Annotated in this window: 792 protein-coding genes, 9 tRNA genes, 10 rRNA genes, 3 other RNA genes, 6 pseudogenes and 2 riboswitches (2 of these 822 running past the window's edge); of the genes and pseudogenes, 473 read left to right on the top strand and 347 right to left on the bottom strand. The window is 46.1% G+C overall.

Going from position 1 to position 922,746, the window contains the following annotated elements; all coding sequences use genetic code 11:
• The 10 genes in view from fliD to HQQ92_RS19820 are tightly spaced (at most 34 nt apart) and all read left to right on the top strand, a layout consistent with a single transcriptional unit that may run on beyond the window.
• Nucleotides 1-828, top strand: the 3' portion of a protein-coding gene (gene fliD / locus HQQ92_RS19865) for a flagellar filament capping protein FliD (RefSeq protein WP_131523397.1). Its footprint begins 519 nt before the window's first position; 828 of the gene's 1,347 nt are visible here — the last part of the coding sequence; its start codon lies off the left edge, out of view; it ends in the stop codon at nt 826-828.
• A gap of 13 nt (nt 829-841) precedes the next feature.
• Nucleotides 842-1,222 (top strand): flagellar export chaperone FliS, encoded by a 381-nt coding sequence (gene fliS, locus HQQ92_RS19860; RefSeq protein WP_113940812.1) that lies wholly within the window; start codon nt 842-844, stop codon nt 1,220-1,222.
• The gene (locus HQQ92_RS19855; protein ID WP_113940811.1) at nt 1,191-1,517 is read left to right on the top strand and encodes a hypothetical protein; all 327 of its coding nucleotides are present in this window, start codon (nt 1,191-1,193) and stop codon (nt 1,515-1,517) included. The genes fliS and HQQ92_RS19855 overlap by 32 nt, the downstream gene beginning before the upstream one ends.
• A complete protein-coding gene (locus HQQ92_RS19850; protein ID WP_173247915.1) occupies nt 1,507-2,682 on the top strand; it encodes a flagellar hook-length control protein FliK in 1,176 nt (391 codons plus the stop codon). Before HQQ92_RS19855 ends, HQQ92_RS19850 begins: the two co-directional genes overlap by 11 nt.
• Before the next feature lie 16 nt (nt 2,683-2,698).
• A complete protein-coding gene (gene fliL, locus HQQ92_RS19845; protein ID WP_131523400.1) occupies nt 2,699-3,166 on the top strand; it encodes a flagellar basal body-associated protein FliL in 468 nt (155 codons plus the stop codon).
• Between the two features lie 11 nt (nt 3,167-3,177).
• Entirely contained in the window at nt 3,178-3,894 is a 717-nt protein-coding gene (locus HQQ92_RS19840; protein ID WP_173247912.1) for an RNA polymerase sigma factor FliA, read from the top strand.
• Nucleotides 3,895-3,917: 23 nt separating this feature from the next.
• Entirely contained in the window at nt 3,918-4,775 is an 858-nt protein-coding gene (motA, locus tag HQQ92_RS19835) for a flagellar motor stator protein MotA (protein ID WP_113940807.1), read from the top strand.
• Nucleotides 4,775-5,695: a flagellar motor protein MotB gene (locus HQQ92_RS19830; RefSeq protein WP_173247908.1), complete on the top strand. Its 921-nt coding sequence runs from the start codon at nt 4,775-4,777 to the stop codon at nt 5,693-5,695. Before motA ends, HQQ92_RS19830 begins: the two co-directional genes overlap by 1 nt.
• 34 nt (nt 5,696-5,729) lie before the next feature.
• Nucleotides 5,730-6,164 (top strand): pilus assembly protein PilZ, encoded by a 435-nt coding sequence (locus tag HQQ92_RS19825; protein ID WP_113940805.1) that lies wholly within the window; start codon nt 5,730-5,732, stop codon nt 6,162-6,164.
• Nucleotides 6,165-6,172: 8 nt separating this feature from the next.
• The gene (locus HQQ92_RS19820) at nt 6,173-6,460 is read left to right on the top strand and encodes a hypothetical protein (RefSeq protein ID WP_113940804.1); all 288 of its coding nucleotides are present in this window, start codon (nt 6,173-6,175) and stop codon (nt 6,458-6,460) included.
• Between the two features lie 64 nt (nt 6,461-6,524).
• On the opposite strand, the gene HQQ92_RS19815 is transcribed toward HQQ92_RS19820, so the two are convergent.
• From HQQ92_RS19815 to prmA, 4 genes are all read right to left on the bottom strand, one after another.
• A complete protein-coding gene (locus HQQ92_RS19815) occupies nt 6,525-9,539 on the bottom strand; it encodes a UvrD-helicase domain-containing protein (RefSeq protein WP_173247905.1) in 3,015 nt (1,004 codons plus the stop codon).
• A 313-nt stretch (nt 9,540-9,852) separates the two neighbouring features.
• A complete protein-coding gene (fis, locus tag HQQ92_RS19810) occupies nt 9,853-10,158 on the bottom strand; it encodes a DNA-binding transcriptional regulator Fis (protein WP_006083371.1) in 306 nt (101 codons plus the stop codon).
• 16 nt (nt 10,159-10,174) lie between these two features.
• The gene (dusB, locus tag HQQ92_RS19805) at nt 10,175-11,143 is read right to left on the bottom strand and encodes a tRNA dihydrouridine synthase DusB (protein ID WP_105250428.1); all 969 of its coding nucleotides are present in this window, start codon (nt 11,141-11,143) and stop codon (nt 10,175-10,177) included.
• A 174-nt stretch (nt 11,144-11,317) separates the two neighbouring features.
• Nucleotides 11,318-12,199: a 50S ribosomal protein L11 methyltransferase gene (prmA, locus tag HQQ92_RS19800; protein WP_105250427.1), complete on the bottom strand. Its 882-nt coding sequence runs from the start codon at nt 12,197-12,199 to the stop codon at nt 11,318-11,320.
• A 454-nt stretch (nt 12,200-12,653) separates the two neighbouring features.
• Between prmA and HQQ92_RS19795 the strand changes: the two genes are divergently transcribed.
• From HQQ92_RS19795 to HQQ92_RS19780, 4 genes are all read left to right on the top strand, one after another.
• Nucleotides 12,654-13,376 carry a fumarate reductase cytochrome b subunit gene (locus HQQ92_RS19795; RefSeq protein WP_173247902.1) on the top strand — a complete coding sequence of 241 codons (723 nt, stop codon included), beginning with the start codon at nt 12,654-12,656 and terminating at the stop codon, nt 13,374-13,376.
• Nucleotides 13,377-13,547: 171 nt separating this feature from the next.
• Nucleotides 13,548-14,219, top strand: a complete 672-nt coding sequence (locus HQQ92_RS19790; protein ID WP_173247897.1) for a fumarate reductase cytochrome b subunit — start codon at nt 13,548-13,550, stop codon at nt 14,217-14,219.
• A 93-nt stretch (nt 14,220-14,312) separates the two neighbouring features.
• Complete coding sequence (locus HQQ92_RS19785) at nt 14,313-16,319, top strand: fumarate reductase flavoprotein subunit (RefSeq protein ID WP_173247894.1); 2,007 nt, start codon at nt 14,313-14,315, stop codon at nt 16,317-16,319.
• On the top strand, nt 16,319-17,053 hold the full coding sequence (locus tag HQQ92_RS19780) for a fumarate reductase iron-sulfur subunit (protein ID WP_105250423.1): 735 nt from the start codon (nt 16,319-16,321) through the stop codon (nt 17,051-17,053). The genes HQQ92_RS19785 and HQQ92_RS19780 overlap by 1 nt, the downstream gene beginning before the upstream one ends.
• A gap of 47 nt (nt 17,054-17,100) precedes the next feature.
• On the opposite strand, the gene HQQ92_RS19775 is transcribed toward HQQ92_RS19780, so the two are convergent.
• Together HQQ92_RS19775 and HQQ92_RS19770 are read right to left on the bottom strand one after the other, a co-directional pair.
• Complete coding sequence (locus tag HQQ92_RS19775; RefSeq protein ID WP_168825853.1) at nt 17,101-17,385, bottom strand: putative quinol monooxygenase; 285 nt, start codon at nt 17,383-17,385, stop codon at nt 17,101-17,103.
• Entirely contained in the window at nt 17,382-18,404 is a 1,023-nt protein-coding gene (locus HQQ92_RS19770) for a zinc-binding alcohol dehydrogenase family protein (protein WP_173247891.1), read from the bottom strand. The genes HQQ92_RS19775 and HQQ92_RS19770 overlap by 4 nt, the downstream gene beginning before the upstream one ends.
• 134 nt (nt 18,405-18,538) lie before the next feature.
• Here HQQ92_RS19770 and HQQ92_RS19765 point away from each other — a divergent pair, with 134 nt between their 5' ends.
• The 4 genes from HQQ92_RS19765 to HQQ92_RS19750 all read left to right on the top strand — a co-directional run bounded on the left by HQQ92_RS19765 (nt 18,539) and on the right by HQQ92_RS19750 (nt 24,605).
• Entirely contained in the window at nt 18,539-19,468 is a 930-nt protein-coding gene (locus HQQ92_RS19765; RefSeq protein WP_173247888.1) for a LysR family transcriptional regulator, read from the top strand.
• 301 nt (nt 19,469-19,769) lie between these two features.
• Nucleotides 19,770-20,189, top strand: a complete 420-nt coding sequence (locus HQQ92_RS19760) for a hypothetical protein (RefSeq protein ID WP_173247885.1) — start codon at nt 19,770-19,772, stop codon at nt 20,187-20,189.
• Nucleotides 20,190-20,253: 64 nt separating this feature from the next.
• Nucleotides 20,254-21,123, top strand: a complete 870-nt coding sequence (locus HQQ92_RS19755; protein ID WP_173247881.1) for a hypothetical protein — start codon at nt 20,254-20,256, stop codon at nt 21,121-21,123.
• 23 nt (nt 21,124-21,146) lie between these two features.
• Nucleotides 21,147-24,605: a zinc-dependent metalloprotease gene (locus HQQ92_RS19750; RefSeq protein WP_173247877.1), complete on the top strand. Its 3,459-nt coding sequence runs from the start codon at nt 21,147-21,149 to the stop codon at nt 24,603-24,605.
• 100 nt (nt 24,606-24,705) lie between these two features.
• Here the strand turns inward: HQQ92_RS19750 and rho are convergent, their stop codons facing one another.
• Both rho and trxA read right to left on the bottom strand, forming a co-directional pair.
• Complete coding sequence (rho, locus tag HQQ92_RS19745; protein WP_105250416.1) at nt 24,706-25,971, bottom strand: transcription termination factor Rho; 1,266 nt, start codon at nt 25,969-25,971, stop codon at nt 24,706-24,708.
• 209 nt (nt 25,972-26,180) lie between these two features.
• Complete coding sequence (gene trxA, locus HQQ92_RS19740; protein WP_105250415.1) at nt 26,181-26,507, bottom strand: thioredoxin TrxA; 327 nt, start codon at nt 26,505-26,507, stop codon at nt 26,181-26,183.
• A gap of 152 nt (nt 26,508-26,659) precedes the next feature.
• Here trxA and rhlB point away from each other — a divergent pair, with 152 nt between their 5' ends.
• Both rhlB and HQQ92_RS19730 read left to right on the top strand, forming a co-directional pair.
• On the top strand, nt 26,660-27,976 hold the full coding sequence (gene rhlB / locus HQQ92_RS19735) for an ATP-dependent RNA helicase RhlB (protein WP_063884693.1): 1,317 nt from the start codon (nt 26,660-26,662) through the stop codon (nt 27,974-27,976).
• Nucleotides 27,977-28,903, top strand: coding sequence for an exopolyphosphatase (locus tag HQQ92_RS19730; protein ID WP_173247874.1), 927 nt, complete (start codon nt 27,977-27,979; stop codon nt 28,901-28,903).
• A 66-nt stretch (nt 28,904-28,969) separates the two neighbouring features.
• Here HQQ92_RS19730 and HQQ92_RS19725 read toward each other — a convergent pair whose 3' ends face one another.
• The 10 genes from HQQ92_RS19725 to nadC all read right to left on the bottom strand — a co-directional run bounded on the left by HQQ92_RS19725 (nt 28,970) and on the right by nadC (nt 38,005).
• Complete coding sequence (locus HQQ92_RS19725; protein WP_173247871.1) at nt 28,970-29,506, bottom strand: thioredoxin family protein; 537 nt, start codon at nt 29,504-29,506, stop codon at nt 28,970-28,972.
• Nucleotides 29,507-29,736: 230 nt separating this feature from the next.
• Complete coding sequence (mutT, locus tag HQQ92_RS19720) at nt 29,737-30,129, bottom strand: 8-oxo-dGTP diphosphatase MutT (RefSeq protein WP_131523409.1); 393 nt, start codon at nt 30,127-30,129, stop codon at nt 29,737-29,739.
• A gap of 78 nt (nt 30,130-30,207) precedes the next feature.
• On the bottom strand, nt 30,208-30,417 hold the full coding sequence (yacG, locus tag HQQ92_RS19715; protein ID WP_006083355.1) for a DNA gyrase inhibitor YacG: 210 nt from the start codon (nt 30,415-30,417) through the stop codon (nt 30,208-30,210).
• 73 nt (nt 30,418-30,490) lie between these two features.
• Entirely contained in the window at nt 30,491-31,225 is a 735-nt protein-coding gene (gene zapD / locus HQQ92_RS19710; RefSeq protein WP_173247868.1) for a cell division protein ZapD, read from the bottom strand.
• Nucleotides 31,218-31,835 carry a dephospho-CoA kinase gene (gene coaE, locus HQQ92_RS19705; protein ID WP_173247865.1) on the bottom strand — a complete coding sequence of 206 codons (618 nt, stop codon included), beginning with the start codon at nt 31,833-31,835 and terminating at the stop codon, nt 31,218-31,220. The genes zapD and coaE overlap by 8 nt, the downstream gene beginning before the upstream one ends.
• A gap of 39 nt (nt 31,836-31,874) precedes the next feature.
• Nucleotides 31,875-32,801: an A24 family peptidase gene (locus tag HQQ92_RS19700; RefSeq protein ID WP_173247862.1), complete on the bottom strand. Its 927-nt coding sequence runs from the start codon at nt 32,799-32,801 to the stop codon at nt 31,875-31,877.
• 32 nt (nt 32,802-32,833) lie between these two features.
• On the bottom strand, nt 32,834-34,102 hold the full coding sequence (locus HQQ92_RS19695; RefSeq protein ID WP_173247859.1) for a type II secretion system F family protein: 1,269 nt from the start codon (nt 34,100-34,102) through the stop codon (nt 32,834-32,836).
• A gap of 53 nt (nt 34,103-34,155) precedes the next feature.
• Nucleotides 34,156-35,865, bottom strand: coding sequence for a type IV-A pilus assembly ATPase PilB (pilB, locus tag HQQ92_RS19690; protein ID WP_173247857.1), 1,710 nt, complete (start codon nt 35,863-35,865; stop codon nt 34,156-34,158).
• Between the two features lie 81 nt (nt 35,866-35,946).
• Nucleotides 35,947-36,375 (bottom strand): prepilin-type N-terminal cleavage/methylation domain-containing protein, encoded by a 429-nt coding sequence (locus HQQ92_RS19685; RefSeq protein WP_173247855.1) that lies wholly within the window; start codon nt 36,373-36,375, stop codon nt 35,947-35,949.
• Between the two features lie 748 nt (nt 36,376-37,123).
• Nucleotides 37,124-38,005: a carboxylating nicotinate-nucleotide diphosphorylase gene (gene nadC / locus HQQ92_RS19680; protein ID WP_131523416.1), complete on the bottom strand. Its 882-nt coding sequence runs from the start codon at nt 38,003-38,005 to the stop codon at nt 37,124-37,126.
• Between the two features lie 258 nt (nt 38,006-38,263).
• Here nadC and ampD point away from each other — a divergent pair, with 258 nt between their 5' ends.
• The 9 genes from ampD (at nt 38,264) to HQQ92_RS19635 (ending at nt 56,535) form a co-directional block, all read left to right on the top strand.
• The gene (gene ampD, locus HQQ92_RS19675) at nt 38,264-38,812 is read left to right on the top strand and encodes a 1,6-anhydro-N-acetylmuramyl-L-alanine amidase AmpD (protein WP_173247850.1); all 549 of its coding nucleotides are present in this window, start codon (nt 38,264-38,266) and stop codon (nt 38,810-38,812) included.
• A 96-nt stretch (nt 38,813-38,908) separates the two neighbouring features.
• Nucleotides 38,909-39,760 (top strand): beta-lactamase regulator AmpE, encoded by an 852-nt coding sequence (gene ampE, locus HQQ92_RS19670; RefSeq protein WP_131523418.1) that lies wholly within the window; start codon nt 38,909-38,911, stop codon nt 39,758-39,760.
• Between the two features lie 317 nt (nt 39,761-40,077).
• Complete coding sequence (gene pdhR / locus HQQ92_RS19665; RefSeq protein WP_105250401.1) at nt 40,078-40,830, top strand: pyruvate dehydrogenase complex transcriptional repressor PdhR; 753 nt, start codon at nt 40,078-40,080, stop codon at nt 40,828-40,830.
• An 81-nt stretch (nt 40,831-40,911) separates the two neighbouring features.
• Complete coding sequence (aceE, locus tag HQQ92_RS19660; protein WP_105250400.1) at nt 40,912-43,578, top strand: pyruvate dehydrogenase (acetyl-transferring), homodimeric type; 2,667 nt, start codon at nt 40,912-40,914, stop codon at nt 43,576-43,578.
• A 12-nt stretch (nt 43,579-43,590) separates the two neighbouring features.
• On the top strand, nt 43,591-45,579 hold the full coding sequence (aceF, locus tag HQQ92_RS19655; RefSeq protein ID WP_173247848.1) for a dihydrolipoyllysine-residue acetyltransferase: 1,989 nt from the start codon (nt 43,591-43,593) through the stop codon (nt 45,577-45,579).
• 147 nt (nt 45,580-45,726) lie between these two features.
• Nucleotides 45,727-47,154, top strand: coding sequence for a dihydrolipoyl dehydrogenase (lpdA, locus tag HQQ92_RS19650; protein WP_105250398.1), 1,428 nt, complete (start codon nt 45,727-45,729; stop codon nt 47,152-47,154).
• A gap of 139 nt (nt 47,155-47,293) precedes the next feature.
• Nucleotides 47,294-51,766, top strand: coding sequence for an EAL domain-containing protein (locus tag HQQ92_RS19645; RefSeq protein WP_173247846.1), 4,473 nt, complete (start codon nt 47,294-47,296; stop codon nt 51,764-51,766).
• Between the two features lie 281 nt (nt 51,767-52,047).
• Nucleotides 52,048-54,264 carry a patatin-like phospholipase family protein gene (locus tag HQQ92_RS19640; RefSeq protein ID WP_173247844.1) on the top strand — a complete coding sequence of 739 codons (2,217 nt, stop codon included), beginning with the start codon at nt 52,048-52,050 and terminating at the stop codon, nt 54,262-54,264.
• Nucleotides 54,265-54,492: 228 nt separating this feature from the next.
• Nucleotides 54,493-56,535: a M13 family metallopeptidase gene (locus tag HQQ92_RS19635; RefSeq protein ID WP_173247842.1), complete on the top strand. Its 2,043-nt coding sequence runs from the start codon at nt 54,493-54,495 to the stop codon at nt 56,533-56,535.
• 81 nt (nt 56,536-56,616) lie between these two features.
• Here HQQ92_RS19635 and HQQ92_RS19630 read toward each other — a convergent pair whose 3' ends face one another.
• Nucleotides 56,617-56,958, bottom strand: coding sequence for a DUF2845 domain-containing protein (locus tag HQQ92_RS19630; protein ID WP_028759308.1), 342 nt, complete (start codon nt 56,956-56,958; stop codon nt 56,617-56,619).
• Nucleotides 56,959-57,053: 95 nt separating this feature from the next.
• On the bottom strand, nt 57,054-57,713 hold the full coding sequence (gene hxpB / locus HQQ92_RS19625; RefSeq protein ID WP_173247840.1) for a hexitol phosphatase HxpB: 660 nt from the start codon (nt 57,711-57,713) through the stop codon (nt 57,054-57,056).
• Between the two features lie 434 nt (nt 57,714-58,147).
• Here hxpB and acnB point away from each other — a divergent pair, with 434 nt between their 5' ends.
• From acnB to HQQ92_RS19600, 5 genes are all read left to right on the top strand, one after another.
• On the top strand, nt 58,148-60,745 hold the full coding sequence (acnB, locus tag HQQ92_RS19620; RefSeq protein ID WP_173247838.1) for a bifunctional aconitate hydratase 2/2-methylisocitrate dehydratase: 2,598 nt from the start codon (nt 58,148-58,150) through the stop codon (nt 60,743-60,745).
• Nucleotides 60,746-61,587: 842 nt separating this feature from the next.
• Nucleotides 61,588-63,128 (top strand): 16S ribosomal RNA (locus HQQ92_RS19615).
• A gap of 362 nt (nt 63,129-63,490) precedes the next feature.
• Nucleotides 63,491-66,400 (top strand): 23S ribosomal RNA (locus HQQ92_RS19610).
• Nucleotides 66,401-66,539: 139 nt separating this feature from the next.
• Nucleotides 66,540-66,655, top strand: a 5S ribosomal RNA gene (gene rrf / locus HQQ92_RS19605).
• Together the 16S, 23S and 5S rRNA genes with 1 tRNA gene alongside form the textbook arrangement of a ribosomal RNA operon.
• A gap of 36 nt (nt 66,656-66,691) precedes the next feature.
• Nucleotides 66,692-66,768 (top strand) — tRNA-Asp (locus HQQ92_RS19600).
• 495 nt (nt 66,769-67,263) lie between these two features.
• On the opposite strand, the gene rsd is transcribed toward HQQ92_RS19600, so the two are convergent.
• A complete protein-coding gene (gene rsd / locus HQQ92_RS19595) occupies nt 67,264-67,743 on the bottom strand; it encodes a sigma D regulator (RefSeq protein WP_105250394.1) in 480 nt (159 codons plus the stop codon).
• Nucleotides 67,744-68,200: 457 nt separating this feature from the next.
• Between rsd and hemE the strand changes: the two genes are divergently transcribed.
• From hemE to HQQ92_RS19580, 3 genes are all read left to right on the top strand, one after another.
• A complete protein-coding gene (gene hemE / locus HQQ92_RS19590) occupies nt 68,201-69,265 on the top strand; it encodes a uroporphyrinogen decarboxylase (protein ID WP_006079904.1) in 1,065 nt (354 codons plus the stop codon).
• Nucleotides 69,266-69,681: 416 nt separating this feature from the next.
• Complete coding sequence (locus tag HQQ92_RS19585; protein WP_105250392.1) at nt 69,682-72,261, top strand: bifunctional diguanylate cyclase/phosphodiesterase; 2,580 nt, start codon at nt 69,682-69,684, stop codon at nt 72,259-72,261.
• A gap of 75 nt (nt 72,262-72,336) precedes the next feature.
• The gene (locus HQQ92_RS19580; RefSeq protein WP_113941707.1) at nt 72,337-73,140 is read left to right on the top strand and encodes an SDR family oxidoreductase; all 804 of its coding nucleotides are present in this window, start codon (nt 72,337-72,339) and stop codon (nt 73,138-73,140) included.
• 18 nt (nt 73,141-73,158) lie between these two features.
• On the opposite strand, the gene HQQ92_RS19575 is transcribed toward HQQ92_RS19580, so the two are convergent.
• From HQQ92_RS19575 to purH, 4 genes are all read right to left on the bottom strand, one after another.
• Nucleotides 73,159-73,386 (bottom strand): hypothetical protein, encoded by a 228-nt coding sequence (locus HQQ92_RS19575; RefSeq protein ID WP_105250390.1) that lies wholly within the window; start codon nt 73,384-73,386, stop codon nt 73,159-73,161.
• Between the two features lie 170 nt (nt 73,387-73,556).
• Complete coding sequence (locus tag HQQ92_RS19570; protein WP_173247836.1) at nt 73,557-76,793, bottom strand: ImpA family metalloprotease; 3,237 nt, start codon at nt 76,791-76,793, stop codon at nt 73,557-73,559.
• A gap of 177 nt (nt 76,794-76,970) precedes the next feature.
• On the bottom strand, nt 76,971-78,269 hold the full coding sequence (purD, locus tag HQQ92_RS19565; protein ID WP_173247834.1) for a phosphoribosylamine--glycine ligase: 1,299 nt from the start codon (nt 78,267-78,269) through the stop codon (nt 76,971-76,973).
• A gap of 70 nt (nt 78,270-78,339) precedes the next feature.
• Nucleotides 78,340-79,938, bottom strand: a complete 1,599-nt coding sequence (gene purH / locus HQQ92_RS19560; protein ID WP_131524202.1) for a bifunctional phosphoribosylaminoimidazolecarboxamide formyltransferase/IMP cyclohydrolase — start codon at nt 79,936-79,938, stop codon at nt 78,340-78,342.
• A gap of 352 nt (nt 79,939-80,290) precedes the next feature.
• On the opposite strand from purH, the gene zntR reads away from it, so the two are divergent.
• Nucleotides 80,291-80,791 (top strand): Zn(2+)-responsive transcriptional regulator, encoded by a 501-nt coding sequence (zntR, locus tag HQQ92_RS19555; RefSeq protein ID WP_131524203.1) that lies wholly within the window; start codon nt 80,291-80,293, stop codon nt 80,789-80,791.
• Between the two features lie 2 nt (nt 80,792-80,793).
• Nucleotides 80,794-82,290: an SO_0444 family Cu/Zn efflux transporter gene (locus tag HQQ92_RS19550; RefSeq protein WP_173247832.1), complete on the top strand. Its 1,497-nt coding sequence runs from the start codon at nt 80,794-80,796 to the stop codon at nt 82,288-82,290.
• Between the two features lie 163 nt (nt 82,291-82,453).
• On the opposite strand, the gene HQQ92_RS19545 is transcribed toward HQQ92_RS19550, so the two are convergent.
• Both HQQ92_RS19545 and HQQ92_RS19540 read right to left on the bottom strand, forming a co-directional pair.
• Nucleotides 82,454-83,155 carry a pseudouridine synthase gene (locus tag HQQ92_RS19545; RefSeq protein WP_173247830.1) on the bottom strand — a complete coding sequence of 234 codons (702 nt, stop codon included), beginning with the start codon at nt 83,153-83,155 and terminating at the stop codon, nt 82,454-82,456.
• A 261-nt stretch (nt 83,156-83,416) separates the two neighbouring features.
• The gene (locus HQQ92_RS19540) at nt 83,417-84,574 is read right to left on the bottom strand and encodes an MFS transporter (protein WP_173248738.1); all 1,158 of its coding nucleotides are present in this window, start codon (nt 84,572-84,574) and stop codon (nt 83,417-83,419) included.
• 619 nt (nt 84,575-85,193) lie between these two features.
• On the opposite strand from HQQ92_RS19540, the gene HQQ92_RS19535 reads away from it, so the two are divergent.
• On the top strand, nt 85,194-86,594 hold the full coding sequence (locus HQQ92_RS19535) for a DASS family sodium-coupled anion symporter (protein ID WP_105250382.1): 1,401 nt from the start codon (nt 85,194-85,196) through the stop codon (nt 86,592-86,594).
• 176 nt (nt 86,595-86,770) lie between these two features.
• Here HQQ92_RS19535 and HQQ92_RS19530 read toward each other — a convergent pair whose 3' ends face one another.
• Nucleotides 86,771-87,205 (bottom strand): hypothetical protein, encoded by a 435-nt coding sequence (locus HQQ92_RS19530; RefSeq protein ID WP_173247827.1) that lies wholly within the window; start codon nt 87,203-87,205, stop codon nt 86,771-86,773.
• 57 nt (nt 87,206-87,262) lie between these two features.
• Complete coding sequence (gene trxC / locus HQQ92_RS19525; protein ID WP_173247825.1) at nt 87,263-87,685, bottom strand: thioredoxin TrxC; 423 nt, start codon at nt 87,683-87,685, stop codon at nt 87,263-87,265.
• Between the two features lie 234 nt (nt 87,686-87,919).
• On the opposite strand from trxC, the gene HQQ92_RS19520 reads away from it, so the two are divergent.
• Together HQQ92_RS19520 and HQQ92_RS19515 are read left to right on the top strand one after the other, a co-directional pair.
• On the top strand, nt 87,920-88,255 hold the full coding sequence (locus HQQ92_RS19520; protein ID WP_011845636.1) for an FKBP-type peptidyl-prolyl cis-trans isomerase: 336 nt from the start codon (nt 87,920-87,922) through the stop codon (nt 88,253-88,255).
• 142 nt (nt 88,256-88,397) lie between these two features.
• Nucleotides 88,398-89,366 carry a diguanylate cyclase domain-containing protein gene (locus HQQ92_RS19515; protein WP_173247823.1) on the top strand — a complete coding sequence of 323 codons (969 nt, stop codon included), beginning with the start codon at nt 88,398-88,400 and terminating at the stop codon, nt 89,364-89,366.
• A gap of 27 nt (nt 89,367-89,393) precedes the next feature.
• Here HQQ92_RS19515 and HQQ92_RS19510 read toward each other — a convergent pair whose 3' ends face one another.
• From HQQ92_RS19510 to HQQ92_RS19495, 5 genes are all read right to left on the bottom strand, one after another.
• Nucleotides 89,394-89,819, bottom strand: coding sequence for a DUF1850 domain-containing protein (locus HQQ92_RS19510; RefSeq protein ID WP_173247820.1), 426 nt, complete (start codon nt 89,817-89,819; stop codon nt 89,394-89,396).
• Nucleotides 89,820-89,864: 45 nt separating this feature from the next.
• The gene (locus HQQ92_RS19505) at nt 89,865-91,898 is read right to left on the bottom strand and encodes a TRAP transporter permease (protein ID WP_131524216.1); all 2,034 of its coding nucleotides are present in this window, start codon (nt 91,896-91,898) and stop codon (nt 89,865-89,867) included.
• 108 nt (nt 91,899-92,006) lie between these two features.
• On the bottom strand, nt 92,007-92,963 hold the full coding sequence (locus HQQ92_RS19500) for a TAXI family TRAP transporter solute-binding subunit (protein WP_105250372.1): 957 nt from the start codon (nt 92,961-92,963) through the stop codon (nt 92,007-92,009).
• 279 nt (nt 92,964-93,242) lie between these two features.
• Nucleotides 93,243-93,365: a hypothetical protein gene (locus HQQ92_RS23895; RefSeq protein WP_105250371.1), complete on the bottom strand. Its 123-nt coding sequence runs from the start codon at nt 93,363-93,365 to the stop codon at nt 93,243-93,245.
• 365 nt (nt 93,366-93,730) lie between these two features.
• Nucleotides 93,731-95,227, bottom strand: a complete 1,497-nt coding sequence (locus tag HQQ92_RS19495) for a helicase HerA-like domain-containing protein (protein ID WP_173247818.1) — start codon at nt 95,225-95,227, stop codon at nt 93,731-93,733.
• Nucleotides 95,228-95,595: 368 nt separating this feature from the next.
• On the opposite strand from HQQ92_RS19495, the gene HQQ92_RS23890 reads away from it, so the two are divergent.
• From HQQ92_RS23890 to HQQ92_RS19475, 4 genes are all read left to right on the top strand, one after another.
• The gene (locus HQQ92_RS23890; RefSeq protein ID WP_302051425.1) at nt 95,596-95,727 is read left to right on the top strand and encodes a hypothetical protein; all 132 of its coding nucleotides are present in this window, start codon (nt 95,596-95,598) and stop codon (nt 95,725-95,727) included.
• Nucleotides 95,728-95,738: 11 nt separating this feature from the next.
• Nucleotides 95,739-96,164: a hypothetical protein gene (locus tag HQQ92_RS19485; RefSeq protein WP_107949438.1), complete on the top strand. Its 426-nt coding sequence runs from the start codon at nt 95,739-95,741 to the stop codon at nt 96,162-96,164.
• A gap of 115 nt (nt 96,165-96,279) precedes the next feature.
• Complete coding sequence (locus HQQ92_RS19480) at nt 96,280-97,158, top strand: neutral zinc metallopeptidase (RefSeq protein ID WP_131524218.1); 879 nt, start codon at nt 96,280-96,282, stop codon at nt 97,156-97,158.
• A gap of 51 nt (nt 97,159-97,209) precedes the next feature.
• Nucleotides 97,210-97,656 (top strand): NUDIX hydrolase, encoded by a 447-nt coding sequence (locus HQQ92_RS19475; protein WP_173247816.1) that lies wholly within the window; start codon nt 97,210-97,212, stop codon nt 97,654-97,656.
• Between the two features lie 25 nt (nt 97,657-97,681).
• On the opposite strand, the gene HQQ92_RS19470 is transcribed toward HQQ92_RS19475, so the two are convergent.
• Together HQQ92_RS19470 and HQQ92_RS19465 are read right to left on the bottom strand one after the other, a co-directional pair.
• The gene (locus tag HQQ92_RS19470) at nt 97,682-98,881 is read right to left on the bottom strand and encodes an SAM-dependent methyltransferase (protein ID WP_173247814.1); all 1,200 of its coding nucleotides are present in this window, start codon (nt 98,879-98,881) and stop codon (nt 97,682-97,684) included.
• Nucleotides 98,882-99,186: 305 nt separating this feature from the next.
• Nucleotides 99,187-99,552 (bottom strand): hypothetical protein, encoded by a 366-nt coding sequence (locus HQQ92_RS19465; protein WP_173247812.1) that lies wholly within the window; start codon nt 99,550-99,552, stop codon nt 99,187-99,189.
• Nucleotides 99,553-99,668: 116 nt separating this feature from the next.
• On the opposite strand from HQQ92_RS19465, the gene HQQ92_RS23785 reads away from it, so the two are divergent.
• From HQQ92_RS23785 to ubiA, 3 genes are all read left to right on the top strand, one after another.
• The gene (locus HQQ92_RS23785; RefSeq protein ID WP_254306338.1) at nt 99,669-99,836 is read left to right on the top strand and encodes a hypothetical protein; all 168 of its coding nucleotides are present in this window, start codon (nt 99,669-99,671) and stop codon (nt 99,834-99,836) included.
• Between the two features lie 753 nt (nt 99,837-100,589).
• Entirely contained in the window at nt 100,590-102,758 is a 2,169-nt protein-coding gene (gene uvrD, locus HQQ92_RS19455) for a DNA helicase II (RefSeq protein ID WP_173247810.1), read from the top strand.
• Between the two features lie 138 nt (nt 102,759-102,896).
• The gene (ubiA, locus tag HQQ92_RS19450; RefSeq protein ID WP_168827752.1) at nt 102,897-103,757 is read left to right on the top strand and encodes a 4-hydroxybenzoate octaprenyltransferase; all 861 of its coding nucleotides are present in this window, start codon (nt 102,897-102,899) and stop codon (nt 103,755-103,757) included.
• Between the two features lie 6 nt (nt 103,758-103,763).
• On the opposite strand, the gene torT is transcribed toward ubiA, so the two are convergent.
• Nucleotides 103,764-104,837: a TMAO reductase system periplasmic protein TorT gene (torT, locus tag HQQ92_RS19445; protein ID WP_173247808.1), complete on the bottom strand. Its 1,074-nt coding sequence runs from the start codon at nt 104,835-104,837 to the stop codon at nt 103,764-103,766.
• Nucleotides 104,838-105,169: 332 nt separating this feature from the next.
• Between torT and HQQ92_RS19440 the strand changes: the two genes are divergently transcribed.
• The 4 genes from HQQ92_RS19440 to HQQ92_RS19425 all read left to right on the top strand — a co-directional run bounded on the left by HQQ92_RS19440 (nt 105,170) and on the right by HQQ92_RS19425 (nt 109,199).
• Entirely contained in the window at nt 105,170-105,565 is a 396-nt protein-coding gene (locus HQQ92_RS19440; RefSeq protein ID WP_173247806.1) for a VOC family protein, read from the top strand.
• Nucleotides 105,566-105,599: 34 nt separating this feature from the next.
• Complete coding sequence (locus tag HQQ92_RS19435) at nt 105,600-106,649, top strand: nitronate monooxygenase family protein (RefSeq protein WP_173247804.1); 1,050 nt, start codon at nt 105,600-105,602, stop codon at nt 106,647-106,649.
• A 132-nt stretch (nt 106,650-106,781) separates the two neighbouring features.
• Nucleotides 106,782-107,963, top strand: coding sequence for a hypothetical protein (locus HQQ92_RS19430; protein WP_173247801.1), 1,182 nt, complete (start codon nt 106,782-106,784; stop codon nt 107,961-107,963).
• A gap of 153 nt (nt 107,964-108,116) precedes the next feature.
• Nucleotides 108,117-109,199, top strand: a complete 1,083-nt coding sequence (locus HQQ92_RS19425) for an AI-2E family transporter (RefSeq protein WP_113939224.1) — start codon at nt 108,117-108,119, stop codon at nt 109,197-109,199.
• A gap of 11 nt (nt 109,200-109,210) precedes the next feature.
• Here HQQ92_RS19425 and HQQ92_RS19420 read toward each other — a convergent pair whose 3' ends face one another.
• On the bottom strand, nt 109,211-109,498 hold the full coding sequence (locus tag HQQ92_RS19420) for a helix-hairpin-helix domain-containing protein (RefSeq protein WP_113939223.1): 288 nt from the start codon (nt 109,496-109,498) through the stop codon (nt 109,211-109,213).
• A 129-nt stretch (nt 109,499-109,627) separates the two neighbouring features.
• Nucleotides 109,628-111,688, bottom strand: coding sequence for a prolyl oligopeptidase family serine peptidase (locus HQQ92_RS19415; RefSeq protein WP_173247798.1), 2,061 nt, complete (start codon nt 111,686-111,688; stop codon nt 109,628-109,630).
• 158 nt (nt 111,689-111,846) lie between these two features.
• Here HQQ92_RS19415 and HQQ92_RS19410 point away from each other — a divergent pair, with 158 nt between their 5' ends.
• Together HQQ92_RS19410 and HQQ92_RS19405 are read left to right on the top strand one after the other, a co-directional pair.
• Complete coding sequence (locus tag HQQ92_RS19410) at nt 111,847-112,365, top strand: DUF2975 domain-containing protein (protein WP_173247795.1); 519 nt, start codon at nt 111,847-111,849, stop codon at nt 112,363-112,365.
• Between the two features lie 2 nt (nt 112,366-112,367).
• On the top strand, nt 112,368-112,586 hold the full coding sequence (locus HQQ92_RS19405; RefSeq protein ID WP_063883682.1) for a helix-turn-helix transcriptional regulator: 219 nt from the start codon (nt 112,368-112,370) through the stop codon (nt 112,584-112,586).
• Between the two features lie 73 nt (nt 112,587-112,659).
• Here HQQ92_RS19405 and HQQ92_RS19400 read toward each other — a convergent pair whose 3' ends face one another.
• The 4 genes from HQQ92_RS19400 to HQQ92_RS19385 form a co-directional block, all read right to left on the bottom strand.
• Complete coding sequence (locus HQQ92_RS19400; protein WP_173247792.1) at nt 112,660-113,238, bottom strand: nucleoside triphosphate pyrophosphohydrolase family protein; 579 nt, start codon at nt 113,236-113,238, stop codon at nt 112,660-112,662.
• A gap of 174 nt (nt 113,239-113,412) precedes the next feature.
• Nucleotides 113,413-113,997 carry a TlpA disulfide reductase family protein gene (locus tag HQQ92_RS19395; protein ID WP_105250354.1) on the bottom strand — a complete coding sequence of 195 codons (585 nt, stop codon included), beginning with the start codon at nt 113,995-113,997 and terminating at the stop codon, nt 113,413-113,415.
• Nucleotides 113,998-114,014: 17 nt separating this feature from the next.
• The gene (locus tag HQQ92_RS19390) at nt 114,015-114,434 is read right to left on the bottom strand and encodes a cytochrome c-type biogenesis protein (RefSeq protein WP_028761784.1); all 420 of its coding nucleotides are present in this window, start codon (nt 114,432-114,434) and stop codon (nt 114,015-114,017) included.
• The gene (locus HQQ92_RS19385) at nt 114,434-116,563 is read right to left on the bottom strand and encodes a heme lyase CcmF/NrfE family subunit (RefSeq protein WP_173247789.1); all 2,130 of its coding nucleotides are present in this window, start codon (nt 116,561-116,563) and stop codon (nt 114,434-114,436) included. Before HQQ92_RS19385 ends, HQQ92_RS19390 begins: the two co-directional genes overlap by 1 nt.
• Nucleotides 116,564-117,114: 551 nt before the next feature.
• On the opposite strand from HQQ92_RS19385, the gene sirA reads away from it, so the two are divergent.
• From sirA to HQQ92_RS19335, 10 genes are all read left to right on the top strand, one after another.
• Nucleotides 117,115-119,178 carry a dissimilatory sulfite reductase SirA gene (gene sirA / locus HQQ92_RS19380; protein WP_173247786.1) on the top strand — a complete coding sequence of 688 codons (2,064 nt, stop codon included), beginning with the start codon at nt 117,115-117,117 and terminating at the stop codon, nt 119,176-119,178.
• 62 nt (nt 119,179-119,240) lie between these two features.
• Nucleotides 119,241-119,681: a rhodanese-like domain-containing protein gene (locus HQQ92_RS19375; RefSeq protein ID WP_028761786.1), complete on the top strand. Its 441-nt coding sequence runs from the start codon at nt 119,241-119,243 to the stop codon at nt 119,679-119,681.
• 85 nt (nt 119,682-119,766) lie between these two features.
• Nucleotides 119,767-120,549 carry an FKBP-type peptidyl-prolyl cis-trans isomerase gene (locus tag HQQ92_RS19370; RefSeq protein ID WP_105250349.1) on the top strand — a complete coding sequence of 261 codons (783 nt, stop codon included), beginning with the start codon at nt 119,767-119,769 and terminating at the stop codon, nt 120,547-120,549.
• Between the two features lie 34 nt (nt 120,550-120,583).
• The gene (locus tag HQQ92_RS19365; protein WP_131524234.1) at nt 120,584-121,264 is read left to right on the top strand and encodes a nitrite reductase; all 681 of its coding nucleotides are present in this window, start codon (nt 120,584-120,586) and stop codon (nt 121,262-121,264) included.
• An 87-nt stretch (nt 121,265-121,351) separates the two neighbouring features.
• Complete coding sequence (locus HQQ92_RS19360; RefSeq protein ID WP_173247783.1) at nt 121,352-121,843, top strand: nitrous oxide reductase accessory protein NosL; 492 nt, start codon at nt 121,352-121,354, stop codon at nt 121,841-121,843.
• Nucleotides 121,844-121,853: 10 nt separating this feature from the next.
• The gene (nosD, locus tag HQQ92_RS19355; protein ID WP_173248734.1) at nt 121,854-123,143 is read left to right on the top strand and encodes a nitrous oxide reductase family maturation protein NosD; all 1,290 of its coding nucleotides are present in this window, start codon (nt 121,854-121,856) and stop codon (nt 123,141-123,143) included.
• The gene (locus HQQ92_RS19350) at nt 123,140-124,180 is read left to right on the top strand and encodes an ABC transporter ATP-binding protein (RefSeq protein WP_173247780.1); all 1,041 of its coding nucleotides are present in this window, start codon (nt 123,140-123,142) and stop codon (nt 124,178-124,180) included. The genes nosD and HQQ92_RS19350 overlap by 4 nt, the downstream gene beginning before the upstream one ends.
• The gene (locus tag HQQ92_RS19345; RefSeq protein WP_173247777.1) at nt 124,177-125,049 is read left to right on the top strand and encodes an ABC transporter permease; all 873 of its coding nucleotides are present in this window, start codon (nt 124,177-124,179) and stop codon (nt 125,047-125,049) included. The genes HQQ92_RS19350 and HQQ92_RS19345 overlap by 4 nt, the downstream gene beginning before the upstream one ends.
• A gap of 221 nt (nt 125,050-125,270) precedes the next feature.
• The gene (locus HQQ92_RS19340) at nt 125,271-126,554 is read left to right on the top strand and encodes a winged helix-turn-helix domain-containing protein (protein WP_105250343.1); all 1,284 of its coding nucleotides are present in this window, start codon (nt 125,271-125,273) and stop codon (nt 126,552-126,554) included.
• Between the two features lie 235 nt (nt 126,555-126,789).
• A complete protein-coding gene (locus tag HQQ92_RS19335; protein WP_173247772.1) occupies nt 126,790-128,904 on the top strand; it encodes a M13 family metallopeptidase in 2,115 nt (704 codons plus the stop codon).
• Between the two features lie 51 nt (nt 128,905-128,955).
• Here the strand turns inward: HQQ92_RS19335 and HQQ92_RS19330 are convergent, their stop codons facing one another.
• Entirely contained in the window at nt 128,956-131,349 is a 2,394-nt protein-coding gene (locus tag HQQ92_RS19330) for a fatty acid cis/trans isomerase (protein ID WP_173247769.1), read from the bottom strand.
• Nucleotides 131,350-131,604: 255 nt separating this feature from the next.
• Between HQQ92_RS19330 and HQQ92_RS19325 the strand changes: the two genes are divergently transcribed.
• A complete protein-coding gene (locus tag HQQ92_RS19325) occupies nt 131,605-132,234 on the top strand; it encodes a flavin reductase family protein (protein ID WP_012588671.1) in 630 nt (209 codons plus the stop codon).
• A 544-nt stretch (nt 132,235-132,778) separates the two neighbouring features.
• Here the strand turns inward: HQQ92_RS19325 and HQQ92_RS19320 are convergent.
• On the bottom strand, nt 132,779-134,323 hold the full coding sequence (locus HQQ92_RS19320) for a DUF3644 domain-containing protein (RefSeq protein WP_251071120.1): 1,545 nt from the start codon (nt 134,321-134,323) through the stop codon (nt 132,779-132,781).
• Nucleotides 134,324-134,541: 218 nt separating this feature from the next.
• Here HQQ92_RS19320 and HQQ92_RS19315 point away from each other — a divergent pair, with 218 nt between their 5' ends.
• Nucleotides 134,542-134,934: an SMI1/KNR4 family protein gene (locus tag HQQ92_RS19315; RefSeq protein ID WP_173247766.1), complete on the top strand. Its 393-nt coding sequence runs from the start codon at nt 134,542-134,544 to the stop codon at nt 134,932-134,934.
• Nucleotides 134,935-135,491: 557 nt separating this feature from the next.
• Here the strand turns inward: HQQ92_RS19315 and HQQ92_RS19310 are convergent.
• From HQQ92_RS19310 to ubiD, 3 genes are all read right to left on the bottom strand, one after another.
• A complete protein-coding gene (locus HQQ92_RS19310) occupies nt 135,492-136,256 on the bottom strand; it encodes a putative adhesin (protein ID WP_173247763.1) in 765 nt (254 codons plus the stop codon).
• Nucleotides 136,257-137,032: 776 nt separating this feature from the next.
• The gene (gene fre / locus HQQ92_RS19305; protein ID WP_173247760.1) at nt 137,033-137,743 is read right to left on the bottom strand and encodes an NAD(P)H-flavin reductase; all 711 of its coding nucleotides are present in this window, start codon (nt 137,741-137,743) and stop codon (nt 137,033-137,035) included.
• A gap of 114 nt (nt 137,744-137,857) precedes the next feature.
• Entirely contained in the window at nt 137,858-139,339 is a 1,482-nt protein-coding gene (gene ubiD / locus HQQ92_RS19300; protein ID WP_173247757.1) for a 4-hydroxy-3-polyprenylbenzoate decarboxylase, read from the bottom strand.
• Between the two features lie 159 nt (nt 139,340-139,498).
• Between ubiD and HQQ92_RS19295 the strand changes: the two genes are divergently transcribed.
• On the top strand, nt 139,499-140,308 hold the full coding sequence (locus tag HQQ92_RS19295) for a hypothetical protein (RefSeq protein WP_173247754.1): 810 nt from the start codon (nt 139,499-139,501) through the stop codon (nt 140,306-140,308).
• A 119-nt stretch (nt 140,309-140,427) separates the two neighbouring features.
• Nucleotides 140,428-141,663 carry an MFS transporter gene (locus HQQ92_RS19290; protein ID WP_028759320.1) on the top strand — a complete coding sequence of 412 codons (1,236 nt, stop codon included), beginning with the start codon at nt 140,428-140,430 and terminating at the stop codon, nt 141,661-141,663.
• A 54-nt stretch (nt 141,664-141,717) separates the two neighbouring features.
• Here the strand turns inward: HQQ92_RS19290 and HQQ92_RS19285 are convergent, their stop codons facing one another.
• The 4 genes from HQQ92_RS19285 to arfB form a co-directional block, all read right to left on the bottom strand.
• On the bottom strand, nt 141,718-142,395 hold the full coding sequence (locus tag HQQ92_RS19285; RefSeq protein WP_113939203.1) for an SDR family NAD(P)-dependent oxidoreductase: 678 nt from the start codon (nt 142,393-142,395) through the stop codon (nt 141,718-141,720).
• 81 nt (nt 142,396-142,476) lie between these two features.
• On the bottom strand, nt 142,477-142,926 hold the full coding sequence (accB, locus tag HQQ92_RS19280) for an acetyl-CoA carboxylase biotin carboxyl carrier protein (protein WP_173247752.1): 450 nt from the start codon (nt 142,924-142,926) through the stop codon (nt 142,477-142,479).
• 35 nt (nt 142,927-142,961) lie between these two features.
• Entirely contained in the window at nt 142,962-143,402 is a 441-nt protein-coding gene (aroQ, locus tag HQQ92_RS19275) for a type II 3-dehydroquinate dehydratase (protein ID WP_028759381.1), read from the bottom strand.
• 288 nt (nt 143,403-143,690) lie between these two features.
• Complete coding sequence (gene arfB, locus HQQ92_RS19270; RefSeq protein WP_011787977.1) at nt 143,691-144,122, bottom strand: alternative ribosome rescue aminoacyl-tRNA hydrolase ArfB; 432 nt, start codon at nt 144,120-144,122, stop codon at nt 143,691-143,693.
• A 136-nt stretch (nt 144,123-144,258) separates the two neighbouring features.
• On the opposite strand from arfB, the gene HQQ92_RS19265 reads away from it, so the two are divergent.
• The 7 genes from HQQ92_RS19265 to HQQ92_RS19235 all read left to right on the top strand — a co-directional run bounded on the left by HQQ92_RS19265 (nt 144,259) and on the right by HQQ92_RS19235 (nt 152,333).
• The gene (locus HQQ92_RS19265) at nt 144,259-144,624 is read left to right on the top strand and encodes an STAS/SEC14 domain-containing protein (protein ID WP_105250333.1); all 366 of its coding nucleotides are present in this window, start codon (nt 144,259-144,261) and stop codon (nt 144,622-144,624) included.
• 36 nt (nt 144,625-144,660) lie between these two features.
• The gene (locus HQQ92_RS19260; RefSeq protein WP_028759383.1) at nt 144,661-144,870 is read left to right on the top strand and encodes a DUF3012 domain-containing protein; all 210 of its coding nucleotides are present in this window, start codon (nt 144,661-144,663) and stop codon (nt 144,868-144,870) included.
• Nucleotides 144,871-145,058: 188 nt separating this feature from the next.
• Nucleotides 145,059-145,502: a hypothetical protein gene (locus HQQ92_RS19255; RefSeq protein ID WP_173248730.1), complete on the top strand. Its 444-nt coding sequence runs from the start codon at nt 145,059-145,061 to the stop codon at nt 145,500-145,502.
• A gap of 328 nt (nt 145,503-145,830) precedes the next feature.
• The gene (locus tag HQQ92_RS19250) at nt 145,831-147,309 is read left to right on the top strand and encodes a TolC family protein (protein ID WP_173247749.1); all 1,479 of its coding nucleotides are present in this window, start codon (nt 145,831-145,833) and stop codon (nt 147,307-147,309) included.
• Nucleotides 147,310-147,319: 10 nt separating this feature from the next.
• Nucleotides 147,320-148,585 (top strand): efflux RND transporter periplasmic adaptor subunit, encoded by a 1,266-nt coding sequence (locus tag HQQ92_RS19245; protein ID WP_173247746.1) that lies wholly within the window; start codon nt 147,320-147,322, stop codon nt 148,583-148,585.
• 29 nt (nt 148,586-148,614) lie between these two features.
• Nucleotides 148,615-151,839, top strand: a complete 3,225-nt coding sequence (locus HQQ92_RS19240; protein ID WP_173247743.1) for an efflux RND transporter permease subunit — start codon at nt 148,615-148,617, stop codon at nt 151,837-151,839.
• Nucleotides 151,840-152,009: 170 nt separating this feature from the next.
• Nucleotides 152,010-152,333: an antibiotic biosynthesis monooxygenase gene (locus tag HQQ92_RS19235; RefSeq protein WP_025008611.1), complete on the top strand. Its 324-nt coding sequence runs from the start codon at nt 152,010-152,012 to the stop codon at nt 152,331-152,333.
• Between the two features lie 76 nt (nt 152,334-152,409).
• Here HQQ92_RS19235 and mscL read toward each other — a convergent pair whose 3' ends face one another.
• Both mscL and HQQ92_RS19225 read right to left on the bottom strand, forming a co-directional pair.
• Nucleotides 152,410-152,820 carry a large-conductance mechanosensitive channel protein MscL gene (gene mscL, locus HQQ92_RS19230; RefSeq protein WP_105250328.1) on the bottom strand — a complete coding sequence of 137 codons (411 nt, stop codon included), beginning with the start codon at nt 152,818-152,820 and terminating at the stop codon, nt 152,410-152,412.
• Between the two features lie 202 nt (nt 152,821-153,022).
• Nucleotides 153,023-153,967 (bottom strand): LysR family transcriptional regulator, encoded by a 945-nt coding sequence (locus tag HQQ92_RS19225; protein WP_173247741.1) that lies wholly within the window; start codon nt 153,965-153,967, stop codon nt 153,023-153,025.
• A 94-nt stretch (nt 153,968-154,061) separates the two neighbouring features.
• Between HQQ92_RS19225 and HQQ92_RS19220 the strand changes: the two genes are divergently transcribed.
• The 5 genes from HQQ92_RS19220 (at nt 154,062) to HQQ92_RS19200 (ending at nt 158,754) form a co-directional block, all read left to right on the top strand.
• Nucleotides 154,062-155,120: an HlyD family secretion protein gene (locus tag HQQ92_RS19220; protein ID WP_173247738.1), complete on the top strand. Its 1,059-nt coding sequence runs from the start codon at nt 154,062-154,064 to the stop codon at nt 155,118-155,120.
• A 1-nt stretch (nt 155,121) separates the two neighbouring features.
• Nucleotides 155,122-156,750 (top strand): DHA2 family efflux MFS transporter permease subunit, encoded by a 1,629-nt coding sequence (locus HQQ92_RS19215; protein ID WP_173247733.1) that lies wholly within the window; start codon nt 155,122-155,124, stop codon nt 156,748-156,750.
• A 162-nt stretch (nt 156,751-156,912) separates the two neighbouring features.
• Complete coding sequence (locus HQQ92_RS19210; protein WP_105250325.1) at nt 156,913-157,368, top strand: GNAT family N-acetyltransferase; 456 nt, start codon at nt 156,913-156,915, stop codon at nt 157,366-157,368.
• 99 nt (nt 157,369-157,467) lie between these two features.
• The gene (locus HQQ92_RS19205; RefSeq protein WP_173247731.1) at nt 157,468-157,794 is read left to right on the top strand and encodes a putative quinol monooxygenase; all 327 of its coding nucleotides are present in this window, start codon (nt 157,468-157,470) and stop codon (nt 157,792-157,794) included.
• 783 nt (nt 157,795-158,577) lie between these two features.
• The gene (locus HQQ92_RS19200; RefSeq protein ID WP_173247728.1) at nt 158,578-158,754 is read left to right on the top strand and encodes a hypothetical protein; all 177 of its coding nucleotides are present in this window, start codon (nt 158,578-158,580) and stop codon (nt 158,752-158,754) included.
• Nucleotides 158,755-158,782: 28 nt separating this feature from the next.
• Here the strand turns inward: HQQ92_RS19200 and HQQ92_RS19195 are convergent, their stop codons facing one another.
• From HQQ92_RS19195 to HQQ92_RS19120, 17 genes are all read right to left on the bottom strand, one after another.
• On the bottom strand, nt 158,783-159,004 hold the full coding sequence (locus HQQ92_RS19195; RefSeq protein WP_131523171.1) for a hypothetical protein: 222 nt from the start codon (nt 159,002-159,004) through the stop codon (nt 158,783-158,785).
• Nucleotides 159,001-159,519 carry a hypothetical protein gene (locus HQQ92_RS23775; RefSeq protein WP_254306337.1) on the bottom strand — a complete coding sequence of 173 codons (519 nt, stop codon included), beginning with the start codon at nt 159,517-159,519 and terminating at the stop codon, nt 159,001-159,003. Before HQQ92_RS23775 ends, HQQ92_RS19195 begins: the two co-directional genes overlap by 4 nt.
• The gene (locus HQQ92_RS19190) at nt 159,503-160,789 is read right to left on the bottom strand and encodes a hypothetical protein (protein ID WP_254306336.1); all 1,287 of its coding nucleotides are present in this window, start codon (nt 160,787-160,789) and stop codon (nt 159,503-159,505) included. The genes HQQ92_RS23775 and HQQ92_RS19190 overlap by 17 nt, the downstream gene beginning before the upstream one ends.
• A 2-nt stretch (nt 160,790-160,791) precedes the next feature.
• Nucleotides 160,792-161,091: a hypothetical protein gene (locus HQQ92_RS19185; RefSeq protein WP_173247725.1), complete on the bottom strand. Its 300-nt coding sequence runs from the start codon at nt 161,089-161,091 to the stop codon at nt 160,792-160,794.
• Nucleotides 161,084-162,109, bottom strand: coding sequence for a hypothetical protein (locus tag HQQ92_RS19180; protein ID WP_173247722.1), 1,026 nt, complete (start codon nt 162,107-162,109; stop codon nt 161,084-161,086). The genes HQQ92_RS19185 and HQQ92_RS19180 overlap by 8 nt, the downstream gene beginning before the upstream one ends.
• Nucleotides 162,110-162,133: 24 nt before the next feature.
• Nucleotides 162,134-164,629, bottom strand: coding sequence for a hypothetical protein (locus HQQ92_RS19175; protein WP_173247719.1), 2,496 nt, complete (start codon nt 164,627-164,629; stop codon nt 162,134-162,136).
• Between the two features lie 12 nt (nt 164,630-164,641).
• Nucleotides 164,642-165,007, bottom strand: a complete 366-nt coding sequence (locus HQQ92_RS19170) for a hypothetical protein (protein WP_131525971.1) — start codon at nt 165,005-165,007, stop codon at nt 164,642-164,644.
• Nucleotides 165,004-168,954 carry a tape measure protein gene (locus HQQ92_RS19165; protein ID WP_173247716.1) on the bottom strand — a complete coding sequence of 1,317 codons (3,951 nt, stop codon included), beginning with the start codon at nt 168,952-168,954 and terminating at the stop codon, nt 165,004-165,006. Before HQQ92_RS19165 ends, HQQ92_RS19170 begins: the two co-directional genes overlap by 4 nt.
• 119 nt (nt 168,955-169,073) lie before the next feature.
• Entirely contained in the window at nt 169,074-169,820 is a 747-nt protein-coding gene (locus tag HQQ92_RS19160) for a hypothetical protein (RefSeq protein WP_173247713.1), read from the bottom strand.
• 28 nt (nt 169,821-169,848) lie between these two features.
• Nucleotides 169,849-170,292, bottom strand: coding sequence for a hypothetical protein (locus HQQ92_RS19155; protein WP_173247710.1), 444 nt, complete (start codon nt 170,290-170,292; stop codon nt 169,849-169,851).
• Nucleotides 170,292-170,732 carry a gp436 family protein gene (locus tag HQQ92_RS19150; protein WP_081248464.1) on the bottom strand — a complete coding sequence of 147 codons (441 nt, stop codon included), beginning with the start codon at nt 170,730-170,732 and terminating at the stop codon, nt 170,292-170,294. Before HQQ92_RS19150 ends, HQQ92_RS19155 begins: the two co-directional genes overlap by 1 nt.
• A 2-nt stretch (nt 170,733-170,734) precedes the next feature.
• Nucleotides 170,735-171,232, bottom strand: a complete 498-nt coding sequence (locus tag HQQ92_RS19145) for an HI1506-related protein (protein ID WP_173247707.1) — start codon at nt 171,230-171,232, stop codon at nt 170,735-170,737.
• Nucleotides 171,233-171,314: 82 nt separating this feature from the next.
• Nucleotides 171,315-172,235, bottom strand: coding sequence for a Mu-like prophage major head subunit gpT family protein (locus HQQ92_RS19140; protein ID WP_063884385.1), 921 nt, complete (start codon nt 172,233-172,235; stop codon nt 171,315-171,317).
• Nucleotides 172,235-173,401, bottom strand: coding sequence for a phage protease (locus tag HQQ92_RS19135; protein WP_173247705.1), 1,167 nt, complete (start codon nt 173,399-173,401; stop codon nt 172,235-172,237). The genes HQQ92_RS19140 and HQQ92_RS19135 overlap by 1 nt, the downstream gene beginning before the upstream one ends.
• 80 nt (nt 173,402-173,481) lie before the next feature.
• Entirely contained in the window at nt 173,482-174,474 is a 993-nt protein-coding gene (locus tag HQQ92_RS19130) for an SH3 domain-containing protein (RefSeq protein WP_173247702.1), read from the bottom strand.
• Between the two features lie 2 nt (nt 174,475-174,476).
• Nucleotides 174,477-174,701 (bottom strand): hypothetical protein, encoded by a 225-nt coding sequence (locus HQQ92_RS19125; RefSeq protein WP_173247699.1) that lies wholly within the window; start codon nt 174,699-174,701, stop codon nt 174,477-174,479.
• Between the two features lie 543 nt (nt 174,702-175,244).
• Nucleotides 175,245-175,697 (bottom strand): phage virion morphogenesis protein, encoded by a 453-nt coding sequence (locus HQQ92_RS19120; protein WP_173247696.1) that lies wholly within the window; start codon nt 175,695-175,697, stop codon nt 175,245-175,247.
• A gap of 55 nt (nt 175,698-175,752) precedes the next feature.
• Between HQQ92_RS19120 and HQQ92_RS19115 the strand changes: the two genes are divergently transcribed.
• Nucleotides 175,753-175,827, top strand: a tRNA-OTHER gene (locus HQQ92_RS19115).
• 25 nt (nt 175,828-175,852) lie between these two features.
• On the opposite strand, the gene HQQ92_RS19110 is transcribed toward HQQ92_RS19115, so the two are convergent.
• The 29 genes from HQQ92_RS19110 to HQQ92_RS18970 form a co-directional block, all read right to left on the bottom strand.
• Complete coding sequence (locus HQQ92_RS19110; RefSeq protein ID WP_173247693.1) at nt 175,853-177,172, bottom strand: phage minor head protein; 1,320 nt, start codon at nt 177,170-177,172, stop codon at nt 175,853-175,855.
• Nucleotides 177,165-178,751 (bottom strand): DUF935 domain-containing protein, encoded by a 1,587-nt coding sequence (locus HQQ92_RS19105; protein ID WP_173247690.1) that lies wholly within the window; start codon nt 178,749-178,751, stop codon nt 177,165-177,167. The genes HQQ92_RS19110 and HQQ92_RS19105 overlap by 8 nt, the downstream gene beginning before the upstream one ends.
• Nucleotides 178,751-180,391, bottom strand: a complete 1,641-nt coding sequence (locus HQQ92_RS19100) for a hypothetical protein (RefSeq protein WP_173247688.1) — start codon at nt 180,389-180,391, stop codon at nt 178,751-178,753. Before HQQ92_RS19100 ends, HQQ92_RS19105 begins: the two co-directional genes overlap by 1 nt.
• A 144-nt stretch (nt 180,392-180,535) precedes the next feature.
• Nucleotides 180,536-181,105 (bottom strand): DUF3486 family protein, encoded by a 570-nt coding sequence (locus HQQ92_RS19095; RefSeq protein WP_012089151.1) that lies wholly within the window; start codon nt 181,103-181,105, stop codon nt 180,536-180,538.
• Nucleotides 181,095-181,349 (bottom strand): hypothetical protein, encoded by a 255-nt coding sequence (locus HQQ92_RS19090; protein WP_173247685.1) that lies wholly within the window; start codon nt 181,347-181,349, stop codon nt 181,095-181,097. Before HQQ92_RS19090 ends, HQQ92_RS19095 begins: the two co-directional genes overlap by 11 nt.
• Before the next feature lie 2 nt (nt 181,350-181,351).
• The gene (locus HQQ92_RS19085) at nt 181,352-181,648 is read right to left on the bottom strand and encodes a helix-turn-helix transcriptional regulator (protein ID WP_014611524.1); all 297 of its coding nucleotides are present in this window, start codon (nt 181,646-181,648) and stop codon (nt 181,352-181,354) included.
• Nucleotides 181,648-181,983: a DUF2730 domain-containing protein gene (locus HQQ92_RS19080; protein WP_173247682.1), complete on the bottom strand. Its 336-nt coding sequence runs from the start codon at nt 181,981-181,983 to the stop codon at nt 181,648-181,650. Before HQQ92_RS19080 ends, HQQ92_RS19085 begins: the two co-directional genes overlap by 1 nt.
• Complete coding sequence (locus tag HQQ92_RS19075) at nt 181,980-182,204, bottom strand: hypothetical protein (RefSeq protein WP_173247679.1); 225 nt, start codon at nt 182,202-182,204, stop codon at nt 181,980-181,982. Before HQQ92_RS19075 ends, HQQ92_RS19080 begins: the two co-directional genes overlap by 4 nt.
• An 84-nt stretch (nt 182,205-182,288) precedes the next feature.
• Nucleotides 182,289-182,858 carry a hypothetical protein gene (locus tag HQQ92_RS19070; protein WP_173247676.1) on the bottom strand — a complete coding sequence of 190 codons (570 nt, stop codon included), beginning with the start codon at nt 182,856-182,858 and terminating at the stop codon, nt 182,289-182,291.
• On the bottom strand, nt 182,855-183,424 hold the full coding sequence (locus HQQ92_RS19065; RefSeq protein ID WP_173247673.1) for a lysozyme: 570 nt from the start codon (nt 183,422-183,424) through the stop codon (nt 182,855-182,857). The genes HQQ92_RS19070 and HQQ92_RS19065 overlap by 4 nt, the downstream gene beginning before the upstream one ends.
• A complete protein-coding gene (locus HQQ92_RS19060; protein WP_173247670.1) occupies nt 183,414-183,710 on the bottom strand; it encodes a hypothetical protein in 297 nt (98 codons plus the stop codon). Before HQQ92_RS19060 ends, HQQ92_RS19065 begins: the two co-directional genes overlap by 11 nt.
• An 83-nt stretch (nt 183,711-183,793) precedes the next feature.
• Nucleotides 183,794-184,225, bottom strand: a complete 432-nt coding sequence (locus tag HQQ92_RS19055) for a hypothetical protein (protein WP_131525311.1) — start codon at nt 184,223-184,225, stop codon at nt 183,794-183,796.
• 29 nt (nt 184,226-184,254) lie between these two features.
• Entirely contained in the window at nt 184,255-184,812 is a 558-nt protein-coding gene (locus HQQ92_RS19050) for a hypothetical protein (protein WP_173247667.1), read from the bottom strand.
• Between the two features lie 72 nt (nt 184,813-184,884).
• Nucleotides 184,885-185,319, bottom strand: coding sequence for a Mor transcription activator family protein (locus HQQ92_RS19045; protein WP_173247664.1), 435 nt, complete (start codon nt 185,317-185,319; stop codon nt 184,885-184,887).
• Nucleotides 185,309-185,839, bottom strand: a complete 531-nt coding sequence (locus HQQ92_RS19040) for a hypothetical protein (protein WP_173247662.1) — start codon at nt 185,837-185,839, stop codon at nt 185,309-185,311. Before HQQ92_RS19040 ends, HQQ92_RS19045 begins: the two co-directional genes overlap by 11 nt.
• The gene (locus HQQ92_RS19035; protein ID WP_173247659.1) at nt 185,836-186,450 is read right to left on the bottom strand and encodes a gp16 family protein; all 615 of its coding nucleotides are present in this window, start codon (nt 186,448-186,450) and stop codon (nt 185,836-185,838) included. Before HQQ92_RS19035 ends, HQQ92_RS19040 begins: the two co-directional genes overlap by 4 nt.
• Nucleotides 186,444-186,665, bottom strand: a complete 222-nt coding sequence (locus tag HQQ92_RS19030; RefSeq protein WP_131524992.1) for a hypothetical protein — start codon at nt 186,663-186,665, stop codon at nt 186,444-186,446. The genes HQQ92_RS19035 and HQQ92_RS19030 overlap by 7 nt, the downstream gene beginning before the upstream one ends.
• Before the next feature lie 16 nt (nt 186,666-186,681).
• An RNA gene (locus HQQ92_RS19025) (hammerhead ribozyme type II) lies at nt 186,682-186,758 on the bottom strand.
• Nucleotides 186,759-186,772: 14 nt separating this feature from the next.
• On the bottom strand, nt 186,773-187,216 hold the full coding sequence (locus HQQ92_RS19020) for a hypothetical protein (RefSeq protein WP_173247656.1): 444 nt from the start codon (nt 187,214-187,216) through the stop codon (nt 186,773-186,775).
• 11 nt (nt 187,217-187,227) lie between these two features.
• Nucleotides 187,228-187,428: an ANR family transcriptional regulator gene (locus tag HQQ92_RS19015; RefSeq protein ID WP_173247653.1), complete on the bottom strand. Its 201-nt coding sequence runs from the start codon at nt 187,426-187,428 to the stop codon at nt 187,228-187,230.
• A gap of 15 nt (nt 187,429-187,443) precedes the next feature.
• Nucleotides 187,444-187,515, bottom strand: an RNA gene (locus HQQ92_RS19010) — hammerhead ribozyme type II.
• A gap of 3 nt (nt 187,516-187,518) precedes the next feature.
• Entirely contained in the window at nt 187,519-188,157 is a 639-nt protein-coding gene (locus tag HQQ92_RS19005; RefSeq protein ID WP_173247650.1) for a DUF3164 family protein, read from the bottom strand.
• 13 nt (nt 188,158-188,170) lie between these two features.
• Nucleotides 188,171-188,449, bottom strand: a complete 279-nt coding sequence (locus tag HQQ92_RS19000; protein ID WP_173247647.1) for a hypothetical protein — start codon at nt 188,447-188,449, stop codon at nt 188,171-188,173.
• 11 nt (nt 188,450-188,460) lie between these two features.
• Nucleotides 188,461-188,706: a hypothetical protein gene (locus HQQ92_RS18995; protein WP_173247644.1), complete on the bottom strand. Its 246-nt coding sequence runs from the start codon at nt 188,704-188,706 to the stop codon at nt 188,461-188,463.
• A gap of 2 nt (nt 188,707-188,708) precedes the next feature.
• Nucleotides 188,709-188,921: a hypothetical protein gene (locus tag HQQ92_RS18990; RefSeq protein ID WP_131525301.1), complete on the bottom strand. Its 213-nt coding sequence runs from the start codon at nt 188,919-188,921 to the stop codon at nt 188,709-188,711.
• A gap of 42 nt (nt 188,922-188,963) precedes the next feature.
• Nucleotides 188,964-189,932, bottom strand: a complete 969-nt coding sequence (locus HQQ92_RS18985; RefSeq protein WP_217272648.1) for an AAA family ATPase — start codon at nt 189,930-189,932, stop codon at nt 188,964-188,966.
• 55 nt (nt 189,933-189,987) lie between these two features.
• A complete protein-coding gene (locus tag HQQ92_RS18980) occupies nt 189,988-191,985 on the bottom strand; it encodes a transposase domain-containing protein (RefSeq protein WP_173247641.1) in 1,998 nt (665 codons plus the stop codon).
• A complete protein-coding gene (locus HQQ92_RS18975; RefSeq protein WP_131525295.1) occupies nt 191,982-192,467 on the bottom strand; it encodes a hypothetical protein in 486 nt (161 codons plus the stop codon). The genes HQQ92_RS18980 and HQQ92_RS18975 overlap by 4 nt, the downstream gene beginning before the upstream one ends.
• 120 nt (nt 192,468-192,587) lie before the next feature.
• On the bottom strand, nt 192,588-192,908 hold the full coding sequence (locus tag HQQ92_RS18970) for a helix-turn-helix transcriptional regulator (RefSeq protein ID WP_173247638.1): 321 nt from the start codon (nt 192,906-192,908) through the stop codon (nt 192,588-192,590).
• A 160-nt stretch (nt 192,909-193,068) separates the two neighbouring features.
• Here HQQ92_RS18970 and HQQ92_RS18965 point away from each other — a divergent pair, with 160 nt between their 5' ends.
• Nucleotides 193,069-193,830 carry a S24 family peptidase gene (locus HQQ92_RS18965; RefSeq protein WP_173247635.1) on the top strand — a complete coding sequence of 254 codons (762 nt, stop codon included), beginning with the start codon at nt 193,069-193,071 and terminating at the stop codon, nt 193,828-193,830.
• A gap of 242 nt (nt 193,831-194,072) precedes the next feature.
• On the opposite strand, the gene HQQ92_RS18960 is transcribed toward HQQ92_RS18965, so the two are convergent.
• Complete coding sequence (locus tag HQQ92_RS18960; RefSeq protein WP_173247632.1) at nt 194,073-195,668, bottom strand: lactate permease LctP family transporter; 1,596 nt, start codon at nt 195,666-195,668, stop codon at nt 194,073-194,075.
• A 565-nt stretch (nt 195,669-196,233) separates the two neighbouring features.
• Between HQQ92_RS18960 and HQQ92_RS18955 the strand changes: the two genes are divergently transcribed.
• From HQQ92_RS18955 to HQQ92_RS18945, 3 genes are all read left to right on the top strand, one after another.
• The gene (locus HQQ92_RS18955) at nt 196,234-196,470 is read left to right on the top strand and encodes a thioredoxin family protein (protein ID WP_028761824.1); all 237 of its coding nucleotides are present in this window, start codon (nt 196,234-196,236) and stop codon (nt 196,468-196,470) included.
• Between the two features lie 346 nt (nt 196,471-196,816).
• On the top strand, nt 196,817-197,686 hold the full coding sequence (locus HQQ92_RS18950) for a DUF2927 domain-containing protein (protein ID WP_173247629.1): 870 nt from the start codon (nt 196,817-196,819) through the stop codon (nt 197,684-197,686).
• Nucleotides 197,687-197,803: 117 nt separating this feature from the next.
• Nucleotides 197,804-199,243 carry an MBL fold metallo-hydrolase RNA specificity domain-containing protein gene (locus HQQ92_RS18945; RefSeq protein WP_173247626.1) on the top strand — a complete coding sequence of 480 codons (1,440 nt, stop codon included), beginning with the start codon at nt 197,804-197,806 and terminating at the stop codon, nt 199,241-199,243.
• Nucleotides 199,244-199,437: 194 nt separating this feature from the next.
• Here the strand turns inward: HQQ92_RS18945 and HQQ92_RS18940 are convergent, their stop codons facing one another.
• Both HQQ92_RS18940 and HQQ92_RS18935 read right to left on the bottom strand, forming a co-directional pair.
• On the bottom strand, nt 199,438-200,793 hold the full coding sequence (locus HQQ92_RS18940) for a flavohemoglobin expression-modulating QEGLA motif protein (RefSeq protein ID WP_105250320.1): 1,356 nt from the start codon (nt 200,791-200,793) through the stop codon (nt 199,438-199,440).
• A gap of 540 nt (nt 200,794-201,333) precedes the next feature.
• The gene (locus HQQ92_RS18935) at nt 201,334-201,510 is read right to left on the bottom strand and encodes a PA3496 family putative envelope integrity protein (RefSeq protein WP_006079984.1); all 177 of its coding nucleotides are present in this window, start codon (nt 201,508-201,510) and stop codon (nt 201,334-201,336) included.
• A 324-nt stretch (nt 201,511-201,834) separates the two neighbouring features.
• Between HQQ92_RS18935 and HQQ92_RS18930 the strand changes: the two genes are divergently transcribed.
• From HQQ92_RS18930 to rimK, 4 genes are all read left to right on the top strand, one after another.
• Entirely contained in the window at nt 201,835-203,988 is a 2,154-nt protein-coding gene (locus HQQ92_RS18930) for a CHASE domain-containing protein (protein WP_173247621.1), read from the top strand.
• Nucleotides 203,985-204,419 (top strand): response regulator, encoded by a 435-nt coding sequence (locus tag HQQ92_RS18925; RefSeq protein WP_105250317.1) that lies wholly within the window; start codon nt 203,985-203,987, stop codon nt 204,417-204,419. The genes HQQ92_RS18930 and HQQ92_RS18925 overlap by 4 nt, the downstream gene beginning before the upstream one ends.
• Before the next feature lie 9 nt (nt 204,420-204,428).
• Nucleotides 204,429-206,144: a bifunctional diguanylate cyclase/phosphodiesterase gene (locus HQQ92_RS18920; protein WP_131523939.1), complete on the top strand. Its 1,716-nt coding sequence runs from the start codon at nt 204,429-204,431 to the stop codon at nt 206,142-206,144.
• A 179-nt stretch (nt 206,145-206,323) separates the two neighbouring features.
• Nucleotides 206,324-207,229 carry a 30S ribosomal protein S6--L-glutamate ligase gene (gene rimK / locus HQQ92_RS18915; protein WP_113939182.1) on the top strand — a complete coding sequence of 302 codons (906 nt, stop codon included), beginning with the start codon at nt 206,324-206,326 and terminating at the stop codon, nt 207,227-207,229.
• A 58-nt stretch (nt 207,230-207,287) separates the two neighbouring features.
• On the opposite strand, the gene HQQ92_RS18910 is transcribed toward rimK, so the two are convergent.
• From HQQ92_RS18910 to HQQ92_RS18895, 4 genes are all read right to left on the bottom strand, one after another.
• On the bottom strand, nt 207,288-207,980 hold the full coding sequence (locus tag HQQ92_RS18910) for a TorF family putative porin (RefSeq protein ID WP_105250314.1): 693 nt from the start codon (nt 207,978-207,980) through the stop codon (nt 207,288-207,290).
• Between the two features lie 290 nt (nt 207,981-208,270).
• On the bottom strand, nt 208,271-208,543 hold the full coding sequence (locus HQQ92_RS18905; protein ID WP_006079990.1) for an HU family DNA-binding protein: 273 nt from the start codon (nt 208,541-208,543) through the stop codon (nt 208,271-208,273).
• Between the two features lie 159 nt (nt 208,544-208,702).
• Entirely contained in the window at nt 208,703-209,500 is a 798-nt protein-coding gene (locus HQQ92_RS18900; protein ID WP_105250312.1) for a response regulator, read from the bottom strand.
• A gap of 82 nt (nt 209,501-209,582) precedes the next feature.
• Nucleotides 209,583-209,963: a hypothetical protein gene (locus HQQ92_RS18895; RefSeq protein ID WP_105250311.1), complete on the bottom strand. Its 381-nt coding sequence runs from the start codon at nt 209,961-209,963 to the stop codon at nt 209,583-209,585.
• Nucleotides 209,964-210,090: 127 nt separating this feature from the next.
• On the opposite strand from HQQ92_RS18895, the gene HQQ92_RS18890 reads away from it, so the two are divergent.
• Nucleotides 210,091-210,600 carry a DUF4240 domain-containing protein gene (locus HQQ92_RS18890; protein ID WP_173247618.1) on the top strand — a complete coding sequence of 170 codons (510 nt, stop codon included), beginning with the start codon at nt 210,091-210,093 and terminating at the stop codon, nt 210,598-210,600.
• A gap of 13 nt (nt 210,601-210,613) precedes the next feature.
• On the opposite strand, the gene HQQ92_RS18885 is transcribed toward HQQ92_RS18890, so the two are convergent.
• Together HQQ92_RS18885 and HQQ92_RS18880 are read right to left on the bottom strand one after the other, a co-directional pair.
• Complete coding sequence (locus HQQ92_RS18885) at nt 210,614-210,928, bottom strand: hypothetical protein (RefSeq protein WP_173247615.1); 315 nt, start codon at nt 210,926-210,928, stop codon at nt 210,614-210,616.
• Between the two features lie 135 nt (nt 210,929-211,063).
• Complete coding sequence (locus tag HQQ92_RS18880; protein ID WP_105250308.1) at nt 211,064-211,372, bottom strand: hypothetical protein; 309 nt, start codon at nt 211,370-211,372, stop codon at nt 211,064-211,066.
• 278 nt (nt 211,373-211,650) lie between these two features.
• Here HQQ92_RS18880 and HQQ92_RS18875 point away from each other — a divergent pair, with 278 nt between their 5' ends.
• On the top strand, nt 211,651-212,175 hold the full coding sequence (locus tag HQQ92_RS18875; protein ID WP_173247611.1) for a DUF3016 domain-containing protein: 525 nt from the start codon (nt 211,651-211,653) through the stop codon (nt 212,173-212,175).
• A gap of 43 nt (nt 212,176-212,218) precedes the next feature.
• Here HQQ92_RS18875 and HQQ92_RS18870 read toward each other — a convergent pair whose 3' ends face one another.
• A complete protein-coding gene (locus HQQ92_RS18870; RefSeq protein WP_131523945.1) occupies nt 212,219-213,976 on the bottom strand; it encodes a GGDEF domain-containing protein in 1,758 nt (585 codons plus the stop codon).
• A gap of 165 nt (nt 213,977-214,141) precedes the next feature.
• Nucleotides 214,142-214,450: a prephenate dehydrogenase gene (locus HQQ92_RS18865; protein WP_105250305.1), complete on the bottom strand. Its 309-nt coding sequence runs from the start codon at nt 214,448-214,450 to the stop codon at nt 214,142-214,144.
• Between the two features lie 48 nt (nt 214,451-214,498).
• Between HQQ92_RS18865 and HQQ92_RS18860 the strand changes: the two genes are divergently transcribed.
• On the top strand, nt 214,499-215,401 hold the full coding sequence (locus tag HQQ92_RS18860; protein ID WP_173247609.1) for a TraB/GumN family protein: 903 nt from the start codon (nt 214,499-214,501) through the stop codon (nt 215,399-215,401).
• 33 nt (nt 215,402-215,434) lie between these two features.
• Here the strand turns inward: HQQ92_RS18860 and HQQ92_RS18855 are convergent, their stop codons facing one another.
• Nucleotides 215,435-216,208 (bottom strand): methyltransferase domain-containing protein, encoded by a 774-nt coding sequence (locus tag HQQ92_RS18855; RefSeq protein WP_173247606.1) that lies wholly within the window; start codon nt 216,206-216,208, stop codon nt 215,435-215,437.
• Nucleotides 216,209-216,886: 678 nt separating this feature from the next.
• Here HQQ92_RS18855 and HQQ92_RS18850 point away from each other — a divergent pair.
• Nucleotides 216,887-217,717 (top strand): MaoC/PaaZ C-terminal domain-containing protein, encoded by an 831-nt coding sequence (locus tag HQQ92_RS18850; RefSeq protein WP_081729006.1) that lies wholly within the window; start codon nt 216,887-216,889, stop codon nt 217,715-217,717.
• 80 nt (nt 217,718-217,797) lie between these two features.
• Here HQQ92_RS18850 and HQQ92_RS23950 read toward each other — a convergent pair.
• Nucleotides 217,798-217,896, bottom strand: a pseudogene (locus HQQ92_RS23950) (oxidoreductase); the annotation flags it as partial.
• A 167-nt stretch (nt 217,897-218,063) separates the two neighbouring features.
• On the opposite strand from HQQ92_RS23950, the gene HQQ92_RS18845 reads away from it, so the two are divergent.
• The gene (locus HQQ92_RS18845; RefSeq protein WP_173247604.1) at nt 218,064-219,776 is read left to right on the top strand and encodes a formate--tetrahydrofolate ligase; all 1,713 of its coding nucleotides are present in this window, start codon (nt 218,064-218,066) and stop codon (nt 219,774-219,776) included.
• Nucleotides 219,777-219,860: 84 nt separating this feature from the next.
• Here the strand turns inward: HQQ92_RS18845 and HQQ92_RS18840 are convergent, their stop codons facing one another.
• Entirely contained in the window at nt 219,861-221,519 is a 1,659-nt protein-coding gene (locus HQQ92_RS18840; RefSeq protein WP_173247601.1) for a mechanosensitive ion channel family protein, read from the bottom strand.
• Between the two features lie 233 nt (nt 221,520-221,752).
• Here HQQ92_RS18840 and HQQ92_RS18835 point away from each other — a divergent pair, with 233 nt between their 5' ends.
• Nucleotides 221,753-222,082: a hypothetical protein gene (locus HQQ92_RS18835; RefSeq protein WP_105250300.1), complete on the top strand. Its 330-nt coding sequence runs from the start codon at nt 221,753-221,755 to the stop codon at nt 222,080-222,082.
• 146 nt (nt 222,083-222,228) lie between these two features.
• Here HQQ92_RS18835 and HQQ92_RS23885 read toward each other — a convergent pair whose 3' ends face one another.
• Entirely contained in the window at nt 222,229-222,354 is a 126-nt protein-coding gene (locus HQQ92_RS23885; RefSeq protein WP_105250299.1) for a hypothetical protein, read from the bottom strand.
• 288 nt (nt 222,355-222,642) lie between these two features.
• On the opposite strand from HQQ92_RS23885, the gene HQQ92_RS18830 reads away from it, so the two are divergent.
• From HQQ92_RS18830 to rraB, 6 genes are all read left to right on the top strand, one after another.
• The gene (locus HQQ92_RS18830; protein ID WP_168827349.1) at nt 222,643-222,933 is read left to right on the top strand and encodes an ABC-type zinc uptake system zinc chaperone; all 291 of its coding nucleotides are present in this window, start codon (nt 222,643-222,645) and stop codon (nt 222,931-222,933) included.
• Nucleotides 222,934-223,014: 81 nt separating this feature from the next.
• Entirely contained in the window at nt 223,015-224,199 is a 1,185-nt protein-coding gene (locus HQQ92_RS18825) for a hypothetical protein (protein ID WP_105250297.1), read from the top strand.
• The gene (locus HQQ92_RS18820; protein ID WP_173247598.1) at nt 224,183-225,091 is read left to right on the top strand and encodes a metal ABC transporter solute-binding protein, Zn/Mn family; all 909 of its coding nucleotides are present in this window, start codon (nt 224,183-224,185) and stop codon (nt 225,089-225,091) included. Before HQQ92_RS18825 ends, HQQ92_RS18820 begins: the two co-directional genes overlap by 17 nt.
• Nucleotides 225,092-225,095: 4 nt before the next feature.
• On the top strand, nt 225,096-225,896 hold the full coding sequence (locus HQQ92_RS18815; RefSeq protein WP_173247595.1) for a metal ABC transporter permease: 801 nt from the start codon (nt 225,096-225,098) through the stop codon (nt 225,894-225,896).
• 161 nt (nt 225,897-226,057) lie between these two features.
• Nucleotides 226,058-226,801, top strand: coding sequence for a 1-acylglycerol-3-phosphate O-acyltransferase (locus tag HQQ92_RS18810; protein WP_105250295.1), 744 nt, complete (start codon nt 226,058-226,060; stop codon nt 226,799-226,801).
• A gap of 306 nt (nt 226,802-227,107) precedes the next feature.
• Complete coding sequence (gene rraB / locus HQQ92_RS18805; protein ID WP_113939164.1) at nt 227,108-227,515, top strand: ribonuclease E inhibitor RraB; 408 nt, start codon at nt 227,108-227,110, stop codon at nt 227,513-227,515.
• Between the two features lie 82 nt (nt 227,516-227,597).
• On the opposite strand, the gene HQQ92_RS18800 is transcribed toward rraB, so the two are convergent.
• Together HQQ92_RS18800 and HQQ92_RS18795 are read right to left on the bottom strand one after the other, a co-directional pair.
• Nucleotides 227,598-228,572 (bottom strand): sensor domain-containing diguanylate cyclase, encoded by a 975-nt coding sequence (locus tag HQQ92_RS18800; protein WP_131523954.1) that lies wholly within the window; start codon nt 228,570-228,572, stop codon nt 227,598-227,600.
• An 18-nt stretch (nt 228,573-228,590) separates the two neighbouring features.
• Entirely contained in the window at nt 228,591-229,586 is a 996-nt protein-coding gene (locus tag HQQ92_RS18795) for a response regulator (protein ID WP_028759518.1), read from the bottom strand.
• A 562-nt stretch (nt 229,587-230,148) separates the two neighbouring features.
• On the opposite strand from HQQ92_RS18795, the gene HQQ92_RS18790 reads away from it, so the two are divergent.
• Nucleotides 230,149-230,955 (top strand): crotonase/enoyl-CoA hydratase family protein, encoded by an 807-nt coding sequence (locus tag HQQ92_RS18790; RefSeq protein WP_173247591.1) that lies wholly within the window; start codon nt 230,149-230,151, stop codon nt 230,953-230,955.
• A gap of 35 nt (nt 230,956-230,990) precedes the next feature.
• Here the strand turns inward: HQQ92_RS18790 and HQQ92_RS18785 are convergent, their stop codons facing one another.
• Both HQQ92_RS18785 and rapA read right to left on the bottom strand, forming a co-directional pair.
• On the bottom strand, nt 230,991-231,893 hold the full coding sequence (locus HQQ92_RS18785) for a DUF3530 family protein (RefSeq protein WP_173247588.1): 903 nt from the start codon (nt 231,891-231,893) through the stop codon (nt 230,991-230,993).
• 206 nt (nt 231,894-232,099) lie between these two features.
• On the bottom strand, nt 232,100-235,006 hold the full coding sequence (gene rapA, locus HQQ92_RS18780) for an RNA polymerase-associated protein RapA (protein WP_173247585.1): 2,907 nt from the start codon (nt 235,004-235,006) through the stop codon (nt 232,100-232,102).
• A 406-nt stretch (nt 235,007-235,412) separates the two neighbouring features.
• On the opposite strand from rapA, the gene HQQ92_RS18775 reads away from it, so the two are divergent.
• From HQQ92_RS18775 to HQQ92_RS18765, 3 genes are all read left to right on the top strand, one after another.
• Nucleotides 235,413-236,807: a PhoH family protein gene (locus HQQ92_RS18775; RefSeq protein WP_105250289.1), complete on the top strand. Its 1,395-nt coding sequence runs from the start codon at nt 235,413-235,415 to the stop codon at nt 236,805-236,807.
• Between the two features lie 215 nt (nt 236,808-237,022).
• Nucleotides 237,023-240,739 (top strand): response regulator, encoded by a 3,717-nt coding sequence (locus HQQ92_RS18770; protein ID WP_113939159.1) that lies wholly within the window; start codon nt 237,023-237,025, stop codon nt 240,737-240,739.
• Between the two features lie 138 nt (nt 240,740-240,877).
• Nucleotides 240,878-243,286, top strand: coding sequence for a zinc-dependent metalloprotease (locus tag HQQ92_RS18765; RefSeq protein ID WP_173247582.1), 2,409 nt, complete (start codon nt 240,878-240,880; stop codon nt 243,284-243,286).
• A gap of 20 nt (nt 243,287-243,306) precedes the next feature.
• Here HQQ92_RS18765 and HQQ92_RS18760 read toward each other — a convergent pair whose 3' ends face one another.
• Nucleotides 243,307-245,115: a protein kinase gene (locus HQQ92_RS18760; protein ID WP_173247579.1), complete on the bottom strand. Its 1,809-nt coding sequence runs from the start codon at nt 245,113-245,115 to the stop codon at nt 243,307-243,309.
• 249 nt (nt 245,116-245,364) lie between these two features.
• Between HQQ92_RS18760 and HQQ92_RS18755 the strand changes: the two genes are divergently transcribed.
• Together HQQ92_RS18755 and HQQ92_RS18750 are read left to right on the top strand one after the other, a co-directional pair.
• On the top strand, nt 245,365-245,706 hold the full coding sequence (locus HQQ92_RS18755) for a hypothetical protein (protein WP_105250285.1): 342 nt from the start codon (nt 245,365-245,367) through the stop codon (nt 245,704-245,706).
• A gap of 102 nt (nt 245,707-245,808) precedes the next feature.
• Entirely contained in the window at nt 245,809-246,465 is a 657-nt protein-coding gene (locus HQQ92_RS18750) for a thiopurine S-methyltransferase (protein ID WP_173247576.1), read from the top strand.
• A 276-nt stretch (nt 246,466-246,741) separates the two neighbouring features.
• Here the strand turns inward: HQQ92_RS18750 and HQQ92_RS18745 are convergent, their stop codons facing one another.
• Nucleotides 246,742-246,933 carry a bacterioferritin-associated ferredoxin gene (locus tag HQQ92_RS18745; protein WP_076498521.1) on the bottom strand — a complete coding sequence of 64 codons (192 nt, stop codon included), beginning with the start codon at nt 246,931-246,933 and terminating at the stop codon, nt 246,742-246,744.
• 261 nt (nt 246,934-247,194) lie between these two features.
• On the opposite strand from HQQ92_RS18745, the gene HQQ92_RS18740 reads away from it, so the two are divergent.
• Nucleotides 247,195-248,769, top strand: coding sequence for a PAS domain-containing methyl-accepting chemotaxis protein (locus HQQ92_RS18740; RefSeq protein WP_173247573.1), 1,575 nt, complete (start codon nt 247,195-247,197; stop codon nt 248,767-248,769).
• An 85-nt stretch (nt 248,770-248,854) separates the two neighbouring features.
• Here HQQ92_RS18740 and HQQ92_RS18735 read toward each other — a convergent pair whose 3' ends face one another.
• Nucleotides 248,855-249,790 (bottom strand): D-2-hydroxyacid dehydrogenase, encoded by a 936-nt coding sequence (locus HQQ92_RS18735; protein WP_173247570.1) that lies wholly within the window; start codon nt 249,788-249,790, stop codon nt 248,855-248,857.
• Between the two features lie 92 nt (nt 249,791-249,882).
• Here HQQ92_RS18735 and HQQ92_RS18730 point away from each other — a divergent pair, with 92 nt between their 5' ends.
• Nucleotides 249,883-250,218 carry a DUF3392 domain-containing protein gene (locus tag HQQ92_RS18730; RefSeq protein WP_113939153.1) on the top strand — a complete coding sequence of 112 codons (336 nt, stop codon included), beginning with the start codon at nt 249,883-249,885 and terminating at the stop codon, nt 250,216-250,218.
• Nucleotides 250,219-250,238: 20 nt separating this feature from the next.
• Here the strand turns inward: HQQ92_RS18730 and HQQ92_RS18725 are convergent, their stop codons facing one another.
• The 5 genes from HQQ92_RS18725 to rsgA all read right to left on the bottom strand — a co-directional run bounded on the left by HQQ92_RS18725 (nt 250,239) and on the right by rsgA (nt 257,069).
• Entirely contained in the window at nt 250,239-250,961 is a 723-nt protein-coding gene (locus tag HQQ92_RS18725; protein WP_173247567.1) for a glycerophosphodiester phosphodiesterase family protein, read from the bottom strand.
• Nucleotides 250,962-250,975: 14 nt separating this feature from the next.
• On the bottom strand, nt 250,976-254,179 hold the full coding sequence (locus HQQ92_RS18720) for a mechanosensitive ion channel domain-containing protein (RefSeq protein WP_173248726.1): 3,204 nt from the start codon (nt 254,177-254,179) through the stop codon (nt 250,976-250,978).
• 68 nt (nt 254,180-254,247) lie between these two features.
• Nucleotides 254,248-255,057: a DMT family transporter gene (locus HQQ92_RS18715; RefSeq protein WP_173247564.1), complete on the bottom strand. Its 810-nt coding sequence runs from the start codon at nt 255,055-255,057 to the stop codon at nt 254,248-254,250.
• A gap of 6 nt (nt 255,058-255,063) precedes the next feature.
• Nucleotides 255,064-255,942 (bottom strand): archaetidylserine decarboxylase, encoded by an 879-nt coding sequence (gene asd / locus HQQ92_RS18710; RefSeq protein WP_028761759.1) that lies wholly within the window; start codon nt 255,940-255,942, stop codon nt 255,064-255,066.
• A 62-nt stretch (nt 255,943-256,004) separates the two neighbouring features.
• Nucleotides 256,005-257,069: a small ribosomal subunit biogenesis GTPase RsgA gene (gene rsgA, locus HQQ92_RS18705; protein WP_105250279.1), complete on the bottom strand. Its 1,065-nt coding sequence runs from the start codon at nt 257,067-257,069 to the stop codon at nt 256,005-256,007.
• Between the two features lie 112 nt (nt 257,070-257,181).
• On the opposite strand from rsgA, the gene orn reads away from it, so the two are divergent.
• The 27 genes from orn (at nt 257,182) to HQQ92_RS18570 (ending at nt 284,754) form a co-directional block, all read left to right on the top strand.
• Nucleotides 257,182-257,727, top strand: a complete 546-nt coding sequence (orn, locus tag HQQ92_RS18700; protein ID WP_006080044.1) for an oligoribonuclease — start codon at nt 257,182-257,184, stop codon at nt 257,725-257,727.
• 269 nt (nt 257,728-257,996) lie between these two features.
• Nucleotides 257,997-258,072 (top strand) — tRNA-Gly (locus tag HQQ92_RS18695).
• Nucleotides 258,073-258,114: 42 nt separating this feature from the next.
• A tRNA-Gly gene (locus HQQ92_RS18690) sits at nt 258,115-258,190 on the top strand.
• Between the two features lie 42 nt (nt 258,191-258,232).
• A tRNA-Gly gene (locus tag HQQ92_RS18685) sits at nt 258,233-258,308 on the top strand.
• Between the two features lie 662 nt (nt 258,309-258,970).
• The gene (locus HQQ92_RS18680) at nt 258,971-259,426 is read left to right on the top strand and encodes a hypothetical protein (protein ID WP_028761762.1); all 456 of its coding nucleotides are present in this window, start codon (nt 258,971-258,973) and stop codon (nt 259,424-259,426) included.
• A 268-nt stretch (nt 259,427-259,694) separates the two neighbouring features.
• Nucleotides 259,695-261,179 (top strand): NAD(P)H-hydrate dehydratase, encoded by a 1,485-nt coding sequence (locus HQQ92_RS18675; RefSeq protein ID WP_173247561.1) that lies wholly within the window; start codon nt 259,695-259,697, stop codon nt 261,177-261,179.
• Between the two features lie 102 nt (nt 261,180-261,281).
• Complete coding sequence (gene tsaE, locus HQQ92_RS18670) at nt 261,282-261,740, top strand: tRNA (adenosine(37)-N6)-threonylcarbamoyltransferase complex ATPase subunit type 1 TsaE (protein WP_028761764.1); 459 nt, start codon at nt 261,282-261,284, stop codon at nt 261,738-261,740.
• Between the two features lie 8 nt (nt 261,741-261,748).
• Complete coding sequence (locus HQQ92_RS18665; RefSeq protein ID WP_173247558.1) at nt 261,749-263,206, top strand: N-acetylmuramoyl-L-alanine amidase; 1,458 nt, start codon at nt 261,749-261,751, stop codon at nt 263,204-263,206.
• Nucleotides 263,207-263,219: 13 nt separating this feature from the next.
• The gene (gene mutL / locus HQQ92_RS18660) at nt 263,220-265,133 is read left to right on the top strand and encodes a DNA mismatch repair endonuclease MutL (protein WP_375539969.1); all 1,914 of its coding nucleotides are present in this window, start codon (nt 263,220-263,222) and stop codon (nt 265,131-265,133) included.
• On the top strand, nt 265,126-266,052 hold the full coding sequence (gene miaA / locus HQQ92_RS18655) for a tRNA (adenosine(37)-N6)-dimethylallyltransferase MiaA (RefSeq protein WP_131523973.1): 927 nt from the start codon (nt 265,126-265,128) through the stop codon (nt 266,050-266,052). Before mutL ends, miaA begins: the two co-directional genes overlap by 8 nt.
• 92 nt (nt 266,053-266,144) lie before the next feature.
• Complete coding sequence (gene hfq, locus HQQ92_RS18650) at nt 266,145-266,417, top strand: RNA chaperone Hfq (RefSeq protein ID WP_006084207.1); 273 nt, start codon at nt 266,145-266,147, stop codon at nt 266,415-266,417.
• Between the two features lie 23 nt (nt 266,418-266,440).
• Nucleotides 266,441-267,748 carry a ribosome rescue GTPase HflX gene (gene hflX, locus HQQ92_RS18645; RefSeq protein WP_028761769.1) on the top strand — a complete coding sequence of 436 codons (1,308 nt, stop codon included), beginning with the start codon at nt 266,441-266,443 and terminating at the stop codon, nt 267,746-267,748.
• A gap of 36 nt (nt 267,749-267,784) precedes the next feature.
• Entirely contained in the window at nt 267,785-268,924 is a 1,140-nt protein-coding gene (hflK, locus tag HQQ92_RS18640) for an FtsH protease activity modulator HflK (RefSeq protein WP_028761770.1), read from the top strand.
• Nucleotides 268,925-268,927: 3 nt separating this feature from the next.
• Nucleotides 268,928-269,821: a protease modulator HflC gene (gene hflC / locus HQQ92_RS18635; RefSeq protein ID WP_113939145.1), complete on the top strand. Its 894-nt coding sequence runs from the start codon at nt 268,928-268,930 to the stop codon at nt 269,819-269,821.
• A 370-nt stretch (nt 269,822-270,191) separates the two neighbouring features.
• The gene (gene petA, locus HQQ92_RS18630; protein WP_006080059.1) at nt 270,192-270,782 is read left to right on the top strand and encodes a ubiquinol-cytochrome c reductase iron-sulfur subunit; all 591 of its coding nucleotides are present in this window, start codon (nt 270,192-270,194) and stop codon (nt 270,780-270,782) included.
• Complete coding sequence (locus HQQ92_RS18625; RefSeq protein WP_105250274.1) at nt 270,782-271,996, top strand: cytochrome bc complex cytochrome b subunit; 1,215 nt, start codon at nt 270,782-270,784, stop codon at nt 271,994-271,996. Before petA ends, HQQ92_RS18625 begins: the two co-directional genes overlap by 1 nt.
• A complete protein-coding gene (locus HQQ92_RS18620; RefSeq protein ID WP_173247552.1) occupies nt 271,996-272,694 on the top strand; it encodes a cytochrome c1 in 699 nt (232 codons plus the stop codon). The genes HQQ92_RS18625 and HQQ92_RS18620 overlap by 1 nt, the downstream gene beginning before the upstream one ends.
• 96 nt (nt 272,695-272,790) lie before the next feature.
• The gene (sspA, locus tag HQQ92_RS18615; protein ID WP_006080065.1) at nt 272,791-273,420 is read left to right on the top strand and encodes a stringent starvation protein SspA; all 630 of its coding nucleotides are present in this window, start codon (nt 272,791-272,793) and stop codon (nt 273,418-273,420) included.
• Nucleotides 273,420-273,857, top strand: coding sequence for a ClpXP protease specificity-enhancing factor (locus HQQ92_RS18610; protein WP_105250272.1), 438 nt, complete (start codon nt 273,420-273,422; stop codon nt 273,855-273,857). The genes sspA and HQQ92_RS18610 overlap by 1 nt, the downstream gene beginning before the upstream one ends.
• A 179-nt stretch (nt 273,858-274,036) precedes the next feature.
• A complete protein-coding gene (locus tag HQQ92_RS18605) occupies nt 274,037-274,621 on the top strand; it encodes an aminodeoxychorismate/anthranilate synthase component II (RefSeq protein WP_173247549.1) in 585 nt (194 codons plus the stop codon).
• A 179-nt stretch (nt 274,622-274,800) separates the two neighbouring features.
• Entirely contained in the window at nt 274,801-277,281 is a 2,481-nt protein-coding gene (locus HQQ92_RS18600) for a prolyl oligopeptidase family serine peptidase (RefSeq protein WP_173247546.1), read from the top strand.
• 205 nt (nt 277,282-277,486) lie between these two features.
• Nucleotides 277,487-278,632 (top strand): HDOD domain-containing protein, encoded by a 1,146-nt coding sequence (locus tag HQQ92_RS18595; RefSeq protein ID WP_105250269.1) that lies wholly within the window; start codon nt 277,487-277,489, stop codon nt 278,630-278,632.
• Nucleotides 278,633-278,686: 54 nt separating this feature from the next.
• Nucleotides 278,687-279,559 (top strand): alpha/beta hydrolase, encoded by an 873-nt coding sequence (locus HQQ92_RS18590; RefSeq protein ID WP_173247543.1) that lies wholly within the window; start codon nt 278,687-278,689, stop codon nt 279,557-279,559.
• A gap of 347 nt (nt 279,560-279,906) precedes the next feature.
• Nucleotides 279,907-281,124 (top strand): aspartate aminotransferase family protein, encoded by a 1,218-nt coding sequence (locus tag HQQ92_RS18585; RefSeq protein ID WP_173247540.1) that lies wholly within the window; start codon nt 279,907-279,909, stop codon nt 281,122-281,124.
• Nucleotides 281,125-281,251: 127 nt separating this feature from the next.
• A complete protein-coding gene (gene astA / locus HQQ92_RS18580) occupies nt 281,252-282,271 on the top strand; it encodes an arginine N-succinyltransferase (RefSeq protein WP_105250266.1) in 1,020 nt (339 codons plus the stop codon).
• Nucleotides 282,272-282,280: 9 nt separating this feature from the next.
• Complete coding sequence (gene astD, locus HQQ92_RS18575; RefSeq protein ID WP_173247537.1) at nt 282,281-283,741, top strand: succinylglutamate-semialdehyde dehydrogenase; 1,461 nt, start codon at nt 282,281-282,283, stop codon at nt 283,739-283,741.
• Between the two features lie 209 nt (nt 283,742-283,950).
• On the top strand, nt 283,951-284,754 hold the full coding sequence (locus HQQ92_RS18570; protein ID WP_173247534.1) for a DUF1338 domain-containing protein: 804 nt from the start codon (nt 283,951-283,953) through the stop codon (nt 284,752-284,754).
• A gap of 103 nt (nt 284,755-284,857) precedes the next feature.
• On the opposite strand, the gene HQQ92_RS18565 is transcribed toward HQQ92_RS18570, so the two are convergent.
• The 4 genes from HQQ92_RS18565 to crp form a co-directional block, all read right to left on the bottom strand.
• Complete coding sequence (locus HQQ92_RS18565; RefSeq protein ID WP_131523982.1) at nt 284,858-286,186, bottom strand: ATP-binding protein; 1,329 nt, start codon at nt 286,184-286,186, stop codon at nt 284,858-284,860.
• A complete protein-coding gene (locus HQQ92_RS18560; protein WP_131523983.1) occupies nt 286,183-286,857 on the bottom strand; it encodes a response regulator transcription factor in 675 nt (224 codons plus the stop codon). The genes HQQ92_RS18565 and HQQ92_RS18560 overlap by 4 nt, the downstream gene beginning before the upstream one ends.
• Nucleotides 286,838-287,185 (bottom strand): PepSY domain-containing protein, encoded by a 348-nt coding sequence (locus HQQ92_RS18555; protein ID WP_105250261.1) that lies wholly within the window; start codon nt 287,183-287,185, stop codon nt 286,838-286,840. The genes HQQ92_RS18560 and HQQ92_RS18555 overlap by 20 nt, the downstream gene beginning before the upstream one ends.
• Nucleotides 287,186-287,267: 82 nt before the next feature.
• Nucleotides 287,268-287,903 carry a cAMP-activated global transcriptional regulator CRP gene (crp, locus tag HQQ92_RS18550; RefSeq protein ID WP_006080082.1) on the bottom strand — a complete coding sequence of 212 codons (636 nt, stop codon included), beginning with the start codon at nt 287,901-287,903 and terminating at the stop codon, nt 287,268-287,270.
• 431 nt (nt 287,904-288,334) lie between these two features.
• Between crp and HQQ92_RS18545 the strand changes: the two genes are divergently transcribed.
• A complete protein-coding gene (locus tag HQQ92_RS18545) occupies nt 288,335-289,114 on the top strand; it encodes a tetratricopeptide repeat protein (protein ID WP_105250260.1) in 780 nt (259 codons plus the stop codon).
• A 119-nt stretch (nt 289,115-289,233) separates the two neighbouring features.
• On the opposite strand, the gene thpR is transcribed toward HQQ92_RS18545, so the two are convergent.
• Nucleotides 289,234-289,785: an RNA 2',3'-cyclic phosphodiesterase gene (thpR, locus tag HQQ92_RS18540; protein ID WP_173247530.1), complete on the bottom strand. Its 552-nt coding sequence runs from the start codon at nt 289,783-289,785 to the stop codon at nt 289,234-289,236.
• A gap of 200 nt (nt 289,786-289,985) precedes the next feature.
• On the opposite strand from thpR, the gene HQQ92_RS18535 reads away from it, so the two are divergent.
• The 7 genes from HQQ92_RS18535 (at nt 289,986) to HQQ92_RS18505 (ending at nt 299,717) form a co-directional block, all read left to right on the top strand.
• On the top strand, nt 289,986-292,205 hold the full coding sequence (locus HQQ92_RS18535; protein ID WP_173247527.1) for a bifunctional diguanylate cyclase/phosphodiesterase: 2,220 nt from the start codon (nt 289,986-289,988) through the stop codon (nt 292,203-292,205).
• Nucleotides 292,206-292,332: 127 nt separating this feature from the next.
• Nucleotides 292,333-294,879 (top strand): ATP-dependent helicase HrpB, encoded by a 2,547-nt coding sequence (gene hrpB, locus HQQ92_RS18530; RefSeq protein ID WP_173247524.1) that lies wholly within the window; start codon nt 292,333-292,335, stop codon nt 294,877-294,879.
• 91 nt (nt 294,880-294,970) lie between these two features.
• On the top strand, nt 294,971-297,289 hold the full coding sequence (gene mrcB / locus HQQ92_RS18525) for a penicillin-binding protein 1B (RefSeq protein ID WP_173248724.1): 2,319 nt from the start codon (nt 294,971-294,973) through the stop codon (nt 297,287-297,289).
• A 158-nt stretch (nt 297,290-297,447) separates the two neighbouring features.
• The gene (locus HQQ92_RS18520; RefSeq protein WP_006084190.1) at nt 297,448-297,726 is read left to right on the top strand and encodes a peptidylprolyl isomerase; all 279 of its coding nucleotides are present in this window, start codon (nt 297,448-297,450) and stop codon (nt 297,724-297,726) included.
• A 79-nt stretch (nt 297,727-297,805) separates the two neighbouring features.
• A complete protein-coding gene (locus HQQ92_RS18515; RefSeq protein WP_105250257.1) occupies nt 297,806-298,201 on the top strand; it encodes a DUF2391 family protein in 396 nt (131 codons plus the stop codon).
• Between the two features lie 159 nt (nt 298,202-298,360).
• Complete coding sequence (locus HQQ92_RS18510; RefSeq protein ID WP_173247521.1) at nt 298,361-298,591, top strand: hypothetical protein; 231 nt, start codon at nt 298,361-298,363, stop codon at nt 298,589-298,591.
• 424 nt (nt 298,592-299,015) lie between these two features.
• The gene (locus tag HQQ92_RS18505) at nt 299,016-299,717 is read left to right on the top strand and encodes a DUF3581 domain-containing protein (RefSeq protein WP_131525486.1); all 702 of its coding nucleotides are present in this window, start codon (nt 299,016-299,018) and stop codon (nt 299,715-299,717) included.
• Between the two features lie 83 nt (nt 299,718-299,800).
• Here the strand turns inward: HQQ92_RS18505 and HQQ92_RS23880 are convergent, their stop codons facing one another.
• The 4 genes from HQQ92_RS23880 to dsrO all read right to left on the bottom strand — a co-directional run bounded on the left by HQQ92_RS23880 (nt 299,801) and on the right by dsrO (nt 306,406).
• Nucleotides 299,801-301,105: a PAS domain-containing methyl-accepting chemotaxis protein gene (locus tag HQQ92_RS23880; RefSeq protein ID WP_131525487.1), complete on the bottom strand. Its 1,305-nt coding sequence runs from the start codon at nt 301,103-301,105 to the stop codon at nt 299,801-299,803.
• A 303-nt stretch (nt 301,106-301,408) separates the two neighbouring features.
• A complete protein-coding gene (locus HQQ92_RS18495) occupies nt 301,409-304,516 on the bottom strand; it encodes a tetrathionate reductase subunit A (protein WP_173247518.1) in 3,108 nt (1,035 codons plus the stop codon).
• 35 nt (nt 304,517-304,551) lie between these two features.
• On the bottom strand, nt 304,552-305,634 hold the full coding sequence (nrfD, locus tag HQQ92_RS18490; protein ID WP_173247515.1) for an NrfD/PsrC family molybdoenzyme membrane anchor subunit: 1,083 nt from the start codon (nt 305,632-305,634) through the stop codon (nt 304,552-304,554).
• Nucleotides 305,624-306,406 carry a sulfate reduction electron transfer complex DsrMKJOP subunit DsrO gene (gene dsrO, locus HQQ92_RS18485; protein WP_105250251.1) on the bottom strand — a complete coding sequence of 261 codons (783 nt, stop codon included), beginning with the start codon at nt 306,404-306,406 and terminating at the stop codon, nt 305,624-305,626. Before dsrO ends, nrfD (HQQ92_RS18490) begins: the two co-directional genes overlap by 11 nt.
• 281 nt (nt 306,407-306,687) lie before the next feature.
• Here dsrO and HQQ92_RS18480 point away from each other — a divergent pair, with 281 nt between their 5' ends.
• From HQQ92_RS18480 to HQQ92_RS18450, 7 genes are all read left to right on the top strand, one after another.
• On the top strand, nt 306,688-308,706 hold the full coding sequence (locus tag HQQ92_RS18480) for a sensor histidine kinase (RefSeq protein ID WP_173247512.1): 2,019 nt from the start codon (nt 306,688-306,690) through the stop codon (nt 308,704-308,706).
• Nucleotides 308,706-309,317 carry a response regulator transcription factor gene (locus HQQ92_RS18475; protein ID WP_168827647.1) on the top strand — a complete coding sequence of 204 codons (612 nt, stop codon included), beginning with the start codon at nt 308,706-308,708 and terminating at the stop codon, nt 309,315-309,317. The genes HQQ92_RS18480 and HQQ92_RS18475 overlap by 1 nt, the downstream gene beginning before the upstream one ends.
• Nucleotides 309,318-309,686: 369 nt before the next feature.
• Nucleotides 309,687-313,361: an ATP-binding protein gene (locus HQQ92_RS18470; RefSeq protein ID WP_173247509.1), complete on the top strand. Its 3,675-nt coding sequence runs from the start codon at nt 309,687-309,689 to the stop codon at nt 313,359-313,361.
• The gene (locus HQQ92_RS18465) at nt 313,361-314,014 is read left to right on the top strand and encodes a hypothetical protein (RefSeq protein WP_011790751.1); all 654 of its coding nucleotides are present in this window, start codon (nt 313,361-313,363) and stop codon (nt 314,012-314,014) included. The genes HQQ92_RS18470 and HQQ92_RS18465 overlap by 1 nt, the downstream gene beginning before the upstream one ends.
• A gap of 48 nt (nt 314,015-314,062) precedes the next feature.
• Complete coding sequence (locus tag HQQ92_RS18460) at nt 314,063-315,283, top strand: phosphoenolpyruvate carboxylase (RefSeq protein WP_173248722.1); 1,221 nt, start codon at nt 314,063-314,065, stop codon at nt 315,281-315,283.
• Nucleotides 315,271-316,143: a hypothetical protein gene (locus HQQ92_RS18455; RefSeq protein ID WP_173247506.1), complete on the top strand. Its 873-nt coding sequence runs from the start codon at nt 315,271-315,273 to the stop codon at nt 316,141-316,143. The genes HQQ92_RS18460 and HQQ92_RS18455 overlap by 13 nt, the downstream gene beginning before the upstream one ends.
• Before the next feature lie 401 nt (nt 316,144-316,544).
• Nucleotides 316,545-317,789 carry a dicarboxylate/amino acid:cation symporter gene (locus tag HQQ92_RS18450; protein WP_173247503.1) on the top strand — a complete coding sequence of 415 codons (1,245 nt, stop codon included), beginning with the start codon at nt 316,545-316,547 and terminating at the stop codon, nt 317,787-317,789.
• 117 nt (nt 317,790-317,906) lie between these two features.
• Here HQQ92_RS18450 and HQQ92_RS18445 read toward each other — a convergent pair whose 3' ends face one another.
• Complete coding sequence (locus HQQ92_RS18445; protein WP_105250244.1) at nt 317,907-318,398, bottom strand: TIGR00645 family protein; 492 nt, start codon at nt 318,396-318,398, stop codon at nt 317,907-317,909.
• A 572-nt stretch (nt 318,399-318,970) separates the two neighbouring features.
• Between HQQ92_RS18445 and HQQ92_RS18440 the strand changes: the two genes are divergently transcribed.
• Both HQQ92_RS18440 and HQQ92_RS18435 read left to right on the top strand, forming a co-directional pair.
• The gene (locus HQQ92_RS18440) at nt 318,971-319,540 is read left to right on the top strand and encodes a DUF7010 family protein (protein ID WP_173247500.1); all 570 of its coding nucleotides are present in this window, start codon (nt 318,971-318,973) and stop codon (nt 319,538-319,540) included.
• A 245-nt stretch (nt 319,541-319,785) separates the two neighbouring features.
• Nucleotides 319,786-320,133: a BON domain-containing protein gene (locus HQQ92_RS18435; RefSeq protein WP_105250242.1), complete on the top strand. Its 348-nt coding sequence runs from the start codon at nt 319,786-319,788 to the stop codon at nt 320,131-320,133.
• A gap of 810 nt (nt 320,134-320,943) precedes the next feature.
• On the opposite strand, the gene HQQ92_RS18430 is transcribed toward HQQ92_RS18435, so the two are convergent.
• The 4 genes from HQQ92_RS18430 to HQQ92_RS18415 all read right to left on the bottom strand — a co-directional run bounded on the left by HQQ92_RS18430 (nt 320,944) and on the right by HQQ92_RS18415 (nt 325,941).
• Nucleotides 320,944-322,128 carry a hypothetical protein gene (locus HQQ92_RS18430; RefSeq protein WP_173247496.1) on the bottom strand — a complete coding sequence of 395 codons (1,185 nt, stop codon included), beginning with the start codon at nt 322,126-322,128 and terminating at the stop codon, nt 320,944-320,946.
• Nucleotides 322,109-323,155 carry a nucleoid-associated protein gene (locus tag HQQ92_RS18425; protein WP_173247493.1) on the bottom strand — a complete coding sequence of 349 codons (1,047 nt, stop codon included), beginning with the start codon at nt 323,153-323,155 and terminating at the stop codon, nt 322,109-322,111. The genes HQQ92_RS18430 and HQQ92_RS18425 overlap by 20 nt, the downstream gene beginning before the upstream one ends.
• A gap of 162 nt (nt 323,156-323,317) precedes the next feature.
• Entirely contained in the window at nt 323,318-324,307 is a 990-nt protein-coding gene (locus HQQ92_RS18420; protein ID WP_173247490.1) for a nuclease-related domain-containing protein, read from the bottom strand.
• 641 nt (nt 324,308-324,948) lie between these two features.
• Nucleotides 324,949-325,941 carry a class 1 fructose-bisphosphatase gene (locus HQQ92_RS18415; protein WP_173247487.1) on the bottom strand — a complete coding sequence of 331 codons (993 nt, stop codon included), beginning with the start codon at nt 325,939-325,941 and terminating at the stop codon, nt 324,949-324,951.
• 266 nt (nt 325,942-326,207) lie between these two features.
• Here HQQ92_RS18415 and HQQ92_RS18410 point away from each other — a divergent pair, with 266 nt between their 5' ends.
• Nucleotides 326,208-328,520, top strand: coding sequence for a S9 family peptidase (locus HQQ92_RS18410; protein ID WP_173247484.1), 2,313 nt, complete (start codon nt 326,208-326,210; stop codon nt 328,518-328,520).
• Nucleotides 328,521-328,609: 89 nt separating this feature from the next.
• Here the strand turns inward: HQQ92_RS18410 and arcA are convergent, their stop codons facing one another.
• On the bottom strand, nt 328,610-329,326 hold the full coding sequence (gene arcA / locus HQQ92_RS18405; RefSeq protein WP_006080127.1) for a two-component system response regulator ArcA: 717 nt from the start codon (nt 329,324-329,326) through the stop codon (nt 328,610-328,612).
• A 588-nt stretch (nt 329,327-329,914) separates the two neighbouring features.
• On the opposite strand from arcA, the gene HQQ92_RS18400 reads away from it, so the two are divergent.
• From HQQ92_RS18400 to HQQ92_RS18390, 3 genes are all read left to right on the top strand, one after another.
• Nucleotides 329,915-330,349, top strand: a complete 435-nt coding sequence (locus HQQ92_RS18400; protein WP_173247481.1) for a DUF3293 domain-containing protein — start codon at nt 329,915-329,917, stop codon at nt 330,347-330,349.
• 100 nt (nt 330,350-330,449) lie between these two features.
• Nucleotides 330,450-330,624: riboswitch (Lysine riboswitch) on the top strand.
• A gap of 150 nt (nt 330,625-330,774) precedes the next feature.
• The gene (gene lysC / locus HQQ92_RS18395; RefSeq protein WP_131525182.1) at nt 330,775-332,130 is read left to right on the top strand and encodes a lysine-sensitive aspartokinase 3; all 1,356 of its coding nucleotides are present in this window, start codon (nt 330,775-330,777) and stop codon (nt 332,128-332,130) included.
• A 1-nt stretch (nt 332,131) separates the two neighbouring features.
• Entirely contained in the window at nt 332,132-333,265 is a 1,134-nt protein-coding gene (locus tag HQQ92_RS18390) for a succinylglutamate desuccinylase/aspartoacylase family protein (RefSeq protein WP_173247478.1), read from the top strand.
• Between the two features lie 94 nt (nt 333,266-333,359).
• Here the strand turns inward: HQQ92_RS18390 and HQQ92_RS18385 are convergent, their stop codons facing one another.
• On the bottom strand, nt 333,360-334,325 hold the full coding sequence (locus tag HQQ92_RS18385) for a zinc transporter ZntB (protein WP_131525184.1): 966 nt from the start codon (nt 334,323-334,325) through the stop codon (nt 333,360-333,362).
• 196 nt (nt 334,326-334,521) lie between these two features.
• Between HQQ92_RS18385 and HQQ92_RS18380 the strand changes: the two genes are divergently transcribed.
• Nucleotides 334,522-334,896, top strand: coding sequence for a YacL family protein (locus HQQ92_RS18380; RefSeq protein ID WP_173247476.1), 375 nt, complete (start codon nt 334,522-334,524; stop codon nt 334,894-334,896).
• A 91-nt stretch (nt 334,897-334,987) separates the two neighbouring features.
• Here HQQ92_RS18380 and HQQ92_RS18375 read toward each other — a convergent pair whose 3' ends face one another.
• Entirely contained in the window at nt 334,988-335,617 is a 630-nt protein-coding gene (locus HQQ92_RS18375; RefSeq protein ID WP_173247473.1) for a response regulator, read from the bottom strand.
• The gene (gene narQ, locus HQQ92_RS18370; RefSeq protein WP_173247470.1) at nt 335,610-337,445 is read right to left on the bottom strand and encodes a nitrate/nitrite two-component system sensor histidine kinase NarQ; all 1,836 of its coding nucleotides are present in this window, start codon (nt 337,443-337,445) and stop codon (nt 335,610-335,612) included. Before narQ ends, HQQ92_RS18375 begins: the two co-directional genes overlap by 8 nt.
• Before the next feature lie 225 nt (nt 337,446-337,670).
• Here narQ and nrfA point away from each other — a divergent pair, with 225 nt between their 5' ends.
• Nucleotides 337,671-339,074, top strand: a complete 1,404-nt coding sequence (gene nrfA, locus HQQ92_RS18365; protein ID WP_173247467.1) for an ammonia-forming nitrite reductase cytochrome c552 subunit — start codon at nt 337,671-337,673, stop codon at nt 339,072-339,074.
• Between the two features lie 150 nt (nt 339,075-339,224).
• On the opposite strand, the gene HQQ92_RS18360 is transcribed toward nrfA, so the two are convergent.
• A complete protein-coding gene (locus HQQ92_RS18360; protein ID WP_028761799.1) occupies nt 339,225-339,767 on the bottom strand; it encodes a hydrolase in 543 nt (180 codons plus the stop codon).
• A 344-nt stretch (nt 339,768-340,111) separates the two neighbouring features.
• Here HQQ92_RS18360 and HQQ92_RS18355 point away from each other — a divergent pair, with 344 nt between their 5' ends.
• The 5 genes from HQQ92_RS18355 (at nt 340,112) to aroG (ending at nt 344,956) form a co-directional block, all read left to right on the top strand.
• Nucleotides 340,112-340,450, top strand: a complete 339-nt coding sequence (locus HQQ92_RS18355; protein ID WP_028761800.1) for a P-II family nitrogen regulator — start codon at nt 340,112-340,114, stop codon at nt 340,448-340,450.
• Between the two features lie 10 nt (nt 340,451-340,460).
• Nucleotides 340,461-341,711 carry an ammonium transporter gene (locus HQQ92_RS18350; RefSeq protein WP_028761801.1) on the top strand — a complete coding sequence of 417 codons (1,251 nt, stop codon included), beginning with the start codon at nt 340,461-340,463 and terminating at the stop codon, nt 341,709-341,711.
• A gap of 178 nt (nt 341,712-341,889) precedes the next feature.
• The gene (locus tag HQQ92_RS18345; RefSeq protein WP_028761802.1) at nt 341,890-342,228 is read left to right on the top strand and encodes a hypothetical protein; all 339 of its coding nucleotides are present in this window, start codon (nt 341,890-341,892) and stop codon (nt 342,226-342,228) included.
• Between the two features lie 127 nt (nt 342,229-342,355).
• A complete protein-coding gene (locus HQQ92_RS18340; RefSeq protein ID WP_173247462.1) occupies nt 342,356-343,549 on the top strand; it encodes a tetratricopeptide repeat protein in 1,194 nt (397 codons plus the stop codon).
• 351 nt (nt 343,550-343,900) lie between these two features.
• Entirely contained in the window at nt 343,901-344,956 is a 1,056-nt protein-coding gene (aroG, locus tag HQQ92_RS18335; RefSeq protein ID WP_105250228.1) for a 3-deoxy-7-phosphoheptulonate synthase AroG, read from the top strand.
• Nucleotides 344,957-345,059: 103 nt separating this feature from the next.
• On the opposite strand, the gene HQQ92_RS18330 is transcribed toward aroG, so the two are convergent.
• Nucleotides 345,060-345,236 carry a hypothetical protein gene (locus tag HQQ92_RS18330; protein WP_105250227.1) on the bottom strand — a complete coding sequence of 59 codons (177 nt, stop codon included), beginning with the start codon at nt 345,234-345,236 and terminating at the stop codon, nt 345,060-345,062.
• A gap of 472 nt (nt 345,237-345,708) precedes the next feature.
• Between HQQ92_RS18330 and HQQ92_RS18325 the strand changes: the two genes are divergently transcribed.
• Together HQQ92_RS18325 and HQQ92_RS18320 are read left to right on the top strand one after the other, a co-directional pair.
• Nucleotides 345,709-347,505, top strand: coding sequence for an ABC transporter ATP-binding protein/permease (locus HQQ92_RS18325; RefSeq protein WP_173247459.1), 1,797 nt, complete (start codon nt 345,709-345,711; stop codon nt 347,503-347,505).
• Nucleotides 347,506-347,584: 79 nt separating this feature from the next.
• A complete protein-coding gene (locus HQQ92_RS18320) occupies nt 347,585-347,842 on the top strand; it encodes a hypothetical protein (protein ID WP_105250225.1) in 258 nt (85 codons plus the stop codon).
• Nucleotides 347,843-347,951: 109 nt separating this feature from the next.
• Here HQQ92_RS18320 and HQQ92_RS18315 read toward each other — a convergent pair whose 3' ends face one another.
• The 3 genes from HQQ92_RS18315 to HQQ92_RS18305 all read right to left on the bottom strand — a co-directional run bounded on the left by HQQ92_RS18315 (nt 347,952) and on the right by HQQ92_RS18305 (nt 350,432).
• The gene (locus HQQ92_RS18315; RefSeq protein ID WP_105250224.1) at nt 347,952-348,161 is read right to left on the bottom strand and encodes a hypothetical protein; all 210 of its coding nucleotides are present in this window, start codon (nt 348,159-348,161) and stop codon (nt 347,952-347,954) included.
• A 151-nt stretch (nt 348,162-348,312) separates the two neighbouring features.
• Nucleotides 348,313-349,803, bottom strand: coding sequence for an FMN-binding glutamate synthase family protein (locus HQQ92_RS18310; protein ID WP_105250223.1), 1,491 nt, complete (start codon nt 349,801-349,803; stop codon nt 348,313-348,315).
• Between the two features lie 11 nt (nt 349,804-349,814).
• Nucleotides 349,815-350,432: a histidine phosphatase family protein gene (locus HQQ92_RS18305; protein WP_173247456.1), complete on the bottom strand. Its 618-nt coding sequence runs from the start codon at nt 350,430-350,432 to the stop codon at nt 349,815-349,817.
• Nucleotides 350,433-350,658: 226 nt separating this feature from the next.
• Between HQQ92_RS18305 and HQQ92_RS18300 the strand changes: the two genes are divergently transcribed.
• The 3 genes from HQQ92_RS18300 to HQQ92_RS18290 all read left to right on the top strand — a co-directional run bounded on the left by HQQ92_RS18300 (nt 350,659) and on the right by HQQ92_RS18290 (nt 352,848).
• Nucleotides 350,659-351,285: a DUF5610 domain-containing protein gene (locus tag HQQ92_RS18300; RefSeq protein ID WP_105250221.1), complete on the top strand. Its 627-nt coding sequence runs from the start codon at nt 350,659-350,661 to the stop codon at nt 351,283-351,285.
• 124 nt (nt 351,286-351,409) lie between these two features.
• Nucleotides 351,410-352,159 (top strand): ferredoxin--NADP reductase, encoded by a 750-nt coding sequence (locus HQQ92_RS18295; RefSeq protein ID WP_173247453.1) that lies wholly within the window; start codon nt 351,410-351,412, stop codon nt 352,157-352,159.
• A gap of 92 nt (nt 352,160-352,251) precedes the next feature.
• Nucleotides 352,252-352,848, top strand: coding sequence for a glutathione S-transferase N-terminal domain-containing protein (locus tag HQQ92_RS18290; RefSeq protein ID WP_131525196.1), 597 nt, complete (start codon nt 352,252-352,254; stop codon nt 352,846-352,848).
• Between the two features lie 14 nt (nt 352,849-352,862).
• Here the strand turns inward: HQQ92_RS18290 and HQQ92_RS18285 are convergent, their stop codons facing one another.
• Nucleotides 352,863-353,264, bottom strand: coding sequence for a hypothetical protein (locus HQQ92_RS18285; protein ID WP_173247449.1), 402 nt, complete (start codon nt 353,262-353,264; stop codon nt 352,863-352,865).
• Nucleotides 353,265-353,484: 220 nt separating this feature from the next.
• On the opposite strand from HQQ92_RS18285, the gene HQQ92_RS18280 reads away from it, so the two are divergent.
• From HQQ92_RS18280 to HQQ92_RS18260, 5 genes are all read left to right on the top strand, one after another.
• Nucleotides 353,485-354,492, top strand: a complete 1,008-nt coding sequence (locus tag HQQ92_RS18280) for a Fe(3+) ABC transporter substrate-binding protein (RefSeq protein ID WP_173247446.1) — start codon at nt 353,485-353,487, stop codon at nt 354,490-354,492.
• Between the two features lie 76 nt (nt 354,493-354,568).
• Nucleotides 354,569-356,200 carry an iron ABC transporter permease gene (locus HQQ92_RS18275; RefSeq protein ID WP_173247444.1) on the top strand — a complete coding sequence of 544 codons (1,632 nt, stop codon included), beginning with the start codon at nt 354,569-354,571 and terminating at the stop codon, nt 356,198-356,200.
• Complete coding sequence (locus HQQ92_RS18270; RefSeq protein ID WP_173247441.1) at nt 356,200-357,279, top strand: ABC transporter ATP-binding protein; 1,080 nt, start codon at nt 356,200-356,202, stop codon at nt 357,277-357,279. Before HQQ92_RS18275 ends, HQQ92_RS18270 begins: the two co-directional genes overlap by 1 nt.
• A gap of 145 nt (nt 357,280-357,424) precedes the next feature.
• Nucleotides 357,425-359,137, top strand: coding sequence for a gamma-glutamyltransferase (ggt, locus tag HQQ92_RS18265; protein ID WP_173247438.1), 1,713 nt, complete (start codon nt 357,425-357,427; stop codon nt 359,135-359,137).
• Nucleotides 359,138-359,385: 248 nt separating this feature from the next.
• The gene (locus HQQ92_RS18260; RefSeq protein WP_131525202.1) at nt 359,386-360,321 is read left to right on the top strand and encodes a Dyp-type peroxidase; all 936 of its coding nucleotides are present in this window, start codon (nt 359,386-359,388) and stop codon (nt 360,319-360,321) included.
• Between the two features lie 73 nt (nt 360,322-360,394).
• Here HQQ92_RS18260 and HQQ92_RS18255 read toward each other — a convergent pair whose 3' ends face one another.
• Nucleotides 360,395-361,297, bottom strand: a complete 903-nt coding sequence (locus HQQ92_RS18255; protein ID WP_173247435.1) for a LysR family transcriptional regulator — start codon at nt 361,295-361,297, stop codon at nt 360,395-360,397.
• A 106-nt stretch (nt 361,298-361,403) separates the two neighbouring features.
• Here HQQ92_RS18255 and HQQ92_RS18250 point away from each other — a divergent pair, with 106 nt between their 5' ends.
• Nucleotides 361,404-362,036 carry an NAD(P)-dependent oxidoreductase gene (locus HQQ92_RS18250; protein ID WP_173247433.1) on the top strand — a complete coding sequence of 211 codons (633 nt, stop codon included), beginning with the start codon at nt 361,404-361,406 and terminating at the stop codon, nt 362,034-362,036.
• A gap of 140 nt (nt 362,037-362,176) precedes the next feature.
• Here HQQ92_RS18250 and argR read toward each other — a convergent pair whose 3' ends face one another.
• Nucleotides 362,177-362,647, bottom strand: coding sequence for a transcriptional regulator ArgR (gene argR / locus HQQ92_RS18245; RefSeq protein WP_006080175.1), 471 nt, complete (start codon nt 362,645-362,647; stop codon nt 362,177-362,179).
• 294 nt (nt 362,648-362,941) lie between these two features.
• Here argR and mdh point away from each other — a divergent pair, with 294 nt between their 5' ends.
• Entirely contained in the window at nt 362,942-363,877 is a 936-nt protein-coding gene (gene mdh, locus HQQ92_RS18240) for a malate dehydrogenase (RefSeq protein ID WP_105250210.1), read from the top strand.
• A gap of 95 nt (nt 363,878-363,972) precedes the next feature.
• Here mdh and HQQ92_RS18235 read toward each other — a convergent pair whose 3' ends face one another.
• Nucleotides 363,973-364,371: a thiol-disulfide oxidoreductase DCC family protein gene (locus tag HQQ92_RS18235; protein ID WP_173247430.1), complete on the bottom strand. Its 399-nt coding sequence runs from the start codon at nt 364,369-364,371 to the stop codon at nt 363,973-363,975.
• A 266-nt stretch (nt 364,372-364,637) separates the two neighbouring features.
• Between HQQ92_RS18235 and folM the strand changes: the two genes are divergently transcribed.
• Complete coding sequence (gene folM, locus HQQ92_RS18230) at nt 364,638-365,384, top strand: dihydromonapterin reductase (RefSeq protein WP_173247427.1); 747 nt, start codon at nt 364,638-364,640, stop codon at nt 365,382-365,384.
• 58 nt (nt 365,385-365,442) lie between these two features.
• Here the strand turns inward: folM and HQQ92_RS18225 are convergent, their stop codons facing one another.
• The 3 genes from HQQ92_RS18225 to HQQ92_RS18215 form a co-directional block, all read right to left on the bottom strand.
• The gene (locus HQQ92_RS18225; RefSeq protein ID WP_173247424.1) at nt 365,443-366,141 is read right to left on the bottom strand and encodes a 5-formyltetrahydrofolate cyclo-ligase; all 699 of its coding nucleotides are present in this window, start codon (nt 366,139-366,141) and stop codon (nt 365,443-365,445) included.
• Between the two features lie 9 nt (nt 366,142-366,150).
• Nucleotides 366,151-366,331, bottom strand: a non-coding RNA gene (gene ssrS / locus HQQ92_RS18220) — 6S RNA.
• 117 nt (nt 366,332-366,448) lie between these two features.
• The gene (locus HQQ92_RS18215; protein WP_105250206.1) at nt 366,449-366,751 is read right to left on the bottom strand and encodes a cell division protein ZapA; all 303 of its coding nucleotides are present in this window, start codon (nt 366,749-366,751) and stop codon (nt 366,449-366,451) included.
• 235 nt (nt 366,752-366,986) lie between these two features.
• Between HQQ92_RS18215 and HQQ92_RS18210 the strand changes: the two genes are divergently transcribed.
• The 6 genes from HQQ92_RS18210 (at nt 366,987) to gcvP (ending at nt 375,023) form a co-directional block, all read left to right on the top strand.
• Nucleotides 366,987-367,562 (top strand): UPF0149 family protein, encoded by a 576-nt coding sequence (locus HQQ92_RS18210; protein WP_105252998.1) that lies wholly within the window; start codon nt 366,987-366,989, stop codon nt 367,560-367,562.
• Between the two features lie 179 nt (nt 367,563-367,741).
• A complete protein-coding gene (ubiH, locus tag HQQ92_RS18205; protein ID WP_173247421.1) occupies nt 367,742-368,983 on the top strand; it encodes a 2-octaprenyl-6-methoxyphenyl hydroxylase in 1,242 nt (413 codons plus the stop codon).
• Nucleotides 368,984-369,025: 42 nt separating this feature from the next.
• A complete protein-coding gene (locus HQQ92_RS18200; RefSeq protein WP_173247418.1) occupies nt 369,026-370,249 on the top strand; it encodes an FAD-dependent monooxygenase in 1,224 nt (407 codons plus the stop codon).
• Nucleotides 370,250-370,502: 253 nt separating this feature from the next.
• Nucleotides 370,503-371,597 carry a glycine cleavage system aminomethyltransferase GcvT gene (gcvT, locus tag HQQ92_RS18195; RefSeq protein ID WP_173247415.1) on the top strand — a complete coding sequence of 365 codons (1,095 nt, stop codon included), beginning with the start codon at nt 370,503-370,505 and terminating at the stop codon, nt 371,595-371,597.
• Nucleotides 371,598-371,622: 25 nt separating this feature from the next.
• Nucleotides 371,623-372,012 carry a glycine cleavage system protein GcvH gene (gene gcvH / locus HQQ92_RS18190; RefSeq protein WP_011845766.1) on the top strand — a complete coding sequence of 130 codons (390 nt, stop codon included), beginning with the start codon at nt 371,623-371,625 and terminating at the stop codon, nt 372,010-372,012.
• A 122-nt stretch (nt 372,013-372,134) separates the two neighbouring features.
• Entirely contained in the window at nt 372,135-375,023 is a 2,889-nt protein-coding gene (gene gcvP / locus HQQ92_RS18185) for an aminomethyl-transferring glycine dehydrogenase (protein WP_173247412.1), read from the top strand.
• 575 nt (nt 375,024-375,598) lie between these two features.
• On the opposite strand, the gene HQQ92_RS18180 is transcribed toward gcvP, so the two are convergent.
• The 5 genes from HQQ92_RS18180 to HQQ92_RS18160 form a co-directional block, all read right to left on the bottom strand.
• Entirely contained in the window at nt 375,599-376,615 is a 1,017-nt protein-coding gene (locus HQQ92_RS18180; protein ID WP_173247407.1) for an IS110 family transposase, read from the bottom strand.
• Between the two features lie 353 nt (nt 376,616-376,968).
• Nucleotides 376,969-377,652: a hypothetical protein gene (locus tag HQQ92_RS18175; RefSeq protein WP_217272647.1), complete on the bottom strand. Its 684-nt coding sequence runs from the start codon at nt 377,650-377,652 to the stop codon at nt 376,969-376,971.
• Nucleotides 377,653-377,654: 2 nt separating this feature from the next.
• The gene (locus HQQ92_RS18170) at nt 377,655-378,317 is read right to left on the bottom strand and encodes a hypothetical protein (RefSeq protein ID WP_173247404.1); all 663 of its coding nucleotides are present in this window, start codon (nt 378,315-378,317) and stop codon (nt 377,655-377,657) included.
• A complete protein-coding gene (locus HQQ92_RS18165; protein ID WP_173247401.1) occupies nt 378,311-378,799 on the bottom strand; it encodes a TIR domain-containing protein in 489 nt (162 codons plus the stop codon). Before HQQ92_RS18165 ends, HQQ92_RS18170 begins: the two co-directional genes overlap by 7 nt.
• 52 nt (nt 378,800-378,851) lie before the next feature.
• Nucleotides 378,852-379,223 (bottom strand): hypothetical protein, encoded by a 372-nt coding sequence (locus HQQ92_RS18160; protein WP_309247089.1) that lies wholly within the window; start codon nt 379,221-379,223, stop codon nt 378,852-378,854.
• A gap of 78 nt (nt 379,224-379,301) precedes the next feature.
• On the opposite strand from HQQ92_RS18160, the pseudogene HQQ92_RS18155 reads away from it, so the two are divergent.
• Nucleotides 379,302-380,332: pseudogene (locus HQQ92_RS18155) on the top strand (IS110 family transposase).
• A gap of 223 nt (nt 380,333-380,555) precedes the next feature.
• Here the strand turns inward: HQQ92_RS18155 and HQQ92_RS18150 are convergent.
• The 3 genes from HQQ92_RS18150 to HQQ92_RS18140 all read right to left on the bottom strand — a co-directional run bounded on the left by HQQ92_RS18150 (nt 380,556) and on the right by HQQ92_RS18140 (nt 382,833).
• Nucleotides 380,556-381,739 (bottom strand): IS3 family transposase gene (locus tag HQQ92_RS18150; protein WP_113941724.1). Its coding sequence is split into 2 segments (ribosomal slippage): nt 380,556-381,481 and nt 381,481-381,739, totalling 1,185 coding nucleotides; the frame shifts between segments, so codons are not numbered across the junction.
• Between the two features lie 387 nt (nt 381,740-382,126).
• Nucleotides 382,127-382,450: a hypothetical protein gene (locus HQQ92_RS18145; RefSeq protein ID WP_173247395.1), complete on the bottom strand. Its 324-nt coding sequence runs from the start codon at nt 382,448-382,450 to the stop codon at nt 382,127-382,129.
• A 191-nt stretch (nt 382,451-382,641) separates the two neighbouring features.
• Nucleotides 382,642-382,833 (bottom strand): hypothetical protein, encoded by a 192-nt coding sequence (locus tag HQQ92_RS18140; RefSeq protein ID WP_023268022.1) that lies wholly within the window; start codon nt 382,831-382,833, stop codon nt 382,642-382,644.
• 221 nt (nt 382,834-383,054) lie between these two features.
• On the opposite strand from HQQ92_RS18140, the gene HQQ92_RS18135 reads away from it, so the two are divergent.
• A complete protein-coding gene (locus HQQ92_RS18135) occupies nt 383,055-383,279 on the top strand; it encodes a helix-turn-helix transcriptional regulator (RefSeq protein ID WP_254306335.1) in 225 nt (74 codons plus the stop codon).
• Nucleotides 383,280-384,110: 831 nt separating this feature from the next.
• The gene (locus HQQ92_RS18130; protein ID WP_173247387.1) at nt 384,111-385,610 is read left to right on the top strand and encodes a reverse transcriptase domain-containing protein; all 1,500 of its coding nucleotides are present in this window, start codon (nt 384,111-384,113) and stop codon (nt 385,608-385,610) included.
• Between the two features lie 290 nt (nt 385,611-385,900).
• Here the strand turns inward: HQQ92_RS18130 and HQQ92_RS18125 are convergent, their stop codons facing one another.
• Both HQQ92_RS18125 and HQQ92_RS18120 read right to left on the bottom strand, forming a co-directional pair.
• Complete coding sequence (locus HQQ92_RS18125; RefSeq protein ID WP_173247384.1) at nt 385,901-387,130, bottom strand: site-specific integrase; 1,230 nt, start codon at nt 387,128-387,130, stop codon at nt 385,901-385,903.
• Nucleotides 387,131-387,340: 210 nt separating this feature from the next.
• Complete coding sequence (locus tag HQQ92_RS18120) at nt 387,341-388,204, bottom strand: YicC/YloC family endoribonuclease (protein WP_173247381.1); 864 nt, start codon at nt 388,202-388,204, stop codon at nt 387,341-387,343.
• A gap of 209 nt (nt 388,205-388,413) precedes the next feature.
• Between HQQ92_RS18120 and rph the strand changes: the two genes are divergently transcribed.
• Complete coding sequence (gene rph, locus HQQ92_RS18115; RefSeq protein WP_006079862.1) at nt 388,414-389,127, top strand: ribonuclease PH; 714 nt, start codon at nt 388,414-388,416, stop codon at nt 389,125-389,127.
• Nucleotides 389,128-389,290: 163 nt separating this feature from the next.
• Complete coding sequence (pyrE, locus tag HQQ92_RS18110; protein ID WP_006079863.1) at nt 389,291-389,932, top strand: orotate phosphoribosyltransferase; 642 nt, start codon at nt 389,291-389,293, stop codon at nt 389,930-389,932.
• Between the two features lie 226 nt (nt 389,933-390,158).
• On the opposite strand, the gene folE is transcribed toward pyrE, so the two are convergent.
• From folE to coaBC, 5 genes are all read right to left on the bottom strand, one after another.
• A complete protein-coding gene (gene folE, locus HQQ92_RS18105; RefSeq protein ID WP_006079864.1) occupies nt 390,159-390,809 on the bottom strand; it encodes a GTP cyclohydrolase I FolE in 651 nt (216 codons plus the stop codon).
• A gap of 270 nt (nt 390,810-391,079) precedes the next feature.
• Complete coding sequence (locus HQQ92_RS18100) at nt 391,080-393,068, bottom strand: S9 family peptidase (RefSeq protein ID WP_173247378.1); 1,989 nt, start codon at nt 393,066-393,068, stop codon at nt 391,080-391,082.
• A 135-nt stretch (nt 393,069-393,203) separates the two neighbouring features.
• Nucleotides 393,204-393,797, bottom strand: coding sequence for a nucleoid occlusion factor SlmA (gene slmA, locus HQQ92_RS18095; protein ID WP_113941097.1), 594 nt, complete (start codon nt 393,795-393,797; stop codon nt 393,204-393,206).
• A gap of 34 nt (nt 393,798-393,831) precedes the next feature.
• Nucleotides 393,832-394,290 (bottom strand): dUTP diphosphatase, encoded by a 459-nt coding sequence (dut, locus tag HQQ92_RS18090; protein ID WP_173247374.1) that lies wholly within the window; start codon nt 394,288-394,290, stop codon nt 393,832-393,834.
• Nucleotides 394,287-395,507, bottom strand: a complete 1,221-nt coding sequence (gene coaBC / locus HQQ92_RS18085) for a bifunctional phosphopantothenoylcysteine decarboxylase/phosphopantothenate--cysteine ligase CoaBC (protein ID WP_173248718.1) — start codon at nt 395,505-395,507, stop codon at nt 394,287-394,289. Before coaBC ends, dut begins: the two co-directional genes overlap by 4 nt.
• 122 nt (nt 395,508-395,629) lie before the next feature.
• Here coaBC and radC point away from each other — a divergent pair, with 122 nt between their 5' ends.
• The 5 genes from radC to HQQ92_RS18060 all read left to right on the top strand — a co-directional run bounded on the left by radC (nt 395,630) and on the right by HQQ92_RS18060 (nt 399,125).
• On the top strand, nt 395,630-396,307 hold the full coding sequence (gene radC / locus HQQ92_RS18080) for a DNA repair protein RadC (RefSeq protein WP_105251175.1): 678 nt from the start codon (nt 395,630-395,632) through the stop codon (nt 396,305-396,307).
• A gap of 121 nt (nt 396,308-396,428) precedes the next feature.
• Nucleotides 396,429-396,665 (top strand): 50S ribosomal protein L28, encoded by a 237-nt coding sequence (gene rpmB / locus HQQ92_RS18075; RefSeq protein ID WP_006079870.1) that lies wholly within the window; start codon nt 396,429-396,431, stop codon nt 396,663-396,665.
• Nucleotides 396,666-396,671: 6 nt separating this feature from the next.
• Nucleotides 396,672-396,845: a 50S ribosomal protein L33 gene (rpmG, locus tag HQQ92_RS18070; protein WP_006079871.1), complete on the top strand. Its 174-nt coding sequence runs from the start codon at nt 396,672-396,674 to the stop codon at nt 396,843-396,845.
• A gap of 322 nt (nt 396,846-397,167) precedes the next feature.
• Nucleotides 397,168-398,487 (top strand): amino-acid N-acetyltransferase, encoded by a 1,320-nt coding sequence (gene argA / locus HQQ92_RS18065; RefSeq protein ID WP_105251176.1) that lies wholly within the window; start codon nt 397,168-397,170, stop codon nt 398,485-398,487.
• A 119-nt stretch (nt 398,488-398,606) separates the two neighbouring features.
• Entirely contained in the window at nt 398,607-399,125 is a 519-nt protein-coding gene (locus HQQ92_RS18060) for a PH domain-containing protein (protein WP_173247371.1), read from the top strand.
• 49 nt (nt 399,126-399,174) lie between these two features.
• Here HQQ92_RS18060 and rarD read toward each other — a convergent pair whose 3' ends face one another.
• A complete protein-coding gene (rarD, locus tag HQQ92_RS18055; RefSeq protein ID WP_173247368.1) occupies nt 399,175-400,059 on the bottom strand; it encodes an EamA family transporter RarD in 885 nt (294 codons plus the stop codon).
• Between the two features lie 205 nt (nt 400,060-400,264).
• Nucleotides 400,265-400,729: a thioesterase family protein gene (locus tag HQQ92_RS18050; RefSeq protein WP_006079875.1), complete on the bottom strand. Its 465-nt coding sequence runs from the start codon at nt 400,727-400,729 to the stop codon at nt 400,265-400,267.
• A 327-nt stretch (nt 400,730-401,056) separates the two neighbouring features.
• Here HQQ92_RS18050 and recQ point away from each other — a divergent pair, with 327 nt between their 5' ends.
• Nucleotides 401,057-402,880 carry a DNA helicase RecQ gene (recQ, locus tag HQQ92_RS18045; RefSeq protein ID WP_173247365.1) on the top strand — a complete coding sequence of 608 codons (1,824 nt, stop codon included), beginning with the start codon at nt 401,057-401,059 and terminating at the stop codon, nt 402,878-402,880.
• On the opposite strand, the gene HQQ92_RS18040 is transcribed toward recQ, so the two are convergent.
• The gene (locus HQQ92_RS18040; RefSeq protein WP_173247361.1) at nt 402,862-404,643 is read right to left on the bottom strand and encodes a diguanylate cyclase domain-containing protein; all 1,782 of its coding nucleotides are present in this window, start codon (nt 404,641-404,643) and stop codon (nt 402,862-402,864) included. The two genes, recQ and HQQ92_RS18040, sit on opposite strands and share 19 nt — an antisense overlap.
• 509 nt (nt 404,644-405,152) lie before the next feature.
• Here HQQ92_RS18040 and leuA point away from each other — a divergent pair.
• From leuA to glpK, 6 genes are all read left to right on the top strand, one after another.
• Complete coding sequence (gene leuA / locus HQQ92_RS18035; RefSeq protein ID WP_113941087.1) at nt 405,153-406,721, top strand: 2-isopropylmalate synthase; 1,569 nt, start codon at nt 405,153-405,155, stop codon at nt 406,719-406,721.
• 70 nt (nt 406,722-406,791) lie between these two features.
• Nucleotides 406,792-407,886 carry a 3-isopropylmalate dehydrogenase gene (gene leuB, locus HQQ92_RS18030; protein WP_173247358.1) on the top strand — a complete coding sequence of 365 codons (1,095 nt, stop codon included), beginning with the start codon at nt 406,792-406,794 and terminating at the stop codon, nt 407,884-407,886.
• A gap of 23 nt (nt 407,887-407,909) precedes the next feature.
• Nucleotides 407,910-409,310 carry a 3-isopropylmalate dehydratase large subunit gene (gene leuC, locus HQQ92_RS18025; protein WP_173248716.1) on the top strand — a complete coding sequence of 467 codons (1,401 nt, stop codon included), beginning with the start codon at nt 407,910-407,912 and terminating at the stop codon, nt 409,308-409,310.
• 27 nt (nt 409,311-409,337) lie between these two features.
• Nucleotides 409,338-409,943, top strand: a complete 606-nt coding sequence (leuD, locus tag HQQ92_RS18020) for a 3-isopropylmalate dehydratase small subunit (RefSeq protein WP_173247355.1) — start codon at nt 409,338-409,340, stop codon at nt 409,941-409,943.
• Between the two features lie 526 nt (nt 409,944-410,469).
• On the top strand, nt 410,470-411,819 hold the full coding sequence (locus HQQ92_RS18015) for an outer membrane protein transport protein (RefSeq protein ID WP_173247354.1): 1,350 nt from the start codon (nt 410,470-410,472) through the stop codon (nt 411,817-411,819).
• 193 nt (nt 411,820-412,012) lie between these two features.
• A complete protein-coding gene (glpK, locus tag HQQ92_RS18010) occupies nt 412,013-413,497 on the top strand; it encodes a glycerol kinase GlpK (RefSeq protein WP_173247352.1) in 1,485 nt (494 codons plus the stop codon).
• A 170-nt stretch (nt 413,498-413,667) separates the two neighbouring features.
• On the opposite strand, the gene HQQ92_RS18005 is transcribed toward glpK, so the two are convergent.
• Nucleotides 413,668-414,003 (bottom strand): hypothetical protein, encoded by a 336-nt coding sequence (locus HQQ92_RS18005; RefSeq protein ID WP_173247350.1) that lies wholly within the window; start codon nt 414,001-414,003, stop codon nt 413,668-413,670.
• Nucleotides 414,004-414,666: 663 nt separating this feature from the next.
• On the opposite strand from HQQ92_RS18005, the gene mraZ reads away from it, so the two are divergent.
• The 15 genes from mraZ (at nt 414,667) to lpxC (ending at nt 431,837) form a co-directional block, all read left to right on the top strand.
• Nucleotides 414,667-415,125, top strand: a complete 459-nt coding sequence (gene mraZ / locus HQQ92_RS18000) for a division/cell wall cluster transcriptional repressor MraZ (RefSeq protein WP_105251188.1) — start codon at nt 414,667-414,669, stop codon at nt 415,123-415,125.
• Between the two features lie 31 nt (nt 415,126-415,156).
• Entirely contained in the window at nt 415,157-416,098 is a 942-nt protein-coding gene (gene rsmH / locus HQQ92_RS17995; RefSeq protein ID WP_105251189.1) for a 16S rRNA (cytosine(1402)-N(4))-methyltransferase RsmH, read from the top strand.
• Between the two features lie 10 nt (nt 416,099-416,108).
• On the top strand, nt 416,109-416,423 hold the full coding sequence (gene ftsL / locus HQQ92_RS17990) for a cell division protein FtsL (RefSeq protein ID WP_105251190.1): 315 nt from the start codon (nt 416,109-416,111) through the stop codon (nt 416,421-416,423).
• A gap of 13 nt (nt 416,424-416,436) precedes the next feature.
• Nucleotides 416,437-418,191 (top strand): penicillin-binding transpeptidase domain-containing protein, encoded by a 1,755-nt coding sequence (locus tag HQQ92_RS17985; protein ID WP_105251191.1) that lies wholly within the window; start codon nt 416,437-416,439, stop codon nt 418,189-418,191.
• Nucleotides 418,188-419,690 carry a UDP-N-acetylmuramoyl-L-alanyl-D-glutamate--2,6-diaminopimelate ligase gene (murE, locus tag HQQ92_RS17980; RefSeq protein WP_173247348.1) on the top strand — a complete coding sequence of 501 codons (1,503 nt, stop codon included), beginning with the start codon at nt 418,188-418,190 and terminating at the stop codon, nt 419,688-419,690. The genes HQQ92_RS17985 and murE overlap by 4 nt, the downstream gene beginning before the upstream one ends.
• A gap of 156 nt (nt 419,691-419,846) precedes the next feature.
• The gene (gene murF, locus HQQ92_RS17975) at nt 419,847-421,229 is read left to right on the top strand and encodes a UDP-N-acetylmuramoyl-tripeptide--D-alanyl-D-alanine ligase (protein WP_105251193.1); all 1,383 of its coding nucleotides are present in this window, start codon (nt 419,847-419,849) and stop codon (nt 421,227-421,229) included.
• Entirely contained in the window at nt 421,230-422,312 is a 1,083-nt protein-coding gene (mraY, locus tag HQQ92_RS17970) for a phospho-N-acetylmuramoyl-pentapeptide-transferase (RefSeq protein ID WP_006079891.1), read from the top strand. It begins immediately after the preceding gene.
• 6 nt (nt 422,313-422,318) lie between these two features.
• Entirely contained in the window at nt 422,319-423,638 is a 1,320-nt protein-coding gene (murD, locus tag HQQ92_RS17965; protein ID WP_173247345.1) for a UDP-N-acetylmuramoyl-L-alanine--D-glutamate ligase, read from the top strand.
• A complete protein-coding gene (gene ftsW / locus HQQ92_RS17960; RefSeq protein WP_113941076.1) occupies nt 423,628-424,839 on the top strand; it encodes a cell division protein FtsW in 1,212 nt (403 codons plus the stop codon). The genes murD and ftsW overlap by 11 nt, the downstream gene beginning before the upstream one ends.
• Nucleotides 424,839-425,927 (top strand): undecaprenyldiphospho-muramoylpentapeptide beta-N-acetylglucosaminyltransferase, encoded by a 1,089-nt coding sequence (gene murG / locus HQQ92_RS17955; RefSeq protein ID WP_173248714.1) that lies wholly within the window; start codon nt 424,839-424,841, stop codon nt 425,925-425,927. The genes ftsW and murG overlap by 1 nt, the downstream gene beginning before the upstream one ends.
• A 2-nt stretch (nt 425,928-425,929) precedes the next feature.
• A complete protein-coding gene (gene murC, locus HQQ92_RS17950; RefSeq protein WP_173247341.1) occupies nt 425,930-427,396 on the top strand; it encodes a UDP-N-acetylmuramate--L-alanine ligase in 1,467 nt (488 codons plus the stop codon).
• A gap of 151 nt (nt 427,397-427,547) precedes the next feature.
• Complete coding sequence (locus HQQ92_RS17945; RefSeq protein WP_168826587.1) at nt 427,548-428,297, top strand: cell division protein FtsQ/DivIB; 750 nt, start codon at nt 427,548-427,550, stop codon at nt 428,295-428,297.
• Nucleotides 428,278-429,513, top strand: coding sequence for a cell division protein FtsA (gene ftsA / locus HQQ92_RS17940; RefSeq protein ID WP_006079897.1), 1,236 nt, complete (start codon nt 428,278-428,280; stop codon nt 429,511-429,513). The genes HQQ92_RS17945 and ftsA overlap by 20 nt, the downstream gene beginning before the upstream one ends.
• A 33-nt stretch (nt 429,514-429,546) precedes the next feature.
• The gene (ftsZ, locus tag HQQ92_RS17935) at nt 429,547-430,734 is read left to right on the top strand and encodes a cell division protein FtsZ (RefSeq protein ID WP_106648312.1); all 1,188 of its coding nucleotides are present in this window, start codon (nt 429,547-429,549) and stop codon (nt 430,732-430,734) included.
• Nucleotides 430,735-430,916: 182 nt separating this feature from the next.
• A complete protein-coding gene (lpxC, locus tag HQQ92_RS17930) occupies nt 430,917-431,837 on the top strand; it encodes a UDP-3-O-acyl-N-acetylglucosamine deacetylase (protein WP_011845621.1) in 921 nt (306 codons plus the stop codon).
• A gap of 12 nt (nt 431,838-431,849) precedes the next feature.
• Here lpxC and HQQ92_RS17925 read toward each other — a convergent pair whose 3' ends face one another.
• Entirely contained in the window at nt 431,850-432,296 is a 447-nt protein-coding gene (locus HQQ92_RS17925; RefSeq protein WP_106648311.1) for a DUF721 domain-containing protein, read from the bottom strand.
• Between the two features lie 27 nt (nt 432,297-432,323).
• Here HQQ92_RS17925 and HQQ92_RS17920 point away from each other — a divergent pair, with 27 nt between their 5' ends.
• From HQQ92_RS17920 to rrf (HQQ92_RS17880), 9 genes are all read left to right on the top strand, one after another.
• Nucleotides 432,324-433,223 (top strand): M23 family metallopeptidase, encoded by a 900-nt coding sequence (locus HQQ92_RS17920; RefSeq protein WP_105251201.1) that lies wholly within the window; start codon nt 432,324-432,326, stop codon nt 433,221-433,223.
• Between the two features lie 60 nt (nt 433,224-433,283).
• Nucleotides 433,284-436,013, top strand: coding sequence for a preprotein translocase subunit SecA (secA, locus tag HQQ92_RS17915; RefSeq protein WP_173248712.1), 2,730 nt, complete (start codon nt 433,284-433,286; stop codon nt 436,011-436,013).
• Nucleotides 436,014-436,775: 762 nt separating this feature from the next.
• Nucleotides 436,776-438,318: ribosomal RNA gene (locus tag HQQ92_RS17910) — 16S ribosomal RNA — on the top strand.
• 99 nt (nt 438,319-438,417) lie between these two features.
• Nucleotides 438,418-438,494: transfer RNA gene (locus tag HQQ92_RS17905), tRNA-Ile, on the top strand.
• A gap of 137 nt (nt 438,495-438,631) precedes the next feature.
• Nucleotides 438,632-438,707: transfer RNA gene (locus HQQ92_RS17900), tRNA-Ala, on the top strand.
• A 363-nt stretch (nt 438,708-439,070) separates the two neighbouring features.
• Nucleotides 439,071-441,978 (top strand): 23S ribosomal RNA (locus HQQ92_RS17895).
• 189 nt (nt 441,979-442,167) lie between these two features.
• Nucleotides 442,168-442,283 (top strand): 5S ribosomal RNA (gene rrf / locus HQQ92_RS17890).
• Nucleotides 442,284-442,321: 38 nt separating this feature from the next.
• A tRNA-Thr gene (locus HQQ92_RS17885) sits at nt 442,322-442,397 on the top strand.
• Nucleotides 442,398-442,434: 37 nt separating this feature from the next.
• Nucleotides 442,435-442,550, top strand: a 5S ribosomal RNA gene (rrf, locus tag HQQ92_RS17880).
• A 237-nt stretch (nt 442,551-442,787) separates the two neighbouring features.
• Here the strand turns inward: rrf (HQQ92_RS17880) and hemB are convergent.
• The 12 genes from hemB to rraA form a co-directional block, all read right to left on the bottom strand.
• Entirely contained in the window at nt 442,788-443,795 is a 1,008-nt protein-coding gene (hemB, locus tag HQQ92_RS17875; protein ID WP_105251204.1) for a porphobilinogen synthase, read from the bottom strand.
• Nucleotides 443,796-443,804: 9 nt separating this feature from the next.
• The gene (locus HQQ92_RS17870) at nt 443,805-445,691 is read right to left on the bottom strand and encodes a diguanylate cyclase (RefSeq protein ID WP_173247338.1); all 1,887 of its coding nucleotides are present in this window, start codon (nt 445,689-445,691) and stop codon (nt 443,805-443,807) included.
• Nucleotides 445,684-446,487 (bottom strand): TatD family hydrolase, encoded by an 804-nt coding sequence (locus HQQ92_RS17865; protein ID WP_173247335.1) that lies wholly within the window; start codon nt 446,485-446,487, stop codon nt 445,684-445,686. The genes HQQ92_RS17870 and HQQ92_RS17865 overlap by 8 nt, the downstream gene beginning before the upstream one ends.
• Nucleotides 446,487-447,008 (bottom strand): hypothetical protein, encoded by a 522-nt coding sequence (locus HQQ92_RS17860; RefSeq protein ID WP_173247331.1) that lies wholly within the window; start codon nt 447,006-447,008, stop codon nt 446,487-446,489. The genes HQQ92_RS17865 and HQQ92_RS17860 overlap by 1 nt, the downstream gene beginning before the upstream one ends.
• A 45-nt stretch (nt 447,009-447,053) precedes the next feature.
• The gene (gene tatC / locus HQQ92_RS17855; protein WP_113940134.1) at nt 447,054-447,806 is read right to left on the bottom strand and encodes a twin-arginine translocase subunit TatC; all 753 of its coding nucleotides are present in this window, start codon (nt 447,804-447,806) and stop codon (nt 447,054-447,056) included.
• 3 nt (nt 447,807-447,809) lie between these two features.
• Complete coding sequence (gene tatB / locus HQQ92_RS17850; protein WP_173247326.1) at nt 447,810-448,298, bottom strand: Sec-independent protein translocase protein TatB; 489 nt, start codon at nt 448,296-448,298, stop codon at nt 447,810-447,812.
• A gap of 6 nt (nt 448,299-448,304) precedes the next feature.
• On the bottom strand, nt 448,305-448,544 hold the full coding sequence (gene tatA, locus HQQ92_RS17845) for a Sec-independent protein translocase subunit TatA (RefSeq protein WP_006083329.1): 240 nt from the start codon (nt 448,542-448,544) through the stop codon (nt 448,305-448,307).
• Nucleotides 448,545-448,603: 59 nt separating this feature from the next.
• Nucleotides 448,604-450,253, bottom strand: a complete 1,650-nt coding sequence (gene ubiB, locus HQQ92_RS17840) for a ubiquinone biosynthesis regulatory protein kinase UbiB (protein ID WP_173247322.1) — start codon at nt 450,251-450,253, stop codon at nt 448,604-448,606.
• Nucleotides 450,250-450,870, bottom strand: coding sequence for an SCP2 domain-containing protein (locus HQQ92_RS17835; protein WP_173247319.1), 621 nt, complete (start codon nt 450,868-450,870; stop codon nt 450,250-450,252). Before HQQ92_RS17835 ends, ubiB begins: the two co-directional genes overlap by 4 nt.
• Complete coding sequence (ubiE, locus tag HQQ92_RS17830) at nt 450,870-451,625, bottom strand: bifunctional demethylmenaquinone methyltransferase/2-methoxy-6-polyprenyl-1,4-benzoquinol methylase UbiE (protein WP_006083326.1); 756 nt, start codon at nt 451,623-451,625, stop codon at nt 450,870-450,872. The genes HQQ92_RS17835 and ubiE overlap by 1 nt, the downstream gene beginning before the upstream one ends.
• A 245-nt stretch (nt 451,626-451,870) precedes the next feature.
• Entirely contained in the window at nt 451,871-452,935 is a 1,065-nt protein-coding gene (locus HQQ92_RS17825) for a formimidoylglutamase (RefSeq protein WP_173247313.1), read from the bottom strand.
• A gap of 129 nt (nt 452,936-453,064) precedes the next feature.
• Nucleotides 453,065-453,550, bottom strand: a complete 486-nt coding sequence (gene rraA, locus HQQ92_RS17820; protein WP_105251214.1) for a ribonuclease E activity regulator RraA — start codon at nt 453,548-453,550, stop codon at nt 453,065-453,067.
• Between the two features lie 324 nt (nt 453,551-453,874).
• On the opposite strand from rraA, the gene HQQ92_RS17815 reads away from it, so the two are divergent.
• The 5 genes from HQQ92_RS17815 (at nt 453,875) to HQQ92_RS17795 (ending at nt 458,084) form a co-directional block, all read left to right on the top strand.
• Complete coding sequence (locus HQQ92_RS17815) at nt 453,875-454,123, top strand: YgjV family protein (protein WP_113940145.1); 249 nt, start codon at nt 453,875-453,877, stop codon at nt 454,121-454,123.
• Nucleotides 454,124-454,537: 414 nt separating this feature from the next.
• Complete coding sequence (locus tag HQQ92_RS17810; protein WP_105251216.1) at nt 454,538-455,050, top strand: phosphatase PAP2 family protein; 513 nt, start codon at nt 454,538-454,540, stop codon at nt 455,048-455,050.
• 70 nt (nt 455,051-455,120) lie between these two features.
• Nucleotides 455,121-456,161, top strand: a complete 1,041-nt coding sequence (locus HQQ92_RS17805) for an MJ1255/VC2487 family glycosyltransferase (RefSeq protein ID WP_173247308.1) — start codon at nt 455,121-455,123, stop codon at nt 456,159-456,161.
• Between the two features lie 141 nt (nt 456,162-456,302).
• Nucleotides 456,303-457,763 carry a thioesterase gene (locus HQQ92_RS17800; RefSeq protein WP_173247305.1) on the top strand — a complete coding sequence of 487 codons (1,461 nt, stop codon included), beginning with the start codon at nt 456,303-456,305 and terminating at the stop codon, nt 457,761-457,763.
• 96 nt (nt 457,764-457,859) lie between these two features.
• Nucleotides 457,860-458,084 carry a DUF6500 family protein gene (locus tag HQQ92_RS17795; RefSeq protein WP_173247302.1) on the top strand — a complete coding sequence of 75 codons (225 nt, stop codon included), beginning with the start codon at nt 457,860-457,862 and terminating at the stop codon, nt 458,082-458,084.
• Between the two features lie 12 nt (nt 458,085-458,096).
• On the opposite strand, the gene HQQ92_RS17790 is transcribed toward HQQ92_RS17795, so the two are convergent.
• The 4 genes from HQQ92_RS17790 to HQQ92_RS17775 form a co-directional block, all read right to left on the bottom strand.
• Nucleotides 458,097-458,711 carry a DedA family protein gene (locus HQQ92_RS17790; RefSeq protein WP_173247299.1) on the bottom strand — a complete coding sequence of 205 codons (615 nt, stop codon included), beginning with the start codon at nt 458,709-458,711 and terminating at the stop codon, nt 458,097-458,099.
• Nucleotides 458,712-458,931: 220 nt separating this feature from the next.
• Complete coding sequence (locus HQQ92_RS17785; protein WP_173247296.1) at nt 458,932-459,852, bottom strand: manganese-dependent inorganic pyrophosphatase; 921 nt, start codon at nt 459,850-459,852, stop codon at nt 458,932-458,934.
• Between the two features lie 143 nt (nt 459,853-459,995).
• The gene (locus HQQ92_RS17780; protein WP_173247291.1) at nt 459,996-460,457 is read right to left on the bottom strand and encodes a YhcH/YjgK/YiaL family protein; all 462 of its coding nucleotides are present in this window, start codon (nt 460,455-460,457) and stop codon (nt 459,996-459,998) included.
• 177 nt (nt 460,458-460,634) lie between these two features.
• Nucleotides 460,635-463,028, bottom strand: a complete 2,394-nt coding sequence (locus tag HQQ92_RS17775) for a TonB-dependent siderophore receptor (RefSeq protein ID WP_173247288.1) — start codon at nt 463,026-463,028, stop codon at nt 460,635-460,637.
• A 347-nt stretch (nt 463,029-463,375) separates the two neighbouring features.
• On the opposite strand from HQQ92_RS17775, the gene HQQ92_RS17770 reads away from it, so the two are divergent.
• From HQQ92_RS17770 to HQQ92_RS17755, 4 genes are all read left to right on the top strand, one after another.
• A complete protein-coding gene (locus HQQ92_RS17770; protein WP_173247286.1) occupies nt 463,376-464,425 on the top strand; it encodes an alpha/beta hydrolase in 1,050 nt (349 codons plus the stop codon).
• 197 nt (nt 464,426-464,622) lie between these two features.
• Complete coding sequence (locus HQQ92_RS17765; protein WP_105251225.1) at nt 464,623-465,198, top strand: LON peptidase substrate-binding domain-containing protein; 576 nt, start codon at nt 464,623-464,625, stop codon at nt 465,196-465,198.
• A 53-nt stretch (nt 465,199-465,251) separates the two neighbouring features.
• A complete protein-coding gene (locus HQQ92_RS17760; RefSeq protein WP_173247283.1) occupies nt 465,252-466,169 on the top strand; it encodes a pseudouridine synthase in 918 nt (305 codons plus the stop codon).
• A 147-nt stretch (nt 466,170-466,316) separates the two neighbouring features.
• Nucleotides 466,317-466,709 carry a hypothetical protein gene (locus HQQ92_RS17755; RefSeq protein WP_173247280.1) on the top strand — a complete coding sequence of 131 codons (393 nt, stop codon included), beginning with the start codon at nt 466,317-466,319 and terminating at the stop codon, nt 466,707-466,709.
• 4 nt (nt 466,710-466,713) lie between these two features.
• Here HQQ92_RS17755 and HQQ92_RS17750 read toward each other — a convergent pair whose 3' ends face one another.
• Nucleotides 466,714-468,564 carry an alkaline phosphatase D family protein gene (locus HQQ92_RS17750; protein WP_173248710.1) on the bottom strand — a complete coding sequence of 617 codons (1,851 nt, stop codon included), beginning with the start codon at nt 468,562-468,564 and terminating at the stop codon, nt 466,714-466,716.
• A gap of 178 nt (nt 468,565-468,742) precedes the next feature.
• Here HQQ92_RS17750 and HQQ92_RS17745 point away from each other — a divergent pair, with 178 nt between their 5' ends.
• The 3 genes from HQQ92_RS17745 to HQQ92_RS17735 are packed head-to-tail and all read left to right on the top strand — an operon-like array spanning nt 468,743 to nt 471,524.
• The gene (locus HQQ92_RS17745) at nt 468,743-469,657 is read left to right on the top strand and encodes an SDR family oxidoreductase (protein WP_173247277.1); all 915 of its coding nucleotides are present in this window, start codon (nt 468,743-468,745) and stop codon (nt 469,655-469,657) included.
• Nucleotides 469,658-469,665: 8 nt separating this feature from the next.
• Complete coding sequence (locus HQQ92_RS17740; protein ID WP_173247274.1) at nt 469,666-470,976, top strand: sensor histidine kinase KdpD; 1,311 nt, start codon at nt 469,666-469,668, stop codon at nt 470,974-470,976.
• Nucleotides 470,973-471,524, top strand: a complete 552-nt coding sequence (locus HQQ92_RS17735; protein WP_105251231.1) for a response regulator transcription factor — start codon at nt 470,973-470,975, stop codon at nt 471,522-471,524. Before HQQ92_RS17740 ends, HQQ92_RS17735 begins: the two co-directional genes overlap by 4 nt.
• Nucleotides 471,525-471,713: 189 nt before the next feature.
• On the opposite strand, the gene HQQ92_RS17730 is transcribed toward HQQ92_RS17735, so the two are convergent.
• From HQQ92_RS17730 to HQQ92_RS17715, 4 genes are all read right to left on the bottom strand, one after another.
• Nucleotides 471,714-474,047: a M4 family metallopeptidase gene (locus HQQ92_RS17730; protein ID WP_173247271.1), complete on the bottom strand. Its 2,334-nt coding sequence runs from the start codon at nt 474,045-474,047 to the stop codon at nt 471,714-471,716.
• Between the two features lie 520 nt (nt 474,048-474,567).
• On the bottom strand, nt 474,568-475,275 hold the full coding sequence (locus HQQ92_RS17725; RefSeq protein WP_173247268.1) for an SDR family oxidoreductase: 708 nt from the start codon (nt 475,273-475,275) through the stop codon (nt 474,568-474,570).
• A gap of 85 nt (nt 475,276-475,360) precedes the next feature.
• A complete protein-coding gene (locus HQQ92_RS17720; protein WP_173247265.1) occupies nt 475,361-476,926 on the bottom strand; it encodes a cryptochrome/photolyase family protein in 1,566 nt (521 codons plus the stop codon).
• Between the two features lie 710 nt (nt 476,927-477,636).
• Nucleotides 477,637-478,074: a hypothetical protein gene (locus HQQ92_RS17715; protein ID WP_173247262.1), complete on the bottom strand. Its 438-nt coding sequence runs from the start codon at nt 478,072-478,074 to the stop codon at nt 477,637-477,639.
• 218 nt (nt 478,075-478,292) lie between these two features.
• On the opposite strand from HQQ92_RS17715, the pseudogene HQQ92_RS17710 reads away from it, so the two are divergent.
• Together HQQ92_RS17710 and HQQ92_RS17705 are read left to right on the top strand one after the other, a co-directional pair.
• Nucleotides 478,293-478,796, top strand: a pseudogene (locus HQQ92_RS17710) (transposase); the annotation flags it as partial.
• A gap of 291 nt (nt 478,797-479,087) precedes the next feature.
• Complete coding sequence (locus tag HQQ92_RS17705) at nt 479,088-479,564, top strand: hypothetical protein (protein ID WP_173247259.1); 477 nt, start codon at nt 479,088-479,090, stop codon at nt 479,562-479,564.
• A 34-nt stretch (nt 479,565-479,598) separates the two neighbouring features.
• On the opposite strand, the gene HQQ92_RS17700 is transcribed toward HQQ92_RS17705, so the two are convergent.
• From HQQ92_RS17700 to HQQ92_RS17665, 8 genes are all read right to left on the bottom strand, one after another.
• On the bottom strand, nt 479,599-480,183 hold the full coding sequence (locus HQQ92_RS17700) for a DUF4375 domain-containing protein (RefSeq protein ID WP_173247255.1): 585 nt from the start codon (nt 480,181-480,183) through the stop codon (nt 479,599-479,601).
• Nucleotides 480,184-480,292: 109 nt separating this feature from the next.
• Nucleotides 480,293-480,679, bottom strand: a complete 387-nt coding sequence (locus HQQ92_RS17695; RefSeq protein ID WP_063883307.1) for a gamma-butyrobetaine hydroxylase-like domain-containing protein — start codon at nt 480,677-480,679, stop codon at nt 480,293-480,295.
• Between the two features lie 194 nt (nt 480,680-480,873).
• The gene (gene hslU / locus HQQ92_RS17690; protein WP_105251238.1) at nt 480,874-482,202 is read right to left on the bottom strand and encodes an HslU--HslV peptidase ATPase subunit; all 1,329 of its coding nucleotides are present in this window, start codon (nt 482,200-482,202) and stop codon (nt 480,874-480,876) included.
• 19 nt (nt 482,203-482,221) lie between these two features.
• Nucleotides 482,222-482,746: an ATP-dependent protease subunit HslV gene (hslV, locus tag HQQ92_RS17685; protein ID WP_006083300.1), complete on the bottom strand. Its 525-nt coding sequence runs from the start codon at nt 482,744-482,746 to the stop codon at nt 482,222-482,224.
• A gap of 144 nt (nt 482,747-482,890) precedes the next feature.
• Nucleotides 482,891-483,466, bottom strand: a complete 576-nt coding sequence (locus tag HQQ92_RS17680) for a type II secretion system protein (protein ID WP_105251239.1) — start codon at nt 483,464-483,466, stop codon at nt 482,891-482,893.
• A gap of 165 nt (nt 483,467-483,631) precedes the next feature.
• Nucleotides 483,632-484,183 (bottom strand): dihydrofolate reductase family protein, encoded by a 552-nt coding sequence (locus HQQ92_RS17675; RefSeq protein ID WP_173247252.1) that lies wholly within the window; start codon nt 484,181-484,183, stop codon nt 483,632-483,634.
• A gap of 15 nt (nt 484,184-484,198) precedes the next feature.
• Nucleotides 484,199-484,474, bottom strand: coding sequence for a hypothetical protein (locus tag HQQ92_RS17670; protein ID WP_173247249.1), 276 nt, complete (start codon nt 484,472-484,474; stop codon nt 484,199-484,201).
• Nucleotides 484,475-484,889: 415 nt separating this feature from the next.
• The gene (locus HQQ92_RS17665) at nt 484,890-485,492 is read right to left on the bottom strand and encodes a response regulator transcription factor (RefSeq protein WP_173247246.1); all 603 of its coding nucleotides are present in this window, start codon (nt 485,490-485,492) and stop codon (nt 484,890-484,892) included.
• Between the two features lie 212 nt (nt 485,493-485,704).
• Here HQQ92_RS17665 and HQQ92_RS17660 point away from each other — a divergent pair, with 212 nt between their 5' ends.
• A complete protein-coding gene (locus tag HQQ92_RS17660) occupies nt 485,705-487,516 on the top strand; it encodes a PhnD/SsuA/transferrin family substrate-binding protein (protein WP_173247243.1) in 1,812 nt (603 codons plus the stop codon).
• A 66-nt stretch (nt 487,517-487,582) separates the two neighbouring features.
• On the opposite strand, the gene HQQ92_RS17655 is transcribed toward HQQ92_RS17660, so the two are convergent.
• From HQQ92_RS17655 to HQQ92_RS17645, 3 genes are all read right to left on the bottom strand, one after another.
• Nucleotides 487,583-487,909 (bottom strand): hypothetical protein, encoded by a 327-nt coding sequence (locus HQQ92_RS17655; protein ID WP_173247240.1) that lies wholly within the window; start codon nt 487,907-487,909, stop codon nt 487,583-487,585.
• A 95-nt stretch (nt 487,910-488,004) separates the two neighbouring features.
• Nucleotides 488,005-488,832: a hypothetical protein gene (locus HQQ92_RS17650; protein ID WP_173247237.1), complete on the bottom strand. Its 828-nt coding sequence runs from the start codon at nt 488,830-488,832 to the stop codon at nt 488,005-488,007.
• Nucleotides 488,833-489,240: 408 nt separating this feature from the next.
• Nucleotides 489,241-490,152 carry a LysR family transcriptional regulator gene (locus tag HQQ92_RS17645; protein WP_071938732.1) on the bottom strand — a complete coding sequence of 304 codons (912 nt, stop codon included), beginning with the start codon at nt 490,150-490,152 and terminating at the stop codon, nt 489,241-489,243.
• A gap of 111 nt (nt 490,153-490,263) precedes the next feature.
• Here HQQ92_RS17645 and HQQ92_RS17640 point away from each other — a divergent pair, with 111 nt between their 5' ends.
• The 3 genes from HQQ92_RS17640 to HQQ92_RS17630 are packed head-to-tail and all read left to right on the top strand — an operon-like array spanning nt 490,264 to nt 493,027.
• A complete protein-coding gene (locus HQQ92_RS17640) occupies nt 490,264-491,400 on the top strand; it encodes an alkene reductase (protein WP_173247234.1) in 1,137 nt (378 codons plus the stop codon).
• Complete coding sequence (locus tag HQQ92_RS17635) at nt 491,400-492,038, top strand: ester cyclase (RefSeq protein WP_173247231.1); 639 nt, start codon at nt 491,400-491,402, stop codon at nt 492,036-492,038. Before HQQ92_RS17640 ends, HQQ92_RS17635 begins: the two co-directional genes overlap by 1 nt.
• Nucleotides 492,035-493,027 (top strand): polysaccharide deacetylase family protein, encoded by a 993-nt coding sequence (locus tag HQQ92_RS17630; protein ID WP_173247228.1) that lies wholly within the window; start codon nt 492,035-492,037, stop codon nt 493,025-493,027. Before HQQ92_RS17635 ends, HQQ92_RS17630 begins: the two co-directional genes overlap by 4 nt.
• A 104-nt stretch (nt 493,028-493,131) precedes the next feature.
• On the opposite strand, the gene HQQ92_RS17625 is transcribed toward HQQ92_RS17630, so the two are convergent.
• The 5 genes from HQQ92_RS17625 to HQQ92_RS17605 all read right to left on the bottom strand — a co-directional run bounded on the left by HQQ92_RS17625 (nt 493,132) and on the right by HQQ92_RS17605 (nt 499,509).
• Nucleotides 493,132-494,292 (bottom strand): putative sulfate/molybdate transporter, encoded by a 1,161-nt coding sequence (locus HQQ92_RS17625; protein WP_106649267.1) that lies wholly within the window; start codon nt 494,290-494,292, stop codon nt 493,132-493,134.
• A 314-nt stretch (nt 494,293-494,606) separates the two neighbouring features.
• Nucleotides 494,607-495,995: a tetrathionate reductase family octaheme c-type cytochrome gene (locus HQQ92_RS17620; RefSeq protein WP_173247225.1), complete on the bottom strand. Its 1,389-nt coding sequence runs from the start codon at nt 495,993-495,995 to the stop codon at nt 494,607-494,609.
• Nucleotides 495,996-496,050: 55 nt separating this feature from the next.
• A complete protein-coding gene (locus tag HQQ92_RS17615) occupies nt 496,051-497,775 on the bottom strand; it encodes a DUF3373 domain-containing protein (RefSeq protein ID WP_173247222.1) in 1,725 nt (574 codons plus the stop codon).
• Between the two features lie 191 nt (nt 497,776-497,966).
• On the bottom strand, nt 497,967-498,296 hold the full coding sequence (locus HQQ92_RS17610; RefSeq protein ID WP_173247219.1) for a cytochrome c: 330 nt from the start codon (nt 498,294-498,296) through the stop codon (nt 497,967-497,969).
• Between the two features lie 481 nt (nt 498,297-498,777).
• Nucleotides 498,778-499,509, bottom strand: a complete 732-nt coding sequence (locus HQQ92_RS17605) for an SDR family oxidoreductase (protein WP_173247217.1) — start codon at nt 499,507-499,509, stop codon at nt 498,778-498,780.
• 191 nt (nt 499,510-499,700) lie between these two features.
• Between HQQ92_RS17605 and HQQ92_RS17600 the strand changes: the two genes are divergently transcribed.
• The gene (locus HQQ92_RS17600) at nt 499,701-500,540 is read left to right on the top strand and encodes a LysR family transcriptional regulator (protein WP_173247214.1); all 840 of its coding nucleotides are present in this window, start codon (nt 499,701-499,703) and stop codon (nt 500,538-500,540) included.
• A gap of 33 nt (nt 500,541-500,573) precedes the next feature.
• Here HQQ92_RS17600 and HQQ92_RS17595 read toward each other — a convergent pair whose 3' ends face one another.
• From HQQ92_RS17595 to HQQ92_RS17585, 3 genes are all read right to left on the bottom strand, one after another.
• Entirely contained in the window at nt 500,574-501,350 is a 777-nt protein-coding gene (locus tag HQQ92_RS17595; protein ID WP_173247210.1) for an ABC transporter substrate-binding protein, read from the bottom strand.
• A 232-nt stretch (nt 501,351-501,582) separates the two neighbouring features.
• Nucleotides 501,583-503,121, bottom strand: coding sequence for a tetratricopeptide repeat protein (locus HQQ92_RS17590; RefSeq protein WP_173247207.1), 1,539 nt, complete (start codon nt 503,119-503,121; stop codon nt 501,583-501,585).
• A 118-nt stretch (nt 503,122-503,239) separates the two neighbouring features.
• Complete coding sequence (locus tag HQQ92_RS17585) at nt 503,240-504,076, bottom strand: mechanosensitive ion channel family protein (protein WP_105251254.1); 837 nt, start codon at nt 504,074-504,076, stop codon at nt 503,240-503,242.
• 169 nt (nt 504,077-504,245) lie between these two features.
• Here HQQ92_RS17585 and HQQ92_RS17580 point away from each other — a divergent pair, with 169 nt between their 5' ends.
• Together HQQ92_RS17580 and HQQ92_RS17575 are read left to right on the top strand one after the other, a co-directional pair.
• Entirely contained in the window at nt 504,246-504,725 is a 480-nt protein-coding gene (locus tag HQQ92_RS17580; RefSeq protein ID WP_105251255.1) for a hypothetical protein, read from the top strand.
• Between the two features lie 377 nt (nt 504,726-505,102).
• A complete protein-coding gene (locus tag HQQ92_RS17575) occupies nt 505,103-506,278 on the top strand; it encodes a type III PLP-dependent enzyme (protein ID WP_105251256.1) in 1,176 nt (391 codons plus the stop codon).
• A 65-nt stretch (nt 506,279-506,343) separates the two neighbouring features.
• Here HQQ92_RS17575 and HQQ92_RS17570 read toward each other — a convergent pair whose 3' ends face one another.
• Nucleotides 506,344-506,556 carry a YdcH family protein gene (locus tag HQQ92_RS17570; RefSeq protein ID WP_006083288.1) on the bottom strand — a complete coding sequence of 71 codons (213 nt, stop codon included), beginning with the start codon at nt 506,554-506,556 and terminating at the stop codon, nt 506,344-506,346.
• Between the two features lie 413 nt (nt 506,557-506,969).
• Here HQQ92_RS17570 and udp point away from each other — a divergent pair, with 413 nt between their 5' ends.
• Nucleotides 506,970-507,728: a uridine phosphorylase gene (gene udp, locus HQQ92_RS17565; RefSeq protein WP_105251257.1), complete on the top strand. Its 759-nt coding sequence runs from the start codon at nt 506,970-506,972 to the stop codon at nt 507,726-507,728.
• Between the two features lie 102 nt (nt 507,729-507,830).
• On the opposite strand, the gene HQQ92_RS17560 is transcribed toward udp, so the two are convergent.
• A complete protein-coding gene (locus tag HQQ92_RS17560; protein WP_173247204.1) occupies nt 507,831-508,583 on the bottom strand; it encodes an outer membrane protein OmpK in 753 nt (250 codons plus the stop codon).
• A 475-nt stretch (nt 508,584-509,058) separates the two neighbouring features.
• On the opposite strand from HQQ92_RS17560, the gene HQQ92_RS17555 reads away from it, so the two are divergent.
• The 3 genes from HQQ92_RS17555 to HQQ92_RS17545 are packed head-to-tail and all read left to right on the top strand — an operon-like array spanning nt 509,059 to nt 511,415.
• On the top strand, nt 509,059-509,529 hold the full coding sequence (locus HQQ92_RS17555) for an NfeD family protein (protein WP_113940097.1): 471 nt from the start codon (nt 509,059-509,061) through the stop codon (nt 509,527-509,529).
• Between the two features lie 12 nt (nt 509,530-509,541).
• On the top strand, nt 509,542-510,477 hold the full coding sequence (locus tag HQQ92_RS17550) for a slipin family protein (protein ID WP_105251260.1): 936 nt from the start codon (nt 509,542-509,544) through the stop codon (nt 510,475-510,477).
• Complete coding sequence (locus HQQ92_RS17545; protein ID WP_168825701.1) at nt 510,477-511,415, top strand: SPFH domain-containing protein; 939 nt, start codon at nt 510,477-510,479, stop codon at nt 511,413-511,415. Before HQQ92_RS17550 ends, HQQ92_RS17545 begins: the two co-directional genes overlap by 1 nt.
• A gap of 177 nt (nt 511,416-511,592) precedes the next feature.
• Here the strand turns inward: HQQ92_RS17545 and HQQ92_RS17540 are convergent, their stop codons facing one another.
• From HQQ92_RS17540 to priA, 4 genes are all read right to left on the bottom strand, one after another.
• On the bottom strand, nt 511,593-511,817 hold the full coding sequence (locus HQQ92_RS17540; RefSeq protein WP_006083282.1) for a hypothetical protein: 225 nt from the start codon (nt 511,815-511,817) through the stop codon (nt 511,593-511,595).
• A 315-nt stretch (nt 511,818-512,132) separates the two neighbouring features.
• A complete protein-coding gene (locus HQQ92_RS17535) occupies nt 512,133-512,849 on the bottom strand; it encodes an SPOR domain-containing protein (protein ID WP_173247200.1) in 717 nt (238 codons plus the stop codon).
• Between the two features lie 3 nt (nt 512,850-512,852).
• On the bottom strand, nt 512,853-514,598 hold the full coding sequence (gene argS, locus HQQ92_RS17530; protein WP_105251263.1) for an arginine--tRNA ligase: 1,746 nt from the start codon (nt 514,596-514,598) through the stop codon (nt 512,853-512,855).
• Nucleotides 514,599-514,732: 134 nt separating this feature from the next.
• The gene (gene priA, locus HQQ92_RS17525) at nt 514,733-516,928 is read right to left on the bottom strand and encodes a primosomal protein N' (RefSeq protein WP_113940093.1); all 2,196 of its coding nucleotides are present in this window, start codon (nt 516,926-516,928) and stop codon (nt 514,733-514,735) included.
• Nucleotides 516,929-517,030: 102 nt separating this feature from the next.
• Here priA and HQQ92_RS17520 point away from each other — a divergent pair, with 102 nt between their 5' ends.
• From HQQ92_RS17520 to HQQ92_RS17345, 36 genes are all read left to right on the top strand, one after another.
• The gene (locus HQQ92_RS17520) at nt 517,031-518,044 is read left to right on the top strand and encodes a FimV/HubP family polar landmark protein (RefSeq protein WP_173247196.1); all 1,014 of its coding nucleotides are present in this window, start codon (nt 517,031-517,033) and stop codon (nt 518,042-518,044) included.
• 181 nt (nt 518,045-518,225) lie between these two features.
• Nucleotides 518,226-518,438: a 50S ribosomal protein L31 gene (rpmE, locus tag HQQ92_RS17515; protein WP_063883331.1), complete on the top strand. Its 213-nt coding sequence runs from the start codon at nt 518,226-518,228 to the stop codon at nt 518,436-518,438.
• A gap of 522 nt (nt 518,439-518,960) precedes the next feature.
• The gene (locus tag HQQ92_RS17510) at nt 518,961-520,205 is read left to right on the top strand and encodes a malic enzyme-like NAD(P)-binding protein (protein WP_105251266.1); all 1,245 of its coding nucleotides are present in this window, start codon (nt 518,961-518,963) and stop codon (nt 520,203-520,205) included.
• A gap of 185 nt (nt 520,206-520,390) precedes the next feature.
• Nucleotides 520,391-522,334: an RNase E specificity factor CsrD gene (gene csrD / locus HQQ92_RS17505; RefSeq protein ID WP_173247194.1), complete on the top strand. Its 1,944-nt coding sequence runs from the start codon at nt 520,391-520,393 to the stop codon at nt 522,332-522,334.
• Nucleotides 522,335-522,579: 245 nt separating this feature from the next.
• Nucleotides 522,580-523,458, top strand: coding sequence for an MSHA biogenesis protein MshI (locus HQQ92_RS17500; RefSeq protein ID WP_105251268.1), 879 nt, complete (start codon nt 522,580-522,582; stop codon nt 523,456-523,458).
• A complete protein-coding gene (locus HQQ92_RS17495) occupies nt 523,455-524,057 on the top strand; it encodes a fimbrial assembly protein (protein ID WP_113940089.1) in 603 nt (200 codons plus the stop codon). Before HQQ92_RS17500 ends, HQQ92_RS17495 begins: the two co-directional genes overlap by 4 nt.
• On the top strand, nt 524,054-524,704 hold the full coding sequence (locus HQQ92_RS17490) for an MSHA biogenesis protein MshJ (protein ID WP_173247191.1): 651 nt from the start codon (nt 524,054-524,056) through the stop codon (nt 524,702-524,704). Before HQQ92_RS17495 ends, HQQ92_RS17490 begins: the two co-directional genes overlap by 4 nt.
• Nucleotides 524,691-525,011, top strand: a complete 321-nt coding sequence (locus HQQ92_RS17485) for an MSHA biogenesis protein MshK (RefSeq protein ID WP_105251271.1) — start codon at nt 524,691-524,693, stop codon at nt 525,009-525,011. The genes HQQ92_RS17490 and HQQ92_RS17485 overlap by 14 nt, the downstream gene beginning before the upstream one ends.
• A 14-nt stretch (nt 525,012-525,025) precedes the next feature.
• Nucleotides 525,026-526,708 carry a pilus (MSHA type) biogenesis protein MshL gene (mshL, locus tag HQQ92_RS17480; protein ID WP_173247189.1) on the top strand — a complete coding sequence of 561 codons (1,683 nt, stop codon included), beginning with the start codon at nt 525,026-525,028 and terminating at the stop codon, nt 526,706-526,708.
• A gap of 6 nt (nt 526,709-526,714) precedes the next feature.
• Entirely contained in the window at nt 526,715-527,623 is a 909-nt protein-coding gene (locus HQQ92_RS17475; protein WP_105251273.1) for an ExeA family protein, read from the top strand.
• A complete protein-coding gene (locus HQQ92_RS17470) occupies nt 527,620-528,927 on the top strand; it encodes a lipopolysaccharide assembly protein LapB (RefSeq protein ID WP_173247186.1) in 1,308 nt (435 codons plus the stop codon). The genes HQQ92_RS17475 and HQQ92_RS17470 overlap by 4 nt, the downstream gene beginning before the upstream one ends.
• Nucleotides 528,924-530,684 (top strand): GspE/PulE family protein, encoded by a 1,761-nt coding sequence (locus HQQ92_RS17465; RefSeq protein WP_173247182.1) that lies wholly within the window; start codon nt 528,924-528,926, stop codon nt 530,682-530,684. Before HQQ92_RS17470 ends, HQQ92_RS17465 begins: the two co-directional genes overlap by 4 nt.
• Before the next feature lie 2 nt (nt 530,685-530,686).
• Complete coding sequence (locus HQQ92_RS17460) at nt 530,687-531,907, top strand: type II secretion system F family protein (RefSeq protein ID WP_173247178.1); 1,221 nt, start codon at nt 530,687-530,689, stop codon at nt 531,905-531,907.
• Nucleotides 531,908-531,957: 50 nt separating this feature from the next.
• Nucleotides 531,958-532,452 carry an MSHA biogenesis protein MshF gene (locus HQQ92_RS17455; protein WP_173247175.1) on the top strand — a complete coding sequence of 165 codons (495 nt, stop codon included), beginning with the start codon at nt 531,958-531,960 and terminating at the stop codon, nt 532,450-532,452.
• A 76-nt stretch (nt 532,453-532,528) separates the two neighbouring features.
• On the top strand, nt 532,529-533,146 hold the full coding sequence (locus tag HQQ92_RS17450; protein WP_105251278.1) for a prepilin-type N-terminal cleavage/methylation domain-containing protein: 618 nt from the start codon (nt 532,529-532,531) through the stop codon (nt 533,144-533,146).
• 64 nt (nt 533,147-533,210) lie between these two features.
• On the top strand, nt 533,211-533,717 hold the full coding sequence (locus HQQ92_RS17445) for a type II secretion system protein (protein WP_113940083.1): 507 nt from the start codon (nt 533,211-533,213) through the stop codon (nt 533,715-533,717).
• A gap of 14 nt (nt 533,718-533,731) precedes the next feature.
• The gene (locus tag HQQ92_RS17440) at nt 533,732-534,250 is read left to right on the top strand and encodes a Tfp pilus assembly protein FimT/FimU (protein WP_113940082.1); all 519 of its coding nucleotides are present in this window, start codon (nt 533,732-533,734) and stop codon (nt 534,248-534,250) included.
• Between the two features lie 171 nt (nt 534,251-534,421).
• Nucleotides 534,422-534,910 carry a type II secretion system protein gene (locus HQQ92_RS17435; RefSeq protein ID WP_173248708.1) on the top strand — a complete coding sequence of 163 codons (489 nt, stop codon included), beginning with the start codon at nt 534,422-534,424 and terminating at the stop codon, nt 534,908-534,910.
• Nucleotides 534,900-535,454, top strand: a complete 555-nt coding sequence (locus tag HQQ92_RS17430; protein WP_173247172.1) for a type II secretion system protein — start codon at nt 534,900-534,902, stop codon at nt 535,452-535,454. Before HQQ92_RS17435 ends, HQQ92_RS17430 begins: the two co-directional genes overlap by 11 nt.
• A complete protein-coding gene (locus HQQ92_RS17425) occupies nt 535,454-536,326 on the top strand; it encodes a PilW family protein (protein WP_173247169.1) in 873 nt (290 codons plus the stop codon). Before HQQ92_RS17430 ends, HQQ92_RS17425 begins: the two co-directional genes overlap by 1 nt.
• Entirely contained in the window at nt 536,316-536,795 is a 480-nt protein-coding gene (locus tag HQQ92_RS17420; protein ID WP_173247166.1) for an MSHA biogenesis protein MshP, read from the top strand. The genes HQQ92_RS17425 and HQQ92_RS17420 overlap by 11 nt, the downstream gene beginning before the upstream one ends.
• A gap of 28 nt (nt 536,796-536,823) precedes the next feature.
• Nucleotides 536,824-540,567: a DUF6701 domain-containing protein gene (locus HQQ92_RS17415; RefSeq protein ID WP_173248706.1), complete on the top strand. Its 3,744-nt coding sequence runs from the start codon at nt 536,824-536,826 to the stop codon at nt 540,565-540,567.
• A gap of 340 nt (nt 540,568-540,907) precedes the next feature.
• Entirely contained in the window at nt 540,908-541,957 is a 1,050-nt protein-coding gene (locus HQQ92_RS17410; RefSeq protein WP_105251284.1) for a rod shape-determining protein, read from the top strand.
• Nucleotides 541,958-542,001: 44 nt separating this feature from the next.
• Complete coding sequence (gene mreC / locus HQQ92_RS17405) at nt 542,002-543,006, top strand: rod shape-determining protein MreC (protein WP_173247163.1); 1,005 nt, start codon at nt 542,002-542,004, stop codon at nt 543,004-543,006.
• Nucleotides 543,006-543,494 carry a rod shape-determining protein MreD gene (mreD, locus tag HQQ92_RS17400; RefSeq protein WP_173247160.1) on the top strand — a complete coding sequence of 163 codons (489 nt, stop codon included), beginning with the start codon at nt 543,006-543,008 and terminating at the stop codon, nt 543,492-543,494. Before mreC ends, mreD begins: the two co-directional genes overlap by 1 nt.
• A gap of 2 nt (nt 543,495-543,496) precedes the next feature.
• Nucleotides 543,497-544,102 carry a nucleoside triphosphate pyrophosphatase gene (locus tag HQQ92_RS17395; RefSeq protein ID WP_173247158.1) on the top strand — a complete coding sequence of 202 codons (606 nt, stop codon included), beginning with the start codon at nt 543,497-543,499 and terminating at the stop codon, nt 544,100-544,102.
• A 218-nt stretch (nt 544,103-544,320) separates the two neighbouring features.
• Nucleotides 544,321-545,787: a ribonuclease G gene (gene rng, locus HQQ92_RS17390; protein ID WP_168825804.1), complete on the top strand. Its 1,467-nt coding sequence runs from the start codon at nt 544,321-544,323 to the stop codon at nt 545,785-545,787.
• Nucleotides 545,787-550,133: a YhdP family protein gene (locus HQQ92_RS17385; protein WP_173247156.1), complete on the top strand. Its 4,347-nt coding sequence runs from the start codon at nt 545,787-545,789 to the stop codon at nt 550,131-550,133. The genes rng and HQQ92_RS17385 overlap by 1 nt, the downstream gene beginning before the upstream one ends.
• Nucleotides 550,057-550,887, top strand: coding sequence for a carbon-nitrogen hydrolase family protein (locus HQQ92_RS17380; RefSeq protein ID WP_173247154.1), 831 nt, complete (start codon nt 550,057-550,059; stop codon nt 550,885-550,887). The genes HQQ92_RS17385 and HQQ92_RS17380 overlap by 77 nt, the downstream gene beginning before the upstream one ends.
• A 133-nt stretch (nt 550,888-551,020) precedes the next feature.
• Nucleotides 551,021-552,469: a metalloprotease TldD gene (gene tldD, locus HQQ92_RS17375; protein ID WP_113940074.1), complete on the top strand. Its 1,449-nt coding sequence runs from the start codon at nt 551,021-551,023 to the stop codon at nt 552,467-552,469.
• 94 nt (nt 552,470-552,563) lie between these two features.
• On the top strand, nt 552,564-553,946 hold the full coding sequence (locus HQQ92_RS17370; protein WP_173247152.1) for a TolC family protein: 1,383 nt from the start codon (nt 552,564-552,566) through the stop codon (nt 553,944-553,946).
• Nucleotides 553,936-554,910, top strand: a complete 975-nt coding sequence (locus HQQ92_RS17365; RefSeq protein WP_173247150.1) for an HlyD family secretion protein — start codon at nt 553,936-553,938, stop codon at nt 554,908-554,910. Before HQQ92_RS17370 ends, HQQ92_RS17365 begins: the two co-directional genes overlap by 11 nt.
• Before the next feature lie 80 nt (nt 554,911-554,990).
• Nucleotides 554,991-556,208: an ABC transporter permease gene (locus tag HQQ92_RS17360; protein WP_173248704.1), complete on the top strand. Its 1,218-nt coding sequence runs from the start codon at nt 554,991-554,993 to the stop codon at nt 556,206-556,208.
• 1 nt (nt 556,209) lies between these two features.
• The gene (locus HQQ92_RS17355; protein ID WP_173247148.1) at nt 556,210-557,400 is read left to right on the top strand and encodes an ABC transporter permease; all 1,191 of its coding nucleotides are present in this window, start codon (nt 556,210-556,212) and stop codon (nt 557,398-557,400) included.
• Nucleotides 557,401-557,622: 222 nt separating this feature from the next.
• On the top strand, nt 557,623-558,510 hold the full coding sequence (locus tag HQQ92_RS17350) for an ion transporter (protein ID WP_173247146.1): 888 nt from the start codon (nt 557,623-557,625) through the stop codon (nt 558,508-558,510).
• 424 nt (nt 558,511-558,934) lie between these two features.
• A complete protein-coding gene (locus HQQ92_RS17345) occupies nt 558,935-560,266 on the top strand; it encodes an APC family permease (RefSeq protein WP_173247144.1) in 1,332 nt (443 codons plus the stop codon).
• 155 nt (nt 560,267-560,421) lie between these two features.
• On the opposite strand, the gene HQQ92_RS17340 is transcribed toward HQQ92_RS17345, so the two are convergent.
• Nucleotides 560,422-562,932, bottom strand: a complete 2,511-nt coding sequence (locus HQQ92_RS17340; RefSeq protein WP_173247141.1) for an Ig-like domain-containing protein — start codon at nt 562,930-562,932, stop codon at nt 560,422-560,424.
• A gap of 29 nt (nt 562,933-562,961) precedes the next feature.
• Nucleotides 562,962-563,498: a ribosome biogenesis factor YjgA gene (yjgA, locus tag HQQ92_RS17335; protein ID WP_105251298.1), complete on the bottom strand. Its 537-nt coding sequence runs from the start codon at nt 563,496-563,498 to the stop codon at nt 562,962-562,964.
• Between the two features lie 162 nt (nt 563,499-563,660).
• Between yjgA and pmbA the strand changes: the two genes are divergently transcribed.
• On the top strand, nt 563,661-565,004 hold the full coding sequence (gene pmbA / locus HQQ92_RS17330) for a metalloprotease PmbA (protein WP_105251299.1): 1,344 nt from the start codon (nt 563,661-563,663) through the stop codon (nt 565,002-565,004).
• Between the two features lie 251 nt (nt 565,005-565,255).
• On the opposite strand, the gene HQQ92_RS17325 is transcribed toward pmbA, so the two are convergent.
• Both HQQ92_RS17325 and HQQ92_RS17320 read right to left on the bottom strand, forming a co-directional pair.
• On the bottom strand, nt 565,256-567,382 hold the full coding sequence (locus tag HQQ92_RS17325) for a TonB-dependent receptor (RefSeq protein ID WP_173247138.1): 2,127 nt from the start codon (nt 567,380-567,382) through the stop codon (nt 565,256-565,258).
• Between the two features lie 245 nt (nt 567,383-567,627).
• Nucleotides 567,628-568,476, bottom strand: coding sequence for an ABC transporter substrate-binding protein (locus HQQ92_RS17320; protein WP_113940065.1), 849 nt, complete (start codon nt 568,474-568,476; stop codon nt 567,628-567,630).
• Between the two features lie 266 nt (nt 568,477-568,742).
• Here HQQ92_RS17320 and HQQ92_RS17315 point away from each other — a divergent pair, with 266 nt between their 5' ends.
• Entirely contained in the window at nt 568,743-568,967 is a 225-nt protein-coding gene (locus HQQ92_RS17315) for a ribosome alternative rescue factor ArfA (protein ID WP_131523432.1), read from the top strand.
• Between the two features lie 208 nt (nt 568,968-569,175).
• A complete protein-coding gene (fumC, locus tag HQQ92_RS17310; RefSeq protein ID WP_168825651.1) occupies nt 569,176-570,579 on the top strand; it encodes a class II fumarate hydratase in 1,404 nt (467 codons plus the stop codon).
• Between the two features lie 245 nt (nt 570,580-570,824).
• On the opposite strand, the gene rimO is transcribed toward fumC, so the two are convergent.
• The gene (gene rimO, locus HQQ92_RS17305) at nt 570,825-572,243 is read right to left on the bottom strand and encodes a 30S ribosomal protein S12 methylthiotransferase RimO (RefSeq protein ID WP_173247135.1); all 1,419 of its coding nucleotides are present in this window, start codon (nt 572,241-572,243) and stop codon (nt 570,825-570,827) included.
• Nucleotides 572,244-572,660: 417 nt separating this feature from the next.
• Between rimO and HQQ92_RS17300 the strand changes: the two genes are divergently transcribed.
• From HQQ92_RS17300 to HQQ92_RS17285, 4 genes are all read left to right on the top strand, one after another.
• Nucleotides 572,661-573,374: an oxidative stress defense protein gene (locus tag HQQ92_RS17300; RefSeq protein ID WP_173247132.1), complete on the top strand. Its 714-nt coding sequence runs from the start codon at nt 572,661-572,663 to the stop codon at nt 573,372-573,374.
• A gap of 206 nt (nt 573,375-573,580) precedes the next feature.
• Nucleotides 573,581-574,357, top strand: a complete 777-nt coding sequence (locus HQQ92_RS17295; protein WP_173247129.1) for an EAL domain-containing protein — start codon at nt 573,581-573,583, stop codon at nt 574,355-574,357.
• 140 nt (nt 574,358-574,497) lie between these two features.
• Entirely contained in the window at nt 574,498-575,349 is an 852-nt protein-coding gene (locus HQQ92_RS17290; RefSeq protein ID WP_173247126.1) for a class I SAM-dependent methyltransferase, read from the top strand.
• Nucleotides 575,350-575,967: 618 nt separating this feature from the next.
• Entirely contained in the window at nt 575,968-576,546 is a 579-nt protein-coding gene (locus tag HQQ92_RS17285; protein WP_105251308.1) for a porin family protein, read from the top strand.
• Nucleotides 576,547-577,081: 535 nt separating this feature from the next.
• On the opposite strand, the gene HQQ92_RS17280 is transcribed toward HQQ92_RS17285, so the two are convergent.
• The 4 genes from HQQ92_RS17280 to HQQ92_RS17265 all read right to left on the bottom strand — a co-directional run bounded on the left by HQQ92_RS17280 (nt 577,082) and on the right by HQQ92_RS17265 (nt 580,443).
• Entirely contained in the window at nt 577,082-577,501 is a 420-nt protein-coding gene (locus HQQ92_RS17280; RefSeq protein ID WP_173247124.1) for a hypothetical protein, read from the bottom strand.
• The gene (locus HQQ92_RS17275; RefSeq protein ID WP_173247122.1) at nt 577,488-578,372 is read right to left on the bottom strand and encodes a hypothetical protein; all 885 of its coding nucleotides are present in this window, start codon (nt 578,370-578,372) and stop codon (nt 577,488-577,490) included. The genes HQQ92_RS17280 and HQQ92_RS17275 overlap by 14 nt, the downstream gene beginning before the upstream one ends.
• Nucleotides 578,373-578,924: 552 nt before the next feature.
• On the bottom strand, nt 578,925-580,028 hold the full coding sequence (locus HQQ92_RS17270) for a phosphoribosylaminoimidazolesuccinocarboxamide synthase (protein ID WP_173247119.1): 1,104 nt from the start codon (nt 580,026-580,028) through the stop codon (nt 578,925-578,927).
• Nucleotides 580,015-580,443: a hypothetical protein gene (locus HQQ92_RS17265; protein WP_173247116.1), complete on the bottom strand. Its 429-nt coding sequence runs from the start codon at nt 580,441-580,443 to the stop codon at nt 580,015-580,017. Before HQQ92_RS17265 ends, HQQ92_RS17270 begins: the two co-directional genes overlap by 14 nt.
• A 235-nt stretch (nt 580,444-580,678) precedes the next feature.
• Between HQQ92_RS17265 and HQQ92_RS17260 the strand changes: the two genes are divergently transcribed.
• The 5 genes from HQQ92_RS17260 to nrfD (HQQ92_RS17240) all read left to right on the top strand — a co-directional run bounded on the left by HQQ92_RS17260 (nt 580,679) and on the right by nrfD (HQQ92_RS17240) (nt 586,169).
• Nucleotides 580,679-581,161, top strand: a complete 483-nt coding sequence (locus HQQ92_RS17260) for an SRPBCC family protein (protein WP_173247113.1) — start codon at nt 580,679-580,681, stop codon at nt 581,159-581,161.
• Nucleotides 581,162-581,265: 104 nt separating this feature from the next.
• Nucleotides 581,266-581,928, top strand: coding sequence for a pentapeptide repeat-containing protein (locus HQQ92_RS17255; RefSeq protein WP_173247110.1), 663 nt, complete (start codon nt 581,266-581,268; stop codon nt 581,926-581,928).
• A gap of 429 nt (nt 581,929-582,357) precedes the next feature.
• Nucleotides 582,358-584,640 (top strand): thiosulfate reductase PhsA, encoded by a 2,283-nt coding sequence (gene phsA / locus HQQ92_RS17250; RefSeq protein WP_105251315.1) that lies wholly within the window; start codon nt 582,358-582,360, stop codon nt 584,638-584,640.
• 12 nt (nt 584,641-584,652) lie between these two features.
• Nucleotides 584,653-585,219: a 4Fe-4S dicluster domain-containing protein gene (locus HQQ92_RS17245; protein WP_105251316.1), complete on the top strand. Its 567-nt coding sequence runs from the start codon at nt 584,653-584,655 to the stop codon at nt 585,217-585,219.
• Between the two features lie 2 nt (nt 585,220-585,221).
• A complete protein-coding gene (gene nrfD, locus HQQ92_RS17240; RefSeq protein WP_105251317.1) occupies nt 585,222-586,169 on the top strand; it encodes an NrfD/PsrC family molybdoenzyme membrane anchor subunit in 948 nt (315 codons plus the stop codon).
• A 106-nt stretch (nt 586,170-586,275) separates the two neighbouring features.
• Here the strand turns inward: nrfD (HQQ92_RS17240) and HQQ92_RS17235 are convergent, their stop codons facing one another.
• A complete protein-coding gene (locus HQQ92_RS17235) occupies nt 586,276-587,019 on the bottom strand; it encodes a sulfite exporter TauE/SafE family protein (RefSeq protein ID WP_173247107.1) in 744 nt (247 codons plus the stop codon).
• Nucleotides 587,020-587,153: 134 nt separating this feature from the next.
• Nucleotides 587,154-587,468 carry a met regulon transcriptional regulator MetJ gene (gene metJ / locus HQQ92_RS17230; protein WP_105251319.1) on the bottom strand — a complete coding sequence of 105 codons (315 nt, stop codon included), beginning with the start codon at nt 587,466-587,468 and terminating at the stop codon, nt 587,154-587,156.
• A gap of 212 nt (nt 587,469-587,680) precedes the next feature.
• On the opposite strand from metJ, the gene metB reads away from it, so the two are divergent.
• The 3 genes from metB (at nt 587,681) to metF (ending at nt 592,354) form a co-directional block, all read left to right on the top strand.
• The gene (gene metB / locus HQQ92_RS17225; RefSeq protein ID WP_105251320.1) at nt 587,681-588,844 is read left to right on the top strand and encodes a cystathionine gamma-synthase; all 1,164 of its coding nucleotides are present in this window, start codon (nt 587,681-587,683) and stop codon (nt 588,842-588,844) included.
• Nucleotides 588,845-588,855: 11 nt separating this feature from the next.
• A complete protein-coding gene (locus HQQ92_RS17220; RefSeq protein ID WP_105251321.1) occupies nt 588,856-591,249 on the top strand; it encodes a bifunctional aspartate kinase/homoserine dehydrogenase II in 2,394 nt (797 codons plus the stop codon).
• Between the two features lie 217 nt (nt 591,250-591,466).
• A complete protein-coding gene (gene metF, locus HQQ92_RS17215; protein ID WP_173247104.1) occupies nt 591,467-592,354 on the top strand; it encodes a methylenetetrahydrofolate reductase in 888 nt (295 codons plus the stop codon).
• Between the two features lie 56 nt (nt 592,355-592,410).
• Here the strand turns inward: metF and HQQ92_RS17210 are convergent, their stop codons facing one another.
• Nucleotides 592,411-594,312, bottom strand: coding sequence for a methyl-accepting chemotaxis protein (locus HQQ92_RS17210; RefSeq protein ID WP_173248703.1), 1,902 nt, complete (start codon nt 594,310-594,312; stop codon nt 592,411-592,413).
• A 223-nt stretch (nt 594,313-594,535) separates the two neighbouring features.
• On the opposite strand from HQQ92_RS17210, the gene slyA reads away from it, so the two are divergent.
• From slyA to HQQ92_RS17175, 7 genes are all read left to right on the top strand, one after another.
• Nucleotides 594,536-595,009 carry a transcriptional regulator SlyA gene (slyA, locus tag HQQ92_RS17205; protein WP_105251323.1) on the top strand — a complete coding sequence of 158 codons (474 nt, stop codon included), beginning with the start codon at nt 594,536-594,538 and terminating at the stop codon, nt 595,007-595,009.
• Between the two features lie 8 nt (nt 595,010-595,017).
• Complete coding sequence (locus tag HQQ92_RS17200) at nt 595,018-596,076, top strand: HlyD family secretion protein (RefSeq protein WP_173247093.1); 1,059 nt, start codon at nt 595,018-595,020, stop codon at nt 596,074-596,076.
• 225 nt (nt 596,077-596,301) lie between these two features.
• Nucleotides 596,302-597,330 (top strand): DUF2955 domain-containing protein, encoded by a 1,029-nt coding sequence (locus HQQ92_RS17195; protein ID WP_173247091.1) that lies wholly within the window; start codon nt 596,302-596,304, stop codon nt 597,328-597,330.
• Between the two features lie 225 nt (nt 597,331-597,555).
• Nucleotides 597,556-598,179 carry a c-type cytochrome gene (locus HQQ92_RS17190; RefSeq protein WP_173247089.1) on the top strand — a complete coding sequence of 208 codons (624 nt, stop codon included), beginning with the start codon at nt 597,556-597,558 and terminating at the stop codon, nt 598,177-598,179.
• Nucleotides 598,180-598,189: 10 nt separating this feature from the next.
• Complete coding sequence (locus HQQ92_RS17185) at nt 598,190-599,257, top strand: c-type cytochrome (protein ID WP_173247087.1); 1,068 nt, start codon at nt 598,190-598,192, stop codon at nt 599,255-599,257.
• Nucleotides 599,258-599,920: 663 nt separating this feature from the next.
• Complete coding sequence (locus HQQ92_RS17180) at nt 599,921-600,781, top strand: cell division protein (protein WP_173247084.1); 861 nt, start codon at nt 599,921-599,923, stop codon at nt 600,779-600,781.
• 552 nt (nt 600,782-601,333) lie between these two features.
• The gene (locus tag HQQ92_RS17175; RefSeq protein WP_173247081.1) at nt 601,334-601,663 is read left to right on the top strand and encodes a cysteine-rich CWC family protein; all 330 of its coding nucleotides are present in this window, start codon (nt 601,334-601,336) and stop codon (nt 601,661-601,663) included.
• A gap of 4 nt (nt 601,664-601,667) precedes the next feature.
• On the opposite strand, the gene HQQ92_RS17170 is transcribed toward HQQ92_RS17175, so the two are convergent.
• Nucleotides 601,668-602,780 carry an energy transducer TonB gene (locus tag HQQ92_RS17170; protein ID WP_173247079.1) on the bottom strand — a complete coding sequence of 371 codons (1,113 nt, stop codon included), beginning with the start codon at nt 602,778-602,780 and terminating at the stop codon, nt 601,668-601,670.
• 203 nt (nt 602,781-602,983) lie between these two features.
• The gene (locus HQQ92_RS17165; protein WP_173247077.1) at nt 602,984-603,805 is read right to left on the bottom strand and encodes a hydratase; all 822 of its coding nucleotides are present in this window, start codon (nt 603,803-603,805) and stop codon (nt 602,984-602,986) included.
• A 318-nt stretch (nt 603,806-604,123) separates the two neighbouring features.
• Between HQQ92_RS17165 and HQQ92_RS17160 the strand changes: the two genes are divergently transcribed.
• Together HQQ92_RS17160 and HQQ92_RS17155 are read left to right on the top strand one after the other, a co-directional pair.
• Nucleotides 604,124-605,098 carry a DMT family transporter gene (locus HQQ92_RS17160; protein ID WP_113940039.1) on the top strand — a complete coding sequence of 325 codons (975 nt, stop codon included), beginning with the start codon at nt 604,124-604,126 and terminating at the stop codon, nt 605,096-605,098.
• Nucleotides 605,099-605,127: 29 nt separating this feature from the next.
• Nucleotides 605,128-605,736, top strand: a complete 609-nt coding sequence (locus HQQ92_RS17155; RefSeq protein WP_173247075.1) for an HAD family hydrolase — start codon at nt 605,128-605,130, stop codon at nt 605,734-605,736.
• A 56-nt stretch (nt 605,737-605,792) separates the two neighbouring features.
• On the opposite strand, the gene HQQ92_RS17150 is transcribed toward HQQ92_RS17155, so the two are convergent.
• The 6 genes from HQQ92_RS17150 to uvrA all read right to left on the bottom strand — a co-directional run bounded on the left by HQQ92_RS17150 (nt 605,793) and on the right by uvrA (nt 613,542).
• Nucleotides 605,793-606,305: a hypothetical protein gene (locus tag HQQ92_RS17150; RefSeq protein WP_173247073.1), complete on the bottom strand. Its 513-nt coding sequence runs from the start codon at nt 606,303-606,305 to the stop codon at nt 605,793-605,795.
• 141 nt (nt 606,306-606,446) lie between these two features.
• The gene (locus tag HQQ92_RS17145; RefSeq protein ID WP_168825605.1) at nt 606,447-606,806 is read right to left on the bottom strand and encodes a hypothetical protein; all 360 of its coding nucleotides are present in this window, start codon (nt 606,804-606,806) and stop codon (nt 606,447-606,449) included.
• 67 nt (nt 606,807-606,873) lie between these two features.
• On the bottom strand, nt 606,874-607,029 hold the full coding sequence (locus HQQ92_RS17140) for a hypothetical protein (protein ID WP_173247071.1): 156 nt from the start codon (nt 607,027-607,029) through the stop codon (nt 606,874-606,876).
• 141 nt (nt 607,030-607,170) lie between these two features.
• Nucleotides 607,171-609,126: a DEAD/DEAH box helicase gene (locus HQQ92_RS17135; RefSeq protein ID WP_173247069.1), complete on the bottom strand. Its 1,956-nt coding sequence runs from the start codon at nt 609,124-609,126 to the stop codon at nt 607,171-607,173.
• Nucleotides 609,127-609,320: 194 nt separating this feature from the next.
• The gene (locus HQQ92_RS17130) at nt 609,321-610,475 is read right to left on the bottom strand and encodes a M20/M25/M40 family metallo-hydrolase (RefSeq protein WP_173247052.1); all 1,155 of its coding nucleotides are present in this window, start codon (nt 610,473-610,475) and stop codon (nt 609,321-609,323) included.
• Nucleotides 610,476-610,659: 184 nt separating this feature from the next.
• Entirely contained in the window at nt 610,660-613,542 is a 2,883-nt protein-coding gene (uvrA, locus tag HQQ92_RS17125) for an excinuclease ABC subunit UvrA (protein ID WP_131524377.1), read from the bottom strand.
• A 403-nt stretch (nt 613,543-613,945) separates the two neighbouring features.
• Here uvrA and HQQ92_RS17120 point away from each other — a divergent pair, with 403 nt between their 5' ends.
• Nucleotides 613,946-615,313 carry an MFS transporter gene (locus HQQ92_RS17120; protein WP_168825599.1) on the top strand — a complete coding sequence of 456 codons (1,368 nt, stop codon included), beginning with the start codon at nt 613,946-613,948 and terminating at the stop codon, nt 615,311-615,313.
• A 108-nt stretch (nt 615,314-615,421) separates the two neighbouring features.
• Entirely contained in the window at nt 615,422-616,138 is a 717-nt protein-coding gene (gene ssb / locus HQQ92_RS17115) for a single-stranded DNA-binding protein (RefSeq protein ID WP_173247049.1), read from the top strand.
• Nucleotides 616,139-616,321: 183 nt separating this feature from the next.
• On the opposite strand, the pseudogene HQQ92_RS17110 reads toward ssb, so the two are convergent.
• Nucleotides 616,322-616,597, bottom strand: a pseudogene (locus HQQ92_RS17110) (transposase); the annotation flags it as partial.
• A 170-nt stretch (nt 616,598-616,767) separates the two neighbouring features.
• Between HQQ92_RS17110 and HQQ92_RS17105 the strand changes: the two are divergent.
• The 7 genes and pseudogenes from HQQ92_RS17105 to cueR all read left to right on the top strand — a co-directional run bounded on the left by HQQ92_RS17105 (nt 616,768) and on the right by cueR (nt 627,393).
• The gene (locus HQQ92_RS17105; protein ID WP_173247046.1) at nt 616,768-617,016 is read left to right on the top strand and encodes a heavy-metal-associated domain-containing protein; all 249 of its coding nucleotides are present in this window, start codon (nt 616,768-616,770) and stop codon (nt 617,014-617,016) included.
• A 254-nt stretch (nt 617,017-617,270) separates the two neighbouring features.
• A pseudogene (locus HQQ92_RS17100) lies at nt 617,271-617,466 on the top strand (IS3 family transposase); the annotation flags it as partial.
• A 688-nt stretch (nt 617,467-618,154) separates the two neighbouring features.
• Nucleotides 618,155-619,324, top strand: a complete 1,170-nt coding sequence (locus HQQ92_RS17095) for an efflux RND transporter periplasmic adaptor subunit (RefSeq protein ID WP_302051424.1) — start codon at nt 618,155-618,157, stop codon at nt 619,322-619,324.
• Nucleotides 619,321-622,497: an efflux RND transporter permease subunit gene (locus HQQ92_RS17090; protein WP_173247044.1), complete on the top strand. Its 3,177-nt coding sequence runs from the start codon at nt 619,321-619,323 to the stop codon at nt 622,495-622,497. The genes HQQ92_RS17095 and HQQ92_RS17090 overlap by 4 nt, the downstream gene beginning before the upstream one ends.
• Nucleotides 622,494-623,960 (top strand): efflux transporter outer membrane subunit, encoded by a 1,467-nt coding sequence (locus tag HQQ92_RS17085; protein WP_173247041.1) that lies wholly within the window; start codon nt 622,494-622,496, stop codon nt 623,958-623,960. The genes HQQ92_RS17090 and HQQ92_RS17085 overlap by 4 nt, the downstream gene beginning before the upstream one ends.
• Before the next feature lie 76 nt (nt 623,961-624,036).
• Complete coding sequence (locus HQQ92_RS17080; RefSeq protein WP_173247038.1) at nt 624,037-626,544, top strand: heavy metal translocating P-type ATPase; 2,508 nt, start codon at nt 624,037-624,039, stop codon at nt 626,542-626,544.
• Nucleotides 626,545-626,907: 363 nt separating this feature from the next.
• Nucleotides 626,908-627,393, top strand: a complete 486-nt coding sequence (cueR, locus tag HQQ92_RS17075) for a Cu(I)-responsive transcriptional regulator (protein ID WP_317630086.1) — start codon at nt 626,908-626,910, stop codon at nt 627,391-627,393.
• 213 nt (nt 627,394-627,606) lie between these two features.
• Here the strand turns inward: cueR and HQQ92_RS17070 are convergent, their stop codons facing one another.
• From HQQ92_RS17070 to aspA, 6 genes are all read right to left on the bottom strand, one after another.
• Complete coding sequence (locus HQQ92_RS17070; RefSeq protein ID WP_173247035.1) at nt 627,607-628,662, bottom strand: porin; 1,056 nt, start codon at nt 628,660-628,662, stop codon at nt 627,607-627,609.
• 228 nt (nt 628,663-628,890) lie between these two features.
• Nucleotides 628,891-629,616: a fumarate reductase iron-sulfur subunit gene (locus HQQ92_RS17065; protein WP_105251338.1), complete on the bottom strand. Its 726-nt coding sequence runs from the start codon at nt 629,614-629,616 to the stop codon at nt 628,891-628,893.
• On the bottom strand, nt 629,613-631,622 hold the full coding sequence (locus tag HQQ92_RS17060) for a fumarate reductase flavoprotein subunit (RefSeq protein ID WP_173247032.1): 2,010 nt from the start codon (nt 631,620-631,622) through the stop codon (nt 629,613-629,615). Before HQQ92_RS17060 ends, HQQ92_RS17065 begins: the two co-directional genes overlap by 4 nt.
• 151 nt (nt 631,623-631,773) lie before the next feature.
• Nucleotides 631,774-632,499 (bottom strand): fumarate reductase cytochrome b subunit, encoded by a 726-nt coding sequence (locus HQQ92_RS17055; protein ID WP_113940029.1) that lies wholly within the window; start codon nt 632,497-632,499, stop codon nt 631,774-631,776.
• 139 nt (nt 632,500-632,638) lie between these two features.
• On the bottom strand, nt 632,639-633,940 hold the full coding sequence (locus tag HQQ92_RS17050) for an anaerobic C4-dicarboxylate transporter (RefSeq protein ID WP_105251341.1): 1,302 nt from the start codon (nt 633,938-633,940) through the stop codon (nt 632,639-632,641).
• Nucleotides 633,941-634,055: 115 nt separating this feature from the next.
• Nucleotides 634,056-635,498, bottom strand: coding sequence for an aspartate ammonia-lyase (gene aspA, locus HQQ92_RS17045; protein WP_131524382.1), 1,443 nt, complete (start codon nt 635,496-635,498; stop codon nt 634,056-634,058).
• Between the two features lie 556 nt (nt 635,499-636,054).
• Here aspA and ansB point away from each other — a divergent pair.
• The 4 genes from ansB to yidZ all read left to right on the top strand — a co-directional run bounded on the left by ansB (nt 636,055) and on the right by yidZ (nt 642,818).
• On the top strand, nt 636,055-637,113 hold the full coding sequence (ansB, locus tag HQQ92_RS17040) for an L-asparaginase 2 (RefSeq protein ID WP_105251343.1): 1,059 nt from the start codon (nt 636,055-636,057) through the stop codon (nt 637,111-637,113).
• 491 nt (nt 637,114-637,604) lie between these two features.
• Nucleotides 637,605-640,439, top strand: coding sequence for a pitrilysin family protein (locus HQQ92_RS17035; RefSeq protein ID WP_217272643.1), 2,835 nt, complete (start codon nt 637,605-637,607; stop codon nt 640,437-640,439).
• Between the two features lie 254 nt (nt 640,440-640,693).
• Complete coding sequence (locus tag HQQ92_RS17030) at nt 640,694-641,884, top strand: MFS transporter (protein ID WP_173247029.1); 1,191 nt, start codon at nt 640,694-640,696, stop codon at nt 641,882-641,884.
• The gene (gene yidZ / locus HQQ92_RS17025) at nt 641,859-642,818 is read left to right on the top strand and encodes an HTH-type transcriptional regulator YidZ (protein ID WP_173247026.1); all 960 of its coding nucleotides are present in this window, start codon (nt 641,859-641,861) and stop codon (nt 642,816-642,818) included. The genes HQQ92_RS17030 and yidZ overlap by 26 nt, the downstream gene beginning before the upstream one ends.
• A 17-nt stretch (nt 642,819-642,835) precedes the next feature.
• On the opposite strand, the gene HQQ92_RS17020 is transcribed toward yidZ, so the two are convergent.
• Entirely contained in the window at nt 642,836-645,553 is a 2,718-nt protein-coding gene (locus HQQ92_RS17020; protein WP_173247023.1) for a DEAD/DEAH box helicase, read from the bottom strand.
• A gap of 375 nt (nt 645,554-645,928) precedes the next feature.
• Between HQQ92_RS17020 and HQQ92_RS17015 the strand changes: the two genes are divergently transcribed.
• A complete protein-coding gene (locus HQQ92_RS17015; RefSeq protein WP_173247020.1) occupies nt 645,929-647,299 on the top strand; it encodes a DUF4397 domain-containing protein in 1,371 nt (456 codons plus the stop codon).
• Nucleotides 647,300-647,533: 234 nt separating this feature from the next.
• A complete protein-coding gene (locus HQQ92_RS17010) occupies nt 647,534-648,655 on the top strand; it encodes a sterol desaturase family protein (protein ID WP_173247017.1) in 1,122 nt (373 codons plus the stop codon).
• Nucleotides 648,656-648,830: 175 nt separating this feature from the next.
• Here HQQ92_RS17010 and HQQ92_RS17005 read toward each other — a convergent pair whose 3' ends face one another.
• Nucleotides 648,831-650,264, bottom strand: coding sequence for a LysM peptidoglycan-binding domain-containing protein (locus tag HQQ92_RS17005; protein WP_173247014.1), 1,434 nt, complete (start codon nt 650,262-650,264; stop codon nt 648,831-648,833).
• Between the two features lie 210 nt (nt 650,265-650,474).
• Between HQQ92_RS17005 and HQQ92_RS17000 the strand changes: the two genes are divergently transcribed.
• The 4 genes from HQQ92_RS17000 (at nt 650,475) to HQQ92_RS16985 (ending at nt 658,410) form a co-directional block, all read left to right on the top strand.
• A complete protein-coding gene (locus HQQ92_RS17000) occupies nt 650,475-651,830 on the top strand; it encodes a leucine-rich repeat-containing protein kinase family protein (RefSeq protein ID WP_173247011.1) in 1,356 nt (451 codons plus the stop codon).
• 296 nt (nt 651,831-652,126) lie between these two features.
• A complete protein-coding gene (locus HQQ92_RS16995) occupies nt 652,127-653,341 on the top strand; it encodes an efflux RND transporter periplasmic adaptor subunit (RefSeq protein WP_173247008.1) in 1,215 nt (404 codons plus the stop codon).
• Nucleotides 653,341-656,412 (top strand): efflux RND transporter permease subunit, encoded by a 3,072-nt coding sequence (locus HQQ92_RS16990; RefSeq protein ID WP_173247005.1) that lies wholly within the window; start codon nt 653,341-653,343, stop codon nt 656,410-656,412. Before HQQ92_RS16995 ends, HQQ92_RS16990 begins: the two co-directional genes overlap by 1 nt.
• Before the next feature lie 180 nt (nt 656,413-656,592).
• A complete protein-coding gene (locus HQQ92_RS16985) occupies nt 656,593-658,410 on the top strand; it encodes a sel1 repeat family protein (RefSeq protein ID WP_173247002.1) in 1,818 nt (605 codons plus the stop codon).
• A gap of 158 nt (nt 658,411-658,568) precedes the next feature.
• Here HQQ92_RS16985 and HQQ92_RS16980 read toward each other — a convergent pair whose 3' ends face one another.
• Entirely contained in the window at nt 658,569-661,685 is a 3,117-nt protein-coding gene (locus HQQ92_RS16980; protein WP_173246999.1) for a M9 family metallopeptidase, read from the bottom strand.
• A gap of 409 nt (nt 661,686-662,094) precedes the next feature.
• On the opposite strand from HQQ92_RS16980, the gene HQQ92_RS16975 reads away from it, so the two are divergent.
• Both HQQ92_RS16975 and HQQ92_RS16970 read left to right on the top strand, forming a co-directional pair.
• Nucleotides 662,095-663,096: an NAD(P)H-quinone oxidoreductase gene (locus HQQ92_RS16975; RefSeq protein WP_173246996.1), complete on the top strand. Its 1,002-nt coding sequence runs from the start codon at nt 662,095-662,097 to the stop codon at nt 663,094-663,096.
• A gap of 490 nt (nt 663,097-663,586) precedes the next feature.
• Complete coding sequence (locus HQQ92_RS16970; RefSeq protein ID WP_105251357.1) at nt 663,587-663,991, top strand: hypothetical protein; 405 nt, start codon at nt 663,587-663,589, stop codon at nt 663,989-663,991.
• Nucleotides 663,992-664,125: 134 nt separating this feature from the next.
• On the opposite strand, the gene HQQ92_RS16965 is transcribed toward HQQ92_RS16970, so the two are convergent.
• From HQQ92_RS16965 to cutA, 5 genes are all read right to left on the bottom strand, one after another.
• Nucleotides 664,126-665,160 (bottom strand): aldose epimerase family protein, encoded by a 1,035-nt coding sequence (locus HQQ92_RS16965; protein WP_173246993.1) that lies wholly within the window; start codon nt 665,158-665,160, stop codon nt 664,126-664,128.
• Between the two features lie 190 nt (nt 665,161-665,350).
• Nucleotides 665,351-666,496: a galactokinase gene (gene galK / locus HQQ92_RS16960; RefSeq protein ID WP_173246990.1), complete on the bottom strand. Its 1,146-nt coding sequence runs from the start codon at nt 666,494-666,496 to the stop codon at nt 665,351-665,353.
• A 294-nt stretch (nt 666,497-666,790) separates the two neighbouring features.
• Entirely contained in the window at nt 666,791-668,446 is a 1,656-nt protein-coding gene (locus HQQ92_RS16955; RefSeq protein WP_173246987.1) for a cation:proton antiporter family protein, read from the bottom strand.
• 181 nt (nt 668,447-668,627) lie between these two features.
• On the bottom strand, nt 668,628-670,463 hold the full coding sequence (locus HQQ92_RS16950) for a protein-disulfide reductase DsbD (RefSeq protein WP_173246984.1): 1,836 nt from the start codon (nt 670,461-670,463) through the stop codon (nt 668,628-668,630).
• A complete protein-coding gene (gene cutA, locus HQQ92_RS16945) occupies nt 670,460-670,783 on the bottom strand; it encodes a divalent-cation tolerance protein CutA (RefSeq protein WP_113940010.1) in 324 nt (107 codons plus the stop codon). Before cutA ends, HQQ92_RS16950 begins: the two co-directional genes overlap by 4 nt.
• A gap of 225 nt (nt 670,784-671,008) precedes the next feature.
• Between cutA and HQQ92_RS16940 the strand changes: the two genes are divergently transcribed.
• The gene (locus tag HQQ92_RS16940) at nt 671,009-671,605 is read left to right on the top strand and encodes an FxsA family protein (RefSeq protein WP_173246981.1); all 597 of its coding nucleotides are present in this window, start codon (nt 671,009-671,011) and stop codon (nt 671,603-671,605) included.
• Between the two features lie 335 nt (nt 671,606-671,940).
• Here the strand turns inward: HQQ92_RS16940 and HQQ92_RS16935 are convergent, their stop codons facing one another.
• The 3 genes from HQQ92_RS16935 to HQQ92_RS16925 all read right to left on the bottom strand — a co-directional run bounded on the left by HQQ92_RS16935 (nt 671,941) and on the right by HQQ92_RS16925 (nt 677,792).
• Nucleotides 671,941-672,927 (bottom strand): DUF3187 family protein, encoded by a 987-nt coding sequence (locus HQQ92_RS16935; RefSeq protein ID WP_217272641.1) that lies wholly within the window; start codon nt 672,925-672,927, stop codon nt 671,941-671,943.
• 692 nt (nt 672,928-673,619) lie between these two features.
• Nucleotides 673,620-676,706 carry an efflux RND transporter permease subunit gene (locus HQQ92_RS16930; protein WP_173246978.1) on the bottom strand — a complete coding sequence of 1,029 codons (3,087 nt, stop codon included), beginning with the start codon at nt 676,704-676,706 and terminating at the stop codon, nt 673,620-673,622.
• A gap of 3 nt (nt 676,707-676,709) precedes the next feature.
• Nucleotides 676,710-677,792, bottom strand: a complete 1,083-nt coding sequence (locus HQQ92_RS16925) for an efflux RND transporter periplasmic adaptor subunit (RefSeq protein WP_173246975.1) — start codon at nt 677,790-677,792, stop codon at nt 676,710-676,712.
• Between the two features lie 128 nt (nt 677,793-677,920).
• Here HQQ92_RS16925 and HQQ92_RS16920 point away from each other — a divergent pair, with 128 nt between their 5' ends.
• Nucleotides 677,921-678,910, top strand: coding sequence for a LysR family transcriptional regulator (locus HQQ92_RS16920; protein ID WP_006086115.1), 990 nt, complete (start codon nt 677,921-677,923; stop codon nt 678,908-678,910).
• Nucleotide 678,911: 1 nt separating this feature from the next.
• Here the strand turns inward: HQQ92_RS16920 and HQQ92_RS16915 are convergent, their stop codons facing one another.
• Nucleotides 678,912-680,279, bottom strand: coding sequence for an MATE family efflux transporter (locus HQQ92_RS16915; RefSeq protein ID WP_173246972.1), 1,368 nt, complete (start codon nt 680,277-680,279; stop codon nt 678,912-678,914).
• A 224-nt stretch (nt 680,280-680,503) separates the two neighbouring features.
• Between HQQ92_RS16915 and HQQ92_RS16910 the strand changes: the two genes are divergently transcribed.
• A complete protein-coding gene (locus HQQ92_RS16910; protein WP_006086113.1) occupies nt 680,504-680,794 on the top strand; it encodes a co-chaperone GroES in 291 nt (96 codons plus the stop codon).
• Between the two features lie 57 nt (nt 680,795-680,851).
• Nucleotides 680,852-682,489: a chaperonin GroEL gene (gene groL, locus HQQ92_RS16905; protein ID WP_011847850.1), complete on the top strand. Its 1,638-nt coding sequence runs from the start codon at nt 680,852-680,854 to the stop codon at nt 682,487-682,489.
• 1,052 nt (nt 682,490-683,541) lie between these two features.
• Here groL and HQQ92_RS16900 read toward each other — a convergent pair.
• Nucleotides 683,542-684,513 carry a hypothetical protein gene (locus HQQ92_RS16900; protein ID WP_173246969.1) on the bottom strand — a complete coding sequence of 324 codons (972 nt, stop codon included), beginning with the start codon at nt 684,511-684,513 and terminating at the stop codon, nt 683,542-683,544.
• 879 nt (nt 684,514-685,392) lie between these two features.
• Here HQQ92_RS16900 and HQQ92_RS16895 point away from each other — a divergent pair.
• Nucleotides 685,393-685,956 carry a hypothetical protein gene (locus HQQ92_RS16895; RefSeq protein ID WP_173246968.1) on the top strand — a complete coding sequence of 188 codons (564 nt, stop codon included), beginning with the start codon at nt 685,393-685,395 and terminating at the stop codon, nt 685,954-685,956.
• A 105-nt stretch (nt 685,957-686,061) separates the two neighbouring features.
• Entirely contained in the window at nt 686,062-686,448 is a 387-nt protein-coding gene (locus HQQ92_RS16890) for a carboxymuconolactone decarboxylase family protein (protein WP_173246966.1), read from the top strand.
• 159 nt (nt 686,449-686,607) lie between these two features.
• On the opposite strand, the gene HQQ92_RS16885 is transcribed toward HQQ92_RS16890, so the two are convergent.
• A complete protein-coding gene (locus HQQ92_RS16885; protein ID WP_006083102.1) occupies nt 686,608-686,859 on the bottom strand; it encodes a DUF2999 family protein in 252 nt (83 codons plus the stop codon).
• A gap of 342 nt (nt 686,860-687,201) precedes the next feature.
• Here HQQ92_RS16885 and HQQ92_RS16880 point away from each other — a divergent pair, with 342 nt between their 5' ends.
• From HQQ92_RS16880 to HQQ92_RS16870, 3 genes are all read left to right on the top strand, one after another.
• A complete protein-coding gene (locus HQQ92_RS16880; protein ID WP_173246964.1) occupies nt 687,202-688,716 on the top strand; it encodes an ATP-binding cassette domain-containing protein in 1,515 nt (504 codons plus the stop codon).
• 531 nt (nt 688,717-689,247) lie between these two features.
• The gene (locus HQQ92_RS16875) at nt 689,248-689,544 is read left to right on the top strand and encodes a DUF134 domain-containing protein (protein WP_012088215.1); all 297 of its coding nucleotides are present in this window, start codon (nt 689,248-689,250) and stop codon (nt 689,542-689,544) included.
• Nucleotides 689,541-690,059 carry a NifB/NifX family molybdenum-iron cluster-binding protein gene (locus tag HQQ92_RS16870; RefSeq protein WP_173246953.1) on the top strand — a complete coding sequence of 173 codons (519 nt, stop codon included), beginning with the start codon at nt 689,541-689,543 and terminating at the stop codon, nt 690,057-690,059. The genes HQQ92_RS16875 and HQQ92_RS16870 overlap by 4 nt, the downstream gene beginning before the upstream one ends.
• A 6-nt stretch (nt 690,060-690,065) precedes the next feature.
• On the opposite strand, the gene HQQ92_RS16865 is transcribed toward HQQ92_RS16870, so the two are convergent.
• The 3 genes from HQQ92_RS16865 to HQQ92_RS16855 all read right to left on the bottom strand — a co-directional run bounded on the left by HQQ92_RS16865 (nt 690,066) and on the right by HQQ92_RS16855 (nt 691,340).
• Nucleotides 690,066-690,413 (bottom strand): co-chaperone YbbN, encoded by a 348-nt coding sequence (locus tag HQQ92_RS16865; RefSeq protein WP_173246950.1) that lies wholly within the window; start codon nt 690,411-690,413, stop codon nt 690,066-690,068.
• Nucleotides 690,414-690,475: 62 nt separating this feature from the next.
• The gene (locus HQQ92_RS16860) at nt 690,476-690,625 is read right to left on the bottom strand and encodes a hypothetical protein (RefSeq protein WP_173246947.1); all 150 of its coding nucleotides are present in this window, start codon (nt 690,623-690,625) and stop codon (nt 690,476-690,478) included.
• A 55-nt stretch (nt 690,626-690,680) separates the two neighbouring features.
• Nucleotides 690,681-691,340, bottom strand: coding sequence for an excalibur calcium-binding domain-containing protein (locus tag HQQ92_RS16855; protein WP_173246944.1), 660 nt, complete (start codon nt 691,338-691,340; stop codon nt 690,681-690,683).
• Nucleotides 691,341-691,751: 411 nt separating this feature from the next.
• Between HQQ92_RS16855 and HQQ92_RS16850 the strand changes: the two genes are divergently transcribed.
• Together HQQ92_RS16850 and HQQ92_RS16845 are read left to right on the top strand one after the other, a co-directional pair.
• Complete coding sequence (locus HQQ92_RS16850; protein ID WP_105251375.1) at nt 691,752-692,138, top strand: PadR family transcriptional regulator; 387 nt, start codon at nt 691,752-691,754, stop codon at nt 692,136-692,138.
• Between the two features lies 1 nt (nt 692,139).
• Nucleotides 692,140-693,102 (top strand): hypothetical protein, encoded by a 963-nt coding sequence (locus tag HQQ92_RS16845; RefSeq protein ID WP_173246939.1) that lies wholly within the window; start codon nt 692,140-692,142, stop codon nt 693,100-693,102.
• Between the two features lie 147 nt (nt 693,103-693,249).
• Here the strand turns inward: HQQ92_RS16845 and HQQ92_RS16840 are convergent, their stop codons facing one another.
• Entirely contained in the window at nt 693,250-694,065 is an 816-nt protein-coding gene (locus tag HQQ92_RS16840) for a hypothetical protein (RefSeq protein WP_173246936.1), read from the bottom strand.
• A 327-nt stretch (nt 694,066-694,392) separates the two neighbouring features.
• Here HQQ92_RS16840 and HQQ92_RS16835 point away from each other — a divergent pair, with 327 nt between their 5' ends.
• From HQQ92_RS16835 to HQQ92_RS16800, 8 genes are all read left to right on the top strand, one after another.
• A complete protein-coding gene (locus HQQ92_RS16835; protein ID WP_375539968.1) occupies nt 694,393-696,450 on the top strand; it encodes a TonB-dependent receptor in 2,058 nt (685 codons plus the stop codon).
• 271 nt (nt 696,451-696,721) lie between these two features.
• A complete protein-coding gene (locus HQQ92_RS16830) occupies nt 696,722-697,564 on the top strand; it encodes an AraC family transcriptional regulator (RefSeq protein ID WP_173246930.1) in 843 nt (280 codons plus the stop codon).
• Between the two features lie 139 nt (nt 697,565-697,703).
• Complete coding sequence (locus tag HQQ92_RS16825; RefSeq protein ID WP_173246925.1) at nt 697,704-698,417, top strand: LysE family translocator; 714 nt, start codon at nt 697,704-697,706, stop codon at nt 698,415-698,417.
• A 97-nt stretch (nt 698,418-698,514) separates the two neighbouring features.
• Entirely contained in the window at nt 698,515-699,345 is an 831-nt protein-coding gene (locus HQQ92_RS16820; RefSeq protein WP_173246922.1) for a hypothetical protein, read from the top strand.
• A gap of 805 nt (nt 699,346-700,150) precedes the next feature.
• Nucleotides 700,151-701,092, top strand: coding sequence for a hypothetical protein (locus HQQ92_RS16815; protein ID WP_173246906.1), 942 nt, complete (start codon nt 700,151-700,153; stop codon nt 701,090-701,092).
• A gap of 52 nt (nt 701,093-701,144) precedes the next feature.
• Entirely contained in the window at nt 701,145-701,528 is a 384-nt protein-coding gene (locus HQQ92_RS16810; RefSeq protein WP_168825517.1) for a hypothetical protein, read from the top strand.
• A 101-nt stretch (nt 701,529-701,629) separates the two neighbouring features.
• Complete coding sequence (locus HQQ92_RS16805) at nt 701,630-702,043, top strand: hypothetical protein (RefSeq protein WP_168825515.1); 414 nt, start codon at nt 701,630-701,632, stop codon at nt 702,041-702,043.
• An 81-nt stretch (nt 702,044-702,124) separates the two neighbouring features.
• The gene (locus tag HQQ92_RS16800) at nt 702,125-702,520 is read left to right on the top strand and encodes a hypothetical protein (RefSeq protein ID WP_173246903.1); all 396 of its coding nucleotides are present in this window, start codon (nt 702,125-702,127) and stop codon (nt 702,518-702,520) included.
• Between the two features lie 188 nt (nt 702,521-702,708).
• On the opposite strand, the gene HQQ92_RS16795 is transcribed toward HQQ92_RS16800, so the two are convergent.
• Nucleotides 702,709-704,649, bottom strand: a complete 1,941-nt coding sequence (locus tag HQQ92_RS16795; RefSeq protein WP_168825511.1) for a GGDEF domain-containing protein — start codon at nt 704,647-704,649, stop codon at nt 702,709-702,711.
• Between the two features lie 224 nt (nt 704,650-704,873).
• Between HQQ92_RS16795 and HQQ92_RS16790 the strand changes: the two genes are divergently transcribed.
• On the top strand, nt 704,874-705,632 hold the full coding sequence (locus tag HQQ92_RS16790; RefSeq protein WP_173248693.1) for a phosphatase PAP2 family protein: 759 nt from the start codon (nt 704,874-704,876) through the stop codon (nt 705,630-705,632).
• A 55-nt stretch (nt 705,633-705,687) separates the two neighbouring features.
• Here HQQ92_RS16790 and HQQ92_RS16785 read toward each other — a convergent pair whose 3' ends face one another.
• Nucleotides 705,688-706,236 (bottom strand): DUF2799 domain-containing protein, encoded by a 549-nt coding sequence (locus HQQ92_RS16785; protein WP_113939984.1) that lies wholly within the window; start codon nt 706,234-706,236, stop codon nt 705,688-705,690.
• Between the two features lie 180 nt (nt 706,237-706,416).
• On the opposite strand from HQQ92_RS16785, the gene HQQ92_RS16780 reads away from it, so the two are divergent.
• The gene (locus HQQ92_RS16780) at nt 706,417-706,731 is read left to right on the top strand and encodes a hypothetical protein (protein ID WP_173246900.1); all 315 of its coding nucleotides are present in this window, start codon (nt 706,417-706,419) and stop codon (nt 706,729-706,731) included.
• 335 nt (nt 706,732-707,066) lie between these two features.
• On the top strand, nt 707,067-707,927 hold the full coding sequence (locus HQQ92_RS16775; RefSeq protein ID WP_028759534.1) for a PA4780 family RIO1-like protein kinase: 861 nt from the start codon (nt 707,067-707,069) through the stop codon (nt 707,925-707,927).
• A gap of 738 nt (nt 707,928-708,665) precedes the next feature.
• Here HQQ92_RS16775 and HQQ92_RS16770 read toward each other — a convergent pair.
• Nucleotides 708,666-708,899 (bottom strand): transposase, encoded by a 234-nt coding sequence (locus tag HQQ92_RS16770; protein ID WP_168825505.1) that lies wholly within the window; start codon nt 708,897-708,899, stop codon nt 708,666-708,668.
• A 673-nt stretch (nt 708,900-709,572) separates the two neighbouring features.
• Here HQQ92_RS16770 and HQQ92_RS16765 point away from each other — a divergent pair.
• Together HQQ92_RS16765 and HQQ92_RS16760 are read left to right on the top strand one after the other, a co-directional pair.
• Entirely contained in the window at nt 709,573-710,262 is a 690-nt protein-coding gene (locus tag HQQ92_RS16765) for an OmpA family protein (protein ID WP_168825788.1), read from the top strand.
• A gap of 265 nt (nt 710,263-710,527) precedes the next feature.
• Nucleotides 710,528-711,364, top strand: coding sequence for a molybdate ABC transporter substrate-binding protein (locus HQQ92_RS16760; protein WP_173246897.1), 837 nt, complete (start codon nt 710,528-710,530; stop codon nt 711,362-711,364).
• 79 nt (nt 711,365-711,443) lie between these two features.
• Here the strand turns inward: HQQ92_RS16760 and mgtE are convergent, their stop codons facing one another.
• The 11 genes from mgtE to HQQ92_RS16705 form a co-directional block, all read right to left on the bottom strand.
• Complete coding sequence (gene mgtE, locus HQQ92_RS16755) at nt 711,444-712,808, bottom strand: magnesium transporter (protein ID WP_113939980.1); 1,365 nt, start codon at nt 712,806-712,808, stop codon at nt 711,444-711,446.
• Nucleotides 712,809-713,058: 250 nt separating this feature from the next.
• A complete protein-coding gene (locus HQQ92_RS16750; RefSeq protein ID WP_006083073.1) occupies nt 713,059-713,334 on the bottom strand; it encodes an HPr family phosphocarrier protein in 276 nt (91 codons plus the stop codon).
• Complete coding sequence (gene rapZ / locus HQQ92_RS16745; protein ID WP_105251390.1) at nt 713,321-714,175, bottom strand: RNase adapter RapZ; 855 nt, start codon at nt 714,173-714,175, stop codon at nt 713,321-713,323. The genes HQQ92_RS16750 and rapZ overlap by 14 nt, the downstream gene beginning before the upstream one ends.
• Nucleotides 714,172-714,615, bottom strand: coding sequence for a PTS IIA-like nitrogen regulatory protein PtsN (gene ptsN, locus HQQ92_RS16740; protein ID WP_006083071.1), 444 nt, complete (start codon nt 714,613-714,615; stop codon nt 714,172-714,174). Before ptsN ends, rapZ begins: the two co-directional genes overlap by 4 nt.
• Before the next feature lie 2 nt (nt 714,616-714,617).
• Nucleotides 714,618-714,905: a ribosome hibernation promoting factor gene (gene hpf / locus HQQ92_RS16735; RefSeq protein ID WP_006083070.1), complete on the bottom strand. Its 288-nt coding sequence runs from the start codon at nt 714,903-714,905 to the stop codon at nt 714,618-714,620.
• 28 nt (nt 714,906-714,933) lie between these two features.
• On the bottom strand, nt 714,934-716,412 hold the full coding sequence (locus HQQ92_RS16730; protein ID WP_105251391.1) for an RNA polymerase factor sigma-54: 1,479 nt from the start codon (nt 716,410-716,412) through the stop codon (nt 714,934-714,936).
• A 107-nt stretch (nt 716,413-716,519) separates the two neighbouring features.
• Complete coding sequence (gene lptB, locus HQQ92_RS16725) at nt 716,520-717,251, bottom strand: LPS export ABC transporter ATP-binding protein (protein WP_105251392.1); 732 nt, start codon at nt 717,249-717,251, stop codon at nt 716,520-716,522.
• Nucleotides 717,248-717,802: a lipopolysaccharide transport periplasmic protein LptA gene (gene lptA, locus HQQ92_RS16720; RefSeq protein WP_105251393.1), complete on the bottom strand. Its 555-nt coding sequence runs from the start codon at nt 717,800-717,802 to the stop codon at nt 717,248-717,250. The genes lptB and lptA overlap by 4 nt, the downstream gene beginning before the upstream one ends.
• On the bottom strand, nt 717,789-718,349 hold the full coding sequence (lptC, locus tag HQQ92_RS16715; RefSeq protein ID WP_105251394.1) for an LPS export ABC transporter periplasmic protein LptC: 561 nt from the start codon (nt 718,347-718,349) through the stop codon (nt 717,789-717,791). Before lptC ends, lptA begins: the two co-directional genes overlap by 14 nt.
• A complete protein-coding gene (gene kdsC, locus HQQ92_RS16710; protein WP_028759542.1) occupies nt 718,346-718,897 on the bottom strand; it encodes a 3-deoxy-manno-octulosonate-8-phosphatase KdsC in 552 nt (183 codons plus the stop codon). Before kdsC ends, lptC begins: the two co-directional genes overlap by 4 nt.
• Nucleotides 718,897-719,874 carry a KpsF/GutQ family sugar-phosphate isomerase gene (locus tag HQQ92_RS16705; protein WP_173246895.1) on the bottom strand — a complete coding sequence of 326 codons (978 nt, stop codon included), beginning with the start codon at nt 719,872-719,874 and terminating at the stop codon, nt 718,897-718,899. Before HQQ92_RS16705 ends, kdsC begins: the two co-directional genes overlap by 1 nt.
• 643 nt (nt 719,875-720,517) lie before the next feature.
• Between HQQ92_RS16705 and mlaF the strand changes: the two genes are divergently transcribed.
• Genes mlaF through murA form a run of 7 tightly spaced genes read left to right on the top strand, consistent with a single transcriptional unit; the run spans nt 720,518 to nt 725,149 of the window.
• Entirely contained in the window at nt 720,518-721,336 is an 819-nt protein-coding gene (gene mlaF / locus HQQ92_RS16700; RefSeq protein ID WP_063882287.1) for a phospholipid ABC transporter ATP-binding protein MlaF, read from the top strand.
• The gene (mlaE, locus tag HQQ92_RS16695) at nt 721,333-722,118 is read left to right on the top strand and encodes a lipid asymmetry maintenance ABC transporter permease subunit MlaE (protein WP_105251396.1); all 786 of its coding nucleotides are present in this window, start codon (nt 721,333-721,335) and stop codon (nt 722,116-722,118) included. Before mlaF ends, mlaE begins: the two co-directional genes overlap by 4 nt.
• A 56-nt stretch (nt 722,119-722,174) precedes the next feature.
• Nucleotides 722,175-722,648, top strand: coding sequence for an outer membrane lipid asymmetry maintenance protein MlaD (gene mlaD, locus HQQ92_RS16690; protein WP_028759401.1), 474 nt, complete (start codon nt 722,175-722,177; stop codon nt 722,646-722,648).
• Nucleotides 722,649-722,659: 11 nt separating this feature from the next.
• A complete protein-coding gene (locus tag HQQ92_RS16685; RefSeq protein ID WP_105251397.1) occupies nt 722,660-723,322 on the top strand; it encodes a phospholipid-binding protein MlaC in 663 nt (220 codons plus the stop codon).
• Nucleotides 723,319-723,603: a lipid asymmetry maintenance protein MlaB gene (locus HQQ92_RS16680; RefSeq protein WP_105251398.1), complete on the top strand. Its 285-nt coding sequence runs from the start codon at nt 723,319-723,321 to the stop codon at nt 723,601-723,603. The genes HQQ92_RS16685 and HQQ92_RS16680 overlap by 4 nt, the downstream gene beginning before the upstream one ends.
• A gap of 19 nt (nt 723,604-723,622) precedes the next feature.
• Entirely contained in the window at nt 723,623-723,880 is a 258-nt protein-coding gene (locus HQQ92_RS16675; protein ID WP_006086065.1) for a BolA family protein, read from the top strand.
• Between the two features lie 9 nt (nt 723,881-723,889).
• Complete coding sequence (gene murA, locus HQQ92_RS16670; RefSeq protein ID WP_105251399.1) at nt 723,890-725,149, top strand: UDP-N-acetylglucosamine 1-carboxyvinyltransferase; 1,260 nt, start codon at nt 723,890-723,892, stop codon at nt 725,147-725,149.
• Nucleotides 725,150-725,246: 97 nt separating this feature from the next.
• Here the strand turns inward: murA and degS are convergent, their stop codons facing one another.
• On the bottom strand, nt 725,247-726,329 hold the full coding sequence (degS, locus tag HQQ92_RS16665; RefSeq protein WP_105251400.1) for an outer membrane-stress sensor serine endopeptidase DegS: 1,083 nt from the start codon (nt 726,327-726,329) through the stop codon (nt 725,247-725,249).
• 115 nt (nt 726,330-726,444) lie between these two features.
• Nucleotides 726,445-727,797 carry a Do family serine endopeptidase DegQ gene (degQ, locus tag HQQ92_RS16660; protein ID WP_173246892.1) on the bottom strand — a complete coding sequence of 451 codons (1,353 nt, stop codon included), beginning with the start codon at nt 727,795-727,797 and terminating at the stop codon, nt 726,445-726,447.
• A gap of 412 nt (nt 727,798-728,209) precedes the next feature.
• Here degQ and zapE point away from each other — a divergent pair, with 412 nt between their 5' ends.
• From zapE to rlmB, 8 genes are all read left to right on the top strand, one after another.
• Nucleotides 728,210-729,322: a cell division protein ZapE gene (gene zapE, locus HQQ92_RS16655; RefSeq protein WP_168825494.1), complete on the top strand. Its 1,113-nt coding sequence runs from the start codon at nt 728,210-728,212 to the stop codon at nt 729,320-729,322.
• Nucleotides 729,323-729,613: 291 nt separating this feature from the next.
• Nucleotides 729,614-730,042: a 50S ribosomal protein L13 gene (gene rplM, locus HQQ92_RS16650; protein ID WP_105251403.1), complete on the top strand. Its 429-nt coding sequence runs from the start codon at nt 729,614-729,616 to the stop codon at nt 730,040-730,042.
• 14 nt (nt 730,043-730,056) lie between these two features.
• Nucleotides 730,057-730,449, top strand: a complete 393-nt coding sequence (gene rpsI / locus HQQ92_RS16645; RefSeq protein WP_006083052.1) for a 30S ribosomal protein S9 — start codon at nt 730,057-730,059, stop codon at nt 730,447-730,449.
• Nucleotides 730,450-730,587: 138 nt separating this feature from the next.
• Entirely contained in the window at nt 730,588-730,776 is a 189-nt protein-coding gene (locus tag HQQ92_RS16640; protein WP_105251404.1) for a DUF2065 domain-containing protein, read from the top strand.
• Nucleotides 730,777-730,848: 72 nt separating this feature from the next.
• Complete coding sequence (locus tag HQQ92_RS16635; RefSeq protein ID WP_028759421.1) at nt 730,849-732,144, top strand: adenylosuccinate synthase; 1,296 nt, start codon at nt 730,849-730,851, stop codon at nt 732,142-732,144.
• 112 nt (nt 732,145-732,256) lie between these two features.
• Nucleotides 732,257-732,913, top strand: a complete 657-nt coding sequence (gene motX, locus HQQ92_RS16630; RefSeq protein ID WP_113939975.1) for a flagellar protein MotX — start codon at nt 732,257-732,259, stop codon at nt 732,911-732,913.
• Between the two features lie 39 nt (nt 732,914-732,952).
• Nucleotides 732,953-735,376: a ribonuclease R gene (gene rnr / locus HQQ92_RS16625; RefSeq protein WP_173246889.1), complete on the top strand. Its 2,424-nt coding sequence runs from the start codon at nt 732,953-732,955 to the stop codon at nt 735,374-735,376.
• A complete protein-coding gene (gene rlmB, locus HQQ92_RS16620; RefSeq protein WP_028759536.1) occupies nt 735,377-736,117 on the top strand; it encodes a 23S rRNA (guanosine(2251)-2'-O)-methyltransferase RlmB in 741 nt (246 codons plus the stop codon). It begins immediately after the preceding gene.
• A gap of 114 nt (nt 736,118-736,231) precedes the next feature.
• Here rlmB and HQQ92_RS16615 read toward each other — a convergent pair whose 3' ends face one another.
• Nucleotides 736,232-737,674 carry an MFS transporter gene (locus tag HQQ92_RS16615; protein ID WP_173246886.1) on the bottom strand — a complete coding sequence of 481 codons (1,443 nt, stop codon included), beginning with the start codon at nt 737,672-737,674 and terminating at the stop codon, nt 736,232-736,234.
• 241 nt (nt 737,675-737,915) lie between these two features.
• The gene (locus HQQ92_RS16610; protein ID WP_173246883.1) at nt 737,916-738,659 is read right to left on the bottom strand and encodes a YdiY family protein; all 744 of its coding nucleotides are present in this window, start codon (nt 738,657-738,659) and stop codon (nt 737,916-737,918) included.
• A 213-nt stretch (nt 738,660-738,872) separates the two neighbouring features.
• Here HQQ92_RS16610 and rpsF point away from each other — a divergent pair, with 213 nt between their 5' ends.
• Genes rpsF through rplI form a run of 4 tightly spaced genes read left to right on the top strand, consistent with a single transcriptional unit; the run spans nt 738,873 to nt 740,311 of the window.
• Complete coding sequence (rpsF, locus tag HQQ92_RS16605) at nt 738,873-739,268, top strand: 30S ribosomal protein S6 (protein ID WP_105251410.1); 396 nt, start codon at nt 738,873-738,875, stop codon at nt 739,266-739,268.
• Nucleotides 739,269-739,276: 8 nt separating this feature from the next.
• Complete coding sequence (gene priB, locus HQQ92_RS16600) at nt 739,277-739,582, top strand: primosomal replication protein N (RefSeq protein ID WP_105251411.1); 306 nt, start codon at nt 739,277-739,279, stop codon at nt 739,580-739,582.
• 12 nt (nt 739,583-739,594) lie between these two features.
• On the top strand, nt 739,595-739,822 hold the full coding sequence (gene rpsR, locus HQQ92_RS16595) for a 30S ribosomal protein S18 (RefSeq protein ID WP_006083042.1): 228 nt from the start codon (nt 739,595-739,597) through the stop codon (nt 739,820-739,822).
• Between the two features lie 36 nt (nt 739,823-739,858).
• On the top strand, nt 739,859-740,311 hold the full coding sequence (rplI, locus tag HQQ92_RS16590) for a 50S ribosomal protein L9 (protein WP_113939970.1): 453 nt from the start codon (nt 739,859-739,861) through the stop codon (nt 740,309-740,311).
• Between the two features lie 237 nt (nt 740,312-740,548).
• Here rplI and HQQ92_RS16585 read toward each other — a convergent pair whose 3' ends face one another.
• Nucleotides 740,549-742,747 carry a S46 family peptidase gene (locus HQQ92_RS16585; RefSeq protein ID WP_173246879.1) on the bottom strand — a complete coding sequence of 733 codons (2,199 nt, stop codon included), beginning with the start codon at nt 742,745-742,747 and terminating at the stop codon, nt 740,549-740,551.
• A gap of 125 nt (nt 742,748-742,872) precedes the next feature.
• Here HQQ92_RS16585 and dnaB point away from each other — a divergent pair, with 125 nt between their 5' ends.
• Both dnaB and alr read left to right on the top strand, forming a co-directional pair.
• Nucleotides 742,873-744,279, top strand: a complete 1,407-nt coding sequence (gene dnaB, locus HQQ92_RS16580) for a replicative DNA helicase (protein ID WP_105251415.1) — start codon at nt 742,873-742,875, stop codon at nt 744,277-744,279.
• A 102-nt stretch (nt 744,280-744,381) separates the two neighbouring features.
• A complete protein-coding gene (alr, locus tag HQQ92_RS16575; protein WP_173246876.1) occupies nt 744,382-745,458 on the top strand; it encodes an alanine racemase in 1,077 nt (358 codons plus the stop codon).
• A gap of 424 nt (nt 745,459-745,882) precedes the next feature.
• Here alr and HQQ92_RS16570 read toward each other — a convergent pair whose 3' ends face one another.
• Entirely contained in the window at nt 745,883-746,347 is a 465-nt protein-coding gene (locus tag HQQ92_RS16570; protein ID WP_105251417.1) for a chemotaxis protein CheX, read from the bottom strand.
• A 735-nt stretch (nt 746,348-747,082) separates the two neighbouring features.
• Here HQQ92_RS16570 and dusA point away from each other — a divergent pair.
• From dusA to HQQ92_RS16555, 3 genes are all read left to right on the top strand, one after another.
• Nucleotides 747,083-748,102, top strand: a complete 1,020-nt coding sequence (dusA, locus tag HQQ92_RS16565; protein WP_254306333.1) for a tRNA dihydrouridine(20/20a) synthase DusA — start codon at nt 747,083-747,085, stop codon at nt 748,100-748,102.
• Between the two features lie 208 nt (nt 748,103-748,310).
• The gene (locus HQQ92_RS16560) at nt 748,311-748,601 is read left to right on the top strand and encodes a hypothetical protein (RefSeq protein WP_173246873.1); all 291 of its coding nucleotides are present in this window, start codon (nt 748,311-748,313) and stop codon (nt 748,599-748,601) included.
• Between the two features lie 151 nt (nt 748,602-748,752).
• On the top strand, nt 748,753-748,953 hold the full coding sequence (locus tag HQQ92_RS16555) for a PspC domain-containing protein (protein ID WP_173246870.1): 201 nt from the start codon (nt 748,753-748,755) through the stop codon (nt 748,951-748,953).
• A 131-nt stretch (nt 748,954-749,084) separates the two neighbouring features.
• Here the strand turns inward: HQQ92_RS16555 and HQQ92_RS16550 are convergent, their stop codons facing one another.
• Nucleotides 749,085-749,822 (bottom strand): enoyl-CoA hydratase, encoded by a 738-nt coding sequence (locus HQQ92_RS16550; protein ID WP_028761866.1) that lies wholly within the window; start codon nt 749,820-749,822, stop codon nt 749,085-749,087.
• A 33-nt stretch (nt 749,823-749,855) separates the two neighbouring features.
• Here HQQ92_RS16550 and HQQ92_RS16545 point away from each other — a divergent pair, with 33 nt between their 5' ends.
• Genes HQQ92_RS16545 through HQQ92_RS16535 form a run of 3 tightly spaced genes read left to right on the top strand, consistent with a single transcriptional unit; the run spans nt 749,856 to nt 752,058 of the window.
• The gene (locus HQQ92_RS16545; protein ID WP_113941529.1) at nt 749,856-750,338 is read left to right on the top strand and encodes a copper chaperone PCu(A)C; all 483 of its coding nucleotides are present in this window, start codon (nt 749,856-749,858) and stop codon (nt 750,336-750,338) included.
• Nucleotides 750,339-750,349: 11 nt separating this feature from the next.
• Entirely contained in the window at nt 750,350-751,318 is a 969-nt protein-coding gene (locus HQQ92_RS16540; RefSeq protein ID WP_105251468.1) for a DUF2333 family protein, read from the top strand.
• Between the two features lie 2 nt (nt 751,319-751,320).
• Nucleotides 751,321-752,058, top strand: coding sequence for a TIGR04219 family outer membrane beta-barrel protein (locus HQQ92_RS16535; RefSeq protein WP_173246867.1), 738 nt, complete (start codon nt 751,321-751,323; stop codon nt 752,056-752,058).
• A gap of 77 nt (nt 752,059-752,135) precedes the next feature.
• Here HQQ92_RS16535 and tolC read toward each other — a convergent pair whose 3' ends face one another.
• Nucleotides 752,136-753,443: an outer membrane channel protein TolC gene (gene tolC, locus HQQ92_RS16530; protein WP_105251469.1), complete on the bottom strand. Its 1,308-nt coding sequence runs from the start codon at nt 753,441-753,443 to the stop codon at nt 752,136-752,138.
• 244 nt (nt 753,444-753,687) lie between these two features.
• Between tolC and nudF the strand changes: the two genes are divergently transcribed.
• Genes nudF through parC form a run of 7 tightly spaced genes read left to right on the top strand, consistent with a single transcriptional unit; the run spans nt 753,688 to nt 761,631 of the window.
• Complete coding sequence (gene nudF, locus HQQ92_RS16525; protein WP_028759445.1) at nt 753,688-754,290, top strand: ADP-ribose diphosphatase; 603 nt, start codon at nt 753,688-753,690, stop codon at nt 754,288-754,290.
• A gap of 6 nt (nt 754,291-754,296) precedes the next feature.
• Nucleotides 754,297-754,737 carry a DUF1249 domain-containing protein gene (locus HQQ92_RS16520; protein WP_105251470.1) on the top strand — a complete coding sequence of 147 codons (441 nt, stop codon included), beginning with the start codon at nt 754,297-754,299 and terminating at the stop codon, nt 754,735-754,737.
• Nucleotides 754,738-754,752: 15 nt separating this feature from the next.
• The gene (cpdA, locus tag HQQ92_RS16515) at nt 754,753-755,592 is read left to right on the top strand and encodes a 3',5'-cyclic-AMP phosphodiesterase (RefSeq protein ID WP_173246864.1); all 840 of its coding nucleotides are present in this window, start codon (nt 754,753-754,755) and stop codon (nt 755,590-755,592) included.
• Nucleotides 755,593-755,618: 26 nt separating this feature from the next.
• Nucleotides 755,619-756,194, top strand: a complete 576-nt coding sequence (locus HQQ92_RS16510; RefSeq protein ID WP_173246860.1) for a YqiA/YcfP family alpha/beta fold hydrolase — start codon at nt 755,619-755,621, stop codon at nt 756,192-756,194.
• 56 nt (nt 756,195-756,250) lie between these two features.
• Complete coding sequence (gene parE, locus HQQ92_RS16505; protein ID WP_105251473.1) at nt 756,251-758,137, top strand: DNA topoisomerase IV subunit B; 1,887 nt, start codon at nt 756,251-756,253, stop codon at nt 758,135-758,137.
• A gap of 52 nt (nt 758,138-758,189) precedes the next feature.
• The gene (locus HQQ92_RS16500; RefSeq protein WP_105251474.1) at nt 758,190-759,362 is read left to right on the top strand and encodes a sorbosone dehydrogenase family protein; all 1,173 of its coding nucleotides are present in this window, start codon (nt 758,190-758,192) and stop codon (nt 759,360-759,362) included.
• Complete coding sequence (gene parC / locus HQQ92_RS16495) at nt 759,355-761,631, top strand: DNA topoisomerase IV subunit A (protein ID WP_105251475.1); 2,277 nt, start codon at nt 759,355-759,357, stop codon at nt 761,629-761,631. Before HQQ92_RS16500 ends, parC begins: the two co-directional genes overlap by 8 nt.
• Before the next feature lie 166 nt (nt 761,632-761,797).
• Here parC and HQQ92_RS16490 read toward each other — a convergent pair whose 3' ends face one another.
• Nucleotides 761,798-762,856: a porin gene (locus HQQ92_RS16490; RefSeq protein WP_105251476.1), complete on the bottom strand. Its 1,059-nt coding sequence runs from the start codon at nt 762,854-762,856 to the stop codon at nt 761,798-761,800.
• Between the two features lie 435 nt (nt 762,857-763,291).
• The gene (locus HQQ92_RS16485) at nt 763,292-764,356 is read right to left on the bottom strand and encodes a porin (RefSeq protein ID WP_173246856.1); all 1,065 of its coding nucleotides are present in this window, start codon (nt 764,354-764,356) and stop codon (nt 763,292-763,294) included.
• Between the two features lie 426 nt (nt 764,357-764,782).
• On the opposite strand from HQQ92_RS16485, the gene tcdA reads away from it, so the two are divergent.
• Nucleotides 764,783-765,592, top strand: a complete 810-nt coding sequence (gene tcdA, locus HQQ92_RS16480; RefSeq protein WP_173246853.1) for a tRNA cyclic N6-threonylcarbamoyladenosine(37) synthase TcdA — start codon at nt 764,783-764,785, stop codon at nt 765,590-765,592.
• Between the two features lie 85 nt (nt 765,593-765,677).
• Here tcdA and HQQ92_RS16475 read toward each other — a convergent pair whose 3' ends face one another.
• Nucleotides 765,678-767,303, bottom strand: a complete 1,626-nt coding sequence (locus HQQ92_RS16475; RefSeq protein ID WP_173246850.1) for an ATP-binding protein — start codon at nt 767,301-767,303, stop codon at nt 765,678-765,680.
• Between the two features lie 168 nt (nt 767,304-767,471).
• Here HQQ92_RS16475 and HQQ92_RS16470 point away from each other — a divergent pair, with 168 nt between their 5' ends.
• Nucleotides 767,472-768,083: a superinfection exclusion B family protein gene (locus tag HQQ92_RS16470; protein ID WP_105251480.1), complete on the top strand. Its 612-nt coding sequence runs from the start codon at nt 767,472-767,474 to the stop codon at nt 768,081-768,083.
• A gap of 141 nt (nt 768,084-768,224) precedes the next feature.
• Here the strand turns inward: HQQ92_RS16470 and HQQ92_RS16465 are convergent, their stop codons facing one another.
• Nucleotides 768,225-768,356 (bottom strand): DUF3149 domain-containing protein, encoded by a 132-nt coding sequence (locus HQQ92_RS16465; protein ID WP_105251481.1) that lies wholly within the window; start codon nt 768,354-768,356, stop codon nt 768,225-768,227.
• A gap of 311 nt (nt 768,357-768,667) precedes the next feature.
• On the opposite strand from HQQ92_RS16465, the gene HQQ92_RS16460 reads away from it, so the two are divergent.
• Together HQQ92_RS16460 and HQQ92_RS16455 are read left to right on the top strand one after the other, a co-directional pair.
• Nucleotides 768,668-770,257, top strand: a complete 1,590-nt coding sequence (locus HQQ92_RS16460) for a bacteriohemerythrin (protein ID WP_131524106.1) — start codon at nt 768,668-768,670, stop codon at nt 770,255-770,257.
• A 146-nt stretch (nt 770,258-770,403) separates the two neighbouring features.
• Nucleotides 770,404-770,490 (top strand) — tRNA-Leu (locus HQQ92_RS16455).
• 87 nt (nt 770,491-770,577) lie between these two features.
• Here the strand turns inward: HQQ92_RS16455 and modC are convergent.
• Genes modC through modA form a run of 3 tightly spaced genes read right to left on the bottom strand, consistent with a single transcriptional unit; the run spans nt 770,578 to nt 773,157 of the window.
• Complete coding sequence (modC, locus tag HQQ92_RS16450) at nt 770,578-771,663, bottom strand: molybdenum ABC transporter ATP-binding protein ModC (RefSeq protein WP_173246847.1); 1,086 nt, start codon at nt 771,661-771,663, stop codon at nt 770,578-770,580.
• Nucleotides 771,657-772,370 carry a molybdate ABC transporter permease subunit gene (modB, locus tag HQQ92_RS16445; protein ID WP_107402628.1) on the bottom strand — a complete coding sequence of 238 codons (714 nt, stop codon included), beginning with the start codon at nt 772,368-772,370 and terminating at the stop codon, nt 771,657-771,659. Before modB ends, modC begins: the two co-directional genes overlap by 7 nt.
• Complete coding sequence (modA, locus tag HQQ92_RS16440) at nt 772,366-773,157, bottom strand: molybdate ABC transporter substrate-binding protein (protein WP_173246845.1); 792 nt, start codon at nt 773,155-773,157, stop codon at nt 772,366-772,368. Before modA ends, modB begins: the two co-directional genes overlap by 5 nt.
• Before the next feature lie 205 nt (nt 773,158-773,362).
• On the opposite strand from modA, the gene HQQ92_RS16435 reads away from it, so the two are divergent.
• From HQQ92_RS16435 to HQQ92_RS16425, 3 genes and pseudogenes are all read left to right on the top strand, one after another.
• Nucleotides 773,363-774,142 (top strand): TOBE domain-containing protein, encoded by a 780-nt coding sequence (locus HQQ92_RS16435; protein ID WP_173246843.1) that lies wholly within the window; start codon nt 773,363-773,365, stop codon nt 774,140-774,142.
• Nucleotides 774,143-774,458: 316 nt separating this feature from the next.
• A pseudogene (locus tag HQQ92_RS16430) lies at nt 774,459-774,680 on the top strand (IS4 family transposase); the annotation flags it as partial.
• Nucleotides 774,681-775,920: 1,240 nt separating this feature from the next.
• A complete protein-coding gene (locus HQQ92_RS16425) occupies nt 775,921-776,565 on the top strand; it encodes a two component system response regulator (RefSeq protein WP_131525039.1) in 645 nt (214 codons plus the stop codon).
• A 54-nt stretch (nt 776,566-776,619) separates the two neighbouring features.
• Here HQQ92_RS16425 and HQQ92_RS16420 read toward each other — a convergent pair whose 3' ends face one another.
• The gene (locus HQQ92_RS16420) at nt 776,620-779,394 is read right to left on the bottom strand and encodes a two component system sensor kinase (protein WP_173246838.1); all 2,775 of its coding nucleotides are present in this window, start codon (nt 779,392-779,394) and stop codon (nt 776,620-776,622) included.
• 254 nt (nt 779,395-779,648) lie between these two features.
• Here HQQ92_RS16420 and HQQ92_RS16415 point away from each other — a divergent pair, with 254 nt between their 5' ends.
• From HQQ92_RS16415 to HQQ92_RS16230, 38 genes are all read left to right on the top strand, one after another.
• The gene (locus tag HQQ92_RS16415) at nt 779,649-780,038 is read left to right on the top strand and encodes a hypothetical protein (protein WP_251069031.1); all 390 of its coding nucleotides are present in this window, start codon (nt 779,649-779,651) and stop codon (nt 780,036-780,038) included.
• Nucleotides 780,035-781,510: an EscC/YscC/HrcC family type III secretion system outer membrane ring protein gene (locus HQQ92_RS16410; protein WP_131525041.1), complete on the top strand. Its 1,476-nt coding sequence runs from the start codon at nt 780,035-780,037 to the stop codon at nt 781,508-781,510. The genes HQQ92_RS16415 and HQQ92_RS16410 overlap by 4 nt, the downstream gene beginning before the upstream one ends.
• 1 nt (nt 781,511) lies before the next feature.
• Nucleotides 781,512-782,717 (top strand): type III secretion system inner membrane ring subunit SctD, encoded by a 1,206-nt coding sequence (sctD, locus tag HQQ92_RS16405; protein WP_173246832.1) that lies wholly within the window; start codon nt 781,512-781,514, stop codon nt 782,715-782,717.
• 8 nt (nt 782,718-782,725) lie between these two features.
• A complete protein-coding gene (locus HQQ92_RS16400; RefSeq protein WP_131525043.1) occupies nt 782,726-782,917 on the top strand; it encodes a hypothetical protein in 192 nt (63 codons plus the stop codon).
• A gap of 104 nt (nt 782,918-783,021) precedes the next feature.
• Entirely contained in the window at nt 783,022-783,390 is a 369-nt protein-coding gene (locus HQQ92_RS16395; protein WP_173246829.1) for a hypothetical protein, read from the top strand.
• Between the two features lie 47 nt (nt 783,391-783,437).
• The gene (locus HQQ92_RS16390; RefSeq protein ID WP_006081435.1) at nt 783,438-784,013 is read left to right on the top strand and encodes a secretion protein EspA; all 576 of its coding nucleotides are present in this window, start codon (nt 783,438-783,440) and stop codon (nt 784,011-784,013) included.
• 37 nt (nt 784,014-784,050) lie between these two features.
• Nucleotides 784,051-784,851 carry a secretion protein EspA gene (locus HQQ92_RS16385; RefSeq protein ID WP_168826761.1) on the top strand — a complete coding sequence of 267 codons (801 nt, stop codon included), beginning with the start codon at nt 784,051-784,053 and terminating at the stop codon, nt 784,849-784,851.
• Nucleotides 784,852-784,861: 10 nt separating this feature from the next.
• Nucleotides 784,862-785,332, top strand: coding sequence for a SycD/LcrH family type III secretion system chaperone (locus HQQ92_RS16380; protein WP_028759293.1), 471 nt, complete (start codon nt 784,862-784,864; stop codon nt 785,330-785,332).
• Entirely contained in the window at nt 785,322-786,776 is a 1,455-nt protein-coding gene (locus HQQ92_RS16375; protein ID WP_168826763.1) for a type III secretion system translocon protein, read from the top strand. The genes HQQ92_RS16380 and HQQ92_RS16375 overlap by 11 nt, the downstream gene beginning before the upstream one ends.
• A gap of 12 nt (nt 786,777-786,788) precedes the next feature.
• Complete coding sequence (locus HQQ92_RS16370) at nt 786,789-787,391, top strand: pathogenicity island effector protein (protein WP_028759295.1); 603 nt, start codon at nt 786,789-786,791, stop codon at nt 787,389-787,391.
• A 63-nt stretch (nt 787,392-787,454) separates the two neighbouring features.
• Nucleotides 787,455-787,838 (top strand): secretion protein, encoded by a 384-nt coding sequence (locus HQQ92_RS16365; RefSeq protein WP_173246826.1) that lies wholly within the window; start codon nt 787,455-787,457, stop codon nt 787,836-787,838.
• Between the two features lie 48 nt (nt 787,839-787,886).
• Nucleotides 787,887-789,512: a hypothetical protein gene (locus HQQ92_RS16360; RefSeq protein ID WP_173246823.1), complete on the top strand. Its 1,626-nt coding sequence runs from the start codon at nt 787,887-787,889 to the stop codon at nt 789,510-789,512.
• Between the two features lie 207 nt (nt 789,513-789,719).
• Nucleotides 789,720-790,199: a SycD/LcrH family type III secretion system chaperone gene (locus tag HQQ92_RS16355; RefSeq protein WP_173246820.1), complete on the top strand. Its 480-nt coding sequence runs from the start codon at nt 789,720-789,722 to the stop codon at nt 790,197-790,199.
• Nucleotides 790,200-790,246: 47 nt separating this feature from the next.
• On the top strand, nt 790,247-791,374 hold the full coding sequence (locus HQQ92_RS16350; protein WP_173246817.1) for a hypothetical protein: 1,128 nt from the start codon (nt 790,247-790,249) through the stop codon (nt 791,372-791,374).
• A gap of 39 nt (nt 791,375-791,413) precedes the next feature.
• Nucleotides 791,414-792,115 carry a hypothetical protein gene (locus tag HQQ92_RS16345; RefSeq protein ID WP_173246814.1) on the top strand — a complete coding sequence of 234 codons (702 nt, stop codon included), beginning with the start codon at nt 791,414-791,416 and terminating at the stop codon, nt 792,113-792,115.
• A gap of 214 nt (nt 792,116-792,329) precedes the next feature.
• Nucleotides 792,330-793,028 carry a helix-turn-helix domain-containing protein gene (locus HQQ92_RS16340; protein WP_173246811.1) on the top strand — a complete coding sequence of 233 codons (699 nt, stop codon included), beginning with the start codon at nt 792,330-792,332 and terminating at the stop codon, nt 793,026-793,028.
• Nucleotides 793,029-793,037: 9 nt separating this feature from the next.
• Nucleotides 793,038-793,253 carry a type III secretion system needle filament subunit SctF gene (gene sctF / locus HQQ92_RS16335; RefSeq protein ID WP_012197145.1) on the top strand — a complete coding sequence of 72 codons (216 nt, stop codon included), beginning with the start codon at nt 793,038-793,040 and terminating at the stop codon, nt 793,251-793,253.
• Nucleotides 793,254-793,278: 25 nt separating this feature from the next.
• On the top strand, nt 793,279-793,593 hold the full coding sequence (locus HQQ92_RS16330) for an EscG/YscG/SsaH family type III secretion system needle protein co-chaperone (RefSeq protein WP_012197146.1): 315 nt from the start codon (nt 793,279-793,281) through the stop codon (nt 793,591-793,593).
• Complete coding sequence (gene sctI, locus HQQ92_RS16325; RefSeq protein ID WP_131525054.1) at nt 793,580-793,921, top strand: type III secretion system inner rod subunit SctI; 342 nt, start codon at nt 793,580-793,582, stop codon at nt 793,919-793,921. The genes HQQ92_RS16330 and sctI overlap by 14 nt, the downstream gene beginning before the upstream one ends.
• Nucleotides 793,918-794,637, top strand: a complete 720-nt coding sequence (gene sctJ / locus HQQ92_RS16320) for a type III secretion system inner membrane ring lipoprotein SctJ (RefSeq protein WP_173246808.1) — start codon at nt 793,918-793,920, stop codon at nt 794,635-794,637. The genes sctI and sctJ overlap by 4 nt, the downstream gene beginning before the upstream one ends.
• Nucleotides 794,638-794,666: 29 nt before the next feature.
• A complete protein-coding gene (locus HQQ92_RS16315; RefSeq protein WP_173246805.1) occupies nt 794,667-795,347 on the top strand; it encodes a type III secretion system domain-containing protein in 681 nt (226 codons plus the stop codon).
• A complete protein-coding gene (locus tag HQQ92_RS16310) occupies nt 795,344-795,997 on the top strand; it encodes a type III secretion protein (RefSeq protein WP_173246802.1) in 654 nt (217 codons plus the stop codon). The genes HQQ92_RS16315 and HQQ92_RS16310 overlap by 4 nt, the downstream gene beginning before the upstream one ends.
• Nucleotides 795,998-796,007: 10 nt before the next feature.
• Entirely contained in the window at nt 796,008-797,036 is a 1,029-nt protein-coding gene (locus tag HQQ92_RS16305) for a TyeA family type III secretion system gatekeeper subunit (protein WP_028761714.1), read from the top strand.
• A gap of 291 nt (nt 797,037-797,327) precedes the next feature.
• Nucleotides 797,328-797,765 carry a chaperone SicP gene (sicP, locus tag HQQ92_RS16300; protein ID WP_173246799.1) on the top strand — a complete coding sequence of 146 codons (438 nt, stop codon included), beginning with the start codon at nt 797,328-797,330 and terminating at the stop codon, nt 797,763-797,765.
• Between the two features lies 1 nt (nt 797,766).
• Complete coding sequence (locus HQQ92_RS16295; protein ID WP_173246795.1) at nt 797,767-801,810, top strand: type III secretion system effector BopA family protein; 4,044 nt, start codon at nt 797,767-797,769, stop codon at nt 801,808-801,810.
• A gap of 118 nt (nt 801,811-801,928) precedes the next feature.
• A complete protein-coding gene (locus HQQ92_RS16290) occupies nt 801,929-802,288 on the top strand; it encodes a type III secretion apparatus (protein ID WP_012197154.1) in 360 nt (119 codons plus the stop codon).
• Nucleotides 802,288-804,345 carry an EscV/YscV/HrcV family type III secretion system export apparatus protein gene (locus HQQ92_RS16285; RefSeq protein ID WP_028761717.1) on the top strand — a complete coding sequence of 686 codons (2,058 nt, stop codon included), beginning with the start codon at nt 802,288-802,290 and terminating at the stop codon, nt 804,343-804,345. Before HQQ92_RS16290 ends, HQQ92_RS16285 begins: the two co-directional genes overlap by 1 nt.
• Before the next feature lie 12 nt (nt 804,346-804,357).
• Nucleotides 804,358-805,689, top strand: a complete 1,332-nt coding sequence (locus HQQ92_RS16280; RefSeq protein WP_028761718.1) for an EscN/YscN/HrcN family type III secretion system ATPase — start codon at nt 804,358-804,360, stop codon at nt 805,687-805,689.
• 16 nt (nt 805,690-805,705) lie between these two features.
• Entirely contained in the window at nt 805,706-806,107 is a 402-nt protein-coding gene (locus HQQ92_RS16275; protein WP_173246793.1) for a hypothetical protein, read from the top strand.
• Nucleotides 806,100-806,546, top strand: a complete 447-nt coding sequence (locus HQQ92_RS16270; protein ID WP_131525059.1) for a hypothetical protein — start codon at nt 806,100-806,102, stop codon at nt 806,544-806,546. Before HQQ92_RS16275 ends, HQQ92_RS16270 begins: the two co-directional genes overlap by 8 nt.
• A gap of 4 nt (nt 806,547-806,550) precedes the next feature.
• A complete protein-coding gene (locus HQQ92_RS16265) occupies nt 806,551-807,471 on the top strand; it encodes a hypothetical protein (protein WP_173246790.1) in 921 nt (306 codons plus the stop codon).
• Between the two features lie 119 nt (nt 807,472-807,590).
• Nucleotides 807,591-808,241, top strand: coding sequence for a type III secretion system export apparatus subunit SctR (gene sctR, locus HQQ92_RS16260; RefSeq protein WP_012197160.1), 651 nt, complete (start codon nt 807,591-807,593; stop codon nt 808,239-808,241).
• Nucleotides 808,238-808,507: a type III secretion system export apparatus subunit SctS gene (gene sctS / locus HQQ92_RS16255; RefSeq protein WP_012197161.1), complete on the top strand. Its 270-nt coding sequence runs from the start codon at nt 808,238-808,240 to the stop codon at nt 808,505-808,507. Before sctR ends, sctS begins: the two co-directional genes overlap by 4 nt.
• Before the next feature lie 2 nt (nt 808,508-808,509).
• Nucleotides 808,510-809,310 (top strand): type III secretion system export apparatus subunit SctT, encoded by an 801-nt coding sequence (gene sctT, locus HQQ92_RS16250; RefSeq protein ID WP_028761721.1) that lies wholly within the window; start codon nt 808,510-808,512, stop codon nt 809,308-809,310.
• 21 nt (nt 809,311-809,331) lie between these two features.
• Nucleotides 809,332-810,381 carry an EscU/YscU/HrcU family type III secretion system export apparatus switch protein gene (locus HQQ92_RS16245; protein ID WP_131525061.1) on the top strand — a complete coding sequence of 350 codons (1,050 nt, stop codon included), beginning with the start codon at nt 809,332-809,334 and terminating at the stop codon, nt 810,379-810,381.
• A gap of 542 nt (nt 810,382-810,923) precedes the next feature.
• Nucleotides 810,924-812,156: an efflux RND transporter periplasmic adaptor subunit gene (locus tag HQQ92_RS16240; RefSeq protein WP_168826787.1), complete on the top strand. Its 1,233-nt coding sequence runs from the start codon at nt 810,924-810,926 to the stop codon at nt 812,154-812,156.
• A gap of 2 nt (nt 812,157-812,158) precedes the next feature.
• Nucleotides 812,159-814,192 carry a MacB family efflux pump subunit gene (locus tag HQQ92_RS16235; RefSeq protein ID WP_173246787.1) on the top strand — a complete coding sequence of 678 codons (2,034 nt, stop codon included), beginning with the start codon at nt 812,159-812,161 and terminating at the stop codon, nt 814,190-814,192.
• Nucleotides 814,193-814,199: 7 nt separating this feature from the next.
• A complete protein-coding gene (locus HQQ92_RS16230; protein ID WP_173246784.1) occupies nt 814,200-815,663 on the top strand; it encodes an efflux transporter outer membrane subunit in 1,464 nt (487 codons plus the stop codon).
• Between the two features lie 114 nt (nt 815,664-815,777).
• Here the strand turns inward: HQQ92_RS16230 and HQQ92_RS16225 are convergent, their stop codons facing one another.
• The 10 genes from HQQ92_RS16225 to HQQ92_RS16180 all read right to left on the bottom strand — a co-directional run bounded on the left by HQQ92_RS16225 (nt 815,778) and on the right by HQQ92_RS16180 (nt 827,257).
• Nucleotides 815,778-816,920 (bottom strand): site-2 protease family protein, encoded by a 1,143-nt coding sequence (locus tag HQQ92_RS16225; RefSeq protein WP_168826794.1) that lies wholly within the window; start codon nt 816,918-816,920, stop codon nt 815,778-815,780.
• A 231-nt stretch (nt 816,921-817,151) separates the two neighbouring features.
• Nucleotides 817,152-817,529, bottom strand: a complete 378-nt coding sequence (locus HQQ92_RS16220) for a DUF4144 family protein (protein ID WP_028759298.1) — start codon at nt 817,527-817,529, stop codon at nt 817,152-817,154.
• Nucleotides 817,530-817,762: 233 nt separating this feature from the next.
• Entirely contained in the window at nt 817,763-819,451 is a 1,689-nt protein-coding gene (locus tag HQQ92_RS16215; RefSeq protein WP_173246781.1) for a DUF342 domain-containing protein, read from the bottom strand.
• A gap of 479 nt (nt 819,452-819,930) precedes the next feature.
• Nucleotides 819,931-820,974 (bottom strand): methyltransferase, encoded by a 1,044-nt coding sequence (locus HQQ92_RS16210; RefSeq protein ID WP_173246778.1) that lies wholly within the window; start codon nt 820,972-820,974, stop codon nt 819,931-819,933.
• A 220-nt stretch (nt 820,975-821,194) separates the two neighbouring features.
• Complete coding sequence (locus tag HQQ92_RS16205; RefSeq protein WP_173246775.1) at nt 821,195-822,517, bottom strand: alkaline phosphatase; 1,323 nt, start codon at nt 822,515-822,517, stop codon at nt 821,195-821,197.
• A 74-nt stretch (nt 822,518-822,591) separates the two neighbouring features.
• On the bottom strand, nt 822,592-823,545 hold the full coding sequence (gene gshB / locus HQQ92_RS16200; RefSeq protein WP_173246772.1) for a glutathione synthase: 954 nt from the start codon (nt 823,543-823,545) through the stop codon (nt 822,592-822,594).
• A gap of 93 nt (nt 823,546-823,638) precedes the next feature.
• A complete protein-coding gene (gene rsmE, locus HQQ92_RS16195) occupies nt 823,639-824,370 on the bottom strand; it encodes a 16S rRNA (uracil(1498)-N(3))-methyltransferase (protein ID WP_173246769.1) in 732 nt (243 codons plus the stop codon).
• 8 nt (nt 824,371-824,378) lie between these two features.
• On the bottom strand, nt 824,379-825,155 hold the full coding sequence (gene endA / locus HQQ92_RS16190) for an endonuclease EndA (protein WP_173246767.1): 777 nt from the start codon (nt 825,153-825,155) through the stop codon (nt 824,379-824,381).
• A gap of 129 nt (nt 825,156-825,284) precedes the next feature.
• Nucleotides 825,285-825,944 (bottom strand): SprT family zinc-dependent metalloprotease, encoded by a 660-nt coding sequence (locus tag HQQ92_RS16185; RefSeq protein ID WP_173246764.1) that lies wholly within the window; start codon nt 825,942-825,944, stop codon nt 825,285-825,287.
• Nucleotides 825,945-826,102: 158 nt separating this feature from the next.
• Nucleotides 826,103-827,257: a hypothetical protein gene (locus tag HQQ92_RS16180; RefSeq protein ID WP_173246760.1), complete on the bottom strand. Its 1,155-nt coding sequence runs from the start codon at nt 827,255-827,257 to the stop codon at nt 826,103-826,105.
• A gap of 330 nt (nt 827,258-827,587) precedes the next feature.
• Here HQQ92_RS16180 and blaOXA point away from each other — a divergent pair, with 330 nt between their 5' ends.
• The gene (gene blaOXA, locus HQQ92_RS16175) at nt 827,588-828,412 is read left to right on the top strand and encodes a class D beta-lactamase (RefSeq protein WP_105251500.1); all 825 of its coding nucleotides are present in this window, start codon (nt 827,588-827,590) and stop codon (nt 828,410-828,412) included.
• A 163-nt stretch (nt 828,413-828,575) separates the two neighbouring features.
• On the opposite strand, the gene HQQ92_RS16170 is transcribed toward blaOXA, so the two are convergent.
• Nucleotides 828,576-829,487 (bottom strand): LysR family transcriptional regulator, encoded by a 912-nt coding sequence (locus HQQ92_RS16170; RefSeq protein ID WP_105251501.1) that lies wholly within the window; start codon nt 829,485-829,487, stop codon nt 828,576-828,578.
• 121 nt (nt 829,488-829,608) lie between these two features.
• On the opposite strand from HQQ92_RS16170, the gene HQQ92_RS16165 reads away from it, so the two are divergent.
• From HQQ92_RS16165 to fusA, 6 genes are all read left to right on the top strand, one after another.
• Entirely contained in the window at nt 829,609-834,162 is a 4,554-nt protein-coding gene (locus HQQ92_RS16165; RefSeq protein WP_105251502.1) for a biotin carboxylase N-terminal domain-containing protein, read from the top strand.
• Nucleotides 834,163-835,090: 928 nt separating this feature from the next.
• Nucleotides 835,091-836,638, top strand: a 16S ribosomal RNA gene (locus HQQ92_RS16160).
• A 362-nt stretch (nt 836,639-837,000) separates the two neighbouring features.
• Nucleotides 837,001-839,907, top strand: a 23S ribosomal RNA gene (locus HQQ92_RS16155).
• 189 nt (nt 839,908-840,096) lie between these two features.
• Nucleotides 840,097-840,212 (top strand): 5S ribosomal RNA (gene rrf / locus HQQ92_RS16150).
• A 707-nt stretch (nt 840,213-840,919) separates the two neighbouring features.
• Nucleotides 840,920-842,374 carry a diguanylate cyclase gene (locus HQQ92_RS16145; protein ID WP_173246758.1) on the top strand — a complete coding sequence of 485 codons (1,455 nt, stop codon included), beginning with the start codon at nt 840,920-840,922 and terminating at the stop codon, nt 842,372-842,374.
• A gap of 440 nt (nt 842,375-842,814) precedes the next feature.
• Complete coding sequence (fusA, locus tag HQQ92_RS16140) at nt 842,815-844,908, top strand: elongation factor G (protein WP_105251504.1); 2,094 nt, start codon at nt 842,815-842,817, stop codon at nt 844,906-844,908.
• A gap of 146 nt (nt 844,909-845,054) precedes the next feature.
• Here fusA and HQQ92_RS16135 read toward each other — a convergent pair whose 3' ends face one another.
• Nucleotides 845,055-845,942, bottom strand: coding sequence for a LysR family transcriptional regulator (locus HQQ92_RS16135; protein WP_173246755.1), 888 nt, complete (start codon nt 845,940-845,942; stop codon nt 845,055-845,057).
• Nucleotides 845,943-846,035: 93 nt separating this feature from the next.
• Here HQQ92_RS16135 and HQQ92_RS16130 point away from each other — a divergent pair, with 93 nt between their 5' ends.
• On the top strand, nt 846,036-846,188 hold the full coding sequence (locus HQQ92_RS16130) for a hypothetical protein (protein ID WP_081729124.1): 153 nt from the start codon (nt 846,036-846,038) through the stop codon (nt 846,186-846,188).
• Nucleotides 846,189-846,462: 274 nt separating this feature from the next.
• Here HQQ92_RS16130 and napB read toward each other — a convergent pair whose 3' ends face one another.
• The 6 genes from napB to HQQ92_RS16100 form a co-directional block, all read right to left on the bottom strand.
• Nucleotides 846,463-846,894 carry a nitrate reductase cytochrome c-type subunit NapB gene (napB, locus tag HQQ92_RS16125; RefSeq protein WP_173246752.1) on the bottom strand — a complete coding sequence of 144 codons (432 nt, stop codon included), beginning with the start codon at nt 846,892-846,894 and terminating at the stop codon, nt 846,463-846,465.
• Nucleotides 846,891-849,386, bottom strand: coding sequence for a nitrate reductase catalytic subunit NapA (gene napA, locus HQQ92_RS16120; protein WP_173246749.1), 2,496 nt, complete (start codon nt 849,384-849,386; stop codon nt 846,891-846,893). Before napA ends, napB begins: the two co-directional genes overlap by 4 nt.
• Complete coding sequence (locus HQQ92_RS16115; RefSeq protein WP_071940060.1) at nt 849,383-849,652, bottom strand: chaperone NapD; 270 nt, start codon at nt 849,650-849,652, stop codon at nt 849,383-849,385. Before HQQ92_RS16115 ends, napA begins: the two co-directional genes overlap by 4 nt.
• Nucleotides 849,653-850,090: 438 nt before the next feature.
• Nucleotides 850,091-851,305 carry a lipocalin-like domain-containing protein gene (locus HQQ92_RS16110; protein ID WP_173246746.1) on the bottom strand — a complete coding sequence of 405 codons (1,215 nt, stop codon included), beginning with the start codon at nt 851,303-851,305 and terminating at the stop codon, nt 850,091-850,093.
• Nucleotides 851,305-853,914, bottom strand: coding sequence for an ABC transporter permease (locus tag HQQ92_RS16105; RefSeq protein ID WP_173246743.1), 2,610 nt, complete (start codon nt 853,912-853,914; stop codon nt 851,305-851,307). The genes HQQ92_RS16110 and HQQ92_RS16105 overlap by 1 nt, the downstream gene beginning before the upstream one ends.
• Nucleotides 853,904-854,578: an ABC transporter ATP-binding protein gene (locus HQQ92_RS16100; RefSeq protein ID WP_173246740.1), complete on the bottom strand. Its 675-nt coding sequence runs from the start codon at nt 854,576-854,578 to the stop codon at nt 853,904-853,906. Before HQQ92_RS16100 ends, HQQ92_RS16105 begins: the two co-directional genes overlap by 11 nt.
• A gap of 447 nt (nt 854,579-855,025) precedes the next feature.
• Nucleotides 855,026-855,155: riboswitch (glycine riboswitch) on the top strand.
• A gap of 250 nt (nt 855,156-855,405) precedes the next feature.
• Between HQQ92_RS16100 and HQQ92_RS16095 the strand changes: the two genes are divergently transcribed.
• The 3 genes from HQQ92_RS16095 (at nt 855,406) to HQQ92_RS16085 (ending at nt 863,298) form a co-directional block, all read left to right on the top strand.
• Nucleotides 855,406-856,764, top strand: coding sequence for a sodium:alanine symporter family protein (locus HQQ92_RS16095; protein WP_173246737.1), 1,359 nt, complete (start codon nt 855,406-855,408; stop codon nt 856,762-856,764).
• A 144-nt stretch (nt 856,765-856,908) separates the two neighbouring features.
• Nucleotides 856,909-862,233 carry a PAS domain S-box protein gene (locus HQQ92_RS16090; protein ID WP_173246734.1) on the top strand — a complete coding sequence of 1,775 codons (5,325 nt, stop codon included), beginning with the start codon at nt 856,909-856,911 and terminating at the stop codon, nt 862,231-862,233.
• Nucleotides 862,234-862,281: 48 nt separating this feature from the next.
• A complete protein-coding gene (locus HQQ92_RS16085; RefSeq protein ID WP_028759378.1) occupies nt 862,282-863,298 on the top strand; it encodes a two-component system response regulator in 1,017 nt (338 codons plus the stop codon).
• An 88-nt stretch (nt 863,299-863,386) separates the two neighbouring features.
• Here HQQ92_RS16085 and ygfZ read toward each other — a convergent pair whose 3' ends face one another.
• Both ygfZ and serA read right to left on the bottom strand, forming a co-directional pair.
• A complete protein-coding gene (gene ygfZ, locus HQQ92_RS16080; RefSeq protein WP_173246731.1) occupies nt 863,387-864,349 on the bottom strand; it encodes a tRNA-modifying protein YgfZ in 963 nt (320 codons plus the stop codon).
• 154 nt (nt 864,350-864,503) lie between these two features.
• Nucleotides 864,504-865,733 (bottom strand): phosphoglycerate dehydrogenase, encoded by a 1,230-nt coding sequence (gene serA, locus HQQ92_RS16075; RefSeq protein ID WP_173246728.1) that lies wholly within the window; start codon nt 865,731-865,733, stop codon nt 864,504-864,506.
• 154 nt (nt 865,734-865,887) lie between these two features.
• Here serA and HQQ92_RS16070 point away from each other — a divergent pair, with 154 nt between their 5' ends.
• Together HQQ92_RS16070 and HQQ92_RS16065 are read left to right on the top strand one after the other, a co-directional pair.
• Nucleotides 865,888-866,496: a DUF2238 domain-containing protein gene (locus HQQ92_RS16070; protein ID WP_105251516.1), complete on the top strand. Its 609-nt coding sequence runs from the start codon at nt 865,888-865,890 to the stop codon at nt 866,494-866,496.
• A gap of 394 nt (nt 866,497-866,890) precedes the next feature.
• Nucleotides 866,891-867,556, top strand: coding sequence for a LuxR C-terminal-related transcriptional regulator (locus HQQ92_RS16065; protein WP_014611267.1), 666 nt, complete (start codon nt 866,891-866,893; stop codon nt 867,554-867,556).
• Nucleotides 867,557-867,730: 174 nt separating this feature from the next.
• Here HQQ92_RS16065 and HQQ92_RS16060 read toward each other — a convergent pair whose 3' ends face one another.
• From HQQ92_RS16060 to sfsA, 10 genes are all read right to left on the bottom strand, one after another.
• The gene (locus HQQ92_RS16060) at nt 867,731-869,236 is read right to left on the bottom strand and encodes a curlin (protein WP_173246725.1); all 1,506 of its coding nucleotides are present in this window, start codon (nt 869,234-869,236) and stop codon (nt 867,731-867,733) included.
• 14 nt (nt 869,237-869,250) lie between these two features.
• On the bottom strand, nt 869,251-869,670 hold the full coding sequence (locus tag HQQ92_RS16055; RefSeq protein WP_105251518.1) for a curlin: 420 nt from the start codon (nt 869,668-869,670) through the stop codon (nt 869,251-869,253).
• 550 nt (nt 869,671-870,220) lie between these two features.
• Entirely contained in the window at nt 870,221-870,748 is a 528-nt protein-coding gene (locus tag HQQ92_RS16050) for a DUF4124 domain-containing protein (RefSeq protein ID WP_131525367.1), read from the bottom strand.
• A 390-nt stretch (nt 870,749-871,138) separates the two neighbouring features.
• Nucleotides 871,139-871,984: a pantoate--beta-alanine ligase gene (panC, locus tag HQQ92_RS16045; RefSeq protein ID WP_173246722.1), complete on the bottom strand. Its 846-nt coding sequence runs from the start codon at nt 871,982-871,984 to the stop codon at nt 871,139-871,141.
• Between the two features lie 24 nt (nt 871,985-872,008).
• Nucleotides 872,009-872,806 (bottom strand): 3-methyl-2-oxobutanoate hydroxymethyltransferase, encoded by a 798-nt coding sequence (panB, locus tag HQQ92_RS16040; RefSeq protein ID WP_028761774.1) that lies wholly within the window; start codon nt 872,804-872,806, stop codon nt 872,009-872,011.
• Between the two features lie 56 nt (nt 872,807-872,862).
• The gene (folK, locus tag HQQ92_RS16035; RefSeq protein WP_173246719.1) at nt 872,863-873,345 is read right to left on the bottom strand and encodes a 2-amino-4-hydroxy-6-hydroxymethyldihydropteridine diphosphokinase; all 483 of its coding nucleotides are present in this window, start codon (nt 873,343-873,345) and stop codon (nt 872,863-872,865) included.
• A complete protein-coding gene (locus tag HQQ92_RS16030) occupies nt 873,345-874,868 on the bottom strand; it encodes a polynucleotide adenylyltransferase PcnB (RefSeq protein ID WP_173246716.1) in 1,524 nt (507 codons plus the stop codon). The genes folK and HQQ92_RS16030 overlap by 1 nt, the downstream gene beginning before the upstream one ends.
• Nucleotides 874,869-874,887: 19 nt before the next feature.
• Nucleotides 874,888-875,802, bottom strand: a complete 915-nt coding sequence (gluQRS, locus tag HQQ92_RS16025) for a tRNA glutamyl-Q(34) synthetase GluQRS (protein ID WP_173246713.1) — start codon at nt 875,800-875,802, stop codon at nt 874,888-874,890.
• 169 nt (nt 875,803-875,971) lie between these two features.
• A complete protein-coding gene (dksA, locus tag HQQ92_RS16020; protein ID WP_006082967.1) occupies nt 875,972-876,415 on the bottom strand; it encodes an RNA polymerase-binding protein DksA in 444 nt (147 codons plus the stop codon).
• A 163-nt stretch (nt 876,416-876,578) separates the two neighbouring features.
• The gene (gene sfsA, locus HQQ92_RS16015; RefSeq protein ID WP_105251524.1) at nt 876,579-877,283 is read right to left on the bottom strand and encodes a DNA/RNA nuclease SfsA; all 705 of its coding nucleotides are present in this window, start codon (nt 877,281-877,283) and stop codon (nt 876,579-876,581) included.
• A 201-nt stretch (nt 877,284-877,484) separates the two neighbouring features.
• On the opposite strand from sfsA, the gene pepB reads away from it, so the two are divergent.
• Nucleotides 877,485-878,777, top strand: a complete 1,293-nt coding sequence (gene pepB, locus HQQ92_RS16010; RefSeq protein WP_173246710.1) for an aminopeptidase PepB — start codon at nt 877,485-877,487, stop codon at nt 878,775-878,777.
• 206 nt (nt 878,778-878,983) lie between these two features.
• Nucleotides 878,984-879,493, top strand: coding sequence for a GNAT family N-acetyltransferase (locus HQQ92_RS16005; RefSeq protein WP_173248688.1), 510 nt, complete (start codon nt 878,984-878,986; stop codon nt 879,491-879,493).
• A 619-nt stretch (nt 879,494-880,112) separates the two neighbouring features.
• Here HQQ92_RS16005 and HQQ92_RS16000 read toward each other — a convergent pair.
• The 3 genes from HQQ92_RS16000 to HQQ92_RS15990 all read right to left on the bottom strand — a co-directional run bounded on the left by HQQ92_RS16000 (nt 880,113) and on the right by HQQ92_RS15990 (nt 882,363).
• Nucleotides 880,113-881,000 (bottom strand): phosphoribulokinase, encoded by an 888-nt coding sequence (locus HQQ92_RS16000; RefSeq protein ID WP_011847692.1) that lies wholly within the window; start codon nt 880,998-881,000, stop codon nt 880,113-880,115.
• Nucleotides 881,001-881,090: 90 nt separating this feature from the next.
• Complete coding sequence (locus tag HQQ92_RS15995) at nt 881,091-881,336, bottom strand: YheU family protein (protein WP_173246707.1); 246 nt, start codon at nt 881,334-881,336, stop codon at nt 881,091-881,093.
• A complete protein-coding gene (locus tag HQQ92_RS15990) occupies nt 881,320-882,363 on the bottom strand; it encodes a hydrolase (protein ID WP_173246705.1) in 1,044 nt (347 codons plus the stop codon). The genes HQQ92_RS15995 and HQQ92_RS15990 overlap by 17 nt, the downstream gene beginning before the upstream one ends.
• A 212-nt stretch (nt 882,364-882,575) precedes the next feature.
• Here HQQ92_RS15990 and HQQ92_RS15985 point away from each other — a divergent pair, with 212 nt between their 5' ends.
• From HQQ92_RS15985 to HQQ92_RS15975, 3 genes are all read left to right on the top strand, one after another.
• Nucleotides 882,576-883,082, top strand: a complete 507-nt coding sequence (locus HQQ92_RS15985; protein ID WP_173246702.1) for a TAT leader-containing periplasmic protein — start codon at nt 882,576-882,578, stop codon at nt 883,080-883,082.
• Nucleotides 883,083-883,151: 69 nt separating this feature from the next.
• On the top strand, nt 883,152-884,747 hold the full coding sequence (locus HQQ92_RS15980) for a GMC family oxidoreductase (protein ID WP_173246699.1): 1,596 nt from the start codon (nt 883,152-883,154) through the stop codon (nt 884,745-884,747).
• A gap of 51 nt (nt 884,748-884,798) precedes the next feature.
• Nucleotides 884,799-885,209 carry a GFA family protein gene (locus HQQ92_RS15975; RefSeq protein ID WP_173246696.1) on the top strand — a complete coding sequence of 137 codons (411 nt, stop codon included), beginning with the start codon at nt 884,799-884,801 and terminating at the stop codon, nt 885,207-885,209.
• A gap of 79 nt (nt 885,210-885,288) precedes the next feature.
• Here the strand turns inward: HQQ92_RS15975 and HQQ92_RS15970 are convergent, their stop codons facing one another.
• Both HQQ92_RS15970 and HQQ92_RS15965 read right to left on the bottom strand, forming a co-directional pair.
• Nucleotides 885,289-885,750, bottom strand: a complete 462-nt coding sequence (locus HQQ92_RS15970) for a TIGR02444 family protein (protein WP_113939753.1) — start codon at nt 885,748-885,750, stop codon at nt 885,289-885,291.
• 54 nt (nt 885,751-885,804) lie between these two features.
• Nucleotides 885,805-887,718, bottom strand: coding sequence for an ABC transporter ATP-binding protein (locus tag HQQ92_RS15965; protein WP_006082953.1), 1,914 nt, complete (start codon nt 887,716-887,718; stop codon nt 885,805-885,807).
• 253 nt (nt 887,719-887,971) lie between these two features.
• Between HQQ92_RS15965 and HQQ92_RS15960 the strand changes: the two genes are divergently transcribed.
• Nucleotides 887,972-888,175, top strand: coding sequence for a YheV family putative zinc ribbon protein (locus HQQ92_RS15960; RefSeq protein WP_012088350.1), 204 nt, complete (start codon nt 887,972-887,974; stop codon nt 888,173-888,175).
• 202 nt (nt 888,176-888,377) lie between these two features.
• Here HQQ92_RS15960 and HQQ92_RS15955 read toward each other — a convergent pair whose 3' ends face one another.
• Nucleotides 888,378-888,791 (bottom strand): GNAT family N-acetyltransferase, encoded by a 414-nt coding sequence (locus tag HQQ92_RS15955; RefSeq protein WP_173246693.1) that lies wholly within the window; start codon nt 888,789-888,791, stop codon nt 888,378-888,380.
• A 119-nt stretch (nt 888,792-888,910) separates the two neighbouring features.
• Here HQQ92_RS15955 and HQQ92_RS15950 point away from each other — a divergent pair, with 119 nt between their 5' ends.
• From HQQ92_RS15950 to HQQ92_RS15925, 6 genes are all read left to right on the top strand, one after another.
• Nucleotides 888,911-889,306: a SirB2 family protein gene (locus HQQ92_RS15950; protein ID WP_006080263.1), complete on the top strand. Its 396-nt coding sequence runs from the start codon at nt 888,911-888,913 to the stop codon at nt 889,304-889,306.
• Nucleotides 889,306-890,094 (top strand): SirB1 family protein, encoded by a 789-nt coding sequence (locus tag HQQ92_RS15945; RefSeq protein ID WP_105250146.1) that lies wholly within the window; start codon nt 889,306-889,308, stop codon nt 890,092-890,094. The genes HQQ92_RS15950 and HQQ92_RS15945 overlap by 1 nt, the downstream gene beginning before the upstream one ends.
• A 156-nt stretch (nt 890,095-890,250) precedes the next feature.
• The gene (locus HQQ92_RS15940) at nt 890,251-891,498 is read left to right on the top strand and encodes a DUF819 domain-containing protein (RefSeq protein WP_105250145.1); all 1,248 of its coding nucleotides are present in this window, start codon (nt 890,251-890,253) and stop codon (nt 891,496-891,498) included.
• Nucleotides 891,499-891,556: 58 nt separating this feature from the next.
• Nucleotides 891,557-892,405 carry a 3-deoxy-8-phosphooctulonate synthase gene (gene kdsA, locus HQQ92_RS15935; RefSeq protein ID WP_113939761.1) on the top strand — a complete coding sequence of 283 codons (849 nt, stop codon included), beginning with the start codon at nt 891,557-891,559 and terminating at the stop codon, nt 892,403-892,405.
• 188 nt (nt 892,406-892,593) lie between these two features.
• Nucleotides 892,594-893,466: a DMT family transporter gene (locus HQQ92_RS15930; protein ID WP_105250143.1), complete on the top strand. Its 873-nt coding sequence runs from the start codon at nt 892,594-892,596 to the stop codon at nt 893,464-893,466.
• A gap of 160 nt (nt 893,467-893,626) precedes the next feature.
• Nucleotides 893,627-895,147 (top strand): EAL domain-containing protein, encoded by a 1,521-nt coding sequence (locus HQQ92_RS15925; RefSeq protein WP_173246690.1) that lies wholly within the window; start codon nt 893,627-893,629, stop codon nt 895,145-895,147.
• A gap of 89 nt (nt 895,148-895,236) precedes the next feature.
• On the opposite strand, the gene HQQ92_RS15920 is transcribed toward HQQ92_RS15925, so the two are convergent.
• From HQQ92_RS15920 to HQQ92_RS15905, 4 genes are all read right to left on the bottom strand, one after another.
• Complete coding sequence (locus tag HQQ92_RS15920; protein ID WP_173246688.1) at nt 895,237-896,550, bottom strand: ammonium transporter; 1,314 nt, start codon at nt 896,548-896,550, stop codon at nt 895,237-895,239.
• Nucleotides 896,547-896,885 (bottom strand): P-II family nitrogen regulator, encoded by a 339-nt coding sequence (locus tag HQQ92_RS15915; RefSeq protein WP_105250140.1) that lies wholly within the window; start codon nt 896,883-896,885, stop codon nt 896,547-896,549. Before HQQ92_RS15915 ends, HQQ92_RS15920 begins: the two co-directional genes overlap by 4 nt.
• 350 nt (nt 896,886-897,235) lie before the next feature.
• The gene (locus HQQ92_RS15910) at nt 897,236-898,192 is read right to left on the bottom strand and encodes a ketopantoate reductase family protein (protein WP_105250139.1); all 957 of its coding nucleotides are present in this window, start codon (nt 898,190-898,192) and stop codon (nt 897,236-897,238) included.
• A gap of 50 nt (nt 898,193-898,242) precedes the next feature.
• Nucleotides 898,243-898,605 (bottom strand): VanZ family protein, encoded by a 363-nt coding sequence (locus tag HQQ92_RS15905; RefSeq protein ID WP_173246685.1) that lies wholly within the window; start codon nt 898,603-898,605, stop codon nt 898,243-898,245.
• A 155-nt stretch (nt 898,606-898,760) separates the two neighbouring features.
• On the opposite strand from HQQ92_RS15905, the gene HQQ92_RS15900 reads away from it, so the two are divergent.
• Nucleotides 898,761-899,246 (top strand): YajQ family cyclic di-GMP-binding protein, encoded by a 486-nt coding sequence (locus HQQ92_RS15900; protein WP_006080274.1) that lies wholly within the window; start codon nt 898,761-898,763, stop codon nt 899,244-899,246.
• A 121-nt stretch (nt 899,247-899,367) separates the two neighbouring features.
• Here the strand turns inward: HQQ92_RS15900 and HQQ92_RS15895 are convergent, their stop codons facing one another.
• The 4 genes from HQQ92_RS15895 to HQQ92_RS15880 all read right to left on the bottom strand — a co-directional run bounded on the left by HQQ92_RS15895 (nt 899,368) and on the right by HQQ92_RS15880 (nt 902,642).
• The gene (locus tag HQQ92_RS15895) at nt 899,368-900,783 is read right to left on the bottom strand and encodes an MFS transporter (RefSeq protein WP_105250137.1); all 1,416 of its coding nucleotides are present in this window, start codon (nt 900,781-900,783) and stop codon (nt 899,368-899,370) included.
• 284 nt (nt 900,784-901,067) lie between these two features.
• Complete coding sequence (locus HQQ92_RS15890) at nt 901,068-901,388, bottom strand: hypothetical protein (protein ID WP_028761869.1); 321 nt, start codon at nt 901,386-901,388, stop codon at nt 901,068-901,070.
• A 73-nt stretch (nt 901,389-901,461) separates the two neighbouring features.
• Complete coding sequence (locus HQQ92_RS15885; RefSeq protein WP_028761870.1) at nt 901,462-902,046, bottom strand: peptidylprolyl isomerase; 585 nt, start codon at nt 902,044-902,046, stop codon at nt 901,462-901,464.
• Nucleotides 902,047-902,075: 29 nt separating this feature from the next.
• On the bottom strand, nt 902,076-902,642 hold the full coding sequence (locus HQQ92_RS15880; protein WP_105250136.1) for a YajG family lipoprotein: 567 nt from the start codon (nt 902,640-902,642) through the stop codon (nt 902,076-902,078).
• Nucleotides 902,643-902,869: 227 nt separating this feature from the next.
• Between HQQ92_RS15880 and HQQ92_RS15875 the strand changes: the two genes are divergently transcribed.
• From HQQ92_RS15875 to HQQ92_RS15835, 9 genes are all read left to right on the top strand, one after another.
• Entirely contained in the window at nt 902,870-903,394 is a 525-nt protein-coding gene (locus tag HQQ92_RS15875; protein ID WP_372833719.1) for a porin family protein, read from the top strand.
• A 215-nt stretch (nt 903,395-903,609) separates the two neighbouring features.
• Nucleotides 903,610-904,641, top strand: coding sequence for a DUF2804 domain-containing protein (locus HQQ92_RS15870; protein WP_173246682.1), 1,032 nt, complete (start codon nt 903,610-903,612; stop codon nt 904,639-904,641).
• Nucleotides 904,642-904,772: 131 nt separating this feature from the next.
• Nucleotides 904,773-905,639, top strand: coding sequence for a sterol desaturase family protein (locus tag HQQ92_RS15865; RefSeq protein ID WP_131523721.1), 867 nt, complete (start codon nt 904,773-904,775; stop codon nt 905,637-905,639).
• Nucleotides 905,640-905,808: 169 nt separating this feature from the next.
• Nucleotides 905,809-906,432 (top strand): hypothetical protein, encoded by a 624-nt coding sequence (locus HQQ92_RS15860; protein WP_006080282.1) that lies wholly within the window; start codon nt 905,809-905,811, stop codon nt 906,430-906,432.
• A gap of 198 nt (nt 906,433-906,630) precedes the next feature.
• Nucleotides 906,631-908,025, top strand: coding sequence for a UDP-N-acetylmuramate:L-alanyl-gamma-D-glutamyl-meso-diaminopimelate ligase (mpl, locus tag HQQ92_RS15855; RefSeq protein ID WP_173246679.1), 1,395 nt, complete (start codon nt 906,631-906,633; stop codon nt 908,023-908,025).
• A 1-nt stretch (nt 908,026) separates the two neighbouring features.
• The gene (locus HQQ92_RS15850) at nt 908,027-908,686 is read left to right on the top strand and encodes a flavin prenyltransferase UbiX (protein WP_173246676.1); all 660 of its coding nucleotides are present in this window, start codon (nt 908,027-908,029) and stop codon (nt 908,684-908,686) included.
• Between the two features lie 7 nt (nt 908,687-908,693).
• Nucleotides 908,694-909,224: a hypoxanthine phosphoribosyltransferase gene (hpt, locus tag HQQ92_RS15845; RefSeq protein WP_028761726.1), complete on the top strand. Its 531-nt coding sequence runs from the start codon at nt 908,694-908,696 to the stop codon at nt 909,222-909,224.
• A gap of 203 nt (nt 909,225-909,427) precedes the next feature.
• Entirely contained in the window at nt 909,428-910,366 is a 939-nt protein-coding gene (locus HQQ92_RS15840; RefSeq protein ID WP_173246673.1) for an ABC transporter ATP-binding protein, read from the top strand.
• Entirely contained in the window at nt 910,363-911,133 is a 771-nt protein-coding gene (locus tag HQQ92_RS15835) for an ABC transporter permease (protein WP_006080287.1), read from the top strand. Before HQQ92_RS15840 ends, HQQ92_RS15835 begins: the two co-directional genes overlap by 4 nt.
• A gap of 68 nt (nt 911,134-911,201) precedes the next feature.
• On the opposite strand, the gene HQQ92_RS15830 is transcribed toward HQQ92_RS15835, so the two are convergent.
• From HQQ92_RS15830 to rluA, 3 genes are all read right to left on the bottom strand, one after another.
• Nucleotides 911,202-915,065 (bottom strand): S8 family serine peptidase, encoded by a 3,864-nt coding sequence (locus HQQ92_RS15830; protein WP_173248686.1) that lies wholly within the window; start codon nt 915,063-915,065, stop codon nt 911,202-911,204.
• 206 nt (nt 915,066-915,271) lie between these two features.
• Nucleotides 915,272-915,733: a transcriptional regulator AsnC gene (gene asnC / locus HQQ92_RS15825; RefSeq protein WP_006080290.1), complete on the bottom strand. Its 462-nt coding sequence runs from the start codon at nt 915,731-915,733 to the stop codon at nt 915,272-915,274.
• Between the two features lie 95 nt (nt 915,734-915,828).
• Nucleotides 915,829-916,506, bottom strand: coding sequence for a bifunctional tRNA pseudouridine(32) synthase/23S rRNA pseudouridine(746) synthase RluA (gene rluA / locus HQQ92_RS15820; protein WP_105250130.1), 678 nt, complete (start codon nt 916,504-916,506; stop codon nt 915,829-915,831).
• A 203-nt stretch (nt 916,507-916,709) separates the two neighbouring features.
• Here rluA and HQQ92_RS15815 point away from each other — a divergent pair, with 203 nt between their 5' ends.
• Nucleotides 916,710-918,626, top strand: a complete 1,917-nt coding sequence (locus tag HQQ92_RS15815) for a U32 family peptidase (protein ID WP_173246670.1) — start codon at nt 916,710-916,712, stop codon at nt 918,624-918,626.
• Nucleotides 918,627-918,827: 201 nt separating this feature from the next.
• Entirely contained in the window at nt 918,828-919,202 is a 375-nt protein-coding gene (locus HQQ92_RS15810; RefSeq protein ID WP_105250128.1) for a PH domain-containing protein, read from the top strand.
• Between the two features lie 179 nt (nt 919,203-919,381).
• Here the strand turns inward: HQQ92_RS15810 and HQQ92_RS15805 are convergent, their stop codons facing one another.
• On the bottom strand, nt 919,382-921,772 hold the full coding sequence (locus HQQ92_RS15805; protein ID WP_173246667.1) for a toxin-antitoxin system YwqK family antitoxin: 2,391 nt from the start codon (nt 921,770-921,772) through the stop codon (nt 919,382-919,384).
• Between the two features lie 180 nt (nt 921,773-921,952).
• On the opposite strand from HQQ92_RS15805, the gene HQQ92_RS15800 reads away from it, so the two are divergent.
• Nucleotides 921,953-922,081, top strand: a complete 129-nt coding sequence (locus tag HQQ92_RS15800; protein WP_173246664.1) for a cupin — start codon at nt 921,953-921,955, stop codon at nt 922,079-922,081.
• A 207-nt stretch (nt 922,082-922,288) separates the two neighbouring features.
• Nucleotides 922,289-922,531 carry a cupin domain-containing protein gene (locus HQQ92_RS15795; RefSeq protein ID WP_309247088.1) on the top strand — a complete coding sequence of 81 codons (243 nt, stop codon included), beginning with the start codon at nt 922,289-922,291 and terminating at the stop codon, nt 922,529-922,531.
• Nucleotides 922,532-922,544: 13 nt separating this feature from the next.
• Here the strand turns inward: HQQ92_RS15795 and HQQ92_RS15790 are convergent, their stop codons facing one another.
• Nucleotides 922,545-922,746: the final stretch of an AAA family ATPase gene (locus HQQ92_RS15790; RefSeq protein WP_173246661.1), read on the bottom strand. 971 nt of this gene lie beyond the right edge of the window; only the last 202 of its 1,173 coding nucleotides appear in the window; the start codon falls outside the window, past its right edge — the gene reads right to left on this strand; the stop codon is at nt 922,545-922,547.

Raw genomic sequence — 922,746 nt, 5'->3', positions numbered from 1 at the left:
ATGCTGTCTTCAAAGGAATCGGGTGTCGCGAATCAAGTGAAGGTTGAGTTTAACGGTGCCGATTGGGGCATGACAGAACGTCGTGCAGCACAAGATGCGGAACTTACATTAAACGGTATCAGTATTACCAGCAGTAGTAACTATCTAGAAAATGTTGTTGATGGTGTCAGCCTCGAATTAGTCAAGGTGCATGCGGCTGGTGAAAGCAGCATGATTAAAGTCACTGACGATTTTGAAGCGAATAAGAAAGCGGTTAAGGATTTTGTCGATTCATTTAATTCTTTAATGACGCAAATTAATCAATTAACTCGTTCTATGGGCGTTAAAACCTCTGACTCTGGCTCTTCCGATAAAGATAAGGAAGACAAAAGCACTGCAGTGAGTGAAGCGCAAATTGGTGTGTTGAAGGGGGATACCTCTATTCGCCTTCTCCAGTCTAAATTACGTGATTCTGTATTTGCAACGGCTGCTAATGGCATGCGTTTGTCTGATATCGGAATTGAGATTGGACGAGACGGAAAACTAAAAATTGATGATGCTAAGCTGACCGATAGCTTTAAAAGTGATCCAGAAAAAGTACAAGCCATGTTTACTGGTCCTGACAGTTATATCAAAAGCATAGAAAAGACCCTAAAACCTTTTACACAGTTCAATGGCTATATCGATCAAAAGCAGGAAGCGCTAAATAAGCAGATTAAAAGTGTGAATGACAGTATGGCGCGCCATGATTATCAAATGAATCAAAAGTATCAGATTTATTTAACCCAGTTTACGGCAATGGAATCCACCATTAATCAGTTTAATTCCGCAAGTCAGTTGTTTTCATAGGAAGCAGTAAAAAATGTTAAATGAGTACGATCCATTTAATGCCTACAAGCAAACCGCTTTAGATGCACAAGTAGCGGCAGCAACAACCCATGACATGGTGCGTATGTTACTTGATGGTTTATTGGAAGAACTAGAGCGGACCGCTGGCCATATGGAATACCAAAGGTTTGAGGCGAAAGGAATGAGTATCCATAAGTGCCTTAATATCGTGCATGGCTTGGACTCTATGCTTGACCTTGAAAATGGTGGTGAGGTTGCCGTGAGCTTACATCGTCTCTATGACTTTTGTAGCCGTCAGCTTGTCAGCGCCAGTGTCGAAAACAGTGCTGAAGCGCTAGTTCCAGTGACTCAGGTGATTACGAATGTCAGAGAAGGATGGACAAATCTCAATTAAGCAGTGGGCGCGTTTTGCGAATGCTTTACGCCAATATGCAGATGCTCAGGATTGGGAAAGCGTCCGAAAAGTGAACATCGCTTTGATCAAAGCACTGCAACAGGCTGGTGAGGCTCATGATATTGAGCAGAAATTAGCACGTGCAGAATTAAAGCGGGTTCATTCCCAAGTGCTACAAGAGTTGATCTTGGCTCGTGATGAATTAGCTGCTGAAATGGGCCGCTTTAAGGCGCAACAACCAGGTTTAGCCGCCTATCAATTAACACAAGTAAGTGGAGCTTTGGATGATCTCTGATCTTCTTTCAACTCGTCCTGTTGGCACAAATACCAGCTTGACGACTAAAGTGGCAAGTGCAGTTGATCAAGATAAATCAGAGTCATTTACCTTGTTGGGGTTGCCAGTCGGATTGTCTGCAGCACCTCTCCCGTTAGAGGGAGCTCTGTGGACTCAGAATGCCGAACATACTTTAGAAAGAGATGTTGATACTCTTTCAAATCAATATTTTAATAGCAATTTATCTGACTCAGTATCTTTTGTTCCTGTTGTACCAGTATTGTCTCAGCCACTGTTAAATACTGAGATCAACTCAGCGCCTATTATTCAAGATGGCTTAGCCGCCACGCCTCAGGCTAGTCTCGTTTCACCGACTGCTGTCGCGCCGTTTGTTCCTGTGATTTTTCCTGCGGAAACTGTTAAAGCGGATCCGATAGGTCGAACTCCTGCGTCTTTAATTGGGCTCTCAGTCACAGATCAAAGAGGAATCCTATTTAGCTCAGGGATGACCTCATCTATGGCTCTTGCAGGAAGTCGTACTCAGCCTGCGGGTATGAGTGGCGAATCCTTGAAAATGAGCGGCGTATTTACGCAGGATTCAACGCTGGCAACTTTCTCTGGGGATTTTGAGCATTTGAAATCTGACTCGTCAGTGTTTCAGCGTGTGTTGGCAGAACTTAGGGGGCATGAAGTTAAAGATATTAATGCGATAGGATCTCAGCAGGTTGCGGGTACGCAGGCTGCAAGTGCTACTCAATGGGGCCCTGTATCCCTCACTCCCATGGCTTCTTTAGCGCAGCACTCTCAGGAGATCCTTACTCCCTTAAGAGAGCATCTTCGTTTCCAAGTCGATCAATATATTAAGAAAGCCGAATTAAGGTTAGATCCGCCAGAGCTGGGCAAGATTGAGCTCAATATTCGTTTAGAGGGCGATCGTTTACAGGTGCAAATGCATGCAGTAAATCCGGCAATTCGAGATGCATTGCTCAATGGTTTAGAACGCTTGAGAGTGGATTTAGCAATGGATCATGGCGGTCAAATTGATGTTGATATTGGTCAAGGTGAATCGCAACAGCACCAGCAGGAAACTGCATTATTCTCCTCGTCGATAGCGGCTGAAACTGCAACGGACAATGTAGCCGATGTGATGACGAGAGAGAAATCTCAATTAGATTTATTGGCTTAAGTGCCGGAGTCGTTTAATGGCAATTTTAAAATCTCGTTTAGTAAAGATTATTTTAGCGTTACTTGTGCTCATTAGTTCGACCGCAGGTGCATTTTGGATTGGAACAAGTAGTGGAGATTGGAAGCTAGCAGAGCTTTTTGCATCGGAACCCGAAGTCGAACCTGTACCTGTGGCAAAGTTTTATCCATTAGAAAAGTTTGTAATATCGATTCCAGGGGATAAATATCCCCATTACATGCTGCTTGAAATGTCATTAAAAAGCCGTAATCCCAATATGAAAACGGTATTGCTGGAGTCAGATCCACTTATACGAAATGCTATGATGAAGATGTTCTCACGTAAAACATTTGAGCAGTTGAACCACTTAGATCAGCTTGACAGTTTACAATCAGAGGCGTTGATATTGATGGTTAAAGTGCTGTCAGATAACCAATTACCTTCAGATATTGATGAAGTACTCTTTACTCGCATGGTGATCCAGTAAGAGGCCTTATCATGACAGCAGCGGGCCAACTCGCATATCAACAAACCTGTGATTATCCAGTCGAAGAGCGTCAATCTGAACAACAGATTATTCGACAATACTTGCCATTAATCAAACGTATAGTCTCGCAAATGCGCAGTCACTGCGGCGTGATGTTATCACTCGAGGATATGGAGCAAATTGGCATGATGGCCTTGCTTGAGTCATCACGTCGGTATCCTGGCGAGCTGGATAATGGATTTATTTCCTTCGCTGGGCAACGTATTCGCGGTGCCATACTCGACGAGTTGAGGCGGCAGGATTGGCGTCCTAGACCTGTTAGACAGCAGGCCCATGAGCTTAATGATGTAGTTAGACGTTTGAGTCGAGAGATGGGACGTGAACCAAGCGATCTTGAAGTGGCCAGTGAGCTTGGGCTGAGCGCGGAGGATTATCGGGAACGTTTATACTCGACGCAAGCAGAGTCGATGAAAAGCTTAGATGAGTTGTTATTGGGCGGTGATCATCCAGTAGACAGAAGTAATGATGTTGAGCGGTTAATGCTGAAGCAAACTTTGATTAAAGTTATTTCAAAATTAAATGAAAGAGAACAGCTAATTCTGTCGCTTTACTATCATCATGAGCTGAATTTAAAAGAGATAGCTATGGCATTGGGATTGACTGAAACGCGTATTTGCCAGCTGCATAAATCAGCTATTTCACAGTTAAAAACAATATTGCAGCGCTAAAGTTTAAAAGTGAGAAGATCGTAATGAGTAAACTAGTTGGGCTGTTAATCATTTTAGCTTCTGTGTTTGGCGGATATGTTTGGGCTGGTGGAGCTTTGTCTGCATTGTGGCAGCCTGCTGAAATTTTAATCATTATGGGGGCCGGAGTAGGGGCTCTTATTATTGCTAACCCGCAATCAGTATTAAAAGAAATGCTTGAGCAGTTAAAAGAATTATTTAATAAGGGCAAAGAAGATCCTGAATTATATCCTCAGTTATTTCCTTTGATGGGCACTTTAATGGCTCAGATCCAATCTCAAGGCTTAAAAGTGCTCGATGAACATTTAGAAAATCCTCATCAGAGCTCTATTTTTCTAATGTACCCAGCCGTGCTCAATCACCCAAATGTTTTACAGTTTTTAATTGATAACTTACGAGTGCAGTCTATTGGGAAAATATCTCCCCATGACTTAGAGCATATCCTAGAAGAAGAAATTCATCGTATAGAAGAGGACAGATTACGGCCATCGGAAGCTTTTAGTAAGGTGGGAGAGGCTATGCCTGGCTTTGGTATTTTAGCTGCTGTACTCGGTATTATCATTACTATGTCTAATATTGATGGCCCAATTACTATGATTGGTGTCAAAGTTGCCGCGGCATTAGTCGGTACATTTATTGGTATTTTCGCGTGTTATTGTTTCTTCGACCCAATGTCAAAGGCATTAGAACATCTAGTTGATCGCAAATCGGCACAGCTTCGGTGCATAGCCGCTATTTTAGTGACCTTTTCAAAAGGTAAACCACCAATGATGGCTATTGATGCGGGACGGAAACAAATACAAAGTGAAAATCGTCCTTCATTTATCGAGTTAGAACGTTGGATGGAAGGGCAGAGAAGCTAATGCTCCATAAAAATGAGCCGATTATTATCAAACGGCGAAAGCGAGGAAAGCGTAATCATGGGCATGGTGGTGCGTGGAAAGTCGCTTTTGCCGATTTCACGCTTGCCATGATGGCGCTCTTTATGGTGCTGTGGATCATGCAAATCGCAGATCAAAAAGAGCGAACCATGATAGTGCAGTATTTACGTGGAGATATGAATCCCACTGGTCCAATGAATCCATTTGAGCTAAGTCAGTCATCTTCGATTATTGATTTAGAAGGAAATATGTCTATTGCTCCTCTAATCATACCTTCCAATTCTATGCCTAGAGGTTCGGAGTCAGAAGGATTAGAGGAGGGTGCGCTCATCCCCGGGCAATTTGATACTCAGGCGCAATTAACTGTGCTCGCCAGAGAATTGAATCGAGTCGTGCAAAGCTCGAGCATGGCTGAGAACATTTCTGTGACAATTGTGCCTCAAGGCATACGCATCTTAATTCACGATAATGTGAATCAATTTATGTTTACGCGGGGCAGTGCACAGATGCAGCCCTATTTTGAAGAATTACTTTTATCTTTAGGGCCTATTTTAAAAAATATAACTAATAGCATGGTTATTTCTGGTCATACGGATTCAACACCTTATGCGGGCAGTTTATTTACCAATTGGGAATTATCGAGTGAAAGAGCACTATTAGCACGAAGAGTGCTTGAGCGTGGCGGTGTTAAACGCGATCAGGTTATTCAGGTGACGGGTATGGCTGATCAGGTTCCTTACATCACTTCGGATACTGCTGCTGCGGCTAATCGTCGGATTGAGGCGCTTATTTTAACCTCCTCTGCTGAACAGTTATTAAGAGGCATGATTGGCGCTCCGATCGATACAGTCCCAAGTGGCGTTACAATCAACGAAATTAAGCGCCAAGCAAACACTCGCTAGTGTTAATACCTGCTCTCATTTGTTAGGGATGACTATGAATCTGTATGAAGAGTTTGTACATTCTGAGGATGAAGTTGAAGCGACCCCTGAGTATCAGATTATTGAATTTGATAATCGTCGAACTCATCAAAGATTTAGCCTGAGACGAAATAAAAGAGCGCCACTCGCATTTGCATGTGATGGCCTGACAGTGAATTTATCAACAACTCGCTGGTTTGTTATTACGCCGATTGGAACTGCAAATATAAAAGATATTAGCATTGGCGGTGTTGGGATTTTGTGCAATGAACCATTGCCAGTAGGGAGGAGATTCTATATTGAACTTGAGCAAACACGAGTTTTATGTGAGGTAACTCGAGAACACACGATTAAAGGTCGATTGAAGTTCTTAGGCGCTCGCTGGATTTATCGTGATAAAGCTGAAGTCCAGAACTTGATTGATGCAATTAGACTACGGGCGAAAATATAGGATATGCAATGGCTGCATCTTTTCATCGAAACGGCTCGGATAAATTACAGAAGGTCTTTCTGTATCTTATTCTGCTGAATTGGCTATTGCTTATTATTGTTGCACTCAATATGAATACATTACGCTTTAGCCATGGTGTTATGATTTCAATTATGATTTTTATCTATAATTATTTTCTGGCTCATTTATGTTTTATTCGTGCTGCCAGAGCGCAAGATGCTTATCTTATTTACCCAGTGGTTATTGGCGCACTCAGCTCCTTTTTCCTCGTTGTTTATTTCTTCTTTTTACTCTAAATCCCCTGCCTATAAAAATGAGTTGCGACTCATTGTTATAGGCTTTTGTTGAGCATTTTTGCATCTAGCTCACATGCTTTTTGGGTCGCTCGCTTGGGAGCGATAACTTGGCCTTGTTTAGAATATTCATGCAGCTGGGTAGGTTTTGCCCGCGGTAATTGCGACAAGCCCAAAAGGGGCCGAATCGCCCATCCTTTAACAGCATATCGCCACCACAGAGGCTACAAAGTGGTGCTATATGACCACAGTTCTCATTCAAACATACCTTAAAGCCAGCAAAGCGTGTGCGGGTCATTGGGCTATCACAGAGCTCACAACCTTCTTCCTTGTGATCGCAAAGGGGAAAATGTGAACAGGAATAAAACGATTTAAATTTTCCCGTTCTAGGCTTAAGCTTTCCCGTGCTACAACGCACGCATTTTATGTCTTCAAATAACCTTTGTACTAAAGAGGTGCTGAACTCATCTTGTTCAATTGCGTAGCCTTTTGTAAGCAGTTCGGTGACGAATGGGCTCACGTCTGTCATATCGGCAATCACATAGGCGCGGTGTTTTGCCCGCGTTAACGCGACATAAAACAGTCGACGTTCTTCTGCAAATTCAAACGCTTCCGTTTTTGGTAAAAATGCATCTAGTATCGGAGGAGTGACTTTCATTGAAGGGAAGCCATGCATTCCCGTCTTCATCCCCATGATCACCACATAATCGGCTTCTTTCCCTTTAGAAGCATGAAAAGATTGGCATTCAATTTTCAAGTTAGGGTACTTAGCCTTGAGTTGGTTTACTTGGGTTTTATCGGGTAGCTGAAACCAAAAACGTGCCAGTAAATAGACGCTTGCTACGCTGTTAAGTTTGTCACTTCTAGCGCTTATCCTTGCACTAATGGCCGTTAATGCTTGTTCCAGTGCATTTGGGCTTGGTTCATTTAGGTTTGACTGCTCGTTTTCTCCGCGGCGTAATATTGAGACTGCAGGGTAGGCGACCTGCATGAGGGAGCGAATGTCCTTCCTCAATTGCGTGGGATTCTGGGTGACAAACTGAGTGGCAACTTGCTCAATACTACTGTTAAACCTAAAAGTCAGATCCAAGTAGCTTTGGGCTGTTGGGCCAAAATATTGGCTAAATTGCGTGGTTAAACTTACATCTGCACCGCTAAAACGATAAATTGCCTGCCAGTCATCCCCGACACAAAATAAAGACGCCAACGCTTTAGAATGGGGCGCACAGGAATCCCTCAAGGCACGCACTAAGCGGGCACGTGGTTCTGAAATATCTTGGAACTCATCCACCATAATGAAACGCCACGGGCTAATAAATTGCCCGCGTTGCAGATACGTCAGCGCTTTGCCAATCATGTCCTCAAAATCAATGTCGCCATTTATCGTTAAATGCTGCTCATAGCGCGTGATTATGGGCTCAAGCAGTTCGAATGCCTTGCGGGTCTGCTGAGCATCGGCGGCGCGAGCAAATACACCCTCAAGCCCATGTTCATCAAGGCAAGCCGCTTTATACAGCCCTATCAGCTGACTAAACATTTTTGCTAATTCGGTCACGCGGCCAAGTTCATGTAGGGTTGCTAGTATGGCTTCATCGGGTAAGGGCGCATATTGTACTTTAAAGACCTGTAAAGCTTGCTCAAGCTTACTGATTAACAACCCTTTTTTATGTTGGTAATAAAATAGCTCAACACACTTAGTGCCATGCTGTTGATGTAGCTGGCGTTTCCATGCCATCGATTCCAAGTATTTCTGGTTATCGATATAAGGAGCGGTATGCTGGTGTTCATCAATACCATAGTATTCAAGATAAATTTGGTATTCAGGCAGATAGAAATCGGGTTGATACTGACGAAAATCAATACTGCGCACATCATGCTCATACTTAGCTTCATAGACATATTCGATGCCATTGCTAAATAGCCAGTTAGCAATGTAGAGCTCACCAAAGCTTTTGACTCGCTCACCTTTAAGACTGCGAATATCGTTATCATTCAAGTATTGAAAATACTCGCCTTCCATATCGAACTCGAATGGGCTTTTTTCAACATAATAGAAACGACTGAAGTACTCGAAAAGCTGTTTACGGTAAGCCTCATTTTCAATCAAAGTCTCAAGGGTATTGTGCACCCACAGCTCTTTGGCTTTGTCATCCTCCGCTAAAGGGGACAAACTCGGTTTTGCTCGCTCAACGTCGGCGATAATTTTTGAGCCTAAACTGTGGAAGGTGCTCGCCTTGATATCATCCGTACCGAGCCTGTTTTTAATCCGCTCATCCATCTCGTCAGCCGCTTTACGGCCATAGGCTAATAGCAATATTTCATCGGCTTTTGCTTGACCACTCTTAAGCAAATATCCTGCTCGACCAACCATCACACTGGTCTTTCCCGTGCCTGCGCCTGCTAATAACAAGTTATTGTTATCATCGATAATACAAGCTCGGCGCTGTTTTTCGGTTAAGGGATTAGATTCTACATGCTCAAAATAGTCAGCAAATTTAATGAGCTGCGACTGAATATAATCTTCACGCAGTTGCTTTATATCGGCACGAGTCCAGCGGTGGATTTGCTTAAGCCTCGCTAACACTGTGTGTAAATGTGCAGACAATGGCAGGTTTTCACACCAAGGGAACCAACGCTGATATTCGCGCGCGACTCTGGCTTGTATCATTTCCACCCGTGATTCACGTAAATAAGTGTGTGTCAGTGTCTTATCCACTTTCGCCATTAACTCAGCAACGCGCGGCCCATTGGCATTTGCCCAATACTGTGCGATTTGATAGCTAAATTGATGTTGTGCAAAATAGCTGAGAAACGGCAGTTGATAGGCTTTGCCTAATACCGTGAAACCGAGTAGATAACCTAGTGGACTTAAGGTAAAAAATGGTGGGGAATCGAGCTGTTGCCAGGTAAAACATTCGTCAGCTTCTACTTTGTTAGCGCTGCGAGAGTGAGCAAAAAAGCCGCCTTTAGTGCGATTAATGCTAATACCACTCGTGGTGAGTTTTACCGCATCAGCTTTGCCAATAAAGAAACGGCCAAACCAACTGTGTTTGATATCTTGTTCAGAGTGATTCAATGACAATGTAAAACCTACGGCTAAAAAGTTTTAGAATTAACAGACTGATTTATAAATGCATTATAACTTAAAACCCGATGGCTCGTGTTAAGGTTGTGCTATGGGCTGTATGGATTATTTATTGATTTTGGTCTCTAGATGGAGCAAAACTTAGGTATTCGTTAACTAGGTCTTAGTTTGAAGTGAGATGAATGATAAACCAAGCATGATTTTGACTGTGTGTAACTATGTATTAGAAAGGCGTGTATCAGAAAGCAAAAAAGCCTGAATCTCTTCAGGCCTTTTCTTTTTTTCAATACAACAGCTTAATCCTTGCGGATTAATTCATGCCGTATTTTTTCAATTTTTTACGCAGAGTACCACGGTTGATACCTAGCATGTTTGCTGCGCGGGTTTGGTTGCCACGAGTGTGTTGCATGATGATGTCAAGCAGAGGCGCTTCAACTTCGCTTAGCACCATTTCATAAACTTCTTGTGCTTCCTGACCGTCCAACTGTGCGAAGAAGTTAGTTACGGCACGCTTGACGGCGTCACGTAATAACTGGGGCTTGATAGTGCCGTTTGCGGTTTCGATTTTGCCAACGGTAAGCTGGTGAACTTCTGTGTTAGTTGTCTGATCAAACATTCTATTCTGCTCTTTATTAATTCTGTACTAATTCATCAAAATAACATTCCACGAGGGAATACTGTTCTGCAGCGGTTTCCAGCCGATTAAAGTCAGCCCTAAATTGGCGCTGAGCTTCTTGGTCTAGGTACCATCCCATATGTTTTCTGGCGAAGCGGATACCCTTGTATTCACCATATAAGTCATACAGTTTGGTGAGGTGTTCCAGCATCACTTGACGCTGTTCGGCAACCTCAATGGGCGCTAGCTTATTACCCGTTTCCAAGTAGTGCTGGATTTCTCTGAAAATCCAAGGCCGTCCTTGAGCACCCCGTCCTATCATCAAGGCATCGGCACCGGTGTATTCCAGCACAAAGCGGGCTTTCTCCGGACTGTCGATGTCCCCATTGGCGACAACAGGAATCGAGACATTCTGTTTGATTGCTTTGATCGTGTCGTACTCGGCGTTGCCTCTGTACATACATTGTCTCGTGCGGCCGTGAACGGCGAGCGAGGCTATGCCACAATCCTCTGCAATCTGGGCGATTTGAACACCATTCTTGTGCTCTGGCTCCCAGCCGGTGCGAATCTTTAACGTGACAGGCACGTTCACTGCGGCGACCACGGCTTGTAAAATCTCTTTTACCAGCGGTGGATTTTGCATTAGCGCCGAGCCTGCCAGCTTTTTATTCACTTTTTTCGCCGGGCAACCCATGTTGATATCAATGATGTGAGCACCTTGTTCGACATTGAACAAGGCGGCTTGCGCCATTAAATCAGGATCAGCCCCTGCAATTTGCACTGAGCGGATGCCTTCCTCGCCAGAATGCGTCATGCGCTGGCGGCTTTTATCTGTATCCCAAACCTCGGGATTGGATGAAAGCATCTCGGAAACCGCTAAGGCTGCGCCATAACGAAGACAAAGATTGCGGAAGGCTTGATCGGTGACACCTGCCATTGGTGCCACGATCAGCTGATTGTTCAGTTGATAGGGTCCAATCTGCATTTTATGTTTCACCTTAGCTCTTCAAAGGGGCGCTATAGTAGCCCTTTTTGTTGGCCGTGAAAAGGTCAATAAATGACCTAGAGGTAATTTTTTTTCTTGACTTTTAATTGACGAGAAGTCAGAGGCTAAATTGTTGGAAGCCAGCGGTGGCGCATGTTGCGCCACCCTTTAGCGCTATTTACGCTTACCTGTCAAGCGGCTCCAATCTTCTTTGTGAGCCGCTGCGTCCATATCGAACCATTGGCTATAAAAGTCAGAGATTTCTTGGGCTTGTTCTTTGAGGAGGCCGGAAAGGGCAAGTTTGCCACCGGTTTTTACGCGTTCTGCGATCAAAGGCGCTAATTCTCGCAGAGGGCCTGCAAGAATGTTAGCGACCAGTACGTCGGCTTTGAGATCGGCGGGTTGGTCTTCTGGTAAGTACAACGCCAGCTTGTCGGCGACATCATTGCGCTCGGCGTTGGCACGTGAGGCGTCTATGGCTTGATAGTCGATATCGATACCTGTGACTTTTTTCGCGCCCAGTTTCAGTGCAGCTACGGCTAAGATGCCTGAACCACAGCCAAAATCGATCACTTCTTCATCGCTTAAATCTAAGCTGTCTAGCCACTCTAAACACAGTGCTGTCGTGGGATGAGTGCCAGTACCGAAGGCAAGACCCGGATCTAAGATCACATTAACCGCGGTTGGATCAGGGATTTCGCGCCAGCTTGGGCAGATCCATAAGCGTGTGCCGAATTGGATTGGGTGGAAGTTATCCATCCATTCGCGTACCCAGTCTTTATCTTCAATTTGTTCGACTTTATGGCTGAAGTTCTCACCGAGGAAAGGCAAGGTTTTCAGCATGGCGATGGTCGGTGTCAGATCGGTTTCTGCATCGAATAAGGCCACTACCACGGTATCGCGCCACAGTGGGGTTTCGCCCAATTTAGGTTCAAAAATAGGGGTATCTTTACCGTCTTCGAAGGTGATAGAGACTGAACCTTCTTCCATGAGCAAGTCGCTGATGGTTTCAGCGTCATCGCTATTGGTGTTTATACGGAGTTGGATCCAAGGCATGGGGGCATCCTGTGACTGAGTGTTCATAAACTAAGGGTTCAAAATATCGCGGTATTGTATACCCAAACTATCCCAAAATGCAGGATGTAGCGGGAATTTAAAGCGCTTTAGGTAAGGTCGTTTGGTTATCACTAGGCTTTAGGTTCGACGACTGGCTATCCTGGTATTACGCTTTTGTCTATACAGACAAGGGGTTAGCTGGCGGGTATGGATTGGTGTTGAAAAGCGAATTGTCAGTTTTATTATTTGATATAACACTATGAAATATATTGGTTAATTGGTTTTACCTTTGTTTGGTTTTGATACGTTTTTTGTGATCATCTTCTAAGAGTTTAACTCCGTCAGGTGAGTTGGCTCACGCTTTAAATCTGTGACACTCAAGCCTGATTTGAGTTGCTGCTATGGTGTAGTTTGCCAAGAGGTGCCAACGATAAACGACATAGGTTAATTCAAGATGACAAGCATAACTCGAGTTCACAATAGGGTGAGTACACCGCTAGGTCATCCTTGGTCGGCTAAGGCTGATAGGCTGCAGAGTGCGACAGGGATTATGCTTGGCAGCTTTTTACTATTACACATGCATTTTGAATCGAGTATTTTGCTGGGTAAAGAGGCTTTTTATCGGGTCGTTCAGTTGCTTGAAGGTGGCATGTTTAGCAGCACAGGACATGGTTTTCCTATAGTCACTAAAGTGTTTTCAGTGTTTATGCTATTGGTGGTGATAGTACATGCCGCGGTGGCGCTGCGGCGTTTTCCGGCGCAGCTAGGGCAATGGCGAGCCCTGCGTTCGCACATGGGGAATATCAAGCATAAGGATACCCATGCGTGGTTTTGGCAATTGATCACCGGCTTTATCTTATTTTTCCTCGTTCCTGTTCACCTCTTCACTATGATTTTGAATCCCGAAATTGGCCCGCATTTATCGGCTGAGCGGGTTTATCACGATAATGCTTGGTTGCTGTATGCGCTGTTACTTCCCGCTGTAGTGGTACACGCCATGATTGGTCTCTATCGCGTGGCGGTAAAGTGGGGCATAACCACTAAACGTTCAGGTCTACGAAAAGTCGCTAAGGTGCTGATTATTTATTTGCTATGCCTTGGTACTGCGAGCCTTGTTTCATATCTATTTATCGGTAGCGAGCTCGGTATTCCTGTGCAGCCCTTCGTACCTGAGTAGGCTTTAAGCTAGCAGCAGGATTTTGTTTCACTGCTATTATTAAGCATTAGGTTAATTATTCAGCACTCAATTGATCTGGCTCACGTTTTCGTGTGGATGTGTGAGCGATATTAGTTTGCGATAAGACTTAATGAGATTGGCTCGATAAGGTCAACGGCGTGAGGCGATAGGATGGCGATCAAATTAAATATTAAAAAATGGAGTGCTTGGCTGGATTTAAGCCAGAGCTTGTCTGGGGTAATACTCGCAGTCTTTTTGTGGACCCACTTAGTGTTAGTGTCATCGATTTTATTGGGTGCGGATGCCATGAGTTGGGTGGCACGCACTATGGAGCTGAGTTTTCTGTCCGCTGATGGACACGGTTATCCTTGGGTAGTGACTTGTATTGCCATTGGTATTGCCATTTTGGCGTTAGTGCACGTGTTAGTGGCATTGCAAAAATTACCCATGAGTCTGCGTCAGCAAAGGGCTCTGCGCCAACAAATGCAAGTGATCAACCACAGCGATACTCGCTTGTGGCGCTGGCAAGCCATTACTGGTGTTGTGATTTTACTGCTGTTGCCTGTGCATTTGTGGCTTATTGGCTCGGCTCCCGAAACCATTGGCCCTCAGGGAAGCGCCGATCGTATTTGGAATCAAGGTGTCTGGATGGTTTATCTGCCTTTGCTGCTCACTGTGGAGTTACATGCAGCAATTGGTATTTACCGTGTGGCTTTGAAATGGGGCGCGGCGCGGGATCTCAACAACCGCAGTCGATTACGTAAGATCAAGACCATAGTGAGCGTGCTATTTGTCACAGTTGGCGTCGCCTCGCTCCTGGCATTTTTACCCTACGCGAGTTAATTCCGCTTTTAATCAATGATTAAGCTAATCAGTGAATAGAATGTCGAACATAAAAAAACAGCACAAAACAATAGACCCCATTAAGGAGCAGGCGTGAAACTGATTTATACCGATTCATTGGTGGTAGGAGCTGGGCTCGCGGGCTTAAGGGTCGCTATCGCTTCGAAAGAGCGTGGGCTTGACACTTTAGTTTTGTCACTCATTCCTGCAAAACGTTCCCACTCTGCTGCCGCTCAAGGAGGGATGCAGGCGAGTTTAGGCAATGCCGTTAAGGGAATGGGCGATGATGAGGATGTGCATTTTCAAGATACGGTAAAAGGTTCCGACTGGGGCTGCGATCAAGATGTCGCACGGATGTTTGCCCATTGTGCACCTAAGGCAGTACGTGAGCTGGCCAATTGGGGCGTGCCTTGGTCTCGGGTGACTGCTGGCCCGAGGGAAGTGATAGTCAATGCGCAAAAAGTCACGCTACATGAGGCCCAAGAAGCCCATGGTCTTATCAACGCCCGTGATTTTGGCGGGACTAAAAAATGGCGCACTTGTTATACCGCCGATGGTACAGGTCATTCGCTGTTATACGCTATGGATAACAAAGCGATTTCCATGGATATTCCCGTCCATGAACGTATCGAAGCCTTGGCACTTATTCACGATGGTAAGCGTTGCCATGGCGTGATTGCTCGTTGTTTGATTACGGGTGAACTTAGAGCCTATGTGGCTAAGTCCACTACGATAGCCACTGGTGGTTATGGCCGAATTTATGAAGTGTCGACCAATGCGATTATCTGCGAAGGCATTGGCCAAGCGTTGGTATTGGAAACGGGCGTGGCAAGGCTTGGCAATATGGAGGCGGTACAATTCCATCCCACTGCCATTGTTCCCGTAGGCATTTTAACAACGGAAGGGTGCCGTGGTGATGGCGGCTTATTGCGCGATAAAGACGGTTATCGCTTTATGCCTGACTATGAACCCGATAAAAAGGAGTTGGCATCGCGGGATGTCGTATCGCGTCGCATGACTGAACATATACGTAAAGGTAAGGGCGTCGATAGCCCTTATGGCCCGCATTTGTGGCTAGATATTACCCTTTTAGGTCGCAAGCATATTGAAACGAATCTTAGGGAAGTACAGGAAATTTGTGAGAATTTCCTTGGGATCGATCCCGCTAAAGATTGGATCCCTGTACGCCCAACTCAGCATTATTCTATGGGGGGTATTCGGACTAATGCCACAGGTGAAAGTCCGCAGCTTAAAGGCTTATTTAGCGTAGGTGAGGCGGCTTGTTGGGATATGCACGGCTTTAACCGTTTAGGCGGTAATTCGTTGGCCGAAACCGTGGTTGGCGGCATGATTATTGGTAAATATGTCGCCGATTTTTGTGAGAACAATAGCCTTGAGATCGACACTCAGCTTGCTGAACGGTTTATGCAGCAGGTGCAGAGTGAAATCGATGTGCTGGTCGAGGGTGATGGTCACGAAAGCGCCTTTGAACTCAAGCGCGAAATGCAGCGCATCATGATGGATTATGTGGGGATTTTCCGTAATGGCCCCGAGCTTGAAAAAGCGGTTGCCGAGCTAAAAGTGTTGCTCGAGCGTTCGCGTAAACTCGGACTTAAGTGTAAAAAGCGTCACGCCAATCCTGAGTTAGTTGAAGCCCTGCGGGTCAAGCGTATGCTAAAAGTGGCGCTAACCGTAGCCTGCGGCGCCGCAGCGCGAACAGAGAGTCGTGGTGCCCATGCTCGCGAGGATTATCCACAGCGAAATGATCGAGACTGGCTGAATCGCACCTTGGCCAGCTGGCCGGATCCCGATGCACTCGAACCTGTGCTTAACTACGAAGCACTCGATGTGATGAAGATGGAACTCCCGCCGGGTTATCGTGGTTATGGCATCAACAACGCCATAGTGCATCCCGATACCGAAAAGCGTGAACAGCAAATCGCCGAGATTTTAGCTGAGCTAGGTGATGATGCTGACCGCTATCAAAGGCAGCGGGCTCTTATGCCCTTTGAATTACCCGAGAGCTTGCAACCTAATAACGAACGTTTAAGTGATACTTTAAAAAGTCCATCTGCCAATGCGTTAGGAGAAAAATCATAATGAGCCAAGGTCGTCAGTTAACCTTTAATATCTTTCGTTATGATCCGCAGGAGCCAAACGATAAGCCGAAAATGGTGCGTTATCAGCTTACCGAAACGCCGGGGATGACGGTATTTATCGCCCTTAATAAACTCAGGGAAGAACAAGACACTTCATTGCAGTTCGACTTTGTCTGTCGTGCAGGTATCTGTGGTAGCTGCGCTATGGTGATCAACGGTTTCCCGACGCTAGCTTGCCGCACCTTAACGGCCAAATATCCTAAGGGCGAAATCACCTTAATGCCGCTGCCAGGTTTTGAGTTGATTGGTGATCTCTCGGTTAACACTGGTAAGTTTATGCGGGAACTGGCCGAACGCTTAAAGCTGTGGTTACACCCTAAGGCCAATGATATAAGCGTGCATCGGCTTGAAGATCCTATGGATCCAGATGAAGCTGCGCGTTTGTATGAGCTAGAGCGCTGCGTTGAATGTGGTGTATGTGTTTCCGCCTGTGCGACGAAACAAATGCGTGAAACTTTTGTCGGCGCTGTGGGCATGATGAAAATAGCTCGTTTTGAGATGGACAGCCGTGACGCTCGTACTGCCGAGGATTTTTACCATGTGATTGGCAATCAGGATGGCGTATTTGGTTGTATGACTTTACTCGGCTGCCAAGACAACTGTCCTAAGGATTTGCCACACATGCAGCAAATCGCGTATTTACGCCGCAAGATGGCCATGACTTTGATTCGATAAGTGATAAATGATGAAAAGCGCCAATGTGTTTGGCGCTTTTTTGTTGATTAGCAGGCGTAGCTTTTGTGAATGTCAGCTCGATTGATTATGTCTGCGGTTTGAGCGACGAATGCTTGAAAGTGCGTACTCGCCATATGTTCATCCAGTGCGGCTTGGGATTGCCAAATTTCGTACATCCAGAAGATATTTTCATCATCTAATGAGTGATGCAGTTTGTATTCGATGCAGCCTGCCTCGGTATGAGTGTCTGTCACGAGTTGCTTGAGTATCTTAAATAGCGTATCGCTTTGGCCTTGATTCGCTATGATTTGGGCAAATACTGTTATTTTCATTGGTTAAAACCTTCTAAAACAATTTTACCGATCGCTTTGCCAGACTCTATCTGAGCGTGAGCTTTGATTAAATTTTGGGCATTAATGGTGCCGTAGTGCTCACCGAACGTACTCTGTAACTCGCCTGTATCGATAAGGGCGCTTAAGCGGTTGAGTAAGTGGTGTTGCGCAATCATATCCTCGGTCTGATAAAGGCTGCGGGTAAACATCAGTTCCCAGTGTAAGGATAAGCTTTTACGCTTAAGTTTCATCACATCTAATGGCCCCTTAGGATCATCGATTAATGCTAGTTTTCCTTGTGGCTTAAGCACTTGTACTATTTCATCAAAATGTTGATCGGTTTGGGTTAAGCTAATCACATGGGTCACATCAGTAATGCCAATATTCGCAAGTTCCTGTGAAAGTGGCTTGGTGTGGTCGATGACAGCATCGGCACCAAGTTTGTGCACCCAAGCGGCGGATTCTGGACGAGATGCAGTGCCTATCACTTCTGCACCTGTGAGTTTTACTGCAAGCTGAGTGATGATTGAACCCACACCGCCGGCCGCACCGATAATTAAAATACGGGCGTCAGTTGCCGAACCATCTTGGGGTAAAGCTAAACGGTCGAATAAAATCTCCCATGCCGTAATCCCCGTTAAAGGTAATGCCGCGGCTTGGGTATAGGTTAAACTTTTAGGTTTATGGCCGACAATTCGCTCATCAACCAATTGATATTCTGCATAACTTCCGCTGCGACTGATATCGCCCGCATACCACACTTCATCGCCAACGTTGAAAAGACTGACTTTCTCACCAACGGCTTTGACGACACCGACCGCATCCCAGCCGATAATTTTGTATTCGCCTGCAGGTGCAGAGCTAGATGCACGGATTTTTGTATCAACCGGATTGACAGAAATGGCTTTGATTTCCACTAAAAGGTCAAAACCTGTCGCAGTTGGCTCGGCTAGCGTGATGTTTTCTAATGCATTGGGCGCTGTGATTGCACTTGCTGTCTGGTAACCAATGGCTTTCATGTTTATTCCTCTGGGTGTACTTGCTGGAGTCTACTTGTTTGAGTGTACTTGTATCGTGTAGCCATTGTGTGGAATATTAGCCAAGAGATAAACAGGATAAAGTTTGTAATTTTTTCAAAGGATTTTTGATAATCATGCTAATTAATGATTTAGCTTTGTTCGTGCGAGTCGCTGATTGCGGCAATATATCTGCCGCAGCAGCCGAGATGGATATCTCGGCTGCTTCTGCCAGTGCAGCAATAAAACGGCTTGAGAAACAGCTCGATACTAGTTTATTTATCCGCACGACACGCAGCTTACGTTTGACTGTGCAAGGTGAACGTTATCTTATTCATTGCCGACGTGCGCTAAGCGATTTAGCGCTTGGCGAACAAGCTATCGCCAGTGATAAAGGTAAAATATCTGGTACCTTAAGCCTTTCGGTTTCTTCAGACTTTGGCCGTAATCTGTTTGTGCCTTGGCTCGACGAGTTTTTGCTCGATTTTCCTCAACTACAAGTGCGCTTGCACCTTGGCGACAATATCAGCAGTTTTTACCACGATAAAATTGATGTCGCCGTGCGCTATGGAAAACCGCAGGATTCTAACCAAGTGGCTTTCCCTATCTGCAGTGTTGATCGTGTTTTGTGCGCCTCACCTGAATATCTCGCCAAGTTTGGTGCGCTTGATTCATTAGAACAATTAGTTGAGCATAATTGCTTGTTTTATAAGTTGGATGATCGCACCCACGATCAATGGCTATTTAGGCGTGATGGTCAAGAATTCAAAGTGCGTGTCACGGGCAATCGTAGTGCTAATGATGCCGAGATTGCCCGCCGTTGGGCTGTGGCTGGCAAAGGGTTGGTATTTAAGTCGAGTCTAGATCTGGCCGATGACTTAATCTCAGGGCGATTAGTACGTTTGTTGCCTGAGTATCAGGGGGAGCCAGTCGATTTATACTTAGTGTGCCCAGGACGCGAGCATGTCACTCCCGTGGTGTTACTGCTTCGCGAAATGTTACGCCAACGTTGTAAAGAGCTGCAAATGCAGTTGGCGGCTCGTCATATTCTCCCACAATACCCTTAAGCAATTGCATTATGGTGGTATATGTAAATAAGCGCACTGCATGTTGTTATTTATTTATAAATAAAGTTTTCTAAATTGTTTTGCTAGATAGGCTGGGTTGTTGCTCATTGTGTTTTTTATGTTTAATTTTGCTGGATTTTTCTGATCTAACTCATATTTATTTTAATTTAATATGAGTTAGCTCTTGTGTGAGTTGTAAATATTTTTTTTTCGTGCGTATGATGCAATAAATGTATCTTTTTATATCTTCAGCTGTGATGTCGCAGTGGAGATTATTTATAGCATGACGTATTGACGAGCAATGTTAACTAAATTAGCCATAAAAAAATATCCAAAAATACCAAAGCGTTTTCTTTTCGCTGTGGGTGAGTGGCTGATATTTGGAATATTATGGGTGAGATTACCTGTGAATATTGCCGCGTTGTCTGATTCTTGTGTTATTAAAAATAATTATTTATCAATGGCTTCAGTGTTGGCGTTTCACTGTGAATCTGTTAGCCATCAGTCAATAGTAATAGTTGGTGAATATAGCGCTCCCCTTTGGACTGGGTTTGCCCAAACGGATTTTGAAAGCATATTTTTGGGAGCGTCTTTTTTCATTTTTTTTGGTTTTATTTATTTCGTCTTAACCATATTTATACGTAGTTATATTACTAATATAGAAAACTATTATTCAGTTTTACTTAATTGGATGAAATCAATTCAAGCAAGTACATCCTAGCGTTAAATAGAGCGCATGCTCACTATCAAGATTTTTCATTAAAAATATAAATCAAGGTTTTATTATGCAACCAACGAATAATCAATATTATTCGTCGATTTCTCGTCGACGAAATAAATGGTCTGTGTTTTTCTGCGTGCAGGTGATGCTGGCCAGTTTCTCCTTTGTCGGCCAAGCATTGGCCGTCAATGAATTTGAGCTAGCAACGGATGCACAAGCAGCAAAATGGTCTGGCTACGTTAATGTGGGTTTTACGCGAAACATTTATGACTCGGAAAGTTATTACGCCTATCAAGCCTACAACATCGATAGCCGTATCGATTACAAGGCAAATTGGGGCAATGTGCTGTTTACCCTTGGGGGTGAAAAGCAAACATTACATGGCAAAGAGTCCAGTTTTTATGATCCTTTGCTGGAGTACCGCACGCCACTGTATGCCTTAACCGATACCGTCTCATTGAAAGGCAGTTTAGGTGTGTATTTACCCGCAGAACGTGAATCAAAACTAGATAGGTTGCGATATGCGCCGCGCATTGCCGCGTACTTATTTTGGAGCCCGCTAGATAACCTAAGTTTTTATTTTTCACCGCGCTATCGCTACAACGCTTACCAATACAAAACCGCTGGTGAACGCGTGTTAGTTGAACAGCAACTCGATGGATTACTCGATGCTTATTGGCAAATAACGGCCAATTGGTATTTGGATATGAGTGGTCGTTATCGGATTTCCAAAAACTATTACGGTCGTCGACTCGATGATCAATTTACCTTTGCCCAAGAACTCGGTTGGTCGTTTAAGCCTGATTGGGTGTTGGCTGTTGGTCACAACAATAGTGGTCGTTTCTATAACCCAGAAGTGGGGACATCTCAGGGATTTGAGATTTATGACAAAAAGAGTTCAACCTTTTATTTGTCAATTACTAAATATCTATAAAAAACAGTAGTTAAGAGGAATCTATGAAGAAGTCCATGCTATGTCTGGCGATCACCAGTGCACTGACCCTTGTGGGGTGTGGTGCCGGCGATGAGCCTTATAAAGAACTCCCGAAAGATGAAAAGCAAGTCACCACTGCCGACATCGATAAAGCAACTGAGCGGCAATATCTCTACATTCGCAGCGTGGGTAAGGCTCCGCGTTATGCTGCCGAGGTGCGAGGTTTTACCCAAGGTGATCCTAAGTTGGTGACCTTGCATAAAACAGAGAATGGTATCCAAGTACGTCAAATTGACCGAGATAATATCGGACTAGGTCATGACAGTCGTTATCCTAATGAGTATAACCAAGCGCCAGTGTTAACCATTCCTGGCGAATATATCGACTTTAAATGTACCGAAGATAAATGGCGTGAGTGCGTTAACGTTGAGCAAGTTAATACAGATGCTAATTTAACATGGCAGGATAAGCGCTATTTTGTCCCTGATTTTGCCAAAGCCAAAATTGCCGAGTTGAGCATTAATGACATTTTCACCTTTGGAGAATGCGTTACTGAAACAGAAGCCCCGCGTCTAGTGAATACTCAAGGCCAAAAAGGCTATGAGATGGATTTAGCTAAGGGCGTGGTTAACTTTGAAATTGAGCATACTTATCAAGCTTCACCAAGTTGCTTTAACCAATTTTACGGTGGCAACCTCGACAACCTATCCTTTACGACCACTGAGTTTATTTCGATTGTGGCGGTGGATCAATTAGCCAGTAAAGACTATCAAGCGATTCCCTATGCTGAAAATGAAAAGGGAGCATTTGGTTTCTTTACCTCCTCACATACCTATCGTGATGCGACTGACTCAGAGGGCGTTGACGGGTATGTGCGAACTTACTTAAATCGCTTCAATCCGGCCAAATCGGAACTGACTTATTACCTGAGTAATAATTTCTACGATGCGAAAAATAAACCCTTTTTGGATGCTGCCATTGAGTCTGTTACGGCAATTAACATTCAAAACAAGTTGTATAAAACTGGTTTTCCACAGATAAAGCTTGAGCAAGCAAACGATAAACGCCATGGCGATCTACGTTATAGCAACATCACTTTATTCGATGAGCCGCTAGATAATGGCTTGGCGGGTTATGGTCCATCAGCGGCAAACCCGCTAACAGGTGAAATTGTTAGTGCGCGAGTTAATCAATACAGCTCGAATCTAAAACAAGGCGCAGTACGTTACTATCGCCAAGTGCGTTTAGATTATAACAGAGGTAAATTGGACGCGAATTCAGTGACGTCGTTAACGGGTGAGCCATATGTCTCTCGTTTGGACAAGCCAGATGTCAGCCTAGACACCGCGCCAGTTGAGGCGGCTGCATTTGAGCAACCCACTCAGCAACTTATCGCTGCACCCAAATCGATGTTATTAACTCCCAAGGATAATAGTTTCGATGCCTTAGCGGATTTTGATAAAAAAACACAAGCGTTTTGGTCTGAAAACTCAATGATGCATGTGGATACCGTGTTTGCTACGGGTGGTAGTGATCGTGAATTACCTCGCGGCATCAAAGGTCATGAAATTGACTGGAAAAAAGCTGAAATGTGGGTTGATGGCAAAGTGGGCGGTAAGTTAGCGGCATTTGAAGATCTGCCCATAAGTTTACAAGACTCCTTAACGACAGCCCTAGCCGCGCAAGCATTTGCTGGCACCTTAACCCATGAGTTAGGACATACCTTTGGCTTAAGGCATAACTTTGCTGGGAGTCGCGACCACGACAATACCTTTAACCAAGCGCAACTGACGGAGTTAAAAGTCGCCTTTAGCGATGCGGGTTACCCAGAAATTACCGTTAATGCCGAGTTTTCCAGCCAAATGGATTACAACGTGAATCGGTTTGCGACCACGTTTGAACCCTATGACTTAGCCGCGTTACGTTTTGGTTATGCCCGTGAAGTAGAAACGAAGGCCAACGAATTTGTGTCGCTCAAAGCGGAAGATGTCAAACGCCGTGACGAACTCGCCAAAGGGGTTGTTAATGGAGATACTCGATTTGGTGTGCTCTATAACATTGAGCAAAACAATAGCCTACGTCAGTATTCTTACTGCACTGATGAACATGTGTCCCTTAACAGCAACTGTAATCGTGGTGATGCAGGTAAAAACTTAGATGATATTAATCAGTTCTATATCGAGAAGTATTTTGATAGCTACGAGACCATGAACTTACGCCATAATCGTCAATCTTTATTTGAAGATCATAGCCTAAGTTACGCCATTAATCGTAAAGCTCAGTTTGATGAAATACGTCAATTCATTGAAGATGTGAGCTTTTTAGAGCAATTATTTGGTCTATCTGAAAACTTTTTCGCTGGTGAATGCGAACGATTGGCGGCGGCAGGTAGCGAGGCTTGGTATTGCGCGAATCAGCGGGCGATGAATCAGTCGGCAGATTTCTTCCTTAAGCTGGTGGGAGAAAATGATGCGACCCTCGATGTGACATACAAGCAAGCCGATGGCAGCGTGGCCTTAAGACAGCAGTATAATTTTGGCAAAGTGCTTGAACAATATCGTTTTAAAAGCGGCGATATGAAGGCGAAGTTTGAGCCAGGTGAGGTGATAAGTCAGTTCTCTGATTCTCCTGAAGCCTTGAAAGAGCTGATCATTAAATCGCAAATTAATCCTAAATTTCAGGATTTATTAACGGCGGATGTCAGCTTTTCGGGTCGCTTACTCAACGGTATTAAAACGCCTGCATCCTCACCTAACCATCCCTATGTGAATGAGCGCGACGTCTTGGGGGTGTGGCCAGATAAATTGTTAGCCGTGAGAGCCTTAGTATCACGTACCACCCCACGTAGTACATCGAGTCTTGGTTATAAAGCATTGGTTGATTTACCTAATGTGGGTCCGGTGTTCAAAGATATGTTGTGTAAGATGACCATGGGCGAAGGCCCAGGGCTAACTCGTGGTAATGCACCCCTCTTTACCGAAAGCTGTGGTGTGAGTGGTAAGCTCGATAGCTATTTGCCTTATTACACTGATTTTGCGCAACAAAGTATTGAGCCATTACCTAATTACGACCGTTCGGTATCACGTTACTTCCAATTCGATACTGTTAACGGGCAGCCAAAAGGTAAGAGTAATTTACTGCAGATGATATTACGTCAAGTGGTGCTTGCATCCGTGGACAGTGACTATCAAGGCGAGCAAAAAGCCAGGCTATGGCGTGAATACGTTGGTATTCGTTTAGCTGGCCCAGCATTGGCGACTCAAGCAGAAGTGACGGTAAATGGCCGAGTGTACGCGGCAACCGCAGAAAACACCTTAGCACTTGCGCTGATCAACCGAATTAAAGAGATGGAAACCTTTAAGACGCAAGCCGGGGAGGCCACGCTTGCCATCAAGTTAAACAATGGCACAGTAGGGGAGATCATTGATAGCCAGCTAAGTCGAGATCAGTTAGTGCTCAGTTACTTACCTGTACTTGATTAAGTCACTTGAATCAAGATTAGCCGCACTCGCGGCTTTTTTTTATACATAAACAAAAGGCCGCTCAGTGAGCGGCCTTATTATTCATGCAATCTTGTATGGCTTAAGACTTAGTGCGTTTCATGGCGGTAAAGAACTCTTCGTTAGTCTTGGTCATCGCCAATTTATCGATTAAGAATTCCATTGCGCTGACTTCATCCATAGGATTGAGGATCTTACGCAGGATCCACATTTTTTGCAGTTCTTCTTGAGTCGTGAGTTTTTCTTCACGACGCGTACCGCTGCGGTTGAAGTCAATGGCTGGGAACACGCGCTTTTCTGCCGCTTTACGTGACAAATGTAGCTCTTGGTTACCTGTACCTTTAAATTCTTCGTAGATCACTTCGTCCATCTTAGAACCCGTATCAACCAAGGCTGTGGCGATAATGGTCAAGCTGCCGCCGTGTTCGATGTTACGTGCCGCACCGAAGAAGCGTTTTGGACGGTGCAGGGCGTTAGCATCCACACCACCCGTTAACACTTTGCCCGATGATGGGATAACAGTGTTATAGGCACGGGCTAAACGGGTAATCGAATCGAGTAAGATCACGACGTCTTTCTTGTGCTCAACCAAACGTTTTGCTTTTTCAATCACCATTTCGGCAACTTGAACGTGGCGGCTGGCTGGCTCATCGAAGGTTGATGCGATAACTTCGCCTTTAACGAGGCGCTGCATCTCTGTTACTTCTTCTGGGCGTTCGTCGATCAGCAATACCATCAACACCACTTCTGGGTTGTTGTAGCTGATGCTTTGAGCAATACCTTGAAGTAATAGCGTTTTACCTGCTTTTGGTGGTGCAACGATCAAACCACGTTGACCTTTACCAATTGGTGAGCATAAATCCAGAATACGCGCGGTAATATCTTCAGTTGAGCCGTTGCCGCGCTCCATACGCATACGTTCTTCTGCGTGGAGTGGGGTTAAGTTTTCAAAGAGGATTTTATTACGGGAGTTTTCTGGTTTATCGAAGTTAACTTCGTTGACTTTCAATAGGGCAAAATAACGCTCGCCTTCTTTTGGTGGGCGAATTTTACCAAAAATGGTATCACCCGTTCGCATGTTGAAGCGGCGAATTTGGCTTGGTGAGACATAGATGTCATCTGGACCAGCTAAATAAGAACCGTCTGAGCTGCGTAAGAAGCCGAAACCGTCTTGGAGTATTTCTAATACCCCACCACCGAAAATGTCTTCTCCACTTTTTGCGTGGGCTTTAAGGATTGAGAAAATAATGTCCTGCTTGCGAGCGCGGGCCATATTTTCGAGCTTCATATTTTCAGCTAGTAAGACTAGGTCAGAAATCGGCGTGTCTTTTAATTCAGTTAAGTTCATTTTGGGGGTCTTGTGTTACGCGACAAAGCTTACCGCGATCAATCAGTAAGGATGTAATTCAGGATAGTGATTGACGAGCGAGAAGAGGTTATTAGAAAGAATCTGGTTATTAAAGTAGCACTAACAAAGCGGGGCGTCCAGAAATTTAGGGAAATTCCGGCACAATTAATTTATAGCTTGTGCCGGAGGTCACTCATTACGACGTCAAATTAGATTTGAGCGTCGATAAACTCTTTCAATTGCGTTTTTGAGAGTGCGCCAACTTTAGTCGCGGCTAATTCGCCGTTCTTGAATAGCAGTAAAGTTGGGATGCCACGAACGCCATATTTCGCTGGAGAAACATTGTTTTGGTCAACGTTTAATTTAGCGATAGTCAAGCGACCTGCATATTCTTCAGACACATCGTCTAAAATTGGAGCGATCATTTTACAAGGACCACACCACTCGGCCCAGAAGTCTACCAATACTGGCAAATCAGACTTTAATACGTCGTTTTCGAAGCTGTCGTCACTCAGGTATATAATTTTATCGCTCATGATGTTCTCCAGTTTGGGTGCCATTGCTGGTTTGTTAATGGCTTACCATGTATATTGGGGCTGAAAAATAGCTTTTCAAGTTACCTTTTTACAATGTGGCTATTTCAAACGATCGAGTATCTTATTGCAACCTCAACAGGTAAGCTTGCGCTATGAGCGAAACACATCTATCTACCCAAAGGTTTGCCGACCTACCTCTACATCCTGAGGTTAAACAGGCCCTTGCCGAGAACGGCTTCGAATTTTGTACGCCGATTCAGGCGTTATCACTGCCTGTATTACTCCAATCAAAAGATATCGCAGGCCAAGCACAAACGGGCACTGGTAAGACAATGGCCTTTTTGGTCGCCACGTTTAATCATTTATTATCGACTCCCATACCTGAAGGTCGACTGATTAATCAGCCCCGCGCCATCATTATGGCCCCGACTCGCGAACTGGCGATTCAGATTGCCAAAGATGCGATTTTACTCGCCAAGCACACACACTTAAAGGTGGGTATTGTTTATGGCGGTGAAAGTTACGATGTGCAGCGTAAAGTATTAGATCAAGGTGTTGATATCTTGATTGGTACAACGGGTCGAATTATCGACTACGTTCGCCAAGGTATTATTGGCTTGAATTCAATTCAGGCTGTGGTACTTGATGAAGCCGATCGTATGTTTGATCTTGGTTTTATTAAAGATATTCGCTTCTTATTTAGACGTATGCCTGAGGCAAATCAACGTCTTAATATGTTATTTTCGGCAACCTTGTCCATGAAAGTACAAGAGCTGGCTTATGATCATATGAATGAGCCCGTTAAAGTTGAAATCGCCCCCGAAGAAAAAACCTCCAAAAACATCAAAGAAGAAATCTTCTATCCTTCCCAAGAAGAGAAGATGCGTTTGCTGTTGACCTTGATTGAAGAAGATTGGCCAGAAAAAGCCATTGTTTTCTCCAACACTAAGCACAGTTGTGAAACGCTTTGGTCTTGGCTTGAAGGTGACGGACATCGTGTGGGTTTATTAACGGGTGATGTGCCACAGAAAAAGCGTATTCGTATCCTTGAGCAATTTACCAGTGGCCAACTAGATATATTGGTTGCTACTGATGTTGCGGCTCGTGGTTTACATATTTCTGACGTTTCACACGTGTATAACTATGATTTACCTGATGATTGCGAAGACTATGTTCACCGAATCGGTCGTACGGGTCGTGCGGGTAATAAAGGCATGTCGATAAGCTTTGCCTGTGAAGAGTACGCATTGAACTTGCCTGCAATCGAAAGCTACATCAATCATTCGATTCCAGTAAGTAACTACGACAGTGAAGCTTTACTGGCCGATATTCCTACACCAGCGAAGATCCACCGTAAACACCCTAGCGGCACTCGAAACTTGCGTGATCGTTCAGGGGCAAGCCGCCCAGGTGCTCAACGCAGTGGTGCTCGCCCTCCTCGTCATGATAGGACACGTAGACATTCGTAAATGCCAACACCCGCTTATGCCGCTATAACATTAGGCTCAAATAGTTTTAATATGCTGATCGCCAAAACGCGTGGTGGTCAGCCGCATATTATTGCGAAATATAAACGCAAGGTGAGGCTCGCCGAAGGCATAGGCAACGATGGCAAATTAAGCCCCGATGTCATGCAGCGCGGCCTCGACTGTTTGAGTATGTTTGCCCAGATGTTGGTGCAACATAAGATTGAAGCAAACCATGTTGCTGTGATTGCAACTGCAACTCTTCGCAGTATTAGCAATGCTGATGAGTTTAATCAGCGTGCATTGCCACTCTTAGGTCATCCGATCGAAATTATCTCTGGTATGCGTGAAGCAGAGCTCATCTATCAAGGTATGGTGGCGACCACTTGTGGTCAAGGCCGTCGCTTGGTTATTGATATCGGTGGGGCGAGTACAGAGTTTATCATCGGCGATGGGCATCAAGTGTTGTTCAAAACCAGTTTGCCCTTTGGTAGTGTGACTTATAATCGCCAATTTTTCAGCAGTTTGCCGCTGCAGCAGTTAGATTTTGATGATGCTAAGCAGCAAGTGCTAACCGCATTAGCTGAGCATAGACAAACCCTACGTGATCTTGGTTGGCATTGTGTCGTTGGTGCCTCCGGGGCTGTACAGTCCGTGGTAGAAGTGCTACTTCACCGAGGGTTATCTGAAACTATCACACTCGATGTGCTTACTCAGTTGAAGGCTGAGATCCTCGCCCAAGAAGATATTAGCTTAATGGGGATTGCTGGACTTTGCAGTGAGCGAGCACCGACTTTTGCTGCGGGTGTCGCTATTTTATTGGCTTTGTTTGAGTTGCTGGGGATCGAGCATTTAGCCTTATCTGGCGGTGCATTACGTGAAGGTGTTTTAGTGATGTTAGCTCAGCGGATTATTGACGAAGTCAGCTAATATTTTATTGAAACATGATAAAAACCAAAGGCCGCGATGCGGCCTTTATTGTTTGTACTGTGGCGATTATTTCAATAAATCGGCGAGATCTTTTTCTAAGGAAACCGTTGGACGCTCTACGATGCGGCCAACTTCTTTACCTTGCTGCAGTACAATAAAGGTTGGAATGCGGGTAAAGTCGTATTTTGCGGCTAAGCCTTCGGGATCTTTTTTCGTGCGGTCGACACCAATATAGGTCACTTTAATATTGGGATTAGCGACTTTTTCCATAATACGGATAAAGCGCGGGGTTTCCCGGTGACAATCTGGGCACCAAGTACCAATGATCACTACAATTTCTGTAGGTTCAGTGATGCTTTTAAGCGGGGTGATTGCAGTGGTATCGACTTGATAGGTTTTATACCCTTCGGCAAACTCATTGAGATCCGTGACTAAATGTTGTGCTTCTATTATGCCAGTTAAAATCACTTCTTGTTTCTCCTCACTGCAGGTCGCAATTAAACCCTGTTGTTGTTCTTCAAATCCACAGCCACCATTGGCTAGTACCTGACAACTAAAAAATAAGGCAGTAGTGGCTAGGAATGCCTTAACGTTATTGTGCATGATGCGCCCTCGAAATCGAAGAGAAAGAATGAAATTCGATTCAAACATTATTCTGGATGCGATTAAAGCGATTAATTGATTTGCTGCAAGCAAGATCACGCATTGCTAATATCTATCAGCTTAACGATCACAGAATTGCTTAGTTTGTGGAGTTAAGGCATTGAAAAAGTTCATCCCCGAATCGTGATTCGGGGACAGAACACATTGAGAGGATAAGGTAAATTACTTGATTACTGAGCCAGAATTTTTTCTAAAATAGGCTTATTAGCTTCTGGGAAGTCGTAATTGGTTAAGTCGGTTTTAGTGACCCAAGCGATAAGCTGACCTTCAAGGCCTTGAGCTGTGCCGTTAAATTCTGTGACTGAATGGATATCGAGTAGCACTTGTTTATCGGGATAGTCGAAACTCAACGCCATAAATGGCTGACTATCAGTGACATTGAGCGCGACTTCCTCTTTGAGTTCACGGATCAATGCCTGAGTGACAGTTTCGCCTGTCTCAACTTTACCACCAGGAAATTCCCATTTCCCACCTTGATGTAAATGATCTGGGCGTTTTGCCAACAGAATTTCACCGGCCGAGTTAGTAATAATGCCGACGGCAACATGGATGCGTTTAGTCATAATATTTATCGATTAATGAGTGGGTAAAAGTAAGTGCATTAAAGGCTTGAGCTGAGTTATTCGTGTGTAAACCCAAAATTACTCTTTAAAAAAATCGCCTTCATCGAGATCAAATTCATCAAATGCTTCTGGATCAAATTCGGCTTTGACTGGGATGACGTGTTTTTCTGACGCCCAATCACCGAGGTCGATCAACTTACAGCGCTCGCTGCAAAAAGGTTTAAATGCAGATTGTGGCACCCACTCGACAGGGGCTTTGCAAATAGGGCAGTTAACGGTCAATGGCATAATTGTTCTCTTGGTTAACGGCGATAAAGCGGCCGCCAATACGAATGTCTTTCAGGCCATTAGTGTAAAGGCTTCATGCACAGGTAGCCAGTAAGAAATCAATTGAACGGTCGGAGTGGCGTTGTTGTTCAAACTGCACAAAATGGATAGCGAAACGGTTTTTATGGCCGCTAATCGTAGGATAACACCCGTGGGAAGCATCGACTTTAACCCTTACCAAAGCAAGTGCTTGGGCACTGTCACCTTGATAAAAGCCAGCATGGGCAACGGCATTGTCGTAATGGGCTGTACTGCGGGTGAGTTGGAGTAATAGTGTGATGGGGGTGAGCAAAGGTTCGAAATGCGCTATCCAAGAGCGATAATCGTGCTGTTTTTCTTCCCAAGGTTTAGATAGCCAATAATGCAGTTGCGGTAGGTCGAAGTTACAGCAAGCACCTGGCATGCCGAAGCGTTGTCGTAGCGCGGAAATAAATTTGTCTTGTTTTAATTGGCTGCCGAAGCGTTCAGGCTTTTGTAACGGTTCGCGGGCTTGGGTGAGGGCGTTGATATAGATATTGATTTGCTGGTGGTCGACGTGATCTAATTCTTGCCATTTGTTCAGTTGCAGCAAGTGCCGCTCAATATCTTTTAATACTTCATTGCGATAATCGCAGCGTTCGGACAATTCACAGAGGGAAAACAGCGGATAAAAACATCTATGTTGGTGGTCATTGCTTAGGTTACTTTGCAGCTGTTTATCGAGGTATTCGAGCCGCAAGTAGCTGCGAATTTTCTCGTTTAGGGGCTGTTCGTAAACTAATTCAGTCATGGGCGTTATGAGTACCAGATAGTTGTAAATAGTGTTGGTGCAATGCTAGCACCTCTCGTTTTAAGGCTGATATCTCTCCTTGATTATCAATAATGTCGTCGGCTCGGGCGAGTTTTTCGCTGCGGCTCAATTGGCTGTTAATGATGTTATTTACTTGAGATACATCAACATTGTCCCTTTTCACGGTGCGGCTGATTTGTAACTCAGGCGAAATATCCACCACTAAAGTCCGATTGACTAACCTATCTAACCCGTTCTCAAATAGCAAGGGCACGACCATAATTACATAGGCCGAGGTTGCTTTTTCTACCTGTGCTAGCATTTCTTGGCGGATCATCGGGTGCAATAGCTGGTTTAACCATTCACGTTCTTCAGGGTGGCTAAATATCCGTTGCCGCAGTTTGGCGCGATCGAGTTCACCTTCTGGCGTTAACATCTCAATGCCAAAATGGCTAACGATGGCCTCAAGCCCTTTTGAACCCTGAGCGACAACGTCGCGGGCAACGATATCGGCGTCGACTAAGGTAATGCCTTCTGCGGCGAATAAATTGGCAACAGTCGTTTTACCGCTACCTATGCCGCCAGTAAGGCCAACGATAAACTTTGACATAACATACTCCGGATAACTCAGTGCCTAGTTTGCTAGCTTTTACAGTGTTGATAGGTACCAATCAACAATCTGTTGTCCAAATAGCAAGGCTATCCAGCCTGCGGCAGCAATATAAGGCCCAAATGGGATGGGATGACCTTGCTTGAGGCGTTTACTGACAATCATAGTGATGCCGACGACTGCTCCGACTAAGGACGAAAGTAAAATGACCAGCGGCAGCATTTGCCAGCCGAGCCAAGCACCAAAAACGGCGAGCAGTTTAAAGTCCCCATAGCCCATGCCTTCCTTGCCTGTGAGGATTTTAAATAGCCAAAAAATGGACCACAAGCTTAAATAGCCTGCTGCCGCACCGATAATGGCATCGGTTGGGCTCGCAAAGGTATGATTTAGATTGATGATCAAGCCGAGCCAAAGTAACGGTAACGTCATTTGGTCAGGCAGCAGCATCTCATCAAGATCGATACCAGTAAGGGCGACAAGTATAAATGTCAGTATGCTCGCAAAGACAAATTGCCAGCTTGGACCAAAGTGCCACGCTAAAGTCGCGATAAGTAGCCCTGTGACGAATTCAATTATTGGGTAGCGGGCGGAAATGGGGGCGTGACAAGCAGCGCATTTTCCCTTGAGCATTAACCAGCCGAATACAGGTAAATTATGCCAAGGTTTAATCGCCGTTTTGCACTTAGGGCAAGCAGAGCCCGGCACCACGAGATTATATTTTTCGGGGAAGCTATCTATAGGTGTATTGAGTTTATCAATACCGATTTTTGTGACTATCTCAGCGTGGTATTCCTGCAAATACTGATTACATTCTTGCTGCCATTCCCGTTTCATCATCACAGGAAATCTGTGGATCACTACGTTTAAAAAACTGCCTATGGTGGCGGCAAAAATAAAGCTTAGCGTAATAAAGAGCCAAGGACTCTGATCAAAAGAGTGGCCCAAAAGAGAGATAAATTCTGACATTTAGTTTTCTTATTTTATTTGAATCGAATGAATTAACTGACGATTTTACCCATTTGGAAGATAGGAAGATACATAGCGACAATTAACCCGCCGACCACAGTACCTATGACTACCATCATAATAGGTTCAATTAGGCTTGATAAACCATCAACCGCATCGTCGACCTGCATTTCATAGATGGTTGAGACTTTATTGAGCATGTTATCCAGCGAGCCGGATTCTTCGCCAATCATCACCATCTGCACTAACATATCGGGGAAGAGCCCTGTGGTTTGCATCGCGACATTCATTTGCATCCCCGCCATTACCTCTTGGCGAATATTCAATATGGCTTTGCGATAAACTGCATTACCCGATGCGCCAGCGGCGGATTCTAAGCCATCAATTAACGGCACACCTGCAGCAAATGTGGTAGCTAAGGTGCGGGCGAAACGAGCCATGGCACCTTTGTGTAAAATCGGTCCAATGGCAGGGATTTTTAGCACGGCTTCGTCTACTCTATCTCGCACCATTTGCGAGTTTCGGTGTGCGCGTACAAACAAAAATACGCCGCCAACAATAGCGGCTAAAAAGATATACCAAGAGGATTGTAAGCCGCGGGAAATATGTAGAACCAGTTGCGTAAAGGCGGGCAATTCTGCACCAAAGCCCTTAAAAATTTCCTCGAATTGAGGTACGACAAAGAGTAATAACAATGTCGTGACTAAAAGCGCGACTATGACGACCGCTGCAGGATAGAACATGGCTTTCTTAATTTTTGATTTGAGCGCTTCCGTTTTTTCTCTATAGGTTGCGACGCGATCGAAAACCAAATCGAGTGAACCTGAGTGCTCACCCGCGGCGACTAAGTCAACATATAGTTCGTCGAAGTAACGTCTATGGGGGCGCATAGCATCGGATAAGGGAATACCCGATTGAATTTCGGTTAAAATAGTACCCAGTAATTCCCGCATTTTAGCTTTTTCATGACCACGGCCGAGTAATTCAAATGTCGTTACCAAAGGAACACCTGCAGCCAACATAGTCGCGACTTGACGTGTCATCATAGCAATATCCATAGGGGTGATGCTGGCTTCACCTAATTTAAATAGTGGGGATGACTGCTTACGAACGCTCTTAGGGTTTACTCCTTGGGATTTAAGCTGACTACGAATTTCGGCTGCGGTTGCACCTCTAAGCTCTCCTGCCGTTTTTTTGCCGTCGCGATTTACCCCTTTCCATTCGAAGGTATAGATTTTGGGCTGGCTTTTTTGCTCGTTTTTTTTGCCGCGAGACTTTCTTACAGTTGTTGCCGTAGCCATAAATAATCTCTGTTAGGTTGTAAAAGCAGGGCGCTATTTGTAGTGCTCTACTCTTAAAAACTCGTTACGCGATTGATTTCTGCAATGCTGGTAACACCATGAATTACTTTTAATAATCCTGACTGACGTAAATCACGCATCCCTTGCGCTTTAGCTTGGGAGGCGATTTGTAAGGAGTTACCCCCTTCCATGATAGTACGCGCTATTTCATCGGACATCTTCATCACTTCGTAAATACCAACCCGGCCTTTGTAGCCGCCGGAGCAATGCTCGCAGCCCACAGGTTTAAAGGTGGTAAAGCCTTGGGTAATTTGTGCTTGGGCAAAACCTAAACGTAATAGTTCATGCTCAGGGATGATTTCAGCTTGCTTACATTCGGGGCAAAGTCGACGTGCCAAACGCTGGGCAATAATCAGGTTAACTGAGCTGGCGATGTTATAACCTGGTACACCCATATTGATTAAACGAGTCAAGGTTTCGGCAGCCGAGTTTGTGTGCAAGGTTGATAGTACTAAGTGGCCTGTTTGTGCCGCTTTAATGGCAATTTCGGCGGTTTCAAGATCGCGAATTTCACCCACCATCACCACATCGGGATCTTGGCGTAGGAATGAACGTAAAGCGGAGGCAAAAGTGAGGCCGGCTTTTAAGTTAATGTGAACTTGGTTTACGCCCTCAAGGTTTATTTCTACCGGATCTTCGGCGGTAGAAATATTACGCTCTTCGGTATTAAGAATATTTAACCCTGTATAGAGGGAGACGGTTTTACCTGAGCCAGTAGGACCGGTCACTAAAATCATCCCTTGGGGTTTTGCCAACATCTCAAGATAGAGTTTTTCTTGGTCAGGCTCGTAGCCAAGCTTTTCAATGCCCAATTGTGCGGAGGATGAATCCAAAATCCGCATTACAATTTTTTCGCCCCACAGGGTCGGCAAAGTGCTTACCCGAAAGTCGATGGACTTAGTGCGGGAAAGTTTCATCTTGATTCGGCCGTCTTGCGGCACGCGGCGTTCGGCGATATCAAGTTTTGACATTACTTTTAACCGCGCCGATAAACGGTTTGCAAGGCTAATAGGGGGTTCGGAAACTTCGTGGAGAATACCGTCGATGCGAAAACGAATGCGGTAGCGCTTCTCATAGGGTTCAAAGTGTAAATCCGAGGCACCTTTACGGATAGCATCGGTTAGAATTTTATTGATATAGATAACAATAGGCGCATCATCACTACTTTCACCTGTTGACTCTTCATTGCGTCTGTCGGTATCCGTTATTTCAATATTGGCTAGAGCCGCTTCATCCATACCGCCTAAATCTAGGCCGCTAATATCTACTTCGAGAATTTTCTCCAGTGCTTTGGCGAGTTTATCTTCTTCAACGAGAATCGCTTCGGCGTGCAAGCCAGCACTAAATTGGAAATCTTCGAGGGCAGCAATATTGGTCGGGTCGGATGTGCCTATATAGAGGCGATTACCACGTTTAAATAGGGGTAAGCAGCGGTGTTTCTCAATGAGTTTTTTATTGAGGAAATCCTCAGGAATCGAGGCAAGATCAAATTCATTGAGATCGAGTAGTGGCGTGCCATATTCTTCATAGCAAAGTTCGGCTATTGCTCGGGCAGAGACAAGCTTGCTTTGAACTAAAGTGCTGACAAGGGCATGTTTATTCTGACGGGATTTAGTAATGGCATTAGCCATCTGCTCTTCATTTAGCAGACCTTTGCGGATAAATAGGGTGGATAAACCTAAATGAAGACCTGAAGTTGGCATTATTAAAACTCTAATGAGTTAACTACTAAATATAAAATGGCAGTAATATTACTGCCATTTTAATGAGTCGGGTGAACTCTGTTATAAGCCTGCGCCCTCTTGGCATTGTGTTGCTGTTGCCTTACCTGCACTGTTAGCCGATGCTGCATAAGATAAGCCACCATCAGCTGTTATGCTTGCCGTTACTATACAAGTACCATCGTCATATGCTAATGCTGTTAGTGCTGCTTCTGCTACATCAGGAGTCGCAGTAATTTTTGGATCAGCTGTAATTTCTGTACCAAGACTCGCACAACCTACTCCGGTTTGTATGCAGGCTTGTGCTTTGGATACGTATCCAGCAAGACCTTTCATTGCTGCGCCACCATGAGATGTTGCAACATATTCACGATAAGCTGGTAGTGCAACAGCTGCCAAAATGCCGATAATGGCAACTACAATCATTAGTTCGATCAGAGTAAAACCCTGAGCTTTTTTATTTAATGCTTTGTTTAAATTCATGGCCTTCATTTTTCTCTCCAGCTAACTATTTAGTGACTTACTGTGGTTGAATAGAGTGTTTAACCTAACCGCTGTTTTACTCTATAAATTGTGTTATCTCATCAAACTTTATTACTCATTTATGTCAATAAAATCATTTATATGATCTATGTAACATTAACAGTACACCGATGATCTTGAATGACCCATGTGTAATGACTCATGCTGATTTATCCAAGCTAGCTTTGCTAAATTAGCACTAAGTTAATGCTGGGTTAGCGCTTGTTTGAATAAATTGTTTCGGCAACCGCACCTTAGGCTAACGTTTTCAAAAATATGCCTCTCAAAAAACGTGAACTAGGCAATTTTAAAAAGAATCCCAGTGCTGACCTTAGGTGAGGTTGACCAAACGGCCATCTCGCCTTGGTAAAAGTTAGTACAAAGTTAGGTAAAAGGAAACAAAAATTAAGTATAAAGTACTAATAAAGTGTTGTTTTTGTATAAAAGGCTAACTTATCGACATATTAGGTTATAACAACTTTTTGACAATATCTGTTTAGCTGGCGTGTGTCTCTATGTTGTCAAATTGGTGACATGAAATGGTGACGGGGTGGGGGAATCGTGAGGGTGAATGCTGAGTATGATAGTGCTGGCACGATTTCACATTTGGTTTGGAGGAGTCCTACAAAAAAATGCATTTCGCCTTAATATTTTATGAGTGGAATGTGCTTACGGTACTTTGCGAGAACATTCCACTACCAGCTAACATCCAGCGGTTTTAAGCTTTTAATCTGAGTGATAAATCTAAGGCGCGAACATGCTTAGTGAGTGCGCCAACTGAGATATAGTCCACCCCTGTTTTGGCGAATTCGGCTAAGGTACCTAAGGTGACATTACCAGAGACTTCGAGCTTAGCGCCGGCGCCTTTAGCTTTATATTGATTGTTCATTTCAACCGCTTCGACCATCTTAGTGATGTCGAAGTTATCTAACATTATGATATCTGTGCCAGAGTCGAGTGCTAAGGCGAGCTCTTCGAGTGACTCCACTTCGACTTCAACGGGTTTATTCGGGTACAAGCTGCGGGCGGTATCTACGGCTTGGCGAATACCGCCACAGGCCATAATGTGGTTTTCTTTAATCAAAAAAGCATCATATAAACCAATACGATGGTTTTTTCCGCCACCGCAGGTGACGGCATATTTTTGTGCCGTGCGTAGGCCTGGAATTGTCTTGCGAGTATCTAACAAACGAGTGTGAGTCCCCGCCAATTTATCGACATAATGTTTGGTTAAGGTGGCAACACCAGAAAGTGTTTGAATAAAGTTCATTGCCGTGCGTTCGCCAGTGAGAATAGCGCGCGCAGGACCTGATAATTCACATAATAGCTGGTTGGGTAATACTAGATCGCCATCATCCACATGCCAATGCAGTGCGACTTCACCACCGAGTTGGTTAAAAACCTGCTCTGCCCATGCTTTACCACAAAAAACGCCTTCTTCACGGGTGATTAAAGTGGCTTCAGCGTACTTATCGGCGGGGATCAACATTGCTGTGATGTCGCCATAAGCGATGGCTTTGGTTTGATCGTTGATTTCGGTGCCACCTAAGTCTTCACTGAGGGCAGATTTTACTGATTGGCGGATATCGTTTTCTAACATAAGCGGAGTCCTTGCATTACGGCCTACTTGCATTTTAGGTTAAGATTACCACGGCCTTAGGTCTCACGGAACAGGTTGGAAGATTGAGCAAAAGGAGTAAGCTGCAGCCTTATTTAAATTGAGAGTGGATGGTTTACTCCATGATCTCAATGTTAAAAGATAGCTCTGTCAGTAAGTTCCGTGCGTAGGGTTTCTTCTTTGCTTGGAGAAATACTGTTAGAGTAAGCCAGTATATGTGGCATAGAGGATAAGCTCATCATGCGATTTGATTCGGGTTGGTGTGATAGTGCGAGGCGTTGTGAGTCGCCACATTTTAATCAACGTCCCTTGAATGAAGTGAGTTTGTTAGTGATCCACAATATTAGTCTGCCCGCAGGCTGCTTTGGATTACCTTACATTGATCAATTATTTCAAGGGTGTTTAGATACTAATGCCGATTCCAGCTTTGCACCGTTGCAGGGGTTGCAAGTGTCGGCGCACTTTTTGATCCGCCGCAATGGCGAGCGTGTCCAATATGTAAGCTGTAATGACAGGGCTTGGCATGCTGGGGTGTCTCGTTATGGTGAGAGAGAGAATTGTAATGATTTTTCCATTGGTATTGAACTGGAAGGCACAGATACTGAGCCTTACACTCCTGAGCAATATCAGTCACTCATCGAGTTAACACAAGCCCTACTGGTAGAATATCCATTGCTGAGTATTGAACGGATTGTGGGTCATTGTGATATTGCGCCAATGCGGAAAACGGACCCAGGGCAAAGCTTTGATTGGGAAGGATATTTAGGCAAGTTAAAGGAATATACTTAGGCGTTGCGCTCTTAGTTAATCACTTAACTTTTTGGATTTTAGACGTATTCCATATAAACCTAGACTATTTATGGACAAATTATAGAGGTACAGCCCATGGCATTATTTTCACTCTTGGTCGCCATTTTAGTGGAGCGACTTAAATTTCTTCCTTCATCATGGCAATTTGATCGTTTACTGCAATCCTATCAGACAACATTTTTCGGTGATAAAGCGTCACTGACAAGCGTGATGATGGCGTTGGCGTTAGTGCTGCCAGCCTTGTTGGTATATGTTTTATCTTGGTTAGTGGCGGGAATGTTTTGGGGCTTATTAAGTTTAGCCCTATGGATTGTTGTGGCAGTGGTTTGTTTTAACCATCAGAAACAGCGTGATATTTTCAAAAAATATATGCAAGCCGCTTGTCGCTCAGACGTCCAAGCTTGTTACCATTATGCCGCCGAACTCGATTGTAGCGAGTGTTTAGATGCTGTATCCGAGAAAGACCTAGGTGCCAAAGTGGGGCAAAGTGTTGCTTGGATTAACTATCGTTACTATGGTGCAGTGGCGCTGTTTTTCATTTTTTTAGGTCCAGTCGGTGCTGTACTGTATTGCACGGTACGTTTTTATGCCGAAGAGAATGCCCGTAAATCCCTAGAGCTACCCTTAGTCAACGAAGTGATTACGCTACTGGATTGGTTACCGAGCCGGATTTTCGCCTTTGGTTATGCCTTAAGTGGTCAATTTAGTGAAGGTTTAGCGGCGTGGCGCCGTAATGGGTTGACCTTAAATGCGAGCGCTCGCACTGTCGTTGCTGAAACGGCATTAGCGGCACAACCTTTACCTGAGGTCGCAAGTGCACCTATATGTGTACAATCAACCTTAGCATTATTAGTGCTCAGTAAACGTAACTTTACACTTATTGTTGCAATACTTTCATTACTGACCATTTTCGGATTGGTGAGTTAAAAGAAGGATGCTTCGCAGCTAGAATCGAGAACGCTTCGCTGCTAGGGCGTCGCTGTGCTCCTTCTAGTCTAGAATCTAGAGCCTAGAATTTATCCGCTGCGCTTTTTGCAGCGCCTAGTAGGGCGAAGCCCGTGCTTTTGTCAAATGGTCTGACCCCATAAACATTTTTTTCCGCTATGCTCTCTCTTCGTGAGTGCTTTTGATCGAGATCGCTTTTAAGGAGTGATCTTCAATCTGGACATCAAAACGCTGATTTGATAAAGTGCGCTCACTCAAAAAAATTGGTAAGACCAATTTACAACGGAGCTGAGCGCCTGATGGCCTATAGTAAAATTAATCAGCCAAAAATTTCTGACGTGATCATGGCGCAATTAGAGCAAATGATCTTAGAGGGGAGTTTACAGCCCGGTCAGAAGTTACCGCCTGAACGCGAACTGGCGATCCAGTTTGAAGTGTCTCGACCTTCTTTGCGTGAAGCTATTCAAAAGCTTGAGGCAAAAGGACTGTTAATGCGCCGCCAAGGCGGTGGTACTTATGTCAAAGAACAACTCTGGCAGACCCTTGCCGATCCTATTGTTGAACTGATGAATTCAGATCCAGAGAGTCAGTACGACTTACTGGAGTTCCGCCATGCCACCGAAGGCATGATGGCCTATTTTGCGGCCCTGCGTGGTACCGACGCCGATATGCAAAATATCAAGCGTATGATCCTCGAGGTGGAAGCCGCCACCGATATCGAACAAAAAGCTGCTGCGATTGTGCGTTTTTATCGTGCTGTGGCGGAAGCGTCACATAACGTGGCTATGTTACACCTCGTTCTTAGTTTAACCCCTGTGCTGCATCAAAATGTGGCGCAAAACCTGGAGCTTTTAAGCCGCCGCGAAGAAGCTTCTACTATGGCTAACGATCACAGACGGGCCTTGCTCGCTGCCATCGTTCGTCGTGATCCCGACGCCGCCAGAGAAGCCTCGAATGAACACTTAAGTTACATCGAAGAGGTGATGTTATCTGTGCGGGAAGAAGATAGCCGGTTGCAGCGAAGCTTGCGCCGTTTAAAGAGTGGCGCTTAAGTTCTGTGATTTAGCTGCCAGCTAAATCGGAATATGCCGCAAACACCATTCATTATCATGTATATAGAGAAGGACAGTGTCATGTCTGAAGATATGCTACAAGACGTAGATCCGTTAGAGACTCAGGAATGGGTTGATGCCCTGCAAGCCGTGTTGGAACAGGAAGGCCCAGAGCGCGCGCATTTTTTACTAGAAAAGCTGATCGATAAAGCGCGTCGTAATGGCACTCACTTGCCTTATAACGCCACAACGGCTTACCTGAACACTATCCCTGCGGGTCAAGAGCCGCACATGCCTGGCAACCAAGAGATGGAACGTCGCATTCGCGCCATCATCCGTTGGAACGCTTTAGCTATGGTGCTTCGTGGTTCTAAGAAAGATTTAGAATTAGGCGGCCATATTTCAAGCTTCGCCTCAAGCGCGACTATTTATGACGTATGTTTTAACCACTTCTTCCGCGCACCCAATGAAAAAGACGGTGGCGATTTAGTGTATTTCCAAGGCCATATTGCCCCTGGTATTTATGCGCGTTCATTCTTAGAAGGTCGTTTAAGCGAAGACCAACTGGCTAACTTCCGTCAAGAAGTGGATGGCAAGGGTCTGTCTTCATACCCACATCCAAAACTGATGCCGGATTACTGGCAATTCCCAACAGTTTCTATGGGCTTAGGTCCTATCCAAGCGATTTATCAGGCGCGTTTCCTGAAATATCTGACTGACCGTGGTCTGAAAGATTGTTCAGCACAAACCGTTTACTGTTTCTTAGGTGACGGTGAGTGTGACGAGCCAGAAGCCTTAGGTGCGATTGGTTTAGCGGCCCGTGAAGAATTAGATAACTTAGTCTTCATCGTTAACTGTAACTTACAGCGTCTTGATGGCCCTGTACGTGGTAACGGTAAGATCATCCAAGAACTTGAAGGCGAATTCCGCGGCGCAGGCTGGGAAGTCGTTAAAGTGATTTGGGGTCGTTACTGGGATCCATTATTAGCCCGTGATACAAGCGGTAAGTTACTGCAGTTAATGGAAGAAACCGTTGACGGTGAATACCAAAACTGTAAAGCCAAAGGTGGCGCTTATACACGCGAACACTTCTTTGGTAAGTACCCTGAAACGGCCGAAATGGTGGCTAACATGTCAGATGATGACATTTGGCGCTTAAACCGTGGCGGTCATGATCCAGTGAAAGTGTACGCTGCCTTAGATCACGCACAAAAAACCAAAGGTCGCCCAACGGTGATTTTAGCTAAAACCGTAAAAGGTTACGGTTTAGGTGATGCGGGTGAAGGTAAAAACATCGCTCACAACGTGAAGAAAATGGGTATTGAGTCTATCCGTTACTTCCGCGATCGTTTCAATATTCCGATCCCAGATGACCAGTTAGAAGATCTGCCTTTCTATCACCCAGGTCCAGATTCTGAAGAAGTGAAGTACATGATGAGCCGTCGTGAAGCGCTGCATGGTAGCGTGCCACAACGTCGTCAAAAGTTCACCGAAGAGATGGAAGTGCCGTCACTGAAGATTTTCGATTCGATTTTACAGGGCTCTAACGGCCGTGAAATTTCATCGACTATGGCATTCGTTCGTGTTCTGACAGCTCTGCTGAAAGACAAGAAAATTGGCAAAAATATTGTGCCAATTATTCCTGACGAAGCTCGTACTTTCGGTATGGAAGGTTTGTTCCGTCAAGTGGGTATTTATGCTCACGAAGGCCAAAAATATATTCCGCAGGATTCTGACCAAGTTGCTTACTACCGTGAAGATAAAACCGGCCAAGTATTGCAAGAAGGGATTAACGAACTCGGTGCTATGTCTTCATGGGTATCAGCAGCGACGAGCTACTCAGTCAACGATACACCTATGATCCCGTTCTACATCTACTACTCAATGTTCGGTTTCCAACGTATTGGCGACATGGCTTGGGCTGCGGGTGATATGCGTGCTCGTGGTTTCTTAGTCGGTGGCACTTCAGGTCGTACAACGCTTAACGGCGAAGGTTTACAGCATCAAGACGGTCACAGCCACGTATTGGCGAACACTATCCCTAACTGTATTACTTACGATCCAACATACGGCTACGAAATCGCCGTTGTGGTACAAGATGGTATCCGTCGTATGTACGGCGAAAATCAAGAAGATATCTTCTACTACTTGACCACAATGAACGAAAACTATGAGCAACCAGCCATGCCAGAAGGCGCGGAAGTAGGCATAGTGAAAGGTATCTACAAGTTAGAAACGGTTGCGGGTTCAGGTAAAGGCAAAGTTCAGTTAATGAGCTGTGGCACTATCCTTGAACAAACTCGTAAAGCGGCGCAAGCACTGGCGAAAGACTTTGGTATTACTGCCGACGTATTCAGTGTGACCAGCTTTAACGAATTGACTCGCGATGGTCAAGCCGCTGAACGTTGGAACATGCTGCACCCAACCGAAACGCCAAAACAAGCCTATATCAGCCAAGTGATTTCAAGTGATGCACCTGCAATCGTCGCGACTGACTATATGAAGATTTACGGCGAACAGTTACGTGCTTATATTCCTACCGATTACAAAGTGTTAGGTACTGACGGTTTCGGTCGTTCAGACAGCCGCGAGAATCTGCGTCACCACTTCGAAGTGGACGCTAAGTTTATCGTTATTGCGGCACTGAAATCACTGGTTGATCGCAAAGAGCTGCCTGTCGATGTGTTAGCAAAAGCCATTAAAGAATATGGTATCGACGCTGACAAGATCAATCCACAGTACGCGTAAGAGGCAATGAAAATGGCTGAATTAAAAGAAGTTTTTGTTCCTGATATCGGCGGCGATGAAGTGCAAGTGATCGAAATTTGTGTGGCTGTGGGTGATACCCTAGCGGCAGAAGAATCGATTCTTACCGTCGAAAGCGACAAGGCGACTATGGATATTCCAGCGCCTTTCGCCGGTGTTTTAGCCGAATTGAAAGTGGCTGTGGGCGATAAAGTATCTGAAGGTACTTTGATTGCTATGATGCAAGCGGCGGGCGCGGCAGCAGCCGCTCCGGCTCCAGTTGCAGCACCCGCTCAGGCGGCACCAGCATCTGCACCAGTTCAAGCGGCTCCTGCCCCTGTGGCTGCTGCTCCTGCGACGGGCGCAACCAAAGTGGTTGAAGTGACAGTACCAGATATCGGTGGCGACACAGATGTATCGGTTATCGAAGTCCTGGTTGCTGTCGGTGACAAGATTGAAGTTGATAGCGGTTTAATTACCCTAGAAACAGACAAAGCGACGATGGACGTGCCATCACCTTTCGCGGGTGTGGTTAAAGACGTTAAAGTTGCGGTTGGCGATAAAGTGTCGCAAGGCTCTTTAGTCATCATGCTTGAAGTGGGCGGCGCTGCACCTGCAGCCGCGCCAACTGTTGCTGCCCAAGCTGCTCCTGCCGCTACGGTAGCGCCAGTGGCCGCAGCACCAGCGGCAAGTGTGGTTGCGGTAAAAGAAATTCAAGTGCCGGATATTGGCGATGCCAGCAATGTCGATGTGATCGAAGTGCTCGTCTCTGTCGGTGATGAAATCACTGCCGACCAAGGTTTGATTACGCTTGAAACTGACAAAGCCACCATGGAAGTGCCTGCGCCATTCGCCGGTAAACTGCTGTCTTTGACTGTTAAAGTGGGTGACAAGGTTTCTCAAGGTAGCGTCATTGCGACGATTGAGACTACTTCTGTTGCAACAGCAAGTGCTCCAGCACCTGCTGCACAAGCGGCGGCACCTGCTCCAGTGAGCGCGGCGCCCGTTGCTGCACCTGCAAGCCGTCCACCAGTACCCCATCACCCAAGCGCAGGTACACCTGTGTCTACCGGTGCGGTACATGCGTCTCCTGCAGTACGCCGTTTAGCCCGTGAGTTTGGTGTCGACTTGACCCAAGTGACAGGTTCTGGCCGTAAAGGTCGCATCATGAAAGAAGATGTGCAGGCGTATGTGAAATACGAACTGTCGCGTCCGAAAGCGACTGCTGCAACGTCTGTTGGTTCAGGTAACGGCGGTGGTCTGCAAGTGATTGCAGCACCTAAAGTTGATTTCAGTAAGTTTGGTGAAGTGGAAGAGATTCCATTAAGCCGTATCCAGAAGATTTCTGGCCCTAACTTACACCGCAACTGGGTGACTATCCCTCACGTGACTCAGTTCGATGAAGCTGATATCACTGAAATGGAAGAGTTCCGCAAGCAGCAAAACGATGTAGCGGCGAAGAAAAAAGCCGATTACAAGATCACGCCTTTAGTGTTTATGCTGAAAGCTGTGGCTAAAACGTTGCAACAGTTCCCTGTGTTCAACTCGAGCTTAAGCTCTGATGGCGAATCACTGATCCAGAAAAAGTATTTCCACATCGGTGTGGCGGTTGATACGCCAAACGGTTTGGTTGTGCCAGTCGTGCGTGACGTGGATAAGAAAGGCATTATCGAGTTATCTCGTGAACTGGCTGATATCTCTATCCGTGCCCGTGATGGCAAGCTGAAATCTGCTGATATGCAAGGTAGCTGTTTCACCATTTCAAGTTTAGGTGGTATTGGCGGTACGGCGTTTACGCCTATCGTGAACTACCCAGATGTGGCAATTTTAGGTGTGTCTAAATCTGAAATTAAGCCTAAGTGGAATGGTAAAGAGTTCGAACCTAAATTGATGTTGCCGCTGTCACTGTCATACGATCACCGCGTGATCGATGGTGCCATGGCTGCACGTTTTAGTGTGACGCTGTCAGGAATTCTGTCCGATATTCGTACTTTGGTTCTGTAAGCATATAAGGCTGCTCATCTTGAGCAGCCTTTTGTTTATTGTGATCAGTATCAAACACAGGTTAAAATGCGCCCACCTTACGCGCTGGCGCATTTTCGGTTGGCAGGATAGCTCCTCCAACGGATTGAATGAGAATTAGAGGAAAACATGAGTAACGAAATCAAAACTCAGGTAGTGGTATTAGGTGCAGGTCCTGCAGGTTATTCTGCGGCTTTCCGTGCTGCTGACTTAGGTCTGGAAACCATCATAGTTGAACGTTTTAGCACTTTAGGTGGCGTGTGTCTTAACGTGGGTTGTATCCCATCTAAAGCCTTACTGCACGTTGCTAAAGTTATCGAAGAAGCCAAAGCAGTTGCCGCTCACGGTGTGGTCTTCGGCGAGCCAACTATCGATTTAGATAAGTTACGTGGCTTTAAAGAAAAAGTCATTGGCCAATTAACTGGCGGATTGGGCGGCATGTCCAAAATGCGTAAAGTTAACGTGGTTAACGGTTTTGGTAAATTCACTGGCCCTAACACGCTAGAAGTGACTGCTGAAGATGGCACTGTGACTAAAGTGACTTTCGAGCAAGCGATCATTGCAGCGGGTTCTCGCCCAATCAAACTGCCATTTATTCCGCATGAAGATCCACGTATTTGGGATTCGACTGACGCATTAGAACTGAAAGAAGTTCCAGGCAAGTTGTTAGTGATGGGCGGTGGTATTATCGGTCTAGAAATGGGTACTGTGTACGCTTCTTTAGGCAGCCAAATCGACGTGGTTGAGATGTTCGACCAAGTGATCCCTGCGGCTGATAAAGATGTGGTTCGCGTATTTACTAAGCAAATCAAGAAGAAATTCAACCTGATCCTTGAAACTAAAGTCACAGCGGTCGAAGCCCGTGAAGACGGTATCTATGTTTCTATGGAAGGTAAGAGCGCGCCAACTGAAGCCGTTCGTTACGATGCCGTATTAGTGGCTATTGGCCGTGCACCTAATGGTAAGTCGTTAGATGCTGAAAAAGCAGGTGTTAACGTTGATGAGCGTGGCTTTATCAAGGTTGATAAGCAACTGCGTACTAACGTACCGCACATCTATGCAATTGGTGACATCGTTGGTCAACCTATGTTGGCTCACAAAGGCGTGCACGAAGGCCACGTAGCGGCTGAAGTTATCGCTGGCATGAAGCACTACTTCGATCCAAAAGTCATCCCATCAATTGCTTATACTGACCCAGAAGTCGCTTGGGTTGGTTTGACTGAGAAAGAAGCGAAAGAGCAAGGTATTGCTTACGAAACCGCAACTTTCCCATGGGCTGCAAGTGGTCGTGCGATTGCGTCAGATTGTTCTGAAGGTATGACTAAGCTGATTTTCGACAAAGACACTCACCGCGTGATCGGTGGTGCTATTGTGGGTGTTAACGGCGGCGAGCTGTTAGGCGAAATCGGTCTAGCGATTGAAATGGGTTGTGATGCTGAAGATTTAGCATTAACCATTCACGCTCACCCAACACTGCACGAATCAGTCGGCTTAGCGGCTGAAATGTACGAAGGTTCTATTACTGATTTGCCAAACCCAAAGGCAAAGAAAAAGTAATTTAGCTGTCGATTAAAAAAGCGCTCACTTGAGCGCTTTTTTATTGCCTGTATTTTTTTGTAACTTTTATGTAAACAAGCGGATGAATTGAAGGGATTGAGCTGCTACAGTACAGTTATGGTATGCGGTAAGTTGTCACATGCAAACAAAAATAATTAGAACAATTCTGACATGTTTCATCCTTTCACTGATTAGCGTCCATTCGGCTTGGGCGGGCGGCTTTGTGCAGCGTGTTTTTACCGATAGAGACGGTTTAGCTGTCACTAGCATCCGAGGTTTAGCCTTAGATGACTATGGTTTTGTATGGGCAGCGACTGAGCAGGGCTTGTATCGGGTCAGTAATTCTAAGGTGCGGCGCATTGATAAAATTGGCACGGAATCACGGCTTGCGGATGACTTTTTAACGACAGTGGTGAACATCGACCGAGACAAGTTATTGGTCAGTACTAATGCCGCGATTTACCTTTACGATATAGTACAAAATCAATTTACCGCGTTTGGTTCTCCCTATCTATTCCCGCAGTTTCCAGGTGGTGCGCTGATATCGGCAGCCCGCAAGAATAGCAAAACATGGCGATTATTAATTGATAATGGTCAGATCTATGAGTTTTCCCCTTCAAAGTCAGAACTTCGCCTTATCACTCAATTAGCTGTTAATCGCGACCTTCCTTGGCGCAAGTTATTACTTATGCCCAATGGACACATGTTGGTTGCGGGGCAGTTGCAACTAGAGCTCCTCGATAACAAGGGCGAACGGCTGTTCCAATACCCTTGGACCGAATCTATGGGCAGTATTCTCGATATGTTGGAGGATACTCAACATAGGATCTGGATTGCGACAGGGCGTGGTGTTTATCAATTAGATCAAATCGCTCATCAAATTACACCTGTGCCAGAATTACCCGATTGGAGCACAGCGATCATTGAAGATGCTAAAGGGTATTTGTGGTTTGCCAGTCGTATTGGCTTGTTAAAATGGTCGCCTGAGACGCGGTTGATTGAGAATTATCAGCAAGAGTTGAAGGCTGAGGCCAACATGGAAACGCTGAAAGCCATGTTGTTTGATGATGCAGGCTTGATGTGGGTTGGAGGCTCTGGTGATGGATTGGCATTGTTAGCGTCACCGCCTGATTTCATTCTTGATACTTATGCGGCAGATGAACCCTATCAGCTGAGCGATGCCATGACTTGGTCTGTACATGCCAGTGATGAAGGGGTTTGGCTCGGTTCTTCCAGTGTAGATTTTGTTGCTAAGGGCAGTAAAAAAGCGATTAACATTCCGATTGAGGGGTTTAATCCCCACGAAAGTATTTATGATATTAGTGAGTTTGAGGACCATTATTTACTGATCTCAACAACCAGTGGTCTTTTTGTTATTGATAAAGAGACCTTGCAAGGCAGCAGTTTTTCTAAATGGACTCACGGTCAGGATGACTTTAAAAATAAGCTCATATATAAAACTTATCGGGATCCCAAACTGAAAGGACGCGTCTGGATTGCGACTACCACGGGACTCTATTTTTGGGAAATGGGACTCTATGAGCCCCAGCCATTTGATATTGATAAGTCATCGAACGAATTTGATGGCCCCAAGCGGCCAGTGATCCGCACGATTTATCGTACCTCAGACGGTCGTCTTTGGGTTGGCGGTAAAAAAGTCTTTGGTTACATAGACAGTCAAAACGAGTTTCATGATCAACGGCACTTATTTAATGCTTTTGCGGCACAACCAACGATTAGCCATATTGAAGAAATGTCCCCGGGAATTATCTGGTTTGGTTCCTATGAAAAAGGTTTGTTTGAATATCAGCAGCAGGCGGAATCGTTAGTTTCACTGACTTCCGAATGGCAATTAAATTGTAGTTCAGTGTTTTTTATTCAAAAGACCCCTAAGTCAAATCTTGTGGGTTGTGCTGATTCTTTGATTCGTCAGGATATTCAAACAGGCAATATCGCCATGTTTAATCAACTCGATGGTTTGATTTCCGATGAAATGAACGAGGGCGCTTATTTTTATTCGCCAAAAACAGGCTTTTACTTAGGAACACCTGAAGGTGTGATGCGACTCGATGTCAATAGGCTGGTTAATCGTATAACCGATGACCATGTGATGCTTGAATCTGTCTCTGTGTACTATAACAACACGACAGAAGTATCCTTGTTGCCGCGTAACCTGATGACCATCAAACCCGATGCGAATATGGTGAGTTTTCAAATCACTAACTTAGATTATCTCGATGATTCGCCAATTCAATTTAAATACCGATTACGTTATCAGGATGAAGATAGCCATTACGTCTTGTTGCAGGGGGAATCTCAGATCAACCTCGCAGGATTAGCTGCGGGTGGCTATGTGTTAGATATTTTGAGTCAAGTTAATGGGATATGGTCAGATAAGCCGTTCTCTTATCCTTTTTATGTTGAGCAGCATTGGTGGTTATCCCAAGGTTTTAAAGGTATTTTGCTGCTGTTATTTTCTATTATTGCTTTAAGTCTTGCTTGGTATCGACAACGACAGATCAATACATTTAAGCAGATGAATCTGGCATTAACGGAGAGTGAGGACAGGTTAAGGCAGTCTTTGCGCGGCAGTGACTCAGATCTCTGGGAGTGGCATAAAAATACTCAGGCATTTCACCTTGATAATCGCGGTTCGGTGCTTGGTACGCATGCCAATGAGATTGTGGTGAGCTTAGAGGATTTGCCTGTGCATCCGCAGGATAGGGAGAAAGCTCTCGCTCAGTGGGACAACATGATGGCGGGTGAGATTGACCGATTCGAGGCCGAATATCGCTATCAGCGTAAGGACGGTAATTGGGGATGGCTGAGGGTTAGAGGGCGGCCAGTTGCTCGCAATAAGCACTCAAATGAAATTGAACGGGTCGCGGGTATTTATAGCGATATTACTGTGCAACGCCAGCTAGAGGATGAAATTAATTTATTGGCGAAAGCGTTTGGCAATACCTCTGAAGGTGTGTTGATTTTAGATGTCGAAGGCGGTATTCGCGTTGCGAATTACGCTGCGCAACAAATTATTGGTATAGATTCTGACGACTTAGTCGGGCAACCATTTGCACAATTCGTACAGATGAATGACGGATTAGCATCGGAAATCAAGCAACTTCTCCGTGATAGTCAGTCTTGGACTGGAGAGCGGGAGTTAATCCGCGCCAATCAGCAACTTTGTCCTGTGTGGCTAAACGTTTCGGTGATGCAAAGCATTAACGGGAAAGTAACCCACTATGTGGTGGTATTTTCTGATATTACGGAGCGTAAACGTACTGAAGCCGATTTACGCCGTTTGGCTAATTACGATGTGCTTACTGGGTTGCCAAATCGCTCCTTATTTTCTAGCCGTCTATTACAGTCGATTCAAGCTGCGCAGCAAACAGGTGAGAAACTGGCGCTACTGTTTTTAGATCTCGATAGATTTAAGCATGTTAATGATTCCTATGGTCATAGCATGGGCGATGCTCTGTTGGTCGAAGCATCAAGCCGACTGCAATCTTGTATTTCCAGCGAGCATTTACTCTGTCGTTTTGGTGGCGATGAATTTGTGATTTTACTCCGCAATGCAAACAGCATTGACGATATTAACCATGTCGCCGAGCGCCTGTTGGAGCAAATTGTCGCGCCCTTTAAGTTGTATGGTCGGGAATTTTATATTTCGACCAGCATAGGCATCAGTATTTGGCCCGACGATGCGGTGCAGCCAGAGGCTTTTATCAAGAATGCCGATCTTGCTATGTACCATGCCAAAGAAGAAGGGCGAGGGAATTTCCAATATTATTCCTCGGAGCGTAATGCTCAAGCCCTCTATCATTTACGGCTTGAGGCCGATTTACGCAAAGCCATAGAACGACAAGAGTTCGAGCTTTATTACCAGCCGCAAATTGATATTTTGCGTAATGATAAGCTCATAGGAATGGAAGCATTAATTCGCTGGAAACATCCGCTGGACGGCTTTATTCGTCCCGATATTTTCATCAAAGTCGCCGAGGCCTGCGGTTTAATTGTTGATATTGACCGCTGGGTATTAAGACAAGCCTGTGTGCAGGGAGCCAATTGGACTAAGCGCTATGGCTCGGGCTTTAAGTTGTCGGTTAATATTTCGGCGGTGCATTTTAGGCAGCCAGATTTTATTGAAGATATCCAAAGAATTTTACAAGAAACCCAAATGCCAACAGCATCTTTAGGATTAGAAATCACCGAAGGCGTATTGATGAAGGAGTTGCATGTCGCTAAAGACCATCTTACTCGATTGAAATCTTTGGGGATCGAGGTTGCCATCGATGACTTTGGTACTGGGTATTCTTCACTGGCTTATTTGCGTAATTTTGAAGTCAATACCCTAAAAATTGATCGCTCCTTTTTGATTGATATCGCCACTAATACCGCAGATCAGGCGATTGTGAGCAGTATTATTGAATTAGCCCGTAACCTTAAATTAAATGTAGTTGCTGAAGGGATTGAGACGGTTGAGCAGTTAGAGCAAGTCTTTAGCCGTGGCTGTTATATTATTCAAGGGTATTATTTTGCTAAACCTATGTGCGTTGATGATTTTGAGCGCTATTTAGAGACAGATAACAAAATCGTCTCTATTGATCATTAAGCTAGAAACATAGTCTATTATTGGCTCGCGAATACTTAATATTTGTACAGCTGATGGGCAATCGTCTGCACGATATAAGCCAGTGAGCTTGAGATGTAAACGTTATCGTCTTCAGTGATGATGGATATTTTGTTTAGCAGTTTATTCAATTAAACTTCATCTGTTTGTATAAAGAGTACACAAACTTATCACTAGTCGGTCCAGATAAAATATGACTGACGGTTAAATCGATAAGTTTGTTAATATAACTCGGATTTTTATCCCATAAAAAGTAGCCTCACATGATGCGTCAACTACTCGCTTCTATTATTTTGTGTTTATGTGTTACCCCGTCTTTGGCTGCAGAGCGCCTTAAAATTGGTGTCGTACTCAGTGGTGGTGGTGCTAAAGGCGCCGCTCATGTGGGCGTGCTCAAAATATTAGAAGAACATAACATCCCCGTTGATTACATCGCGGGCACCAGCATAGGCGCCTATGTCGCTGGCATGTATTCACTGGGTTACAGTGCGAGTGAAGTGGAAGCTATCATGATGGGGGTCAACTGGGACAGTGGCTACTCGGACACCATACCGCGCAATATTTTGAGTTACAGGGATAAACAGTTACGCGACCGTTACAATATTCCGTTAAACATTGGCTATAACGAAGGCCAAGTGAGGGCTCCAAGTGGTCTGCTACGTGGACAGACTATGTCACAACTTTTACGTCAGTCGACAGATCTGGTACAGCAATTTGGTCATTTTGATGATTTAGCCATTCCCTACCGAGCGGTTGCAACCGACTTAGAAACTAGCTTACCTGTGGTGATTAGTCATGGCAGTATGGTTAAAGCTATGCAAGCGTCTGCAACTGTACCTGGTGCACTTCAGCCCGCACAAATTGAAGGCAAGTTATTGGTCGATGGTGGTATTGCCAACAACATGCCCGTCGATGTGGTTAAAGCCATGGGAGCCGATATTATTATCGCCGTCGATATTGGCTCGCCTCTGGTCAAAAAAGATAAATTAGACAGTACTATCGCAGTGCTCGATCAGCTCTCTAATTTTTTGACCAATGCCAGCACTGAAAAACAAAAACAATTACTGACAGATAAAGATGTATTGATCCGCCCCGCGATTGACGCCCTCAGCACCACTGATTTCACTATTATGCCGCTGGCATTAACCCTTGGAAAAGAAGCCGCTAATGGTCAGCTTTATAAGTTGAGCAGTATGAGCGTGAGCCCTGAGGAATATGCCGCCTACGTCGAGGCTAAAAAAGCCAAAGGTAAATTATTAATGGCGGATGTACGTCATCCCATTAATGAAATCGTATTTGATAACCAATCTAAGGTGAGTTTGAATCTCTTGACGGAAACCTTGGATATTAAACCTGGGCAAGCTGTATCTAAAGACGAGCTTAATGAGGCGTTAAAGCGTATTTACTCCCTCAATAAATTTGAACGTGTCGATGCTGAATTTGTAGAAGGTGAGGATGGCCGCATACTCACTGTCACTACTAAGGCTAAGTCTTGGGGGCCGAATTATTTCCAACTGGGCTTTAATTGGGAGGATGACTTTAATTCAGAATCTGCCATCAGTTTTGACATGGCTTATACCATGACCGATTTGACCTTTAATGGTGGAGAGTGGCGCAATGAGATCAAACTCGGCATTGAAAAGTTGTTTGCAACTGAGTTTTATCAGCCTTTAGACAGGGACCAACAGTTCTTTAGCCGTGCCCGCTATCAATACGATACCCGTGATTGGGACTTATACGATAATAACAGTCGTATCTTAACCTTCGACAAGAAAACCCATACGATTGAATTAGGCATAGGTTATAACTACACCTTACAAGGGATGATTGAGTTAGGCTTAGTCGCAGAGAAGGGGTCGATAGTCAATGATGTTTGGCTAACGCAGGACTTAGATTTTAGTTCCTATGGTGCTTACTTTAGGTTCGGTTACGATAGCTTAGATAGCATTAGCTTCCCGACATCGGGTAATCGTGTAACCTTAAACGTCTACGTGCGCAATGAAGATTTCAATGACAGTATCGACGATAATCAAAACCAATTTAGCGTGCAAATAGAGGCTGACTGGAAAGGTGCCTTGAGTGTTGGTAACCACGCTTTTGTTGGTAAGGCATCAATTGCTACTAACAATAATGATGGGGTCAATACGCTGCATTTATCTGAGCTGGGAGGATTCTTAAACCTATCTGGTTACCATAAAGACTCAATTATGGGCGCACATAAAGTGTTTGGGGCCTTTATTTATCAATATGATCTCGGGCGTGATGCGCTAGGTATGACTGATTATCCTCTATACCTAGGTTGGAGCTTAGAGGCGGGAAATGTCTGGGACGAGCGCACTGATGTCACTCTGACCGATCTGATTTATGCATCGAGTCTTTATATCGGTACTGATACTTCCATGGGACCCGCAGCACTTGGTTTTGGGATCACAGATCTTGGCGATAAGTCTTTCTATTTATTTGTGGGTAAAAACTTCTAGTTTGAGATTTGTGTAAAGGACTTAAGGGCATGACTGAGGTTGTGCCCTTACTTTTTGGTCGATGGAAAAACTATAAGCGTCATCCCTATGGAAGTTAGCTTGCCGAAATAGCTAAGAGTGTCGCTAAAGTGTCATATCCTTTTACAAAATCTTACTACTGTGAGGCGTGTCAAGATGCTAAGGTTTTGCGGGAAAAATAATAACTCTCAACGGAAGCTGGGGAAAACAATGAAGAAGATAAGCACACTGGCACTGAGTATCGCCTTGAGTTTAGGTTTAGCGGCTTGTAGTACTGAGCCTAAAACTGAAGCCGTCGCGGTGTCTGGCATTGAATTGCAAAACTTTGATGCCTCAGTTCGCCATCAAGATGATTTCTATTACAGCGTTAATGGAAAATGGTTGGCAAATACGCCTATTCCAGCTGACAAATCTAACTATGGCGCGTTTTCTGTGTTGTACGACCAAAGCCAAGATGCATTGAAGAAAATTATCGACGAAGCGGCCGCTAAAAAGAATCCTGCTGCAGGCTCTAATGAACAGAAAATCGGTGATTTCAATGCTAGCTTTATGAATACCGATTTGCTTGAAACATTAGGTGTTACTCCGCTTAAGCCATTGCTGGCCGATATCGCTGCCGCAAAAACGCACGCTGACTTACCCGCTGTGATGGGTAAATTACTGACGACGGGTTCTGGTATTCCTTTTGGTTTTTACGTCAATAATGACGCTAAAAACTCAACTCAGTATGCGGTGTATTTAAGCCAGTCGGGCCTTACGTTGCCTGACCGCGATTATTACCTAAAAGATGATCCTAAGTTTACCGCTAATCGCCAAGCCATGGCCAAGTATGTGACAGACATACTGACCGAAGCGGGTTACAAGGACGCTAAACGCGCGGCTAAAAACGTCGCCGACATCGAAATGATGATCGCCAAAAGTCAGTGGAGCCGAGTCGAATCCCGTGATGCCAACAAGGCATACAACAAGTTAGATCGTGCTGAACTGCAAAAGTTAACCGGTCAATTCGATTTTAATGCCTTTGCTGCGAGTGCGGGCTTAGGCGATAAAGTGACTGAAGTGATCGTGCGTCAGCCCTCTTATTTTGAAAAACTCGGCGCCAGTTTCGAGACATTCCCAGTATCGGCTTGGCAGGATTATCTTGCGTTCCACTTAGTGGATAGCTACGCCGAGTTACTGAGTAAAAACTTTGTTGATTTGAACTTCGCCTTTAAGAGCAAAACCTTAATGGGTATCGAAGAGCAGCAGCCACGCTGGAAAAAAGCGGTTGATGGCGCCGACCAAGTGATTGGTGAGTTAGTGGGTGAAGAGTACGTTAAGCAATACTTCAAGCCAGAAGCTAAAGCACGCATGGAAACCATGATCAAAAACTTGATCAAAGGTTTTGAAGTCAGCATTAATGAACTTGAGTGGATGACGCCAGAAACCAAAGTCGCCGCCCAAGAAAAACTGGCTAAATTTACCTACAAAATTGGCTATCCAGATAAATGGAAAGATTACTCAGGTTTAGATATCAAGGCTGATGAGTTAGTCGGTAACTACATGCGTTACGCTCAGTTTGAATATCAAGACATGATCAACAAGCTAGGCAAGCCAATTGATCGGACCGAATGGGGCATGACACCACAAACGGTGAATGCTTATTACAGTCCAGTTAAAAACGAAATTGTGTTCCCTGCTGCGATTCTGCAACCGCCATTCTTTAATATGGATGCCGATGATGCCGTTAACTACGGTGGTATAGGTGCCGTAATCGGCCATGAAATTAGCCATGGTTTTGATGACCAAGGCGCTAAATACGATGGTGATGGCAACCTGCGTGATTGGTGGTCAGATAAAGACAGAGAAGAGTTCCAAAAACGCGGTAAGCAGTTGTCTGCCCAATACTCAGGTTATGAGGCAATGCCCGGCAAGTTTGTTAATGGTGATTTGACCTTAGGGGAAAACATCGGCGACTTAGGTGGTTTAACCGTAGCGGCACGTTCGTATTTGATGAGCCTTAACGGCAAACCAGCGCCTGTGCTCGATGGTTTAACGGGCGAGCAACGCTTCTTTGTGGGTTGGTCGCAAGTATGGCGCCGTAATTACCGTGATGAAGAGCTGAGCCGTCGTTTGCTGACAGATCCGCATTCACCGAGCCATTATCGTGCCATGGGTACACCACGTAACGTGGAAGCCTTTTATAAGGCCTTCGAGATGAAAGAAGGCGATAAAATGTATTTAACACCAGATGAGCGTGTGAAAATTTGGTAATACATTCAGTAGATTGAAATAAGAAAAGCCAGACAATGTCTGGCTTTTCTTATTGATGACAATAATCAATGATGCTGCCGATTAATGTCCATAACCTAAGGATTCAATTTTTGTGACTTTATTATCAGTGGCATACAGGCGACGCATTAAGCGTGTTGGTCCAAAGTCATAGGTCCATTCTTGATACTCAGTTGGCAACTTGCTGGGATCGATCACCCTGTCTCCGTTAGCGTTGAGATAAGTCGCGGGCAGACTGTATTCTCGAATATCACTGGGCGAGCCGCATTTATCCTGCACAGTCGTTAAAGTATCGCCCGTATTGATCACTTGTTGTTTACAGTGCATGGTCTCACCTGCGCTAGCGGGTAAACAGGTGGACATGAGTATTAAGCCCATGGGCAGTATTAAGGACAGGTACTTCACATTGCATTCCTTCTGGTGCATACACCATTGTGCTATTTATCCGTAGGGCAAAGACTAAGCTTATCCGCCCAGCAGAAACTCGGTGTGTTGTGACGTTATTTTGCCAAAATTGTTGTTAATGCCAACAAACTCTCGGCCTGATGATGGGCGATAATCCACTTGGCATCGCCTCTTTGTTCTGGCGCAGGGATCGCGACCGTTTGCATGTTGGCTGCTCTGGCGGCAATTAAGCCGTTAAAGGAATCTTCGATGGCAAGACAACAACGGGGATCAACATCTAACGCCTTAGCGCAATTCAAATAAACTTCTGGGTGGGGTTTACCATAGATTAGGTGTTCAGCCGATTCTATCGCCATAAACTTTTCACTGAGATCTAACTTCGTTAATACTGCTTGGATAATGGTGTTTGGGGATGAAGTCGCTAAGCCGATTTTAAGGCCAAGCGCTTGGCAGTGATCAATCGCTTCGTGGACGCCCAGCATAGCTTCGCCGCTAACCAGAATTTCATTTGCAACTTTATCAACAATCGTTTGGCTGACCTTGGCATTATCATAGTGTGGCCAAGGTGCCTTGTGGTACCAATAATCGACGCATTGATCGATGCGTAAGCCTGTGGTTTGTTGAATCGTCTCTATCGTCACTGGCACGCCGAGTGCGGATAACACTTCATACTCGACTCGCTGCCATAGGGGTTCTGAATCGATTAAAACGCCATCCATATCAAAAATAACGGCTTGAATGCTAAGGGATGTCATTGGTACTCCGATGGACTAAGGAAATAACTGAGATATGCAGTAAATTAAGCCTGAGTGTAAGTTCTCGCACTGCATCTTAAAAGCCAAAATGCAGCAAGATGAGAAAAATTTATACCTATTTGCTCTGGGGCGCGGAAAATTGCTTGTTCGATTTAAAATTAATGAAACATTGTTAACTATTTGTAGTGTATGGTTTTTTGTCTGTTTTCAAACTATTGTCTAATTTCACTTGTTTTAATCTTCCCGTAAGTTGGCATTCGCCGCCGGATTTAGTCCTTATTTCGCTTTTTGCCGAGTGTGACCTGATTCATACTTTTGCAAAGCTGTAGTATACTGCAGGCCGGAAATACGGGTCGATCATGTCGGACTGTCAGCTTCAATTAAGAAGACGTGCAGTTTCGTTGTTAGAGCGCCAAACAAAGAGGAATGTTGCCGTGCTAGAAGCATATCGTAAACACGTCGCAGAACGTGCTGCAGAGGGCGTAGTCCCTAAGCCATTAGATGCACATCAAGTGGCTGAACTGGTTAAGTTAGTTCAAAATCCACCCGCAGGTGAAGAGGCTTTCGTTCTCGACCTGCTTGAAAATCGAATTCCCCCAGGTGTTGATGAAGCTGCTTATGTTAAAGCTGCTTTTTTAGATGCGGTTGCCAAAGGCACTGAAAAATCACCGATTCTGTCTGCTGAGCGTGCTACTGAGTTGTTAGGCACAATGCAAGGCGGCTACAACATCGAACCTCTGATCGCGCAGTTGGATAATCCAGCGTTAGCACCTTTAGCTGTTAAAGCGCTATCTCACACTCTGCTGATGTTTGATTCTTTCCACGATGTGGTTGAGAAGATGGAAGCGGGCAATGAGTTTGCGAAGCAAGTGGTTGAAGCGTGGGCAAATGCAGATTGGTATTTAAGCCGTCCAAAACTGGCCGACAAAGTCACTCTGACAGTATTTAAAGTTTCTGGTGAAACCAACACCGATGACTTGTCACCTGCACCAGATGCATGGTCACGTCCTGATATCCCATTGCACGCGTTAGCTATGCTGAAAAACGCCCGTGATGGTATTGAGCCTGATGTTGCTGGCGCCGTTGGCCCAGTGAAAAAAATTGAAGCATTAAAAGCACAAGGTCATCCATTAGTATATGTGGGTGACGTTGTGGGTACGGGTTCATCACGTAAATCTGCGACTAACTCAGTACTGTGGTTTATGGGCGATGATATTCCATTCGTACCCAACAAGCGCGCTGGTGGTTTCTGCCTTGGCGGTAAAATTGCACCGATTTTCTTCAACACTATGGAAGATGCGGGCGCACTGCCAATCGAGCTTGACGTAAACAAGATGGAAATGGGCGATGTGATTGACATCTACCCATACGCCGGTGTGGTTAAGCGTCACGATAGCGACGAAGTGATTTCAGAATTCAGCTTAAAAACTGAAGTCTTGTTAGACGAAGTTCGTGCTGGTGGTCGTATTCCATTGATCATCGGTCGTGGTTTAACTGACAAAGCCCGTGACGTATTAGGCTTAGGGTTATCGGACGTCTTTGTACGTTCTCAAGACGTAGCTGATACCGGTAAAGGTTATACGCTTGCGCAGAAGATGGTCGGTAAAGCCTGTGGCGTAGCGGGTGTACGTCCTGGTCAATACTGCGAACCTAAGATGACCTCTGTTGGTTCACAAGATACCACTGGTCCTATGACCCGTGATGAGCTGAAAGATTTAGCTTGTTTAGGTTTCAGTGCTGATTTGACTATGCAGTCATTCTGTCACACTGCGGCTTATCCAAAGCCAGTGGATGTGAACACACATCATACTCTGCCAGATTTCATCATGAATCGCGGCGGTGTATCACTGCGTCCAGGTGATGGTGTTATCCACTCATGGTTAAACCGTATGCTGCTACCAGATACCGTTGGTACGGGTGGTGACTCACATACGCGTTTCCCAATTGGTATTTCATTCCCAGCGGGTTCTGGCTTAGTAGCGTTTGCTGCTGCGACTGGCGTTATGCCACTCGACATGCCTGAATCCGTATTAGTGCGCTTCAAGGGCAAAATGCAACCGGGTATCACACTGCGTGATCTGGTTCATGCTATCCCATTAAAAGCCATTGAACTGGGCATGCTGACCGTTGAGAAGAAAGGTAAAGTAAACATCTTCTCTGGTCGCGTACTGGAAATCGAAGGCTTAGAATCACTGAAAGTTGAACAAGCTTTCGAACTGTCTGATGCTTCAGCTGAGCGCTCTGCTGCCGGTTGTACCATCAAGTTAGACAAAGAACCTATCATTGAATACCTGAACTCCAACATCATCATGCTCAAGTGGATGATCGCTGAAGGTTATGGCGATCGTCGTACGATTGAACGTCGTATCAAAGGCATGCAAGAGTGGTTAGCCAATCCTGAGCTGATGAGCGCCGATAAAGATGCTGAGTACGCTGCAGTAATCGAAATCGACCTAAATGACATCAAAGAGCCAATCCTGTGTGCGCCAAACGATCCTGATGATGCCGTTTTACTGTCATCTGTTGCGCAAACTAAGATTGATGAAGTGTTCGTAGGTTCTTGTATGACCAACATCGGTCACTTCCGCGCAACCGGTAAGATGCTAGACAAGTTTGCTAAAACCCTGCCAACACGTCTGTGGATTGCACCACCGACTAAGATGGATAGAGATCAGCTGACTGAAGAAGGCTACTACGCGATTTTTGGTCGTGTAGGCGCGCGCATCGAGATCCCAGGTTGTTCACTGTGTATGGGTAACCAAGCACGTGTAGCTGAAGGTTCAACTGTGGTATCGACTTCTACCCGTAACTTCCCTAACCGTTTAGGTACAGGTGCTAACGTTTACTTAGCCTCTGCTGAACTGGCTGCGGTTGCTGCACTGTTAGGTCGTCTGCCGTCACCTGAAGAATATCAAGAATACGCTAAAGAGTTAGATGCAACTGCAGCTGACACATACCGTTACTTGAACTTCGATCAAATCGAGTCTTACACAAAAAAAGCATCGGAAGTGATCTTCCAGACTGCCGTGTAATCGATTGCCGTTAAGGTAACTTGATGTAAAAAGCCAGCATAAGCTGGCTTTTTTGTGGGTTTGTTTTATTTCTACATCTATATGCATATATGCACCAATGAACCCTATCATAGTCATGCCTTTAGTTCTTACATCACAAACTTGCTACTTACTAATGGCCATGCGTTGTCGTCATTAAAAAATCCATTTAAGCCGATCCGTCGGTCAATCTCGCACTTAGCCCCGTTTCTTCTATTTTCATAACTATCAACAAATCATCTGATGGCTTTTGGCTATACATAATGCGAAACAGAGGCGAAGCCTTGACTGAATTGTGGGTAACTTTGGGGGTAAGTGGTGGGTATCTTGTGGCTAGATTAGATAATTAGAATTAACTGCAAATTTCCTTAAAATAGGGGTTGCACAAAATCTTCTGCTGCCTATAATGCGCATCCACTGACACGGCAGACATCGTTAAGCAGCCTGGTGTGACAGTTTATCGATGAGTTTACTGATTGATGAGTGTTGAGAAAGTTTGCAAAAACTCCTTGACGCGAAACGGGAAATGCGTAGAATACGCAGCCCTAGCCAACTGGAAGCGTTCAACGCTCAGTGTGGTACTCAAGTTCTCTTACGAATATTGAGTTGCTCTTTAACAAGATAAAACAAGAAATCTGTGTGGACACTCACAGGTGTTGAGTTAATCGAAACTGCTTAGCCTTCGGGTTGGCAGTCAAAAATTTAAATCAATGTAACAATGAGTGTTCATAGTAATATGTACAGTTTGTTTCTGCTTTAAAGTGGGAACAAAAAATCAGAATTCATTGAGCCGCTGAAGTCGCAAGACGGAAGCAACAAAACTTTAATTGAAGAGTTTGATCATGGCTCAGATTGAACGCTGGCGGCAGGCCTAACACATGCAAGTCGAGCGGCAGCACAAGGGAGTTTACTTCTGAGGTGGCGAGCGGCGGACGGGTGAGTAATGCCTAGGGATCTGCCCAGTCGAGGGGGATAACAGTTGGAAACGACTGCTAATACCGCATACGCCCTACGGGGGGAAAGGAGGGGACCTTCGGGCCTTCCGCGATTGGATGAACCTAGGTGGGATTAGCTAGTTGGTGAGGTAATGGCTCACCAAGGCGACGATCCCTAGCTGTTCTGAGAGGATGATCAGCCACACTGGGACTGAGACACGGCCCAGACTCCTACGGGAGGCAGCAGTGGGGAATATTGCACAATGGGGGAAACCCTGATGCAGCCATGCCGCGTGTGTGAAGAAGGCCTTCGGGTTGTAAAGCACTTTCAGTAGGGAGGAAAGGGTGTAGTTTAATACGCTATATCTGTGACGTTACCTACAGAAGAAGGACCGGCTAACTCCGTGCCAGCAGCCGCGGTAATACGGAGGGTCCGAGCGTTAATCGGAATTACTGGGCGTAAAGCGTGCGCAGGCGGTTTGTTAAGCGAGATGTGAAAGCCCTGGGCTCAACCTAGGAATAGCATTTCGAACTGGCGAACTAGAGTCTTGTAGAGGGGGGTAGAATTCCAGGTGTAGCGGTGAAATGCGTAGAGATCTGGAGGAATACCGGTGGCGAAGGCGGCCCCCTGGACAAAGACTGACGCTCATGCACGAAAGCGTGGGGAGCAAACAGGATTAGATACCCTGGTAGTCCACGCCGTAAACGATGTCTACTCGGAGTTTGGTGTCTTGAACACTGGGCTCTCAAGCTAACGCATTAAGTAGACCGCCTGGGGAGTACGGCCGCAAGGTTAAAACTCAAATGAATTGACGGGGGCCCGCACAAGCGGTGGAGCATGTGGTTTAATTCGATGCAACGCGAAGAACCTTACCTACTCTTGACATCCACGGAATTCGCTAGAGATAGCTTAGTGCCTTCGGGAACCGTGAGACAGGTGCTGCATGGCTGTCGTCAGCTCGTGTTGTGAAATGTTGGGTTAAGTCCCGCAACGAGCGCAACCCCTATCCTTATTTGCCAGCACGTAATGGTGGGAACTCTAGGGAGACTGCCGGTGATAAACCGGAGGAAGGTGGGGACGACGTCAAGTCATCATGGCCCTTACGAGTAGGGCTACACACGTGCTACAATGGCGAGTACAGAGGGTTGCAAAGCCGCGAGGTGGAGCTAATCTCACAAAGCTCGTCGTAGTCCGGATTGGAGTCTGCAACTCGACTCCATGAAGTCGGAATCGCTAGTAATCGTGGATCAGAATGCCACGGTGAATACGTTCCCGGGCCTTGTACACACCGCCCGTCACACCATGGGAGTGGGCTGCAAAAGAAGTGGGTAGCTTAACCTTCGGGGCGCTCACCACTTTGTGGTTCATGACTGGGGTGAAGTCGTAACAAGGTAGCCCTAGGGGAACCTGGGGCTGGATCACCTCCTTACCTATACGACTAACTTAATGTTTGTTGAGTGTTCACACAGATTGCTTGTTTAGCTTCTCTTAGGAGAAGTCAGAGCTAAATGCGCCGCGAGCCGGTACGCATTGTTCTTTAACAATTTGGAAAGCTGATAGTATTTAATTGCATGAGTCTGTCATGTGATTAATTACAAAACGTTTAATGCGAAAGCATTGAACATGAGTTCTCAAACACTTTATTAAGTGTCTTGAATATTCAAAAGTAAATTATTCTTTATTGAATAGTTTACGTCTAAGGCGCGTCCACTTCTTTGGTCAGAAGTGAGACAAGTAAAACCAAGCTGGTCGCAATGCGACTCAGGTGAGTGAAACTCATTTGGGTTGTATGGTTAAGCGACTAAGCGTATACGGTGGATGCCTTGGCAGTCAGAGGCGATGAAGGACGTAGTAACTTGCGAAAAGCGTTGGCGAGCTAGTAACAAGCATTTGAGCTAACGATGTCCGAATGGGGGAACCCAGCAGCATAAGCTGTTATCGCAACATGAATACATAGTGTTGCGAGGCGAACGAGGGGAACTGAAACATCTAAGTACCCTTAGGAAAAGAAATCAACCGAGATTCCCCTAGTAGCGGCGAGCGAACGGGGATTAGCCCTTAAGTCAGTGGGGTGTTAGTGGAATGCGTTGGAAAGCGCAGCGGCACAGGGTGATAGCCCCGTACATGAAAACTAACCATTGATGAAAACGAGTAAGGCGGGACACGTGACATCCTGTTTGAATATGGGGGGACCATCCTCCAAGGCTAAATACTCCTGACTGACCGATAGTGAACCAGTACCGTGAGGGAAAGGCGAAAAGAACCCCTGTGAGGGGAGTGAAATAGAACCTGAAACCGTATACGTACAAGCAGTGGGAGCGGTTCTTGAGACCGTGACTGCGTACCTTTTGTATAATGGGTCAGCGACTTACATTTTGTAGCGAGGTTAAGCGAATAGCGGAGCCGTAGGGAAACCGAGTGTTAACTGCGCGTTTAGTTGCAAGGTGTAGACCCGAAACCCGGTGATCTAGCCATGGGCAGGTTGAAGGTTGAGTAACATCAACTGGAGGACCGAACCGACTAATGTTGAAAAAATTAGCGGATGACTTGTGGCTGGGGGGTGAAAGGCCAATCAAACCGGGAGATATCTGGTTCTCCTCGAAAGCTATTTAGGTAGCGCCTCGAGCGAATACCATTGGGGGTAGAGCACTGTTAAGGCTAGGGGGTCATCCCGACTTACCAACCCTTTGCAAACTCCGAATACCAATGAGTACTACTCGGGAGACAGACGGCGGGTGCTAACGTCCGTCGTCAAAAGGGAAACAACCCAGACCGTCAGCTAAGGTCCCAAAGTACTAGCTAAGTGGGAAACGATGTGGGAAGGCTTAGACAGCTAGGATGTTGGCTTAGAAGCAGCCATCATTTAAAGAAAGCGTAATAGCTCACTAGTCGAGTCGGCCTGCGCGGAAGATGTAACGGGGCTAAGCTAGTCACCGAAGCTACGGGTGCACAGTTTACTGTGCGCGGTAGAGGAGCGTTCTGTAAGCCGTTGAAGGTGAAGGGGTAACCCACGCTGGAGGTATCAGAAGTGCGAATGCTGACATGAGTAACGATAAAGGGGGTGAAAAACCCCCCTCGCCGAAAGACCAAGGGTTCCTGTCCAACGTTAATCGGGGCAGGGTGAGTCGACCCCTAAGGTGAGGCCGAAAGGCGTAATCGATGGGAAACAGATTAATATTTCTGTACTTCCGCTAACTGCGATGGAGAGACGGAGAAGGCTAGGCTAGCGCGGCGTTGGTAGTCCGCGTTTAAGGTGGTAGGTGGTGTTCTTAGGCAAATCCGGGGGACACGTACTTTAATGTACACACTGAGAGCTGATGACGAGGTCCTAAGGGACTGAAGTAGTTGATGCCATGCTTCCAGGGAAAATCTTCTAAGCTTCAGGTTAGTGGGAATCGTACCCCCAAACCGACACAGGTGGTCGGGTAGAGAATACCAAGGCGCTTGAGAGAACTCGGCTGAAGGAACTAGGCAAAATGGTACCGTAACTTCGGGAGAAGGTACGCTCCTGTTGGTGATGAGACTTGCTCTCTAAGCTGACGGGAGTCGCAGATACCAGTGGCTGCAACTGTTTATCAAAAAACACAGCACTGTGCAAACTCGCAAGAGGAAGTATACGGTGTGACGCCTGCCCGGTGCCGGAAGGTTAATTGATTGGGTTATCGCAAGAGAAGCTCATGATCGAAGCCCCGGTAAACGGCGGCCGTAACTATAACGGTCCTAAGGTAGCGAAATTCCTTGTCGGGTAAGTTCCGACCTGCACGAATGGCGTAATGATGGCCACGCTGTCTCCAGCCGAGACTCAGTGAAGTTGAAATTGCGGTGAAGATGCCGTATACCCGCGGCTAGACGGAAAGACCCCGTGAACCTTTACTATAGCTTGGCACTGAACATTGAACCTACATGTGTAGGATAGGTGGGAGACTTTGAAGTTGTGACGCTAGTCATGATGGAGTCGTCCTTGAAATACCACCCTTGTAGTTTTGATGTTCTAACCTAGGTCCCTTATCGGGATTAGGGACAGTGCCTGGTGGGTAGTTTGACTGGGGCGGTCTCCTCCCAAAGAGTAACGGAGGAGCACGAAGGTTGGCTAAGTACGGTCGGACATCGTACGGTTAGTGCAATGGCATAAGCCAGCTTAACTGCGAGACATACACGTCGAGCAGGTACGAAAGTAGGTCATAGTGATCCGGTGGTTCTGAATGGAAGGGCCATCGCTCAACGGATAAAAGGTACTCCGGGGATAACAGGCTGATACCGCCCAAGAGTTCATATCGACGGCGGTGTTTGGCACCTCGATGTCGGCTCATCACATCCCCGGGGCTGAAGTCGGTCCCAAGGGTATGGCTGTTCGCCATTTAAAGTGGTACGCGAGCTGGGTTCAGAACGTCGTGAGACAGTTCGGTCCCTATCTGCCGTGGGCGTTGGATGATTGAAGGGAGCTGCTCCTAGTACGAGAGGACCGGAGTGGACGAACCGCTGGTGTTCGGGTTGTCATGCCAATGGCATTGCCCGGTAGCTACGTTCGGAATCGATAACCGCTGAAAGCATCTAAGCGGGAAGCGAGCCCTAAGATGAGTCATCCCTAGGAATTTAATTCCTCTAAAGAGCCGTTCGAGACTAGGACGTTGATAGGCATGGTGTGTAAGCGTTGTGAGGCGTTGAGCTAACATGTACTAATGACTCGAGAGGCTTAACCATACAACCCAGATGGGTTTTGCTAAGCGAACTTAGACAGAATATCGACACTTGATAAAGTTTGAACTCAAACAAAGCAAATCAGCTTTCCGAATTATTATTAACGTGAGCCAGAGATGGACACGGTAATAAACAGAATTTGCTTGGTGACAATAGCCTTGTGGAACCACCTGATCCCATCCCGAACTCAGAAGTGAAACGCAAACGCGCCGATGGTAGTGTGGGGTCTCCCCATGTGAGAGTAGGTCATCGCCAAGCGCCTAATTTAGGTTAACGTGTAGACGTTAAGCTAAAGGAGCGGTAGTTCAGTTGGTTAGAATACCGGCCTGTCACGCCGGGGGTCGCGGGTTCGAGTCCCGTCCGCTCCGCCAACATTAAGAGATAAGCCTCATCGAAAGATGAGGCTTTTTTCGTTATGGCGTCGCGGATAATTCGTGTCAGTGACGCTAATGCTTCGGGCTCGAAGCACATGGTTATCCTCATACTTGGGCATCATGTAGATGAAATCCTTACCAGAATATGAATTTTTTGTTTTAAAGCTAAACCTATTCTATTAATTAGCAAAGTTTATCCATTCCCGAAAGCCCAACTGAGTCATCTTCTGTGGCTCCTCAAGACATTAATGCTATCGAGCATTACATAACAATATCGCCATACCTATTGAAACAACGATTTGCCAATGCGTGCTGCCTCGGCCATGACTACATCTGCTCTATCGGATTTAATTTGATTCAAACGGTTGCTGTCTGATGGTACTAGGACGTGTTCCTGTAGTAGCCCAAAGCCATGCTACTTCATTTTCAAAACGATTGAGGGAAAGGATAGAAAAGCGCACAGATGCCGCAAGGTGCGCTTATGAAGGAGGACTACTGGTTGTGCTCAGAATGTTTGCGATGGAGAACTTCAAGTAGTTCATCTTCGAGTTCGAAGCGTGTTTCCATGTTATGGGCGAGCTCAGATAGGTCTTTATCGAGTTGATATAATACGAAATCGTCTTGTGTTTCCGCATATTTATCGTTGAAATCTAATGCTGCATTCGTGGTTGGCGTTATCTTGGGCAATACTTGTTGCGCGAGCGTTTTGCTTGATTCGCCATATTCACTGCAGGCATTAACGACTTTATCATAGACCTCGAAATGTCCTTCGGACACATAGTCAACTAATAAGTCACAGAAAGATTTAACATGTTCGAACGAGGGAAGCGATTTTTCTGATTTACCGTAAGGAGGAAGCCCAGCAATTTGGCAGTAATGCACTAACAGTTTTCGACGGTTTTTTAGCCATTGATCAATAAGCTTATTTGAACCGCCCCACTTCTGTTCTGCTTTTTCGAGTTCTCTCAGCATGATGCATTCCATTTAAGTGCCAGCACATAACTCTAATGTAGGGACAAGTTGCTAATCGATCAACTCTTTTCATGCGAATTTGCGAGAATGACGAAATGGACAAACCAGCTGTTTCGTATCGAAAAATGCAAATAAAAAGCCCAACGATAGAAACCTATCGTTGGGCGAGTAAAGTTTATAGCAGGCTCGATGCGACGAGCTTCTTGATTGTTCTTGCTAGCGCAGACTTTTTATACCAAAGGCGGGGAACCGGCGCAACTTTTTTCTGTCTGAGTGTGACTTCGTTACGAATAAATGAGCAGTATGTTAGCTGGATAACATTTTCCGGTTTATGCGGTCAAATCGACGCCAATGATGGGGAATAGCTCACATAAATTTGCACATAAAGGTTACATTATTCGCGTAAATGCTAAACTACCGACCCAGCGGATCTCAATAAGACTAGGAACCAAGCCCAATGGCAGAATTAAAGAATGATCGTTATTTACGCGCCCTACTAAAAGAGCCTGTCGATGTGACCCCTGTGTGGATGATGCGTCAAGCTGGCCGTTATCTTCCTGAATATAAAGCCACTCGCGCTCAAGCGGGTGACTTCATGTCTTTGTGTAAAAATCATGAGCTTGCCTGTGAAGTCACGCTGCAACCTTTACGTCGTTATGATCTCGATGCGGCGATTTTGTTTTCCGATATCCTAACAGTGCCCGATGCTATGGGTTTAGGTTTGTATTTTGAGGCGGGTGAAGGCCCACGTTTCGAGCGCCCAACAGACACTATCGATGCGATCAAAAAGCTATCAATTCCAGATCCAGAAGATGAGCTGGGTTATGTGATGAAAGCCGTTAGCACTATTCGCCGTGAACTGAATGGCGCAGTGCCGTTAATTGGCTTTTCTGGTTCACCTTGGACCTTAGCTACTTATATGGTTGAAGGTGGTTCGAGCAAAACCTTCGAAAAAATTAAGAAGATGGCTTACGCTGAGCCAATGGCATTACACATGCTGTTAGATAAATTAGCCGATTCAGTGATCTTATACCTGAATGCTCAAGTCGCGAATGGCGCACAATCTTTGATGATTTTTGACTCATGGGGCGGTGCGTTATCGCATTCTGCTTACCGTGAGTTTTCTTTGCGTTATATGCAGAAGATTATTGATGGTCTGACGCGTTTTGCCGATGGCCGTAAAGTGCCAGTGACTCTGTTCACTAAAGGCGGTGGTTTGTGGTTAGAAGCGATGGCAGAAACTGGCTGTGATGCGCTAGGTTTGGATTGGACGGTAGACATTGCCGATGCCCGTCGTCGTGTAGGCCATAAAGTTGCATTGCAAGGCAACATGGACCCATCTATGTTGTATGCGCCAATTCCACGTATCGAAGAGGAAGTTGGTCATATTTTAGCGGGTTATGGTGAAGGTACTGGCCATGTATTTAACCTAGGCCATGGTATTCACCAGCATGTCGATCCAGAACATGCTGGCGCCTTTATCAAGGCGGTTCATGCGCAATCAAAGCAATACCATAAATAATTTTTGGTTTGCGAAACAGGCCCGCTTGCGGGCCTGTTTTATATCCGACATTTGAATTTGATAGCGTTGGAGCTTCTGGCGAAGGTATCTTTATGGATTAGCGTATGCGGTGGTTTCTATCGTCTGCGAGCTTAATGAGTCTTACTTTTAAACAACGACTTGAATTCCCTATATTCACATACTGATTATGTGTGAATTATCTTGATAAAAAAGTAAAACTTATAATCGTTTAATTTATAAATTTTAATTTAAATCAAAGGTATAAAATTGCTTTAATTGCATGAAAATGTCTACTTTAGCAACGACTAAAGCGAAGTGATGTTTAATACTATTCGCAAATGAGATATGTTGCATGGCGCAGTGAAGGATTATGCAAGGCCATCAATCAATTTAGTCATAACAAGCCGTGGTAAGAGATGCACATTGGCAAGAAAATAATGGTATTTATTGCGGGCTTTTGTCTCCCTGCGGTGGTGATTGTCTCCTATTGTCTTGGTTATTGGTACGACCATCGCGTCGAGCTATTACGTCAAGATAGTGCTAACCGTGAGCTTGCCAATATCCAGCAGCAGTTTCAAATTGATGTAGATCGCTTAACCTTTCTCACTAATATTTATGCCTTACCTTTGTCTCAATTAGATGAAGACCAACTTAAAAAGCTTGAATCCTCGTGGCGCGATAGCTCAATGTCAGCCAATCTGAGTTGGTATATTCTACGACAGGGTGAATTGCACCCTTTTTTCCCCAATGAACGTCCCTTTGAGAATGATAAGTTACGAGAAATCGCCAATGCTATTGTCAGTGCCGATAAGCCCAGTGTTGCTGGCGCTTATTTGATGGGCAAGTATGCTTATGTCGTTACTTCCGTGGCTTCTGCGCCCAATGAATCTGTGCTGCTGGTACGCCAACTGACTGATAAAGACTTACTGGAATATGCTCAGGCCTTATTGGTGACTAAGGTGAGCATGAGCCATTCTCGCGAAGTTACGCCAACAGTTGATGGTGTGCACAGTGACGCGATTAACATTCCAAGTCTGTTAAAAGATAAGCCTGTCTACCTGCAAGTACTATTTTCCGATGGTCCCTTTAGAGAGGTTAAATTTCAACTTGATTGGGTATCGCTCGGATTTATTCTCTTTGGTGTGTTTATTGTTGGTCTTGGTTATATTTGGCTGCGTTCGGGCTTACTCAAACCCTTTAAAAATCTGATGCATCAATTGGCGCTGGTCGATCCTATGTCCAGTGTCTATCAACCCGTTACAAGCGAGGGTAATGAAGAATTAGAAGTGCTCGCCAGCCGTGTTAATAGCTTGCTGGCAAGAATTTATCAGCAAAAAGAACGCGCGAAAATCACCTTAGAATCCATTGCTGAAGCGGTGATTTTGACCGATGTCGATGCCAACGTGATTTATATGAATCCGCGGGCCGAGTTGCTTCTCGATGTTGCTAGTTGCTATGCCATAGGTCAGAGCCTTGCGAGTCTGTTAAAGGCTGGGGAGCAGTTGAATCAGGCGGTTTTTACCTGCATTCGTCTCGAAGAATCAGCGCCGCAGGTCGAGAAAATCAAGCTATTAACTGCTTCGCCTCGGATTATGGAGCGCAGTATCAGCAATCTGCGCAATCACGATAAAGAAATTGTTGGAACTGTCGTGGTATTGCGGGATATCACTCAAGAAGAGTTGCTTAAACACCAGCTACAAAAAAGGGCAAATTTCGATAGCATTACAGGGCTGCTAAACCGTCAGGCATTTGATGAGCAGTTACCCCAATTTGCCGCTTCAGCCAAAACTATCGCCGTTTGTTACCTCGATTTGGAGCAATTCAAGTTGATTAACGACAGCTGTGGCCATACTGCAGGCGATCGTATGCTTGCTATGGTGGCTAAGGCCATGCAGGCTTGTCTTGGGCCACAGGAGCTATTGGCGCGCCTTGGTGGCGATGAGTTTGGGTTAGTGATTTGTAATCGTAGTGCCTTATCTGTGGCGCAATTACTGAAGCAAATGATCGCGCAAGTCTCCATGCAAGTGTTGAACGATAAAAACTGTAATTATAAAGTTGGCCTCAGCATAGGTGTTGCCTTTGGCCGAGCCCCCTATATTGATGCACAAGAGTTATTAAAAGACGCTGATATCGCCTGCATTGCCGCTAAAGCTAAGGGGGCTAATCAAATTCATTTTTACGATGATAAAGATAAAGAGCTCACCTACCAAAGAAATGCGCCTAAATGGGCGGTACGTATTGCGCAAGCGATTGAAGAAAACGAGTTGATCCTGTATTACCAACCGATCCGCGGACTAGGCAGTGGTCCGCAGCGACAACGAATGGAAATTCTGTTACGAATTCAAGAGCCCTGTGGCCGCATTTTGGCGCCAGCGCAGTTTATAGCCGCCGCTGAACGTTTTAAGTTGATGCCAGATATCGATAAAGAAGTCATCCGCAAAGCTTTTTTATGGTTGTCTTTGAACCCCGTGCTTTGGCCTGATCATTGTATTTCGATCAACCTTTCGGGCAATAGTTTAGGCGCCGAAGGTATGGTGGAATATATCGCCCAGCAGCAACACATTTTTGATATTCCAAGCCAATGTATTTGTTTTGAAATTACTGAAACCACCGCGATCCAAAATCGCAATCGTGGTATGGAAATGTTGAAGCAGTTACGTAAACTCGGTTTCTCATTTGCACTGGATGATTTTGGCAGTGGTTTTGCCTCTTATGGTTATCTGCGTGAGCTGCCGGTGGATTATGTCAAAATCGACGGCTGTTTTATTAAGAACCTCGCCGTGAATGCTAAAGACTACGCCATCGTTAAATCGATTCAGGATGTTTGTCGGGTTATGGGAATCGAGACTGTTGCTGAATTTGTTGAGAATCAGGATATTATTGACAGGTTGTTGAGCATAGGCATTAATTATGCGCAAGGTTATGCGATAGGGCGCCCGCAACCCTTAGCTAATTATCGTGAGCAATATGAGATGAGGCTTGCACAACGCGCGTGAAGGATTGCGCTTTTAGCGTGATTATGCCAATTTAGCAAAAGGCGTAATTAACATAGCGATAACAAAGGAATGACTATGGATGGACTCACTGGCAAGGTCGTGATCATCACGGGTGCCTCAGAAGGTATTGGTCGGGCGCTCGCCGTGGCAATGGCGCGAATGGGCTGCCAACTAGTGCTCAGTGCGCGTAATGAAACACGTCTCGCCTCACTCGCTTTAGAAATCGCTAATTATGGTCCGCCTCCTTTTGTGTTTGCCGCCGATGTCTCCAGCCCAGAACAGTGTGAAGCCTTAGTTGAAGCTGCAGTTGCGCATTATGGCCATCTCGATATTTTGATTAACAATGCTGGCATGACTATGTGGTCACGTTTTGATGAACTGACTCAGCTCTCGGTGCTTGAAGACATAATGCGGGTGAATTATCTTGGTCCTGCGTATTTAACCCATGCCGCGTTACCGCACTTGAAAGCCAGTAAAGGCCAAGTGGTGGTTGTGGCGTCAGTCGCTGGATTAACGGGCGTTCCTACTCGCAGCGGTTATGCCGCTTCTAAACATGCTGTGATTGGCTTTTTCGATTCTTTGAGGATTGAATTAGTGGATGATAATGTGGCCGTAACTGTTATTTGCCCCGATTTTGTAGTGTCACAAATTCACAAACGTGCCCTCGATGGTGCTGGTAATCCTTTAGGCAAATCTCCGATGCAGGAAGCTAAGATACTGACTGCTGAGCAATGCGCTAATATGATGTTGCCAGTGATTGCAACTCGAGGCCGTCAACTGATTACTTCACTTCGCGGTCGTTTGGGGCGTTGGCTTAAGCTGATTGCGCCAGGCTTAATCGACAAAATTGCCCGTAGGGCGATCGCCTCCGGGCACTAAAATTTTTGCCACTACAAGCTATTTGCCACTCTTATTGAGATGCTTAATGATTGATTGTTCTGCCTCACTTTGGGTCGCTTTGTCCCCATCGATATCGATAGTCACAGTCGCGTTATGGCCCGTCATATCCTCTGCAATATGAAACCAATCTGGATGCCAGTAAAAGCTGGCTCCTTCTAGGGTTTGCCAGTTATGTACGCCTGATTTTTCACCTTGATAAATAAGATCTTTTATCGAATAACCCATATATTTACCCCATTAATTTCATGATTGTTAAAAATATAAGAAGCTAAATGGTGCACGTCATCTTAACCTAGGTGTGTGCTTTACATCACATTTTCAGGTAAACATAAACCCCGCCAGAGCGAGGTTTATGAATAGCGTTAGTATCTTAGCGAGATTAAGGTTTAGCACACTTATGGTTTGGTGCACTGGGTTGGCGAACCCACACCTTTCCACTGTGTAGTGCCATCAGTGAGTGACAGGGGCACAAAGGTTAAACCTTGGCTCATATTGGCGGGTGGCAAGTCGGTTTCTAACTCATACATGCCCATGGGGATAGCCCCTGATGTGGCATTGGCGGCTGTTTGTGCGGCCGCAAGGCTTGAGTAGTGCAGGCCTAACATATCGAAATGGCTGCGCCAATCTTTGCCTGTGAGCTGACTCAAAGACACCAGCATAAAGTCGTTGCCCGGAATATCTTTCACCGTTTTGCCACCGTAGACACTATTGCCTTCAAACGAAAATTGGCTAAAGCCCAGTTTGCTACGATTCGCTTCCCAATCACTGGCGTTATTCGCATATTTACCGAAAATACGACTGTGTTGATACAGCAAGGTAAAGAGATTAAAGCCATTGTTCAGAGTGGTGCCGTCACTGAGTGTCATGCCGTGAGCCTTAAGCGCCATTTGGATGTAAAACGCCATGCGATAACCGTTATGGACAGCATAAGCATTGCTGGCCCAAGGCGCAGTGTATCTGTCTTCACCAGCATCGAGCACCTTACAATTGGCGCCAAACACTACGCGTTTACCACGGGTGTTTGTTGTACCTGCGGCATCGGACATAAACACATAAAAGAGATCCTTGTGGTTCATGTGACCATCGGTCACTGTGCCTGTATTGCCGTCGCGCAGATAATGGGTTTTCCACTTCACCACATAGGGGAAGATATTGTTGGAGTTTTCCCCTGCGCGGCTGCCATAACCTGCCCAGTTATCACTCTCGCTTGCCGCAGCATATTGCACATTGAGACGGTTAGTTTGTAGATTGTGGCCTAACTCATGGTTATCACCCCAACCCGTTGTGTCGATATTCCATGCTGCGTCCCAAGGGTTACCGCTACAACCTCCACCGCACTGGGCATTTTGGTCATAATTCGCGTGTTGAATGATAGTGCGGGTATGCAGACTATTATCGATACAGTCGTCGCCAAACAGTCTTTTGCAGGCCGCTAGCACATCGGCGGGTAAGGATTCACTTAAGCTCTTGCCTTGGATCTTAAGTCCCGCAAGGGTGTAAACGCTGTTGATATGGTCATCGACAATACTTTTGAGTAGCGCGTTTACATCGGGCACATCCCCGCCGATGGCGTTTAAAAAGCGGTCGCGACGCAGATGTTGCTCTGCACCATCGGTGCGCAAGTCCACATGGGGTAATTCGGTATTTTGGATGCGATCGTTAAAGGTTGCTATTTCTGCAGGGTTTGAAAAATCCATAATGGTCGGATGTTTAGCCACATGCTCAGCGCTGACTTCGACACTTAACGCGCCGCCATCAGTACTCGAAGTATCACCACTGATATACAGATAAATCGGCCCGCCGTAGGGGGAAGAAAATTCAAGACTTTGTCCTTGAGCTAAGCGCAGGCGTTGCTGCGCCAACTCCAATGGACCGCGGTAGATTTTCTGCTCATAGGCACGGTTAGTATTGCGTCTGTGGTAGTTGAGTTTGATCTCCACATTTGCAGCGCTGCTATCGAGACGAGTCAGTTTAATGGTTTGTCCTGGCAGCGCATACCAGCCTGTGGTCGTCCATTGGCCTGCATAGGGCACGCTAATGGTTTTACGTTCAGTGACAGTCGCAGGATAAGCGTAGTGTGCATTGCTGCCCTTGCTGAGGTTAGCTCTGTCGGTAACATATTCACCTAAATCTGGCTGGGCTAAGTTATGGCTACGGGCATAGCTGACGGTCCAATCGGCAAACAGGGCCTGCTGCCACTGGGCGTATTCGCTGTAGGCTATGGGGTAGTCAATCTCGCTGCGATACTTATCGGCGAGCAGCAGTCCGGCCTTCATCAAGGGGAAGTCTGCTTTGGTAAACACATCGATAGCATGGTTATCTAAGGTTTCAGCATTGGCTCGATACCAATCGGCACCCGCCTTGAATGAGTCAACAAAGGCGGCAGCATTACAGCTCAAGTAATTACCGCCGCAGTCGTTGAGTACTGAGGTGTCGAAGCGGCCTTCGTTAAGCTTACCGAGCAAATTATTCACTTTGGTCAGGGCGGTGTCTTCGACCAAAATGTCGGTCACACTGAGGTTATTGGTATTGAGTTTTGACCAGTAATTGCCAGAGGTAGAAAGCCCCATCTCAAGGTAAAGTGGCGACAGTATTGGGCTTTCATTACGCCAGTAGTTAGAGAGTAACAAGGGAATTCCTGCCGCTTTGGCCTTAGCGATCGCGGCTTTTATGCCTGCAAAACCGAGTGACTGACGGTCTATGTCACTAATGATAATCAGATCCGGTTTCAGTGTGTTGATACAGTTGCTTAACTCGCTGTAGTCACAGGTATTTGCTGTATTAATGCTATGGGCTGCGGGGTAGTTGTTTGTGAGCCAAGTGCGGATCCCTTCATTATGGGGAAAGTACCAACTGTCAGCCTTGCTCGGCATTTGGGCGGTCACTATGCTGAGGCCGTCGGTTTTATCGGCACCTTTGGTCAGCCAGCCTAAAAGGTTTTTCAATAAAGTATCAGTTTGCGCCGAAGTGTTGACGGAAAATAGATTTCCTCCCATGGCCGCATATCTTTGCCCCTGTTGCTCGCCCGCCATCACTAACCCACGAACGGCGCTTGCCCCACTGCCATCGACATTTGATGGCAAGACTGTAAAAGTGTTCTCCGGCATAAAGCTCGAAAAGGTAATTGAGTCATGGGTTGGATGCCAAGAGATGCTGCTACCGACACCTTGATATAGCTGATTTATCTGGGCTTTACGTTTGATGTCGATATTAGCGAGTTCGGCGGTGCTGAAATCAATTAACTCACTCGCACTGGCAAGCCTGTGGTCTTGGTGTTTAATGGCATTTTCGGCATTACTGATAAATGTCGGCGTGATAGTGCAATCGGCCGTCATGGCCGCAGTGGTGTAAGTCAGCACATTGAGCGTGCCACCACAGCCAGTAATGCCCTCAAGCGTAAAGCCGGTATCGGCAGTAATGCTAAAAATAGCGCTTTTGCCAGACTCCACTTTTTGGCTGCTTGGGCTCAGTGCGCCACCTATTACCGATAGGCTGCTGGCGGTGTATTGTACCAGCGCGGGAGGTTGGACTGGCGGCTGAGTGGGTGGTGTGGTCGTTCCAGCATCTTCTGAGCCGCCACCGCATCCGCTAAGCAGTATGGCAATGTAGGCATAAAGTAGTCTAATCCTCATGGGGAGTCCTTGAACTTTGTGTATTTAACATTTGGTTGACATTGTATCTTGTTGCTCCTGTTTTCAATAGAATTAATTATATAATTTTATTGAAAATCATGATGTTATATTTGACGCTTGTCAAAAAACAGGCACAAAAAAACCGGCTTCTTGCCGGTTTTTTAATAGAGATATTAATTAATCTTGCTGTTCACGTGCGATTGCGCGATAACCAATATCGGTACGGAAATACACATCATCCCAGTGAATTTCATCAACCAATTTATAGGCGGCTTTTTGCGCTTCGGTGACGGTGTTACCCAGTGCCGTCGCACACAATACGCGACCGCCGTTGGTAACGACGTGGCCGTTTTTCATCTCAGTGCCCGCATGGAACACTTTGCCATTGTTATCGCCAAGGCTGAGACCGTCAATCACATCAAACTTGCGATACTCATCTGGGTAACCGCCAGCAGCCAATACCACACCCACGGCTGCGCGCTCGTCGTATTCAGCGGTCACTTTATCTAACTCGCCACGGGTGGCCGCTAAACAGAGTTCCACTAAGTCTGACTTTAAACGCATCATAATCGGCTGAGTTTCTGGATCGCCGAAGCGGCAGTTGTACTCGAGCACTTTGGCGCTGCCATCGGGTGATATCATCAAGCCAGCATACAAAAAGCCTGTGTAGATATTGCCTTCTGCCGCCATGCCATCAACCGTTGGGCGAATCACGTTTGTCACAGTCCAATCGTGTACCGCTTGGGTTACCACAGGTGCTGGCGAGTAAGCGCCCATGCCGCCCGTGTTTGGACCATAGTCGCCGTTATCACGGGCTTTATGATCTTGGCTGGTGGCCATTGGCAGAATGTTTTTACCATCGACCATCACGATAAAGCTGGCTTCTTCGCCCTTGAGAAACTCTTCAATCACTACGCGCGAACCCGCCTCGCCAAACTTGTTACCGGCGAGCATGTCATCAATTGCGGCATCGGCTTCGGCTTGGTTTTGGGCGATGATCACGCCTTTGCCCGCGGCTAAACCGTCAGCTTTGATGACCACTGGATAACCTGTTGTGGCCGTTAATTCACGCACGAAAGCTTTGGCATCGCTGATTTCAGTGCAGTTTTTATAACCCGCCGTAGGAATATTGTGGCGGGCTAAAAAGTCTTTAGTGAAGGCTTTTGAACCTTCGAGTTGGGCTGCGGCCTTAGTTGGGCCAAAAATCGCTAAACCTACGGCGTTGAATGCATCAACTACGCCCATCACTAATGGCGCTTCTGGGCCGACTATGGTCAGTTCAATCTTATTGGTTTTCGCAAAATCGAGCAGAGCAGGGATGTCGGTGGCGCTGATCGCCAGATTTTCAACATTAGGTTCTAGGGCTGTGCCCGCATTGCCGGGTGCTACATAAACGGTATCAACTTGAGCCGATTGAGCGGCTTTCCAAGCTAGGGCATGTTCGCGGCCGCCGCCACCAATGATTAACACTTTCATGGTTAAAACTCCCACACATCGCAAAGGAAAAGGCCCTAATCGCTAGGGCCAAGTTTGATTTAAGTTGTTATCAATGACGGAAGTGGCGCATGCCTGTCATCACCATGGCCATGCCGTGCTCGTCTGCTGCTGCGATGATTTCAGCATCGCGCATTGAGCCACCCGGTTGGATGATGCAGCTAATGCCCGCAGCCGCTGCGGCATCGATACCGTCACGGAAGGGGAAGAAAGCATCGGATGCCATGACAGAGTTCACCACTTCTAAACCTTCATCGGCAGCCTTGATGCCGGCGATTTTAGCGCTGTAAACGCGGCTCATTTGGCCAGCGCCGACACCGATAGTCATGCCGTCTTTGGCGTAAACGATGGCGTTAGATTTAACGAACTTCGCCACTTTCCAGCAGAACATTAAGTCTTTCAGCTCGCTTGCAGTAGGTTGACGTTTAGAAACAACTTTAATGTCTTCTAAACCGACCATACCTTGGTCGCGATCTTGCACCAGTAAGCCGCCGTTAACACGTTTGTAGTCTAAGGTTTGGGTCTTAGTATTCCACTGACCACATTCCAATAAACGCACGTTGGTTTTCTTGGCAACCACATCGCGCGCCGCTTGGCTGACGCTTGGGGCGATAATCACTTCAACGAATTGACGCTCAACGATCGCACTCGCCGTCGCCGCATCTAATTCGCCGTTGAAGGCGATAATGCCACCGAAGGCTGAGGTTGGGTCAGTTTGATAAGCGCGGTTATAGGCATCGAGCAAGTCTTTACCTAAGGCCACACCACAGGGGTTAGCGTGCTTAACGATAACACAGGCGGGTTCCAAGAATTCTTTTACACACTCAAGAGCGGCATCGGTATCGGCAATGTTGTTGTAAGACAAGGCTTTGCCTTGCAACTGAATCGCGGTAGCCACAGAAGCTTCATCAATTTTAGTGTCAACATAGAAAGCCGCCGCTTGATGGCTGTTTTCGCCATAGCGTAAGTCTTGTTTCTTCACTAATTGGGTGTTGAACGTGCGTGGGAACTTAGAATCAGCAAAGCATTCGTCCGTGCTGTGTGCAGGAACCATAGTACCGAAGTAGTTGGCGATCATGCCATCGTAACCCGCAGTGTGCTCAAAGGCCGCAATCGCTAAGTCGAAACGTGTCGCATGGGTCGTGCTGCCATTGTTAGCCGTCATTTCTGCAAGTACGCGATCGTAATCGGCCGCATTAACGACTATGGTAACGTCTTTGTGGTTTTTTGCCGCCGCGCGCACCATAGTTGGGCCGCCAATATCGATATTTTCGATAGCGTCTTCTAAGGTACAACCGGCTTTAGCCACAGTTTCAGCGAAGGGATAAAGGTTAACCGCAACTAGATCGATGGCATTGATATTGTTATCGGCCATCACGCTTTCATCAAGACCGCGGCGCGCCAAAATGCCGCCGTGCACTTTAGGGTGCAGCGTCTTAACGCGACCGTCCATGATCTCAGGGTGTCCTGTGTAATCAGATACTTCGATAACAGGCACGCCGTTATCCGCTAACAGGCGAGCAGTGCCGCCAGTTGATAACAGTTCCACACCTTGGGCGTGAAGTGCTTTGGCGAACTCGAGAATTCCGGTTTTATCTGAAACGCTTAACAGCGCGCGACGAATGGGTCTGGCATTATTTGCAGCAGTCATTTGGGTACAGGGTCCAGTTATTTTAGTTTCAAGGATCTTTCGGAAAACAGAACAGCCTTAACGCTGCACTGCTTTCCAAAAGTCCCTTGGTCCTATTTTTACTTTATTAGCTAACTTTTTATCCCTTCGTCACAGCGCGCGTATTCTAGCGTAAAACTCGATTTACGGGTGTTTTTTCTGCGTGATTTCACAATATTCATATCAGAACAAAGCGGCATTGCTGTGTTGGCTTTCAGTAAAGTTAAAATTACCTCTTGACCTTGGAGTAGGCTCCAAGGTTTATACTTGCATTATTGAGTTGTATGCTGGAAATGATCCCTGAGTTGTGGGCTATTTCGCAAAGGATGAAGACATGTATCGTATTGGTGAGCTGGCGGATTTGTGTGAAGTGAAAGCCGACACGTTAAGATTCTACGAGAAGCACGGCCTACTCGCGCCGTCGAGCCGTACTGAGTCTGGCTATCGAGTATATACCGAGGCCGATGCTGCGCGATTACGCTTTATTTTACGGGCGAAAGCTGTGGGGTTTACCCTCAATGAAATCAGTGAATTGCTGTCAATTGAACTCGATAAATCTAACCGAGTCTGTGCCGATGTAAAAGGCATGGTTGATTGTAAATTGGCTCAAGTACAGGCCAAAATTGCTGAGCTGAATCATTTTCAAGCGAGTTTACAAAGCTTGTCTGATGCCTGTTGTGGTGGGCCACGTAGCGCCGAACATTGCTCTATTTTAGAGGCGTTGGAGTCCAGCACTGAGCGGGTACGCGTTGAGCATCACTCTCATAATGTAAATCAGTACCAAGCGCATCAGAATCATCACGGCAAAGCCATTTATGAAGAGTCAGGGAATTAATTATGTTACTGAAGAATTTTATTGATCTGTTTTTAGACTCGGCGCCTTGGCTGTTACTAGGCCTGATTTTAGCTGGGCTATTAAAAGTATTCGTGCCAATGGCGTGGATGCAAAAGCAGCTCGGTGGTCACGGTTTTAAAACTGTAGTGAAAGCGGCGCTGCTTGGCGCACCTTTACCTTTGTGTTCTTGTGGCGTTATTCCCGCAGCAGTTGGACTGCGCCGTTCTGGTGCCTCTAAAGCAGCCACCACCTCCTTTTTAGTCTCAACCCCTGAAACGGGCGTCGATTCCATCGCGGTTTCTTATGTGTTACTTGGCCCCTTTATGGCGATCGTCAGACCGATTGCGGCGATTACCAGTGCGATTGTGGCGGGCTTACTCGTTGGCCGCGATGATGACGATGGTAAGTCAGTGGTTAAGGTAGAAACTCAATCAGATAAGCCATTAGAGGGTGAGGCGTCTTGCTGCGCCTCAAAATCAGTGGCTCAGCCAGAGATGGTAAAAGCCGAAGCGGTTAAAAGCTGCTGCTCATCGACTACGCCTACGATAACGCCCGTAAAGTCTTCCTGCTGTGGTAATGACAGTGTTGATGCACCTGCAGCCGAGCCAAAGCCGAAGATCAAAATGACGCCTATGGCGGCGCAGAGCTTAATGGCAGGTTCTTCAAGTGTTATGGCTGTTGGCGGTCAAACCATGGGATCTGCTCAAACTATGGGTTCTGTGGTTAAGGTTAACGCTGCTAAAGCAGAAAGCGTGGGGTCATGTTGTGGCAGCCAAACCACAGAGCCTGAAAAAATAGTGGTGGTGAAAAAAGGCGCTTGCTGTGGTGGCAGTGCTAAGGATGCAGAGCAGGTGAGTACTAACACTGCAGGCGATAGCTGCTGTGCCTCTACTCAAGATATGGCGACTGAATTTAAGTCGCAATCGGTACTCAGTCGTATCGGAATTGGCCTTAAATATGCGGCAACGGATTTAGTGCGTGATACTACGCTGTGGCTGCTGGTGGGCTTATTTTTCGCAGCTCTGGTACAAACCTATGTGCCGGCTGACTTTTTGGCTAAATGGGGCGATGGCATTCTGGCTATGCTAGTGATGGTGCTCGTTTCTGTGCCTATGTATATTTGCGCGACCGCATCGACACCGATTGCCGCTGGATTATTATTGGCGGGTGTGTCACCGGGTGCTGTACTCGTGTTTATGATGGCAGGTCCGGCAACCAATATCGCGACTTTAGGCATAGTGGCTAAAGAGCTAGGTAAACGTGCGCTGTGGGGCTACCTTGGCGGTGTGATTGGCGTGGCTTTAGTGGCCGGTATGTTGGTCAATTATCTGGTTAATACCTTTGGTTTTGTGGTGATGCCACAAATTGGTGAAGAGCACCAAATGTTACCTCAATGGTTAGTGGCAACCTCTGGCATATTGTTGGCGTTACTCATGGCAAAAGTGGTTTTTGAGAAGATCCCAAGAAGCTGGGTTCGCCGCAACGATTGCTGTTCTTAGTCGATTCATATTCCGCTAAGCAGTATCAAACAAATAAACATCCCAGTGTTGTTGCTAACACTGGGATTTTTTATGGGATTGATTTGCAAACCTATCAGTATTTGTTTGCTTTTTTAACGTCGATAAACGTAGGCGGCCTGTCGGCTTCAGCCTTGTTAATCAATTAGGATGTGAAGGAGCTTATCTCCGCCAAGGTTAAGTTGCGCCATTTCCCTACATCGATATCTAAGGCCACTGCGCCAATTTGCGCCCTGTGTAGGGCAACCACTTTATTGCCCACGGCGGCAAACATCCTTTTGACTTGATGAAACTTGCCTTCGGTGAGCGTGAGTAGCACGGTTTTTTCATCCACTTGCTGCAGTGTTGCTGGCAGAGTGAGGGCAGTTTCGCCCTGTAGATTTAGCCCAGCGGCAAACTTTGCGGCTATGGCTGCAGTCGCTTCGCTGTCGAGTGGATCTCGCAGTTGAACACGATAGATTTTTTCGCACTGATATTGAGGCGAGATAATATTAAACGACCAGCGGCCATCATCAGTCAGTAGCACTAAGCCTGTGGTATCAGCATCTAGGCGGCCAACGATGTGCAGGTCAAATGCGCGATCGATATTGAGCAGATGAAATAGCGAAGGGTAGGCTCCATCCACATTTGAGCACAAGGTATTAGCAGGTTTGTGCAACATGATATAGCGAGATGGGCGTGGCGCTAGCGGCTTTCCATTAAGGCTGACAGTATTATTTTCATGCACTTGCATCGCACAGTTTGTCGCGATAGCGCCATTGACTGTGATTGAGCCGCTAAGAATGGTGACTTTTGCGGCTTTGCGATCAAGATCTGTGCTTTTACAGAGGAATTTATCGAGGCGCATAGTTAAATCTCAGGAAAAACAATCAGCACAGGTGTTTAAGTAAGCTGCATTATCGCGACTTAGGGAGGATAAGCAACTGCCCTGTCTGAATGTTAAAACTAAGCGTACTGATTTTTAACGTTATGACCTTTGTGGAGCATTTTGCTGTTCGTTTTGTGTTGATTTGACCGCAGATGTTTTCTATTTGAGCCACTCGATGAGCATGTCGTTCATTAAGTGGCTGCTTATTGAGTCGCAGTGCAATGTATTTTATGGGACTTGTTAAGGCGAGGAAAAACTTGGCTTAGTATTAATAAGTAATTGAGCAAAAATGTAAATACTGCTCAGAATACAGCATATTCCTAAATAAATGAGTAAGCCGAACTCCGTTTGGCCAAAACTGCTGGCAACTAATGGGCCTATTACTGACCCCACCGAATAGCTCAGTAGCATCACTTGAGTCGCTGAAACAATTTGGCTAGCAGGCAAGTCGTCACAAGCTAAGCTGATTGCAATCGGGTAAAGGGCAAAAGCGCTGGCGCCAAGCAAGAGAAATCCAATAATCAGCGTCATATTTGAATGCTGAGTGAGCAGTAATAATGCTGCGACACCCAGTAGGCAAAAGCTTACTATCAAGCCACTTTTGTTAACTCGAGGAGATAAATAACTGACTAAAGGTTGTACCAGCATGCCACCCACTATGATGAGGGCCATAAATTGTCCTGTTTGCTGATCAAGCCCCATATCCAGTGCCACATAGATGGGAAGTAAACCATAGATAGGGCCAAGCAATAATCCAGAGACTAAACATCCCATAATGGCAGGCTGACTTAGGTTTTTTAGCGCAGACAATGACATTGATTGTTGTTCGCTTACCTGAGGTTGACCGCGTTTTACCAGTAGCGCGGGTAAACTTGCCGCGGCTAATAATCCCATGATCACTAGGTAAGGTAGATTGCCCTTTGTACCTAAATAATCAATGGCTAATTGTCCTAAGGCAGTGCCTCCATAAAGCGCTGTCATATAAAGTCCAAGCCGCTTAGCGCGTTGCTTTTGGGTATCGGCCATTAATAGCCATGATTCAACAACCACAAAAATCCCTGCAACCGCAAATCCCGCTATAAGTCGAGAGGCTAACCAGACTCCACTTTTGGGGATTAATATCATAGCGACAACGCTGCAAAGAAGGATATTCAAAAAAAGGATAAAGGCTTTACTGTGGCCGATACGGGCAACAACAGGAGCAATACAAGGCGCCCCCAGTAATAAACCTAAATAAAAAATACTGGCCAGTAATGGAGCAAGTGAGGTGCTGAGTTCGAAAAAAGTGAGCGACAGTGGGATTAAGCTCATCAAGTAGCCTGATGCCAAAGCAAACAAACTTAACCCTGCTACGGGGACGAAAAGGCTGGGCTTTTGAGCCGACTGAGTTAAGGCAATTTTTTTCCACGGGCGGTTCCGAAAACAGACAAATAATATACAGCGGGCGGGGTTGCGGTCGCGACTTTAGGCTGGATCGCTGACAGGGTAAAGTGAGTTAGATTGACTGTGGTGGTGAATAATATTTGTGTTTACGATTCATGTAGATATTGGGTTTTCTATGTTGCCTTGTTGCAATACGTTTGTGTTGGTCGCTTGCTGTTCACTGCGTCGCAGTTTTAGTGCACATTCAACGATATCTAGATTCGATTTAGCGCTACACATTCAATTTTGTGCCAAATTGGGGGAATAATATCTAATCCTACCAATGATCAGAAGGTATGATTAATTAGTTGATTATCACCTTGGTAAAAAGTGTGGCGTGATCTATATCTCAGTTTTAAACATTAATTAAATTACAACGTGGGCAAGGTTTTGTTCGATCTTTGTCCGTTTGAAATTTTAAAACAAAGGTGTCGATCAGAATTTGGTGATTATTGTCGCTAATCGGCCGTTTGTGCGTGCTAGCTCAGCAATAAATGTTGTTGCCAAGTGATAAAATTACAAAATAAACCGCTTTGCCAAGTGTGATCTATGCCCTAAATTTGCGTCAAAATAAAATGGTATTAAGGTTGTAACCATGTCTTTAACAGATTCAAGTACTGCTCCACCTAATCAAGCTCCCGTCAGCGAGGGGCTCGATAAGAAAAAAATGCTGATCCTAGTGGCTGATATTGTGCTGTTATTTGCACTTTATTACGGTTTACCTTTCGAACAAGGGGTGAATACTGGGCTGGCCATTTTGTTCTTCGCCGCGATTCTTTGGCTGACCGAAGCGATTCATATCAGTATCACTGCGATTCTCGTTCCTATACTCGCCGTATTCTTTGGGGTGTTTGAAACCAAGGAGGCGATGAGTAACTTTGCCAATCCCATCATTTACTTATTCTTTGGGGGTTTCGTCTTGGCTGCGGCCTTGCACCATCAAAAGATTGATACCCTCATAGCGCAAAAGCTGCTGCTAGCCTCTAAAGGCAAACTCAGTATCGCCTGTTTGATGCTGTTTGGAGTAACTGCGCTGCTATCGATGTGGATCAGCAATACCGCGACCACGGCGATGATGTTGCCATTGGCTCTCGGGATTTTGCAGCAGCTCGACCGCGAAAAATACCACAGCACCTATGTATTTCTACTGCTCGGGATTGCCTATTCGGCCAACATCGGCGGTATTGGTACTTTAGTGGGTAGCCCACCGAATGCGATTGCTGCGGCTCAAGTGGGCTTAAGTTTTAGTGATTGGCTGAAGTTTGGTATTCCAACCGTTATCCTCATGCTACCTATGATGTTGATTGCCTTGTATTGGTATTTTAAGCCTGATCTTTCTGCCAAATTCGATGTGGATGTTGAAGCTCAGAAGCTGACATTTCAGGGGAAATTTACTCTGCTTATCTTCCTGACTACCGTATGTTGCTGGATTTTCAGTGTGCCGTTAGCCAAGGCATTAGGTGGCATCACTCAGTTTGATACCATAGTCGCCTTAGGGGCCGTCGTTTTACTCTCGGGCTTAGGTTTGGTCGGCTGGAAGAAAATTGAATCGACCACAGATTGGGGTGTACTCATATTGTTTGGTGGTGGTTTAACACTGAGCGCAGTACTAAAAACGACTGGCACTAGCGTATTTTTAGCTCACTGGATGACAGATATTTTCGGTAGCACTCACATGTCGTTGTTCGTCTTTGCTGTGATTGCTTTTGTGGTGATGTTGACTGAATTTGCCAGTAACACCGCCAGCGCTGCACTGTTAGTGCCTGTATTTGCTGCGATTGCTGAGGCATTAGGCATATCGCCTGTGATGTTATCTGTGCTGATTGGTATTGCAGCTTCTTGCGCCTTTATGCTGCCGGTGGCGACACCGCCCAATGCTATCGTTTATGGTTCTGGCCATATCAAGCAATCGGAAATGGTGCGAGTGGGTATGATCATCAACTTTATCAGTATGATAGTCTTGGGTATTATCGCCCATACCTTCTGGGATATTTAACACTGATATAGTTCATGGCAACTTTGTGTTTTAACGTTGTCGCTAGAATAGTATTCGCCTTATGAAGAGCATAGGGCGGATACTGATTTTGTTTTTAGCTGAGTCGTCGTACCGAGTTTTTGGGCTTAGTGTCAGGCTTAGTGTTTCGAAGCTTACTCTATGCTTATGTTTTGCACTTAATTTGAGGTTAAGTTGCGACTAAAAGTATTTGCGCTATAAATTGCTTGATGTTGATAACGTAGATAAAAGATTTCTTTTACGTTGATGATATCAATCTGTTCAATGTCATTTTTATATAATACGGGAGCGGTATCGCCTTCAGTGACATTAACGGCTTGTAAAATAATAGGCTTATCTGTTGTGGCAAAAAACACTTCTGCTTGCTGTAAATTCTCGGAAAGATAAACATAAGCTGTCTGAGGCTCGGCAGAATTATGATCACTGCGAGTAAAGGCTATCCCTTGTTCGAATGGACGAATGCATTGCTTAGTGTCATCGTTCCAAGTCCCTCCCTTGTCGAGACAAGTATCAATTGTGAGATGTTGTTGTAAACCCCATCCTGTCACCACTAGCAAGAGTACTGCGCCCAGTAAGAACATTGCTTTTTTCAATTTTCGTTACCTTTACAAATTAGCTCGGCTGAGCGGTTGTATCTTAGCTCAATCCTCTTATTTATAGGCATTTAACCATTGGTTAAACGCTGAGGAGGGTAAAGCTCCGGCTTGCTGGGCGAGTATGTGGCCTTGTTTAAAAATCATTAAGGTTGGAATAGATCGAATATTAAATTGAGCCGCGAGGGCTTGCTGTTCTTCAGTATTGATTTTACCGAAGCGAAATTGAGGCTCCCATGTCTTAGCTGCTGCAGAAAATATGGGCGCAAAACTTTTACAGGGCCCACACCAGCTGGCCCAAAAGTCAACGACTAGGGGGAGCTCTGATTTATTGGCATGGTTGGCAAAGTTTGTGCTATTGAGTTCAATTGGCGCAGCCGTAAAGACACTGAGCTTACATTTACCGCAAGTGGGTTGTTGGTTTAAACGCTCATCGGGAACGCGGTTTAACGTATCGCAATGGGGGCAGGCAATAATCATGGCAAAGCTCCAAAATAAAACGTTTATACGACTTATATATTGGGCTAACCGACAGTAATTTAAAGGGCGAGTGATGATGTTATCGCCCATGATGACCTTATTATTAAGGATTAAGCAGTGAACCGAGCTGCAGAAATGTTTAGATTGCGCCGACAAGCCCGCTCGTCGGTGATAAAATCCTGCGCAAAGTTGAATATCACGCCCTAAGTGCGAACAAGAAAAGAGAATGAAGATATGACTGAATTAGAAGTAATCGATCTGCAAGTGGGCGAAGGAAAAGAAGCGGTAAAAGGTGCACTGATCACTACCCAATATCGTGGATTTTTGCAGGATGGTACCCAATTCGATTCATCCTATGATCGTGGTCAGGCGTTTCAATGTGTAATTGGTACTGGCCGTGTGATTAAAGGCTGGGATCAAGGTATTATGGGGATGAAAGTCGGTGGCAAACGTAAGTTGTTAGTCCCAGCTCACTTAGCCTATGGCGAGCGTCAAGTGGGTGCTCATATCAAACCAAATTCTGATCTCACCTTTGAGATCGAATTGCTCGAAGTGCTGACTCGCGACTAAGCGTGACAGGACTGCGAGAGTCTGTGTAAGCTCGATTGAGCCAATATGATTCTGGCTCATCTTGCACTCTTCACTATTTTGCTTCGGCATAGGGTGATTTACACTGGACTCAATTTTCCCACTTAATGGAAAGAGATTTGTCGTGGCTTCGGATACTGCAGCAGAGTTAATTGCGCAACTTCAGGCTGAGATCGCTCAGCTAAAAAGTGAAAACGCTCATTTAGCAGCGTTGAATTATCGTGCCGAAGAAAAACTCTTTGCGGCCCTCGATGGTAATGGTTTATGTCTATGGGAACAGCATATTCCAAGCGGAAATTTAACCATATTTAACATGCGCTGGGGCGAAATGCTCGGGTTTAGTCCTGAAGAGTTTGCTGCCCATGTTGATATCTGGAAAAGTAAATTACACCCAGAAGATAAAGAATGGGTGATAAAAGCCTTTGAAGATCATGTGAATGGTCAAGCCGATTACTATCAAGCAGTTCACAGAATGCTACACAAAGATGGCAGCATAACCTGGGTGTCCGATCGTGGGCGTATTGTCGAGCGCTTAGCTGATGGAACACCACTGCGAATGATGGGCAGCCATATCGATATTACTCAAGAAAAGCGCTACGAAATAGATTTAGCCCGCTTAGCCCACAGTGATCCACTCACCAACTTAATGAATCGCCAAGCTATTGCCAAAGTATTCGATGAATCCTCGCTACCAGGTATTCGCGGTGCGTTATTTTTTATCGACCTTGATGGTTTTAAAGCGTTAAATGACCGTCACGGCCATAAGTTTGGTGACAGCCTGTTGATGCACGTTGCGCATACTTTAGTATTTCACGCCGGTGAATTCGCGCAGATCGCACGGTTAGGGGGTGACGAGTTTGTGATATTACTGCCGTCATTTGATCGTGAATCATTAGGGGCACTCGCACAATCATTGCTCGATGTTTATCGAGATAAATTCCTGCTAGAAGGATGTGAAGTGGAGGTAGGCCTGAGTATCGGTATTGATATATTTGGCTATGGTGATAGTTTTGCCGAGAGTTGTGATCGCGCGGATGCCGCCATGTATCGCGTGAAACACCAAGGAAAGCATGGATATTGTTTTTATCAGTAAGCAGATGATTACTATCCCTTAACTTGCCTAGCGAACATCAATTGGCGTGATATTTGAAGAACCGCAACCCCAAAGTTCAACCGCGGCTGTTTGTTTGTTGGGTACGCCAATCCAATGACTCATGGCTTGGCATTGCAATTTTCCTGAAATTTGAGTGAAGCAAAGTTCAAAATCCCCTGCTTCGGGCGTGCGACTTAAGCGCAACACAGGCAAAATGGGCAGCTTGGGCTGATAATGCCAGCTGCCATTTTTAAGATAGGCATCATCTGGGATTTCCATTCCTGCACCCGTACCTTTCACTCTTGCTTCGACCAACACTAATCCTTGTGGCGTGACGTTATAGTCTTCCTCCCAGCGAATTTTTTCTATGCTGTGGTTCCATGCCAAGGTGAAGTTGTCTGTGGGCACTTGGGCCCACAGTGTGCCCGCTAGGCCTAAACACAGGCCTAGCATCTGTTTACCTTCAAAGACTGATTAACGACCAATAATCTCAAAAGCTTATCCTTGTTCTGCGAGACGTTTGAGTTTGCGTGCTCGCCAGCTGTGTTGCACGATAAATAGCAGCGCGAGCCCAAAGCCAATTTCATCACTCAACGGCGTAGCAAGAATTAAGCTCGCACCCGCAAGGAAGCCGATAACGCGTTCCCACCAGTAGAGTTTTTGTAATAGATATCCGGTAAAGATGACGCCCCAAATACCAATACCCACAGTTGCTTTTAGCAAGACAAACCCTGTAGCTAACCAGCTATCACCTTGAAGCATCAAAGCGGGATCGTAAACCGCCATAAAGGGGATCACAAAACCTGCAATGGCGATACGGATTGCCCAAAGGCTGATCTTAAGACCAGATTCCTTCGCGATTGGCGCTGCGGCAAAACAGGCTAAGGCAACGGGAGGCGTGAGATCGGCCATGATGCCGAAATAAAATACAAACATATGCGACACAATCAGTGGCACACCGAGATCGAGTAATGCGGGAGCGGCAATCGAGCTAGTAATTATGTAGTTAGGGATCGTGGGGATCCCCATGCCGAGCACTAGGCAAGTGACCATAGTTAACACGAGTGATAAGAACAAGTTATCTTGGCCAACGGCAAGAATATAGCTCGCGAAGGTCGAGGCAATTCCTGTCAGTGACACTATGCCGATAATCACACCGACTAAAGCACAGGCGATACCCACAGGCACGGCATGACGGGCGCCTTCTACCAGTGCATGCAAGCAGATGGTGAGAGTATCTCTGCCGCCTTTAATAAACCAACAAATGGCGACTAATAAGGCGATAACCCCAAATACGACCCCGATCCCGAGTTGGAAGAAGCCAGCGCATAGGATGCCAAGGGCAATCCAAAAGGCAATGCGCATTGCCATTGAGGAAAGCCGCAGTACTATGGCTGAGCCTAAAATTACTATCGATGTGAGGGCGAGTCCTACCATGCCTGAGAACAGCGGCGTTCTACCCGAAAACAGCAAGTAGACTAAAATAAACAAGGGGATAAGGAGATACCAACGCTCTTTAATTGCCGCCCATGGATTAGGGCACTGATCTTTAGGCAGGCCACAGAGATTGGCGCGTTTGGCTTCTAAATGCACCATCCAAAATACGGAGCAGAAATAAAGTAGCGCAGGGATCAATGCCGCTTTGGCTATCTCGATAAAGGGGACGTTAATGGTTTCGGCCATGATAAAGGCCACTGCGCCCATGATCGGCGGCATGATTTGGCTGCCCATACTCGATGTTGCCTCTACCCCGCCGGCGAAGGCTGGACGATAACCGAATCGTTTCATGAGTGGAATGGTAAATTGGCCCGTTGTGACCACGTTGGCAACACCTGATCCTGTAATCGTCCCCATCAATGCCGATGACACTACCGCAACTTTTGCTGGACCGCCGAGCTTGTGGCCAAATAATCCCATGGCAAAGTCGGTAAATAAACGGATCATTCCGGCTTGTTCTAAAAAGGAGCCGAAGAGAATAAACAGGAATATATATGTCGCCGACACATAGGTTGGTGTGCCGTATAACCCTTCGGTACCGAAGGCTAATTGATTGATGATCTGATCGAATCCATAGCCGCGGTGCATTAAGTCACCGGGTAAATATTGGCCAAATAAGCCATACATCAAAAAGATGCTACAGATGATAGGTAGTGCCCAGCCCATGACTCGGCGCGCTGCTTCAAACACTAATACGATCAAAGTGATACCTATCACTATATCCGCATCGGTCAGATCGCCCGAACGTTGAATTAAGTCGGCTTCGAAATACCACTGATAAGCCGCTGTGGCCATGCCAGCTAGACCGAGTAGCCAAGCGAGTGGCTGCCAAGGCTGAGATTTTCCTCTAGCGGGATAACTTAAAAAAACCACTAACAGTAAAAAGCCCACATGGGTGGCACGCAGTACTTGAGTCGAGACGGGATGAAAAGCGGCAGTGATGATTTGAAAAATAGAAAAAATTAAGGCTGTATAAAATAGAGCCTTGGGCCAATCGCCAGTATTTGCGCTGAGACCTTGTTGGGGATCACTCATATTATGCCTCACAGCATTAGACTACAGAGATGATATAAACGAGATGCCGTTATTTAACGGCATCTCAATTGCTTAGTTTGGAATAGGATGCACAGATATCAGTAAAACTTAGAGTGCACCAACTTCTTTGTAATAACGTTCTGCACCTGGGTGCAGTGGTATTGGCAGATTTTTCGTCGCTTTATCTACGCTGATGGTCTTCGCGGCGGAGTGCGCGTTACCTAGTCGGTCTAAGTGCTCGAACATGAGTTTTGTCATCTGATAGGCTAAATCATCCGATACACCGCTTTGAGTCACCAGTAAATTTTGAATGGCGACGGTAGAAACGTCGGTGGTTTGGCCTTCATAGGTCGATGCTGGGATCACGCCATGTTGATAGGCGGGATTGTTAATCTTAGCGATCACATCTTCTGGAATTTCAACAAAGTTGATTGCCATAGTCGCAGCTAAGTCACGGATAGCAGCCATGCCGAGACCGGAAGATTGTAACGTGGCGTCCAATTGACGATTTTTGATTAGCTCAACGGATTCGGCATAGGGTAAAAACTCGACTTTCCCCATGTCTTCGTAACTTAATCCCGCAGCCTTGAAAATCGATCTGGCATTGAGTTCTGTCCCTGATTTAGGGGCACCCACTGAGATGCGTTTTCCCTTTAAATCGGCCAAGGTTTTAATGCCAGACTCTTTATTGGCGACGATTTGAATGTAGTTAGGATAAGCCGAGGCAAGTACTCGGATTTTATCCAGCGGCGTTTTAAAGCCTGCATCAATATCACCTTGATATGCTGCTGCGACTGAATCACCTAAAGCGAACGCTAATTCACCACGACCCGCTTGCAATAAATTGAGGTTTTCTACTGAGGCTTTAGTTGCTTGAACTGAGGTTTTAGAACCTTCGATTCCTGTGCCGTAGAGTTGCGACAGCGCAACGCCAATAGGGTAATACACACCACTGGTGCCGCCTGTGAGAATGTTGATAAAGGCGGGGGCAGCAGCCATAGCGGCAGCACTGAGTGTGAGAGTCACTGCTGCGCCGACGGCGACAAAACGTTTTTTGATTTTCATTATGAAATATCCTTATTTTTTATAGTGTTATGTAGGGTCTTTCGAGCGGTAAATACCGTAATCAGCTCAATATAACTACATAAAACCTGGAAAAGGTCAATTAGGCTATAGTCGATAGCTGCTACTTTTGTATCACAAAACTGAGATCTGAGACTGTTTTGAGCAAGGTTGTATTGTGAGGTAAAACTTGGTTGGTTCAATGAAGCGGGCAATAAAAAGGGCTAACCTAAGTTAACCCTATTTGTGTTATTAGAGGACAAACCTCCTAATAACAAGACACTATTTAGTGTTATCTAAGAAACCTTTAGTTGCGTTTTTCGCATGTTTTGCTGCTCTTTTCTCTTTAGGAGACATCAGCGGTTGTTTCTTCGATTCTTTACGGTTTTTTTGCTCTTTACTCATATAAAACTCCATGTACTCTTTGGTTATTCATCAGGCTAATCATGTAAGCCGTACTTAATTGAACCTATTCCATGACGTCCTGATTGAAGCGAAATTTTTATCTCGAATTACAACATTTTAAATTACAAATATCTAAAATCATTGATAATTATCTGTGAATTTATTTGCCTCAATGAGCGATTACAGCAAAATAATCTTATCACCGAATTCCGTACCATGATCCATCTATCACTTAGAATAATTAATGCTAATGCTAGCGTTAACCTGTATAAGAAATATGCGAACAAGGACACATTACCTCTATTTTCGTCATTGTTTGTGGTTTTAGTGGGCCCTAATTGGAGGCTTAACTAAGTACCATATGCCTAACGTCGGCTCGATTTACCTAACATGCCACCTAATATACCGCGCAAAATTTGTTTACCTAATTGGCTTCCAACCGTGCGTGCCGCTTGTTTTGACAAGGTTTCAGCTAACCCTTGGCGGCGCTTATTACCAAAAATAAGTTCACTGAACCAACCTTGTTCCTCAGCTTTTTGGCCCGTTTGCACATCACTTGCTGTGGATGTGGTGTCGCTGGTGGCGTTACCAACTCGTCTTTGGTTAAGGCGTTCGTAGGCCGATTCGCGGTTGATTAACTGATCGTATTTACCTCCAATCGGGCTTTGGGCGCGGACTTGTTGTAACTCCTCACTTGTGGCGGGTCCCATGCGGCAACGTGGCGGTGCGATGAGCGCGCGCTCGACCATAGTTGGCACGCCTTTGTCGGCTAACATAGACACTAAGGCTTCACCTACAGCGAGCTGGGATATGACGTCGCTAACAACCAGTTTGGGGTTAGGCACAAAGGTTTCGGCGGCGGTTTTAACGGCCTTTTGATCCCTTGGCGTGTAAGCTCGCAGGGCATGTTGAATACGATTACCTAATTGTCCGAGAATTTCGCTTGGGACATCATCAGGAAATTGCGAGCAAAAATAAACGCCTACGCCTTTTGAGCGAATTAGGCGCATGATCTGTTCGACGCGTTTTAATAGACTCGGTGGGCAACCCTCAAAGAGTAAATGCGCCTCATCGATAAAAAACACTAGCTTAGGTTTTTCGGGATCGCCGACTTCGGGCAGATTCTCAAATAATTCTGAGAGTAGCCATAGTAAAAAACTTGAATATAAACGGGGAGTTAAAATCAGTTTGTTTGCTGCTAATAAATTAATAATGCCGCGTCCTTGCAAATTAGTGCGCATTAAATCTTCAAGCTGTAACGCGGGTTCACCAAAAAAGTCTTTGCCACCATCGCGCTCTAATCCTAGTACCGAGCGTTGAATTGCTGCGAGGGATTGGGCGCTGATTAAACCATATTTGGCGGAGATTTCTTTGCGTTCCTCGGCAACTAAGGCCAGCATGGCCCGCAGATCATCTAAGTCGAGCAGTAATAACCCTTGGTCGTCCGCTAGTTGAAAGACTATGTCTAAAATACCGCTCTGGGTGTCATTCAATTCTAAAATTCGGCCGAGTAAGGTTGGGCCCATTTCGCTGATGGTGGTACGCAGCGGGTGGCCTTGAACGCCCGCTAAATCCCATAACACCACAGGGTTGGCTTCGTTGTGATAATCCTCAATGCCAATTTGAGTTGCCCTTTGTAATAGCTTTTCACTTGGGGTACCCGCCATCGCTAGACCCGAGATATCGCCTTTAACGTCTGTGATAAAAACCGGCACGCCTTGGCGTGAAAAACCTTCGGCAATACTCATCAGCGACACGGTTTTGCCTGTCCCTGTGGCACCGGCAATTAACCCATGGCGATTGGCATACTTAAGATTTAAGTGAACCTGTTGTTCACCTTTTCCTATTAATAGCGTATTCAAAGGCATTCCTTAATGTTAACGGTAGGGCTTATATTGGAATCGTTGCAGCATCCTTATTTTAGCCACTGTGTATTTAATCCACTTTAGTGTCGTCGTTCATGCGTATAAAAATTCATCATTGAGTGTTGGCCTTCGCGTAATTTATGTCAACATGGGGCCTGAATAAGCTTGATATCACTTAGCAAAAATGTGTGATTGGCAATATGGGCGTTACCTATGAATAAGGTGTGTTATTTTTGTCATTCACTGAGGCGTGCTTGATGGTGAAATTCCCTTTGATTATGCTGCTCTTGTTCTTTACTGTGCAGACATCTGCATGCACCGAATGAGTCTGTGGTGCAAGAACCTGTGTTGAATCTTATGAGCCTATGCGAGATAAACAGCGCTGTGTTGCTGAGGCGGATAAAAGCCGTTATCAGTATGCAAAAGTAAAAGTAGTAGAAGAAAATCAACGGCTGAAAATGGCCATAGAACAAGCCACTCAAAAATCGTTAATGTAGAAAGGATATCTATGAAAGGTGCGGGCGGAACACAGGGCGGGACGGGACAATTTTTTATGGGTCTTGCCATGATGTGTGGCGGATTTTATTTATTGTTCAATGCAATACAGGTGAGCTCTAGTTTTGGACTGGGCTATGGCTTATATCGAGTGAATGCCTTTGGGCAAGGTATGTCGATTACCACAGGCATGGTGATGCTACCGTTTATTATCGGCATTGTGATGGTGTTTTTTGACGCTAAGAGTAAGTTAGCTTGGCTGTTGAGTTTAGGTTCGCTTACGGCCTTGGTTGTGGGCGTGATCAGCTCGATTCAATTCCACTTTAAATCCATGTCGGCCTTTGAACTTATCGTGATCCTCGTTTTGGCCTTTGGTGGTTTAGGGTTGTTTTTACGCTCACTAAAAGACGCGCCCACAAGCGATACACAAGCGAAATAATCACTAGACTCTTAATCACTAGGCGCTAGAGTGCAAATACGAAATCAGAGTTTTGCATCTAAGCGACTTTAATAGCGGTTTAATGAAAGTTTTAACTACAGAGTGAAGGAATGCGATGCGCTGGCGTGACACTGATAGAAGCTCCAATATCGAAGACAGACGCGGCCAGCAAATGGCATCTGCGGGTGTGCCGAGTGCCTTGTTACTCAGGTTCTTGCCCTTTTTGCTGAGAACTAAACTTGGTCGTGTGGTGTTGCTCATCGGCGGCATTTATATTGCTTTTCAGTATTTTACCGGTGGTCTGTCACTCGACCCGAATACTCAAGCTCATCTTAGCCAATCCCAATCTAGCTCAACGACCGCGGTACAGGATGAGAATGCCCAGTTTGTGGCGGCCATTTTAGGCACCACAGAAACCGTTTGGGGCCAGTTACTCAAAGGGCAATATCGAGAGCCGAAGTTAGTGCTTTATCGCAATATGACCTCCACTGGCTGCGGTATGGGACAGGCGCAGTCTGGGCCTTTCTATTGCCCCGCCGATAGCAAGGTGTATATCGATCTTAGCTTTCTTGATGAGCTTAAAACCTTAGGCGCGCCCGGTGATTTTGCCTTTGCCTATGTGATTGCCCACGAGGTAGGCCACCATGTGCAAAACCTGCTGGGCACTAGCACTAAGGTGCGCCAAGCCCAGCAATCTGGCAGTAAAGTGCAGGCGAATCAATTGAGTGTCGCGCTTGAATTACAAGCAGATTGCTACGCAGGTATTTGGGGGCATTATGTCAATCAACAACTTAACTTACTTGAAGCGGGCGATTTAGCGGAAGGTATTGCCGCCGCCAGTGCTGTGGGTGACGATCGTCTGCAAAAGATGGCGGGTCGCGCCGTACAGCCCGATGCTTTTACCCACGGCAGTTCGGCGCAGCGGGTGAAATGGTTTAAGACAGGGTTTGATTCGGGTAATCTCGCCAGTTGTAATACCTTTGCGGCGAAGTGATTTTGTGTGATATCTCAAATACGTACCGAACAGAAATGCAAGGATAACTGAGTGGCCTTTAACGATACCTTTAGATTGAGCAGCCACGCGGTTATCACTAATGCGCAGGGACAAGTGCTGTTGCTTAAGGCCAATTACGGTAACTTTGCTTGGGGCTTGCCCGGCGGCGCACTCGAGCCCGGTGAAACGATTCACGAGGCTTTAGTGCGCGAATGCCAAGAGGAATTGGGGTTAAGTGTGCGGGTTAACTATTTGAGCGGCGTGTATTATCACAGTGCCTATCAATCCCAAGCTTTTATCTTTCGTTGTGAACTGTTGTTGCCTGATGGGCCTGAGGTGGCAAAAAATGTGGCAGAAGGTGAGCCATTGCCGATCCACTTAAGCCACGAACATTCAGAGTTTGCCTTCCACGATATCGATACCCTTAGCGCGGTGCAGCAGCAAAGAATTAAAGATTGCCTCAATTTCAACGGGATTGTCATGAGCGCAAAGTTTTAATGCTTTACTGGCAAACCGCCGGCCGTTAATCGGCTTGGGTTTGCGCGAGCAAGGTTTCTAAGCAATGTTCCTTGATCCCGTAATAGGCTTTGATGTCAGCAATTTGCGCGAGGATTGCGGCGCTGTCTTTCTGATTATTTTGTGGCTTTTTAACGGCCAAAATCATCTTATTTTTATTGGTATGTTCTAGGCTGATAAATTCAAACACCTTAGTCGCATAACCGTTGGCTTCCAAAAATAGCGCACGTAATGAATCCGTCACCATTTCAGCCTGTTGGCCCATGTGCACCCCATATTGCAGCATAGGTTTAAACAATTCTGGGCTGTGCATCTGCGGTCGAATTTGTTTATGGCAGCAAGGCGAGCACATGATGATGTCGGCATTGGCGCGAATACCATAATGAATCGCATAGTCAGTGGCGATATCGCAGGCGTGCAGGGCGATCATCACATCGGTTTGCTTAGGCGCATGGGTTCTCACATCGCCGCAGACAAACGACAATCCTTGATGATCGAGCGTTGCCGCCGTTTCATTACATAAATCGGCCAAGGCTTGGCGTAATTCCACCCCAGTCACCTGCGCATCATTGTGAAGGCTATGGCGAAGGTAATCATGGATTGCAAAGGTGAGATAGCCTTTGCCAGACCCAAAATCGACCACATTGATCGGTTGGTCATTCTTGTGGGGTGAGGCTTCGAGCGCTTGGCTAAAAACCTCAATAAACTTATTGATTTGCTTCCATTTGCGCGACATCGCAGGGATAAGATTATGTTGGCTGTCCGTCACCCCTAGCTTGGCCAGGAAGGGACGTTCAATATCCACAAAACGCTTTTTCTCACGGTCATGTTCTAATGGCGCCGCGACAGCTTGTTTAACGTTATGTGTGCTGATTTGGACTTTGCCTTTTTTGCTGATCTCAAGCTGAACTTCTGCCTGCGCCGTAGCTAAGTGGGCACTCTTAAAATCGCTACCGAGTAACAGTTTTATGCTGGCTAAGCCTTCGTCATAACTCAGGTTTTTTGTGATGTGATTCGTCTGATGCTGATACACAAACGACAGCACAGGTTCATTTTGCAAACTAATCGGCCGAATCGTAATGCGCTGCAAGCTTTTATCTGCCCCTCGGTACTTACTCAACAATAGTTTGATCAGACTATTCTTCGCCAAGCTGTCAGCCAAAAGCTGGTAAAAATCATCAAAAGAATTAAGCGCTGAATGGGACATTATTGTTTCCGAAAAAGTAACCAAGAAAAACAGGGTGAGTATTCTAACCGCGATCCGCCGCTACCTAAAGTTATTCTCATCGAGAAGGGGTTTGGGGCAGAGCTCCGCTGCTGATCTATCTGTTGAAATTCGTAATCTCGTGTAGGTTTTTGGCAAGCGGGATTTTGTCCCAACTCTTGTTTGAATTATTTAATCAAAGTCAAAGTCGTGGGGCTTCACCCCCTGATGTTTTAATCAAAAGTCGACCAAGGAGGACTGCTCGTCCTATCCTCCTTCCTATTTATAAACAATCAGCCAAGACGCCCCTAACGGAGTTGAAAGCCCCTTGTGCTCATTGCCAAATTTGCTATCGCTTCCGAAGGATGCGTCCCTGCACCTGCGAAAGCTAGCTCGCCATCCATGCCGAGACTCACGCAATTTGTCATTTCGCCCTGCGGCAACTCCGAGGGTATGGCGTATTCCTTTGATTGTTGAGTTATCTGATTACCATTAACAGCAATAAAGAGTTGTGGATCTCCTGTTTCACCATGCTTCATAGTCGGTAAATAATGATTTGATTTTATACCGCCAAAATTTAGTGAGCCAAAGATAGAAACGGTAAACATCTTCTCGCTTTCTTGGTGTAACAATGTATTGAACGTGATGCGATAGCAGTGATAACTTACTGTCATATATTAATTTTGCCCTAAAAGTTTAAACCTACTCGTATCTTTGTTTGGGTTTAACTATAAGTACGGGGAAAACTCCCCTTAGGCATTAAAGTCAAAGGCGCAGTACAAGGAATATTATGAAACCGCGTATGTTCATTCTGTTAACAGCCATCCCTCTGACAATTGCTATTACTGGTTGCAGTGAAGAACTTGCAAACAAGAAAGCCGAGCAAGCAAAATTACTGCAGCAACATATAAGCTCAATTGTTTCTGCTTGTACAGGAACACTATCTTTATCAACTTAGATAACTGGCGACTTTGAAAATCCGGCCACAACAATAAGCTGTTCTGAAATGGATAAAAAAAGTGATTTTTTTCATGAAATGACCGAAAAGGACTTAGAGGTAATAAAAAACAATGTCAAAAAACTCAATTAGCCTTAATCAAGACGCTTAATGTTTACAAATTAAAGATTGGATAGGCATGTTTTCCATAATAGCAACTATATTGGTTACTTTTGGAATCCAAGCTTCAATAGATATGTCTGTTGAGATTGCCGCCCCAGTCTTGTTATTGCAATCCGCTATGATTTAGTTATACAAGCGGGAACAAAGATAAGGGTTAGTTGCTTTTTCGCCTTTTATCTTTGGCTGACAGAGATACTCAAAGGTTAATAGGATTAAGCACTGTCATGGAAGTGACCGTTGACGGCATGGATGCCGTCGTCGAGCCCTCAGGGATGAGTTAATGGCGTGTCACTGGAATGACAGTGCTTAATCGCTGAAACAGAATGATGAACACCCTCTTTATGAATAATTAATACAGCCTTGCATTTGCTCAATTCCTACCCTAAAAACAAAGATCTGTTACCGAAAAGCTGGATTCCCGCCCACAAGCATTGTGGGAATGACAGTGCTTAATCAATGTCGTCATTACAACACAAGCGCAAAGCAAGGTGCGGCAACTTGTCATTCGTCTTGTGGCCCTTGTCTAGTGGATCAAACGCGCAGGCGGGTTTTCTTCTGTTATAATGCCCCCTCGATTTTTTGGAGGCGAGAATGGACGTATCTTCTTTACTAGACGGCCTGAATGATAAGCAGCGCGAGGCTGTCGCGGCACCGCAATCTAGCATGTTAGTGTTGGCGGGCGCGGGCAGTGGTAAAACTCGGGTGTTGACCCACCGCATTGCGTGGCTGATGCAGGTTGAACAGCAGAGTCCTTACTCGATTCTTGCGGTGACGTTTACCAATAAAGCTGCGGCTGAGATGCGCGAGCGAGTTGAAAAAGTCGCTGGCACCAATATGGGCCGCATGTGGATTGGCACTTTCCACGGCTTGGCGCATCGCTTGTTGCGCACTCACTTCCAAGATGCGGGTTTACCGCAAAGTTTCCAAATCCTCGATTCTGACGATCAAGTGCGCTTGATCAAACGTATTCTTAAAAGCTTGAATTTGGATGAGAAACAATATCCTCCACGCCAAGCTCAGGGTTATATCAATGGTAAAAAAGACCAAGGATTACGCCCTAAACATATCGATGCGGGCGGTTTTCCGCTTGAGCAGAATCTGCTAAAAATCTATCAGGTTTACCAAGAGTCTTGTGACCGCGCTGGTTTAGTCGATTTTGCCGAAATCCTATTACGTGCCCATGAGTTATGGCTCAATAAGCCGCACTTGTTGGCCCATTATCAAGACAGATTCAAACATATTTTGGTGGACGAGTTCCAAGATACCAACGCGATCCAATATGCGTGGATCCGCGTGCTTGCCGGTCAAACTGCCAATGTGATGATAGTGGGTGATGACGACCAATCGATTTACGGTTGGCGCGGTGCTCAGGTTGAAAACCTACACCGATTCTTAAAAGATTTCCCGAGTGCGACCACGATTCGCCTCGAGCAAAACTATCGCTCGAAGGGCAATATCCTTAAAGCGTCCAACGCCTTAATCGCCAATAACCCAGAACGTATGGGCAAAGAGTTGTGGACGGATGAAGCCGATGGCGATCCGATTTCGCTCTATTGCGCCTTTAATGAAATGGACGAGGCGCGCTTTATTGTCGGTCGAATTAATGATTGGCACGAAAAGGGCGGCAACCTCAGTGATTGTGCGATTTTATATCGTTCTAACGCTCAGTCGCGGGTATTGGAAGAAGCCTTATTACACAAAGGGTTAGCCTATCGCATCTACGGCGGTTTACGCTTCTTCGAACGCCAAGAAATTAAAGATGCCATGGGTTACCTACGGCTGATTAATAACAAAGACGACGATGCGGCGTTTGAGCGTGTAGTGAATACGCCGCCCCGTGGCATTGGCGATCGCACTTTAGATATTTTGCGCTCCACGGCGCGCCAGCATGAGTTAACCCTGTGGCAGGCGAGTGTGCGTTTGCTCGACGAGAAAGTGCTTGCGGGTCGCGCAGCAAATTCTGTGCGTGGTTTCATGGACTTAATCATGACACTGCGTGAAGACACCCAAGATATGGTGCTGTATCGCATGGCCGATACAGTGATCCAAGCGTCGGGCCTTAAGGCCATGTATGAAGCCGAAAAGGGTGAAAAAGCCCACGCCAGAATCGAAAACTTAGAAGAACTCGTCACGGCGGCACGTACTTTTGAGCTGCCAGAAGAGCTGGAGGACATGGGCGAACTTAACGGTTTCCTATCCCACGCGGCGCTCGAAGCAGGTGAAGGCCAAGCCGATGCCTTTACCGATGCGGTGCAGCTAATGACACTGCATTCTGCCAAAGGGCTAGAGTTCACTATGGTGTTCATGGCGGGTGTCGAAGAAGGGATCTTCCCGAGTAAAATGGCGCTCGAAGAGGGCGATAGACTCGATGAAGAACGCCGTCTCTGCTATGTGGGCATGACCCGCGCCATGGAAAAACTCTACATTACCTATGCGGAATCGCGGCGCATTTATGGCCGCGAAGATTACGCTCGGCCGTCGCGTTTTATCAAAGAGATCCCGCCGCAATATGTGGATGAAATCCGTCTTAAGGCGCAGGTTTCAACGCCGATGGCGAATAATCGTTTTAGCGCCCCAAAATCGGCTGCCACAAACGATACCGGTTTTAACGTCGGCCAACGAGTCAATCACCCTAAATTTGGTGAAGGTAAAGTGACCAACTTTGAGGGCAGCGGCGCCCAAGGGCGCGTGCAAGTCAGCTTTACTGACTTTGGCAGCAAGTGGTTAGTGGTGGCTTACGCTCGGTTAGAGGCGCTTTAATACCTGCCCTGAACGCGATGAATGTCAGCTTTTTATGACACGCTTTTAGGGCGTAAATTCGCATCGGGAGAAGCATGGGTATATGATGCTAATCCTGAAACCGAGTGGAAACTTGAGGGTATTGGGAGTACCTAGTTAATGAATTTAAAGCAGAAGTGGGATGTGTATTCCCGTCTTACTCGAATCGACCGTCCCATAGGTACGCTATTGCTGATGTGGCCATGCTTGATGGCGCTGATGTTAGCAGCGGGTGGTATGCCCGATCTTAAGGTATTGATCATCTTTATTATTGGCGTGGTGATCATGCGTGCCTGTGGCTGCATTATTAACGACTATGCCGACCGCGATCTCGACTCTTTTGTGGAACGCACTAAATCTCGGCCGCTGGCCAGTGGCGAAATCAGCACGAAAGAAGCCTTGATACTGTTCGTCGTTTTAGGTTTATCTGCTTTTGGTTTAGTCTTATTACTCAATGGATTAGTGGTTAAATTATCCGTTGTTGGTATTATCCTCACTATCATTTATCCCTTCACTAAACGCATCACCAATATGCCGCAGATGTTTCTAGGCGTGGTGTGGAGTTGGTCTATCCCTATGGCTTACGCCGCGCAGACGGGTGAAGTACCCATCGAGGCTTGGTGGTTATTTGCGGCCAATTGGTTTTGGACTGTCGCCTACGATACCATGTATGCCATGGTCGATAGGGATGATGATTTAAAGGTGGGCATTAAATCCACTGCAATTTTGTTCGGTAAATATGACCGCCAAATCATAGGTTTATTTCAGCTTGCTGCGCTGGCTTGTTTTATCGCCGCCGGTTGGAGCGCCGATCGTGGTTTACTCTATGGCCTAGGTTTACTGACTTTTGTCGGCTTTAGTACTTACCAGCAAATGCTGATCTTTGATCGCGAACGAGCCCCTTGTTTTAAAGCGTTTCTCAATAACAATTGGGCTGGACTCGCATTATTTGTTGGGCTGGGCGCCGATTATTTAGTTTAGTGAGCATCATTTTTGTTGTGGAAGATCCTGATGGATCATCCACTGATTCTGTGGCGCTAATATTTGTTCTAAATCAATCTGGTGGATGTTGTCTTGGGAGATGACCTTGATAACTGGGCTCACTCTGTGGGGATAAGGCACACCTTCGAGTGCGCGTATTGCGAGATCGATGGCAATTCGAGCCTGCAATACTGGTGAGTCGCTGACCGTCGCGAGTAGCTGTTTTTTCTGCACTAATTCTATGGTCTGTGCATTCGAGTAGAATGCGATGACTTTTCCCGTTTTATTCCTACGCCCGTCTAAATAGCGCGCCGCGAAAGTGGCGGCAACTGCATTGGCGATCACATAATCTACACTTTGTTTAGTAAGCACTTTTCGCACTAAATCAGCTTGAATAAATAACTCCGTAGTGCCAAACCCTCCTTCAATTGTGTCGAACTCTTGTTTGGCTGCCGCCCGCCTAAATCCTTGTTCTGCTGCCATAACCCAAGAGGCGTCCTTAGGCCCTGGAAACCAAGCAACTTTAAGTTTCGCAGGCGCTTTATCGACAGGGTCTCGTTGCTGCGATGCAATATACTCAATCGCTGCCGCAGACATATCTTCAAAGCTGACTAAGGAGCGACTCGTGAGTTTGTCGGTCGCGATACCATTCACTAAATCAATAACAGGAATGCCCGCAGCAGAGAGTTGTTCGATATCCGCAATCAGTCCGTCAGCCGTATTTGCAGCAATAATATAGGCTTGAGCTTTGAGGGCTTGGCAATCATAGAGTTGTTGTTTTTGTTGCTCAATATTGTCATATCCTCCAGCATCATAAATGCCGAGAGTTACACCTTGGCGCTCGGCTTCCTGCGATAACCCAAAGGCGACGCCCCACCAATATTGGTCTTTACCATGGGGAAGTAAGGCGCAGATCCGCCATGCTTTTTTGGCTTGAGTGAGTGGTGTGTATGCCGTTTTTTTGCCATCAGCAACCACATCGGCGGGATACCAAGTTGCCTGCACTGCAAAGGCGAAAATATAGAGGATTAAGGTGAGGCAAATCCTGAGGGAGTAAGCGAAGAATGCAGTAAAGTGCATAGGATCATCATGTTAAGTTAACAATAGATTAAGCATAGATGAATGATCCATAGTTGCTAAGTCGATGCTAAATAAAGCTGATTTATTCTTAATAACCAGTGCCATGAAGTGTTATGGCACTTTTATGATGGGCAGCAGAGTGGTTGAAATTGTAGGGTCGTCTTACATTAGCAGGCTTTACGCTTTGACTTGTTCACTGAATGCTTAAGTTTACATTTCACGCTTAAGGCTTAATTGCCACAGCTGGTTTTTGCCATAGTGCTTAGTCTATAGTCATTGGCTTATAGTGGTTTTTTATGATCAATTTCATGCTTAGGTAACAAGGAATCGTTATGTTTATTCCGTCAGGATTTGCACGGGTTAGCCCGTATATGATGATCGCTGATGCCGATAGTTTAGTGGTTTTTTTACAGCAAGCCTTTGATGCTAAAGCGCTACATATTTCCCGTCGGGCTGATGGCAAAATAGCTAATGCACAGATGCAAATCGGCGACTGTTTATTTATGTTGAGTGAGGCGAGTGAAGCTTTTCCGCCTATGCCCGCATCCTATTATTTATATGTGGAAAATGCCGATAAAACGGTAGCTCAGGCACTCTCCGCTGCGGGTGAATTAGTGATGGAAGTGGCGAATATGCCCTATGGCGATCGCCAAGGTGGAGTGCGGGATCCCGTGGGCAATCTGTGGTGGATCTCCCAGCGTTTAGCCGCGGGGCCATATCAGGATTGAGCATCAAGTGATAACAAGTCAAAGGAGGTGATGTATGCCGTGCAAGTTAACCCGATTATTTGGAATCGAATTACCGATTATTCAAGCGCCGATGGCGGGTGTTCAGGGCAGTGCCTTAGCGATAGCTGTGTCGCAAGCGGGTGCGTTGGGATCTTTGCCCTGCGCCATGTTATCCCTCGAAGCCTTAGATACCGCCTTGGCACATATTCGCACCCAGACGACTAAGCCCATCAATGTAAACTTCTTTTGTCATCACGAACCTGAACCGCAAGCAGCGAAACAAGCCGCATGGCTTAATCAACTCGCGCCTTATTTTTCTGAGTTGGGTGTCAATTCTGATAGCCAAACCGTGGGGGCACAACGCGCGCCATATACCAGCACCCAGGCTGAAGTGTTAGCTAAATTTAAACCTGAGGTGGTGAGTTTTCATTTTGGCTTACCGAATGAAGATTTGTTGCTGGAGATAAAGTCTTGGGGTTCAAAAATCATTTCGACAGCGACAACTGTAGAAGAAGCCCTATGGCTTGAAGCGCGTGGTGCGGATGCCATTATTGCGCAGGGTTTAGAGGCCGGAGGTCACAGGGGGCATTTTTTATCCGATGATTTAACCGAGCAATTAGGCACTTTTAGTCTATTGCCGCAAATCATTGCCGCCGTTGATATTCCTGTTATTGCAGCGGGTGGCATAGTCGATGCCAAGACTGTGCGCGCCACTATGGCGATGGGCGCTTCGGCGGTGCAAGTGGGGACGGCATACTTACTCTGTCCCGAATGCACCACCAGTGATATTCACCGTGCCGCCCTGCAAAGTGAGGCAGCGCAGCATACGGCTCTGACTAACTTATTCACTGGTCGACCCGCCCGTGGAATTATGAATCGTTTTATGGCAGAGCTTGGCCCCATCAATAATGCAGCACCGGATTTTCCGCTCGCCTCCAATGCAGTCGCAGTATTGCGAAGCGCCGCTGAACAACAAGGATTTGGTGATTTTAGCCCACTTTGGTGCGGCCAAAATGCAACAGGTTGTCAGGCGATTCCCGCCGCAGAGCTGACGAGGCAATTGGCGTTAGGTTTGATGGTCTAATGCTCATTTTGAGCGTTTTTAAGCCAGCGTTGTATTCATGGTTTTATCCATTATGTTATTGATAAGCCAAGCTACTTTTTTGGGCTTTCACTATCGCATAGGCTTGGCTAGATCAACTGACAAGGATGTTAAATGCTAAAACTTCGACTAAGACGCCCAGCTAAATATCGAATTTATTTTCTCATTTTGATGATTATTGTGTATTGGCTTGGGTTTAATTTACTGCCAGAACAGTTAACGCAAACAAGGGAGCAGTTGTCCTTGGCACTCGTCAGTGCGCTATATTTTATGTTGTTACCTCTGCTCTATTGGTATTGGATTATCAAAATTGGTGCGCAAAAAAGCTGGAAAATATTAGTCATTCTAAGTTTGAGCAGCCTAATGGCTCGCCTCAGCTACCCTCCTCAAATTGCAGAGTATTTCGAGTTTATCGCTTGGCTGCGTTTCCCTATTATTGCGATATTGCTGCTCATCGAATTGTACTTGATGGTGAGTATTATTAAGGGATTGTGGCAGGCGAGGAAGGCTTCAGGCGATCCAAGATTAGCGATCATTGCTCAGTATGCTGAAACAGTGGAGCAAGAGAAGGGTGATGAGGCGAATGAACTTAGATCATTTAACATTAAGGGTGCATCAAACACTGATTTTTCAAAGAATCAAATGCTTGACGATAAAAAGCTGACCTTAGGTTTAATACTCGCCACTGAACCCGCGAGCTGGTATTACGCTATTCCTTATTTTTCCCGTCGCCACCCTTTATCCATCACGCCGCTTAAGTTGCTCAGTGCCCAGCCTTGGCATGCATTAGTCATCATAATGTGTTTAATCGCTGCTGCCACAGTGAGTTACACACTAGTCGATAATGTGAGTCATATTGCTGCCGTATTCGTTTCTGGTTTGATCTTGTATTCAGTGGTATTAATTGCTGCCAATTACCGTATCAGTCGTTATTACTCCCTGTATCAAAGGGAAGGTAAGCTCATTATCAATAATGGTATCTGGGGTTTTATGTCGATCGATTTAACCCAGATAAGTGAACTGAAATTGGGAACATTTTTGACTCATTTACAGCCACTGCAAATGGGGTGGGGGAAATCGGTAGGTGATTCAACTGCAATCAATGCACCAGAAATCTTGACGATAGGACGGGGTGATACCGCGAATGTGCAGCTGATTTTTAAGCTGCCCCAAACTTATTATGGTGGCATGGGACAATTGCCTGAGTCGTTGACAGTGATCAACTTAGTCGTGGATGAACCTCAAGTGTTAGCTGATGCATTGGGCATACTCCAAAATTACAAAAAAGTTTCTTAGAATAGATTTATAACCATGAAATTACATGCTAATTAGATGATTTATCGACCAATCTGAGTTAGTCTGCTTAGCGTTTATAAGAGTGTATTTGCGCGCTCAATGTGGCGTATAGCCGATTGTTTAATCATCTAAGTTTTTGGGAGCCGTACCACTATGACGCCGATTTTCAGTAATGCCGCTATTGGCCGTAGTTTGTTGGTTTTGCTCTTGTGTGCTGGCGTATTCTTTTTTATCGATTTTTTAGTGCCCGCCTTAGCTGCATTGATTGTGTGTTTTTCAAGTTGGCCTCTCTATCAAAAACTATTGGCAAAATGCGGTGGTCGCTCGGCGTTGGCGGCAACCATTGCCCTGTGTTGTATTGTGCTCGGGCTGATTATTCCGCTGGTGTTTGTATTTTCCTATGCGTTACAAGAGATTAGAACTTGGGTTGATTGGTTGGTGTTTACTAACCAACATGGTTCGCCCGTGCCCTTGTGGATCAAAGACTTGCCTTGGATGGGCGAATGGTTAACCCTGCAATGGCAGCAGTTTATTGGTGAACCCCATGAATTAGGCCAAATTATCAGTGCCATTAGTGGCCAGAATTTGAGTGGCATTTCCCGTTGGGTGCTGCAATTGGGTTGGAATACTTTAGGGTTGTTGTTGACCTTACTTTTTATGCTGATCACTTTGTTTTTCCTCTATAAAGATGGTCCGCAAGTGGCTAAACAGTTGGATATCGTGGGTGAGCGAGTGCTGCCTGCTCGCTGGCATAGTTTTTCCCGTGTGGTGCCTGCAACAGTCAGTTCTACCGTGATAGGTATGACGCTTATCGCAATTGGTGAGGGCATAGTGCTGGGGATTGCCTATTGGATTGCGGGAGTACCTTCGGCCGTGGCTTTTGGGGTGTTAACCGCCTTTATGGCCTTGGTTCCCGGGGGGGCGCCAACCATGTTTACCTTGATTTCACTCTATCTTGTCGGCACAGGCGATATGACGGCGGGTGTCGGTTTGTTTCTTTGGGGCAGCATAGAGTTGTTTATTGTTGATAAAACCCTGCGGCCCAATCTTGTCGGTGGGCCGATTAAATTGCCTTTCTTACCGACTTTTTTCGGTCTGATCGGCGGCGTAAAAACCATGGGTTTTGTCGGTTTGTTTGTTGGTCCAGTATTGATGGCCCTGCTGGTGGCCATTTGGCGTGAGTGGTTAAGGGAAGAGCCCGAAACGATACCATTGGATAAACAGGCAGATAGATAGTCGCTAAAGCTTCATTTCTCTAAGGTATTTTTGCGCTCATCGGTGTAAAACCACCAAGGTTTAGCATCTTCACCTGCCATAAAACGAGTGATGGAGATAAACACATCGAGCATGCAGGGGTCGTGTCTCTGGCCCGTTTTGTCGCACAGCGTTTGATACAGCTCGTAGGGGTTTCTATCTAACAACTGCTCAGGCTTATCTATGCCAAGCAAACGTAAATCCGCCGCACAGGCTTTGCCAATATTTGGTAAATCAGTCAATTGCTTAACCTCGGCACGCACGACTTTTGCTGGATTCATTTTTATCTCTTGGGGTGTAGTCATACTTGATAGATTAGCCTATTGGCCCACAGTTAACCGCGTTAGCCTGTTAAGATATTTCGCCTTCCTTGGCAAAATCTGTATTGCACTTCTAACGCTTTATTAAGGTTACAGTTTTTCTATATCAACATTTAAGCTATTAAGATGTTCAAGCAAAGCTGGATTGACATTATTATCCACTTTTCCGCCTAAGTACTTACCAAAGAAACGTTCAGTCGCAATTATCGAGGCGAGCTTGTTGGCACGTTTGATAAATCCATGACCTTCATCTTTGGCGAGTAAGTATTCAACGGGTAACGATTTTTGGTACATTTTTTTCGCAATATTATCTGATTCAACTTGAGTCACTCGCGGATCATTCGCTCCTTGGATAAGCATCAGCGGTGCTTTTATGTTATCGACAAAATTAATTGGGGAGCGGTTCTCCATATCTTGTTTTTGTTCAGGAATTAACGGGTCTCCCACTGATTCAAACCATTGACCTAAATAGGGGCGCCAGTAATCGGGGAAAGACGCCATTAGCGTGACTAAGCTTGACGGCCCCACATAGGCGATCACGGCTTGGTAAAGATCTGGGGTAAAAGTCGCGCCGGATAAAGCCGCATAACCACCGTAAGATGCGCCAAAGATCCCCAAGCGATTTTTATCCGCAATCCCTTGTTCGACCAAGTAATTTGCACCATCAGTCAGGTCATCTTGCATACTGCCAGTGCCCCAATTGTTATTGCCTAAGTTGAGGAAGTGTTTGCCAAATCCTGTCGATGCGCGAAAGTTTGGCTGTAACACGGCATAACCACGATTTGCATAGAACTGAGCAATCGCATGGAAGTAACCCGAGTCTAGCGCCCAGTAGTCCCGAGCCCAAGGGCCGCCATGGGGCAGAATGATGGTGGGTAAATTGCGCTGGTTTCCCTTTGGTAATGTCAAATAAGCCTGAATTTTTACACCATCCCTTGCGGTATAGACTAGGGATTGTCTTGGTGATAGCAGTTCTGGTTGTATACTTGGAGGAATATCCGCGAGTAAGTGGATATCACCATTAATGGCATTGTATTGGTAATCTAAGCTCGATGCCCTATCGCTCGCGACGTTGATCTGCCAGAGATTATTTTTCTCGTTACGTTCGGTAATGGTTATTTCAACATCTTGATTAAAATGCTTATTGATCACATCCCAGTGCTTAGCAAACTCAGTATCAAGTGGATAGGTTCTTAAGCGCCCGCCGTAATAGGAAATGGCTAAAGGTTCACCAGCATCGTTAAACAATACCTGATAAACATCCGCTTCATCGTTAGGATCTTTATGTAAGGTTTCATATTTTCCCGTCATAAGATCAACTTTGAGCAGTTGTTGTTTATCCCGCTCCCCAATGTTGGCACTGATATAGGCGAGTTTTTTCGCATCGTTTACTTTTAAGATATCAATGCTTTCACCCTTAGCTGTGTGGATTATTTTACGCCAAGTGCCATCAATGAGTGTGTAGAGGCTATAGCTGTTATCTAGATTAGTGCTACTGCCAATAACGGGATGCCCTTGTTTATTAAACTTCATTTGCACCAAGTTTAAGTGGTTTTCAAAAATAGGCGTTAGCTTGCCATCATGGGTGTTGAGCCAATAGATATCCATCCGACTCGATTCATCGTGGTTCGCCATCACAACCAGCTGATCAGGGTTATCCTTAGGCTGTTCCATGACGCTGTATTTCACCTTGTCATTGTGCGTCAGTTGCTGCTCTTTTGGCGCTATTTTGCCTTGGGGAGTTTCAAAGCTGAGTTTAAAAATTTGGGTGTTTTCATTCCCCCCTTTATCTTTCATAAAAAAGAGTTCGTTACTGTTTGATGACCATTCAAATTCTTTAATGGGTTCAATGGACTGCGTTAAGAGTGTCGCACTTGCAAGATCGCTTTTATCCGCCATTACATAAATATTGCTCGCACCTTGGTATTCCTTTGTGAAGGCTAACCATTTACCGTCGGCGGACATTTTTAAATGGTGAATATTTTGCTCATTGAAAAAATCTTCGATGGGAATGAGCGGCACTTGGGCTTGCTGGCTGTTAAGCCTATCCGTATTGGCTTTTTGCTCAGTGGTTGAGGCTGAACAGCTTGCGAGTAGCATAGCGGCAATAGCAGCACTGCATAACTGGCTTGTGAAGGAGGATAATCGCATTGTTGTAACCTTGAGTTGTTAGAAGTGACATCATGTTAATACGAAAATTAATTATCGTAAAACAATAAAATTATATTTCTTTGCAATATATTTTACCGAACGAGTATACTAGCCAAGGTTAGAGAGCGCTGGGATTGAATTAAATCTAGGATTGAGTGATGAATAAAAACATAGAAAAGTTAATAAAAATCAGTGCATTTTTCCGGTGGGTGATTTTGTTAGCCGCTACGATTGTGGTGGTGTATCTGGGTTATAGCTACTTAGTCCATGATGAGATACGTTTTGGATCGAATAATGGATTGTTACAAGCGCTATGGGTATCGCCTGATGCGAGTCAAACCCTGTTGCTGTTAATGTTAAGTCCATTGTTTATCACGTTTTTACTGGGTGTTTATTGGCTGCAAAAATTATTAGCCTACTATCAAGACGGCTTGTTTTTTAGCGACGAAAGTATGCATTGTTATCTGTGGTTGGTTTGGCTTAAGGTTGCCGCCTTAGTGATAGAGATACTGCAAACCTTAGGCGTAGGTTACTATCACAAGTCGCTTTTTGAGGATACCCGTATCGACTTGGCGCTCGATTTTGGCAATATCACTACGATTTTATTGATGTTGCTGATTGTTTATTTGCTTAAAGCTGCCCGAGATTTTGAGGCAGAAAACAAAGAGTTTGTGTAATTTTGGACATTATCGTTAATTTAGACGTCATGATGGCGATACGGAAGGTGAGTTCTAAGGAGCTTGCCAAAGCGGTTGGCATTACCGAAGCGAATTTATCCCTGCTAAAACGTGGCAAGGTGAAAGGCGTGCGTTTTGAAACACTGGCGAGTATTTGTGAGTACCTGTCGTGCCAGCCTGGGGATATTTTAGAATATCGTAAGAGTGATACATCGGACTGAGTTCTGCCGTTTTAGCCTTGTTCAACACATCCTAGGACGCACTTAGTTAAGTGCTATCCTAGGCCTGCCGTGGTTAGGCTTTAACCAGTGTGGTCAGATCCGCTGGGCGGTAGTAAACCGATTTTAGTACCTTACCTTGGCGAACCACTTTACCTGCCATTTCCACATCTTTAGCGCATTTGGCTATGATGAAATCACCTTGCTGACTACCGACAATTTCAACACCTTGCTTGGCATAGAAGGCAATGGTCTCGGCAAGTTCTTGCTCGTTACGGCACACTTTACTCATATTGCTCGAGTGGACTTCATCCCAGCAGCTAATAAAGTCGATTTCACGGTTTTGAGCCACGCAAAGCAACAAGTCAATCAGGTAACTGATTTCGAGTCTGTCCGTCATTGCTTGCGCGCCTAAGTGCACTAGACGGCCCATTAACACGTATACAGAATCGACTATGGCATCGGCCTGTTCGATACGGCTATCGGCTTCGGCAAGTTCAGTTAACTCCTCAATAATCAGTGAAGTATGTAAGGTGTCGGCCTTGTCATCTAAAGAATCAACATCATTAACGGGCAAGTCGAAGGTGCTACGAAACTCACTGATATCACGATATAAGTAGTCATAAATAGGTTGAGTTAAGCGGGTGAGTTTCATCTGATTTGCCTTGAAATAAAGAGTTTGGCGGCAATTTTAAAGAAATGCGTCGCAGAATACAAAGATGGGGCAGAGATAAAAATACCCGCAGCCAAATAGGCGGCAGCGGGTTTCGGTAAATTTTGGCGGATGACCGAATGGAGAAATATATTGTGAGTCTGTGTTACTTGGTGATTATTGGCCGTATTTTGCAATCAGTTGATCAAGATAAGGGCCAACGTCTTTATCAGCCCAATCGAGATATCCCCGCACAAAACCGACAAGATTACCTTTAGCATCAAAAATATAACTGGCGGGTACGACATTCGCGGGAATGATTTGTTCTATGTTTTGCTCCGGGTCAAGCCAAGTGGCATAGCCGCTAAAGCCATGTTGGTTAAGAAAAGGGCGTACATCTTTAGATTCTTCATCGATAGAGATTGGAATGATGGCGATATTTTTCCCTTGATACTGCTGCTTAAGCTTTTGGAGTTCTGGAATTTCCCTTAAACAGGGGGCGCACCAGGTTGCCCAAAGATTAACTAAAACCAATTTTCCTTGGTGCTGTTTTAGGGTTTGGGTTTGTCCTGATTCATCAATAAAGGGAACTTCTGGTACGCCGCGTGCGTGCTGCATTTCTATAAAACCAGTCATCACAAGGGGCTTAGGGAGGGGCTCTCCCGTACTGTAGAGTTTATTGTCTAGTGAGTGGGCTGAGCTGCTATTAGAAAACAGACCCAAACACACGAGTAGAACAAAGGGAAAATAGTGTAATTTCATCTGGTTATCCTTTACTTTTAAATAGTCGTTTGTGTTTTTCTACGGGTTACCAATGCGAGACACAACCCAACACCAAGCACTAATAACAGCAGTGGCCCAAACCAAAGTGCGAAGGTGGAGGCTTTAAATTCAGGTTGATAACGGATTTTTTGACCATAGCGTTGCACCATAAAATCGATAATCTCATCTTGGTTTTGCCCCTGTTCCAGCATCGAGAATATTTGTGCTTTGAGCTCGTGGGCGATTGGCGCCTGTGATTCAAATAGGCTTTGATTCGTCGCCATAGGGCAACGCAGCACTTTACTGATATCTATTGCCTGTTGCTGGTAGGAAAGGCTTGATATGGGCTGAGCTTGCGCAACGGATAAGCATGGGATCCCTATTCCACATAAGGTGATAGGGAGCAGTAAGACTAAAAAGCGCAATATTGGATTCATTAGGCAAGTGTCTCCTGTGGTTTGTGATGGGATAGGTTACCTAAGGTTGTTAAATCAGCTTGGTAGCTAAAATGGCGAGTAGGCCAAGCGGCAATCGCTCCACCTAGCATCATAAATAGGGCGCCCAGCCAGATCCAACTCGCAAGGGGTTTATAGCTGATGCGGATAAGGTATTCGCTGTCACTTAATTGCAGCCCCATAGACACATAAATATCCCGCCAGAATCCATGATCGATACCCGCGTGGGACATTTCCATCCCATTGCTTTTAAAGGTTTGGCGTTGCGGCCTAACGTAACCGAGGATCACTTCATCATTCGCACCATCGCGGATACTGATATTGGCCTGAATGGCGGTAAAGCTACTCGTTTCAACATTCTCAGTGCTTTCATAAACTAAGACATAACTCGCTAAAGGCTTACCTTGACCAGGCCCCATTCGCAGTAGGGCTTCCTGTTCAAAAAAGGAGACGGATGTTGCACCAATAATAGTGATAGCCACCCCAAAGTGGGCGAATAGCATGGCTATAAACCCTTGTTTTGATAATTTAACGGGAGGATTTAAGTCGTGCTCACTGCGGTTTTGGGTTAATTGACGGGTATATACTCGTCTACCCAATCCCGAGGCTGCCAATATTGTGAGCAATAAACACACCAGCAACCAAAGTGCTGCGGCAGTGCCAAGGAGTAAAAATAAGCTACTGCCCGAGGCGGCCTGTAAGCTTACCCAGCCTGCGACGGCTAATATCACTAGGCTAGGAATGAGCAGGAAAGTAATACGAGTCTTTGAGGCATTTTGCCATTGCACTATTTGCCATTGCGCTATTTGCCATTGCACTATTTGCCATTGCACTAAGGGCGCAATGCCCATTAACAGGACAAGCAAGAAAGTGAGGGGGACAAATATAGCGTTGAAATAAGGGGCACCCACTGAAAGTGTACCTAAATCGAGTAGCTCATAGATCAAAGGGTAAAATGTACCGAGTAATACGGAAAACGCTGCTACGACTAAGATAACGATCCCGAGCAGTAACAGTGTTTCCTTACTGAAAAGCGCGAAAGTCACATCCTGTTTTAAATGGTGGGCTTTGAGTGCAAAAATGAGTAACGCAGCCCCAACAAAAATCACTAATAAGCAGAGGATTGACATGCCACGGGTCGGATCGGCGGCAAAGGCATGTACCGATTGCACTATGCCGGAACGCACCAAAAAGCTGCCGAGTAAACTGAGTGAGAATGCCAATAAGCACAGCAGTAAAGTCGTGAGTTTAAAGCCATGAGTACGTTGAGTGAGAATGAGGGAATGCACTAATGCTGTTGCCACAAGCCAAGGAATAAAGGAGGCATTTTCTACCGGATCCCAAAACCACCAACCACCCCAACCCAGTTCGTTATAGGCCCACCAAGATCCAAAGGCATTTCCGCCCGTTAGAAACACCCACGCTAATAATACCCAAGGTCGTAAATAGTTAATTTGACGAGTATTAAAACCACCACCGAGCAGTGATGCTAACGCTGCGGCAAAGCAAACTGTGAGGCCAACATAACCAAGAAAGAGCATGGGCGGATGCAGTATGAGTCCTATGTCTTGCAAAATGGGGTTAAGATCTCGCCCTTCAATCGGAATGTTAGGTAATAAGCGGGCAAAGGGATTAGAGGTAAAGAGTAAAAATAAGTTAAAACCAAGGATCACTAATGCCAAAATGGCCAACAGCCTCGCAAAATATAGGGCGTCTTGGTATTTATCGCTGGCCTTATCTTGAGTGCAATCCGCCATCTTTATGCGATAACTGATGATCGCCCCCCAAAGGGCAATCGCAAATATCCAAAACAGCATTGACCCTTCGTGGCTGCCCCAAACTGCGGCCACTTTATAACCCAATGCTAATTGGCTATTCGAGTGGTTTGCGACATAAGCAACAGAAAAATCATCAGTCATAAAGCAATAAATTAAGCAAAGAAGTGAAACAAATACTGAGGTAAATATGGCTCTAAAGAGTGTAGGGCTTAATCCCACTAGATAAGCATTATTCTGCTTAACACCGATTAAGGTCAGTGCTGCAGAAAATAATGCCAATACGCTACTGATGATCAGTAATATATGTCCAATTTCTGGAAGCATAGTTGTCATTTATTATGCCTTAGAATAATGTGGTCGCGGTAATATAGTGTTTACAGTTGGCTATTTTACCCGTGTTATTTTCACATGCTGATTTTTATTAAATTCGCTCAGAAACTTGAGTTATTTTCTTGTGATTTTAAATTTAAATATAAGACCTTATTGGGAAAAGTCAGTTTAATCACAAGCTTTAATCACTGTTGATTTTAAGATTAGTCGAGTTTTGTATTTAATAATGTGATCTTATCCGTTATTAAATCATTCCTTTTTACGCTTGATGTTTTTTGAAAAGTAAAATGAATTTTTTAGTTTTTTTTATAACTGAAATGTGCTTTTTAACTTCTAAAAAAATAAATGACATTAATTTTGTAAGTTATTGTATTTAATTTGTTTTAATTGATTTTATTCATCTTGATTTATCAGCGGGAATTTAGTGTGCTCTAGCTCTGATTTTTAATGGTTTTTTGCCTCCACCATGCTGTAACTGGTCAATTGTTTATGTCGTTCAGTGAGCAGTTAGGTTCAGTAGAAAATAAAAAACTAATGATAATTAGGAGTGAATGATGAAACGATGGAAATCCAAAATAGCACTCAGCGTGCTGTTTTGTTTAGGTACTATCGTCAGTGTGGCCGGAATAGCATCCGATGCTAAACCGGGCGAGGTAAAGCCTGGCTATGGTAATAAACAACAGAGTGCGGAAGCTCAGGGAATTATGGCTAATCCCGATCTAACACTAGAATCCCGTGGTGTAAGAACACTGCAGGATTATATTGTTCAGGAAAAAGAGTTGTTTGATTTTCTTTTTGAAAATCATCCGGTATTTAAATATGCCGAGCAAGGTCGTTTAAAAGGAACCTATAAGGTCAGTGACCGTGGTGAAGAATACTTACACGGTGGTGATAGCCAAAAATATAGCCAACATCAAGAGGGCAATCGCCCTATGGCATTGCAATATCGACTCGGTGCCAAGTCGATTTTGGATTTCCCAAATAAGTTTGTTGGTCCTGAAAAATGTGGTGAGTGCCACGGTCCACAATATGAAAAGTGGAAACGTTCACGCCATTCAAAAACCTTACGTTTCCCGGGGAGTCATCCCGAAGTCGATAACGATTTAAACAAAACCATGTATGGCACTAAGGATACTTCTATCCTGCCAGACGGCATTACCCCTGATGCAATTTATGCGACGGTGGGAACACCAAGAACCAAATACGGCTTTATCGATAGCTACTTAGTACGCGGTACTTTCCATGTGAAAGACGGTTTACTCAAAGATGGTACTGGCACTATGGTCGCCGGTGGTAACCAATTCTCCCGTGGTTGGGCTGAATGGTTAACCCCTGAAATGGCGAAGAAAATTCAGAAAGTTATTCCTGAATTTCCAACTAAAATGGAAGATTTTGGCGCGAGTGGTTCACACCAGTGGGGTATGAGCTCCTATGGTGCTAAATACGAGAAGGAATTCTTATTCCAACCTGCGAGTTCCTATTGCGAAATGTGCCACACCTTTAAGTTTGATTTTAAAACTAAAGATGAGTTTTTTGCAGCCCTTGGTAATCCTAAAGAGCTACAAAAACATACAGTGTCACTCGGTATTACCTGTGAAGAGTGTCATGGCGCAGGTGGTCATTTAGACGGCGGTATCGGTGGTGGTATGCCTTCTAACTGTGAGCGTTGTCACCAGCGTTTTAACTTCGTAGAAGAACTTGCGCAAACCCCACAGGGTAAAGAAAAACTGGAATATGCCTTTAACGTGAAGATGAAATCTTCGTGCCCATCTTGTGGTACAGAAGGTTCGCAAATGTTTGCCTCATCTCACTACGATAAGGGTATGCGTTGTTCTACCTGTCATGATCCACACGAAGTGACTGATGGTGATTGGAAATCCGGTATTACTAAACCAAAACTCATCAAAGAATGTACCGATTGCCATACGGCACAGGCTGAAATTGCGAGTAATACCAAGACCCACAGTAAACAAACTTGTCAAAGCTGTCACATGCCAAACATGGGTAGTTGTGAAAACTTCACCGCGATCCAGTTCCCTGATATGGCCGGTTTCGACAACGTTCGTAAGTCGCACATGTGGAAAATCGATGTCGATCCATTGCGTAAGACGCTTAACCCACCTGAAGGTAAGTCTCGCGACTCATCCACTAAGGGCTGGACTGTGGCGAAGGACGAAAATGGCCATAACTACCTCGATCTCATGTGGACCTGTGCTCGTACTTCCGCTTCTGATCACGATGTAGTGGATAACAAAGGTTGCCATAGCCAATTCCAATCTAAGTTGGGTGAGGGTCTGCACTTTAAAGATCAACAGCAAATCTACGGCAAAGTTCAGAAGTGGCAAAAACCAGTGAAAGAAACCTATGCCAAAGTAGAAAAAGCCCTTATTAGCATCGATAAGTCGCCCAATATGGCGAAGTTATCGGTAGAAGATAAGACACAAGTGCTGTTGTTGACCGATAAAGCTCAAGATGTCCTCAAGCTGATTAAAGCCGATGGTTCATGGGGTGTTCATGGTGCGCGTTACTCACAAAAACGCTTAGATGCCGCCTTGACCTATGTGACCCAAGCCCAAGCCATTATTGATAGTAATGCGCTGAGTGCGAAGAAAATATAGTTTAACTTGAGTCCTAGTTATCCCCGACACCTTTGGGTGTCGGGGAATATGAGAGCCTAATTATGCATAACATGCTTCGTCAAAGTGTAAGCCGAATATTGATGGTGTTGGCCTTAGGCGTGACTGCGATGCCAGTCATCGCCGGTGGTGGCTCAGAAATGTCTGAAGTGCCCTATAACGAAATCCAATTAAATCCCATTTCGATGATGGAAGCGGAAACCTTAGTCGGCAAGCAAGGCGTTTATTTTTTCGACGTAAATACACTGGAGATATGGGCAGAAGGTTTTATCCCCGGAGCAGTTTTTTTCAATGTTCAGAATTGGAGAGAGTTACTTCCAAAGAATAAAGATGCAGTCATGGTGTTTTACTGCGCTAACCGCCTTTGCACTAGCAGCAATATGGCGGCGAGAGAAACCATGAAGCTAGGTTACACAGGTGTGCGTCATATGGCCGATGGTATTTATGGCTGGCGTATGTCAGGTCGAGTAACAGAAAAACCTTAGTAACACACAGGACCGATGTTTTATCGGTTTGGTTTGCAGGGCCAAAAGGCGAAACCCACAGGGTTAACATTGTAGAGAACATAAAATGAAAACACGTATGCCAACTTCTTTTATCCCCAAAAGCATCACAGTGGCGACCTGCGCCGCATTATTTGTTTCGGTAGCCAGTTTTGCTGGCACAAGTTTGAAAACCGATGCAGATAAAACCTCTTACAGCATTGGCGCTTCTATTGGTAATTACATTTCTGGTCAAGTCTACAACCAAGTTGAATTGGGTTCAGAGGTGAATGTCGACTTAGTCGTGCAAGGTTTTGTGGATGCGCTTAAAGATAAACAGCAATTAACCGACGAAGAAGTGCTGACCTACCTGAACCAAAGAGCAGAACAACTCAATGCCGCAAGAACTGTCGTTGCTGAAAAACAAATGGCAGAAACTAAAAAGGCAAGTGCGGCATATCTTGCTGAAAATCAAAAAAAGTCTGGCGTTAAAGTCACCGCCTCTGGTCTTCAATATGAAGTCTTAACCCAAGGTAAAGGTCATAAACCCAATCCAGAAGATGTGGTCACAGTGGAATATGTTGGCACTCTTATCGATGGGACTGAGTTTGAAAATACGGTTGGACGTAAAGAGCCCACTCGCTTTGCATTAATGTCGGTGATCCCCGCTTGGGAAGAGGGATTAAAGTTGATGCCTGTGGGGTCTAAATACCGTTTTGTGGTACCAGCAAGCCTTGCCTATGGCACTGAAGCCGTAGGTATTATCCCTCCAGAGTCAGCACTTATCTTTGAAATTGAACTGAAAAATATTGAGAAACCCAGCGAAATGAAAGAGATGAAAAATAAAAAGATGATGCCTGCACACGGTTAATCAGGCTCCTAAAACGAGTTGTTTGGAGAGTGAAATGGAGACTGGAATGGTGAGCTTAGGACTAGGCATTGGCATCAGTTTACTGTTGTTTATTGCTTACATTTACTGGCAGCACATGCGTCTAAACCTAGTCATGGGAATCGCACAGTTGCCAAACATGTCGAGCAAGGTGCCCTTTGCGATGGGAATCGTCCTAGTGCTGCTGACCCTTGCTATCTACAGTCAAACAGGCCGTTTTAGAGATTGGGATCAAGGTCGGATTGATGAAAATATTGATTATTTAGTGGTGGCTGAGATCACCAAAGCCAGTCGTTGGGCTCAGAGTGAGCCGCAAAACACCTTGGCACTTATGTCATTAGCTCAGGCTTACAATGCGGGAGGTTTGTACTCAGATGCGGTGCTGACCTTAGATAAATTACTCGAAATAGGGGGAGAAGATGCCGAAGTGTTAGGGGCAAAAGCTAACGCGCTTTATTACCGTGAGCTTCGGCAAATGACACCTGAAACCCAAGAGGTGATTGCCAAAGCATTAGCACTCTCTCCCTTTGAGCCTCAAACCCATATGTTACTCGCGGCAGATGCTTACTTGCATGCTCGTAACCAAAAGGCCATTGACCATTGGCAGCTCCTGCTCAAACACAATGGGGACAGTATCAACCGTGAAGCAATCGATAATGCGATTGCAAAAGCACAAAGCAAAATGAATGAAAGATGAAACCCGTTCTATCAACCCTCGCCGTAAAGATCTGTCCCTGCAAGGAATCTGGCGAGGCGTTGATATTTTAATAAAAGGATAAATAGGATGAAGAAATACTATGCATTGTTGCTGTTAGTGCCCTTGCTATTTGGCTGTAATAAAAGCGAGGCCACAGACCATGTTCATAAAGCCGAGATGATCCACGAGCATGACCGTTGTCATTTATGTGGCATGGTGATCACTAAATATCCCGGACCTAAAGGGCAAGTGCACCTCAAGGCTGAGAAATCGGTACCTAAGTTTTGTTCGGCTCGCGATATGTTCAACTTTGCATTACAGCCTGAAAATAAAAGACAAATTGATTACATGATGGTGCATGACGCGGGCACGACCGATTGGGAACAACCTGACGATGGCGCCTTTATTGATGCTCAAAATGCCTTCTATGTTTACGGTACGACTAAGAAAGCTGTGATGGGACCTGCCGTTGCCCCTTTTAGTACCAAAGCTGCCGCCGAAGCCTTTGCTAAGGAATACGGTGGCCGAGTGCTGAGATTTGATGACATCACCCTAGAACTGCTCGCGGGTGATAAATAAGGTTGTGATGATGAAGCTGCGTCTATTGCTGATTGGGCTGCTGTGTTTTGCCTCTTTTGCTAGTTGGGCAGCACTCATTCGGGTAACAGATACAGATTCACTCACCCTTGCCCTTAACAAAGCCCAAGTAGGTGACACCTTAGTGCTAGCCACTGGGGTGTATGAAGGCTCCTTTAAGGTGACGAAATCCATTTCGCTAAAGGGGGAAATGGGCGCGACATTAGATGCACTGCGCCAAGGCAGTGCGTTGGTCATTGAGGCGCCTCAGGTGAGTATTGAGGGGCTCAATATCCGCCACTGGGGACGGGATCTGTATTACCGTGATGCCGCCATTTTACTCAAAAAAGGGGCGGATAATGTGCTGATTAAGGGAAACCGCTTGGTGGGTGATGGTTTTGGTATTTATGGCGAACAGCTAAACTCGCCCACCATCACGGACAATAGTATTAGTGGCAACGGTGCCATTCATGTGCTTGATCGGGGTGATGGCATTTATCTTAAGCATGTTAATTCGCCACAAATTGACCGAAATCAGCTGATTTTTGTCCGTGATGGTGTGTATTTAGAGTCCGTGACCCACAGCCGCATTTATGAAAATCAATTCACTAAGCTGCAATATGGCATTCACTATATGTATACCCAAGCCGACGAAGCGTGGCAAAACCAAGCGATTGCCGTCGATGGCGGTTATGCCCTAATGAATTCAACCCATATTTACCTGCACCACAACCGTGTGACTCAGGCGCGGGACTTTGGCATTTTACTCAACATTACTGAGGCATCCCATGTGCAAGCCAATGTTGCGAGTCAAATCCATAACCCTAAGGGCACTGTGGAGCTTGGCAATGAGGGGAAAGGTATTTTTATTTACGCCGCTCAACATAACCGTATTCAAGATAACGAGTTTAGCCACAGCGATACCGGGATCAGTATGGCCATGGGCGGAGAGGAAAATCGCCTTTGGCATAATCGTATTATGGCCAATCAAACCCAAGTCAAATATGTCGGAGAAACTCAACTTGAATGGAGTTATCAGGGGCAGGGGAATTACTGGTCGGAATATCAAGGTTGGGATCTGAATGGCGATGGATTAGGGGATATTGTCCATAGGCCGAATGACAGTTTAGATAAACTGTTTTGGCTTTATCCTGAAGCCAAACTGTTGATGGAAAGCCCCGTTGTTTTACTACTACGTTGGGTGGAACGCCAATTTCAGCCCCAAGTGACGAGCGGTATAAGTGATAGTTTTCCACTAATGCAAAGTGGCGCGCACGTACTGATTGATGGAGGTTCGCGATGAATCATCAAACTTTGACCTGCTCAGTAAGTAAGCCTATAGCGAGTGCAGATGTGGTTGTTAAAGCGACAAATATCAGTAAATGCTATGGCAAGTTTAAGGCACTGGATGATGTGAGTTTTGAGGTATTAGCGGGTCAAGTGATCGCACTCCTTGGGCATAATGGTGCGGGTAAATCTACGTTACTCAAGCTTATTTTGGGATTACTTACCCCCACAAGTGGTCTGCTCCAAGTTCAAGGTCATAGTGTCGGAAGTATGAATGCCAGACAGAGTTTGTCCTTAGGCTATTTACCTGAAAATGTGAGTTTTTATGACAATATGACCGCCAATGAGCTGCTGCGATATTTTGCTAAGCTTAAGGGCATTGCCTTGCCTAAAGTGCATGAATTACTTTATGAATTTGGTTTAGAGGCTGCTAAAGATAAGCGTTTGAGTACTTTTTCTAAGGGGATGCGGCAACGTCTTGGGCTCGCGCAGGCGATATTGGCTGAGCCTAAGGTACTGTTACTCGATGAACCGACAGTTGGCTTAGATCCCTTGGCATCGGCTTTCCTGTATCAAAAAATCGCTCAGCTCAGGGCGCAGGGCTGCGCCATTATTATCAGTACCCATGAGTTGGGATTAGTACAAGATCAGATGGATCGCGCTTTGATCTTAGGTAGAGGACGAATGTTAGCTTCGGGAAGCTTAACCTCCCTGAGGGCAGCGACTCAGTTGCCAAATCATATCTTGTTGCATTTTCTATCTAATACTCAAAGGCAAGCATTGCTAGCAGATCCCATTTTAGCGGCATGTGTTAAGGCAAATGCGGGGCAGGGACTCATACTAGCCGTGCCACAGGAACAAAAGTCAGCCGTGTTAAATCACTTATTACAAAAAGTGCCCGCGGGGGATTTTTCTATTGAACCTCCTAGTTTGCAGAGTGTGTTTCATCATTACATGGAAAGTCTTTGCCCCCTTCAGTCGCCAACAATGCCCACAAAGACTATTAATATAACAGATATAAATCAGGCGATTAATTTGGAATCAGTCCTATGAACCGTTCCGAGGTTTTGCACCATAGTTTAAGTGCTCTGAGCATAGTGAGCACCATAGCCGCCAAAGAGTTTAAGGATAATTTACGTAATCGTTGGTTATGGATGATGGCGGGAATCTTGTTGCTGCTATCTCTGTGTGTGAGTTTTATGGGCAGCGCTGTGTCCGGCAACTTAGTGGTATTTGAGCCTGCCCAGATCCTCTCTGGGTTAGTCACTTTATCGGTATTTATGCTCCCTTTAGGTGCGATTTTATTGAGTTATGACAGCTTTGTTGGTGAAAAAGAATCCGGCACTCTGCTGTTACTGCTGACCTATCCATTAGCACGTTGGCATCTGGTGTGCGGCAAGTTTTTAGGCCATGCCTGCGTGATGACCATTGCCTGCATTTTGGGCTTTGGTTTAACAGGATTAATACTGATATCACTGGGCGATACTCAGGCCCAGTTATCCATAGCGATCGGGTTTAGCCATTTGATTATGAGCAGTATTTTGCTGTCATTAGTGTTCGTGCTCTTGGGTTATTGGATTAGTTTGTGTGTGCGAGAAAAAGCTAAGGCACTGGGGATATTACTCATTTTATGGTTTGTGCTTGTGCTGGTTTATGATCTGATTTTACTCAGTGCTGTGGTTGGAATGAGTGAGATGTTTAATCGTACTGTATTCAATCTACTGATTTTGTTGAACCCCACTGATCTGTTCCGTGCTTTAAATTTACTCGCGACTCCCTCGGATACACTCGCGGCTAAAAGTAGTCTCACTCTGCTTGCTCAAACTGGGCTGGGCTTACCCTTAATGTATGGTTTGCTGGGTGGCTGGATTGGTGCATTACTTTTGTGTTGTTCTTGGATCTTTAAATACCAAGAAATCTAGTTTAGCGACCTCTGTATTAGTCTAACTTTGTACTTATTAAACAATGACTAAACTGAGTATAGAGTCACACTCTTATATGTTGTTAAAAGGTAAAATTAACCATCTTGACTTGGTGATTGCATATCATCGTTTTCTTGGAAAGAAACAATGTCACATGATGATTGCATGTTGTTAGTGTAATCAAACTTTATCAGTATTGGCTGATCTTTCAGGCGTTTAACATGCATAAAATCACATCTTATTTAATGTTAGATGAACAGGCTAAGGAATTAGTCGATCATGTGAATGGGACAACCATCAGCCTGACTTTTTCCGAAACGGCCTTATTAGTGCTGCTGTTATCATCCACGAATGCCATTTTTACTAAGGAAGAATTGCTGCAGGTCGGCTGGCCTGAAAGGGTGGTTGCTCCTACCTCTTTAACACAATGCATCAGTACCTTACGTAAAAAGCTCGAACCCTATACCGAAGTGCAGCTTAAAACCGTGGCACGCCGCGGTTATCAATTGCATATCTCTGAACAATCCCATGTAAAGATGCTGGCGATCAATGATGCGAATGCAATTCGTGATGCCTTAGTGGGGGTGTCGGTTTGGACTAAAGTTGCTGGTATTGCCCTCTTGTGCGCTATCTTGGCAATCGTTTGGTATGTGAGCGACCATCATGCGGTGGTTAAACAGGTGGCTAAATGGCATGCCGATAAATATATCAGCCTCAATATTGGTGGCACGCTGGGGACGGCACGAACCTTCTATATTGGTGATGAGGATCGTTTACATCCTTCATGGTGGCAAAAACATTTAGCGCCAGAGGGAAATCACATCAATAACCTTAATTACTTCAGTGCGTTTACCTCAACAGATGGCAAAAATTATTCGATGGCGATTTGCCCTGAGCTGGACGCCGATGCCTGCAGTGGTCACGGCATCATCAATGTCACGGCGATAGATGCAAAACCCGCAGGATTAAATATGGCGGAGTTCATTCCGCTGAGCCAAATAATGGAGCAGCGCATTCGCTATAACCGTATTGTCCTCCCTGCGGATGATAAAGGAATGGGTGAGCTACTTGAGCATAATTACCATGCGGATATTTATTTTCCCGTCGCGGGCGAACTCTTAGTTCGTAACGATCTCAGTATGTCTCTGGTCTATGAAGGGCAAAATAAGGGTAAGTTTTATTCAACCTCCTGTATTACAGATCAAGATTGTTTAACGACGCCGATTAAATACACTATCCGCGGTGAGTTTGAGCAGTACCAGACCACAATTGATGACCTTAAAGTCGATGTTTTTCACGTTAAAGTGTTACAAAAAGAACTGACAAAACCGGATGAAGTCAGCCATTCTGCTATGCAGTTCTACCGTGAAATTCGTAAGCATGATATCCGTGATGAAGATTTATTTTATTATCGTGTTTATCAAAATGAGCACACGGCAGTATGGATCATTCCTCAGATGGGACAAGTACTTGCGTGGACTCAGTACACTCAGATCAAATTATAGAGCAGTCATTAGCCAGACTTGATTAAGCCGACATAGTGTCGGCTTTTTTGTGCCTGCAGTTGAGCGCGGTCGTGATGATACTAAGCTGCGTGTTTAAGCGTCTGGCTCAAATTGTTTGCATTAACTTTCTATCATAAAAATTGGCTTTGTTTTACTTCTTCATTCAGTGCCAGTTACACTGCCAAACCTAATCATCACAAGATAAATACAATAATAAAAAAGAGAGGAGTCATTCATGTCGGACCGTCTTATTCCCGTGCTATTACTATCAACTTCAGTACTGGCTGGGCTCACTGCTTGCAGTGATAACACCACAGAAAACACCGTAAAAACCAGCGAAAACGCGCTAAAAAGTCAAGACGTTGCGGCTCAAATGCCGATTGGCATTAATGTCGCGGCTATGACGCCAACGGTAAAACCAGGGGATGATTTTTATACCTACGCCAATGGCGAATGGATGAAAACGACGATGATCCCAGCCGATCGCTCCAGCACTGGCGCTTTCCTCGTTGCCTTTGAAGCAACCGAAAAGCATAAAACCAGTTTGATTGCCGATCTGGTGAAAGCGCAACATACGGCGGGAAGCGACGAAGCGCGTATCGCCGATTTCTACAAGGCTTACACAGATACCGCCGCTATTGATGCCGCAGGAATGAAGCCTGCCGAGGCGGATATTGCCCGTTATGAGGCCATTGCGAGCAAGCAGGATTTATCTGCGGCGTTAGGCGGAAATCTGCGCGCCGATGTCGACCCTCTCAACGCGACTGACTTTTATACCGAAAACCTATTTGGGATCTTCGTCACCCAAGGTTTAGCCACGCCGGGCGAAGTCTTACCTTACTTTTTACAGGGCGGTTTAGGCTTACCTGAGCGTGAATATTACCTGTCTGCCGATCCTAAAATGGTCGACATTCGCACCGCTTACCGCGCTTACATTGAAACCTTGCTCAAAGATGCGGGTGTGAGCGATGCCGCTGTCCGTGCCGATCGTATTTTCGCCCTTGAAAACAAGATTGCCGCAGCCCACGCCAGCCGTGAAGCAAGCGAAGATTTTACTCAGTCTTCGGGTGTATGGAGCCGTGCTGACTTTGATGCCAAAGCACCGGGCATCGATTGGACTGCCTTTCTAGCGGCGGCGCAACTGGGCAATCAGCCTAAATTTGCGGCCTACCATGCAACGGCGATTACGGGACTTTCTGCGCTTGTGGCCTCAGAGCCTTTAGAAGCATGGAAAGATTGGCTCGTGTTCCACCATATCAACAGCCATGCTGATGTGTTGCCATCGGCTATCGACAACGCTTCGTTTGCTTTTAATGGCACTAAGCTTTCTGGCACGCCAGAGCAGCGCAGCCGCGATAAACGTGCCTTAGCAGCACTCGACCAATATTTAGGTGATGCCGTAGGCCATGCCTATGCCGAGCAATATTTCCCTGCTTCGGCCAAAGCAGAAGTCAGCACTATGGTGGATAACATAGTGACCGCCTTCGGTCAGCGAGTGGAAAAACTCGATTGGATGGACCCTTCAACCAAGAAAGAAGCCCTAGCAAAAGTGGCAACGATGGCGGTGGGCGTGGGTTATCCCGACAAATGGCGCAATTACGACAGCTATGCAGTGACTGCGACCAATGCCTACGCCAATGCCATCAATGGCGAAAAAGTGGAGTACAGCCATCAGTTAGCCAAGATTGGCAAACCAATGGATAAAGGCGAGTGGTGGATGACGCCGCAAGTGGTGAATGCGGTGAATTTGCCCGTGCAGAATGCGCTTAACTTCCCAGCGGGTATTTTGCAACCGCCATTCTTCGATGCTAAGGCCGATGCCGCTTACAACTATGGCGCGATTGGCGCTGTGATTGGCCATGAAATCAGCCATAGTTTTGATAACAATGGTGCGGCCTTTGACTCGACTGGTGCTATGCGTAACTGGTGGACGCCCGCTGACTTTGCTCAATTTGATAAGCAAGGCGATGCGTTAGCGCAGCAGTTTGATGCCTATGCGCCTTTCCCTGATTTACACGTGAATGGTAAGTTGACCTTAGGTGAAAACATTGCCGACGTAGCAGGTTTAGCCGCCGCTTATGATGCTTACCACGCCTCGCTTAAAGGCAAAGATGCGCCAGTGATTGGAGGCTTTACGGGTGATCAACGCTTCTTTATCGGCTTTGTGCAAACCTGGGCCACTAAGATGCGTGACGAAGCCCTGCGTGCTCGGGTGGCAACCGATGGACATGCCCCCGGCATGTATCGCGCGCTGACCGTGCGTAACTTAGATGCTTGGTATACTGCATTCGATGTTAAGCCTAGCGACAAGCTGTATTTAGCCCCTGAAGATCGCGTTAAGATCTGGTAAGTTTACTGGGTTGATTTGAAAGGAAGGGGAACACTAACGTTCCCCTTTTTATTAACGATTTTGCAGTCGGTTGTAATCCAGCCACCCACTTTCTATCGGGTGATTGTCGAAAAAGATCTGATTGAGTTTGTCACTAAAGGCCCAAAACTTCGGATCAGTACGGCGTACACCCACCATATCTAACAGTGCTTCATAGTCTTTTTCAGTTTGCATTTTCTCTATTGTCGCCACGACGTTAGGCAAGTCTTGTTCTTTCACTCGCCAAAATGCCTCAGGATAACTACCCAATAAGCCATGCACTAAAGTGACATCATCTTTAGCGGGTTCGCGGTTACTCGCCTCATTAAACAGGCTCGAAATATTCCGATGGGCGCTATTGCGAACTAAGGTAAATATCTCAGCTTTACCCGCTTTTTCAGGTTCGACCATGATCATGGTTAGTTCAGGTAACAGGGTCGCTTGTGTGCCTTTTAATCGATCTAATGTGTGTAAAAGTGCTTTGCTATGTATTTGCAAGCTGCTGTTTTCTATGTAATATCGATTGGGTTGAACCTTAGCAACCTTCTGTCCGAGTTTTTGATACAGCTCGCCCTTTAGATCGTCGCTAAAGTAGAGTACGCCCGTAGGCTGATGAAAGGTGTTGATATCCCCTGCGATAAAGGCCGTGAGCTGAGTACCTGCCCCTTGATACCAATCACTCAACTGCTTGCGTCTTTCCTCCTGCGGCAATAGGGTCAGGAAATTCGATTCCCCCTCCATCCGTAAAAAATCCATGTATAAGCGAGTTAATAGCTGGTGGCCGTAGTTACCATAAACATCGAAACCCGCGACCAATAAATAGTGGATACGCTCCAGCAAGGCATAATCGATAATCCAAGCCGTTTTGGGCGGTTCGCCGACTAAGCCTTTGACCACTGTGGCATTGTCGAAGTGGCGTAGCACTGTCAGGCTGGCATTATCATTGGTGTCGTCGCCATCCCAGAGTCCGTCGATAGTGAGGTGCTGGCCGTTTTTGAATTTCTCGTTCAAGAACTGATTACGCGCCCGCATATATTTGCCTTGTTTGGCGGCATATTTCACCCAAGTTACGGCGAGTGCAGTGCTTTCTTCCTCCGCTGGCATACGTAGGTTTTCAAGTTGGGAATGGTAAAAGGCGCTAAAGTCAGTGTCGTCCATATAATCTGGAGTCACAAAGTACACCCAGAATCTATCGTTAATGACATTGAGCGCCACCTGACCACGGCACACTGGGCCTTTGATAAAGCCCATAATGGTATCTTGGGCGCGGGTCAGCATAAATCGATAGCGCGCACTGGCAGGAATTTGAATAAAAGCTTCAAAGGGATTGGCCGCAACGCTCGGCTTGTAGCTCGGCAGTTGAGTGACTGAGTAATCCGCATCGATAAACCATTGTTGCCAGTTATCCAGCAAGCCGGTATTCAAAGCGTAGGGGATATGGGTTTTATCGACTATGGTTGCCCGATAAGGCCGAAAGCGGTAATAGACTCGCTCCACCTTAGGATCATCGAAGGGACGACGGGAGGCGATAATATCCAGCGCTTGCCCCGGCGGCGTCCGAGAACGCACTAACTCGAAGAATAAAGGCTGGGTGTTCGGCTGATTCAAAGACTCAAAATATAAATGGAAGGCAAACAAATGCTCGTAGATGTAGCGTGCACTTAATTGGCTTTTTAAACTGTCGCCGTTTAAAAACTTCTCCCAGAGGGTTATTTCTGCAATAAATTCAGGTGTAAGCGCTTGTGCAAACGGCAGTGGCGCACCTTGCTCGAGCCAGTGCATCAACACTTGATGTTCATTCGCATTCAGTGCTGGCAAGCCATAAGGCATACCTGCAAGGGGCTGGCTTTGCTCGTATTTGTCCATTTCCTCTAGGCTGGCGCATTGCTGAACTCTGTCTAGGCTGAAATCAAAACGCTTATCTAAAATCTTGTCTTCGGGCAGGGGATGCATTTGCTTAAGCGTGAGCATTCTGGCTAATACCGAGGCTTGGGTATTGGCTTCTGGGGTTTGATCGCGCTCGTTTAGCATGGGGTAAAACCCGCGTTGACGCCAAGCTTCTGGGGTAAAGGCATCGACAAGTAAGCGATTAGGTGTGGCAGCGACTAAGCGTGTGCCTTGGTAAACCTTTTCCTTACTTGCCCCACGCTCTATACCTTCGCTTGAGGTCATTTTTAACTGACAGGGGGCATCGTAACAGGCATGACATACCACGCAGCGGCTATTGAGAATAGGCTCAACTTGTGTGTGCACAAACTCGGCTTGTTGAATAAATTGGTCGTTCAGCTGTGCATTTTCGACACGTTTTTGCGGTGAGCTAGTGCCAAACAGAGCATTAAAATCGATTTGCGCTACGCTGGCACAACCCGTCGCTAACAGCACTGTGACCAACAACAACCTCTTCCATCCCCCTTTTATCGCGCCCATTCACCGCTCCTTCATTTGCCGCATGCTATTTAGCAGAGTTAGGCTTTTTAGCCCACTGATAAGTATTACTTTAGCAGAAGAGTGTGTTGGATTTGAAATTTGCAGCCAGATGTTGTTCAAGGAGCTGACTTAAGCTGCCCTACAGACTTTTGGTCGCTGCTCGAAACTTGGGTAAGATAGCGGCTATAAAAGCGTACCTGTGATGGCTGTATTAATTGCTCCAGTATTGTTGTGGCAATAACAAAAGGATGAAGTATGACTGCTGATAACCGCTATTTTTACGAACCGAGCAAAGGCCATGGCCTTGCACACGATCCTTTAAATGCGATTGTGGGGCCTCGACCGATCGGCTGGATTTCATCACGGAATGCCGAGGGGCAACGCAATCTCGCACCTTACAGCTTTTTCAATTGTTTCAACTACAAACCGCCCATCATCGGCTTTGCCAGCACAGGCTGGAAAGACAGTGTCGCCAATATCGTCGAAACAGGGGAGTTTGTGTGGAACCTCACCACTCGCGGCTTAGCCGAGCAGATGAATCAAACCTCCGCCATGCTGCCACGCGGTCAAGATGAGTTTAGTTTTGCCGGACTCACGGCTAAAGCTGGCACCATTGTTAAGGCCGATTTAGTGGCTGAAAGCCCAGTGAATTTTGAATGTAAGTTGTCCCAATGCATCCAGTTAACTGCCGCTAATGGCGACAAGATCGATACTTGGTTAGTGTTAGGAGAAGTGGTGGCCGTGCATATTGCCAAGCATTTACTCAATGCCGAGGGGATTTATCAAACCGCACTCGCCGAGCCCGTATTACGTGCCGGCGGCCCATCGGCCTATTATGGGATCTGTGAAGATCTGCGTTTCGATCTACATAGACCACAAGTGTAGGGGGTTGCTCAGGTGCCGCAGGGCTTTGATTTTTTAAACTTCGTTTGAGTTTTGGGCATTAGTTTAACTGTTAACTTTTTAAATCTAAGTCAAAGTCGTGGGGCTTCACCCCACACCCGACCAAGGAGGACTGCTCGTCCTATCCTCCTTGGATTCTCCAAGACGCCCCTAACGGAGTTGAAAGCCCCTTGTGCTCATTGACAAATTTGCTATCGCTTCCGAAGGATGCATCCCTGCACCTGCGAAAGCTAGCTCGCCATCCATGTCGAGACTCACGCAATTTGTCTATTCGCCCTGCGGCAACTCCGAGGGTATGGTGTATCCCTTAAGTTTTAATGTTGTTAGTTAGCCCTGAAAGCCAAATAATTGTAAGTGTCTCAATTCTCCGCTGGGCTGAGACGCCGGATATATGTTGCAAAACCACCAATCATTAATAATCGATACTCTGTTGTAAAAGGTGATATATCAATTTAGCGTGAATGTAGTTTGAAAAGGAAAGTAGATTGGCCTTCTAAACCCGAAGTGACCATATATTCCTCATATTTTATTGATTTTCATGACTTTTTATTGTTGCGATCAAAGTTTTATTATTCATTACAGTCTTAAGGTGTTCGACCCACGTTTTTGTATAAAGATAATGATCAAAACCCTCTACGTAGCCTGCATATTCACCTTTAAAAGAGACCTCAATGCTCTGCGGTCTAGCCGTGAAGTATTTCCAACACTTTGTGTGCATTGCCATATTGAACTCAGAGAAATGGTCATTTAAAAGAGCGACCACCTTGCCTGGTTTTAACTTATATGGAGACTCAACTCCCTTAATAAAAGCTATACCACGTTCATAATTCATGAGCTGCTCAGCACTCAGTTTTTCTACATTAACAAACTCAATAGTCAAATCAGAGCTTTTTGCATGATTGCCTACTTTGGGGACCAAAAATGCTCTTAATCGGAAGTGTTGACTTTGAAACACATCTTCATCGAGGTCTTTTCTAAAAGTTTCCATGTATTCCCGAACAACACGGTAGTTTTCTCTTTGTAGCTGCTTCATTGCATCAATTTGAGCCTGCTCAGAAATTCTGGTTAACTGCATTGCAATGGCTAGATTTGCGCATAGCGTGTGCGTGTCTCCAAATTCCTTAATCAGAAGGTTCTCAAAATTAGAAAGAGCTGATTGGCATTCTCCTGCAACAGCAAGGTCCAAAGCAGGAAGACTTCGGTGTTCTATTCTGTTTCTTAGCCCAATCAAAAATTCAATATTAGCTACCTCAGCCGCTCCAGTATTTTGCCAGTAATACCGACAACATTTTGATAATTCCCAAGCTTTCGTATCCCCATCAATCATGACTGGATTACCAGAACCATCAAGATACCTATAATCCACCCCTTTTTTCTCGAAAATTGCGTGAAACAAGGAAGTGTAAGCAATCACAACATTCACTATAAACCCATAGGTTTTATAGTGAGTAAAAGGATTGTTATAGGTTGATACTGCTAGCAAGGCAAATTCCTTTGCTTTCTCAAGCAAAATACCTCGTGAAGATAGATCTGTAGTTTGTTGCAATTTTTGGCTGTGAACGGCCCTGAACTCTTCCAAACTCATGTAGGCAAAGCCCGAGCTGGAATAATCCATACCAATCTTCTCCACATACTGATGCCAACGCTTTGTTGGGTATGTTCTGCACGTTTCAACTGTCCAGTCTGTAGCTTCAGCAAGCTCTTTTATCGTGAAAGTTTCACCTGATCGTTCCTTACTAACAAGAAAGCTGAAAGCTCTGTCTACTTTTTGATATTTGCTGGTATGTGCTTTTGGCTGTACAAGTTGTTGCTCAGGCAGGTTAGAGATAAGCTCCAGAATTACTTCCAACGTAGCACTCGCCATTTGGTATTTTTGATAAAACGCTTTCTTAGTTCCGCACTCATCCAAAGCCGATTGAAGTTCAATTCGGGCTTTATTTTTACCTGCTAATTGCACCCAGTGTTCGATAGCGACATTTCTAGCCTTTCCAGAAAACTGACCTCCAGGCTTATAGTTACTGTTAATTTTTAAAATAGCTTCGGAGAATGACCAATCCTTATTTATTTGCATTATCTGATTCCTTTCTTAGTAGCTAGAGATTATTAACTAATCTGAACTAATGGCCCTCCTCGTGATCGATTTTTTTGACCACGAGAGCCCCATTACACTGGAGATCTTATGCATAAGTTAGTGGAAGCATTTTTCGATGTCGATGATTTTTTTGCTGTTTTCACACTCGAATAGTGATTTATAATGGGCGGCTAGATTTTCTATCTAAGGAGAGGTAAGTGCCCTTTGATTTATCGGAAGAACAACTAGTCCTAACTGAACTAGAGTTGGGTGCAACATTGCCACACGAATATCGTGAAGCAATGAAATTGGATAATGGTGGCGAGGCTGCTACGGCAGATGATGATTGGGAGTTGTACCCGATTAAAGATACTTCCGATAGAAAACGAATTTCCCGCACTTGTCATCACATCCTTTATGAAACTAGTTCCTGCAAAGGGTTCGGTCATTTCCCTGAGAATGCCATCACAATTGCGGGCAATGGGTTAGGTGACCAAATGGTTTTTATAAAAGAGTCAGGCAGGTTTTTGGACACGGTTTATTTGTGGCTTCATGAAACTGGCGAGCTTCAACAATTAGCCGCTTCTTTTAATGGAATTAAAAAGCTATAAATAGTGATAACAGTATGATTAAAATTAAATTTTTAACTCGTTAGCTACAGATAATACCTATCACCTGCGAAGTTGCTGAAGGGGTTGAAGAAAATCGCGTGAGCGATTTTCGAATAAGCACGAAGCCAGTCACTAATGCATGTAACTTCGCTAGGGTGAATGCTGCGCAGCAGCGTTATGAACGAGAGTCATGGATGACGAACTGGCAGTTAGATATGGAAGTTGTTCGTCTTGGAGAATCCAAGGGCGAAGGCCTACGGCCGCTTTGAGCGCGAGATATGGATATCGAGCTGGCTATTTAACATGGACGTTTTTGATAGGACGAGCAGTCCTCATTGGTCGGGTATGGGGTGAGTGACAATTGTCTAACGGTGAGCTGAGCGGCAACAGCGATCTTATCCACACGCCTCAGTGCTTCGACTCTAAATTCAGCGATTTTCTATGTCGCCATGATTCACCTTGCTAAGTGATTTAACTCACTTAGCAAGGTGTCTAAAGGTGTTGCTAGGTCTCAAATCGTCTACTGGTCAAATCCGTTGCGATTCTGACTGCTGAGATTATGCTAACTCAGGCACTGCAGAACCACTTCGTTCAACCCTACAAGCTCCAAAGTGAATAACCTGATATTCTGCTCCAGATTTTTTGATCGCTTCAAAAATATCAGAGAGATGTCGTTTATGCTTTTTATCCGTGACCAATGCAATATCAACATCTGGACTATATTTTCCATTTTGATGTTGCTGTATTAAGGCATGAGTATTTTCATGATGGTATAAGGCATAATCTTTCACTCTCCCGCCCTCAGTGACGCCATCTTTCTTATAAGTCGCCAAGTTCAGCATGTCATCTCTAATACTCTCAACCGACTTATTTCGACTATTCGCTAAGAGAACTAAATCGCTTTCACTGAGCCCTAGATGGGGCTCTAATCCTTTAAGCGCATCATTTGGTCGTTTATTCACTTCTGAAAGTACACTCGGCCCTTTAGTGAAGTTTTTATCCTCAGTATAGAAATCTATACGTAATCCAGTGGGTACATGTGTCCATCCATCACCGACCTGGCGGCGAAAGGCGGTTGACTTATTCTCAAGCTCTTTCCATCCGCCGTGAGTCAAAATAACTAATTGTTTAGCATGACCTGTTTGGCTTATCGCTATGCCATTATGATTGAAGACCCTTGGTGATATTTGTGCTGCTACATTTGGGATATTCCGAACACTTTTTACATTTTTGGAAAAATCATTTTCGCTTTTCCCTACAGTGCCAAATATTGATTGAGTGGAAGCTATGGGAATAATGGGTGATAAAATTGATTTTGGCATACAGACCTAAAAAGTTGAACTATAAGAGTTGGCATTCTTATCTTATATATCATTAATATCACTAGAAAATTTCCGAAGTATTCTGTAAAAATATTCCGTTAGTTCTTTTTACACTGAAAGAGATAAAAGAATAGAGACACCTAATCTTAATGGCGCGTAGTCAACTTCTGGCTATGTGATTCTCCGTGATGAGGATGCCGGGTTTATGAAAGCACCGGGATTACATTGGCAAGATGATCTTAGTCTTATAGTCACTAGACCGATAAGAGCGGACTGATAAGTGGTGAGCTGGCATTTAGCTTCTTCTGTCACGAGTGTTCTTCTCCTGAGGTTGAAGTCGTGATGATTGAAAGCCAGATTAATCTAAACTATAGGGTATGTGGGCTGTGAAGAGATTCACAGCTGATGTAGTTTACATCTTTACTATCTGTTAGTAATTTGATGACCCGCCCATTGTTAAACTTTCAGCAATCATGGCAGTAAAAAAGACTTTCAGGTTTCTGAGGAGTTTAAGGAGATTAAGCACTGGCATGTAAGTGACCGTTGGCGGCATGGATGCCGCCGTCGAGCCTATAGGGATATATTTACGGCGAGTCACTGGAATGACAGTGCTTAATAATTACATTATTCGCTGACTTGAAAATTTCTAGATCTTTAGAACACACCAATAAGTGAAATACGGCGTAATGTAAAAACAAAACCCCAGTAAAAACTGGGGTTTATTATTTAAGCCTTAGCTGGTAAAGGTTAGCCAGCTAAGCTAACCAATTATCGCGTTATTTGATAAACGCGAACGCATCACCGTAGAGATGTGCTTCTTCTACACCAATCTCGCGGAAGATTTCCCGTGCTGCACCCACCATGTCGAAACGGCCGGCGATATAGATGTCGTAGCCATTTAGGCTGACAAAATCTTGTTTGATTTGCGCTAACAGATTGGCGGTTTTGCCTTGCCAATTTGCGGGAGCTTCTTCGATGACTGGGACGAAGTGTAACCAAGGGTGAGCGTCGTGCCACTCGCGGGCGATGGTTTCAAAATACATGGCATCTTGGGTGCGACAACCCCAATACAGCATAGTTTCAACCTGTTGGCCGAGGGCGATTTGGTGCTCGATGATACTTTTAATGTAAGAGAAACCTGTGCCGCCGGCGATTAACAGGCGAGGGCGTTGGCTTTCGTGACGCAGGTGGGCTTCGCCGCCTGGGGCTTCGATGTCGATAGTGCTGCCATCAATGGCGCAGGCTTTCAGGCGCTCGACCACTTGCATTGGGTAGCTTTCGCTGACGGCTGCGCCAATGTGTAATTCGATCAGCTCGGCGTTTGGCGCTGATGCGATAGAGAAGGGGCGTTTATCTTTTTCACCCATGACAACACATAAGTATTGCCCCGCTTGGAAATCGAAGGCGGTTTCAGGCCTTAACAATACTTGATATACGGCATCGTTAAATGGGTTAACTTTCTCTATCTTACAACGTATGGTTTTCATCAAACTTCCTTTGCACCTTTCTTCAACAGTATGTGTCTAGGTGTCGCTTTAGAGGCCTGTTATTGGCCTATTCTCTTGGCTTAAGCCGATACTTGAGTAATGGCTTAAGCTGAATTATAGGGTTGGGCTGTCGTCTATGCCTAACTCATCCCAGATTGAGTCGATCTTTTGTTTTACTTTTGGATCCATCACGATTGGCGTGCCCCATTCGCGGTTGGTTTCACCTTCCCACTTATTGGTGGCATCGAGTCCCATTTTTGAGCCTAAGCCCGCAACGGGTGAAGCAAAATCGAGGTAGTCGATCGGGGTGTTTTCGATCATCACAGTATCGCGTTTAGGGTCCATGCGGGTGGTGATCGCCCAGATCACATCCTGCCAGTCACGGCAGTTCACATCTTCATCCACTATGACAATAAACTTAGTGTACATAAATTGGCGCAGGAAAGACCAAGCGCCCATCATCACCCGTTTGGCGTGTCCCGGATATTGTTTGCGAATCGAGATCACTGCCATGCGGTACGAACAACCCTCAGGCGGCAGATAAAAATCAACGATCTCAGGATATTGCTTACGCAAAATCGGCACAAACACTTCGTTTAATGCGACCCCCAGCATGGCGGGCTCATCCGGTGGACGGCCAGTGTAAGTGCTGTGGTAGATGGCATCTTTACGCTGAGTGATGTGAGTAACGGTAAATACTGGAAACTTATCGGTTTCGTTGTAGTAACCCGTGTGATCGCCGTAGGGGCCTTCTTCCGCCAGTTCCTCAGGATCGATATAGCCTTCGAGGATGATTTCACTGGTGGCGGGCACTTCTAAGTCACAGCTTAATGCCTTACAGACTTCGGTACGTTCACCGCGCAGTAAACCGGCAAAAGCGTATTCGCTCATGGAATCGGGGACTGGGGTGACGGCACCTAAAATGGTCACAGGATCGGCGCCGAGTGCGACCACAACCGGATAACGCTCACCGGGGAATTGTTGTTTAAAATCAGCAAAATCTAACGCGCCGCCACGGTGGGATAACCAGCGCATAATCAGCTTGTTTTTACCCAGTAATTGTTGGCGATAAATGCCTAAATTCTGACGACTCTTGCGCGGGCCTTTGGTGATGGTTAAGCCCCAGGTCACTAGTGGCGCGACATCGCCAGGCCAGCAATGCTGAATAGGCAATTGGGTTAAGTCGACCTCATCGCCGGTTTTGATGATTTGTTGGCAAGGCGGATTACGCACTGTCTTTGGCGGCATATTCAAGGCTTGCTTGAACATAGGGATCTTAGCGATCGCGTCTTTAAAACCGCGTGGTGGCTCAGGTTCCTTTAAAAAGGCTAACAGTTCGCCCACTTCGCGCAGGGCTAATGGGTCGTCTTTGCCGAGTGCCATGGCCACACGTTTTGGCGTACCGAACAGGTTTACCAACACGGGCATGTGATGATTTTTGGGATTTTCAAATAATAGCGCAGGGCCTTGAGCGCGTAATACGCGATCGGCGATCTCTGTCATTTCTAAATGAGGATCAACTGGGTAGCTAATGCGTTTGAGTTCGCCATTGGCTTCTAAGTGATCAATAAAGCTGCGTAAATCCTTAAAACTCATGTGGAAATAGCCTCTGCAGTGAAAATCCATGTGGCGCGCACTATAGCATTTTTCTGTTTTAGGGTTAACCAATTCAGTGATCTTCAAGCTTAGGAAGCGTAAAATGGTTACCAGTAAGTCGCGATAGATCTCGCTTACGCCCTTTATTTCGAGGTTTATATGAATATTCCTGTATGGTTTGCTCAAGAAAAGTGTGTTCAAAGTCAATCACATGGCGCGCATAAGCGGTCGCTAAAGTGCTTGGTTTTATCGCTTGCCGTGGGGATCTCACTTTTGGGGGCGCTCAGTGTGCCGACTGTGGCGGTGGCCGGAAATAGAGGCTATTCGGATCAAGACGAACGCCACGGTCATCGTGATAGCTACAGTCGTGGCGACAGTCATTACAACAATCGTCATGACAATTATTACGACAACCGCCATGTGCGTAAAGATAATCGCCATTATCGTCCCTATTATCGACCTTATTACCCTTGGGGTTTAGGACTGGGTTTAGGGCTCGCTACGGGGTGGGGATCGGGTTGGAATGTCGGTTACGGTGTGAACACCCATTGGAACAATGATTGGGGTTGGAATACGTCGCGTGATGCCTACGCTCGAAATTACTGGAACTCGCCCTATTCGGGCATAGGTTTGTCGATTCCTATGCGCTACGACGATGAACCTGTGGCCATTTCTGCACCTGTACGGGTAACAACCAGTATGCAGTATTCTGCGAGTGAAGGCCGTATGGTGTCGAGTATGCCTGTAAATATGGCCGGACAATCGACTGGGCAACTGGTGTCGAAAACTAGTAACGGCACAGGCAAAACAGCTGCGACTCCGCGTCCACGCGCACCGCACAGTGTGTCTAGCTTGCCGAGCAATGCTAGGGTTGTGCAGCAGGATGGTCGTACACTTTACGAGTGGCAAGGCACGCTTTATGCCTACGACTGGAACAGTCAAACCTATCAAGAACAGTTAGTCAGATAGATTTACATTACGTAAATGACTGAGAAATTGGAGCCCCTTAGTGGGCTCCAATTTATTTATCATCTTTTATTATTTAGTTATCAGCTAGTTGTCGTTTTATAGCATAGCGGAGAAAACGTTTGAAAACCGTTCAACATCAGGTTCAAAATCCATCTGTCCAAAATCAGCATAAGGGCGCCAGTACATTATGGGTGTTACTTGCCTTAGCACTCGGAACATTCGCTTTAGGCACCACAGAATTTGCTTCCATGACCTTAGTGCCTTATATCGCGAGCGATTTAGGGGTAGAGGTTGCCCATGTGAGTTATGCCATTAGTGCCTATGCGCTGGGGGTTGTGGTCGGTTCGCCGATTATCATGGTGCTGGCCGTTAGGGTCAGACGGCGAACACTCTTGATTGCCTTAGCCGGGTTAATGGCGGTGGCCAATGGCTTAAGTGCGTTAGCGCCATCATTGAATTGGTTAATCTTTTTTCGTTTTCTCAGCGGCTTGCCCCACGGCGCTTATTTCGGCGTGGCTATGTTGCTCGCCGCCTCTTTAGTGCCGCCAGAAATGAAGGCCCGCGCCGTATCGCGGGTGATTATTGGCCTTACGCTGGCGACGATTATCGGTGTGCCGTTTGCGACTTGGATGGGGCAAACTGTGGGCTGGCGCTCGGGCATTGGCATAGTGGCGATTCTGGCGACCATTACCGCGATAATGGTGTATTTTTTAGCACCTAATCAAGCCGTGCCCGCTGATGCGAGTCCCAAAAAAGAGCTACAAACCCTTAAAAATCGTGAAGTCTGGCTGACGCTCGGCATCGCGGCCATTGGCTTTGGCGGTATCTTCTGCGTGTATACCTATCTGGCTGAAACCTTAATCCAAGTGACACAAGTCGAGCCGTTTAAGATCCCAATCATGATGGCGGTATTTGGTATTGGCGCAACATTGGGCACGCTAGTGTGTGGCTGGGCGGCGGATAAGTCGGCCTTAGCGGCGGCGTTTTGGTCGTTAGTGTTAAGTACTGTGGTATTAGCGATTTACCCGAGTTTGACCGGACATTACTGGGCGCTGATGCCCGTGGTATTTTTTGTCGGTTGTGGGTTAGGGCTTGCCACTATTGTGCAAGCCAGATTGATGGATGTGGCACCCGATGGGCAAGCCATGACAGGCGCTTTAGTGCAATGCGCCTTTAATCTTGCCAATGCAATTGGGCCTTGGGTGGGCAGTTTAGTGATACTGTCTGGACAAGGCATTGCCGCGACAGGTTATGCGGCATCTTTGTTGTCATTGGGTGGACTGCTGATGTGGTGGCTGACCCACAGAGAAAGCCGTCGCGTCGTTACCCTAAACACAGCGAACTGCGCCGACTAGTGAGTGCTAAGGAAGAGACGCAGTGGTCATATTCTGTGTCTCGAATCCGCACATTTAGCCCCTTTGTATGGTGATATCGGCGATATAACCATGCTCTGTGGCAACTAAGGCTTGTTTAAGCATGCCAGCCGCTTCATCGGCGGACATAAAGCTTGAGGTATCTAAAGCCTTACCGCTACTGGGCCAAAAGCCTGTGTCCATGCCGCCGGGATACACGGCAATCAACTTCATTGGGCTTTGTTTAAGCTCTAATCGCACCGACTCGATAAATCCCCGCACCGCCCATTTTGCCGCGCAGTAAGTGGATTCTCCCGCCTTGGCGGCTAGTGCTGCGGTGGACATGACCACAACCACAGTGACCGCTTGATCTTTATAGCGTTTCACTAATTCCCGCACTAACAAAATCGTCGAGGTGACATTGTTATTGAGCAGGCTTTGGATATCGCTGGCGGTTTGGGTTTCAATCGCTCCAAAGTAGCCGCTGCCCGCACAGTGGATCACGGTTTTAGGGGCTTGCGTTAGGCCATCGAACAGGGCTTCGAGACTCGATTCACTGGCGAGATCGGCGGTGATCGCAGCGATAGTTTTGTTGGAGAAGGGCGTTAATGCATTGGCGACGGTTTGCAGACGCTCGGCATGGCGACCTGTGAGTGTCAGTGCTTCATTCTCTTTGGCGTAGAGCGATGCGAGCGCCGCGCCTAAACCACTGCTGGCGCCGGTAATTAATATCATAGTGACCTCGGTTAATGCTGTCTTGGTTTGAAAACCGCATCTTAAATCTAAGTGCGCTTCAATTCATGGGAAGGCGAGCGGTTAGATTAAGGTAAATAGCGGCTGATCGAATGCCACTTCATCGCCGTCTTTGGCCCAAATAGCGCTGACCACGCCATCGCGCTCGGCTTGGATGGGATTCATCATTCTCATCGCTTCGATAATGCAGATCACTTCACCTTGGCTCACATGTTGACCGACTTTAACCAGCGGCACCTCATCGAGTTCTGCCGCCGCGTAAAAAGTGCCGACCATAGGTGAGACTTGTACAAAACCTTCTGTACTTGGCAAAATGCCTGTTTGCTTTGCCTGTTCACTCAAAGGCGTGACGCGTGCTCTGGGTAGCGTTTGCTGTGATTGCACATTGGCTGGCATAGGGCTGTAACGGGTGATGCGAATTGATTCTTCACCTTCGGTGATCGCCAGTTCTGCTATGTCAGATTCTTGTACTAACTCAATGAGTTTTTTAATTTTACGAAGATCCATTGCCATTTATCTGCCCTTGCAAAGCACGCTATTGAATGGGATTACTGTGGCTGGTTGAGCCGTTTAATGGCCGCTGCCAGCGCAAACTCATAACCCTGTGAACCGAAACCGCAAATCACACCTATCGCCTTATCGGAAAAATAGGAATGGTGGCGAAAGGCTTCACGGGCGTGTACATTGGATAAATGCACTTCAAAGAACGGAATTGCCACGCCAAGCAAGGCATCACGCAGGGCGACGCTGGTGTGAGTAAAGGCGGCGGGATTGATAATAATCATCTGGGCATCGGTCGCATGAATCGCATTGATTAGCTCAAATTCGGCGTTGGACTGAATATGTTCGAGCTCAACTCCCGCCAACTTTGCCTGCTGATTTAACTCCGCCACTATGTCGGCTAAGGTTTGATGACCGTAAACGCTGGGCTCGCGGCGGCCTAAGAGGTTGAGATTGGGGCCATTGACGAGCAAAATTTTGTGACTCATTGCGCTTTCCTTTACGGCATGCCTTGGGATTAATGTTGGGATTAAAGTTGGAATAAATTTATTTCAGTTTTCGACATAGGCCACTAACTTAACCTGTTCAAATCGATTTTGCATTATCCGTTAGTCGATTGTGTGCGAGCTGAGCATGTACGAGCCAATTATACCTTTGACATTTTGTGCCATTGTTGGCTGGGTTCAATTGCGGTTATTTCTCTGGTACCGGGTTAGTAATTGTCTAAGTTGGCTGTCAGTTGAGTTAATTGCCACCTAAGTTAACTGTCACCTAAGTTAATAGTCACTCTTCTGTTGACGCATGGCCTTAGTGGCACCTTTTTGTTTCTTGGTTTCTAATCGCCGAGTTTGGCTGCCTTTAGTGGCGCGGGTGGGGATGCGTTTTTTCTGCACTTCACCGACACTGGCAACCAAGGCGATAAATTGCTCCAAAGCCGTTTGGCGGTTGGCATCTTGGCTGCGACTCGCTTGGCATTTGATAATGATTTTGCCGCTTTTAGTGATGCGGTGATCCGCCTTGTTGAGCAAGCGTTCTTGGTAAAACTCGGGTAATGATGAGCTTTTAATATCGAAAATCAGCTGCGCAGCGGTGGACACTTTATTTAAGTGCTGGCCGCCTGCACCACTCGAACGGATAAATTGCCACTCGATTTCATTTTCCTGAAGTTCCACACGGTTTGAGATTTTTATCATGGCAAACTTAGGCATTTTTCAGCATGGATTGAGAAGCCATCAATAATGACTTATGGCTTTCCAATAGATTTGTTATCATCGGGCGCATTCTTTGCCGCTGCATTGGCTAAAGCCATTGCCTGCAAAAGTGTTCTCGATTCGGAGTGCCTCTATGTTATGCCAAATCCCCGATATTGCTAAGGGTGTTATCAGTCTTTTTGCCAGTGGCCGACTATCCTCCACCGATTATCGGACCCGTTTACAGCCTGCGATTAAGAGTTATCGTAAGGATTGGGGCCAAGTTTGCCTGTATATTGAGGCAGATGTGTTACTCGAAGGCTGGGAATTTGAGTCACTCACAGGTAGTGGTGAAGTCCAGTTACCGAATTTTGAAGCCTTAGTGTTTGTGGGCGGCCCTGATTGGGTAGGAAATGCGGTACGCTTACTCGGGCCTTTTATGCAGGGCGAAGTGGCTTGGTTTCCACTCGAACAGAAAGCCAAAGCGATTGCTTGGATCACTAAGCGTTCGAATATTTAATGGTCTAATTTAGGCCATATTTACAAGGAATTAAGTATGTCATTATTGAAATCGGGCTCTTTTTCTTCACTGACAGTTTCTAAGGTCAGTGCGATTGCGTTAGTCTTGGCATTTACCGCTGGACTGAGTGCCTGCGCGCCAGAAGTGGGCAGTGATGCTTGGTGTAAGCAGATGAAAAATAAGCCGTCTGGCGATTGGACTGCTAACGAAGCCGCTGATTACGCTAAGCACTGTGTATTTAAATAAGCACTGGGTGTTTAAATAAGTGTTGCGTGTTTAAGTCAGCGTTAGCCTTTAGAGATCACAGCTTGAAAGACTTTGCTTGCGAGCTGTGAACTTATGTTTATCATACGGGTCAGATGTTCCGTTATCCGTTATCCGTTATTTGCTATAGGTGATATTTGAATTCTACCGCTAAGCCATTTTTTACTCGAATGGTGACCCTACTGATAGCCATTATCGTGCTGCAATTTGCTGGCGCTAATTTGGGTGCGCATCAGTTACATGCGGGCAATGGCGCGGAAGAAGCTGAGAATCATCCCCATCTGCAATTTAGCGCCCAAGTGACCACTTTGGCCCAATGTGTCGATTGCGTTTGTCCAAGCGAGCAAGCCTTAGGTTTTGCGGACTCCACGGGTGTCGCCAGTAATCACGCGGGTGAAAACCAAAGCAGCGGATTTCATTCCCACTTAGTTAAAACCACTGAAATACAAGATTTTGACCTATGCCTCGACTGCCAATGCCATGGCGGTCATGTGGCGCTGTTATCTCAGGCAGTGAGTCAGCCTGTACAGGCGTTAGAAAGCGTCTATCTGCCTACCGATGTATCCTATTTCCCGCCTGAAAATTTACCTAAATACCGCCCTCCTATCGCTTAATTCTCCAATATTCGGCTTATTTCTCGGCCTAGGACGATTGATTCATCTGATTGGATCTCATTCTATTTTGCCGTGTGATAAGCCCGTTATGTTCATCTCCCAAAAGATACGCTTGAACTGATGCTCGCAGCGTTAACTGTTGGAGCCGTCATTGGCTTTTTAGCCGTTACTGTATTGCTTGGCGGGATGATTCGATCGGCGCTTATTTGCCATGCCCAGAACGATATGATTGCTTTGCATTGAGCTATTTAAATGAAGCTCACATTTAGCCGTTTCGCTTTGGGCGCAAAAGTCAGCCGATCCACATTCGATATTGTTAGGATTTGCGATGAAAAAAACGATTCTCGCCCGTACTTTAGTTTGTCTATTTAGATCGGGCTTGTTTAGCTGTGGGTTAGTATTGGCCGCCGGATTGGTAGCCTTTGCCCTCGCGGCAGAAAATGACTCTCTTGAAGTCAACGTCCTTGAAACCAAAGCCTCTGAAGCTAATGCCCCTGAAATCAATGCCTCTGAAGTTGAGTCATTTAAGGCGCAATCACTGGGTTTACCCGCCAAAGAAACCGACACGGCACATGTCAACTTTGGCCAATGGTTGCCTGAGTTACTAACACAGTTCAATCAGTTACCTGAAGTTCAGGCGCAGCTTGTAAGGCAGCAACAGGCCAAACTGGCCATTCAGGCGGCAGATCGCGCTGTGTATAACCCAGAACTTGGGCTTAATTATCAAAATGCTGATACAGATGCCTACAGCTTAGGGCTCAGTCAAACCCTCGATTGGGGCGACAAGCGCGGCGTGGCGACACAGCGTGCCGAGCTTGAAGCGCAAATCCTGTTAGCGGACATAGGGTTAGAGCGTAGCCAAATGTTGGCCGAACGCTTACTGGCGTTGGCAGAACAGGCGCAAAGCCGTAAGGCGCTGACCTTTGCCGAGCAGCAATTAAGGTTCACTAAGGCGCAGCTCAATATTGCTGAGCAGCGATTGGCAGCGGGGGATTTGTCTAACGTCGAGCTGCAATTGATACAACTCGAAGTCGCCTCTAATACTGCCGACTACGCCTTAGCCGAGCAGGTGGCCTTAGTGGCCGATGGCAAAGTAATTGAATTACTTGGGGATAATAATTTCGCTTTTAGTGAGTTTATCAAGGAGATCCATTTCTTTGTGACTCAGGCTAAGCAAGCGCCAGCGGCCGAGTTGGGTACCTCTAAATCAGCCTTGCCAGCCTTGGCGAGTGCTTATCAGCAAGTGCTGCTCGCCAGAGTTAATGTCATGCAAGTCAAAGCGGAAGCTTCAGCTGACCCGACTATTAGCCTAGGCGCTGAAAAGGAGGGCACGGACAATAAGCTCGGTGTCGGCGTGTCGATTCCTCTACAAGTTCGCAATAACTACAGTGAGTTACAAGCCGTAGCCGATAAGGGCATCGCTATCGCGGAGCAAGGCTATCTTGCCCGTGAGCGAGTGCTTACCGCTAAGCAGAAACAATTCCTCTATGCGTTACCGCGTTTACTCGAACGTTACCAAGACTGGCGTGAGTTAGTGCAAGTGTCAGGTGCTAAAGCCGCTAAATCCTTAAGCCAACAATGGCAGGCGGGGGATGTGAGTACTAGCGAGTACTTGCAGAGCCGTCGTCAGTTAGCCGCCAGTTATTTGGTGGGCTTAAACCTAGAAACGGCTATCTATCAGAGTTGGTTAACTTGGATGGGCGAAAGTGGCCAGCTTATGCCTTTTATCGAAAAGCTCATTATAGAAAAGCTAAATGCAGTCCCTTCGATAACATCTAATACCGCCGTACGCACAGTAAACCCATGAGGTCACAATAATGAATTCAAATACTCACCATGAAAATGTCCTTCAACTGGATGCTGTAACGACGTCTGAAAAGCGTCGGTTTAACCTATCAAAAATCGCTCTCGCATTATTCGTGCTGAGCACGCTGGCATTTCTCGCTCAGCCTGTATTGGCTGGCGGTGATCACGCCCCCGTCGCTAAGGAAAGTGGCGATTCGGTAACGCAAATGGCGTCGACGGATGAACACGGCGAACAGGCGCTGAAATTGACCGAAGCGCAGCAAGCCTTGGCGGGGATTAGCTTATTACCTTTGTCGAGCGATAGCTTGAACCTAGCCAATTTGAATCTCGATATTAGGGCGACGGCGACCTTAGTGGTGGATCGCGATCGAACCGCGACCCTTGCGCCGCAGCTCGATGTGCGTGTGTTGGCGCGCCATGTAGTGCCGGGACAAGAAGTGAAAAAAGGTGAGCCTTTACTTACCTTGGGTGGCGCAGCCGTTGCGCAGGCACAGGCGGACTACATTAATGCCGCTGCCGAATGGAGTCGAGTCAAACGCATGAGTGAAGGTGCGGTTAGCGTCAGTCGGCGGATGCAGGCGCAGGTGGATGCCGAACTTAAACGGGCTATTTTAGAGGCAATTAAGATGACGCCCGCGCAAATTCGTGCACTGGAATCGACGCCCGAAGCCATAGGCAGTTATCAACTCTTAGCGCCAATTGACGGCCGAGTGCAGCAGGATATCGCCATGCTAGGTCAAGTTTTTAGCGCGGGCACGCCCTTAATGCAACTGACCGATGAATCCTATTTATGGGTTGAGGCGCAGTTAACCCCAACTCAAACTACGCATATCCAGGTTGGCAGTTCAGCTTTAGTGCAAGTAGGGGATAAGACGTTGGTAGGTAAGATTATCGGTCGCTCCCATGAACTCGACAGCGTAACGCGCACCGAGCAAGTGCTGGTGAGTATGCACAATCCTGATCATGTGTTGCATGCGGGGCAATTTGCTGAACTCTATTTTGCTGGCTCGACTACCGATCCAAACGGCAGTGGCATAGTGCTGCCCGATGCGGCGTTGACCCGTGGCGGCGATGGCGATTGGCAGATTTTTATTCAAGATGAGGATGGCTTCGAGTCCATTGAGGTAGAAGTGGTGCAGCGTCAACGCGGCTTGAGTCTAGTACGTGGACCTGAGCTTGAAAAAGCCCAACAGGCACAGCTCAAGGTTGTGGTGGCTGGCGCGTTCTTCTTGGCATCCGAGCAGGCGAAAGCGGGCTTTGATATTCACGCCCACTAATATGAGCGCCCTCATTTTGGAGATTTTCTATGTTGCAAAAGTTAATCGAAGCCGCGATTAAAAATCGGCTGTTAGTGGTATTGGCTCTGCTCGCTGTGATTGTGGGCTGTGTGGCCATGCTGCCTAAGTTGAATCTCGATGCCTTTCCTGATGTGACTAACGTGCAAGTTACCATCAATACAGCGGCCGAAGGCTTAGCCGCTGAAGAGGTGGAAAAACTTATCAGTTATCCGGTGGAATCGGCCATGTACGCCTTGCCAGCGGTGACTGAGGTGCGCTCGTTATCGCGTACTGGCTTGTCGATTGTGACTGTGGTATTTGCCGAGGGGACGGATATTTACTTCGCTCGTCAGCAAGTGTTTGAACAGTTGCAGGCGGCGCGGGAGATGATCCCAAGTGGCGTCGGAGTGCCTGAAATCGGCCCCAATACCTCGGGATTAGGGCAGATTTATCAGTATATTCTGCGTGCAGAACCTAACTCTGGCATTAATGCCGCCGAGCTGCGTAGCTTAAATGATTATCTGGTGAAGTTGATATTGATGCCCGTGGGCGGCGTGACAGAAGTCTTGTCTTTTGGTGGCGATGTGCGCCAATACCAAGTGCAGGTCGACCCGAATAAACTGCGTGCCTATGGCTTGTCTATGGCGCAGGTGACTGAAGCGCTAGAGAGCAATAACCGCAACGCTGGCGGTTGGTTTATGGACCAAGGCCAAGAGCAACTTGTGGTGCGCGGTTACGGCATGTTGCCCGCAGGAGACGCGGGATTGGCGGCGATCGCGCAGATCCCTCTGACTGAAGCCAGCGGTACGCCAGTGCGTATTGGCGATATCGCTCAGGTGGATTTCGGTAGCGAGATCCGTGTCGGGGCTGTGACTATGACGCGCCGCGATGAATCTGGCCAAGTGCAAAATCTCGGTGAAGTGGTGGCTGGTGTCGTGCTCAAACGCATGGGGGCAAACACTAAGGCGACGATTGACGATATTGGTGCGCGGGTGAGCCTTATTGAGCAGGCCTTGCCCGATGGAGTGTCCTTTGAGGTGTTTTACGACCAAGCGGAACTGGTCGATAAGGCTGTGACCACAGTGCGCGATGCGCTGCTAATGGCCTTTGTGTTTATCGTGGTGATCTTAGCGTTGTTCCTCGTCAATATCCGCGCGACCTTGTTGGTGTTGCTGTCGATTCCAGTGTCTATCGGGCTCGCGCTTATGGTGATGTCCTATTATGGTCTGTCGGCAAACCTGATGTCGCTCGGCGGTTTAGCTGTGGCGATTGGTATGTTAGTCGATGGCTCTGTGGTGATGGTAGAGAATATTTTCAAACACTTAACTCAACCTGATCGCCGCCATTTACCCGAGGCGAGGGCGCGTGCCGATGGTGAGGATGATCCCTATCACAGTGAGGAGGATGGTGCTAAAGCCTGTGGTGATGTCAGCGAATCGAATATGGTTATTCGGATCATGCTCGCGGCAAAAGAGGTGTGTAGTCCAATCTTCTTCGCCACCGCCATTATTATCGTCGTATTTGCACCGTTATTTGCCCTCGAAGGGGTTGAAGGCAAGCTGTTCCAGCCGATGGCGGTCAGTATTATTTTGGCAATGATGTCGGCCTTGCTGGTGGCGCTGATTGCCGTGCCAGCCCTTGCTGTGTATCTGTTTAAGCGCGGTGTGGTGCTCAAACAAAGTGTGGTTTTAGCACCGCTGGATGCCGCTTATCGCAAGCTACTCACGGCAACGCTTGCTAGGCCAAAGGTGGTGATGCTCAGCGCCTTGGTGATGTTCGGCTTGAGTCTATTATTGCTACCAAGGCTGGGTACCGAATTTGTGCCTGAACTGGAGGAAGGCACGATTAACTTGAGGGTGACGCTGGCACCAACGGCGAGTTTAGGCACTTCGCTCCAAGTCGCACCTAAGCTTGAGGCTATTTTGCTAGCATTTCCCGAGGTGGAATATGCCCTGAGCCGCATTGGTGCGCCTGAACTGGGCGGCGATCCTGAGCCTGTGAGTAATATTGAAGTCTATATTGGCTTGAAACCGATAGCAGAGTGGCAGTCGGCAAGCTCGCGCTTGGAACTGCAACGCTTGATGGAGGAAAAACTCAGCGTGTTCCCCGGACTCTTGCTGACCTTTTCGCAGCCGATTGCGACTCGGGTAGATGAATTACTTTCGGGGGTAAAAGCCCAGTTAGCGATTAAAATCTTCGGCCCTGATTTAGCGGTATTGTCACAGAAAGGCCAAGCGCTTACCGATCTCGTTGCGAAAATCCCCGGTGCCGTGGATGTGTCGCTTGAGCAAGTGAGCGGCGAGGCGCAATTGGTCGTGCGCCCCAAACGCGAGCTATTGGCACGCTACGGCATCAGTGTTGATCAAGTGATGAGCCTCGTCAGCCAAGGTATTGGTGGCGCGAGTGCAGGGCAAGTGATCGATGGCAATGCCAGATACGACATCAATGTGCGACTCGCGGCCGAGTTTCGCCAAAGCCCTGATGCGATTAAAGACTTATTACTTAGTGGCACAAATGGCGCCACAGTGCGCTTAGGGGAAGTCGCCAGCGTTGAAGTGGAAATGGCGCCGCCGAATATTCGCCGTGACGATGTGCAGCGCCGTGTTGTAGTGCAGGCAAACGTGGCAGGACGCGATATGGGCTCGGTCGTGAAAGATATTTATGCCCTAGTGCCAAAGGCGGATTTGCCTGCGGGATATACAGTGATCATTGGCGGCCAATATGAGAATCAGCAGCGGGCGCAGCAAAAGCTGATGCTAGTGGTGCCGATTTCTATCGCCTTGATAGCCTTGTTGTTGTACTTCTCCTTTGGTTCATTCAAGCAAGTGTTGCTCATCATGGCGAACGTGCCCTTAGCTTTGATTGGCGGCATAGTGGCCCTGTATGTCAGTGGCACTTATTTATCTGTGCCTAGCTCTATTGGCTTTATCACTCTATTTGGGGTAGCGGTGCTCAACGGTGTGGTGCTGGTGGATTCGATTAATCAGCGCAGGCAAAGCGGCGAAGCACTCTATGATTGTGTTTATGAGGGCACGGTTGGGCGTTTGCGCCCGGTATTGATGACGGCACTGACCTCGGCCTTAGGCTTGATCCCGATTTTATTATCATCGGGCGTCGGCAGTGAGATCCAAAAGCCGCTGGCAGTGGTGATTATCGGTGGCTTGTTTAGCTCGACGGCGCTGACCTTACTCGTCTTGCCGACCTTGTATCGCTGGCTATATCGCGGCGATAAGCGCATTGATGAGCTCGGTTAATCACAAGTAAGCCGTCATCGTGGGCAATAACTTGTTATGTTTCGGGTTATTGCCTTCGTTGTAGACAGGGTTATCACATTGACTAAAACTCTAAAAATCAGTGAGCTAAAGAGTGATAGATGGGCTAGTCTTAGAGTCGACATTAAGGACATTCATTTCTGGAGAACATTATGATTGCGGTAATTTTTGAAGTCATCCCGACAAAGGAAGGGAAGGAAGAGTATCTGCACGTGGCGGCTGAAATGCGCCAATATTTAGAAGGCCGCAAGGGATTGATTTCGATCGAACGTTTTCAGAGCTTAACCGACGATGGCAAAGTACTGAGCCTGTCGTTCTGGGAGGATCAAGCTTCTATCACCCAATGGCGTAATCAGATGGCCCACAGCATTGCCGAGCAAACGGGTATAGTGCCCTGTTTGTTTAACTCTTATCGCATTCGGGTGGCAGAAGTAGTGCAAGATTACAGTGAAACTGTGCATGTTGAAGCTGAGTAATCACTTATCTCGCTGATGTAAAAACAAAACCCATCTTTAGAGATGGGTTTTTTACGCGTGACACTTAAGTTTGAGATTATTTTTCTTGTTGAGCTTTCAATAGATCGCGGATTTCAGACAGCAACTCTTCTTCTTTGGTCGGTGCTGGTGGCGCTTTAGGCGCATCTTCTTCCTTGCGTTTTAGGGTGTTAATGGCTTTTAAACCCATAAAAATGGCGAAGGCGATAATCGTAAAGTCGATAATAGTCTGAATGAATTTGCCATAGGCAATGACCACAGAAGGCGCATCGCCTTGAGCTGCCTGTAGCACTATGCTCAAATCACTAAAATTCACGCCGCCTAGGATGATGCCAATTGGTGGCATGATGACATCGGCCACGAAGGACGAGACGATTTTGCCGAATGCGGCACCTATGATGATACCAACGGCCATGTCTATCACATTGCCACGGGACGCAAAAGCCTTGAACTCTTTAATTAAGCTCATTAGGTTTCCTCCAAAATTGAGATTAAATATTAAATTTTATTGTGCAAACTGTATCAGGAAAACCTAAGGTCTTTTGCAGCCTGTTACCTTGCCAAGCTTATAGGGGCTTATGGATTAAGGCAATTCTGACATAGAGGATTTTCCTCAAGGTAATGATTTACACTTTACAAAGTAACAATTGTTACTTTTTTGGGCATTCGATTTATTTATCTAGATCGGCATGGCCGATAAAATCAGGGACTTCTAAGACTTGCGATCCCCAACGTTTAAATAGGGAGCTATAGATGAATTCGATAAAGACGCGGTATTTTCGCGGTAGATATGCCCGCTGTGGATAGCTAAGCACTACCTTAGTTTGCACCATTGGATAGTCATCTAGTAGCGGGATTAAATCGCCTTTTTCTAATGCGACTTGGGCTATGATGGATGGCACCGCTGTGATCCCAAGCCCCGCTATGGCTGCCTCGCGAGCGAGGGTGACATTGTTTACCGTCAGTTGAGTCTTAGGCTCGGCGACAATCCAAGTTTTGCCATCGAATAATTTCCACGCACCTTCAATATGCGCCGACTGCAAGCGAATCGCTTTATGTTTGGCTAAGTCCTGTGGCACCTTGGGCGTTCCATGGGCAGCTAAATAAGCTGGGCTTGCCATAAGCGATTTATGGGCGTTGACTAAGGCATAGCTTTGCAGACGAGTGTCGCCAGAATCGGCAATTTGAAATAACAGATCTATGCCTTCTTCTATCACATCAACCTTTCGATTGGTGAGTTCAGCCTCTATGGTGATTTCGGGATAAAGCGTTAAAAACTGCGCGAAAATCGGCCCTAAAAACAATTGGCCTAATTCAATTGGGCAGACAATTTTTAGATTGCCTTTAATCAATTGCTGTTGGGCGCTGAGCTGATTTTCGGCGCTCTGCAGATCGCTGAGGATCTTATTGATCCTGTTGTAATAACTTGATCCTGCTTCGGTGAGTTTTAGGGCTCTCGTGGTGCGAAAAAGTAGTTGTGTGCCGGTATCGGCTTCGAGCTCGGCTATCTTGCGACTGACGGTTGCCTTAGTGAGCCCAAGGGCTTTGGCGGCACCCGTAAAGCTACCTTGCTCGACCACTTGAGCGAAAATTTGCACGCGATTGAGATCCATCATTGTTACACCTGTGAAACAGTGGGTTGATTTTTTACTGACTAATAAACTTAGTGAGACAGTAGTACACTAGATATCACTAATCAAGGAGTCATTCATGTCCAAAAGTAAACTCATTATCGCCGTTCCACTGTTACTCGCAGCAGTTGCGGGAGGCGGTTATTACTGGTGGACACAGGTACGTTTTATCGAAACCACGGATAACGCTTATGTTGAGGCCGATATTTCCCATATCAGCGTGAAAGTGCCCGGCTACGTTGTGTTAAGCGATGTAACTGATAACCAGCATGTGCAAAAGGGTGAGTTATTAGCTCAGCTGGAAGATAACCAATTTAGTGCCAAAGTGAGTCAAGCCGAAGCCTCACAGGCGAGTGCGAAGGCGGACTTGCAAACCTTAGCCGCAAAGGTGGAGTTGCAACGGGCGTTAATCACTCAAGCCAGCGCAGGCGTGGTGGCGGCAAAGGCCGATAAAATACGGGCACAACAACAATTGAGCCGCTCGAAAAAGCTTAAAGTCAGTAATTACAGCTCTCAAGATGATGTCGATCAACTGCAAGCGGGATTCGATTCTGCCGCCGCCCGCCTCGATGAAGCTCAAGCCGTGTTAGTGGCAAAGCAACGGGAGTTAGCGGTTTTTAATGCCCAATTAGATCAGGCGGGTTCAGTAGTAGAGCAGGCCGATGCGACTTTAGAGCTGGCGAAAATTCAATTAAATGATACCCGCGTGACCGCACCTTTTTCTGGGGTGATTGGTAAACGTGGCGCTATGGTGGGGCAGTATGTGCAACCCGGCCAAGCACTCTACAGTTTGGTTCCGGATGGGGCAGTGTGGATCACGGCGAACTTTAAAGAGACCCAGATCCAACATATGCAACCAGGACAGTCGGTGCAGGTCAGTCTCGATGCGTTTCCCGACAAAACCTTTATAGGTGTTATCGATAGTCTGTCACCGGCGTCCGGAGCCAAATTCAGTCTACTGCCAGCGGAAAACGCTACAGGTAATTTCACTAAAATCGTCCAGCGTATTCCCGTGCGTATTCGCTTAGATTTGTCTGAGGAAGAAGCACACATGCTACCGGGCTTAAGTGCAGTCGTGAAAGTGGATACGGCGTCGGGTACTGCAATATCGGCAATCGCTGCAAATACAGGTCGTTAGTATGAGCGCAACTGGCTCTATCACTGCGTCTGCCGATATGGAGGCGCAGGGCATCAGTGTACCTAGAAAGCCTACCGATTATGAACGTGGCAGTCGCCGTTCATGGATTGCGGTATTTGGTGGTTTGATCGGCGCCTTTATGGCGATCCTCGATATTCAAATCACCAATGCATCGATGAAGGAGATTCAAGGCAGCCTTGGGGCAACGCTCGAAGAAGGTAGCTGGATTTCAACCGCGTATCTGGTGGCTGAGATGATCGCGATCCCGCTTTCTGGCTGGCTCAGTACGGGATTGTCGGTCAGGCGTTATCTGTTATGGACCACGGCCGCCTTTATCTTTGCTTCCGTACTTTGTTCTATGGCGTGGAACTTAGAGGCCATGATCGCCTTTCGGGCGCTACAGGGCTTCTTTGGCGGTGCGCTTATTCCGCTGGCCTTTAGGCTTATCCTTGAGTTTTTACCCGATAACAAGCGTGCCGTCGGCATGGCGTTATTTGGCGTGACGGCGACCTTTGCGCCTTCAATCGGCCCGACCTTAGGCGGTTGGTTGACTGAGCAATTTAGCTGGCATTATCTGTTTTATATCAATGTGCCACCGGGTTTGTTGGTGATGGCCATGTTGGCCTACGGTTTAGAGAAGCAGTCGGTCGTTTGGGATAAGCTGAAGAATGTCGATCTGGCGGGCATAGTCACTATGGCGCTGGGGATGGGTTGCCTTGAAGTGGTGCTCGAAGAAGGTAACCGCAAGGACTGGTTTGGTTCAGAACTCATTCGTAATCTGGCCATTATTGCCGTCGTGAATCTGGTGTTATTTGTTTGGATCCAGTTAAGGCGTAAAGAGCCGTTAGTGAATTTGCGCCTGCTCGGTAAGCGTGATTTTGTGCTCTCTACCGTGGCGTATTTTTTACTGGGCATGGCATTATTCGGTGCTATTTATTTGATCCCGCTTTACCTATCACAAGTCCATGATTACACACCGTTAGAAATTGGTGGTGTGATTATGTGGATGGGATTTCCGCAGCTATTGGTCTTGCCCTTAGTGCCGAAATTGATGGAGCGCTTCGATAGTCGTTATCTCGCTGCCTTTGGCTTTTTAATGTTCGCTATTAGCTATTACATGAATAGCCAGATGACCGCAGATTATGCCGGACCGCAGATGATCGCCTCGCAAGTAGTGCGGGCATTAGGTCAGCCTTTTATTCTGGTGCCAATTGGAATGCTTGCGACCATGCATTTAAAACCCCATGAAAATGCCTCGGCATCGACGGTATTAAACGTGATGCGTAACTTAGGTGGTGCTTTTGGTATCGCGCTGGTGGCGACCCTGACTGACACTTTGTCGCGCGGGCATTTGGCTCATATTAAGGAATCTTTACCCGCAGTGAGCACACAAGCACAGGATTATTTAACCCAAAGCGCAAGCATGTTGCAGGCGGGAGGTTCAGATCCCTATACCGCTGCCGCGCAGGCGAAAGCTTTACTGGGCAAAACCATGAGTCAGCAAGCTTATATTCAGGCCTATAACGATGTGTTTTACATCATGGGCGCTCTGCTACTCATCGCCGTATTCGCTGTGCTGCTGATCCGTAAACCGACAGGGCCTGTGGCCCACGATGCCATGGTTGAGTAATAACGTTTTTCGTTATCCTGTTGTTGCCATAGATTTCCCCAGATCTATTGGTTTGCGCAACAGCTTTGTGCCTTAGTCCTCACGGATTAAGGCGCTTTTTTATGGTCTTTATGCTGTGGTAGACTCAAAGCTCTTTTTCGATGATTTGCAGAGGGATATCGTTTGCAGTGGCAAAATCTTACATTTAATCAATTAAATGCCAATAGGCTATACGACATATTGAAGCTAAGAGTCGATGTGTTTGTGGTAGAGCAGACCTGTGCGTATCCAGAGCTTGACGATAAGGATAGGCATCCAGAAACCCAGCATTTATTCGGCTTATCGTCAGACGGGGAACTGCTTGCCTACGCGCGTATTTTACCGCCGGGGTTGAGTTATCCAGAGGCGAGTATCGGCCGTGTGGTGGTATCGCCAGCGGGTCGAGGCAAAGGGCTAGCCATGCCTTTAATGCAGCACGCCATCGAATCTGCACTGACGACATGGCCCGACGCGGGGATCCAAATCGGGGCTCAAGATTACCTCAAAGCTTTCTATCAAAAACTCGGCTTTGTCGCCTGCTCTGAGATGTACTTAGAAGATGGTATTCCCCATTTAGATATGCGCTACCAATCAGCATAAGCGGCTATCAATATGAGTTATCTACATCAATTATCAACATAAACGATCAACAAAATCTTGGCACATAAACATTCAATATTAAGCCAATAAGGAACCGAGATGTCGATTTCAACGGACTATAGAATCAATCAACAACAAATTGCCTGCGTGGCGAGTTTTCTGGCTAAAGAGGGCAAAACCGAAGCGCTAATCGCTGCGCTCGCGAGCCTTATTCCTGATACGCGCCGTGAAGCGGGTTGTATTCGTTACGAACTCAATGTGAGCCGTGATGAACCACGTCGCGTGACGTTTGTAGAGAAGTTTGTCGATATTGCCGCCTTTGATGAGCACTGCGCTAAAGATGCAATTCAACACTATTTCCACCAAGTGATGCCCGAATTAGTCGAGTCATACCATGTGGAAACCTATCATCAAGTGATTGTTTAGCCATGAGATAAACGATTAGGAGCTTGCAGTGTTGATTAATGCTATCGAGCCAGTATTTAGATCTCTATCCGAATGGATCTCATTGATACTGCAAGTGACTAATGGCCGCAGCTGGAACCATTGCACTTTAACTCTTTAGTGCTAAAAGGCGTATTAGGTAAGGATAAGGCGAAATTGCTGGCTTAAGTTGCATTTGTCATCAATGTACCTGGTATTTATCTACGACAAGAATGACAAGCTGGACTTTGATTGTTTGACTTCACTGGGATTAATAAAGCTGCCTTGCTACTTTGCTTAATTGAACCCATTTTAACTTCATCGCAGAGTGAGTTTTATATCCATTCCAATCTAAAAAGCCGAGTGGTTTATCACTCGGCTTTTAATATATCTTAGATATCGCTTTATTTAGTGAAAAACACTAATGTCCAAGGGACTACGTATGCTTGGAGTACTGTTGTAGCGCGGCGCGAATTATGATCACACATCGCGCCAAACTTGATCACACTAGTTTACCGATTTCAGTAGGCATTTGCCTACTATGTTTAAATGCTTGTCAGTGGTCATGTAAACCTCATTTAAACACCCTTTATACATCCCCATCCCATACCACAATTTCACTATCCCGCACGGTTTTTCAACTCGTAGTTCGAAAGAAAAGCTGTGTGCATTTCTGTGGTTTAATTTTCTCAAACAATTTACTGGCTCAGGCGGGCATAAATTTGCGCGATTTTGAATCTGTTTTATTGTTTGTAAAAACTAGCATACTTATAAGAAGGAGATTTTATGCACACTGCTACCGCAGATTCGTTTCAAAGCTTAGAAAACAAAGTGAATTTGCTCATAGACTGCTTAGAGGGGAAACGTGTTGAGTTAGGTAAATCTAGCCATTTAGCTTGGTATGAACACCTAAATGGGATCTTAGTAGATGTTCAGCTATTGAAGTCTCATTATAACAGTTAGCAACTAAGCCCCTCGATGAGGGGCTTTTTTATATCTCTAATTCAACATAAGTCAGGTCGGCGGCTTGGCCTTGGATCTGGCCATCAACGATATACACTTTCCCACTGGTGACTGAGTCCCCCAAAACGGTCTGATAACTGCCATCGGCGTGCTGTACTGTCGTGGTGCCATTCGTCACGTTAATCACAGTGGCAACACTGCGCTGGGGCTTAGGGTTTAAGTTCGCTAAGCGTTGATAGATGTTGCTCATGCTGCCACCTCATTACGCAATAGCGTCACGGTCTGATTCACTGTAACCATCCCCGTTGACTCATTAACGCTCCCGCTTATACTGAAGCTTTCACACACAGACTTAAACACCTCGGCACCTTTACGAACTCCAATTAACATGCCTGGTCGCATGGGTGGCAAATCCGCCATGACCTTAGCGCGAATGCTGTTTTGCACCTTATTACCTGCGTTGGCTAACTCGGCTGTTGCACGCATTCTCGCAGCTTGATTATCAGTGATTAACTTATCCACTATATCAGCAGCAAAGTTGTCACCAGCGGTCCCGAAACGTTTCACTTTCGCCGCCACGCCTTGCTGTTCACCACGCACAAACACCGCATTAGCATCGGGGCGAATGTCGATACGCTCGTTAAATTCGAGGATCACTCCATCGTGCAAAATCACATCGGGAATTGCGCTTGCGGTATTCCAAGGTACGACTGGCCACTGAGGGATCACCGTTATAGTCTGAGTTTCATCATTCACATCGAGCATGGCCCCGAATGCTATTTGCCATCATGTTAATGGCTTCTGCGGGTGTTTTAGCGGCATAGCTAAAGGCGTTTGCGGGTACAGGGTAATCACTAATTTTACTGGCGACAGTCCACCCAGTATTAGCCACAATATCGGCCATCAAACCAATAAAGCTGCGGGCTACCACGTTCACATAGTTGATGGCCTTTCGGTTCGGGCTGGCGAGTGTGGCTAAGCGGCCTCGACCTGTCGCGCTATAACTGGTTTTGCCGAAGGCTTTAGATTCGCTGGCAGACTCACAAAGCAGGTAAAAGTCATAGCCGTTAATGCTTATTTTCAGTAATTCATTAGCGGCACGCTCGGCATCGATACGGGATGAAAACGCTAAGCTTCCGCTACTGGCCCATTGCGAACGGGACTGTGAAATAGATACAGATTTGAGCACCACAGCAACGCCGTCACTCACACGAACACAACTGATTTGAGGCTGCATGAGGTAACTCCTTCTAATTTGTGGTTCGATGGGGATCTTAAAATCAATGGTGGGTAAAGATGGATTTGTGCCTATCAGGCCGCCGCCATCGTCCCAGTAACAAACATTGGGTGAAGGGGTAAAATTGAGCACAATCGGGCTAGCTGCATTTACCCATGGATCGCTAAAGTTAATGGTGATCTTGCCTTTGGGTGGTCGATACTTACTCGAGCACACCCACCGCGCCGCATGTGGTCCCCATGCAATCCCCTTCATATCGCCTGCAGCGTGAATAGCAGAGTAAGCAAGCTTAACCTCAGTCCCGACTAGCGCCCTCTTTAGTAAACCCAGCGTGATAATCTGCGTGGTAGCCTCTGGTTGTCGCCATAGCATTTCAACCCGTGATGGCACTAAGTCAGGCAATAGCCATAGGCAAGAAGCTTGCACACTATGTAACTGCGGCACCAACCAAAGCAAATCAGCTTTACATGGCACTAGGTTATTCCAGCGCCAAACCACTGAGGCGGTAATACCCAGTAATGCTTTAGCTTGCCACTTGGCCGTCACGATTTGCGTCACATGCCCAACTTGCCATTGTGACGTTAATTGTGTGGCATGGCTTTGGGTGGCTTCTTTAATGGTTAGCTGCTGTGCAACACTCGGCGCAATCGAGATACCTATGCCGCACATTATACCAATGGTACCCGCGCTAATAGGTACCTCTGGTATCTCTGGCGTGGGTTCATCACCAAAATTAATGGTGAGTGGTGAATGAGCGTTTAGCCATTGGCCGCTAAAATTAATCGTGATAGCAGTCATAGCTATAGATTCACACGGTTAGCATCAACTAATTCATAGGTAACACCATCAACTATTTCAGCATTAAAGTTTTTGTCATCATCCATAATGACCACAATCACGCCGTCTGTAGCTTGAGTTGGTGGTAACAGTAACTTGACTACGCCACTAGGCGGAAAGTCGCCAAGTCTTAAGGGGTAAAAAGTCGATCTATCAATCACGGCGTATCGTTCAGCAAACTTATCTTGATTAGTTATCGAAAGTTGCCCAAGAAGGTATACACCTTTAGAGATTGTTGGTGATGGCAATATAACACTAGGCATACCATTCTCCCGTTGAAAGCCATACTCTTGAACCACCATAGTGGTATTGAGGCATTAGGTGCCACTCAATACCGTCTGCTATCCACTTATAAATATTGGGTTCAATTGCACAACCAAGAAAGGGTGATAAATGCAATCCCGGCAAAATGCCCCTTATAACAGGTTGTAGCATGCTCCGTAAGTGATTAACGCCTTGACTATCAACGTATGACGATAAGTTACTGGCTTCTGAAATCTGACTAGAATTCAATCCTATGACCACAGGCATGAATGTCATATTGAAACTTGGCGGAGGCGTGGCTGTTATTGCTGATGTTCCATAACCTGTCGTAAGGGGCAAATTGGTTTGTAGCAATACGCCCCTTTTAGGACTTACCAAGCTAGCTGTCTCATATAATTTTAAACAATCATTGTTAGAACTGTACGCATATAACAGGCTACCGCCTCCGTTACCCGTCAATGACACATCGGCTTGAATTGGTGATGATATTGTAATAAATGTATGAACATCACCTGGTACGAAACTTTGAAAATCACCGACAAACAACAACGGCATAGTGCTTGTTGTACCAGCAACATTTCCCCCTGTTTGTGCTGTGCTACCGAAAATTAAAATGTAAAAAGATTTTGGGGTTGCATATACCACCCATCGAGTATGAATGTTTGCACCAGTCATAAAATAATCACGATAGCTGGCACCTGCTACCGTTGACCAATCAGGATTTAACGAGCTAATGAATGGTGCATTTTGTGTAAACAATACATCATTACTAACATCACCGGAGGTCTTAGCCCATATTTTAACAAAACCGCCTGAACCATGTTCAGTCGAATTTCTAAACACAATACTGTTTGCTGCACCGTCCTGAAAAGGTATTGTCCACCCTGCTCCCTGCTTAGAGCCATATCCATCAACAAGACATTTCTTCAAAATATTGATAATTTCAGAAGGCTTTCGAGTTCCAATCGAAGGCGCACCCGCATCATCCCAGCGATATACTGTTGGTGTAAAACCCATAATAATGACTCCTTTAAATTTCGCTTACGACTCATTGCCAAACAATGACAATACGGCTTTATCTGTAGTTATTTGGCTGTGGCCAACCTGCACATTGCGCAGCAGCATGATGGGTTTTGATGACGCAAAAGTGGCAAAGCGCACCGCCTCACCCGTTTGCCAACCGCCACCCCATGCGCCTTTTCTGAGCACAAAATAAGGGGTATTGGTCACGGGGTTGATAGGGGCAAAATCATTGAGAGTATCACCAGTCGCAATTTGTCCGAGGCGGCGACCTACGCAGCGAAACGCGGTTTCACTGGTCATAATCATTACCCAATCTTCGTTTACTGCAGTGTTATTTTTAACCTCTACCGGATAGTCAACGGCATTGAAATTACCCGTGGCTTGAGCACCATCAACATCCCAGTTATTTGACCAGGCGGTCATATCCCGTACTTGGCCAACACGCGCCTGTAAATCACCTAAAATCTGCACACTGGCCACAGTGGCCCCTATGGGATATTCGCGGGATAAAGGTTTTGCCAGCACTATGCTGCTTGGGGTAAAGCTTGAAACTAACGCCAGTTCGCTAATGACATCGGTCAGCACAAAAGGCGCAGCAAAACCAGTAAAGGCGCTATTAATGGTGACAGTGCCTGCCGCTTTATTTACGGTGAAATGGGTGTTTTCGCTGGTCCATAGGCTGGCGCCATTCGCATCTGTAATGTCGCTAAATGCTGCGTTTTGACGAATGTTATACACGGTACCAGCCGTGGCGGTGACTTGCTGCAGTTGTGAGTGTGACAGCGCCACAGTGCCCCACTGGCGGAACATATTCACAATGCCATCATAAGGAATACGCAGCGGGTTAAGGCCATAAATCTCAGCGGGTGGTAGTTGGCGCACTTGGTCGCTAATGTCATAGCGCAATGTGGTTAAATCCACTGGGGCACTAAAGGTCAGTTCCACAATGCCACTGCTAATGCTGCCGTTAATGCCAGTGCCCGAAACCACCCCTTGAGCATTGGCTGAGGCACTAATCAGCGCTCGGTCAGAGATGCGTTCAACCTGCACATAAAAGCTTTCTAATAAGGGATTGGGTACAGCTAAGGTGAACTTAGCGACCGTATCACCTGCCGCAGCCGCCGCGCTTGATTCGACTAATCCGGCATAGGTAAACGTAAACTCGCCACGGCTAACAACTTGCTTAGTCACCGTGCCCGTTAAGTAATTAATAGTTGCGAGGTGTTCTGTTCCATCATATAGCTTGCCTGTAGTGCCCTCGGCGCTCACTCTCTCATACGCATCTTGGGCAGCATAGTTTGTATCCGCAAAGACAGCTCGACCTTTAATACTGCCCACTGTCAGTTGCTTGTTGGCGGGGAACGGGTTGGCGCTTGAATAGATGCTGTATTTATAGGATGAAACATAAAACAGGCTCACGGTTGACGCATCATTAAATCTTGTACTTGAGGTGAGCGTTACCGTGATATTACCTGAGCCAATCGTCACGGATTGAATGTAGCTGGTATAACCGCCGAACGTGGCCGTGGGTAACGTTGAAACGGCAACTAATCCGTTTTCATCGGTTAATAAATCCGTGGTGGTAAAAGTATAGCTATAGGTGCCTGCGCTTGAAGGTTGGGTGATCACTTTGCGGATCACTTGGCTTACAGTGGCATCCCCGTTTTCACTGCCGCCGACAATGGTATTGCCTGGCTTGGGTAACACAGTAGTAATGGATGGCAGTAACGACAACTGAGTCGCCCCCACGGCTAAATTAACGCCATTGGCCACAGCCGTTAATTTGGTTACGCCATGAAACTTAAGGGGTGATGCGGTATTAGATAAGCGCAGCTTAGTACACTTGCTTTGCCCATTAACAGCTAATGATGGCCATGGAGTGGCAAAAGGAATGGGTGGTTCGAAAGTGACGGTACCAACTTGGCCATTAACATTATTGGTCTTGGTTACTTTGCAAAAGTGAGTTTTGCGAGGCCAATCGGCATTTTCCACCCCAGTATATTCCACAGTAATACAAATCACTTGGCCCACGACCAAATAGGTCGTTTTCCAGTAATCGCGATCATTAAAGCGATAAGTCGATTGCAAGTAATCTGAGGAAAACGAGTTTTGATTTACAAGGAACCCTGGGCCACCTTCGCGGATTAATTCCCCTGCAGTGACAGACGACTCAATGATCTCCTTCATATCCGTCATGCGAGACTCATCATCCAGCGCTGGGGATTCAATCATAAACACATTCACCAGCAGATCGACTGGTGGCTCACTCACAAACACATGGGCTTGCTTAAGTTTGTTAGTGTCATTGGTGTAAAGCGTGGGGAAGCACTTAACGATATCGATACTCGATTGAGCATGATCAATATCAGAGATAGCATCAAACAGTTCATTTATCTGCCCTGATTGCACTACGTTGTTCGTGCGCTGGCCGCCAGCTTCATTGCTTGAACCTAATAGTTCAGGCTTGAAGATTTTTAAGCTATCGCGGGAAATTGGTGTCGGAGAAGTTGCCATATTAAACAGCCTTTAAACAGTGATTAACTTGAGGGTGATGGCATCGACAGCATCGGGGGCGCTATCGCTGTAGTTAATATCTGGTGCACCACTAATCGGTTGATCGCGGTAATCCCAAATCACGCTAAAAACCGTGCCGTTAATATCCAGATTGAAACTGGCCGCCCCTTTTGTATTAGCGTGGCTTTCAAGGGCTTCAAACAGACTTAAAGATTCGCCATCACTAAAGAGCATAATGGAACGCCCTGCTTGTTTAGCCGCTACTTCAACATGCTGCGAGCCATCGAGAGCAAACTCAGTGCTACTCACAAAGGGCGTATAACCAAAGCGGTTAAGCCAAATAAAATGCGGTAATTGAAGCGTGTCTAAGGTGATCATGAGGTGGCCTTAATCTGTTCTAGTTCGCGCAAAAACAGCTGCTTAAACTCATCAAGCAAATCGGCTTTCACCACGTTGCCCGATGGCATTGCCAGCTCTAACCGATAAATTTGTACACTGCCGCCTGTGTTCTGATTACTCACCGATGGCGAAGTGGTTTGGCTTGTAGTACTGCGAGTGGAATTCATCGCGGTGCTTGCACTGCTTGATGCACGCTCGATCGCCTGCGCGTTACGTTCTACCGCCTCTGCTTCGATTTGTTTTAGTTTGGTGGCGTAGATTTGCTGACTCAGTTGCAGTGCTTCTTGGGCACTGGCGATGGACTCTTTATCCTGAGCTGTGCGGGCAGCATCGAGCTGCGCCTTAAGCTCAGCCTGTTGCTGCTCATAGCGACGCTTCTCGATAGCGGCTTGGTTATTGTTGAGCTGATCCATCTCATCTTTAAGACTGTCCAAGGTCGCGTTGATATCGTCACGCAGGCCGAGAATACGATCGCGGGTAGCATCAATGGCCGCTTGCAGTGGCTTAAGCTCTTCGTCGCCTAGCTCGCGTATATTCCACTTAGCCTCGCGGCTAATTTGATTGACGCGATCGAGGCTAATGCTTGAGCTTTCGAGTTCTTCAGTCCATTTGCGGGTCAGTAAGGTTTCATTGATGATCTGCTTTTCGCGGATAAAAGCTTGGTTACTGAGCTGCGCCAGCACACCCCAAAAGCCAGTATTCACCCGCATATTGTTCATGATGCTTTTAGTCAGCTCATCGACGCGGGCGTTGAGTTTTTCGGTGCTATCTTCGTTAAAATTGAACTGTTTGTTTAAGTGGGCATAGGCACCCGCAAATAGGTTGACATACTCAGTGGCGCGGCCAGTGCTCTTCTCTAATTCCTCTAGTTCTTCGCGTTGCTCCATTAACGTTTTTGTCGTTCTGCCCGCCTCAATGCCAGCGTCTTTCTCGCTATCAGTTAAGTCGTCCATACCATCTGGAACATCGCCCATAAGCTCGCGCAGTACATTAAGGACTTCAATTAATCGATCCTTTTGTCGCTGATATTCTTCAGCCGACAGTGCACCAGATTGATAGCTTTTCTCTAGGCGCAGCATTTCCTCGTTTACTGCAGCATATTTGCCTTTTAGCTCTTGATAATTAGCAATTTCAAGAGCCTTAACTTGATTCAGCTTTTCTTGCTGTTCTTTAAGTTTTTCTGTGTTTTTATTTAGCTCTGTAACTGCGGCACTGTTACCTTTATTCGCATCGGTACTATTGTTTATCGCAGTACGGTTTTTGGTAATTTCTTTCGTCGTCTCTTTCATATCCTCAACGAGACGTTGATGTGCTGGGGTAACGCCATCTTTCAATCCTGCGCCGTAACTCTTCGATTTCTCAGTTAGCTTTTGATATTCGTCGCTTAACTGCAGGGCAGCGGCTTGCGCTTTAAGCCCTTCAGGGACTGTCTTGCCAGATGCTTCCGCCGCAACAATGGCCGCCTTAGCCCAGTTAATAAAGGCATCACGGACTTGATCAATAGGCTCTTTGTTGTCGCGGATAAGCTCAAACGCAGCTTTAGATTTATCAGCAGTATCCTGTAATGACTTGGCACTGGTCAGCCCTAAGTCCTTATAGGCTTGCTCTAGTGCGGCAGTACCTTTAGCCGTGGCATCAAGGTACTTTTGTTGCTCTTCGTACTTAGCTTTAAGGAGTTTAAGTGCTTCTACATGGCCCGCATACTCTTTACCTGCAGCTTGAAAAGTAACGATGGCGGAGTCCAGATGGCGAATAAAACCGCCCATACCACCTTTAAGATTTTCTAACGATGTCGCTTGTTCAGTTAGCTGCTGAGTCAGTTTGATGGCTTGGTCAATAGTCAGCTTAATCGGCTCAACGACTTCAACGGCGGCCTGTTTAACCTCTTCCATGGCTTTAGCGGCGTTCTTCCACTTACCCGTGGCGTCGTCATAAATCAGTTTGCCTTCATCAACCGCCTTGTTGAACTCGGCCATAGTGGTAAAGGCTACGCCCGTTTGCTCACTGAGATCCTTAAGTGAGTACTCCAACTGTTTGGCGCTAGACGCGGCAGCGCGTTTAGATTTTTCCAGTGCTTCTTCAGCAATCAATAACTCTTGGTATACCCGAGCAACCTCGATCAACTCGCTAATCAGCGCTAAGTACAAACCCGCTTTAGCCGCTGCTGCCAAGGCGGTTTTAAGTTTGCCAGCAGCTAAGGCCGCGCCCTCACTCGCCGCAGTGGTACCCATGATCGCGCCAGTGTAAAGACGCATCACGCCGATGGCGGCATTGGCTCCAGTGATCACATCACTAAAATAGCTACCGACTTTTAACGCGAGAAATGCCTTAGCCACAAAACCAATTTCATCACGGAAGTGGTACAGCATAGCCGCGCCATCTTGCACCGCTGAGCCTATGCTCACGATCGTGTCGCTGACTTGCTGCGCCCATTCCTTTAAACGGCCATCGGCGGCCATGGCGGCAAACTCAAGATTCAACTCACTGATCTGGCCCTTGAGCCAATCAAGTGCACCGGACTGAGCCACGAGATCATAGAAGGATGAAAGGTTGTCTTTGAGGTTTGATACTTGGCCACTGAGCAAAGCCATCTGCGCCGCTGCGCTGCCATTTGCGGCTCGGCCCATTTCATCAATCAAGCCTTGGATCACATCGCGGCCAAGCTTGCCTTGCTCACTGAGTTTTTGCAGCTCTAAGGTGTTCTTTCCCGTGACCTTAGCCAGCATGTCCCATACGGGCACGCCGCGCTCAATCAACTGCAGGATCTCCTCACCCTGTAGCTTTTGTTTTGCCCAGGCTTGGCCGAGTGCCAAGGTGATCCCCTCGACCTCTTGAAAACCGCCACCGAGTTTAAAGGCTTGATCCACAATCGCCTTCATGGTGCCGTTCATAGGATCGAGGCCAAAGGCTTTGGCCTTCACAAACGCTTGATTGACTTCGTTCAGTTGTAGCGGCACATCGATGGCGAATTGCTTTACCCAAGCGGTGGCTTGTTTGCCAGATTCAAAACCGCCCATCACGGCATTCATTTGCACGCCAAGACGTTCGAATTGATCGCCCGTGGCAAAGACATCCTTCACCGCTTGAGCCACGCGGTCAAAGCCCAAGTAAGCCCCTGCTAAGGCGGTCACTTGGCCGATCACACCACGCAGGGAACTGGCATGATCACGGGCGCTGGCATTGCCCTTATCTAACTGATTAGCAAACTTATCGACATTGCGGCCAGTGCCGTCAAATTCGGCACTTAACTTGCGCTGCGCTGTGGTCAGGTTGTTGTAATCAATGCCCGATTTTGACAGGGCATTTTGCAGTTTAGTGTGGCTGGATGATTGCTGCGCTAACTCGCGCTGCATTTGCTCCAGCTCTTTTTCGGCCACATCAATAGAGCGTGCCAGCTGCACAAAAGGCGCATCCGTTTGGCTGGCACGTTGCTTTAAGTCCTGCAGTGCTAAGGCGGCGGCAGTGACTGCAAGTTCTTGCTGTTCAAGCTCATTGCGTGACCGCTTAAAGGTGTTGATCAGGTCTTGCTGGTTAGCCAGTTCATCGAGCTTATTGGCTAAGGTATTGGCTTTTTGGCTGGTCGATTGGCTGCTATCGCCTACGTCATCAAGCCCTGTTGCTAAAGACTTGAGGTCATTAGTGAGCTGCTCTGTTTGGTTGCTGGTATTACGGCCGCTTTGGGCCACTTGGTCTAACTGGTTGCTTAACGGATCAAGGCTATTTTTGAGTTCATCAACTTGATTCGCACCCGCTTGGCTGGCATCACTCACGCCATCGAGTTCATCAGCGAGCGCCTGCGTCTTAGGATTCGCCGCATCCGACTCAGTGCCGATGCGCTTAAGCTCATCGACTAAAGCCGCAATGTGTTGCTTGCCCGTGGCTTCTGCCACGATCCGCAGGGCGAGTTCTAAGGTTTTATCAGCCATGGCTATCTCGTTAATACTCTCGTTAGTATCTAAACAATCGGTGTTTAAACGGCGGTTAAATGGGGATTAAAGGGCATGGCAATTGAGTACGGCCATGCCCTTGGGTTAAGCAAAACCGCTTACGCATCCAGCTCTAGGTACTCGAACGGATGATCCTTACCCGCGACTAACTGGGCTTTACCCGCAAGGGTGGCGCTCACAAACTCACTGGCGGCAAAATCGATCGCAGCCGTAGGCGATAAGCTGGCGTCGAAAACATCGAGCTTAATCGGCTTGCCTGTTTCTAAGTTGGTACCTTCTCCGAAGATCCGCGCACGGGTTTGGGCATTAATGCCACCGCGAATAAGGGTGCCGCTAATGGCATTATGTTGGCCTGTCACCTTCACCGCGCCACCCGCTTCAATAGCGCCGCCTTTTACGGCGCGCACTAGCCCTAGGGCATAGTTCACCTCATAGTCAGTGCCCAGCACTAAGGTGGCAGCGTCTTTCTTCACCACAAAACCGAGGGCAGCAAAGTTACTTTCAGATAGCTGTATCCAACGCTGATTATCAGGCAAGGTCACGGCCTCATCGGTTAAGTTGCCGCTGCCCGTGTTCAGCACTTGGGTATCACCCAGCAGTGCCATAGCAATCAGTTCGGCGGGTTGATCGTCAAACGACCATTCCACCTCAACAGGTTTTGCAATTTTCACCACGCTTAAAGCTTGGCCATAGCTGTCTTTCTTTTTACTGCCACGTACCTTTTCGTCGGCGTCGGTTTTAATGGCGAGCTTAGTGGTGTTGATGGGACCAATGATCCCCGTTGATTGCCCTTGGGCATTTAAGCGGTCAACAAAGAAGTTGCCTGCGACTAATAATCCATTCATAGGATTTTCCTCATCTTAAGTTGTTGGGTTAGCTGGGTTTGAATCTCAGTTGCACACTCACGGCCACGGGGTAATAACCGTGGCTTTTAGTGAAACGGGGTTTAACGGGGCTGTTCACTCGCACAAAGGGGCCAAGCATCTGACCATCCACCGCAATGGACTTACCCACAATCGCGTTTAACAGGCTGACTAATAGCTCACCAGCTTGGCCTTCGTGAATAGATAAACGGCAAGCCAATACCACAAGCCAAGTCTGCTTAATTTGGCTGGTGTTGCCGCCTTGTGCGGTATCCGCCAGCGTATCGCCCAGATACAACACATGGGCGGCGGGGGTGATTTGGCTGCGCTCATCCACTTCGCTTAGCTCATTGGCTTGATAGACCTTTTTCAGCTTCTGGCTCGCCACTAATGGCTCAAGCAGTTGAGTCAGCGCATCACCTGCAGTAAGGTAGTTATCTTTAATTTCAAACATCAGATAAACCCCTTAGACGATGCACGGCCAAACACGCTGCCTGCACTTTCGATACTGACCACTAACTCACTTTGGCTAGCGACTTCACCCGTATCAGCTAGCCCCAAACTGATATCGCCTTTGCTCACTGCGGTTAAAAACTTCACCACAGCGGTATAGCGTTTCTCGACTTGTTCAGGGGCTTTATCGCCATACAAGAAGTAACGGGCGATATCGCAGCAGTTACGCTCCAATACGGCGGGAACCGTGGTTAACGGCAAGGTGTAACGGCCCACGATATAGCCATCAATCTCGGCAGACGCATCGCGCAATGCTTGCTCAAGCAAGGCGAAATTGATTTCCCCTGGCACACTGTCTTCACGCTCGGTAAGCAGCATTAAGTCCTGTGCACCAAAGCGACTCAGCATGTTGTCAGGGGTGGCGTACATCAATTGGGCCATGGCTATTCACCTGCTTCGTTGGTGACGGTGCCCGATGGTTCAGTGCTTTCCGTTTCAGCGCTTGGATTAGCCGTTTCGTTTTCACCTGGCACAGTGACTTTTACTGCCTGAATCGCACTAACTAAGTCAGTTTTATTCATCGAGTTAACACCCGTGATCGCCAAGTCTTTTGCAAGTTCTTTCAGCTCTTTTACTGACAGTTCACCCAAGGCTTTCTCTTCACCATTGGGCTCTTTCACACCAGTGAGCGTGCCCGTGATATCGGTGCCTAATGTCTGATCACCGTCTGGAATGTCCACACTCCCCGACGCTGGTGCCATATCACGCACGGATACCTTAAGGCGCTGATCAGCTTCAAACGCTGCAACTTGCTCATCCGACAGCTCGGCCAGCGGTATAAGGTTTTCGCCTTTGTTAAGCGCCATGCCCGCACGGCGATAGCCAGTGTGCGCAAGACAGATAACCAACAGGACTTGAATGTTCTTAGAAGGATTCGCCATTTCATTGTTACCTCACTCGATGTTGGGGTGCAGGCGCATCCTTGTGCCTGCGATTCGCTACTCAAACTTAGGGGGTGAACACCTAGAGCTGTGGCACCACTAAGATTTCAAACTTGCCCTTAAGCTCGTTGTTCACTGTGGTACCGCCTTCATCAATCAGCTCACGCTCAAGTAGCTTGCGGGCAGCTTGTTCGAGTGATGCGGGCACCACCAACAAGTTCGGGCGAATTTTGAGTTTCTTACCGCCATCACGGGTGAAGGCCGTCATCTTCTCGTAGCTGTCCCACAGGTTGGTTGCGTTAAGGGCACGCTTGTTAGCAAAGGCCATCTGCCAGAAACCAAAGCCCGCTTCACAGCGCATATCGGTACCGAACTGGAACTCGTTATTGGTCCATACCGCTGGGTCGGTTGGATTAAACAGGGTGTTTAAATCCAGCTTGCGACGCTCTTGGAAGATGAGTGGCTTTAATGGGCGCGTGGTATCGAGCAAGAACCATGGCTCACCCGTATAGGCACCATCTGCCACCATGTTGGCCACAGAAACATCAGCACCCGTGCCATCGTGCTTGGCATTCACAGGGTGGTCGGTGTCGAAGAAGTTTTGGCTGTCATAACAGGCAGTGGTAAAACCATCAGCTAACAGAGCAAACACCAGATCATCGGGGAACTCTTCACCTTCCTGCGCCAATGCCTGCACCATAGGTTTGTAAGTGCCAATGGTGTCGTCTTCAACATCATCACGACTAATGCCAATCGTGGTTTCAAACGTCTTGTTGGTGATTGAGTAACCATGCTCTTTGATGGAGTTGATCACCCGCGCACCAATCCATTCGCGCATGGTCGGCATTGAACCTAACCAGCCGTAGGTATTGGACTTAGTATTGCTTGGCACGACGGAGGCAATTTTTAAATACAGTGGATCAGTCTTAGCTAAAGCATTTTGAAACTCGCTACGCACCATAGTGCGCAGGGCTTGTAATACTGGGGCGTTAATAGCAGCCATTATTTTTGCTCCTGATCAGCGGCGATAGCTTTAGCAAAGTCAGCGTGCGACATGCCCCAAGAATCGGCCATTTTGATTTGGTCGGCAGTCAGTGCCGCGACCTTAGATTTATCTACGGGCTTATCAACTGTGGTGGTTTGGGTGGTCGTTAACGCGCTAATAGGCTTACGGCCCGCTAAGTGCGCAGACAGCGCCGCAAAGCCTTGCTGTTTACCCAATTGCTCCAAGTAGTCCTTCTCACAAGCCAGCACGCTGCCTTCATCCAGCGCTTGCTTAACCGCTTGCTCAATCGTCAACTGACCGTTTTGTGCACTGAGCGCCACCAACTGCTCACGCATGGCGTTCACTGTGGCAACGGGCACATATTGAGTCAGATCAACTTGGCCAGCGGGTACGTTAGTTTGTGTTGTGACCTTAGCCGATAGGGCAGCCATGTCTTCCTTAAGCCCATCGACACTGCCAGCAGCTTTGACTAAATCATCTAAGCGCTTCATGGCCTCGGCTTGTTGCTCCTCGGTCAGTTGCGCACCTTCCGCCATCTCGATACCGAGCGCGGCTAATAGCTTTTTCAATAGTGGATTCACATGGAGTCCCTCCGGTTGGGTTGGATTAGATTCATTTGCAGATAATTGAGTGAGTGCCAATGCTGACAGCTGCGCTAATGGCAACATGCCATCGACACCAGGGCGGTTAGTTAACGCTGCTGAATGGATAAATTGCGGGCGGCCTGTGGCTTTGTCATAGCCAAACACCAACGAGAAATACTTATATTCCTTGGCGCTTAAAAAGGCGGTGGCGTTATCGGTAAAGCGCGGCTTAATGAACAAGCCGTGGCCCTCACGATATTGCACGTCAGTGATGTTGAACCAACCTGCAGCGGGCGCAGGTTGGCCGTTGACTTCTTTGTTTAAGGTTTGGTGTTCGTAGTCGATAACGAGATCACCGGCTTTATGGGGGGTATTTGCTTGCAGGGCCGCGAACGCAATGCTATCCATCAACCACTTGCCACCAGCTACATCATCAGGGCGACCATCTACGCTGGCAAAGTGACCATCAGGCAGTGCCTGAATGTAGCCATCTTCACCCACCACAAAGGCGGCTTCTGTATTGACATTTAACTGGCTGCTTAAGGCGGCAAAGCCCAAAGCGGTGGATGTTGCAGACATAAAAAAGGCACTCTCAATAACATTGGAGTGCCCATCATGATCGAGTGGAGCTAACTAGCGGATTGGAAAGGTTTCGGGATTTATTTATAGGATTTTAGATGTCTAGTTGCTACCCATCCGAATTTATAACCTTCTGTTTCTTGGTCATAGTATTGAATGTAAGTCCAAGTTCTCGCATCGTTTCGGTCAATTACGTATACCGCCAGCCCAAATGGGATGGTATCGATTATGAGAGATTTGCCATTATCATCTGACCTCACATTTAATTTGTCGTTACCTACAAACCTACAAACTTGAAGAACTTCTTGGCATTGTTCTTTATTAGCGGTCTCTTTCACCTCTTCGACAGTCTGCAAGGTTATATAAAACGTATTTTCTAAATGTACTTGTACAGGTTCTGTGGCGTTCATCTGTGCTGAAACCAAATTAATAATCATTGGAATCACAATAATGTTAATTATCCATAGCAAAATTGGATTTGACTTGATCTGATCTAGAAGATTTCTCCAGAAGTCATCATCTGTAAGAGCGTCGTTTTGAGCAGCTTCTAATGCTTGCGAAAGCTCACTTAAGCTTGATTCTGTTAGAGGGGGAATATCAGAAAAATTCTGGGCAGCCTCTTCCAATAAAGCTAAATGTTCACTTTTTAGTGCAGGTAGCTTTAGGATAATTAAATCTAAATTATCTGTCAGAAACTTAGAAATAAACACGCCAGTGGTAGTACTACTTAATTGAGTAAGTAATGGACTTAGTTGAGGATGCAACTTTGCCATGTCACCTAAAAGTGCTTTTTGAGGGGCTAACATTCGAGCAAGAAAACTGGGTGATTGTGATTGCGTAAATGCTGTTCCTGCAGTGGCCAAGCATAATGTTGGCTGAAGGGCTTTTATAGGGGGTGTTAAATTATCAATATCTTTCAACATTTGAGATATTGCATTAGGTAATTCAAAAGCCTTTTGTATTTCTCTAATTCTATTCTGCGTACTATAAAAACGAGCCAATTTAGCATTGGCCTTATCAAATTTTGCTAAGGGGTTATCAAAGCCTTTGGTCATTACCTTATTGATTGTCATCCTTAACACCTCATCCATTTAAGTAATACTACGGCTATCGAAATCAACACTATCCAAATATCTGCGCCAGCACCTTCTGATTCAGGCTGAGTAGTTCCACCACCTGTTGCTTGTTCGGTAAAGTGCTTTAGTAATGGAGGCTCTACACCATCACCATTAACCCAATTACTTAAGCCTAAGCTAAAGTGACTACCTCCACTCGGTACCAATGTATTAGTCAAGTTCATGCAACCTCCTGTAATGTTGTCCTTGTTGGGTTAATGAGTGCGAGCATAACCTAGTTTAAAACCCGTTTAAATCCTTGTTAAAGCGTTTAAGTGGTTTTTAGATAAGCCGTTGTACCAAGTTGATAGTTGATGTGCTTAAATCGTGTCTGAGGGTGTTAGCGGATAAATAACTTTATGATGCTTTTACTTTGAAAACTAACCTGAAGATCTTAATATAGGTGAAGGGCGGAATTGGCATCCATAATCAAACGAGTTACCTCATCCTACACCGCCAAAGGCCTTGCAGCCACATGCCAATTCCATTCGATTTGCATCTATCCTTCGTTCATTCCCCCGTGTGCGGCTCTCATGATGGTTAGAGGGAAATAAAAACACTCGACGAACATAAATACCTCCAATGTTAATAGATCCTCCTAAAAAAGGGGAACAATCAAGAATCTAGCAAGTAATACCCAATTGCACAATACTACTGTTCTATAAATTTCGTCACACTGAATAGTTCATTGTGTACGCTTGTTACCATTCCCCCCTGCCTTTATTTTTTTACAACAAATACCCACCCAAGAACCCTAACATAGACTGTTCATCCTCACGGCTTACGCCGAGGTATGGTCGTGCCGGAATACCCGCTGGGCCTGCGGGCATATCGTCGGTGCCACCAAACTGGTGAATGGCGGCATAGATTTTATTGCTACCAATGGCCGCCCAAAAGTCGCCGCTGTCGGCAGCTACGCTGGCAGCTAGCCCGCCAGCACTGGCTTGTAATATCTTACCGCCCTGGCGTTTAGGGTTGGCCTTAAGGTAGGCATCACTTAAAGATGCCCAGGCTTGACCTGTAACTGGATCGGCCTCGGCCTCAAAGGCACCCTCTGTAGCGGACTCCAGAACGGCAGCAATATCGTTCATCGGTTCGCTTAAGTCATCGAGCTTATCCAGCAAACTCCCCAACACTTGCAGCACTGGGGAGTCACTTAAGACGATCTCTACCTTGTTCATTTTTTATCCTTAGCACTGTCAACGAGGAGGAATGGTGATATGCTTGAACACAGGGTGGCGTGTACTCTTAACTGGTAAAGCAGACTCTGATCATTCAGGGTGTATGTGGGTTCGACTCCCACCACGCCACCACACTTCACTTATACCAAACTCACTTACAGACGACCTTCAATCACTTCATATTCTGGTTGCAGCAGGTTCGCTCGATCCGTCTTATAGACGTTGATCACTGCATCCATTGCCTGTTGGCGTTTCATCTTCCACGCACTGTTAATAATCACTTTGACCTTACTGCCTGCATCATCCGCAGCGGGATAGACATACAACAGATTCTGGTTCTTGCGATCCCAAAGCACGGCCTCGGGTTCTGCCAACATCTGCGGTAATTGCTGATACTCATCACGACTTAACGCAACACCCTCGGCAATGTGCCTTGCACTATCTGCATGCACTAATTGCTTTTCTCCTATGGCCAGTAAGGCCGTAGGTTCTCGCCCTAAACGCGCTGTCACTGCGGTTTGAATCGAGGGCGTCATAAAACCTAAAGCCTGTACGCCTAAGCCCGGTCGTCGCTTTTGTCCTGGATTGGCGGCAAGGACTTCATCCGTCCATTGGGCAAACTGGGCGTGGCGCAGTGGGCTATTATTGAGTGCTTGAATAAACTGCGCGCGGGTATCGAGGGATTGAATAGTGCCCAGCTTTTTAGCGACGGCCACGTCGGTACCAAAGGCGGCTTCGCCTGGACTATAGGCCCAGCCTAAATCGGGGCTCATGCTGCTACCGTCAGGCAGATCGATACGCGCATGGGGCACGGTTAACACTTCACCCGTTCCGCGCGCGACTGTCTCAGTGTCAAAGCGATGGATATAGCCTTCGCCATTTTCCACAGTGATCCCCATCGCCTTCACCTGCGCCTCGGTGAGCGCCCGAACGCGGCAACGACAGCCCCAGCCATTGGGAGGATAAATGATGTCCCATATTGGATCGTCAAAGCGGAAAACTTTACCCCTAAGCCGCGCATGGGCTGGCCGTGTTTGACCGTCATCTATCGCGACATACTGCCAATAGGGGTGAGTTTTGGTGCGCGACAACATGCGCCGATAGCGCCCAGCCATGTAGGCGGTTTGCAGGTTTTGACGATAGATAGTGTTTAAGCGGTAGGGACTTCCCAACTGTACCTCGCGGCCATCGACTTCCTTTTTGCCCCACCATCCGAGCTTTTCGAGTTGAGGTTTAAGGTTGGCCTGAAACTGCTTAGCGGTTAACCCTTGGCTTAGGGCTGCATCCACTTCATTACGGATCGCCGTGAGCACATCCATCTGTGCCGCCTTGGCCACCGTAAAGGCACGGGCGTGAGCGCGAGTCCACACGTCTTGCCAATCGTCACTGATGGCAAAGCCTTTGGCACGAAAATAGGCCACCGCATCGGCGGGTGCTTGGTTAATGGCAATGCTTAAATCAACGGTTTTAGGCATTGGCGATTCCCCATAGTTCGGCCACAAACATTAACCGCGCTAAGGTTTCGGTAAGCTGCTCGGTATCCATGGCGGGATAGTCCTTTTCCAGTTGCGCCCGCAGCTGCTCCGGCTCGCTCTGCAGTTGTGCCAGTAATGGCTCTACCATCGCCATATAGGCTTCGCTCATTTGACCTTGAGTGAGTGCATCCAAGGCTTTATCTAAGGCGGTTTGGCTCGGTTCACTCAACGGGGCACTAGACGGTTGAGCGGCTAAAGCCGCCAATGCTGTCTGGTTAGCAGCGCTGGCATTGGGGTCTTCTTGCTGGATCACCAGCACGGCTTCGCCATTCGCGGGCTTAGGGATACGGGTCTTTTCATGCAGCCAGTTTTGTGGGATCTGCATGCCCATGCTGACGAACGCACGCAGCGGATACGCTAAGGCCCGTAAGTCTTCGGCTTCTGTGGTATCAAAGACTAAACGTGGATGACGACGGTGGCTTTGATAACTCTTGCAGTTAAGCGCATATAAAGGGGCCACTAAGTCGCAGGTTAAGGTTTCGGCAATCAGGGTAAGGTCAGCATCACGCAGCTCTTGGCGCACTTCGTTATGCACGTTACCGAGCGCATTAGTTGAGCTTTTACCATCGGCTTGGCTGGTCAAGGTGCCGCCTAAAATCACCTTGCTCATGGTCTTTTCAGCCCAGCTAATCATCAAATCAAAGGGATCGGCTTGACCTGTGGCGGCACTCTCAAAATCCATCACCATGCCCTTGGGCATAATGCCACCCGCATTATGGCCAATGCTCATCACTGCATTTAACAGGGCGCGCTTTTCCTCATCGTTGGCACCTGCAGGATACTGACCAATACGCAGCGGCAAACCGTAGATCTCAAGGAACTCGGCTAAGTCGCGCACACTGTAGTTTTTAAAAATAAAGGGCCAGATTAACTGACGCACTAAACCACTGCGGCTAACATAGCCCGACTTGGCAGGATGAATATGTTTGATCCAACCAAAGGGCCACAGGTCAGCGCCATTGACCGTGGCATCACGCAGCCGCAGTTCGTTGCGCCGCTCAGGGTGAGTCATAAACCAAGACGGATCGCGATACTCTGGCACTTCAATAAACCATTCGCCTAGCTCACGCGTCCAGGCTAACTCGTGCATGCTAAAGCCCTTGAGAATGGCATCACTCATTGACTTAATGAGCGTCTTTATCCAGTTACCTTCCTCAAGCATTTCTTGCAGATATTCAGTGTCGGCCTTTTCCTGTGGCGTCGGGTTACGGGGCGGTATTAAATAGTAATCCACGCCGATCAGCGCCCGTTTGCGCTTGTCTAACTCGGCATATAGGTGGCCGTCTTTCTCTTCGATATCTTCGGCCAGTTCACATTGAGCAATGAGATCGCCTTGCTCGGCGGCCTGTAAAATATTGGCTGCACTGGCGGGCGTCAAGCCGCTACTTGGGTGCTGGCTAAAGGTACGTTGCAAGCCAATTAAACGCACATCGTCGGTCTGCAGTGCTTTGGCTTCACGCTGCTTAAACGGCCGACCACTGGCGTCCAAAATACGTGATTCAGTTGTTTTTTCTTGCATTACCAGCAACCTCGCTGCGTTTGATGATGATCATCCTCATGGGCACTTGCTGCGGCATTCGGATTACGGTGATCACTTCTAGGAATGGGGGTGAACTCTATGGGGGCACCGTCTAAGGTGGAGGCGTATACCATCAAGAACAGGCTGATCGCGGCATCACCATGGCGTTCTTTTTCTTGGCCTGTGCGCACATCGCCAAGGCATGGCGTACCTCGTCGGTTAATGCTTAAGGCCCGCAGGTCAGTACTGGTGTCGTCATCCCTTGGGATAGTGATAAGCCCGTCTTCAAAGTGGCTTTTAAAGCGTGGCATTTGCTCGCGGTAAAAGGACTCAGATAGCATCACGCAGGCAATCACTTCACTGCCGTATTTATCCTGGGTGTATTCCGCTAACGCTTGGCCATTCCCGCGCGCATCCATCGCGCCGCCCCTCAGCCGTGGTAAGCGGTCCACAATGTAAAACAGGATCTGCTCTTGCTGGCGAAAGGGAATGTTTTTAAGCTCAACCTGTAACTTGGTTTTAATGTGCAAGTCTTGGGCGATTTCCCCCACGTCAATCACAGTTAAGTCACCACTACGGGCAAAGTCTTCACCAAAGCAATGGGGGCGCGCAGGGTCTAAGCTATCGAGAACCGGCTTTAGTTCATCCTCACACCATTTAAGGATCTCCGCCGCCCGTAGACCCTCTGGCCATTGTCCAAAAGCATCGTCTTTTTTAAGGCGAACAACGGGGCCGCTATCTGTCACGCTGGCCATGCGGGCTTCGATTAACGCGCGGTTAAGATAGGCACCACCGCCCGATTTAGGCACGCAAAAGTATTCTTCTAATGCGTCCTCTTCGGTAGCTGTGGCTTTGAGTAATTTTGCTTTCCAGTCATCCTCGGCCGCTTGGCTCCATTCGATGCCGCGCACTTGGCAAATACGCTTATACAGCCCCTCATTACAGGCATCATCTAAGGTGACGCGGTGAATGGAGTAATCTTTTTTACCCGCACGGGAATCATTAATCAGCTCATTGAACTGGTTATCAATGCCATTATGGGTGGAGATCAAGCGTACCTTCGCGCCCCACATGGTTAGCGCCAATGCCGCTTTTAGCACTTCGGCCAAGCGCTCGTGGAACGCGGCCTCATCAATGGTCACATTGCCTTGCATACCGCGTAGGTTCGAGGGATTACTCGATAGCGCCTGCACCTTAAAACCTGAGGCAAAGTAAATGGCAAAGGTCAGGATCTCTTTACCGTCTTGGCCTTCATCAACAAACACTTCTTCTTGGATTTCGCCTGCGGCTTTATCAAATACTTTGGCCCACATGGCCGCAGCGTCGATAAATTCCCTTGCCATCTCCTTGTTACTGCCCACATAAAAATGGTTAGTACCGCCTTGGCCACGGGCAGCGCCTGCAGTTAAAGAAGCATCGGCAGCTTCGGCCCAAGTGAGTCCAGTTCGGCGCGACTTTTCGGCAATTTTCAGCGGTGACTCGTCGGCTATCCAGCGTTTCTGATAACCGAGCAGCACCTCTTTAGGATCAAAGCGACTTAGGCAACTTGCCTCATACGTGGGATCAAAGCTGCTTGCCGTTGGCGTGATGGCTAGCGCTACCGCAGTCGCGGCCGCTAACACCTTTTTCTTAATGGTCATCAGGCAATCCCCAGTATTCTTTTCTGATCCTTGGTAATTCAGATCTGATACCGTCCATCAATCCAAGCACTGCTGTGGAACACGGCGCAGTGATTAGTACCCAGTGGCATAAGTAGTGAATAGTGGCAATAGTGGTTACGCTCATCATGCAATCCCCAGTATTTCGCGCTTAAGCAAGGCCACGGCATCACTGGTTAAGCCTGCGGTTTTCGCGACCTTCTCGGCGGCATTAGCCGCTTCGGCCGCGAACGCGGTGCGGATCTCTTTCTCGCGCTTATGGCTGGCCATGGCAGCAGACTCCAAACGCTGCACCGCTAACATGGCGTCTTTAATCATGCCAACGTCGGCACCTTCGCCCGTTTCATCTTGGTTTAATAGGGCTTTAAACAGCTGCGAACGCGCCATTTCGAGAATGAGTTTAGTCACTTCACCCGTGGGCTTGTCACCCAGCTCTGCCGTCCACACTTGGGTGATCTCACGCATTTCCCGCAGGGATTTACCCACGGCTTCCATCTTGGTGGCATAGCGGTTAATGCCCGCGCGGGAAAGCTGGTTTTCCTCAGGTAAGCCTGCAGCTTTAATCAGCGCATTGATTTCATCGAGCAAATCAATCTGCTGAATCGAGCCATTACGCAGCCCCGCATCGAGCTTTTTGCGGATAGGATCAGGCAGTAAATCCACCTTAGATCGTCGGCCTCGGGTTTCACTCGCCATCGTCTAACCCCTCCCATTCTCGCAGCCACTGCGCACGAACTAAGTGGACTTGCTTCTGTAGTTCGGCTTCTGCCGCAAACACCTTGTGAACTGCCTTTTTAAGGCGCTGGTTTAGCGCTTTGATGTGCGGCTTAACGTGCTCGTTTTTAGCAAGCACGTTCTTTTCGAGTTCACGGATCACAAACAAATCCGCCACTAAGCGGATGCCTGCAAGCTCACCACGATTTAGGATTGCTCTTGCCATGGCTATTCTCCAGCCCGTGGACGCTTAACGCCTGGCACCGTTGCGCGGCCTGTGGCTACATCTTGGCCGCGACCAGTTAGCGTGGCCGTGGTCACTTTGCCCACTTGCTCAGTTTTAATCAGCCCTTGCTCGGCCAGCCACGCGAGCTGCACCTTTAACGAGTCTCGGCTAATATCGAGACCATAGGCAATCAAGCCATCTTGTAAGATGGACTCATTGAGTGCGAAGGCTCCCGCTTCTGTCAGTAATCGAAGCACCACTAGGCGTTGGTGCTCATTGATAATTTGCTGCATCGCCATTAATGGCCTCCTTTCAGTTCGTTTTCGAGAAGCATGTCGGTCTTTTTTTCGAGTCGGTTAATGCCCTGTTCCATTGATCCAAGCCGTTCAACTAAGCCCACTAGGTTTTTATCGAGATCATGGAACTCTGGACGGGTCGGTATGTACTCCAATACCAATTCGGTTTCGCTAAGGCGCTTGTCGATTCCGGCAACCATTTGGACCACCTTTTCGTGCTCAATGCGCGGGGTAAAGCGAGTGCTAAACCACGCCATCAGCAATGCGCATAAAACGCTAATCACGCTGCCAATAAATCCCCAATACTTAGCAAAAAATTCAAATAGCGATTCGATCATAAACGCTTCCCATAGCGCATCTTCTGGCGCTTATCTTCATCCTGTTGGCAACTAATACAGCGCAACTCGTTAAGCCGCTGTGGCTCATTTGGCTCTAAGCACTCAATACAGATGCCATTGCCAGTGCTGTGTTGTTTGTGCCTGGCGGCATCCCGAACTGCATCAACACAGGCAGCTCGCTCGCGGGTTTCCATATTGCTAGCCCAGTCGGTTTCGTCCATGGGGTTCCTTATTTTGTTTGGTCAGTTTGATGGCGTTGCCGCCAATCGTGCAGGGCTTGCCAGTCGAGGTTGCATTGCCCAAGGTCAGTGAGTAGCGAGAGCATTAGCCCCGCTGACTTTGGGTTGGATAGGCACTGTTCCTTCTGGGTTTGCAGGCACTGCAATACCTGTAGTGGAACCTGAGTGACGTTGCACTCGCGCATTAGTACTTCGGGCGGCAACACATATTGGGTCTTGTAAATAGGCACGTAACGCACAGCGGGCGGCGTTGTCGTACACGCGCACAACATCGTTAGGCACGCTAGCCACACGCCATGCTTGCGTTTGTTCATCCTGGGCGTCCTCAAGTAGCTGGGTCAGTTGGTGGTTAAGATCTTGATTACGGGTAGCTAACGCGGCCTTTTGCAGTTCGACGGTTTGCACCTGCAGAGCGAGGGTTTCGCCTTCGGCTTTTAGGGCAAAGCGTTCAACGTTGGCATCTTGCAGCCCTACCGCTAGGGTGTCGGCGCTCTGTTGCAGGGCAGCATTGTCAGTTAACGCTTGGGTGAGCTGGCTCTTAGTGCTCTGCTGTTGGTGGTACATCAGCCCGATGATGACTAATGCCAGTGACAAAAATATCCACTGCACAGTGCTGATGATTTGTGAGGGATTCATTGCGCGCCCCCAGCTGATTGCGAGAGGCCCAGTTCGCTTAGGCAAATGGTTTGCTCTTCTGCACGGCGCTTGATGAGGCCATTAAGGCGCACCTTGTTACCGAATAGGTCGGTGCCATACGTCCAGCCATTACAGACGCGCTCACCCGTTTGCTTATTGGTTGAACAGGCTTGGGTTAGCTCCTTGCACGCGCCCACACGATCCCCAGCTAAGAGCTTTTTACGTAGGGTTGAGCTGGCAAAGTTGCCGTATCCCGCCCAGTGCAAAAACGATAAATAGGCGGCGTGCTCGCTGTGGGTGAGCGTTACGGGCGCAGTGAGGCTGAGCAACTGCTTATCCTCCTTGGCGATATCCTTGGCAAAGATCTCCATGCATTGCTGCTCGGTGAAGATTTGATCAAGCTTTAAGTCTTTGCTCGTATGGCCACGACAGGCGGTAAGTACGCCCACCGCATCGACATAGACGCTCAGGCTATTGCCTTCCCATTTATCGGTAAGCTGTGCGCCAGTGATGGCTGCCGAACTTAAGCCAGCGGCTAGTAAAATCGCCTTGAGTTTACTGTTCATTAGGCACCGCCATAGCTTGTGCCTTGCGTTGCTCGCGGGCTTTTAAAATATGGAGGTGAGTGACGGCATACCAGCCTTGATAAAAGTAGCTTTGGCGGGTGAGGCTGTGGCTGTACAAGGGTACGGTGGCAGGCACATCGCCTGCTAACTCCGCCTTGATGCGGGCATTAAAACCGTCCTTAGCGCACTGGCGATAGACTCGGCTTTGAATGCGTTTGGGCTGCGCATTCGCAATCGGCATACTGTTAACGCCGCTGCGATAGTTGTTGTGGGTGACAAAGGCCATAAAAAAACCGAGACAGTGAACATGGGTTCATTGTCTCGGCTTAAGGGTTTGGAGCGGATTGGAAAGGTTTCGGGATTAGTTTGTTAGTGTGTTTGGATGCCAAAATGATCAAGGAGATTTTTTAGCACAACGAGTGTTATGTATAAATCCGTATCGTTGTCAGCTTCTATATTGGAAGCATAGATGAGCTCATTTTTTTCATTCAATTCCAAGCCAAAATCACCTTTAGAGTTGAGGTAAATCTGTAATAGCGTTTTCTTATTAAATGGTTTGTCTCGCCTATCAAGTATTAACTTAAATTCAACATTACCAATTATAAACTCAGATGCCATTGGAGTAATGGATACTTCCACTGTTTCACCAAGTACCTGAAACTGCTTAACCTTTGTGTTTACGGAACTATTACCAAATGAATTAACAGAGAGATACTCTTGGAATTTCTCCACTAAAGTATCAAAGTGCTTCAAGGTTTCTCTGTAACTTTTACATGCTGCAAATACGCTTACCGTTCTCATAATTAATCCTTGAAATTTGTTAGGAGCCACTAAAGCTGGATTGTTCTTACATCAATATCTTGCACTAAATTTTTATTATTAATTTCAATTTTCTGACTTAAGATGCCATCTCGAGGAACCACCCTTAACCATAGGTATTCTTCAGTTCCCAAGCCGACTTGTCGCTTTGATTCCGCAACTAATACGACACTATCAAGGCGCGAGCGCGTAAAATCAAATTTCCCGTCTTTATCGGTCAGAATGGTCTCATCCGCAGGAAATTTAATATCTTTCAACAAAGTAGCAGTTTCACAGGACACAATAAGTTCATAATTTTCCTTAGCATTATCTCGGTTAGGACCGCCATTAAGATAAGCTAATTCGACCTCATTTTTATCAGGCAGTCCCATACACTCTTTATTTGCATAACTTTGTTTATCGAACAGAGCTTTCTTGAATTCTTTGAGCGGGTAAACCTTGATCTGAGTGATAGGCATCGGCACTACATTGGCGGAGTTTGTTACGACATACAAAGTGCCACTAACGGAAACAGGCATCAACAAATAAGCAATGCCGATAACAATAATAATGAGTAAGAGTTTTTTCATATAAAGTCCTTTTTATCAAAATTGCCAATCATCCTATCACCAAGAATAGGATGACGCAGCAACAGCATAAATCTAAAACAACCGCCTTTGCTTTCTTGCGAAAAATGCCGCGCGCTGTTCGGCCACAATCTCGCTCACTCTTCGCTCGGTTAAGCCATAATCGCGGCTTAATTGCTCAAGGTTGTTGCCCTTAAACTCGCGCCAAATTCGGATATCGCGCAGGGCATTTTTAAGACGTTCTCCGTTGGGAATATATACGTCACGGCCACCTAAATAAGCACTCAAACTGGTCGCTAAGGCTTCGCTCACATTATCTGCATCGACAATATTATGTTGCTTAAGCGTCACTCGCATCACATCGCAAAGGCTTTGCAGGGTCGATGGCCAGCGGCGAATAAAATCTTCACGTTCATCTGGCTTGAGTGTGGCTAATGTCGCCAATGCTTGCTCAAGTTCAGCGGCACTGGTCGAAAGTAAATCCAGTTGTTCACCTTGTTCATTCAGCATTGGTGCCTCCTTGTTCTGTTGCCTTGGTCTTCTTAGCTTTTGCCTTAAATTGCGCCATCTGTGCATCAAACTTGGCTTTGGTTTCAGCCAAGCTTTCAGGACGGCCGTAGCTGGTGATCTCATAGCTTGGCTTTGCGTTTGCAGCGGGCGCAGCCACAGGGGTAATTGAGTGCTGGCTAATGCTTTCAAGCACTTTTTTTAAGTAATTGTGGTTGGTTAGTGGTCTTGCATTACCTTCAGTTCTGGCAGTGCGAAGTTTGATCACCGTCTCTTCTAACGCCGCACGTAACCAGTCTCGGTTTGAGGTTAGCGCCAGTGTGTCGTTCACCAGTGTGAGCGCACGGTTAAAACTCAAGTCGCTTTTTACGGGGCGGAATAAGCCGATGTAGTTCATTAGAATCCGCCCAGTGGCACCGTCCATCGGTGCAAGTGTGGCGAGCAGCTCGCGCGCCGCATCGTCATTCACTAAGGCATCTAAGTGGATATTACTGTGGCATACAGGGCAACGGCAGAGTTTCATAGGTGGCCCTCATACTGGGCAACAATCACCTCATAACTTGCAGGGCGAGTGCCGTTTTCATTCATTTTTAAACGCTCACCACGGGCAATAATGCGCTCGATAAGTACGCGCTTATGCCAGTTTTTCAGACTTTCAAGTACCTTGTAGGCTTGCGGTTCTGTCATCCATGGGGTGGCATCAACGCCCTCATTTTTACTGCGTAGCGTCATGCGACGCACATAGGCATCAAGCGCCGATTCACTGTTATCCTGGATAACTAAGTGGTGGCCCATGGAGATCCAAATGGCACGTATTTTATCTATGCTTGCCAATTTGCTTTTACCCGCAGCAGGACTTAAACGGCGTTTAACCGCTGTTTTATTGTTGGTTACAGTAGGTTTAAAGCCCTTTTGTTTAAACACTTCTAGCGCCTGTTCAAGCTCTGGCAGGCTCATTACCCGCAAGGAGTCTTTACCCGTGGCATTTTTCAGCATGGCACGATAGATAGCCTCATCGAGCTGCAATGATCCCTTAGCCACATTGATTAAGGTGATAAGGCGCTTCTTGTGTTGAGCGACTGGGTGCGCCTGCGCATTAGTCTGCACAGGGGCTTTTTGATTAGTTTCTAACATTCGTCATCCTCATCGGTTGTCGCACTGGATACTATCTTGATGGCTTTAGGCTGACTCTTAAGCTGCTGCCAATTCGGTGTTGCTGCATTTAAAAAGTTAACAGCCCAAAGCTCACGATCGGCGAGCAGTTCTGCCTTAGTTTTCCCTTTACGAACGGGCCTAACTGGGCAGTTCGCAATGGCATATTTGAGTAAGCGTTTAGCATAGGGTGTCATTCATCTTTGCTCTTTTTGTTAGCTGCTCATCAGTACCCAGCCACTACGCTGGATAGACAGGCAAGGCACCACAGCACCTTGCTCGTTTCGCATAATCAAATAAGTTCTTATTCCGGCTCGTCTAGTAAAAAAGCGTGAGTAAGCGCTAAGCCTTCAAGCTTTTTAAACTGGCGGCAGAGTACGGAGGCTTTCGAAAAAAATGGCATTAAAACACCAACCTTATGATGCAAATTTGGGAAGTATTCTTTAGCTTTACGCTTGCCAAATTTCTTTTCTAAATCAGCAATTTTCTTAGGTGAATAAGCGCTACGAGTTTTGGTATTCCAAACCTGCGGCAAAATCTTAGGTGTATCTTCTGGTTGATTCTCAGGTGAGCAAATCCAACCGCCTTTGATATAACCATCAATGTAAACCGCCAACTCTGTTGATGATTCGCTCTTACGCTCACGCTGAACACTGATCTCATGACCTTGATAGCTGAACTTAACATTGACAAAGCTACCCGCCATTTCCGTTTCAAGCTGTTGCCATTGTTCCTTTGTGATCGCCATTTTCTCTGTCCTTATTTACGTAGTTGGCGTACATGGCAGAAAGCCATACGAGAGTCGGCCCAATCGTAATTCGTTATTGAACTAGCCAGTTTTCGTGCTTGGCCCCAAAGCAAAGTGGCAATACCATAGTTGCCTGTACGCTCTTGCTCTGCGGCATCTGATGCGGTTCTGATATATTCGGTACTTTCGACTGTTTTCTTGGTTTTCATCATCTTCATCCTCGTATGTGTTAGCTGCTCATCAGTACCCAGCCACTACGCTGGATAGACCACGCCTCAAGATTGAGGCGGGTTTCGCTTATATCAAAGGGTGCTGATATCCAATGGGAGTTGGATGTATTTGCCGTTGGGTTGGCGCTCATATAGGCGCAGGTACTGGCTAGTGCCTGTGATTTGAATCGCGTCGGCTATGGCGTCCATGGCCTGTTTCCACTTGATGTCATCAATATCGAGTTGGCGTAAACGAAGCACTTGATTAACGTCTATGAGACCTTGCTTATTCACTCGAAAAGCATGCTCAATAATCGCAATCAGGCGAGTATCCGCACCACTACTCCAACTTTTAATACAATCATCAATCAGTGCCTTAGCGGTTTGACAACGCTCATCAAATACGCGGTGTTCTCCCACAGCGCGGATAATGCGATAACGGCCATCAAAGCTGGTTAGCGTCACGTTACCTTTGCTTCCTCCATATTTAACGCCGTATTCTTCTGCTGAGATATCAACAAAATCAGCAATCTTTGCCATGGTCGTTAATTTGAAATCGAGCATGGCTTGACGTAGTAATTTGGAGGCGCTCAATATTTCCGTGACAACTTCATCGCGCAGTTTATCCACGGCCTTAATACGGTCTTCATGTACCAAATCGCCTACCGCGTTTTTGCGATAGCCCTGCGGAATAGCGGCTTGGTTGTGGGTTGAAATATCTTGGGTGTTCATATTCATTCCTTAATTAATGTGCTTTTCTAGATGCGGTGTGTTCGTCTAGCATCTGAGATAAAGACTGGCCCTGAACCACTTCGGTACTCATTACTTTGCGACCAGCGTTTTGTTCAACTAATGCCTTGGTGATTTCTGGCAATATATTTTTCATTGTTTTTGCGAGAACTAAGACGGTGGCATCAGAAAGTTTTCGTTCACTTTCGGGTGCAGCTTCTATCTTCATGCTGCATTCGATGCCGCAAACGTCATCAATCGCCGCATCGTTAATTTCAATAATCAGCTTGGCCATGTGCTTATCCCTTATGAATTAATTGATATTACTGAACCGTCATTTGGTTCGATTAATTGGAACGAATCATCAACCTTTACTCGGCAATATCCATAGCGAGCGATGGTTCTAGCTATAGAGTTAATGGCGCGCCACTGCGCTCTATTGGTGAAGTAAAAGGTCATCTCATTCGGATCACTTGTATCACCCCACCAAAGGAACATCCCTGCTTGGCCGTCAAACTCTCTATCAACCTCTAAACAAATAAAGTCATCCATATCTACTCTTCCCAACGCACTGTCACGCCGTGAAATTGCACCGCCATACAACGGCGACGAATGCCTTTAATGTTCTCGATAATGTCCACAGCCATGCGGCGAAAATCAGCGGTTGGCTTGTCGATTTGCACGACTTTCACGCCACTGTGGATTACCTTCATACCGCGCAGTCTTAGGGCGCTAATCACATCGAATTTAGGGTTTTGGTGTCTCATGTCTTGCTCCTTGCTTATGCTTAAACGGGTTAGGTATCGGGGTTATTCCACGCCTTCGAGGTCTTTAAAGGCGGCGCGTAAATGGGTAACGCCAATAGAGCTATTGCTGCCGCTGGCCATCATGGCGGCAAGGCGTAGGGTTTGATTGAGCAGACGCAGCGCACCTGGGCGTTCTGATATTTGAGTCATCAGGGCGCGTTCGCTATCGCCGTGAATGCCCCAAGCAGTAGCGATAGCGGTCACATCGTTTTTCTTGGCTTTATGAATGCCGACTTTTTTGGCGATACGGCTAAACAAGCGGGCAAAATCTTCATTGCGGCGGCCACCTGTTAGCTGGGCATAAACGCGGTTATTACCAACCAGCACCATGCCGACTTGGGTTTGTTCCTGCAAAATGCGCAGTTCTTCGAGGGTGGCGTAATCCAAATGATCCGCCTCATCGATGATCACGAGTCCACCCGTACCCATGAGACGGCGCTTAATGGCGCGAGCCAATGGGCCTTTGCGGCGCGGCGCATCGTCCATACCGAGTTCTAATGCCAGTTCATACAAGCATTCGCTGAGGCTGGATGCGCTGGGTGAAGCGGTGATCATCCACACGTTAGGGTTATCGTTGGCGTAGTGTTTAGCCGCTGTGGTTTTACCCACGCCCGAGGCACCAAATACCACGCTGATACACTCAGCTGCATGGGCATAGGCTAGTGCGGTATGGATTTGGTTTGCAGTTTGAGTTTGTACAAACTTAGGTGCGACAGGGTTTGTGGCGCGGTTCGTCTGCAGGGCAAGCCATGCGCTGAGCTTTTCAGCCACACCCGCAGCATCGCCACCGACGCCATCATATTTACCGTTGAGGTACTGGCTGATCACGCTAGTGCTCATATCTATCTCTTTTGCCAGTTTCGTCTGGGTGACTTTTTTGCTATCGATCATCCCTTTAATGGTGTCGATAACCTGCTGCTGTTGGTCTGGTTTCACTTCTGATTGAGAAATACTGACAACCTTGTTCATCATATTTTTTCCTTTTCCATTTCGGGTAAGAGCTGATTAAGTTGGGTTTAAACGGGTGTTAAAGTCGGTTTTTATTTTTCTCGGCAAACAACGCCGATACGCCTAGTGCAAAGGCCTCTTCAAAGTTTTCAGCCTCTGGCTGGGCGGCGACAGTGCGCACGGTATTACCGTGTCGGATATGCACTATCTCGGTGGCTGCTGGTGTTAAAGGCGGCTCAGGTTCAACCCCGCGCATTAACTCAGCGGCTTCAAGGTTGCTCATGCGCTTATGTGCTTTGGCAGCTAACTTATTAGCCTTGGTGAATTGGGTACGGTGGCGAGTGTGTTCGCGGGCGGCATCGGTATCACCAAAGCCAGTCGCTTGAATACAGTTGGCCTCACAGATCAGCAGACCAGACAGCGTGTAACACACCACCATGCCGTGCAGATTATCGGGGTCAAAGCGGGCGACGATCTTCTGGCCGACATAGCTATATAAAGCCTCGTGGTGATAACGGTTTTTACGGCTGGCAACCGCGCCGCCCGCATCGAGCACTATCGTTGCTTGGCTGCTAACACGTACCGCTTCGGCGCTGAGTAACAGCATTCGTTTTTGTTCCGCATTAGCTTTACGCACCGTGGCGTTTTGATAACTGGCAACAAAGGCTTCGTCGAATGACATTACGCCGCGACACACTTCAGTTTCACGGTTTGGCCTTTGGTTAAAGGTCTGAACGCCTTCGGCTAATACCCGCATAAACACCTCGGCAGCAACGGCTGTACTGCCATAGTTATCGGGTTTTGCCATTGGGTTTGCGCCTGTGGATGCCCCATCAAAGGCAATGTTTTTATCTACAAATTCGCCTAAACCGCCCACGCCAAAAGCGCGTTCGATTGGCTTAGCTTGACCATGACCTTTACCTAAAATCACGCTCGACCAATGCAGGGTGATCCCAAGCAAGGGGATCAAACCTATAGGGTCGTCAGGCTTGACTTTAAAACGGAAACGATTCGGCACGCCGCCTGTCATCCACTTGTTGGCGGCTGCGCGGGTGTTATCGATAGTGATATGTTTGGGGATGCCATATTGATTGACCACATCCATTAGCGACAGGCGAATCGTGTCGGTGTTTTCAGACACACCAACGCGCCAAGCGAGGATCTTGCGGGTGCGAATATCTGCCCAAAACCACGTTTTTGGTCGTAGGATTTCACCGTTATGCCAGCGAACAAACACGTTATGTTGATAGCCGTCACCGTTGATCCACTCCATAGCCTCGATATCCAGCACGGTACGTTGCTGTGCTGGGTAGAGTTGCATCAATGCGTGTTCGCCTTGGCGTAACATCACTTGCTGTTCGTGTGGCACTTCTTTATCTAAGCGACGTTTTAAGCTATCAACCGAGGGTACTTCCCAGTTGTGTTTTTTGGCTGTGTCTAACAAGGCCCAATAGCTAGTGGCAAAGTTAGGTTGTTCTAACCGCAGGTAGTCGGTTTTAAACCATTCCCACGCTTCATCACTCACGGGGGCTAAACGGTTAGCGGCGTTGTTCATGGCCGCAATTTTGTTTTTGGTCAGCAACTGCGGTGCCCAATCGGCTTTATCAAAGCCAGCGACTTTTTTGCAATCTCGGCGCAGGGTTGGCACTGCAAGTTCAAACTCAGCGGCGATATGTTCATACGCCGCCATCTTGTTGGTACCGGATTCCACTAGTGCATAAAAGGCACTCACATAAGCCAGTTTGGCTTTGGCAACAGACTGGGCGTGTTCGCCCGCACGTTCCCACAATTGCCAAAGGCTAGCGGCATCGTAACGCTCACGCGCGGATTTAGGTTTTGGGGCATTCAGCACAGTACCGTTAAGCTCAATCTTGCCTTGCTGTGCAAGCAACTTGGCTTTAGCGGCAGGCGGTAAACTGTTGAGGTGATATTCAAAACCACCGCCACGGCCTTCACGTTTGCGGCATGTCCAACCTTCGCGCTTGGCTTTAGCGTTAATGTTTTGTGTCGTGCCAGGCATGTCAGGTAAACCGATTAATTCAGCAGCACTAAACCATTGTTTTTGTGATGTGCTCATTCATTTTCTCCATCGAACATCGCCAGCTCTGGTTCTTGGCTTTTACTGACGTTTTCGCTATGCCAGGCAATGCCACCCATCACATTGTTAAGTGCAGTGATGGTGTCTTCGGCTGCGCTTTGTCCTTGGTAAAAACGGATCAGCAATCCCATAGCTTCACTAAACGAGCCTTGTAGTTCGTTGACTTCGGTATTAGTGGCTTTACGGCCGCTGGGAATATCGATAACGAGGCGGTTGCTAGATGCAGCGATATACAAGGTCATGTAATCCGCACCACAGGCGTGCTCAAATGGGCGGATCAATACGGCAGGAATACGACCATTCTCAAGCCATTTATATAGCGTCCACTTGCTAGGCAAACCCATCAGATCGGCAACGCGGTCTACTGAAAGGTTTTGTTTTTCGCGGGCAAACTCTAAGCACAACTCCATTGAGTGGCGCAGATTATTTGCTCGTACCTTTTTCCAGTTGCGTCTACTCATTGGGTTATGCCTTTAAGGAGGTATTCCAAACAAAGCCAGATCTTGCCGCTATGAAAGCTGCGATCGCCTGACTACCATTGATCAAGTGCATATATGAAAGTGGAGCGAACACAAATGGACTCATGCGACTTCCTTTTGTGTGTTTTGTGTGTTTTGTGTGTTTTGTGCGTTTACACAATCATTTGTGCTAACATTGCATTTGTTAGGATGTAAATAGCGGCTTGGCCAAATTACGTTAGGTTCAACACCAATCGCAGTGGCGATAATGCGTTCGCCTTTAGGCCATTTTCTTGCTAATGCATTCCACAATGTACCCGCATTACTGTAACCAGCGGCCTTTGCAACTTGGGTTAAGTTGGTACCTTGTTTTTTCAGGGCGGCAATAATGTCAGCGTGATGCCAGTCAGTGATTTGGGTTGGGATAGGTTTTTGCTTATCCATTTTTTTGCCCTTTTATTTGTGAGATTTACTAAACAGTTAACACAAATATATTCATAAACACGTTTGATTTCAAGTTAAATCGAAACATTCATGTTTATTTTTGGCTGTAAAACTCAACATTTGAACACATTTGCTTTTAAATCAATGGTTTAATATAAACATGAACGAAGAAAACAAACATGAACGATTGCATTCAAGTTCACAGGTTGAACATGAACGTTTTTGCGATCGATTACGTCTGGTCATTGGTAATGAAAGTGTTCGTTCGTTCGCATTGAGAGCGAATCTGTCTCCGCCTGTAATAAAGAAGTATGTGGAGAATGATTCAACACCAAACGTAGAAAGGCTTATTGCGATAGCTGAGGCGGGCGGAGTCACTGTTGAATGGCTAGCAACAGGGAAAGGAGCAAAGTACCCCAATGAAGTTGAACAACAACACCATCAGCATCAAGTCACTGAAGGGGCTTGCGGTGGCTATGTAGCTAATAGAGACTTTCTATCTGAGTTCGCCTTGATACCAGGCTATAGCGTTCAGGTGTCTGCTGGTTGGGGGAGTGAAGGTTCGGATGAAGTTGAGCCTAGCCGTCATCTTGCATTTAGAAAGCGGTGGCTTAAATGGCGAGGCTTTGCTGAAAAGGACTTAGTAGTAGTATGGGCCAAGGGCGATAGCATGGAACCCATCATTAGCAATAACAATACCTTGCTAATTAATATGCAACGCACCGAGCTTACAGATGGCAATATCTATGTGATACGCAGTGATAACCAACTATGGGTTAAACGCGTTCAGGTTAAACCAAATGCTTGGCTTTTATTGAGTGATAACCCTTTATACCCGCCAATCGAAGTGCCTAAGACTGAACAGCATAACTTCCATGTTGTTGGGCAGGTTGTTCACATCTCGAAGGATATTGGGGATTAAAATTTAAACCTCTTTTAAACGTCACATAGGTTTAAATCACAGTGATCACTTTTTTAGCGGCATTTGCCTAAATTGGATCGCCATTGATCAAAATTGAGATCGCACCAATCAGATACAAAAACGGCGCGGTAGCCTGAACAACTCACCCAGCAAACCCGCGCCGTTCCTCAATCGATCTCATTTATTCAGGCCAAATTTTATCTAATCTCGGTTTAATTGGTTTCTGATCATTATTTAAGAGTCTATACAACTGTGATCACGCCAATGAAAGTACAGAAAAATAGACTGTGCTTTAGCGTAAAGCGGAAAAGATCTGATTCTTTACCCGCCAATCCCGTTGCAGCGCAAGCAACGGCAATAGATTGTGGCGAAATCATTTTGCCCGTTACTCCTCCCGTAGTGTTTGCGGCGACTAATAACTCCGGTGTTACACCTATTTGGTTTGCTGTATTGGCTTGCAGCGCACCAAATAGGGCATTTGATGAGGTGTCTGAACCTGTTAAAAACACCCCTAACCAACCTAAGAATGGTGAGAAGAAGGGGAATGCCACGCCAGTGCCTGCGAGCACGAGTGCTAAGGTTGAAGATAGACCTGAATAGTTTGCAACAAAGGCAAATGCTAATACTAATCCAATTGACAATATCGGGAATTTTAATTCAATTAAAGTGTCTTTAAAGGATGTCAGTGCATTACTTACTGACATTTTAAGGACCACAATTGAGATCATTGCTGCGATTAAAATGGCTGTTCCAACAGCGCCTAATAAATTAAGTTTATATATTGCTGCATAAGGGGTTTCCTTAGCGACAATAGGCGCACTTTTGATAACGAGATTATGTAAGTAAGGTACTTCAATACTGATAGTGGCAAAACTTAATGCCAGTTGTACATCTTTAAGACTCCACAGGGTTACAATCGCCGTGAGAATAATAAAGGGAGACCATGCTTTAAATATCTGGCTATTAGAAAAAGTAGACTTAGGGGTAGTAATTCTTTTTTTCATTCCTGAGAAATTGAATATTTCTTTTGGTTGCCAGACTTTTAAAAATAACGTTAAACAAATTAGACTGACTAACGCCGAAGTAATATCGGGTAATTCGGGGCCGATAAAGTTTGAGGTCAAAAATTGGGTGATCGCAAATGAAACGCCTGCTACTAATGTTGCGGGCCAAGTTTGACGTATTCCCCTGATGCCATCCATCATTGCGATGAGCCAGAAGGGGACAATAATCGATAATATTGGCAACTGACGGCCAGCGAGTTGTCCAATATGGAATGGGTCTAGTGATGAAACCTGGCCCGCTACGATAATTGGGATACCCATAGCTCCAAAGGCGACGGGTGCCGTATTTGCGATTAAGCAAAGTCCTGCTGCATACAATGGATTGAATCCAAGCCCGACAAGTAACGCAGCTGTAATAGCAACAGGTGCCCCAAAACCCGCAGCACCTTCGAGGAAGGCTCCAAATGAAAAGCCAACCAATAGCATTTGTAATCGTTGATCTTCCGTGACTGAGATGACTGACGAGCGAATAACCTCAAATTGACCTGTTTTAACGGTGATTTTATATAAAAATACTGCGGTAATAATAATCCAAGCAATCGGCCATAGCCCATAACTAAAACCATATATAGCAGAAGCAAGCGCGATACTAATAGGCATTTTGTAGGCGAGTATCGCGACTGCTAAGGCAATTAATAAGGTTAATGCCCCAGCGATATAGCCTTTAAGTTTTAACACAGTTAAGGCTAGGAAGAAAAACACAATAGGCAGTAAAGCAACCATTGCGGTTAGCCACAAGCTACCGAGTGGCGTGTATGTTTGGGTCCAGGTCATAGGGAGGTTTCCGTATTGTTATAATATGTTGATAAATCGTGTTGCAGCCGCAACATAGCAGATACTAGTGTTTAGTGATGTAGGATCAATCTTAAATGTTGCAATAAGTGATATGGGTCACGAGATGTGTTGATAAATGATGGCGGGGAAATACCTAAATAATAATCAAGTAAAATATTGACTGTTTTAGCTATATTCACCAAACATCTAATTTAGGTTGTATTAATATTTGTTGTGTTATCAAGATTATTTTTTGAGTCGTGAAATTAACTAGAGTATTGTGATTTTATGAAAAACTAGGCTGTACTTTTTTAGTTTTTTGGTAGTGTTTATAACAGATGGTTTATAAATATTTGTTTATATTTATATATAGAAATTAATAGCAATCAATGCAATGCAACTAATAATGCAGTTATCTTATTGTGGCATGAATTGAGCTATAGATGTTGCCATACTCTTGTCTATGAGTTTGCTTGGCTGGAAATTTACCTTGCTATATGTGGCTGTGAGTATGACAGTAGGTTGAAATTTTTAATTTTGCAGCACAGTTCGTTGAGGAAGTAACATGAAACAAGTCAAAGTATTAGGCAGTGGTTGCGCTAAATGTAGCAAAACCGCTGAGATGATTGCGGACATATCAGAAGAAATGGGTGTGGATGTGATTGTAAAAAAGGACACAGATCCTCAAAGCCTATTGAAATTTAAAGTGATGAAAACCCCTGCGGTAGTGATCGATGGTGAGCTCATACATAGCGGCTCAGTACCGACGCGCGATGAAGTTGAGGGGTGGTTAAGGGACTAGAGCTCGCTGACTCGCTGAATAGTTGCACGGAGTATGCTCGTTAGAAAGCGCTTAAGCTAAAAATGCACACCATTGTCATCCTGAATCCTTGGCAATGGTGGTGTAATATCATCAGTATACGATTAATGATATTAAATATAATGTGTTTAAAAACAATGCATTGATGCTTTGTGTAGTCATTTTATTATGGGGTTTTATTGGCTACTGTTTAGTCAGCATTGCATTATCTGGGCGAGTTTATTAAGTCTATGTTGTATGAGGTTGTTTGCAGATTTCGACTTCTTTTATCAGTATCACTGCTATGATTTTGATTCAGTGACCTCGTCAAGTTGCGGGATGAGTGCCAATGCAAAAGTGGCTTAGGGTATTAACACGTTTCTACAGTTGGTTATTTTTTACTGCACGTCTGTTTCGTTTAGGGCTTTTTCTAACGCTAAGTTTATTCGTTTTGCCTTTGTTTGCTGCTCAAACATCTCCCGGATTAACCCAAGTGTTAACGCCCGCTACGGATTGGAAAAACTCCGCTTATATCACCCAAGCATTTAGTGAAGTCGCCCTACAAAATGAGTATGACCTTGCTAAACATAGCGTGCGTAAGTGGCGCATACCGGTACGAGTGTTTATTGAGCATCAAGTGGGTGATAAGGCGCTGCACACTCAATTAGTGTTGATGCACTTAACACACTTAGGCAAGATCACCGGCCTCGATATTCAACGGGTAGATACGCTCTCAGAGGCGAATCTGCACTTAGTGTTTACCCGTCAATCCCTATGGGCAAGTGAGGTGATGCGCTTAATGGGACCGAGCTCGGCGAAAAATGTCCATGGCTCTGTGTGTATGGCAAAATTTGCTCTCAATTCACGGCAAGAGATTGAACGTGCTTGGATTATTATTCCTGTAGATCAAGCCAAAATGCACGGTAAGTTAGTGGCTTGCGTAGTGGAAGAGATAACCCAAGTGCTTGGTTTACCCAATGATTCAGAGAAAGTATTTCCCTCCATCTTTAACGACAAAACCCCGCAGGACTTACTCACTGGGCTCGATTTCATTTTGCTTAAATTACTCTATAGCCCAAGTATTAGCGCTGGAATGACGGCCGCAGAGGTCAAACAGCCTTTGCAGATTTTGCTCGAACAATGGCTGCGCGATGGCACTATTGCTAACGCTGGCAAAACGGTACGTCAAGGTCAGTTGTACCCATTGTTAGGTTATTGATGACTAAGCATTACAGCTAAAGTTGACATTGCTCGCACGTGACTAATTAATCCTTTTTGTTTTAGGAATAAGGGCATAGTCTATCTTTATATGAGATAAACACCTTGGAGGGACACCATGCGAATGACATTGCAGTTTTTAGGGGCGACAGAGGAAGTGACGGGTTCGTGTCATTTACTCTCGGTTGATCATGAACACTTATTGCTCGACTGTGGTTTGATCCAAGGCGGTAAGTCTGATGAGTTGCGTAATCATGATCCCTTCGCATTTGATCCTGAGTCTATTTCTGCTGTCGTGCTTAGCCATGCCCATATCGATCATTCTGGGCGTTTACCACTTTTAGTCAAAGCAGGTTTTGATGGGCCTATCTACACCCATAAAGCCACGGCAGAGCTGTGCGCCATCATGCTCAAAGATGCGGCTATGCTGCAGACCCGCGATACCGAAAGAGTCAATAAAAAGCGTGCTAAACATGATCTTGAACCCCTAGAACCGCTATTCACCGTTGAAGATGCTGAACTCGCGATAACTCAATTTGTACCATTGGAATATGGTCAAGTGACTCGGGTTATTCCCCATGTGGATATTTGCCTCTCAGATGCAGGGCATATTTTAGGTTCCGCCTTAGTCGAGTTGTGGTTAGGTGAGGGAAAATCACAGAAGAAAATCGTCTTCAGTGGCGATCTTGGCCGTGCAGGTATGCCGATTTTACGTAATCCTACCTTAGTGGATTCGGCAGATTTAGTCTTAATGGAAAGCACCTATGGCAATCGTTTTCACCGCAGTTGGACGGATACCTTAGCCGAGTTGAAAGCCATTTTTGCTAAGACAGTCAACGAGAGCCAAGGCAATATATTGCTCCCCGCTTTTTCGGTTGGACGAGCACAGGAGTTATTATATCTATTTCATTTATATGCTAAAGAATGGGATCTCGGCCGTTGGAAAATCTGCCTAGACAGCCCGATGGCAATTGAGGCGACACGCGTCTACGTTAATAATTATCCGCTGATGGATGAGGACTTTAAACGCTTTACCCGCCAACATCCTGGGCAGCATCCACTGTTGTCGAATGTCGAATTTATCCAAACGACCGAAGAGTCGATAGCGCTGAACGATGTGCATAAGGGATTGATCATTATCGCAGGGAGCGGCATGTGTAACGGTGGACGTATTCGTAGCCACTTAGAGCATAATCTATGGCGCCCAGAATGTGATGTGATTATTTGTGGTTATCAAGCGCTTGGAACACCGGGGCGCGCCCTCGTCGATGGCGCTGAGGAACTGTCTATTCATGGTAACAGCATTAAAGTAGCGGCTAAGTTACACACAGTGGGTGGACTTTCAGCCCATGCGGATCAAGCAGAGTTATTACGTTGGTATCACCATTTTGAAGGCCAGCCGCCGTTAATTTTAGTCCATGGAGAACCCGAGGCGCAGCATGGATTAGTCGATGTGATTAACCAAGATCCTCAGACTAAACCAAAGGCTATAGCAATCGCGACTCAGGGTGACCGATTGGATTTAAATGCGCTGCCGCAGTTAGTGTGGAAGCCTTAAAAGATTTGAAAGTGCAAGTTCAAAAGTTGGGTGGAAATGCCATTATCTTCTACACGTGTGGCAAAGCGAGCTCGCGATGAGTTGTATTTTGAATGTAATGGTGAAGGTTTTTCTATCGAGGATTAGCGTTTAGTTTTATAAAAAAGCTCACATAGTTGTGAGCTTTTTTATTTTAAATCAAGCAGGTTACTGTATTAGTCAGAGTTGTTGTCAAATTCAGTATCATCGAGTAACTCAAAGGTCGGGACGACATTCGGTACGTCTTTAAATAAGCGAGTGAAATGGCGCTGTACACCTTTCAAATCGATTCCTGCTAAACCTGATGCAAAACCAAACCAAGCATAAAGGCCACTAAAGTTATCAAACATAGGCGGTAGATATTTAGGCGTAGTCAGAATGCCCTCTTGGCAAGCTTGGTATAACACGGGGATATCTTCGATCGCCAATTTACCGAGGAATAGCATAGGGATGAGTTCAGGAAGGCCTGAGGTGATGGCGCTGCGGATAAAGTTAATGTTTTCCACATAACCACGCACATAGGAAATATCCTTAGTGAAGAAACTGCCGCCTTCCACCATGCCCCCACGGAAAACCCTTTGAGTGACACGGTAACTGTCTGTCGCACTTAGATTCAATCCTCTGAAATAATTGAATACCTCTATAAAGTCAGCACCATTTTCAGCCATATCGACCGCGGCAACACGGTCACTAATTCGCCGAGCCCGTCCTGGATTTGAGCTTAGCGTCAGCATTTCCAGTAAAACGGCTAGACCTTCTTGGGTTGCTGCTACGCGCGGAGAACCGACACTGAGCCAAGTGGCGTGGGGTTGAGCTCGGCCGTTTAGCGTTGTGCCGACATGCACCCAACCTTCGTGAACTTCATATACATTAAGATCCGATTCGCTGAACATTGCTTTGCTATTGAGCTTAACAGTGTCGCCACCGACTGCAGCGTCAGAGACGATACCGTCACTAAGGCGTACACGCATATCATCGCTATGAAAGTACTTTTCTAAACGTTGGCTGAGCACGTTAACCGCTTCTGGCGCGCTAATAATTTTAGGGTGGTGTTTATTCATGTGCCTCGCCGCGGGCAGCGAGAAAATGTAGCTGAGTTTATCGCCTAACTGGCGCAAGGTATGGCGATCGCCATGCAGTTTATGGCTAGCACTGCCGTACAATTCTTGGCTGAGCTTACCAAAGGTTGGCGTGCCTCTGTTCCCCAACATATCGATGACAAGGCGATACTGATCGACGTTTGCCACTAATATTTTGCCGAGTTTGTCTCGTTTACCCAAACGTCTATGGATGTCCTGCTTTAGGGAGGCTAGCTCAGCTTGGGTTTTAACAGGATCAAAAGGTAAAGCAATGTTTTGATAGAACTCTTGCTTGATAGCCGGAAGTACCGTGCCCTTATTGGATAGAAAACGCTCTTCCATTTCCCGCGGCCATTTAATGGCATCTAAGATTTTTATTGGCGTTTGAATGCGAATTAATTCATCGGAAAAACGGCGTAGATCTTGTTGATATTGGGCTAACGACTCAGACATTCCCGTATATCCTGCAGGTAATTTCAGCGAGAGAGATGTGGCTAATCATAGCCTTAAACCTCATTTATTCATATTGATTCGCAGGCTAGCTGAGAAATATACCGATTAAATAAATTAGCTGTTATCGATTTTGTGAATCATTTTGGTGCACTTGTTACAATTCTAGCGCTATGTCTATGGGACATAAATAAGTAACCATCTGTTTAATAATATTTTATTGATATGACATTAAAGCTGCTTTGTTCTTGATATAGAAATAGATTGATTGGAGCAAAGCATGACAGCGATGAGTTATTTGAGTGTGTTAAGGCTGAATGCTTGTTAATCAAAACTCAAGCCGACAAGAGTGGTAAAAATGACTGTGATGACGCGATTTTAAATCTGGAGGTTAGTGAGCTAAAGCAGAGTCACACCCAGCATTATTGGCTGGGTGAGATATTCGATTTTAGTGGGCCAAAACTCAGTGAGTTCGAAACAAATGATCACCGACTGAGATCATCATCCCATCATTTTGACCACTAGATAGCGAGATAGAATTGGCTAGAAAAAATCGTCATCTCCTAATGCACGTTTTAACTCCGCCCGCTCGAGGTAGTCTTCTAAACGCTTTTTGACTTCGCGTCTATGCTGCATTGCCTCGGCGGCTTTGCTGTTTCTTGGTGTGGTCATTGCCTCAAGTTCAGTATCGTTGGGCACGACTTCAGTAATATGAGCCATAACGAATTCCTCTTGTTGTTCCTAACGACTTTCTAACTAAAAAGAGTATGGTAGAAAAGCAAATAATTTTGTGAGTTAGGGTGAAAAATTCTTCCCGTGAGTCGGATGATTCAGCTTACCGCTGTTTTGCGTAGGCACTAGACTGCAATTGAATATTTGATTAATTTAGTTTTTGCTTATTTTGTGATTAAGAGCACGGTATCGTCATAGATATATTCGCGTTAATTCCGAGTTAAATAGTAGGATAAACTTGAATTTAGTCATAATTACAACAACACTTGTACCTGTGTTTGTTGTTAATCGTTTGCTAGGGAATTGGCTTACATGGACAAGGATCAGTTTTCTAAATCACTCCCCCCATCTAATAATATCTACTTTAGCGTGCTGAGCTCTAGCTGGCTGATGATAGTGGCTGCCTTACTTTTCATGGGGATCTCTTGGTATGTGCTTGAGCAATATCTTAGGGATAGAGGTGAAGAGCGTTTCGAAAATAGCGTTCAAGAATTAACAGAAGCCGTGAATCGCAGAATGCTTGCCTATGAGCAAGTCTTACGTGGTGGCGTTGGCTTATTATTATCCTCGAGTAATGTGACACGTCAGGAATGGCAAACTTATGTCATCAATGCTCATTTATCTGAGTATTACCCAGGTTTTCAAGGTTTTGGCTATGCTCAGTTACTTCAACCTGAAGCATTAAGTGCGCACATCCAACAAGTTCAAGCTGAAGGTTTTAAAGACTATAAAGTTTACCCAGAAGGAACGCGTGATCAGTATTGCGTGATTGTGTACTTAGAACCCTTTGATTGGCGTAATCAAAGAGCCTTGGGTTATGACATGTGCTCCGAGTCTAATCGATATAAAGCCATCACTCGCGCTATTACCACTGGACTGCCGACAGTTTCTGGCAAAGTCGTATTAGTTCAAGATACTTCTGATGATGCGAAAGCGGGCTTTTTAATGTATTTACCGCTTTATCAAGGCACCACAACAACAGAGGCTGAGCGTAAACAGCACGTGTTTGGACTTGTGTATGCAGCGTTTAGGATGGATGACCTCATGCAAGGGATTATGGGGGAGCGATTCTCAGGCTTGAAACTTGCCATTTATGAAAGTCCGCAGGCAAGCGCTGACAGTCTAATGTTTACCAGCAGCAAAGTGGCCCCGAATGAGCAGGATGTGTTTTATCACTCACAGACTGACTTAGTTGGAGGGCAGTTGTGGCGCTTAGACATTTCATCACAATCGCGTTTTATCTCGAGAGCGGAACAGACCCAAGGTATGTGGCTCCAATTTATCGGTTGTGGTTTTATTTTGGCATTGTTTTACTCAGTGTTAATTATGGCGCGTAATCGATATAAGGAGTCTTTACTGACTTCAGAGTTAATTGCTAACGAAAAACGCTTTAGATTAGTAATTGAAGCCTCTCCAAGTGCGCTATTTATGGTGGATAAATCTGGATTTATTACTTTAGTGAATACCCATGCTGAACGTTTGTTCGGCTATACCAGAGACGAGTTACTCGGTCGTTCCATCAATATGTTATTGCCCGAAACCCTAAGGGATGCTCATCAGCAGCACATGAGTAACTATTTAGTGCAGCCTATTGCGAAAAATATGTCGATGCGGGATGACCTGTTTGGCTGTTGTAAAGATGGCAGTCGACTCGCAATTGAAGTGGGGTTGACGCCTATTCATTTTAGTAATGGCATTTCTATTCTCGCGACAATTAATAATGTCTCTGAACGTAAACGCATTGAAGTTCAGCGTGCAGAACATATGCTTGAGCTTGAGCGTATCAATCAAGAATTAGACAGGTTCGCCTATATTGCTTCCCATGATTTGAAATCCCCCTTACGTGGTATCGAGCAGCTAACCTCTTGGTTATCAGAGGATTTAGTCGATAACACCAATGAAAATGTACAGAAATACCTAGGGCTTATCCAAAGTCGTATTCATCGAATGGTGTTATTACTCGATGGACTATTGATGTTTTCTCGGATTGGTCGTGTTGATACCGAAACTACTGAAGTGAAAAGTCGGCAACTGGTTGAAGACATGTTTGCGCTCGTCGCGCCGCCACAGGGATTTGAATTAGTCCTAAAAGGTGAATTTCCAAATTTTTATACCGTAAGACCATTGTTGGAATTAGTTATACGAAATTTAATCAGTAACGCCATAAAACATCATGACTTAGGTACAGGTGTGATTACGGTTTCATGTGAGGCGGTTGATCAGCAGTATCGATTCAGTGTGATAGATGATGGTCCGGGGATATCAAGCTCATATCATGAAAAAGTCTTCGAGATGTTTCAAACACTTAAACCAAGAGATGAAGTTGAAGGCAGTGGTTTAGGCTTATCACTTGTGAGGAAAACGGTTGAAAGTTTAGGTGGAGAGATTCAGCTCAAATCGCAGGGCCGAGGTTGTTGTTTTTGCTTTAGTTGGCCTAAGAAAATAGTGAAAAAGGAGCTTCTATGAGCGCAGCAAATCACTATCAACAGGTCACCATTTTATTGGTTGATGATGATGACGTGGATTACATGGCCGTGCAGCGGGCGATGAGACAATTGAGGTTACTCAATCCCTTAGTGCGTGCTCGGGATGGGATTGAAGCATTAACTATTCTAACTAGTTTAGACACGATCAAAGGTCCGTATCTTATTTTGCTCGATCTTAATATGCCAAGAATGAATGGGTTTGAGTTCCTTGAGCGAATACGCTCAGATCCTTCTCTTTCTTCGTCTGTCGTTTTTATGCTCACCACGTCGAGTACCGATGAAGATAGGATGAAAGCCTATAGCCATCATGTGGCTGGTTACATGGTTAAAACTGATATGAAAGACGGTTTTAACAATATTTTTAATATGCTTGAAGGTTATTGGCGAATAGTGGAGCTCCCATCCGCATAAGGTGAGTATATGGATTTACTACTGATCGATGATGATGAAGTTGATAGAACTGCGATCATCCGAGCACTCAGACAGTCAAAGTTGACTTTTAATGTGGTCGAAGCAAATTGTGCATTTGATGGTTTAAATCTCGCATTAGAACGTCATTTTGACGGTATTCTATTGGATTATTTATTACCCGATGCTAATGGCTTAGAAGTGTTGATCAAGCTCAATGCCATGACGCAAGACCAGACCGTAGTCGTTATGCTGAGTCGCTATGAAGATGAGAAACTGGCTCAACGCTGTATTGAACTAGGGGCACAGGACTTCTTGCTTAAAGATGAGGTTAACTCGCGGATACTAACCCGTGCAATTCGTTATGCGAAACAAAGATCTTCAATGGCGTTGGCGTTACGCAATAGTCACCAAAAACTAAAAGAGCTAGCTGAACACGATTCGTTGACTAAGCTGGTTAATCGCTATGGTTTTGAACTTTGTCTTAATCGAGCGATAGCAAGGGCCAAACGTTGTCACGACTATTTAGCCGTTATCTTACTCGATTTAGATGATTTTAAAGCGATCAATGACACTCTAGGCCATCAGACGGGGGATATTCTTTTAGTTAAAGTAGCCGCTCGATTAAGTGAAGTACTACGAGATGGCGACATTATTGCCCGTTTAGGTGGGGACGAATTTGTCGTGCTAGTCACTGATAATGATTATAAATATTTCCCTATGATTGTGGCTAATCGATTGTTAAAAGTGTTTGAGGACGTGTTTTGTCTCGGTGATAACGATGTGCTTATTGGTGCCAGTATCGGCGTGGCTTTTTATAATGAAGCGGCTTCGAACAGTTCTGAGCTGATGAAATGTGCCGATATCGCTATGTATCGCGCTAAAAAAATGGGCCGAAACCAGATTCAGTTTTACTCAGAAGCTTTAGATAAAGAGGTGCGTTACCGTAATCATATCGAGTCGAGTTTGCGTACTGCCTTAAAAAGAAATGAATTTAAGGTTCATTATCAAGCGCAAGTGAATGCGAAAACCCATCAGCTGGTGGGGATGGAAGCCCTTATCCGATGGCAGCATCCTGTAGACGGCATTATCACCCCAGATCAATTTTTACCCATAGCCGAAGAAATTGGATTAATGGAGGACATTGATGATTGGGTGCTTGAACAAGCCTGTATTCAGGCACAGGTTTGGTTAACCCAATTACAGCCAACAGGGAGAGAATTTACCATTGCCGTTAACCTGTCTGCATCGCAAATTGGAAATGAGAACCTGTTTGATAAAATAGCGAATACGCTGACTAAGACAGGACTTCCTGCTGTAGCATTAGAGCTTGAAATTACTGAGAATTGCCTTATTGAAGATCCCCATGAACATGCCAAAATGCTCGATAGAATCGCCGAGTTAGGGGTGCGTTTTGCCCTTGATGATTTTGGGACGGGTTTTTCGTCCTTAGAACATATCAAATTGTTTCCCATTAGCGTGCTGAAAATCGATAAAAGCTTTGTCGCTTCCTATGATAAGGATGATAAAGACACTCGTTTGCTCGCTGCATTACTTAACTTCGCCCATGGGTTTAATGTCATATCAGTAGCTGAGGGCGTTGAAACAATTGAGCAGGCTGAGTTTTGTACTTCTCGCCATTGTACTGTATTACAAGGTTATTTGTTTTCTCGTCCCTTAGATGCAACGGAGTTTGAGGCTAAGTATATTCTGCCGCTGTTAACTTAAACCGAGTTCCGAGTGTGATAGGTCTTGAAGTATTTCATTAGCATAATGATTTCGTCTGGTGAGGAATATTTTCTTGCTTTACACTGAGCAATAGACAAATATCAGCCCCTTTTTCTGTCGCTGTGCTTTTGGTGCCGCAGAACGGTTTATTCACTCATGCTTAAGTTGGTCACTCAGCAATGAAAATAGGTATTTTATCCCAATTCCCCCAGTTGTATTCAACACAACGTTTAGTCGCGGCTTGCCAAAGTCGTGGACATGAAGCGGTCGTGATCAATACGCTGAATTGCTATATGAATATTAATTCTATTAAACCTAGCATTCATTATGAAGGTACTGAATTAGTTGGGTTTGATGCCATCATTCCGCGTATTCATGCTAGCGTGACTTTTTATGGTTGTGCCGTTGTACGTCAGTTTGAAATGATGGGCGTATATGCCGCGAATGATTCAATCTCCATTGCGCGTTCGCGGGACAAATTGCGGGCACTGCAACTACTTTCCCGCAAAGGGATTGGCATGCCAGTGACGGGTTTTGCCAATAAGCCAAATGATATCCCAGATCTCATCAATATGGTGGGCGGCGCTCCGTTAGTCATTAAATTACTCGAAGGCACTCAAGGGATTGGTGTCGTACTCGCTGAAACTAAAACGGCTGCTGAGAGCGTGATTGAAGCATTCTTGGGGCTCAAAGCGAATATCTTAGTGCAGGAATACATTAAAGAATCCAATGGTAGTGATATTCGTTGTTTTGTTGTCGGTGACAAGGTTGTTGCTTCGATGAAGCGTCAAGGTCCCGAGGGCGATTTCCGCTCTAATCTGCATTTAGGTGGTTGTGGTGAGGTGGTAAAAATCACCTCTGTTGAGCGTAAAATGGCTATTGCTGCTGTGAAGGCGATGGGATTGGTTGTCGCGGGAGTCGATATTTTACGTTCTAACCGTGGCCCACTGATCCTTGAGGTTAATTCGGCGCCTGGCATTGAAGGGATTGAGCAAACAACAGGGATTTCAGTGACTGAGCCCATTGTTGAGTATATCGAGAAAATGGTTGCGGCCCGTAAAACAAACCGGTCAATTATTGCCTAGTAGGTGATGGTGATAAAACGACGCCACTTTTTAAGGTGGCGTTTTTTATGTTTAGAGCTTATAGATCAAAACTGTAGGAATATCCGAGTACTAGTTTGGCATCATCATCGGTGAGATCGGTATCTGAGACCATAAATGACACTGTGCCTATACTGGTATCTGCGCTGAGAGTCACGTTATAGTCGGCATAATTATCTTCGCCAAACCAAGATTGGACGACATCACCGTTTGAGTAACCATAGTGTACTGATAAACTCAGCTTTTCAGTGAGAGGTACGGATACCGTCGCGGCAAGATAACTGAGATCTTTATTATCTAAAGGATCGGCGGCCAGATCGTCACCGGCATTGATGACTTGGGAGTAAGCCAGTTCGAGCCATTTCCACGTGACAGCAGCATGGAGCTCACCAAAATCAATACTGCCCGGCGCGTCTGGATAAGCGTAGTAGAGATAGCCAAAGTCGTAGCTGATGTCTTCGGTAATACTGCCGCCATAACCTGCATATAGATCAAGCTCGTAGCTAGTATCATCACCAAAATCCACATTCGATGCCCAAGTTCCCGCATAAAATCCAGAATCGTGGCTGTAGTCAAGGCCACCTTGGATTGCGACTGCATCTTTAGTTTGGGTCGCACCGCGCCATAGGTAATTAGAGGTACCGCCAATGTTGCCTGATACGGCTGCAAAGGCGTTGCCTGCCAGTAACATTCCCGTCGATAAGGCCAAAACGCTGTACAGTGATTTCTTCATGCTCATCCCCTCGATTGACTTATTTATCGATTCACCATTGGCACACTCAAAGTCAGCTGTGTTCATTAGTGCATCTTGGTTTTTTCTAAGGAAGGATTTGCTAATCACATGCCACTATTACAATGCCATGTAAAACAAAGGATTAGAGCTTGCAATGTTAATGAAATGTTTTTATTTGCCAGTTTGTGGGGCAGAGGCGCACTTTTGTTGTGCAAAAAATATTCAGTGCTTCACTGGGATTGGGCAAAAAAAACGCCTCACAATGGAGGCGTTGTATTGAATTTTATAACTTAGTTTACGCTGTCACGTAGGGTTTTACCCGCTTTAAACTTAGGCACTGTCGCTTCAGCAATTTGAATTTCTTTACCAGTTTGTGGGTTACGGCCAGTGCGAGCGGCACGAGTCGCTGTTTCAAAAGAACCGAAACCTACGATGGAGATTTTGTCACCATTTTTCATTGATTCGGTAATAGCTGCTTCAAAAGACTTCAATGCGCGTGCTGCTTCTACTTTCGTTAGATCGGCATTTTCTGCAATTTTGGCGATTAGTTCAGTTTTGTTCATTTTTATTGTCTCTTCTTTCCGTAGATTTATTTGAAATAAGCGTGCCTAACATGCCATAAGGTTTAACACTTGGAAAGCCTTTTGCGTCTAGCGTGCAGCAGGATGTTCAGTAAAGCGCAGAATATTTACTCAGTTCGTGACTTAAGTTTTATTCTGGTTTTATTCTTCTAACAGTTGATAGAGTAATTTTTTAACAAGTTTGGGTTCAAAGGGTTTGTCACATAAGGCATTTACACCCGCTTGGGACACATTGCTGAGGTGGGTATCGTTGGCTTCGGAAGACACCATCAAGATGGGAATGTGCGATTGTTGGCTTTCATTGCGGATAAATTGTGTCAAAGCTAGCCCATCTACACTCGGCATATTGTAATCAGTGATCACTAAGTCGAACATATTGTGTTTCATTAACGCTATGGCTTGCGCGCCATCCTCGGCCTCGGTAATCAGCTTCATCCCTAAGTTACCAATCGTACGTTTAATGACGTTTCTTGCCATACGGCTATCATCGACCACTAATACACGCACATCTTGTACATCGAAATTACTGAGGTCGAGTTCATCGTGGCTGAGTAAATCAATCGTGGCATTCAATGCTGTACCTAAATGGTCGGCACTGAAGGGTTTAGGTAGAATCGCTACTACACCCGATTGGCGGAATATTTCAAGTTGTTCACGGCGGCACTCACTCGAGACCAGCATAAATTGGATATCTTTGCAGTCAGCGTTGGCCCTTAAGTAGCCCAAGAGATCGATGGCAGTGCCATCATCGAAATGCATGGCGCTCGCAATAAGGTCAGGTTTATGGCGAGCAATAATATCTTTAGCCGCTTCTATGTTTTCTGCGGTTTGAATGCTGAGAATGCCTTCTTGTTGTAAGCGCTGAATAATAATTCGACGCTGTGTCTCTGAAGGTTCTACTAAAAGAATGGAAAGTTCGCTGGGCGATAAATGGCTCATAGTCTACTTCAAGTTAAGAGTCGTAAGTATTTTACTGGGTCGCTAAGCTACGCTATTGATAACAGCTTAGCAACAAAGTCCATTACTGAGTTTGGCGGGTCAAATAGTGTCTCGTGACCTTAGAAAATGCGATCCAATACTGCACGAGTAAAATAACAATAATGCTCACTGTGAGTGGCAACATAGGAATGTTGTGGCCAGAAACAACCACTTTTACATCCTCAGGGGTAATGCGATAGGCAATAATTGCTGTAATCCCCAGTGCCGAGAATCCTAAGGTTTGCATGCCAATATAAATTTTCAACACTAAGCTAGACCACGGCGCGCGTATGAGTATGCCAACGAGCACGGGGAGGACACCTAGGGTGAATACATCAAGGGATTGAGTCATCACAGTACGCCAAAGTGCAGCAATGCTGAAGAGGCAATATAACGTGATCAGTAGTATAAGACGTTTAGGCATAAATGTATGTGTAGACAGGTAGCGTAGAAGATGAGCAAGTGTAGGAAATGCCCTAATCCGAGTCCAGTATAACCGTAATATCGTGTAGAATATGCCTTTTTGCTAGAGGCTCTAATAGGTGACGTTTATGACAGAAGTTGAGTTTTGGGGGTTAGTCACGCGAACGGAAGCTGCGCAATCACAGGAGTCTTTGACTCAAGCACTGAAGCAGAAACTTGCCGAATTGAGTAATGAAGAGTTAAAAGCTTTCGATAAAATCTTTGGTCAGCAGATGCGCCGTAGTTATTTGTGGTCTGTTTGGGGGGCGGCTTACATTATTACGGGCTGTGATTCTGAATATGCTTTTGCCGAGTTTAGGTGTTTTTTGATTTCACTTGGTAAAGAAATTTTCGAAGGTGTGGTTAATCAGCCTGACACCCTAGCACGTTTAGTCGCTTGGCCAGAGCGAGATGCCTATGCTTACCCTTTTGTAGATGAATACGACCTTATCGCAGGGCAATTATACGAAGATAGAACTGGTGAGGAACTGCCCTTTATGCCATCGGGCAAGGCGACGCCCGTGGGGAAAAAATTTAGCACTAAGCCCAAGGATTTAAAGCGGCAATACCCTGAGCTGAGTGCCCGTTTTCCATTTTAGTCTTGGCAATACCTTATGAGCGTAAGCAAGCGTTGGTAGTGACATCGAAGGTCATGCCGTATTTAGGGCAGATGTCGCTCATAAACTCATGTTCTTGCGCGGTTAATTGTTGACTAAAATCTTGCTTAAGCTGCTCTGTCATTTGATGTTCAGCCGCATTTTGCATCTGAGCCAATTTGCTCAAATGAGTGTTAACTGCCTGTTGCTGGCTGATGGTCAATGGCGCAGCTTGGCTTGAAATACTTACGCTAGTTCCGATTGTCAGCAGTGCCAATAAAGCGAGTTTTCGTGAATATGGGTTGAATAGATAAGCCGTTTTTAGGTTCATAGGTAAGCTCCAAGTTAAAAATTACGTTTAACACGTTAGTTCTAAATCGTGCATCCTTAGACGGTAAAGAAAACGAGTTGTACTGTGAGGAGCGGAGTTTATTGTATAAATATTGAACCTATGCTGAATGGTTAGTTAGTGCTCATTCTTCATTTCTTCGCATTGAAATCCTTGCTTACGAGTATCGAACTGGCACATAGATCCACATTCCCAAGGCACATTGTCGTAGAAGGCAGATTGTTCGCGTGCAAAATCGCGGCAAGTATTATAGCTGTCAAAGTTATCGGTTTTTTTATATTTTCCTGAATCATAGCCATGGTTGTAGATAAAGGCTGACCAAGTTTTAGGGCCAGTATTTTTGTCACTCGGGGAGATAAACCAAATCGCACTTACGACGCAGGTAAACAGGATAAGAATGAACACAGGTACAACAGGGAATTTCATTTTTTATTAAGTGGGCAATGTAAACAATAGCGGAAGGATAACGCTTTTTTTGTCGTTATGCGCGTGAAATGTTCACAAATTGATAACTATGCACTTACTTGGTGCAATTTCGATACAAAAAGATACGTATCGGTTGTGATGGTTAAATAATATTTACTTAATTATACAAAAGCTTACGACACATTTGCTGTACTTATATCAGTTTTGCGTTAAGCTCTAGTTCAGGTTAGATTTTGTACTGTGGTTCTCAGAAAGTTATCTAGGCCTTGGAGGCAAACATGAAAATTCAGTCCCTTTTACTCGCAGGTGTATTAAGTTGCAGTGCGGCTTGGGCGGCCGATGAAGCGCCTGTGGATCCCGTCACCGAAGATGGTGTGGTTAAAATTGTTTGGCAAAGTCCTAAAGATTATCGCGATATAAAATCATCAGGGGAGCTCCAATCCCGTTATGAGAAGCGCTTATTTGAAACCTTAACTGAAAACATCAATAAAGAAGCTGCAAAGATTTTAAAGCCAAATCAAAAGCTTGAAATGACCATTACCGATGTTGATCTGGCGGGTGATATGCGTCCAACATTTGGTGCGACCGCCAATGATTTACGCATTATCAAAGACATTTATCCGCCGCGTATGACTTTTTCTTATCAAGTCATGGAAAACGATAAAGTGATTATCGCGGGCGATGAAAAACTGTCGGATATGGGGTTTATGGGTGGGATCCAATCTTTAAATGATAAACCTTTTATTTACGAAACCAAAATGTTAACCGAGTGGTTAAAGAAGACGATTGCACCACAACTTTAATGACCCATATCGGTCGCTAATGCTGAGTATTAAAGCTGTTTAGCTATGCCGTTAGTGCCTGAGTGTCGATAATCAGATGATTTTCTAACAGGTAAAATCCGTTATTTGCGGATTTTGCCTGTTTTTTTGCCCTAGCGCTTAAGGTCGATAGACTATGTTCATGGGCGTTAAAGGTGAGTGCGGGTGGTAAAATGCCTACACACAGACTGATCAATTGATGGTAACAGGCTTCACCTTTTCTATCGTCGGCGAGCATTTCTTGGGCCAGCCAGTGCTCGGCGCTATAAAACAAATGCTTATGGGTTTCAAAATCCGCTAGAATTCGCTGGCAACGGCTGATCATATGCTCACAGGTGCTGATAATTACAAAGTCATCGCCGCCGACATGGCCAACAAAGCAATTGTCGCTTTTATACTTCAGTAACAGATTCGCCACTTCACAAATCACTTCATCGCCACGGCAAAATCCATAAATATCGTTATAGGGCTTAAAGTTACACAGATCAAAATAGGCTAGATAAAAATGTTTCTTTTGGATCTTAAGGCGTTTTAATTCCTCTTGAATGGGCACATTACCCGGCAAATCTGTAAGAGGATTCGCATGGCGCGCCATCTTAATTCTGTGCTCTGTGATCCTTTGTAGCAAATCCTTGGTATGGCCTATGCCGAGTAGTTTACCACGGCGAAGGATAATGAACTGTTGCGCTACCGTATTAGCACTCTCTGAGGTCAGTAATTGACTTACGGTGGATAACGGTTCGTTGGCCTCAATCTGGATGACTTGCGGGTCCATTACTTCACTCACAGCATGATTTTCATGTAAGGCGCGACCATAGGGTGTGCTGAAGAGTTCAAGTAAGGTCGCGCGGCTGATAATACCGAGTGGCAACTGGTTATCGACCACTACAACCGCCTGTAATGCAGGTTGCGAGATAAAGGTGTCACTTAAGAATTTGAGTTTAAGCGTGGGCACTACGGTTATGGCACTCGTGCACAGGCTCTCGGCCGATTCGCTGTATCTAGGTTGAATTTGAGTATTGCTCGGCACTAAGGTCGCTTTCATCGCGCGGCAGGGTAGTACTTCTGGACGGCCGAGTAAGTAGCCTTGGCAATAGACGATACCCAGTTGTTTGAGTACGGCTAATTCCTCTTGCGTTTCAATTCCTTCGGCTATCACTTTGCAGGTTAAACTTTGGCATAACTCCACAATCGAGCGGACAAATTCCTGTTTGACGGGAGTCGAATCAATCTGATGGATAAAGTGACGGTCGATTTTGACATAGTCGGGTGACAATTCTGACCAGAGTCTCAGACCCGAATAACCTGCACCTAAGTCATCGATCGCTGTTAAAAAACCTTGGCTACGATAGTGATTCAAGCAGGATTTGAGTAAATCGATATCATCGGCGGGATATTGCTCTGAAAGTTCAATCACAACCTGTGATGGCGCTATGCCAAGTTGTTGCAGCAGTTGTAAGGTCATGCCCTTGGGGTGGGCAGGATCTAATAATGCCTTGGGCGAGATATTGATAAACAGCTTGCCTTGAAACTGACGCAACTTAAATTGCTCGAGTGAAATACGGCGACAAAGGGTTTCTAGCTCGCTTAATTTACCTTGATGTTCGGCGGTCTGAAATAGCGGGACTGGGGAGTATAACGGGCTGTGTTCAGGGCCACGGCTTAACGCCTCAAAACCATGAATTTTATGTTCTAATATATTGAAAATTGGCTGAAATAAGGGACTGATTGCAGCTTTAGAGATTATTTTATCGAGCTCTTTAGCCAGATCTAAACTTGTCATTACGTCAGCCCCTTCGTCTATGTGAGCGGAGTCTATGACTTAGAAATGACAAAATGATGACAGTTTTGGGGAAGCTTAGTGCTATCTATCTGTGTTGGTGGGCTTGATTAGATATGCTATGGAAAGAGCTGAAATCTAAGGTGAGTTTCAGCTCCTAATCTCGGTTTAGCTTTGCTTCTTAAAGGCCTGCAATGTTTGCAGTAATGCGCCTAACTGACGCACATAGGTTTCGAGTTCTTTAGGATCGAGCGTTTGATGTTCTTCCATGCGAGTTAAGTCATCGACCAACTCTTGCACATAGGGCAGAAAGCGATTACTCGAAGCGATAAAACCTTGTTCTGCCGTGAATATGCTGGTGAAGTTTCCATGGCCAGCTTTCTTTAGCTCATCTAACTTAGCGTCGGCGTCTATGGCTTGGCGATAGGCGATTTGAAGATTTTCTTTCAGTTGCTCTATAACCTTGGTATGTGGCATAACAGCGTCTCATTGCAAAATTTGCAGGAATTATAAGGGGCAAAGGATATGGCAACAAGCCAATGGCGACTAATTGCATCAATCAGTTTTCTGGCGTTAGCGGGTTTGAGCACAAAAGTGGTGGGTGCAGAAACCGATAAACCACCATTTTATGAAGTGCAATGGCAAGGCAAGAGCGCGTATTTGCTGGGTTCGATTCATATTGGACGTGCCGACTTTTATCCTTTACCCACCCAAATTGAAACCGCGTTGGGTAAAGCTAAGGGCTTAGTTGTAGAAGTCGATATCAATAAAGTCGATAGCACAGCCTTACTGCAACAATACGGCCGCGCCGATAAAACTAAGGGTTTAGATTGGCAGAGCCGAGATAAGCAAACGGTCGAGAGCATGACGCCCTATTGCGCGGCCACGGCAAATGTTTGTCAGTCGATACAATCTTTCGCACCTTGGTTGCAGGCTACTCAAGTTAACTTATTGCGTTATAACGACTTAGGTTACAGCACGGATTATGGCGTTGATATGCAGTTGATGGCTCTATATGCGACTTTGCCTGTGTATCCGTTGGAAACCGCCGAGTCACAATTTCAATTGTTAGCGTCTTTTAATAGTCAAGAGCAGTGGTCTATGGTGCGTGAGGCGATTAGCGCATCGGATGCGGAGCTTTTATCGTTAATAACGGCTTGGCGTTCAGGTAATGAAACTGAGCTTGATTCCATAATGCAGGAGCAAATGGGCGGCGAGGGCGACACTAAAATGCTAGAGAAAATCCTCTGGCAGCGAAACCATGCGATGGCCGATGGCATTATAAAATTAATGGGCTCGACTGATGTGGCTTCACCTTTGTTTGTGGTGGTTGGTGCTGGCCATGTGGTGGGGGATAAAAGCGTGGTGCAATTGCTAGAGCAAGCAGGCGCCAAAGTGAGCGCCTGCTGGAAACAGACTTGTCAGTAATCGTTTAGGCAGCGCGTTTGTAACGACGCGCGTTCACACTGCAGAGCTTTGCCCTAAAAAGTGCACATATCGGCCGAGGGAAATATAGGGTTCGCGTTGCGAGTACTCCAGCTCCATTTGTAGCAGCTTGTGATAGTCGAAATCCGCAGGCTGACTCTTTTTCAAATAGTCGTGGATTACACGTACGCCAGACTGGCTGATGAGTGACATTTGCCATTCGCTAAACCAATCTTTAACTTCTTGAATATAAAGCGGATGAGTGGGAGTTAGTCGCACTTTCTTCTTCACTTTTAAATCAGCGGCGACGTAATCGAAATTGCCCGACACTAAAGCATGAAAGCGCATGGCTTCTTTGTTGTAAAACATCAAAGAGAATAATCCGCCGGGTTTTAGCATAGTAAGTAAACCTGCTACAGTTGGCTTAGCATCCGTTAACCATTCAACGACCGCATGACACAGTATGATATCGAAATAACCATGGTTATCGACCGATAATGCTTGGATAGGCGCATGGATAAGCTGGATAGCTAATGGTTCAGGGGAGGCATCAATTTGTTCTTTGGCTTGAGCCAGCATCTCAGCAGAGATATCGCAGAGTACAACTTCGTGGCCGAGGCGCGCTAATCTTTGGCTAAAGTAACCAAAACCACCGCCCGCATCTAATACTCTGAGTTTTTTATCCCCCAGTTTTGCCAGCGCGGGGACGAGGTCGCGCCATAGCACTGCGGCACGAATTTCGCCCTTGGGCGTACCATAGATGTTTTTCGCAAATTTTTGCGCGAGCTTATCAAAATTCTTATCTTGCACGTGATAACTAGGTTAAGGAGAGTGGAACGATAGTGTGGCACAGTCGTAAATTTTTCGCACTCTGGAGATGTTATTGCCGAGTTGAGATGGATAAATTTGCATCGTTAATTTTTAATCTATTGATTTTATTTGTAGTAATTATTCCTACTAAACTTAGGGATACACAGAACTCAGTGCTCTGGGTTATAATCACGCCGTTTTCGCCAAACCTGACTCTATATACCCAAGCGACCTGAAGATACGAGTTTCAGAGCGCCTAGGGTGCTTCAATTCAAGGCGCATCAATGACAGAATATCGGCCACCTTTTGAATTGATGCAACACGGAAGTGAAGTGCCCTAGGCGCTCCGTCCCGGCGGGTTTTAACGCACTTTATGCTGTGTTGGTTATTTTGAACTTAGTCCACTAGGTCCGCAAATAACCGCCTTGCCTAAAGTGCGTTAAATTCCCGCTGAATCCTGCATTTTCAGGTTGTTTGGGTATAGTTGTCCATTCGGAGAGTCAGCATCAGCCCTTATTAAGACGCAGCACTGCCTGTTTTACACTCGTTATCAGCTTGATTGATCAGACGTTACTCGTCTGTGCGGGGTAATTTATGGCAATGTATTTTTGTGCCAAGGGATAGTTAATTAAAAGGTACTCAGACTTGAATAATGCATATTGTGTTGAATTGAACGCGATGCCGTCGCTGTTTTCTCTTTATCGCAAGATCTTCTTTGGCCGTAAGCCTGGTTGGGATCAACAGCCGTTGCCCCAAATCAAGGTGACCGCGCCGCATGTGACTGTGTCTGAAGCTAAAGTAAGCCAATATGCGCAGGTGTGTGGTTTTCAATTTGACGGTAAAGTTTTACCGCCAACCTATCTCTACGTGATGGCATTTCGCCTGCATGCGGTGATCTTTACCCACGATGGGATCACTTTCCCACTGCTTGGGATGATCCACCTTAAGAACCGCATTCAAGTGTATCGGCCTGTGACGGTTGACGAGACTTTCTCCCTCGAGTGCGCCTTGACCACGAGCCGCGAGACGGATTCTGGCTTAGAGTTTGAATTTGTGTCTAAGGCGTTTGTCGGTGAAGAACTCGTCTGGGAATCGTTATCCACCTATTTATATCGTATCGATGTGGCTGGACGTCGCGTTCGCCCACCTAAAGCCATTGATATGGCATGGGAAACACCACAAAGCTGGAGTTTGAGTGAAGATTTAGGTCGTCGTTATGCTAAGGCATCTGGCGACTATAACTTGATCCATCTGCATCCCGTGCTTTCAAAGCGTTTTGGCTTTGATCGAGTGCTCGCCCATGGCATGTGGTCTAAGGCCCGTTGTTTAGCAGAGTTGATGCCAAGTATTGGCGATCGTCCATTCACTGTGGATGTGACCTTTAAGCTGCCACTTTTGATGCCTGCCGATGTTGGATTTGGCTATGAGCAGAATGCTAATAATATGGTATTTGAATTACGTGACAGCAAAGGCCGTCGCCCCCATTTAAGTGGCGATGTGCAGTTTTAAGCCGCACTCAATAATACATACAACAACGGCGCCTTCTGGCGCCGTGGTTGTTTATGGTTGTTGCTTTTGAGAAACAAAAATCAAGGTACGCTGTGACCCATAGATGCCTGCCAGATACTGAACCATTGCTGGCGATCGAGCTGGATCTCATTTGAGGCAACGGCACTCTTGAGCCGCTCGGACGCAGGGCAGATTATTTGATGCAGATTAAGGAATCGCTCATTAACCCTTTCGACGGCTATATATCTTAAAGCCAATCACCTAATATCCGCCCTATTCAATGAGTGTTGTGCTTAGCAACCCCTCATACTAAACCAAAGCGTATTTGAAAGGGAGAAATCGACGCATGTTGACAGATATGGATATTTCGAATCGCGCTAGCCTAAAAGACATTAATGAACTGGGCGCCGACTTAGGTCTATTACCCGAAGAGATGATGCAATTTGGTCACACTAAAGCCAAGGTCGAGCTCAGTGTGTTGCAGCGTTTGGCTGGGCAGCGCAAAGGCAAATTGATTATCGTCACCGCAGTTACGCCTACGCCACACGGCGAAGGTAAAACAGTGACGAGCATTGGCTTAACGCAATCGTTAAATGCCATAGGCAAAAAGGCCTGTGCCTGTATTCGCCAGCCCAGCATGGGGCCTGTATTTGGGGTGAAAGGTGGCGCTGCGGGTGGCGGTTATGCGCAAGTGGTACCCATGCAGGAGATGAATTTGCATCTCACGGGTGATATTCATGCCGTGAGCAGTGCCCACAATTTAGGGGCTGCGGCGATTGCGGCGCGGCTATTTCATGAAGCGCGCTTAGGTAAGGCGGAATTTGAGGCGCAATCTGGGCAAGCGTTTTTGGATATCGATCCCAGTGAGATCCGTTGGCACCGAGTGGTCGATCACAACGATCGCTGTCTTAGGCAAATCCAGGTGGGCTTAGGCGATAATAATGGCCCAGAGTACGCATCCAGTTTTGATATCACCGCCGCCTCTGAGTTAATGGCGATTTTAGCCTTAAGTCATAATTTGGCAGATATGCGGGCGCGGATCGGTCGTCTAGTGCTGGCGTTAAATACCCAAGGGCAAGTGATTACCGCCGAAGACTTAGGTGTCGCTGGTGCGATGACGGCCATCATGGCGGATGCGATAAAGCCGACGTTAATGCAGACTTTAAATGGTTCACCTTGCCTGATCCATGCGGGACCCTTTGCCAATATTGCCCACGGTAATTCATCCATTATTGCTGATGATATCGCCCTCAGACTGGCGGATTTTGTGGTGACTGAAGCTGGTTTTGGATCAGATATGGGCTTTGAAAAGTTCTGTAATATCAAAGTGCGTCAATCGGGTCAGGTGCCGGCTGCCGCTGTGCTGGTCACCACCTTAAAAGCGCTGAAGGCCAATAGTGGTTTGGTGTCTGAGTCAGATATCAATCTACCAGATCAGGCTCGACTCGAAGCAGGCTTTGCAAATTTAAACTGGCATATCAACAATGTGGCTCGCTATGGTATTCCGGTGGTGGTTGCCATTAACCGTTTCGCCACTGATACTGATGCCGAGTTGCAATGGCTAACAGCGGCTGTTAACGCGAGCAGCGCCTTTGGCTGTGAGGTCAGCGATGCTTTTAGCCAAGGGGAGGCGGGCGCTGTCGCCTTAGCGCAGACTGTGGTTCGCGCCGCTGAAACCGAGAGTCAGTTCAAGCTGTTATATTCAGATGAAGCCTCATTGGAGGCTAAGTTATCCACCTTAGCCGAGGTGGGGTATGGCGCAGCGGGCGTTAGCCTTTCTATCGAGGCCAAACAACAGGCGCAGCAGCTGACCGTATTAGGTTATGGACATTTGCCCCTGTGTATGGCCAAAACGCCGTTATCAATTAGTCACGATCCTAGCTTAAAGGGCGTTCCTCAGGACTTTGAGATCCCAGTGCGGGATTTAGTTTTGCATGCTGGTGCGGGGTTTATCACCGCCTTGGTGGGGAATGTGATGACTATGCCAGGACTTGGGCTGAAACCGGGTTACTTAAAAATTGATATTGATGCGCAAGGTGAGATAGTCGGCTTAGGCTAACACTTGATACAGAGATTGATAGGCCAGAGATAAAAATAAGGGCGAGCTCATTGCAACGCCCTTCTTCTCTCGTTTAACGCTGGTTTAAAGCGGTGATTTCGTAGTTTGATAGATATGCACATCACGCTGTGGGAAGGGAATACTGATCCCTTCGGCGTCAAAGCGCATTTTCACTTCGCGGGTAATGTCCCAATACACTTCCCAGTAATCTTCCGGTTTTGCCCAAGGGCGAACGATAAAGTCGACCGAAGATTCGCTCAATAGATGTAGTTTAATCGTCGGTTCTGGTAATGGTTGTACCTTAGGATGCGCTTCGACGATAGACTTGAGAATCGCTTCAGCCTGTTCGATGCTGTCGCTATAACTGATCCCAAAGGTCATATCGACTCGACGTTGATGCTCTGCTGTGATGTTGTTAATTGTGTCACCCCAAATCTTATTATTAGGAATAATAAGACGTTGGTTATCCATGGTTTTAATCGTGGTGGAGACAAGGCTCATGTGACTGACGCGTCCAGTGACGCCAGCGGCGTTGATCAAATCGCCCACATCATAGGGACGGTAAATTAAGATCATCATGCCTGAGGCGAAATTCGACAGGGTATCTTGCAGGGCAAAACCAATAATAACACCCGCGATACCAAAGCCTGCGAGCAAGGGACCAAGTTCGATCCCAAGCTGTGAAAGGGCGATTAACAGCCCGATAGTAAAGACGGCTTTACCTGATAGCGAGGTGAAGAAGTCTTGTAATAACTTACTTAAATTCAACTTAGAATTGCTAACGGTATTTTTCACTATCTGTTTGGCTAACTTGCCGGCGAGACCCGCAATAAACAAGATCAAACAGAAAACAAATAACTTAAACACGACGGTTGGGCCGTGATTAATCGCTTGTTCTTGTGCCGTATTTAGCCACTGCTCAACGAGGCTTGATGCCACATCAAAGTTCAACACATCTTGAGTGATATCACCTGAAACACTAAAGAGTGTCTTTTTCAGCGCGGCGGTATCATGGCCTAAGGCGTCGAGTAGGCTGATGTCGATATTTAAGCTCTGACTATTCTGTGCTAAGCGTTCCTTTAGCATCATTACGTGGCTGGTTTGTGCCGAAGTGACATCTTTACCTGCATTGGTTGCGGTATCGATTGCTGCTTGTAGTTGCTGCTGGGTATAAGTCACTAAACTTTCTAGCGTATCGGCACGAGTTACTAAAATTTGCATCAGTGATTTTTCTGTTTCGCTAATATCTTGGCCAACTTGTTCGAGCCAAGTGAGTGTCTCGAGTTGTTGCTTGTAATAGGTGTCTTTTTCTAATTCGCGCTTTGATATTTCCAGCAGAGTCGCATCATCTGTGCTCGAACCTAATTGCTGTTCTAATTTACTAATGTTGTCATCGATATAAGCATCAATTTGTTGGATGTAGTTAAGTTGTCCTTGGATTAATGGTTGCAGAAAAGCTTTGTCGATTGGCGTTGCTTCGAGCAGATCTTTAATCTTATTACGTAACTGTAAGGTTTTGTTTTGAATTCGATATTCAACAATTGTCTTCAATTCGCCTTTGGCATTTTTTAGTTTACGTATATCCGTATCGATAGCCTGTTGCAGCATTGCCAGTTCTGCCTTGAGTGTTACAGGAGTGCTGGATGGGCTTTCGGTTGCCGTGACTGGTTCAGTTTGCGCTTGGGATGAAAGGCTCAGTAGTGGTATTAGCAGGGCAAACACGAGAGCGAGGTAGCGGTGCATAGGAGTGATCTTAAGTAGAAATATGTCTGAGTATGATAGATGTTGCCGGATCTACTGTAAAATATCTGCGAGTGAAATAGCCCTTGGAATTAAACTTTTTGGGAAGGGTTGATTTGAGCTTAACCTTGAGTGCGGTGCTTTATCTGCTTTTTCCGACATTTTGGGTATTTACAGGCCGAACTCTAGTCGGTATCTGCTAAACTTGCGCATCGTTATTTAGGAATCGTGTTTTCATGTTGTGTTCCCATTGTAATCAATACATCAAGGTCAGTGACATTAGCCAGCAAAGAGGTAAAGGTTTCGACGCTCAAGTGCGTTGCCCCCATTGTTCGGCTTGGTTAGGCCGCAGTCCAACATTGGCTAAACTCAAGTTATTAGGATTTTATTTGAGTGTGTTTACGGCGGGATACAGTTACTTTGATGCCTCTGTGCGGTATTTTGCGATCCCTGTAATGATTTTTTCGTTGATGTTGTTGTTTGTGAGCCATTTTATGGATCAAGTCATCACCATTGAAGCGCCCGAGCAAGTCGATGATAGCGATCAAAGACAGAAGTATCGTTAGGCTAATAAGTGGATTCGTCATGGATAGGAAAATCAGCGGTACAATTTTCCAGAGATGAACATCATTTGAGCGCCTTTAGCAGGCGCTCAAAATGCAACTAAGAGGATTTAAGGGGCGAACTGCAGCCGCGCTTAATGAGTCTTTGTTTACTGCACGACTTGTTCTTGACTCGTTAAGGAGTGCTCAACGTAATAAATACCACCAAATATCACCGCGCTGAAGATGACTATCCCTAAGATAAGCCCTAAGTTTTCACGAAAAAATGCTAGCATAATAGTTGCCTTTAGGTGGATAAAACGGAGCCATATCGAGCTTGATTTCGTCATTGTGCTCGCAGACATAAAAACTAAATACACTATAGTTACACTCACTTAAGCTAATCTTAAATGCGTTTTTTTACCTGAGTTCTCGCAAGATCCTACCGCTATTGATACAAGGAGTTATTGGTAAGACTGGGTACCTCAAATATCTTGTAACCTTTTGCAAAGCGATTACCTTATTGCAACTTGCTATTGCACTGACATAGACTTATGCAACTTTTTAACTATGGGGACGACTGAGTGAGACTTAAAAGTCACATTAGACGCACAATTTCGATATGGCTTGCTGCCGTACTGATATTGCTGTCTCTTGCTGCCTCAGCCCATAGTGTGACCCATCTTGATGATGGCGCTAAGACTCACTGTACCCTGTGCTTCCATCAACACCAACTCAACAAGATTTTATTGACCCATCCGCTGACGCTGAATTTAGCTATACAGCATTTCGATGTGGTCGAATTTATTTTACCTTCCTCTATTTTTGAACACGTCAGTGTTTATCGCAGTCGTGCGCCTCCCTTCGCTCTCTAAATCAACTTAAAATTTTAACTTATTGTATTTCTTGATGACTTTATATCAGTCGTCGAGTGCTAGTTGTATTTTGGAGATATCATGACTGTTTTAAATACCCGAATTTCTTTGGTGGCTTTGGCGTGTGCGCTCGTTTCGCCTAGCTTATTTGCAGAAGACTCGAGCTTGACCAACCCTAATATCAGTGGTGTGCTAAATGGATATTATCAGACGGGAGAACGCCCATTAGCCGAGAGTCCAGATGGCTTTGGTTTAGGTGAAACTGAACTGGCGATGAGTGCCAATATCGATGATATGTTTTACGGTAAAATCACCGCAGTAGTTGAAATGCATGACGGTGAGACGGAACTGAATCTGGAAGAAGCCTTTATTCAAACCATGGCGATGCCAGCGGGGTTTTCTATCCGTGGTGGCCGTTTCTTATCGGACATTGGTTACCTCAATAACCAACATTTACATACTGATTCCTTTACCGACCGTCCTGTGGTTTACCGTGCATTCTTAGGGGGACATTATTTTGATGACGGTATACGTTTTAACTACGTAGCGCCGACGGACTTGTATTGGACCATGGGCGTTGAAGCCTTTAAAGGCGATAGTTTACGTGCTGCCGATGAGCATGGTGAGCGTGAGTTTAAGAAGGTCGGTGTTTATACCTTGTACTCAAAAATTGGTGGCGACATAGGCGATAACAGCTCATGGCAAGCGGGGTTGAGTTACTTGCGCAACGAAAATGGCCAAGTGACTGCCCATGAAGAAGGGGAACATGAAGATGAGCATGCCCATGGTGATGAGCACGAAGGTCATAGCCATGCCGCATCTTACACAGGTAAAAATACCTATGGTGCTGATTTTGTTTATAAGTGGGCGCCTAACGGTAACTACAAATATCAAAATCTCACTGTGAGCGGTGAGTACTATCGCGTGAGCGATTTTACTCCTATCGATTTACATCCTGAGGATGCACCGAGCCAAGATTATCACCAAGGTTGGTATTTGAGCAGTGTGTACCAATTCACGCCTAGCTGGTCAGCGGGTGTGCGTTACGGTGAAGCGGATACCCAAGAGCTCCATGGCGATCATTTTCATGGGCAAAAGTTGAAGGAATCGGAGGTGAGTTTGGCTTGGCATTCTAGCCATTTTTCAACGGTTCGTTTCCAGTATACCAATCAAAAGGGTACTAACTTCGATGGAATAGAAGACGATAACATCTTCACTATTCAATACATTATGTCTCTGGGGGCTCACGGTGCGCATCAATTCTAATTTAGCTAAATTGGCCGCAGTGGCCTTATCTGTCACTTACACTGGTTTGGCCCATGCCGAGCTGAATGTGTTTGCCTGTGAACCTGAATACGCGGCATTGACCAAGGAGCTTGCTCCAACGGCTAGCATCTATTCGGCAACGACGGCATTACAAGACCCTCACCAAGTGCAGGCGCGTCCGAGTTTGATCGCTAAAATGCGTCAGGCGGATCTTGTGGTGTGCGCAGGTGCCGATCTTGAAGTGGGTTGGTTGCCTATGCTGCAGATGAAGTCGGCAAACGCAAAAGTGCGCTCGACCGAGCAAGGCTTATTTTTCGCTGCCGATCAAATCGAGACCTTAGATAAACTGGCCACTGTCGATCGCAGCATGGGTGATGTGCATGCTCAAGGCAATCCACATATTCATTTTGACCCGACGCGACTGTTAAAAGTCGCCACGGCATTGAGTGCTAAGCTGGTTCAGTTAGATCCTGCTGGCGGGGCCGATTATCAACAGTCACTGGCAGATTTTACCACTCGCTGGCAAGCTGCTGTCCCACGTTGGGAAGCGCAAGCTAAGGGATTACAAGGTAAAAAAGTGATCGCTTACCACTCTAGCTTTAGATACTTATTCAACTGGATTGGTATCGAGCAAGTGGCAGATTTAGAGCCAAAACCGGGTTTAGCCCCCACTAGTGGCCACTTAGCGAGTCTGCTGACGCGCGCCGAGCAGGGGGATATTCTGGCCGTAGTTGTGGCATCTTATCAGGATGAGCGCGGTGCAAAATGGCTGGGTGAAAAAGCGAACTTGCCCGTGGTAATGCTGCCTATGTCTGTGGGGGGGAATGATAAGAGCCAAGATTTATTTAGCCTGTATGACAGCGTGATTTCCCTCTTAAATGGAGTGAAATAAACCTATGTTTGATCTTGAGCTGATGTCGATTCTGTTACCTGCATTGGCAGCGGGGATCTTAGTGTTGTCGACGCATATTGTACTTGGGAGACAAGTGCTTAAGCGTGGCATCATTTTTATTGATTTAGCGATAGCGCAAGTTGCCGCTTTAGGCGCGATTGTCGCTCACATGGACCACAGATTAGAAGATATGCCGTTTGCTAATGTGTGGATGCCAGCGCTGTTTGCCCTTGCGGGTGCAGGGTTTATCGCTTGGTTAGCTAAGCGTATGGCGGGTGAGTTGGAGGCTATGATTGGCTGCTTTTACGTCTTGTCTGCGGTGGCCGCAATGCTGTTGCTGGCAAACGACCCACATGGCGCCGAGTTGTTAAAGCAATTGATGTCAGGTCAGATCCTGTGGGTAAGTTGGTCACAACTGATTTTGCCGGCCGTAGTGTATTCACTGGTGTTATTAGCGATATTCCTACGCCCCCAGATGTTAGACGGGGCAGGATTTTATCTGCTATTTGCGCTAGTGATTACCTTATCGGTGGAATTAGTAGGCGTTTATCTGGTGTTCAGTACCCTGATATTGCCAGCTTTAGCGTTGAACAAGTACCGTGGTAAAGGTCAGCTATTTTACGCTTACCTCGTCGGTTTACTGGGCTATGTTTTGGGCTTAGTTCTATCGGCGACCTTAGACCTCCCTAGTGGTGCGGCAATTGTCGCGACTTTGGCCGTGAGTGCCTTAGTGATCCGCTTTGTGTTAAGTAAAGTCTCGCCTCAGGCAACTGAGTCTGAAATCCTACCCAAGCACCACGCTTAGTTCGATATTAATCTTAAAGCCCATCGATACACTGGAGGTTCAGTATATCGATGGGCTTTTTTGCTTGCTTGTTAGCAAGTCAGCTTACAGATGTAAACAATATATTGAGTCCCAAAGCCATGGTGGCTATACTGTCGCCACTTTTACAGTCGGAGTAAATCGTGCTTTTAATCGTCAGATCAATGTTGTTGGCGGTATCTTTGTTGCTTGCCTTTATTTTTGGTGGCTTAGTGTGTTTATTAAGGCCTCGCCATCGCGACAATGTACATATGTTCGCCAAGATCTTCTCATCGGTTGCGCCAATCCTTGGGATTAAAGTGATTGTTCGCCGGCACGAAGATGTGCAGGACGGCCCGTATATTTTCTTAGCAAATCATCAGAATAACTTTGATCTCTTTACTCACACGACAGCAGTTCCTAAAGGTACAGTGAGTTTAGGCAAGAAGAGTTTGGCGTGGATGCCGCTATTCGGTCAAATCTATTGGTTGTCAGGTAATATTCTTATCGACCGTAAAAACCGTCACAGTGCCTTTGATACTATGGCTAAAACGGTTGAAAAAATTAAGCAGAAGAATCTATCCGTATGGATTTTTCCTGAAGGTACACGTTCGCGTGGTCGTGGTCTGTTACCTTTTAAAGCGGGAGCTTTCCATACTGCAATCGCGGCGGGAGTGCCAGTGGTGCCAGTGGTTGCTTCGTGTCAGAGCCATATTAAGTTAAATCGCTGGAATAATGGTGTCGTCATCATCGATATGATGGCACCTGTGCCGACCGCAGGTTTAGATAAAGCCGATGTGAAAAACTTCTCTGCGCAAATTCATGCCAGCATGTCGGCGAGATTTGCTGAGATAAATCAAGAAGCGGCAGCACTTATGGGTAAAACTCTCGCGAGTGATGACGTATAATATACCCAAGCTACCTGAAGATACGAGTTTCAGAGCGCCTAGGGTGCTTCAATTCAAGGCGCATCAATGAAAGAATGTCGGTCACCTTTTGAATTGATGCAACACGGAAATGGAGTGCCCTAGGCGCTCCGTCCCGGCGGGTTTTAAAGCACTTTATGCTGAGTTGGTTATTTTTAACTTAGCCCGCTAGGTCTGCAAATAACCGCCTTGCCTAAAGTGCGTTAAATTCCCGCTGAATCCTGCATCTTCAGGTTGTTTGGGTATAATGCCAATTTGAGCCAGATTTACCTTAACGGAGACAAATCCATGTCTATTGAAAGTCAGTTAAAAGCCCAACTTGCAGAGAATCGTGACATAGTGCAAGCCCTGCTTGACGATGGCTCAGAGCCTGATGCGGAATATGTTATTGAGCATCACTTTTCATCGACCAATTTTGACCGTCTTGAAAAAGCGGCTGTGGATGCCTTCAAATTAGGTTTTGAGGTGAATGATGCCGAAGAAATGGAACTGGAGGATGGTTCAATTATCTTCTGTTTCGATGCTGTCGCACACCACAAACTGGATGTTGAATTACTGGACAAAGCGGCCGAGCAATTGCTGCAATTAGCGGTAAAGCAGAAAGTGGAATATGACGGTTGGGGCACCTATTTCGTCGGCGATGAAATGGATGACGAAGAAGATGAAGACGAAGAAGATGATGGTTTCCCTCATTAATTCGTTTGCGGATCTCGAGTTTAATCTCCACTCGTTTTAAATAAAAATGCCCATCATTGATGGGCATTTTTAATGGGTATATTTAGGATTTACTTGTTTTACTCGTATGTAAAACACTGCAGTTACGGCCTTTTTGTTTCGCTTCGTACAGGGCTTTATCGGAGCAAGAGATCCAGCTAGAACTGCTGGTAATATGGGAGCCAATTTCACATACGCCTAAACTTACCGTCACAGTAATCTTAAGGCTTTCATACACTATGACGGATGCGGCGATTTTCTCCCTGAGTCGCTCGGTAAAGTTCATCGCATCTGCGCCGCTGGTTTTAGGCAATACAACCGCAAATTCTTCGCCGCCATAACGCCCTGCACAGTCAGTATCACGTAAGGATTGGCTGAGTAAGTGGGCGATATGCTGAATGACTTTATCACCCGCCACATGACCATAGCTGTCGTTGATATGTTTAAAGTTATCGATATCTATCATGACTAAACTTGCTATACCTGAGTAGCGGGCATACAAGTCGTACTCGTGGTCTAAACACTCTTGCCAATGACGACGGTTGTGCAACTGAGTTAGACCATCGGTTTGGCTAAGGCGTTCGAGTTGTTCGTTGGCAGCTTTAAGTTGCAATTTGTTGATGGCGATATCTGTCACGTCATAAATAATCACACTGATATGGGTCACTTGTCCCGTGAGCGATGCCAGCGGCAGCAGGGTCACGTTCTGGTACATATAGTCTGCACGGCCTGTAATCGGGCGATAGTTTTTAAATTGGAAAACGTACGGACGTTGTTCCCAGCTGATAAAAGCACGGTTTTTAAGCATGAAAACCGATTCCATTTTCTGCTTTAACCAAGTGGCAGGCAGATCGGGGAAGCGGGTAAATAGGTTTTGACCTTTGATTGAATTAGGGGAAACACCGCTGTGATTCTCCATAAAACCGTTCCACAGCTGGATATTGTAATGGCGATCTAATACCACTAATCCCACCTCTATGGTTTGTACCATATCGATGAGCCAGTGTAGTTCGTTCATTGCGCTTTGGTCATTTGACATAGGATAAAATCCAACTGGTTAATCGAGTAAATAGCCGAGTTTATAGCTAAGTGTGGGGATAGAATCCTCGGTGAAGAGCAGTAGCAAATCGCATTGAATATTATGATCTTCAATCCGATAGTTGATCTCCATTGCCAAAGTTCGGTGCCATTTCTCTGAATTATCATGGATCAGATCGTTAACCGTGCAGTGCCGTCCCAGCACGACAGGGTGAGCCTGACTAAATTTCATATCGAGCTGTTCAGAAATGCCGTTAAGGAAAGCGCCTATCAGTACGTTTCCAGTATCAATTAGGACTTCTATCTCAGTATTTTTGTCTTCTGGATTAGCTAATCCCATCAACTTGGCCATGTCTTTAAAGCTGGAATCATGGAACAAAAGCAGGGCTTCTCCCGCAATACCCGCACCGATAAAACCTTGGCAGAGCGCTGATACAGTTGAGCTTTCTTCCGTGGCTTTGAGCGCCATGGTTAACTCACTGACTTCAAGCACGTTCACATTAGGGATAGGTAGTAACACGAATACATCGAGTAACTTAGCTAACAGATCGGCGGCGCGTCCCATGGCAACGTTGGCTATTTCTTGGCAAGCGTCGCGCATGTCGACTTTGATCATCGGGACTTCGTCGGTGAGATCTTTCTGCGTCAGCGTTAAGATGCCGTAATCTTGTAAAATGTTGCTGATGGCATCGGCGCTCACCGGTTTTTGAATAAAATCTAACGCACCCAAGGCTTTAACCCGCTCGTGAGCTTTGATTTGAATATCGCCGGATACCACAATAATCAGCGCGGGTAAGTCCTGTTGCTGCACTGTTTGCAGTACTTCATAACCGTCCATTACAGGCATGTTGAGATCGAGAAACACCACTTCGCCTTTTCCAGCGCGGATGGCATCAAGGCCTTCGGCACCATTGGTCGCATAAGTTATTTCCACATCCCACTCTTTGGGGAGTGTGCGGGCCATTTGCTTACGTGCCATGGCGGAATCGTCACAGATGAGTACAGATATTGACATGCTGACTAGTGATCCTTATTTGCCCATTTATTGAAGATAACACTTATTTTTTAGGTCTGACTGACGAATTGCGTTCTTCGGGCAAGTCTGATTAATATCTTTTATATGTAACTTATAGATATCATTGATAAATTTATATTTTCTGATGGCATTAAAATTTGAATCATTGTTGAATCAAATCATGCTGAATCTTAAATTGAACTGGCTAATGTTTAGTAAATAACAAGGATATAGTGACTAAAAAAGGACTATAGAATCCATATATGACTGCCCAATCATCCTTCGCTGCAGGTAGCATTGCGATACTGGTGTCGATTTTTAGCAGTTAAATAGCTAGCGGTTAAATACGCTTAATTATTGAGCTTGCTAAGGCTATCTAATCGAAAAATACATTAGGATTACTGCACGTAGTGATGACAGCCTAACATAAGTTGCCTTCAATCCATGATGGAATTGGCAATATTTTGACTTAAGTCAAAAAACAGGCTCATGTTATATCTTTTAGTGAATTATGCCAAACGTGTTAACATTTATTCTGGACTGACCAGTAACGGAATATTTCATGAGTGGCCAAAGTGTACAAGTTAAAATCGATGATGGCATCGCCTACGTGTTGCTTAATCGTCCTGAAAAAATGAATGCTATTAACTATTTAATGTTTAGTGAGCTTGACTGCGCGATTAAAAGTATTAAATCCAATCGTGCGGTGCGAGCCGTGATCCTCTCGGGAGCGGGTGGGCATTTTAGTTCAGGGCTTGATGTCAAAAGCGTGATGTCGGCACCGATGCATGCAGTTAAGTTACTGTTTAAGGGTTTACCGGGGAATGCGAATTTGGCACAGCGGGTGTCACTAGGTTGGCAAACCTTGCCTGTGCCAGTGATTGCTGTGCTTGAGGGCTGTTGCTATGGCGGCGGTATGCAGATCGCTTTAGGCGCAGATCTGCGTATTGCTAGCCACGACAGTAAGTTATCTATCATGGAAGCCAAATGGGGACTCGTGCCAGATATGGCGGGTTTAGTCGCATTAAGGCAAATTATGCCTAAGGATCAAGCCATGTTACTTAGCCTGACGGCAAAAGTGCTTGAGAGTCATGAAGCGCTGGCCTTAGGACTCGTGACACAAGTGAGTGAGACGCCCATGGAAGCCGCTGAGCAATTGGCGCGGCAACTGATGCAAACCTCACCGGATGCTGCTGCGGCCATCAAACTTAGCATTAATCGCAGTTGGACTGCTTCTATCCGTAGTCTGCTGTGCCGCGAGTCTATTAGTCAGATTCGGTTATTGTTAGGCAAAAATAGCAAGATAGCGGCGACGCGTCAGCTGAAAGATCCGCAGAAACCCTATCGTGATCGACAATCGGGTTGGTAATGCTATTTTGTCTGAATTAGCTTGAATCGCCGTTTTTACTGCGCGCCGCTCATTCGGGCAGAAAAGCCTTTAATCGCATTTAAGCAATTCTGCCATGCGCTCTCGTTATCTAAATTGAGCGCTAGGGTAGTTTGGCGATAGTTAGGGCTTTCTAAGGTCACCGCGAGTTTTTTGCGATTGTCGGCTGTTTCTAATGAGGCTGGGTGACCGTCTGGCGATTGAATATCTAAAATGGGCAGCGTGAGTTTTGCCAGTTGTTCTGCGAGTGCTTGATTACGCTGTTCGTCTTCTCGATAGGGATTGATGACAATCAGCACATCGGGATCGGCAATCTTCTTCTGGCTTAATAGGCTAATCAATAATCCTGCACTTTGGTCGGCGGTGATCAAAATACGTTTTCCTGCATAATCTGCACCGACGGCATCTAACTGCGACATGCTTTTGACGAGAAAATCTTCCTGCTCTTGCTGGTGCTTGCTGTTATCTTCGGGCTTGATTTTAGGGCTTGGTTTGTTGGACGGTGAGCTTAATTGCGCGGCGCCAGGCGAGGTCACTTCAGTAGCGGCGGTAGCAAAGTTAGCTGCGGGCATTTCAGTTGGCGGAGTTAAACTTAAGCTGGCCCAACCGGCAGGATTGATATTGCGGCGTACAAACGCCATCAATCCAGGCGCGTCTGCGGTACCATTGGTGGCGGGCAGGATTATCGCCGCACCAAGTTTCTTTTTACCTTCCCATGGTCGCACTAACAAATCGTAGGGCTGATTATCAATCGTGATTTGTTTAATTTCATTTGTGGGTAGATAGCTGTTATTCGACTTTTTGGCACTGATTTCGGCTGGCGCAGATGTTGGCGGAGTTGTTGTAGTGTCTGCCGCGTGGGTAGCGATGGTTGTGATGCCGAGAATGAGGCAAAAGAGGAGTGAAAGAATGCGCGGCATAGAATTGATAACCACCTGTGTAGTCTCATAAATTCATTAGTGTTTGAGTATAACCTGAACAATTACCAAAAAGTGAATTTTCCTCGCCAAAGAATTACACCTGTCATTTAGTATAAAAGGCTACTTGGAATCGAAAGCCACAGGGCATAAAAAAGCCCAACGCTGAGGCTGGGCTAATTGATTGAAACCTGCTGTTCCGCTTGGGTTTATACGTGGCTGACGAGCACCATACGGATCGCATCGAGTTGTAACTGGCTGGCATCTAGATAAGTGTTTAACTCTTGCATCTGATTGCGCAGGTATTCCAATTCTTCCTCACGGATATTGGGGTTCACAGCCTTAAGTGACTCTAAACGATCAAGCTCTGCACTCAGTTGCTGAGTCATTTTCTCTCTGGCTTGGGCGACCATTTCATCGACAACCACTTGAGCATATTCTTCACCCTTAGCAAATAGCGGATGCAAAATAGGCTGAGATGCCGTGACTAACTTGCCGCCAATGTGACGATTCACCGCGCTTAATTGCTTATCGAAACTGGCGTAATCCACTTTAGCCGATAGATCGTTACCGTTTTTATCCAGCAGCACGCGAATGGGGGTAGGCGGTAAATAACGGTACAGCTGGCTCGACTTAGGTGCTGAAGCATCGGCCATGTAGATGAGTTCTAAGAATAAGGTGCCTGCTGGCAGGGCTTTATTCTTTAGAATTGCGACGCTGGTGGTGCCAGTTTCAGAACCTGTGATCAGATCGAGCCCTGTTTGCACCAGCGGATGTTCTTGGGTGATCAGCGCAATATCATCGCGTGATAACGCTGTGTCACGATCAAAGGTCACTGTTACGCCATCTTCTGGCAAGCCAGGATAAGTTGGGAACATCATGTGCTCACTCGGGCGCAGAATAATCGAGTTTTCACCCTTATCTTCTTGATCAACACCGATAATATCCCACAGACGGATCACTGAGCCGATTAAATGAGTATCACCGTCACTTTGGGCAAGGCGGTTGACGATTGCCTGTGCCTTATCGCCGCCGTGTGAGTTGATTTCCAGCAGCTTGTCGCGGCCTTGCTCCATGGCGTGCTTGAGTTCTTTATAACGGCTCTGGGTGTGATTGAGCAGGTTTGTCAGCTCGTCGCTGTCGTCACCCACAAGCACGTTTAGCAGATCTTCGGCAAATTCACTGTAAAGCACATGGCCACTCGGGCAAGTGAGTTCAAAGGCATTTAGCCCTTGGTGATACCACTGCATCAAACGTTCTTGGGCGGTATCTTCAAGGTATGGCAAGTGAATTTGGATATCATTTTTCTGGCCGATACGGTCTAAACGACCGATTCGCTGTTCCAATAGATCGGGGTTTAGCGGCAGATCGAACAGCACTAAGTGGCTGGCAAACTGGAAGTTACGGCCTTCAGAGCCAATTTCAGAACAGATCAGCGCCTGTGCGCCGCCTTCCTCTTGGGCAAAGTAAGCGCCGGCTTTATCGCGCTCGATAATCGACATGCCTTCGTGGAATACCGTTGCTTGAATCCCTTCGCGGGTACGCAGGGCTTCTTCTAAGCTCAGGGCGGTTTCTGCTTGGCTGGCGATGATCAGCACTTTTTTGCTGCGGTGGGATTTTAAGAACTCAATTAACCAATCCACACGGGGATCGAACTTCCACCAACTGGCGCTGTTATCTTCAAATTCTTGATACAGTTTTTCAGGGCTCAGGGCTTGCGCCGCTTTCGCCTCTAATGACTTGTGTCCGCCCATCATACCGCTGACGCGTGCGGCAGTTTGATATTGATCTGGCATGGCATGGGGATAAGCGTTAAAGAAACGCTTTGGAAAGCCTTTTACCGAGGCGCGGCTGTTTCGGTATAACACGCGGCCAGTACCGTGACGGTCAAGTAATTCTTGCAGTAATTCGCTGCGGGCGGCCTGTTGTACTTCGGCATCAATATCGTCGGCTTGGATTAAACGAATACTTGGGCTGATATCTTTCTCGCCCAGTAATTCGGTCAAGCTGTTGATGGCGGCATCGGGTAATTTAGCGTTACCAGCCAAGGCTTCGGCGGCAATGGCGACGTCTTTATAACTGTCTTCTTCAGCTAAGAAAGCATCGTAATCGTAGAAACGATCCGGATCGAGCAGACGCAAACGGGCGAAGTGACTTTCATGGCCGAGTTGATCCGGCGTTGCGGTTAACAGCAAAACACCTGGGATGACTTCACTCAATGCTTCAACCACTTGATAGGCGCGGCTTGGCGCTTCTTCGGTCCATTCTAAGTGGTGCGCTTCGTCAACGACTAACAGATCCCAATCGGCATCTAGGGCTTGATCAAGACGTTTTTTCTTACGCAGTAATTCGAGTGAACAAATCACTAACTGTTCTGTGTAGAAAGGATTGTCATGATCGGCATAGGCTTCTACACAACGGTCTTCATCGAATACCGAAAAGCGCAGATTAAAGCGGCGCAGCATTTCCACTAACCACTGATGGCGCAGAGTATCAGGCACGATAATCAGAATGCGTTCGGCGCGGCCGGTCAGCAGTTGTTGGTGAATAATCAGACCTGCTTCAATGGTTTTACCTAAACCCACTTCATCGGCTAACAGTACACGCGGTGCATAGCGACGGCCGACTTCATGGGCAATCCACATTTGATGCGGAATAAGTCCAACACGTGGACCTTGCAGACCCAGCAAATCCGATGAGGCCAGTTTGTGGCGCAACATTTGGCATTGATAACGCACACCAAAACGGTCGAGGCGATCGATTTGACCAGCAAATAAACGGTCTTGGGGTTTGTTGAAACGAATATTGTGGTTCAGCAGGGTTTCACGCAGTGTAGCTTGCTCGCCTGTCTCACTGTGAATGCCGTGATATATCACTATCCCGTCTTTCTCGGTTAATTCACTGACCGCAAGGCTCCAGCCTTCATGGCTTTCAACCGAATCGCCGGGATTGTATATAACGCGTGTCAGAGGGGCTTCTGCTCGGGAGAACATGCGGTTCTCACCCGTGGCAGGGAATAATACAGTGACCATACGGCCTTCTACTTGAACCACAGTTCCTAAACCAAGCTCTGACTCGGTATCACTTATCCAACGTTGACCTAAGGCGAACGGCATCTTAAATTCTCATTTCTAGGCGGACTCTAACAAAGGGCGCGTATGTTATACCAATACTCGTGATATTTAAATCGCCCTCTCACCCGTTAGAGCCTAATTCCCAGAGTGCTAGATTACAAATTGTACAAGCGACAAAATTGTCGTGGCAGTACATGAAAGTGTCACGCTAATGTCACATCCGCGGTTATACACTGCTTCGAGTCTGTAAGGTAAACAATGGTTGCTGTATTGTTATCTTGTGAGTTTGGTGCCAATATCAACTTAAGGTTTAAGTGCGAGTAAAGTGCTATCAACTTGAACCTTATGATCATTCTTTGCCATATGCTTAGCCAGTAATAGGAGCCGTGTAACTTTTATTGAGACTCAAAAGTGTGTTTAAACTTTAATGAAGCACTCTGGAGGCGCCATGGAACAAGACGACAGAAAGTTGTTTGTACTGGATACCAATGTGTTACTACATGAACCTTTGGCGATCTATTCGTTTAAAGAGCACGATGTGGTCATTCCGATGACAGTGCTAGAAGAGTTGGACCAGATTAAAGATCGAAAGAGTGATGTGAGTCGTGATGCTAGGGTTGCTATCAGGGCATTGGAAGATACCCTAGGCGGTGAAACTACCCCTGAGCAGATTATCAATGGCGTCCCTTTACCCAGCCGAGAGGGTCATGCCGATGCCGTCGGTTCGCTCTCAATTTTCCCTGATCACCTTGTCGATTTTACCTTAGGCGCACTGCCTGGAGATGGAAACGACAATCGCATTATCAATACCGCGCTACATCTACAAAACCTACATCATCCCCGTACCGTTGTCTTAGTCACCAAAGATATCAATATGCGCCTTAAAGCCAAAGGTGCGGGTATTCAATTGGTTGAGGATTATCGAACTGACCAGTTGATCGATGATATCCGCTTCCTCAGTAAAGGCTTTTACCAGTTTGAAGGTAATTTTTGGGAGCACTTGAACAAGGTCTCCACCGAGCGCCACGGTAGACATACAGTGCATGAAGTACCGCTCAAAGACCTCGAAAATGATAATTTCTATATTAACCAATATCTTATCGACACAGAGTCTGATTTTTGCGGTCGTGTTATCGAACGCACAGACACCCATTTACATATTTTAGATTTAGGCCGTGAGCGGGTGAAAAACCTCGAGGCATGGGGTGTTAAACCTAAAAACGTCTATCAAGGCATGGCACTGCAGGCGCTGCTCGATCCCGATATCGATCTGGTGATCTTAACCGGCCCTGCGGGTTGTGGTAAAACCTTGCTGGCCATGGCTGCGGCGTTGGAACTGGTGGTCGAGCGTAATCGCTACGACAAAGTGATTGTCACCCGTAACACCCCTGAAATCGCCGAATCTATCGGCTTCTTGCCCGGCACGGAAGAGGAGAAGATGATGCCGTGGCTGGCCGCCATTACTGATACGCTCGAAGTACTGCATAAGAATGATGTGAATCCCACGGGCAGCATGAATTACATCATGGAGAAGGCTAACATTCAGTTTAAGTCGATAAACTTTATGCGCGGGCGGTCGATCCAAAATTCCATCGTGCTACTGGATGAATGCCAAAACCTCACGGCCTCGCAGATCAAAACTATGATCACCCGTATGGGCGAAGGCACAAAACTGATTTGTTGCGGTAACTTAGCGCAAATCGACTCTAACTACTTAACTGCTGTTACCTCTGGTTTAACCTATATTGTCGAACGTTTTAAGGACTTTGAAGGCAGTGCCAACGTGTATCTGAATGGCGTGGTGCGTTCACGCTTAGCGGAATACGCTGAAGAGCATCTGTAAAGCAGGTCAGTTTAATTTAGGGTAATGACTAAGGCCTCAGATATGGAGGCCTTAATTTTATGGAGTAGTAGATTTTTAATCGACTTATCAGTGGTATGAGTAGGCTTTATCTGACAATTATTTTATGTGATTGGCAGTTCCTTCCTGCTACTATATGGAGCTCATAGTTTTTGCCGCCGTAGGCTGAAATTAAGCGCTGCAATCAAGGGTAGTGGATGAAATCGAGTGAGCCGGATCTCCAACTAAAATCGCCGATCCAGAAGAACTACAACCGTGCCGTTTTTTATACGTACATCGGCGTTATCGTCATGTCTTTGTTGACCGCATGGATGTTTTTCGACCGCCAAAAAGCACAGCAGATGGAGCAGCGTGAAGAGCAGGTTCAGCGCCATGTATTGCAAATCGATCTGCTACTTGAGTCGAGCATTAGAGCGGTAAAAAGCTTACGCAACGTTGCTGTGGATCATTTACGTTTGGGCGAACTCGTGCGTAAAGAACGCTTACCCCAATACGGTAAATTCAACGAAAGCGGCCAGTATTTTACCTTAGAACCTAGCTACGCCCAGAGCGGTGAGCCTTTTACCAACATGGGTAGGATTACTGGTGCGGGTTCCCTCGACGGCCGCGACGACAAGTTCTATCAAGAGCTTGAGATGTTGTTTGAGCTTTCATTGTCATTCCCCGTCGCCAAAGAAGCCGCCCCGAAAGCCTCGGCGATTTATTACCTGTCGAAGCGTAGGATCATGTCCTACTTCCCTTGGTCGAATGACGATCAACGTTTTAGGGACGAATTACTCAACAAGAAACAGTTTCAATACGCCACCCCAGCAATGAACCCGCAGCGCAGTGTATTTTGGAGTGAAGCCTATGTTGACTCCACCGGCAAAGGCTTATTGACCACTTTAGGCGTGCCCGTTTATTTGGATGATGAGTTCATTGGCTCAATCAACTTAGACATGACGCTTGCCTCGTTAGCGCGGCAAATTCGGGTTTACTTTAAGATGCCGGGCACAGTGATTTTGCTCGACCAACAGAACAATATTTTATCCCACAGCGATTTTGATAGCTCAGATATCAATCGGGTCTATCACATCAGCCAACGTATTCCCTCTGAGCTGCATTCTTTACCTGAGTCGGAATTGTTTGATGCCCACGACGGCATCATCCGTAACGGCTATTACATTCACTCGGTTGCACTGCATAACGCGCCTTGGCGTTTACTGTATTTGCAGGATGAAGACGACCTATTTCAAGACTCGTGGGAAAAACTGCAGCTGACGTTTATTTTAGTGGTTATCGCCCTGTCGGTGTTGGTGACCATAGTGCATTGGCAGACGCGTCGATCTTTTGTGAGTCCAGCCTCGCGACTACTGTCGCACCTTGAGGGCTGCTCCCAAGAGCCGCGTAAGCCACCGGAGAAAATCACCCGCGGCTGGGAACCTTGGTTCTTGCTGGTGAGTCGAATTTTTGAGGAAAACAAACAATATACCCACCATCTGGCTGAGCAGAATAAGCGGCTCGATAAGCTAGTGGCGCGGCGTACTGAACGCTTAAAAGACACCACAGAGCGGCGTGAGCGCGAATATGCGCTACTGCGATCCCTGCTTGACTCGATTCCCGAAGCGATTGTCTTTAAAGATAAAGAAGGCAACTATTTAGGTTGTAACAAGGCGGCTGAACGCATGCTGGGTTACACAGAGAGCGAGATGATAGGTTTATCATCTGAGGATCTGACCTCGCCTGAAATGGGCATACGTATCCGCGCCGAAGACGAACAAGTCTTAAAAGATCGCACGCCGCTGCGCTACCAAGAAAAGGTCGAGCTTGCGGGCAAACCTGTGTTGCTCGATACCCTTAAGCTGCCTTTCTACAATCGCCGCGGCGAACTGCAGGGATTGATTGCCGTGTGGCGTGATGTGACGCGGGAATACGAATCCGCCGAACAATTACGCCTGTCCGAAGAGCGTTATCACTTAGCCATGGATGCGGTGGAAGATGGCCTGTGGGACTGGTATTTAGACTCTGAACAGATCATTTGTAACCCAGCCTATTATTCTATGTTGGGTTATAAAACCAATGAATTCCCAGCTTTAGTATCGACGATTGATGAATTATCCCACCCCGACGATCGTATTCGCGTCGAGGAATACCGTGCTCAGTATCTTGCTGATCCCGTCGGTGCTTTCGAAATTGAATTCCGTATGTTAGGTAAAAATGGCGGCTATCACTGGGTGTTATCCCGTGGTCGTGTGGTGGAGTTCACCGCCGAAGGTCAGCCTAAGCGTATGCTGGGTACCCATAAGGATATTACCCGCCATAAGAGTAACGAAGTGGCGTTGCTTGAAGCCAAGCAAGACGCCGAACTCGCTAACCTCTACAAGAGTGAATTCTTGGCCAACATGAGCCATGAGATCCGCACGCCGATGAACGCCATTATCGGTATGTTGCAGTTGGCACAGCGCACCTCGTTAACTGCGCAGCAGAAAGATTACCTCGAAAAAGCTGGTTTCTCGGCACAATCGCTGCTGAGGATCATCAACGATATTCTCGACTTCTCTAAAATTGAGGCGGGTAAGTTGGAGCTTGAGCGGGTGCCATTCCCGCTGGATAAAGTGCTCGATCACGCTCTGGATCTTAATGCGCTCAAGGCACAGGAACAAGGCGTCGAGTTACTCTTATATGCCCCAGTGACGGCGGGACTCATTCTTAAGGGCGATCCGCTACGTTTAGGCCAAGTGCTGATTAACCTGTTATCGAATGCGGTGAAATTTACCCAATCTGGTGAGATTGAGCTCGGCTGTGAAGATGTCGGCGAGCGGGATCATCGGATTACCTTGAAGTTCTGGGTGCGCGATACGGGGATCGGCATAGGTAAAGATCAACAGGATAAGTTGTTTGATGCCTTCGCCCAAGCCGACGGTTCGACCACCCGTAAATACGGCGGCACTGGCTTAGGTTTGTCGATCAGTAAGCATCTGGTGTCTATGATGGGCGGCAAGATGCAAGTGCAGAGTGAGCTAGGGGTCGGTAGTACCTTTAGCTTCACCATCAGTTTTGAAATTGCCGAAGCCGCTAAGATTGAGCCTTTGGTCGTGCCGGAAAAACTCAATAGTCTACGCACCTTAGTCGTTGACGATAACCCGACGGCACTGCAAATTTATTCGACCTTGATGCGAGATTTCCACTTCGACGTCGATACTGCCGCCAGCGGCGCCGAAGCGCTTTACAAACTGTCGCGGGCACCAATCGATCTGTTATTGCTCGACTGGATGATGCCAGAAATGGACGGTAGCGATGTGGTCAGCGCCATAGATACTATGGTCGCCGAAGGCCGTTTAGCGAAACGACCAGTGATTATCATGATGACGGCCTATGCAGCAGAGCCCTTACAGCATGAAGTCGATAGTGCCAATGTGTTTGCTGTACTGCAAAAACCGTTTAAGGCATCGAGTCTGTTCGATGAGATCATTGCCGCCTTTGCCGATGAACCGAGATTGAATGTGGTTCAGCCTATGGTTGAAGTTCAAGTTGAGGAAGGGGAGCACACAGGTTTAGTGCTGCTGGTGGAGGATAACTTTATCAACCAGCAAGTGGCCACCGAACTCCTTAAGAGCGCTGGCTACGAAGTGGTGCTGGCCGACAACGGTCAAGTAGCGCTGGATACTATCGACTCGCGGCCGTTTGATGCTGTGTTGATGGATATTCAAATGCCAGTGATGGACGGGTTAACGGCCGCAAGGGCATTGCGTGAGCGTTTTAGTGCCGATGAACTGCCTATCATTGCCATGACAGCCCATGCAATGTCGGGCGACAGGGAAAAGAGTTTAGCGGCGGGGATGAATGCCCACATCACTAAACCCATAGTGCTCAACGAATTATTTGAAACATTAAATCACTGGATCAAACACAAGAACCAGCATCAGAATCGTTAATTTATTTGCTCGGGGCCAGTGATGGCCTCGCATTATTTACTTTAAATCAATCGCTTGAGATAAGCAGTCATCAAAGATGCTTATGACATAAATGACTTAATAAGGTAAATAACGCAGCCAGCCGAATCAGGAGGAAAGATGAAACCCCAAAGTGTAGCCTTAGCCTTATTTATAGCGCTGTTAGGATTTCCCACCGTTACGGTCGCGGCAGCCGCGCCTAGCGCCAAGATCATTAAGCAGGGCCAAGAGGCGAAAGGGTTTCTTAATCTCTATTACGAGGAGTCTGAGGGAGAGTTATATCTTGAGGTCAATCGTTTAAATCAACCTTTTATCTTAGTTACTAGCCTGCCACAGGGCGTAGGCTCAAACGACATTGGCCTCGATCGCGGCCAACTGGGTCAGACCCGTATGGTGCAGTTTGAGCGCCAAGGTCCCTATGTTTTACTTAAGCAACTTAATACTCAATATCGTGCGAATACCTCTGATGCCGCCGAGCAAAGAGCGGTTGAAGAAGCCTTTGCCGATTCTGTGTTATGGCAAGGCAAAGTGATTGAGGGCAAGCCAGATTTGGTAGCGATCAACGATCTGGTGCTCAATGATTTACACGGGGTGTCTTCCGTATTGCAACAAACAGAGCAGGGCAATTATCAGCTCGATTTGAGCCGTTCTGTCATCTTACCCAAAGGGATTAAATCCTTTGAGAAAAACGCCGATGTGGATGTGCAACTGACGTTCAAAGGCGATGTTGCTGGCGCGCAGGTCGCACAGGTAACACCCGATGGCACCTTAATGTCGGTGCGGATGCGTTATTCCTTTGTTGAGCTTCCCGATGCGGATTACCAGCCGCGGGCTTATCATCCTATGAGCGGTTATTTGTCCGATGAGTATCGCGATTATGCCACGCCCTTTAACCAACCTTTAGTGCAGCGTTTTATCCTGCGCCACCGTTTACAGAAAGTGCATCCAGGCCCAGCGCCAAGCGAAGTCGTTAAACCTATTACTTATTATCTTGATCCCGGTGTGCCAGAGCCGATACGGTCGGCGTTGCTCGATGGCGCGCGCTGGTGGGAGACGGCTTTTACTCGCGCCGGATTTATCAACGGCTTTAAAGTTGAGTTATTGCCTGTAGATGCCGATCCGCAGGATATTCGCTACAACATGATCCAATGGGTGCACAGGGCGACGCGGGGTTGGTCCTATGGCGCCGCACTGACCGATCCTCGCACCGGAGAAATCATCAAGGGTCAAGTCACGCTCGGCAGTTTGCGTGTGCGTCAGGATTACTTGATTGCTAAAGGCTTAACCGCAGGCTGGCAGGATAGAGTGGCGGCCGAGAAAGCGGCGACAGCCTTGTCGCTCGCGCGTATTCGCCAACTGGCCGCCCATGAAGTCGGCCATACCTTAGGGTTAGATCATAACTTTGCCGCTTCGACTAATCAGGATTCCTCTGTGATGGATTATCCCCATCCGAAAATCCAGCTAAAGGGCAATGATATTGATATTTCAGCACCTTACACTACAGGTGTTGGCCCTTGGGATGATTTTACTATCGCCTATGGTTATAGCGATCAAGGTGATGCCCGTACCCAACAAGCACTGCAAGTCGACTTGCTGGCCGATGTGGCGAAACGTGGCTTACGCTATATTGGTGAGGCCGATTCTCGCCAAAAGGATGGGAGTCAGGCCTATGCCAGTTTGTGGGATAGTGGTGACGATCCGATCGATCAGCTGGGTAAGTTAAATAAAATTCGCACTAAGGCGATTGCGGATTTCTCCAGTGCGGCCTTGTTACCCAATGAGCCATTGGGCGAGCTAGCCGATGCCTTTGCGCCAATTTATTTACTGACGCGTTATCAAATCGATGCGGTCGCGAAGTTTATTGGTGGCACTGACTATAACTATCAATCTATCGGTGAAGGCAGCCGCTGGAGCTATATTGCGCCGCAGTTGCAGTTAACGGGCTTAGACGCGCTACTTAACACGCTCGATGCGGCGAGTTTAACTGTGCCGCAATCCTTGCTCGACAGTTTAGTGCCAAAGGCGGGGAATTATCATGCTACGCGGGAATCCTTCGACTCAGGTCTAGGTGCAATTAACGATCCTCTCGGTATGGCTGAAGTGTTTAGCCGTCATACTGTTAGCTTGTTATTGATGCCTAAACGCTTGAATCGTATCAGCCAAGCATCCATGGCAGATAGTGAGCAGTTATCGGTGACGACATTACTGGATAAGTTATTTGCGGCGACCTTGTATCAAGAGGATAAGCTCGCGCTGGTCGAAGGCGTATGGATGCGAGTGAACGCTGTGGTGATTGATGAAGTGCTGGCAACGCTGCACGATCCTCAAACCTCACCAGAAGTGAGGGCAGCGATCAACGATCGCGCTCAGTTTGTGATTAAGCAATTGAAAGCGAAGTCGAATCGAGCGAATGTGAGTCTTGCGGCGCACTATACTTGGTTGCAACAGGGTCTTGCTGCAGGTTTGACCGATGCTAAGGTTAAGCTTATTCCTAAGCCGTTAACCTTACCGCCGGGATCACCGATTTAACCCGATGAACATAGGTGCCATTAGGCGCCTATTTCTTTTGGATTTTTCGGATAAAAGTGATCAGCTTTACGCTCTAGATGAGTAAAGCGGCGGGTGTTTTTGTAGGGCAGTTTCATAAAGCCCGATACGCCGTGACCTTGGATTTTTCCGACATGATGCAAGATGCGATCGAGACTTGCGCGAAACGCCGCTTGCTTACGCGGATTGAGCAGCTTCAAGTAACTGTGAATTTTTAAGTGATTCGGCAGCGCCTCAAAAATGATGCAGCCTGTGTGGTGAATTTGGTTGATGCGGGCTAATTCCTCCATGATCTCCACCGGCAATTCGAGGTTCTCATCGGGATCTTTACCGTCTTCAAAATAAGAATGTAACCGCGACTTATCTTCTAAGGTGGGTACGTCACCGACTTCGAAGGGCAACTGCAGTGCGGCACTGGCGACAAAAGGCTCGCTGGTGTCAGCTCGTTCGATATGCAGTGTGTCTTTGGCGTTAAAGAAACAGGCTTTAAATACCCCTATACGTTTAATTCCCCGCGCGAGATCCACCATATTGTTGACTGCAATGATTAACGCACTTTTTTGTTTTGCATCGTAAATCGCAAGATTGGAGTCGATAAACACGCCGGTTTCCTGCCAATGAATAGCCAGACCACCCACGATCGGATATTGCGCTAAACGACCCACTGCGGCGATAAAGCCTTTTTCGGTATCGCCCATGCCAGCGAGGAAGTTACGATAATATTTTTCGAGCTGAATATCATCCATCTTAGCGATGGGATCTTGGGCGTTGTGCTCCTTTAAAAAGGATTTACGCGAACTGTAGCTGACGGTTTCAACATCTTTGTCGCGGGATTGTACCCATACAGGAATTTCCCCCTGTAAATCAGCTTTGGGCAGTTCAGGTAAATGTAGTCTGTGGCTGTGGCGCATACTTTTTAAAAAGTAATCGCCGGCAATGTTGCGCTGCTGCGGATCAGTGCTGAGCATGCCTTCTAAGGTACGGGCTAATTCTATCGGTAAGCCAATGCTGGTGGGCGAGATCACCTGTGCACCGAAGCGGCTTGCTTGCCCAGAGGCGAGGGCATACAGAGTCGCGGCAACTCCTTGCTCGTCAAAGCGCGGGCTGGAGAGTGCTCCATTGAGTTGCTCTTCGCCGATAAAGTACACATCACCCATGCGGGCGTTGGTATGTTGTTGATCGCTAGACATTAACGCCATCACATTGTCTTCGACGGGTTTGTTATGTTCATCCCGCTGCGCAAATACCGCTGAGCCCCAATCGATTAACGATAAGTGTTGTTGTTCAATATCGTAAACCAGATTAGAAGGTTTGATATCGCCGTGCACTAAAGGCTTGCCCGTGCGCAGGTAATACAAGATATCGGCGAGTTGGCGGGCGATGCTCATGACCATAGCGGTAGGTAAGGCGCCCATGCGGCGGCAAAGTTGGTCGAGATCTTCCCCTTTTGCCCGTTCCATCACGAGTATTCCCTGCTTACCTACTCGCTCAAATTTGATCGCCCCCGGCACATTAGGGTGCTTGAGTAAGGAGAGCATAAAGGCTTCTTCTTCGAGCCGATCTTGAATGTGTTGTGGCAGATTAATCCGTGAAAACTTAAACACATGGGCATCGCCAGCTTGATTGATACCCGCAAACACGAAACCGTAGGCGCCTTTGCCGACCAATTCGATATCGGTATAACCTAATTTGCTCAGCTGTTGTTTACAGAGGCGGATCCACGCCTTGTGTTTACGGGCATCATTGGCTTTGAGCAAGTAAATGGATTGCTCTTCAGAAATATAAAAATGCTGCAGCTGCGGTGTTTGCAAATTGTGCTCCTTGTTTTGTTCATTTAACCAGTAAGCGGGGGAGATAATCAAATAGCGGGTGGCTTTATTTTAGTATTTTGAATGGCATTGATGATCAGCGTCAGGCGCGGCTTACCTATACGATCATTTCGTCACTGACTTTGACTTACATCAAATTAAATCCTCGCGACTATAGGTAATCTTTGGAGCATTAGATGGAATCAATTTTTGTTAATTAACCCACAGACAAAGTGCAGCTAAGGAGGGCGTATGCCCACCCAATATAAAGCCTTGTTGATCGAACTTTTGGAATATCCGCGTAAGCGTATTTTACAGTCAATGGAAGTGACCCATTGCCCGCATGCGGTATTTTTTAATGATAGAGACGAGCAATGTTTAACTTGTCATCAGGGCATGGAATGTATCTGGATGAACCAGAATGACGAGCTGGTGGCCGTGAACGAAAAATCGATAGCCGAGTTAAAACAGCAGTTGTTGATCGCCGTGGACTTTATCGACTCATCTTTAAGCCCACATCATTTATCACGCCGTCAATGCCAATGCGATAACTGTGTTTGGCTGCGTAAAGTGCAAGCTACGTTAGATCAGTAAGTGAGTCTTTACATTGCTGAGTTTGCCGAATGGCAGGAGGCTTTGCATCCACTTTAAAATGTCATTAGAGTAAGGACAACATTAGCGAATAGAGATAAAACCATGGAACCCGGTTTTTGGCATGAAAAGTGGCAGCAGCAACAGATAGGTTTTCATCAGCAAGACATCAATCCTTTCCTCGTTAAGTATTGGCAGCAGCTTGCATTACCCGCAGACACCAAGGTTTTTGTGCCCTTATGTGGTAAGTCGCTAGACATGTGTTTCCTCGCAGAACAGGGGCATCAGGTCATAGGTTGTGAGTTGAATGAATTGGCAGTACAGCAATTTTTTAGCGATAACCAACTCGAGATGACGCAAACGGCCGTGGGTGAACACCAGCATTATCAAACCGAACAGATCAGCTTGTATCAGGGTGATATTTTCACCCTACCTAAGACTATCACCCAAGCGGTGACGGCATTTTACGATCGCGCGGCTTTGATCGCATGGCCAGAAAGTATGCGTGCACAATATGCCAAGCAGTTAGCGAGCTTATTACCTAGCGGCAGTGTCGGTTTATTAGTGACTTTAGATTATCCGCAAGAATCCCTTATCGGCCCACCTTTTGCGGTATCCCCTACTTGGGTAGAGCAGCATCTGAGTGAGGATTTTGATATTGAAGTATTAGCGTCGCAAGATGTGTTGGCCGACAATCCACGTTTTATTAAGAAAGCCGTGCCTTGGCTTAATGAAGCGGCCTATTTGTTGAAACGTAAGTAGGCTTGACTCGGAGGTTGGATCTGTAACCCCATTGAATTATTCGCGGCTTTCGAGCTTGGAGTTCAGTGGGGCTTGTCATTAAAACATCATATCTAAAGTCTAAACTGGCAAGATTATTTAAGACGAAGTGACGGATAGAAGGCTTTGTTGTCGCGGGACTTTTTTGGATTGAGTTTGCTTGAGCTGGATTAAGTTTGCTTGAGTCAGCGTGGTTTTAACTTGTCGGAAGTTTGTTCGTGAGTGAATTACCCTTTACCATGCTATTCGCGATGAACTCTATGCGACTTCGTAATAATTAGGCTCAAGCTCTAGTTGATTTTGAATGATCTGCACCGCCATTCTGGCGCATTTACCACATTGATCGGCAACACCTAAGCGCTTTTTTACGTCAGCAAGCGAGCTATCGCCCTGGCTTACTGCGTTTTTAATTTGCGTATCAGTGATCGCATGGCAAAGACAAACGTACATATATTAGTCTCCAATCGAATTGCGCTAATTCTAAATGAAAACGCTTATCAAATGCAATCATGTTTTTTGGGTGATTTTCATACTTTAACGCTTTTGTTACATGGCGCACGTTTTATCGTCTATGCTAGGTGTGTTTTAGCACTAAAAAGCTAGGCAGTTTTAGAAGTAGGTTTAGGAATACAGAGTCAGGGTGATGATGCCTCACGGATGGATAACTCATGGATGAATAACGAAGAATTAATCAAAGATCCATAAGGTTTCATGAGAACTAATCTACCAGTTACACAGCGAGAATATGATTATCCAGCGGATTGGATTTTATTGTCGACCACGGATACTCAAAGTCATATCACTTACGCCAACCAATCTTTCTGTACCGTTGCCGGTTATGAACTCGATGCCATGCTAGGCAAGCCCCACAACATGGTGCGTCATCCAGATATGCCTCCGCAAGCGTTTGAAGATCTGTGGCGATGTATCAAAAAAGGCGAGCCTTGGAAAGGGATAGTGAAAAACCGCTGCGCCAATGGCGATCACTATTGGGTCGATGCCTATGTCTCACCGATTTCAGTTAATGGCAAAGTCGTCGAGTTTCAATCTGTACGCACTAAACCCACACGCGATCAGGTTAAGCGTGCAGAAATAGCCTATGCAGAGTTGAACAAAAAGGGCAGCGTCAGTGCGTTAAAACGTACCTTGGATATGCCAGTTAAATTGCTGTTACTCGCATTGGTTGCCATGCTACCTATGTTTTACCTTGCTCTGCAAATTGGCTTAATGGGCTTTATTGCCCTAGCGATAAGCGTTCTAGTATTGCTGGTGGGCGGTAATCTGGTGCTGAGTCGCTATTACGCGATAGTGGCTAAGGCAAAGCATATCTACGATAACCCCTTGATGGCGCATATTTATAGTGGAAGCAGTGATGATCTTGGCGCGATTGATTTAGCACTGCAAATGCAGAATTCAGAGCTTAAGTCGATTCTTGGGCGTGCATCGGATTCCTGTTATAACGTGTCAGAACAGGCCAAAATATCTGCCGCCAAGGGCAAACAAATCCAGAGTACCAGTCAGGCTCAACTATCTGAAATAGAACAAGTTGCTACAGCGATGCAGGAAATGACCGCCACATTAGGCGATATGTCCTCCAATTGTGCCGATGCGGCGAGTGCCACACAAATGGCATCCGCTGAAACCATCAATGGTGATAAAACGGTGTCGAGTACTATTCGCTCGATTCAAGCGATGGCGGAGCAACTGCAACAAACGTCAAAAGTTATTACTGAGTTAGAAGCCCATAGTAAAGATATTGGCACTGTGCTCGATGTGATTCAGAGTATTGCGGGGCAGACGAATTTGCTGGCATTGAATGCAGCAATTGAAGCGGCTAGAGCGGGTGAGCAAGGTCGTGGCTTCGCTGTCGTTGCTGACGAAGTACGGGCGCTGGCACAACGTACTCACGATGCCACCAAAGAAATCCACAGTATGATTAATCTGTTGCAGCAGGGGACGAATAAAGCTGTTATCAGTATGCAGCAAGGAGTGGTTGCCGCTTCCGAATGTATTTCAACGGCGGATTTAGCGGGTACGGCATTACGTACGATTCGTGAGGCCATTTCGACCATTACCGATATGACGCACCATATTGCCAGCGCGGTAGAAGAGCAATCGAGTGTGGCAAATGAGATGAATCGCAGCGTGGTGAATGTGTCGCAATTTACCCATTCTAGTCATCAACTCGGCAGTGAAATGGTCGGCTTGAATGACGAAGTGACCCGCGAGATGGATTCTCACTCGGTATTGGTCGAGCAATTCTTAAAGCGCAGCTTTAGGATTTAACCACCTAAAATTTAAGATAAAAAGGCAATAGTCTGACTATTGCCTTTTCTTTTACTGATTTCTAACTCAATTTCTTATCTCTGATCTAATAACCTTTACTAAAGTCGACTCTATTCTGCAGCGGTTCACCCATGATGTAGCGGCGATAGTTTTGGCTAAAGATATCGACGATTTGTGCAGGATGGCTTGGCGCCGAAATATGCGGCGTGATCACGGCATTTTCCCGTTCCCAAATAGGATGGCTATTGGGCAAAGGTTCCTGAGCAAATACATCGAGGATCGCTTGCTGACTAGGATTAGCGATAAGCTGGATATTGAGTGCATCGAGATCGAGTGCATCACCGCGGCCAACATTAAACAGCACTGCATCCGTTTTTAACATAGCTAACATGTCAGCATTGAGAAGATTGTACGTTGCAGTAGTGCTTGGCAGTAGATTTGCAACCACATCTGCCTGTGTTAACACTTGGCCTAAATTGGACATAGCTTCTATGATATCAAAACCTTCTACGGCATTACCGCTGCTATTGATACCAGTAACATGCATGCCAAAGTGTTTTGCAGTTTTCGCTAAATGCTGGGCTATTGACCCTGTGCCAAGCAAGAGCAATCGCATGCCCTGTAAACTTGAGTGGCGTTGCTGGGGTTGAATCAGCCACTGTTTTTGTCCTTGTTGCTGGCGATAAAAACGATGGCTGCGGACATGCGCGAGTAAATAGCCGAATAGATACTCGCTCATCAGCGGGCCGAAAATGCCTTTAATATTGGTGAGTTGATAGTCTTTTCTGCCCCTTGGACTCATCAGGGCATCTATGCCAGCAAAGCTTGATTGTAACCATTGCAGATTTTTAGCATGGGGTAATAGGGGCGCGGCGAGTTTAGGTTCGGCTAACCAAATATCTGCTTCAATTATGCCCGCAGGATTATCATCGAGTAACGTTAAATCTGGGAGACTCTGCGCCTCAATCAAGTCGCGGTACTGTTGATTTGCCTTTGTTAGCAAGAGTAACTTGTGCCCCATGGCGTCTCCCTTTATGCTTGGTTATTGTTATTTTTCAATACGCTGTCGCGGCCACTCAGATGGATTGCGCTGCATCTTTTTAGGTTAAGTCTATGTTTGATCAATTAGTCGCCATTATTGCCCAGTTAGGCAATATGCTTCGCCCTTGGGCCTTCGATATTGCTACCGCTATGGTGGTGTGTCTTATTTTGGTTTTTTCAGCGGATGTAAATCGTATCTTAAGGCGTCATTTGTTGGGGCATTCTTTTGTGCTGCGAACATTTGTTTTTATTATTGTGAATGCCTTTGGCTATGGACTATTGATCGTGAAAGCCACGCCTTGGGTGGCAAGACATATAGTGGCTATGCCATCCCATTGGATGTTTCTGTTAATTGTGGCCATGTTTATTTTTATCGGTTATTGGGCTCAGCGAAATAGCCAAGCTTAATATCATTATTATTTTGGCCGTTACTCAAAGTAGCCAGAGTAATTGGCCATTGCCTTTTGAGTTAAGGCTTGCATGGCGCGATCGGGGTAATTGCTGAACACGCCATCGACGCCTATCTGCTTAAGTGCATGAATATCATCAATATGATCGACAGTATAAACATAAACCTTGGCACCTCGGTTATGGGCGTCGTCTACTAGCGCTTGGCTGATAAAACTCACATCTAAATGCAATGAATAGGCATTCAGTTCGCTTACCACGGCAGCCCCATCGAGTGGAATACTGGCAAGCAACGGTGCGACTAACGCATCCGGCAACGCCTGTTTAAGTTCATGTAGATAGGGGTGATTAAAGGAAGAGATCAGTAACTGCTCCTTGGTAAACCCAAGCTGACTCATAGCCTTTGGGTATAAGTCGATTAACGGCGTGACGGTATTAATGCCTTTTAACTCTATATTGACTATGCAGCGCCCCGCAATCAGCTCAAGTACTTGCCATAGCGTCGGAATGGATTCACCTTTCACATTGATGCTTGCTAGATAGTCCTTGCTCACTAAGTGAATGACGCCCGTGCCCGAGCTTTTATTATCAAGCCTTCGGTCGTGAAACACGACTAACTCACCTTCGACATTATGTACATCGAGTTCGACGGCTTGCGCACCCAATTCTAACGCTTTAGCCATGGCGGCTAAGGTATTTTCGGCCTGATAACCGCTGGCGCCGCGGTGAGCAAAAATAAGCATGTTCTGCGATCCTATTAGCTTCTAATAATGCCTTGTTGCTCTCGACTTTGACCATTCTTAATATGGATTTCCATCTGCGGGTAGGCGAGTTCGAGATTGTTTTCTTTGAGTTTTTTAGTCACTCGTTTATGTAAATCATGGCGCAGTGGCCAGCGTGCCGACATATCTTTTGCATAGGCGCGCACTTCATAATCTTGGGTGTGTTTACCAAAGCCTGCAAACCAGACTTCAGGTTCTGGGCTGGCAAGTGCATCTTCACATTCTTGCACCGCTTGGTACAGGGTCGCTTCGACTTTGGCTGGATCAGAATCCCGCGCCACCGACACATAAACAATGACCCGCGTAATAGGATCTGACAAAGACCAGTTGATCAGCTGCTCTGTGATAAAGGCCTTGTTCGGGATGATGATTTCCTTTCTATCCCAATCGATAATGGTGGTCGCCCGAATTTGGATTTTACTGACTGTCCCTGTTAAATCGCGAATTGTCACTGTGTCGCCAATCCGCACTGGCTTTTCAAATAATATGATCAGACCCGAAATAAAGTTGGCAAAAATCTCTTGTAAACCAAAACCTAAACCGAGCGACAGTGCGGCAATCAGCCATTGTAACTTAGACCATTCCATCCCGAGATTAGAGAAGCCGATTAATAGTCCGAGGAAAACCACCAGATAACGACTGACGGTTGTGATCGCAAACCCTGTGCCGGGGGAGAGATCGAGTCTTTGTAGGATCATCAACTCAAGTAAGCCGGGGAGATTGGTAGCAATCATCAGCGAGAAACCGACCACTATCAGGCCAAACATCAAGGACTTCATGGTAATGGGCAATTGTTGTTCTAGGCCATTAACGCTGGTATTGGTCGTCCACAGCGTAATGCCGTCGAGGAAAGAAAACAGCGCCGTATGGGTTTGAGTCCACAGACCAATCAAACTGGCTAAAAAGGCCAATAACAAGAGTGAACGCACTAGGCCAAGGGATTGGCTCGAAATGGTTTCGAGATCGACTACGGGTTCTTCGTAGGTATCGAGTCCATCGACGGAAGGATGATGCGTTTCGCCTTTTTCCCTTTGTGCTAAGCGTTCGGCACGTTTTGCCTTAGCGCGATCGAAGGCGATACGGCGGCGTTCGATTAACATCCACCGTTTGATCAATTGGTATAAGAGCAAGAAACCCAGACCCAGCACGATAGATAATTGCAGTTGTAACAGCATTTGGAAAGCGGTGAAGTAGTAACCCCTAAAGGCTAACACTGCGCTTAAAAGCGGCACAGAAATCAGCAAGGTCCAGAGCATTTTCTGAATGAGTTTTTTGTTTTTACCGTCTTTCTTGGCATCTGAGTTTTTACGGCTCAGGATTAAAATATCTTTGTATAACAAGAATAAAACGATACAGAAAATAATGAATGCGCCGCGGCCTATGCTATTACGCACCAGTGATGTGTCGAGCACTTCGGTAAAGCCCATCAGACCCAATAATGGGCTAGCAATCAGCACAAAGTGTCTGAGCCGTGATTGTCCCGCTTGAATGAGTTTTGAGGGGCGTTTGAAATGGCCCACGAGTACGCCTTTGTCGAGCGTCAGAATAAAGATAAAGCGATATAAGAGATACACTAAACCAATCGCCAGTATGCCCATACCCACTGCTTGCACAAAATTGCGATCGGAATGATAGAAAATCAATCCCGCCATGATCACTGGGAAAGGTTTTATCAACGCATAGCTGATACTGCAGGCGAGCGCTTTGAGAGTGTAAATGAATTTATCTTGGGTCACATTGCCCACATAAGTAGTGTAATGATTTAGCAAGCGATTGAATTTAGGCGTGATTAAGTCCTGTACGACTAAACACAGTACCAGCAATATGATCCACCAAGACCAATAATCGTTTTGTTCATCCCAGGCTTTTCCCAGTTCATCCCACTGTGCTTGTTGCACAAGCCAAACCGTGCTGCGCTCAAGATCCGTAAGCCATAACTTACTGATACTTGCAGCGTTAGGCACCCAGAATAAATGTTCGTTAAGGGTATTTTTGAGGGTGAGATTCTGTTGACTCAGTTGTTGGTAATTGACCTTCAGCTTGCCTAATTCACTCAAGTATTGGTCATAGCTTTGCATCAACTGCGAGATCAAACTCTGTTGCGAGTGTAAGAGCTTAATCTGCTGCTCATTGTATAAGCCGGGTTGTTCTAATTCTTGCTCATTGAGGGCTTGTTGCTGCTCTAAATGGTATCTGTCTAAGCGCGCATCGGCGATCAGCGTTTGCAGTTTTTCGTGATTCGGTGGTTTAGGCAGTGATTGCAACATTTGCAAAAAGCGCTCACCAAAGGCGGAGTTCATTTTGACCCAAGTGATCTGCTCTTGGATGTTTGCCAGTTGTTTGGCTTGGGATTGATATTGGGTTTCAGCCTGTTCCTGCTGTTCGACCACATTATTGATCTGCAAAGTTAACGTTTGCAGCTTTTGGCCGTAAATCTGGTTAGTGTCGGCAATATTACGGGTGATAGGATCGATGACTTTTTCGGTATTAACTAAGTTTTTGGCTAGGGTGGCATCCGTTTGTTGCTGACGTTGTTTATTGATTGCCTTGTTGATGGTTTCGATCAAGGCTTCTTGCTGCACCAGTTGTTGGCGGACTAGCTGTAATTGTAATTGCGTCAGTTCAATGCGTTTTTGGCTGCTGGCAAGTTCTGCTTCATCGGTGGCAAGGCTTTGTTCAAAGAAGAGTCGTTGAGTTTGCTGTAACTCTCCCGTAGGGGTATCTAGCGGGGCGAGTTCTGCTTTTTTGTTTTGGGCGACAGTTTGCCTCGCGCTGGCGATAACGGTAGGTAAGTCATTGTGACGTAGCAATAAATCGTTAACTTGCCGGCCAAGGGTGGATTCGCTTTCTTTAAGTTCAGACAAGCGAATATAGGCCATGGAAGCCTGCTGGCTGAGGTCAGTACCTTTTTCTAGTGATAAAGGCTTATAGGCGTCTTTCAGCGCTTGATTAGTGCGCTTCTTATGTTGCTCAAAATCAATCTGCGCTTGTTGGAAACTGGCTGCGTTGGCGGCGAGTTTTTCTATGTTAATTTTTAGTTCGTTAATTTGTTCGTCAATGCTGAGATTTTGTTGCTGTTCTTGCTTGTTCATGCCAAGACGTTTGTCCAACTGCAAAGGCGAATTGGCAAGTGCGGAAAATGTGAAAAAAGCAATAATGAACAATAAAATACGTGGCATATAGGCTAAAGACATTTAGGGGCGAAAGACGCTCCATATTAGCCAAATTGCGTTGAGATTGGTATGTTTCAGGCGTTCTTTTTTCGCCGCTGTGATTGGTGCGATTGATGGGTTTCGAAGATGGCGGTAGCGACTATGATAGTGCCACCAATTAGGGTGTTGAGATTGAGCTCTTCACCTAAAATGATCAGCGCTAACATGGCGCCATAAAAGGGCTGTAAGCAAGAGACTAGCCCAACCGTTTTGGCGCTGAGTTGCCTCAGCGCAGAAGTAAATAGCGCATGTGGCGCTGCGGTAAAGACGACGCCGAGTAAAATAATTAATCCCCACACTTCTAATGAGATACTGCCCAGTTCCGTTTGGTGCCACGGCATCAGGAATACAACAGCGACTAAAGTTTGATAGAACATGGCATGGGGGCCGCTGTACTGGGAAAAGTAGCGTTTGTGCAATAAGTTACGGGTGGTGAACAAGATGGCGGATACTATGCCGATGGCAATGCCTAGCGTAGTGTCGTTACCTAAATTGGCCTCAGGGATCAGTAATATCACCCCAATCAGCACTAATACACCACTGAGCATATCGTGTAATTTTATCTTATTACCTGTCAGCAACGGCTCGGCAATCACTGTCATCACCGGATAGGTGAAAAATGCAATCATGCCAATGGCGACCAGATAATCTTGTTTGCTTGCCAGCGTTAGCCGTTTGCGGCTGAATTTGACTAGCAAACCTAACACAGTGGCGGCGACGATACAGCGTAGAAAGGTGATGTCGAGGGCACTGAGTGGGATTAATTTAGAAAACAAAGCTGTGCCACCAAATAGCAGCACAGCCAGATGCAATTCAATTAATCCCGAAGGTTTAGCAGAACTCAAGAAAACTTAATCCGCTTGCTTAACGTCTTTCAGGTTAGCGAAGGCTTGTCCCATACGCGTTACTGCTTCGGCTTCGACACCTTCAGCAAAGGTCGCGATAGCGTCTTTGGCAAACAACATCACCACAGTACTGCCTAACTTGAAGCGACCCATTTCTTCGCCTTTGTCTAAGGTGATGGCATCTGGGCCTTGGGTTGGATATTCCCAAGTGAAGACTTGCTTACCTGTCGGCGGCGTGACTGTGCCAGCCCATACGGTTTCAATACTGGCAACAATCGTTGCGCCAACCAATACCATGGCCAATGGACCTAATTCGGTTTCAAAAATCGCCACCACACGTTCGTTACGGGCAAACAGACCGGGTACGTGTCTCGCCGTTAACGGATTCACCGAAAACAGTTCGCCAGGTACATAGGTCATTTTTGATAACGTGCCTTTAATCGGCATGTGGATACGGTGATAGTCTTTAGGCGCCAGATAGATAGTCGCAAAATCACCGCCTTCGAAGCGTTTAGCATCTTCGGCTTGATCGCCAAGCAAAGTTAACGATGAATAGTGATGACCCTTAGCTTGGAAGATGCGACCGTTTTTGATTGGCCCTAACTGACTTACCGCACCATCGACGGGATGTACCATGATATCGGCGTCCATGTCTAACGGACGAATACCGGGTTTAAGGGCGCGGGTAAAAAAAGCATTAAAGCTTTTATAGGCTTCTGGTTCGCTCTGCGCCGCTTCGCTCATGTCGATTTTATATTGTTTGATAAACCACTTGATGGCGGCAGTGGTTAAGGCGCCAGCTTCGGCTGCAGCGAGTTTACCCACTAAACGAGATAACAAGTGTTTTGGCAGCATGTACTGCAGCGCTATTTTGACTTTATCCAATTTCAATTCCTTTTCTTACTGCTCAATCTTTGCTGAGACTGTTGTTATTTATCAATAAGTCGTTATTCATCAGTGGCCGCACGGAAATGGCGGGCATGACGTTGTTCATCTAAGCTGGCGATAATTTTATGGTAATTATTAAAGCGATCTGCGCTGATCTTACCTTGGCTCAGGGCTTCTTGCAGTGCACAGCCGGGATCGTCACCGTGTTTACAATCGCGGAATTTACATGCGCCAAGATACTCGCGAAACTCGATAAAACACCAGCCGACACGTTGTGCAGGAAGATGCCATAGGGCGAACTCGCGCACGCCTGGAGAGTCGATTAAATCGCCGCCACTAGGTAAGTGCAACAGCTTAGCAGTGGTAGTAGTGTGTTGACCTAAACCTGAGTTATCGGAAACATCGCCGATAATAAGCTCTGCATCGGGTAGCAAGGCATTGATTATTGATGACTTACCCACACCAGATTGGCCGGCAAACACGCTGACTTTATCTTTGAGTATGCCTTTGATGGTATCGATACCATCGCCAAGCTTGCTGCTGACCTTATAAACCGGATAGCCAATGTCTTTGTAGCGCTGTAGCGCTTCATCGATTGCCTGCGCTTCATCGGGATTGAGCAAGTCAATTTTATTCAAAATGATGATAGGCGGAATATCGGTATCTTCAGCGGCCACTAAATAACGGTCGATGATCTGGGTGGTAAAGCTGGGTAATACCGAGGAGACAATCAAAATTTGGTCGATATTCGAGGCGATAATTTTCACGCCATCGTATAAATCTGGGCGTGTAAGTGATGAGCGACGTGGATGAACGGCTTCAACAATACCTGCGATGCCGCTATTGGCTTGGCTCTCAATGGCTAAGCGTACGATCACTTTATCGCCAGTCACTAAACTGGTGACGGCACGGCGAATATTACAGCGCACAATTTGGCCGCTTTCAGTTTCTATGTCGGCATGTTGGCCAAAACGTGAAATCACAGTACCGGGCTGTTCTTGCCCCAATGAACTATCCTGTAACTCTGGCGTATTTTTATCGCCACTGTCACGATTGAGTCGCTTCTCGTGATTAGCGCGCATACGGCGTAATTGACCTTGGCTTAGGGGTTTCTTTTTACTCACTGATTCGTCTTCGTCAATTAGGTGATTTTTTGTGTTGGAAAAAAGCAGTATGATACACGCTCTTGAATAAAAAAGCCTGAATTTAGGCTAACTGACACGATAAGGCTGATTTATGACGGCAGATGTAAATAATCTCATTTGGATCGATTTGGAAATGACAGGGTTAGAGCCCGACGTTGACAGGATCATTGAAATTGCCACTTTAGTGACAGATCAAGAACTCAATATTATCGGTCAAGGTCCGGTTATCGCGATTCATCAGTCAGATGATGTGCTGGCCGCCATGGACGATTGGAATCAAAAGCATCATGGTGAGTCTGGGTTGATTGATCGCGTTCGTGCTAGCCAAGAAACCGAAGCGCAAGCCGTGGCCAAGACGATTGCCTTCTTAGAACAGTATGTTCCTAAGGGTGCTTCTCCAATGTGTGGTAACAGCATTGGTCAAGATAGACGCTTTTTAAATCGTTATATGCGCGAGCTGGAAGATTATTTCCACTACCGCAATGTGGATGTCAGTACGATTAAGGAGCTAGTGAAGCGTTGGAGCCCAGAAACTATGGCGGGCTTTAAGAAGCAAAATACTCACCAAGCACTGCAGGATATCCAAGAGTCGATCGCTGAATTGCAGTATTATCGCAGCAAAGTATTTAAAATTTGACCGATCAGTAGATAAATATGCAAGAAGGGGTTGCAGCCGCATGAATTTTTCATATAATGCGGCCTCAACTTTTTGATGCGAACAGAGATGTACGGTCATTTAGATTGAATGCGACATTAGCTCAGTTGATAAAGGTTAAAGGCGATACCTTTGTTAATGTTGAAGGCAAATGTAGTAGCGATGCAAAAAGCGACGTTAGCTCAGTTGATAAAGGTTGATAGGCGATACCTTTGTTAATGTTGAAGGCAAGTGTAGCAGCGATACAAAAGGCGACATTAGCTCAGTTGGTAGAGCGATACCTTGCCAAGGTATAGGTCATCGGTTCGAACCCGATATGTCGCTCCAAATTAAAATTTAGTGATTTGCCAAATCATTAATACAGATTATGCGACATTAGCTCAGTTGGTAGAGCGATACCTTGCCAAGGTATAGGTCATCGGTTCGAACCCGATATGTCGCTCCAAATTAAAACTTAGTGATTTACCAAATCATTAGTACAGATTATGCGACATTAGCTCAGTTGGTAGAGCGATACCTTGCCAAGGTATAGGTCATCGGTTCGAACCCGATATGTCGCTCCAATTTCCTAAATATTCCACTATCACATTACTCAATTGACATTAGCTCAGTGGTGATTTTTGATATGGCGATACGTTTGTGATTGTTAAATTAGTCAAGGTATAGGTCATCGGTTCGAACCGCTCTTGATCAAAATCATGTCGCTCCAATTTCGATAAATCCCTCCAAAATTATTTTATCCAACATCATTTCAATCGTGTTGCTCATATTGCTATCACTTATAATGCTTAGCCGTTGACTAAGGCATAGATCATTGCTCGAACCTCTCCCTATCAAAATCATTTCGCTGTACTTCCGTTAAACTCCCCAATAGCTACTTTTTCACATCATTCCCTCAATTAGTTCGTCTATATTTTGTCTTGATTCACTGCCATCTACCTCAAGCACTCTATCTCAGATTCACCATGCACAACCAAAGACTTACGAATACCCTTTGGGAAAAGTGCGTTGAGATCTCTTTTGGCTTTTCTCTTTTATACAAAACAGTGTGATAGGATTTAGATGCGTGATCTATAGCGTGTTTCTTCAAGTTTTCCTAAATTAGATAGCTGCGTGAAAGTTAAATTATGACCTTGTTCAAATATTCTTAACGCTTTTACTCACATAATGGAATTAGACAAAATTAATAGCGCCAAGTAGTTGGCCTGACAATGGAGTGCATTATATGCGTATTCAACAATTACGTGATCTACTCGAGTATGTGGCAAATTGCCGCTTAGATATGGCGCAACTCTATGGCCGACTCAACAATCAAGCTGACTCGGCTCGTGTGAAAATGATGTTGGAGTATTTTGAATCACACCAAAAAACCATGGCAGAAAAACTGCGTGATTATATGGATGAAGCACCACATCGTATTCTTGATACTTGGTATAAAGACTTCACTTTTGAAGACTTTACTAAGCGTTGCCAAGATACTATGTTGCCCGCAAACATGAATGAAGATGATGTGCTCAACTTACATTTAGACCTAGAGAATCGTCTGATTGGTTTGTTAGAAAAAACAGTTAACTCAACCACGGCGGAAGATGCGCGCAATGCGTTAGCCAATTTGATCCGAGTAGAGAAAACTCAGCAGCAACGTCTAGTCCATAGTACGATTCGGATGGACGATATCTAAACCGTCATTTCTTCTTGATTCTCAAAGCCAGCCCAGTGCTGGCTTTGGTTTTTATGTCGACTTTGTATCGGCCACTTTTACTCTACTTTGCTCCATTTGGGCGGGTTTCTGCGCCTGAACTGATTTACGTCATAATTTCTCGCTGCTTTTTTTGCTACTTTCTTGATCTATTGGCTGATTTTTATTGGCCTTGCTCAATTCTGCCAAGACTTCTATGGTGAGATTACTCATTATGAAATGGAGTCATTGGTGTCTAAGGAGATCCTTCATGGCACAAGATCTATCGCAATTTCCCAAAGCTCTATACACCCAAACACAAGTTCGCGAAGCTGAACTGAGTGCAGTGTCTCAGGGAGTATCTAGTCTCTATGAATTGGTCGAGCGTGCTGGCGCGGCGGCTTTTGAGTGTTTAGCGAAACATAGCTCCAAAGTCTTACCTGTGTTAATCCTTGCTGGCAGCGGTAACAATGGTGCCGATGCTTTAGTGTGCGCCCGTCTAGCCCGTGCCAGTGGTATGGACGTTTCTGTGATGATGACGTCAGCGGCAGGCACGCCTGAGTGTCAGCAAGCATTGACTCATTATCTTGCTGAAGGTGGAAAATTACTGCCGTTAGAGGTTGAACCTATTCTCGCAGCGAAAATCATAGTCGATGGTCTGTTAGGTACGGGGGTACATGATGCTGTACGCGACGATATGTCTAAATATATCCGTGCCATCAATGACAATTCGGCTTGGGTATTGAGTCTTGATTTACCCTCTGGAGTTATTGCTGATACAGGCGCCGTAGTAGGTGTTGCTGTGATGGCGGATATCACCTTATGTTTTGGTGGTTTAAAGCAAGGTGTGTTAACGGGTAAGGCACGGCATTACAGTGGTGAGCTTGAATTTGCAGATTTAGGATTAACGCCTTTCTTTGCTGAAGTGAGCGCACAAAGAGTAGGAAGAGAGACTCTTAAGGACTATTTTGCCGCCCGAGCAAGGGATAGCCATAAAGGCCAATCGGGTAAAGTCACTGTCATCGGCGGTGATATAGGCATGGCAGGGGCTGTGAGACTGGCAAGTGAGGCTTGCCTACGTGCAGGCGCGGGATTAGTCACTGTGATCAGTCGACCTGAGCATCAACTGACGGTGAATGTTTCCCGTCCTGAACTGATGTTTTGGGGTTGTGATTTAGTCGATATGGAAGTGTATCTGCGCCTTGGTTGGGCGCAGGTTATCGTGCTTGGCCCTGGTTTAGGTAAGCATGACTGGGGGTATAATTTGTTTAAAGCCGTGGGCTTGAGCGATAAGCCTTGTGTTTTAGATGCCGATGCGTTGAATCTGCTCAGTAATGAACCAAGGCGCCAAACGAATTGGGTATTAACACCACATCCGGGTGAGGCCGCGCGTTTACTTGGTTGTACCGTGGTCGATATTGAACAGGACAGATTTGCCGCTGTTCGCGCGATACAGCAAAAGTACGGCGGTGTTGTATTGCTAAAGGGCGCAGGAACGGTCATTTTTGATGGTCAGCAAATGGTAGTGGCACCAGTCGGCAACCCTGGGCTTGCCAGTGGTGGGTGTGGCGATGTGTTATCTGGTATTATAGGCGCGCTCATGGCTCAGGGAATGGATAATATGCAGGCAACTGTGCTTGGCGTAGTCGTACATGGTTGCGCTGCCGATCTTGCGGCAATACAGGGAGAACGTGGCATGTTAGCGAGCGATTTAATGCCTTTTATTCGCCAATTAGTGAATAGTGATTTACTCTAGGCGGAATGTGAGACTTAAGTGGGGCTGGACTTTGTTATGTGCCCTGTGCCTTTTTAGGATTGAGTCGCTTCTCCATCAATAACAGCAGTGATATAAGCGGATATGACAGAGTTAACTTTTTTCTTAGACAACGAAGACGACACTATTGCGGTTGGGCAAAAATTAGCCCGCCATGTCCAAGCGCCTTTGACTCTGTATCTTACGGGTGATTTAGGAGCCGGTAAAACGACGCTGAGTCGTGGCTTAATTCAGGGATTGGGCCATAAAGGAGCCGTTAAAAGCCCGACTTACACTTTAGTTGAACCTTATGAATTAGAAGGTGTCGAAGTTTATCATTTTGATTTGTATCGTTTAAACGATCCAGAAGAACTCGAGTTTATGGGGATCCGTGATTACTTTACGGATAAGAGTCTGTGCATTGTTGAATGGCCAGATAAGGGAGAGGGTTTACTGCCCGCTGCCGATGTCCATATGCATTTAAGTTATCAAAATAGTGGGCGAGAAATACGCATAGAGGCCTTGTCTGAGCCAGGTGAAAAGTTATTAAAAGCGATAAAATAAAAACTAAAATGATAAAAAATAACCCGTATTTTCAAATTATTATTCTTTCTTTGTGTTCTTTTTTCTCTGTGGTGGCCCATGCTGCTAATCAGTTAGAAAGCGTACGTATTTGGGCTGCGCCTGAGTCAACTCGAATCGTGTTTGACTTGAGTGGAGTGCCTGATTACACCTATTTCTCTTTAGATGGCCCTAATCGTTTAGTGGTGGATTTAAAAAAGACCACTGCTAAAGTTGTGCTTAAAAATCTTGAAAACAACAGTAAGTTGGTTAAGGGCGTGCGGGTCAGTAAGTCACCGACTAAAGGTGATTTGCGTTTAGTGATCGATCTCGTAAAACCATTGAATGCAAGCTTGTTTTCTTTGCCTGTTACTGCGCCCTATGGCAATCGTCTAGTGGTTGATTTAGAAGATAAAACGTTAACTACTGCAACGGCTATCGTGTCATCTACACCCGTTAAAACTGTCACCCAAGCGGCGCAATCATCCCGCGATATTGTCATTGCTATTGATGCGGGTCATGGTGGCGACGATCCTGGCTCCATTGGTCCTTCTGGTGTTTATGAAAAAAAGGTCGCCCTAGAAATCGCCAGACGTGTTTCCAGCAAAATCAATGACACGCCAGGCATGCGTGCTGTGATGATCCGTACTGGTGATTATTTTGTGAATTTAAATAAACGCTCTGAACTGGCGCGCAACAGTAAGGCGGATCTGCTGATTTCTATTCATGCGGATGCCTTTACCTCGCCCAACCCACGTGGCGCCTCCGTATGGGTGCTATCAATGCGTCGTGCTAATAGTGAAATTGGTCGTTGGTTAGAGCAAAAAGAGAAGCATTCTGAGTTGCTGGGCGGCGCGGGTGAGATTATCCAAAACACGGATAATGAACAGTATTTGGCTATGACGCTGCTCGATATGTCAATGAACAGTTCGATGGCAATTGGCCATTCTGTAGCGGGGGATATTTTAAAAGATTTAGGTGGCGTGACTCAATTGCATAAAAGTCGCCCTGAGTCCGCTAGTTTAGCCGTGCTGAAGTCACCGGATATTCCTTCCATCTTGGTTGAAACGGGCTTTATTTCAAACCCTAAAGAAGAGCGTTTACTGTCGAGTAGTCGCCATCAAGAGAGCATTGCCAATGCTATTTATAAGGGGGTGAGCCGTTACTATCACAACAATCCGCCAGCGGATACTTTGCTTGCCCAAAGAAGGGGAGGAAGCTCTAGCAGTGCTAAGCCGGCCAAAACCACAGCAAAAGCATCAGCAGAAAGAACGCCAACTGAAAGAACACCTACAGCCTATGTTGGCGATGCGGTATCGACAAAGGTTAAACATAAGGTCCGTCGCGGAGAATCTTTATCTGCAATCGCGCAACGTTACAGTGTGCCAATGTCCAGCATCAAACAAGCGAATGGAATGAAGTCCGATGTGGTGCAGTTAGGGCAAACGCTAGTCATACCCCAGAGTTAAATAGGAAAGCATGATGGGCATTCAGATCCTGCCTCCGCAATTAGCCAACCAAATTGCGGCGGGGGAAGTGGTTGAGAGACCCGCTTCCGTAGTCAAAGAATTGGTCGAGAATTGCCTCGACGCAGGAGCGAGCCGAGTCGATATTGAAATCGACAAAGGCGGCAGCAAGCTGATTAAAATTCGCGATAACGGCTCTGGCATACCTAAAGATGAACTCGCGCTAGCCTTATCGCGCCATGCGACCTCAAAGCTGCACACTTTAGACGATCTTGAAGCTATCCTTAGTTTTGGTTTCCGTGGTGAAGCGCTAGCCAGTATCAGCTCAGTTTCACGTTTAACTTTAACTTCACGTACGACTGAGCAAACCGAAGCGTGGCAAGCCCATGCTGAAGGTGCCGACATGGCAGTTAAAGTGATGCCCGCCGCGCATCCAGTAGGTTCGACGATTGAAGTGGTGGATTTATTCTTTAATACACCGGCTCGCAGACGCTTTTTAAAGAGTGACAAAACCGAATTTACCCATATAGATGAATGGTTAAAGCGCATTGCATTAGTGCGCGGCGATATTCATTTCACGCTGACGCATAACGGCAAGACAGTACGTAATTATCGTCCTGCCATGAATGAAGCCCAGTATTTACAGCGTTTGACGCAAGTGTGTGGCCGTCCATTTGCCGAGCAAGCGCTTAAGATTGAATGCCAACACGATGATTTGCGCCTCAGTGGCTATTTGCAGTCACCTTGGTCACCGGTTATCAGCGATACCCATTACTTTTATGTCAATGGACGCCTTATCCGTGATCGCTTGGTCAATCATGCAGTGCGTCAAGCCTTTGCTCAAAAAGCAGAACTTGAACAACCCGGCTACGTGCTGATGTTGGATATCGATCCCCATCAAGTGGATGTTAACGTGCATCCCGCTAAGCATGAGGTGCGATTCCATCAGAGTCGCTATGTGCATGATTATATTCTGCAAGCATTGCAATCGGCGCTGGAAGAAGCAGGAGAGCTCAACTTCGTTCACTCTAGCTCTTTGGGTGAGGTTGAAGATGTGTTTGTGGATGCCCCGATAAGCGCCACTGAAATCTCAGCCCCTTTTGTACTTGGCGCTGATTCAGCTCAAGTTAATGCGCAAGCTGATACACTTGAGTCTGCTCAAGATTCAGTTACCCCTGCCGTTCAAGTAAAGTCTCTAGTCGCAGGACGAGAAGGCGCCAGTTTTGGCACTCAAACCAATGCTTTTGGCAGCATGACAACGCCAAGAGACAGCAGCCGTGGCAGTTATTCTGCAGGTGAATCTCGACAACGTACTGAATTACCGTCAAAGGCGGCAATAGCAAGTTATGGTGCTTTACTGCAAACCCCTTCTTACAGTGTAAAAGATCAAGATTATCAGTCTGTGTTACCTATGCCATCGATATTAGATGGGCAATATTGGGTGATGACGTCGGAAGATAAACTCAGTCTATTATCAATAAAATCAGTAGCATTGGCGACGCGATGCCAAGAGATTGAAGCTAAACTAGCGACGGGGTTAATTGGTCAGCCTTTATTGATGCCAGTGTCTGTCGCGGCTGATGCGGATTGGCAGGCTGTGCTCACTGAACACGACACGCTGATCCGCCAATTAGGTTTAGAACTAACAATTCGTTACCAGCAGTTGATTATTAAAAAAGTGCCCCCATATATCAGAGAGAGCCAGTTAGCCAAAGTGATCCCTGAATGGCTACAATCACTACGTTTTGAAACACCTGCGCCGAGCGCATTGGCGTTTTGGTTGGCAAAACACAGTTTAACGGGATTCGTTTCGGCACCAGAAGTCTGGGCAGCATTTTCGCAGTTAGCTGAAGAGAAAAAACAGCTTATTGCCAACAAAGCGATATTCTTACCTTGGCAATCGTGGCTAGAAGAGCAAGCAAGTGAATAAAGAATTACAGCCTAAAGTGTTATTTTTGATGGGGCCAACGGCCTCAGGTAAGACCGCTTTAGCATTAGAATTGGCCGAAAAGCATAACTGTGAAATTATTTCGGTCGATTCGGCATTAATTTATCGTGGTATGGACATTGGCAGTGCCAAGCCTTCAGCAGACGAACTGGCTCGCGGGCCGCACAGATTAATTGATATTCGTGATCCCAGTGAAAGCTATTCGGCAGCCGACTTTAGAGCCGATGCAATAGCCCAGATAGAAGAGATTGTCAGCATGGGGAAAACGCCAGTATTAGTTGGCGGAACCATGATGTATTTCAAAGCGTTACTCGAAGGTTTGTCACCTTTGCCGAGTGCGGATGAGGCCATTAGAGCCGAGATCCAAGCGGAGGCGAATGAAAAGGGATGGGAAGCACTGCATGACCAATTAAGGGAGATAGATCCCGTGTCGGCAGAAAGAATTCATCCTAATGATCCACAAAGACTTTCAAGAGCGCTGGAAGTCTATAGAATAAGCGGCAAGAGCATGACTGAGTTGACTCAGACCAAGTCTGCTCCATTGCCTTATGACGTAGTGCAGTTTGCTATTGCACCGCGCGAGCGCAAAGTGTTACATGACTTAATAGCGCAACGTTTTGCGATTATGCTCAAACAGGGCTTTATTGAGGAAGTCACAGAGCTAAAAGCCCGTGGAGACTTGCATTTAGACTTGCCTTCAATGCGTTGTGTCGGTTATCGACAGTGCTGGCAATACCTAGATGGTGAGTTTGACTATGATACTATGGTCGAAAAAGCGGTTGCTGCTACTAGGCAATTGGCTAAGCGTCAATTAACATGGTTGCGGAGTTGGCCAGAGTTGAATTGGCTTGAAAGTGGTGCTGAGGGGAATTTAGTTATACTTATGCGTCAATGCCGCTAGCTTATTAGCCCTTGCTGTATAATACTAAAACTAAACAAAAAACTATCACTGATATCGATTTATTTTATATAAATTAAAAAGGAAATAATAAAATGGCTAAGGGGCAATCTTTACAAGACCCATTTTTGAACGCATTGCGTCGCGAGCGCGTTCCTGTATCAATTTACTTGGTTAACGGCATTAAACTCCAAGGACAGGTAGAGTCGTTTGATCAATTTGTCATTCTGTTGAAAAATACAGTGAGCCAAATGGTTTATAAACACGCTATTTCTACTGTCGTGCCAGCACGCCCATTCAACGTTACTGGTCACCAAAATGCCCAAGGCGGATATGGTGCTCAAGATGATGCGCCTAGTGGCGAATAAGTATTATCTGAGGAGTTTGCTTCTTGTTTGATCGTTATGAGGCGGGAGAAACTGCGGTTCTTGTCCATATCGACTTTTCCGATGAGGAACGCCGAGAAGATTTAGTCGAGCTGCAGCTATTAGTAGAATCAGCTGGGGCAAGATCAGTCGGGGTGATTACTGGAAGTCGACGTTCACCGGATCGCAAATTTTTTGTGGGTTCTGGTAAAGCCGAAGAGTTAGCTGCATTAGTGGCGGCGACTGAAGCCAATGTGGTGATTTTTAATCATGCATTGAGTCCAGCCCAAGAGCGTAATCTTGAGCAAGTGTGTCAGTGTCGAGTGCTCGACCGTACGACACTTATTCTCGATATTTTTGCCCAAAGAGCGCGAACTCACGAAGGTAAGTTACAGGTGGAGCTAGCGCAATTGCGCCATATGTCGACTCGCCTGATCCGTGGTTGGACGCATCTTGAAAGGCAAAAGGGCGGTATTGGTTTACGTGGTCCAGGGGAAACCCAGCTCGAAACCGATAGACGTTTGCTCAGAGGACGGATTAAAAATATCAACAAACGCTTAGAGCGAGTTGATAAGCAACGTGAACAGAGTCGACGTGCACGTAAGCGTAGTGATTTGTCGACAGTTTCATTAGTCGGCTACACAAACGCGGGTAAATCAACGCTGTTTAATGCCCTAACATCATCTGATGTTTATGCTGCAGATCAGCTATTTGCCACACTCGATCCTACGCTAAGAAAGTTAGATTTACCTGATGGTGCCGTGATATTAGCGGATACTGTCGGATTTATTCGTCATTTGCCCCATGATCTCGTTGCTGCATTTAAGGCAACCTTACAAGAGACAAGGCAAGCTGAGTTATTACTACACATAGTTGATTGTGCAGATGAAAACATGGCGGATAATTTTGATCAGGTTCAATCTGTACTGAAAGACATCCAAGCCGATGAAGTCATGCAACTCGTGGTCTGCAACAAAATCGATTTACTCGAAGATGTGACGCCAAGAATTGAATATAACGACATAGGCAAACCCGTTCGAGTTTGGGTTTCAGCACAGAAGCGTTTAGGATTTGATTTGCTATTGAAAGCCATCACTGAGCTTATTGGTGAGGTGATTAAAGAGCTAACACTTAGAATTCCGGCAACTGCTGGACATTATCTTGGCCAGTTTTATCGACTGGATGCGATACAGCAGAAAGAGTACGACGATCTGGGGAACTGTATTTTGTCTGTTCGTTTATCGGACGCCGATTGGCGCCGATTAACAAAACAGAGTCAGGGTGAGTTAGAAACCTTCATCTTCGAAGATTCGATAGATGAAGCTGTTTGTTAATAATCTAATTTATTTCATCCACTTATGGAGTGCTAAATGGCTTGGAACGAGCCCGGTAACAAGGGTAATGATCCTTGGGGAAATAAAGGTGGTAACGACAAAGGACCACCGGACCTTGACGAGGTTTTTCGTAATCTTTCAAAGCGCTTTGGCGGCAAAGGAAATGGCTCAGGCCAGTCTTTTAGTTCGTTTAGCCTAATCATCATTCTTGCTGTTGCTGTAGTTGTTTGGGGACTTTCGGGTTTTTATACAATTAAAGAAGCTGAGCGTGGTGTGGCACTGCGATTTGGTAAACACGCTGGCGAAATTGGTCCTGGACTTCATTGGAAAGCCACATTTATCGACCAAATTTATCCCGTCGACATTCAATCGGTTCGCTCTATTCCTGCGTCTGGTAGCATGCTGACATCCGATGAAAACGTCGTGAAAGTTGAGCTTGATGTTCAGTATCGTATTTTAGATGCTTACTCATATCTATTTAGTGCCGTCGATGCGAACGCCAGTTTGCGTGAAGCGACTGACAGTGCACTGCGTTATGTCATTGGACATAACAAGATGGATGATATTCTGACTACGGGCCGTGATGCTATTCGTCGCGATACGTGGAAAGAGTTAGAGCGCATTCTTGAACCGTACAAATTGGGTCTTGCTGTTGTTGACGTTAACTTCTTACCGGCACGTCCGCCAGAAGAAGTGAAAGACGCCTTCGATGATGCGATTTCTGCCCAAGAAGATGAACAACGTTTTATTCGTGAAGCTGAAGCTTATGCCCGTGAAATTGAACCCAAAGCTCGTGGTGAAGTTGAACGTATGGCGCAACAAGCGAATGCTTACAAAGAGCGTGAAGTCTTAGAAGCTCGCGGTAAAGTGGCTCGTTTTGAGTTGTTATTACCAGAGTATCAAGCTGCGCCTGAAGTGACTCGTAAGCGTTTGTATCTTGATACAATGCAGCAAGTTATGACAGATACGAATAAAGTGCTGATTGATGCTAAGAACAACGGCAACTTAATGTACCTACCGCTAGATAAGTTAATTCAGCAGAAGCCTGCGACAAATGAGCTGGAAGCTAAGCCACAGCAAAATGTTAATTCTTCATCTGTATCAACGACTCGCGCGAATGAGCCTTTGAGTGGACGTCCATCCCGCGATGATCGTACTCGCCAAGGGAGGGAGTAATCCATGGGTAGATTAAGCGTTATTCTTATCGCCGTGCTCTTAGGTATTGGTTTGTCATCTTTAATGGTGGTGAATGAAGGCGAGCGCGCTATTGTGGCGCGTTTCGGTGAAATTTTAAAAGACGACGTTGACGGTAAGCAAGTCACCCGCGTCTACGGCCCAGGCCTGCACATGAAAGTGCCTGTGATCGATAAAGTAAAATTACTCGATGCCCGTATTCAAACACTCGATGGTGCAGCTGATCGTTTTGTGACTTCAGAGAAGAAAGACCTTATGGTCGATTCCTATGTGAAGTGGCGCATTATGGATTTCGAAAAATATTACCTGTCTACAAACGGTGGTATTAAGTCGAATGCAGAATCGCTATTACAACGTAAGATCAACAACGATTTACGCACAGAGTTTGGTCGTCGCACTATCAGAGAGATTGTTTCTGGTAAGCGTGATGAACTGCAAAATGATGCGTTATCCAATGCCTCAGAAAGTGCAAAAGACTTAGGTATTGAAGTTGTTGATGTGCGTGTAAAGCAAATCAATCTACCGGCTAACGTCAGTAACAGTATTTACCAGCGTATGCGTGCAGAGCGTCAAGCTGTGGCAAAAGAGCATAGAGCGCAAGGTAAAGAGCAGTCTGAAATTATTCGTGCAACGATAGATGCCAATGTGACGGTGAAGATTGCCGAAGCTGAACGTAAAGCCTTAACCATTCGAGGTGAAGGAGATGCGTTAGCAGCGAAGATATATTCTGATGCTTACAACAAAGATGCTGAGTTCTTCGGTTTTGTTCGTAGCTTAGAGGCTTATCGAGCCAGCTTCTCAGGCAAGTCCGATATTATGGTGTTAGAGCCTGATAGCGAGTTCTTCAAGTATATGAAGAGCACTGCACCTAAGAAGTAATGCATTAAAAGTATTGATTTAATAGGTCCTGTTACTCAGGGCCTATTTTTTTATCTGGCGATTGTTAACTTAGTTTGAAAAGTCTGGGCTAATTTATATTAGCGATGCATGCTTTATGCCGATATCACAGACAAGAAGCTTAAAATATGATCCAAATGAATTAAAATGGGTTAATAGTTGGGTCTTTTTTAGGCTTTTTTTAAAAAACACGCAATCTCCCTAACTTACTTGCGTGTTTTCACTATGATCTGCTTCTAATTTTTAGCTATAATGAGCCCCGCTTCAAACTTCGATTTTTGACCCTAGTGATGACTAAGGGTTGAAAGTCTTTGAAATATAAAAATTCCAACACCCTCTGGGAGATAAGTGGATGAGCAATGCGCCAGTCGATACCGGACGTCGCAGATTCCTGACAGCCGCAACCGCCGTAGTAGGTGGTGCTGGTGCCGTCGCTGTAGCGGTTCCTTTCATCAAGTCATGGAATCCGAGTGCCAAAGCGAAAGCTGCAGGTGCACCGGTCGAAGTAAATATCAGTAAAGTAGAGCCAGGTCAGCTGATCCGTGTTGAGTGGCGTGGAAAACCTGTATGGGTTGTCCGTCGCACAGATGCTGTGATCAATGAACTGCCAACACATGATGATAAGTTAAGAGATCCTGCTTCTGCTGAGATGCAGCAGCCTGATTATGCAACAAATCCTTTGCGCTCAATCAAGCCAGAGTATTTTATTGCTGTCGGTATTTGTACCCACCTCGGATGTTCACCTACTTATTTGCCAGATTCATTTGGTGAGCAAGTTGAAGGTGTCACTTCTGGTTTCTTCTGTCCATGTCATGGCTCTAAGTTCGATATGGCTGGTCGCGTTTTCCAAGGCGTACCTGCTCCATTGAACCTAGTTATCCCTCCACATCAATACGTTGATGATGGCACCGTGATTATCGGTGTAGATAAAGGAGTGGCGTAATGGTTAAGAATTTAATTAATTGGATTGATGCGCGTATCCCAATGACGGCGACTTATAACCGTCACGTGGGCCAATACGCTACGCCAACTAACTTTAACTTTTGGTATTTTTTCGGTTCGCTAGCGATGTTGGTATTGGTTAACCAATTACTGACAGGTATCTGGTTGACGATGAACTATGTACCAACAGCAGAAGGTGCATTTGCCTCTGTTGAATACATAATGCGTGATGTTGAATACGGTTGGTTGCTGCGTTATATGCACTCAACGGGTGCATCAGCCTTCTTCGTTGTCATCTATCTGCACATGTTCCGTGGTTTAATTTACGGTTCATATCAGAAGCCTAGAGAACTACTGTGGCTGTTCGGTATGTTAATTTTCCTCGTGTTGATGGCCGAAGCCTTTATGGGTTATTTGCTGCCATGGGGTCAAATGTCATATTGGGGCGCGCAGGTAATTATCTCTCTGTTCGGTGCAATTCCAGTTATTGGTGACGACTTAACCCTGTGGATCCGTGGTGACTACGTGATCTCTGGCGCAACGCTGAACCGTTTCTTTGCGCTGCACGTGATTGCTCTGCCGCTAGTATTAGTCGTACTCGTGTTTTTACACTTAATTGCGTTGCATGAAGTGGGTTCTAACAACCCTGACGGTATCGAAATTAAGAAGAACAAAGACGAAAATGGCTGGCCAGTTGACGGTATTCCATTCCACCCATATTACACTGTAAAAGACATCATGGGCGTCGCGGGCTTCCTGATAGTGTTCTGCTATGTGTTGTTCTTTATTCCTGAAGGCGGTGGTTACTTCCTTGAAAAGCCAAACTTTGAAGCGGCTAACTCGATGAAGACTCCTGAACACATTGCACCCGTTTGGTACTTCACTCCTTTTTACGCCATTTTACGTGCTGTGCCTGATAAATTGGGTGGCGTGATAATGATGGGTCTGTCGATTGCAGTACTGTTCGTATTGCCTTGGTTAGATCGCTGTAAAGTGAAGTCAGTTCGCTACCGTAGTACGCTACATAAGCTGAATATTGCCCAATTTGCTATATCTTTCATAGTATTGGGTTATTTAGGGGTAGTGCCTGCCACGCCGACCCTGACGATAGTTGCACAGGTGTTTACTTTCACTTACTTTGGTTTCTTTGTGGCGCTGTGGGTATACAGCAAGAATGAAAAAACTAAACCTGTTCCAGCGAGGTTGACACACTAATGAAAAAATTATTGATTGCATTAGTTGCCTTGTTGCCGACGTTGGCTATGGCCGCGAGCGGACATAAAATTCATTTAGAAGATGCCAATGTTGATCTGCATGATAAAGCTTCTTTAGAGCGTGGTGTGGACCTGTTCCAACATTACTGCTCTGGTTGCCACAGCACTCAGTATCAACGTTATGAACGTGTAGCGACCGATATCGGTATCTCTGCGGATGATATGCGTAATAAGTATATGTTCACCGATGCTAAAATTGGTGAGTTGATGCAAAACGCTATTCCACCTAAAGATGCTGCTAAATGGTTTGGTGCTACACCGCCAGACTTAACTTTAGTTGCTCGCGTGCGTGGTGAAGATTGGGTTTATTCCTATCTGAAAGGCTTCTATAAAGATCCAAGTCGCCCATTTGGTGTGAATAACACAGTATTCCCATCTGTTGGCATGCCACATGTACTCGAAGAGTTACAAGGCACACCAGTTAAACAAGAAGATGGCACTATTGTGGTGACTGGCGGTAAATTGAATGCGGAAGAATACGACCAAGCAGTACGTGATATCACTGGCTTCTTAGTTTATTCGGCTGAACCTGTTAAGCTAGAGCGTCAAGCTATGGGTTGGTGGGTACTCGGATTCCTATTTATATTCTTTATTGTGGCCTACCTCTTGAAGAAAGAGTATTGGAAAGATGTACACTAGGCACCAATAACGGGTAAAATGTAATATCCGCATAGTGTAAACGGGGGGCTTTGCCCCTCGTTTACTTTTGTTTTATTTCGATTCTGGAGGGTATCAATGGCTGTTGCTGCCAACAAACGCTCTATCATGACACTGTTTTCAGGTGCTGATGATCTGTATAGCCATCAAGTACGTATCGTGTTAGCTGAGAAAGGGGTTACTGTTGATGTTTTACAGGTCGACCCTAACGAAATGCCTGAGGATTTGCTCGAAGTAAATCCATATAACTCAGTGCCAACTTTGGTAGACCGTGAACTCGTTTTATACGAATCACGCATTATCATGGAATATTTGGATGAGCGTTTTCCTCATCCGCCTTTGATGCCAGTTTATCCAGTGTCTCGCGGCCAAAGCCGTTTGATGATGCATCGCATCGATACTGACTGGTATTCGCTTGTTGACCGTATCCGTAAAGGTGATCGTGTTGAAGCGGCTCGTAAAGAGTTGACTGAAAGCCTGATCGCAATTGCGCCTATCTTCGGTGAAGTGCCTTACTTCATGAGCGAAGAATTTGGTCTAGCGGATTGCTACCTTGGCCCATTGTTGTGGCGCTTACCTGTATTAGGTATTGAGCTAGATAGCCGTGTAGCTAAAGATATCAAAGCGTATATGACACGTATTTTTGAGCGTGAATCGTTTAAAGCTTCTTTAACTGAAGCCGAACGCGAAATGCGCATGGGTATGTAATGAAACCTTTGACTCCAAATCGTCCTTATTTACTAAGGGCTTACTATGATTGGTTGATGGACAACCAATTGACTCCTCACGTTGTGGTTGATGCCTTTGTTGAAGGCACTCAAGTACCGCAGCAATACGTGAAGGATGGCCAGATAGTGTTAAATATCGCTGCTGGCGCAGTGGGCAATTTGCAAATTAGCAATGAGTGTGTGGAGTTCAATGCGCGTTTTGGTGGTGTTCCTCAGCAGGTGATGTTGCCAATGGCGTCGATTGTCGCTATTTATGCCCGTGAAAATGGTGCTGGCACTGTCTTCGATATCGAAGATGCTTACCTGATGGACGATGAAGTCGATTCATCTTTATCTGTTGTTGAAACAACAGATAAAGCGTTTGAACCGACAGATGAGCCTCCTAAGCGTCGCAGTCATTTAACTGTGGTTAAATAACTGTGGTGAAATGCCCAAGTCGTTTAAAAACTAAGCCAGTCTAATGACTGGCTTTTTTGTCGCTGTATTTTAATCCCCACAATTGGTTAAACCTTAAGTACAAGGTGTGATAGCATTTGCGCCCGCATTCATCCGTTAGATATGCGTTACCTTTACCCATTTAGACCAATGGATCTTGTATGTTGCTAATGATCGATAATTACGACTCTTTCACCTTTAACTTAGTGCAGTATTTTCAGCAGCTAGGGCAAGAGATAGTGGTTAAACGTAATGATGAAATTAGCCTAGCCGACATTGAGGCGCTTGCGCCTAGTCATCTGGTGATTTCGCCCGGACCTTGCACACCTAATGAGGCGGGGATCTCCCTCGCGGCGATTGAACATTTTACTGCGCGCATGCCAATCTTAGGTGTCTGTTTGGGACATCAGGCGATGGCACAGGTTTTCGGTGCCAATGTAGTGCGTGCCGAACGGGTGATGCACGGCAAGGTCAGCGTTATTGCGCATACAGGACAGCGGTTATTTAAGGGATTAAATCAGCCTTTAACCGTGACACGTTATCACTCGTTACTGGTTGATGCTGTGCCTGAAGGTTTTGTACTCGATGCTTGGTTTGACGATGCAATTCACGGCCGAGAAATCATGGCCATGAGCCATCAAGACTTACCGCTTTATGGGGTGCAATTTCATCCCGAATCAATTCTCACCGAGCAAGGTCTCGAACTGTTAGCCAATTTTTTAGCGCAACCGGCTGTGTCCGTATAATTTCCTCGCCTTAAAAACTCTCCACACTATCAATTTCTGTTACAAGATTTATCCTTCTTTTAAGCAAGTTTAGCGATTAACTATGCTATAACTGCCGCAAAACTACGCGAATAGGCGAAACCAGCAGATAAGTAGACTGGGTCATTTAGCCATTGCGATAACAATAAAAGGAAGGATAAATGAGAAGCGTAATGCGAAATTTGGGTTTTAGTGCGTTAGCGGTTGCCGTATTGGCAGGATGCTCAGCGACATCGACTGAAACTGCAGCTCCTGTAATAGCTCCGTCAGCATTCCAAGTTCCCTTAGCCCAACCGCCACAAGTTTCACAGGCGCTTACGCTTAATCAAATTATGGCAAATCCTGATTGGATGGGGATCTTTGCCAAAGAGGCTTACTGGAGCGACGATAGCCAAAGCGTGCTATTTGCCCGCCAAGCGAGTGCTTCACCTCTGCGTAGCTATTATCAGCAAGGCATCAATGACAGCCGCGCCGTCGAGCTAGCTCTCGATAAGTTATATGCGGCAGATCAGCAGTTTGGCGTGTTTGATCGCACTAAGTCCCACAAGGCTTACCTATATCAAGGCAACATTTTTGTTAAGCAATTAAGCACGGGTAAGATCAGCCAATTGACTCGCCAGCGCACCGCCATCGATGGTGTGCGTTATCTCAATAATGGCGATATTGCCTATTGGCAGGGCGACAATGTTTTCCAAATTCATCAAGATTCAGGCTTAGTCGAGCAACTTGCTGAAATTAAAATGGCGAAAGCACCAGAAGCGGTAAAAGAGCCGACGTCTTATATTGCGAAACAACAGCACAGATTGATTCAGTATGTAGCGCTGCAGCAAGAAAATGCTAAAGCTAAAGCGCAGTACCAAGATGAATTACAAAAAAACGATCCAACGCTCGCCGCCAGCACTTGGTATTTAGGCGATAGCGAAGTGGTGTCAGAGCTGAGTTTATCACCCGATGGCCGCTATATTTTAGTCGCTCTTGCAGATAAAAATTACACAGGTAGCAGCGAACACGACATCATGCCTAATTACTTAGGTAGTGAAGGTTATATCGACCCAGTGCCAGTGCGCGCGCGCGTGGCTGAAGATACACCACCAGGGCAACGTTTTGTTGTGCTTGATTTAAACCAACATAAAAAAGTCGATATCACAATCGAGGGCCTTACTGGTTTTGATGAAGATGTGCTAGCCAAAGTGAAAGCTGAAAATGCTAAAGCGAAAGGCGAAACTTATCAAAGCACTAAATCGCCACGTAAAATTCAGTTGATGCAGGATTGGGGCTGGACTCAGAGTGCGATTCAATGGCATGAGTCGGAAAATAAATTAGCCCTGATGCTAGAAGCAACTGATAACAAAGATCGCTGGATCGCCAGTGTCGATCTTGCTAAGGGTAAATTTATTACCGAACATCGTTTGCATGATGATGCATGGGTGAATTACGACTACAACCAATTCGGTTGGTTACCGGATACGGATACCTTGTATTACTTGTCAGAAGAGTCCGGTTATTCGCAGCTTTATATTAAAGCTCAAGGCGAAAAGCCGCGTGCGTTAACCCAAGGCAAGTTTGTGGTGAGTGATATTACGCTGTCACCGGATGCCAATTACATCTATTACAAAGCGAACCAGAGTCACCCCGGCATTTATAACGTTCACCGCGTGAATCTTGCCACAGGTAAAAATGAGCAACTAACTCAGTGGGATGGAAACTTAGATTACAGCTTAAGCCCCGATGGCACTCAGCTATTACTCAATGCTTCACGCCGCACACAGCCTAATGAACTCTATGTTCAACCCATTGGCGGCGAGTTAAAGCAGCTGACGTCTTATACCAGTGATGCCTTCAAAAATTACCCATGGCAAGCGCCAGAAGTGGTAGCTGTACCTTCAAATCATGGTGCTGGCAATGTGTACGCTCGAGTTTATCTGCCGCAAGGCTATGATAAGTCCCGCGCTGAGAAATATCCTGCGGTTATTTTCAATCACGGCGCAGGTTATCTGCAGAATGCCGATTATGGTTTTAGCGGTTATTTTCGCGAGTTTATGTTCCACAACCTGCTGACTCAACAAGGTTATGTTGTGATGGACATGGATTACCGTGGCTCTAAAGGTTACGGCCGAGATTGGCGCACTGCTATTTATCGTAATATGGGTCATCCAGAAGTGGAAGACTTAAAGGATGGCGTAACGTGGATGGCGACTCATACCCATGTCGATACTAAGCGTGTCGGTACTTATGGTGGCTCTTACGGTGGATTCTTAACCTTTATGTCTTTGTTTACCGCACCGGACTTGTTCCAAGCTGGTGCTGCATTGCGTCCTGTGGCGGACTGGGCACATTATAATGCGCCTTATACCTCTAATATCTTAAATACGCCTGATGTCGATCCTATCGCCTATGAGCGCAGCTCTCCGATTGAGCATGCTCAAGGATTAACTAAACCACTGCTTATCATGAGTGGCGTAATGGATGACAACGTTTTCTTCCAAGACAGTGTGCGTATGGTACAGCGCCTCATTGAACTGGAAAAACCAACCTTTGAAATGGCGATTTATCCTGTCGAGCCCCATGGTTTCCGTCAACCTTCTAGCTGGTTAGATGAATACCGCCGCATCTATAAGTTATTTGAACAAGAACTCAAATAAATCAGTTCGATTTCTGTTAAAGGTCTCCTAGTCGAGGCCTTTTTATTGGGTAACTGACTAGGAAATATCCGATATAACTCTTTGTTTGCGTTCTGCGACTTTGCATTATTGCTAAGATTAAGTGTATGTGCTGAAATTGTAATGATTTTGAGAGTTTGATTGTGTTGACGTCACTCGGGCATTAGCGATATAGGAAAGATTTATAGTGGCGATTTCGGTTGCGGGCGGTGTAAGACCCGGCAAAATTATAGAGATAGAACATAGACTCTATCAACAATTGATCCTCGGAAAGCAAAAAGCGAGCCCGACTCTTTTGGATGAACTCGACCTTGAATTAGAGGCCGATGCAAATAAGTTAGATGTTGAACGCGAAGCGATTTTGGTGCGTTTGATGAAACAAATTAAAGCTAAAGAAGTGTTTGAAGCCGTATCGAGCCAGTTGCATGAAACTGTCATTAACGCCATCGAGCATCAACTCGCGTCCCCTGAATCTGTTCTGGCTAAGTCAGATATCAATGAGTCGCAAATCCTCTTGCTGGAATTATTGCTGGCAAAAAATCTCGATGCAACGCGATTAAGACCACTGATCAGTAACTTAAGTTGGTTGTGCCGCGATTTAACCAACATGGTCAACAGCCCATCTTTTCGCGCTCGCAGGTCTCAGAGCTCAGATGTGCGGGTCACTGATATCAAATTAGTGATGAATTACATCGGTATCGAAAACCTTCGCACTATTATCCCTTACTTTTGTTTGCGAAATTGGCTTCCTAGTGGCAATGCTAAGTTGTTATGGACTACCCGTAAATTATGGCGCTACAGCATAGTCAGTGGTATAGCGGCAAATGCTTTAGCTCAGCTTCATAATACTGACTCAGCCTTGGTTTATAGTAGTGCCTTACTTAATCAGTTAGGCACATCCGTTGTATTGAGTTTAAGTGCCCGTTTATTCGACCAAACATGGGGATCTTGGATAAGAGAAGCCAGTAGCAGCCGTGATAAGGAAGTGTATGATGCGGTGATTGCCACTGAGTTTCCTGCTAAGGCCGTATTTGAACAAGTGCTAAGCCATGGTCTTAAACTTAATTGGCAATTATTAGAGTTACTTAAGTTTGAAGCGAGTCCCTTAACTCGGTTGTTAAAGGAGTTAGACCAAACCTTAAGCTATCGAGAATTGTCGCCTCAGTCGGCATTAGTCGCGCGGGCAAACTGTTATGCTAAGGTGGTATTGCTCGAAGAAATGCGTCAAATCGATCCCCAAGAAAAGCGCTTAATGTTTGATTATTATGAGTTAACTGAGCAAGAAGTACTGCGCTTAAAAGCACAAAACTATAGGAAGTTAGATCTGCTGTAATCCTCGGTCTGCTACGTAGCGCCATGATTGCGGCGTTTAAGTAGAGGAAGGGATATGCCAAGCTGGCAAGCATCTGTACTAAATACCATTTTATCCTATGTCGCTAGGCCATCCATCAGTCGTGGACAGGCAAAAATGCCCTTAGCGCAAGTGCGTGAAAAGTTGCTTGAGCTTGATAGACGTTGGCTCCCTTGGCCGGATAAGTTAGTCAGCGCTACCATCCCCTTACAACACTCAAACTTGTTACATTATGTGCTTCTCAACGAACCTCCTCGCCTTGGAAATCTGTTTTATATCCGTGGCGGAGGCTTCTGTTTTAAAACGCCCCATGCCCATGCAAGATTGGTCGCAGATATCTGCCAGCGTTGTCAATTAGATGCTTATATTCCTGATTATCGTCTCGCTCCTGAGCATCCTTTCCCCGCGCCATTTGATGATGTGCTTGAAGCCTATAGGCGGTTAATTGAGCTGAAAGGCTCGGAGAATTTGATCCTCATGGGTGACTCGGCGGGCGGCAATTTAGCACTGAGTTTGTTGCTGGAATTAAAACGTTTAGCCCTGCCTTTACCAACCGCCTGTATCTTGCTATCGCCCGCGTTAGACTTAGCACTTACGGGGGATACTGAGTTGATACTCGCAGCCGACGATCCCTTTTTTACCATAGAGGCATTGCTGCGCTTACGTGGCGCTTATCTTGCTGGGGCCGATCCTATGTCGGCAAAAGTTTCCCCCTTACAAGGGAACTTGGCAGACCTGCCGCCTATCTTAGTGATTGCGGGTACGCGGGAGCTATTATTGCAAGATTCTGAACGTTTAGTCGCCCAAATAAAAGCCTGTGGTGGTGAGATAACGGGCTGCTTTTACCCTAACATGCCCCATGTGTTTCCTCTGTTCAATTTATTACCCGAAGCCCTTGAAGTGAGGTAGAAAATTGGCCATTTTGTGCTTTCACACTTGATTCGTTAAAATGGTGTAGTTATTCACATTCAGTGAATAGCTAGCAAAATGAGGGGCAAATAACTTTTTTTCTGACTAATTATGCTACAAGCCATGGGCTTAACCGCTTGTATAGTTCTTAAACTGCAATCTTTATGCACTTTGGGTGGAAGTGCGTGGATTGATGTTTGTGAAAAACTGGTATTTTGATCACATTTTCGCTAATAATGGTTATTAATAGACACAAGCAATCCCAGTATCACTAACTCTAGATAAAGATACCTATGGGACTCTGACGGTGCAAGGCGCCGTTAAACAAACACAAAGGACGAAGAAGAATGAGCGTTGATATGAAGTTGGACCGTGCCCAGTTTGACGCAGTGATGGTGCCTAATTATGCGCCTGCTGCCGTGATCCCTGTTCGTGGCGAAGGAAGCCGAGTTTGGGACCAAGAGGGCAACGAGTTTATCGATTTTGCTGGCGGTATTGCGGTAAATTGCTTAGGTCACTGTCATCCAGCCCTTGTGAATGCCCTTAAGACACAAGGTGAAAAATTATGGCATCTGTCAAACGTAATGACGAATGAGCCAGCCTTGGCATTAGCGACTAAATTAGTTAATAGCACGTTTGCCGATAAAGTGTATTTTGCCAACTCTGGCGCCGAAGCCAACGAAGCCGCATTAAAACTTGTCCGTCGTTATGCCTTAGAAAAACATGGCGTTGAGAAAGATGAAATCATAGCGTTCGATAAAGCTTTCCACGGCCGTACATTCTTCACCGTTAGCGTTGGTGGACAAGCTGCCTATTCCGATGGTTTTGGTCCTAAGCCGCAGAGTATTACTCACCTGCCATTTAACGATGTTGCCGCCTTAGAAGCCGCAGTAACCGATAAGACTTGCGCCATCATGCTTGAGCCGCTGCAAGGCGAGGGCGGTATTATCGATGCCGATCCTGCATTCTTGAAAGCCGTGCGTGAATTGGCTAATAAGCACAATGCCCTAGTGATTTTTGATGAAGTCCAAACGGGTGTGGGCCGTACTGGTGAACTGTACGCTTACATGGGTACTGAAATTGTGCCTGACATCTTAACCACAGCTAAAGCGCTCGGCGGTGGTTTCCCTATCGCAGCTATGCTGACAACGGCTGAGATTGCCGAGCATTTAAAAGTGGGCACTCACGGTTCTACCTACGGTGGTAACCCATTAGCCTGCGCTATCGGTAATGCTGTGTTAGATGTAGTGAACACACCTGAAGTGTTAGATGGCGTAAAACATCGCGAGCAGTTATTGCGTGATGGTTTGAACAAAATTAATGAAAAATATCATGTTTTTTCAGAAGTACGCGGTAAAGGTTTACTCTTAGGGGCCGTTCTTAATGAACAATACCAAGGTCGTTCACGCGACTTTTTGGTGGCCTCTGTCGCTGAAGGCTTAATGAGCCTGATGGCGGGTGCTAACGTGGTGCGTTTTGCTCCTTCTCTGGTGATCCCTGAGGCTGATATTGCTGAAGGTCTAGCTCGTTTTGAACGTGCTGTGGCGAGCATAGCTGCCGCCTAAATGACCAAAGGAGTGCTGAATTTATTCGCACTCCTTTTTTGTCAGGGAATACTTACCTGCATCACTACCTGTCTTTTTGAAGAGAGGTGCCTTGATGCACGGTAAGCCAAAGTGAGGAGACACTAAGATGTTAATCATACGTCCTATTCAGGCTGGCGATTTTGAGGCCTTATATCAAATTGCCGAAGAGTCTGGTCATGGTTTTACGTCATTACCTGTGAATGCGGATCTGCTCAGACATAAAATTGCTCGAGCAGAAGCCTCATTCGTCAAAGCCGTAGAGACTCCCTTCGATGAAGGTTATCTAATGGTGTTGGAAGATACCGATACCCGTGAAGTGGTGGGAACGTGCGCCATCGAAGCGGCGGTGGGAATGGAAGATGCGTTCTACCATTATCGACTCGGTACCGAAGTCTATCATTCTGAGCAAATTGACGTGCGTAACGAGGTCGAAACACTCACCCTTTGCCATGACTACACTGGTGCTGCTGAGATGTGCACGCTGTTTTTGCGTGAAGCATATCGCAAGGGCAACAATGGCCGTATGTTATCCCGCAGTCGATTTCTGTTTTTAGCTCAACATGCGAAGCGTTTTGGCGAAACTGTGATTGCCGAAATGCGCGGTGTAAGCGACGCCGAGGGGCATTCACCTTTTTATGGTTGGTTGCAAAAACACTTTTTGGGCATAGATTTTATTCAGGCGGATTATCTTTCTGGCTTAGGTAAAAAGGCATTTATGGCCGAAATGATGCCACGAAATCCTGTCTACGTTTGTCTGTTGCCGGAAGAAGCGCAGAAAGTGATTGGCGAAGTGCATACCAATACCCGTCCTGCATTAAGTCTGCTGCAGGCCGAAGGTTTTAGATGCCGCGGTTATGTGGATATTTTTGATGGTGGTCCAACGGTTGAGTGTCGTTTATCGGACATTCGCGGCGTGCGTGAAAGCCGTTTATTAACCGTCGATATTGGTGACATGGTCGAAGCCGACACTCAATTTATTATCTCAAATACCCAATTAGCCAATTACCGAGCGACGTCTGCTGCATTGGCCGTGGACGACAAATCCGAACATATCATCATTAGCCCTGAGCTGGCCGCGGGTTTGTTACTCGCAAAAGGCGATCAAATCCGTATTTTGGCAATGTAGGAATAACCAATGACACATTATATTCAAGGCCAGTGGCATGCTGGCAAAGGTCATGACGTGACCTCAATTAACCCTGCCAATGCACAATCTATTTGGACTGGTAAAACGGCCACTGCAGAACAAGTTAATGCCGCCGTTGATGCTGCGCGCGCCGCACAGTTTGATTGGTTTATGTTAGGTTTTGATGCGCGTTTAGCCATAGTTGAAGCGTATCGCAGCCAACTCGAAGCCAATAAAGCGGAACTAGCAGAAACGATTGCCCAAGAAACTGGTAAACCTCAGTGGGAAACCGCGACTGAAGTCGGTGCCATGATAGGCAAAATTGCTTTATCGGCTGCGGCTTACAATAAACGTACGGGCACAGAAGCCAACGATACGCCAGCAGGACGTGCGGTTATCCGCCATAAGCCCCACGGTGTTGTGGCGGTGTTCGGTCCTTACAACTTCCCTGGTCATTTGCCGAACGGCCACATAGTCCCTGCGCTGCTGGCGGGGAATACGGTGATTTTCAAACCTTCAGAGCTCACGCCTAAAGTCGCTGAGCTGATGGTTAGCCTATGGGATAAAGCGGGTCTGCCTGCTGGCGTGCTTAACTTAGTTCAAGGTGAGGTGGATACGGGTAAGGCACTGGCTTCTCACCCGCAGCTCGATGGTCTGTTCTTTACTGGCAGCTCACGCACAGGTCATTTTTTACATCAACAATATGCCGGTCATCCGGGCAAGATTTTAGCACTTGAGATGGGGGGTAATAACCCACTGATCATCAAAGGTGTGCAGGATATTAAGGCCGCAGTGCACGATATTTTGCAGTCGGCTTATATTTCATCTGGCCAACGTTGCACTTGTGCGCGCCGTTTATATGTCGAGCAAGGCGAGCAGGGCGATGCGCTGATTGCCATGTTAGTCGATGCGGTTAAACAGATTAAAGTCGGTCCTTGGAATGCGCAGCCACAACCTTTTATGGGCTCAATGATTTCTGAAACTGCCGCTAAGGGTATGGTTGCGGCGCAGGCGAATCTGTTGAACTTAGGCGGCGTGTCTTTGGTCGAGTTGACCCATCTAGAAGCGGGTACAGGCTTAGTGTCTCCTGGCCTTATCGATGTGACAGCGATCGATGCATTGCCGGATGAAGAATACTTCGGGCCTCTACTGCAGCTGGTGCGTTACAGTGATTTTGATCAAGCGATCAAATTGGCTAACCAAACGCGTTACGGCTTGTCTGCGGGATTACTTGCCGATAGCCGTGAAGATTATGATTATTTCCTCGCGCGTATTCGTGCTGGCATTGTTAACTGGAACAAACAAATCACTGGCGCATCGGGCGCGGCACCTTTTGGTGGTGTTGGGGCTTCGGGTAACCACAGAGCGAGTGCTTTCTATGCCGCCGATTACTGTGCTTATCCGGTCGCTTCGGTCGAGGCTGATGCCGTGAGTTTACCCGCGACATTAAGCCCAGGTTTGAGCTTGTAAGCGGGTAGGGATTTGACTTTTATGCGGTAAAGAATATGTGGGAAAGAGGAGGAAGGACTAATGTTCTTCCTTTTTAATAACAAGCAGTGACGTTACTTAAGTTTCTACTGTGGGTATGTGTGACGCTGCAACAGTGGCATTTAGGTCGTTACATTTAGTGTTTGCGGCAAAATAACAGCAATAACCGCAGCACAATAAAAGGAGTTTTTATGCATACCGACATCAACGCGTTATTTGCCGCTCTGTGGCAAGACTATATTCAAATGACCCCTTCAGCGGCAAAAGTGCACGCTTTGTTGGGTCATGGTAAGCCGATCATCAACGACCATATTGCCCTGCGTACTTTCAATATCGCTAAGGTGAATTTGGACGTACTGGCTAAGCATTTCACTTCATTAGGTTATGTACCTTGCGGTGATTATAAGTTTGAACAGAAAAAACTGATCGCTAAGCATTTTGAACATCCAGACTCGACTCAGCCTAAAGTGTTTATCTCTGAGCTGTTAGTTGAAGAATTTAGCCCTGCGCTGCAAGACACCATTCGAGGCTTAATCGCCCAAGTGGATGCTGCAGCGACGACCGCTGACAACTTTATTTACTCAGGCCGTCATTGGTCTTTAGATGCTAAAACCTATCAGGACTTATTAACTGAGAGTGAATATGCAGCTTGGGTAGCGGCTTTTGGTTATCGCGCTAACCATTTCACTGTGTCTATCAATCACCTCGACGGTTTTGAGACTTTAGAGTCAGTGAATGATGCTCTGAAGCAAGCTGGCTTTTTGCTCAATAGTTCAGGTGGCGAGATCAAAGGTTCGCCAGAAGTCTTGTTAGAACAGTCTTCGACTATGGCCGATAAGATTGGTGTTGAATTTACTGACGCGACAGTGGAAATCCCAAGCTGTTTCTATGAGTTTGCACTACGTTATCCTATGGCTAATGGCGAGCTCTACACCGGCTTTGTGGCGGCGTCTGCCGACAAGATTTTTGAAAGCACCAATGTGAATAAAGTCTAACGTCCTCAAATTGCTTTCTGCATAAAAAAAACGCCATCAATTCGATGGCGTTTTTTATGGATATTTCAAACAAGGCATTAAATACGATTGGCATAACCCGGGGCTAGCTAAAGGTCAGCTCGATCCTCAATCCACCTAAGCGAGTGCTGTGATTAAACTGCAGTTCAATCTCGTATTGCTCGGCAATTTCTTTTACTATTGATAATCCTAAACCGTGACCCATCACAGACTCATCAAGCCTTGTTCCTCTTTGTGTGAGCTTATCTAGCTCATCATCAGCAACCCCTGGACCATCATCATCGATACAAAGGCAGAGACGCTCTTGCTGACGCGATAGCTGAATGCTGACTCGGCTCTGGGCCCATTTAAAGGCGTTGTCTAGCAGGTTGCCTAAGAGCTCCATGCCATCTTCCCTGTGAATAGGCAGTCTGAGAATATTGGGATCGAGTTCGAAATCGCATTCAATGGATTTGTTGCGGTGAACCTTATTTAGCGTGTTGGCTAGGCTATGTAAATCCCTAGGGATCACCAATTGCGCAGCAGGAAGCATATCGCCTGTGATCCTTGCCGCCGCCAGTTTGCGCTCGACCATCTTGTGGATAGAATCCAGCTGTTGCTGCAAGGCAATGGCAGTTTCAGGATCTTTGAGGCCAAGAGCTTCAACCTGTTGCTGCATCACGGCAAGTGGCGTTTTGAGCCCATGGCTCAAATTACCTAAGTTATTGCGGCTACGTTCAATTTGCTTGGCTGTGTACTCAAGTAGTTCATTATAGGTTTTTGCTAATGGTTGTACTTCAGGGGGAATATTATTGAGCTCCAGTGCGTTAATTTCCCCTTGTCTTAGCCGAGAAAGTGCGTGCTGTATGTGCTTAACTGGCTTAAAGGATTGACGTAGGATCAAGAATATCCCCGCGATCATAGCAACTAACATCGCCAGATTGACACCAAGCTTAGTGCCATAAACCTCGCTAAACACGCGTCTACCGATACTCAAATCTTGCGCAACGGTTAAGGTGGCGCTAACATTGGCACTGCTGGAATTTAATCCTAGTGATAACAACTGCATATCGTTATTTTTTGGCCCTTTAGCTTGCCAGACGCGGGTTTGATTCGGTGCCAGTGGCTCGATATCTAACTGCATATCCCACAGGGAGCGTGAGCGAATCACTTCATTTGGCAGGTTAAGCTGAAAATAACGGCCTGAATAGGCGGGCTTGTAGAAACTGGAAAGCTGGCTTTGATCTATGCTGATCTCCCCATCGTGGATATGGGTTGCCAGCATGATATGTTCGAGATCTTCTTCTAAGCGATTGATAATAGAGTCGTGGAAGGCCTGACGTAGCATGGACTCAAACAGTATCAGCCCAATTACAGTACCTAACACGAGTAAGCCAGTTAACCATAAACTGAGCTTAGTGCGGATCGAGATCATTCAATAATGCCGTGGAAGATGTAACCTTGGCCGCGACGGGTTTCGATCGTGGTTTTACCCAGTTTCTTGCGTAGATGGGTGACATAAACCTCGACCACATTACTCTCTTTTTCATCGTCAAACTGATAGAGCTTATCGGTTAGCTGCGTCTTAGATAGCAGCTTCTTAGGTGACATGAGGAAGATTTTTAACAGCCTGAATTCCATTGCTGTGAGTTCATACAGTTGCTCGGCCACTTTTACCGTTTGTTCTGCTTCATCTAAAACCACGCCACCATAACTCAATTGTTTACTTGAGGTGTTTAGACGACCATGTGCACGGTGGATTAAAGCTTGGATTCGGGCCAATAATTCCTGTGCGTGGAAAGGTTTACCTAAGTAATCGTCGGCGCCAGCATTAAAACCTTCTACTTTTTCATGCCATTGGCTGCGGGCAGTCAGCATGATAACTGGAGTGCTGATCCCTTGATTTCGCCAGCCTTCGAGCAGTTCGAGGCCGTTGCCATCGGGCAAACCTATGTCTAAGATTACGCAATCGTATTGGGTTTCTTTGATCAGATAATCGGCTTCAAGCGCTTTGTCTGTAATATCGGTTACATAGCCAGCGAGTTTGAGTTGTTTCTCCAGCTCGGTGACTAGCATTGGGTTATCTTCAACGAGTAACAGTTTCATGTTTTCGACATTCGCTCGGTAGTGCTATTGATTGATCGGCTTGACCATTAGTTGCATCAATACTGAGATTAACGATTTGGCCACGCTGAACTTTGATTTGCAAATCATAGCGCCATTTATGATCTTCTTGATAGAGATGAGCATCAATTAGTTCACCTTGGCAAAATTGGTTCACTACGGCGAGTGTACCGTTTAAGGACAATATTTGCCCAGAGTTAACTAACGCCTTGGCTTGATAATGTTCTAATTCAATAGGTTCGGCATGCAAGATTATTGGATGCACCAGCGTGAATAGGCTGAAAAAACAGATTAAAAACAGCCGTTTCATTTGAGCTCCCCAATAAAAAATGGCCTAGAATTTATTCTAGGCCACTTTAATAAGGCAGGCTTAAATCAAGCTGAAGACTAACTTAACGGGTACCGTATACCACGATTGTCTTACCATGAGCTTGGATCAAATTCTGTTCTTCTAACATCTTCAAGATACGACCCACAGTTTCCCGTGAACAGCCAACGATTTGGCCTATCTCTTGACGAGTGATCTTAATCTGCATGCCATCAGGGTGTGTCATAGCATCAGGTTGTTTAGCCAGATGTAATAGAGTTTGAGCAATACGGCCTGCAACGTCTAAGAATGCAAGGTTACCCACTTTCTGGCTGGTACTTTGTAGGCGATAGGCCATTTGTGCAGACAGCTTCATCAGAATTTCAGGGTTAACTTGAATTAACTGTCTGAATTTCTTATATGAAATCTCAGCGATTTCACAAGCTTGCTTAGCACGAACCCAAGCGGTACGTTCGGCTTGTTCTTCAAACAAACCTAGTTCACCGATAAAGTCACCTTGATTCAGATAAGAAAGGATCATCTCCTTACCTTCTTCATCTTTAATCAATACCGCTACAGAACCTTTTACTATGTAATAAAGGGTATCTGAGTCTTCACCAGCATGGATAAGAGTGCTCTTTGCAGGGTACTTATGAATGTGACAGTGTGATAAAAACCATTCCAAAGTTGGATCAGGTTTTGGCTTACCAATCAGAGCCATGTTGGTGTTCCTCGATTGATTAAAACGAAAGTAAGAGTATTCTAAATAAGCATTTTACGTCAATTAAACTCACAAAAACTTGATGGAAGTCTTAGTTTAGAATAAGTGAATAAATGCAATTAACCATCTAAAATTAGAGCTTATTTTGCTACTTTAGTGATTTAAGTCAACTAAATCGATATGAAACTCGCTGGATTCACTTAACTCTGTCGAGTTAATCACATCTTACCAGTCTATTTCAGCAGTTTTATTATAGATTATGAATAAAATATGCCACTAAATTACACAATAACATGTTTCACTTTTTAAATTTGACATTCCATTTGGCTTAGCTTCCCCCATTATCCTGAGGTTTGTGTGTATTTAGGCTCGACTTATGGGGTTAATTCTGGCTAACTTTGAGGGCAGTTGTTTTTAAGAGAGGTAAGCAAGTGAAATACAGATTATGGGTTTTAGGTGCAGGTTTAAGCTTAACAATAGGGCTGAGCTCTGCGGCGCACGCATTTTCTATCCCGCAGCCAGCAGCTGAACTTGCGGCCAGTAAGTTTGTGCATATTCAAGTGACGGCAGAGCAAGGTGATGCCGATGCCCAATTTTTGCTGGGATTAATGTATCTCTCTGGACGTTTTGTGTCGCAAGAAGTGCCCACTGGATTGCACTGGATCTCGCTTGCCGCCGAACAACAGCATGAAAAAGCGCAGCAAACCTTAGCGGATCTGTCATTTGAAGGCCAATTGATCAAGCGTGACTTGTCAGTCGCTGAGCATTGGTATAAAGCGTTGAGTGAGCAGGGCAGTCGTTGGGCTCAATTCCGTTTAGGCTTTATTTATGCGTCTGGCGGTGACGGTGTGCAGCGCAACTGCGGTAAAGCGGTCGAGCAATTTTCCCAAGTGGGTGATGATGTTGCTTTGGGCAATGTGGCGTGGATTTTAGCAACTTGTCCCGAAGCAGAATATCGTGATGGCAATAAAGCGGTCGAGTTGTCCTTAAAATTACTCAAAGTGAATGAAAACGATCCTACAAATCTTGATAATTTAGCCGCGGCTTATGCGGAGTTAGGCGATTTTGGTGCGGCTATTTCGACGCAGCAGAAAGCGATCGAAGCGTTGAAAATGAATGCTGAAATGACTAAGACTGATGAGTTTATGCTGCGGTTACAAACCTACGAGCAAAAGCGTGCCTATCGCGAAACCTTACGTTTACTCGAATAGGGCTTTCTTCATCATCGCTCTCTAGTTAACTGCTATTTTTATTCTAGTATTGATTAATGGATTGATTCATAAGTTTAAAAATAAAGCCTGAGTGGATACTCGGGCTTTTTGTTTTTGATTTAAAGCTCACCGAGCGCCCACGAATCTAGGATGTGATATTCGACACCCGTGCTTGTGCTTTTTGAATGATATAAATGCAAATTATCGGGCGTTAACGTCAGCGTATTAATACCTTTGAGTTGCAATAAAGCCGACTCATCTAGTGTCCATTGTTTTGCTTTTCTAAATAAACTGATGTGCGGGCAAAAGTTGTGCTCATTCCGATGTAATTGCAGTCGGTCGGCAATTTCTTGCGTCTGTTTAGCTAATTGCACTAACGGCGGCTCAATATCATCGCCTTTCAAGCAACATACTTGCGCATTGGGCCATACATCGAGCTGGTTAAGCCGAACGCTAAATCTTGGCTTCACTAAGCGGTCAACCGCATCAAGGAGGGCGATTTTTTGCTCGTTGTTAGCTTGACCCATAAAGCAGAGCGTTAAATGCAGATTGCTGACACTCACCGCTTTCGCCTCAGGATTAAGGTGGCATATCAATAGCTGCTGCAATTCACTTAGATATACCCTTTGACTATCTGTGGGAGCGAAGCCGAGGAATAGCCTTTGTTGCATCGGTTTATCATCCTTTTGGAGGGCTTAATATGGATTATCTCAGCGAACACTTTGACGTTAAGCGCATTTGAGCGTTAATCTAGCTGTTGAATTTATCAGCTAATTTGTGACTCAAGCAGACGTTTAATTCACTGTGAGCCTATACTTAATGCACGTCGATAATACCTTAAATGGATTTTTAGGTAAGGAAGAGACTTTTCATGTCAGTAGGTTTAGCTAATCCACTCCAACAGGCTTTGGTCAGTATTTTTAGTGAATCCCCGCTAGAAACCTTAGAGCAGAATGTTGACAGAGCGCTTGAGACTATTACTTTGCAACTGCATTGTGACGGGGTATTTGTATTAACTGGAAGCCAGTCACTGGATCGTTTACGCACGCGTAATCTGTATTTAAAACCTCAATTTGCCCAAGGCCAACAAACCCGAGTCTGGCCCTTGGCACGAATGCCATTTTTTCGCTCTCTTGTCCGTACTCCGCGTCTATTAAATCTGGCTGATGTGAATACCTTGCCTGCCGATGCTCAGGCTGAGCGAGCTTTATTAAGGGATTGGGACGTCAAGAGTCTATTAGTATTGCCGCCAGTCGTGTTTGGTGAAACCCGTATTGCCTTGGGGGCCGTCAATTGCTCAGAATGTTGTGAATGGAGCGAAGAGTTTATAAGTGAGTTTAATCACGCCGCTGTGATGATTGGCTCTGCGATGGAATTGACGCGTATCGCTTTGAGCATGCTTGCCAGTGAACATAAATACTGTGAAGTATTCAACCAGTTGCCCTTAGCTTGCGCCTTGTTAGATAAGCATGATCAATTGACTATGCTGAATAAAGTCGCTCTGCAAACCCTGCCAATTCAACATGGCTATGATTTATTCGACATGGTGCGTGAGGAAGAACACGCCATGCTAACCGATACCTTACATGTGGTACGAGAAGGTGTGCTCGGCCAAGCTTGGTGTGAATTACCTTTAAAATCAATTCATCAATTAACTTGGTTGAAACTGAGTTTTAGCCAGATTAGCGGCGATAAAGATACTTTAGTCATGATTGCCGAAGATGTCAGTGAAAAGTACCGCTTAGCCGATGAGTTATCCTTCCATGCCAATTATGATGCACTTACGGGTTTACCTAATCGGCTACATTTTGAAGCCCTATTAGAAAACCTATTACACGCCCACGATGATATGCCTATTTGCGTGGCATTTCTCGATTTAGACCAATTCCAAGTCATTAACAATATCAGTGGCCACCAGGCGGGCGATAAACTGCTTTGCCAAGTTGCATTACGTTTGAAACAGCTCGTACGTAAAGGCGATATTGTTGCCCGTTTAGGGGGCGATGAGTTTGGTATCCTGATGCATTACTGCAATGTGGACTCTGCGAAACAGATTGCTAAGCGGATTTGTACCCAGTTAGCAAATCATGAGTTTATTTGGGAAAGTCGTAGTCACAATGTCAGTGTCAGTATGGGGATTGCTAGGCTAGATAAAAAATCCGCCGATATTTATACCGTCATGAGTCAAGCTGACGCTGCTTGTCGATTGGCGAAGGATCAAGGCCGAAATGGCTGGCATTTATACAGTGCGAGCGATCCTAAAATGAACCGTCTCTACACCGAGATGATGGCCTCTGTAGATATCGTCGGCGCACTCGCGTTAAACCAATTCGAGCTTTATTTTCAAAGCATAGTGCCGTTAAACCGCGATGAAACTGGCTTACATTTAGAGATCCTACTGCGTATGGTGCAGACTAACGGCACTATAGTGTCTCCTGCTATCTTCTTACCCGCCGCCGAGAGATACAACTTGGCTTCTAAGGTTGATCTTTGGGTGATCGATAATTTGCTCAAGTGGGGTGGTAGTCATTTAGATATTTGGCAGCAATTGGATCTTGTGTCTGTGAATCTGTCGGCAACTTCTTTGGGCGATCATGAGTTTATGAATTGGCTAGAAATGCGTTTGATGGCCGAACCTGAGCTGGTGGATAAGCTTTGCATCGAGATCACTGAAACCGCGGCTGTGAGTCAGCTTGATCAAGCGACAAAGTTACTCGAGATACTTCGTCCGCTCAATTGTAAATTAGCCCTCGATGATTTTGGTGCAGGCTTTTCTAGCTTTGCTTACCTTAAGCGCCTCAATGTGGATTTTGTAAAAGTGGATGGCCAATTTGTCGTCAATATTTGCGAAGACTCTGCGGATCAGGCGATCGTAAAATCCATCTGCCAACTTGGTCAAGATATGGGGTTTGATGTGGTTGCTGAATTTGTCGAATCCCAAGAAATAGGGTGGAGATTGCAAGCCTTAGGCGTCGACTATGCTCAAGGTTACGCCATCAATAAACCGATACGCTTAGCTGAACTACAGTCAGGGCTCAGTCAACCTTGGCTCGAAAAGCGTGAGATTTTTGCTCCCTATCCACAGCTGTAATCTTGGGCATGGCAGCCTTGAGCTGTTACTTATGTCAGCACTGACTTGATAATGTTTGCTGCGAAATGGTACTCAAAGCCGATTGTTAGTACACTGACGCCCTGTCTTGGCCGCTGATGTCTTTTTCTTGAACTCTCTACCTATTCATAGCTTATTAGCACCGCTGCGCGCGGCTTTTTCTCGTCACGCTCAAGTGATCCTCGAGGCACCGACAGGTGCGGGTAAATCAACGGCGTTACCTTTGGCTATGTTGGATTGGCCAGAAATCAGCGGACGCATTTTAATGCTCGAACCGCGGCGTGTCGCGGCGCGTAGTGTGGCGCACTATATTGCCAGCTGTCGCCAGCAAAAGGTGGGGCAAGAAGTCGGCTATCGCGTCCGCGGTGAAGCTAAAATCAGCGCTAATACCCGTTTAGAAATTGTCACCGAAGGCATACTGACGCGAATGATCCAACAAGATCCCGAGTTAACTGGGATTGGAATGATCATCTTCGATGAAATTCATGAACGTCACCTCACCACAGATTTAGGTCTTGCCCTAGCGCTCGAAGTGCAAGCTTCACTGCGGGACGATTTAAAGATATTAGCTATGTCAGCGACTTTATCAGGTCTTGCCTTAGCTGAACTCATGCCAGAAGCGGTAACCTTGCACAGCGAAGGCCGGAGTTTTCCTGTCGACATCGAATATCGCCCTGTGCCAACTCAGCAGCATTGGATCGATCACCTCGGCCGCTGCGTGCTCGAACTGGTCTCGGCCAGCAGTGTCAGTGTTGATAAAACGGCTGCCAATAATGCCGTGCTCGTGTTTTTACCCGGTAAAGGGGAGATCTTACGATTACAGCAGTTTTTGCGCGAGCGCTTAGCGGACGATGCCTTTTTGATTTGCCCTCTTTATGGTGAACTTTCAGGTGCCGAGCAAGATAGCGCGATCGCTGCAACTATAGATGGCAGGCGCAAAATCGTGCTAGCGACTAACGTGGCGGAATCGAGTTTAACTATTGAAGACATAGGGTTTGTCATCGACAGTGGCTATAAACGACAAGCGAGTTTTAACCCTAAAACCGGTGTCACCCGCTTAGGTTTGAAACGTATTAGCCAAGCCTCCGCAACCCAGCGCAGTGGCCGCGCCGGACGTTTATCAGCGGGTGTGTGTGTTCGCCTGTGGAGCCAAGAAGAACATGGCCGCATGCTCAGGGCCGATGAACCCGAGATCAGCCAAGCGGATCTGGTGGCTATGGCCCACGATTGTGCTTACTGGGGCGCAAAATCCTTTAGCGACTTGATGTTGTTAACGCCGCCACCAAGTGTGCATGAGGCGTTGGCGTGGAAACTGTTACAAGATTTAGGCATGGTCGATACTCAAAATAAACTCACTCCCCACGGTAAAGCGGCCTACGAGCTAGGGTGTCACCCAAGGCTTGCACATATGTTATTGGGCGCAAAAAGTTTGGGCTCAAACAATGGGGGAGTCAATAATGCTAACGAACAAGCAACGCAATTGGGCAGTTTGGCCTGCTTGTTGTCGGGGGTTTTAGAGGCGCGCGGTTTGCCTAAAAAGGGCGCCGATATTATGAATTACCTGCACTTTGCCTGTCATGGACAAGCTGGGCAACAGGCAAAACAGTGGCAGAAAAAGCTAGGATTAGCGGCGGATTTGTCTAAGATAGCGACCCATGCACACCACAGCGATGTGGGGTTGTTATTAGCACTTGCTTATCCGGATCGTATTGCTAAAGCCCGCGGTGTTGAGGGCTACCAATTAGCCAATGGTACTGGCGTCGTGCTCGCAGCCGATGATGCATTGGCGCAAACGCCGTGGATGGTGGTGGCGGATTTTCAAGAAACTGAAGGCAGAAACGCTGGGCGGATTTACTTAGCGAGTCAGCTTCAGCCAAGCTTGTTCGACGGCGAGCTAAAAGGTTTACTGGACATTCATGAGATTTGTGGCTGGGATGAAGCTAAAGGTCGAGTGATTGCGCAGCGCCAATACAAGGTCGGACAAATTTTAGTAAAAACCGAGACGATTGCTAAGCCTGAACGTAAGCAAATTGTCGCGGCCTTACTGGGCTATATTCGCCAGCAAGGATTACAAATCCTCAATTGGAACGCTAACTTAGAACAGTTTCAATACAGGCTCAAACTGGCAACTGAGTTTGACGTGGGCAGTGACTGGCCCAAGGTTGATGATGAAGCATTATTAGCGAGCCTAGAAACTTGGCTGGCGCCTTACCTCGAAAATGTGAATAATCTGCCGCAATTAGTTAAGCTTGATTGCTTTGGTTTTGTGGCAAACTGTTTGAGCTGGCAGCAGAAACAGCGACTTGACGAGTTATTGCCAACTTCCTGGCCGTTAGTCACCGGTACCTCTGCGCCAATAGTATACGACGAGTCTGGGCGTGCGCTACTGCGTGTACGTCTGCAAGAAACCTTTGGCATGGCGCAGAGTCCTATGTTGGCGCAGGGCAAACTAAAGGTGACGATGGAATTACTCTCTCCGGCCCAGCGTCCATTAGCCTTGACGGCAGATTTAGCCAGCTTTTGGCAGGGACCTTATGTGGAAGTTAAGAAGGAAATGCGCGGTCGATATCCAAAACATCTGTGGCCAGACGATCCTGTGAATACACTGCCGACAAAATTTACCAAGAAGAAAACCTTGGGTTTAGCTCAGCCCTAGCACCACGCCGCTGGTTTTATAACATTTTGTTATGAAACACTTTGATTCGCACCACGTTAGCTTTGTGCCTATGGCTGATGTCTTTAAATGCATGAATGATGAAGTAGATATGACAACTAAGACGACAAAAAAATCACCCGCTTCCCGTCGGGCTAATCATGGCCGCGGTTTATTTCGACGAATTTGGTCTATCAGTTGGAAATTAGGCTTGGCTGGATTAGCTGTAGTGACTTTTTACAGTATTTATCTTGATCAAATTATTGCGCAAAAATTTGAAGGCCAAAAATGGCATTTGCCCGCGCAGGTGTTTAGCCGCTCTATGGCGCTGTACCCCGGTGCGGCAGTCAGCCATCCACAAATGATGGCTGAGCTTAAGTTGCTCGGCTATCGCAAAGTCGCTAACCCACGCCAAGTGGGAGAGTTTTCGGCATCGAGCACTCGTATTGAATTGTGGCGTCGGCCGTTTTTGCATCCTGAAGGCGATCAAGTCGAACAAAGAGTCATGATCAGCTTTGACAGCAATGGCATCAGTTCGGTCACTCGAGTCTCAGACAAGCGTCAACTTGCCGTATTCCACCTTGAGCCAGTATTGCTCGACCGCATTATTACTGGCGACGGTGAAGACAGGCTGTTTGTGCCGACCGAAGAAATGCCAAAGTCGATCGTGCAGGCGTTACTGCTGGTGGAGGACCGTAGCTTTTACGAACACCATGGTGTGAATCCATTCGCGATTGCGCGCGCGGCTTTTGTGAACATCAGCGCCGGTCGCACTGTGCAAGGTGGCTCGACGTTAACTCAGCAGTTAGCGAAAAACTTTTTCCTTTCGAGTGAGCGTTCCTTGCTACGTAAGGTGCGCGAAGCCTTAATGGCGGTCATTATTGATTTTCGTTACAGCAAAGACGAAATCCTCGAAGCGTATCTTAACGAAGTGTATATGGGGCAGGATAAATCCCGCGCCGTCCATGGTATGGGGTTGGCCTCACGTTTCTATTTCGGCCGTCCTATCAGTGAGTTGACTATCTCCCAGCAGGCATTCTTAGTGGCTGCGATTAAGGGACCGTCTTACTACAATCCATGGAAATATCCGGATCGTATTCAAGAACGTCGTGATCTGGTATTGCGTTTGTTAATGGATGCGGGGGATTTAACCACGGCTGAGTACAAGGTGGCGGTAGAGTCACCCTTAGGGATCCGTAATCTCAATAAACCAGCACATCAAAAATTGCCTTCTTTCTTCGCCTTGGTAAAACAGGAAGTGAACGAGCGTTATGGCGATGCGCTATTGAAGCAATCTGGGGTGAAAATCTATACCACGCTCGATCCTATGGCCCAAGAAGCCGCCGAAATTGCGGTGACTCAAACCCTCAAGAGCTTAGATAAGAGCAATAAATCATTGCAGATTGGTATGGTCGTGACCGACAAATACACGGGCGGTATCGCGGCTATGGTCGGCGATAAAACCCCAGGATTTGATGGCTTTAACCGCGCAGTTGAAATTCGTCGTCCTATTGGCTCGTTAATTAAGCCTTTTGTGTATGCTACGGCTTTGGCACCTAATAGCCAATTTACCTTAGCGACCCCTCTTAAAGATCAACCTATTACCTTGAAAAGTGAGCAAGGTAAGACATGGTCACCACAAAACTTTGATAAGAAGTTCAGTGGTCAGGTGCCTTTATTAACGGCATTGAAAAAGTCGATGAACGTACCGACGGTAAATCTTGGAATTGCTGTGGGTGTGGATGCGGTTGCAACAACATTGGCTAAATCGGGTTGGCAGGAGCCGTTAAACGAGTATCCCTCCATGTTACTCGGCGCCGTCAATGGCTCGCCATTAATGGTAGCGCAAGTGTACCAAACCTTAGCTGATAGCGGTGTTTATCGTAAGTTAACCACAGTGACCGCTGTGCTAGATTCTGATAAGAACCCATTGCCAGTGACGCGATTGCCTAAAGAGCAAGCTATAGCACCTGAGACAGATTTCTTAATTCAATTTGCTATGCAGCAAGTAGTGAATACGGGAACGGCGACGCGTTTAGGTAATGCTTTCCCTGGCGTTGGACTGGCGGGTAAGACTGGCACCAGTAACGACAGCCGCGACTCTTGGTTTGCGGGCTTTGATGAGCGTAACGTCGCCGCCATTTGGGTTGGTCGTGACGATAATGGCAAAACCAGTTTGTATGGTAGCAGTGGCGCCATGGCCGTGTATCTTGCCTTCTTAAAGGAACGTCCACCTATTAGTCTGCGCTCAATCCCAGTAAGCGGCGTAGTGAAGGGCTTTTTTGACCGAGATACAGGTGTGGCTAAGGAATCCACTTGCAGCAATGTCGATGCGCTTCCGGCATTAGCTGCGACCTATCGTCCTGTGAATAACTGCGGCGACCCTTTGCAGTGGTGGCAGAAAATTTTCTAGGTTAATAGGTCGATAATGGGCCAATAACGCACTTATGCGTTGGATATAAAACCTTTTAGTCAGTAGAACCTGTGCCGATGGAAGTGGTGTGATCGAGGGCAAACTCGGGGCGCCAATCTTCCCTTTGCACGGGACGTTAATCCAAAGTGAGAAATGACATGTTTAAAACCGCTGCCGCCGTGCATATTTTAGTGAAACACAAAGAACAGGCTGAGGATATTGTTAAGCAGCTGAATAATGGTGCTAATTTTGCTGTGCTCGCTAAGCGTTTTTCCTCTTGCCCCTCGGCCAAAAAAGGCGGCGATTTAGGCGAATTTAAAAAAGGCCAAATGGTGCCACAGTTCGATAAGGTTGCATTTTCAGGTGAATTACTGGTGCCACATATAGTGAAAACTAAGTTTGGCTGGCATGTGGTTAAAGTGCTGTATCGCACTTAATACCCCAGTAATAAGCGCATCTTCACCGAACGTTATTTTCGACTAATCAAATAGATTGGAAGATTAGGGAGCGATCAGCATGAAATTTAGTTTTAACACCGAAGATGCGAGCCAAGTTTGCGTAGGGGCTTTTGCCCTTGCGGTCCCCGTTGCATTTTCTGAGGAAGCGTGGCATCTCGGTGAGACTTTACCTTTATTGAATATCGGTATGCTTTTTAGTTTATCGCTGCTCTTTCTTGGGGTATTCACCTATCACAGCGTGTTCCAACAGAATATTGCTTCCCGCGTTCCTGTGTTTATTTTTCGTATCGTGGTGGCGTATTTGCTCACTGCCCTCGTGGTTTTCCTCGTGCTACTTTGCCTCGATAAAGTGCCATTTTTTGAGGACCCACTAACCTCTATAAAACGGATCATAGTGATCACTATGCCAGCCTCTATGGGCGCTATTGTTGTGGATAGTTTTGATAAAGAATGACACTGTTTCGCTAAATCTCATGACTTTTGTCACTGGTTGATTGCGGTTGTCTTGCGCATACTTATTTCCATGTTCTGACTTTGACATTGATTAAGCGTCATAAGCAGATCTAAATTTTGAGCTTGATAACGATAACGCCAATAGATAAAGGAAATGACTATGAACACTGGTGCCCTCGCTTTACTTATCCCAATATTTGCAATTGTTGGCGGATATGTGGTCGCTATAATGAAAATTCGCAACAAACAAGGTGTGTCGACGCGTGAGCAAGTGGCCGAAAACCAAGCTTTGCAGACCGAGTTAGCCATCCTTCGTCAGCGTATCGAAGTGCTAGAGCAGTTAGCCACTGACGATGGTTTTCAGTTAAAGCGTGAATTTAAAAAGGTCTAACGATTTATTCCTTGGCTTATCGGTGGCTAGGCAATACTTACGTTTTAGATGTTATTTGTTCTGACAAGGTATTGCTCGCCAAATGAAAAATGATGTTGAGTTATTTTAAATGAGTCACGAGTGATGAAAACGGTCTTATTTAGCTAACATTTCTGCGGCATTATCGGCTGTAATATGTCGCGTCATCTCGCCATAAAGGCTCTATCTTGTATAAAATTCCGCCTAATATCTGCAGAATAAACCTGAAACGTCAACAGATCCTGATACCCCTGTCATTTGTTTGGCTTTACAAATGTGGGCAGGGTGTTACTTTGTACGCCTTACGTGGGTCAAGTCATCGGGTGAGTTAAATACCTAATTTAAGGTAGACTCGTGATAATTTTGTTATCCATCCCTGTATTGAGTTATTACAAATAGAGTTTATATGTTTCTAGCGCCTTATTTTTCTAAGCAAAATCAAGCTATTTCCGTTTCAGCACAACAAGCCAGTGACTTCGCGAAGAAAATTGCGCAGGACTTTAATCCTATCCACGATGTGGGGGCAAAACGCTTTTGCGTACCGGGAGATTTACTGTTTGCCCTAGTATTGACTCAATATGGTTTGAGCCAGAGCATGAAGTTTAGCTTTGCGGGTATGGTGGGTGATAGCGTCGAACTGCAATTCCCTGAACAAGTGAGCGAGAGTTTTTCGATTCGCGATAGTCGTGAAAAAACCTATCTTAATGTCAGCCGTCATGGCGATGTGAGTTGTTGCGATGCGCAGACCGAATCCTTTATTCGTCAATATGTTGCTTTCTCTGGGCATAATTTTATCGATATTCTGATCCCTTTGATGAAACAACATCAAGTGATGATTAACCCAGAACGGCCTTTAGTGATTTACGAAAGTATGTCGTTTGACTTAACTACCCTCGATTTTGTGCAAGTGACCTTATCACTCGTTGGCCAAGATTTAAAAATCGACGGTAAACGTGGCGATGTGACATTGCATTTTGAATTACACAGTGGCGACACTTTAGTTGGCACAGGTATCAAAACCTTAGTGATGAGTGGATTACGTGCTTACGATGAGGTTCTTGTACAGCAAATGCGCGCCACCTATGAAGGTCGTAAAACTGATTATTGATTGACGTAAAAGCAATAGGTTGGCGTTTTGTCTTTTAGATAAAGCGCCATGCAATCCTTGATAGCGCGATTAAATGTTAGCAATTAATTGTTATTGACTGATAGCTGCGACACGATTGCTGAGACGTTTTCCGCGCCGCTACGTATTTCTCCCATCACCAATGTTACCTCCGCTAACTGTTGTTTTCCTTCCAGTGCAATACCTTCAACTTCGTTCATCATGCTAGTTGCACTTGTGGTGAGTTGTGTATTTTTAGTGACGACGGCGGCAATCTCACTGGTTGATTTACTGGTCCTGGAAGCAAGCTGCCTTACTTCATCGGCGACAACGGCAAAACCTCGGCCTTGTTCCCCCGCTCGTGCGGCCTCAATTGCGGCATTTAATGCCAGTAAATTAGTTTGATCGGCAATCGAACTAATGGTTGCGACTATGGCTTGAATACTTTGAGATTGTTCATTGAGTTGAGTTATCGCCAAGGTCGCTTTATGGGTTTGCTCGGCAATAGCATTAGAGGTATTTACGGTCGCATTGAGTAAATGTACGCCTTGTTCTGCTTGCTCGACGGTACGTTGTGACGTGGTCAATGCAATATTGGCGGCTTCACGTACAGCGTGGCTTTGCTCGATCCGTTTGCTGATATCGCTCGCAAATTTAATCACTTTAACCACTTTACCTTGCTCATCCATAATAGGATTGTATGCTGCTTCTAACCAAATCGAATCGCCATAAGCATTTTTACGTTCAAAGAGACCGCTGCTATATCGACCTTGCTTTAGATCGTCCCAAAAGTGTGGATTTTGTCGATAAAACTCATCAAAACAGAAAATACGATGGTGTTTACCAATAATCTGCTCTTTGCTAAAGCCCATTGTCTTTAAGAAGTTAGTATTGGCTTTCAAAATCGTGCCATCGGTAGTGAATTCAATAATGGCTTGCGAGCGATTCAAGGCATTAAAAATGGCCGCTTGGTCGTCAAGTTGGTGCTTATCTTGGGTGATATCAACGGCTGTTTTCATTATTTTAACGACTTTACCTGCCTGTTTGATTGGGAAGTAAGTGGCTCTAAGCCAGATCTCTTGGCCATTTTTATTCACTCGTGCAAAATTACCTTCCTGTGGATGACCTGCTTTTAGATTGCTCCAAAATTGCTGGTAGGTAGCAGAATTACCATAAGCCGCCGAGCAAAATAGCTTGTGATGTTGGCCTACGACTTCATTAAGTGAATAACCTACCGTTTTTAAAAACAACGCATTAGCATCGAGAATTAAACCATCAGGCGTAAATTCTACTGTGGCAATACTGTGCTTAATCGAGTCGATGATCGACTCCGCCTCTTGGCGTTTACTTTCGCTCACTTCTAGGCTTTTACGTAATGAAGAGTTGAACACTGAGATACTCCTGATGAGTCTAACTGACTCAAAAACTGCAGTTCTTTATTGAAAGCTCGATATTTCGAGCTAGATATACTGATAAATATAGCTGTGATTTTAATATGTGGTTTATTTCTATGAAACGCGTGATCGGGATCTATATACCTAAATTGAGTAAAAAAGATCACTATTCCTCGGTTTATTCGCGAATAGGCATAGCTAGAAAGCATTAATGATGCGATTAGACTTAATCAGATTGAATTAACGCTAAAGAAAAAGCTGCCAAAGGGCAGCTTCTTAAGTGTCATCTATGCTCGGCGGTTAGCTTAGTTTTTCAATCTTAGCTGGTAGCCCTTGTCTGGCCGAAGCGCCACTTGCCCAATCCACCAGCGGGTAGCGGCCGTGGCGACTCGGATCAAACAGATTCAAGTCGTTCATATTGATGCCGACTCGGATCAGCGGATTGGCGGCGATTTTAAGATTGTCGATCACTACGTCCCGCGCGCCGAGTTCCTTATGGCCATAACCGTGTTCGATAGCGATGCAGTCAGGGTGCACTCCGGCAACACATTCCACTAAGGCTATCACGCTGCCGTTGGGCGTGCTGATCTTGACCGTGTCACCTGTGCTGATCCCAAGGCGACTGGCGGTCTTCTCGTTCAGCCGCACCGGATTATTAGGGTGCACTTGGCGCAAACGATCCGAGCCAATACTCATAGAGCTCATGGTGTGGGATTTGTAACTACTGATCAGCAAAGGCCATTGTGATTTATTAAATGCCTTATCAAGCGGTGTGCCATTGGCTAAGGCGGGTTGATATAAGCGTGGACAGCCACTCATAAATTCCCCTGTGAGACTGTTACGGCGACTGCCCACTTCGGGATTCCACAGCATCATAGGTTTTGGCCAAACCTTGGTTGGATTCCCCACTTCATCCCGTGCACCGCTCATATTTTCAAAGCGGCCGCCGCGGGCAAATAAGTAGCTAACTTTTTTGACTTCATCTGGCTTGAGTCTGGCGTTAAGCTCACTTTGGATACGACTCACACCGCTAAGATACATGTCCTCAGCGTTGATATCGGCGACGGCTTTACCCAAATAGGCCACGTTAGCGGCGCCGTAAAGTGAGTAATCCGCTGCGCGCGTTAACGGATGTAAGCTGCCATCGGCGGCCTTAACGGCATTTTCGCCAAAGCCGGGTAGTGCGAGTTTTATTGCCACTTGGCTTAAGAAAGACTCCATGCACACCACATCACCACTGGCCATCTTTGTGACCCTTGGTTCGACAATCGGCCAGCGACCTGTCGTTTCCTTCGTCAGAGTCCCATGCCACGAAGGGCTCCAACCCCAAGACTCATACGTTAATGTGTCGGGCACGATATAATCCGATAGCGCCGAGGTTTCGTTAATAAAGCTGTCGATACTGATAAACAGTGGTAGCACTTTGGGATCTTTCAGTTGTTCACCAATGGCTTCACCTAGGCCCGCTTGACCATAAATCGGATTGCCCATGTGGTTAATCCATGCTTTGAGTCGATAGGGATAACCGTGCACCGCCGCCGTTAAATGTTCGCCAAGCAAGGGCGATGAAATCGGAAACCAAGGCTCCTTTGCAGGATAAGGCGATTCGCCCGCTTCGACTTTACGGCGATACTCTGAGGTTTTCTCGTAGGGGAATTTAGATCGCGATAGGAATACGCCCTTAGGCTCGACCATGCCGTCAAACTCCTGCAGATTATACCTTGGGCCTTTACCAAAGGCGGGAAAGGAACCGCCGGAAGCTAATGCGCCACCTTTTAAATTGATGTTACCTATCATGGCGTTGAGCATCATGATTGCCCACGCGCTATAAAAACCATTAGCGCTCATTGTACCGCCGTGGGAGATCACCGCAGCCTTAGTGCCATGGCTGGTAAATTTATCCGCAAGGGCGATAATTTGCGCCTCGCTGATATCGCATTCCTTGGCATAGTGTGCCATCTCGAAGCTCTGCGCCGCTTCGCTTAATAGCTGGAAGCTAGATTTAACCGCAATCACCCCCTTAGGTGTGTCGACGTTTTGGTCAACGTCGAGCTTGGCTTTCAGGCTTTGGCTCGCCAAAACTATCTTGCCACTCGCGGCATCGACAACCAACTGCGAGTCTTGCTCGCCGTAGGCTTTACCCTCGAAAGGTAAGCCAAGATCGCTGGCAAAGAGATATTGGCCATATCTTGGATGGGTCGATTCGCTGACGATCAAGAAACCTGCGTTACTGAAGCCACGGTAACCTGATGCTTTTGCGGCATCGACATTGGGCGCACTCAAAAAATCGGCGGCGTAGCGCTGGTTATCGATAATCCAGCGCAACATGCCCATGGCGAGTGCCGAGTCGGTGGCGGGGCGGATCGGCAGCCAAGTATTGTTACCCGCGCAAGGTTGATTCGAGGTATTGGGTAGCATGGGCGACACCACCACATAACTGAAATTGGTGTTATTCACCCGCGCGTTAGCCAATTGTCTTGCTTGGCGTTTAAAGGGATTGCCCGATTGCTGCGGTGAAGTGCCGATAAAGAGTAAAAATTCACTATGGTCCCAATCGGGTTTTAAGTGGGCGTATTTTTTCAAATCATCCAATAAAGCGCCCGCTCCAGCACGGTAGGTAAATCCACAGTAAGCGCCGTGGTTGGCAAAGTTGCGCGTGCCAAAGCTGTTGAAGGTGAAGCGTTTGATAATGGCATCGCGGCCTTCATCTGATGCGTTTGAGACCAGTAACTGGTTGGCCTTAGGGCCGTATTCTGGATTATTGGTATCGAGCGACGTGGCGATATCACGAATCGCTCTTAAGCCTTCGACTTGGCCCTCACCAAATAAATCACCACCTTCGACGACTTCATTCAGCAATTGCTCAAAGCTAATGCTCTGCCATTGGCCACTGCCGCGCTTACCCACGCGTTTAAGACATTGGGTAACGCGATGTGGGCTATCTAATTGTTCTAGCATGGCATTACCACGGGCGCAGGCGGTGGAACGTCCTTGTAGACCCTGTTCTTGAAAGGCGCTAAGCCCAACAAAGGCGGTTTTGATCGGTGTATCGAAATCGATATGTTCCCGCGATGACAACGGATGATAAGGATTACCGCTGATACGGATGATTTTATCGGTTTTTTGATCGATACGAGCGCGCACGCCGCATTTGGTCCAGCAACCTAAGCACATAGTATTGGCGATGCGTTGATAGTCATTGCTGATTAACTGACCTGACTGTAAATCGACTTTGTATTCAGGTGCTAAGGAATTGCCATGCAGCGGATCTTGGGTTGGTTTTCCTGAGGTATCATTGACGACACCTTTTCCTATTTGCGCTAATGTATGGCTATAACCCGCAGCAAATAATCCCACACCACCCGTTACAGCGGCCCCTTTGATAAAACGACGTTTACTCTTATCCATGATGGACTCCTTAATTCTGTAAACTATTTGGGTGCTCAGCGAGCAAGTTTTGCCGCAGGCGTGTGGCGAATAAGTTCGGAGACCAGCGCCATTAATGTTAACCAGAGGCCGAAGGTACCGGCTATGCCTAATAGCCCTTCGGGTCCCCAAGGCAGTTGATAGAGATAAGTCCCTGCGCCGTATTTAGGATCGGTTTGCGCTTGAATTAGCACTATCCAGCGAAACCCCCACGCGAGATGAATAGCTGTGAGGCTGACGACGAGCATTGCCACATTGGGTAAGTGACGAATGGCGAGCATCAGTGCCAGCACGGCGAGTGTGACCAGTACCCAGATTGCAGCAAGTTGCCAGCTTGGGCTGGTTTCAAGCAATAATGCGGCTTCAGGGGCCGAGCCCTTATCGAATAACGCCCAGCCGATAAGGCATAGGGCGAATAGACCAAAACTTGCTCTTACCCAGAGTAATAGGCTGTCTTGGGTGCGCTGTTGGTAGCCCTTTAATAGTCGATTCAGTACCACCAAAGTGCCGCAGGCGGCGAGCAGGGCACTCATTGCCATCAAAGGTGGCAGCCAATAGGTATGCCACAGTGGCCGCGCCTTAATGGCCATGGTTTCCATGCCAGTGTAGAGGGCAATACTGCAGGCACTCAGGGCCGTGATCAGTGCGATCGGCTTGATGAATTTGTCACTGTTCCAATCACCGAATCTCAATAATTGGCCTATTTTATTCACCCAATCGGAGTCTTGATTCGTGGTGCGCTTAGGCAGATATTGACGCAGTAGCAGCCAAGCAAACACTGCGCTGGTGCCCGAGAATACGGGCAGTAAAAAGGCGCCATACCACATCCAAGAATCAGGGCGAACTTGCGCATAAAAATGCCAAGCCCGCAGCGGTTGGTGTAAATCGGCGAGTAAGGCGATAGGAGCGACTATGCCCGCGGTTAACATTAAACAGGCGCAGAGCTTCAGCAATCTGTCATCGGGTTTGGGTTGGCTAAACAAGTGTATTGTCGCTACCCATACGCTGGCGTAGGCGAGCCCCATCATAAAAAAGTATTGCACTGCCCAAGGTAGCCAAGTAATAGCGATATCTGGGGTAAAGATTTCTTTAATGACCATGGTGGATCTCCTCGCCAGTATCGGTAAGTAAGGTTCTAACGGGGGCTTGGCCGCTAATCTTGTCCTCAAAAGCGCTGCTCATGCCGATGTAGAACACCCGTGGCGCAGTGTTGGCCGTCGGTTTGAGCACCTTGATATCGGTTTTGTTGGTGGCGAGCAGTTGGCTTATCTGGCTGTTGGGATTATTTAGATCGCCAATCACACGGGCTTCTCCTACGCAGGTTTCGACACAGGCGGGCAGTAACCCTGCATCTAACCTGTGGGCGCAGAAGGTACATTTGTCGGCGGTATTGGTGTCGTGGTTGATAAAGCGCGCATCATAGGGGCAGGCTTGCACGCAATAGCCACAACCAACACACCATTCATTGTTGACGACCACTATGCCGTCCTTGCGCTGGAAGGTCGCGCCCGTAGGACAAACTGGGATGCAGGGCGGGTTTTCGCAGTGATTACAAAGTCTTGGTAGCATTAAAAACGCAGGCGGAGTGGTATCTTCCTGCTGCGAGACTTCATACTGCTGCACTGTGGTGCGAAATTGCCCGAGGGGCGGTTGATTCTCGATAGTGCAAGCGACGGTACAGGCTTGGCAGCCCACACAGCGGCGCAAGTCAATTACCATACCGTAACGTTTACCCACTTGGCCTTCGCTGGCACTGTGCATTTGAGGGCTGCGCTTATCATCCTGTGCATACACTTGCACGACAGGGATGAGTGCGGCGCCAACACTGACGCTGGCCATTTTGCCGAGAAACTGACGTTTACTCTTGTCCATACAGATTTCCTTCACTACTTGCAGATGGCGAATAAACTGGCTCATAGACCTAGAGTTAAGGTTTATGGCGAGGTTTACAGGCATTCTGTAAAAGGGGAGGCGGCATAACTATAGTGGTTTTCCACATATCAGGCGTGGGTTTGATCTAGCGCAACAAATATCCGTTAGAATAGCCTTCAAAATGCTAGGGTTTTATTTTTTGTTACTTGAGTTTGGCCTTTTCTTAGCTTGAGTTGGACTTGATTTTAGTTTGAGTGACTGGGGATAAAGGATTGCACTTCATGTTATTGAGGATGATGAAAACGGTGTTTCGCTTAGCTCTATCGGTCAAGTGGCCGTTATCGATTCTGAGCACTCCACATTCCGTGGCAATACCGAGAAAAAAGCCAAGGAACGCAGTGTTATTCCTATGTTTGCTGGCTTCAGTTAAGGTGTTTGCTGCGGAGCCACTGAATCAAAGTGCGCATTCGGGATTAACTGACCCTGAGGTTGTTGCTCAAGTTGCTATTGAAGAGCCCAGTTATCAAGTAGTCGATGTTGGCGTGTTAGCCATCCGCGGTTATAAGGCAACCATCAACCGCTGGCAACCTTTGATGGGGTGGCTCGAAACCAAAATTCCCAACAGTTACTTTAGGTTACATCCTCTCACCCTCGATGAGCTCGCTAAGGGCGTTGAAACCCAAGGGCTCGATTTTGTGATCACCAACCCAGGGCAATCTGTGTTACTGGCACGGCAATATTCTCTCACTTGGTTGGCGACCCTGCGTAGCCCGTTAAATAATGGCGCGGCAATGCAAGTGGGTTCGGCGCTGGTGGTGCGCGCCGATTCACCCTATCACACCTTAAGTGATCTTAAGGGACGTCGACTCGGGATCGTATCGAAAAATGCCTTTGGTGGTTACTTGACCTTAGTGTACGAAGCGCAGCTAAAGGGCATAGATTTGCCTCGCTTTGTGGGTGAGATTATTCCGCTGGGGTTCCCGCTAGATAACTTGATTTATCAGTTAGATGATCAAAAAAGTGGTGATGATGCGGCGAAAGATAATCGACTGGATGCGGCTGTCGTGCCTGTGTGTCAGCTTGAGCAGATGCAAACGGAAGGTCTTATTAACATCGCCCATTATCGAGTGCTCGATAATCAAGCGCCTGCGGGATTTAATTGCCAAGTCTCGACCCACCTTTATCCCAACTGGTCTATGGCAAAGACCAATCGCGCTTCCCAGTCTCTGGCTAAAAGTGTGACTCAAGCTTTGCTGGCGCTGCCCGAAGATCATCTCGCCGCTAAGTCTGCCGATTCTGCGGGCTGGACCACGGCCGTGAGTCAGCTTGCGATCGATCAACTGCTTAAAGATCTCGATATGCATCCTTTGCAGGCACCATGGTGGCAAAGGGCGTGGCAGTGGATCAAGCTACGTCAACAATGGGCTTGGCTTGTTTTGGGGATTTTGGTTTTACTCAATGTGTATCATTTTTGGCTTGAATACCGCTTTAGTCGCCGCGGCCGTGAGTTGATTAACACTCAGCGTCAGCTCAATGAAAACCGTGCGTTACTGGAACATGCACAGCGTATTGCTATCGCGGGTGAGCTTGGCGCGAGTCTCTCCCATGAACTCAATCAACCTTTGGCGGCGATTGGCCATTATTGTCATGGCGCCGAAGTGCGATTACAGCGGGGGACTAGCCCTGAGGAGTTGCAATCTGTATTGGCGCTGATCCAGCAGGAAGTCACACGTGCCGACAATATTATCAGTCGCTTACGTAATTTATTGAAGAAGCGACCTGTGTCGAAACAGCCTTTGTATTTGCATGAGTTGGTCAATGATACTGTGCCGCTGCTCGCCTATGAGTTTGAACAACATCAGATAAACCTTGCCGTCAATGTGAATGGTGAACCCTATTTACAGTCCCTCGATGAAGTTGGCATGCAGCAGTTGTTGCTTAACTTGCTGAAAAATGCCTTTGACGCCTGCGTTCAGCGGTTAGAGCTTGAATCCAGTGGCACCGAACAGAGCATCACGCAAAAGCCATACATACCCACGATCGATATCGATCTTCGCTATCAAGAATGCACACTCTTGCTGACAGTCACAGATAATGGCACTGGGTTAACCGAAGAGACCAGTCTGCTGATGCAAGCATTTTATTCCACTAAATCAGAGGGGTTAGGTTTAGGCTTAGTGATTTGCCGTGATATTGCCGAGAGCCATGGTGGGACGTTTAGCCTAGAAAGCGCTATGGGTGGCGGTTGCCAAGCGCAGGTGGCAATACCGCGTAAACCTGAACCCAATGGAGCACAATAATGAGTCTTGCCTTACCAGTGTATTTAATCGATGACGATGACTCAGTGCGTCGTTCTTTGCGTTTTATGCTTGAAAGTTATGGCCTTAAGATCACCGACTTTGATAGTGCCGAAGCCTTTTTCACCATAGTTGACTTAACACTACCGGGTTGTGCGCTGGTCGATGTGCGTATGCCGGGTTTGAGTGGTCAGCAGTTGCATCTTGAATTAGTGGCAAAAAATAGTCCGCTAGCGGTGATTTATCTCACTGGCCATGGCGATGTGCCAATGGCGGTAGATGCGCTTAAATTAGGTGCGGTGGATTTTTTCCAAAAACCCGCCGATGGCGCTAAGTTAGCCGAGGCGGTCGTCAAAGCGTTGGAACATACCAAGGCGCATCATCAAGACAATCAGTATCTTGAGACTTATCAAGCGCTCACGCCAAGAGAGCGGGAAATACTCAACCTGATTGCCCAAGGCCTGAAGAACCAAGAGATCGCCGATAGTCTCTGTATTGCCATGCGCACGGTTGAGATCCACCGTGCCAATTTGATGAAAGGCATGCAAGTGGGATCGCTGGCGGAAATGATGCTGATCTACAGTCGGATTGCCGAACGCCTGCGTCTCGAATAAATCCGCTGGAATTTACCTTTTATCGCGCTAATTGCCGCTTTGTTAGCCGCCTATTTTGGCTAAGTTGTCGTATCATTGGCCGTTTGATTTGAGCCTAGCTATAGGGTTATGTTTTTGCTGAGCAATGGGCTGAGATGTGAGCCAAGGCATTAGTGCATCGCTGCTTAATTGCCAATACACTGTGATTGCCTTATTTTAGGGGCACTATTTTTAGGCCACGATTTTTAACATCACTTTTTAGTCACTTTTTTAAAGTGTTTATTTACAGTGACGATTTTAACGTCATTGGCCCTCTTGGATTGTTTTCTCTTATTTGTGTAGAAGCTTCTGCAGCTTAGATAAGACTCTCCTGTTTGCATAAGGAATGAAATGGCAAGCTTGATTCGTATTGTGCTGATTGATACGCACCTTCCGGGCGTGGTGGAACTCGCCCTCAATGGTCATACCAACATTTGTGGTACTAACGCCTCGGGTAAAACGACATTACAACGTCTAGTCCCTGTTTTTTATGGTGAATACCCAAGCCGCGTGGTGCCTTCGACCCGCGACAGTTTCGAGCGTTGGTATTTGCCACACGATTCAAGCTACATCATTTACGAATATCAAAAGGCCGATGGCTTACTGTATCAAGCCGTGTTGGCCTCTGCGGGCGATGGGAAGGGCGTTAACTATCGTTTTATCGCCAAAGGTTTTGAGCTAAGCGATTATATTAAATCGCAAAATGGCGACACTATTCTGTGCCACACCATGGCGGAATTAGGCCGTGATTTAAAACGTGCTGGCATCGCCACCACTAATTTGCTTAATACCCGTGAATATCGCGCCATTATTCAAAACGATCGCACCCTATTAAGCACGGGCAGCAACCGCAGTGAACTACGCGGTTATGCACGCCAATTTGCCCTGTGTGAGGGCGAGCATTCCCTGCGCCACATCGAAAAACTCGCTAAAGCGGTGCACTCCAAAGAAGGCAAGATGGAGACGGTCAAATCCATGATCGCCGCCATTTTAGAGGAAGATGGGGTTAATCCGCCCAGCTCACGTTTGAATCCGCAGCGCGTTGAGGCGTGGATCCGTGAGAGCCAACTTATCCAAGGCTTTGAAGTTATTCGTCCTGAATTTGAAAAACTCGAGCAAGAATTTAACCAACTGCTCAGCGCCGAACTGCGTTTATCGAGTCTGTCTCGCGGTTATCGCAACGATGAAACCTTAGAAGCCGATCGTCAAGATATTCAGCAAACCTTATCTAAAGAGCTGAATTTAAAACTCAGATTGCTCGACGATGAATGGAAAGAGCAACGCGATGAGCTCAATCTCGATTTATCGGCAGCTAAGGGCGATGTGGCAAAGTGCGAGTATGAGCTCGATGCCATTGAAGATCAGCACGCTGCTTTTTTAGATGCCAACATAGAACAAGCCAAGGCCGATCTTGAGATGCTGCCGAACTGGCGCACCGATGTTGAAAACCTAAGTGAACGGCATAAGCTGCAAACCGAGAAGCACCAAGACATTGAGGCGGCGTACAATGCTCGTCGCAGTAAGATTGGCGAGCAGTTAAACCGCGAGCTTGAAGGTTTGCATGCCGACCAAGACAAGCAGCGTGAAGCCCGCGATAAACAACGTGAAGTGGCGCGCACCGATATTGACGCCCTAGAGCTGCAATGGCGCAACCAAATGGATGCGGGCAAGGCTAGCTTTAGCGAGCAGGAATACCAATTCAAACTCACTGCCGCCGAGCTTAAATTGCGTGTTGATGGCGTGACTTACACCGAAGAAGAAAAGCTGAGTCTCGCGATTTTCGACGAGCGTATTCACCGCGCCGACGAAGAACAAGAAAGCTGCAATGCCAAGGTTGAACGCTTAAGCAGCGATGAACGCAAGCTCAGAGCCAAACGTGACCAAGCCAACGAAGCCTTGCGTATCGCCACCTTAAGGGTGAACGAGCGTCAAACTGCATTGGATGAACTGCACCATATGCTGTTCCCGCAATCCCACACCCTATTGGAGTTTCTGCGTAAAGAATCCCAAGGCTGGGAGCAAAGTTTAGGGAAAGTGATCGCGCCTGAACTACTGCATCGCACTGATTTACATCCAAGCTTAGTGACTGAATCGAGCGAAGCTTTCTTTGGCGTGCATTTAGATCTTAAAGCGATCGATGTGCCTGAATATGCCGCCTCCGAACAAGAGCTGCGTATTCGGTTAAGCAAAGCCGAAGAAGCCCACACTAGTGCCCAAGAAATGCAGGCCGAGGCCGAATCTCAGCTGGTGGCCATTAATGGCGAGTTGGATAATCTTAGCCGTGAACTGACCTTTGCCCGCACGGCTTACAAAAATAGCCGTGACGATCTGCGTCGCCTATTTGATGAAAAGCGCAGCGAGCAAGAGAAAATCAACAAAGCATTGAGCGAGCGCAAAGCCCATGCGGGACAAAGACTAACTCAACTCGATGGTGAGCTAAAACAGCTTAAACATCAGCACGAACTCTGGCTCGAAGATCAAAAAGAGCAAGCGCTTGAAGCGCGCATGGAAAAGAATGCCTATTGGCAGGAAGTCATCGGCGCGCTCGACAATCAACTCGGCCAAATTAAAGCGACCATTGAAGGGCGCCGTGAAAGTGCCAAAATCGAGCAGAAAGCCTGCGAGACTTGGTACAAAAACGAGCTTAAATCCCGTGGTGTGGATGAGGATAATATCCTCAAACTCAAGCAACAAATTCGTGATTTAGAAACCAAAATCAGCCGCGCCGAACAGCGTCGCAGCGACGTACTGCGCTTCGACGATTGGTATCAACACACTTGGCTTGCGCGCAAACCTAAACTGCAAACTCAGCTTAGCGATGTGAAGCGTGCGGTATCGGAAATCGATCAACAGCTTAAGGCGAAAACTCAGGATGTTAAGGCCCGTCGTCAACAACTTGAAACCGAGCGTAAAGCGTCCGATGCGGCGCAGGTTGAAGCTTCTGAAAACTTAACGAAGTTACGTGCCGTAATGCGTAAACTCGCCGAGCTTAAGTTACCGACTAATAACGAAGAAGCCCAAGGCAGCCTAGGCGAGCGTCTGCGCCAAGGTGAAGATTTGCTGCTAAAACGCGATTACCTGATGGGTTCGGTGAAGCAATATGTAGAGCATTTCGACTCAGTGATCGCCAGCAAGTCAGGTTCGGGCCTTGCCGAAACCTGGGAGCGTGCCCGCGAAGAATCGAGCTTTATCAACGATAAAGGTATTCGCCTGCTGGATTACCGTAAGTTAGTGCCACAGCTTGAGCAATTGCTGAACGTGATAGTGCCGCAATCGATTACTGCGCTGCGTGAGCAAGGACGGATTTTCGGCGTCGATTTAACCGCCTTCTACGATGTGTTAGCCGATATCGACCGCCGCATTGCCTCCCAAAGTGCGCGCATTACCCGCGAAGTGGGCGAAGAGTTATTCCTCGATGGCGTGTCTGAATCGGCTGTACGTATTCGTTCGCGTATCAGTGAGTTAGAGTTCTGGCCTGAGCTTGAACAGTTCGTCAAAGCCTTTAAACATTGGAAAGCCGATGGCTTTAATGGCTTGCCCGATGAGGATTACACCAACAGCATGCGCCGCGCCTTAGACATTATCGGCCGTGCCGCGTTAACGGGGGGCATCTCCAAGTTGCTGGAAATCGAGCTGCGCCTTAAAGAAGGTAACAGCGACTTAATCATCCGCACCGATAGACAGCTTAACGAATCCTCAAGCCATGGTATGGCGTATCTGATTTTGTGTAAGTTCTTGTTGGCATTCACGCGCTTGCTGCGTGGACGCGCCGATGTGACCATTCACTGGCCAATTGATGAGTTGGGCACTTTGCACCATACCAACGTGAAGAAGATTTTCGACGCCTGCGAAAATAACAATATTTGTGTGCTGGGCGCCTTCCCTAACCCTGAGTCTGAGGTGCTGAACTTGTTCGCCAACCGTTACATTATCAACAAACAAACTAAGAAGTTGCAGGTGGTAAAACCTAAGGTCAACCCAATTGCCGACATGTTGAATAAGCGTTTGTCGAAGGAGACCATCTAATGAGTGATGCAACCCAAACCGTATTAGTTGGCACTGGCGCTTTGATTGAGCTGTTACTCAAGGGCGAGTTTATTTGTCGCACCACCAATGAAGAAGGCTGGCGCGCCCTTAAAAATAGCAGTACCCGCGAGCGGGTTGAAGCTTATCTCAATCAAATCAACCGTACCGTGGCGTCTGCCGCCGAAGGTGATGTGTTCTTCTGCGGTTACTTACAGTTAGGCGATGCCGAACGTAAAGTGATTTCATCGCAGTTTAAAGATATCTGTCAGGCATTGATCCCGCTGGTGGAATGGTTGGTATTAGTGCAAGAAGCCAGTGGCCAAGATGCGCCGCTGAGCGAAGGTGCGCCCGTGCGTTTAACCGAGCTGCAAAGCCGTATCGAAGACACGCCGGCGTTCCGTGAGCAGTTAGCCAAGCTCAGCCAATATCGTTTATTTGGCTCAACCAGCACTAACAGCGATGCGCAAATCAAATTAGTCTTCAAACGCTTAGTCGAACTCGGCTATTTAGTACGACCCAATGCGGAGAAGCAAATCTATATCGCCACGGGCAAGCTGGATTACCTGTATGAAGTCATTCGTTTTATCGATGAAACCGAAGGTTTAAGCCTAGAAGCGCAGGCGGAAACAGCGACCCAGCGGGACTTAATCTAATGTTGGCACTGTTAAACCTAGGTAAAAGCTGCGACCAAGGAGGCCATGATGAGCAGTAACTTACATCAGGCGGGTGTGAAACTGCTCAAGCAGTTAGGTCGCCATGCTGACATTATTATGGATACCTATTTGGCGGGCTCTCTTAACGAGGATGCGCACGATCCAAGCGTGGTCGAAAAGCTTAAACAGGCAGGGATTTTATGGCGGCCAGAGCCAGATCAGGAGCTGCGGCTTAAGCGTTCTGTGCGTGCCTTACTCGAAGAAGGTTTAAGTGATGAGCGCAATCGTCAAATCGACTCTAATGTCGGTTCGGCCTTAGCCACGATTAAAACCTTGGCCGATCATTATAAAGAGGCGCGTCATAGCTCAGATTACAGCGCCGCTGAGGCCTATTTATCCGATTTAAGCGAACATGTTTATAGTTTCGCCGACAGTCTGCGTTATTCGATCCGTGTGCTCTGGGGCCGGATCAATAACGAGTTCGGTTACGTTGGTACGATCAACGCTAAGATCCGCGAAAACGAATTAGCTCAAAGCCAAGTGTCTGAATTGCTTAATGGCTTAGAGATGTTCCAGTTTAGTGAGCTAGGCGAAATCGCTGGCGATATCCGTGAACTGCGCAAACTCTTAGTGACGACTTTGCAGGAAACCATGAGCGACTGCGCCCAGGAACTGAGCGTAGTGCAGGGGCGTTTACTCGAACTCTTAGGTCGCTTCAGACAAATCCGTGGGCGTACCCGTTTGCTCAAGGGCTGGTTGCTCTACACTGATTTGCATCCGGATTATCGGCCTGCGGACCATGTATCCCACAAGGAAATCCCGAGTCTATTCAATCGCGCCGAAATCTTGCTCGCGCCTGCTGCGGTAGATGTGCATAACGCCAGCCAAGAACTGGAGTTGATGGGCATAGTTGCGCACATTAAAGCCATCAGCCGCCATCCCGTGATTGCGGCGGTTCGTGAGCGAGATGCATCCGTTTCTATCACCCAAAGTGAAGACTTTGATGTGCCGGATAATCCGCTCAAACAAGCGGTGGATGAGTATTTCGTCGATGTGATTGAGTCTGGCCTGCGCCAATCGGCGCTGGAATATCTGGCGGATAAAGCGCTGCCTTGGGACGCCGAAAGCTGGATTTATCAAGTGATTGGTGGCTACGAAGGTCTGCCCGATGAACACAAAGCTTATTTTGAGCTTGAGCCATTGGGTGAACCGCATCCCATCTATAGCGGCAACTTTATTATTCGTGATGTGGAATTATGGCTCGCCTAGGCCAGCAACAATTACAACTGTTGGAGAACGCTTTTATTAAGCGTTCTCCCAAGGTTAAGCTCACGGCTAACTGGCGCGCTATTTACCGCGAGTTAGAAGTGGGTGAGTTAGACGGATCCGAAAAGTATCTGTGTTTTGCGCCCAAAGATTTTGAACTGCTAAGGCAAAGCGTGTTGGCGTTAATGGGGCTTGATTTAAGGCAGCTTGATTTTAATGTCGATCGCATGGCGATGTCCGCCAAAAGTCACGATGAAAAGCTTGCTAAGATCCGCCCCGAAGCCGAATACGTTTTGATGAAGTATCTAGGTTTCGAATTTTCACCAACTGGGATTTCAACACACACATCACTGCGTATTCCTTTGGATGAAGCACAAAAGCATTGCCATGAACTCAATGTCGCAGCCATCCTAGTGGTTGAAAACTTAGATGTATTTGATGTTATCCATCAAGCGCGTTTACCACAGGATTTAACTTATGTGATGGTTATCTACCGTGGTAGCGGTCATCATTCCCCGATTGGCGTGCGGCATTTTTTGCAAGCGATGGCAGATAAATTGCCGATTATCGCCTTTACCGACTTAGATCCCGCAGGGTTACAAATCGCCCATACCTTAATGGGCGTGACCCATTGCCTTGTGCCACAACTTGCGCTGACAGCACCTGCTGAGTTATTGGCAATAGCACAAATTAATTCTACTGATTATTTCGACAAGCAAGCGAAACAGGCTAAGTATTTGCAAAATGCCGAGTTAAAGCATTGGCAAAAATTAGCCGTTTGGTTAAATCAACACCAGATTAGTATCAAACAGCAACACCTGCTGGCTCGCGGACTTGAACTAGTGTTAGTGCCATATATTTAGCTGTCATCCATTTCATCTCTCTGCTTTACTGTAATTAACTGGTTTTAAATCCTGTTATAAATTTAAATTCAGTTATTAAGTCTGATATTTATCTGGTTATTGTTTCTTATATGTTTAATTTGATGTTATTTTGTGTTTATTTTGTTTGTTTATGCTGGTTTAAATATATTTTGTTAGTGCTTAAATATTGTGCTTATGAATTTTTTATGATTTAAAATCAGTTTATTACTGTTTTTCTGTGATGGTGTTAACTTAATTCAAGATGAAAAAATGAAATTTATTCATTGAATTAACGGCTAGCATGTTTCACTATCCCCGCCTGAGCCAAAAATGGATTGGCAATTGTGCTCATCATGGAAGATGAATAACAAATAAATGACCTTTCTGGGGAAATCACAAGCATGATGAAATCACTTTCGACGCGGATCTTTATTGGTCTGTTTGCCGGCCTTATTTTCGGCACAATAGTGCAATACTTCTTAAACGATATCGGTTTTTTCTCGGGTAATTTAGTCGAGCTTGCCGGTGGCGTTGGTACTATGTTCGTCAATATGATCATGATGCTGGTTGTGCCACTCGTGTTTGTGAGCATCGTTTGTGGTGTCTGTGAGCTGCAAGATCTTAAAAGTTTTGGCCGCTTGGGCGGTAAGACCTTCGGTTTTTATATCATCAATACTGTCGTCGCAATCGCGACCGCATTATTAGTGGTGCTGCTACTCGAACCCGGTAAAGGTGTAGATATGAGCAGCACGGATGGCGTAGCGATTACAGCAACTGAGCTGCCAAGCCTGATGGCGCTGGTGATCGACATAGTCCCACGTAATCCTGTGACGGCTTTTATGTCGGGCAATATGCTACAGGTGATCTTTATGGCCTTGTTGCTTGGCGGTGTGATTAAGTCCCTTGGGGAGCATGTTGCGGGTGCTGTCCAAGGTTTTCAAACCGCCAATAAAATCATGATGAAACTGATTTCTGTGGTGATGAGTCTTGCGCCCTATGGTGTATTTGCCTTGATGTTTAAACTCGGCGCGACCTTAGATGCAGGTGTGTTTATGAGTGTGGTTGAGTATATGGTGCTGATCCTCGCGCTGCTGCTACTGTGGATTTTTGTGGTTTATCCTATGGCAGTGGGGATATTTACCCCAATCTCAGCCAAAACCTTCCGCGAGAAGACCCAAGAGCAAGTGCTGTTTTCACTCTCGACTGCAAGTTCAAATGCGACTATTCCCGTGACCATGCGTACTTTAACGGACAAGTTAGGCGTGAACCGTGCTGTTGCTGGTTTTGGCGTACCGCTGGGGGCGACCATGAACATGGGCGGTGTGGCGATTTATATCACTATTGCGATTTTCTTTGTCGCCAACGCCTTTGGCATGCCCATTACCACTGAGCAATTGCCTTCGCTGTTATTTAGTGTCTTCCTATTATCTGTCGGTGCGGGTGGTGTGCCCGGTGGCGGCATGGTGATGATAGGTGTGTTAATCCATCAAATGGGATTACCGATAGAAGCCTTTGCCATAGTGGCGGCCTTAGATCGGATTATTGATATGGTGCTGACATCCTGTAACGTGGTTGGTGATACTGCGGTGTTGACCATAGTGGATCAAACCGAGAAAGTGCATCAGCTTGAGTCAGCGAAGAGTTAATGTGCCACTAAGTCGTATTCTATAAAAACAAAAGCCACTGAAAACAGTGGCTTTTGTTTAATATTCTCTATGCTGGTATTGATGTGTTGCTAGGTTAGCATCAACAATGTTAGCCCATTACTTAGTGCGAGTAATTTTATCCAGATAGCCCATGGCAAAGGCTGATAATACAAAGGTGATGTGTATTAACAGATACCACATGATTTTGTCGTTATCGATATTCTTCACATCCATAAAGATTTTCAGTAGGTGAATAGACGAAATCGCCACAATCGACGCCGCCACTTTGTTTTTCAGTGAGCCAGAATCTAATTTACCCAGCCAACTTAGCTTCTCACTGTCTTCGCCTACATCCAGCTGCGAGACAAAATTCTCGTAGCCAGAGAACATCACCATCACAATCAGGCCGCCCACGAGGGTGATATCAATCAAGGACAGGGTCACCAGCACTAAATCCACTTCAGTCATCTCAAAAATGATCGGCAGAATATGGAAGATCTCTTGGAAGAATTTAATGCCTAAGCCCAATAAAACAAAGCTGAGTCCCAAATAAATTGGCGCCATAATCCAGCGCGATGCATACATTAATTTTTCAAATATTTGTTCCATATGGAGTAAACCCTTAGTGGTTAAAGCGTAAAAATCGAATCTATGATGCTAAAACAATAACATACTGGGTTAAAGCCGCGCTATCGGCGGATAGTTTTTCAATTCGATAATGGTATGAAACTCTTTATGCGGCCTTGCGGCCGAGGTGGATCAAAGTCGTGGGGCTTCACCCCACACCCGACCAAGGAGGACTGCTCGTCCTATCCTCCTTGGATGCTCCATGACGCCCCTAGCGAAGTTACATGCATTGATTAGTGGCTTCGTGCTTATTCGAAAATCGCTAACGCTTCCGATGGTACATCCTGTACCCCGAAAGCTAGCTCGGCATCCATGCCTCGCTCACGCTATTTTCTTCAACGCCCTTCAGCAACTTCGCAGGGGAGGTGAACTTCTGTGGCCACTGTGTGGGCTGTAACTACTGAAAGAGTTATGTCTGTGCCATCTTTCCCGCTCATTTTCCCTAATAAGTTTATCATCGATGACATTTGTCATCCTAGATTGCTGACAACTCACACTGCCGTGATGGACATTTTACGCAGATACTTAAGTCATCTAAACAAGGAGGCTTAATCATGCAACATAAATCACTGGACCAACAATTAATCGAATACCGTCAACAACGTGCTTTAGCTATGCCTTTATCCGGCATGATTGTGTGGAGCTTACTGTTTTTATTGAGCTTTGTATTGCCTCCTTCGCAGTTGGTGATGGCGGTCTTTATCGGTACTGGTTCTATTATCTACCTTGCCATGGGTATTTCGCGGCTGACGGGCGAGAATATCTCGTTTAAGAAAAGCGCTGAGCGTAATTGGTTTGAGACTGTGTTTCTCGCTGCGATGGGGATGAGTTTTTTAACCTTTAGCATCAGTATTCCCTTTTTTATGGAAAATTATCTGGCCTTGCCTTTCGCCCTTGCGGTGCAAACAGGTTTAATGTGGTTAGTCCACGGTGTTTTAGCTGCGCAAAAGGTGGCCATAGTGCATGCGATAGTGCGTACTTTAGCCTGTGTGGCAGCTTTCATGCTTTGGCCCGAGCTGAGCTTTCAAATTCAGCCTCTAATCGTGGTGTTTTGTTATGGTTTTTCAATTCCTGTGATGCAGCGCCGTTGGAAGATTCAGCAAAATCTGTGTGCTAGCAATTAGTGGGTTATCTTTGGGTTATTGTGTAGATTTTGGCTTTGCGGCCTAATGGCCGAGGTGAATCAAAGTCGTGGGGCTTCAGCCCTGACGCTTAATCAGTGGGGCTTCAGCCCTGACGCTTAATCAAGAGTCTAACAAGTGATCTCGCCCTAGATCGATTTGTATGTCTGCCAGCGCACAGAGCTCAAACTGGTGTTATTGCATTATGGTTATTACCCTGCACTTTTTGCAGTGTGAAGGAGCTTATAATGCAAACCATGAAACTTACGTTCGTTACCGCTGGTGTTGTACTCGTTGGTAGTTTGCTGCTTAACGGTTGTGATAGTGGCAATGTGAATACTCAAACAGGTACACCAGACTTAACTGTAACAACCGAGGATGGTACTGGTGATGATATTAAAATTGCCACAGCAGTTAATACTGCGTTGATCGCTGATCAGCAGCTACAAAATTTAGATATTCAGATAGAAACCCGCAAGGGCGATGTCACCATTTCCGGCAATGTAAATAGCCAAGCTCAGAAAGACCAAGCTGAACGGGTGACGGCAGCAACCTCTGGTGTGCACTCGGTAAATAATCGGTTGGAAGTAAAATAGCAATGTCAGTAAAGCCGCCTGTTTGATGTATTCAATCGACAGACGACAAACAGGAGCGGCAGCTCTTATCTGGCTTTAATTCACCGCTTATGCCACAAAATACCAATCCCCGCCAACCATGCTGCGGGGTGTTGGCCTTCTTGATTTATAAATGTGTGAGTCTAGCTATGGTCACTCACGCTGGCCTTGCGGCTGCTGTGGCAGATTTGTGCTTTGGAGTTTGTACCTGTTGTGATTTTCTTTGCGCCACATTTCGCACTTGCTACGTAGCTTTTGGCTTCGTGGCCTTACGGCCGAGAAAGTCCTAGGGCTTCCCCCCTGACGTTTAATCAAGAGTCGACCAAGGAGGACTGCTCGTCCTTGTCTTTTTAATTGTTAATTCTACTGATGTAGAACCTTCGATTTTTAGTTCACGTCCATATTGTAGTTGCAGATTTATACGGCCTTACGGTCGAGGTGAATCAAAGTCGTGGGGCTTCACCCCACACCCGACCAAGGAGGACTGCTCGTCCTATCCTCCTTGGATGCTCCATGACGTCTCCAACGGAGTTGAAAACCCCTTGGGCATTTAGCGTCCTTATGCTATCGCGTCAGACGCTCGTCCCTGATTCGACTGACGCTATCTCGGCATCCATGCCTTGCTCACGCAACGAACGCAAATGCCCCGCGGCAACTCCGATGGTAGGGTGAACTTCTGTGATCTCGGTGTTGGCTGTAACTACTGAAAGAGTTATGCCAAATCCATCTTTACTCTAATCTTTAGAGATTCAAGGCCATTTTTCTCTAGTTTGTCTTTTAAAATAAACTTAACTAGATGTTCAAGATTGAGAACCAGTAATAAGCTGGCTCTGTGAGAGCAAAGTAGACGATGTGAGCCAATATAAATCCTACTGTCACTATAAAATCAACGACGTGTAATACTACTTTCTGATGTTTGATACGCTTGAAGATTAAATCAAATGTACTCTCGACTGTTTTATGTAAAAAATTATATTCGCAAATAATCTGATTTTGTTTTCTTTCTGTTTCATTTTTCACTGCGTTTAATGTGTGCTTCTGATTTCGAAGCACCAAGTCAATTAATACAACGAAAATCCACACACCAATCAAAACAGCAGTGTTAATCCAAAACAGGTCGTTAATCTCTCTAGTGGATTTCAACTGTGTGGCGACAATGACTGTTGCCACAGGTATCCCAAGAATCTGGTTCTGAATATCTGAAAATATTTTGTTGATTTTTGCGAGTTCTTCTAGCTTGGTCACTTCAAGTTGATCTACTACTTTTTCGTAAGAAAAATCAGAAGCAAATATTGCGTAACCTTCGTCTAGTTGTTTGAAAATGTCCGGAAGTTCATTTAATAACTTCGCGAATCTATGTTCCTCTGTGGTTTTTTTGTACTTTTGGCATATAACTTTTTCAAGAATTTTTAACTTCTGCTCTTTGTGGATAGGACTCTCAAAAAAGCTCATCAAATTAGATAAAGAATCCTGATTAATTTGTTCAATATCGTTAGTCACATATTGAACGGGCAAAATAAATTTACCGTTATTAACAAATACCAATTGCTGTGTATCTTTGTCCAGATAAGCCGCAACAAGTCCCAGTAGCTCAACTAATTTCAATACAGAAAGATATTTATCGACTATTGCAGGGCCATTTTCATCTTCAGAGTACCAAGCATTTTCAATTAAGTAGAATCGGGATTTTTGGATTTTACCTTTTCGGAATTGCAACACATCGTCAAAGCTATCAGCTAGAAGCCCAAGTCCTGTTCTTGGGTCTGATAGCTCCAGTTCAACTCTAGTACCGACCGTTAACTGTTCGATATCAAAAGCTTGAAGGAGATGTACACCTGTATTAGTTGAGTCTGCTAAGGCTGATTGGAGTAGCTCTAATTCTCCCGTATCAGCCGCAGTAAAGTATCCTTTTCTGCCATCGAAAAGTTCAACATTTTTGTATAGTTTACTAAGTGTCTTAAGATTCATCGTCTTCATTTTCAGCTGTTTCAGCTAATAGTTCTTCTCTTAAGTCATCAGGAATGTTTGTTAGTATAATTCTTTGATTTTTATGGTCATATTCGACATCGCCATTTTTGATTGCAGTTCTTGAAAAATTTAGCTTCCAGAACTTAGATTTACCTTCGAAGTTTACCAATCCTTTTGCTGCTCGTCGATCAGGGACAAATCCATCTGACAAACTAAACTCTTCGCGCGATAAAGTTGCTGTAAGTGCAGAGGGTGCGTCAGGCCAACAGTGATTGGCCAGAGCAGTCAAGCTGAGGGGAGTATTTTTGGGTAACTGAATTATAAATTGATGAGCTCTTTCCAAAAACTCCCCTCTAGACTCGACTCCCATCTGTTGCTCGGTTGCAAAAGTATCTAATGCTGTAACGAGCTTCTGAGTCTCAACAAGTGGTTTTAATATGTCGTTGCAACCAATAAATACTTTAAAGTAATCAGCGATATCACTTCGTCCCTTGAGAAAACTAATGTAACGCTCCCCCCCAGTTTGCCAAGCATTCAAGTCTATGCGACCAGCAACACGTAAGTGACTTAAATCAAGATGAACACTGTCAATAACATCTAGGCCATCTGTAATAGCTGTACCTACTGTTTCAGTAACAATTGCTACTAGCAAATAATGAACATCGCCGACGCTAATTTTTGCAAAAAGTACATAACCTCCCGTTGCTAATAGTTCTTCTCCAGCTTTATTGGCTAAGCGTACCATTAGTTTTTCCGATAACGTTTTAAAGTCGTACTTAGCTTCTTGGGTGTGTTGTCGAATGTATCGCTGTACGGGGTACTCATCCTCATCTGGTTCGAAACACCCAAATGCTTTACCTGTGCTACCTGAGTAAAGGTTGTAAAGGTGGTCCACTAGCCTTTGCACTGACCTGTTTACTGGTAATAATGTTTCGCGTAATTCCTTGTCAGCGCCTTTGACGTGTTGTTTTTTTATTAGCTTGTGTACGATACATTCTGTAATAACGTTCTGAACTGTAGCTACATTTTCAGCCATCAAATATTTCCTTTTACTTATCATTATATTTTCGAATCTGTTACATCATTCTTGTATTCGGCGTGCGAAAGCTGGGACACGCACGAATCTCTGTTTATTCTATTTTCATAGATCTAACCTTTATTTGAAGCTATGCAACTTAGACCAAATTTTCGCCAATTTTTAAATCACCTGTGAGCTATGACTGCAATCTTGGCAGGTGAGGGTATAGCTCTGGCTGCGTTTTTGTATTTTGATATTTTTGCTTTGGCACATTGGGCACGCTTGTTTCATTGGTGTGTTTTTGGTGCATTGATTGCATTTAATGTAGTAACCAAACTTACCGTACATTGGTGTGTAGTTTGTTGATTCTCCGCAATGTTTACAGCTAAGAATGCTGTGTGTATTAGATTGTGTTATTGCTTGGGTTTGAGCTTCAACTGCTTTGTTAACTTCAAAGTGCGCGATAGGCTCTCTGACTTGTTGTGTCTGCGCGAGCGTTATTTCACTTGTTGCTTTATGTGGGTCTACATGCCGCTCGATTAAAAAGTTCGCAATTGAATTGAGTTCTTGTTGATTAAAGTCGGGGCGGGTGTCGCTTACATTTATAATGCGCATGAACTTGCTTTTAAGATTCATGATTTTTTCAAGTTTATCGACTAAAAACTCTGTTTTAACTAGCAGCTCTGAAATAGCGGTTGGCATAGTATCTCTGTTGATTACCGCATCGCTTGATACCGCGCACACATGGTCCCAGCAACGCATGCCAAAGCCCTGCTGTTTTATTCCGAGTAACTTGCCGAGAATTTCACTTCGATGCTGCTTTAGCATCTCTTTAAGCAGTGATTGTTGTAGTTCAACCTGTTTGATTGGTGAGGGCATGCCAAACCAGTGATTGCCGTGGCTGCGAGTCCATTCACCCTGCTGGTTGACTTCTACATGGCCTTTTATGCTTTTAGATTCAATTAATACAAAACCGTAGGTATAGATAATTAAGTGATCAATTTGCGCGGTTTCGCCGTTAAAGGTGAATCGAAAATCATTGATGACTAACACTTCTGGATGATCTTTGAAGGCGCGGCGTAAATAGAAGGCAACATCCTGTTCTTGTTTTTGACCCGCAATCGTTTGTGGTGTTTGGGTATTTTGAAGTGATTTGGTTTTTAGAATCATTTATCAACAGCATCCATTCATAACTTGATAATAATCAGCCTCATAATACCCACTTTGCAGTTCAAAGATAAAGACAAAAATAGCTAATCATTAACGCTGGGAGTGTCATTATTGACTATCAGATATACACAGGGTTTAGCTGGATTAAAAAAGATGGTTCAGGAACCAATCTTTTGGGATTAACAGCTAACTCTGAGATTGCAGAAGTTCATCTTTCCCTGCGAAGTTGCAGAAGGGCATTGAAGACTCTTTATTAAAGGCCAAAGAGCAAATAGGCTTCATTTTTATGCCTTGATTACTTTCCAATAACTCCAGTGTCTGAGGAATACACTATCCCCTCGGAGTTGCCGCAGGGCGAATAGACAAATTGCGTGAGTCTCGGCATGGATGCCGAGCTAGCTTTCGCAGGTGCAGGGACGCATCCTTCGGAAGCGATAGCAGATTTGGCAATGAGCACAAGGGGCTTTCAACTCCGTTGGGGACGTCATGGAGCATCCAAGGAGGATAGGACGAGCAGTCCTCCTTGGTCGGGTGTGGGGTGAAGCCCCACGACCTTCTCGGCCGCAAGGCCGTATAAATAACAAAAAAGCCACTGTAATCAGTGGCTTTCATCATGAAAATCAGAATCTAAGCGATTCTGCTTAGTCCAGACTTGGTTCTTCGCTGTAATCGATACCGTGGTAGCTCAGGCAAGCGTCGACTTCGTTGCTGCTGCCTAGGATGACGGCAACACGTTGGTGAATTTGTGTTGGTTGAATATCCAAAATGGTTTCGTAACCCGTTGAGGCTTTACCGCCAGCTTGTTCGACTAAGAATGCCATTGGGTTGGCTTCGTACATCAAGCGCAGTTTGTATGGTTTTTTAGGATCTTTATTGTCGGTTGGGTAAGTGAAAATACCACCGCGAGATAGCACGCGGTGTACATCGCCGACCATGGCCGCAATCCAGCGCATGTTGAATGATTTTTCGCGTGGGCCAATTTTACCGAGCAGTAAATCGGCAATATAGGTTTGCATTGGCGCTTCCCAAAAACGTTGGTTCGACATGTTAATGGCAAACTCTTGGGTATCTGGGCTAATGCTCATGGCGGCGTTAGTCAGTAAAAACTCATTGGTTGCGGGGTGCAAAGTAAACAGTTGCACGCCTTGGCCTGTGGTTAATGCCAGCATGGTTGATGGACCATAAAGTACATAACCTGCGGCTAATTGTGCGCGGCCAGATTGTAAAAAACTAGTTTCAGTCAGCTCGCCAGCAGGGGCGGGCAGGACGGAGAAAATGGTGCCGACTAATGAGTTAATATCGATATTAGATGAACCATCAAGTGGATCGAAACACACCAGATATTGACCATTTCGGCTGACTTCAACCACATGATCTTCTTCTTCCGACGCCAAACCGCGCACTGTACCGTCAGCTTTTAATGCATCTTTGAGCATGTCGTTGGTGATGATATCCAGTTTTTTCTGGGTTTCACCTTGGACGTTTTCTTGCTCAGTCGCGCCTAACACGCCCGCAAGTGCACCGTGGCGAACGGCATGGCTAATGGCTTTTGAGGTGTCGGCTAAGGTTAAAATTAGGTGGGAGAGGGAGTCGTTCACTGCCTGTGAGGTCAGGTGCTGGGCAAGAGTCTGCATGTTATGTCCTTTAGAGGTTCAACAATGAGGTCAATTTCGTTATTTGCCGCGAATGATAACTCAGTTAGTCGACAATTTCAGCGATGTTGCTGATGCTTTTAGCGAATATTAAGGCTTTTAGGGATTATTTGGATTGAGCTTGGCGCAAGGGCCTAATTTGTATCGGCATATTGCATGCTCTTTCTATTTATAGGCGGCCTCTGGCACAATGTCGGCTTGTTTTTAATCGCTGACATCTTAGGCGATTATGTTTCCAAGGAATAATAATGATTAAAAATAGGTTAACTTGGTTCCCTGCGTGCTCACTTAAGGTGCGCGCCGTTCCCCTACTGATAGCGAGCCAAATGGCCATGATGTCGACAGCTATGTTTTCAATTACCCCAGCTTATGCAATGGAAGGCGGCAAACTGCCACTGACGATTGAGCGAATGAATGCCTCGCCCGCATTAGCGGGCACCAGTCCTCGAGGTTTGAAATTGTCACCCGATGGTCAGCGTGTCACTTATCTTGCGGGCCGTAAAGACAATCAAAACTTTTATGATCTCTGGCAGATGGATGTAAAGACGGGCAAATCTAGCCTATTGCTCAATGCCGATAAGTTGGCAAGCAATGAATTATCCGATGAAGAAAAGGCCCGCCGCGAACGCCAACGTATTTATGGCGAAGGCATTATGGAGTACTTCTGGGCCGATGATAGCCAAGCGCTATTAATTCCGGCTGCTGGTAATCTGTATTATTTCTCATTAGTGGATAACAGTGTCAGCCAACTTCCCATTGGCGAAGGGTTTGCCACAGATGCGCGCCTATCGCCCAAGGGACATTTTGTGTCTTTCGTGCGGGATCAAAATCTGTATGTGTTAGATCTGGCGACCAAAAAACGCCAAGCTATGACGAGCGATGGCGGCGGGGCGATTAAAAATGCCATGGCCGAGTTTGTCGCTCAGGAGGAAATGGATCGCATGACAGGTTATTGGTGGGCGCCCGATGAATCGGCCATCGCCTTTACCCGTATTGATGAGTCCGGTGTCGAGCAAGTAACCCGTAACGAAATCTATGCTGACGGTATTAAACTTACTGAGCAGCGCTATCCCTATGCCGGCAAAAACAATGTCGACATCGCCCTCGGTGTGGTCACGTTAAAAGATAAGGCTATCAATTGGGTGAAGCTGCGCGAAGAGAACAGCGAAGACAATAGCAAAGATATTTACCTGCCGCGGGTCGATTGGCTGCCCGATAGCAAACATTTGTCGTTCCAGTGGCAGAGTCGCGATCAACATAAGCTAGATTTGCAACTGGTGGCGTTAGATTCACTGACTAAGCCAAAAACCTTAGTGAAAGAACGCAGTAACGCTTGGGTGAACCTCAATAACGATCTGCACTTCTTAAAGCAGCAGTCTGCCTTTATTTGGGCGTCTGAGCGTGACGGCTTTAATCATCTGTATCTTTTTGACTTAAAAGGCAAACTTAAAACCCAATTGACTCAGGGCGAGTGGGCTGTCGATGCGTTGGAATACATAGATGAAACCGCAGGTTGGGTATATTTCACTGGCCGCAAAGATACGCCAATCGAGAAACAACTTTATCGCGTGCCTTTAGCGGGTGGCAAGGTTGAGCGGGTAAGCAAGCAAGCGGGCATGCACGATCCTGTGTTTGCCGACAATCAAAGTGTGTATCTGGATTATTTCAATAGCTTATCTCAGCCACCGCAGATCAGTTTACACGGTGACAAGGGCCAACAACTGGCTTGGGTTGAGCAAAATGAAGTCAAGCAAGGCCATCCTTTATATGACTATGCGGGTCTGTGGCAAATCCCTGAATTTGGTGAACTGAAAGCCGAAGATGGCCAAGTGTTACAAACCCGTTTATTCAAACCTGTTCCCTTCGATGCGAGCAAGAAATACCCTGTCGTAGTGCGGGTTTACGGTGGGCCGCACGCACAGTTAGTGACCAACAGTTGGAGCGAGCAGGACTACTTTACCCAGTATCTGGTGCAACAAGGCTATGTGGTGTTCCAGTTGGATAACCGCGGCAGCGCCCACAGGGGCACAAAGTTTGAGCAAGTGATTTACCGTCACTTGGGCGAAGCTGAAGTCAAGGATCAAAAAGTGGGAGTGGACTATTTACGGAGTCTGCCATTTGTCGATGCCGATAATGTAGCAATTTACGGCCACAGCTACGGTGGTTACATGGCCTTGATGAGTCTATTTAAGGCGCCAGATTACTTTAAAGCCGCGATTTCGGGCGCGCCTGTAACCGACTGGCGCTTATATGACACCCATTATACTGAGCGTTACTTAGCCCATCCTGAGGGGAATGGAAAGGGTTATGAAGCCAGCAGCGTGTTTCCCTATGTGAAAAACTATCAATCGGGTCTGTTGATGTATCACGGTATGGCCGATGATAACGTCTTGTTTGAAAACAGCACTCGGGTTTATAAGGCGCTGCAGGATGAAGGGAAATTATTCCAGATGATCGATTATCCTGGATCTAAACATTCGATGCGTGGCGAGAAAGTGCGTAATCACTTATATCGCTCACTGGCCGATTTCCTAGATAGGCAGTTGAAAAACGCCAAATAGTAGGCATAAAAAAACCAGATCCTAGGATCTGGTTTTTTGTGAATCGATTCTTATCAAACCAATTAATGCGGATGTCGCTTAGCGGGTGATTAGCCTTCTAAGTTACCGCAAAAACGATAGCCTTCACCGTGAATAGTCGCGATGATTTCTGGCGTATCTGGCAAGCTTTCGAAATGCTTACGGATACGACGGATAGTCACGTCTACAGTACGATCGTGTGGCTTAAGTTCACGGCCAGTCATTTTCATCAGTAGATCGGCACGAGTCAAAATTTTGCCTGGGTTTTCAACAAAGTGCAGCATAGCGCGGAACTCGCTACGTGGCAGTTTGTAAGATTCACCCTGTGGGCTCACTAATGAACGGCTGTTGATCTCTAAGCTCCAATCATTGAAGCGGTAGTATTCTACTGAGCTCTTTTCTTCGACTTCAGCGCCAGCGCTGTTGACACGAGTCAGAAGGTTACGAGCACGAATCGTTAATTCACGTGGGTTGAACGGCTTGGTAATATAATCGTCCGCGCCAATTTCAAGTCCAAGAATTTTGTCGACTTCGTTGTCACGACCTGTCAGGAAGATAAGACCGATGTTGTTGATTTCACGTAGTTCACGTGCCAACAATAGACCATTCTTACCTGGCAAGTTAATGTCCATAACGACCAAGTTAATTTTGTTTTCCTGCATAGCCTTATGCATTTCTGCGCCATCATTGGCCTCAGTTACCACATACCCTTCTGCCTCGAAAATACTTCTCAGCGTGTTACGGGTAACGGCTTCATCTTCAACGATCAGAATGTGCGGATTTTGCATATTATTTACCTAAATTTTAATCAGTTTATACTAACCAATAAGAGCAACTTACTTCGGGCTCTTATATTCATAAAAGCGTTGATACTTCCTTGAACTGCTTTGTGCTCAAAAGGAAAATCTTTACGGTGACATCTATATCTGGATGTAGATTAAGTGCACGTTTAAGTGTAATACGAGAAAACGTAATCAGTACCAACTTCGATAAGCAATAGTTAGAATAAGTTCCTTAACTATTGTTTTTTTTAAATGTTTAAAAGACAAATCAAATGTAGAACAGATTTTAAACAGATGCCCGGTCAGTTCACGTTACTTTAAGCGATATATGTAACAAACTGTATTGAACGATAAGCATCTTGCTCAATCTGTTTCAACTCACCAGTACGTACATTGTACTCGTTTTAGTCATTTGTTAACAAATGAAATGTTAACAAATTTTAGGTGAGCAGGGTTTTTTACCATGATATTTACTTTAGCTATTGATTAGTATAACTAATGTATTTCTTATTCCTGTGAGCCAGTTCACGCCTCTTTGGATTTTACAATCACTCTGCTACACTAGCTTGGGTTCATTTTTCGACTAGACTACCAATGGACAATACGACTCAAAATTTGTGGCAATGTTACCAAGCGCCGTTGTTTTTGCTGACTCAAGCATTATCCTGTGATTTTTCCTTTGCTGTTATTACCGCTCATAATCCCGCTTCAAAGCTTCTCTCTCCTAGCCAAAACCGTTTACTCGATCGCCAACTTCTTCGTGAAATTGAATTACTCGGTAGCCCTTATCGTGCTTTAGTGGGCGCAGCACCGGATTTATCCCACATGGAAAAAAGTTGGGCCGTGTTTATCGATAGAACGATGGCATTGCAATTGGGTAAGAAATTTAATCAATATGCGATTTATGTTGTCGAACAAGGGGATGTGAGCTTAGTGCCTTGCACCTTGGATGGACATGATGAAGTGTGTTTAGGCAAATTTAGAGATTATGTGCAGCTGGTATACGAGCTACCCGATTTGAACATTTAGTTGTTTTCAAAAGATTTTATTTAAATTGTTCATTTGTTATGAAATTAGCATTGACTTCATTAGGGGTTTATTGCTACTTTTTTCGTCCCTTTCCTAGGAAAGGAACAGAAGAGGAGCGTTAACTAGGTAGTCGGTCAGAGGAGCACAAACTCCAGCGATGACTGATGAGGGAGATTAACGCCGAGGCATAGATATGGTTGCTGCATGTTTATGTCGGTCGCTCAGGCTGAATCCTGACGATTGTCACCTGTAATTGGTGGAGAGCTTCTGGTGACGATTGCTGTTTCCCTTCTTTTGGGGTGCGTTATCATTGAGCACCAGGCTCTTCGAACGAAGTCAGTTCGGAGTGTGATCATGTTAGTTAATCAATATCTTATTCAATCTGCATTTATTTGTTGCCCTACGTGTTTTACGGAGGTGCGCTAATGTCCCTTGTTGTCGCAAAATTTGGTGGCACCTCAGTCGCCGACTATAACGCTATGAATCGCTGTGCCGACATAGTGTTAGCTAATCCTCATTGTCGTTTAGTCGTGGTCAGCGCTTCGAGCGGCGTGACAAATCTACTAGTAGAATTGACCCAAGAATCGATCAACGACGATGGCCGATTACAGCGATTAAAACAAATTGCCCAAATTCAATATGCGATTTTAGATAAGCTCGGTCGTCCTAACGATGTGGCCGCCGCATTAGATAAATTATTGAGTCGCATGTCAGTATTGAGTGAAGCGCTCGCATCACAACGCAGCAAAGCGACTATGGATGAGTTGTTGTCCCTCGGTGAGCAATGTTCTTCGGCGTTGTTTTCGGCGGTGATCCGCGAGAAAGGTGTTAACTCAAGTGCCTTCGATGTGCGCCGAGTGTTACGTACTGACAGCCACTTTGGCCGCGCTGAACCTCAGGTCGAGCAGATTGCGACTCTAGCTCGTGATTATCTACAGCCACTGTTAGCTGAACAAGTGATTGTCACGCAAGGCTTTATCGGTGCCGATGAAGCGGGACAAACAACAACGTTAGGTCGTGGTGGTAGTGACTATTCTGCTGCACTGTTAGCTGAAGCGTTACGCGCCTCAGCGGTAGAGATTTGGACCGATGTCGCGGGAATTTATACAACGGATCCTCGTTTGGCGCCCAATGCCTTTCCAATTGCAGAGATCAGTTTCAATGAGGCTGCCGAGATGGCGACCTTTGGTGCCAAGGTATTGCATCCAGCGACTATTCTTCCTGCCGTTCGTCAGCAAATTCAAGTGTTTGTGGGTTCAAGTAAAGAGCCTGAAAAGGGCGGAACTTGGATCCGTCATCAAGTGGAAGATGCGCCCGTATTCCGCGCTGTGGCTTTGCGCCGCGATCAAACCCTATTAAATCTTCACAGCTTGCAAATGTTGCATGCTCAGGGCTTTTTAGCGGAAACCTTTGCGACATTAGCGCGACATAAGATCAGTGTGGATTTGATTACCACATCAGAAGTGAATGTGTCTCTAACCCTCGATAAAACTGGTTCAGATTCGAGTGGTCAAGGTCTGTTGAGTGAGGCATTGCTGCAAGAATTATCACAGCATTGTCGTGTGCGAGTTGAAGATGGATTGGCCTTAGTGGCTATTATCGGTAATCGCATTGCGACGACGCCTGGTATTTGTCGCCGTGTATTTGAAGTGTTAGAACCACACAATGTGCGGATGATTTGCCAAGGTGCCAGCCCACATAATCTGTGTGTGTTAGTGGCAGAATCGGAAGCGGCGCAAGTGGTTAAATCGCTGCATCAAAATCTGTTCGAAGGCGTTTAGTATGTTGCCGACAACATCGTCTCTGCAAATCGGGGAGCTTGCCGCAGGGCAAGCACTTACTTTGCCTATCTACCATTTCAAACCGAGTGATGATAAGGCGACTGGCCCCAAAGTGTATATTCAGGCCAATGTCCACGGTGCTGAAGTACAAGGTAATGCGGTGATTTATCAGTTGATGAAGCAGCTTGAACACTGTGACATCCGCGGCGAAATCACCTTAGTGCCATTGGCCAATCCACTCGGGATCAACCAAAAAAGTGGTGAGTTTACCCTTGGCCGATTTGATCCTATTACGGGCGCGAATTGGAATCGTGAGTATTTGAATCATGCAATCGATTTACCGACTTGGTATGGGGAACATGCCAAGCTGAGTGATAGCGAGCTGCTCCAAGCCTATCGCAGTACTTTGGTTGAAGCCTGTCAGCAAAAATTGCGTCATGAATGGGGCATTACTACTGGCCATAGGCTCGCGGTTAATCTGCAGATTATGGCCCATGGCGCGGATATAGTGCTCGATCTGCATACGGGTCCTAAATCCTGTAAACATTTGTATTGTCCCGAATATGACTTAGCTGCTGCGCAGTTTTTGTCGATCCCTTATACGCTCATTATCCCCAATGCCTTTGGTGGCGCCATGGATGAGGCTGCGTTTTGTCCTTGGTGGCAATTGAGTGATTTTGCAAAATCTCAAGGGCGCGATTTAGGAGTTGCAGTGTCAGCGTTAACCTTGGAATTGGCGAGCCAAGAGCGCGTCTGTCTTGAGGATGCACGGGTTGATGCACAAGGGATTTTGGCATATTTAAGCCACCGAGGCGTGATCGCTGAAACCGTTGCACCTGCTAAAATGCGCCGTTTTGGTTGTTACCTTAAAGACTATAAAAAGTATCACGCTCCGAGCGCGGGTTTAGTGGAATACCTCGCGCCTGTGGGCGAGCCATTAACCGCCGGCAAACCCTTAGTGAATTTGCTGCGTATGGATTTATACGGCACGGCGGATGAACTAAAGACCTTAAGTTTACCGCAGGACTGTGTGCCGATTCTGCACTTTGCTTCGGCGTCGGTGCACCAAGGGACTGAGCTTTATAAAGTGATGACCAATGTGTTTGAGTTGCCGACATTCCAGCCTAAATCATAAAAATTAGCTCGTAAGCATTAGCCCATAATAATTAGCTTATGGGACTGAGAGAAAACAAAGCCAATCGATTAGGATTGGCGTTGTTTTAAGGTGGCTATAACCACTTGAATCGATAAAACAGCGCCATTTGCAGGGCGACGAGTGAGATTAATATGCCGCAGAAGGTGGCGAAGGCCCAAGTGTTATCCGCACCCGGTATCCCACCAATATTGACCCCAAGTAAGCCTGTTAAAAAGCCCAACGGTAAGAAAATTGCTGACACTAAGGATAAGAAGTATAAGCGTTTGTTGAGTTGCTCCGACTGCTGACTGAGTAATTCTTCTTGAGTCACATTGGCTCTATCGCGCAGGGCATCGAGATCTTCAATGGTGCGGATAAGTTTATCGTTTGTTTCCCTCAGCTTGAGTCGCTCGGTATCTTTAAATAGACTGAATTGCTCGGAAATCATTTTCGAGAATGCTTCGCGCTGTGGGGCTAAATAGCGGCGAATGGCTACAGTTTGACGGCGCAGTTCGGCGATATCGGTACGTAAGTCTTTCACATTGCCTGAGACGACTAGCTCTTCTAAATCAGAGAGCTGTTCTTCCAATTTATCAATAAACTCGACTTTACGATTGGTCAGTCGTTCGCAGATTGCGACGATAAAGTCCCCCGTAGTTGTAGGCCCATTTCCCTCAAGGATCAGCTCGGCGACATCTTTGACCGACTGTAACTCGCGATCGCAGGTGGAAATGATCCGCTGTTTATCGGCATAGATACGCACTGCCACCATGTCTTCGGGAGCAGAATTGGGGTTGAGGTTAACGCCGCGTAATGCGAGTAATATGCCTTCACCTGTAATCACAGCGCGGGGGCGAGTGTCTTGGGCGAGTAGGGCATCACTTTCGACCTTCGGCAGGCCGCTATTGAGTATCCAGTGGCGTGCCTTTTTATTACGATAGCGAAGGTGTAACCAGAGTAGGCCATCTTGAGGATCCCATTTTTCGATCTGTTCTAGGCTCAAGGTGGAACCCGCTTGGGCGCCGCTGAGCACTAAACTGTAGATAAATCCTTCGTGCATATCGCATTCCATTTAACTTTCAAAATCATCCAAACAAACTAACTGATTTTGCCATGAAAATGAAGTCAGGACTTATGCTTAACGACATGAGACAAACGTAAATTGACATAAATTTGATGTGCTGACTGATGCAAGCAACTTAGCCAAGGATAGGTTAAAATTAGCATTAGTAGGCTTAGATCAAAGAGACAATAAAATGGAATACGAATTTCGGCGTAACAGTTTAACTGGCACTTTTTTGGCTAGCTTTAGCATGGATCATGAAGTGCTTGGGCAATGGTTTACGGAAGAATTAGGGATTGAGTTAGCTAAAATTCAGCAAGTGTTGGGTGTGATAAAAGAAATTCAAGCCGATAAACGAGGTTCATGGCGTCTTGTTGGTAATGATTTTACCTTAGAGTTAGAGCGTGAACAGGCGCGAGTCTTTGCCAATACTTTAGGCTTTGAACAAGAATATGAATTGGAAGAGGCTATGTCACTCTATGATGCTGAGTCAGAAGCTTATTGTGGCCTAGAGGATTTTGAGCAGGCGCTATTGAGTTGGCAGCAATTTATTGAGAAAGGTTTGTAATCATTTATTTAATCTCTATTTGATAAAAACATAAAGGCAATCATGGGATTGCCTTTATTGTTTGCGCTATACCAAGCTCATTTTCGTATCTTTAATGATTCAGATAGCGCACCGCCATTTCGGTTCTCGATTTAGCATTGGCTTTACGCAGTAGGTTTTTTACGTGCACTTTAACTGTGCCTTCACTAATGTGTAAATGCTCTGAAATCATGCGATTACTTAAGCCTTCCGCCAGTTGCTGTAGAATTTGCAGCTCCCTTGGTGTTAGGCTCGAAATCCATTCTTGTTCATCGGTCGCATCTTTAAGTTCGTAAAGGTATTCCTCGACTTCATCGCTGATCACCCTGTGGCCAAGCATGGCATTCTTGAGTTTTTCGAGCAGCAAATCTGGCTCAGTATCTTTGAGCAAATAGCCGTCGGCTCCAGCGCGAAGTAAACGGATAACATCCTGTTTTGCATCGGAAACGGTGAGAATTACTATGCGTGAGGTAACACCTTCTTGGCGCATGGCGTTGAGGGTATCTAAGCCTGTCATGCCTTTCATATTCAGATCGAGCAATATGATGTCGGGTTCATCGGTGACCACTGCGGTTAATGCGTCTAAACCACTACCGGCTTCGCCAAATAGGCTGAAGTCAGGATCTGAAGCGATGAGCTGGCAGATGCCTTTGCGCAAGAGGGGATGGTCATCGACCACCAGTACGGAATAAGGTTTACCCATTTGAAGGCTCCTGTTGAGATGGGAAAATAAGCGTCACTCTAGTGCCACTTGACTCCTTGCTGTGCTGCACAAGGTTTAATGGGCTGTTAGGTTTGAGTGCGTCGTCTTGTGCATTGCATCCTTGCTCAGTCGTGGTTGCCATAGCAGGTTTAAATCTCTTTAAATCATTGTCGCTGAACTCGACTTTACCTGAAAGCTTACTGGCTCGTTCATGCATTATACCTATGCCAAAATGTTGATCTCGTTCTTTTAAATGTCCAATACCTATGCCGTTATCACAAACATCAATATTGACCATACCCTCGTCATCCTTATAGCAATGGATGTTAATGAGGCTGGCCTCAGCATGTTTGATGGCGTTTAACGTCGCTTCTCGTGTGATCTGCAGTATGTGGATGTGCTGCTTTGCCTCTAGCCATTGTGGCGCAAGTTTATAGTCTAAGGTTATCTTTATATTCGTCTTTGTCCTGAGTTGCTCAAGCATAGCCTCTAAAGCACTTTTTAGATCGGGCTCTTTAATTGTGAGCCTAAAGGTGGATAGTAACTCCCTGAGCTGCACGTAGGCAGTGCTTACACCTTCGTTGATTTCGGTTAACTGCGCTTCAACGATCGGGCTGCGGCAACTGCAATCTAAGTTTTTGCGTAATAAGCTAATTTGGATTTTTAGGAAAGATAGCACTTGACCTAAAGAGTCGTGCAGCTCCCGGGCAATCACGCCACGTTCCTCCATTAGCGCCAGTTGCTGTCTTTGCTCTGTGGCATTGTGGATCACGATTGAGCGCGTCAGCATAATTGCGAAATTGTTAAACAAGGCGATATTGGGTGTTTGGTCGGCAATTAACTCTAAATAGCCTAAATTAGCCTGCTCAAATTGCAGTGGGAAACGGGTGCTCTCTTGAGTCATATCTGGCCAACCGCCATCGGCCTCAATCACTTCAAGCTCTTGCTCTGGGTATTGAATGATGAGTCTTAGGTAGTCGAGTGATTCATAGCCTTTTAACTGATTCAGCGCCGCCTTGAGAGCCTTATAATCGAGTTTATTTGCGTTTAATGTCAGTAGGTTATCATATAAGAATGCCAGCTCGTTGTTGGCCCTTGTCAGTGCTAAGGTTTTTTCTGCTACCTGCGATTCTAAGTTGCCATAAAGCGTCGCGAGTTCCTTAGCCGTTTTTTGTAGGGCATGGGTCAGCGCTGTGAGTTCAATATATTCGGTCTCGGGCATTTCAATTTCAAAATTACCCTTAGAAATCGTGTTGGCCGATTCCATCAGTTTTTGCAGTGGGATCACTACTTTCTTCTTTGTAAAACGCACGGCCACAAAAGCGATAATGAGCATGACGCCTAAGCCTAATATTTGGCTGGCGGCAAGGAGCCTGAGTTTAAAGGCGGCGTAGTGCTCCATCTCAAGCACCAGTAAATCAATGGTATCAACAAAGTCCTTCAGTGAGGCGACATAATCGCGGGAGTTTTCTTGTTCTATGTAGTGTTTCATCACCAGCCATTTATCGATGACAAGCTGATATTGAGCGGCAATTTCTGGCGGACTAAACCAACTTTCCGAGGGCTTTAATGTGTCGGAATAGAGCGTATTTTCGAATTCGGTGATTTTATCCTGCGCAGCATCACTGCCTGAGTTGGCGTAAAACATTAACCGATAGCTTTGCATCCTCAGCGACCCTGAGGCATTAATCGCCTTGGCGTCGCCTAAGCTGTAGGACAAATTGATGATAGCAAAAGTCGATAAACTACTAGAGAGCAGAATAAGTACTAACATTAATCCTAAGATTTTTGAGGTGAGACTACCTCGTTTCATTAATCCGCTGTTCATTTTGATGGCCGCTGTTATGGCACTTTGCAGTGGTTTTTACATTAGAAAATAATGTAATACATTAACAAAAGTATAGAAATGTGAACAACAACACCTTTACATTTTGATCTAGCGCAAACTTCAACCTAGATACCCCCTAAGAGGTATATTTTTAGCAGGGTTTAATCACTAAGTTTGACCATGGAGATGTCGTGATTTACAACAATAATGCAACACGGAGATGAGATGATGAAGAAGATGACAGGTAAGTCCTTTGCACTGAGTGCACTGGTTGCCGCCAGCTTCATGGCAGCGGGCGCAATGGCGAGTGATAAAACAGAGCCTCGCAACGAAGTTTATAAAGATAAATTTAAGAATCAATATAATAGCTGGCATGATACCGCAAAGAGTGAAGAACTTGTCGATGCGATTGGGCAGGATCCTAATATGGTGATCCTGTGGGCTGGCTATGCATTCGCAAAAGATTACAACGCTCCTCGCGGCCATATGTATGCCGTGACCGACGTGCGTAATACCCTACGTACTGGTGCGCCGAAAAATGCGGAAGATGGTCCATTGCCTATGGCATGTTGGAGCTGTAAGAGCCCTGATGTACCTCGCTTGATTGAAGAGCAAGGCGAAGATGGTTACTTCAAAGGTAAGTGGTCAAAGGGTGGCCCTGAAGTGACAAATACCATTGGTTGTGGTGATTGCCATGAAAAAAGCTCTCCAAAGTTACGTATTTCACGCCCTTATGCAGACCGTGCTTTTGAAGCTATAGGTACACCTTTTAGCAAAGCGTCTAAACAAGATAAAGAATCAATGGTATGTGCTCAGTGCCACGTTGAGTATTATTTTGAGAAAACTGACGACAAAAAGAATTTTGTTAAATTCCCTTGGGATATGGGTACAACAGTTGAAAAAATGGAAGTCTACTATGACTCAATCCAATTTTCTGATTGGACACACGCCCTTTCTAAGACACCAATGTTAAAAGCCCAGCATCCAGAGTATGAAACGTGGAAAATGGGTATTCACGGCATGAATAATGTGAGTTGCGTTGACTGTCACATGCCAAAAGTGACCAGTGCTGAAGGTAAGAAGTTTACCGATCATAAAGTGGGCAATCCATTCGACCGTTTTGAAGAAACCTGTGCAACTTGCCATAGCCAGACTAAAGAGTTTTTGGTTGGCGTGACTAATGAGCGTAAAGCCAAAGTCAAAGAAATGAAGTTGAAAGCGGAAGAGCAATTAGTCAAAGCACACTTTGAAGCAGAGGCTGCGTGGAAAGCTGGCGCAACTGAAGAAGAAATGAAACCCATACTGACAGATATTCGCCACTCACAATGGCGTTGGGATTTAGCGATTGCTTCCCATGGTGTTGCAGCTCACGCACCGGATGAAGCATTGCGTATTCTGGGAACTTCGGTAAGTAAAGCTGCTGATGCTCGTGTGAAGTTAGCGCAATTACTCGGTAAAAAAGGCATCACAGATCCTGTTGCGATTCCTGATATCTCTACTAAAGCTAAAGCACAAGCGGCCTTAGGTATGGACATGAAAAAGATGAATGCTGAGAAAGAAGCATTCAAGAAAGACATGTTACCTAAGTGGGATGAAGAAGCGAAAAAACGCGAAGCCACTTATAAGTAGGTTTTAATCAATCGCGGTTGAGTTTTCGATATGAGCTAACCCCTCATGCAAACAAAAGCCCTCGCTGACTCAGCGGGGGCTTTTTTATGGAAAAAAATATCGAGTAATGTCAGGCGCTGATCATGCTGGCAAATACCACGGGCTAAATCGTTATTTGATCAGTTTTAATAACGCCCTAAACCGCTCGCCTTGGGCTTGATGTTGTAATTCAAATAATAGCGATTCCACGTTAGTTAATAGGGCGCCTCTGGCCGTCATCATTTGGATCCCGAGTTGTTTATTCTCAGCACTGCGTGACGATACGCAATCGGCGACTAAATGCACCGAATATTGCTGTTCGATAAGGTCACAACAGGTTTGGTAAACACACACATGGGTTTCAATACCCGCGAGTATGACGTGTTTGCGATTCGTCTTAGTTAATGCCTTTGCAAACGTGTCACAGTGCCAGCCGCTAAAATGCTGCTTAGCAATGGGTGAGCTGGTTTTCGCAAGTAAGGTTTGCAGCTCAGGGCTAGTTGCTCCGAGTTTATCGGGTAGCTGTTCTAACCAGAGTATGGGAATTTCAAATAATTGTGCGCCTTGGATTAAGGTCTGTAGTTGTTGATGCAGCTTGTCACTGTTATCCATGATTTGTGCAAGTTTTCCTTGCACATCGACGATAACGAGAACACATTCTTCTGGTTTTAACATCGGGCCTTCCTTCTGCGCTTGATGATTGTCTTAGTGATGATCTTCGCTTTTGTCTAAGAGCTTGTGTTGTGATGCTCAGATTTCATCTCGATTTACGCTTCCCCCAGTAGACCCTAATTTAACCTTGTTACCAATAGGCCTAAGGTCGAATAGCTGTCGCACTTAAACTGCTCACTAAAAGAGTGCATCGCACCAGTTAGTGCTCGATTATGGTGCATTTTTAACCTTAAAAAATAGTGTTAAACAATTTAAATCAATAATAATCAATGGATTAAATTGTTGGCCTAATGATTGAATTACCTTTGATACAAGTTAATAACAATCGCGTTTTTTTGGAGGTCAGGATGAAACTAGTCAGCGCTATCATCAAGCCGTTTAAGTTGGATGATGTCCGTGAAGCTATCGCCGGAATTGGTATTGAGGGCATGACGGTGACCGAAGTGAAAGGTTTTGGCCGTCAGAAAGGGCATACAGAGTTGTATCGCGGCGCCGAGTATCAGGTGGATTTTTTGCCAAAAGTAAAACTAGAAATTGCCACTAAGGCTGAAAATCTCGACATGTTGATTGAAGCCATTACCACTGCGGCCCATACGGGGAAAATTGGTGACGGTAAGATCTTCGTCGTTGATTTAGAACATGCTATCCGTATCCGTACGGGTGAACTTGATACTGAAGCGCTATAAGGGGCTGACAATGGAAGAATTAACGAAATTAGGCGGCACAGTCACTGAACTACGCTTTGCACTCGATACCTTTTACTTTTTGATTTCTGGCGCTTTAGTCATGTGGATGGCGGCGGGATTCGCTATGTTAGAAGCGGGTTTAGTTCGCTCTAAAAATACCACTGAAATTTTAACTAAGAACGTTGTGCTGTACGCGATTGCCTGTGTGATGTATCTGTTGGTTGGCTACAACATCATGTATGTGGATAACACTGAAGGTGGCTGGTTACCGTCAATTGGCACCTTAATTGGTTCGCAATCAGCAGATGCGAGCCATGCATTAGAATCTGACTTCTTCTTCCAAGTTGTATTTGTGGCAACGGCGATGTCAATTGTCTCTGGTGCTGTGGCGGAACGGATGAAGTTGTGGGCTTTCTTGTTCTTCTCTGTGGTGATGACAGCGGTTATCTATCCAGTAGAAGGTTATTGGACTTGGGGCCAAGGTTTTATCGCTAAACTGGGCTTTGTAGACTTTGCCGGTAGCGGTATTGTGCATATGACGGGGGCGACCGCGGCGATTGCTGGCGTAATATTGCTCGGTGCGCGTAAGGGTAAATACGGGCCTAACGGCCAAGTGAATCCTATTCCAGGCTCTAACTTGCCAATGGCAACCTTAGGTATGTTTATTCTGTGGATGGGCTGGTTTGGCTTTAACGGCGGATCGCAATTAATGGTGTCGGATGCGGCGAATGCAAGCTCAGTGGCGAAAGTGTTTGTGAATACTAATACTGCAGCGGCTTTTGGTGCCATCTCAGCTCTTATCGTGTGTAAGATGATTTGGGGTAAAGCGGATTTGACCATGATCCTTAACGGTATTTTGGCTGGATTAGTGGCGATTACGGCAGATCCTCTCTCGCCTTCATTGTTAATGGCGGGTGTGATTGGTTTAGTGGCGGGCGGTGTGGTGGTGTTCTCGATTGTGGGCTTAGATCGCATTAAGATTGACGATCCCGTCGGTGCGATTTCAGTACACGGTGTGGCTGGTTTCCTCGGCTTAATGTGTGTGCCATTATCCAATGCCAATGCAACTATTACCGGACAGTTGACGGGGGCAGCGATCATTTTCACTTGGGTATTCTGCTCATCATTTGCTGTCTGGTATGTGATTAAGATAACCATGGGGATCCGTGTTACTGAGGAAGAAGAATACAACGGTATGGATGCTTCTGACTGCGGTATTGATGCCTATCCTGAGTTTGTTACGGTCAAAAATGCGGGCTGATTAAACTTGCACATTAATGCGTGATTCACCTTGATGCTTAGCTTGGAGCGAGGGATAGTGAAGCAGAGCCTAGGCTCTGCTTTTTTATGGGTAATCACTGTGATTGAAGTTTTAGCACAGGGTCATAAGCTTAATTACTGAGCAATTCTGTTTTCTTGCATAAATTAAGGAGTGTTCTATGAGCTTGAATATAAAAACAATAGGTCAATTTTCGCGACTAAGTCTTATCGTCATTTCTGGCTGGATATCGGTTTCTGCCTTTGCAGGAGAAGTGATCGTTAATCGCTCAAGTGAGCCTGTCGATGCCTTTGCCGTGCGTGATCAAGTGCTCAAGGATTTTGAATGGCAGGAGTCGCTTCGTCGCCAGCAGCAAATCCAAATTCTGCAGGCTTTACCCTCAGGTTGCGTTACGGTCATGAAACCCTATCGACATTTTACCTGTGGAGAGCATAACTATCGGCCGTATCATTATCAGCAGCGTGAGTTATACATAGAAGTTGACCGACCTTCACAATAGTTAATTCATTAAATTATTTGCGATTATTTTCAATCGATCGCGATTATCATTTTTTGTAACCATTTTATGTCGTCTTTTTCGCCATTTGTAATAAGCTCAAATAGGAGCTAATGGTGTGGGAGGGCGTATGTCGAAACTATTCCGAGCCGTATACTTGAGTACGATCTTGAGCGTTGTATTCAGTCAATTGTTTGCTTGTAGCTCGACGACCATTGAGCCTAATCCGTCGGATCTTGAGTCGTTACTTGCCGATTCACTGTTTACCCCTGTGGCCGATATTCCTTCTGTTGTGGATATTTTTTATCTGCCACCCGAGGTAGTGACAGACGTAAAACGTCGCTATGGGATATACACTTTTTCACATAATAACAAAATGTTAGCCAACGAGTGGTTAGCTAGTTATATCAATGCGAGTCAAACCAATAGCGCTAACATTGATTTTCGATATCAAGATAATCTGACCCAAATTGCCCGTGAAACCTATGCCCAAAGGGCGGGTAATTGCATGTCTTTAGTGGTCATGACTTCTGCGTTAGCGGACATATTGAATGTGAGTGCTGAGTATCAAGATATCGCGATAGAACCCGTATGGGATAAGCAAGGTGATTTCTATTTAATCAATGGGCATGTGAATTTACGCTTACTTCCACCTGAAAACGCACATTCAGTTTATGTGTCATCTACCGCAGTTTTAGTGGACTTTATGCCAGAGCGAGCTCTACGGGGATACGGTAAAACCCAAGTGGATCGGCAGACCTTAGTCAGCATGTTTTACAACAATATGGCCGCAGAGTCTTTGGTGAACGGTGATTTAGACAGGGCCTATGCCTTGATTAAAGCGGGTTTAAAAGTCGGCCAGTTTGTTCCTTCACTCAACACGCTCGCCATTATTTACCGGCATAAAGGTGATGAAAAGCGGGCCGAACAGGTTTATCGCTATGCACTCAAGTTTAATGCGAAAAATCTGACAACGCTTTATAACTTAGCCTTGATTTTAGGGGAGCAGGGGCGGCTTGATGAATGGGCCGAAATTAATAAAGTGCTTGAATTAGCGCGAATACGTAATCCCTATTATTACTATGACATGGGGCAGCAAGCCTATGATGAGCATCAATACGACGAGGCCTTGGCTTGGTATCAAAGGGCGTTGGCAAAAGCGGATTATCGTCATGAGTTCTTCTTCGGTTTATCTAAAACCTACTGGGCGCTGGGGGACGAAAAGCGTGCCAAACTGAATATGGATAAAGCTTTGGCTTTGAGTCGAGATGAGTCAGAGCGTCAACGCTATCAGAGCAAGTTACAAGTCATGTTACAGCATTAGCATTTGCCCGCTCTTTTCTATAGAGCGCTGGCCATCAATTATGCTTATTACGGGTAAACATCTTTGCTTGCTAACATAGGGCACCTAAATACACTTGCAGCAAATATGTTTATTCCTTTTTATCCGCCGTATTCGATTTTGTTAATCAAGGCTGTGAGTTAGCTGGCATATTTGAATTTTTATTTTTTTTAAATATATTAAAACAATAAGTTATATTTGATTCTTTGAAATGGAGACAACTTGGTTGCATTGGCGCCTGAGACTCGATAAATTGAACTCAGTATTGCAGTTGAGATCCCTTATCGCAGCGATAGAAATAGCCTAAAACACCAGCGTTGGAGCAGTAAAATTATGTATTACCAAAATGATGACGTTCGCATTAAAGAAGTAAAAGAGTTACTTCCACCTATCGCGATTCTTGAACGATTTCCTGCTTCCGAAAAAGCCTCTGCGACTGTGTTTAATGCGCGTAATAGTATCCATAATATTCTGGCTAAGTCTGATGATCGTCTATTAGTGGTGATTGGGCCTTGTTCTATCCACGATCCCAAAGCTGCGTTGGAATATGGACAGCGTTTGGTCTCACTGCGTGAACGTTATAAAGATCAACTCGAAATTGTGATGCGAGTGTATTTTGAAAAACCAAGAACCACAGTGGGTTGGAAGGGGCTGATTAACGATCCTTACATGGATAACAGCTTTAAACTCAATGATGGTTTACGCACCGCCCGTAAATTATTAGTGGATTTGAACGACAGCGGTATGCCAACCGCGGGTGAGTTTCTTGACATGATCACCCCACAATATATGGCTGATTTAATGTGCTGGGGAGCCATTGGCGCCCGTACGACAGAATCTCAAGTACACAGAGAGTTAGCCTCGGGTCTTTCTTGTCCGGTCGGCTTTAAAAATGGTACAGATGGCACGATTAAAGTTGCTATTGATGCGATAGGTGCTGCCAATGCACCACACCATTTTTTATCTGTGACTAAGTTGGGCCATTCGGCGATCGTTTCGACTAAGGGCAATCCTGATTGCCACATTATTTTACGGGGGGGCCGCGAGCCCAATTATAGCGCGCCGCATGTCACTGAGATTAGCCAGCAATTGTTAAAAGCAAAGCTTGCCGACAACATCATGATCGACTTTAGCCATGCGAATAGTAGTAAAGAGTATCAACGTCAGTTAGTGGTTGCTGAAGATGTCGCTGGTCAAGTGGCGGCGGGAAATACTGCTATTTTTGGTGTTATGGTAGAAAGCCATTTAGTGGAAGGTCGTCAAGATCTTATTGAAGGTCAAGATTTATGCTATGGGCAGAGTATTACCGATGCGTGTATTGGTTGGGATGATACCGAGCGTCTGTTAGCCATTTTGAATCAAAGCATTATCGAACGCCGTCAGGTTTAATTATCTGCTCGAGCGAACATAAACCGCAACTATACCTGAGTTAGCCGTTAACGATTGCGGGTTAAGTAAAAACAAAGGCGCTATCCCGGCGCCTTTGTTTTATCTATTTATTGCTTATTTCAACAATGTATTCATTTGCTTTGGCTAAGCTACCAAAGGCGGCAATAAGGTTGTTTCTACCTTTATCTTGTATCTCTGGATTGCCTGATTCGATCATCATCCACACCCAAGTTTGGATCAGTGGTAATGGCGGGTATTGAACTTTAGCGGAATCCAACATAAAGCTTCCTTTGATCTTAATTTAATTTGTTTGTCTTAATGTTCTCGCTAGAACTTCGGCGTATGAATCGCAAAATCTAGCGCGTAGAGGTTAACAAATTCTATTGATTTGTATAACCGCCTCCATGGCATTTTGGGCAAAACTGCAAAAATAATCAACAGCAGCAACTTTGTGCCAAGCCTTCTTCCATTGCACTCTTATCCTCTTACATACGGCTCTGAGGTTAAGCAAAACGGTACATGCCTGAACACAAATCAGTATAAATTCATTTATTGTGAATACGCCAGTGTAATGCGTAAGTATGATGTTTTGACTTTAAATGCAATCAAAATAGCAGCTGAGTATGTCGTGAATAAGTCTATTTGTCTGTCAGGAAAATCTGATTGATTTTATTCAGACTTTGCTAGTTTCGCTTAGCTTATGTTCGGTGTGAACTGTTACAATTGGCATAACTTATTCAAGGTTATGTCTTATGCGCCCAACGTTATATTTTGAAGGTCCAGTCGATAAATTAAACTGGCACGTTATGAAGCTGCTTTGGCCTTACTTATTGGAATACAAAGGCCGCATTGCGCTGGCGATGTCATGCCTCATCATCGCTAAGCTGACCAGCGTGGCTCTGCCTTTTATTCTGAAGCATTTGGTCGACACCTTAGATGCCGATAAAACCGCGCAAGCCCTCAGTGTGCCCGTAGGATTAGTGTTGGCCTATGGTGCGATTCGTTTACTGACGGCGATTACGGGGGAGATCCGCGATACCTTGTTTGGCCGCGTAACAGAGCGGGCGATCCGCCGTTTAGGCTTAGCGGTATTCGACCATTTACACCGACTGGATCTCGACTTTCATCTAGAGCGCAAAACCGGCGGCCTCTCCCGTGATATTGAACGCGGTACCAGCGGCGTGAGTTTCCTCATGCGTTTTATGGTGTTCAACATAGTGCCGACCTTGCTCGAAATTGTCATGGTGATTGGCATTTTCTTCTATAACTACGGCATTGCATTTGCGGCAATCACTTTTATTGCTGTGTTGGCTTATATTATTTTTTCTGTGGTCGCGACCGAATGGCGTACTGAGTATGTTCGTGATGCGGCCAAGGCTGACTCGTTATCGAATACCCGCGCCATCGACAGCTTGCTGAACTATGAAACGGTAAAGTATTTTAATAATGAAAAGTATGAGTCGCAGCGCTATGACCAAGCGCTTGAACAGTGGGAAGTCGCCAAACGTAAAAACCGCTTATCTTTGTTTGCGCTCAATGGTGGACAAGCTGTGATTATCGCTTTGGCTATGACGGCTATGATGGCGCTGGCGGCATACAGAGTCACCTATGGCGATATGACCTTAGGTGATTTTGTGTTGATTAATGCGTTTATGATGCAGCTCTTTTTACCCCTTAACTTCTTAGGTTTTGTGTATCGCGAAATTCGCGGCGCGTTAGCCAATATTGAGCGCATGTTTAGCCTACTCGATAAACATCCTATGATAGTCGACTTACCCCAAGCACTCGATTTTCAACCCACTAAGGGTGAGTTGATATTTGAAAATGTTAATTTTAGCTACGATGAGCGGCAAATTCTGCGGGACGTAAGCTTTAAGGTTGAAGCCGGTAAAAAGGTGGCTGTTGTAGGTGATAGTGGTGCAGGTAAATCGACCCTGATTAAACTGCTATTTCGATTTTACGATGTAGACCAAGGTGCGATTAAAATCGATGGACAAGATATCCGCCATCTCACCCAAGATGCGCTGCGGCGTGCCATCGCCATAGTGCCGCAGGATACCGTGTTGTTTAACGATTCATTAGTCGAAAACATACGTTATGGTCGCCCAGACGCGACTGATGAAGAGGTGCGTAATGCTATTAAATTAGCGCACTTAGAGCAATTTATTGCATCACTTGCCCTTGGTTGGGACACAAAGGTGGGTGAGCGCGGCTTAAAACTCTCTGGCGGAGAAAAACAGCGGGTCGCGATAGCAAGGGCCATTTTGAAGGGCTCGCCCGTGCTGGTGTTTGATGAGGCGACATCCTCACTCGATAGTCGCTCCGAGCAAGCTATTTTGTCGGCACTGCGGGAAGTCGCTAAGGGGCACACTAGCCTAGTGGTGGCTCATAGGTTATCGACCATAGTCGATGCCGATCAAATTGTGGTATTAAGCCAAGGAGAAATTGTTGAGCAAGGTAATCATCAGACTTTGTTGTTGGCAAATGGTCTCTATGCCAAATTATGGCGGATACAAAATGAGCAACAACATACTCCTCTGAGCAGTTAATAGCGTAATACAGTTCAGTCTTTATTCAGCTTCGGCTCTCTATACTCAATGCCAACACATCAATCGGAAGAGATCTGGCATGGAAAATATTACACTGAGAGCTAATATTGAAGGCAAAGAAGAAAAAGTCGCCACTGATTGGTATGCCATCATGGCGACATTGAAAAAACGTGGTGTTGATTATGATTCATTGCAACGCATTCATGCTGAGTTGAACGCGGGTCTACTGGTGACCACTCGGCGACTTACCTTGGCTAAAGTCAATCCAGAAATGGTGCTGGCAGGTGTGATCCGCGATATGAACGCGCCGACAAGTGACTTTATGGGTATGCGTTAGGTGTGTTCGCTAGTGCTTTAGTACAGTTTAGGTGAGAACGTCCGAGAATAGAGGTGAGCCTCTATTCTTGATGGCTCTAGAGAGACTCCAGAGATAAAATATGGCTGAATTAAGCTACGCCGTTCAGCTTCCCCGCTTTCCAACCTTCACATAAAAGATTCAATTTAGGTACTGACTCATCTATCAAAGTGAGTCGAATGATCTGCCCTTCGCGAAAACACACCAGTTCACCTTCGATCTCGGTCAGGCGATTACAGCTCTTACAGCTAGTGCTTACAGTTTTACTGGCGGGCAGTTGGCTTACGAAGCTAGATTTCAAAGTGTTTCCTTAAGTTCAATTGTGGGTAAGACATTTGAATAATGTCTCACGTCACGGATCTTACCTCTTTTGTGATACGCATTCAAATATACCTTATGTAAACCCTATATAAACGAAAGTTGTATTCGCCATTAACCGCGAGGGTTCGCGGCTACTTATCCATATGTGCATAGTATTTATCGAGTGAAATGGATAAACCGCTATCGAGTACAATTCGGACATGTGAGGGTTTGAGTTGTCTTGGTTCTGTCACTCCGCAAGAGTGCGCAATTAAGGCTAAGTCATGGTGTAAATTATGATTATAGTTAGCAACACGAGCCGATTTATCCCTAGGATCGAGTCCTTGTTGCAGCTTGGGATTGTGCGTTGTGATGCCCGTTGGGCAGGTATCTCTATTGCACTGTAAGGCTTGAATACAACCGAGGGCGAACATATTGCCACGGGCCGATGCGATGAAGTCGGCACCTAATGCCAAAGCCCAAGCGACTCTTGATGGCACTATGAGTTTACCCGAAGCGATGACTTTGATGCGTTTACGCAAGCCTCGTTGGATCAAGACATTAACTAGGATAGGTAAGCTTTCCTTCAGTGGTAATCCGACATAATCCATTAAAGGTTGTGGTGCAGCGCCTGTGCCGCCATCGGCACTGTCTAAGGTAAAGAAGTCGGGGGCAGAGTCTTCGCCACGACGTTCAATTTCATCACATAAATCTTCGAGCCACTGCACGTCACCGAGTACGGCCTTAATGCCCGTTGGTTTACCGGTAACTTCACGTACTCGTTCAACCATATCCAAAATATCGTTCACGGATTTGAATTCAATATGACCATTAGGGCTAATAGAGTCATAACCCTGAGGAATACCGCGAATATGGGCAATTTCAGCCGTGACTTTGATCCCAGGTAAAATGCCACCTTTGCCCGGTTTAGCTCCTTGACTCATTTTAATTTCGAACATTTTGACTTCGGGATGAATGGCTATCGACTTGAGCTTTTCATCGTCTAAATGTCCGTGCTCATTACGTACACCGTATTTGGCCGTTCCAATTTGAAAGACGATATCGCAGCCACCTTTTAGATGATAAGGGCTCAAGCCGCCTTCACCTGTGTTAAGCCAGCAACCCGCCTGCGCTGCACCGTGGGAAAGGGCGGTAATTGCTGGGCGCGATAGAGCCCCAAAGCTCATGGCTGAAATATGACAAATGGCTTGAGTCGTATAGGGTTGGCGGCAATTGGTGCCAATTGTCAGTGGATGAATGGGTGTGATCTCTTCATCTTGGGTTGGGAAGGCGGTATTCATAAACATAATGGTACCGGCGTTATCTAAGGGGCGAGTCGAACCAAAGGCGATAGTTCTATCGACATTTTTAGCCGCGCGGTAAACCCAACTGCGTTCTGCACGGTTGAATGGCAGTTCTTCTCTGTCTTGGGCAAAAAAGTATTGTCTAAAGAACTCGCCTTGTTTCTCGAACAGATACCGAAAGCGACCAATTACTGGGTAGTTATGTCTTACCGCTTGTTTAGTCTGCATTTTATCTGCGATATACATGTAAATAACCGCGAGTACTGCGAGTCCTATTACAATCAAAAACAGCCCTGAAAATAGATCGAGTCCCCACATAAACCAATTGAGTTCACTCATGTTATTTATCCTTATTCTTGTCCGTAACGGGTGGCGATCAAGCTCGCAGGTTGGTCATCATTAAGAGAGAGTAAAAACAGCTGGCTATAGTCATCTTCACTTATCGCTTGGATCTCAGGTCCACCAAGGGCTTTAATGATCAGTGGGACAGTGTTTGAATGCCCAACGATGAGTGTATTGCCCTTTACTGCATGTACTTGTTCGGCAATGTGTTGAATATGTCCTTCGATAGGCTTGGCTGCTTCTACTATCGTCACAGGTAAATGGCGAGCCTCGGAGATGGGCGCGAGTGTTTGCTGGGTTCTTAGGTATTGAGTTGCAATAAGTTGCGAAAGCGGCGTGCGGCTCAAGGCAGTGATCAGTGATGCTGCGCGTATTTCTCCCTTGGGTGATAACTGCGGGTTATTGGCTGGCGTGTCGGCTTTTTCTGCATGTCTGACTAAAATAATTAGTCTGCTTTCAGCATGAGCTTGGCTAATGGGAGTAAAGCCGAGGCAAGTGAATATGAAGAGGATTGTTAGCAGGCTAAAGCGTTTTATATTGATACCCAGATTATGCTTAAAATAGTGCTTAAGCATGAGTGTAAACCCGTGAAAGCGGAAATGACTCAAACTGCGGCCTGCTGCCATGGTGTAACATCCTTTTCTATTGGCTTATGTCTAAGCTCAGCGATAGTAATGATCTGCATTGCGGTGGGTTGGCGCTTTATGCACCTTATTAAAGAATGAACCCACTTAATTTATGTGGGCCTTATCATGGCCTTGTGGTCAGATGGTACTTCAATTCTAAAAATTACTAAAGCTGGTTAAATTTTGGTCGATAATTAAGTCGACCCGAATTGAATGGATAGTCATCATGGAAATCAATAAACCCCCTCAAGTGCAAAGTACCCCTTTGCCACAGAAAAAATATGCTGAAAACGCGGCGTCTAAGGGCACCGAAGTGAGTGATTCGAAGGACGCGAAAGCCACAGAAGTAACCTCGAAGCAAACTGCGCAGCAAACGAGCAAGCAGCTGATGAATCAAGCGATTTTATCGGCACAGCAAGATGTGAATATCAAGTCAGGCGATCAGTCTATGGCCTTGCTTTATCGCGCAGCGATAGAGTCGATTAATAAAGAATTAGCGCCCACTATGGGCGAGAACGCGATTCAGACGGCTTATGATAATGGCGTAGATACTTCTCCAGAAGCGACTGCAGATCGTATCGTGAGTTTTGCGACGCAGTTTTTTAGCATTCACCAACAACAAAATTCGGGTATGAGTCTAAGTGATCAACTCGATAGCTTTATGGGGATTATTGGCGGTGCCATCGACAATGGCTTTAAAGAGGCTAAAGATATTCTGTCCGGCCTTAAAGTATTGCAGGGTGATATTGCCGATGGTGTCGATAAAACCTACAGCTTAGTGCAAGAGGGGCTGCAAGCCTTTAGAGATAGCTTTAACAAGAAGACTGATGAGACAGTATCGAGTCCGAGTTAATACCTCAGTATTTTCAGTTCTATATTCAGCGTTATAGTCATAAGCCCCTTATATAAGGGGTTTTTGTTGTGCAGAAAAAAGTCTATGCTGGAAGCCTATTTAACGTTTCGCTTGAGGGCAAGTTATGTGGATTAGGGGACAAGTGATAGAACGTATTGATTGGAGTGATAAGTTATTCTCATTGCGCATTGCTGCCGAGTTAGCTCCATTTATTCCTGGTCAGTTTATCAAGTTAAGTCAAATGCAAGATGATAAGCGTGTGGCTAGAGCCTACTCCTTAGTAAATTCTCCCGATAAACCCTATGCCGAGGTGCTCGCCGTTGCGGTAGAGGATGGCCTGTTATCGCCTCAATTACACAACCTTGCAATAGGCGATGAAATTGAAATTACCTCAACCGCGACCGGTTTTATGACCTTAGCTGAAATTCCTAAGGGTGAACTCCAAGGGAAGCATTTGTGGTTTTTAGCCACAGGAACAGCAGTAGGGCCATTTTTGTCTATGCTCGACACCGATGAACCTTGGGAGCGTTTTGAAAAAGTCGTGCTTGTGTATGGCGTGCGCGAGGCACAGGATTTGGCATATCTTGATAAGCTGCGTAATTTAGAACGCAAATACCCTGAACAATTTTCATTAGTCTTGAGTGTGACCCGTAAACCCTTTGCCGATGCTTTGCAGTGCCGCATTCCCGAGGGAATAGTCTCGGGTGAAATCGAAAAAAAGGCAGGATTAACCTTAAACGCAGCTGACTCTCAAGTTATGATCTGCGGCAATCCGGGTATGATTAATGGTGCGCAAGCCGCTTTACTCGATAAAGGGTTGGTGAAGAATTTACGCCGTGCTCCTGGGCAAATTACCGTTGAAAAATACTGGTAATCTCAATTTTACATAGAAGGCGAGAGTAAACTTGTTGCCGTTCTTGCCCCTAAAAAGCCATAGCGTTTAATGCAAACAAAAGGAAATTTTTGATGAAGTTGTTAAGTTCTCAAGCTTCGCCCTATGCCCGTTGTGTAAGAGCCTTAATCCAGTATCTAGGGATTAACAATATTGAAGAACAGTTAGTTAATCCCTTTGAAAACAGCGCAGAATTACTCGATGCTAACCCGTTAGGACAGATCCCATGTCTTATTACCAACGATGGTGTAGCACTATTCGATAGTGAAGTGATCATGCGTTACCTAGATGCAGAGCTTGGCGATCGTAAGATGTTTGGGATCTCAAATAATAACTGGGTGCTGGAGTGTCAGTATTCTTTAGTCAAAGGCTTAATCGATAGCGCGGTGAAATTACGCCAAGAGCAAATGCGTGAAGAAGAAGGCGTGAGATCAGTATTTTGGACTGCACGTTTTGAACAAGCACTGCTGCGCGGCCTTATGCAGATTGAGCTTCAAACTGTGATCACCCAAACCACGATTCAAGCACCGCAATTAGCTTTGATTTGCTTACTCGATTATGTGGATTTTAGACATCCAGAGCTAGATTGGCGTAAGGTTGCACCTGCGACAGCACTTTGGTTCAGTGAAATGCGTGATTTACCTGCATTTATTCAAACTCGTCCCCAATAATCCGCAGAGGATGCTCAACCGTCGGTTGCGCGTCTTCCTTTTGGCCTATCACGGCGATTTTGTTCACCAAAAGCGCCGAATAACTCACGAGTAACCCCATATTCTACTCTGCGATCATTGCCTAGCTGTCGCCTGTCTTCATGGTGTTGATATCGGCATTGGCAGTTTGCCTTAGTGCATTCTTCCATCGGAATTTCGGGCGCATCTTTCGATAAAAATCGTTTTCCAGAAAGCGCTTCAATTTGCTCACAGCAACTGCCGTTATTCACAATGCTCACACTGTGAAAACTGTGAGTCTTATTAATGCTGGGATCAGCAGCTTGAGAAGAGTGTTTATGTCTTTTGGGACGACTATTGAGTTTGAATAAGCCAAATAGCGCAATTGCGGCTACGCCTAGCAGCAAAACAGTTAACATAACGCCTCCTGAAAGCATTTTTATCAAATTAAGGTTCAGTTTAGTTTGATTTGAGATAATCTCAAATTTTCAGATTAATACCATTAAAAACATAAGGTTAATTAGCTGCTTGCTCTCAAGTTCTGTATCTATTACTCTTGCGAAACTGATAAGCATTATCATTAATGCGTTAGTGTTCAAATTTTACTGAACACGTCATCACTTTGGGGAGAATTCGGTAATGAAATGGGTAACTTGCGCGGCTGTTTTTGGGTTAATGTCGGTTGGGCATTCAGCGAATGCAGATGATAAATTAACCGTTTATTCTTATCGCCAAGCTTTCTTGGTGGAGCCTATCCTGACGCGTTTCACCGAAGAAACTGGCATAGGTGTGAATTTAGTATTTGCTAAAGACGGTATTGCCGAGCGTCTCGTCCGTGAAGGCCGTTTATCCCCAGCAGATCTTGTGCTGACGTCTGATTTTTCACGTTTAGTTGAATTAGTGGATAAAGATCTAACCTCTCCAGTCAAAAATCCCCTGCTAGAGAGCAATATTCCTGCGCAGTATCGCGATCCCGATGGCCAGTGGTATGCCCTGACTATGCGGGTGCGAAATCTCTATACAGCCAAGGATCGTTTAGGCCTGCAGCAATTGACCTATGAAGAATTAGCCGATCCCAAATATAAAGGAAAGATTTGTACTCGCAGTGGTAAGCATCCATACAACATAGCGTTAGTCGCATCTATGATTGCTCATCACGGTGAAGCTGAGGCAAAAACTTGGTTACAAGGCGTGAAAACTAATTTAGCCCGCAAACCTCAGGGGAACGACAGGGGGCAAATTGCCGCAGTAAAAGAAGGTGTGTGTGAGATCGCCATTGGTAATAGCTACTATTACGGCAATATGTTGCAGGATCCTGAGCAAAAGGCGATCGCCGAAGCTGTGACGCTCAACTTCCCGAACCAAGCTGACCGCGGTGCCCATGTGAATGTGTCTGGCATGGTATTAACTCGCCATGCGCCTAATAAAGCCAATGCGATCAAATTGATGGAGTTCTTATCCGCCGATGTGGCTCAGAAGGCCTATGCCGATGTGAATATGGAATATCCAGTGAAAGCCGATGTGGCACCTTCATCTTTAGTGGCCTCATGGGGTAAGTTTAAGTCAGATCAATTGCCCATTTTTAAGTTGGCAGAATATCACCAAGCGGCGGTTAAGTTATTAGATGAAGTGCAGTTTGATCTCTAGCTCCAGTGCTAGCGACAAAATGCAGATTTAGGTTATCAGCGCCAGTGATTGGCGCTGTGACGTTTTAAGGATTGACATGATTTTAGGATTAGCCAGAAGCTGGTCGCTTGCTGGTTATGCCGTGGCCGCCTTGCTGGTATTGCCACTATTTGCGTTGATATTTCAAGCTTTTCAGCCTGACGAAGCCGTGTTTGGGCACTTGATGGCAACGGTTCTGCCGACATATATCATTAACAGTTTATTGCTGATTTTCTGGGTGAGTCTGGGGGCGTTATTACTCGCTTTACCCTGCGCTTGGTTGATGGCTCGTTGTGAATTTGTCGGCAGGCGATATTTGCAATGGGCGCTATTATTGCCCCTCGCTATGCCTGCGTATATTGTTGCCTACGTCTATACCGATTTACTCGATTATGCGGGGCCAGTGCAGCGCGGTCTTCGTTCGATATTTGGCTGGGACTCACCGCAGGATTATTTCTTCCCCGATATTCGTACCTTAGGCGGCGCGGCGTGTATGTTGTCGCTGGTATTGTTTCCCTATATTTATCTCTTGGCGCGTACCGCTTTTATGGAGCAATCCTTAAGTTTGGCGCATGCTTCGCGCATTATGGGCTGTTCACCGTGGCAAAGTTTTTGGCGTTTATCTTTGCCTATGGCAAGGCCTGCGCTCGCCGTTGGGGTGGCTTTAGTGGCGATGGAGACGGCCGCTGATTTTGCAACGGTTAACTATTTTGCCGTGCCTACTTTAACGACAGCCGTGTACGACACTTGGTTGGGTTATGGCAATTTGACCGCCGCCGCTAAGTTATCGGCGATTATCTTGCTGGTGGTATTTAGCCTGATTGGATTTGAGCGTTTTGCCCGTCGTAAACAGCAGTTATTCCAAAAACAATCACGTATACAAGCCACTGACTTGTATCGACTCTCGATGACTCAAACCTTGGTCGCACTCAGCTTTTGCGGCATGCTATTGCTATTAGCCTTTCTGTTACCTTTCGGGATTTTATTATCCTATGCGATTGGTTACTTTGAACAAAGCTGGGATAAGAGTTTTTGGCAATTGAGTCTTAACAGCCTCAGTCTTGCGCTGATCACCAGTTTACTCTGTTGCTTAATCGCCTTACTGCTTATGTTCGTTCGCCGGATAAGCCCAAGACAGAGTGATGCTTTGCCCTCACGGTTAGCTTCGACGGGCTATGCCTTACCTGGCACTGTGCTGGCTATTGGGGTATTAGTGCCTTTAACTATGCTAGATTTTGCGATTAACGATCTGGCAGATCTTGTCGGCATAGCAGGCCCAGGCCTTATCCTTACAGGCAGTGTGATGGCATTGATTTTTGCTTTTTGTGTGCGTTTCGTGGCAATTGCGATTGGCAGTGTTGAAAGCAGTTATAAACGCATCTCGCCATCGCTAGACATGGTGAGCCTGACCATGGGGCAAACTCCTAGGCAACTTTTGCGGCGGGTGCATTTGCCTTTACTTGCCAAGGGATTATTTGCGGGCGCTTTATTGGTGTTTATCGAAAGCATGAAGGAACTGCCCGCTGCGTTATTGCTGCGGCCTATCGGCTTTGAGAATCTTGCAACTTATGTATTCCAGTTTGCGTCCGATGAAAAACTCGAGCACGGCGCATTAGCTGCTATTGTGATTGTACTGGTGGGTTTAGTGCCGCTTATTTATTTAAACCGTTCATTGGAGCACCACAGCTGATGACAAGTACGCTCAAGCTTAAGCAAATTCATAGCGATTATAAGGGCCTGCAAGTACTTAAGGGTTTGAGTTTAACGCTCGCCCAAGGGGAAATCCTGGCGTTGTTAGGCCCAAGCGGTTGTGGCAAGACGACCTTATTGCGTGCAGTTGCTGGATTACAGGCCATAAGCCAAGGTGAAATCCAGATTAATGGTCGTATAGTGAGTGGCGATAGCCAGTTTGTACCTAGCGAGCAGCGCGGCATCGGCATGATTTTTCAAGACTATGCGCTTTTCCCTCATTTGACTGTGGCGGAAAATATCCTTTTTGGGGTGGCTAGATTGTCGGGCGCAGAACGTCAGGCACGTTTGGATGAAATGCTAGCCTTGGTCAAACTTGAAGGGTTGGCACAGCGTTATCCCCATGAATTATCTGGCGGTCAGCAGCAGCGAGTTTCTATTGCGCGGGCACTTGCCTATGAGCCGCAGTTATTGCTGCTCGATGAGCCTTTTTCCAATATTGATGCCCAAGTGCGCTACGAGATGATGGCGGAAATTCGCAGCATCTTAAAACAGCGTAATGTCAGTGCGGTGTTTGTTACTCATAGCAAGGATGAAGCCTTTGTATTTGCAGATACTTTAGCTATCTTTAATCAAGGCATCATAGTGCAGCATGGTAGTGCCGAAGCTTTATATGCCGCCCCAAACAGCCGCTATGTGGCGGACTTTTTAGGTAGCGGTAATTACTTACCTGCAGCAGTGTTTGATGGGCACAGTGTTGTCACTCCCATAGGTCATTTAACAAGCCTCACGCCATTAAATTTGCCGAGCGAGTTCAGCGGAACAGTATTCTTGCGACCACAGCAATTGACGCTCAGCGCCGATGAACAGGGCGTTGGTACTATCACTGAGCGACGTTTCTTAGGCGCCTTTTGTCATTATTGGGTCAAAATTGAAGCCGCTTCCCATGCTTATTATGTGGAGGTGCGTAGCCAAATGATGCAGCTCACTATCGGCCAAAAAGTTGGGGTAACGACTGAGCCGCATTCGCTCGTGTTGTTTGAATCTTCAGCATATTCAAACTGTGGGGACCCAATCTAAGCGATGAGTATTTATTCAATGCTGATATGACATAGCCAACTAAAGTACGACATTTTTGCTTACGTTTAACTTGGGTCTATGCGGTATTGGTTGGTGATATTTTCGACCATCCTTGCTACTTTTATCCTCTGGTTTTGGAGGAATTATGATAAAAACAATAAATTCAATTTGCACCCTCGTTATTGTAGCAACGGCAATATCGTCTTCAGGAGTGATGGCCATGGATAGGATCACAGGTAAAGCCTTCGCAACGCGATCAGAAGTGTATGCAACCCAAGGGATGGCGGCGACCAGTCAGCCTTTAGCCACGCAAGTCGCTATTGATATACTCAAACAGGGCGGCAGTGCGGTCGATGCAGCGATTGCCGCTAACGCTATGTTAGGATTAGTCGAGCCAACGGGCTCGGGTGTCGGCGGGGACTTATTTGCTATCGTTTGGAGCGCAAAAGATAAACGCCTCTATGGTCTAAATGCATCGGGGCGCAGTCCCAAATCCTTAAGTTTAGAAAAGCTTAAATCCCTCGGATTAGACTATTTACCGCCGCTTGGACCTTTGCCGGTTTCTGTACCGGGCACTGTGGACGGTTGGTATGAGCTGCATAATAAGTTTGGTAAATTAGCTATGGTCGATAACCTCGCGCCTGCCATTCATTACGCCCGTGATGGTTTCCCTGTGTCAGAGTTGATTGCCTATTACCTTGATGCTAGTGGTAAAAAACTGGCTAAATTCCCCGGTTTTAAAGAAACCTATATGCCTAATGGTAAGATGCCTACCGTAGGGGAAATCTTTAAAAATCCCGCGCTTGCTAACACCTATGAGAAAATTGCCAAGGGCGGCCGCGATGCTTTCTATAAAGGTGATATTGCCAAAAGTATTGATAAGTACATGAAATCCCAAGGTGGTTATTTAAGTTATGATGACTTAGCGAGCCATACTAGCGACTGGATAGATCCCGTTTCGGTGAACTACCGTGGTTACGATGTGTGGGAACTGCCACCTAATGGTCAAGGCATTGCGGCGCTACAAATCTTAAAAACCATGGAGCCCTTTAATGTGGCTGCCATGGGCTTTAATAGTCCTGAATATGTTCATTTATTTGTCGAAGCAAAGAAACTCGCCTTTGCCGACAGAGCTAAGTTTTATGCCGACATGGCCTTTAATAAAGTGCCCGTTACCGAGCTTATCTCACAGAAATATAACTATGATCGCGCTAAGTTGATTGACCCTACAAAAGCCGCCAAGAGTGTCGATGCGGGTAATCCAGCGTTGCAACATGGCGATACTGTGTACCTGACTACCGCTGACAAAGATGGCAACATGGTGTCACTCATTCAGAGTAATTACCGTGGTATGGGGTCAGGGATGACACCGCCGGATCTCGGCTTTGTGCTGCAAGACCGCGGGCAAATGTTTGATTTAACGGAAGGGCGTTTTAATACCTACGCACCGGGCAAGCGTCCATTCCATACCATTATTCCGGCTTTTGTGACCAAAGACGGTAAACCTTGGCTGAGCTTTGGGGTGATGGGCGGCGCGACTCAGCCACAAATGCACGCGCAGATTGTAATGAATCTGATTGATTTTAAAATGAACTTGCAAGAAGCGGGCGATGCCCCCAGAATTTTGCATATGGGTTCAACCGAGCCCACTGGCGAAGTGATGAATGATGGTGGCTACGTCAGTCTGGAATCAGGTTTTCCGGTAGAAACCCGCCGTGAGTTGATTAAGAAAGGCCATGTACTGCGTGATGGACTTGGGGAGTTTGGTGGCTATCAAGCCATTGGATTTAATGCCGAAACCGGTGTATATCGTGCGGCCTCTGAGAGTCGCAAGGATGGTCACGCCGCAGGCTATTAACACTAAGATAAATGCTAAGGTAAGCTCAATACTGAGTGAACCTGACGTCATTGATTCGATTAAACTGATTGACGAGACTTTTACAGTCTCGTCAATTTTTACGTTTAAGGGTCTGGGGTGGGATAATGCTCCGCTATTGGCATTATCATAAACAGATCAGAGCAAACTGTGCGTTAGTTAATGTCATTTTTAGGTAAAGTTGCGGATAATATTGCCGAAAATGAATTTAGAAAAAGGGTGATAACCAAATGGATATTCAAAATATGCCGCGTGAACAGTTGGGTGTGTGTGCAGAGGGGAACTTACACAGTGTCTATTTGATGTTTAATGCCAATGACAATGTCGAGTCGCAATTACGTCCCTGTCTTGCCAACGTTGCGCAGTATATTTATGAGCTGACAGATCAATATTCCGACAGTGCATTCAATGGTTTTGTTGGTATTGGTGCTAATTATTGGGATAGCCTCTATCCTACTGCTCGCCCAGAACTGCTCAAACCTTTCCCTGCGATGCAAGTGGGCAGTCGTGAAGCGCCTGCAATTGAATATGATTTATTTGTGCATATTCGCAGTGATCGTTACGACATTCTGCATCTAGTGGCTAATGAAATCAGCCAAATGTTTGAAGACTTAGTGGAGTTAGTTGAAGAAGAGCGTGGCTTTAGATTTATGGATAGCCGTGATTTAACCGGCTTTGTCGATGGCACCGAAAACCCTAAGGGGCGCCACCGCCAAGAAGTGGCACTTGTGGGTGATGAGGATACTGAGTTTAAGGGGGGCAGCTATATCCATGTGCAAAAATATGCCCATAACTTGAGTAAGTGGCATAGATTACCAGTTAAAAAACAAGAAGATATAATCGGTCGTACTAAGCAAGATAATATCGAGTATGAATCTGAAGATAAGCCACTGACCAGCCATATCAAGCGCGTTAATCTTAAAGATGCCGATGGTAAGTCAATGGAGATCCTGCGTCAGAGTATGCCCTATGGTTCGCTGAAGGAGCAGGGATTAATGTTTATCTCTAACTGCCGCACGCCAGAACATTTTGAAAAGATGCTGCATAGCATGATGTTTGGTGATGGCGAAGGCAATCATGATCACTTGATGCATTTTACTAAGGCGATGACAGGTTCATCTTTCTTTGCCCCTGCACTGGATTTTATGCTGCAGTTCGACGAATAAGCTTTCTATAATCAAGCCGAATTAGTATCAATCGAGACGCACTTAAGCTAACGCCTAAGTGCGTTTTTTTATGCTAATGCGCGGGAACCCATTTTTTGATATCGAGCTGCCATTGCAGGGCGGTGAAATCGATAAAGGCGCGCACTAGATTTTGCTGATAACTGCGGGACAAATATACCGCCCACAGGGTTTGGCCTGGTGTCGTAAAGTCGGGTAAGACTTCTTTGAGCTGACCACTGGCAAGGTATTGGTTAGCCAAGTCACAGGGTAACCGCACTATGCCATGTCCACGTAGCGCCGCACTGACCAACACTCCCATATCGTTAGCCCTAAGATTCCCTGTAACTTTGACGTGCTCGGCTTGCAGTTCTTTTAGAAAAGGCCAGTTTTGTTGCGCTGAGTGTATGAGGCAGTTGTGGGCCAGCAGATCAATGGGTTCGAGGAGTAGCGTTGCGCTATCAAGATAGCTCGGTGCCGCGCAAAGTACCGCATCTATGGTCATCAAACGCCGAGCTATGAGATTCTCATCGGGCTGCTCGGTATAACGTAGCGCCACGTCGACGCTCTCATCTACCAATTGCGCAAAACTGTCCGACATCACCAGTTGAATGTTGACCTTAGGATGAATTTTAATAAAGCGATCGACGACATCAAACAGACTGTGCTGCCCTAAGCCAATAGGCGTAGTGATACGAATACTGCCTACCAGTTCACTGTTATGGCTGTGGGCACGGCTCTCCATGGCAGCAACTTCACTTAAGATCCGCTGGCAAAATTGTAGCGCTTCCTCACCCTGCAAAGTCAAGCTGGCGCTGCGCGTGGTGCGGTGTAATAAGCGTAAACTCAACCACTGCTCCACTTCTTGAATATGACGGGAAACCTGCAGACGGCTGAGGTCTAAATGTTCGGCAGCTTTGGTAAAGCTGCCACAGTTTGCGACTTCGACGAAACTGCGTATTGCGGCAATTTTATCCACATTAGTATCCTATATTGAAACAATCATGCTCAATTATTGATGTTTATTAGGTGAAAAACTGCAAGTAAACTGGATCCAATGTAAATCATCTGAGTGGGACAATGAAATGAAAATCGCAATTTTAGGTGCAACGGGTTGGATTGGTGGTGCAATTTTAAAAGAAGCACAGAGTCGTGGACATCAAGTGACAGCATTAGTGCGTGATCCAAGCAAGTTATCCGTGGCTGACGTGGCAGTACGTGCCGTGGATTTAGAGCAGCCATTGGTCGCCGATACCTTTGCTGGCGTAGATGTCGTGATTGCCGCCGTTGGTGGCCGCGCCCAACAAAATCATGGTCTAGTGGCGAGTACGGTTCAGCATTTACTGGATGTGCTGCCTAACGCTAACGTGTCACGTTTATTGTGGGTCGGTGGTGCTGGGAGTTTAGAAGTGGCGCCGGGTGTGGCGCTGGTCTCTAGCCCAGATTTCCCCGCAGCATATAAAGATGAGGCGTTAGCTCAGGGTGAAGCTTTGCAGGTATTCCGTGCGGCGCAAACTGCAATCAATTGGACCTTTGTGAGCCCAGCCGCTGAGATTTATCCCGGTGAGAGTGAAGGCCCGTACCGTCTTGGTGGTGACAGCTTCTTTACCGATGCCAATGGTCGCAGCCGCATTTCTGTTACAGATTACGCAAAAGCCATGGTAGATGAAGCCGAAAAGGGCGCTCACCCAAACCAGCGCATCAGCGTGGCTTACTGACCTTAGCGTATAAACATCGGTGCGCGAGAGATTGGCTTAAATGTGTAACGTAATCGGGACAATGGCGCAAATAACCAGCGCTATATTGCACTTAAAAACGTACAGATAAAATAGAACAGGTCAGCTCACTGACCTGTTTTTTATTCTGCGTAATTGAATAAAGATTTGATGGTTTCTAAGGTATCGGCGATATCTTGGATGCTCGATGGGCAAATAAAGATAGTGTCATCACCGGCAATCGTACCCAAAATGCCTTCTGGTTTACCGATAGAATCCAACAAGCGGGCAATCAGCTGCGCGGCTCCTGGGCTAGTTCGCACGACGATCATCGCTTGGTTGTGATCGACGTCGAGTACCAAATTCTTCAGCGGGCTACCCGCGGTGGGTACGCCTAATTCGGCTGGTAAGCAATACACCATCTCTTGCTTAGCGTTGCGAGTCCGCACTGCGCCGAACTTGCTGAGCATGCGTGACACTTTCGATTGGTTAATATTACCAAAGCCTTCAGCTTGCAAGGCGGTGACGATTTCACTCTGAGAGCCAAAGCGCTCTTCTTTTAAAATCGACTTAAAAATTCTAACAAGGTCATCCTGATTCTTGGTCGTTTGCATAATATTATTATTCGTTATTCAAAAAAACAGGCCCATTTTGAATATTTTTAGAAAAATTGTCAACAAATAACCAGATTGGTTGAATAAAAATTCACTAAGCCCCAGTGGTTAAGCGTTTGTAGGGGGCATAAAAATCCCAATTTGAGTAATTGTTCTACATTGCTTCTACATTATTCCGGAATTCTTTTGTCCCACGACTAAGGGATAATTGAAATTGTTGTGACATTCCAGTAATGTGACGCCAACGCAAATTAGATCCATGTCACACATATCCGAGAAATAACGGAGATAACTATGAAAGTTGCTGTACTTGGTGCTGCTGGTGGTATCGGCCAGGCTCTTGCCCTACTGTTAAAAACTCAATTGCCTGCGGGTTCACAATTGTCTCTATATGATATCGCACCGGTAACTCCGGGTGTTGCGGTTGACTTGAGTCACATTCCAACTGCTGTTGAAATCAAAGGTTTTGCTGGTGAAGATCCAACGCCTGCCCTCGTGGGTGCTGACGTTGTTCTAATTTCTGCTGGTGTTGCGCGTAAGCCTGGTATGGATCGTTCAGATCTGTTCAATATCAATGCGGGTATCGTTCGCAACCTGATCGAAAAAGTAGCGGCAACTTGCCCTACGGCTTTGGTTGGCATTATCACTAACCCAGTCAACACGACCGTAGCTATCGCTGCAGAAGTGATGAAAAAAGCGGGTGTTTACGATAAAAACCGTCTGTTCGGTATCACGACTCTAGACGTGATCCGTTCTGAAACTTTCATCGCCGAATTAAAAGGCCTGAACGTTGCTGACGTTAAAGTCAATGTGATCGGCGGCCACAGCGGCGTGACCATTCTGCCATTACTGTCTCAAGTTGAAGGCGCGACTTTCACTGACGAAGAAGTGGCAAGTCTGACGACTCGCATCCAAAACGCGGGTACAGAAGTGGTTGAAGCTAAAGCCGGTGGCGGAAGCGCGACTCTGTCTATGGGTCAAGCGGCTTGCCGTTTCGGTCTGTCTCTGGTTCGTGGTCTGCAAGGCGAAGCTAACATCGTTGAATGCGCCTATGTTGACGGCGGCAGCGAGCATGCTGAATTCTTCGCACAACCTGTGCTGTTAGGCAAAAACGGTATTGAAAAAGTACTGCCTTACGGTGAAGTGAGTGCATTCGAAGCTAACGCTCGTGATTCTATGTTAGATACGCTGAAAGGCGATATCAAACTAGGCGTTGATTTCGTTAAATAATCTTTCGGATAATCTTTTTAGATTATGACGAATTAAAAACGGAGCCATTGAGCTCCGTTTTTTTATGCCTGCGTTTTACTCTTTCTAAAGCTCATTCAGCGGCGCTTAGTGGGAATTTGGCAGTTATCATCGCAGCGGGCTTTGCCCGTCAGTAAATAAGAGATGCGATATCTGTGTTTTGCGAATCTGAGATAGCACCAATCGGCGACAGTTTTAATCACGGGCAGGCGTAATAGTTGGATCCAAGCGCGCGTCCCTGTCAGTGCCCACGCTTTACAAGTGACATCTAACCCGAGTAACACTTCGCCCGTTGCGGTTTCGCCATGGAGAATCGTATTGGCGTAGTCTCTATCGATATGGCTGAAGCGCTCACTAAAGTCTGGCGCATTTAAATCTTCAAGCGCAATTAAGTTCTTCGGATCGCGCGCTTTCAGTTGGCGCATTTCGGCGCTACATAATGGACAATTCCCATCGTAAAAAATCCGCAGTTCCATCGGTATTACCTCTGATGACTTGATCACAATACTTGGTCTAAGCTCTTGGCTTGAGTACTTAAGCTTGGTTTTCTTCTACCCTATACGCAGAAGAAAGGGTTTTAGATCGAAGCGATTGTAGAACGGATCAGCCCCTCATTTGGCTTTTTGTTAGGTTAAATTCAAATGAGTGCAGTAACATCTTGGTTATTCATCAGTTTAACTTGATTGCTGATTTTTAAGTGAACAAGGTAAAGCCTGACAAATAACGACTCAAAAGGATAGGTATGACATCTCCCATCATTATCACTGGCGTGGGTAAACGCATAGGTTACGCCTTAGCCAAACATTTTCTCGCCCAAGGTCAGCAGGTGATTGGTACTTATCGCAGCCATTACGACAGTATCGATGAGCTTAACGCCTTAGGCGCAACTCTGTATCCCTGCGATTTTTATGACGATGCCCAAGTGCAATCCTTAATTGATGAGTTAACTCAACAGCCTCAAGTTCGCGCCATTATTCACAATGCTTCGGACTGGCTGCCGGATTCTGTTCTTACAAAGAATGAGCCTTTAAAGAGTACCACTTTTGCGCCGAGCCAAGTGCTGCAGCGCATGATGCAAGTGCATGTGAGCGTACCCTATCAGTTGAACTTGGCCTTAGAGGCGCAGCTACGTGCGGCTGCTGGCGATGAAATCGGCGGCAGTGATGTGATTCATATTACTGACTATGTGGCAGAGAAGGGCAGTCAGAAGCATATCGCCTATGCCGCCAGTAAAGCCGCGCTGCACAATATGACGCTATCCTTTGCCGCCAAATTTGCGCCCGAGGTCAAAGTGAATTCGATTGCGCCTGCGATGATCCTATTTAATGCAGGAGATGATGTTGCCTATCAGCAAAAAACCTTAGCCAAAGCGCTGCTGCCGAAAGAGGCGGGGAATGAGGAAATTATCGACTTAGTGGAATATCTGCTGAATAGCCGCTACGTCACTGGTCGTTGCCATAATGTCGATGGTGGCCGGCATTTAAGGTAGAGAAGGCTCTAGAACGCCACTGCATGGCTGTAGAATCTAGCTTCTAGATCCTTCTTTTTCAAAATGTCAGTACCCGACTTGGGGTGATGATGAACGGTAAAGGCACATCCCAATACTCGCAGGGTAAACTCGTCACTTGCTGACAGTCGTGGGCGTAACCCATAGGCAAAGGTTTACCCTTAAGCTGCCAGTTCGCCAGCGTCCTATCGTAATAACCGCCGCCCATGCCCATGCGATTGCCCATTAAATCAAACGCCACTAATGGTGTGATAACCACATCTAATTCTGTCACTGGGATAATGGCGCGCACATCTAATTTAGGTTCTAAGATGCCGAATTGATTCGCCTGCATGGGGGTGTCTGCGGTGTAATGGAGGAATAACAATTGTCCGGCATTGAAGGGATGTAACCTAGGCAGATAGGTGTTTATGCCCATTTGCCACAGCGCAGCGATCAGCGGCGGCGTGGCGAGTTCGCCATCATGGGTGAGATATAATGCCACATGTTGCGCTTTGTTGGCCTGCAATGCATCGAGCATTCGCTGGCAGGCGTTTAAACTTGCTTGGGTTTGTTCTATTTCGGAGAGAGATTTACGGGCGGTGCGAATGGCTTTGCGTAACAGATTGCGGCTTTCTTTTGTATGGAGTGCGATATTTGCCGCATAGTTTGTGACATCTACGGCATCAGCGACTTCTACGGCAAGTTGCGCCGTGTCGCTTTGGGGATTCAAATGAGAAAGTTTGGAAGATGTAGACATAGAATTAAGATGCTCCCCAGAATGCCGCTACTGGTGTAGCCCTTGAACCGTAGGTTCAAGGCGGGTAAATGATTACCTCCTAAGGCTTCTCGGTACAAGCCGAGCATGCACAATGTCAGTAAAGCATTCACCCTGAGATAAAAATTATCGGCACAGGGACATTACCAGTTGGCATGCATCCCAGGGAGCAAAACGGTATTGAATCGCTAAAGCATTGGTTTATGTTGATAATCCAGTTTAGCCATTCACTGTGCGTCAGTTGGTTTAACTCAATGAGTGTTAAATCACTAAGGTGCACAGTTTAAATCTATTTAGTTGAACGCTCAACTAAGGCACTTTCGAGGGTCGACTGCAGCAAGCTGATCCTGTCGTCCATCTGTTGCATGTAGTGTTTATTTTTTTGCTTTTCTTGGAACAACTCGTGTCCAATATTCAGCGCCGCCATAATCGCAATTTCTTCACGGCTTAGGCTATTGGTTCGGGTTTTTAACGCACTGAGTTGTTGTTCAACTCCCAACGCTACCGTACGTAAGGCATCCTCTTGACCTTTCGGGCAAGCGATAGAGTAGGTGCGCCCAAGTAGGGTAATTTCAACAGCACTGTTACTCATGTCGCGGGTGATCCTTTCGTTAGCCTCTTAGGGCGGACTATATAGGGCTGATCTTAAAAGTGCAAGGTAAGCCGCAAATGGATTGGTCTTTGACCGTTTTGTTTGCTGTTTGTGTGAGCAGTTGGATAGTTTTTTATCAGGGCGTGGCCGATTTCGCCATTATTGGGATTCAGTATTGGTTCAAGTCTTTATCTCTGCTAGCATTGCTGCTGGAAAAATCTTATTGGGATCTGATATGGCAACCCCTCCTTCGTTACGTATCGACAGCTTAAAACTCGCCTTAGATGCGGCTGAAATCGGCCAGCATCCGGTAGAAGTTCACGGTGCTTTAGTCGGTTTAATCTGCGGTGGTGTAGAGCAAACTGGCGACACTTGGATCAAGCCTTTATTCGACCTGATGAACGATGGTCAACCTTTGCCAGCGCAGTTGCACCAATTAGTGTGTGATTTGTTTAACGATTCAGTGACGCGTTTAGTGGATTTTGAATTTGGTTTCATGCCGCTGTTGCCCGAAGAAGAAGAGCCGCTCAGCCAACGTGTTGAAGCCTTGTCTCTGTGGACCCAGAGTTTTTTGACTGGCATGGCGATTATTCAGCCGAAACTGAATCAAGCCTCGGCAGAAGTACGTGAAGTGATCAAAGACTTGGCGGAAATTGCCCAAGTGGAATTTGATGTTGCCGACGATGAGGAATCCGAAGCCGCTTACACTGAATTACTCGAGTTTGTCCGTATTGCAGCCATCATGTGTTACTCGGAGTTTGGTCCTGAGCTTCCCCATGGTGAGGCTGACGATACTGCGGTTGTGCATTAATTTACCGCAGTTGTTTAATGTTCAATAAGTTAACACAGTAGTGGCTTCATTAGATGTCAAAGGTGGGCAAACCTGCCTTTGAGTCCATAGCACTGGTGTTTTTGAGTGCATAGCATTGATGTTTACATCTTTTCTGTTTACATACCTTAGTGTTATGCCAAAGCTTGAATGAGATCCCCATGACGGCCACAAATCACATGGATACTTCAGTTCAACACGTCGACATCGCGATTGTAGGCGGTGCGATGGCGGGGGCGACCCTAGCGTTAGCTCTCGCGCGTCTTTCTTTATCCGCAGCTCGGCCACTTTCTATCGCCTTAATCGAAGCGCACCTTCCCGATAAGCAACACCCCGGATTCGATGCCCGCTCTATTGCTATCGCCCACGGTTCTATTTTCGAATTATCCCGTTTAGGTTTATGGCAAAAGCTCGCCCATTTGGGCACGGCGATTGAAAATATCCATGTGTCGGATCGCGGCCACTTTGGCATGACAGAACTCAATGCGGCGCAGTTTCATTTAGATGCCCTAGGCCAAGTGGTTGAGCTTAAACGGGTTGGCCAAGTGCTGTTTAACGAGTTGAATAAGAGTAATGTCAAACTCTATTGCCCCGCCAAACTTGCCCAAGTAGAACCCGCCGTTGAAGGTCACACCTTAGTGCTCGATACGGGCGAGCGAATTCAAGCCAAACTTGTGGTCGCCGCCGATGGTTTGCAATCCAAAGTGCGCAGCAGTTTTAATTTGCCTGTGACCCAAGTGGCCTTTGAGCAAACGGCCATTATTGCCAATATTCAAACCGCCGATTTGCCAACCAATAGGCCTCACAAACATTGGGCCTATGAGCGCTTTACCCAAACGGGTCCCTTAGCCTTGCTGCCTATGGCCGATAGCCAAGGTCAACCTCGCTTATCTCTCGTGTGGGCGCTCGATGATGTGCGGGCTAAACAGATGCAAGCCGCACCTAAGGCCGAGTTTTTAGCGGCGCTTCAACAGGCCTTTGGTTATCGTGCGGGCACGTTTATCGATGTCAGCGCGCGCCATGCGTATCCGCTTAATTTGTCTTATATGCCAAGGCCAATTCATCACAGATGTGTGTTTATCGGCAATGCGGCGCAGACACTGCATCCGATTGCGGGGCAAGGGTTTAACTTAGGGTTGAGGGATGTGGTGAGTTTGCTCGAGGTAATCCAAACGGCGCTAGCTCAGGGCGAAGATATTGGCTCCGCCGCTGTGACCCATGCGTACCTTAATGCCCGCGAGCACGACAGAAACAGCACTATCCGAAATATCGAATTTTTAGTCCGTGGCTTTTCAAACCAATATTGGCCGATGGCGCTGGGGCGTAACTTAGGATTACGGCTCTTGTCTTGGTTTCCGCCACTGAAAACCCCCGTCGCTCAAAAGGCAATGGGCTGGAAATAACTCAGCAATTTACTGGTATCGCAACGCGAAAAGGATGTACCCATGTTAAGTTCACAAGCCTATGACATCGCCATTGTGGGTGGCGGCATGGTGGGACTCGCCACCGCGATTGGATTGGCGCAGGCCGATCTGAATGTCGTCGTTATCGATGCGGGCCACACAGAAGCCGTGAGCGGCGAGCCGCGTTTACGGGTGAGCGCCATCAATAAGGCGAGCCAGCGCTTGTTAGAAAACTTAGGGGCATGGAGTTATTTAGACACTTCCCGCGCTACGCCTTATCAAAAAATGGCGGTGTGGGATAAAGACGGTTTCGGTAAAATTGCCTTTGATGCCAACAGCATCAGCGAAACCAGTCTCGGCGCGATTATCGAAAACGATGCCATTAGCTTTGCCCTCGCCAAACGTGTCAGTGAGTTTGACAATATCACCCATATTCAAAACCAACGCTTAGAGCGCATTGCCTTTGGTGAGCGCGAAGCTTGGTTGACCCTTGCCAATGGCGCCGATTCTGAAATAGAAAGTGTCAGTGCTGCACTTGTGATAGCCGCCGATGGCGCCAACTCTTGGGTGCGCGAGCAATGCAAGATCCCGCTGACCTTTTGGGATTACGGTCACCACGCAATCGTCGCAACTATTCGTACCGAAATGCCACACCTTGCCACCGCCCGCCAAGTGTTTTTGCAGGACGGCCCGCTAGCATTTTTACCTCTGTATGAAGACAATCTCTGCTCCATCGTCTGGTCGGTGCCGCCCGAGCGCGCCACTGAGTTATTGGCAATGGATAAAGTGCAATTTGAGCGCAACTTAACCGCTGCTTTCGACGGACGTTTAGGGATTTGCAAGCTGGAAAGCGAGCGCCAAGCCTTCCCATTACGGATGCGTTATGCCCGCCATTTTGCCCGTCACCGTTTAGTATTAGCAGGCGATGCTGCCCATACTATTCATCCGCTGGCTGGCCAAGGGGTGAATCTCGGCTTTTTAGATGCGGCCAGCATTATCGAAGTGATCAGCGAATTACAGCAAGCGGGTAAAGATATCGGCGATTATGCGCAGCTGCGTGCACTGGAACGTTGGCGTAAAGCCGATGCGATGGAGATGATCGCGGCGATGGAAGGCTTTAAACGCTTATTCGAAGGGACGAATCCGCTTAAAAAAGCGATCCGCGATCTGGGCTTAAATCTCGTTGATAATGTCGCTGGGCTGAAAACAGTGTTCATACAACAGGCCATGGGCAATAAGTCGGCACTGCCTAAGTTGTGCCGTTAGCCTAGGTTGCGCTAATGTGATCAGAATTGCTGACAATATCAGCAATTTGACTGCAAGCTGCGCAAATCTGGCCTTCGCATGTAAAAAAATTACATGTTGAAGATGAGAAAATCTAATGGCAATGGCTTCGGATTAGAAAAATCTCCTGTATACAAATTTGTGACGCAAGGTATAATTTCGCCGCATTTTAGACCCTAGTATCTACACCCTACACTAGGCAGAGACCTGAAAAAGGCCGCAAAAAGGGATAACAATGGCTAACAAAACTATTCTGTTTAACAAGCACTTAGAATCAAACGCTAAGATGGTCGACTTCCACGGTTGGGATATGCCCCTCAACTATGGTTCACAAATCGAAGAACACAACGCTGTGCGTCAAGACGCGGGTATGTTCGACGTATCCCACATGACTGTGGTTGATGTGATAGGTAGCGACGCTGGTGCATTTCTACGTAAGTTGCTGGCGAACGATGTGGCTAGACTTAAAGTGCCAGGTAAAGCCTTATACAGCGGCATGTTAGATGACAATGCCGGTATCATCGACGACCTCATCACTTATTACCTCACTGACACTAACTACCGCGTGGTAGTGAACTCAGCGACCCGCGAAAAAGATCTCGCTTGGATCGCCAAGCAATCCCAAGGTTTTGATGTCACTGTGACTGAGCGTCCTGAGCTGGCGATGATTGCCGTTCAAGGTCCTAACGCAAAAGCGAAAGCCGCTGCCGTGTTCAGTGCTGAGCAAAACGCCGCCATCGAAGGCATGAAACCTTTCTTCGGTAAGCAAGCTGGCTCACTGTTTATTGCGACTACGGGTTACACAGGCGAAGCGGGCTACGAAATTATCGTCCCAGAAGATGAAGCCCAAGCCTTGTGGCAAGCATTGTTAGATCAAGGGGTAAAACCTTGTGGTCTCGGTGCCCGTGACACGCTGCGTCTCGAAGCCGGTATGAACCTTTACGGCTTAGACATGGACGAAACCATCAACCCATTGGCCGCCAACATGGGCTGGACTATTGCATGGGAACCAAGCGACCGTGACTTCATCGGCCGTAAAGCCCTCGAAACACTTCGCGATGCCGGAACCAGCAAACTTGTTGGTCTAGTGATGGAAGAAAAGGGCGTGTTACGCCATGATATGCCAGTATTTTTCACCGACTCAGCCGGTGTAGAGCAACAAGGCGTGATCACCAGCGGGACTTTCTCGCCAACATTGGGCTATTCTATTGCGATGGCACGTGTTCCTAGCTCGATTGGGGATACTGCGGAAGTCGAAATGCGTAAAAAACGTGTGGCTGTTAGAGTAGTGGCGCCAAACTTTGTGCGCAACGGTAAACAAGCATTTTAAAAAAACGGAACAAGGAACAAGAACAATGAGCAATATTCCGACAGAACTGAAATACGCCTCTTCACACGAATGGATCCGCAAGGAAGAAGACGGTAGCTACACAGTAGGTATCACTGAGCACGCCCAAGAGCTGTTAGGTGACATGGTTTTCGTTGAACTCCCAGAAGTTGGCGACACTGTGACTGCGGGTGAAGACTGTGCTGTAGCTGAATCAGTAAAAGCGGCGTCTGACATTTATGCCCCCATTTCTGGCGAAGTGATTGCCGTGAACGAAGCGCTGGAAGATTCGCCAGAACTCGTTAACAGCAGTGCTTACGGCGAAGGCTGGTTCTTCCGCGTAATGCCTTCTGACGAATCAGAAGTCGACGCTCTGCTGGATGCTGAAGGCTACCAAGCTGTCATCGACGAAGAATAATCGTCGACGCTAACGAAGCCCTAAGGGGCTTCGTTTGTTTTAGCGCAAGATTGACATAACAACAGTCCGTTAATCAGTACCCTACAGTTCTGAATTTCGGCAAATCTGGAACAAGGTTTATCATGACCAAGCAAACCCTCACTCAGTTAGAACAGCACGATTTATTCCTACGTCGTCATATCGGCCCAGATAGCAGCCAACAGCAAGCCATGCTGAACTATGTTGGTGCTGAGTCTCTGGACGATCTGACCGCGCAAATTGTGCCTGAGTCGATCCGTTTAAGCCAAGATCTGAGCATTGGTGATTCCTGCGGCGAAGCCGAAGGCATTGCTTACATTCGTGGTTTAGCGAAACAAAACCAAGTATTTAAGAGCTATATCGGCATGGGTTACTACGGCACTCAAGTGCCAAACGTGATCCTGCGTAACGTATTTGAAAACCCAGGTTGGTACACGGCTTACACGCCATATCAGCCAGAAATCGCCCAAGGCCGTTTAGAAGCCATTCTAAATTTCCAACAAGTGTCGATGGACTTAACGGGTTTAGATTTGGCTTCTGCTTCTTTGTTAGATGAAGCAACTGCTGCTGCCGAAGCGATGGCGCTGGCAAAGCGCGTTTCTAAAGCGAAAAAAGCCAATATCTTCTTCGTTGCCGATGATGTGTTCCCGCAAACCTTAGACGTAGTGAAAACCCGCGCTGAGTGTTTTGGTTTTGAAGTGGTGGTTGGCCCAGCATCTGAGGCCGTTAACCATGAGCTGTTTGGTGCTTTGTTCCAATATACTAACCGTTTTGGTCAAATCACTGACTTCAGCGAATTATTCGCAACTCTACGTGCGAAGAATGTGGTTGTGACTGTCGCCGCCGACATTATGTCCTTGGTATTACTGAAATCACCGGGCGCTATGGGGGCCGATGTGGTATTCGGTAGTGCACAGCGTTTTGGCGTACCAATGGGCTTTGGTGGCCCACACGCGGCCTTCTTCGTTGCCCGTGACGAGCACAAACGTTCTATGCCTGGCCGTATCATTGGTGTGTCAAAAGACGCCCGTGGTAACCGCGCACTGCGTATGGCAATGCAAACTCGTGAGCAACATATCCGCCGCGAAAAAGCCAACTCCAACATTTGTACTGCACAAATTCTGTTAGCGAACATGGCGTCTTTCTACGCCGTATTCCACGGCCCAGATGGCCTGAAAACTATTGCATCACGCATTCACCGTTTCGCCGATATTTTAGCGACAGGCTTAAAAGCGAAGGGCGTGAACTTAGTCAACAGCACTTGGTTTGATACTGTTAGCATCAAAGGCTTAGATGTTGCTGCCGTCAATGCACGCGCACTGGCTGCTGAAATGAATCTACGTTTCGATGCCGATGGTATTGTGGGCGTGAGCTTAGACGAAACCACGTTGCGCACAGATATCGAAGCCTTGTTCGATGTGATCTTAGGTGCAGGCCATGGTTTAGATGTTGCCGCGTTAGACGCGCAAATAGTTAGCCAAGGTAGCCAATCGATTCCGGCGGCACTCGTGCGCCAAGATGCGATTTTAAGCCACCCAACCTTCAATCGCTATCAAAGCGAAACCGAGATGATGCGTTATATCAAACGTCTCGAAAGCAAAGACTTAGCACTTAACTACTCGATGATTTCACTGGGCTCTTGCACCATGAAGTTAAACGCAGCGGTTGAAATGCTCCCTGTGAGCTGGCCAGAATTTGCCAACATGCACCCATTCAGCCCACTGGATCAAGCCAAAGGCTTTACTCAGTTGATTGAAGAGTTGTCGACTTGGTTAGTGAACATTACAGGCTACGACGCTGTGTGTATCCAACCTAACTCTGGCGCTCAAGGTGAATACGCTGGTCTGTTAGCCATCAAGAAATACCATGAGTCACGCGGCGATGCGCACAGAAACATCTGTTTGATCCCGCAATCTGCCCACGGTACTAACCCTGCATCGGCGCAATTAGCTGGTATGCAAGTGGTGGTGACGGCCTGTGACAAGCAAGGTAACGTCGATTTAGAAGATCTGAAGACGAAAGCTGCCGAAGTGGCTGAAAACCTGTCTTGCATCATGATCACTTACCCATCGACCCACGGTGTGTATGAAGAATCTATCCGCGAAATCTGCAACATAGTGCATCAGCACGGCGGTCAAGTGTACTTAGACGGCGCCAACATGAACGCTCAGGTCGGCTTAACGTCTCCTGGCTTTATCGGTGCCGACGTATCACACCTTAACCTGCACAAAACCTTCGCGATTCCACACGGCGGCGGCGGTCCAGGTATGGGCCCAATCGGCGTGAAATCACACTTAGCCCCATTCGTTGCGGGTCACGTTGTGGTTAAACCGGGCCGCGTGAGCGACAACAACGGCGCCGTATCGGCTGCACCTTACGGTAGCGCGGGCATTCTGCCGATCAGCTGGATGTACATTAAGCTGCTTGGTTCAAAGGGCCTGAAAAAGTCGACCCAAACTGCGCTGTTAAACGCTAACTATGTGATGAAGAAGCTGTCTGAACACTACCCAGTATTGTTCCGTGGCCGTAACGATCGCGTCGCGCACGAATGTATTATCGACCTACGCCCACTGAAAGAAGCCTCAGGCGTGACCGAAATGGATATCGCTAAGCGTTTGAATGACTACGGTTTCCATGCGCCAACCATGAGCTTCCCTGTTGCGGGAACCCTGATGATTGAGCCGACGGAATCTGAGTCTAAGGTGGAACTCGATCGTTTCATCGATGCTATGGTGTCAATCCGCGCTGAAATCGCCAAAGTGGAATCGGGTGAATGGCCAGCGGACAACAACCCGCTGCACAACGCACCGCACACTATGGCCGATATCATGGACCCAGAGTTCGATACGCGTCCATACAGCCGCGAAGTGGCCGTGTTCCCAAGTGCAGCAGTACGTACTAACAAGTTCTGGCCAACCGTGAATCGTATTGATGACGTATACGGCGACCGTAACTTGATGTGTTCGTGTGCACCATTATCAGACTACGAGTAATAATTGCTGCTTAGGCTAGCTACTGCGGCGTTGAATCTCAGCTTTCGTGCTCATTGACAGGAGTCAACTCCGCGCGAAAGCTTTCAATCCGCCTTGCATTAGCTTCGCCAGCAACGCAATTATGAACATGCAAAAGCGACCTTAGGGTCGCTTTTTTGTTTTATACGTATTTCTCTGACGAGTGCAGTGCTGTGAATGGGCTATTTTGTGGCTTCTAGCTACGATATTTCCCAATTGCCTGCCGCAGGCTTTCGCACTGTTACACCAGTGACTCGCCGTAGATACATCCCTGTAGGCTCTACTAAAACATATATGGACCCATCCGGTTTGCAAGACATTCGATATCAATTTTGAGAAGAGTTCATTGCACCCATATATTCGGCCTCTTATTGAGGGATTCCTCTGGCCCTGATGGATATTTGCTTCTACTGTCCTTATCATCCCTGCGGCTTCATCAGAGCCTATGTTTTCGTAAGGTTTTTAGTAGATCAGTCTGACTGTCTCATCATCAAATCAAGTGTCTTAGCAACTTGCTGGTTGGTTAATCGTTAACATAATAAGTACATTTGATGTTGTTACATAGCGAGCCGAAACTCTTCTTCACGTGCCGCGATAACCCATGACATTCTGGCGAGCTTATTCGCGACGGCCACACACGCACGATTGAAACCTCGGCGCTCCGCTAGCTGGATAGCCCAACAACTCAACTTATCCGACTTACTCCCACTGTGTCGCAACACCGCTCTGGCGCCGTGGATGAATAGCGTACGTAAATAGGCGTTTCCCCGCTTACTTATCCCGAGGAGGTTATCTTTCCCGCCACTGCTGTGCTGCTTAGGTACTAAGCCACACCAAGCTGAAAAATGTCGGCCATTGCTAAAGTCTTTACCGTCACCCACTGCAGCATAAATCGCCGTAGCGGTGACAGGCCCAACACCAGGAATAGTTTGTAATCGCTGACAAATCACATTGTTATGAGTTTCGTTTAGTACTTGGGTGTCACAACTCTTAAGCCGTTTTTCAATGTCGATAACCTCATCATATAACTGATAAAAGATGGCTTTACCCTTGATGGTCAGCATATTGGCTTCATCGACCAAAATATCTGGTAACTGGGCTTTAAAAGCCGATTTACTTTTGGTAATGACAATACCGTATTCTGCTAACATGCCTCGCACTTGGTTGATTAAGGCTGTTGATTGTTTAGTTAATCGTTCGCGTATACGGTGGAGCAGTTGCACATCTTGCTGCTCGACGCTTTTGGGTTTTACAAACCGCATGTTGGGCCGCTGCGCAGCCTCCGCAATGGCTAGCGCATCGTTGTAGTCATTTTTATTACCTTGCCTAAAAGGAACCACATACTGCGGGGCAATTAACTTAACTACGTGCCCAAATTGCTCAAATTCTCTGGCCCAATAACTCGCGCCGCCACACGCCTCCATAACGATAAGGCAAGGCTCAATTTTCGCGACAAAGGGCAGCAAGTCTTTGCGTCTAAGCATTTTCTTTTTGATTAACTTGCCTGCTTTATCGACACCAACAGCATGAAAAACAGACTTTGCGATATCTAAACCGATTGTAGTAATCTTCATAGGTGGACCCGTCCTCTTTCTGATGAGTTTTAGCGACTACATCGTGGCCCATTGCGAGGCCGATTAAAAGTGGATGGGTCCATTCCATTATCCATGTTTTAGAAGGTCACTGGTGCAACAATGCCAGTTATGGTGTAACCATTGTAGTTTAAAGTAATACATGTCCTGACACTCATTGTGTGCTCAAAGGCCTAATTGTTATCGCCTCATATTCGCCATCCTTTGATCATCTGAGGCTAGCTCGGCATCAACGCTTACGCATTTGTCCTATCACACTTCGGCCACTACAAAGGGGGAAGTTGATGTCTGCAGTTGAGTGTGGTTGATTTAAGTTTCTCTGCCGCATTTTTTAGTTACCCATTTGATATAAGTCTTTGCATTACTTCACGATATTTAATCAAAGAGGCATTAACCCTCATCAGGTCCTCTTTCAATCTTTCATATTCTAAATACTTAGCCTGTATATCTTGGGGAGATAAGTTTTTGTTTTGATCATCTATTAATTGAGAGTCGTACCATCGCCGATATTTTGCTTGCCATGTTGTTAAGTGAGGTCTTATCCCCTCATTTAGTATATCAATTGATAAGCCTATTATTTTGGCGGTATCTTCTCTCCTAAACATTGCAACTGGTACTTCTTTTATTAATTCTCGTGTCACCGCAAAAAATGTGTACCATGAGTCATAAATTTCTGTTATCACATCATGTTCAAGATCAATCGGTAACCCTACTTTTCTGGTGCTCAACTCGACCCAAATTTTATAAGCAATCTGCTTGTCTACTAGATTAGGTTTAAGTTTTAACTTTTGATTACCTAAACCGATTTCAGCCTCATTTATTTCGAAAGAGCGAAAGTTTAACCCACTTCCCCAAAAATGCTTATAAGCAAAAAATGCGATTAAAATCACCACCCCTAATAAAATGACGTACAGAGAAATATTAACTTTTAAATGAAACTCTTCACTCAAAGTGACAGCGAAAAGTGTTAGGTCGACTTGTGCCGTCATCCCATTTGTTTTTAATTCTTCTACGGCCATGGTTATGCGTATTTTCCTGAGGTTTGGTCGACTCTTTTATCGAACAAATTGAAGTGTATAGGATCCCCAATGACCATATTTCGGTAATCAGATTTCACAATAGTTTTTTCGATAAAATCCCTTGCATACTTCTGGTTATCTAAGCTTAATTTTCGATAGTTCCTAATAGGCTGATATCCGAGAGCATTAAGATCTAGTTGCATTGCTTTGCTACCAAAATATGTGAAGCATTCTGATACCAATACATCATGTGTACTGCCGGTATCCCTTATTAAGTTATCCGCGTTTATAGTTCCATCTGAGTTACTATGATGCGAATCCTCTTGTATCCACTTACCCTCTGAATTTTTGTGATAAATATTATCACCAAGCACTTGGACTTTACTGCCGTTTCGAATTGGCTTTTTTAACTCAAATCTAGGGTCAGCCCAATATTCTTGAAATGTAAGTTTTTCAGTTACCTTCATGAAAAATATGCAATGATATTTCTTGTCTTTTGCATTCGATGCTGCAAGGCCCATGACCCAATCATTGACTTTAGCTGACTTTCTCAACTTAGGCTTACATGTCGCCAAGGTACAATAACCATGGAATGGATTTGGTGCGAACCCCAAGTCCCTTGGGATTGGATAAACAAACAGACTTGCTCCCTGATTAATTAACATACTACGTTACCGCCACTTAACTTAGGAGATGGGCTTCCATCAGGTTTATTGAAAATGCTCTTGCCATCTATTGCTTTGATAATAGAGTCTGCCCGCCATGGGACAACTGCCGAACTATAGTCTTCCAGCTTTTTCGGAATGGGGGTATCGTTTGGCAAGCCTGCTTCAAACACACCAATTATTGGCTTACCTAACTTATATGCTTGTTCAATTTCCCAATTAACCCATTGACGAGTATGCGTTTCCTTTCCAATAACGACAATTAACTGGCTAGCCCAACGCATCTTCATTCTTAGAAGACGCTTTATGGTCTGATCACTCACACGCTTTTGGTCTAATCTTTGCTGATTCTCTGGCTTGACTCTAATTGAGCTATTTCTAATGTTAAGGTTTTTACCTGCCAAAATTCTTGTCAAACCATCAACACTGGCATCATCCTTGTGATGATGGCTTACAAAAACGTTTCTTAAATTCTTTGCCATAGCGCATCTCCATATTCATTTATTATTCTTAGCAAGCACGTGAAATTGACACTTAGTTGATAATTTTCATCTCTCCAGAGATTAAGTCACAATGTATTTTCCCAACCTTTTTATCTTTAATTTCTCGCCAAATCTCGAAGCCAAGTAAAATGGCTCGCTCCCACTGACAATGGGTCCTAACCGATACCTCAAGATGAGACGTTAATTCTTTAATGGTTCTTAATAGCGAAAAATCAATCGTATCAATATCTTCTAGGTAAGAGTGTTTTTTTGCGTATTCAAACACTAACGCGGAGATTGCTTCGTCTATAACAATAGCTCGTCCACCATCTTCCACTTCATCGGTAATAGGATTGGAGACTCTTTTACATTGGAAAAACTTTCTTACTACTGGTGACCAACCAAGCACGACTGCTGTAGTGATGTGATGGACGCCTCAGCACCTAAGCTTGCAGTATTATGCCAAGCTTAAAGCTGACAAATAGTTCTGGAGGTATCCATCATGGATATTAAAGTTATTGGTATCGATTTAGCCAAAAATGTTTTTCAAGTTTGTGTTTGTCTTATGGATAACTCTGTCATGAGTAACAAAAAGGTTAACAGAAACAAGCTGCTCGATAAAATTAGACAATTCCCCGAAGGTAGTCTTATTGCTATGGAGGCCTGTGGTACGGCGCATTACTGGGGAAGACAATTTCAAGCTCTTGGTTATCAAGTGCAATTGATCCCTGCTCAACATGTTAAGCCATTTGTTGCAAACCAAAAGAATGATGCCAACGATGCCCTCGCTATATGCGAAGCGGTTTTCAGACCTAATATCCACATGGTTCCAGTTAAAACTGTTGAGCAACAAGACATTAAAGCATTACGTTGTGTACGTAGTCGTCTCGTTCAAAAATCGAACCGCCATGGTCAATCAAATTCGAAGCCTAGCGAGCGAGTCTGGTGTGATCTTCTCTGTCGGCAGGTTGCAATTACAAGCGTCACTTAGCCGTATTTTAGCAAATAATGAGCATGAACTGTCTCATACGCTTCATTACCTGTTAAAACTTTTATATGAAGATTTATGTGTTTTAAATGAGAGAATTAATCAAATCGAGCGCGACATTAAAGCGCTATGTCAAATCCAACCTCGCTACAATGCATTGCTGTCGATCCACGGCTTTGGACCATTAGTCACAGCAAGCTTTATGAGTGAATTAGGTTCGGCTCATCAATTTAAAAAATGGCCGGCAATTATCTGCATGGTGTGGCTTAGTGCCATCGCAATCGAGTTCTGGTGGAAAAGTTCGACTAGGATCGATCACGAAAAATGGCAGCTCAGAACTACGTGTTTTACTCATCCATGGCGCCAGAGCCGTTGGCCGATTTGCGAGCAAACGTGATGATAGACTTGGGCGATGGTTTAATGCACTTGCGTTAAGGCAAGGTCGACACAAAGCCGTTGTCGCATTGGCCAATAAAATAGCGCGTATAGGATGGCGGATCCTCACGAGTAACGATAATTTCGACGTTAATAAAGCGTTTGCGTAAGACGTTAAGCATCACGTAAAAGTTTATATGCACTGATGAATAAACGGTCAACCGTACCTATTAGAGCCTGACTTGACCAAGGCATTAAATGCCGATGTAGTGATAAGGTAATAGGTTTCGGATTTACATCATGGCGCGGGTAAAAAGCCTATTTAGACGCCGAATATATGGTAGTGAACCAATCATTCAAAAGTGTTGTAAAAGCTGAGGCGTCCATATATGGTCAACTAAATTTGGCCACAGCTTTAGAATCTTCCCAAAATCGTCGCTCTGATTCATTTGGGCTCAATCCTGCATTGTAATGATGTGGCCTGACTTCACAGTAATAACCAATGATGTAATCGGTCACATCTTGTTTAGCTTCGCTAAAACTCTTGTAGCCTTGTGTCGGGAGCCATTCCGTTTTTAAACTTCTGAAAAACCGCTCCATTGGCGCATTATCCCAGCAGTTACCGCGACGGCTCATGCTCTGGGTGATTTGATATTTCCACAGCCGCTGACGGTATTTCAGGCTGGTATAATGACAGCCTTGATCTGAATGAAATATCAGGTTTTTAGGCTTCCCACGAGATTCAAAGGCCATATCTAAGGCCTTCACCGTTAACTCTGTATCCGGTGAAAATGACATCGCCCAACCAATGGCTTTTCTCGAAAATAAATCCAGCACAACTGCTAAATAACACCAACGATTACCCGCCCAAATATACGTCACATCGCCACACCAAACGGTGTTTGGTTCGACAACGGCAAATTGTCGCTTGAGTAAATTAGGGATGGTCACATGCTCATTTTCAGCCTTCTTATAGCGGTGTTTGGGTTGTTGGCAGCTCACTAATCCAAGCTTTTTCATTAACCGAGTCGCCCTATAACGACTTAACGCAAAGCCACGTTCAGAGGCGATTGTTGCGATACTTCTTGCACCAGCAGACTGTTTGCTTTCAGCGTGTATTGCTTTGATTTCACACTCTAAAATCCGCTGTTCAGGTGTCGCTACAAGTTCACGGCTCACCCAATAACGGTAGCTACTCCGGTTCACGTTAAATACATGGCATAACACTGAAATAGGGTATTTGTTGCTCTGATTGAGTTTCTCGATTATCGAGAATTGTTCAGCGAGTCCGACATCAATAGAGCGGTAGCCTTTTTTAGGATTTCTTTTTCGAGATTAATCCGTTCAATTTCACGTTTAAGTGCCTTAATTTCAATTTGCTCAGGTGTCATGGGTGAGGCTTTAGGAGCAAGCCCTTGGCGCTCAACCTGAAGCTGTGTTACCCACTTACTGACCGTTGATTTACCCACGTTCATGGCTTTCGCCGCCGCTTCTTGTGTGTAATCTTGATCTATGACTAATTGAGCGGTTTCGAGCTTAATTGCAGCACTATATCGTGCACGTTTACTTTTATTCATGTTGTCACCTAAATGGGTTATGAGTGGATCATAACATTTCTTATTAGGTGGCCAAATTCAGTGTGCCACTACACACTGCCTGCTGGAGAGTTGGTTAAGCGGGTTCATAGCTGGAATGCGAGAAAGGCTGCAATGAAACCCGCTCATATTCTTGCAGCATGGGAACGCTTAAGTGAACAAGGCTGGCTGCAGTTAAAAGCACCAGTTTGATGACTTTCCGTTGGCGTTACCCAACAATATTAAGCCTCTTCATTGAGGCTTTTTTATGTGTTTTACTGGATAGGGGTTTTCTAACTCTTCAAGATGGCCTGTACTGAGGTGCTAAAGTGACCGCCTAATTAGTTAGGTATAAGGGGTTAGCCCCTCCTGTGTCAGATTAAGGTCAACTCAGTAGGTAACTGACCAGCTCCCATTATTGGTCTCTACGTCAACTTGAGTTAAATCACACGAACCTCCATAAGAGACAGAAATAGATTGACCAAATTTAAGCTGTTTGGGAAAACCTTTTTTCTCGAAAAGGCTTTCACAGTTGCCTCTATTTACAATTATGTCGTTTACGATGACATCATCTTCAATAGCCTTGACCTTCACTTCGATTGATTTCATATACAAACCCGCTCTGTCATAGACTTCAATTTCAACATTCGGTTTAGAATCACTACAAGCACTAGTCATTACGAGCTGTGCAAAAGCAAAAAGCAATTTGTTCATCTTAAATACACCTTAATTTTGTGATAAACCGCAACGATGATGGGCATTAAATGGAATATTTATATTGTTTATCATGCTGTAAATTGGCATTCGCATTTATAGCTCTAATCATCGCTATGGACTGTGCTACTTGCTAATTGGTAATCAGTAGATTGAGGGCCCCTATCCATACTAGGGGCACAATTGAATGTTTAAGTTGCGCTATTCGCTGCATTTTTAGTTTTAACAAAAACAGTGATGGAATACCCAATCCCATACATGGCGGCAAATATCCCCCATCCAGCTGAAGCTTCTAGATCGATTTCTGCAAATGCAGAAGCAAGGATTAAGCATAATGGGAAAAACACCATTCCTATGATTGACATGGTTTTTACGACTGACATGTGTAACTCCTTTTAAATAACGTGTTTGAAGACACTGTTTGTTCCGAAAGAAGGCATTTACTTTCTATCGGTAGGTGTTCTTAATGTAAAAACGACCAAATGACTACTATACAGGTCTAAATGTAATGTTTATAGCGTGGTTTGTCCATCATGTGTCCTTGAGAATTATCCAGTATTCAATATCCTGGGGTTCTCTAGTGAATGATGATGAAGTGTTAAAGATGGGAATTGCTTTTGGTCGGGCGGTTAAGTTACGTCGAGTCGAGCTAGGCTATAACCAAGAGGGGCTTGCTGATAAGTCTGAACTTGCACGTTCGTTTGTATCAAGCGTTGAACGTGGTGTCGCGAAGGCATCTATAGCTTCAGTGTGGAAACTAGCCCAAGCGCTGAATTGCAATCCATCGGACTTATGGATAACGGCTGAAAGGCTTTATGATGCACGTTAAAGTAGGTGTAAGCCTTGAGGATTATGCTTCGTAACGCAAAAACATGACAGTTATCATCAACTAATTAACGATAAATTGGTTTAGTCAGGACGTAATCTGTCACTTGTAATCCAAGGTTTAATCAGGGCTGACAGCCCTTAATACATTAAAACAAAAAACCTTTCCGAGTTAGAGTTAAGGCTTTAACTCGGAAATGCCCCATTCTGTGTTTTGGTTCGTTAGAACAATCGAAAAAAACCTCAGCTGTTGCCATACAAATTCTCATCTATTTGTCTAATGTTTGGCCCTACCGTAAAGCGACTCACAATGTATGGGTATACAGTCGTATTTAAAATTAGATGCTTTTGAGTGTTTTTAACCTCATTTGTTTGCGCGTTTTCCCAGCCAAAAACAAACAAAAACCTTTAAAATCATTGGCATATATTTCTGCAAAATTAGATAATAGGTTTGGGAAACACGCATGCGCGTTTTTCCAGATGGTGTATTTGGCAGAAAGCTGATAAGTTCTTTGCATACAGATAGTTAACCGTGCGCGTTTTCACTGGTCCAACGAGGTAAACGCGCATGCGCACTAATAAAATGTTAACTGGCTTTGTGCGTATTACCTATTGATTCGATTAATTTTTAGTGTATATTACGCAATGAGTTTCCCATGGAAACAACGGTGTTGCCTTCTATCAGTCAGCGATGATTGATCTTCAGCTGTGAAATTCACACTGATGGGGGTGGGACGTCAAACTTTCATCAACCAAGTGGTAACTTACTTTTACTTGGGTATTATACCGTGGAAAGGCTCGAGCTAACGCTCGGGCTTTTTTGTATGAGGAATATATGAGCTTAGAAAAGCAACTAGCAAGCGTAATTAAAGAAGAAGCGGAAAAGCTAATACAGCGATACCATGAGTATCATAACCGATTGCATTTGGAACATGAGAGAAACAAAAAAAGACTAGGAAACTCAGCTCCTCCAAAGATTATACATCAACCAGACTACTGGTCTTTGGATAAGAAATTTAACCCGTTTTATGTTCGGAAAAAGCATAAAAGTATTGCCAGATCTATAGCGAAAAAGATAGAAAATCGCACATATACTCCGAATTCTCCTCATATTAAAATCGTTCCCAAAGCAGATGGTGGAGAGCGAAAAGTATCTATCTATCAAATTCCTGATGCAGCAGTATCTAAGTTGTTTTTTAATCGCTTGTTAGCAAAAAACAAGCATAGATTCAGCTCATTTTCATATGCTTATAGAAATGACCGGAATGTTCACTTTGCTATCCAAGACATATCAGTTGACTTACGAAGAAATGAACGTACTTTCCTAGCTGAGTTTGACTTCTCAGATTATTTTGGTTCTATTTCGCACGACTATCTAGTTAAGCAGTTTGATCAAAATGGTTTCTTCATTAGCCCAGAAGAAAGATACATAATTAAGGTTTTCTTAAAAGACCGTGTAGTAGGTATTCCACAAGGAACGTCTATAAGTTTATTTCTGGCAAATCTAACGTGTTGGAACTTTGACGCTGATTTAGAGAAGGAGGGCGTTAAGTTTTCTAGATATGCCGACGATACAATTGTGTGGACACCAGAGTACTCAAAAATATGTAATGCATTTGGCTTGATAAATCATTTTTCAAACGACGCGGGTGTAAAAATAAATGCAGCAAAATCCGATGGTATCTCACTACTGACCAAAGAGGGTTTACCTTCGGAAATATCTGCTAAAAGTAGCTTAGACTTTTTAGGCTATACCCTGTCAGTAGATAATGTTTCTATCAAAGATAAATCTGTATTAAAAGTTAAAAAGCAGATTTCATACATCTTATATCGAAATTTAATTCAACCATTGAAGCTGAGCTCCTTAGCTGGTCAAGAGATCCCTGCCAATGACAAAGATAAAAATTTTCTCAGTGCTATGATGCAGGTTCGCCGATACATGTACGGTGGCTTGAGTAAAAAGCAAATCAAGGATTATTTATCTGGTCGCACTAAACGCATTTATTTCAAGGGCATAATGAGTTTTTACCCCCTTGTTAATGACACTAAGCAACTGACGGAGCTTGATGGGTGGTTATTATCAGTGATCTATCGTGCAGTTCAGCTAAGGGAGCAGTTACTGCGTGTTAACTGGAACTATAACCGTTCTCATAGTTTTCCATTTGATCAATCACGAGAACAGTTACTGATTACATGCGCTAAAACTAAAATTGGCGGTAAGTATTTACTAGAAATCCCGAGCTTTTTACTAGTACACCAAGCACTGAAAAAGGGGCTGCAGGAATCAGGTATCGAAAAAGTGATGAACCCTGACTCTCTGAACTACGACTACTGATATAAGCCAGTTAACAAACAATTTAAGAGTGATTCACCACGCTTGGCATTTTTGGTTTGGGTTTAGTTTAGTGGTTACGGTGTTCAAGTTGAGTTGTGTGGTAGCGTGGTTTCACACCTTAATTGGGCGTTATCTCCATAGAAATTTTAATCCGAAACTGACAAGTTAGAGCAAAGGAGCTATCACGCTTTTGTCCAAAATGACTTTGATGGTGCTAGCTTCTACGAGTAGATTTAATAACACCATCAAAACTGTCAGATCCTGTATGAGTCACTACATATAAATAATTATCAATTCGCCTTTTTAGTAGTGTTGATAATATCCTTCAAATATTGCGACAATTTTTCTAACGCTTCCCTTCGTTCATCGAAATAATCATGCTGGTTATAAATCCCTTCAACACCCTTCAGTTTGTGGTTGAGGCAACGTTCAGCAACGTGTCCTGGCGTACCTTGTTTGGCAAGCAGGGTGCGGCAGGTACGACGTAGATCGTGCACAGTGAAGTGGGGCATATCACCCATTAAGTTTGGGGGTTGTTTTTTCTTACCGGCTTCGTGGCCAAATAGTTTAGTGATTGCTCGGTTTAGCGTATCAGGGCCCATATGGGGATTTTTACTGGAGCGTCTGCTTGGAAATACATAATCTGAGCCACATGCTCTAATTTTTAACTCATATAGCCATTCCATCACTATGGGAGGCAATGGAATCGCAATACCCACTCCTGATTTGCTTCTGTCTTTGGACAGATTCCACACCTTCTCATCAAGATTAAACTCCTTCCAAGGCGCTTCAGCCAATTCAGACTTACGTACTCCCAATGTAATCAGTAGTGCACAGGCTAGGTAGTTGTCACGGCTAAAGCTGTCACTATTTTCCCTAGCGATTTTAAAAAACGTGGTGGCTTCCTCTAGCGTTAAAGCGCGGTCTTTACTTTTTTCTAGGCCACCAGCATCTGATATAGAAAATGCACTGGCGGGATTTGCGCCAAGCAGATCCAGCTTTATGCCGTGATTAAAAAGCTGCTTGCAGTACATTAGAGCATCGTTAGCGATGGCGGGGCGGCCTGTCGCTTTGATAGCTTTAAGGATGTCTCTGATATCTCTAGCAGTAACAGTATCGATATTAAAGCTGCCTATATGCGGTGCTATATCCTTGCGATAGATACGTTCTGGAATATTGGCGTATTTAAGTCGATTGATGTTACCTAGGTGCCAATCAGCAAAAAGCTCATCAACAGTTTTGATTTGAGATTGCTCTGCACGTTTTTTCGCTATGAGTGGGTCGAGACCATCGCGAAACTGTTTCATTTTGATAGCAGCTTCTGCACGCGCATCCGCAAGAGACATATCACTGTATTTTGCTAAGGTCATTTCTTTGCGTTTGGATTGCGCCGTGTAACGGAGCATCCAATATGGAACGCCAAGTTTTGGGACAACAAAATACAAACCGGCTCCATCTGCATACCGGCCAGGTTCTCCTTTAGCCTTGGACTCAATCTCTTTTACTGTCAGGTTTCCCATAAATCCATTCCCCATCATGACCTTAAGGTTGCTTTTATGAAAGCCAATAATACCCACCACTGACGATCGGGATTATTGTAGCATACCCACCAATATACCCACCATATGTTGGTGGGCAGTGGTGGGTATAGATGGATGTTAGTAGACAGTTGATATGCTAAAATTGATTAAAAACAATGGTTAATGATGCTTATTGGATGGTTATGAATATCATTCCACGTTTTGGATCTGCTCGCGCATTTGCTCGATTAGCACTTTAAGTTCCACTGCGGCTGAAGTGATTTCAGTGCTGATGGATTTAGAGGCGAGTGTGTTCGATTCGCGGTTAAATTCCTGCATCATAAAATCTAAACGGCGACCTTCGCTGCCGCCTTTTTTGAGGATGCGGCGAGCTTCGGCTACATGGGCTTCGAGTCTGTCCATTTCTTCGGCGACATCTTGTTTCTGTGCCAGTAACACCATTTCTTGCTCGATGCGGGCTGGGTCGAGTTCACCTTTGATTTCCGCAAGGCGGTTGGTGAGCTTTTCGCGTTGATACAACATCACAGTTGGCATGTGCTCGCGTACGATGGCGATTTGCTCGCTGACTCCGTCTAAGCGGCTTAGCAGCATGTCTTTGATGGCTTCGCCTTCACGGCCACGGGCTTCGATGAATTGATCTATGGCTGAGTCGAAGGCTGTCATCAGATCTGCGCCGATGGCATCCATATCTTGTTCACCGCTCGCTAGCACACCCGGCCAGCGCAGGATGTCGGTCAGATTGACATCGCCTTGTCCCGCTTCTTGCTTGAGCCAAGTGGCGGCGCCTAAGAGCTGTTTAGCTAGCGCGTGATTCAATTGCAGCTCGTTATTGCTGTTGTCTGCCAGCTCATAGCGCAAATTGACTTCCACTTTGCCGCGGCTTAAACGTTTACGAAGGCGGTCGCGTAGTACGGGTTCGAAGCTGCGGAATTGCTCGGGTAAACGTAGGTAAGTTTCGAGATAACGTTGATTGACTGAGCGAATTTCCCAGGAGGCAGTGCCCCATTGTGCTTTGTGCTCGATGCGAGCGTAGGCTGTCATGCTTTGGATCATGGGTTGTCCTAATGGTTTAATCGTCATAATGAGAGGCGATTATAGAGTCAATGGCTTTAGGATTAAAGGCATACCGCCAATAGCGACCGGGATTAGGTGTTTGTGTGATGAGTTTGCCAGAGAATCACCCTAAGCATGGCATCCTAAGGCTCAAGCCCTTATAATATGCAGCCAAAATCGGTCAATGACTCAGAATACAGGAATCTCGCATGCGTCCAAGTAACAGAACGCCAGCACAAACGCGCCCCATCACTATCACTCGCCAGTTTACGGCCCATGCCGAAGGTTCAGTGTTAGTGGAATTTGGCGAAACAAAAGTGCTTTGTACCGCCAGTTTTACTGAAGGTGTGCCACGTTTCCTTAAAGGTCAGGGTCAAGGCTGGGTAACGGCTGAATACGGCATGTTGCCACGTTCGACCCATAGCCGTATGGATCGTGAAGCCGCTCGCGGTAAGCAATCTGGCCGTACGCAAGAAATTCAACGTCTTATCGGTCGTGCTCTACGCGCCTGTGTGGATATGAAAGCCCTAGGCGAAAACACTATCGTGATCGACTGTGATGTGATCCAAGCTGACGGTGGCACGCGCACTGCCTCTATCACTGGCGCCTGTGTGGCCTTAGTGGATGCGTTGAACTGGGCGCGTGGTAAAGGCATCATTAAATCTAACCCGCTGAAATTCCTTATCGCTGCTGTCAGTGTCGGTATTTACAAGGGTGAAGCGATAAGCGATCTAGAATATATCGAAGACAGCGCCGCTGAAACAGACATGAATGTGGTGATGACAGAAACGGGCAAGATCATCGAAATTCAAGGCACCGCCGAAGGCGAGCCATTCAGCCACGAAGAATTACTCGAACTGTTGGCATTGGCGAAGAACAGTATTCGTGAAATTGTCGATGTGCAAAAAGCCGCACTGAACTAATATTGTGGTGATGAAAAAGCCCCGTCATGTTATAGAGTGCGGGGCTTTTTATTAACTGCAGCTTTTTATCTGCAGCAAGATGCTAGTGTAGTGCAAGCTCTGTACCGAATAAAAATTCCTCATAATAAAAAACCAATAAAATACAAAGTCGTAAGGAGATATTGTGAAAGCTTATCAACGTGAGTTTATTGAATTTGCCCTAGAACGTCAGGTGTTGCGATTTGGCGAATTTACCCTTAAATCGGGCCGTATCAGTCCTTATTTCTTCAATGCGGGTTTGTTCAATACTGGCCGTGACTTAGCGCGTTTAGGTCGTTTTTATGCCGCTGCGTTAGTGGACTCTGGCATTGATTACGACTTGCTGTTTGGCCCTGCTTACAAAGGTATTCCGATTGCTACGACTACGGCCGTTGCCCTGTGTGAGCATCACGATATTGACATTCCTTACTGCTTTAATCGCAAAGAGAAAAAAGATCACGGTGAAGGTGGCAGCTTAGTCGGTAGCGAGCTGAAAGGCCGCGTGATGCTCGTCGATGACGTGATCACTGCGGGTACTGCGATTCGTGAGTCGATGGAAATCATCGAAGCCCATAAGGCACAATTAGCGGGTGTGTTGATTGCTTTAGACAGGCAAGAGAAAGGCAAGGGCGAGTTATCGGCCATCCAAGAAGTTGAGCGTGATTTTGGCTGCGGAATAGTAGCAATTATTAAACTCGCCGACCTAATCAGTTATTTGTCTGAAAAACCAGGGATGGAAGTGCAACTTGCCGCCGTGAGCCAGTACCGCGAGCAATACGGGATTTAAGTCTAGTGTTTGGCAGCTTGTATTGAGCAAGCGGCTATTGCTGGCTTGGTGAAATTAGTTAATCAGCCAGCATTGATCTTAGCTAGGTTGAGAAGGGTTTGATTGAGTGGGTATAAAAACAAAAAACGCTGCGATTCTTTAGAAGGAATCGCAGCGTTTTTTTATTGAGTTGTATTGATTGCTATTGATTTCGACACGTTTTAAATAGCGTTAAGTTTCAATACATTTATTTAGACTGGTGCAAAAACTCGGCGCGGGTCGCGGGGTTAGATTTGAAAATGCCGCCCAGCGCTGTGGTAGTGGTCGAACTGGTGGAGTCCATCACGCCACGGGATTTTACACAGTAATGCACGGCATCCATTTTAACGGCAACGTCTTTGGTTTCGAGCAAGGTTTGCAGCGCGACTAACACTTGCTGAGTCAAACGCTCTTGCACTTGTGGACGTTGAGCGAAGAAACGTACTATACGGTTAATCTTTGATAAACCAATGATTTTTTTGCGTGGCAGATAAGCTATGGTGGCAGTGCCATCGATCGTCACTAAATGGTGTTCGCAGGTGCTGGTGAGGCTAATGTCTTGCACTCGCACCATTTCATCGAAGCCCATCTTATTGTCGATAACCGTGATCTTAGGGAAGTTCGCATAATCTAAGCCGGAGAAGATTTCATCGACGTACATTTTAGCAATGCGGCGCGGCGTATCGGCAAGGCTGTCATCTGACAGATCCAATGACATTAATGTCAGGATTTCTTTCATATGATGTTCAATCTTGTCTTTACGTTCTTCACTGCTGTAAACGCTTGGGAGCATTGGGGTTTCAAGTCCACGTTCTAATAACGCGGCTTGTACTTTTACTGCTGCTTCACTTAATGCCATCTTATCCTCCACTACGTCGTAGCGGCTATAACAGAAAACCTATGCTGATTATCGCGTGGTACTTGGGCTGTTCAGCATCAGATACAAATTATTGTTATTCTCGCTAGGGCAAGAATAGGGGGAGGAGGATAGCGCGAATTGCAGACAATTCATACCGAAAAACGCGCATAGACCACATGAAAAAGCCGATAGTCCTTATCGGATATCGGCTTTAAATCTGCCACTGCCAATCGAGTTTAGCCTATCAGTGTCGGCAAGTTTGAGTTAATTCTAAAGTTTCAGATTGGTTTTTAGGAAACTGAGCATTTGTTCATAGTATTTCGCTCTATGCTCATCGTTATAAAAACCGTGGCCTTCATTGTCCATCACCAGTTTTTGGTAAGGATAATTGTGAGCTTTTAGGGCTTTTTCGAGGGATTCGAGTTGAGTTATTGGGGTTCGCTCATCATCTCCACCATGAACTAGCAATAAGTTTGCTTTGAGTTTATTGACGTTATAGCTTGGCGACATGGCTTTAAGTGTCTCCAAATTGTTTCCTAGCACATCTGCTTGATAGCTGCTTCCAGATGATGAGTTTGCAACATCACTGTCATCTTTCCACAGTGGTAAGTCATAGACACCTGCCATACCAATAGCGCATTTAAACATATCTGGCGCAAGCACAGCGCTCTGCAAGGCGCTGTACCCACCAAAACTGCCGCCAACAATACAGATGCGTTCCTTATCGGCAAAACCTTGGTCAATAACGTACTGGGTTGCGTCGATAATGTCGTGCTGAATATCTGAGCCCCATTTTTGATAGCCTGCGCGTTCAAATTGATCGCCATATCCACCTGAGCCACGGAAGTTGACCTGTAGAACGGCTATGCCTTGGCTTGCTAGATATTGGTTTTGTGGGTCAAAGCCCCACCAGTCACGGATACCGTGTGGACCACCGTGTGGATTGACGACTAAGGGTAGGTTTTTAGCTTCTTTACCAAAGGGGAGCGTTAGATATCCATGGAGTTGTTTACCATCACGGCTGGTGAAACTGATGGGTTTAACATCAGCCATTTGCTCTGGGTCGAGCCATTTTTTAGCGGCGGCTAGATATTCAAGTTTTAGTGTTTTCGTATCAAATATGTAGTAATCGCCAGGGTTTCGATCGTTAAACGCAAGTACGACGAGTTTTGCTGCATCTCGGGTTTCGCTAACAATTCGTACTTGGTGACCTGGGAGAGCACCAAGCAGATCTTTTAGTAATTTAGCGTGCGAATCCTCATTATCGACAAAGGCATAACTTGGGTAACCATTTTCAAACTCGACGGCGTAAAGTTGTTTATTGGTGCCGTTAATCCAAAAGTTGCTAGGGTCAACGTTTTCATCCTGAATGATTTCAGTTTTATCGCCCGTTTCGAGATTAATTTTATAAACCCCTAAGGTTTCACCTTGGGAGCGACCGGCGGCATAAATCGTATTTTTATCATCGGCAAAGGAGAGTGGTTTAAAATCAGCAAGACCTAGATTTAGTTTATCGGTATTTACCCAGTTACCGTCTTTGCGGTAGAACACTTTAGTAATGTTTTTATTGTCCTCACCGGCAACGAAGCGGACTTCACCTTGATGGTCTGTCATAAAACGGGCTCGGCCGATAGGTGAGCCTGTGATGCGTTTACGTGTGCCATTGAACAAGTCTACGCGATAGACATCTTGTGATAGTTCAAAGTCAAGATTGATCCTATCATTCCATGGAATAGCATTAACTAACATGTAGCGTTCATCATCTGGCAGAGGATCGAGGATAAACGCGCTCGCCCGCATAGGAGTATTTTTCTTGATATTTGAACCTGTTTGTTGCTCGCCACTCTCGAAGCCGAATAAATACGCTTTTCGTGAACCATCGGCATTTACCGCCATCAATTCACCGTAGTAGATAGGTGTGTCTTGCCAGCCTTTTAGGTATTCTTTTGCCAGTACCAGTCGCTCACTGTTGGCCCATTCATAGTCGCCGACTTGAGCATTATCGGGAAAACGTATCGCATTGAGGAGTTTTTTGGTTTGGGTATCTAAGACTAAGAGAACGTTTTTACCTTCGACACTTGTGATAGCGCTTAAATATTTACCAGTAGGCGATATTTTTACATCCGAGTACTCATCACCTTTGCTGAATAATTGCGCTTGCGATAACGCATTCGCGTTGGAGCTATTGGCTGCAAAGGTAGATATTGGAAGTATTGGTAAGCAAAGTGTCGCCAACATGGCTAATCGGAAGAGTTTCATCTGACATCCTTGTAAAATCATTGTGTTTTTTGTTTTTAAAATGTTTTTTGAGGATAAAACAAAAGATGGAGCGAAACAAGGAAGGAATACCGAACATAAAGGACGATAGTTACCGTCCTTTATGTTGAAAAATCATTAGCTTTGTAAAAGTTGGTGCTGGATAAAACGCCACTGTTCATCGAAGTGTGTCGTCGGTTTGAGTTTGAATTCACTTCGTACAAATTGGGCGATGCGGCCTTCGGCAAAGGCTAACAGTAAATTGGCTAATATGGCTTCGTCTAAGTTGAAGCCTTTACCTTCTCGCAGGGTTTTTTCCCGTAAAATTTGCTTTAACTGGGTTTCAATTTTGGCAAATAAGTTACCAATACGGCTTCGCAGGCGTTCATTTTCACCGAGTAGAGCATCACCGTTGAGAACGCGGGAAATTCCTGGGTTACGTTCTGCAAAGATCAGCAGCAGTTGCAGTACCAACTGGCAGCGCTTCATGGTGTCTTTTTCGTCATCCATGATTAAATTGATGCGCGACAATAACGACTCTTCGATAAATTCGATTAAGCCTTCGAACATCCGCGCTTTACTCGGGAAGTGGCGATACAGGGCGGCTTCCGATACACCGACTTCTGAGGCCAGTTTCGCTGTGGTGATCCTTTGTCCTGGGTTGGTTTCTAGCATCTGCGCTAGACATTGCAGAATGTGTTCACGACGATTAATTTTTGGGCTTACAGCCATTGCAGTATCCTTGGCTCAATAACGACTTAGGGGATTATTTAGTGCCTGAATGGCCAAATCCGCCTTCACCACGGTCTGAGCTGTCGAACTCATCAACGAGTTTGAATTGTGCTTGTACCACAGGAACAAACACCAGTTGCGCGAGACGATCGCCCATTTCTAAGGTGAATGGACTGTCACCACGATTCCAACAAGATACCATTAAGGGGCCTTGGTAATCTGAATCTATGAGTCCGACTAGATTCCCCAGTACGATACCGTGTTTATGGCCCAGGCCTGAGCGCGGTAAAATCACCGCTGCAAGTCCTGGGTCGGCCACATGAATGGCAATCCCCGTGGGAATGAGCACAGTTTCACCCGGTGTAATGGTTAAAGCCGTGTCTATCATGGCGCGAAGATCCATGCCTGCACTGCCTGCGGTGGCGTAAGCGGGCAAGGGAAATTCTGAGCCGATACGGGAGTCGAGAATTTTTAATTCAATCGGTGTTTTCATGTATTTGTTTTTTCTTTCACTATCAACGAAAGTAATTGCCGTGCCAACGTGAGTTTGTCAGTAGCAGGCAAATCTTGACTGCCGTGCGGCCAGAAAACACGCAGGGCATTAGCATCGGCATTAAAGCCTAGGCCAGCAATAGAAACGTCGTTTGCGGCGATCATGTTCAAGTTTTTACGTTTGAGCTTATCGCGCGCATAGGCTTCTACATCATGGGTTTCGGCGGCAAATCCCACCACAAAAGGACGGTTAGGTAAGCTCGCAACCGTGGCTAAGATATCAGGATTCCTCACCAGCGCAAGTTGCATTTCTTCGGTCGATTTTTTGATCTTACAGGTAGCAATATCGCTAATGCGGTAGTCTGCAACGGCGGCGCAGCCAATAAAAATATCTTTTTTATCAACGTTATCCATAACAGCATCGAGCATATTTTGCGCCGATTCAACATCAATGCGTGTTACGCCTTCTGGGGTGTTGAGATTTACGGGGCCTGAGACTAAGGTGACTGTTGCCCCCATATCTGCCGCGGCTTTGGCTAGTGCAAAGCCCATTTTTCCAGAACTGTGATTTGAAATGTATCTGACGGGATCAATTGCTTCACGGGTTGGTCCGGCGGTAATCAGCACCGACTGGCCAGCAAGAGGCTGCGCAGAGACTTCTTTTGTTGCAAAAAAATCACTGGCTAGCTCGGCAATTTCTAGCGGTTCGAGCATGCGTCCAGGACCCACTTCACCACAGGCCTGACTGCCACTGGCGGGTCCCCAAAGGGTAAAACCACGTGATGCGAGGCTAGTTAAATTCGCTTGCGTAGCCAGATTACGGTACATCTGCTGATTCATTGCTGGACACAGGGCAATTGGCGCCTCAGTGGCAAGACACGTGGTGGTGATTAGCTCATCGGCCATGCCTGCATTAATCCGCGCCAATAGGTTTGCGGTTGCAGGGGCTATGATGACGAGATCTGCCCAACGAGCAAGTTCTATATGGCCCATGGCTGCTTCTGCTGCGGGGTCGAGCAGGCTAGATGCCACTGGATGTCCAGACAACGCTTGCAGCGTCAGAGGCGTGATAAATTCCATCGCACTTTGGCTCATCACCACGCGCACATCAAAACCACGTTCTTTCAAGCGACGTACTAAATCAGCACTTTTATAGGCCGCAATACCGCCGCCAATGCCCAGCAGGACGTTTTTATTTGTCAGACTCACAGACATCATCCGAGATAGAAATAATGCCGGCAACAATATCACAAAGTGGTGAATTTTAGTGACTATCCCAGTTCAAAAAATCTCGTCCATACTCAGTAAAGTGAAAATATGTGAGATGACAGGGAGGTCACATGGGGATTAAAGATTGGCCTGAGGGCGAAGGCCCCAGAGATAAACTGTTACAAAAAGGAGCTGCACATCTCTCGGATGCTGAATTACTAGCAGTATTGCTGCGTAACGGTTTAGCCGGATTAAACGCGGTTGACCTTGCTAGGTCGCTTATTAGCGAGTTTGGCGGCCTCAGAAATCTGCTCTGTGCCCCAAGAAATCAGGTGTGTCGACTTCCGGGCGTAGGACCTGTAAAATACGCCCAGCTTCAAGCTGCGGCCGAATTAGCGCGGCGTGTAGCGCAGGAAAATCTGCAAAGAGGTCAGGTTTTGACAAATCCCGATTTAACTCGGGACTATTTAATGCGACAATTGGCCGATCGCTCCTATGAAGTGTTCGCAGTTTTACTGCTGGATAGCCAGCATAGAGTGATTCAATTTGTCGAATTATTCCGCGGCACAATAGACTCAGCCTCAGTGTATCCACGTGAAGTGGTGAGCTTAGTGCTGGAGAAAAAGGCCGCAGCAGTTATAGTTTGTCATAATCATCCGTCTGGTATTGCCGAGCCCAGTCAGGCTGACCGACGAATAACTGAGCGATTAAAAAATGCGTTAGCAACCATAGACGTATCCTTGTTGGACCATATGGTTGTAGGTGATCGAGAGATAGTTTCTTTTGCAGAACGAGGCTGGATTAATTAATCTAACACTTGATCTTCACTCTGTGATCGTGTATAAAATGCGCCCTCTTTGTGCCTCGGGCGACGGCCATACGAGGCACATTAATGCTCGAGCGTTAAAATTGTTTTTGGAGAAGATTGACATGTCAAGAGTATGCCAAGTTACTGGCAAGAAGCCGATGGTTGGTAACAACCGTTCGCATGCAAAAAACGCGACCCGTCGTCGTTTTTTACCTAACCTACAAAACCACCGTTTTTGGTTAGAAGAAGAAAAGCGTTTCGTACAGTTACGTGTATCTACTAAAGGTATCCGTCTGATCGACAAAAAAGGTATCGAAGTTGTTGTTGCTGAACTTCGTGCCCGTGGCGAGAAGGTATAATAGATCATGGCTAAAGCTAAAGGTAATCGTGAGAAGATCAAATTAGTTTCTACAGCTAAAACTGGTCACTTCTACACAACTGAAAAAAACAAGCGTAACATGCCTGAAAAAATGGAAATCAAAAAATTTGATCCAGTTATTCGTCAGCACGTTATCTACAAAGAAGCCAAAATCAAGTAATCCTTGGTTAGTGTTTCGAGAAAAGCCCCTTATTTAAGGGGCTTTTTTTTGCATTTTTTTAGTGGCTAGTCATCAAGTTGAGATAATTGCCTCGCAAACTGATGCCGCTGAATCATCCCCTGTGAAGTTAAAAAAGTGTGAACACTTACTGAAAATATAAAATAGTGCGGTTCTAAGCACTTTAAATCATCAAATCTGCACTTTAGTGAGAATAAATTCTTTATATGTGAATTAAAATGCAATACCATACGCGAAAGTTAGCGATTCATTCCTGGTGTGTCATAGTGACGCTGCCAGCTCAAAAATGAGGTGTAAATAACGCGTGCGTACCACTGAACTGGTTGATGGATTTCGTCATTCTGCCCCCTATGTTAATGCTCACAGAGGTAAAACTTTTGTGGTCATGCTTGGCGGTGAAGCTTTGGCTCAAAATCAATTCCGCGCCATCTTAAATGATGTCGCCCTGCTGCACAGTTTAGGGATCAAAGTGGTGTTGGTATATGGCGCTAGGCCGCAGATTGATGCTGCATTAGCCGCCAACGGTATTGCACCTGCCTACCACGACGGTGTGCGTATCACGGATGAAGATTCGCTCAAAGTGATTAAGCAAGTTGCGGGTGCACTGCAATTTGATATCACAGCGCGTTTATCCATGAGTTTAAGTAATACGCCGATGCAAGGTGCGCAAATTAACTTAGTGAGCGGCAACTTTGTGATTGCTCAACCACTGGGTGTGGATAATGGTGTGGACTTTTGTCTGAGTGGCAAAGTGCGTCGTATTGATGTGCAAGGCTTAAAACGTCAGCTAGATAATCACTGCATCGTATTGATGGGGCCGATTGCGGCTTCGGTTACTGGTGAAAGCTTTAATCTCACCGCCGAGGAAATCGCGACTCAAGTGGCAATTAAGCTCAAAGCAGACAAGATGATCGGCTTTAGCTCACAGAACGGTATTCTCGATCGTAATGGCGATGTGATTGCGGAGTTGATGCCAAATGATGCGCAAAACATCATGAACAAGCTGGCCGAGCAAGGGTCTGCTTGTGTTGGCACTATGGCGTTTCTCAAAGCCAGTATCGATGCTTGCCGCAATGGCGTACCGCGTTGTCATTTAGTTAGCTACCTCGAAGATGGCGCCTTGTTGCAGGAACTGTTTTCTCGCGAAGGGATAGGCACACAAATCGTCACTGAGAGTGCTGAGCGTTTACGCTGTGCATCAATCGCCGATATTGGCGGTGTGTTGAACCTTATCCGTCCATTGGAGGAACAAGGCATTCTGGTGCGTCGTAGTCGTGAGCAGCTTGAGATTGAAATCGAACAGTTCATGTTGATTGAACGTGATGGTTTAGTGATTGGTTGCGCTGCGCTCTATCCTTTTGAAGAGGACAATGCGGGTGAGTTTGCTTGTTTAGTGGTGCATCCCGATTATCGCGATGCCGACAGAGGGAGCTTACTGCTGAAGAACATTATCAATCAGGCTAGAAACCGTGGTTATTCACGCTTGTTTGCATTGACAACTCGGAGCATTCACTGGTTCCTCGAGCATGGTTTTGTGATTGAAGATGTTGAAGCACTACCACAGAAGAAGAAGCAGTTGTATAACTATCAACGCCGCTCAAAAATTCTCGCGCTCGATCTTTAAGCCGTTCTAAATCAATCCAATCAATGCCAGCCTAGTACTCATATTAGCGCTGGCATTTTTATTGACATAATATGTCTTTATTGGCAGATTAAGACTTCACTGCACGGGAGATACTGCCAATGAGTCCTCAATTTTTTGAACTCGCCCCTTTAACCCAAACCTCTATCTTCAGTTTTATCGTCTTATTGCTCGGTTTAGCGGGTATCTTACTGATATTATGGCTAAAAAATATGCCTAAGATAGCGAAGTCAGCGAGTTTAGGTATATTGCTGGTGATGATGGGCGGATTTTCTTGGGTCTTCTATCAATCGAATAGCGCCGAATTAGTGTTAACCGATACAGAGCTCACATTGGATGTTCCCTTCTATAAAGTGCAGTTATCCCGCGTGGATTTATTGCCCGCCGAGGCACGCATAGTCGATTTGCAACAAGAGGCAGATTTAACGCCGAGCTTTAAAACCAACGGTATAGGCATGCCAGGATTTCAATTGGGCTGGTTTAATCTACAGGGGAAAGGCAGGGCATTTTTGGCGATAACAGATAAATCGCAGTTAGTGTTAGTGCCAACGACTAAAGGCTACAGTTTATTACTGACAGTATCGCAAGGGAGTGAGTTTTTAGCACAGTTACAGAAGTAATCATTATATGTCATCACTTCTGCCACTGTGTTTATCGGCGTGATAATGCTCACGCCGTTTTGCGTTTATAGGCCATATCTAAGGTAAAGACGAGCAGCGCGCTCCAGATAAATCCGAAGGTCACGCCTTTTTCGGCATCGAAGGGCTCATTGAATAGACTCACCGCGAGGATAAACATAATACTCGGGCCAATATATTGGAAAAAGCCGAGCATAGACAATGGAATACGTACCGCTGCCCCTGCAAAACACAGCAAAGGAATGGTAGTCACTATCCCAGCCGCCATTAACATCAGATTCAATTGCCAGTCATTAGTCAGCATGCTCGCTGTGGCTGTGTCTAAGGTTGCGACGAGATAAATCAGCGCTACCGGTAATAACACTGCAGTTTCGACCAATAATCCGGCCTTAGCATCCACATTGACCTTTTTTCGCAGTAGCGCATAGAAACCAAAGGTGCCCGCGAGTGCCAGTGAGACGATGGGAATTGAGCCAAAAGAGATTAACTGGATCAATACACCAGCGCTGGCGAGTGAAACCGCAAACCATTGCAGTTTACGCAATCTTTCGCCTAGAAATAACATACCGAGTAAGACGTTGAGTAAAGGATTGATGAAGTAACCTAGGCTTGCATCGAGCATGTGATCGTTATTTACCGCCCAGATAAATAGTAGCCAGTTTCCCGCGATCAGTATGGAAGTAATGGTGAGAACCATCAACTGTTTAGGCTGTTTAAACAGTAAGCGTAAGCGAGAGAAACCACCGATAAACTGCATAATGAACAGCATAAACACGAATGACCAAATCACTCGATGGAGCAAAATTTCGGTGGCGGAAACATGGTTGAGTAATTTGAAATATAAAGGCGCAAAACCCCACATACAGTAAGCACTGACGGCAAGTAGGATCCCTTTGCGGTATTCAAGATCTGGCATGAGACATCTTCGAAGAACAACAAGGTGGCGATTGTAGGTGTGTCTGACCGCTGACTCAAGGGCATCGCCGTGTTCTTTTCGTTACAGAATATCTCTGCAAAAGATTGAATGGACAATTAAAGTCAGTAAACATCCTGTTAATCAAGACGTTTACCTTAGTCAGTTTTGAGCCCTAAGGCAGTAATACACATCTAAATTTAATCGCCTAACCCACCATATAAGTCCCTGTTCCAAAAGCGATATGCGTGCCTTGCTCATTATGTAGTTCCATGCGGCATACTGAAACTCGATTACCCGCACGAATGACGCTGCCCGTCCCCGTAAAGGTGAGGCCGCGTCCCGGCCGCAGATAATCGACGCGCATATCAATCGTCCCTAGGGTTTGCAGGCGTTGCTGCAGCTCTTCGACCGTCCAATCATCACGACTGGCGACCAGTCCTGCAAAGGCCGTGAGTCCGCCAACCACATCGAGTACCGTTGCTGTCACACCGCCGTGGAGGATTTGCTGGTGGATATTGCCAATCAGCTCAGGCTTCATGTTGATCACGACTTCGACGCCATCAATGTCATAACGCTTGATATCGAGCCCGAGCAGATTATGAAAAGGGACATGTTGATCAAATACTGCTGCGACTCTTCTCAAAGCTTCGGCTTGGATTGGGCTGGTCATTTTGGGGTCCTTGTCACTGAGTGACGGTATTAGGCGTAATTGGATTTGTTATCAACACTGAGATAAACAAAGTGCGGCTTAGAGCAATTAATCTACAGTGAAGCTTACGGCTAATGCAACTCCGTCGCTAAAATGACGACACCGTTTCGGCAGTTTTTAAAGTATTTTACCCCGCGTTCGTTATTTTTGGCTTAGCCCACTAGGGTTAAAATAGCTGCAATTGTGGTGAATTGCCTCGTCTAAAGCACTTTAAATTACCGTTGAATCCTGCATTTTGAACTAGTTTGGGTATAGAATAGGCCCCCTCACTTTTGACATAGAAGATCCATGGAAAAGCTCGTACTCGACACGCATGATGATCCGCTCTCGCAACGCCTAGCACAGGTGTTTGGTTACCGTGACTTTAGGGACGGTCAGCGGGAGGTGATAGAACGTGTTTGCGGCGGGCAAGATTGCTTAGTGATTATGCCAACGGGTGGCGGTAAGAGTTTGTGTTATCAGTTACCCGCCTTGATGATGAATGGCATCACTATTGTCGTCTCTCCATTGATTTCTTTGATGAAAGACCAAGTTGATAGCTTGTTGCAAACCGGTGTTGCAGCGGCTTATCTCAATTCTTCATTGCCGCGCGAGCAGAGCGCCGAAGTATTAAGGCAGCTACGCCACGGTGAGTTAAAGTTACTTTATGTGTCACCTGAGCGCTTATTAACCGCTGATTTTATTGAGCGTATGCAGTCTCTCCAGCTGGCGATGTTTGCCATCGATGAGGCGCATTGTATTAGTCAGTGGGGTCATGATTTTCGCCCTGAATATGCGGCGCTCGGCCAGCTAAAACAACTCTTCCCCTATGTGCCCATGATGGCGCTGACCGCAACAGCAGATCAGGCGACTCGGCAGAGTATTTGTGAGCGGCTCGGTATTGACCCGTTCCGTTTACTTTCAAGTTTCGATCGGCCCAATATTCGCTATACAGTCGCCGAAAAGCTTAATGCAGCTAATCAGTTACGACATTTTTTAACGCTGCAGAATGGCACTAACGGCATTATTTATTGCAGCAGTCGCCGTCGTGTCGATGAAGTCGCTGACCGTTTATGCCTGCAAGGTTTTAATGCCAAGGCCTATCATGCGGGAATGACGCAGGAAGACCGTGGTGCAGTACAGGATAGTTTCCTTAAAGATCAAATTGATATTGTGGTTGCCACTGTGGCTTTCGGTATGGGGATTAATAAGTCGAATGTGCGCTTTGTAGTGCATTACGATATCCCGAAAAGTATCGAAGCCTATTATCAGGAAACGGGCCGAGCAGGACGTGATGGGCTCGATGCAGAAGCTTTTATGTTGTTCGATCCCGCCGATATTGGTCGGGTGCGACATTTGATTGAACAGTCCGAGCCAGGACCGCAGCAACAGGTCGAATTCCACAAACTTAATACTATGGCTGCCTTTGCTGAGGCGCAGACCTGTCGCCGCCAAGTGTTGCTGCATTACTTTGATGAGAGTGCATTAGAGCCCTGTGGTAACTGCGACATTTGCCTCGACCCGCCTAAGCGTTATAACGGCACCGAAGATGCACAGAAGGTGTTGTCATGTATTTTCCGTTTAGGCCAGCGTTTTGGTATCAATCATTTAATTGAAGTGTTGCGCGGTTCGAAAGGCGCACCGATAGTCGATCGAGGGCATGACAAACTCACGACTTGGGGGATTGGTAAAGACAAGAGCCATGAATATTGGTTGAGTGTGATCCGCCAACTCATTCATTTGGGACTGGCGAGTCAAGATGTGACTCGCGGTTCATCTATTACCCTAAACCCATCGGCACGACCTGTGCTCAAAGGTGACGTAGCGTTAATGCTCGCCGAACCGCGTATTCAGTTAACAACCACAAAACGTAAGGCGAGTCAGTCTAAAGCACCGTTGAATTATGACCGTAAGTTGTTCGCACGACTCAAGTTACTACGAAGAACCATAGCTGAGCAGCAGGATGTGCCGCCGTATTTAGTCTTTAACGACGCGACCCTCGCAGAAATGGCGGCCATGATGCCAACGAGCGCGGGGGAAATGCTTGCCGTCAATGGGGTTGGCGAGCGTAAACTGAGTCGTTTCGGTGACGCTTTTCTCGATGAAATTACGGCTTATTTAGCGGGAGAATAATGGTTTGAAGTATTCTCATTGATTTTAACCTTGCCCAATTGATTGATACTGGCTCGTTTGATTAAAGACTCTAACGTATCAAACTGTTGCATCGCCGCTATACCAATATTGACCTTACTTGAACCCTGCCAAGGCTGAATGCAAGCAACTAACTGACTAACGACTCTTTTAGCACCAGTTGCCGAGGTATGCGGCAGGATAATGACAATTTCATCCATTGAATATCGGATCAATTTATCTTGCTCCCGTAGTCTGTGTTGTAGCTCATCCTGTAAGAGAGGCAGGTCAACTTGACGGATCTGACTCGCATTAAACAATAATAAAGACAGCGGATAATTACCTTGTTTGGCACTGTTTAATGCTGATGTGACTTGTTGGAGCAGCGTTTCCGCAGGTTCATTACCTTCAATATGTGGGGCACGATTATTCTGTTTATCAATCAAATACCAAATAGCTCCGCCCAATAATGCCATTGCGATTAAGAATAGTGTGCTATAGGCCCAATCGACATTTAACTCTTGTAGGATTGAATCTTTTTCTGGTGCAGTGCTATTTGGCTCCTGCTGCAGATCTTGTTGATTTAGACGGGCCTTAAACTGCAATATCCGAGCATTATTCATCGCTTGATTGGTTAGCTCGGCCGCTCGATAACGTTTGAGTAAGAAAGAATAGGCTTGTTTAAAATCCTCTTTTTCTAAGTAGTGATCGCTCATGATCCCGTAAAACCCTTTGAGATCTGAGTATTGTTTTAGGTTTTCAGCTTGCTCAATAGCGTGATTCATGAGGATTAAAGCGGCATCTTCTTGATGCTGAGCAAAACGAATTTGGGCGAGTAGGCGAGTTGAACGCATTGTCGCTAATTGTTGATTTTGTTTTTTAAACGTATTAATCGCGATAGAAAGATATTCTTCGGCATTATCGATGCGGCCTTTATCGAGCGCGATTGAGGCCAAAATGGCATAACTGTAGGCGAGTTCAAGTGGCGAACCGAGCTCAGGTAAAAGCGCTTTAGCTTGTTGTTCGAGTTTATCACTGTAATCAAACTCTTGATTATCAAGCGCTATCCGAGCTGCATTGCGTAAAATAAAGTGTAAAACTTTCCCTTTTGCATCGGCACTTTGTATACCTAAGTTGGTGTAATACATGGCTTGGGGGAAATCATGGGTGGCATAAAGTAAATTTCCCATCGCGGCATACACATAGGCCTGTGGTGGCCAAATCCAATTTTGGGTTTGAGCATGAATATCCGGATAAATATCAATCGCGAGGCGTAAATCTTCGATAGCAGAGGAGAAGTTATCAGTGTCAGTATCGAGTTGGCCACGTAAGCGTAAAGCATCGACTAAGGCTTGTGGTTGCTGGTAACGTCGCGCTAGGTTAATGGCTGAATCAAGCAAAGGTAGGGCATTTTGAACATTGTTATAGCTAAGGTTGGCGTCGGCTTGGCAGATCAAAAAGTAAGGTCGTACTTGATCTAGCTTAAGTTGTTTAGCGTTTGCTTCGCCTAATTGAGCGACGTTGATAGCGGCTTCATTTTCCCCTATTTGTAGTAGGTTTTGGCATTTCAACACACTTAATCTGAGTCGATTGATATCTGAGCTTGCACTGGTCGCAAATTGTTTTTCTAACGCTGTTATTTGAGTGAGTGCTTTACTGGGATATTGGTAGACGAGTTCAGTGAGTTCATCTAATTGGTCTATAGCACTGGCCCCAAAGGGAAACAGCCATAACAACAGGCTCAGTACCAAGACGCGAAAATCCATTTTGTGCTCCATATAAAATGCGTAAGTTCTAATATCCCTAATTACTAAGGCGGGATTATAACTTTTCTTAATCGTTTTTTGCATAAAAAACTATTTTTTTCTAAGGGGAATAAGTTAACACATCCCAGTGATTTCTGAATCCAAACAGCCGGTTAATTCTGTGGAATCGATCACTAATTTGGGGATGAAACTCACCGTTATTAGCCTTAAGACAGGTTGAATGAGTGGAACATGAAAAAATTAGGGTTGACACTATCGGCTAGGCAAGTTAAATATTAACCGTCCTCAATAATTCAAACAGAATAAATATACAGATTAAATGAATATTGTTAGCCGCAAACTCGACCTCCTCCTTCTCTCTCTCGCGGTTTATACGCGGAGGTCTTAGTGTTGCACGCTCGATAAAGAGGCAAAGCATTCACAAACCCCGCACCGATGTTGCGGGGTTTTTTGTATCTGAATACGGCAAAAATTAACTAACGAACGGTGACGTTCCATGGAGAAGCGAGATGTCTAACAGAGTCATAATATTTGATACTACCTTGCGTGATGGTGAGCAGGCGTTAGCCGCAAGTTTGTCGGTCAAAGAAAAACTACAGATCGCTATGGCGCTGGAACGTCTCGGTGTGGATGTGATGGAAGTGGGTTTTCCGGTTTCTTCACCCGGTGATTTTGAGTCAGTGCAGACCATAGCGCGTACCATTAAAAATAGCCGCGTTTGTGCCTTATCCCGTGCATTGGAAAAGGACATCGATGCCGCGGCGCAGGCCTTGTCTGTCGCAGATCAATTCCGTATCCATACGTTTATCTCGACCTCAACGATTCACGTTGAGAGCAAGTTGAAGCGTTCTTTCGACCAAGTGTTAGAGATGGCCGTAGGCGCGGTGAAGTATGCCCGCCGTTTTACCGACGATGTGGAGTTTTCCTGTGAGGATGCGGGGCGTACGCCCATCGATAATCTATGTCGTATGGTAGAAGCCGCCATTCGTGCGGGCGCACGCACCATTAATATTCCCGATACGGTCGGTTACACAGTACCAAGCGAGTTTGGCAATATCATTCAGACTTTGTTTAATCGGGTGCCGAATATCGACCAAGCGGTGATCTCAGTGCATTGCCACGATGACTTAGGTTTATCTGTGGCTAACTCGATTACCGCTGTACAGCACGGTGCGCGTCAAATCGAATGTACCATCAATGGTATAGGTGAGCGTGCGGGTAACTGTTCGCTGGAAGAGATCGCTATGATTTTAGCGACGCGTAAGGGGATGTTGGGATTAGAAACGGGCATTAATGCCAAGGAAATTCATCGTACTTCTAATTTAGTCAGCCAGTTATGCAATATGCCAGTGCAGGCGAACAAGGCGATTGTCGGTGCCAATGCCTTTACCCATTCGTCGGGTATCCATCAGGATGGCATGTTAAAAGCACAAAATACCTATGAAATCATGACGCCCGAAAGCATAGGTTTGAATCGTAACAACTTGAATATGACCTCGCGCTCGGGTCGCCATGTGATCAAGCATCGCATGGAAGAAATGGGCTATAGCGAGCACGATTACAATATGGATACTCTGTATGAAGAGTTTCTAAAATTGGCAGATAAAAAAGGCCAAGTATTTGATTATGATTTAGAAGCCTTAGCCTTTATGGAAGCGCAGGCCGAAGAAGACAATCACTATCAATTGCAGCAATTAGTGGTGCAGTCTGACTCAACTGAAGGCGTAGCTACGGCGACTGTGCGTATCGAAGTGGGCGGCGAAATTAAAACCGAAGCCGCAACGGGTAATGGTCCTGTCGATGCTGCCTATAACGCGATTGCCCGCGCAACCGATCGCCGAATCGATATCATCAGCTACAAGCTAGGCGCTAAGGGTGTAGGTCAAAATGCCTTAGGCCAAGTCGACATTACCGCGGTTTACCACGAGCAGAACTTTCACGGCGTAGGTTTAGCGACCGATGTGGTCGAAGCCTCGGCGCGCGCTTTAGTGCATGTGATGAACTTAACGTGCCGCGCAGACAAGGTCGCCGATTACAAACAAAGCATGCAAAAAAACCGAGAGCTAGGCGGCGTCTAGTCGCTAAAAGCATCCAAAGAATAGCAAGGTCGAGCATAAAGCATTTACATTTAAAGGAGTTGGCTGGCGTATGAGTTATCAAATAGCAGTATTAGCAGGGGATGGGATCGGTCCTGAAGTGATGGCAGAGGCGCGTAAAGTGCTGCGTGAGGTTGAAGCGCGTTTCGATTTGAATATCGAATACACTGAATTCGATGTTGGCGGTATTGCCATCGATAACCACGGTAGTCCCTTACCCGATGCCACACTAAAGGGCTGTGAAGCGGCCGATGCGATCCTGTTTGGCTCGGTAGGCGGCCCTAAGTGGGAAAAGTTACCGCCAAATGAACAACCTGAGCGCGGCGCGCTATTGCCGCTGCGTGGTCACTTCGAACTGTTTTGTAATCTACGCCCAGCTAAATTGCATGATGGCTTAGAACATATGTCACCGCTGCGTAGCGATATTTCCGCCCGTGGCTTTGATGTTTTATGTGTCCGTGAGTTAACCGGCGGCATTTATTTTGGTAAGCCAAAGGGCCGTCAAGGCGAAGGCGAAAATGAAGAAGCCTTCGATACCATGCGTTATAGCCGTCGCGAAATTAGCCGTATCGCCCGCATCGCCTTCGAAGCCGCCCGTGGTCGCCGTAAAAAAGTGACCTCAGTGGATAAAGCCAATGTGCTCGCCTGTTCAGTGTTATGGCGCCAAGTGGTTGAAGAAGTGGCGGTGGACTTCCCCGATGTCGAGCTTGAACACATCTATATCGATAATGCGACCATGCAGTTGCTACGTCGTCCCGATGAGTTCGATGTGATGCTATGTTCTAACCTGTTCGGCGACATTTTATCCGACGAAATCGCCATGTTAACGGGCTCTATGGGCTTGTTGTCATCGGCGAGCATGAACAGCACTGGCTTTGGTTTATTTGAACCAGCGGGTGGCAGTGCGCCGGATATCGCGGGCAAAGGCATTGCAAACCCTATCGCCCAAATTCTGTCGGCGGCATTAATGTTGCGCCACAGCCTAAAGCAAGAAGAAGCCGCCTGTGCGATTGAGCGCGCCGTCAGCAAAGCGTTAAATTCTGGCTACTTAACCGGTGAACTATTGAGCGCAGACAAGCGTAGCCAAGCTAAATCCACTCGCGAGATGGGTGACTTTATCGCCAATGCTATAAAGGAAGGTGTGTAATGACGACTGTGCCAAAAAACTCGGTGGCAAAAACGCTGTATCAAAAAGTATGGGATGCCCACGTTGTAGCGACTCCTAAAGGTGAAGCGCCGATCATTTATGTCGACAGACATTTAGTCCATGAAGTGACTTCTCCCCAAGCATTCAGTGGCTTAAAAGTGGCAGGCCGCAAACTGCGTGCACCGGAAAAAACCTTTGCCACTATGGATCACAACACTTCGACCCGTAGCGCCAGCTTAGATGCGCTAAGCCCAATGGCGCGCGCACAGGTTGAAACCCTAGCGCAAAACTGTAAAGACTTTGGCGTGCGTTTATACGACATTCATCATCCTAATCAAGGGATTGTGCATGTAATGGGCCCTGAATTGGGTATCACCTTACCCGGCACTGTGATTGTCTGTGGTGATTCCCATACCGCAACCCATGGCGCCTTTGGGGCATTGGCGTTTGGCATTGGAACATCTGAAGTTGAGCACGTTTTAGCGACGCAAACTCTGCGTCAGTTAAAAGCTAAGACCATGAAGATTGAAGTGCGTGGTCATGTCACCGATGGCGTGACCGCCAAAGATATCGTACTCGCTATTATTGGCAAAATAGGCATGGATGGTGGCACGGGTTACGTGGTGGAGTTCTGCGGTGAGGCGATTGAAGCCCTGTCGATGGAAGGCCGCATGACAGTGTGCAACATGGCAATTGAGATGGGCGCTAAAGCGGGCATGGTCGCGCCGGATCAAACCACTTTCGACTATTTAGCAGGCCGCGAATTTGCGCCAAAGGGCGAAGATTGGGCAGAGGCTGTCGCTTACTGGCAAGCCATAAAGACCGATGATGGCGCCGTGTTTGATGCTGTAGTTGAGTTAGATGCCGCCGATATCGCACCACAATTGACTTGGGGTACTAACCCAGGCCAAGTCGTAGCGATCGATGGCAAAGTGCCTAATCCTCTTGATGAAGCCAACCCAAGTACCCGAGCTAGTATGGAAAAGGCCCTAGAATATATTGGCCTGAGTGCGGGTACGCCTATGACAGACATCAGCATCAACAAGGTATTTATCGGTTCATGTACTAACTCGCGGATTGAAGATTTACGCAGCGCTGCCGTACATGCCAAAGGTCGTAAAGTCGCGAGTGGCGTCACCGCGATTGTTGTACCTGGTTCTGGTCAAGTGAAAGCCCAAGCCGAAGCCGAAGGCTTAGATAAAATCTTTATCGAAGCCGGGTTTGAGTGGCGTTTACCGGGTTGTTCCATGTGTTTAGCGATGAACGATGACAGATTAGAAGCGGGTGATCGCTGCGCTTCGACCAGTAATCGTAATTTCGAAGGTCGCCAAGGCCGTGGTAGTCGTACCCATTTGGTGAGCCCGGCGATGGCCGCCGCCGCTGCGGTGGCTGGGCATTTTGTCGATATTCGTAAACCTTACTAATTACCGTAAACCCAAGAGGAGAAGTTAATGCAACCTTTTACGACCCATACCGGGCTTGCGGTCATGATCGACAGCACCAATATCGATACGGATCAGATCATTCCGAAACAGTTTTTGTCTAAGGTGACGCGCGATGGTTTTGGGGTGCACTTATTTCATGACTGGCGTTATTTAGATGATGCGGGCGATGTGCCCAATCCTGAGTTTTCATTGAACCAGCCTCGTTATAAAGGCGCTTCAATTCTTTTGTCGCAGGAAAACTTTGGTTGTGGTTCAAGCCGCGAACATGCGCCTTGGGCGCTGGCAGACTTTGGTTTGCGCGCCATTATAGCGCCCAGTTTTGCCGACATTTTTTACGGCAACTCAATCAATAACGGCCTATTGCCTGTGGCGTTAACCCACTCGCAGGTGCGTCAGTTGATGGATGAAGTGGCGGCAGAAGAAGGCGCGCAAATCACGGTTGATCTCACCAGCTGTAAAGTGATTTCACCGTCAGGTGCTGAGTTTAGTTTTACGCTGGCAGAGTCGGCGAGACATAAGTTACTCAATGGGTTAGATGCTATTGGGCTGACCTTGTCCCATGCTGCGCAAATCAGTCAGTACGAAACTCAAATCCAAGGTTGGCGCCGCTAAACTTTCAGCGCACATTTGTACTCGTGTTGAGTCTATATTTATGTGCCTAGGTTAATACCTAGGCGTTTTTGTTTTAAATCTCAAAACACTCTTAATTTAATTAATTGTATTTTAAAGCATAAATTTTTATTGTCGTTTTGATACTAGAAAATTTTATTCTCTGCAGTGATTTATGCTGTATTTGTCGAGTTTAAATGATTTACAGGTGTTCCAAAGTTTTAATTTTTTATCTTATTGTTTAATATTGGTATTTGTTGGGTTCATAATTTGAATCTCACGACTGTCGTGAATGATTTTTGAGTGTTTAAAGGTCATTTTTTGTTTTAATGGTGACATGCGTCACTAAATCTGTTTTAAAGTCGCATCTCTTTAGAGTTTTTGTCTGTTTTATCTCCTTTGGTTGCAAACATCTTCTGCATAAGTAAACTGCTGCGCATTCAATATGGAGTGTTTGCTCTATTTTGCCTGAACGCCGCAGTACTCATCCAAGTAGTACAGATAACAATAATATGATTAGAGAATAACAATGCAAAAACGTCTTCTGACTTTGGCTGTCACTGCAGCCTTGTTAAGTTCAACGACTCAACTCCATGCCGCGGGTTTTCAACTTGCGGAATACTCTGCTACAGGTTTAGGTCGCGCCTTTGCGGGTGAAGCCGCTATGGCGGATAACGCTTCGGCTCAAGGTCGAAATCCTGCCATGCTCACTTATTTAGAAGGACGTCAGTTGTCCGCGGGTGGCATTTACGTTATGCCAAACGTCGATGTGACTGGTGATGTGAGCCTTAGCTCACCGTTAATTGGTCCTAATCCTGTTGTTATGAAAGGTGGCGATGCACTAGATGTAGCTGATGACGCACTTGTGCCAAATTTTTATTATTCAAATCAGCTAAATGATCAATGGACTTGGGGCCTAGCGGTAAACTCTAATTATGGTCTAGCCACTGAATTACCCGCGACCCACGCAGCGGCTATTTTTGGTAACAAGACTTCGGTTACGACCGTTGAATTTAATCCAAACATCGCTTATCGCATCAATGATGCTGTCAGCGTAGGTGCTGGTGTACGTATCGTTTATGGTGAAGGCGAAATTGGTGCCTCATTACCAGGTTGGGTTGATGGTATCAAACCTGCACTGCCGGCTCCTGTGCAGGCAGTGTTACCTCCAGGTGGCACTGAGCTGAAAAGCATGAAGGGTGATGATGTGGGTTATGGCTGGCAGTTAGGTGCAAGCTGGCAAATTAATCCGGCTCACCGTTTGGGTTTTGCTTATCACAGCGGCGTGCAACTGGACTTGGATGGTCATGCTTCTGGTGTTCTGTACACTGGCGGCCAAGATGTGTCCATTGAAGGTTATTTACCGCTTGAATTGCCCGCTTTTGCAGAGATAGCTTCCCATCACCAATTGACCGATAACTGGGCCATGCATGCGAGTGTGAACTGGACCGATTGGAGCGTATTCGATCAACTAGTGGCTTATTTCCCTGGTGAAGTTAAACCTAAGGGCGGTTTAGAGTCTGATTTAGTTAAAGAAGAGCACTTCGAAGATAACTGGCGCTTCGCGCTAGGGACTACTTATCAAGTGAATAACGACTGGTTAGTGCGTGCCGGTGTTGCTTTAGATAAAACGGCGGCAAATGACGAGTGGCGCACAACCACAATTCCAGACTCTGACCGTCTGTGGTTCTCTGTGGGCGCAGGTTATCAGGCAACTAAGAACCTGAACGTTGATTTTGCTGTGACTTATATTAAAGCGACTGGCGATGCGCCAATCAACGAACAGCAAAACCTATTGAACCTCGCGACTGTTAACGTTAACGGTGAAGCAAGCGGTGATGTATGGCTTGCGGGTATCCAAATGAGCTACAAGATGTAAGTTCAGTATGTTAAAAAAAGCCCTGAATTTTCAGGGCTTTTTTATGGCTATAGCATGATGGCGTTATCTTGTTTTACGGCTTGCTTGCTGGTCACGGCGGTCAATTCCGAATATATTCACTGCATAAGTCGGTGGATCATGTTAATTCTCGCCAGCATAAAAAGGCGGCGGAGAGTTCAGATAGGATAGTAGCGTGCAGAAAAAATACGTGGTGGCCTTAGATCAAGGTACGACTAGCTCAAGGGCGATAGTGTTCGATCACGACGCAAACATTGTCAGCGTGTCCCAGCGGGAATTTACCCAGTTGTACCCTAATCCGGGTTGGGTCGAGCATGATCCCATGGAGATTTGGGCAAGCCAAAGTTCAGTGTTAATTGAAGTATTGGCGCGTGCGGGTATTCACAGCGATGAAGTGGCCGCCATTGGCATTACCAATCAGCGGGAAACCACTGTTATATGGGAGAAGGCCACAGGTAAACCTATTTATAACGCGATAGTGTGGCAGTGCCGTCGCAGCGCTGAGATTTGTGAGCAACTCAAAGCTCAAGGGTTAGAAGAATATGTGCGTGAGAATACCGGTTTATTACTCGACCCTTATTTTTCAGGCACTAAGATCAAATGGATTCTAGATAATGTGCCCAATGCCCGTGAGCAAGCCGAGCGTGGTGAGTTGTTGTTCGGCACTATCGATACTTGGCTCGTGTGGAAGTTAACCGAGGGCAAGGTGCATGTTACCGATCCCACCAATGCTGCCCGCACTTTGCTATTCAATATCCATAGCCTGACTTGGGATAATAAGTTACTCGAAGCCTTAGATATTCCCTTGTCTATGTTGCCTGACGTTAAACCTTCCTGCAGCGTGTATGGTACGACACGGATAGCGGGGGAAGGCAGTGAAATCCAAGTCGCAGGAATGGCGGGCGATCAACAGGCTGCGCTTTTTGGTCAGTTATGTGTCGAGCCCGGCATGGCGAAGAATACCTACGGTACTGGTTGTTTTTTGTTGATGAATACAGGGACAAAAGCGGTGCGCTCAAACCATGGGTTACTGACCACAGTTGCCGTGGGGCCTAAGGGTGAAGTGAACTATGCCCTCGAAGGTTCAGTCTTTATGGGCGGTGCGACCATTCAATGGCTGCGGGATGAACTGGGGCTTATTCGTGACGCCAGTGATACTGAGTACTTTGCCTCTAAGGTCGCCGATACTAATGGCGTGTATCTGGTGCCCGCTTTTGTGGGATTGGGTGCACCTTATTGGGATCCCAATGCCCGTGGCGCACTCTTTGGTTTAACCCGTGGCGCCAACCGTAATCATATTATTCGGGCAGCGTTAGAATCTGTCGCTTACCAGAGTAAAGATTTACTCGATGCTATGACCAAAGACAGTGGCGTCAGCCTTAAGCGTTTAAAGGTGGATGGCGGCGCGGTCGCTAATGATTTTTTGATGCAATTTCAAGCCGACATTACCGATGTCGAAGTGTTAAGGCCAAGCGTTTGTGAGACAACCGCTTTAGGTGCGGCATTTTTAGCTGGGTTGGCAGTGGGCTTTTGGGAGAGTGTGATAGAGCTTGAGCACAAAGCCTGCATTGATAAGCATTTTATCCCTAATATCGATGCCCAGACTCGAGTACAGCTATACGAAGGTTGGCAGGACGCGGTGGCCAGAACTCGAACTTAAACAATACGCCTTGAGGCGGCATTGGTTTGAGATAAAACTTAATTTGAGGTATCGCATGATTCGAAATCTGGCCTGATTTCAGACATGCTCGATAGTGCTGCTAAAAGAGGCTAATAAAAAGGCGCTAATCCAATGGGATTGCGCCTTTTCCGTTTTATATCAGTACGGATTTATACTTCTACATCAATGATATGTTGGCTCGGTGGCTTCTTGATTTCTGCGGAATCATCGGTCACTTCAAGTACGACACCTTCTTTTAGTTTTAGCGTTTCGGTTTCATCCGATGCACGGCGTTTCTTATTTTTATTGTTATCTGATTCTTTGCGTCTTTCCCTAACTTTAGTATCGTGGCTTTCTAACGCTGGAGGTAACTGCGACTGCGGTGTTTCATGGCTATCTGGGGCATTTGCGCTTGCGCTGCTGACTTGGTCAACAACCCGTTTAGGGTGAAACACGGCTTTTACTGGCTGTGCCAGCATGGCATAAATGCTATCCAATCCACTCATAACGCCTCCTTGTTATTACACCTCTTAATATGATATCGGCTGAAGTAGGTCAATATTTAGACTATACGCCGTTTAACTTGTTAAGGCGAATAAGGCGAGCCATTAGGTAGCTAGTGCGGGTATAAGGTGAATGTATAGGGAGAAAGTGGTTCTTTTGGTGGATTTTACGTGGGATTTTTGATCTTTCTCGCAATCGCGACATTAATATTCAGCCATTAGTAAAAAGATGAACGTCTTTATTTGGAATAAAAATTTAGATTTTTATGCTGATTTCAACTCTTTTTTGACTGTCGAATAAGGATGGACGTAAGTTTGTTTTGTTGCGTTTTTGAGTTTGACGTTATTTCTCGACCCGTAAAATCCCACAAATACAGAAATAATTCCCCATTTTTTTCATCGCAAGCACCTGAAAGCAAAAGGTTGCTGAATATATCGGCGCTATTTATTCCTGTTGTTTCCTCTGTTTAGTCAATCTCTAATGGTTTTTCTTGTCAAAAGTTTGTCGCGCGGTTAAGTGCTCAACATGCGGCTAACCCGCTTGCCGACTGGATTTATAAAAGGATCCCATCCCTTGACAATGCTTGTCGACTGTCCCTAAACTTAGCAGTTGTGGGAAATAGTGGATATTTGTGGATCAAAAATCAAAGGATAGGATGAATTAGCGTGTTTCGTGGAGCCAGTGCTATCAACTTAGATACAAAGGGACGGATCGCTATTCCAGTGCGATACCGCGAACCTTTGCAGCTTGAGCACCAAGGCCGCATCGTGATTACCGTCGATATCCAATCCGCCTGTTTACTCTTGTATCCCATTCACGAATGGGAATTGATCGAAGCTAAGTTGTTGAAGCTTTCAGATACCGATAAAACCCAGAGATCTTTAAAACGCCTGTTACTCGGCTACGCCCACGAAGTGGAGCTCGACAGTAATGGGCGCATATTACTGCCGCCACCGTTAAGGCAATATGCCAATTTAGATAAGCGCATCATGCTGGTGGGGCAATTGAATAAATTTGAGCTGTGGGATGAGCAATCTTGGCTGCAGCAAATTGATGAATGTCAGGAAACGATTCGAAGTGAGGATCTCGTTAATAACGAGCGCCTCGCGGATTTTTCACTTTAACGAGTCGTGATAACTAAATAAGAAGAGAGTAATGAGTCAAGAATTTGCCCATTTATCCGTACTGCTAGCAGAAACGGTTGGCGGTTTAAACATCAAAGACGATGGCATCTATATCGATGGCACGTTCGGCCGCGGTGGTCATTCAAGACAAGTATTACAACAACTCGGTGAACATGGTCGATTGATCGCTATCGACCGCGATCCTCAAGCGATTGAAGCGGCCAAACAATTTGCTGACGATCCACGCTTTCAAATCGTGCATGGTGGCTTTGGTCAATTAGCCGATTACGTCGAAGAGCTTGGGCTTGTGGGCAAAATTGATGGCGTATTACTCGATTTAGGTGTGTCTTCACCCCAGCTCGACGATGCTGAACGCGGTTTTAGTTTTTTGCGCGATGGTCCACTCGATATGCGTATGGATAACAGTCAAGGCCAAACGGCTGCACAATGGTTGGCTCGTGCCGAAATTGAAGATATGGCTTGGGTATTTAAAACCTACGGTGAAGAGAAAAATGCTCGCCATATTGCCCGTTGTATTGCTGCCGATCGTGAGAAAACGCCGTTTTTACGTACTAAAGATTTAGCCGATTTAATTGCGCGTATCACTAAAAATAAAGAACGCAATAAGCACCCTGCGACTCGGGTGTTTCAAGCGATCCGCATTTATATCAATAGTGAATTAGATCAAATTGATCAGGCACTTGAAGGAGCCGTCAATGTGCTTGCTCCCCAAGGACGCTTGTCGGTCATCAGTTTCCATTCTTTAGAAGATCGTATCGTGAAGCGTTTTATTCGTCGTCATAGCCAAGGCGAAAGTGTACCGCACGGTTTTCCGGTGACTGAAGATCAAATTAACAAGTCGCGTAAGTTACGTGCCGTGGGCAAGGCGATTATGCCATCCGACGAAGAAATCGAACGCAATGCCAGAGCTCGCAGCTCAGTGTTACGCATTGCCGAGCGTTTAGATTACTAAGGGGCGCACTGTGAGTAAGCCCTCGATTAATCTGCCACGGATCGTTTTACATGATTTATGGCTGCACAAATGGATCTTGTTATTAGCCTTGCTTGTGCTGAGTAATGCGGTTGCCGTGGTTTATGGCAGCCATGTTAGCCGTCAACTGACAACCCAGTGGGACCAGTTACTGCAGGAGCGAGATAGATTAGATATTGAGTGGCGCAATTTATTATTAGAAGAGCAATCGCAGACTGAGCACAGTCGTATTACGCGTATTGCCTCTAAGGAACTCAACATGAGTCGTCCGTTACCCAGCGAAGAAGTTGTGGTAAAGGTGCCGTGAGTATAGGGAAGATATGACTAGGCAAGCGAAAATCAAACGGGTAAGCAAACCGCAAAAACCTCAATTGATCCACTGGCGTTTATACGTAGTGGTCGGGTTTGTGTGTGCGTTGTTTTGCAGCCTAGTGGGACGCGCAGCTTATATTCAAATTATCGAGCCCGACAAATTACGTCACGAAAGTGACATGCGAACATTGCGGACCACTAGTCGTGAAGTGCAGCGTGGCTTGATCACCGACCGTAATGGCGACATGCTGGCCGTTAGTGTGCCAGTGCGTGCCGTCTGGGCCGATCCAAAACAAGTCAATGATAGTAATGGTTTTGCCGATATGCGCCGCTGGCAAGCCTTAGCCGATGTGTTGCATGAGCCCCTCGAAGATTTGTTAGAGCGAGTACGCAGTAACCCCACCAAACGCTTCACCTACTTGAAACGCCAAATTACCCCTGCGGTTGCGGACTATATTACTCAGCTTAAATTACCCGGTGTATTTCTAAAGTCTGAATCTCGCCGTTATTATCCAGGTGGTGAAATCACAGCTCAGTTAATCGGCATCACTAACATAGATGATGTTGGGATTGAAGGTGTTGAAAATGCTTACAATAGTTGGTTAACAGGTACGCCTTCCAAACAAAAAGTGCGTAAGTCACGCGATGGTCATGTCGTCGAGCGTCTCGATATAGTGCAGGAAGGTGAGAGTCCAAATGATCTCGTGCTGAGTATCGATCATAGGATCCAACAATTAGCCTATCGCGAACTAAAACGCACCACTGAGATGAACCAAGCGACTTCGGGTTCGATTGTCGTCCTCGACATTCATACGGGTGAAGTCTTGGCAATGGTGAATACGCCTTCGTATAACCCCAATGCGCGCGACAATCTGCAAACCTTCAGAATGCGTAACCGTGCTATGACAGATACCTTTGAGCCGGGTTCGACCATTAAGCCATTTGTGGTAGCCGCAGCGCTTGAAGCTGGCACAGTTAAATCGACCGATATTATTGCCACTTCACCGGGTTGGATGCGTTTAGGTGGCCGCCAAGTACGTGACCCCGCGAACTACGGCGATATGAGTTTGGCGCGTATTTTGGCTAAATCCAGTAACGTCGGCATCAGTAAATTAGCTTTGTCTATTCCGGTGCAGCAACTGCTCGGCACTTATCAATCCATGGGACTTGGTAGTTTTTCGGGAATTAACCTCACGGGTGAAAGCGCTGGCTTGATTCAAGATCGCCACCGTTGGTCAGACTTTGAACGTGCCACCTTGTCCTTCGGTTACGGCTTAACGGCAACAACACTTCAACTTGCGCGCATGTACGCCACCTTAGGCAATGGCGGTACTTTGTTCCCAGTCTCGATAATGAAACTGAAAAAGCCACCTGTCGGTGAGCGAGTCATTTCTGAAAATGTGGCTCACGATGTAATGCAAATGCTGGTCGGTGTAACGGAAAAAGGCGGCACTGGCACTTTAGCGCACATCGACGGTTATCCAGTTGCAGGTAAGTCTGGCACAAGTCGTAAGGCAGTTGCTGGTGGTTATGGTGATGATTATGTTGCTTTATTTGCGGGTGTTGCTCCTGCGAATAATCCTAGATTAGCGATAGTGGTGGTAGTGAACGAACCTAAGGGCGATCTCTATTATGGTGGTTCAGTGGCGGGGCCTGCATTTGCCAAAGTCATGTCTGGCGCACTGCAAATGTTAAACGTTGAACCCATTACCGATAAAGAACAAGTGCAATTGGCGGGAATCGCCGCTGGGAGAGCAGAATGATGTTATTACGGGATTTGCTAGCGCCTTGGCTACATTATGCTGGCGCGCAGTCCTTCAATGATCTGACCTTAGATAGCCGCGCAATACGTCGCGGCGATGTGTTTTTGGCGCTGCCAGGACATAAGGTCGATGGCAGACAGTTTATTGAAAAAGCCTTAGATTTAGGTGCCGCAGGCGTATTAGTTCACACGGATGATGCTGACCAACATGGCAAAGTGTTGCTGGGCGATAATGCCGAGCACGGTGTGCAGATTTATTTCTTTCAGTTAAGTCGTCAGGTATCGGCAATTGCCGCCCAGCGTTATACCTTAGCGCACAAGTCTGCCGTTATGCCATCCCTTGGAGTTATCGGTATTACCGGAACTAACGGTAAAACCTCTACGAGTCAACTCATTGCACAACTGGTGACTTCATTGGGGCGCAAAGCCGCCGTCATGGGCACCCTTGGTAATGGTCTCTGGGGCGAGCTTGTTGATAGTGGTAACACCACAGCCGATGCGATTACCTTAATGCGTCAGTTGCATGAGTTTGAAGCCCAAGGCGCGAGTGTCTGCGCCATGGAAGTGTCGAGTCACGGCTTAGTGCAAGGCCGCGTCGACGCAGTACCATTTGATGTTGCCGTGTTCACTAATCTGACGCGCGATCACCTCGATTACCACGGCGATATGGAAAGCTATGCCGCCGCTAAACAAAGCCTATTTCGTTTCAGCACTTTAGGTCACGGTTTATTGAATCTCGACGATGCAGTTGGCGTGTCTTGGTTGACTGAACTTAAATCTGTGCCTGCGCAAATGTGGGGCTTTAGTATTGAAGGTCATCAAGCCGCGGCTTTTTATACTAAAAATGCCAAGTTTGACGATCAAGGTGTCAGTGCAACCTTAGTCTGGCCCGAGGGCGAGACTCAAATCCACTCGCCACTACTTGGTGCCTTTAATCTTTCTAATTTACTCGCGGCGCTATCGGCCTTGTACCTGCAAGGTCTTGATATGAAAGCGTTAGCCGAGCAAGTGCAATACCTAACGCCCGTCGCAGGTCGTATGGAGCGTTTCACAACTGCGGATAACATCACCTTAGTGGTCGATTATGCCCATACGCCAGATGCGATCGAACAAGCGTTAAACGCGCTACGTCGCCATTGTGCCGGTGATTTATGGTGCGTATTTGGCTGTGGTGGCGACCGTGATAAGGGCAAGCGTCCTTTGATGGGCCAAGCTGCAGAGCAATATGCTGACCGCATTATGGTGACCAGCGACAATGCGCGCAGTGAAGACCCCGCGCAAATTATTACCGATATTATCCAAGGGCTAACCCACCCTCAGCAGGCATTGACTCAGGTTGACCGTATCGCAGCAATTAAAGAGGTTGTGGCATTGGCTAAACCTGGCGATGTGATCTTGCTTGCGGGCAAAGGCCACGAAACTTACCAAGAGGCGGCAGGTGTGCGTCATGACTATGATGAACGCGCCCTGGCACGCCAGTTATCGGAGCAATCAAGATGATCCCTCTTTCTCTCGGGACCCTAAGTCAACACTATGATGGATGTGTATTGGCACATCGGTCATTGGAGCAATCAAGATGATCCCTCTTTCTCTCGAGACTCTAAGTCAACACTATGATGGATGTGTATTGGCACACCGGTCATTGGAGCAATCAAGATGATCCCACTTTCTCTCGAGGCCCTAAGTCAACACTTAGGCGTGTATCGAGTCGGTGACGACGTCACCATCCAAGATTTAAGCAGTGATAGCCGCAAAATCGGCGCTGCAACCCTGTTTGTTGCCTTAAAGGGTGAGCGCTTTGACGGCCATGATTTTGCAGCTACAGCTATTGCGAACGGCGCAGCGGCGTTAATGGTTGAGCGTGAGTTAGCTTTTGATATCCCGCAGCTCATAGTGGCTGATTGTCAAAAAGCCATGGGTGCGATTGGTGCTTATGTTCGTGACCAGATCAATCCGATTTGTGTTGCTTTGACTGGCTCAAACGGCAAAACCAGCGTGAAGGAAATGATCGCGACCATTCTGTCGGCTAAGCATCAAATCCTCTATACCGCTGGCAACTTTAATAATGAGATTGGTGTACCGCTTACTTTGCTGCGTTTAACGCCAGCGGATGAGTTTGGGATATTCGAGCTCGGTGCTAACCATAAAGGTGAAATCGATTACACCTCGGGACTCGTGCGTCCAAACGTCGCGCTGGTGAATAACGTCGGCAGTGCCCATTTAGAAGGATTTGGATCGCAAGCGGGTGTCGCGCAGGCGAAGTCAGAGATTTTTAATCATCTGCAGGCCGATGGCACTGCCATCATCAACGCCGATGATGCCTTCGCTGATTTTATGAGCGTTAAGGCAAGACCTTATAAGCAACTGAGCTTCTCCCAGCAAGATGGTGCCGCTAAACGTCATATCGACGTGATAGCGACAGGCCATAAGACTAATGCGGATGGTTGCTATCGTTTTATGCTCAATTATTTAGGTGAATCTTGCCAAGTGGTATTGCCGTTGGCGGGTCGTCATCAGGTGAGTAATGCACTCGCCGCTGCAAGTGTTTGTATTGCTTTGGGATTGAGTTTGACTGAAATATCTGAAGGCTTGAGCCAATTAACGCCAGTGAAAGGACGTATGCAGCCGAGTCAATTGGGGCGCGTGCGTCTAATCGACGATAGCTATAACGCAAATCCTGTCTCCGTTGGCGCGGCGATCGCTTGGTTAAAGGAAATTTCTGAAAATCGCTGTCTGGTACTGGGAGATTTAGGAGAATTAGGCGACAATGCGCCCCTTTTACACGCTGAACTAGGGCAACTGGCCAAGCAACAGGGGATTGATGCCTTGTTTTGTACCGGAACTTTAAGTCAGCACACGAGCCAAGCTTTCGGTGCGGAGCACTATGACAGTGTGGCGACGTTAGTAGAAAAACTTATAAAGCATATAAACCAGTTGCCGGGACAGGTAACGGTTCTCGTTAAAGGTTCACGTAGCGCCGCCATGGAGCGGGTCGTGGATGGCCTAACAGTAGCCTTCGGGCGTGGGGAGTTAGTGTAAATGCTGGTATATCTGGCCGAGTATTTAACCCGTTTTCATACCGGGTTTAACGTGTTTTCCTATGTGACATTTCGAGCCATTTTAGGCTTATTGACCGCATTGGTTTTTAGCTTATGGTTTGGCCCTAAACTGATTGAACGTTTGCAATTACTGCAAATTGGTCAGGTTGTGCGTAACGATGGTCCAGAATCACATTTTAGTAAGCGTGGCACGCCGACTATGGGTGGCTTGCTGATATTGGCTGCTATTTTCATCAGCGTATTGTTGTGGGGTGATTTGGGTAGCCGCTATGTGTGGGTCATGTTGTTTGTGCTCGGCAGTTTCGGTTTGATCGGTTTTATCGACGATTATCGCAAAGTGGTGCGTAAAGACACTAAAGGCTTGATCGCGCGCTGGAAGTACATTCTGCAATCTTTGGCTGCGCTGCTTATTGCTTTTTTTCTGTATGCCACAGCGGCCAATCCAGGCGAAACCCAATTAGTGGTGCCTTTCTTTAAAGACGTGATGCCGCAACTCGGCGCCGTATTTATCGTATTGGCGTACTTCACGATAGTGGGTTCGAGTAATGCGGTGAACTTAACCGATGGTCTCGATGGTTTGGCGATTATGCCGACGGTAATGGTCGCGGCGGCGTTTGCATTGATTGCTTATTTGTCGGGTCACGCTCAGTTTGCGAATTACTTACATATCCCGCATTTACCCGGTTCGGGTGAGCTTGTGATTGTCTGTACCGCCATTGTCGGTGCGGGTCTGGGCTTTTTATGGTTCAACACTTATCCCGCGCAAGTCTTCATGGGCGATGTGGGTTCACTGTCATTAGGTGCTGCACTTGGCACTATTGCGGTCCTCGTTCGACAAGAAATTTTGTTAGTGATCATGGGCGGCGTGTTTGTGATGGAAACTCTGTCGGTGATCCTGCAGGTGGGTTCGTACAAGTTACGCGGCCAGCGTATTTTCCGCATGGCGCCGATACACCATCACTATGAGTTAAAAGGTTGGCCTGAACCTCGAGTGATAGTGCGTTTTTGGATTATCTCGATATTCCTCGTCTTACTTGGCTTAGCCACGTTGAAGTTAAGGTAATTGGTTATGCAAAATCAGTATTCACACATAGTGTTAGGTTTGGGGGCCACGGGCTTGTCCGTGGTGCGCTATTTGTGTGGAAAGGGCATTACGCCATTGGTGATGGACAGTCGTCGGCAGCCTCCGGGCGCCGAAACGTTAGCGACGTCTTTTCCTGATGTAAAGCTGATTTCTGGCGGATTCGATTGCCGTTATCTTGTGCAAGCGACGCAGATCATTATCAGTCCCGGCATTGCTACTTATACCCCAGAGGTACGTGCCGCGGTGGATATGGGTATCGAAGTGATTGGTGATGTTGAGCTATTTGCCCGTGAAATTGCTGAACGTAAACCTTGTGTGATTGGCATTACTGGCTCTAACGGTAAATCGACCGTCACTACGTTGGTGGGCGAGATGGCAAGGGAAGCGGGTATTGCCGTTGCCGTCGGAGGTAATATCGGTGTGCCTGCGCTGGATTTACTGCATGAAAATGCGGACTTATTTGTGCTTGAGTTGTCGAGCTTTCAATTGGAAACCACCCACAGTCTTAAGTGTGTGGTGGCGACCTGTTTGAATATCAGCGAAGACCATATGGACAGATACAGTGACATCGATGCCTACCGCGAGGCTAAATTACGCTTATACAAACAAACCCGTGCCGTACTCTTTAATCGTGACGATAAACTGACCGTACCGCCAGAACCAATGAACCAAAACAGTTTTGGTTTAGCTGCGCCAGAAGCGGACGAATGGGGCATCAGCGACAGCAAGATTTATCACGGCAGCAGCGAAATAATGCCGATTACTGAAGTGTCACTGATTGGCAGTCATAACCATGCCAACCTACTTGCGGCGATGGCGCTTGTGGATGTCGTCGGTGTCGATAAGCACGTTATGGCAAAAGTGGCGCGTACTTTTACTGGCTTATCCCATCGCTGTGAAGTGGTTGGTGTTAAGAATGGCGTTACCTATGTCAATGACTCTAAAGCGACAAATGTCGGTGCTACAGTCGCCGCGCTCGATGGCTTGAGTGACCACTTAGGCGATATTATTTTGATTGCTGGCGGTGACGGTAAAGGGGCTGATTTTAAGCCTTTAGCTGTAGCTTTAGCTAAAGTGACGCACCTCATCACCTTAGGCCGCGATGGTAAAAAGATTGCTGCATTGAAAGACGGCTCGATAAGAGTCGACACTATGGCTGCTGCGGTAGCGAAAGCCGCTGAATTGGCAACCTCTGGTGATATCGTTTTATTATCGCCAGCCTGCGCCAGTTTAGATATGTACAGTAACTTCATGGCTCGAGGTGATGATTTTAGAAACCTCGTGGGACAACTTAATGGCGAGTGATGCAAGACAACTTAGCCTATTTGGGCGTTTGCGTTTAGCAATACCCAATTGGCAACGTGATACCGAAGTCCCGGGCGTGCAATTGTACGACCGTGCTTTGCTCGCGGCTGTGTTGTCTTTGATTAGCTTCGGCTTTGTAATGGTGATGTCAGCCTCTATGCCTGAAGCGCAAACGCTCACGGGGAACCCATTTTATTTTATGACTCGCCATGTGGGTTATTTAGTGGGTTGCTTATTCATTGCGGCATTTGTGCTAAGAGTAGAGATGCAGACTTGGCAGCGCTGGAGCCCCATGTTGTTGTTGATTGTGGGTTTGATGTTGTTGGCTGTATTGGTGGTTGGCACTACGGTAAACGGTGCAACGCGTTGGTTATCCATAGGCCCTATTCGTATCCAGGTGGCGGAAGTCGCTAAATTTGCCTTCGCCATCTATATGGCGGGTTACTTAGTGAGGCGTCATCAGGAAGTGCGCGAGAATGCTAAAGGCTTCTATAAGCCGATTGCAGTATTTGCGATTTACGCTGTGCTGATTTTGATGCAGCCCGACTTAGGTACTGTGGTGGTGCTATTTGTGGGAACGGTTGGTCTATTGTTTTTAGCCGGTGCGCGTTTACTCGATTTCTTTGCCTTGATTTTTGCGGGCGTATTGGCGTTTGTGGCCCTAGTGCTATTGGAACCGTATCGTATCCGCCGAGTGACCTCCTTTATGGATCCTTGGCAAGATCCCTTCGGTAGCGGTTACCAGTTGACTCAATCTTTGATGGCCTATGGTCGAGGTGATTGGTTTGGCCAAGGGCTAGGTAATAGTATTCAAAAATTAGAATATTTACCCGAAGCGCACACTGACTTTATCTTTGCCGTGATCGGGGAAGAATTGGGCTTTATCGGCATTATTGCCGTGTTATCTGTACTGCTATTTGTGGCGCTGAGATCGATTCGTTTAGGTAATTTGTGTTTAGCCATGGATAAGCCATTTGAAGGTTATTTAGGTTATGCCATCGGTATTTGGATTTGTTTCCAGACTGTGGTGAATGTCGGCGCGAGTATCGGCATGTTACCAACCAAAGGGCTGACATTACCTTTTATCAGTTACGGTGGTAGTAGTTTATGGGTCATGACTGCGGCAGCGATGATGTTGCTGCGCATTGATTACGAGCGGCGCATGACATTAGTTCAGGCCGTGCAAGGGAGATTGAAGTGATGACTCCAACAGGAAAACGTATTTTAGTCATGGCGGGTGGTACGGGAGGACATGTGTTCCCGGCACTTGCGGTGGCTAAGTATTTAGCTCAACAGGGTTGGCAAGTGCGTTGGTTAGGCACGGCCGATCGTATGGAGGCGCGTTTAGTGCCCCAGTATGGATTTGATATTGATTTCATTGATATCAAAGGTGTGCGCGGTAATGGTTTGATCCGAAAACTCGCGGCGCCCTTTAAAGTGGTGCGTTCAATATTGCAGGCTAAGGCCGTGATTGCTGAGTTTAAACCCGATGTGGTCCTTGGCATGGGCGGATTCGCCAGTGGCCCAGGTGGTGTTGCGGCAAGATTAGCCGGTATTCCACTGGTGCTGCATGAACAAAATGCCATCCCAGGGATGACGAACAAGTTGTTGTCGCGGATTGCGACGCAAGTGTTATGCGCCTTTAAAAATACCTTTACCACAGTGAAGGCCAAGGTCGTTGGTAATCCGATTCGCCAAGAACTGATTGCCTTAGGCGCAGAACCTCAGCCTGAGGCTGATGAAGCCTTAAAAGTGCTCGTGGTCGGTGGCAGCCTTGGTGCCAAAGTATTTAACGATCTTATGCCAGAAGCGGTCGCGATACTGAGTCAGCAGCAGTCAGTGACGGTTTGGCATCAAGTGGGTAAAGATAATCTTACGGGCGTGAAGGCGGCATATCAGCAACAAGGACAAGATGGTGGCGTGAATATCGCTGAGTTTATCGACGATATGGAAGCCGCCTATCGCTGGGCTGATGTGGTATTGTGCCGAGCTGGCGCCTTGACTGTGTCTGAGTTAGCGGCGGTGGGGCTACCGAGTATTCTGGTACCTTATCCCCATGCAGTGGATGATCATCAAACCCGTAACGCTCAAGTATTGGTTGAGGCTGGCGCAGCTTTCCTATTGCCACAGGCCATCTTGGACGTGAATAAACTGGCGAACAAATTACAGTTGCTCGCCAATGACAGAACAGAATTAGCCCGTATGGGCCAAAGAGCGAGAGACGTTGCGGTACTGGATGCGACTGAACAAGTTGCCGCAGTGTGCATCAGCCTTGCTGAGAAAGGATAAGCATGACTAAGACAGAAAGATACGCACAACTGAGAAGTATGATCCCAGAAATGCGCCGTATTAAGCGTATTCACTTCGTCGGCATTGGCGGCGCGGGCATGGGCGGGATCGCCGAAGTGTTAGTGAACGAAGGCTATCAGGTGAGTGGTTCGGATATTGCGCAAAATGCCGTGACCGACAGATTGTGTTTACTCGGTGCCAAGATCCAAATTGGTCATGCCGCTGAAAACGTGCAGCAAGTGGATGTGGTCGTCGTATCAACCGCGATTAATCTGGAAAATCCAGAAATCCTTGCCGCTAAAGAATTACGTATTCCTATTGTACGTCGTGCTGAGATGTTAGCCGAGTTGATGCGTTATCGACATGGTGTGGCGATTGCGGGCACCCATGGTAAAACCACGACAACGAGCCTTATCGCCAGCGTTTATGGTCAAGCTGGGCGGGATCCAACCTTTGTGATTGGTGGTTTGCTCAACAGTGCCGGTACCAATGCCAGATTAGGCACCAGCCGTTATTTGATTGCCGAAGCCGATGAGAGTGATGCGAGCTTTTTGCATTTGCAGCCTATGGTCAGTGTGGTGACCAACATCGAAGCTGATCATATGGATACTTATGGCGGTGATTTTGAAAAACTGAAATCGACTTTTGTGGATTTTCTGCACAACTTGCCGTTCTACGGTGTTGCTGTGGTGTGTATTGATGATGCCGTCGTGCGTGAGATTCTGCCGCGTATTGGCCGTAAACACGTGACCTATGGTTTCAGTGACGATGCGGACGTGCAAGCACTTAATTTTAGTCAGCAAGGTCATCAGTGCCGTTTTACTGTCAGGCGTAAAGCTAAAGAAGATCTCGATCTGGTGTTGAATTTACCGGGCCAACATAATGTGCTCAATGCGTTAGCGGCCATTGCGGTGGCGACTGAAGATGAAATCGACGATAACGCGATTACTCAGGCTTTAGTGGAGTTCCAAGGTATAGGGCGTCGTTTCCAGCATTTAGGCAAATTTGCCACGCCGAAGGGCGAAGTCATGTTAGTGGATGATTATGGTCATCATCCCAGCGAAGTTGCGGCGACCATTAAAGCTGCGCGCGCAGGATGGCCTGATAGACGTTTGGTCATGGCGTATCAGCCGCACAGATACACTCGTACCCGTGATTTGTATGAGGATTTTGTGGAAGTGTTATCACAAGTGGATTGCTTATTGTTACTCGATATTTATAGTGCGGGTGAAGCGCCGATCACAGGTGCGGATGGTCGCGCATTATGTCGTTCAATTCGCTTGCGTGGTCAGCTAGATCCGATCTTTATCGCAAGCCCAGATCTGCTTGCAGAAGTGTTGCCCGATGTATTGCAGGACGGGGATTTATTACTCACCCAAGGTGCGGGTAATATTGGCGCCCTGTCACGACAGTTAGCGTCGTCTGGATTAGGGTTTGCTGTGGTGGAATTACCTGCGCAAGCAAGCTGATCTTTAGCGCTTGATCTGCGAGAAAAAGGAAATTTTGACCAAAGGGTTTTGGTCTATATAATGGCCGGTTTTCTGTGGTTTTTAATGGGTGTCGTTAAAGGTGGGATGAAGCGTGTCTTGGAGTGATAAGAGGCGGCACTGGCGGGCAAGAATGTCACGGTTTAATTGGTATCAGTGGAGCGGGGCTGGCTTTTTATTCTTCATCGTAGCCAGTTTTGTATTTGGTGGCTATCAGTTACATAAATTTTTGAATGATGCCAGCAACTTGCCGATTGAGGCCGTTGCCATCAAAGGTGAGCGGGTTTACACCACAGATAAAGATATACAAGTAGCACTACAGCATTTAATGCAGCGCAGTTTTTTTAGTGCTGACATTACCTTAGTGCAGCAGGCGTTAGAAGCTTTACCTTGGGTGTATCGCGCATCGGTAAGGCGTGAGTGGCCAGCGAAACTCAGGGTGTATTTGCAAGAGCAACAACCCGCAGCCCATTGGAATGGTGACTTGTGGTTGAACGTGCATGGAGAAGTATTCGAAGCGCCATCGCACCCAGAGCTTGAGCATTTACCGCAGTTATCTGGACCAAATGATATGGGCCTTGAGGTGTTGACTGTCTATGCACAGATCAACTCCCTACTAAAGATTAATGGCTTTACCTTAGCCAGTTTGAATTTAACGCCACGACATGCGTGGCACGCGACCCTTGGAAACGGTATCGTTTTAGATTTGGGTCGAGAAGATAAAATTGCACGGATACAACGATTTATTACTGTTTATCCGGTTTTGGCGAAACAAGAGAAATCCGTTGCCAGAGTAGATTTGCGCTACGACACAGGGTTGGCCGTAGGCTGGGGCGATGCACAAACAAGAGAGCCGATAATTAATGATCAAAAACCAAGATAGAAACCTTATCGTCGGATTGGACATAGGAACCTCTAAGGTCGCAGTGATCATAGGCGAAGTTCTGCCCGATGGCGAAATTAGCATAGTCGGCCTTGGTAACCATCCCTCAAGGGGCATGGATAAAGGTGGCGTGAACGATTTAGATTCGATAGTTCGCAGTGTGCAACGTGCGCTCGATCAAGCGGAATTAATGGCGGATTGCCAAGTGTCATCGGTTTACTTGAGTATTTCGGGTAAACACATCGCCTGCCAAAATGAAAACGGCATGGTATCGATCAACGATGAAGAAGTGACACAGGAAGATGTTGATAACGTGATCCATACGGCTCGCTCGGTGAAGATCCCGACCGAACGTCGCATTTTACACGTGCTGCCGCAGGAATATGCAATCGACGTTCAAGACGGTATTCGCAGCCCAATCGGTATGTCCGGTATGCGTATGGAGGCCAAGGTGCACATAGTGACCTGCGCCAATGATATGGCGAAGAATATTACTAAGAGCGTTGAGCGTTGTGGCCTTAAGGTTGACGACTTAGTGTTCTCGGGGATTGCTTCAGCCGATGCTGTGTTGACCTTCGATGAGAAAGATTTAGGTGTATGTATCGTCGATATCGGCGGTGGCACTACGGATATCGCGGTATATACCAATGGCGCCTTGCGTCATTGTGCGGTTGTACCGGTTGCAGGTAACCAAGTGACGAACGACATCGCAAAGATTTTCCGCACGCCGTCGTCACATGCTGAACAAATTAAAGTGCAGTTCGCCTGTGCGCGCAGTTCTATGGTGAGCCGCGAAGACAGTATTGAAGTGCCATCGGTAGGTGGTCGTCCATCGCGGAGCATGTCACGTCACACGCTCGCCGAAGTGGTGGAACCAAGATACCAAGAGTTGTTTGAGCTTGTGCTCAAAGAGTTGAAAGACAGTGGTTTAGAAGATCAAATCGCCGCAGGTATTGTGCTCACAGGTGGCACAGCGTCGATTCAAGGTGTGGTCGATATTGCGGAAGCGACTTTTGGCATGCCAGTTCGCGTAGCGTCACCGCTACCGATCAAAGGTTTATATGAATACGTGGACCAGTCTATTTACTCCACAGGAGTCGGACTGCTTCATTACGGCGCACGACGGGTGATCGAACGTCAGTTCGAACGTCCTGAGCGCCAAGGGGTAACTAGCGCTTGGAATCGGGTCCAAAGCTGGTTTAAGGGCGAATTTTAATTTTCATAACGCAGGCAACACGGAGATCAGACAATGTTTGAGATCATGGATACTCACTCAGACGACGCGGTGATTAAAGTCATCGGCGTTGGCGGCGGCGGCGGTAACGCTGTCGAACATATGGTCAAACACAACATTGAAGGTGTTGAGTTTATCGTTACCAATACAGACGCTCAGGCCCTGAGAAAATCAGGCGCTGGCTCAACAATTCAATTAGGACGCGATGTCACTAAAGGTCTTGGAGCAGGGGCAAACCCAGATGTGGGTCGTGCTGCAGCTGAAGAAGACCGCGAAAACATTCGCGCGGCAATCAAAGGTTCTGACATGATCTTTATCGCTGCCGGTATGGGCGGTGGTACAGGTACAGGTGCTGCACCTGTTGTGGCTCAAATCGCACGCGAAGAAGGTATTCTCACCGTTGCGGTTGTGACTAAGCCTTTCCCATTCGAAGGGAAAAAACGTATGGCTTACGCTGAGCAAGGCATTGCCGAGCTGGCTAAGCACGTGGATTCGTTAATCACGATCCCGAACGAAAAATTATTAAAAGTATTGGGCCGTGGTACTTCTTTACTCGATGCGTTTGCAGCAGCGAATAATGTGTTACTTGGCGCGGTACAAGGTATTGCCGAGCTTATCACTCGTCCAGGTCTGATTAACGTCGACTTCGCCGACGTGAAGACTGTGATGTCTGAAATGGGTAATGCCATGATGGGTACTGGCGTCGCTCGCGGTGAAGACCGTGCTGAAGAAGCGGCCGAAGCTGCTGTTGCCAGCCCATTATTAGAAGACATCGACTTAGCCGGTGCGCGTGGTGTGTTAGTGAACATTACTGCGGGTATGGATATGAGTATCGAAGAATTCGAAACTGTCGGTAATCATGTTAAGGCTTATGCCTCTGACAACGCGACTGTGGTTGTTGGTGCTGTCATCGACCCTGAAATGAGTGATGAGTTGCGTGTAACGGTTGTTGCGACTGGTATTGGTGCTGAAAAGCGTCCAGATATCCAATTGGTTTCTAAACCTGCACCTCGTCCAGAGCCTGTAGTTGTTGAACCAAAAGTCGAAGCCTATGTCGAAGAAGCTGCACATGTGAACTATGCAGCGCCAAAAGGCAACGTGTTGCCAGCGGCTCCGCAGCCAGCTCCTACGCCTGCACCATCGACAAAGCATGAATTGGATTATCTTGATATTCCAGCATTTTTGCGTAAGCAAGCCGACTAGCGAGAGCGTTTGAGTCCAGCGTAATATGTGAGGTGTTGTTCGTTTTGGGCAATACCACAACATAGCTGCATTTGTGTGACATAATAAAGTTATGTTATTATGTTGAACCAGTGCGGCTCGATTTGCCGACGCTGAGTGTACAAATATTAGGCTTTATAATTGGCATATAAACGGGTAACTGAATGATATTTCAACGAACTGTTCAGAAAATGGTGAAAACAACTGGTGTCGGATTGCATTCTGGCAACAAGGTCACTTTGAGCATTATGCCCGCGCCCGTTAATTCAGGGATCGTACTCGTGCGCACCGATTTGAGTCCTGCCGTCGCCATTCCAGCGAAGGCGGAGCAAGTTCGTGAAACCACTATGTGTACGGCACTTGTCAATGACGAAGGTATTCGTATCTCGACCATTGAGCATTTATTTGCAGCACTTGCGGGTTTAGGCATAGATAACGCTGTAATCGAAGTGGACGCGCCTGAAATTCCTATTATGGATGGCAGTGCAAGCCCATTCGTCTTCTTGTTGCAGTCTGCGGGTATTAAAGAGCAGGCCGCGCCTAAGAAGTACTTAAAGATTAAGCGCCCTGTGCGCGTTGAAGATGGCGATAAATGGGCCGAGTTAAAACCGTTTAAAGGTTTTAGAGTCAATTTTAAAATTGATTTTGCGCATCCAGAAATCGCTCGTAGCCAACAGCATGTGGTGATGGACTTTTCAACTTCTGCTTTCGTGAAAGATATCAGCCGCGCCCGTACTTTTGGGTTTATGCGTGATATCGAATATTTGCGAGCTAATAACCTAGCGTTGGGCGGCAGCATGGAAAACGCTGTTGTACTTGATGAATATCGCGTCCTTAATCCCGACGGCCTGCGTTATGAGGACGAATTTGTTAAGCACAAAATTCTAGATGCGTTTGGTGATTTATATGTAGCTGGGCACGCTATTTTAGGTGAGTTCACTGCGTATAAAACCGGTCATGCGTTGAACAACCAATTGGTGCGTGCTTTACTCGCGCAACAGGATGCGTGGGAGTTGGTCAGCTTCGAAAAAGAAGCCGATGTCCCCGTCAGCTTTACCGTACCAGGTGGCGCTGTATTTGCTTAAAAAGCGGTAAGATTATTTATTACGGCTGGCCAATGAGGCCAGCCGTTTTAGTTTTTCACCCAGTGAACCGCCAATATTTTCCGCTAATGCTGCAATGTGCTCCGCTGCTGCTGGGCTTAATTCTTTATGTCCCTGTTTAGGCTTTGCGTCATACATTGCTAATCTCGGGTTGACTTTAACTTCAATTGCGGTAAGGATTGGGAGCGTTTCTGCTTGAAGCTGGGTTAATAGCTTCGGCTTTTGGAAATTAATTCGCGCAGCCCAAGCTGCCGAAGTGGTTTCAACCACAAGAACACCCTGGCGGAAATTAGCGACTTTTAGTTGCTCCGCAACAGGACCTGCAATAATCTGCTTCACATGCTGATCCAGATACATAAGTAGTTCCGCTTTCTCAGCAAGGTCGGGTAATTTTCCCGATTGATGCAGTAATTGGCTGAGATCTTGAGGGGGCTTTTTCATATGATAATAAGATGGCTGAATTAGGCTATGAGTGTAACAGTATTTATTCAAGGTCGGAATGGCGTCACACGCTGGCAGCCCAGTAAACGCTGGTTGCTACTTCCAATACTATTGTTGGCCACTGGGTCCGGTATTTATCAACACAACTCCGCTCGATTTCAAGATCAGCAAGCCAGTGTCGATAACGATCGTCTCGTGCGCGAACAACAAAAGAAACAAGTCTTAGAGCTTAAAAGTGCTACTGAGTCTCAACTGGCTATGCTTGTGACTCATGTTGCACGTATGCAAGCCAAGATCACCCGTCTCGAAGCTTTAGGTCAACAGGTCGCCCAGCAGAATAAGTTGGATGAAGATTTTGATTTTTCATCCGAGGTTGGTGTGGGTGGTTTGAGCGAACTAGGCACTAACATCGAGCTCGGACAGCTTATCGACGATATGGATAAGTTGGCATCACGAATTGACAATAATAATGTTCAGCTTTCACTACTTGAAACAGTGTCATCTAACCACCATATAGATGATGAACGTTATATATCAGGTATCCCGCTCGATAAAGGTTGGTTATCGTCGCCCTACGGATTACGTAATGACCCTTTCAACGGTCGCAGGTCTGTGCATAAGGGGATTGATTTTACCGGTCGAGAAGGAGCTAAAGTTGTTGCGACTGCTGCAGGCGTGGTGACTTTTGCTGGAAATATGTTCGGTTATGGCGAATTGGTTGAAATCGACCATGGTAACGGTTTGCATACGCGTTATGGCCATAATAAAGCTTTGTCAGTGACTGTAGGTGATGTGGTCGCAAAAGGCGATGCTATCGCCAGTATGGGAAGCACTGGGCGCTCAACTGGGGCTCATGTGCATTATGAAGTGTTGCGCGGCGGACAGCAGATAGATCCACAAAAGTTTGTCTACCGCAAAGCAAGTTAATTGAAACATTGGCTTCTAGTTTCCATCATGGACTTGGCCTACAGAGAATAAGTGATTCAGATGTTTGGTAAATTACTGACAAAAGTATTTGGTAGTCGCAACGACCGCACCCTTAAAGGGCTTCAAAAGATCGTTATTAGCATTAACGCATTAGAAGCTGATTATGAAAAATTAACCGATGAAGCATTAAAGGCGAAAACCGCAGAGTTCCGTGAGCGTTTAGCTGCTGGAGCTTCATTAGATAGCATCATGGCTGAAGCCTTTGCTACAGTGCGTGAAGCGTCTAAGCGTGTATTTGATATGCGTCATTTCGACGTACAGTTACTCGGCGGTATGGTACTCGACAGCAACCGTATTGCTGAAATGCGTACGGGTGAAGGTAAAACCTTAACGGCAACCTTACCCGCCTACTTAAACGCATTGACAGGCAAAGGCGTCCACGTGATTACAGTGAACGATTACTTGGCACGTCGTGATGCCGAGAATAACCGCCCACTGTTTGAATTCCTTGGTTTAACCGTAGGAATCAACGTCGCAGGTATTGGCCAACATGAGAAGAAATCTGCCTATAACGCCGATATCACTTACGGGACCAACAACGAGTTTGGTTTCGATTATCTGCGCGATAACATGGCGTTTTCACCGCAAGAAAGGGTCCAACGTCCGTTGCACTACGCCCTAATCGATGAAGTGGATTCAATCTTAATCGACGAGGCGCGTACGCCGCTGATCATCTCTGGCGCCGCCGAAGATAGCTCTGAGCTATACATCAAGATCAACACCTTGATCCCTAATCTTATCCGTCAAGATAAAGAAGATACGGAAGAGTTTGTGGGTGAGGGCGACTACAGCATTGATGAAAAAGCCAAACAAGTGCATTTTACCGAGCGTGGCCAAGAAAAAGTAGAAAACCTGTTGATCGAGCGCGGCATGTTAGCCGAAGGCGACTCACTCTATTCTGCAGCTAATATTTCCCTGTTACACCACGTCAACGCGGCGCTTCGTGCGCACACGCTGTTTGAACGTGATGTGGATTACATAGTACAAGACAACGAAGTCATCATAGTCGATGAACACACGGGTCGTACTATGCCGGGTCGTCGTTGGTCAGAAGGCTTACATCAAGCTGTCGAAGCCAAAGAAGGCGTGCACATTCAAAACGAAAACCAAACATTGGCTTCGATCACTTTCCAGAACTACTTCCGTCAATACGAGAAGCTGGCAGGTATGACAGGTACAGCCGACACTGAAGCATTTGAATTCCAACACATCTATGGATTAGACACAGTCGTCGTGCCGACTAACCGTCCAATGGTGCGTAAGGATATGGCGGATTTGGTTTATTTGACCGCCGATGAAAAATATCAAGCGATCATCAAAGACATTAAAGATTGCCGCGAACGTGGTCAGCCAGTATTGGTGGGTACAGTCTCAATCGAACAGTCTGAACTGTTAGCGCGCTTAATGGTGCAGGAAAAGATCCCGCACGAAGTTTTAAATGCTAAATTCCACGAACGAGAAGCTGAAATCGTCGCGCAAGCTGGCCGTACTGGTTCTGTGACTATTGCGACGAACATGGCAGGTCGTGGTACCGATATCGTGCTTGGCGGCAACTGGAACATGGAAATCGATGAACTCGATAATCCAACAGCAGAGCAAAAAGCCAAGATCAAAGCCGATTGGCAAATTCGTCATGATGAAGTCGTTGCTGCGGGTGGTTTACATATCCTAGGCACAGAACGTCACGAATCACGCCGTATCGATAACCAGTTACGTGGTCGTGCGGGTCGTCAAGGTGACGCGGGTTCATCACGCTTCTACCTGTCGATGGAAGATAGCTTAATGCGTATCTTTGCCTCGGATCGTGTCTCTGGCATGATGAAAAAGCTGGGAATGGAAGAAGGCGAAGCGATCGAGCATCCATGGGTGTCTCGCGCAATCGAAAACGCTCAACGTAAAGTTGAAGCGCGTAACTTCGATATTCGTAAGCAATTACTCGAATTTGATGACGTCGCTAACGATCAACGCCAAGTGGTTTACGCCCAGCGCAACGAGTTGATGGATGCGGAAAGTATTGAAGATACTATCCAAAACATCCAAGACGATGTTATTGGCGCGGTAATCGATCAGTATATTCCACCGCAATCAGTAGAAGAGCTGTGGGATATCCCAGGTTTAGAGCAACGTCTACACCAAGAATTTATGCTCAAATTACCTATCCAAGAATGGTTAGATAAAGAAGACGATCTGCATGAAGAGAGTCTACGTGAGCGTATTATCACTGCTTGGGGTGATGCGTATAAGGCAAAAGAAGAAATGGTTGGCGCACAAGTGCTACGCCAGTTTGAAAAAGCCGTTATGCTACAAACGCTCGATGGCCTGTGGAAAGAGCATTTAGCGGCGATGGACCATCTGCGTCAAGGTATCCACTTACGTGGTTACGCACAGAAGAATCCAAAGCAAGAATATAAGCGTGAGTCGTTTGAGTTATTCCAACAACTGCTGAACACCTTGAAACACGACGTCATCAGTGTGCTGTCGAAAGTACAAGTGCAAGCTCAGTCAGATGTGGAAGAAATGGAAGCGCGTCGTCGTGAAGAAGATGCCAAGATCCAGCGCGACTATCAACACGCAGCGGCAGAGTCGCTTGTTGGCGGTGGTGATGATGAGCATGAAACTGTCACTGCGCAAGCACCGATGATCCGTGATGGTGACAAAGTGGGTCGCAACGATCCTTGTCCTTGTGGCTCTGGTCGCAAGTACAAACAATGCCACGGCAAGTTAAGTTAATCTGCTGATAGATTAAGCCAACTGAACAAGTAGAATAAAACGTACACTAAAGGCAACTTATCTAAGTTGCCTTTTTATTTCTTCATTAATTAAGAATTAAGCCTCACGTTTACTCCCATATCATCCGGATTACACTTTTACTCTTCTTTATATAGCTAATTGTTGTCATTCCCCATTGAACATAGTTTCACTCTTATCGATAGCCTCTAAAGTTAACCCGTCGCTGAAGCAAATTTAACCGTTAAAACTCATTTTGTGGATAAGTCTGAGGATAAAGTGGGGGTATTGTGTGACTAACTGAAAGTATTAAAAAAAGATCCATTTTTCTCAAAAAAGCCCTTGCGGACTTTCTCAATCTCCCTATAATGCGCATCCACTGACACGGCAGACAGCGTAACGCAAGTTAAGCAAAGAAAGCCATGCAGTTCATCGATTAGCGAGCTAAACGATGAGCGTTGAGAAAGTTGAAAAAAACTACTTGACGCACTAACGGGAATGCGTAGAATACGCAGCCCTGACCCGCTGAAAACTCAGTGTGTGGTCAACGCTCTTTAACAATTTATCAAGCAAATCTGTGTGGACACTCACAGGTGTTGAGTTAATCGAAACTGCTTAGCCTTCGGGTTGGCAGTCAAAAATTTAAATCAATGTAACAATGAGTGTTCATAGTAATATGTACAGTTTGTTTCTGCTTTTAAGTGGGAACAAAAAAATCAGAATTCATTGAGCCGCTGAAGTCGCAAGACGGAAGCAACAAAACTTTAATTGAAGAGTTTGATCATGGCTCAGATTGAACGCTGGCGGCAGGCCTAACACATGCAAGTCGAGCGGCAGCACAAGGGAGTTTACTCCTGAGGTGGCGAGCGGCGGACGGGTGAGTAATGCCTAGGGATCTGCCCAGTCGAGGGGGATAACAGTTGGAAACGACTGCTAATACCGCATACGCCCTACGGGGGAAAGGAGGGGACCTTCGGGCCTTCCGCGATTGGATGAACCTAGGTGGGATTAGCTAGTTGGTGAGGTAATGGCTCACCAAGGCGACGATCCCTAGCTGTTCTGAGAGGATGATCAGCCACACTGGGACTGAGACACGGCCCAGACTCCTACGGGAGGCAGCAGTGGGGAATATTGCACAATGGGGAAACCCTGATGCAGCCATGCCGCGTGTGTGAAGAAGGCCTTCGGGTTGTAAAGCACTTTCAGTAGGGAGGAAAGGGTGAGTCTTAATACGGCTCATCTGTGACGTTACCTACAGAAGAAGGACCGGCTAACTCCGTGCCAGCAGCCGCGGTAATACGGAGGGTCCGAGCGTTAATCGGAATTACTGGGCGTAAAGCGTGCGCAGGCGGTTTGTTAAGCGAGATGTGAAAGCCCACGGGCTCAACCTAGGAATAGCATTTCGAACTGGCGAACTAGAGTCTTGTAGAGGGGGGTAGAATTCCAGGTGTAGCGGTGAAATGCGTAGAGATCTGGAGGAATACCGGTGGCGAAGGCGGCCCCCTGGACAAAGACTGACGCTCATGCACGAAAGCGTGGGGAGCAAACAGGATTAGATACCCCGGTAGTCCACGCCGTAAACGATGTCTACTCGGAGTTTGGTGTCTTGAACACTGGGCTCTCAAGCTAACGCATTAAGTAGACCGCCTGGGGAGTACGGCCGCAAGGTTAAAACTCAAATGAATTGACGGGGGCCCGCACAAGCGGTGGAGCATGTGGTTTAATTCGATGCAACGCGAAGAACCTTACCTACTCTTGACATCCACGGAATTCGCTAGAGATAGCTTAGTGCCTTCGGGAACCGTGAGACAGGTGCTGCATGGCTGTCGTCAGCTCGTGTTGTGAAATGTTGGGTTAAGTCCCGCAACGAGCGCAACCCCTATCCTTATTTGCCAGCACGTAATGGTGGGAACTCTAGGGAGACTGCCGGTGATAAACCGGAGGAAGGTGGGGACGACGTCAAGTCATCATGGCCCTTACGAGTAGGGCTACACACGTGCTACAATGGCGAGTACAGAGGGTTGCAAAGCCGCGAGGTGGAGCTAATCTCACAAAGCTCGTCGTAGTCCGGATTGGAGTCTGCAACTCGACTCCATGAAGTCGGAATCGCTAGTAATCGTGGATCAGAATGCCACGGTGAATACGTTCCCGGGCCTTGTACACACCGCCCGTCACACCATGGGAGTGGGCTGCAAAAGAAGTGGGTAGCTTAACCTTCGGGGGGGCGCTCACCACTTTGTGGTTCATGACTGGGGTGAAGTCGTAACAAGGTAGCCCTAGGGGAACCTGGGGCTGGATCACCTCCTTACCTATACGACTAACTTAATGTTTGTTGAGTGTTCACACAGATTTGCTTGATAGAAGAAAGAGTAAAAGATAGACCTAGTTAAATAGGTTTATCAAAGATGGGTCTGTAGCTCAGCTGGTTAGAGCGCACCCCTGATAAGGGTGAGGTCGGTGGTTCAAGTCCACTCTGACCCACCAATCCTTCCTTCTCAGCGTTGGAAAGTGACTCGTTTAGTGAACTAAACGTCGCCACTGTCCGCCTTGATAAGAAATGATTGGCAAACCAATCCTTTTAGAGGTTTGGAACATCTTACTTACTCGCACTGCATGTAAATGGGGCTATAGCTCAGCTGGGAGAGCGCCTGCCTTGCACGCAGGAGGTCTGCGGTTCGATCCCGCATAGCTCCACCATTTACACCTTATTCTGACTTTATTGAAAAGTAATAAGGCATATGCACTATGGATAGAGATGCCAAAGATAAACTAAAAAATTATCTTTGGCTTTTTTTAAGCCCGCTCTTTAACAATTTGGAAAGCTGATAGTATTTAATTGCATGAGTCTGTCATGTGATTAATTACAAAACGTTTAATGCGAAAGCATTGAACATGAGTTCTCAAACACTTTATTAAGTGTCTTGAATATTCAAAAGTAAATTATTCTTTATTGAATAGTTTACGTCTAAGGCGCGTCCACTTCTTTGGTCAGAAGTGAGACAAGTAAAACCAAGCTGGTCGCAATGCGACTCAGGTGAGTGAAACTCATTTGGGTTGTATGGTTAAGCGACTAAGCGTATACGGTGGATGCCTTGGCAGTCAGAGGCGATGAAGGACGTAGTAACTTGCGAAAAGCGTTGGCGAGCTAGTAACAAGCATTTGAGCTAACGATGTCCGAATGGGGGAACCCAGCAGCATAAGCTGTTATCGCAACATGAATACATAGTGTTGCGAGGCGAACGAGGGGAACTGAAACATCTAAGTACCCTTAGGAAAAGAAATCAACCGAGATTCCCCTAGTAGCGGCGAGCGAACGGGGATTAGCCCTTAAGTCAGTGGGGTGTTAGTGGAATGCGTTGGAAAGCGCAGCGGCACAGGGTGATAGCCCCGTACATGAAAACTAACCATTGATGAAAACGAGTAAGGCGGGACACGTGACATCCTGTTTGAATATGGGGGGGACCATCCTCCAAGGCTAAATACTCCTGACTGACCGATAGTGAACCAGTACCGTGAGGGAAAGGCGAAAAGAACCCCTGTGAGGGGAGTGAAATAGAACCTGAAACCGTATACGTACAAGCAGTGGGAGCGGTTCTTGAGACCGTGACTGCGTACCTTTTGTATAATGGGTCAGCGACTTACATTTTGTAGCGAGGTTAAGCGAATAGCGGAGCCGTAGGGAAACCGAGTGTTAACTGCGCGTTTAGTTGCAAGGTGTAGACCCGAAACCCGGTGATCTAGCCATGGGCAGGTTGAAGGTTGAGTAACATCAACTGGAGGACCGAACCGACTAATGTTGAAAAAATTAGCGGATGACTTGTGGCTGGGGGGTGAAAGGCCAATCAAACCGGGAGATATCTGGTTCTCCTCGAAAGCTATTTAGGTAGCGCCTCGAGCGAATACCATTGGGGGTAGAGCACTGTTAAGGCTAGGGGGTCATCCCGACTTACCAACCCTTTGCAAACTCCGAATACCAATGAGTACTACTCGGGAGACAGACGGCGGGTGCTAACGTCCGTCGTCAAAAGGGAAACAACCCAGACCGTCAGCTAAGGTCCCAAAGTACTAGCTAAGTGGGAAACGATGTGGGAAGGCTTAGACAGCTAGGATGTTGGCTTAGAAGCAGCCATCATTTAAAGAAAGCGTAATAGCTCACTAGTCGAGTCGGCCTGCGCGGAAGATGTAACGGGGCTAAGCTAGTCACCGAAGCTACGGGTGCACAGTTTACTGTGCGCGGTAGAGGAGCGTTCTGTAAGCCGTTGAAGGTGAAGGGGTAACCCACGCTGGAGGTATCAGAAGTGCGAATGCTGACATGAGTAACGATAAAGGGGGTGAAAAACCCCCCTCGCCGAAAGACCAAGGGTTCCTGTCCAACGTTAATCGGGGCAGGGTGAGTCGACCCCTAAGGTGAGGCCGAAAGGCGTAATCGATGGGAAACAGATTAATATTTCTGTACTTCCGCTAACTGCGATGGAGAGACGGAGAAGGCTAGGCTAGCGCGGCGTTGGTAGTCCGCGTTTAAGGTGGTAGGTGGTGTTCTTAGGCAAATCCGGGGGACACGTACTTTAATGTACACACTGAGAGCTGATGACGAGGTCCTAAGGGACTGAAGTAGTTGATGCCATGCTTCCGGGAAAATCTTCTAAGCTTCAGGTTAGTGGGAATCGTACCCCCAAACCGACACAGGTGGTCGGGTAGAGAATACCAAGGCGCTTGAGAGAACTCGGCTGAAGGAACTAGGCAAAATGGTACCGTAACTTCGGGAGAAGGTACGCTCCTGTTGGTGATGAGACTTGCTCTCTAAGCTGACGGGAGTCGCAGATACCAGTGGCTGCAACTGTTTATCAAAAAACACAGCACTGTGCAAACTCGCAAGAGGAAGTATACGGTGTGACGCCTGCCCGGTGCCGGAAGGTTAATTGATTGGGTTATCGCAAGAGAAGCTCATGATCGAAGCCCCGTAAACGGCGGCCGTAACTATAACGGTCCTAAGGTAGCGAAATTCCTTGTCGGGTAAGTTCCGACCTGCACGAATGGCGTAATGATGGCCACGCTGTCTCCAGCCGAGACTCAGTGAAGTTGAAATTGCGGTGAAGATGCCGTATACCCGCGGCTAGACGGAAAGACCCCGTGAACCTTTACTATAGCTTGGCACTGAACATTGAACCTACATGTGTAGGATAGGTGGGAGACTTTGAAGTTGTGACGCTAGTCATGATGGAGTCGTCCTTGAAATACCACCCTTGTAGTTTTGATGTTCTAACCTAGGTCCCTTATCGGGATTAGGGACAGTGCCTGGTGGGTAGTTTGACTGGGGCGGTCTCCTCCCAAAGAGTAACGGAGGAGCACGAAGGTTGGCTAAGTACGGTCGGACATCGTACGGTTAGTGCAATGGCATAAGCCAGCTTAACTGCGAGACATACACGTCGAGCAGGTACGAAAGTAGGTCATAGTGATCCGGTGGTTCTGAATGGAAGGGCCATCGCTCAACGGATAAAAGGTACTCCGGGGATAACAGGCTGATACCGCCCAAGAGTTCATATCGACGGCGGTGTTTGGCACCTCGATGTCGGCTCATCACATCCTGGGGCTGAAGTCGGTCCCAAGGGTATGGCTGTTCGCCATTTAAAGTGGTACGCGAGCTGGGTTCAGAACGTCGTGAGACAGTTCGGTCCCTATCTGCCGTGGGCGTTGGATGATTGAAGGGAGCTGCTCCTAGTACGAGAGGACCGGAGTGGACGAACCGCTGGTGTTCGGGTTGTCATGCCAATGGCATTGCCCGGTAGCTACGTTCGGAATCGATAACCGCTGAAAGCATCTAAGCGGGAAGCGAGCCCTAAGATGAGTCATCCCTAGGAATTTAATTCCTCTAAAGAGCCGTTCGAGACTAGGACGTTGATAGGCATGGTGTGTAAGCGTTGTGAGGCGTTGAGCTAACATGTACTAATGACTCGAGAGGCTTAACCATACAACCCAGATGGGTTTTACAAAGAAGCCTTAGACAGAATATCGACACTTGATGAAGTGGTCATAAAATGCTCCTGCATTTATGACATCAAGTACATCCTTGTACTTGTTGAACTCAAACAAAGAAAATCAGCTTTCCGAATTATTATTAACGTGAGCCAGAGATGGACACGGTAATAAACAGAATTTGCTTGGTGACAATAGCCTTGTGGAACCACCTGATCCCATCCCGAACTCAGAAGTGAAACGCAAACGCGCCGATGGTAGTGTGGGGTCTCCCCATGTGAGAGTAGGTCATCGCCAAGCGCCTAATTTAAATAATCTTAATTGATTAGTATAGAATTGCTGATATGGCTCAGTCGGTAGAGCGCATCCTTGGTAAGGATGAGGTCCCCAGTTCGATTCTGGGTATCAGCACCATTACAATCTAGTGTTTAATCCTAGAATAAAGAATTTGCTTGGTGACAATAGCCTTGTGGAACCACCTGATCCCATCCCGAACTCAGAAGTGAAACGCAAACGCGCCAATGGTAGTGTGGGGTCTCCCCATGTGAGAGTAGGTCATCGCCAAGCGCCTAATTATCTCATTGAGATGTAACCAAGCCAGCTGAATAAGCTGGCTTTTTTGCTTTTGTAATCTGTAACATTATTTGCACTAATAGCAATGCTGCCGACTGTAAGTATTGCTATTAGCTTTGTTGGCGAGTCTTCCCTTCAATACACAAGCTTTGCTTCCAGATTTTTCACTATTAATCGATAAAAAAAGCAGCCAGAAGGCTGCTTTGAGGTGGTACTTTCGCATTAGGTTGCTTAAGCTTCTTTAAGCCACTGGGCAGCACGTTTAGCAAAGTAAGTTAAAATACCGTCTGCGCCTGCGCGTTTAAAGCAGAGTAGGGACTCCATGACGATGGCCTTTTCGGCTAACCATCCATTCTGGATTGCTGCCATATGCATGGCGTATTCACCACTGACTTGATAGGCGAATGTTGGCACTGCAAGTTCAGTTTTAACGCGATGCACTATATCTAAATACGGCATACCTGGCTTAACCATCACCATATCGGCTCCTTCTTGGATATCGAGTGCGACTTCATGCAAAGCTTCGTCACTGTTCGCTGGATCCATTTGATAGCTATGCTTATTGCCACCTTTGAGGTTACCCGCTGAGCCTACGGCATCACGGAATGGACCGTAGTAGTTTGAAGAGTATTTTGCCGAGTAAGCCATGATTTGGGTGTTGACGTGCCCTGCCGCTTCTAATGCTTGGCGAATCGCGCCAATACGGCCATCCATCATGTCCGATGGTGCAATGATGTCAGCTCCAGCATCGGCGTGTGACAGTGCTTGCTTCACTAAAATCTCGGTGGTGATATCGTTAAGGATATAACCCGTTTCGTCTATGATGCCGTCTTGACCGTGAGTGGTGAAAGGATCTAGTGCCACGTCAGTCATGATGCCTAGCTGTGGAAAGGCTTTTTTGAGCTCGCGCACTGCACGTTGCACTAGGGCATCTGCGTTATAGGCTTCTTCTGCCATTAATGTTTTTTTCTCTGCAGGTGTCACAGGGAAAAGTGCGATTAATGGGATACCTAACTCAACCAGTTCTTCAGCTTCTTTCAGTAGCAAGTCTATCGAGTAGCGTTCAACACCGGGCATAGAGGCTATTTTTTCACTGCGATTAGTGCCTTCTAGAATAAACATTGGGTAAATCAAGTCATTGACCGTTAGATGATTTTCGGCCATGAGGCGACGGCTAAAATCATGTTTACGCATGCGGCGCATTCTACGCTGAGGGAAGGCACTGGTAATGATATTCACATTTGACTCCTAATTAGGTACTGGTCTTGCTTGATCCGACAAATACAAGCTGACTTGATTACGCCCACCGTTTTTTGCTTGGTAGAGGGCTTTATCTGCTTGTTCTAGTAATTTAGTACTGTGTTGATCGTGGGTCACTATATCGGCACTGACTCCGATACTGATAGTCAAAGGTATCGCTTCACCTTCCCATTCAAAATGAATAGAGGCAACAGCGTCTCTTATTGTTTCAGCAACTTGGAGTGCACCTTCTGCAGTTGTATTAGGAAGGATGATAGCAAATTCCTCCCCCCCAAAACGTGACACTAGATCCGTTGGCCGTTTTAAATGCTGCTGTAATGTTTGAGCTATTGTACGTAATGCTTGATCGCCTGCAAGATGACCGAATCTGTCGTTGATCAGCTTGAAGCGATCAATATCAAGCATTAACAGTGCTATGGGTGTTTCTTGCCTGCGACTGATCCGGCTTTCAGCGATTAAACGTTTATCAAAGGCACTGCGGTTTTTGACCCCAGTTAAACTGTCGATAGTGCTTTGTTCGGTGAGCTTTTGATTCACCTCATGCAATTCTCTGAGGGTGATTTCCAGTTCTAAAGTACGCTCTTGCACCATTTGTTCGAGTTTCTCATTGCTCTCGGCTTCCGCTTTTAGGGCTTCTTCCCGCGCACTACGAATTTTCTGTGCTTGCTTTAAGGCTTCTTGCTGGATACGTAGTTTAGCTTTGCGCTCATCGTTATAGCGGATGGCGAGCACCAGAGACATAAAGATGATTTCAAATGTCAGGCCGAGCATGACAGGGGTTTGCGGTTTTAAATTGAGGTCAATCACGCTGAGATATAGCAAGCTACTGATGCAAGCGCCTGTCAGCATACTCACCCAGCCAATAGTGTACATACGTGCCAGTTTATGGCCATTGATAGCCTGAGTAATGGCAAAGACCATGAGGACCAAGCTGAGTACAGCAACTGAAATGATCTCAATATATAACGCTGTACCATATTGGATGAAAGGTGTGGCGAGTCCAACACAGAGGATATACACAGCACTATAGCGACAAGTGAGTAACATACGGCGGTTTAAATATTTGAGCTGTAATATTTTTTCAGTAAACATTAACGCAAATGCCATAACGATTGGCAGTAAAAACGGCACCATAACTTGCTGTAATAGCGGCCAGTCTGGCCAGAGGAATCGGAAGGCAAAACCGTTAATCGTGGCAACGAGTAAGGTCATGCTAAGTACATAGCCAGAGTAATAGCTGTAGCTGAATGAGCCCGATGCTATGGCGATAAAAAGACTAAAAATGCCGATTGCGGCAAGTACACCAAGTTGGAATCCATGCTCAACGGCGGTAGATTCGGCAATTTGAGCTAAGTCATTAGAAGACCATAGGTTTAATGGTACTGCAGCACTACCTTCAGTTTGAATATGCAGATAGAAAGTATGGGAGTCATCTGTGTTGATCTTGAAAGGATATAGGAAAATATTGCTCAAGAATGGTCGATCCTCATAGGGGAATATATCACCCATCAGAACAGTATTCATGAGTTTATTATTGACTAAATGGTAGATAGTTACCTTGTCTAACAAAGGGTTATCTAGCGCTAAAATGCGCGAAAGTGTTTCGTCAGGGCTGGTTAAGCTGAAACTGAGCCAAAAATCATGGCCGCTGAGTTTTTGAATGTCTTTATTGGTAAAGTTATGCCAATCAGTTTTTGGCAAAGCTTGTATTTCGGCCAGTTCTTTTGCTGGTGTAGGGTGGCTGACCATTAACCAAGGCGTAAGGTTTAAAGGCGTCGTGGTTGACTCGTCAATGCTTAATAGGGTTGCCAAGGCCTGTGTTGGGCATATCCATAGCCACAGCAAGAGTATGAGTGGCATGTTTTTGTTAAGCATGGACTCGATCCAAATTAAAAAACGCTAAGCTATTTTGGTAGCAACGTTTTGCAAACTCATCCGCATTTTCTCCGCGTAGGTTTGCAATATAATTTGCGATATAAGGAAGGTATTCGGGCTTGTTTTTGCTCGATTTAGGTTTGGGCCGCATACTACGGGGGAGTAGGTAAGGGCTATCTGTCTCGATTAAAATGCGATTCTGCGGAATAAAGGGAACGAGTTGCGCTAGTTCTTGGCCGCGTCTTTCATCGCAGACCCAACCTGTTATGCCTAAGTGTAAATCTAGGTCAATATAGGCTTCCATCTGTGCGTGAGTGCCTGTGAAACAATGTAAAAGCGCACCATTAAGATGGGGGCGATATTCACGCAGGATTGCGATAAAGTCTTCGTGGGCATCGCGTTCGTGCATAAGTACGGGCATTTGAAGTTCAATCGCCAATTCCAGTTGCGCGATAAAAGCTTGGCGCTGGATAGGTCTCGGGGAGAAATCACGATTGTAGTCTAAACCACATTCGCCAACGGCAACCACTTGCGGTGCGTGACAGAGTTCAGCTTGTCGAGCGTTTGAGCCATCATGCCAACCACTGGCATGGTGGGGATGCACACCAGCAGTGCAGTAAAGTTGGTTAGGATATTGCTCGCAGACAGCAATGGCTGCCGCACTTTCAGTTAAATCGCTGCCAATAACAATTAACGGCGAAACCCCTTGGTCCGCCGCCGCTTGTATTATCGATACAGTATCTTGTTCGAGTGCGCTGCCAAGTAAATTGACAGCGATATCTATGTATGAGGGCATTATTTTAGGCGTTTTACCCGAACCTTGGCATTGCGATCATCGGTACCCATTAAAAAAGAACCTAAAGCGGCTTTTTCAATATAGACAGTTTCACCTTGCTTAACATTGTACTTACGGCCATCAGTTTGTTTCCATACCTGACCGTTAGTGAAAGTCACTTTAATGTCTCCGTAGGCATCTTCAGCTATAGATTGAATCTCTAAATAAATCTTATCGACAGTATTTTCTTGAACACGCTTGGCTTCCATCCCAAAGTTATCGGCAATTTTTGCCGCTGGTGCTTGGGGGGCGGTTGCCACTATCGCTGCTGCAGTCGTAGGGACTGCAACTGTTGCTACTGTAGTCGGTATCACTTGAGTGCTAATGGTGCCAGCTTTTACGCTTTCTGCTAGCTTGTCATAGCAAATCAAGCGGTCGAGTTTATCGGCGGTTGTTGCACATTGGGTTAACTGTTGTTCAATGCTGGCATTTGCTTGGACAGATACAAGCATGATCGCTGCCGTGATAAGAGTTAAGCGCATGAGAATGTTCCTTATTATATTATTCCCCTAACGCCTTCGAGGACGTTAGTCGTTTGTTTGTTCAGTATCTTCGTCTGACTCGTCATCTGGTTTGCTGTAGAAACGAGCCGCTAATAAACCGCCTTCGAACAATAACAGCATTGGTACAGCAAGCATAGTCTGGGAAATCACATCCGGTGGGGTTAACAGCATGCCGACGACAAAGGCGCCCACTATGATGTAAGGACGTTTTTGCTTGAGATCTTCAGGTGTAGTGACACCTGACCAACAGAGTAAAACAACGGCAATGGGGATTTCAAAGGATAGACCAAAGGCAAAGAATAGCTTCAGAATAAAGTTAAGGTAACTGGTAATGTCTGTCGCAACTTGAACTCCCTCTGGCGCATTGTTAGCAAAAAAACCAAAAACAACAGGGAATACAAGATAATAAGCAAATGCAATGCCGAGATAAAACAATAAGGTACTGCTGAATAGCAGTGGCATCACTAGGCGTTTTTCATGTTTATATAAACCCGGTGCCACGAAGGACCAAATTTGAAATAACACGTAGGGCACTGCCACAAAAAATGATAAAACGAGGGTTAGCTTGAAAGGTGCAAAAAATGGTGCAGCGACATCCGTCGCAATCATGCTGCCACCAAGAGGTAAAGACTGCATTAAAGGTATTGCCATGTAGTGGTAGATATCATTTGCCCAGTACACACTACAAATGAACACTAATAACACACTGGCAATGGATTTTAGCAGCTTGGACCTAAGTTCAAGCAAATGGCTGATAAGTGGCTGCTGTTGCGACATGAATTATCCGTTGGCTTTCGGGTTAGAACTGGTATCCACGCCCTGAGATGGCTCACTTGAAGCAGCGGGAGAGGCCGATGTTGGACTCGCCTCTGCAGTGGCTGTTGGATTAGTTTGGCTAGCTTGAACTGGATTCACTTGAGCAGGTGTGTGAATTTGATTCTCAGGCGCAGGGGTGTCTTTTGATGGATCCTGAACCTGATAAGGGCGGTTCACTGACTGTGCCGCTTGCTTTAGTTGCTCAATAGACTCTTTGAGTTCAGGTGAGAGGTTAGATAAACCTTTGCTCTCTGCTTTTTTAAGATCGGCATGCAACTGCTCGATCTTCAGCTCCTGCTCAAGTTCTTCTTTTACCGAGTTCGCCATGCGTTTCATCGCACGGATCCAACTCGTTACCGAACGCACCGCAACCGGTAGACGTTCGGGGCCAAGAACCACTAGCCCCAAAACACCGATCAGCAGCAGCTCCATAAAGCCGATACCGTCAAACATAAAGAGTTACGCCTGTTCTTTGTTAGACTCAGGTTTCTTTTCAGTCGCCTGTTGAGTTGTTTGCGCTGTTTTAGCCGCTTCGGTGTCTTCTAATGCCTTCTTGTCTTCTTCTGAAGACATGGCGTTTTTGAAGCCTTTAACCGCACCACCTAAATCACCACCCAAAGAGCGTAATTTCTTAGTTCCAAACAACAAGACAACGATTAACGCAACGATAAGCAGTTGCCAAATACTAATACCACCCATGAAGGTATCCTCTTAATTGATATCGGTTCTATTATGAACCTCTGATTAATTAGTGCTAGCTAAAATTTGCGATTCTTTGGCCTAGATCGCCATCCTACAAACCACAATATCATGCCTGAAATTAGACAAACATAAGGGGTCCATAGTGTAGCGTCTCTATTAATCAATAACGTGCCACAGATCAATAAAACGGCAGAAGTGATAAGCAAGTAGTTACTCTTGTGTGCCTGCTGCTGATATTTCAAATACTTATCTAGCATTTGTTGCTGAGAACTCAGCAATTTCCTGCCTAACTTAAGATTATCGTAAATTAGTTCAGGGAATTCAGGTAGTTTATCAGCCCAATATGGCAGTTTTGTGGATACCTTTTTAAACATAGCTTTAGGACCGACTTGGTCGGCCATCCACTGCTCTAAAAAGGGTTTGGCGGTTTGCCATAAATCCAACTGCGGATACAGCTGACGGCCTAAGCCTTCGATGTAGAGTAAGGTTTTTTCCAACAATACCAATTGCGGTTGCACCACAATATCGAAGTGGCGCGCAGTGCGGAATAATTCCAGCAACACATGACCAAAGGAGATCTCATCGAGCGGTTTGTTGAACATAGGTTCACACACCACTTTGATCGCCTGTTCAAAAGCTTGTAGATCGGTTTTTTCCGATACCCAGCCAGACTCAATATAGAGTTGGGCGATTCTGTGATAATCGCGATTAAAGAAGGCGAGGAAATTCTCGGCGAGATAGCGCTTATCGACTTCGCTGAGTGTGCCCATGATGCCGCAGTCGAGCCCAATGTAGTATGGGTTCTCAGGATGATCGCGGGAAATAAAGATATTGCCCGGATGCATGTCGGCGTGGAAAAAGTTATCGCGGAATACTTGGGTAAAAAATAGTTCAACACCGCGCTCAGCCAATAACTTAAAGTTGGTGCCTTGCGCTTTAAGGGCGGCAATATCCGAGACAGAAATACCGTAAATACGTTCCATCACCATCAGGCGTGGATAGCAAAACTCTTCATACACATAAGGCACATAGAGCGCATTTGAGTTGAGGAAGTTATTGCGTAGCTTGACTGCGTTTAAGGCTTCGAGCTTAAGGTTTAACTCGCCTAAAATGGTCACGCGGTAATCTTCGATCACTTCAGCAGGGCGCAGGCGGTTACCTTCACCGAGGAGGTATTCAATCAGTTTGGCAGTTTGCGACATCAACTGCAGATCGGCTTGAATCTTGGCTTCTACATTCGGGCGTAGCACCTTAAGTACGACGTCTTTACCGTTAGATTTGAGGGTCGCGGTATGCACCTGAGAAATAGAGGCTGAGGCCAGTGGTATTTCATTAAAGTCATCAAATAGGGATTCAATCGGCGCTTTTAGCTCAGCTTCAATCGCTTGGCGGGCAAGTGCACCATCAAAGGGCGGCACTTTGTCCTGTAGCATGGCCAATTCGCTGGCCCATTCATCGCTGAGTAAATCGCGGCGGGTTGAGAGCATTTGCCCAAGCTTGATATAAACGGGGCCGAGTTCCTGCATCGCCAGTTTTAAGCGTTCGCCACCGAGCTTATTTTTATGCTTATTGCGGATCCAGAATAGGCTGTTACGGGCGAGCTTAAAGTACCAAGGTGTCATCTTTGGCGGCAATACGTCATCTAACCCGTACTGTAGTAAGGTCTTGATGACGTGGTAACCGCGGCGGATACTGGCAAAGGTCATGGCTTAATTTGGTCTCTTAATTGGGCAATCCGTTGTTCAATCGCGCGAGTGTCGGCAACTAAATCATCCATTTGATCGCGAAAGTGCATTAACTCAATTGGGTGCGGTGCGAGGCGATACTCTTCAACTGCGAGTTGCCCTAAGTGGGAGCGGGTTTTACGCAACACTTCGAGTGCAAAGTCTTTTGCCCGATGGCTAGAACAGATGAGTTTGTGAGTAGGACCATCACCTAAATAACGGGATATTGGCTCGGCAAAGTTAAATTCGATACCGCGTAGATATTGGCTAAAGCTTTGTAATAAATTGAGATCGCCCTCAAGCTTGAGTTTATCTTGCTTGATTAGTTCAGTTAGGTTGGCGCCTTCGGACACGCGGTAAAGCGTCGTCGCATCGGCATGTAGACTGACATCGACATCGCCTTCATAGCGGCTCAGTACTTGGATCTCTTTGGCAAACACTAAATAGAATGGCCAGCTGAGCTGCGATAATTGGATACGAAACACTTTGCCATGCAACTGGCGCTGGCGCGAATAATCGTCGCCCGCTTGGGCCTGAAGTTTTTTCAGACCCGTTTCAATTGCGGCGCAGGCAAGCAGCACAACTTTTTGCGGCATCATTAGAATTTATAACCACGGTGCAATGCGACAATGCCGTCGGTCATGTTGGTGTAGTCGACTTGTTCAAAGCCTGCATCAACCATCATTTGTTTTAATGTGTCTTGATCTGGGTGCATGCGGATCGATTCAGCCAGATACTCGTAGCTGTCGGCATCTTTAGTGATGAGTTCGCCCATCTTAGGTAAGACTTTGAAGCTATATAAATCATACACTTTACGCATGATTTCATGCTGAGGCTTAGAGAACTCTAGCACTAATAACTTGCCACCGGGCTTAAGCACGCGATTCATTGAACGCAGCGCCGCATCTTTATCGGTCACGTTACGCAGACCAAAGGCGATGGTAATAATGTCGAAGTGGTTATCGGGAAACGGCAGTGCTTCGGCGTTGGCTTGCACATAACTGACATTGTTGACTATGCCCTTGTCGCGCAACTTAGTGCGCCCGACTTTTAACATGGAATCGTTAATGTCAGCTAAAACCACTTCACCTTTATCGCCCACTAAATGAGAGAATTTTGCGGTTAAGTCGCCTGTACCGCCGGCCAAATCGAGCACTTTCATGCCAGGGCGGGCGCCAGAGACTTCAATGGTGTAACGTTTCCAAAAACGGTGAATGCCGAAGGACATCACATCGTTCATTATGTCGTACTTAGCGGCAACAGAATGAAACACGCCGGCAACGAGTTCAGCCTTTTTATCGGCCTCTACGGTTTTGTAACCAAAGTGGGTACTTTTAGATTCGCCCTCAGACATCAATGTGTTCCTATTGTTTTGCAATGTATTAGTTGCGAGTGTAAGCCATCGCCTGCATTTGCTGAATCTTTGATCTATCACTCTGTGATCGAGCTAGTAAACTAACTGCAATGCCTTAGCTTGAGGCACTCCTGAACAGTCGTAGGATTAAGTGCTTAGCGACCACGTAAAATGGACAGGCATTAGACCACAATATCAGGATTTGGTGAATAGCTTAGCGCCCAGTTGGGTGCAACTGGTGATATTCATTGTGCCAAAAATTGCATGCGAGCCTGCACATAAGCGTAGATAAGCTCGCTTAGGCTTTGGCCAATATCCCTGAATCCGGCTTCAATCCCAGCTTCGTGGCAACTTGGCGCAGCCTCGGCTAAATGCAAATAAGCGCATGGGCAGTGGCGGGCGATATAGCTGACATAATGCGCCGCATCGAGCAATGGCACACCTGCAGCGGTTGAAGCGCTACTGGGCATTTTAGCGATAGCATCGACGTCAAGTTCTAATCCTACGGGTAAACCTGTGTCATTAAGTTTGGCGGCGATTTCAAGTAAAGCTTGGCTAAGGCTGATTTCACGGCGCACCCAAATTTGTTGCAAGCTATGCCAAGTGCCACCAAATTCGCTGAGTTGGCTTAGGTTGGCTTCGCTGTTTTTTAACTCGTGTAAACCCAGTACATGGTAGCAACCTAAGGCGCCGCGATCGGCTGCATAACTAAAACCATTACCGCTGTGACGGCCTTCAAGCAAACGAAAATCCGAGTGAGGATCGAGATTCACCGCGGCGACTTGGCGCTGATAGTGGCTGTAGGTTGCCATCAACAAACCATAGGCATTGTTGTGGCCGCCGCCGATGAGTATGGGTTCTAAACCCGCCTTTAAAATCGCACTGACGATGCGGATCACGCGCTCATCGAGTTGCTCCACCGCATCACGTAATTCATCTAGGGTGACGTTAGTGTTATCTGTTGTATTGCTCGTAGTTTGTTGCTGCAGATCGGCGGTATTCACTTGGCCTAACACTAGGCATTCGGCGCCAGAAAGAAAACGATTCGATTGTAAATTGAGCCATTGGCGCATACTGGTTGTGAACGCATCGGTTGCACCGCCGCGGCCTAAATTGGCACGTGGGCCTATATCTTCGCCAACGCCGATAATGGCAAAGCATGCACCGTGAGCTTTTGCAGTCGCGAGTATGGTCTCTAACGTGTGTTCGTGATTGGCCAGGTGGACGCATTGGCCTAGCTTAGTTTCGCCCGTTCTTGTGCTGACGAGTGAGGCGATATCGGTATGGGTAAAAGGAATAAATTCAGGCATAGATTGATATTCTTATTCGGCCAGAGTCGAGCTATTGTGGCCAGAGTGGGGCGAGGATTCAATGGGGAAACGCTGAAAATAGTGAATAAAAAAGCCAGCTTAGCTGGCTTTCTTGACTGAACAGTGAGATTACTCAATGTCGAGTGGTTCAGGTGATAAAATCACGCCTGTGTTATCAGCATAAATGTGATCGCCGGGTAAGAAAGTCACCCCGCCAAAATTGACTGGAATTTCCACTTCGCCCACTGAATTGCCATCAGCACCCACTGGAATAGAGGCAAGGGCTTGAATACCAATGTCTAATTCTTCCAATGCATCCACATCGCGTACAGAACCGTAAACGATAATGCCTTCCCAGTTGTTGCTGACCGCAAGTTCTGCGATAGCGCCATCGATCAGCGCACGGCGTAATGAGCCACCGCCATCAATGAGTAAGACTTTACCTTGGCCATCCTCTTGTAGGACTTCGGTAATTAGGCCGTTGTCTTCAAAGCACTTGATGGTGCTAATAGAACCGCCAAAAGAGCTACAACCACCGTAGTTACTGAACATGGGCTCGACTACATCTACGACATCTAAGTACATGTCACATAGTTCTGAGGTGTTGTATTCCATATTTACACTCCTATTGATCCGCGTTGCGTACAGTTTAGCGAGTTTACGCCAGTATAAAAGGGATTATTGAAAAGAAAAGTGTTACCAATCACGGTATTGTTGCCACTTGGCTGTTAACACATCTGTAGTAAATTTTCGTCACACTATAGAATTTATTCGGTAAAACTTGATATTGGTCATTAAATAACGGTTTTTTATTACAACTCTGTTGCGCGTTTTGGTATTATATCCCAAGTTTAAATTAACTTACTTAACTTAATTTGCTTTAGGGGCATGGACCCCCCGTTACGCTTATGGACGGTAGAGGGCCTTCGAGAGGTGCCTATGGAAGCTGTAAATACGATTGAAATTATTGGTTATTTTGCCTCTATAATGGTGGCGATCTCTCTAATGATGAAGAATATCATTTGGTTGCGATGGTTGAATTTTGTAGGATGCACTCTGTTTGTGGTTTATGGGGTGTTTATTTCTGCTTGGCCTGTGGCCGGCATGAATGCGTTTGTTGCTTGTATTAATATTTACCATTTGACAAAAATTTACCGTGCTAAGGCAAATACTCCCGCCGCAGCCTAAGTTTTATTGGATTGTGTTGCTCTTGAGATTAACGTTTAGAGCAACACAATATCCTGTCTCAGTCCTATCGCTATTTCTAAATAAATCCCTTAGCCCCAGCATAACGTCTCTAGAATCCTTCTAGATCAAAACCTCAGCCATGCTTCTTGTCATAAAACCTTCGAGCAGATGTCACTTAGCCGTCACAGGTCTTTCTTAGTCTCAAGCTATCTAATAGTGCTTTAGCTAATGTGATTTAGGTTTAACTATTAGCAAACAGTAAATTAGCCGTGAGCAGTCAATAACGAATTCAATCGTGAATAGAGCCTTGGTGAGTCGGTTGGTTTCAGACTAAGCACTCTAAGCGTCGTCGAGAGAATGCACAGATAAACATCGCAGTAAAACTCGCTGGTATGCCAGCAAGGAGCCTGTTTTATGTTGAGTTACGTTGCAGACTTAGATAAGCGAATGTTTTGCCATATCGTGAGCTTCACCCAGCACCATGGTTTATATGCCCATGCAAAGCGGGTGTCAGCGAGTGGCGATGGGCATGTGTATTTATATTTGTCCGTGGGTTTGATGCTGACGCACGCTCAAGGACAGGCTCTATTTAATTTGATGTTAGCGAGTTTTTTGGTTGAGTTACCTCTGTATTTACTATTGAAAAATAGTATTCGTCGCACACGGCCATGCCATGCATTAGTGGGATTTGAGAGTGGTTTTGAACCATCGGATCGCTTCAGCTTACCGTCTGGTCATACAGCTGCGGCCTTTGTGATGGCAACGAGCGTGGCGCAAATCTATCCAGCGGCGGCTCCTGTGGCGTATTTATGGGCTTTTAGCATAGGGGGCTCACGTATTGCACTTGGCGTGCATTATCCCTTAGATATTCTGGCGGGAGCCTCATTGGGGATTGGGTCGGTATTGCTGGTTCATCCAGTGATTTAATTCAAATATGCGCCTGTTAATCATTTCATTAGTGGGAATTCTCCTTCACTCATCAGTTTAAGGATACGTAATGCGAATACTCTACGGAGTTCAAGGCACAGGGAATGGCCACTTAAGTCGTGCACGCGTCATGGCTAAAGCATTGATGAAACAAGATATTGAAGTGGACTTTCTATTTTCGGGGCGCAAGCCTGATCAGTTTTTCGATATGGAGTGCTTTGGCGATTATCGCGTTCAAGCGGGAATGACGTTTGCGACGTGCTCTGGGCGCGTTAATGTGCCACAAACAGTCCGGCAAAATTTGTCCTTGTCGTTATTTAAAGATATTAAAGCATTAGATCTCAGTTGCTACGATTTAGTACTCAACGACTTTGAACCTGTCTCTGCTTGGGCTGCGCGGCGCCAAGGCGTGCCATCTATTGGGATTAGCCATCAGGCGGCGTTAACTCATCCGGTGCCAAAACTCGGTAGCACTTGGTTTAATGAGATGCTGCTCAATTATTTTGCTCCAGTGGATGTGGCGCTGGGGTGTCATTGGCATCATTTTGGCTTCCCTATTTTGCCGCCTTTTGTCGAAGTGGATGCCAGCCCATTCGAACACACGCATCAGATTTTAGTTTATTTGCCTTTTGAAGATGCGGATATGATTGCTCACTTTCTGTCTCACTTTACTGATTATCAGTTTTTGGTATATCACAGCCAACAACCTAAAGGCCAAGTTGCTGAACATATTAAATGGCACGGTTTTAATCGTGAGGGGTTTAAGCAACATCTTGCCAGCTGCGGTGGTGTGATAGGCAATGCGGGCTTTGAGCTTGCCAGCGAAGCATTAACCTTAGGTAAAAAACTCTTAGTCAAACCACTGATTGGCCAGTTTGAGCAGTTATCGAATGTGGCGGCGTTACAACTTTTAGCGGCTGCAGATAGCATGATGAGTCTCGATGTGAACATAGTTAAGCGCTGGCTTAAAACGGCATCACCTAATCCAATTGCATATCCAAAGGTGGGGGATACGCTGGTTAAATGGATTAACGGTGGCGACTGGCACAATAGTCAGCCGCTGTGCCAAGAGTTATGGAGCCAAGTCACGCTTCCCGATACTTGGCGTTAAACAGCGTTGCTGTTCAGATGAAAAGCAACTTAGGCACTAGCTGGCTTAATTGCGTTAGCGTATAATTTCGTCAATTTTGCTGTTAGTCCCTTTCAGCACGTCTATTTTGGCCTAGCCTGGCCGTTAATTATGTTGTTATAAATGAGCCTGAAAAAGTTTACTCAGTACAAGTTACTGTTTTTAATGTTGTTATTACTTTGTGTCCTACTTCCTTTTATTCCAGATCAGGCTTACCACATCCCCGGCCCTGATATCGCTAAGCAAAATTTTCATGTGATTGAGTTTAATGATAAAGGTCAGCCCCACGACGAAAGGCAATGGCAAGGTTTAGAGACGCGAATTTTACACCCAGAGCCTGCACAGATCCCTGAATTATTGATTTTTGTCCATGGCTGGCATCATAGCGCTGAGCCTAAGGATGAAAACTTTATTGCCTTTGAGCAGTTTTATCAGCAAATGGCCGCGTCCGATACCCAGCGCAACTTGTTGGGTTTGTATATTGGCTGGCGGGGCGATAAATACGATCCTTTTTGGATCGATGGCTCAGATGATGCAAAAAGTTGGATAGAACCCTTAGATTTTCCTACTATTTTACAGCGTAAACGGGTTGCTAAACGTATCGGGCAGTTAGGTCTATCACAGCTGCTGGATAAGCTTGATAGCTTAGTAACACAGCATAAACTGCTGCGTTACACTGTGATTGGCCATAGTCTTGGCGGTGCTGTTGTTTTGCATGCGAGTAAAGATCGCATCAAAGCCGCCATTGATAATCAGCAGGATAATCCTAATTTATTCTTACTGTTAAATCCCGCCGTACCTGCTAAAGAGTATCAGCCATTAGATACGTTGGTGAGCTTAGATAGACAAAAACCGAGTATGGTGGTGTTGCAATCGAAGGGGGATTTTGCAGTAAAAGAAGCCTTCAATTACATCAAGGACGGCGAGCGCGCTGTCGGGAACTCTTGGGCTATTACTCACGATATTGACAAATGCTCTGGTGGCAATTGCACCACGCCAATGAAGATGCCTTCGGCCTTGATGGCGCACGATCAAATCCCTGGCTGTATGATGACGCTGCCTCAATCGGGCTGGAAAATTCGTGCTCGCCTGCAGGCTCGTCGTACCGTGCAAACCTGCCCCGATGCCAATATGCAAGCCGTATGGGTACTGGCCGTGTCTGACGAAATCGTCTCTGGGCACAATGGCATTCTCACTCCAGAGCATGGTAAAGCCTTGTCTGAGGTGATGCGTATGATTGATTTATATCGAAATCAATTACCTAAACATGCGGTGGAAAGCCCTGCAAACCAAGATCTCGGCACCTTAGCGCCAGAGTCAGAAGCTGCAACATCTACCGAAGGTGAAACGCCTGTGCCACAAGAGCCAGTGATTATTGTCGAGCCTTTACCTGAAGAGCAGAGTTCACCGACACCTAAGGTTAATGCACCATTGCAGGAGCCAAACGTATCACAGGAACAAGATAAGCCTGCTGCGACTGAGGCGTCACCCGCGCCAATTAAAGCGCCGGAATCAAAGCCTGAGGCTAAGCCAAATGACGGCGCAGAGTCTCAACCTAAGGTTGAAACTGAAGGCATAAAGTGATCGGTAGCTGTACGGAGTAAGTGATAGGGGATACATCTAGTGTTGTATGTCATTGAAAATAGGTAATAAGCTGGTGAATAAACTTTATGAGTCAATATGAGAGCTGAGTTAAGAGCAAAAATCATCACTGTTTGTCATAAAAAAATTGAGACTAAAGGCGATAATGTCGGCCTCTCATTTTACGCTTTCTTTGCGAATAAAAATGATAATCCAGAGCTACTTATGGAAGCCGCAACTTGGTGGATTCAAACTCATCGTTTAGACCATTTTGTTAAAGCTCATAAGGTGATAGAGATGATCCAAAAGGAATCGGAAGAATAGACTCTAAAGCTGTTACTGCGGATTTTTGGTTTGCCACCTGCGCCAAGTAAAAGTGATTAGTGCGGCGAGTATCAGACTGACCATGGCCCATGTGGGGTATTTATGCTGGTGGTAAAACGCCAGCATGGGAGCGATTTCATCGCGGATTAACACTGGGCCTAATCCAAAGAGCGTCACCCAAATGCTGGTGGCGAGAGCATTGCCAATCACAAATTGTTTTAGTGGCATTTTAGCGAGACCGCAGCCGATAAACATAAATTGTTTTAATCCCTCAACAAAACGACTCAGCACTAAAGCGGCAATGCCATATTGACCGATAACGCTGTGGATTTTATTTTCCAATGGCGGCTTTATCCACCCTTTTTTGAGTAATACGTCGCCAAAGCGCCAGCCGATAAAATATCCTAAACAGTTACCGCAGAGTGCTCCGCAAGCAGCGACGATTAATACCAATGGCAGTGACATTTGCCCTGTAGCGGCTAATAAACTGGCGACAATTAATAAGGATTGTCCTGGCGCCGGAATGCCAAAACCCTCGACAGCAATCGCGACAAATAGCAGAACATAACCATATTGCTGCAGCCAAGGCGTGAGTTCTGTGATGATATGTTGTAGCGCTTCTGGCATAGATGAAAGTGATCAAATCAATGTGACGATAGGGTCATCATACTCGCCAACTTCTCTGGTTGGATAGATTTATGAGCAAAGTTTCATGCCCGTTTTCATTTGCAGTGATTAGCAGGGCTAAGGCACTGAGGATATCAATTTTGTCTTAAAAATATAAAAGGCCGAACTGAGTTCGGCCTTAATACGCTATTACTGTTGCGATTCGGCGACGATATTATGTCTAGGCGAATGCTGCTTGTAGCTGTGGTACAACTTGTTTCTTACGGCTTAATACGCCGTCTAACCACACTTTGCCATCAACGGTATCTTTACCATAGGCACGTTGGGTCAGCTCCGCATCGTCAGACACAATCAACAACTCTGAACCTTCTTTCATGATGTCAGTCAGCAGCAATAAAACGCTGTGGCGGTTACCTTCCACTTTGAGCGCTTTGATATCGGCTTCTAGCTCGGCCTTGATATCGTCAAATACTGACAGGTCGATCACTTCTAACTGGCCGATACCGACTAAGTTACCGTTCATGTTGAAGTCTTTAAAGTCGCGCATTACTAAGTCACGTGCTGGTGTGCCTTGCACGGCTGATTTCACTTTGAACATTTCCATGCCCAGTTCTTTGAAATCTTCAACTTCGGCGATTTCAGCTAATGCTTCAACGCAGCGAATGTCTGCAGTGGTGCAAGTCGGTGATTTGAAAATCACTGTATCGCTCAAAATAGCGCACATCATGATACCAGCGATATTTTTAGGGATAGCGACTTGGTAAAAGTCGAACATCATCTTGATCACTGTGTTGCTGCAACCCACTGGGCGGATCCAGCATTCTAGCGGTGTATCTGTGGTGAGATCGCCTAGCTTGTGGTGATCGACAATCCCGACGATAGTCGCTTGGGCGATATCATCCGGTGCTTGAGTCAGTTCTGAATGGTCAACGATATACACTTGCTCGCCAGCGTAGCTGGTTTTGTATTCCGGTGCTTCGAAGCCGAAACGTTCCAGAATAAAAGCGGTTTCGGGTGACAATTCACCTAAACGTGCGGCAATGGCTTCTTCACCGATTTGGTTTTTTAAATAGGCTAACGCGATAGCACCGCAGATTGAATCTGAATCGGGGATCTTGTGACCGACAACGTAAATGGGCATTTCAGGGACTCTCCTTTAAATTTGTGACAATTTTAGCAATATTTGGCTTTAATCGGAAATAGCCAAAGCGCATATCACTGCGCTCTTCAGTTGCTATTTCTCTAAAAATCGAACGCTCAGGTTCGGCAAAGATGGCTTAAGGTTTAGATCTTCACTTTTATCACGACTTTACGCACCGCCGTGGCGATATCGCCTGTGCCGGGCATATGAATGTCACCGGGGAAAAATAACGCAAACATGCCTGCTTTGAGTTTGATATAAGAGGCATTGGCTTGGTTTGCCTCGTAATCAAACTCGGCGTAATCGTATTTTTCAAAATAGGGTTTCGAGGGTGTTTGCTCCGCTAGTGGCAAGTAACCAAACTCTTCTTCACCGCTGAAAACATATTGCACATCGATATATTTTTGATGAACTTCAAAGGGTTCTGTCGACTTATGCTTGGTTTGATAGTCATTCACTATCACAAAAATATTGTCGCCATCGAGGGGATAATTGCCTACGGGTAGCTGACTAAAGTCGGTCGTCGCTAGATGTTCTAATGCAGTCGCAAGCCGAGGGCTTAAGGATTGATAAATATGGCGGTTTTTTAAGGTATCGACGATCATCGGCTACTCGACATAGTGGAAGTGAAATGGGCGAATGGTAAAGATTATAATCCGATCACCACAGTTAGGACATAAGCTTTGTCGATTGGAAGCAGGTCTAAACATGTCGGCATAAAAAACAGGCCACTGAATGACCTGTTTCTACATCAAGTATTATTAAACTTAGCTAAAACGAGTTTAGTAAGTGTATTTGGCTTCTAAAAAGTAGTAACCACCATTAAAACCAAAGGGGGTATTGGTTAATGGGTATACAAAGATACCATTGAAGTTATTGTTATCAGGTCGTTTTTCTGGATACACATCAAATAAATTTTGCACCCCAGCCGTAAAGCTTAGCGCATTGGTGGCGGCGTATCTTACCGACAGATCCATCACCCACTGATCGCTATAGTTCACATCACCCGTTGAATAACCTTCACTGTAGTCACCAAAGTAGTTTAAGCGGATATTGGTTTTAAAATCCCCGAGTTCATGGGTCAGCCCAATACTGCCCGTGTTATGCGGCGTGGCAGACGTCATGCGGGTTCTTTCTATACTATCAAAGAGTTTCTTGTCTAATCCGCCTAAAATAGATGGCAGATTGATGTCTTGGATCTCGGTTTTATTATAGGCATAGGCTAAATTCGCCTGTAAATCGCCCCAAGTGCCAATATCAATATCTTGGCTAACAACGAGATCGACCCCGCGAGTGCGGCTATCGACGGCATTGACGAAAAATCGTGCTGAATCGGCATTGGTGCCCGCAAGTGCCGCTGCAACCGCAGGGCTATCAGTCGCTCTTAGGGAGCCAGATAAGATGATGCGATCATCAATCTCTATTTGGTAAGTGTCGAGTGTTACCGCGAGGCCAGCGTTATTGGTATAAACAAGACCGAGACTAAATGATTGCGATATTTCAGGTTCTAGTTCGTTAATTCCAAGCGCCTTTGTCACTGGTGATAAGGTGTTGAAGGTGCCTGATTCAATAGGAACCAGTTGCCCCGTCACTGGATCGGGATTAAACAACGTCGAGATATTGCTGAAGTACAGCTGTTGTACGCTCGGCGCTCTAAAGCCTGTATTGATAGTGCCACGCAGGGCTAAGTTGTCGGTAAAATCGTAACGACCCGCGAGTTTCCAGCTCGTGTTGCCGCCAAAGTCAGAGTAGTTTTCGTAGCGTAGCGCTGCCGCCCAGTAAAACTCGTTGGTTAATTGGTTTTCAAGTTCGGCATAAATGCCTGTGTTATCGCGCGTTTCATCAACCTCAGACTCAGGGGTAAAACCGGTGAAGCCTTGGCTACCCGCCGCTTTGCCATTATAGCCACCATTGATATACGAATCTTCTTCTCCGGCTTCAATTTCATAGCCGTTTTGGCGCCATGAAACACCGGTCGCAAACAGAATTTCAGAATCGTTTATAAAGGCAAAATAACGGGAAATATCCAAATTGATATTGGCTTCACGGGTCGATAACGTTCCTGCGTCGAACTCGGTAGGAGTTTCAGGGCCTAAGGAAGCATTTAAGGTATTGACGATATTATAGTTAAATGAATTCTTGCCATATCCCACTGAGGCATCAATATCCCAGTCACTCAGGTTGAATTCATAGCCTAGGGTAAGAGATGAATCGATAATTTTGGGGTTAATTTGCGGTAAAAAACCGTCAGGATACACTTCGGGTAAGTTACGGGCATCGAGAGCTAAACGGTAAAAAGCACCCGATTTAGTTTCACGTTGGCTAATACCACCAAAGGCATACAGTTTTCCGTCGGTAGATATAGGCTGAACCGCATTGATAAACAAACCGACATTATCATATTCGGCATCACCAACGTGGTGGCTCTTACGGTTAAATGTCGCTTCGCGCGGATCTGCTGAGCCATCTGCTAACTTAGGGTATTGCTGCCGTGGATCTAACCCTGCGCGGTTTGTGCTGTCTTTGTGATGCGCTTCGAGGGCTACATTCACAAAGCCATCGTTACTTAAACTTATGCCGTGGTTTACACCCACACGCCATTGCTCGCCATCACCTATGTAGGTTTGTCCGGCTTGCGCCGAGACGCTTCCCCCTTGATCGCTGTCCTTGAGTACCACGTTAATTACGCCAGCAATCGCATCTGAACCGTATTGTGCCGAGGCTCCATCTCGGAGAATTTCAATGCGTTTTATCGCTGTCATTGGAATCGCATTTAAATCGACGTTAGAGGAGCCTTTTCCCATAGTGCCGCTTAAATGTACTAGAGCAGAACCATGGCGACGCTTGCCATTTACGAGTACTAAGGTGTGGTCTGGCGACAGACCGCGTAAGCTCGCGGGGCGCACCGCATCTGAACCGTCAGTCACCGAGGAGAATGGAAAGCTATAGCTTGGCGCCGCAAATTGCAGCGCTTTAGCTGTTTCGGTCATACCTGTTGATTCGAGTTGTTCGGCAGTAATGATATCGACCGGGGCAACACTGTCAGTTGCCGTACGAAGTGCTATGCGTGAGCCTATGATCTCGATTTTTTCGAAGCCGGTTTGTTGCTCTTCGGCTTGGACTGCTGGAATAACCAGTGTGGATGACACTGCCAATGCGATAACGGCTAGACGCATAAAAACCTCTCAATGATGTTTGTAACCTAATATTCGAACTTAGGTGTGCAGATAAAATAACAATCTGATGCCGAGAAGGTTATCATTGTAACAATTGTTACATTTAGACGTAAATGTGCTAACTCAGAGCCTAGTGTTCTAAATAATATTTAAAATGCAGTTGAATATATTGATGAAAACCTCACTATCGACCTGCGTGCTTTTGAGGCTTCGTACGGCACAATACACGTTGTCGCATGCACATTGCGGCTGAGTTAACTCGATGATATGAATTGTTTATTGACGTATACCTTCGTGGTTTACTATTTTATTTTGCTCTAATGGCATTGGTTTTAAGGTACATAGAATTGTCAGCGTTACGATTTCTCGCGGGAGCAACGGCATTTAAGACCTTGGCAGAACAAGGCCTTAAATCTGAGCATTTTACCCAGCTACTTGCCGCCTCTGGTGGACCTAAATGGCTTGGTATCGCTGGGTTAGATAAGTATCTGTTTTCTGAGTTTTTCAAAGACAGACAAACACCGCTTTATACACTCGGCGCTTCTTCAGGGGCGTGGCGTTTAGCGTGTTTGGCGCAGCAAGATCCCCTCGCAGCCTATGGCCGCTTAGAGGATTTTTATATTGGTCAGCGTTACGACACAACCCCGCAGGAAGTCAGTGCACAAGTTAAAGGCGTAGTGCAGGGGATTTTAGGCGTCAGTGGTGGTAGTGAGATCGTTAATAACGCTCATATTCACAGTCATTTCGTCGTGTGCCGTGCTAAACATTTAAATCGTTTAACGGCAAAGCTTCCGCTTGCGGCGGGGCTGGCGATGACGGCGGCGACCAACTTAGTGAGCCGTCGGAGTTTAGGTTGGCATTTTGAGCGTGTGGTCTTTAGCCAACAAGCTGCAGCATCTCCCTTTTTGCAACTCAACGATTTACCCAGTCAGCAGGTTGAATTAACTGAGGCTAATGTCGATGCTGTGATGTTAGCTACGGGGTCGATTCCTTTATTGCTGGCCCCTGTGTCCCAAATTGAAGGTGTTGCCGATGGGCAGTATTACGATGGCGGCATTACTGACTATCACTTTGATTTGCCTTTATCCTGTGCCAAGGGGCTGACGCTGTATCCGCATTTTTATCCGACTATCAGCCCAGGATGGTTCGATAAATCCTTGAAGTGGCGCCAAGGTCGCGCTAATTATCACAATGCGCTAGTGTTGGCGCCATCGGCCGAATTTGTCGCTTCATTGCCCTTTGGCAAAATCCCCGACCGTGAAGATTTTAAGCAACTGGACACGGCGCAGCGGATGCAATATTGGCGTACGTCTGTGGCTTTGAGTGAACGTCTTGCTGAGGAGTTTGCCTCGGTTGTTGCGAGGGGAAATGTGCTGGATCGGCTAGAACACTTTTAGGTTGAAGTGATTTGGTCTCGAAAGCTGGGTTTGACATGACGTGGTTGAAATGTCTTGATTCAAAATAGCGGGGTCGCAAATTTCTTTGTGCGCTCAGCGGCTTCAGGAAGGAAATTCTTTCACCTGCTACACTCTACAATAATAGGAAATACGAATGCATTGAGTTCGTTTCCTTCTATTTGGGGCAGGAGGTTGCTATGCAAACACGAGAAATGGCGTTACTCATGCGCGATGCCTTGTTACTGCCACAGGGACGGGTGGAGGTTCGTGTGGTTGACCCCGGTCATCTGCGCATGGTGGCCGATGTATTCAAGGGAAAGTATGTGCTCGCCTTTGCCACCATTAGACCCAGTGGTAGTCCGCCCTGTTATCCCACTGCCACCCAATGTGACATTATCGATTTTAATCAGCTAGAAGATGATTCACTCAGCATAGTGCTCGAAGGGCGTCAACGCGTCAGCATCCTCTCAGCGGCACAGGCCAAAGATAAGCTGTGGATGGCGCGTACTTTACCTTGCCGTAACTGGCAAGAAGAGCCGATTAAAGGTGAATTTGAGTTGATAAGCGCCGCATTAGAGCAATTTTATGAAGTGAATCCCGATCTGTTTGAGCTCTATTCTCAAGTGCATTTGGAAGACGCCGCTTGGGTGAGCCAACGCTGGCTCGAGGTTTTGCCTATGTATAACAAAGATAAATTAGTGTTAGTGAATCAGCCAGATTGCCATAAAACCTTGGACTTCGTGCTGCAACTCATCAAGTCCCATGTGGACTGAAAAACCACAAAAAGGCTAGAATAGCGGCTTTCTATAGCCGCTTTTTTTGTGATATGACTGCATCTGCCCGCGCCGCCCAACCTTCTTACATAGTGCTTCCTGTGAATGTCACAGATAAACCCACAGTGTTTGCCTTTCTCGCACAACATTTTGCCCGTATAGGTGAAGATGTATGGCGTCAGCGGATCCTCGATGGAAAAGTGCATTGGCGGGATGGCCGTTTGATCGCCTTGGACACTGAATATCGCCCTGCGGCACGGGTGTATTACTACCGTGAAGTGCCGGTTGAAGCGAAAATCCCCTTCGAAGAACAGATCCTATTCCAAGATGACAATGTCATTTTGGCCTACAAGCCGCACTTTTTGCCTGTGACGCCAAGTGGCAACTATGTGAACGAATGTTTGGTGCATAGACTAAGATTGCGTACTGGCATTGATACTATCGCGCCCGCTCATAGGCTTGATCGTGAAACCGCTGGAGTGATCCTGATGACGGTCGCGCCTGAAACCCGCGCGCTCTATCATCAATTATTTATCGACGATGCGATTCGTAAAGACTATCAAGCGATTGCCAAATTGACTCCTGAGATTATTGAACAATATCAACAGGGCTGCTTAACTTTGCCCTTGCACTGGACGGTAACAAACCGCATGCAGCCGAGCGACCCGAGCTTTACCATGAAAATCGTGGAAGGCGAGGCAAATACCCATTCCGAAATCAGTTTAGTGGCCATAAAAGGCGATGTCGGTTTATTTCATTTGAGCCCGATTACCGGTAAAACTCACCAACTTCGTGTGCATATGCAAAGCTTAGGTATGCCATTGTTAAACGACAGATTTTATCCAAGCTTATTACCCAAAGGGCCGGATAACTTTGCGACGCCTCTTAAGTTGATGGCAGAGCGGTTACGTTTTATTGACCCAGTGAGCGGGATGCACCACGACATGCAATGTCAAGGTTTTGAGTTTTAGTCAGCGGAAAGCATTATTTCCAGTCTGTTTAAAGGAAATAATCGGGTGCAATTGTGTGCTTGGCCCTGCGATGGTATGAATACAATCTGCAGTATCTGAGTCTCTGCCATAGGGAGCCATATTACGATTGTTTAAAGGAAGTCCATTATGACCAAATCTGCGATCTTCTCTATCTTGCTTTGCGCTGCAGTATTAGTGGGGGCCATGTATTTTGGTGACTGGACTAAGCAGCCTTATCTGAATGATATTGCCGCCGAGATCCGTAAGGCGAGTGCGGTGATTGAACCGAAGAAACCAAGTTCGTCAGGCGCATCGACAGCAGAAGCCGATGCCGAGCGAGATCAAAGCCCTAAGATCATTTGGGATCAAATGGCGCATGAAAAACCGTCGAATAAGTCGCAGCCAGAAGCACTGATTTTCAATCAGGCTCAGCCAAAACCTGCCAAAACCGATGAGGCGTTATCCAAAAATACGCCCTTGATGGATTCTGGCTCTGGTGCCACTCAGCCTGAAACGGTTAAACATAATAAACCCGTTTAATCTGTTATTCCTGTTTGGGTGGTTCGAACAGGGTTTCGCTCATATCGCCATGTAAAACCGCAATTTTTGTTGGTGCACCATCATCTGCTAATTCCAACATACCTATTCCGCTTTTATTCACTAGACGTTTACTCGGCTCATCATTTGGTCGCCTGCCGCGCAGCAACATACGTTTACGTTTTGTCAGCAAGTTAAGTGGTGAAAAGTGGCCATAAAACCAGCCATTGAGTTTATCGAAAATCGGTAACAGCTTCTCAGGGAAGTGATTTTTTATACCGCTGCAGGTGATTTGGTAGATGTTAGGGCTACTACGTCTAAAACGAATACTGATGTCGTAACTAAAGGAGTAATGCACATCGCCGGAGAGGATCACAAACTCCTCTGGGGTTTTACGGTGCATAAAAATACTCAGCAGTGCATTGGCGGCGCCCGGGTGGGCCATCCAGTTTTCGGCGTCTACTAACAGGGAACCGCCGATTAGAGTGGCTGTACGCTGCACAGCTTCAATCAACTTGACCCCAAACATGGGCGCAGGTGAGACGATAATGACCTTCGACTGGCCGAGTAACTCTTGCTGTAAATCCATTAACGCCTCCCAATCCATCAAGCCGGAAGGTTTTGCGAGATTAGATTCACTGCGCCAGCGGCGGGTACGCGTGTCGAGCACGACCAGTTTGGGTGAGGACTCTAAGGTGTAATGCCACTGCTCAAATTTAAGTAATTCATCGATGAGCAGATCCTGACTTTCGCTTTCTTGTCGCGCAAAAAACGCATCGAGCAGCGGGCGGATATCTGCGGTAAATTTATCAGGCGCGTTGCCAAGTCCTTGGAATAAGGTGTAGCCGATTAAGGCATTACCAATGATGCGTTTCGAAAATGCGTGTTCGTAGGCCGCTTGTTCCCATTTAGCCGTAAGGTTCCAATCATCGGTGACGTCGTGGTCATCAAACATCATATAAACGGGAATGTGCGCCATAAAGCGCCTGACTTGCCCCAGCCCAGCTTTAAAGCCAAGCAAGTGTTGCCACTCATTTTGCCAGCGGGCGATATTGGCGGGTGATAAGCCGTCGACATCCTTCGAGATATTCACTAATTCCCACAGCTCAGGTGACCAAGTGAGTAAATACAGGGCGATGATTTCATTTAGGCTGACCAAATGATTTACGGCGATGGAGGAGGTAAAAATGGGGTGATTGCGATACCAACGCCACAGCGCGGTTTTGGCCGGATATTGGGTATGAGGCAACAGGTTTTTATGCCGTTGATACAAATATGCGGGCTGATAATGAATGTCTTCACTAGTGGTGATGCTCGCGCCTTCAAATTGCTCATGTTTAAGACCAAGCAAATCGATGACTTGCCCTATGGCGCTTAACATAGGTCCCGCAACATCATCAATATAGACCTGATCACCACTCATTATGATAAGTGCTGGGCGATCCTCCTCCGCACCCCTGTTGATTATCTTGGCTAAATGGGTATCGGCGGCGACCAGTGCATCGTCACTGTGGTGATGCGGATTGCGGCAGGAACCGTGGAATACTTGGGTTAATTCAGGGGTAAAACGTACACTTGGCGTCGACGCATCGCCGTAGTTTAGCTGGCTTATCGTGGCAAAAATATCACCATGCTGAGCGGCAGACACTTGGTAAGGTGTGACGATATTGGGCGCGAGCAACTCTGGGCGCGACAGTATTATTAGATATTGATGGGCATGTTGCCCAAGTGGCACATAGTGTAAATCGGCATCCTGCAACAGGTACTCTTGCTCACCAAGACGCAGCTTAAGTTCAGTTAATGGCTCACGACTCACAAACCACAGGGTAAAGTGTGAGGCATCGCAGTGGCGCAGCATGGGGCCAGCTAATATCAGAGGAAGTGTCGTACTCAAATTCTGCCTATGGGTATTTGGGTTAATCTTGCATGAGTTAACCCTAAGTAAGTTTGGTTTAGAAGAGTAAACAAGTGCGTTGAATATGAAAAGCTTTTAGAATTGTTAGCCATAAATATGCGTTGAAACTGAATGGGGCGATATGGCTAAGATTATGGTCACGGGGGCGACTGGGCTACTCGGCAGAGCTGTCGTAAAACAGCTTGAATTAACAGGACATGAGGTTGTGGCCACAGGTTTTAGCCGCGCAAGTGAACGAGTGCATAAACTCGATCTTACCGCCCCTTTAGATGTCGAGGCATTTATCGCCCGCGAGCAACCGCAAGTGATAGTGCACTGCGCCGCCGAGCGTCGCCCCGATGTTTCCGAGCAAAATCCGCAGGCGGCATTGGCGCTTAACTTAGCCGCCAGCCAAGCCTTAGCTATGGCAGCTAAGGCCAATAATGCTTGGCTTATCTATATTTCCACTGACTATGTGTTCGATGGCACTCAACCTAAGTATGCTGAAGATGCAGCAACTCATCCGGTTAATTTTTATGGTGAATCTAAGCTAAAGGGCGAGGAAATAGTGCTAGACACTAGCGCTGATTTTGCCGTGCTACGTTTGCCAATCCTTTACGGTCAAGTAGAAAAGCTGAGTGAATCTGCTGTGCTAGTGCTGGTTAACCAATTGATTGAGCGTCGCGTTCAGGGTGTTGATCATTGGGCGATACGCAGTCCAACCTCGACCGCCGATATTGCCCAAGCCATAGACAAGATGATTGCACAACATATTGTAGCGCCAATAGTGCAGGGGATTTATCATTTTAGCGCCGCAGAGACTATGACTAAGTATCAGATGTTGTTGACCTTAGGGGAGATTTTACAACTCAGTACCGCGCACTTAACGCCTGAGTCTACGCCGACAGATAACGCCAAGCGGCCAAGGGATTGCACCTTAAGCTGTGCGCGTTTAGCTGCGCTGGGGATTTGTTCTGAAATTAATTTTGCCACTGGCGTGCGCCAAGCATTAACACAATCGAGTGGTGCACTTGCCACGCTCGGACTCACTCTGTAGGAATCGCCATGGCTAAGATCTTAGGGACCAGTCTACAGGCTGCCGACCAAGTCGCATTACTGCGAACCTTAGGTTTGCTGCTGCAAATAGGCTTAACCACGTTTGCCGCCGATACTTTTGGTCTTAGCCTGCAAATGGAGCCGTTAGTGCATGTGTTAGTGCTGGAGGTGTTATACCTTTCGCTCACATTGGCGCTACGTAAACCCTTATTTGCTAAGGAGCGCGGCCTCTTTATTGCGCTCAGCTTAGACACGCTATTTTGGATATCTTGGTTGCACTTTTCCGGCGGTGCGACCAATGCGTTTATCTCGTTATTACTGTTGCCGATTGCACTTGCGGCTGTGACTTTGCCAATCTGGGCGCCTTGGGCACTGACGGCAATTTCAACCTTTGCCTACAGCCTGATGATCTTTACTGTGCCCGAATCCCCCATGCAGCATCACGGTATGGACATGAGTTCCCACTATTTAGGCATGTGGTTCAACTTTGTGATTTCAGCTTTGGTGATGACAACTAGCGTGGCGTTAATCACTAAGCGTATGCGCCGTCAAGATGCGCAGTTAGCCTATATGCGCGAAGGGCAATTGCGTCAGGAGCAACTCTTAGCCCTAGGCACAGTATCGGCGCAGATGGCACATCAATTGGCCACACCGCTCTCGAGTCTGAGGTTATTACTCGATGAAGTAAAAGAAGACATGAGTGATACCTCGATAACGATTGTCGAGATGGAAACTGCATTAGGTCGCTGTGAACATACGCTTGCCGAGCTGAGATTAGCGACAGAGTCGATCCGCGATCGCCGCCAGCGCCCACTAAAGATCATTGAGCTGGTGGATAGTTTAAAGCAAAAAACCTTGTTGTTAATGCCGCAAACTGAACTGAATTGGTTGATCACTTGTATGCCTGAACAACTGGCAGAGCAAAGTATTCTGACTGATATGACTTTAACGCCAGCCATCATGGCCTTGATTGAAAATGCTGCCCGCGCTAGCGCCGAAACCATAGGTGCGCCGCAGGTGGATATCAGTTTAGATATAGCGCCAAACGAAGAGCAGATCTACTTGCAGATCCGCGATTATGGCACTGGTATCGCGCCCGATTTATTGCCACAGTTGGGCACCTTACTCATAGAAAGTCCCAAGGGTTTAGGTGTCGCTTTGCTACTCAGTCATGCCAGTTTAGAGCGTTTGGGCGCAGAGTTGATTTTGGCAAATCATCCCCAAGGTGGCACTGTGGCGCAAATTCGTTTCACTATATTAAGGGAGCTGGCGCCGCCTGTATCGCACAAGACTAAGGCTAGTGACGAGGTAAGTTCATGAAACGTTTGTTGATTGTTGAGGATGACCTTTCCCTTGCGAGTATTTTAGGGCGCCGATTAACACGCCATGGCTTTGAATGCCGATTAACCCATGATGCCAGTGATGCTCTGCTGGTGGCGCGGGAATTTCGTCCTAGCCATATTCTTTTAGATATGAAGCTTGCCGAAGCCAATGGCCTAGGGTTAATTGTGCCGCTGCGTCATCTGCTACCCAAGGTGACTATGGTGTTACTCACCGGCTACGCCAGTATCGCCACTGCGGTGGAAGCGATTCGTCTCGGCGCCGATAATTATTTAGCTAAACCTGTGGATACCCAAACCTTGCTCGCCGCACTGGAAATGGATGGACATTCCCATACTCTTCAAGAAGATGAAGTCGACGATTCGCCACTGAATCCTAAGCGTTTGGAGTGGGAGCATATTCAGCAAGTGCTCAATGCTAACCAAGGCAATGTGTCCGCCACGGCTCGCCAATTGGGAATGCATCGCCGGACGTTGCAACGTAAATTGCTGAAGAAACCAGTGGGTGAAAGTGGACATTTGAAGTAACGATTCATCCACGTGTGAGGCAAGGGGCAACAGCTTAAGGCAAACCTGATGAGGTGCTGAGGCTGAGCGTTTGACCATAAAAAATGCCACTCAAAAGGGCTGAGTGGCATTAACAAGAAAACGAGAAGTGAATCGATGAATTAGCGCTAGGGTTTTACGCTAGCGCCACGATACGATTATCTTATGTGATTAAAAGTTAACGGTTTCTTCGTTTGAGCAAGGGCCGTTAGTTTCACATACTTTATAGGTGAAGCTTGCGCCAGCTAGGTCGGTGAAACGGTCAATAAACGATGAGCTGCTTGAAGTACCCACAGCAACACCGTTACGGAAGATAGTATACTCATCAGCGTTGTGACCATCCCATTCGAGTGCAACACGTATGCTACCGCGACGAGATTTGTTAGCGTTTTTCACTGTCATTTCTAACGCCACTTCTGGCACTTCAACTGCAAATTCTGCCGAAGTGCTTGCTGTTGCGCCATCGTTGTCAGTTACAGTCAGTGTGACTGTGTAGCTGCCTGACTCGGCATACTGATGATTGACACTCGCACCTGCGGCATTTGTACCATCACCAAAATCCCAGTTCCATGATGTCAGGTCGCCATCGCTGTCAGTACTGGTGCTTGTGAAGCTGCCGTTACCGTTAGCAAAGCTTGCAGTAAAGCCTGCAGTTGGAGCTTGATTTGGTGTGTCATCGCCGTCATAAGCACCCACTAGGCTTACACCTGTGTAGCTGCTATAGCCGCTGACCATCACCCAATAAGTTCCCGTTTGAGCAGGATCAATAGCACAGCTTTCGGCATTACCTGACTTGTATGGACGACAGTCATAGCTGCTAGACGTTGGCGCTTGGCCAAATTTAACATACATGTCCGCATCACCAGTGCCGCCTGACATATTGAAGCTCAGGTTAGTTGCACCGCTAGCGACATCTAGTTTGTAGTATTTTTTGCTACCTGATGCACCCGCTAAACCTGTCACAGCAACACCGTTCGCGAGCTCAGTTGCTTCTGGTGGTGGCGGTGGTGGTGGGGTTTCACAAGGTGTAATACCCACAGCGGCAAACGCAGTAACCACATCGTCAGCACTTAAGCCTAAGTCAGTTGCGGCCGATTTAACACCACAGGCGCCTTGCCAGAATAAGCTGTCCGCCGTCCAATATAATTGGTTAGCGACTACAAATGTTTGGAATGCTTTGCGTGTATCCCAACCCGGTAAGTTAGCTAAAGTGTAGAAAGCTTTATTGAATACACCTGAACTGTGGTGCACGTCGATGCCATCATAGTAATCGTCGATATGACCGATTGAGATACCGTCTAAGGTTGGATCTGCCATGTAGCGCAGTGCACCACTGCCTTTAAAGATATCGGCGCCGACTAACCAGTCGTTTGTGCCGTGCATGTAAAATTCAGCGGCTTCACCCGCCATATCTGAGAAGGCTTCGTTCATGCCGCCAGATTGATCTGCGTAAACCAGCCCTGAGTTTTGTTCAGTGAACCCGTGGCTCACTTCGTGTGCCGAGACATCTAAGCTCACTAATGGGTGGAAGGTTGTTGCGCCATCACCGAAGGTCATAGCACTGCCGTCCCAGAAAGCGTTTTCGTAGTTGTTGCTGTAGTGAACTCGCATCGTTAACTGAAAGGTTAACGGTGCAGTGTTGTACCACTCGCTATACATCTTGTAGATCACGTTGCCGAAGTAGTGCGCATCGTTTAATGGCGAGTAAGCACCGTTGATCTCTTTGACTGTATTGCGTGGGCAAGTATAAGAGAAGGGGGTGGTGCCTGATGTGGCACCGTTTAAGTTAACGGTTTTCACGTTAGGTGAGTTCATGGTGCAGGTGTCACCGCTCACTTCAACGTCTAAGTAAGAGAAATCCGTACCGTATTCGTATTGGCCAGTCTTGATGTTACCGCCTGGACCTGTGCCGGTTGCAGCGTGGTTAATCCCTTCCCAACGCTTGAGCACTTCACCTGAGTGTGCGTCAATCATAGTGAATGGACGGCTTGGCTCATCGCCATATACCACAAAAGACGTCACATAAACGAGGCGAGTTTTAGCGGCATCATCGAGGTAAAGCCATAATTTTGCTTGTTTGTTTTCAGCTTTTAGGCCTGCAACGGCTTTGTCAGACTTGCCACGGATCGCAATATCTAACGCTTTGTTAGCCGTTAAAGTGGGTTTGACAAAATCAGCCGACTTTTCAATATTTTTTAATACGCGCCCAGACATGTCGCTGTAAAAGCCCATGCTCGATTGTGACGTCGCAACAGAGAAACCATAAACAGGTACGCCATGGAAATATTGTTGTAAACGTTGTTTTTGCTTGCCTTGACCTAGGTTGAGTTTTTTCTCGACTTTGAGTTGGCTACCTGCGTCTAAGCTGAACTGAGACACTAAGTTATTGCTTGAAGACGCGCTTCTAAGAGTGCCGACATCGACAACATCGGCAGCAAATGCGGATGTGCCTAAAGTGGCCGACACAGCAATGAAGAGTAGCGACAGTTTTTTGTTTAGCATCATGCTTGAAATCCTTTTTCCGTTTTGTAAATAACGTTGGAATGCCATACAGCTTAACTGGCTCGGGCGAGCGTTTTTTATTGTGATTTCTACAGGGTCGTCGGCATCCCTCTGCCATGGCCGCATAGAATGAGCTGTTGCTCAGGCGGAAATTCTCAGATTTTTATTCTGTGCAAAGCGTGAATAACCGCATGACCTAGATGTTATTTAAATGTGAAAATGTTAACAATCGTACAAAGGAACTATCTTCATCGTTCATTTAGACGCTTTTAAATCTGAATTAGGACTTTTGGGTAATAGCGATTTAGCCAAGCGGAAGGGTGATGCACTTGAGTGTTTTAAAACAATTTAATGATTTATTTCAATTGTTTATTTTTTCAGTGTTCTTGAAAAGGCTTGATTAAGGATGGGTTGTGCGTTGGGGTCATCATCCTATCAAGGTGTTGAGACCCTCTGCTTTGATTTATTAACTTAGAAAGACTCCATCGGAGTTGCCGCTGCTTGACTTGCTCTTCAGCTTATTTCACCAAGGTAACTCTGTGCCATCGTAGGCAAAAAAACGCCCTGTTTGTGCGGGTGTAGCATTGGCAATGATGGGCAGTAAGCAGTTGGCGACATACTCAGGTGTAAACAGTTTGCCTTTGGGGACACTCTGTTGAAATGGCTGAGATAATGGCGTGTCTGTCGTGCCCGGATGCAGAGACAACACCACGCCGTGTTTCATGGTGCGTAACCATTCAATCGACAGTGTTTTGAGAAACATATTCAGCGCGGCTTTTGAGGCGCGATAGCTGTACCAGCCCCCTAATTTATTATCGGTAATACTGCCGACTCTCGCCGATATCACCGTAAATCTTGCCGAGTGGCTTTGTGTTAATGCCTTAGCAAAGTGCTTCGCCAACATGATGCTGGGCAGGGTATTCAGCGTTAAATTGTGCTGGAAAAAGTCGATATCCAGTGACTGTAGGCTTTTTTCTGGCCCTTTATCTTGGGTGTGTAAGATGCCGACACAGTTAATAATCCAATCTAATTCAGTGAGTTGTTCACTTAGCTGTTTAATCTCAGCTTCATTGGTCACATCTAATGCATGCCATTGGAGCTTCTCTCGCATGTCTTGGGGAAGATGATGCCAGTAGGTGGTGTGCACAGTGGCGTCGGGATATGACTCTTGAATTCGCTTAACCATGGCTTTGCCAATACCCCCACTCCCGCCGACGATAAGTACTTTCATAGCAAACTCTCCCTATCCAAATATCTATATCAAATTCTTTATATCAAACTCTTTATATCAATGAGTCACGCTTAGCATTACTCCGCTACAAACGGTTTAGGTGAACGAGGTTGTGCTCGGCTGTGGCTAATATGGCGCTTCTTACGGACTCGCCCATTTTGTCCCAAGTCTGGTATAGCATGCCGATCCTAGGGTTCAGCGACAATCGCGCGCGGTGTTTGTCCATAAAGCGCCAATAAAAGCTATTGAACGGGCAGGCGAGTGCACCGCTGCGCTCTTTTATCTTGTAATGACAGCCGCTGCAGTAATCACTCATTTTATTAATGTAAGAGCCGCTGGCGGCGTAGGGTTTAGTACCGACAATGCCGCCGTCGGCAAACAATGCCATGCCGCGAGTGTTGGGCATTTCAACCCATTCGATGGCGTCAACATACACGCCTAAATACCACTCATCGACTTGATTTGGCTCGATTTCGGTTAATAAGCAGAAATTGCCGATCACCATTAAGCGCTGAATATGATGGGCGTAGGCAAAATCTAATGATTGAGATAAGGCTTGTCGCATGCAGCTCATCTTAGTGTCGCCATGCCAAAAATAATCGGGCAGCGTCCCATGGGCATCGAGCGCATTAGTGCTGGCGTACTGCGGCATATTGGCCCAGTAAATGCCGCGAACATATTCTCGCCAACCTAATATCTGTCGTACAAACCCTTCAACTTGGGCGATATCAATCTCAGCATTCGTTTGATAACTGTCGATGGCCGCATTGATGACTTCTAACGGGCTGATTAATTTACTGTTAAGGCTGAATGATAGTCGACTATGGTACAAGCTCCACTTGGCGGGATGTTGCGCTGTCATGGCATCTTGAAAACGGCCAAAGGAAGGCAAGCAAACCTGACAAAAATACGTTAATAGTGTGAGGCTTTGCGCACGGTTTATCGGCCACAGCAATGGCGCATCAATACGACCCATGGTCGGAATTTGATGACGCTCAAGCCTAGCGAGAATTTCAGTTACATCGAGGCTAAACATCAATGGCGCTGGCAAGACTTTTATATCTTGAGTTTTAAGTTTCTGACGGTTGCTGGCATCAAAGTTCCATTGCCCGCCGAGTGGCTTTCCGTCTTGCATCAAGATGTTGAAGCGTTTACGCATACGGCGATAAAAGTGCTCCATCATAATGTGTTTGCCGACGGGGAACTGCGCATCGATTTCGTCAAAGGGCAAGATAAAGTGCTCTGTATCGACACAGTTCACCACGGCTGTGTTGAGCTTAAGTCGGCTCAATTGCTTGAGTAAGCGGTATTCATCAGGCCTTTGGTATTCAAACTTGATCGCGCCAACCTGTGTTACCTGATGTTGAATTAGCCCCAGTAGATCGCTAAAGCCTTGGGTGCCATCATGAGTGTCATCCAGATTCAAATAGAGCACTTGATGCCCTTGTGCGCGCAGCTCTTGGGCAAATTGCGCCATTGCCACAAAGAAGGCACATATTTTTTGCACATGGTGGGTTACATAAGTGTTTTCTTGGTGCAATTCTGCAATCACATACAGCACTTGATCATCAACACGGTTAAACCAAGAATGCTGGGCATTGAGTTGATCGCCTAAAATTAACCTGACTGTATGGAATTGCTGTAATTGCATTAAGTGGACTCGTTGAATGACTTTCGCGGTTAAGCATTTCGCGATGTAATATTGCCTGACATTACGAATTGGGTTGCAGTGAGGATCACAAAGCAGGGTATTTGTCGTGATTTCGACAAGGAGGTTTATCTAAACTTGGTTTGATAGCTTTTAAAGCAAAGTCAAAGTCGTGGGGCTTCCCCATTGATTTTCAATCAAGAGCCCTTGCCGAACAACGTCGATGTCTAACTGCCAGTTCACAATCTTTGGCTCTCGTTCGTACCGCTGTTTTCGCAGCACTCACCCTAGCGAAGTTACATGCATTAACTCTTTATTTATAAGCAGGGCTTCGTGCTTATTTGAAATAGCTAACGTTTCCGATGGTACATCCCCTATTAATCAAATAAAGAATCCGAAAGCTAACTCGGCATCCATGCCTCGCTCACGCGATTTTCTTCAACGCCCTTCAGCAACTTCGCAGGGGAAGATGAACTTCTGAAGTTTTAGTGTTGTTTGTTAGTATTTAAAAAGAGTACTAACACTCCATTTTTAAAATTTAACAATGGGAGTCTAAATAACACGAGCTAATTCATATAATAAGGCTGGGGGAGCACGTTTTATATTACAAAAATGAGATTGGGTATCCTTAGATATAAAAACATCGGCCTAGACCGATGTTTTGGGGTTATCTGATGCAATAAAATTCACATAAACAGTGAGATAGCTAACCACTAATCCCAATATACTGTATAGACATGATAGCCAGCATACGGCTTAGGGGATAGTTGATGTTCGCCATAGGGCCAGCCTGTCCCCATTCCATCTGCCGCGATTCCTTCAATCCATTCTTCCACTTCCGCCAGAGGCGCACAGGTAAGAATATGAATGTTCTCAGCTGCAGGCCATAGCTCATCATCCTCAAGTGCTTCGGACCATTCATCGTGCATCCCAACATAAATACCTTGCACATCTGACCTATGTTCGATTTCTTTCAAGCAACGATAGATTTCTTTGATGGATGGTCGACCATAACCCCAATTATTGGGTGCGATAGACTCTTCATCTTCGTTTTCTAAAAAGTACTCATTTAATGTCACTACCGGACAGTGCTCTGGATCGGCGGTCGATAAGGCGCTTAATTTATTGAGTAATTCCGTTCTCGTTGTCACTGACAATACTCCATTTCTAAGATTTGTTTCCAGCGAAGGTTTAACTGTTTTATCACATATGCAGGGCTAATAATAAATCTGGCCATCCATTTTAGAGCAACAATATAATGCACTTTCAGGTTGCTTACAAAGAAGCTGTTTTCAAGACACCCAGCTTAAATGGCGTGGTAGTTAACCTCCGACTATGTTTTGATTAAGCATTAAACAAGGAGGTTTATATGCCGCGTCCTCTCAGAACTTAATAAGCCTTGAAGACATTCCCTATTACCATTGCTATAGCCGCGTTGTGCGGCGTGCTTTTTTATGTGGCGATGATGCCTATTCTGGGAAAAATTATGACCATCGCCGTAGTTGGGTTGAGTCACTACTGTTTGAACTTGAAGCCGTTTTTGCTATCGATGTTGCAGCCTTTGCGGTGATGTCGAATTATCTGCATGTGGTGCTGCCAGTCGATATCGACAGTGCCAATCGTTGAACTGACTGAGAAGTGCTGGAGCAGTGGCATAAGTTGTTTAAAGGCGATTAATTAACACAAAAATCCGTTTAAGGAGAGCTAGTTGAGGCGCATGAGGTCAACCGATTAAAGCATTCAATTGCAATTTACCGCAGCCGATTATGCGATATTTCATGCCTAAGTTTTCAAAAGAGTGCGATGTTTGAATGAGCTAATAGTAAGACAAGCAAATCAAGAAAATCAAGAAAATAACTGTACAGGCCGCTTTTAGCAGGGACGGTTTAAACCACAGGCCTTACTTGATGAAGTTGCTGATTTAAAATGGTAGGCCTGATAATTTTCATTCCATTATCCTTGACCATGTGCTCGCTGTGTTCGCGCTTCCTTATGCTGCAAATGGCGCCATCGAGCGCTTAGGGATAACTTATTTTTAAATCAAAGTCGGCGAGTCACTGGCGTAATAGTCTTAATCGTTGGGTACATTGATCAAAAAGTTATTATTTTATAGTATGTTACTCAATTTTAATGTGTCACTTAACGCAGCAGGAGCTTAGTTCGTATGCGGGAATATGATGGGATTGAAAAGCGTTACCAAAGGCCAGATGCCGATTTAGCTAAAAGTTTAATGATTATCGAAAATTTATTGGGTTTTACGCCGCTAGAGGATAGGTTGGAATTTGATTTGTCTTTTTGGGCTGGCGGTTCAGGTGTATTCGATAAGTTGGCGGTTTCATGTTCTGTGACTCCCGAGCAAATGAAACTCGCTCAAGATAAGTTGAGACTCTATTCCCCAGAGGCCGCGATAGCATTGGATGAATGGCGTGATGATTTTATTTGGTTAGTGGAGGATGAAGACGTTTGTACTGATGTGTTGGTTAGGTCGGCGCATTTTATTAATGAGATTAAAGCGCCATTTCAAGATGTTTGTCTTAAAACGCAGTCTATTTATTTCGCTTATATGAGTGATGTGAATGGCTGGACTGCGGTATGGGGTCAGCAAGATAGGCTCAATTATGCTTATTTCTGTCAAGGATAGCCTTTATCTTTAAGTGATTACCGACAATCGCCAGTTAAGTCTTATTCACTAGTCCGTAATCAAGGGCGTAGCTTTTAAGCTTGGCATCGAGATCATCTAGATCTTTATAAAACTCGTCATCGAGCTTATCGAGTACGCTGTACAGGTCTTGGTTATCGGTGGCGGCTAAACGACGATCTCTGTCTATTGGTACTGGCTTTTCGCCAAACACGGCCTGTTTTGCTTGGTGCAATAAGTTTAACGAGTGGCTTGCTCCCATTTGGATAAGTCCACGCTCAGCGAAGGCGTAATGCTCACCTGAAGAGTTGTCGAAATACTGAATAAATCCACCATTATAGATCTCGCCAGATAAGCAGTTCACCGCATAGTAATTTTGTTCCTCTGGTCTAAGCGTATAAAAACCTTGATCTTTGTTATGTACCCTTAAAACAAGATCTCGCCAAAAGGCTCGAAAGGGACAGGTTTTATCGAGTTCACGCTCTTGTTGGTAGTATTCCTTCGCACGCTCGAGGTTTGCACGTATGCCATTTTTGCAGGGCATGCATAAACCCTCATTTTTCTCGGCGGTACTCGGAAGGATTAAGGTGTTACATTCTTGGCAGGGGATTTTTTCCGACATGGTCTTTCCTTTGATACTCAAGTCAGTAAGAGAACTCACAGCTTCACAAGCTACCCATTGTTAAATTCTCTGTTTCTAGAGTTTACATTCCACAATTTTACCTAACGTACTAGTTGTACTTTATATTCATCGCAATCAGCGGTTCGCGTGAGGCTTTTTCTGCGCGTAGGCGGGCGAGGTATTTTTCCCATAGATCCACTTGGTGGGTGGCGAGATCGTAGAGGACTTTCCACGAGAATAGGCCTGTGTCGTGGCCGTCATCGAAGACGATTTTCACTGCGTAATTACCGACGGGTTCTATGGCGCTGATGTTGACGTTTTTCTTGTGGGTGACCAGCTTTGGATTACCGTGACCATGCACTTCGGCCGAGGGCGAGTAGACTCTGAGCATCTCGCAGCTGAGCTGATATTGCTCACCATTGTCGAAACTGATTTCTAGAATGCGTGATTTACGTTTCAGTTTAAGATCGGTGACATTGGGCGTTGCTGTGGTCATAGGTTGGCTACCAAGAAAATGCTAAGGATAGGATAACGACTCATTAAAATAACACCTGACTAATGTAACCACTCGCGGCCAAGGATACAAAGGGTAAGCGAGAGCCTTGGTCAGGCTTTTTCGTTTAAGTCACACTTTTGTATTTGAGTCGTTTACCGCCAAGTCGTTTGAGCTTGGCGGTGAACGGTTTAGTACTAGAGGATAAAGCGGCTGAGATCTTCGTCTTGGACTAAGTTATCTAAGTGGGCGCTGACATAGTCGGCGTCGATAACAAAGGCGGAGCCCGATTTTTCCGATGCCTCGTAGGAGATATCTTCCATCAGCCTTTCCATCACAGTGTGTAAACGACGGGCGCCGATGTTTTCGGTGCGCTCGTTCACTTGCCATGCGGCTTTCGCAATGCTGTCGATACCCGATTCGCTGAATTCAACTTTCACGCCTTCTGTGCCCATCAGCGCGATATATTGCTCGGTGAGCGAGGCGTGTGGCTCGGTTAAAATGCGTTTAAAATCATTAGCTGATAGCGCATCTAACTCGACACGGATCGGTAAACGACCCTGTAATTCAGGAATTAAATCCGACGGTTTAGACATCTGGAATGCGCCAGAGGCGATAAACAGTATGTGGTCGGTTTTTACCATGCCGTGTTTTGTGGTGACAGTGCAGCCTTCGATCAGCGGCAGTAAGTCACGTTGTACGCCTTCACGGGAAACGTCTGGGCCTGAGGTTTCGCCGCGCTTACAGATTTTGTCGATTTCGTCGAGGAACACTATGCCGTGTTGCTCAACCATTTCAATGGCTTGTTCTTTTAAATCTTCTTGATTGACCAGTTTGGCCGCTTCTTCTTCGATCAATAGCTTAAAGGCTTCTTTGATCTTCATCTTGCGACGTTTTGCTGGTGCTTGGCCCATGTTTTTAAACAGACTTTGCAGCTGGTTGGTCATTTCTTCCATGCCTGGAGGCGACATGATTTCAACACCAATTTGCGGTTGGGCTACATCGATATCGATTTCTTTATCGTCTAATTGGCCTTCGCGTAGCTTTTTGCGGAAGACTTGACGGGTATTTGAGTTGGAATCGGTTTCAGTGCTTTCCCAGTCGTTTTTCGGCTTAGGCAACAGGGCATCGAGAATGCGCTCTTCGGCATTTTCTTCGGCGCGTTGGCGACATTTGCCCATTTGCTGTTCACGGGTCAGCTTGATGGCGATATCGGTCAAGTCGCGGATGATTTGCTCGACTTCCTTACCGACATAACCCACTTCTGTGTATTTAGTCGCTTCGACCTTGATAAAAGGCGCGTTCGCCAGTTTGGCTAAACGGCGGGCAATTTCAGTTTTACCAACGCCCGTTGGGCCAATCATCAGAATATTTTTTGGGGTGACTTCTTGACGGAAATCCGCGTCAAGTTGCATCCGGCGCCAGCGGTTACGCAGGGCGACAGCAACAGAACGTTTGGCCTTTTGTTGGCCAATAATGTGTGCATCCAGCTCGTGGACAATCTCACGGGGGGTCATTTCAGACATAATATTCCTCACGGGCTGTTTAGTAATTGAGTTCTTCAATCGTTTTGAATTGATTGGTGAATACGCAGATATCCGCAGCAATAGTCAGGGATTTTTCGGCGATTTCTAAGGCTGACAGCTCAGTATTTTGCAATAGTGCAAGGGCCGCCGCTTGGGCATAGTTGCCGCCTGAACCAATGGCAACTAAGTCGTGTTCTGGCTGAACGACATCACCATTACCTGTGATGATCAGCGAAGTTTCCGCATCGGCCACGACTAACAGGGCTTCGAGTTTACGCAGCATACGGTCGGTACGCCAATCTTTGGCTAGCTCAACGGCTGAGCGCAATAAGTGGCCTTGGTGCATTTCAAGTTTGGCTTCGAAACGCTCGAATAGGGTGAAAGCATCGGCGGTGCCGCCTGCAAAACCTGCCAGTACCTTGTTGTGATATAAGCGACGCACTTTTTTGGCGTTACCTTTCATGACGGTATTGCCTAGGGAGACTTGGCCATCGCCGGCGATGACAACTTGATTATTACGGCGTACTGATACGATAGTGGTCACAATGAATCCTCTTCTGGCCCGCAGCAAAAGTTGCGGTGGATGATGGGATATATATGGGGATGGATGACAATAATTCAAGTAATCGCGGCAAATGCCAAAGGAGTTTGCGATCTTTCGCGCTCCTTTAGCAATAAAAATAAGCGCTTATTGGGAAAGGGTGGATCGACCTACAATAGTGCGGCCATCGAAGGGATAGTATTTAAGATCCCAGTTTTCACTGCCGAAGCTGCGATCGTCAGAGACATAGTTGAAAATGCAGTAAGCATTGGGATCTTTTATGTCGACGGCACCATACCAGTAAACAATGTCGACATTGGGAACTGTGCGCCAAGAGTATTGATCGGCAATGACAAATTCATTATTAGCCAAAAGACCTTGCCATAACTGACCACAATAATCGCCCTGCAATTTAGCACCGGCATCAGCGGTTGCAGTCTCTATTCCCAGTGGAAATCCTGTGGTGGTCGAGTCGAGTTTTCCGTCACCATAACAGGCGAGATCTTGGGTATAACCTGAGTGACCGCCCGCAAGCCAGCAACTGTGATAAAGCTTAACACCAGAGGTAAAGGCCGCAAATGCGGTTTTGGCTCTGGCATCGTGAGCATCTTGGCCTAGGTTTAAAAACCGTGGTGCTGCGACGACGGCCAAGATCCCAAGGATGATAATGACAACAACCAGCTCAATTAATGTAAAACCCTTCGATGACTGCAAACGACTCATATTGCTCACCTATTTGTTAGAGGACAATATTCTAACGGAACTTTGATTTGCAATCAGTAAGCCATTGATAATATTTAGTTGTTTAACATTGCTGTTACATGGTTATGCAGCAAGATGGCAAGCCATCACTTCACCCTTCAATGCAATCAGCCGAATGTAAACGGCTTATAAAGCCATTTTGTCTATAACACGATAGCGGGTTTGTACGTAGCCATTGTCATATTGCTGCGTGTGAATTGGCATTAATTGAATCGCTTGAGCTAAGTCGCCAAAGAGGGGAATACCTTTACCCAGTAAAGTGGGGATGCGAGTGAGCGTGAGTTCCTGAATTAGCCCCGCCGCTAAAAAGCCTTGGATTGTTTGGCCACCATCGATATAGAGATGTTTGAAGCCACGGGTTTTGAGTTGTTCGCTAATGCTTGCCGCATCGCCATTTAGCACTTGTACGTGCTCACTTAACGCCGACGGTACTGTTACGCCGCTGCGACTTAATACAAACACTGGGATATTTACATAGGGCCAATCACAATCGAAGGAGAGGACTTTTTCAAAGCTTTTTCGTCCCATTACAATCGCATCAATAGTGTCGATAAAGGCATGATAACCAAAGTCTTCATCGGGATTAGTACTGGGGTGCTGATTTAAAAAGTCGATATCCCCATCGGGCGTTGCGATATAACCGTCGAGGGTCGCGGCAATAAAAATGGAGGCTTTCATTCATCTTCCTTAATGCTATTTTCGAGCGTGTTTCTCTAATGATTCTTTCAGTGCTTGTTGTTGAGCGAGGCAGTCTTGTTTTGCTTTGCCCGACATATCGTTACACGTTTGACCTTTATCTGGGCCTTCCAATATGGCGGCTGCAACATAAACTGCGGCGTCGGCTGCATTGCATTCTTGTTTGCTGTAGGGGGAATTTGTATCACATTTTGAATTAAGTGGCCCAACGCAGCCACTCATACAGGTTAAGACTAAGGTGCTAAAGCTAAGTAATATTAAAGGTTTGAACATTCGCTCTTCCATGATTCATATTATTTGAGACGGTTGGAAAGTATATAACTGCTTTGCAGACGGAACTAGAATTGGATCGTTCCATTTCCACTTTAGTTGTTATCTTGGAGGAAGGCATTCGCGGATGGAAGCAAAAAATCCCCGAGGGTATAGTTACCCTCGGGTGGAGGTTCAAAAAGCAGTGGATTTCTTGAGCGCCTGCGGGGCACAAAGGAAGGAACCTATGGCGTGATTGTGCGGGCTGATACGATATTTCACAAAGCCAAATGCGCAAACTGCGACAGCTTGTCGCAGGTTGGATGAAAACTGTGTAGTTACGGTATCTTGAATGGTCGGGGTAAAAAGGGTTTAACGGTTAAATCCTTATGCGTGGCGAGAAGGCTTAACGATTGTTTAGTGACCACGGGTGATTGACTTATAAGACAGAATTCAGATTGCCTAAGTGTTGCACTAGCTCTGCCATATTGTTCACTTCGAGCTTTTTCATGATTTTTGCGCGGTGTACTTCAATCGTGCGCAGGGATAAAAACATCGCCTCCGATATTTGCTTGTTAGTCATGCCTTGGATCACATGGGCTAACACTTGCTGTTCACGCTCGGTCAGTTGGTCAAACTTATGCTGCAGACTTTGCTGCTCGAAGGCCACTTGGCTTTCACGCAGTGCCTTTTCAATCGCTTGTACTAATGCTTTACCCGATACTGGTTTTTGAAAAAAATCGCAGGCCCCCTTACGAAAGGCGCTTAACGCCATAGGTAAATCACCGTGGCCAGTGAGAAATATCACGCCTAGCGGGCTGTGGGTTTCCAGTAATTTTTGCTGCACTTCTTGGCCGGTGATTTCTGGCATTCGACTATCTAAAATCACGCAGCCCGCCTGTGATAATGCACAGTGCTCAAGGAAGTCGCGGCCGCTGTTGAAGGTTTGCACTTGATAGCCAAATTGTCCGAGCATAAAGCCCAGTGAATCCAGAATCGCTTCATCGTCATCGACTAGATAGAGTGGCAATTTTATCGACATGGTGTTCCTTGTAGGGCGGTAAGCATGCTATCAGCTTAAGCTGGGTGCAGAGTGGGCTCAATTTTAAGCCTAGGTCTTGGGAGATACATCACTAAATTAGCCTATTCCCTCTGGGCATAAACCAGAGTTTGGCGGCATTTCACAGCTTGATTTTTATCTGCGAGCTAAAATCGTTCCATGACAATGGCATATAAGAGTGGGTAATAGAGACGATGACGATTGACTCTTGGTGTAAAGCGATATTGATGGGATGCTTGCTGAGTGTTATTGGGCTTAATCCGTCCTATGCCAACGAAGCGACAGAAGTGAACCATTTTAGAGTCGGAGTGCTGGCAAATCATGGCGTGTTACAGGCCAAGCAGCGTTGGCAACCTATGATGGATTACCTCAGTGAGCAAGTACCTAATAGTCATTTTGAAGTCGTGCCTGTGGATTTTAATGGCATGCGTAGTCAGTTACTTGAGCATGATTTGCAGTTTATCGTCACGAACCCTGGGCAATATCTGCATCTAAGTAACAACTTCCCGCTGTCTTGGCTTGCGACAATGAAGAGCCGTAAGCATCAAGGCAGCACTTTTACCATAGGCGCGACCATTATTGTTCGCGCCGACAGCCCTATCCGTACCTTGCAGGATTTGCGCGGGCGCAATGTGGTTGCAAGTGATCCGCAGGCCTTGGGGGGGTATCAAGCGGCCATGGGGTTACTGCATAAAATGGGTTTTTTACCCGAACAGTTTTTTGGGCAAGTGCGCTTCCTCGGGTTCCCGTTAGAACCGCTTATCTATCAAGTCAGAGATGGCAGTGCCGACGCCGCAATAGCGCCTTTTTGTACCTTAGAGGAAATGATCGCAACGGGTCTTGTTAATCAGGGCGATTATCGGGTTATCCATCCTGCAACGCCTGCAGGATATGATTGTGAGGTGAGCACTCAGTTATACCCAAACTGGTCATTCGCTGCGGCGGATACGGTTTCTCCTAAGCTGACGATGGCGATTACCCGCGCCTTATTCGATTTACCCGCCGATCATATTGCAGCAATTACCGCCGATACTTTGGGCTGGACTGCGCCCGTAAGCCAGTTAAAAGTGATTGAGTTATTTAAAGAATTACAACTACAGGGAGCATCACCACCACTTTATCAAACCGTATACAAATGGATGGCAAAAAATAAAGAATGGGGTGGCGCACTGTTGTTAATTTTCATTATTTCCACCATTTATCACCTGTGGCTTGAATATAAGTTTCGCCAGAAAAGTGAGTTTTTAGTTAGCACTGAGCGTCAATTAAAGGACAAGGCACTGCAGCTTGAGCGACTGCAAAGTGCGGCGATTCTTGGGGAAATAGGTGCAGGACTTGCCCATGAACTCAATCAACCCATAGCCGCCATTACCCAATACAGCGAAGGTGCCATGCTACAACTGGAAAGGCTTGGGCAAGATAATCCGGAACTCTATGATGTACTCGGTAAAATTAATGCGCAGTCGATTCGAGCTGGAGCGGTTGTGCATCGTATTCGCGGTTTACTCAAGCGGCGTCAGGCCAAGACCGAACCTTTAGATATAGTGCCAGTGGTGAAAGAAGCTTTAGCTCTGTTGCGGCGCGAGCTAGACCGCGCCAATGTGCAAGTGAATGTGCGAGTGCAGGGTGAGCCCTTTGAACTGATGGGCGATAGCGTTGGTTTAAGCCAAATGTGGGTCAATTTAGTAAAAAATAGCTTAGATGCGTTAGAAACCTGCGGCGATAATCGTGTGCGTCAATTATGGATCGATATCTATTATCATCCAAATGAAATCAAAGTGTTAGTTATTGATAATGGCGAAGGGCTACAGGGGCAGGCGAGTGAGTTGATGGCATCTTTTGCCTCAACCAAAGATGCGGGATTAGGGCTTGGCTTAGCCATCTGTAAGGATGTGGTCACCCGCCATCACGGCAGCATTCAAATCGAAAACTGTCAGCAATCCACGCAAGCGTTACTCCCTTGGCAACAGGGCTGTGTGGTGACAGTCGTTCTTCCCAAGGAATAGGGTTATACACTTATGAGTAACCCTTAATGTGCGCATTAGCCCGGAGCATCCGACAGCTTTTATTGGTTAGCGGTTAATATTAATAAAAGCATCATTTTCATAATAATATTTTGCTGCACTAATTAATTCATTTAACCCAGCTTCAGAATTTTGTTGCAGCAAATTACTCTTAATACTTTGCAAATCTGACACACTTAAGAAGCTTTTATAACCAATAGATGTTGGGTAAATTGGTTCATCATCACTACCACGATCTTCTTCTGTGTCATCGTCAAGTACAAGACATAATATCGAGTCATTAATTTCTTTATTAGAAGGTATATATACATCCCACTTCCAATCTAAAGATTCAATTTTATCCAACATGTTCTTGAGAGTTAATTCTAAACGCATTACGCACCTTTTGTGATACAGTTAGTCATTCCCGCGCCTTATTTGCGGTTAGTTTTTGGGGGAAAAGCCATCGCTTGATCTCTGATCCACTTCATTCATAACTGTAGATATTTACCAAAATATTCATCGACAGTTTTATGGCAGTATTTATCTTCACCTCGCCAATACTCAGCGAACACCCAGTCATTTTTGCCTTTAGAAGGCCGATTGTAGCTCCTTGGTTGTAACACTCCAATACTGGCTAAAATTTCTATTAATACCTGCCTTTCTGCCTTACTGGACTTTACGATCTTAGCCAATCTTTTTTCAAGGGCACTGGGATAATGAGTAGGTTCCGAACTTTCGATAGTGCTTAATATTTCTTTGAAACAATTTAAGTCTTCATCAGTTGGGCCAGGGATATCCGTATTTATAAATTGGTTTAAGTCAAAATATGTATATAAAATATCGCCATGACGGACACCACCCCATTTGATACGCTCGAAATTCAATACGTTTATATCTGTGTTGTTATAGTTGTGACTGCCCCTTATCCCGTATTTGCTGTCTCGGCATACACCGCAGGTGTAGGAGTGTGAAGTTGGTTTTCCGTCGGAATATGAAGTGCCGGATATAACGGGTGTATATTTATGCTCTGGGATATTTTTGGCAATTGAATAGGATGATAAAGAAGATCTTAAGTCTAAGCGGCGAGTTGTCAGGCTACTTAAAAAACCTTTAGCAATTTGTGCTCTGGATATTGTTTTTACTACTTTTGCAATGGTATCTATGCAGTCATCATGAGAAATCGAAATCGGATCAAACATTAATCCTTGTGACTTTGCGTACTCAAAATCTCCATCAGATAAGAGTCTATCTTTTGAGTCTATCCATCCATTCTTCCAGTAGGTGGAGAATAATATTTTCTTCGCTTTCTTATCCATATTTGAATTTATGCTTTCACTTAACGTTTGAGTATTAATGTGTAGCGTTGTTTGCGAGACATAAATCACTTGTTCGACTTGGCTACTACGACGATGTTAATTGGTGTGAATGATGCTATAGGAATTTGTTTTGACAGGGTAGTGGTTTTTATACAACTTTGGTGGTAATTGCTTGATATCGTTTTAGCTTTATCATTACGTTTGCATTATTAGTGACGTTGATTTCGAGTAATCTGGCCTTACATTTTGGTTGACACAGGTACTACATCATCTCAACGACATTAAACCTATAAGGCATATTTACTTTTAGTTTTCTATCATCTAGCAACGACTTGATGGTGGTTATTTTCTTCACATGACCACTTGTTTATCGTGGTTTTCTATTAGGATACTTTGGACGTTTGTAATTTAGGGCAGTGGATAGTTTTGGGAGAACTGGCTGAGCTTTTCTACTAAAAACTCTATGGTGCGACGGATCTTATGGCTGGGATAATCGGTTTGTAGGTATACCAATTGCAGTGGGATCGGCGGGGCTATTTTATCGGCTAGCACTAAGTGGAGTCTGCCTTCGGTTACATCTTGCGCCACATCGAGCCAGCTCTTATAGGCAATCCCACGACCAGATAGTGCCCAGTCGCGGATCACTGCGCCATCGTTACAGAAACGTTGGCCCCTGACTTCGATTTCAACGGGTGCGCCGTTATGACTTAACTTCCATTTCTGCCACGGCTCACCGCCGCGATTTAAGATCAGTACTGCGTGTTGGCTCAGTTCATTTAGCGTGCTTGGTGTGCCGTGTTGTGCCAGATAAGCGGGTGAGGCGACCAGTACCCTTGGGGTCATGGCGAGCTGACGCCTTTTAAGGTTTGAGTCGTCAAGTTGGCCATAGCGCAAAGCCAAATGGATATTTTGGTCGATTAAGTCTGTCATATGATCGCCAAAATACAGCTGCACTGTCAGTTCTGGGGCGCTGTCCATTAATTCATCGAGCCAAGCACGGATCTGGCTGCGACCAATATCCGAAGGTAACGCGAGGCGTACTTCGCCCTTAAGCTCACCCCTGTGTTCGGCTAAATTGGCGCTGGCAGTTTCGAGAATCGCCAGTGCGGGTTTCGCAGAATCGAGAAAAATCCGCCCTTCTTCTGTGAGCTGTAAGCGCCGCGTCGAGCGAGCAAATAGCTGACATCCTAGCTTTTTCTCTAATCTTTGCAGCGCGGCACTTGCCGCTGCCGGCGTCATGCCTATTTCTTTACTGGCTGCCGAGAGACTCTCTAAGGCTGCGATACGCAGCGCTAATTGCAGATCGTTTAAATGATACATATCAAATTATTTTTGAAAATGATTTTAATAATAGCCTGATTATCAATATAGATTAACTAATGCACAATTGCACCACTGATGTTTCATCTTAATTTCTGGTTCGGAGTGTGTATGAGTCTATTCATGTCTTACAAATTAGCGTCACTGGCATTAAACAATCGCATTGTGATGGCCCCTATGACTCGGGCGCGTACTACGCAGCCAGGCAATATTCCTAATGATCTGATGGCGCAATATTATGCCCAGCGCGCCTCGGCGGGGTTAATCATCACAGAAGCGACACAAATCTCCGATGACAGTCAAGGCTATTCATTTACGCCGGGCGTGTATACCGCGGAGCAAATTGAGGGTTGGGAAAAAGTCACAGCGGCAGTGCATCAGGCTGGTGGTAAAATCTTTAATCAAATTTGGCATGTTGGCCGTGTATCGCACCCGATTTTTCAGCAGGGTAATGCCCCGATTGCACCATCGGCCATTGCGCCCGTTGGCACAAAAGTATGGATTGTGGATGAAGCGCATCCTGAAGGGCAAATGGTGGATTGCCCAGAACCTAAGGCTATGGTGCAAGCTGATATCGACCGTGTTGTGGCCGATTTTGCACAGGCGGGTGTGAATGCGGTTGCGGCGGGTTTTGATGGCATCGAAATTCACGGCGGCAATGGTTATCTGATTGACCAGTTTTTACGCACCAATTCAAACCACAGAACTGATGTCTACGGCGGTTCTCAGGAAAATCGCATTCGTTTTTTACTCGAAATTGTCCAAGCCGTGAGTGCGAAAATTGGTGCCAATAAAGTCGGGGTTCGCCTCGCCCCTTACGTGACGTTTAAAGATATGGCGTGTCCTGAAATTGTAGACACTATTCTGTTAGCGGCTAAGCATTTATCGGCATTAGGCGTGGCATATGTACATCTTTCAGAGGCGGATTGGGATGATGCGCCACAGGTGCCAGAATCCTTTAGAGTCGAGCTGCGTAAAGTCTTTAAGGGCAGCATTATTGTTGCGGGTCGCTATGATGTGGCGCGTGCCAATGAAGTGATTGATAACGGTTATGCGGACTTAGTTGCCTTCGGTCGACCTTTTATTGCGAATCCCGATTTGCCTTACCGTTTAATGCATCAATTGCCTTTATCTGCATTCGACAAAGGCCCCTTGTTTGGCGGTAGTGCGGCGGGTTATACCGATTATCCTACACACAACGAAGCATTGAGAGCCGTCATCCGATCCGCTGACGATGAGGTGGCATAATGGATCGGGTTAACACTTTGTATGTTCAGCGCTTACCCGCTTGGCTCAGCTTAAGTCTATGGTTTTCAGGCTTTATGGGTATTGCAATTGTGGGTTTTAGCTTAGCAAGTCTGAGCATGGATGCGTTAGCCGCTCAAGGGGCAACAACACAGGATAGTGCTAAAGTGCGAGCGGCATTAGTGCCAAAAGTGGCGGCAATGGAAACGATTTCTGATCAATCACCGCAGGCACAAGCTATCGCCCGCGCCGCTTTGTTATATGCCAGTTTTTGGCACACGGGCGATGCAAGTTTTGCCCACGGCGCATTGGCGACTGGTTTTATCGACCGTACTCTGCCCGCTGGCCGCGCACAGGGAATCACGGGTCCACTCGAAGCATCAAAGGCATTTAGGGCAGCGGTCCCCGACCTCTCTGTTTCAGTTGAGCATTTGCTAGTCGTTGGCGATCGTGCAGTGGTGCGTCTGCGTTTTAATGGCCGCTTCACTGGTGTCTTTGGTGAGCAAAAAGGCCAAGGGCAGAAAATCGATTTTCGTGCTGTTGACATGTATCGAGTACGGGATGGTTTCATCACAGATAACTGGCACCTCGAAGATTATCAAACGCTATTTTCTCAATTAGCTGCAGGGACTCAATCATGAATCAACGTCGACGATTTTTAATGGCAGGTGGCGCCATCGCTGCTGGGTTCGGCCTAAGCCAAACGGCGCTTGCTATTGGTTTACCATCATTAGATACCTTAGAAAATGACTCCAAAAGTTCAGGTGGCAGTGGTATGAACAAAATATTTTGGCCAAGTGGTGAGCAGTTAGTGATTTCAATCTCAATGCAGTTTGAAGCAGGTGCTCAAGATAAAAATGCCGAAGGGCCGTTTCCGCCGATGGAAAAGGGCTATCCAGATACCATTACCCCGACTTGGTACGATTACGGTATGAACGAAGGTATTCCAAGGCTGCTGCGCTTGTGGCGTAAGCACAATATCAAGGTGACCTCTCACATGGTTGGGCGCGCCGCTGAGCTACATCCTCAACTTGCCAAACAAGTTGCAGATGAGGGGCATGAGATTTCGGGCCACGGACAAACGTGGACGCCACAATACAGCATGTCGCCAGCAGAGGAACGCGCCTCCTATGTGGCGAGTATTGAGACGCTGCAAAGGATCACAGGTCAGCGCCCCTTAGGTTTTAATGCCTTTTGGATGCGCCACAGCACTCAAACCCTCAATATTTTGCAGGACTTAGGTTTTATTTATCACATTGATGACCTATCGCGGGACGAGCCTTCAATTATCCTTGTAGGAAATAAGCCTTTTGCGGTTGTGCCTTACACTTTACGTAACAATGATATCGGACGTTTTGGTGGCAACACAGCTATGACGGCCGCGGCCTTTTTACAGGAACTAAAGGATGAGTTCGATATGCTCTATCAAGAAGGTTCGACGCAGCGACGGATGATGTCGATCAGTGTGCATGACCGTATTGGTGGCGCTCCTGGATTTGTGACCGCTTTAGATAAGTTTATTCAGTACGCTAAAGGTCACACTAACGTAGGCTTTATGCGTAAAGATGCCATTGCTAAATGGGCGCTGGCGCAAAAGGACACACCGACCAATCCTGCAAGAACATTTTAGCCTGCTGTAGCTTTGTTAGAAGAGGTTTGAATGGTTAACAAAAAGCGCGTTGTATAACGCGCTTTTTGTTTTTGGGAACCCTTATTACAGCGAGTCGGAAGTGATTAACGCATGGCCAACATGGCCCAAGTGCGGCGACCTTGCTCCAGAATTATCCCCACGGCAAGTCCCGCAGCGGCGTTGATGGCGAGGCAAGTCACCGCGGTTGATAAAATCACAAAGATACAGAAGGGCTTACCATCGATTAAGCGTTTCGACCACGCCAGTTGCAGCCCCGCAGTGGTCAGTAAACTGCCGAGGATTGCCATAGGAATAAGGCTTAATAGCCAAGCGATATTAGTACCCCAGCACAGGGCTATCATTAAGCACGTACTGCCAAAAATTAACGGCGCCAGATAAGTGCGAGCACCAAAATGGTATTGCACCGCAAGTCCGCCCGCACCGTGGCACATGGCCGAGGCACCAAAGGGCGCGAGCAATAAGTTGGCAAGACCTGAGCTAATGGCGAAGTTTTTGGGTGTGAGTTTGGCGGCATCTTCAGGGAATTTCTCCTGCGCCATTACTGATGTAGCAATCACTGCATTGGTTAAGGTGAGAGCCAGTTGTGGCAAAACCAACAAAAGGGCGGCAGAGGTCCATTCAACTGATGTCGGCCACGCTAATTGAAATGGCGCTGTCATTGCTTGAATATCAAAGTTAGTGGCTAAACTAGTTTGTGTACTTGCTTGCCAAATCATCCCCGCTGCTATGACTAAGGGCATGGCAAGGTAACGCAGCGGCAAAAATTTACTGATAAATAACAGTACAAATGCCCCCACGCCAACCAGCCAAAATTCACTCATCATCTTAGTGCCCATCCACATCAGTTGCAGACCTATGGCGAGTTGAATGCCAACACTCACAGCTTGGGATAACTGTTTGGCTAACCAAGTGATGGCGCCGCTAAAGGCGAGAATTAACAGGATAATGCCCATTAACATGGCGCTTGCCTGCAACATGCCTGGGGTTAAGCCCTGAGCGATCACCAGTGCAGCGATGACTTTCATCGGTTGTACCGGAATCGGGCGACGGTAAAACAGCGCGCTGAGAATAGCGAATAGACCAAACCCCAAAAATATCCCTTGGGGCGAAAATTGATTGAGGGCAATTAGCCCTAGTACTAAAGGTAAAAAAGTGCCTAAGTCGGCAAAAGCGCCACTGGTTTCACCGAGTAAACGGTTGAATGAAGGATTGGATACTGTTTGGGAAATTTTGCCCGAGGTCATACTGATTGCCGTAATTGAACACGCTATGACTACGCAAAATAAATGCCATAAAAATCAGATGATTTGGGGGGTAAACAGAGTCAAACTACCGTATTGAGTCACTCAATGAGACAAACTGGGGCAAGGCCGAAGAATGGCTGAGTCTAATTGTCTTTTTGGGTGAGAGTAACAAGATAATAAAAAAATAGATCTTAGTAAAAACTAAGATCTCAAAGGGTATTACCGGGAACTCGATTTGGTTCATCAGTTGTGTTCACTTCGATGCCTTACTAAAAGTAAGATATCTGTGATGCTCAAATCAGTGAACGATTCAATCAAGGCTGTTTGTGTTTTGGCCCTTGTTTATTTTTCATCGGGTCACCTTGATAACCTAGGGCTTGCCAATCGAGTCTTGTGCCTTTGTTATGGCAGTCGTTACAATTTAATGCTTGCTCCTTGGGTGACACCATATGGTTTATCCGCCACCACATTTCAGTGGCTGCAAAGTCATATTCACCACTGTATTTGATACCTTTCTCAAGCATAGTCGTGTTCGCTTCCATTCCTAGTTTTGCCGCTAAGTTCCAATCAAACTCGCTCCAGAATCCCCCTTTGCCATAGGTTTTCGGTGTGATAAAAATATTGAGTTTTTTATCGTAAATCTGTTTACCCGTGTGCACTTTGAAAGGATAGATTTTTGCTTTGGCATCATTTATATCGCCAATGGGATAGGTCAATTTAGTGACTGTACTCGGATCCATTTTATCACCTGCCATATAAGCATTGGCTGTGCCGTTGTACCAAGCGTATTGGGGTTTGACCATTTTTTCCCAAACAAAATCTCCTTTTTTCTTTTGGTAGGTATGCTTACCGTATTGGTCGAGTGTTTCTTTTTTATCATCTCCAGCCGTTGACCAGTCCCAGCGCATTTTTGTCGGTTCGTTTTTAGCAAAATACGGAATATGACAGGTTTGACAGGCAACTGCCGCTGTATGAGTATTGAGTTTTTTGTTCGCGTGTGGCGCTGATTCGTGGCAGTTTTCACAGCCAATATGGTCGACACCACCGGGTGAAACCCCCATAGCATTACCTGAGATCATGTGTTTCTCAGTGGTGTGGCAGTTCTGACATTGAAAGTCATTACCGTCGCTATCCATATGCACATCCGTCGCTTTGTCTGGATAAGACATGGATGAGTCTAAGTCCCCATGTTTTACCGCGTCACCACCGCCACCATAGAAGTGGCAACTACCGCAGTTATCCCGTACAGGTTCGCCAACATTTTGAGCTATTTTAGTCAGATCGAGTTTTGCCATAGGTTCACCTGCCCCAGCGGGATCTTTAACATAAGTTCCTGTAGTGTCGTGACAAACTAGGCAGTCGACTTTGGTTTTATCTTTAAAGTCAAAGTTACTGTCTTTCCAACCATAACCCGCGTGACAACTGGTACAGCGGGGTTCATTGCTGGAAATGGCAACGCAGAAGTTATTAATGCTGTTTTTCTTACCTCTTACGACTGTCCTATCGGGAAGTTTTTGTTCTAACTCCCAAGTCCAATGGGAGGTTTTCATCACGTCAGTCGCTTGATTTTCATGGCAGACTAAACATTGTGTGGTCACCTGTGAGCCTGTGGTAAACGGGCCTTTAAGTGCCTCTTTATGGGGATTAGCGGCGTAGGCATTTAATGTCATGCTCGCTAAGGCAATGAGGATGAGCTTATTCATTTTGTACTCCCGCCCTCGATGTAACTGAGGGCTGATAGTTGTTATCAATGACGGATTAGAAGTTGATGGTGAGTGAGGCGTTGACATCAAACGCGGTATCAACCACTGGCAACATGGAATAAGCAGAGCCAGCTAGCACATCGTCGATTTTTTGTGGAGCACCCACAGGTGTACCGCTGCCTGTGTACTCGTAGTCGTAATAGAGGCCAGCAAGTTTGATAAACATTTTGGGGTTAATATCAAAGATGTAATAGGCTTCTGCTACATGTCCTCGGGTAGCTAACTTACTACCAATAGGGTCATCCTGTGCCTGGGTAAAAGGCGTCCAATATTCGGAGCCATAGTTATATTCCAGACCCAATTTGCCGTAGGGAGCAGGAATTTGTACGCCGACATAAATACCATAACCGTCTTTGGCTTCGGTATAGTCACTGGTTTTAGGCACCATAATAATCTCAGTACCAGTGCTGTTTAGCTCGGCTTCAAATATGGCATCGGATAACATGCCGCCAAACATGCCTGCGTTACCGTTAGGCTCGGCGCGAGTCCAGCCGAATGATGCAAACCATTTGATATCGTTTGCTTCTTCGCGCGCAAAACCAATTCCTCCTAGATACATGTCGCCGATAACCCCGCTGGGTTGTACTCGGGTAACAAAGTTAAAGTTGTCGAACTTTTGCATATCTTGATACATGGTGGGGGCGAAAATGCCCGCAAGCTGGGTAGGGAAGGCCATGGTGCCTTTAAAGCCGTCATTAACATCTTTGGCGCCAAACAGGGTGAACTGGAGGAAGTTGGTGCCATCGTTGATCGCATCGATATTAAAGCCACCAAGGTGAGTATCCTTGGTGACAATATCACCAAACATCTCGCCATTTCCCCATTGTGATTCAAAGCCTTGGCCGTAACAGAAACGGACGACTTGGCCTTCGATACCTGTGATTTCGCCTAGGTTGTAGCCTAAGGTGGCGCCATCGAAGTTGAAGTTGACTAAATGTCCTGAAGGTGTGCCGCCACGCATTTCATTCTCGCGGTAGTGACTGGGTGGACCATAGGTGGAAGGGCGACGACCTATGGAGAGATAAAACTCTGATCCATTAATATTTTTCCAATCGAAATAGGCGCGTTCAACCCGCAGCCAGTCACCACTGGTATTGCCGCTACTGGTACCATCCATAGTGAAAGACCGCCAAGAATCAAATACTTGAACTCCGGTAGAGTCACCCCAGTTTTTATACATACTGAGGCGACCAGCAAAACTGACGTTATCCCATACCTTAGCTTTCAGATTTAACCGCAGGCGAGTAGTGTAAAAAATATCGTTATCTATGTCCTGTACACTTTTGGGCGCGAGCACATAGGGCATCACGCCCTGTAACATGCCATTTTGGAAGGCTGCAGCAAGGTCTGGATTAGCTTGCATCATTTTCCCTAGTGGGGAGTTGAGATCGTTGGGCATACCGAAAGCGCCGGACATGGCTTTGGCACTAAAGTCGTTGAAATTGACTTTGATGGCAGGATTCCAGACAACATCGCGGTAATGTAGTGAATGAGCTTTAGTGCGGAAATCACCTGTAATTTCAAGGCGGTCTAACGATGTGTGCCGCTCGGTTTTGTCGACGCGATTATTGAGATCATCCAATTGCTCGGTAATATCGGCAAGCTTCTGTTTTAACTCGGTAATTTTTTGATTTTCCTGTTGCACATCATTAGGTGTAGCAAAAGATTGGCCTGACATAAACAAGGCATTGGCAACGAGGATTGAGATAAGAGTACGCATAAGGTTTCTCCCAGAGTTGTTCTGTTGGCATGATTGCGCTAAGTGCATTTCGCCAAATTTACCCAATAGGAGTCCCTGAGGTGTGTTCCCCATTTTTCTCGAATTGGTTTTTTAATTTTTAATTCAATGTGTTAGTGAGCAGTTGCAGGGGAGCTCTCTACCATTGTCTTAGGCCATAACGTTGGCAGAGATCAACCGCAGGTTTGGGGTTGGTCCGAGTCGGCGGCGTGGTCATACAAAAATTGCTGTATATCCTTGAGGTCTTGCTCCGAGAGGCCATTGAATACCTCTGGTTTGAATTTGTGCTTATCTTTATCAAAGAAGCGATCCCACTGGCTCATCGTTTTGGCCATTGGCGTGAGTTCACCACCTTCACCGCCTTGGCTATGGCAGGCTTTGCATTCTTTTTTGTACAAATGTTTACCTTTCTTTGGATTACCTCCCTCTGCGGCATACGCATTAATACTTAAGCTGCCGATCACTGCCATGACAATTGCTATCTTAGTTGACGTTTTCATCATCTCATTCCTTACTTTTGTGAACATTTACATTTATTTGTTGGTTAAGTGTTTTTATTGATTCCACTTTGTAAATTAATTTATCAAATCCTACGGTGTGTAAATTTGAGGTATATCACTTTCATTAAAAAAATCTAATTGATAAAAAGTTCATTGATAAAAATCTAATTGATAATGTTGTAGAAGGGTGTGATTATTTTTTTTATTGTTTAAAAACAATGAACTAGTCAACGTGCTAAATTGGCGCTGATAACTTTGAGTTTCGAGTTTTGCGCCTAAAGCACAAAAAATGGACTGTGATTAAGCTAACACTTTGTAAAATATGCACTCACTAAAGTAGTGATGTTGAAACTTAGCAGCTGTTTGGCAGGCTTTATTGGGAAGTAAATAATGCCAGAGTTGACTCTGGCATTATTGATTTTGGGGATAGGTTTGGTTGTCTTTCGAAGCAAGATAACTTAGATAAAAGTAGACTCAGAACGGATTAAGGTTGCTGGCGCGTTGGTGCTAGAACGATTTCGCGTACGCACACATTTTGCGGTTGTTGCCATGCAAACAGTGCAGCAGCGGCGACGTTTTCAGGGGAGATAACGCCGCCCATTTCTTCTTTCCAGTCATGGTAACCCGCTTTAATGTCATCGCTGGTGGTATGGCTCAACAACTCGGTTTCTACCGCGCCAGGGGCGATAGTGATAAGGCGTACGTCATCCATGGCGACTTCTTCACGAATGTTTTCTGTTAAGGCGTGCACGGCAAATTTAGTGGCGCAGTAAGCGGCGTGGTTTGGAAAAGTTTTACGCCCTGCCACTGAGCTGACATTAATGATAGTGCCAGTTTTGCGAGCTTTCATGTCGGCTAATACCGCATGAATACCATTAAGCACGCCCATCACATTGATATTGAGCATGCGGCTCCATTCCTTGGGATCTTGCACATCGATTTGGCCCAGTAGCATGATTCCCGCGTTATTGATAAGACAGCCGACCGGGCCAAATTGCGCTTCTGCTTGGGTTATGGCTGTTTTAATAGCTGCGCCGTCGGTGACATCGACGCTGATAGAAAGGCTGTTTGGTAATTCAAGCGCTTGCATTGCTTCAACTCGGCGTGCCAGTAATAGCAGCGGATGGCCTGCAGCGCTAAAGCTTTTAGCCATAGCGGCGCCAATACCCGATGAGGCGCCCGTGATGACAACCAGTGATTTAGTAACTTGATTCATTAGTATTTCCTATTAATTGGAGCCAATGTAAGCCGTAAACAAACTGTTGTTCGGCGTCTTGAACTTGTTAACCAGTATAGGCTGGGGATTTTCAGTCGAAAAATACTTATTCCAGCTGGATATGATAGGCTCAGCCTATGGCACTATTGTTGAAATTTGTGCTGAACTCGTCGGTTGTCGGAGAAGATTAAATGGTCGATTTGCGTTTGCTGCGTTTCTTTATTGCAATTTTTGAAGAGAACAATATTACCTCGGCGGCTAACCGTTGCTTTGTGAGCCAGCCTTCACTGTCTGCTGGGTTAAAGCAACTCGAAGAAGAGCTTGGTGGTCAGTTATTTGAGCGCAGCAAAAAAGGCGTTAAACCTTTGGACAGCGCGCACTATCTATACCCTTTGGCGGTTAAATTAGTCGAGGAGGCGAGTAAGTTACCAGGCTTATTTATGGCGAAGGCGAGCCGGCAAAAGCTACGTTTGGCTGTGATGCCAGATCTCAGTCAGCGGCGTTTGGCGGGATTTTTACAACAGGTGAATCAAGCCATTGAGAAGCTCGATCTGGAGCTGTTGGATTACCAAAGCCCCGCAGATTGTCGTTTAACTATCGACAGTTTACGCCATGAAGATGAAGTATTTTTTCCGCTGTGGGAGGAGGATTATGTGCTCTGCGTCCCCAAGGATCATACCCTCGCCCAAGTAGATAGCCTACGTCCCGAGCAGCTCAATGGCTTTGACTTTATTGAGTGCCCACCCTGTGAAGCCCATCAGCAAACAATAGGTTTATTGGCGTGCAGCAATATGTCGCTTAATTTGGTCGCTAAGGCTGAGTCAAAATCTCTAGTGATGTCGCTAGTGTTAGCCGGATTTGGCGTGAGTTTTTTACCCGATGGTTTGATTGAAGATGAGCCTAGGCTCAAGCAAGTGAAATTTGATGGTCCGAGAATGTTCCGTCGTATTGGTTTGTGTTATCCCTCCCATCAGGCAGTTGCGCCAACATTGGCGACCTTGTTACGGCATTTAGCCGCTCGACCGAATTAATTCCAAGTTAGTTTTGGGTTATCAGCATTCAGATTAGTGAGTCGCTAAGGGCGATTCAGTGAGATTAAGTGGAGGCTCGACGCCGTAGGATTTAAATAGTTGAGTAATTTCACCAGAGGTGCGCATGTCGTCGACTATCTGGTGAACTTGCTTGGCATATTGATGCTGCGGCGACATGAGCGGAATACTGAAATAGCGGCCATTTTTGCTGATATCTACGTACGCCATCTGTTTGAGTTGGGGATCTTTGGCAAAAAATTGCATCTCATGCTGTTCGGAGGTGATGGCTAAATCGATACGCTCAGCCTTCAACATATTGATTAACTGACCATTATCATTAACAAAAGACACTTTTAGTTGGTTTTGATTGTCATTGAACTGCGGACAGTAAAAAGCGCCTCTAAGTGCGCCAATGATATGAGGTTTTAGTTCATCGAAATGTTTGACTTCAAGTTGTCTATTCGCAAGGGCAAAGTAATAGACGTAGCGCTTGTCGTATCCCAGTAGCATAGGGTCTAGAAAATCGTTGCGCTCTGGCGTCATCGAATGGACAGGAATTAGGTCGACTTGTCCCATTTCTGCCACTTTAATTGTGCGTGCCCAAGGCACATTACTCCAATTTATCTTGTGACCTAGGCGGGCGATGACTTCATTGATGACTGCGGCACCTGGGCCTTTGCACTCACCATTTTCGACATAAATAACAGGATGCCTATCGCGGCAGTGTGCTTGCCAGACAACGGCAGAGGTTTCTGCCCTTGCTTGGGGCAGAAATAAGCATGAAATGACAATGATCAGTATCAGCCTCATTCATCTTGCCTATTAAAATGCTCAGTTTTAATTATCGGGCTGGACAGTTAATTCGACTAGGTTTTATTTTTGAGTCGTTTAGCTGCGCAGGTTTGGTCAATAATTGATTGTAGTGCTTATACATCCACTGTGCTTTTTAAGTAATTATAAATTCACTCTATTTTGTAACCAAACGGTTTGGCCTGTTAAATCTGACCAAACCTTTTCTGGGGCTCATTCGCTGCTAGGAAACTTACCTATCCGACTCAAGATAGGGCGTTAATTGGGTTTCAATAGCCTCAATTTGAGTTTCGGCGTAGGCAAGTTCGGATTCGGTTAAACATGATTTTGCGGTGTTTTGATGGAGTCGTTGAGCGCTATTCATCCCGTATTTACCAAAATGACGTAGCAATAAACTAGACCAAATAAACATTTGTATAGGTTTATTTAATTGTTCTGCGCCGTAAATATTGACCAGCTCCCGCATAGCAATTTCATGACCTAGCTCTGCCGATTTGACGTACCAAGCTTCTGCCGCTTGTAGAGCCTCTTGAGTGGTTTTTTCACCACTTAAAAATGATTCAGCCTTATAGAAATAAAAATATTGTTGTTGCTCAGCGGGGATTGGATGCTGATGCAAGAAACTGTCACGTAGACGCTCAGCCTCTCTTATCTCTAAGGTACCTAGTTGCTGACTGAATCTGGCTAATTCTTTTAGGTGATCTGCTCTATTGCTCATGGCCGCGAGCTGGTAATACATTAACGCTTTAATTGGTTGGCGACTCACGCCTAAACCTTGCTCATAAATCTTGCCTAAGCCTAGCAGTGCGTCTTCATTCCACTTAAGTGCGAATTCTTCAAAGTCAATTTTAGCCTGTTGGTAATCACTTTCATTTTGTGGCGCTTTCAGTAAAAGATGAGCAAATTCAATCTTAGCGAAGTCATTACCTCTAGCGACAGATTGGCTTAACCAATGGCGCGCCTTGTCATAGTCGACAGCAAAATCTTCACCGTAGAGGAAACGTTTACCAAGATAATACTGGCGGAAATCATCGTCTGCGGCGCGCTCGCTAAGTAATGCCTCTGCACGCGCTAAATCTTTAGGTCCACCTTGGCCTGCAGCAAGCATATGCCCTAGATCATCTTTTGCTAATTCATAATCAGCGGCTGCGGATTTCTCAAAGTATTCACGTGCTTTGATATAGTCCGAAGTGACGCGCTCATCATGCCAGTAGAGTGTGGCTAAATGGTAATAGGCTCTTTGGTTTTCTTGTGCGGCGGCTTTTTCGAACCAGTAAATTGCTTGGCTAGCATCGGGATCGAGAAAGGGCTGGCTTAGATACAAGTAAGCAAGCTCATATTGAAACTCGGCTTGCCCCGCTTCGGCATTAGGTTTGAGCTGTTCTGCCTGTGCGATTAACTCATCGAGTGTTTGCGACTCAGAAGAGAGCAAATTAGGTAGTGTGAGCATGGGTAAATATTGAGGCTCTATTTCGGCGGCTTTTTTATACCAATCGTTAGATGCCTTGGGATCGGCGGGAACTTGTGGGAATCGACCGGAATAAAGTTCGGCCATAGCAATGGCGGCAACGGCTAAGCCTTTATCGACTGCCTGCTGAATATAATCTAGGCCAGAGTTGACTTCGCCTTGATTAATCAGTGTTAAGCCATGATTGAGTAGCGCAGTAGGATCACCTGCGGCAAGTGCTTTAGCTTGCACTTGTTTTTTTTGATATTTAGCGAAAAAAATAAACAGTACAATAAAAGAAATAATTATGAGTATCAACAACATAGTAGTCCATCACTATCGATATTTGGGAGTATAGTAAACGTAAATTTTTACAAGAATGCAAGTTTACAATTTGGGCTAGGCTGATCGACTAAGCCGATCAATCCCATGGGCATTAGCGTTATTTATCTTGCAGATGGATCTCCCTAATGGGGCAGGCAATCTCGATTCCCGCCTGCTTAAGGGTGTTATAAAGAGCGAGGTTCACCTTATATTTATGCTGAAAATAGCTTTGTGTGGGCACCCAGTAACGAACCCCCATTTCAATTCCATTAGCATTAAAACCATTGATGCCAATATTAGGTGTGGTCTCTTGATAAACATAGGGATTATTGCTCAATAACTCAGTAATCACACTAATGGCTCGTTCGGGATCTGTGTTGTAACTGAGATTGAACTGGGTTTCGACTAGCTTATTGCTGAAGGAGTTGTGCAGAATTTCGCCGACGATATGCTTATTAGGAATGCTGATTTGCTCACCTTCCTCATTGGTCAGTATGGTCATGCCTAAGTGGATACGTTTAACAACGCCGCTTTCCCCTTTAATTTCAATAGTATTGCCTACCACAAAAGGGCGGGTGACGATAATAGTCACGCCTGCGGCATAGTTCGCTAGCATACCTTGTAAGGCTAAACCTGCGCCGAGGGAGGCGGCACCAATTGCTGCAACCATAGGGGTAATACTGATGCCGATTTTGCCGAGGGCGATAATCCCGACCATGACTATGATCAGAATGCGGATAAGATTGCTGACAAAATTGCTTAGGGTGATATCGATATTGTGTTTGTCGAATTGCTTAGCGACTAAGCGTGATACTTTACTGGCTACCCATAAACCTAACAAAAAGATCAGCAAAGCACCTACGAGTTGGAAGCTGTAGGTGACTAAAAACTCGGTGATGAGTTGATAAACGCCTTGTAGTTGCTGCAATTCTTGATCGAGTCCAGGTGTTATCATTATGATATCCTTGTAATAAAATTAACTGTGCGATTATAGCGTAGAAATTCCACCAAATACTTTTCGCCCTTCATGTGTGAAGCGTATCATGTAATCGTGGTTGGTTTAATGAGTCGATAGGGGGAGTCAGGTATGCTGTTCGCCTATCCAATAATGGAGTCGAGTGTTTATGAAAACGCTGTTGTTATGTTTGTCTTGTCTGTTAACCCCAATCTGGGCGTATGCTGCGAGTTATGTTGCCGGAGATGCGATTAATCCCATTTCACTTCTCGACCAAAATGATAAAACCATTAATGTGACTGATGAGACTCAAGTGCTGCTCTTTAGTCGCAGCATGAAAGGCGGTGATGTGATTAAGGATGCACTTACGCCCTTGAGCGCGACTCAAATGCCAACGGGTTTAGTTTATGTTGCCGATATCAGTGGTATGCCTTCTTTGATCGCTAAATTTGTGGCTGTGCCACAGATGCAAGATTTACCTTTTGCGATTGGGTTAGATAGGGATGGTGAGATCAGTCGTTTATTACCTGATAACAAAGATATGGCCACTATGATATTACTCAAGCAGCGTAACATTCTGGACATTGCCTATTTTGATTCCAGTGAAGCCTTGAACCAAGCCCTCGCAAAACTCAATCAGCCGCAGTAACAACTCGATTTAACGGACGTATTTTAAGGCATCCATTCGTCTTCTTTTCGCTGTGTGATTGTTACTTCAAGATAACTGTTTTTAGATGGATATTTTGGCTCCAGCCAGTCTATCCATCTCCCTTCCGATAACGTCGTAAAAAATTCACTTTTTATTCTGATAATGAACACAAATTTACCTTAGGGTTTGTGTGCATAATTATTTGTTTTATAGCGCCTTTTTCTGATGGTTCAGTTCCTTAAAGAATTGGGGAATAAAAAGTTATTAATTCAGCATAAAAATTCGTTGCGTAAAGCGAAAAAATATCGTTTACTGCGCACGTTTTTAATACATCACACTTACTGTTATCTATCTGACCCAAAGGAGACTCTGGCCCAATGAGCCAATTTCAATCTATTGATGTTGCTGACTATTATGATATGGACACATTCAAGCGTATTGAAGCGTTTGCCAAAGACAAAGCAACCCCGTTCGTAGTGATCGATACAAGTATCATAGCGAAACAATACGATGACATGGTTAATAGTTTTCCTTACGCCAACGTTTATTATGCAGTTAAGGCAAACCCCGCGGCCGAGATCTTATCTTTACTAAAAGATAAAGGGTCAAACTTTGATATTGCCTCGATTTATGAGCTAGATATGGTCATGAATGTCGGTGTGACAACCGATCGAGTCAGCTATGGTAATACCATTAAAAAGCGTCAAGATGTGCGTGCATTTTATGAGCGTGGCGTGCGTATGTATGCATCTGACTCAGAAGCTGATTTGCGAATGATCGCTGAAGAAGCACCGGGTTCACGTATTTATGTGCGCATTCTGACCGAAGGTACAGATACTGCTGATTGGCCGTTATCCCGTAAATTCGGCTGCCAAAACGAAATGGCCTATGAGCTATTAGTATTGGCACAGGAATTAGGCTTAGAGCCTTTTGGTATTTCTTTCCATGTGGGTTCTCAGCAACGTGACATAGGTGCTTGGGATTCCGCTATTGGTAAAGTGAAAAGCATTTTTGACCGTCTACGTGATGAGCACAATATCACCTTGAAGATGATCAATATGGGTGGCGGTTTCCCTGCTAACTATATTGATAAAACCAATCAATTGGGTGTGTATGCCGAGCAAATCACCCACTTCCTGAAGGAAGATTTTGGTGATGATTTACCACAAATTATTTTGGAACCAGGTCGTTCGTTGATTTCTAACGCGGGGATTTTAGTGTCTGAAGTGGTACTGATCAGCAAAAAATCTTACACAGCGTTAGAACGTTGGGTGTTTACCGATGTGGGTAAATTCTCTGGCTTGATTGAAACGATGGATGAGGCGATTAAGTTCCCGATTTATACTGAGCGTCAAGGCGAGCTGGATAAATGCGTGATTGCCGGCCCAACCTGTGACAGTGCAGATATCATGTATGAGCACTATAGCTATGGCTTACCAAATGACTTAGCCATTGGCGACCGTATGTATTGGTTAACCGCAGGGGCTTATACGACGACGTATTCAGCAGTATGCTTTAACGGTTTCCCACCGCTGAAGGATTACTATCTGTAAGCGATTGTGGTGACATTAATAAGGGCGCTTAGGCGCCCTTATTTGTCTTTAGAGTAATAGCGGGATTACTCGTGGGATTTGAGGATCTGATAAATTTCCTCTTTTAAGTGTAACTTTCTGCTTTTGAGTTCTTTCACAGTGGGGTTGAAATCACTGGCGACACGTTTTTCCAGTTGTTTGATTTCCTCGTCTAACTGATTATGCTCATTAAACTTACGTTGAAAATGAGCATCTTGGGTTTTCAGGGTGGAAATTAATTCTCTGTACTCTGGAAACATCGGCATTCTCCTTGTCGTCATTTACTACACTTCAGGTTACGCCTTAACCCTAACCTTATACCAAGTCGTTAAACGTGACTTAGATCACTTTTAGCGGTCACTTAGATTAATACTAATGGATGATTTATTTTAATCTATTTTAAATCAGCATCTTAGACATTTATTACCACCGACTCTGGCATGAGTTCAGGATCTGGTTCACACTTTGTTTGGTATAAATCAGACTGACATTCGAAATATGGGCAAATTTGCTATCTTGTGAGCAGATGCTGGTGTAGTTGGTAATTTCATTACGACTAAACAATTACTTCTTGCCGATAATTCTGTGATCAAGTTAACCTTCACCGCTTCGATACTAGGTTAAAGTCGATTTTATAAGAATTTAATTATCAAAAATGAAAGGGGTTTTCACAATGGCTGATGTATTTCATTTAGGTTTGACCAAAGCGATGCTCGATGGTGCAACCTTAGCAATCGTTCCTGGTGATCCAGAGCGTGTAAAACGTATTGCTGAACTAATGGACAATGCGACGTTTCTTGCTAGCCACCGCGAGTATACAAGCTATTTAGCGTATGCCGATGGCAAGCCAGTAGTGGTGTGTTCAACCGGTATCGGTGGTCCATCTACTTCTATCGCAGTAGAAGAACTTGCACAATTAGGTGTGAATACCTTCCTGCGTGTAGGGACTACAGGCGCAATCCAACCTCATGTTAATGTGGGTGATGTGATTGTGACTCAAGCTTCAGTACGTTTAGATGGCGCGAGCTTACATTTTGCACCTATGGAATATCCAGCGGTTGCAAACTTTGAATGTACCACTGCTATGGTTGCAGCGTGTCGCGATGCTGGTGTTGAGCCACACATTGGCGTAACAGCTTCTTCTGATACTTTCTACCCAGGCCAAGAGCGTTATGACACTGTCACAGGCCGTGTAACGCGTCGTTTCGCGGGTTCAATGAAAGAATGGCAAGATATGGGCGTACTGAACTATGAGATGGAGTCTTCCACTTTGTTCACTATGTGTGCTACTCAAGGTTGGCGTGCAGCCTGCGTTGCAGGTGTGATTGTAAACCGCACCCAACAAGAAATTCCTAATGAAGCCACAATGAAGAAAACTGAAGTGAGTGCGGTTTCTATCGTGGTTGCAGCAGCGAAAAAATTGTTAGCTTAATTTTTAGTAAGCTAAGCAACACTCCCCTGCAAAGTGAGTGCTCAGAATAGAAAAGGTGCCAATGGCACCTTTTTTGTTGTTTTAAAACTATGCCGATACCGATTAGAAATGGTATTGAGCAATCACAGAGTAAGTGTCTTGATCGACGCCTTTCACACCGTATTTATTGGTCCACAGATCGTATTCGATACCCACCAATAATTTATTGGCTTGATGATCACCGAACAGGCTCTTACCGAGATCGTATTTTAGCTGTGGGTTGAAATGGAAGTTCTCCTCGTAGCCGTTATCGTCGGTGGCAAATACCCAGTCGATAAAGCCATCGAGTACTATGTTGGCAGATCCAACAGGGATATCGATACGAAATACAGGAGTGAACTGCCAGCCGTCACTATTGTTACCAGTGCTCATACCATCGCGGCGATAGGTATTAAAGTTAAGATAAGTAAAGTATGGTACTGCTACGTCAACCCCTAAACCGTAAAGTAAGCTGTGGACTGGGCCTTCACCTTCTTCATAGGTTAACGCTAGAGACAAGTCTGTTATTGGGCCAAAGGCGATTTTCTCGCCAAGAATTTTACTGGCACTAAAACGTGGCGAAATTTCACCATAGGTAGTGCTTTGCATGCCCGTGTCGTTACCTTTGAAATAGATAAAATCTTGGAAGGCAAACCAATCACCGTATTTCCAGCCGCCAGCCGTTTCTAGGGTGATAGTGGCTTGTTTATCTGATGGCGCTAAATCGTAGTCTTCGCCATAGAGGGCTGTTGCACTGAAATCCCACCACTGTACTAAGTCACCCGCAAATGCTTGAGGAGAAAGCATTAGTGCTAGGCATAGGCATGTTTTTTTCATTGTTATTTCCTGTTGTATAGGTCGAAGTTAATTCGTGTCTTACTCAATCCGCTCTCTGACCTATGGCATGGTTTGATGGGTAAGTTCAAACCTAGCGCGAGTGTACGTCAAAGGACTTGCTCAAAAGTGGGGGCAATATATGCAAAAATTTACATTTATTCAAAGTTTTTATCGAATGTTGTTGTCAAAATCACATAATCATTAGTGAAGGATTTTATTTTTAGATAATTGATTTTTAATGTTTTTTATTGTTATTGCGCCGCTTGTGGATTGGGGGCTTGCTATCTTTTTGAATTGATTATGCTTAATTTTAAAACAACCTAACGGCTTTCGTGGGCGGATATGGGAGAATGAGGATTAAGTCATAGGTGATTGAGTGTGCATTTTGATAGGGTAAATTTTGACATATTATGTCGATTATCCGAAACTCTGCTGTTATAGTGCAGTAAAGGACACTCTCATTTCAGGGGGAAATATGGAGTTTTCAAATCCGATTTTAGTGTGGGCAGTGATTGGTTTAGTGTTAATGCTCGCCGAAATAGTGGTTCCAGGTGGCATAATAGTGTTGCTGGGTGCGGCTTGTTTAGTCGTGGCAGGTGCGTTAGGCATAGGACTGGTCGAAGGTGTCGTGCAGAGCATGACCCTGTGGTTTATCTCTGCCATTGTGTTGTTATTGGCTTTCAGACAAGTCACTCAGAGGCTCGTTGGTGGTGATTCCCATGTGGATAACACGGATGAAGCAATCGAACTATACAATCAAATTGTTCGCGTAAAGCAGACCATAGGTCCTGGGCAAACACCTGGGCGGGTGGAGTTTCAAGGTAGTGAATGGCCAGCGCTTGGCGATGGCAGCATTATTGAGGCGGGTACCGAAGTCAGAATTATTTGTCGTGAAAATATCGCTCTAGTCGTTGAGCCTATTTCAATAGAAGCTTCCAAAAACTAAAGGATGGAATCTATGTTTGTATTTACCTTAGTCATTTTATTTATCTTTTTTATTCTTTATAAGTTGATGTTAATTGTGCCGATGCGTGAAGTGCATGTCATTGAGCGTCTTGGCAAATTCCGCGCAGTATTAAGCCCTGGATTTCATTTTTTGATCCCTTTTTTCGATCGCGTCTCCTACCGTCACGATACCCGTGAGCAAGTATTAGATGTGCCGCCACAGAGCTGTATCTCCAAAGATAACACTCAGCTTGAAGTGGACGGCTTGGTCTACCTAAAAGTGATGGATGGCAAATTGGCGAGTTATGGCATTGAAAACTACCGTAAAGCAGCGGTGAATTTAGCCCAGACCACTATGCGATCTGAAATCGGTAAGCTGAGTTTGAGTGAGACTTTCTCTGAACGTGATAGCTTAAATGAATCAATCGTGCGGGAAATAGATAAGGCTTCCGAGCCATGGGGAATCAAGGTATTACGCTATGAAATTCGTAATATCACGCCTTCACGCCATGTGATCCACACTCTTGAGAAGCAGATGGAAGCTGAGCGTCGTAAACGTGCCGAAATTACCTTAGCGAATGCCGAAAAAGCCGCGATGATCAATATGTCTGAAGGTGAGCGCCAAGAGGCTATTAACCTGTCAGAAGGTCAAAAACAGAAACGTATTAATGAAGCTAAAGGTACAGGTCAGGAGATCGCTATCATAGCGAAAGCAAAATCCGAAGGTATGGCAATGATCTCGCAAGCATTAGCCGTCAATGGCGGTACAGATGCGATGAATATGCTATTAAAAGAACAATTTATTGCTCAAGTTGGTAAGATCCTCAATGATGCACAAGTCTCTGTTGTTCCCGCTGAAATGGCAAAACTTGAAGGTTTCTTCGAAGGCATGGAGCAAGTCACTCAGACTATGAGTGGCCAGAATAATCTTGGCAAAGGAGCGCGATAATGAATATCCCAGTAGATACAGATTTGATTGTGATGGCAATTTGGGGCCTGATATTTGCCATTTTTGTGATTAAACTATTTCAATCGATCCGCCTAGTACCCACTAAATCGGCTTTTATTGTTGAGCGTTTAGGTAAGTATCACAGCACGTTAGATGCAGGGTTCCATACTTTGATCCCCTTTGTGGATAAAGTGGCTTTTATTCATGATTTGAAAGAAGAAACCATTGACGTACCACCGCAGGAATGTTTCTCGAGCGACGAAGTAAACGTTGAAGTGGATGGGGTGATTTATATCTCTGTGACTGACCCAGTGAAGGCCAGCTATGGTATTACCGATTATCGTTATGCAGCAATTCAGTTGGCGCAAACGACGACGCGCTCTGTCATAGGGACACTTGATCTTGATCGTACGTTTGAAGAGCGTGATGTGATTTCAGCCAAGGTAGTGCAAGTCTTAGATCAAGCGGGTGCCCTGTGGGGAATACGCGTGCATCGTTATGAAATTAAAAATATTACACCACCTGAAACCGTTAAAAATGCCATGGAAATGCAAGTAAATGCCGAGCGTGAGCGCCGTGCATTATTGGCTAAGAGTGAAGGCGACAAACAGAGTAAAATTAACCGTTCTGAAGGGGTTAAAGCTGAAACGGTAAACCGTTCTGAAGGTGAGATGCAGCGCCGTATCAATGAAGCCGAAGGTAAGGCCGAAGAGATATTAACGATTTCCCGTGCGACGGCGGAATCGATTGAGCGTTTAGCCTCTGTGATTGCCGCGCCGGGTGGTCACAATGCCCTGCGGATGCAACTCGGTGAGCAATACTTTAAACAGCTCGATGGCTTAAGCCAGAAGAATAGTCGAGTCGTATTGCCGGGTAATATGGTGGATTTCGATTACTGGATGAATAGCATAGGCTTAACGGAAGAAAAACCGAGCTAAGGCTGTGGTTAAAATCTGAAACTAGCTAGATTATTAAGGTCAAATACTCAGGTGTTTGGCCTTATTTTTTGGCTGAAATTTGATTCTGTGTGATAGAGAGTGGGTTAGACAGCTTCTGTTGAATGAACCGCCAGAAGCTGCAGTTGGGCATAGATAAATTTTTCATTGAATGGAAGGCTAATAAGCTAGGCGTTCATGAATTTGGGAATGGGCGTGGGTTTCAATGAGCTTGGCAATTTGGTTTTGTTCTAATTGCTGAAGCGCAGAAATTTCGTCATAAATCTTGTCTTGAACATCCAGCGGCATGCGCACATGTTCCATAAACATCCTAATTCCCAGCATGTCGCCACTCTTGAACAATTGGCTGAATTCGGTGGCTTCTATCTCGATTAATGCATTCATAATACTTCACCCTGAGGTTGGATTTGACACAGATACAGCGGTCTTGCTGTTAATTAATAGATACGCCTAAGTTTGATCTAGGTCAATTAAACTGCATATTAATCTTTCTTAATAAAGGATTTTGTTGTTTACAAATAATGGGTTATAAATTTAGTAGAACAGCAAATTTGAAATGAGTTGTTGTTTAAAACTGAGTTTTTATGGGCAGGCAGAATCAATGAGTGAGTCATGTTATACGGATAAAAAAATAGCGACGAGCGATAAAACGCTGGCCGCTATTTATTCTTAATAGTCTATCAGGAGTAGGCTAAAGCCTTATTTAGGAATCGCCAGAATCTGGCAACCATTAATCCCCGCTTTTTGCAGTGTATGACGTTTACGCTCTGCATCACGTTTACGCTCGAAGGGGCCTAAAGCAACCTTGTACCATACGCCAGTCGTACCTTCGACTTGTCTCACTTGCGCCTCTAAACCTTGGAAAGCGATGACGGCTTTCATCTCGTTCGCCTGTGATTCTTGGCGGAAAGAAGCACATTGCAACTGATATTGCATCGGTGTTCTGCTCGCAACAATATCGGGAATATCGACCTCAACATGCTTATTTTCAAGCTCGTTGAGATAGGTCCATTCTTCCTTTGGTTGTGGTGGCAGAGCATTAGGATCCTTCTTTGGCGGAACAATAAGCTCAGCAGTTTCAGTCGCCTCTACTGGGATAGCGACCGCTTGGCGTTCAGGTTCTTTGACCTTAGGAGTAAGCACCGCTGTCTCTTGAGGCTTAACTTGCACTTCCGTTTTCTTGGCCGGAGCGGGTATCGGCTTCACTTCTTGCTTAGCATTATCTTTAATGCTTGACAGGAAATAGACGAAACAACCCACAGCGAGTATGACAAAGCCTATCAAGGTCAGCGGCAGCTTCTTACGCGGCGCCGATTTAGATTGTGAAGGCTTTGCTCGAGTTGGGCGAGTCGCGCGGATTGGGCGCGGTTTAGCGCCCGACTGCGGCCTTCTATTGGCATAATCGCGATTACTCATGGCTTACATCCGCTCTAAGGTTTCAATACCGAGTAGATTTAGGCCTTTTTGTAACGTACGAGCCGTCAGTTGCGCGAGTAATAAACGGCTGTTCTTTTGCGCGTCATTATCGGCGGCAAGCACTGGACAAGCTTCGTAAAAGCTAGAGAAAGCACCCGCTAATTCATATAAATAAGCACACAGTACGTGCGGCTGACCTTTATCGACAACACGATTGAGGATCTCACCGAACTGCGCTAATTTGTTACCGAGATCTTTCTCTTTTTCATGCTCAAGCACGATTTTCGCTTGGCTGAGATCCAGATCGGTTACTCGCTTGAATATGCCCGCAACACGGGTGTAAGCGTACAGCAGGTAAGGTGCGGTATTGCCTTCGAAGCTGAGCATTTGTTCAAAGCTGAAAATGTAATCGCTGGTGCGGTTTTTCGACAAGTCAGCATATTTAACGGCGCTGATCCCAACGACACGGGCGATTTCAGTCAGCGTGGCTTCATCCATATCAGGATTTTTGCTACGAACGAGTTCTAGCGCGCGCACATTGGCTTCTTCTAACAGGTCAACTAACTTAACGACACCGCCGCTACGAGTTTTGAATGGACGGCCATCTTCGCCGTTCATAGTGCCAAAACCTAAGTGTTCTAATGACATATCTTCACGGACAAACTTAGCCAGTTTCGCTAGGCTAAAGACTTGTTGGAAATGCAGTGCCTGACGTAGGTCAACAAAATACAGGACACGATCGGCCTTTAACACGTTCGAGCGGTAGCGCATTGCCGCAAGATCTGAGGTGGCATACAAATAGCCGCCATCGGCCTTTTGGATGATAACAGGCAGTGGCTCACCTTCTTTGTTGCGGAAGGCTTCTTGGAATACGACTTTAGCGCCGTTACTTTCGGTTAATAAACCTTGGGCATCTAAATCTTTAACCACTTGCTCGAGATCGGCGTTATAAGCACTTTCACCGTGTACATCGGCGCGGGTCAGGCTCACACCTAAACGGGCGTAGACTTCATGGCAGTGGCTTAACGAAATGTCGTTAAATTCGCGCCACAGTTTGTTGCAATACTCGTCACCAGATTGCAGTTCGACCACTAACTGACGAGCGCGGGTTGCGAATTCTGCTGATTCGTCGAAACGCAGTTTAGCGGCACGATAAAAGTTTTCTAAATCAGACAGTTCAAGTTGAGCTTCTTCACCATTTTTGGCGCGCAGCTCTTCCATATAGGCCAGCAACATACCAAATTGTGTGCCCCAGTCGCCCACATGGTTTTGACGGATAACCTTGTGGCCTAAAAACTCCAATGCACGCACAACACTGTCACCAATGATGGTTGAACGCAGATGGCCTACATGCATTTCTTTGGCTAGGTTGGGTGAAGAGTAATCGACAACAACGGTTTGTGGGGTCGGTAATTTAATGCCTAAATGCTCATCGTTGACGGCATTTTGCAGTTGATCTGCTAAGGCGCTGTCGTTGATGAAAAAGTTGATAAAGCCTGGTCCTGCGATTTCAACCTTAGCCACAAAAGCCGAAGCCGGTAAGGTATCTATGATCAGTTGGGCTAATTCGCGTGGATTCTTGCCTGCGACCTTGGTCAGCATCATGGCTAAGTTGGTTGCCAAGTCGCCATGACTCTTATCCTTGGTTCGATCTACCTGAATGCGTGCTTCAAAGTCAGCAGGCACAATACCTTGTTGTTTAAAGGATTCTAGAGTTTGTTCAAGTAATGATTGGATATGTGATTTCATGGGTTCTAATCGGCACTAACTTTAAGAGTGAATACAGGGAATAACCGCATATTTTAGCCGTTTGTGGTTAACAATTGCTATCTTCCCGATGATTTTTTATCAAATGGCGCTTAAATACTTATCAAATACTCGACTCAGAGGAGATCCTGTGGATCTCTGTCTAAGCTCCATCGGCAGCGTTTAGCTTCGATAAGTTGTTCTACAAGCGGATGAATACGTTCAAACTCTTGTTGCAAGCGATTGCGGTTTTTAGCTTGGAATAAGAGTTGGCGGCGGAACTTGCCGGCTTTTTTATCTAAGGGCGCTGGCATAGGACCAATCACCTCAAATTCTTTATCTTGGGGCAAGAGCGCGGCGAAGGCGTTGAGAAAGTTATCGGCATCACTGGCTAAATGCGCTTCGGCGCGCACCAGCACCATGTGCCATGCTGGCGGCAGCAGTGCCTGTTGACGTTCTTTGAGCTGGCTGCGAGCAAACTCGCCATAACCGCGGTGCAGCAAATCCCGCAAAATGGGATTGTCGCTCTGGTGAGTTTGCAATAATACCGTGCCGGGTTTACTGGCGCGCCCTGCGCGACCTGCAACTTGGGTATAGAGTTGTCCAAAACGTTCGGGCGCGCGGAAGTCGGCGCTAAATAAAGCACCATCGACATCAAGTAGCCCAACAAGCGTGACATCAGGGAAGTGGTGGCCCTTAGCCAGCATTTGCGTACCGACGAGGATTTTATATTCCCCCTTATGAATCGCATTTAAGTGGGTTTCTAATGAACCTTTAAGGCGGGTCGTATCACGGTCGATGCGCACTACTGGATGTTTAGGAAACTCCTGTTGCAGCGCTTCGGCGAGCTGTTCTGTGCCTATGCCTTGGCCCATCAACATAGTGCTGCCACATTTGTGACACTGCTTGGGGATAGCGTATTGATTGCCACAATGGTGACAGCAAATTTCGCCAAGGGATTGATGTACTGTGAAAAACGCGTCGCAGCGGTCGCATTCGTGTAAGTGCCCACACTCGTGGCAAAGCAGGGCTGGTGCGAAGCCGCGGCGATTGAGAAACAACAAGACTTGGTTGCCTGCGTCTAAATGCAGGCGGATTTCGTTCAGTAACGGCACTGACATACCGGCTTTCAGCGGCATATTTTTAATATCGATAATGCCTTGGCGCACTTTTTTAGCCGCACCTGCGCGTTCACCCAGTTGTAAATGATGGTAACGGCCGCTTAAGGCATTTTGTAGACTTTCGAGTGAGGGTGTCGCTGTGCCCAAAATCACCGGAATCGCTTCTAAATGGCCGCGCATGACTGCCAAGTCGCGGGCATGATAACCAACGCCTTCCTGTTGTTTGAAGCTACTGTCGTGTTCTTCATCGAGTATGATGATGCCGGGATACGCCATAGGTGTGAACAAGGCTGAACGCGTGCCGATAATGATTGCAGCCTGACCACAGCGGGCTTGGCGCCATGCTTCGAGTCTCTGATTGTCGGTTAACCCTGAATGCAAAATGGCAACATTGACTTTGAAACGGCGCTTAAAGCGATTGATTGTCTGGGGTGTTAAGCCGATTTCAGGCACTAAAATTAACGCTTGTTTGCCTTGCTTGAGGATTTCTTCGAGTACAGCAAGATAGACTTCCGTTTTACCCGAACCGGTAATGCCTTCTAATAAAGTACAGTGATATCCTTGTTGCAGATTTAAAGTGGCAACGGCGACGGCTTGTTCTTTATTGAGTTTATGTGGCGTTTCGTCCATTTCGAGTGTGGTGCGCCAGTCGAGGTTAAGCTCGGCAATTTTTTCATGGCGTGCCACCCAGCCTTTATCTTCTAGGGCTTTAAGCGCCGCTTTACTGATGTCTAAGCTGATAACCTCTTCTTGGGTTAAGCTGGCGGTTTTGAGTAACTCGAGTAGTTTTTTCTGTGCGGGTGCGCGTTTAACCGCTTCGGGCGCAATATTTTGGCCTATTTCAGTTAATTGCCAGAATTGGATTTTTTGTGGCGCGGCATCGAGCCCTTTACGCAGGGCCACAGGTAAGGCTTGGGTTAGCATCTGCCCTTGGCTGCAAAAATAGTATCTCGCAGCCCAAAGAGTTAATTTATAAAGTGATTCAGGCAGTAAAGGTTTATCGTCGATAAACTCGAGCACAGACTTAATTTGCTTTGGGGCTAAGCTGCAAGACTCAGTGATACCTGTGACTAACCCGATCAATTGTTGACGACCGAAGGGAACTTTAACGCGCACACCTATTTGCGGTGTACTAGGATAGGATTCGGGTACGCGGTAGCTAAAGGTTTGCCGCATAGGCACAGGTAACGCAACTTCGACAAACAATGACATATGCAGGCAAGTCTTAGACAAGAATGTGGTTTAGTGTACTCAGCGCGGCTGGCTAGGGCTAGCCCTAATGATGGTTTACCAAGGATAGTTGAGAGTAAATAAATGGCTAATATAGTGAAATCATTAGGTCTACTTGCTTTGGTGTGCAGTGCACCTAGCATGGCACAAGTCTCCCATGTGAGTATTAATAGCCGGATGTTTGAATTAGGCGCTTACCCTAAACTCAGGGTGAATGTGATCGCAGACAATCAAGATATGTCGCGCTTAGAGTTTGTCGTGCAGCAAGCTAGCGGCGAAGAAAGGTTAATGGTTGAGGAGATTAATCGCTTTTTAGTTTTACTCACTGGCGTTGAAGATGTGAAGGATAGCAGCGCTAAACTCTTAGTGAGAGAGTATCGCCTTGACCGATGGTATGACGTCAAAAGTATCAATTTATTCGGCGCGGCTAAACCTGCTTCTGCCGCGTTAACGACAAAAGCGGTTTCGGATTCGAAAAATACCACCACAGCAGGCGCCCCCCAAAGTGCGGATAAAGTGGGCATTAAGCCTGTAACAGTGGTGACAGAATCAAAGCCACTTGAAGAGGTAACGCCCGCAGCGACTGTTGCTACTGCTGCAAATACCCAATCCAAAGTACCAACGGTAGAAGTGGTGACTGGCTTTAAATTTCCTGAAGCCGCGAATAAACAAAATACGTCTGCTACTGAGATAAACGCCTTCGCTAAAACCTCTGAGACGATTGCTGTTGAAAAAGGGGCTGTTGAAAACGCTGCAACTGAAACTGTGGTTCCAGAAATAGTGAAAACGGCAAATAATGAGCAAAAACAGAATATTGCTGAAACAGCCTCACAGACGCCCGAACATTGCCAGTTAACGTATCTTGCTGGCGAGACGTTGTGGCGTATCGCCAATCGATATGCCAAGGATTGGGATGTGAGTGTATATGGCGCTATGTTGGCGATTTACGAGGCAAATCCTGTGGCTTTCTCGAAGAATAGAATCAATGCACTCAAGAGCAATGCGGTGCTATCTTGTCCTTCGAAAATGATTTTGGATCAGCATTCTGATGCTAAAGAGGCGCGGGCGGTATTTGAGGCTAAAGAAGCGGGAAAATAAGCCGCTTAACTAAAGTCAAAGTAGACACAGATTAACCGGCAAACGCTCAGATAATCTACTTGTATCCCTTGTAGGTATGCTGTACCATTCTGCGCCCTAAACATATTGTTATTAACATGCATGTGGTGTCCGACTACGGGTTGGAAGAGCGACATGGCCTTACACTTTTGAGGTAACCCCAATGAAACCAGGTATCCACCCAACATACGCTATCATCACTGCAAACTGTACTTGTGGTAACGTTATCAAAGTAAACTCTACTGCTGGTAAAGATCTGCATTTAGACGTATGTGGTGCTTGTCACCCATTCTACACTGGTACACAAAAAGTTGTTGATACCGGCGGTCGTATCGACAAATTCAACAAGCGCTTTGCAGTGCTTGCAAAGAAATAATTGCAATTGCATTGTTTCTAGAAAAGGCGCCTATGGCGCCTTTTTGCTTTTTGTTATTCGTCGATTTTCTTTATTCCGCTTATTCTACATATCTAGCTGGTACGACTTCACTCAATAAATAGTCAACTTATTCAGTATTGAGAGTTCAAGTGTATAATTCGACTTATTTATAGCAATTAACTATAAGATAAATATGCTAGTCGCCATATATTGTAATTTAACCAACATTTTTGAGATTAGGTCGCTACAACTAGCGCAGTAACTACAAAATATATGTTTGTTTCCTACAAAACATATTAAGAAATGCAGCTTTATTATAGGAGATAAGTTTATAAAACTAAGCTTAGAGGGTCTATTTGGCGGCTAAAGTGAAATTTATGAATCTCTTATTTATAAATTCCCCTTATTGGCGTATCTTACCCCGACCAGCCAGACTATTAACATCACCCTTTGGTGAGACTAGATGTGTGTTGGTAGGTCTTACTCTCATAAATTATAAATGTCGCATTTCAGGATTTTAAAATGTCAGATATTCGTCAACAAGCACTCGATTATCATGAATTTCCCATACCAGGCAAAACCGCAGTTTGCCTTACCAAACCCGCCGAAACGAGTCACGATCTCGCCCTAGCTTATAGCCCCGGTGTGGCTGAGCCAGTACGCGAAATCGCTGCAGATCCTGACAATGCGTATCGTTATACCAATAAAGGTAATACGGTTGCCGTGATTACCAATGGTACGGCTATCTTAGGTTTAGGGAATTTGGGCCCTTTGGCTTCTAAACCTGTAATGGAAGGTAAAGCATTATTGTTCAAGCATTTTGCGAATATCGATTCGACAGATATTGAGATTACGCATAATACGCCTGAGGAATTTATTAATACTGTTGCTGCGATTGCTGACACCTTTGGTGGTATCAATCTTGAAGATATTAAAGCGCCCGAATGCTTTGTTATCGAACGTGAATTGATTGCTCGTTGTAAAGTACCTGTATTCCATGATGATCAACACGGCACCGCAATCGTGACTGCGGCGGGTATGATCAATGCGCTGGAAATTCAAGGCAAGTTGATCAGCGACGCGACTTTTGTGTGTATGGGCGCGGGTGCAGCTGCCATCGCTTGTATGACTATGCTGGTAAAATGCGGTGCGAATCGCGCCAACATTTACATGCTAGATACTAAAGGTGTTATTCATTCTGGCCGTACAGATCTTAATGAATATAAAGCACTATTTGCGAATGATACCGAGAAACGCACGCTTCTTGATGTTATTAAAGGCGCAGACGTATTTTTAGGTCTATCAGGTCCTGACGTCATTGGTGCAGAAGAAGTCGCGCTGATGGCCGATAAGCCAGTGATTTTTGCGTGTTCTAACCCAGATCCTGAAATCAAACCTGCACTTGCTCATGCAACGCGTAGTGATTTGATCATGGGTACGGGTCGTAGCGACTATCCAAACCAAGTGAATAACGTATTGTGTTTCCCGTTTATTTTCCGTGGTGCATTGGATGTGCGTGCGTCTTGCATTAATGATGAGATGAAAATTGCGGCAGTTCATGCAATTGCATCACTGGCGAAAGAGCCTGTGCCTGCGAGTGTATTGAAGGCTTATCCTAATGTGACGTCGCTGAGTTTTGGCCCTGAATATGTGCTGCCAAAACCTATGGACCCACGTTTATTGCCAAATGTTGCCCGTGCGGTTGCACAAGCGGCTATCGACTCTGGTGTGGCTGCGATCACCACTTTACCTAAATACGCCGACTAGGCTAAAAGTGGTAAAAACATTAAAAAGAGGCTAATTAGCCTCTTTTTTGTTTTTAAGTGGACATTAAAGTCACAGCGTCTTAGTTGCCTTTTAGGTTATGCTACTGAATAATCAACGGACAACTTTGTTGTACTCCTGTTAAAATCGCACAAATAATTATAATAATCCTGCAGGATAGCGGATAGATGAAATTCACCCGAATGTTAACTACAAAATTAACCAGCTTTTGGTTAATGTCATTAGCCGCTATCGCCTTCGTATTTTTGCTGAGCGCTATGATGAGTTTCGTGCAGCTGACCTATAAATTTCAGCAGCAAAAAGTAGCTGAACTCGAAACTATGTTAGTCGATCAGTTCCAACACCAACCTGATTGGGAGCTAGAGGCTTGGCTACCGCCCATGCTGCTTGCTTACAATGCCGTTAATTTTCGGTTGACCTTGAAAGATGAAGTGTTATTTGCCTATGAAGGCAACCTTTCTACGCAAAATGCGATGGTGTATGACCATGTGCTAGAGCCGACATCAGGCTTGCGTATGCAGTTAACCTTGACTCAGCCCTTTGAACATTACACTTTCAGTTGGTATGAAATTCTGATTTTGTTGGTCGGTATCTTAGCCGTGGCTGCCTTAGTGCGTTTTGGTTATTTATGGTTTTCACAGCAGCTCGATGGCATTGAAGAATTAGCCTTACGCAGTCGATTGATTCTGCAAGGTAAGCATGAGCAAGCACTCGCTACCCCTGGAAATGGTAAACCAAGGCTGATTAACCGTGCTTTGACTAAGTTGTTAGAAGAGTTACAGGACGCACAAAAGGAGCGTGGGCGTTTCGACAAGTTCATCCGTTCTAATACCTTTCTTGATGCGGAAACGCGCATTGGTAACCGACTCTTTTTGAATAATCGTCTCGACGCCCTTAGTCATAATCAGGCTATGCTTGCCCATGGGGTAATCTATTTATTAGAAATGGATGATCTGGATTTATTGCAGCAATCCCAAGGTGAAGCAGTGACGAAAGAGCTATTAAACTCGACTGTTAATGCAATAAGTCAATTGCTGCAAACTCAAGCTAATAGTATTTTTGCCCGTCGTTCCCATAATCAATTTGCCATAGTCGTGCCGCAAATCTCCTTAATTGAAGCGGATCAATTTGCCAGCAAATTACTCAAGATATGTCTAAGCCAGCCTTTGCCTGATGTTGAGAATAGCGATAACTTTTTCCACCTCGGATGCGCTTATTTTACCGCAGGCGATAATGCGGCTCAGTTAATTGAAGAAGCCGATATGGCTTTGAGGGCGGCACAATTACAGGGTAATAGTAATTGGTTTATGTACGACAAAGGCGCGATTGATGAAGAATTTGCCAAAGGCTCAGTGCGTTGGCGTAGTTTTTTAGAAAATGCGTTAGTGCAAAGGCGATTCTTCCCCTTTAGCCAGCCGATAATTGATTCAGATGGTAATGAGCACCATAAAGAGATATTTACGCGGGCTCGGGATAATCAGGGGGCGTTAATCCGTGCCACACTGTTTATTCCAATGGCGAATAAATGTGGCTTAATGCCACAGGTTGAACGGCAAATTATTGAGCGGGTATTGTTATTATTGTCGAATGAATTAGCAGACGGCGTATCGAATGCTCAAACAGTTAAGAAATCAGCGCCGCAGATATACAGTATTAATCTGAGTTTGGATTCGCTAATGAGCCGAGCCTTCACTCAATGGCTAAAAACGACGCTATTAGAATATCGCCATCTAACTACGCGACTGATTTTCGAAGTGTCTGAAGATATCGTTATTCAACATCAAGAAAAGTTGCAGCCTAAATTAGATATGATCCGTAAAATGGGCGCGAGATTATGTGTCGATCATGTGGGTCAGCAGGTTGTTGGTACTTATTACATTCGCGAATGCCATTTTGATTTAATTAAGTTACACAGATCCATTGTGCGTCATATTCATTTACGACCAGAAAACCAATTATTTATTCGCAGTTTGATTGGCGGTTTATATCGAACGGAAGTACAAGTCTGCGCCGAAGGGGTAGAAGTCTTTGAAGAGTGGCAGACACTGCAAATCCTCGGTGTTGGCGCAGCGCAGGGAATGTATTTCAGTGAACCCATAGAGGCTAAGTAAGGGAAGTTCAGTGTTTGGGTGATTAATGTCGTCTTAGAGACAAATAGATCCTATTATTCACGTATTTATCTATAAAATACGAGCATTTGCGGCTAAACTAGCCAGTGCCAAAAATATGACGTTTGCGTTTTTTATTCTGTATCGAGCAGGTCATAGGTCAAGGAGCACTGGAGAGTGGAGTGACAGGAAGTTTGTGCAAAAGAGACTACTCAAGCTTTTAAATTCAGTTGGTTATAGGCATCTTTATGGAAAAAAGTCTTATAGGTCGATTAGCCTTTTGGCAGAAGAGAACAGAACCGACTAGCCTTGGTGTCTATGTCTGCGCCGATAAATTATGGGTTTACGCACCTGCCCAAAAAGAAAATGCTGAGCAGTGGTTACCCTTTGAGCTGAAAGATGAGCACTGGTCATTGGCGTTTGCTGCTGTGGCTAAATCCTTTCCCAATGCACAGTTACAGCTGATTTTGGCTTCAGGCCTTTATCAATTACTGCTGACCGATAAACCGAATGTCGATACTGTCGAATTATCCCAAGCCTTGCTATGGTCAATTAAAGACATGGTCACGCTACCTGTACCGCAAATCCATTTGGATTACTTTGAGTCACCCATTCCGAGTAATAAAATCAACGTTGTGGTGGTGGATAAAGCTAAGTTAGTGAGCATGGTGCAGGCCATTCATGAACAAGATTTACAACTTTTCGGTATTAGTATCGAAGAGTTAGCCGTAACTAACCTATTTAATGATGACAACCAAGCGCGTCTGGTGGTGAGCCATAATCCCGGTCAAGAATTGCTACTGACTGTGGTTAAGCAAGGTCAGCTGTATATGCAGCGTCGCGTGCGCGGATTTACTCAATTGGATAAGACTCAAGCGGATGAGTTAAGTTATGGCATGGCAGACAATTTAAGCTTAGAAATTCAGCGTTCTATGGATTATTTTGAAAGTCAATTGAGACAGGCTCCGGTATCTTCTATCGAACTCCTCGCCGATGGTGCCGTGGATACTTTAGCTAAGTTAGTCTCGGCAAACTTCAATCAAGCTGTGAATGTCATTGATAAAAGCTGTGTTGGCGCGCGAATGGCGGGATTAGCCTTTGCTGAATTTTATCGAGGTACTGAGTGATTAAATACCGAGTCAATCTTTACACTCCTTCATTATTGCCCCCGAAGCAAAGATTAACCTTTGCGCGTTTAAGTGCTTACGCCTTGGTTTTTGCGATCTTATTTGCGGTTTTAGGTGGTTATAGCTACTGGCAAGTCAGTGAGTTACAACAGGCCCAGCAGTTGGCTGCCCAACAAAAGCAGCAATTCGATACCCAAAAACAGGCATTAGAAGCACAAATTGCTGCGCGTAAACCCGATGCCGATCTTGTTGCGCGAGTCGATTTAGCGGAACAACAGTTAGAGCTTAAGCAATTACTCATGGGAGAATTGAGTCTTAGGACTTCCTTAACCAGCCGTGGTTTTGCGCCAGTTCTTAAAGATTTAGCCGTCGTGTCGGATGCGAGTGTTTGGCTTAGTCATATCGTCATTAATGAGCAAGATTTTATGTTCGAAGGTTTTGCCGACCATCCTCAAAGCATTCCGCAGTGGATTGGCAAACTTAAAACTACGCAGACTTTAAAGGGGCAAGCTTTCTCGTCGATGAGCATGGATCGCGGTGAAGATAAACCTTTGGCCTTTACCTTGAAAAGCGATAACAAGGAGGAAGCCGCGCAATGAAGCAAAAGTTAGCCCAATTAGGACAACAGTTTGATGCGCTAAGTCGCCGTGAGCGAGTGTTGATCTCAGTCGCCATTCTGGCCGTGGTCGGAATGCTGAGTTATTTACCCTTAGAGTCCCTGTGGAAAACCCATGTGGCTGTTTCACAACAGCTAAAAGCTTTAGAGCAGGAAAACGCGATTTCGGCTCAGCAGGTTGACTTGTATCAGCAACGTTTAGCGTTAGATCCCAATCAAGATTACCAACAGCGTTTAGTGCTGTTGCAGCAACAGAATCAAGCCCTAGATGCCCAGCTCGATGAGCAGATGGTGGATATGGTGCCGGCAGACTATATGCCGCAGTTGCTGGGTAATTTACTAGGACAAGTGCAAGGGATTAAATTAATTAAGTTTATGTCGATAGCGCCCATCCCTTTATTACCCGTGGGTGAAGATAAAAAACTCAATCTATATAGCCATGGTATTCGCTTGAGTCTAGAGGGCGATTATTTTTCTGTGTTGCGCTTTGTGGAAGCCGTTGAGGCCATGCCAGATAAACTTTATTGGAAGCGTCTCGACTATAAAGTTGCGGAATATCCAAAAGCGACCGTTGAGATTGAACTTTATACCTTGAGTATTAATAAGGACTTTATCAGTGTTTCTAAATAAGTCTTATATTATCAGTGTGTTGTTATTGGTTAGTAGCCCTATGGTGTCTGCTGAATCGCTGCGCGACCCGACTTTGCCCGGTAAAGGCTTTGCTGTGCAGGGTCATGCGAGTCAAACGCAGGATCAGGCGCTTGTACTTAACAGCATAGTAAGCTCAGGAAACACGGCTTATGCTGTGATAAATAACAAGATATTGTCTGTTGGCGACAGCGTTCAGGGGCTGAGTATTGTTAAAATTACCCCCACTTATGTATCGCTGTCCGATGGACGGAAATTGACATTGTTTCAAGCAATAACAGAGAGATAGGGAATACACCTCAGATGAAAGCGATTAAATACTTTACACCTCTGCTCTCACTTTGCCTTGTGGCGTGTCAGACCACAAATAGGCCACAGCCGGAGGCGAGTAAGGCGGAATTAGCGGCCTCAATGGCGACGGCAACGGCATCAACGACGCCACCGCCTGCGACTATGCCGGATGCGGTTCAGCGGGAATTGAATTCAGGCGCATTGCTATCAGGTTTGACCCCCACATTGGAAACTGAGCGTCGTTTCGATGTATCAGCCCACGATGTTGATGCTAAAGTATTTTTTCCAAGCTTAGTCCAAGGTACACCGCTGAGTGTTGCCGTACATCCTGACGTGCAAGGTACGATTTCATTATCCCTTAAAGGTGTGACGTTAACTGAAGCAATTCAAGTGGTTGAAGATATCTACGGCTACGAAGTGAGTCGCGAAGGTCGCATCCTAAGAGTGTTTCCTGCTGGGATGCGTACCGAGACGTTTCCGCTGAATTATCTCTACATGGAACGCGATGGCTTATCTGTGACGTCAGTGAGTTCAGGACGGATTTCGGATAGCAATAATTCCAACAGTAATTCGAACAATAACAATTCAAACAATAGCGGCTCGAATAATAACAATAACTCGAACAGCAGTAATGGCAATAACTCGAGTAGTAATGGCGGTAGCGATAGTAGCAACGGTACTTTTATCCGTTCGCGTACTAAGACAGATTTTTGGGGAGAGTTGAAAGAGACATTATCCTCGATAATCGGCGAAACGGGTGGCGGTCGTCAGGTTGTTGTTACGCCGCAGGCGGGTTTAGTGACTATTCGTGCTTTTCCTAGTGAATTACGCCAAGTGCGTACTTTCTTAAATTCCGCAGAAAGTCATTTGCAGCGCCAAGTGATTTTAGAAGCGAAGATCCTCGAAGTCACATTATCCGATGGTTATCAGCAAGGTATCCAATGGGATAATGTGCTGGGACATGTTGGCAATACTAATGTGAATTTTGGTACATCAGCGGGCTCAGGTTTAAGTGATAAAATCACCTCGGCTATGGGTGGTGTCACCTCGTTGAGCATTAAAGGTTCTGACTTTACGACTATGATCAACCTATTAGATACCCAAGGTGATGTAGATGTACTGTCTAGCCCAAGGGTCACTGCATCGAATAACCAAAAAGCCGTAATTAAAGTGGGTTCCGATGAGTACTTTGTCACCGACGTTTCTTCGACCACAGTTGCGGGAACAACACCTGTGACGACTCCGCAAGTCGAGCTTACGCCGTTTTTCTCGGGCATAGCCTTAGACGTTACGCCGCAAATTGATAGTGACGGCAATGTGTTACTGCATGTGCATCCATCTGTTATCGATGTAAAAGAGCAGAGAAAAAATATCAAAGTGAGTAATGAATTGCTTGAATTACCCTTAGCTCAGAGTGAAATTCGTGAGTCTGATACTGTCATCCGCGCGGCTTCCGGTGATGTGGTGGTGATTGGTGGTTTGATGAAGAGTGAAAACATCGAAGTGGTATCGCAAGTGCCTTTGTTGGGTGATATTCCCTTCCTAGGTGAATTGTTTAAAAACCGTAGTAAGCAGAAGAAGAAAACCGAGCTTATTATTCTGTTAAAACCTACGATAGTCGGTGTCGATACTTGGAAAACGGAGCTGCAACGTTCTAAGACCTTATTAGATCGTTGGTATCCGGAGACAAAGTAAGCTTCTATGTATCAGAAGCATTTTGGCCTAAGCCAACCTCCATTTTCACTGACACCTAATACCGGATTTTTTTTCGGCCTGTCGCCACATGTGGAAGCCTTGCAAGTCTTGCAAACCGCGCTGCAAACGGGCGAAGGCTTTATCAAGGTGACAGGGGAAGTGGGGACTGGTAAAACGTTGATTTGCCGCAAGCTTATCAACGAATTGCCGAGCCAGTTTCATTGCGCATATTTGCCTAATCCTTATCTCACTCCTGCTGAATTACGCTGGGCGGTAGCGAGTGAGCTGGGCCTTAAATACACCAGCAATATCGACCAGCAGCAACTCACTGGACTTATTCAACAGCAGCTTTTAGCCTTGAGCGCCCACGGGCACGCCATCGTATTGGTACTCGATGAAGCGCAGGCATTGCCGGACGACAGTCTTGAGGCGCTGCGGTTATTCACTAATCTGGAAACCGAGACACGCAAATTATTACAGGTAGTGTTATTTGGGCAACCCGAGCTCGATGACAGGCTTAAACGCCAAGAATTTAGGCAATTAAGACAGCGTATTACTTTTAGCTACAACCTTCGCCCACTAACATGGGATGAAACCGACGCTTATCTTCGCCACCGATTAGCTATCGCTGGGCGTGCGGGCGAACCACTCTTTACATCACGGGAAACACGTCAGATAGCTTATGCGTCCCGAGGGATCCCCAGATTGATCAATATTCTTGCCCATAAAGCCTTGTTATTGAGTTTCGGCGAAGGCGCTACTCGTGTGCAAACCTCCCACGTTAAAGCCGCAATTCAAGACACCGAAGATGCAAGTGTTCGCCGATTATTATCGTGGAAATGGTTGCCTTTTTTCACTTTGATGACAGTGGCTTTCGGCTTGGGATTACAACACTTTTTCAGGGGTGTTGTATGAGCGTGATCAACAAGATGCTGCAGGATCTCGACAAGCGTCAGCAGGGGCATGAACTCAGTAACGTAACTCAACCGCAGGTGCAATATTTAGCTCGCAGGCGGACTCCGTTTAACGGGCTGCTGCTCTGTGGTGTGTCATTGCTACTCGGTGGCGCTCTGGTTTATGGCTGGCAACTTTTCATGGCAAAGCCTGCTGAAGCGACTATTTCGGCTCAAACAAATGGGCAAAATGAATCTACTCAGACTCAAATCGAGCCTGTGCAGGTAGACAAGATTACCTCGAGACAGCCTTCAGCAAGCGTCGAAGTCGTCGAAGAACCGCTTAAAGTTGCGACTACGCAGGAGTTTACGACTAAGAATGAAGAGCTTGAACCCAGTGTCGACGACGTTGTACTTAATCAGCCGCAAGAATTTGAATCAGAACATGATGTTGAACAAGAGTCACAACGGCAACAAGATGAGAGCTCAGCACTCGCAGATGACCTAGTCGATACGTCAAGCGAGCCAAGCCATTCACAGTCAAATCGTGTGACATCGAGTGTGCGAAGCGCCGAGGTCACTGCTGCCGCACCCTCTGCATTAATGATGTCAGAACGTGCCAGTGTTGCCGCCGATAATGAACTTAACGCGAGCAATGAGCTTAAAGTACAAGAAGTTAAAGCAGATGCAGGCACTAATCGACTCACGCCCCAAGGGCAAATGGCGATTACTGAGGTGAAGTTGACCTCAAAGCAGCTGGCGCAGAAGCGGTTCACCTTAGCGAGTGAGGCTGAAAGGGATGGCAAACTCAAAGATGCCATTAGTTATTATGAGCAAACATTAGGCTTTGATCCCAGTATGCATGAAGCGCGCAAGCAGTTAGCTGCGCTGCATTATGGGCAAGGTCAATTAGCCAAAGCCAGTGAAGTGCTACAGCAAGGCATGCTGTTATTCCCACAGCAGTTAGACTTTGCCTTATTGCTTGCTCGGGTTCAGCAAGCCTCTGGTCAGGCTGATCTCGCATTAGTGACGTTAGCCAACATACCTGACACGCATTCGCTGGCGAGACAAAAGTGGATGGCACAATCGGATTTGGCGCAAAAGCTAGGACAGTTTTCGTTGTCAGAACAAGCCTATAGACAATTATTGCAACAAGAACCTCAACAGGCTAAATGGTGGATGGGGCTGGCCTATGCGCTCGATTCGCAGCAGCAATTTCCCCAAGCACGCCAAGCCTATCGGACTGCTTTAGGCCATAGAGGCTTATCGGCGCAGGCGAGTGCCTTTATTGAACAACGTTTGACTCAGCTAGGAGATAGCCAATGAAACCCAGATTAAAAATGCGTTTGGGCGATCTGTTAGTTCAGGAAACCATTATTACTGAAGCGCAGTTGCAACAGGCGTTGGCCGAGCAGCGCAATACGGGCAAAAAACTGGGCCGAACCCTCATTGATCTGCAATCGATTACCGAACATCAGTTACTGCAGTTCTTGTCGCAACAATTGAATGTGCCTTTGCTGGATATCAGTAAAATGCCTATCCCTGCGGAAGTGGTGCATCTTATTCCTGAGGTGCAAGCACGACGTTTCCGCGCTTTAGCGGTTGAAGACCGGGGCGATAGCGTATTGGTTGCAATGAGCGACCCCGCGGATTTGCAGGCACTCGACCACCTCGAAATGCTTATCGCGCCTAAGCGTTTGAAGTTAGCGGTAGCGCCCGAGCAGCAACTGCTGCAAGCGTTTGATAACTTATATCGCCGTACAGACCAAATTGCTCAGATCGCCGGTAAGCTCGAAGAAGAATACGCCGCCGATGAGATGTTCGATTTAGCCAGCCTCACGTCGGGTGACAGTGACAATGAAACCACAGTGGTTAAGTTGCTGCAGTCGATTTTTGAAGATGCGGTGCAAATGCGCGCCTCGGATATTCATATCGAACCCGGTGATAAAGCCTTACGTATTCGCCAGCGTATCGATGGTCAGCTACATGAAACGATTCTGAATGAAGTTAATATTGCTGCCGCTTTAGTATTGCGACTTAAGTTGATGGCGGGTCTCGATATTTCCGAGAAACGTTTGCCGCAGGATGGTCGTTTCCATATGGAAATCAAAGGTCATCATATCGATGTGCGTATGTCGACTATGCCGATTTACCACGGCGAATCTGTGGTGATGCGTTTACTCGATCAATCGGCGGGTTTATTGACCTTAAACGAAACCGGTATGCCGCCTGCTATTTTGGCGCGTATTCGTAAACAGATTAAACGTCCCCACGGCATGCTACTGGTCACCGGTCCAACGGGTAGCGGCAAAACGACCACCTTGTACGGTATTTTGAGCGAGCTCAATACCGCCGACCGTAAGATCATCACGGTGGAAGATCCGGTCGAATATCAATTGCCGCGGATCAACCAAGTACAAGTTAACCATAAGATTGGCTTAAACTTTTCAAATGTATTACGCACCACCTTGCGTCAAGACCCTGATATCATCATGGTGGGGGAAATGCGTGACCAAGAAACCGTGGAGATTGGTCTTAGGGGCGCATTAACGGGTCACTTTGTGCTATCGACCTTGCATACCAACGATGCGGTCACCAGTGCGCTACGTTTACTCGATATGGGCGCTGCGAGTTATTTAGTTGCTAGTGCCTTAAGGGTGATTATTGCCCAGCGTTTAGTGCGCCGTGTCTGCCATAACTGTGGGGTAGAGTATCAACCAACACCGCAGGAAAAAGCCTGGTTAAGTAGTGTGAGCCGCAAAGATTTTACCCATGCAAACTTTAGAATCGGTACTGGTTGCCAGAGTTGTAATGGCAGTGGTTATCGCGGTCGGATCGGTATTTTTGAAATTCTCGAGCTAGATGAAAAGATGATCGATGCTATGCGTACTGGTAATCCGCAGGATTTTGCCAGAGCCGCGTTGCAGAGCCCTAACTTCACCCCACTCGCAGAGTCTGCTTTGCAATATCTGAGCGAAGGCATGACGACGATTGAAGAGGTTGCTAAGTTGGTGGAAGACGTGAGTGAATCTCAGATACCTTTGTCGAAGGATATTATTAGCCAACAAGGCGTTGAGGCGTAATTATGCCAATTTATCAATACCGTGGACGCAGTGATCAAGGTCAATCCGTTACGGGACAATTGGATGCCGCGTCGGAAAGTGCCGCTGCTGACATGCTATTGGCGCGTGGCATTATCCCCCTTGAAGTCAAAGTCGCCAAAGTGGCTAAGTCGTTCTCACTGACTAAGTTATTTGGTGGCAAAGTCGCGTTAGAAGAATTACAGATTTTTACTCGACAAATGTACTCCTTGACCCGTTCTGGCATTCCTATTTTGCGGGCGATTGCAGGCTTATCTGAAACGGCGCATTCCCAGCGAATGAAAGATGCGCTTAATGATATTTCTGAGCAGCTCACCGCAGGGCGACCCTTGTCATCATCCATGAATCAACATCCCGATGTGTTTGATTCTTTGTTTGTTTCTATGGTGCACGTGGGGGAGAACACGGGTAAGTTAGAAGATGCCTTCATTCAACTTTCAGGTTATATCGAGCGTGAGCAAGAGACGCGGCGACGAATTAAATCGGCCATGCGTTATCCCATGTTTGTATTGATTGCGATTGCGCTCGCTATGGTGATCCTCAATATCATGGTGATCCCTAAGTTTGCCGAGATGTTTTCTCGCTTTGGCGCCGACTTGCCGTGGGCGACAAAAGTGTTGATTGGTACATCAAATCTATTCGTGAATTATTGGGCGCTGATGTTGGTGGCGCTGATTGGCACTATTATTGGCATTCGTTACTGGCACCATACGGAAAAAGGCGAGAAGCAGTGGGATAAGTGGAAGTTACACATTCCCGCCGTAGGGTCGATTATTGAGCGTTCGACGTTAGCCCGTTATTGTCGCAGTTTCTCTATGATGCTCAGTGCGGGCGTACCGATGACGCAGGCCTTAAGTTTAGTGGCCGACGCGGTAGATAATGCCTACATGCACGACAAGATAGTCGGTATGCGCCGTGGCATAGAGTCTGGCGACTCTATGCTGAGGGTATCGAATCAGAGCAAGTTATTTACGCCACTAGTGCTGCAAATGGTGGCTGTGGGGGAAGAAACGGGGCAAATCGATCAATTACTCAATGATGCGGCAGATTTCTATGAGGGTGAAGTAGACTATGATTTAAAGAACCTCACCGCGAAATTGGAGCCAATTTTGATCGGTTTTGTGGCCGTGATTGTCTTAGTGTTGGCCTTGGGGATATACCTACCAATGTGGGATATGCTCAATGTGGTCAAAGGTGGTAAGTAAGCGATATGGATAATATTTATTTCCTATCTTATACGTGGGACTGAGGTTAAATGCAGACTCAGCAAAAGGCTGAAAGCGATCTATTACGTATCTATGGACGTATGATCGCCATTGGAATTGTATTGGTTATCATGGCGGTGATCGGAGCTAAGTATTTTTTTACGCTACCGCAAATAGCGGCTCGTGGATTGGAAGTGGAACACGCCCGTTTTTTAAATGTGCTGGTGATGGTGCGTTCCCAGTGGTTGTCTTTGGGTAAGCCGGCGCAATTGCAGTTGAACTGGGAGGTATTTGATAATCCCTCCCTAGAAACTGAGTCGAGTGTTGTCGATATCAATGATTTAGGATGGCCACAACCTAAGCACCTAAATGATCAAGGCTGCCAAGATTTGTGGCAACAGTTAATGGGCGCTGAAACTGATAATTTAGGTCTAGAGGCGGATTATTTGGCTAAGGATAATAGCTGCCACTATCGGTCTAAAAATGGCGATAGTTTAGGCTATCAACTGAACTCTGGCAGGGTCATTTTTTTGACTGCTCCGTAAAATATTGTTAACTCAATGGCTTTTTAAAATTGATTTAACTGTTAGAATAAAATTTCTGAGGTCTGGGGACATATATATGAAAACTAAGCAAACAGGGTTCTCATTAATCGAACTTGTGATTGTGATTGTGATTTTGGGTTTACTCGCCGCAACTGCGATCCCACGATTCTTAAATGTCACCGATGATGCTGAAGATGCCAGTGTTGACGGTGTTGCGGGTGGTTTATCGACTGCAGTCAGCTTTGTGCGTTCTCAGTGGGAAGTCGATGGGCGTCAAAATAGCAGTGTTATCCTCGACGGTAACACAGTAAATGTCGATACACGTTTTGGCTATCCAACGGGAACTTCAGTAACCAGTGCGACAGCTATGACAAATGCCAGTTGCCAAGAAGTGTTTAACACTGTGTTGCAGAGTGCTCCACGTAACGTATTATTTAACCAAGATGCACGTAATCAACGTTATACCGCTCGTGTTATTAACGCCGCAGGCGGCAGTGCTAACTCAATTACTGGTGCAGTCGTCGCAGGTTTAGATTTATGTGTTTATCACCAAGTGGCTTCACTGGTGCTAAATCAAACGAATGGTGTACCCACTCCTGCCCCTGATTTAACAACGGTAGGTGCTAAGGGAATAGTGTATAACCCAGGCACAGGCAGAGTATTAAGCTTCACCCAAACGCCATTTGTACCATAGAAACTAAAGCGTCATGCTTAAGTTAATCAACTTTTTTGTAAAGTTATTGAATAGGTAATTAAGAATGAAAAGACAACAAGGTTTTACCTTAATAGAATTAGTAGTAGTGATCATCATCTTAGGTATTCTTGCTGTCACAGCGGCACCTAAGTTTATCAATCTTCAATCTGATGCACGTAAATCGACAGTTGAGGGTGTTAAAGCCGCCTTACAAGGTGCGAATACTCTGATTTATTCAAAGGCTGCTCTAGCTGGTAAAGAAAAAGCCACAGGTCAGACTGTAACTATTGCAACAGGTGTTGATGTCACGACTGATTATGGTTATCTCAATAGTGCTACGAGTTCTGCTGCTGTGAAAACTAACCTTGAAAATGCCTTGGATATGAAATTTGATGCATTGGCGACAGATACTGTAGGTACAGTGAATGATTTTGGTGTCGTGTATAAGAGTGCAACATCTTTCATTATTGTTCCTAAGGGAAAGAAAGACACTGACGCTTGCCGTTTAGAATATACACCTGCAACTAGCACTACATTACCTGTGTATTCAGTTGTAGCTACCGCGTGTTAATGGAGTCTTACAGAATGAAAAAGCAAAGTGGTTTTACATTAATTGAATTAGTAGTTGTTATTATTATTTTAGGGATTTTGGCTGTTACCGCCGCGCCTAAGTTTATTAATTTGCAAGGTGATGCCCGTCTTTCTGCTCTAAATGGTTTGAAAGCCTCCTTGCAAGGAGGTAACACTTTGTTGTATTCAAAAGCAGCTCTTCAAGGAGAGGAGGGTAATAATGGTGGAACTACTAAGAATATTGACTTAAACGGTGATGGTACTGATGATGTTATTGGAGTTTTTGGTTACGTTAAAGCAACTCAAGCTGACATCCAAGCAATATTAGATATCACTTTTGATGTAGGTACAACTCCGACTGTTACTGGAACAAACGAGTGGATTATAGATACTACTACTGCAACTACGCCTGCTGGGGGGGTCACTTTCTATCAGCGTGGGGCACCAGCTACTTGTAAATTCAGTTATGTTGCTCCGACAGTAAAAGGCACTCAACCAATATATACAGCATTACCTACTGCCGATAAATGTTAGTTTTACTTAATTAGAAGGCCTGCCTAGCAGGCCTTTTTTTTAGATAAAATACGGTTCTTGCATGATGTTAAATAAATGAGCCAGCCAAGGGTTTTCCGACATTTATTTGCGTTAATCATATCGTTGGCAGAAACTGAACCTAGTACATGAAATCAGCAATTAACGCGAGTGATGCTTAAATTCTCTATGTCAAAACAGGCCGGATTTACTTTAGTAGAATTAGTAACGACCATCATCTTGATTTCAATTCTTGCTGTGGTTGTACTGCCACGCCTGTTTACTCAGTCTTCCTACAGTGCTTATAGCTTGCGCAATGAGTTCATTAGCGAGCTGCGTCAAGTACAGCAAAAAGCGCTCAATAATACCGACAGGTGTTTTCGTGTAACCGTCTCTGGCACTGGTTATCAAGTGAGTCAATTCTCTGCCCGAAATGGGGCGGTTTGTTCTGGTACCGCATTATCGCCAAACCCGCTTTATACCCAAGCTTTTCAAGGTGGTGCTCAATTAGTGCTAGTGAGCACTAACAGCAGCAACTTTACCCTTGATTTCGATATCAATGGCCGACTTTTTCCAAGCTGTAATGGTGATTGTATTCGCGTGACCGCAAATGACACTGTGATGATTAATATATCCTCCGAGGGCTATATTTATGCGAATTAATCCTCGGTTGCTATTGGGCAAAGTATCAGTAAAAGCATCCAAAAAAGCCAAACCACAGAAGGGTTTTACCCTTATCGAATTAGTGATTGGCATGCTGGTGATTGGCATTGCAATAGTGATGCTAACCAGCATGTTATTCCCCCAAGCTGATCGTGCGGCCAGTACCTTACATAGAGTACGCAGTGCTGAGCTTGCACATTCGGTGATGAATGAAATCTGGGGTAAACGTTACGATCAAAACACCAATGCCAATGGTGGCACGCCAGCCTGTGGTAGTCCGCTAGGGAGTAATTGTTCAACGTCATTAGGCCCTGAGTTCGGTGAGAGTCGAAACAACTTTAACGATGTGGATGATTACAACGGCTTAAATGAAACCGCGACTATGCTCAATTCGACCCAAACCTATGCAAATGCTTATCCTAACTATCGCTTAAGCGTCACAGTTGCCTATGGCGCAGTGTCCAATACTAAGCTAGTGACGATTAATGTGACTACGCCCGACAACGAAGTGATTACTTACAATATGGTGAGGAGTAATTACTGATGGCCTCACCTTTATCTACGGTTAATAAAAAATCCACACTAGGTTTTACCTTGGTCGAGATGGTCACTGTTATCTTGATTCTGGGGATTCTCGTGGTCGGGGTAAGTAGTTTTATTATTTTTGGTACGCGGATTTTTGTTGAGTCGAGTTCAGTCGATCAAGTGCTAAGTCAGAGCCGTTTTGCTGTTGAGCGAGTGACCCGTGAGTTGCGTAGTGCCTTGCCTAATAGCCTGCGAGTTAATACCGATTCGCTAACCTATCAATGTATTGAATTTGTGCCTATCGAAGCCAGCACGACTTATCTAACCATGCCAATTGTGCCTGCTGCTGCCGCGAGCACTGGGATAGTTATTCTAGATAATACGGTGAGTGCGATTCGTGTGAATCAATTCGCTTGGATCTATCCCTTGATTGATGCCGATGTGTATAGCAGCGCGAGACAAAAGCGAGCGCAGGTTAAAACGATTGCTACTGCGCCTTCCCCTTTGGAGCATCAAGTGACGCTGACTTTTACTGCGCCAACACGTTTTGCAGAAGCATCACCACGGCAAAGGATCTATTTTGGTTCGAGTCCAGTGAGCTATTGCTTTGAAAAGGGGCCAAGCGGCAATGAATTACAATTATTGCGTTATGCTGGTTATAACTTTAATGCCGTTCAGCCAAATCCTGCCGCTATGCCTGCCACTATGGGCACGGGCGTGCTAATGGCGCAAAGTGTGGCAAATGTTTTAAATAATGGTGCTGATTTACCGCTGATTTTAACGCCATCTAGCCTAGTGAATAATGCTATGGTGCATTTACAACTGCGGTTTAATGTAAATGGTGAGACGTTCCAATATCGACATCAAGTGCAGGTGATCAATGTCCCTTAATTCACATTGTCGCTCGGTAGGGCGTAACTCAGCATCCAGATCATCACTATCAAGATCGTCCTCTCACGCTCTGCCTGCGCGTCAACACGGCAGTGCATTGATTATTGGCGTATTTGTGATCACTGTGATGTTTCTACTGGCGTCAGCTCTGATCAATATAGTGGAAGACGGGGATACTGGATTAACCCAAGAAGTGTGGGGCACGCGAGCCTTCGCCGCTGCGAACAGTGGCGCCGATGCCGCATTGGCAACATTATTCCCATTAAATGGTTCAGTTGGCATTTGCCCTGCAACGAGCACTTGGAATCCTCCTAATGTAACAGGTTTCCATGCCTGCACTGTGACCTTGACGTGCAAAGCCTATGCGGTAGGTACCACCACCCAATATCGAATCAACAGTAAAGCGGTATGTGAAAGCGGCGAGACCCGTGTTAGCCGACAAGTTGAGGTAGAAGCCCGTGGGAACTAAGTTATCAAAAATGGTATTTAACAAAATAATGGCCAAATTCCCATTAATCCTTTTACTCCTAATCACGGCATTTACATCCCATTTGGCAAAAGCAGATTGGACTAAAACCTTTATAGAAGGTGTAAACAATTACGATAGAAACGGTTCAATTACCTTCAACAGTTCTTATTTATACAATGCCCCTAATAATGCAGGTCGTTGGTATAGTGACTTGCCAACTTATAACTATTTTCAAGGAGGAAACAGCTTTGACAATTTGTGTGTAACATCTAACAACTCTTATCGTTGGTGTCGTTCTGGAGACTATATTGCAACTTTACCTTCTAATCGTGTTGATTTTTCTCAGTGCACTTCTTCAAGCCCTGACAATGTTGGGCCCCCCACGTGGGATAATACGCGAATTAATGTAACTGAAGGTGAGTATAATAATATTGTTCTTGATGGAGGTTCAGATAAAACAATTCGGTTCGTTAGCAATAATGGCGTGTATAAGATGAAGTCGCTTACTGCTACTTCGGGCCGTATTGAGCTGGCTGCTGGACAATATTGGATTGAGAATTTATCTATTAATGACGGTGTAACTCTGGTATTCCCATCAACTGGTACCGTGTCATTTTTTATTAAAAATAACTATAGGCATTACAACTTAAACACAGTTGGGCAACCAGAAAAATTTCTCATTTATAGCTACTCAAATTTCACTCTCAATGGAGGGGCATATCTTAAATCCTATGTTGTTGCTGAAGGGAATGCGGTGCTAGAGGGGAGTTCCTCTTTGGAAGGAGCTATTACTGCTAGAAATATTAGTTTAGGTGGCAATAGTAGTATTAAATTTGACGATAATGCAGCAAAGATTGATGTTGTTCCAAATTGTAATCCTGCACCTGTTTTACAATGCTTTAACGATAATTTCTCCCAAAGCACTTTGAGTAATGACTGGGTTGTTTCTAAAAGTAGTGGAGGATTTACCCCTTCTATCCAAGGCGGTCGATTACGCTTAACCGAAGCTAAATCTGACCAATCTACGGCATCTACCTATCAAAGACTCTTTCCTGGAAAAGCTAACTTAGTGGAGATCCAGTTTGATCACTATGCCTATGGTGGCAATGGTGCCGACGGCATTGCGGTAGTGTTATCGGATGCTTCTATAACGCCGCAGCCTGGCGCCTTTGGCGGTCCATTGGGTTACGGTTATAAACCTGGTATTAATGGGTTCGCGGGTGGTTGGCTTGGGTTTGGTATTGATGAGTTCGGTAACTTCTCCGGTGAAGGCGGTAGTTCTAATGTCGGCCAGCGACGCCAGTCCGTTGCGGTTCGCGGTTCGGGTGTCGGCACGTCAGGATATAATTATTTACGCGGCGCTTGTAGTAATGGCACTACTAATACGAACGGTAGTTGCTTATCGCCTGCGGTAGACGGCAATAATGTGTCGCCTGCGCACAGGTATAAAATCACAATTGATTCGCAAGCCGCGAATCAATCTATTGTGAAAATTGAGCGTAATACAGGTTCGGGTTTTGTGACTTTAGTTCCCGCATTTAACGCCGCAGCACAAAATGGTCAGGCGGCCATTCCAAGTGATTTTTTATTGTCTTTAACGGGCTCAACGGGGGGCTCAAATAACAACCACGAAATCGATAACGTGCAAATTTGTGCTTTAAAATCAAATCCTATTGGTGCTCAGATCGATCATTTTGAGTTTGATCATACGGGTCAAGGTCTGACCTGTAATGCTGAGACGGTAACGATTAGAGCCTGTGCCAATGCCAATTGTAGTCAACTCTTTACTGCACCTCTTAGCGCAACCTTATTACCTGATTCTGCGGCAGATGGCGTATGGGTTGGCGGTAATCAAGTGAGCTTTAGCGGTGGCACGGCGCAACTGCAACTGAGGCGAAATACTCCTGGTGTAGTGACTTTAGGCGTGAAGGGCTCTAATCCCACCACTAAACCATTAAGCAAAACCCTTTGCCGTATTGGTAATGGTGGTTTGAGTGAAAACAATTGTTCACTCACCTTTGCCGACAGTGGTTTTGTATTCGATGTACCCGATAAGCGTGCGAATCGCCCCGAGCAAGTGTTAGTCAAAGCGGTGAAAAAATCCGATGTGACGAAGCAGTGTGTCCCAAGCTTCCAAAGCCAGACCAAAACGCTGAATTTCTGGAGCAGTTACCAAACGCCAAGCGCGCCTATCTCGCCTAAAGCCGTCACCATCAACAATATGGTAATTGGCACCTCGAGTGCCTCGCCTACGGCGGTGAACCTGCTGTTTGATACCAACGGACAAGCAAGCATTTCAGTCAATTACCCTGATGCAGGTAAATTACAACTAGATGCAAAATATACAGGGACAGGTGATGAACAGGGCTTAGTCATGGCAGGTTCAGACCAATTTGTCAGCGTACCAGCGGGATTGTGTGTTAAGTCTGTAGATGCCAATGCTAGCTGCTCAAACGCGAATATGACGTGTAATGTTTATCGTAAAGCGGGTCAAACCTTTGGCATGACAGTACAAGCGATGGCATGGGAAAAAGATGGCGATCCGGACTTTTGTTCGGGCAACTTACCCACGCCTAACTTTAGTGATGCGCAGATGAAGCTTGCCAGTAAAGTCGTTGCGCCAAGCATTGCCAACGGCGGACTTGATGGGGCGTTAGGCGTGGCATCCTACAGCCACTCGGCGCAGGCCAATAATCTCAATACCATCAGCAATCAGACCATCAGCGAAGTTGGAGTATTCCAAATTGCAGCGCAGGCTAGCCCAAATTATTTAGGGACGGCAAGCAGCTTAAATATTCCAATTGGATATTCAGCTAATATTGGCCGTTTTGTGCCCGATAGATTTTTAATCAGTAACGTATCGGTCATACCTGCCTGTGGCGGCTTTAGCTATATGGATCAGCTGTTCCCTATGTCGATGGAGCTCAGTGCTTTAAATATCGCGGGGGATATAACGAAAAACTATTTCCCGCCATTTTCCCTTGCCACGGCAAAACTGGTGGGAGAAAACAACAATAATGGTGTTGATTTACAGAGTCGCTTAAGTGCCTTACCTATAAAGGCTGATAGTTGGAATCAAGGTGTGGCGACGGTCGATGCTTCTTACCAAGCTAACTTTAGTCGGGTGACCCCAAATGTGGCGACGAATCTGTATCAGGATGGCCCCTTTGAGCTGCTCGATATTGGCGTGCAATTGATGGATAACGATCCTCGGCCGAATGGGCTTTACAGCTATGTGGCCTCACCAGACATGGATGCGGCATCAACAGGTACTTGCACTAACTGTAATGCTAAGAAAATCAGCACTCAAACCCTTCGTCATGGCCGTGTAGTGATGGATAACACCTATGGTCCTGAGACGGAAATACTGCGTATGCCGACACGGGCCGAATTTTGGAATGGCAGCAGCTGGGCCTTAAATACTGCCGATAACTGCACAACGGCAGTGTATGCTTTGGGTTCGCAGGTTGATCATTCCGCTCTTGGTTACAATTTTGATCCCGACTTAGTGGCGGGACAAAGTGTTGTGCGTTCTGGCGGGACTGCAACATTCCAAGCTGGCCAATTTGAGTTACTCTGGCAAGCCGTTACAACAAGTGGGTTGCCATACCGCGGCCAAGTGACGGCGCCCTTGGATGTGCCGACATGGCTAGAATGGTACTGGAATTGGAATGGCGTATCGCCAACAGCGGTCACTGAACCGCGGGCAAGTGCGTATTTTGGTCGTTATCGAGGGCATGACAAAATAATCTATTGGCGTGAGGTAAACTAATCTGAGTTATTTCTCTCATTAAATTGAACTCAGGCTTTCCCTTGAAATGGGCTGCCATTTCACTTATTGGAAGTCGACGAAAACGCTTGTAACAGATTCTAAATGCAATGCCTTAGTTTTATATTTGTTGCTGAATTGTATGTTCACTCGTTTTTTGTTGCTGATATTTTCGTCAATAAACAGTATTTTCCGCTTAAATACTGTTTTTTACGTGGCGATTTGAAAAAAAATCACTTCATTAGCGATTGTTAACCTCCTCGGTCTTGTGGAATCAGGGTGGCATTGATAAAGTTAGCTGATTTTTCTTTTCTTCTGACTCCACAGAATACAGGCTAGTTACATGTTTAAGAAGCTACGCGGCATTTTTTCTAATGATCTATCGATCGATTTGGGTACAGCTAACACATTAATTTATGTTCGTGGCGAAGGCATAGTCCTCAATGAGCCTTCTGTTGTTGCTATACGTGGTGAGCGTAGTGGCTCCGGTCAGAAATCTGTTGCCGCGGTCGGCACAGAAGCTAAACAAATGCTAGGCAGAACGCCTGGCAATATCCAAGCTATCCGCCCAATGAAGGACGGTGTTATTGCAGATTTTTATGTGACGGAGAAAATGTTGCAGCACTTTATTAAACAAGTGCACAACAATAGCTTTTTTCGTCCAAGTCCACGCGTGCTTGTGTGTGTGCCCGTTGGTGCCACTCAAGTAGAACGCCGTGCTATTCGTGAATCAGCCATGGGCGCTGGTGCTCGCGAAGTGTATTTAATTGAAGAACCAATGGCAGCTGCGATTGGTGCGGGTTTACCCGTATCTGAAGCGACCGGCTCTATGGTGGTGGATATCGGTGGTGGTACCACTGAAGTCGCGATTATTTCACTTAATGGTGTAGTGTATTCGTCTTCGGTACGTATCGGCGGTGATAAGTTTGATGATGCGATTATCAACTATGTCCGCCGTAATTACGGGAGCTTGATTGGTGAAGCCACGGCTGAGCGTATCAAGCACACTATCGGCACTGCTTATCCTGGCGATGAAGTGCTAGAGATCGAAGTCCGCGGCCGTAATTTGGCAGAAGGTGTACCTCGTAGCTTTACACTGAACAGCAATGAAATTTTAGAAGCCTTACAAGAGCCATTATCTGGCATCGTAAGTGCTGTGATGGTGGCGTTAGAACAATCTCCACCAGAATTAGCTTCAGATATTTCTGAGCGCGGTATGGTGTTAACTGGCGGCGGCGCTTTATTGCGTGATTTAGACCGTTTATTAATGCAAGAAACCGGAATTCCTGTAATGGTGGCGGACGATCCATTGACCTGCGTAGCACGTGGCGGTGGTAAAGCCCTCGAAATGATTGATATGCACGGCGGCGATCTGTTCTCCGAAGAAACCTAATTTAACTTCGGTATGGGGCGGTTAATCACCGCCTTAGCTTTCCTATGAAGCCAATTTTTGTTCGTGGTATTTCAAACCAATTCCGTCTGACACTGGCAATTATTTTGTCGGTGGCTTTGCTCGTGGCTAATCATCGCCTCGATCCTGTACGGCAATCGTTATCCTCTTTTTTTAGTCCATTGCAGTACTTAGCGAGCGTGCCCGGTGTTGCGCTTGACTGGTCGTCTGAAAGTTTTGCCACCCGCAATATGTTAGCGTTGCAGAATAAAGAGCTGCTCAGGCAGCAATTGCTGATGAGTGAACGCTTACAGCGTTTCGAACACTTACGCCAAGAAAATGAACGTTTACGCGCACTGTTGGGCTCACCAGCCTACCTTGATTCGCGCAAAATGGTGGCTGAAGTATTGGAGGTTGCTAGCGATCCTTTCCATCACTATGCGGTGTTAAACCATGGTTCACGCAGTGGTGTATTTGTTGGGCAGCCTGTGGTCGACGCCCAAGGGGTTGTTGGCCAAGTGGTACAAGTCAGTGAAATGACCAGTAGGGTGCTATTGCTCTCCGATGTATCACACGGATTACCTGTGCGTATCACCCGTAATGATGTGCGCCTTGTTGCCAATGGTACGGGTGAGTTAGATGAAATAGAGCTGCGCCATGTGGCCAAGAGTACCGACATTCGTGTCGGCGATTTGCTGGTCACCTCAGGTTTAGGGAATCGTTTCCCGGAAGGTTATCCGGTCGCGCGGGTAATGGAAGTGTTGACTGAAGATGGTCAAAGTTACGCTCGAGTTACCGCCCAGCCTTTAGCGGCTTTAGATCGTATTCGTTATTTATTGTTGATTTGGCCATCCCCCGATTCTGGTGTGACTTTACCGAGTCAGCCTACCGTGCCTGCTGCGGATCATTCATCGAGCGATAATGTACCAAAAGCAGATAGCGCTGTTCCTGCTGGCGGAAGTGTCACGCCAGCAGAGGCTTCTAAACCTGTGACCGCGCCTGCGACCAAACCGTCAACGGAAACCACTCCTCCTGTGGCTGAGGTGCATTAATGAGTTTTCAGGCCGCCAATGGGCGCTTTATTGTTTGGGTGACATTATTTATTGGCGTGATCAGCCAGATCATGCCTTTGCCAAGTGCTATTGATGCTTGGCGTCCAGACTGGCTATTAATGATTGTTCTCTATTGGTCTATCGCATTACCTCACAGATACAACATCTTAACCGCATGGGTTTTAGGCCTAGTATTAGATATTTTATTGGGAGCCACCTTAGGTGTGCGCTCTTTAGCCATGTCTTTGGTTATTTATATCGCTATCTTGCATTGCCAGCGTTTGCGAAACTTCCCTCAATGGCAGCAGTCGTTAGTGATCATGCTACTGATTTGTATTTATCACTTAGTGATTTACTGGGTTGAATTTGTGATGCAAGAGGCTGTTTTCAAAACGGATCTATTTTTACCTGCGATTTCAGGATTAGTGATCTGGCCTTGGATATTTTGGATTTTACGTCGGGTTCGACGTCATTATAAGGTTCGTTAACTGTGGATTTAGTTTTAGCTTCAACTTCGCCACGTCGCAAAGAATTATTGGCACAGATTGGATTCGGTCGTCCTGAGTTTAGTTTCACGCAAGTGGCACCGGATATTGATGAAACTGTGCAACAGGGCGAAGCGCCAAGGGATTATGTACGACGTTTAGCTGCTGAAAAAGCCCAAGCTGGACTGGCATTATGCGCAGATATGTCACAGCCTGCTGTATTAGGTTCTGATACTATCGTAGTGCTTGAAAATCAAATATTAGGTAAACCGCTGGATGTGGCCGATGCTAAGCAAACGCTCAGTAAACTGTCTGGCCGAACGCATACTGTGATGACGGCTGTGGCACTGACCTACAAAGCAGGCGAGTCTGACTCAACCTTAAAAACTTCAGTGCGCTTAGTCGAAACACAAGTGCGTTTTTGCGCTTTATCGGCAGCTGACATTGAGGCTTATGTGGCTTCAAAAGAGCCCATGGATAAGGCGGGCAGTTATGGCATTCAAGGGCTCGGCGGGTGTTTTGTGGCTGCAATTGAAGGCAGTTATTCTGGCGTTGTAGGTTTACCTCTGGTTGAAACGCGTGAGTTGTTAGCCGAAGTTGGCTTTATTTAACTGCTGCTGGTTGCTTATATTGCGATTTTGGCTTGAGGTTAGAATGAACCTTATTGGCGTTTAGGGCTCTGAATCGAGTACTCCAATGACGTTGACCTTGTTCCTTTATTCGGTTTTCATGCTTAGAGAGTTTGTAACTTCGATTAATTAATCTAGTTTCCCGAATGGGGTGAGTCGTGAATACCAGTCGCTTAAATCCAAATAAAATACAGCGCAAGATGGGTTCAGAATTACTGATCAACGTAACTCCATCTGAGGCGCGCGTTGCTTTAGTTGAGCATGGTGTGCTGCAAGAAGTCCATATTGAACGCCGGATGAAACGGGGTTTAGTGGGGAATATTTACAAAGGTAAAATCAGCCGTGTGTTACCCGGTATGCAAGCCGCCTTTGTCGATATTGGCTTAGATAAAGCGGCTTTTTTACATGCGTCCGACATAGTACCGCACACTGAGTGTGTCGCCGATGTTGAGAAAGGCCATTTCGTTGTTCGTGATATCGCCGAGTTAGTCCGTCAAGGGCAAGACATTATGGTGCAAGTGGTTAAAGATCCGCTGGGCACCAAGGGCGCACGCCTAACGACCGATATCACGCTGCCTTCCCGTTATTTAGTCTTTATGCCAGGTTCTAGCCATGTTGGTGTTTCCCAGCGTATTGAACTAGAAGAAGAACGCAGTCGCCTCAAACAAATTACTTTGCCCTATGTTGATGATGACGGTGGTTTTATTATCCGCACCGCCGCCGAAGGCGTAGGGGAAGATGAGTTATCCCAAGATGCGGCATTTTTACGCCGAGTTTGGTCAAAGGTGAGTGAGCGACGTAAACGCAGTGGTGTGTCGCTCCTGTATCAAGATTTAGCCTTACCTGTGCGCATTGTGCGTGATTTTGTCGGTACTGAGCTGGACCGTATTCAAGTGGATTCTCGCCGCACTTTTGCCGAGTTGCAGTCTTTTGCGCAGGAGTTTATGCCAGAGATTGCCGATAAGATTGAGCATTATTCAGGACCTGCGCCTATTTTTGATCTCTACGATGTGGAGAACGAAATTCAACGTGCACTCGGCCGTAAAGTCGAGCTCAAGTCTGGTGGCTATTTGATCATAGATCAAACCGAAGCCATGACGACTGTGGATATCAATACCGGCGCCTTTGTGGGGCACAGGAATCTTGAAGAAACCATTTTTAATACCAACCTCGAAGCGACCCAAGCGATAGCGAGGCAGTTACGTCTGCGTAATCTCGGCGGCATCATTATTATCGATTTTATCGACATGATGACGGCGGATCATAAGGCTCGTGTTCTTAGTAGCTTAACCAGCGCTTTGTCTAAGGATAGGGTGAAAACCAATGTGAGTGGTTTTTCGGGGTTAGGTCTAGTCGAAATGACCCGTAAGCGTACCCGAGAAAGTTTAGAGCATGTCGTCTGCGGCGAATGTCCGGCCTGCCATGGCACGGGGAGCATGAAGACAGTCGAGACGGTTTCCTATGAGGTCTTTCGCGAAATAATCCGTTTAAACCGTGCCTACGATGCTGATGAGTTCCTGTTGTATTGTTCGCCTGCCGTGTATCAAAGTCTGCATACCGATGATAATCATCTTATTGCTGAACTTGAGGTTTACATAGGTAAGCGCATCCGTTTGCAAAATGAGCCTATGTACTCACAGCACAAATACGATGTGGTGATGATGTAGTGGCTACGCTTTTTACTGCAAAAAAATTTAGCCGTTTTTGTTGGCAATTTCTGGCGCTTATTTTGGTCTTGTTTGCGCTTGCCGTCAGTTTGATCCGTGGCTTATTACCGCAGGTTGATGAAGTTCGCCAGCAACTGGTTAATTACGTAAAAAGCGAATATAAAGTCGATGTGCAAGTGGGGGAGTTATCCGCCCATTGGCAGGCATTTGGCCCTGCAATTAACATCGATGACTTAGTGATCCCGCCACAGGAACAACTGCCTGTGACCTTGATGATCAAGAACGTACAAGTGAAGTTAGATTTTTGGCAATCGCTGCTCACACTCACCCCGCGAATCGAAGATGTCAATTTTGAGGGTGTCCATGTCGCTTTAGACATGGATAAGCTTACTGAAAACGATCCCGCCACAATTAATAAAGCCCCGCAACTCGATTGGCTTTATGCCCTGTTACTCAAACAACTCGATAGATTCTCCTTAACCAATGCCACTGTGCAATTGCTGAGCATGCACCAAGAGTTTCGCCCGATCCATATCCGTCATTTGAACTGGCGCAATCATGGTGAACGTCACCGCGGTGCGGGAGAGTTGTATCTTGATAGTCATGCCTCTGAGCATGAATCTCTCGGATTACAGTTAGATATCAAGGGCGATGGTGCAAATCCCGACAGTTTGACTGGGCAGATTTATTTGGCGGCTAACTCTTTGGATTTAGGTGAATGGGCTTCACGTCAGCCTAATCCCTATGATTCTACTCAAAAGTTACCCTTAGAAGGGGTTGTCAATCTTAAGGCTTGGCTTACGTTTGCCGACCGCAGCATCAGTTCTGCTATGGTTCATTTTGAGCCGAGCTGGCTGCAATGGACATTAAAGCAAGAGCCGCAGAGATTTGAAATTCAAGCGGGCGATATTGTTTGGCAGCCAAAGGCGACAGGTTGGGAAGTGCAAAGTTCAGGACTGGATTTTGTCACCAATGGTGAGCATTGGCCGGCGTTAACGCTGGCCGCGAAGCGTCAAAACGATGAATTATTTGCCTATGTGAATCAAGTTAATACTCAGAGTCTATTGCCGCTGCTGCCGCTATTTCCTGGAGTCGATAGAGCCGTATTACGTCAATGGCATGCGTTAGCTCCCGAGGCTAGTATTGGACCAATCCGCCTGTATCAAAAAGCCGACCAGCCTTTGCTCGCCAGTACCGAAGTGAAGCAGTTGCATTGGCAGAAGGTCGAGGGTATTCCCAATACTCATCCAATAGATGCAAGCCTGCGCTGGCAAGATAAGACGCTGTATTTCTCTCTACCTGAACAAGTGTACACCCTCGATTTTGGTGATGAATTTTCGGCGCCATTAGTGTTCAATGGGGCGCCAATTAATGGTCAATTCGATACTGAACATCTGAGTTTAAATGTGCCTCAGTTGCAGTTTGAAAACGAAGATATCGGCGTTGATGCGGCATTGAATTTGGACTTTAGCGGTGCTGCACACATGGCGCTGGCGGCCAATGTTCGTATCAACAATGTGGCCAATGCCGACAAGTATTTCCCTAATAAGGCGATGGGTGAATCACTGGCCGAGTATTTGGATACTGGGCTTAAAGCGGGTCAGACCCAAGATGCGCAAGTTGTTTGGCGTGGTCCGTTAAGTGGTTTTCCCTTCGATGATAATAGCGGCGTATTTCAGGCAGCATTTACCTTAACAGATGCTAAATTTCAGTTTCAACCCGACTGGCCTGCGGTAACAGATCTGTCCCTTAACGCTTTGTTTGAAAATACCCGCATGGATCTTTGGTTAAACCAAGGCAAGCTGATGAATGTGGATGCCACAGGTGCCCATGTATTTATTCCCGCCATTGGTGAACAGACGCTGCTAAGGATTGAAGCCGAACTTGCTACTCAAGGCAGTGCGGCGACTAAGGTGTTACAAGCCTCACCTTTGGCGAGCTCAGTAGGCAAAACCTTAGATGTCGTGCAAGTGCAAGGTGCTGTTACTGGCACTTTAGACATCAGCATTCCACTGTATGAAGGTGAAGCTGAAGATATTCGTGGTCAAATCCGTTTTGATAATACACCGGTATATATTGCTCAGCCAGGGCTTCAACTTCATGGCGTGACTGGTGTAGTCGACTTTGCGAATGAGGTTGTGACAGGAAAAGGCATTAAAGCGCGCTTGTTCGAACAACCGCTCAGTTTAACTTTCGACACTCAGCCTAAAGGTAAAGATTTTGGCCTTAATCTTTCGCTGAAAAGTCGTTGGGAGCTCAGCCGTCTCCCCGATGAATTGCACAATCCCTTGAGTGATTTTTATCAGGGAAAAATCAGTTGGGACGGTGCTATGACTATGCTATTTACTGAGCAAGGTTATCAAATCCAAGCCAAAGTAACTTCGGATATGCTGGGGACGCAACTGTTACTCCCAGGATACTTTGCTAAACCCGAAAATGAACCACGACCTTTAGTCGCTGAGTTTGTTGGCGATCAAGATGATGCGACGCTCGATGTCAAACTTGCCAGTCATGCCGAGTTTATCGGTGGTTTCGATGCCGATAAAGGCGCAAATTTTAGTTATTTTGACTTGTTATTGGGGCGTTTATTTGGTGAGGATGAAGCCAGAAATACGAAACAAGGTCATATTCAAATCGATCTCGGTAAGGCCAAATTAGCCGAATGGTTACCTGTGATTAATGCCTTTGTTGGTCAAGAGAAAATACCGAAAACGGGCATTTTAGTTGATGATATTCCACATAAAAGTTTATTTCCCGCGGTGGCGAGTATCGATTCTCATATCGGTCGGCTCGATCTTTTAGGGCAAGAACTGACGGAGCTTAGGCTTAATGCTAAGCCTAACGAGACGGGATGGCGTTTTAATACCGTTGCCAACGAATTTGACGGTTGGATCGATTTCTATCCAAATTGGAAAACTCAAGGTCTCAAAGTTGTGGCGAATAAATTCTATTTTTCACCTGAGTTAAAGCCGAACACGGATGCCGATTTTGCCAGTGATCAAGTGCTCACTAACTTGCCGCCAGTTGCAGTGAATGTGGAAGATTTTCGTTTCTTCGATAAATCCTTTGGAAAGCTCGTTTTGCAGGCGAGCCCACAAGCGGCAGGATATAAAATTCAAACATTGTCTTTGACTACGCCCAATGTCAATTTGCAGGGCAGTGGCATTTGGCAGCAACAGGCTGGACAGAATAAAACTGATCTCAGTGTTGAGTTAAATGCCACTCAGTTTAGTTATCTGTCTGCTCAATTGGGTATAGAGCCTGGCGTTAATGAAGCCCCCTTGAAGGTTAATGCGGACTTATCTTGGCAAGGTGCTCCCTATGCCTTCTCCCTCGAAACCTTAAATGGCAAGGTGAAATTCAACTTAGGCAAAGGCCACTTATCTCAGGTGAGTGACAAGGGCGCGCGGATTTTCTCCCTGTTCAGTTTAGATTCTCTGGTGCGTAAACTGTCGCTGGATTTCACCGATGTCTTCGGTCAGGGCATGTATTTCAACTCTTTCAATGGCAATCTGCAGATTGATAATGGCGTGGTGAAAACCACAGACACTGAAATGGATGCCATCGCGGGTAATATGAAGGTGCGTGGCTATACGGATCTCACCACTGAAAGTTTGAATTACGATATCCGCTTTGTGCCACAATTGGCCTCAAGTGTGCCGACTGTCGTATTGCTCAGTACCAGCGCGTGGACACTGGGTCTGGGGGCCTTTGCCCTGACAAAAGTGCTTGAGCCTGTGATTGAAGTGATTTCAGAAATTCGTTTTCGGGTGACTGGGACTATGGCTGAGCCCGTGGTCGAAGAGTTAGAGCGAAAGAGTAAAGAGATTGAAATTCCAGAATCTATTTTACCTGTGGTTGGCGTTGAGCGCCCAGCGGTGCCGACCGAAGCCGCGAGTCATAACGCCGATATCACTCAGCCGGTAGAGACTAAATCGACCGAGGCTCAATTAACAGGAGCTAAGCCAACTGAAACTAAGTTAACTGAAGCTCAGTCAACTGAAGTCAAATCAAGCAACGCTAAATCTGAGCCACAGCTTCAAGCAACACAACCAGAAGTGCTCGAGCCACAAGACGTTAAGCCTGAAGAGGCCAGATCTGAAGAATCAAAGTCAGAAGAGCTAAAGCCAGCAACAGATCAAATTAAAGCGCTCGATTTAAAGCGGGAGCAACCTCAAGCGACGCCTTCGCCTGAAGCGCCAAACACGCCTGCCACACCAGAGAATCAGCCAGCAGTAGAACCGATTAAGCAAATTCAGGGAGAGCAGAATGCACATCAGCCTGTTGCAATGTCAGAGCAGTCGCGACGTCAGCGCCAATCTGCAGTTTATCGAATCGCAGCTTAACGAACTCAAACGGGATGCCGATGCGCCCCACTTAGTCGTGTTACCCGAATGTAGTTTATTGTTTGGTGGCCACGAAAGTCAGCAACTTGCCTATGCGGGTGATGTCCATCAGAGTCCGCTCAAATTGGCGTTAAGTGAACTGGCCGCCAAGTATCGGGTGTTTATGGTCGCGGGGACTATTCCGGCGTTGGCTGAGGATGGTCGTGTCTATAGTCGCAGTTATCTGTTTGATGATAAAGGTGATACTTTAGGGCATTACGATAAACTGCACCTTTTTGATGTGGATGTTGCCGATGGTACAAAACAATATCGCGAGAGCGAAACCTTCTGCCCCGGTGATCACATTAGCGTTATCGATACACCTTTTGGCAAAATTGGCTTAACCATCTGTTATGATTTACGCTTTCCCGACTTGTTTAGGGCGATGCGTCTTGCGGGTGCCGAGATTATTACAGTCCCTTCTGCCTTCACCAAGGTGACGGGGGAATCCCATTGGCAAGTATTGCTACAGGCCAGAGCGATTGAAACCCAATGCGTTATTCTTGCTGCAGCTCAGTGGGGACAGCATAACGAAGGCAGCCGTGAAACTTGGGGGCAGAGCATGATAGTCGGTCCTTGGGGGAATATTTTGGCTGAACTCAAAACCGGTACAGGTTGGGTACAGGCTGAGGTCGACTTAACCGAACTGCACAGTATTCGCAGTAAAATGCCCGTCATGCAGCATAATCGTTTCCTTGAACCAAGCTTGAAATAATGTGCCAGTAGCCAGCAGACGAGTTGAAATGCTGAATTTGCGCTTGAGTCGATACGCAGCATTAACACATAGAATTAGTACACCGAATTTACACTCAGAATATCAAGATCCCTTGGGGTCAAAGAGAGCATAGATGCCATTTTTAGCACAAGTAGAGCAAAGTTTATTGAAGAATGGGTTAGCGTTAGATGGCCTGCAAACCTATCTAAACACCATACATCAGCACAAAATCGATTATTCCGATCTCTATTTTCAAGGTAGTCGCCACGAATCTTGGGTGCTGGAAGACGGCATCATCAAAGACGGTAGTTTCCATATTGAACGCGGTGTGGGCGTGCGGGCCATCAGCGGTGAAAAAACCGGTTTCGCCTATGCCGACGACATCACTCCTGCCGCCTTAAGCGCTGCAGTACAGGCTGCCCGTGGCATTGCTAGTGCGGGTGAGCAGACTCAAGTACAAGCCTTTAAACGTCAAAAAGCATTGGCGTTATACGACAGCTTAGATCCGATTGCGGCGATGGAAGAAGTCAAAAAAATCAACCTGCTGAAAGAAGCCGATGCTTTTATTCGCAGTCTAGATAGCCGGATTATTCAAGTGGTGGTTAGCCTTGCTGGTGTGCACGAAGAAATCCTCGTTGCTGCGAGTGATGGCACTCTTGCGGCCGATATCCGTCCTCTGGTGCGTTTTAACTGTAGCGTGATTTTGGAAGAAAACGGTAAACGTGAACGTGGCGGCGCTGGTGGTGGTGGTCGTCATGACTACGGTGTTTTAATGGCAAGCGATGACACAGGTTTACCTATGTGTTTCGCCTTTGCCCGCGAAGCCGTGCGTCAAGCGCAGGTCAATCTAAATGCCATCGATGCGCCAGCGGGTGAAATGCCAGTGGTGTTAGGTAATGGTTGGCCCGGCGTATTGCTGCATGAAGCGGTTGGACATGGTTTAGAAGGCGACTTTAACCGTAAGGGCAGCAGTGCCTTTAGCGGCAAAGTCGGCCAGCAGGTTGCGTCTAAGTTAGTGACTGTGGTCGACGATGGCACCTTGCCTAATCGTCGTGGTTCACTGAGTATCGACGATGAAGGTGTACAAACCCAAAGAACCGTATTGATTGAAGACGGTATTTTAAAGGGTTACATCCAAGACAAACTCAATGCTCGCTTAATGGGTGTTGCGCCAACGGGTAACGGTCGCCGCGAATCCTACGCACATTTGCCTATGCCACGTATGACCAATACTTATATGACGGCCGGTGAGTCAGATCCCAGTGAGATTATTAAGTCAGTGAAGAAGGGAATTTACGCCCCTAACTTTGGCGGTGGTCAAGTCGATATCACTTCGGGTAAGTTTGTGTTCTCAGCATCCGAAGCCTATTTGATCGAAAATGGTGAAGTGACTCAAGCCATTAAAGGCGCTACTTTAATCGGTAATGGCCCTGAGGCTATGAGCCAGATTTCTATGGTCGGTAACGATATGGCTTTAGATCAAGGAGTGGGCGTTTGTGGTAAAGATGGTCAAAGTGTGCCTGTGGGTGTGGGTCAACCGACCCTAAAACTCGATAAGCTCACCGTGGGCGGAACAGCATAAAACCTAGAACCTTACGCTTATGGGTTCTAGTCGCTACCCACCATGAATGTTATCATTCGCAAAGGAAATTAGAGTAACTACTCTAGAGGTGTTAATGAAACTATCACGTGTAGTATGGCTGTGCCTATTATCATTGCCTTCGGCTGGCTATGCTCAGCCGATTAGCTTTACTGATGCTTGGCAGCAAGTGCTGAAGGTGAGCGACAAGTTGCAAGCACAATCGCAGGAAGTTAACCGCGCTAAGGGGGAACAAGAGGCGGGCGAGAGCTTAAATTTGCCCTCATTAGACATTCGCGGTAACTATATTCATTTGGATAAACCGATTGAGTTTGATCTGAAAGAATTAAATTCTGTGATTTCTATCCCGCCATCGCTTGGCGGCATTATTGCGGGTATTCCGCCGCTGCCCTTAAGTGAACAAGATATTTTTAGCGCCAGCTTACAGGCAATGTGGCCGATTTATACGGGCGGACAGATCACTGCGGCTCAAGGTATACACGCGGCTATGGTGGCCGAGAAGCAACAAGAATTACAATTGGCTACTCGTGATTTATTTACCCTGCTGGTGGATAGATATTACGCTGTCGATGTGACGTTGGCATTGGTGAATACTCAGACTGATCTGGTTGGCTCGTTAACTAAGCATGTTGATCATGCTTTAGCACTAGAGCGCGAAGGGCAAATTGCTAAGGTTGAGCGCCTCAATGCTCAGGTCGCCCTAGACAATGCTAAAGTCAATTTAGGCAGTGCTCGTCGGCAACACGAAATGGCAGTGATCGCGCTGGCACGTATGCTACAGCAAAGTCAGGTGAGCACAAATTCTCCCTTATTTGTACTGCCACAGGCTCCTTCATTCGCTCAACTCAGCCAAATTACCCTGAGCCAACATCCGGCGCTCAAATTGCTCGAAGCGAAAGAAACGCAAGCGAACGGTTTAATAGCGTTGGAAAAAGGTAAATACCATCCAACGGTTTTCCTCTTCGGTAACTACACCTTGTATGAAGAGGACACACTCTTGACGAGCATCACACCTGACTGGATGGTTGGGGTTGGGGTCAATGTACCACTGATCAGCCGCGATGGCCGTAGCGGTAAGGTCGAAGCGGCGAAAAGTGCACTCTTACAAGCTCGTTATACCAAGGCACAAACTAAACAAGACTTGAGCCTGCTGGTGGATCAAAGCTATCGCCAATTATTACAGGCCGAGGAAGAAGTGACGGCGCTCGATACTTCGCTCGAACTTGCTATTGAAAACCTGCGTCTTAGGGAAATCGCCTTTAATCAAGGGCTTTCAACCTCTATCGACAGAGTCGATGCGGAGCTGAAACTGAGCGCAGTGAAAACTCAGCAATTGGCTGCCCGTTATCGTTATGTGCAAGCCTATGCCAGATTAATGGCCATCAGTGGTCAATTAGATGAATTTATCGGTCGTACCACAGCCCCTACCCAAGTGCAGGAGACAAACAATGCGCGCTAACAGAATACTTGCCCTTGTGGCGTTGGTCGCATTAGGCCTTATCTTAGCCTATGGACTCAAGCTCGCTTATAGCCCGCAGCCGAGTTTGTTGCAGGGCCAGATTGAAGCCCGTGAGTACAATGTTTCGTCCAAGGTGCCAGGCAGAGTCGAGCAAGTGCTCGTGCGCCGCGGTGATAGTGTGGCCCAAGGGGATTTATTATTTGCGATCCGCAGTCCTGAGCTAGATGCAAAGTTAATGCAGGCCGAAGGTGGCCGTGATGCCGCTAAGGCGATGCAGCTAGAAGCCAACAACGGTGCTCGCAGCCAAGAAGTCATGGCAGCCAAGGAGCAATGGCTCAAGGCGCAGGCGGCGGCAACGCTCGCTAAAACCACTTATACCCGAGTCGAAAATTTATTTAACGAAGGTGTGGCGGCAAGACAAAAACGCGATGAAGCCTTTACCCAATGGCAAGCTGCAAAATACACAGAACAAGCGGCCTTAGCCATGTACCAAATGGCCGAGGAAGGTGCGCGGGCGGAAACCAAAGTGGCTGCGGCAGGTAATGCCCGTAAGGCTGAAGGTGCAGTGAAAGAAGTTAGCGCCATTATGGAAGATAGCCAAATGCGCGCACCTAAATCGGGTGAGATCAGCGACGTGCTGTTACAGGCGGGTGAATTGGCTCCCAGTGGTTTTCCGATTGTTAGTTTGATTGATATGCAGGATGCTTGGGCCGTGTTCCAAGTGCGAGAAGACCAACTTAAACGTTTCAAAAAAGGTCAAACAATTCAATTAACGATTCCGGCACTCGGGCAGGATGTGGATTTTACTGTGTCCCATATCAGTGTGATGGGTGAGTTTGCCACTTGGCGTTCGACCGAAAGTGGCCATGATTTTGATATGCGAACCTTTGAAGTGGAATTGCGTCCAAACCAGCCGATTACCGATCTGCGTGTCGGCATGTCTGTGCTGCTGCGTAGTGAGTAAAAGTCGTGACTGAACGTACGCCTCACGCCAACGCGGCGGACAAGATTAAGGGCGAATCACAGCCATCGAGCATAAGCTTTATGGCGTTGCTCACAGCGTTAGTTCGCCGTGAGCTGCGTGCCCTATGGCATGACCCTTGGCAGTTAGCGCTGATAAGTTATATTCCACTACTGGGGATTTTATGCTTATGGTGGTTGTTCAGTGCAGGTCTGCCAAGGCAACTGCCCGTGGCGATTGTCGACCAAGATCATAGTCAATTGAGCCGCATGTTGACTCGTCAGCTTAAGGCAAATCCAGTTACCGATCCGCAAAGTTTTACCGACTTATCCTCGGCGATAAGCGCGATGCAACAGGCGAAAGTCTACGCTATTGTGGTTTTTCCCTATGATATGAAAAAGGATTTACTTACAGGCCATAAACCTACAATTGATGTGCGCTACAACAGTCAATTTTTGCTGGTGGGTAAGTTACTTTCAAGCCAAATTCAGCTGAGTTTAGGCGACGGATTACAGCAAGTGGCGGGTTTAAAGCAGCTCGCAAATGGTACACCGAAATCCCAAGTCACAGTGAATTTAAGCCCAGTCAAAAGCCAAACAACAGCCCTGTTTAACCGAAATAACAATTACATAGGTTTCTTAGTACCGCCAGTGCTGATTGCGCTGTGGCAGTTGTTATCTATGTTAGTGATGGCAAACAGCTTAAATCGAGAGCTGCATTTAGCGCCTACCACTCAGGCCGATGGCATGTCGAATCTCTTAACTGAACATTTTTGGCCTAAGGTGTGGGCGAAAATGGTGCTGTTTACGCCGATATTGATGCTGCAGGGCGGCTTTATTTTAGCTTGGCTGTATTTGTATCTTGCTCTGCCGATGGCGGGGAGTTTAGCCCTATTATTGCTCGCGCAATTAGTCATGTTATTGGCAGTCTGGAGCTTAGTGTTATTAATATTTGTAGTGATGCGTGACAGTGCGCGGGTTATCAGCTTTTGTACCGCTTTATTTGCGCCAGCGTTTGCCTTTATGGGCATTACTTTTCCGACTCACGAAATGCCGCAATTAGCCCAGTGGTGGCGACTTATCATGCCATCGAGCCATTATATTGAGTCCCATGTTAGTATCGTGAGTTATGGCGCCACTTGGCCAAGTGTAGCGAGCCAAATCACCAGCTATTGGGGCTTTATCTGTCTGATACCTTTGATATATTTCCTGTCGCGTAAATTACTGCCTATCACAGTTAACACCAATGCTTCAGTGACGGTTTATGACTCGGACGCAGCTATATCTGCGAAGGGGCAATAGGATGAATTTATCCAATAGCGAACACGCAAACACACCACGTCAGCTCAGTCTGTGGCGACTGATCCTCACTGAATTTAAGGCCATTATTAGCGATAAAGCGATTGCTGTGACTTTATTTGGCGGTGTACTGTTTTATTCGGTTTTGTATCCTTTGCCCTATCTGAATCAAGTGCCGACCGAGCAACAACTGATCGTGGTGGACTTAGACCATTCTTCCCTAAGCCGTCAATTGATCCGTCATGCCGATGCCAGCGCAAAAATTCAAGTCATAGGTCAAGTCGGTTCGATTACCGAGGCGAAGCGTTTTATTGAGACGCGTAAGGCCCACGGCTTACTCGTGATCCCAGAAGGATTCCGCCGCGATTTATTGCTTGGTAAAGGTGTGACGCTAAGCTATGGCGGTGATGCTAGTTACTTTTTGATTTATTCCGCGGTTGTTGAAGGCTTAGTTAGCGCTGGAATGGATGCGGGAAAACAAGTGCAATTGATTGGCATGCTTGCTCAAGGACAAAATCCTAAGCAGGCCCAAGAGAGTTTAAACTCGCTTCATCTTAACAGTGTACCTGCCTTTAACCAGAGCCTAGGTTATACGCCCTATGTGGTACCTGGACTGTTCTTGCTGATTTTGCACCAAACCTTACTCATAGGTACTGGCATTTTAGGGGCTGGGCAATGGCGGCATAAAGGGTATTGGCAGCAGGTGTCACCGGTGCAATTAGTCTGTGGTCGTATTCTTGCTTTCATGTTGATTTATATCTTCTTTACCAGCTTTTATGTGGGCTATTGTTATCACTGGTATAACGTGAGTATTCAAGCGAGCCTTGGTTTAGTTGCGCTGTGGTTATTGCCGTTTTTACTGGCTACCGCCGCCGCAGGTATTGCCATGAGCACCTTGTTCACCCGCCGCGATTTACCCACCCAAGTGCTACTGCTGATCTCTATGCCTATTTTATTTGTGTCAGGTTTTGTGTGGCCGATAGCGTTGATCCCAGAACCTTTAGTACTCGGCTCACAGTTTATTCCCGCGGTACCCGCGATTATGGGCATGCTAGAACTCAATCAAATGGGCGCAAGTTGGGCGAGTGTGATGCCAAAATGGCTGCAACTCTGGGGCTTATTTGCGGTCTTTTTCGGCCTAGCGATGTTGGGGATTAAGCGTCGAGCGAGATTGTTGCTGATTGGTACCCATTAGTTTTTAGCGATACCTTAGATTTATATTTATTGGCGAGTGTTAATCGTTTACTGAGGACGTAATGACGTTTTACCCACCCCCTCATAAAAGTTGCTGTTCATATTATCCAAATCTTGCTCAATCCACTGCATTTAACCCTGTTGTTATTTAACCCACCGTAAAAACTGGGCATCTGAAAGCGCACTCGCTACAATCGCCGCAATTGTGATTATAGGAGTCGACATGAGTACATCTTTACTTAACGCACCAACGGGTTTGCAGGCACGAGTGATTAGCTTGGTTGAGCAAAACTGGTTTGGTCATTTTATTTTGACATTGATTTTAATCAACGCGGTGCAGTTAGGTATGGAGACCTCAGCCAGCCTGATGGCGCAATACGGTACTTTGTTGATGAGTCTTGATAAGGTGCTGCTGAGTGTATTTGTCGTGGAGTTATTGCTGCGGATTTATGCCTATAGGGGAAAATTTTTTAAAGACCCTTGGAGTGTGTTTGATTTTACTGTGATAGTGATTGCACTGATCCCTGCATCTGGGCCTCTGGCTGTACTGCGTTCGCTACGGGTGTTGCGGGTGCTGAGAGTGTTAACAATTGTGCCATCAATGAAACGGGTCGTGTCAGCTCTGTTGGGATCACTTCCAGGACTGGCATCGATCGCCACGGTATTACTGTTGATTTATTATGTGTTTGCGGTGATCGCCACCAAAATCTTTGGTGGTACGTTTCCGGAATGGTTTGGCACCATTGCTGATTCGTTTTATACCCTATTTCAAATAATGACGCTTGAAAGTTGGTCTATGGGAATTTCGCGGCCAGTGATGGAAGTTTACCCTTATGCTTGGGTATTTTTCGTGCCATTTATTCTGGTGGCTACTTTCACTATGCTAAATTTGTTTATTGCGATTATCGTCAATACCATGCAAACCTTCAGTGACGAAGAGCATGCATTAGAGCGTGAGCAGGACAAACAAGTCTTGGAGCAGGAACAAAGACAAATGCACGAGGAGTTGAAAGCCATCAGACTCGAGCTACAACAATTACAAACCTTGCTGCGCAGTGCTGCTGGTGATTCTTCTAATGTATCGACAAAGGGAGATATTGGTTCTGATTAAAGCAGATTGAGGATCGTGAGCTGATATCAAGTCTTGTACTTGGATTCTGTCGTTTTTCGCTAAGCCATCACAGATTGCGGATCACTTAATATTTTTATTGGGTTGTCTTCTTGTTGGTTTTGGGGGAGAATGCGCGCCGAAAAAATAACCGAGATACTCAGTATCTCGGTTATTTTTTATTTATGGCGTATGTGTTTTAAAACAATTGAGGCCGGTAAACATCCGGAAATGATATGAGGTTCAGTTGAACCTATTTTACTGAGGAAAGACCAATGGGGCTGTTGTGTACCGGATTGTCGGTAGTTGTTGTAAATCAAGTTGTTGCGTTAGCCATTAAACCTAGAGTGCAGACGGTTAGCCGCAAGCAAAAACTAATTGCAGATGCGTGCTTAGGTGTTCAACCCTGTACAATGGGGGTGTGCTGATGAGCCAACAAAATCCGGGTTTGAAGCAGACCCTCAACTTATGGCAAGTGGTGGTGATGGGGCTTGCCTATCTCACGCCTATGGCCGTTTTTGACACCTTTGGTATTGTTTCCGAGATCACCTCTGGCCATGTGGCTACGTCTTATCTATTCGCATTGGCAGGGATTTTATTTACCGCGTTTAGTTACGGTCATTTGGTACGTAAATATCCCTATGCGGGTTCAGCCTACACTTATGCTCAAAAAACCTTTAGCCCGAATGTTGGTTTTATGGTGGGTTGGTCATCGCTGCTGGACTATATGTTTATGCCAATGATCAATATGTTGCTCGCAAAAATCTATTTAACCGCCATGTTTCCCAGCGTCGAACCTTGGATCTTTATTTTCGCTCTTGTGACCATAATGACCTTGCTTAATCTCAAGGGGATTGATCTCGTCGCGAACTTTAATGGGGTGATAGTGTTTGCACAGATCGCCATTATTGTGGTGTTCATTGGTCTAATGGCCTATAGCATTTCCCTCGGTGAAGGCGAAGGTGTCATCGCGAGTGTGCGACCATTTTATGCCGATAATATGGCGATGGCGCCATTATTCACAGGGGCGACGATTCTGTGTTTCTCCTTCCTCGGCTTTGACGGGTTAAGTTCACTGACTGAAGAAACTAAAGATGCTCAACGTGTTATTCCTCGCGCGATTGTGTTGACGGCTTTGCTCGGTGGCGTGATTTTTGTTGGCGTGTCTTATTTTTTGCAGCTCTATTTCCCCGATATCTCCCGCTTTCAACAGCTTGATGCGGTATTGCCTGAAATTGCACTCTATGTGGGTGGTAATCTATTCCAGTCCATCGTATTAGTCGCGACCACCGTTGCTGTATTGGCATCCGGTATGGCTGCCCATGCTGGGGTTGCGCGGATTTTATATGTGATGGGGCGGGATAATATGTTGCCACGTAAAGGGTTTGCTTATATCCATCCTAGATGGCGAACCCCTGCATTTAATGTCTTGTTGGTGGGCGCACTTGCGCTATCTGCCGTCTCATTTGATTTGGAAATGGCCTTAGCCTTAGTTAACTTTGGCGCCTTAGTGGCGTTCACCTTCGTGAACTTAGCCGTGATTGTGCAGTTTTACCTAAGGGATCGACGTAATAAATCTTTTAGAGACCACTTACAATACTTAGTCTTGCCATTGTGTGGCGCCGGTACTATTGGCGTGCTTTGGGTGAACTTAGAGCCACAATCATTAGAGTTGGGGCTTATATGGGCGGCTGTGGGAGCATTGTATTTGGCTTTACGTAGTTTCCGGTTACGCCGCGCAGTAGAGCTACAAAATTAAGAGCTATAAAATTAGTGAGAGTCATGGCTCATAGATGCACAGCTATAACTAAAGATGTGTAGTAGATCTAAGGGCCGTGGGTTGTCATCCTCTAATAAAATCCTCCAATAAAAAGACCCGCATTCGCGGGTCTTTTTAGTTTGCTTAATCACGTTTTAAAGCGCTGGCACTGTGAAACCTAAGTTATCAGTGACCACATTTTTAGGGGTCGTGACTTTCACCGATACGCTGGTGTTGGCCGATGCCGTAAATTTCAGTGGTGAACCTAGACTGCCTTTCGCATACACAGTATTGGGAACCTCGAAGGTTTTAGGCGTTCCAGCACAATCCACGCAAAGTTCGATACTTGTCTGAGCTGGCATGATTTGATTCGCACTGTCGTGGACAAATACTACAAACTCAGAACTAGCACCAACGGCCACAGGCTTGATGTCATTCACACTCGGCAATAACACACCGTCTTGCATCACACTGATATAAGCCTGTGAGCCTGACATGCTCATTACTAAGGCTTTGCGGATATAGGTTTTATTGGCTTGGCCTTTGCCGCAGAGTGCGCTTTCGCATTGTGGACCGTTAAATTTACCATCGGCAAAACTATATTCTTTTGCTTGAGTATTCCAAAATGGTTCGGCTGAATTCCTAATGCCATCTTCATTGTCATCCCTAAACGCATCACCTAGATCACTAAAACCACTAGGAAGATAGGCTTCGATGTCCATACCATTGCCTGTGCATTTTTTCACAACGCCTGAATTCGTTAAACAAGCCAAGTCAGGCACAGGCGTGCCATTGATGTCTTTACTAACATCAGCATCATCAAAGATGTTATTGCCATTGGTATCGAAGAAGGTTTCGTGACCTAAGGCATAAGCGAGAATCGTGATGCGGTGATCGGGTACTCGTGCAGTTTGTGAAGTCCAAACAACGCTACATGTCCCATTTTTAGTTAAACATGATGTTGGGATCTGGCCACCTTCTGTCGTGAAGTTGACAGCAGTATCATCGGGCGCTGGATTACCAAAACTATCGGAGGCTCGTATGGTGATCGTTGCAGTTTCACCATTAAAGTCACCTGCTTCTGGATTGAATACTGTCGTTGATAGACTAAATCCAAGCTGTTGCGGCAAGCCAGTATTGACGGTCAGTTGCTCTGATTGGCTAGTGATAACTTCTTTAGTATCAGTATCAACTGCAGTAGCGACTACGCGCACTGGCGTGGGGACTGTACCGGATAATACGCGCACACTGGCGATACCTTGGGAGTTAGTCAGGCTTTGCGCATTCGCAGTGCCATTGGCAAAACTTAAACCACCGACAACCGTATCTAAGGTAAAGCTGACATTCTGTTGCGCTGCGGGTTGGCCATTGGCGCTGGTGACTTTGAAGCTGACTAAAGAGGATTCGCTTGAACCTGTGCCGCCCGCACCTTTGATGCGAATTTGTGCAGGCTCTGCCGACTCAAAACTTAAGCTGGCAAGCGTTTGGCGTTGCAGTGTGAATAGGAAATTCGCCGTGAGCGTTTGATTCCCCGCCACTGTCGTGGCGATGATTTGGTCGCTACGTCCACTGTTACCACTGCAACTTGTGTCTTGGAAGGTCGAGCTTGCATTACCCGATAAAGTCGTAACTGGGGTATCGAGTGTGGCGTTATTGTTTGTGGTGCAATCTGAGCTAAAGCTGATGGAAGAGGGTGTTTGCACTCGCGTAACCGTGCCGTCATTGGCCTCTAATACTAAACTTGCACTTACACCAAAACTACCGCCTGCGCTGATTTTATATGCGCCATCGGCATCGGCGGTTAAGGTGCTAGCCAGTTTACCTTCGGTAAAGTCAGCGCCATTGAATGAGCCGAGTTTCAGCGTGCCTTCTTGATTGACGGCATCTTTACTCAAGACTTCATACAAACTGCTGGTTTGCAGCGATTGACCTTGATAGTCCACAGTGACTGTTAAGGCATTTGCCCCTAATTCAGTTGCACTTGGCGTATAGGGCACCTGCGCAATACCTTGAGTGTTGGTCAACGCACTGGTTGGATTGAGCGCCGCTGAACCAGCAGTAAAGGTGACTTTAGCGCCTTCGATACCTTTGCTTTCGCTATCGAGCAATATGGCTTGTAATTGCACCGACTCATCGACTTTAAAGCGAGTGACTAAGGCTGAGCTGTTTAAAATACTGGCGCTGAGTTTGGGTGCAGCAGGAGAAGTACCATCGCTAGCACTTAAAAACTCAAAATTGCGGGTAGCTGTTAGCGCCGTTGTGGAATCATTTGGGGTTGTCGTTGCAGTAATTATCCCTGCATTGACAAGTAAATCAGGATTACTAACGATAATAATGGCTTCACCGTTATTGTCTGTTAGTTTGCTATTAGGTGTTAATACACCAAGGTCTGTCGTAAAGTCTACTTTCTGATTGCTCACTGTAGCTGAGCCTTTCTTTAACTTCGCGACTGCGCAAAAGCCTGTGTTTTTAGGGAAACTTTGGAGTGAAGTAACACTGCCGCATTCAGAACCCGATAAGGTTTTAAAGTCGATAGACAGTTTATAGATACCGTCAGTGGCATCTGTGCCACCGTTATCTTCGTCCGCAGGGCCGTTACAGGCCCCGAGTCCAAATAGTCCAATAAAAAGCAAAGCTAGGCTACATAACGTTTTGCTAAGTCGCATAAGCAACATCCTTGTGGGGCTGAAGTTAATTAGTCTTGGATTTCGCTGCGTAGATATTTAAACAGCTCTTTAGATGATTTTGATTCAGGGCCTTTGGCCAGTTCTTTGGTGGCTTGACGCACCAAAGTACGCAGTTTTTGTCTGTCTAATTGCGGATAATGCTCGACGACAGTTTGAATCTCATCATCACCTTGGGTGAGTAAGCGTTCACGCATTTTTTCGAACATCTGCAACTTCGCGGTCTCGTTGTTGTTTTTATTCAACACGATAGCGAGTGAAGCCTTGATAGGCTCAATATCAAAATTACGCATCAATTTGCCGATATACTGCATGTGACGACGATACGCCTCAGTATTGACCTTGATTTTACGTGTTTGCAGGATAGCGTCGTACAAAAACTCATCCAGCTCGATTTTATCTAGCTGAGTCTTGCTCAGTGAAACAAGCTCCATACCGACTTTTTGCACGGCTTCGCTATCACGCTTGTCCGTTGTTTTGCTGCTGACATAATCTTCATCTATGTCGTAGGGCTGTTTAAAATGTTCTGAATCACCAACAATCTTCATATAGATAAAACCTCAAGTAAATAACTGGCTAATAATAACATCTCCAGCCAAAAATCGCCTAGGTGAATGTGCCTTAGCCCATAGTCCGGCACTAATAATTAATGTGAATGGGTTTTGTGTTTGTTATGCTACGGCAATTGCCGACAACGAAAGAGTAGCTTTGTGTCTTTGAACAGAATCGATAGTGAATTAGGCGCGCTGAAAGATGCGGTGGCCGTGGCGCTGGAATATGCCAACAAATTAGGAACGAACGCTGCCGAAGTGGCGATCAGTAAACAACAAGGTTTGTCGGTTTCTACCCGTTTAAAAGAAGTTGAAACCGTTGAATTTAATAAAGATGGTGCCTTAGGGATTACGGTTTACCGCGATGGTTGCAAGGGCAGTTCATCGACGTCGGATTTAAGTCCAGAGGCCATTGCCCTCGCGGTGAAAGCGGCCGACGATATCGCCCGTTATACTTCTCCCGATCCATTCAGTGGCCTTGCCGATAAAGCCTTGATGGCAAATCAGATCCGCGATCTTCAACTGTATTATCCACAAGATATTTCCCCCGATGAGTTAGCGCAACTGGCAATCCGCGCCGAAACTGCGGCGCTCGATGCCGATCCACGTATCAATAATTCCGACGGCGCCAGTGCCAATGCTCACACCGCGGTTAAAGTGTATGGCAACAGCCACGGTTTCTTAAACGGTTATTGCAGCTCGCGTTATAGCTTGAGTTGCAGCGTGATTGGTGAAGATAGCGAAGGCAATATGCAACGGGATTACGATTACACTATCGCCCGTAAATTCAGCGAGATGCTTGCACCTGAAACGGTAGGTTTAAAGACCGCCGAGAAGACAGTAAGCCGCCTCGGTGCGCGCAAGATCGCGACGACGCGTTTACCCATTTTATTAGCGCCAGATATCGCCACAGGGTTAATCGGCCACTTTATCGGAGCGATCAGCGGTGGCAGTTTATACCGTAAATCCAGTTTCTTATTGGATTCGATCAACACCCAAATCTTCCCCGATTGGTTCAATATCGAAGAGCAGCCGCATTTACTGGGCGCACTGGCGAGCGCGAACTATGACAGTGAAGGCGTGGCGACCCAAGACAGACGCATTATTGACCGCGGCATGTTAGAAACCTATTTGCTGACCAGTTACTCGGCGCGCAAGTTAGGCTTAACCAACACGGGCCATGCGGGCGGTATTTATAACTGGACGCTTGGCCACACAGGCCAAACCTTCGACGAATTGGTGAAAGACATGGGCACAGGTTTGATTGTGACCGAAGTCATGGGCCAAGGCGTGAACATGGTAACGGGCGATTATTCCCGTGGTGCGGCGGGTTTCTACGTTGAAAACGGTGAGATCCAATATCCAGTGGAAGAGATCACTATCGCGGGTAACTTAAAAGAGATGTTCCGTGGCGTGCAAGCCGTGAGTAAGGATTTTGATTTGCGCTCATCGATTCGTACCGGCGGTATCTTGTTATCTGAAATGAAGATTGCGGGTAACTAATCCATAGTGTCACTCGTTCAGCCGTGCTGCATAGTGCGCTTAAGTCGTCTCAGTGCTTTAGTGCTAGTATTTTAGTCTTGGTAGCATGAATGTGGTTTGAGCATAAAAAAGGGCAAGCGATTAATCACTTAATCTGCTTGCCCTTTTTGTTTAACGTTCGGATTAGATCTGTTCGACCTAAAAAGCCGTGCAGTTAAAAACCATGTGGTTAAAAACGATGTTGTTAAAAACAGTGCCTTTAAAATCAGTCGTTAAAATGCATAGCTTGCGCTGAGTTCGAACGAGCGACCTGCACCGGCAATTTGGTTAAAGCCATTGGTATTATCGGCCTTAAATTCCGCTACACTTACGCCGCCCAGTGGCAGCTCATAGTAGCTGTCGAACAGGTTATTCACGGCGAAGGTGACAGTCAGATCCTGCCATTTCATACTGCTGTTCAAATTGAGCAAGGAGTAACTGTCGGTTTCATTTTCAAGGCGGCGGTCATCTACGCGATCTTTGGTCGCAACCCATTGCCATGAAAGACTGTTTTCCCATTGACCTAACTGATGTTGCAGTGCCAGCTCAGTTTGCAACGGCTTGATTTGATATAAAGGTTCATCACCTTCATCTCGCTCGCCACGGGTTACATTCACTTTGCCTAACACTTGCCATTTACCTGTGCTGGTTTCGGCAAACTGGTAGAGCGCATTAAAACGTGCGCCATAGAGATTGGCATCTAAGTTAGTGAATTGGAGAATATTGCGTTTGCCATCAGGCGAACTGGTGCGATTGAAGCTACCAATGACTTCGGCATCGACATAGTCAGTCACAGCTGTGTACCAAGCTGTGGTCGAGACTTGCCAGCTATCATCGTTATATTTGTAGGCTGCGCTCAGGGTATGGGCGGTTTCTGGTTTAAGATCCGGATTACCTACGTAACCATTACCATCACCATACCAACCTATCATAGTGGTCGCCATAGTGCCGCGGCCCCAGCTGTAACGTTCGTACAGATTAGGTGCACGATTCTTGCGGGCTAAACCAAACTCAAGTTGTTGATTGGTCGATAATTGATAGCGTGCCAGTAAGGTGGCATCGATCAGATTATCATCACGTTTTCTGTCCATCGCATTAAAGGCTTTTGCCGCTTCTGCGTCGACATTGGGCATGCCCATCATAGGCATGTTGCTATAGGCTTGGACTTCACCTGTATTGGTGGTGACATACTCAAAGCGAACGCCCGCCGATAACCACCAGCTTTGACTTAAATCTTGCTGCCATTCGCCATAAACGGCGGCGCGGCGGCGTTCACCATCGTTGATGTTGATGTAGTCATTGGGCGCCATCATAGTGCCAGGCACCGCAGGCCAAACATCGTCGAGCTGGTAGCTATAGTATTCTTGGCCGACCAGTAAGGTGCTGTCATCACCCATTGGCAAACGCCAGTGTAGTTGATAGCTGTAGTCATCACCTTCAGTGTTCATTGGCATCTTGCCGGTTTTTTCTGGGGTGAAAAAGCCCATCTCGTGTTTCACGCCGTGCCAGTTTACTTGGGCACTGAATTCACCGTCATCGTCGAGTTTGAGTTGATAACGGGCGAGGGCACCGTAACTCTTGTTATCCGTCATATCCATATATTGGTTAGCAAAACCTTGGAATGGAATATTTTGGTGGGTCAATTTGATGGCAACTTCTTGAGTCTCATCGCGCCATGCGGCTGTCAGTGCATGGTTTTGTGCGCGGTATAGAGTATCTATGACTTTATCGCCATTGCCATCTTTATAGCTGTTGGCATCTTCATAGGCGCCTTGATAGCTAAGGCTGACATTTTGGCTGGCAACTGTGGCATTGGTGCCGAGTAGCAAGGTGTCGCTCACACTGCGATATCCCGTTGAGATATCACCGCTATTCCACTTGATGCTATCGCTTTCACCAAATTTAGGGTTAAGGCTGCTAACCTTAATCACGCCCGCAATATTGTCGCCACCGGCACTGACTGGCGATACGCCCGCAATCACTTCGGCTGCGGTGACTTGATTGGCGGAAATATAGGACAGCGGTGGATTCATTTGGTTTGCACAGGAGGCAGTAATGTCCGCACCATCGACCAGCACTTTGATGCGATCGCCCATCATGCCATTGAGGATAGGTAGGGCCGATACGCCGCCCGCTTCGGAGAAATCGACTCCTTGCCCTTTCAGTAGATTTTCAGCCGAACCTAAGGCGTTACGGTTTTCGGTCTGTTGGCCATGGACCTCTAAGCGTTCAATATTGGCTAATTCGCTGTCGTCAGCCATGGCCTGTGGCGCTAGTGATAAACCCATGGCGATTGCGAGGGATGAGGAAATTACTGAAGTTTTAAACGGGTGAGATAAATACGCAGAATTTGCAGCCATCTTATTGTCTTCCATTCACTTGGATTAATTGCGCTGCATTATAAAGAGCATCTCAGTGTGGCAGGTGCGGCATATTGTCGCAGAGGGTAACAAAGCGAGTTAAAACATCAGAATATGGCTTGAGCAGAAGACAAGTTTTCCACTTTTTAATCAGTTAGGCATGATTCTCTTAGCTCTTTATTGGTACCTCAATTGATAAGAGGTCCAATAGAACTCTGCGTTAGCGGTACTTTTTGTGATTTAAGCTAGCCAAAATACTTGCTATACAAGCGCTGAGTTTCACCTTGGGAATCCATGGCGGCGAGTGCTTTGGCAAATTCAAAGACTTTAGAATCTGGTGTTAACACTGTGGGACTGTTATCTGGGCTGATGGGGATATCGGCGCGATAGTTGGGGTTGTGTTTACCGCGGTAGTGGCGGCTTTTTTTCGAGAAACCGAGGTACATTTCCTGCGGTAATTCGCTGTAGTGATAGTGGAGTTTAAACTGGCTTTGGTCACGATTTTTGAGGTAATAATACAAAGTGGTTTGATCATAAATAAAAAAGTCACCTTGGTTTGAAAGTAAATAATCCAAGGCTTTAGGGACGGTTAGCTCAGGCGGTTTGCGTACCTTAATTTTGTCGGGTAAGCCGCCAAAGTCATAACTGCCGGGGGCGATTAAGAGGGTCATCTCATTATGGGCTAACTGTTCAATGGAGCGAATATCGGCGGCGCCAGCACGGCTAATGCCAATCGCACGTTGTGAAAGTCCATTGGGGATAAAATGCGCGTATTGAGCCCGCTCTTCGGTGAAATTAAGGCCGGGATAAAAATCGATATTGCCGAGTTTGAGATCCCGCAGAATACGTAATTTAGGTGCGCGTACCACATTGAGTTTGCAGCCAATCTTGTTCGCCGCCGCTTGGTAGAGTTCGTGATAAAATCCCGTGTTATTGGACTCGTCTCCGATAAAGGGTAAGCGTTCGCTGGTGCGATACCCCATAGTCATCACGCAGGAGTCTGAACTGGAAAAAGCACTGGCAAGCGGGGCTTGAAGTGTTATCAGTAAGAGCAGTGCGCCGAGCCAAGGTTGAGCGACTAACACGGATGCCAAATTGATCTCCTTATCTGTCGATTACAAAGTGTAACCTGAGTGCCAATAAAGGTTATGGCAAAATCCACTCACTAAACCTATTAATAAAATCTTATTGATTATTAAGCTAATATATTATTTTTATTTAAATAATCTATCATACTTTCCTACTAGTCAAAGTCATTTTTTATGTTGGAGTGCACAAACTCTGTACATCTGATTTGATTGCGTTATAGTTTGCGCTGTTAGGCTATGGGCTTAACTTTCATTAAGCAGTGAGGCATAAAATGACTAAGCAAAAACCGCAAAATATGCCCTTAGAACACGAAAGTGGTCGAGGCACCATTACCGACAACGCACTAAAAGCGTTAGTGACGAGTCCCTTGTTTAGGACCCGCACCGAGAAAGCGAAAAAGGGCAAAGGGTCATACGACCGTAAAGCACAAAACCGAAAGGGGCATCAGCACAAGGGCGATGCCCCTTTTGACTTTCTAGGTCTGCGCTTTTGTTAATCTGCTTTTTACTGTTTTAGTTCGCTGCTTTAGTCTGCTGTGTTAGTGCCTCGTTAATCCTGCCAATTCATGCTCCTCCACCTGCCTTTACGCCAATCTTTACGCTTAAATCAGCCTTATTATTGATACTCCTTGTTGGAGGTTAATTGTACTTTCGCCCTGAGCGAGTATGGTGAACGCTTAGAGCGTTTTAGCGAAGGAGATGCACATGGCACAGCAATATCGAGTTGAACACGACACTATGGGTGAGGTGAAAGTCCCCGCCGATTGTTATTGGGGCGCACAAACCGAGCGTTCGCGGCAGCACTTTCGTATTGGTGCTGAGGCATCTATGCCTGTCGAAGTGATCCACGCTTTTGGCTATTTAAAGAAAGCCGCAGCCATTACCAATCAACAGCTTGGCGTCTTGCTCCAAGATAAAGCTCAACTGATTTCCCAAGTGTGCGATGAGCTGATTGCAGGCGAACTCGATGCGCAATTTCCTTTAGTGATTTGGCAAACGGGCTCGGGCACGCAAACCAATATGAACGTCAATGAGGTGATTGCCTATCGCGGCCATGTGCTCTCGGGTGGGCAACTTATCGATGCGGTTAAATGCTTGCACCCCAATGATGATGTTAACTGCTCGCAATCCTCCAACGATACCTTTCCCACCGCCATGCACATTGCCGCCTATCGCCAAGCCGTTGAGCTCGTTTTGCCCTGCATGAGGTTATTGCAGCAGAGTTTACAGAAGAAGGTCGAGGAGTTTGCGCAAATCGTTAAAATCGGTCGCACGCATTTTATGGATGCAACACCGTTAACCTTAGGCCAAGAGTTTTCGGGTTACGCCGCGCAGTTAAGTCATGCCATCGAAGGCATTGAGCACAGTCTCAAGCGTGTAGCCGAGTTAGCTTTAGGTGCGACCGCCGTGGGCACTGGGCTGAATACACACAAGGATTACGCCGTTAAGGTGGCGGACAATATCGCAAAACTCACGGGCTTGCCCTTTGTGACGGCGCCGAATAAGTTTGCTGCCCTTGCTGCCCACGATGAATTAGTCTCCCTGTCGGCGGCCTATAAAGTGGCGGCGGTTAGTTTAATGAAGATCGCAAATGATATTAGGATGTTAGGTTCTGGCCCGCGCTGTGGCATTGGTGAGTTATTACTGCCTGAAAATGAACCCGGTTCGTCGATCATGCCGGGAAAAGTGAACCCGACTCAGGTCGAGGCTATGACTATGGTGTGCGCGCAAATCATGGGTAATGATGTTGCCGTTGGGATTGGCGGCAGCAATGGTCAGTTTGAGCTCAATGTGTTTAAGCCGATGATTATTGCCAATGTGCTGCAATCGGGGCGCTTATTGGGGGATGCTTGCCAATCGTTTAATGATCATTGCGTGGTCGGCATAGTGGCGAACGAGCCACAAATCGCGCTGCATGTGGAGAACTCACTCATGTTAGTGACGGCGCTTAATCAACATATCGGTTATGAAAAGGCCGCTAAGATAGCCAAAAAAGCCCATAGCGAGCATAAGACACTGCGCCAAGCGGCATTAGAACTTGAGTTTGTCACGGCAGAAGAATTCGAGCTTTGGGTCGATGCCAATAAGATGTTGGGACCCGATGCTTAATGCTTAATTCATAACGTCTCATCCTAGCTGCTGATAAATCAGCGAAATTGAGGCTGGCAATGAATCAAGATAGTGATCCAAGATAATGAAAAGAAACAGTGTGATGAGATAGTGAGGCCAAACAGTGGAGTAAGGATGGTGAAGCATTCGCAGTGTTAATGTTTACGGTGCATCGAATGATAAAAAACAAAAAGCGAACCAGAGGTTCGCTTTTTGAGTCATAGCCTGTCCTCTATCAGAACAGCTTAGTCTTGGGAGTCAGCATCTACCACTTCAGCCCACAGATCGTGTTCATCTGAATGGGTGATGCGGGCACGAACCAACATACCGGGTTCCAGCTCAGTTTCACCATTGATAAACACCATGCCGTCGATTTCAGGTGCATCGGCGAAGCTGCGGCCAATGGCGCCTTCTTCGTCGACATCGTCAATCAGAATATCTAAAGTACGGCCAACGAAACGGGCTAAACGCTCGGCGCTGATCTCGGCTTGGAGTTCCATAAATCTGTGGTATCTGTCTTCTTTAACTTCTTCGCTGATAAGCTCGGCGATAGTGTTGGCGACAGCGCCATCGACTTCAGAATACTTAAAGCAACCTACGCGATCAAGACATGCTTCTTTTAAGAAATCGAGCAGGATTTGGAAATCCTCTTCGGTTTCACCAGGGAAGCCGACGATGAAGGTTGAGCGGATCACTAGATCGGGACAAATTTCACGCCAGCGTTGAATCGCTTCTAACTGACGGTCAACACGGCCTGGACGCTTCATCATCTTGAGAATGCGCGGGCTAGCATGCTGCATTGGAATATCTAAATACGGCAGGATCAAACCTTCCGCCATTAGCGGGATTAAATCGTCAACCCATGGGTAGGGATAGATATAATGCAGACGCACCCAAGCGCCCATTTTACCCAGTTGGCGCGCTAGGCTAGTAATGTCTTGCTTGACTGGCATACCGTTCCAAAAATCGGTACGACCGCCTTTGTCTTTGCCGTAGGCCGAGGTGTCTTGGCTCACAACTAGAATTTCTTGTACGCCTGATTCCACTAAACGCTTAGCTTCATCTAAGATGCTGCCCGCTGGGCGGCTGTCGAGATCGCCACGTAGCGAAGGGATAATGCAGAAAGTACAACGGTTGTCGCAACCTTCTGAAATCTTTAAATAAGCGTAATGCTTAGGCGTTAACTTAACCCCAGTTTGTGGGATTAACGAGGTGAAAGGGTTGTGCTCTGGCTTAGGCACATATTTATGAACGTGCTTCAACACCGCTTCGTAGCTGTGTGGGCCAGTGATTTCTAACACATCTGGGTGCACTTCGCGGATTTGGTTTTCTTTGGCGCCAAGGCAGCCAGTGACGATCACTTTGCCGTTTTCTTCTAAGGCTTCACGCACAGCATCCAGAGATTCTTCCACCGCAGCATCGATAAAGCCGCAGGTATTGACGATAACTAAGTCGGCATTGTCGTAGCTATTAGTGACTTCGTAGCCGTCGATGCGTAACTGAGTCAGAATACGCTCTGAATCCACGAGGTTTTTTGGGCAGCCCAAAGACACGAAACCGATGCGATTCCCAGTGGTAACAGCATTAGTGCTTGCTGCTTCTAATGTTTTGACTGGGATATCAAGCGTGGTCGTTTGCTTGGGTTTAAAAGTTTCAACTGTCATGGTTTCTCGCTGAGGTATAAGCCGCCTTAAAAAAGTTGGCGGATTATACCTGAAGTGATTAAAAGGTACAGTAGCTTTGGCTGAAAAGTGTACAACTGGGGCGCTGAATATGCCAGTTAACCCTAAGGCCTATTTTGGGTGTGGATATAGGAAGACAAGCCAAAGATCCAAGGTCGAACTCATCTGGATAAAAAGCGCTAAACATTTTTCAGAAAAATTAACCCTTTTTAAAATTGGCCGCGTTTATAGGGACAAGAGACAATTTCTTGATGCTGTTACATATTGGCACAAGTATTGGCACTTTTTACTGATAGCCTAAGCGCTAAATAAGCGACACAGTCGTTTTAGCCGTCTCGTTTTGAATATGCGTTCTATTTGAAGTGGTTTAGGTATAAGCACATTATTTTGGAGTAAGTTATGAAAAATTCTCTTTTAGCGGTATTGGTGGCGGGTGGTCTTTTTTCTAGCGCGTTTATGGCGCCAGCGGTACTCGCCGCTGAGGTCGATTTCCCGCATATTGAAACCATGGGTGTGAGTCAAATCCAAGTCGAGCCTGATATGGCGGATGTGAATGTGGAAGTGGCCGTGACCGAAAAAACCGCTAAAGCCGCCAAGGATAATTCCGATGCCGCCGTGGCTAAGTTTATCGCCCGTCTCACCACAGCGGGTGTGACTAAAGATCAGATCCAGAGCGCGAATTTAAATCTTCAACCGCAATATGTGTATGTGGAGGATAAGGCACCTGAGCTGACGGGTTATACTGCCAGTCGCCAAATTACCGTGACGGTAACAGACTTAAGCCGCTTGAACGCTATTTTAGATTCAGCCTTAGAAGAGGGCATGAATCGGGTCAATAACATTGCCCTTAAGTCGAGCAAAGAAGCTGAATACGTCGCCAAGGCACGTCAAGCTGCGATTGTGGATGCCAAACAAAAAGCCGAATCTTTGGCTAAAGGCTTTGGTGAAAATCTCGGTAAGATTTGGCAGATCCGTTATTACGATCAACGCCCTGTGCAACCTGTCATGTTGCGTATGAGCGCTAAAGCCGATGCCATGGGCGCCGCCGAGAGCTATCAGTACGGTCAAGTGAGCATAGAAGATAGAGTTGAAGTGGTTTATAAACTGAAGTAAATCAGTCTGAGGCCTATGGTGATGGATGAAGCTCCTATTGGGATTCATCCATTTTTTTTATGTCGTTTACAATCGTTTTATATTTTTGGAAATAGCATTCTTCACTCTAATATGTGATGGATTTTATTAGGATGATGAACAGTAAAAACTGGCAAATTTAAGTATTTATCCTCACACTAGTAAGGTTAATGTTTAGGAGGCCGTTTATGGATTTTCCCGCTCGAATAAAGCAACAAACTTGCATGGATTGCTTAAGTGGTAAGTCATTAGGATTTGAAATTCGAATGGCATTTCAACCTATTATCCATTGGCCTAGTCGTGAGATTAGCGGTTATGAAGCTCTGGTCAGAGGCCCTGATGGTGAAGGGGCTGCGTGGGTGTTTGAGCGGATTAATGAAAATAATAAATACTATTTTGATCAGGCTTGCCGTGTTAAAGCGATAGAAACCGCTTCAAAGCTGGGACTCGATAAGATGCTCAGTATCAACTTTTTACCTAATGCCGTATATAACCCTGAGACCTGTATCCGCGCGACGATTGAAGCCGCCGACATGTATGGGTTTGATATTCACAAAATCATGTTCGAAGTGACTGAGGGCGAGCAAATTGTCGATCGGGCAAAATTAGTCCGTATCTTCGAGAGCTATGCTAAGCGTGGTTTTATCACGGCAATCGATGATTTTGGCAGTGGTTTTGCTGATTTAAGCTGGCTCGAAGCCCTGCGCCCTCAAGTATTAAAACTTGATATGACCTTGATCCGTGATATCGATCTCGATAGAGAAAAGCAGTTAGCTGTGGATGAAATACTGCGTATTTGTTTAGAGCTTAATACAAGAGTTTTGGCCGAAGGCATTGAGACAGAAGCCGAACTTAATTATCTCGCTGGAATAGGGATTGAGTATTTTCAGGGGTATTATTTTGCCAAACCACAACTCGAATATTTAAGTTCCTATGATGAGCTGAGCTTTCACGCCCCAAAGTAAATGGTTAGGTGGATTGATATCGTTGCACGATTAGAGTGATAACACGTGCTGAGACTCGATGGATAATTCTTTGTTTCTGATATCGGCTAACTGATATATCATGCGCCACCTAAAATTGCCCTTGTTACCTATTCGCTACTATGTCTTCCAACGCGCTCTATACCGATTTATCCGGTTATTACGATTTAATGTGTTCCGATATCAACTACCAGCAACAGAGCGCGAGTATCCATCGTCTGCATCAGTTCCTCGGCAATAATGGTAAGCAACATCTTGATTTAGCCTGTGGCACTGGTCCGCATGTGCGGCATTTTATCGACCTTGGTTATCAGTGCAGTGGCCTTGATATTAATCAGCCTATGCTAGACATGGCCATGCGTCGTTGTCCTGAAGCTCAGTTTAACCTCCAAGATATGACGGCTTTTTATTTAGAAGAGCGCGTCGATTTGATTACCTGTTTTTTATATTCCATCCATTACAGTGCTTGCATCGAACGCCTTAAAAGCTGTATCGCCAGTGTGCATAGCGCACTTAATGACGGTGGGCTGTTTTGTTTTAATACTGTCGATAAGCACAGAATCGATAACACCAGTTCGGTTAAGCATTTTGCCGAGTTTGATGGTAGCCATTTCGCCTTCGAATCCGGCTGGCATTACAGTGGGCAAGGTGAGAAACAGTCATTAAAGTTGAGTATTGCCAAAAGCAGTCAGCCGTTTGCTGAGGTCTCGCCTTTACCTGTCTCTGATATGAAAGGCTTAAGCTCGCTGGAAGCCGGGTTACACGCCGCAGGTTTGCAAGAAGTGGGCTTACAAGAAGTCCACAGTATTGAGCAATGGCAAGACCAACATGCTATGGTCGCTACCAGCTTCACTGAGCTGCAGGAATTGTTAGCGCCCTATTTTGAAGTGCATGTTTTCGAACACGATTATGAAAGAATTGTCCCGTGGGATTTAGCATCAGGTAACGCGCTGTTTGTTTGCGTGAAGATTTGACCTTTTGTTGAAGGTTGGTAACAGAAGGCCTGCTCATAATGTCACTGTTACTCGTTAAATCTCGCTTCTCTTTCAGTCTGTTTTTATTTAAACCCAAATGAAAGTAGTAGACTTCACTCCTGATTTTTCATCAAGAGTCGACCAAAAGGGGAAGGTACCAGTTCCCCTTTTGGATATTCCTTGCCAAATAACGTCCATGCTTAATAATCAGTTCATCATCCATAACTCTTGTTCATAACGCTGCCGCACAGTATTCCCGTTAAAGCTGCTTTGATAAACTTGCTTTAATAAAGAAGCCGCACAATAGAAATGATAATAGAATTAATTGAATGTAATAAAATTGTATGTTTATTTTATTGCCTATGAAATAGTTACAATTTCACAGGAAATAAATACATTAAGACAGAATTAGCACGGCTTTAGTGTAAGTATGAAAAAAAGTTTCATGTGTTTTATAAAAAATAGTTAACTTGAATTTAAAATATTAAAAATAAATATATCGCATTGATAAGTAAGGTTATTGTTTTCATTATGTATTGAACTGAGTGTGGTTTTGCGAGGTTGGCATTATTTTTGTAATGTCCTTAGTGTATTTAAATAATTAACTAGGAGTACTTTATGAAAAATCCCATTCTTACTTTAGCTGCCATTATTTCTTTAGCCTCTTTTAGTGCATATTCTCATGCAGATAACATGAGCAACAGTGATGCCGCAGAAAACGGAATCTATGTCGGCGCTAACTACGGTTATTTAAAAGTCGATGGCGATGATGATTTTGATGATAATAGTGATGTAATGCAGGGCCTTGTTGGTTATAAGTTTAATAAATACCTTGCTCTTGAAGGTAGTTACATTAACTTTGGTGATTATGGTAATGGTTTAGCCAATGCCGAAACCGATGGTTATACGGCAGCCCTTAAAGTCATGCTTCCCATTGCAGACCGAGTAGAGCTATATGCTAAAGGTGGTCAGTTATGGTATTCGACAGATTATGACGTCGTCGGTTTTTCTGGCAATGACGATGGTGAAGGTGTATTCGCCGGCGCCGGTGTGGCATTTAAAGTCACAGATCGATTTTTAATTAATGCTGAGTACACTTGGTATGATGCAGATATTAATGTCGATAGCGTCGCCAATGGCGGAAAAACAGATACAGACTTTAATCAAGCCAGTATCGGTGTTGAATATCGCTTCTAATTATTCGTTGTTAATATTTATAATTTAAATATTAATTATCTAGGTGTGACACGTTAAGTGTCACACCTTTTTTATATTACTAATAAGCCCCTCCGAGTTTTTATTTTTTAAATCAAAGTCAAAATCAACGTCGTGGGGCTTCACCCCACACCCGACCAAAAGGGAAAAAACGCCTATTCCCCTTTTGGAAATCCCCCGGCGTCCCTAGCGAAGTTACATGCATTAGTTAGTGGCTTCGTGCTTATTCGAAAATAGCTAACGCTTCCGATGGCTCCGCTTTACATCCATGTAAAGCACCCCAGTTCGGCAGTCCCTGCCTCTCGCTCATAAGCGCGAAAATCACCGATTTTCATTCGCCCCTTCCCCCTGAAAGCTATGCAGACGTCCTGTTTGCATCACACTATTTTCTTCAACACCCTTCAACACCCTTCAGCAACTTCGCAGGATAAGTTGAACTTCTGGGGTCTTGGAGTCTGCTGTTAAACCTAAAAGAGTTATGCATATCCTATCTTTTAAGCAAATTGCTATACGCACTTTATTGCGCTGTTTGCTCTTTATTAATATGGTAAGCAGCAGAACCATAAATAAAGTGAAATATTGAAGCGACAGCAAATAATATTAGTTGAATAATACCTATATTCTGACTCGGCATGACCAACATCAAAACGTACACAACTATATTGATTGTCAAACCAAGACATACCAAAAAAGTGATGTTAAAGGTTATCCCTGGCATTTTTTTAGACTTACTAGTTGCTGCTAGCGCAGTCGTTAATTTTACAATAAGCTGACCATAAATAATGCTTGATGCAATTGACCAATCTGAAAGTAACAAAAGTTCACTAGTTTGATCTTGTGCAAACTTAACAATTGTAAGAATAACAAATGGCAATATAACAAATAAATACGATGCCATTAAATACATTGCTGCACCCTGTGGCTTACGCTTCATCACTATTGTACTCTAAATCTAAATCTAAATTTTTCTGTAATTCTTCGCTTCTAATTTGGCGTTCTACGTGTAATATTTTGTGATTTGAAAAAGAGAAGCGCTTTGCACCTTTTTCCTTATGGGCTTCATATGACACTAATGCAATAATTGCATCACCTGGGTCTATATGTGCCAATTCTCTATTTTGATATCGCTTGAGCCATTGTTCATCTAATAAGGGGGCTGAAAAAGATTTACATCTTTCAATGCTTTTAAAATCCCACATGGCATCACCAAAAAAAACAGGCTTTTTGATTAACAAAGTCTCTGTCGTTTTTACCTCTCGAAGAATTTCAATAAATAAAGAACTAGGGTCTTTATCAAATCGAATTTTAGTATTTAAATATACAAGATTACTGCATCCAGATTTTATATCAATAGTTTCACCGTCTATTAGTCTTTCTGAAGCTTTCACAAGTTTTTTAACACCTTCGGCTAAGCGTACTCTGTTAATGTTTAACTCATTTGGAAATCTAATGTCTATAGAGCTTTTTACTCTATCTTCTAAGTGTGTAGCTATTTTTTCAATGTCTTCTTCAGAATCTATTTCATCAAGTTCAATCATAGAACCTGCGATATATTCTGGGATTTTACATAGTGTTTTACTGAAGGATTTTATGATTGATGCACAATTTAATACAGCCTTAATAGATCCTTTTTCAACAGCTGATAATTGATAAGAAAAATCAGCTTCAGGATCAATACTGTGGCCTACGACATGCACTAATTCTTCAAAAGCACTTACGTATCCAGCCATCGCGAGAAAGACACGATCTGCGCTACCCGTTGCAGGTTTATAATCTAGTCTAATTTCAAAAATTCCATCTTCTAACATAAATTCCTCGGAAATAGCTGATTACGATTGTGCGTATAACATTTGTATCGTGTGCATGCGCATAATATCACCTCAGACCACTTGGTAAATTTATTCACAAACTACTGATTTAAAATTCGATTTATACAATAGCAAAAATCATTCTGGGTAGAAAGTACGCATGCGCATGATTTCTGCTCGTTTTGTTTAATGCATTGTTCATAACCAGTTGAATATCAAAGATGGGACATGCATATTTTTTTTTAATCATGGTTTTAACGAGCCAGACATTGTTAAATTTCCTGATTGCATGCTTGTTAGAAGGCATACAGATTACTAGATGGGTTGGCGGGATTAAGCATTGGCATGTAAGTGACCGTTGACGGCATGGATGCCGTCGTCGAGCCCTCATGGATGAGTTTATGGCGTGTCACTGGAATGACAGTGCTTAATTATCAGCGGTGTATTGGTTAAGTTTGTGAATGACTTAAACAAAAAGGCGCCTAAGCGCCTTTTCTACTATTCAGTTATGGGTAAACCACCCAAAACCTCAGATTTGATTACAACTTTCTATTACACAATCAGATCATACTCATCTTTGAGTATCTTAATAATATCTGCCTTTGGATTCGCTGGCAGCGGGATTGGAGCGCCAGTCACTTTCTCGGCAACGCCGGTGTAAGTGCGTGACACTTGCATCATGGCCTCAAGTGGCAGGTCATTGTCGCGGGCGAGGGCTTCACGCTCTGGCATTCTGTCTTTGTTGAGCAGCACATCAGGATCAGGGAAATGATTTAGCAGGAACTGGCGGAAACCCTCTTTGGAGTTTTCCAAAATCTTGCCATCGCGGTAGGCGGCGCCGTCCCAAATACGTGATGAGTCTGGGGTGCCGACTTCATCCATATAAATCAGCTTTGAGTTGCCATCTTTGTCGGTCACATAGCCAAACTCGAACTTGGTATCGACAAACACTTGGTCAATGTCGGCCAGTGCTTTTGAAATCACTTTAAAGCCATCTTTTAACAGCTTCTCGTACAGGTCGATATCTTCTAACTTTTCAAAGCCAAAGGCTTGGTAGTTGGCTTCGATATCGCTGCGGCTGATGTTCACGTCATCTTGGGCTGGCACGCCTGGGATGCCGGTTAAAATACCCTTAGTTGATGGGGTGATTAACAGCTCAGGGAGCTTTTGATCTTTCTCTAAGCCTTCTGGCAATGTGATGCCACAGAATACTCGCTCGCCCTTAGAGTAAGCGCGCCACATTGAGCCTGTGATGTACTGGCGGCAAATGGCTTCGACTTTAATGGCGCGGGCTTTTTGGACTATCCATACGAACGGGTGTGGAATATCTAAAATATGGCTGTCGGCTAAACCGTTTTCGGCAAATAGCTTAAACCAATGATTAGAGATGGCATTTAATGCCGCGCCTTTACCGGGAATGCCTTTGAGGCCGCCTTCACCGTGGAAGATGCAGTCGAAGGCCGAGATACGGTCGCTGATCACCATGATGGCGAGCGGGGTATCTTCGGGGACGTTATAACCCTTGGTTTTGATTAAACGGCGGCTGTCGGCATCGGTTAGCCAGTAAACGCTGCGAACCTTGCCGCTGTGGACTGGGCTGTCGGTGCGGATTGGCAAATCGTTATTTACGGCTAATACGGAATCAGCAAGACTCATGACGAGTATTCCTTAGGATAGAGAGTATAGGGATAAGGTTTTTATAAGTGTCGGTTTGCAGATGGACTATGGCGTTAGCAACAGCCAGATTCATTGCAACCGCTTTATTATTCGCACTTAGCTTAGGGCGTAAAGCATTCAGCCAGTTTGCGGGGTTTGATGTTAAATCTTGAACAGCAAAAATTGTAGTTTCGGGCGGTGTTTGAATTGTGTCAGCAGGAGATAATGCAAGGGAGGGAACAAACGCAGGGCAAGGTTGGCACCACAGTGAAAGTGGTCTGCGAAAGCGGGCTGGGCCCGTGCCATTTTGCTCGAAAATGCTAACCATTAATCCGAGAGAACCTTGTTCTAGACTGCCGCGAAAAAGTGGCGTCATTCTACCTTTTTTGACAAAATTTGCCACGGCTATTTGCATCGTTCTTTACACAGCTCTTTACACAGCCATTTATATAGTTTTGTGGTTTGAGTCTAGCGGGCGTAAGGATTTGCAAGGGAATCACGCGCGAACACTCAGTGCTGAGCATCATGGAGGGCTGGTGTTCTGCGGACGAGCTAATGTTGAAGGGCTGTATTTTAGCGCGCTGATGTGCGAGCTTATGACGTAGCTGCAGCCGACAAGAACATCAAGCCAAATATCCAATGGAGGGAATATGAGCACAAGTCAGCATGTACATAATGATAATCAACGAGAGCTAGTATTAGAGCGGATTATCGATGCGCCGCCAGAAAAGCTGTTCCGCGCGTGGACCGAGCCAGAACTCCTTAAAATTTGGTTTACGCCAAGGCCGTGGACTGTGGCTAGCGCGAGCTTAGATGTGCGTGCCGGTGGTTCAAATGTGATCGTGATGCGCAGCCCTGAGGGACAGGATTTCCCGAATCGTGGCGTGTATCTCGAGGTGGTTGAGAATGAGCGCATCGTATTTACCGATGCCTTTACTGAGGCTTGGGTGCCGTCCGATAAAGCCTTTATGACGGCAACCATTACGTTTGAACCTATAGATGGTAAGACCAAGTACACTGCGCGGGTGCTGCATTGGAATAGCGAAGATAGGCAGAATCATGAGGATATGGGGTTTCATCAGGGTTGGTCTAAGGCGACCGATCAGCTTGAGGAACTCATCGCGAGCATTTAGCCGGTGAGTCTCAAGCCTCGTATCAGAGAGTCAATAATAAGCAGTATCTAGCCCAATTGCCCTGCATATTTTATTGCTGGGGATTGGGCAGGATTAGAGGTGTTATGTCGTCACAGAAAGAAGTGCCACAGCTTACACAATCAGTGCTTGCGCCATCGCAACTAGCGCAAAGCGAGGCTTTGCAAGGCAATAGTTTTTTATCAAAACAGTTCAATGGCTTGTCGGAATTAGCACAAGATCTACAGGGCATCGAGTTTGAGGATTGCTGCTTTCAAGATTGCCATTTTAGCGAGAGCACTTTCCGTAAATGCAAGTTTATCGATTGCCGCTTTGTGCGTTGCAACTTAAGTTTAGTGAAAGTGCCCCAGTGTCAGTTCAGCGGGGTGGAGTTTGAAGAATGTAAGTTAGTCGGTATCGATTGGACCCGCGCCGCGTGGTCGCGTTTATCCTTTGCCGCGCCCTTTTCCTTTAAGCAATCCATCTTAAATGATTGCTCATTTTTAGGTTTGTCCCTCGATGAAATTATCATCGAAGAGTGTAAGGCCCACGATGTCGATTTTCGCGAGGGCAGTTTTAATCAAGCCAATTTCACCTACACGGATTTTAGTCATAGTCTGTTTGGCCGAACTCAATTATTGGAGGCGGATTTCAGCGAGGCATCCAATTACGATATCGACATTTTTAACAATAAAATCAAAGGCGCTAAGTTTAGCCGCGACGAAGCGATTCGGCTACTCAACTGCCTCGATATAGAATTAATGGATTAAGGATTATGGTAGGTTTTCGTTCAGCTTTTCACTCAGCATAGTGATGCTCATCCCACGAGTGTTATCGCAATTGATTGAAATGTCAGTTTTCTTCTCAGCCGCCAGTATCCAAAGCTGGCGGCTTTTTCTGTCCGTTTTTTAAGACCTATTGATCTTATTCACGTATTTCAAGGTCAGTCTTAGGTTTTAGTTGCGGTAGATCACACCGAGCTTCCCCATGTGGTTTACCACAATACCCACCTACCTCTTTCGGGATAACAATCTCTGTGGATGAGCAGTGTATTCAGCGTATGCCGTGTATTTTGAAGATATGGTGGCGCTGTTTTAACGCTTTATAACTAAAAAAGTAATCAAATCAGTGAGCAAACCTCTGCTCGATGGCGTCCAATGTGGCGACTGACGGGTGGGATGAGCGTGATGGAGGTAACCATGATTGAGCTTAATAGGCGAACCTTTTTAAAGGGAGCAGGAGCGAGCAGCGCCACGTGTGCGCTGGCCAGTCTGCTGCCGGGCAGCTTAGCGGCATTAGAGAATAAGCAGCTAAAGGGCATGGGCAAAGACATTGCCAGTATTTGTGAAATGTGTTCGACTCGCTGCCCGATTTCGGCGCGGGTGATTGAGGGCAAAAACGTCTTCATTAGTGGCAACAAGGCCGCTAAATCCTTTGGCGGTAAAGTGTGTGCCCGTGGCGGCGCAGGCCATAGTTTATTGTACGATCCACAGCGTATCGTTAAACCGTTAAAGCGGGTCGGTGAGCGCGGCGAAGGTAAATGGGCTGAGATCAGTTGGGATGAAGCTTATAAATTAATTGCTGAAAACCTCAATAAAATCAAAAAAGAACATGGCCCAGAAGCCGTGGCATTCTCGTCAAAATCTGGCTCACAAGAAAAGCATTTGTTTCACCTTGCGACCGCCTTTGGTAGTCCAAATACCTTTACCCACGCGTCGACTTGCCCAGGTGGTTATGAAATTGCCGCTAAGGCTATTTTTGGCACTAAGGTCAAACGTGATTTAAGTAATTCTAAATACATCATTAACTTCGGCCATAACCTGTACGAAGGCATCAATATGTCCGAAACCCGCGGCATGATGGCGGCGCAAATGGACAAAGGTGCCAAGCTGGTGGTGTTCGAGCCAAGATTCTCCATTGTGGCCGACAAGGCCGATGAATGGTATGCCATTCGCCCCGGTACCGACGTGGCCGTCGCCTTGGCGTTATGCCATGTATTGATTGAAGATAATCTTTACGACAAGGCATTTGTCGCGCGTTATGTGGAAGGTTTCGAAGCCTTTGCCGCCGAAGTGAAAGCTTATACCCCTGAATGGGCTGAAACCATCTCCGATGTGCCTGCCAAAGACATCCGTCGTATCGCCCACGAATATGCCGCTAAAGCGCCCCATGCAGTGGTCGATTTTGGTCACAGAGCCACCTTTACCACCGAAGAGTTTGAGATGCGCCGCGCCCTTTACGCCGCTAACGTCTTGATTGGTAACATCGAGCGTAAGGGCGGGATTTATATCGGCCAGAAACCCGGTGATTACAACAAGCTTGCCGGTGAAGCGGTTGCGCCCGTATTGGCAAAACCTGGCGTGAAAGACATGCCAAAACCAGCAGCGAAACGTATCGATCAGGTGGAAGAACAGTACGCCATGATGTGGACATCGGGCGGCGTTTACCAAACTATTCTCGATGCCACATTAAGCGCTGTTCCTTACCAGTTACACGGCTGGGTGATGTCACGCACTAACCCAATGCAAACCATGACAGACAGGGCGCGCGTTGTTGAAGCGATGAAAAAGCTCGACTTTATCGCCGTGTGTGATGTGTATATCAGCGAAACCGCCGCCTATGCGGACGTGATTTTACCTGAGTCGACTTATCTTGAACGTGATGAAGAAATTGCTGATAAGTCAGGTAAAAATCCGGCCTATTATGTGCGCCAACGGGTCGTTGAAACCTTAGGTGATACTAAGCCTTCTTGGCAGATCTTTAAGGATGTGGGTGTGGCTATGGGCCTTGGCGAGTTCTATCCATGGGAAAACATGGAAACCCTGCAAATGCTGCAGGTGAACCGCGACACTGACCTGCTGCGCCGGATCAAAGACGAAGGTTTTGTGAGCTTCGGTAAGCCAATTATGTTGTGCGAGCCTAAGATGGTTGCCGAGTTTATTAAGGCATACCCCAATGCTCGACCTGCCGATGAAGACGGCACTTACGCCAGCGCACTGACCTTTAAAACCCCGAGTGGCAAAATTGAACTCACTTCCGCGAAAGTGGAAGCCATGGCACCGGGCCGTGGGGTGATCAAGTTCCGCGAAGTGAATCTTAAAAAAGCAGATGAGCTGTACTTTATCCAAGGCAAAGTGGCGGTGCACACCAATGGCGCAACCCACAATGTGCCTATGCTCGCTAACCTGATGTCGGATAACGCTGTGTGGGTTCACCCTGTTACTGCGGGTAAGTTAGGGATCAGCAATGGCGACCCAATCCGCCTCACCAGCAGTGTAGGCACCGAAGAAGGCCATGCCTTAGTCACGCCGGGTATTCGCCAAGATACTGTGTTTGCTTACATGGGCTTTGGTTCTAAAAACAAAGAGTTGGTCAGAGCAACGGGCAAAGGTATCCACTGCGGTAACTTACTGCCGCACGTTACTGCTCCTGTGTGTGGCATGACAGTGCACACCACGGGCGTCACGCTGGCAAAGCGCTAATCGGAGGCTTAAATGAATAAACGATATGTAATGGTGCACGACGAGAATAAGTGCATCGGCTGCCAAGCTTGTAACGTGGCGTGTCGCAGTGAAAATGGTGTACCCGAAGGCGTAACTCGTCTGCAAGTGCGTGTGGAAGGCCCCTTTGGTGAGATGCCCAATCTGCATTTCAAATATCACAGGGTATCTTGCCAGCAATGTGAAGATGCACCCTGCGTTAAGGTGTGCCCAACAGGCGCGGCCTATGTGGGTGAAGACGGCATTATCTCTATCCATACCGAGAAGTGTGTCGGCTGTATGTACTGTGTGGCAGCGTGCCCTTATAAAGTGCGCTTTATGAACCCAGAAACCAAGGCGGCGGATAAGTGTAACTTCTGTAAGGATACGCGTTTAGCACGGGGCGAAGAGCCAGCGTGTGTGACTGTGTGTCCAACCGATGCCTTAGTGTTTGGCGATGCCAATGATCCACGCAGTGAAGTGGCCATCATGCTCAACACTAAAATCACTTACCAAGATAAAACCCATTTAGGCACTAAACCTAGGGTATATCGCGTTCCTACCAAAAGAGGGGGGATTTGATTATGAACAATACTTGGGGCGACATGGCGCAATATGATCCTGTCACTTGGCACTGGGTCATCGCCGTTTACCTGTTTATGGCGGGGTTATCCGCGGGCAGTTTATTGATTGGCATTGGTTTACGCTGGGCGAATAAGGAACTCAGCGCGGGAGCTGAAAGCAGCATTCTTAAGGCGGCAGCCATTATTGGGCCTGTAGCAATTAGCTTAGGTCTAGCTTGCTTAGTGTTTGACTTAACCAAACCATTCCACTTTTGGTTGATCTTAATTCACTATAACTTCCAGTCTGTGATGGCAATCGGGGTGCTGGCGCTGCTGGCGTATTCTCCCTTGGCCTTTGCGTACGCCATTATTGTGCTGCGGGATGACTTACCAAAATGGGGTTTGGGTTTCCTAACACCTATCGCTAAGTTACTTATGCCATTTCGAAAGCTGATTGAAGTATTGTTGTTTGTCCTCGCCATTGGCGTAGGGGCTTACACTGGCTTCTTAATTTCGGCGATGAATGCTTATCCTATGCTCAACACTGCGGTACTGCCTGCGCTGTTTTTAGTGTCGGGTTTGTCGGCGGGCGCTGCGGCCAATGCGGTACTGGCGTTGCTGATGTTTAAGACGGACAGCCACGACAAAACCTTAGTGAAGATGCACGGTTTAGAATTGCCTGTGATGGCGATTGAAATTCTGTTCCTGTTCATGTTGTTCTGCGCCTTGTACTTCAAGGGCGGCGCGGCTGCTGCGGCCTTAGCATCGTTAACTTCTGGGCTATGGGCAAGCGTGTTCTGGATAGGTGTTGTCGGAATTGGCTTTGGTATTCCATTGCTGTTTATGCTGTTACCCGCCGCGACTCGCCACACTAAGGGCGCGATGATCATGGTGGCTTGTGCGAGCTTAACGGGTGTACTCGCCTTAAGACACTTTATTGTGTACGCAGGGCAAAGCTATTTAAGCTGAGTGTAAGCTGGCTTTACATATTGATAGATAAAGAAAAAGCACTGGCAATGTCAGTGCTTTTTTATTGTTTGAATCGTGAGAAGGTTTGCCAGTATAAGTAGGACGCTTATTGGGGTAATAACTCGATAACCGACTTCACCGTTAGCACTAAGGCGCTGATACTGCACAGGACTAACGTCGCCATCTTTGTCTTCTCTTTATCGACACGGCCCACTAATCGTCCTGCGACTAAGTAACCTAAAATCACTGAGGGGAGCAGCATCAACGACAGCCACAGATGTTTTAATTCTAATAAGCCTGTGATCGCTAAAATGATCAGTGCAATCATGGAGCTAAAAATGAAGAAGGCCGACAGGGCTGCGCGAAACTGCGAGGCATCTTTGCCTGCCAACAAAATCGCCATCGGTGGGCCACCAATCGCGGCGATATTGCCGAAGATCCCTGAAACCACACCTGCACCGAAGAGGGTTTTCTTATTCACTGGCTGGCTGAATTTATACAGGCTGAGGATCACTGCGACAGTCACAATGGCGGCGATGGATAAACCCAGTATGGGTTGAGGCGCAAACAGCAATAAACTCGCGCCGATAAAACCGCCGGGCACGCGACCTATGAGAGCATATTGCAAGCCATTGAATTCTAAGTGACCGCGTTCACGCACTAAGGTCAGCAGGGCGATGGAGAAACCCATAGCAATAACAGGCGCAGGTACAAGTTGTGGATCGACGATATACAGCAAAGGACTGGCGACAACCGCAAGCCCAAACCCAATAAGACTTTGGGTTAATGCGCCCAGAAACACGACCAGCGAGGCTAAGGCGAGTGTCTGTGGATCTATCATAGAAAACATAGGATTTCCTATATCCCAAACCAACTCAAGATGGTGAAATTTAAAGTTTGAAGTCGCTTGGGTATAAACAAAAAGGGATCGTTAACGATCCCTATTGATGAGCACTGTGATATGACTTTGAAAGCGACGAGTCGCTATTCCATGTCTTCCCACTCGATTCCCATTTGATCCATTAACAACTTGGCTTCAGCGGGAATGCTGTCTGGGTTATCTTTTGACAGATCTTCATCGTTGGGCAATGGCTGGCCAGTGTAGGCGTGCAAAAATGCCTCACACAACAGCTCGCTGTTGGTGGCGTGACGCAAATTATTGACCTGACGACGAGTACGTTCGTCCGTGAGGACCTTAAGCACTTTGAGCGGAATAGACACAGTAATTTTTTTTACTTGTTCATTCTTCTTGCCATGTTCAGCATAGGGGCTGATGTATTCCCCATTCCATTCAGTCATTGACTCACCTGTTATAACGCTAAATTCGGGGCAGATTTTAAACCCTTACAAAGAACAGTCAAATTATTGCTACTATTTCTTTGTGATTGCAAACAGATTTCTTTATGTTCAGACGTCTAAACGTCTTCACGCCTATTGACGATGGCGTTGGGCTTAGGTACATTTAGACGTCCAGACATCTCTATCAGTCTATCGAATTTAGGAGTCCACCCATGGCAGAGCGTCAATTAGCCACACTGGCAGTGCGTCAGGGTATCGAAAGCGATACTCAATATGGTGCAGTTGTGCCACCGATTTATTTGTCGACTAATTACGCCTTCGATGGTCATAAAAATCCCCGCGAATTCGATTACAGTCGTTCAGGCAACCCAACGCGCTGCATTTTAGGCGAAGCATTAGCGCAATTAGAAAAGGGGGCGACTGGCATAGTGACGTGCACTGGCATGGCGGCCATCACCTTAGTGACCACTTTGCTCGGCCCCGATGACCTATTAGTTGTGCCCCATGATTGCTATGGTGGTTCCTACCGTTTATTTACCAACTTGGCGAAGAAAGGCCAGTTTAAGCTCATTGTGGTCGACCAAACCGACAGCCAAGCGTTAGCCGCCGCCATTGCGCAGAATCCTAAGATGGTGTGGCTCGAAACCCCATCGAACCCGTTATTGCGTGTGGTAGATATCGAAGCCATTGCTAAGGCGAGCCATGAGGTCAGCGCGCTGGTGGTGGTCGATAACACTTTTTTATCGCCAATATTGCAACAACCCCTATTGTTAGGCGCGGATATCGTTATCCACTCCACCACTAAATATATCAATGGTCACAGCGATGTGGTCGGCGGCGCTGTGGTCGCCAAAGACGCGCAAATCGGCGAAAGCTTACATTGGTGGTCGAACACTCTAGGCTTAACGGGGTCAGCCTTCGACAGTTATCTGACCCTGCGCGGCCTGCGTACCTTAGCGGTGCGTATTCGCGAGCATCAAGCCAATGCCCAGCGTATTATTGAGGTATTAACCCAAAGCCCTGTGGTGAGCAAAGTCTATTACCCCGGTCTTGCGGATCACCCTGGTCACGCCATTGCGGCCAAGCAACAACAGGGCTTTGGCGCTATGCTGAGTTTTGAGCTCAAAGGCGGTGAGGCCGAAGTGGTGGCCTTTTTAGGTGCACTCAGCTTATTTAGCGTGGCGGAAAGTTTAGGTGGCGTCGAAAGTTTAGTGGCCGTGCCCGCAACTATGACCCACAGAGCCATGGAGCCGCAGGCGCGCTTCGAGGCTGGTATTAAGGACACCCTATTGCGTCTATCGGTGGGTATTGAAGATGCCGCCGATTTAGTTGCAGATATTCAAGCAGGATTAGCCGCCGTTGCGGCTTGTCAGTAGAGGAATAATAGATGGCACGTTGTCACTTACATAAATTTGGTGGCTCCAGTTTAGCGGATGCCGATTGTTATCGCCGAGTCGCCCATATCCTGTTAACCCACGGTCATAGTGATGATCTCGTGGTGGTCTCTGCGGCGGGTAAGAGCACGAATTTCCTGTATAAATTATTAGCGCTGCGTGATGCGGGTCAGCTATGGCAAGAAGAATTACAAGTGCTGATCAGTTACCAACAGGGGTTGATTGAGCAGTTGTTGTCGAATGAACAAGCCCGCGATCTGCGTGAGCGTTTGGCCACTGATAAAGCGCAACTCATCAGCTTGTTGTCCTTAGATGAGCGCAATGAATACCAAATCAACCATGTGGTGAGCTTTGGCGAACGTTGGTCGGCACGTTTAATGGCGGCGCTGCTGCGCGAATCTGGCGTGGCAGCAAGCCATGTGGATGCCTGTTCAATTTTAGTGGCCGATGAAGCCGCTGTGCCACAAATTCGGGTACAGGAATCCCGCGCTAAAGTACAAGCCCTATTAGCTGCACATCCCAATGAACGCTTAGTGATCACAGGATTTATCTGCGCTAACGAGCGTGGCGATACCTTGTTACTTGGTCGTAATGGTTCAGATTTTAGTGCCAGCCTGATTGCTAGTCTCGCCGATATCGAGCGCGTGACTATTTGGACCGATGTGGAAGGGGTGTTCAACGCCGATCCTAATAAAATCAACGATGCCAAGTTACTGAAAAGCATGTCACTTGCCGAAGCCGATCGCCTCGCGCGTTTAGGCTCGCCAGTATTACATTCGCGCACTCTGCAGCCTTTGTTTAATACCGAAGTGAGTTTAGCGGTACGCTCAAGTTATGCATCCCACACCGACTTTACCTTGATCGCGCCCCACAGTTCGTCGGCGAGCGCGCCTGTGGTGACTAACCTCAATGCTGTTGTCCTGTTCGGCTTTAAACTCACAGGGGAGTTAACTCGTTTATTAGATTTATTGATTGCCGCGGGTTTAACGCCATTGGCCCATTGGACCTCTGCCCATCAAAGGGTTGAACTTGCCTATACCGCTGAGAATCAAAAACAAGTTCAAAGATTACTCGATGCCGAGGCAGAAGCATTAGGGATCAGCGAGCAGCAGATCAACACAGATTTTGGTTTAGTTGCATTAGTAAGTGCCGACGCCGAACATTATCGCCGCAGCTTCGCCCGTTTACTGAGCCGTGATGCTAAACCTTTGTTCAGTGGCGATTTAAGTTTAGTGACGTTAGTGCCCCAGTCACAGGTGAATCTGTTAACCCAAAAAGTCCACCGTCGCTGCGCTGGCCCGCGTAAACGCATTGGCGTCCTGCTGCTCGGTGTGGGTAATATCGGTGAGGCTTGGATCGATCTGTTTAAGTCGGTTTCACCCTCACTAGACCATGAACTCGAAGCCAGTGTTGAGTTAGTCGGTTTAGTCAGTTCGAGTAAAGCCTTGATTAAATCAACTGGGATTAATCTTGCCGCGTGGCAAACAGAGTTTAATACTGAAGCAACGCCTTGGCAGTATGAACATTTATTCGAGCAATTAGAGCAAGTTAATTGCGATGAGCTGGTGGCCTTAGATATCAGTGCCAGCGCCAGTTTGACGCTGCAATATCCAGAACTGTTCGAGCGTGGCATCCATGTGGTGAGCGCGAATAAACTTGCGGGCTCGGGTCCACTGCCTTTCTATCGAGAGTTAAAGCAGCAACTGGGTAATCGTCGTTTGTTTTGGCGCTATAACGCCAGCTGTGGCGCTGGTTTACCTATCCAACATGCGCTAAATGATCTGCGTAACAGCGGTGATAGCGTTGAAGCGGTGGGCGGGATTTTCTCCGGCACCTTGTGTTGGTTGTTTGAGAAATACGATACTAGTAAGCCATTTTCAGAATTAGTGATTGAAGCCAGAGGCTTAGGTATTACTGAACCCGATCCCCGCGACGATCTCTCCGGCCGTGATATGCAGCGTAAACTGCTTATCTTAGCCCGTGAGATTGGCCTTGAAATCGAGCTTGAAGATATTGAGCTGCGCTCACTCGTACCAGCCGCTTTGGCGGATATTCCCTTAGATCAATTTCTCACCCGCATTGCCGAGTTAGATGCCGATCTGCTGCAACAGTATGGTGCGGCGGCGGAGCAAAATAAGGTGCTCAGATATGTGGCATCCTTAGACAACAGCGGCCCAGAGCTCAAGGCCGAAGTGGGTTTGCAGTGGATTGATACCCATCACCCTTACGCCAACTTAACCCCTGGTGATAATGTGTTTGTGATCCGCAGTGTCTTCTACCAAGGTAATCCGCTGATCATCCGTGGACCGGGCGCTGGACGCGAAGTGACAGCGGCGGCAGTGCAGTCGGATCTGACTCAGATCTGTCGCGATCTGCTGCAGGAATAACGCGATATCAAGCCTCTTAAAGGACTCATTCGAGTCCTTTTTTATTGGCTAGAATAAATCTATCGAATTAACCGAGATTAAATGCGGTTTATGGGTATTTTTGGGCTTGACTTACATCTCAGTTTCTCTAGTATATGGACATATAGACGTCCAAACGTCCATTTGAAATAATTCATACTAGCAAAGAGTAGCGCCAAGGGCGGTTGAGGAAATACACATGGCTTTTCATCACGCACAACATTCACAATCGCTGAACCAGAGCTTGTCTGAGCTTAATGGCGATATTAATGTTTCTTTTGAGTTTTTCCCGCCATCGACCCCCGAAATGGAACAGATACTGTGGAACTCTATTCGTCGTTTAGAGCCGCTTAACCCTAAGTTTGTGTCTGTGACTTACGGTGCTAACTCAGGCGTGCGCGACCGCACCCACGGCGTGATTGAACGTATCCAACAGGAAACTGACCTCGTTGCCGCGCCGCACTTAACCTTAGTGGATGCCAGCGATGAAGAGCTGTTAGAACTGGCTAAGCATTATTGGAAATCGGGCATTCGTGACATAGTGGCACTGCGTGGTGATTTGCCAGCAGGCAGCCCCAAGCCCACTCGTTTTGCGGCGGATTTAGTGCGTTTGCTGCGCTCTGTGGCTGACTTTGATATTTCCGTTGCGGCCTATCCAGAAGTGCATCCCGATGCGAGCAATGCACAGGCGGATTTGATCAACCTTAAGCGTAAGATTGATGCGGGTGCGAGCCGTGCCATTACCCAGTTTTTCTTCGATGTGGAATCTTACCTGCGTTTTCGTGATCGCTGCGTTGCCGCCGGTATCGACGTTGAAATTGTGCCGGGCATTTTACCTGTGACTAACTTTACCCAGCTAAAACGTTTCGCGGGCATGACCAATGTGTCGTTACCGAATTGGTTACATAAGCAATTCGACGGCCTAGAAAACGATGCGGGTACACGCCAATTGGTGGGGGCAAACGTGGCCATCGACATGGTGAAAGTGCTGTCCCGCGAAGGTGTGAAGGATTTCCATTTTTACACCTTAAATCGCGCCGAATTGACCTACGCGATTTGCCACACTTTAGGCGTGCGTCCTAAATAAAACCTTATAAAATAAACTAATAAAAACGCCGCAGAGAATGCGGCGTTTTGTTTTGCTTAAATTCTAAATTGAGCTAATAAAGTTGTTAAACGGGCTGCGAGTTGGGCAAGTTCATCGCCAGCGCGTGCAGTTTGTACCGCACTATCTGTCGCATTGGTCGCAATATCATTGATGTTATTAACATTTTTATTAATCTCTGCCGAAACCGCACATTGCTCATTTGCAGCGCTGGCGATCTGGATATTCATCTGGCTAATGGTGGAAACCGCATGGGTAATGGCTTCGAGTGCTTCACCCGCTTGGTGAACTTGGGATACACAGCTTTGGGTGGTGCGGGTGCTGGTTTCCATCGCATTGACTGTAGACTTAGCTTTATGCTGAAGCGCTTCGATCATCTGCTGAATTTCCGTCGTAGATGCTTGAGTGCGGCTCGCCAGAGTGCGTACTTCATCGGCAACGACCGCAAATCCTCGACCTTGTTCTCCCGCCCTTGCGGCTTCAATTGCCGCATTGAGTGCGAGTAAATTAGTTTGGTCGGCAATATTACGGATAACCACAAGCACAGAATCGATTTCAGCGGTATTACGCTCTAATTCATTGATTTCACTCGCTGCTGTGGCTATTTCCTCGGCCAATATGGCGATAGTGGTTACCACTTTTTGTACAACCAATTTGCCTTGTTCGGTTGAGTCATTGGCATGATTGGCGGCATCGGCCGCATCGGTCGCGTTATGGGCAACTTCTTGAACCGTTGCGGCCATTTCATTCATTGCGGTGGCAACTTGCTCGGTTTCGAGGTGCTGACGACTCGCCATCTTCTGGGTTTCCCGCGTAATGCTCGACATTTCTTCAGCAGAGGTGGCGAGCAGGCTTGTTGAGTCGGCGACGTGGGAAACTGTGTTGTGAATTTTTTCTACAAAGCGGTTGAATGCCATCGATAATTCAGCAATTTCATCCTTACCTTTTACCGCGATTCGGCGGGTTAAATCGCCTTCACCTTCAGCGATATCATTCATGGCTTGGGTGGTTTCAGCGATAGGGCGAGTAATCCCTTTGGCAATAAACCAAGCAATGGCGGTTCCAATGACCAGAGCTACTAAACCGATAAGGATCAACTTAAGGCGAATATCCGCTATCGCTTGTTCTGAATGGGTTCTATCCATCGCAATATCGAGTACGCCAAACACGTTTCCTGAATAATCTTTTATGGCGTGGCGATACAGGGCGTAGGTTTTGTTATTTAAGGAAATAGTGCGTATGACTTCATGGCCTTGCATGACGTTATTGAGTTCATCTGCCGCTTGGGTATCAGGCGTGAATGTAGCGCCAAATAACTTGTACCCTGAACCATCTGGCAAGATGAGGGCAATTTCTGCTTGATAGGCTTGTTTAAAATTATCAAAAAAGGGTTGACCGAAGGACATGCCAAACTCAACTGATCCTGTGTGTTGTCCGTTGTAACTCATTGGAACTAAACCACGAATACCTAATCCTTCCACTCCATATTCCAAGCCATAAAGAGGGCGCTTTTGGCTATTTGTTTCAACTATGGTCTTGCGTATGCTGGTGAGATCATCGCCAAATTTTTCGGGACGATGCAAGCGTAGAAAAGAAGTGGCAGGTGGCCTATGAAATTGGAATTGCTGAACCGCAAAATCGCGCTTAAGTTGGGTGAATATAGGTAAGGTACGGGTGGTGAGTTCATCACGCTCGCCTGTTGCAAAGGTGCTTTGAACTTCTGGTGTGAGTGAGATGATGGTTGCCATTGCTTCGGCTAATTTGCCCGATGAGGCTATCTCGGCAACAGCGGTTTCATAGATCTTATGGAGTTCTCTTTGCTCGGATTCTGCAACTTGGCGACTGAATTCAGAGAGAACGAGCGGCATGATAAAGCTCATTACTGTTAACAGTAATAGACAGATCCCAATAACGATCCTCGTACTAATTTTTAGATTTATCAAAACAGCCTCCAATTCATGTGCAAATCAACTCAATTTATCCGTTTGATATTATAGAGATACAACTTGATAAGATTTGAGAGGGCGCGAACCTTTTTAAGTTATTTATTCCCTCTTACGCTCGTTTCGTGCCCTTGGACACAGATCTATTTGGGGCCTAAATATTTACTTAGCCTGCTAACTAAGTATAATGCTTAGCACGCTAACTAAGTGGGTGGGCAAGATGCAAAAAGAATTAGAGCGACTAAAAGAGTTATCACTGGCGGAGCATTTAGGCCGTCTGCATCGACTGTGGCGTACCGTGGCCGATGTTGAGCTAGCACCTTTAGGATTAACTCATCCTCGTTGGACTGCCCTATGGAAACTGTTGCGTTTAGGCGACAGTGTTAGCCAAAAAGTGTTGGCCGATGCCTTAGAAATTGAATTGGCTTCGCTAATGCGCACCTTAGGGCAATTAGAAGAGCAAGGTCTAGTCGAGCGTCATTGTTGTGACAAAGATAAGCGAGCAAGAATTGTGAGCCTGACGCCAGCGGGATTAGATGTTTTAAAGCAAATGGAAGCGCGGATTATTCAAGTGCGCCGTGAGTTATTAGGCGGGATCAGTGCCGAAGAGTTGAGCGAATTTGAACGCATTATTAGCCTGATCAGCGACAACGCCAGCGCCAAATTAACCAAGGTTACAGACACCCTTTTGTGAGAAAGAAGATGACACCGGATCAACAGTTTGCCCGTTTAGTAAAATTTGCCATGTTTGGCTTTGTGATGGTTTTTGGCTATTTCATGCTGGCCGACACTATGATGCCATTGACGCCTCAAGCCATGGCGACCCGTGTAGTGACTAAAGTGACACCGCAGATCAGCGGTAAAATCCAGACCATAGCCGTGACCAATAACCAAGCGGTTGCCAAGGGTGATTTGTTGTTTCAAGTCGATCCCGCGCCCTATGAGTTAGCGGTATCGCAAGCTAAATTGGCCTTAGAGCAAGCCCGTCAAGATAATGCTGAGTTAGATGCCTCGCTACTGGCTGCTAAGGCCGAGGTCAATGCCAATAAAACCACCTCACAACAAAAACGCAGCGAGGCTAAACGTCTCGATGCCCTGTATGCCACCCATGGCGTATCGCAGCAGCAAAAGGAGCTAGCCGATAGCGATGCCGCAGCTGCTGAAGCCAATTTGCTTGCCGCCAATGCGCGTTTAGAAAAACTCAAAGTGAGTCGTGGCAGTTATGGCGAAGAGAATCTTAAAGTGCGTCAGGCGCAAAACCATTTAGCTCAAGCCGAGCTTAATCTGTCTTATACCCAAATACGTGCCGATCAAGATGGGATAGTGACTAACCTGCAGTTAGAAGTCGGTAGTTTTGCGACCGTGGGGCAACCTCTGTTGGCCGTGGTATCGGATAAAGTGGATATTATTGCCGATTTTCGCGAGAAGAGCCTGCGTGGAGTCAATGCTTCATCTACCGCTTTGATTGCGTTCGATGGCGAACCCGGCCGTTTATATCGGGCGACGGTGAGCAGTGTCGATGCGGGCGTGAGTGCGGGGCAATTCGATGCCAATGGCCGTTTAGCGGCGCCGCAGGAATCTGACCGTTGGGTACGTGATGCCCAAAGATTGAGACTGCATTTGGAGTTAGATGGGATGGCGATGAACAGCTTACCAGCCGGTGCGCGCGCGACTGTGCAATTGCTGCCCGAGAATAGCCTGTTTAGCATGCTCGCTAAGGTGCAGATTAAAGCAATCAGCCTGCTGCACTATATTTACTAGCCTATTTACTAGCCTATTTACTAGAATGTTTACTAGCGTATTTACCAGCATATTTATCGGCATATCCATTAGTACTTATCTGTGTTGACGAGCACGAGTGACTCGCGGTGGTTTGTATTTGTCGCGAGTCGCTTGAGTGAACGCTTCAAAGCAACATAAGTGTGAACGCAGCATAAGCTAGCTAAACATCCTCATTTAATGTATCGATAGAACAAGGCGACGAGCATGTTACTACGCCATAGCCCATTGACGGCCAACGATTTACGCCAGTGTTTACGGATTGCGACTGGCGCGACCTTAGGTTTTACCCTGTGTAAAATTTTTGATTGGAGCAATGGAGTCTTCTTCACTGTGACACCTATGCTACTACTCGGATTAGTGCCAGTGATGAATGGCCATGCTATGCGCCAATTATTGGCTTCATCTGCCATGGCTGGGTTAGAGGTTGGGTTACTCGGCGGTTTCTTTGGCAGCCATCCCGGCATGATGACTCCCATCGTTTTCCTATTATTTCTATACCGCTTTGCGGCCATGTCCCGCGGCAGTTTGTTTCTCTTTGGTGCCAACGGTGTGCTGAGTCTCAGTATCATGCTGCACTTTGCTAGCTATCCAGGCGTTGACTTAAACGACTTAGTTTTCAGTAACTTTTGGGCGACAGCACTGTCAGTTGTTATCGCCTACGCTATGACGGCACTCTGGCCCGATGTTGAACCAAGAGCGGCTTACAAACCTGGGCCTAAGGCGCCGCATCGAATGCGCCACGAAGCCTTGCTCGGTGCGACCATAGCGACGGCATCGTTTCTGGTGTTCCAAATATTTGATCTGCGGGATTCGATGTCGGCTCAAGCGACCACTCTTTTGCTATTGTTTCCCATGCATTGGAATGGTGCACTCGACTATGCCCGTAAGCGCGCCATAGGCACCCTGTTGGGTGTGTCGTTTGGGATACTCGTGCAGTTGCTGCTCTATGATTGGTCTGGGCTATTGATGTTAGTTGTCCCCTTGCTGTGGATTGGACTGATGATTTTTAGCCAAGCCCATGTGCGCGAGGCGAATGGATCAGGTGTCGGTTTTGGTGCTATGACCACGTTAGGGATTTTGTTTGGGCAGTATTTGACCCCAGGTAACGACTTAATCTTCAGTGCCTTATACCGAGTGAGCAGTATTTTAATCGCTATCGTTGGCACGTTACTTTTATGCTATTTGATACATAAGTTATTGAATCGTTTCGAATCGACGCGATTTGGTTATTGAGCAGGCCACTAAGTATTGAAGGCTTGCAGCTTAACCTTGTACAGAGTAAGGTAAATTTATCCCGTTTGAATTGAACAATAAGTGACTCTTAATGAATGTTAAGGCTCATTTATTGGCTGTTTTAAAAATGAGCGGCTGATTTTAAAATGGGTTTAGTGTGTGAGCACAAACATAAATAACAATAACCCCTATGCTTTAGAGCTTAATTCTCTTCAAGGATAGAACATGAAGATTAAAACATTAGTCATAGGCTTAACGCTATGTAGCGGCTATGCCGCTGCCGCCGAGCCTTCTGACAAACAATCGATGAACGTTATGCCACAAGCTGCGCAGTTATGTGTGTCTTGCCATGGGGCAGGGGGTGAGGGTATTGAACCACTCGGCCCTCGATTAGCGGGATTATCTAAAGAATATATCTCGACACAATTGCAACATTTCCAAGCGGGCGTTCGCCAAAACGCGACCATGATGCCGATGGCAATGACACTCCAAGGTGACGGTATTGAGCAAGTGTCGAGCTATTTTTCAGCTAAGCCTGCCAATGACGTCAAGCCTGTTCTCCGCGGTGAACAAGTTGTTTTTAATGATGATACTGCTCGTTTAGCCTATCAAGGTGATTGGTCCCGTGGTTTACCAGCCTGCGTGACCTGCCATGGTCCTTCTGCATTAGGTGGCGGCTTATTTCCTCGCTTAGCAGGTCAACAGGCGAGTTATATCAAAACGCAATTATTGGCATGGCAGTCGGGAACACGTAAAGGTGACGTCGATGGCATGATGGGGAGCGTCGCGAATAAGCTCACCGTCGCCGAGATTGATGCGTTAGCCAACTACTTTGCGAATTTAAAATAAGGAGCCGGCCATGAAATATTCCGCAATGTTATTACTGGCCGCGATGGGGTCGTTAACCGTTCAGGCGCAAGCTGAAACTGAGCCAGTACAAGAACGCCCAGATAAGCAAGCTCCGCTGCCTTCTTTCCCTAAGGTAGCAGATCAAACCTATCTTACCCCTAGACCTTTGAGTGCGATTCCCGAAGGCGCCTTTGGTGACAAAGTGCGTTTAGGTTATCAACTGTTTGTGAATACCCAACAGCTGCGTGATAAGTATGTGGGTAATGAGCTTAACTGTACCAATTGCCATATGGATGCAGGCCGTAAAGCCAACGCATCACCCCTCTGGGGCGCGTATTTTGCTTATCCGGCCTATCGTAAAAAAGACAATAAAGTCAGTAGCTTTGAAGAACGCATCCAAGGCTGTTTTAACTATTCGATGAATGGTAAAGCCCCTGCATCAGGTAGCCCTGAGTTAGTGGCGCTTTCTGCCTACGCCTATTGGTTAGGCATGGGCGGCTTGATGGATGAGGCTAATATCAGTGGCCCTGTTCCTGAGATCAGTGATGCTGAGTTAGTCAAAGGTGCTAAGCGGGATGACTTCCCACTACCAGAGGCATTAGCTAAGGCGATGACAGTTGAGCAACGTGCTAACTTGCCGGGTCGAGCTTATCCTGAGATCCCAAAACCCGAACAAGCCTATTCACCTGAACGAGGTAAAGCTGTGTATGTCGCCCATTGCCAAACTTGTCATGGTGTTGATGGGCAAGGTCAAGCCATTGCGGGTGTGTATGCACTGCCGCCGCTGTGGGGATCTCAAAGTTATAACTGGGGAGCGGGAATGCACAGGGTCAATACTGCCGCATTTTTCATTTATGAAAATATGCCCTTTGGTAAGAGCATGCAGCTGACGAACCAACAGGCTTGGGATGTTGCCGCTTACATCAACTCCCACGAGCGTCCGCAGGACCCACGTAGCAAAGGTGATGTAAAGCAAGCGCAGGATAAATACCATAATGACAGCGATTACTATGGTCTCACTGTTGATGGCAAAGTGTTAGGCACTGAGTCCTATCCGATTTTTCCTAAGAAGTCATAGTTGAGCCGCTGAGATTAAGTGCTCGTGTGATGTTATAAAGCGAGTGAATAAGTTAGACAGAAAAGCCAGCAAGCATTTAGCTTTGCTGGCTTTTTTATTGGTCAAATATGTGTTGGTCAATTCTACTGAGCGCTCTGTGATTTCAGGGTATTAATACTTAGTGGTTTAGCCCGCTAGTATCGGCTTGTCATGGTATTCGCTCACCGACACGCAGCCAGTCCATCCTTGGATGCTCGACCGCCCCGTCCGTGGGGCGGACGGTCGTCTCGCAAATCACCATGACTCACCTTTCGAGCATTTGCGTAACCTGTTGGTTTAAAATACAGAGAATTTAGCCATGGGTGGCTCATTAAACTATCTTGATTGAGCAAAACATATCAAGGGAGTCGAACCCCCTCTACGTTCTCTAAGAAGCTGATTTACGTTGGTTTTTGGTCAAAATAAACAAAATATTGTTACACCTTACTGTATTTTGCTGTTTATAGAAATAATCAGCTAAGCATTTGTGAATTATCTCCTTCTAATTGAAAAAGTATCTTGAGGGGCTGAAGTCTATAGTGCTAACTTGCTGACATAGCTGATGTATTTATCCTAATTATTAAATCCATCAATATTTACATGATCATTCTATGTAGTACTCGATCAAACTGATTTGGAGACACTATGAGCAATCGACCAGCTATTCCTAGTGAGATAAAAAGATCTGTCCGACAACGCTGTGGGTTTGGGTGTGTTATCTGTGGATTTCCTCTATATGAATACGAACACATGGAGGAATGGGCTATCGTACAGAGGCATAAAGATGATGAGATTACTCTTTTATGCAGAATGCACCATGGGATGAAAACAGATGGCCTGATTCCCATTGAAGATGTAAAGAAGGCAAATCTTGACCCTTACAATAAAAGGGTTGGTGTGTCTAAAAATGTTCTTATGAGTTATTCCGGTGCTGACGTTTCTTTTTACTTAGGTAGTAGTTGCTTTAAATACCATGGACTGACCGAAGGTTCATTCTTCGCTCCATTAGTAGTTGATGGCTTAGTAATGGTTGGTTTTAGAGTTGAGCAAGATAAATTACTTCTTAACTTTTTAGCTTTTGATGAAACTAACAACCTGATTCTTCAAATTGCTGACAATGAGCTTATATATGAAACAAATCAATGGGATATAGAATGGGTGGCTCAAACCCTAACTATCCGAGAAGGTAAAAGGAAAATACTCATACAGCTCAAATTTGAACCACCAGGAATTATTCGATTAGCTAAAGGTCGAGTTCTTCGTAATGGGATTGAACTGGTTGTTGGCGAAACTTACCTGTTTAATACTAACAATCGAAACTTTTTTAGCTCCATCAATACAATAAATTGCGGTGTTGGTTTTGCAATTGGAGATCCTATGCCTAATTGTGGTGCTGCGATTGTTGTGAGTGGAATCAATCGATATCAATTTGATCGTACAAGTGCTCGAAAATTTTTGAGAGATGCATTAAACAAACACCGCTTGAAAAATACTCAAGACGTATAGCGTTAAGGTTAGTGAACAAATCAGTATTCAGCATGTATGCATCTGTGAACACACTTGCTATAACACAGGAATGCGGTTCACTGAGCCAAATGAATACACCCAAATATCATTTAAGTTAGATAACTTGATGAATACAACCAATTGAACTTTATTGAAACATCCATAGTTAAATTTAGTGACAGGTATACTCGGGAATTAACGAGATTAAGTACTTGCATGGAAGTGACCGTTGGCGGCAAGGATGCCGCCGACGAGCCCTCAGGGATGAGTTTATGGCGTGTCACTGGAATACAAGTACTTAATCTTTTAGCAAATCAGAAAGGATACTTTATTGTATCTGACCGATAGTGGCATAGAGAATATCACTATAATGCCTAGGACATTATTAACACTTCTTTTTAAATCATAAGCAGGCGTGTCACTGGGAAAACAATGGCAATTAATGCTGCATAACTCAGCAGCTTTGCTTTGGTGGGAAACAACTCAGTTTGAGTTGCAAAAATCTATTATGATCTCCGCGTTATAACAACTTATCTTGCTATAAGGATTACCGTGTCTCAGCCATTGGAAGAACCTAAGTTAGAAACTGCACAAATTTGCCCTTTGTGCCAAGGCGCGAATCAATGTGCTGTGATTTTAGGTAAGGGTATTGAGGATTGTTGGTGCGCTCTGCAAACATTTCCACCTTTGGCCGCCTTGCAAGCGCAAGCATCAGATTCGCCGCTAGGGGTCATCAACCATATTTTACCGTCTGCCGATGCGTGTATTTGCCAAGCTTGTTTAATCCAACTTAAGCAGGGGTTAAGTCTGGGGCAGCTTGCAGAGCAGGATGAAAAAAGCCCATCGAGTGTGAGCGATGGGCTAGGGCATGAGGTGAAGTAATGAGTTATCGACCGATTGTGTAATCCAGTTGCACAGTGGTTTGTGCCTCAACGGCTATACCATTTTCAAACTTGGGTGCGTAACGCCATTTATCTATCATTTTTAGCGTTTCTTTCTCAAAGAGAGCACCACCCTTAGAAGCTAAAATTTCAGGATTTTTGACGAAGCCATGTTCATCGACAGTAAATTTAAGCTGAACCCAGCCACTTTTACCTCGCTGCGCATAGGACATTGGATAGTCTGGTGTGGTACGGAAAATAGGTTGTTGTTCCTGTGCGTCGGCCCAAGGACGCATTTTGCCGATAGCAATACAGTGGGCGGTGGACTCGTCACGCTTTCCTTGGCGCTCATAGAGTTCTACTAAATAAGCGTGGGCACTTAAGGCATAGGGATGGCTAAAGTTAAGGGCTTCAAACTGCTTAACGACTTCTAAAAGCAATGGAATCGCCTTGTCATCATGCTTTTCTGCATACTCAACGGCACCCACCACATAGGTTGCCTTGACTCTGTCTATGGCGTTCTCTGGTAAAATCTCTTTATAAATATCATAGGCATCGAAGGCATAGCTTCTTACGCTTTTGGTGTATAGCTCTGTATTTGATAAGCGGTTGAAGGCGGCCATTTTTACATCGGCGAGCAGTTTCTTTTTATCGGATTTTTCAGCAATTGCGATAGCAGTAAGCAAATCATTTTTCGCATCTTTGGCTTCAACGGCGGTTTGTGCAGCACCTAGTAAGGGGTCGATAAGCTCAAGCGCTTCTTTGCCATAATGAACTTTATAGTTTGCAAGAGCGAGCTGATACAACTCATTTGCCTTCGCCGTTTTTGGCAGATTCTTTTCTGTAAATGGGTAAGGGGCGACTTGCTTTTCTATCGCCGCGGCCCAGTTCATGGCCAGGTTAGCTAAGTCGACGCTGTCTTTGGCATATTGAGCTTCTCCGAGTTGATAAGCGGTTTTTGCGCTCGCTTCAATATTTGCAGCATCGCCTTTTTCTACGGCGGCTTGATAGTCACTATAGGCTTTGGCAAAGCTATTTTCTGAGGCATGCACGCTAAGAGAAGTGCCTAAAGTGAGGGCAAGAAGACAGGCAATTGGCAGCATTTTTCCGTGTGACATTCTATATATCCTTATTATTGATGAATTTAGATGATACATAGGTGTACATTTTGAGGCAAGTTAGTTTGGCTTTTGTTAATGGTGCTTGTGGTGAATGCAGATAACTGAGCACTGAGAACTGAGAACTGAGATTGAAAATAAGCGAGCCCAGCTGAAACTGAGTTCGCTTATTTATCAGTGCCTTGTCGCTTTATAAGTCGCAATCACTTAGTAGTGAAAGTCACGGCGAACTGTCCAAGCGCGCCGTATTCAAATTTGCAGACCTGTGCCAATGGCAGATCAAGGACGCCAGCGTAAGAGCCTGTGATCACATATTGCCCTTGAGTTAAGCCAATGCCTTGGGCGGATAAAAAGTTAACTAACCAGTAGAGTCCCGCCTTAGGGAAACCGTTAGGATGAATGGCGGATTTTTGCAGTGTGTCGCTTTGCTGGTGCTCGTCATTGGCAATATCAACGCTGAGTTCAAAATGACTCATTTCTAAACCTTCTTGCGGATTAAGCACAGGCCCTAACCACAGTCCTTGATTGACTAAGCCATCGGCGAGGGCATCAAAATGCGTCGCTTCACTGGGTGTGTGGTAGCGGCTTTTGATCAATTCCAAGGCTAAGCGTGTGTGGCCTAAGGCCTCGTCGATTTCAACCTCTGTGTAAGGCGTGCTTCTTGGCGGTAAATCGCGAGCAATCTCGAAGGCGAGTTCGGGTTCGACTCGGGCGAGGCCTTTAGTCGATGGATAGAGTGGGCAAGTGGTCGATTGTTGATACACATCATCTTGATAAATAGGCGCTACGACGGTTTTTTCCGCCGTGGGTAATAGGCATTTCCACGCCGCGATAGGATTGTTATCGCTTGCCTTAAATATTTCTGCTACGGCTTGTTGAATAGCGAAGGCCTGTTCGAAGCTGGTTGGCCTTAGTTCTGGGATCAGTAAATCGCCGCTCGTGCCTGCTGCGCGGCGCTCGGCTAATTCTTTGGCTGCGGTATTAATATGTGTTTTAACTTGTTCGATCGTGGCGGTAGATAACATTAACTTTCCTATTTAAAGCGTTAGCTTAAAAAGAAGTGGCCTAGAGAGAGTGTGGCAGAAGCCATTTTTATGGGCCAAATATACTCGGTTATTGGCAACGCGGGAAATGCCAATGTTGGCTTTCGGGGTAAATCTGCTGCAGTTGAATCAAGAGTGCGGCCAATATTCCAATTATCGTAAGATGTTGAAACTTGCCTCACATAAGTGTCAGCTAAAGTATCCAAGCTAACGCGAATGTTTCCATGCTGATCCGCTAGATATTGTGTTGGCTCAGTGCCAGAATGGCTGTCCATTTTGCGGTTTCTACTGGACTCCTCCGTGAATCTTAGCCATAACGCCCCTCAGGCAAATAATCATGCTCAGCTTGGGCTCCTGTTCATCTCAGTTGCGGTTTTATTTTGGGGCATGTTACCTATAGCATTAAAGCTCTCTGCGGCCTTTATCGATCCTGTGACTCTTACTTGGTTTCGTTTTCTGGTCGCGCTTTTAGTCAGCATAGTGATCCAATGGAGTGCAGGTAGTCTTAAGCAATTTGCAGCACTCGATGCCAAAGTTTGGTTAAGGTTAGTGCTTGCTGGCATCTTCTTGATGCTCAATTATGTGTCTTTTGTTTATTCACTCGATTACCTCGCCCCGGGCGCCGCCCAACTGAATTTCCAGACTTCGCCCTTTTTCCTCGCGTTTGGTGGTGTGTTGTTTTTTAAGGAACGGCTTAATGCGGTGCAACTCAGCTGTTTTGCAACCTTAGCTTTAGGTATGTTGATGTTTTTCCATCCTAATTTAAATTTTTCTGGGGCTAATAATCATCAGGTTTGGATTGGGGTGATGATCATCCAGTTCTCAGCACTGTCGTGGACTAGCTATGCCTTATTGCAAAAATCCTTACTGAATCGTTTGTCGCCCGCGAACGTGCTCTTAGTGATCTATGGCTTAGGTATTTTCGTAATGGCTCCCTTTAGCGACTTTAGTCAGTTTGTCCGTATGGACAGCTTCGATTGGCAGATAGCACTGTTTTGCGCCGCCAATACCTTGATCGCCTATGGCTGTTTTGGCCAGTCGATGAAGTATTGGCCGACGGCGCAGGTCAGTGCCATGTTGGCCCTAACGCCAGTATTTAGCTTTAGTGCCACGGCGTTAGTGGTGAGCCTTGGCTGGTGGCCAGAAGTATTCCGCGCTGATGAATTAGATGGTTTATCTCTGCTGGGGATTGGCGTGATTATTGTCTCTGTGATGGTGGTGCAATTGCTGCCTATGTACCGTAATCGTCAGGCGAAGCGTTTGCAGGCTGTCTAACGCATACATTTTATCTATGGGAAAGGCCAGTGATCACTAGACTCAGCGAATTAAAACTTCAGGATATCCGTGGCGTCATCTTCGATCTCGACGGCACCTTAGCGCATTCTAATCCTGATTTTGCAGGGCTGCGGCGGGAGTTGGGGATTCATTCTGGTACAGATATCTTGGCCCATGTCAAGAGTCTTAGTACTGATGAAGCACGTGCTCAAGCGTTAGACATTGTCCATGAGTACGAAAGACAAAGTTCACTCAAGGCCAGTTGGGTTGATGGCGCGAGGGAGCTTATCGAATGCCTACGGGCCAAGTCACTGCCCTTGGCTATTTTGACTCGCAATATGCCAGAAGCGGCGCAAATCACTATCGATAAACTCGGCATAGATATCGCACTGGTATTAACGCGCTATGATGCGCAGCCTAAACCGCATCCCGAAGGTATTCATCTTATTTGCCAGCAGTGGCAACTCGCGCCCGCAGAGATCTTGTATGTGGGCGATTATCTGTTTGATCTGCAAACTGCGCGCAATGCGGGTAGTCACTGTGCCCTCTATTGCCCTGAAACTATTCCCGACTATGCCCAAGCGGCTGATTTACTGGTCTCTTGCTACCACAGCCTGATTAAAGCATGGCCTAAATAATTTATTCCTATGCGGTTAACCTGTTTAGCCGCATATATCTCAATTAACTCCTGTGACTACTTAGGTAATTGCTTACAAAGGTCATCAAATAGTGCAAAACTTTCGGTTAGCACCGTCTGTAATTGATCTTCGTTATAGCACCATGGCTGGCGTTGTGTACGCCAGTCGTTATCCCAGTCAATCTCTTCACCTCGCGCTAACCGCTCTGCAACGGCAATCTGTTGATAGGAGCCGCCACCGATGCGCTTATCTTCACGCCACAAGTCAAAGTTAAAAACTACCCACTGCCGCATCTCCATCATAAGTGTCATATGCGGGTATGCGAATTTTTTCGCATTTAGCATGTAATATCCCCCCTCACTTTTGTAAAAGCGGATCGGGTAAGGGAACTGGGCAACCAATATTTGTTGACGCTCCGTCGGCACCTTAGGATTAAAATCGCCAGGGAGCTTAGGAAAGCGCGCTAACATGGAGGCATAGCGCTCGGCAAAATTAACCTCACGGGCAATGGTAATCACGGGTTGTGACACTTCACTTAGGATAAAATTGTGTTGTTGCTCAGTTAACATATCGTCATCCATCTTGACTGTTTATGGTGTTATTTTCATGGTAGCTAAAGGTTAATATCCAATTTTTCAATTGATTAAAAATGTTAGGTCAATATCAAAATCGCTTTTGTCGCTACGGCCTCGCTAAGAGTCAGAAGGTATTTAGCGGTTACTTTGTGTATCCAGCTTATCTTGCTTAAGCCCAAGCCGAATACTGTCGAGTAATGCCACTAACCAGCAGAGGATAAAGCCGTAGAGCAGTTCATTGGCATTGGCAATTGTGGTCTGGGTTTGTTGGGTGATTTCGGCAGAAATTACGCCGATATCTAGCGGTAAGATGCCGTTTTGAATATCTAAGGCGATGACTTGCGCCACTTGATAGATTTGCGATAGCAACAGTACAAGACTCACGACCGCTAAGCTAAAAAATACCAGTGCCGAGCGTTTATGTTTTAGGTAAAAATGGCCGCTGCCGGGGGCGACAAAGGCGGATAACAGGCCGGCGTTAAAGGCTTTTTTCATCGAAATACACTAGATGCGTTGCTAAAGACTAAGTCGACACTAATAGACATGTTGGCTTAACTGCAAGTTAATTTGCCATTGCGACTAACATTCCAATAAAGCCCGCAAACAGAGTGCAACCGACAAGTACCATGATTAATAACGTTTTATCTTTGTGGCATGACTTAGCGAGTTCAGGCAGTGCCGAGGTCAATGGGGAAGTGATCAGTGCTAAAAAATCCATTTTATATCCTTAAGCTAGGCGTTCTTGCACTGACTATATCAGCTTGAAATATCAACTGGCCAGTGTGCTTTGAGCTAGTGCGATGTTAAGCCAACAAAAAAGGAGCCTAGGCTCCTTTTTTAGTCTCTAGCTTAAGCTAGATTAGTCTTCACGTGGTTTACGTGGCTTACGCTCACCGGCAGGTTTGTCTGCACGTGGTTTGCGGTCAGCAAATGGCTTATCACCCGTAGACGCAGCGCGAAGCTTACGATCACCCGCTGGGCGGTCACCTGTTGGACGATCGCCACGTGGTTTACGGTCACCGGCAGGACGGTCTGAACGAGCGCTGCGGCCTGAATCAACAAATACTTGATCGCCAGCTTCGCGGATGTTCAATGGCTTGCCACAAACACGTACTTTACGTAGGTGCTGTAACACGTCTTTTGGCATGCCGTCTGGCAGGTCAACAGTGGTCACTGCATCATAAAGTTGGATTGCGCCAATGTAACGGCTGTCGATGTTAGCTTCGTTCGCGATAGCGCCAACGATGTTACCCACACCTACACCATTCTCACGACCTACGTCGATCACGTAACGGCACATTTTCAAATCTGGGTTGTCTTTCAACGCTTCAGCTGAGCCTAAGCTTGCTGGCATTGGACGCGGTTCGCGACTTCTGCGTTCACCACGCTCACCACCACGCTCACCACCACGTTCACCACGCTCACCACCACGGTCATTACGATCACTTCCGCGGTCGCTACGTTCAGTGCGCTCACTGCGTTCATCACGAACACGTTCTTGAATGGCTGGCAATTGCAAAGGACGTTCTTGCTGAACTTGCTGTAATAATGCAGCGGCTAGCAGATCGGTATCGACTTCTAACTGTTGGCATAATTGAGCAACAGCTTCTTTCATGAAATCTAAATCGCCGTTGATTGTTTCAGCCAATTGCTCACCTAAGCGAGACAGACGACGTTCTGCAACAGTCTCTGGGCTTGGGATTTTCATTGGTGAAATGCGGCTGTTCGTTGAACGTTCGATAGTGCGCAGCATGCGCATTTCACGGCTCGTTACAAACAGGATCGCCATACCAGTACGGCCAGCACGGCCTGTACGGCCAATACGGTGTACATAAGCTTCGGCATCATACGGAATATCGTAGTTCACAACGTGACCGATACGCTCAACGTCAAGACCACGGGCCGCAACGTCAGTCGCGATCAGAATGTCTAACTTGCCACGTTTCAGTTGGTCAACTGCACGCTCACGGGCTTGCTGGTTCATGTCACCGTGTAGTGGTGATGAAGCATAACCGCGGGCTTCTAACTTTTCAGCTAACTCAACACATGAGTTACGAGTACGCACGAATATGATTACACCTTCAGTGTTTTCAACTTCTAATACACGTACTAAGGCTTCAAGTTTGTTGTGTTGTGATACTTGTACGAAACGCTGTTCGATTGACTCAACCGTAGTTTGGCTTGATTCGATACGAACATGTACAGGATTACGTAAGTGCTGGTTAGCAACACGCTTAATTTGCTCTGGCATAGTGGCAGAGAATAGCGCCAGTTGGCGTTCGCTTGGCGTGTGCTCAAGGATCCATTCGATATCATCGATGAAGCCCATTTTTAACATTTCATCGGCTTCATCGAGCACTAAAGCTTGTAATGAGTCGAGTTTCAAGGTGCCGCGACGCATATGGTCCATAACACGACCAGGCGTACCAACGATAACTTGTGGGCCGCGTTTCAGGGCATTCAACTGTTGTTGCATGCTTTGGCCGCCGTAAATTGGAAGAACGTGGAAATTCTTCATAAATTTGGCATAGCTACTGAACGCTTCAGCAACCTGCACGGCTAATTCACGTGTTGGTGCTAATACTAAAATTTGCGGTGTCGTTTGGCTGGTAACTTTGTTTAATAGTGGTAACGCGAAGGCGCCAGTTTTACCTGTACCTGTTTGCGCTTGACCTAAAATATCTTTGCCAGCCATAAGTGGATCGATACTGGCTGATTGGATTGGCGTTGGTTTTTCATAACCTAGCTCGTCAAGAGCACGCAACAAATTCTCGGATAGGCCGAGTTCACGGAAAGTTCTTTCATCGGATGACATTGGGTTGTAGCCTTGTGGATGCGCGCGCGAAATGGCGCTAAAGTTTCACAGACAGAAAATCAACCCCGTGTCGATTTCCCGCGAACGACGGATTATAGCAGCATGGCGGCCACTTTACCAATCAGAGTCACGCTATTTAACCTGTTTTCTGCATTTTTTTCGCTAAAACTGAGCAAGAAACGCGCCACTTCCCATTAATTCTTTAAATATTCAACATTTAATTGAAGTAACTCGAATGCTGACTCTGTCACTGCCGCAAGAAAAGTGATGTCGATTGTCGCGACGGTATCCTCTGGTGTGTGATATTGGGGATGGGTCGGCACACCCAAATACAGCCAAGGGATATTCGCTTTGTGGAAGGGGTAATGATCCGACGCCCGCAGCCAATCGGTACTTTGTATGCTTCGACCAACGGGTTTAGGGTGAGTGAGTTTAATGCAAAGTCGGTTCTGCTGATTCAGTAGGGGTTTAAATTGATTGAACTGAGTGAAGTTTCGACTGCCTTCGAGGTAAATTGCATAGGGCCTGCCGGGGTGACTCACCATGTCGAGGTTAATCATTAATTCAAATGTCGCCTCTGGCAGGCGGGTTTTGAGTTGCTCTACCAAGGCGATACTGCCATAGAGACCGGGTTCTTCGGCATCGGTTGCCACAAACATCAGGTTTACCTTAGGCAAGGTATTGGGTTGTAGGGCAAATTGCTGTTGCCAATGTTTGGCAATGGCGAGCATAGCAGCGACGCCCGAGGCGTTATCATCGGCGCCGTGGTAAATCTTACTGCCGCTCATGCCTAAGTGATCATAGTGGGCGACGATAATGCGCCATCGATTCGTCGGTTCTGCCGCCATCGCGGTGGCGACCACGTTGGCACCAGTTTCTTGGGTGAAGAAGGTTTGATATTCAAAGGGCACGATAAAGTCCGCACCCCAAGGCTGTAAACCTAGCCCCTGAAATTGCTGCTTTATATAGTCACGACTTTTTGCCGCACCTTGGGTTTGGGTTTTGCGGCCTTCAAATTCATCCGAACTTAATACTGTGACTGTCGCTTGTAACTCTGTGGGTTCGGCCCAAGTGAGTTTTAGCTCAGTGCGTGCACAGGTTTCGGTTGAGTTAGCGCAGCCAGTGAGGGTAGTAGCAACAACGCAGGCCAGTGCAAATAAGCCAAGTCTTTGGGATTGATGTCTTATAAGGTGCGTGATCTTGAACTTGGTGAGCAACTGACCGATGCGATTGTGGTTGAATAGAGTCGATGCGCTTAGATTTATGTCACTTAGGTTTTTATTTAAAAGTGATTGATATTGCCTCGGTAACATAAGGTGAGTCACTGGGGACTGAGTGCTATCACGCATGGACATTCCTTATCGCTGAAGCCTTCGCCAGAAGATGAATATCATCTTTGCCTAAATCCGATTCTAATTCAATGAGATCTATATGTATGCGATAGCTTAAGCATATTGGATTGCTGAGCGAAAAAAAGCGCAGTGCTTAGGGCGACTGCGCTTTTATTATTCAGACCGCGGCATGAACCGAATGTTAAGCCTTAGCTTTATTGGCCTTTGCCAGCTCGATATCCCGTTTTAGCAGTGGCTTTAAGAAGCGTGCCGTGTGGGAGGTTGGATGCTCGGCGACTTCTTCCGGCGTGCCTGTGGCTAAAATCATACCGCCACCACCGCCACCTTCTGGGCCTAAGTCGATAATCCAGTCTGCGGTTTTGATCACATCCAGATTATGCTCAATCACCACAATCGTGTTGCCGTGGGATTTGAGACGATGCAACACGTCGAGCAGCAATTGAATATCGGCAAAATGCAAGCCCGTGGTCGGTTCATCCAAGATATACAAGGTTTGGCCCGTGTCACGCTTAGACAGCTCTTTGGCAAGTTTCACCCTTTGGGCTTCACCGCCCGAAAGTGTGGTCGCACTTTGGCCGAGACGCACATAGGACAAACCTACATCCATCAAGGTTTGTAGCTTACGGGCAATGGCAGGTACGGCATCGAAGAACTGACGCGCATCTTCCACTGTCATCTGCAGTACTTCGTGAATATTCTTGCCTTTATAGCGTACTTCTAAGGTTTCGCGGTTATAGCGCTTACCTTTACAGGAATCACAGGGCACATACACATCGGGTAGGAAGTGCATTTCTACCTTGATCAAGCCATCGCCTTGGCAAGCCTCACAGCGGCCACCTTTAACGTTAAAGGAGAAACGGCCGACCTGATAACCGCGAGTACGTGACTCTTGGGTTCCGGCAAAAATCTCGCGAATTGGGGTGAAGATGCCGGTATAAGTGGCCGGATTCGAGCGCGGAGTGCGACCAATTGGGCTTTGGTCGATATCGACCACTTTGTCGCACAGTTCCATCCCTTCGATACGATCATAGGGTGATGGCTCATCCACCGTCGCCCCGTTGAGCATTCTATGGGCGATTTTGAAGAAAGTATCGTTGATTAAGGTCGATTTACCCGAACCCGATACGCCCGTCACACAAGTGAAGAGGCCAATGGGAATGGTTAAATCCACATTACGCAAGTTGTTACCGCGAGCGCCAAATAGCTCAATCACTTGAGTTTTGTCGAATGGAATGCGCGGCGTATCGATATGAATGCTGCGCTTACCGGAAATATATTGGCCGGTGACCGATTCTTCACAGGCGATGATCTTCTCAATTGGACCGTCACAAATCACTTCGCCGCCGTGTACGCCAGCGCCAGGGCCGATATCGATCACGTGATCCGCCATACGAATCGCATCTTCGTCATGCTCAACCACAATCACAGTGTTGCCCAAATCCCGCAGGTGGATCAGGGTTTGCAGCAGACGTTCGTTATCCCTTTGATGCAGGCCGATTGAAGGTTCGTCGAGCACATACATCACGCCGACGAGCCCTGCACCGATTTGGCTGGCGAGTCGAATACGTTGGGCTTCACCGCCGGAGAGGGTTTCTGCTGAGCGCGATAGGCTCAAATAATTGAGACCCACGTTGACGAGGAAACCTAAACGATCGCGGATTTCCTTTAAAATCTTCTCGGCGATCTGCGCCTTTTGGCCGCTAAATTCGACTTTCTCGAAGTAGTCCAAGGCTTCTCCAATCGACCAAGTGGTGAGTTGTGGCAGGTTGATATCACCTAAAAACACGTTACGGGCTTCTTCGCGTAAGCGCGAGCCACCACAGCTTTGACAAGCTTGGGTATTGATAAACTTGGCTAATTCGTCACGTACCGAGTTGCTTTCGGTTTCGCGATAGCGCCTGTCCATGTTGTTTAGAATGCCTTCGAAGGGGTGATTACGCACCACCACATCACCGCGGTCATTAATGTATTTAAAGGCAATACTTTCTTTACCTGAGCCGTAAAGTACGATTTTGCGGACTTTTTCGCTAAGCTGCTCGTAGGGCACTTCGACATCGAACTTATAGTGTTCGGCGAGTGAGCTAAGCATTTGGAAATAGTAGAAGTTGCGTCTATCCCAGCCGCGAATCGCACCGCCCGCCAGTGAAAGCTCGGTATTGGTGATCACACGCTCAGGATCGAAAAATTGTTGTACCCCTAAACCATCACAGGTTTGGCACGCGCCGGCTGGATTGTTAAAGGAGAAGATCCTTGGCTCTAATTCCGCCATCGAATAACCGCAGTGCGGGCAGGCAAAGTTGGCCGAGAAGATCAGTTCTTCGCCTTTTGCTTTACCAGTACCCGTGTCGTCTTCCATGCTGGCAACGGTCGCGATGCCGCCGGAGAGTTCCAGCGCAGTTTCGAAGGATTCCGCTAAGCGTTGCTTGATATCGTCACGCACTTTAAAACGGTCGACGACCACTTCAATCGTGTGTTTAACGTGTAAGTCTAAGGTTGGCGGATCGGTTAAGTCACACACTTCACCGTCGATACGCGCGCGGATATAACCCTGCGCTGATAGACCTTCGAGCAATTTAACGTGTTCACCCTTACGGGCGTTGACCACAGGTGCAAGCAGCATCAAGCGGCTGTCTTGGGGCATTTCCAACACTTTATCGACCATCTGGCTGACGGTTTGTGCCGCCAAGGGTTGATTGTGTGTCGGACAACGCGGCTCACCCACGCGTGCAAACATCAAGCGCAGGTAATCATAAATTTCGGTAATCGTGCCCACGGTTGAACGTGGATTATGGGAGGTGGATTTTTGCTCTATGGATATCGCCGGGCTTAAGCCTTCGATATGGTCCACATCGGGCTTTTCCATTAAACTCAAAAATTGGCGAGCATAGGCAGATAGGGACTCGACATAACGTCGCTGGCCCTCGGCATATAAAGTATCGAAAGCGAGGGAGGATTTGCCAGATCCCGATAAGCCCGTGATGACAATCAGTTTATCCCTTGGGATAGTCAGGTTGATATTCTTGAGATTGTGGGTGCGTGCGCCGCGTATTTCAATCTTATCCATCTATCGCTCTAATGCCATATGCTTAAAAAAATGAGCACAAGTATCGCACAGTTCCGCCGCTGAGTTTAGTTGATTCTGTGATCTGCACCAATCCTAGGGCTGGCACTGGCTTTAAGTCGACCTGCTTTGCGGGATGTTGTGGATGGAATGGATTAACTAAGATTAATACTGTTGTTGCGCACTGACTCACAGGACAATTGTGAACACTATGTTAGACTCATACCCCTGTGCATGAGCGTTAAAAATAAAGATGTTAACTCAGACACAGTCAATATAGGTCCGTGATAAACGGGATAAAAGCTAAGTGTATAGTCAGTGGTTTAGGCCACTATTTCCTTTTGAGCAAATCCTTTTGGGTGTGGTAACATGCGCCCCTTAAAAGACTTCAATCCAGGGCAAAATCATGGGTAACAACGGACTTTCGGGTACTGAGAAAAAAGTCGCGTTTTCTTTAGCCAGTGTATTTGGTTTGCGTATGATGGGCTTGTTTATGATCATGCCCGTCTTTGCACTTTATGGTCAGCATCTCGAAGGCTTTTCGCCTCTGTGGGTGGGTATTGCTATCGGCGCCTATGGCCTGACTCAAGCCGTGCTGCAAATCCCCATGGGGATTTTATCTGACAAATATGGTCGTAAGCCGATTATTCTCGGTGGCTTAGTATTGTTTGCTATTGGTAGTGTTATAGCTGCTAACGCAGATACGATTTATGGCGTTGTCTTTGGTCGAGCTGTACAGGGTATGGGCGCGATTGCCGCTGCCGTGCTGGCGCTTGCCGCGGATTTAACCCGCGACGAGCAGCGCACTAAGGTGATGGCGATTATTGGCATGTGTATCGGGTTATCTTTTGCCCTGTCTTTGCTAATGGGACCTATCGTTGCGCAACATCTTGGGTTGACTGGATTGTTTTGGTTAACGGCGGTATTGGCTATTGTCGGTATGCTGTTGATCCAGTTTTTAGTGCCTAATCCCATCACTCAGGCTCCGAAGGGAGACACTCTAGCTACGCCCGCTAAGCTCAAACGTATGTTCCTCGAGCCGCAATTATTTAGGCTTAACGCTGGGATTTTTATCCTGCATTTAGTGCTCACCGCAGTATTTGTGGCACTGCCGCTGGATCTGGTGGATGCGGGTCTAGTGAAAGAAAAACATTGGATGCTGTATTTCCCCGCTTTTGTGGGCGCATTTATTTTGATGGTGCCGTTAATCATCATAGGGGTTAAGCGCAAAAATACTAAGGCGATGTTCCAAATTGCCCTCGTGATAATGATAGTGGCATTGCTGGCGATGGCCGCATTTGCGAGCAATCTTTGGGTATTGAGTTTTGCCGTGGTGCTCTTCTTTACTGGGTTTAACTATTTAGAAGCCTCACTGCCTAGTTTGATTGCCAAATTTTGCCCCGTCGGCGAAAAAGGTTCGGCCATGGGCGTGTATTCAACTAGCCAGTTTTTAGGGGCTTTTTGTGGTGGTATGCTCGGTGGCGGTGCTTTCCAGCTCGTGGGCGCAGTCGGGGTATTTGTTGTTGCCGTGATCTTAATGTCTATTTGGTTATTCCTGACATTAGGCATGCAAAATCCTGTGTTGTTAAAGAGTTACACCTTAGAAGCTGAAGTGAAAGACAAGGCGCAAGCGCGCGATATGGCAACCCAGTTATCCCAATTAATGGGCGTTGTTGAAGCCATAGTCGTGCTGGACGAGAAAGTAGCTTATCTCAAGGTAGACGAGCATTTCGATTTAAGAGAAGCACGAGCTGTGTTAGGCTCTGCTCAATAATATCTGGTCTGCCGTGTGGTATTTGGGGAAGCTGATTTTCCTCTATGGCAATAAAGATAAACAACATACTGAATTAATAGATTATTTAAAGAATCGCAGGAGATTTCAATGGCCAGTCGTGGTGTTAACAAGGTAATTTTGGTTGGCAATTTGGGACAAGATCCAGAAGTGCGTTATATGCCAAACGGTAATGCAGTCGCAAACATCACAGTAGCGACTAGCGAATCGTGGAAAGACCAACAGGGTCAACAGCAAGAGCGTACTGAATGGCACCGTGTGGTTCTGTTCGGCAAATTAGCTGAAATTACCGGTGAATACCTGCGTAAAGGTTCACAGGTTTACCTTGAAGGTAAACTGCAAACTCGTAAGTGGAAAGACCAAAGTGGTCAAGACCGTTACAGCACTGAAGTGGTTATCGACCAAAGCGGTAGCATGCAAATGCTAGGTAGCCGTGGTCAAGGTGGACAAGCACAAGGCGCGCCAATGGGCGGCGGCATGCCACAAAACGCAGGTTATCAATCTGCACCACAACAAGCCGCGCCTGCGCAAAATCAATATGCGCCAGCGCCTCAAGCTGCACCTGCTTACCAAGCGCCAGCTCAGCAACAATATGCTCCGCCAGCACCTGCCCAGCAGCAAGGTTATGGTCAGCCACAGGCTCAACAACCACAACAAGGTGGTTATGCGCCTAAGCCACAAGCCGCGCCAGCGCCAGCGCCAGCTTATCAAGCGCCTGCAGCACCGGCACAGCGTCCAGCGCCGCAACCACAGCAAAACTTCACTCCAGATTTGGATGATGGCTGGGATGACGATATTCCGTTTTAAATTGGAACGTATCGAAGTGTAAAGACGGTATCGTCTTAAATAAGCAAAGCCACGCGAGTCGTGGCTTTGTTGTTTCTTGTTTTTATGTTTTGTGCCGTGAAGCGTGGGTTAGGTCGTTCAACCCTTTACCTCGCTTGTTCGCATGATGATACGCTTGAGATAGATACTTAACCTGAGATCAGTTTAACGATCCATAACTGCAATAGCATTAAACTCCCCGTTAGTGAGGTTCAGTTGTGGCTTATTGTCTTTTAATTGATAGGCGATGAGTCCCGCAATCATATTCAGCATAAAACCATGCACGCTGCGGTGTCTGGAGAGCTCTATTTGAGAGATATTTTTTAACTGGTCGTTGATGGTTTCTATGATGAAAAGTCTCGACAGCATCGCTCTATCCCACAACAACATCGCCTTCTCTTTCATATTCTTACGCACGTTTTCCACCAGTGTGACCGCCTTTTTCCAGCAAGTACTGAGTAGCTATCAGATTGCAGCACTGGCGACCCCTGCTCACATTGTGCCATTTGGGCACAACTGGTACTGGGTAACATCACAGAAAATAAGCCTTGACCTTCTCCCTGTAGCAAGGTGCAGAATTTTAGCTGCCCACCTAGCAAAGGAGATTTACGATGTTAACGTTAAAAATTACCGATATGACCTGCAACCACTGCTTTGGCTTGATCAATCGTGCAATAAAGGAACTGGACGCCGATGCAGTCGTAACAGCAGATCTCTCCAGCCGTAGTATCAATGTACAAAGCAGCCAATCGCAAGACGAAATACTCGACGCTCTGGAGGAAATTGGATATCCGGCCAAACCTGAGTCAACCTGTTGCAGTGTAGATAGAAGCAGCAAGTCGCAAAATACCGCCAATTGACAGTGCACCTTAGTGGAGGCTTGAGCTGTGTGCAGTGAAAGTTGCATGTACGGTTCTTAGGAGAGCAGCACCTAGTAACAGAGGTGCTGCTTATCCGCCCATAACGAGTTATAAATGGATATAATTTAAGGACAGAGTAATTGAATTTTTTCCAAAAATGTAATATCACCGCCAATATAATAGTCAGACTCTCTATACCACTGCACCTGCTCCGGTCTAATTTTATTTCAGCACTTAATTTTGAGGCAGTATGGGTAGGTGTGTGTTGGGATAATGCCTTCGTTTAGCGTTTCTTTGGTAGCTTTACACTATTGGATTTTTAACATTGCTCAACCAACAAGGGAGTTTTTTAAGCTAGATGTGACTGTTTAAATGAAATATTAGAACTTGGAGTGACGTCATTCTGCTAATGGTGATCTGTCACCTGTAGAGTTCAAAAATTCTCAATGAAAATTGTCTAATATGGGTTGAACAGTACACTGAACGCTCACAGACAGAAGTAAATCTAATGCAATTAAGGCAATGGCACTCATGCGCTAGCCCTGATCAAACACCTGAGTAATCACCACGAATTTAATCATAGTATCAGCTCTTCTTTATTTTGATTACTGCTCAGTCTGACACTTAAGGCCAGAACATCATTTCCTTATTTCAGCCTGTATCTGCTTAGTTCTAAGCTCTAAGTTTGCGAGCTTACATTCCTCATACCCAAGTAGTCGAACGGTAAAACTCGCCAGTGTTTAATGCTGTTTGCTTGGAACTGCAATCAGGCCATTTCTGCTGTCAGCCCTAACATGAATGCAACCAGTAGGCTAAAGCTGCCAGCAGTAATAACACTTCCAATCGCTCTCATTTGTAAGTGCAGTGGTCGTAGCAGCCAAGGCCGTATGTCTGGCTTTTTTGTCGAGGAAGTTTTCTTCTATGTGCATGCCTTAACACTTGGCGATTTTCGTCGCTGATAATGACTTTGAGCATGATTTTTCGTCATCAGAGTTAGACTTCGCTGCGTCTCGCAAGGCCCCCCTTACTAATCAAAAAAAAACACTTGACCTTCTAAGCGTAGTAAGCCGGATAAATACAGTAGGAGCTACCTCGGCTCAGCAAAACTAACTGTCGACTGCTATCGAGAAAGGAAAAAATGATGAAGGTCAAACGCATAACCATAACCACTGTGGCGCTAAGCGTTGCACTCGCTATCGCAGGATGCAAGGAGGCGATGCCCTCTGTCAGTCCCGCAAAGCCACCAAGCGTTCCGGTGGCCGAAGTGATCGTTCGTCCGGTGACGCCATTTGTCGAACTCACAGGTTCGCTGACCGCGGTCAAGCGGGTTGAGCTGCGCCCGAGGGTTGCTGGCTATATTCAGAACGTAAGCCTGCCCGAGGGACGCTTCGTCGAAAAGGGCAGCGAGCTCTTTCTCATTGATCCTCGGGTGTTCCAAGCCGCGCTGAACGCCGCGACGGCGCACCTGCGCCAGGCTGAAGCGGCATCGATACTTGCCCAAACGGAATATGCACGAGCCGAACAGCTATTTGCCCAAAAGATCGTTGCTCGTGATCGCTTCGACATCGCAACCGCCTCTATGAATGCAAGCAAAGCACAGGTCGACGCCGCAAAGGCAGCGGTGGATGCCGCACAATTGGATCTGAGTTTCGCACGTGTCACGGCGCCGATCAGTGGACGTGTCGGCCAAGCCCTCGTTACAGAAGGCAACTACGTCTTCAGCGGCGAGACGCCACTCACGACTATTGTTTCTATCGATCCCATCCACGTCTATTTCGATGTAGACGAACGCACTTATTTGCGATCGCTCGCCGCAGGCCGAGACCACACTACCACGCATGGTCCACAGGCGGAAAAGGTCATGGTGGCACTGCTCACCGACAAGACGTATTCGAGGCCAGGCCGTGTCGACTTCCTCTCCAACACCAGCGATCGTGGGACGGGAACAGTGCGTATCCGCGCCGTTGTCAACAACCCCGATGGGCATTTGACGCCCGGTCTTTTTGCCAAGGTCAAACTAGAAACCGGGGCGCCGCAAGCTAGGGTTCTGGTTTCCGATCATTCGATTGGTACCGATCAAGGTAGCCACTATGTGCTCGTTGTCGGCAAAGACGACAAGACGGAATACCGGCCCGTCGAGCTGGGTCCGGTGGTCGAGGGGTTGCGCGTGATCGAACAAGGTCTACAGCCCGGCGAGCACATTGTCGTCAAGGGGCTGGTAGGCCCGGGCATGCAGGTCACGCCACAGTCCGCTGCGATTGACGGTACACTTATTGCGGTGTCACAAACCTCGGGAGCCGTACAATGACATTCCCACGTTTTTTCATTGATCGCCCGATTGTTGCCATCGTCCTTTCAATTTTGATGGTGCTCGCTGGCATCGTTGCTTTCTTCCAATTGCCGCTCAGCGAGTATCCGACCGTGACGCCGCCGACGGTTCAGGTGACCGCTTCCTACCCGGGCGCCAATCCCAAGGTGATTGCTGAAACGGTAGCCGCGCCACTCGAGCAGGCGATCACCGGGGTCGAGGGCATGCTATACATGTCGTCACAATCAGCCACTGACGGCCGAATGATCCTGACCGTCACGTTTGCGCAAGGGACGAATGCCGATATGGCACAGATCCAGGTGCAAAACCGAGTCTCCCGAGCGCTGCCGCGTTTGCCGGAGGAGGTGCAGCGCCAAGGCGTCGTCACGCAGAAGACTTCGCCGGACATCCTGATGGTGGTTCACCTGTTATCGCCAGACAAACGCTACGACCCTCTCTATATTTCGAACTACGCTTACCTCCAGGTGCGCGATGATCTGTCCCGTATCCCGGGAATCAGCGACGTTCTGGTTTGGGGAGCTGGTGAATATAGTATGCGGCTCTGGCTCGATCCGAGCCTAATCGCCGCACGAGGGCTGACAGCGGGGGATGTGATTGCCGCTGTGCGCGAGCAGAACGTACAGGTGGCGGCTGGCTCCGTCGGTCAGGCTCCCAATTCCAGTGCCGCGTTCCAAGTGACAGTGAACACGCTCGGGCGGTTAACCGATGAGGAGCAGTTCGGCGACATCATCATTCGTACGGGCGGCGACGGCCAGGTGACGCGCTTGCGCGATGTTGCCCGCATTGAGATGGGGGCCGATACCTACGCATTGCGCAGCCTGCTTGACGGTGAACCTGCCGTCGCGCTGCAAATCATCCAGAGTCCGGGCGCCAACGCACTCGACGTTGCGCAGGCGGTGCGTACAACCATGCAGCGGCTTGAAGGCAACTTTCCGGAAGGACTCAGCTCGCGCATCGCGTATGACCCGACGGTCTTTGTCCGTGCCTCGCTGGAGTCGGTGGTAACCACCTTGTTGGAGGCGATTCTTCTTGTCGTTATCGTGGTGGTGCTGTTCCTGCGCAACTGGCGTGCTTCGCTCATACCCCTTATAGCGGTGCCGGTGTCGCTGATCGGCACCTTTGCCGTCATGCATCTGATGGGCTTCTCACTGAACACGTTGTCGTTGTTTGGCCTGGTGCTTTCAATCGGGATCGTCGTCGATGACGCGATCGTAGTGGTCGAGAATGTCGAACGTCACATCGAAAATGGTGAGGAACCCATTCAGGCCGCACGGCTTGCCATGGACGAAGTCACCGGTCCTATTATCACGATCACCTCGGTCCTCGCCGCCGTTTTCATTCCGACCGCTTTTCTAAGCGGCTTGCAGGGTGAGTTCTATCGACAGTTTGCGCTCACGATTGCGATTTCAACCATTCTGTCAGCAGTTAATTCACTCACGCTCAGCCCTGCACTCGCAGGACTCTTGTTGCGCCCGCGCCAGGCGGCAATAGTGCGAGTTCCGCGCAGTTTGCGTGGCCGCGCCGAACAGTTGTTTCGGACACTAGGCCAGCCGTTCCAGCATGCACCTGACGCTTATGGCAACACGGTGCGCAAAGTGGTGCGGATTAGCGGCGTGGCGCTTCTGGTTTACGCCGGACTCCTTGCATTGACCTTCTTCGGATTCAAGGCCGTCCCGCCCGGCTTCGTGCCCATGCAGGACAAATATTATCTTGTCGCAATCGCCCAGCTGCCAAACGCCTCGTCACTGGACCGCACCGACGCAGTCGTCAAACAGATGTCGAAGATCGCGCTGACCGAATCAGGTGTCGAAAGCGTCGTTGCGTTTCCCGGCCTTTCTATCAATGGTTTCGTCAACGTGCCAAATGCCGCGGTCATATTCATCATGCTCGACCCGTTTAAAGATCGCACGACACCCGATCTCAGCGCGATGGCGATTGCGGGGCGCTTGCAAGCCCAATTTGCCAGCATCCCCGATGGTTTCCTCGGCGTGTTCCCGCCACCACCGGTGCCTGGCCTTGGCGCGACGGGCGGATTTAAGATGCAGGTCGAGGACCGCAGCGGTGCCGGGCTCGCAGCTCTGGTGCAGCAGACCCAGATCCTGATGACAAAAGCTACCGAGTCAGGTGAGGTGGCTGGGCTTATGACCAGTCTTGACATCAATGCGCCGCAGTTAGATGTCACCATCGATCGCACTCAGGTCATGAGCCAGGGGGTTCGTCTGGCGGATGTGTTTGAGTCGCTTCAGGTCTATCTCGGCTCTCTATATATCAACGACTTCAACCGCTTCGGTCGAACTTATAAGGTGACGGCCCAAGCCGATGCAGACCACCGCATGCAAGCCGAATCTATCGGCCGCCTGCAGGTGCGCAACGCGGCCGGAGATATGCTGCCGTTGTCCTCCTTTGTCACTGTGACGCCAAGTGCCGGCCCAGACCGCGTGATGCACTACAACGGTTACCCTACGGCCGACATCTCGGGCGGTGCGATGGCTGGCGTCAGCTCGGGGCAGGCTGTTGCGGTCATGGAACGATTAGCCAAGGAGGTTTTGCCTGAAGGCATGAGCTTCGAATGGACTGATCTTACCTACCAGCAAAAACTGGCTGGCGATTCTGCGCTGTTCATTTTCCCATTGTGCGTGCTGCTCGCTTATCTCATCCTCGCCGCGCAATACAACAGCTGGCTGCTGCCTCTGGCGGTTCTGCTGATCGTGCCGATGTGTCTTTTGAGCGCGATTACCGGTGTCTGGCTGGCTGGGGGTGACAACAACGTCTTTGTTCAGATTGGGCTTATCGTGCTCGTCGGTTTGGCGGCCAAAAACGCAATTTTGATCGTCGAGTTTGCACGCAGCCTCGAAGCTGCAGGAACAAGTGCGCTGGAGGCGGTCGTTGAGGCTTGTCGATTGCGGTTGCGGCCTATCGTGATGACCTCATTGGCATTTATTGCTGGCGTCGTACCGTTGATATTGGCAAGCGGTGCTGGGGCCGAAATGCGCCAGGCTATGGGGATTGCGGTCTTCGCAGGTATGCTCGGCGTGACATTGTTCGGATTATTCCTGACGCCGGTTTTTTATGTAGTGATACGTGGCTTGGAGGCTCGCTTCGAGCGGCACAGTTCAAGTGCTAAGCCGCACATTGAGGAGAGCATGTCATGAGAAGCCCCTACCAAGCAGTTCTGTTACCCCTGAGTGCGCTCATCTTGACTGGATGCGCGGCGGTGGGCCCAAACTACTCACTACCTTCATCGCAGTTTCCGACCAATTTCAGTGAGCCTCCCGCCGGTCTTGGAACAGGGACCGTTGAGGTGAAGTGGTGGGGCACCTTCGACGATCCAGCTCTGAACATCATGATCCAGCAGGCGCTCGCGGCGAACCATGACATAGGTATCGCTGTCGTTCGGCTCGAAGAGGCAAAGGCCATGTTGGGTGAGAGCCGTCAGGGCTTCCTGCCGAGCGGTGGCGCTGAGCTTGGTTATGAGAACCGTCGCCGGAGTGAGGTCGAGACGCCCCATAGTCAGTCGCGTCAGATAGAAACCTATCGCGGCGCGGTAGACGCTTCCTGGGAAATCGATCTTTTTGGCCGTGTGCGGCGATCGGTGGAGGCCGCTCAGGCGCAAGCAGGTTCCCGCGAGGCTCTGCTGCGTGGTGTGCAGGCGGGGGTCGCTGCTGCGGTGGCTGCCACTTGGTTCGAGCTACGCGGTATCGGGGCCGAACTAGCTGTAGCCGCCGACATCAGCCAAAGCCAGCGCGAAAGCCTGAGCCTGGTCGAACGTCTCGTGCACGCCGGTTCTGCCAGCGAATTCGACCAGCTCCGTGCCGAGGCCTTGTTGCACCATGTCGAGGTGGCCGTGCCCGAATTGGAGCGCCGCCGTGCGGCCTCCAGCAATGCACTGGCCATCCTTCTTGGCGAAACGCCCCTGACGTTTAGACCACCCGCTGTAACGCCTGTGCGTGAAGCGCTTGCTGTTCGAATAATCGCCGTGGGCGATCCTGCTGCACTCCTTTCACGGCGTGCTGATATTGCGGCGGCTGAACGGACTCTCGCTGCGGCGACCGCTCGGATTGGGGTCGAGACGGCTGGTTTCTACCCCGAGATCCAAGTGCATGGTTCAATCGGGCTTGTTGCTGGAAGTCTCGATGAAGTAAATGGCTCTGGAGTGCTGTCCAGCTTCCTCGGCCCGGTCATTCGCTGGTCTCTTTTCGATACTGGGCGCGTGCGTGCCCGCATCGCCGCCAGCGAGGCACGTACCCAAGAGGCGTTGATCGTCTACGACCAGACCGTGTTGCGCGCACTGCAGGAAACCGAGGATGCCTTCAAAGCCTATGGCGCCGCGGGTAGCACGCTTGAGCTGCGTCTGCTTGAGTCAGCCGCAAATCGCGAGGCGGCTCGTCTTGCCCGTGTGCGGTTCTCAGCAGGTGAAGGCATCTACCTTGATGTGCTCGAAGCCGAACGGTCCGACTTTGCAAGCCGGCGTGCGCTGGCAATCGCTCGCACCCACCAACAGCTTGCCGTTGTCAGCATCTACAAGGCGCTGGGTGGCGGCTGGGAGATCTGCGCGCAGGCGGCTCAGGACTGCAGTGGCGCCGACGGCATTTCGAACGGACGCGTCGTGAAATAAATCACACATAGGACTTGACCTTCCCATGGTTGGAAGCATTAAGCTTTTTTTAACTCAACATTTAAGGAGTAGTTCAATGGCTTCTGTTTCCTTGCCACAAAACGCCAATCAATCCGTGTCCGCAGGCACTCGTCTGAGCCTGCCTGTCGAAGGCATGACGTGTGCATCATGTGTCGGCCGTGTCGAGCGAGCGTTGAAAGCGGTCCCCGGAGTGCAGACGGCCGTGGTCAATCTCGCCACCGAACGCGCCGACATGACTTTCACCGGCGTAGCCAATCCGCAGGCGGCTGTCCACGCCATTCAGAGCGCTGGCTACACCATTCGCGAAGAGACCATCGAGTTGGCGATCGAGGACATGACCTGTGCATCGTGTGTGGGCCGGGTAGAGAAAGCGCTCGTAAAAATTCCGGGCGTGCTCGAAGCCACTGTAAATCTGGCGACCGAGCGCGCGAGGGTGCGCCATTTTGCAGGGAGCGTCTCCACGGCAGATCTTGAAGCCGCTGTCGAACAGGCGGGTTACAAGTCCCGTCGCTTGTCCGCCGAAACGGCGAATGCTAGCGATCAGGACACTGAGCGTCGTGAGAGCGAGGCGCGGGCACTGCGACGTTCTTTCATCACTGCAGCCATCCTCACCTTGCCCGTATTCATCCTTGAGATGGGCTCTCACCTTATTCCCGCCATGCATCATTGGGTGATGGGGGTTCTGGGGCAACAGACCAACTGGTATGTGCAGTTCGTGCTCGCCACCCTGGTCCTGTTCGGTCCTGGTCTGCGCTTCTTCCTAAAAGGGGTACCGGCGTTGCTGCGCGGTGCTCCTGACATGAACTCACTGGTCTCGGTCGGCACCGCGGCGGCTTATGGCTATTCGATCGTCGCAACCTTTGCCCCTGAAGCGCTGCCGCAAGGCACTGCCAACGTCTATTTTGAAGCTGCTGCGGTCATCGTTACCTTGATCCTGCTCGGACGCATGCTGGAGGCGCGCGCCAAGGGGCGAACCTCGCAAGCGATCAAGCGGCTCGTCGGACTTCAGGCTAAGACCGCACGCGTCCAGCGCAACGGCGAAACGTTCGAAATACCGCTCGATCAGGTGATGACTGGTGACATAGTGCTCGTTCGTCCGGGCGAGAAGATTCCGGTCGACGGCGAAGTCGTCGAAGGTGCCTCTTATGTTGACGAGAGCATGATCACCGGTGAGCCGGTGCCCGTATCTAAAGGGGTGGGAACCGAAGTTGTCGGTGGCACTATCAACAAGACGGGCGCTTTCAGTTTTTGCGTCACCAAGGTCGGCACGAATACTGTTCTCGCGCAGATCATTCGTCTGGTCGAGCAAGCGCAGGGGTCAAAGCTGCCGATCCAGGCGCTGGTCGACAAAGTGACCATGTGGTTCGTCCCAGCGGTGATGGCAGCTGCCACGCTGACCTTCCTCGTCTGGCTAATCTTCGGCCCGTCCCCAGCGCTGACCTTTGCGCTAGTTAATGCGGTCGCGGTTCTTATTATCGCTTGTCCGTGCGCTATGGGACTGGCCACGCCGACCTCAATCATGGTTGGCACCGGCCGTGCGGCCGAGCTCGGCGTACTCTTTCGTAAGGGCGAAGCTTTGCAGGCGTTGCGCGATGTGAGCGTTATCGCGCTCGACAAAACCGGCACGCTGACCAAAGGACGCCCCGAGCTGACCGATCTCGTGCCTGCCGAAGGATTTGAATACAACGAAGTTCTTGCTCTTGTTGCGGCCGTCGAGACCCGCTCCGAGCACCCGATTGCCGAATCGATCGTCACAGCCGCAAAGCAGTTGAACCTCACCTTTGCACCTATCGAGAGCTTCGACGCAACACCGGGCTTCGGCGTGTCGGCCAAGGTCGCAGGTCGTACCGTCGCCGTCGGTGCGGATCGGTTTATGACGCAGCTCGGTCTGGATGTGTCGAGCTTGCAGTCCACCGCCCTGCGTCTTGGCGAGCAAGGCAAGAGCCCACTTTATGCCGCGATCGACGGCCGCTTGGCAGCGGTGATTGCAGTCGCAGATCCAATCAAAGATACAACGCCTGAAGCAATCAAGGCGCTGCACGCGCTCGGACTGAAAGTAGCGATGATCACTGGCGACAATGCGGCGACCGCTGCGGCGATTGCCGAGCAGCTTGGCATCGATGAAGTCTTAGCCGAGGTTCTCCCCGATGGTAAAGTCGAGGCGCTGAAGAAGTTCCGGAACAATGGCGCGCGAGTCGCCTTCGTGGGAGACGGTATCAACGACGCGCCAGCACTCGCCGAAGCTGATGTTGGGCTCGCCATCGGCACGGGAACCGATGTAGCGATAGAAGCTGCTGACGTGGTGCTAATGTCGGGCGACTTGCGTGGCGTGACGAATGCGATCGCGCTTAGTCAGGCCACGATCCGTAACATTAAGCAGAACCTTTTCTGGGCCTTCGCCTACAACGCCGTGTTGATACCGGTTGCGGCGGGTGCGCTCTACCCGTTGAATGGCACCTTGCTTTCGCCAATTTTCGCAGCGGCCGCAATGGCACTTTCCAGTATATTTGTGCTCGGCAACGCGCTCCGACTCAAGCGTTTCAGGGCTCCGATGATGGTTTAAACCCACACCAAGTCATTGGCTTTTGGGGTGGTAGCGCAAAAGTCACGCTTGGTAGACGAATATTGTTGAAGGAGTAACACAACATGTTTTCACCAAATACGCCCTTGGATCACCTCAAGGACGATTATAGCGACGCCCGAGAACATCTCTTTGCCACTCAAGAGTCGTCACACCTGAGGTGTGGCGGGACTATATGCATTTGATCACCACATTAGCTCTGAGCAATCTTCAGATGGAATATAGACAACATGAATGCGATCTGAATACCTGTATGCCGACGTGTTCTTTACGCCCAGAGAAATATCTGTGCGTAGGTAAACCTCAGTTTTTGAGCGTATTTGATTAATTTACTAGAAGGAGAGAATGATGAATATTGGTCAAGCAGCCAAGTTGTCCGGCATCTCGGCGAAGATGATTCGCTACTACGAACAGATTGGCTTGATACCCAAAGCGAATCGTTCTGATGCTGGCTACCGAAATTACAGCTCGGCAGACGCGCAAAGCTTTCGCTTCATCCGTCGCGCACGCGACCTTGGCTTTTCTGTCGAACAAATCTCGGAACTCCTGGTCTTGTGGTGCAACCGAGATCGCGCGAGCGCCGACGTTAAGGCGTTGGCGCTCTCCCATGCCGACGGACTGAAGGCGAAGATCGTTGAACTACAAGCTATGGTGCAAACGCTCGAGCAGCTAGCCGAAAATTGCCATGGCGATGGCCGCCCGGATTGCCCGATCCTTGCGGATTTGGCTGAGCCAACCGCCGCAGCGAAAGAACGTTCACAAGTTCCACATAGAACACCTCGATTTGGGAGTGACACACCCGCCTCGTCACGCCATCGTCCGCCACGGTGACTAACTCGTGAGCTTCTTCGATGGCGGCGTTTTCCAAGTTAGTTGTCACCATTGACTTACGCATCGAAGAAGCCCAAAAAGCACAATCATCAAGTTCTGTACAAGAACCACGCGAGTCGTGGCTTTGTTGTTTCTTGTCTTTATGCTTTTAAGTTTTTTGCTGTGAGGTCGTTAAACCCTTCACTTACATGACTATACGCTTGAGATAGAAACTTAGAACGTATAATCGAAGTTATAACGCATGCCGATCATGATTTGGTCATTGGTTTCAAGGTATTCGTAATCGGTTTTTTGATATTCGACAAAGGTTCTGAACATAGACGTTAAATGCCATTCAAGCGTAGTGTTGTAGGCATTATAGGTTTTAGAGGTCACATCGTTGCCACCATCATCATATTTAGATACACCTAGCTTAACTTTATAGCTTTCATTGATGGCGTAGCTTGCTACGACGTCAAGTGTGGATCCATCGGCGTCATCTTTGTCTATGTCTTGATAGGCTGCGGCGAGGTATAAAGAGTCGAAGCTCTTTGATAGGGTCACGCCTAGAGTATTTTCATCGGTGCCGTCGTCTAACTCTTTGTTATAAAAAGCCGCAGCGATGTAGATAAAGTCAGTTTTGTAGCGCACGCCGGCGTTGACAAAGTCGCTGCCGTTACTCTCTTTATTGTCGCCGTCGAATTGTCCATCGGCCGAAAATAAGATATCACCAAATTGCTTACGATAGGTGACTAGATTATTCACTCTGAATGGGCTCGCACTGTCATAGGCAAGCGGTGTTCCTGAGCGGTTAAAGATATCGACCGGATCAGAAATCATTTCCTGAGTAACGGCTTGCTTACCGATGGCGAACCGACCAAATAAGCCTTCAATACCGACATATGCTAGACGTGCGTCGCCAAAGTCGCCGTCGTTTTTGATGTCGACTTTAAATTCGCCTTTAGCAAAGCCTGTTAGGCCGTGGCTGAGCTTTTGCTCTGCGGCAAAACCAATCCGTGAGCTGGCATCACTCACATCCCACACTTCGTCTGAACTTAAGTTGCTCACTCCGAATGTTGGGCGTAAAGAACCATAAAAATTAAACTGGGTATCCGATGGCACTGATGGCTCATTTTCTTGAGCTTCGAGCATGGCGAGTCTCTGCTGAATTTGTTGTAACTCAGTGCGTAATTCGTCATTGGTTTCTGCTGTATTATTGGCTTGAACGGCAAAAATAGGTGTGGCAAAGCTCAGCACAAGTATGGCTGATGTGAGTTTAGACGGTTTCATTTATGTTTCCTTACATAACAACTACTCGCGTTACGCTAATGGATTTTGTTGCCGATTGAGCTGTATCGCTAGTAGTAAGGAGCTGCACTTGTGATAGTGCTGGGGAGGCGCCTAACTAAGAAAATTAGGCTTCGTAACTCAGCAGCTGACAGATAAAAGCGGTCAGCTGGTTTTGGAAAGGTGCAATCCTATCAATCCCGCCAAAACAGCGGGACGTTAGAGGGAGGATTAGAGTATGGTCGCGGCCATTTTGCGGCGCAGGTAAGCGATTTGCTGCATGTGTGGCAAATCTTTGGGGCAGTTATCTTGGCAGCCGAGTAGCGTCATACAGCCGAACACGCCATCTTGATTGCCAATCACATGGTAGAAATCATCCGCGCTGCGGCTGTCTCTGCTATCCATTTCGAAGCGGGCAATTTTCATCATGCCAACCGCGCCGACAAAGGTGTCACGCATTTGTTTGGTGGCGCAGGCCGACACGCAAACGCCACATTCGACGCAGCGTTCTAGCTCATAGATCCGCGCGGCTTCTTCAGGTGCCATTGGATTTTCGAGGCGATGAATGTCCTGATCATCGGGTCTAGGGTGCAGCCACAGTTTTAAGCGTTCGGCTAATTCACGCATAAATTTACCCGTGTTCACCGATAAGTCGCCAATCAGCTCGAAGCCTGGTAGCGGCATGAGGGTGATTTCGCCATTAGGATAATTTGCCGTTAACGTGCGACAGGCAAGCGTGGGGAAACCATTGATCACCATGGCGCAACTGCCACAGATGCCCGCGCGGCAGACAAAGTCGAACTGCAGTGAAGGGTCTTGTAGCTCACGTAGTTGATTTAAGGCGATAAATACTGTCATGCCCGGTGTTTCAGTCAACTGATAACGTTCCATCTTTGGCTTGTCTTGGCCATCTTGCGGATCGTAGCGAAAGATATTAAAGCTGATTTGACGGCTCATAGTGGTTTGTTTCCTACCGGTTGGGCTGGAGTGATCGCTAAGGTATCGCTGAGGCGTTCATTAGGAGCCTGCAGGTGGCTTGGCAGCTCGTATGGCATCAGGGCTCGCTGCAGTGTGTCTCTATCGGGGTCATCACCTAAGCTCGCGAGCACTTGATTGATTTCTTGTACGCGTTTTTCGGTATCTGGATGGGCGATAGTATTGTCGTTACCGTAGCCCCGGTATCCCGGTGGTAGCTCCATTTTCATCACATCTAGCGCTTCATAACGCAGTACTGGTTCAAGTGATTCGGCATCTGGCCAAGTTGCCAGCGTGCGGTTGAGCCAATCTTTATCGTTGCGTTGTGGGTAATCTTCCCGTGAATGTGCGCCGCGGCTTTCAGTGCGAGCTTCTGCGCCACAGGCGACGGTTAGGGCTACTTTCAACATACGGGTGACGCGCAGCGCTTCGACTAACTCAGGATTGGAGTGACGTTTTTTACATTTAAGGCCAAGATTTTTTGCCCGCAGCAGTAAGTCTTTCAAGCCTTTGATGGCTTTATCTAACTCGGGTCCATTACGGAAGATCCCGACGTAGTTCATCATGATGCGTTGCATTTCTTTCTTTATTTGGAAGGGGTTTTCTGTGCCGTTGCCTTCGATCAGCCCATCGATTTCTTGCTGTAATTTATCGATGAATTTTTGAGTCAGTGCGGTATCAATTTCTAAGTCGTTATTCTCACAAAAATCAGCCACATATTTACCGATGATCATGCCGCCGACCACAGTTTCTGCCACCGAATTACCGCCTAAACGGTTAAAACCATGCATGTCCCAACAGGCCGCTTCTCCGACACTGAACAGTCCTTTGAGTTGTGGACTCTCACCTGTGGCATTGGTGCGCACACCGCCCATGGAGTAATGCTGGGTTGGCCTGACGGGGATCCAATCTTTGCACGGATCGATACCGAGGAAGTAATCACAAATCTCTTTCACTTCGCGCAGGTTGGTTTCGATATGCTCACGGCCCAGCTGCGTAATATCCAGCCACAGATGCGGGCCGTAAGGGCTTTCGACTCCATTGCCTTTGCGCATGTGTTCTGTCATGCGGCGAGAAACCACATCGCGGGAGGCGAGTTCTTTTTTCTCTGGCTCGTAATCTGGCATAAAGCGATGACCGTCTTTATCGCGCAGAATACCGCCATCACCACGACAACCTTCAGTGGTAAGGATCCCCGCGGGCACTATGGCGGTAGGGTGAAACTGCACCGCTTCCATATTGCCTAAGGTGGCGACACCTGTGTCGAGTGCTAACGCTTGGCCTATGCCTTCGCAGATGGTGGCATTGGTCGATATTTCATAAATCTTGCCATAACCGCCAGTGGCGATGGTGGTGGATTTGGCGACATAAGCGCGCAATTCACCTGTGACTAAACAGCGGGCAATGACTCCATGGCAACGCTTACCGTCATGGATCAGCGACAGTGCTTCAATCCGTTCATGTACTGGAATGCCCATGGAGATAGCTTGGTTATCGACCGCGTACAGTAAAGAGTGGCCAGTGCCGTCTGCGGTGTAACAGGTACGCCATTTTTTTGTGCCACCAAAATCGCGGGCATTGATTAGGCCGTGAGCTTCTTCAGCCTCATTGAGCGTTACCCTTTGCGCGTTCATGATGACTTCACGTGGGCCGGCGGATATTCTCGACCAAGGTACGCCCCAGTTGGTGAGTTCGCGGATCGCTTTTGGTGCAACGTGGGCAAACATGCGTGCGACGTCTTGATCGCAGCCCCAGTCAGAACCTTTTACCGTGTCTTGAAAGTGAATGTCTTCGTTATCGCCCATGCCTTTAACGGTATTGCCTAGGCTGGCTTGCATTCCGCCCTGTGCGGCGGCCGAATGTGAACGTTTTGCGGGAATTAACGATAGCACTAAGGTATCTAGGCCTCGCTCTTTGGTGGCAATCGCGACTCTAAGGCCTGCCAATCCTGCGCCAATGACTAATGAGTCTGTATAAATGATTTTCAAATCAGATCCTTATCTAATAATTTAGATAACATTTCATGGATTTATCATTGCGCTCCTCGGGCATAGATGCGCTGCAACTATGTATCAGAGGAGGATCCGTATGTTGTTTGTCTTGCTATATAGGCTAAGTGCGCCGATAGCGTCATGCCCATTACTGAGGAATAAACGGTTGTACCGGCAAAACTAATTCGATACCAATATTGATATAGGTCACTAGGCTTAATGTGCCTAAACACAATAAATAGACGATCAATACTTGCGCTATAGTGCGGATAAGTGGACGGTTACTACTCACACCCCACTTTAATATCACTCGGTATAAACCAACGATGCCGTGGAATAACACGATAGGTAAAAACACCACGTATAAGAGCCAAGCGTTATCGTGGTAAACCCGTTCGGCCGAAAGGTGAGGGCCAATATCAGGGTTTAAAATCATAGTGGCAAGATGGGCTGACACTAAGAAAAACAGTAAGAAACCGGTGATCATCTGCCAGAACCATGCTTGGGTATCTCTATGCTTGATAGTCGACATGAAGCCACGCATCGCTCGCCATTGACCTAATTGCACCGGAAAACGACGTAGTGCGGTGGCGGCATGTACTGCAACAATCACCAGCATAATGACTGAAATGATCTGGGTCACGATGGGGAAGCCATGACCCGTCGAGCTAAACATACTGCCTTCTAAGAATTGCACCATGTGAAAGAAGGTTTCTTTACCAAATAAAATGCTCGCCTCGAAATGCATATGAAATAAGAGGAAAATACCTAATATAAGCCCTGTCGCACTTTGTAAGCAGTCTGCTTTAGCCGACCAAGCTTGGCCAAATGGTCCGCCGTTAATGGCGGTAGGAACACGCGTTTTTGCTGACATTAATTCACCTCTTACTCGATTTGCTATGGCGTGAATGTACCTGCATCACGCCAAAACAAAGTCTATAGATACAGATTAAAAGAAGAGGGTTAATCCATTTGTAGGCATTAGCCCTGAGAGCACTTAGGGTAAAATTGAGCTACAGCATCATGCCGCCAAACAGGAAGGCCAATGCCACACTGGTGGCAATCGTCACAACGCCAGGGACCAGGAACGGATGGTTAAATACCGCCTTACCAATCCGAGTCGAGCCGGTATCATCCATCTCGACCGCAGCCAGTAGCGTGGGGTAAGTCGGTAATACAAACAGCGCGCTGACGGCGGCGAACGAGGCTACGGCTGTCAATGGACTTACGCCAATCGCCAAGGCTGCGGGCATTAGCGCTTTTGTTGTCGCGCCTTGGGAGTAGAGCAGCATGGAGGCAAAGAATAAGGTTACCGATAATAACCAGGGCTGACTTTGCAGTAAGGTGCCGGCTAAATCTTTGATTTCCTCGATATGATTCGACACTAAGGTATCGCCTAACCAAGCCACACCTAATACACAGACACAGGCTGACATGCCTGACTTGAAGGTGGCCGCATTGGATATTTCGCTCGCGTCTAACTTACAGAAAATCGTAATAGCGGCAGCTGCCGTGAGCATCAGCACCATAATGGCGGCGTCGCGTGGCAATACAGGGTCAACAATCAAACCGACTTTGTCAGATATCGCAGTGGCATAGGCCATGACAGCCGCAATCGCCAGCAAGAAAATCATCACAGATCGTTTCGCGCCGGCTTTAATTTTGATCTCAGTTTTACCGCGTGTTTTAACTAAACCTTTGGCTAAGCGTTCTTGATAGACAGGATCATCGGCCAGTTCTTTACCCATTAAGTTGGCAACAACGGCTCCGACCATGCAGGCGAGGAAAGTTGAGGGAATACAAACGGCTAACAGTACTAAATAATCTACGCCAAACGGCTCTAAGATACCTGAGAAGAACACGACAGCCGCTGAAATCGGTGAGGCGGTAATGGCGACTTGAGATGCGACAACGGCAATAGATAAGGGACGAGAGGGGCGAATGCCTTGCTCTTTTGCGACTTCGGCAATAACAGGTAAGGTGGAGAATGCTGTGTGGCCTGTACCCGCAAAGAGTGTCATGAAATAGGTGACGACAGGGGCCAGAAAGGTGATTTGTTTGGGATGCTTACGTAATAATTTTTCTGCCAGTGAGACTAAATAATCCATCCCTCCAGACACTTGCATGGCCGCAATCGCGGTGATAACTGACATAATGATGAGGATCACGTCAATCGGGATATTGCCCGGTTTGAGTCCCATCCCCGCGGTCAGTATCAGTACCCCGACACCGCCAGCGAAGCCGACTCCCATGCTACCCATCCTTGCACCAAGGTAAATAGCCCCGAGGACGATAATTATCTCTAATATAATCATAGTGTTAACTCTATTTTATTTTTTAATTTCAATAGCCTACGCATATTCACTCTGCGCAGGCTTATTCTTGAATCATCGAGTTGTGGGCTGGGAAAGGCTCCCCAGCCCCACTGAGTTACACTTTGGCTTTGCTGGTATTGCGTTTAGCCTGATATTTAGGATTCATCAGGTTTTCAACTGAGAGAATGTCATCGAGTTCTTCAACCGTTAACAAACCGCGTTCGAGTACCACTTCACGGACATTTTTACCCGTTTGAGCGCAAATCTTGCCTATGATGTCACCTTCATGGTGGCCGATGATTGGGTTAAGGTAGGTCACGATCCCGATAGAGTTCATCACATGGGCCATGCAGATCTCTGGATTTGCTGTGATACCTTCAACGCATTTTTCACGTAGAGAGATACAGGCATTGCCCATCAAACTGAGCGACTCAAACATTGCCTGTCCAATCACAGGTTCCATTACGTTAAGCTGTAATTGGCCAGCTTCGGCGGCCATAGTGATAGTGATATCATTGCCGACAATCTTAAACGCAACCTGATTGACGACCTCAGGGATCACAGGGTTAACCTTGGCTGGCATGATGGAGGAACCCGCTTGCAGCTCAGGAAGATTAATCTCCTTCAGACCTGTACGTGGACCCGATGAAAGTAAGCGTAGGTCGTTACAAATCTTGGACATTTTAATCGCCATACGCTTAATTGCACTGTGCAGCATAACGTAGGCACCACAATCGGATGTCGCTTCGATTAAATCTTCCGCTGGCACATAGGCACGCCCAGTAATGTCTGCCAGATACTTAATGGCTAATGCGGAATAACCGACAGGCGTATTGAGCCCTGTACCAATGGCGGTTGCGCCTAAGTTCACTTCTAACAACAACTCTTGGCAACGTTTGATGGACTTAATTTCTTCTCGCAATGTAACTGCAAAGGCATGAAACTCTTGGCCTAAGGTCATAGGCACTGCATCTTGCAATTGAGTGCGGCCCATTTTTAAGATGGTTTTAAACTCTGTGGCTTTAGTGTCGAAAGCGCTGATAAGGTCGGTTAATGCATCTAACAGAATATCGGTACTGTTGATGACCGCAATACGGAAACCTGTTGGATAGGCATCGTTAGTCGATTGGCATTTATTGACATGGTCATTAGGGTTGATGACATCGTAACGGCCTTTTTCAAGCCCCATGATTTCCAGTGCAACGTTGGCTAATACCTCATTGGTATTCATGTTGACCGAAGTACCTGCGCCTCCTTGATAAACATCGACCGGAAATTGATCAACAAATCGACCCGTTGTGAGTATCAGATCGCACGCTTCAATAATTTTGTCAGCGATTTCAGGACTTACAGCGCCTAATTCACTGTTAGCCATGGCAGCGGCTTTTTTTGTTAGCATCATGCCACGGACTAATTCAGGTACATCGGAAATTTTTTGATTACTCAGCTTAAAGTTTTCGATGGCACGCAATGTATGTATGCCATAATAAAATTCATTGGAAACTTCTTTCGTGCCCAATAAATCTTCTTCGATCCGTACGCTATTAGTATCTTTCATTTCGATCCTATTAAATCCAATTAATAGTAAGATATATCTCCGAGTATTGAGTTGTGGATGTGTACAATAAGTATACGTAACACATCAAGAATAACTCATCGAAAACATGAAGGAGAATCGTCTCCTTGACTATCGAAGTAGATCTTAACGCTTTGGCAATAACAGGATTAGGATGGTGATCACTTAACTGTATGAAATAGTGTATTTCTTTTTTTTCTTAGATAAGTCTCTCAACTCGGATCACTAGTGTGAGCCATTACTTTTTGATGCAAATTAGCTATAGATTTGTTATTCGTTAACCAATCGGCGACATATTTATTCAAGTGTTTTTAAAATTAAATAAACCATACGATATTTAATTGTCACTGCGTCAATAGCGAATAATCATTGATTAGTTAAATCTACTCAATAATAAATGCATGGTGTTTTCCTTAAAGTTTAAATAATCAATTAGATAACGCTAAATATGTTATTTCATTTTAGTGAGAGCTATCACAGTGAGGCTTAGACAATAGTGCACACTGTGGGCGTTTATTATTAATCAAAGGATGTAAGCATGAATTTTCCAATGCGTAAGCTTTTGCTCTCGGTCACTTTAGGGTTATTTCTCTCCTCCGCGGCGCAGGCGCTTCCACAGGTACGTATTATTGCCACGGGTGGCACTATTGCGGGAGTCGGACAATCGGCTACTGAGTCTAACTATCAGGCTGGTGAAGTGGGCATTAGTAGCTTAATTGCAGCCGTGCCTGAAATGAAACAACTTGCCGATATTCAAGGTGAGCAACTGGTTAAAATCGGTTCGCAGGATATGAACGATAAAGTTTGGCTAGCCTTAGCCAAGCGCATCAATCTGCTATTGGCTGATAAAGATGTCGACGGTATCGTCATTACCCATGGTACTGATACCTTAGAGGAAACGGCGTATTTTTTAAATCTCACCATCAAGAGCGATAAGCCTGTAGTACTGGTTGGGGCAATGCGTCCATCAACCGCCATGAGTGCCGATGGCCCGATGAATCTGTATAACGCAGTCGCGACCGCCGCTAACCTCGAATCTAAAGGTCGAGGCGTGTTGGTGGTGATGAACGATACCGTATTGAATGCCCGCGATGTGACTAAGACTAACACTACAGGTGTACACACTTTTGCCGCGCCTAACTTTGGCCCGCTTGGCGTTATCCATAACAGCAAGATTGAGTACATGGGTAATACTGAGCGTCAACATACTACGCAAACGCCTTTTGATGTCAGCAAACTCGACAAGTTACCGCAGGTAGGCATAGTGTATAACTACGCCAATGCCAGCGATTTACCTGTCAAAGCTATGGTTGAAGCGGGTTTTGATGGCATAGTCAGCGCCGGTGTAGGTAATGGTAATATTTACCACTCAATATTTGACACCTTAGCTAAGGCGAGTCAAAAAGGCACCTTAGTCGTTCGCTCTAGCCGAGTGCCCACAGGCGCAACCACGCTTGATGCCGAGATAGACGATGCTAAATATGGCTTTATCGCAGCAGGTAATCTTAACCCGCAAAAAGCCCGCATTTTACTGATGCTGTCGTTAACGCAAAGCAAAGATCCACAGCAGATCCAACGTTGGTTTCAACAGTTTTAAGATTCAGCTGCGTGATAAAACAAAAGCCCTGTGAATATTCGTAGGGCTTTTGCATTTTGTCATTAATGGCTTACCTGTGAAGTGGTTTTTTCACGAGGCCATGAGCCGAAATATCTAAACAGTGTTGTGATTTTTAAAGCCAAAATTGTGAGGGTTCAACTCAGATTTTCAATCAAGATATTGCTCTGTAATTAGAAATTAGATTTAAGAAAGGCTTCGCCAATTAAGCACTCAATATCTCACTAATATATGCATACCATTCCACAGTAACCATTAAATCCACAGCTGTTTCAGCTTCCTTCCTCTCTCATTATTTTTCGGCATATTCTGACTATATATCAAGGCGATAAACTATTTTTAGTACGGCATAAGGTATTGATTTTGTGACTTAAAGTGCTTTAGGTACTATAGTGAAAGCTTATTTTATCTGAAACATAGGTGAGCGCTTCCTAGGTTTCTTGTTTGATTTTGGGGGAAAAGTGCGAATTTTAATGAACAATTTCAAGGTAATTAGTTTTGTGCGTCAGTGGTTACTGCTGGCGCTTTTGAGTATGGTTTTGCCACTGCAGGCGAGTGAAGATCCGCTGTGGATGGGAACGACAGGCTTGCCTATGAGTGAGCGGATCCATACCGGTGAACTTGCCAATGGTATGCGTTATTTATTGGTGAGCAATAAGACGCCGGAGCAGGCGGTCATAGTGCGGATGCGGGTGGATGTAGGCTCTTTGGTCGAGTCTGATGCCGAGCAAGGATTAGTGCATTTTCTTGAACACATGGCTTTTAATGGCTCGACCGGATTGGCGGCGGGGGAGATGATGCCGACATTGCAGCGCCTTGGCCTGAGTTTTGGCGCCGATACCAATGCTGTGACTGAGTTTCAGCAGACGGTCTATCAATTCAACTTGCCAAGTAATAGCCAAGATAAAATCGATACTGCTTTGTTTTTAATGAGAGAAATTGGCAGTAATCTATTACTCGACCCAGCGCTAATTGAACGTGAAAAAGCGGTGGTGTTGTCTGAGCTGCGTGAACGTAGCGGTGCGGATCTTGAGAATTACCGTAACCAATTACAGTTTTTAATGCCAAACACATTGCTGTCAAAGCGCTTCCCCGTGGGTGAGGCGAACAGTATCAGTAATGCCAATCGCGAGGCGTTGCTGTCTTTATATCAGCGTTTTTATACGCCCTCACGCACTACTTTAATTGTGGTGGGAGATATCGAGGTAGCCGCGGTAGAACAAAAGATAAAACAACAGTTTGCCAGTTGGAAAGCCGCGCCTTTGGCCGCTAAAACCAAGGAACAAGCTATTGGTACTGTCGCAGAGCGCCAAAGTGTCGATGCGGCGGCATTTTTTGATCCAAGTCTGTCAACGTCAGTTTCCCTTGGCATGCTAAAACCCATCTCAGCGATTACCGATAACCCTGCTGTGCGGGAGCAGGAAATGTTGCTCGAGCTTGCCCACGGCATCTTGTATCGCCGTATGGAGTCGCAATTACTGCATAGCCAAGGTTTATATGGTGTAAACCTGCAGGTTGGGCCGCAGTTTGATATTGCCTATGGCACACAAATGAGCCTAGGTACGCAGGAAAATAACTGGCAAGAGGGAATCGCACTCTTGGAGAAAACCCTGCGTCAAGCAAAAGAGTTTGGTTTTAGCCAGCAGGAAATTGACCAGCAAATCAAACGTATGCATAAGGGATATCAGCTAAGTGTCGCGGGGAGCAGTACTATTCACAGTGTGAATATTGCCGAGAGTCTAGTGTATTCGGTGGCGGGCAATCGCGTCCCTGTCGAACCTGATTGGCAGCTCGCATTTTTTGAAAAAATAATGCCAACAGTGACACCGCAAAAGCTAAGCCAAGTGTTTAATCAAACATGGAACGCCACGCCGTATTTGTATCTGACCAGCAATAAGCCCATTGAAAATGCTGAAAAACAGCTTATCGCCAGCTACGAGAAAAGCCGTAAACAAGCGGTGAGCGCACCAGCAATCAAGGCGATTGATGAGTTTGCTTATACTCAGTTTGGCGAGCAAGGCAAGTTAGTGGCCGACAGTCGCGATAAGGAAACGGGGATTCGCCAACTGCAATTTGCCAATGGCGTGCGCCTTAATCTTAAGCCTACCAACTTTAATAAAGGCACCACATTGGTCAGCCTAAACATTGGCTTTGGTGAAGTGCCATTCCCTGAGTTGGATGGTTTGTCTTATCTGTTTAACAGTGCGTTTGTGCAGGGGGGACTCAAGGCCCATGATTATGACAGTCTGCAGGATATTTTTGCTGGACAAGATATTTCCATCAACTTAGGCCTGCGTGAGCAAAGTTTTGGCGGCGAGATTAGCACTAATGCCGCAGAGCTACGCACGCAGCTTGGCTTAATGACGGCTTATTTAATTGAGCCGGGTATGGATAAGCAGGCTGAGCAATTGTTTCGTGAACAAGTGATTGCCGAGCAACAAAGTATTCATAGCAACCCACAATCTGAGTTTTCTAATCAGTTTGCCCGTATCTCCCATAATGGTGATAAACGCTATGGTTATGGTGAGCCTGAAGAAATTCTCAAACGTCACTTTGGAGAATTAGCGCCGAGTTTCCATTCGGCCGTCGAGCAAGGGGCGATTGAACTCGCTATTGTGGGCGATTTTGACGAAGCGAGTGCCATTGCTGCTGTGGCTGAAACAATTGGCGCCATTAAGCGTAGCCCTATTGCTAATGCTCAGTCGATAGTACCTGTGTTTCCGAAAGTGCCCGTTCAGAAAACATTAACGCATTATGGTCAACTTGATATGGCGGCACTTGCCATGGTGTGGCCTACAACGGACATGACTCACTTGAGTCAACACGCGGGATTGGGTCTGCTGGAGCAAGTGCTAAGCATTCTATTAACGGAAAACGTGAGGGAGAAGGCGGGCGCGAGTTATTCGCCATCGGCCTTTTCTTACAACGATTTCAATGCCAGCGGTTATGGTTACTTAGGTTTGTTTAGCGTGACGACTCAAGCCATGTTGCCAACGGTTGCCGAGTATTTCACCGCCGCAGTTAAGCAAGTTAAAGCGCCTTCGGGGATCAGTGAGGATTTGCTTAATCGAGCCCGCCAACCAGTGCTTGAGTGGATGCAAGCTGCGCCGCAAACCAATGGTTTTTGGTTAGATCTCACCTCAACTGCCCAGAGTCATCCTGGTCGTTTTGCTGCCTTTAAACAAAGGCAAGCGTTAGCGCAGCAGATGACAGTTGCAGAACTTAATAAATTGGCGCAGCAATATCTGCAAGACGATAGCAGTTTAATGATCCAAGTCCTTCCTGCACCGCCAGAACCTCAGCAATGAGTATTGGGCTCATAGAATAGTAGACTGATCATTCACCGACATATCCCCTGTGGTCGCAAACCACAGGGGATATTTTTCTACCTCTTTCTTCCTCTATCTTCTTTTACCAACTTTTCTTTCACGTTCGTGGTGTTATGCCCACCCATAGGTCGTCAATGGAAATACCTGTTGTCGAAAATGCCACTCACAGATCTGCGCGAGTGAAACTAGTCTAGGCGCAACTTATGTGTGAGATGGCTAACGGGGTGAGGTATATGTTTCGATATCTATTGTGCAATTTTTGTCTAGTGTTTTTGTACCCGACAGGGATAGATATGTACTTGGTCGGTTTGCCGCAAATTGCGCAGGATTTAGGGGCGAGTGAGGCGCAGCTGCATATTGCTTTTTCTGTGTATCTTGCGGGAATGGCGACCACTATGCTGTTTGCGGGGAGCTTAGCCGATAGGATTGGGCGTAAACCCATTACCTTGTTTGGCGCATTGCTGTTTGCTATTGCCTCTTACTTTGCCGGTAGTGCGCAAACCAGTGATCTCTTTTTAATGGCACGCTTTGCACAAGGCATTGGTGCGGGTTCTTGCTATGTTGTGGCTTTTGCGATTTTGCGTGATGTATTAGACGATAAGCGCCGAGCAAAAGTGCTCTCTATGGTCAATGGCGTGACTTGCATTATCCCTGTGATAGCGCCTGTGATAGGCCATTTAATTATGCTTAAATTCCCATGGCCTAGCCTATTTAACACTATGGCGGGGATGGGATTAATGGTCTTAATCCTGTGTATTTTTGTATTGCACGAAACCTATCCTAAACCGCAATTTCACACCACAGTTGAGCTGGGTGGGTATAAAGAATCCTTTAAACAGCGGTTTTTTCTCAGTCGTGTGGTGATAACGACTTTAGGTGTGACCACGATTTTAAGCTATGTAAATGTCTCTCCCATGTTGATCATGGGGCAGATGGGGTTTGACCGTGGGCAATATTCCAATACCATGGCAATGATGGCATTGGTGAGTATGTTAGCCTCATTTTCGACGCCCTTTTTGCTTAACCTGTTTAAAGAAAAATCGTTAATCTTGTTCTCTCAGATATTATTTGCCGCAGCGGCATTGGTGTTTATCTTGACTCAATTGGGCGGGGTTAGTCTGTCATTCAACCTGTTAGGTTTTGCTTTTGTTTGTTCCGGTTTTTCGATTGGATTTGGGGTCACCATGAGTCAGGCGCTCAGCCCATTTGTTACTCGGGCTGGAGTTGCCAGCTCATTACTGGGAATTGCCCAAGTGTGTACTTCAGCTTTATATATTTGGGTGATGGGTCTGCTCGAAGTGAGTGCGATTAATATATTATTAGTGATCCTCGCTGTCGGTGCGCTGGTGAGCATTACACTGATCTTAGCGGTTCCTAAATTGCCGGAAATTGTACTTAATGACCAAATCCCTGAGTCGGCTTGATCTTAACTTATTGTTTATTTTGCAGCTTTTATTACAGGAGCGGAGTGTCTCTAAGACTGCCAAAAAGCTCAATGTCACGCCATCCACTGTGAGTAAGTCGCTGGCCAAATTACGGGATTGGTTTGACGATCCCTTATTTGTCAAAACGCCGCAGGGATTTCAGTTAACGCCATTGGCTCACGGTATGGAGCAGGAGTTATCGGAATGGTTGCAAATGGGTAAGCAACTGATGGCTAAGCGCGGTGATGAGATGACCAAAGGGCTCACCTTCGAGTTAATGCTTGAGTCGCCTTTGTTGCTTATCATGCTTAATGAGCTGACTCAGGCCATTTATACTCAATACCCTGATGCAAAGGTGAAGGTACGAAATTGGGATTACGATTCACTCGAAGCGATTGTGCGTGGTGAAGCTGATATGGGTTTTACCGGCCGAGAAAGTCATCCACGTTCCAAGGAATCCCTTGATTTATTACCCTATTTTATCGATTTTGAGGTTTTATTTACCGATCTTCCTCAGGTGTATTTGCGCCGCGATCATCCCGCCTTGCAGGAAGAGTGGAATATAGACACCTTTCTTAAATATTCGCATATCAATATTTTGTGGGAAAAGAGCGAAACCTGGGCCTTAGATGATGTGCTTATTGAGCTTGGTCTGAGTCGTAATATTGTGCTGACCTTGGCCAGTTTTGAGCAGTCACTGTTTGTCGCGGCAGAGCCTCACCACAGCATGATGGCAATTGCGCCACAATATTGTGAGCAATATGCCCGCCAATTACACCCTGACTTAGTCACTCGCCCGATCCCGATAAGTGGCGAATATCTTAATAAACTCGCCATTCCTTTTACCTTGATTTGGCATAAGAGAAACAGCCACAACCCCAAAATCACTTGGCTGCGAAGCAAGATAAAAGCGATTTACCAACAGCATGATTAAGGCTGTTATTTACTGCATTAACTTGTTTGGGTAATACCCAATTGCTGGCAAATATGCTGGATACAAAGTTCTCGCTGTTGGCACCATAGCCCGTAGCTGACGGGGATAAGTTTAATGCCCGCGCGCTGTAAAAGTTTATACAGTTCAATATCGAAAAAGTCCGCCCAAGGTCCTGGGTAACCGATTAAATCTATTGCTAAATATTGGTTACCATAGCGACATAAAATATCCAGTTCTAGCCCTGCCATATGGTAGGCGCGCCAGACAGTTATGCCTTTTTCTTCAATCGCGAGTGCCACAGACTGGCCGAAGTTATCGAGGGAATCGACATAATTATGTGCCGCTTGAAATTGACCCGCCGATGCTAAGTAAGTTGCCAGTAAATTATTGTTGGGGAGTTCATGCGCTTGTACCGATAAAAATAGCCACTGCATCTGTTTAGCTCGGGTGATGGCGACATTGAACATATCGGCGCGATTTAAATACACGGCGGCGCGGCTGTCGTTGGCCGTAATGCTAAACGACAGCAGCATAATATCGCGCTCTTCCCCTTGAAAACCAAAGGGCGTGGCAATCCGTAATTGATGACGTTCTATTTGCTGCGTGCTAAAGCGTGCGAGGATCTGCTGGGATAAATACTCCGTCTGATTGCGAAAACAGGAGAGTACACCAATGCTGGAAGGCACTAATACATTATCTTGTTCATCAATCAGTTGAGCTAACTTTTGAATTAATGCCTCCGCTTCTATGGCGTTAATTCCCTTACTATCACGGCTGCCAGTAACGTGGACTCTGTGTAAGTGTCCCGAACTTGTGCAAGGTCTGTGCTGCATAATCTTCAGCATGCCTTGATAAAACTGCTGATTACTAAATTGGATCAGCTCAGGTTTACTCCGAAAATGCTCATTTAAAAATACCACTTGGGATTGGCTCGCAAGGGACAGTGACGCTAAGTCGAGCATACTGGCATCACGGTAGCTCATTAGGCCGCGGCAATCCTGCGCGAGTCCGAGTTGGGTCTGGATTTGAGTTTGTTTTGCGCGGGATAAAAACGAGAAATGGCGCAGTTGTTTGCTATCTCCCACCACCAGTGCCGCTTTTGCTCGCTGCAAGGCTGGTAAACATGCGGCAATATTGGCTTGAGTGGCTTCATCAATAATGACTAAATCAAACATTTGCTGCTCCATGGGCAGCACTTTATGCAAGCTGGCAAGGCTAGATAACCAAATGGGAAAGGTTTGTTTTAAGGCATCAAAATCCGTCTTGTAGAAGCCGTCGAGTTGCTTAGCGGACTGGCGAGCGCGTAACGCACTGGCAAAACTCACCAATGTACTGCGCTTATTTTTGAGTAATTGGTTTAATCGATAGTGAGTGGCCAATTGTAAGTATTTGAGGCTTAAGTCTTCTTTTTGCGCGATGAGGGCCGTTAATTTATCGAGTTCATTCCATTGCTGGGCAAACCTTTTTATACCTGCATGGTAAGCCCAGTTGTAAAATCCTAAGCGCCAACGGGATTGTCCTTGTTGTAAGGTCGCCAGTTTTTGGCCGCGACGTATGGCATGGCGGCAATGACGTATAAAGCCCGCTTCCATCTTGACTTGCTGACGAGTCACAGTATTAAGTTGTTGTTTTGCATTGAGTAGCAACCTATCCGAGACGGCTTCATCAGATGCAGGGTGCTGACCATGGAGCATTTCATCAATCTGGTTTTTAAGGACTTTTATAAACTGCGGCGAGCCTGCTCGAATAAGGCTGCTCCCTAGCTGGAATTGTTGTTGCAATTTATCGGCAATCACATCAACAGCTACATCGGTGTGGGCGACGATGAGGACAGATTTACCCCTTAATACCTGCTCTGCTGCCACTGTGGCTATGGTGTAACTCTTACCTGTTCCCGGTGGGCCTGAGATCTGCCCCAAAGTATGATTGGCCGCAATCTTTAAGGCCTGAATTTGCGCGCGGCTTAACAGCCCTGGAAGATAAGCCTCTTGTGTGTCTTCACTGGCGCTGATTGATGTTGTTTGTTGTGTTTCTGCGAATAGCGCTTTAAGCGGTGCTGATGGTTCAGGCGCTGTCATTAGTTTGTCGAGTTCGTGCAAAATGCCCCGACTCGCGATCGAACGTTCTGCCAAAATGATTTGGCTTCGACTGACAAGAAACTGCCCACGTTTACGGCATAAGCTAGTGAATTCAGCCTCATCGATCAGCTTGGGAAAATGCAATAAATGACTGGTATCAACATCGGCTTGGCCCGCCCGCAGCCAAGATATCCAGCCACTGACATCCGTTGGATTATCGCGTAAATCTTGGCTTAGGCTATGTCCTTCAACGACTAATTTTTCTAATAGAGCTTCATTGATAGTGAATGGTCCGCTGCCAGCTAGAGTGTTATCGCTCTCTAGGTAGAGATTATCGCCGTCAGCCTGTAATTGGCATTCGCGATAAAGGAGTGGTGTCACGACTTTACGTTTTTCGCCATTAAGGTCGACTGTGCCGCAGAAAAACAGACAGCAGTGCAATAATACCTTTTCACGTAAATACAAAGCGCTACGTGCTAGTAATGCACTGGCGGGAGCAAATTGCACAGGCAAACGGGGTAGGAAGCCACTGCTTAACTCGTCTTCATGTTGGAGTAATAGCTGATCTTGCTCGGCAAGCTTGTGGCTAGACCAGAGGTTGATTTCGGCACTATCGTGTTGAAAACATTGTTTGTAGTAGTTGAGAATCCCTTGCAAATCCTATCCATCCCAAAGGCTTAATTGGCGATGCGAGAGTAACCTAATCGCATTAGTCGAACAAGGTTTGTACCGTTTGAGGATAGTTTATCCATAGTCGCTTTAAGCCTAAAAGAGAGGTGTTCGATAGAACAGTCATTTTCCACTGGAGCAGAAGCGTTTTTGAGAGGTGAGCAAAAGTATCAGCAGCCGCATTTGTATCAATTAAGAGCCTGAAAAGTGTGGTTTGTATCACTTTTTGTTGTGTTATTGAAATGTTTGTTAAGTGTTTGAGTTTGTAAAATATTTGTTTTTGTTTTTAGTGGAAATTGCCATTGTTGTCATTGTATAACTGCGTAGATTGAACTGAATTTTTGTCTGCTAATGAGGGAAACAATGATAAAAAGTAAGCTAAAGGGATTCGCTGCGGTGGCTGTTGCCTGTTTAGCGGTAACGGCATGTGGCTCAGATGATAATAATGAAGAGGGCACAGATCAAAATGCCACCTATGTGCAATTCTATAATGCTTCAGCTGGAAGCACTGCTACTGCACTCAAAGTTGCCGATAAAACCTATGAAAGTGTGATCTATGGGGACACTATGCCGCGATTTACGTCGACGGCTGGCGTAACTGCGATTGAAGTGATGGCTAAGGATGCCTCTGATAAAGATATCTCTATTTATAAAGAAGATATCGATTTGAAAGTTGCAACGGACCATTTCTTTGTATTACATGGTGATTTTACCGAACCTAAATTACTTAATATCAACTATTCTCGCACTGAACTCGATAAGCTCAACGAAGTGGCTGAAAACAGTAAAATGCAGCTCTTGATTGCCAATACTGCTGTACATGCCCAAGCCTTTGACGCTTATGTTTCTAAGTCGACCCAAACCTTTGCCGATGCCGTGATGTTAGGCAGTGTGGCTTACGGTGAAGTGTCGCAGCCGCAAGTGATGGATACGGGTGAATATAAGGTTTACCTCGCACCAGCGGGAACAACCAATGTTTCTTATACAACTGCGAACATTAAATTCAGTTCTAAGGTGCCTTATAAGCTGATCATCCGTGAAGGTTTTGGTGCTTCGGATTCAAAAATCACCTTGGACAGTGTCGATTCAACCACCAATGTTCGCAACCATGTGGCATTAGAAGCGAGTGTCGATTATCGCGTCTTTAACGGTTTAGGTTCGCACATTATCGATGTGAAAGTGGCCAGCAGTAAGCAAGATACTCTGTTTAGCGAAGTGCCATCTTTTGGGGTGACTAGCTATCAAGGTGCTGAGTTTAATGATTTTGGTGTGAGTGTGTTCGACCACGGTACGCAAAATAAATTGCTCGATAACGTGTTGATCACCCTTAACCAAGATGACATTAAAACCATCTTCATCTATGAGCAAACGACCGAGCAGGGCAGCCAAGTGAAGGCGATGGAGATGAAGCAAACTAAGACGCCAAGTCCCTATAGCTTTAAGTTCGACATTGTGAGTTTTGCCGATAAAAGCAATCTAACCGTGTATTTCTTAAAGGCAAATGACACGATTGAAACGGCTGTAAATAAGATCACCGCAGTCAATCCAGCAAGCCCTCAGTCATTGACTGTGCCAGCTGGCGAATATTCTATTAAGGTTATCGCTGTGGAAAACGGTACTAAAACCGTTGTCTATGCATCCGATTTAATGGATTTCAGCAATGAAGACAATGTGACTATGGTGCTGAATAAAGATCCTTCTACTAGCTTTGGTTATAACTTGATTAAGATCTAACCGCTATGGTGAGTGAACGGCTCTAATAAAACAGCGCTACTTAGGTAGCGCTTTTTTTGGGCTGTTTTTGTGTGCTCGTTTTAGTGTGCTTAGTAGATTGAGCATTATTGTCTTAGCATTCACTTTTTATTGATTGTGGCTGCGGGGTTAATGTAGGCTGATCGGCAAAAAATTAAGCCGAGCATTGCTGTGATGTGAATAACGCGAGCAATATAGGAAAAGGAGTTCACTGTGATGAGTAAAGGATTTAAAGACGGCCATTTCCAAATTGGTGAAGGCAGTATTAGCGGCACTATAGCGTGTATGTTAGCGATATTATCGTTTCTGGGTGTATTGGCGTTTCATTTTCCCGAATATCTCACCACTCCAGAATTACGCCAAAGCTATAATGTCGATGTTATTCGCAGCTTAATATTTGTCGCCTTAGTGGTGTCGGGCAGTTTAGGTTTATTGAATTTTATTCGAAATAAAAATAAGCGTTTCGGCTTTGTGGCTTGGGTATTTGTGAGTTTAGCGATTGCCTTTGGTGGTCATCAAGTTGAAGTCGAGCCTTTTGCTAATCATAAGGTCTCACTGGGTTTAGATTGGTTTATTTTAGACTTATTAGGCTCAACCTTAATTTTCATTTTTATCGAGAAATGGCTACCCCATAAACCAGAACAAGCAATATTGAGACCCGAGTGGCAAGGGGATTTAAACCATTTTTTGGTGAATCACTTAGCGATTGGATTTGTATTATTGGTGGCAAACCAATTTGTGCAGTCGACCTTTTCTTGGGCTATTTCCAGCACAGTGCAAAGCTTTATCGCGGGTCTTCCCTTTGTGTTGCAACTGTTGTTGATTTTATTGGTCGCCGATTTAATGCAATATGCGGCGCACCGTGCCTACCATGAAATTCCTTTCCTGTGGCGCTTCCATTCGGTGCACCATAGCGCGAAACATTTAGATTGGTTGGCTGGTTCAAGGCAACATATGTTTGAGTTGATTGCTACCCGTTGTTTAGTGCTCACGCCGATTTTTATCTTAGGATTCTCCAAAGACATCATCAGTATTTATGTGATTATCGTTGGCGTGCAGGCGGTCTTTAATCATGCCAATGTGCAGGTTAACTTTGGCTGGCTACGTTACTTAATTGTCAGTCCGCAATTCCACCATTGGCACCATGCTTCCGATAAGGCGGCAATCGACCGTAACTATGCTGCCCATTTTTCTTTTTTAGATTACCTATTTGGGACTGCAGTTCGAGGTCAGAAAGAGTGGCCAGAGCAATATGGTGTCGTGGGCGATTACATGCCTGTTGGCATGTTTAAGCAGCAATTGTATCCCCTTGGTTTAGCGAAGAAAGACACAAAATAATGGCGTGCAATTAGAATGGTTTGTTTTGGAATGATTGTCCGGGAGTATTGGTTAGGTCAACTGAGTAGTAACGCTGAGCTGTGGCGGTTAACTCTGATATTGGGATAGAAACAAGCCCAACACAGCGCTTTGGAACCGCGCTTTGTTGGGCTTTTTGCCGTTCAAACTACAATCGTTATTCGGAAATTTTCAGTTCTTGGCCTGGCTTAATAATGCTTTTGCCATTGAGCTGGTTCCACTTCATTAAGTCAGCCAGTTTAACCTTATTCTTACGGGCGATTTTATCCAGCGAATCACCTGATTTCACCTTGTAAGTGGTCGCTTTTATTGCAGATTTATCGGCCGATGTTGAGGTAGTTGCTTTAGCTTTGGTCGACGACTTATTGCTCACTTTTTTATCTGTCTTCGCCTTGGTTTTAGTGGGTTCAGGCTCATTATCATTGCCCGCCATTGGCGTTAACAGTGTGAGCTCTTGGCCGATTTTTAGGCGGTCAGATGTCAGATTGTTGGCCTGTTTTAATGCTTTCACTGACATATCAAACTTGGCTGCGATTGTGCCTAGGCTATCACCAGATTTGACGATATAGCTTTGGCTATCATAGCGTTTTTGAGCGTAGAGCTTGTCCTGATTTTCCTGATAATGACCTATGTTTTCCAGCGGTAAGGCGATTTGATATTTGCCTTTGCTGGGGATTACACCTTGGCGAAAGCCTGGGTTATAGGTTTTAAATTCTGCTTTGCTGAGCCCTGCTGCATTAGCAATCTGGCCAATATCTACGCCATTAGGTGCTGGCACTCTTTCCAAGAAAGGGCGGTTAGCAATAGGGGGGACTTTTAAACCGTAGTGGTTGGGATTTCGAATAATCTGAATAAATGCCAGCCACTTAGGGACTGTTTGTACTCGCTTAGCGGGGATACCCAGTGACCAAAAGTCCGTAGGCTTGCCCTTGGCTTTGTTTTTATCAATGGCGGCTTTGATCACTAGCTCACCGGTATTGTAGGCGGCGACGGCGTTAATCCAGTCTTTGTCTAAGGTGTCGTATAGGTGCTGTAGATAGTCGAGCACTGCATCGGTTGAGGCCAGCGCATCTTTACGGCCATCGTAGGCAGAATTCACCGTTAAGCCAAAATTACGTCCAGTAGCAGGGATCATTTGCCACAGTCCTGCGGGGCCGTTAGCTTGTGCTAAAGGGTTATAGCCACTTTCGACTATGGGCAATAACGCCAATTCTAATGGCATGTTACGCGCTTCGAGCTGGCTGACGATGTAATATAAAAATGGCTCGGCGCGATCGCCAACCTGATTCATAAATTTTTGTTTATCATCGAAAAAGTTACGCTGTTTACGTACTTCGGCATCATCATGGACGTCAATGGTATTGGCGTGTTGGATCTTTTCCCATACATCGCTGTACTGCTCAACCACTTCGGGTGGTGTTTGATGCTGTTGTGGCGAGTGGTCGTTATCATTACTGACATCACTTGCTGTGGCATTGAATTCAGTGGTTGATGGGCTTGCTGATGTTGTAGCGCAACCGCTCAGTAGGGCCATTAGCATGGCAAGCATAAGCACTGTAAAAGAGTGCGTTTGGCGAAAATGTGTCCGCATGATTGTCCTGTGATGAGTTGACTGGGCATTCCATATTGGTGCACATGCTAATCTGTTTTCGAGTTTCTGGATAGCTCCCCCAAGTTTTACCTATTGTATCAAAGTTGTCTTAAGGCCGATTGTGCCGCCCTTTGATTGCAGATCCTGCGTTTAGCTTTGTCGATTTATACGCTACCATAGCCGCGATTTTTCATTAACTTGGGTAGCAAAGTGCAGACGTTAGCGCAGTTAAGGGCAGGGCAGTTACAAGGGATCACACGTTTACAATTGGTTGAGGATTTAACCGAGTTCCCGCGGGAGATTTTTGATTTAGCCGATACCCTCGAAATCCTCGATTTATCGAATAATCAACTGAGCACTTTGCCCGAGGATTTACACCGCTTATCGCATTTAAAGATAATTTTCGCCTCGAATAATTGCTTTGAACATTTGCCTGAGGCATTAGGGCGCTGCACAAATTTAGAGATGATTGGCTTTAAGGCCAATCAAATTAAAACAGTGACAGCTGCGGCATTACCGCTGCAAACCCGCTGGCTCATCCTAACCGATAACCTCATTGAGACGTTGCCTGCGGCCATGGGCGATTTACATCGTCTGCAAAAATTAGCTTTAGCGGGTAACCGTTTAACAGCATTGCCCGAGTCGATGGCCAATTGCCGTAACTTAGAGTTAGTGCGTTTATCGGCCAATCAACTCCACGCACTGCCAGCTTGGTTACTCAGTTTGCCTAAACTGACTTGGCTCGCCTTTGCGGGAAATCCATTCAGCCATACCTTAGTCGATCCCCACGCCGATGTGGCCACAGTGGCGAATGTGACTCTGGGTGATATCAAGTTGGCTGAGAAGCTTGGCGAAGGGGCTTCTGGGGTCATTTATCGAGGCGATTGGTTGAATCAAGCCATGATAGCCGCGACGGGGTCGGCGCAGATTGCGGTAAAACTCTTTAAGGGTGAAGTGACGAGCGATGGTTATCCCGCTGACGAGTTAGATTGCTGTCTCACAACGGGTGATCATCCCAGCCTTATTAAGGTCGTGGCGCATATTAGCCAAAAAGATCAATTGGGTTTAGTGATGGAACTTATTCCACCAGGGTTTAGTAACTTAGGGTTACCACCAAGTCTTGTCACCTGCACTCGCGATACCTTTAAAGACGGTAGCGAATTTCGCCTTGATGAAGTCGCCAAAATCACACACCAGTTGGCCGATGCGATGGCGCACATGCATGCTAAACAAGTAAGCCATGGTGATGTCTACGCCCATAATATTATGGTTAATCAACAGATGAGCTTATTGTTTGGGGATTTTGGTGCGGCATCAAACTTACGCAATCTATCGACAGCAGAACGCTTAGCGATAGAAGCTATTGAAGTGCGGGCGCTCGGTTGCTTGATTGAAGATCTGTTGGCCTATGTGGATGCATCGGCCTATGTGAGTGCCTCGATTGGCCCTCTGTACTACACACAGTTGAGTGCGATTAAAGATGAGTGCATGCAGTTAGATGTGGCTCAGCGCCCCTGTTTTGCAGACGTGAAAAAGGCCATCGGAGCCCTGTTAAAAGGTAAATAGTGGCTTGCTAATAGGCTGGCTCTACACTTGTTTCAAGTTTGCTGTATTTTATGGTTGTTTGTGTGATTTAAGTGCTCACTATTAAGTTTATCGTTAAGTTATTGTTTTGTTTGGTTGTGTAACCGAGTTTTTACTGGCACTGACTGGGATTAAGCCTATAGGCTGTATACCCAAATAACCTCAAATTGCTGAAACAGGCACTTTGGGGGGACTTGGTATTAGTTTTGGGTTCAATCCGGTTTGCTGTTGTCGGATAGGATGTCCGTTGAATAGTAAGAACGATAGGTTTGCATACTATGTTTACACGAACGCTGTTTACACAAAGAGTAACTGAACGAGCACGCAGTGCATGCGATATTTCATTAAAAAGCCATCCTCATCATCTCCCAAAGGCGCCCTTATTCGCGCCTTTGCCGTTTCTACTGGCGAGTGTTTTCGCTTTAGCCCCTATGGCCGTGATGTCGGCGGACAAGGTCGACATTATCCCTGTGACGGTCGAGGCCGTTAAAGAAACGTCCTTTGCCGATGTAGTGAATGAAGTCGGTAAAATCAACGCTATTGATTCAGCCACGCTGAACTTTAATGCTAGCGAAAAAATTAGCGCGATTCATTTTAGTAACGGCGACAAAGTGACTAAAGGTCAAGTGATTGCCGAGCAGGACAACATTAAAGCCAAGGCTGATTTAGACAAAGCCAAGAGCACCTTAGCACTGGCTAAAACTAAGCTGGAGCGTATCGAAGACTTACTGATTAAAGAACCCTTTGCGCTTGCTAAGCAAGATGTGGATGAGCTACGGGAAAATGTGAATCTGGCCGATGCGGATTTTCGCCAGAAACAAGCCACCATGAACGATTACCTGATCAAGGCTCCCTTCGATGGTCAGTTGACCAGCTTTAGTCAGTCTATTGGCAGCCAAATTGGTGCTGGTACGGCCTTAGTCACCCTCTATAGTTTAAATCCGGTCGAAGTGCGTTATGCCATCAGTCAGAAGGATTTAGGCAAGGCGCAAAAGGGCCAAAAGGTGAATGTGACTGTTGAGGCCTATGGTAATAAGGTATTCAAAGGGTTAGTTAACTATGTTGCCCCAGCGGTAGACGAAAGCTCAGGACGGGTTGAAGTGCATGCCGCCCTTGAAAACCCTGAGTTTAAGCTTGCTCCTGGCATGTTCGCCAACATCAAGCAGTTCTATAGTCTGGGGATTAAACGTCTATTAGTGCCGCAAAATTCGATTATTGCCAATAACGATGAACGTTTTGTCTGGCTAGTGCAGGGCGATAGCGTAGTAAAACAAGTAGTTAAACTCGCTCAAAATACGAATGACGGTTATGCCGTCGTGACTGAAGGTTTAGCCGAAGGCGATTTAGTCGTTAAAACGGGTATGCAAAACCTTAAGTCCGATAGCAAGATCAAAGTCGTGCAGGATAGAAACACTGCAGATAAAGCGGCAACATCAAGTGCTGACAAAGGTGCTGATTCCGGCGTTACTCCAAGTATTGAGGTGGCTGAATAATGCGTTTACCCGAAGTCTGTATTCGTCATCCTATATTCGCCTCCGTACTCAGTATTATGGCTGTGTTACTGGGCTTGATTGCCTTTCAAAAACTCGATATCCAATACTTCCCTGAGCATACCACCCACTCGGCATCTGTAAATGCGTCGATTGCAGGGGCGAGCGCCGATTTTATGTCGAGCAACGTGGCCGATAAGTTGATTGCTGCGGCTTCGGGCATAGATAAAGTCGATACCATGTCGACCGACTGTAGCGAGGGGCGTTGCTCATTAACGATTAAATTCAATGATGACACCAGCGATATTGAATACACCAACTTAATGAACAAGTTGCGTAGCAGCGTCGAAGGGATTAACGATTTCCCCCAGAGCATGATAGATAAGCCCACAGTTACCGACGATACCTCGGCCACAGATTCGGCCAGTAATATCATCACCTTTGTGAACGCGGGTGGCATGGAAAAGCAGGCTATGTACGACTACATTAGCCAGCAGTTAGTACCGCAACTCAAACAAGTTCAAGGCGTTGGTGCCGTTTGGGGGCCCTATGGTGGCTCACAAAAGGCGGTCAGAGTCTGGCTCAATCCTGAGCAAATGAAAGCGCTGAATATTAAAGCTGCCGATGTGGTGGGCACGTTAGGCTCTTACAATGCCAGTTTTACCTCGGGTGCGATCAAAGGTAAGTCGCGGGATTTCTCGATTAACCCTTTGAATCAAGTTGAAACGCTTGAAGACGTGAAGGATCTGGTGATTAAGGTCAGCGAGGGTAAGATCATCCGTGTGTCCGATGTTGCCGATGTGGTGATGGGCGAGGAAAGTCTGTCGCCGAGTATGTTGTCTATCGGTGGACATAGTGCAATGTCATTGCAGATTTTACCGCTGAGCAACGCTAACCCAGTGACAGTGGCTTCGAACATTAAAGCCGAAATTGCACGCATGCAAAAACATTTACCCCATGGCTTAGAAATGAACTTAGCCTACAACCAAGCTGATTTTATTGAAGCCTCCATCGACGAAGGGTTTTCTGCGTTGATTGAAGCAGTGATCTTAGTTTCGCTGATTGTGGTGTTATTTTTGGGTAGCCTGCGGGCGGCATCGATCCCCATTATTACCATTCCCGTGTGCGTGATTGGGGTGTTTGCTGTGATGTCGGCGCTCGGGTTTAGTATCAATGTGTTGACTATTCTGGCGATTATTTTGGCCATTGGCCTGGTGGTGGATGATGCCATTGTGGTGGTCGAGAACTGTTATCGCCATATTGAAAACGGTGAAACGCCTTTCAATGCGGCGATTAAAGGCTGTCAGGAGATCATTTTCCCTATCATTGCGATGACGTTAACGCTCGCCGCCGTGTATCTGCCGATCGGATTAATGTCGGGCTTAACCGCCGATCTGTTTCGGCAATTCTCCTTTACCTTAGCAGCGGCCGTAATGATCTCTGGCGTGGTGGCGTTGACTTTGTCGCCTATGATGAGCGCCTATCTTATCAATACCACTGAGCAACACCCTAAATGGTTTAGCCGAGTCGAGAATGCGCTGCAGCAGTTAAATCATTTGTATATCAATGAGCTGAATAAGTGGTTTTTCCGCAAGCGTTTGATGTTTGGTGTGGCTGTGGTTTTGGTGGGTCTTGCGGGTATTGCTTACTGGCAATTACCCAAAATACTCTTGCCTGCGGAGGACTCTGGCTTTATTGATGTGGCGTCTAATGGTCCTACCGGTGTCGGTCGGCAGTATCATCTCAATCACAATGCTGAGCTTAATAGCGTGATGGATGAGCATCCCGCGGTTGGGGCTAACTTGTCCTATATCGAGGGAGAGCCTGTGAACCATGTGCTACTCAAACCTTGGGGTGAGCGCAGTGAGGGTATAGATGATGTGATCAGCGACTTGATTACAACATCAAAGGAAAACGTTTCTGCCTATAACATGTCGTTTAGCATTCGCTCAGCGAATAATCTCAATATTGCCAATAACTTGCGTTTAGAGCTGACGACCTTAGATCGGAATAAGGACGAACTCAGCGAAACCGCCGCCAAAGTGCAAAAGTTACTCGAGGATTATCCTGGCCTGAATAACGTGGGCAACTCAGTGCTTAGGGACCAACTACGCTACGATCTGTCTATCGATCGCAACGCCATTATCCTTTCAGGTGTGAGTTATGGTGATGTCACTAATGCACTTTCTACCTTTCTTGGCTCAGTGAAGGCGGCGGACTTACATGCTACCGATGGTTTTACTTATCCTATTCAAGTGCAAGTAAACTTAGATAAACTGAGTGATTTTAAAGTGTTGAATAAGCTGTATGTCACTTCAGAATCTGGGCAAGCACTGCCATTGTCGCAATTTGTGTCGATTAAACAGACTACGGCAGAATCTAACATTAAGACGTTTATGGGTCTTGATAGTGCTGAATTGACGGCAGATATTATGCCCGGCTATTCAACTGATGAAATCAAAACCTACTTAGATGAACAATTACCGACATTGCTTAATGATGCCCAAGGCTTTAAATACAATGGCGTGGTGAAGGATCTTATGGATTCGCAGGCGGGCACTCAGTCGCTATTCTTGCTGGCATTGGTGTTTATCTATTTGATTTTGGCTGCGCAGTTCGAAAGTTTTGTCGATCCCTTAATTATCTTACTGACAGTGCCCTTGTGTATTGTCGGTGCGTTATTGACCTTAGCCTTGTTTGGCCAGAGTGTGAATATCTATTCGCAGATTGGTTTATTAACCTTAGTGGGGCTAGTGACTAAACACGGTATCTTGCTGGTGGAGTTTGCCAATAAGCAACAAGACCAAGGTTTGAGTGCGATTGAGGCGGCGCGAAGCAGTGCCAAATCTCGTTTAAGACCGATTCTAATGACGTCTTTAACCATGATTTTAAGTGCGATTCCTTTAGCCTTGGCATCGGGACCGGGCTCGTTAGGATTAGCTAACATAGGTTTAGTCTTAGTCGGAGGTCTGTTAGCGGGCACTTTCTTCTCGTTATTTGTAGTGCCTGTGGCCTATGTCGCTATGGCGGAATTGAAGGCCAAGGATGTGCTTGCTAGACTGCGAAGTGCTTAAGTTGAGTTTTATGTGCTGGGTTTATCGCCCCTAGGCTGACAGGCATGGGTTCAACTTGCCTGTAAATACGTTATGATTTAAGCCAACGGCTAAACGCGTTGGCTTAATGATCTTTGTTGTATTTAAGCGAGTGTTTAAGTGCGAGTGGATTTGCCTCATCAGCAACGGAGAGCTGGCATTATGAGTTTGTTACATTGCTTTCATAGGGCTTTTTTATATTTGGCTTGCTCGGCTGGATTGATGTTTGCCTCTCCCGTCATGGCCTCTTTTTGGGATTCTTTATTTCGTAGTGAGTTGCCCGTCGATCAAGTGACTGCACCTGTAGACAGTTCGCGTTTCGAGTTCGTTGGTGTATTACCTGCTAATACGCAATTAGAACTTGTCGGTTATTACGTCTCATCTGTTTGTACTCGAAAGGAAATCCGTTTTCCCAGTGGTGATATTGCTAATCCCTACCGCGCGACATTCGAAGAAACCTCAGTGCTGCGGCAAGTGATTAGCAGTGGTAGCAAAGCGAGTGAGTTTTCGCTGCCCTTAGCTTTGAATGGTGGCGGCGATTGTCTGTGGCGGCTTGAGGATTTAATGCTCGATGTGACAATACTGCCGAACCATCCGTTGTGGCAAAGGGCTAAAGCACTTAAACAACAATATCTTGCTAAGTTGCAGCGCACTTCTGTTGTGGATGCGGCACAAGTTGCTAGCCAAACTACGTTGCCGACTCAAGTGTCACCCCACGATGATTTTTATTTAAGTCATGAACTTAATATCGATCCTATTTATGCGGGTAGCGAGGCGGATAATTCGTTGCTTGCGACTACGCCTTTATCTTTAGCGCCAGTTTACTATCCAGTATTTATTCATTCTCCTAAGGAAGACAAACCCTTCGAGGCTAGGCTGAAAAGTAGTTTGCAGCAAATTTCTAGCCTATGGGCTAGTCCTTATACTCAAGCGGTTCGTCGCGGTGATGAGACTGTGATGCGGGTGAATTTTAATCCACAGATTGCCGAACAGTATGAGGTCAATGTTTGGTATCAGCCTGATACGGTTGAGGTGAATTATCCCGATGGTACTCAATATACTTATGCTAACGGTGATGTGAAATTGTATGCCTATGGTAAACCTGAATCACAAATCAATACCTTAGCTCAGAGTTCAAAGGCTGCTGATAAACGATTGTTAGCACGTATCTATGAGCTTGGGCACGCCTTACCCAAGGATAAAATTAAGGCACAGAAATATTACCGTGAAGCCGCTGAAGCTGGCGATATTGAGGCGCTGCATTGGCTGCGAGATCAAGCGGGTTACGCGGGGCGTGCCGATGAAAAGATCTATTGGCTGGAGCGCGCCGCAAGCTTTGGCGATAATGCGGCAAAGCTTGAGTTAATCCGTTTACCTTTATCGGTTATTGAGCGTGGCTTGGTTAATACAGGTGCGGATAAGGTTCGTGAAACGCAAGCATGGCAGCAGTTAAATCAGCTAGTTGACCAAGGGTTGCCTGAGGCAAGAAGTCTGATGGCGTTTTATCAAGTGTTATCTTGTTCGCCCTATTTTAATGCTACAACGGCATTGGAAAATTATCGCCAAAGCGTTAAAGCTCAACCTGATTTAGCGCGAGATGCCGCCGAAACCTATTACTACTTTAAAGAGGACTTTGAGCAGAGCGAGGAGTTTTGGATAATTGCCGCCGAGCGAGATCTTTACGCCGCCGCTGAACTTGCCAATATCCTGTTATTGGAACCCTATCGAGATACGGTTAACGCGAGATACTGGTTAGAAAAAGTGACAACCTTGGGTGCCAAACAAGGCTTGCAAGCGGATATTCTAGGCAATGCTTACTTCCAGTTCGCAACCCTGTTAGATAAAGGCGAGGGTGGACCGGCCGATGCAAAAGCAGCGTTAACGCTTTATCAGCAGAGCATTGAAATGGCAGAGCGGTTTTCAAACGACTATGCAGCAAGGGCCAAGGAGAGAGTGCAATTGCTCGAAGGGATGCGCTAATAACGTATTGCCGCTAAAGACTCTATGACGTCAGTGTCGCTTATTCAGCTTATCTTCAATAAAAATCCCTGCAGAAGCAGGGATTTTGCTATTTATTCAAATGCTTGATTTATGCGTAATGGCTAAAACTGCTTACTTAAGCGATGCAAGTCATCAAACTAGCGTAAATCAACCTGCAGTGCGACTCCCGCACTCTGGGGCTCACTCTGCACTGTGATGTAATACCAACCCACGTTTGGTGCATTGACTGTGATACTTTCCCGCGTGTTGGCGGGTGTCACAGAGGCTGCATCGAAGTGTTGAGCATTCGCCCAAGTCGTCCCCGAAAACAGGCTAACATCACCACTGCCGTGGGCGGAGTTGATGCTTAGCTGATTAGTTCCCTCTGGTACCCAAAGGTAATAATCGTTGCGCCCATCGGCGGTGCAAATGGCTTTGCCAGCACTGAGCTCACCATAACTTAAGGGTGATTGCGTCGCGCAGGCGTTGGCAATGAGCACCGGATCGGGTGTGTTACTCGTGCCTGTGCTTAAGGTCAGTGTTACGCCGCTAAACTCAGTGGCAGTATCAATCGTGATATAACGCCAGCCACGATTGGCGCTGAAGCTAAGCGATTCTTGATTTCCTGCTTGAGAGCTCTTTGCATCGGCATTATCTGCGTCGGCCCACTGACTGGCATTGAAGTAAATATTGGCATCCCCAGAGCCGCCCTTAGTGGTGATAGTGAACTGGGTATCATCTTCCTCAACCCAGAAGTAGAAGCTGTTACGCCCGCCACTGATGCACTCATTTTTGCCTAGGGTGAGCTTACCGTAATCTAAGGTCGCTGCGCCGCAATTGGCTGGTGGCTCAGGATCCACGCCGCCATCCCCCAGATCGGGGTCGATATCAGCAAATAGCTCAGTGGTGCTGACTTGCATATCGACGCCGCCAAAGTCCCCCGATAAGGTAATGTAGTGCCAATACTCGTTAGGGTTTAACTGCACCTTAATCACTTGATAATTACCATTACCGATACCAGCGCCTTGGTTTTGCTCAGGGCTTGCCCAGCCTCTAGAATCGAAATAAATGTCGGCATCCCCCCAACCACCGCCAATCTTGATCCAAAGCTCTTGGGCTGTGCGATCGGTATTGGTGAAGCTGAAACTGGCGCGGCCGAGTTTTGAATCGATACATTCCATCGGCACATCAATTTTCAGGCTGGCCGATTCTGTGTAACGGTAGGCTTCGTTAGTCACTTGGCAAGGCGAGTAATCCTTACTGATAGTGCCTGCTGGTCCTGTCCAGTTGCCTTCGCGGCCACTAGGCTCAGCGTCGACATCACTCGGGCCCTTATCGACTATGCCATCGTCAGCCGTGCTTAAACCACTGGCGAGCCAACCCTGCCATTCGTTATCGTAACGTGTGCCGATATTATCCATAAAGGCTTGATATTCTGCATATTGATCGTTGCGTAGGTAGGCCAGAATCTGTCTCACATCGTCCCTGTGGTGTTCAAACATGAAACGCACCGCCAGATAGCCCCAGCGATAGATGCGGTCTTGGCCAGATTCATAGTTGTTTTTGAAGATGGTCGATAACATAAACTCACCGGTTTCGCCCATGGCAATTGCCGCAGGGTTTGCGTCACGGTAAGAGATGTATTCCGCGAGGCCTTCAATCCACCAAATGGTATTGGCCGAAGTGCCACGACTAAAGTCACCAAACAGGTTATAGCGTCCATCGAGGTAGTGTACGTATTCGTGTTGCAGGTTCCAGACGTGGAAATCCGGCGTGCGCCATTCGGCTTCATAGGCGATGAAACGTGCCTGATTTTTGAGTCCGGCGGGTGAGCCTTCTAAATACATGCCGCCATTGTCGGTACTGATACCAAATATACTGTTGGCTAAGGATTTATACTCAGACGAACTGCCGAAGATCACTAGCTCTAAGTCATCGTTGTTATCCTGCCCCACGGGTTGCATGCCCGTTTCGAGTTTACTGTGGAAATAACTTTCTTGGCTGGTTAGCACATCACAGGCCCACTTGGCTTGATCTTGATAGAGATCTTGGGCGCGGATCTTGAGACTGTCGGAGCATTTCCAATTAAAAGGTAAAGCATCGGCTTCTAACTGCGCCTTAAAACCACAGATATTGTAATCGTTACAATGGCTGCGATCGTAATAGTCTGCCATTTCTGCCGCCGCGTACCAAAGCACTTTGCTCGGTTCGGTTTTGCTGGTGCTGCTGAGGATGTTTTTGACCAGCTGGGTCACTCGCGGGCGCATGGCATCAATGTAATACAGCCTAGATAACTCTTTAACTGAGTTGACCAAAAGGTACTCTGCATTGGTGCCTAACAAGTTGCGATGTTCGAGTTGGAAGTTATTCAGCGCATCTAAAATCCCTTGATCACGCGCGAACAGCGCCTGCATGTCATCATTCCATTGGGCGCGGAATAAGGTGGTAAACACTGAGTTTGCTGCGGCGTTCATGGCGAAACTGGCTTGCCAGTAAGCGTCGTAGTCCGTAAGCACTTTGATAGTGACATGATTAAACTCGGCGCCGAGCTCGGCTGAGTCAATCAGGATTAAGGCTTCTTTCAACACGCCAGCATTGTCATCGGAGACAGTCCAAATCGCAGCGTTCGCAAATAACGCATTAAGGGCAGATTTTAAGCTGACCTTAGCAGCATTGCTGTAAGCGGGCACATCATTTGGGCTGTAAAACTGCACATAAAGGGCCGCGCGGACAAAGTAAATATGGGACTCCAGATGCTGAACATCGACCCCAGTGTAGTCCTTGGCTTTAGCGGCAATGGCATTAGCCACACTGATCACATTGGCCTCGCTAAATAGCGCGGTCGCAGCACTGCCTTTGAGGCTATAGAGCTTACCGACGCATTCGGGTGTCGATTGGCTCAGTTCATTGACTAGTGCCTGACCTGATTTCCCAACAAAGTCACTGCAGTCGCTGACTTGCATCGCGGCGCTACGATTCTGCAACTTAAGTGGGGGTTGCTCCGAGACCTCTATCTGACGTTTTTGGCGCGAATGAATCTTAGGCTGCTCTGTCATCGTCGGATCATTGGGGGATGCCATCAATGGCGTCTCCCGTAGCAGTGGTCTATGTGATTCAATTAAGCTAATTGGTGCAGAGGGCGGTGGCGGGACGGGTTGAGCTGGTGAACTGTTTGGTGTGTTGTTGCCTAATGGGGGGCTTGCATGAGTGTTATGGGCAAGAACGGGAGTTGCAATCGCTAAGCTAATTGCTGCGAAGAGTAGTGTGTTTTTCATTGTGTATCCGTAGTTATCTAGTCTGCAAAGCAGATCTTCCTTGGGCGTTATTTGATGCATTTAACACAGACTTGCATCAAACCTCATTGGATTATTTGCGTGATAACAATAGCGCGACAAACATCGCAGCCAGCAAATAATGCCTCAGAATAATGGCTGTAAGTTTTTAATATATCTAGTATTTGTCATAATATTTTTTTGACACATCTTTTCTGTTCAGCTTAGGTTCAGCTTTCAGTTCAAATGGTTAACGTCAGCCGCTTGATTTAGTGCGATGGAATATAGAATGGAATAACTGTGGCTATTTGGCTTGAAATTGCGCTAGCTTAGCCGCATTAAGGTTTAGCAAACGAACCGTTTAAGCATAGCAATCTGCTATTAGGTTGGTGCCATTCTCACAGGAGCTTTTATGTCAGCTTTACCAAGCGAGTACACCCATATTCATGTTGAGCAACCTGGGGCGCCCGAGGTGATGCGGCTATCGCGCTCGCCTTTGCCTGTCCCTGCGGCGGGGCAAGTGTTGATCCGCGTACATGCAGCAGGAGTGAATGGCCCAGATGTTAAACAAAGGGTGGGCGCGTATCCACCGCCACCGGGTGCATCACCGATTATTGGTCTTGAGGTTGCTGGGGATATTTGTGCCCTCGGTGACGGCGTGAGCCAATGGCAAGTTGGCGATAAGGTATGCGCCTTAGTGCCGGGCGGTGGTTATGGCGAGTATGCGCTTACCTATGCGGCCCATTGTTTGCCTATTCCAACGGGCTTTAGCTATGTGCAGGCAGCTGCGCTGCCAGAAACCTTCTTCACCGTATGGGGTAACCTGTTTATGCGTGCGGGACTGAAAGCGGGCGAGACGGTACTGATCCACGGTGGCTCAGGTGGCATTGGTAGTACGGCTATTCAGTTGGCCAGTGCGCTGGGTTCAAAAGTGATAGCGACTACGGGACAGGATGAGAAACGCGATTATTGCTTGAGTCTTGGCGCCGCTGAAGTCATCAACTATCGTACTCAAAACTTTGTTGAACCTGTGATGGCACTCACTCAAGATAAGGGCGTAAACGTGGTATTTGATATTGCGGGTGGCGATTTTATCAATCTCGACTTACAAGCCTTAGCGATGGACGGGCGTATGGTGTCGGTAGCCATGCAACGGGGGCCTAAAGCCGAGGTTGAGATTTTCCGCCTGATGGCAAAACGTATCATGTGGACAGGGTCGACCCTAAGACCGCAGAGCGTGGAGGCCAAAGCCGCCATTGCCGTTGAATTATTGGAGAAAGTTTGGCCGTTGTTAAACGCCCATAAAATTGTCCCCAACATTTTTGCAACCTTTCCATTCGCACAGGCCGCTAAAGCCCATGCTTTGATGGAGTCGGGTGAGCACAGGGGCAAAGTAATACTGACTGTCATTTGAGCTAGGCATACTTGGTTTTGCAGCGACATATTTGCTTTAAGTCGCTGCCATTCGAGTCAATCTAGAAGACATTCTGACATCATAGTGGCTTAGTCATTGTTCGGTAAATATGAGTTTGTAGCGCTGTAATTAAATCCTCATGGATAACCTTGATGGTTAACTTTACAGCAACCTCGAATTGTTAACGTTGATGACTCATCAAACACCATAGATATGATTGCTTTTTCTTGGGAATAAAACTTGCCGCGTCGATTTTTTAGACTAAAGTCGTTAATGATTAAACTTTTTGGGTACTTTGGCAGAAATTAATACGTAATTAGTGAAAATTTCATGGTATGAGGCATTGATTATCGGAAATATTCTGTAAAAATACCCAGTTGAAAACGTCAGAGACTTTCAGGCGCTATTCGTGGATCAAAGCAAGCGATGCTTCGCTTATTCAGGCTAAAAAACTCATGGTGTATGTGTTGATTTAAGGGTATTAGCATATATGTATAACACAGCAAAGAAACAGGTTTGGTATGGTGAGCTGAGAACATCGAAAGGCAACGCGATTGTCGTCCATGACAACCAGCTGCCCGATGCCTCCCCAGGACGTATCTACCTATACAATACCGATCGCGATGCGATCATTGAGTATGTGGAAGATATAGTCAAAGTGAACCTATACGACTTAGATGAGGCTGCGTTAAAAGCTGCTGAGGCTAAGTTTGGTGGTGCATGGAAGGCGGCAAGATCTCAATTTATGAGTAAACATCAAGCTCGCATTGACTTGAACAACGTGAAGGAAACTGCGCCTGTACGTAAGGCGAAGCCTGAAGTTGAACCAGAAGTCGAATCTGATGCCGTTGGCGTGGATTTTGACGATGATTGGGGCGATGATTTTGATGATTAACACAGTGTCGGCCTAAGGGCTAACACTGTGAGTGTAAGGAATAAAGTAGTGTTTATTTTATTCCTTATCGCTTTATTTATTCCCTTCTGCTAAACCGCGCTTTTCCTCGTTTTCTCAATTTTTATTGCGAATTGCTACGCATCGGTATCGAACTGATAACGACTGATGTGGTGATAAACCTTGCCTGGCATTAACCAAACGTCATCACCAAAGCGCTCGCCTTGGTTCGGTGAGTCTGGCAGCATCTGCGGCTCTAAACACACAGCATGATGTTGATTTAATACCTGTTGATTGCGACCTACTGTGCCATTTAAAAAATTAGCACAGTACAGCTGCACACTCGGTTGATTAGTATAAACCGTCATAGCACGACCGCTAATGGGGCTGCTTAAACAGCCAAAACGGGCGAGTGAGCCATCGGGATTATTCATCATATAACAGTGATCATAACCGCGAGTGCTTGCGAGTTCAGCGGCATGCAGCTTGTCACCTAAGCGTATTGGTTGACTTAAATCGAAAATCGACCCAGTTGTATCGGCAATCCCAGTGGGAACACTGACATCATTCATGGTGAGATAGCGCTTGGCATCGATTTGCATCAGATGCTCGTGATTGGTCTCTGAGCCATCGAGGTTGAAATAACTGTGCTGGGTGAGGCTTACGGGACAGGCTTTATCGACCGAGGCTAAGATTTCTACGTACAAATTATTGCCTGCGAGACGGTAATCCAGCTGAACTGTGCAATTACCGGGGAAGCCCATGTCGCCATCTGGGCTCATTAAGGTCAAACGCACACCATCGGGGAGTTGACCTAGTTGCCAGTTTTTACGATTAAACCCTTCACGGCCGCCGTGTAAACAGTTAGTCGCTTGGTTGACATCTAACTGATAATCATGACCTTGATAGTGCATTTTGCCGTTAGCGATGCGATTTGCAAAGCGGCCTGCAATGGCACCTAAATGAGCCGATTGGGTCAAGTAATCTTCGGCGCTATCACAACCTAAAACGATATTGGCACGTTCGCCGTGTTTATCAGGGGTCCACAGAGCGCGGATAATACCGCCTAAGCTGATGACTTCTAATGCGAGTATGCCATTGTCGATCCGAACCCGTTCGATTTCACCGCCGCGGGGATCGGTCCAAGGATCCAAAACACTGAAACGTACCATTTAGCTTCCCTCTGTGTTGAATATGCTCACTGCTTATTGTGTTAAATGAGTATGTTAACCCTATTATTTGCCATCAACAGCATAAAGTTCAGTGATGAATTCGTATGTTATCGACGGTGTAGTCATTCTATTAGGTTTTTTTTGATTTAAGTGCGGCTAAGTGCTTGTTCTAGCAAATTGCCTGTTCTGGCTAGTTATCTATGCGCCCTGCGCCAGCGCTGGCGGAACATAAATACACTGTGGCATCGATGGCGGTTTTTTCGAAGAATTCATGTTCAACGGCGGCAACAACAGCGTCAGTCAGTTCATGGTCGACCAAGGCGACCACGCAGCCGTCGGTCATGCGGATGCCACCACGTTCGCCGATCACTTGGCTTACAATTTCAACTAAAGTATCAAATTCGGGCAGTGTGACTTCAAAATCATCACGCAGTGAAGCATGGGATTCAGCCATTAAACGACTGAATTTTTGGATGTTATTTTGCTCTAAGGCGCGAGCAGCATTTTGAGTTCTTTGGTTCTCTGTGACGACGTGTTTCGCCCGGCGGTATAGCACTTCATCTAAATCGGCCTTTGCACTTTCTAGTTGGCGTAAATCGAGGTGACGCAGTGCATCTAAGCCAAAGTACTCTGCCGCTTGTGCACACTCAGTGCGACGTTGCTCATTGGTCGCGGCTAAGCGTTGTTTCTCGATATGGGCATCTATGATGATAAGGCTTAGGTTTTCTGGAATGGGAATGGCTTCGCTATCGAGATCTAAGCAGTCAATCAGGAGTGCATGGTCTTGCTCACCCATGGCGCTGCACATTTGATCCATGATGCCACAGGCCGACTCAACATACCTGTGCTCGCCGCGCTGTGCGAGTTGCGCCACTGCCATTGGGGATAAATGCAGTTGGCTGGTATCACTAATGGCTGTACCGAAGGCGACAACGAGTGCGCCCGAAGATGAAAGACCTGCGGCAAGTGGCACATTGCCCACAATGGCTAAGTCTAAGCCCTTGGCTAATAAGCCAGTTTGCGCCATAGCCGCAGTAAAACCTTTGAGGTAATTCACCCAGCCATCTTGCGGGTCCATGTCGTTTTCTTGGCCGAAAACCCACTCTTTAATTTGTCCGGGAAACGCATCGGCGACGGCTCGAAATTTAGTATCGTCACGGCGTTTTACCGCAATGACTGTATGAAAATTAATGGCTGCCGGGAGTACAAAACCGTCGTTGTAATCCGTGTATTCACCGATCAGATTGACGCGCCCTGGGGCTTGATATAAATCATCGGCTTTAGTGCCAAAGGTTTGGACAAATAACTTAGTGGCGCGCTGCGCAGGGTTTGACATGCTGTAAAAAATTCCAAAAAGCTGAGCTAATTTCGTTACCGTCATCGATTTATATCACGACTGAGTCAGTGATGTAACTGAGATTTTTTGCTGAAATGGCGATAGGCTGCAATGAGTAAATCGATACTGGGATGAGGAGGCAAAATAGCGTATTGAGTGTTTTATCTAGTTAATTGATTTGTAAAGATTAGTCAGCATTTAGTTGGATGCCGCACAAACTGGCAGAGGATGTTACTGCTCGTTTGTGCGACCTGTTATGGCGTGATTTTAATTTAATGCAGCATTAGCAGGCACTTAACTACGTGGCTCCACATTAAGTTTAGGATCAGGCACTTGTACTGTATCTTCCGCTGGAACTGTGTTTTTCTCCGAGTTTTGCAATAGCTCGTAAATAACATGATCCACAAAACCGGCACCTGCGGCTTCGTACAGGTTGTACACACTGTGTACACCCGATTCGCGAAGCGCCGCAGCATCGTCACTGTACTGCACAATTGCACTGATTTTGCCTTGATAATTCAGTTTTTTGAGTTGCTCAACTGCAAACATATTTCCCGCGTGGTGCGGCATGGCTAGCAGTACCAGTTCAAGATTAGGTGCTCTGTCGAGTTTCTCCCAAAAGTCGGTATCTGAGGCGTCACCTTGCACTACATTGCGACCCTTTGTTTTATGTAAGTCGACTAAGTCTTGCTTGTGTTCAATACCGAGAATTTCCCCATCAAATTGTTCCCTGAGTTCATCATAGGCACCGCTACCAATACGGCCCATGCCTAAGATTAAAAAGCGTGGATTGCCAATGGCGATGGGTCTGTCTTCTGGGTGTAACGGGCGTTTTTCGAGCTTGATTAAACGCTGCTGGAATCGCTGGTAGATATTACCGACGGTGGCGTTAAGTGGCGCGGCGAGTAAAAAACTAAAGCTCAATGCCACGGCGATGATCACTAGCCACTCAGGAGGTAACCAACCTTTATAGGTGGCTACTGCGGCGACGATTAAACCGAATTCACTGAAGTTACCTAGGTTAAACGAGCCCAACATAGAGGTACGTGAACGCAGTTTAAAGCGAGTCAGAATGTAGACAAACAACAGGATTTTAAGTGGCACTAACAACACCAATAGCGCTGCGAGTACGATATCCGATACCGTAGGTAAGCCGTTGAGCCCTATGGTTAAGAAGAAGGCAACGAGGAAGAGTTCTTTAAAATAGAACAGGGATTTTGCCAGCTCGGAGGATTTTTTGTGGCCCGCCAACAAGATGCCGATAATCAGTGCGCCGAGATCGGGTTTTAAGCCAACAGATTCAAATAACCAAGCGCCAACCACGAGTGCCATAACTAGGCCGAAGAGCACTAAGAGTTCACCGTGGCCGACACGGTCGAACGCTTTATAGATGAGCGGTTTAGCCAGTGGCAGTAAGAGTAATGCAAAGGCCCATACCGAAGGTACATCGCCTTTAGAAATGGTTAAAAACAGTACGGCGAAGATATCCTGCATAATCAAGATACCAATAGCGACCCGGCCGTAGAGGGATTGCACGTCGCCTTTATCTTCTAACACTTTGACCGCAAATACGGTGCTGGAGAAGCTTAACGCGAAGGCAATTAACGTCAGTTGTTCTAGGTTCAGACTCGTGAGTTGGCTTAAGCCCAGTAAGCCGAAGAGTTTCAGAATCGGCACAAAAATCACTATCGAGAGTACTAAGTGCACACTCGAACCCGCCCATACTTCGGCCTTGAACAGGCTACGAATATCGAGTTTTAACCCTATGGCGAATAACAGTAAAGTGACGCCTAGGCTGGCGAGTTCTTGCAGTAATGGCAGGCTTTCTTTATCTATTCCTAAGATGAACAGTACAAAGCCTGCCACTAAGTAGCCGATGAGCGGAGGGAGTCCTATACGGCTGACGAGCATGCCGCAGATGAGTGTAATAATGAGGATGCCTGGTTCCATGATGCTCCAATCTAAAAAGTCTAAAATTGTAAGTGATTGTATAAGAAATCTATGACACTTGGATAAAAAAGCGGACTTTTAATGAAAAAAGTCCGCTTTTTATTGGTGTTGCGGTAAATACACTTGGCTGTTAAAACACGCGCGAACTAAATCACTCCGCTGGTCTAAGCCTAAATCGTCACTATTTCACGAGATGATCTAAATGGGTTGCAAAATCTTTGGGGCCCATAAAACCAGTCACACGTAAATCTTCCCTTTGCTCACCTTGTTCGTTAAACATCAACAGCGTAGGCAAACCGAGCACATTGTATTTTTCGAGTAAGGCCACATCGACCTTGTCACTCTTAGTCACATCCGCTTGTAGCAGTACGATTTTATTCATGCGGGCTAACACTTCGGTATCTTTAAAGGTGATGGCTTCGAACTCTTTACAGGCAACACACCAATCGGCGTACAGATCGAGCATCACAGGCTTACCTTGGGCGGTAGCGGCTGCAATTTCTTGCTCAAGATCTTCAATCGATTTAATGCGTTTAAAGCCATGGACTTCTTCGGTCGTCGCCGCAGTGCCTACGGAATTGTTATTAAAACCAAAGTGTCCCATCACAGCTTGGAATCCGTAGGAGAAGCTCGCCAGTAGCGCCAGCGTTAATAGCACTGAACGTACTGTTTGTTTCCAGTTAAATTCACTGAGTTTGTTCTGATGCATCAAGTAGCCGGTGAAGCTTACGCCCCACAGTGACCAAAGCACATCGGATACTACGCCTGTCCAAATACGGCCAAGCATCACGATAGATACAGCGATCAGCAGGAATCCGAAGATAGTCTTGATGATATCCATCCAAGCGCCGGCTCTCGGTAATAATTTACCGCCTGAGGTGCCGATAATCAGTAGAGGTAATCCCATACCCATGCTGAGTACATACAGGGCTAAGAAACCTTGGAGTAGGTCGCCGGTTTGCGCCACATAAACGAGTGCACCCGACAGCGGCGCGGTAGTACAAGGTGATGCGACAAGGCCAGAAATCACGCCCATTAAGAACACGCCAACTAAGTTGCCGCCTTTTTGATTATTCGAGACTGAGTTCATCTTCTCCTGCCAGCTCGATGGCAGTTTCAAATCGTATAGGCCAAACATAGATAAGCTGAGCACAAAGAACAAAATCGCGAGTACGACTAATACGGCAGGATGTTGTAATGCCGCTTGGTATTTTAGTCCCGCCGATGCGACCACTAACCCTAAGATAGAGTAAGTGATTGCCATGCCTTGGACATAAGCCATGGACAAGGTAAAGGCTTTTGCGGTTGAGAGTTTTTGCCCTTGGCCGACAATAATACCCGACAAAATCGGATACATAGGGAATACGCAGGGCGTTAATGCCAGACCGACACCTAGACCAAAGAAAATCACTAAAGTCCAAATTAAACTGTCGTTCGACAGCATTTGGCTCAGGGTATCTTGCTGAGTAATGGGTTGCGTATTGGCTTTATCGGCAGTGCTTGGCTCAGTGCTGGTCTGCTCAGTCGTTGTGGTTGATTCGGCGCCTGCAATTAAGCCATCGTTGGCTGCTATCGCCTTTAAAACGACTTCATGCTTGGTCGGTGGATAACACAATTTACCTTCGGCACAACCCATAAAGGTCACTGTGAGCGTAGCATTTTCATCGGCCTGTTTTAAACCAACGGGAATATCGACATAGGTATAATAGACTTCTTGCTTACCAAAATACTCATCTTCATGGGGCTTTCCCTTTGGTAGAGCGACCGTGCCTAACTCGGCGCCATTGACGCTAAATTTAAGCTTGTCGCGGTACATATAGTAACCGTCGGCAATCACCCAATTGAGTTTGACCTGATTACCTTCTTGCTTGGAATCGAAGGCAAATGCTTGATCGACAGGCATCAATTCAGGCTCACCCTTCATGAAGTCGAATTTGTTACCGAAAACCCCTTCACTATGAGCTAAGGGTGCAATAAGCAATAAAGAAGTGAAAATAAGGCTGAGTAGTTTTTTCATGGCTGAGTGTTGTCTTTTATCCAATCTAAGTAGGCTGGTAGCCCGTGGGTCACAGGCACGGCAATAATTTCGGGTACTTGATAAGGGTGAAGCCTAAGCACAAGTTGTTCTAACTCTGTATATCGACTTTGTAAACATTTAATCTGTAAGCTAAATTCTTGCTCTTCACAGATTTTTCCTTCCCAAGCATAAATTGAACGTATCGGGGCGGAAATCTGAACACAAGCGGCAATACGCGACTCAATTAAAGCTCGGGCCAAGGTATTGGCTTGTACTTCATCGGGGCAGGTAGTGCTAACCACTAAATACTGATGCTGCATGGTGTTAGGTATCGTCTCTTAAGAATCTTAAAGTTCGCTTAAGCCAACTCCGTTAGGCTACTTTACGTGTTTTAATGGTCTCATACATTAGCGGGTTAACAAAAGGGTGAGCTAAATATCAGTGTTTTGCTCCCTTACTTCGTCCTAATGGTTATCCTGACTTGAATTAAGACCGGATAACCCCCATTTAGTTTACAGAGATAGTCAGATAAACCTGAGGTCGGTATGTTTTTCATTATTTTTTTACTCTTTGTGCTGATCCCAGTAATAGAGCTGTCGGTGCTGATCCGTGTGGGTGAAGTGCTTGGCACTTGGACTACCATAGGTTTAGTGCTGTTTACCGCCGTGCTCGGGGTCTCTCTGGTTCGCAGCCAAGGCTTAAACACCTTAATGCAAGTACAACAAAAACTCGCCCGCGGTGAAGCACCGGGGCAAGAAATCGTTGAAGGTATGATGTTAGCTATGGCAGGCATCTTGCTCGTGATCCCCGGTTTTGTGACCGATGGCATTGGCCTATTATTCTTGACGCCATTAACCCGTCGCCCCATTGCTGCCTTGTTGTTCAAACGCATGCAGTTACGGGTTGTTGCCGGTTTACAGGGCACAATGCACGGTGGCTTTCAAGCGGGCCAAGGCCCCTTTGGGCCTAAGCCACAGGACCCATTTGGCCAAGCGCCATTTGATGATAGTGTGAAAAAAGACGGTAATGTGTTTGAGGGAGACTTTGAACATAAAGTCGATCCAAGTGATATCAAACCCGCTAGCCATCAACTCTCTGATAAAGCGCAGGACAAAGAACAGGATAAAGATCCTAAGCCTTAGTTTTAGTTTTAGTATTAGTATTAGTATTAGTATTAGTATTAGTATTAGTATTAGTATTAGTCTCGTATTGTCTCAGTCGCTTGTTGAGTTAGTTTGTTATTGGATTAACTCAGTTGATTATCGCGTTTATTCGCTTGAGTTTTCTCCCTAATATCCTTTAGATACCAGTGGCCCACTGAATCAATCTGACCTGTGCCGCTGGTTCACATCCCCCGTAATCGCCATTTCACTCTTAAAAAACTCCAATCCTAATAACCCGCTCACTCAGCATAAGAGTGAACATGATATTAGAGAAAAGCTTTTTGATCGCATTCATGCGATAAAGTAAGGTATTTTTAAATCATGACTCTGTACCCAAGAGAAAAAGCAATATCAGTGCTGTTGTCCATGTTGAGTAGATTTTCGACGATAGTGAATTCAATTGCACTGTTATTCAGATAATACCTATAGCCTAGAAATACTTCGTGGGAAGGTTTTGAAAAGTCATTATCTGTTTTGAGTAAACCTTCATAATGATGTAATTCAATAAGCCAACCATGGCGTCCCATTAAATACTCATAACCTAAAGATAACATTACAGCATGGTCTTTATAGTCTATTCCAGATAGACTTTCATCATTTCGTCTAAAGCTTATACCTGTTGTGGAGTAAAAATGATGCATTCCAGATGTATAGCTATAATTCAGCTGTAGTGCTTGCTCAAAACGGTTATCTACAAATGGGCCAGAATTAACATGGTTGTAATATAAGCTGCCACCTATTGATAGACCATAATTATCCTCACTAAGCAATTGATATTCTAAATAGAAATTTAGGGCATTCGTTAGCGTATCGCCAGAAAGATCAGGTTGATTTATACCATTCTTTGAAAATATTTGGTTTTTGTCTTTGATTGTATTGTCGCGGCCATTTTGACCCACACCAAATGCATCATGAAACCAGATAGTGACCGAGTCAAGATGGTTATCCCCACTAAAACTCCACTTATAATTAGTATCAAACATCAATTTTTCAGTGAGTTGCCACTTTATTCCGCCATTAAGAGAATTATGATAATAGTCAGCATAGTAATCGTCAGTTTCAGCCCATACACTTGCTACTGTTGCAGATCCGTATATCTCTTTTTTCCCTTCAGGCAGTGCAAATCCTGAACGAAGTAGAGGCGTTAAGCTACCCGCATGTGTAGGTGATTGGGCATGCACACGAAGTGGCCCATAATGACTATAATTGATATTTTCTGCGAAAGTACTCGGTAAAAATATTACCGCATAAATTAGATGTGCTCTAATAGTCACAAATAAAATTTTCTTTGCATATTTCATCGAAAACTCTTTTTTAGCTAATCTCTATTAAAAGCAATGTTTTGTAGTGAGGCTGATATTATGTATAAATGACTTAAATTTTGTCTGTTTGAAGCAATAAGGTTTTTGATTAGACAGATTTCTAATTGATTTTATAATTAAAAACTACAAAAAACATACCATAATAGTACAAGTGCGAGCCAGAATGACCTACAGATAAACGGGATTGTAGTGAGTATTAGTAAAGTGCTAATAACTGCCAGTAATATTGTCTGTTTACTCATTGTCTGGACGCTATCAAAGCGTAATTTCATGATGTTTCTCAAACATAAATTAGTATTTCAACAAAGTAATAACATTATTTATGCTGTTAGTTATAGGTAGTGGTATTTCAGATGGCATTGTAAATGAATAATCAGCACTAAATATACCGCTGCTATTTACTCGTGTAAATGTGTGTAACAGGTAATTGTCCCGTATTAGCGGTGAAAATATGGAACTGATAGTTCATATTTTTTAATTAATATATTTATCAGTCATATTAGTTATCGTAATTAAAGACCAATCTCAGTTTGCCAAACTTGTTTATCAAATGGATGTGCTTGTTTAAATTGTCCCTCAAACCGCAATAGATTAAAAATGAAATGGCCAGCCAGCCACGAATGACTGACCGGCCGCGCCGGGAAGCGTTTTTGGATAAAATGCAGAGCAGGTTAGCTGGGTGATTGACCTCCTGTTGCCGTCTCTTTGATATTGAATACTAGGCTGTACATCACTGGCAGTACGATGAGCGTCAGCAGAGAAGCGAAGCCTAGACCGAAAATAATTGTAATCGCCATAGAACCGAAAAACGCATCGGGGATCAGCGGTATCATCCCGAGCATAGTGGTTATCGCGGCCATCATCACTGGGCGAACACGGCTGACACAGGAGTCGATTAAGGCAAAATAGGCTGGTTTACCTTCACTGAGCTCGAGGTTGATCTGATCGACCAAGACAATACCGTTTTTAATCACCATGCCCGACAAACTCAGTAATCCGAGTAGTGCCATAAAGCTGAAGGGCGCATCGAACAACAAGAGTCCCGCCGAAACCCCAATCAATGCCAGTGGCACAGTAAACCAGATCACTAAGGGCTGACGCACTGAGTTGAACAAGAATACGGTAATCAAAAACATCGCCAGATAACCTAAGGGAATTGAGCTAAATACCGACGCTTGTGCTTCACCTGCGGTTTCAAATTCACCGCCCCATTCCAAGCGGTAACCCGCGGGCAAGCTGATCGCTTCGACCTGGTCTTTGATTTTGCGCAGTACAGAATCGGCGGTTTCATTGCTACCAAGCTTAGGATCGGCCATCACAGCGAGCATGCGCATGCGATCGCGGCGCATCACCAGCGGATTTTCCCACTCAGTGTTGAAGCTACTGACTACTTGGGTGGCGGGCACAAAGGTATTGTGTTCGCTGCTCCAAATTTGCAGCTTCCATAGGCTGTCTGCTTGCAAACGTTCTTCGGCGGGGGCTCTGGCTACTATCGGCAACAAGTGGCTGGTTTCTCGGTATAAACCTATTTGCTTACCGCTAAAGTTAACCAATAGGGCATTGTCGAGGTCTTGCTTGCTGATCCCTGTTTCGCGCGCTTGGGCATTTTCCAGTTGCGGACGGATCAGCGGCACCTGATTACGCCAGTTGTGACGTATGCCATCCATGCTCGGTTCGGCGTGGAAAATGGCCTCGGCTTGGGCACCTAAAGCGCGCAGCACTTCTGGGTTATCACCGTAAAAGCGTGCCTCAATTTTGGCGGCGGGCGAAGGGCCGTTCTCCATGTTTTTTAAACGATATTGTGCCTGCGGGAAACGTTGATTTAACAAGGTTTCTAATTCTGGCATATAGGCTTTAACTGCGTCTAAATCCTGCATTTCTACAATCAACTGGGCAAAGGCGGGATAGCCTTTTTCTGGCTGATAGGGCAGTACGAAGCGCTGCGAACCTTGGCCAATAACGGTTGTTAAGTGTTTTAGCCCAACGTCTTTTTGCTCGTCCAGCGCAAGCATTAACTTCTCGATATCAGCGGTAAAGCGTTCGGTCGCTTTAATATCTGTCCCTTCTGGCATCCAGATATCCACAAAGAAAATCGGTGTGTTAGAAGCAGGAAAGAACACATTCTTGATATGACCAAAGCCCACCACAGCGCTGAAAAGCATAGCGATAACCAGCAGCATGCTCACCAGCCTAAAGCGCAGCGCTACAATCAAGCTTGTGCGATATAAGCTGAAGAACCAGCCCTTGTAGGGGTCTTGGGCTTCTTCATCGCTCGGCGCATCTTTAAATAACAGATGACAGAAAAACGGCGTGAGTGTGATGGCGGTGATCCAGCTGATAAACAGTGAAATCATCAACACTTGGAATAAAGAACGGCAGAACTCACCGGCGGCATTTTGCGATAAGCCAATGGGGGCAAAGGCAATAATGGCAATCACAGTCGCACCCAATAGCGGCCACTGGGTTTGGGACACTATCTGTTTGGCCGCTTCTAAGCGGGTCTTACCGCGACGGATACCAATTAAAATGCCTTCAGTAACGACAATGGCGTTATCGACCAACATACCGAGGGCAATAATGAGTGCGCCGAGGGAGATGAGTTGTAGCTCAATCCCGAGCACTTTCATCACGATAAAAGTGCCTAGAATCGTCAGCAGTAAGATCAGGCCCATCAATAGACCTGAGCGCAATCCCATAAACAGCAGAAGCACGGCGATCACTATGGCAATGGATTCCATTAGGTTGATTAAGAAGCCGTTAACTGTCTCATCTACCGCCTGACTCTGATTATAAACCGTCGCTAAATTCATGCCGATTGGGCGTTGTGATTCAAGCTCGGCTAAACGGTCACTGACCTTTTGCCCGATTTCGACTACATTCACACCACTAGAGAAAGAAATCCCCAGCGATAACGCTGCTTCACCTTTATTGTGATAAAGCACATTAGGGGTTTCGTCATAATCCCTTTCAATATTGGCAATGTCGCCAAGGTAAATCAGCTCAGAGCTACCTGGAGGGCTGACGATTAAACGCGCTAGATCCTGCACATTGCTAAATTCGCCCGTGGGATGAATGCGGATACGGTTATCGCCAATCACTAAGCTGCCCGCGTTAGAGACGACGTTTTGATTGTTCACTAAGCCATAGATATAGCTCTGATCTAACCCCAGTGCCGATAGCTTTTGCTGGGAGATTTCAATCACGACTTGCTCAGTGACGTTGCCAGCAACAGAAACCTTTTTTACTCCAGGTACTAGCACTAGCTCGCGGCGCAGATAGTCGGCGTAATTGCTCAACTCGCGGTTGCTGTAATCAGGTCCCGAAAGGTTAAATAAAATGCCATACACATCGCCAAAGTCGTCCATCACCTGTGGCGTTGCTGTGCCCGGCGGCAAGTTTCCCGCAGCATCATTAACTTTACGACGCACTTCATCCCACACCTGCGGCAGGCTGGTTTTATCGTAACTTTCTTTAATCTCGATTTGGATTTGTGATAAACCCGCACTATTAATTGAAGTCACATGCTTAATGGCGTCGAGTTGCTGCAGGGCATCTTCGAGCGGTAATGTCACTTCTTCTTCAACTTGCTCAGGTGATGCACCGGGATAAGCCGTGATCACTAAAGCTTCTTTAATGGTAAATTCGGGGAATTCTAGTTGCCCCAAACCGGTAAAACTGACGCTACCACCCACGAGTAGTAGCAACACAAACATCCAACTGATGACTTTGTGGCGTATCGAATACTCTGCAATGTTCATCAATTACACCCCACGCTGCCAGCGTAGTGGTTTGACTTTCATGCCATCGGATAATTGAGACACTCCAGCGCTGACGATGAGATCGCCCTTGTTGACGCCCGTTAAAATCTCAACACCTTGATTACTCACGCGTCCTAGCGTCACCATCGTCGGTTTTACTTCACCCGATTGCGCTTGATAAATCCACACTTGCACTTGGCCATCTTGGTCGCGCTTATCGATAGCGGTCACTGGCACTACCGTTGACGCGAGGGCACTAGGATCTTTGACTAAGGCTAAGGTCAACTCGGCACTCATTCCTGGAAGTAACTGAATATCTTGAGGTTGAGGTAACGAAAACACCACTTCATAGGCTTGGGTGCCCGGCGTGACTTGAGTCGAGTATTCCTTAAATTTGGCATCGAAACTTTGCTCAGGGAAGGCACTAAAACGCACCTTAGCTGCAAAGTGAGCTTGATCGGTATATTGCTTCAAACCCGCCGCCATCGACTCGGGAACTTGAATGCTAATATCGAGCAAGTTATTGTTTTGTAATGTTAATACCCCTTGGTTTGCTTGCACTATTTGGTGGTTATCCACTAAACGTTTGGCGACTGTACCACTAAAAGGTGCCGTTAAACGGGTGTAACTCAGTTGATCGCGTGCAGCGGCTAAGGCGGCGGTGGCCGATTTGAGCTGCGCTTGAGTGCTATCAAACTCAGATTGTGAAATCAGCTTGCGATTGAGTAGCTCAACTTTACGTTTAAAGTCAGCGGCTAACAGTTCATGCTCCGCCTCGCGGGTCATTAAATTATTGTGGGCGTCCCTGTCATCAAGTTTTGCGAGTAAGCTACCTTGAGTGACTCTTTGCCCTTCAACTAATGCCAATTCTGTTAATTGTCCTGAAATGCGGAACGACAATTCTGCGCGACTATTGGCGGCAACACGGGCTGGAAATGTTCTGAAATCTCCGTCTTCTACATTGAGTACTTCAAACAGTTTAACCGGACGAATTGTTGCCACTTGCACTGAACTTTCCGCAGGCGAACAACCACTGATCAGGGCTGGAAGCAGCATTGTCAGCGGCAAGAGTCGATATGATTTCATGGTGGATATTTCCTAGTTAACAAATTGTCAGCATTTCTGGGCGCGAAGATACCAGCTAAATTAGTTGCAATAAACGGGATACTTTGGGATTATCAGTCCCACATAATGAGATTGAACTTAAGGTCAAAATGAAGACAGAGGACTTAGCGTTATTCCACCGAATTGCTGAAACCGGTAGTTTGATTGAAGCGGCGGATTTACTTAACTTACCTAAATCGACTGTGAGTCGGCGTTTGCAAGCCTTGGAAGATGAGCTGAACATTAAATTGTTCCACCGTCAGAGCCGCTCTATGACGCTCACTTCTGCGGGCAGTCATTTTTACCAGCGCTCGCAGAATATTTTGGCTCAGCTCGACGAAACCCTATTCGAAATGACCAATGACGATGCTGAGATCAGCGGGCATTTGCGTATTCAAATGTTCCCTATCCACAGCATGAAAATCTTGATGCAAGCCATTTTCCGCTTTATGGATATGCACCCTAAACTCACCTTAGAAGTCATCAGCAGTTCAGAATCCGTTGATATGGTGAAACATAATCTCGATGTGGCCTTTGTTGTCGAGCCTGCGTTGGATACCTTAGATTTAGTGGTGCGGCCAATTTTTACCACTGACTTACGTTTTTACGCCAGTCCGCAATATTTAGCGGCACACGGTACACCTAAAACACCGAAAGAGATTGAAGCACATAATGTGTCTATGTTCCGTTTATCCAATGGCAAAATTTTTAATGAGTTATTTATCGGTTCAGAACAAGAGGTGAGAGTCAGAGGCAATTTCTGCTCCAACAGTATTGAAGTGGCGGTTGAGTTTGGATTGCAAGGACGCGGTATCGTGTATGCACCTTCTGAAGTCGTTGCCGAATATGTGGAAACTGGTGAGTTAGTGACCTTATTACCTGAAATCCAACCCCACCAAGGCGAGTGCTTCTTAGCTTATCCATCAAGACGTTACGTAAGTTTAGCCAGTCGGCGCTTTATCGACTATATCATGCAAGAGTTAGTGCCAAACGGCGTGCCGACTAATATGAGTGAGCAAGGCCCACGTCGATCCTGCAAAGCCTCTACGGGAGCGTTTTCAGACGATGTGTTACGCTTTCCCGTTAAAAAATCAAGCTAGTTTACCCCTCGCTAATGGCGTTTGCGGTCGTGATCTTTGTGGGCTCACAGATCCGCTGCGCCAGCCAGTAACAGGCAATTCCCATCAAAATATTGGTCACAGGTAGCGCGAGCAGCAGGCCTTTAACGTCACCTATATACGATCCCAAGGCTGCTAGCGGCAGCATGAGCAGTACTAAGCGGCACAGATTGATAACTAATGAACTCATAGGCCTGTGGTAGGCATTGAGCGAGGTCGCGACAATAATCACTATACCTAAAGGTCCGTAGGCGCAGGGCAGCACTAAGATATAAAAACTTAGCCATTCGATAACCTGTGGATCGGTACTGAATAAATGCGCGATAGGCTCGGCTAAAAAGATCAGTGGGATATAGAGTAAGGTTTGGAAAATAAAGATAAATTTTATCGATAATAGCAGGGCTTCTTTCGCTCTGTGTGGCTGTCCTGCCCCTAAGTTTTGTGCAATAAAGGGCATTAAACTCGACGACAGTGCCATCACTACTATTAATAGCACTGACTCTAATCGAGTACCGGCACCAAAGGCTGCTACGGCGCTGTGATCGATATGCGCCAACATGGCCATAATAATGGCATTGGCTAACGGATTGATTAAATTCATCAAGGCGGCGGGTTGTGCTATATGGGCTAGTTTGCTCCAGTTCGCGCGCATTCTGTCTATGTCAAAGGCGGCCCATTCGAGCATTTTGCGCCTGACAATCAACAAATATCCCGACAAAGATAAGGCAATCAACCAAGCGAACAGGGTTGCAATTGCGGCGCCTTGGATTTCTAAACGTGGAAATGGCCCAATACCAAAAATCAGTAACGGATCGAGGATAAGATTGATGAGCGCTGCCAGTGCCATGATCATCGCCGGCGAGCGAGTATCGCCAGTGGAACGTAAGCCTTGATTGCCTACCATCAACAATACCAGCAGCGGTGCGCTGACATACCAGTAAATCATATAGTCGTGGATCAGTGGCAAGCTGTCATCGTTTGCCCCGAGTAAGCGAAACAGTGGCGTAATAAAAATGCTACCCAGTGCGGCTAAACTGGCGATCAAGACAAAGGTGAGCAATAAGGCATCATGCAAGAACACTTTGGCCTTGTGGGCATTACCCGAACCGATAAGTCGACCTAAATTGGTCGAGACTCCAGCGCCAATACCAATGGCGATGCTCGAGATCACTAAGGTCACCGGGAAGGTAAAACTGATGGCGGCTAAGGCTTCGGTGCCCAATTGGCTGATAAAAAAAGTGTCAGCGAGGCTGAAACCTAGAATGGTCATAATGCCAATTAAGTTGGGGAGGCTCATGTTGAGCAGTACACGACCAATTGGCGCGGTGAGCAGCCCGTGTCTGTCTTTCATGGAAAAATAGTGCCTTGTTAGCGAGCGGAGGCGAGATTCTAGCAGGATTGTGTGGACTTGAAAAAACCGACATCAAAAAATTGAAGTTTTTTTTGTAAATGCCCTTGGATCTCGACACTGTCAGCCCCATATCTCAGACAGCAAAAGAGCAGACTAAGGTGTCTGTTTTTTTAATCACAAATAGGCTCGATTGTAGGGCATCAAATCATTAGGAGAGTTCATAGATGAATATTCGTCCATTACATGACCGCGTAATCGTTAAGCGTCTAGAAGTTGAATCTACATCAGCGGGTGGCATAGTACTGACCGGTAGCGCCGCTGAAAAATCAACTCGCGGTGAAATCCTTGCTGTGGGCAATGGCCGTATTTTAGAAAATGGCACAGTTAAGCCACTGGATGTCAAAGTGGGTGACGTGGTGATCTTCAACGAAGGTTACGGCGTTAAGAAAGAAAAAATCGACGGTCAAGAAGTCTTGATCCTGTCGGAAGCTGACCTGATGGCAGTAGTGGGTTAATCCTCAGCATCAATTCGACATTCCAATTAATCATTAAAAATTTAAAGGATAATCAAGATGGCAGCTAAAGAAGTTGTATTTGGTAATGACGCTCGCGTAAGAATGCTGGCTGGCGTAAACATTCTCGCGAACGCAGTTAAAGTGACCTTAGGCCCTAAAGGCCGTAACGTGGTATTAGACAAGAGCTTCGGCTCACCACTGATCACTAAAGACGGTGTTTCTGTTGCCAAAGAAATCGAGTTAGAAGACAAATTCGAAAACATGGGCGCGCAAATGGTGAAAGAAGTTGCTTCTAAAGCCAACGACGCCGCCGGTGATGGTACTACTACTGCAACTGTACTGGCTCAAGCCATTGTAGTTGAAGGCTTAAAAGCCGTTGCAGCCGGTATGAACCCAATGGATCTGAAGCGCGGTATCGACAAAGCCGTTATCGCTGCTGTGGCTGAATTAAAAGCCTTATCACAACCTTGTGCAGATTCAAAAGCGATTGCGCAAGTTGCGACTATCTCTGCAAACTCTGACGAATCTATCGGCGAAATCATCGCAACTGCGATGGAAAAAGTCGGTAAAGAAGGCGTGATCACAGTTGAAGAAGGCCAAGCGTTAGAAAACGAATTGGACGTAGTAGAAGGTATGCAGTTTGACCGTGGCTACCTATCTCCATACTTCATCAACAAGCCAGAAACGGGCAGCGTTGAATTAGATCACCCATTCGTACTGTTAGTAGACAAGAAAATCTCTAACATTCGCGAACTGTTACCTATCCTTGAAGGTCTGGCAAAAACCGGTAAGCCATTGCTTATCGTTGCTGAAGACGTTGAAGGCGAAGCATTAGCAACATTAGTTGTGAACAACATGCGCGGTATCGTGAAAGTGGCTGCTGTTAAAGCACCTGGCTTTGGCGATCGTCGTAAGGCAATGCTGCAAGACGTAGCAATCCTGACTGGCGGTACTGTTATTGCTGAAGAAATCGGCCTAGAGCTTGAAAAAGCAACGTTGGAAGATTTAGGTACAGCTAAGCGTGTTGTGATCACTAAAGACAACACCACCATCATCGATGGTAACGGCGAGCAAACACAAATTGCTGCTCGTGTAAGCCAAATCAAACAACAAGTTGAAGAGTCAACTTCTGACTACGACAAAGAAAAACTGCAAGAGCGTATGGCTAAACTAGCTGGCGGCGTAGCAGTAATCAAAGTTGGCGCAGCGACTGAAGTTGAAATGAAAGAGAAAAAAGCCCGCGTTGAAGATGCTCTGCATGCAACTCGCGCTGCGGTAGAAGAAGGCGTGGTTCCTGGCGGCGGTGTTGCTCTGGTTCGCGTAGCTTCTAAGATCGCTGAAGTAGAAGTATTAAACGAAGACCAAAAACACGGTGTGGTTATCGCACTGCGTGCAATGGAAGCGCCACTACGTCAAATCGCCACTAACGCGGGTGAAGAAGCGTCAGTTGTTGCTAACACAGTGAAGAACGGCAGCGGTAACTTCGGTTATAACGCCGGTAATGACACTTACGGTGATATGTTAGAAATGGGTATCCTTGACCCAACTAAAGTGACCCGTTGTGCATTGCAATTCGCTGCGTCAATCGCAGGTCTGATGATCACTACAGAAGCTATGGTTGCTGAGATCCCACAAAATGCTAGCCAAGATATGGGCGGTATGGGTGGGATGGGCGGAATGGGCGGCATGATGTAATTTTTGCTGGTCTAAAACGTTGATTACGGCGTTGCTGCTCGCTCACATACACACAACGTATGCTACGCTCACAGCGCCTTGTACTGAACGTTTTATGCTGCGCAAAAACGTCAGACCCCTAGGCCTAAGTTCTTAGTCCGCTAAGAGCGACACCTAAAAAAATCCCTGATACTTAATAGTGTCAGGGATTTTTTTGTATCTGAGGGGCTAAGGAAGTGTTGCTTAACCACTCTAGATTGTATTGGGAGCAGAAAGCTGAACGTCGTGGTAAAGCGCCTTGTTCTAACTCGATTTATCCTACGTAAGATACTTTGCTGGTCTGGAGCCTAAAAGCCTCAGACCAAAGTTCTTGTAAAAGAAAACCCCGATGCTGGTAACAGTTTCGGGGTTTTGTTTTTGGTCTGGCAACTTGGGGAAGTATTGGGTGTACTTACCTACACTTTTTGGGTTTTAAGCACTGAAATAGTTACTAAAAGTGTAACATCGTATACTTTTGCTGGTGGTTAGACTGTCCCATCTTTCTTGATTGCTTTTAAAAGCAAAATCAAAGTCGTGGAGCTTCACCCCACACCCGACCAAGGAGGACTGCTCGTCCTATCCTCCTTGGATTCTCCAAGACGCCCCTAGCGAAGTTACATGCATTGGTTAGTGGCTTCGTGCTTATTCGAAAATCGCTAACGCTTCCGATGGTACATCCTGTACCCCGAAAGCTACGCAGACGTCCTGTCTGCGTCACACGATTTTCTTCAACGCCCTTCAGCAACTTCGCAGGTGAGGGTGAACTTCTGTAGTCTCGGTGTCTTTTGTTAGATCCAAAAGAGTTATGCCTGCCTATCTTTGATTGGCGGCATAAACCACGCCGATAGCAATCGCCAAAAATGGCAGGTATTTTCAAAGCATGTTATTCCCCTTGGGATGTATTGCCTCACGGCAGAATTGAGCGCCTCACGGCGGTTAAGTTGTCTACGCTTCACAGCGTTGGCGGGCTTGCGGTTTATAGGTATACGGAGATTTTAGGAAGGAAGAAAGCGTACCCGTTAACGGGTACTTCATTATTTGTTAAGTTTTGTCAGTTCCATTATTTTTGATATTAATTCAACTGATTTATTTAAATCTGTTGCAGGCTCTTTATTTTTTTCAGTTATGTTAAATGCAGAGTTAGAGCTAAAGTTCCAATTTTCAAATACAGATTTAACTTCGGCCTGTTCCAATCTATCACCATATATATTTAAAAACATCTCACCAAATCTGATTGCATGTTCCCTATCCACTCTTATTAATGCTTCATGAATATAAGCCTTACTGACGGAATAGGCATAGTTTGAAAATGCACACGCTAGGGAGATAACAATTAAAACCTTTATTGACAATAATGAATAAACTACCCAGTCGAGTTTATATCCAGAATAAAGAAGATAGTAAGTTGCACATACCGCGGACAACAAAGATACTACAATCGCAGAGGAAAAAGCTATAAATCCATAAAGCTTCCAATTATCTGCTTTAGAGTTAAACACCCTTCGGTTAGCCTTAAGGGAGTTAATGGCAGAGTTAACATATTCTGATAAGTTTTTATCAATTTTTTCGGAGAGTTCTTTCTGTAACTTTGCTTTAAAATCTTCCTGTAGCTTCACATTTTCAATTTGAAGCTTCATATTTTCATCTTTAAGCTCAAAATATTTTTTACTTAAATCATAGTCTCTATCATTAAGTGATAACCTTTCATAGATTAATTTCTTAATGTTACTAATTACATGATTATCTGAAGAAAAATTATTGAGGTTACTGATTAGTTTCTTTATGAAGGTTGATGGGAGATTGCTAAGTATTACGTCAGTGTATTTAGCTGGCAATAGACTAAAAAGCTCCACGATTTCTTGTGTTTGAAGATCAGGGATATATTGAACCAGATCTGAAATTGGTGTGGAAATGATCAAATCAACCAGTTTAGCTTCATCACCCTCAGCTAAAACCAATGTAAGATTATTAATGAATTTAAATGTGGGATTTCTTGTTTCTGCCATATTACTCATCCTTGTAGCGGTTAAAGAATAAATTTCATTAAATTTATCTAATAGTAAGCTGTAATCTACCTATTAGTCATTACTTTCTCTACAGATTTTGAATTTATACACCCCCTCACTACCTGATTGGTGTTTATATCTTCGCGGCACCAGCTTTGCTAACACGCTTGGATTGATATCCATTTCAATTTAATTGGCCACCAATCGTTAAATTTTATAAAAGGGATGGTGGGCATAATTCTGTTTGCTTTGCATGACTAGCAAGCAACACCAAATATAAAAGAGATACACCTTCCCCTGCGAAGTTGTCGAAATACGTAGATAAAAATGCCGTGGCGGCATCATGGATGATGGCGCAGGCTCGGGGGGATAGGGATGTCCCATCTGAGCCGTTAGGCAATTTTTATTGGAGTGTGAGACCAGTAACTAATGCATGTAACTTCGCTAGGGGCGTCTTGGAGAATCCAAGGAGGATAGGACGAGCAGTCCTCCTTGGTCGGGTGTGGGGTGAAGCCCCACGATCTTGATTTACTTTGGCTGTTAAGCCGCAAATGAGCAGCAAAAGAGTTTGCCGACCTTTGATAAGATCGAAAGCGAGGACTGACACATTTCTTTCTGAGTTATTTACAAGAAAAATATAGGTGTCTTTGAGTATTCCAAGCTTCTATCACTTGGCCGTAGGGTTATATAAAAATGGCAGTCTTACGTGTGATAGATTGGAGACTAGCTCGATGATAAATTGGTTGAATACTCACATATTGGCAGACATTTAAGCTGAACAAAAATAGTGGGTTAAGCTCTTATTCTCAATTACAATGCACTATTTTCATTCGCTAAATGCGGCATTAAACGAGCAGGAAACACAGTATGAATATCCCAATGATTACCGCGCTTCAGAGTGCTATTACCGAAGCGCTAGAGAGTATACCAACCGCTGAGGCGGAGCAGATTTATGCATTGTCTTTCTATATCAACAACGAATATGACGATCCCCGTCTACCTACGCTGACAGTCGGCTATAACACAGTCGACGAGTGGCATGCCTCGATTCCAAAGGCTTCTAGCTCTGACGAAGCAAAATGGAACTATGCCTTCTGGCTTCAAAACGAACTCCTCGTCTTTGGGGATTCTGACTCTCAGACTGCGGATATCTTAGCTCGCTGGGTGGCCGATCTCGGTCTCGGGTACAGTGATGCGGAGGAAGATGTCGATTTTGAGCGCTGCCTTGAGCTCGGTCAGGAGATAACCGAGCAATTTGTTGCCGCAGTATGCGTTGTCGCTTCTACACTCCATTCCAACTTAACCGTTAGTCGCCTTTTCGGTCGTTCGGTACCCATCATAGTTCACGAGCTCGAGTACTATAACGAGATCGCAGATCAGACAGAGGCCTGTAACCCTCCCAGACTCGCCGAAGAGTTCGTTGCTTGGGTGCGCTCAATCTAACGTTAGTAATCAGTTACAGTTGGTAAGGATATAGGGCAGATTGGTTGGCGGCGGTTCAATAAGTCTAATTACAGAGCTTAATCACATAACAAAAAGGATGCATCGATGAACGATGAGCAATACGAGAAGGGGCTTGAGGTGCGTCGTGCTGTGATGGGCGATAGCTATGTGGATAAGGCGCTCAATAGTGCGACGGATTTTACGCAACCGCTGCAAGATTTAGTTACGGCCAATTGCTGGGGTGAGGTTTGGGTGCGTGATGCCATTTCAAGGCAAACGCGCAGTTTGATTACTATTGCGACGCTGGCGGCATTAAAGGCGCCGACTGAATTAAAGGGCCATGTGCGAGGCGCGTTAAACAATGGCTGCTCGGTTGAAGAGATCCAAGAAGTCTTACTGCATTGCACCGTTTACTGCGGTATGCCTGCGGGGATTGAGGCTTTTCGAGCGGTGAAAGAAGCGATTGAGGAGTGGCAGGCGCAAAACAGTTAGCTCACTTGGTATTAATCATTTTGAGCGTCAATGGCTTTGAGGTTTAGTTGCTGTGAGATTTAGTTACTTTGCGGTTTAGTGTTTTTAACATTCGCTAGGGGAGCTGAGTTACGCGCATTCCCCTAGCGCATGATGGCTACAAACTTGAACAGTCTGCGCTTATTTTTGTAGCTGGGCTTTTGCAGCTTCTACTTTTGAGAAATCCAAACCGAGTTCAAGCACGGCTTCTTTGATCAAGGCTGGTTTCTGCATCACTAGCCCCAGCAGTTGTTGTAATTTTTCGGCTGGGATGCCTAATTGACCGAGCGTACCCATCGCCATTAATGGATTTTCGGTTAATGTTTGAAACAGTTCTTGGATTTTAGCGTCACTGACGTTGTGTTCTTTTAAGATGGCAATAATGGGATTCATTGCATTACCTTGTTGATATGAAAGTTAAACAGGTGCCGATTTTATCACAGTTCTGCCAGAGTGGTTGCCTCACACATGCGTATCCGTTGGATGTTGCCACGCTTTGCCTATGCCATTAAGCGCATTAGATTTTATCCCCAATAAGCTTTACTCTGGTGACGTATTCCCCAAAATCAGCCGATAAAACCTGAGCGACTGTCGTGCATCGTGAGCTATTGCATTGGATATTATGGCTCTAGATATCATGACTCTAAGATATTATTGCCTTAGATATCATGGAGCAATGCGATTGGGTAATCGCTGGCTTTTATCATCCCTTAAAAATAGAAAGGAACTGTGGTTATGCTTGATGTTGTCGCGAACCAAGACAAAAGTATTGTGGTTAAACAGTTACGATACGGGCGTGATAATGAGGTGTTAGTCGTCGATGAGTGGCAACTGCACCCTGCTGAACATTGGGCGATTTTCGCGACCGACAGCTATTGTGGTTCCTTACTCGGGCGAATATTAACGGGTGATATTCTGCCCGATGAAGGGACGATTTCTGGCCTGCCGCAACGTATCGGCTGGGTGTCACTTGGGTTGCAGCAAGCGTTGCTGGAGCGCGAGTTAGAAAAAGACGAGTTGGATTACGGTTCGAGTGTCGAATCCTTAGTATTGGAATGTTGCCAAGATGCCAAGCAACTCCCAGCATTATTGCAAAAGGTTGGGCTTGAGCCTCTGCGCCTGCGTGGTTTTCGGCAATTATCCACGGGCGAAACGCGCAGAGTCATGCTGGCACGTGCACTGGCAATGTTACCGCAATTGCTGATTTTAGATGACCCTTATGCAGGGCTCGATGCTGAACATCAGGCGAGCTTATCTGAGCTGCTGAGTGAAGTGGCCGAGCATAGCCAGTTGCTGATCATTACCTCTCGCCAAGAAGAATTGCCGCCTTGCATCAGCCATGTGGCGCTGTTTAATGGTGAGATGCTCAAATCGGGGCAGAGTGTGCACAAACTCAGCCCGTCGATGTCGATTGAGCAATGGCACAATCATCCTGTGATGGCACAGTTGAATGCGTTATCGGCGCAACGTAGCGATGAACTCTTGGCCTTGATGGAGCGGCAAAGGCACAACGCCGAGGCGTTTGATCCTTTGGTCGAGATTAAAAATGGCAAAGTGGAATATGTCAGTGGGCTGATTTTCAGCGGCGTGAATTGGCGCATCGAGGCGGGGCAACATTGGCAAGTTCGCGGCCCAAATGGCTGCGGTAAAAGCACTTTGCTGGGGCTGATTTTAGGCGACCATCCTCAATGCTATAGTAATGACATCACGCTCTTTGGCCGACCTCGCGGAAGCGGCGAGAGTATTTGGCAGATTAAACAACGGATTGGCATAGTATCGTCGGCGCTGCACTTGCAATATCGCGTCAGTTGCTCGGCATTAGATGTGCTGCTTTCGGGCTTTTTTGACTCTATTGGCCTGTACCATAAACCCACTAAACCTCAGCTAGATTTGGCGAAGGAATGGTTGGCGATTCTGCACATGACAGGGCTGGCGAGCACCAGCTTTAAGAAGCTCGATTATGGTCAGCAGCGGTTACTGCTGATAGGTCGCGCCTTGATTAAACAGCCACTGTTGCTGATTTTAGATGAGCCGTATCAGGGCTTAGATTTCATCAATCGCACCTTAGTGATGCGGGCGCTGGAGATGATAGCTGAGCATCATCTGAGCCAATTGCTGTACGTGTCGCACCATAGGGAAGATGCCTTACCTGCGATTAAAAACTTTGTCGATTTTATCAAGCAAGATGACGGCTATTCGGTACAGGTGAACTACTGTGAGTCTGAGGATTTAACCCGTTTAAATCAGTAAATGCCAACTATCACAGCAGCTTAACGGCTGCTTACTTGTTTGCAGAGTTTGTCATTATCCCTCGGCACTCCAACGCAGGTTAAAATTGACTTTACAGGGCGCTAGCCATTGAGTGTGTTAGTCACGCTCAATGGCAATATACCTGTGGTGCGAAAGATTTTCGTATTCCAGTGAAAACTGAGATGCACCACATATCGATAATGATGGCATCGCCCTAGTGTTTAATCCCCCATTCGCCAGACAGCAGTTCTGTTAATTAGTCATGCTTGATATAGGTAACTGTGAGCCGTCTTACAGTTTTGAATGTCGTTGGCGCGAATAATAGTTTCTGGCCTAGGCCAGAAACTCGTGACAGTTTTATGGTTCATCCACTGAACTTATTCATCAAGTCAGTTATCACGCTTGAGAATCCAGAACGATGGACTCCCTTAGCGAGATGAGCCCGAGTGTCACTCGTAGTACCGAAGATGTGCACTAAGACCTAAAACACGATTTCAAGACATATAAGACGACTTAAAGATAAAAATATTTATGCCAAGACCCAAAAAATGCCGTCAATTATCGAGCTGTGTGCCCTGTAGCCTATTTAAGCCTAATGGGATCCCTGCGGTTAAATTAACTCATATTCAATTAGAGGCCGATGAGTTTGAGGCCCTCGAACTGGGTGACGTCAAAAGATTAAGCCAGATCGAAGCCGCGGCTTTGATGGGGATCTCTCGGCAAACCTTTGGATACCTTCTCGCCAATGCCCGTAAAAAGGTGGCGACGGCTATCACTCAAGGTCAAGCCTTGAGGCTGCCAACCCAAACAGACAAGGATTTATCATGATTATTGCCATGCCGATGAGCCGTGAACGCCTCGCCAGTCACTTTACGAAAGCCCTACAAATTGGCTTTTATAATGAACAGTTTCAACGAATCAAACTGGTCGATAACCCGGCAATTGAAGGTGACTGTAGTGCCAAAAAAGCCTTATTAGAGCTGATTATCCAACAAGGTACCGACATTGTACTTGTGCAGAATATCGGTGAGCGCATGTTAGGAAAGTTGCTCGATGTGGGGATTAGTGTGAGCAAAGGTAGTGCGAGTCAAACAGTGGCGACTTTGCTGGCACAAACAGCGGATCTTAATCTTAGGTTAACGGATGCATCCCAAGGTCGCGCTTCACTCAAACATGCAGCCAAGGGCGGATGTTGTCATTCAACAGGTGACGGTTGCAGTGGTAAAGCTAAAGCAGCTCCTTGTTCAACACGTCTTATAAGCACGCCAGCAGTACAGGTTAAGCTCGATAAGTCAGTGCATTACGCTGGGTTTAGACCGCTGGTAAATAATCTCAGTGTTTAATTTGAATTATTCCGCCACAGTTAAAGCGTAGGGGCGGGCAAGCGCCCCTCGAATATCCGCTAATGAAAACACCTTGGAAAACCGTCCAAAGGTTTTGCCATAAAACACACATTCGACCACAGGCAAGGCAAATACATTGCGGCTCGCCGCTATCTCACCTTGGGCTTGGCAATCAATATAGGCCATCCGCATCAGCGGGAACTCTTGCGCCAACATCTCAGCAATTCTCGGTTTGAGCGTTTGACACACACCGCAGTTTGGCGCGCCAAATAACAACAGCACCGCAGCATGCTCGGTTAACATGGACTCCAGTATCTCAGGTGAATCAATGTGCGTGATGATATCAGTGTGCATGCGTTGCCATTTTGAAGTTGCTATGGGTATGAATTCATGGGCTAGTTTGCGTATTTCTAGGGTTACAGCCAGCCCATTTTTACCACGCTACTACCGATAAATTGACCAAGGTAGAATAAGCCAAGCATGAGAAGCCCGATACTGGCAGCAATCACTCCGATTTGCTGTATGCCTGTCAGGCTATCTCGCCATTGTTTTAGATTATTTATCATTTTACTACCTGCTCAGGCTTAAGGTTACCCGCGTGACTTTACATATGTCGCATCGCTAACTGCACCACTGACGCTCGCAGGGAATGCCATCACCGTTACCATCCATTTGAGTATTGGGGCAATTTTGAATGTAGAAAGTCGCCTCAGCACAGGAACTCATGTGGCTGCAATGGGTTTTACCCGCTTCACATTGGAAACTTGGTGTTGCCGTTGCTTGTGTTCGCGCTTTAGTTTCATACATGGGCATTGGCTGAGTGTCTTCATTCGTGAGGACTGGTACTTCATCGATTGCAGGAGCTTCATTGAATTCTTGGTATTGTTTAAAGCCAAAGATAACTATGGCCACGATTATTAGCAGCGGGATTATCGTATTAAAAGAGGATTTTCGTGGGCTATGGTAATGCGCTTTGTCTTTGTCTTTGTTATTGAAGTTGAAGTTTTGATTGCGTGATTGGACATGAGAGTGGGAGCGCGGTGCTGCACTCGCTGCAACGACAGCAACGCCTTCAATCGAGGCAATAACTGCTTTTCTCTTACCGTCATTTTGCACTTCCGTTTGATACAGAATGCTGTCGCCCACTATGGGTTTTCTCGCCATCTTTTTCAGCACTGAAATGTGAATAAACACATCTTGGGCTGCGTTTTTTTCAGGCTGAATAAAGCCAAATCCCTTTTCATCGTTCCAGCGAACCAGCACGCCTCTATCCATGAGCATTTTCTATGTCCTTAATTTAACCGCTTAATATTTTTAGTTATTGAATATCAATACTTACTTGAGTTGCTCCGATTTATCTTTTTTAAGGAGCAAACCGTACTTAGGTTGACGAATCGGCTATTCAATGTTGGATGCTAAGTTACTCAAGCAAAGGAAGTTTTGCAATTTTTTATCTTGAATTTGCTTATGTGTGACTCATTCGCATTGAGTGTATGGCGGTGGGGAAATGTGAGCACTTAGCAGAAACGGTTGGCATTTTTGTAAATTCAATACAAACAATAGATTGCATTAGTAACAAACAAAGTGATCAAAAAATGCGCATTAAAACTTGCAATCTTACTGTGTGCTACATAGTATTTGCTGTGTGGCACACAGTGTGTGTGACACAGTGTTAAGGATAGGAATTCGACAATGACAAGTTCACAGCTAGTCAAAATGCGACTCGAGTTGCGCCGTGGGGTATTAGTGTTGGCGGTACTGGGATTATTAAAACAAGCCCACTATGGTTATTCGCTCCGCAAACAGTTGCAGGAAGGCGGTATCGATATTGACGAAGGGACTCTGTATCCCTTAGTGCGCCGCCTAGCCGATCAAGGATTGTTGGATAGTGAGTGGCGACAGGCCGAAGGGCGTGAGCGTCGTTATTACCAATTGTCGTCATTGGGCGCTGAGTTGCTCAGTCAACTTACCGATGAATGGCAGCAACTTAATGGCGCCTTGGCTTTTTTACTGGAGCAAAGCGCTGACACTAATGGCTCTGATATGAAAAGCTCAGACGAGAGTGCAGAGGAGATTTGATATGGAATTAGTCGATCGCTATATCGCCGCGGTGCAGCGAGAATTGCCCGAGAACAAACGTCAGGAAATAGGCCGTGAATTAAAAGCCAATATCTGCGACCAATTGGATGCCCTATCTGAACAAGGTGAATTGACTGAAGCGCAAATTGCCGCGGTATTAAAGCAAATGGGGCATCCCTGTAAGGTCGCGCAGCAATTTGTTCCGGCAGTGCCTATTATTGCCTCTGAGGATATTCCACTTTTTAAACATACACTTTTCACTGTGCTTGGGGTCTTGTTTGTGCTGCAGGTTGTGGGCGGCACGACTCAATGGTTGGGCTCTGCAGAGGGGGATCTATTAGGATTTATCCACCATATTGCCAAAGGTTTTATCGGCGATGCCTGTCTTGCCTTTACCGCTATTCTGTTGGCCTTTTGGAGTTTCTCGGCTCAGGGGAAACCCCTATCTGGCAGCAATTGCCAAAAATGGCAGCCGCAGAATTTGCCTAAGGTTGGGCCCGGTTGGCAGCATATTAGTTTAAGCGATGTGTTTACCGATCTGGCGACATATCTTTTTCTCTTACTTGTGATCTGGTGTTCTGTGTGGATGAGTAGCGAGCAATTAGCCGCGCGGACTGTGATTTTTAGCGCCAATGCTCAGCAATTGTTGCAATGGTTTAGCCCTATTATTTTGCTGTCTATGGGGAATAGTCTCTGGCAACTACGCCGCCGAGTGTGGACTACTGAATTGTTACTGGCGAATATGGGGATCAATCTTGCTTATGCCTCGTTCTTAGTCTTTCTGGCCTTTAGTTCGCCACTATTACAAAGCCAAGTACAAAACCAAGGAGCTGAATTAAATGGGGAATTTACGTTATTACAGTTAGAACATTGGCTAAGTTATACTCTAGTGATTGCCGCTATGTTCCCTGGCTATGAGGTGATTCGCGATGGGTTGCGTTGGCGTAAACTCGCAAGCAAATAAGTAAGGTTTAGCCTAGGTTTTGTAGGTGAGTTTTATTCACTTTTTCATCGAATACATGGCCTGTTCAGTATGATTGAACAGGCTTTTTACATTAGTGCCATCTTCTGTGGAGAAAAGTAAGCCACGACTTTTACAGTCGATGCTGATTTATTCTGGGGTATCGCCATTATTCATTTCATTATTAAGCGATTTTTGGGCCTGTTGTTTGTAGGTGTCAAATATACCTTCTTGCTTCATCTGTTTTAGCTCCCGAGCAAGATTAACGGCGAGTGCCGCGTGACGTTTATTTAAGTAACCATAGCTGGTGAGTTCTTCTAGGGTGGCAATCGCGATTATCTGGCTGTCTTGAAACTCAGGCGTTTGTAATAGATCCAATGAGCTTACCTCCGTATCAATATAGATATCGATTCGGTCGCGGAGCATTTTACGAAAGGAGCTCGCAGGGGATGAAGATTCAGTCAGACGCTCCTTAGGAATGAGTCCCTTTAGCTTTTGTTCTGCGAGGAACACGCCTCGATAGTATTCGATCTTGTATCGACTCTTTTGCAGCGCTTGCCAGTTAGGTATTTTGATTTCGGGATTGTGCGCGAAGGCAATTAAATGGGTATCGATAACCGGTTCTTCAATTCGAATGAGGTTGGTAAACTTTTCGCCATAATGAGATACACGCCCCGGCTCACCATCCACTTTACCTGAGTCCGCCATCATACTGGCGCGGGCTGCGGGAACCACTTGATAGGAGAAGTCATATCCTAAGCGTTCAAAGGCTTGGGCGTAAATCAGTTCAGCCCATTTAAAGTAGAAGTTATGTTTGGGGTCCTCATAAAACGCCATCGTAATGATAGGTTTATCAGCAATCATCGCTGTGGTTTCTGCTGTTGATTTGCTGGTTGCATGAACCGAGACACAAAAGAAAAGGCCTACCCACACACTCCAAATGTGCATATTGCTCCATCGTTGCATAGCGTGTCTCTAAAAGTGTTGAGTTATTTAGAGTATAGCTAGCCTGATAAATGGGTTCATTTTTATTCAAGCAAGATTATTTTATTACCATGATTTCGCACTAACACACGGTTGAAATGTGATCTGCTGGCGGACATTTTGTCCTTTTGGGTTTAAAAATGTGCGATACGGCACATAGAAATGATATTTGCCTGTATTTTGCTGGTTTTTTATTCATCAGAGTTTGAGCTTGATCGGTTTTTTGTTTGTAAATAAGGCGTTAAATCCCTGCCGTCTATCACCTGTAGTAGGAAAGAAAGGATGAAATCGGAACTGGGATTATCAGGAATGCGGTTATCAAAGCTTTGGTTATCAATGACGTGGTTATTACCTCTTTGTTGTTTATCGAGTGCCGTAGTGGCAGAGGCGGCAACGGACAATATCGAACGCCTTGAGGTGCGCGGCAGGCAAATTAACACCTTAGGCCATAGTACTTCGGCATCTGAGGGGATAGTCGGTGCGGCAGAAATTGAGAGTCGACCCCTATTACGAACCGGCGAAATCCTCGAATTTGTTCCTGGGATGATAGTCACTCAGCACAGTGGTTCGGGTAAAGCGAATCAGTATTTCTTACGCGGCTTTAATTTGGATCATGGCACAGACTTTAATACTCGAGTCGATGGTATGCCTGTGAATATGCGAACCCATGGGCATGGTCAGGGTTATACGGATCTTAACTTTTTGATCCCTGAACTTATAGGCGAGATCCGTTATGCCAAAGGCGCTTATTATCCTGAGGTGGCCGATTTTTCTGGCGCGGGTGCTGCGCAATTACTGCTGGCTGATCAACTCCCCCATAACCAAGTTGGGGTGACGTTGGGTGAATATGGCTACCAGCGACTCGTGGCGACTCAGGAGTTAAACACTGACATGGGGCGTTTTATTTGGGGTGGTGAGGCACAAACCTATGATGGCCCGTGGACGGATATTGATGAGGATGTGAGTAAGATCAGTGTCGTCGGGCGTTATTTAACTCGGCTGGGTGAGGGGGACTTAAGCGTCACTATGATGGCCTACGACAACAGCTGGAATTCGGCGGATCAGATCCCCGCCCGTGCGGTGGATTCTGGATTAATTGATTTTTATGGATCTTTAGATAAAGACGTCGGCGGTGAATCTAACCGTTATAGCGTTTCAGCTAATTACGATGCGGGTGATTGGCAGGGAAATGTCTACGCCATTCGCTCGACTATGAATTTATTCTCTAATTTTACCTATTTCTTAAACGATCCCATCAATGGTGATGAGTTTGAACAAGTCGATGAACGCACGATTTGGGGCGGCGATCTTAAGCGTGATTGGCAAACTTCACTTGGTGGCACTCAACTGAATTACAGTGTGGGCGGCGATGTGCGTTATGACGATATTGGCGCAGTGGGTTTGTATAACACTCAGGCGCGACAACGGCTGAATACGGTAAGGCTTGATGAAGTGCAAGAGTTATCGAGTGGCATCTTTGGCAAAGTTGAGTGGCTGCCAGCTGAGCAATGGCGTTTTAATCTTGGGCTGCGTTACGATTATTTTGATGTGCAGGTCGACAGTGATAATCCGCTTAACAGTGGCGATGCGTCCGATGGTATGTTCAGCCTCAAAGCCGGCGCTTCTTATTTGTGGAGCGATAATCTTGAGTTATATGTTAATGCAGGCCAAGGGCTACATTCGAACGATGCCCGCGGTGCGACGATTAAGGTTGACCCAGTGAGTGGCGATGAGGTCGAAAAAGTCGATCTGCTCGTGCGCTCCAATGGCGGCGAATTTGGGGTGAAATACTATGACAGAGACTTTATTAATTTCTCTGCTGCGGTCTGGTATCTGCAACTAGATTCAGAATTAGTATTTGTGGGCGATGCGGGTAACACTGAGCCGAGTCGTGCATCTGAACGTTATGGTGCTGAATTAACGGCTTATTATTGGCTGAATGAGGCAATCAGTATCGATATGGAATTAGCGTGGACTAACGCCAGATTTACTGAAAATGAATTTGAAGAGGGCAAGTATATCGATGGCGCAGTTCCCTTTGTTGCCAGTGCGGGCATCACCTATCGACCCGACGGCGATGGCCTGTATTCGAGTGTACGCGTGCGGCACCTTGGCGAGCGGGTGCTCGACAGCTTTAATGACCACAAGGCTGATGCGACCACATTAGTTAACCTCGCATTAGGATACGAGTTCCGCCGCTTCGATACTAAGCTTGAGCTGCTCAATGTGTTTGATAGTAAAGATCACGACATAGATTATTTTTATGCCTCTCGTTTGCCCGGCGAAGCAGCCGAAGGGGTTGAAGATCAGCATTATCATCCTGTTGAGCCACGAATGGTGAGAGTCAGCGTGAGTTATCATTTCTAGTGGTATTCATCGGTTAAGGCGATATCGAAGGTTATTACGTATGTCGCCGAGCAAAAATGTATCTCATTAAGCGTCCAGATAGTTGGGCGCTTTTTTCTGCTGCACTCATTTAAGCGCTAATTTAAGCACTAATCTAAGCCCAAATCGCTTCAAACTATGTGGCTGCAATAATTTACTATTCCCGCGCTGACAATGGAGGCTAGAATGAGGACGAGTCGATCTGAGTTTCCCCCTGTTTTACAGCTGATGCTATAGGTAATCGCCGCGAGTTATGAGTACTGCAACACCCATTGAAAACATTAATTATTGGCGTCATCCTAGCTTATCAGGCATAGAACTGAGTCAGGCGGAATTTACGCATTTCAGTTTTGATAAACATGTGCATCTGGATTACCACTTAGGCGTAGTCACTCAAGGTGCGCAGCAGTTTGTGAATAAGGGCAGCAGTTATCAGCTTGGTCAGCATAGTTTATCGACCTTAAATCCCGACGAAACCCACGATGGTCAGAGCCGCGATGCCGACGGTTATCAGGTGAAAGTGATGTCGATCCCTGTGGAATACATGAATGAAGTCAGCCAAGAACTGGGTTTGAAGGAGCACTTTTTCAGCGCGCCTATGGTTGATGACCCTACGCTTTATCAATATTTTATTCAGCTACACGAGCTATTAATTCAAGGCCAATGCAGTGCGCTTGCGGGTGAGTCCCACTTACTGAATTTTATTCATCTGCTGCTGGAGCGTTACCCAAGCGGTATTTCATCTTGCCTATCTAAGCCGAGTGAACAACTCGGGTTATCTAAGTTGCAGGTGAGCTTAGTGAAACAGCGAATTCACGATGAGCCTTGGCATAATACTCAACTTGAAACCTTAGCCAATGAAGTGAATTTAAGTAAGTTTCAGTTTTTGCGGCAATTTAAACAGGCAACAGGGATGACTCCCCATGCGTACCTTAAACGGGTGCGCTTAGAGTTGGCGAAAAAATCCTTAAGTCATGGCGCTTTAGTGGCGGATGTGGCGCAGCAGTTCGGATTTTTCGATCAAAGTCATTTAAACAAAGCTTTTAAGCAGGCATTCCTATTATCGCCAGTGCAATTTCAGCGGCGTATGCTCTAATTTCCCCCCGTCTTTCGACGCCGCTGGTTTTTAAAAAACACTGAAATAGTGCAATTTATTACAATTCAGCGCTGCGACAAATTGCCATACTGGCTGCCTCAGTTATCGTTATTAACCTTTTTTGTGGAGCCGCATATCTATGGATTTATCTTTATTACTTACCTTGGCTGTAATCCATGCTGTTGCTTTAATCAGTCCCGGACCCGATTTCGCTATTATGGTGAAGATTGCCACTCAGCAGCCTAGAGGCACGGCAATTGCCGCAGCCGTAGGGATTTCAATAGCCATTTTAGCTCATACGATTTTGAGTCTTACCGGTGTGAGTCTACTTATTAAGAGTTCACACACTCTGTATCTCTTAGTGCAAATTGTGGGTGCTTCTTACCTCGCTTGGATGGGGTTTGGTGCCCTGCGTGCCGGTCTTGCAATACTCGCTAAACGTAAAATGAGCGCTAGAGTCCATGCAGGGACAAATGATGATGCTGTTATTAGCGCTGGTGACGTTGAAGGCGTGGCGTCTGTTGCTGGTGGCTTAGGTGGCGCTATGTCACGCAGGCAAGGTTTTTTGACTGGGCTTTATACCAATCTATTGAATCCGAAAGCATTAGTGTTTTTCTTAACCCTGTTTTCGGCCTTGATTACCCCAAGTGTTACAACGAGCACTAAAATCGCTTCCGCTATTTTGTTGTTGTCTTTGTCATTGGCATGGTTTGGCTTTTTAGCGGTAATGTTGTCAAAGGCGCAGGTGCAACTTAAATTGCAGCGACTAACACCGGTTATCGATGCGGTTATTGGTGTCATCTTTATGTCAGTAGCCTTGGCGATTTACTCAAACCTATTATTAACCGCTTAGTCAGGCGCAGTGTAAATCACCTTAGGTTTTAGTCTGAGGCACTTATGGTATTCTTGGCCTTTAGTCTCAGCAGAGACATTTGGAGTAAGGGATAAAGATGCCATTCGCCTCACGACTCAAGGGAAGCAAATTAGCTGTTTTCAGCCAAGTTACACTGATGAATATCGCGTTTTCTGCGGCGTTAATATTCAGCGTTATGGGTTTAAGCATCAATGCAAACGCCGCTGATGAAGCCATGCCACAGGAATACATCCCTCTGGTGCAAGGGCTTATCGACGCCGCCAAGGCCAATGATCTTGAGGCGATTGCTAAGCGTGTGGCTTACCCACTTAAACGTGAATATCCGATCCCCGCGATTCAAAATACGCAGGAAATGATCGCACGTTTCGATCAGGTTTTTGATCCTAAGCTGCTTGAGCAGATCGCCCATTCTAAGATTGAAGCCGATTGGCAGACGATGGGCTGGCGCGGCATTATGCTCGGTAGCGGTGTTGTGTGGCTGGATTTTGATGGCAAGATCATCGCCATTAACTATCAAACACCGGTAGAGGCAAAACTGAAAGCAGAGCTTATTGCTAAGCAACAAACGGCATTACATCCGAGTGTGAGTGAGTTTGTCAGCCCAGCGTTATCTTGGGAGACCGCCAAGTTTACCATTCGTGTCGATGATATGGGGAACAGCCAATACCGCTATGCCGCATGGGCAAAGGGTAAGGCATTGAGTGAAAAGCCAGATTTAGTGCTGAATAAAGGCAAACTCGTTTTTGATGGCAGTGGAGGGAATCATTCATACCAATTTCGCAGCGGCCCATACCAGTATTATTGTTATGTCACCGTCTTAGGCGGCAGCGATAGTCCTCTAGGCGAGCTAGTGGTGTTTAAGAATGACCAAGAAATACTGACACAAGCCGTTATTAAAGCAGACTAGTCTCGTTTCCCTATCCCTATGAGTGAGATTTAAAGCCGCGACCCTATGGTGATGGTCGCTGCTTTAATAATCCTAACGATTTCCTTTAGCTAGAAGCTATTGCCCCAAAGTGTGTTTCGTGGTTTGAATGCTTTAATCAAAATCAAAGTCGTGGGGCTTCACCCCACACCCGACCAAGGAGGACTGCTCGTCCTATCAAAAACGTCTATGTTAAATAGCCAGCTCGATATCCATATCTCGCGCTCAAAGCGGCCGTAGGCCTTCGCCCTTGGATGCTCCAATACGCCCCCAACGGAGTTGAAAGCTCCTTGTGCTCATTGGCAAATTTGCTATCGCTTCCGAAGGATGCGCTTTACATCCATGTAAATCCCTCCAGTTCGGCAGTCCCTGCCTCTCGCTCATAAGCGCGAAAATCACCGATTTTCATTCGCCCCAGCCCCTGCGAAAGCTAGTCGGTCATCCATGACCGAACTCACGCACTCTTTATTAAATCAAGAGCTCTATTCGCCCTGCGGCAACTCCGAGTGGAGGTGTATTCCTTGGAGTTTTGAGTCGTTAGATAGCGATTGATCAGCAAAAAATAAGCGCGAAAAATGAGAAAGCTAAAACGATATCAAGTGATTATCCATCAAACTGTATAAAAAACCGCTACCGCAAAAAAGCAAATTCCTATAGCATTATTTATACCCATTTACATGGATGTGGCAGTGGCCATATTTGAGATTTAGTCAACAAGCGATTGATGCCCTGCAAACAGCGCAGCGCATAAATACTAAGACGTTAACTGCTACCTAGAATTGAGATTATGCACATAAAACTAAAAAAGATAGCCGACAATTTGAGCGATGAAGAACATTCATCTATCGCGGATGAAATACGCCAAGGAAAAATCGATGGTATATCTCTATCATACTTAGGTGGTGCTTTGGGTCCTACATGGTCTGCGGGTAACGATTACAGTTTAGATTTCCTGAAACACTATTCGGGCATTAGAGCTTTAGAGATTTTTCTTCCTGCGCTAACAAGTATTGATGCTATTGCTGAGCATGTAAACGAAATAGAGTTTTTGAGTCTGGGAGAGCTTAATAAAAAAACTGTATCTTTAAGGCCTCTATCAGATCTGAATAAGTTAAATTCTCTGAGTTTGGTCAAAAATAAGAAAGATATCGATTCTATAGCTACGCTCACTAGCCTTAGAGACCTAACCCTTTCAGGGTATCAAGAAAAACAAATAGAGCATGTTGCTAGTCTGAGTAATTTAGAAAGTTTATATTTGGGTTTCGGCACATTTGAAGACCTAAATGCTATTAAAGGATTATCTAAGTTAACAAGCCTAGAAATACTTTGGGTAAAGAAATTACACGACCTAAGTGCCCTGGAAAACCTGACATCTCTTGAGATATTGCATTTAAGTACTCTAAAGCAAGTTACATCCATTCCAGATGTTTCCAATTTAAAGCACCTTAAGAGCTTGGTCATGGATACCATGAATGGACTTTCCTCTTTGTCAGGTATTAAAGGCAGCTCAATTAACGAATTGGCTGTAATTAATTCGAAGATAGATCCTGTATTGTTTTCTGAGCTAAATAATAGTTTGCCAGTGCTGCAGCGGCTTGTACTTGGTCTCGGAACTAAAGGGAAAACAAATGAAGCATCTAGTTTCTTTGATGGTTCCGTTATATGCGACACATTTAATGATTTAAAATACAGTACAGCCAGAGGCTATAGAATTGAGTTCTGCAGTTAACAAGGCGCTGCTGTCGGACAAATTTTCCGCTGCGCGGCGTTAGTCATACACAATGAGCCGTAGATACCTTAATCTTCAAGAAGCCGAGTCGGCGCTTAAGCGAGGGAAAGCAGTTGAGTGCTTTCTTGGTGGCTGTGAACGGGATGGCCGTGCTGGTATTCAGTGGCTAAGCGTTCGAGGTCCCAAATCCGAAATAGATGTTTCAGTTTACGAAACTGCTGATTTGGGTGATGAATCATTCCTTAATATTTATGAGTTTGGTCCACTAGATCCAGACCTAGAGCTAGAGGATGCCAATGAGGTCAAATCATTCACTTCATTTGGCCAAGCGATAGAGTTTATTGAGCAACGATTCGCAGGATCATCTGAAAGGTTATTGAACGAGTTTATGATTCAAGATGAATATGCCGACTATATTTCGAGGGGCCGGAAGTAGAAATGCCTAACAATCGCAGGCACAGCGACGGCCTTTTCGTTGCAGCTCCGCCTTCACTACAAAGCCGCGCGTGCTGCGGGCGTTAACTTTATGGAAGAACTATGCACCCTCAAGCACCGCTTAAATTTTGCTATCAGGCCCTTACAAAAAAGGCGGCAAGCTATTATCGCTGGTGGGTTATCGGCACTATGTTACTTGTTCTTGCTGCATTCGTTGGTGTTACAGCTTTTGAAATGGCTGAGTGGTTATTATTTTTAACCTTTGTCCTTGCAGGGATGGTAATGACTATCACAACGCTAAGGCTTTTCTTAGTGAAACTATTTGAAGAGAATGCTGATGCGATTAATCTGTTCTCTAGTTATTTTCCGTCTCTGCTAGGCACCCGTAGATTGGAGTTAGCTTGTAAGATAACAAATTCAGTTTATTACGGAGTGTTTTATCTTTGTTGTTATTTCTTGTTGGCAGCTATTTTTTTGTTCCCGCTGTCTTTAGTTGTAGAGTATGCAAAAAGTTAACAAGGCAAGTCAGCATCGCACCTTCGGTGCTGGACTCGCTAACGCTCGCCGCTTGCGGCGTTATGTTCTCAGGGAGAGGTTGTGAATTTGGAGCACTTTTTACGAGCCGTGTTTATTGCTATAGCAATATGTTTTGTTCCAATTATGCTGTTTTACTGGAGTAATGAATCTGACTTAATAACAATGGATTTTAAATACTTCTATGGATCAATACGTTTTGTTTTAGTGTTCTATTTTATATTCTCAATTATTGGATGGATGTTAATTGGCTTTCCTGTGCATTGGGTGGCAGTAAAGTTCTTTAATCAGAATAAATGGTGTTATTTTTTAGGGATTCTAGCTTTCGGTATTCTGATTTCACTACCTTCTATGAAAATTGAATTTTTTTTGTTTTATGCAGGTATTTCGGGATTACAAGCAATCTTATTTTTGTGGTGGTTAGCAAGAGAACATAATAAGTTGCTTAAACGGACGTAAAACAGTTGGCTTGCGTTTGTAAGGTGATAACCCATAGAAATTTTAATCCGAACTCCACGAATTAGAGTAAAAAAACTAGCTCACTTTTGTACAAATGTGAGTTATAACATTCTGTGGAAATGACTATTCACGTAGCATTATTCAGTCGGTTTTAATTCGCGAAATAAAAAAGAGCATTAAGGATGAAATTAATGCTCTTTTTTATGGATAAATGCCTGCTCAAACTGTATTGCGGTAATGGGTTTACCGTAGAGATAGCCTTGGCCTAAGTCGCATTCCTCATGACGAATAAAGGCATCTTGTTCTAGGGTTTCTACGCCTTCGGCGATCACTTCCAAGTCCAGTTTCTTACCAATGGCAATAATTGCCTTTGTTAACTCTCTATTTTGTTCGTTTTCTTCGAGTTTACTAATAAAGCAGCGATCGATTTTTAAGGTGTCGAAAGAGTATTTTTGTAGATAACTTAAGGATGAGTAGCCTGTGCCAAAATCATCTAGGGAGATGCGGATACCGAGTTCTTGTAGTTTTTGGATGGCATTGTGGGCAATGTGTTCATCCTGCATCAGCATGCCTTCGGTAATTTCAAGTTCTAGGGCGGTGGGGGGCAATTGATAGAGGGTGAGTAAGTCGGCTATGTGTTCGCTAAAGCGGGGATTGCGCATTTGCAAAGGGGAAATATTGATGGCGATTTTAAACTCTTGGCCTACCTCGCGACACCATTTTGCCGCCTGAGACAGCGCGGTATGCAATACAAAATTGCCAATATCGATAATCTGGCCATTACGTTCAGCTAAGGCGATGAATCTGTCTGGGGCGACATTGCCAAGGATGGGATTATGCCAGCGCAGCAGGGCTTCGGCACCAATCACTTGCTTCGTCTTTAAGTTAATAAAGGGTTGGTAATGCAGGCTTAACTCGTTCTTGTTCAGTGCATCGACCAAGTGGGATTCCAGTTGATAGCGTAGGTTTAAAGCGGCTTGCGTATCTTGATTAAAGAAGCTGTGAGTTGAGCCATCAGCCTTGCTTATCGTCATGGCAGCTCCGGCTTTTTGCAGCAGGATAGCGGCATCGATACCATCCATAGGCGCTTGTGCTATGCCCATGCTCGAGGGAATCGTGATTACAAAATCAGCCACACCAAAGGGCGTGTTACAGCAGTTAAGCACTTTATTGATGAGTTTATTGGTTTCGTTATTCGAAGGTTTGTGGGCTTGAATAATCACAAATTCGGCGCCAGCGATGCGGGCGATAAAGGTGTTTTCATCGGTATAGTGCTGTAAACGTTGGCTGAGAATAGTGAGAATTTTATCGCCAATCAGGTAACCATAACTGTCGTTGATGGATTTGAAATTGCGCAGCCCAAGATAGAGTACTGAAATCTTTTCTTTGCGATTCACTTTTTCGAGCATGATAGACAGACTATTAATCAAATTGATGCGATTGGGTAATCCCGTCAGTGGATCATAGCTTTTATGGTATTCCAGTGAGGTTTCGGTGGAGGTGCGGTTTTCGATTTCTTTGATGAGCTTGCCGCTAAGTTCGGCGAGTTCATGGGTGCGCTGTTGTACTTTTTGCTCTAGCTGCTGATTGTGCAGTTGTAGCTTAGCCTGTTGATAAAGGGTGACTAGGTTAGCTTCGATACCATTTTGAAACCGAGCGAGTAAGCTGCGAAAAGATTGGGGGTAATTATGCTCTTGGCTATCGAGCATGCAGATAGTGCCAAAGGCACTGCTATCTGGCCAACGTAAAGGTAAACCACAGTATGCGATCATGCCGAGTTTAATGTCAGGATTTTTGTCCCAGTTTTTATCCTTTAGGGCGTTAGGAATGTGGAGTTCCTTACCTTCTTTGATCACTGTTTCGCAGTAAAGCCCGTGGCCTAAACTGTCTTTATCATGTTTTTTATAGGGATTACCTTGGGTGCGGCTCGAGGTAAAGACCTCAATATCGGTTTGATGGACACGCATGATCAAAGCGGCGGGGGTGTCGACTAATTCAGAGAGCAAATCTAAGGTTTGTTGCCAGTTATCAACCATTTCTTGGGGAACAACGATTTTGTCTGTGTCGATAGCAATGTCGGCAAATAAACGATCTTTTTGAGACTGGTTAATGGCGAGGTTGTATGGCATGAATGCTCAGTCCTAGAGGCGCGATACTATTCATAAACTATAGTCTTTTTACTCATGATGTGAGTCTTTTCGGTAAATTTAGTTACTGCAAAATCTCGGTTCTATCTTAAATGCTGCGCTGTTAGATCTCTTAAGTGTTAGGTAAGAATTCAACGGTACTCTAACACTAAATGTTCTGATTTTTGGATTTATTAGTGAGTAACTATCTGAAAGATAAAGTTATGATGACATTTATGGATTTTGCTAAGGGGCATTTAATTACGCCGCTTTTAGTGTTTGCAGTGATCATAGTGGGGCTTGAATGGACTCACGCTGATATGAAAGTCGCGACTTTGTTATTTCATTGGCAAGGGGGTATCGACTCTTGGCCATTGAGAGGATATTGGTTGACCGAAGATTTACTGCATGTCACTGGGCGTAACTTTGTCATCTTGCTGGCGGTGAGTGTCGTAGTCGGCATTGCCTTTAGTTTTCGAAGTGACAGGGTAAAACCGTACCGTAAGGGCCTGATTTACCTATTTAGTAGCGTATTGGCGAGTGTGTTGCTGGTCCGAATAGGCAAGAGCGTTACTCACATGACCTGCCCGTGGGATGTGATTGAGTTTGGCGGCCAGATGATACATTCATCCTTGTTTTCTCGTTTACCTAAAAGTGCTGAGTTTGGTCAATGTTTCCCTGGTGGCCATGCCAGCGGCGGGTTTGCTTGGGTTGCCTTGTATTACGTGCTGCATGAGTATCGCCCGCATTTAGCTAAGTTTGGATTAATCTTTGGTTTGAGTTTAGGCCTAGTATTTGGCATTGGCCAAGAGTTACGCGGCGCCCACTTCTTGAGTCATGATTTATGGAGTTTAGCCATAGCATGGACGTCCGCTAGCCTACTTTACTATGTGTTTTTTCTGCGCTCGCCTGCGTTTAGAAAGTCTAAATTGGTCGCTTTGGGTCAAATGTTCAAGGTTACAAGTAGTGGAATACCGCAAAAATAACGAGCTGCGAAGCTAACGCCCTGAGTCCTTATTGGGTTCAGTATTTTTTTATGGCTTAAAATCTAAATTCGAAGCGCATATCAGGTCTGCGTAGGCGAGATCTTTCATCTAACAGTTGGTTTTTTTCGTTGAGTAGGCTGTTTTTCTGTTTCAATAAGTCAGCCTTGTCGGTGAGATTATTGATCTTGCCATCAAGACTGCTTATTTCTCTCTCTATGGTATTTAAGCGATCGGCAATCTCAGTTAAACGTTTGTTGGTCAGGTATTGTTGATGGCCTTGGTTATAGCGCTCAACAAACTGGTTATTACTGCAAACCCCATAATAACTTTCTCCCGCTAAGCCTACGCGGTAGCCATTTTCTGGCACGCAGTAACTGGCTAACCCTTGCTGGTATCCTTGTTTCCATTGCGCTGTATCGACACTGAGATTAAATTCACGACAATCTTTTTGATATTGATTTAATTGCCCAGAACTTGTCCCACGGTTGCCATCGGCAAGCCCAAGGGCAAACCAATCACTATTGGCGCATTCTTCAATCGATAAGCTGCTGCATTGAGTCAGGGATAGGACTGAAAGTGCGAGGAAAATGCTGGGATAGTGCATGGATAAGTTCTCTATATGTTGTGGCGTTTAGGATAAAGGCTCTTATGGGGGAGATCTAGCTATATATACCGCTATTTATACTGTAATAGATGCGTTTTGTTGGGCAAAATCCATCACAGTTTAGCGGATGAATGCATGATAACCAGCTGATATTGTGTTAGTTTGCGGTTAACACTTTAAATGTCTGCTTTGGTGCTCGCTATGATTTCACTTATTTCATCTGCGTATTCAGCTTCATTACCAGCAGTTAAGTCGGCTCATCAATCCCTTGATACCGCCGAGCCAAGCGGACTTAAATCCTTTACCTATGGTGCATTAGGGCTGGCGGCTCCCAAAGCTGAGGTCAGTTTTGATGGCAATGCAAGGAGTAAAATACCTGAGCCTAGTGCGGATGATGTAGATGACGTTAAGAGTTCAAACGACACTTATTACAGTGCAGGCCAAATATTGAAAGCGGCGGCGACCGTGGGCAGTGTGATTGCCTTGTTTGTTTGAGTTAAGTTCCTGCACCAATTTAGCTATGGGTATTATTTCAACTGGCTTGGATTGGCATATTCGGCGCGGAATATGGCTTGTCGTTTTGAGTCTGGTTTTACTGGGGTGAGCATAAAAGAATATTCTTTTAGTTAAAGCGGTATTTTCAGTCTCTTTCTTTGCCAACGCGCTGAGTAAATCTGGTATTGTGTTTAACACGCAAGTGCATTAGTTTTTACTTAAAATTCGTTTAATAATCCTAAACTATATTCATCAAACTTCCGCTGGAGACCGCTTTTGTATGAAGATTTGCCCGCAGTATTCCATATCATGCCTAAGTAAGGTATAAGGGCGCTATGAAAACTCCGAAACGAATCCAACCCCTGGTTGATGAAGGACTGGTCGATGAGGTCATTAGCCAGTTAATGAGCGGTAAAGAAGCGACTGTGTACGTTGTACGCAGTGGTGATGATATCCGCTGTGCCAAAGTCTATAAAGAAGCGGACAAGCGCAGTTTTAAGCAAGCTGTGTTATATCAAGAAGGCCGAAAAGTCCGTAACAGTCGTCGTGCGCGCGCGATGGAAAAAGGGTCTAAATTTGGCCGCGATCAGCAGGAAGAAGCTTGGCAAAATGCTGAAGTTGAAGCACTTTACCGTTTAGCGAATGCAGGTGTGCGGGTGCCAACACCTTACGGCTGTTTTGATGGCGTGTTGCTGATGGAGTTAGTGACGGATGCCGAGGGCAATGTCGCGCCGAGATTAAACGATGTCAGTATGTCGGCAGAAAAAGCCTTGAAGGATCATGCGTTGGTGATGACCTATGTTAAACGTATGCTCTGTGCGGGGTTAGTGCACGGTGACTTGTCTGAGTTTAACGTGTTAGTTGACAGTGAAGGGCCAGTGATTATCGACTTACCTCAGGCCGTCGATGCCGCTGCAAATAACCATGCTAAATGGATGTTAGCGCGTGATGTGAATAACATGACTCAATACTATGGTTTGTATGCTCCTGAGCTGCTAAAAACACAATACGCCAAAGAAATTTGGGCCTTGTTTGAAGCCGGTGAATTGAAGCCTGAAACGCCATTAACGGGTGAGTTTACCGAAGTGCTGGTCGAAGCCGATGTTAGTGCGGTCTTGGAAGAAATCCAAGCAGCCTTTGAAGAGGCACAAGAGCGTAAGCAGCGGATCCAAGAGGCAAACGAAGAAGACTATTAATCGTCAGTCGTTGTTTTTCACCCATAAAAAAGACGCTCAAAGTAGCGTCTTTTTTATGCTAAAAATTAAGTGAAATTATTATTTTTGTTGTTGATTTTATTATTGTTATTTAATTTTTGGCGTTAGCCAATCCTTGGCTTAATCCCCGATGGAAGCTGGGGCCATCCTTGTTGCTACAAACAAGCTAGCAATCATCGAACAGTGTGATAAAAGGACAAGAGTTGAGAGAGAAATATGTTCATGACTTGGGGGAGCACAATTCACATATTTAATCTTTGGGGAAGATAACTCCCTCAATCCTTGCCGAAACCTTGGTCACTCTTCAGTCAATCTATGTAATACCAATCACGGCCTTCCTTGGCGCACCACACTCATTGCAGTGCTGGATCATCATTGATCCTGTGAATAAAATGACAAGGCCAGAGAGAGAAATATGTTCATGACTTGGGGGAGCACAATTCACATATTTGATCTTGGGGGAGATAACTCCCTCCCTAGTCTTGCCGAAACTCTTGCATTGTCCCTATCCGTTTGTTGCTGTTAATACTATTTCCCAATCTTCGCTGGGTTCATCAATTTGGACGACAAGGCCGGACTAAAAAGGGCGCTGTTATTATTGTTGTTAGCACATCTTTTACATCGTTAGCGTTATCAGCAGGGCGATATGCAATCTCGTCCGGCCTTGTCTATTCGGGCACGTTTAGCTTGTTGTACAGGCACTCAATTGCCATGCAGCACTTAACCTATCGTGCGTAGCTCATGATTGAGCTGTTTAATTCTTTTCTGTAGCTGGGCAATCTCACTCATTAATGCGCATTCTCTTTGCTGGGGTTGCAGATCGCTTTCTCGCACCCATTGGTAGACTGCCTTGGCAGATAAACCGTATTGACGTGCAACATCCGACAGTAAGCGACCTTGTACTTTAACCTCGGTGATAACATGTAGCTTGAGACTATTTTCTGCGATTCCCATGAGCGTTCCCTCTTTTACTGCCTTCTAACCAAAATATGACCGTTTGCGCTGCCTTTTATTGATGATAGTGACGCTGTTCTAAATCCCACTGGCTCAGACCTAGATGGCGCAGACAAATCCATTCGTGGCGACATAGTGCGATAAAGTTCATGACCGTTTTCATACTTCCTCCTTTATGACCCTAAATACTCGAGCCCATTTTCTGTCTCGATAGGTCCATTTAATTTGGATTAATCCAGTTGAAGTCGACTCTAGTTTTTCGGCGATGTTTACCGCGTCTGACTGTCTACTCACTTAGTAGTATGTAAAATTCGTGCCAATATTCTAATTTTCATTTTAACCTTTTAAATCATTGCATTGCGCCTTCGATTAAAACGGCGTTATTTTTTAGTGCTGCCAATAAAGGTGCAAGGTGCACTATTTCGGTGCCATAGACTTGATATGAAATTGGGCGGTACAAGCCATGATTGAAGCCCGAAATCTGTATCTTTGCTGACTAAAATCTGGATTAGCATAATTGAAGATGGATAAAGGATTGTCTCCAGCGCAATTGCTTATATACTGCCTGCTTTGTGGCAATCCCTAGGTCATTCGTATTACCTAATGGACGTGATATTTCTTGCCCTTTTGAGCGGTATTCACAGTCATCAATCATATAAAGAGGTTATAAATGATGAAGTGTTTTCAGGCAGTGCAATCTAAACCATCCCTGTTAGCCATAGTGGTATTGACGACCGCGCTAGTTGCATCGGGTTGTACAACAATCAATCCCTATTCAAACGAAGAACAAACCGCTAAAGCTACCAGTGGCGCATTGATTGGTGCCGTCGCGGGTGCCGCAATTGGGGTGGTATCTTCGAGCAAGAGCGACCGCGGTAAAGGTGCCTTAATTGGTGCTGCATCGGGCGCTGCAGTCGGTGGTGGTATTGGTTATTACATGGATGTGCAAGAGACCAAATTACGCCAACAATTAGCCTCAACGGGCGTGAGTGTGACCCGTAACGGCGATAACATCATTTTGAATATGCCTAATGAAGTGACCTTCGGCGTAGATCAAACCGAGTTAAGTGACGGTGCTAAACGCGTGCTGAATTCAGTGGCGGTTGTGGCCAAGGAATACAGCAAAACGCAGCTTAACGTATTAGGTTATACCGACAGCAGTGGTTCAGACTCTTATAATTTACGTCTGTCACAGGTCCGTGCTAGCGAAGTGGGTAATTACTTGATGAGTAAAGGCGTTGCCTCTGCCCGTGTAAAATCAAAAGGTATGGGTGAAGCGAGTCCTATTGCATCAAATGCCAATGCAAATGGCCGAGCACAAAACCGCCGCGTTGAGATCGTACTAATACCAACAGGTAAATAGTCTGGTCTAAGCACAAAGTTCTCGCTGAAAAAGTCGCCAGGGGCGACTTTTTTGTTTTCAGTGGTGGGCTAATTGAGTGATTAGCTTGCCGTGCTTCAATTAGACAATTTGTCCTTTATGAAGCGCACCTTGAGTGACCTGCACCACAAACATATCACTGCTAATTACCTTGGGATGAGTTCAGCTTGATCCCTTTATCGATTTCACGTTCTGTATGGGGATAAGTCACAAGAATGACTTTTAGTGCCTAAAGGAGAATATGACTATGATAAGCAAAAATGTGTTAGTAGCCTTGAGTTTAAGTCCTGTCATCATGGTGACTGCTGTACAAGGAGTGCCGATGAAAGCCGAAGTGACCACAGGAGCCGCGCCGATAGAACTGCGCGCCGCAGGCAGTTTAAAGGCTGCGATGAGTGATATTATTGCTGCTTATCAAGCACAGTCGCAAATAAGTGTTGTAGCGCAATATGCGCCCTCAGGTTTATTGTTAAAGCGCATTCAAGAGGGCGAGAAAGTCGATATCTTTGCCTCGGCGAATATGAAACATCCACAGGCATTAGTGGATTCGGGTCAGGGCGAAGCGGTGCAAATGTTTGCCCGTAATCAACTCTGCGCTGTTGCTCAAGACACAGTTCAGGTGACGAGTGCGACCTTACTCGATACCTTGTTAGATCCTAAGGTTAAAGTCGGCACCTCAACCCCGAAAGCCGACCCCGCGGGTGATTATGCCTGGGCCGTTTTTGCTAAGGCCGAAGTGGTAAAACCTAATGCGAAAGCCGCGTTAGAGACCAAGGCATTACAACTGACGGGCGGCCCTGAGAGCGTTAAATCGCCTAAGGATCGTAACCCCTATGGCTGGGTAATGGAAAACAAGCAAGCGGATATCTTTTTAACCTATTGCACTAATGCTGTGCTGGCTAAAAAAGAAGTGCCGAGTTTACAAATCATCGACTTACCGCAGGAACTCGCCGTGGGTGCCGACTATGGTTTACTGGTTTTACAAGGCGCTAATACTGTCGCTAAGCCGTTAGCTGAGTTTATTCTATCGACCAAAGGCCAAGCGATTTTGAGCAGTTATGGTTTCCAACCTCCGGCAAAATAGCCTTCTTTAGTTTTCCTGCGGGATAAAAAACGGCACCTTTGAGGTGCCGTTTTTGTTATTAGCTCAAACTGTTAAAGCGTTAGTTCATCAGGTAGAGCGTCGCTAACCCGAGGAAGGCGAACAGGCCAACCACGTCAGTGACTGTGGTGAGCACCATACCGCCAGCGAGGGCAGGATCGATTTTAAGTCGTTTTAAAATCAATGGAATACTCGCACCTGCAAGCCCAGCTACTGTCATATTGATCAGCATAGCGCTACCAATTAATCCCGCCAGTGCCATATCATCCTTCCATAGCCACACGGCGACAAAGACTAAAATCGACCACATCAAGCCATTGAGAAAACCAATCGATAGCTCTTTACCGATAAGCCAGCGAGCGTTGCTTTGGCCGATATGGCCTAAAGCAATACCGCGGATCACGAGCGCTAAGGTCTGATTACCGGCAACACCGCCCATGCTAGGGACAATTGTCATCAAGATGGCGATAGTGGCAAATTGCTCAATAGTGCCTTCAAACATATTGCTGACCGACGAGGCAAGCAGGGCGGCGAATAAGTTTATAGTAAGCCAGAGCGAGCGACGTAGGGTACTTTTTAGCACAGGACCAAAGGTATCTTCATCTCCGTCCATCCCCGCCATACCCATCATGGAATGTTCAGCATCTTCGCGGATAACATCGACTACGTCATCGATTGTGATACGTCCGAGTAGCTTACCATCACTGTCGACGACAGGTGCCGATACCCAGTCATTGCGTTCGAATTTCTGCGCGACTTCGCTGTCGGACATGCTCACCGGAATACTTTGAATATTGGGATCCATGATATTGCGAATTGTGGTGCTTGGCGCGCAAGTCAGCAGATCTGCCAGCCTAACACCGCCAAGGACTTTGTCCTGTTTGTCGACCACATATAAGGTATCTGTGGTGTCGGGTAGGTTGCCCCTTTGCCGAAGATAGCGCAGCACCACATCGATATTCACATCGGGTCTTAAGGTGACTGTATCTGTATTCATCAAGCTGCCGGCGGTCTCATCTGGATAAGATAGGGCTTGTTCTACCCTCAGGCGATTTTGCTCCGTCATCGACTGCAACACTTGTTTGTAAACGGCGTCGGGAAGACTTCGCAGAATATAGGCGAGATCGTCGGTGTCCATGCTTGCTGTCGCTTTCGCGACTCGCTCAGGGCTCATGCTGCGGATCAGTGGGTCTTTGAGTTCTTCACTCAACTCATCGAGTATGTCGCCTATTTGTTCCTGATCGATGAGCTGCCACAATACTTGTCTGGCACTTGGCGGTGATGATTCTAAGATCAGCGCGATATCTGAGGCGGCCATTTTTTGCAGCATATTACGCACATGCACGAACATGCCGCTGCTAAGCGCTTGGTTTAACTGGTCAAGACTATGTCCGGTGTGATCGTTTTCTGCATTATCTACGGGCATTTGTCCTCCATTGTGCGGCAAATTGGTTTGAGATCTTAGTGTTGGGCTAGGATTTTGCGGTGACTAAGCGTCAGTCGATGACATAGATTAAGACGGCTAAGGTAAGGTTAAGGCCAGCGCAATGACCGCTAGTGTAATCGCCTGTGGCTTGTATCGTCGAGCGACAAATGTTTTGCCATGTGTGAATGGCAAGTTTTTAAAACTAGACATGAAGTGAAACTAACGATGAAGTGCTTAGTGTGAAGTGAAACTAACAGGCTTCGTCAAACTTAGCGTCGATTAAGGCACAAATGGCATCGAGAGCCGGCTCTGCATCTGGGCCTTCGGCGATAAGCTTGATGGTTTTACCCATGCCAGTTTCAAGCATCAGCAAGCCAAGCACACTGGCGGCCGATGCTTGTTTATCGCCTTGGATTAAGGTGATGGTCGCATCAAACTCGGAAGCCAGTACCACCAACTTAGTGGCGGCACGGGCATGTAAACCGAGCTTATTACAGATGGTTATCTGACGTTCAAGCTTTGGCATTATTGAGCTCTCGATGACGGGCATAAACTTTATGTTTACCGTTACTAAAGCGTTTGGCCAATTGCTCTGCGACGTAAACGGATCTGTGCTGTCCACCTGTGCAGCCAATGGCCACAGTTAAATAACTGCGATTGTTACGCTCGAGGTGCGGCAGCCAAGTCTCCAGTAAGTTTTCGATTTGCCAGATGAACTTATTAACCAGTGGTTGACGATTTAAGAACTCAGCTACGGGTTCATCTAAGCCAGTCAATGGCCGCAGCGCCAACTCCCAGTGGGGATTGGGCAGGAAGCGCACATCGAACATAAAGTCGGCTTCGGTGGGCATTCCGTGCTTAAAGCCAAAGGACTCGAAGTTGATCACGAGTTCTTTATCGACACTACCAAGGAGAATTTGTCTGACTTGGTCGCTTAAATCATAGATATTCAAATTCGACGTATCTATGTAGTGATCGACCAGTTTTGACATAGGCTCGAGCAGTTTCCCCTCCAGCTTTATCGCTTCTTGCAAAGAGACTCGGCTCTTCGACAAAGGATGCAAACGGCGGGTTTCGCTGTAACGCTTGAGCAGAATTTTATCGCTGGAGTTAAGGAAGAAGCTCGTTAACTCAGTATCTGGAGGTAGGCTAGCGAGTTGTTTTACTAAGACCTTATCCTGCTCAGGCATGTTACGCACGTCGACACTGATGGCGACGAGATCGTTACTGCCTTTGAGTTGCTCAAGCAAACTGCCAATCAATGGCAAGGGAAGGTTATCGACACAATAATAGCCGAGATCTTCGAGTACCCTAAGGGCGACAGATTTGCCTGAGCCTGAGCGGCCCGACACTATGACCAGTTTCATCCAGTGATTACCTGATAGAGTTCCGTTTCATCATGCGTCTTGCGTAATTGCTTTAATATTTGCTTGTCGCTCAGCTTTTCGGCCATGCAAGACAAGGTACTTAAGTGCTGCTGACATTGGTCTGCAGGCACCAGTAGTGCAAATAAAATATCAACAGGTTGCTTATCGATAGCATCAAATGCTATCGGCTCTTCACACTTAATTAGTATGGCAATGGGCTGATCTATATCGGCTAGTCGACCATGTGGAATGGCGATGCCGTTACCTATACCTGTGCTCCCCATCTTTTCGCGCGCCACTAGGCTTTCGAATATCTCTTGAGATGAGAGGGTCGGGTACTGGGCAGCGACTAAGTCGCTGATGAGTTCCAGTACCTTTTTCTTGCTGCCCGGAGTGGCGCAGGTAGTGCACTCCGGCCGCAGTATGGTACAAAGTTCCATTATTAGTGTTTTGTTAACTTCTCTTTGTGTTTAATAACCTGACGGTCAAGCTTGTCAATCAGGGCGTCTATAGCGGCATACATGTCAGCATGCTCTGAAGTAGCAAAAACTTCACCACCTATGAGGTTTATTCTCGCTTCGGCAATCTGTTGCATTTTCTCAACATTGAGCACAACGTGCACATTATTGATCTGTTCGAAATGGCGTTCAAGTTTTGAAAACTTTTCTTCTACATATGCACGTAACGATTCGGTAATTTCGACATGGTGTCCACTTAGGTTTATTTGCATAGAAACGTCCTCCGATATCCACTGTAGGTTATAAACTTTTACGCTGATTAGAAGGTGGAATAAGCATAGCCTCTCGGTACTTCGCAATGGTTCTGCGGGCTACGTTGATCCCTTGTTCTGCCAGAAGTTGTGCCATCTTACTATCGCTTAATGGTTTTTTCTGGTTTTCCGCTGCCACCAGTTTCTTTATAAAGGCTCTGATTGCTGTGGATGAGCACTCACCACCATCGTCAGTACCGACGTGGCTAGAGAAGAAGTATTTTAGTTCAAAAAGTCCCTTAGGGGTATGCATGTATTTTTGAGTTGTGACCCGTGAGATGGTGGACTCATGCATTTCTACCGCTTCGGCAATATCGTTAAGCACCATAGGCTTCATGGCTTCTTCACCATACTCAAAGAAACCTTGCTGATATTGCACTATGCAATTAGCAACTTTAAGCAAAGTATCGTTACGGCTTTCTAAGCTCTTAATAAACCATTTAGCCTCTTGCAGATGGCCGCGAATAAATTGGCTATCGGCTTGGTTTTTGGTACTGCGTGCCATAGAAGCATAATGTTGATTTACATTGATTTTTGGCATGCAGTCAGGATTAAGCTCAACGACCCAGCGGCCATTTTTCTTCGACACAGACACATCTGGGATAACGTATTCGTCATTATTGGGCGTGATCAACAAACCTGGGCGAGGATTGAGGGTTTGGATAAGTGCTATACCATCCCTTAATTCATCTTCTTTTAATTTAGTCTTACGCATCAATAACCTAAAATCACGGGCGGCGATCAGATCTAAATGATCTTTGATCAGCATACGGGCGTTTTCTAGGTTGGGAGTATCAGCGGCGAAATGCGACAGTTGGATCAGCAGGCATTCACTTAAATCGCGGGCGGCAACGCCTATGGGATCAAAATGCTGAATACGCTTGAGTACGGCTTCGACTTCGTCAAGCTCAACTTCAGGATTGCCCATGGCTTCGAGAATTTCTTCAGTGCTTTGGGTGAGATAGCCCTGATCGTCGATGGCATCAATAATGGCGGTGGCAATGGCTAAATCGGTTTCAGAAAACGGCGTGAGGTTTTTTTGCCATTCTAAGTGTTCGTACAAACCTTCACTGGTCTCGCCTTGGAAGGGCATATCGTCTTCACGACTGCCGCCGGGGCCTGAGTTTGGGGAGGCGGTAAACACTTCATCCCATGTGGTGTCCATGGGGAGCTCATCGGGCATGGATTCTTTGGTTAGCGACTCTGCCGTATCTATGGTGGAGCTGTCTTTTTCTGGTGGCAGAGTGCTAGATTCACTGAAATCCGTATCGGATAGCGTTTGGTTTACAGGGGTTTTAGTGGCGTCGAATTGATCCTCTTCCAGCTCGAGAAGGGGATTAGAATCTAATGCTTGCTGGATCTCTTGCTGCAGTTCTAATGACGACAGTTGCAACAGACGTATAGCCTGTTGTAGTTGTGGCGTCATGGTTAACTGTTGACCCAGTTTGAGCTGGAGTGACGCTTTCATGTTACCGCTGATCCCTACGTTATTATTGTTGGATGAGGTCGCTTATTATTATCTTGAGTGAAGCCCAATGGCGGTATAAATTGCCTCCATTGGCTTCGCTCGATTAACTATAGCCTGAATTGTTCACCTAAGTACACAGCCCTAACTTGCTGATTGTCTAAGATCTCTGCTGGAGTTCCTTCGGCAATCAGGTTTCCGTGACTCACAATATAAGCATGTTCACATACATCTAATGTCTCGCGGACATTATGGTCTGTGATCAGTACGCCAAGGCCGCGACTTTTGAGTTGTTCGATAATCTTCTTGATGTCGATAACCGAAATAGGATCGACGCCGGCAAACGGTTCATCGAGCAAAATGAACTTAGGATTAGCGGCTAAAGCCCGCGCAATTTCGACGCGACGACGTTCGCCACCCGACAATGACATGCCTTGGCTGTCACGGATGTGGGTGATATGAAACTCTTCGAGCAGATGTTCTAGTTCTTCTTCTCGTTCTTCGTTTTTAAGTTCTTTACGAGTTTGCAGTACGGCCATGATGTTGTCATGAACAGTTAGCTTACGAAAGATACTGGCTTCTTGCGGTAAGTAACCTATGCCTTTGCGGGCACGCAGATGCATAGGATCTGCGGTTAAATCATCATCGTCGATAAAGATATGTCCCTTATCGCTCTTCACTAGCCCGACAACCATGTAAAAGGTCGTGGTTTTACCTGCACCGTTTGGACCGAGTAGGCCAACGACTTGACCGGTTTTTACCGTCAGACTGACGTCTTTAACCACTTGGCGACTCTTGTAACTTTTCGCCAGATTTTGTGCTCTTAAGGTGATTTGGGTCATTTAGAGTCCTGCTTTTTTACAGGTTTATCCGCCGGAGCGTCTGATTTAGCATCATCTTGATAGTTTTCAGGCTGAATAATAGTGATTACGCGATCGTCACCACTGCCAGTACTCTCGGCCATCAATTTCTGTTGAATCATGTTATAGCGGATTAAATTGCCTGTAACTTGGCTACCTGCTTGATCTAATGACGCCATACCTTTCAGAGTTAAGGTGCGGCTTGCCATATCGTAACGAATTTCTTTCGCGCTAGCCGATGCAGGACGGCCATCGTCTAATATCTGGCTATACGTAGCAGGGTTGCCTGTGGCGACTAAAGTTTTGCTATTTTCACCTTCAGCGGAAAATGCACGCAGTTCATTTGCTTGGATTTTTATTGAGCCTTGGGTAACTTCCACCGGACCAAAGAAGATAATCTGGTTGTTTTTGATATCCGCAGTTTGGCTCACAGCTTTAATTTTGACTTCTTGCTTTAAGTCGCCCACTTTCGCGAAAGCACTCATGCTCATAATTAGCATTAGGCTGGCAAGTAATACGTTATTTTGCTTCATATGTTCCTACTACCTGACTGGTCAATTGCACTTCTTGCGCGTTGAGGTCGGCATAAAGGCCTTGGCCTTGAATATTAAAATCTTTCCCTGTGACGTAAATGGTACGGTCAGAGGTCATTATCATAGTGTTGAGATCGAGTTCCAGATAACTGGTGGACAAGGTCTGAATCGGTTCTTCTGGGCTAATGGCATCGATAATAACATTATTTTCTAATACAACCTTGCCAGTTTCCTTGTTTAGCTTGCCCTGATCTGCCCTGAGCTGCCATTGTGCTTTACCTTGGTCTGGATAAACAAGATAAACAGGTTGAGTAAAGAAAGTTTGATTCGTTGAATCATAATGTTCCATGTGTTTCGCCGTCACACGGCTATTCACTAGTCCTTGCTCATTGAACTCAACACTGCGCAGATCTTCAACGATGAAATCTGGGGTATTTTGATCTTTTACTCTGTTATCGGAATCACCGCTGTGTTTGTTCTGGACCTGCCAGTAAAGCGCTAGTGCAGTTCCAAAAAAAGCGATAATTGCGAGTGTCACACGACTCATATACTCATTCCATGGGCCGAAGTGAATTTATTTTGACTTAGGAGTAACAGATCTGTGAGTTCACGCAGTGCACCGTGGCCACCATTGAGCGTAGTCACAAAATGGGCGTGTTGGCGTACATAGGGGTGGCCGTCAGCAACACTGACCGCTAAACCGACGACATTCATCACGGGGAGATCGACAATATCATCACCGATATAAGCCACTTCTTCTGGGGTGACACCATAAAGTGCGAGCAATGCTTCATAGGGCTCGAACTTATTGTCTACGCCTTGGTAAATATGGGTAACACCAAGGGCTGTCATACGGTTTTCAACGATTTTGGATTGACGCCCTGTGATCACGGCGAGGTTGAAACCGCTGGTGAGGAGTGAGCGCACGCCATAACCGTCACGGGTATGGAAGGCTTTGAGCTCTTCGCCGCTATTGCTCAAGTAAATACGGCCGTCGGAAAACACCCCATCGACGTCACAAATCAACAGTTTAATCTTTTGCGCGCGTTGCCACACATCATCACTGATTGGGCCGTAAAATCCTTGCTGTGGCATTAAATGACTCCTGCTTTAACCATGTCTAGCATGTTAAGAGCGCCGATAGGATGGCGGTCTTTATCAATAACAATTAATCCGTTGATGTTTTTTGAGTCCATCACTTGCAGTGCTTGGGCGGCCAACACATTATCCGTGATCGTGACGCAGTTACGTGTCATCACATCGGCAATGGGCGTCGTGCGTAAATTCACTTCGGCATCAATAACGCGGCGTAAATCACCGTCGGTGAAGATACCAACCAGCTTGCGCTGATCATCAATAATCGCCGTCATGCCTAAGCCTTTCTTGGAGATTTCGTACAGAGCTTCTGTGATGCAAATATCGTGGTTAACGAGCGGTAAGTCATCACCGCTGTGCATGACATCGCAGACTTTTAACAATAACTTGCGTCCTAAAGCACCGCCAGGATGGGACATTGCAAAGTCATCACGGGTAAAGCCTTTAGCTTGTAGTAGCGCAATGGCAATCGCATCGCCCATCACTAAGGTCGCGGTAGTGCTCGACGTTGGAGCAAGTCCAAGTGGGCAAGCCTCTTCTGGGACTTCAATACATAAATGTACTTTAGATAATCGCGCCATATTCGATTCGGGTTTACCTGTTACCGCGATAACGGGCACGCCCATACGTTGGATGACCGGCATTAAGGTGAGGATTTCGCTCGACTCACCGGAATTTGAAATCGCTAAAATCACATCGTTATCGGCCAATACACCCAGATCGCCGTGGCTGGCTTCACCCGGATGCACAAAAAATGCGGGCGTTCCTGTGCTGGCGAGGGTGGCTGAAATCTTATTGCCGATATGGCCCGATTTGCCCATTCCCATGACAATCACTTTGCCTGTGCAGTTGAGGATCAACTCGCAAGCTGCTGCAAATTCAGCCGAATCAACATATTGATAAAGATTGTCTAGGGCTGACTTTTCAATGTCGATAACTTTACAACCCCATTGGCGCAGTTGTGATTTGTCTACCATGTCTATCTCTCTTTTTGCATTGTCTTTGTCGCCCCATTGATGGGATTGGAATAGCACAATTTGGTACGCGATAAAGATGATATGTAATAGGCTTTCTGCCAAGTATTAGTTTGTTTTCAGACAATTTAGCTTATGTCTTGCTGTGGTTAATTACCGAAAACAGCAAAACAATTGCGGCAGGCTAGAGCGATTGATCCGACTCGTCAAGTTCAGCTGCGTTAGCTATTCACGCACAATAACGTGTTTAGCGGCAGAAGGTCTTGAGCAATATCATCGTCTTTGTCGTTTATTTCAATGGATTTATTCCATATCGCAGCGGGTATTACCCTATGGGATGCCTCTATTGCGCAATTGCGTATCGACTCTCCCCGATAAAAGTGGGCAAAGAGTGAGCTAAGTGCGAACGAATTAGCCAATACTGCCAATTCTGCAACCAGGTTGAAAACATTAAGTAACATTTTACCTGTGCAGAGTGAAAACTTAGGGCGCATTTTCGCTGTAAATGAGGCAAATTGAAAGTATCGCAGGGCGATAGTGTCGATTCGGTTGTAGGTTAAAGCGCAATTACGTACAATTTGCGGCTCTTCGATTGGTCAGTCTCGGAAGACTAGGATCACCTCATTTGCAAATGTCGGAATCAAGCATGACTCAAGAACAAACGCCGTTGGTTGAGATCCGTAATTTGGGGTTTAGCCGCGGTCAGCGTGTGATATATGAAGATATTAGCCTGTCCATTCCAAGGGGCAAGGTGACGGCGATCATGGGGCCGAGCGGCATAGGCAAAACGACCCTGTTGAAATTGATTGGCGGCCAATTAACGCCTGACCATGGACAAGTGTTATTCGACGGTCACGATATCCATGGCGTGAGTCGTAATGAATTATTTAGTCTGCGTAAGCGGATGAGCATGCTGTTTCAAAGTGGCGCGCTGTTTACCGACATTAATGTGTTCGATAACGTGGCGTTTGCACTGCGTGAACATTCTGGACTGCCTGAAGACATTATTCGCACTATCGTGCTGATGAAGCTTGAAGCCGTAGGTTTACGTGGTGCCGCTCAGATGATGCCAAGCGAGTTGTCCGGTGGTATGCAACGCCGCGCCGCATTGGCTAGAGCCATAGCGCTTGAACCTGAAATGGTGATGTACGATGAGCCTTTTGCAGGGCAAGACCCAATATCGATGGGCGTGTTAGTAAAGCTTATTCGTGAGTTATCCGATGCGCTGAATCTGACTTCAATTGTAGTGTCCCACGATGTGGATGAAGTGCTTGGCATTGCCGATTATGTATATGTGGTGGCTGACAAAAAAGTCATCGCCCACGGTACCCCTGAAGAATTAAAGTACGCTGATAATCCGCAGCTGAAACAGTTTATTCAAGGTGCTCCGGACGGCCCTGTGCCGTTCCATTATCCGGCAAATGATTACCAGCAAGAATTAATGGCAAAAGGAGTTGGCAAGTGAAGTTAATCGACAGTATTGCCGACTTAGGCCGCAGCGCGATTGAGCTAGTGCTCGGTTTTGGCCGTGCAGGCCTTATGCTGTGGGGTGCGATTTTTCGCTGGCCACGCGTGCGTAAAGGTTTTCCATTATTAGTGCGCCAGATTTATGTGGTCGGTGTGCAATCCATGGTGATTATTTTAGTCTCAGGACTCTTTATCGGCATGGTGCTCGCACTGCAAGGCTATAACATCTTAGTTGGTTTTGGCACCGAAGAAAGCTTAGGTCCTATGGTGGCGCTCAGTTTACTGCGTGAGTTAGGGCCAGTTGTTACCGCGTTATTGTTTGCGGGACGGGCGGGTTCAGCATTAACCGCTGAAATTGGTTTAATGAAAAGCACTGAGCAGCTTTCCAGTTTAGAAATGATGGCGATTGACCCATTAAGGCAGATTATTGCACCGCGCTTTTGGGCTGGAGTGATCAGTATGCCATTGCTGGCGTTGATGTTTACCGCTGTAGGTATTTATGGCGGGCACCTTGTTGGCGTGGAATGGAAAGGGATCGACAGTGGTGCGTTTTGGTCGATTCTGCAGGCGTCTGTCGAATGGCGTCAGGACATAGTTAACTGCTTGATCAAAAGTGGTGTGTTTGCCGTAGTGGTCACTTGGATTGCGTTATATCGCGGTTATCAAGTGATCCCAAATCCGGAAGGCATCAGCCGTGCAACGACCCAGACTGTCGTTCAGTCGAGCCTCGCTGTATTGGCATTGGATTTTTTACTGACAGCCCTGATGTTTGGCCGCTAACGGAACACTGCGGATTTCGACACAGGTTAGATGGATTAACAGAGTGGTAGCTGAACATGTTGACACGAAAAATTGAATTATTAGTGGGTGTGTTTCTTTTAACAGGATTGGCCGCTTTTTTGGTCTTAGTCTTTAACGTCGCCAATATTGAAGTGAAAAGCAGCGATAGCACTTATACCATACAAGCCAATTTTACCAACATTGGTGGTTTGAAGGTGCGTTCGCCAGTCAAGGTTGGCGGTGTTGTCGTTGGCCGAGTGAGCAGCATAGATTTAGACCCAGTTAAGTTAGTGGCTGTGGTCACATTAGTGATGGACAAGCGTTACGATAAATTCCCTGAAACCAGTAGTTTAGCCATTTTGACTTCGGGTTTGTTGGGCGAACAATTCTTAGGGTTAACACCGGGTTTTGTCGACGATGATGTCAGTATGCTGAAAGATGGCGATAAGATTGACGACACTCGTTCGGCATTAGTGTTGGAGGAGCTGATTGGTCAGTTCTTATATAGTATGGGTTCGAAGGATAAATAGGGGTTACCGCTATGTTTAAAAACTTATCTCGTTTTTTATTGCCGTTAGTGATGGTTTTAGGGGCAACGAGCGCAGTTGCCGCTGATGTGGTTGTCGATACGACAGATCCGTATGCCATGGTGAAAGCCGTTGCCAATAAAACCTTCGATCGTTTTCACAAAGATAAAGCATTAATCGACGCAAATTCAGACCATTTAAAGGTGATTGTTCGTGAAGAACTCATGCCTTATGTCGATTATAAATACGCTTCTTATAAGGTATTAGGCCAATATCTTAAGGATTCAACCGAAGAGCAACGCAATCGTTTCGTCAATGCTTTTGAAGGTTATTTAATCTCTACTTATGCCCAAGCCTTTACTGAATATACTAATCAAAAAGTGGAATTCTCACCTGGGATTGATTTCAGCAAAGAGAAAATGGTCGATGTAAACGTGCAGATCATCGAAGCCGGTCGCCCACCGATTAAACTATTGTTTAAGGCGCGCCGTTTAAAGGATGACTCATGGAAGGCATTTGATTTAGTTGCCGAAGGTGTGAGCTTACTGTCTTCTAAGCAGTCGGAAATCTCTAATCTAATTCGCCAACAGGGTATCGATCCCGTGATTAAGATGCTCGAAGATCGCACTAAAGAGAAAGTGGTCATGAAGGCTAAGTCTGGGAAGTCACAGTCGTGATTGAATTTGTGCAACAGGGGACAGTTTGTCATCTTAAAGGGCGCATAACCCAAGCCGATGTCATTACACTTTGGCCACAGCGGCAACAACTGCTAAATGAGTCAACCCAGATATTGTCTCTGTCTGGGCTCGAATACAGTGATAGCGCTGGCATGGCATTTTTGCTGGCGTTAGTGCGTGAACATCGCAGCCAACTTGTATTGAGTTCTGCTTCACCACAACTTAAAAAACTAATTGATTTATATGATTTAGATGCCTTCTTTACCGAAGAAGCGCATTGAGAATAGGGTAATAGATTTCATGGAATGCAGCTTAATTGAACAGATTTTACGTGATGCGTTAGGGCTTGAAGAAGTTCACGCTAGCTCGGATGGTAGCCATTATAAAGTGATCGCCGTAGGTGAATGCTTCGATGGTATGAGCCGAGTCAAACAGCAACAAGCCATTTATGCACCGTTGACGGCACACATTGCCAGCGGTGAATTACATGCATTAACGATCAAAACTTTCACGCCGACTCAATGGAAACGCGAAAAAGTTTTCAACATGCCTAGCTAGTGAGGAAAAGTGGATAAACTAACAATTCAGGCAAGCCCCCCGCTTGCCGGTGATGTGATTATTTCAGGTGCTAAAAATGCAGCTTTGCCTATTCTGATGGCGGGTGTATTGGCTGAAACCGATTTTGTGGTTTCTAACGTGCCCAATCTACGTGATGTGAGTACGAGCTGTAAGTTATTACGCTGTCTCGGCGCTGAAGTGACTGAACTCGGTGACGGACAGATCCGTATTTCTACCACTAATCTGAATGAGTTTTGCGCTCCCTATGATCTAGTGAAAACCATGCGTGCTTCTATCTTGATCTTAGGGCCGTTATTGGCTCGTTATGGTACGGCTGATGTGTCATTGCCTGGCGGCTGTGCCATTGGCGCAAGACCAGTGAACTTGCACTTACATGGCCTCGAAATGATGGGCGCCAAGATTGAAGTGAAAGAAGGTTATATCAAGGCCCGTGTTGATGGTCGTCTTAAAGGCGCACATATCTTTATGGACATGGTGAGTGTTGGTGCCACCGAAAACTTACTGATGGCCGCAGCATTAGCCGATGGCGAAACCGTGATTGAAAACGCGGCACGCGAACCTGAAGTGATCGATCTCGCTAATTGCTTAATTGCCATGGGTGCAAAAATCACTGGTGTAGGCAGTGCGACATTGCGTATTCAAGGGGTTGAGCGTTTACAGGGCTGCAATTACCGAGTTATGCCAGATCGTATCGAAACCGGTTCCTTCCTCGTTGCTGCCGCGGTGACCCGTGGTCGTATTCGTTGTTTAAAAGCCGATCCTGCTTCACTGGAGTCGGTTATCGCAAAACTTGAAGATGCAGGCGCGACGATTACTACGGGCGAAGATTGGATTGAGCTCGATATGCAGGGTAAACGTCCGAAGGCGGTGAATATCAAGACGGCACCTTATCCTGGTTTCCCAACCGATATGCAGGCGCAGTTTTGTGTACTCAATGCCTTAGCACAAGGTACGGCAACCATAACTGAGACTATCTTCGAAAATCGTTTTATGCATGTGCCTGAACTTATCCGTATGGGCGCTACCATGGAGCTTGAAGGCAACACCTGCATCATTCAAGGGATTGAATCTTTAAGTGGTGCTCAGGTCATGGCGACGGATTTACGTGCGTCAGCGAGTCTAGTGATTGCTGGCTTAGTGGCCGATGGTAAGACGATTGTCGATCGTATCTATCACTTAGATCGTGGCTATGAGCATATTGAGAATAAGTTTCAAGGTTTAGGCGCACAGGTTGTGCGTATTCAGTGATCTGTTACTGACTTAAGCTAATTTTGCATCATTAAAAAACCAGCTAAAAGCTGGTTTTTTGTTTTCTGCAGTTGAGCGCGTAATACTAAGTGACACTCTAGTTATCGATCACAACCTTCTCATCGATAATCACAGGTAACTCTTGTTGTTTACCTTGGCGTATCACAGTCATCATCACTTTCTTACCCGGTGTGGTTTCAGCGATGCGGTCCATTAGCATCTCAACGCCTGGCACATCTTCACCATCGTATTTAATAATCACATCCCTTGGCATTAGCAGGGCACGGGCCGCAGGGCCATTAGGATCGACACCCGTAACGAGCACACCTTTGAGATCGGGTAGATTAAGGATTTGTGCCACGACAGGATTAATCGGCTCGCCAGAAATTCCTAAAGCGCCACGGATCACTCGACCATTTTTAATCAACTTACCCATAATGCTGTGGGCTAATTTAATCGGGATAGCGAAGTTAATCCCATGGCCGCCACCTTCTTCACCCACTTGGAATGCTGCGGTATTAATACCAATAAGGCTGCCGTTAGTGTCAATGAGTGCGCCACCCGAGTTACCTGCATTAATCGCTGCATCGGTTTGTAGGAAGTCTAAGTAACCTGAACTTAAGCCGTTACGCCCCGTGGCACTGATGATGCCTTGGGTAATGGTCTGGCCTAAATTGTAGGGATTACCAATAGCGAGTACGACATCACCGACTTGAGGCGGACTGTCGAGATTAACGGGGACAATCGGTAAGTTATCGCCTTCAATTTTAAGTACCGATAAATCGGTTTCAGGATCGAAGCCAACCACTTCAGAGGTAAATTTGCGTCCATCTTGCAGGGCGACAACAATCTCATCGGCTTTCTTAATGACATGATAATTAGTGAGAATATAACCTTCTTTACTCATTATCACCCCAGAACCTAGACCTTGAAGTGAGCCTGAATTAAGTGGGCGGTTCTGATCTATGCTGAGGCTATAAATATTCACAACCGCAGGAGCTGCACGGCGTACCGCCTTGGCAAAGGATAGCTCGACTGTGTTGTTGGCACGGGTTTGTAGCAGACTACTACCGAGGGATTGGTTATCGAAATAACGTGTCACCAATAAAAACATGGCCGCCATGATAAGGCCGAAAAGGGTGGCTTTACCGAGATATAACAGAGTGTCTTTTATAGTCATGGCAGGATGGATCTAGAAAAAGGTGAGTTAGATTAACATGTTTAATCGATGTAAGCATAGGGAACCTAAGCTCCCTATGCTTATCTATGGCAGAAAAAATGGCCTATTTTGTCGATTAACGTAGGACTAAATATAACATGCTCTTATCACGCATTATCTTCAGTGCAACGGCACCTTCTTGATCTTTAAGTTGTGCTTTCAGTGTCTTAAGATCTTTAATCGCAGTGCGGTTAATACCGACAATTACATCTCCTTTTAATAAGCCACTCATGGCCGCGGGTGAGCCTTGTGCGACATCGGTAATTTCAATGCCCTTAGATGAGTTTTCTAAGGACGCACCTTGCAGCATAGGATGCACGGCACCAGCCGCTGTTTCACTGGTTTGGCTCGCTTCACCTAAGGTCACTTTAACTGTTTTCTTATCACCGTCACGGATGAGTCCTAACTCAACGTTAGCACCTGCACCCATAGTGGCGACTTTAGCCCGCAGTTCTTGGAATGACTTAATACCACGGCCATCAACGCTGATGATAATATCACCTGCTTTTATACCAGCCTTCTCTGCGGCACTGCCCTTGGCTACTTCATTCACGAAGCCGCCGTGTTGAGTGTCTAAACCGAAACCTTGTGCGAGTTGGCTATCGAGATCACGTCCCGAAATACCTAATACACCGCGGCGTACTTCTCCGTGTTCGGCAATTTGTGCCACGAGGTTTTTCACCATATTAGCAGGGATGGCAAAGCCAATACCGACGTTACCGCCACCCGGTGCTACGATTGCCGTGTTAATCCCAATTAACTCGCCGTTAAGATTGACGAGTGCGCCACCCGAGTTACCACTGTTAATCGCGGCATCGGTTTGAATAAAGTTTTCCAGCATTTCAATGCCTAAGCCGCTACGGCCTAAAGCACTAACAATGCCCGAGGTGACGGTTTGACCTAAACCGAAGGGGTTACCAATGGCAACGGCAAAGTCACCTACGCGTAAATCATCGGAATCAGAGGCTTTGATTGCGACGAGATTTTTCGCTTCAATTTGCAATAATGCGATATCTGACTCTGAGTCAGTACCAATCAGTTTTGCTTTTACTTCACGGCCGTCATGAAGACCAACTTGAATATCATCAGCACCGTCAATCACATGGTTGTTCGTGACGATATAGCCTTTTTCTGCGTCAATAATGACGCCTGAGCCTAAGCCTCTAAAAGGACGTTCTTGCACTTGCTCTTGTGGCGCATTAGGGCCGAAAAAGTAACGGAAAACATCAGGTACTCTTTGCTTAGAAACATGAGTCCCCGTTACCGCTACTGATACGACTGCGGGCGTCGTACGCTCAAGCATAGGCGCAAGACTTGGAATGGATTGTCCCTCAACCGTCTGTGGAATGGCGGCCTGTGAGACGACAGGCATTATAGTCAGGGTCGCGGCTAACATTGCGGCTGAAAGTACAGATAATTTTGTTTTCATCTATTCATAACTCCAAATAAGGGTTGAAAGATCTGGATGTAATGCATCAGCAATCGTGCGAGTGCCAGATCAAATCTGTATCGGTACCGGCTATTTGCCTAGGTAATCACTCTGACTCGCACCTTATTGAAAAAGTTCATTATATTAATAAATGTTAATTTTTTTAGCCTATTTTGTCGGCTGTTTCATACTTGTTGCTGAACAGAAATCTGTGGGCGAGATTAGGATTTTTCAAGCCCTAATATCAGCAGATTTTGCCGATTAAAATGACCTACAGCATAGAGGCTTATTAGACGTTTGTATGCAGTTTAGCGTTAAGGTAAAAGTCGTATTCTGCATTAATATATCCTGCGTCATATTGGCCGTGCTAATATCGTCACAGTTTTAGTAAAGGACATAAGAGAATTTAAACGTGCCTCAGTTAAGCCCTTGGCAGCATTATCAAAAAGATCTTACTCGTGATGGTTTTTCCCATGATCCGGCTCAAGAAATTGCCGTTAAGGCGTTACAACGCGTCTATGAAGACTTAACTACGGCAGAAGAACCGAGTTCTATTGTGGGGAAATTGTTTAGCGCATTAGGCTTAAAATCGGCACCAGCATCACCTAAAGGCCTGTATCTTTGGGGCGGAGTTGGGCGCGGTAAAACCTACCTGATGGATACCTTTTTTGATGCCTTGCCTGGTGAACAAAAATTGCGGGCTCACTTCCACCGCTTTATGCATCAATTGCATTTAGATTTGGATGAGTTAAAAGGCGTTCGCGATCCTTTGTTGGTGATTGCGAAAAAGATGGCTGCAAAATATCGCGTTATCTGTTTCGATGAATTCTTTGTCTCTGATATTACCGATGCCATGCTATTAGGTACGCTGTTTCAAGCGTTATTTAAAGAAGGCGTTGTGCTGGTTGCAACTTCGAATATTATCCCCGACGACTTATATAAAAATGGCTTACAGCGCGCACGTTTCTTACCTGCGATAGCCTTAATTAATCAACATTGTGAAGTACTCAATGTGGATTCTGGCATTGACTATCGATTGCGTACCCTTGAGCAAGCAGAGATTTATCATCATCCGTTAGATGCACAAGCTGATGCCAATCTGATACGTTATTTTAGTCAGTTAGCGCCTGAGTCTGAGGTGCTTACTGGTGACATCGAAATAGAAGGCCGCAGTATTAGTATTCGGCAGCAGGCGCAGGGCGTATTGTTGGCCGATTTTAGAGCGCTCTGTGATGGTCCACGAAGCCAGCGTGATTACATGGAACTTGCGCGGATTTATCACACTGTCCTCGTGAGTGGCATAGAACAAATGGGCGCCTTTTTGACTGGCGATGACATCGCCAGACGTTTTTTAGCTATGGTCGACGAATTTTACGAGCGCAATGTAAAGCTGATTGTATCGGCTCAAGTGCCACTCGAAGATATTTATGCCGATGGTTTGCTTAACTTCGAATTTAGGCGTTGCCGTTCACGCTTAATTGAGATGCAATCCCACGATTATTTAAAAACCGAACACCTGCCGTAACCCAGTAGTGTAAGAGTTTTGCATTAGCTGCGGCCTTAAATCACCAGAGGCTTGTTAATCCTTAGGATGACAAGTCCAATTGGTCGATATTTTATAATTTTTATCAAAATATCAGGTGATTTTTAACTCAGCTTTGTCTATACTCCGCCACCTGCCCACGTTACTCCGCCAATTGGGCGGAAGTTGTAAGCCGAAGTCGGTGCTCGAAGGGGTACTAAAAAGGCAATTTTGTGTTGTTTGCAAATGCAGACAGCATGTGAGACAGAAAATTAACTTTGGGTTTTTGTAATAATGAAGACTTTTACTGCTACACCAGAAACTGTAACTCGTGACTGGTTCGTCGTCGACGCAGACGGCAAAACTTTAGGTCGTATCGCTACTGAAATCGCTGTCCGTTTACGCGGTAAGCATAAGCCAGAATACACTCCACACGTTGATACCGGTGATTACATCATCGTTGTTAATGCTGAAAAAGTGACTGTTACTGGTAACAAAGCGAAAGGCAAAACGTACTACTCGCATTCAGGCTTCCCTGGTGGCATTAAGCAAATCAGCTTTGAAAAGCTGCAAGCGCAAAAGCCAGAAATGATCATCGAGAAAGCAGTTAAGGGTATGTTACCAAAAGGTCCTCTGGGCCGTGCCATGTTCCGTAAACTGAAAGTTTACGCTGGCGCAGAACATAACCACACTGCACAACAACCTCAAGTTCTTGATATCTAAACGGGATTAAGCAAATGGCTGCAACTCAGTACTACGGCACTGGCCGTCGCAAAACCTCTACAGCTCGCGTTTTCGCTAAAGCAGGTAGTGGCAACATCGTTGTAAATCAACGTCCTTTGGATCAGTATTTTGGTCGTGAAACTGCTCGTATGGTTGTTCGTCAACCTTTAGAGTTAGTTGAAATGACTGACAAGCTGGACATCTATGTAACTGTTAAAGGCGGTGGTATCACTGGCCAAGCAGGCGCAATCCGTCACGGTATTACCCGTGCTCTGATGCAATTAGATGAAGCACTGCGTCCATCACTTCGTTCTGCTGGTTTCGTTACCCGTGACGCTCGTAAAGTTGAGCGTAAGAAAGTGGGTCTACGTAAAGCACGTCGTAAGCCACAATTCTCTAAGCGTTAATTCGTTTTTGGAATATCAAAAAACCCAGCCTATGCTGGGTTTTTTATTGGCTAAAAATTGACGGTATAAGAAAACTCTTTGGTTGGAGTATGCTGATATACAATAAATTTATATTAAGCGAGTGAGTTTGAGGTAAGCATGACTTTTCAAATTTTTATGCTAGCAGTGGCACTTGTGTTGGTTTTGGAAGGCCTTGGGCCATTATTATTCCCAAATAAATGGCGTCGTTATTTAAATGAACTCTCCCATCAAAATCAGCAAGTTATCCAGCGACTTGGTGGGGCATTAGTCACTGCTGGAGTCGTGATTTGGGTTATTTTTGCGTAAAAAATAGCCTGCTTGCCCTTATTAACTAAGATCTGTTAAAATTCTTTTTTAACCGCAACCTTGCAGCAAATAATGGGCAAAAACGTAGTTGTTCTCGGCACCCAATGGGGTGACGAAGGAAAAGGTAAGATTGTCGACCTTCTAACAGAACAGGCAAAATATGTAGTGCGCTATCAAGGCGGCCACAATGCTGGTCATACCTTGGTTATCGACGGTGAAAAAACCGTTCTTCATCTGATCCCATCGGGTATCCTGCGCGATAATGTGAAATGCATTATTGGCAACGGTGTGGTGCTTGCACCTGACGCCCTGATGAAAGAGATCAACATGCTGAAAGATCGTGGAGTTCCTGTTGAGGAACGTCTGTTGATCTCTGAAGCGTGTCCGCTGATCCTTCCCTTCCATTGTGCCCTTGATATTGCCCGTGAAAAAGCGCGCGGTAATAAAGCTATTGGTACAACTGGCCGTGGTATTGGACCTGCGTATGAAGACAAGATCTCTCGTCGCGGTCTGCGAGTAGGCGACCTGTTCAATGCTGAACTGTTTGCTGAAAAGCTGAAAGAAGTTATGAAATATCATAACTTTATGCTGACAGAGTACTATCAAGTCGAAGCGGTTGATTACGAGCAAACGCTAGCAGATGCTTTGGCTATGGCCGATTATCTGAAGAGCATGTGTGTTGATGTGACTGAACTATTGGATACTGCACGTAAAGCCGGTGAGCCAATTCTGTTCGAAGGCGCTCAAGGTACATTACTCGACATTGACCACGGAACATACCCATTTGTAACCTCTTCAAATACCACTGCCGGTGGTGTTGCGACGGGTTCAGGTTTTGGTCCGCGTCACTTAGACTATGTCTTAGGTATCATGAAGGCTTACACCACTCGCGTAGGTGCAGGTCCATTCCCAACTGAACTATTATGTGAAGTCGGTGATCATTTAGGTACTAAAGGTCATGAGTTTGGTGCAACAACGGGTCGTAAGCGTCGTCCAGGTTGGTTGGATGCTGTAGCAATGCGCCGCGCAGTTCAAATCAACAGTGTTAGCGGCTTCTGCTTGACTAAGTTAGATGTACTTGATGGTCTGAAAGAAGTGAAGATTTGTGTCGGTTATCAGAATCCTGATGGCACTATCTCTAAAGTCACTCCGCTGGCCGCTGAAGGTTATGAACTGGTTACGCCGGTTTATGAAACTATGCCGGGTTGGAGCGAGTCGACTTTTGGCGCGACATCAATTGAGCAACTGCCTCAAGCAGCGATCAATTATATCAAGCGTCTTGAAGAGTTATTAGAAACACCAATCGACATTATCTCTACGGGTCCTGATCGTAACGAAACCATGATTTTGGTTAATCCGTTCAATTAAGATCTGTTAAGGCCGTGTTTCACGGCCTTTTTCTCTGCTTCTTTATGCCTTTCTCTGTTTTATTCTGCGGTTAGAAATTCAGCTCAAGCTCAAGAAATAGGTTATACTGCCGATGCAAGTATTCATCCTACTGTCATTGAGAGTCGTTATGCTACGTACAGCACTCGTTGCGCTACTGCCTTTAGTATCTTCAATGTGCTTTGCTGAAACGCAGGCGGTGGATATTTATAGTCAAGATCAATTGCTTGATTTGATCCGTAGCAATCAATACTTAGCGAAAGTGAAACGTGATGATTGCCAGTTAGTCCAAGACATTGAGGCGCGAGCCCAAGTCTTAAAACAGCCTTTATATCAATTCCTTTGGGGCGAAATGCTCAATCATGGAACGTGTGTGAAGGCTAACCCTGTGAAGGGTATTGCTTTGTTACGTGACTCGGCCGAACAAGGTAGCTCAGAAGCGATGTTAAAGCTTGCCGAGTATTATCAGAGTGGGAAATTTGTCATCCGCAATAAAGACAGAGCAGTGCATTATTTACTGCCTGCGGCTGCAAGTGGCAGTTTATCCGCTCGTATGATGTTAGTTCGTTTATTCGGTGAAGGTTATGGTAGTCCTAGGGATTACGAGATGGCCTATCACTGGTTATATAACGATGTATTTGCGGACGAGGCGACTAAGAATAAAGCCTTGTCTTTACTGCAGGTGTTAGCAGCTAAAATGCCCCCCAGTGCAGTGGCGCGGGCCCAGCAAGAACAGTTGCGAACCCGTTAAGTGGTCTCTTAATCTAGAGACACATTATTTGGATATTGAATGATCAAAGACCCTCATTTTGAGCGTGAACAGGATAAGTACGAAAACCCTATCCCAAGCCGTGAGTATATTCTCGATTACTTACGTTCTCAAAAATCACCTATCACTCGTGACAGCATTGCCGCGGCGTTAAACATCCAAGAGGAAGAACAACTTGAGGCCCTGCGCCGTCGCCTACGTGCGATGGAACGCGATGGCGAACTTGTGTTCACCCGTGGGCAGAGCTATGGCTTACCCGAGAAAATGGATCTGATCCCCGGCACAGTGCTCGGACACAGAGAAGGCTTCGGCTTTTTCAAACCCGATGAAGGCGGTGATGACTTATTTATTTCGAACCGCGACATGCTGATGTATTTCCACGGTGATAAAGTGCTGGCGCAAAAAGCAGGCACAGATCGTCGTGGTCGTCGCGAAGCACGTTTGGTGCGTTTGATCCAGCCGCGCAGTGCTGCAATTGTTGGCCGTTATCATGTTGATAGCGGTATGGCATTTGTCATTGCCGATGATAAGCGTATAACCCAAGAAATCTTAGTCGCGAATGAAGATCGCAACGGCGCCCGTCAAGGCGATGTGGTTGTGGTTGAATTAACGCGTCGCCCAGGTCGTTTTGTTAAGGCTGCGGGTAAAGTGACTGAAGTGCTTGGTAAGCAAATGGCGCCGGGGATGGAAATCGAAATCGCCCTGCGTAACTATGACTTACCCCATACTTGGTCACCTGTGATCGAGAAGAAACTGCGCCGTATTCCCGATGAAGTAACCGACGCCGATAAAGTCGGTCGTGTGGATTTACGTCATCTGCCATTAGTGACTATCGACGGTGAAGACGCCCGCGATTTTGACGATGCCGTGTATGCGGAGAAAAAAGCCGGTGGCGGCTGGCGTTTATGGGTTGCGATTGCCGACGTCAGTTATTATGTGCGTACCGATTCTGCCTTGGATACCGAAGCGCGTGCCCGTGGTAACTCTGTGTATTTCCCATCGCAAGTGATCCCTATGCTGCCGGAGAAAATCTCTAACGGCCTATGTTCGCTTAATCCCCACGTCGACCGTTTATGTATGGTCGCCGAGATGACCGTATCTGCTAAAGGTAAGTTATCAGGTTATAAGTTTTATCCGGCTGTGATGTATTCCCATGCCCGTTTCACTTATACCCAAGTGGCAGCAATGTTAGAAGGCGGCCCCATTGCGCCTGAGCATGAGGCTTTGTTCCCGCATTTGCAGTGTTTACAGTCATTGTATTTAGCGCTCGATGAGCAAAGAGCCGAGCGTGGTGCGATTGCGTTTGAAACCATGGAAACGCAGTTCATTTTCAATGAGCAGCGCAAGATTGATAAAATCGTGCCGCGTGGCCGTAATCAAGCCCATAAAATCATTGAAGAATGTATGATTTTAGCCAACGTTTCTGCAGCTAAGTTTGTGAAGAAACACAAAGGCGAAGTCTTGTATCGTGTGCATGAAGCGCCATCCGAGCAAAAATTGGCAAACTTTAAAGAGTTCCTTGCTGAGCGTGGTTTAAGCATGCCCGGCGGACTTGAGCCAACGCCGTCAGATTACCAGAATGTGATGTTGCAAATTGCCGACCGCCCTGATGCTGAACTTATCCAAGTGATGTTACTGCGCTCTATGCGTCAGGCAATTTACACTCCGGATAACGAAGGTCACTTCGGTCTGGCTTTAGAAGAATATGCGCATTTTACCTCGCCCATTCGCCGTTATCCGGATTTAGTGTTACATCGTGTGATCCGTTATTTACTGGCGAAGGAAAGGGGCGAAGCCACTGAGAAGTGGACGCAGGATGGTGGCTATCATTATCAGCTCGATGAGCTCGACAAATTAGGCGAAGAGTGTTCAACCACAGAACGTCGTGCCGATGAAGCGACTCGCGATGTTAGCGATTGGCTGAAGTGCGAGTTTATGCAAGATCACGTCGGCGATACCTTTGAAGCTGTGATTGCCTCAGTGACCAGTTTTGGTTTGTTTGTGCGCTTAAATGAACTGTTTATCGATGGCTTAGTGCATATCTCAAGTCTAGGTAGCGATTACTACCAATTCGACCCTATGCGTCAACGTCTTATCGGTGAGCACACAGGTCAAGTTTATCAAGTCGGCGATCCTGCGACGGTTAAGGTTGCTGCAGTCAACTTAGATGACAGACAGATTGATTTGGTTATGCTGGGTGATGACGGCAAAGGTGGTAAACGTAAAGCATCTGTCAGCCGTGATAAGCCGATGACAGCCCGTGAGCGCGTTAATCGTGAAGGCGCTAAGCAAGGTAAAGCAGGCAAAACCGCGGTATCTAGCGCCAAGGCTGAAACAGGCAAAACCAAACCTAAGGCCAAAGCTGGCACTAAAGCTAAAAAAGCAGCAGTAAAAGATCCGGCTAAAAAGCCAAAAGCCGCTAAGCGGAGCACGAGAAAGAAATAAATGAAAAAACAAGATATTATTTTTGGGATCCACGCAGTTGAAGCCCTGTTAAAACACAGCCCTGAGCGCATTATTGAGTTGTGGCTGTTACAAGGTCGTGACGATGAGCGCTTAACTGTGCTGGCCGATCAGGCCAAAGCCTTTGGCACGACGATTCAAGTCGCTTCTCGTAAAGCCTTAGATGACAAAGCGGAAAGCAGCCAACATCAAGGCATAGTCGCGCGCGTTAAAGCGGCGAAAGTATTGAATGAGCAAGATTTAGATGTGCTGCTTGCTAACACTGAGCAAGCATTCCTGTTGATCTTGGATGGTGTGACGGATCCCCATAACTTAGGCGCTTGCCTACGTAATGCCGATGCGGCTGGCGTACAAGGTATTATCGTGCCTAAAGACAATTCAGTTGGCTTAACTGCGACTGTGAGTAAAGTGGCATGTGGCGCTGCGGAAACAGTACCTTTATTCCAAGTGACTAATCTTGCGCGCACTATGCGTCACCTGCAGGATAAAGGTGTGTGGATTGTGGGCACTGCGGGCGAGGCAGATTGCGAGCTTTATCAAGCGGATCTCAAGGGATCATTGGCGATTGCTATGGGAGCTGAAGACAAAGGCTTACGCCGATTAAGCCGTGAGTCTTGCGATTCACTGATCTCTATCCCTATGGCCGGTAGTGTGTCTAGCTTGAACGTATCGGTTGCAACGGGTATTTGCCTATTTGAAGCAGTGCGTCAGCGTCGTAGCTAATATGCTCACGTTTGCCTGATCTCACATATGCAGTATCAGGCTTGAAGTAACAACTGGTCGTAATAAAAAGGCGGATTAACGATATAAAGTTAATCCGTTTTTTATTGGCCTTTTTTACGTCATCGCTTTGTCTAGGTTAACCTGATTGCTATCAGTTTCATCTATTTGAGCGGCTTCAGGCTCTGCTTGCTCAATATCGAAACTAAAGGCGAGTTGTTCCTCATCACTGTCATTATCATCGATAATATCGTCATCGACGCCATCGGCCCCTAAATCATGCTCCGATTCATCTAAGTTAGCGCTTGGCGTCATATGCTCTTGAATTGATTCAACATCAACCCGTGGGTCCAACGCTGCCGCCAGTGGTGACGAGACTAAGTCGCCCGTCGCCATTATGTAGTCTTGGGTGACATTGGTTTCGACTTTTTGCTGTGAATGTACATAACGTAAACGCACAAAGAGTATTAAGGTACAGGCTGACATAAAGCCATATAACATGTTATTGCCAAACCATTGCATTAATGTCGATGCGATAAGCGGACCGATACTGGCGCCTAAGCCGAAGGTTAATAATATTGTTGCTGATAAGCCGACCCGCTCATTTTGCTCTACTCGAGAGTTGGCAAGCGCTGTGGCAAGCGGATAAAAAGTGAAACCTAAAATACCAAATAGGAAGGTCATCACCAGCGAAATCACCGGGTGATAGGGAGTTAAAGCGATAGCTAAGGCTAAGATACCGAGCAATATACAGTTGATACGGATAAGGCGACTGCGGGACATAATGTCGGACAATTTTCCCATTGGCCATTGTGCCAGTAATCCCGCTAAAATCGTTGCCGTCATATACGTGGCGACTTTTTCAGGTGGTAAACCTAAGTTACTGGCGTAGGCGGGAGCGAGACCATAAAACGAACCCACTATCATGCTACCAATCGCGATTGTCGTGAGTGCTTGTGGCGCTTTTTTCCAGTAATAGGCAATTTTGAGTGGGGCAGGAACTAAGGGCGCAGGGTGAAGACGACGCGTGAGTGAAATCGGTACGATACAGAGTGAAAAACAAATTGCGATAAGCAGTAGTGGCTCTAGTCCTAATTCGGGGAAAATACTGATCGCACCTTGGCCCAAGATTAAACCGAAGTAAGATACGATCATATAACTCGCAAACACTGTGCCCCTTTGATTACTTTCAGCTTGTTCGTTAAGCCAACTTTCTAACACCATGTATTGGCACATCATCCCCATGCCGACCACGAGTCTGAGGAGCAGCCAAACCGCTAGCTCATCCACGAGTGCATGGCCTAATGCCGATGCAGCGACTATGCCAGCACTGGCGACAAAGGCGCGGATATGGCCCACTTGAGCGATAAGTCGATGACCAATCTTAGAGCCTGCCACTAGGCCAACATAGTAGGCCGACATCATGCCGCCAATCCATATTTGTGGCACATTCATCACTGAGAGCCTGAGCCCAAGATAGGTGGTAAGCAAGCCGCCGGCTAATACCATTAATAATGTGGTGCTATATAAAGAGGCGAAAGTGCGCAGCGGATTAGTCATATACAACTCCGAAAACACAAACTAGATTGATAATGAGGAGTGAGTATATCAGGGGTTAGTGTTTATGTTGTGTTGCAAATTGTTGGTAAATCTTGATTAATTGCGCATTTCTGCTCAAAAAATCACTGAATTATGTCGGAACACTCAAGGGGATGCTTGTAAAGCATTCACATAGACGCCAGCCGAGTAGGCTATTAGCGTCATCTTACTCTATGTATTTCGTCGTATTTTTTAAAAAGAGTTATCTAAAAGTGTAAAGCAAGTTGAAGGTGGTGATGGTATCCATGGGTTGGCTTCCTTCTGGTACCACTTCAGTGTATTTGATGTTCATACCGATCTTAAATGCCCAATCTTGGAACACCAGATTTTTATAGTTCATATCTAAGGTGAGGGTGTTGTTGTTCTCGCCCACTTCCGCGGTGAGATCGGCATTGAGACTGCTGTATTCCTGTAGTTTTTGAGAGAATTTGGCAGCGGTACGAAGAATGACATCTTTTTCGGCATCAGGGCTGGGGATGGTTACCGATTCTGCAGGTAAGTTATATCGATAACCTGGGCCGAACTCGAGACTGAGTTTTGTTTTATAACTACTGATAGCATTGAAACCGTAACCACTCGAAAGCGTTGATATTTGCGTGTAACTACCGAATTGATCCCAAGTAAAATCACCACGTCCGAAGACATAACCCTTAGTCAGTTTATAGCTCGATTGTAACTGTAGCTCATATTTTTCGGAGGTTGTTTGACTTTTTTCTGAGGCAAAATAGGCTTTTAGTGTGGCTTCTTGCTTGGTTTGCTTTGTATCGTAAATCAGTTGGGTTCGACCATTAAAACTGCTGGATTCGGTATTGCCTGTGTTCAGTTGCAAGCCAGCTTCGATTTCCGCGGTAAAATCGCTGGGCGGTTCCTGATAATCAGGTGGAACAAGCGCAAGCGCAGGAAATGAAAGGAAAAACAAACTGATTGGCGTAATAACTTTTAGCATTATGTTTTATTCTTGGTTAGCTGATTTCAGACGTCCGAATGTAGGCGAACCGCCATCATACCTGTATTGATTGGCGAGGCAAAGTTATTGCTTGAGTTTCTGGCTTGCTTTCTGTACTATCTCGCGCTCAAATCAGTCACTATTTTTCGTTCCTTGCCTCCATTTGGTTTGACTGAGCCAATACCGAGGCTACATAACCGTAAGGAGCAATAAATGCGTCATTACGAAATCGTATTTATGGTTCACCCAGATCAAAGTGAACAAGTACCAGGTATGATTGAGCGTTACACAGGTGTTATCACCGAAGCTAACGGCACAATCCACCGTTTAGAAGATTGGGGCCGTCGTCAACTGGCTTACCCAATCCTTGACCTGCATAAAGCTCACTACGTTCTGATGAACGTTGAAGCTAAAGCAGAGACGATCGAAGAGCTAGAAACAGCTTTCCGTTTCAACGACGCAGTTCTGCGTAACATGGTAATGCGTACTAAAGTTGCCGTTACTGAAGCATCTCCAATGGCTAGAGCTAGAGATGAGCGCGATTCACGTCGTGGCCCAGCTGGCGAACGCTCATATGATGAAGCTCACGCTGAAGAAATCGCTGAGTAAGGTAATCTGTGACCACCAATAACTTGGTGTTGTCAGGAACGATAACTCGTTCAAGACGCTTTAAAAGCCCAGCAGGTATTGCACATAGTGTAATTATGTTGGAACACAAATCGCAGCGTTATGAAGCCGAAATGCTCCGCAACGTCTACGTACAAATTCAAGTGATATTGAGTGGCCCACGCTTTGAAAGCGTCGCAGAAGATCTGAAAGCAGGTGTGGAAGTACAAGTGCAAGGCTTTATGACGCTTCAACAGGGGCGTAATGGTCAGAACCGCTTAGTCATCCATGCCGAAAATGTCGAATTGAAAACTTAGGAGACTGTCAACATGGCACGTTATTTCCGTCGTCGCAAGTTCTGCCGTTTCACCGCTGAAGGTGTTGCAGAAATTGATTACAAAGATATCGTTACTTTAAAGAACTACATCACTGAAAGCGGCAAGATTGTTCCTAGCCGTATCACTGGTACTAGTGCTAAATATCAGCGCCAACTAGCTCGCGCTATCAAGCGTGCTCGTTATCTTTCTCTACTGCCATACACTGATTTACATCAGTAATTGCAGTATTCCTAATCGAATATAGAGGATTTGATAATGAACGTTATTCTGCTTGATAAAATCGCTAACCTAGGCAACTTGGGTGACCAAGTTACTGTTAAAGCTGGTTACGCTCGTAACTACCTTTTGCCACAAGGTAAAGCTGTTGTTGCTAACGAAAGCAACGTTAAAGTATTTGAAGCTCGTCGCGCTGAATTAGAAGCTAAATTAGCTGCTGAATTAGCTGCTGCTAACCTACGTGCTGAGAAAATCACTGCACTGGAAGCTGTTGTTATTGCTTCTAAAGCGGGTGATGAAGGCAAACTGTTTGGTTCAGTTGGCAACCGTGACATCGCTGATGCAGTGACTGCTGCTGGTGTTGAGCTGGCTAAATCAGAAGTTCGTTTACCATTAGGCGCTCTGCGTACTACTGGCGACTTTGAAGTTGAAGTTCAGTTACACACTGAAGTTAAAGCTGTTGTTAAAGTTTCTATCGTTGCAGAAGCTTAATTACTCCTTGCTTTAATCTTAAGAGAAACACCGCTTCGGCGGTGTTTTTTTATAGCTGAAATTTAGGTTTTGATATCGGCTCTGCGATGGATTTAAGCGATAGGTGATACGCGCCTACTCATTCAATCTCATCATCCCAAAGTGTATTCGCTGCTAAAATACGAGCCCAAATAAAAGCCGCTTACTGCATAACAGTGAGCGGCTTTTTGTTTAGAGCAACGGATTTAGCTCAAGGTATTAATTTCTCACTAAATCCAATTCTTGGATTAAGTTATCGGCATGGTCGACTTCATCCATCATCCACAGGATATAGCGAATATCCACGTGCACTGCACGGGTGATGGTTGGGTTGAAGAACCAATCTTTAGTGATAGCTTCATAGGTTGAGTCGAAGTTAAGGCCCACTAACTCACCTTTTCCGTTGAATACTGGTGAGCCGGAGTTACCACCTGTGGTATCCACACTCGATAAGAAGTTAACAGGTACTGAGTTAAATTCTTCTGGTTTATCTAAACAAGAGAAGAGTCTGCAAATCCAGCCGCGGGGATCTTGATAAACCGACTTCACCAGATGATCGCCAAAACGTTGTTCGCTAATCGCATCGAGGAGTTTTTTCGGCGCATTATAGGGCTCAACGCCTGTGTGTTTTGCGACTATGCCATCAAGACGAGTAAACGGCTGTTTATAGAGCGCATCACGTGATTGATAACCATCAACCATGCCATAGCTGATCCGTAGCGTACCGTTGGCGTCAGGATAGACTGGCCAGTTGTTTGCTTTGTAGTATTCGATCACGGCCGCCATATAATCAGGGCGAGCACTAGACAGCTTGCCGTCTAAGATTTTTTCTGACTTTTCCTGTGCCATATTCGTGTCATAAAGTGCTACGGCTAAACGAATAAAGGGATCTGCACTGGTTTCGAAAGCGCTAGCATCGGCATTCATCCACGCAAGGCGCTTAGCTTGGTCTGTGAGCGTAGTGAGTGAGTACAAACCATCGAGTTTAGCTGCGAGATCGGCATCTTTCGTGTTCACATTTAGCATCTCATCGAGTGCTGCTACGCGATTTGATTGGCTAAGGTAAGCATTTAAATCCTGTAGCCACAAAGTCTTATCAACAGTGACATCAAAACTTGAATCGATACGTTTAAGACGTGAGCTTAACATAGCAATATCACGTTCTTGGTAGCCTTGCTCACGCTCGGCATCGGGCTTTTGTTTTTCTTTAGCAAGACGGTAGAGGCTGTTTGCTGCGGTTAACAATGTGCTAGATTGGGCATTGGTAAAGTAGTAATTACTTTGGAATGCTTGTTGTTGCTCGGCGAGTAACACTTCTAACTCAGCAATGAGATTTTGATTTAGCTTAGGGTTTTGTTTAAGCCAAGCTAAAAAATTATCTTCACGGCTTTGCTTAATGCCAATGATATCCGTTGCTTTAAAACCCGCTAATAGGCCGTTGAGTTTCTTCATCCGGTTGGCCATTGAGGCCATATTACCTGCGTACTTAATGGCGATATCGGCATCTTTTTGTCCCATAGCCTCGATAGTATCAATCTGTAATTGATAACGCTTAGCTTGGGTTGGGTACAACCAATCACTGGCAAATTTAAGTTCACTGGTCAGGTTGTAACGGCTAGTCGTGCCTGGGTAACCCGCCACAAACACGCCATCACCGGCTTTTACGCCATCGGCATTGACCTTAAGGTAGCTCTTTGGCTGGTAAGGAATATTATCGTCGCTATAAGCAGCAGGTTTGCCATCTTTACCCACATAAGCTCGTAGGAAGGCAAAATCACCCGAATGGCGTGGATATTCATAGTTATCAATATCGCCACCATAGCCCCCAACACTTTCAGGTGGTGCGTAGACTAAGCGCACATCGCGGATCATCAATTGCTTGATTAAGTAGTATTCTAAGCCGTTATGGAAACTGCGCACATTACAACGATAGTTAGCATCGGCTTCACAGCTTTTGATGAGCGCTTTACTGTGATTTTGAATGTCTTCGTAACGACTTAGCGGGTCTTGGCTGAGGTCTTTATTGATTTGCGCGGTGACATTGGTCACTGCTTCTGTGATGTATAAACGTTCGTTAGGACCGGCAGAGGGTTCCTTGTCCATCGATGTTGCTAAAAAGCCTTGTTCTAGGTAGTTATGCTCTTGCTTAGTGTTATATTGTATCGCCTTGTAGGCACAATGGTGGTTTGTCACAACTAGCCCTTGGGGGGAGACAAAACTGGCGGTACAATAGCCCAGCCCAACCACAGCGTTCATTGGATAACTTGTCAGATCGGCCAGTTTTTCTGCCGGAATATCAATTCCGCGTTCACTGAGTTTGTCTGCAATTGAAGGCATTTGATAAGGTTGCCATTGTCCTTCGTCGGCAGTTGCTATGCCGGATGTCAGTACTAAGGCCGCAACCAATGCAATACGCATGTTCTTTCCTTATTGATTGTTAGAGTGTCCGTTGGAATGAAATAACAGGCGAGTGTAAACATCCTGTTTGCTTGACGCGGGTTTTATATCATATTTTGTTAAGTTGTTGGAAATCGGGAGCGTTAATGTCACAACAAGGTGCTTTTAAGCCTAAAAGTAAGCCAAGAGATTTGCAGCTTGATGGACTCAAGCTGCCACCGCATTCAATTGAGGCTGAACAATCGGTATTAGGCGGCTTGATGTTAGATGCCGAAGCGTGGGACAGGGTCGCTGAGGCTGTCGTAAAAGAGGATTTTTACTCTCGCTCACATAAGATGATCTTTTCTGCCATGCACAGATTGGTCGATTTAGGGCAACCGATCGATTTGATCACGGTTTCTGAACAGCTAGAAGTTGAAAATCAATTAGAAGATGCCGGCGGTTTTGCCTATTTAGGTGAGATTGCGAAAAATACCCCAAGTGCGGGTAATATTTTATCTTACGCTGAAATCGTCCGTGAACGTGCAGTCGTTCGTGACATGATCCGCGTCGCGCATGAGATTGCCGATGCGGGCTATAACCCAGAAGGTCGTGACTCGGGTGAATTACTCGACCTTGCTGAGAGTAAAGTATTTAAGATCGCCGAGATGCGAACTAATGCTAACGAAGGTCCCGAAGGTATCAAAACTATTCTGGAAAAAACCGTTGATAAGATTGAGCAGCTTTACAATAACCCCCACAACGGTGTGACTGGAGTATCGAGCGGTTTTAACGATCTCGATAAAATGACGGCAGGGTTTCAGTCTGGCGACTTGATTATCGTTGCGGCGCGTCCTTCTATGGGTAAAACCACCTTTGCGATGAACTTGTGCGAACAAGCAGCGATGAATGAAGATAAACCCGTACTTATTTTCAGTCTCGAGATGCCGTCAGAACAGATTATGATGCGTATGCTGGCCTCCTTGGGCCGCGTTGATCAAACCAAAATCCGTACTGGTCAGCTCGATGATGAAGATTGGGCTCGGGTTTCATCGACCATGGGGATCATGCTCGAACAAGGTAAAATGTATATTGATGATGGTTCGGGATTAACCCCGACAGAAGTTCGCAGCCGCGCGCGTCGTATCGCCCGTGAGTACGGTGGTTTATCTATGATCATGATAGATTACCTGCAGTTAATGCAGGTGCCCGCCTTAAAAGATAACCGTACCTTAGAAATTTCTGAAATTTCACGCTCGCTGAAAGCATTAGCCAAAGAGTTGGAAATCCCGATTATTGCCCTGTCGCAGCTTAACCGCTCGCTCGAACAAAGGGCCGATAAACGTCCTGTTAACTCGGATTTGCGTGAATCGGGCGCTATCGAGCAAGATGCGGATCTCATCATGTTTATTTATCGTGATGAAGTGTATAACAACGATTCTCAAGATAAAGGCACGGCAGAAATCATCATTGGTAAGCAACGTAATGGCCCCATTGGTCGAGTGCGGCTCACTTTCCAAGGGCAATTTTCGCGTTTCGATAATTATGCTGGGCCGCAGTTTGAAGAAGATTAATTGACGTTTAAAAACAGTCAGTTTGCGTTTGCAGAAGATGAGCTGTATTGATGTATTTTTTATATCCGTGACTTTTTATTTCCTGAGTAAACAAGGTAAATTTTGAACCCTTTTCCCCGTGCAGAAATTAGCAGTAGTGCACTGCAAACCAATCTCGCTGCGTTGCGTCAACAGGCACCAGCGAGTCGTGTGATGGCCGTCGTTAAAGCGAACGGTTATGGTCATGGATTATTGAATGTCGCTAATTGTTTAGTCAGTGCCGATGGCTTTGGCCTAGCACGATTGGATGAGGCCTTAGAATTACGAGCGGGCGGCGTGACAGCGCGTTTGTTATTACTAGAAGGTTTTTTCCGTGCCACCGATCTTCCGTTACTCGTCGGGCATGATATTGACACTGTAGTGCACCACAGCTCTCAGCTTGAAATGTTAGAGCAAACTGTGTTGTCAAAACCTGTCACTGTCTGGCTTAAAGTGGATTCAGGCATGCATCGTTTAGGTTTTACGCCCGAACAATTTTCAACGGTTTACGCAAGGTTAATGGCCTGTCCAAATGTGGCAAAACCGATCCATTTGATGACACATTTTGCCTGTGCGGACGAGCCTGAAAACACCTATACCTCAGTGCAGATGGCGGCTTTTAATACGTTAACGGCAGGCTTGCCCGGATTTAGAACCTTAGCCAACTCTGCTGGTGTCTTGTATTGGCCTCAGAGCCAAGGCGATTGGATCCGTCCTGGTATCGCACTCTATGGCGTATCTCCTGTTACTGGTGATTGCGGTGCGAATCACGGGTTAGTTCCTGCGATGGAATTGGTATCACAGTTGATTGCGGTACGGGATCATAAAGCCAATCAGCCAGTGGGCTATGGTTGTTTCTGGACCGCGAAGCAAGATACTCGTTTAGGCGTAGTGGCGATTGGTTATGGTGATGGTTATCCTCGCAATGCACCGGAAGGCACACCCGTGTGGGTCAATGGTCGCCGCGTACCCATAGTTGGCCGTGTTTCTATGGACATGTTGACCGTTGACTTAGGTCAAGGTGCGCAAGATAAAGTTGGGGATAGTGCATTGCTGTGGGGTAAGGCATTACCCGTGGAGGAAGTCGCTGAACATATCGGCACTATCGCTTATGAATTAGTTACTAAGCTTACGCCAAGGGTTGCTGTTTGCTTAGCTTAACCCTGACAAATGGAAGTATTTGGGGACACTTTTTAGCAAGAAAACGGTGATTAAACACCGTTTTCTTTTATGTAAAGTGTCAGGATGAATAATTGCCTCTACACGAATGGTTACTGCAAATAACACTATGAATTATAGTTATTTGTTAGCGGGAGAAGTATCGAACCTGTAGGGCTGAGATAAGCAAAATAGTGGTTTGCAGTTCATCATTGGCGACGCAATATGTTTTGGACCTGAGGATGAAGCTGTGCTGAACTGGTGTTAGGCGGCAAAATAGACGATAAAAATATCTCAATTCAGGTTACGGTAAACCAGCCGTTCTGATCTTTGTTATCTGGCTTTAAATAAGCGAATGAAACATAAGATCCAGAGCGACAGGATATTTAATGTATTTTGAGCTGACTGGCTTGATGCATTTAAGCTATTAGTTTTCAAAACATATTTCAATATAAGCAGTACCATGCGGGCTTGTAAATGGCATGATAATCTTAGTGCCATTAGCTTTATGGGAAATAGTATGGCCTTTTCCTGATACGACCATAGGAGTGGCCATTTCAAATTCATAGCCTTTTTGACCCAAAAGATTTTTTGCACCACCAGTCACCATATTCGTAATTTCGCCTACTAAGTCAGTCACTTCCTCGTTAATTTTACCCGGGTTTTCGCCAAGCATATTCTGCATTATCTGCAAAACAAGCTTTTGTTCGAAGGTAATCGACAGTGATCCTTTTGTTTGGGGTCCAACAAGACCTATTAGGCCGGATACATCACCTTTAGCTAAGTTATCTACTTTGATTTGGGGTTTGCCCGGCGTCAAATCCATGCTCGCCATCGTAGATATGACATTGAGCAAAGATTGGAGGAAAGGATTAATAAAATTAACGTTCATGCCTAAGTTTGTCCTCTTTTGAGCCTAAACCATGGAGTAATGGCATTGCTTAAGGCTATTAGAAAAGTTGCTTATCGACAGCAATCTTGATCACACTCTATCAGCTTAGATGAGACAGCTATAAATGTGAGGCTAATTTAAAGATATTCTTATCATTTATCTGAGTTATAGGCCGCTAAAGCTCCATATAACCGTGCCCTTTATTGTTTAGACCGTTTTGTATGATGGTTTATAAGTTTGCTTGGAAGACACTTATCGTCAAATAGCGTTGTTTTACGTCTTATACATACAAAAATGGGCTGCATTAGCCCCATTCATAGTGGCTCATGAGTGCCGATGCTGCAAAGTTTTTTAGCCTTTTTATGGAGTAACTCGACTTTTATTTGCACTTGAACTTGTGAGAAGGCGTTGCTACTCAACTCTCTATCCCATCGCGTCTTACGTAATCCCATTTTATATGGCTATTTTCGGCATTGTGGAGTGCTATCAAAAAGGCGTCTTGGCCTTGAGTGTCTTAGCTGACTTTGTAAAAGTACGATGTTCGCTGTAAACTGTCTCACTTTTTTGCTTCACCCTAACGACGCATTTGTAGTGTGTTGTTCAGTACGTGTTTTCAGGTCAATTACTGGGAACACCATCTTGAGCGCTCAATCTTATAATTTGGGATACCTCACAGGATGCCCGGCAATTAGACAAATGCACAAATGTGTAAAAACAGCTTAAAATGTGAGCGTGATGATTCAATCTAAAATGAGTAAAAACCCTGTTATATCAGCTATTCCAATCGTTAGGACCTTTTCCATTGCGCCCATGTTGGACTTGACGGACCGTCATTATCGTTATTTTGCACGTTTGATGTCGGCTAATGCTTTGTTATATACGGAGATGGTGACAACAGGAGCGATATTGCATGGTCGCGGTGATTACTTGGCGTATAACCAAGAAGAACATCCTTTGGCGTTGCAGTTAGGTGGCTCTAATCCCTTAGATTTGGCTCGTTGCGCTAAACTCGCTGCTGAGCGAGGCTACGATGAAGTTAACCTCAATGTGGGTTGTCCTTCCGATCGAGTGCAGAATGGTCGCTTTGGCGCGTGTTTGATGGCGGAACCTGAGTTAGTGGCTGAGTGTGTTGACGCCATGAAACAAGTCGTTGATATTCCTGTGACTGTGAAAACGCGTATCGGAATTGATGAACAAGATAGTTATGCGTTTTTAACCCAGTTTATTGATGTGGTCAGTGCAAAAGGGTGTACGGATTTTACTATCCATGCGCGTAAGGCGTGGCTTCAAGGGTTAAGCCCAAAAGAGAATCGCGAGATCCCGCCGCTCGATTATGAGCGTGTGTATCAACTTAAGCGTGATTATCCTGCACTTAATATTGGTATTAATGGCGGCGTAACAACTCTCGAGCAAGCACAAGTTCATTTAGTGCAGCTCGATGGAGTAATGATGGGGCGCGAGGCTTATCAGAATCCTTATATTCTGGCGCAGGTGGATCAAATATTGTGTGGCAGTCAAAAAGCAGTGATCAGCCGCGAGGCTGTGATTGAGGCTATGTTGCCTTATATCGAAGCACATTTGCAGTCGGGTGGGCGACTTAATCATATTACTCGCCATATGATCGGGTTATTCCAAGGCTTACCGGGTGCCCGTGCGTGGCGCCGTTATTTGAGCGAAAATGCCCATAAAAACGGCGCTGGGATAGAAGTGGTAAAGCAGGCTTTTCAGAATATTCAGGCTGAAGTTGTAGAGTAATTCCACTCGACTTAAAAGATGGTGAAATTTACTAATTTGAGTAGTATTTTTCACCACTTGTTATTTTCCAATCCATCCCTATATCTCATTTTGTCCACATAAATTTTTTAAAATGATTAAAATCATAATCTTAAAAATATTTTTATAAGTTGGCACGCAGTTTGTAATAGTCCCTTCGTCAAGTTAATTAATCGAAAGGGATGCCATCATGTTTACGTTAACCATTAAAAAATCAGTACAAATGAGTGTGTTATTAGGCGCGTTAGTCGGTAGCGTTGCAGCACACGCAGAAGCCGCACCAATATCAGATGTTGTGGGAACTATTGAGCAAACATTAACTGCGCAGACACAAGAGTTGTTCGTCAGTGTAAAGCGTGAATTTGTGATGTCATTGCAAACACAACTGGCTGAAAGTATTTATGACTTTAACAGTCAACTTAGCTTAAACGCTGAAAATAAAGGTGAATCGGCAGGTGCCGATGAATATAGCGCTAAGTAAAGGATCTGCTTATGTGGTTTGTAGCACCTTTGATGACATTGCTACTGTTACCTGTAATTAGTCTTGCGTTGTTTTCAGGCATTATTTGCTGGTTTCAGTGGCATAGTGTTAGTGATAAATAAGTTAGCGATGAACTGAGCCGAGGTTTTAGATGAAACGATTAAAAGTGCGTATGGAGAGTCCAGAGCGGTTAGTGTGTGGTGTTGCTGCAGGCATGGCGTGGAAATTTGATTGGTCTTGTTTTTGGACTCGTGCGGTGTGGGCTGGTGCAGTTGTATTTATGCCGAGTGTAAGTTTGCTAATTTACTTTGTTTTAGCATTGTTAGTTGACCAATGGAAAAAACCAGCCTAAGCATGCCGTGATGGCTGGCGTTCGATGAGCTCATAAGTGGCTTGTTGTGATTTAAAATGTTGCAATTAAACCTATCAACAAGAGGGCACTTTGACCCTCATGCGACATGTATGTGCATACTGCCTTGCAGACTACTTTTTCAAAAAAGCCTGAAATCTGCTTTTGGCTTCATCACTTTTTAGCCTAGCGCTAAATTGTTCAAGTTCTTGGTGCATTTGGTGTTGTACACGATTTTTATGCGGACGCATTAATTGACGTGTGATTTGTAGTGCTTGTGGCGGTTGATTGGCCAATTTTTTTGCCTGAGATAATGCATAACTGAGTAAATCTTCATGGGCCACAATTTCGTTGATCATATTGAGTCTATGGGCCGTCTCGGCATTAAAACTTTCACCAAGTAGCAGTAACTCAGCCGCTTTTTGATAACCAATGAGTTCTGGTAAGAGTAGGCTAGCCCCCGCTTCCGGCACGAGAGCCAGGTTGACGAAGGGAAGTTGAAATTTCGCCGTGTTGTCAGCGTATACCAGATCGCAATGTAGCAGTACGGTTGTACCTATACCGACGGCGGCACCAGAAACAGCAGCCACCAGAGGTTTTTTGAGTTCGAGCAGACAAAATAAGAAACGTACTGCGGGATGATTTGGCCCTAAGTCACTATTTTTCAAAAAGTCAGCAACATCATTGCCTGAGGTGAAACAATTATCTTGGCCATGGAGCATAAAGGCACGAATGTCGTTGTCTGCTTCACCTTCGATCAGGTATTCTGTCAGTTGTTTATACATATTAAGATCAAGTGCATTGCGTTTATCAGGGCGATTAAAGCTAATAATACGCACGCCCTGATCATCCTGAACCTGTATATGACTCATGGGTTGTTTCCTTTACGACGACATTGGGTAGACATGGAGTTTAAGACATTGAAACCAATATTCAAACAGCTGTTTAATTGTCTAGTTTTATCTTGTGCATCATTTTCAGCGTTGGCGAACGTAGTCATGACTGAAGGTCATATACGCGCCATGCCTGAGACAGTACCAAATACTGCCGCTTACTTTACGCTTGAAAACCACACAGATAAAGCGATTCGTCTTATCGGTGTCAGTACGACTGTGGCAAAGGATGCCCAATTACACACGATTATCGAAGACCAAGGCATGGTGAAGATGCGCCATGTTGAAGGTTTTGACATCCCCTCCCATGGCACATTAACGTTAACGCCGTCAGGGGATCACGTCATGTTGCTTGGCTTAAAAGCGCCATTGGTGTTAGAGCAACAAGTTGAACTGCAATTAGAGTTTGACGGTGGCGAGAAAATGGCAATTACCCTGCCTGTTAGTAAAGCAGTAGAAAACGCCGCAGAGCAAGAGCATCATCACCATCATTAAGGAGTCGCTTGATGCAAATTACATGGAAAAAAGTTACCGGGGTCGGTTTATTTTTAGTATTAATCGGTTATGGCGTGAGTGTATGGTGGAGTATCGAACCGGATCCGATTAGCCCTCAACAATTAACAGCATCCAATAAGAATATTGTTGGGTACGCTACCACTACATCGCTAATCCTCACTGTCGAAAATTTACTCGATAAGCAAGGTGGTTGGTTATCAAACGATGTGATGCCACCTTCCATCTTCATGGATAACATGCCCGCATTTGAATATGGTGCTTTGGAGCAAGCCCGTGATTTAGCCTTGATTATGCGTAAAGAGTTTAGCCGCTCACAGTCACAATCTGCGGCGGACAAAGATTTAGGCGAAGCCCAATCTAAGCTCAATATTGACCACACTAGCTGGTTAGTACCCAGTGCCGAAAGCGAATATCGCGATGCAATCAAATTGCTGAAGCTTTATCGTGCCCGCATGATGGACCCTAATAATCAAGATGCACAGTTTTATGCCCGTGCTGACAACCTTAATGAATGGTTGAAAGAAGTGCAGAAACGTCTGGGCAGTATGTCACAGCGTTTATCTGCCAGCGTTGGCCAAGAGCGCTTAAATACAGACCTAGCTGGTGACAATTCGGCGCGTCAATCAACCCCAAATTTGACCAGCCATCAGGTAAAAACCAGTTGGTGGAAAATTGATGATGTCTTCTATGAGAGCCGTGGTGCTTCATGGGCGTTGTTGAACTTTATGCGTGCTGTTGAAGTCGATTTTGCAGATGTCTTAAAGAAGAAAAATGCTGAAGTGAGCCTAAGACAGATCATTCGTGAACTGGAAGCTACTCAGCAAACTGTCTGGAGCCCTGTTGTGCTGAATGGCAGCGGTTTTGGCTTAGTCGCTAATCATTCATTGGTTATGGCTAACTATGTATCCCGTGCGAATGCCGCGGTGATTGATTTAACGAACTTGCTATCTCAAGGTTAATTATGAAAAAAACTCTCCTCGCCAGTGCGGTATTAGGATTCTGTATGGCCTCATCTGCCCAAGCGGCAACTGTGGTTGGTTTTACTATTGGTGGTGATTACTGGCGCGCCGATACTAGCGGTACTTTTGCTGATAAAGGTCAACCACAACAAACATTTGATTACAGTTCATCTGCTCAAGGCAGTTATTGGATTGCAGTTGAGCACCCATTGCCATTTGTCCCTAATATTAAAATCCGTGAAAATAGCCTAGATCAGAAAGGCGGCATGTCGGATGCTGATTTCAACTTCAATGGTCATGATTTTAACGGCAATGTTACCACTTATACTGATTTGAGTAACACAGACTTCGTGCTGTACTACGAAATATTGGACAACGACATAGTGTCATTGGACCTTGGTGCTGCATACAAGTTAATGAATGGTTCACTGCGCGTGCAAGATCCTGGCCATCCTGAAGAGAAAGATGTCGATAGCGGTATTGTGATGGGTTACGCCAGTACGCATGTAGGTATGCCTGGCTTAGGCTTGTACGGTTTTGCTGATTTGATGCAGGGCGTCAATGAGTCAAGCGTGCACGACTATGCTATTGGTTTAGGTTGGCAATTTGATGGTTTGGCCGTCGATACCCGTGTGCGTGTAGGCTACCGTGAATTTTTATTCGATGTGAGTAATTTCTCGGGTGTGAGTGCCGATACTAAATTTAAAGGTTATTTTGCGGGTGTTGAAATCAACTTCTAATTTTGTTGATTTTAACTTTTAAGCATAAAAAAACCGCCAAATGGCGGTTTTTTTATGCTTAATGACTGAGAGCGTTGTTACTGTGCAATCAAGCCATTATTGATGGCGATAACATCATCTTCATTCAATGTACCCGCAGCTTGCTTTAGTGCAACAACTGAGTTGATGTAGCTATAGCGCGCATCGGATAATTTACGTTTTGAGTCGTACAAGTCACGGGTACGGTTCAAAACATCAACGATAGTACGAGTACCCACTTCGAAACCCGCTTGAGTGGCTTTTAGGGCACTTTCTGATGAAATAACCGATTGCTCATAAGCTTTGATTGAGCTGATAGAAGCACCTACGTTGTTGTAGTTATTACGAACGTTTTTCACTACACCACGGTAAATTTGCTCAAGCTTTTCACTTGCTTCAACATACTGGAATTGTGCTTCATTAACTTGTGAGCTGACTTTAAAACCTTCGAAAATCGGAATGCTTAAGTTGACACCAACGCTGACATTATCAAAATCAGGTTCGTTGAGATTCCCCATTTTTTGCTCAAGACCTTTGTTGTAACCGGCATTTAAGCTTAAAGACGGCATGTGGCCTGCTTGATAAAGCTTAATGGTCTCTTGAGCAATATCTTTACCAATACGTTGAGTCATTAAATCAACACTATTGGTTTCAGCAATTTTTAACCATTCGCTAGATGACGTTGGCGCTGGCGTAACGGCTGAGAAACGGTTGGTATCTAGCACATTAATCGTCTTGTGATCGATGCCGGTGATTTCACGTAAGGCTTCATAACTATTGGCGAGCGTGTTTTCGGCTAAAATTTCAGTGGCTGAGGCTAAGTCATATTGCGCTTGAGCTTCATGCACATCGGTAATCGCGGTTAAACCCACTGCGAAACGTTGTTTAGTTTGTTCAAGTTGACGCTCGATTGCGCGTTTTTCTGCACCTTGGAACTCGTAGTTGTCTTTCGCCGTTAATACATCGAAATAGGCTTTAGTGATACGAGTAATCAAGTTTTGTAATGCTGAAGCATAAGCGGAATCAGCTTGAGAAGCGGCTTTCTCAGCAAGACTTAAACCAACCCAAGCACTGTGATCATAGATGACTTGATTTAATTTCAGGCTACCTACTAGACCACTTGCATCATCCTTCGGATCATTCCAAGCTTTGTCATAACCGACATTTGCACTAATGGTTGGCAACAGCGGAGCGCGGTTTTGTTCGATTTTCTCAAACAAACCATTACGCTGGGCTTGGGCTTGCAATACGAGCGGGTCGCTGGTCAGTGCTTGCTGATAAATTTGCAACAAATCATCTGCTTGCACCGCTGAAGCGGAAGCCGCAAGTGTTAATGCTGCGCATAAATTATGGATCTTAAATTTCATTTGCTGTCCTTATTAGACAAAATCCCCCCACGGAGGAATATTTTAACTTCGTTTAGACTAAGTAATGCCTTTACCAAGGCGGTTTGCGCTTCCCGACGCTTCCCGATACAGCTAAAACTTAATGACCTAGAGTCTAAGAACTCTGACACTTTCAAGTCAAATTCGAAGTGTAACAGATTTTATTTTAAAAATGTGCTCAAATTGCCTTGATTATAGGCGCAAATTTAACTTTTAAGGATAGAGTATGAAACCCCCTGTTTTTTCGCAAACGGATATTGAGATCTTAGGAAAAAAATCCCTTTATCAAGGTTTTTTCTCAATGGACGAATACACTTTCAAGCATAAATTATTCGCTGGTGGCTGGAGTAAGCCTGTCACTCGCGAAGTGTTTGAACGGGGTCATGCTGTGGTCGTCCTTCCCTATGATGCCAAGCAAGATAAAGTCGTACTCATTGAACAGGTACGCTTTCCTGCATTAGCAACCGCTAAATCTCCTTGGCTTCTTGAGTTAGTCGCGGGTATGATTGCGCCCGCAGAAACGCCTCTGGATGTTGCACACCGAGAATTAATGGAAGAAACTGGCTTAATGGCTAAGCAAATACACAGTGTAAATAGCTATTTAGCGAGCCCAGGTGGTAGTACAGAACGTTTCTATTTCTATTGGGCTGATGTCGATTCAAACGATGCCCGTGGATTGCATGGATTAGCTGAAGAGCACGAAGATATTCGATTGCATGTTATGAGCCGCGAGCAAGCTTATGAGCGAGTGGTTGCGGGCGAGATTGATAATGCGTCGACCGTTATTGGATTACAATGGTTACAATTAAACTATCAGCAACTGGTTTAAGTTGGGATGAATTTGGCTACTTCGAGTCTAAAACGGCGCTATAAACCCAACGTCAGTGATTTTTTAGCACTGTGCGGGCGTAATTATGGCTACATGTTGAAATGGTTACCGTTAGAGATAGCTATCGGTGAGTCATGGCGACTCGAAGGTGAGTTTGGTATATTAGTAGTGCGAATTTTAGAAAATACCAAATATACTCAGCTAGTTGAGATATCTCGTCCCATCGAAATCAAGGAGTTTATCAATACTCCCAAGGTGTTAGTGAGAATTTATCACGATGCTAAATTAGCAGAAGTGTTAACTGGCCAACAGATTTACCAATTACGCCCAGTGTATGATTATCCCAATGTACGCATGTATCAAAGTGATGAAAAGTACCAGGTGAATGCATTCCTGGAAGAGTTATTAAAGATTGGTTACCAACACAGTGTCGTGTGCCAGTCTTAGAATTGGGTATTCAATGTGCTGAAAGAGGCTGTCTCTTACTCCATAGCTGAAGGGGAAAGCGTGCGTATCGTGCAAGTCACAGATCCGCATCTTTTTGCCGATCCTGAAGCTCAGCTATTAGGAGTTAATACTAGCAAAAGTTTTGCTGCCGTATTAAATACGATTAGAGCTGTGGACTATCCTGCTCACTTGATGCTCGCCACGGGCGATTTGAGTCAAGACTATTCGGCTGAGTCCTATCAGCAATTTGTGAAAGCAGTCACCCCCGTTGGCTTACCTTGCCATTATCTTCCTGGAAATCATGACGATCCACGGATCATGTATCTGCATATGCAGGGTGAACAGATTTTTGGGCAGCAGCGTATTCTGGCGGGAAACTGGCAAATCCTCATGTTGGATTCAACCGTGCGGGGAAAGCCTGGCGGCAATATGGCCGAGACTCAATTCGAATTAATTGATGAAGCCATTACCGCACATCCTGAATGCCATACTTTACTGGTGATGCATCACAATCCCATCGTTGTGAATTGTACTTGGCTGGATCAGCACTGCATGGACAATGGCGCCGAGTTTATCGCGCGAGTGGCAAAGTATCCGCAGGTCAAAGGATTGCTCTGGGGACATGTGCACCAATGTATTGATACCCATCATAATGGGCCCCATGGCACGTTGCAGTTGATGGCGACACCTTCCACTTGTATTCAATTTAAGCCGTTATCGCCTTATTTTGCCTTGGATGGCGTTCAACCGGGTTATCGTTTGCTGGAGTTGAAAGCAGATGGTAGCATCAACACTAAAGTGTATCGCGTACCGGGTAACCATTTTTCCCCCGACAACAACTCTAGCGGTTATTAACGCGAATAGCCGCAGCCTGAGGAAATATGCTGCTTTATATTCACGGTTTTAATAGTTCTCCATTTTCAGATAAAGCTGTGATGACGGCTAAGTACATGGCGCTGCATCATCCTAGTGTGGCCTTCCATCAGCCCCAATTACCCAATACACCTAAGGCTGCGATGGTGCTCTTAACCGCTTATGTTGAGGCGGCGATTGATGCCAACGAGCCATTAACTTATATAGGCTCATCTTTAGGCGGGTATTTCGCCAGCTATTTAGCCGAAACCTACGGTGGCAAAGCGGTGTTAGTTAATCCAGCGGTAAAACCCTTTGAGTTATTCGATGAGTTTATGGGGCCGCAATTCAATCCTTACACTGAACAGCATTATCTTGTCTTACCTGAGCATAAGTCTGAAGTCGCTGAATTTAATACGGCTGTGATCCGCAATCCGGATCGTTTTTTGGTATTATTGCAGACAGGTGATGATGTGCTGGATTATCGCGAAGCGGTCAATAAGTATCATCACTGTCAATTGCGAGTTGAAGCGGGTGGTGATCACAGCTTTGTTGGTTATGAGTCGCATCTGCAAACTGTAAGCCAATTTTTACACTTACCTTGACAAACTGACATGCCGAGCCGCAACATGGCCGGATATAACAACCTATAGCGTGCCCTATGACAAATCAATACACCTCTGACGCCATTGAAGTTCTCAACGGACTCGATCCTGTTAAACGCCGTCCAGGTATGTATACCGACACCTCCAGACCTAACCATTTGGGCCAAGAGGTCATAGATAACAGTGTCGATGAGGCATTGGCAGGTCACGCGACAAAAATTGAAGTTGTTCTACATACAGATAACTCCCTCGAAGTCACTGATGATGGCCGTGGTATGCCGGTGGATATCCACCCAGAAGAAGGCATTCCTGGGGTTGAGTTAATTCTGACCAAATTGCATGCTGGCGGTAAATTTTCGAATAAAAACTACCAGTTCTCCGGTGGTTTACACGGTGTTGGTATCTCGGTGGTTAACGCTTTGTCGCGCCGTGTCGAAGTCACGGTTCGCCGTGATGGCCAAGTGTATGACATCGCTTTTGAAAATGGATTTAAGGTTGAAGATTTACGCCCAACAGGGACCTGTGGTCGTCGTAATACGGGGACTAGAGTGCATTTTTGGCCCGATGCGAGCTATTTTGATTCGGCTAACTTCTCAAATTCAAAACTGATTTATCTGCTTCGTGCTAAAGCGGTACTGTGTCCAGGTTTACGGATTAAATTCACCAATAAACAGACAAACGAAGTCCATGAATGGTTCTATGAAAGCGGCCTAACTGATTATTTAAAGGCGGCTATCGGTGACAATTTAAGATTGCCAGAAGAGCCGTTTGTGGGTTGCTTTAAAGGTCAACTAGAAGCTGCAGATTGGGCCATTACTTGGTTGCCTGAAGGCGGCGAATCTATTGGTGAGAGTTATGTTAACTTAATTCCGACTCCACTGGGTGGTACCCATGTGAATGGTTTCCGCCAAGGTTTATTGGAATCTATGCGGGAGTTCTGTGAGTTCAGAAATTTAATTCCCCGTGGCATTAAACTTTCACCCGAAGATATCTGGGATCGCGCCGCGTTTATATTGTCGGTGAAGATGCAAGAACCGCAATTCGCTGGTCAAACAAAAGAAAAGCTTTCTAGTCGCCAATGTGCTGCTTTTGTGTCTGGCGTTGTGCGTGACGCATTCTCACTCTGGTTGAACTCAAATACCGAGTTAGCTGAATCCTTAGCCGAAATGTGCATTAATAATGCCCAGAGCCGCTTAAAGGCCGCTAAAAAAGTGGCTCGCAAAAAGGTGACTTCGGGACCTGCACTGCCGGGTAAGCTAACAGACTGTAGTGGCCAAGATCCGATGCGCGGAGAGTTATTCCTCGTGGAAGGGGATTCTGCGGGTGGTAGTGCTAAACAGGCCCGCGATCGTGAGTTTCAAGCCATCATGCCGCTGCGTGGCAAAATCTTGAATACCTGGGAAGTAGATGCTTCACAGGTGTTAGCTTCACAGGAAGTCCATGATATTTCGGTCGCGATTGGTTGCGATCCCGATAGTAGTGATATCTCTGAATTACGTTATGGCAAGATTTGTATCCTTGCGGATGCCGACTCAGACGGACTGCACATTGCTACCTTGTTATGCGCGCTATTTTTGAAGCATTACCGCATCTTAGTTGAGCAGGGTCATGTGTATATTGCTATGCCGCCGTTGTTCCGTATTGATATCGGCAAAGAGGTTTATTACGCCTTAGATGAGGCAGAAAGAGCGGGTATTTTAGACCGTATTGCCGCTGAGAATAAAAAGGGTAAGGTACAAGTCACCCGCTTTAAGGGCTTGGGTGAGATGAATCCTTTACAACTTCGTGAAACAACGATGGATCCAAACACCCGTCGTTTAGTACAGTTGACGATAGATGACATCGAAGAAACGGATGCTTTGATGGATATGTTGCTCGCTAAGAAGCGTTCGCCGGACCGTAAAAACTGGCTTGAAGATAAGGGTGACATGGCTTTACTTTAATGTTGTGCACTATTGCCGATAACAATAAAACATAGGCATAAAGAAAATTACAATGTTGTATATTAAAACTAATAATTATAATTGCTTAAAGGTGTTTTCTGCCGGTTTTACGCTCTTAGCGAGTGTGACGTTATTGCTCTGCAATAGCGCCTTTGCGGGTTCCCAATCGATCATGATTACCGTCGCTAAGGGGTTTGGTTTATCGCTTTATGCCTCGGATATTGGCGATGCTAAGCAGATGGCGATGGGGGCTAATGGCACTTTATTTGTCGGTTCCAATAAGAGCGGCACTATCCATGCTCTCGTTGATAGTAATCAAGATGGTCGTGTCGATAAGCGCTATGTGATAGCCAAAGGGCTTGAATCACCCGATGCGATTGCATTCCACAATGGTGACTTGTTTGTCGCCACTGAAAATCAAATAGTGCGCTTTGTTGATATTGAGCAAAGATTGCGCCGCCCGAGTCGACCCAAAGAGATTTACAGTGACTTGCCTTACTCAGAGAAGAAAAGTTCTCGGGCAATTAATTTTGGCCCAGATGGCCGTTTATATGTGTCTATTGGTGCGCCCTGTAACGTCTGTGAAGCGCCAGTGCCTTACAGTAGTATCATAGCGATCAATGTTGATACAGGCGCGAGTGAGCAGATTGCGGCTGGTGTGCGTGATGCAAGTGGATTTGATTGGTCGCCAATAGACAAAAAATTATGGTTTGCCGATCAAGGCCGTGATTGGATGGGGGACAACTTACCACCCGATGAGATTAACCGCATCGATGTGATAGGGAGTCATTATGGCTTCCCTTATTTACATGCCAGTAGTGTTGTCGAACCCGCCTATGAAAAACCGAAAAATTTAAAAATCACTCTGCCAATGTATGAGTTGCCAGCCCATGTTGCACCCACGGGACTTGCATTTTATCGCGGCAGTCAATTTCCCGATATTTACCATAATCAGTTGTTTGTCGCCGAAAATGGCTCGTGGAATCGTTCGAGTAAAGTTGGCTATCAAGTGGTGATGTTGAAGATTGAAGATCAAAAAGTGGTGAGTCGTGAAACGGTTGTTAGTTTCCTTGACGGTGAATTTCCCGTTGCTCGACCCTTTGCGCTGTTATCGGCATCCGATGGTGCTATGTACATCTCCGATGATTTAAAAGGTAACGTGTATCGCTTGTTTTATAAGGGCGATAGTACTGAAGAAACACAGGAACTAGAAGAAAATGAGTGACGCTATCAAGTTAAGTCTCGATGGGGTAGAGCAAATGCCATTGCGGCGCTTTACCGAAGAGGCTTATCTGAACTATTCCATGTACGTCATTATGGACCGAGCCCTGCCACACATTGGTGATGGACTTAAACCGGTACAGCGTCGAATTATCTATGCGATGAGTGAGTTAGGTTTATCGGCTCAATCTAAGCATAAAAAGTCGGCCCGTACGGTTGGTGACGTATTAGGTAAATACCATCCTCACGGCGATAGTGCCTGTTATGAGGCTATGGTATTGATGGCGCAGCCATTTTCATATCGCTACCCGTTAGTCGATGGCCAAGGTAACTGGGGTGCCCCCGATGATCCTAAGTCATTTGCGGCTATGCGTTATACCGAAGCACGTCTCTCTAAATTCTCTGAAGTGTTACTCAGTGAACTGGGACAAGGTACGGTTGAATGGGGTGCTAACTTCGATGGCACTTTGAAGGAACCTAAAGTACTGCCTGCACGTTTACCGCATATCTTACTCAATGGTATTACTGGTATTGCCGTAGGTATGGCGACGGATATTCCGCCGCATAACGTGAGAGAATTAGTCTCCGCCTGCGTAGCATTGCTCGATGATCCTAAGCTTGAACTCGAGCAATTGATGGCCTTTGTACCAGGCCCTGATTATCCAACTGAAGCCGAGATTATTACCCCGTCTGCCGATATTGCAAAAATTTATGAGTCGGGCCGTGGGTCATTAAGAGCACGTGCGGTTTACACTGTCGATGGCGGTGAAATCATCATCACGGCGCTGCCGCATCAAGCCAGTAGCGGTAAAATCTTAGAGCAAATCGCCGGTCAAATGCAGGCGAAGAAATTGCCTATGGTGGCCGATTTACGCGATGAGTCGGATCATGAAAACCCTGTGCGTCTTGTGGTGGTGCCGCGCTCCAATCGCGTTGATTGCGATCAACTGATGGCGCATTTGTTTGCCACTACAGATTTAGAAAAGAGCTTTAGAGTTAACTTAAACGTGCTGGGTCTCGATGGACGTCCGCGAGTTAAAGGGTTGAAAACCTTATTAACTGAGTGGTTAGAGTTCCGCGTTGATACGGTTAAACGTCGTTTAGAATATCGTTTAGACAAGGTGGTATCGCGGTTACATATACTCGAAGCCCTAATGATCGCTTTCCTCAACATTGATGAAGTGATCGAGATTATTCGTTTTCACGATGATCCTAAAGCCGAGTTGATGGCCCGTTTTTCACTCAGTGATAAACAAGCCGAATCGATCCTCGAGTTAAAGTTACGGCATTTAGCTAAGTTAGAAGAATTTAAGATTACGGCCGAACAAAATGAGCTTGAAGCCGAACGCGAAAAACTGGAGCAGTTATTGGGCTCAGAGCGTCGCTTGAAGACGTTGATCAAGAAAGAATTAATTCAAGATGCCGAAACCTATGGCGATAATCGTCGCTCGCCAATCGTATTGCGTAATGAGTCCAAAGCATTAACTGAACAAGAGTTAACACCGACAGAAGCCGTGACTGTTGTCTTATCTGAAAAAGGTTGGGTGCGTTGTGCTAAGGGCCACGATATCGATCCTTTGTCGCTCTCCTATAAGTCTGGCGACCAATATCTATGTAGCGCGATGGGACGTAGTAATCAGGCCGCAGTGTTTATTGATTCGTCTGGGCGGGCTTTTGCGACGGATAGCCATACTCTGCCATCGGCCCGTAGCCAAGGTGAGCCTATTACGACTCGCTTCAATATGGCACCTGGCGAAACCATGCAGCATGTGTTGATGGGTGAAGAAGACCAATGTTACTTGTTAGCAACGGATGCGGGTTACGGTTTTATTTGTTCATACAACGATATGGTGTCGCGCAATAAAGCGGGTAAAGCCTTGCTGAGTCTACCAACAAACGCTAAATCATTAACGCCTAAGTTGATCGACCGCACTAAAGAAATGTCACTGCTAGCGATTACAAACGAAGGGCGGATGTTACTGTTTTCGCTAGAAGCGTTACCGCAATTATCCAAGGGTAAAGGTAATAAAATTATTGGCATACCAACCGAAAGAGCCAAGAGTCGCGATGAACTTATGACACATTTACAATTAGTGCCGAGTGATACGCCGGTTACCTTGTGGGCAGGTAAGCGCAAGCTCACACTGAAGCCAAGCGATCTTGAGCATTATCGAGGTGAACGTGGTCGTCGTGGTGCAAAATTGCCTAGAGGATTACAACGTGTCGATAGCGTTGAATTAGGTGACGGTGGTGATGCTTTAGCGAGCATCTAATGCTTTGTAATGGCTTCAATGCTATAAAGAATTAAATGGGTTAACTAAAACCACCTCAGTTTGGCTTAGGTGGTTTTTTATTTTTTGCGTTTTGGATTAGATTATGAGACATAAAAAAACCTACTGTATTACTACAGTAGGTTTCTATTATCTCTTAGGTAAGAGATTAGAAGTCGTAACGTACGCCTACAGAGAATACGTTGTCATCTTGTAGATCTGTTTTAGCATTAGCAACAGTAAAATCACCACGGTACATAGCGTATTGACCATAGATCATAGTTGATTTCGCTAAGCGATAATCAGCACCAATGTTGAAGTTTTGGAAATTGATGTCATCAGCACCTTTTACGCCGCCCAGTTTAGTGTAAGCGCCACCTAAACCAGCTTCATCAATGCCGTATTCAGCCTTCAGGTTTACACCGTTCAGATCATAAGAAACGTTAACAAAGTAAGTGTTACCTTCGATGTCATTGTTCACAACATCTTCAGAGTTTTGGAATAAACCACCAACTTTGAATTGACCGAATTTTGCTTGGCCAACTAAACGGTATGCATCAACACCAGCAATGCCTTTGTTATAGGCTACTGCAGCATAGTAATTCTGCTCTTTAAACTTGCTGTCACCTAGAGTTGCGCTTAATGCATATAGGCTTTCAGAAGTCTTAGCTGTAGTGTCGTTATCATCAAATTGATAGTTAGCGTTTAATGTCACTAAGCCTGCAATTTTTGGTGAATAGTACCAAGCACCATCGGCAGTACGAGTTTGGGCACTGACTAAACGGTCGATATCGGCGTTAGTGTTACCGAAAATATCCACAGCACCTTCGGCTTGTTTGAATACTGAGTCATTACGACCCACTAACACAGTACCAGCGTTAGTTTTTAAACCTAAGAAAGTGTTACGTGCTTTGAAAACATCACCTGCACCAGAAGTGTTTTCAACTTGGAATTCCATTTGGTAGATAACGTCAAAGCCATCAGCAATTTTTTCTGAACCTTTAACACCTAATAGAGAGAAGTTGTTTTCTAAATAAGTACCTGCGTTATTCTCATCGGCATAGTTTGCTTCTAAGCCGTTAGTACCTGATTGTAGAGTGGCACCTGTGTCAGTATGGGTTAGAGCAAGCTCTAAACGACCATAGAAGCTTGGGCCTTCGGCTAGCGCACCGAATGAAGCCAATGCCAATACTGATGCAACTGATGCAGAGATGAATGTCTTTTTCATGTTTTGTGCTCCCTCGAACCTAAGTTCTTATCCATTTTTCATGGTTTTTGTGTGGTTTAACGCATTTGCTACCTGAGTCGGTAACAAAGTTGCCGCCGATTTTTACAGTTTTACGACTCGCAGGCTGTGGCGCAGATCATGTTTTTGGCTCTCCTTGCCTATATTCGGGCCATTTCTGGGATCTTTCCTTATATCTTGACTGCAAATTTACCTGAAAGGGGTAAAACTCTATTTTTCACTTACTACTTAAGTGGTAGGTAAGGCGGATTGCCTTAGATAGTGCGTCGGCGAGGGTAACTGTAGCATATACTAATGCTGTAGCAAGTCTGTCATATTGGTTATAGATTTGTGTTTGGGGGCGATATCTAAGCAGAAAAAGCGGCCGAAGCCGCTTTTTTATCAATAAATAACCTTGGGGTTAGTTGATTAATCTATTTAAAAATCAACGCGTAAACCGACAGTAAAGATGTTGTCATTCAGGTCTTGCTTTACATCGGCCAACATAAGATCACCATCGAAGCGTGTGTAGTGACCATAGACCATAGTCTTAGTGCTCAGGCGGTAATCAGCTCCCACACTGAACTGTTGTAGGTCAACATCGCTGACTTGTTCTAAACCGCTGTTGCCTTGGTCACCAACATAACGGCTCACGTACTTGCCTAGACCTGAGTCATCTTTGCCGTACATCATCTTTAGTTTTAAGTCGCCAATTAAGTAGGCTGCGTTGACAAAATAGGTATCGCCTGAGAGATTGGCAAACTTATCATCTACATGCTCACTGTGTTGATATAAGGCACCTAAGATTACGTCACCGAATTTAGCTTGGGCCACACCACGATAGGCTTCAACGTTATCAATACCATCACTATAGGCGGCAGCGACATAGTAGTTTTGTGCTTTAAAGGCTTTATCCCCTAAGGTGGCGCTCAGAGCATACATTTGATCTTTGCTATACACGTCGTTGCCATTGCTATCCACTTGGTCATAGTTATCACTCATCAGATAAGTGGCATTAAGCGTCACGAGATCGGCAATTTTAGGTGAATAGTAAGAAATGCCATCGGCGGAGCGTGTTTGGCCTGCAACCAGTAAGTCGATATCAGCATTGGTATTACCGAAAAGATCGAAGCTTCCTTCAGCTGCTTTAAATACGGTATCGTTACGACCCACTAAAGCCGTACCTGCGGCACTTCTGATACCTAGGAATGTATTACGGGCATTGAAGGTTTTATTTGAGTTATCAAAGTTTTCGACACCAAATTCCATTTGATAAATGATGTCAAAGTAAGGGCTTACAGCTTCAGAACCTTTTACGCCTAACCAAGAGAAGTTGTTTTCAAGAACAGTGCCCTCCTTTTGGTTTTGAGTTGCATAACCTGTGTCTGAATTGGTAATGGCAAGATCAGCATGACCATAGAATTCAGGGCCATCGGCGAGTGCTGTGAATGAATAGAGTGTGAGGCTAGAAATAATAGCCGTCGTCAGTAGATTCTTTTTCATCTTCATTTTCCTGTGCTTATCGCTGTTATATGCATTGATAACTTCAGTATCTATGCATGCTGTTGAGCTTTTATGCGGCAAAGTCTGCACAGACTTGAAATGATAAAGTGTGATCTTGATCAAGTTTCATATAAAGGATGGCTTATTCAACATATTGTTTTACAAGTGAAATACATGTTTTTATTAAGTCGATTACCAAATGACTCGGTGGTAAATGATGGGCCTTTGCTTTTATTACACTCATTTAGTATTCGTATCCCTTTGCATCTAGTGTTTGGTGGCTGAGGATCTGATTTCGGTTTATGTCGATATCGTTTAGAATCCACGGCACATTTCTGGTGTTGCTATTAAGCTGCCCCTGTTGGCATCCATTCGATGCTAGGGCAAGCGCTCCTGCTGTTATTGGGTAATATAAGGTAAGTATTTATGACTGAGGCCTATCTAAATCGATTTGGCGGAATTGGCCGTTTGTATGGACAAAAGGCTCTGGCTAAATTTGCCACATCCCATGTGATGGTGATTGGCATTGGTGGCGTCGGTACTTGGGCGGCTGAAGCCTTAGCGCGGAGCGGCATAGGGCAGATAAGCTTGATGGATTTAGATGATATCTGTGTCACTAATACTAACCGACAAATACATGCTCTTAGCTCCACCATCGGCGGTTCTAAAGTTGCTGTGATGGCACAACGGATCCGTGAAATTAATCCTGATTGCCAAGTGAATGAAATTGAAGATTTTATTACATTGGATAATCTAGGCGAGTATTTGCTTGGAGCTAAAGAGGGTGGCAATATTGATTATGTTATTGATTGTATTGATGCCGTTAAGCAGAAGGCTGCGTTAATTGCTTGGTGTAAACGTCAAAAAATTAAGATAGTGACAGTGGGCGGTGCGGGTGGACAGACAGATCCGACGCAAATTCAGTTAACTGATCTCGCTAAAACCTACCAAGATCCTTTGCTAGCTAAAGTGCGTAATATTTTGCGCCGCGAGTATAACTTCTCTAAAAACGTGCAACGCCGGTTTGCTATCGATGCTGTTTTTTCCAGTGAGCAGTTAGTGTATCCCCAAGCCGATGGCTCAGTGTGCGGTACTAAAGCGGCGGCTGATGGCAGCATGAGGATGGATTGTGCTTCTGGTTTTGGGGCTGTGACTATGGTAACTGGGACATTTGGTTTTGTAGCGGCAAGTCGCGTGTTAGCGCGATTGGCACTGCAGGCTCAAGAGGCGGTTTAAACTCTTAACCTAGATTCAGTCAAGATATCACCGCTTTCAAGGGCGGTGATACCCCTTCAATATTATGTATTTTCATTGGTTATACCTAGATATAAAAATCTTGTTGATTATTGACTGGTTCACATTGAGTGTATGGAAATTTAATATCAAATTGCGGGCCGCCTAGTTTTGAGTCTGCGCTATAACTCATAGTGCCTTTCAACAGTGTTGCGGCATTAAAGGCCGCTGATAATCCTAAGCCAGTACCACCTTTATTACGATTTGTAGTAAAGAAGGGTTCGAACATGTGCTCAGCAACATCGGCTGGAATGGCTAAGCCATTATTTTGAATGCTGATTTGAATTGATTCTTCATCCAAAGTCGCACTAATGTGGATAAGATTGTCTTCATGTCCTTGGAATGCATGGGTAAAGGCGTTCGAGAGAATATTACTAACAATTTGATTTAACAAACTGATATTGGTTTTGATATTGAGTGTAGGCTCCACGTTGATCTCCGTTGAGGCGTTAACATTGGGATGCATAATTAATGTCGACTCTAGGATTTCATGTAGCTGCTGGTTTAGATTACAGCATTGGTGTTCTTCATGACTGCGATCGATGGCGATCGTTTTAAATTTTTGAATTAAACTACTGGCTTTAGTGATATTACGGACAATGAGTTCACAGCTTTCTTGGTACTCATTAAGTATTTCATTTATCTCATCTAATGTAGCTTGATCGCTGTGGATCAGATCGATCAGTTCTTCAATATGGCTGAGCTGCGCACTCGCCGCCGTCAAACAAATGCCAATTGGGGTGTTTATCTCATGTGCAACCCCTGACACGAGTCCACCCAAGGCCGCCATTTTTTCTTGCTCAACTAAAACCTGTTGTGCTCGTTTTAGTGCGCTAAGGGATTGTTCTAACTCTAGTGTTCTTTCTTTGACTTGTCTTGCGAGCTCTTCTTTATAGCTACGTTCGAGCTTGAGTAGCCGCTCTCTATCTTCTAAGGCTATTTGCAGTTCCGTCTTAGAATTCTTTAAGGCGCTAAATGAGCTTCTAAGTTGTACTTGCATGCTATTGATGGAATCGGCGACTTGTTTGAATTCATCAATTTTTTCATGACGGTCAAATTGTAGTGGCTCATATTCATGGTCTATGTCGATATTTTTGCAGTATTGGCTGAGTTTATCTAAGTGTTTAGTAATGTTGAACCACACTAAAAATAGAATAAACCCAGCCACTAAGAAGGTTTTAATGGCATTAGAAAGCAGAATGATAATGGCCTTATCATACAAGCGTTGATAGATAGCATCGACATCGACTTGTATTTCGAGTGTGCCGACATTGATGTTTTCAGTCGGTGATTTATAGACTAAAGGAAAGGTTTTATCTAAGGAGTGTTCTTGTTTCTGCTCGCCTGCATTCCATGCTTGGCCGCTGTCATCTTTAATCGAAATATAGTTAATATCGGGCAGCTGAATTAGCCCATTGAGCTGAGTGTTAATGAGCCGCTCGTCAATAACCCAAATACTGGCGGCGAGCACATCTAAGTTCACCTTTTCCATGTTGGAAAATACTCTATCGATACGCACGACATCATTGCGATAATCACTGATCAACTGATACGCAGTGGTGATTAAGGTGATAACAGAACTAAAAAGTACAATAGACAGGGTAAGGTGCCTGCCTATGGGGCTTTTGATAAGTTGGCTAAAGAATGTCAGCATCTTAAATTTTCTTTATGCAATAGCGGCTTGAGATGCTTATAAGCATAGACCTACAGATCCAGAAAGTGCATTTTCTCGCAGATAAAATCAACGAAATATGTCTTCATTTGTGGCATTAAATTTGCTTATTAGCCGATAAGTTCAATTTTTTGTCACTGGGATAGCACTATGTTTAAACTCAAGCTGGATTCAGTTAAGTTTTTTAGCCCGAAGAAAATGATGTTTAGAGTCATGCTGTGGCTTATGGTGAGTTGTTCTGTCTTACTTCTTATTCCTCCTAATGTGCTGGCAGTGCTGGCGCTCGATAAATTTGTGCCAGAACATGCACAGTTTGTTGGATTAGGTCTAATCGTTTCTATCGCTTATTTTTTGAGTCAATTAATTAACTTAGGCTTAGATGAGTCTATCCGTCATTTAAGTGATAAGCGCGTTATTGAGACGATTGAAGCTAAAGTGAATCTACTTGATCCCGCTGAGCGAGCTTTAGTGAGGGAATTCTTTCTTCAAGGCGCCACGATTTTGACTCTGCCGCAAAATGAACCCGCTGTAAAAAGTCTAGTGAATGCCTGTATCTTAGAAAAGCTCGGTAACGAGCGCCATTATGCGATTCAGGGACCGACCGCTGACTATAAGATTGCCATGAAAGCGCGTATGTACCTCAACCGTGATGTGCTGCGTTTACCTGCCGGTGAGCCGAGCCAAGAAGAAATGCAGTCGTTGATTAAGGCGCGCCCGCAATTTTTGAATGGATTAGTACAAAACAGAAAACACGCAGCATAGGCGTGTTCTACCTCACTCGGATGAGTGCTAGCTATGGTTTAGTTAGCATTTTTAACATGCGAGACAACAAAAAATGGGGGTGATAAAACCCCCTAGATTTTGCATTTATACAAGAAACATGAAGAACAACTGGAGCAAAAACTATGGTTTCGGTGCCGACTTCACAATGAACATCCAAGTGATATAAGACACTATCCCTATTGTGCTAAAGATAACGATCATTGAAAGTAAGCCTATGGGGTTACCAAACATTAGATCTAACCAAAATGCCATGACTGAAATCCTCTTTCCTGTGAAGTCCTCGCTAAATTAGCGGTATTCGATAGCTAAAATACTGATCTCGATCAATAAAAAATCGACATAGGAATACAAAGTCATAACCCTTAGTTAACTCTGTGATCTTGGTCAAATTTAAGGATGTGCTTAACAGCGACGAGTTCAAATAATTTAGCTTTGTTTCTTCTTCCGTTAGCGTCTAGGATTAACCTATTCAACTCGATCGATATTCAGTTAACGCGCTATTCCATTTATTCGTTCTTGTTTTTATATGAAGGCGCGATATCAGTTTTTTAAAGGAGTAAAAAATGGATTCTAAAAAAAGTCACAAGGATTCAATGGGATATAATTCTATCTTTGCGCCACTATTGTTGCTGATTTATCCCCTCTATTGTTTGGTGATCACAGGGCACTTTGTTGCCATTTTGTGTTTAAGCGTGCTCGCCGCCATTTTAATGTTCAACATCAATAAATTAATTCGTAATTTGAGACAACTTGAGCGTGCAGCACACCACTTAGGCGAGGGAGATTTGAGTTATCAATTGGAAGAGAAAGATGCGGGTGTGTTCATTAAGGTAGTACATAACATTAATCGCATGGGCGAAGATGTCAGCCGTACGATTTTGTCTTTATCTGATACCTGTGAAGGGATGAAAAAAGTCGCCTCGGATATCAAGGTTATTAGTGAACAGGCAAAGCAAGGCGTGTTAGAGCAAGAGCATCAAACTGAACTGGCAGCCAGTGCAATGACACAGATGGTTTCAAGTGTACAAGCCGTATCGCAAAATGCGGTGAGTGCTGCGCAGGCAGCTGATATTGCCCAAAGTTCTGCTAAGCGCGGCGATCAAATCATGAATGGCATAGTCACTAAAATTGGCGCTATGTCGCAACAGATCCATGATACTCGAACCGTGATCGAGCACTTGGCCGCCGACAGCAACAATATCAGTAGCATTATTGAAACCATTTCGCAGGTGGCCGAACAGACCAATTTACTCGCCTTAAATGCTGCCATTGAAAGTGCGAGAGCGGGTGAACATGGCCGCGGTTTTGCTGTAGTTGCCGATGAAGTGCGTAATCTCGCTAAACGAACATCCGAAGCCACGGTTGAGATCCAGCAGCAAATCGCCGCATTACAAAAAGGCGCACAACATGGTGTTGAAGTCATGTTGAAAAACGTGGCGATTGCCGACGAAACGGCTGATATGGTTGATCAAGCTCACAGTGCACTCGGGCAGATTGTCGCTCAGGTGGAGACCATTACCGATATGTCCCACCAAATCGCCACGGCATCGGGACAACAACATACAGTAGCAGAGGAAATTAATAAAAATATCAGTGTGATGGCTGAGCTAGCCCTGAGTAATGCCTCCCACACCAACAACACTAACTTATCGAGTTTGAAAGTGTATAACATGTCGCAGGAAATCGGCTCCTTGCTGCATCGATTCCATGTGAATGCGGCATTCTTTAATTCGAGTCAGGCGCAAAATAAACTCTTTGTGAAATGGGGGCCTGAGTTAGACATAGGAATGCCTGAGATCAATCGTCAACATCAGCGCTTAGTCTCATTGATCAATGAATTACACCGCACATTAAATGAAGAGTATGGACTCGAAGCCATCAAACGTATCGTGCAAGGATTAGTGGATTACACCGCCAATCACTTTGCCTATGAAGAGGAACTCTTTGCGCGTTTTGGTTACCCTCAAACTGACAGCCACAAGGAAAAACACGGCAAGTTAGTTGGGCAAGTACTTGATTTTCAAAAGCGGGTTGTTAGAGGTGAAGATGTTGCCGACGAATTAATGGCTTTCTTGAAAGCTTGGTTGGTAAACCATATTCAAAAAAGTGATAAAGAATATACCGCTTTTTTATTATCACATGGCGCAGAATAACCTCAAGAGCATGATTTTTGAGCGGTTAAATGCAATTTGTATTAAAGTCGCGGCAAAAGACTTGCCATTGTCATAAGCAAAGGTATAATTCCCAGCACTTAGAGACAGCCAGTTGTTTTGATTGCTTCTAAGTGCATATTTGATATGCCAGTGTGGTGAAATCGGTAGACACAGGGGATTCAAAATCCCCCGCCCTTAAAAGCGTGCCAGTTCGAGTCTGGCCACTGGTACCAAATCCTTCAGATGAAGGAACTAAAACCGACCTAGAGTCGGTTTTTTTGTGCCTGAAATTTGGTTTTCGAACGGTGCTCTAGGTTGAGCTAGTGGGATTCAGCGATATCCATTTGCGTCATAGTCACGCCTTTGATTTGTGCATAAATCGCTTTGCCATGAGTGAGTTGCAGTTCGTCGCAGGCCCAAGGGGTGATGTTGGCCCAAAGTTCATCACGGCCTAGGGCGATTTTTAATTGGATTTGCTCGCCGTTATCACTGGGGTATAACTCTTTAATTTCTCCCTTTAGCAGGTTGCGGATACTTGAGCCTTTGGGGATCTCAGTGCAAACCGAGACATGATTTGCCTGAATACGCACTTTGAGTTTCTTTGCCGTCTCAGCTAGGTAGCCATTTACCCACAAATAGTTTCCATCATCCATCACGAGTCGAGTCATGGGGTAGTCGGGATGTCTGTCGGCGACCTTTGCACTGAGGAGTGAGCTGAGTTCCTGCAATGGCACCCAAGGGCGCATTTGCTCGCTATTCCACACTTCACTTAAGGCCCCTTGGGCGATCAATTTCCCCTGATGCAGCACCAGCATATAATCCGCCAGTTGTAAGATCTCATCTAGGCTGTGGCTCACATACACTATCGGCAGTTTTAGTTCCTGCGATAAGGTTTGCAAGTAGGGCAGTAACTCGCGTTTACGGGGTAAATCGAGTGATGCCAGCGGCTCATCCATTAGCAGCATGTCAGGTGATGTCAGCAGGGCACGGCCAATGGCAACCCGTTGTTTTTCTCCGCCCGATAGCGTGCTGGGATAGCGATTGAGCAGTTTTTCAATTCCCAGTAACTGCACAATTCTATCGAACAAGACTGGGTTAGCTTTACGCACACCATAGTTGAGATTGCCCTTCACGCTATAGTGCGGGAACAGCCGTGCTTCTTGAAATACATAGCCAATTTGGCGCTTCTCTGGGGGAAGGTTCACTTTGCCTTGTTGATAAAGCAGTTTGTCGTCGAGGCGGATTTCACCGCTATCTGGGGTCGAAAGCCCGCCAAGTAGGTTCACGAGCGAGGTCTTACCCGCACCCGAGCGGCCAAAAACGGCTGTCACGCCTTGCAATGGCAATTGGGTATCGACTTTCAGTTGCAGTTGTCCGAGTCGTTTTTCAATATTGATTGTTAACATACGCTTGCTGTCCTCTGCAGGGCTTTTTTACTCAGCCATTGGGAGGCGAGTAAAGATGCTAGTGCGATCACTATTGAGATAATGCACAGACGCATGGCCTGATATTCGGCTCCCGGAGTTTCAATAAAAGAGTACATAGCGAGCGGAATTGTACGGGTTTCACCTGGAATATTAGAAACGAAGGTAATGGTCGAGCCAAATTCCCCTAGGCTGCGAGCAAAGGCGATAATCATGCCTGACACTATCCCCGGAGAGGTGAGCGGCAGTGTGATGGTGAGAAATACCCGCCATCGACTGCTACCTAAAGTGCGTGCGGCCTGCTCGAGTCGAATATCAACTGTTTCAAAGGATTGGCGTATGGCTCTGACCATAAGCGGAAATGACACAATCGCCGCCGCGAGGGCCGCACCGCGCCAACTAAAGCTAAAACTGATGCCAAACCAATTAAATAACCACTGGCCGATAAAACCTTGGCGGCCCATGCTGATCAGCAAGAGGTAACCCACTACCACGGGCGGTAACACCAGTGGTAGATGGAGCACACTGTCAAATATAGCCTTGCCAGGAAACTCGACTCTGGCCAGCACCCAAGCGCACAAAATACCCAAGGGTAAACTGGCGATAACGGCAACGGATGACACCTTTAAGCTGAGCAGCAGTGCGGCAATTTCATAGTCGCTTAGTAGAGAACCACTCAGCACCCTAATTCACTCCAAAGCCATACTTCTCAAACACATTTTTTGCGCTTGGGCCCTGCAGATACTCATTGAACGCTTTGGCGCTTGCGGTCGATTCTTGTTTGACTAAGGCGACAGGGTATTCAATTGGGCTGTAACTCGTTTCTGGGAAGGTGCCAACGATTTTGATCTTTTGAGCGACTTTCGCATCGGTTGAATACACTATGCCAAGCGGCGCTTCACCCTGTTCAACCAAAGCGAGGGCGGCACGGACATTGTTAGCACGGGCGAGTAAGGGCTCAGCGGCTTGCCACTGCTTGAGGTTTTCGAGGGCTTGCTTGGCATATTGTCCAGCGGGTACATGATCTGGATCGCCAACAGCCATACGACTGCCTTTTAATGCGGTTTTAATATCCCAATCGCCATTGAGCACGACTTCTGTGATGGGACTATTTTTCTCGGCAATCAAGACTAAGGTATTTTTTAACAAGGTTTTTCGGCTGTTAACATCGACCGCTTTAGCATCGACCAGATAATCCATCCACTTTTGATTCGCCGAGACAAACAGATCGGCGGGCGCACCATTGGCCACTTGTTTTGCCAGTGTTGAAGAAGAGGCGAAGGAGAATATCACCTTAGTATTGTGTTCTTTTTCATATTGCTGGCCGATTTCGTTAAGTGCATTGGTGAGCGATGCCGCTGCAAAAACAGTCACTTGCTCATTGTCTGCCGCAAAAATAGGGCTAGATGTCAGTACCATTGTGAATAATGAAGCCGTGGTAAAACGCAGTAATTGCTTAAGGTGAATGGATTTCATTGTGTTCCTCCGTGATAAAAAGTGATCGTTATATACCAACCTATATATCGATCATTCAAGCCCTAAGCAATCAATTAGTGATCTGTGTGCGGTTTCTTGCGGATTAATGGTATTCATCCGCTGAAATATCTCGGCAATCTTATTGGTATCCTCAAGACGATGAAGGACAATAGGACTCAAGTCAGACTTGGGTGCTGGATAGACGATGGATTTACATGCATTACTTACGCTTTCCCTCGGGGATAAGCCCTTCGCCAATCCTAGGCGGATAAGCCTGCTTGAGCAGGTTGCCAACACTGGCTCGATCAGCCAAGGCGCCAAGCTTGCGGGGATCAGTTATAAAGCGGCGTGGGACGCGATCAATGAAATGAACACCGCCATGCCCGAACCCGTAGTGTGTAGCGAAAAGGGCGGCAAAGGCGGTGGCGGCGCTAAACTCACCGAATTTGGCGAACGGTTGCTTAAGGTGTATTCCATCACCTCCCAAGTACAAGAAATGGCCTTGGCCGCCTTGCTCGATGAGTCCGTCGATATGCACAGTTTATTGGATGTGATGGCGCATTTCTCCCTCAACACTAGCGCCCGCAATCAGTTAACGGGGCGTATCAATAGCATTGATTCATTTGGATTAAATGACAAAATCAGCGTGACCTTATCGGGCGGACAACAGATTCAGATTTCAGTGACTCATTCGAGCTGCGAGCGCTTGCAGTTAGCCCTGGATAAATCCGTGTTGTTACTGTTTAAAGCCCCCGCAGTACTGGCGACGACTCATGCCTGTGAAGTGGATGGGCAAAATTGCCTAAGCGGTCGTTTGCTGAGCGTGACTGAACTTGGCGATAAGGCCGAATTAGCCATAGATATTGATGGCAAAGACATCATCTATTCAGTGATGCCACTCACCCAAATGCAGAGTTTGGCTGTCGGCGAATCATGTTTCGCCTGTTTTGATGCCACGCAGGTGATCCTCGCCAGCATGAATTAGTCGAATTGAATAATTAATTCGATTAATCATTGGGTTATTCACTGGGGATGGCCAGTAACTTGGCGTTATTGTTGTCGAATGGGATCGTTCGTTTTTGTATTTAAATCAATAGTTGACCCAAAGGGGGAGCAACAGCAATCCTTTCTTGGATCTCCTTTGCCAAACAACGTCCATGTTTAACTGTCAGTTCACCATCTCAGGCTCTCGTTCGTAACACTGCTACACAGCACGGTCGCTTATCTATTCATCAACACTGATAGCTTCACTAACTTAACTCATTTAGGACGGCACATCGATAGCCTTGTTGGTGTAACAGGCATTTTTGTGCGTAGGGTTATACGGAGAAATGCAGTAATTACAGCGGCACTTCCAAGCAAACACGGTGAAGAAACTGAATGTGTTATCGACAGTCAGGATGGGCAAAGAGCTGTTACGGCGACGGCATGACTATTCCATATCAGCAGATGACGCGCTTTGTGCTGCGAAGAAACAGGCCGAACTCTCATTAATTCATGGCTGTTGGGTTATGAATTATTAGGGTATCCTACAGTGCTCTGCTTATATACCCTCTTTCGCGATTAACAGTGTATTAAAATGTAAGCTCTGGCTGTTCGGCTACTACACGTTTTTGCGAAGTTTTATTGATACAGTAGATTGCCTTGCTAAATCTTCAAGTGTTAATCATTGTGCTAGCAATGACTCTTGAGTTTCTTTAATTTTGGCCGTTTCCCCTACATCCTTTAATATTTTTCAGTTACTTAGGGTTTTAGTGTGGTAGCGATTTTTAGTTATAGTATTAGCTTGGAGCATTTTTATCTCCTCAAGTTAAATAATTTGGCATCAAAATATTACCTCAGAAAAAGAGTTATAAAGGTTTAAAGTTAAAGGTGAAAGCGTATCTATGATGAGTGTCATGATTCTATAAATACATCACTAAAACACTTTTCCTAAAACAGTAACTTGCTTTAACTCTTAGATGAGTTGAGTAAAAATTGACCAGCTTGAAAGGTGTTAGAGTAATTAGACTGTACATGATAGATTAAAAAATTAATTTAATAATGGTTAATGGTTAATGGTTAATGGTTAATGGTTAATGGTTAATGGTTAATGGTTAATGGTTAATGTTAATAGGGTTAATAGTTAGCTATTATATAACTCTCTTGGCTTTAATTGTTTATTTTATATCCGGGGTAAATGTTAATAGTCTTATTGTAAATAATTTCTGATTAATGTGAGAGTGAAGAGCTATAAATAATGGGTAAGTCTGAACTTAGATAATTAACTACTAAAATATGCCTAAACGACTGGCCATACATTATAAATTTTATCAAATAGCAACTATTCTTTATTTTGGTTAAATGATTTGTTGTTGAGTAACCCGATATCATTTTTTGCAAAAGCTTCTCTACCAACTATACTAAAGCCCAACCAGTAAAAATGTCGGCCATTACCATCAAGTGTTTTGTATCCGTTAAGGTACACATGTCCATATATAGAATAAGCTATCAATCCTTTAGTAGCATCATTCCTTAAAGTTATGAAGGAAAACTGAGTTACCTGAGAGAGAAAAACTAATCCTGTTGCTATTCAATTTTTATTTTTATACATTAAACTTGCACCATGATTACTATTTTTTGTATAACTATTTTAACTGATTAATTCATTATTTCTTAAATATTTCTTAAATATTAAACGGGTTTTAATGCTGTTAAATCATTTTTTCATCGATGGTTTTAAAAACTTTTTATGATTTTGAGTATTAGAGTCTAGGGACGTATATGGCATTTAGTCATGGAAAAGTGATCAATATTTTAGTGGTCGATGATCATTCGTTGATTTTTGATGGATTACGGGGCTGTTTAGCCCCTTATCCTGAACTTAATCTGATTGGCTCGGTTGAAGATGGGCTTGCGGTATACGAGAAATGCCTCAAACTCAGGCCAGATCTGGTCTTTATGGATCTTAAATTACCCGGAATGGGTGGATTGGACGTGATCCGTCAGCTCAGACAACGTTGGCCAGAGATGATGATTATTATGTTAACGGCGACGATTGAGGAAAAAAGTGCACGGGAAGCGCTTGATGTAGGCGCCAATGGCTATGTATTAAAAAATAGCCCTAAGAGCACACTATTAGCGGCAATTAAGTGTGTGAGTAAGGGTAAAAATTTTATCGATCCTAGTTTAGATGAGCAGCAAATAGCCGCTTTGAGTGGAGTGGTCGATGGGGATATCCCTTTGCTGACCCCCCGCGAGCAACAAGTGCTAAAACTGATCTGTGAGGGGCGCCGCAACCGTGATATTGCTGAAGATTTAGTGATTGGTTTAAAAACGGTAGAGACTCACAGAATGAATTTAATGCGCAAACTTAATGCGCATAATGTCGCCGAGTTAATGCATTGGGTGCAAAGACTCGGATTATAAAGATGGATGTGGCGCAAGCACAGTTTGTGCCGTGCTTGCACTTTTAGTCTAAGATCAACTTTCAGCGTCTAATGCGTGAATTAAATTATCGAGTGCGCTAAATTCTGCTATGCTCAAACATTCTTTCGTTTCGAGTGCTACCTCTAAATCTGCCGCTTCATTTGCAATGTTTTTTTTACCTGCTAAGCCAGCGCTACCTTTGATGGTATGCAGTACATCACTCAATTCTTTCCAAGCTTGATTCTCTATATGTAACTTGGCCTGATGTGCCATATCTGCCAGATGCACGGCGAGTCTATGATTAAGATCTGTATGCGAAAAATCAATCATAGGCGCATCGATTTCATTGTTTATCACGAGCTGCATATCACGATCTAACTGCATATCAGCCGCGGCTTCGAGTGCATGGTTAAGTTGCTTCAATGACACTGGTTTGGTGATATAACTATTCATACCCGCGGATTCTATTGTGTCATGCTCTTTAGGATTGGCGTTGGCAGTGAGTGCAAAAATTGGGCAATCACCATCGAGAATATCTTCACTATTGCGCCATCGTTGCGTTGTTTGATAACCGTCGAGTCCTGGCATGCGAATATCCATAAGGACAAGATCGAAGATATGTCGAGTACCTTTTTCTAACGCGGCTTCACCACTGCTAACGGCAATGACTTGTTGTCCTAATTCAAGCAACATTTTACCTATGATATCGCGATTAGTTTCGACATCGTCGACTAAGAGGATCTTTAATCGCCAAGGGAGAAGTGTTGGGGTATGTTGACGTTGCTTATGTGGCAGGTTGTGGCGAATTTCAAAGAGCCTCTGCCATAAACGAGCCGGCAAGTGAGCCAGTTCAGGAGATGCTAATGCCGGATTATCCCCTTCAATGGGGCAAGCTCCCCAGAGTGTGAGTTGTGGATGTAAGGCTAAAGGAGCGACAATCACCGTATTAGGCAAACATAAGGGCGCAGTTGGATCAACTAAGGGTAAATCGAGAATAAAGGTACTACCTTCGCCCAAAGTGCTAAACATTGTGAGTTTGCCTTTCATTTTGCTGGCGAGTTTCGCTGAGATAGGTAAACCAAGCCCTGTGCCCGATTTATGATGGCAAGTTTGTGCAAAAGGTTCAAAAATACGCTGCTGATCTTGAATAGCAACCCCTCCCCCCGTGTCTTCCACACTAAAATACAGATGCTGCTTAACCACTTCGATACGTAATAAAATCTGGCCAGCTTCGGTAAATTTAGCCGAATTACCGAGCAAGTTAACCAGAATTTGCCTGACTCGCAGAGGATCCAGTAGTGCTTTCTCGGCGACATTAGCATTGACTAAGCATTTTAGGGTGATGGGTTTATTCACGATCCGAGATTGGATGGTGATCATTGCATCATCAGCCAACTTCAAAATGGGGTAAGACTGTAAGTTCATTTCAATTTGGTCGGCTTCTATACGGGAAAAATCCAACAAATTATTGATAATGGCGAGTAAAGAATTGGCACAATTATATGCGGTATCACGCAAATCCATTTGCTTAGGTGTCAGTTGGGTATTACGTAGTAATTCGAGCGACCCAGTAATACCATTCAATGGAGTTCGAATTTCGTGGCTGATAGTTGTTAGATGCTCGGTTTTACGTTCATTGGCCTTTTCTGCTTCTTGCTTAGCCAAGGCTAATTCATTGGTACGAAGGGTGACTTTTTGCTCTAACTCGTCATAGCTTTCTTTTACTGTATCGAGTAGATGATTATAGGCTTTCGCAATTTGTCCCAGCTCGTCATTACGATCCTGTGGTAGTCGGTGTTCGAAGGTCGACTGACTGGCATTATTGATGATATTTACGAAGTTTCTCATAGGTTTGCTAAGGTTAATCTTTAATATATTCAGTAGGATAGTTGCTGTCAAAACTAAGACCAACAGAGCGCATGGCAGTTCTTTAAAAAAAGGTATTAACGCCATATCTTTAAGATAGACATCTGAAATTAACGTGATGTGCTGCCAGCCTGGCCCATGAATATGCTCTTTTATGACATAGTAATCGCCTAATGGGTGTGCGGTGTTCTTAGCATGTGGGTGGTCATGACTAAATTCATCTTTGAGTTTAACGAGTATCGACGGAGTTAAGGTTAAGGTAGATTTAGAAAATAACTCCCCCTTTGGTGTCATGAAAAAGCTGATGTCCCCAGGTCCTAAGGCATTATTTAGTGACATTGCTGACGCTAAATTGATACTAAAACCGACTTGCGGGGCTAGTGGATCCTGTGGGTCACTCGAGTAACTGAAACTTAAGTGGTAGTCCTCAGAATTCTTGTCCTTGAGCGGTGTTCCCCAACGATAACCTGTAGTCGACGCTTGTACTGAGAGCTGTTTTATCTCGCGTAGACGAATTTGAAAATATTCATCATTGGCATCGGATGCTGCATAAATCGTAATACCTTCGTTAGGTTTCAAGATGAAAGTATCTAAATATCTGTGTTGTCCAGCACTGCCAAATGTTTGCGCGACCCACATGGTCAAAGTATCGTCATGGCTTTTCGCTTGGAATGGAAAATAATGAGACACAATTTCCTGGTCATTCACTTTGTCTATTGAAGCGAACTGTTTGAGCTGTTTATCGAGCTGGCGCACATCATAACTGGCATCGGTGAAAAGTGTATTACTCACCTCGGCCCGTAATCCGCTGAGCTCACTAAAGGCAACTAAGGAGCGTTCGAGTGTATGGCTGAACGTGTTGTTATAGGATAGATATTCCATCATCAGCCATAGAGCTACGAGCACTGACATAAAGGAGACAGTGAGCTTAGTAACTAAGGAAAACTTCCATTGGATCTTCATCTATGTTCTCTGCTCATCTTATTTCGGCCTTTGTCAGTTAAAAATACGCTATTCATCTTGTTCTTGCATGAACTTCGAAATCCATTCGAACCATTTTCTCATCTTAACCACATTAACGGCCAGTGCTATCAGGTGAATAACTGAGGCTTGGTATTTTTCATCTACCTACCTTAAGTAGTTAAGGTGTTCACCTGATGGGCGCTAGGCTTAGACACTTACATACTGATCCCATGAAAGTGAAACAGGGTGTGAAAATGCTGACGAGATTGATTGAAAGTGGCTTCTTGGCTAGCCAAAACGTCGAAGGAAACACGACTTGGACCTTAGCCGAAAGACAAGCCCTCGTTCTCGAAACTGACACCTCTGTATCTATTGCAATAGTGCTAGCGATTTCGACCGATATTGCTGTGGATTGGCTAACACAAGCAACGCTCGCATTAGCCGCTAGTGATCACGCCTTAGATTGTGGCCTTCAGCTTAGAGGTGAACTCTGGTTGTTATGGCGTTATTACGATGAAATTCAAGATGATGAAGCTTTATCTCAAGGGATTGTCATGCAACTTGCTATAGCGAGGTTTCTCGAAAAGAGCCTGCTTACACCTGTTGATAGCAATCGAGCTTCACTTATCGGGAGGACAGTATGAAAAAACTACTCAGTCTACTGTTACTTTGTCAGATTGGCCTAGTTCAGGCTGCACCACTGACAAACATTAAATGGCAAGGTGAACCCTTTGTAATGATCAGTAGAGGCACTGCGCTAGCCTCCGTCATCCAAGACTTTGCCAACAATTACGGCGTACCAGTCATTGTCAGTAACAAGGTCAACGACAACTATATCGGCCAAATCCAAGAACAAGATCCTAAATCCGTTATTCAAGATCTGACCCGTCGCTATGGCTTAGTTTGGTACTACAACAACGAAGTCTTATATGTTTACAAAGCCAGTGAAATTAATAGTGAAGTGCTACCGTTAACTAGCTTATCCGCGACTAAGGTCGACCATTACCTGCGCAGTGCAGGAGTGTTAGATAAGGGGGTCTGTAACATTAAATCTATGGCAGGGATCAGTGGCTTACAAGTCACAGGTGTACCCGAATGCATTAACAGTGTCACCAAACTTACGGCACAACTTGATGCCAATGCTAAACAAACCACAGAAAACCAAGAAACGGTTAAAGTCTATCCACTGAAATACGCATCTGCCACAGACTCTATTTATGAATATCGTAGCCAACCTGTGAGTATTCCAGGATTAGTCACGGTGCTAAAAGAAATGGATCAAGGTACACAAGTCGCCAATGCAGTGGCGGGTTCTGTGAGTAATATTAGCGGTCCAGTCTTTGCCGCTGATCCTCGTCAAAACGCCATCATAGTCCGTGGAAGTGCCCGTGATATGGCCACTTATGGCTCTTTGATAAGACAACTCGATACTAAGCCCACCATGATTGAAGTGTCTGTATCGATATTCGATGTGGACGCCTCTGACTTTAAACAGTTGGGCATAGATTGGTCGGCGTCAGCCAAATTAGGGGGTGGTTCAGTCAGTTTCAACAGTGGTGATAGCAGTGACAATTTTTCCACTGTCATAGGCAATACTGGCAACTTCATGATGCGCCTCAATGCACTAGAGAAGAACTCTAAGGCCAAAGTGCTCTCACGTCCCTCTGTGGTTACGTTAAACAATGTGCAAGCAGTACTCGATAAAAACGTGACATTTTACACTAAGTTGGAAGGAGATAAAGTCGCTAAATTAGAGTCAGTGACCACTGGTTCTCTATTACGAGTCACACCAAGATTGATTGATGAAGTAGGTCATCAGGCTGTGATGTTGGATCTCAATATTCAGGATGGTCAACAGAGCCAAGCAGTGAGCCGTAGTGAACCATTACCACAAGTGCAAAACTCCGAGATCTCGACTCAGGCGACGCTGAAATCGGGGGAGAGTCTGTTACTCGGCGGCTTCGTACAAGATAGAGATGAAACGACCCAGAACAAGATCCCGTTACTAGGCGATCTACCATTACTGGGCGGTTTGTTTAGAAGCACAGATCACCATACTCAAAGCGTGATGCGTCTGTTCCTGATCAAAGCGGAACCCGTTAACCAAGGAGATTAATATGTCTTCAGGATACAAGCTCTTATGGTTAAACGGTCCATTGCAAGGACGAGAGCTATCTTTGCCTCTTGGTAACTTAAGCATCGGACCCGATGGTGATGTGTTAGCCACACTTGAACACGTAGAACAAGTGGATTTATTGATCGATGAAGCGGGGGTTCGGCTGCAGTCTTGGGTACCGACTTGGATAGCTGGACAGCCTATAAGCGAAGTCAATATGTTGCCATTGGGGCAAGTTATTGAACTCGCTGGTGTGGGTATCCTCTTAGGCCATTGCACCGATGAATTACAGCAACAGGCAATACCATCACATTTTCAAACAAAGGCAAAGAAGTCGTGGTGGTTACTGGCGACAGTTTCAATGCTCTCTATGGTGCTATTAGCGACAGTGTTATTAGCTCCTGCAAAGATGCCTATCGCCGAGTTGACACAAGCACAATGGTTATCGCAGCAGTTGCAGACCGACGGTTTAAACGGAGTTCAAGCCCATTGGTCAAAAGATGGCGTGGTGACACTGAGCGGCTTTTGCCAAGATTCACAACGTATGGCGCAGTTTCTCGGTGATATCAAAGGACAAGGTATTTTATTTATAGAGCAGACCACTTGTGGCGATCAGTTGATACGTAATGTCAAGGATGTCTTAGTCCAAAATGGATTTGCCAATGCCCTTGTGACCTTAGGTAGTGAGCCCAGCAATGTCATTATCTCAGGCGCCATTCAGTCAGGGGAGCGCTGGGATAAAGCGGTGTCTAGCTTGAATAACCTGCCCGGACTTGTTAATTGGCAAGTTAGCAATCAGGTTGACAGTCAGCTCAAACCGTTAATCTCCGCATTGCGAAACAAAAATTTACTGGTTGGTCTCATGATAGAGCGGATCAATGATGCCATCGTCATGACAGGTAAAGTCAGTGAACAACAACAGCAACAGATTATGACTGTTGCGCAAGGATTAGAACCAACGCATGCCAATGGATTGAAGTTAGTATTTCAAAATATTCCAGTACAAAACGAACTTAATCATTTATTAAATGCTTCTGTGGTGACCTATGGTGGTAATGCACAGTCTCCATTCATAGAGTTATCGAGTGGTGTTCGGTTATCAACGGGTAGCAAATTAGATAATGGTTATGTCGTGGAATATATGAACATTCATGGATTAGATCTCAGTAGAGCCGGTGAGTTAATTCATGTACCACTTATTTTTTAGGAGGCATTATGTCAAGAATTACACAGCTTGAGGATGATATTAAATCACATAATTACAAACAGGAGGCTTACCATAATAGACTAGCCAAAATGCGCAGTAATATCTTATCTGGTAATAGTGGAACAATTCCATTGTTGGATGAAGCTATCAATGCGGCAGAAATAGTTATAGACACACTTTTTTCACGTTATAAAAAATAGCTTTAAATTTTAATTTAGTGGTTTGACCAGTTTTGTTTTATTCCCATCGTTTTTAGGTATCTTCAATACATAATAGTATTAATATATAAGTCAAGGGGTTAGTTATGGATATGTTCAGCGATATAAAATCAGTTATGCAAGATCTTCAGCAACGTAAAGCAGCACTTGGAGAACATATTAAAGAATTTCAAGCGCTACAAGAAGAAATAAATCTTCTAGTTGAACGTTCTGATAGGGATCCTGAAGCATTAGCTAAGCTGATTAAGTTAAAGAATGCATTCCCTAGTGGATTTGAATCACAGCAAAATACTGTTATGAATAAAGTCAGTGAATTGGAACATCATTTCAAAAGTCTCGAAACACAATTTAATTTGTTAGGTAAAATAGAATCTGGCGAGGTTGATAATGATGTTGACTCAACTTCTAAAGAAAAGGTGATTGACAAGGTTAAAAAAGTTAGAAGTTATATGTAAGTTCAATAAAAATCATGCTTAATTTAAATAATCAATGAGGTGTTATTATGGATATTTCAAATGTAGGTAATCAAGGCACTAGCATTATTAACTCTCAACAACCTGAAAGTGTCAAAAATCAAATTGCTTCACGCGGTGATTCAGTACTCTCAGGGGGAATTGCAGTCTTATATATGTTTATGAATCTGCTTTCTGAATTAGCCGATGCCAAATACAGTCAAATGCAGCAAAAAGCTGATGTTTCTCGTCAAGCGCAAGATATGGCAAATCAGGTTGATGAGGTCATTGCAAACGTCTCCAAAGATGGTGATAAAGCCGTAGGTAAACTTCCTGATGATGTCGTGAAATACATGCATGACAATGGTTTCACCATAGATGGTATGACCATCGATAAGTACCTGGCCAAGAATGACCCCGACGGTAAAGGGTTAGATAAAGGTAAGTTACAGGCGGTGAAAGCGGCGTTGGAATCTGTATCTAACCGTGCCTCTGACTTCGTTTCACAATCTCAGCTACAGCTGCAAAAAATTATGCAGACTTACAACGTTACCGTCAGTTTATTAAACAGTATGCAAACCATGCTAGCGGAGATGAACAAGTCGATTGCACAAAACATTCGTTAATTTAGTGCGATATCGTTTTTTGTTGGAGGTCATCATTGTGGAAATTACAAATGTAGCAACTCAAGGTACCAGTATTACCAACAGTCAAGCGTCGGATGAGGTGAAAGCTCAGATAGCGTCTCGCGGAGATTCAGTGCTCTCTGGAGGTATTGCAGTACTGTATATGTTTATGAATTTGTTGTCAGAACTGGCCGATGCTAAGTATGGCCAAATGCAGCAAAAGGCCGATGTGTCGCGCCAAGCTCAAGACATGGCGAATCGCGTCGATGAGGCGATAGCTCAAGTCGCGAAGCAAGGGGATAAAGCCACGGTAAATCTGCCTGCTGATGTCGTTAAGTATATGAGTGACAATGGCTTTGAAGTTGATGGCATGAGTATCTCTGCTTATCTCAGTCACAATGATCCCTCCGCTGTTTATTTGAAAAAGTTACTAGACAAAATTGCCGCAGCTGGACCAGAAGGAATGCAATCGGCGAGTTGGCAAGATGTGATCAGTTATATGGATGAACACGGCATCAAGGTCGATGGTCAGCGTTGTTGTGATTATATCTGGGGTCTTCCCGAAGTCGGACAGCAATCATGGCAAAGCATCAGTAAGGTACATATGCAACAGATTGCCAATGCCCTTGGCGCTGCTGGAGGTCTAGATAAAGGTAAGTTGCAAGCGGTGAAATCGGCTTTGGAATCGGTCTCAAATCGTGCCTCTGACTTTGTCTCCCAGTCACAATTGCAACTGCAGAAAATTATGCAGACCTATAACGTGACCGTCAGTTTACTCAATAGCATGCAGACCATGTTGGCCGAGATGAATAAATCCATCGCCCAAAATGTCCGTTAGGGAGTCAGTTATGAAACAGGAAGAATTTGAAGTAATTGAACACTTTCTGCAACGGGGAGGCTCACTGCGTATGTTGGCTGACGTCGAGCAAAGTGACTTGAATGTGTTGTACCAATACGCGTTGCAGTTAATGGCTTGCCGTGATCAACAGGGGGCGAAGCGGATCTTTTACCTCTTAATGCGCATAGACCAATGGAATTACGACTACTGCTTTTCTCTAGGAATATGCTGCCAGCAGTTACACGAACATGAAGAGGCCATTTTCTGTTTGGGCCGGGCAGGGATGATCAAAGTCGATAATCCGTTACCCGCTTACCATGCTGGTTTGAGTTACTTGGCGTTAGGTAACCATGATTATGCCCAGAGAAGCTTTAACGCCAGTCTACGTTGGTGTGAAGGCCACCCCGAGAGCACAGGGATTGCCGCCAGTGCACAGCGCGGGCTAGCCACACTCGCTAAGGAGAATTCCCATGTCAATTAACAGTGTGACAGAAAGAGGCCCTGAGAATGTGTCGGCCAATTATGCTAGCGCCCAGGCGCATGCTGTTAGCAAAGCAAGTTTGCCCGACTGGTCCATGCCTGTGACGCTCACTCAAACTGAGCATAAAGATCAGCATCAAGGTCCAGTCACAATGAAAGATGCACAAAGGGCATTGCAGCGTATTTTAACGCCCTTTTTTACCCCAGATCCTAAGACGGGCACTGTTGGTGGATTGGGATCATTGAATTCATTAGAAAAAGCGTCCATGGATTCCATGGTCATGATGGCTGCGAATCTCAGTATTTCGACCTTCGCAGACACAGCAAGCTCGGCCATGAAAGCTAGCAAGATAATGACCGATACTCAAGAGTTCCTGCGCGATAAAAAGGTGAAGGAATATCAAGAGCAACTGGCAAAAGCCATCGAGCAAGCTGATAAGGCCCACAAGGGTGGAATTTTCGGAGCCATTTTCGACTGGATTGTCGGAGCGGTTGAGGCCATTTACGGTGTAATTAAGTTGGTCGAAGGCGCCTTACGCTGTGCGGTTGGTGATGTTGCGGGGGGCGCATTAGAAATTGCCGGAGGTGCTGCCTATCTCGCTGCAGGGGTTGCTGGCATGGTTAAAGCCGCGGCAGAAACCGCCATCTTATGTGGGGCAGATAAAGATAAATGCCAGAGCGTAATTGATGTGGCAGGCAAAGTGCAATTAGGTTGCGAAATAGTGGGCATGGCACTGGATATCTTCCAAGCAGGGCGGGCAATTTCAGCGACACGTTCAATTGCCAAAGGTACAGAAACGGCGATGAAGGAAGCGGCTCCTAAACTCGTTGATGGTATTACTAAAGGTTCTACCGAAGCGGTCACTAATGTCGCGAAAGAAGTTGGTAAGCAAGTTGCTGAACAAGTTACTGACCAAGTTATGGCCAACTTAGGCAAGGGTTTAAAAGAAGCCGCTGAACAGGGTGGACGTAAACTTGCCAGCGGTCTGATGGATGCCTTCAGTAAAGAGGCGATTGAGCAACTCGTGACTCGATCTGTCGAAGAAGTCGGCAAACAGGCTATTAAGAAAGGCGTCCAGGTCACTGCCGAGGAAATCACTAAGCAAGTGGTGAAAGAGGTTAGCCATGAAGTGATTAAAACGGCAATCAAGGCATGTACTTTTACGACCTTAGATGTGATCCGTGCGACCGCTGGTGCAGGAAAAGCGATTACCGATGGCAGCATAGCCGTTGAGAAAGCCAAACTGCAAAAGCAAATTGAAGAACTGATTTTAAAACAGAATTTCTTAGAGTTTTGCTACGAGTGGTACGACAAAGCTAAAGAACAGCAAATGAAAACTGTAAAAGATCTGATTGAAAAACAAGGCGACAGCTTAGACGGTGCCAGTAAGGCGATCAGTCAGAGTGGCGCACTACAAGCCCGTATCGCAGGTTCAACAGTATAAGTGAGGTTTACCATGACAGATATCAACATTATTTCGGGCCAAGGCCACACTCCAGCGCCCGTTAACACAGACAAGACTGATCAACTGAATGACAACTGTGCCAGTGACGGTATGGATGCTATCTCGCAAATTAATGATCTTATGCTGAAATTGGCCGAGATGTTTAAAAAATTACGCAACGTATTACAGGACTACAACGTTAAGCAGCAACAACTCGGTTGGGACGTACAAATTGCCTCTATGGACGATAAACGTTCCGCCATTGATAAGGCCTGCGAAGCGAGTATCTGGACTGGTGTATTAGAAATCGCCGGAGGCGTGATAGGTATGGCAGGGGTTGGGTTATCGGGCAAGTTTGGCGATGCTGCGACTCACATGAGTGGGGCGTTTAGCAAAGGGATTGAAGGCACAGGCAAAGTGGTCGGTGCCAATATAAGCAAAGAGGCTGAACTAGAGCGCACTATCGGTGATTTTAAGGCGAGTAACGCCCAGAGCTATATCAAGGGTGTTAATGATCTGAATGATAAAGCAAAGCAAATTTCAGAGCAGATGCGCTCCTTGATCAAAGAGCTCGTCGAATTGCACGGCCGCATTAGCTCGGCAGTACATAACTAGCAGTGCTTCTATTCAACATCATTAAGTGTTAGGTCGAACCGGCCTAACACTAAGGAGATCAATATGGATAGTGTAAGTCAATATCTTGCCCGTCAAGGGGTGACAGTCAGTCCTGCTTATTTTGAAAACAGCCAGTTTGAATGGGGAAAATGTTGGGATAGTCCCCATTGGTCGATGGTGTATCGCGTCGACGAAAACACCCTGACCATTTGTGACTTTTGCAGTAAAGGCAATACTTCGGGGGTCAGCAGTGCGGTTTTACAGTTAGTGGAACAATTACGTGATTTAAGGCGAAGTCTGCCGGATATTCAGCAGATCCGCGGCATGGTAATCCATGATGCAGGTAGGCCTGCACAACGTCTCGCTCGTCAGGCACTGAGAGAGGTATTGCTCAAACAAGGCGCCAAGGAAGTTAATCAGAATGGCGAGACTTGGTTGGTGTACTAGGGCAAACAAAAGCCGTTCATGAGCATGGTCAATTAAGAGGTAAAGATTATGACTGTCGAAGTCGCATTAGGTAGTCAACATACCTATCACTTTAACGAGAGCCGCTTAGAGCGGGTTCTCACCGCCAACACTTTAGATGAAGCGGGGAAAATGGGCTTACTGGACAAAATTCTTGATTGGTTTCGTGGTGGCGTGAAACTCGAAGCGATACAAGCTTTATATCAGCAAGTAACCCAGCCTGGCGTGCTCACTCCTTCCCAAGTGGCACAAAGGTTTTGTGCATTACGTAATTTAGCGGTCGATCAACATCAAACCAAATTTAAATTAGCTCTAGGCGACAATGGTGAGCAATGGCGTATGTTGCTAAGTATTGGTGGCCGTACAATTTATCAAACGGATAACCGCGATATAGACACACATTTCTATCAAGTTGCCGCAGTGAAAACCACAATAACGGCCAGTGATGACTTGCGAAAAATGGCCTCTTCACTCACGCTGGAAAAGTATATTGAAGGCAATATTCAATGTATGTCTGACAATCAAGTTGTACAACAAGCCTTACGAAATAGCTTGACAGATCCTCGCTTTAGCAGTGAAAAGTTTACTGGAATTCTCCCTAATGATAGCGAAGCTGCGACCTTTGTCGCTCAATTTGGCGATCTTCAGTGGACCTTCTCTAATCGCGCTGAAACAAATGGTGAATTTCGCGGCGGTTTACTTAAAAATGCTTTATCTTCAAATGATTATAAAAATATTGGCGACTTGGTGGCTAAAGGTTTTATGAGCTGTGAGGATAATTTTCTGCGTTATGCCGTCACACCATCTCGTTACGAATTACTTAATTACGTTACTGCTCATGGCATGGAGGATGAAGGGCTAATACGAGTGCTATATCAGGCCAAAGTAGGTAATACCAATTTAGGGGCTCTTTATGGTTTACCCGCCCCCAAAGATGCACCGCAACTAGACAATTTCGATGATTTTGTTTTATGTGATGAGAATATTAATCTTGGCGAATCCCAAGCGGATGTTTATGCCGATGAAGCTACATTCTACCAAGGTATAGGGCAGCACCAAACCACCACCATAGGTGATAACTGTTATAAATTACTTCAGTTGGATATCAATGAAGGCCTGCATTATCTCGCGACTAAAGCTAACCCGTATAAATTTCACGGAGGCATGCAGAACGCGTTCGATTACCTTGTTGGACGCAACTCAGGTGCGATTGCATTACGTAATTGTATAACATGCGCTAAGGCTGTCGATGTCAATATGGGACTCATGTTGGCTCGACAAAATGATAGCGTCGTTCCGCTCAAGTTTTGGGAAGCGATAGACACGAGAGCGGGTGTTATCAGTCAAGTTACGGCTCAGAGCCAAACGATAGGGTTATCGCCTGAACAGTCTGTCTCATCGTTATTATTTAGCGCCTTGCCTCAAGGAAAGCGAGCCATAGTCACTGTCCCTGTCAGTGGGGGAAAAGATTCCCATGCCATGAATTTTTTTCACTTCGATTCGGGTAAATGTTTTTTGGTCGATGGACAAAATGGTAAAAGCTATGATCTTCAGCACCCTGAGGATCGCACCGCGTTAGATAGCCAATATAATGCTCAGGGCCGAGACCTAGCACCTATCACACTCCATACCACAGGAGACTTGCCGAAACTTTAAGTAGATAAGGCATTCAATCGGATAGTTTACGATTTTCTCGTTATTCAGATACAGGATAGCAATCCGATTTAAGACACTTATTCGTGAACATTTACCTAGCCAAAAACGAATGAGCATCATCTTTTTTTCATACTAATGGATAGATTTTCGCATTGTCGAGTGGATCCCCGTAAATGCATTTAAATTGAACCGCTAAAGGCACCTCAAATGATAAATAAAGAGATTGAATTAGATTTTGAAAAGCTTGAAGCAGCCTGCAAGTTAGCCTTAGTCGAACAACAGACCTTAGCTGAGCAAGCTGGCTTAACGAGTCAAGATCTCGAGCTAATTTACCTATCAGGTACGAGTAAATATCAGGCAGGCTTACCCGCAGAAGCGATTGTCGATTTTACCTATTTGGTCATGCATCAGCCTTGGGATAGACGTTTTCATCTTGGACTGGGGTCTTGCCTACATTGGCTAGGTGAATACCAGCATGCCTTGACCTTCTATGGTTATGCACTCGTGATGGATGCCTGCTCTCCCGACGCGAGTTTCCGCATTGCGCAGTGCTTTCTGAGCTTAGATGATGACGCCTCGGCAATCGAAGCGTTACAGATGGCTATCTCACAGAGCTACAGTAAGCCAGAGCACCATTTTGTGGGGGAGCAAGCACAGCAATTGCTTAGTGCTCTCAATAATCAATAGACAATAGGATTTGCAATCTTCATTTATATTATTGAAAGAGGTTTATTATGAATGAGTTAACACATGTTCCTTTATCATCCCCGACTTTAAGTAGTTTAGATTTAGTCAGTTCGGCCCGCGCCTTGTTAAAAACACAATTAGGCAGTTTTGATCCCAAACAAGTGCCCCTGAGCTCTGAAGTCGACGGTAAGGTCACTGATATTCAATCCAAGGCACAACTGACTCGGGATGAAGCTAAAGTGGCTGCCGATGAGGCTAAAAAAGTGGGGGTAGATCTGGCCAAGTCCGGCTTTTTTAGTAAGCTCGCTTCGGTGGCTTTTGCTGGTATTGCGCTTGGCGTGTCTATCGCTGCCACAATACTCACGGGGGGCGCAGGGGTTCCCTTATTGATAGCCTCTGGCGTTGCTTTTACCTTAGCGGTCGCCGACGCGGGTTGTGCTTTTGCTGACTGGCGCAGTAAAGCGGCTGGGGGAGAAGGACTCGCCATGGGCAGCGATTCCATTGCTAATGCGCTAAATATCTTGTTAAGCAAGATGGGGGTAAATGATGATAGAGCACAGTGGTGGGGCAAAGCCGTTTCCATTAGCTCAAGAGTTGCGCTAGCAGTAGGCACTTTATGGAGTGCGGTGGTATCTCCTCCCTCTCTTCCCGCGCATATTGCTGGCACAGTTAATATGGTGAATATGGCCCGTAGAAGCGCCGAACCTGTCGTAGAAGGGGTTATCGGTTTAGTGAACCATACCTCGACCAAGGTACTGGATAAGTTAAAAGGTACTTCTCAAAATAAATCATTCGAAGCAGAAGTGTCTAGCGTAAAAGCATACCTACTGCGTCAGTTACAAGCCTCTGTCCTTACACAGCAAGGTAATATGAAACTCAGTGAGGTGCAGTTAGCACTGAAAGAGAGCCAAGCCAATGAAAAAACGGCACAATTTGATGCCGAAATCCGTATGAAACAGAGTGAGCGATTCAGAGGAACTAATCAAACATTACAGCAACAACTTGCAGAGAAAGAGGGATTGCTACTGCAGAGTCAAAATCAATTTGAGCAACTACAGTCACGCTTCGATAAATCCAACGTTCAACTATCAGGCGTGATGCAGCAGCTACAAATGCTACAGCAGCAATTGGCAGCATTACAGCCTGCGAGAGCTAGAAATAATAGCTTTAGCTAAATCAATAACAGTCCTTAAACAATATAGCGAGGAGACAATATGTTAAGCAGTAACGCCTTTAACGCTAGCATAGCGACTGGGTTAGGCCGTTTTTCTCCCTCAGAGAACGCAAGGCAAGCAATTCGGTTATCGCCAGATCAAGCGATAACTCAAAGACAAGCGATTAAAGACCAACACATTACGCAATTATCTGATGCACTATGGCTTAGCAGAGACGGGGATACTGTGGTGGCAAAAGCATGTAAATCCGCGTTTAATGCCCTGGGAACGCAAGCTGATAAGCAAGATGCCGCTAAGCAGCACATCTTATGCTATGCAGCCCTAAAGTTAGACAAATTGATCCAGCATGGCAGTTATCTTGCGAGTCCTAAGGTGAACAAACAGGTACTGGCTGATATCGCTACTATGCTCGAAATCGATAGACACGGTGCAGGCAAGAGTGCCCTTGAGAGCGCTGCAAGGGTCCTAGTCGATAGAGTACATCTCGATCGAGTAGAACACGTAGATCCCGCAATAATGACCGCAGTTAGAGATAGATTAGTCTTAAAAACACTCCATTGTTTGACCGAGAAAATGAATCGGGTCGTCGATAAACATATTGAAAAAAAGGGGTTATACGGAAAAGAGGGCCATAGTTTCAGTTCTGCACAAATTGACCATAAAGTGTATGACCTCCTGCTAATTCATAAACAAGTTCAACGGGGTCAAGATCTTAATGCATTACGCAGTGGCTTAGTCTGAGTCATTACGGACCGTCAGCAAGGATGCTGGCTAGTGTATCAATCGTTTTCTTTTTCAGTCGTTCCTTCGATTCTTATCCCACGGGTTAGTTTCTCATAAGTCGTTGTTGACGCAGCTGCATTTAAGCGAATTCAGATCTCAGGTTAACACCTGATGTCAACCTATCCGCTCGCGTTTCACAATGAATCATAGTTTGCAGTAAGGGTTAATCCATATGAGTGCAATACAAATAATTTTGTTTCGACAGCCAGGGAAAATCCACTATCAGGGTGAAAATCTAGCGGTCGGCAGTAATCAGTTAGTTGTAACCACTGAGGAGGCAACAGCTTCTGCTTTGAGTCGTGACAATTGGATGAGCATCTTTTGTTATCCAGGTGAGCTACACGCATTATTTCACGAAATTGCCGATCTGATTGGCCCGAGTGCTGAGATGAATCGATTTCAACCTGAATCAACAAAAATACTCCCTGTATTTGATGAGTTAAGCAATGTCATAGAACAGTTGAAAGGTAATCATAATTTATTGATTAAGTTTATTTTTATGTACTGTCTTGGCATGGATAACCGTTACTTTTCCGGTTTAATGCGTTACTTCTTAGCCCATAACGACAAGATGCTGAGCTATCTTGAGGGCAATTTTATGCAACCTTGGCCAGTCACACGCTTTGCCGAAAATTTAGGCATTGAAGTACGCCGACTCAATTTCTTGTTTTATAAAAACTATGGTGTATCGGCAAAGCAATGGTTGTTAGAACGGCGCTTAAGTTATGCCCGTCAGCAACTTATGGTGACTGAGAAAAAAGTCGCCGATATTGCCTTAGATAGTGGTTTTAGTAATCACGCACATTTTACCGAATCGTTTAAGAAACGTTATTTATGCAGCCCAACCGTACTGCGTGCAACCTTTGTATAAGGAGGTCCCATGGACTTAAGTGCCATAGTTAATCAATTGTCTCAGCTATCGACGCGCTCAGCTCAAGAGGTACAGGCCAAGATGTCTGCAGGCGATTTGACCGATCCCGACAAGATGATCAAAGCCCAATTTGCCATGCAGCAATACTCTAACTTTGTCGGCTATGAGAGTGCCATGATAAAAGCGATTAAAGACATGATCCAAGGGATCATTTCTAAGATTTAACCCCCTTCGATTGCAAGGATAAATTATGTTAACCAGTGCCGATAAACAACTGTTAGTAGAGGCTGCCATTGCCGCCTCAAACCATGGTCTAACATCGCAAGCCTATGCTTTGCTAGCCATTTTTCCTCAACTGATTAGCGATGATGAAGACAGACATATTTGTGCCAGCCTTATTTACTTTGGTTTAAATGAAAATACTAAAGCATTAAGGGAATTAGCTTCTTGTCAGACTGAAGCAGCCCAAGGATTAAGGTTTTTATTTTCAGGTTCAGGCCCAACAGCTGGGCGGAGTGAAATTATTTCACAGATGTTACGTGGAGGTTCCAATGGAAATTCATAGCCTAAGTCAGCTTGCTAAAGTCACCCAGCAAGCCAGCAAAACTACAGAAGCAGACCCTAACTTAGCAAGCCAGTTTTCACAATTAATGCAATTAGGGGGATCGGATATAAGTCAGGCGGTTAACATAGCAACTCAGCCACAGGCTTCGGGTTCATTACAAGGTGTGATACAGAGTGCTGAAAGTCACGGAGTCGGCCACTCACCCTCTCCAGAGGCCATGTTAGGCGGACAGCTCTTGATGGGTAAAGCCATCGTTGAGGTCGATTTGGCGGCAAAGACTGCGGGCGCCGTCTCCCAATCCATAAACAAATTGGTGAATATGCAATGAAATATTCTAAATGGTCAATATTGTTGCTCGTCTTCGCATTGACTGGATGCAAAGTCGATCTCTATCGAGATCTTCCACAAGATGAAGCGAATCAAATGGTCGCCCTGTTGATGCTTAATCACATAGATGCCAGTGCTGAAGCGGATCAAAAATCAGGTAATGTGTCCTTAAAAATAGATAAAGATCAATTTATCAATGCCGTTGAATTACTGAGGCAAAATGGCTTTCCTAAACCTCATTATGCCAATATCGAGGATTTGTTCCCTTCGGGTCAGTTAGTGACTTCACCCGCCCAAGAGGAAGCGAAAATGGGTTATCTAAAAGAGCAACAACTTGAGCGTACCTTGTCGAGTATGGATGGGGTGATTAGCGCTAGGGTGTCTATTGCTGAACCAGCACCCGACTCAGGGCGTCAGATTGCACAGACTAAGTCGGCCTCCGTATACATTAAATATTCACCTCAGGCTAACTTAACAAATACGGAAAATCAGATTAAGAGCTTAGTGCAGAATGCCGTTCCAGGACTGAGTTACGATAATATCAGTGTCTTTTTGCAAGCTGCGAGTTATCGCTATCAAGCAATTACCCAGCCCACTAGCAGTAGTTCATCTCAATTTTTAGCCCAGGTCGAAGCGTACAAGTTACCATTAGTGATCAGCTTATCTGGAATAATGCTACTCAGCATAGGCGGTATGTGGTGGATGAGACGTAAGTAACCATAACAATTGTTGTTTCTGGAGGAACTATGGAGGACTTGACCCCTAATCAACCACTAATACGGGTCGAAGCTACTGGCCAAAATAAGTTAAATCGAGTTGTATCACCAGCATTATTGGCCTTCAATCGTCTCGTTTGGCAACCTGTTGCGACTATGCATCCGAGCTGGTGGCAAGAATTACAATTAACTCTTTGGCAGGCACAGTATCAAGCGGGTACCCGATTAGCGCAGCGAATCGAAGCAGTTGTGGTTTCCCGTTATGGTTTGGCAGGTCAAGATTTACCAAAGGAATTTAATGAGCTCGAGGCTAACCTGTTAGCCTGCCGGCATAAACTCAGTGCCATAGTGACGGCGTTGGGGCTCTTTCTCCTCAACCGCCCTGATTATGTGTCATTACGTGAATATCGTGATGCCTTGCATCAAGAGTTAAGCCAAGCACAAATTCAACAAATTTGGAATTTGTGGCCCCAGAGGCCCCAACTTACAACATATGCCTATCCAGACGAAGTGACTGCGGCAGAGTTAGTTGGCGTAGCCCAGGCCTGCGCTATTAACCTGATAGGACAATTATGGGGAAACAAACCGTTCTGGCGGGCATTAGCCTTGACCTTACCTGTGCAAGCAACATTGCCATGTAAAGCGGACTCCCTAGCACCTATTTCCTTAGATATTCCTCGCTGGTTAATGAGATTGGAGCGACTACTATGAACCCATTTTTAATTGAGGTACGCCCTTGCGAGCTCCGTCGTGAAGGCCATCATTTGATCAGCGCCACAGCGTTACATCGGGCGAGTGAGTTAGCGGATATGGAACACTTAGTTCGTACGCGAATTGCCAAAGCACTCAAAAAAGCCCGCCGTCAACGCGATGCCGCGCAAACTCGTAGTGAGCAGATACTAGAGCAAGCACAACAGGATGCCCAAGCGCTTAGCGCACAGTGGCAACAGCAAGCTAAAGCTGTGGCCATCGATGAGGCCATTAGTTGGCATTATAACGAAGCCCAGTTAATTCAATCACTTACCGATAAATTACATGCCAATATTGCCGAGAAAATTAAAAAAGTGCTGACGACTTGGATGCAAGAACATGAGTTGTCTGCATTTCTAATCAAACGGTTATCCGATCAAGTCTGTGAACGAGTAGGGCAAGGTGCCTTAACACTGCTGGTTTCAAATGATGATTTTGCCGCGCTAGCCAAGGCATTCGATGGTCGTATGACAGTGCAAGTATCAGCGGAGTTAGTCTCTGGACAGGCCGAATTAAGTTCTTCGACTATGACAGCTAAAATTGATCTTAATGAACACTTACAGCAATTACTGGCGGCGTTTGTCCCCGAACCATTAAAGGGCGTTGGCTAAGGAGCTTATTATGGTGCGTATCGATGGTGCCAACGCAGTGGATTTTCATAACACAGCGAGTGTTAACGAAACCCATGGACAAGTGTTTCCGGCAAACAATGTAACAGACATGGCGGCCGCAGAATTAGCGGAAGTGCGTTCTGAAGCATTGGAAGAGACCATGGAAGGATTAAGTCTCGGATTAAGCAGCCATTTGAAAAAGTTAACCTCAGGTAAAGAGCCAACTGATCCCCGATTTACAGCACTCGAGCAGTTACTGCAACAACTGGGAGACACGCAAGCAAGCACAGTCAATAAACTGGCCGAACAGTTTGCGAGCTTAGGCGATGGTGATGAGATCCTTTCGCAACTTAAACAATTGGGTTTAGACAGCGGTAACATGATGCTATTAATGATGGCGCTAGTCATGTCAGGAAAATTAGGTCAATCCGCCCATAATAAGCTACGCAAATTACTGACAGAATTACTCTCGCAAGAAGGAGCTGAAATAGCATTATTTGCCGCCCTTGAAGGCGTTGCACTCGATCATGCTGGTCTGCAAGCCTTGCAACAACTTTATCAACAAGCGGTTCGAGGCGATGCCGGCTTAGCAAAATGGTTTGAATTACTTCAGCATCTTCCTGACCGCCGTAAGCGGATCCGTGTGTTGCTTAGAGCACTATCTGAACCTCTGAGCGATCAGCACAGCGGGAGAAACATGGTCAAGATAGCAGCAGCGGTAGATGACTTACGTCGATTGCTTATTTTTCTTACGATAGAGGAACATTGCTATATGCTCGCCCGTGCGACTCAGCTTGATGGTGAACAAGTGTTAAAAGTCACGTTACAACTGACAGAACAAGCTTGGGTGTATCCCCAATGGATAGATGAACAAATACGACTATTACCTTTAATGCCTGCAAGACGATTGGGATTTCTGCGGCGCTGGCGGGAACTGCTGAGTATTATTCCTCTGGCATGTTTTCGCGATCCAGAACAGAAAGAACATATTGAAGAGGCCATGTTGGGCTTACTCGATGACTGGTGTGATCAGGAATAATGAGCATCTGCTAATGTTAGCGTAACGCAGAACTCAGGCAACTGTGATGATATTGCAGGAAAGATCTACATTCAGACCATGTGCAATACCTATACTGTCCATTCGTTGACGCATGGTTGCTTGATTGACCTGCGAGATTTTTTGCCGCATAAGACTCGACACTGGCCCGTAATACAACAGGTATTTAAGTTAGAACTCGATTAGTCTCAGGTGTACACCTGATATTCATTCCTCCTGACTCAGGACAAACTTTCATCAAGGTCACACTTTCACCAATTGAGGGGACGCTAGATGAATGTACATGACCAATTATTAGCTCAGCTCGGCCTAGCACTCGGCTTACCATTAGTGTTTGATGCTAATGGACAATGTCTGCTAATGCTAGATCAAAAATTAATGATCTCTATACGTTACGGCGATGCGCAATGGACCTTTTATTGCATGCTCGCTCAGAAGCCGCAGCTGACTGAAAACCACTATTGGCAAGCTTGTTTGCAATTGAATCTCAAACTTGCCGAACAAGGTAAGGGCTGCATCTGCTATGAGCCTCAGTCCGATGCTTTGTTATATTTAACATTTATTCCTATGCCAGCCAGTTCCCCCCTGCTCAGCGAATTTCTCGGTGACTTAGTCGACACGTATCAAGCTCTGCAGAGCCATGTTGAAACCGAAATGACTGGGACAACCTCATCAATAAATACCATAAATCTTAGTGCGGGGGGGCAATAATATGGCCTTAGATATCAGTGCATTTAGTCATGCGGCTAAGCTTGACGGCCGTCTTTCCTTAGTCGATACCCCCGAGGGTATACCGACGATTATAGTTGCCAAAGAAGGCTTTAAAGAAAAATTACTTAGCATGCTGAGCCATATTCCTTTACTCAAAAATACCCAAGCGGTCCAAGATTATGTCAATGGCTTGTCACTCGATAATAAGCAAGTGTTGGGCGTGTTCTTGCAGGCATTGGCGGTAAGATTTGGTCATGATATTGCACTGGATATGGTAGATGCTGTCGATTTGTCCGGTCATACTCCATTAACTCTGCGCACGATCGAGCAACTCACCGAACGGTGTGAAGCATTTATGCCGCTCCCTCCTTTAAACATATGCGAGACTAATGAAGATACGCTCAAAGTTCTTGCTTTACCTTCCCAGAGCGGGATTGAGTCTAAATCGTCGGAGAAGCAAACACTCAGCCCATCAGTGCTTAAACCTTCAGCAGAACCTATATCCGTCGATAAAGACATCAGGGGAACGGCTTTCCATATTTTAAGCCAGCAGCTTATTACGCCACAGGATATTTTACACACACAGAATCAATGCCTTAAGCAGTTGTTAACTACACCAGTACCTCAAAAGTTAACTATGCCGACCACTCAAACTTGGCTGGCGTCTTGGGTGTATTCAGAACCTGAACCCATTAAAACCTTACAACAAGCTATTAAAAATTATAATCAAGTACTTAGCGACACTCAGCTAGTGACATGTATACAGAACTTAAATCAGAGTCGAGATCCCTTGATTAGCAGCGATGAACTGACTGCAATGCGTGATCATGTCAAATTTGGGCTAGTGCAAATTAAGCAGGCTTTAACCCTAGTCGCTGAATTGAAAGCTAATTTGTCGGTGGAGCAGAGCAGTGTTCTGTCGCCGCTACTGGCCGAAGTCAAGCTGGGATTATCGCAATATGATGTGTTTACGGCGGCAATGCAGACATTTGAGCAAGCCTTATTAGCATCGACCCCGATGCGCCTAGCCTTATCTGAGTTTCATGCCCAGCTTCCCTATTCACTACAAAACAAACTGACAGCGGATACTTTAGTGAGTAGTTATCAACTGTTTTCCCCTTTAATGCAAAATGAACTCAGTCAGACAGAGAGAGTTGAATATATAGCGGCAAGCTTAGTTTCTATGCTCAATGAGGAGAACATCAGCGAAGTCTCAGGGCAAAAAAAAATAATGCCAGAGATCAAAAGCTTAGTATTGCTTATTAACCAGTTTGTGCTAAACCCCATACAAGAACCTCTATCCATGAGTTCGTCATTTAAGACTCCATTTGAAGCGCAACAGGCCGAAGCCGAGCAACATCTAATCCAGCTAGAACAAGCACAAACCTTACTGGCCGACTGCCTTACTCGGGCCAGTAATCTTAGCGAACAAGCGCTAATCGCTGTCGGCAAGCAAGTGAAAATCGAAGATCATTTAGCTGCAGTGAAACAGGCTGGAACCCAACTCAGTACTATATTGTATAAGGCTATCAACCCTTCTGGGGAAGAGGTTCATTTCGAAGATCTCACCGCAACATTACTGTATCTTGGCGGACAAGAATATGTCGAGAAAGGCAGTCGTTTACAGTTCGATGAGCCTGTTAACTTTGATGATCTCGACCTTGAGCAGACACTAAGAAATGAGCTCGATAGCTATACTTTAACACCTCAAGTGGCAAGTTTAGCGCAGCAAGTTCTACAAACTCAGCATCATCTTAATTGGTTCGAGGGAGTGAGCTCCATCAGCTTTAGCCCAAATAATTCGCAAGATATTTCGTTGTTTGATGATGTTAACAACCTGCAACTAGTCTCACAGATTGAGCAAGATCAAGCTCGTTATCACAGTTTTCTGACCGAACGTCTTGCCTTGTGTAATGATTATCACCGAGCCGTGACTGAGTTGCTGTCGGCTGTTCCCTCTGAGACGGTGCGCAATCAGCTAACCCAAGAGCTAGTGCAAATTAGTGCGGATCAAGATGCGACCCGAATTTTAGTTGAGCGACTCAATCGACTGCAGAGTGCACAAGATGTGCTAGTGATAGCGGGAAATAATGTCGCTAAATTGTCGGCGTTAACCCAGCAACTCGCGCAAGTTAGGAGGGAAACAAATGCTGAACGTGCCGAGGTCAATTTAAGTTATTTCCTTAGCCATCTTCCTGAATTACAAACTAATAATGAAAAAGTGCGCGCCTTAACTCAAGAGCAGCATCTCTTATCGGCTAAACTGGAAAAATTGACCGCACATTTACAGCAGTTATATGGTGAAGGGCTAGTACTCACTTTAGCCGAACCTGAGGCAAGTTCCCCTGAATTGCGAGCTTTTCACACTGTGACTCGCCAGTTAGCCGAAGTCAATCGCTCTATTGAAGATCTCGATGATGCCTACCAACATGGTTTGTTACAGCTGAAAAAGGCCACAATTGCAGCAAAAAATAATGGCGGCTATCCAGATCAGGGGGGGATGGCGAGTGGGCATGCATGGCAAAGTTGGTTAGTGCAAAAGTTTGTCGGCAATTGGTCTTCCCAATATCGTCCAAGTTTAGAAGAACTTATTTTATCTAGACAGTTGGCCAAAAATAACATGAGCAGTGTCGCGGAGGCTTATCTCGCTTTAGCATCAAGTGTTAAAGACTCGAAAGCTAGCGTAGCAAATGTGTCAGTTTTAACCTCGCCTCAAAACATGATGGCTGCACTGGGCGACCTGCATAATTGGTCGATGGCACATCCGATCGAGGCACGTGAGCTCGCAGGCAATTTAACTCAAGCCTACAATATTATTTTGGCCAACCCAGGGACCTTTGGAATGGAACTGGTTAACACTGTCACCACAGTGTGGCAAACCGGGACGGTACAAAACCAAGTGCACGATATTCTGCAAGGTAAGAGAGAAGAGCTGCCGGATAAAACGAATTTCGCTATGACACCGCAAATGATTGCGTTATTACACATGGCACAGTTAGCGCCGTATATTGCGGGTGGGGCGAAAGGGGCTGCTAATACAGGCATAGGTGGGCCTTTAGTAAGCGGTGTATTTGGGATGATGTTTCCTGGCGCAGGGATGGCAACACCTGTCGTCGGCTTAGTTGGCGGCGTCCTGCAAACTTGGTCAGAACGTCAGCTTGCCAATAACATGCGTGCGTATCGTAGCAGTGAAGTTATGGTGAATGCTTTAATTAAAGGCATGCAGGCAGAAGGCGGGCTTAGTGCTCGTGGCGAGGCCATCGCTGGCTATATGCTACAGCGACAGGCCCTGCAAGATGTTGGTACAGTCTCCCGTGATTGTTTTGAAGTCGGTAAAGTCGGTGCAGTTAAGCGTGCACTCACAGATATCGTTAATTGGTGGAAACATGCTTCAACGGGAGCCAAAGTCTTTGCTGTGGTGACGACACTTGTGGTTGCCTCTGTGGTATCGGCGGGAGCGATCGCGGCGGCATTGTTTACCTTAGGGACTGGTGGCGTCGGAATAGTGGCAGCTGTGGGGCTTGGATTGGGAGGATTAATGGCAGGCGCCTATTTTTCCAAGGCTGTGGTGTCGACATTACAAGGGGCTAATTTTTTAGGCATGGCCGATACTGCCCGCGCGGCCGAGGCTGAAATGACAGAAAAACGAATCGAGCAAGCGTTCGCGCAATTGGCTCATACTCCCGTATCTCAAACTTCAATAATTAAGACAATTGCCCACAGCGTATCAGGCACCCCAGAAATCCCCAAATCGATGGCGGATGTATTGGGGCTTGAACAACACCAAGCCGCGCTAAAAGCACATTTACTGCCGCAATTAGTCGGCCTCGATAGTGATGCGCAGCAGGCGATCTTTATTCAAAGCATGCAACAATATGCTAATGATAAAAGTCACGAAATAGAAATTAATCAAGCAATAGACAGGGAGAAAGCAGTCGAGCGGGCTATGAAATGGGTTGCTGAACTTGACATAGTACCAGCACAATTACAGCAATGTATGGAAGAAATCGATGCGGCCTTATTGATGGAGAACTCTTCTCGATAATCCATAGTGGTTGAATCGCTGTTGACTTAGTTCTTGCGGGTATTCAGGTGTTCACCTGATACCCGCTTTTTATTGTCTGGGAGATGATAAGACCGAGAGTTAATGCTGGAGAAGCGATATGGATTTACTACTAATGCGCAACCTCGAACAATTTTTTCGGTTAGTGAATCGCTGGCCTGTGAAGCTTGAGGAACGCATTGAATGCCATTGGCCTCCACACGGAGTGTTACTCGAGTGCCATCAAGGACGATTATTGATGACGACTTGGTTGCTTAACACTCCTGCACGTGATCTCAAACCTTATTTATCACGTTGGCATCCAGAAGCTTTTGCGGGCAGAGTTCAGCGATTGTTCATCGTCAAAAACCGTTTAATGATCAGTTGCCTCTGTCCATCGACACACCAGGGTCATGATTGGTATCACTTGTACCAGCTGCAACAAAAATTCCTAAATCGTATGCTCATAGGAGGTCAATGATGAACCTCATCAGTCGTTGGTTAAGTAAAGCCGCAGGGCGTCACGATATCATCTTAAGTGCCATGTTAATGGTAGCTGTATTTATGATGATCTTGCCTCTACCGACACCTTTGATCGACGTATTAATTGCCTTAAACCTTGGCTTGTCCATAGTGTTATTGATGATCGCCATATACATCCGTGACCCTTTAGAGTTCTCAGTATTTCCATCCCTACTATTGATCACAACCTTATATCGTCTGGCACTTACTATCAGTACCAGTCGTTTAATTTTGCTGCAGCATGATGCTGGAGATATTGTATACACCTTCGGTAACTTCGTGGTCGGCGGCAACTTAGCGGTCGGAATTATTATCTTTGCCATCATCACCATAGTGCAGTTTATCGTTATCACTAAGGGGTCTGAGCGGGTGGCGGAAGTGAGTGCACGTTTTTCCCTCGATGGTATGCCTGGTAAGCAAATGAGTATCGATGGCGACATGCGTGCTGGCATCATTGACGCTAAAGAGGCAAAGCGTCAACGGGCACAAGTTCAGAAAGAAAGTCAGCTTTATGGCGCGATGGACGGCGCGATGAAGTTTGTAAAAGGCGATGCCATAGCCAGTATTATTGTTATTTTAACTAATATCATTGGTGGTATCGCTGTCGGTGTCATGCAGCACAATATGTCGGCTGCAGAAGCATTAAATACCTATGCAGTCTTGTCTGTCGGGGATGGTTTGATAGCCCAAATACCTTCGTTACTGATTTCAGTCACTGCAGGCTTAATTGTGACCCGAGTTCCTGGAGAGCAGAGACAGAATTTAGCCAACGAATTAGTGATGCAAGTAGGGCGTCAACCCGCATCATTGCAAATGGCCGGGATAGTCATGTTCATCTTTGCTTTAATCCCTGGCTTCCCAATTTTAGTCTTCGGCACACTCGGTTCGGTCGTTTTAGGGGCTTCATTGTGGTTGAAGCGTCAGCAAAAACGAGCAAGTGCTCAAGGAGAGGAGAGCCATTTCACTGAAGCAGGCAAAAGTGACACGGCCAATGTCGACAATATGGCACCAGGGGCTGTACCACTGATTTTATATCTTGGAGCCGATGTGCCTATCCATGGGGTTAAAGAGGCACTGCAAAAACTACGTTGGCAATGGTTTGAACAATTGGGCGTGCCATTACCGGAAATCCAATTACAAATAGCGAAGAAAGGCAGCCTAGGTTGTTGTGATGTGCTCTTGTACCAAGAATCTGTATTGCAATTGCAGCTAGTACCACAGGAAGCCCTTTTGATTGACTCCATCGCAACGATTCCATGCCGTGTCGAGTCCATTCCTTTTAGTAATCAAAGATTGCATTGGATCAAAGGTAATGCGCTTGAACAGGCGGAAGCCCAAGGTTTAGCTGTTTGTCGTGATGAGCAAATTCCCGCTTATGTGATGGGTAAAGTGATCGACCGCTATGCAGGGGAGTTTATTGGTGTACAAGAAACCCGGTATTTAATGGATGCTATGGAGGCTCGCTACGGTGAGCTCGTCAAGGAACTTCAACGCCTCTTGTCAGTAGGAAAGGTCGCCGAGATCCTACAACGCTTAGTTGAAGAGGGGATTTCGGTGCGCGATTTACGAACTATTTTTGAAACCTTAGTCGAATGGGTGCCAAAGGAGAAAGACATCATCATGTTAACTGAGTATGTACGGATTGCGCTTCGCCGTCATATTCGCCGCAAGTTTGCTACCCCACAAGGTTGGATCGCTGTGCTCATGGTTGGAGAAGGAATTGAAAATGTGATCCGTGAATCGATACGACAATCGACTGCTGGCTCTTATTCGGCCTTGGACATGGCACAAACTCAGCAAATATTAACCTGCATTCAAGAACAGCTGCCACCGGAACAAACCTGTGTACTGTTGACCTCACTCGATGTGCGCCGTTACCTGCGAAAAATCGTAGAACGCGAGTTATTTAGCACACCCGTTTTGTCGTTTCAGGAATTAGGCGACGATGCAGAAATAAAAGTCATAGGCCAAGTGGACTTAGTGGGTGAGGTACTCGATGCCGCGCTGGCGAGCTAATGGAGGCGATAGATGAAATTACCCAGTAAAGAAACACTTTATGCACAACTCGAACCTAGTTTATTCGCTACTCAGAGTCTGTTGCCTGTTCCATCGGTTCGCTATTTCGGCAAGGTTCAAGAGGTGGGGGCCACACTCGTGCGTGCAACTTTGCCCGGTGCACATCAAGGAGAGCTTTGTCTCATTGGTAATCGCCTCAGCGCCGAAGTCGTTGCGGTAAAAGGCGATGAAGCCCTGTTATCGCCCTTCGACGTTACGGCGGGACTATGCAGTGGAGAATTAGTTGAAACCTTAGGCCATGGGCATCAAGTCCCCTTAGGTCAAGGCTTGCTTGGTCGAGTGGTCGATGGCCTTGGTGCCCCTATGGATGGCTATGGACTGACTGCAACGTCATTAAGGCCTAACCAAGGTTCTGCACCTAATCCATTATCACGACAACTTATTGATACTGTCATGCCCATGGGGATCCGAGCTATTGACAGCGCCCTCGCCTGTGGCATCGGCCAAAGGATTGGTATTTTTGCCGCAGCAGGAGGGGGAAAGAGTACCTTACTTGGCATGATCGCCGCGCACTGCCAAGCGGATGTGATTGTACTAACCTTAGTCGGCGAGCGTGGTCGTGAAGTCCGTGAGTTTATCGAATATAACCTCACGCCAGAGGCAAGAGCGCGCACTGTGATGGTGGTTGCTACATCGGATCGTCCTCCGCTTGAGCGAATGAAAGCCACACTAACGGCAACGACCATTGCTGAGTACTTTCGCGATCAAGGTAAAAATGTGCTGTTGATGGTGGATTCACTGACCCGATTTGCCCGCAGTGCGAGGGAAATTGCGTTGGCGGCTGGCGAGAGCCCAGTGTCGAGCGGTTATCCTCCAAGTGTCTTTGTCAATTTATCGGCCTTAGTCGAACGAGCTGGCCCTGCAGCCAAAGGTAGTATCACTGGCATATATACCGTACTGGTTGAAGGGGATGATATGAATGAGCCTATCGCCGATGAAGTTCGTTCCTTACTTGATGGACACATAGTGCTATCACGTCGACTCGCGGGAGCGGGCCATTACCCTGCAATTGATATCAATGCCAGTGTCAGCAGGGTAATGGATCAGATTGTTAGCCCTGAGCAGCGGTGTCATGCCGCCAAGATGCGCCAGTTACTGGCATTGTATCAAGAGGTTCAATTACTCATCCGAGTGGGTGAATACGTGCAAGGTGAAGATCAAGAAACCGATGAAGCAGTGGCTCGCCATCAGGATATTCAGCAGTTTTTGTGTCAATCAGTCAATGAATTCAGTCCCTATGAAGAGACACTACAAAAATTGAAATTATTGCTTTTAAGCCATTAATGGGAGGAACTCAATAATGAACCCATCCCAACTTACAGCGAAAGACGAGCAATTATTACAGCGATTACTCGCAATTCGTAGTGACAAAGAAGCTAAATTGCGCCGAGAGCTAGCCTTACATAGGCAAAAACTCAGGGAGCTACTTGACAGGCAAATCCTCATCAATCTCGAGCGGCAAGCGCAAACTAATCGGCTGCGTCTGCAGCAGATGCCAGAACAAATATTAACTCCAACTGAGCTAATCACTTTTAAATTGACCTTAATGAAAGAATACCAAAAAGAAAGGACATTAGCCGAAACTGCTGAGATGTTGGTAATAGAAAAAGAGCAGTTGGAGTCCACTATGGTGCATATGCAGCAGGCGATTCTTCAGTTAGTTAAATCCCAACAAAAACTGCAGGAGGTTGTCGATGAATAATCCTATGGCGATAGTGCGAACATCGAAAATATCTTTCCCCAGTGTCGAAGCCAGACAAGAGTCGGATCCAGAAATGCGTCGCTTGTTTAACCGTTATTTCTGCGGTCAACAGGAAGATGACAACACTATATCTACCAAAGATCGGCTTACCGCTAAGGCACTACTCAGCCGCGATGGTGGTGTGTACCGACAAGGAGCGGCCGAAGTAATCCGGCAAGGTGAGCAACTATGCTATCGCTTGCTCAATGGCCCTATGATGGGATTAGTGATCCAAGCCTGTTACCAACCACGAGGAATTCAATTGCAGTTGTTTCCTAAGACAGCGCGTCAATCGGAACTGCTTGCAAGACTCTTACCTCAACTCAGCGAGCAACTACAAGGGCGACGCTTTGCTATTCATTTAGATCTTATGCCAACCAACACAGCAGTGACGAGGTAGATGAATGAACATCAATAAACTGATCAATGCTAGCCAAGTCATAGGCCGTGGCCTAGCACAGCAAGCTTGCCAAATCGAACTGACGCGTATCGGGGGCGATGGAGTATTCTGGCAAAGACGCAGTGCTCCATCAGGATCGGGTCTGTGGTGTTCTAAACAGGATTGGCAACTGTGGGTAACCGCAGTGACTGGTGTAACTTCCTCGACTGAGATTGCTTGTGATTTATTGCCCTGTGTTAGTGCGGCAGCATTTGATGTAGCGGGTGAATGGTTGGTCGATTGCCTTGAAGAAGTCCCTAAGCCATTCGGATTGGTGCCAGATATTTATCCCGTGCTAACGCTTCAAACTACGCAATTGGAACAAGGCGACGTGGAGAGTGCCACTCAATTGGCTTGTGTCTTAGTTGATTGGCCGCAAGAGGACTGGCAGAGCCAAGTTGAGTCATGGTCAGCATTCTCTGGTAAAACGGTGGATGTTAGTTTGAGTTTAGTGGCCGGTTTTGTGCCCCAAATAACGCCTACACCTGACTTACCCGAAATAGGCGGGGGGTTATGGCTCGATGGTGATGTGCAAATCGAGCAGGGGGAAGCGCTGTTATGGGCGGATGGACCGTTGGCTAAGATCAAGTTCATCACCCCTATTGATGGTCCTCAAGCACAACTCGAAATTGTGTCTTTATTGCCTAAGATGGACGCTATTCAGCCCCCTTTGATCGCCGATATTGGTCGAGTGAGTCTGCCTCTGGCTAAGCTCGGCGCTATGATGACGGGTGACAAGTTAACGCTGGAGGTTACGCTGAATAATCAAGTGCGTTTAGGACGGTTCAGTCATCAGTACGGTCAAGAGCTGTACCAAACTCTGGCAAGTATTAATCTCCTGCGTGGAGAGTCGGGATTACTCGCACAAATCGAGGTTCTAGTATAAGGGGAATGGTGTTGCGTTTACGGATATGTCAGCGGTTTTTAGTTAGCTAAGGTCTTCACCTGATACAGGTCAATCACAAAGCGCGCCATGATGGAACCCTAGCCACAAAGGAGGTTTCCATGACCTTACTCGACCATCCAATCCAATTGATCATTATGTTGTTTTGCTTGTCACTGCTGCCGCTGTTCGCCGTGATGGGCACTTCATTCTTGAAATTGGCAATTGTGTTCTCTATGTTACGTAATGCCTTAGGGATCCAGCAGATCCCACCCAATATGGCAATTTACGGCCTCGCATTAATTCTCACTCTGTTCACCATGGCACCCGTGGGGATGGCAATCAATGACAATCTAAAAGCCACTCCTATAGTGTTCGATGCACCCAATGTATTTGAGCAAATCAACACTGAAGCCATAGCACCCTACCGCGCATTTCTCGAAAAAAATACCAGCAATACTCAGATTGAATTTTTCGCCAATATTGGCCATAAGGTCTGGCCCGAAAAATACCAGCAAGTGCTGACCAAAGACTCACTGTTAGTGATGGTGCCAGCCTTTACTATGAGTCAGCTCATAGAGGCATTTAAGATAGGTTTACTCATTTATCTTCCCTTTGTCGCAATTGACCTTATCGTTTCCAATATTTTACTGGCAATGGGCATGATGATGGTGTCCCCCATGACGATAGCCCTACCGTTCAAATTGTTGATTTTTATCTTGATGGGTGGATGGGAAAAACTGATCAGTCAACTAATGATGTCATTCTCATGAGTGAAACTATCATAGTACATTTCACCTCTGAACTACTGTGGATGGTGTTACTGCTGTCGCTACCTGTTGTTATCGTGGCCTCAGTTGTCGGAGTTTTGGTTAGCCTTATTCAAGCCCTGACCCAAATCCAAGATCAAACATTGCAGTTTCTGATCAAACTCATCGCCGTGTGCGTGACACTTGTGGTCTGTTATCACTGGATGGGTAGTTCACTGTTGAATTACGCCAGCATGGCTTTCGATCAAATTAGCCAAATGGGGGGGTAGTGATGACAACTCTGCTACCCAACCTATTAACAGCACAGCTTCCGGTGTTGGCACTCTGTATGATGCGCCCTTTAGGCATGATGCTGCTATTACCCTTATTTAAAGGGGGGGCAATGGGGAGCGCATTAATCCGTAATAGTCTGATTTTAATGTTTGCTTTACCTACTGTGCTGGCAATGGATGAAATGCAGCCGATACTGCAGCAGGCCGACACTTGGATGCTCATCAGCCTATTTGGCAAAGAAATTATTGTAGGCATGTTACTCGGTTTCTGTGCCGCCATTCCCTTTTGGGCCATAGATATGGCGGGATTTGTAATTGACACAATGCGGGGGGCATCCATGTCGACTGTACTTAACCCATTGATGGGACTGCAATCATCGATTTATGGCATGCTGTTTACTCAAGTTCTTACTGTGCTGTTTTTAGTCTCGGGTGGTTTTAATTTTCTGCTAACTGCACTTTATCAGTCATATCAACAATTACCCCCAGGATTTAATTTAACGCTAAGCCAGCCCTTGATGGTGTTTATAGCCCATGAGTGGCAATTGATGTGCCAACTATGTCTCAGTTTTGCCATGCCCGCCATGGTGATTATGATCTTAGTCGATGTAGCCTTAGGGCTAGTAAACCGCTCGGCGCAGCAGTTAAACGTCTTCTTTTTGTCTATGCCCATTAAAAGCGCTTTGGTCTTACTGTTATTGATCTACAGCTTACAGTTTGCTTTGTCCCATTACCTGCAGACCATTTCTGGGGTAGAGCAGCACGTAGATATTTTGTTTGGACTCTTAGCAGGGCACTAGTGCCCCTGGTGGATATAACCTATGGCCGAGAAAACAGAAAAACCCACAGAAAAACGTTTACGAGAAGCGAGAAACCGCGGCCAGGTCATTAAAAGTGCTGAAATTGTCACAGGGTTACAGATGGCGATCATTCTCGGGTACTTTCTCTACGAAGGGCCTGCACTCGTCCAAGCCATTATGGCGTTAATCGACTTAACCATTCACGCCATCAATCTTCCCCTTGAGACTGCGGCCGAGCAAATCGTTGGTACCTTCGCCATGCTGGCATTACGTTTTTTAGGTGGGCTGACATTAGTACTCGTGTTTACCATAGTGGTGGGGAACTTAGTCCAAACAGGTCCCGTTTGGGCGGCTGAGTCTATAATGCCGAGCATGGATAAACTCAATGTCATGAATAATGCTAAGCAACTTATTTCACTGAAAAGTCTGTTTGAGCTCGCTAAAAATCTCGTTAAAGTCACAGTGCTGAGTTTAGTGTTTTACTATCTGCTCCATCGTTACGTTAACGCCTTTCAATACTTGCCTTTATGCGGAGAAGCCTGCGGTATCAGTGTGATTTCGACCATGATCACTTGGCTCTGGGGCAGCTTTTTAGGATGTTACTTAATATTTGGGATCGCTGATTATGCATTTCAACGCTATAGCCTAATGAAAGAACTCAAAATGTCTAAAGATGACACCAAACAAGAATACAAAGATTCTGAAGGTAACCCCGAAATGAAACAAAAACGCCGCGAAACCCAGCGAGAAGTGGCGTCTGGTAGTCTTGCCAGTAACGTTCGCAAAGCCACAGTGGTTGTGCGTAATCCAACCCACATTGCCGTGTGTTTGTATTATAGTGAAGGTGAGACGCCGTTGCCTAAAGTGCTTGAAAAAGCCGAAGATCACATGGCCTTACACATAGTGGCATTAGCTGAGAAAGCTGGGGTGCCAATTGTCGAGAACATTCCATTGGCCCGCGCCTTATTTAAACACGTTGAGGCAGGAGACGTGATTCCAGAGAGCCTATTTGAACCCGTAGCAGAGCTTTTACGTCTAGTGATGACAATATCTTATGATAATATGGAGTAACAGGTCTTATTGTAATTAAATAGAATCCTTGATGATAATTGTCTCTTACTAATCCCATAATGAATCTATGAAATTCAAATAAGTAGCCACGCATAATATTGTTTGAAGTAATCAATTTTACCAAAATATTACTCTGAATTTGCACTAAGTTAGGTTTACGCACTCCGCTGAGAGATAGCACACTGCAAGTGTGGGGTGAAACTCCACGACGTTGATCTTTCTTGAAAAAAAATCAAATGAAGTCTGTATCTAGATTCGTTTGAATGGCTGAACTACCACAAGTGGCACAGTCATAGAATGTAGACAACAACAATTTATCACCTGACGATTTGGTATCGCACTAAATTGGCATGGCAGTCTAAGCACCACTCAATCGTGCTTTCCTTGTCAATTTCTACACAGATATTTGCAAATCTTTACCTGTTAACGACACTTCCTTCGTCTACTGTCTTTGGCTAACTCTATATACTGTTGGAACAATTTCAGTTCCTTAGCAAGATGAATGCTTGCTGTCTTTAGCATTGATGGACACGACAATACCGATGAAAAAATCCTCAAAGCGTAAATTGCTGCTCGCGTTAAGCGGCTTAATACTCCTTAGTGGCGGTGCTTATTTTATGTGGCATAAGCCTGAAACAGCACCTACCTATGTAACTGAAGCGGTGCGCCGTGGCGATATCGAAAACTCAGTGCTGGCCAATGGCATGTTGCAGGCATCCAAACTGGTGAGTGTGGGCGCACAGGTATCGGGGCAAATCTTAAGTTTGCCGCTGGCACTGGGTGATGAAGTAAAGAAAGGCGATTTGATTGCTCAGATTGATAGCCTAGCGCAGCAGAATAATTTGAAGGATGCCCTCGCATCACTCAAGAGTATCAATGCTCAGTTCCGTGCTAAACAGGCGCAGATCCGCCAAGCTAAATTGGAATTTAGCCGCCAGCAGCAAATGCTTGCCGATAAGGCCAGTTCTCGTGCCGATTATGAAGTGGCCGATGCTAATCTAACGGTTTATCAAGCCGAGCTTGAGCAATTAGAAGCGCAAAAACAACAGGCTGAGATTAACGTCGACAGTGCCAGAATCGATTTAGGTTATACCAAAATTACCGCGCCGATGGATGGCACTGTGGTGTATTCCGCGGTGGAAGTGGGGCAAACCGTTAACGCTAATCAAACAACACCGACCATAGTTGAAATGGCGCAGCTGGATACCATGACAGTTAAAGCGCAGATTTCCGAAGCCGATGTTGTCAATGTCCATCCGGGTCAAGCCGTGTATTTCACTGTCCTTGGAAAACCGAATCATCCCTACCGCGGCGTTTTGAGGGCGATTGAACCTGGGCCGATTTCGATGGATGGCGACGATAGCAATATGAGCTCTAGCGACTCAGACGCCATTTATTACCATGGTCTGTTTGATGTAGAAAACCCTGACCGCACCTTGCGTATCGGCATGACGGCGCAGGTGTCTATAGTGTTAGCTAAGGCCGATGATGCGCTATTAGTGCCTGCGCAGATATTGCGTATAAAGCCGAGGGAGAAATCCGCGGCGCCAGAGGCTAAGCCTGTCGAGCGTAAAGCCCGCAGCGGCCCGCAATATCAAGTGCCTGTATTAGTTGATAACCAAGTGCAATATGTGGATGTCACTGTGGGGATTAACAACAAAATCAATGCTGAAATCACCGCGGGTTTGAAGGAAGGCGATCAGGTTGTGCTTGGCATGCCGTCTTCCGATGATGGCAGCAGTAAATTACGTCGCCCACCTAGCGTGAGGTTTTAACAGTGACAACGGCATTACTTGAAATTTCAGGTTGTTATCGCACTTTTCAGGCGGGTGAGCAGCAACTCACTGTGCTGAAAGATGTGAACTTGTCGATTGGCCGTGGCGAGATGGTGGCGATAGTTGGTGCTTCTGGCTCGGGTAAATCGACCCTAATGAACATTCTTGGTTGTTTAGATAAGCCGTCAAAGGGCGCGTATTTTATCAACGGCCAAGATACCTCGACTATGGACGTTGATGAGTTAGCACAGCTGCGCCGCGAGCACTTTGGTTTTATCTTTCAGCGTTATCATTTACTGGGCGATTTGACCGCCATAGGCAACGTCGAAGTGCCTGCTGTGTATGCGGGTAAAGAACGCACGGTTCGTAAAGACAGAGCCGAGCATTTGTTAACGCGTTTAGGCCTTGGCGACAGGCTTGACCATAAACCCAATCAGCTCAGTGGCGGACAGCAGCAGCGGGTCAGTGTGGCGCGCGCTTTGATGAATGGCGGCGATGTGATCCTTGCCGATGAGCCGACGGGTGCGCTGGATAGTCACAGCGGCGAAGAAATGATGCAGTTGTTGCAGGAGCTTCACAGCGACGGTCATACCATCATTATCGTGACCCATGATATGCACGTGGCCCAATATGCCGACCGCATTATCGAAATCAAAGACGGCGTGATCATCAGCGATGAGCGCAGTCAGGATAAACAAACGGCTAAGCCACAAAGCTCGACGTCACAAACTTCGACGTCGCAAAGCTCAACGTTACAAAATATGGCGCCACAAAATCCTAGCGGTGCAGTGGCAGCAAAAGACAGCTCGCGTGCGCGGGTGGCTTCGTGGGACAGATATGTCGAAGCGCTTAAAATGGCGCTGGTGGCGATGTCGACCCACAGGTTACGTACCTTCTTGACTATGCTCGGGATTATTATCGGTATCGCCTCTGTGGTTTCTGTGGTGGCCTTAGGTGAAGGCTCGCAGCAGGCCATCCTCAAAAGTATCAGTTCGATGGGAACCAACACGATTGATATTCGCCCCGGTTCAGGTTTTGGCGATCGACGCTCGGCGCGGGTGCGCACCTTAACCGCAACGGACGCCAATGCCCTTAAAAATCTGCCCTATGTTGATAGCGTGACGCCAAGCATTGGCTCTACTGCAACGGTTCGTTTTGGTAATAAAGCGGTATCGGCATCGGTGAATGGTGTGGGACCTGAGTTTTTCCGTGTAAGAGGGTACGAGTTAGCGCAGGGCCAATTTTGGGATGATGCCAGTGTCGCATCGCTCGCCCAAGATGCGGTGATTGATGACAACACCCGTAAGGAGCTTTTCCCTAACAGCGCTGCCGACAATAACTCGGCGATAGGGCAAGTGATTTTCCTTGGAGATTTACCCGTACGTATCATAGGTGTGACTCAACCCAAAGAAAGTGCTTTTGGTAACAGCGATGCGCTTAATGTATGGGTGCCTTACACCACAGTTTCTGGCCGTATGGTGGGTAAAAATTATTTGGATGGTATTACAGTTCGACTCGATGAAACTGTGCCGAGTAACGCGGCGGAGCAGGGCATTATCGCGCTGCTTAAAATGCGCCACGGCACGCAAGATTTCTTCACTATCAATACCGATACCATTAGGCAGAACATCGAAAAAACCACTGCGACCATGACCTTACTAATCTCGGCTATCGCGGTGATTTCCCTTGTCGTTGGCGGAATTGGGGTGATGAACATTATGTTAGTGTCTGTGACTGAGCGAACCCGTGAAATCGGTGTTCGTATGGCCGTGGGTGCGCGCCAGAACGATATTTTGCGCCAGTTCCTTATCGAAGCCATTTTAGTGTGTTTGTGTGGTGGCACCTTAGGCATCGCCTTGTCCTACTTAATTGGCGTGGTGTTTGCTCAAACGGGGGGCAGTTTCCAAATGATTTATTCTACCACCTCCATCGTTGCTGCCTTTGCCTGCTCGACCTTAATTGGTGTGCTATTTGGTTTCTTACCCGCCCGCAATGCGGCGCAGTTAGATCCCGTTGACGCACTAGCCAGAGAGTAATAACACCATGAATAATAAACTATTTAATCGACCATTTTCGCCTCGTAGCTGTGCTATTGCTGTTTGCACGGCTTTGGGATCAGCTCTGTGCATAGCACTACTGAGTGGCTGCGGCAGTGTTATGCGTTCAGACTTTGAACCGCCTGCATTGGCAATTCCAGAACAGTGGCAACACACCACAGTGAACGAGCAAGTAAAAGTCGACCCTTGGTGGCAGCAGTTTCATCAGCCCGAGCTCGATAAGCTGGTCAGCCAAGTGTTGATCACTAACAATGACTTAACCCTGGCGACCTTAACGCTGCTTAAAGCACGCTTGCAGGCAGGGCTAACGCGGGATGATCTATACCCACAGTTATCGGCAAACCTTGACGCTTCCCGTAATCAGCCACTTGAGGGTGGCGATGCGACTAAGAGTTATCAAGCAAAATTGTCCGTGAGTTATGAGGTGGATTTGTGGGGCAAAGTGTCGGCCAATATCGACCAAGCTCAATGGGCGGCGCTGGCGAGCGCCGAAGATAGGGAAAGTACCACCCAAAGCCTAGTGGCGACCACTGCATCCTTGTATTGGCAGATAGGTTATTTAAATCAACGGATTGATTTAAGCCAAAAGAGTATCGAGTACAGTCAGCAAACGCTGGCATTAACCCAAAGGCAGTATGATTCTGGGGCCGTGACGCAAGTGAATGTGCTCGAAGCTCAGCGCAGTATGGCGGGACAAGAGGCAGCCCATAGCCAGCTTATTCAACAATTAACTGTGGCTAAAAACGCCCTCGCGATATTACTCAATCAAGCGCCAGCCGCTGATCCAGTGCAGAGTTTAGCTTCAGGGGGAACTTGGGTTGAGATTAAGCAACTCCCCGACGTAGCAGTGCCGGACGTTAGCGTGGGTGTACCCGCAGATTTATTAGTGAGACGGCCAGATGTGAAGGCCTCCTTGTATCAACTGCGCTCCGCCTTGGCGAGTAAAGATGCGACCTATGCGAGTTATTTCCCAAGCCTGAGTTTAACCGGCGGTGTTGGGGAGTCGACCTCTGAGTTAAAAGAGTTGTTACGCAATCCCGTTGGCAGTTTAGGCGCAGGGCTAGTCTTGCCCTTTTTGCAGTGGAATCAAATGCAAATTAATAATGACATTGCCGATATCGATTATCAAACCGCAGTGGTGAATTATCGCAAGACGCTTTATTCCGCCTTTGAGGATGTCGATAACGCGATTTCGGCTAAGCAGCAATATCGTTATCAAGGGGAGAAGTTGGCACAGCAATTTAGCGCAGCGGCGGCCGTTGAAGCCATTTATGAGAGCCAGTACCGCAATGGCGCTATCGGTATTCAGAATTGGATTGATGCCCAAGAGAATCGTCGCAGCGCCGAGGCGGCTTTACTCGAGAATCGTTACAACCAACTCACCGCCCAAGCGACGCTTTATCAAGCTCTTGGTGGCAGCGATATCGCCCCTCCTTTGGCAAAGGAATAGCGCATTTTTGTAAAAGCATCACAGCGCGACAGAAAAATAAAAAACCGCTATTAATAGCGGTTTTTTGTATTGCTCAGGGTGAGTGTTTGAATCTGTGCTTAGCCGTTAAGTGGATTAACTGCGTAATATTTGCAGCGGCAAGCTGAGCATATCATCGCCCGTTCCCGCTAAGTGCCAGATGATGCCGACTAAGGCACCAACTGTGAGCAAGTACCAAATAACCGAGAAGATTTGCCCGTATCTGTCTAATGGCAGCAGATGGCTTTGATGGCGAGTTCGCCACTCGAAGATGATTTCTAAGCTGCCGATCAACAACAAGAAGCCCAATAGCGCTAAGCCTAAGGTGTAGCTGATATACACTCCGAAAGCGGCACCGGCGGCGCAGGCGACCAGCCCCATGATGCTGTTCATCGAAAAACTGATGCTCTTTAAAATATGGCCGCCATCGAGTGGCAAAATAGGCAATAAATTAAATAGGTTAAGCAGCGCATTAAAGGCGGCAAGGCCAGCAAAAAACACATTGCCCGTTGCGTGGTAAGCAATCAAGGAAGCGATGGACATCAAGAGCCCAAAGGTAGGTCCCATGATAGAAATCACCACATCTTGCCAACGTGTATTAATTTTCTCATCGGAGAGCGCGAGTCCGCCCATAAAGGGAATAAGGTAAATCCCTTTGGTTTTCATCCCAAAATATTTCATTGCGCGAATATGGCCATATTCGTGGAATACCAAACAGGCGATAAGTGCGAGGGCGAATTGGAAGGAGAATAGCCAAGAATAAGCGGCAACACTGGCGCCCGCTAACACTACCTTTATGACTTTAGCGCTCTTTAACAGCTTAAAGCCGAGGGAGGCGAGTCCTATCATGCTGATTTTTTGCTGCTTAACGATGGGCGTTTCTGGTGTTTGGCGTTCGATATCTTTCTCTGTCCGTCGCCCTTGGTCGATAATCTTGTCATCCATCAGCAAGCAGTAATCGAGGCGGAAAGGCTGCCAAACGAGATCGGTTTCGAGGCGAACTTGGATTTTAGCTTCTGTTATGGCGATGGCTTGCTCACCACTTTCTGTCACCAATGGGCTGCTGTGGTGGGTGAGCTCAAAGACATGGACTTTGAGGCCGCCATTATCGACGGAAGCTTCTTTTTGTGAGACTAAGGTGTTGTCCCAGTAGAGTTGTTGCCAGCCCGCGAGCGAGCCTTCTAAGCGCAGTTGTTTGCCTAAGCAGTCAATCTTAAGTAGTTCCAATTTCGGTTCCATCTATTTGTATATTTAGTGCCAACTTAAACGTCATCCCTTGAGTCGACGCAGAAAACGGTTATTTTGGAGTGCATCTTAAGCGCTTTACCATCTGGCTTAGCGCTGTTGCACCGCGGCAAATTATGCCTGTGAATTGATTATGAGGATATTAGCTTTTAAGGTCATATTGTTTTTTATTGATTAACTGAGTCATTGATAGCCATTTATTATGGCTTATCATGTGTTTGCTGTTTATTCATCGAGGGTACGAACAATTTCGATTCCTTGGGCAATTGTCGTGAAAGCCAGTTTAGCAACACAACATTGTCCTAGTGCTTGGGCATGATTTTGAACCCATTTGATAAATTCATTGAGTGGTAAATCCTGTTTTTGGCGCAGTAATCGAGGTAATTCGCCAACAGGATCTTCATGGATTTTTTGTGGACAGGCACTGATAAGGTATCGCTGCCCTTTGGAGTCTAATAATTGATCGGTTTCGATGAAGTGATGCTGATAGAGACAGGCCAGTTCGAGCCAATCTCTTTGATGTTCTAGGTAAAGTAATTCGTCATTTTGAGTCAGTTTTACAATCGCTGGCCATTCAATACTCGACATCTTAACGCTAGTCATTTCAGATCCTTAGGAAGTTTAAAATGGGCTCTGAGGTATTCTCTGAGATCAATCGGCGGCAGTAGACAAGGATTAGGATTTAGCAAGAAGGTGACTTGGCATACTGCTGCGTGCGTTTATCTGTGAGCAGTATGCCACGCTTGGAGAAGATAGATAGAGGCCAGAACGAGTTCAGAGGTTTGGCTACCGAGCGAAAGCTGCCTCAGCACTGGCGTTAAGAACCCTAGTGAACCTTATGTGCTCGGTACAGCTTTTGCCTTGGCGTTATAGTCAAAGTTAATCTCTTGATTAACATTGGCAATACAACAAGTGCCGTGTTCACGTGCCGTACGGTGATTTGCTTGACCTATATGCAGCTCAACGTTAAGGAATACGTGTTTAAGCACTTCGATACGGTATTTTTCGTAGTAGCCTTCGACTTCTTGTTTAAAGGTATCGAATTCAAGCTCTTCACGGGTACGTTCGTCCATGATGCGATTCTTCTCATCAAGCATCATCTTTATTTGCTCAATCATAACCGCGTCAGCTTGCCATTCTGACTTGGGGGGCAGTTTATTGAGGCGAGCCTCGATATCTAAACTGGCGACAACCATAGCTTTAACGCTCTCATCGAGTAGCTTGAGATCTTGCTTGAGTTCAGCCTGTCCCATTGCGCAGTAAACGTCAGTTTTAGTCCCTGCCGTTGCACCTATGACAACCGCCGTGATGCCTTTTTCAGCGTGTGCAACTCCGCCAACCAGATCACCACGACGACCGCTAGGATCGCTGACCGTTAAACTGCCGGCGGTTTTGGTATTACTGTGCAGCAACTGTTTAGTGACTAAGATATTACCTTTGGCAACTAATTGAGAATATTGCACAAATTGGGCGCTGATCTGGCCTTGAGAATAGATATTGGTAGAGTATTCATTGGCTTTAATCTGGCGGCCAATGATGCCTTTACTCACAGTGACATCGCCTTCTGCTTCAAGGGTGGCGGAGTCCACAAACCCCATCACGGTAATATCGCCTGAGCTTTTAACTATCATGCCCTCGTGGACATCACCTGTGATTAAAATACTGCCCTTGAAGGTGACATGGCCTGTGCTGATGTCGACATCTTTAAGTTGCAGTACATCATCGACATTCATACCTGTACGGGTTTCGACGGGTTGCCCCGGCACTGTGGCGATCAGCTTATTGGGATCTTTGGGATGAAAAGCTGTGCCTGTACCCGCTTGAAGCACTGCATCCTTACCTGGTTTTTGTTTAAGGACTTCGCCCTTGATGTTGTAGCCCGGAGTGCCTTCGGTGGCTAAATGTTTAACCATCAAGAGATCATTGGCTTTAACAACGATCATTGCGCCTAAATTGCGCATATCGACACTGCCATCTTCGCGCTCTTGTGGCTGAAGCAAGCGCTCCCGCGCAAGGAATACTTTGCGTTCTAGTACCGCATTGAGTCCATTAACAGGGGCTTTGCCTTGGGCTATTTCACTTTGGCAGATTTCCCCTGGCTTGAGTGTGCTGAGTTGCTTTAGTAGAGCTTGAATTTTGAGTTTGCTTAGCCCCATGCAGACGTTGTTTTTTTTGAGATGAGTGAGGATCTCTGGCAAATCTATCTGTTTACCACCCCATGCTGCGGTAAGTTTAAGACTGGCTTGCATTTTATCGGGACTAATCTCGATAGCTATGCTGCCATCGCGACGTTCGGCCAAAGTAGTATAGAGCTCAAATTTTCCATCGTCTTGATTACAAAGAGAGTTGATTTTAGCGACGGTTTTAGTAATGGCTGGTTCTAGCGGAAACAGGGCGGCGAATTCAGGTAAAGACAACAGGCGCATTATGTCTTCATGGGTGACTGGACCATGGACATTAGGGATCAGGCGCAATTCAGCTTTTGTCTTATCGCTGTTTAGCTCTATGAGTTCAGGGTCCAGCATAGGGGCATTCCTAGTAATTGCGTTTTATTCTTGTTAAGAAGCTGTTTTGAGTATAACAGTAGAAACTTAGGGTAAAGAAGCCTTTTTGGCTGCAAAATCAGCAAATGTTGTCATTTTGTTGTTAATGGTCTATGAGTGAATTTTAAAATAGTTTTTTATAAAAAATTGAGTCTTATAATCAGTGTTATCTCTGGTTTTATAACAAAAATTACTGAATAAACCACAACTTATATTGATTTTAGGTTTAACCATTATTTTGATGTTTTAAATCGAATCCCTATGTTAGGAACGGCTGTTGAGTGACTATAAGTGAGGAATTGTCAGAATCGCTGGCATGCGGCAGATCACAATATTGAATTTTGTAACACGATGAAAGGGAGGTTTTATCTAAAAACAAACAGGGATTGGGATAAGAGTGAGTGGCTGGGTTGCCAATAACGCGCTTCAGCGAAAGCATCTGCGCGTTATTAATCAAACATCTATTTGTGCTGGAAGTAATACAACTTGTACTTGTTGTTATCGGCAACCACTTTCAATTGGCCAAATTCGGCGGCGATAATATCGGAATAGGGCAGGTGGCGATTGGCGACTATTTGCCAAATACCATTATGTTGTAATTGCTTAGCACTATCGGTGACAAAGTTCTGCGCTATGCTGGTGGTGCTGGCGAGGCCATCATGAAACGGCGGATTAGAGATAATGCCGTTAAATTTTCCTGTGGTTTGCGCGAGCCCATCGGATGGATACACTTTGGCTGTCATGCCATTGGCCGCCAGGGTGAGTTCACAAGAAGCTAACGCCATGGCATTAATATCAACACATTCTAGGGATAGGCTCGGTTGTGCTTTTAGTAGAGCGGCGGTGATCACGCCTGCGCCGCAACCAAAATCGAGCACTCGACCCGAGAGTGTTGGTAGGTGTGACAATAATAATTCAGTGCCGAGATCTAACCGTTTTTCGCTAAATACCCCGACTAAATTACAGATACTGATCTCGCCTTGCGGCGTTGTGAGTTGATACTGACTGACCCAGTCGCTAAGTTTCATTGCCGGGGCGCTGCCCTCTAAATGGCTACCAAACAGCAGGCAGTGGCGGGCGTTATCGAGCTTCATCCCCGTCGTAAAATACTCAGGCAAGAGTTTAACTAAAGACTTAATCCCGCCTTTGTTTTCCCCAACCACTAACAGTTGGCCGTTAGGCACAAGATTGCTGGCGGCGAGGTTAAACAGATAAGGTGCGAGGGGTTTAGCCTTGGGGAAATAAACGATAACAGTATCGTACTTTTCTGGTTTAATTGGGTCTTGATGTGGCAGTTCGTGGCCGAAGTAGCAACGCAGTTTTGAATTCGCGTGCGGCGCTAAGTGTAAATAATGGTGATAATCCAAGGCGAGGGCATCGACCGAGGCCGCGACATCGAGCAGGGCTTTTGGCAGTAGATCGGCTTCATGATTGAGCACTAACACCTTATGTTGGCTTAGGCTGTCTTGATTACGAATAATGACTTGCGATGGATTAGTTAACACAGTTACTGGCACCGATAGACTTAAGTGCGGGCATTATACCTGTTATTTATGCCCGAGCCAGTTTGCATCGAATCACTGCGCTAAGACCTAATAAAATCCCTAATAAAATCCCTAATAAAATCCCTAATAAAATCCCTAATAAAAAGACCCAATAAAAAAGGCAACTGCATTATGCGGTTGCCTTATGTGATTGTCTTTAATGAACGGAATCGACTAACGCTTAGCTTTTAGGTTTCTTCGGTTTTGGCAATAAGCTGAAAATCTTATTGGCGATATCAGTATTGTCTTGATGGCCGTTAAACAGCTCAGATGCGGGACCTGCGGCAAACACTTGTACGTCTGTGCCTGTATGACCGTCGGTTGTCCAACCTGTATCAGTTCGCTTATCAATAACATGGCGAATTGCAACCGCGATGGTTTCTAATCCCTGCATTCTGGCGACCGTTAATTTTGCGATTTCTTCTTCGTTGAGCTCAAAACCTAAACCGCGGGCAAGATCGGCCTGCCATTGTTCACCGCTGATGGCGGCTAAGGCTAATGTGTCGGTACTGGCTGAAACGTTGCGTAGGATTTCAGGGTTCCAGTTGTACTTTCCATCGACGCCAATCGATAGGCCGCCGGTGTTATGGTCGGCGGTGATCACCATCAGGGTATCAGGATGTTCACGCACGAATTGCTCAACCACTTCAATGGCATTGGAGAATTCATCCATCTCACCCATAGCAGTGGCGATGTCGTTATTGTGGCCCGCCCAGTCGATGAGACTTCCTTCGACTAACAACACAAAACCTTGGTCATTCTGCGACAGTAAATTGAGTGCTTTTTGGGTTAAAGTGCTGAGTTTTTTCGCATCTTTTTCATCAATCGCCCAAGGTAATTGGACTTCGGCAAACAGTCCCAGCACTTTAGGTTGGGTGATGCTGGCGAGATCTTCAAAACGAGTAATATGTTGATAACCCTTGGCTTTAAATTGTGCTAATAGTTCAGGGGTAAAGTATTTTTGACCACCGCCTAAGAATACATCGGCGTTAGTTTCTAGATAGCTGAGTGCCAAAGCATCGTAGTTTTTACGGCTTTCGTTGTGGGCCAAAAAGGCGGCTGGCGTGGCGTGGTTGATTTGCGACGTTACAGCGACACCTGTGCTAAGGCCAAGGGATTTGGCTTTTTCGAGTATGGTCGGCAGCGGTTGCTTTTGGGTATCGACCGAAATCGCCCCATTGTAAGATTTAACGCCAGTGGCGAGCGCAGTTGCTGCCGCGGCTGAGTCGGTAACATAACCACTGACACTGGCGGGATAAGTGCTCGCCATCCCTACAAGTAAACGGTCGAATACGGTTTGTTCGACTTCCTCTGTGTCAGGATTATCTTTGTAGTAACGGTAAGCGCTAGTGTAAGACGGTCCCATACCATCACCTATCATGATGACAATGTTTTTGGGACGCGACGGTGCTTTCGTTGGACCTGTTTCTATGTTGGCCCAAGTCGGAGTCGATAGTAATAAACCTATGCCGAGTAACAAGAATGGCGCTTTGGTGAAACTCATATCACATCCCTAGAAAGTGGCTAGGCGCTTGTGATGTCAAAGCGCCTTAAATCAACAAACTCGTTGGTAAATTTTTATGCTTTGGTGTTCATGCGTGCTTCAATAGCATCCATTAACATGCCGGTGATGTCGACATTAAATGCTGCTTGGATCTCACGGATACAAGTTGGACTGGTTACGTTGATCTCAGTCAGCTTGTCACCAATGACATCGAGGCCGACAAAAATCAGTCCACGTTTTTTAAGTTCTGGACCAATGGCGCGGGCAATTGCCCAATCGCTGTCGGATAAAGGTTGAGCCACACCGCTTCCGCCTGCCGCTAAGTTACCACGGGTTTCGCCTTTCATTGGGATACGCGCCAAGGCGTAGGGCACAGGCTCACCATCGACCACTAAAATGCGTTTATCGCCTTTGGTTATCTCAGGGATAAAGGCTTGCGCCATGGCATATTGTTGGCCATAGCTGGTCAAGGTTTCTATGATGACCCCAAGGTTTGGGTCGTCCTGCTTCACGCGGAAAATCGAGGTGCCGCCCATACCATCAAGTGGCTTAAGAATAATATCGCCCTTCGCTTGGTGGAAAGCGCGGATACGTTTGGCATCACGGGTTACGATCGTTTCTGGAGTGAATTCGCTAAACCATGCGGTAAATAGTTTCTCGTTAGCATCACGTAAGCTTTGTGGCTTGTTAACGATCAACACGCCTTGTTCTTCGGCGCGTTCAAGCATGTAAGTTGCGTAGATAAACTCAGTATCGAATGGCGGGTCCTTACGCATTAAGATCACGTCGAGTTCGCTCATTGGCGTGTCTGTAGCTTCGCCGAGTTCAAACCATTTGCTCGCATCATTGAAAACAGTTAACGGACGCATATTGGCCATAGCCACACCGTTGACCATGGCAAGATCGGCCATTTCCATATAAAACAGCTGATAACCTCTTTCCTGCGCGGCCATTAACATGGCAAAACTGGAGTCTTTCTTAATGTTGATCTCACTGATGGGGTCCATCACTATGCCGAGTTTTATCATTAATCTGTTCCTTATTTGTCGCCGTTTGCAGGCAAAAAAGCATTTATTGGATAATGGGGTGCTATACCACCGCTGTGTGCGGCTGTGGACGGTCTAGCCTAAATCACCAAATCTGAGTTGCAGTGCCGTAATGGCGGTGAGCGAGGCGGTTTCGGTGCGTAGCACTCTGGGGCCAAGCAACACATCGGTAAATTGATAGGTTTCTGTCATGGCGATTTCTTCCGCCGACAAACCGCCTTCTGGGCCAATTAATAGTCGCACGCGGGTATGGGCCAAATCTAAGCCATTGATACCGTGTGCGGCACGTGGATGCAAATTGAGTTTAAGCGCTGAGGTCGGCTCACTGCACCAATCGTGTAAGTCCATCGCTGGGCGAATCACGGGCACTTGGCTGCGTCCCGATTGCTCACAGGCGCTCACGACGATCTTCTGCCATTGCTGAATTTTTTTCTCTAGGCGTTCGCCGTTGAGTTTCACACCGCAGCGATCTGAAAACAGCGGCGTAATAGTATTGACGCCAAGCTCGACTGATTTTTGAATGGTGAACTCCATTCTATCGCCACGGGAAATCACTTGGCCTAAGTGCAAGTTGAGTGGCGACTCAGATAAATTGGCCTCACAGGAGAGCAGTTTTACTGTGACATGCTTCTTACCTGCGTCAACAATTTCAGCAAGATAATCATTGCCATCGCCATTAAATAGACTGATATGTTCGCCGTTGCCCATGCGTAGCACCTTGCCGATATGGGCCGCGCCATCTTCGTCTAAGTTCAACTGTTGATTGATGGCTAATGGCTGAGGTTGATAAATTCTTGGGACTCTCATTGTCGACCTTATTCGGCTAATTGTTGACGCTGTGGTGGCGCATTACAGGCATTCTGCACAAAGGGGTTATGGTTACCTTGGGTTTGCGCTATGGCGTTATCACGTTTGCACTCAATAGTATCAACTGGATAGGTTTTATCCCATGCCTTAAATAATTTTAATTGGCTAGAGGCGATTTTAAGACCATAGGTCTGCTGCATATAGAGGTAGGTTCTGGCTATCTTACCGCGGGTATTCGCGGGAGGTTGTGCTTGACGATTCTTAAAGTCGACTACCATAGCACATTGGCCATATTGGTCAGCCTTACCGTTCCATTGGCTAAATCGGAAGTTGCTGCGATCGCCATTGACCTCACCAATTGCGGGTACCAAATTATGCATGTCCGATTCCATTTTATTAAATTCATTACTGTTATCGGCACAGTTTTTACGGCCGCCCTTTTGCCAGCATTGGAGTTGATGGCCAAATTCCCAGGCGGGGACTATGTGTTCCCACTCGATACGGTTGGCGCGGGTTTCCTGTTTACGGACTTGATAACCACAGCTGGCGAGATCGGGTTTCCACGATTTACCTTTGATCTGAATTTCACAGCCACAGTAAAAGCTGACTGCGGGCAGAGTACCTTGGCGACTGCCTACGTAGAGCGCCTGTGACTTGGTTTTTGCTTGGCTGAAACTGCTGGGATGTGACACTGAGGCACTTGCGGGCACAGATAAGGTCGCCGCCCAAGTGATTAGGCACAACAAAAGTCGCCGTGAATTAACGGTTAAAGAAGCTATGTTCAAAATTTATCCCAAAATAACAAACACTACGCGAGCCTTTGGCTCGTCTTTTATGGCGTGATGGTAAGGGAAATATCGCTGTTTATGCAAATTGAGTCGTACTTAGGTGGGAGTTTTGTTTGCTGAAAGTCGCTAGAACGCAGTTAAATGGGTCTTACAGCGTTTACAAATATAACGACTTTCACCACGCAACACCTTGTTATGGCGGCGAATACTCAGTCGAATCGGTCCACAGGCGCAGCGATACTCAACATCGCGACTCGTAACTGAAGTGGTATTAAAGCTATGTGTGGTACTCGGATTGACCTTAAATACCGTTAACATCAAAGATTGCCATTCTTTACCGTGGGGCTTGGTTTTGCCAAAAAGCTGAAAACACAGCAAATGACAAATTTCGTGGGGGACGACCTCAGTCAGAAATGCCTCGCTGTTTTCGCGTAGCAATACAGGATTGAATCGCAAGCGATTCTGTTGCAGATGAGCTGTACCCGCGCTCTTACCCCTTAGACTAAATTGAGTGACTGGGCGTGGAAAAGTGCGCTTAAGCGATACCTCGGCCTCTTGATAACAAGCTTCAATTCGCTCTAGTACTTGAATTTGTAGTGACGAGAGTGCGCGTGATGAACCGGTGAAAATATGTGCCTGAGCCGGATTTGGTGCTGGTGGACTCGTTATCACCTGCGACTTATCTTGGCTTTGGCCCAAGGCTGCGTACGTCGACCTTGACAGTGGTGCAAGTGCTTCACTGCTGCGACGGCGTAAGGCATTGAGTAAGTCAGCGGGTTTCAGCATAGGGTTAGCGTTGGATCTCGTCGGTTAAAGATAAAATTGAGTGCTTAAAACTTATCGGTGATTAAGCCTGCCTAAGCGTTCACATCAGAAGCGTTCACATCATAGCGAACGCTATCTGACAATGCTAGTTTCAGCCTGTTTCAGGAAATGTGACTTGGCTATAAACTCGCTGCCGCCTGCATCACCATAGTGCGTACTTGTTCGACTATGGCTTGCTCAGTATCTGCGTCATAGCCTTTGACTCTTGGTGTGTGAATGTGGCCGACCTTGGCATGGCTATTAAACTTTTGCTGCAAGACTATGGCACGATAGGAGATTTCATTAGAAAGATAACCGCCGCCAGAGCCTTCGACTGAGGTTTCGTTTTGCAGTTCGTTTAATGACGTCGCGCTAAATTCGCCGCGGGCAAGGGTAGTGACAGTATGGTTATCATTGACTTTCCATTGACCATCTTTGACTTGCATAGCCGAAACAGGCAGTGAAAATTCCACAAATTCGGGGCCGATAAAATCTTTACCATTAAGCTTTGGGGCAACGGGTGCGGTTTTCGTGCCGCCAGTGAGTACGTTTGGGTTATCGGGCGCCGCTGCGCTGCGATTTCGCCCAGGGAAACGTTCGATATCAAAATCAGTTCGGCCCATGCTAACGGTGAATACAAATTGGGTTTTGGGATCGCGATAAATCGGGCTCAATAGCGACTCGATAAGTCCTTGATCAAAATCTGCAAAACGTACTGGCACCATAGCGGTTTCTATTTGCGCCGTTTTACCATTAATATCAAAGCGAAAACCATCCAAGGCGAGGGCAACTAGACCGGAAGGATTACTCTGGGTGATATCTTTGTCGAGGAAGAAAGGATCGAAACCCGTGAGAAATATTTTGATTTGGACATCATCACCATATTGAATATCGCTAAAACCCCGTGAGGCTTTTTCAACCGCACTCATTAATATGTCTTGTTGCCAATCGGCCATTTTAAAGTTGGCGCTGGTGGTTTTTAGACTATTAAGCATGGCAAGGCGAGCCCAGTATAAAGGTCGGTCGTCAAAATGCCCTGACTGCACATCGCGGACAGCTTGTTGCCATAATCTGTGTCCTTGGCGTGCCGCTAATTGGGTGGCGTCAACTTCGTTTTTCTTTGAGCTCAGCTGAGCCAGACCATCGTCAAGAGCTTGATAGCGAGTGACTACGTCGCCTATGGTTTTTTCGGCTGTTGGTAGGCGGGAAACTTCAACATCACCAAATAACTGCACGGCACTGGCTGTAGTCATTAAGCTGGTGGTGAGGATGAGTGTTAACACTGGCTTTAACATGTTTGGCTTCCCTGTAGTGATTAGACGTTATTCATTGGAAATAATGATTATTTTTTTCGTACGGATAGGCTCTTATGCCAAAAAGTATGCACTACAAGCTGAGGGTAATAAAGTTAAGCTCAGTGATCTTCGTCATCTTATGTCAATATCTTCTATCACAAATCATATGGCGCTAGCATTAATCCATCTGCAACAGTGCAATAGGGTCTAGTTTGCCTCTTTTTTGCCACAATTGGTCAGCAGTTTGCTAGGGCTTGCCAAAACCCTAAGTGATAGCCTTAATCACTTTTTTAGTTCATTGGATTGTTTGTTTTTCTACAAGGAGACTTTATGCGTTTGTTCACCATATCGGCTGTGCTGGTGATGTCGTCTATTTTAGTGTCGTCAAGCTTAGTGGCGCCGACTTTTGCATCTACTACAGCTAAGGAGTGGCAAGAAACCCGCAGTTGGGATGCCAGTTTTACTCAGCACCAAACTAAAGGCGTAGTGGTGTTATGGAATGAAAACAAGCAACAGGGATTCACTAATAATCTTAAACGTGCCAATCAAGGTTTTTTACCTGCATCGACGTTTAAGATTCCTAACAGTTTGATCGCGCTAGAGCTTGGCGTGGTGAAGGATGAGCATCAAGTCTTTAAGTGGGATGGTAAAAGTCGAGATATCGCAACTTGGAATCGTGATCATAACCTTATTACTGCAATGAAGTATTCGGTTGTGCCTGTCTACCAAGAGTTTGCTCGCCAAATTGGTGAGGCGCGTATGTCGAAGATGATCGCCTCGTTTGATTATGGTAATGAGGATATTTCGGGAAATTTGGATAGTTTTTGGTTAGATGGTGGCATACGAATTTCGGCTACGGAGCAAATCGATTTCCTACGTAAGCTTTATCACAACAAGATACACGCTTCTGAGCGCAGTTTACGTATTGTTAAGCAAGCCATGCTGACTGAAGCGAATTCTGACTATATTATCCGTGCGAAAACCGGCTATGCAGTCAGAGCAGAACCAAGCATTGGCTGGTGGGTAGGTTGGGTTGAACTCGATGATAATGTATGGTTTTTTGCGATGAATATGGATATTCCCGACGCCGCAGGTTTACCATTGCGTCAAGCCATTACTAAGGAAATCTTAAAACGGGAACGCGTTATTCCTTAGCCCATGCTAGGTCGCGTAAGCATAGCGTATCTAAACCTTGCGAGAATTGCGTATGAAGTGGCCTACTTGGCTGACATCAATCGTGATACTGAAAGCCTAGACTCAGATCTAGGCTTTTTTATTGGACTTTCTTGAAACAGGTTTCCTGATGCGACGGGAAACGTTAACCCATTAGGGATTGCAGGCTTTCTTGGCTGCTGAAGCGTTTTACAAAGAAATCTAAGAAGACACTGATGTTGGTGGCCAGTTGGCGTCGGCTCGAATAAACCCCGTAAACCTTAAAAGGTTCAATCGGCCACTCCTGTAAAATCGGTACTAGCTGTCCATTAGCAAGTTCAGTCTTACAGGCTGAATTGGATAACATGGCGATGCCAAAATCATCTATGGCTAATTGCTTCACCATTATCGGGCTGTTGACCCTCACTTTACGCTGAAAGTTAGCCATGGTTTTACGCGAACCTTTACCCAATGGCCAAATTGGTGCTGAGCGAGAAGTCCCCAATAAAATCCCACTGTGCAGGCTGAGTTCCTTTGGGGTCGCGGGTGTGCCTTTGAGTTTTAAGTATGCAGGGCTTGCCACTAAAATTGGCTGGCGTTCAAACAGTAATCTTGCGACTAAGTCCGACGATTGAAGTGGACCATATTTGATGGCTATGTCATATCCTTCACCGACTAAACCAATATCGTTGTCGGTAAACTGGACATCCAATTCAACATTGGGATATAAACGCATAAATCCGCTACAGAGGTTAGCGATAAGTTCTTGGCTAAATGACACTGGGATTGCAATGCGTAATGATCCTGACACATCATCGTGAGTATTCTCGATAACTGCCTTGGCCGCTTCTACCTCATTGCGAATCGAATCACAGTGTTGATAAAAGAGTGCCCCGATTTGGGTCAAACTCAAATTACGGGTGTCGCGCTGTAGTAATCGCACGCCAAGTTGTTCTTCTAGCTGCGCGATTTTGCGACTTATGGTGGATTTTGGGTGGCCGGTTTCACGTGCAGCTTGGGAGAATCCCTTCGCTCTAACTACGGCTGCAAATAGCATCATACCGTTTAAATCTGGCATGTTATTCCCACTGTCTCATATTTGGAACAAAGCGTCCTATGCAGTTTAATGGCATTTGACGGGATAACAAAGTTATATTTATTGGCTAAAAATTTTCAGAGGCTAAGCAGAGGATCTTTTGATGACCAGCAATAATCAGCCCAAACACATGACTCAAGCCCAAACGCCCGATCCGCTTTTTTTACAGGCCGAGCATTTGGCAAAAGATTTTTCTCTGTTTCCTAAGCACAGTAAACAGAGTTTATCGGAAGAAATTAAAGGTCTTTTAAATGAGGATGCTATTCAAGCAAACTTAAAAGACTTGGCATCTTTAGATGTCGACGGTTACGTTGCTAAAGTGATCCAGCCGACCCAAGATAAAGGTCGTCCTGGTGCAAAACGTATTATTGCCGATCTTAAAGGTCGTTTGATTACGGAAACTCACTTGGGCTCTTTTTACAGTGCTGAGGTCGAGCTGAACTTTGGTTCACGCACTCGTCGTATTGGCTTTATTGCCCAAGAACGCACTACCGCTAACGGTGCTTGGATGCCTGAGCATCATTACGCCGCTTGTAAAGCAATTCGTCATTTCGCCGAATTGTCTATGCCTATTATCTATTTAATTGATACCCCAGGGGCGGATGCTGGCGAAATCGCTAACAGCCAAAACCAAGCGCATTCAATTTCTAAAGCCATCGCAGAAAGTGCCAACGTTGACGTACCGACAGTCGGTATCGTAATTGGTGCTGGTTATTCTGGTGGCGCAATTCCATTAGCGGCGGCGAACATTCTGTTGTCGTTGCGTGACGGTATTTTCAACACGATCCAGCCACAAGGTCTGCAAAGTATTGCCCGTAAGTACAACTTATCTTGGCAAGAATGTGCGAAATCTGTGGGTGTATCACCAGAAGAGCTTTATACCTCAGGTTGTATCGACGGTATCATCGACTTTTCACCAGGCGATCGCGACGAGCGTCAGCACAATCTGCGCCGCGCTATTATTAGCAGCGTAGAAGCGGTTGAGCGTGCAGCGATGAATTTTGTGCGTGAATCTAAAGATTTACGTGAGCATTATGATCGCAGTTTAACTCGTTTCCTTAATCCATCTAAAAACTTGATGGCTTTGGAACTGAATGCAGAATTGGCTGTGGCAACGAGCCCGACCAGTCACCATAACTTGTTCGGTAGCGCCTATCGCTATTTGCGTTATTTAACGCTACGTAGCCGTATCCATTCTATTTCTCAAGAGCAATATGGTCGTCTGTCACGTGCTAGCGTGCCAGAAGGTGATCTGTTGGCACGTATTCAACAGGAACAAGACCGTGTGTTCCAAGCTTGGTTGTCTAACCCTGACAAGCTAGTTTATGACGAAGATTTGAATAAATTGTGGACTAACTTTGTCGCTAAACGTGACGAAGTCTCTACCGAGCGTAACATGCTGACACGTTTGATTTTGGGTGAGCCAAAAGAGAACTATAAAAAAGCACGTAAGGCGTTGTTATTCAACATCAGCTGGTCTTTGTATCATCGCTGGAAGAGCAATGCGGCTAACAACTTTAAAGGGCTGATTCAGCACTTAGAAAGTTTGCCAAAGTCTGTTACTCAAGCTAAATGGCCTGAGCTGAATCAGCTGACTGTGCTGGATGTGGTGGTAAATGAAGAACTGCGTGAAGACTTTATTTGGCAATGCCATAACATTCTGATCTTCAATGCCTTGTATGACAACGTTGTGGGCAGCTTAGCGTCAATCGCGAAAGAAGCCATGATGTCGAAGAGTTTGTCACGTAACTCAGTGAACAACCTGTTGCACAAGTCAATTGACCATGCATTGTCGACGCAAGATACCTCGAACGACAAAGCTAAGTTCTATAAGTGGCTCAAGTATTTTATGGGTCAATCGAACCGCGCCGATTTGTTGGTGCGAGTAGAGCAGTGGAAGAGTGTGGGTTTCCCACAACTTAACGACAGTCTATTCGTGGTACTGACTTACTTCTTCGAGCGTTTACTGCCTGAGTATTTCGATAGTGAAAGCGATACCAGCAAGTACACTGGCGCGATCAACCCTGTGCGTATCGGTCGTCGTAAGGACTTCTGGAACCGCTTGACCATGGGTTATCAAGATCTATTGATCCAAAAAGTGCTACGTGACGAAAAACGTAAAGGCAACATGACTTGGGAAAATGTGGTGAAGCAGTTCTTTACCCATTTCGAAGAGATCAACGGCGACAAAATGTCGGCTAACTTGCTCAACTTCCCAGGCTTCCGTTTATCGATTGAAGACGCATTAGATAAAGGCATTCGCCCATGTGGTTTGATCACAGGTATTGCTGACTTTAAAGAAAAAGGTCAAAAAGTGCGTGTGGGTGTGGCTGTGTCTAACACCGCATTCCAAGCGGGTGCATTCGATATGGCCAGTGCTGAGAAATTCTCTGCACTATTAATCGAGTGTGCTAAGCGTAAATTACCCGTTGTGTGCTTTATCAGTTCAGGCGGTATGCAGACTAAAGAAGGCGCCGCGGCGCTATTCTCTATGGCTGTGGTGAACGACCGTATCACGCGCTTTATTCGTGATAACGAATTGCCAGTACTGATGTTTGGTTTTGGTGACTGTACCGGTGGTGCGCAGGCGAGTTTTGTGACTCACCCATTGGTGCAAACTTACTATCTGTCTGGTACTAACATGCCATTCGCAGGTCAAATGGTGGTGCCAGCGTACTTACCATCAACGGCAACGCTGTCTAACTACTTGTCAAAAGTACCTGGCGCAATGGCGGGCTTAGTCCATAACCCATTCAGCGACAATTTAGACTCTCAGTTAGCGGGTATCGATCCTCTGATGCCAATGCCTTCGGCAAAAATTAACGACGTGATCATCAATGCACTGTCGACCTTAGTGGTTGAAGCTACTGTTGAAGAAGAAGTGATCGTGCAGAACGATCCACGTAAGTTAATGAAGCCAATTAACAAAGTATTGGTTCACGCCCGTGGTTGTACAGCTGTAAAACTTATTCGTAAGGCGCATGACAATAATATCAATGTGGTATTAGTGGCGTCTGATCCAGATATGACGTCAGTCCCCGCGGACATGCTCAAAGAAACCGACAAGTTAGTTTGTCTCGGTGGTAACACATCGGATGAAAGTTACTTGAACGCATACTCTGTGCTGAAAGTAGCCGAATATGAACAGGTTGATGCATTGCATCCAGGTATCGGTTTCCTATCAGAAAGCCCGCAGTTTGCTGCATTGTGTGTGAATAACGGTGTTAACTTCGTCGGTCCTAGCGTGCATTCAATGACGACTATGGGTAACAAGTCGAACGCAATTAAGACATCGCAAGCGCAAAACGTACCTGTTGTGCCTGGTTCGCACGGTATTCTGACCAATGCTGAACAAGCCGTAAACGTGGCGAGCGAAATTGGCTATCCAGTATTGCTTAAAGCGGTACAAGGTGGTGGCGGTAAAGGTATTCAGGTTGTAAAACGTCCTGAAGACATGATTGGTTTATTCCAAAAAACTGCAACCGAAGCAGCTGCAGCCTTTGGTAACGGTGACTTGTACTTAGAGAAATATGTGACATCACTGCGTCACATCGAAGTGCAGTTACTGCGTGATAAGTTCGGCAACGCGAAAGTATTAGGTTTGCGTGACTGTTCGGTTCAACGTAATAACCAAAAAGTGGTCGAAGAATCTGGCTCAACTATGTTGCCGGATGAGCTGAAGCGACAAGTGCTGGCTTATACCCGTGCCTTAGGCGACGCGACCGATTACATGGGCGCAGGTACCGTTGAGTTCATCTATAACTTAGATGCAAACGAAGTCTACTTCATGGAAATGAACACGCGTCTGCAGGTTGAGCATCCTGTTACGGAAGCGACTTCAGGTATTGATATCGTTAGTGCGCAGTTTGATATTGCCGCTGGCCGTTCAATTGCAGCGTTAGAGCCTAAAGAAATTGGTTATGCGATGGAAGTACGTGTGACGGCTGAGAAAGCGGCGCTCGATAGCCATGGCATACTGCAGCTGATTCCTAATCCGGGCAAGATCACTGAGTGTGTGTTCCCAGATCATCCCGATGTGGAAATCATTTCGATTGCTGCGCCAGGTAAAGAAGTATCGCCATACTACGATAGCTTGATTGCGCAAATCATCATGCGCGGTGAAAACCGTGAGGATGTGATTGCCAAACTGTACGAATACTTAGACAGTGTAGTGCTGAAAGGCATCGCGACTAACATTCCGTTGCTCAAGCTGATCTTGAAAGATGGTACTTTCAACGAAGGTGTTTACGATACTAACTATCTGCCACGCTTAATGGCCGAGCTCGATATTCCTGCGTTGATCGCAGAAATGGAAGCTGCCGCTGAAACTGTGGAAGTAGACACTGAATCACTGCGTGTTGGCGAAAGTAACGAACTGAAAGTGTTAGCCCAAGGCGCAGGTATCTTCTATACCTCTTCTGCACCGGGTGAAGCGGACTTCGTGAAAGAAGGTGACATAGTCACCGTTGATCAAACACTAGCACTAACAGAAGCGATGAAGATGTTCTCGCAAGTGACCTTAGCTGGCTTTAACCGCCAGAGTGCGATTCTGTACCCTGAAGATAAGAAGTATCGTATAGAGCGCATCCTGAACAGCAATGGTCAGCAAGTGTCTCAAGGCGACTTACTGTTCGTGGTCTCGCCTGTTGAAGAATAAGCTCAGCGTTTAGCGCCATAGCTGAATGAGATAATACCCGCCATTGGCGGGTATTTTTTTGCTTCTAAATTATTGCCACTAAATTTCCTGTCACTAAATATAGGTAAGCAAACATGCCACTCTTAATGTGCATGACGTCTTTGATAAATCAACTTAGCTTTAATAGATAAACATATCGCTAACAAGTGGCCAATCTCAGCTCTGTGCAATACGACCTGTATCTCTGATTAAGTCGGCAAAGAGTCTCTTTAATCTATCGTTTGCCCATTTATTAGAACAAGCTGCATCAAGAATCCACCTCTGGCCTCGAGAATCAACGGAATCTCCATGCTTTATTCGTAGTATATAGAGGCTCATCAAACCTCATTTTAAGTTGAAACTGAGTCTAAAATGAGCTGTGTGTGGATAACTTTGGGGGTAAGTGGTGGGTATGATGTGACTAGATTAGATAATTAGAATTAACTGCAAATTTCCTTAAAATAGGGGTTGCACAAAATCTCCTGCTGCCTATAATGCGCATCCACTGACACGGCAGACAGCGTTAAGCAGCCTGATGTGACGGTTCATCGATGAGTTTACTGATTGATGAGTGTTGAGAAAGTTTGCAAAACTCCTTGACGCGAAACGGGAAATGCGTAGAATACGCAGCCCTAGCCAACCAACTGGAAGCGTTCGACGCTCAGTGTGGTACTCAAGTTCTCTTACGAATATTGAGTTGCTCTTTAACAAGATAAAACAAGAAATCTGTGTGGGCACTCACAGGTGTTGAGTTAATCGAAACTGCTTAGCCTTCGGGTTGGCAGTCAAAATTTAAATCAATGTAACAATGAGTGTTCATAGTAATATGTACAGTTTGTTTCTTTAGTTAGAAACAAAAAATCAGAATTCATTGAGCCGCTGAAGTCGCAAGACGGAAGCAACAAAACTTTAATTGAAGAGTTTGATCATGGCTCAGATTGAACGCTGGCGGCAGGCCTAACACATGCAAGTCGAGCGGCAGCACAAGGGAGTTTACTTCTGAGGTGGCGAGCGGCGGACGGGTGAGTAATGCCTAGGGATCTGCCCAGTCGAGGGGGATAACAGTTGGAAACGACTGCTAATACCGCATACGCCCTACGGGGGAAAGGAGGGGACCTTCGGGCCTTCCGCGATTGGATGAACCTAGGTGGGATTAGCTAGTTGGTGAGGTAATGGCTCACCAAGGCGACGATCCCTAGCTGTTCTGAGAGGATGATCAGCCACACTGGGACTGAGACACGGCCCAGACTCCTACGGGAGGCAGCAGTGGGGAATATTGCACAATGGGGGAAACCCTGATGCAGCCATGCCGCGTGTGTGAAGAAGGCCTTCGGGTTGTAAAGCACTTTCAGTAGGGAGGAAAGGATGTAGTTTAATACGCTATATCTGTGACGTTACCTACAGAAGAAGGACCGGCTAACTCCGTGCCAGCAGCCGCGGTAATACGGAGGGTCCGAGCGTTAATCGGAATTACTGGGCGTAAAGCGTGCGCAGGCGGTTTGTTAAGCGAGATGTGAAAGCCCTGGGCTCAACCTAGGAATAGCATTTCGAACTGGCGAACTAGAGTCTTGTAGAGGGGGGGGGGTAGAATTCCGTGTGTAGCGGTGAAATGCGTAGAGATCTGGAGGAATACCGGTGGCGAAGGCGGCCCCTCGGACAAAGACTGACGCTCATGCACGAAAGCGTGGGGAGCAAACAGGATTAGATACCCTGGTAGTCCACGCCGTAAACGATGTCTACTCGGAGTTTGGTGTCTTGAACACTGGGCTCTCAAGCTAACGCATTAAGTAGACCGCCTGGGGAGTACGGCCGCAAGGTTAAAACTCAAATGAATTGACGGGGGCCCGCACAAGCGGTGGAGCATGTGGTTTAATTCGATGCAACGCGAAGAACCTTACCTACTCTTGACATCCAGAGAATTCGCTAGAGATAGCTTAGTGCCTTCGGGAACTCTGAGACAGGTGCTGCATGGCTGTCGTCAGCTCGTGTTGTGAAATGTTGGGTTAAGTCCCGCAACGAGCGCAACCCCTATCCTTATTTGCCAGCACGTAATGGTGGGAACTCTAGGGAGACTGCCGGTGATAAACCGGAGGAAGGTGGGGACGACGTCAAGTCATCATGGCCCTTACGAGTAGGGCTACACACGTGCTACAATGGCGAGTACAGAGGGTTGCAAAGCCGCGAGGTGGAGCTAATCTCACAAAGCTCGTCGTAGTCCGGATTGGAGTCTGCAACTCGACTCCATGAAGTCGGAATCGCTAGTAATCGTGGATCAGAATGCCACGGTGAATACGTTCCCTGGGCCTTGTACACACCGCCCGTCACACCATGGGAGTGGGCTGCAAAAGAAGTGGGTAGCTTAACCTTCGGGGGGGCGCTCACCACTTTGTGGTTCATGACTGGGGTGAAGTCGTAACAAGGTAGCCCTAGGGGAACCTGGGGCTGGATCACCTCCTTACCTATACGACTAACTTAATGTTTGTTGAGTGTTCACACAGATTGCTTGTTTAGCTTCTCTTAGGAGAAGTCAGAGCTAAATGCGCCGCGAGCCGGTACGCATTGTTCTTTAACAATTTGGAAAGCTGATAGTATTTAATTGCATGAGTCTGTCATGTGATTAATTACAAAACGTTTAATGCGAAAGCATTGAACATGAGTTCTCAAACACTTTATTAAGTGTCTTGAATATTCAAAAGTAAATTATTCTTTATTGAATAGTTTACGTCTAAGGCGCGTCCACTTCTTTGGTCAGAAGTGAGACAAGTAAAACCAAGCTGGTCGCAATGCGACTCAGGTGAGTGAAACTCATTTGGGTTGTATGGTTAAGCGACTAAGCGTATACGGTGGATGCCTTGGCAGTCAGAGGCGATGAAGGACGTAGTAACTTGCGAAAAGCGTTGGCGAGCTAGTAACAAGCATTTGAGCTAACGATGTCCGAATGGGGGAACCCAGCAGCATAAGCTGTTATCGCAACATGAATACATAGTGTTGCGAGGCGAACGAGGGGAACTGAAACATCTAAGTACCCTTAGGAAAAGAAATCAACCGAGATTCCCCTAGTAGCGGCGAGCGAACGGGGATTAGCCCTTAAGTCAGTGGGGTGTTAGTGGAATGCGTTGGAAAGCGCAGCGGCACAGGGTGATAGCCCCGTACATGAAAACTAACCATTGATGAAAACGAGTAAGGCGGGACACGTGACATCCTGTTTGAATATGGGGGGACCATCCTCCAAGGCTAAATACTCCTGACTGACCGATAGTGAACCAGTACCGTGAGGGAAAGGCGAAAAGAACCCCTGTGAGGGGAGTGAAATAGAACCTGAAACCGTATACGTACAAGCAGTGGGAGCGGTTCTTGAGACCGTGACTGCGTACCTTTTGTATAATGGGTCAGCGACTTACATTTTGTAGCGAGGTTAAGCGAATAGCGGAGCCGTAGGGAAACCGAGTGTTAACTGCGCGTTTAGTTGCAAGGTGTAGACCCGAAACCCGGTGATCTAGCCATGGGCAGGTTGAAGGTTGAGTAACATCAACTGGAGGACCGAACCGACTAATGTTGAAAAATTAGCGGATGACTTGTGGCTGGGGGTGAAAGGCCAATCAAACCGGGAGATATCTGGTTCTCCTCGAAAGCTATTTAGGTAGCGCCTCGAGCGAATACCATTGGGGGTAGAGCACTGTTAAGGCTAGGGGGTCATCCCGACTTACCAACCCTTTGCAAACTCCGAATACCAATGAGTACTACTCGGGAGACAGACGGCGGGTGCTAACGTCCGTCGTCAAAAGGGAAACAACCCAGACCGTCAGCTAAGGTCCCAAAGTACTAGCTAAGTGGGAAACGATGTGGGAAGGCTTAGACAGCTAGGATGTTGGCTTAGAAGCAGCCATCATTTAAAGAAAGCGTAATAGCTCACTAGTCGAGTCGGCCTGCGCGGAAGATGTAACGGGGCTAAGCTAGTCACCGAAGCTACGGGTGCACAGTTTACTGTGCGCGGTAGAGGAGCGTTCTGTAAGCCGTTGAAGGTGAAGGGGTAACCCACGCTGGAGGTATCAGAAGTGCGAATGCTGACATGAGTAACGATAAAGGGGGTGAAAAACCCCCTCGCCGAAAGACCAAGGGTTCCTGTCCAACGTTAATCGGGGCAGGGTGAGTCGACCCCTAAGGTGAGGCCGAAAGGCGTAATCGATGGGAAACAGATTAATATTTCTGTACTTCCGCTAACTGCGATGGAGAGACGGAGAAGGCTAGGCTAGCGCGGCGTTGGTAGTCCGCGTTTAAGGTGGTAGGTGGTGTTCTTAGGCAAATCCGGGGACACGTACTTTAATGTACACACTGAGAGCTGATGACGAGGTCCTAAGGGACTGAAGTAGTTGATGCCATGCTTCCGAGAAAATCTTCTAAGCTTCAGGTTAGTGGGAATCGTACCCCCAAACCGACACAGGTGGTCGGGTAGAGAATACCAAGGCGCTTGAGAGAACTCGGCTGAAGGAACTAGGCAAAATGGTACCGTAACTTCGGGAGAAGGTACGCTCCTGTTGGTGATGAGACTTGCTCTCTAAGCTGACGGGAGTCGCAGATACCAGGTGGCTGCAACTGTTTATCAAAAACACAGCACTGTGCAAACTCGCAAGAGGAAGTATACGGTGTGACGCCTGCCCGGTGCCGGAAGGTTAATTGATTGGGTTATCGCAAGAGAAGCTCATGATCGAAGCCCCTGTAAACGGCGGCCGTAACTATAACGGTCCTAAGGTAGCGAAATTCCTTGTCGGGTAAGTTCCGACCTGCACGAATGGCGTAATGATGGCCACGCTGTCTCCAGCCGAGACTCAGTGAAGTTGAAATTGCGGTGAAGATGCCGTATACCCGCGGCTAGACGGAAAGACCCCGTGAACCTTTACTATAGCTTGGCACTGAACATTGAACCTACATGTGTAGGATAGGTGGGAGACTTTGAAGTTGTGACGCTAGTCATGATGGAGTCGTCCTTGAAATACCACCCTTGTAGTTTTGATGTTCTAACCTAGGTCCCTTATCGGGATTAGGGACAGTGCCCAGTGGGTAGTTTGACTGGGGGCGGTCTCCTCCCAAAGAGTAACGGAGGAGCACGAAGGTTGGCTAAGTACGGTCGGACATCGTACGGTTAGTGCAATGGCATAAGCCAGCTTAACTGCGAGACATACACGTCGAGCAGGTACGAAAGTAGGTCATAGTGATCCGGTGGTTCTGAATGGAAGGGCCATCGCTCAACGGATAAAAAGGTACTCCGGGGGATAACAGGCTGATACCGCCCAAGAGTTCATATCGACGGCGGTGTTTGGCACCTCGATGTCGGCTCATCACATCCTGGGGCTGAAGTCGGTCCCAAGGGTATGGCTGTTCGCCATTTAAAGTGGTACGCGAGCTGGGTTCAGAACGTCGTGAGACAGTTCGGTCCCTATCTGCCGTGGGCGTTGGATGATTGAAGGGAGCTGCTCCTAGTACGAGAGGACCGGAGTGGACGAACCGCTGGTGTTCGGGTTGTCATGCCAATGGCATTGCCCGGTAGCTACGTTCGGAATCGATAACCGCTGAAAGCATCTAAGCGGGAAGCGAGCCCTAAGATGAGTCATCCCTAGGAATTTAATTCCTCTAAAGAGCCGTTCGAGACTAGGACGTTGATAGGCATGGTGTGTAAGCGTTGTGAGGCGTTGAGCTAACATGTACTAATGACTCGAGAGGCTTAACCATACAACCCAGATGGGTTTTACTGAAAATGTTCCAGACATTTTCTAGCACTTCCTCCTTCCATGGAGGTCGTACGAAAGCCTTAGACAGAATACAGATACTTGATAAAGTTTGAACTCAAACAAAGCAAATCAGCTTTCCGAATTATTATTAACGTGGTCCAGAGATGGACACGGTAATAAACAGAATTTGCTTGGTGACAATAGCCTTGTGGAACCACCTGATCCCATCCCGAACTCAGAAGTGAAACGCAAACGCGCCGATGGTAGTGTGGGGTCTCCCCATGTGAGAGTAGGTCATCGCCAAGCGCCTAATTATCTCATTGAGATGTAACCAAGCCAGCTGAATAAGCTGGCTTTTTTGCGTCTGTAATTTGTGAAATCCAGCCTAGTGTCTATTCAATTAGTCAGTTTTCCTCCTATTTTTCTCTCGATAATCCCTTTTTTACCTTCCACGATACGAATAATTTGCACCATTTGGCTTTATATCAATTCTATTAATATCCGCGACAACTGTTCTATCAGATTCAGTTCCGGAGAATAAGGCTGCAGTTTTATCTCAGATTATAAAATCTTCTGCCATCTTTATTTGATGCCCCCGCACAGTCCATCATGATCGCGGTATAGCGGCCAAAGAACGTAGCTGTAGAAGTTAAGGCGAGGTGCAGCTGCATATAATCGCGGTTTGCAAAAGGCGCTGTGATGGCTTTGGATGGCGAGTAAGGGGGGTTATTTAGGATAGTCCTGCTGATGAAGCAAGCGATAAATATTGGCTTTTTTAAATGTGATACCAAACTCAGATTGAGTGAATTTAGGACTGAGTGAACTTAGCAACGTTCTTTCCCATCAACTGATCACCTTATGAAGATAAGTTTTGCTGATGTACGAAGGCGTTAAGACACAATGGACAAACGAGCGTTTCGTATAAGCAATGATGGGAATTGGTATTGTGTGGTTTTCACGTATACACTTTTTTACATTCCCCATCTAGCATCAGCTTTTAGGTTGAAATTTCAATGGAATTGCGTGGCTTATTGAGGTTAGTGTCGCTATTGCTGTGTATGCCATTACTGGTGAATGCGGATCGTTTCCTGGTGTCTAGTACTAAACTTGCGGATCAAGATGTTAGCGTCAAGTCTGCTGTGATAGTCCGTTATTGCGTTGATCCTGATTGGCTGCCCTATGAAGGAATACGAGAAGGTAAGCATCTGGGGATTTCATCGGACTATATTCGTCATGTTGAGTCACATTCTTCCCTTAAGTTTCAGCTAGTGCCGACATCTTCTTGGACCGAAACTTTATCTTTTTTGCAAAGTGGTCAGTGCGATTTAACCCCTATGTTGAATAAAACGCTAATACGCGAGACTTATCTGCACTTCAGTGATGTCTATTTCCGCTCACCAAATGTGCTTGTTTCACTTAAAGAACAGCCTTTTCTGCAAGGATTGGAGAATATCAATACGCGTATTTTAGCCGTGCCCAAAGGTTATCGTTTAGCTGAGTATATTCAGCATTATTATCCTCAGATAGAGATGCTTACTGTTGCCAGTGAACCTGCGGGATTGCAGTCGGTTCTGGATAAACGTGCAGATCTGTTTGTTGGGTCAATGTTTTCGGTTAACGCTTACATTCAACAAATGGGATTTGAACATTTAAAAATTGCGGGTTGGGGCGGGCCGGAAGATGAGTTACGGATGGGGGTCGCTTATGGTCAAGAGTCCTTGTTACCTGTGATAAATAAAGCCTTAAACACTGTGAGTGAGCAAGAGCGGATCACGATTTATCAGAAGTGGAATAATGTGACTGTGATAGATGAGACTAACTATTCGCTTGTGTATCAAATTATCTGCGCTACGTGTCTGTTGCTCCTAATGTTGGGGGCGAGAACTTACTTTATGAGTCAATATAATCGAAGATTAACCGATAAGAATAAACAGTTGGAAACTTTACGCGAACAGCTTGAAGCGTCAAATGCCGAACTCGAATTTTTATCTACCCACGACCCCTTAACTAAATTGTATAACCGACATTACTTTAATCGCTTTTTTATTAATAACGAGCAGCATGATAAATCTGCTGGGGCAGGCATGTGCCTTGTAATGATTGATATCGACTACTTTAAAGAGATTAATGACACGCTAGGGCATAACGTCGGCGATCGCATTCTTGAGCAAGTGTCACAGGTATTACAGCACTGTGTGCGTGATTCTGATGTGGTTGCACGTTGGGGTGGCGAAGAATTTGTTATCCTCTGCCAACAGTCATCATTGCCATTAGTTGAAAGCTTGTGTGTGCGGATTGCGCAGAGGATTAACAATTATCAATTTACTGACAATGTTCACTTAACTTGTAGTTTTGGTGTCGCTAAGCTCGCAGAAAACGAACCTATACAATTGTGTTTTGAGCGGGCAGATCGAGCCCTTTATCGTGCTAAAGCACAAGGGCGTAATCAAATGTGCATCGACACGTAAGGGTTTACTCAAGACTGATTTGTGGTTATTTGGCTAAAAGACTGCGATTGAAGTGAGTCGCGGATGTCATCTCTATTTTGGAGATAGGTATAACATGATTGTTCTAGCATCCATGCTTGCAGGTTAATGTTTGATGTTTGTACTGACGATATGATAGAAATCCCTTGAAAATCGCCTTATCCCATTAAAATGAGGTTTATTTAACGGTTTTTATTGATTGAGTGAAAAATAAGCTAAAGTGTTTTACTTATCTGTTTTAGTTCGTGTTTATGGCTATTTACCTAAATTATTACGCGACTTTATCGTGAAAAAGTACTCTAGCCATTTGCGCCGAGCAGGGTTCCAATTTACAATATGCGCCTAAAATAATCTGATGTGCGGTGTGTCGGTGTTTGTCGCATACTCCGTCTACTTCTTAAACTACTCATTAAAGTTGAATCATGACCGAATTATCCAAATACAGAAACATTGGTATCTTCGCTCACGTTGACGCGGGTAAAACCACGACCACCGAGCGTATCCTTAAGCTAACCGGTAAAATCCATAAAATCGGTGAAGTTCACGATGGTGAATCTACCACTGACTTCATGGTACAGGAAGCTGAGCGCGGTATTACTATTCAGTCCGCTGCTGTAAGTTGCTTCTGGAAAGATCACCGTTTCAACGTTATCGACACCCCAGGACACGTTGACTTCACCGTTGAAGTTTATCGTTCTCTGAAAGTGCTTGATGGCGGTATCGGTGTATTCTGTGGTTCAGGCGGTGTTGAGCCTCAATCAGAAACTAACTGGCGCTATGCGAACGAATCTGAAGTTGCGCGTATTATCTTCGTAAACAAGTTAGACCGTATGGGTGCTGACTTCTTACGCGTTGTTAAGCAAACTAAAGACGTATTAGCTGCAACTCCACTGGTTATGGTTCTGCCAATCGGTGTTGAAGACGAATTCACTGGTGTTGTTGACCTATTAACTCGTAAAGCATACGTGTGGGATGATTCTGGTATTCCAGAAAACTTTGAAGTATTAGACGTTCCTGCTGATATGGTTGACATGGTTGAAGAATACCGTGAAATGCTGATCGAAACTGCAGTTGAACAAGACGATGCAGTGATGGAAGCGTACATGGAAGGCGAAGAGCCATCTATCGAAGACATCAAGCGTTGTATTCGTACTGGTACTCGCAAACTAGCATTCTTCCCAACATACTGTGGTTCTGCTTTCAAGAACAAAGGTATGCAACTGGTTCTTGATGCTGTTGTTGATTATTTACCAGCACCAGACGAAGTTGATCCACAACCATTGACTGACGAAGAAGGCAACGAAACTGGCGAATTCGCTATCGTTTCTGCTGATGAGCCATTAAAAGCGTTAGCGTTCAAAATCATGGATGACCGTTTCGGTGCCCTGACTTTCGTACGTATCTACTCAGGCCGTCTGAAGAAGGGTGATACCATCCTGAACAGCGCGACTGGCAAAACTGAACGTATCGGCCGTATGTGCGAAATGTACGCTGACGACCGTATTGAAATTGAATCAGCTCAAGCTGGCGACATTATCGCTATCGTGGGTATGAAGAACGTTCAAACTGGTCACACTTTATGTGACGTGAAACACCCAGTTACCTTAGAAGCTATGGTGTTCCCAGAGCCAGTTATCTCTATCGCAGTAGCGCCAAAAGATAAAGGCGGTTCTGAGAAAATGGGTATCGCAATCGGTAAGATGATCGCTGAAGATCCATCATTCCGCGTAGAAACTGACGAAGATTCAGGTGAAACCATCCTTAAAGGTATGGGCGAACTTCACTTAGATATCAAAGTAGACATTCTGAAGCGTACTTATGGTGTTGAATTGATCGTAGGTGAGCCACAAGTTGCTTACCGTGAAACCATTACTCAAATGGTTGAAGATCAATACACTCACAAGAAACAATCAGGTGGTTCTGGTCAATTCGGTAAGATCGAATATATCATCCGCCCAGGTGAGCCAAACACTGGTTTCGTGTTCAAATCTTCAGTTGTTGGTGGTAGCGTTCCGAAGGAATTCTGGCCAGCAGTTGAGAAAGGTTTCGCGAGCATGATGAACACCGGTACTATCGCTGGCTTCCCAGTGTTAGACGTTGAGTTCGAATTAACTGACGGTGCATTCCACGCAGTTGACTCATCAGCAATCGCGTTCGAAATCGCTGCTAAAGGCGCTTTCCGTCAGTCTATCGCTAAAGCTAAACCACAACTTCTTGAGCCAATCATGAAAGTTGACGTGTTCAGCCCAGATGACAACGTGGGTGATGTGATCGGTGACTTAAACCGTCGTCGCGGCATGATCAAAGACCAAGTTGCTGGTGTGACAGGTGTTCGCGTTAAAGCTGACGTACCGTTATCAGAAATGTTCGGTTATATCGGTACTTTACGTACAATGACTTCTGGTCGTGGTCAGTTCTCTATGGAGTTCTCACACTACAGCCAATGTCCAGCTAGCGTAGCTGAGAAAGTTGTTGCTCAAGTTAAAGAACGTAAGGCTGCTGAAGCTAAGAAGTAATTCTTAACTTAGCTAATAAAAACCGCTGTCGGCCTCTAGGCTCGCAGCGGTTTTTTTATGGGCGAGATCCAACTGTAATCACCCGCTATGGCTGACGAAGTTTCGTATCCCGTTGTTTAAAAAATGTCAGTTCTCGCTTTATTTTCTCAGCGTTCAGTTTTTTGTTTACTCAATTCGAGCAAGGCCTTGGCCGCCGGTGTTAAAGGTAAACTTTGACGCCAAATAAGCGCCAGATCCCATGTCATTGCGGGCTGCATAGGTTTAAAGACCAGTTTACTGGTGCTTAATCGATTGCAGATAGGCTCAGGTAAAATAGCGACGCCCATATCGGCTTCGACCATGGCGGCGAGGAAATCCCACTGACCGCTGCGAAAGGCAATATTGAGTTGAACACCTGCTTTGCGACTGAGGCGACTAATCAGTTTAGCAAGGGAGAAGTCTTCGTTGTAGAGGATAAAAGGATAGGGTTGGAAGTCCTGCCATTTTAAGTGGTCTTTCTCGGCTAAGGGATGTCCTTCAGGCAGGCATGCGAGTAAAGGGTACTTAGTTAGGGGTTGGTTGACGAGTTCTGTTTCATGGGTCGTGGGTAGCGCGGTAAAGGCGATATCGAGACTGTTATTGAGCAATGCTTGTTCGCAGCCGAATCCACCGTACTCATACATGTGTAGTTCAACTCCCGGATAACGCTTACGATAGCTAGTGAGCAAACCAATAATAAGACTGCTCATCATAGGACATACACCCAGTCGCAACCGCCCCGATTTGAGGCCGCTAAGGTTACTCATGTCCTCTTGCAGTCTATGCCATTGGCCGAGAATTTCCCGTGCACTGTGCTCAAAGAGCTGACCAGCTTGAGTTAACTCAACCTTTTGGTTATTCCGGATCAGCAAGGTTTCACCAAGGCTTTCTTCAAGTCTCTGGATTATTTTGCTTAGTGTCGGCTGGGTGATAAAACATTTCTGCGCGGCGCGGGTAAAGTTTTCAGTTTCCACTAAGGTCAGAAAACACTGTAAGGTCTTGATTGGGATGTTCATGCTCAAATGGAATCCATATTATGGAATTTATTCATTTTACTAATGATAGCCTAAGTATTACTTTGACCTTGTTAACAAAACAGGGGAATACCGATGAAATCAAGTTCAAGTCTGTGGGTAGGTGCTTTGTGGCAGGCGGCTATGCCTGTGGCAAAAGATGTGCAAAACGCTAAAGCGGCGCAAGTAACTAAAACGGCTCCAGCGGGTGATTTGCATAAAGCAAAACAACAAGTAAACCCAGCCTAGGCTGGGTTTTTACTTTTCTGTGTTTTAGATTCTGCTCTTATTTTCATCTCCCTCGATTCTCACTTTGCCTTTTTAACTTCTGCTCAATCCCTTCCTTGATGAAAGTACTGTTCAGCAACGGACGCTGAGCCAGCGATAGACGTTTAGTTATCTATTTTATTCACTCGAATACTTCACTACTGATAGCAAAGCCAACTCATTAGGATAGGACGCTTAAATAGCAAAAAGCCACCCTAATCAATTCGGGTGGCTTGGCTTTGCAGGGGATGGAGATTTACTTGCCGGAGAACTGATTCTCGACGAGTGGTTGCTTGTTTTCGGCCTGAGCGACATGGCATTGAGTACAGAAATAGTTATGCCCGTTCACTGTGCCTTTATCATCAATCACGTGGGACTTAGCTACTGGCGTGGCTTTCATGCGTTTTGCCTTGTCCCAACTATGGCAGCTTAAACAGCCATTTTTATCTAAGGTGATCTTGTAATCGTCCTTATGTGGGATGAGCGGGGGTTGTTCGCTAAAACTGCGCTCAATGGCGGTGCCGCGACTAGGATAAATCGCCATGGCATCGGCTGGGCGAATGTCGGTGATCGCCATGTTTCCTGCGAGGGATTGAATATTAACTGGTGCTACGTTGGTGTCGGTTTGCTGACCTGAACAGCCGGTAATGGCGACGAGTAACGCAGTTAAGGTGAGTATTTTTCTCATTGGTTATTCTCCGCCTTGAAGACTTTCACTGGGCATTTTTTAAAGTCAGTTTCTTTTGACAGGGGATCGGTTGCATCCAATATCAGTTTGTTGACTAACTGGCGCGCATCGAAGAAAGGCATAAATACTACGCCGCGTGGCGGTTTGTTACGGCCTTTGGTTTCAACTCGGGTTTTCACTTCACCGCGCGGTGAGGCCACTATGACTTCGTCACCACGTTGTACGCCGCGAGCTTTCGCATCTTCTGGATGCATGAAAATTTGCGCGTCGGGGTAGGCACGGTAAAGCTCTGGTACGCGGGCTGTCATCGAGCCTGTGTGCCAATGCTCCAGCACGCGGCCAGTCGACATCCATAAATCGTATTCTTCATTCGGCTCTTCGGCGGCGGGCTCATAGGGCAGGGCGAAAATCACCGCTTTGCCATCTGGCTTGCCATAGAATTTAAAGCCTTCACCCGCTTTGACATAAGGATCGCTCCCCTCAACGAAACGACGCAGCGTTTCTTTGCCATTAACGACTGGCCAGCGTAGGCCGCGGGTTTCATGGTAACGGTCAAAGTCGGCTAAATCATGGCCATGGCCACGACCGAAAGCTGCATATTCTTCGAAAATACCTTTTTGCAGGTAGAAACCGAAGTGTTCGCTCTCATCGTTTAATTCGGCTTTGCAATCGGAAATTGGGAACTTGTCGATCACGCCATTGGCAAATAGCACTTCATATAAGGTTTTATCCGCGTATTCCGGTTGTTTGGCTATCAGTTCGGCTGGCCAGACTTCGGAGACTTTGAATCGTTTCGAAAATTCGACTAGTTGCCACAGATCTGAGGTTGCGCCTTCTGGGGCTTTTACTTGCTGATGCCACATATGAGTACGGCGCTCGGCGTTGCCGTAAGCTCCTTCTTTCTCGACCCACATTGCCGTTGGCAAAATTAAATCTGCCGCCATGGCTGTGATGGTTGGATAAGGATCTGAAACCACGATAAAGTTTTCTGGGTTACGAAAGCCAGGGTAAATCTCATCGTTGATGTTAGGGCCTGCCTGCATATTGTTGGTACACATGGTCCAGTAACAGTTGAGCTTGCCATCTTTGAGCATACGGCTCTGGAGTACGGCATGGTAGCCAGGTTTTGCGGGAATGGTCCCTTCAGGCACTTGCCATAGCTTTTCGGTAATGGCGCGGTGCTTGTCGTTAGTGACTTCCATATCGGCGGGTAAACGGTGGGCGAAAGTACCGACTTCACGTGCAGTCCCACAAGCCGAAGGTTGACCTGTTAACGAGAATGGACTGTTACCTGGAGTGGCAATTTTGCCCGTGAGTAAGTGGATGTTGTAAAGCATGTTGTTCGCCCACACACCGCGAACGTGTTGGTTAATGCCCATGGTCCACAGACTCATGACTTTAACGTTAGGGTCGGCATAGGCTTTGGCTAAAATCTCCAGCTTCTCTGGTTCGACGCCACTCATCTTGGCAGCATATTCCAGCGTATAAGTGCTGACAAACTTGGCATACTCGTCAAAGCTAATGGGCGTGGATTTACCATTGCCTGGATTTTTAGCTTTTTTCTCTAATGGATGTTCTGGACGCAGGCCATAGCCTATATCGTCAACGCCTAAGGCAAACTTAGTGTGTTTGCTAACAAAGTCGGTATTAACTGCTTTATTTTCAATAATGTAATTGGCGATATAGTTGAGGATCACTAAGTCCGACTGTGGGCGGAACACCATAGGGTTATCGGCTAAATCGAAGCTGCGGTTCTCAAAGGTCGACAGCACATGCACTCGGCACGTTGGACTGCTTAAACGTCTATTAGAAATTCGTGCCCACAGAATTGGGTGCATCTCCGCCATGTTTGCGCCCCAGAGCACAAACTGATCGGCGGCTTCTAAATCGTCATAACAACCCATGGGCTCATCGATACCGAAGGTGCGCATAAAGCCGCCTACGGCTGAGGCCATGCAGTGGCGCGCATTGGGATCTATATTGTTGGTAAGGAAGCCTGCTTTATGAAGTTTAGAGGCGGCATAACCTTCCCAAATAGTCCATTGGCCGGAGCCAAACATACCCACTGACGTCGGACCTTTGGTGGCGAGACTGTGTTTCCATTTCGCGGCCATAGTATCGAAGGCCACATCCCAGCTGACTGGGGTGAACTCACCTTCTTTATGGTATTTGCCGTCTTTCATCCGCAGCAATGGCGTGGTTAATCTGTCCTTGCCGTACATGATTTTTGATAGGAAATAACCTTTAATACAGTTAAGGCCACGGTTGACTGGACTTTCAGGATCGCCCTTAGTGGCGACCACTTTGCCCGCTTGGGTGCCCACTAATACGCTACACCCCACACCGCAGAAACGGCAGGGAGCTTTATCCCACTTGATACTGTCAGCTTGTTCGGCGGCTTCGACCATCTTAATGGGAAGTGTGACGCCAACGGCCGTCGCAGCGGCAACCGCTGCGTTGGCCTTGAGAAACTCGCGGCGGCTTATGCTCATAATATTTCCTCACTCTCTTGTACTAAGGGTTCTACTTGGTGGTAAATCAAGCTGGCAGATAACACGCCGGACAGGGCATTGATGGCTTCAATATTGTCAAGAATCGCTCTTTGGCTACTCCCTTCTAGGGTAACGACCAATTTTCCTTCGGGTGTAATTGCATGAATATCAGTACCCACTAATGCACGGATATTGGCTTCAACCTGCTGTAAGGTTTTAGGCGTGGCATGCACCACAAGGCTGGTGACGTGGTATTCCTGACTCATATTGGATGACCTGTAGTAGCGTAAACTCGGTTACTTAAGATTAAAAAGGAGGGTAACCGAGTGCTGATACTGGCGAGTCTAGACCTGATAAAAAATGTGGGTATACCTCACAAGAGGTATTGAAAGCGATAGTCGATCCGGATCAAAGTTTTGCGAGTGATCTAACTCCCAGTTTGATATTTAAGCGGTTAGCACTGTCCTCACTAGGACATAGTGAGGAGTACATTTATGGAGAATACTATTGTGTATATCTGGAACCTGTGAACATTAACGGAAGCACAAGTGTGTAGATAGGAATCCTATACTTTTTACCAGTTACAGGTGTTTATAAAATTTCTGGGTAAGAGCAATAGCTGACGTGCATGCTTGCGAAATCCTGCGATAGAACATATTTAGGAACAATTAGTTATATTCACATTGTTTAGTATATATAAGACGTTAATAGCCCGTTAGCTCCATATAACCCGTACCTGTATGGCTGCCAGAGAGTTGCACTGGGCCTTCCCAGTAGGGCGTTGATAATGGCATAGCGCTATTGGCATTGAGCGGGGTGATAGTGAGATCGATATTTTCGCTGGGGATTTTTACTTGCCAGCTAACGGGATAGTCGCCATTGACTGTGTGTTGCCATTTAAGAGGCGTCATCTGAATGTCATTGGGATTGTCAGTGGAATTGATGTTGCGCCCTGTACCATCGGCAAACATTCTTCTGGCGCTATAAAATGCCGAGATAGGCGCATTCTTTGTGTTCTCTGCTGGCGACTGATCCCGTAGCTGAAACAACATCAGCGTCGAGTCATCGTTTAACCTGAGCGCGAACCAATCCCAGCCCTGTTGCGTTTTAGTGAGAAATTGCGAGCTCCATTCCCTGTCGAGCCAACCTTGGCCTGTGACTTGCTCCACTTTGCCATTGCGGTTGATTTCACCTGAAATTTCAATAAAGGGCTGGCTGTAATAGTAAGAGGCTACTTGGCCATCGTGACTTTTAAGGCTATAGCCGTTAACGCCTTGGTATTGCAGTGGTGCTTGGCTATTCAGCTTAAGTCGGTAGCTAAAATCAGGATTCTCCACCGTTAAGGTGGCGGGAAAGAGTGCATTGGTTTCGCTCTGCCAGTGCCAGTTATCGAGGCGGATTTGATAAGGATCTAATTTCACCTCGGCAAACTTGCTATGGCGGCGTGACCACTTTTCGTGGGCCAAGTGAGCATTACTCGAGGTTAATGCACTGTGGGCTAAATAAAGCTGCTGAGTCTCCCAAGTGGATTCACTTTTAGCTATCACATCTGTTCCTTGCGGAACTGTTGTTTGTGGAGCGATTGTTTGCAGAGTTGTTTCTTGCGGAGCAGGGGGTTTAAGGGCGACTCTAAACTGCGTCCACTGGGCGCCGAGTTGCTCACCTTTTTCTGTGGTCAAATTCGCGGTTAGATACCACCATTCTTGGCGAAAACTGTTATGTGCTAAGTGATCCCGCGGAAATTCAAATTTATAGCCGGGAACAACAGGCGTAAAAGCTAAATCATCTTGATTAGTAGAGGTTTTCCCCACCACATTGGCCATGGATTTGGACTGAGTGTTTTGCGTCGATGGCGTTTTATCGCAGCCGCCGATCAGCATTAACCCAACCACTGCCCATACAATACTGAGTGTTTTCATCACAGTGTCTCCTGCTGCAGACTGGCGACCAGTGGTTTACGGGTTTGCCAATACAGCGGTAAGAGTACGGCTAAGGTGCAGGTGGTTAAGGCAATCAGTATTGCATGGCCATAGGCTTGCCAATCCCAAATCATTTTTATCGTCCAGCCAAAGGCTTGCAAGGTGATCTTATTAATAAGCAGGTAACCTAACAGCGCGCCCGTTGGCATAGCGAGCAGGCAAGTGATCAGTACCACAATCAGCATTTGCATAAACACCATACCGCGCAGAGCATTACGACTGACGCCGAGGGAATACAGCCGTGCCAGTGGCGCTTGCCTTGCCTGAGTCAACATTAAGCAGGCACTAAAGAGGCCAATCGCGGCGACAATCAAGGTTAAACTATTCAACACTAAGGTAATGGAAAAAGTGCGTTTAAACATAGCGATAGCTTGGGTTTTAATCTTAGTTTGGCTGTAGATTTGTGCTTGGGATAAACCTAGCTCAGTCGCCAGTTGGACTTGTAGTTGATCGAGTTCTGCTTCACTTATCCTACTGCCTTGCTCTTTACCGTGAAAACTTGCGGCTAAACTGACTGGCAGTACAGGTAACTGGGCCCGTTGCCAAAGTGGCTGGCTGATAATGACCTCGTTTCGGGTATTGCCGTGGTCATAATAAATGCCGCCGATAATGGCTTTGCTGTTACCTGTTTTCTCGAGCACATCCAATGACACAGTATCACCAAGCTGTAATTGGTATTTGATGGCAAGAGGTTCGCTCACCAATACAACGGGTGCATTAAAGTAGGATTGCCACAATGTGGGCAGGCTTTCCTTAAGCGCACTGGTGTGCCGAGTCGAAAATTCATCGCGGCTGAGTAGGCTCACCGGAATCGTCTGCTCGCTCGGATTATCCGTCGAAACTGGCAGTGAAAGCTGGGCTTCAATCTGCCACTGCTGATAAAGACCGCTGACTCTAGGATCGTGCATCAATTGGGTTTGAATCGTGTCGATATGCTGGCTCGGTGGGCGGATATAGAGATCGGCATGCAAGCGGGTTTCTAGCCAAGTCCGCAGGGTTTGCTCGAAGCTTCCAACGAGGGTGTTCATCGACACATTGGCACTGAGCGCCAGTAAGATCGCCATCATTGCAAGGGAAAGCGGTGCAATAAGCTCACGGGTTTCGGCGAGCAGATATTGCCATAATCCGGGACGTGCCAAGGGCATTAACGCACTGACGCCCCAATGCAATAATTGCGGCAACAATAAGGGAATAGCGATAGCGACGATACCGAGCAACACTAAGCTGATGTTATAGTTTTGGCTGAAGGGAAACAGCAATGCCGCTAAGGTCAATAAGCCACAGGCTAAGGCAAATTGAATGCTATGGGTTTTGCGGTGTGCCTGCATTTGCTGATAACGATTCGCCCCTTGTGCCAATGCTTGGCGCGTAAGATCTAAATACAAGGGCAAGCAAGCGGCGAGCGCGGCAATTAAAGTGAGGGCAATTGCCTCAAAAAGCCAAGTCCATTGCCAAATACCGGGGAGTAAGTGGGCGCCATACATTTGCTCTAAGGTCATGGCGACCATAGGTTGCAGCCAGTGGCTGAGTTGCAAACCACTGATAAAGCCCAGACTTGAACCTATGACAACTAACAAAATTAATTCGAACATCAGTGCCGTCATCAAGGCGCGGCGCTCAATTCCCTGTTGTAATAACTGTACTAACAATTTTTGCCGCTTCATTAGGCTGTAGCGCACACCGTTATAGGCGATAAAGAGGCCGACAACGAAGGCTAACATGCTCATGGCATTAAGATTAAGGTGAAAACTGCGGGTCAGCGCTATCAGCGCTTGGCCTTGATCTTGCTGGCTAAAGCTGGCCTTTTGCGGCGTAATCCCTAAAGCGTCGAGTTGGGATTTTAGTTTAGGTAGGTTTTCTCGTTCACTGAACATGGCGATATAGCTCAATCGGCCTTGCATGTTTAGTAATCGCTGGGCGAGGGACATATCGGCCAAGATGGCGCTGCCGAGACCAAAACTGTCATCAATTGCAATGACATCTAAGGTGCTATTTTCTAAAATAAGTTTACCTTCTGGTGCCACTTTGGCAGCTAGGCTGCGGCTCATGATTACTGTGGCTGCGCCGCTGAGGAGATCGGCAAGCGGTAAGTCATTCATCTGTGGCGAGGTAGCTGATAGTGTGTCGGTCGAGGCGTTACTTCTCGATTTTTGTAGTGTTAATGCAGCGATCAAATCGCTGCCTTCCAGTTGCCAGAACTGACCGTTTTTACCGGAGATTTTGCCACTCACGACGGCGAGACTCTGACTTAATCCGGCTCGTCTCAAGGCGAAATAGACAGATTCATCTAAAGTGTTTTGTCCAAGGGGCGGCGTGAGTAGCACATCGGCGCGTTGGCTCAAAAGCTCTGTCGCCTCGCTATAGCTGCGCACGGCATTGTCGTTGGTTGCCTTGACTCCAATGAGCAGAGTCACAGCTAAGGCGATACCGAGCAGAATGGCACCTGCTTGTATGGGCGCATGGCGATAATGGGCGATAAAAACCTTTAGGCTGAGCCACGTCAGCCTAAGCCCCGAGGGAGTCGCCTTAGTGAGCAGTTTATTGTTCATAGATAGCGACTGCACCTTGGGATAAATGCCAACGTTTTTGCATAAAGGCGGCGCATTCTTCGCTGTGGGTGACCATCAAGATACTGGTTTGGCTTTCCCGTGCCAGTTCACACAGTAGTGCCATCACTTGTTTGCCTGACACATCATCTAAGTTACCCGTAGGTTCGTCGGCCAGTAGCAAGGTCGGTTTATGGGCTAAGGCGCGGGCGATGGCGACACGCTGTTGTTGACCGCCTGACAGGGCTTCAACTTGCCGATGAAGTAGTGGCATCAGCCCAAGTTTTTCAACCAGATAGTCACACCAAGGCGACCATGGCTGCGCGGTTAAACTTAAGGAGAAGGCGATATTGTCTTTCACGTTGAGTGGCGTGAGTAAGTTAAATTGCTGAAACACGACACCTAAGGAATTACGTCTGAAACGGCTCCAATCTTTGTCTTGCCAAGTGGAGGTGGACGCTTGTTCTAGCAAGATTTCACCCGAGTCTGGCGTTTCAAAGCCGGCGATCAGGTTGAGTAAGGTGCTTTTGCCGCTGCCGCTGGGACCTGTAAGCGCCACGGTTTCACCTCTGTGGATCTGTAGATTAACCGCTTGCAGTACTTGATGATATTGCTCACCATCGCGAAAGCCTTTGGTGACTTGGTTAAGCTTAGCGACGTCGGCCATTGAGCAACTCCTTTATATCCATTGGCGGCGGGTGTGGTAAGCCGTGTTTCAAACTGCGGCGGCAACTTACTTAGTGGCCGCAATTTAGCATTGCCATTCTATGTTCAAGATAAAGCATTTTCTATTCAGATAGATACTGATTTTTCTTGTAATAGGATCATCTACTGAGTAACAAAACATAAATCGTCATTTGGTGTAAAAATAGTCAACTGGATTAAATCCTCCGCGAACTGTGAGCAAACGGCTTGAGCTGACGCCGCATTTGTTGCATTCTGTGCGTCCTGTTAGCTTGGGAGTAAATCTCAATCTAGCAATCCGTTCGGATGAAGGTAGCAGGAGAGTGGGGAATTGACCCCACACCGACGAGGCAACTTTGGTTTTACAGAAGCGAGTCTTCTTATAAAAACAAAGCACTCTTTCAGGTGCCGATAGGCGTGGACTGTTACTGGACGAGCCTCTGGAGAGACTACCAGTTGCACTCATTGTGCAATCAGGTGGCGCCGAAGGCGAAAGTGTCGTGGTGTTATTGTATAACCTGCGACGCGAAACGCTCAGGCAAAAGGACAGAGGAGAGGATGACTGCACAGTCCCTGTCGTTTGTCGTCGTGGGCTATTTTTACTCTTTTGCTTGAGATGGAGCACTTTTACTCTTATTGAAAGCACTCGTGTAGAGCTCTCGCTTGCTACGCTTTTAGCGTTCAGCTTAGGCGATTCTCGGCCGAGATTAGGTCAAAATAGCTCGCTATAGCGTCCGACTGCGGCGCGTCACAGCCATTTCTTTTCCTCCTCCGTTTATTAATTTTGTTGTTTAATATTCGAGGAATATCATGAGTTTTCAAGCTTTACTTGCCAGTATTAATGGCATCGTCTGGGGCCCAATTACCCTTTGTTTGCTGGTGGGTACAGGGGTTTACCTCACTGTGCGCCTCAAGCTTATCCAAGTATTTCGTCTGCCGATGGCGATGGGATTGTTGTTTAAACCCGCCAAAGGTCATGGGGATTTATCTTCCTTTGCCGCGCTTTGTACTGCGCTGTCCGCCACTATCGGTACCGGTAATATTGTTGGCGTGGCGACGGCAATAAAAATGGGTGGCCCTGGGGCGTTATTTTGGATGTGGCTGGCGGCATTTTTCGGCATGGCGACTAAATATGCTGAATGTATGTTGGCGGTAAAGTACCGTACCACCGATGCTCGTGGGCAGATTGCGGGTGGCCCTATGTATTATATCGAGCGCGGCCTTGGTCTGCCTTGGATGGCGAAATTGTTCGCTCTCTTTGGGGTTGGTGTGGCCTTTTTCGGTATCGGTACTTTTGCACAGGTTAACGCCATCAGCGATGCACTGACGATTGCCTTTGAGGTGCCGACTTGGTTGACTGCAACTGTGTTGACTGTGTTAGTTGCCGCAGTCACTTTGGGTGGCGTAAAGCGCATTTCAAATGTGGCGCAAAAACTTGTGCCTGCGATGTCGATTGGTTATGTGCTGGCCTGCGTGTGGATCTTAGTCGGTTTCTCCGAGCAGATTTTACCCGCCTTAGCTTTAGTGATTGAATCTGCCTTTACGCCACTCTCAGCTGCGGGGGGCTTTTTAGGGGCGACAGTCGCGCAGGCGATTCAAATCGGTATTGCCCGCGGTGTGTTCTCGAACGAATCTGGATTAGGTAGTGCACCCATTGCCGCCGCTGCCGCTAAGACCAATGAACCCGTTGAGCAAGGTCTCGTCAGTATGACGGGTACTTTCTTCGATACTATTATCATTTGCACTATGACGGGGTTAGTGCTGATCATCACTGGGGTATGGAGTGGTGAGACGGCAGGTGCTGCGATGACGAGTGCTGCTTTTGCTCTGGGAGGCTCAGCGCTTGTGGGTCAGTATTTGGTGACGATTGCGCTAGTGTGTTTTGCGTTTACCACGATTTTGGGCTGGCATTATTATGGTGAACGCTGTTGGTATTACTTAGTCGGTGAGCGCGGATTACGCATGTATCAAGTGGTGTTTTTGGTGCTGATTGCGGGTGGTGCTTTTATCAAACTGGATGTGATTTGGTTGTTGGCTGATACGGTTAATGGTTTGATGGCTATCCCTAACTTGATCGCTATTGTGGGATTGAGGCATATCATTATCGCCGAAACCCAAAGCTATTTTGCTCGTATTTTACCTAATCAAACCTTAGAGACGGCTTCTTAGAGACGGCTTATTAGTGTTTTTAAAACAATAAATTACTTCACATTATTTTAACTTTGACATTGTCGCCACTAAATTCTTCGTTTACTTTATAAGTGCTATTTTTAAATGCAGTGCTTATAAAATCGAGGGCTTTAGGGCGACACCATGGAAAAAAGTAAACTTCGTACTTTTCGCAGTAGAATTTTATCCCACATAGCCTTGCCTCTCATTTTAATTATGGCGAGTGTCTATGGTGTAAACGCTTGGTTTAGTTATATCTCCTCAGAGAATCGGCTTTACCATAGCCTGACACAAGAGGCGAGTCATTCGGCTTCTCGTCTGCAGTTTCTGCTCGAACATGCGCAGGCCAACACCCAAGGCCTTGCTGATTTTATTGGTTTTTTGTCAAGTAAAGAAGACATGAATGACACTGAGAGTGTTAAAAGTGTCTTGATGAATCGAGTCAAACGTAACCCTGATTTTTTTGGCTCCGCAGTCGCATTTAAACCTAATACCTTCCCCAATCGAAAGCTCTTTTCCCCCTATGTTTACCGCGATACAAGTGGTGGTAACGATTTACACTACCTCGATATTGGTGCTGAAGGCTACGACTATACCGATGGCACTTGGGATTGGTGGAGTAAGGCTATCAATCAAGCGAACGGTTATTGGTCAAAGGCATATTTTGATGAGGGGGCTGGGAATATTCTGATGTTGACCTATTCGGCTCCTTTTGGTGAGGTAGGCAATTATTTTGGAGTCGCCACGGTTGATTTAGCCTTAGATGGATTGCCAAAACAATTGGGGATTGCACCAAATCGTCTGGTGGTTTTAGACGATCAAGGGCGGCTTATTTATCATATAGATAAAGAAAAAGTGCTGGCAACGACTTCAGCCCAGTGGCTCGATAAGAATAAAAATGCCGATTTTTGGACGCTACAGGATAAAAGGCTTGATGGTCAAGCAAGGTTTGTTGATAACCAAGATGTTGTTTATCTTGCGAGTATTGCGACTGTCCCTCAATTAAAGTGGCGTGTGATTGTATTCGCGCCAGAACAAGATTTATTCAACTCCCTACTTGATGATCTAGCATCTATTATCCTCAATTTAAGTTTATTAACCCTCTTATTATTGCTGACTTGTTATCTGGCGGCGAAACGATTAACTCGGCCGTTAGAGCTACTCGAGTCGGGTATCTTGTCCTTTGGACAGGGTAAAGCTCAGCAGCTCATTGTACCTAAAGGTGCCGTGAGTGAAATAGTGACGCTGAGTACTACCTTCAATCAAATGGCGGAATTACTCGCAGAACGTGAACAAGCCATTCTTGATTCCCGCGGTAATCGCTTTGCGCGTCTAATTGATGGCATGAGTGAAAAGTCTTTCTACTGTTCCCTCGAACCCAATGGTCAACTCGCCCAGGTTAGTGAGGGGGTAACTAAGGTGTTGGGGATTACCCCTGATTTGCTCAAGCGCAAATATCAAAGGCTCTTCTCGGCTAATCCCCTCAATGAGAAGAACTGGGAATATACCGATTTGGCCTTAAAGGGCCAAAATGTGCCTTCGCACCAAGTGGAAATGCTGGATGAAAAAGGGCATTTAAGAAGACTCGATGTGTTTATGCAGCCGTTGTTATCAGATACGGGTGAGTTAATGTCGGTGGAGATGTTATTTACCGATGTTACTGAGCAGTTTTCAGCGGCAGTCTGGTCAAATGCCGTACTAGAAGCCGCTCCCGAGGCCATGCTCATCGTCGACGAACTTGGGAAAATCGTCTTTACTAACAGTCGCTGTCAGCAGCTCTTTGGATACGAAACGGGCGCTATGCTGGGTTTGCAGGTTGAGGCGTTATTGCCGCAAGAGTTAGGAAACGGGCATGTACTTGAGCGGCAAACATTCCTGCGCGAAGGCCGCGATAGAGGCATGGCAAATGCCCGTCATGTACGGGCGTTAAAAGCCGATGGTAATGAATTTATTGCGGAAATAGCGCTGAGTATTCTTCCCCCTGCCTTTGATGGACAAAGGCAAGTGGCGGCTTCAATACGCGATATGACACAAAAACTGGCCGTTGAGCAGAAGATCCGTGATAGCGAACAGCGTTTTCGTGGCTTAGTGACTAATATTCCCGGCGCCGTTTATCGGACTCGCATCGGGGATGTATGGTTCATGGAATATATCAGTGACAATATTGCTGAGATTACGGGTTATGCAGCGAGTCAGTTTATTGAAAATCGCCAACGTACCTTTGCTTCGCTGATTTTAGAGGAGGACAGGCCTACATGTCATTTGCATATTGATAGAGCACTCGCGCAGCAAGAAACCTTTGAAGTGGAATATCGTATCCGCCATCGCGATGGCAGTGTGCGCTGGGTGCATGAGAAAGGTAAGGCAAGTTATACCGAAGAGGGCGTTCCACTTTGGTTCGACGGCAGTATTGATGACATCACAGAGAGTAAGCTTGCTATAGGGCAGTTGGAGGCTTCGCGCCTGCAATTGACCAATATTACAGAGTCTATTCCTTGTACCGTGTACCAATTGTTGTGGCACTCGCCTACTGATCGCAGATTTACCTTTCTCTCTGGTGCGGCAATGAAAATGCTGGGGCTACATCGCGATGATCTAATGAGTAATTTTGACATCATAGCTGAGCGGATTTTTGATGAAGAAAGGCCCGATGTCGTGCGGGCATTGTCGGGTCAGAGTGAAGACAGACTGCAATGGATACGCGAGTTTCGTTATCGCCATCCCAATGGCAGCATTCGTTGGATGGAGGCGGGGGCGAGTGGCCATGTAGAAGATGGCGCCATTACTTGGAATGGGTATGTAATGGACATTACCCAACGCAAGAGCATAGAACAAGAGTTAGCCCTCAGTGAAGCGCACTTTAAGGCACTGTTCGATGGTGCGACCATTGGTATCGTCAATGTGGATGTTAAAGGCGTTATCTTAGATTGTAATGACCAATTCTGTGCCGATATGGCGCGGTCACGGGAGAGTTTACGCAATACCGCAATTTTTGAGGTCCTTAGCGCGCAAGATAAGCATATTGCCAAGGCGCAATTTAAGGAATTGGTCGGTGGCAAAATTGACCATTATCGTGGCGAGAGGAGTTTTATTCGTCCTTCCGGTGCGCCTTTATGGATGACGGTCAATGTGTCGGCATTGTTAGATGCCCAAGGACAATTTGAATCGGCTGTGATCAGCATGGTCGATATGACAGAGCTTAAATTGCTCTCCGATGAACTGTTACTTGCCAAAGAGCAAGCCGATGCCGCCAGTAAAGCAAAGGGTGACTTCTTGGCGAATATGTCCCACGAAATACGCACCCCAATGAATGCCATTATTGGCATGTCCCAGCTGTGCTTACAGACCGAATTAGATAAAAAACAGAAAAACTATGTGGAGAAGATTGAGAGGGCATCGCAGTCTTTACTGTCTATTATCAATGACATTCTGGATTTCTCTAAGATTGAAGCGGGTAAGCTCGACATCGAATCTGTGCCATTTCAGCTCGACACTATGCTGGAAGATCTCAGCGATATGTTCTCTGAGAAAGCCGCACATAAGCAGATTGAATTGTTATTTGCAGTCGCCCCTAACGTGCCGCGTTATTTATATGGTGATTCGCTACGCTTAGGTCAAGTGTTGATTAACTTGATGAATAACGCCATTAAATTCACCGAGCGGGGTGAAGTATTACTGTCGTTAAATCTTGTTGAACAGCAAGATGATGATGTCGTGCTGCGTTTTAGTGTGCGTGATAGCGGCATAGGCTTAACTGAGCAGCAGCAAGCAAAATTATTTAAATCCTTTACCCAAGCGGATACTTCAACCACCCGTAAATACGGTGGTACAGGCTTAGGCTTGGCTATTTGCAAGCAACTCGTTGAACTCATGGGGGGCAATATTGGTGTCGAAAGTCAATTTGGTCATGGCAGCACCTTCTATTTCACTGTGAAGTTACAAATTTCCGAGGGCCAAAAATTAGTGCTTGAGCAAGAGCTTGAGGGCATGTCTGTGCTGGTGGTAGATGATAACGCGACCGCTAGGGACATAATGCGTACAACGCTCGAAAGTATGGGCTTTAGAGTCGATACGGTTCGTTCAGGTGAAGAAGCAATAAGCCGCTGTTTACTGCAGACCTATGAAGTGGCATTAATCGATTGGAAAATGCCCAGTATGGACGGGTTAGAAACCGCCCGTCAGATCCAACTACAGGCTAAGTCTCAGCCTAAGATCTTTATGGTATCCGCCCATGCGAATCATGAATTTATCACTCAAATTGAGCAATTAGCACTGGCGGGGTACATCAGTAAACCCATCAGCGCCTCACGCATGCTCGATGGCATAATGAATGCGATTGGCCGTGAAGGCATATTGCCAGTCAGACGCCGTACCGAAGACCTGGCGCCGCAGTTATTATTGCCACTTCAAGGGAAGCGTATCTTATTAGTGGAAGATAACGAGATGAATCTCGAAGTCGCCAGCGAGTTTTTAGAGCAAGTGGGGATTATTTTATCCATAGCGACCAATGGACAAATTGCCTTAGATAAGCTATCCCAACAGCATTTCGATCTAGTGTTAATGGACTGTCAAATGCCGGTGATGGATGGTTATCAAGCCACTAAAGCGATAAGGAAAAGGCCTGAGTTGGCAAATTTACCTGTCGTCGCTATGACTGCGAATGCGATGGCTGGTGATAGAGATATGTGTCTTCGGGCTGGGATGAATGACCATATTGCCAAGCCCATAGAAGTGAATGTGCTCTATCAAACCCTATTGAAATACCTCGGATCTTCTTCTGGAATTTCTGCTGCGATAAGGACGGAAGCCTCAACTCAGTTAACTTCGTCCAGCGCACAGGGTGAAGTCAGCAATGGCGCTGATCAAACGGTATTGCTCAAGTGGCCAGAACATCCTGAGCTGGATATCGATAGAGGTTTGCAACTGGTGCAGCATTCGACGCGTCTTTACCAACGAATTTTTGATCGTTTTGTGAGCAGTCAACGTAATGTGGTGGAGCAGGTTCGCAAAGCGATTGCGGCGAATCAAGTCGAAGATGCGGTGCGTATCGCCCACACCCTTAAAGGCTTAGCGGGTAATTTAAGTTCGGCAAAGTTGGTGGAATTAGCGCGTTTGCTTGAGTTGCATTTAACAGAGAAAGTGCCCTATGAAGATGAATTGGTTCAAATTCAACCGCTAGTGTCCTCTATCTGCGATGCGATTGAACACGCCAAACCAGCAGCGGTGAATCAAGCCGAACCTCAAGCCGTTGATTTATTATCTGCTGAAGATTTAAGGGCGGCATTACAGGCCTTGCGGCAGAACTTAGATGATGCCGATGCCAGCGCAGTGGCAAAAATTGATGCGTTAAAGCCGAAGGTGAGTAGTGCGATGTGGCAAACATTAAGCCCCGCTTTATCTATGATTAACCAGTATCAGTTTGATGAGGCAATCGACTTAATTGACGATGTGATTACACAGTTAGGATAGAAAGCGGTAGCGCGAATTTATAATGCGTGACATTGAGTGGAGTTGTTAATGGAAAAAGCAACAATATTAGTCGTCGATGACACACCTGAGAATATCGATATTTTGATTGGTATTTTAGGTGATGATTACAAAGTCAAAGTGGCGATCGATGGCCCGAGGGCGTTAGCGTTAGTGACAAAATCGCGGCCTGACTTGATTTTACTCGATGTCATGATGCCAGGTATGAATGGCTATGAAGTCTGCAAGCTGCTAAAGCAAGAGCCGCTGACCAGCCATATTCCGGTGATCTTCGTGACCGCCTTATCTGAAATTGCTGATGAAGCCCAAGGTTTTGCATTGGGCGCGGTGGATTACATTACTAAGCCCGTAAGTGCGCCTGTCGTTAAAGCGCGGGTTAAAACGCATCTTGCGCTTTATGATCAAAAACGTCTACTCGAACAACAAGTTAAAGTTCGTACCCACGAATTAGAAGAAACCCGTTTCGAGATTATCCGTCGTCTTGGCCGTGCCGCTGAATACAAGGACAACGAGACGGGTCTACATGTTGTGCGTATGAGCCATTACGCCCGCATATTAGCGATAAAGCTCGGCTTACCGACGACCTTTTGTGACTTGATTTTTAATGCGGCGCCTATGCACGATATTGGTAAAATCGGTACGCCCGATGCAGTGCTGAAAAAGCCAGGGAAACTTGATGCGCAGGAATGGGAAATTATGCAGCAGCACGCCGCCATAGGTGCAGAAATTATTGGTGAACATAGTGATCCGTTATTGCAAATGGCCCGTCGTATCGCCTTAACTCACCATGAGAAGTGGGATGGTTCAGGTTACCCCAATGGCTTGGTAGGCGAAGAAATTCCCCTTGAAGGGCGTATCACCGCGATTGCGGATGTGTTCGATGCGCTGACTTCGCAACGGCCTTACAAGCAGGCTTGGACGATTGAAGCAACTATGGAGCTATTTGAAAATCAAGCGGGAAAACATTTCGATCCTAAGCTGGTGGAGGAGTTCAAGCAAATCCTGCCAGAAGCAATTGCCATTCGAGATACTTATTTAGAAAATTGATGCTCGAAGTGCATTGACTAAGATCAAGGCGCCATTGGCGCCTTTATTCTGCTTCAATATTTTATACTAATTATATTAAATCAAAGCATTACGCTTCATCTAATGAGTAGGGCAGTGCTTGGATCGTTAAATGTGATTGTTCATCGTCGGCAAAACGTAGCTGAGTATCATTAGCCGTGTCATTAGGAAGTACGGCGGTTAACAAGACTTGATTGCCACGCTGCACAAACTCAATGATTTGACCGCCACGGCGAAAACTGTCTTCCATCGCGATTTCGAGGCCTGATGCTAGGGTGATTTGAAGATTGGTGTGACCGCGCAAAATATACAGGGCGCGTTTATTACCACCACGATATTTCATTCGCGCTATGGTTTCTTGTCCCATGTAACAGCCCTTATTGAAGCTGATACCGTTAACCGCTTGTAGATTACACATCTGCGGTACGTACTGGCTGGCATGGCTGGCGGCAAGGTTGGGGTAACCCGCTGCAATCTCTAACGCTTGCCATGCACTGGCGTCAAATACACTCAGTTCCGATTGCGCAACTAAAGCTGCTGCGGCATCTGGTGTTAATACTAAAATAAAACGTTCGGCGTCTTTTAAAATCGCACCATTTTCAATGAGTGTGAGCTCTTGCTGAATGTCACCAAAATGTTTGTTCACGAATTGGCTTGCCTGTTCACCGGCAACCCCGAGCAGAGTCCACTCAGCGGATGCATTGCTTAGGGTGGCTTTACTAAAAACGGCATATTTTTGTAACTGGGGTAAATCGACTTCGATGGCATCCTTTGGCATCAACATAAAGAGTGCATCTTGAATGGCAAAGGTTCTGAAACTGGCCAGCATTTTACCTTTAGGATCGCAATGCGCGCCCCAGCGCCATTGATCTGTGGCCAATGAGCTGATGTCTGTGGTCACTTGGCCATGGATAAAACTGCGGCCTTGTTCTCCAACGACTTTGATGAGGCCCAAATGAGATAAGTTGGCAAGCATAAGTGGAGGCAAGGTAGCGTCCAGATCCCAATGGGGCGTAGAAACTGAAATAGTCATAGCGAGATCCTGAAAATGAAGACGATGTGAGAGGCTAGATTGTAACGGAATTCCAGTTGGCTCAAAAGCATAAGGCGCACATATCTGTGAATGATCTGTGCGCCTTATTATGTGTGCTTTAGTCGATAGGCTTAAAGCGAGTGGAGTTTAAAGTTTAAAACAGCACGCGGGTACGCAATGTACCTTCAATCGCTTTGAGTTCAACTAAGGCTTCTTCCGCTTGAGTGGTATCTACTTCCATCACGACATAACCAATTTCTGCAGTGGTCTGCAAATATTGGGCGGCGATGTTGATGCCTTTTTCCGAGAAGGCTTGGTTGATCTTGATCAACACGCCCGGACGGTTTTGGTGAATATGCAGCAAGCGCGAGGTGCCTTTATGGGTTGGTAATGACACTTCAGGGAAGTTAACCGCAGAAACGGTTGAGCCGTTGTCTGAGTATTTAGTGAGCTTACCTGCGACTTCGATACCAATGTTTTCTTGGGCTTCGGCCGTGCTACCGCCGACGTGCGGCGTGAGTAGAACATTGTCTAAACCGCGTAGAGGACTGATAAATTCATCGTCATTCGATTGTGGTTCAACGGGGAATACATCGATTGCTGCACCTGCGAGGTGACGTTCTTTTAACGCAACGGTTAAAGCTTCAATATCGACGACAGTACCGCGTGATGCGTTGATAAAGATGCTGCCCTTTTTCATTGCTGCAAACTCGGCAGCGCCTATCATGTCTTTTGTTTGTGGAGTTTCAGGGACATGTAAGCTTACTACATCAGCTTGTGCTAATAGGAGTTCCAACGAATGGACTTGTTGTGCGTTACCTAGTGGCAGTTTGTCTTCGATATCGAAGAACACGACGCGCATACCTAAGGTTTCCGCCAGAATGCCAAGTTGAGTACCAATATGGCCGTAACCAATCACACCTAAGGTTTTACCACGCACTTCATAGCTGCCCGCTGCGGTTTTCATCCAGCCGCCACGGTGAGCGATAGCGTTGCGTTCAGGGATACCCCGCATCAACATAATGATTTCGCCAATCACGAGTTCTGCAACACTGCGAGTGTTTGAGAAGGGAGCGTTAAATACTGGGATACCAAGGGATTCGGCGGTGGCAAGGTCAACTTGGTTGGTTCCAATACAGAAACATCCTATCGCGATTAACTTCTCGGCACGTTTCAGCACCTCTGCAGTTAATTGGGTACGCGAACGAAGTCCCACAAAATGCGCATCTTTAATGGACTCAAGTAAGGCTTCATCGCTTAAGGAAGCTTTGTGGTATTCGATATTGGTGTATCCCGCACGTTCAAATACATCGACCGCAGATTGGTGGACGCCTTCCAACAGCAGGATCTTGATCTTATCCTTGTCCAGCGAATGTTTCGCCATGATATGGGTACCCTCTAATTAATAGAAATGTTTCTTATGATATGCTCACAACCTTCACCTACCAAAGTAGCACTTTTTTTGCTCAGTGTGGAGGGCTAGATGGCTAAAGTTAATATTCTAAATTTAGAACAATATCGCATAAGAGGAAGAAACATTGAATAACAAAATCGCATGGTGCGGTATTTACCTCTCAGTTTTGGTGTGGTCGGCGATAAAACCCGCAGATCCTTTCACATGGTGGCTCGAAGCCTTGCCTGCATTGATTGCTGTACCGATTTTATTCTTTACTCGTAAACGTTTTCCACTGACACCTTTAGTATATTTTCTCGTCTTAATACACTGCTGTGTGTTGTTTGTAGGTGCTCATTATACTTACGCTGAAGTGCCGTTATTCGACACGATTGCCGATTGGATGGGTTCAGAACGTAATAATTACGATAAAGTGGGTCATTTTGCGCAAGGTTTTATCCCAGCCATGCTCGCCCGTGAAATTATGTTGCGTAATCAAGCTGTTAAACCTGGGGCTTGGTGTGCGTTTCTTGCCACTTGTTTTGTACTCGCTTTTTCGGCGTTTTATGAACTGATCGAATGGTGGGTTGCCGTGGCAACTGGCGAAGGGGCTGAAGCCTTTTTAGGGACTCAAGGCTATGTATGGGATACCCAATCTGACATGTTTCTTGCCCTCATTGGTGCTATTGTCGCGTTAGCTTTACTGTCTCGTTTTCAAGATAAACAAATCGCGAGACTCAAGCAGAGGATTTAGCGGCTAAAAGTGGGTGATGCTCTCTGTTTGAGTTGTAAGACTTTCTTCCCTGAAATATATGGTGTGAGTGTGATGACATTGAGTTGTCATACTTTAGTGTTGTTATTGTGTTTTCTTTGTGTTGCAACTTTGGATTGATAACGTCATAGTTGGAAAGTATTAGGTGCTGGGCGTTGGCCAAGTAAAACGGTATTTTTGACTGTTATTCCATTTTATTGTGGTGAGTTAGTCGAACCTACTAGCATTAAACAGGGAATAGTACATTTGGGTGATGTTTTTCAATCGTTAACTAGTCAGAATTAACTAGGTTAATGGAATGTTGAAAAATCTAACTAAAAAGACGAGTCAAACATACCATTTTGCAATAGAGAATACTTTTCAGGGAGGAGAGTCATTGAGCACAATTAATGAATTGGTTTTTTTACACCAAATGGCCGCGCCATGTCATTTAGCGTTACTCGCTGAATCCATAGGTTTGAAAACGCGTATAGTAAAGCATGCGGCAGAACTGGATTTAGACAAGAGTCGCCGTAGTTTTTATCTGATCACCCAAAAAGGTTCAGCATTAGATAACAAAGGGATACCTCTGTTAGCTTCGCGATTAGTGTCACATTTTCCTGTGGCGCTGTATCAAGTTGAGCGAGACTCCTTAGACCAAGAATCTGCAATGTTGCTCGGCATTCGAGGTATTTTATTTGCCGATCAACGTATGGATCTGATGTTAACGGGTTTACGTAAAATGGTGGCAGAGGAACTTTGGTACGATAGAACTTTGCTAAGCAAAATGTTCCGCCGTGTCGTACAAAAGTTAGAAGGTAATAATGAAATGCCCTCTGATACTGTGGCTATGCTGCAGATGCTGACATCCCGTGAACGCACTATCATTCAATTCGTATCGAGTGGTGCGAGAAATAAAGAAATCGCTCATAGGTTATGTATCAGCGAACATACAGTGAAGGCGCATATTTCTTCTATTTTCCGCAAGACCCAGTCTCGTAATCGGGTTGAGCTTTTACGTTGGGCGCAAACCTATCAAACTCACTTTGAGTTGTGCAGTTAGTCAGTTAAAGATATTGGTCGTTAGCTTTTCGCTGTGAGTGGTTAATGTTAATGATTACTAGCATATCAACATAGAAAAGCGGGAATGTTTATTTAAACATTCCCGCTTTTTGTTTAACACCCTTTTTATAAACCACCACCAAAGAGTTTAGCTGTGGTGGTTTAACAGTATTGACTAGTATTGCACTAAAGTGGCAACGTTCATATTGCCTGATTGGTTCACGTTGATGCTGTTGTTAGTGCCCGCTTGAGAACCTAACACTAAGTTGTCATTACCCGTTTGAGTGATTGACAGGCTGTTATTGTCACCGCTAACGCCAAATGAATTTGAAGCAAATGAAGTGTCGCTATCGCCGCCTACCCAGTTACCGTTACCTGATTGAGTAATTTGCGCGGTGTTTTCATCACCTTCAATAATCAGGTCAATAACGTTAAGATCGCCACTTTGAAGTGCGCTGACATCGGCATTGTTGTTGCCAGCAACAGAAATCAATGTTTCGTTCTCAGCGCCATCTTGCTCAACATCAACTTCGTTATCGCTACCCACGGCATCTACATAAGCAAAGTTCTCATCACCTTCTTGGCTAACTTCAATACTGTTATCTTGACCATCAGCGAAAGCAATGATTTCGTTGTTATCGCCTTTAGAAGATAAATCGAAGTCATTATCTGCACCGTATGCACCAAAGGTTGCGAAGTTCGCATCGCCTTTTTGTTTCAAGTCAACGTCGTTGCTATCGCCCCATACTTGGAACTCTGCACCGTTGACATCGCCTTTTTGAGTGATAGTAATATCGTTATCATCACCTTGGATATCTGCCACTAAAGTATCACCGATAGTGTTGCTGCTGCCATTTTGGGTAATATCGACACTGTTGTCATCACCCGTTGTCATAGCAAGATAAGCCGTGTTGCCGTTACCTTTTTGATCCATTGAAATATCGTTTTCGCTGCCGGCCAGTGCGTAAACGAAGCCAACATGGTTATCACCTTTTTGGACCATGTCTACTGTGTTGTCATTACCTGCAATACCTTTCGCTGCACCAAAGTTATTGTTACCCGCTTGATTAACAGAAACGTCGTTGTTGTTACCCACGTTAGCGGTTAAGTCGAGAGCGATTAAACCTGCTTGGTTGTTGTCACCGATTTGTGTGATTTTACCGTCGTTGTTGCTGCCTTCAACGCGAAAAACTGCAAAGTTTGCGTCGCCTTCTTGCTCAACAAACACGCTGTTTTCAGCGCCAGTGATTTCAACTTGGCTTTCGTTGACTTCGCCTAATTGGTTAACGAATACCGTGTTATCGTTGCCAGTAACATCGTTACTGCTTTGGTTAAAGAAACCATCTTGCGACACATTTACATTGTTGTTGTCACCTACAACATTTGCACTTGCCACATGCCAGTCAACTTGTTGCGTTATTTGGACCTTGTTATCATCACCCGTTGAATTAATAGCCGCTTCATGCCACACACCGTCTTGGATGACGGTTGCGGTTTGATCTCTACCTGTTTGTACAACCGCAGCGGCGTTAAGGCCACCCGTTTGTGAGACTAAAGTGTCTTGGGCTTGGCCTGACTGTACTACGCTAATTTCGCTCACTGTACTGGCAGCAAAAGCTTGACCGCTTAAACCTGTTGCAATGGCCAAAGCAATAAGTGATTTTTTAGCTTGTGATTTCATGTGACGCTCCCTGTTTAATATTGAGTTATTGAGATTGCAGCACCATCCGCAATCTGTTGAATCGAAAAGTTGCCGCTTCCTAGTTGGTTCAGTTGCACGAGATTGTCATTGCCAATTTGTGTCACTGAAGCCGTATTTTGACTGCCGACTTGCAGTAGTTGGACTTCATTGTTTGAACCAATCTGTGTGATTAGCGCATCGTTATCATTGCCCACTTGTGTTACATCGGCCTTGTTATCGCTGCCAGACTGGAACAGTAATCCTTGGTTGGCAGTGCCTTGTTGAACCAGCTCGATAAGGTTATCGCGACCGGAACGTTCCAGTAATGCCTGAAGGGTTACGGGTAACTCGTTGACATTCAGCTCTTGTGCTGAAGTCATACAACTACAGAGCAAGATCAGCGGCACCAAAAAGCGTATAGAGGTATTTGGCACGGGTGACTCCTTGCATCAAATATCTTGGGCTGCTTAAAGCAACTTGCATCCCAAATTCAGACCTGAAGATACGAGTCCCGTTAATATGTCGCAATTGGCCAAACGGGTATTTATTCTAGAAAGGATTAACGGAAGGTAAATGATGGCTGTATTTATATCGTATTGATTAAATAGATTTTATATGTTTATTGACGTATTTTTATTTAAGGGGTCTAGCCTAGTTGTCCTAGTAGTTAAGTCGTATTTGTTGTGAAGAGAGTATTTTTTTAAACAATGCAATAACAAGTGAAGGGAAATACATCGACTATCGCGTTTGCATTTTCTTGATAAAAAAGTACGCGTTTGTGCCAGCGAGAAACTGCTGTGGGGTTTAATTAACTGTAGCAACCTATGTCATTTACCCAGTGTGCAACAACAGGCTTCTTGTCCTTGCGGTAATGAATCCTAGGTTAAACAAAGGGACATTACTGAGAGCGGAAAATTAACCATTATTATGATTGAATTCCTTAATGGGGTAGAGAAAAGATTAATACTACTGTTTTATGCGAGATCAGTGCTTTTCTGGTTCTTTTAACTCTTCATGGAATGCTTCGGTACTGATTTGGCTTTTACGGTCTTCCAGTTGTTGCATCGCACTGTTATTACTCACAGTTAACGCATTGAAGCGAGTATTGATATCGTCCATTTCGTTAATGTATTCAGGATCGGTTTTCTCTTTATTTTGCCAATAACGCTTACGTTCTAATTTTTGCAATTCACTGGCGCGCAGAATTTCAAAATAGCTATTTTCCTGCTTAAGACGATATATTTCGCCGTCGAGTAACTGCAATAATTTTTCTTTAGAAATGGTTCTACTATTCAGTAGAGTGTGTAAGGGATCGACAGGAATGTCTCTTTTATCAGAGTCTACTTCAGTCGTTATCCCTAACTGGTATTCGATTTTATGTTGGCTAAATTCCTGCGGACAAGCGGTTTGGCTAAAGACAATTTTGTCATCTTTACGGCATTTATAAATGGTATTTGCCTGTATTGCAGTGGGCAAAATAACACAAATTAGGGTGAGTATCAGTCTTGCCATGAGGCCACAAATCCTTTGTACACTTGCATAGCTATTATGATTTAATTGTTTGATTAAGCATGATAAATAATGATTGTGACGTTTACATTATTATGCCTTTATAACCGTTTTTTATTAGGCTTAACCGGCTGTTAAGCCCAATAAATTCAAGGATTAGCCATGCATCATTATAAGGTCAAATTCACTCGTCAATGTCTGCCGCTAATCATTTACCTTAAATTAACATCTGCATCATACTATGGCGTAAATTTAGGGATAAAACCAGTTTTTTGACGCTTCAAATTTTTGGCGCTTGGATTGATTCTAAAGAAGAAAATAGCTTCTGGTCGGTCATTAGGTAAATAAAAAGGAGCGACTGCTCCTTTTTATTTATTGATAACGCTTAAGAGATTAGCGATCGAACCTTAAGTTGTCGATAAGTCGCGCTTTACCTATATAGGCGGCGGCCAAAATGACTAAGGTTTGGTCTTGGCTCTGCGCTTTCTCAAGCGTGTGGGCATGACGAATTTCCAGATAATCCGGCGTAAAGCCCGCCGCCACTAAACTGATTTTCGCTTGCTCGGTGACAGCATCAACACTCTGACCTTGTTTGATCCCTGCAGCCATAGCATCTATCGCCTGTTTTAATGCTGGTGCAGCGGCTTTTTCTGCGGCGGTGAGATAACCATTGCGCGAACTCATGGCTAAACCTGAGTCCTCACGTATGGTATCAACACCGATAATCTCAATTGGTAATGACAAGTCTTCAACCATAGTTTCAATGACTAATAGCTGTTGATAGTCTTTATTGCCAAAGAGTGCCACATCGGGCTGTACTATGTTGAATAGTTTACAGACGATAGTCGCAACGCCTCGAAAATGCCCCGGACGGCTAGCGCCGCAGAGCAGATCTGAAATACCTGGCACTTCAACATAGGTTTGTTGCGCTAAGCCCTTGGGATACATCACGGCTGGCGTTGGGGTAAACAGCAACTCAGCGCCAGCGGCGGTGAGGGCTTCACTGTCGGCGGCGAGTGTGCGTGGGTAGGCATCGAGATCTTCGTTCTGGCCAAACTGCATTGGATTGACGAAAATCGATACCACCACATGATCACAACGTTTAGCCGCTTCTTTCACTAAGGTGATGTGTCCCCGATGGAGATTGCCCATGGTCGGCACAAAGGCGACAGTTTCGCCCTTGGCACGCCATGCACGCACTTGAGTGCGAATATCATCAATATGGGCGCTAGTGATCATTGAGCCTTACCTTGCATAAATCTGTTATTTGTTAAAAGTGTGTTCTTCGCCAGGAAAGGTTCCTTGGGCAACTTCGTCGATATAAGCACGTACCGCAGAACGAATTTCACCGGTTTGTTTTAGGTAGTTTTTCGAGAAACGTGGAATGTAACCACTTGAAATACCTAACACATCATGCATCACCAAGATTTGACCGTCGGTCGATGCGCCTGCGCCAATTCCAATGACAGGAATCGTTAAGGCTTGAGTGATCGCCGCAGCGAGAGGCGCAGGGATACATTCTACGACTAATAGTTGAGCACCCGCGGCTTCTAAAGCCTTAGCTTCGTCGAGGATGCGCTGGGCATTTTCGGCATCGCGGCCTTGCACTTTAAAACCACCAAACACATGAACCGACTGAGGCGTCAAGCCTAAGTGGGCACACACAGGAATACCGCGTTCGGTAAGCTTAGTGACGGTTTCGAGTAACCAGTGGCCGCCTTCGACCTTGACCATGTTCGCGCCAGCTTGCATTAACTCAGTGGCGTTGACCATAGCTTGTTCTGGCGTGGCGTAACTCATAAAGGGCATATCGGCGATCAGCAGGGCACGTTCAATACCGCGACGAACACAGCGAGTATGGTAAGCGATTTCTGCTGTAGTGACGGGCAGGGTATCGTCATGGCCTTGGAGAACCATTCCCAAAGAATCGCCGACCAGCAGCACATCGACACCTTCGCTATCGAACGCGCTGGCAAAACTGGCATCATAGGCTGTCAGTGCCGTGAATTTTCTACCTTCCTGTTTGTATTTCAACAGGGTTGAGCTAGTAATTTTAGACATATGGATGATCTTCAAACCAAATAGAAGTGGTGTTATAAGCTAACTGAGGACGGACTTCAATGATCAATGCCCAGTTGTTGTAACTCGGCCAACATTTTTGTATCGATAAGACTGTCGATGGCAGTGTTGCACGGCAGAATCAGATCCGGTGCAATTGCGGCTAAAGGCACGAGCACAAAGCCGCGCGTTTTCATGCCGTAGTGGGGCACTTTGAGTCTAGGAATGTCAATGTTATCATTACCATACAAGAGTAAATCGAGATCTAAGGTTCTCGGCCCCCAACGCTCTAGACGGACTCGTCCTTGGGTGTTTTCAATATGCTGCAGTGCATCGAGTAAAGCTAATGGCGCAAGATCAGTATCGAAACTCGCTACCGCATTAACATAATCGGGTTGCACGACATCGCCCATGGGCGTCGAATGGTAATAGGGAGAAACGACGAGACTATTGCCTAAGGTGGACAATGCCGTCACGGCATTGTCCAATTGCGCCTTGGGATCTTCAAGATTTGCGCCTAATGCGACGTAGACGCGGGGCATTATTCAGCCGTTTTAACTTTAGGTGCGCTCGTCGGCGCTGAACCATCGGCATTCGGTGCACGAGGACGGCGACGACGTTGGGTGGCATTACGGTTGCGGTTTGGCGATTTACTGCCGCTACGCGCTATTGCTAAACGTTCCGTCTCATCGGCTTCGACAAATTGTTGCCACCAAGCGGCACTTTTAGCGACATTACCCGCTTCGACTTCGCCCCTGAGTAAGAGTAAATCGTATGCGGCTCTAAACTTAGGGTGTTCCATCAGTTTAAAGGCGCGGGTGCCTTGGCTACGATCAAAGCGTAACTGTAACTGCCAAATGTCCTTTGCCGGCGTGCTAAAACGGCGCGGAATGCTAATGGTTTGGCATTGTTGCTCCATCACATCGCCCATGGCGGCAAAGAAGGCATCATATAACGTCAGGCCACTTTCAACGGCAATATCTTCGGCGCGCTGACGTAGTGGATACCAGAGAAGCGCAGCATAGAAGAATGAAGGTGTGACCGGCTTATCTTCGTTAACTCTTTGATCTGTGCTCTTCATGATGGCTTGCACCATTTTCATGGTCGTACCTTTAGGATCATCTTTTAGCAGAGCGGCCACTTGCGGAAACAGCGGCGCGAATAGCTTGTATTCTTGCATCAGTTCGAAGTTGGCTAAGGCTTTACCTGCAAAGAAGAGTTTCAACACTTCTTCGTACATACGCGCTGCCGGAATATCTTTGAGCAGCGGCGCTAATTGTTTAATCGGTGCGGCTGTGACGGTTTCAATACCCATGTTGAGCTTAGTGGCGAAACGCACTGCCCTTAACATACGCACCGGATCTTCACGGTAACGGGTTTCAGGATCGCCAATTAATCTTAGGGTGCCCGCTTTGAGATCGGCCATACCGCCGCCGTAGCTGCGAATCGAGTAATCGCTGATATCGTAATAGAGGGCATTGACGGTAAAGTCGCGGCGCTCGGCATCTTCATCGATTTCGCCATAGACGTTATCGCGCAGCAAACGCCCTTCGGCATTGGCTTTCGAGACTTTCTCATTGCTTTCGCCATGGTGACCACGGAAGGTGGCGACTTCAATCACATCGCGACCGAAAACAATGTGCGCTAAGCGGAAACGGCGACCGACAACACGGCAATTACGGAATAATTTTTTGATTTCTTCCGGTGTTGCATTGGTCACTATGTCGAAATCTTTCGGTTCAATCCCTAAGAGTAAATCGCGTACACCGCCGCCGACTAAATAGGCTTTAAAGCCAGATTTATTCAGTCTGTATAATACCTTAAGGGCATTCTCGCTGATTTGTTTGCGCGAGATGGTATGGGCATCTCTTGGTACTAACTCTAAACTCAAAGCACCGGAACTTTGTTCAGGTGTTGTTGGTTCAATCTGAGCTGGAGTCGGAGCGGTCGTTTTAGGCGCGTCTTCAAATAGCTGTTTGCAGAATTGGCTGATACGGCGAAAAATGGGACACCTCGAAATATGATCTGTTATTTGATTAAAAATCTGGCGGCTATCATATACCAAATGCGGCCTAATGAGTATATCAGGGCTCGATCAGTATCTCAGATTGTTGCGGTATAGTGGATAATTGAAACTGATCCACGGCTTGAGCGAGCATTTGTGCCACAGAGCCGCGGGTTTCGACGGGGGTTTGGCCTAAAAATGTCAGTGCCGCATTGAGGCTCGCCTGTGGATTAAGTGTATCAATTGCCTGTGCATGATTTTGTTTTGAGAGCTTAAAGCCTTTACTTAAGCAGGCGAGTGGCAAGTGCAGCCATTGCGGTGCGGCTAAACCAAAGCTTTGATACAAACTCAGTTGGCGACAACTGGCTTCGATTAAATCGCAGCCTCGAACCACTTCAGTGATGCCTTGATAGGCATCGTCGAGCACCACGGCCAATTGATAGGCGTACAGGCCATCGCTGCGTTTGATGATGAAATCCTCTGCGGCAAAATGGCTATCAACGCAAATATGGCCCATTAGATTGTCATCAAATTCTTGCACTTGCGCCGTGTTGACGATTCGCACCGCACCCGACCTAACAAGATTTGCAGACTGGGTTTGTGGCAATCGGTGGCAGCGGCCATCGTAGACGCCGCCCATGGCTTGAATTTGCTTGCGACTACATTGGCAGAAATAGGCTTTATCTTGGGCGAGCAGCGAGTCAATTTGCGCTTGATAAGCCGCTGTGCGCTGGCTTTGATACAGAGGCACATCATCCCACTCAAACCCATAGGCTTCTAAGGTGCGTAAGATATCATCGGCGGCACCTTTGACTTCTCGTGGTGGGTCTATATCTTCGATGCGGATCAGCCATTTACCCTGTTGCGAGCGGGCGCGGAGATAGCTGCCAAGGGCGGCGATAAGCGAGCCAAAGTGCAAGGCACCCGAAGGCGAAGGCGCAAAGCGGCCGACATAGGGCTGGCTGGATAAATCGGAATGTAATGGCTTTGACATAACAACTAGATGGCGTTTTAAAGTCGCGACGGTAAAAGTGGATGTATTTTAGAGGGATGCCAAGAGAAAAGCGAATCGGGGTAAATTGGAGTGAGCTTGGCTTAAGCTCGTCGAGTTTACGAGTTGCTAGAAACAAATAGGCGGGGAAATCCCCGCCCAGTATGCTTGATTAACCAGCCATTTGTTTCTCTTTGATCTCTGCAAGCGTTTTACAGTCGATGCATTGATCGGCTGTTGGACGCGCTTCGAGACGGCGGATGCCGATTTCGATACCGCAAGAATCACAGAAGCCGAAATCGTCTTCTTCAATTTTTTGCAGTGTTTTTTCGATTTTTTTGATCAGCTTACGTTCTCTATCGCGAGCACGAAGTTCGAGGCTGAACTCTTCTTCTTGTGCTGCACGGTCAACAGGATCGGGAAAGTTTGCGGCTTCGTCCTGCATGTGGCTAAGAGTACGGTCGACCTCTTCACGCAACTGATTGCGCCAAGCTTCAAGAATTGTCTTGAAGTGACCCAGTTGCTTAGCGTTCATATACTCCTCACCCGGCTTTTCCTGGTAAGGATTTACACCTGCGATAGCGAGTACGCCAAGTTTTTTGGTGCCTTCAGGCATAACGCATCTCCTGTAATCATTTGCGTTTGTAGGGCGTCCTTAAGAACGGCCGCTATCTATAGCAGAATCTTCACATCGAGGCAAACTTTTCATTCTGCTTTGATTGAATTTTTTGACTATGTTCGCTAATTCAAATGAAATCAAATTTAACTCAGCCTTAACATCATACTCGTACATCGCAGGCTTGGGCTAGGTGAATCTCTGTAGGGGAGATTTTACAGCGATAGGCTAGCACTTCAACGCCGGCTAACACAGCCATTTTCAGTAACTTAGCATATTCAGGGTCGATATGTGCTGCGGGGGCAACACTGAATATTTCACTATGCTGCACCACAAATAGCAATACGGCTCTATGGCCTTGGCTCACCATGTGCATCAATTCACGTAAATGTTTTTGACCGCGTAGGCTTACAGCATCGGGAAAATAACCTTGGCCATCTTCGAGCAAAGTACAACTTTTGACTTCTATATAACAGGCGGGTTTTTGAGCACCCTGTAGTAGGATATCGATGCGACTATTTTCATCACCGTATTTGACTTCACGGCTGAGGCTATCATAACCCGTGAGTTCCTTGATGATACCTTTATTGATGGCTTCTTCGGCTAAGGTGTTCGCCTGACCCGAGTGGATACCGATTAAGCCTGCATCTGGCGTGGTCATCAGTTCCCACGTATGGGCATATTTACGTTTAGGGTTATCAGAGGTAGAAAACCATACGGTTTCACCGGGATACAGGCAATTACGCATAGAGCCGGTATTGGGGCAATGTAGGGTGATCTCACTGCCGTCGCTTAACTGCACATCGGCCAGAAAACGTTTATAGCGGCGCAGTAAAATGCCCTGTTGTAGTGGCGGAGTAAATTCCATCGGTAGACCTATCTCGGCTGTTCTAGGTCGCAAAGCCTAGCAAATTTCGCAAATGTTTACAGATTTTACCTGAGTAACTTCAGCCAATCGCTTTGCGTCATCGTCTGCTAGCAGTAAACTGCCGCCATAAAGTTTGTTCTGATTGCTGATTGATTGTTCTGATTGATTATTCTAAAACGAATCGAAAAATAAGGATCCCTAATGAGTGAACTAAAAGTAACTGAATTGATGAAAGTACAATTAACCAAAGAAGCCCCCGCCGCGCACTGGGGCAAGGCTGATGTGACTTATACTGCCGACGGTGCGCAAATTCATTTAGCGGGTGGCGATGAGCTACGTCAAATTCAAATGGCGGCCCGTAAACTGCGCAGTCAAGGTATTAGCTGTGTGGAATTAGCTGGGCAGTTTTGGGATCTCAATAGCCAATGGGTGTTTGCCCAAGGTTTCGCGACGGCAAAACCAGGTTATCAAATCCATTGGTGTGGTGATGAGTCTGTGCAAGCAGAATTGCAACGTCGACTCGATGTGGCAACCTTTGCCCGTCAACTGATCAACGATACGCCTGAAAACCTGTCGCCAGTGAAGCTTGCCCAACAAGCAGCAAAATGGTTGGCTGACGTTGGTGGCGACAAGGTAAGTTATCGGATTATCGAAGGCGAAGCGCTGCTTGAAGAACAGTGGATTGGTATCCATGCCGTCGGTCGCGGCAGTGAGCGTCCACCGGCAATGTTAGAGTTAGACTTTAACCCATTAGCCGCCGATGCACCCGTGTCTGTGGCGCTTGTGGGTAAAGGGATAACCTTTGATTCTGGCGGCTACAGCATCAAAGCTTCTGAAGGCATGTTAGGCATGAAATGCGACATGGGCGGCGCGGCGACTGTGACTGCCGCGCTCGGTTTGGCCATCAAGTCTGGCCTCAATAAACGGGTTAAACTCTTCTTATGTTGTGCCGAAAACTTGATCAGTGGCCGCGCCTATAAGTTAGGCGATATTCTGACCTACAAAAATGGTGTAACAGTTGAAGTGGTGAACACAGATGCGGAAGGGCGCTTAGTGTTGGCCGATGGCCTACAAGCTGCTTCTGCTACAGGCGCACCTTTTATTATCGATGCAGCGACCCTTACAGGCGCCGCTGTGATGGCGGTGGGTTCTAACTACAACGCGATTTTCTCGCCACAGGCGGATGTGTTGCAACTGGCCCAGCAAAAAGCCACTAGCGTTGCCGAGCGCGTATGGCCGCTGCCGCTGGATCCTTGGCACAAAGAAATGTGTCCATCTGCCTATGCTGACACCGCAAACAGCCGCGCAATGAAAGGCGGCGGTGCAGGTGGTGCTTCTAATGCAGCTGGTTTCTTATGGCGTTTCGTGTCACCCGAAGCTAAATGGTTACACGTTGATTTAGCGGGCGCTTTTGAAGATTCAGCTTCTGCCATGTGGGGCGCGGGTGCAACGACCCACGGCGTATTGACTATTAGTGAATTGATTAAAGGCTAAGCCTAGCTAGTGAATTGATTAAAGGCTAAGTCTAGCGCTAAGACTCAGTTAGATAAGTCTGCGCAGATCCATTAAGGGTCTGCTGACTGGATTAAAACCGCCTACGGGCGGTTTTTTATTGGGTGAAATACTAGGCCGATAGTTTACTTGGTGTTTCAGCTGCTTCATGGCATGTTATGGCTGAGCGTTTTTAATCGGTAAACATGATGATAACTATACGAAAAGCAACGAAAGCAGATGCTCAGGCCTGCTGGGATATCCGCAATGCGGCCATCAATAAAGGTTGCGCCGGATTTTATGATGTGGGCGATCTGGTGATTTGGACCGAGGGCGAACTGACCGAGCAATTTAGTCGTATCGTCGATGCACATTTTTATGTGGCAGAGTTGTCCTATAACGAGTCGCAGCTTAAGACTGTGGTCGGCACTGCCATGTTGGATGAACCCTATGCCCAGTTAGAAGCCTTGTTTGTTTCCCCCGATGCTATGGGGTTAGGAGTTGGTAAAGTGCTGCTGCAATTTATTGAAACTATGGCTTTTAATCAGGGGATTGCCCAGCTCAGATTAGAATCAACTTTAAATGCGGTGGATTTCTATCGCCACTGTGGTTTTGGTGGTGAGGGGTTAGAGGAGGAATCTATTTACTGTTCGCCCAGAGGCATAGCCTTAGAGTGTATGGTGATGTACAAGAATCTCGTGCGCAGAAAATCAGTTTAAAATGCATATTGGCTCAAGCACTGGTATGGAGTTAGCTATTCATCAGAGGTTGCTGACATACTAAAGGGAATCAATAGATCAAGCATGGATGCGGAATTAACTTATATAGTTTCGTTAAAAAGGTTGCTGACATACTCAAGGAAATCGATAGATCAAGTATGGATGCGGAATTAACTCTGAAGATTTAGAGTTTAAGATAAGGTTGCTGATATATTCGAGGGAATCAACAGATCAAGCATAGATGTGGAATTCATTCTTCATAAAAGGTTGCTGACATACTCAAGGAAATCAACAGATCAAGTATGGATGTGGAATTAACTCTGAAGACTTAAAGTTACGTTAAAAGGTTGCTGACATACTCAAGGGAATCAAGAGATCAAGCATGGATGCGGAATTAACTTATATAGTTTCGTTAAAAAGGTTGCTGACATACTCAAGGAAATCAACAGATCAAGATGGGGGAATTAACTCCCAAGAGTATGCCAACTATCGTTCTTTCGCCTGAAATCCCGATGCCGACAAGATTAGCGCTAGTGGCTTAAATAAAACTTAATCCATTGCAAAAAAAGACTTTATTTCCTTAGCCTTTAGTCAAACTTACCCGTAAATCCTCAAGGTTTCAGTTCGCCTCTGGGGTATTAAGTTGTTGACGTTTTTCCATCAAATCTTTAATCAAAGGCGTGAGGATCAGCTCCATCGCCAGCGACATTTTGCCGCCGGGGACGACGAGTGTGTTGACCCGTGACATAAATGAACCTTGGATCATATTGAGGTAATAGGGGAAGTCGACATTATTGATACCGCGGAAGCGGATCACCACAAAGCTCTCATCTAAGCTCGGAATATCTTTGGCACTAAATGGGTTAGAGGTATCGACCGTCGGTACTCGTTGAAAGTTAATGTGAGTGCGGGAGAACTGCGGCGTCATGTGCTTAATATAATCATCCATACTGCGCACAATCGAGCCCATGACTTTTTCACGGCTGTGACCACGCTCCGAAGTATCGCGGATAATTTTTTGGATCCACTCTAAGTTGACTATGGGGACCATGCCGATCAGCAAGTCCACATGCTGGGCGACATTGGCATCACCAGTAACTACGCCGCCATGTAAGCCTTCGTAGTAGAGCATATCGGTATTTTCAGGTAGTGGTCGCCATTGAGTAAAAGTGCCGGGCATCTGGTTAAAAGGCACTGCCTCATCGAAGGTGTGTAAATAGCTGCGGGTTTCACCTTGGCCTGTGGTGCTGTAATCGCGAAAGCATTGCTCTAAACGAGCAAAGTTATTAGCCTCTGGGCCAAAATAGCTAAGATTGCGGTTTTCAGCTTGGGATTTGCGGATCATGACTTCCATTTCGGCGCGGGTAAAATGATGAAAACTGTCGCCTTCGACAAAGGCGGCGTTGATCCCGAGTTGGCGAAAAATATGGCTAAAGGCAGTCGTGGTGGTGGTGGTTCCCGCGCCTGATGAGCCTGTAACTGCAATAATGGGATGTTTTGCTGACATTTTTTCTACCTAGCTAGGAACCAAAAGAGCCGCTTATGGGGAAGCGATAAAAACGCGAGTACTATTTATACGGTACAGAGGTAGGACTGGTCAATCTTGCTGCTGTGCTATTTGTTCCGCTGAACGTATGGCGAAGGATTCATCGTCTTCACTGTACTCTAATTTCAGCTTACCTTGCTTAAGTGCTTGTTGACATTGGACTATCGCCTGAGCAAGCTCCTGTTCATCAAGACTGGCAAAGCTGCCATCCTCCACTTGACCGAAGAGATATTCGCGGATCACATTGGCGAGCGTTTCCTTGGGGAGTTGTAACAGGGTTTCATAGGGAATGAGCATCGGTGTTTCCTTGGGTGATATTGTCGCCGTTGATTGGGTCTGCGCTAAGCGAGTCAACACTTTGATCGCCTAATAAAAAATGTAAAATCCGTCGCTCAAGATAGAAGCGCGGTTTCCAAGGTGTACCGCCTTCGATAAAGCCGACATGGCCGCCATAGGGATGCAGTTCGTATTCCACATAGCCCGACAATTGACTCGATTGGGGGATCACTTCATCGGTCATAAAGGGATCGTCCTTAGCATGTATGATGAGCGTCGGTTTAGTTATACGGCTGACAAAGGGTAAGCCACTGGCACGCGTATAGTAATCGTCGACGCCGTCAAAGCCGTGTAATGGCGCTGTGACTTTATCGTCAAAATCATAGAAGGTATTTAAACGGTCGACCTGCAACTGGCTTAGCGGTATAGAGATGGCTAAGTCGGGATCATTCAGTTTATGGCTGATTTTTTGCTGCAACTGTTTGATTAAATAGCTTTGATACACCTTCGAAAAGCCATTTTCCAAGCGTTTAGCACAGGCGGACAATTGCAGCGGCGCAGAGACAACCACAGCGCGGGCTAATAAACTATCATCCTGATATTCGCCTTGATACTTCGTCAGCACATTGCCGCCTAAACTGTAACCTACGGCTAATAAGGGCGATTGCGGATACGCGCTTTTCAGTGTCGATAGACTAAACTGTAAATCGTCCGTATCGCCACTGTGATAACTGCGGGCGAGGCGATTGGCCTCACCCGAACAACTTCTGTGATGGTGCACGACGGCAGCGAGTTGCTGTTCTTTACAGGCTTGCAGTATCCGCCGCGCATAATGGGACTGAGCACTTCCTTCTAAGCCGTGGATGATCACCACGATCGGTTTGCCAGACTGTGGAACATCCTGCCAATCTAAATCGATAAAATCGCCATCGGGTAACTCTAAGCGCTGCCGCTGTAATGCTGGTTTGGCCACTTTAGTGAATACGGGTAAAATCGTTTGTATATGGGGACTCTTGGCCCACCAAGGTGGCATAAAGGAATTTGGCATAGATGTTTATCTTGGTATCGGCTATTGCTGAAAATTAAAACGTGTGTTTAATTTATACCCAAACCAACTCAAAATGCTGAAATTCGTATTTTGAGGTCGCTTGGGTATAAACTCGCGGCCATTGTAGCACAATTGTTTTTTATGCTGATATTTAGGCCGACATTTAGATTGATATTTAGGCCGACATTTAGATTGATATTTAGGAGATAGAGATGAAGCGACGAACCTTTTTGATGGGCGCGTTTGCCAGTACGGCGGCGTTAGCCTTAGGGGTCAATCTCTATTCTCCTGAGTTTAGTTTGCCCGAGGACAGCGAAGGCAAAGATTATCGCTTGTTGTTTAGTGTGCTTTTACCTGTGATGCTCGACGGTGCTTTGCCCGATGTGGCAACTCACAAGCTCGCGGCACAAAATCGCACTTTAGATGCCATCAAACAGTCGATTGCTGTGCTACCCGAGGAGCAGCAAACCGAGTTATTTGAACTGCTCGATATGCTCGAAAATCGTCTTGGTTTACTGGTGCTCACTTCGAGCATGACGCCGCTATTGATGCGCTCTCCCGCCGAGTTAACTGATATGTTAGAAACCTGGCGCCACAGTTATTTTGCTTTGTTACAAACGGCTTATCTCGGATTGCGGGAATTAGTGATGGCAAGTTACTACGCTTGTCCTGAGCACTGGAGCCGCCTGCATTATGCCAAGCCTGAACTGTTCAAATAGCGAGTCCATTTTTAACCTAATCAAACGCCGAATAATAAGCATCTTACCCGCGACAGTGGAGCACTCAAGTTGGCAATCATAGATCCTATAGTGAATGGTTTAAACTCTGGTTGGTTGCACACTGATGCGAGCCAATTGCAAGAAAACCAGCAGTTTGAAGCCGATGTGATTATTGTCGGCACAGGTGCTGGCGGCGGTGTGGCGGCTGAAATTCTCACCCAAGCTGGGCTGAGCGTGATCATGATTGAGGCGGGACCGCTAAAATCCTCCAGCGATTTTAATATGGAAGAGCGAGTCGCTTACCCCAACTTGTATCAACAAGCTGCGGCGATGAAAACCGCCGATAAGGCGATCGGGATTTTTCAAGGCCGCGCAGTCGGTGGCTCAACCACAGTTAACTGGACCACTTCAATCCGCACTCCGACCGAGGCGTTAGCTTTTTGGGCGCAACATAAGTCGGTTGCTGGGCTTAATCGCGAGAGTTTAGATCCTTGGTTTGAGCAAATGGAACAACGGCTCAACATTCATGAATGGAATTATGAGCCTAATCGCAATAATGCCGCCCTGAAGCAAGGTTGTATCAATCTTGGCTGGGAATACACAGTCATTAAACGCAATGTGGCGGGTTGCTGGAATACCGGCTATTGCGGCATGGGTTGTCCGGTCAATGCGAAGCAATCTATGCTAGTCACCACGATTCCCGCGGCACTTGAGAAAGGCGCGCAGCTGATCAGTCGCGCTAAAGTGACTAAGATTGAGCACCATAATGGCCAAGTGTTTGCGTTAAAGGCGCAGGCGTTGGATGTGAATTTACGACCCACTGACGTTGAGCTGTTATTTAAGGCTAAACATTATATTTTGAGTGCGGGTGCTATCCATACACCGACGATTTTGATGCGTTCGCAAGTGCCCGATCCCTACCAACTTTTGGGTAAACGCACCTTTTTACATCCTACTTTGTTATCCGGCGGCGTATTTGCCGATTCGATCAATGGCCATAGCGGTGCGCCGCAATCTATATATTCCGATGAATTTGTGTGGAACAATGGCGCCGATGGTGAGCTGGGTTATAAACTTGAAGTGCCGCCGGTGCATCCGATTTTAATTGCCTCTAAAACCTTAGGTTATGGTACGAGCCATGCTGAGTTAATGTCACAATTCAATCAGTTACAAGTAACTATTGCTTTGATCCGCGATGGCTATCATCCCGACAGTCAAGGCGGTGAAGTACACTTAACGGATAAGGGGTTTACACTAGATTATCCGTTAACCGATGCTTTTTGGCGGGCCGCGAGACGCGCTTTTGCTAGTATGGCGGAGTTACAATTCTCGGCGGGCGCCTTAAAAGTGTTGCCGATCAGCGATGGCATGCCTTACTTGTCCTCATGGAAAGACGCCAAAGAGAGTATTGCGCAGATGTCACTCGCGCCACTGCGCACTATCGTTGCATCGGCGCACGTAATGGGCGGTTGTCCCTTCGGCGAAGATGAAAAGCTTTCTATGGTCAACAGTTATGGTCAGTCGCACTATTTAGATAATTTATCTGTAATGGATGGTTCTATCTTCCCGACCAGCCTTGGCGCTAACCCGCAGCTGTCGATTTATGGCATCACGGCACGAAATGCCACCGCACTCGCACAGAAGCTCACTGACGGTAAAGCCTGATGTTATCTTATCAAAATGCAGCTTAGCTTGATAAAGCTTGATGGGGTGTGAATGTCTGAAAACATATTACGGGAAGGTGGTTGCTTATGCGGGGCGATTCGTTATCAGGTTGAAGGTGAACCCTTTGATGCAGATTATTGCCACTGCCGTTCGTGCCAAAAAAGCACGGGCTCTGCATTTGGGGCTTGGATGGATTTTAAGAGCAGCCAAGTGATTTGGCTTAAAGGTCAGGTGACTGAGTTTGCATCGTCTGAGTTTATTCGCCGTGGATTTTGTGACAAGTGCGGTACATCGTTAACTTACCGACATACTCAATATCCTGATTATTCGACCTTGAGCATAGCGAGTCTGGACGATGCTAATCAAGTTCAGCCTAAGTACCACATTTATACTGAGAGTCAGCTGAACTGGTTGGTGATCGAGGATGACTGTGAACGCTATCCGCAAGGCCGCAGCCGTTAGCGGCTCAGATGATCATAGCGTTAATTTGATTGAGTTTGAGCTAACATGGTTGAGCTTGTTTTAACTTGATTAACTTAGATCAGGGCGCAATGAGGCCGATTTCGTTGGCGTCAATGTCACTGAGTCCAAACAGGCTTAAGTAGCTCACTAGATTTGTCGCTTGGCCGCTTGGGCTGAGTTCATTGAGTTTATTTAAGATGGTTCGCTGCGCTTTACGTTCCATCATCAGCTCAACGGCGAGCATCTGCTGATACTCTTGCTCATTCAGGCTGGACTTAGCCAGTTTGCGTAATTTGCGGTAGGGCATGAGAAACCTTTCATCCCATTCACCCACAGCATTCATCAGCGTTTGCCATTGGTCCGTGCTGTATTGCTGCGGCCCAGACACATCCATAGTGATATCTAAATATTGTGCCAGTAGCAGTAGATTGACGTTCACCTGACAGCTATTTTGCAATTCGAGACAGAGCGCTTTGTTTTGCGCATAGCTCATATCACACCATTGCCAGAGTTGACTGTCGAACTGGGTTAAAACCGCCATACTATTTCCTTGTATTGCCGCTGCTACTGACTTTTATGTAAAAGAACGCTGGAGTTATTGTTGCTCCATGACCTCTTGCTCCATTGCATCTATCTCTTCTTGCAACTCAAGCCATTGCATTTCACTGTCTTCTAAGGTTTGCGTCAAGCTCGTTCGCTCGGTTAATACCGAGGTTAGCTTGGCTTTGTTATCTTGATCATACAATTCGCTATCGGCCAGCAAGTGTTCTAGCTCGGCGAGGCGTTCGCTCAGCTTTTGTTGCTCGGTTTCTAACTTAGTTTGTTTGCGCTTGAGCGGCGATACCTTTTGGCGGATCTCGGCCTCGAGGCGTTTTTGCTGTTTTTTATCGGCGGCAGGTTTGATCTCGTCGCTGGTGCTGTTTTGATTCGAGTTGGCTTTCGCCGCATCGAGCAACCATTGGTGATAATCGTCTAAGTCGCCGTCGAAGGCGCGTACTTCACCTTGATCCACCAGATAGTAATCGCTACAGGTTAATCGTAGTAAATGCCTATCATGCGAGACGACAACCATAGCGCCTTCAAAGGTTTGCAATGCCATTGTCAGGGCGTGGCGCATCTCTAAGTCTAAATGGTTGGTGGGTTCATCGAGCAGCAATAGGTTAGGGCGTTGCCAAACTAATAGCGCTAACACTAAACGGGCTTTCTCGCCGCCAGAAAAGGGGCGCACAGGTGAAAGCGCCATATCGCCGTTAAAACCAAAACCGCCTAAGAAGTTGCGTAGCTCTTGCTCTCTGGCATTGGGTGCAAGACGTACTAAATGCTGCATCGGCGTGTCGTCGAGGCGTAAAAATTCGATTTGATGCTGAGCAAAGTAGCCGATATTGACGCCAGGATTAGGTTCATACAAACCTGTCATTGGCGATAATTGACCCGATAACAGCTTAATTAATGTCGATTTACCCGCGCCGTTACGGCCGAGTAAACCAATGCGCGCACCCGGTACTAAGTTTAAATGCACCTTGCTCAGGATTGGCTTATCGCTATAACCGATAGCGACTTGCTCCATCTTAATCAGCGGATTGGGTAGGGCTTCTGGAGCACGAAATTCCATATAAAATGGGCTATCGGCTTGAGACGGCAACAACTCAGTCATGCGCTCTAGCGCCTTTAAGCGGCTCTGCGCTTGTTTGGCTTTACTCGCCTTATAACGGAAACGGTCAACGAAGGACTGCATGTGTGCACGTTCTTTTTGTTGGCGTTCGAAGGCAACTTGTTGCTGCGACATACGTTCGGCACGAATGCGCTCAAAGGCACTGTAATTGCCTTTGTAGAAATTGAGTTTTTGATTTTCAACGTGGACGATTTCATCAACGATTTCATCGATAAAGTCCCTATCATGGCTGATTAAAATCAGCGTGCCTTGATAGGACTTAATCCAACCTTCGAGCCAGTACATGGTATCCAAGTCTAAGTGGTTGGTCGGTTCGTCGAGGAGCAATAAGTCAGAGCGACACAGTAGCGCTTGGGCTAAGTTGAGGCGCATACGCCAACCGCCCGAAAAGCTTTTCACTGGATTGCTTTGATCGGCTTCACTAAAGCCCAGACCCGCTAACAATGAACCCGCGCGCGAATGAATCGCATAACCACCGATAGCGTCGATTTTGCCGTGTAAGAGTGCGATGGCATTGCCGTCGTTATCTTCTTGGGCCTTGTGTAATAAGGCTTCTAATTGACGATATTCGCTATCGCCATCGATCACATATTCCAGTGCCGAGACGTCGAGCGCAGGGGTTTCTTGGGCCACAGTGGCAATTTGCCAGCCAGAAGGCAGACTAAATTCACCTTTATCTAGGCTTAAGTGACCTAAAATTAATGCGAGCAGTGAAGATTTGCCTGTGCCGTTAGCACCGACTAAACCGACCTTATGGCCGGGATAAATCGTGAGAGAGGTCTCATCTAGCAGGGTTTTGCTGCCACGGATTAATTGCGCTTGGTTGATGCTGATCATTGACTACAACTTGGTTAGAACGTGAATTCGTCAGGGCACAGATAATAGCGTACAACCCCGTATCAAACCACAGCCTGACCCGATAACTCGGACAATTATTCGACTTTTCAGGACGATCTTCAGTGAATCGCATCACATCGACCTAAGGCCTCACACTTTCAGGTAACACTGGCATTCAATCATCAGTGTGGCAAAATAGCGCCAATTTCTTCGGCCGAGTCCCTTGGCCCTGCTATCTGGTCCTTTATCTATTATGACAAACACTAAAATCAAAAAGCGTTTCGTAGCCGGTGCTAAGTGCCCAAAATGCAGCGCCAAAGACAGCATTTTACTCTACAAGGAAAACGGCATCGAAACCGTTGAATGCACAGAGTGTGACTACCGTGAACAGCAAACCGATGAAAAGGTCACTGAAAAAGCCACCGGCGCTGTGATCGGCGTGTTTAAGCCGGATTAGGTTAAAGCTTTAATTCAATTGGATCGCTTTGGCTGAGGACGTCTGTCCTATGTCTTATTTTTCCGTTTGTAGCTTTGCGAGTAAAAGGTGCGCAAATCATTAACCACTCGCAATTAGCTCAAGTTCATTGAAGCGGTCTGAGTTAGATATCAGAAATGGTAGCCTAAGCATTGGGTTCGGTTATGACCGCTGACCTTAAACATCACAACACTTTTACCATAAAAAATTTACTGCCGGTTTCTGGGTAGGCTTGTTGTATCCACTGCACGCGATAGTCGTGGCGCTCATAAAAGGGCTTAGCTTGAAAATCTAAGGTATCGAGTAGAGCAAATTGGCAGCCGCGTTCTTTTGCTTGGCTTTCTGCGGCTAACAATAAGTGCGTGCCGATACTTTGGTGTCTTAAAGAATCATCGACCCACAGATAATCGATTAACAACCAATTGCCGAAGGTTTTACCGCTGATCCCTGCTAACAGTTTACCTTCGGGGTCCTGTAGTTTGAGTCCGAGATTTTTACGGCTAAGCCCCTGCCATTGGACTTGGTTGAACTCGACAATTTTTTGTTTTACAGCGTCGGCGAACTCGGTTGATTCATCATTAATTAAGCTTAAATTCATCGTCACTTCTCGTTTTATTTTTTATGATGTTAGCTCTGAATATCTAGGCTGATAGGCATTGGTATGCCGCCAAGGATTAGGGTAAACTAGCGCCTTTGTCACTGGCCATAAGTATCGTAATGGAAACTTTTTACAGTCTATATCCTGCGGTTAAACATCTGCATTTTACCTTTATCGCGTTGAGCGTGTTACTGCTTACCGTTCGCTTTGTCCTGCATCTTCGCCAATCGGCTCTGATGGAGAAGAAACTGCTCAAGATAGCGCCCCATGTTATCGACACTTTCCTACTGCTGTCGGGCTTAACTTTGTGTTTTATGATCCAGCAATTTCCTTTTGTGGATCCTTGGATGACCGAAAAAATCGGTGCTGTAGTTGCTTACATTGTCCTAGGCGCCATTGCCATAAAAGCGAATAGAAACAAATTGTTCAAAGTGTTTGCTTACTTAGGCGCGATAGGTTGGTTGGTTTATGCTGCTAAATTGGCTCATTTTAAACAAGCGGTATTATTGGGTTAATGGGTAACTACACTCTGCAAGATGGCATTTCATTGCCCGAGTCGGCATTGGATGTAGGTGCGCACCTTGGATTTTCTAAACTTGAAGCCGCTAAATGGGCTTGGTTTGAAATGGCGGGAGCTGTATTAAGTCATTACTTGGTTGATCAACAACAGCGTTTTAATGCGCTGTTGCATTGGTTTTACGAGGATTTAGGTTTTTGTGTTCGTGAGAACTACTTCAGTACAGAGGCGGCAGATTTAGGTACTTGCTTAATTAGTCGCCAAGGTAATAGTACAACGCTGGCGACGGTATTGATGTTGCTGGCGAAGCAGTTAGATCTTGAACTCGAACCCATATTGCTACCTGGCAATACGGTGCTGCGTTGTAAGATTGGCGGTGAAGTGAGTTATTTGGATCCTTTAACGGGCAAGGAACTCACCCGTCACCAGTTGCACGTGTTAGTGCGCGGCGAGTTAGGTAATGCTGCTGAGCTTAAGGCTAGTTACTTAAAGCCTGCAACGGTGAAAAAACTGCTGACGCGTATGCTGCATGAGCTTAAGGCGGGTTGCATTGTGTCGCATCAATTTGAGGCAGCGATGGAGTGTTGCAGCCTGCTGTTGCAATGGCATGTTGACGATGTGCATTTGAATCGTGAGCGGGCGTTTATTGCACAGCAGTTGGGTTGTATTAATGTGGCCGCCGCCGATCTGCAGCATTTTGTTGATAATAGTCCTCACGATCCCGTGATCGAGATAGTGAAGATGCAGCTCAAAGAATTAAACGAACACGCCGAGGTTTATCACTAAAGCAGAGCCTTTCGGGGCTCTTCTTATTTATTCAACTTTTATTAACGAATTCAATCCGCAAAAATAATAACACTGGGCAGATGGAAGTTTGACCCAGGGACTTAAAAGTTAAGTCTCTAATAAAAATAATAACTGTATCAACAGGGAGAAATTAGCATGACAAGCACGGCTTTAGTGACGAACGATGCCACGGCGTTAGGAATACTCGCGACAATTCTAGGTTTTGTATTTTATACCAGTAGCAGTAGTCATCCTTTTTGGCAGAAGTTTTATCGTTTTATTCCCGCACTTTTATTGTGCTATTTCTTGCCATCGTTATTGAATACCTTTGGGGTAATCGATGGTAATACCTCACAACTGTATTTTGTAGCATCCCGTTATTTGCTGCCAGCTTGTTTAGTATTATTGATTTTAAGCGTTGATTTAAAAGCTATTTTAAGTTTAGGGCCGAAAGCTTTGATCATGTTTTTAACCGGCACTGTCGGTATCGTTATCGGCGGCCCTATCGCCTTGTTGCTGGTGTCGGTTATTGAACCTTCTTTAATTGGGGTCGATGGCCCCGATGCGGTATGGCGTGGTATGACGACCTTAGCGGGGAGCTGGATTGGTGGGGGCGCAAACCAAGCTGCAATGAAAGAGATTTATGACGTGGGCGGTAATATTTTCTCTGTGATGGTGACAGTCGATGTGATAGTCGCCAATATTTGGATGGCAGTGCTGCTGTTTCTTGCCTCAAAAGCGAAAGAGATCGATGCTAAAACCGGTGCAGATACTTCTGCTATTGAAGCGTTAAAAGATAAAGTTGAAAAGTATCACGCTGAAAATGCACGCATTCCTAATCTGCGCGATCTTATGCTGATTGTCGCTGTAGGCTTTGGTATCACAGGTATTGCTCATATCGCCGCTGATTTTCTGGGGCCATTTTTTGAAGTGAACTATCCTTGGACCGCAGATTACAGTTTAACCTCTAAATTTTTCTGGCTAGTGGTGATAGTCACAACGATTGGTTTGGCGATGTCATTCAGCCCAGTGCGTCATTTAGAGGCGGCGGGGGCATCAAAAGTGGCTTCAGCCTTCCTTTACATCTTAGTTGCGACCATTGGTCTACATATGGATGTGAGTAAGGTGCTCGATACGCCATTGTACTTTTTAATTGGTATTGTGTGGATGATCGTTCACGCAAGCTTTATGTTACTGGTGGCTAAGCTGATTAAAGCCCCGTTATTTTATATGGCCGTAGGCAGCCAAGCGAATGTGGGTGGCGCTGCGTCAGCCCCTGTAGTTGCGGCGGCATTTCACCCCGCTTTAGCACCCGTGGGCGTACTGTTAGCCGTATTAGGTTATGCGTTAGGAACCTATATGGCATGGATTTGTGGTCAAATTTTACAGTTAGTTGCGGTATAACCGCCTTAGCTCCTATTCACCGCTGGGAAAGGTTCCAGCATTTTAGAGAGAAGTTGCGATGAGTAATAAAATCATAAACCTAGGTTCAATCGAGATTGCCAACGATAAACCTTTCGTGTTGTTTGGTGGCATGAACGTGCTTGAGTCTCGCGATCTCGCTATGTCGATTGCTGAAACCTACGCCGAAGTGACTCAAAAGCTGGGGATCCCTTATATATTTAAGGCGTCTTTTGATAAGGCGAATCGTTCTTCGATCAACTCTTACCGCGGTCCAGGTATGGAGGAAGGCTTAAAGATTTTTGAAGAGATTAAAAAGACCTTTAATTTACCTTTGATCACCGATGTGCATGAAGTGCATCAGTGTGTGCCAGTGGCAGAAGTAGTTGATATTATTCAGTTACCTGCATTTCTAGCTCGCCAGACAGATTTGGTTGTCGCGATGGCAAAAACTGGCGCTATTATCAATGTGAAAAAGCCACAGTTTTTAGCACCACATGAAATGCGCCATATCATCACTAAGTTTAACGAAGCGGGTAATGACGAGATCATCTTGTGTGAACGTGGTTCAAGCTTTGGATATAACAACTTAGTCGTTGATATGTTGGGCATGGATGAGATGAAGCAATCTGGCTACCCAGTGATTTTTGATGCGACTCATGCGCTGCAGCGCCCTGGTGGTCGTGCAGATTCAGCGGGTGGACGTCGTGCACAGGCGACCGAGTTAGCGCGCAGTGGTATGGCGCTGGGTTTAGCGGGTCTATTCATTGAGGCGCACCCCGATCCTGATAACGCTAAGTGTGATGGCCCATGTGCGCTGCCTTTACATCAGTTAGAAAATTATCTGAAGCAAATGAAAGCGATCGACGATTTGGTGAAATCCTTCGAGCCAATCGATACCAGTAAGTAATCGCAAGCTAAGACTTAATGAATTAGTGACTTAATCCCAAAGCCTCGACTCGTTCGGGGCTTTTGTTTTTCAGTCGAGGAATGTGATTGGTATAGCCCCGTAGCTATCTGAAACATTAATGTTTTATGATGGGCTTTGCCTAACAATCTTGTTTTTATAGCCGACCAGATTCTTTACGGAATACCTTTATGTGGATCTTACTCACTTTGCTGGCGGCATTTATGCAGGCTTGGCGTAATGCGTTTCAAAGCCAGCTGAGTAAAGAAGTGAGTGTTGCGGGCGTGACCTTAGCGCGTTTTATTTGGGCTGGGCCGATTGCCGCCGTGTATTTGGCGAGCTTATATCTTTGGCAGGATGTCGGAATCCCCGATTTTAGCGACCGTTTTATCGGTTTTATTCTCGGAGCATCGGCGATGCAAATTCTCGCGACGGGCTTGATGGTGAAACTGTTCAAGCAACAGAACTTTGCCGTTGGTGCTGGGCTAGCCAAGAGTGAAGCTGTGGTCGCGGCGATCTTAGGCACAGTGTTTTTTGGGACGCATTTATCCCTTTTAGGTTGGTCGGGAGTGTTGTTGGGTGGTGTGGCAATTTTTCTCATGAGTGCCAAACAAGGCCTGCGAAGTCTGTCGCTCAATACGGTATTGATTGGTTTAGCCTGTGGTACTTCGTTTGCGCTGACATCGCTTTGGGTACGAGAAGCGAGTTTATGTTTGAATATTGGTTTCCCCCATAGCGCAGCTTGGGTGTTGCTATTTGTGATAGGCCTACAAACTTTGCTGTTAGTCAGTTATTTGTTGCTTAAGGATAAATTTACGCTGATAGCATTATGGCAACGACCTAAGTTGACTTTACTGACAAGCATCGCCAGTTGTTTAGGTTCTATCGGTTGGTTTAGTGCTATGTCGTTGCAGGCTGTGCCCTATGTTAAAACCTTAGGTCAAGTTGAAGTTTTCTTTATGATCTTGATTGCCACCTTTTGGCTGAAGGAAAAAGTAAAGATAAAAGATATGCTAGGGTTAGTCTTAATCGCTATCGCCGCCATTTTGGTGATGTGGGAATAGACTAAATTAATAGAAGGTATGCTGGTTTTTTAGACTAAAATAGAACTCGATTCAGTGTGTTTATATCAAGCAAACATTCGCTGAGATACAAATATACACACGTCTTGCTCCATAGATTTTGATACCATTTTTAACCGAGCGCAGTGCGAGTTAAGGATATATGCGAAAAAAGTTAGCAAAATTAAATCTGCCATTATGGCAATGGCTGGCAGTCATATTGTTTCCAATTGGAATTGCTGCTGTCGCAAGTTATCTCTCTGCACAGTATTTTGTTGAAGATAAAGTCAAAGGTGTGGGGGCTATTTATGTGAGTCATATTGATACTTTGGTGTCCCATGCTAATGAAATCAGCCATTATGCATTGGCATTGAAGGATTCTGAGTGTCAAGAGTTATACAACTATATGTTGTTCCAACCCTACTTTCGCTCGGCTTTAATATATGATTCACAACATGTTTATTGCTCTTCTAAAACCGGTGATATTGATACTCCCCTGAGCATTGTTAGTGCTACCGAAAATCTTGAAATATCTAACCAGTTTATTATTACGGGCACGCCTTTTATGCCTGAGGTGCCCGCGATAGTGTCATCTAAATGGGACCCTAAATCTAAACACGGCGCTGCTGTCATTATTGAAGGACAATATTTATTAGATTCCTTTGTACAGCCCGATGTGTTTCCTAGCGCAGTTATCAATGTCGCTTTATCCATCAATGGTAAAACGATTCCTGAATCACTCGAGTTTATCAAAAATGAGGTAATGACTTTAGATTCTGAGGATCATCGTTTTTCGGTGTTACTAGAAATGTCACCTGCTTTTTTTAGGCATTTTTTTTGGATATTTTTTGCCATCTCATTACCCTTTAGCATTATTTTGATTACGGGTTCTATCTTGTTTGTGCTCTATTCACGGTTATCTCGTCACTCCCTTGCTGATGATATTCGTAGCGGGATAGAGAACGAAGAGTTCTTTTTGGTTTATCAACCTGTGATCTGTGCTGAGGACGGCAAGGCCAAAGGAGTCGAGGCATTAGTGCGTTGGCAGCACCCACAAATGGGCTTAGTGCGGCCTGATTTGTTTATTCCTATCGCCGAAGAGAGCAAGCTGATTGTTCCATTGACCAATTATATCTTCGAAAAGGCATTAAAAGATTTTGCTAATATGAAGGTTGAATCGGGCTTTAGAGTCGCGTTCAACGTGGCGCCAGAGCATTTTACCCAAGATGATATCGAGTCGAAATTTATTCATCTGCGGGATTCTTTGGATCGTATTGGCGTTAAGCCTTTAATCGAAATCACCGAACGGCAATTATTAACGCCGGATATTTGCCAGCGCATTGAAAGCTTACGCCAGTTGGGGATTTTAGTGGCTATCGATGACTTTGGTACTGGGCAAACAACCTTATCTTTGTTACAAACCATGCCATTGGATTACTTGAAAATCGACAAATGCTTCATCGATACCATAGGGCAGGACTCTGTGACTTCCCACGTGCTCGATACCATTATCGAGCTCTCCCACAAGATGAATTATGTGGTGGTGGCTGAAGGGGTTGAAACCCAGGAGCAGGCGGACTATTTGACCAGTCGCCAAGTCCATTTTTTACAAGGTTATCTCTTTGCTAAGCCGATGAAGCTGGCGGATTTAAAGTTATGGTTAGTCGAACATTTCAAAAAGTAGCATCATGATGTAAGTCAGCCATCAGGGCGCCTTGGTGCCCTTATGGCTATTGAACTGTCTTAACTAAAGGTTCTGGCTCGAGGTTCTGATTAAAGGCTATAACCCGTTTCTTCGTGTTCCGATAAATCTAAGCCGTTAACTTCTTGTTCTGTGCTGACGCGAAGGCCGCCAAGTAGCTTACGGATGATCACAAACAGCAACCAAGTGACCACCGCAGTATAAGTGAATGTCGCTGCAACCCCGATAATCTGTACCCCAAGTTGGTCTATCATAGTGTTGTTCATAGTCGCAAAACCGTAGCCGCTAAAAACGCCTAATTGGGTCGAGCTAAAGACTCCTGCCAAAAGAGTACCAAGAATACCGCCGACACCGTGCACGGGGAAAACGTCTAAGGAGTCATCGATTTTAAGTTTCTGTTTGATATAAACCGTTGAGTAAAAACACACGATTCCACCGAGTAAACCTATGACTAAGGCGCCTGCTGGGCCAACATAACCAGAGGCGGGAGTGATAGTGCCTAAGCCTGCTACCACGCCTGTGACTATGCCAAGGGCGCTGGGTTTACCAAACTTAATCCACTCAATTGCCGCCCATGTCATCGCGCCCATAGAAGCGGCGAGATGAGTGGCTAGAATCGCCATGGCTGCGGTGCCATTAGCGCCGAGCGCACTGCCACCGTTAAAACCGAACCAACCCACCCACAGCATGCCCGCACCTGTGACAGTCATCGTCAGGTTGTGCGGCATAATCGCCGAGTTTAAAAATCCTTTGCGTGGACCTAGCACTTTAGCGGCCACGAGCGCAGCAACCCCTGCGGTGATATGCACCACGGTTCCGCCCGCGAAATCATACAGTCCTAGCTGTGCTAACCAGCCACCGCCCCAAACCCAGTGGGTGATCGGCGCATAAACCAGTAATAACCAAGCACCTGAAAAGATAAGCACAGCTGAAAACTTCATTCGCTCGGCAAAACCACCGATGATTAAGGCTGGCGTTATGATGGCAAAGGTCATTTGAAATAGCATAAACAGCGGCTCGGGAATATCCCCGCTAAGACTATCGCGACCAATACCTGACAGTAGTGCTTTGTCTAAGCCACCGATGAAACTGTTACCTGTGTCGAATGCGAGTGAATAACCTAGCCCGAACCATAAAACTGACACTAGGGCGGCAATAGAGAAGCATTGCATCAATATTGAAAGCACGTTTTTACTGCGAACTAAACCGCCGTAAAACAACGCTAATCCTGGCAGGGTCATCAATAACACTAATGCGGATGAGCTTAAGATCCACGCCGTATTTGCAGCGCTAAATTGACCATCATCGGCGACGGCATTCGTCGCCAATATACTGAATAATATCAATAGGTATTTAATACTGAGTCTGAAGCTCACTAGCATCATAGGGCATCAACTCCTTCTTCCGAAGTGCGAATGCGCACCACTTGTTCTAACGAAGTCACAAAGATTTTGCCATCACCCACTTTGCCCGTATGGGCTGCAGCAATAATGGCATCAATAACGGCATCTTCTTGATCGGAATGAATGGCAACTTCGAGTTTAATCTTAGGTAAAAAGTCCACTGCATATTCAGCACCACGATACAATTCCGTATGGCCCTTTTGGCGGCCAAAACCGCGTACTTCAGTGACTGTCATGCCATGGACGCTGAGCTGGGTTAAAGCTTCACGTACATCGTCTAATTTGAATGGTTTAATGATTGCGGTGACCAGTTTCAATTTTCTCTCCAACAAGCTGCAGACTCAATTTATTGGAATAAAGCAGGAATTAGGCCATATAGATAAAGCATTTATTATCATTGCGTTAACATTAAGACGCACCGAAATAGCTTAAAATTTTGGTGCAAAACAGTGCAAAGCAAAGTTAATCTGCCCTGATTTGGTGCGTATTGTTGGTGCAAGGTAAATTTGCTTGACTAGCATGAGTGCAGCAAAAGCCGAGTGAGTATGGCGCTAGGGTAATTCGCGTTTTAATGTGGTAAATAAAAAGTGAGGATTCAGCAAAAAATTAAAAATTATTTAAATTAAACATACTGTTATATTTAGTTTTGTTATGTGAGTTTTCTTGCTTAAGCTTCTAGCTGTTTGATGCGCGCCCAGAGGTCAGCATTAACTGGCGCACTTAAACCGTGCGCTTGTGCACGCTCACAGATATAACCATTAATTTGGTCTATCTCAGTTCGTCTTTGGTGTGCAATATCTTGGTGCATCGATGAGGAATTCCCCGCAGTGAGGCGGATCACCTGATAGACCCTGTCGTGTAACAATTGTTTATCGAGAGGCACGCCCTCGAGTGTGGCAACCGTGACTAACTCGTCGAGAATGCCTTTAATCATGTCACTAAAACCTGGCTCGGCGAGTGTGCCATTAGGACATTGATATAGTGCTGTAAGTGGATTAATCGCGGCATTAACGGCGAGTTTCTGCCATAGACAAGGCACAATGGCATCCACCCATTCACTGTTTGGGATAGCCGCCAGTAAAGCATTGCGATAATGCTCAGTGAGCTCTGTACCTGCAAAATGCCCAAATTGAGTTAGCCCTTGTCCAGTTTGCCTAATTTGCCAACGGGCTTGACGTAACACCCCTTGGGAAGTTGTCCCTAGGCTTAGCCCTCTGCCATCAGCTTGCGCATCAATTAGCGGCGCTAGGGCTAAATGAGGTCCCATTCCATTGTGTAACAACAAAATGTGGCATTGTCTGGGCAGTTGGTTGAGTAAGGGCAAAAGTGCATCGAGCACTTGATAGGCTTTGACGCAGACAATCACGAGGCGGATATTATCGAGCGCATTGGCCGCTAAGATAGGCACAGAATACTGGAGTGCTTGTGTTTTCTGTTGATTATCATTGGCCGGCGCTAATGGAGTGACGCTAAGTGTCTGCTGTATAGATGCAATTGAATCGCGGCCGATAAGACCAACACCCATGCCCGCTGTCGTCAGTTGGTGGCAAATAAGCTGTCCAACGGCACCAGCACCTAAAATCGCAATATCCACCACGCGATTTATGTTCACAGCATGAGTCATATCTGTAGCCTTAAGGTATCTGTTATCAGTACCAGTTTGAAGCGCCTGAGTTAATCTTCTCGTAATTGCGCTGCGCGGAAGTATTTGCCATAGGCCCAATTGCAAAAGTAAAACAGTGCAATACCCGAAAAGTCGGCAATAACATCACCCACAGAAGCGCTACGGTAGGGCAAACGTGATTGCACTAACTCAATTAAAATGGCGTAGCTTGCCAGTGTGAGAGATAACCAATACCACTTAGGTTTGAAAGCAAGATAGGCGAGATAGGAGAGGCAAAAAAAGCTCCCAAGATGGCCTACCTTGTCGATATTCGGAATACTTTGCGAATAGGTTGGTCTGGAAAATACCAGATAACTGATCACGACAAAGGCTACGGCTAAAGCCAGCTTAAATAGGGTATTTTTAGTTATCACAAATATGTTTGTATTAGCTTAGAGTGGGGCAATGATAGGAAAATGTGTGGCTAAAGTCACCCATGATTACGCTTTTATTCTAGGCTTTACCTTCAACTTAGGCCTGTGTGTGGGTAAACTAGCTGCATATTAATTTGATATGGGACATAAAAACTATGCCTTCAATGGATATTGTGTCAGAAGTGAATGAAGTTGAACTGCGTAATGCGGTTGATAATACTAAGCGTGAGCTGGCGACACGTTTCGATTTTCGCGGTAAAACGGCTGACGTGGAATATAAGGACCATGTGGTCACGTTAACCGCTGAAGATGACTTCCAATGCCAACAATTAGTGGACATTTTACGTATGCAACTGAGCAAACGTAATGTGGATCCGTCTTCGATGGAAGTCGATGAGAAAGCCATCCACAGCGGTAAAACCTTCTCCCTAAAAGTGAAGTTTAAAGAAGGTATAGAAACCTTAATTGCTAAAAAACTGGTCAAGCTAATTAAAGACAGCAAACTTAAAGTGCAAGCGTCTATTCAGGGCGAGAAAGTACGAGTTACAGGTAAAAAACGTGACGATTTACAAGCTGTCATGGCGTTGGCACGTGAGTCTGAGTTAGGCCAGCCTTTCCAATTTGATAACTTTAAAGATTAATCGAGCAGAATTGGTTTAACGTGATGCAGTATCGCGTTTGCCATTTCGTCTTTAAATGTAAAAGCCCTCACACTAAGGTGTGAGGGCTTTTTTATATTGATGGCATAAGTGCTATGAGACCTTAATCCGATTTTGTTGGTGCACTTTTTGACGAATCATCCATTAATGATGTGCTTGGATGCGGCGCATACTTGTTGACTAAGACAACCAAAAACAACACCGGAAAGCCAATAACACTGGCGGCGACAAAGAAGTTCACATAACCAAATGCGTCGACATAAGCGCCCGAGAAGCCCGCGATAAATTTAGGGAAAAGCAACATAATCGAAGACAGTAAGGCATATTGCGTTGCACTGTAGCCGTTGCTAGTGAGACTCGAGAGATAGGCAATAAATGCCGCCGTGGCTATCCCAGCGCTGAAGTTATCCACTGAAATAGCAAAGGTTAAAAAGGGCACGTTGTAGCCAATCACTGCCTGCCACGCGAATAGCAGATTGGTTACGGCAACCAGTAAGGCACCGAGGAAAAGGATTTTCATAGTTCCGAAGCGAGCTAACAGAACGCCGCCAAAGGCTGCGCCGACTAAGGTCATGATCAGGCCATAGATTTTACTTAAATAGGCAATTTCTTCCTTAGTGAATCCCATGTCCACATAAAAGACGTTCGCCATAATCCCCATCACAATATCCGAGATCCGGTAGCAAGAAATCAGTAATAAGATGAGGATAGCGCTGCGGCCATAGCGTTTGAAAAAGTCGATAAAGGGTAAAATACTGGCCGTATATACCCAAGATATGCCCGCTGCGATAATTCTAGGATAACGGGCACTTAAGCGTTGTTTTAGCGCTAATTCAGTGGCATCGGCGGCGCGGGTATCGACTTCGGGTTCGCGGCTAAAAAGCGTGGTCAAAATCCCAACAGACATCAAGCCCGCCATAATCAGGTAAGAAGTTTGCCATGCCACTAAGTTGTATGCCGTGTTACCGGGTTCAACCCAAGCCGCTATGGTTAGCGCGCCTGCGGTGGCGATAATCATGGCGCTGCGATAACCCACTTGATAGGCCGCTGCTAGTGCGGCTTGCATCTTTTCTGGGGCTGATTCAATCCGAAAGGCATCAATAACAATATCTTGGGTGGCTGAGGCAAAGGCGACCATTAACGCGAACAGTGCCAAGCGCTCGAGATCTTTGAGAGGGTCACTAAAAGACATGCCTAAGATGGCACCAACCAATAACAACTGAGCGAACAGCATCCAGCTACGGCGGCGGCCTAGAAATCGAGTTAGCAGCGGCAATGAAAGCCGATCGACTAAGGGTGACCAAGCCCATTTAAACGCATAGGCTAAGGCTATCCAGCTGAAATAACCGATTGAAGTGCGATCAACACCAGCTTCACGCAACCAAAAGGATAACGTTGAAAATACTAGCATTAATGGTAGACCAGCAGAAAAACCCAGTAATAACAGGATCAAAACCCGCTTGTGATAATAGACACTGAGGGCATCGAGTGTACGTTGAATAAAACCTGTTGCGGACATAGGCATGAGTCTAAGTGTTTAATCCGCTTAGCTTACGGGTAAGGTGCCATAGGATTCAAGGGCTAATGGTATTCCTTTTACTTTGGAGTCCCGTTTAGCACTATAAGATGGTTGAATATGGCTCGAGAGTTAACTGCTTGTAGCTAAAAGTTTACCGCTTATCTTTATCGCTAGCATAGATCTTGATAGTAAGGAGAGCGTAATAATGTACACACGAGGAATTGGTTTACGAAATAAAAAAGGCCCTATTACAGGGCCATTTTTTATCGATAGGAATGCTGAACTTAAGGTCTTATCCCGATGCATCCCTGCGGCACTCGGCCGCCTAAACTAAGATAGTCACAGCAATCATTTACTTGCTTACGCAGATATTGATTACCGCGGATCACACAGTCAGGCCACCTGTTAAAGCTGTGGAGCAAGTGCCAAAACACTTTTTCAGTTTCAGTTTGCGCTTCGCCAGTCGAATTCAGTTGCTGCCATTCTTCTAACGTGTCCCATAAGTAAAGTTGCACTTCATGGAAGTCGAGTTCTTCACTCAAAAACGCTTTTCCATAGAAGGCGAGTTGGGGCGCTTTATTATCGATGAACTCAGTTGCCGTCATCGTTTGCCTCCTTTCTGTTTACTATCACAGTATAGATGCAAAATTAGCGCTTTTGCTCGAAATTATATTTTGATTACTGTTTTGGTAATAACTTGGCTTTTTTCAATATGATAGGGGTAACAGGAACATCGGGCCAATTGAGCTTAGTGTTAGTTCCTGTCTCAACGACAGCCATAGCTTCGAGGACAGTTTTACCTTCAATCACTTCACCAAATACGGCATAACCCCAACGACGTTTAGAGGGATCGAGCTTAGTGTTGTCGGCTACGTTAAAGTAGAACTGACGAGTGGCTGAGTGCGGCTCGTTTTCACGTGCCATGGCGATCGTGCCCATGCTATTTGTTAGGCCATTTCCTGATTCGTTGACTATCGGCTTACCCTCAGGCAGCTCTTCATACTTGGGGGTGAGTCCGCCGCCTTGCACCACAAAGTCACTGATCACGCGGTGAAATATTGTGTTGTCGTATTCGCCTTTAACGACATGAGTTAAAAAGTTATCGACAGTGATTGGTGCACGAGTTCTATCTAGCTCGACCACGATTTTGCCTAAGCTAGTATCAAATTCGACTCTGGGATACAAGGTATCGGCCTGAATGTCGAGTGCGAGGCTATGATGACTCATAAAGATGAGTAAGAGGGCTGATATCCAACGGAGCATATTGATTTCCTTATAATAAACTGACGCTGTTATTTTTGTAGAAACTGATTAAGCTCAGGATCGTTTAGAATCTCGCCGGTAAGTTGGCCGAGCAATTTGTTCATATCCAGTTCTAAGGTTGCAAAATCGGGCGTTAAAGGACCTTTTAAAGTGCCTTTGGCTTTATAGCGTTTAACCAGCTCTTGGGTGGAGTTTTTGGCTTGAACTGCGATTAACACACTGTGTTTTGCCTCATAGCCAAAGGTCTTTTTAGTGATATCCATTTGCAATTCTTCTAATTGAATTTGCACTGAATTAGTTGCGCTTGGGTCGATTTGGTAGCCTGCTTGAGCAAAACCTGCGCGGAATACTTCATCAAGTAACAGTTTAGGCGGTTCGCTCGGGCCAACTAAACGTGTTTTTGTCCCTTCTTCAATAAAACGAGCAACATAATCGACTGTGCGTGTATCTACCGTTTCAAGAGCGATAGGTACAAGTTGCGCCGTTTGTTGGCTGATATTGGGCACTTGAGGGCTGAAAGCCATATGAGTCGGATTTTGGCTGGCACAGCCCGCGAAGAGCAGGGGGAAAGTCAAGGTCAGTAATAGCCGTTTCATGGGATCTCTCGTACAAGTAAAAGTGGCTACAGCATACCAGAAATCACTTTTGATGCCACAGAACAGCGTGATTCAGTTGAGGTACAGCTTTTATTGCTAATATCTTGTGCTCATTATTCACATCCGTGTTTTCTGTGCATTCACATCATTTATTCGCATAGTTACAAGGCATGGAAGGCAGGTTAAATATGGAAAAAATATCATTCACTTCGTTATTTGTTGGCCTGATGCTGGCGTCAGGCATGATGAGCTCCAATGCGCTCGCGGGCGATTCTGCCCATATACTGGGTGGTAGTTTAGGTTACGGTACCCAAGAATTTGAAACTAAGAACGGTAAATATGATGCGGGTGACACCTTAACCAGCGACTTATATTACCGCTATATGCTCAACGAGCATTTTGGGTTTGAGGCGGGTTATTTAGCGGGTTCAGGTGGGGTGGCGAGTGCGCTTGTTAGCGTCATCAGTGAGATAAAAGATTTACGTTACCAAGGTGTTAGAACCGCCGCTTACGGTGAGTATGCTTTGTCTCGTGGTAACAGCCTGTATGCCAAATTAGGCGCTGCTTACACTCAAGTCAGCTATGAGATAGATAAACAAGATATGGACTCGGATGATGTCGGTTTTTATGGCGCTGCAGGCTGGCAATATCGATTTAAGTCAGGATTCGGTTTGAATTTGGAATACCAATATATCCCGATGAAAGAGCTTGAATTACAGGGGATCAACTTTGGTATTAGCTACCGATTCTAATCTTTCCTTATCCAACGATTAAAGCGCCTTTAGGCGCTTTAATCGTTTTACAAACAAGGAATTTAAAACATTAAACCGAATACTGGCTGGCAACAAAATGACAACATTTTGTCCTTGCACTCTTTTAATGCAATGGGGGACAGGTTAGAGTAAAAATTCGATGTTTAGAATGAGAGAGCATAGATGCTCCCGCGTCCTTTTTGTAAGGCTTAGTCATGTTAACGATAGCAACGCAAATCGCCCCAGATAACCTGATCAATCCGAAGGGGTTACCCCATTTCGGTCATTTCGATGGCATAGTCAAAACCTTAGGTTTAGCGGACTTTGCCTATTTCGATACTATGGATAAACCTGCTTCAGCGTGGGCTAAGCATTTCGATTATAAACAATTTCAGTTTGTCTCTTTGGTCACGCCGCGTTATGTCCTAGGCATCGCGCTTGCCGATATTGCCTACGTCGGCAGTGCTTTTTGTTATTTATACGACATAAAAACCAACACACTCACCCAGCTTGATTGGTTAAAACCTTTGAGGTTTGGCTATCAGATGACACCATCGCCAGCCGAGGGCCGAAGTAGTATTGGCCGTAAAGGGGCGCAGTTAAGCTTTGAGATTGTAGAGGGCGGTTGGCGGTTAGTGATTGAAACTAAAAATATTCAAGCCGATGTGACTTTACACTCAGCCCCCTTAAGTTTGCCTATGGCTATGTGTAGTCCTACTGGATACAACGGCTGGACTTACACACAAAAGCATAATGGTTTGACCGTTAAAGGTAGTTTGACTGTGGGTCATGAGCCGCAGCCGCTGAATCAAGCTTTAGCAGGCTATGACTTTTCAGCGGGTTACATGCGCCGTGATACCAGTTGGCGCTGGGCGTCAATTAACGCGCGGATCCATGAGGGCATTATGGGGCTTAATTTAGCGGCGGGTGTTAATGAAACTGGGGCTACTGAAAATGTCTTTTGGATTAATGGCGAGCGTCATTTACTCGGGCCAGTGCAATTTGAGTTTGATCGCCATGCCACGCTCGGCGCCGAGGTTTGGCGAGTCTACAGTCAAAATGGCCAAGTGGATTTGCAGTTTGCGGCGCGCAATTGTCGCAGTGAAAAGCGTAATTTGCTCTTGCTTAAGAGTAATTTCCGCCAATTCATCGGTCATTTCAGTGGCACGATTACCGATAATCAAGGGCACAGTTACCAGTTAAATAATGTTCTGGGACTCGCCGAAGATCACTATGCTCGCTGGTAGCTAACGGCGACTAACGGATCGCAGCTGCCTGCGTTGTGGCGTTGAATGCGGTTTATAGAATGTAGTCAGAGTTTTTATAAAAGTAACAATAAAAATAATCATAAAATAAAAATAGAACAGGATGATCTTATATGGATATCGCCTCGCTGATCCAGCACCCAGAATTGTTACTGCTGGTGCTTGCACCTTTGTTTTTCGTGTGTATTTTGCTGGAATGGTACTTTGGCGATAAAAGACAAAAGCTACCGTTAAGTGCACGTTATCGCGGCCAAGAAGTGCTGTGTAATTTCAGCCTCGCGGCCATGCACCAAGGTGCCGATCTGCTCACTGGTTTGCTGATCGCTAAGCTGTATTTGGCGATTTTTGGTTGGAAGTTATTCGATATTGAAATGGGCCCATTGAGCTTTATTGCCTTGATGGTCGCGCAGGACTTTTGTTATTACTGGTTCCACAGGGCGAGCCACAGAGTCCGCTGGATGTGGGCGGCTCACGTGGTGCATCATAGCTCTGAGAATATGAATTTTAGCACTGCGTTTCGTCAGAGTTTAATGTATCCCTTTGCAGGCATGTGGGTATTTTGGTTACCGCTGGTGGTCATAGGTTTCGATCCAAACTGGGTGGTGTTTGTGGTATTACTCAATCTGGGATTGCAATTTTTTGTGCATACCCAAGCGATTAAATCACTCGGACCGCTGGAATGGGTCTTCAATACTCCATCACATCACAGGGTGCACCACGGTCGTAATCCCCAATATATAGATAAAAACTATGCGGGTGTGCTGATTATTTGGGACAAGCTGTTTGGCACTTTTGAGCCCGAGGTAGAGACTGTGATTTACGGCATCACTAAGCCAGTGAATAGTTTTAATCCCTTTAAAGTGACTTTTAGTGAATGGCGAGACATGTTTGCAGAGGTCACAGCGACAGGCTTGAGTGTTAAACAACGACTGCGTATCTTGTTTGCTCCACCTTCCAGCAGTTTAAAAAGCGAGGAATAACAATCCACTGCATTTTCCAAGTTAAATAGCGCAAATGGCTAATAGAGTCTTGAATTTAGCCTTGCTAGCATATATTCCGTTTTTTGCCACTGTTTTGGTGTAAAAATGTACAATCCCATACTTTGGTGGTACTTTTTGGGGTAAGGAGTTTAACTCGGGAGGACTTATCATGATGGATGAACCTCGATTATCCGCGGAGGAGCTTGCTTGTTTTAGCGAACTTTTTTCGCCGACTCGTGTGGGCACAGCCTTGACTAACGATCCCCTAGTCAATCACGTGCTCACAGTCACAACTGAAGTACCGCAAGTTATCGCCTCGATTCTCGGTAAGGCAAAACTCACTCTATTGGCCGAAGTCGGACCCTATAAACTCTGGTTTCCGCTACTGATGAAAGTGGATGACTTTGGTCAGTTTCAACCCACTTTAGGTGTACCTGAAGTGCTAGATGCCTCGGGAGTGGAGCGCAGTTGGCGGTTAACTCAAGCCGATGATGTGTGGATATTCGACCACGATCAAGGTGAGCAATGGTCTGTTGCCTCGCTATCTAGTTCTGGCATGGCCATTCGTGCTAAATCACAGCAGCAATTTAAACAATTGTTAGGCAGTAAAGACTTGCAATTACAATTGCCCAATGGCGAGACTATGCGCGTCGATATCGAGCCTATTCGTAGCGAGAAAGGTCTGGCTTTCGTTAAGTTTCAGGCCGAAACCGAAGAGCGTGAAGCGTTACGTCAATTCTTATTTAGTCGCCACCGTAGCCAGCACGCTCAGCTCTACCGTGACTTACGTTAGGACCTCCATTGCGACAGTTTTCGGCCTTGTGTTAGTTGACCTGTTATCTAAAAATCTCAGTTCTGCAACTTGAATGTGAAATCCACGGATTTAAAAACTGTCATTTGTGATTGCAGTGCTTTTCACCGATTGTTACCTGCCAATCTGTCTCCCGATGGATTAGAATGGCGGTGAATTCAACACATCAGAGCGAGCGGTATGCACGTACATATTTTAGGAATTTGTGGAACCTTCATGGGTGGTCTAGCGTTATTGGCTAGGGCCAAAGGGCACAGAGTGACGGGCTCGGATGCCAATGTCTATCCTCCAATGAGCACGCAACTAGAGGACCAAGGCATTGAGCTTATTCAAGGTTTTGATCCTAGCCAGCTGGGTGAAGCAGGGCACTATCCTGACTTAGTTGTCATTGGTAATGCCATGAGCCGGGGTAATCCTTGTGTGGAAGCCGTGTTGAACATTGGCATCCCTTATACCTCTGGCCCGCAGTTTTTAGCCGATCATATTTTGCCTGAGCGTTGGGTGCTGGCAGTGTCTGGCACTCACGGTAAAACCTCGACTTCTAGCATGTTAGCCTGGATTTTAGATGATTGTGGTTATGAGCCTGGGTTCTTAATCGGTGGCGTACCGCAAAACTTTGGTGTGTCGGCACGTTTAGGCAAGACCGCTTTCTTTGTCGTTGAGGCCGACGAATACGACAGTGCCTTCTTCGATAAACGTTCGAAATTCGTGCATTATCATCCGCGTACCTTAGTGATCAACAATCTTGAGTTCGATCATGCCGATATTTTTGCTGATCTGGCTGCGATTCAAAAACAGTTTAACCACTTAATTCGCACCGTTCCTGGTGAAGGCAAGATCATTTGGCCCGCCGATTCCCATGCCGTTAAGCAAACGATTGATATGGGGTGTTGGAGTGAGCAAGAAACCTACCATTTAGCCGAATCGACCAGCGGTTGGTATGGCAAAGCGTTAAGTGATGATTGCCATCGCTTTGAAGTGTTTTTTGATGGCGAGTCTCAAGGTATTCTCGAATGGGATTTGATTGGTCAGCACAATATTGAAAACGCCATGATGGCCATTGCTGCCGCGCGTCACGTTGGCGTTAAGCCGAGTGCTGCAATTGAAGCTTTAGCTAAGTTTATGCCACCTAAGCGTCGACTCGAATTACTCGGAACCGTTAACGGTGTGAGCGTATATGACGATTTTGCCCACCATCCGACGGCCATTGCGACCACGTTAAAAGGTATGCGGGCTAAGGTTGGGCAGAGCAAAATTACTGTGGTACTCGAGCCGCGCTCAAATACCATGAAGAGCGGTGTCCATAAAGACACTTTAGCTTTTTCTATGATGCAAGCCGACGAAGCCTTTTTATATCAAGCTGATACCATCGACTGGAATATGAAAGAAGCCATGGAAGCGGCGGTGATCCCTGTGACTGTGTTACATCAAATTGATGATGTGGTCGCGAAAGTCGCAGCAACCGCCAAAGCAGGCGACACCATAGTGGTGATGAGTAACGGTGGTTTTGGTGGGTTACATAAGAAGCTGCTGGCCGCATTAGAACAGGCTTCAACTGTAGAGCAGGTTAGCTAAGATGGCCTACGCAAAGTCGACTAAGGCGATTAGCTTAGCTTGGACGGGCGCCTCTGGTGCTCCCTATGGGCTTAAGTTACTCGAGTGTCTGTTGGTATCGGGATATCAAGTGTTTTTGATGATCTCCAGTGCAGCTCGAGTGGTATTGGCGACGGAACACGGCTTACAGTTAAGCGCCAACAGTGACAAAGCCCATGCCCAGCTGTTGGCTTTGCTGCACGAAAAAGGCGTGATTATTGCTGGCGAGTTAGTGGTATTAGGCAAAGATGAGTGGTTTTCACCGCCTGCATCGGGTAGCGCTGCACCTAAACAAATGGTGATTTGTCCTTGCTCTACGGGGACGTTAGCGGCAGTTGCTACCGGAATGAGTAATAATTTACTCGAACGCGCCGCCGATGTGGTGATTAAAGAGCGCGGCCAACTTATCCTAGTACTTAGGGAAACTCCTTTTAGTGCCATACACTTAGAGCATATGTTAAGCCTTTCTCGCCTCGGCGCGACCATTATGCCCGCTGCACCCGGCTTTTATCACAATCCCAAATCGGTAGAAGATCTGGTAGACTTCATGGTCGCTCGAATTCTCGATCATTTGGGCGTTGACCATGCATTAACGAGTCGCTGGGGTTATGACAAACAGTCTAACCGCGACCTCGACAATTGAGACTTATATGAAACACACCACCGAAGTGATGATCTCTGCTGAAGAGATAAGCCAGAAATTGGATCAAATGGCCGAGCTAATCAATGCCCATTATGCCCACAGTGAACGTCTGCTGATGGTAGGCTTGTTAAAAGGCTCAGTGGTCTTTATGGCTGACCTATGTCGCCGCATCAAAGGCCATGTTGAAATCGATTTTATGTCGGTTTCCAGTTATGGCAATACTATGACCAGCTCACGGGATGTGAAAGTGCTGAAAGATGTGCAATCAGATATCGCCGGTCGCGATGTATTGATCGTGGAAGACTTGATTGACTCAGGTAACACCTTAAGCAAAGTGCGCGAGATGTTGTTACTGCGGGAGCCTAAGAGTCTTGCACTGTGCACCCTGTTGGATAAACCTGAGCGTCGTGAAGTGGATGTGAAGGTCGATTTTATCGGTTTTACTATCCCTGATGAGTTTATCGTAGGTTATGGTATTGATTATGCTGAGCAGTATCGCAATCTACCTTATATCGCCAAAGTCGTACCACTCGATTAAGTGTCCGATACAGTTTAAAACTCCCGCAACAGGCGGGAGTTTTGCTTTTTGCGGCAATATAAAAAGCATTAATGATTGAATCATTAAATTTTTTCTTTTCAATCAATTAGCTAATTTTTTGCTTTAGTTCTGCAACCCATCATTGTAATTGTGTTTTTTAGCACCATCTTATTACTTTCTAATGTGTAAGGATCGGTACAAATATGGCGAATATTACCCATGCTCTGGTACTCGAAGGGCTTAAAAAAACCTATAAAGGCGGCGTAGAAGCGGTCAAAGGCATCAGCCTTACCGTCAATCAAGGGGATTTCTTTGCCTTGCTCGGCCCCAATGGTGCGGGTAAATCCACCACGATTGGTATTATTAGCTCCTTAGTGCAGAAGAGTTCAGGTACGGTCAAAGTCTTTGATTATGATATTGATAAGCAGCTAGAACACGCCAAGCTCTGCATTGGTTTAGTACCACAAGAGTTTAACTTCAACCAGTTCGAAACCGTGCTGCAAATTGTGGTGAATCAAGCGGGTTACTATGGTGTGCCAAAACCTATCGCCCTTGAGCGTGCCAAAAAATACTTAAGCCAACTGGATCTGTGGGAAAAGCGCAATAGCCCTTCGCGGGAATTATCTGGCGGCATGAAGCGACGGTTAATGATCGCCCGCGCCCTGATGCACGAACCTAAATTATTGATTTTAGATGAACCTACCGCAGGTGTGGATATTGAACTGCGCCGCTCTATGTGGGAGTTTCTCAAACAAATAAACCAGCAGGGTGTGACGATCATCCTGACCACTCATTACCTTGAAGAAGCGGAAATGCTTTGCCGTAATATCGGCATTATCGATAAAGGTATTTTAGTGGAATGCACTAGCATGAAGGCGTTGCTGAGTAAGCTGAATATGGAGACTTTTATTCTCGATCTTCGTCGCGATACTGAAATGGTTCCCGTGCTCGATGGCATGGCTTGTCGCTTAACCGACTCTCATACCTTAGAGGTGGATGTAGCGAAAGAGCATAATCTTAACGATGTCTTTAGCCAATTGAGCGCAGCTAATATTGAAGTGCTATCGATGCGTAACAAGTCTAATCGGTTAGAAGAACTCTTCGTCGAACTCGTGAAGAAAACTCAGGGAGCCTCAGCATGAATCAGCTCTACTTTATTGCCTTTAAAAGTATTTTAAGTAAAGAGATCAATCGTTTTACGCGAATTTGGATCCAGACCTTAGTCCCGCCAGCGATTACCATGACCTTGTATTTTTTGATTTTTGGTAACTTAGTCGGCAGCCGGATTGGAGAAATGGGCGGCGTATCTTATATGGAGTTTATCGCCCCTGGTTTGATCATGATGTCGGTGATCACTAACTCTTACTCGAATGTTGCTAGCTCATTTTACAGTGCCAAGTTTCAACGTAATTTAGAAGAGCTGATGGTGGCTCCTGTGCCCCATTATGTGCTGATTGCTGGCTACGTAGGCGGCGGCGTGGCGCGCGGTTTATGTGTTGGCCTGATAGTGACATTAGTGGCCATGTTCTTTGTCGACATTAGCTTACATCACGCAGGTTTAGTGGTGATGACGGTATTTTTAACCTCAGTGCTATTCTCATTGGGTGGCTTAATTAACGCTGTTTTTGCTAAAAGTTTCGACGACATCAGTATCATCCCCACCTTTGTGCTTACCCCATTAACTTACCTTGGCGGCGTATTTTACTCCCTGTCACTCTTGCCCCCATTTTGGCAAGGCGTGTCGGCACTCAATCCTGTGGTCTATATGATCAACGTGTTCCGCTACGGCTTTTTAGGCTTTGCCGATATCAGCGTGCCATTATCCATCGCCATTATGATCGGTTTCTGTGTCGCACTTTGGACCTTAGCGTATTACTTAGTCTCGCGCGGAATAGGCCTACGTTCCTAGACATATTTCTTTAGAGCGTAATAGAAAAAGAGAGCCATTAAGGCTCCCTTTTTAGTGTCAACAACTCGTTACTTCATACGACGACGCATTGCCGCCAGTGGTAACAATAAGGCGGTTAGCCAACCGAGTGAACCTCCTCCATTGTCTGTATTTTTATTTGGTGCAGCAACCGCAGTCACTTCACCAGTATTACTGTTTAATGTGCCATCATTCGCAATAACAGTAAATGTATAGGTTCCCTGCTCTTTTGGGGTAAAGCTAATATTTTTTGCTGCAGGATCAAAAGTCACTGTAGGACCTGATGTCTGTGTCCAAATATAGGTGAGTGCATCGCCATCGACATCTTTAGCATTTGACATGACGGTGATTTTTTGGCCTGTAGGCAAGGTTTCTCCTGTTGGGGCGACAGTTGGTGCATCATTGACATTAGCAACTGTCACAGTCACTTTAGTCGCTTTTGATACGTTGCCATCGGCATCTTCGACGCTGTAAGTGAAGCTATCGGTGCCAAAGAAGTCTTTCTTAGGCTGATAAGTCGCAATGCCAGCTTCACTGATAGTGACAGCACCATTGGCAGGTGCGTCTACTACAGTTGCTTTAGACAATGTACCTACAGGAGCAATATCCAAAACACGCTGTGCACTGGCGGTTATGCCATTGCCTGTGATTGATGCGCGAGCAACTTTTTGATCTGGATTGATATCATTTGCGAGCAAATCAATTTCTATTGAGGTTTCTTCTGTAGCCTCTGCCATATCGCCAGTGCCAAAGGAGAATTCTGTCGCTTTAGCCAGATAGTCGATAGTAACATTACCTGCCGTTGTGTTTTTCAGCGTCAATGTATTACCTGTTACAACCGAATCACCTTCACCATTAAAGTGGTAAGTTGTTCCAATTGTTCCGCCTATATTTTCAGCGCCGATAGTGACGTTTGAAGGCATATTTGGAATATTTATGTAATTGAATACAACCTCTTCAGTATCACCTGTTTTAATCCAAATGCTAAACGTATAAGGTGTATTTGATGTATCACCATAGAGTTGGCCTTTATTCCACTCTAAAGCTAACCATTTAACTCCATCATCATCTGTGAATACACCAACGGCTAAGTCACCACCGCCAGTATCGCCAGCAGATTTATCTGATAAATCAAAATCTGACCAGAAGGGCGCTAAAATGTTATTTGGGTTGCTGCCATCAGGTAGCTTTTTGTTCGCAAATGTACCACTTGCACTTCCACCTCCAACAATCGCTAGACCATTGTCAGACATAGTGATGCTGGAATAGCTAACCCCATTGTATTTAAAGCTAGGCACAGTAAAGGTGAACGCTTGTTCATCACAACCTTCTGGACAAGTAATTGGTTTGACCCCTAGACTCACTATGCTTGGGAAACCAGCTGAGCCCTTAGTTGTCGTCATTTTAGGAAGATTAAGTGACCCAACCCAAGTAATGTTGCCTATATCTTCGTTGATTTGTAAACCATTTTGCGTCGCGCCAGCTAAGCTAACTTTTACATCATCTTTCGATGTTAGTTTCGTGCCTTCTGGTGCTTGCGCTGTAATAGTCACTGTACTGTCAAATGAGTTATTGTTTATCACAACTGATATTGGAATCGCATCGGTTGCGTTAAGTTCGGTTTTCTTGCTCATAGTCGAAATCAGTGAGGCATCACTTGACTCTTTAGCTAACACAGCCAAAGGTAAGTGAGCATCCTGCAGTCCTTCGGTGCTGCTTATCATTACATTACCAAAAATCCACTCACCATATTCTGCGAAAGTTGAGTCAACGGTTACAGTAAACGTGGCAGAGGCTCCTGCGGCAAGTTCTAAGCTAGAAGGTGATACTGTTATACCTGTACTATCGGATGAAGTTGATAAGTTCCAAGATGTTTTTGCATTACTCTTGTTATATACCGTTCGAGTGAAAGTACATGGACCAACACAAGAGTCTGATGCGATTGATGGTTTGTCGAACGTTAATATAGCTTTGGCTGCAGCATCTAAATCCATGCGTCCAGCACCCATACCAAATGGTGTGGCTGGTGTTGTTGCATCATCATCTAAAATATCATCAAATTTAGCTGTTGATGTTAAAGCAGTTTTAATATCGTTTGCAGACCAATCTGGATGTAATTGACGCATCATAGCTGCAGCACCTGCTACGTGCGGGCTTGCCATACTGGTGCCAGAGATCATATTAAAGTCTTCACCACCATCATCAGGAGAAAAAGCTGACAGAATGTTGGTACCAGGTGCTGCAATATCCGGTTTAAGAATATTTTGGTTGCCATCAGGACCGCGTGAACTGGTGCTATTTAGGTTATCAGCAAGTTCAGAAACCATGATGCGTTTAGTTTTTGCAACTATCGTACCTGTTGTTGCAGCATCTCCCATGGCTTCAATTACGGCTAAACCTGCATCTTTCGTAATCATGACAGCAGGGAATGGTTCACCAGGCATAGACATAGTCGTTGGTGCACCTGCCGCATTGTTATAAACTACAAGGGCTTTAGCGCCTGCAGCTTTTGCGTTTGTGGCTTTTAATGAGAAGTTACATGTTCCGCGAGAAATCAATGCAATGCCATCTTTGAACGAATCCGCAGCAAAGGCATCACAACCATTGGCATTTTCAGCATCTAAATTAACGGCCGCAATCACTGGAGCGGTAATATCTTCTGAAAGCACTGCATCAGAACTTGGGATAGCAAGTAAATCATCACCACCGGTATTAAAGCTATTAGCGAAAAAACGCCCTGTTGTAGTGTTAGCAACAGTTATTCCTGATTCAATACAAGCAGGGCAGCCGATAGTTTGAGGACCATTACCATCGTTACCGGCAGCGCTAACTACAACAACCCCCGCAGCTTCTGCAGCTTCAAACATGGTTTTGTATGGGCTGCTAGCTGGATCACTACCAGCACTCCCCCCCCATGAGTTGTTGATTACATCTGCACCATCATTAACAGCATGCTCTAAGGCTTCCATTAACATGATGTTAGAGCCGGTTCCGCCTGTGCAATCAGGCTTACTGTAAAGAGCCTTGTAGACCATAAGGTAAGCTGCTGGTGCTACACCAGATAGTTGAACGGGAATATCTTTATAAGTAGTTGATATCTTGTTACCGACAGCGGTACCTGCAACGTGAGTTCCGTGACCACCATAGCTAAGTGGACTCATGTATTCATTAGGACACACAGGTGATGTTGGCTGTGACCAACGCGCAACGATCAGCTTGTTGTTACAGAATGAAGCATCGACAGTCGAGCAGTAGTCATCCGATGGTCGACTACCGCTGGGTGCTGTGAAGCCTGCATCGGTAAACATGGGGTTTTCCGGACGAATGCCGCCATCAATAATAGCAACTTTCATTCCTTTGCCCGCATTAGCCATGCCGGAAACGGCTTCCCACATAGCTGGGGTATTAATCACTTGGTGTGATGCATCCATGTTAGTTTCATATATAGCCTCTGGGTATACTGCTTTCACTCCAGGCATTTTGGCTATTTTTTCAACACTTAGTCCTTGGCCAACAACTGTTATACCGTTAAAAAGTGTTTGGAAATGACGTTCCACTTTTGCATTTGGCGCAATTTTAGCTAAATTGCTAGCAAAAGCGTTTTGCTCTTTAGCTAGGTGACTTGAATAGCTTTTGACATTAGTAGATTGAATATCTAGTTTTTCTTTTTTCGAATTTAAAGCTGTTGCTGCGAAGTTGCCGATGCCGCCTCTATACTTAGCTAGTGCAGGAGATTCCATCTCAACAATAAAACGTTGTGGAGCATCGAGGTTAGTGGCTGATGTTTGCGGTTTAGTATATTTATCATGCGCGCTTATTTCTGGAGAGTAAGGTTTAAATGTAAATTCACTGTTAGCAATAGCTGCGCTTGAGAGTAGTGCAGCGGAGATAGCGATCGATAGTTTTGTCTTCACAACTTCTTCCTTGTCAATTAATGCTTTCAGCACTTTATTAAACGTGCCTGTAGCTGAATTGTTATAGTTTCTGCTGCGCTCTTTGGCGGCAGCAATGAAGTTGTAACACAAAAGTATCGTATGGTTAACACTTTTGCGGTAAAAAAGATGTTAATCACACTTTGGTATTTGTTATGTTGTTTGTAGGTGTTTGCTGTTTTTCCTGTTTAAGGTTTAACCGCTCTGACGATTGGGTTTTGTAGGCTGATCAAGGTTTCCGTCGACTGGATTTCATCGATAGATTGGATGCGATTGATGAGCACGTGTTGCAAGCCGTCGATGGATTGGCACATGACCTTGACGAAAATACTGTAGTTGCCTGTGGTGTAATAGGCTTCGACGACTTCTTCGAGAGCGTTGAGTTTGGCGATAGCTGCGGGGTAATCGCCAGCACTTTTAAGGTTGATACCGATAAAACAGCAAACGTCATAGCCTAAGGCTTTAGGGTTTACCGTGATCTGCGCACCTGTAATGATCCCCGCTTGCTTCATTTTTTCTACCCGAACATGGATAGTGCCGGCGCTCACGCTAAAGCGTTTAGCGAGTTCGGCAAAGGGTGTGCGGGCATCCTGCATTAGGGCTTCGAGGATATGATTATCGAGTTGATCGCGCTGAAATGCGGTATCCATAAATAAACTCTCTATAACGTAGTGAATTGTCATAAAGTTACGTTTTTTTATGGGGAATTGCTACCTATTTTGCCCGTATTATTTGATTTTAGTGATCATTGTTCGCCCAAAGGCTCACAAAAAGGGACTTTTGCGCTAAAAGTCATACTGACACCCGAGTAGGGATGTTTGATGGTGAGCTCTGCTGCATGTAGTAATAGTCGAGGCGCTAAGGATTTTGCCAGTGAGTCGGCATAAAAACCATCGCCTAAAATCGGATGTCCTAGCGCCATCATATGCACCCGTAATTGGTGTGAGCGGCCTGTGATTGGCATCAGTTTAACCAGCGTTGAGCGTTTGGCGCGGCTCATTACTTGGTAGTGAGTCAAAGACGGTTTGCCAACAAGATGATCGACTTTCTGTTTAGGGCGATTTGGCCAGTCGCAGATCAGTGGATAATCAACGCTGCCAGTGTCATTTTTGAAATGGCCTGCGACCCTTGCATAATAGGTCTTACTGGTTTCTCTATCGTGGAACTGACGTTTTAATTCCCGCTCGGCGCTACGAATAAGGGCGACAACTATCACGCCTGAGGTCGCCATATCGAGGCGATGGACGATTTGGCAATGTGGATGCTCTGCTTTTACCCGGGCATAGACACTGTCGTAATGGGCGGGGTCGCGACCGGGCACAGACAACAATCCTGAAGGTTTGTTGATGACGATAATGTCTTTATCTTGATAAAGAATATCGAGCCAAGGAGTGGTCGGTGGTTGGTAAATAAAATCAGTCATAAATAGTGCCTATTCGTCAATGCGGGGCAAAGATACTCTGCTCGGCTTGAGGGTGCAAGTGTGAGGCCCAAAGATCGGCTGTGCCATTATCCTCGCTGACAAAAGTAAAGCGGATTAGTTGATGATTTGCTGATAGAGCTGTATTTGAGTTTTTGTTATACTCCCGTCCTTTTCGTTAATGATCATTTTGAGTCTGTGAAGCCATGAGCCAGCCAGAGATATACACTCCCGAGAATCTTTCTCACGTCCATAACCGTCTTGAGTTATTGGCGCCTGCAAAAAATGCTGACTACGGTATCGAAGCCATACGCCATGGTGCCGATGCGGTATACATAGGTGGTCCTGCGTTTGGTGCGCGGGCAACGGCGGGTAACAGTGTTGAAGATATCGCGCGCCTGTGTATTTATGCTCATCAATACCATGCTCAGGTATTCGTCGCCCTCAATACCATTTTGATGGATAACGAACTGGCCGACGCCGAAAAACTTATTTGGCAATTGTACGAAGCGGGAGCTGACGCGCTGATTGTGCAGGACATGGGCGTATTACAGCTCAATTTGCCGCCGATTGCCCTGCATGCCAGTACCCAAATGGATAACCGCAGTCCAGAAAAAGTGGCGTTTTTAGAGCAAGTTGGTTTTTCTCAGGTGGTGCTTGCCCGTGAATTGGGCTTAAGCCAAATCCGTGATGTCGCCGCGCATACTAATATGCAGCTCGAATTCTTTATCCACGGTGCTTTGTGTGTGGCTTACAGTGGCTTATGTAATTTGAGCCATTCCTTTAGTAACCGCAGTGCTAACCGCGGTGAATGCTCGCAAATGTGCCGCTTGCCGGGCAATCTTAAAACCCGTCAAGGCGATGTGTTAGCGCAGAACGAACATTTATTGTCTTTAAAAGACAATAACCAAACCGAAAACCTTGAAGCGCTCATCGATGCGGGCATTCGCTCGTTTAAGATTGAAGGTCGCTTAAAAGATTTAAGTTACGTTAAAAACGTCACCGCGCATTATCGCCAAAAGCTGGATGCGATTATGGCGCGTCGCCCTGAGTTTAAGGCTTCGTCCCACGGCCGCTGCGAACATAGTTTTACCCCTGATCCTGAAAAGACCTTTAACCGTGGCAGCACAGATTACTTTGTTAACGAACGTAGCCAAGGAATTAAAGATTTCCGCTCGCCCAAATACATAGGCGAAGAAGTCGGTAAAGTAGTCAGCATAGGTAAAGACTTTATCCAAGTGAGCTCTACCCATGAGTTTAATAACGGCGATGGCTTAGCGTTTTTCCCCGCGAATTTTGCTATGGCAAAACAATCCGATGACAAGCTGCAAGGTCTGCGGGTTAACCGTGCCGAAGGGTTAAAACTGCATATATTGCAGGTGCCAAAGGATTTAAAGGTCGGCATGACTTTATATCGTAACCATAACCAAGCCTTCGAAGCCCTGCTATCGAAAGAATCTTCTAAGCGGATTATCGGCGTAGATTTACGGTTGAGCGATACCCAAGACGGACTGGCGCTGACCTTGACGGATATCTATGGCCTAACCGCCACAGTGAATTTAGTAGTCGAGAAGACGCCTGCGACAGATGTCGATAAGACCTTACAAAATACCCGTACTCAGCTGGGTAAGCTCGGCAGTACCGACTTTGTTGCCCGTAGCATTAGTATCGATACGGCCCAAGCTTGGTTCTTGCCTGCATCAGTGTTAAATGGTCTGCGCCGTGATGGTGTGGCCGCCTTAGAGGCTGCCCGTGTGCAAGGCTATGTGCGTCCACTGCCGTGGAAGCATAATCAAGATGCAATCTATCCCGTCAAGCATTTGAGTTACTTAGGCAACGTTGCCAACGAAAAGGCCAAGGATTTTTATCAACGCCACGGCGTGATTGAAATTCAAGATACCTATGAGAAAAATGGCGTCACCGAAGACGTGCCATTGATGATCACTAAGCATTGCCTACGCTTTAACTTCAATCTGTGTCCGAAAGAAGTGCCAGGGATCAAGGCCGATCCTATGGTGCTTGAAATCGGCAATGATGTGCTCAAGCTGGTCTTTGACTGTCCTAAATGCGAAATGATGGTGGTCGGTGAAAACCGTCAAGTGCGAGGCCAGAAGCACCTTTAATATTTGTCATTAGGAGCATTGCCCGAGTGCAATGCTCCTAGCACCTATTCAGCTTGCATCCGCGCACCTACAACAGCTTACCTCTCATTGATGTTGCCCTCACCATTGCCACTCTCATATTTTCATCAAAGCCTTATATTGCACATGCTGTAATGAGCAGATATCTTATTGAAAATAATATCAATAATAAGGGATGTTAAAATGGGACTGTTAGACGGTTTACTCGGTAATGCTGCTGAGGTTGATTTACAGGAATTAGCCGAAGAATTAAGGCCTATTATGGGCATTCAAGAAGAATTAAAACTCGCCTATAAAGTGATCCGCGATTTGTTTATTTTCACCAATAAACGTTTGATCTTAATTGATAAGCAGGGGCTTACTGGCAAGAAGGTTACTTACCATTCAATACCTTATAAATCTATTACCCATTTTGAAGTGGAAACGACAGGGCATTTTGATATGGATGCCGAGCTTAAAATTTGGATCTCAGGCCAGAGTGAACCTTTAGTCAAAGAACTCAAGCGTGGCACGGATGTTGTGGGTATTCAAAAGACTATTGCCACTTTTGCACTTTAGTTTTTTTGCACTTTAGTTTTAGTGCCGTGGCTTAAGTTTTAGTGCTGCGACTTAGATTCATTTAGTGCTATCAAGCTTGGAATTGTTATCGCAAGCTGACGGTTAATGTGAGTAATGTAAGCCAAGTTTTATCTGGGCTTACCTATCCTCGCTATCGAGTGTGATTCAAATCTGCTTGATTAATTTAACACTATCCTACTTGTGCTAGTGGAGTGCTCTATCGGTTCGCCCGCCATAGTATAGGTTTCGGAAAGCTTGAGTTTGCCTTGCTCATCGTATTGATTGTGAATGCCGACCCAGAATTGCTCCTGTCCCTGAATTTGTAAATTACCTTCTTCGGCAATCTGGCGATTGGGATGATAGCGTTTCATTGCATAAAGCTTGCTTTCATCATCAAATTTTAAGTGATAAGCCAATATGGGTTCTTCGGTGTGAGCGGCGACATCTACTGCTATTGTTTTATCTTCTGGCCGTTTTGTCGTGGTATTGCCATTGGGTGCGTGATACTTCTGGCGAGATAAATATGCGTTATTGCTAGCATGATGTTCACTGTTATCCGAACGGTTATTTGGCCCGTTACTTTGCCCATCAGCATCGTCTTCATCATAGTCATAACTAGGATTTTCTGGGCTATCCCATTCAGGTTCTTCATCTTCCTGAGTTGCTATATTTTCATGAAAATCAAAGTAGTGGCGGCTTTCTATCAGTTGGCCTTGTTCATCTAGCCAGGCTTCGCGGTACACTTGTCCTTGGGGCGTAAAACGTTGCCAATGGCCGATATCGAGGTAACGACCATTAGTAATTTGGATTGTGCCAGTTTCTAAAATTAAACCTTGAGGGGACAAGGATTTTGAGCTAAATAAATCCCCTTGCGTACGGGTGAGTAACCAGCGAATGGCGCCATCTTCATAGTATTCGATGCGAGTATCGGCGATACCTTCTTGATAGTATTCCCTTTGATTATTATCAAGATTATAGCCGCAGCGGGTATTCGAGTGACTCTGATAGGATTCGAGGATCCCTTTGTTATTATAAAAGCTGGACTCTTTGAGGTAGCCTTGGCCATCACGAACTTCATATTCAGAAATTGTACGTATCGTGCCATCTTCATAAAACCAGCGAGCTGTGCCATCACGGTTGCCCTGTGTGTGCGGTAAATACATCTGAATTTGCTGGTTTTCGTGGTATTCAATAAAAGGGGCTACCGAGAGGTTATTTTTATATTGGCCTTCGGCCGAAAGCACGCCACTTTTATAATAGCTTCTAAATAGACCTTCCCTGAGTCCCTTTTCAAGATAGATCTCAAGGGCGAGTTGACCATTGTCATGATACCAAAGGGCCATGCCTTGTTCTTTACCATCCTTAAAATAGATTTTTTCTTCAAGTTGACCATTGGGATACCATTTTACATGTTCGCCATGTAATTGGCCTTCGGTATTGAAGGGTTCACGCCATGCAGGCTTACCTGAGTCGTAAAACTCTTCAATGACTTTGCCCGTCACATCGTTAAACACTTTTTGTTTAATCGCTCCATTGGGATGATACCAAACGGCTTCATATTCATAGCCTTGGTTGTAATATCTTTCAGCTTCTAGTGAACCATCAGGGTAATATTGTTTTTCAATTCCGTGGATAACATCTTGCACTAAGGGCCGGATCAGCTGTATTTGTCCAGATTCATAGTAGCGAGTTAACGTATTGATATAATATCCATTGCTATCTTGTTCGGCGGTTTCTTTAAGCTGACCATTGCCATAAAAGTATTGAATAAATTGACCTTGGGGATGGCGATCTTCTATTTGATTGATCTTGCCCTCATGGTCATACCACGTTTGTGTTCCAAGTTGCTGATCATTAATAAAGTTGCCTTCAAATAACAGGGTACCTAGGGCATTGAATTGACGGGTCACGCCATTACGTTCGCCAAAATAGTTTGAATCGACGGCTTGGGTAAGTCCTGGGCTTTGGGTGATGATTCTAAGTATACCCGCACCATCTTCAGTATTGAGTTGGTGAAAAGTGCGGTGCAGTTGGCCTGTTAGGCTGGCGTAATCTTGAATATCGCCTTGCACTATATTGTCTGCATCTAGGGTAAAGTGGCTTATCAATAATGCATCGAGATTGTTAAGCTCAACTTGCCACAACGCCTTTATTTGGCTGTTCTTTTTGGGGGTGATACTGCACACTTTTACCTTGTCGAGCCAAAAGTGCTGCTCGGGGAAAGGGAATTGATTGCTGATTTCGAGGCGGTCGAATTCGGTATGGTGGAAGTCGCAGCATTCATTGGCGTTTTCCCAGCCTAAGAGTTCTATGACTTGGGGCGTATCGTAGTGATAGAGAGTTAAGCCGTGGTCGGCATTTTCTTCGCAAGAAGTCGCGTCTGCCTTTGTCGCATGGATTTTTAAGCTGAAGTAGCGCTGGAATAGCGGTGCAGCGACTGACGGCTCCTGCGTTAAATCTTGTTCTTGGCTGAGTGTTTGTGATTCAGTTTGAAGATGAATGTCTTTTGGATCGCGGCTAGTTTGGTTTGAGGGAAATAACTTGGCTTTGAGTGCGCGAAACAACGACATTGGGGGAAATCTCCATATCCATATGTAAAACATTAAGCTTATCTGAGTGATACTCATCGCAACTGAGTATTTCTGTGCGCATATCATAGCGGTTTATGGATTCGTTTCTCAATGCTTGATTGCTCCAAATACCGTTTAATCAGAGTGGCACATTAATAAAAGCAGAGGAATAAAGACAAAATGCTTGATAACTTTTTTGCAAAATTACCCACAGATTTATCGGCGGAAACTTTTGAAAAACTGGCGGGTAATAATACTGTGACTATTGAGCGCATCGTTTCCAATGGGCAATATACCCAAGCTACCTGAAGATACGAGTTTCAGAGCGCTTAGGGTGCTTCAATTCAAGGCGCATCAATGACAGAATGTCGGCCACCTTCTGAATTGATGCAACACGGAAGTGGAGTGCCCTAAGCGCTCCGTCCCGGCGGGTTTTAACGCACTCTATGCCGTGTTGGCTATTTTTAACTTAGTCCACTAGGTCTGCAAATAGCCGTCTTGCCTAAAGTGCGTTAAATTCCCGCTGAATCCTGCATCTTCAGGTGGTTTGGGTATCTACCCGAAGGTCAATGGTACGATCAAACTCAACATGAATGGGTGATGCTGCTCAAAGGCGAGGCGACGCTTGAATTTGAACAAGGTGAACCCGTTACGCTAACCCCTGGAGATTACTTAACGATTCCGCCCCATCAAAAACATCGAGTCGCTTCGACTTCTATAAGTTCAGAAACCCTATGGCTCGCGGTATTTTACGATTGATTAAGGCTATAGGTTAACGATTCTGCCATAGCCAACTGGGCGTATTGAGTAAGTCTTGGCCTTGGATCTGCGTTTGGCCTAAGGTTTTGTCTAAGGCCAAGGTATTGCAGTGTTCAAATTGACTTAAGGCATTAATAAGCCGATTAGCATGGGAAACCACCCACAACTGGCACTCTTCCGACACCTTAGCGATTAAGCGTGCAAGCGCAGGTAAT

Source organism: Shewanella sp. DC2-4, from assembly GCF_013248875.1.
Taxonomy (GTDB): domain Bacteria; phylum Pseudomonadota; class Gammaproteobacteria; order Enterobacterales; family Shewanellaceae; genus Shewanella; species Shewanella oncorhynchi.
The sequence above is the reverse complement of the archived record's forward strand: the minus strand, read 5'-3'. Positions and strand labels throughout refer to the sequence as shown.

Bases quoted from the DNA above. Each gene is read 5' to 3' on its own strand.
- HQQ92_RS17835 (WP_173247319.1), bottom strand. From the start codon at position 450,870: ATGATGCCGCAAAAAGTTGTGCTGCTTGCCTGCGCCGCAATTGAAACG.
- HQQ92_RS16975 (WP_173246996.1), top strand. From the start codon at position 662,095: ATGTCAGCTTTACCAAGCGAGTACACCCATATTCATGTTGAGCAACCT.
- HQQ92_RS18560 (WP_131523983.1), bottom strand. From the start codon at position 286,857: ATGAAACTGTTACTCGTTGAAGATAACCCAATGCTAGTCACCGAGCTG.
- HQQ92_RS16810 (WP_168825517.1), top strand. From the start codon at position 701,145: ATGAGCCGTAGATACCTTAATCTTCAAGAAGCCGAGTCGGCGCTTAAG.
- tcdA (WP_173246853.1), top strand. From the start codon at position 764,783: ATGACTGAGGCCTATCTAAATCGATTTGGCGGAATTGGCCGTTTGTAT.
- parE (WP_105251473.1), top strand. From the start codon at position 756,251: ATGACAAATCAATACACCTCTGACGCCATTGAAGTTCTCAACGGACTC.
- trxA (WP_105250415.1), bottom strand. From the start codon at position 26,507: ATGAGCGATAAAATTATATACCTGAGTGACGACAGCTTCGAAAACGAC.
- HQQ92_RS18285 (WP_173247449.1), bottom strand. From the start codon at position 353,264: ATGTTAACTGTTTTGCTGCTAGGCGTAGCCGCAATTGCGCTATTTGGC.
- HQQ92_RS18785 (WP_173247588.1), bottom strand. From the start codon at position 231,893: ATGCCGCGCATTCTTTCACTCCTCTTTTGCCTCATTCTCGGCATCACA.
- HQQ92_RS16225 (WP_168826794.1), bottom strand. From the start codon at position 816,920: ATGGAACCGAAATTGGAACTACTTAAGATTGACTGCTTAGGCAAACAA.
- HQQ92_RS17775 (WP_173247288.1), bottom strand. From the start codon at position 463,028: ATGCGTCTAGCCGTTATCGCATTGGCAGTGTCATCCACACTGGTTATT.
- groL (WP_011847850.1), top strand. From the start codon at position 680,852: ATGGCAGCTAAAGAAGTTGTATTTGGTAATGACGCTCGCGTAAGAATG.
- HQQ92_RS17005 (WP_173247014.1), bottom strand. From the start codon at position 650,264: ATGCGGACACATTTTCGCCAAACGCACTCTTTTACAGTGCTTATGCTT.
- cutA (WP_113940010.1), bottom strand. From the start codon at position 670,783: ATGCAGCATCAGTATTTAGTGGTTAGCACTACCTGCCCCGATGAAGTA.
- HQQ92_RS18850 (WP_081729006.1), top strand. From the start codon at position 216,887: ATGCCGTCGCTGTTTTCTCTTTATCGCAAGATCTTCTTTGGCCGTAAG.
- HQQ92_RS18310 (WP_105250223.1), bottom strand. From the start codon at position 349,803: ATGAGTGAACTCAATTGGTTTATGTGGGGACTCGATCTATTTTCAGGG.
- HQQ92_RS16490 (WP_105251476.1), bottom strand. From the start codon at position 762,856: ATGAAAAAGACATTCATCTCTGCATCAGTTGCATCAGTATTGGCATTG.
- HQQ92_RS17455 (WP_173247175.1), top strand. From the start codon at position 531,958: ATGCAGACTCAGCAAAAGGCTGAAAGCGATCTATTACGTATCTATGGA.
- HQQ92_RS19360 (WP_173247783.1), top strand. From the start codon at position 121,352: ATGAAGAAATACTATGCATTGTTGCTGTTAGTGCCCTTGCTATTTGGC.
- HQQ92_RS18440 (WP_173247500.1), top strand. From the start codon at position 318,971: ATGCAACATAAATCACTGGACCAACAATTAATCGAATACCGTCAACAA.
- HQQ92_RS16925 (WP_173246975.1), bottom strand. From the start codon at position 677,792: ATGAAATCATATCGACTCTTGCCGCTGACAATGCTGCTTCCAGCCCTG.
- HQQ92_RS16560 (WP_173246873.1), top strand. From the start codon at position 748,311: ATGTTTACGTTAACCATTAAAAAATCAGTACAAATGAGTGTGTTATTA.
- metJ (WP_105251319.1), bottom strand. From the start codon at position 587,468: ATGACTGAATGGAATGGGGAATACATCAGCCCCTATGCTGAACATGGC.
- HQQ92_RS18880 (WP_105250308.1), bottom strand. From the start codon at position 211,372: ATGAAATTCCCTGTTGTACCTGTGTTCATTCTTATCCTGTTTACCTGC.
- hxpB (WP_173247840.1), bottom strand. From the start codon at position 57,713: ATGACATCCCTTAGCATTCAAGCCGTTATTTTTGATATGGATGGCGTT.
- HQQ92_RS18840 (WP_173247601.1), bottom strand. From the start codon at position 221,519: ATGCACCGCTACCTCGCTCTCGTGTTTGCCCTGCTAATACCACTACTG.
- rpsR (WP_006083042.1), top strand. From the start codon at position 739,595: ATGGCACGTTATTTCCGTCGTCGCAAGTTCTGCCGTTTCACCGCTGAA.
- HQQ92_RS17180 (WP_173247084.1), top strand. From the start codon at position 599,921: ATGAGCAATCGACCAGCTATTCCTAGTGAGATAAAAAGATCTGTCCGA.
- HQQ92_RS19165 (WP_173247716.1), bottom strand. From the start codon at position 168,954: ATGGCTGATAAAACCTTAGAACTCGCCCTGCGGATCGTGGCAGAAGCC.
- dusB (WP_105250428.1), bottom strand. From the start codon at position 11,143: ATGCAGATTGGACCCTATCAACTGAACAATCAGCTGATCGTGGCACCA.
- HQQ92_RS15870 (WP_173246682.1), top strand. From the start codon at position 903,610: ATGTTAACGATAGCAACGCAAATCGCCCCAGATAACCTGATCAATCCG.
- HQQ92_RS18445 (WP_105250244.1), bottom strand. From the start codon at position 318,398: ATGGAACAAATATTTGAAAAATTAATGTATGCATCGCGCTGGATTATG.
- HQQ92_RS16050 (WP_131525367.1), bottom strand. From the start codon at position 870,748: ATGGCAAGACTGATACTCACCCTAATTTGTGTTATTTTGCCCACTGCA.
- HQQ92_RS18725 (WP_173247567.1), bottom strand. From the start codon at position 250,961: ATGCTTATTTTTGCTCACCGCGGCGCCAGCGGTTATCAGGCCGAAAAT.
- HQQ92_RS16685 (WP_105251397.1), top strand. From the start codon at position 722,660: ATGTTTAAAAACTTATCTCGTTTTTTATTGCCGTTAGTGATGGTTTTA.
- HQQ92_RS18585 (WP_173247540.1), top strand. From the start codon at position 279,907: ATGAGCGTTGATATGAAGTTGGACCGTGCCCAGTTTGACGCAGTGATG.
- HQQ92_RS18890 (WP_173247618.1), top strand. From the start codon at position 210,091: ATGACAGAAGTTGAGTTTTGGGGGTTAGTCACGCGAACGGAAGCTGCG.
- sctS (WP_012197161.1), top strand. From the start codon at position 808,238: ATGAGTGAAACTATCATAGTACATTTCACCTCTGAACTACTGTGGATG.
- HQQ92_RS16955 (WP_173246987.1), bottom strand. From the start codon at position 668,446: ATGGAACCAGGCATCCTCATTATTACACTCATCTGCGGCATGCTCGTC.
- lptC (WP_105251394.1), bottom strand. From the start codon at position 718,349: ATGAGTCGTGTGACACTCGCAATTATCGCTTTTTTTGGAACTGCACTA.
- HQQ92_RS19400 (WP_173247792.1), bottom strand. From the start codon at position 113,238: ATGAAACTCACCCGCTTAACTCAACCTATTTATGACTACTTATATCGT.
- HQQ92_RS17355 (WP_173247148.1), top strand. From the start codon at position 556,210: ATGAATTTATCCAATAGCGAACACGCAAACACACCACGTCAGCTCAGT.
- rarD (WP_173247368.1), bottom strand. From the start codon at position 400,059: ATGCCAGATCTTGAATACCGCAAAGGGATCCTACTTGCCGTCAGTGCT.
- mpl (WP_173246679.1), top strand. From the start codon at position 906,631: ATGCACGTACATATTTTAGGAATTTGTGGAACCTTCATGGGTGGTCTA.
- mgtE (WP_113939980.1), bottom strand. From the start codon at position 712,808: ATGCCCGTAGATAATGCAGAAAACGATCACACCGGACATAGTCTTGAC.
- aroQ (WP_028759381.1), bottom strand. From the start codon at position 143,402: ATGAGTCACAAAATTTTGCTCGTCAATGGCCCCAATCTCAACCTCTTA.
- HQQ92_RS18720 (WP_173248726.1), bottom strand. From the start codon at position 254,179: ATGCCACGTATTTTATTGTTCATTATTGCTTTTTTCACATTTTCCGCA.
- HQQ92_RS18730 (WP_113939153.1), top strand. From the start codon at position 249,883: ATGTTTGATCAATTAGTCGCCATTATTGCCCAGTTAGGCAATATGCTT.
- ftsA (WP_006079897.1), top strand. From the start codon at position 428,278: ATGATCAAAAACCAAGATAGAAACCTTATCGTCGGATTGGACATAGGA.
- gluQRS (WP_173246713.1), bottom strand. From the start codon at position 875,802: ATGTCAAAGCCATTACATTCCGATTTATCCAGCCAGCCCTATGTCGGC.
- HQQ92_RS17670 (WP_173247249.1), bottom strand. From the start codon at position 484,474: ATGTTCAAACCTTTAATATTACTTAGCTTTAGCACCTTAGTCTTAACC.
- HQQ92_RS19730 (WP_173247874.1), top strand. From the start codon at position 27,977: ATGCCAACACCCGCTTATGCCGCTATAACATTAGGCTCAAATAGTTTT.
- HQQ92_RS16465 (WP_105251481.1), bottom strand. From the start codon at position 768,356: ATGGCATTTTGGTTAGATCTAATGTTTGGTAACCCCATAGGCTTACTT.
- HQQ92_RS19335 (WP_173247772.1), top strand. From the start codon at position 126,790: ATGTCGGACCGTCTTATTCCCGTGCTATTACTATCAACTTCAGTACTG.
- HQQ92_RS17265 (WP_173247116.1), bottom strand. From the start codon at position 580,443: ATGCAAATAGCCGTGGCAAATTTTGTCAAAAAAGGTAGAATGACGCCA.
- HQQ92_RS19220 (WP_173247738.1), top strand. From the start codon at position 154,062: ATGTCCAAAAGTAAACTCATTATCGCCGTTCCACTGTTACTCGCAGCA.
- HQQ92_RS19070 (WP_173247676.1), bottom strand. From the start codon at position 182,858: ATGAATCCCTCACAAATCATCAGCACTGTGCAGTGGATATTTTTGTCA.
- uvrD (WP_173247810.1), top strand. From the start codon at position 100,590: ATGGACGTATCTTCTTTACTAGACGGCCTGAATGATAAGCAGCGCGAG.
- HQQ92_RS17035 (WP_217272643.1), top strand. From the start codon at position 637,605: ATGAACAATTTCAAGGTAATTAGTTTTGTGCGTCAGTGGTTACTGCTG.
- hemE (WP_006079904.1), top strand. From the start codon at position 68,201: ATGGCAGAATTAAAGAATGATCGTTATTTACGCGCCCTACTAAAAGAG.
- HQQ92_RS19000 (WP_173247647.1), bottom strand. From the start codon at position 188,449: ATGGCCAAGCTGATTATTGAAATTAACGATGCGGCGATTGATGACGTT.
- HQQ92_RS19795 (WP_173247902.1), top strand. From the start codon at position 12,654: ATGACAAGCATAACTCGAGTTCACAATAGGGTGAGTACACCGCTAGGT.
- HQQ92_RS16540 (WP_105251468.1), top strand. From the start codon at position 750,350: ATGCAAATTACATGGAAAAAAGTTACCGGGGTCGGTTTATTTTTAGTA.
- HQQ92_RS17570 (WP_006083288.1), bottom strand. From the start codon at position 506,556: ATGTTTCCAGAGTACAGAGAATTAATTTCCACCCTGAAAACCCAAGAT.
- fis (WP_006083371.1), bottom strand. From the start codon at position 10,158: ATGTTTGATCAGACAACTAACACAGAAGTTCACCAGCTTACCGTTGGC.
- HQQ92_RS19790 (WP_173247897.1), top strand. From the start codon at position 13,548: ATGGCGATCAAATTAAATATTAAAAAATGGAGTGCTTGGCTGGATTTA.
- HQQ92_RS17270 (WP_173247119.1), bottom strand. From the start codon at position 580,028: ATGAGTCTTGCTGATTCCGTATTAGCCGTAAATAACGATTTGCCAATC.
- HQQ92_RS18905 (WP_006079990.1), bottom strand. From the start codon at position 208,543: ATGAACAAAACTGAACTAATCGCCAAAATTGCAGAAAATGCCGATCTA.
- yjgA (WP_105251298.1), bottom strand. From the start codon at position 563,498: ATGAAGATTGTTGGTGATTCAGAACATTTTAAACAGCCCTACGACATA.
- HQQ92_RS15875 (WP_372833719.1), top strand. From the start codon at position 902,870: ATGCTGGCGTCAGGCATGATGAGCTCCAATGCGCTCGCGGGCGATTCT.
- HQQ92_RS18345 (WP_028761802.1), top strand. From the start codon at position 341,890: ATGAGCTTGAATATAAAAACAATAGGTCAATTTTCGCGACTAAGTCTT.
- hflK (WP_028761770.1), top strand. From the start codon at position 267,785: ATGGCTTGGAACGAGCCCGGTAACAAGGGTAATGATCCTTGGGGAAAT.
- rsmE (WP_173246769.1), bottom strand. From the start codon at position 824,370: ATGAGAGTCCCAAGAATTTATCAACCTCAGCCATTAGCCATCAATCAA.
- HQQ92_RS18400 (WP_173247481.1), top strand. From the start codon at position 329,915: ATGGACAATACGACTCAAAATTTGTGGCAATGTTACCAAGCGCCGTTG.
- HQQ92_RS16780 (WP_173246900.1), top strand. From the start codon at position 706,417: ATGTCTGCTTTGGTGCTCGCTATGATTTCACTTATTTCATCTGCGTAT.
- lptB (WP_105251392.1), bottom strand. From the start codon at position 717,251: ATGACCCAAATCACCTTAAGAGCACAAAATCTGGCGAAAAGTTACAAG.
- arcA (WP_006080127.1), bottom strand. From the start codon at position 329,326: ATGCAAAATCCGCACATTCTGATCGTTGAAGATGAAGCCGTTACCCGT.
- degS (WP_105251400.1), bottom strand. From the start codon at position 726,329: ATGACTATAAAAGACACTCTGTTATATCTCGGTAAAGCCACCCTTTTC.
- HQQ92_RS18515 (WP_105250257.1), top strand. From the start codon at position 297,806: ATGAAATTTAGTTTTAACACCGAAGATGCGAGCCAAGTTTGCGTAGGG.
- panB (WP_028761774.1), bottom strand. From the start codon at position 872,806: ATGTCTAAAATTACTAGCTCAACCCTGTTGAAATACAAACAGGAAGGT.
- HQQ92_RS18885 (WP_173247615.1), bottom strand. From the start codon at position 210,928: ATGAACCTAAAAACGGCTTATCTATTCAACCCATATTCACGAAAACTC.
- HQQ92_RS15965 (WP_006082953.1), bottom strand. From the start codon at position 887,718: ATGATCAGCATCAACCAAGCGCAATTAATCCGTGGCAGCAAAACCCTG.
- cueR (WP_317630086.1), top strand. From the start codon at position 626,908: ATGATGAATATTGGTCAAGCAGCCAAGTTGTCCGGCATCTCGGCGAAG.
- HQQ92_RS17605 (WP_173247217.1), bottom strand. From the start codon at position 499,509: ATGAATCAAGTTACTAAATCACTGGTTGTCATCACGGGCGCCTCATCG.
- HQQ92_RS16005 (WP_173248688.1), top strand. From the start codon at position 878,984: ATGATAACTATACGAAAAGCAACGAAAGCAGATGCTCAGGCCTGCTGG.
- HQQ92_RS17705 (WP_173247259.1), top strand. From the start codon at position 479,088: ATGCGGGAATATGATGGGATTGAAAAGCGTTACCAAAGGCCAGATGCC.
- HQQ92_RS16535 (WP_173246867.1), top strand. From the start codon at position 751,321: ATGAAAAAAACTCTCCTCGCCAGTGCGGTATTAGGATTCTGTATGGCC.
- HQQ92_RS16380 (WP_028759293.1), top strand. From the start codon at position 784,862: ATGAAACAGGAAGAATTTGAAGTAATTGAACACTTTCTGCAACGGGGA.
- HQQ92_RS19825 (WP_113940805.1), top strand. From the start codon at position 5,730: ATGAATCTGTATGAAGAGTTTGTACATTCTGAGGATGAAGTTGAAGCG.
- orn (WP_006080044.1), top strand. From the start codon at position 257,182: ATGACGGCAGATGTAAATAATCTCATTTGGATCGATTTGGAAATGACA.
- gshB (WP_173246772.1), bottom strand. From the start codon at position 823,545: ATGATAAAACTCGGCATAGTGATGGACCCCATCAGTGAGATCAACATT.
- HQQ92_RS17030 (WP_173247029.1), top strand. From the start codon at position 640,694: ATGTTTCGATATCTATTGTGCAATTTTTGTCTAGTGTTTTTGTACCCG.
- HQQ92_RS17120 (WP_168825599.1), top strand. From the start codon at position 613,946: ATGGGTAACAACGGACTTTCGGGTACTGAGAAAAAAGTCGCGTTTTCT.
- pdhR (WP_105250401.1), top strand. From the start codon at position 40,078: ATGGCCTATAGTAAAATTAATCAGCCAAAAATTTCTGACGTGATCATG.
- yacG (WP_006083355.1), bottom strand. From the start codon at position 30,417: ATGCCATTGACCGTTAACTGCCCTATTTGCAAAGCCCCTGTCGAGTGG.
- HQQ92_RS17815 (WP_113940145.1), top strand. From the start codon at position 453,875: ATGGAAGCTGTAAATACGATTGAAATTATTGGTTATTTTGCCTCTATA.
- HQQ92_RS19585 (WP_105250392.1), top strand. From the start codon at position 69,682: ATGCACATTGGCAAGAAAATAATGGTATTTATTGCGGGCTTTTGTCTC.
- HQQ92_RS16750 (WP_006083073.1), bottom strand. From the start codon at position 713,334: ATGCCAAAGCTTGAACGTCAGATAACCATCTGTAATAAGCTCGGTTTA.
- aroG (WP_105250228.1), top strand. From the start codon at position 343,901: ATGTATTACCAAAATGATGACGTTCGCATTAAAGAAGTAAAAGAGTTA.
- HQQ92_RS18170 (WP_173247404.1), bottom strand. From the start codon at position 378,317: ATGTTAATTAATCAGGGAGCAAGTCTGTTTGTTTATCCAATCCCAAGG.
- sctJ (WP_173246808.1), top strand. From the start codon at position 793,918: ATGAAATATTCTAAATGGTCAATATTGTTGCTCGTCTTCGCATTGACT.
- HQQ92_RS19390 (WP_028761784.1), bottom strand. From the start codon at position 114,434: ATGAATCCAATATTGCGCTTTTTAGTCTTACTGCTCCCTATCACCTTA.
- galK (WP_173246990.1), bottom strand. From the start codon at position 666,496: ATGTCAAACCCTGCGCAGCGCGCCACTAAGTTATTTGTCCAAACCTTT.
- HQQ92_RS18995 (WP_173247644.1), bottom strand. From the start codon at position 188,706: ATGGATGACTTTATTTGTTTAGAGGTTGATAGAGAGTTTGACGGCCAA.
- HQQ92_RS19015 (WP_173247653.1), bottom strand. From the start codon at position 187,428: ATGATGAAAACCAAGAAAACAGTCGAAAGTACCGAATATATCAGAACC.
- hpf (WP_006083070.1), bottom strand. From the start codon at position 714,905: ATGCAAATAAACCTAAGTGGACACCATGTCGAAATTACCGAATCGTTA.
- HQQ92_RS19125 (WP_173247699.1), bottom strand. From the start codon at position 174,701: ATGAACTTGACTAATACATTGGTACCGAGTGGAGGTAGTCACTTTAGC.
- HQQ92_RS19840 (WP_173247912.1), top strand. From the start codon at position 3,178: ATGACAGCAGCGGGCCAACTCGCATATCAACAAACCTGTGATTATCCA.
- HQQ92_RS18425 (WP_173247493.1), bottom strand. From the start codon at position 323,155: ATGGCTGAAAATGTAGCTACAGTTCAGAACGTTATTACAGAATGTATC.
- HQQ92_RS19215 (WP_173247733.1), top strand. From the start codon at position 155,122: ATGAGCGCAACTGGCTCTATCACTGCGTCTGCCGATATGGAGGCGCAG.
- HQQ92_RS19500 (WP_105250372.1), bottom strand. From the start codon at position 92,963: ATGAAAATCAAAAAACGTTTTGTCGCCGTCGGCGCAGCAGTGACTCTC.
- HQQ92_RS17350 (WP_173247146.1), top strand. From the start codon at position 557,623: ATGAGTACATCTTTACTTAACGCACCAACGGGTTTGCAGGCACGAGTG.
- HQQ92_RS18135 (WP_254306335.1), top strand. From the start codon at position 383,055: ATGGGAATTGCTTTTGGTCGGGCGGTTAAGTTACGTCGAGTCGAGCTA.
- rplM (WP_105251403.1), top strand. From the start codon at position 729,614: ATGAAGACTTTTACTGCTACACCAGAAACTGTAACTCGTGACTGGTTC.
- HQQ92_RS15990 (WP_173246705.1), bottom strand. From the start codon at position 882,363: ATGCCAAATTCCTTTATGCCACCTTGGTGGGCCAAGAGTCCCCATATA.
- HQQ92_RS16935 (WP_217272641.1), bottom strand. From the start codon at position 672,927: ATGAAATATGCAAAGAAAATTTTATTTGTGACTATTAGAGCACATCTA.
- rpsI (WP_006083052.1), top strand. From the start codon at position 730,057: ATGGCTGCAACTCAGTACTACGGCACTGGCCGTCGCAAAACCTCTACA.
- HQQ92_RS16280 (WP_028761718.1), top strand. From the start codon at position 804,358: ATGAAATTACCCAGTAAAGAAACACTTTATGCACAACTCGAACCTAGT.
- HQQ92_RS19645 (WP_173247846.1), top strand. From the start codon at position 47,294: ATGCAAACAAAAATAATTAGAACAATTCTGACATGTTTCATCCTTTCA.
- HQQ92_RS19095 (WP_012089151.1), bottom strand. From the start codon at position 181,105: ATGGCGAGTGAAACCCGAGGCCGACGATCTAAGGTGGATTTACTGCCT.
- HQQ92_RS19140 (WP_063884385.1), bottom strand. From the start codon at position 172,235: ATGGCTGCTATTAACGCCCCAGTATTACAAGCCCTGCGCACTATGGTG.
- HQQ92_RS19155 (WP_173247710.1), bottom strand. From the start codon at position 170,292: ATGTTTGAAATTAAAGATAACTACCTTACTGCAGGTGATGCGCTGACT.
- HQQ92_RS19105 (WP_173247690.1), bottom strand. From the start codon at position 178,751: ATGCAAGAAAAAACAACTGAATCACGTATTTTGGACGCCAGTGGTCGG.
- HQQ92_RS19780 (WP_105250423.1), top strand. From the start codon at position 16,319: ATGAGCCAAGGTCGTCAGTTAACCTTTAATATCTTTCGTTATGATCCG.
- HQQ92_RS17315 (WP_131523432.1), top strand. From the start codon at position 568,743: ATGACTAAGCAAAAACCGCAAAATATGCCCTTAGAACACGAAAGTGGT.
- HQQ92_RS19205 (WP_173247731.1), top strand. From the start codon at position 157,468: ATGTCGATTTCAACGGACTATAGAATCAATCAACAACAAATTGCCTGC.
- HQQ92_RS18875 (WP_173247611.1), top strand. From the start codon at position 211,651: ATGAAAATTCAGTCCCTTTTACTCGCAGGTGTATTAAGTTGCAGTGCG.
- HQQ92_RS19285 (WP_113939203.1), bottom strand. From the start codon at position 142,395: ATGATATTAATTACCGGCGCCAGCAGTGGTTTAGGCGCGGCGCTCGCA.
- HQQ92_RS18200 (WP_173247418.1), top strand. From the start codon at position 369,026: ATGTTAAGTTCACAAGCCTATGACATCGCCATTGTGGGTGGCGGCATG.
- HQQ92_RS18675 (WP_173247561.1), top strand. From the start codon at position 259,695: ATGGCACAAGATCTATCGCAATTTCCCAAAGCTCTATACACCCAAACA.
- nadC (WP_131523416.1), bottom strand. From the start codon at position 38,005: ATGTTAGAAAACGATATCCGCCAATCAGTAAAATCTGCCCTCAGTGAA.
- HQQ92_RS15805 (WP_173246667.1), bottom strand. From the start codon at position 921,772: ATGTCGTTGTTTCGCGCACTCAAAGCCAAGTTATTTCCCTCAAACCAA.
- leuA (WP_113941087.1), top strand. From the start codon at position 405,153: ATGTCTAACAGAGTCATAATATTTGATACTACCTTGCGTGATGGTGAG.
- metB (WP_105251320.1), top strand. From the start codon at position 587,681: ATGGCAGAGCGTCAATTAGCCACACTGGCAGTGCGTCAGGGTATCGAA.
- argR (WP_006080175.1), bottom strand. From the start codon at position 362,647: ATGCAAACGACCAAGAATCAGGATGACCTTGTTAGAATTTTTAAGTCG.
- mrcB (WP_173248724.1), top strand. From the start codon at position 294,971: ATGAATGATGAAGTAGATATGACAACTAAGACGACAAAAAAATCACCC.
- sctT (WP_028761721.1), top strand. From the start codon at position 808,510: ATGACAACTCTGCTACCCAACCTATTAACAGCACAGCTTCCGGTGTTG.
- HQQ92_RS15880 (WP_105250136.1), bottom strand. From the start codon at position 902,642: ATGAAACGGCTATTACTGACCTTGACTTTCCCCCTGCTCTTCGCGGGC.
- argS (WP_105251263.1), bottom strand. From the start codon at position 514,598: ATGAAATCACATATCCAATCATTACTTGAACAAACTCTAGAATCCTTT.
- mshL (WP_173247189.1), top strand. From the start codon at position 525,026: ATGAAAGCGATTAAATACTTTACACCTCTGCTCTCACTTTGCCTTGTG.
- ansB (WP_105251343.1), top strand. From the start codon at position 636,055: ATGAATTTTCCAATGCGTAAGCTTTTGCTCTCGGTCACTTTAGGGTTA.
- purD (WP_173247834.1), bottom strand. From the start codon at position 78,269: ATGAAAGTGTTAATCATTGGTGGCGGCGGCCGCGAACATGCCCTAGCT.
- HQQ92_RS17655 (WP_173247240.1), bottom strand. From the start codon at position 487,909: ATGCGTTTAGAATTAACTCTCAAGAACATGTTGGATAAAATTGAATCT.
- HQQ92_RS16555 (WP_173246870.1), top strand. From the start codon at position 748,753: ATGAAACGATTAAAAGTGCGTATGGAGAGTCCAGAGCGGTTAGTGTGT.
- HQQ92_RS19225 (WP_173247741.1), bottom strand. From the start codon at position 153,967: ATGATGGATCTCAATCGCGTGCAAATTTTCGCTCAAGTGGTCGAGCAA.
- HQQ92_RS18495 (WP_173247518.1), bottom strand. From the start codon at position 304,516: ATGGATAAGAGTAAACGTCGTTTTATCAAAGGGGCCGCTGTAACGGGT.
- tatB (WP_173247326.1), bottom strand. From the start codon at position 448,298: ATGTTTGACGGTATCGGCTTTATGGAGCTGCTGCTGATCGGTGTTTTG.
- HQQ92_RS17560 (WP_173247204.1), bottom strand. From the start codon at position 508,583: ATGAAAAAAACATGCCTATGCCTAGCACTAATGCTTTCTCCTCAAGCA.
- HQQ92_RS19325 (WP_012588671.1), top strand. From the start codon at position 131,605: ATGACTGCTGATAACCGCTATTTTTACGAACCGAGCAAAGGCCATGGC.
- HQQ92_RS19100 (WP_173247688.1), bottom strand. From the start codon at position 180,391: ATGACCATTAAGAAAAAGGTGTTAGCGGCCGCGACTGCGGTAGCGCTA.
- HQQ92_RS18625 (WP_105250274.1), top strand. From the start codon at position 270,782: ATGGTTAAGAATTTAATTAATTGGATTGATGCGCGTATCCCAATGACG.
- HQQ92_RS16875 (WP_012088215.1), top strand. From the start codon at position 689,248: ATGCCAAGACCCAAAAAATGCCGTCAATTATCGAGCTGTGTGCCCTGT.
- HQQ92_RS17730 (WP_173247271.1), bottom strand. From the start codon at position 474,047: ATGATGCTAAACAAAAAACTGTCGCTACTCTTCATTGCTGTGTCGGCC.
- HQQ92_RS18465 (WP_011790751.1), top strand. From the start codon at position 313,361: ATGAGTGATGCAACCCAAACCGTATTAGTTGGCACTGGCGCTTTGATT.
- HQQ92_RS16060 (WP_173246725.1), bottom strand. From the start codon at position 869,236: ATGAAATCACAAGCTAAAAAATCACTTATTGCTTTGGCCATTGCAACA.
- radC (WP_105251175.1), top strand. From the start codon at position 395,630: ATGGGGATTAAAGATTGGCCTGAGGGCGAAGGCCCCAGAGATAAACTG.
- asnC (WP_006080290.1), bottom strand. From the start codon at position 915,733: ATGGATACCGCATTTCAGCGCGATCAACTCGATAATCATATCCTCGAA.
- HQQ92_RS16510 (WP_173246860.1), top strand. From the start codon at position 755,619: ATGCTGCTTTATATTCACGGTTTTAATAGTTCTCCATTTTCAGATAAA.
- HQQ92_RS18815 (WP_173247595.1), top strand. From the start codon at position 225,096: ATGTTTGATCTTGAGCTGATGTCGATTCTGTTACCTGCATTGGCAGCG.
- HQQ92_RS18360 (WP_028761799.1), bottom strand. From the start codon at position 339,767: ATGTTAAAACCAGAAGAATGTGTTCTCGTTATCGTCGATGTGCAAGGA.
- HQQ92_RS16360 (WP_173246823.1), top strand. From the start codon at position 787,887: ATGACTGTCGAAGTCGCATTAGGTAGTCAACATACCTATCACTTTAAC.
- HQQ92_RS17585 (WP_105251254.1), bottom strand. From the start codon at position 504,076: ATGATAACACCTGGACTCGATCAAGAATTGCAGCAACTACAAGGCGTT.
- HQQ92_RS19395 (WP_105250354.1), bottom strand. From the start codon at position 113,997: ATGAAATTACACTATTTTCCCTTTGTTCTACTCGTGTGTTTGGGTCTG.
- HQQ92_RS18600 (WP_173247546.1), top strand. From the start codon at position 274,801: ATGAGAAGCGTAATGCGAAATTTGGGTTTTAGTGCGTTAGCGGTTGCC.
- HQQ92_RS17140 (WP_173247071.1), bottom strand. From the start codon at position 607,029: ATGGATTTTTTAGCACTGATCACTTCCCCATTGACCTCGGCACTGCCT.
- HQQ92_RS17735 (WP_105251231.1), top strand. From the start codon at position 470,973: ATGAAACGTTTGTTGATTGTTGAGGATGACCTTTCCCTTGCGAGTATT.
- HQQ92_RS16170 (WP_105251501.1), bottom strand. From the start codon at position 829,487: ATGCCAGATTTAAACGGTATGATGCTATTTGCAGCCGTAGTTAGAGCG.
- HQQ92_RS18845 (WP_173247604.1), top strand. From the start codon at position 218,064: ATGTTGACAGATATGGATATTTCGAATCGCGCTAGCCTAAAAGACATT.
- HQQ92_RS19190 (WP_254306336.1), bottom strand. From the start codon at position 160,789: ATGACTGCTATCACGATTAATTTTAGCGGCCAATGGCTAAACGCTCAT.
- HQQ92_RS18870 (WP_131523945.1), bottom strand. From the start codon at position 213,976: ATGACAAGTTTAGATCTGGCTAAAGAGCTCGATAAAATAATCTCTAAA.
- HQQ92_RS16205 (WP_173246775.1), bottom strand. From the start codon at position 822,517: ATGAGTTTCACCAAAGCGCCATTCTTGTTACTCGGCATAGGTTTATTA.
- HQQ92_RS18955 (WP_028761824.1), top strand. From the start codon at position 196,234: ATGAAACAAGTCAAAGTATTAGGCAGTGGTTGCGCTAAATGTAGCAAA.
- HQQ92_RS19850 (WP_173247915.1), top strand. From the start codon at position 1,507: ATGATCTCTGATCTTCTTTCAACTCGTCCTGTTGGCACAAATACCAGC.
- HQQ92_RS15945 (WP_105250146.1), top strand. From the start codon at position 889,306: ATGGGTAACTACACTCTGCAAGATGGCATTTCATTGCCCGAGTCGGCA.
- HQQ92_RS19050 (WP_173247667.1), bottom strand. From the start codon at position 184,812: ATGAAAAAACTCTTACTCATTATTATTGTTATCGGCATTGCTTATTTG.
- HQQ92_RS19060 (WP_173247670.1), bottom strand. From the start codon at position 183,710: ATGGCCTTTGTCACCCACAACAACTATCGCAGCGGCGTTAACAGTATG.
- HQQ92_RS16855 (WP_173246944.1), bottom strand. From the start codon at position 691,340: ATGCTCATGGATAGAGGCGTGCTGGTTCGCTGGAACGATGAAAAGGGA.
- astD (WP_173247537.1), top strand. From the start codon at position 282,281: ATGACACATTATATTCAAGGCCAGTGGCATGCTGGCAAAGGTCATGAC.
- folK (WP_173246719.1), bottom strand. From the start codon at position 873,345: ATGCCCCGCGTCTACGTCGCATTAGGCGCAAATCTTGAAGATCCCAAG.
- folE (WP_006079864.1), bottom strand. From the start codon at position 390,809: ATGGCATTAAGTGAAGCAGCAGTAAAAGTACAAGCCGCGTTATTAGAA.
- HQQ92_RS18250 (WP_173247433.1), top strand. From the start codon at position 361,404: ATGAAAATCGCAATTTTAGGTGCAACGGGTTGGATTGGTGGTGCAATT.
- HQQ92_RS19075 (WP_173247679.1), bottom strand. From the start codon at position 182,204: ATGGACGAAACCGACTGGGCTAGCAATATGGAAACCCGCGAGCGAGCT.
- tatA (WP_006083329.1), bottom strand. From the start codon at position 448,544: ATGGGTGGTATTAGTATTTGGCAACTGCTTATCGTTGCGTTAATCGTT.
- trxC (WP_173247825.1), bottom strand. From the start codon at position 87,685: ATGATTATTGCCTGCCCCCATTGCGATACGTTAAACCGCGTTCCCGAT.
- HQQ92_RS19415 (WP_173247798.1), bottom strand. From the start codon at position 111,688: ATGCGATTATCCTCCTTCACAAGCCAGTTATGCAGTGCTGCTATTGCC.
- sicP (WP_173246799.1), top strand. From the start codon at position 797,328: ATGAATGTACATGACCAATTATTAGCTCAGCTCGGCCTAGCACTCGGC.
- HQQ92_RS17620 (WP_173247225.1), bottom strand. From the start codon at position 495,995: ATGAATAAGCTCATCCTCATTGCCTTAGCGAGCATGACATTAAATGCC.
- HQQ92_RS18590 (WP_173247543.1), top strand. From the start codon at position 278,687: ATGCCAAGCTGGCAAGCATCTGTACTAAATACCATTTTATCCTATGTC.
- rho (WP_105250416.1), bottom strand. From the start codon at position 25,971: ATGAACTTAACTGAATTAAAAGACACGCCGATTTCTGACCTAGTCTTA.
- HQQ92_RS16765 (WP_168825788.1), top strand. From the start codon at position 709,573: ATGAAGTGTTTTCAGGCAGTGCAATCTAAACCATCCCTGTTAGCCATA.
- HQQ92_RS23785 (WP_254306338.1), top strand. From the start codon at position 99,669: ATGAAACCGCGTATGTTCATTCTGTTAACAGCCATCCCTCTGACAATT.
- HQQ92_RS16920 (WP_006086115.1), top strand. From the start codon at position 677,921: ATGAAGACAGAGGACTTAGCGTTATTCCACCGAATTGCTGAAACCGGT.
- HQQ92_RS16675 (WP_006086065.1), top strand. From the start codon at position 723,623: ATGGAATGCAGCTTAATTGAACAGATTTTACGTGATGCGTTAGGGCTT.
- HQQ92_RS16220 (WP_028759298.1), bottom strand. From the start codon at position 817,529: ATGACTAGCGTTAAGATGTCGAGTATTGAATGGCCAGCGATTGTAAAA.
- HQQ92_RS16130 (WP_081729124.1), top strand. From the start codon at position 846,036: ATGAAATCAAGTTCAAGTCTGTGGGTAGGTGCTTTGTGGCAGGCGGCT.
- HQQ92_RS15930 (WP_105250143.1), top strand. From the start codon at position 892,594: ATGTGGATCTTACTCACTTTGCTGGCGGCATTTATGCAGGCTTGGCGT.
- HQQ92_RS16985 (WP_173247002.1), top strand. From the start codon at position 656,593: ATGAGTTTGTTACATTGCTTTCATAGGGCTTTTTTATATTTGGCTTGC.
- HQQ92_RS17150 (WP_173247073.1), bottom strand. From the start codon at position 606,305: ATGTTAACTGAGCAACAACACAATTTTATCCTAAGTGAAGTGTCACAA.
- HQQ92_RS17430 (WP_173247172.1), top strand. From the start codon at position 534,900: ATGCGAATTAATCCTCGGTTGCTATTGGGCAAAGTATCAGTAAAAGCA.
- HQQ92_RS19085 (WP_014611524.1), bottom strand. From the start codon at position 181,648: ATGGCGATGCAGCAAATTATCAATGAGCACCAACGCCTAGTGGTGCTT.
- HQQ92_RS18745 (WP_076498521.1), bottom strand. From the start codon at position 246,933: ATGTACGTTTGTCTTTGCCATGCGATCACTGATACGCAAATTAAAAAC.
- HQQ92_RS19750 (WP_173247877.1), top strand. From the start codon at position 21,147: ATGAAGAAGTCCATGCTATGTCTGGCGATCACCAGTGCACTGACCCTT.
- HQQ92_RS16730 (WP_105251391.1), bottom strand. From the start codon at position 716,412: ATGAAAGCGTCACTCCAGCTCAAACTGGGTCAACAGTTAACCATGACG.
- HQQ92_RS18120 (WP_173247381.1), bottom strand. From the start codon at position 388,204: ATGATCCAAAGCATGACAGCCTACGCTCGCATCGAGCACAAAGCACAA.
- HQQ92_RS17325 (WP_173247138.1), bottom strand. From the start codon at position 567,382: ATGGCTGCAAATTCTGCGTATTTATCTCACCCGTTTAAAACTTCAGTA.
- HQQ92_RS16915 (WP_173246972.1), bottom strand. From the start codon at position 680,279: ATGAAAGACAGACACGGGCTGCTCACCGCGCCAATTGGTCGTGTACTG.
- HQQ92_RS16475 (WP_173246850.1), bottom strand. From the start codon at position 767,303: ATGCTGACATTCTTTAGCCAACTTATCAAAAGCCCCATAGGCAGGCAC.
- HQQ92_RS16640 (WP_105251404.1), top strand. From the start codon at position 730,588: ATGACTTTTCAAATTTTTATGCTAGCAGTGGCACTTGTGTTGGTTTTG.
- HQQ92_RS18860 (WP_173247609.1), top strand. From the start codon at position 214,499: ATGGCAACAAGCCAATGGCGACTAATTGCATCAATCAGTTTTCTGGCG.
- HQQ92_RS16310 (WP_173246802.1), top strand. From the start codon at position 795,344: ATGAACCCATTTTTAATTGAGGTACGCCCTTGCGAGCTCCGTCGTGAA.
- HQQ92_RS16795 (WP_168825511.1), bottom strand. From the start codon at position 704,649: ATGCCATACAACCTCGCCATTAACCAGTCTCAAAAAGATCGTTTATTT.
- HQQ92_RS17450 (WP_105251278.1), top strand. From the start codon at position 532,529: ATGAAAACTAAGCAAACAGGGTTCTCATTAATCGAACTTGTGATTGTG.
- rng (WP_168825804.1), top strand. From the start codon at position 544,321: ATGGGTTCAGAATTACTGATCAACGTAACTCCATCTGAGGCGCGCGTT.
- pilB (WP_173247857.1), bottom strand. From the start codon at position 35,865: ATGCCAACTTCAGGTCTTCATTTAGGTTTATCCACCCTATTTATCCGC.
- crp (WP_006080082.1), bottom strand. From the start codon at position 287,903: ATGGCTCTGATTGGTAAGCCAAAACCTGATCCAACTTTGGAATGGTTT.
- HQQ92_RS19255 (WP_173248730.1), top strand. From the start codon at position 145,059: ATGGTGACCCTACTGATAGCCATTATCGTGCTGCAATTTGCTGGCGCT.
- HQQ92_RS18320 (WP_105250225.1), top strand. From the start codon at position 347,585: ATGGAAAATATTACACTGAGAGCTAATATTGAAGGCAAAGAAGAAAAA.
- mlaF (WP_063882287.1), top strand. From the start codon at position 720,518: ATGACTCAAGAACAAACGCCGTTGGTTGAGATCCGTAATTTGGGGTTT.
- tolC (WP_105251469.1), bottom strand. From the start codon at position 753,443: ATGAAATTTAAGATCCATAATTTATGCGCAGCATTAACACTTGCGGCT.
- HQQ92_RS16585 (WP_173246879.1), bottom strand. From the start codon at position 742,747: ATGCGTATTGCATTGGTTGCGGCCTTAGTACTGACATCCGGCATAGCA.
- rraB (WP_113939164.1), top strand. From the start codon at position 227,108: ATGTCTATTGAAAGTCAGTTAAAAGCCCAACTTGCAGAGAATCGTGAC.
- HQQ92_RS19035 (WP_173247659.1), bottom strand. From the start codon at position 186,450: ATGTTAGAAACTAATCAAAAAGCCCCTGTGCAGACTAATGCGCAGGCG.
- HQQ92_RS19440 (WP_173247806.1), top strand. From the start codon at position 105,170: ATGTTTATTCCGTCAGGATTTGCACGGGTTAGCCCGTATATGATGATC.
- HQQ92_RS18040 (WP_173247361.1), bottom strand. From the start codon at position 404,643: ATGGATTTTCGCGTCTTGGTACTGAGCCTGTTGTTATGGCTGTTTCCC.
- HQQ92_RS16970 (WP_105251357.1), top strand. From the start codon at position 663,587: ATGTATAACACAGCAAAGAAACAGGTTTGGTATGGTGAGCTGAGAACA.
- HQQ92_RS18410 (WP_173247484.1), top strand. From the start codon at position 326,208: ATGATTAAAAATAGGTTAACTTGGTTCCCTGCGTGCTCACTTAAGGTG.
- HQQ92_RS15865 (WP_131523721.1), top strand. From the start codon at position 904,773: ATGGATATCGCCTCGCTGATCCAGCACCCAGAATTGTTACTGCTGGTG.
- HQQ92_RS18450 (WP_173247503.1), top strand. From the start codon at position 316,545: ATGATGAAATCACTTTCGACGCGGATCTTTATTGGTCTGTTTGCCGGC.
- HQQ92_RS17190 (WP_173247089.1), top strand. From the start codon at position 597,556: ATGAAGATTAAAACATTAGTCATAGGCTTAACGCTATGTAGCGGCTAT.
- HQQ92_RS17420 (WP_173247166.1), top strand. From the start codon at position 536,316: ATGTCCCTTAATTCACATTGTCGCTCGGTAGGGCGTAACTCAGCATCC.
- hslU (WP_105251238.1), bottom strand. From the start codon at position 482,202: ATGTCTGAAATGACCCCCCGTGAGATTGTCCACGAGCTGGATGCACAC.
- HQQ92_RS18990 (WP_131525301.1), bottom strand. From the start codon at position 188,921: ATGAGACACCAAAACCCTAAATTCGATGTGATTAGCGCCCTAAGACTG.
- HQQ92_RS17920 (WP_105251201.1), top strand. From the start codon at position 432,324: ATGAGTGTAACAGTATTTATTCAAGGTCGGAATGGCGTCACACGCTGG.
- HQQ92_RS18935 (WP_006079984.1), bottom strand. From the start codon at position 201,510: ATGGCTCATATTACTGAAGTCGTGCCCAACGATACTGAACTTGAGGCA.
- HQQ92_RS17765 (WP_105251225.1), top strand. From the start codon at position 464,623: ATGCAAACACGAGAAATGGCGTTACTCATGCGCGATGCCTTGTTACTG.
- HQQ92_RS15970 (WP_113939753.1), bottom strand. From the start codon at position 885,750: ATGGCGGTTTTAACCCAGTTCGACAGTCAACTCTGGCAATGGTGTGAT.
- HQQ92_RS16110 (WP_173246746.1), bottom strand. From the start codon at position 851,305: ATGAAAACACTCAGTATTGTATGGGCAGTGGTTGGGTTAATGCTGATC.
- sctI (WP_131525054.1), top strand. From the start codon at position 793,580: ATGGAAATTCATAGCCTAAGTCAGCTTGCTAAAGTCACCCAGCAAGCC.
- HQQ92_RS16760 (WP_173246897.1), top strand. From the start codon at position 710,528: ATGATAAGCAAAAATGTGTTAGTAGCCTTGAGTTTAAGTCCTGTCATC.
- HQQ92_RS18375 (WP_173247473.1), bottom strand. From the start codon at position 335,617: ATGGGTAAACCTTATTCCGTACTGGTGGTCGATGACCATCCCCTCTTG.
- HQQ92_RS18130 (WP_173247387.1), top strand. From the start codon at position 384,111: ATGAGCTTAGAAAAGCAACTAGCAAGCGTAATTAAAGAAGAAGCGGAA.
- HQQ92_RS18970 (WP_173247638.1), bottom strand. From the start codon at position 192,908: ATGGATAAGCAAAAACCTATCCCAACCCAAATCACTGACTGGCATCAC.
- HQQ92_RS19580 (WP_113941707.1), top strand. From the start codon at position 72,337: ATGGATGGACTCACTGGCAAGGTCGTGATCATCACGGGTGCCTCAGAA.
- HQQ92_RS17200 (WP_173247093.1), top strand. From the start codon at position 595,018: ATGACACCGGATCAACAGTTTGCCCGTTTAGTAAAATTTGCCATGTTT.
- HQQ92_RS17095 (WP_302051424.1), top strand. From the start codon at position 618,155: ATGATGAAGGTCAAACGCATAACCATAACCACTGTGGCGCTAAGCGTT.
- HQQ92_RS18340 (WP_173247462.1), top strand. From the start codon at position 342,356: ATGTCGAAACTATTCCGAGCCGTATACTTGAGTACGATCTTGAGCGTT.
- HQQ92_RS15950 (WP_006080263.1), top strand. From the start codon at position 888,911: ATGGAAACTTTTTACAGTCTATATCCTGCGGTTAAACATCTGCATTTT.
- HQQ92_RS19040 (WP_173247662.1), bottom strand. From the start codon at position 185,839: ATGAAACTCTGCCGTTGCCCTGTATGCCACAGTAATATCCACTTAGAT.
- HQQ92_RS17090 (WP_173247044.1), top strand. From the start codon at position 619,321: ATGACATTCCCACGTTTTTTCATTGATCGCCCGATTGTTGCCATCGTC.
- HQQ92_RS19755 (WP_173247881.1), top strand. From the start codon at position 20,254: ATGCAACCAACGAATAATCAATATTATTCGTCGATTTCTCGTCGACGA.
- HQQ92_RS17295 (WP_173247129.1), top strand. From the start codon at position 573,581: ATGGATTTTCCCGCTCGAATAAAGCAACAAACTTGCATGGATTGCTTA.
- panC (WP_173246722.1), bottom strand. From the start codon at position 871,984: ATGATCACTAGCGCCCATATTGATGATATTCGCACTCAAGTGCGTGCA.
- HQQ92_RS16345 (WP_173246814.1), top strand. From the start codon at position 791,414: ATGTTAAGCAGTAACGCCTTTAACGCTAGCATAGCGACTGGGTTAGGC.
- HQQ92_RS18930 (WP_173247621.1), top strand. From the start codon at position 201,835: ATGGACAAGGATCAGTTTTCTAAATCACTCCCCCCATCTAATAATATC.
- HQQ92_RS17260 (WP_173247113.1), top strand. From the start codon at position 580,679: ATGAGCACAAGTCAGCATGTACATAATGATAATCAACGAGAGCTAGTA.
- HQQ92_RS16085 (WP_028759378.1), top strand. From the start codon at position 862,282: ATGGAAAAAGCAACAATATTAGTCGTCGATGACACACCTGAGAATATC.
- HQQ92_RS16470 (WP_105251480.1), top strand. From the start codon at position 767,472: ATGTTTAAACTCAAGCTGGATTCAGTTAAGTTTTTTAGCCCGAAGAAA.
- HQQ92_RS15860 (WP_006080282.1), top strand. From the start codon at position 905,809: ATGATGGATGAACCTCGATTATCCGCGGAGGAGCTTGCTTGTTTTAGC.
- HQQ92_RS17545 (WP_168825701.1), top strand. From the start codon at position 510,477: ATGAATATCCCAGTAGATACAGATTTGATTGTGATGGCAATTTGGGGC.
- HQQ92_RS17065 (WP_105251338.1), bottom strand. From the start codon at position 629,616: ATGAGCCGTCAAATCAGCTTTAATATCTTTCGCTACGATCCGCAAGAT.
- rraA (WP_105251214.1), bottom strand. From the start codon at position 453,550: ATGGAATACAACACCTCAGAACTATGTGACATGTACTTAGATGTCGTA.
- motX (WP_113939975.1), top strand. From the start codon at position 732,257: ATGCAAGTATTCATCCTACTGTCATTGAGAGTCGTTATGCTACGTACA.
- napA (WP_173246749.1), bottom strand. From the start codon at position 849,386: ATGAGCATAAGCCGCCGCGAGTTTCTCAAGGCCAACGCAGCGGTTGCC.
- HQQ92_RS17345 (WP_173247144.1), top strand. From the start codon at position 558,935: ATGAGCCAACAAAATCCGGGTTTGAAGCAGACCCTCAACTTATGGCAA.
- HQQ92_RS19235 (WP_025008611.1), top strand. From the start codon at position 152,010: ATGATTGCGGTAATTTTTGAAGTCATCCCGACAAAGGAAGGGAAGGAA.
- HQQ92_RS19375 (WP_028761786.1), top strand. From the start codon at position 119,241: ATGCATAACATGCTTCGTCAAAGTGTAAGCCGAATATTGATGGTGTTG.
- HQQ92_RS18740 (WP_173247573.1), top strand. From the start codon at position 247,195: ATGAGAACTAATCTACCAGTTACACAGCGAGAATATGATTATCCAGCG.
- HQQ92_RS16420 (WP_173246838.1), bottom strand. From the start codon at position 779,394: ATGAAGATCCAATGGAAGTTTTCCTTAGTTACTAAGCTCACTGTCTCC.
- HQQ92_RS18415 (WP_173247487.1), bottom strand. From the start codon at position 325,941: ATGCAGACTCTTGCCCAGCACCTGACCTCACAGGCAGTGAACGACTCC.
- HQQ92_RS19480 (WP_131524218.1), top strand. From the start codon at position 96,280: ATGCGCTGGCGTGACACTGATAGAAGCTCCAATATCGAAGACAGACGC.
- motA (WP_113940807.1), top strand. From the start codon at position 3,918: ATGAGTAAACTAGTTGGGCTGTTAATCATTTTAGCTTCTGTGTTTGGC.
- HQQ92_RS16890 (WP_173246966.1), top strand. From the start codon at position 686,062: ATGAACGATGAGCAATACGAGAAGGGGCTTGAGGTGCGTCGTGCTGTG.
- rapA (WP_173247585.1), bottom strand. From the start codon at position 235,006: ATGCCGTTCGCCTTAGGTCAACGTTGGATAAGTGATACCGAGTCAGAG.
- HQQ92_RS18520 (WP_006084190.1), top strand. From the start codon at position 297,448: ATGTTTAAAACCGCTGCCGCCGTGCATATTTTAGTGAAACACAAAGAA.
- nosD (WP_173248734.1), top strand. From the start codon at position 121,854: ATGAAGCTGCGTCTATTGCTGATTGGGCTGCTGTGTTTTGCCTCTTTT.
- coaE (WP_173247865.1), bottom strand. From the start codon at position 31,835: ATGTCAAAGTTTATCGTTGGCCTTACTGGCGGCATAGGTAGCGGTAAA.
- HQQ92_RS19545 (WP_173247830.1), bottom strand. From the start codon at position 83,155: ATGCGCCTCGATAAATTCCTCTGTAAAAGCACAGATCTTGATCGCAAA.
- HQQ92_RS18390 (WP_173247478.1), top strand. From the start codon at position 332,132: ATGTTGCCGACAACATCGTCTCTGCAAATCGGGGAGCTTGCCGCAGGG.
- HQQ92_RS17165 (WP_173247077.1), bottom strand. From the start codon at position 603,805: ATGTTATCTACCGCCACGATCGAACAAGTTAAAACACATATTAATACC.
- HQQ92_RS16520 (WP_105251470.1), top strand. From the start codon at position 754,297: ATGAATTTGGCTACTTCGAGTCTAAAACGGCGCTATAAACCCAACGTC.
- HQQ92_RS18505 (WP_131525486.1), top strand. From the start codon at position 299,016: ATGTTTCTAGCGCCTTATTTTTCTAAGCAAAATCAAGCTATTTCCGTT.
- HQQ92_RS18610 (WP_105250272.1), top strand. From the start codon at position 273,420: ATGAAACCTTTGACTCCAAATCGTCCTTATTTACTAAGGGCTTACTAT.
- HQQ92_RS19005 (WP_173247650.1), bottom strand. From the start codon at position 188,157: ATGAACACCCAAGATATTTCAACCCACAACCAAGCCGCTATTCCGCAG.
- hpt (WP_028761726.1), top strand. From the start codon at position 908,694: ATGAAACACACCACCGAAGTGATGATCTCTGCTGAAGAGATAAGCCAG.
- HQQ92_RS15810 (WP_105250128.1), top strand. From the start codon at position 918,828: ATGGGACTGTTAGACGGTTTACTCGGTAATGCTGCTGAGGTTGATTTA.
- HQQ92_RS17575 (WP_105251256.1), top strand. From the start codon at position 505,103: ATGAGCCAATTTCAATCTATTGATGTTGCTGACTATTATGATATGGAC.
- HQQ92_RS16400 (WP_131525043.1), top strand. From the start codon at position 782,726: ATGTCAAGAATTACACAGCTTGAGGATGATATTAAATCACATAATTAC.
- HQQ92_RS17870 (WP_173247338.1), bottom strand. From the start codon at position 445,691: ATGCTTAACAAAAACATGCCACTCATACTCTTGCTGTGGCTATGGATA.
- HQQ92_RS17535 (WP_173247200.1), bottom strand. From the start codon at position 512,849: ATGAGTAATCGCGATTATGCCAATAGAAGGCCGCAGTCGGGCGCTAAA.
- dsrO (WP_105250251.1), bottom strand. From the start codon at position 306,406: ATGGACAAGAGTAAACGTCAGTTTCTCGGCAAAATGGCCAGCGTCAGT.
- fumC (WP_168825651.1), top strand. From the start codon at position 569,176: ATGGCACAGCAATATCGAGTTGAACACGACACTATGGGTGAGGTGAAA.
- HQQ92_RS18380 (WP_173247476.1), top strand. From the start codon at position 334,522: ATGGAATACGAATTTCGGCGTAACAGTTTAACTGGCACTTTTTTGGCT.
- HQQ92_RS18475 (WP_168827647.1), top strand. From the start codon at position 308,706: ATGAGTCTTGCCTTACCAGTGTATTTAATCGATGACGATGACTCAGTG.
- HQQ92_RS17370 (WP_173247152.1), top strand. From the start codon at position 552,564: ATGAAACTATCACGTGTAGTATGGCTGTGCCTATTATCATTGCCTTCG.
- HQQ92_RS18965 (WP_173247635.1), top strand. From the start codon at position 193,069: ATGAACGAAGAAAACAAACATGAACGATTGCATTCAAGTTCACAGGTT.
- HQQ92_RS16790 (WP_173248693.1), top strand. From the start codon at position 704,874: ATGACATTTATGGATTTTGCTAAGGGGCATTTAATTACGCCGCTTTTA.
- HQQ92_RS18275 (WP_173247444.1), top strand. From the start codon at position 354,569: ATGATTTTAGGATTAGCCAGAAGCTGGTCGCTTGCTGGTTATGCCGTG.
- HQQ92_RS17985 (WP_105251191.1), top strand. From the start codon at position 416,437: ATGACTAGGCAAGCGAAAATCAAACGGGTAAGCAAACCGCAAAAACCT.
- sirA (WP_173247786.1), top strand. From the start codon at position 117,115: ATGAAACGATGGAAATCCAAAATAGCACTCAGCGTGCTGTTTTGTTTA.
- nrfD (WP_105251317.1), top strand. From the start codon at position 585,222: ATGAACAATACTTGGGGCGACATGGCGCAATATGATCCTGTCACTTGG.
- HQQ92_RS16135 (WP_173246755.1), bottom strand. From the start codon at position 845,942: ATGAACATCCCAATCAAGACCTTACAGTGTTTTCTGACCTTAGTGGAA.
- HQQ92_RS18795 (WP_028759518.1), bottom strand. From the start codon at position 229,586: ATGTCAATATCTGTACTCATCTGTGACGATTCCGCCATGGCACGTAAG.
- HQQ92_RS19725 (WP_173247871.1), bottom strand. From the start codon at position 29,506: ATGCACAATAACGTTAAGGCATTCCTAGCCACTACTGCCTTATTTTTT.
- HQQ92_RS17540 (WP_006083282.1), bottom strand. From the start codon at position 511,817: ATGAATGCATTAATCGAGATAGAAGCCACCGAATTCAGCCAATTGTTC.
- HQQ92_RS19265 (WP_105250333.1), top strand. From the start codon at position 144,259: ATGTTATGCCAAATCCCCGATATTGCTAAGGGTGTTATCAGTCTTTTT.
- HQQ92_RS16990 (WP_173247005.1), top strand. From the start codon at position 653,341: ATGCGTTTACCCGAAGTCTGTATTCGTCATCCTATATTCGCCTCCGTA.
- HQQ92_RS16090 (WP_173246734.1), top strand. From the start codon at position 856,909: ATGGAAAAAAGTAAACTTCGTACTTTTCGCAGTAGAATTTTATCCCAC.
- HQQ92_RS17085 (WP_173247041.1), top strand. From the start codon at position 622,494: ATGAGAAGCCCCTACCAAGCAGTTCTGTTACCCCTGAGTGCGCTCATC.
- HQQ92_RS16930 (WP_173246978.1), bottom strand. From the start codon at position 676,706: ATGAACATTGCAGAGTATTCGATACGCCACAAAGTCATCAGTTGGATG.
- HQQ92_RS16950 (WP_173246984.1), bottom strand. From the start codon at position 670,463: ATGAAAAAACTACTCAGCCTTATTTTCACTTCTTTATTGCTTATTGCA.
- parC (WP_105251475.1), top strand. From the start codon at position 759,355: ATGAGTGACGCTATCAAGTTAAGTCTCGATGGGGTAGAGCAAATGCCA.
- HQQ92_RS17635 (WP_173247231.1), top strand. From the start codon at position 491,400: ATGGATCGGGTTAACACTTTGTATGTTCAGCGCTTACCCGCTTGGCTC.
- HQQ92_RS17695 (WP_063883307.1), bottom strand. From the start codon at position 480,679: ATGACCACAGCAACGCCCAATGTCACCGATCTTAAACTGAAACGTAAA.
- ubiE (WP_006083326.1), bottom strand. From the start codon at position 451,625: ATGTCTGAGGGCGAATCTAAAAGTACCCACTTTGGTTACAAAACCGTA.
- HQQ92_RS18620 (WP_173247552.1), top strand. From the start codon at position 271,996: ATGAAAAAATTATTGATTGCATTAGTTGCCTTGTTGCCGACGTTGGCT.
- HQQ92_RS19350 (WP_173247780.1), top strand. From the start codon at position 123,140: ATGAATCATCAAACTTTGACCTGCTCAGTAAGTAAGCCTATAGCGAGT.
- metF (WP_173247104.1), top strand. From the start codon at position 591,467: ATGGCTTTTCATCACGCACAACATTCACAATCGCTGAACCAGAGCTTG.
- HQQ92_RS16185 (WP_173246764.1), bottom strand. From the start codon at position 825,944: ATGCTGAAACCCGCTGACTTACTCAATGCCTTACGCCGTCGCAGCAGT.
- HQQ92_RS18215 (WP_105250206.1), bottom strand. From the start codon at position 366,751: ATGAGTAACAGTGCTGTTGAAATTACCCTACTTGGGCGCACCTACTCT.
- sfsA (WP_105251524.1), bottom strand. From the start codon at position 877,283: ATGGAATTTACTCCGCCACTACAACAGGGCATTTTACTGCGCCGCTAT.
- HQQ92_RS18940 (WP_105250320.1), bottom strand. From the start codon at position 200,793: ATGTCTGAGTCGTTAGCCCAATATCAACAAGATCTACGCCGTTTTTCC.
- HQQ92_RS16895 (WP_173246968.1), top strand. From the start codon at position 685,393: ATGATTACCGCGCTTCAGAGTGCTATTACCGAAGCGCTAGAGAGTATA.
- ptsN (WP_006083071.1), bottom strand. From the start codon at position 714,615: ATGGAACTTTGTACCATACTGCGGCCGGAGTGCACTACCTGCGCCACT.
- HQQ92_RS16355 (WP_173246820.1), top strand. From the start codon at position 789,720: ATGATAAATAAAGAGATTGAATTAGATTTTGAAAAGCTTGAAGCAGCC.
- HQQ92_RS16610 (WP_173246883.1), bottom strand. From the start codon at position 738,659: ATGCTAAAAGTTATTACGCCAATCAGTTTGTTTTTCCTTTCATTTCCT.
- HQQ92_RS16545 (WP_113941529.1), top strand. From the start codon at position 749,856: ATGGAGTTTAAGACATTGAAACCAATATTCAAACAGCTGTTTAATTGT.
- HQQ92_RS16965 (WP_173246993.1), bottom strand. From the start codon at position 665,160: ATGGTACGTTTCAGTGTTTTGGATCCTTGGACCGATCCCCGCGGCGGT.
- HQQ92_RS16830 (WP_173246930.1), top strand. From the start codon at position 696,722: ATGAGTACTGCAACACCCATTGAAAACATTAATTATTGGCGTCATCCT.
- HQQ92_RS15890 (WP_028761869.1), bottom strand. From the start codon at position 901,388: ATGACGGCAACTGAGTTCATCGATAATAAAGCGCCCCAACTCGCCTTC.
- HQQ92_RS19635 (WP_173247842.1), top strand. From the start codon at position 54,493: ATGAAGAAGATAAGCACACTGGCACTGAGTATCGCCTTGAGTTTAGGT.
- petA (WP_006080059.1), top strand. From the start codon at position 270,192: ATGAGCAATGCGCCAGTCGATACCGGACGTCGCAGATTCCTGACAGCC.
- astA (WP_105250266.1), top strand. From the start codon at position 281,252: ATGTTAATCATACGTCCTATTCAGGCTGGCGATTTTGAGGCCTTATAT.
- HQQ92_RS17245 (WP_105251316.1), top strand. From the start codon at position 584,653: ATGAATAAACGATATGTAATGGTGCACGACGAGAATAAGTGCATCGGC.
- HQQ92_RS18420 (WP_173247490.1), bottom strand. From the start codon at position 324,307: ATGATTCTAAAAACCAAATCACTTCAAAATACCCAAACACCACAAACG.
- HQQ92_RS17640 (WP_173247234.1), top strand. From the start codon at position 490,264: ATGAGTCTATTCATGTCTTACAAATTAGCGTCACTGGCATTAAACAAT.
- HQQ92_RS18260 (WP_131525202.1), top strand. From the start codon at position 359,386: ATGGATATTCAAAATATGCCGCGTGAACAGTTGGGTGTGTGTGCAGAG.
- rlmB (WP_028759536.1), top strand. From the start codon at position 735,377: ATGAAAAAACAAGATATTATTTTTGGGATCCACGCAGTTGAAGCCCTG.
- HQQ92_RS19065 (WP_173247673.1), bottom strand. From the start codon at position 183,424: ATGAACAGTAAACTCAAGGCGATTTTACTAGCCGCTGGCTTAAGTTCG.
- HQQ92_RS17745 (WP_173247277.1), top strand. From the start codon at position 468,743: ATGGCTAAGATTATGGTCACGGGGGCGACTGGGCTACTCGGCAGAGCT.
- ftsW (WP_113941076.1), top strand. From the start codon at position 423,628: ATGGCGAGTGATGCAAGACAACTTAGCCTATTTGGGCGTTTGCGTTTA.
- HQQ92_RS19145 (WP_173247707.1), bottom strand. From the start codon at position 171,232: ATGGCGAATCCTTCTAAGAACATTCAAGTCCTGTTGGTTATCTGTCTT.
- HQQ92_RS17750 (WP_173248710.1), bottom strand. From the start codon at position 468,564: ATGCTGCGCCACTGCGATGCCTCACACTTTACCCTGTGGTTTGTGAGT.
- HQQ92_RS16395 (WP_173246829.1), top strand. From the start codon at position 783,022: ATGGATATGTTCAGCGATATAAAATCAGTTATGCAAGATCTTCAGCAA.
- HQQ92_RS17825 (WP_173247313.1), bottom strand. From the start codon at position 452,935: ATGCCTGAATTTATTCCTTTTACCCATACCGATATCGCCTCACTCGTC.
- HQQ92_RS19310 (WP_173247763.1), bottom strand. From the start codon at position 136,256: ATGCCAAAATCAATTTTATCACCCATTATTCCCATAGCTTCCACTCAA.
- HQQ92_RS16390 (WP_006081435.1), top strand. From the start codon at position 783,438: ATGGATATTTCAAATGTAGGTAATCAAGGCACTAGCATTATTAACTCT.
- HQQ92_RS17550 (WP_105251260.1), top strand. From the start codon at position 509,542: ATGTTTGTATTTACCTTAGTCATTTTATTTATCTTTTTTATTCTTTAT.
- HQQ92_RS18865 (WP_105250305.1), bottom strand. From the start codon at position 214,450: ATGCCACATACCAAGGTTATAGAGCAACTGAAAGAAAATCTTCAAATC.
- HQQ92_RS19510 (WP_173247820.1), bottom strand. From the start codon at position 89,819: ATGCTAGGCCTGTGTTTAGGCCTAGCGGGCACACTGTGGGCCCAAGTG.
- mscL (WP_105250328.1), bottom strand. From the start codon at position 152,820: ATGAGCTTAATTAAAGAGTTCAAGGCTTTTGCGTCCCGTGGCAATGTG.
- HQQ92_RS19575 (WP_105250390.1), bottom strand. From the start codon at position 73,386: ATGGGTTATTCGATAAAAGATCTTATTTATCAAGGTGAAAAATCAGGC.
- HQQ92_RS19420 (WP_113939223.1), bottom strand. From the start codon at position 109,498: ATGAATCCAGCAAAAGTCGTGCGTGCCGAGGTTAAGCAATTGACTGAT.
- HQQ92_RS19640 (WP_173247844.1), top strand. From the start codon at position 52,048: ATGATGCGTCAACTACTCGCTTCTATTATTTTGTGTTTATGTGTTACC.
- HQQ92_RS16705 (WP_173246895.1), bottom strand. From the start codon at position 719,874: ATGGTAGACAAATCACAACTGCGCCAATGGGGTTGTAAAGTTATCGAC.
- yidZ (WP_173247026.1), top strand. From the start codon at position 641,859: ATGACCAAATCCCTGAGTCGGCTTGATCTTAACTTATTGTTTATTTTG.
- HQQ92_RS18350 (WP_028761801.1), top strand. From the start codon at position 340,461: ATGGAAGAATTAACGAAATTAGGCGGCACAGTCACTGAACTACGCTTT.
- HQQ92_RS17070 (WP_173247035.1), bottom strand. From the start codon at position 628,662: ATGAAACCGTCTAAACTCACATCAGCCATACTTGTGCTGAGCTTTGCC.
- HQQ92_RS18460 (WP_173248722.1), top strand. From the start codon at position 314,063: ATGAGCAGTAACTTACATCAGGCGGGTGTGAAACTGCTCAAGCAGTTA.
- HQQ92_RS17660 (WP_173247243.1), top strand. From the start codon at position 485,705: ATGACGATTGACTCTTGGTGTAAAGCGATATTGATGGGATGCTTGCTG.
- mraY (WP_006079891.1), top strand. From the start codon at position 421,230: ATGCTGGTATATCTGGCCGAGTATTTAACCCGTTTTCATACCGGGTTT.
- HQQ92_RS17185 (WP_173247087.1), top strand. From the start codon at position 598,190: ATGAAATATTCCGCAATGTTATTACTGGCCGCGATGGGGTCGTTAACC.
- HQQ92_RS18435 (WP_105250242.1), top strand. From the start codon at position 319,786: ATGCAAACCATGAAACTTACGTTCGTTACCGCTGGTGTTGTACTCGTT.
- HQQ92_RS15850 (WP_173246676.1), top strand. From the start codon at position 908,027: ATGGCCTACGCAAAGTCGACTAAGGCGATTAGCTTAGCTTGGACGGGC.
- HQQ92_RS16940 (WP_173246981.1), top strand. From the start codon at position 671,009: ATGTTTTTCATTATTTTTTTACTCTTTGTGCTGATCCCAGTAATAGAG.
- HQQ92_RS15895 (WP_105250137.1), bottom strand. From the start codon at position 900,783: ATGTCCGCAACAGGTTTTATTCAACGTACACTCGATGCCCTCAGTGTC.
- HQQ92_RS16815 (WP_173246906.1), top strand. From the start codon at position 700,151: ATGCACATAAAACTAAAAAAGATAGCCGACAATTTGAGCGATGAAGAA.
- HQQ92_RS17630 (WP_173247228.1), top strand. From the start codon at position 492,035: ATGAATCAACGTCGACGATTTTTAATGGCAGGTGGCGCCATCGCTGCT.
- ssb (WP_173247049.1), top strand. From the start codon at position 615,422: ATGGCCAGTCGTGGTGTTAACAAGGTAATTTTGGTTGGCAATTTGGGA.
- HQQ92_RS17435 (WP_173248708.1), top strand. From the start codon at position 534,422: ATGCTTAAATTCTCTATGTCAAAACAGGCCGGATTTACTTTAGTAGAA.
- HQQ92_RS19160 (WP_173247713.1), bottom strand. From the start codon at position 169,820: ATGAATGGATTATTAGTCGCAGGCAACTTCTTTGTTGACCGCTTAAAT.
- rpmB (WP_006079870.1), top strand. From the start codon at position 396,429: ATGTCAAGAGTATGCCAAGTTACTGGCAAGAAGCCGATGGTTGGTAAC.
- slyA (WP_105251323.1), top strand. From the start codon at position 594,536: ATGCAAAAAGAATTAGAGCGACTAAAAGAGTTATCACTGGCGGAGCAT.
- HQQ92_RS18225 (WP_173247424.1), bottom strand. From the start codon at position 366,141: ATGTCTACATCTTCCAAACTTTCTCATTTGAATCCCCAAAGCGACACG.
- HQQ92_RS18510 (WP_173247521.1), top strand. From the start codon at position 298,361: ATGAACACTGGTGCCCTCGCTTTACTTATCCCAATATTTGCAATTGTT.
- HQQ92_RS17795 (WP_173247302.1), top strand. From the start codon at position 457,860: ATGAGAGCTGAGTTAAGAGCAAAAATCATCACTGTTTGTCATAAAAAA.
- purH (WP_131524202.1), bottom strand. From the start codon at position 79,938: ATGACTGCTGCAAATAATGCCAGACCCATTCGTCGCGCGCTGTTAAGC.
- HQQ92_RS17255 (WP_173247110.1), top strand. From the start codon at position 581,266: ATGTCGTCACAGAAAGAAGTGCCACAGCTTACACAATCAGTGCTTGCG.
- priA (WP_113940093.1), bottom strand. From the start codon at position 516,928: ATGTCATTGTTTGTCGAAGTTGCGTTACCTGTGCCTATGCGGCAAACC.
- mutL (WP_375539969.1), top strand. From the start codon at position 263,220: ATGGGCATTCAGATCCTGCCTCCGCAATTAGCCAACCAAATTGCGGCG.
- folM (WP_173247427.1), top strand. From the start codon at position 364,638: ATGACATCTCCCATCATTATCACTGGCGTGGGTAAACGCATAGGTTAC.
- HQQ92_RS18680 (WP_028761762.1), top strand. From the start codon at position 258,971: ATGCGTATTCAACAATTACGTGATCTACTCGAGTATGTGGCAAATTGC.
- arfB (WP_011787977.1), bottom strand. From the start codon at position 144,122: ATGCCTAAGTTTGCCATGATAAAAATCTCAAACCGTGTGGAACTTCAG.
- HQQ92_RS16865 (WP_173246950.1), bottom strand. From the start codon at position 690,413: ATGCACACTGATATCATCACGCACATTGATTCACCTGAGATACTGGAG.
- HQQ92_RS19175 (WP_173247719.1), bottom strand. From the start codon at position 164,629: ATGGCAACTTCTCCGACACCAATTTCCCGCGATAGCTTAAAAATCTTC.
- HQQ92_RS17275 (WP_173247122.1), bottom strand. From the start codon at position 578,372: ATGTTAGAAGATGGAATTTTTGAAATTAGACTAGATTATAAACCTGCA.
- prmA (WP_105250427.1), bottom strand. From the start codon at position 12,199: ATGCCTTGGATCCAACTCCGTATAAACACCAATAGCGATGACGCTGAA.
- HQQ92_RS18555 (WP_105250261.1), bottom strand. From the start codon at position 287,185: ATGAAACGGCTGTTTTTAATCTGTTTTTTCAGCCTATTCACGCTGGTG.
- HQQ92_RS18920 (WP_131523939.1), top strand. From the start codon at position 204,429: ATGGATTTACTACTGATCGATGATGATGAAGTTGATAGAACTGCGATC.
- HQQ92_RS19520 (WP_011845636.1), top strand. From the start codon at position 87,920: ATGACTGAATTAGAAGTAATCGATCTGCAAGTGGGCGAAGGAAAAGAA.
- HQQ92_RS18770 (WP_113939159.1), top strand. From the start codon at position 237,023: ATGAAATCGAGTGAGCCGGATCTCCAACTAAAATCGCCGATCCAGAAG.
- rplI (WP_113939970.1), top strand. From the start codon at position 739,859: ATGAACGTTATTCTGCTTGATAAAATCGCTAACCTAGGCAACTTGGGT.
- ubiD (WP_173247757.1), bottom strand. From the start codon at position 139,339: ATGAGTTTTAAGGATTTACGCAGCTTTATTGATCACTTAGAAGCCAAT.
- HQQ92_RS17925 (WP_106648311.1), bottom strand. From the start codon at position 432,296: ATGAAAAAGCCCCCTCAAGATCTCAGCCAATTACTGCATCAATCGGGA.
- rapZ (WP_105251390.1), bottom strand. From the start codon at position 714,175: ATGAAACTGGTCATAGTGTCGGGCCGCTCAGGCTCAGGCAAATCTGTC.
- HQQ92_RS19180 (WP_173247722.1), bottom strand. From the start codon at position 162,109: ATGGGTTTTACACCAACAGTATATCGCTGGGATGATGCGGGTGCGCCT.
- HQQ92_RS19185 (WP_173247725.1), bottom strand. From the start codon at position 161,091: ATGCCTAGTGTTATATTGCCATCACCAACAATCTCTAAAGGTGTATAC.
- HQQ92_RS19090 (WP_173247685.1), bottom strand. From the start codon at position 181,349: ATGGCAAGAGCAATCCTAAATCGTGGTGAGCTTGCAGGCATCCGCTTA.
- HQQ92_RS17595 (WP_173247210.1), bottom strand. From the start codon at position 501,350: ATGAGGCTGATACTGATCATTGTCATTTCATGCTTATTTCTGCCCCAA.
- HQQ92_RS17460 (WP_173247178.1), top strand. From the start codon at position 530,687: ATGCCAATTTATCAATACCGTGGACGCAGTGATCAAGGTCAATCCGTT.
- HQQ92_RS19195 (WP_131523171.1), bottom strand. From the start codon at position 159,004: ATGAGCAACATCTATCAACGCTTAGCGAACTTAAACCCTAAGCCCCAG.
- HQQ92_RS18140 (WP_023268022.1), bottom strand. From the start codon at position 382,833: ATGTCAGTCGTAAAAACCATGTCAATCATAGGAATGGTGTTTTTCCCA.
- murD (WP_173247345.1), top strand. From the start codon at position 422,319: ATGCAAAATCAGTATTCACACATAGTGTTAGGTTTGGGGGCCACGGGC.
- HQQ92_RS19775 (WP_168825853.1), bottom strand. From the start codon at position 17,385: ATGAAAATAACAGTATTTGCCCAAATCATAGCGAATCAAGGCCAAAGC.
- HQQ92_RS19120 (WP_173247696.1), bottom strand. From the start codon at position 175,697: ATGAACAAGGTAGAGATCGTCTTAAGTGACTCCCCAGTGCTGCAAGTG.
- HQQ92_RS23775 (WP_254306337.1), bottom strand. From the start codon at position 159,519: ATGCTCGATGTGAATGATGAAACTCAGACTATAACGGTGATCCCTCAG.
- HQQ92_RS18950 (WP_173247629.1), top strand. From the start codon at position 196,817: ATGCAAAAGTGGCTTAGGGTATTAACACGTTTCTACAGTTGGTTATTT.
- hfq (WP_006084207.1), top strand. From the start codon at position 266,145: ATGGCTAAGGGGCAATCTTTACAAGACCCATTTTTGAACGCATTGCGT.
- HQQ92_RS16215 (WP_173246781.1), bottom strand. From the start codon at position 819,451: ATGCTGGACCCTGAACTCATAGAGCTAAACAGCGATAAGACAAAAGCT.
- HQQ92_RS17700 (WP_173247255.1), bottom strand. From the start codon at position 480,183: ATGTCGGAAAAAATCCCCTGCCAAGAATGTAACACCTTAATCCTTCCG.
- HQQ92_RS17720 (WP_173247265.1), bottom strand. From the start codon at position 476,926: ATGCAATTACAGCAATTCCATACAGTCAGGTTAATTTTAGGCGATCAA.
- HQQ92_RS16230 (WP_173246784.1), top strand. From the start codon at position 814,200: ATGAATAATAAACTATTTAATCGACCATTTTCGCCTCGTAGCTGTGCT.
- ampE (WP_131523418.1), top strand. From the start codon at position 38,909: ATGGCATTATTTTCACTCTTGGTCGCCATTTTAGTGGAGCGACTTAAA.
- HQQ92_RS16870 (WP_173246953.1), top strand. From the start codon at position 689,541: ATGATTATTGCCATGCCGATGAGCCGTGAACGCCTCGCCAGTCACTTT.
- murF (WP_105251193.1), top strand. From the start codon at position 419,847: ATGATCCCACTTTCTCTCGAGGCCCTAAGTCAACACTTAGGCGTGTAT.
- HQQ92_RS17725 (WP_173247268.1), bottom strand. From the start codon at position 475,275: ATGAAAGTACTTATCGTCGGCGGGAGTGGGGGTATTGGCAAAGCCATG.
- rhlB (WP_063884693.1), top strand. From the start codon at position 26,660: ATGAGCGAAACACATCTATCTACCCAAAGGTTTGCCGACCTACCTCTA.
- HQQ92_RS18665 (WP_173247558.1), top strand. From the start codon at position 261,749: ATGATAAAAAATAACCCGTATTTTCAAATTATTATTCTTTCTTTGTGT.
- HQQ92_RS16410 (WP_131525041.1), top strand. From the start codon at position 780,035: ATGAAAAAACTACTCAGTCTACTGTTACTTTGTCAGATTGGCCTAGTT.
- HQQ92_RS16000 (WP_011847692.1), bottom strand. From the start codon at position 881,000: ATGTCAGCAAAACATCCCATTATTGCAGTTACAGGCTCATCAGGCGCG.
- HQQ92_RS17600 (WP_173247214.1), top strand. From the start codon at position 499,701: ATGGTCGATTTGCGTTTGCTGCGTTTCTTTATTGCAATTTTTGAAGAG.
- HQQ92_RS17805 (WP_173247308.1), top strand. From the start codon at position 455,121: ATGCGAATACTCTACGGAGTTCAAGGCACAGGGAATGGCCACTTAAGT.
- HQQ92_RS18570 (WP_173247534.1), top strand. From the start codon at position 283,951: ATGCATACCGACATCAACGCGTTATTTGCCGCTCTGTGGCAAGACTAT.
- HQQ92_RS16550 (WP_028761866.1), bottom strand. From the start codon at position 749,822: ATGAGTCATATACAGGTTCAGGATGATCAGGGCGTGCGTATTATTAGC.
- HQQ92_RS16245 (WP_131525061.1), top strand. From the start codon at position 809,332: ATGGCCGAGAAAACAGAAAAACCCACAGAAAAACGTTTACGAGAAGCG.
- HQQ92_RS19770 (WP_173247891.1), bottom strand. From the start codon at position 18,404: ATGAAAGCCATTGGTTACCAGACAGCAAGTGCAATCACAGCGCCCAAT.
- HQQ92_RS17555 (WP_113940097.1), top strand. From the start codon at position 509,059: ATGGAGTTTTCAAATCCGATTTTAGTGTGGGCAGTGATTGGTTTAGTG.
- HQQ92_RS16290 (WP_012197154.1), top strand. From the start codon at position 801,929: ATGGATTTACTACTAATGCGCAACCTCGAACAATTTTTTCGGTTAGTG.
- lpxC (WP_011845621.1), top strand. From the start codon at position 430,917: ATGATATTTCAACGAACTGTTCAGAAAATGGTGAAAACAACTGGTGTC.
- HQQ92_RS19570 (WP_173247836.1), bottom strand. From the start codon at position 76,793: ATGAGGATTAGACTACTTTATGCCTACATTGCCATACTGCTTAGCGGA.
- fliS (WP_113940812.1), top strand. From the start codon at position 842: ATGTTAAATGAGTACGATCCATTTAATGCCTACAAGCAAACCGCTTTA.
- HQQ92_RS17580 (WP_105251255.1), top strand. From the start codon at position 504,246: ATGAAAACGCTGTTGTTATGTTTGTCTTGTCTGTTAACCCCAATCTGG.
- HQQ92_RS15960 (WP_012088350.1), top strand. From the start codon at position 887,972: ATGACAAACACTAAAATCAAAAAGCGTTTCGTAGCCGGTGCTAAGTGC.
- HQQ92_RS16845 (WP_173246939.1), top strand. From the start codon at position 692,140: ATGGAATTAGTCGATCGCTATATCGCCGCGGTGCAGCGAGAATTGCCC.
- HQQ92_RS15800 (WP_173246664.1), top strand. From the start codon at position 921,953: ATGCTTGATAACTTTTTTGCAAAATTACCCACAGATTTATCGGCGGAA.
- coaBC (WP_173248718.1), bottom strand. From the start codon at position 395,507: ATGATGTCTGTGAGTCTGACAAATAAAAACGTCCTGCTGGGCATTGGC.
- HQQ92_RS17760 (WP_173247283.1), top strand. From the start codon at position 465,252: ATGACTGCATCTGCCCGCGCCGCCCAACCTTCTTACATAGTGCTTCCT.
- HQQ92_RS19535 (WP_105250382.1), top strand. From the start codon at position 85,194: ATGTCTTTAACAGATTCAAGTACTGCTCCACCTAATCAAGCTCCCGTC.
- HQQ92_RS15975 (WP_173246696.1), top strand. From the start codon at position 884,799: ATGTCTGAAAACATATTACGGGAAGGTGGTTGCTTATGCGGGGCGATT.
- HQQ92_RS18565 (WP_131523982.1), bottom strand. From the start codon at position 286,186: ATGATCTCGATCCGCACTAAGCTCAGTTTATGGTTAACTGGCTTACTC.
- fusA (WP_105251504.1), top strand. From the start codon at position 842,815: ATGACCGAATTATCCAAATACAGAAACATTGGTATCTTCGCTCACGTT.
- HQQ92_RS16460 (WP_131524106.1), top strand. From the start codon at position 768,668: ATGGATTCTAAAAAAAGTCACAAGGATTCAATGGGATATAATTCTATC.
- HQQ92_RS16485 (WP_173246856.1), bottom strand. From the start codon at position 764,356: ATGAAAAAGAATCTACTGACGACGGCTATTATTTCTAGCCTCACACTC.
- mdh (WP_105250210.1), top strand. From the start codon at position 362,942: ATGAAAGTTGCTGTACTTGGTGCTGCTGGTGGTATCGGCCAGGCTCTT.
- HQQ92_RS17220 (WP_105251321.1), top strand. From the start codon at position 588,856: ATGGCACGTTGTCACTTACATAAATTTGGTGGCTCCAGTTTAGCGGAT.
- rpmG (WP_006079871.1), top strand. From the start codon at position 396,672: ATGGCTAAAGCTAAAGGTAATCGTGAGAAGATCAAATTAGTTTCTACA.
- phsA (WP_105251315.1), top strand. From the start codon at position 582,358: ATGATTGAGCTTAATAGGCGAACCTTTTTAAAGGGAGCAGGAGCGAGC.
- dut (WP_173247374.1), bottom strand. From the start codon at position 394,290: ATGAAAACACCGATTGAATTAAAAATTCTCGACTCCCGTATCGGCTCA.
- HQQ92_RS19820 (WP_113940804.1), top strand. From the start codon at position 6,173: ATGGCTGCATCTTTTCATCGAAACGGCTCGGATAAATTACAGAAGGTC.
- HQQ92_RS17300 (WP_173247132.1), top strand. From the start codon at position 572,661: ATGAAAAATTCTCTTTTAGCGGTATTGGTGGCGGGTGGTCTTTTTTCT.
- HQQ92_RS19250 (WP_173247749.1), top strand. From the start codon at position 145,831: ATGAAAAAAACGATTCTCGCCCGTACTTTAGTTTGTCTATTTAGATCG.
- HQQ92_RS19765 (WP_173247888.1), top strand. From the start codon at position 18,539: ATGCTAATTAATGATTTAGCTTTGTTCGTGCGAGTCGCTGATTGCGGC.
- HQQ92_RS18355 (WP_028761800.1), top strand. From the start codon at position 340,112: ATGAAACTAGTCAGCGCTATCATCAAGCCGTTTAAGTTGGATGATGTC.
- HQQ92_RS16500 (WP_105251474.1), top strand. From the start codon at position 758,190: ATGTTGTATATTAAAACTAATAATTATAATTGCTTAAAGGTGTTTTCT.
- HQQ92_RS17675 (WP_173247252.1), bottom strand. From the start codon at position 484,183: ATGAAAGCCTCCATTTTTATTGCCGCGACCCTCGACGGTTATATCGCA.
- sctR (WP_012197160.1), top strand. From the start codon at position 807,591: ATGACCTTACTCGACCATCCAATCCAATTGATCATTATGTTGTTTTGC.
- HQQ92_RS17520 (WP_173247196.1), top strand. From the start codon at position 517,031: ATGGCTAATATAGTGAAATCATTAGGTCTACTTGCTTTGGTGTGCAGT.
- HQQ92_RS16910 (WP_006086113.1), top strand. From the start codon at position 680,504: ATGAATATTCGTCCATTACATGACCGCGTAATCGTTAAGCGTCTAGAA.
- HQQ92_RS17055 (WP_113940029.1), bottom strand. From the start codon at position 632,499: ATGTCAGCAAAAACGCGTGTTCCTACCGCCATTAACGGCGGACCATTT.
- HQQ92_RS16570 (WP_105251417.1), bottom strand. From the start codon at position 746,347: ATGAACGTTAATTTTATTAATCCTTTCCTCCAATCTTTGCTCAATGTC.
- HQQ92_RS19330 (WP_173247769.1), bottom strand. From the start codon at position 131,349: ATGGGCGCGATAAAAGGGGGATGGAAGAGGTTGTTGTTGGTCACAGTG.
- kdsC (WP_028759542.1), bottom strand. From the start codon at position 718,897: ATGCCACAGCAAGGATTTTACGGCCCAATCAGTGATGATGTGTGGCAA.
- HQQ92_RS16885 (WP_006083102.1), bottom strand. From the start codon at position 686,859: ATGAATCCCATTATTGCCATCTTAAAAGAACACAACGTCAGTGACGCT.
- HQQ92_RS18925 (WP_105250317.1), top strand. From the start codon at position 203,985: ATGAGCGCAGCAAATCACTATCAACAGGTCACCATTTTATTGGTTGAT.
- HQQ92_RS17500 (WP_105251268.1), top strand. From the start codon at position 522,580: ATGGAAAAAAGTCTTATAGGTCGATTAGCCTTTTGGCAGAAGAGAACA.
- HQQ92_RS16100 (WP_173246740.1), bottom strand. From the start codon at position 854,578: ATGGCCGACGTCGCTAAGCTTAACCAAGTCACCAAAGGCTTTCGCGAT.
- HQQ92_RS18910 (WP_105250314.1), bottom strand. From the start codon at position 207,980: ATGAAGAAATCACTGTACAGCGTTTTGGCCTTATCGACGGGAATGTTA.
- HQQ92_RS16270 (WP_131525059.1), top strand. From the start codon at position 806,100: ATGAATAATCCTATGGCGATAGTGCGAACATCGAAAATATCTTTCCCC.
- HQQ92_RS16095 (WP_173246737.1), top strand. From the start codon at position 855,406: ATGAGTTTTCAAGCTTTACTTGCCAGTATTAATGGCATCGTCTGGGGC.
- HQQ92_RS19055 (WP_131525311.1), bottom strand. From the start codon at position 184,225: ATGAGAACGGTAAGCGTATTTGCAGCATGTAAAAGTTACAGAGAAACC.
- rsd (WP_105250394.1), bottom strand. From the start codon at position 67,743: ATGCTGAGAGAACTCGAAAAAGCAGAACAGAAGTGGGGCGGTTCAAAT.
- HQQ92_RS18100 (WP_173247378.1), bottom strand. From the start codon at position 393,068: ATGAAACTCTTCCGATTAGCCATGTTGGCGACACTTTGCTTACCAATA.
- HQQ92_RS17170 (WP_173247079.1), bottom strand. From the start codon at position 602,780: ATGTCACACGGAAAAATGCTGCCAATTGCCTGTCTTCTTGCCCTCACT.
- HQQ92_RS19340 (WP_105250343.1), top strand. From the start codon at position 125,271: ATGCATAAAATCACATCTTATTTAATGTTAGATGAACAGGCTAAGGAA.
- uvrA (WP_131524377.1), bottom strand. From the start codon at position 613,542: ATGGATAAGATTGAAATACGCGGCGCACGCACCCACAATCTCAAGAAT.
- sspA (WP_006080065.1), top strand. From the start codon at position 272,791: ATGGCTGTTGCTGCCAACAAACGCTCTATCATGACACTGTTTTCAGGT.
- ubiB (WP_173247322.1), bottom strand. From the start codon at position 450,253: ATGACCTTTGCCAGTATCCGCCGCGGTTACCACGTCATCAAGACCTTA.
- nrfD (WP_173247515.1), bottom strand. From the start codon at position 305,634: ATGGTCATTAAAGAAATCTTTACCCCAGATATCGCTATTACTTGGCTA.
- HQQ92_RS17105 (WP_173247046.1), top strand. From the start codon at position 616,768: ATGTTAACGTTAAAAATTACCGATATGACCTGCAACCACTGCTTTGGC.
- HQQ92_RS19365 (WP_131524234.1), top strand. From the start codon at position 120,584: ATGGAGACTGGAATGGTGAGCTTAGGACTAGGCATTGGCATCAGTTTA.
- HQQ92_RS16435 (WP_173246843.1), top strand. From the start codon at position 773,363: ATGGATTTACATGCATTACTTACGCTTTCCCTCGGGGATAAGCCCTTC.
- HQQ92_RS17475 (WP_105251273.1), top strand. From the start codon at position 526,715: ATGTATCAGAAGCATTTTGGCCTAAGCCAACCTCCATTTTCACTGACA.
- HQQ92_RS17440 (WP_113940082.1), top strand. From the start codon at position 533,732: ATGAAAAAGCAAAGTGGTTTTACATTAATTGAATTAGTAGTTGTTATT.
- HQQ92_RS15955 (WP_173246693.1), bottom strand. From the start codon at position 888,791: ATGAATTTAAGCTTAATTAATGATGAATCAACCGAGTTCGCCGACGCT.
- HQQ92_RS19245 (WP_173247746.1), top strand. From the start codon at position 147,320: ATGAATTCAAATACTCACCATGAAAATGTCCTTCAACTGGATGCTGTA.
- mlaD (WP_028759401.1), top strand. From the start codon at position 722,175: ATGTTGACACGAAAAATTGAATTATTAGTGGGTGTGTTTCTTTTAACA.
- HQQ92_RS17740 (WP_173247274.1), top strand. From the start codon at position 469,666: ATGGCTAAGATCTTAGGGACCAGTCTACAGGCTGCCGACCAAGTCGCA.
- nudF (WP_028759445.1), top strand. From the start codon at position 753,688: ATGAAACCCCCTGTTTTTTCGCAAACGGATATTGAGATCTTAGGAAAA.
- tatC (WP_113940134.1), bottom strand. From the start codon at position 447,806: ATGTCGCAACAGCAGCCACTTATCAGCCATTTGCTTGAACTTAGGTCC.
- HQQ92_RS18125 (WP_173247384.1), bottom strand. From the start codon at position 387,130: ATGGGAAACCTGACAGTAAAAGAGATTGAGTCCAAGGCTAAAGGAGAA.
- HQQ92_RS16370 (WP_028759295.1), top strand. From the start codon at position 786,789: ATGACAGATATCAACATTATTTCGGGCCAAGGCCACACTCCAGCGCCC.
- HQQ92_RS18210 (WP_105252998.1), top strand. From the start codon at position 366,987: ATGGCAACCCCTCCTTCGTTACGTATCGACAGCTTAAAACTCGCCTTA.
- HQQ92_RS18895 (WP_105250311.1), bottom strand. From the start codon at position 209,963: ATGCCTAAACGTCTTATACTACTGATCACGTTATATTGCCTCTTCAGC.
- HQQ92_RS17780 (WP_173247291.1), bottom strand. From the start codon at position 460,457: ATGATCGTCGATACCTTAAAAAACCGCCATATTTATCAATCCTTAAGC.
- HQQ92_RS16840 (WP_173246936.1), bottom strand. From the start codon at position 694,065: ATGCAACGATGGAGCAATATGCACATTTGGAGTGTGTGGGTAGGCCTT.
- HQQ92_RS18790 (WP_173247591.1), top strand. From the start codon at position 230,149: ATGAGTGGCCAAAGTGTACAAGTTAAAATCGATGATGGCATCGCCTAC.
- HQQ92_RS19320 (WP_251071120.1), bottom strand. From the start codon at position 134,323: ATGCAAATAAATAAGGATTGGTCATTCTCCGAAGCTATTTTAAAAATT.
- lpdA (WP_105250398.1), top strand. From the start codon at position 45,727: ATGAGTAACGAAATCAAAACTCAGGTAGTGGTATTAGGTGCAGGTCCT.
- HQQ92_RS17650 (WP_173247237.1), bottom strand. From the start codon at position 488,832: ATGGATAAGAAAGCGAAGAAAATATTATTCTCCACCTACTGGAAGAAT.
- HQQ92_RS17785 (WP_173247296.1), bottom strand. From the start codon at position 459,852: ATGCCCATTTACGTTGTCGGTCACAAGATCCCCGATTCAGATTCAATC.
- HQQ92_RS18060 (WP_173247371.1), top strand. From the start codon at position 398,607: ATGAGTCCTCAATTTTTTGAACTCGCCCCTTTAACCCAAACCTCTATC.
- HQQ92_RS15840 (WP_173246673.1), top strand. From the start codon at position 909,428: ATGGCGAATATTACCCATGCTCTGGTACTCGAAGGGCTTAAAAAAACC.
- tsaE (WP_028761764.1), top strand. From the start codon at position 261,282: ATGACAGAGTTAACTTTTTTCTTAGACAACGAAGACGACACTATTGCG.
- rnr (WP_173246889.1), top strand. From the start codon at position 732,953: ATGATCAAAGACCCTCATTTTGAGCGTGAACAGGATAAGTACGAAAAC.
- HQQ92_RS17290 (WP_173247126.1), top strand. From the start codon at position 574,498: ATGTCTTCCAACGCGCTCTATACCGATTTATCCGGTTATTACGATTTA.
- ubiH (WP_173247421.1), top strand. From the start codon at position 367,742: ATGACGGCCACAAATCACATGGATACTTCAGTTCAACACGTCGACATC.
- ygfZ (WP_173246731.1), bottom strand. From the start codon at position 864,349: ATGACTATTTCAGTTTCTACGCCCCATTGGGATCTGGACGCTACCTTG.
- HQQ92_RS18295 (WP_173247453.1), top strand. From the start codon at position 351,410: ATGTGGATTAGGGGACAAGTGATAGAACGTATTGATTGGAGTGATAAG.
- HQQ92_RS19030 (WP_131524992.1), bottom strand. From the start codon at position 186,665: ATGACACCCTATGCTAAACGCTTACTCAAATATGCCATTGCGAACTGC.
- HQQ92_RS18430 (WP_173247496.1), bottom strand. From the start codon at position 322,128: ATGAAGACGATGAATCTTAAGACACTTAGTAAACTATACAAAAATGTT.
- HQQ92_RS17130 (WP_173247052.1), bottom strand. From the start codon at position 610,475: ATGCGTGATAGCACTCAGTCCCCAGTGACTCACCTTATGTTACCGAGG.
- kdsA (WP_113939761.1), top strand. From the start codon at position 891,557: ATGAGTAATAAAATCATAAACCTAGGTTCAATCGAGATTGCCAACGAT.
- sctF (WP_012197145.1), top strand. From the start codon at position 793,038: ATGGACTTAAGTGCCATAGTTAATCAATTGTCTCAGCTATCGACGCGC.
- HQQ92_RS15815 (WP_173246670.1), top strand. From the start codon at position 916,710: ATGAGCCAGCCAGAGATATACACTCCCGAGAATCTTTCTCACGTCCAT.
- ggt (WP_173247438.1), top strand. From the start codon at position 357,425: ATGATAAAAACAATAAATTCAATTTGCACCCTCGTTATTGTAGCAACG.
- rimO (WP_173247135.1), bottom strand. From the start codon at position 572,243: ATGACAGTTGAAACTTTTAAACCCAAGCAAACGACCACGCTTGATATC.
- mreC (WP_173247163.1), top strand. From the start codon at position 542,002: ATGAAGCCAATTTTTGTTCGTGGTATTTCAAACCAATTCCGTCTGACA.
- HQQ92_RS17425 (WP_173247169.1), top strand. From the start codon at position 535,454: ATGGCCTCACCTTTATCTACGGTTAATAAAAAATCCACACTAGGTTTT.
- ampD (WP_173247850.1), top strand. From the start codon at position 38,264: ATGCGATTTGATTCGGGTTGGTGTGATAGTGCGAGGCGTTGTGAGTCG.
- HQQ92_RS16880 (WP_173246964.1), top strand. From the start codon at position 687,202: ATGCTTGATGTTGTCGCGAACCAAGACAAAAGTATTGTGGTTAAACAG.
- HQQ92_RS16775 (WP_028759534.1), top strand. From the start codon at position 707,067: ATGAAAACTCCGAAACGAATCCAACCCCTGGTTGATGAAGGACTGGTC.
- HQQ92_RS15885 (WP_028761870.1), bottom strand. From the start codon at position 902,046: ATGCTCCGTTGGATATCAGCCCTCTTACTCATCTTTATGAGTCATCAT.
- aceF (WP_173247848.1), top strand. From the start codon at position 43,591: ATGGCTGAATTAAAAGAAGTTTTTGTTCCTGATATCGGCGGCGATGAA.
- HQQ92_RS18050 (WP_006079875.1), bottom strand. From the start codon at position 400,729: ATGACCAGCCCAATCCAAGCCGAAGCTTTGAGAAGAGTCGCAGCAGTA.
- HQQ92_RS18945 (WP_173247626.1), top strand. From the start codon at position 197,804: ATGCGAATGACATTGCAGTTTTTAGGGGCGACAGAGGAAGTGACGGGT.
- HQQ92_RS17810 (WP_105251216.1), top strand. From the start codon at position 454,538: ATGTTGAGTTACGTTGCAGACTTAGATAAGCGAATGTTTTGCCATATC.
- HQQ92_RS17415 (WP_173248706.1), top strand. From the start codon at position 536,824: ATGGCCAAATTCCCATTAATCCTTTTACTCCTAATCACGGCATTTACA.
- HQQ92_RS18270 (WP_173247441.1), top strand. From the start codon at position 356,200: ATGACAAGTACGCTCAAGCTTAAGCAAATTCATAGCGATTATAAGGGC.
- lptA (WP_105251393.1), bottom strand. From the start codon at position 717,802: ATGAAGCAAAATAACGTATTACTTGCCAGCCTAATGCTAATTATGAGC.
- HQQ92_RS16165 (WP_105251502.1), top strand. From the start codon at position 829,609: ATGACCAGCAATAATCAGCCCAAACACATGACTCAAGCCCAAACGCCC.
- HQQ92_RS17135 (WP_173247069.1), bottom strand. From the start codon at position 609,126: ATGTCATCCGATGAAAGAACTTTCCGTGAACTCGGCCTATCCGAGAAT.
- HQQ92_RS18735 (WP_173247570.1), bottom strand. From the start codon at position 249,790: ATGGGGCACAAGTTACTCTTGCTAACAAAGGCAAATCAACAGTACCGC.
- HQQ92_RS19470 (WP_173247814.1), bottom strand. From the start codon at position 98,881: ATGTCCCATTCAGCGCTTAATTCTTTTGATGATTTTTACCAGCTTTTG.
- HQQ92_RS18535 (WP_173247527.1), top strand. From the start codon at position 289,986: ATGTCAGTAGGTTTAGCTAATCCACTCCAACAGGCTTTGGTCAGTATT.
- HQQ92_RS18015 (WP_173247354.1), top strand. From the start codon at position 410,470: ATGCAAAAACGTCTTCTGACTTTGGCTGTCACTGCAGCCTTGTTAAGT.
- zntR (WP_131524203.1), top strand. From the start codon at position 80,291: ATGTATCGTATTGGTGAGCTGGCGGATTTGTGTGAAGTGAAAGCCGAC.
- HQQ92_RS16805 (WP_168825515.1), top strand. From the start codon at position 701,630: ATGCACCCTCAAGCACCGCTTAAATTTTGCTATCAGGCCCTTACAAAA.
- HQQ92_RS16285 (WP_028761717.1), top strand. From the start codon at position 802,288: ATGAACCTCATCAGTCGTTGGTTAAGTAAAGCCGCAGGGCGTCACGAT.
- HQQ92_RS15835 (WP_006080287.1), top strand. From the start codon at position 910,363: ATGAATCAGCTCTACTTTATTGCCTTTAAAAGTATTTTAAGTAAAGAG.
- HQQ92_RS17645 (WP_071938732.1), bottom strand. From the start codon at position 490,152: ATGTATCATTTAAACGATCTGCAATTAGCGCTGCGTATCGCAGCCTTA.
- HQQ92_RS16340 (WP_173246811.1), top strand. From the start codon at position 792,330: ATGAGTGCAATACAAATAATTTTGTTTCGACAGCCAGGGAAAATCCAC.
- HQQ92_RS16825 (WP_173246925.1), top strand. From the start codon at position 697,704: ATGGATTTATCTTTATTACTTACCTTGGCTGTAATCCATGCTGTTGCT.
- HQQ92_RS16835 (WP_375539968.1), top strand. From the start codon at position 694,393: ATGCGGTTATCAAAGCTTTGGTTATCAATGACGTGGTTATTACCTCTT.
- HQQ92_RS17860 (WP_173247331.1), bottom strand. From the start codon at position 447,008: ATGCGCTTAACTCTTATCACGGCAGCGATCATGCTTGTATCTGTCCAA.
- HQQ92_RS16785 (WP_113939984.1), bottom strand. From the start codon at position 706,236: ATGCACTATCCCAGCATTTTCCTCGCACTTTCAGTCCTATCCCTGACT.
- HQQ92_RS16820 (WP_173246922.1), top strand. From the start codon at position 698,515: ATGCCATTCGCCTCACGACTCAAGGGAAGCAAATTAGCTGTTTTCAGC.
- HQQ92_RS17510 (WP_105251266.1), top strand. From the start codon at position 518,961: ATGTCAGATATTCGTCAACAAGCACTCGATTATCATGAATTTCCCATA.
- HQQ92_RS16275 (WP_173246793.1), top strand. From the start codon at position 805,706: ATGAACCCATCCCAACTTACAGCGAAAGACGAGCAATTATTACAGCGA.
- HQQ92_RS19485 (WP_107949438.1), top strand. From the start codon at position 95,739: ATGAAAGGTGCGGGCGGAACACAGGGCGGGACGGGACAATTTTTTATG.
- HQQ92_RS18470 (WP_173247509.1), top strand. From the start codon at position 309,687: ATGGCAAGCTTGATTCGTATTGTGCTGATTGATACGCACCTTCCGGGC.
- HQQ92_RS23895 (WP_105250371.1), bottom strand. From the start codon at position 93,365: ATGAGTAAAGAGCAAAAAAACCGTAAAGAATCGAAGAAACAACCGCTG.
- HQQ92_RS16850 (WP_105251375.1), top strand. From the start codon at position 691,752: ATGACAAGTTCACAGCTAGTCAAAATGCGACTCGAGTTGCGCCGTGGG.
- HQQ92_RS16115 (WP_071940060.1), bottom strand. From the start codon at position 849,652: ATGAGTCAGGAATACCACGTCACCAGCCTTGTGGTGCATGCCACGCCT.
- HQQ92_RS18750 (WP_173247576.1), top strand. From the start codon at position 245,809: ATGGAACCCGGTTTTTGGCATGAAAAGTGGCAGCAGCAACAGATAGGT.
- HQQ92_RS19045 (WP_173247664.1), bottom strand. From the start codon at position 185,319: ATGCTGAATGAACAAGGTGAACAACTGGATTTACTTTCGACCAGTGCC.
- fre (WP_173247760.1), bottom strand. From the start codon at position 137,743: ATGAAAACCATACGTTGTAAGATAGAGAAAGTTAACCCATTTAACGAT.
- HQQ92_RS19135 (WP_173247705.1), bottom strand. From the start codon at position 173,401: ATGTCTGCAACATCCACCGCTTTGGGCTTTGCCGCCTTAAGCAGCCAG.
- HQQ92_RS18385 (WP_131525184.1), bottom strand. From the start codon at position 334,325: ATGCACGAAGGATTTATCTACAGTTTAGTGCTCAGCGGCGCCCAAGCG.
- murG (WP_173248714.1), top strand. From the start codon at position 424,839: ATGACTCCAACAGGAAAACGTATTTTAGTCATGGCGGGTGGTACGGGA.
- HQQ92_RS19430 (WP_173247801.1), top strand. From the start codon at position 106,782: ATGCTAAAACTTCGACTAAGACGCCCAGCTAAATATCGAATTTATTTT.
- dksA (WP_006082967.1), bottom strand. From the start codon at position 876,415: ATGCCTGAAGGCACCAAAAAACTTGGCGTACTCGCTATCGCAGGTGTA.
- HQQ92_RS17365 (WP_173247150.1), top strand. From the start codon at position 553,936: ATGCGCGCTAACAGAATACTTGCCCTTGTGGCGTTGGTCGCATTAGGC.
- HQQ92_RS18180 (WP_173247407.1), bottom strand. From the start codon at position 376,615: ATGAAGATTACTACAATCGGTTTAGATATCGCAAAGTCTGTTTTTCAT.
- murE (WP_173247348.1), top strand. From the start codon at position 418,188: ATGATGTTATTACGGGATTTGCTAGCGCCTTGGCTACATTATGCTGGC.
- HQQ92_RS23890 (WP_302051425.1), top strand. From the start codon at position 95,596: ATGCGAGATAAACAGCGCTGTGTTGCTGAGGCGGATAAAAGCCGTTAT.
- secA (WP_173248712.1), top strand. From the start codon at position 433,284: ATGTTTGGTAAATTACTGACAAAAGTATTTGGTAGTCGCAACGACCGC.
- HQQ92_RS17380 (WP_173247154.1), top strand. From the start codon at position 550,057: ATGCACATCAGCCTGTTGCAATGTCAGAGCAGTCGCGACGTCAGCGCC.
- HQQ92_RS17865 (WP_173247335.1), bottom strand. From the start codon at position 446,487: ATGCCCTCATACATAGATATCGCTGTCAATTTACTTGGCAGCGCACTC.
- HQQ92_RS17615 (WP_173247222.1), bottom strand. From the start codon at position 497,775: ATGCGTACTCTTATCTCAATCCTCGTTGCCAATGCCTTGTTTATGTCA.
- napB (WP_173246752.1), bottom strand. From the start codon at position 846,894: ATGAGAAAAATACTCACCTTAACTGCGTTACTCGTCGCCATTACCGGC.
- HQQ92_RS16350 (WP_173246817.1), top strand. From the start codon at position 790,247: ATGAATGAGTTAACACATGTTCCTTTATCATCCCCGACTTTAAGTAGT.
- HQQ92_RS15985 (WP_173246702.1), top strand. From the start codon at position 882,576: ATGAAGCGACGAACCTTTTTGATGGGCGCGTTTGCCAGTACGGCGGCG.
- HQQ92_RS16635 (WP_028759421.1), top strand. From the start codon at position 730,849: ATGGGCAAAAACGTAGTTGTTCTCGGCACCCAATGGGGTGACGAAGGA.
- HQQ92_RS16980 (WP_173246999.1), bottom strand. From the start codon at position 661,685: ATGAAAAACACACTACTCTTCGCAGCAATTAGCTTAGCGATTGCAACT.
- HQQ92_RS17755 (WP_173247280.1), top strand. From the start codon at position 466,317: ATGACCAAATCTGCGATCTTCTCTATCTTGCTTTGCGCTGCAGTATTA.
- HQQ92_RS18835 (WP_105250300.1), top strand. From the start codon at position 221,753: ATGTTGTGTTCCCATTGTAATCAATACATCAAGGTCAGTGACATTAGC.
- HQQ92_RS16265 (WP_173246790.1), top strand. From the start codon at position 806,551: ATGAACATCAATAAACTGATCAATGCTAGCCAAGTCATAGGCCGTGGC.
- HQQ92_RS19345 (WP_173247777.1), top strand. From the start codon at position 124,177: ATGAACCGTTCCGAGGTTTTGCACCATAGTTTAAGTGCTCTGAGCATA.
- torT (WP_173247808.1), bottom strand. From the start codon at position 104,837: ATGCACTTTACTGCATTCTTCGCTTACTCCCTCAGGATTTGCCTCACC.
- serA (WP_173246728.1), bottom strand. From the start codon at position 865,733: ATGGCGAAACATTCGCTGGACAAGGATAAGATCAAGATCCTGCTGTTG.
- HQQ92_RS19425 (WP_113939224.1), top strand. From the start codon at position 108,117: ATGACGCCGATTTTCAGTAATGCCGCTATTGGCCGTAGTTTGTTGGTT.
- HQQ92_RS19410 (WP_173247795.1), top strand. From the start codon at position 111,847: ATGAATAAAAACATAGAAAAGTTAATAAAAATCAGTGCATTTTTCCGG.
- aceE (WP_105250400.1), top strand. From the start codon at position 40,912: ATGTCTGAAGATATGCTACAAGACGTAGATCCGTTAGAGACTCAGGAA.
- HQQ92_RS17945 (WP_168826587.1), top strand. From the start codon at position 427,548: ATGTCACGGTTTAATTGGTATCAGTGGAGCGGGGCTGGCTTTTTATTC.
- sctD (WP_173246832.1), top strand. From the start codon at position 781,512: ATGTCTTCAGGATACAAGCTCTTATGGTTAAACGGTCCATTGCAAGGA.
- HQQ92_RS17015 (WP_173247020.1), top strand. From the start codon at position 645,929: ATGATAAAAAGTAAGCTAAAGGGATTCGCTGCGGTGGCTGTTGCCTGT.
- zapD (WP_173247868.1), bottom strand. From the start codon at position 31,225: ATGACTGAATTAGTTTACGAACAGCCCCTAAACGAGAAAATTCGCAGC.
- HQQ92_RS19080 (WP_173247682.1), bottom strand. From the start codon at position 181,983: ATGATCGAATCGCTATTTGAATTTTTTGCTAAGTATTGGGGATTTATT.
- HQQ92_RS17665 (WP_173247246.1), bottom strand. From the start codon at position 485,492: ATGTCGATAAAATTGCCACTCTATCTAGTCGATGACGATGAAGCGATT.
- HQQ92_RS17625 (WP_106649267.1), bottom strand. From the start codon at position 494,292: ATGACCTCGGGCAAAATTTCCCAAACAGTATCCAATCCTTCATTCAAC.
- HQQ92_RS19020 (WP_173247656.1), bottom strand. From the start codon at position 187,216: ATGGCGATCACAAAGGAACAATGGCAACAGCTTGAAACGGAAATGGCG.
- HQQ92_RS19695 (WP_173247859.1), bottom strand. From the start codon at position 34,102: ATGGCTACGGCAACAACTGTAAGAAAGTCTCGCGGCAAAAAAAACGAG.
- HQQ92_RS17410 (WP_105251284.1), top strand. From the start codon at position 540,908: ATGTTTAAGAAGCTACGCGGCATTTTTTCTAATGATCTATCGATCGAT.
- HQQ92_RS16900 (WP_173246969.1), bottom strand. From the start codon at position 684,513: ATGGCAGAAACAAGAAATCCCACATTTAAATTCATTAATAATCTTACA.
- HQQ92_RS15900 (WP_006080274.1), top strand. From the start codon at position 898,761: ATGCCTTCAATGGATATTGTGTCAGAAGTGAATGAAGTTGAACTGCGT.
- HQQ92_RS19505 (WP_131524216.1), bottom strand. From the start codon at position 91,898: ATGAGTGATCCCCAACAAGGTCTCAGCGCAAATACTGGCGATTGGCCC.
- mreD (WP_173247160.1), top strand. From the start codon at position 543,006: ATGAGTTTTCAGGCCGCCAATGGGCGCTTTATTGTTTGGGTGACATTA.
- HQQ92_RS19830 (WP_173247908.1), top strand. From the start codon at position 4,775: ATGCTCCATAAAAATGAGCCGATTATTATCAAACGGCGAAAGCGAGGA.
- HQQ92_RS18960 (WP_173247632.1), bottom strand. From the start codon at position 195,668: ATGACCTGGACCCAAACATACACGCCACTCGGTAGCTTGTGGCTAACC.
- HQQ92_RS18300 (WP_105250221.1), top strand. From the start codon at position 350,659: ATGGAAATCAATAAACCCCCTCAAGTGCAAAGTACCCCTTTGCCACAG.
- rpsF (WP_105251410.1), top strand. From the start codon at position 738,873: ATGCGTCATTACGAAATCGTATTTATGGTTCACCCAGATCAAAGTGAA.
- HQQ92_RS16315 (WP_173246805.1), top strand. From the start codon at position 794,667: ATGGAGGACTTGACCCCTAATCAACCACTAATACGGGTCGAAGCTACT.
- HQQ92_RS19110 (WP_173247693.1), bottom strand. From the start codon at position 177,172: ATGCCTAAAACCGTTGATTTAAGCATTGCCATTAACCAAGCACCCGCC.
- HQQ92_RS15995 (WP_173246707.1), bottom strand. From the start codon at position 881,336: ATGCTCATTCCCTATGAAACCCTGTTACAACTCCCCAAGGAAACGCTC.
- HQQ92_RS19150 (WP_081248464.1), bottom strand. From the start codon at position 170,732: ATGGCCCAATTGATGTACGCCACCCCTGACAACATGCTGAGTCGCTTT.
- HQQ92_RS19685 (WP_173247855.1), bottom strand. From the start codon at position 36,375: ATGAAGGCCATGAATTTAAACAAAGCATTAAATAAAAAAGCTCAGGGT.
- HQQ92_RS19130 (WP_173247702.1), bottom strand. From the start codon at position 174,474: ATGACAATCAATAAGGTAATGACCAAAGGCTTTGATAACCCCTTAGCA.
- HQQ92_RS19700 (WP_173247862.1), bottom strand. From the start codon at position 32,801: ATGTCAGAATTTATCTCTCTTTTGGGCCACTCTTTTGATCAGAGTCCT.
- HQQ92_RS16375 (WP_168826763.1), top strand. From the start codon at position 785,322: ATGTCAATTAACAGTGTGACAGAAAGAGGCCCTGAGAATGTGTCGGCC.
- accB (WP_173247752.1), bottom strand. From the start codon at position 142,926: ATGGCAATGGATCTTCGTAAAATTAAAAAACTCATTGAGTTAGTACAA.
- rimK (WP_113939182.1), top strand. From the start codon at position 206,324: ATGAAAATAGGTATTTTATCCCAATTCCCCCAGTTGTATTCAACACAA.
- aspA (WP_131524382.1), bottom strand. From the start codon at position 635,498: ATGAAAGATACTAATAGCGTACGGATCGAAGAAGATTTATTGGGCACG.
- HQQ92_RS18175 (WP_217272647.1), bottom strand. From the start codon at position 377,652: ATGGCCGTAGAAGAATTAAAAACAAATGGGATGACGGCACAAGTCGAC.
- HQQ92_RS18455 (WP_173247506.1), top strand. From the start codon at position 315,271: ATGGCTCGCCTAGGCCAGCAACAATTACAACTGTTGGAGAACGCTTTT.
- HQQ92_RS17470 (WP_173247186.1), top strand. From the start codon at position 527,620: ATGAGCGTGATCAACAAGATGCTGCAGGATCTCGACAAGCGTCAGCAG.
- HQQ92_RS18775 (WP_105250289.1), top strand. From the start codon at position 235,413: ATGGAACAAGACGACAGAAAGTTGTTTGTACTGGATACCAATGTGTTA.
- HQQ92_RS18975 (WP_131525295.1), bottom strand. From the start codon at position 192,467: ATGAGTAGACGCAACTGGAAAAAGGTACGAGCAAATAATCTGCGCCAC.
- HQQ92_RS17195 (WP_173247091.1), top strand. From the start codon at position 596,302: ATGTTACTACGCCATAGCCCATTGACGGCCAACGATTTACGCCAGTGT.
- HQQ92_RS16105 (WP_173246743.1), bottom strand. From the start codon at position 853,914: ATGAACAATAAACTGCTCACTAAGGCGACTCCCTCGGGGCTTAGGCTG.
- udp (WP_105251257.1), top strand. From the start codon at position 506,970: ATGGCTGATGTATTTCATTTAGGTTTGACCAAAGCGATGCTCGATGGT.
- HQQ92_RS17490 (WP_173247191.1), top strand. From the start codon at position 524,054: ATGAAGCAAAAGTTAGCCCAATTAGGACAACAGTTTGATGCGCTAAGT.
- HQQ92_RS16860 (WP_173246947.1), bottom strand. From the start codon at position 690,625: ATGATAAATAATCTAAAACAATGGCGAGATAGCCTGACAGGCATACAG.
- HQQ92_RS18480 (WP_173247512.1), top strand. From the start codon at position 306,688: ATGTTATTGAGGATGATGAAAACGGTGTTTCGCTTAGCTCTATCGGTC.
- HQQ92_RS18290 (WP_131525196.1), top strand. From the start codon at position 352,252: ATGAAGTTGTTAAGTTCTCAAGCTTCGCCCTATGCCCGTTGTGTAAGA.
- blaOXA (WP_105251500.1), top strand. From the start codon at position 827,588: ATGCGTTTGTTCACCATATCGGCTGTGCTGGTGATGTCGTCTATTTTA.
- HQQ92_RS18005 (WP_173247350.1), bottom strand. From the start codon at position 414,003: ATGAGTGGATTGGATAGCATTTATGCCATGCTGGCACAGCCAGTAAAA.
- HQQ92_RS18825 (WP_105250297.1), top strand. From the start codon at position 223,015: ATGACTGTTTTAAATACCCGAATTTCTTTGGTGGCTTTGGCGTGTGCG.
- HQQ92_RS19855 (WP_113940811.1), top strand. From the start codon at position 1,191: ATGTCAGAGAAGGATGGACAAATCTCAATTAAGCAGTGGGCGCGTTTT.
- HQQ92_RS17145 (WP_168825605.1), bottom strand. From the start codon at position 606,806: ATGAAAAAAGCCTTTAACGCCGGCCTGTTATCCGCCTTTGTCGCCCCC.
- fliL (WP_131523400.1), top strand. From the start codon at position 2,699: ATGGCAATTTTAAAATCTCGTTTAGTAAAGATTATTTTAGCGTTACTT.
- HQQ92_RS18235 (WP_173247430.1), bottom strand. From the start codon at position 364,371: ATGGAACTGCGGATTTTTTACGATGGGAATTGTCCATTATGTAGCGCC.
- ftsZ (WP_106648312.1), top strand. From the start codon at position 429,547: ATGTTTGAGATCATGGATACTCACTCAGACGACGCGGTGATTAAAGTC.
- HQQ92_RS18330 (WP_105250227.1), bottom strand. From the start codon at position 345,236: ATGTTGGATTCCGCTAAAGTTCAATACCCGCCATTACCACTGATCCAA.
- HQQ92_RS17360 (WP_173248704.1), top strand. From the start codon at position 554,991: ATGGCGTTGCTCACAGCGTTAGTTCGCCGTGAGCTGCGTGCCCTATGG.
- HQQ92_RS17610 (WP_173247219.1), bottom strand. From the start codon at position 498,296: ATGATGAAAACGTCAACTAAGATAGCAATTGTCATGGCAGTGATCGGC.
- HQQ92_RS19385 (WP_173247789.1), bottom strand. From the start codon at position 116,563: ATGACAACTATGCTTCCAGAAATTGGACATATATTACTGATCATCAGT.
- HQQ92_RS19295 (WP_173247754.1), top strand. From the start codon at position 139,499: ATGAATATTCCTGTATGGTTTGCTCAAGAAAAGTGTGTTCAAAGTCAA.
- modC (WP_173246847.1), bottom strand. From the start codon at position 771,663: ATGTTAACAATCAATATTGAAAAACGACTCGGACAACTGCAACTGAAA.
- HQQ92_RS16145 (WP_173246758.1), top strand. From the start codon at position 840,920: ATGGAATTGCGTGGCTTATTGAGGTTAGTGTCGCTATTGCTGTGTATG.
- HQQ92_RS17680 (WP_105251239.1), bottom strand. From the start codon at position 483,466: ATGAGTCGTTTGCAGTCATCGAAGGGTTTTACATTAATTGAGCTGGTT.
- rpmE (WP_063883331.1), top strand. From the start codon at position 518,226: ATGAAACCAGGTATCCACCCAACATACGCTATCATCACTGCAAACTGT.
- rluA (WP_105250130.1), bottom strand. From the start codon at position 916,506: ATGACTGATTTTATTTACCAACCACCGACCACTCCTTGGCTCGATATT.
- slmA (WP_113941097.1), bottom strand. From the start codon at position 393,797: ATGGCTGTAAGCCCAAAAATTAATCGTCGTGAACACATTCTGCAATGT.
- gcvT (WP_173247415.1), top strand. From the start codon at position 370,503: ATGGCTAACAAAACTATTCTGTTTAACAAGCACTTAGAATCAAACGCT.
- HQQ92_RS18280 (WP_173247446.1), top strand. From the start codon at position 353,485: ATGAAATGGGTAACTTGCGCGGCTGTTTTTGGGTTAATGTCGGTTGGG.
- HQQ92_RS16425 (WP_131525039.1), top strand. From the start codon at position 775,921: ATGGCATTTAGTCATGGAAAAGTGATCAATATTTTAGTGGTCGATGAT.
- rsmH (WP_105251189.1), top strand. From the start codon at position 415,157: ATGAGTCAAGAATTTGCCCATTTATCCGTACTGCTAGCAGAAACGGTT.
- degQ (WP_173246892.1), bottom strand. From the start codon at position 727,797: ATGAAAACAAAATTATCTGTACTTTCAGCCGCAATGTTAGCCGCGACC.
- HQQ92_RS17800 (WP_173247305.1), top strand. From the start codon at position 456,303: ATGAGCCTGAAAAAGTTTACTCAGTACAAGTTACTGTTTTTAATGTTG.
- murC (WP_173247341.1), top strand. From the start codon at position 425,930: ATGACTAAGACAGAAAGATACGCACAACTGAGAAGTATGATCCCAGAA.
- HQQ92_RS17050 (WP_105251341.1), bottom strand. From the start codon at position 633,940: ATGATTATATTAGAGATAATTATCGTCCTCGGGGCTATTTACCTTGGT.
- HQQ92_RS16770 (WP_168825505.1), bottom strand. From the start codon at position 708,899: ATGGGAATCGCAGAAAATAGTCTCAAGCTACATGTTATCACCGAGGTT.
- dnaB (WP_105251415.1), top strand. From the start codon at position 742,873: ATGTCACAACAAGGTGCTTTTAAGCCTAAAAGTAAGCCAAGAGATTTG.
- HQQ92_RS19370 (WP_105250349.1), top strand. From the start codon at position 119,767: ATGAAAACACGTATGCCAACTTCTTTTATCCCCAAAAGCATCACAGTG.
- HQQ92_RS19550 (WP_173247832.1), top strand. From the start codon at position 80,794: ATGTTACTGAAGAATTTTATTGATCTGTTTTTAGACTCGGCGCCTTGG.
- thpR (WP_173247530.1), bottom strand. From the start codon at position 289,785: ATGCAACAAAGGCTATTCCTCGGCTTCGCTCCCACAGATAGTCAAAGG.
- gcvP (WP_173247412.1), top strand. From the start codon at position 372,135: ATGACCAAGCAAACCCTCACTCAGTTAGAACAGCACGATTTATTCCTA.
- HQQ92_RS17590 (WP_173247207.1), bottom strand. From the start codon at position 503,121: ATGTTGTTGATACTCATAATTATTTCTTTTATTGTACTGTTTATTTTT.
- HQQ92_RS15940 (WP_105250145.1), top strand. From the start codon at position 890,251: ATGACAAGCACGGCTTTAGTGACGAACGATGCCACGGCGTTAGGAATA.
- HQQ92_RS16615 (WP_173246886.1), bottom strand. From the start codon at position 737,674: ATGACTAATCCGCTGCGCACTTTCGCCTCTTTATATAGCACCACATTA.
- modA (WP_173246845.1), bottom strand. From the start codon at position 773,157: ATGAAATCCATTCACCTTAAGCAATTACTGCGTTTTACCACGGCTTCA.
- rph (WP_006079862.1), top strand. From the start codon at position 388,414: ATGCGTCCAAGTAACAGAACGCCAGCACAAACGCGCCCCATCACTATC.
- lysC (WP_131525182.1), top strand. From the start codon at position 330,775: ATGTCCCTTGTTGTCGCAAAATTTGGTGGCACCTCAGTCGCCGACTAT.
- HQQ92_RS16330 (WP_012197146.1), top strand. From the start codon at position 793,279: ATGTTAACCAGTGCCGATAAACAACTGTTAGTAGAGGCTGCCATTGCC.
- HQQ92_RS17790 (WP_173247299.1), bottom strand. From the start codon at position 458,711: ATGCCAGAAGCGCTACAACATATCATCACAGAACTCACGCCTTGGCTG.
- HQQ92_RS16995 (WP_173247008.1), top strand. From the start codon at position 652,127: ATGTTTACACGAACGCTGTTTACACAAAGAGTAACTGAACGAGCACGC.
- HQQ92_RS19240 (WP_173247743.1), top strand. From the start codon at position 148,615: ATGTTGCAAAAGTTAATCGAAGCCGCGATTAAAAATCGGCTGTTAGTG.
- HQQ92_RS19200 (WP_173247728.1), top strand. From the start codon at position 158,578: ATGCACACTGCTACCGCAGATTCGTTTCAAAGCTTAGAAAACAAAGTG.
- HQQ92_RS19435 (WP_173247804.1), top strand. From the start codon at position 105,600: ATGCCGTGCAAGTTAACCCGATTATTTGGAATCGAATTACCGATTATT.
- HQQ92_RS16415 (WP_251069031.1), top strand. From the start codon at position 779,649: ATGCTGACGAGATTGATTGAAAGTGGCTTCTTGGCTAGCCAAAACGTC.
- HQQ92_RS19260 (WP_028759383.1), top strand. From the start codon at position 144,661: ATGTCATTATTGAAATCGGGCTCTTTTTCTTCACTGACAGTTTCTAAG.
- csrD (WP_173247194.1), top strand. From the start codon at position 520,391: ATGAAATTCACCCGAATGTTAACTACAAAATTAACCAGCTTTTGGTTA.
- HQQ92_RS19465 (WP_173247812.1), bottom strand. From the start codon at position 99,552: ATGACAGTAAGTTATCACTGCTATCGCATCACGTTCAATACATTGTTA.
- HQQ92_RS18325 (WP_173247459.1), top strand. From the start codon at position 345,709: ATGCGCCCAACGTTATATTTTGAAGGTCCAGTCGATAAATTAAACTGG.
- narQ (WP_173247470.1), bottom strand. From the start codon at position 337,445: ATGAACAGCGGATTAATGAAACGAGGTAGTCTCACCTCAAAAATCTTA.
- leuB (WP_173247358.1), top strand. From the start codon at position 406,792: ATGAGTTATCAAATAGCAGTATTAGCAGGGGATGGGATCGGTCCTGAA.
- HQQ92_RS18980 (WP_173247641.1), bottom strand. From the start codon at position 191,985: ATGAGCACATCACAAAAACAATGGTTTAGTGCTGCTGAATTAATCGGT.
- HQQ92_RS18145 (WP_173247395.1), bottom strand. From the start codon at position 382,450: ATGAACAAATTGCTTTTTGCTTTTGCACAGCTCGTAATGACTAGTGCT.
- HQQ92_RS17445 (WP_113940083.1), top strand. From the start codon at position 533,211: ATGAAAAGACAACAAGGTTTTACCTTAATAGAATTAGTAGTAGTGATC.
- HQQ92_RS18800 (WP_131523954.1), bottom strand. From the start codon at position 228,572: ATGTCAAATGACCAAAGCGCAATGAACGAACTACACTGGCTCATCGAT.
- HQQ92_RS16240 (WP_168826787.1), top strand. From the start codon at position 810,924: ATGAAAAAATCCTCAAAGCGTAAATTGCTGCTCGCGTTAAGCGGCTTA.
- HQQ92_RS18985 (WP_217272648.1), bottom strand. From the start codon at position 189,932: ATGATGAACAAGGTTGTCAGTATTTCTCAATCAGAAGTGAAACCAGAC.
- HQQ92_RS17340 (WP_173247141.1), bottom strand. From the start codon at position 562,932: ATGCGACTTAGCAAAACGTTATGTAGCCTAGCTTTGCTTTTTATTGGA.
- HQQ92_RS19170 (WP_131525971.1), bottom strand. From the start codon at position 165,007: ATGATCACCTTAGACACGCTTCAATTACCGCATTTTATTTGGCTTAAC.
- HQQ92_RS17465 (WP_173247182.1), top strand. From the start codon at position 528,924: ATGAAACCCAGATTAAAAATGCGTTTGGGCGATCTGTTAGTTCAGGAA.
- HQQ92_RS18755 (WP_105250285.1), top strand. From the start codon at position 245,365: ATGCCCACCCAATATAAAGCCTTGTTGATCGAACTTTTGGAATATCCG.
- HQQ92_RS15920 (WP_173246688.1), bottom strand. From the start codon at position 896,550: ATGATGCTAGTGAGCTTCAGACTCAGTATTAAATACCTATTGATATTA.
- nrfA (WP_173247467.1), top strand. From the start codon at position 337,671: ATGATGAAGAAGATGACAGGTAAGTCCTTTGCACTGAGTGCACTGGTT.
- HQQ92_RS23885 (WP_105250299.1), bottom strand. From the start codon at position 222,354: ATGCTAGCATTTTTTCGTGAAAACTTAGGGCTTATCTTAGGGATAGTC.
- HQQ92_RS17285 (WP_105251308.1), top strand. From the start codon at position 575,968: ATGAAAAATCCCATTCTTACTTTAGCTGCCATTATTTCTTTAGCCTCT.
- mutT (WP_131523409.1), bottom strand. From the start codon at position 30,129: ATGACTAAACGCATCCATGTTGCCGTCGGCATTATTACTAACTCGGCC.
- leuD (WP_173247355.1), top strand. From the start codon at position 409,338: ATGCAACCTTTTACGACCCATACCGGGCTTGCGGTCATGATCGACAGC.
- HQQ92_RS17080 (WP_173247038.1), top strand. From the start codon at position 624,037: ATGGCTTCTGTTTCCTTGCCACAAAACGCCAATCAATCCGTGTCCGCA.
- ubiA (WP_168827752.1), top strand. From the start codon at position 102,897: ATGAATTTAAAGCAGAAGTGGGATGTGTATTCCCGTCTTACTCGAATC.
- HQQ92_RS16180 (WP_173246760.1), bottom strand. From the start codon at position 827,257: ATGTTAAAGCCAGTGTTAACACTCATCCTCACCACCAGCTTAATGACT.
- HQQ92_RS18900 (WP_105250312.1), bottom strand. From the start codon at position 209,500: ATGAGCCATTTATCGCCCAGCGAACTTTCCATTCTTTTAGTAGAACCT.
- pepB (WP_173246710.1), top strand. From the start codon at position 877,485: ATGAGTGAACTAAAAGTAACTGAATTGATGAAAGTACAATTAACCAAA.
- HQQ92_RS15925 (WP_173246690.1), top strand. From the start codon at position 893,627: ATGCGAAAAAAGTTAGCAAAATTAAATCTGCCATTATGGCAATGGCTG.
- dusA (WP_254306333.1), top strand. From the start codon at position 747,083: ATGATTCAATCTAAAATGAGTAAAAACCCTGTTATATCAGCTATTCCA.
- HQQ92_RS16295 (WP_173246795.1), top strand. From the start codon at position 797,767: ATGGCCTTAGATATCAGTGCATTTAGTCATGCGGCTAAGCTTGACGGC.
- HQQ92_RS18765 (WP_173247582.1), top strand. From the start codon at position 240,878: ATGAAACCCCAAAGTGTAGCCTTAGCCTTATTTATAGCGCTGTTAGGA.
- HQQ92_RS18305 (WP_173247456.1), bottom strand. From the start codon at position 350,432: ATGGCAGCAGGCCGCAGTTTGAGTCATTTCCGCTTTCACGGGTTTACA.
- recQ (WP_173247365.1), top strand. From the start codon at position 401,057: ATGGAAAAGCTCGTACTCGACACGCATGATGATCCGCTCTCGCAACGC.
- HQQ92_RS18165 (WP_173247401.1), bottom strand. From the start codon at position 378,799: ATGGCAAAGAATTTAAGAAACGTTTTTGTAAGCCATCATCACAAGGAT.
- HQQ92_RS15910 (WP_105250139.1), bottom strand. From the start codon at position 898,192: ATGACTCATGCTGTGAACATAAATCGCGTGGTGGATATTGCGATTTTA.
- HQQ92_RS18605 (WP_173247549.1), top strand. From the start codon at position 274,037: ATGTTGCTAATGATCGATAATTACGACTCTTTCACCTTTAACTTAGTG.
- HQQ92_RS16305 (WP_028761714.1), top strand. From the start codon at position 796,008: ATGGTGCGTATCGATGGTGCCAACGCAGTGGATTTTCATAACACAGCG.
- HQQ92_RS16365 (WP_173246826.1), top strand. From the start codon at position 787,455: ATGGATAGTGTAAGTCAATATCTTGCCCGTCAAGGGGTGACAGTCAGT.
- tldD (WP_113940074.1), top strand. From the start codon at position 551,021: ATGCCATTTTTAGCACAAGTAGAGCAAAGTTTATTGAAGAATGGGTTA.
- gcvH (WP_011845766.1), top strand. From the start codon at position 371,623: ATGAGCAATATTCCGACAGAACTGAAATACGCCTCTTCACACGAATGG.
- HQQ92_RS19760 (WP_173247885.1), top strand. From the start codon at position 19,770: ATGTTAACTAAATTAGCCATAAAAAAATATCCAAAAATACCAAAGCGT.
- HQQ92_RS17010 (WP_173247017.1), top strand. From the start codon at position 647,534: ATGAGTAAAGGATTTAAAGACGGCCATTTCCAAATTGGTGAAGGCAGT.
- HQQ92_RS17235 (WP_173247107.1), bottom strand. From the start codon at position 587,019: ATGTTTTCTATGATAGATCCACAGACACTCGCCTTAGCCTCGCTGGTC.
- hflC (WP_113939145.1), top strand. From the start codon at position 268,928: ATGGGTAGATTAAGCGTTATTCTTATCGCCGTGCTCTTAGGTATTGGT.